Here is a 919625-nt window from a genome sequence, read left to right on the forward strand (position 1 = left end):
CGGGATGTGGAGGCGCTCAAGGAAGAAGACCGCCAGGCGATGAACGCCAAATTCGAGATGATGGTCGAGGAAGCCGGCGACTTCGACCTGCAGGTGCTGGGGGAAAAGCGCCTCACCGAAATCTTCATGATGGAGCCGAAAAAACTTCGGCGAACCATCCGCTTCGCCCGTCAGGACCACAAGGAAAAAATGGCCTTCGCGGTGCTGCTGGAAAACAACCCGCGCTTCGTCCACTACCACAAGCTCTACGCCGCACGGCGCATCACTCGTACCTGGACCGCCCTGCTCGGTCCTACCAACAGCGGCAAAACCCACCAGGCGATCGAGGCGATGACGGGCGTCGAGCATGCCATCTACCTGTCTCCCCTGCGCCTGATGGCGCTGGAGAATCAGGAACGCATCGAATCGATGGGGGTGCCCTGCTCGCTGGTGACGGGCGAAGAAGAAATCATCCGCGAAGGCGCCACGCATTTCTGCTGCACGGTGGAGGAGTTCGCGCGCTTCCGTCACCAACCCTGGAACGTAGTGGTGATCGACGAAGTGCAGATGATGGCTGACTCGCAACGCGGCTGGGCCTGGGTCGATGCGCTGGTCAGTGCGTACACCCCGAACCTGATCATGACCGGCCCGGAACTGATCCGACCCTCCCTGCAGACGCTATGCGACCTCTGTGAGGACGAGCTGGTGGTCAAGCGCACCAAACGTCTGTCACCGGTCGAGGTGGCGCGCCGCGCAACGAGCCTCAAGCAGCTCGACGAAGGCTCGATGCTGGTGGCGTTCAGCCGCAAAACGGTCCTGGAATTGAAGGCGATGCTGGAGATGACCGGCAAAAGCGTCTCGGTGGTCTACGGCGCGCTGTCGCCGGAAGTGCGCCGCGAGCAGGCCCGGCGCTTTCGCGAAGGCGAGGCGGACATCATGGTGGCCACCGATGCGGTGGGCATGGGCCTCAATCTGCCGGCGCATACCCTGTGCTTCTACACCGATGAGAAATACGACGGCATCCAGAATCGTCAGCTGAGGGTCCAGGAGGTCAAGCAGATCGGTGGGCGTGCCGGCCGTTTCGGTCACCATGACAGCGGCACCATCACCGCGCTGGACGCACAGACGTTGCAGTCGATCAAGCGCCTGTTCCACAGCGAGGATTTGCCGGTGGACCTGTCGCAATTCCAGGTGCGCCCGTCCATCGAGCACCTGCAGGCCATCGCCGAATTGATGGGCGACCCCAGCCTGCTGCGCGCCTGGCTGACGTTCAATCGCAACATCAACTACGGCGACGAATTCATTTCGGTGTTGCCCGACGAGCTGGCCGACTGGATCAAGCTGATCGACGACCCGACCATCGACCTGCCGCTGCGCTGGATCTTCGCCTGCACGCCGATCCGCGGTGGTCTCGACAGCCCAGCGAGCATCTTCGCTCAGCAATGGCTGAAGAAGGTCGCGCAGGACAAGGTGGTGGATCTGCCCCGGCTGATGATCGACGCGGATCTGGCCACGCTCGAAGGCTCGCTGCACATCATCGAGACCTACCTGCATCTGTCGCGCACATTGCCGGCGCATTTCCCGGCGCTGGAGCAGGCCGAGCAGCACCGCCGTCTGCTCAATGATGCAATCACCCGAGAACTGTCACGCCGCAAGAAACCGCGCGGCAGCGACCGGCGCCGCCTGTCCGGCGACACACGCCATTGCCAACAGTGCGGCAAGGCGATGCCGGTGCTGAGCCGGCAATTCCGCTTGTGTCAGAGTTGTTTCCGCAACCAGCGATAAGCGGCTAACGGAGCGGCACGCAGACCGGGCCTTGCCGCCCGGGGCTGACGCACAGGGCGCGTCGCCTCGTGACGGCGGGCTGGCCAGCAGGCACCCTGGCCTTTAGGATGCGGCGGGCTCATGGCAATCGGGCCCGTGTGCCCGTGTCACCCACGTTTATCCGCCTGCCAAGGAGAAGGGCCAATGCCGATCATTTTTCAGCTGCGCCAGCAGATGGCGGCATTGAGCCGACGATTCGGCTGGGTCGGCCTGATGTTCGCGCTGTGCGTCCATGCCGGCGTGTCGTACCTGGGTTTACGGCTGTTTGGTGAAGCGAATCTCACCGACCTGCGGACCTTCATCTACTTCTATTTCACCACCGCGTTGACCGTCGGGTATGGCGATCTGTCCCCGCAGACAGCGGGCGGCCGCCTCTTCGTCTCCACTTGGCTGATGATCGGTGGCATCGCGCTGTTGACCGCAGTCATCGGCAAGACCACCAATTCCGCAATCGAACTCTGGAGGAAAGGCATGAAAGGCAAAGGGACGTTCGCCACCTGCACGGGCCATACCGTCGTGGTGGGCTGGGAAGGCGCGGTCAGCGAACGCGTCATCGAGCTATTGCATGAAGATGAGACGTCCAACGATCACCTGATCGTCATTTGCGATACCACGCTGGAAGAAAACCCAATGCCAGGCAAAGCCGAGTTCATTCGCGGTGAAAGTCTGTCTTCCGCGGCGCTGCTGCAGCGTGCCGGCGTCAAAGGGGCGGAGCGGACATTGGTGCGCACCGGCTCGGACGACATGACCCTGGCCGTGGTGCTGACCATCAACCAGCTCGAGCCGATCGGTCACGTGGTGGCGCATTTCAGCAGCAGCGAAACTGCGCAATTGGCACGCAGCTACGCGCCAAAGCTGGAATGTACCTCCAGCATGGCGATCGAAATGCTGGTGCGGTCCTCCCAGGACCCGGGCTCGTCCGTGATCATCAACGAGCTGCTCAGCGTGGGTCGCGGCGCGACGCAATACCGTCTGCAACTGCCGGACAGTTTCGAAAGCACTGTCGGTGCGCTGTACAAGCAGCTCAAGGACTCACACAACGCAACGCTGATCGGCTACCGCGCCGAAGGTCAAACGCAACCGTCGATCAATCCCGCCAACGACACCCCGGTACGCGGTGGGGAGCTTTTCTACATTGCCGCCGCCCGCCTTGGGGGCCTGGACAGCGCGCGCTGAACATCGCCTCCAACGCGAGGCGCCTGCCGGCGATCTTGAAATCATCAAGCCGGCACCGACGAACCGCGGGAATCAATGCCCTCCCGACCGCTCTCAAGCAGACATGCACCGCGAGCAACCGGAGAGACGATGGGCGATCCACACGACCTGCAGCGATTCGTCGAGGCACAGATACCCGTCTATGAGCGCGCGCTTGAGGAGTTGCGCGCAGGCCACAAGCAGAGCCACTGGATGTGGTTCGTCTTTCCGCAGATCGCAGGGTTGGGCCACAGCGCCATGGCTCAGCGCTATGCGATTTCAGGCGTTGACGAGGCCCGTGCTTACCTCGAACACCCGTTGCTCGGCCCGCGCCTGCAAGCGTGCGCGCAGGCAATGTTGCTTCACCGCGACCGGTCAGCTAGACAGATTTTAGGTTCGCCCGATGACCTCAAGCTGCGGTCGAGCATGACCCTCTTTGCTGCCATAGCACCCGAGCAACCGCTCTTCCAACAGGTGTTGGACACCTTCTTCGAAGGCGAAGCCGACTCACAGACGCTGTCGCGGCTGCAACACTGACCGACTCGCTGACGCGGTGCACCGCGACGCATCCACCCGGCTATAAGCAGGCTGCGGTTTTTTTGCGGTATGAAGCGAACTTGAACCCAAAGCCGCCCTCCTAGCAGGCGCGAGAAACGCCCCTGCGCCTCGTCACGTTCAATCTCGGGCCATAGCGGCCTTTTGCCGCTCACCCTTCGCCACCGTCATGTTCAAATTTTTACTTTGACAGGCGGTTTGTTTGACCTTAAGTTTTCGCTTCCGAACATTTCCGAACCAACGCAGTATTCGGTTTTATAACAACAACAGTCTCACAAGAGGTTCTGCGCATGAGTAACCCGTCCACCCCGACTCTCGGGGGGCAATGCATTGCCGAATTTCTCGGCACCGCCCTTCTGATCTTCTTCGGCACCGGTTGCGTCGCCGCACTCAAGCTGGGTGGTGCTGAGCTAGGTCTCTGGGAAATAAGCGTTATTTGGGGAATAGGCGTCAGCATGGGGGTCTACCTCGCGGCCGGCGTATCCGGTGCTCACCTGAACCCCGCCGTCTCCATTGCGCTCTGGCTGTTCGGCACCTTCGAGCGCAACAAGGTCCCCGCCTACATCCTGGCGCAAACGGCTGGCGCGTTCTGCGCCGCGGCGTTGGTATACGCTCTCTATAGCAGCTTGTTTTTCGATTTCGAACAGGCTCAACAGATGACCCGCGGCAGCGTGGCCAGTCTGGAGCTCGCATCGGTGTTCTCGACCTATCCTCATCCATCCCTTTCCATCGGCCAGGCGTTTCTGGTGGAAGTGGTGATCACCGCTATTCTGCTGGGGATGATCATGGCGCTGACCGATGACGGTAACGGTCTGCCGCGCGGGCCGCTGGCACCCTTGCTAATTGGTCTGCTGATCGCCGTGATCGGCGGTGCGATGGGGCCATTGACCGGCTTTGCGATGAACCCAGCGCGTGATCTCGGACCGAAGCTGATGACATTTTTCGCCGGCTGGGGCGAGGTCGCGTTTACGGGCGGTCGGGACATTCCGTACTTCCTCGTCCCGCTAATAGCGCCAGTGCTGGGCGCCTGCATTGGCGCCGCCGGTTACAAGGCACTGATCTGCAAGCACCTGCCCGGCGTGGGCGGGGGTGCTTGCGACGCACCGGCTCCCCCCGCGACCGCTGACAGCAAGCCCTACAGCAAACACGACGTCACCGCCCACGAAGCCCGCTGATCGCCAATGGATGCTTTCTGCCCTGTATTGCCTCCCTCGCCTACGCTTTCAGCAGCCTGTTAAGGAATTGACACCATGAGCACCCAGAACAACAAGCAATACATCGTCGCCCTCGATCAGGGCACTACCAGTTCCCGCGCGATCGTGCTGGATCGCAACGCCAACGTGGTCACCATTGCCCAGCGCGAATTCGCACAGATCTACCCACAGCCGAGTTGGGTCGAGCATGACCCGATGGAAATCTGGGCCACCCAGAGCGGTGTGTTCGTCGAGGCGCTGGCCCAGGCCGGCATCACCAACGAACAGGTGGCAGCGATCGGCATTACCAACCAGCGCGAAACCACCATCGTCTGGGACAAGAACACCGGCCGGCCGATCTACAACGCCATTGTCTGGCAGAGCCGCCAAAGCACGCCGATCTGCGACCAGCTCAAGCGTGACGGCATGGAAGACCACATCCGCAAAACCACCGGCCTTGTCATCGATCCCTACTTCTCCGGCACCAAAATCAAGTGGATCCTCGATCACGTCGAGGGCAGCCGTGAGCGCGCGCGCCGTGGCGAGCTGCTGTTCGGCACCGTCGATTGCTGGCTGATCTGGAAGATGACCCAGGGCAAGGCCCACGTCACCGATTACACCAACGCCTCACGCACCATGCTTTATGACATTCATAAGCTGGACTGGGACCCGGTCATGCTCGAAGCGCTGGATATTCCGCGCGAGATGCTGCCCGACGTACGCTCGTCTTCCGAAGTCTATGGGCACGCCTACCTGGGTTCGGGCCAGAGCACCGGCATCCCCATCGCAGGCATCGCAGGCGACCAGCAAGCTGCCTTGTTCGGGCAGATGTGCGTCGAGCCGGGCCAGGCCAAGAACACCTACGGCACCGGCTGCTTCCTGCTGATGAACACCGGGACCAAGGCCGTGCAGTCCGAACATGGCTTGCTGACCACCATCGCCTGCGGACCGAAAGGCGAGGTGAACTACGCATTGGAAGGCGCCATCTTCAACGGCGGTTCCACGGTGCAGTGGCTGCGCGACGAGTTGAAGGTGATCAATGACTCGCTGGACTCGGAGTACTTCGCCACCAAAGTGAAGGACAGCAACGGCGTCTATTTGGTCCCGGCGTTCACGGGGCTCGGCGCACCCTACTGGGACCCTCGCGCCCGTGGCGCGCTTTTCGGCCTGACCCGCGGCGTGAAGGTCGATCACATCATCCGGGCGGCGCTGGAATCCATCGCCTACCAAACCCGCGACGTACTCGACGCCATGCAGCAGGATGCCGGTGAGCGACTGCGATCCCTGCGGGTGGATGGCGGTGCCGTGGCCAACAACTTCCTTATGCAGTTCCAGGCCGACCTGCTCGGCACGCAGGTCGAACGCCCCGAAATGAAGGAAACGACTGCACTTGGCGCGGCTTATCTGGCGGGCCTGGCGACGGGTTTCTGGAGCAGCCTGGACGAGTTGCGCAGCAAGGCCACCATCGAGCGCATCTTCGAGCCCGCGTGCGACAGCGAACAGCGCGAAGCGCTCTACAAGGGCTGGAAGAAGGCCGTCGACCGCACCCGCGACTGGGAAGAGGAATAAGCTCAGCGCGCGACAACACCACGCCCCGTGACCGGCCCGAATCCGATTCGGTGCCGGGCACATCGATTCGAAAACGAACAATTCTTTAATCACGGACCAGACTGCGGCATCCTTCCCAGCATATCGATAAGAAGGAAGCCTCCATGAGTCTGGCCCCACGACAGCAGAGCATTCTCGAACTGGTGCGCGAACGCGGCTACGTCAGCATCGAAGAATTGGCGCAACAGTTCGCCGTGACGCCTCAGACCATCCGTCGGGACATCAATCAGTTGGGCGAAGCCGGCCTGCTGCGCCGCTACCATGGCGGCGCCGCCCACGACTCCAGTGTCCAGAACACGGCCTATACCCAGCGCGCGCGGCAAATGCGCGACGAGAAGCGCCGCATCGCCGACGCCATGGCCGCGCACATTCCTGATCAGGCATCGTTGTTCATCAATATCGGCACCACCACCGAAGCCGTCGCCCACGCCTTGCTCAACCATCGCGACCTCAAGGTCATCACCAACAACCTGCACGTGGCAAGCATCCTCAGCCCCAAGGAAGATTTCGACGTACTGATCGCCGGAGGCAACGTGCGCAGCGATGGCGGCGTGGTCGGTCAAGCCACAGCGGATTTCATCAGCCAGTTCAAGGTGGACTTCGCCCTGATTGGCATCAGCGGGATCGATGAGGACGGCACCCTGCTGGATTTCGACTATCAGGAAGTGCGCGTCTCCCAGGCCATCATCCACAATGCGCGAAAGATCTTCCTCGCCGCGGATTCGAGTAAGTTCGGCCGCAGCGCCATGACCCGGCTCGGTTCGCTGGAACAGATCGACATGCTCTTCACCGAAGCCCAGCCGCCCGAAGCCTTCCTCGGCCTGCTGGCACAGCACAACGTGAAGCTGGAAGTCACAGGCTGAACCAGTGACCGTCATGTGCGAGGCATGAGCCGCCTGCGCACTACCAACCTGACCAGATTTCTTTGGTGGCGTGAATACGGGAGCGGCAAAGACTGCCGTGTTTTGGTGGGCTGAAGCCCACCCTACTTCTCCGACTGAACCGCTTCAGTGACCGTCATGCTCTGGGGCACGCGCAGCCTGCGCACTACCAGCCTGACCAGATATCTTTGGTGGCGTGCATACTTGAGCGGCTAAGGCTGCCGTGTTCCGGTGGGCTGAAGCCCACCCTACTTCTCCGGCTGAACCCACTTCAGTGATCGTCATGCTTGGAGTATGCGCAGCCTGCGCACTACCAGCCTGACCAGATTTCTTTGGTGGCGTGCATACGGGAGCGGTCAAGACTGCAGTGTTTTGGTGGGCTGAAGCCCACCCTACTTCTCCGGTTGAACCGCTTCAGGGGCACGCGCAGCTTGCGCAATACTCGCCTGGACCAGATTTCTTTGGTGGCGTGAATACGTGACGGCTAAGACTGCCGTGTTTTGGTGGGCTGAAGCCCACCCTACCTTTAGCGTTACCCTTCCAACGCACACCAATCCGTCGCAGCCGTAGGGTGGGCTTCAGCCCACCAATCAGCCCAATCGGTTCACCGCCAGGATAACTAACGCGATCTCACGCTCTACGTTCGCCCTAAGCCACCGAGCCGCTCACCGGTAAGGTGGGCTTCAGCCCACCACATGCAGACTGCACCCGCTAACCGACTGAACCCCCGCTAATTTCTGCCGAACAGTCATAGATTGGCCGCTCAGCACCAATAAGCAGTTCGGATCGATTCGATTATTTTCTTTTGATATAAAAAACGAATATCAGCTCTAGAGAGAGGTTCTTTTCTACGCTAGGATGTTCGTATTCGAAAATAAATGTTCGTTCTTGAGGAGAATCCTGTGACCGAGACCGTCTCCGAGCTGTATGACATCGCCGTCATAGGCGGTGGCATCAATGGTGTGGGTATTGCTGCGGATGCAGCCGGACGCGGCCTGTCGGTGTTTCTATGCGAGCGCGATGATTTGGCCAGCCACACATCCTCGGCGAGTAGCAAGTTGATCCATGGCGGCCTGCGCTATCTGGAACACTACGAATTCCGCCTCGTGCGCGAGGCACTGGCCGAGCGTGAAGTCTTGTTGGCCAAGGCACCACACATCGTCAAGCCGATGCGCTTCGTGCTGCCGCACCGCCCGCACCTGCGTCCGGCCTGGATGATCCGCGCCGGGCTGTTTCTGTATGACAACCTCGGCAAGCGCGAAAAGCTGCCCGGTTCGCGAGGCCTACGTTTCGGAGAGGACAGTCCGTTAAAGCCAGCGATTACCCGCGGTTTCGAATATTCCGATTGCTGGGTCGATGACGCGCGGCTGGTGGTACTCAATGCCATGGCGGCGCGGGAAAAGGGCGCGCATATCCACACCCGTACGCTATGCCTGAGCGCCAAGCGAGCCGGCGGCATTTGGCACGTCGAGCTGCAACGTCAGGACGGCAGCCGCTTCGCCCTGCGTGCCAAAGCGCTGGTTAACGCCGCCGGCCCCTGGGTCGCGCAGTTCATTGGAGACAACCTGAAGCAGCGCTCCCCGTACGGCATCCGCCTGATCCAGGGCAGCCACATCATCGTGCCCAAGCTGTACGAAGGTGAGCAGGCCTACATCATGCAGAACGAGGACCGGCGCATCGTCTTTGCGATCCCGTACCTGGACCGTTACACGATGATCGGCACGACGGATCGTGAGTATCACGGCGACCCGGCGACCGTCAGCATCACCGAAGAAGAAACCACCTATGTGCTGGGTGTCGCTAACACCCACTTCCGCAAGCAATTAGAGCCGAAGGACATTGTGCATACCTTCGCCGGCGTACGGCCGCTTTGCGATGACGAATCGGACAATCCCTCTGCCGTGACCCGCGACTACACCCTCTCGCTATCCGCCGAAGAGAAACAGGCGCCGTTGCTCTCGGTGTTCGGCGGCAAGCTGACCACCTACCGCAAGCTGGCGGAATCGGCGATGGCGCAGCTCAAGCCGTTCTTTCCGCGCATGGGAGAGAGCTGGACGGCGACTTCCCCGCTACCCGGCGGTGAAGGGATGAGCAGCGCCGAAGCGCTGGTCGATGAGTTGATGAACACCGTAAAAGGTGCCAGCCGACCGTTGGCAAAACGCTGGGCGACGCTCTATGGCACTCGCGTCTGGCGAATGCTCGGCGATGTCCGCTCACTCGAGGCGCTGGGCGATGACCTCGGCCAAGGGCTGTATGCGCAGGAAGTCGGCTACCTGCGTCGGGAAGAATGGGCGACGCATCTGGACGACATTCTCTGGCGTAGAACCAAGCTTGGGCTAGCCTTTAACGAGGCTGACAAAGCTCGCTTGCAAACCTATCTCGCGGAGCAACCGGCTGCCATCAACGCGCACAGCAGCGATGCCGCCTGACCTTGATTGAAATCCGGAGCCGCTGGCCGACCGGCTCCGCGCTAGATCCACCGGCAACTCCTCAACCCGCGACCAGTCCAAACGACAGGTAGCGTTGAAACGGCTCCGCACGGTTCAGCGCCCTGCATCGTCACCCGTGCACCACGCTCGCCTGGGGAACGTCGCCATGAAGCAGCTGTTACCCATCACCGCGATTGGCCTCTCCGTTCTAGCACTCGGCACCTCTCTTTGGCTGGGCTGGACGACCCTTGAGCACAATCGTCTTTCGGTTGCGCCCTATCTGATCGGCACCCCCTACCTGGAGGGGCCGGACGCTCGCAACGGGCTTTATCTGGCCAACATCGGTCCGGGCCCCGCCATCATCAACCACGCCAGCATCAGCCTGGATGGCAAGCGCCACGACCTTTCGCACAACGTGTGGGAAGACGCGCTGCTGGCGGTCGAGTTAGAGCCCATGTGCTTCAGCAAGGCGTGGCTGCCGCCGAAAACGGCCATCAAGAGTGGTCAGGAAATCATGCTGTTGGCGATTGCGAACGACCGCATGGAGCTCTGCCTGCTCGAGAACCTGAAGCTCCTGACTGAGCATCAGGTTCAGATTCACATCGAGTACGAATCGCTATACGGCAAGACACGATGGGCCGCTAACGCCTACGAACTGACCTCAGCGCGGCACGACTATGCACGCGCGCTGCGAAGGCTTAAATCCGGGCAGTGAACGACTATCCGTCTGGAAGGCCCGCCCCGCGGGTACCACTTCTCAGGTTTAACGCTGCTAAGCGCGCCGAGTAATTTGCACGTAGCGAGGCAGCATTGCAGCCGCCAGGCGCGTCGGCCCATTAAGCCGATGACATTCTCACGCTACAGGTGGGATGCGGATGATGACCGACGCCGCGCGATCCTATGCAAGCGCCGTCCGAAGAGGATGAGCGCCCGCGATGCTTGAATCGCTGAACAAATCCGGTAGGCTCGCAACTTTCCTAGAGGAGACACCCCCATGGCCCGAGCCACTGCCCGCCACATCCTGGTTCCCACTGAAGAAAAGTGCAACGAGCTGAAAGCTGCCATCGAAGGCGGCGCCGACTTCGCTCAGGTGGCCAAGGACAACTCCACCTGCCCGTCCAGCCGCCAGGGCGGTGATCTGGGTTCGTTCGGCCCAGGCCAGATGGTCAAGGAATTCGACACCGTCGTGTTCAGCGCTCCGTTAAACGAAGTGCAAGGCCCGGTGAAGACCCAGTTCGGTTATCACCTGCTGGAAGTGACCAGCCGCCAGGACTGATCCCGCCGTCCCCGCACGCCATGTGCGGGGACTCGCCGCTCTTCTGCAACCCATGCGAAGCGGCGCTTTCACACCGCACCTCCCCGCTCCGCTTTCTACTGATCACGCCTCGAGCCGGAAACGTCCAGTCAATGTCTTGAGCCCTTTCATGCTCTGCATGATGGTATTGCCTGATACCGCCGTGTCTTGCGTTGCGTTGGCGGCCTGATCAGCCACCTGGGCGATGCGCGTCAGCGATTGATTCATGTCTTCGGCAACCTGCGACTGCTCCTCCGCCGCGGTGGCGATCTGATTGGTCATTCCGCGAATGGTCTGCACCGCGCCGACGATCTGACCCAGCGCACGCTGAGCTGCCTCGATCTGGGTGAGCGTAACCGTGCTGCTCTGGCGTGAAGCGACCATAGCTTCACCTGCGCGGGTGGCCTGGCTCTGCAACCGCTCGACCAGCACACTGACCTCCTTCGCCGAACTCTGGGTGCGGCTGGCCAGGCTGCGAACCTCGTCGGCAACTACCGCGAAACCGCGCCCCTGCTCGCCCGCACGCGCCGCCTCGATGGCCGCGTTGAGCGCCAGCAGATTGGTCTGTTCGGCGATACCACTGATCACGTTGAGCACTTTGCCGATTTCATGGCTGTCCTGCACCAGCTGCTGCATGACATCGGACAGCCCATCGACATGGCCGCTCAGAACGCGGATGGCGCCAACCGATTCATTCATCACCGCGCTGCCGGTATTGGTTTCCTGCTCCGCGATATCCGCGGCGCTGGCGGCTTCGACAGTGCTGCGCGCCACCTCTTGTGAGGTCGCGAGCATTTCGTTCATGGCCGTCGCGACCTGATCGATCTCGGCCTGCTGCCCTTCGACATTACGCGCGCTATCGCTCGCAAGGTTGGCCATGCGAACGCACTGACCATCAACGTCGTCAGCGGCCAGGCGCATGCCCTTGATCATCTCGCCAACCTGCCCCAGCAGGCGGTTGTACGCCAGTGTGATCATGCCCATTTCATCGTCCGCATGACGCACCTGCAGCGGCGCGGAAAAATCGCCCTGGCTGACCTTTTCCAGGCGGCCGCGCAACTCGTCGATCTGCAGCATCAGCCAGTTCATGCCTGCGATACGGCCAAGAACGACCAGCAGCAGAATGCAGAAAGTCGACGCCATCGCCACCCAGAGCTGCTGGGAAGCGCTGCGGTTTGCCTCGGCAGAGATCAGTGAAACCACTTCGTTGGAGGCCGCGAGAATGTCATTGGCATCCGTCGCGAGAGCCTTCAGGTCCGGGCTCTGACCGGCGGCCAGTGCCTGCACGGCGGGACGGTAGCGCTGCCAGATCTGGTCGACGCGCTGCAGGTGCGGCTGGGCGCTGGCCAGTTCCACCGGGGCGACGCCCTGGCTGCGGTCACCCTTCATCAGCAAGCGATGCGACAGCTCGAACCGCTGGATTGTCTTCTCGGCGTCCGCCGGGCCACCGATGCCCTGCGCAGCCAGCAACGACTCCTTCATCATCTTCTGGCTGAGCATGCGCTGCGCGCCGGCCATGTCAATCTGGCTGGCGTCCTTGCTGGACATGAACAGGACGCCGGCCGTCAGCGCTGCGCAGAGGAAAATCAGGCTGTAGGAAAAGAAGAATTGCAGGTTGATGGTGCGTAGACCCAGCCCGCGTAAAACGGACTGAATGACGTTCGCTAAAGTGCTGGTCATGGGGGTATCCAACTACAGGGAAAGAAAGCGGTGCCATCCTGGACAGCGTCGCACTTGCCCGGTTCTCGGCCGCATCTGGAACAACTTGATACCGCCGATCAGCTTTCTGGAACACGCACGCTAGAGCGCTTTCCATTCAAATAATGGTTCACGGACAGGTGCCAGACACACTGACCTCAATCAACAAAAGCCTCGTAAAGATGACTGATTAGCCTGCCCAAACGCGGGGCAACGGCTATCGTCTGGTAACGACAGCCCGCTCTCATGACACGAACTCAGCTGAGAGGAACGCCTCATGTTTCACGTAACCCGGATTGGTGACAAACGCATCGACGTGGATTTTTCCGGCAAGCTCGACAGCAACGAAATGCGCTTTGCGCTGGATGAGCTGATGAGAAAATCCGAAGGCATCACCCATGGACAGATGCTCTTTCGGGTCGGCGACTTCGACATGCCCACCCTCGGCGCGGTAGGCGTCGAGCTGTCGCGGCTTCCGCAGATGTTTCGTTTCATCCGCCGCTTCGACCGCTGCGCCGTGGTTTCGGCGAAGGAGTGGGTCAGGAAAACCAGCGAGCTCGAAGGCGCGCTGATTCCTGGCCTGACCATCAAGGCGTACGACCAAGATCGGGCAACCGAGGCGCATCAGTGGCTTGAGGGACAGATCTGATCGGGTGTCAACGAGGCTTACCGAAGACCTGCGTCCAATAGCTCACCGCAGCGCTGTCCTTGTTAATGGCGTAGGCCGCGCCCATTTCGGTAAACGTCGCATTCATGATGTTGCTGCAGTGCCCGGGACTGGCCAGCCAGCCGGCGACAACCTGCTCCGCCGAGCCCTGCCCCGCCGCGATGTTCTCGCCGATCCGCTCCCAGCGATAGCCGGCGCGACTGGCACGGTCGCTGACCTGGCTGCCATCCGGCGCCTGATGCGCGAAGTACTTCTGCTTGGCCATGTCGCGGCTGTGGGCCAGCGCCGTATCACCGAGTTCAGCGTTCCAGCTAAGCGCCGGTGCGGGGTCAAACGACTGGCTACCGCAGCGACGCGACTTGGCCCGCGCCTCGTTGACCCGCTGCAGGATGTTCTTGCCAACCTGTTGCCAATCGCCAAGGTCCGGGGCGAGTAACGGTTTGGCGAGCAACACTTGCCAGGTCGTACCGTCACGCGATACGCCGATCTCGGCATAATCCTGACTGCGTAGCGGTGCGCAATAACGCTGTTTGAGCGCCTGCATCGCGCTCTGCGCATCGGCCGGACCCGAAACCGAAATGGCTTGCAGCTTGGCCGGCCGGTACCCGGAATCCTGCAGCGCCTGCTGCAGCTGCGTGCCACTGGTAGCCAGTGGCAACGCCAATGCCTCGTTCGGGGCCAACGGTCCGACAGCCTGAGCCTCGCCGTCTCCACAGCTCTGGGAAGACCCACGGAACTCGTTGACCAGACTCACCAGATCGGACTCCTGAGCCTGTGTCTGGGCGCTGAACAGCGCCACAAGCGTCAGACACGCGGTGGGTATTGCATGCGACCGCTCGAGCACGGGTGTCGAGTGGCCGAGTGAAGCGAAGTTGGGCAGTTTCATGCATCACCTTGTCGGGCTGCGGTTAAGCATCCTGACCACGAGTGGCCGCAAGCGATCCACGGCGATAGCAGCAGCGACTGAGATACGCGCTTCAAACGCGACCGTTGTTGTACGCGCCATAACGCGCATCCGCATGGGATGATGCCTAACCAAGCGGCTTCTATTGACCGATCACCTACATGACCCTCTCCGATTTCCTGCTATTCGCCCTTCCGGCCATCTTTTTGACCGGGCTGTCCAAAGGCGGTTTTGGTGGCGCATTGGGCGGTATTGCCGTGCCGTTGCTGGCCCTGGCCATTTCGCCGAAACAGGCTGCCGCCGTGATGTTGCCGATTCTCTGCCTGGCCGACGTGGTGGGGCTGAAGGCCTACTTCGGCAAGTGGGACATTGCCAACCTGAAGGTGATGCTGCCCGGTGCGCTGATCGGCATTGCGCTCGGCTCACTGACGTTCGGCCTGCTCGATGAACGCATGATCGGCCTGATGATGGGCGCCATCGCCGTGGGGTTCGTGCTGCTCGGGCTGCTGACCAACAACGACAAACCCAGGCCACTGCAGCGCGGCCGAGGCACGCTCCTCTCCTCGATTGCGGGATTTACCAGCTTCGTCGCACACGCCGGCGGGCCGCCGATCATGATGCACCTGCTCCCGCAGCAACTGGACAAGCTGCGCTACGTCGCGACCATCAACCTGTTTTTTCTGATGACCAACGCGATCAAGCTGATTCCCTATGCTGCGCTCGGCCAGTTCGGCCACGAAAACCTGATGCTGAGCCTGACCCTCGCACCCATCGTGCCATTCGGCGTCTGGGCCGGGCTTTGGCTACACAAGCGCATCGATCACACCTGGTTCTATCGGATTGCCCGCATCGGCATGCTGATCGCCGGCCTGCAGCTGATCTGGAAGCATCTCTGACGCCAGCATTGAGCCTCTACCGGCACCCCGAAACTTCGCTGCTCTGAACGATCACCGCCATGCTCAGTCGGAATTGATGTACCCACTGCAACAGGAGTCATCGTTATGCTGAAGTTTCTAGGTAGCACAATCGGCATCATTTTCCTGATCGGACTGCTGGTGGTGATCGGTTTGTTCATGCTGGTGTTCTGATACCGCACCCGCTGAGCGCAGACGGGTCTGAACGAGTCCGCTGTGCCGACCGAATGACAGCGTTACCGACGGGCCGCCGAGATCTAGGCGGCCCGGTCGTATCTGCAACCGAACAGCCACTTCGGAACCGCAGCCTTTCATGCACACGCACCTAACCTTTTCAACGCCCCGTCGCGCCGTCTGGCTGCTTTTAGTCATGCTGGCCTGTCAGGCACTGATGCCTGCCGGGTCCGCCGCCCAGGAAAGCGTCGCCACGGTGCGGCTGGACGGCCGTGCCCTGTTTCGTATCGGGCCTGACGACGCGCTGGAACCCCGGCCGCGTGCACGGCAGATCGAACGGCAGCTGGCGGCGGTCTTGGAAACGCCACAAGGCATTACCCGCGCACGCATTTCACCGAGCGAAACCGAGAATGAAGGCCTGCAGATCAGTGTGGCCGGGCGGCCGCTGCTGGTGGTATCGCCGGCAGACGCCGAAGCCAACGGGCTGACCCTGGACAAACTGGCGCGTGAGTGGGCTGCGATCATCGATCGTGCGTTAGCGACCGCGGTTAAGCGCCGTGATTCGGACCGCGGCCGCTTCGTCACCCCCGTCCAGTCGAGCGTCGAGACCGCATTTGCGCGCTTACTCGAATCAGCGATCAATATCATTCCGCGGGTCCTCGCTGCCCTGCTGGTATTGCTGTTGTTCTGGGGCCTGGCCACGGCGGTGCGCGCGTTGATGAGAAAGCTGGTCAGCCGCCTGGCGAACGACCTGACCGTGGAAAACCTGGTGCGCCAGGTCAGCTATTACGCCGTCTGGCTGCTCGGCATCATGGTCGCTGCAAGCGCTTTCGGGCTGGAGCCAAGTACGCTGGCGACCGGCCTTGGGCTGACCAGCCTGGCGCTGGGTTTCGCACTCAAGGACATCCTCTCCAACTTTGTCAGCGGCTTGCTGATCCTGACGCTGCGCCCATTCCAACTGGGCGACCAGATCATCATCGGCGAAACCGAAGGCAGCGTTGAGCGCATCGAACTGCGCGCAACGCAGATTCGCACCTATGACGGCCGGCGCGTGCTGGTCCCGAATGCCGAAACCTTTACCTCGCGTGTCACCAACAACACGGCGGCACCGGTCCGGCGTGGCAAGGTGGTTTGCATGCTGGGATACGGCATCGACATCGATGCAATCAGTGCAGTGATGCGCGAGGCCGCCCAGCAGACCACCGGTGTGCTGGCGACTCCGGAAGCCTCGGTACACCTCATTGATCTGGGCGAGAGTCAACTGGTGTTCGACGTGCAGTTCTGGTGCGATTCGCGCCGCTCGGATTTCGTCGCCACCGCATCAGAGGTGCGAAAGAGCCTGATAGCGGCACTGCGCGCGGCCAGAGTCACGCTGCCTGACGAGGCGCGCCAGAACGTAGTGCTCCATACCCCAAAAGCCTGAGCCGCACGTATTGCCAGGGAAATGATTGGACGCGGTGGGCTTACGGAACGGGGTCCTGATCGCCGGCAGGGGTTTCAGGTGGGCTAAAGCCCACCCTACGGAACGACGGGACGGGGTTGATGACCGGTAGGGTGGGCTTCAGCCCACCAAGAGGAAGCGGCGGATTCAGTCAACCCTCGCTCCCCGGCTGGACCACCATCATGCGTGTACCGCCGGAAGGCAACGCGGCGGGCGTTCGTTGCGACCTGCTTCTTCACGGCGAACCGAGCCAAGACGACGGATAACACCGGAACCGTGCCAGGCATACGGCTGGTAGGGTGGGCTTCAGCCCACCAAAAGGCGCGGCGGATTCAGTCAACCCTCGCGCCCCGGCTGGACCACAATCATGCGTGTACGACCGGAAGGCAACGCGGCGGGCGGCTCGTTGCCACCTGTTTCTTCACGACGGTCCGAGCCAAGACGACGGATAACACCGGAACCGCGCCAGGCACACGGCGGTCGAGTGTAGGTCAGCGCGCTATCCCGCGGCGAAGACGTGCGAGACGAAAAGGTCCGACTGAATGAGGCAGTTACTGCAAAACGCTGCGTTAACCTGTGCCACGGCGCTGTTGCTGGTGGCGTGCTCCGACGACGAACAAACCGCACCACCCGCCCCCCCGCCGCCGGAGGTGGAAGTGATGACGGTCGACCCGCAACCGGTCGCGAACATCATCGAGCTCCCCGGGCGCGTCCAGGCCGTACGCATCGCCGAAATCCGCGCGCGGGTCAACGGCATCATCCAGAAACGACTCTACGAAGAAGGCACTGAGGTCGAGGTCGGCACGCCACTGTTCCAGATCGACCCGCGTGAAATGCGCGCCAATCTCAAGGCCGCCAAGGCGGCACTGGAGCGCGCTGAAGCCACGGCGCTGAATGCCGCGCAGGACGTCAGGCGTTACAAGGGACTGGTCGCCAAGCAGGCCATCAGCCAGCAGGAATACGACACAGCCCTCGCCACACTGCGCACCGCGAAAGCGGATGTGTCGCAAGCCGAAGCCAACGTGCAATCGGCGGAGCTCAATCTGGAATACACCACCGTCGAGTCGCCCATCGAAGGCCGGGCCGGGCGCGCGCAGGTCACCGAAGGTGCGCTGGTCAGCGCCAGCGAAGGCACGCTGCTGACCACCGTGGAGCAGTTTGATCCGGTCTACGTGAATTTTTCACAGTCCAGTTCCGACCTGCTGGAGGTCCGTGCCCGAATCGCCTCGGGTGAGCTGGAGTTGCCGGACGAAAGTCGCGTCGAGGTGAAATTGATCCTGGAAAACGGCAGCGAGTATCCGCACCCCGGGTACATCGACTTCTACGCCATGAGCATCGACGAAACCACCGGCACCGTGGCGGTACGCGCCGAGTTTCCGAACCCCGACAAGCTGCTTTTGCCCGGTCAGTTCGTCCGCGCACGCGTGAATGCGGGTGTTCGCCCGAACGGCGTGCTGATCCCGCAGCGTGCGGTGGTGGTCAACGACCAGGCGGCGCGAGTACTGCTGGTTGGCGAAGACGACAAGGTTGCCTCACACGAGGTGGAACTCGGCGAACTGCAAGGCAGCGAGTGGGTGATCCGCAGCGGCTTGAAGAAAGGCGACGTGGTGATCGTTGAAGGTGGCGGCAGCGTGCGTAGCGGTGCGGCGGTGCGCACCATACCCTTCGAGCGTGAGGCGCCACCGGAGTCGCCGGAAGCGTCCGCGACGCCCGAGTCAGCCCAATGACACCGTCGTTCTTCATTCGTCGCCCGGTCTTCGCCTGGGTCATTGCACTGGGCATCCTGCTTGGCGGTCTGCTGGCCGTGCGCTCGCTGCCCATCGAGCAATACCCCAGCATCGCGCCGCCCAGCCTGCGCATCAGTGTCACCTACCCCGGCGCCGATGCGTCGGTGCTGGAGACCAATGTCACCCAGGTGATCGAGCAAGAGCTCAACGGTGTTGAAGGGTTTCTCTACATGGACTCGTCGAGCCGTTCCAACGGCAGCGCCTCGATCGAACTGACGTTCGAGTCCGGCACCGATATCGACATTGCGCAGATGGAAGTGCAGAACCGCTTGAGCCGCGTCGAGCAGCGACTGCCAGAAGAAGTACGCCGCCAGGGCATTCAAGTGTTCCAGGCATCGCAGGACTTCCTGCTGATCATTTCGCTGTTCTCTGAGAACGGCACCATGAGCACCCTGGAACTTGGCCATTTCAGCACCACGCGGGTGCTCGATGAGTTACGGCGCGTGCAGGGCGTGGGCGACATCCGCGAGTTCTATACCGCTTATGCCATGCGGATCTGGCTCAACCCTGATCGTCTGGCGAGCTTCGGCCTTTCCGCGGCGGACGTGTTACGAGCGGTACAGGAACAGAACAGCCAGTCGGCAGGCGGCGCGCTGGGTGATCTACCGCTGGCCGACGACATCGAGATCAACGCGCCACTGGAAACGCGGGGCCGCTTCAGTACGCCGGAAGAGTTCGCCTCGATCATCCTGCGCGCGACACCCGATGGCTCGGCCATTCGACTGAAGGACGTCGCGCGAGTCGAGCTGGGTGCTCAGAATTACACCTCGCGCAGCGAGCTCAACGGGCAGCCGGCAGCGGGTCTGGCCGTTCAGCTGACGCCGGGTGCCAACGCGCTGGACACCGCGGCAGCGGTCAAGCAGCGAATGAACGAGCTGGCCGAAGGCTTTCCCGAGGACATCGGCTGGACTGTTCCCTTCGACTCGACCCCGTTCATTTCCTCCTCCATCCAACAGGTCGTCGTCACCCTGCTACAGGCCATGGCCCTGGTGGTGCTGGTGATGCTGCTGTTCCTGCAGAACTGGCGGACCACGGTCATTCCCACCATCGTGATACCGATCACCTTGGCGGGGACATGCCTAGGGCTCTGGATCGCCGGCTTCTCGATCAACCTGTTGAGCCTGTTCGGCATGGTGCTGGCGATCGGGACCCTGGTCGACGACGCCATCGTGGTGGTGGAGAACGTCAAGCGGATCATGGATGAGGAGCAGTTGCCCCCCTACCAGGCCACGGTCAAAGCCATGGAGCAGGTCACCGCGCCGATCATCGGCACGACCCTGGCATTGATCGCAGTGTTTGTGCCCCTGGCGTTCTTTCCCGGCTCCACCGGGGGCATCTACCGGCAATTCGCAATTACGCTGTCGATCGCCGTGGCCACGTCCACCGTGCTGGCCCTGGTACTCACACCCGCGCTCTGTGCTGCGCTGCTCAAACCGAACCAGCAACAGGACGAAAAGCCCGGCCTGAGCCAGCGCATCTTCGGCCCCTTCAATCGCTGGATGGACCGCACCACCGATCGCTATCACCACGCGGTGGGTGGCATGCTTGCTCACCCGCTCTGGTTCCTGCTGGCCTTCGTCGGGCTGCTGGCGCTGACGGCGTTTCTGTATCTGCGCATGCCCAGCGCCTTTCTGCCGGATGAAGATCAGGGCTCGCTGATGACGGTGATTCAGGCACCGCCGGGCGCCACCGTCGAGCGCACCGAGGAGGCCATCGAACAGGTGAAGGCGTTCTACGCCGAGCATCCGTTGGTCGAGGACGCGATCACCGTCTACGGTTTCAGCTTTTTCGGCCAAGGCCAGGCGCACGCCATGTCGTTCGTGCGCCTGATTCCCTGGGATCAGCGGACCGAAGAAGGCAGCTCGGCACAGGCGTTGGTCGGTGAAGCCATGGCCCGCTTTTCGCAGATCAAGGAAGCGCGGGTGTTCGCCTTGAATCCACCCTCCATTCCCGGGCTGGGCGTCGCAGGCGGCTTCACCTTCAAACTGGAGGACCGTGGCGGGATGGGCTACAGCGCCCTGCTCGATGCGCGCAACCAGCTGCTGGGCAAAGCGAGTGAAAGCCCGATCCTGCAGAACGTACGCCCTGAAGGGGCGGATGATGCGCCGCGGTTGCGCGTCAACATCGACCGTATCAAGGCGCGTGCACTGGGGCTTTCGATCGACGAGGTCAACGCGACGCTGGCGATAGCCTTCGGCAGTGCCTACGCCAATGACTTCAACCGCGACGGACGGGTGCTCCAGGTCCTGTTGCAGGCCGATGCGCCCTATCGGATGACGCCTCAGGACGTGTTGGATCTCAAGGTGATCAACGATCAGGGCGAAAGCGTGCCGTTCGGTGCGTTCACCTCGGTGGAGTGGACCGAAGGGCCAACCCAGTTGCAGCGTTACAACGGCTATTCGGCGCTGACCCTCTCCGGCAGCGCCGCGCCCAGCTCGACGACGGGCGAAGCGATGACCGAGATGGAGCGGCTGGCGGCCGAGTTGCCTGGCGGATTCAGTTATGAGTGGACCGGAGCGTCACTGGAGGAGCAGCAAGCCTCCGGGCAGGTCGGCTTGCTGTTGGGCCTGTCGTTGCTGGTGGTACTGATGGTGCTCGCAGCGCTCTATGAAAGCTGGACGGTGCCCATCGCCGTGCTGCTGGTGGTGCCCTTCGGCGCGCTCGGTGCGGTGTTGTTTGCCATGCTGCGCGACCTGCCGGCGGACGTGTATTTCAACGTCGGGCTGGTCACCATCATTGGCCTGTCGGCAAAAAACGCCATCCTCATCGTCGAGTTCGCCATCGAGGAGGAAGGGCATGGAAAGAGCCTGACCGATGCGGTGATGAACGCGGTGCGTCTGCGCTTCCGGCCGATTCTGATGACCTCGCTGACCTTCATTCTCGGCATGCTGCCGCTGGTACTGTCCACCGGCGCCGGCGCGGCTGGCCGGGTGGCTGTTGGCACCGGTGTGATGGGCGGGATGATCGTCGCGACCCTGCTCGGCCTGTTCTACATCCCGCTGTTCTATCTCTCCGTACGCCGCTGGCTGACCAAGCGCCGCCCACCAACCGCAGAGGACAAGGCGCACGCGGCTGAGGAAGAGGAGGCGCCGGACAATGCATAACGGGCCGTGGGGAAATGCAAGCGAGGCAGGAAAAGCCGAGCTAAAAGGGTCGAAACAGCGGTGCTCAGCTGCTGCTCACAAGGACGGCAGGCCGACTATGGTGTCTCGATGGACTGCGTCAGCCGTGCCGCTGCTCGTGGCCAGTCTGCTAGCCGGCTGCCAACTCGCGCCCCCCCACGATCAGCCGCCCTCTCCCAGCGCTGCGCAGTATTCGGCCGAGTATCAACCGAGGCGCGGCACGGTACAGGCCAGCGAAATTGCCTGGCGGACGTTTCTCCAAGATCCTCGCCTGCACGCCTACATGACCGCCGCGCTGCAGCGTAATCGGGACCTGCAGATCGCGGTGGCGCGCATCGAGGAAGCGCGAGGGCAATTCAACGTGCAGGGCGCGGACCGCTACCCCACCCTGGCCGCCACGGCCGACGCCAGCCGCGGCCGCTTCCCAGCCGGCGGTACAGGCGCAACCGGCACTGGTTCCTCTGGCAGCGGCTCGGCACCGGGCGGCACGAGCGGCCTCTCCGCCGGCTCCGGCGGTCGGGTGACAGAACGGTTCTCGGTAGGGCTCGGTATTACCGCGTTCGAGCTCGATTTCTGGGGACGGGTGCGCAACCTCACGGAAGCGGCGCGGGGGCAATACCTGTCGACCGTTGAGGCGCAACGGGCCTTCCGGCTGTCGCTGATCGCCGATGTGGCGTCGACGTATCTGGCGATCCGCGGTGCCGAAGCACGTATCGATCTCGCTGAAGCGACCCTGCAAAGTCGCCTCGATGGGCTGCGTATTGCGCGTGTGCGCTTCGACGCCGGCATCACCTCGGCGCTAGACCTGAACCAGGCGCAATCGCTACTGACGCAAGCCAAAACCGAGTTATCCAGCCTGCGCCTGACACGAGCCGAGCAGATCAACTACCTCACCCTGCTAGTCGGCGGGCCGATGCAACAGGCACTGCCAGGACCGTTACCGCTGAACGAACAGATCAACCCGATGACGCTGGACGCAGGGCTTCCCTCCGAGGTGCTGCTGGTTCGGCCGGACATTGTCGGCGCTGAACAGAACTTGCGTGCGGCACGCGCCAACATCGGTGTCGCACGCGCGGCGTTCTTCCCACAGATGTCGCTGACCGGCAGCTTCGGCTATAGCTCGAATGAGCTGAACGGGTTGATCAGCCGCGACAATCGCACCTGGAGTATCGGGCCTTCGATCAGCCTGCCGCTGTTCGATTTCGGTCGTAATCGGGGCAACCTGACGGTCGCCGAAGCGCGCGAGAACATTGCAGTCGCCGAATACGAGCGTGCCATCGAAACCGCCTTTCGCGAGGTCGCCGATGCGCTTGCCGGGCGCCGTTACCTGGCCGAGCAGGTAGCCGCACAGGACGAAAATGTCGCAACGCTCAGACGCATTGCCGATCTCGCGCGCGAACGCTACGCCGAAGGCGTAGTGAATTACCTGCAGGTGCTCGATGCTGAACGCACGCTATTCGATGCTGAACAGGCGCTCATCGAGGTCAAACGCGCACAGGTGCAAAACCTGGTCGAGCTGTATGTGGCTCTCGGTGGAGGCACAGCGGCCGAGCCGCCTGCTACCGCGGCAAGCCGACGGACAAACGGTTGCGCCGACGCCGCCCATCCGACCTGCGGGACGGAATGACCTGAACGCAGCGAGGGTCAAACCTTAACCATCATCAACCGAGGATCATGCAATGGGCCTGTTCGATACGATCAAAGAGAAGCTAGGCATGGGCGGCGTGAGCAATGAAGCTCACAAACCTGCTGCGCCGGATTCTGGCACCAACCAGCACGCCACCGATACGGTTGTGGATTCCGAGCGCCCCACCACGGCGAACAACGCGACGACCACACCCCCGGGCGTCGGCGGTACTGCAACCGGCATGACCGGCGCAGCCGGCACCGTGAGCACTGCCGGCGCAACCACCAGTGCGGTGGACGTACCGGCGAAGCTCGACGGCATGGCCGCCAATCATCCAGAACAGTTGAACTGGCGCACGTCCATCGTCGATCTGCTCAAACTGCTGGGCCTCGATAGCAGTCTGGAGTCGCGTAAAGAGCTTGCCACCGAGCTGGGTTGCCCGCAGGACAAGATGGCGGATTCGGCTCAGATGAATACCTGGCTGCATCGCACCGTCATGCACAAGCTCGCCGAACACGGCGGCACCGTGCCTCCGGAACTTCGCACCTGAGAGTAAGCCAGGTCTAGTCGTTCGCGGTGCAGCAGTGGGCAGTGATCGCCAGCAAGCTGGCTCCTACAAAAACAGGCAACACGCGCCGTTCCGTAGGAGCGAGCTTGCTCGCGAATTGAGCGTGAATGATTGATCGTCTCCATGCTCCGCCATGGGTACGCTCCCGCGTGCAGGGTCCGTTTAGCCGTCCAGCGAAGGTCCGATCATCTCGGCAAGCTGTGGATACACGCCCGGGCAAGCGACGAGATACGGATTTCCCCGCAACAACCCATCGTTACGGAAGAAGTCGTTCACCTGTCCGCCCGCTTCTTTCACCAGCACCAGGCCGGCCATGCAATCCCAGCTTTTAAGCTCGGTCTCGTAATAGCCAAGCAAACGTCCGGCGGCTACGTAGGCGGTCATCAGCGCGCCGGAGCCATTGCGAAAAAACATCCCGCCTTCAGCCAGCAGCTTCTCCAGGAAGGGAATGAAGTGTTCCTTGCCGCGCGGATGGAAGGTTCCGGTGGCGGTAACGCCCTGCCCCACGTGAGTCGCGCGACTCACGCTCAGCGGCGTGTCGTTGACGAAGGCGCCGTGGCCCAGGCAGCCATGAAACAGCTCATCGTGGTTGGGGTCGGCGATGGCGCCCAGATGCGGCTCGCCATCGATCAGCAGACCGATCGACACACACCAGTTATGCAGGCCGTTAACGAAGCAAGCCGTCCCGTCGATGGGGTCGATCACCCACACACAGCGGGCACCGAGATCGGCTGAGCCACTTTCTTCACCAAGAAAGCCGTCTTCCGGGAAGCGTTCGGCCAATCGGCCACGGATGAAATCTTCGATCTGCTTGTCAGCGATGCTGACCACATCCTGCAGATCATTGCCCTTGTGTTCGACCGTCAAGGCTTCACGCCGGCGGTAGTAATCCATGCCGAGTTGTGCCGCCTCGAGGGCCAGCGCTTTTGCGCAGGCGTAGCGGGCAGCGATATCAAGGGCGTTGGCTGCCGAGTCGTCGGAATTCATGAGTGTCCTTTTTGCAGCACAAATCTAAAGCGGAGCGCGAAGCCGCGCGGGAGTGGCCGATTCTAGTGAATCGCCCCGGGCAGACAAGCGCAACGCGAGGCGGCGGCTCCAGCACGCCGCCGCGCGTTCGGCCTTGCTAGCGTTTGACGCTCGGCTGGGTAGCGTTGCGCGTATTACTACCCTCGGCCTCGCCGCTGCTATATGTCGCACCCGCGAGGTTGTCGCCCGGTGCCGCACGCCCTTCCAATGGTGGCAGTGCCTTGGCCTTCTCGATGTCCACGCCCACCCCGTCTGCGAGTCGCTGACCGTAATCCGGATCGCAGTGCCAGAAATGCCAGATCATCCGCAGGCAGATGTGCTCAGGGCATTCCTTGAGGTCGGCGGTGATATTGGCGATCAGGTCGTCGCGCTCCCAGTCTTCGAAGGTGCGGTAACGCTCTCCGGCCTGGTGATAGTCCGCTGCGGTTTTGGTCGTTTGATATCGCCCGAGATGCCCTTCAACCCATTGGTGGTAGTCCGGCCTCGGCTTGGGAGCTTCGGTCAGGCCGCCCATCGAGCTGGGCTCATAGTTGACGTGCGGGTTTTCCCCACCCGTGTCGACGAAATGCGCCATCGACCCATCGCGCTGGTTGGTCGCAGCCGGCGTTCTGGGTGCGTTGATTGGCAGCTGCAGGTAGTTGGCACCGACGCGGTAACGCTGGGTGTCGGAATAGGACAGCGTCCGCCCTTGCAGCATTTTGTCATCGGAGAAGTCGATGCCGTCTACCAGTACGCCTGTTCCGAAAGCGGCCTGCTCCGTTTCAGCGAAGAAGTTCGACGGGTTGCGATCGAGTACCAGACGCCCCACCGGCAGCAGAGGGAACTGGTCTTCGGGCCAGCGCTTGGTATCGTCCAGCGGATCGAAGTCCAGCTCGTCATGCGGGTCGTCGGACATGATCTGCACACACATTTCCCATTCGGGGAAATCGCCGCGATCGATGGCATCGTAAAGGTCGCGGGTGGCATGACCGACGTCCTTCATCTGGATATCGGCGGCCTGCTGCGCGGTAAGGTTCTTCACCCCAAGCTTGGGCTCGAAGGAGAATTTGCAGAGCACCGCTTCGCCCTTGTCGTTGACCAACTTGTAGGTGTTTACGCTCGAACCCTGCATGTGGCGGTAGTCGGCTGGGATGCCCCAGGGGCTCTTGACCCACGTCACCATGTGCAGCGCTTCGGGATGATGCTGGACAAAATCATAGAAACGCCAGGCTTCCTGACGGTTCGAAATCGGGTCCGGTTTGAAGGCATGGATCATGTCCGGAAACTTGATCGCATCGCGGATGAAGAACACCTTGAGGTTATTGCCCACCAGGTCCCAGTTACCGTCCTCGGTATAGAACTTGATGGCAAACCCACGCGGATCACGCGCGGTTTCAGGCGACTCCTTGCCGCCGATCACGGTCGAAAACCGCAGGAAGACCGGCGTGCGTGTGCCCGTGTTGGTCAGCACCTTGGCACGGGTGTACTTGCTGGCTGGCTCGTCGCCAATCTTGCCGTAGGGCTCGAACCAGCCATGCGCCGCGGTGCCGCGAGCATGGACCACGCGCTCGGGAATCCGCTCCCGGTCAAAGTGGGTGATCTTCTCGATGAATTGATAGTTCTCCAGCGTGGCCGGGCCACGCTCACCCACACTGCGCAGGCTCTGATTATCGGAGACGGGGTGGCCCTGTCGGGTCGTGAGTGTGTTTCGTTCTTCAGTCATGACGGCTCCTGAAAAGTCGAGGCGGGAGTTGTTTAGGCGCCACCAGCCGACCCGGGTTCTACATGCAGAAGACTATCTGACCGATAGACAAACTAACCCGCCGCCAAACGCCTGGAAGGACTCAGGGTTGCTTCTGTTCTTCATGGAGGCGGACATTGAGCTCGTCGACAATAGGTGCCCATTCAGCGTCTTCGATCCATTCGTCGCGCAGTAGCGCGCGTTGCCCTTCGTTCCAGAACGGGGCTTCGGCAAGCTTCATGTGATTGGGTAGCGGGGCGTGATCAGCGATGAAATTGTCGATGCTGGCTGGGTCTGAAGGCAGGCCAAGCTGCTCGAACAGTGTGCTCATGTCTTTGTTGGGAAGTTCCATTCAAACGACTCCTCACCTGATTGTTTCGCACCCGCCGAAATGCGGGCGATGCGTACAGTAGAGGTTGCGGTGAGCCCAACAGTTCAACAAACGGGACGCCCTGGGAAGATGGTCACTGAGGAACGAAGCGGGCCCCGCCGAGGCGCGGCCCGCTAGAAGCTCAGGCGGCTTTGTCGAATAAATGTCTTCCCTGATCCAGGCATTGGTCCACCAACCATTTGCCATGGGCGATGGATGCCCGCTGCGCCTGCTCGAGTTCCGCCATGAAGGCGTGCCCAACCGGAAGCGCCATACGCCGGGTAGTCTGTCCCTGATGATTACTGATTCGGCAACCGCCGGCCCAGGGCGTCGGTGTACCGGGATGTTCCATTACTTCTGCGGTAATGACGTGATCGCGGTATTCGCATTGCATCATGGTCATGGTGACACCTCGCTGCTAATGGCCAAAGCCGCTAAGGAAGCGACACTCGCGGCCGGATGAACCCCCTTTTCGTCAAGGTCCGCCACGAGCCTAGCGCACCATAAAACTATGGCGCGCCCCATGGGGTACCTCAGATGTGTATAGCACAGACGCGCCAATAATCAGGACCGATGGTCGCGTAACGGATAGCCGCGGACGGAACGCCAGATGCTAGGCCGGAGCGCCAGACAACGGAGCGGTGCCTGCGTTTTCAGAGGGCTGCGAGGCGGGATAAACGCCCGCCTGGGGAAGGCGGGCAAGAGGGGTCAGGAGGTGCGAAGTTGTTCGTCAGCTAGAAAATCTTCTTCCAGCAAGGCATCCCGGCCTTCGACTTCCAGCGTCTCGCCTTCGACAGGCGTCGGCGCCGAGGCGCGCTTGCTGCGCAATCTGCCGAACTGATGCTTGAGGGCGTTGTTGAGCTTACCGATGGCGCCATCCACGGCCAGTTCAACCGATGCCGCCTTGTGGGTGACCGACACCGGCTGCTGGCCTTTGGGCCGGGCCTCGATCTGGCAGCGCTTGTCATAAGCGCCGGCCTTTACGCCATTCTCGTCGTTCAGATGCACCACGATGCGGGTGACTTCGTCATCGAATCGATCCAGCTTGTCAGCGACATTGCTGCTGACCCAGTCTACGAGACGGGCGCTTCCTTCGATGTGGTTATCGCTATGTACTTGGATCTGCATATGCTCTTCCCTCTACGCGATCTAGGTAACCACCGTTCAGCCACAAACGGCCTGAGCTAGGAATGCCACTGTTGGCGAGATTAAGCAAGGCCAACGCAACGGTCTGCCCAACGCAGTGCAACCAAGCCTGTGCCGATCCAATCCTTCAGTCAGCCGGCGATCACGTCGCGCCGGTCAGCTTCTTCTTCGGGTAGATGTCGTAGCGGCTGGATTTGCCTTCCAGGCTGTAACCCGGCTTGGCACCCTCGATGGTCGGCGCCTTGCGTGGCCGCTTCACCACAACGCGGTGTGTGGCCAAGGCCAGCGCCTGTTCAAGCAAGGCGCCGGCGTCCAGGTCATCCCCGACGAAGGGACGGAACAGGCGCATCTCCTTCTTCACCAGCGCGCTTTTTTCCCGGTGTGGAAACATTGGATCGAGGTAAATCACTTGGGGTGGCTCGCCTTCCCAGTCGCGCATCAACGCGATGGCATTGCCCGTTCGCAACACCATGCGCTCGACGATCGGCCGTACCTCGGCGTCCTCACGGCCACGCGCCAGACCGTCTTCCAGCAGCGCCGCAATCAGGGGTTGACGCTCGAACAGCACCACCTCGCAGCCGAGCGTCGCCAGCACGAACGCGTCGCGGCCGAGCCCGGCCGTGGCGTCCAGTACGCTGGGGCGGATGCCAGGCTGAATGCCGACCGCCTTGGCAATCATCTGCCCGCTGCCGCCGCCGAACTGACGCCGGTGGGCAGCGCCACCTTCAACGAAATCCACCCGCACCGGCCCCGGCGCCTGCGGCTCAAGTAATTGCAGCTGGAGCCCGGCTTCGCCCAGCTGCAGGGCGAACTGCGCACCCTCTGCCTGGGTCGGCAAGCCCAGCCGCGATGCCCAGACACGTGCCCGCTCAGCAAACTGAGGGCCGAGGGCTTCGACACGAACCAACGGGGGGGAGGCAGTCATAAGTGGCTCGCCGGCAGAAAACGCCGCATTCTGCCAGACACGCGCGCGACACGCCTCAGCGGCACATGCCGAAACCGCCCATATCGACGTGGAAATGGTCGTGATGGGCGGCGTTGTATTCCGGACTCAAGGTAATTTTGAACGCGTCGCACGCCGCGGCTTTCACCTGACGAAGAAAGCGTGCCTTGTCGTCATCACCGGTCCAGTCACGCGCGACGGTGATGCGCGTACCGTCCTGCAATCGGAAACCGGCCAGATCCAGCGCATTCGCCGAGGCATGCTGACTGCGGCGGTTGCTGCGCGCGATGTTGCGGCAGGCAAAGCTGCCGAAGTGATCGACGCGCACCACCGGTTGACCAAACACCTGTTGCGCAGCGGGTTGCAAGCCATGGCGCTCGAACAATGCATACGCTGCCGCAAGCGGACAGGTCGCCAGAAACGCACCGTTGAAGCGAACCGCCGAGCCGCTGACACGCACGGCATTTTCAACCGGACACCCCGGCTGCGGCGTGCTGTCGGGCACAGCCACATAGTTCAGATCAGAGGTGGTTAACGCCTGCTCGCACAACGTGCGGTCCTCCTGCAGACGCCGGAGCTTGAAGGACGTCAGCAGGTTCGGCGCCTCGCGGATATCCAGCGGCGCCCAGGGGTTCCACTTGGGTGGGACGTCGATGTGACCACGCCAAACCGCGAAGACGAACCCGCCTGACGCGAGCAATAGGAAGAGAATGAAACGGCCGAAGGTCATGAAGCGTTCGGCAACGCCCGCGCGGCAAGGTTGCAGCGATCGCTGCTACGGCGTGTGACCTTCAGCGGTCTGTGACCCTCAGCGGTCATTGCCCAGCAGTGATAGCTGCGACTCACTCTGCATGGGCGCGACCGCGATCGGCGGCAAACCAGGCAACCGCTCCGTGAGCCGGTCATGAAAGCGCACGGCCAGATCAGGCGCCAGTCGGTTGTCCGGCGTATGCAGATAGACGTGCGGTCGCTTGCCCGCCTCGATCCAACCCGCCGCCTTCTCGACCCAGGGCGCCAGGAAGCGGTCGTTCGCCTCCAGCTCGGGATGCCCGACGAAGCGCAGCTGGGGAGACTCACTGAATGCGGTCGGCCGCACCGGCAGCCTCGGCTTCTTGCTCTGCGCATGCAGCAACGCCGGATCACGCGACAGGCAGCTGAATAGCGCGCGGGTATCCATACAAATGCGTTCCACGCCTCGCTCGTGGAGCAACCGATTCAGTGCTCGTTCGTCATCACCCCTGGAGAAGAACGCGGTGTGGCGTACTTCCACTGCCAGCGGCCGGTCCAAGGTCTCGATAAGCGGCACCAGCTCCGCGAGACGACTCGGCCCGAAGTTAGCAGGCAACTGCAGCCAGAACGGGCTGATTCGCGACCCCAGAGGCGCGAGCAGCGAACGGAACGCCAGGACGAGGTCCAGCACGTCACGCAGATCCGGCGCCTGGCTGATTTCCCGGGGCAACTTGGCGCAGAAGCGAAACGCCTCGGGCATCAGAGCCGCCCAGCGTGCGACCTTTTGCTCGGACGGCCAGGCATAAAGCGTCGTATTGCCTTCGACGGTGTTGAACACCGAACAGTAATGGGGCAGAAACTCGCTCGCGGGCAGGCCCGGCGGATAGAGCGAACCACGCCACGCTGCATCATTCCAAGAGGGGCAACCGAGAAAATAGGGAAGCGACAAAAGGGGCTTTCGCCTCAGGCGTAGAGGTCCAGACCGAGCACTTCATGGGCATCCAGGTCTGCACTGAAGCTGGCGGTAGTGCCATAGCTCTGCAGCGCTTGTGCGGCACGGCTGTTCAGCGGCCGTTCCATCATTGCCTCGAAGCGCGCCGGCATGAAGTCCCCGGATATGACCGAGCCATAATCGGTTGATTCACTGCGGCTCGGTCGGGAGAGATGTTCGTACGTGGAATCGGTCGAGCTCGACGGCGTGACGATCGACTCGCGTGCCTTCTCGGCTGCCCTTTCACTTTCGCGATAAGGAACCGGCGCGCTTTCCCGCTGGGGAGCACGTTCGATGGGGTAGGCGGAGGGGGCGAGACCGTTGAGGCGCATCATTCACCTGTTCAAGTTCGCCGACTCTAGCGAGCCGCCCGGCAATTGGCAATGCCGCTGGTCACCGAGGCGCTTTCGGCGTGGCGACGTTATCGCGCAGGTAGATCGGCTGTGCCTGATCGGCATCCACCGCCTCCCCTCGTTGGTAGCCATGAACCGCCAGCATCAACAGGTCTTCGGCGTGCGGCAGGAGCGTCGCATCTGTTGCCGCAGGCGTTACCGCAAGCCGCTCAGCGTAGCGCCAGCCTGTGCCGGCAGCGAACCAGGGACCCGCGCTATCACGGGGCAGACTGACCTGTTCCGGTGGGAGGACCGCCTCGATACCAGCCAGCTGCATTTCGCCCGCCTGGGCACGGTAGCAACCCCAGTAAACCTCATCCATGCGCGCGTCAATGGCCACCGCCACCTGATCCACACCGTGTTCGCGGTGCGCGCGCTGAGCAATGGTCGCCAGGGTCGAGACCGGCAGGACCGGACGCTCCAACGCGAACGCCAAGCCCTGCACCACGCCGACCGCGATACGCACGCCAGTGAAGGCGCCCGGGCCGCGGCCGAACGCCAGTGCATCGACCGCTGACAGGGCGATGCCCGCCTCGGCCAGCAGGGACTGGATCATCGGCAGTAGCCTTTGCGCGTGCAGCCGCGGAATCACCTCGTACTGGCTCAGCACTCGGCCGTCGTGCAGCAGCGCGACGGAGCAGGCTTCGGTGGCGGTGTCCAGGGCCAGCAGCGTGGTCATCGGCAATTCCGATCAGTGAAAAAGGGCGGCGATTGTAGCAGCTGTGCGCTTGCTCGATCAGCTAGGCACACGCGACTGGCAGGTGTCTATTCAGAAACAGAAACGGCCCGCAAGCGGGCCGTTCAGTAGGTGCTTTGGTGAATCAGCTGAGCGCAGCCATCACCTTCGCAGTGATCTCTTCCACTGAGCCGACACCTTCGACGCGGCTGCACTTGGGCGTGCCCTCGGCGGCTTCCAGGTTCTGGTAGAAGGCTACCAGCGGCTTGGTCTGGGAATGATAGAGGCTCAGGCGATGACGAACGGTTTCTTCCAGATCGTCCTTGCGGTGCACCAGCTCTTCACCGGTAACGTCATCGACACCGGCGACTTTCGGCGGGTTGTGCTCGGTGTGGTAGATACGACCGGAACCCGGATGAACACGGCGGCCGGACAGGCGACCGACGATTTCCTCGTCATCCACCGCGATTTCAAGTACGTGGTCCAGTTTGACGCCGGCATCACGCAGTGCTTCGGCTTGCGGAATGGTGCGTGGGAATCCATCGAAGAGGAAACCGTTGGCGCAATCAGGTTGCTGCAAACGCTCCTGAATCAGCGCAATGATGATCTCGTCGGAAACCAGACCACCGCTGTCCATAACGTCCTTGACCTGCAGGCCAAGCGGCGAGCCTGCCTTGACCGCTGCGCGCAACATGTCGCCAGTGGAGATTTGCGGGATGGCGAACTTCTCGGTGATGAAGCGTGCCTGTGTGCCTTTTCCAGCACCGGGCGCTCCGAGCAAAATCACGCGCATGGATGTGTCCTCAAAGTTTGCAAAGGGATGCCGCCAGGATCGATGGTCTGCAACCCTACCTCTGGCGAATCAAAAATTCTGGTTTGCCGCCATGCGACAAAAGGTTGAACACGATACACAGCGCACAGAAAGCAGACAAGCGGCCTCCGGAGGCCGATCCGTCCCTTAGCTAACGCAGCGCGCAGAGACGGGAAAACGTCATCCATCACTCTAGACGACGTTTGCCCGGCGCATCATCCGGAGGCCGAAAGCGCTCAGCCAGTGTTGCGCAAGCCGGCCGCAATCCCTGCGACGCTGACCAGCAGGGCCTGCTCCAAAGCGCCTTGCGCCGGGTCCTGTTGCTGCCGCGAGCGGGCCAGAAGCTCGGTCTGCATCAGGTGCAGCGGATCGAGATACGTATTGCGCAAACTGAAGGCCTCCAGCGTTGCCGGACTATGCGCCAGCAGCTCCGACTGCTCGGTCAGCTGAAGGACTGCGGTCACCGCCTGCGACAATCGGTCACGCAAATCGCCACCCAGCGGCTGCAGTTGAGCCGTGACCAAACGCTCGTCATAGCGACGGGCGATGTCGGCATCCGCTTTGGCCAAAACCATCTCCAGCATGTCGATGCGGGTACTGAAGAACGGCCAGCGCTGCCGCATCAGCCGTAATCGATCACCTTCGCCACGCTCAAGCGCGGCTTGCAGCGCGTGCTCCCAGCCCAGCCAGGCGGGGAGCATCAAGCGTGTTTGGGTCCAGGCGAATATCCAGGGAATCGCTCGCAGGCTCTCGATCCCGCCTTCACGTCGCTTCGCCGGGCGACTGCCCAACGGCAGACGACCCAGTTCCTGCTCGGGTGTGGCCTGGCGGAAGTACTCGACGAACTGGGGATGATCACGCACGACGCTGCGATAAGCCGAGACGCCGTCTGCCGCCAGCTGCTCCATCGTCTCCCGCCAGTCAGGCTCAGGCATCGGTGGCGGCAGCAGCGTCGCTTCCAAGACCGCAGCCAGGTACAGGCTGAGGTTCTGCTCGGCAATGTCCGGCAACCCGAACTTGAAGCGAATCATCTCGCCCTGCTCGGTCGTACGGAACCGCCCTGCGACCGACCCAGGGGGCTGGGAGAGGATCGCCGCGTGAGCTGGCCCGCCGCCGCGTCCAACGGTCCCGCCTCGGCCATGAAACAGCAGCAATTCGACCTGGTGCTCGCGGCAAATCTCGACAAGACGCTCCTGAGCACGGTACTGCGCCCACGCGGCAGCGGTGGTTCCCGCATCCTTGGCCGAATCCGAATAGCCGATCATCACTTCCTGCGGGCCATGCAGGCGCTGACGATACCCAGGCAATCCGAGTAGCGTGTCGATCGTGGGCCCCGCGTTGTTCAGATCGTCGAGTGTCTCGAACAGCGGCACAACGCGCATCGGCCGTTGCAATCCGGCCTCCTTCAGCAACAACTGAACCGCGAGCACATCCGACGCGCCTCGGGCCATGGAAATGACGTAGGACCCGAGCGACGAACTCGGCGCCTGCGCCACCACCCGACAGGTGGCCAGGACCTCTGCAGTCTCTGCCGATGGTTGAAAATGCGCGGGCAGTAATGGACGACGATTGTTGAGTTCGCCCTGCAGAAACGCCAGGCGCTGCTGCTCGTCCCACTGTTCGTAGTGACCAACCCCCAGGTAATCGGTGATCTCTGCCAGGGCTGCGACGTGCCGGGCCGAGTCCTGACGAATATCGAGGCGCACCAGAAACAGGCCGAACACGGCCACCCGCCGCATGACGTCAAGCAACGTGCCATCGGCAATCATGCCCATGCCACAGGCATGCAGCGAGTGATAACAAAGCTCCAACGGCTCGCGCAGGTCGCGGTTGTCCTGCAACACCGCCGGCGATGGCGGCTGGTCGTGCTCGATCGCCGCATTAGCCCAGTCGCGCGTGGCCTGCAGGCGCTCCCGCAATCCCTTGAGCAAAGCGCGGTATGGCTCGGCCGACTCGCCGCTCTGGCGAAGCAGCTCGTCGCTCGCGTTCTGCATCGACAGCGCCGCTATCAACCCGTCGATATCGCGCAGGAAAAGATCGGCCGCCACCCAGCGCGCCAGCAGCAACACCTCACGCGTCACCTTCGCCGTCACGTTGGGGTTACCGTCGCGATCGCCGCCCATCCAGGATGCGAAGCGAATCGGCGCTGCATCCAACGGCAAGCGCAAGCCAGTACTCCGGTGGAGCGCTTGATCTGTCTGGCGCAGCACGTTGGGTAGCGCTTGCCAGAGTGAGTTTTCGATGACGGCAAACCCCCACTTCGCCTCCTCCACCGGCGTTGGCCGGCTACGGCGAATCTCCTCGGTGTGCCAGGCCTCGGCGATCAGCCGTTGCAGCTGCAGTTCAATCCGGCCCAGTTCTGCTGCGCCAAGGTCGGTGTGATCGCGCGCGGCCAACTGAGCGGCGATGGCGTCGTATTTCTGGATCAGGGTGCGTCGCGAGACCTCGGTCGGGTGCGCCGTCAGTACCAACTCGATGTCCAGCCGCCCCACTTGCCGCGCCAGAAAGTCCTGACCGAAACCTTCGCCCTTCAGACGTTCGAGCAACCCACCCAATGCGCCTGCTTCGAACGGAGCCGCCTCGCCTGGTCGGCGTCGACGCACCTGGTGATATTGCTCAGCAATGTTGGCGAGGTTCAGAAACTGATTGAAGGCACGGGTCATCGGCAACAGCTCATCATCCCCGAGCCCGTCCAGCGTCTCCTGCAAGAGCCTGGCCCCGTCGGCCGATCCACGGCGCGCGCCCTTTGCGCCCTTGCGAATGCGCTCGATCTTGTCGAAGAAGGCATCGCCGTGTTGCTCGCGGATGGTATCGCCCAGCAATTCGCCGAGCAGGTGAACGTTCTCGCGCAGCCGCGCGTCGATCTTCGCCATATTCGCCTCTCTTCCAGCAGCGGCAGCACCGCGACTTGCAAACGATCTTGAAACGATGCTGAACCGCTACGCTGTATGAACCGTCCAAACAGAGTGCCCAGCGTCTACGGTGAAGACAAGCGATAGCACAACACGCCTGTATGACGCTCACTCGTACGACCCGCCAAACATGTTCGCCAACGCGAGCTAAGGATGGAGCTAGATGAGAATTTCAGAACTGGTCCGAGAATGGGAAAACAGTGCCACCGGCCGCATGAGCACTGAGCAGTACACCATTCCACTGGACATCGAAAGCGCCGCCAGACTAGCCGCACTGGCCGAGATGTACCCCAAGCGCACCACCGAGGAGCTCCTGGGTGAGCTGGTTGGCGCTGCCTTGGAAGGTATCGAGACCAGCCTGCCTTACGAACAGGGCACCAAGGTGATTTCGACGGATGAGCAAGGCGACCCGATCTACGAAGACATCGGTCCCACGCCGCGTTTCCTGGCGCTTTCGCGCAAGCATCTCGAACGCCTGCTCGACGAACAGAACGGGCAGTCCTGAGCCGACGGCAGACGGCACGCCAACGTCTGCGATTCGCATCGTTTGACACCCGCGAGACGGCACCTGGGCCGCCTCGCCGCGCCCTCGATGGCTCTAGGAAGCCATTTTCCTCGTCGCTGCGTTTGTTTTTACTGGAACGAATGCGGCCCGCTGACCTCACAAAAACATGCCCGTTGTGATTGCTGGCCACCCTTTTCGGTAATTGGCACAGCGTGACGGGCTCTGTTTTCGATATCCCAATGGAGACTGGCCATGAAAATGAACACCATCGAAAGCCCCCTGTCGCGATTTCAGTTACCCAAGCTGGCAGCTGTCGCGCTGGGAGGTCTGTTGCTGGTTGGTTGTGCCGGCAATCCACCCAACGAGCAGTTCGCGGTAACCGAGTCGGCCGTACGCAGCGCGATGAGCGCCGGTGCAACCCAATATGCTCCGGTCGACATGCGTGCCGCGCAGGAAAAGTGGAAGCAAGCCGAGCTCGCCATGCAGAAAGAAAATTTTGACGAGGCCCGCAAACTCGCTGAACAGGCGGAGTGGGATGCTCGGGTTGCAGAGCGTAAGGCCCAGGCCGCCAAAGCACAGAAGGCTGTAGAAGACGCTCAGAAGGGGATCCAGGAACTGCGCGAAGAAAGCATGCGTGGTCTGCAGCAATAAGCCGCCCTTCCCTCCCGCTCTCCCTTTAGCAAAGGATGAATCGACATGCATAAGCTAGTAGCCATTCCCACAGCGATCGCCATGAGCATTGGCCTTGCGGCCTGTTCATCGCAGCCCAACCAGACTCTGGAAACGGCGCGCACTGAATTCTCCGCGCTGCAGAGCAACCCGTTGTCCCAGAAGTACGCCGCGCTGGAAACCCAGGACGCGGCCAAGCAGCTGGATAAAGCCAACGAAGCCTACCTGCAGGATGCCGATGAGGAGCGCGTCAATCAGCTCGCTTACCTGGCCAACCGCCGAATCGATCTGGCCGAGCAGACCATCGAGCTGCGTAACGCCGAGCAGCAGATCGAGCAGGCGTCGACCAAGCGCGCGCAAGCCCGCCTGGAATCTCGCGAAGAAATGCTCAAGCGTCAGCAGGACGAGATCCGGAAGCTGCAACAGGACTTGCAGGCCAAGCAGACCGAACGCGGCACGCTGGTGACCTTCGGCGACGTTTTGTTCGATCTGGACAAAGCCGAGCTCAAGCCGGCCGGCATGCGTGACGTGCAGAAGCTGGCGGATTTCCTCAATGAGAATCCAGAACGCAAGGTCATGGTAGAGGGATACACCGACAGCACAGGGTCGGATTCCTACAACCTGCAACTGTCCGAGCGCCGTGCCGAGGCCGTGCGCCGGGCACTGACGCGTGCTGGGGTGGATGCACAACGCATCCAAACCGTGGGCTACGGCGAGGAATACCCGGTTGCGAGCAATAACTCGCCTTCGAGCCGGGCGATGAATCGTCGGGTCGAAGTGACCATTTCCAACAATAACCAGCGTGTGGCGCCACGTTCGTCGATGGAATGACAATGACGCGTTAGGCCCGGCTACGCCGGTGCCGTCGAAAGCCCGCCCTCCTGGCGGGCTTTTTATTGCTCGGTCTCCGGCCTGATTGCACGCCGCGCCGTGTTATCGAGCCTCTGGAACCGCCTTCGCCGGGACTTGCTGGCCCATGCAGCGAATCGCCCGCTTACGGCTGTCCACCAGCACACCGCTCAACCCCTTCTGTTCGGTATCGAACAGAACCAGCACACCGTCAATGCATTCGGCTACCTGCGGCGCTGGCTTGAGCGAGACACGATAGTCTTCACCGGGAACCGTTTTGAGCATCGTGAAATCCGCCAGCAGCAGCGCGTCCTCCGGTTTGGCGATATGCAGGTAGCCGTAATACGACAGCACCGCAACGGTGCCGATGACACTGCCGATGGCCGTGAGGATCAGCGGAATAGGGTTACGTTCGGACATGATTGACGGGGTCACCTGATCAAAGAGGCGGCATTGTCGCAAAATTAAGCCGTGGACGGCCAAGCTGGCCGACCACCTGACGCCTGGTCCTGCTGATGGATGCCCCCATGCCCCCATGCCCCGCACGAAGCTTGCCACCGTTGCGCCAGCAAGGTTCTGGTCTGCTGATTGCCTGCCATCGCCGGTGCGAATAACGCTTCCTCCATGCTCGATTAGCGCTGATGGTTGAGGCAATCCGTGAGCGGCGAATACCGCCGCCCACGCCTGTACTTCATCCGAAGGGATGTCACCAACAGAACGAGCCTGCCCATGGACACTTCTGCCCGCCCAGACGCCGTAAGCCTCGATCAACCCTTTGCGGCTATTCCCGAACTGATTGTGCATTGGGCAAGACACCGGCCCGATCATCCTGCGCTGGTCCAAGGCGAACAGCACCTGACCTTCTCCCAGTTGAATGCCCGCATGGACAGCGTTGCTGCCGCACTGCAACGCGACGGCCTGGAGCCTGGCGATGTGCTTGCAATCTGCGCCATCAATTCCATCGAGTACGCAACGTTATTTCTCGGCGCTTTGCGTGCCGGGTTAGCGGTAGCGCCCCTGGCACCTTCGGCCAGTGCCGAGAGTCTGCTCACCATGCTGACGGACGCTTCACCGCGCCTGCTGTTCATTGATGCCCAGACGGCTCAGCATCTACAACCTGTGCAGACGCAACTGCCTTGCCCGACCTTGCGGCTGGATCAGTCCCCGGACGGGCTGTCTGCGTGGATGAGCGATACGGCGCCCGAACCGGTCGCGATCCAACCCGAGTGGCCGTTCAACATCATCTATTCGTCCGGCACCACCGGCGAGCCCAAAGGCATCGTGCAGTCCCATGCGATGCGCTGGGCACACGTAAGGCGCAGTGCCGCGTACGGCTATGGTGACGACGCCACTACCCTGATCTCCACGCCGCTGTACTCAAACACCACACTGGTGGCCTTTCTGCCGACACTCGCGCTGGGCAGTACCGTGGTGCTGATGAGCAAGTTCGACGCGGGCGAGTATCTGCGGTTGGCGCAGCATCACGGTGCGACCCACACGATGCTGGTCCCGGTGCAATACCAGCGACTCATGGCGCGTGGCGACTTCGATCAGTACGACCTCAGCCGCTTCCGTTACAAGATGTGCACCAGTGCGCCGTTCAGTGCTGCATTGAAGGCAGAGGTGCTGGCGCGCTGGCCTGGCGGATTGATCGATACCTACGGCATGACCGAAGGCGGCGGGACCTGCATCCTCGCTGCACATGAGTACCCGGACAAACTGCACACCGTCGGCAGACCGGCCGAGGGGCATGACATTCGTGTTATCGACGATCAGGGCGTGGAACTGCCTGAGGGTGCCATCGGCGAGATCGTCGGGCATTCACCGGCGATGATGGCGGGCTATCTGAACAAGCCGGATAAAACCGCCGACGCCGAATGGTACGACCCCAGCGGCAAGCGGTTCATCCGCACCGGTGACGTTGGTCGCTTCGATGAGGAAGGCTTCCTGACGCTGCTCGATCGCAAGAAAGACATGATCATCTCCGGCGGCTTCAATCTGTATCCGAGCGATCTCGAGGCGATTCTGCGCGAGCACCCAGCCATCGCGGACGTGGCCGTGGTCGGCGTGCCCTCAACACGCTGGGGCGAAACGCCGGTGGCCTTTGTCGTCCGCGCACCTGACGCAACGGATGAACCCGAAACGCTGCTGAGTTGGTTCAACGGTCCCGTCGGCAAAACGCAGCGCCTTGCGCGCCTGATGCTGATTGACGAACTGCCACGCAGCGCGATTGGCAAGGTACTCAAGCGTGAGCTGAGAGACCGTTACACGGCAGCGCACGGCCCGGCGGATTAACGCCAACAGGCCGTCTGGCTGGGTGATTGTTCCGGTGCACTGCAGGGAACCGGCGCAACGGCGACGCGATCCGAACGCGTCCGCCTGCCTGCGCCTTACTTGATAGCCGCGTTACTCAATAGCCGCGTTGGATGTCGACGATGCCGCTGATGGACTGACCTTTTTCAAGCGCAAGGATCTTGTCGCCAATCTGGGCAATCGTGGCCTCGCGCAGCGTACGAGCCGATACGTGTGGGGTGATGGTGACCTGCGGCATCTGCCAGAACGGGTGGGTGGTTGGCAGCGGCTCTTCGCGGAACACATCGAGTACAGCGCGTGAAACGCGGCCCTCCTCAATCGCGCGGCACAGGTCCTTATCGACGACATGCTCACCGCGACCGACATTGATGACGACGGCATCGGGTCTCAGCTTCGCGAGCAATGAATAGTCGATCAGATCGCGTGTGCTGGCCGTCAGCGGCAGGGTGTTCACCAGCACGCGGGTTTCACCGAGAAAGCGGTCGAGCTCCGCGGTGCCGGCAAAGCCGCGGACGCCCTCGAGGGTATGTTCCGAACGCGCCCAGCCACTCACGGGGTAATCCAGCACAGCCAGTGTGCGCGCGACACGCTGGCCGATATGCCCCAGCCCGAGTACACCCACCGGCCATTCGCTGCGCTCGATCGGCCGGCGCAGTTTCCATTGGCCCGCCGCCTGCTGCTCGCGGTATGCATCCATGTCGCGGCTGATGCCGATCACGTGATACGCAACATACTCGGCCATCTGCACCGACATGCCGGCATCCTCGAGCCGCACCACCGGAATGTCGCGCGGCAGATTCGGCACCTGCACCAGCGCATCGACGCCCGCGCCGAGGTTGAACACCGCTTTGAACCGCGGCTCCTTGTCGAACAGCGCCGCCGGCGGATGCCAGACGATGGCGTAATCCGCGCCGCAGCTCGGTAAGTCCGGATGCCATACCTGGATGTCAGCCTCCGGCAGGTGCTGCTGGATCAGGCTGGTCCAGCGCTCGGGCTTGGGGTCGGCGGCGACGAAAAGGATTTTCATAAGCTCTCAGTATTCTGTTCGGTGAAGAATGCCGGGCCGCGCGGCAAGCGGCACCGTTGCCTGGTACTAGATGGCGTAGACGTGGCCGTTGGCTTCCAACAGGCGCAACAGGGCCGGCCAGGTCAGCTTGGAAGCATTGCCCAGTTCGGCGGACTGCTGACGCGTGGTCTCGATGGCCGCGGCGGATGGCAGATGAGTCGGGCCACAGGATTGCGCGCGCACCTGAATCTCGCAGGCCTTCATCAGGAAATACAGGTAGGTAAAGGCTTCGGCAACCGTGCTACCGGCGGTGAGCACGCCGTGGTTGCGCAGCATCATCATCCGCTTGTCGCCGAGGTCGCGGATCAACCGCTCGCGCTCGCTCAGATCCAGCGCGACGCCTTCGTACTCGTGATAGCAAAGGTGGTCGAGACAGAGCATCGCCGTCTGACTCAGGGGCAACAAGCCATCGCGATGCGCCGAAACCGCCACGCCATCAGCCGCATGAAGATGCATGACCGCACCGGCATCTGCCCTGCCCATGTGCACGGCACTGTGGATGGTGAAGCCGGCCGGATTGACCCGATGCAGGCTACCGCTCTGAACGATCTGCCCCTCCTGATCGACCTTGACCAGGGACGAGGCGGTGATTTCCTGAAACAGTAAACCGTAGGGGTTGATCAGAAAATGATGTTCCGGCCCCGGCACGCGCGCCGACAGATGGGTAAACACCAAATCGTCCCAACCGAAGTGCGCCACCAGCCGATAGGCCGCGGCGAGGTCCTTGCGCACCTGCCATTCGGCTTCGCGATTCGTCGAAGTTGACTCTTGCATAGCTCTGCTCCAGTGGTTTGGTAGGCGCGCCGGGGGGCGCATGGCCCGCAGTGGCCGGTGTGCTCAGGCCTCTTGTGTGTGACCGGCGTGCTTGCGGTTCTCCTCTTCCTGCAGGGCGCGCCACATCAGCTTGCCAGTCGATGAGCGCGGCAGCGAGGTAACGAACTCCACATACACCGGCGCCTTGTAGGCCGCCATTTCCGCCTTGCACCAGTCGATGATGTCCTGCTCGCTGACCTGTCCGGCCTGACCGTCACGCAGCACCACGCAGGCCTTTACCGTCTCGCCGCGCTTGGGGTCGGGGCAGGAAATGACACAGCACTCCTGAATCGCCGGGTGGCGGTACATCAAACTTTCCACCTCCGATGGCCAGACCTTGAAGCCCGAGGCGTTGATCATCCGCTTGACCCGGTCGACGAGGAAGAAATAACCCTCTTCATCGTAGTAGCCCATGTCACCGGTGCGGAAAAACCTCTGGCCGTCGAGTTCGATGAAGGCCCGTTCGGTCTCTTCCGGCCGGTTCCAGTAGCCCTGGAACAGCTGCGGCCCGCGACTGATGATCTCCCCCACTTCGTTGGGCCCCAGCTCCTGCTGGGTAGTCAGGTCGATGACACGGCTGTCGACGTCGAATACCGGAATACCGAGGCACTGCGCCTTAGGTCGCGGCACTGGATTGATATGCGTCGCCGCGATGGTTTCGGACAGCCCATAGCCTTCGATGTAACGCAGGCCGGTGAGCCGATGCAGTTTCTCCTCCACGGCCTTGGGCATCGCGGCGCCGCCGCCACCGACGCTGACCAGGCTGGACAGGTCGTAGCGTTCCAGGTCCGGATCGGAGAGGAAGTCGATGGCCATCGTGGCGATGTTTACCCAACCGGTGACGTTGTGACGCTCGATAAGCTGGGCGGCCACCTTACGGTCCCAGCGGGTCATGATGACCGCGGTGCCGCCGTTGTAGATCGGCCCGCTCATGGCGCCCTGCATGCCGGTGACGTGAAAGTAGGGCAACGTCGCGAGAATCACTGATTCGCTGGTGCTGTTGGTCCAGACCACGCGATGAATAATGGTGGCCATCGCGGAACGATGGGTGTGCATGCAGCCTTTGGGCGCGCCAGTCGTACCGGAGCTGTAAGGGAATACGCAGAGATCATCCGGACCCGCCGTATGCGGACCCGGAACATGACCCGCATCGAAGGTGTCGCGCCAGGCGATACCGCCAGCGAAATCCGGGGTACTCGGCGCAGCCTGCACTTCGGCCGGTAACGCCAGATCGGTGGGCTTCCGAACATATTCCGAATAGGCCGCGACGATCACGTGGCGCAGCTGTGCAGTGCCGACCAGCGGTGCAATGAAACCTGTCAGTTCCTGCCCGCAGAGGCATACCGAAGCGCCGGTGTCGTGCAGGTAATGTTCCAGCTCGGCGCTGTGGTTCATCGGGTTGACCGGTATCACCACGGCGTCCGCACGCAGGATCGCGTAGTAGGCGATGGTGAATTGCGGTGAGTTCTGCATGTACAACAACACCCGATCGCCCTTGGCCACCCCCAGATGTTGAAGGTAGCCCGCGAGCGCCTCTACCTCGCGCAACAGCTCGGTGTAGGTGATCAGGGTGTCGTAATAGACGATGGCCGTCTTGTCCGGGAAGCGCCGTGCGGCGATTTCCAGGTTAACGAACAGGCTGGTCTCCGGCACCGTCAGGTGCTTGGGCAACTCTTCAGGCCAGACCGCATGATGACGAGTGAACATTACAGAACTCCTGAATCGCTATGAGAGGCCAGTTCGGCTATGGCCCGTTCTTCGCCCCACTCGAGCCAGCGTCGGGTGTCGCGCAGCGGCGTAAGGGCGATACGTTTCTCCCGCAACGCCGTGACATCTGCTTCAGGCGCGACGATGTGGGCCGAGGAGTGCTCAAAGCCGAGCCACCAATACAGAAGCCCCCGCCCGTCCTGACCTGCCTGCAACCGCGGCCGCGTAATCGAGCCCAGCGATTGCTGGGTCATCCGCAGATGGCTCACGGCAGTGGCCGAGCACGCCGGGAAGTTCACATTCCAGCAGCAACCGCTGCCCTCGCGACGCGCCCAGAGCGCCCTGATCGTAGGTGCGGCGTAGCGTTCGACGCAGGACCAATCGATGGCCGTGCGATCGAGGAAAGCCTGGCTCAAGCCAATCGCGGGCAGGCCCAGCAGATCGGCACTGAGCACCGCACCGAGCGTTCCCGAATAAGGCACCGAATCGCCGATATTCGCCCCACTGTTGATGCCGGATAGCACCAGGTCAGGCGGCGTTTCCTCCAGCCATTCGGCCATGGCAAACATCACACAGTCTGAGGGCGTACCGGAGACGGCGAAGCGGCGCTCGCCATGGTGATACACCCGCAGCGGTGAATGCACCGAGATGCCCTGACCGGTGCCACTCTGGTCGTGCTCGGGCGCGACCACCCACACTTCTTCCGCCAGTTGTGCGGCGATCCGCTCCAGCAAGGCCAGTCCCGGCGCGGCAATGCCGTCATCATTGGTCAGCAGTACGCGGCGTAGCAAGGGCGCACTCATAACAATGCTCCCTTGTCGCCACCTTGGGCGATGCGCCAGCCGGCTTCGGCCAGCAGGCCCGCACGCTGGCCGACCTGCAAGGCATCGGCGTTGCTGGCGTTGCCCTGCAATGCGCGTGCGTAGACACCCTGAAGAATCGCCGCCAGCCGGAACAGGGAGAATGCGACGAACACATGCCAATCGGCGACCTCGGCACGCCCGCTTTGCTGACAGTAACGGGCCAGCACGTCTTGTTCGGAGGGGATGCCCTGCGCCTGCAAGTCGATGCCGATCAGACCACGCAAACCGTCGACGCCGGCCGGAAGGTGGTACGGCAGGCAGAAGTAGGCCAGGTCCGCCAGCGGATGGCCGACGGTGGACAATTCCCAATCGAGAATTGCCGCCACCCTCGCCTCCGCCGGATCGAAAATCAGATTGCCGAGCCGGTAGTCTCCGTGGGCGATGGCGCACTCGTCGCGCTGCGGCACCTGCTCGGGTAGCCATTGCATCAGATTTTCCATCGCCGGCATGTCGCCGGTGCGGGACGCCTGATACTGGCCGGACCAGCGCTTCACCTGACGGGCGAAATAGCCCTGTGCCTTGCCGAAGTCACCAAGCCCGACGGCGGCGACATCAACCTTGTGCAACTCGGCCAGGGTATCGACCGCGGCCAGATGGATCGCGTGGCGGTCATCAACGGCCAGCCCTTCCAGCGCCGGATGGCTGAAGATCCGCCCCTCAACGTGGTCCATCACATAAAAGGCGGTGCCGATAATCGCTTCGTCCTCGCACAGCAGATGTACGCGTGGCACCGGAACTGCGGTGTGCTCGGACAGAGCCCGGATCACCTTGTACTCACGCTCGACCATGTGCGCCGTGGGCAGCACTTTGCCCTGCGGCTTTTTGCGCAGGACGTAACGCCGTCCAGCACTTTCCAACAAATACGTCGGGTTGGACTGACCGCCCTGAAACTGCCGAACCTTTAGCTCGGAGCCTAATTCTGGCAGCTGCTGCCGAAGGTATTGCGCCAGCGCCGCCTCATCGAAACGATGCGCGGGAAGCACGTCGATCAACTCGGGTTCATTCATCGCCGAGCCCTCAGCATGCGGTTTCGCCGCCATCGGCAACGATGACCTGCCCTGTGATGTAAGCGCTCGCGGGCGCGGCCAGGAACACGGCCAAGCCGGCAATGTCCACCGGCTCGCCAATACGGCGCAGCGGTGTTTTTTCCGCCGCTCGGCGAACCCGCTCCGGATCATCGAGCAGCGCCTTGGCGAAATCAGTACGCACCAGCCCCGGCGCGATGGCGTTGACGCGGATGCCCTTGGGCCCCCATTCCGCCGCCAGGTTGCGGGCCAGTGCCGCTTCGGCCGCCTTGGACACGCCGTAGGTGCCAATCACGGTGTTGCCGCGGAGCCCGGCGATGCTGGAGAGCATGATCACCGCGCCCTCGCCACGCTCGGCCATCTGCGGCAACACCATGTTGGACAGCCAGAAGGTGCCCTTGACGTTGGTGTCCATGATCTTGTCCCAGGCGTCGTCGGTCAGCTCACTGGTTGGGCCATAGACCGGGTTGGTGGCCGCGTTGCAGACCAGCACGTCGATCCGCCCCCAGGTCTGCAGCGTGGTGTCGACCAACCGCTGCAGGTCTTCCTTGCGCCCCACATGACAAGGCACCGCAATCGCCTCGTGGCCCGCGGCTTTGAGCTCGGCAGCGACGGCCTCGCAGGCATCAGCCTTGCGGCTGGAGATAACCACCCGCGCGCCGCACCGAGCCATCTCCTCGGCGATGGAGCGGCCAATACCACGGCTGGAACCGGTGATCAGCGCCACCTTTCCGGACAGATCGAACAAGGGATTGGTCATGAGGACTGCATCCTTCTTTTGGGTTTGTCGGAAGCTCAGCGCTTGCTGGAATAGTTCTTCAGTTCGAGCTTGGCGATGGTGTCCAGATGCACCTCATCAGGACCATCGGCCAGGCGCAGCGTCCGCTGATGTGCCCAGGCTGCTGCGAGGAAGCTGTCCTGCGAAACGCCTTTTGCGCCGTGCACCTGAATCGCGCGATCCAATACTCGCAACGCCATGCTCGGCGCGGCCGCCTTGATCATGGCGATCTCCTGCCGTGCGACCTTGTTGCCAACGGTGTCCATCATCCGCGCCGCTTTCAGCGTCAGCAGGCGGGTCTGCTCGATCTCGATGCGCGAGCGGGCAATGTCCTTGCGGATCGAATCGAAGTCGGCGAGCTGCTTGCCGAACGCCACTCGGTCATAGACGCGCTCGCACATGGCTTGCAAGGCCCGCTCGGCCACGCCGATGGTGCGCATGCAATGGTGGATGCGGCCCGGGCCGAGACGCCCCTGGGCGATCTCGAAACCGCGGCCTTCGCCAAGCAGCATGTTGCTGGCCGGCACGCGAACGTTGTTGTAGTGAATTTCGGCGTGGCCATGGGGCGCGTGGTCGTAACCGAACACGTGGAGCGCACGAACGATCTCAACACCAGGCGTGTCCAGGGGCACGAGAATCATCGACTGCTGCCGATGGCGCTCGGCCGTCGGGTCGGTTTTGCCCATGACGATGGCAATCTTGCAGGTGGTGGTCATCGCACCTGACGACCACCATTTCTGCCCGTTGATCACATACTCATCGCCTTCGCGGCGGATCTCGCAGGCGATGTTGGTCGCATCAGAGGATGCCACTTCGGGTTCGGTCATCGAGAAACAGGAGCGTATTTCGCCATTGAGCAGCGGCTTGAGCCACTGTTCCTGCTGCTCTGGCGTGCCGTAGCGCGCCAGCACTTCCATGTTGCCGGTGTCCGGCGCTGAGCAGTTGAAGACTTCGGCGGCAACATGCGAGCGGCCCATGATTTCGCAGAGGTGGGCGTACTCGAAATTGGTCAACCCGGCGCCGAACGCGCTTTCCGGGAGGAACAGATTCCATAGCCCCTGCGCCCGCGCTTTTTTCTTCAGCTCTTCGAGAATCGGCGGTGGCGCCCAACGATTGTGGGCATTGGCAACCTGCTCATGAAAGACATGCTCGTTGGGGTAGATGTGTTCCTCCATGAACGCCGAGAGCTGTTCATGGAGCTGTAACGCTTTACCGGTCAGTTCATACATCGCCATTTTCCTTCTTATTGTTGTGCTGCGCCGGAAAGATCAGCGGCACCCCTTGCGGATGCTCACTGCCCGAGCGCAGACGGAAAGTCGCTTCGCCGATCGCCAGTAGACGATCGTCCTGGTCGCGCACTTCTCCTGAGCTGTTGAAAATCCGACTGCCGCCGGCACGCCGCTTGCCAATGGCACGGATGACGCCCCCCGAACACTGCCCGGTGAACGTGGTGTTGAGCACCAGCGTGATCGCCTTGCGCACTCGGCCCGGATAGGGGCAGTACGTTCCCGCCTCGGCCAGCACGACATCGAGCAGCGAGGTCAGCACGCCACCGTGAAGCACGCCGGCCATGTTCAGGTGGCACGCCTGGACATCGAGTTCGATCACCGCTTCGTCTTCCGTCCAGGACACTTGACGATAGCCAAGTACCTGATGAAAGCCCGGCAGGTCCTTGCCTCCGCTGATAGGCAGCTCGGCAGTCGGGTCTTGGTGGGCAAGCGGGTCCATCTCCAGCCCTTTCATCGCTCAAGCTTCAAGCGAGGCGTATTGATCGGTGCGCAGATCGGCGCCGGTTGCACCTTGATGTTCCTGACGAGCCGCATGGCGTTGTCCTCATGATTATTTTTGTGGCGAGAGGCTTCCTTTTGAAGCTGGCATGACTGAAACGATGCGTCAATTCGAAATCGAGTTCCATCAGGCAGAATTATGACGACTCACAACCAGAACCGTCTAAAGTCAATATCGCAGCGCCACGACGCTCGCCAAATAAGCGGTTACACATGATTTGAAAGAAACCTAGGAGGCGATAGCCTTCTGCTAGTGGTTGAAAAAGCTGCCCGCTATGTTAGCTTTCGGACAGCTTTGCAAAAATCAGTTTTACTGTGCGAAACAAAGAACGATGTAAGTGCTAGGCAAAATGGCCGTCAGCCAGACAATTACAACAAGAGGACGCGTTATGAAATCCATGCTCAAGAAGCTACTCGTTCCAGCCAGCCTGATCGCGATGGCGGTCGCCGCGAGCGCGCCGCAAATCGCCGCCGCGCAAGACGTCACCAAATGGCGCGTCCAGTCTCACTGGCCGAGCGCCAGCAGTTCCTATGAAGACAGTCTCGGCCGCCTGAAGCGCGAGATCGAGCGACGCACCGAAGGCCGCCTGGAGTTGCAGCTGTTCGAGTCCGGCGCGCTGTTCAAGCCGCAGGAAACTTTCAATGCCGTGAGCCGCGGCATCATCCAGATGGGCACCATCTCCCCGGGCTACGCACAGGACAAGATCACGCTGGCCGGCATCGCCTCCGGCCTGCCCTTCGCCTTTCAGAACGTCTGGGAAGCCGCGTATTTCCATAAGCACATGGGTTTCGAGAAGATGCTGCAGGAAGAAGCTGCCCAGCATGGCGTCTACTGGTCGACCGATAAGGTCTACCCGACCGAGATGGTGGTGAAGAACCCGATCAACAGCTGGGAGGATTTCACCAAGCTGAAGATTCGCTCGTCGGGCGCGCTGCAGAAGTTCCTCGATGAAGCCGGGGCGTCAACGACCTATCTGCCAGGTGGTGAGCTTTATCCGGCGCTCGATACCGGTGTCGTAGACGGCGCGCACTGGGGCGCAGTGCAAGGCGCGGCGAGCATGAGCTTTTATGAAGTGGCGAAGCATCATGTCCGACCCGCTCTGAACATCGCCGGCACTGATGTGATCATCATCAGCCAGAAGGCGCTCGACAAACTGTCGGAGCGCGACCAGGAAATCGTCAAGCAGATCCTCGACGAACAGTTCTGGTACCGCACCAATGAATACCTGTATCAGGAGCAGATCGCATTGCGGAAGGTCATGGCCGAACAGGGCGTTCAGGTCAATACGCTGCCTGACGACGTGCAGAAGCGTCTGAGAGACGTTGCGCAAAAATCCTGGGAAGAAGAAGGCAAGCGCAGCGATAAAGCAGCCGAAGCCCTTCAGAAGCTCAAGTCGTTCCTGAGCGATCTCGGCTACCTGTAAACCCCCTCGCTTGATCAGCACGCCCGGCGCGGTTACCCGCTCGGGCGTTTGATCCGCTCAACTTCGCTTGTAGGGCTCGCCATGCGCCTGATCCATGCCTACATCAATGGCATCACCCGGCTTAATGAATTCATCGGTCGCTGGGTGGCCTATCTGATATTCGTCATCTTCGTGTTGCTGCTACTCGAAGTGTTCATGCGCTACCTGTTTTCGAGCCCAACCTCCTGGACCAACGAACTCGGGCAGATGCTGTTCGGCGCTTACGTGGTGTTGTCCGGCGGCTACGTGATGGCGCACCGCGACCACGTCAACGTGGACCTGCTCTATTCCTCCTTCAGCCCCCGCACACGGGCGTGGGTCGATATCTTCACCTCAAGCATGTTTTTTCTGTTCATGGCGGCATTGCTGTACTTCGGTAGCTCCATGGCCTGGGAATCGGTTCAGGGCATGGAAACGTCGTACTCCGCCTGGAACCCACCGATCTGGCCGATCAAGGCGATGATTCCGCTGGGAACGCTCCTGCTGCTGTTGCAGGGCATCGCCAAACTGCTGCAAGACATCCTCGTCGCGCTGGGCCGTGAGCCGGCTGGCGACGCCAAGCACGCGGAGGATGCGCAATGAGCATCGAAATCACCACGCTGCTGTTCTTCTTGACGCTGGTGTTCTTCCTGGTTCTTGGCCTGCCGCTGGCCTTCGTACTGGGCGGTGTCTCGGTCCTGTTCCTCTATTTCACCTGGGGTGTCGACGCCTTCTATATGGTGGCCTCGCAGATGTGGGGCACCATGGAAAGCTTCACCCTGGTCGCCATTCCGCTGTTCGTGTTCATGGCCATGCTCCTTGAACGAACGGGCGTGGCCCGCGACCTCTATCGCATGATGCACCTCTGGTGCGGCGGCATGCGTGGCGGGCTGGCGATCGGCACGCTGGGGATCTGCGCGGTGTTCGGTGCGATGGTCGGCATCAGCGGTGCGGCCGTGGTCGCAATGGGCACCATCGCGCTACCCGCGATGCTGGAACGGGGCTACGACAAGCGCATGGTGCTGGGTTGCATCAACACGGGCGGCGGCTGGGGCATCCTGATTCCACCGAGCATCATGATGATCCTCTACGCGATGATCAGTGGTCAGTCGGTCGGCAAGATGTTCGCGGCAGGCGTCCTGCCGGGTCTGTTGCTGGTCACACTGACGGTCACTTACGTACTGGTTCGCTCTTTCCTGCAGCCGCACCTGGCGCCAGCGCTGCCGAAGGAGGAGCGCGGCACCTGGCGCGAAAAATTCCTGGCGGTGCGCGCCGTGCTGCTGCCGATCGGCATCGTGGTCATGGTGCTTGGCTCGATCATTGGCGGGCTGACAACGCCGACCGAGGCCGCTGCAATGGGCGTTTTTGGCGCGCTGATTTCTGCCGCGGTGTACCGCAAGCTTGACTGGCCGGTCCTGCAGGAAGCGGCTATCCGCACCTTCAAGCTCACCGGCATGATCGCGTGGATTCTGTTCGCGGCCCACGCGTTCAGCTCGGCCTATCAGGGCATGGGCGCACAGTCGCTGATCGAAGGGCTTATGATGGATCTGCCGGGCGGCCGCTGGGCGATCATCATCTTCATGATGGCCATCGTGTTCGTCATGGGCATGCTGCTCGATCCGGTCGGCATCATGCTGATCACCCTGCCGGTATTCCTGCCCATCGTGGCTTCGCTCGGCTTCGACCCGATCTGGTTCGGCGTGCTGTTCGTGATCAACATGGAAATCGGCTACATGACCCCGCCGTTCGGGTTCAACCTGTTCTATCTCAAAGGCATTGTTCCGCCCGGTATATCCATGAAGGACATTTACTGGTCGGTCATCCCGTTCGTGATCGTCAACATCATCGGCATGGGCATCATCATGCTCTTCCCGGAGATCGCGACATACCTGCCGGATACGCTGTTCTGACGGCAGTCGCTGAAACGAAAAAGCCGGAGCAGATGCTCCGGCTTTTTTTTGCGGTCGCTTAGATGATATTGGCGTAATCAGCTTCGATGCGATCCAGGCTCAAATGGTTGAGGAAGTTGGAAAAACACATCCAGGCCGACAGCGCATTGAGATCCTGGAACTGCTGCGGCAGGTACTTGGGCGGTACGACCATGCCCTCCTCTACCAACTGGCGCAGGGTGCGCATGTCTTCCAGCGTGGTTTTGCCACAGAACAGCAGCGGAATCTGCTCCAGCTTGCCTTTGCGTACCGCGAGCTGGATGTAGTTGTAGATCATGATGAAGCCCTTCAGATAGGACAGGTCCTTGGTGAAAGGCAAACCATCGGGTGTCGAACCGCGGAAAACGCGGCCCGCATTACCGTAGCTGTCTTCGTCGGAGTAGCCCTGCTCACGGAAGAAGCCGAACACATCGAGAAAATCCGCACCCTCTTCTGCCATGTGGATGGCGCGGGTGCGATTGGTGAGCTTGCGCAGGCGCGTCGGGTAAGACGCAAAGGCGATGACCTCCATGAGAATCGCCAAGCCTTCCTGCGTGACGGTCGACGATGGCGGCCCTTTGGCGAGGAAAGTACAGATCGGCTGATTTTGCCCGTTGAGTGTGGTGCCGACGTGCACCAACCCCTCGTGAACCTCCAGCGCCCGCACGTCGCGCTCGTTGAACATCGCATCGCTGCGGATCTTGATGTAATCAGCGCCGGCCGCGGCATCAGCCAGGATGCCATCGGATTCAAAGACGCGGATGACGCCTTCACCCTCGCCGAATACCAGATCCAGGCGGCGCTGCAGCATTTCCACCGCTTGCGGTGCGGTCAGCAGCTTGGCTTCGTCCTTCAGGTCGCCGCGGTCGGCAATATTGTTCAGGTAGTCCGAGAGCATCAGGCCGAGGTCGGCCAGGGTCGGGTCACCGGCATGGAAGGCATCGGAGGCCGCGCCGTAAAGCTCCTGAGAAATCAATCCGAAATCGGCGGTGCCGCGTGCCTCGAGCATGCGGATCACCATGCGGTATTCCTTGCACATGCGCCGCATGATCTGCCCGACCGGGTTGAATTGCCCCAACTGCCGGGTGATATCGCGCTCGATGTTCTGGAATTCTTCTTTCTTTGCACTGGAATCGAAAGCCAGCGGACGGCTTTCGTAGTAGGCCCGATCCACCTTCGGCAGCTCGCGAGCGCCCGTCGCAAAAAAGCTTTGCCGGACGCTGTCGTCCCACTTCACTGCATCGAGCACCCGCACTGGGGTTTGTGCCTCGACGATGCGATCGGACAAGCCGCGCACCGTGAGCTGATATTCGTCCAGGTTGTTACGGGAATTCATCCGTACCTCGTCAGTGATGAGCCGTAGCCTTCAGCTTATACACCAGCGGACCCTTTTGATCCGTGCCCGGTTCGCGAACGGCTCATCAGGCATACAGAACCGTGTCGGCGGGCATCGACCGATCTAGCGCCGGCCATTACGGCGGACAGATGCGCCCGCTTGTAGGCGAATCAGCCCGGCGCAACACGGGCGGACACGGGAGTCTGATCCCGCGCCGTCCATTCAGAAAAAAGCTGACCAAAGCGCCGCTCGCGACAACAACGAGCGGCTCGGCCTGCCTGATCAGACCTCAGGACGCATATGCGGGAACAGGATCACGTCGCGAATCGACGGCGAATTGGTCAGCAGCATCACCAGACGGTCGATACCGATGCCCTCGCCTGCGGTCGGCGGCATGCCGTATTCCAACGCGCGGACGAAGTCGGCGTCGAAGTGCATGGCCTCGTCGTCGCCGGCGTCCTTGTCCCGGACTTGCGCGTGGAAGCGCTCGGCCTGGTCTTCGGCGTCGTTCAGCTCGGAATAGGCGTTGGCGATCTCGCGGCCACCGATGAACAGCTCGAAGCGGTCGGTGACGCTTGGGTCGTCGTTGCTACGACGCGCCAGCGGCGACACTTCGAAGGGATAGCGGGTGATGAAGGTGGGCTGCTCCAGCTTGTGCTCGACCAGTTCCTCGAAAATCATCACCTGCAGTTTGCCCAGCCCTTCGAAGCCGAGCACCTTGGCCCCGGCTTTCTTGGCGATGGCACGGGCGGTGTCGATATCATGCAGGTCGGCGGCGCTGATCTCAGGATTGAACTTGAGGATGGCGTCGAACACCGAGAGCCGTGCGAAGGGCTCGCCGAAGTGGAACAGCTTATCGCCGTACGGCACATCGGTGCTGCCCAGAACCAACTGCGCCAGTTCGCGGAACAACTCCTCGGTCAGGTCCATGTTGTCTTCGTAGTCGGCGTAGGCCTGGTAGAACTCGAGCATGGTGAACTCGGGGTTGTGCCGGGTCGAAACGCCTTCGTTACGGAAGTTGCGGTTGATCTCGAATACGCGCTCGAAACCGCCAACAACCAGACGCTTGAGATAAAGCTCCGGCGCGATGCGCAGGAACATCGGCAGATCCAACGCATTGTGATGCGTCTCGAACGGCTTGGCCGCGGCGCCGCCGGGAATGGTTTGCAACATCGGCGTTTCGACTTCGAGGAAGTCGCGCTCGTTGAGGAACTTGCGGATATGCCCGATCACCTGGGAACGCACACGGAAGGTATGGCGGGTTTCCTCGTTGACGATCAGGTCCACATAACGCTGGCGATACCGTTGCTCAGTGTCGGTCAGGCCGTGGTGCTTGTCCGGCAGCGGGCGCAGCGACTTGGTCAGCAGGCGCACGTCGGTCATCTCGACGTAGAGATCACCCTTGCCCGAGCGGGCCAGGGTGCCCTCGGCGGCGATAATGTCGCCCAGGTCCCAATGCTTGATGCCTTCCAGCGTCTCGGCCGGCAGCGTCTTGCGATTGACATAGACCTGGATGCGCCCGGTCATGTCCTGCAGGACCATGAAAGCTCCGCGGTTGAGCATGATGCGCCCGGCAACCTTTACCGGGATTGCCGCTTCTGCCAGCTCTTCCTTGGTCTTGTCGGCGTATTTCAGCTGCAGGTCGTTGCAGTAGCTGTCGCGACGGAAGTCATTGGGAAAAACGTTGCCTTTGGCGCGCTCGGCGGCCAGTTTTTCCTTGCGCTGAAGGATCAGGCTGTTTTCTTCCTCTTGGATGGCGTGCTGGTTCAGCGGTTGTTCGCTCATGGTTTCAAAATGCCTGGATCGAATGGATGAATCCTGGGGAGGGTGTTGGAAGGCGTTTCGCTTCATTCCATCACGGACCTGCCCCTATTTTGGCGGGCTGAAGCCCACCCTACATCTGGACGCTTGGAACTCGAGTTAGGTGGGCCGGGCGGCGTTCCGCTTCAGCCCACCAACGCTGGCTAAGCGCGGTAGCTTACAGCCCCTGTTTCAAACTGGCTTCGAGGTACTGATCGATGTCGCCATCCAGAACCTTCTGGCAGTCGCTACGTTCCACGCCGGTACGCAAATCCTTGATGCGCGAGTCGTCGAGCACATAGGAGCGAATCTGATGACCCCAGCCGATATCGGACTTGGTGTCTTCCAGCGCCTGGGAGGCCGCGTTGCGCTTCTGCATTTCCTGCTCGTACAACCGGGCCCGCAGCATTTTCATGGCGGTGTCCTTGTTGGCGTGCTGGGAACGTTCGTTCTGGCAGGCCACCACCGTGTTGGTTGGTACGTGGGTGATACGTACCGCCGAGTCAGTGGTGTTTACGTGCTGACCACCGGCACCGGAGGACCGGTAGGTGTCGATGCGCAGATCCGCCGGATTGATGTCGATCTCGACCCTGTCGTCGATCTCGGGCGAGACGAACACTGCCGAGAATGAGGTGTGGCGGCGGGCCCCAGAGTCGAACGGGCTCTTGCGCACCAGGCGGTGCACGCCGATCTCGGTGCGCAACCAGCCAAAAGCATATTCACCCTTGATGTGAACGGTAGCGCCCTTGATACCGGCGACTTCGCCTTCGGACAGTTCGACGATCTCGGCAGTGAAACCGCGCTTGTCGGCCCAGCGCAGGTACATGCGCAGCAGGATGTTGGCCCAGTCCTGCGCCTCGGTGCCGCCGGAACCGGCCTGGATGTCGAGGTAGGCGTTGTTGGGGTCCATCTCGCCGCTGAACATGCGGCGGAATTCCAGCCCTTCGAGGATGCCGCGCAGGCGGTCGAGTTCGGCGGCGACATCGTCCACGGCGCTCTGGTCGTCTTCTTCGACAGCCATGTCGAGCAGGTCGCGGGAATCGGCCAGGCCGCCCTCGAGGTCGTCGATGGTCTCGACGATCTGCGCCAGGGTGGCGCGCTCGCGGCCCAGGTTCTGGGCGTATTCAGGTTTGTTCCAGACGTTGGGGTCTTCGAGTTCGCGGTTTACTTCGACGAGACGATCATGCTTCTGATCGTAGTCAAAGATACCCCCGAATGGACAGGGTGCGCTCGGACAGGTCCTTGATGCTGTTGAGGATCGGGTTGATTTCCATAGGTAGGCAGCTCTCAATCGGACGTTGCGAAAAGCCGGCGATTATAGCGCAGCAGGCCGCTGCTGACAGCCCACGCGGGGCTGCCGAAGCGGCGGAAGTCAAGCGAAGTTGTTCAAGAAGGGAGCGGAGGCGGCGTTAAGGCCGCCTCGAACATGCCCTCGAACATGATCACACGGAGACGCCACGCACCTGACTCTCCAGCTCAAGCTTCAGCTGTGCATCGAGTTTAAGCTGGCGGGCCAATTCATCCAGGTACGCGCGCTCCATGAACTGCTCCTCGTCCACCATCAAAACGCTGGCGAGGTACATTTCCGAAGCCATTTCCGGGGTGGTAGCTGCAGCGGCTACGTCGACCGGATCGAGCGGCTTGTTCAGCTCCTTTTCCAGCCAGCGTTGCAGTTCAGGATCATCGGTGAGCTGGGCCAATTCGGCCTCGATCATCTTGCGCTCCTGATCATCCACGTGGCCGTCCGCCTTGGCCGCAGCGACCAGCGCTTTGAGGATGCTGCGGCTGTGTTCCTCCACCTGTTCGGGTGGCAGGCGGTCCACCGTCTTTGGCTCCGTTTGAGTATTTGGCTGCGTCACTCCGGCCCCGCCCTGCTGCGCCTGTTGTGCCTGCCAGTTGCCGTAGGCCTTGTAGGCCAGCATGCCGAGCGCGGCCAGGCCGCCATAGGTGACGGCTTTCCCGCCAAGACGACGCCCGCTGCGGCTCCCCAACAACATGCCGAGCGCACCGGTCGCTAGCGCGCCTTTTCCTATGCCTCCGCCACCGCCCCCAAGAATGCTACCGAGCGGGCCGCCCGCGCCGGAGAGCATATCTCCGAGCGAACCCCCGCTTTTAGACGGTGTTGAGCGCGTCACGGAACCTTGCTGCTTCTGCAACAGGTCCTGACCCGATTTGAGCAATTGGTCGAGCAAACCGCTGGTTTTCATGGAAAGACCTACCTGAATACTGATGAAAGGAACTTACTCGAGCGAATCGGGCACCTGCCGGATTGGCGTGTTTCGATGAGCAGCGCGAACATACTGGGCTGGCCATGGCACCGTGCTGTCGCGTAGATCTTCGGCCGCATGCAACGGCCAGTAAGGGTCGCGCAACAGCTCGCGTGCCAGCAGGATCAGGTCAGCCTGACCGGTGCGCAGGATATGCTCGGCCTGGACCGCTTCCGTGATCATGCCGACCGTGCCCGTGGCGATGCCTGCTTCGCGCCGAACCTGCTCGGCGAACTGCGTCTGGTAGCCAGGACCGACCGGGATTTCCGCATTGGCCGCCGTACCACCGGAGGAAACGTCGATCAGATCGACGCCAAGATGCTTCAACCGCCGCGCCAGCTCGACGGTTTCCTCGGCGTTCCAGCCGTCCTGAACCCAGTCGGTTGCGGACAACCGGACGAATAACGGCAGCTCCTCCGGCCACACCGCACGCACGGCCTGGGTGACTTCCAACAGCAAACGGATACGGTTGTCGAACGAGCCACCGTAGCCATCCTGGCGCTGGTTGGACAGTGGCGAGAGGAACTGATGCAGCAGGTAGCCGTGCGCCGCATGTACCTCTGCAATCTTGAACCCCGCGGCCAGCGACCGCTCAGCCGCCCGCACGAAAGCCTGGATCACGTCGTTGATGCCGACCTCATCCAGCGCGGTCGGCACCGCGTGCTCCGGATCGAACGCAATGGTCGACGGCCCTACCGGCGTCCAGCCGCCAGCGGCAATGGGCACGCTGCCATGACGTCCGAGCCAGGGCTGCCACGTACTTGCCTTGCGTCCGGCATGCGCGAGTTGAATGCCAGCCACGGAACCCTGGGCTTCGATGAAGCGCGTGATTCGCCGCAACGGTTCGACGTGCTCGTCCGACCAGATGCCCAGGTCCTCAGGGGAAATGCGACCGTTTGCGGTAACAGCGGTGGCCTCGATGATGACCAGCCCCGCCCCGCCGACGGCACGGCTGCCCAGATGGACCAGATGCCAGTCGTTCGCCATTCCGGCCTTGGCCGAGTACTGGCACATAGGCGAAACGGCGATTCGATTGGCCAGCGTCAACTGACGCAGGGTGAGCGGCTGGAAAAGCTGTGTCATGGAAACCTCACTGCAATGGATGCGCGTTGGACACCCTTCAGTACAGACTGTTTCCGAGACTTTGCCTGGTCAGGCGTCACGGCCGCCCCGATTCGGTGACCGTATGTTGCGAACATCCACGTCGGGCACCTCACGAACACCGATAACCGTCCAGCGAGGCCATTCTCGGTCGCTTCATCTGTCGTACCGGAACGTGGCGAGAAGCGTGCCGGCGTAGTGCGCTATGCAGTTCTTCTTAAGGTTCACCTGTGTGTGCCTGCAAGAGCAGCGAACACGCGCACAACCATCTGCAGCCCAGCCCGCTCCAGTATGCGGAACGCTACGCCGCCTCCACACTCACTGGAACGCCATTGAGTGCAGCATTGCCGGACAACGCGTCCAGATAGCTTTCATCGGTCAGATCATTGGCACTCGCACCGGGCTGAGTACTGGCGATGCCCATCTGCACACCCGGGCGGGCATGGCCCCAGCCATGCGGCAGGCTGACCACGCCGAGCATCATCTCGTCACTAACGGCCACTTCAACTTCGATCACGCCGACCCGCGAGCGAACCCGCACGCGCTGACCGTCAAGCAGGCCCAGCCGGCTCAGATCCGCCGGATTCATCAGCAGCTGATGGCGCGGCTTGCCCTTCACCAGACGGTGATAGTTATGCATCCAGGAATTATTGCTGCGCACATGGCGACGTCCGATCAGCACCAGCTGCTCGGCAGGCACGCTAACTGCCTCAGCGAAACGCTGGACGTCGCCGAGGAACAGCAAGGGCGCTGCGTGTACTTGCTGACCCTCGGTTTTCAAGCGCCCAGCCAGATTTGGCTTGAGCGCACCGAGATCAAGCCCGTGCGGATAGTCGCGCACGCTGGATAGGCTCAGGTTCATCTCGCTCTTCGCGCCGTACGGCCCGGCGCGCAGGCCGAGGTCGATCATCTGCTCTGGCGTCATGGTGGGCTTGAGATCCGCGCCGATTCGCGCCGCGAACGCCTTAGCCAAGCCGATGAAAATTTCCCAGTCATGCAGCGCGCCCACCGGCTTGCCGAGCACCGGCTCGTTGAAGCGGGTGACGTTGCGCACCGCGAACAGGTTGAAGGTGGTGTCGTAATGATCATGCTCCAGCGGCGCCGTGGGCGGCAGGATCAGATCGGCATAGCGGGTGGTTTCGTTGATGTAGAAATCTACGCTGAGCATGAACTCCAACCCATCAAGCGCCTGTTCCAGTTTTCGCCCATTGGGCGTGGAAAGCACCGGGTTGCCCGCGACCGTCACCAGCGCGCGGATCTGACCTTCCCCTTCGGTAAGCATCTCCTCAGCCAGCGCTGAAACCGGCAGCTCGCCGCCGTATTCCGGCAGGCCCGACACCCGGCTTTGCCAACGGTTGAAGTGCCCTCCCGAGGTGTTCGCGACCAGATCGACTGCCGGCTCCGTGCAAAGCGCGCCGCCCACCCGATCCAGGTTGCTAGTGACCAGATTGATCGACTGTACCAACCACTGGCATAGCGTTCCGAACGCTTGAGTCGAGACACCCATCCGCCCGTAGCAGACGGCTTTGTCCGCAGCAGCGAAATCCCGCGCCAGTTGTCGAATCTGTTCAGCCGGTACGCCACAGCGCGGCCCCATTACTTCGGCGGTGAAGGGCTTTACGGCCGCCCGAAGTTCATCCATACCCGCCACGGGAAGATGGCTGGCACGTGTCAAACCTTCATCAAAAAGCGTATTCAGCAAACCGAAAAGCAACGCCGCATCTTCACCCGGGCGGACAAACAGATGCTGGTCGGCGATGGCCGCGGTTTCACTCCGACGCGGATCGACCACGACGAACTTGCCGCCGCGCGCTTGTAGCGCTTTCAAGCGCTTTTCCACATCCGGAACGGTCATGATGCTGCCGTTGGACGCCAGCGGGTTGCCACCGAGAATCAGCATGAAATCGGTATGGTCGATGTCTGGAATCGGGATCAGCAGACCATGCCCATACATCATCAGGCTGGTCAGGTGATGCGGCAGCTGATCGACCGAGGTGGCCGAAAAGCGATTGCGTGTTTTCAGCTGACCGAGAAAGTAGTTGCTGTGGGTCATCAGCCCGTAGTTGTGCACGCTGGGGTTGCCTTGGTAAACCGCCACGGCGTTGTGGCCATGTCGTTCACGAATATCGGCCAGCCGCTCCGCGACCAGCGCGAAGGCTTCGTCCCACTCGATCGCCTGCCACTCGCCGCCGACCCGTCGCATGGGGTGGCGCAGGCGGTCCGGGTCGTTCTGGATGTCCTGCAAGGCGACGGCCTTTGGGCAGATGTGGCCGCGGCTGAAGCTGTCCTGAGGGTCGCCCTTGATGGATACGATCTGCTCGTCACGGGTTTCGATGGTCAGGCCACAGATGGCCTCGCACAGATGGCAGGCACGGTGGTGCTGGGTCGTTTCGCTCATCGCAGGCTCCGAAGGATTGTTCTTGTAATCCAATCACTCTAGGCCGGAGCCGGGCGTGCGCCAATCATGCACGTCGTGGCAAATAGGGAGCGATTCAGACAACCGATCTTGCAACTGGCAGTGCCGAGTTCGGATACGCCGCCGCTCCTGTAGGAGCGAGCTTGCTCGCGAAAGGATGTCCAGCTAGCGCCGGCTAGAGCACGCGCCACCTTGGCTGCGACCGACCGTGAACCTGAGGTCAACGCGCCGCGATATGCGCCACCAGCAGCTGCACGCTTTCCCGACCGCGAAACTCGTTCACGTCGAGTTTGTAGGCGAGATCGGCCCAGCGCACCGTGGGATTGGGCCAGAGCTCGCGATCGATATTGAAAGCGATGCCATCAAGGGTCAGCGAGCCGCATTCGCTCTTGAGGACCATTTTCAGGTGCTTCTCGCCGACCAGTCGCTGCTGCACCAGCTGGAACACGCCGTGGAACACCGGCTCGGGAAAATGCTGCCCCCACGGCCCGGCATTGCGCAGCGCCTTGGCCAGTTCGAGGTGGAACTCCTCGATGCTCAACTGACCATCGGTGAGCAGGCGCCCGGTCAGGTCGTCTTCGCACAGCTGACGCCGCACCTCAGCATCGAAGGCCGCCGCGAAGGCGCCAAAGTTAGCTTCCGGCAGCGACAGACCGGCCGCCATCGCATGGCCACCGAACTTGCTGATCAGCCCTGGGTGACGCGCAGCAACGGCATCCAGCGCGTCGCGAATATGAAAGCCCGGCACCGAGCGCGCCGAGCCTTTCAACAACCCGTCCCCGGCGCCCGCGAAGGCAATGGTCGGACGGTGATAGCGCTCCTTCAGGCGCGAGGCGAGGATGCCGATCACGCCCTGGTGCCATTCCGGTTCGAACAGACAGAGGCCGAACGGCATGTCTGCGAGCGGCAGGTCTTTCAGCTGGGCCAGCGCCTCGCGTTGCATGCCCTGTTCGATGCCCTTGCGATCCTGATTCAGCTGGTCGAGCTGCACGGCCATGTCGCGCGCCAGCGCTTCGTCCTCGCAGAGCAGGCATTCGATGCCCAGCGCCATGTCGTCGAGGCGACCCGCTGCGTTCAGCCGTGGGCCAAGGATGAAGCCCAGATCGGTCGAGGTGATACGGCTGTGATCGCGACCAGCAACTTCCAAAATGGCGCGTAACCCCGGCCGCGCCCGCCCGGCACGGATGCGCGCCAAACCCTGGTGCACAAGGATTCGGTTGTTGGCATCAAGCGGCACCACGTCGGCAACGCTGCCCAGCGCGACCAGATCCAGCAGCTCAGCCAGATTCGGCTCCGACCAGCCATTGCGGGTGAACCAGCCCGACTCACGCAATGCCGCGCGCAGGGCCAGCAGTACGTAGAAGATCACCCCGACGCCGGCGATGCATTTGCTCGGAAAGGCGCACTCGGGCTGGTTGGGATTGACGATGGCGTCCGCGTCCGGCAGCAGCGGACCTGGCAGATGGTGATCGGTCACCAGGACCTTGAGCCCTGCGGCCTTGGCCGACGCTACGCCGTCCACGCTGGAAATGCCGTTGTCGACCGTAACCAGCAGATCAGGCTGACGTTCGAGCGCTACGGCGACGATTTCAGGCGTCAGTCCGTAGCCGTACTCGAAGCGGTTGGGCACCAGATAATCCACGTGTGCTGCGCCCAACTGGCGCAGGCCCAACACACCCACCGTACTGGCGGTGGCGCCGTCGGCGTCGAAGTCGCCGACGAATAGAATGCGATGGCGCTTCTCCAGCGCATCGACCAGCAGCGCCACGGCACTATCGATTCCCTTGAGCTGGCTATAGGGAATCAGCCGCGCCAAGCCTTTATCCAGTTCGTTTACCGATTGCACGCCGCGGGCTGCGTAGAGCCGGGTCAGGAGCGGCGGCAGGTCGCCCAGGTCGGGAAGCCGTTCAGGAAGTGGGCGGGGTTCGATACGCATCAGTGGGTTATCCGGCGTGAAGCATGAAGTGGATCAAAGCGATGTCGCAGCACGCGCAGCCTGGTCATAGAGGCCGGACATGGCACGCAGCAAACCGGCGAGACGGTGAATCTCGTCGGGGTCGATATTCAGATTCTCGAAGGAGGCGATCAGGCATTCCTTGCGGATGTCTGCATATTCCTGACACAACTCGCGGCCCTTTTCCGTGGTCCGGTAAAACATTTCTTTGCCCTGCTTTTCGCCCTCGACCAGACCGAGCTTGCCGAGTTTCTTCAAGGCGTAGGTCACGGTGTGAGTGTCTTCGATATTGAGCAGCAGGCAGATATCCGCCTGTCGCTTGGCACGGCCGCGGCTCGCCAGATTGTGCAGCACCATGACGTCCAGCGCGTTCATCTCCACGGCACCAGAGGCTTTCATGCAGCGCTCCATCCAGCGCATCAGCGCGGCGCTGGCAACGATGATGCCGTACTCGAGCTCGGAGAGTTCCTGCGATTGTTCGGCGAGATGCGCCGACGCAACGATGGACGATCGCAACGGGCGAGGGGATTTAGCGTCAACCATCTTGTGGACCATGACATGAGGGGCGAAGCGTGATTTCGCCCGATGAATCGGGTCGGCAAGCATACAGCAATGAGCCTGGAGCGACCGCTGCGAAGCCTGACATTAAATTTTTATTGATAAATCATCGATAATTTATCATCGTAATGTCACTCACCCGCCGGCACGCCGGCCGGGCCAGCAGTTCAGCGAGGAATGGTATGAAACGTCTACTTCTCAACTGCGACATCGGCGAGAGCTTCGGGGCCTGGACCATGGGCCTGGATGCCGAAGTCATGCCCTTCATTGATTGCGCCAACGTAGCGTGCGGTTTCCACGCCTCTGACCCGCAGATCATGCGACGCACCGTCGCGCTGGCGGCGCAGCATGACGTGAAGATCGGCGCCCATCCGGCCTACCCAGATCTGGTCGGCTTTGGTCGACGCTCCATGGCGTGCACCCCGGACGAAGTGGAGAACATGCTGCTCTATCAAATAGGCGCGCTCGATGGCATCTGCCGCGCCGAGGGCACCCAGGTCCGTTACGTCAAACCGCACGGTGCGCTCTACAACGACATGATGCGCAAACCCGAACTGCTCCGAGCAGTGATGCGCGCGGTTATCGCCTATTCCCCGTCGCTTCCCCTGATGCTGATGTCGACACGCGACAACAGCGCTGCGCAAGCGCAGGCGGACGAACTGGGTGTGATGCTGTGGTTCGAAGTGTTCGCTGATCGTGCCTATGACGCGGCCGGCATGCTGGTATCCCGAGCCTTGCCCGGGGCGGTACACCACGATGCCGAAACGGTCGCAGCCCAGGCGCTCTGCCTGGCCAAAGGCGAAGCGCTGACCGCCAGTGACGGCAGCGCTCTGGTACTGCGCGCCGACACGCTTTGCGTTCACGGCGACAACGCCGGTTCGGTCGCCGCCGTGCAGCGCATCCGCCAGGCGCTCGAGAAGCTGCCGGCATGAAGGCGCGTATCGAAGTCGTCGGCATCGACTGCCTGATGCTGCGTCTGTTCGACGAGATCGACGAAGCTCACATGTCCTGGCTACTGGCCGCAGCACGGCGCCTGCGCGAATGTTTCGGCGCCGCCCTGATCGATCTGGTGCCGTCCTACACCACCCTGCTCATTCACTACGACCTAGCACAACTGGACGACGACCAGGCGCGTCGTCGGGTAGCGGATGCGCTGCATGACCTGCAGCCGGATGCGGGAGCTCAGGCACGCGAGCTGTACATCCCGGTCTGGTACGACCCAAGCGTCGGGCCGGAACTCGACGCAATGGCGCAGCGCAGCGGGCTCGGCGTTTCCGGCGTGATCGAGCGCCACAGCGCCCGGACCTATCAGGTTTTTGCGCTGGGCTTCGCGCCGGGGTTCGCCTTCATGGGGCTGGTCGACGAATCCCTCGCCAGCCCGCGCCTGCAAACGCCACGCAAGCAGGTTCCGGCTGGCAGTCTGGGTATCGCTGATCGACAGACCGCTATCTATCCGCTGGTATCGCCCGGGGGCTGGAACCTCATCGGCCGCAGCCCGACGCGGCTGTTTGACCGAGAGCTGGATGGCTACAGCATCTGGCAACCCGGCGACCGCGTGCGATTCCAGCCCATCGAACGGGCCGAGTTCATTCGGCTTGGCGGAGACGACAGTCCTTTTGAGGTGGCGCCATGAGCCTGTTGATCGAGCGCAGCGGCGCCATGGCAAGCCTGCAGGACGGCGGCCGGTTCGGTGTTCGTCATCTCGGCGTAACCCAGGGCGGTGCAGCAGACTGGATTTCTCAGGCATGGGCGAACTGGCTGCTGGGCAATGAACTGCACGCCGCAACCATCGAAATCACACTGGGGAATTTCGCCCTGTTGGCCGAAGCTGACAGCTGCCTCGCCCTGTGCGGCGCGGACCTTGCGGCCACGCTGGATGGGCAACCTATTGAACCGGGACGCAGCTTCAACATTCGCAAGGGTGAACGCCTGACCTTTGCCCAGCCGCGCCGAGGCGTCCGTGCCTATCTCGCCGCTCCGGGTGGCTTTGCTGCACCTTTGACCCTGGACAGTTGCGCGACGGTGCGCCGCGAGGCGCTTGGCGGCCTGCACGGCGATGGCAAGCCGCTGGCCCAGGGTGATCGACTGAAGTGGAGCGGCGCGGCGCCCAGGCCGCGTGAACTGGATGCCGATTCGATCACTCCGTTGTCATCGTCAGAACCGCTGCAGGTGGTGCTTGGCGCACAGATCGGCGACTTCAGCGGGCAAAGCCTGTTCGATGCATTCAATAGCGAATGGACGGTGGACCAGCGCGCCGATCGCATGGGCATCCGCCTGCTCGGTCCAGTGCTGCGCAGTTCACGACAGTCGATGATTTCTGAAGGTGTACCGCTGGGAGCGATTCAAGTGCCGCCCGATGGGCAGCCCATCGTCCTGCTCAACGACCGGCAAACCATCGGCGGTTATCCCCGGCTTGGCGCCCTGACGCCCTTGGCAGTTGCTCGTCTGGCGCAATGCATGCCGGGCACAGTCCTGCGGTTGAAGCCGGTTGCCCTGGAAGCGGCCCAACGTCAGCAAAGCCGGCTGCTCGCCAACTGGCGATAACCCACTCACCCCGGAGCGAAGCCCATGAATACGAGCCCCCATCGCCATCTGCCTCCCTCCGAACTACGCCAGTTGATCCGCAGTGGTGAGCTGAACGGACCAACCGCAGGGCTGGCCAATGGATTTGCCCAGGCGAACCTGATGATCGTTCGCCGGGACCTCGCTTATGACTTCCTACTGTTCTGTCAGCGCAATCCCAAGCCCTGTCCCTTGCTCGATGTCACGGACCCAGGATGCACCGAGCCCTTGCGCGCCGCACCTGGAGCAGACATCCGCACTGATTTTCCGAAATATCGGATCTATCGCCACGGCAAGCTGGAGCAGGAAGTAAGCGATATCACGAGGTTCTGGGAAAACGACATGGTCGGCTTCCTGATCGGCTGCAGCTTCAGCTTCGAGGGCGCATTGCTGGCAAACAACGTTCCGGTGCGGCACATCGAGGACGGCCACAACGTGCCGATGTATCGAACCAACATCCCTTGCCAGAGCGCCGGCTCCCTGAGTGGCCCGATGGTGGTCAGCATGCGACCGATGCCGGCAGACAAGGTCGTGCGCGCGGTGCAGGTCACGTCTCGCTTTCCGGCGGTGCACGGCGCACCGGTGCACATTGGCGACCCGCGTCAAATCGGTATCCAGGACCTCAACAAGCCTGATTTCGGTGAACCATCAATCCTCCGCGAGAACGAGATCCCGGTGTTCTGGGCCTGCGGGGTAACGCCGCAAGCGGTAGCCATGCAAGCGAAACCCGAACTGGTCATTACCCATTCCCCCGGCCACATGTTCATCACCGACATCCGTGACGAACAAATGGGGGTGCTCTGACCCTTCATACCGATCTCGCGGCACCTCATAACAAAAATTACATCGAGAGTCCGGCTCGCACCCGGCTGCATTCCCTACCTGCCCCAACATCAAGAAAAAAGGTATCCCGATGCACTCCACCCCCAGTGCTACTCCAGCGTCACAACGCAACGTCCTGCGCGGCGCCATCTTCATCATGGCGACGTCGTCGATCGGCCCGGCTTTTCTGACCCAGACATCTCTGTTTACCGAGAAGTACCTGGCGAGCTTCGCTTTCGCCATCGTCATATCGCTACTAATCGACATCGGCGCTCAGCTCAATATCTGGCGAGTCATTACCGTGGCAAACCTGCGCGGCCAGGATGTGGCAAACCGGGTGATTGCCGGGATGGGCCATCTGATCTCCGCGTTCATCGTCCTCGGCGGCATCGCCTTCAATATCGGCAATATCGGTGGCGCCGGCCTGGCAATGAACGTGATTTTCGGAGTGCCTCCGGTGATCGGCTCGTTGATCGCCGCCGTGCTGATCATCGGCATCTTCCTGCTGCGCAACGCCAAGGGCGTGATGGACTCGGTGATGCAAGTCCTTGGCCTGGTGATGCTGTGCATGATCGGCTACGCCATGCTGCAATCCAGCCCACCGCTGATGGAAACGGTCAGTCGCAGCTTCAATCCGGACGATCCACTGATTCTGCTGCTCCCGATCGTGACGCTGGTCGGCGGAACGGTAGGCGGCTACATCTCCTTTTCCGGCGGGCATCGGCTGGTCGAAGCGGGGATCACCGGCGTACAGAATGTCGGCGTGGTCACACGCGCAGCGGTGATCGGCATTGCCACTACAGGCGTTGTGCGCATCTGCCTCTTCCTTGCCGCGCTCGGGGTCGTCAGCCAAGGCTTGAGCCTGGACCCAGCCAATCCGGCAGCGTCGGTGTTCTCGCACTCCATGGGCACGATCGGCTACAAAATGTTCGGTATCGTGTTGCTGGCCGCTTCGGTGTCGTCGGTGATCGGTGCTGCCTACACCAGCGTTAGCTTCATGTATTCACTGCATGAAAGCATCCAGCGCCACAATCAGCGGGTGGTCATCGCCTTCATCGCCTGCTCGACGCTGATCTACAGTCTGGTGGGGCAACCGGTAAAGGTGCTGGTCGTGGCCGGAACGCTCAACGCGCTGGTACTGCCGCTTGCGCTGGCCTGCATTCTCTGGGCGGCCAAGAAGCCGAGCATCGTCGGTAATGAGTACCGTCACCCGACCTGGATGCTGGTGTTCGGCCTGTTGGCCATGGTGGCCACAGCGGTGGGCGTGGTGATGTCGTTCAACGCGTTCGTCCAGTTCTGGCAGTCCTGACACAAACAGCGGAGGGCCTTGGCGCCCTCCTCTACAATCGCTGGGCGCTTAGCCGCGCTCGCCGATCAGCCACTCCAGCGGCACTTCGTGCTGACCACGCTCGTCGGTAATGAACAGTGCGCCCTCGCTGACCATTACGCTCCAGTTGATCGAGCGGGGCAAGTCTCGAGCCACGGTCTCCAGCGCTTCCTGCCCAACGCCGACAACATTGATCTTCTTGAGACTGCGCACGCTGTCGAGCACCTTCGTCTGCCAGACGCGAAGGTTGCCGTAGGCCACCAGACTGAAACGCTCGGCACGGCGCGAACACCAGGTGATCCGCTCAGCGTCGGGCTGGCCCACTTCGATCCAGTGCAGCACACGATCGTCCAGACTCTTCTCCCACAACGCCGGCTCATCGACGTCCGACAGACCGCGGCCGAAGGCCAATTGCTCGCCATACCAGAGTATGTAGGCGATCAGCCGCGCGACCATCCGCTCTTCAGTCTCCGATGGATGACGAGCCACGGTGAAGCGCAGATCCTGATAAACATGACGATCGAGATCGGTAAGATTGATTTCAACTTTGTAAGGAGTGGCTTGCAGCGCCATGGCGGGCATCCGGCGAACGAAAGGCGAAGAGTCTACAGAATTATGGCGCCTTGAGCCCGAGAGAGACCAGGTTGGCATTTGGCATGCCCCGTCATTGCGCCCTTCCCCGCCCGGCCCTTATAAAGCGCCGCCTGGCCCCTGTCACGGGCGCTCGGCAACGGAGAGCGTAAGGGACACGCTGGTCGCCGCCAGTGGGCAGCGATCAACAATTATCCGCATAGCGCGCCCAGAGGCTCTCGAATTCTCGCGCGTAATCGGCCAGCAATTGGGGGTGATTGATCACCAGCAGATTTTCTTCATTGCTGGTGGTCGCGCTACGGGTGCAGCTGAAACTGCCGTTGAGTAGCAGGCGCCCGTCAAATAACGCGAAGCACCGCCTAGACCGTGCGGCATGGTCGCTCAGGCCGTTACACGCTGGCGTCGACTACTGCACGCCATAAACACCAAACGAGGCGACGAACGAACTTTGACAATCATTCTCATTCTGTTTAGCATCTCGACATCACAGACCCAACGGGTGTTTCGTATGTACGTGTGTCTCTGCCAGGGCGTCACTGACGGTCAGATCCGTGAAGCGATCTATGAAGGTTGCTGCAGCTATCGTGAGGTACGCGAAGCCACCGGCGTTGGTAGCCAGTGCGGCAAATGCGCATGCGTAGCCAAGCAGGTCGTTCGCGAAACGCTCACGAACGTGCAGAGTGCACAGGCGTCCTTTGCCCCTCCGGTCAGTTTTGTTCCCGCCTGATTAGGGCAGCATTCTGGAAGCCGGGCTGACGCCCGGCTTTTTTATGCCTGAAATCAAAGCGTTGCTAGCAAGGCGCGGAACCGACGTATTCTCATTCAGCTTTACCCTTTTGCATTCAACGACTTAGGTTTGACAGCCCACAGGTTCGTGGCCAGACTGCTTGCATCAAATACACGGTTCGACGCAGGACACCCCGACATGAAAGGCGACAAGCTAGTCATCCAGCACCTCAACAAGATCCTTGGCAATGAACTGGTCGCCATCAATCAGTATTTTCTGCATGCGCGGATGTATGAAGATTGGGGCCTCGGCAAGCTCGGCAAGCATGAATACGATGAATCCATCGACGAGATGAAGCATGCCGACAAGCTGATCAAGCGCATTCTCTTCCTCGAGGGGCTGCCCAACCTGCAGGACCTCGGCAAGTTGCTAATTGGCGAAAACACGCGGGAAATGCTCGATTGCGACCTTAAACTCGAGCAAGGCGGCGTGCAGGATCTAAAAGTTGCGATCGCCTATTGCGAGAGCGTCGGTGATTACGGAACCCGCGAATTGCTAGAGGATATTCTCGAGTCCGAAGAGGAACACATCGACTGGCTTGAAACCCAGCTGAGCCTGATCGACAAGGTCGGCATGGAGAATTACCTGCAGTCACAGATGGACAGCTGATCGATCTGGGTGCAGAAAAACGGGAGCCATTGGCTCCCGTTATCGTTTCTGGATAGCGCCGTTGGCCAGGACTATCGGTTTATTGGCTGATTTCTCGCTTTGCAGAGCACTCGCTTTGCGTCTGAAAGCTAGACAGTCATTCAGACGAGCTAAGCGTGGACAAAGCACGGACCGCTTGAGGTTAAGAATGAATTCGCCAAAAAAACCCGCCATTAGGCGGGTTTGGATCCAACTGATTGAGCTCAGGCACCGGCTTTTTGCACGGCGTCCTTGATCAGCGGCTGCAGTTCACCTTTCTCGAACATCTCAAGAATGATGTCACTGCCGCCAACCAGCTCACCATCAACCCACAGCTGTGGAAAGGTTGGCCAGTTAGCGTATTTGGGAAGGTTGGCGCGGATTTCAGGATTCTGCAAAATGTCGACGTAGGCGAACTTCTCGCCGCAGCCCATCACAGCCTGTGTCGCGCGGGCGGAAAACCCGCACTGCGGCGCATTGGGCGAGCCTTTCATGTACAGCAAGACCGGGTTCTTTTCGATCTGCTCTTTGATGGTTTCGATGATATCCATTGGGCACCTCGGCTAGTCACGGTTGACGCGCATTGTACAGGATCAACCCTATAAAAGCCGAGTCGGCGGCTCGGCTTTTATCCCCTGCCTTCCTTGCATGCGGCCACCATGGGGCCGATTTATAAGCGCCGCGGCCGATTTGCGCCCACGAAGGCTTCTGGATAAGATCTCGCCTTTCCCGTTTCGTCGCTTTTCGTGCGACCCCCTGTCGTAGGCCCCCTTTTTCTCATCGAAAACCTCCGGCCTCGATTGCGGCAATAAAGGTAGTTGATATGAGCGCAAGGCACTTTCTCTCACTGATGGACTGCACGCCCCAGGAGCTACTCGGCCTGGTGCGTCGCGGCATCGAGCTGAAGGATCTGCGCGAGCGCGGCATTCTGTTCGAGCCGCTGAAAAACCGAGTGCTTGGTATGATTTTCGAGAAAGCCTCGACGCGCACTCGGCTATCTTTCGAAGCCGGCATGATTCAGCTCGGCGGCCAGGCCATCTTTCTCTCGCCTCGCGACACCCAGCTTGGGCGCGGCGAGCCAATCAGCGACTCCGCCATCGTTATGTCCAGCATGCTCGATGCGATCATGATTCGGACCTTTGCACACGCGACGCTTACCGAGTTCGCCGCCCATTCGTCAGTACCGGTGATCAACGGGCTGTCCGATGATCTGCACCCATGCCAGCTGATGGCTGACATGCAAACGTTCCACGAACAGCGCGGCAGCATCGCCGGGAAATCGGTAGCCTGGGTCGGTGATGGCAACAACATGTGCAATTCCTACATGGAGGCTGCCATCCAGTTCGATTTCCAGCTCCGTGTTGCCTGCCCTGAAGGGTATGAACCAGAGAGCGATCTCTTGGCGCTTGCCGGGGATCGCGTTCAGATATTCCGAGACCCGCGCGAGGCGGTAAACGGAGCCCACCTCGTCAGCACCGATGTATGGGCCTCGATGGGCCAGGAAGACGAAGTCGCAGCACGTATGGCCACCTTCCGGCCCTATCAGGTCGACCGCGCCCTGCTCGACGTGGCCGCGGAAGACGTGTTGTTCATGCACTGCCTTCCCGCTCACCGGGGCGAGGAGATCAGCGACGATCTGCTCGATGACAAGCGCTCGGTCGCTTGGCAACAAGCCGAGAACCGTCTGCATGTACAAAAAGCTCTGCTTGAGTTTCTTGTCGAGCCGGCCTACCACCACGCATGAGCCACGAACCGCTCCTGCATCTGCGCGATCTCGACTGCGGCTATGGCGGACAGAGTGTCGTGCAGAATCTCAACCTGCACCTCAATCGCGGCGATATCGGGTGTCTGCTGGGGCCATCGGGGTGCGGTAAGACCACGACGCTACGGGCCATTGCCGGCTTTGAGCACGTCAATGCCGGCGAGATCCAACTGGGCGACGCGGTTCTTTCGCGACGAGGTTTCACACTGGCGCCGGAAAAGCGCCGGGTCGGCATGGTGTTTCAGGACTATGCGCTGTTCCCCCATCTGACGGTCGCAGAAAACATCGCCTTCGGCATCCGCAAACATCCGCAATGCCAACGCATCGTACGAGAGATGCTCGAACTGGTGCACCTGTCGCCATTAGGCAAGCGGTATCCGCATGAGCTCTCTGGCGGACAGCAGCAGCGTGTCGCCCTTGCACGCGCGCTCGCTCCAGAGCCGGAGCTACTGTTGCTCGACGAGCCGTTTTCGAACCTCGATGGCGACCTGCGGCGACGCCTGAGCCATGAGGTCCGCGAGATCCTCAAGGCGCGCGGAACAAGCGCGATTCTCGTTACCCATGATCAGGAAGAGGCCTTCGCTGTCAGCGACCAGGTCGGCGTGTTCAAAGATGGTCGTTTAGAGCAGTGGGACACGCCTTACAATCTCTATCACGAGCCGCTCACGCCGTTTGTCGCAAGTTTCATCGGTCAGGGATACTTCATTCGCGGTCAGTTACTTGACCCAGAGACGGTACAGACAGAGCTGGGAGTCATCCGCGGCAACCGCGCCTACACCATGCCGGCCGGCAGCTCGGTGGATGTGCTACTACGTCCCGACGACATCATTTATTCGCCGCAAAGTGCGCTCAAGGCGCTCATCGTCGGCAAGACGTTCCTAGGGGCCTCGACCTTGTATCGCCTTCAGTTGCCGACCGGGAATCAGCTCGAGGGTATTTTCCCCAGCCATGCTGACTACCCTACCGGTGAGCAGGTCGGAATCGGAATCGCCGCTGACCATCTCGTGGTATTCCCTGCACAAGGCAGCGTCGCGGCTCATGTAAAGTTGCCGGAAACGGGCGTGCGGCGCTACAGCAGTAACGTTTGAACGCTGACGCCAGCTAGCCCTCTGCCGACCCCTGCAACACATCGCCGTTACGGTTTTTGAGGCGGCGCATCCGAAAGAAGTCGCTCAGCACCTCGCTGCATGCTTGTGACATCACACCGCCCTCGACCAACACACGGTGGTTGAGAAACTCCTGGGAAAAGAACTGGCCACGACTGATCGCAACGCCGGCTTTGGGCTCCGGAGCGCCAAAAACAACGCGCTGAATGCGCGAATGGACGATCAAGCCCGCGCACATGCTGCAGGGTTCCAGCGTCACGTACAGCGTACTGCCCGGTAGTCGATAATTCTGCACCCGCAGCGCGGCGTCCCTAATCGCCACCATTTCGGCGTGAGCGCTGGGGTCGTGGAGGGAAATCGGGCAATTGAAGCCACGACCGATGATTTCGCCGTTCTGCACGACGATGGCGCCTACTGGCACCTCCCCAAGGCGCGCGCCCTCAGCTGCCAGCACCAGCGCCTCATGCATGAAGTCTTCGTCACGGGAACGATCAATGATCACGGGCTTCTTCATGCCAGAGCCAACTCTACCTGTCCCACTCGCTTTACTCCTGCTCAGCTTGCGTCCCGCACCGTCAGACAACTTCTATGGCGGCCATCAGACCGGTTTCCATGTGATCGATGACATGACAATGAAACATCCAGACACCGGGATTATCCGCTACCAGAGCGATTCTTGCGGTCTCATTCTTGCCTAGCAGGTAGGTATCGGTGAACCAGGGCTCGATCTTCTTCCGATTGGACGAGATCACCTTGAAGGTCATGCCGTGCAAATGGATAGGGTGCTGGTATTGACTGAGGTTGCGCAGTTCGAAGATGTAGTGACCATTCTTCTTCAATGTTGCGATAGGCCGCTCCGCGCAGGTCTTGTCGTTGATATCCCAGGCCTGGCCATTGATCTGCCAAAAGGTGAAGCCTTCACCCTGCCCGGCCTCACTGGATAGCACACCGGCCCATTCGAAGTTGAAGCGCAACGTCTCCGCTTGCTGCAGATCAGGCTCAGCAATTGGATTGGCGGGCAGCGGAGCCGGCCAAGTTCCGTCACTTTCATCAGCGCCAACCGATGCAAGGGTTGCCAGCCGCAACGGTCCGTTGCGCAGCGATAGCGCTTCCCCTGGCGGCGGTACCTTCAACGCCAGGTCCACACGCATACCCGGCCCGAGCCAATATTCTTCGCCCAGCGGACGCGGCGTGATCGGATTGCCATCAAGGGCATAGAGCCGTGCGTTGCCGTCTGGAAGATTGAGTCGATACGTCAGGGTGTTATCGAGGTTGAGGATACGCAGCCGTACAACCTCTCCGGCCGGCAACTCAAGCGTCGGTGCGTGCTCCCCGTTAACGGTCGAGAGAACGCCGGGCGTCCCGCCGCGAGCCGCCTCACGCGGAACGCTGAACGCTGTGAAAGCGCCCTCCTTGTCCACATGCCAACTCTTGAGGCTGAGTGTTCGCTCATGACGGAAACCGCTCGGCTCACGCTCGTCGACGATCAACGGCCCGACCAGACCGCGGCCCAGTTGCTCAGCGCTGGTGGTATGCGGGTGATACCAGAAACTGCCCGCATCGTGCAGCTGGAACATATAGTCGAAGGACTCGCCCGGCAGCACGGGTAGCTGTGACACGTAGGGCACGCCATCCATATTCAATGGCAGACGAATGCCATGCCAGTGGATGGTGGTCGGTTCCGGCAAGTGATTAATAAAGCGCACTCGCAGCCAATCGCCCTGCCGCGCCCGCAGCTCGAGCCCTGGCGCCTGACCGCCATAACCCCAGGCAGGTGTCTTGTGCCCGGCGATCAGCTCGACGTCCACCGGTGCAGCAATCAGTTCGTAGTCATGGCTGACCGCGTTGGCCGGGCGTCCCAGCCAGTAGCGCGCGCCCCCGCCGACGGCACCCAGCACACTCAAACCTGCGAGGCCCGCCAACAGTTTCCTTCGGGTAAACGACATGGTGACTCTCAAAAACCAGCCGCGAGCCAATCAGAGCTTCGCAGCGAAAAAGGAATAAATCGCATTTACGCCATCCTACAGCTTTCTCAAAGCTCGTACAGACGCCAGATTCCAGACCGCGCATAGATCGAAGCGAACCCTCTTCGCCCGCCCCCGTCTACTGAACTGACATTTCACAAATTGACAGGAGGCCCCATGCAGACCACCGCAGCCCATGCCAAGGGCGAAGTCAGCCGAGGCATCACTTGGCTCGCTCGCGGCGGCTACGCCGCACGAGGCGTTGTCTATCTGATCATCGGCGCGTTTGCCTTCATGGCCGGCGTCGGCAGCGGTAAAACCGTTGGAACCAAGGGCGCCATACAGGAATTGTTAGGGCAACCCTTCGGCGAGACCTTGCTGTGGATCATGGTCGTCGGCCTCGTGGCCTACGTGGCATGGCGGGTGACTCAGGCAATTACTGACCCAGAAGGGCACGGTACTGATGCCAAAGGCTTGTTGATCCGAGCAGGACTGATAGGCAGTGCCGTTAGCTACACGCTGCTAGCACTGTTCACCCTTGGCCTGCTTGGCAGCTCGATTGGCAGTTCGGGCGGCGGTGGCGGCGCAGGTGGAGGAGATTTTCTATCCGGTCTGCTCGGCTGGAAATATTCAAACTACCTGATCTACCTCGTCGCATTGGTGCCGCTTGGTGTCGGTATTGCCCACATCATTAAGGGTTGGAAAGCCAAGTTCGAAAAATATTTTTACGCCTCTGAGCACGTTATGAAATGGGTTCGCCCGATTTCTCGTGCCGGTCTGATTGCCCGCGGCGTCGCCTTTCTGGTCGTCGCCGGCATGCTCTTTACAGGCGGTAGCCGCTACGAGCCAACCGACCCGCCAGGGTTGGAAGACGCTTTGAATGCCTTGCTGAATCTGCCCTTCGGCACCTTCTGGCTATCGCTGGTCGGCCTGGGATTGGTGGCGTTCGCGATGTACAGTTTTTCAGAAGCAATTTGGCGCCGTATCGACACGCCAGCGGTCATGCATTAACGATCCGATAAGAAAAAGCCCCGTATAACCGGGGCTTTTCAAGGACAGCCTAACGGATCATTCCCACTCGATCATCAACAAGCCGCCCGAACCCGCTTGGCTTAAGGGACTGGCTGAAATTGACATGGGCCTTACCGCCACTTCTACCGTCAATCGCGCAGAGCTTTACTAAGGCGAGAGATAGATCGATTTGCGGGGCGACGGATCTGGCAACGCCATCATCAATCAGCCTACATATTATCCGCAAGCCGCCCCCGAGACGAACCCGAACATGCCGTCGCTGAATCAGGGCCGAGGTGTTGCCCGTCTTCAATCTCACCTACGCCACAGTAGGTTGCCATCCTGAAACCCTCGGGCTAGAGTGCGCCCGTCGTGGTAAATCCCACGACCGGGTGTGACAACCTGATTCGTTCGAGGCGCGGTAGCGCCATAGCTTAGGTAGCCAGCAATACGATTGCTTGGTTGCTTAACTTCTATGGCGGGCCGTGTGGGGCAGGCTTTTGCCTGGCCGGTTCCCTCGGACGCCGGTTTGTCACCCCCGCACGGTCCGCCACCCATATCCGAGTGACAACGGCGGGTGACGGCTCCTTAATCGTCTGAGGAGCACAAGGAAAATGCGCTACCCCTTTTTTACCCGAGAGCTCCGCCTTGGGCTTCAGGTCTTGCTGTCCACCTCTGACCCGGAGGTGCGCCATGGCTGAGTTCGAATCCTGCGTTGTACCTTTCCCGCTGCAGCGAAGCCCGCTGCATGAATCCGAACGCTCTACCCTACCCTCTGAAGCTGCCGCTGAACTGCGCGGCGTCATGCTCGGCAATCTGCTGGATCAGTTGGCCGAACCCGATGGGTTGCAGCCGGATGATCTGCGCGTGCGGATCGCTGCTTACTCAGCTCTGGATCTGCTCGATGAGATGGTCGTGCTCTATCGTCGCGCCCTATCCGAGGCGCGAGGGGGGGCGAGATGAGCAAAGGTGTAATGACCTGCCTTCCACCTCACGACGGCCACCCAGGTGTGGAAATTACCTGGGCCACCGACTGCAAGGAGGCGTTCAATCAGGGCGCAATGCTGGCCCAGAGCTGGCTGGATAATGCTCGCAGTGGTTGGCTCTGGGCAGTCATGATCGCCGAGCGCGACTTACTAGCATGTGCGATAGAACGAAGAGCCTTTGAAGTGGGCTTCCTCAGCCGCGTCCACCAGCGCATATGCTCACCCAGGTGCTGCGGCCAGTCGGCTAAACCCCTTTCCTTGGAGCGGTAAAGCTGATGTTCGCCAGCCGGCCTTGCCGGCTTGCGCTAACCGTCACATGCCGTCAAATTTTGGCCCCCATAACGCGGGCTCCCTAGAACAGGCAGAGAACGGCCAAAAGCAGCCGCTTTTTCTAGTACTAGTGATGAAGTTTGGCGCCCTTAGGGGGCTACTAAGTCCTAGCTTAGAAAGGGTTAGTACCGAGGCTTCGACCATCCAGGATAGCCGTCGAGTTCTTCTAGCAGGTCATCGCGGTCATCCTGGATACGGCGATTTCCGCTGGATGCTGGGCGCTGCTCGAGTTCCTCGAAAATGAGGATGGACTGAGTCTGTTTAGTGGGGGCGTGGTAGGTGGTTTGCTCATAGCAGGCAAATCGTCGGGCATCATCACTGTTGCTCCAGTCCAGGCCCTCAGCATCCGCTTCGTGAAAGCCACTGGCTCCGGACATGAAAGCCTTTGCAGCTGCGGAGTTCTTGGGCAATGGAATGTCCCTAGATATCCAGACTCGAGCCTCTTTCAGTGCCTTCGAGGTGATGGCGTATTTGACGACTCCTTCCTCGGCCACCACAAACGCTAGGTGGGCTCCAGAGGCTTGAGCAAATCTGGAGGCGACGCATGATCGGGACGCCTGAAACTGTTCAGCCAGTTCCGCTAGATGCTCAAGCGTGAAGTCTTTCTCTTCAGCAAGAGGCTGAATCACTCCCCAGGGCACCAAGCACTCAGCGGCAAAAATGTCGCAAAGCACCTCTTCAGGAGGGCGGCCAGTAAAGTGTTCCAGCTCAGCAGCTGGAACCTTTTCTTCATGGTTGGATTTGAGTTCGAGGACGTGGTGGGCGATCTCATGAAGGATCGTAAATCTCTGACGGAGGGGGCTGTCATCCTGATTGACCCAGATACAGGTCTTTCCACGGCGAACAACGGTGCAGCCGGCTTCACCCTCTGCCATCTCCGTCCGAGCAACTCGAATATCCAGAAATGAAGCGAGGGCTTCCACATCGACAGGCACCGTTGTGATACCCGCATCTTTCAAGAGCTTTCGAGCCCGAGCGACCGCAATGTTTTCGTCCATGAAAATCCTCGCTCTACATCTGTTGAATGAGCTCGATCCGCTTGAGCCAAGCTTCCTCTGTGTTAGGTCGCTCACCTCGGAAGCTCATGGTTGCAACGTCCTCGAAGTCCTCCCAAGGGATGTCTTCACGAGACATCATCAGGCGGTAGAGCGCGTCGTCGAGGGTTACAGGCTTTGCCAGCAGTTTAAACACCTCAGCCTCGCGATGCCCCAACCCCAGAGCCTGGCCCAATCGGGATACGACGTCGTCGGAAGGGGCCTGTTTACTACCCTTTTCTAGTCTCCAGATGTACGCGTGATCTAGATCGCCTGCGCGCTTCTCCAGCTCACGAAAGCTCAGCTCTTGCCGTTCACGCATGGCTGCGATGAACCCCGCCAAATCCATTTTTTTCTCCAACCGCTTGCATTGCCCGCGAAGGCGGGAGTAGTCTGTTGTCCAACCAGACAACAGCTGCGTTTCATGCTCCATGATAAGCGGCTTTTTTTTGAAGTCCACTGTTGTCTGGCCGGACAACGACCTACGGGTCGTTTTTATGGGCGGCTGTGTTGTCCAGACAGACAACGCGGCGTCTAACTCATGCAAGAGGGCTTTACCATGACTCAGTTGAACGATCTCGACGTGGAGGACGTGGCCGCCGCTGTATCGGTTGGCCGCGAAGTTCGCGAGCACGGGCCTTACAAAATCCAGGTGGGTAATGAGAACCTGGACTACCGGCCTTTGGTGATCACTGATCCAGTTCCGACCGGGCAACAGGTACTGGAAGCAGCGGGACTGCGCCCAGTCGGCGAGTACCTGCTCTACCAGATGTATGCCAATGGCCATCTCGAATTGCTCAGCCCGAGCGAGACGACCGATTTGCGCCAGGCAGGGATCGAGAAATTCCTGGCATTCAAGAGCGACCGCTCGTTCCGCTTCTTCATCGATGGTCGCTCGCAGGACTGGGGAGGCCAGCGCATTTCAGGCCGCACTCTGAAGCACCTCGCAGGCGTCGACGCTCATAAATATGAGGTTTTCCTGGTGATCCCCGGCGAGGACGATGAGCTGGTTGAAGACAATGAGCTGTTTGACCTGGCTCGCCCGGGGGTGGAGCACTTCGCTGCAGTCGAGATCAGTATCAAGGTCTTCGTGAACACCCTGCCTGCCTTCGTCCACTCCCGCTACCTCAGCTACTGGGAGGTGGTACGCCTTGCCTATCCCGACGCGGTGCCGTCGCCCAATGCTCAGTTCACGGTGACCTACGCCAAGGGCTTTGAAGGCAACTCGCTTACCAACCTGGTTGAAGGCCAGATCGTCCGTATCAAGAAGGGGATGCACTTCAATGTCACACCAACTGATAAGTCGTAGTCCGCAGCTCCTGCGCTTGCGCAATGAAGGGTACAACCTCGAAGTCATGGGTTCTTACCTGCTGGTTCGCGAGGTTCCCTACGTGAATGCGCAGCGCCAGGTCTGCAAAGGCGTGCTGGTCATGACGCTCAACCTCACTGCTGATGTGGCAGAGAGCCCCGGCGACCACACTGCATATTTCATTGGCGAAATCCCCTGTGACTCACAGGGGAGACCACTCGAGCAGATCATCAACAACAGCAACCAGCAGCAGCTGCTGCCCGAGTTGACGGTGAACCACTACTTCTCTGCCAAGCCTCGCACTGGAAATTACGCGAACTACTACGAGAAGGTGTCGCTGTACGTGGCCATGCTGTCTGGCCCAGCCAATGCTCTCGACAAGGATGTCACCGCAAAAACCTTCTCGCCCATCCGGTCGGACGCGGATGAGTCGGTGTTTGTATATACCGATACAGCCTCTGCGCGAGCAGGTATCGGTATGCCTACCGAGAAGCTCAAACGGCTGAAAATTGCGATTGTGGGATTGGGCGGTACAGGTGCGTACATCGTGGATCAGGTGGCGAAGACGCCTGTGGCTGAGATCCACCTGTATGACGGCGATGCCCTACAGCAGCACAACGCGTTTCGTTTCCCCGGGGCTGTGCCGTTCGCGGTGCTGGAGCGGGGTATTACGAAGGTGGAGTACCTGTATGAGGTCTACAGCGAAATGCACCGCCATATCACACCTCACGCGTGCATGATCACTGCGGACAATGTGGGTGAGCTTCGTGTCTTTGACTATGTGTTCCTGTGCGTCGACAACACCAAGGCACGCAAGCTGGTGGTGAAGGAGCTCAAGGGGACACAGACCACTCTGATCGATGTAGGCATGGGCGTTCATTTGGTTGGCGAGACGCAGCAGATTTGGGGGACGTGCCGGGTGAGCGCACTTACTCCTGAGCACCATGATCATGCTGACCGGACGATGCCGCTAACCGAAAATGACGCTGAGGATATCTACCGCTCGAACATCCAGATCGCTGATCTGAACGGCCATAACGCGATGCTAGCCATTGGGGTTTGGAAGCGACTCTGCGGCTTCTACTCCGATAACAGTCAGGCTAGTCACATCACCTATTCGACCAACCTGAACGAAATGGGTAACAGCGAGGAGAGGCTATGACAATTCGTCGCCTCACCCCGCAGTTTGTAGAGCATTTCCCGGAGAGGCTCGAGCCTGGTGAGATTTACCTCGCAATGGAGTTCGCTACTGCAGTGCATCTGTGTGCGTGTGGTTGCGGAAACAAGGTAATAACGCCGTTCTCTCCGACTGACTGGCAGATGTCCTTTGATGGTGAGTCGGTTTCGCTGAAGCCCTCGATAGGAAATTGGTCGTTCCGCTGCCGATCACACTATTGGCTACGATCAGGCCGGATTGTTTGGGCTGGCGATATGTCCCAAGAGGCAGTCAATGCAGTTCGCAATCGAGACCTTCGAGCGAAGGTACTGCACCAAGCAGCTCGGGCTAAGGGCGAGGACGCAGGTCAGTCGGAGTGGGTAGATCCTCAGGTAGAGCCTAAGGCCGCGACTTGGTTTGATCGGCTCAAAAGCCGGCTTGGGTTGTGATGGGATGAAGCATCGGAAATCTACGTTTGAAAAGAACGGGGAAACTCTTCAGCAGTTGACTGAGGGGCCGACGCCATTCCGCCAAGCGAGCTCTGCTTGGACTGCTGTGCCGATGACTTAAGACTCTGATTTACTGGATGAGAAGGCTTATCGTTACCAAAAGCATCCAGAGCGCGCCAAGCATACTCAAGTGATAATGCGGAGTGATCGAATTTGTATGAGGTCAACCGCCTACCGCGCGCTATTCTCCAAAAAACCAGCACAGTTTTTCATAAAAAATTCCATGAAAATAATGAGTTGCGTGCGAGTTTCATATGTATCTTGCTGACTGCTAGCAATTTGCTATATTTGTTCAAAGAGCCAATCAAGGATGTAAGGCCGCAGCATGCCAACATTGAAGTGCCTCCACACGGGTAAAGACATCCCGTACACCATCTCCGATGGCATTGATCTCCGCACGACGGTCAGCCTTGACGTGGATTGGGGCGAGGAGAAAGCAAGGCTCTTCGGGCAACTGATCGCAGAGAATCCAGGCGCCTTGGACGATCCTGCTAAATGGGATGAGCTGCTTAATACCTATCAGTTAAATGACTATCACTGGGCATGGGCTCAAAAAGCCCGGCAGTGTAACTCTGCTGAATATTTTTGGTTTTATTTAATGGCGGACGGTAAAGTCCAGGCCGCATGTATTATCAAACACCCCAAAGAAAGCCGGGTGGATAATGCGGGAATTTTCTATGTCGATTACCTTGCTGTTGCATATTGGAATCGGAGAAGGAATGGTTATGCTCGGCGCTTCGATGGGGTTGGTACGAAGCTATTGATTCATGCAATAAATTATTCAATTAATGTCTTAGGATATCGCCCTGGATTCTCGCTTCATTCTTTGCCTTCATCGGAAGGTTACTACCGAAGCCTGCAAATGACAGATTATGGGATTGATGCCGCTTACCAGAATCTTCGGTATTTTGAAGCAACAGAGCCAGTAGCTCGGTCAATAGCGCAAGGAGCTGCGTGATGAGCGAGGGTAATTTCTCTCCTTGGGATGACGCCCCCATAATCCCAAGCTCCGAAACGTCACCCCAACCATTGTTTGAGGCATTTAAGCGCTTTAGCGAAGAGCTTTCAGGTAAAGACATCGATTCGCGAAAGCCGGCGAATATGTCGAGGCAAGAGTATTTGGCAATGCTCGCGTTTCAGTCGACTGAGGTGGCCGGCGTTCTATATAGAAAGAACCCCCAGGCACACGAAACAAAAGTCCAAGCTTGGCTTTCGTCCTCTATCACGATGGCAAAGCGGCTTTCACTTACGATGGCTGCGGAATACAAAGGTATCTCTCAGGACGATATCGGTAACATTATACGATTAAGCCTGAAGCCGGAGAACATTGCTAGGCTGCCAGATATTCTAGCTGAACAGCATGGTGTGGCTTTGATAGTTCAGCCCGGTTATACCTCGATGAAAATGGACGGCTGCGCACTAAAGTTGCCAGACTCTCGGCCAATGATTGGGATTACGCTTCGATACAATCGTTACGACAATTTTTGGTTCACCCTTGTGCATGAGCTCGCACATCTTTGCCTCCATGATGATCATCTTGATACTCCAATCGTAGATGACTTAGATGAAGCTGTAACAGATGACATAGAGGCAGAGGCGAACGCATTTGCTAGAGAATGCTTTGTCCCGCGTCGTGAGTGGCGCGTTCTATATGAAAATCGTCACAGCGAATCCCAGCTAGAGAAAACGTGTGCGGATCTTGGGGTTCATCCAGATATTGTCGCAGGCTTAATAAGGTTTGCTGCCAAAGACTACAAGCTCTATCCCCGCCGTCATCGTACAGTGGACGTCAAAAAACTTTTGGGGTTTGCGGATGTATAAATACGCTCCGTTTCTGAAGTTTAAGCAAAATGAGATCCAAGCGGTATTTTCCATATATCCTGACATACAGGGCTTTACTTTGCCGCTTTTTGATATACCTAAAGAAAAAAAACAAGACACTGAACTAGATATACTAAATAGGCTAAGCAAGGGCGAGAAGCAGTTAGCTGCTCATTCAAGAAAGATCCCGAATCTAAAATTCTTCATAGATAACTTTGATATTGATGACAGCGTACTTTTGGGCGGCACCCAGCAGTACCGATATATACTCGGCAAGCTTGAGACTTACAACATTATACCTATTGTTGCTTTTGATCGGGCGCCGGATCACAACGTCGCAGCTATTGAATACTGCAAGCGAAAGTGCAGCAGATTAGGAATCCGACTGCAAACTGAGGATTTTCAAAGCTTCAATTTGCTTAAGCTGAAATTGGCTCAGATTTTGTCTGAGGCGACTGAGGCAGGCGTGACGACCACCTATCTCATTTTCGACTGCAGGATGATTGAAAGTCACGAGGACGTTGACGATCTTAAAGCTTCGATTGAAAAATTCTACAACCAATGCAGCCAGCAATTTTCGATTAATCATTACATAGTTGTTGGATCGGTGATCCCTGCAAACATTACAAAGCTAATGAAAACCAAAACCACAATGATGGTTGAAAGGTTAGAGGATAAGCTTTGGAGGAAGTTGACAGCCATTCCGGCACTTTCAGGAATTAATTACGGTGACTATGGGGTAGTTAGCCCTGAGTTTTCAGAGGCGGATTTACCTGTCGAGTTAATGCCTAAATTTATGGCCCCTAAAGTTTTTTATACAACGAAAGGGGAGTTTTATGCTGAGCGCGGAGGGCAGTTTCAAGGTCATGCCAAGGGGTACGGCCAATATTTCGATATTGCGGACAACATAGTAAGCAAGCCCTATTTTTGTGGAGCCGGGCATTCAGATGGCGACAAGTATATACACACAAGGAGTAATCTGAGTGCGCGACGCCCTAAGAAGGGTGGTTCGCCTGGTAGCTGGATAAAAGCAACCCTCTCAGCTCACATTACGTTTGTCGTAAGGAAGCGTTAGTTCGGTTTAGAATGGCGCTTTGGATCTGCGCCAAGGCGTCGCTCTTATTGACAATGGACCCTAGGTTCTTTGCGAAGTCATTTCGATTGCCGGACTTCTTCTGTATCACTCCCATCCTCTCGGAAACGTCGAGAAGCTCCTGACGCCAAAGCATCATGAGCGCCTTGTTGGTGACGAAGTCAGGATTATTGGATGCTTTGCGTTCATATCTAAATATGACTCGGTCGCCCTTATCCTGCGCAACCAAAACACCCCAGTATTCAGGAAGGTTCCGCAGCGCCCAGCGAACATGTTTAGTGGTAAGCACTAGCGTAAGTTTGGGGAAGGAGTGAGAGAATACTTCCGCTTGCTTTAGTATTCGCTGAATGCTATCAGTTTCACCCTTGATCTCGTAGCAGTGCATTTGCTTATAAAATGCGACGACGTCCGCAACAGCATTTCCATTGTGCACATGAAGTTCTTGCAACACATGGGTCGGTCGAGGAGACCTAGTATTCAGATGCTGCACTAGCGCATTTCGAATCTCAGCATCTTTAAGCATGCAATAAATGCTCCACTGTAAAGCTTGTAAACTTTTATTTTACACATGCAATATAGATAAATCGACAACGAAGATGTGGCCTGCTTCATGCCGCGGGTCTTTCATCGATGCCAACAGGCAGCAATGCGAAATCAATCGCCCTTGGGGCGCCCCCTCCATACCTATGCGTAAGCATTTCTGTCAGCGCCCTTTTGGCCCAGGCCGTGTAAAAGCGTTGGCATCGACCTTGCTGTGATTTGATGGAGTCAAACTCAGCAGGGCTAGCCATGAAGCGTTTCATACAGGGAGAGCATCGAGGCCAAAGCACACTGCCGCGCGCCCCCACCCGAAAGGCTGATGCTCAGGCGCGCGCACCCGGCAATCAGCCTGGAGCAACCGCATTAAGCTGCCAGTTGATTGAGACCGTTACGGTCTTACGGTTTTGCACAAATCCGTCGATACGTATCCACGGATTTACGGATTGGTGGGGAAGCGGATCTGCGCTTTTACGGATTTACGGAAATCCGCCGATGCGGTTTTCCGGTTTTGCAGAAAGCCGTAGAACTGCACCTTCGGAGACTGCAGCCACACAAGCCGCGTACCGCCCATTGGGCGAGACTGCGAGACGCGAGCTCGCACACGAACAGGCCAGGGTCTACCAGTGAGGCCCGCCTGTTCACCCTTGAGCTACGCTTACCGACAGCGGCTAGAAACGCCTCCAGAGCCCCTTAGAACGCTCCAGCCGCTTTACCCCATCTGCGCCCCCCAAGTCATCTGAAGCGTTTCAACGCGCTCCTAGGCCGTTCCCTGCAAACGCGCACAGACCCGGGGGCGACCATCGGCGCTAACACCAGCAAGAGGACGACGCGCCGCAGATCGCAACGCATCCCCTCGGCGAGATTATCTGGAGCCGCCTGCGCCCAGCTTCGGAGCGACGCCCTCTCCTGCCTCGGAAACCGCTGAAACATCCGGCGCACGCCGGCACGTGCTATCAGGCGCATCACCCTCGTGCTATTAGGCGCATGAACTCCGCTGCAGGCCACGGCTGGCGGGGCTTACAGCTTCCCTTAACTTAACTAACTTAAAAACTCTAACTTGTTATTGGGGCAGCGCCTGTGTGTGAACAGGTGCTAATCGGGGCAGTCTGGCCGGGGGATCCGGCCATGATCGTCGCCCTGCTCAACCAGAAAGGCGGGGTGGGCAAGACCACCCTGGCCACCCATATCGCCGGCGAACTGACCCTGCGCGGGCAGAACGTCATCCTGCTCGATGCCGACCCGCAGGGCTCGGCGCCGGACTGGACGCAGCGGCGCAGCCAGCAAGGTTTGCCAAGATTGTTCAGCGCCGTCGGCCTGGCGCGCGAGACGCTGCATCAGGAAGCCCCGGAGCTGGCTCTTCGCTCCGATCACGTGATCATTGACGGGCCATTGCGCATCGCCGCCCTCGCCCGCTCCGCGTTGCTGGCGGCAGATCGCGTGTTGATCCCGGTGCAGCCCAGCCCCTACGACCTATGGGCCAGCGCGGAGATGGTCAACCTGATCCGCGAGGCGCAGGTGTTCAGGCCCACGCTGCGCGCGGCATTTGCCATCAACCGCCGCGTCAGCACCACGGTGATCGGCCGCGAAGCGCGCGGCGCCTTGGCCGACCAACCGCTACCGGCACTGCAGGCCGAAGTGCGCCAACGCATCGTCTTCGCCGAGAGCGTGGCAGCCGGTCGCTTGGCACGCGAACTGGCACCGGATAGCGCTGCTGCACGCGAGGTCAGCAGCCTGGTCGACGAGTTGCTGAGGTGGTCGCCATGAGAAGCAAGCGCATCGGTATCGGTGCACGTCCACTGGCAGATCCCCAGGCCGAAGCCTGGATACGCCAAGGCGCAGTCATCAACAACGGAAGTGTCGAGCGCTACAGCACTCGGCTTACACTAGATGTGACGCAGGCGCTACGCACGCACCTCAAGCTGACGGCCTTCGCCCCCGGCGTGACCATGCGGAAATGCTGCGCGAGTTCCTGATGCAACAGGCCTTGTCATTACGCATAGGTACTTACCAGACATGGCGACCGCTGACACTGCCCGCAGGCAGCATATTCGCCATGGGTTGGGCAACGCTCGCAACGCCGCCACCGCAGCTGGTCTACAACACGTCCGACAACGTGTCTGCAGGCTTGTATCGCACTTCTCCGGCCAATGCACCGGCTCCTAGCAATCTGATGGTGGTTCACCTACCACCGGAGGCAATGCAATGGCTGCGCAACACGGCTACCTGCTGACGAACGCACCGTTGTCGGCGGCGATCGTGCCGCAGCGCATGTGTATGCAAGAGGGCCAGGTGGGCGCGCATCAATGGCGTCATTGTTGCCAGGCTCTTGCGCAGAGATCGACAGGGTCGCGCGTTGCCAGCCTGGCGAACCTACCAACGCCTGGTTGGCGATGAATTGCTCCTGCTCAGCAGCATCAACCCGAAGTCATTCGACAGTCGCCACTTCTTTCCGCTGTCTGTCGGCGGGATGATCGTTCTGGCGCAGCTCTTGTGCTCGGACTCATGTCGATAAGCTGTCCATTATCGCGTCGCTCTAGATGTCGATAGCGTGTGCTCAGCCTGCGCATTCAAGCACCGCGGACCCGCGGATACCTCTGCCCTCGGCTACCGCCCAGCGGCTGCGAGATCCTTAACATCACCCTGCCTGTTTGCCCTGCTCAGGAACACAACTGCACGGAAAAAGCGGAGGGCAAGATAAAAGGGGGCGGCACTCCGTTGGCCCGGAAAGCAGTCTGCACGGGGGTTGGAGACGGCACTCAATGCATGCATAGGCGTGCCGTGCACAACGCAAACGCCCGCCAGTTCTGGCTTTGGCGCGTGCCTAACACTCCTCATTGCGATCAGCTTGGAACTTGAAACCTAAGCCTGAAGCCTTGGGCCGATATAGACCCCTGATAGTCTGGCCCGATCAAAACTGAACACGTGCGTGTGTGGACTTTCACCGCACCTACCAACAAGAGGCACTGGGTGATCTGGCCTTCCTTCTGCTAACAAAATCCGGCCACCACAGAAGGGACAGTCACTTGAAAAGCGCACGAACCTTGTCCAAGGCCTCTTCTCATCATCACGGTACATTTCGAGTTCGGCAGAATCCTCCTTGAATGAAAGCAACGGAGCCGGTGCCTTTACGACTCGGTTGTCTACCAACTCAACCCATGGTTGATGTACACCACGCCATATGCACCAAGCCAGAAAGCCCACTAAAACGCTGATGACGAGCTGCCGTAGCGTAAGCGCCTGATCAATTGCGGAAAGACTCCATAGCGATGCAAAAACCCAAAGCGACAGAAACCCCATACCAAGCAGCACTGTGAGTAGCATCATCACACCCCGCCAACTGCGGTTCTCCAGCACACCCTCGCGGAAAATAAGCCGTAAAAACAGGGCTGGCTTAACCTCACCATTTTCCGTCCTGGTGTAGATGATCTGTCGAAATGCCTGCCCTGTAAGCAAGCCGCCATCACTGTTTTCAATCGGCTGAGTTGTAAGCCAGTAGACTCGCTGGTTACCTGCCCCGCCCTTCGCATCACTGCTTGCGATCACCGGTAAATGCTTCAAGCCCATTTGCTCTGCACGTTTCCGAATCGAGTTCATCCGGGAGTCTAGGAATGTTTCCAGCGCGGTGGTTGGCAGCCAACGCGCAGGGTCACGCCCGGCCGCTTTCACTTTCGGGTCGCATATATCTAGCAAGGTCGCGCGGTCAAACGTCTGAGGGTCCTGGTTGCCCTTTTCCAGAGCATTAATGCTGGCCTCCAGCAAAACTCGGATCACCTTGTAGGCTTTTACATCTGGTGCAGGCGACTGCCGCAGCTCTTCATCCAGACAACGCATTACTTTCAGCACAAACCCTCCCTATGCCCCGAAAATAAAGGGACCTAAGCATCTCCATGAACCCTCCCGAACCCTTTATGTAGGGTTCGGGGGAGGTTTTAACCAGCTCGAATCATGACTCTTGAAGCCGTCTTAACACCAGAGGCTTAACCCATGAGCATGTTCGTTGCACTCGATCCAAACGGCCAACTGATAACCATTGAAAACGCCATGCGTGGGCTTGCGTGCAATTGCTCATGCGCATGCTGCGGTGAGCCGGTGGTCGCTCGCAAAGGCCTGATCCGTGAGCATCATTTCTCCCACCACTCGAACAAGGAAAGCTGCTTCATCCAACGCGAAAGCCTGCTGCACCTGTACGCCAAAGAAGTCATCCGCAACCAGCTCGGTCTGCAGCTGCCACCTATGCCTGGTGTCTGGCCGGACAGCGAAGACAAAAGCAGCTGGTGGGATTTCGAAAGGGTGGCAGAGGAGGTCCCACAGCAAGGATTCCAGCCAGATCTGGTCGCCCACCTGAAAGATGGCAGTCAGCTATTCATCGAGGTAGCGGTCACCTCATTCATTGGCGTCGAAAAACTGGAGCGGATCAGAAGCGCCGGCATCAACACCGTCGAGATTAACCTCAGTGAACTATTGCTCAACAAGCAGCCAATTCCCTCAGAAGAGGTGAAAGCCCATGTATTGGAGCAGACACGCAACAAATCCTGGATCTTTCCCGAACCGCCCCCATTACCTGCGCACCCGGCAATTGACTGGCAAGCCATTGCAGCCAAGCTCCCTTCAGCTGATCCCCAAGCCAAATGTACCGAGCACCGCTATACGATTATGGGGATGTGGTTATCCGCCCGAATACTGCCTACAGGCTCAGTTGCCGTGCGCTCCTGGTCATTCAACCCACAAATCACTGAGCTGCTTAAAACCTGGCGAAATGAGCTGGGAGGCGAGTACAACCTCAAGTACAAGAATTGGATTTTCTATCCTCAGTGTCGAAACGAAGTACTAAAGCGCCTTCAAGAGTTGAACCAGGAGCACTGATTAGGCATGCCACTCAAGCCAGGCCAGCCCGGTTGGAAATTGGACAGTGAGCCGAATAGGCTCGCTAATCGGCTCATAGATGAACACCCCTTATGAATGACCCGCTCTGGATCTGGCAGCAGCCCAACTGGCACAGTTCAGTTGGCAAGCCGAAGCGCTTGCACCGCTGCTGCGCGCCTGCAGCCAGGCTCAGGGACGTTTGTTAGGGATGCTCGGTGCTAAGTGCAGAGCAGCCTGGATGCCATGCTGCAGAACATCGTCACATCTTCAGCCATCGAGGGTGAGCAGTTGAATGTCGGTTCGGTACGCTCATCACTGGCTCGGCGCTTGGGGCTGAGCGAAGAAGGTCGCACCACCTCACGTTCCGAAGGTCTGACGGAACTGCTGCTCGATGCCACCCGCCTGCACCAAAAACTGCTAGACGAACAGCGACTCATCACCTGGCACCACTGGCTATTCCCCAGCGATGACCAACTGCTGGCCAGACCACTGCAAATCGGCGCACTGCGTGGCGAAGAGCCCATGCAGGTGGTTTCCGGTCGAATCGACCGCCCTACCGTACATTTCGAAGCCCCTCCTCGCGCCGGGCTGAAAGCGCAACTGGCGGACTTTCTGGCCTGGTTCGAGAGCAGCCGCAGCGATGCCAGCCTTGATCCCTTTCTGCGCGCCGGCATCGCCCATTTCTGGTTCGTTACCCTACCCACTTCGATGACGGCAACTGCCGCCTCACGCGCGCCATTACCGACCAGGCATTGGCTCAGGGCGAGCAGCAGGCTATTCGCTTCTATGCCATGTCCGCGAGCATCCTTGATGATCACGCTGGTTATTACCGCATCCTTGAAGCTAGCCAGAAAGGTACCCTGGACATCACCGCCTGGCTGCAGTGGTTTCTCAGAACATCGCTTAATAACCTGGAGCAAGCCCTTGCTCGTATCAACCGTATGCTGGTCAAGGCGCGCTTCTGGCAGGCACACCGCAGCCAAACGCTATCGGCGGAGCAGATCAAAGTGCTTAACCGCCTGCTCGATGGCGGCGAGCGCGGTTTCGAGAACGGTATCAGCGCGGCGCAGTACCAAGCCGTGGCCAAGGTATCCAAAGCTACCGCAAACCGTCATCTGAGCGACCTGCTGGGAAAAGGCTGCATCGAGCGACTTCCCGGTGGTGGGCGCAGCACGCGTTACCAGATAGCACGCTGAGCACCCTAGCCGAGCTAGTCAGCCTCTAGTGCGTCATCGCGCCATAGGACAATGGTCGTGATCCCCTTGAGCGATTGAAAGCAATTAGCCATTATCCAGACCAGTGCCAGTCAACTGGATTTCGGCACGCCTGCCCGCCCAGCCATCAAGCAGCTTTGCTCAAGGAAGAAAATGGATTACAGCCCGATAGTCGCCCAGGTCTGGGGCATGCTGACCTGGTTCATCCCGGCAGCCCTGCTGATCGGCCTGCTCAAATCACCTTGGGCCAAGGGGCAGATCGGCGAACTGCTGGTGCGCCTGTTTACCCATTGGCAGTTGGACAAGCAAACCTACCGCCGCCTGCACAACGTCACCCTGAACACGCCGGACGGCACCACGCAGATCGACCACGTATTCCTTTCGCTCTACGGCATCTTCGTACTGGAAACGAAGAACATGAGCGGCTGGATCTTCGGCAGCGAGAAGCAGGCGCAGTGGACGCAGAAGCTCTACAAGCGCAGCTTCAAACTCCAGAATCCGCTGCGGCAGAACTACAAGCACCTCAAAGCTCTGGAAGCCACCCTAGGCGTCAGTCCCGAGCATCTGCACTCGGTCATCACCTTCGTCGGCGGCGGCACGTTCAAAACAGAAGTGCCTGCCAACGTCACCCAGGGCAGTGGCTTTATCTGCTACATCCAGTCATTCCAGCAGCCGGTATTCAGCGAGGCTGAAGTCGACACCATGCTGCACGCCCTGCAAACCGGCCGACGTGCGCCCACCCTCGCCCCCCATCGCGAGCATCTACAGAACCTTAAGCACCGGAGTGATCCGACAGCCAAACAGCGATGCCGTAAATGCGGAAGCGCGCTGCTTATTCGTACCGTTAAGTCGGGCCCGAAAGTAGAACATCAATTCTGGGGCGGCTCGGCTTTTCCAAGATGCTGAACCATGCAAAGCCTCTGAGCGCATGAATCAGCAAGAACGTTTGGCCTGTCACCTATAGCCTCATTACAGCTAAAGCGAATACGGAACATAGTAAATGAAAGCAAGCATTATTGAACTGATATCCGAGCATGAATCACCTATTCTGGAGTTTAAAAGGCAGTGGTATTGGAATGATGACACCCCCTCTTCAGAAATGTCCGACCTTTGGGGCGAACTAATAAAAGATATTATCTCACTATCAAACGGGTACCTAGGACATACCGGAAAAACCCGCCACTTGGTGATCGGCTACTCGGAAGCAGAGAAGAAGCTTTTTGACATTGAACTATCAAAAATCAAGCAACTAAGCAATATCCAGATCTTCAGAAAAGATTTAATTCGACGCCTAGAAAAATACACGACCCCATCGCTAACCGATATAAATATTCATATTACAAGCCACGAAAGATGCTCCTTACTCGTAATTGAGATCCCTGCAAGAGGATATATAACGGAGCTTAAATCTGGATTAAAAACCAAAACCAGACACATCGATGAGGGAGGAGTTTTAATAAGAAAAGGACAAAAAACCGACGAAGTTAGAACCGCCACTCCCGCTGAGTACCAAAGCCTTAAAGAAGAATTTGATACATTCAGACACTCAGATCTTTTTACAAAAATTAGCCTCTCAGAGCCAGAAGCACAACAAACTGAAAGAAGCATTGAAAAAACCGTCCAATTATTTATGGACAAAAACTCCAGCCTTTCTCTCGCAGAAAACTACCCCGTAAGAGTAAAGAACTGGAAAGAAAGTATCATTTACGAAGTATACAAACTCACAGATGGATTTGATGGCGGAAAAGATTTTATTTATATCCATGACAGTTCAAACCAAGGAAAAACCTTTGGAGAGATAAACAGCAAAGGTTATATCTCCAAACCTGAATCCTCAATCATACTGATCGACAAGCCAGCACTGAAGGATGTGGAGAAGAGAAAGGAGAACATATCCAAGTTATTTGGCACAAAATTTGTCTATTTTGTAGACGAGTTCGGGCGAAATTTTTTATACAAAGACTGCTTACTACCATATGAAAAATTTAATCTGCCGATCTATGTCAACGGCCTTTACGATCTAGAGGAAGAGCACGACCTCCCTGCACTCGAAAAACTTAAAGAATGGTATCGAACTGAGAATGAACCTTTATTCATTGTAAGCGGGCATGGCGGAATAGGGAAGACCACACTTGCAAAGCAATTCCTTGATCAAATATATTCAGAAGAGCGTGATCAGGGAATTTTATTTATCGATTCGAAAGAAATCATTAATGAGCTTTCAAGAAACTCAAAGATTAGTGACGTATTTGACTTCTACCGCGCCCAAATGGACGTAGATGGCAACGACTCATCTAGATTCAACAAAGACCTCCTTAAACTATCGATAGACAATGGAAGTCTAACCGTTGTTCTAGACGGCATTGACGAGGTAATTGCAAAGCTAGGAAATAGATTCGACGTACAGGCATTTATAACCTCAATTTTCCAAGAATACTCCTCCGACCTTAGGAAAACCAAATTCCTAATCACATGCAGAGATCATTTTTGGAGCGAAGTAGGAAAAAAAATCCTTCTACCCGAAATCATATTGAAAGCATTTAACAGCACTTTGGCGCATGAGTTTTTCAACCAGAAACTAGCTGGTGACAAGAAACGCATCACAAATGCGATGACCATCGCCGAAAAGCTAGCAATCGAAACCACAACAAAACAAGGCAATGCAGAACTTGTTTACATTCCATTCCTCCTAGATATGATTGGATACTTAATAAACTCTAAAAGCGAAGATTTCACGCTAACAAAACAAATCACCAGCCGATACTTGTCATCAGAAAATCATACTGACTTTCTGATTGCACAGGTATGCGACCGAGAAATCATAAAACTCGGCGGATTAAGTGTAGACCAGCAAATAGAACTGTTTATTCGAATTGCCATTAGCAAAGACAGCGGCATCGACCTTTATGACATCAAGCAAGAGCTTCAAAAAATTGTCGCAGAGCCAGACAATGCATTGATCGAAAAAATCAAAGGCCATACGTTACTAGTGTGCTCGGACAACAAGATACAGTTCAGATATGATGTTTTTGACGTCTACTTTACCGCATTGCATCTCGTATATTTCTTCAAACAGAAGGACATAGCAGCACTTAATGAGCAAACAGCTAAGGTGATCGCAGGTTATTTGAAATATGACAGCAGCTTCATAGAATCAGTATGCGAAAGGATAGAAATAAATGATGACCTTCTGTTGTTTTGCATAGAAATAATAGAGTCTGCAGCAGACTATGAAGATGGTAACACTTTAATTTCCTCAATTGTCTCCCTTTTACTTTGCCTACTCCAAAAGTCCGATAGCAGTCAATCCAACACTGAAACCAGGACAGACCTTATAGAAAAGCTATTCCTGAAAGGCAACGAATTGGTAGGAATGGCACTTATAGACATATTCGGAAGCTCTTCTGCAAAACCAACATTTGACTTTAGAGACCGAACACTACGCGATTGCACTTTCGATAATTACGAGTATTTCTGGGAGTGTCCAATGAATGAGGGCACCAGATTCGAGAGCTCCCAATTTAACGACATCAACCCCAGAGCCGGGGTAACAATAAAAATACATAGCGGTCTTTTCTCGAGCACTTGTGACCTGACGCAAATCCAACATCTACTGACTGAAAAAGAAGAAGAAGAAGCACAAAACAAAGAAACAGTTCTCGCAGAACTATTAAAAGTATTTAGACTGTTCCATCAGCGCGGGAACTTTTATCCAAGAAAGCAAGAAGAAGTAAGAAAGAAACTTTCCGCCGTAAATCTTCTCCCTATTTTGCTAGAGAAAGGGGTATTGAAGAATTACAAAGACCCCCAAAAGCCAACTATGCGACAGTTCAAGGTGAGCGATGAATATAAGAGCGTGATAGATTACTTTGAACAAGGGAGCCCATCTCTGGAACTCTTTCGCTTAGCAGAGGAACTTTCTTGAGACTCGTATGCTTCATAATTTTTTGGCCCACGGTCGCAATGCGAACCTCTGAACTGAGCGGGAGCTTAAACACAGCCTGGGTAAGAAGCAGCCTCTGCACCAGACTACGCCACAGCATGTTGTTCCGATAAATACCGACATCCACCATCTCCCCATGGAACGTAATCATGGAGATAGAGATGGATACGTCTGCTCGTACAACCGATGCTCTCGACACTGCGTCTGACCAGCCCCTCCCCTTACCAGGCTCGGAAGCCTACGAGTCGCTTCCGCAGTTCCCCAAGGGCAGCCCCCTGCCCTTCCGGCGCACAATCCGCAAGTATGAGCTGAGACAGATCGTCCCACTGGCTGAATCAACGATCTACGAAATGGAACGTCGTGGCGAGTTCCCCAAGCGCTTCAACCTAACACCACGTTGCGTGGTCTGGGATCTGGCCGAGGTGGAGGCCTGGATCGAGGAGCGCAAGCGAGCACCTCGGGTCAACATCAACAAGCCGGACGTTTACCTGAGGAAAACCCGCCCTGTCCGGGCGGGCTCCAGTCAAGCATGAAGTCCGCGCCATCCCCAGCCGACAAGGGCTAGCAGTTCATTGGAGGCCGGGCGCGTTAGCCGTCGTTCTTCCTTGGCTAGGTTGAACTGCAAGGCCACCTGAGCCACGTCCAAGATACCGCCAGGCAGCAAATTGCTGCCTTTGGCTTGCAGCCAAGTCAGCACATCCGCCCGGTGCCAGATCGAAGCAATGCCCTCATGCACCGGCGCAGGGAAGCTGCTCGGATAAGCCAACATCAGCTTGCGCATGTTCTGGCGCGACACGCCGACGATCTCTGCCACGTAGGTGGGACCTATCAGATCCGGCGTCACTTGATCAGCCTTGAAGTCTATAGGCAGTTCGTCTGCTGTGCCGGAAGCTCGGTCTGTTCGATAAAGTGCTCGTAGGTAGATCCAGGAGGGGCTATCAGGGAGGCTCTGACGCTCCCGGCAAGCTATGCAAAGCCATACGCTGGACACTTATAAGCGCTATGCTCGCATTCTCGAAAAGGAGCGGAGGTAGATGGTGAGCAAACAACAATCTGACAATGCACTATCCACATTATTGGACGAAAAAATACGTAGCTTTGTAGCGTCATTCATCGAAAGTTCTCGGCGGCTATTCGTAGATGAGCAAGGCACATTAGTACACTCGCTAGAATTTGGCGTGTACCGCGAACGGATTGTCGGTGACTTCCTCAAATTATTCACACCAGAACGCATGGGCTTAGATACTGGATTCGTTGTTAACTCGAATGGCCGCATCAGCACACAATGCGATATCGTCATATATGATAAAACAGTCACTCCATTGATTCGAGACGACCAATTCCAACGTTTCTTTCCTATCGAGTCAGTCTGCGCAGTTGGTGAAATCAAATCACATATGTCGCTGACGGAATTGAAGAAGGCGCTCCGCAAGCTAGCAAAGCTGAAATCGCTTAGAGACTCGCTCTACGAGCCGTCCTACTCTTATACACTTAAGTCAGGTGGGATACACGGCAGTACGTTCGAACCTGAGCGAGACGAGCTGGATCAAATTTTCACATTCCTAATATGCGAGTCGTTTCAATTTAATGTACAGCACCACCTGCAAGATATCGTGAATTGTTACAATGAGGAGCTTCCCAATCATCCGTTTTGCCACCGGCACAATATAATTCTCAGCCTCCGCGATGGGATGCTTGCGTATTTGCACCCCAACGGCTCAATATTTCAATTTCCATCCCACTTGCTGACACTCATCGACGAAAATGGTTCTCGCTCAAGTCAAGCACTGCGTTTAAAGCATCGCTTAATTCTTCCAATTGAAGAGCAATCAATCGAGCATTTAAGACACTTCTGCACACTGTTCCACCAAGGGCTAACAACAGTATCCGTGCTTTACCCAGATATGGGACGTTATATTCAGAGCCGGGAGGATGTGGTGTTTATTGATCTTGAGCAGGAGTATTAATAGATAGATACAGAACTTATCTCCCTCAAGACTTTGGATTATTCCGATCCACCTTGAAACCAGTTCAAAAATTCAATTAGTAGGTCACGCATAGACTGAAGCATTCACACCAAAATAGAACAGCTACCCGGCATGGTTCTTCATGCGCCGTATCAACGATTAACGAAATGGATCGCCGTGGTAAATTCCCCAGGCGCTTCAACCTGACACCGCGTTGCGTGGTCTGGAATCTTGCCGAGGTAGAGGCCTGGATCCAGGAGCGCAAGCGGGCGCCTCGGGTCAATATCAGCAAGCCGGATGTGTACCTACGGAAAACCCGCCCTGCCCGGGCGGGCTCAAACCAAGCATGAAGCCGATGCCATCCTCATCCGACGAGGGCTTGCAGCTCCTGGGAGGCGGGACGCGTTAGCCGCCGTTCTTCCTTGGCTAAATTGACCTGCAGGGCCACCTGGGCCACTTCCAAGACGCCACCAGGCAGCAAATAGCTGCCTTTGGTCTGCAGCCAGGTCAGCACGTCCGCCAGGTGCCAGATCGAAGCACTGCCCTCATGTACCGGAGTAGGGAAGCTGTTCGGATAAGCCAACATCAGCTTGCGCATGTTCTGGCGCGACACACCGACGATCTCCGCCACATCGGTGAGTCCGACTAGGTCCGGTGCCGCCTCGATCAGCCTGGCCGACGGTACGGCACTGCGCACATCAGCCAGTGCGCTACGCACAGCCGCCTCAGCGTTCTCCGCTTCACGGGTGAACTCCAACGCCAAGCGACCTGGCTGACCAATGCCTATCAGGGCATCGTCGCAGCCAGCCTCACCGAGGCGCTCGACCAACGCTTCCGCATCACGGTCATAGTCGGCCAGTTGGTATTTCAGAGTGAAGGTGTATTCCATAGCGCTACTCCTCTGCACCCTCAGCGGTCTGCCGCTGCTTACGGTGCGTGGTGCAGTTGTCGACGACGCGCCGAAGGGCACGCGCATGGTTGCCTGGGTTCTTCGGTGTGCTCCACACGCTGGTGATGCAGAACTCGCCGCAGCGACACTCTTCATCGTTGTAGGGGCAGTAGATTCGCCCCCAAGCGTGGCTACCACCCAGCTCTATGCGCCAGCCCTGTTCTTCGGCATGCCTGAGTGCTTCTTCGACCTCTTTCTTCGAGTGAGAAGGACGGGTCATCAGTGATCTCCAGTATTCGCATGAACGGCAAGGTTGTCAACTGACAACCTTGCACTTTCCTTAAACTGTGGCACTCAACACCGGCACCACGACGCTGTCCGGCAGAAGTCGGGGAATATGAGTGCGGCCATCGATCCAAGCGTCGATCATGTCCGCCCACTCCTGCAGCATGTGCCGGCGCTGCTCCGCGTACTCGGCCTTGTTGTAGACCGAGCGCGAGGAGCGACCATCTTCGTGAGCCAGGCATTTCTCGATCCAGTCGCCGTTGAAGCCCACCTCGTTGAGCAGAGTGGACCCAGTCCTGCGCAGGTCATGGACGGTGAACGGCTCCAACGGCAGGCCTGCCTCCTTCGCACGGGAGGCGATGAGCTGGGTGATGCGGTTCAGGGTGGCGTGCGACATGCAGCGGTAGATGTCATAGCGTGAGGGCAACACATAGCGCGAACCGGCCGCACAGGTGTGCAGCGCCACGAAGATGTCCAAGGCCTGGCGCGACAGGTAGACAACGTGCGGGTTACGCCCCTTCATCCGCTCCTTGGAGATCGTCCAAGTGGCGTTCTCGAAGTCCACCTCGTCCCATGTCGCCTCGATCAGCTCGCTCTTGCGTACCAAGGTCAGCAGCACAAGCCGCAAGGCCAGCTTGATCGTGGGATACGCGGCGATTGTCTCCAGTTGATGAAAGGCCAGCCGAATTTCGGTCGGGCTCAGCGCCCGGTCCTTCGGCGCGAAAATAGCGATGGAAGACGCCTTAACGTCGTCAGCCGGATTCTCGACTCTCTCGCCATGCAGGATCGCGAACGCATATACCTGTTTCACGATGTCGCGAATATGAACCGCAGTTGCCGGCGCCCCTCGAGCCTTTACCTTGGCACACAGTGCTCGCAGATCGTCAGGGGTGATTTCAGTCAGCAGCCGATTTTCGAAGACCGGCAGGATGTCGCGGTCGATGATGCTTTTACGCATCGCACGCGTGCTGTCGGCCATGCGCGCACCGGCCAACCACTTCGTCAGCGTTTCACCGAAGTTCTTGGCAGCGTTCAGGCGCCGCTTAGCACGCTGCTTCTCCAAGGAGGGAGACTTGCCCAGGGCGACCATGCGCTTGGCATCGAGAAGCTTCTCGCGAGCCATGGCCAAGGAGATGCCAGTTGGCCCATAACGCCCGATGGTCAGCGTCTCTCGGCGTCCATTGAGACGGTAGTCGTAGCGAAAGGTGACGGTACCAGTTGGCGATACCGTCACGTACATACCATCGCGGTCGGAAGCCTTGTACAGCTTGGACTTGGGCTTGAGATTGCGCAGTTTGGTATCAGTAAGCATCGAGGTTTTTACTCCTGTTCATGACGGCTTTTACCGTCAAGGGTCAGGAGACCTGTTGATGCCGGGAAAGCCGCACAGGGCAAGCTTTCCCAAGGAGCGATTTACCGTCAAAGACCGGTTTTGACCGGATAGTAAACAGAACGGTCTCAATCCGACCGCTGTTTACTACCGTCCCCGCTACCGCCAATCCGTTCTGCTAATCGGCGATAGGCCTCGATAACCATTGCAACGAATTTTCTTTTAAATCAACACGTTGCAATTGGCTATCGATACATCTCAATGAGCCCAGAAGGACCCGACATCACTCCCACTCGATCGTCGCTGGCGGCTTGCTCGACACATCGTAGGTGACGCGGGAGATGCCTTCGATTTCGTTGATGATGCGGTTGGAGACTTTCTCCAGCAGCTCGTAAGGCAGATGCGCCCAGCGTGCAGTCATGAAGTCGATGGTCTCGACAGCACGCAGCGCGACGACCCACGCGTAGCGGCGGCCATCACCCACGACACCAACCGACTTGACCGGCTGGAACACCACAAAGGCCTGGCTGGTCTTGTGGTACCAATCGAAGTTACGCAGCTCCTGGATGAAGATGTGGTCGGCACGACGCAGCAGGTCGGCGTATTCCTTCTTCACCTCGCCCAGAATGCGCACGCCCAGGCCCGGACCCGGGAAGGGGTGGCGGTAGACCATGTCATACGGCAGGCCCAACTCCAGGCCGATCTTGCGGACTTCATCCTTGAACAGCTCGCGCAGCGGCTCGACCAGCTTGAGGTTCATCTCCTCCGGCAGACCACCAACGTTGTGGTGCGACTTGATCACGTGCGCCTTGCCGCTCTTGGCACCGGCGGACTCGATGACGTCCGGGTAGATGGTGCCTTGGGCGAGGTACTGGATGTTGTCCAGCTTGCTGGCCTGAGCATCGAACACGTCGATGAAGGTGCGACCGATGATCTTGCGTTTCTTCTCTGGATCGGCTTCGCCGGCGAGGTTATCCAGGAACTGCGCTTCGGCATCGGCGCGGATCACCTTGACGCCCATGTTCTCGGCAAACATCGCCATCACCTGATCGCCTTCGTGCAGGCGCAGCAGGCCGTTATCGACGAACACGCAGGTCAGCTGATCGCCGATGGCCTTGTGCAACAGCGCCGCGACCACCGACGAATCGACACCGCCAGACAAGCCCAGCAGAACATTGGCCGAGCCGACCTGAGCGCGAACCTGCTCGACGAGATCGTCGACGATGTTGGACGGCGTCCACAGCGCTTCGCAGCCGCAGATTTCCAGCAGGAAGCGCGACAGGATGCGCCCGCCCTGACGGGTGTGGGTCACTTCCGGGTGGAACTGCACGCCATAGTAGCGACGGTCATCATCACCCATGGCAGCAATCGGGCAGCTAGGGGTGCTGGCCAGGATGTGGAAGCCTTCCGGAAGGGTCGTCACTTTGTCACCGTGGCTCATCCAGACGTCGAGACCGAACACGCCGTCATCGTCCATATGGTCTTCAATGCCCTCGAACAACTTGGACTTGCCGACCAGATCGACCCGCGCGTAACCGAACTCGCGCTCATCCGAACCCTGCACCTTGCCACCGAGCTGCTCGGACATGGTCTGCATGCCGTAGCAGATGCCGAACAGCGGCACGCCCAGATCGAACACTGCTTGCGGCGCGCGCGGGCTGCCCTCGGCATGCACCGATTCCGGTCCGCCGGCGAGGATGATGCCGCGCGGGTTGAATTCGCGGATGTCCTCATCGCTCATGTCGAACGGATGCAGCTCGCAGTAGACGCCAAGTTCGCGAACGCGACGGGCGATCAGCTGGGTGTACTGCGAGCCGAAATCCAGGATCAGGATGCGGTGAGCGTGAATGTCAGGATGAGCCATGGGCATCTCTCGTGGTAGTCACAAATGACACGGGGCTGAGTAAGCAGCCCCGTTTTTCATATATTTGAAATCGATTTGCCGCGTCGCGAGCGACGGGCAGGCAAGGCGGAGAAAAACGAGAAAGCGGAGTTTGCTGAAGCAAATGAGCATTTCGAGTTTTTTCTCCAACGCAGCATGACCTAGCGCAGCAGCGTCAGATCGATTTTTCAACCAACCCGGTAATTGGGCGCCTCTTTGGTGATCTGCACGTCATGCACATGGGATTCAGCCATGCCGGCACCGGTGATGCGCACGAACTGCGGATGGGTGCGCATGTGATCGATCGTCGCGCTGCCGGTATAGCCCATCGAGGCGCGCAAGCCGCCCATCAGCTGATGGATGATTGCCGCGAGCGATCCCTTGTACGGCACGCGCCCTTCGATACCTTCCGGTACCAGTTTCTCGGCACCCGCCGAGGAATCCTGGAAGTAACGATCCGACGAACCCTGCGCCTGGGACATAGCACCCAGCGAGCCCATTCCGCGGTAGGCCTTGTATGAGCGCCCCTGAAACAGCTCGATCTCGCCTGGCGCTTCTTCAGTACCGGCGAACATCGAGCCCATCATCACGGCGTTGGCGCCAGCAACGATGGCCTTGGACAGGTCACCGGAGAAACGGATGCCGCCGTCGGCGATCATCGGTACGCCGGTGCCTTCGAGCGCAGCAGACACGTTGGCGATGGCGGAAATCTGCGGCACACCGACGCCGGCGACGATACGGGTGGTGCAGATCGAGCCGGGGCCAATCCCGACCTTGACTGCGTCAGCGCCGGCCTTGACCAGGTCCAGTGCCGCTTCGGCGGTGGCGATGTTGCCGCCGATGACTTGCACCTGCGGGAAGTTATCCTTCACCCAGCGCACGCGATCGAGCACGCCGCGGGAATGGCCGTGTGCGGTGTCTACGACGATCACGTCGACGCCGGCAGCTGCCAGGGCTTCTACACGTTCGGCGGTGTCGGCGCCGGTACCCACGGCTGCACCGACGCGCAGACGGCCCTGGTCGTCTTTGGATGCCAGCGGATAGGTCTTGGCCTTTTCGATGTCACGGAAGGTGACCAGGCCACGCAGGTGGAAGTTGCTGTCGACCACGAGCATCTTCTCGATGCGATGTTCATGCAGCTTGGCTTTGATTTCCTCGAGCCCCGTACCTTCCTGCACGGTGATCAGCTTTTCCTTGGGCGTCATGATCGCGGCAACCGAATCACCGACGTTCGGCGTAAAGCGCAGGTCGCGCCCGGTGACGATCCCCACCAGCTCTTTGCCCGAGACCACAGGGAAACCAGAGAAACCAAGCTCGCGCGCCTTGCGCAGCAGTTCGCTGATCTTGGTTTCGGGGGTCACGGTCGCCGGATCGTGAACGATGGCCGTTTCATGGCGCTTGACCTTGCGCACTTCGGCGGCCTGCTGCTCGACATTCATGTTCTTGTGGATGATGCCGATGCCGCCTTCCTGCGCCATGGCGATGGCCAGGCGAGCTTCGGTGACGGTGTCCATTGCCGCCGAAACGAGGGGAATGTTCAGCTCGATTTCGCGGGTCAGGCGGGTCTTGAGGCTGACATCCTTAGGCAAGACCTCGGAATAACCCGGGATCAGGAGAACATCATCGAACGTCAAGGCTTCTTGGCTGATACGCAGCATGGCGGGGGCTCCCAGGCGGGAAAAAGGAAGCGCGGCATTATACCCACGCAGCCCCTCTCACTCAATGTGGTTGTGCGGCAGGCCGCGCGCCCGAAACCGCTGGACGCCGACAAAATGACCAGCCAGTCACGCGCGATCTATCACCAGCGCCACCTTGAAACCCAGGCGTGCGGCGAACTCGTCCAAAAACGTCTCGCGAAAGCCTGCCTCACCCCAGCCATTGAAGATGAACCCGAGATTGGAGAATCCGCAGGCCGGAATGAACATGAAGCCGTTGATGTCGTCCTCGAAGTCGCATTCGGGGCATACGAACGTGTCGGTGTGACGGGGCATCCACTCGTCGAGGCTTTCAAACAACGCTTCGCCGATTTCGCGGCGACACTCGGGGCACCCGGCCTCCTCGACGAAATCACGAGTCGGTGTATAGATGCAACGCTTGGTGATCACTTCCAGCCCATTGATCGCCTCGCCGTAGGGCAGCCGGTCAGGATGCTGCACGACGCTGCGGGCGCCTGTCGCAATGGCGTATCCCATGCCTCCGACTCCCCGACCACAGGTGGTCGGCAGCGCCTCGACGATACGCCGTTCGGAAAGCCAACGCAGAATCATCCGCGCCTTGGCTTCGTGGCCGGGGAACGTGGAGATGCGCGGCACGACGATGGCTTGGCTGTGGCTCATGAGGGCTCGAAACGAGAGGCGAACGAAGCCGCGCAGCTTAGCGCCCCGCCCAAGGTGGTCAAGGGTGGCTGACGGAAGCGTCACAGTTTCGGTTCCCGCATGACCGTGCGCGGCTTATCATCGCGGCCATGCTCAATGATCCCTTCCAACGCCTGAACCTCGACCGCGAAGTGCTGACCGTCAGCCAGCTCAACGGTCGCGCGCGGCTGCTGCTCGAAGACGTGTTCGCCCAGGTCTGGGTCGAAGGCGAAATATCCAATTTGGCCAAGCCCGCCTCCGGCCACATCTACTTCACCCTCAAGGACAAGAACGCGCAGGTCCGTTGCGCGCTGTTCCGGCAGAACGCGTTACGCGTGCGCCAGGCGCTGCGCGATGGCCTGGCGGTGAAGGTACGCGGACGGGTGTCGTTGTTCGAGGGTCGCGGCGACTATCAGCTGATTCTCGATAATGTCGAGCCGGCCGGCGACGGCTCGCTGCGCCTGGCTTTCGAAGCACTGAAAGAAAAGCTCGATGCCGAGGGTCTTTTCGATGCCGCCGGCAAGCGCGCCCTGCCCCTTCATCCGAGGCGTATCGGCATTGTCAGCTCGCCAACGGGCGCGGTCATACGTGACATCATTTCTGTGTTTCGGCGACGCGCCCCGCATGTCGCCCTGACGCTCGTACCAACGCCCGTCCAGGGACGCGAAGCGACGGCGCAGATCGTCCGCGCGCTGGAGCTGGCCGACCGCGGCGGCTTCGATGCACTGATCCTGGCTCGCGGCGGCGGTTCGCTGGAAGACCTCTGGTGCTTCAATGAAGAAGCGGTCGCGCGGGCCGTGGCCGCTTGCGAGACGCCGATCGTTTGCGCGGTCGGCCATGAAACCGATGTTTCGATTGCCGACTTCGTCGCCGACGTCCGTGCGCCAACCCCGTCGGCTGCGGCCGAACTCCTGGCACCCAGCAGCGCCGACGTCCGCCAGCGTCTCGAGGGTCTGCGCCAGCGCTTGTTGCTGCGCATGCGCGATCGCCTGCATCGCGATGCCGCACGACTGGACGGCCTGACGCGGCGTCTGCGTCATCCCGGCGAACGCCTTCAACAGCAAGCCCAGCGTATCGACGATCTGGAGGCGCGCCTCCTGCGGGGTATCGACCGTCGACTCTGCGCTGGACAGGAACGCCTCGCACGCCTCGAGACTCGCCTCGCCGGGCAGCACCCAGGCCGAAGTCTGAACCTGTTGCGCCAACGGCTCGAACATCTGTCCAGCCGCCTACCCCGAGCGATGCAGGACACGCTCAAAGGCCATCGCCAACAGCTACAGGGACTGGCGCAGACGTTGAACGTCGTCAGCCCGCTCGCCACGCTGTCACGTGGCTACAGCATTCTGCTCGATGACCGCGGCCAGGCGATCCGCCGAGCCGACCAGACCCAGCCTGGCCAGCGCCTGAAGGCTCGACTAGGAAACGGCGAGCTGGATGTACGTGTCGAAGATAATCACCAGATGCCGGTAACCCTGTCGTTGCTGGACTAATTCACTTTCACTCAGGACTTCCATGCGCTTCGCCCTTACCCTGCTGCTCTGCCTGACACTTCCCGCCCATGCCGAAGGCTTTCTCACCCGCCTGCTGAACAAACCCGTGCCGGGTGGCGTAGCGGTCATAGACCTCGGTAACGATGCCAGCGCGCCTAACGTGCGCTACGACAGCAAGCCCGTGCTGGTGGTGCGCGAGGATGATCAGCGCTGGATCGCCATCGTCGGCATTCCACTGAGCGTCAAAGCCGGCAGCCAATCACTGAATGTTGATGGCCAGGTACACAGCTTTCACGTCGAGCCCCGCACGTATCGCGAGCAGCGCATCACTCTGAAAAACAAGCGGCAGGTCAATCCGAATCCGGACGACCTCAAGCGCATCGAGCGCGAATTGGATGAACAGACCCGCGCCTATCGCCAGTTCAGCCAGCGCCAACCCAGCAACCTGTTGTTCGACAAGCCGGTCAACGGGCCACTGTCGTCACCGTTCGGCTTGCGTCGCTTCTTTAATGGTGAGGAACGCAACCCCCATTCAGGCCTGGATTTCGCCGCTCCGGCGGGTACGCCGATCAAATCGCCTGCCGCCGGAAAGGTGATCCTCACCGGCAACTACTTCTTCAATGGCAAGACGGTGTTCGTCGACCACGGCCAAGGCCTGATCAGCATGTTCTGCCATCTGTCGCAGATAGACGTAAAGCTCGGAGAGGAGTTGTCACGCGGTGCGGTACTCGGCCAGGTCGGGGCGACCGGCCGGGCCACCGGCCCACATCTACATTGGAACGTCAGCCTCAACGATGCGCGCATCGATCCGTCCATCTTCATCGGTGCGTTCAAGCCCTGATCAAACCAAGGACAACGGCATGCTTATCCGCGCACAGGACTCTACCCTCCTCATCATCGACATTCAGGAACGCCTGTTTCCCGCCATCGATGGCAATACGGCGCTGGCCGAGCACAGCGCCTGGCTGATGCAGGTTGCCGAGCGCATCGGTGTCCCGGTGCTGCTGACCGAGCAGTACAGCAAGGGCCTGGGCCCGACAGTTGCTTCCCTGCGCGACGGCGTAGCCGAAGAGGCAATCATTGAGAAGCTGCACTTCTCCGCTGCGCGTGACGGTGAGCTGTTCAAGCGTCCTGGCGGGGAGCGAAAGCAATTCGTGATCTGTGGAACCGAAACACACATTTGCGTGTTGCAGACCGTCCTCGACCTGGTTGCCCGTGGCAATCAGGTCTTCGTTGTCGAGGAAGCCGTCGGCTCGCGCCGCGCCAGCGACAAAGCGCTCGGCCTCGCGCGCATGCAACAGGCCGGCGCCAGCATCGTTTCACGGGAAATGGTTGCGTTCGAGTGGATGGAGCAGGCGGGTACTGACCTTTTCCGCTCGGTCAGCCGCGAGTTCATCCGTTAACCCACCCACGCCGTCAATCTTTCCGAGGAACGAATCCATGCAGGACGAGATGAGTATCTGGCTGGACTGGCTCAGAGCCCACCCTGAGCTGCAGACGCTGGTTGCCAGTGCGGCTCTGGTATTCGCCGCCTGGCTGGCCAACTGGATAGTCAAGCGGATCCTGGTGCGCGGCCTGTACAAGGTGCTGCGCAGCGCACGCGAAACTCAACTGCAGGACTTCGGCATCATCCGGCGGCTGTCCAACATCGTGCCGGCGCTGGTCCTGTCGGTAGGCGTCAACGCCGTACCGGGCCTGCCGGAAGCAGCCGTCACGGTGGTGCGCAATGTCTGCGGTGGCTTCATCGTACTGACCATCGCCCTTGCGCTGGGCGCACTGCTGGACATCATCAACATGATCTACCAGCGTCGATCAGACGCTCACGTCCACCCCATCAAGGGTTATCTGCAAGTTATCAAGATCGTGATCTATGCGATCGCCACCATCCTGATCATAGCCACGCTGATTGACCGCTCCCCCCTGATACTGCTGTCTGGCCTCGGCGCCATGGCCGCGGTCCTGCTGTTGATATTCCAGGACACCATTCTCTCGCTGGTCGCCAGCGTGCAGATCACCTCCAACGACCTGATCCGCGTCGGCGACTGGGTAGAAATGCCGCAGCTAAACGTCGACGGCGATGTCATCGACATCGCGCTGCATACGGTAAAAGTGCAGAACTGGGACAAGACCATCAGCAACATCCCCACCAAACGCTTTATCAGCGATTCGTTCAAGAACTGGCGAGGGATGCAGGAGAGCGGTGGCAGGCGGGTCAAGCGCAGCCTGTTTCTTGATCAGCAGAGCGTTCACTTTCTCAGCGAAGACGAATGCGAGCACCTGCATCGCTTCAACCTGCTTGATGACTACCTCACCGAAAAGCGCCGCGAGATCGACGCCTGGAATGCAAACCTCAAAGAGCGTGGCAAGGAGCCGGTGAATACGCGGCGCATCACCAACATCGGCAGTTTTCGCGCCTACGTCGAACGCTATCTGCGCAGCCATGGTGGCATTCACCAGGCCATGACCCTGATGGTTCGTCAGCTCAGCCCGACCGCGGATGGTCTGCCGCTGGAAATATATTGCTTCACCAATACCGTGGCCTGGACACAATACGAAGCGATCCAGTCGGACATCTTCGATCACCTGCTGGCGATTATTCCCGAGTTTGGCCTCAGGGTATTCCAGCACCCGAGCGGCGCTGACATGCGCGAAGGCTACGGTTCGGTCAGGGAGTTGTTCAGCCAGCCAGCGCTTGAACATCCCCAGCCATCCGAGCGGCGTATCGACAGCGAGCAACGCGAAGGTTAAAACCCTAAGGAAGAAAGCGGCTATGCCGCTCCCTCCCGACTGGCGTGCCTCTTGCGTAAGCGACGATCAGAAACTCAGGTCGACACGCGCCCAATAGGTGCGGCCAGGCTCGTTGATGCGTGTATCCGCGGCATAACCGAAACCGGCGCTTCCCGCCTGATTCAAATGCTCGCTGTAGGCCTTGTCGAGCAGGTTGTCGATACCCGTACTGACCCGATAGTGCTTATTCAAACGGTATGCACCATTGACCGAGAGCACGCCGAAACCGGCACTGTCGCCGAAGTCCTTGCTGGTGACGTTACCCTGCCCTTCAGCCACTCGACTCTGTTTGGCCACCACACGCCAGAGTCCCGCTGCACTCCAATCGCCACGCTCGTATGTCAGCCCCAGACGGCCCTCGAGCGGAGGAATTTGCGGCATCGGACGATCATCCGAGCGGTTCTCACCCCACGCATAGGCCAGGCTTGCGTCGGTTTTCCACGCGGGAGAGAGTCGATAGCTTCCGCCAAGCTCGCCGCCCATGATCCGCGCCTCGACGTTGTCAACGGAGGTGCGCGTCATCATGCCCATCGGCACGTAGTTGAACAGGATGTAGTCACGCACCTGCCCGACATACCCGGACGCCCACATCGACAAGGGCCCCTGCTCGTACTGAATACCGAAATCAAGCTGGGTGGTTTTTTCCGGCCTGACCGTTTCGAACGCCTGAACGCTGCCTACCGGCCCGGTACTCGCAGAAAACAGCTCCCAGTAATCCGGGAAGCGCTGGGCATGACCAAGCCCGAGATAGGCCGTAGCGGGCAGGTCGTTCAGATCGTGCTCGTAGCGCACAAACGCGCTAGGCAAGGTGTCGCTGCGCTCGCTGTTGGCGCTCGGATTGGCCCAGTTGCCGCCCATGGAATTGGAGAGTTGCTGCCGATAGTCCTTGGCCGAAGCACGATCGAGACGCGCACCACCGATCACACGGTCGCCCTCGGCCGCGCTCCAGCTCAGCTCGCCAAATGCACCGTAGTTGTGAAAGCCGGCGTCCTTGCTCCAGCTCGCCCGCTCATGGCTGGTGTAGCCGCCCATTATGCTGAAGGCCGGCGCGCGTTTGCGATGTTCGTTGGTCTGCGCGTCGATTCCGGCAACCAGCTCGTAGGCGTCCCACGCCCAGGTGCCGGCTACTCGGCCGCCAAGTGTTCGTCGATCGACGTTGCTGGCCATGGGGTTGGCCATCATTCCGCTGCCTGACGGCGTCCGCAGACTGAAATTGTCCATTACGTGGTCGGCATAGTTGTAATAGAGCCTGGCTTCGATCTTTTGCAGAACCTCTCCGAGATTTTCACGCTCGAAACGCAGCCCCAAGCTTTCGCGTTCGAACTGGCTGCCGTCCATACCGCGACCTGCGTAGGCCGCTTCGCCGTCACCGACGCCGGCGGTCAACTCAAGCAGCGTATCGGTATCAGGCGTCCAGCCGATGACCAGGTCGCTGCTCCACTTGTCCCACCGCGAGTGCAGGCGGTCGCCATTGCCGTCGCTGTAATTGTCGGAATCCGAGCGGTTCGCCAATAGCCGGAGATAACCCAGGTCGCTGCCGGTCGCCGCATCGATGGCACGATCGAATCGCCCATCCGAACCGACCAGCAGGCTGGCATCGACGCGGCCACCGAACTCGCTGAAACGCTCCGGCTCTCGTTCAAACAGAATGGTGGCCGCCGAGCCGCCCGGTCCCCACAGCACAGTTTGCGGGCCTTTGATCACCGTGAGCTGGTCGTAACTCTGCGGCGTGATGTATGAGCTGGGTGAGTCCATCCGGCTTGGGCATGCGCCAAGCATCACGCCACCATTGGTGAGCATGTTCAGCCGTGATCCGAACATGCCGCGAAATACCGGATCGCTATTGGAACCACCGCCGCGCACGGCGGAAAAGCCAGGAATTGTCTGTAGGTAGTCGCCCGCGTCGCTGGCGGGCACCGGTTGGCGCGGGATCTTCGGGTCAGTCACTACGGTCAGCGGAGACTGTTGCGCCACGCCGGTGATGATCATCGGCGTCAGTTCAAGCGAGTGGTGCTGATGCTGTTCGGCCGCCACGGCACTGCCGGCGACGCTGCCCAGCAAAGCAAGGTGGGCCAAGCGCCAGTAACGGCGCAACGGACGCAGAACGAAAGTAACGGACAGGCAGGCGCGCGCCTCATGAGCAAACGTATTCTTGGACATACTGAGATTTCCACATCTGAAAACAGTGAAGAGGCCGCAGAGGTGCGGCTCGAAGATCAGCTGTGGAAACGTGGCGGCGCGCGAGGATGCCCGCCGCTGCGGCGCGGCTCTGGCGGCAGCGGTTGTTCTGAACGCAGCCGTGCGTATGACGGTGCGTAGTAAGGCATCGTGACGATCACGGCCAGAACCAGCGGCGGACTCAAGGTCAGCAGCTCGCAATAGCCGCACAGGTCGAGCGCTTTCAGCCACGCAGGCTCTGCGTCACTCTGATGCTGGAGATGGTGTTCCGTTTGCGCATGCGCACCATGAAGGTGTTCGGATGCGCTTGTCGCGGCCGACGGCGCCAGCTGAATGGCTGAGTAAAGCGGACCAACATGAACCATCAACATGGCGAAAAAGCCAAGCCAAAGACCCACTAAAAGGTGTGCTTTACGAATCACGCGACCGTTCCTGTTCGCTGGCTGTGCTCAGCCTGCTCAATTAGCGCGGGATCATGGCACGAGAGGCTGGCCGCGTTGAGTGCGACACGGGGCCGCAAGCGGTGAGCAATCGAAGTCACACAAAGCTGTGTAAGTAACGTAAATATTCTTCTGATTTGCCTTTTATTGGAATCAAGCACCAATTTTTTGTCGACCCTTGCAATAGCGGCATGGGAACCACTAGATTCCAACCATCTGATTCGCATCAATCCGTTCCGTGTTCTGCGCTACGCATCGCGCACGGAGCGTCGCTCAAGGAAACACCATGACAATGCTCAAGAATCCATCGACGAAATATCGCGCCTTTCCTATCATCAACATCCCGGATCGCACCTGGCCGTCAAAGACCATTACTCAGGCGCCGATCTGGCTGAGCTCCGATCTGCGGGATGGCAACCAGTCGCTGATCGAACCGATGGACGCAGGCAAGAAGATGCGCTTCTTCGAAACGCTGGTTCAGGTCGGCGTGAAGGAGATCGAAGTGGGTTTCCCGTCGGCCTCACAGACTGACTTCGACTTCGTTCGCGAGCTGATCGAGGGCGGGCACATTCCGGATGACGTCACCATCCAGGTCCTGACACAAGCTCGGGAGGATTTGATCACTCGCACCTTTGAATCGCTCAAGGGCGCAAAAAAGGCCATCGTCCATTACTACAACGCCACGGCGCCGAGCTTCCGCCGCATCGTCTTCAATCAGGACAAGGCCGGCGTGGTACAGATTGCGGTCAACGCCGCGCACGTCGTCAAACGCCTGGCCGATGCGGCGCCCGAAACGCAGTGGCGCTTTGAATATTCACCGGAAGTGTTCAGTTCCACCGAGACCGATTTCGCCGTCGAGGTGTGTAACGCGGTCATTGAGGTGTTTCAGCCGACGCCGACGCAAAAACTGATCCTCAACCTGCCGGCCACGGTCGAAGCCGCCACGCCGAACATCTATGCCGACCAGATCGAATACTTCGGCCGACACATCAACAAGCGTGACAGCGTGTTGATCAGCTTGCACACCCATAACGACCGTGGCACCGGAGTGGCCGCCACCGAGCTTGGCCTGATGGCCGGCGCCGATCGCGTCGAGGGCTGCCTGTTTGGCAATGGCGAGCGCACCGGTAACGTCGATCTGGTGACGGTCGCCTTGAACATGTATAGCCAGGGTGTCGATCCGCAGCTGGACTTTTCGGACATCGATGCGGTGCGCAAGGTGGTGGAAGAGTGCAACCAACTGCCGGTGCATCCGCGCCACCCCTATGTCGGCGATCTGGTCCATACGGCGTTCTCCGGCTCCCATCAGGATGCGATCCGTAAGGGCTTCGCCCAGCAGGACCCGAACGGCCTCTGGGAAGTGCCCTACCTGCCGATTGACCCGGCTGACATTGGTCGCAGCTACGAGGCCGTGATTCGCGTCAACAGCCAGTCCGGTAAAGGCGGCATCACCTATCTGTTGGAGCAGGAATACGGCATCAGCCTGCCACGGCGCATGCAGATCGAGTTCAGTCAGGTCGTGCAGAAAGAGACCGATCGCCTCGGTCTGGAGATGAGCGCGAAGCAGATTTACGGATTGTTGGAAGGTGAGTATCTGCACGCGACCTCCCCCTACATGCTGAAGAGTCACCGGCTGCAGGAAGAGAACGGTACCAGCGCCGTGGATGTGGAGGTTTCCAATGACGGCGAGATCATGCACTGGCGTGGCATTGGCAAAGGCCCCCTGGAGGCGCTTGTCGCCGGGTTGCCGGTCAAGCTGGAGATCATGGACTACCACGAACACGCCATTGGCGCCGGTAGCAATGCGCGAGCGGCCGCCTATATCGAAGTCCGCCTTGACGGTGAGCGTTCGTTGCATGGCATTGGAATCGACGAGAACATCACCACTGCCAGCATCCGCGCGCTGTTCAGTGCGCTGAACCGTGCGCTGCGCGAAGCTGAAGTGAAGGCCGCCTGACCGACCCGGCGAGTCCTGACCTAGGGCTCGCCGATGGCATGAGCGAAACATCACGCGAGAGTCACCGCCGCGGCGGCCCTTGCGAAGCTCATTCCTGCAGGAATGCACCATTCATCTGCAGAATCATGCTGCTGCTCAGCGGCTATCGGTACTAGGATTGACGTTCATTCAACGATCAATCCTGGAGCCGCCATGAGCAACGCCATCGGTTATGCCGCCCTCGACTCGAGCACGCCGCTCGCTCCCTATTCGTTTTCACGCCGAGCCGTGGGGGCGAATGATGTACAGATCGACATTCTCTATTGCGGCGTCTGTCATTCGGACCTGCATACCGCTCGCAACGAATGGAACAATACGCTCTACCCGTCCGTGCCCGGCCACGAGATTGTGGGACGGGTAACGGCTGTGGGCGATAAGGTCAGCGGCTTAAAGGTTGGCGATATTGCCGGCGTGGGTTGTCTGGTCGACAGCTGCCAGAGTTGCCCGTCCTGCGGTGAAGGATTGGAGCAATACTGCGAAAACGGTTTCGTTGGTACCTACAACGGCCCTGCATTCGGCGGCGGCGAGAACACGTATGGCGGGTATTCGGACAAGATTGTGGTGGACGCGAAGTTCGTCCTGCGCATCTCACATACCGAAGACAACCTTGCCGCGGTTGCGCCGCTGCTCTGCGCGGGGATCACCACCTATTCGCCGCTGCGCCAGTGGAAGGTCGGCCCCGGCCAGAAAGTCGGCGTGGTCGGCCTCGGCGGCTTGGGTCACATGGCTGTGAAGATTGCCAACGCCATGGGCGCACACGTGGTGCTGTTCACCACATCGCCGGACAAAAAGGAGGACGCCCTGCGCCTCGGCGCAAAGGAAGTCGTTGTGTCGAAGAACAAGGAGGAAATGGCCGCTCATAGCAACAGCTTCGACTTCATCCTCAATACCGTGGCAGCCCCTCACAACCTCGATGCATTCCTAGCGCTGCTCAAGCGCGACGCGACCATGACGCTGGTCGGCGCGCCCGCCTCGCCCCACCCATCCCCCAGCGTGTTCGGGTTGATTTTCAAGCGCCGCCGGCTCGCCGGCTCGCTGATCGGCGGTATCGCCGAGACCCAGGAAATGCTCGATTTCTGCGCCGAACACAACATCGTTTCGGACATCGAGATGATCGAGATCCAGAACATCAACGAAGCCTATGAGCGCATGCTCAAAAGCGACGTCAAATACCGTTTCGTCATCGATATGGCCTCGCTCAAGTCCGCCTGAGCCCGCACGCCGGCGTGCCTTTACTTACCATACCGGAGGCACGCCGGGCCTTCCCTCTTCTCTGCTAAGCCGCTAAGGTCGCCGGCCTTCTGCTAAGGAGCCGGCATGCGCTACCTGATCTTTGTCACCATCCTCTGGGCATTCTCCTTCAACCTGATCGGTGCCTACCTGGCCGGCCAGGTGGACAGCTATTTCGCAGTACTCACCCGGGTCGTCCTGGCCGGACTGGTCTTCCTCCCCCTTACGCGCTGGCGCGGTGTGGCTCCAGGGTTTATCGGTGGTGTGACGCTAGTTGGCGCATTGCAATTCGGCGTGACCTACCTGTGCTTGTACCTGAGCTTCAATGTCCTGACAGTGGCCGAAGTCCTTCTATTTACCGTACTCACACCGCTGCACGTCACGCTCATAGACGATGCGCTAAACCGTCGCTTCAACCCATGGGCGTTGGTGGCCGCAGCGGTGGCCGTGTTCGGTGCCGGCCTGATTCGCTACGACGGCGTCTCGGGTGACTTTCTGGGCGGCTTCCTGCTGATGCAGGTGGCTAATTTCACCTTCGCTGCGGGACAAGTGGGCTACAAACATTTGGCGCAACGCTATCCGTCGGATGTCCCGCTGTACCGACGGTTCGGCTATTTCTTCCTCGGTGCACTGATTGTCGTGTTGCCGGCATGGCTAGTGTTCGGCAATCCAGAAGGATTGCCCACCACGGCGAGCCAGTGGGGCGTGTTGATATGGATGGGTGTTCTGGCTACCGCGCTTGGCCAGTTCGGCTGGAACAAGGGCGCCACCTTGGTTGATGCCGGGACGCTGGCCGTGATGAATAACATGGCCGTGCCCGTCGGGCTGGTACTTAATCTGCTGTTCTGGGGCACGGAAACCAACCTGCTGCTGCTGGCCACCGGCGGACTGATCATTCTCGCTTCACTATGGATCAATCGTCTGGGCCGACAAACGGCTTGATAAGCCTTTGTTTTCCATATGTTTTCTATCTGATACACCGGTAAGATTGCGGCGCCCCGCATGGATGCATTTCTCAGTCAGTCGTCGAGATATCCATGCGCCGTTTCAGCTTGCTTCTGCTCGTCCTGTTTTTTTCATCAACCGTCCATGCCGATGCGCCGCGCACCTTCCGCGAAGCGAAAAAGATGGCCTGGCATATCTACGCAGAACGGCCGGTAGATTTCTATTGCGGCTGCGCCTTCAAAGGCAATCGGATCGATCTTGCCAGCTGCGGTTATGTTCCGCGCAAACAACCCAAACGTGCGGCACGCGTAGAGTGGGAGCACATCGTTCCCGCCTGGGTGATCGGCCATCAGCGCCAGTGCTGGCAACAGGGCGGGCGCAAGCGCTGCACCGCAAGCGACCCGATATTCAACAAGGCCGAAGCGGATCTGCACAACCTGGTCCCGGTCGTCGGCGAGGTCAACGGCGACCGCAGCAATTACGGCTTTGGCATGCTTTCTGAAAAACCCACGCAATACGGCGCCTGCCCATTCGTGGTGAATTTCAAGCAACGCACCGCCATGCCGCCGGAATACAGCCGGGGCGCTATCGCGCGCACCTACTTCTACATGAGCGAACGCTATGGGTTGCGTCTCTCTAAGCAGGATCGCCGCCTATACGACATCTGGAACCGCCAGTATCCGGTCAATGAATGGGAGCGATGGCGCAACCGCAGCGTTGCCTGCGTGCAGGGCAATGCCAACCGTTTCGTCGGGGCGGTGGACCTGAACCACTGTTCCAAATCAATTGCTCGCACGCCGGCGACTCGAGCTAAACGAAGCTGAGCAACCGATAGCACGAGCAGCCCTGCGCTCAGCTCATCCTGTTACTTCGCCAGGTCTTGCCGGAAACCGCGCTGGCACTGCATCCTGATGCTTCACTGGCGACCAGGTTCATCCGCGATGCAGAACAAGACGCTCTACGCACTTCTGGGCTCAGTGACAACGCTGGCGCTGATCGTTTCCGGCTTTGCCCCGTATGACCGCGCGACCTGGCTCCTGGAAGTCGCGCCGGTACTGATCGCAGCGCCTGTTCTGCTACTGAGCTACCGACACGTTCCGCTCACGCGGCTGCTCTATGTGTTGATCACGGTTCATGCGCTGGTGCTTATCCTGGGCGGCGCTTACACGTACGCCCGCGTCCCGGCCGGTTTCTGGGTCCAGGACTGGCTTGAACTCAGCCGCAATCCATACGACAAGCTTGGCCACTTCATGCAAGGCCTGGTTCCGGCCCTGCTGGCCCGGGAGATTCTGCTACGTCTCGGTTTTCTCGTGCCGGGAAAGATGCTTGGCTTCCTATCGCTGTGCGTCGCCTTGGCATTCAGTGCGTTCTATGAACTGATCGAATGGTGGGTAGCGTTGATTGCCGGCCAGGGCGCGGAAGACTTCCTCGGAACCCAAGGCGACCCCTGGGACACTCAGTCCGACATGCTCATGGCGCTTCTCGGCGCCCTGCTTTCGGTCACCGGGCTGGCCGGATGGCACGACCGGCAGATCGCTGATCAAACCGGCCCCGGCGCGGCAGGATAGCCGTCATGCTCTATCGTCTGGCGGCCGATGCGGTGCTAATTGCGCATCTTGCTTTCATCATCTTCGTGCTCTTGGGCGGGCTGTTGGTAGCGTGGCAACGCCGCTTGCTGTGGCTCCATGTGCCCGCTGTGGCCTGGGGAATTTTCGTTGAACTGACCGGGCGATTGTGTCCACTGACGCACTGGGAAAACTATTTTCGACGCCTGGCAGGTGGCGCCGGCTATGAAGCCAGTTTCGTCGAGCAATACCTGCTGCCGTTGATCTACCCAAGCTGGCTGAGCGTCCCGGTGCAGTATGTGCTGGCCGCCATCGTGGTGCTCGTCAATCTGCTGATCTATGGCTGGCTGATATGGCGCCGGCGCCATAGGCCAGCAGTCTCGGGCTGATAGCGCTTTAACTAAAGCTTCAGTTCGAAGGCGTCGCCGTCGTGATACGCGGGGAATTTGCCACGGAACGCCGCCAGATCCCGAGCGCGCAGTGTGGCGCGAAATACACCTGCAGTATCGCCTGCCTCAAGCAACGGATCACCTAGAAAATCAAGGACCTGCGTGTCGCCACTGTAGGGGTAACCCTTGCCGTCTTCACCGACTCGATTGACCGCCGCAACGTAGCAGAGATTTTCGATGGCCCGCGCCGGCAGCAGACGGTTCCAGGCATTGCGGCGCGCTGCTGGCCAATTGGCGGTGTACAGCAGAAGATCGGTGTCGTGCGCATCGCGACTCCAGACCGGGAAGCGCAGGTCGTAACAGATCAGTGGCCTGACGTGCCAACCCTTAAGCTCGAACAGCGCTTGCTGTTCACCAGCCGTGTAGTGCTTGTGCTCACCCGCCATGCGAAACAGGTGACGCTTGTCGTAGTGAGAAATCTCGCCGTTCGGTCGTGCCCAGAGCAGGCGATTGCGGTGGCTTCCGTCCGCGGCTTCGATAATCACGCTTCCGGTGATCACCGCGTCGAGACGTGCAGCCTGCTCCCGCAGCCAGGCATAGGTCGGGCCCTCCTCCGGTTCAGCCAGCTCAGCGGAGTTCATGGAGAACGCGGTTGTGAACATTTCGGGCAACACGATGAGGTCAGCGCCGCGGGCCTCATCCAGCAGGCCGACAAAGCGCTCGCGGTTCGCGTTGGCGTCCTGCCAGGCGAGGCTGGTCTGGATCAAAGCCAATTCAAGGTCGGGTAAATTGTTTAGATCGCGCATAGTCGTTCCGCTGCCTGGCGCAGCGTCTCCTCTCGTTTCGCGAAGCAGAAGCGGACCAGCCGCGATTCTGCAGGAGGCGTTTGGTAGAAGACCGAAATCGGAATACTGGCCACGCCGTGCTCACGGGTAAGCCATTCGGCCATGGCCACATCGTCGAGATCCGGACGGATCGCGGAGTAGTCTGCCAACTGAAAATAGGTGCCGGCGGCGCGGGTAAAGCTGAAGCGCGATCCGGCCAGCAGGTCGCAGAACAGGTCCCGCTTGGCCTGGTAAAAACCGGGCAGCTCGCTCAGGTGTTCCGGGTGTGCGGCCATGAAGTCTGCAAGGGCCCATTGCAATGGCGTGACACCCGTGAAGCTGACGTACTGATGGACTTTGCGCAGCTCGCTGCTCAGCGCGGCTGGCGCCACCACGTACCCCGTCTTCCAGCCAGTCACGTGGTAAGTCTTGCCGAATGAGCTGACGACGAAGGCTCGCTGATACAGCTCTTCATGGCGCAGCACGCTGGCATGTTCGCGACCGTCGAACACCAAATGCTCGTAGACCTCGTCGCTGAGCAAATAGATATCGTTGTCGCGGATCAGGTCGGCCAGACGATCCAGGTCGGTCAGATCAATCAATACCCCACTCGGGTTGTGGGGCGTGTTCAGAACGATCATGCGTGTGCGTGGGGTAATCGCGTCGGCCAGCTTTTGCCAGTCAATGGTGAAATCCGGCAGGCTAAGCGCCTGGTGAACGCAGACGCCACCGGCAAGCTCTACGGCCGGCTCGTAGCTGTCGTAGCAGGGATCGAAAACGATCACCTCATCACCTGGACGGATGACGGCATGAATCGCACAGAAAATAGCCTGGGTCGCTCCAGGTGTGATGGTGATCTCGCTGTCCGCACTGACCTGACGGCCATAGAGCGAGGCGACCTTGATCGCCACCTGCTCGCGCAGCGCTGGCAAACCGGTCATCGGCGCGTACTGGTTGTGGCCAGCCATAACGTGACGGCTCACCGCGTCACGCAGTGCGTGCGGGCCGTCGAAATCAGGGAATCCCTGGGACAGGTTTAACGCACCGGTCTCAGCAGCAAGCTGCGACATCGTCGTAAAGATGGTAGTGCCGACGCGAGGAAGTTTGCTGGTGATCATGATTCGCTCAGAGCTGAAAGCCAAAATCTGGGAGGCCACATGAGCGCCCCCGAGCGGCGCCCTCTACGCGGCCAGACCTTATCGTTTGTCGCGGCGCTTCTTCTCGGCCTTCTTGTGGTGCGACATGAGACGGCGCTTCTTGTTCACCTGACGGTCGGTAAGCGTGTTCTTCTTGCCCTCGTAGGGGTTCTCTCCGCCCTTGTATTCGATGCGAATGGGCGTGCCCACCAGCTTGAGCACACGCCGATAGGTATTCTCCAGGTAGCGCGTATAGGACTTTGGAATTGCGTCGACCTGATTGCCGTGAATGATGATCAACGGTGGGTTGGCGCCCCCCAAATGCGCGTATCTGAGTTTGATACGTCGGCTGGCGACCATCGGCGGTGCATGCTCGCGCACCGCATCCTCGAGAATCTGAGTCAGACGGCTTGTGGGCCAACGAGTGACGGCTGATGTGAACGAAGCCTGTACTGATTTATAGAGATTGCCGACGCCGGTGCCGTGCTTGGCGGAGATGAAATGGATGTCGGCGAATTCAACGAAGAACAATCGGCGTTCCAGCTCGGTCTTCACGTAATCCCGCTCGCTCGGCTCCATGCCGTCCCACTTGTTCAGCGCAATCACCAGCGCCCGTCCGCTTTCGAGAACGAAGCCGAGCAGATTGAGATCGTGCTCAACTACACCCTCCCGCGCATCCATGACGAAGATCACCACGTTGGCGTCCTGGATCGCCTGCAACGTCTTGACCACGGAGAACTTTTCTACCGCCTCGAAGATCTTGCCCCGGCGCCGGACGCCGGCGGTATCGATCAGCGTGTATTTTTCATCACCACGTTCGAAGGGAATGTAGATGCTGTCGCGGGTAGTGCCTGCCTGGTCATAGACGATGACACGCTCTTCGCCAAGCATGCGGTTGACCAGCGTCGACTTGCCCACGTTGGGGCGGCCGATGATTGCGATCTTGATGCCGTCCTTTTCGCTAGGCCCGGGAATACGCTTGAGCTCTTCGCCCTCGGCGACCGGCTCGCTCTCTTCACCCTCGCCTTCTACGTCTTCGGCATTATCTTTGGGGAATACCCCAAGCGCCTGTTCCAGCATGTGCGTTATGCCGCGACCATGCGCAGCGGCAATCGGCAACGCATCACCGAGACCCAGCGGGCTGAACTCAGCTCGCGCAATGTCCGGGTCGATACTGTCGACCTTGTTCGCCACCAGAAAATGACGCTTGTTCATCTTGCGTAGGTGTTCGGCGATCATCTGGTCGCCCGGCGTCATGCCGGCGCGCGCATCGACCATGAACATTACCGCATCGGCTTCCTGCATGGCCTGCAGCGACTGCTCAGCCATCTTGGCGTCAATGCCTTCCTCATCACCAGTCAGGCCCCCGGTGTCGATCACGATATAGGTGCGACCCTGCCATTTGGCCTCGCCATACTGCCGATCTCGGGTCAGGCCGGCGTATTCCGCGACGATGGCATCACGGCTTTTGGTCAGACGGTTAAACAGGGTGGACTTGCCGACGTTCGGGCGACCCACCAGGGCGATTACGGGAACCATACGGCTCTCCACTGCGATATTTCAGAAAACACAAAGGCCGCTGCGAGGCAGCGGCCGAATTTTAGGCGCTCTGCGCAAGCAGAGCAGCAGACACGTGTGAAACGTTAGTCCGCCTGGCGAATGGTCAAGGCCACAAGCTTGCCATCGTTACCGTAGGCATACAGCCAGTCACCCTCCACAACAGGGCGGGCACGAACGCCGGCGCTATCGATTCGTGTGCGCGCGACAAAACGTCCGTCGACCTGACTGAGAAAATGCAGATAGCCCTCTTTGTCACCGACCGCGACGTAGCTGGAAAATACGGCAGGGGCCGAAAGCTGGCGGCGCATCAACGAGTCATTTGTCCACAACACGGTCGTCGAGCGTTCATCAATGCCCACCACCGTCCCATCAGCCTGGCTCAGGTAGACACTTCCGTATCCCAACGCAACGCCAGTTGCTGTAGACGCATCGCGTTGCCAGAGGATCCGACCGCTCTCCACATCCAGTGCAGCTGCGCGACCCTGGAAAGAGGCGACATAGAGTGTCCCGCCAGAAAGCAAAAGCCCACCGTCTATGTCCACGACACGCTCAAGCTCGGAACGGCCCTGCGGAACTGCAACACGTTGCTCCCAAATCGGCAGTCCCCGACGGGTGTCCAAGGCCACAACCTTTCCACTGGAAAGGCCGGCGATCGCCAGCTCATTTGTCAGCAACGGCGCGCCAGTCCCCCGCAGGGTCAGTACAGCCGGAGAGCTTTCGTAGCTCCAGCGTTGCGCACCGGTGTCGATTTCCAACGCAATGACTCGGTCATCCTGGGTCTGAACCACTACCACATCGCCGTTGACGGCAGGCGCGGCGAGAACCTCGCTGCTAACCTGGCTACGCCACCGCTCTTCACCCGTCGACACGTCCAGAGCCAGCACTTCCCCGCGCAGGGTACCGACCAGAACCAGACCATAGCCAGCGCCAACCGCACCAGAGATCGGGACCTCCAGATCGTTCTTCCAGTTGACCTTGCCGGTCATGCGATCCATAGCCACGACCAGCCCTTCGACGTCGGCGGCGAATATCTCATTGCCGTACACAACCGGGGCGAGCAGGTTGTAAGTCTCGCCCTGGCCGTCACCAATCGAGCGACTCCACTCCTCGCTCAACCGTATCTCGGCGTCAAACTTGACCAGCTCGGCGGGTTCGGGTTCTTTTTTGTCATTGCTGCTGCAACCAGCAGCCAAGACGGCCAAGGTCAGCAGTGCGGCAGTTTTCCAACGCATCAATTCACGCCTCTCCACGAGCCAGGTCGTCCAGTTTCAGCTGCAGGCCACCGATAGCGGCATCCTGTGACAGCGATTCTTTTGCTTTGGAATAGGCGGCGTGGGCCTCGTCATGACGCCCCAGCTTGACCAGCAAATCACCCCGCAACTCTTCACGACTGGCAGCAAACGCCTCGACCGCTTCACCGTCCAACAGCACGAGTCCTTCTTCGGCCTTGTCCTGTGCTGCCAGAACGCGGGCCAGACGCTGGCGAGCCAGCTCCTCGAGTACTTGGTCCGCAGGCTTATCCAGCACGGCCTGCAGCTCCGTCTGAGCCTCATCGAGCCGCCCGGATTCGACTGCCACTTTGGCCACGAAAAGACTGCCGTACTGAGCGTAATGTGAGCCAGCGAACTCTTTCTGCAGCAAGTTGCCCAGACGCGACACTTCGGCGGCATCCACACCGCCTTCCTCTAGCGCGGCGTTCAACAACTGCTGATAAACCGCGGATGCGTTCTGTGCCTGAGTACGCTGGTGCTTCTGCCAAAACTGCCAGCCAAACACCAGCACCAGAGCGAGTGCGCCGCCCAAAAGCAACGGCATGCCGTTGCGCTGCCACCATTCCTTGATCTGCGCCAGCTGTTCTTCATCGGTACCCGAGGTCACACTGTCACTCCTTTACAATCGCTGAATTCAGACCTGTCTGCTTAACCCAGGCAGGCCGCCAGACGCTCGGGTAGAGCATCCCAGGCAATGCTTTGTTGTTCGCTGTCATCGCGCAACGGTTTGCAACCTACCACGCGTCCAGCCAGTTCGTCGTCACCCAGAATCAGTGCGAAGCGAGCACCGCTCTTGTCAGCCTTCTTGAACTGGCTCTTAAAGCTACCGCCACCGGCATTCACCAGAAGGCGCAGACCCGGCAAGGCGTCACGAAGCCGCTCGGCCAACCCCAGCGCCGCCAGTTCCGCCGCTTCGCCGAACGCACAGATGAACGCATGTGCTGGCGGGTTAAGCTCATCAGGAACAAGCTCAAGAGTGTCCAGCAAAAGCACCAGGCGTTCGATGCCCATTGCAAAACCGACACCCGGCGTCGGCTTACCGCCGAATTGGCTGACGAGTCCGTCATAGCGACCGCCAGCGCAGACGGTGCCCTGCGAGCCTAGCTTGTCAGTTACCCACTCAAAGACAGTACGCCCGTAATAGTCCAAACCCCGGACCAACTTCGGGTTGACCTCATAGCCGATGCCTGCCGCTTCAAGTCGAGCCTTCAGACCTTCGAAGTGTGCGCGCGATTCCTCGTCCAGGTAGTCATGCAAGGTCGGCGCATCACCCAGCAATGCCTGCGTTTGCGCATTCTTGCTGTCCAGAATACGCAGCGGGTTGCTGGTGAGACGACGCTGACTGTCTTCGTCGAGCTGCTCGAAATGCTGTTGCAGATAAGCCACCAACGCGTCTCGGTACCGCGCGCGTGCCTCACTGGAACCCAAGCTGTTCAGTTGCAATGTGACTGCATCGGACATGCCGAGCTTCTTCCACAGCCGAGCGGTCAAGACGATCAGTTCGGCGTCCACATCCGGGCCAGGCTGGTTGAAGACTTCCACGCCAACCTGGTGGAATTGGCGATAGCGACCTTTTTGCGGCTTCTCGTAGCGAAACATCGGCCCCGCGTACCAAAGCTTCTGCACCTGCCCGCCGCCCGTCATGCCATGTTCAAGCACAGCACGCACGCAACCCGCAGTGCCTTCGGGTCGTAGCGTCAGCGACTCTTCGTTCCGATCAAGGAACGTGTACATTTCCTTATCGACTACGTCGGTGCCCTCGCCGATGCCACGCGCGAACAGATCGGTGAACTCGAGGATCGGCAGTCGGATCTCGCTATAGCCATAGCTGTCGAGCAGCTGTGCGAACGTTGTTTCAAGGTAGCGCCAGACCGGCGTTTGCGCCGGCAGGATATCGTTCATGCCACGAATGGCTTGCAGGGACTTGCTCAATTGGGTTCCTTATCAGCTGCGCACGATCAGCGCGGCATCGGTCTCAGCCTTCTCGCTGGCCTTGCGACGAATCAACTGTTCCAACTCGTCAACCAGATTGTCGTTGCTCAGCTTCTGCGCAGGCTTGCCGTCGATGTAGATGAGATTGTTCGGCGTGCCGCCCGTAAGGCCAATGTGGGCTTCCTTGGCCTCCCCCGGGCCGTTAACGACGCAGCCAATAACCGCGACGTCCATCGGCACCAATAAATCGTCGAGCCGGCCTTCAAGCTCATTCATGGTCTTGACCACGTCAAAGTTCTGCCGCGAACAGCTCGGGCACGCAATGAAGTTGATACCGCGTGAACGCAGACGCAAGGATTTCAGGATATCGAAGCCGACCTTGATCTCTTCGACCGGGTCGGCTGCAAGCGAGATTCGGATGGTGTCGCCGATACCTTCAGCCAGCAACATCCCTAGGCCAACCGCCGACTTCACCGTTCCCGAGCGCAAACCACCGGCCTCGGTGATACCCAAGTGCAACGGCTGTTCGATCTTGTCAGCCAGTAACCGATACGCTGCCACGGCCATGAACACGTCAGAAGCCTTAACGCTGACTTTGAAATCCGGAAAATTCAGGCGGTCGAGGTGCTCGACATGGCGCAGTGCGGATTCCACCAGCGCCTCGGGCGTCGGTTCACCGTATTTCTTCTGCAGGTCCTTTTCCAGCGAGCCGGCATTGACGCCAATGCGAATCGGGATACCCCTGTCGCGCGCCGCTTCGACCACCGCTCGCACGCGATCCTCGCGTCCAATGTTGCCGGGGTTGATACGCAGGCAATCGACGCCAAGCTCGGCAACACGCAGCGCGATCTGATAATCGAAATGAATATCCGCTACCAGAGGCACACCGACACGCTGCTTGATCTTGCCAAACGCCTCGGCTGCCTCCATCGAGGGAACCGAAACTCGGACGATGTCAGCACCCGCATCTTGTAATCGCTGAATCTGAGCAACGGTCGCGTCAACATCGCAGGTTTCGGTATTGGTCATGCTCTGCACCGCAATTGGCGCATCGCCACCGACCGGTACGTTACCTACCCAGATCTTGCGGGTTTGGCGACGTTTGATGGGGGACTCACTATGCATGATTACTGCCCGAGCTTGAGACGCGCAGTCTCGCCGCGCGTTTTGCCAGAAAGACTAACGGCTTCGCCGTTGAAATTGACCTGAACGCCGGACGCGAAGCCCAAATGCAGATCCAATGGAGTTTTGCCGACCAGGGAGCGACTGCTCCCGGCTTTCGCCAGTCCGCTGTAAAGCACTTCACCGTCCGCAGCGGTTACGCGGGTCCAGCAGTCCGCTGAGTAATTGAGCGTCAGACGACCCTCACCCGGCCCAACAACCTCGGATTCGGCCATCGCTGTCGAAGGTGTCTCTACCTCTGGTGGCGAGGTCGGCGCTTCGCTAGAAACAGGCGCTTCCTCCAGCTCCGCTGTCGGTTCAGTAGGTGTTTCGGCCGCGGCCTGATCGTCTAACGGTAGGCTTTCGTCGACACCGCTCAACGCCTCTTCGTCCATTGAGGAGGGCATGGAATCAGTCGTGTCACTAGCAGGTGCGACGGGCTCTTCGGCGCGGTCCAGCAGGTGAATCTCGGTCGTGCCGTCAGCCGCCTCAACCTCGATGCGCTCCAAGGCGGTCACTGAGGGACCCGACTCATTACGGGACGACCGATCCTGCCACCACAAGAAGGCGCCGACACCTATCACCAGCGTCAAAATAAACGTAAAGAAGCGCACCATGCTACGCGACAACCGCACTGGCTGATCGATGTGGCCAAGGCTGTTTACACTGCTGCCACTCGCATCCGTACCGGTGTGCTGGTCGAACTGCTGAACGAGACGATTCTGGTCCAACCCCAGCAGCTTGGCGTAAGCACGAACATAGCCCCGCGCAAATGTATGGCCAGGCAGCTGACTGAAATCACCCGCCTCGATCTGAGCGAGCGAGCGTTCAGACAGATTGAGCTGCTTGGCTACCGAAGGAAGCGACCAGTTCTTGCTCTCGCGTGCAGTACGGAGCGTGTCGCCGGGATTAGCCAAGGTCGTCGGGGCAGCCGCTTCAGAATGTGGCGCTATCATCGTTGCTCCGAAAGAAACTGTTGATATTCAGGTGTACCTGGATATAGGCGCTTGAGCTGCAAACCCAAACTGGCCGCCTGATCCCGGTCCTGATGAATCCTTGCCAGACGAATGCCCAACAGCAGGCTGCGCGCGTTCTGCTCGGAAAGACTGCTGAATCCGTCGTAGTAACGCTTGGCCGGAACGTACTGCTTATCTTCGTACGCCATCATCGCCAGTTCCAACAAGGCGCGCGGCTGACGGCTATCGAGGCGCAAGGCTCTTGTGAAAAAGGTTTCGGCCTGCTCGCGCTGGCCAAGTTGCAACGCGGTCATTCCCATGTTCTGGAAGACATGCGACCGCCCCGAATAGAGATTGTCTTCAGCTGCTTTCGCGAAGCGCTCCATGGCCTCCGGATAACGCTTTTGCTCGAACAGAAAACTGCCGTAATTATTCAGGATGCGCGCGTCGCTGCGACTGGAAAGCGCTTTGCGGTAGTGCTCGTCAGCCAGCTGATTTTCCATCTCGTTCTGAAAAACCAAAGCCAGCGCCGCGTGTGCGTCTGCGCTGTTCGGGTCAAGCTCTAACGCTTTGCGAAGCGGCGACTTCGCACGGGAAGCCTCGCCTTGCTGCAGATAACCGATGCCGAGCTGGATATAGGCGTCTCTCGCCTCGTCGCGCCCTTCCGAGGTACGCATCGGATTGCCCGATCCTGACGAGATACAGCCCGTCATCAAGCCGGCGAACAGAAACAGCAGCGCAACGCGCAAAATCATCAACAGCATCCCCCTCAGGAACGGTTTGTAGCAGCGGACGCCGTCACTGGCTCAGATTGCAGTTCGCGCACGGCGATGTAGCGCTCACTTCGGCGAGTCCGATCCAGCACCTGCCCGACCAGCTGACCGCAAGCGGCATCGATGTCCTCACCACGGGTGGTGCGCACCGTCACATTGTGCCCGGCTTTATGAAGGATGTCCTGAAAACGACGGATTGCATTGTTGCTCGGCCGCTCATATCCGGAATGCGGGAAGGGGTTGAATGGAATGAGATTGATCTTGCAGGGAATCTTGGCGAGTAGTGTGACCATCTGTTCCGCGTGTTCGGGTTGATCGTTCACGCCTTGCAACAGGGTGTACTCGATCGTCAACACGCGCTTCTCGCCCAGATTGGAAATATAGCGTTGGCACGCAGCCAACAGCACGTCCAGCGGGTACTTCTTATTGATTGGAACCAATTTATCGCGCAACGCATCATTTGGAGCATGCAACGACAGCGCTAACGATACGTCGATGACCTTGGCCAGCTCATCAATCATCGGCACGACCCCGGACGTTGAAAGGGTCACCTTACGCTTGGAGATACCGTAGCCCAGGTCGTCCATCATGATCTGCATGGCAGCCACAACATTATCGAAATTGAGCAAGGGCTCGCCCATACCCATCATCACCACGTTGGTGATGGCGCGATCGACTTTCGCAGGAATGCTGCCGAATGACTTGTTGGCAATCCACACCTGACCGATCACTTCGGCTGCAGTGAGGTTGCTGTTGAAGCCCTGCTTGCCGGTCGAGCAGAAGCTGCAATCCAGCGCGCAGCCTGCCTGTGACGAAACACAGAGCGTACCGCGACCGCCCTGAGGGATATAAACGGTTTCAACGCAGCTACCCGAGGCCACGCGCACTACCCACTTGCGGGTGCCGTCGGTGGAGATGTCCTCGCTGACGATTTCGGGGCCGCGGATCTCAGCAGAGGCCTTGAGCTTTTCGCGCAGGGCCTTGCCAATATTGCTCATGGCATCGAAGTCATCAACACCAAAGTGGTGAATCCATTTCATGACCTGACCGGCACGAAAGCGCTTCTCCCCTATTGAATCGAAGAAGCTTTCCAATTGAGGCTGAGTAAGCCCCAGCAGATTTACTTTACTGGTCATAGCAGTCATCAGGATTCACCTTCGCCAGATCAGCGAATGCGGGCACACACTTCGGTGGCAGAGAAGAAGTAAGCAATTTCGCGAGCTGCGGAGGCTTCGGAATCAGAACCGTGCACCGCGTTTTCATCGATCGAGACGGCAAAATCAGCACGGATTGTGCCCGGAGCAGCCTCCTTGGGGTTGGTAGCGCCCATCAGCTCACGGTTCTTGGCGATGGCGTCTTCACCTTCCAACACCTGAACGATGACCGGACCGGACACCATGAAGGCGACCAGGTCCTTGAAGAAGCCGCGCTCGCTGTGCTCGGCATAGAAACCGCCAGCTTCACGCTCAGACAGCTGAACCATCTTCGAAGCGACAACACGCAGACCAGCCTTCTCGAAACGGGACGTGATCTCGCCGATCACATTCTTGGCGACAGCGTCAGGCTTGATGATGGAAAAAGTGCGTTGCAGGGCCATTTAATAACTCCAGTAATCGATAGGTTAAAGCGAACAAGTAAACCCGCGAATTATACGCGGGTCATGACTTAAAATATAAGAGCAGCAGCGGGCGTGCTTAGTGCGCAGCGAAGGCCGAATACAGCTTCGCTTTCAGATGTACGCGGCTTACCGCGTTACTAGACCTCGTCAATCCAGGCAGATTGTATGGCTTCGAGCACCTTCTCGCCGCCACGCTTCGGATCGTCAGAAAAGTCAGGTAACTCGATGACCCAACGATGTAGCTCGACAAAATTCACGTAGCGCGGATCAACGTCCGGCTTGCTTTCGGCGAGCTCAATCGCGATATCCAGCACATCGGCCCATTTAAGCGCCATGCTTCACCCCGCCTTCAATGGCCTTCAGAGACTTGGTTGATGGTGTATTTGGGAATTTCGACCACAAGATCGACGTCCGCAACCGCTGCCTGGCAGGACAAACGGGAATTAGGCTCAAGCCCCCACGCCTTGTCCAGCATGTCATCCTCAAGCTCATCGGAGGCTTCCAGCGAGGCGAAGCCTTCTCGAATCACCACGTGACAAGTCGTGCAGGCACAGGATTTCTCACAGGCGTGTTCAATGTCGATGCCATTACGGAGCGCGGCATCCAGGACCGTCTCACCGGGCTGCGCCTCAACCACCGCCCCTTCCGGACAGTGGTCAACATGAGGCAGGAAAACAATCTGCGGCATCTGGGTCATTCCTCGATATCGTTAAGCCGCCGCCCAGCCAGTGCGGCCTTGACGGTGGAATCTAGCCTGCGTGCAGCAAAGGCATCGGTAATTTGGCTCAATCGCTTGATTTGCCGTTCAATGGCAACACCATCCTGGCTATCGAGCAAACCTCGTAACGCCTGCATCTGCGACTCGATCGCCGCGCGCTCTTCGGCGCTAAGCAAGCGCTCGCCATCTACAGCCAAGGCACCTTCGACCGCCTCAAGCAATCGCTGCGCATCGACCAGCTGCTCACGCAGAGCCCGAGCGACCTTGTCTTCGCTGGCTTTGCGGAAAGAGTCTTCAAGCATGCGCGCAATCTCGCCATCGGAGAGACCGTAAGATGGCTTGACCTGAATGCTTGATTCGACACCGGATGCCAACTCACGAGCTGATACGCTGAGCAGCCCGTCCGCATCGACCTGGAACGTCACCCGGATCTTCGCCGCGCCCGCCACCATCGGCGGAATACCTCGCAGCTCAAAGCGTGCTAACGAACGGCAGTCAGCGATTAACTCGCGCTCACCTTGCAGTACGTGAATCATCATGGCCGATTGGCCATCTTTATAAGTAGTGAACTCCTGCGCTCGCGCAACCGGGATGGTCGTATTGCGCGGAATAATCTTCTCCATTAAACCGCCCATCGTCTCCAAGCCGAGCGACAGCGGAATGACATCGAGCAGCAGAAGCTCTTCCCCATCACGATTGTTACCCGCGAGCGTTTCAGCCTGGATCGCCGCGCCAATCGCGACTACCTGATCGGGGTCTATATCAGTGAGAGGATCCCGACCGAACATCTCACCAACCCGTTCACGAACCCGCGGTACGCGCGTAGAACCACCCACCATGACCACCGCGTTGACTTCCGCCAGCTCAACCGAGGAATCGCGCAACGCGCGCCGGCATGATCTAAGGCTGCGATCGATCATCGGATCGATCAGCTCGTTGAACAGTGCTCGGGTAAGCACACCCTTCCAACCTGCATAACGCACCTGGGCCGCATCAGCGCCGCTCAGTTGTTCTTTGGCATCACAAGCAACTTTCAGCACTTCTCGCTGAGCACCTGGATCGAGATCCTGAGAAGCGCCGGCCTGAGCCAGGATCCAGCCTGCAATAGCATGATCGAAGTCATCGCCACCTAGCGCCGTATCTCCCCCTGTCGCCAGCACCTCGAATACGCCCTTGCTTAGACGCAGGATCGAAATATCAAAGGTTCCGCCCCCCAGGTCGTAAATAGCCACGACGCCTTCCGCTTCGCGATCCAGCCCGTAGGCGACGGCGGCGGCGGTAGGCTCGTTAAGCAGCCGCAGGACGTTGATATTGGCCAGACGGGCCGCATCCTTGGTGGCTTGGCGTTGTGCATCGTCGAAGTAGGCGGGAACCGTTATGACCGCCCCGACCAGCTCACCGCCCAAGGCCGCCTCTGCACGCTCGCGTAATGCGCGAAGTATCTCGGCAGAGATTTCTACCGGGCTTTTCGCGCCTTGTATGGTCTCGATGAAAGGCATCTGCGATTGCCCTTCACTGAATCGGTACGGGAGCTGTCCGCCTAGCTGCTTCACATCACCGATACCGCGACCCATAAGGCGCTTAACGGACAGAATGGTATTCAACGGGTCGCTCGCGGATGCGCGTTTGGCGGCGCGCCCCACTTCGACGCGATCAGCGTGGTAACGCACCGCGGACGGCAGGATAACCTCGCCATCAGTGTCGGCTATTGGCGCCGTGACACCACTGCGCAATGTAGCGACAAGTGAATTGGTAGTGCCCAGATCTATACCAACTGCCAGACGGCGCTGGTGAGGCTGTGGGCTTTGTCCGGGTTCAGCAATCTGCAGTAAGGCCATGTCTGTCTGATATCGGGCGCAGCGCCTTGCGCTACGCGGGGTTAATCGTCGAGGCGTTCTTCCAACTGGCGCACTTCCTGGGACAGCTTGTCGAGAAACTGCATCCGGCGCACCAGCCGCTCCGCGTCGTCACGCTGTGACTCCTTCCGCCAGATACTGGCGAACGAGTCATTCAGATCCTGCTGCGCAGCCTTGAGACGAACTTTGAAGGAGATAATGCCAGCGATGTCCGCCTCGTCCTGCAGCTGCTCAAGCTCTTCTCTCCACTGCATCTGCTGCATGAGGAACGCGGGATCCTGGACGGTGGCCTCAAGCGGCATTTCACGCCCCTCCAACGTCAGCAAATAACGCGCTCGACGTGACGGACTACGTAAGGTTTGGTAAGCCTCGTTCAAATTTGCAGAGCGCTCAATCGCATAGCGCTGTTCGGTTTCGCCCGCGTCAGCGAACCGGTCAGGATGAACCTTTCGGGCCAGCTCACGATAGCGAGACGAGAGCATGTCCATATCGATATCGAAAGCTGGCTGCAATTCGAACAGGGCGTAGTGACAGGGATTTCCCACAGCGTCCTCAGATGTTGAAGCTTTCGCCGCAGCCGCATTCGCCACGCACGTTGGGATTATTGAACTTGAAACCTTCGTTCAGCCCCTCTCGAACGAAGTCCAGCTCCGTTCCGTCGAGATACACGAGACTCTTGGGATCGATGATGACTTTTACCCCGTGGCTGTCAAACACCGAATCCTCCGCCGCCGCCTCGTCGACGAATTCAAGCACATAGGCCAAGCCGGAACAGCCGGTGGTGCGCACGCCCAAACGGACCCCTAACCCCTTGCCGCGCCCGTCCAAGGAACGGCGAACGTGATCGGCGGCAGCGGTAGTCATGCTAATAGCCATCGATACCTCCTTAGGCCTGCGGCAACCCTTTTTTCTCACGGTAATCGCGAACCGCTGCCTTGATGGCGTCTTCTGCCAACACTGAGCAGTGAATCTTCACTGGCGGCAACGCCAGCTCTTCCGCCAGCTGGGTGTTCTTGATGGTTTCTGCTTCTTCTAACGTTTTGCCCTTCATCCATTCTGTGGCAAGCGAGCTAGAGGCGATGGCCGAACCGCAGCCATATGTCTTGAACTTGGCATCTTCAATAATGCCCTGCTCGTTGACCTTGATCTGCAGACGCATAACATCGCCGCAAGCCGGGGCGCCGACCATGCCGGTGCCGATAGAAGGATCCTCAGCGTCGAATTTGCCGACGTTGCGGGGATTTTCGTAATGGTCAATGACCTTTTCACTATATGCCATGGTGCAATCCTCGTTGAATCAGGCTATGTGGAACTCTACAAGTCAGTGGGCGGCCCACTCGACCTGCGAGATGTCGACGCCATCCTTGAACATGTCCCACAAGGGCGAAAGCTCACGCAATTTTGTAACCGCCTCGCTGACTTTCTGCGCCGCGTAGTCGACTTCTTCTTCCGTCGTGAAACGGCCGAATGTAAAACGGATTGAGCTGTGTGCAAGTTCGTCATTGCGACCCAGCGCGCGAAGCACGTAGGACGGCTCCAACGACGCAGACGTACAAGCCGAACCTGACGACACCGCGAGGTCTTTAAGTGCCATGATCAGCGACTCACCCTCGACGTAGTTAAAGCTCAGGTTCAGGTTGTGAGGGACACGCGAAGTCATGCTGCCGTTGACGTAGAGCTCTTCAAGATGCTCAACCTGCTTGAAGAAGCGGTCGCGTAACTTGGTGATGCGCTCGTTCTCCGCGGCCATTTCTTCCTTGGCAATACGGAACGCTTCACCCATGCCGACCGACTGATGCGCGGCCAACGTGCCGGAACGCATGCCGCGTTCGTGGCCACCGCCATGCATCTGCGCTTCCAGGCGCACACGGGGCTTGCGACGAACGTACAGCGCGCCGACGCCTTTCGGGCCATAGGTTTTGTGCGCGGAAAAAGACATCAGATCGACCTTCATGCTGTCGAGATCAATCTGCACCTTGCCGGTGGACTGCGCCGCATCAACATGGAACAACACACCGCGGGAACGAGTCAGCTCACCGATGGCAGCGATATCGTTAACCGTTCCGATTTCATTGTTCACATGCATGATGGACACCAGCACGGTGTCGTCACGCAACGCCGCTTCGACCATCGCAGGCGTAATTACACCGTCTTCGCCAGGCTCGATATAGGTCACTTCGAAACCTTCTCGTTCGAGCTGCCGGGTCGTATCTAGCACGGCTTTGTGCTCGATTTTGCTGGTCACAATGTGCTTGCCTTTAGAGGCATAGAAATGTGCGACGCCCTTGATCGCAAGGTTGTCAGACTCGGTCGCGCCGGAAGTCCAGACGATTTCACGTGGGTCTGCATTGACGAGTTCGGCAACTTGACGACGGGCATTTTCAACCGCCTCTTCAGCTTTCCAGCCAAAGGCGTGTGAGCGCGACGCCGGATTACCGAAGTTGCCCTCGGCAGTCAGGCACTCAATCATCTTCTCGGCAACGCGAGGATCGACTGGTGTTGTAGCGGAGTAGTCCAGGTAAATCGGCAACTTCATCAGGTATCTCCTATCAGGCTGTCGTCCTGCTCACTCGACGGCGGACGCTTCAATCTTATCCAGTCGCGGAGTCTGGCCATGGCCGCGGCGCATATCCTGACGCAGCGCCACCTCCTGAACCTCACGACGCATCACGAGATCCGCCAGACTGATACCGCTTAAAAACTCGTGGATCTGCTGACTCAAGTCACACCACAAATGGTGGGTCAAACAGGTATCGCCCGAATGACAATCACCCAGCCCTTGGCAGCGTGTGGCATCGACCGACTCGTTGACCGCATCAATGACTTGCGCAACCTGAATACCAGCCATCTCGCGGGACAACTGATAACCGCCACCCGGCCCACGAACACTCGTCACCAAGCTGCCACGGCGCAACTTGGCGAACAGCTGTTCAAGGTAGGAAAGCGAGATGCCTTGTCGCTCAGAAATGTCTGCAAGGGACACCGGCCCATGTTGCGCATGCAGCGCAAGGTCGAGCATCGCAGTGACGGCGTAACGGCCTTTGGTAGTCAATCGCATCGGTTTGCACCAAGCATCATGGTTTGACGCAAGTATGCAATACCCGACTATTTAGATCAACTATAAGCCTGATCAAACTACTCAGGCTTTAGCCGCATGAGCACAAGGAGCACACCGAGTCGGCAGGGGCACTCATCAACGGGCAGCCATGATAGCAGCACCCCCTGCCGGTCGCACTTCAGGTACGAGACTCCTCTCCAGCATCCTTGACCTCGGCAAAATCTTCTTCGCGAAGCTCAGGCATCTGCTTCGCGCAATAATCGCTGCCAAGCGCAGTCAATGCCTGACACATGCCTTCCATGCGCTCTTCGACTGCCTGGACGTGATCGAGCAGCTGGCCGATGGCTCGCGCCACTGGATCAGGCATATCTTCGGTCACACCATAGGCGTCGAAACCGATCTTCTCGGCGATCGCCTTACGCTTGGCTTCCTGTGCGTCATCAGACTTCGCGATCACACGTCCCGGAATACCCACTGCGGTCGCGCCGGCGGGCACCGCGCGCGTCACCACAGCGTTCGACCCTACCTTAGCGCCCGCACCGACCGTAAACGGGCCTAGAATCTTCGCCCCGGCGCCGACGATCACGCCGTCCTCCAGCGTAGGGTGACGCTTGCCCTTGTTCCAGCTGGTACCACCTAGCGTGACACCATGGTAAATCGTCACATCATCACCAATCTGCGCGGTCTCGCCGATGACGATGCCCATTCCGTGGTCGATGAAGAACCGCCGCCCGATCTGAGCCCCAGGATGGATCTCAATACCCGTCAGCCAGCGCGCCAGATTTGAATTCATACGTGCGAGCCACTTGCAGTCGTTTTGCCATAGCCAGTGGGAAACCCGATGAAACCAAACAGCGTGCAGCCCCGGATAACAGGTGATGACCTCAAACGCGTTACGCGCTGCCGGATCGCGATGAAAGACGCTCTGGATATCTTCGCGCATGCGTTCGAACATCAATCAGATCTCCGCTTGTGAGGTTCGCCGCGGACGGCCTTCTGAGTTTCGGTAAGGATGCCGCGCAGGATGTTCATTTCCAGCTTGCTTATGCCGCTGCGGCCGTAAAGCCTGCGCAGACGAGGCATCAAGTGTCGAGGCTTTTGCGGATCTAGAAATCCGATGTCGACCAGCGTCCGCTCCAAATGTCCGTAGTAATGCTCAAGCTCGTCAGCCGTTACAGGCTGGGCGTTGAGCATTGAAGTGGTTTCCAGTTTTTCGATTTTGCTCGGCTGGTTGCGCGCGGCGAGCCAAGCCATGCGCACCTCATAGGCCAGCACTTGTACGGCAGCTGCCAAGTTCAACGAACTGAACTCGGGATCGGACGGGATATGCACATGATATTGGCAGCGCTGAAGCTCTTCATTGGTCAGCCCGGCATATTCACGCCCGAACACCAAAGCCACTTCCTCCCCTCGCTCGACATGCTCCAGGCAAGTCGAACCGGTCTCGCGCGGATCCAGCATCGGCCATGGGATACGCCTATCGCGCGCGCTGGTGCCCAATACGAGGCTGCAGCCGACCAGTGCTTCCTCGAGTGTTGCTACGACATGCGCCGTATCGAGAATGTCCGTTGCACCCGATGCACGAGCCACGGCGTTCGGACTCGGAAAATCCTCAGGGTCAACCAGGACGAGCCGGGACAACCCCATGTTCTTCATGGCCCTGGCTGCACCGCCGATATTGCCAGCGTGACTGGTGTTAACCAGCACTACCCGAATGTTCTGAAGCGACACTGTAGTTCTCGATCAGCAAGGCAAAATGAAAGCTTACAGGAACGGCTTGGACCTTCGCCATTGCTCCCCGGATGCGTACCAACTGCGTAACACCTTTACAAGCTTTCTGATAGAATTGCCGGCTTTCTTTAAACGACCAGGTATTTGATCGATGCAGCCCATGCTGAATATCGCGCTGCGCGCCGCCCGTAGCGCTGGCGAAATGATTGTTCGTTCCACCGAGCGCCTGGACGTGATCTCGGTTAGCGAAAAGGATGCGCGCGATTACGTCTCTGAGATCGATCGCACCGCCGAACAACTTATCGTTACGGCGCTGCGCAAGGCTTATCCAAACCATTCCATTCTAGGCGAGGAAGGCGGCCTTTTAGAGGGTAGCGGCGAAGGCAAGGACTACCTTTGGGTAATCGACCCGCTGGATGGGACCACTAACTTCCTGCGCGGCGTCCCGCATTACGCGGTGAGCGTCGCCTGCAAATACCGTGGCCGCCTCGAGCATGCGGTTGTTCTCGATCCCGTTCGCCAAGAAGAATTCACCGCCAGCCGCGGCCGCGGCGCAGCGCTGAACGGGCGACGCCTGCGGGTTAGCGCACGTAAGAGCCTGGAAGGCGCCCTACTCGGCACCGGCTTCCCGTTCCGCGACGGACAGATGGACAACATGGACAGTTACCTGAACATGTTTCGCAGCCTTGTCGGGCAAACAGCAGGCCTTCGCCGCGCCGGTGCGGCCAGCCTGGACCTGGCCTATGTGGCGGCCGGTCGTTATGACGCCTTTTGGGAGTTCGGCCTTTCGGAATGGGACATGGCCGCTGGCGCGCTACTGATCCAGGAAGCAGGCGGTCTGGTCAGCGACTTCAGTGGCAGCCACGACTTTCTACAAAAGGGGCAGATCGTTGCCGGCAATACGAAATGCTTCAAAGCGGTCCTGACTGCGATCCAACCGCACCTGACACCGTCCTTGAAACGCTAGATGACAGCCATAAAAAAACGCCCCATCGGGCGTTTTTTTATGCTCCGGCTTACTGCTGCGTAAGCACCAGCTCGCCATCGCGAAACGGGATCTCCTTGCCAGGATCACGATCCATTCGCACCTGACCGACCTTGCCATCCAAATCATATTTGACGTCATAGCCTACGATCTTGTCCTGGCTGTCAGTGACCGTATTGCACCGGGTCTCGGTGGCTGTGTAGGTATCGTTCGCCTGCATACGACCCTGCACCTGATTACCCGCATATCCGCCACCGACCGCACCAACCACGGTTGCGATCTTCTTGCCGTTACCGCCGCCGACCTGGTTGCCGAGCAAGCCACCAACAACCGCACCGACTGCCGTACCCGCAATTCGATTAGCGTCCTGGACTGGCTTTTGCCGAGTAACGGTCACCTCTCGGCACACCTCACGAGGAGTATTGATGGTTTCCTTGACCGGCTCCACCGCTAACACCCGCGCGAACTCGGGTCCCCGATCAACCAGCGTGTAGGTGGCGAATGCACCGCCAGCGGTGACGATTGCAGCACCCAGAACACTACCCACCAGCATCGACTTATTCATTGATACTTCCTTCTTCTGACGGGCGGAGCCCGCGGCGGCGCGTTAGGCCGCTCTATTCAGCAGAAGTTCAATGATTAATCAGGGGCGCTCGTCCACCTCCTCAACCACGGGCGGAATGAGGTCATCCCGCGTGAGATTCAGCCATACCAGCAACATTCCCGCGACGTATACCGACGAATAGGTGCCGGCACCCACACCGATCAGCAACGCCAAGGAAAAGCCCCACAGGTTTTCCCCTCCGAAGAACATCAGCGCCCCTACCGCCAAGAGCGTCGATACAGACGTCGCTAGCGTACGCAGCAGCGTTTGTGTGGTGGAAATATTGATGTTCTCCATCAGCTCCGCCTTGCGAAGCATTCTGAAGTTCTCGCGAATCCGATCGAAGATAACGATGGTGTCATTCAGCGAGTAACCAATCACCGCAAGCACCGCGGCCAACACCGTCAAATCGAAGGAGATCTGGAAAAACGAGAACACGCCCAGCACCAGGATCACATCATGGAACAGCGACAACACCGCCCCGAGCCCGAACTTCCACTGGAACCGAAAAGCCACGTAAACCAGGATCCCACCCAGCGCCAACAACATGCCGAGGCCACCCTGATCGCGCAACTCCTCGCCCACTGCCGGACCGACGAATTCGACGCGCTTAACCGTGACTACTCCAGCGTTTTCACCATCGCGAAGCGCGTCGGCAATACGCTCGCCCAGCATCGGGTCGTCGCCTGGCATTCTCACTAGCACGTCTGTGGTTGCGCCAAAACTTTGGACCACGGCATCGCCATATCCAGAGCTGGCGAGCTGGCTCCGTACCTGGTCCAGCGCCACCGGCTGCTCATACGACAGCTCGATGAGTGTGCCGCCAGTGAAGTCCAGGCCAAAATTCAGCCCTTTCACCGCCAGACTCGCGAGCGAGGCAATCGTAAGCAGTACCGTCAGGGCAAACGCCAGATGGCGCACGCCCATGAAATTTATTACACGTTTCATCGCGCTAGCCCCTTAAATCCACAACTTCTTGAGATCGCGGCCACCGTAGATCAGGTTGACCATGGCGCGGGTCACGATGATAGCGGTGAACATGGAGGTCAGGATTCCAAGCGACAACGTCACAGCGAACCCTTTAATCGGCCCGGTACCCATAGCAAACAGGATTCCGCCAACAAGTAGCGTCGTCAGGTTTCCGTCGACAATTGCCGAAAACGCGCGATCAAAACCCTCGTGAATGGCACGCTGGACTGACATACCGTTGGCAATTTCTTCACGGATGCGCGAGAAGATCAACACGTTGGCGTCTACCGCCATGCCCATCGTCAACACGATTCCAGCGATACCTGGCAGCGTCAGCGTCGCGCCCAACATCGACATCAATGCGGTGAGCACAACCATGTTGAACAGCAATGCAACCGTCGCCAGTATCCCGAAGAACTTATAGATCAAGACCATGAACACTGCGACAAAGAGGAAGCCCCACATCGCCGCCTCGATACCGAGCTGGATATTTTCCGCCCCAAGGCTCGGGCCGATGGTGCGTTCTTCGGCGAAGTACATCGGCGCAGCAAGGCCACCCGCACGGAGCAGCAGCGCCAGCTCGGACGACTCGCCTTGTCCGTCCAGCCCGGTAATGCGGAACTGACTACCTAGCGGGGACTGAATCGTCGCTAGGCTGATGATCTTTTTCTCTTCCTGGAAGGTCTCGACGCGCACTTCCTGCTCGACGCCTTCGACCATTTGCTTGACGTAACGAGTCGTCGGACGCTGCTCAATGAAGATGACCGCCATGCTGCGCCCGACGTTGTTACGGGTGGCCCGATTCATCAGGTCACCGCCGTGACCATCGAGACGTATGTTCACCTGCGGCCGGCCATTCTCGTCATAGCTGGCCTGGGCGTCGGTAACCTGGTCACCGGTGATGATCAGGCTGCGCTCGAGCTGTACAGGCGGACGGCCCTCCTCACGAAACTCGAACGTCTCGGTCGTCGCGCGCGGCGCATCGGCTTCGGCCGCCAGACGGAACTCGAGGTTCGCCGTCTTGCCAAGGATACGCTTGGCTTCGGCAGTATCCTGCACGCCTGGCAGTTCGACGACGATTCGATTGGCACCCTGACGTTGGACCAGCGGCTCGGACACCCCCAACTCGTTGACCCGGTTGCGGACCGTGGTCAGGTTCTGCTTGATCGAGTATTCCCGGATCTCGGCCAGCTTGGCCTCGGTAATTATCAGGCGCAGCACTTGCTGGCCGTTTCGCTCGCTGGAGGTCAATTCGAAATCGTTGAAGTTCTTGCGAATCAATGACTGAGCATTGGAAAGCGTGGCTTCGTCGGCGAAGCCGAGCTGTACAGCATTCTCCGCCTGCGGAAGGCTGCGGTAGCGAACACGCTCCTTGCGCAGCAGGCTCTTGATCTCGCCTTCGTAGACGTTGAGGCGCGTCTCGATCGCCTTGTCCATGTCGACTTCTAGAAGAAAGTGCACACCACCTGACAAGTCCAGACCCAGCTTCATCGGACTCGCACCGAGGTCACGCAACCAATCGGGCGTAGTGGGCGCAAGGTTGAGCGCAACCACGTAGGCATCACCCAGCGCTCGACGCACTACATCTTTGGCTGGTAGCTGGTCGTCCTGATCGGTCAGCCGCAACAGACCGCCACGACCCTGCTCGTCGAGGCTCGTCGCCTTGACATCGATACCGGCTTCAACAAGCGCCTTGCTGGCGCGGTCGAGATCGGCATCAGTCACGTTGAGCGAAGTGGCCGCGCCCGTGATCTGAACAGCCGGATCATCCGGATAAAGGTTGGGCGCTGAATAAATGAAGGCAATGCCTAGCACTACGAGTATCAGCAGGTATTTCCAGAGGGGGAATCTATTGAGCATGACGCAGCCCGTCTAATGACGCGGGGCGCCTTGCGCGCCCCGTCGTTTGTATTGAGTAGAAGTCAGCTCAGATGGCTTTCAGCGTGCCTTTAGGCAGCGTTGCAGCAATCGCCACTTTCTGGAACTTCAGCTCCACAGAGTCGGAAACCTCGATGACGACGAAGTCATCGGTGACCTTGGTGACCTTACCTGCGATGCCACCGGAGGTAACCACCTCATCGCCCTTCTGCAGGCCACCGATCAGGTTCTTGTGCTCTTTAGCGCGCTTGGCCTGTGGACGCCAGATCATCAGGTAGAAAATGACCAAAAAACCGACCAGGAACAGCCATTCGAAGCCACTCCCAGCGGGACCAGCGGCAGCCTCTTGAGCGTAGGCGGCGGGAATCAGAAAGCTCATGTAGCACTCCTGTTGCAGAGATCAGTTTAGTTATGGATTCGTCACGCAAGCGGCGGGGTTGGCAAGCCGCGCTTGGCATAGAAGGCGTCGACAAAGGCCGCCAATGTACCCTGTTGAATAGCATCGCGTAAACCAGCCATCAGGCGCTGGTAGTGACGCAAGTTATGGATTGTATTCAACATGCTGCCAAGCATTTCGCCACATTTGTCTAAATGGTGCAGATAGCTTCGGGAGAAGTGTTTGCAGGTGTAACAATCGCAATCGGCATCCAGCGGAGAGTCATCATAGCGGTGCACGGCATTGCGGATCTTGACGACACCAGTGTCGGTAAACAGATGGCCGTTGCGCGCGTTGCGCGTGGGCATGACGCAGTCGAACATATCGACACCCCGGCGCACGCCCTCGACCAGGTCTTCCGGCTTGCCTACCCCCATCAGATAACGCGGCTTATCGGTCGGCATCTGCGGCGGGAGGAAATCAAGCACGCGAAGCATTTCCTCCTTCGGCTCGCCGACCGAGAGGCCGCCGATCGCCAGACCATCGAAGCCGATTTCGCACAATCCTTCCAGCGAGCGCATGCGCAGCGACTCGTGCATGCCACCCTGAACAATGCCAAACAGCGCAGCAGGATTGTCACCATGGGCATCCTTGGAACGGCGCGCCCAGCGCAGCGACAGCTCCATCGAACGCCGCGCGACCTCTTCGTCAGCTGGATACGGTGTGCACTCATCGAAAATCATAACGATGTCCGAGCCCAGATCGCGCTGAACCTGCATCGACTCTTCAGGCCCCATGAACACCTTCGCACCGTCGACTGGCGAAGCGAAATAGACGCCCTCTTCCTTGATCTTGCGCATCGCGCCCAGGCTGAACACCTGAAAGCCGCCAGAGTCGGTCAGGATCGGCCCCTGCCACTGCATGAAATCATGCAGATCGCCATGCGCCTTGATAACTTCGGTGCCCGGCCGCAGCCAGAGATGAAAGGTGTTTCCGAGGATGATCTGCGCACCGATTGCTTCGATATCGCGCGGCAACATCCCTTTCACTGTGCCGTACGTGCCCACCGGCATGAACGCCGGCGTTTCCACCGTGCCGCGAGGAAAGGTCAAACGGCCACGACGGGCCTTGCCTTCGGTAGCGAGCAGCTCGAAGGACATATGGCAGGTACGACTCATTGGGAATCCTCGGGGCCTCGCGGGGCCGGATTGCGTGTGATGAACATCGCATCACCGTAGCTGAAAAAGCGATAGCCCTTGGCGACAGCTTCGGCATAGGCCGCCATTGTCTCGGGGTAACCGGCAAACGCCGAGACAAGCATTAGCAGCGTCGACTCGGGCAGGTGGAAATTGGTGACGAGCGCATCCACAACGTGAAAGGACTTGCCTGGGTAAAGAAAGATGTCGGTGTCACCGCTGAATGCCTTTAGCACGCCATCACGCGCCGCACTTTCCAATGAACGAACGCTGGTCGTGCCGACCGCAACCACTCGGCCACCACGAGCCCGGCACGCCGCGACCGCGTCGACGACGCCCTGGGAAACTTCGAGCCACTCACGATGCATATGGTGTTCTTCGATGCGTTCGACGCGCACCGGCTGGAACGTCCCAGCACCGACGTGCAAGGTGACGAAGGCACTTTCCACACCTTTATCCCGCAGTGATGCCAGCAATTCAGCATCGAAATGCAAACCAGCGGTTGGCGCCGCGACCGCGCCCGCCCGTTGCGCGTAAACCGTCTGGTAGCGTTCGCGATCAGCATCCTCGTCGGGCCGATCTATATAAGGAGGCAGAGGCATATGCCCGACGCGGTCGAGCAGTGGCAGGACGTCCTCGCTGAATTCGAGCTCGAACAGTGCGTCATGGCGCGCCAGCATTAACGCATCGCCGCCCCCATCAATAAGAATACGCGTGCCTGGCTTGGGTGACTTGCTAGCGCGTATGTGAGCCAGCACACGACGACCGTCTAGCACGCGCTCAATGAGCACCTCAAGTTTGCCTCCTGTGTCCTTCTGACCGAACAGGCGCGCCGGAATAACCCGCGTATTGTTGAATACCATGAGATCGCCGGGGCGCAGATAATCGAGCAGCTCGGCGAAACCGCGGTGCTCCAGATGACCAGTCGGGCCATCGAGCACCAATAATCGGCTTGCACGGCGCTCGGCCAGCGGATGTCGCGCAATCAGCGAATCGGGTAGCTGGAAGGAGAAATCGGAGACTTGCATGAAAAATGATCAGCGCGGGGCTTCGGGGGCGCAAAGCTTAGCGGAAACACATCACTCTGACCACGCTAGACGATTGACCGCTTCGCATCGCATCCCTATACTGCGCCGCCACTGTGCCTCGATGGCGGAATCGGTAGACGCAGCGGATTCAAAATCCGCCGTTGGTAACAACGTGAGAGTTCGAGTCTCTCTCGAGGCACCATAATCAGTGACCAAAGACAGCCGATTGTCTTTGGAGATAGGGGAACCGCATGACAATCGCGGCTTCTCTCCTGCGACAGCCGATGCATCAGGCATCGAATAGACCCAGCAGTCTAATCACGCTGTAACGCGACAAGACAGCCGGAGCCCTCTTCCTGAGTGAGGCGGCTGGCAAAGTAAACTTGAAATGATAGATGCGCTGGAAAGCGCGGCTTGCAGTGGGCAAACTCCGTAACTCCGAGGGCTTGGCATCGCCCGGCGAGTTATCGTAGAGTGTGCCCACTGTGTTTGCATGGGTCGCCGTTGAATCGTGACCTGGTGCAGTAGATCTCAAGATCCGCTACATCCCGTTCGACTCTTTACTCCTTGCAACCAGTCTCCGCCTGCTGCTTTGTGCAGAGGCGTTTCTACTATTGAGTTTCAAGGATACAAAGCTATGTCGAATCGTCAGAACGGTACCGTCAAGTGGTTTAACGACGAGAAAGGTTTTGGTTTCATCACTCCCGAGAGCGGTCCGGATCTGTTCGTACACTTCCGCGCAATCGAAGGCAACGGCTTCAAGAGTCTGAAAGAAGGCCAGAAAGTCAGCTTCGTTGCTGTGCAAGGTCAAAAGGGCATGCAGGCTGACCAGGTTCAAATCCAGGAATAAGCCCCGCTCCGCAAAGCCCCTGATGGCAACATCAGGGGCTTTTTTATGCGCGCGATTCCGTAGAATGCGCGACTGCCTTTCCAGCGAGACTTCACATGCGTAACCATCTGCTCACTCCGCAGGGCCAGTTTCCCGCGGCCGGTCTGGTCCGTCGAATCGCGGCCATTTTCTATGACGCGTTTTTGACGATCGCCCTGATGATGGTTGTCACCTTGCTGTATCAGCAGGTGCTCTTGCGTGCCTTTTACGGCAGCGAAGGATTAAGGACGGTAGCGGAATCAGGGGGGCTGGATATCGATCCGATTCTATCGACCCTTCTGCTGTTCTCCGTATTCGCATTCTTTGCCAAGTTTTGGACGCACAACGGCCAGACGCTCGGCATGCAGGTCTGGGGAGTCCGAATTCAGAACGCCGACGGCAGCGCCATTGACCTGTGGCAGGCGCTGCTGCGTTTCCTGATAGCGATCATGTCCTGGCTTGCCCTGGGATTGGGCTACTGGTGGGCGCTATGGGACAAACAGCACCGCACCTGGCACGACATCTATTCTGAGAGCCAGGTCGTTCAGCTACCGAAGAATATTCACAAGAAGTGACGAGACAGGGACCGAAAGGCCCCTCCTCCACAACCCGCTGCGCTAGCCAGCCCGGCGTAGCAGGAATACGCCAGCGAGCGCGCAAAGGCCGGCCGGCACCGCTACCGCAAGCAGTGGCGAGAAGCCGAACACCTGGCTCGCAGGTCCCAGCAGGTCTTGCAGAATACGAAAAACGAAACCCACGATCACACCGGTGAAGATTCGCTGCCCGAGCGTTACCGAGCGCAACGGCCCGAAGATGAAGGAGATCGCCAACAGCACCAGCGCTACCGTCACCACTGGTTGCAGCACCTTGGTCCAGAACGCCAGCCAATAGCGGCCATTGTTCAAACCCTGATCACCGAGATAGTGGATATAGCGCCATAGTCCGGTGACCGACAGAGCGTCCGGCTCCATGATCACGGTGCCGACCAGCTGCGGTGTGAGCTGCACGTCCCAGCGCTCTTCAGCTGTCTTGGTGACTTCCGTATGCTCACCACGGAAATGTGTAGTGGCGACGTCGGTCAACAGCCACTCATCCTCCACGTAGCGCGCCCGACGGGCAAAACTTGCCGACAGCAGCTGCCGCTGATCATCAAAACGGTAACGGGTGACGCCGAGCAGCAGACCACTTGGCTGCACCGCATTGATATGCACGAACTCATCGCCTTGGCGGTGCCAGAGTCCTCGCTTGCTGCTTTGCGCTTCGCCGGCCCCCTGCGCCGACGACCGACTGGCCTGCGCAATGTTCTCGCTCCAGGGTGCGACGTACTCACCGATCAAGACACCGACCAGCATCAGCAGCAGCATCGGTTTCATGACTGCCAGCACGATCCGACCCAGCGACACTCCAGCGGCACGCATGATGGTCAGTTCGCTGCTGCTGGCGAGCGTGCCGAGACCGATTAAACAACCTATGAGTGCAGCCATTGGCAACATCTCATAGACCCGTGACGGCGTTGTAAGCAAAACGTAGACGGCGGCGTTCAGCGAACCATAGCTACCCTTGACATCGCCCAGCTCATCGATGAAAGCGAACAGCAATGCCAAGCCGACGATGATGCCCAGCACGGTCAGAATCGCCAGCAAGACATGGCTGCCGATATAGCGGTCGAGCTTACGCATGGGCAGCCCTCGATACAGCACGGCGCTTGTCCATGGCGAGCCTCATCGGTTCCCAGTAGAGCATCAGCATCCCTATCGCAAAGAAAATGACATGTACCCACCAAAGCCCTAGCGCTGGGGGAATCCGCCCCTTATCCAGGGAGCCGCGGGCCGCGATCAGCAGAGCCAGGTAGGTCATATACAGAAGGATGGCGGGAAGCAGCTTGAGAAAGCGGCCCTGGCGGGGGTTCACTTTCGACAGCGGCACCGCGAGCAGCGTGACGACAAATACGAGCAGGGGCAGCGAAAGCCGCCACTGCAGCTCCGACTGCAGACGAATGTCAGTGCTGCCGAGTAAGTCGCGCGTCGGCATCGCCTCGCGCTCGCTCAACTCGACACTGACGTTCGGCTTGGGCAGCAACACACCATAGGTGTCGTACTGGATCGCGCGATAATTGGCCTGACCGGGATTACCGTCATAGCGAAAGCCGTTTTCCAGGATCAGGTAACGACTGCCATCAGGCTGAACCTCCTGACGACCGCTTTCAGCGACCAGCACAGACAGTCCGCGCTTTTCGCCGGTGGCGCTTGAAAGATTGGTTTCAGAAATAAAAACGCCGGCCAGCTCGGTGCGATCAGCTGTCAGCTCGCGCGTGTAGGTCACTCGAGTTCCGTCGCGCAGGGTCTGAAAGCGCCCAGGCACCAGCGTATCGAATTCGGTCAGCGAATCCTGCTCATTGAGGATGCGATCAACCTCGGCGACGCCTTGCGGTGCCAATCCGAGACTGAGCCAACCCACCAGCCCGGCAACCAGTGCCGCCGGGGCCAGGCTGTACGCCAGTAGCCTGCGCTGGCTCATGCCCGTGGCGGAGAGAACGGTCATTTCGCTGTCGAGGTAGAGACGTCCGTACGCGAGCAAAATGCCGAGGAACAGGCCCAGCGGCAGAATAAGCTGGAGAAACCCGGGTAGCCGGAACCCCATGATCATCAAAAGCACGCCTGGATCGAGGAGCCCCTGCGCGGCCTGCGCCAGGTATTTGATGAAACGGCCACTCATGATGATCACCAGCAAGACAGCGCTCACGGCGCTCAGGGTGACCAAAAGCTCACGGGACAGGTAACGAAAGACAATCAAACCGGACACTCCAGGGTTGTCAGGCTCCGGCGGCTACGCTCAAACTAGCCGCCAAACAGCCGGTCCGCCCGCAACAGGGCGCTGAAGAGGCACGTAGCAGCTGTCAGCGCCCCGGTGGACGAACCACCGGAAAATAAGCCCGGCATTATCCTGCAAACCCGACTCTTTGTCTTGGGGACTAAACGCTATGGAATTCGTTGTCAAAAACACCAAAGCAGCTGTGGCAAAAACGGCCACGCTGGTTCTTCCAGTCGGTGAAGACCAGCAGCTCGGCGCCATCGCCCAGAGCGTGGACCAAGCCAGCGGCGGCGCCATCAGTGCGGTGCTCAAACGTGGCGACCTGCAAGGCAAGCCGGGCCAGACCCTGCTGTTGCATAGCCTGGCCAACCTGAAAGCCGACCGAGTACTGCTGGTCGGCACGGGTAAGGACGGCGAACTGGACGCACGCCAGTGGCGCAAGATCGCGGGCGCAGCGTACGGCGTGCTCAAAGGGCTCGGCGGCAACGACGCGACCTTTGCGGTACAAGACGTCCTCGTCAAGGATCGCGATACCTATGCGAAAACCCGCACGCTGGTCGAAGTCATCGCGGATAGCCAGTACGTATTCGATCAGTTCAAGAGCAAGAAGAACGACAGCTCTGCCCTCGCCAAGATCACTTTGCTAGCGGACAAAGCTGACCAGGCTGCGGTCGAGCAGGCGACACGCCATGCTGCCGCGATCGCCGCTGGCATGAGCGTCGCTCGTGATCTTGGGAATCTGCCGCCGAACATCTGCCATCCGAGCTATATAGCGGACCAAGCCAAGCAGCTCGGCAAGGCCTTCAAAGGGCTGAAAGTCGACGTTCTCGACGAAAAGAAGCTGCGTGAGCTGGGTGCCGGCTCGTTCCTCGCCGTCTCGCAAGGCAGCGATCAGCCGGGCTGCATCGTCGTCATGCAATACAACGGCGGGAAGAAAGGTGAACAGCCCTACGCACTGGTAGGCAAAGGCATCACCTTCGACACCGGCGGCATCAGCCTCAAGCCCGGCCAGGGCATGGACGAGATGAAGTACGACATGTGCGGTGCTGCCAGCGTGCTCGGAACCTTCCGCGCGGCGTTAGAGCTTCAGCTGCCAATCAATCTCGTCGGTCTGCTCGCCTGTGCGGAAAACATGCCCAGCGGCAATGCCACCCGCCCGGGCGATATCGTCACCACCATGAGCGGGCAGACGGTCGAAATTCTCAATACCGACGCCGAAGGCCGGCTGGTCCTTTGCGACACGCTCACCTATGCCGAACGCTTCAAGCCTCGCGCCGTGATCGACGTCGCTACGCTGACCGGCGCCTGCATCGTCGCCCTGGGCAGCAACACGTCTGGCTTGCTGGGTAATAACGACGTATTGATGCAGCAAGTGCTGGGCGCCGGCCAAAAGGCCGATGACCGTGCCTGGCAGCTGCCGCTATTCGACGAATACCAAGAGCAACTGGACAGCCCCTTCGCTGACATCGCCAACATTGGTGGACCGAAGGCCGGCACGATTACCGCCGCCTGCTTCCTCTCGCGCTTTACCAAGGCTTATCCGTGGGCGCATCTGGACGTGGCGGGCACTGCATGGATCAGCGGCGGCAAGGAGAAAGGCGCGACGGGCCGTCCGGTCCCGCTGCTGACCCAGTACCTGCTGGATCGAGCAGAGCAGGCATGAGATTCGTGAGCAGGAACCGGGCATGACACGCATCGAGTTTTACGTGCTGCCCGACAGCGAACCGGCAGGCCGCGCCCGAGCCGCCTGCCAGCTGGCAAGCAAGGGTTGGCAACATGGCATGCCGGTATTCATTCGCTGCCAGAACAACCAGCAATGCAGCGAACTGGACGAGCTCCTATGGAGTTTTCGCGCCGAACGCTTCATCCCGCACGAGCTTCACGAAGACGATCCACATGCGCCCGTTGTGATCGGCATGGAACAGCCGCCCGCGGCAGCACAGGGTTTGCTGATCAATCTGTCAGCGACCCTGTCGCCGCATCTCGATCAGTTCAGCCGGGTGATAGAGATCGTCAATCAGCAACCCGAACTACTGACCGTTTGCCGGGACAATTTTCGTCTCTATCGACAGCGCGGCTATGATCCAAAGAGGGTTGAGCTGTAGCGAGCCCTGAGCGCTGCAGCTCCAAACTCTGCCGCCGCCGTCGCATAGATGGCTATCGGGCTGATGCCCTTTCAGGAGCGCCACCTCTCCGCCTGGACGCGTAATTCTGGAAATCACCGTACATGACGCAAACGCCCCCCTCCAAAGCCACCCATCTTCTCGATGACTTGGAATCCATCCGCGCCCTGCTCGGCGATCAAGACGCTCCGCTGCTGAGCGAGACGCTCGATCCAGACAGCATTCCGCTGCTCTCGGAAGTTGTTGAGCCCGCCTCGGCTGAACCCGAGTTCGAACCGCGGGAGCCGGCCGTGCGCACAGCCTTTCGCACCCTTGCCGAGCGCCATCTCGATCACGAGCTTCGCACTGCTGCGCAATTGATTCTGCAGGATGTGATCGATGACTTTGTGCCGCAGATCGAGGCCGAACTGCGCCGTCGCCTGGAGTCCCGCGCCGAGAAGCTGATCAAATCCCATCGCTCCTGAGCAGCAGCAAGCACACCACCATGCGCCGCTGAGGGCGCCGAGCTGCGATGCGTATCGGCAGCTCCCCCTCGCGGCAGCGGGATAAAAGCGGCACTGCGGTTCTGCCGCCCGTGCACTTTGCCTTTATACTTGCCCGCTTTTCCGATCAGCCGTTCTAAGGGTCCCGCCGCATGGACAAGACCTACCAGCCGCACGCCATCGAAACTTCCTGGTACCAGACCTGGGAATCGAATAACTATTTCGCCCCCCAGGGTTCAGGCGAGTCCTACACCATCATGATCCCGCCGCCGAACGTCACCGGCAGCCTGCACATGGGTCATGGCTTCAATAATGCGATCATGGACGCGCTGATTCGGTTCCGCCGGATGCAGGGGCGCAACACGCTGTGGCAGCCAGGCACCGATCACGCCGGCATCGCCACCCAGATGGTGGTCGAGCGACAGTTGGGTGCCCAGGGTGTCAGCCGTCACGACCTTGGCCGCGAGAAATTTCTGGAGAAGGTCTGGGAGTGGAAGGAAGAGTCCGGCGGCAACATCACCCGTCAGATCCGCCGGCTGGGTTCCTCTGTGGACTGGTCGCGTGAACGCTTCACCATGGATGCGGGCCTATCCAATGCGGTCAAGGAAGCCTTCGTACGTCTGCACGAAGATGGCCTGATCTACCGCGGCAAGCGCCTGGTCAACTGGGACACCAAGCTGCACACCGCGATCTCCGACCTTGAAGTCGAGAATCACGACGAGAAAGGTCACCTCTGGCACCTGCGCTACCCGCTCGCCGATGGCTGCAAAACCGCCGACGGCAAAAGTTACCTGGTCGTTGCTACGACCCGCCCGGAAACCATGCTGGGCGACGCTGCCGTCGCGGTGCATCCTGAGGATGAGCGCTACAAGAACCTCATCGGCCGCCACATCATGCTACCGCTGGTGAACCGCCTGATTCCCATCGTCGCCGACGACTACGTCGACCTTGAGTTCGGCACCGGCTGCGTAAAGATCACGCCCGCCCACGACTTCAACGATTACGAGGTCGGCAAGCGCCACCACCTCCCGCTGATCAACATCTTCGATCGCAACGCTGCTGTGCTGGCCCGCGCGCAGGTGTTCAACATCGACGGCACGCCGAACGACAAAGTCGACGCGAGCCTGCCCGACGGCTACGCGCATATGGATCGTTTCGATGCGCGCAAAGCCATCGTCGCTGAGTTCGAAGCCATGAGCCTGCTCGAGAAAATCGACGACCATGCGTTGAAAGTCCCGCGCGGTGACCGCTCCGGCACCATCATCGAACCCTGGCTGACCGATCAGTGGTATGTCTCGACCAAGCCGCTGGCAGACAAGGCGATCAAGGCCGTCGAGAGCGGTGAGATCCAGTTCGTACCCAAGCAATACGAGAACATGTACTTCAGCTGGATGCGTGATATCCAGGACTGGTGCATCAGCCGTCAGCTGTGGTGGGGTCATCGCATCCCGGCCTGGTACGACGAGGCCGGCAATGTCTATGTCGGCCGCGACGAGATGGAAGCCCGCACTCGCTACAACCTCGGCACCGAGGTCGAATTGCGTCAGGACGAAGACGTTCTGGACACCTGGTTCAGCTCTGGCCTATGGACGTTCTCCACCCTCGGCTGGCCTGAACAGACTGACTTTCTCAAGACCTTCCACCCGACCGACGTACTCGTTACCGGCTTCGACATCATCTTCTTCTGGGTGGCCCGGATGATCATGTTGTCGACCCACCTGACCGGCCAGATCCCGTTCAAGACGGTGTATGTGCACGGGCTTGTTCGCGACGGCCAGGGCCAGAAGATGTCCAAGTCCAAGGGCAACGTGCTCGACCCGCTGGACATCGTCGACGGCATCACCCTGGACGAGCTGCTGCAAAAGCGCACCAGCGGCATGATGCAGCCCAAGCTGGCCGAGAAAATCGCCAAGCAGACCCGCGCCGAATTCCCCGACGGTATCGCCAGCTATGGCACCGACGCGCTGCGCTTCACCTTCTGCTCGCTGGCTTCCACGGGCCGCGACGTGAAGTTCGACATGGGTCGCGTCGAGGGCTACCGCAACTTCTGCAACAAGATCTGGAACGCCGCCAACTTCGTCTTCGAAAACACCGAGGGCAAGGACACAGGAATCAACGACGAACCCGTCGAGCTGTCTTCGGTGGATCGCTGGATCATTTCGGCGCTGCAACGCACCGAGGCCGAAGTGACCCGCCAACTCGAAGCCTTCCGCTTCGATCTGGCTGCTCAGGCGTTGTACGAATTCATCTGGGACGAGTATTGCGCCTGGTATCTGGAGCTGGTCAAGCCGCTGCTGTGGGACGAAACCGCCAGTATCGAACGCCAGCGCGGCACTCGCCGCACGTTGGTGCGCGTACTGGAAACGGCCCTACGGCTTGCACATCCCTTCATGCCGTTCATCACCGAAGAGATCTGGCAACGCGTTGCGCCACTGGCGGGCAAATCCGGCCCGACCCTGATGTTGCAACCCTGGCCGGAATTCAACCCTGAGCGCCTCGATGAGGCGGCCGAAAACGATATCGCATGGGTCAAGGCGTTCATGCTCGGCATCCGCCAGATCCGTGGCGAAATGAACATCTCCATGGCCAAGCGCATCGATGTGGTGCTGGGCAATGCCAGCGAATCCGACCAGCGTCGCCTCGCCGATAACGAGCCGCTGCTGAAGAAGCTGGCCAAGTTGGAGAGCGTTCGGGTCCTTGCCGCTAGCGAAGAAGCACCGCTGTCCGCCACGGCGCTGGTGGGCGATCTGCAGGTACTGGTTCCCATGGCGGGGCTGATCGATAAAGAAGCCGAACTGGCTCGCCTCGACAAGGAGATTGGCAGACTCGACGGCGAAGTGAAACGCGTCGGCGGCAAACTCGCCAATGCCGGCTTCGTCGACAAGGCGCCGGCAGAAGTGATCGATAAGGAACGCGCGAAACTGGCCGAGGCCGAACAGGCCAAAGCCCAACTGCTGGAACAGCGCGCGCGCATCGCGAGCCTGTAACGAACGCGGAGACCAGCACTTAGGTGCTGGCCTTTCTGTTTAAGGCCACCCGTCTTGATTGATGACAAGTAAAAACCGATGCGGCCGATACACTATGTCGCACATCCAATCGAATCCAACCTGACAGGCTAGAACGACGCGAGACCGCTTTCGACATGAAGTAAGTCAGCAGCGAAGCTAGCCCTATCGGGTAGCCGTACGCGCAGCCGTCACGACGTGGTATTTCCTCCCGTATCGCGGTTTTCACACTTAATTCACACGCGCCGCACGTCGTCCTTTTTTAGTCTGTCTGCCACCGAGCCAGCCATCGCCTATCCGAATGGCCCGGTACAGTTTCTAAAAAATGGAGACCCTCCGATGTATGTACTCATGGCTGTTATCTTTGTGCTGGGTTATCTCTGCATAGCCTTCGAGCACCCGCTAAAGATCGACAAGGCCGCTGCGGCCATTCTGACTGCAGTGTTGTGCTGGACGGCATTGGTACTCGGTGCTGACCACATCGTCCCGCTATTGCAGCCAGGCAGCCATGATCCCGGGGATTCATCCGCGGTGGTCGTCGAGTCGCTGCGGCATCATCTCGGCGAGATTTCGGAGATTCTGTTCTTCCTGCTCGGCGCCATGACCATCGTCGAGCTGATCGACTCGCACGAAGGCTTCAAAGTCATCACTGACCGCATCCAGACGCGAAAGCGTGTGCATTTGTTGTGGATCATCGGGTTTCTGACCTTCTTCCTGTCGGCGGCGCTGGACAACCTCACCACCACCATCGTGATGGTCTCGCTGCTGCGCAAGCTCATCCGCGGCCGCCCGGAGCGCTGGTTGTTCGTCGGCGTCGTGGTCATCGCGGCCAACGCAGGCGGGGCCTGGTCGCCCATCGGTGACGTCACGACCACCATGCTCTGGATCGGCAATCAGATCACAGCACCCGGCGTGATCGTCGGACTGTTTCTGCCTAGCCTGGTCTGCCTGCTGGTGCCGCTGTTGATCCTGAGCTTCCGGCTGCGCGGTGAGGTGCCTCGTCCGCGTGCGCGGGCGCACCTGGCTGAGCGGAACCCGCCGGCAACCACCGCGTTCGAGCGCAACATGGTGCTAGGGCTTGGTTTGAGCGCACTGGTGTTCGTGCCGGTATTCAAGACTGTCACGCACCTGCCTCCGTATATGGGCATTCTGTTCGGGCTGGGTGTGCTGTGGGTCGCCACCGAGTTTCTGCATCGCCACAAGGAAGACGAGCACAAGCATCCGCTGTCGGTGGTCGGCGTGCTGCGCAAGGTCGATACCCCGAGCGTGCTGTTCTTCCTCGGCATCCTCCTGGCTGTTGCGGCGCTGGCGACCGCTGGGCATCTGACGCAGGTGGCCACGGCGCTGCGTGAGTCGATGGGCCATATCTATCCAATCAACTACACCATCGGCCTGTTGTCGGCTGTCGTGGACAACGTGCCGCTGGTAGCCGGCTCGATGAAGATGTACCCACTGGTGAGCCCGGCCATGCTGGCGGCAGCTGAACCCGGGGAAACCGCCTGGCTGTCGCAGTTTGTCGTGGACGGTAACTTCTGGGAGATGCTGGCTTACTGCGCCGGTACCGGCGGCAGCACGCTGATCATCGGTTCGGCGGCCGGTGTAGCCGCGATGGGAATGGAGAAGATCAGCTTCACCTGGTACGTCAAGCGCGTGAGTCTGCTGGCTTTCCTCGGCTACACTGCCGGCGCGGTCACCTACATCGGCATGCTCGCACTGCGTTAATTGACAGGTAACGCCCGAACCGTTGGAGCCAGACAGGCTTGACGGTTCGGGTGATCAGGAAGAGCGAATGATCAGCAAGACCAAAAGCAGTTTCTACCGTCGACTCTACGTCGCCTGGCTGATCGATACCGGCACAGCCACCAGTGTCCCCGTGTTGATGACCGCAACAGGCATGCCCAGGCGTACCGCGCAAGATACCCTGGCAGCACTGGCGGAAATCGACATTGATTGCCGCTTCATTCAGGAAGATGGCGAGCGCAACAATTCCGGTCAGTACCGCATTCATGACTGGGGCGCGATCGATCGACAGTGGATAGACCGCCACGTCAGCCAGCTCAAATCCGCCCTCGGTTACCCCTGACCACCCCCTCATGAATCTCGACCTATTGCTGGTTCTTGCACTACTGGCAACCTGCGTTGGGCTGTTCGTTCTTAACCGTCCTCGGATGGACGTTGTCGCCCTGCTCGCCATGGTTGCCCTTCCGCTAACCGGCGTACTGAGCGTGCCGGAAGCCCTCGCCGGCTTCAGCGATCCCAGCGTCGTGTTGATCGCCGCGTTGTTTGTGATCGGCAACGGCCTCGTGCGCACCGGCATAGCCTATCGGCTCGGCGAATGGCTGATGCGCTCCTCGGGCAGCAGCGAAACGCGTCTGATGATGTTGCTGATGCTGGCAGTGGCCGGATTGGGTTCGGTCATGAGCTCGACCGGTGTGGTGGCTATCTTCATTCCGGTGGTGCTCACCATCGCCGCTAAAATGAACGTCTCGCCGAGGCGGCTGATGATGCCGCTGGCGTTTGCCGGCTTGATGAGCGGCATGCTCACGCTGGTGGCCACGCCGCCGAACATGGTGGTGCACAGTGAGTTACGGCGGGCCGGATTCGACGGCTTCGCGTTCTTCAGCTTCGCGCCCATCGGGCTGACTATCCTCGTGTTGGGCATCATTTACATGCTGGTGGCGCGCCGCTGGCTTGGGCGATCCGGGCAGCGGGACGAGGCAACCGAGCCGCGAGACACGCTGGCGGCGCTCGCTCAGCGCTATCGGCTGCCGGAGCGCGAGCGCAGGCTTCGTGTGCTGCCCGCTTCACCGCTGGCCAACCAGGCGCTCGATGAACTGAAGCTACGGACTCAATACGGCATCAACGTCATTGCCATCGAGCGGCAGCAACGGTTCCGGCGCCTGCTGCTGATCGCCACGGGTAACAGCCAACTGCAGGTGGGCGATGTATTGCTGGTCGACCTGGCGAGCCCGGCGATTGGGTTGCTCGGCGCTTATGAAGAGCTGGGCCTCACTCCCCTGCAGCTCAACACCTCCTACTATGCCGACCACGCCCGCGAGCTCGGGCTGGCCGAGGTAGCGCTGCCACCCGACTCCAGCCTTCCTGGAAAAACCATTCAGGCGCTTGGTTTCCGCTCCAGGCATAAGCTGAACGTGGTGGGGCTTCGGCGCCACCGCGAAGCGCTCCAAGGCCTGCTGGTCGATGAGAAACTCAAAACCGGTGACACATTGCTCGTGGCCGGCAGTTGGAAGCACATTCACCGCCTGCAAGGCATCAGCCGCGATTTCCTCGTTTTGAGTTTGCCGGCTGAAGTCGATGACGTGGCGCCCGCTGCGAACCAGGCGCCCTTCGCGCTGCTGGGGCTCGCCGTTATGGTGGCGCTGATGGTCAGCGGACTGGTGCCCAACGTGCTCGCCGCGCTGATCGGTTGCCTGGTCATGGGCTTGTTTCGTTGCATCGACATGGACAGCGCGTACAAGGCCATCCACTGGCAGAGCCTGGTCCTGATCGTCGGCATGCTGCCCTTCGCCCTGGCGCTGGAAAAGACAGGCGGCATTGCACTGGCGGTATCGGTGCTGATCGGTGCGTTCGGAGACGCGGGCCCGCACGCGCTGCTGGCCTGCCTGTTCCTGCTCACCGCCATCATCGGCCTGTTCATCTCCAACACGGCGACGGCCGTATTGATGGCGCCGGTTGCAATCTCCACCGCCGACCAGCTGAGCGCCTCGCCTTACCCCTTCGCCATGATCATTGCCTTGGCCGCTTCGGCCGCCTTCATGACGCCAATCTCCTCTCCCGTGAACACCTTGGTGCTCGGGCCTGGAAACTATCGGTTTGCCGACTTCGTACGCATCGGTGTGCCCTTCACGCTGCTGGTGATGCTGACGTCGGTGCTGCTGGTTCCGCTGCTTTTCCCGCTGTGATGGGCGGCCTCAGCCATCCGTAGCGTGGCTGACTTTCACCGCTGCCGGTAAGCTGGACGGCATCCCAGCTTTCCGGTCGCCCTCCATGTCCCAACGCCCTGCTCTGTTTCCTGTTCTCCTGGCTGGTGCGACGCTGCTGCTCGTCGTCCACGGGCTGGGGCGTTTCGTCTACACGCCGTTGCTGCCGTGGCTGGTGGAAGATGGCGTGCTCACGGTGCAGCAAGGCGCGAGCATCGCCAGCTGGAACTATCTGGGGTATCTGATCGGTGCATTGCTGGCCTTGCGCTGGCATCGGGTCCCTCAGATTCGCCGCAGCTTGCCCGTGGCACTGGCGCTGCATGTCGTGACGACGCTTGCACAAACCCAAGCGGAGTCCGTGGAGGTCCTGTCGGCGCTACGCCTGCTCAACGGCATCAGCAATGGTCTGGTCTTCGTCCAGGCGCCTTCGCTGATTCTCGAGTGGCTCGCGCGTCATCGCCGCACCTCATCCAGCGGGCTGGTCTACCTTGGCGTCTGCGTCGGGCTGATTGTCTCCAGCTTCATGGTGAGCCTCAGTAACGGTGTGCTTGAGGGCCCGGAACGCTGGTGGCCGGCTGCGCTGTTGTCCATCCCCCTCGCCTGGTGGGGATGGCAACAACTGGCCGGTCTGGACATGCCACCCGAGGACGCGCACAAGGACAGTGCCCAGCCGCGAAGCGGCCGTCTGCTGGATCGAGCCAGCACGCCTTTGTTTCTCTCTTATGCCGGCGCGGGAATGGGTTACATCCTGCCGATGACCTTTCTACCAATGGTCGCGCGGTTGCAGGTCGAACCCGGTGACATCCTGGTCGAAAGCAGTTGGCTGGTCGTCGCGGTTGCCACCCTGCCGTCGCCCTGGCTATGGAACCGACTGGGTGCGCTGCTCGGCGACACCCTGGCCTTGCGCTTCAGCTACGTTACGCAGCTCGCGGGCGTCCTGGCCGCACTGCTGCTGCCGGGCGCGTCGGGCATTCTGCTGTGCGCCGTACTGGTCGGCGGCACCTTTCTCGGCACCGTGCTGTTGACCCAGCGATTGGCGCGCACCCTTCACCCTCATCAGGGGCCCCGACTGTCCGCTGCATTGATCGCGCTGTACAGCCTCACGCAATTGGCCGGCCCCTGGCTCACCGGTGTTTGGCTGAACATGGGCGGCTCCCTGCACAGTGCTTTCTGGCTCGGTGCGGGCGCGCTGCTGTGGGGGCTGGTGTGGATGCTGTTGGTTCCACGCCGCGGTTGAGTCCTGTGGGACAATGCCCGCTTTTACCGTACCCAGCCGCCAAACATGACAATCCCGAAATCCCCCAAAGCGCCCTCGCGCGCCGCCAAGCCCGCCGAGGGCAAGGCCACACTCCACCCGCGCAACCGCCATACCGGGCGATACGACTTCCCGGCGCTGATTGCAGGCAGCCCGGAGTTGGTCGATTTCGTGATCATCAACCCCTACGGCAAACAAAGCATTGATTTCGCCAACCCGGACGCCGTGCGCGTGTTCAACCGGGCGCTGCTCAAGCAGTTCTACGGCATCGCTCATTGGGATATACCGCCCGGCTATTTGTGCCCACCCATCCCGGGCCGAGCCGACTACCTGCACGGGCTGGCCGACCTGCTGGCGGACGAAAACAACGGCCAGATACCCCGTGGCGCCAGCATCCACGCGCTGGACATCGGCACCGGCGCCAACTGCATTTACCCCTTGATCGGGACCCGCGAATACGGCTGGCGCTTTACCGGCTCGGACATCGACCCGATCGCCCTGGCTTCGGCACGTACCATTGTCGCGGCGAACAACCTGGGCAAAAGCATCACCCTGCGCCAGCAGGCTCACTTACCGCATATCTTCGAGCATTTACTGCAGCCCGATGACCGCTTCGACATTACGCTTTGCAACCCGCCCTTCCACGCCTCGCAGGCCGAAGCCAGCAGTGGCAGCCAGCGCAAGTGGCGCAACCTCGGCAAGCTCGACCCGAAGCGCACGCTACCGACCCTGAATTTCGGCGGCCAGGCGGCGGAGCTGTGGTGCGACGGGGGCGAGGCGGCTTTCATCGCACGCCTGGCCGACGAAAGTCGCAGCGTGGCACCGCAGGTGTGCTGGTTCAGCACCTTGGTCTCCAAGGCCGGTAATGTGCAGCCGCTGCAAGCGCGACTGAAGAAGCTCGGCGCCCGAATGGTGCGGGTGTCGGACATGTCTCAAGGACAGAAGCGCAGCCGCTTCGTCGCCTGGACCTTTCTCACCGACGACCAGCAGCGTGAATGGCGCGCCACACGCTGGAAGCCGAAACCGGGCTGATTCAGGTCAGCGACCGGCGAAAGTATTTCGGGGCGTCTTCGTAGCCCAGCCGGGCATAGAAGCGATGGGATGCTTCGCGACGGATATCACAGTGAAGCTCGATGCGGTCACAGCCTCGCGCCCGGGCACGCTGTTCGGCAGCCTGCTCCAGCAGCGCCCCGAGCCCTTGACCGCGAGCCGTCGCATCGACACAAAGATAGCTGATTCGGCAGAAATCACCTTCGAGCGCCAGTTGAGCGATGAAATGCAGGGAAATGAAGCCGATCAACTGACCGCCATCCCCTTCTGCCACGAGCAGACAGGCATCGTCATGGTTCAGTTGTTGTTGGATGCGACGGTCGATGAAATCACCGCTATCGGGATAACCGAGTTCGCCTAATAACCGAGCGATTTCTCGACCGTCGTCACGCCGCGCCTCGCGGATGCAGGGCATCACCTCAGACCGCGATATCCCAGAGCTGCTTGTTCTTCAGCGCCAGTGTCTGGATATAGCGCGGCGCGCCGTTGATCTCTTCCAGCTCGGTCATGCCGGCAAGCTCTCCCACGACGCGGTAGCGCTTGCCAACGCGCTTGTCCTGCAGCGGGTAAAGCTGAGCGATCTGTTGGGCGAGTTCGGTAAGGGTGGACATGGTTCGGTGGCTCCAGATAACTGCATGCCGCAGCTTTTTACAGGGCTTCGATGACGATTACGCGACAGCGCGTGCTCGTCTCGCTTGTTGGAGCCATCTGGGTCGAATTGATTCCATTGCCGCCAAAAAAACTACCCGAACGATCGATCAGCAGATACCGACGCCCAGCTGCAGCAAGGCCAGCCCGCCCTGACTCCAGCCCCACCAGGCCGCAGCCAGTACCAGCGCCGCCAACACGGCGCACCCGGTCCAGAGCAATCCGGCACGCATCAGGCGGTGCCCGCCGCCAGGCGCACGCGTTCTACAGGCTGCTCGCGAATCGGCCAATTCAGCGCCGCCGCCATCAGGCTGAGTGCGATGGAAATCTGCCAGACCAGGTCGTAACTGCCCGTCCGGTCATAGACCCAACCGCCCAGCCAGCCACCGAAGAACGAACCGATCTGATGGAACAGAAAGACGATACCGCCAAGCATCGACAGGTTACGCACGCCAAACAGCGTTGCCACCGTACCGTTGGTGAGCGGCACCGTGGACAGCCATAGCAGGCCCATCGCAATGCCGAAGGCATAGGCGGTCCAGAGCGTCAGCGGCGCGAAAAAGAACGCGCTGATCACAACCGCTCGCAGCAGATACAGCGCAGCCAGGAGTTTCGGCTTGGAGTAACACCCGCCGAGCCAGCCGGCGGTATAGGTGCCGACAATATTGAACAGCCCAACCAGTGCCAGCACTGTGGTGCCGGCCATCGCTGGCAGCTGCTGATCGACCAGATACGCCGGCAAGTGGATGCCGATGAACACAACCTGAAAGCCACAGACGAAGAAACCGAGCGCCAGCAGGCGAAACCCTGAATGGCTGACCGCCTCCCGCAGCGCCTCCACCAACGTCTGCTGCGGACCGGTCACCGGAGCCGGCGGGCCGCTGCGCAACATCAGCGCCAGCGGCATGATCAGCGCAACCAGAAGGCCGAGCGCCAGCAGCGCAGACGACCAGCCCAACCAGCCGATCAGGCCGAGCGTGCCGGGCAACATCGCGAACTGACCGAACGAACCCGCGGCACTGGCAATACCCATCGCCATGCTGCGTTTTTCAGCCGGGACGGCCCGCCCGACCGCACCGAGAATCACCGAAAACGAAGTGCCGGACAGGCCCAAGCCAATCAGCAGACCCGCGCTCAGGGACAGCGACACCGGCGAATCGGCGCCAGCCATCAGCAGCAGACCGACCGCGTAAAGCACGCCGCCGATCAGTACCGCCCGGGCGGTGCCGAAGCGGTCCGCCAGCGCGCCCGTGACCGGCTGCGCCAGGCCCCAGATCAGGTTCTGCAGCGCAATCGCGAAGGCAAAGACCTCACGCCCCCAGCCAAACTCCGCGCTCATCGGGGGGAGAAACAAGCCGAAGCCATGCCGTGTACCCAGGGAAACGGCCAGGATCAAAGAGCCACCCAACAGAATCCAGGCACTGTTGCGCCATATCGCATTCATCGCCGACACACTTATGCAAATAACGAGGGGAGATCATCTTACTCGCATGCCCCTACCCGTCCGCATCCATTTTTTTGCCCTGCGGTGTGCAAGGCAGCTCGGGTAAACTGCGGCCTGTTTGCCTCACCCGACGCGAGTAACCCATGCCGATTCGCCACTGCATTGTTCACCTGATCGAGAAAAAGCCGGACGGCACCCCCGCCGTGCTTCACGCCCGCGATTCGGAGCTGGGCGAGTCCCAGGCTATTGAGAACCTCCTGGCCGATCTCAACGAAAGCTACAACGCCAAGCAGGGCAAGGCATGGGGCTATTTTCACGACGAATCGGGCGCCTATCCTTTCAGCGGCTGGCTAAGCCAGTACATGGATGGCAACCAGGATTTCACCGCCTTCAGCCGCCAGGCCGTGGAACATCTGCAGAAGCTGATGGAGGAGTCCAACCTCTCCACCGGCGGCCATGTGTTGTTCGCCCATTATCAACAAGGCATGACTGACTACCTGGCCATCGCGCTGCTGCACCACAGCAACGGCGTGACCGTTACCGATTCGCTGGACGTCGCGCCAGCCAAGCACCTCGACCTCGGCCAGTTGCACCTCGCCACGCGGATCAACCTGTCCGAGTGGAAGAACAACAAGCAGTCAAAACAGTACATATCGTTCATCAAGGGCAAGAACGGCAAAAAGGTTTCGGAGTACTTCCGCGATTTCATTGGTTGTCAGGAAGGCGTCGACGGCCCCGGTGAAACGCGCACGCTGCTCAAGGCTTTCAGCGATTACGTCGAAAACGAGGACCTACCGGAAGAAAAAGCCCGCGAGAAGACCAGCGCGCTGGTGGGTTACGCCAGCAGCCAGGCCAAGATCGGTGAGCCGATGTCGTTGGAGGAGCTCTCTGGCGTCATTGATGAAGAGCGCCCACGCGCGTTCTACGACCACATTCGCAACAAGGATTACGGCCTTTCGCCCGAAATCCCGGCTGACAAGCGCACCCTCAACCAATTCCAGCGCTTCACCGGGCGCGCCGAGGGGCTCTCGATCAGCTTCGAATCGCATCTGCTGGGCTCGAAGATCGAATATGACGAAACCCGCAACATGCTGATCATTCGCCAACTGCCCACCCAGCTGACCGATCAACTCAAGCGCCGCAAGGGCTGACCAATCCGGCGCGACGTGTGTCGTGCGTCGCGCCATCACCCACACGGGCATGAGCGAACGCCCCGTCAGTCGCCCGCTGCGGTGCGTTTGGTTGATCTCATCCCAGCAGCGATCAACCAAACGCAACAACACCTTTTTTAAAGCCGTAACCACACAGCCCTGATGCGCCTCGACCGTTTCCTCGCCAACCTGCCTCATTGCAGCCATCGACAAGCCCGCCTGCTGCTCGCCTCCGGCCGCGCATCGGTCAACGGCCAAATCGTCCGCGAAGGCATTCATGAGGTTCGCATCTTCGATCGCGTTGAGCTCGACGGCGAGCTGCTGCAGGCGGGCAAACCGGCACGCTTCTTTATGCTCAACAAACCGGCCGGCTGCGTCAGCGCCACCGCTGACCCGCGACACCCCACGGTGCTGGATCTGCTGAACGAACCGGATAAGGAAGAACTGCACATCGCCGGGCGGCTGGACTTCAACACCACCGGGCTAATGATCATCACCAACGACGGCCTCTGGTCCCGTCGCCTCACCCAACCGGAAAGCCTGCTGGGCAAAACCTATCTTGTGGAAACGGAAGACCCGATCGACCCCATCTGCGTCGACCGCTTCGCCCAAGGCTTCTACTTTCGCTTCGAGAACCTCACCACCCTGCCCGCCGAACTCGAACTGCTAAGCACTTACCAAGCCCGCCTGACCCTGCATGAAGGCCGCTACCATCAAGTCAAACGCATGTTCGGCCACTTTAACAACAAGGTCACCGCACTGCACCGCGAACGCATGGGTCCGCTGCTGCTCGACCCCACCCTCGTCCCTGGCCAGTACCGCAGCCTGACCCCAGCGGAAATCGCGCAGATCTAAACGCATTTATCAGCCTAAACGCCGCACCCGCTTCTCCTCACCCCACCCTTCTGGTACAAAGGCTGCCTACGCGGGCGTCGTATAATGGCATTACCTGAGCTTCCCAAGCTCATGACGAGGGTTCGATTCCCTTCGCCCGCTCCAGATTTGAAAAAGCCCTGCATTTGCGGGGCTTTTTCGTTTAGGGTATGGCTTATTTAGGATGGGCATGCTGGCGGGCTTGGCGAAAAAATAAATCTTTCTCCTTTTCACAACAAGCGATTACCGCTCCGCTCGCTAGACCGGGCTAAAGCCTGCCGCTTAACCAAACGTTGGGGGACTTAGCGTGCCGCGTTGCCAGTTAGACCATATCACGGTTACGTCACCATCACTTGAAGCAGGTGCGGAGTTTGTATGGCAAACCCTTGGGGCCGAGCCCCAGGTTGGTGGCGAGCATCCTCATATGGGAACGCACAACTTACTTTTACGTCTGGGCGACGCGCTGTTCCTTGAAGTCATTTCGCCCAATCCGGATGCCCCTGCGCCCAAGCGGCCTCGCTGGTTCGGCCTTGATAGCTTGCGCCCCGACGCAGTGCCGTCCCTTTCTACGTGGGTTGCTCGCACTACCGACATTCATGTAACGGCAGGCGCTTGCTCGGAGCCGCTTGGGATAGTCGAGCCCATTAGCCGTGGCGCACTAAACTGGCTAATTACTATTCCCGCCGATGGTTCAGTTCCTCTAAATGGCATTGGCCCTGCACTAATTGAATGGCAGACTGATATTCATCCCGCCGCAAAGCTTCAAGATCTTGGGCTGTCCCTCCTCAAGCTTGAACTCTTTCACTCTGAGCCCGAGCGTGCTGCTCGTATGCTGTCTTCCCTCGACCTTAACTGCCTGCTGTCTGTATCTCCGCTTCCTAGCGGAGCGGCTCCTCATTTGGTCGCCCATATTGACACGCCACACGGGCTTCGGGAGTTGCCTGCCCCCAACCTGGCACTGCAGAGGCCGCTGCGCCAATAAGCGGCGCAGCGGCCCTGAACTAGTCAGTTATAAGCCCATGTAAATTAAGGAAACTTTCAGAGTAGGAAATTTATGAAGTTATATAGATTTGTTACTGGCCCAGACGATGTTTTGTTCTGCATGCGGGTTACCGAGTCGTTGAACAACGGCTGGGAACTGCATGGTGGCCCAACTCTCACATTCGATGGTAAGACGCCGATAGCCGGGCAGGCCCTGATAAAAGAGGTGCCTGGGGAGAGATTTTCCAGGGATACCGATCTCAAGTCATACTGATGGCGGTAGTGGTCAACCGATTCCGGACACTGCTTATAGGGATAAAGCGACAGATTTATTTAGCCCCATCAGCGAGCCAGGCCGGGATATCACGCATCCCGTGCAGCAATCGCCATACGTCAATATGGTCGTCACGCTCGACGTAGAACACAACATACGGATAGCGTTTGAGGCTCCAGCAGCGCAGCTCAGGCAGATCCAGTTCATGAGCGTATCGGCTGGATCCGGACGCCGGGTAACGCCCGATATGTTTATAAGCGCGTTCTAGCGCGTCGATAAAGCCAAGGGCCGCCGCTTCGGCTTGCTCGTTCAGGTAGTAAGTAACCGCTTCGTCTACATCCTGAACTGCTAGGACCCTTGGGATTACGGCCTTTTGCTTCATCTTTTAGCGTTCCGCACGCTGCCACGAAGTGATTCGAAGTAGTCCGCGTCAGCGGCAGAGGTGGGAACAGACGAGGCTCCGGCCAGCAGCATGGCTCGCAGCTGTTGACGGTCCTGATCCTTACGGATCAATTCGCGCACGTATTCACTGCTGGTTCCGTAGCCCCGCTGGTTAACCTGATCGTCGACAAAGCTCTTTAGCGTTTCTGGCAAAGAGATGTTCATGGTGCTCATGGCTACACCTTGGATGACAAAAATTGGCAAAGAGACTTTAACTCTGAGCTTTGGTGCTGTCGACGGGGGAGCTGCTACGGTCTGGTTGCCGGTACTATTGCTGGGGACCACATCGCCCCCGCCCCGCTCCGATGGCTTGATCGTCCGCACGCGGGCTCGCTTTACCCTAGCTCGCCTGGTTCCCCGCTGCCTACCTACACCCAACCTCCCACAACTGATCCAACCGCGTCGTAAAGCTCTGGCTCATCAACTCCCGCCGCATCCCCCAATCCGGCGCCGTAGGGATGCGGCCCGGCCTGAGCGTATTCCGCCCCCACTTCGCATTAACCGCATCCAACACGCCCATGACGCGCTCTGCCGCAGCAGGTTGGGTTTCGGTAAAGAGGTCGTCGGTGTATTCGCCGCGCTGGCAGAGGTCCATCAGCAGTACTTCGGCTTTGCTGAAGGCGAAGCCCTCTCGATAGACAAGCTCTAGCCCAGCGATAGCGGCGCGGGTGATGTAGCGGGTGTCGTCGGTGGGGTATGGCAGTTCGCAGACGATGCCTTTGGCGAACTTGGGTTCGTCGGGGTTGAACATGCCGGTGCGGATGCTGACGCGTACGCGTTTGCACAATGACTGTTGGGCGCGGAGCTTTTCGCTGGCGCGGGCGGCGTAGGTGGCGACGGCTTCGCGGATGGGGGCGAGTTCGCGCAGGCGGTCGCCGAACATGCGTGAGCAGCAGATCTCCTGCTTCAACGGGGTCACGTCTTCCAGTTCGAGGCAGGGCGTGCCGCGCAGTTCGCGGGCAGTTTTTTCGATCACCACGCTGAATTGTTTGCGCAGCGTCCAGGCATCGGCGCTGGCCAGGTCCCAGGCGCTGCGAATGCCCATGCTGTTGAGGTGTTCAGTCATGCGCCGGCCAACACCCCACACATCGCTCACGCTCGTGACGCGCAGCACCTTGTCGCGCCGCTCGGGGTCGCGCAGGTCGACCACGCCGCCGGTTTGCTTCATCCAGCGTTTGGCTGAATGGTTGGCCAGTTTGGCGAGCGTCTTGGTGTTGGCGATGCCGACGCCCACGGGTATCCCGGTGAGGCGCAACACATCGGCACGGATGCGGCGCCCGAGCGATTCCGCATCCGCGACGCCGGTCATATCCGCGAACGCCTCGTCGATGGAATACACCTCGACGGCCGGTGCACGCTGTTCGATGACCGTCATCACCCGTTCGCTCATGTCGCCATACAGGGCGTAGTTGCTGGAAAACACCACAACACCCCAGCGCTCCAGATCACGCCTCACCTTGAAGTACGGCGCGCCCATCTTGATGCCCAGGGCCTTGGCCTCCGCCGAGCGGGCGATCACGCAGCCATCGTTGTTCGAGAGCACGACGATGGGCGTGGTGCGCAGGTCGGGCCGGAAGACGCGCTCGCAGCTGGCGTAGAAGGAATTGCAGTCGATGAGGGCCAGCGCGCGTTCAATATTTGCCATGGGTGCGCACACTGAAGGGCACCACGCCCCAGACGTACAGCTCTTCGCTTTCGAGCAGGTAGCGTGGGGGAAATTTGGGATTGGCCGAGCGCAGGATGATCTGGTCGCCCTGCCGGTCAAAGATTTTCACCAACGGCTCGTTGTTGAGCGCGGCGATGATGACCTCGCCTTTCTCGGCATCGCGCCCACGGTCGATGACGAGGATGTCCCGGTCGAAAATGCCCACATGGATCATGCTGTCGCCGTCGGCACGCGCCAGGTAGGTGTGTGGCGCACGGATGTTCATCAGGTCATCGAGCGAGAGCGTGCCTTCCATGTGATCCTGTGCGGGGCTGGGAAAGCCGGCGGGGACGCAAAAGCTGAAAAACGGCAAGGCAATGGTGGACGGAGCGGCAGGCCCCAGGAAATGCACGGGCATGGTACAGACCTCAAAACTGTATGTGCGTACAGTAGTTTGGTCGCCCCTTTCGGTCAATTGCGCCAGACGCATGGCGGGCCGATTGTGTTATTTGCAGTGGCCTTCCCGGCTGCCCGCCTCGGTGTGGCAACGTTGCGGCGCGGTGACGCCGCCTTGTGATTTACACGTACAGTCAGCTACTTCATTTGGAGCGCATCTTGAAACCAGTAGACCCGACCGTCTTCCTGCAGATAAACGACCTGCTCTGCCGGTTCTTCCTTTCTTTCGATAACCGGGACTGGCCGGCGATGGGCGAGTGTCTGGCGCCTGAGATTGCCGTGGACTATTCATCCTCGGGCCGCGAGCAGCCCACCACGATGGCGGGCCAGGCGTTCGTCGGTCGCCGGCAGAGCGCGGTGGACCGGCTGGCCAAACACCATAGTTTTTCCAATCTGTTGATCACGGGCGGCCTGGGTGAGCGCGCCGTCAGTGCGCGGTGCAATTACCTGATTCTTCGCTTTGACCCGGCCGGCTCGGACGCGGACTTTTTCCACTCGTGTGGCAGCTATGAGTTCGGCTTCGAGAACATCGACAGCGACTGGAAGATTTCGAGCATCAAGCAGAACACGCTGCGCAGCTGGGGCAATGCAAGCCTGCATGGCGGAACGGCAAAAGGAAAAGCCTGACCAGGCTATTCGAGTAGTAAAAAAGCCCTGCCGGTCAGATGCGCAGGGCTTTTTTTTCCGTCGCTAGTGAATCAATTGCTCGGGCAAGCCGGCAGCGCGGACCGATTCTGCGTGCCGTCGTTACGCGTGAACTCGCAGCCATAGGCGGGATTGGCTACGACGCGCGGGTTAAGGACGTTATCGCCGGCCGGCTTGATGCCCTGCTGCTCCCACTGCAGCATCGCCGCCATCGCTTCGACCTGTTCCTGGTAGGTGAAATCGCAGTGGCTAGGCGCGCGAATGGCGCGTTGCACCAGCAATTCCCCGTTGCCATTGGCTTCGGCGTTGCGACGGTAGATCTGCTGATGCTTGAACGGCACGTACAGGTCGCCGAGCGTGTGAATGCTGACCACCGGAACGTTGAACTGGCCGTTCACGACCGGAATCCAGCGCAGGCCGTCCGGGCGGATGCTGTTGGCCGGCGGATGGCCAATCACGCGGATGATCGAGTCGTTGAATTCGCGCTCCTCACGGGACATCGCCTTGTTCGTATCGAACTGGTAGCGCGTGGCGAGGTTGCCCGAAAGCGAATCGGCGAGGATGCCGTCGACCGAGCCATCACGGCCCCCCGTCCCCAACACGACACTTTGCAGGCTGGTACGGAAGCCTTCGGCGAAGATTGGGCGCTCGCCACCGCTGAGCTCACGCACGATGCCTTCCAGTTTCTCGCCCTGTGGCGATGGATCGGTCGGATAGGTTTCCCACAGCGCGCCGATGATTTGCGGCAACTTGGCCTGGAAGTCGGTCGCCGGGAAGCTGGTCGGCCCCTGACCTGCCAGGTGCTGCGCGGCCAGGGTGAAATTCATCAGGTACTCGAACTCGTACACATCGCCGGTCACGCCGCACATTGGCACCGAGCCGCTGTAGCGCACCGGATTGTTCGCGGTGACGTAGGTCTCGGCCTCGACCGCAGCGGCCGCGACATGACCGCCCATGGAGTGCCCGGTGATATAGGTTTTGCTCGGCTCAGCCTTGCCGGTCAGGCTGCTGAAGGCCAACGCCAGGGCATTGGTGTCTTCAATGCCGGCGCGGACATCGTAGTAATTCTTGCTGTAGCTGGAGGCGGCCCAGGCATAGCCCTGTTGCAGCAGCCATGGGCGGATGGGCGGTGGCCCGACGGTAAGCTCCGGGCCTGTGCCCCGAAAGCCGTGCGCATACATCACCAACATGCCGTTCCAGTTCGGCGGCACTTCGATCTGGTACGACGATCCCTCGTAGATACCGGTCCAGCGCTCGCTCGGCAGGCCCGGGAATGGCGCCAACGGTGATTCAACGGGGAAGAAGGTGCGCGAATCCTGCGCGCGCGCTTCGCTGTTCGATACCGGCGGTTTGATCGGCTTGGAGCGTGCCTGAACATCGGCGGCTATTCCGATGGTGCCGACCAGCATTACGCCGGCAACGGCACGCGCACAGGCTGAAGCCAACTTGCTTGGGAGCATGGATGTTTCCTCGGTTGTTTATTGTTTTTGTTTTTTGCAGGGCGAGCTTTGCCGGGCTTGCCAAGCGCAAGCGGAACACGCACTTCGACTAACCGTGGCAGAAAGCTTGGACCTGTCAAATGGCCCAACGGCTCGGGGGATGAGCGGCAGTATGGTCTTGGGAATATGACGACTGGGGTGTCGCTTATGGCGCACCCGTCGCGGCGTCCGTTGGCGACGAAGGGCAGCCTCTGGAATAGGCGCTAGGACGGACGGGGGATTTCCAATAAGCGCGACTGAGTGGCGACGGCCACCCAGTCCGCTGGGGTTACGCCTGTATCAGCAGTTGCCCTTCTTGGCCTGGCCAGGTGGGCAGTGGTTACCGCCGTGGCCGCCACCGTCGCCAACATCAATGCCGATGCCCGGCAAACGCAGGCTGCAGCCGGTCATCAACAGAGCCGCCAGCACGACGGTTACGGCACGAATGGTCACGGATTGCGCTTTCATTGGAATACTCCTGAATTTCCTAGCGGAGGCGCCCAGAACCGGCACCCGACGCGGAGTATCCGTCCCCGGAGCGAGTAACAACAGAAGAATTACAGGTGAAGCGAAGCGCGAGGATCATCGCCGCGGTGGCGATGATCCCGGCGCGGGGCGATCAGCCGGCGTGGTATTCGGCGTCGGCCGCTTCGAAGCGACGCTGAATGGTCGCTGCGGGCTCTTTACCCATCAGGCTGACAACGTAGATGGCGATGCTGGCGAGGATGAAGCCCGGGATGATTTCGTACAGCCCAAGGCCGATGAATTCCTTCCAGACCACCACGGTGATCGCACCGACCAGCATGCCAACGAGCGCGCCGTTGCGGGTCATGCGTTTCCAGACCAGGGAGATCAGGACCACCGGACCAAAGGCAGCCCCGAAGCCCGCCCAGGCGTAGGAGACCAGACCCAGCACCTTGCTGTCCGGATTCGACGCGATGCCGATGGCGATCAATGCGATCAGCAGCACCATGCCGCGGCCGACCCAGACCAGCTCGGTTTGCGAGGCGTTCTTGCGCAGCATGGCCTTGTAGAAGTCCTGCGTCAGGGCACTGGAACTCACCAGCAACTGCGCACTGAGCGTACTCATGACGGCGGCCAGTACGCCGGACAGGATGATGCCGGCTACCCAGGGGTTGAACAGCAGCTTCACCAGTTCCATGAACACGCGCTCGCCGTTCTCGGTCACCGCGCCGGCCTGCCCGGGGTTATCGGCGAAGTAGGCAATACCAAGGAAGCCCACGGCCACCGCGCCAGCGAGGGTCAGGATCATCCAGGCCATGCCGATGCGGCGGGCGTTGGGGATGGTCTTCACCGAGTCAGCCGCCATGAAGCGCACCAGGATGTGCGGCTGTCCGAAATAACCCAGCCCCCAGCCAAGCAGGGAAATGATCGCGATAAAGGACAGCCCTTTGAACATGTCGAAGTTCGACGGATCCTGCGCGGCGATGGTGTCCATCGCGGTGCCCATGTCGCCCAGCGCGAGAATGACGAATACCGGGGTGATCAGCAGCGCGAAAATCATCAGCGTGGCTTGCACGGTGTCGGTCCAGCTCACCGCGAGGAAGCCCCCAATAAACACATAAAGGATGGTCGCCGCAGCGCCAACCCACAGCGCCGTGCCGTAATCCATGCCGAAGGTGGACTCGAACAGGCGGGCACCCGCGACGACACCGGAGGCGCAATAGATCGTGAAGAACACCAGAATGACGAGTGCCGAGAAAATCCGCAGCAGACGGCTGGTGTCCTCGAAACGGTGGGAGAAGTAGTCAGGCAGGGTCAATGCGTTGTGGTTGTGTTCGGTATGCACCCGCAGTCGTCCGGCGACGAACAGCCAGTTCAGCCACGCACCGGCAATCAGGCCGATGGCAATCCAGCTTTCCGACAGCCCGGCAACGAAAATCGCGCCCGGCAAGCCCATCAGCAGCCAGCCACTCATGTCCGACGCGCCCGCAGAAAGCGCCGTGACGAAACTGCCGAGGCTGCGGCCGCCGAGGATGTAGTCGTCGAAGTTCTTGGTGGCGCGATAGGCGATAAAACCGATGAGGATCATCGCCGCGATGTAGATCACGAAGGTGATCAGGGTTGGGTTACTCACGTTCATTGTTATGTATTCCTTGTGCTGCGGAGGCTTTCCTCCGCCTCCACTGACGACACGTTAACGTTGGGATGCGAAGCGTCGGCAACGGATGGCCGAGTAACCGCAAAGCATAGCGTCTACTTGGCGGCTTGGCTTGTGGCCGGACGGGTTTTGTCTTCGGCAGGTGCCCAGGCGCAACCTGATCGCAACCTGATGCTGCCTAGCTGAGCGAGGCTGCCGTACCAACCGAACACCGCGCGCCGCGCGCCGCGCTTCGCCCTTGGCTTTGGCCCCTTCGCCCGCAGGCAACGGATCGGCCTCGGCGGGGTCAGAGCACTATGGAACGCGCACGCCAGTGCCGAGCCACACGACATACCTGGAGGTCCGTCATGTCAGTCACCATCGATATCCCCACCGGCACCTGCTCCGCCACCGTCGCCGGCCAAACCTACCGCAGCGCGATTATGGATGTGCGCATCAGCACCGACCCGGCTGCCCGCATGTCGGTGGCGCACATCGACAGTGCCAGCGTTCATTTGCCCGAAGACCAGGCCGAGCACCTGATCGCTGCGGGCGCCAAGGACGAGCGCGAAAACCTTATCGTTGATGACTGAGCGCCAGTCGCTGGCGAAGTGGCAAGCGAATAAAAAACCCCGCTGCCAAGGCTGGCAGCGGGGTTTTGTTTATCTGAACGAGCGGATCAGCGACCCTGGTACTCGTTCTCGGCGTCTTCGAAACGCTTGATCATGCTCGGCGACGCACCACCGCCAACTTTGCTGAAGATGACGATCGCAAGGCTGGCGAGGATGAAGCCGGGGATGATCTCGTAGAGCCCCAGCCCGACGAATTCCTTCCACACCACGACCGTCACCGCGCCAACGATCATGCCGGCCAGCGCGCCGTTGCGCGTCATGTGCTTCCACAGCAGTGAGATCAGCACCACCGGCCCAAAGGCGGCACCGAAGCCTGCCCAGGCGTAGGACACCAGGCCCAGCACCTTGCTGTCCGGGTTGGAGGCGATGCCCAGCGCGATGAAGGCGATCAGCAGAACCATGGCACGACCCACCCAGACCAACTCGGTTTGCGAGGCGTTCTTGCGCAGCATGGCCTTGTAGAAGTCTTGCGTCAGGGCGCTGGAGCTGACCAGCAGCTGGGCGCTGAGCGTGCTCATGACGGCCGCCAATACGCCGGAGAGGATGATGCCGGCGACCCAGGGGTTGAACAGTATCTTCACCAGCTCCATGAAAACGCGCTCGCCATTCTCGGTCACCGGACCGGCCAGTTCCGGGTTACCGGCGAAATAAGCGATGCCGAAGAAGCCCACGGCCACAGCACCGGCCAGCGTCAGAATCATCCAGGCCATGCCGATGCGACGGGCGTTGGGGATGGTCTTCACCGAGTCAGCCGCCATGAAGCGCACCAGGATGTGCGGCTGGCCGAAGTAACCCAGGCCCCAGGCCAGCAAGGAGACGATGGCGACAAAGGACAAGCCGTTGAACATGTCGAACGCGGCCGGGTTCTGTGTGGCAATCGTATCCATCGCCGCGCCCATGTCGCCCAGCGCGAGGATGACGAACACCGGCGTGATCAGCAGCGCGAAGATCATCAGCGTGGCTTGCACGGTGTCTGTCCAGCTCACCGCGAGGAAGCCGCCGATGAACACATAGAGAATGGTGGCCGCCGCACCGATCCACAGCGCGACGTCGTACGAAATGCCGAAGCTGCTCTCGAACAGACGCGCGCCGGCGACCACGCCGGACGCGCAATAGATGGTGAAGAACACCAGCACGACGAGCGCCGAGAAGATTCGCAGCGTGCGGCTCTCGTCCTCGAAACGGTGGGAGAAGTAGTCCGGCAGGGTCAGCGCGTTCTTGTTGCGCTCGGTATGAACACGCAAGCGGCCGGCCACGAACAGCCAGTTCAGCCAGGCACCGGCGATGAGGCCGATGGCGATCCAGCTCTCGGACAGGCCCGCGACGAAGATCGCCCCCGGCAAGCCCATCAACAGCCAGCCGCTCATGTCCGACGCGCCCGCCGACAAAGCGGTGACGAAACTGCCCAGACTGCGCCCGCCAAGGATGTAGTCATCAAAGTTTTTGGTGGCTCGGTAGGCGAAGAAGCCAATCAACAGCATCGCGCCGATGTAGATCACGAACGTGATCAGGGTGGGTGTACTGATGCTCATTTTGTTCCCTCATTAGTTGTTGTGGATGGGCGAGCGGTTATTCCCGATCCCACCTGGCAGAGGGCGATGGCGGTTCGCGCCATCACCGAGGACGGGCTCACCTGAGCCCATCAGAGGCGGAAGAGCAATCCGCCAACTGTTCTGTTGTTCTATTCAACCGGCAGTCCCTGAACCGGGCCGCCGGCCGTATCCCGCCGGGTCGACGATCAGTCGTCGCCGAGCGACAACAAGGACGCGTTCCCCCCGACAGCAGTGGTGTTGGTAGACGTGGTGCGCTCGTTGACGAAGCGCAGCAGGTAGCTCGGGCCACCCGCTTTCGGGCCGGTGCCAGACAGGCCACAGCCACCGAACGGCTGCACACCGACCACGGCGCCCACCTGGTTGCGGTTGACGTAGAGGTTGCCGACCCGCGCCAGCGCCTCGATGCGCTCGGCGGTTTCCTCGTTGCGGCTGTGGATGCCGAGGGTCAGGCCGTAGCCGGTGGCGTTGATATCGGCGACAACCTTTTCCAGGTCCGCCGCATCGAAACGCACCACGTGCAGCACGGGACCGAACTGTTCTTTCTTCAGCTCGTGGATCCCGCCGATCTCGAACGCCACTGGCGCAACGAAATGGCCATTGAGGCTGCCCGGCAGTTTGGCTTCGGCGATCACCTTGCCTTCGGCCTTGAGCTGCTGAATATGCGCCAACAGGCCGTCACGCGCTTCGGCATCGATCACCGGGCCCAGGTCGTTTTCGCGGAGATGGGTCGGGCCGACTTTCAGCTGGTCCATCGCGCCTTTGATCAGCTCGATTACCCGATCAGCGATGTCTCGCTGCACGTAGAGCACACGCAGGGCGGAACAACGCTGGCCAGCGCTGGTGAAGGCCGAACCGATGGCATCCTTGACCACCTGCTCAGGCAGCGCGGTGGAGTCGACGATCATCGCGTTCTGGCCGCCGGTTTCGGCGATCAGCGTAGCGATGGCGCCCTCTTTCTCGGCCAGCTGGCGGTTGATGATGCGCGCCGTGTCGGTGGAGCCGGTGAAGCACACACCGACCACACGCGGATCGCGGCAGAACACGCCGCCAAGGGTCGCGCCGTCGCCCGGGAGGAAGGCAATCGCTTCCTTTGGCAGACCGGCTTCGAACATCAGTTCCAGCGCGCGCGCAGCGATCAGGCTGGTCTGCTCGGCGGGCTTGGCCAGCACGGTATTGCCGGCGACCAAGGCTGCAGTGATCTGACCGAGGTAGATCGCCAGCGGGAAGTTCCAGGGGCTGATGCAGACGAATACGCCACGGCCTTCGTGGAACAGCTCGTTGCGCTCGCCGGTCGGGCCCTTGAGTTCTTCACGCCCAAGTTTCAGGCGAGCCTGCAGCGCGTAATAACGGCAGAAATCCACGGCTTCACGGACTTCGTCGATGCCGTCCTGCAGAGTTTTGCCGGCTTCCAGCGTGCACATGGCCATCAGCTCGGCGCGGTTGGCTTCCAGCAGGTCACCAAGGCGTTCGAGAATCTGCGCGCGCTGCTCGATGGGCGTCGCGTTCCAGCGCGGCCAAAAAGCTGACAACCCGTCGATGGCCTGTTTGGCCTGCTCGGCAGTGGCGAACTGGGCAGTGCCGACTTCCTGGCTGAGTTGATACGGGCAATGCACCTTGTGCGCTGTGCCAGTGAGCTTCTGCCCGCCGATCACTGGCGCGGCTTGCCACTGGCGATCAAGGAAGGTCTGGTAGGCGCTGGACAGGTCGTTCCACTGAGTCTGGATGTTCATGTTGATGCCTTGCGAGTTGGTCCGATTGCCGTACAGCGCCGGCGGGAGCGGGATGCGATGGTTGCCGAGGGTCTTGAACTGACGCAGCTGGGTGACCGGGTGATCAATTAGGGTCTCGACCGGCACGCGCGGGTCGACCAGCTGATGGACGAAGGATGAATTGGCGCCGTTCTCAAGCAGGCGCCGCACCAGATACGGCAGCAGGTCCTTGTGAGCACCAACCGGCGCGTAGATGCGCACGTTCTTGCGGTACTTCTCGATCACCGTGTCATAGAGCGCGTCGCCCATGCCATGCAGGCGCTGGAACTCGAACTCACGCGGGACTTTCAGCTCGCCCACCATCGAAAGAATGCAGCTCACCGTGTGCGCGTTGTGGCTGGCGAATTGCGGGTAGATCACGCCACGGGTGTGCTCGGACAGCAGATACCGGGCGCAAGCCAGGTAGGAGGTGTCGGTGCCTTCCTTGCGGGTGTAGACCGGATAGCCATCGAGACCCTGAACCTGGCACTGCTTGATCTCGCTGTCCCAGTAGGCGCCTTTAACCAGACGCAGCGGGATGCGGGCGTTCAGCTCTTTACCCAGTAGGGTCAACCAGACCAGCACCGGCAGGCAGCGCTTGGAATAGGCCTGGATCACCAGACCAAACTCGCCCCAGCCAGCAATGGCCGGGTCACGCATCAGTTTCTCGTAGAGTTCCAACGACAGTTCGAGGCGGTCGGCTTCTTCGGCGTCAATGGTGATGCCGACGTCGAGCTTGCGCGCCAGGATGGCCAGCTCGCGGACGCTTTCGAACAATTCGGTGAGCACACGCTCACGTTGGGCCACTTCGTAACGCGGATGCAGCGCGGACAGCTTGATCGACACCGACGGTCGCGGGCCGGGGCCAACCTGCGGCTCGGCACCGACGGTTTCCACCGCCTGACGGTAATCGGCCATGTACTTGCGCGCATCTTCATCGGTCAGCGCCGCTTCGCCGAGCATGTCGAAGGAATAGGTGTAGCCCTTCTCGCGCTCGGGGCGGCCGTTCTTCAGCGCTTCGGAGATGGTCCGGCCAAGCACGAACTGCTTGCCCATCAGCTTCATCGCCTGGTTCATCGCCGCGCGGATGACCGGCTCACCGGAACGCTTGACCAGTCGACCGATGACATTCTTCGGACGGCCGTCGGAATTGTCCGGGTCTACGACCTTGCCAGTCATCACCAGGCCCCAGGCGGCGAAGTTGACCAGCACGTTGTCGCTCTGGCCGAGGTGGCGTTCCCACTCGGCGGCGTTGAGCTTGTCGCGGATCAGGGCGTCGGCCGTTGCCGAATCCGGCACGCGCAGCAGCGCTTCGGCCAGGCACATCAGCATCAGGCCTTCATGGGTATCCAGGCTGTACTGACGCAGCAGCGCATCTAGGGTGTCGACGGCATTGTCGCGGCCACGTACCGCTTCGATCAGGGTACGAGCTTCACGGCGGATGGCTTCGATGCCCGCTTCGCCGGGATCGGCGAGCTGCAGCAGTTCGTTCAGGTAGGCCGCCTCGTCAACGCTGTAGTTGGCGCTGATGACGGGAAAGAATTCGGCGGCTTTCAGGTTGGCGAAATCGCCCTGCAAGACTTGACCGGCTTTGAACATCGCGCCGCTCCTCTCGTGGAGTGTTGTTGTGTGGAACTGGCTCGACGAGCGATCTGAGCGGTGTATTGCACAGCGGTTCGCCGAACGGGTAGGCGAATCTACGGCGGGGGCGTTTTGGGTTGTTGCGCAAAACTACGGATCTTTTACAAAAAGCTACGCGTTTTGATAACCGTCAAACTGCTGTCACAGAAAGCCGTTAGGCGCGACAGGAGGCGACCAGCGAAGGGAGAAACGGACCGAAACCGTGCATTCGACGTCGGTTAATCATCGCCACACCGTAGTCGTTTCGGCGTCAGCCCGAGGTAGCGCCGCGTCGCTGTGGTGAGCGCACTCTGGCTTGAGAAACCACACTCTTCCGCGATTCGGACCAACGGCAGCGGACTCTCCCGCAGCAATCTCGCGGCGCGATCCAGCCGGCTTTTCAGCAGGTATTGGTGAGGGGTCAGGCCAACGCTGTCTTTGAACTGAACATGAAAGTGGCTCGGGCTCAGGCAAACAACTTGTGCGAGCTCAGCCACGGTGATCCGGCGCGCCAGATTGCGTTCGATGTGCGCATCCAGACGCGCCACGTCCAATGGCCCCTTGGGTTGGCCTGTTGCCTCGCCAAAGACCCGCAAATGCAAGGCCCGCAGCAGCACACCGCCCAACGCACGCGCCAGCAGCGGATCGCTGCCGTAACGTGCCAGCTCAGCACCGGCGTAATTGAGGAGGTTGTGGAAGTCGGCATCCAGCGCCGGGTAGCGTGGCGTCTCGAATAGCTGGGCCAGCAGGCGAGGATCATCCGCGCTCAGATCCTGCTCATCAAGATCGATGATGAGCATGCGGTTCTCACCCTTGCCTGCGAACTCGTGCTCGGCATGGCCTGGCACCAGACACGCGCGCATGCGGCAAACCTCACCGCCCGAGCCGTCCACTTCGAACTCGGCGCTGCCCGCGAGCGACAGGACCAACTGATGGTAGTCGTGGGCGTGTTCGTGGGCCTGATCATCAAGGCGAAGCAGACGGGCATTGAGCATGGTGAGTACCTGACGTATTGCCGCACTTTACCGGAGGCATGAGCGCTTTCACAGCCGGGGGCAAGCGCCAAAGGCTGCAATCGGATTGAAATCATTTGGCGGATACCCATCTAAAGAGCACGTACTCGCAACAGGTGCCGCATGAACGACGACATCAATCAGGATTTTGAGCAGAACATTTCTTCTACCGGTCTGGCGCTGCCGGATCAGAACCTGCCCGACAAGCTGTATATCGTCCCGGTGCACAACCGGCCCTTCTTCCCCGCTCAGGTGTTACCGGTCATCGTTAACGAAGACCCGTGGGCAGAAACCCTGGAGCTGGTGGCAAAGACACCGCACCAGCGCCTGGCCCTCTTCTATATGGATACGCCGGCGCCGGATGCGGCCAGTTTCGATCCGGACAGCCTGCCTGACCACGGCACCATGGTTCGCGTGCATCACGCGTCGAAGGAAGGTGGCAAGCTGCAGTTCGTCGCCCAGGGTATGGCCCGGGTCCGAATCAAGGGCTGGCTGCGCCGTAAACCACCTTACCTCGTGGAGGTCGACTACCCGCAGAGCGACGAGGACCCACGTGACGAGGTCAAGGCCTACGGCATGGCGCTGATCAATGCGATCAAGGAGCTGCTGCCGCTCAACCCGCTCTACAGCGAAGAACTGAAGAACTACCTCAACCGATTCAGCCCGAACGCGCCGTCTCCGTTGACCGACTTCGCCGCCGCGCTGACCACGGCGCCAGGTATCGAGCTGCAGGAAGTCCTGGACACTGTGCCCGTCCTCAAGCGCATGGAAAAAGTCCTGCCGCTGCTGCGCAAGGAAGTCGAGGTCGCCAAGCTGCAGAAAGAGCTGACCGGCGAAGTGAATCGCAAGATCGGCGAACGCCAGCGCGAGTTCTTCCTCAAGGAACAGCTGAAGATCATTCAGCAGGAACTGGGCATCACCAAGGATGACCGCAGCGCCGACGCCGATGAATTCCGCTCTCGCCTGGAAGGCAAGGTGGTGCCACCTGCCGCGCTGAAACGTATCGACGACGAACTGACCAAACTGTCGGTGTTGGAGGCGGGTTCGCCTGAATATGCGGTGACGCGCAATTATCTGGACTGGGCGACCTCAATGCCCTGGGGCCTGTACAGCGAGGACAAGCTCGACCTTGAACGGGCGCGGAAAATACTCAACGAGCACCACGCCGGGCTCGATGACATCAAAAGTCGGATCATCGAATTCCTCGCCGTGGGCGCATTTCGCGGCGAAATCGCCGGGTCCATCGTGCTGCTGGTCGGCCCACCAGGCGTAGGCAAGACCAGCATCGGCAAGTCGATTGCCGAATCGCTGGGCCGCCCGTTCTACCGGTTCAGTGTGGGTGGCATGCGCGATGAAGCCGAGATCAAGGGCCACCGGCGTACCTACATCGGCGCCCTGCCCGGCAAGCTGGTGCAGGCACTGAAAGAAGTTGAAGTGATGAACCCGGTGATCATGCTCGATGAGGTGGACAAGCTGGGCAACAGCCACCAGGGCGACCCGGCGTCAGCGTTGCTGGAAACCCTGGACCCGGAACAGAACGTCGGCTTTCTCGATCATTACCTCGATCTGCGTCTGGACCTGTCCAAGGTGCTATTCGTCTGCACGGCCAACAGCCTCTATTCGATTCCCGGACCGCTGCTGGATCGGATGGAGATCATCCGTCTGTCTGGCTATATCACCGAGGAAAAGCTGGCGATTGCCAAACGCCACCTCTGGCCGCGGCAGCTCGAGCGTGCCGCCGTGCCGAAAAAACGCCTGGCGATTAGCGATAGCGCGTTGCGCCATTTGATCGAAGGTTATGCACGCGAGGCTGGCGTGCGGCAACTCGACAAACAGCTCGGCAAGCTGGTGCGCAAGGCCGTGGTCAAGCTGCTCGATGAGCCCGAAAGCAAAATCAAGATTGGTCCGAAGGATATCGAGAGTTATCTGGGCATCCCGTTCTGGCATCCGGAACAACTGCTCACCGGGGTCGGGGTCGTCACCGGCTTGGCCTGGAACAGCATGGGCGGCGCCACGCTACCCATCGAAGCCACGCGCATTCATACGCTCAATCGGGGTTTCAAACTCACCGGCAAGCTCGGTGATGTGATGAAGGAGTCAGCCGAGATCGCGTTCAGCTATGTGAATTCGCACCTGAAGGAATTCAAAGGCGATCCCAAGTTCTTCGACCAGGCCTTCGTGCACATGCACGTACCGGAAGGCGCAACACCCAAGGATGGTCCGAGCGCCGGCATCAGCATGGCCAGTGCCCTGTTGTCTCTGGCGCGCAACCAGGCGCCCAAGAAAGGCGTGGCCATGACCGGCGAACTCACGCTGACGGGCTTGGTACTACCGATCGGCGGTTTGCGTGAGAAGGTCATCGCCGCGCGCCGCTTGAAGCTATACGAGCTGATCATCCCCGAACTGAACCGAGGGGATTTCGAAGAGCTGCCTGATTATCTGAAGGAAGGCCTGACGATGCATTTCGCCAAGCGATTCAGCGACGTGGTGAAGGTGCTGTTCTGATCGTCGGCGACGGGCCGTGCGATGCATGACGGCCCGTCGCGATGCTTTGTCCGCGTGGCGGTTGCGCCGCGATCGCGAATGACTTTACGCCTGCGCCTTCACGTCTTATGGTTTTCAGCGACGCCTGCGTTGTTCTCCTTCTTTTTCTCCTGAGCCCATCACCATGTTGCTTGCCCGTCTCCTTTCATTTGCTCCTCTGCTCGTGCTTGCCGGCTGCGCCACGACTCCGCCCAGCAGCGTCGCGCTGAACGATGATGCGGACTGTCCGGTGAACTTGCAGCGAGGGCAGACGCTGATCGTCACGTTGCCGAGCAATCCCGCCTCGGGCTACCGCTGGCATCTGCGCGACGTGTCGAACGAACAACTGAAAAGCCTCGGGCCGGAGGTATTCAGTTCGCCAAAAACGGACGTGATCGGTGGCGACGGCATGTCCACTTGGCGCTTCGAGGCAGCTGACGCCGGTAGCGGGCGCCTCTACCTGACGTATGAGCGGCCTTGGGAAAGCGAATCTGAGCCGGCCGGTCTGTTCGACTGCCGTATCGAGGTCGAATAACCCCAGGGGCAGTTCGCCGGCTGTCCAGTTGGCAAGGGCGATCGGCCTGGCTTTCCGCTACAATGCCGCCCCTGTTTTTCAGCTGCCCAGACACCGCCGTGAGCCACGAACCCGATCGCCTGTTCGCCCAGCCCCTCGCCCAGCCCCAGGACTTTGTCTTCAACGAAGATGTGGTGCGGGTCTTTCCCGACATGATCAAACGCTCGGTTCCGGGCTATCCCACTATTGTCGAGAACATCGGTGTGCTGGCTGCGCAATTTGCCCAGCCGAACACCTGCCTCTATGACTTGGGATGCTCGCTGGGCGCCGTGACGCAAGCGTTGCGCCGGCACGTCAAGACAGACAATTGCCAGGTAATTGCCGTCGATAACTCTGCCGCCATGGTCGAGCGCTGTCGGGAATATCTGCATGGGCAGGACTCGATGTTTCAAGAGTTGCTCCCGGTCGACGTGATCGAAGCGGATGTGCTCAACCTCGCATTCAAGCCCGCCTCACTGGTCGCGCTCAACTTCACGCTGCAGTTCATCCCCCCCGAGCAGCGGCCAGCCCTGCTCGGCGCCATACGCCAGGCGCTGGTTCCCGGTGGCGCGCTGATCCTCTCCGAGAAGTTGCGGTTCGAGGACGAGCAGGAGCAAGCACTGCTGACCGACCTGCATATCGCCTTCAAACGCGCCAACGGCTATAGCGAGCTGGAAATCGCCCAGAAGCGCAGCGCCATCGAGAACGTGATGAAGCCCGACAGCCTGGAAACCCACCGCCAGCGCCTGATCGACGCCGGTTTTTCCAAGGTGGTGCCCTGGTTTCAATGCCTGAATTTCGCCTCGTTGATCGCCCTGCCATGAATCTCGATCTCACTCCCCTCGCCTGGCGTCTGGCCGGTACTCCGCTGGCAGCGTGGGCAAACGGCCTGCAACAGCAACTCGACAGCAAACTCGCGATTGGCCACGGTGACCTGCCGCGCTGGCGTCGCGCCGTCGATGCGTTGCCGGATATCACGCCGACCGCGGTCGAGCTGAGGGCGGAGTTCCGCCTGGAAGCTGGCTGCGACGAGGCCTGCCGTGCCGTGACGCACGACGCGCTGTTCGGCCTGTCCCCCTGGCGCAAAGGGCCGTTCAATGTATTCGGTGTACACGTCGATACCGAATGGCGCTCGGACTGGAAGTGGGACCGCGTTTCACCGCACCTGGATCTGAATGGCAAACGCATCCTGGATGTTGGCTGCGGCAACGGCTACTACATGTGGCGGATGCTCGGTGCCGGCGCCGACTCTGTGGTCGGCATCGATCCGAACTGGCTGTTCTTCTGCCAGTTCCACGCGATGAAGCGCTACCTGGAAGAGCTGCCTGTCTGGCATCTCCCCATGGCACTGGAAGAACTGCCGCCTAAGCTCGAAGGATTCGACACTGTCTTTTCCATGGGCGTGCTCTACCACCGTCGCTCCCCCGTCGACCATCTGCTCGACCTCAAGGATTGCCTGGTCAAAGGCGGCGAATTGGTCCTGGAAACCCTCGTGGTCGAGGGCAACGAGCACACCGCCCTGGTCCCGGAGGACCGCTACGCGCAGATGCGCAATGTCTGGTTCCTGCCTTCGGTCGCCGCGCTGGAATGCTGGCTGCGCCGCGCCGGATTCGTTGACGTGCGGTGCGTCGACGTCAGCGTCACCAGCATCCAGGAGCAGCGCAGTACGGACTGGATGCGCTATCAATCTCTGCCGGATTTCCTAGACCCGCAGGATCATGGAAAAACGATCGAAGGCCTGCCCGCTCCGATGCGCGCCGTGCTGATCGCACGCAAGCCCTAACGCAGCGCGCGGCCCCTGCGCTGTTCTTCAGCCAGCTGACGCAACGGCGCTTGTGCTTTTTCCAGCACGCGCGGCCGGCTCAAGTCACGCATCCGCAATTGCCGGTCGCTGAGCGTGAGCAGGCGCCGATAGAGGCGGCGCTTGCGCCAGGCCGCGAACCAGTCGAGCGCCAACGTCTGCAGCTCAACTGGCCACATGGCCGGCAGATAGACATCCGGCATCGCTGGGCCTCTTCGCGGATCGTTTGGTTCATCTATGAATCGTCGGTCTGAACACTTCATCACGTCCTCCTAACCTGCAGGGCGCTCAGGCGCACCCGGAGCCTGCCGACCGAACTGGCCGGTGGAACCAGACTGAGTGACCTTGACGATTCAGACAAACGACTAGAATAGAACTATCGGTTAAACAAAATTGAAGGTCAGCCCATGCCCGGAATGCCCGAACAGCTTCCCCAGTCCGCCATGCCGTTGCTGGAAATTGACGTGCTCCGCACCTTCGTCTCGATCGCTGAAACCGGTAGCTTTACCCGCACGGCGGGCCAGATATTCCGGACCACTTCAGCCGTCAGCATGCAGATCAAGCGCCTCGAAACCATGCTCGGCTGTGCGCTGTTTATTAGAGAGGCCCGCCGCATCACCCTAACCAGCGAGGGTGAGCGCCTATTGAGCTATGCCCGCCGGCTGCTGAAACTCAATGAGGAAGCGGTAAGCGCGTTTGTCACGCCACAGCTGAACGGCCAGGTACGTTTCGGTACGCCCGCCGATATCGGCACTCATATCTTGCCGGGGCTGCTGTCCCTTTTTGCACGAACCCATCCGGGCATCGAGGTGAACGTCTCGGTTGGGCGGAGCATCGACATGATTCAGCGCATCGACGCCGGTGAGCTGGACGTGGCGCTCATCAGTGTCGGTAACCTTGGTCAGGACGATTCGCGCGGGGAGGTCATCCACAGCGAGCCGCTGGTCTGGGCCGGACGCGCTGGAGGCGTCGCGGTCGAGCGCGATCCGTTGCCCTTGGCGTTGTCCACGCCTGAATGTGCGTGGCGCCGCCAAGCGCTGGATGCACTAGACAGAGCGGGACGGTCGTATCGAATCGCCTATTCCAGCGAGCAGTGCGCGGGCCAGGAAGCCGCAATGATCGCCGATCTTGCGGTGGCGCCCTACCCGTTGAGCTTGGTCAAGCCGCCGCTCAAACGCTTGGACGAAGGCGTAAGTCTCCCATCGTTGGGCGTGTACAGGATCAACCTCTTATGCGCCCCCGGCTGCAGTGAGCCCGTAGAAGTCCTTGCACGGCATGTCGTCGCAGCGTTTGCCGCCTACCACTGAACAGAACAGGAGACGACATGGCGAAAGGGTTGATTGCCGCAGGGTTATTGCTGCTCCTGCTCGGCGTGGTGCTTCATTACGCGCCGGGCCTGTTGAGCTGGTTCGGCAAATTGCCAGGTGATATCCGCATCGAGTCGGAGCGCAGCAGAACCTTCATCCCCGTCACGTCGATGATCATCCTGAGCGTGGTGCTGACGGTTCTGCTGAATATCTTCTTCCGACGCTAGCGTATTACGGAACCGCCCCGCTTCAGCCGCGCGCCGCCGCGGTGAGGATGAGATGCTTCATCTCCTTGACGGCCTGTTTGAAACCAACAAACAGCGCATGAGCAACAATTGCGTGCCCGATGTTCAGCTCATTGACGCCACGGATCGCCGCGATGGGCTCGGCATTGTGGTAATGCAGACCATGACCGGCATTAACGATCAGGCCATGGCTCAGCCCAGATTCGACGCCATCGCGGATCCGAGCCAGCTCGCAGGCCCGTTCGGCCACGCCGTGCGCATCCGCATAGCGCCCGGTGTGCAATTCAATGGCCGGCGCGCCGACACGCGCAGCGGCTTCAATCTGCCGCGGGTCTGCGTCGATGAACAACGACACCTCTGCACCGCAGGCGGCGAGTCGAATGACCGCCTCACGAATGCGCGATTCCTGACCGGCGACGTCCAGGCCGCCTTCGGTGGTGAGCTCTTGACGAGTCTCCGGGACGAGGCAGACATGCTCAGGGCGCAGCTGCTCGGCAAAAGCCAGCATCGCCTCGGTAACCCCCATTTCAAAATTCATCCGGGTCTGCAGCGCGTCCTTCATCATCAGCACGTCGCGCTCCTGGATGTGGCGGCGATCTTCGCGCAGGTGCACCGTGATCCCGTCCGCCCCCGCTTCTTCGGCATCCAGCGCAGCCTTCACGGGATCGGGATAACGGGTGCCACGTGCCTGGCGCAGGGTGGCGACATGATCGACATTGACGCCTAGCAGGATTCGATTGGCTTCAGTCACGCGGGACCTCCTTGATATTCATGAACAGTTCACGGCTGACCAGAGGCCGGCCACCAAGATGCGGCGCCAGGGCCTGACGCATCAATCTTTTAGCTGCTGCCAAGGCACCGGGCACGTTCCAATCGGCCTCGGCCATGGCGAGGAGTTCCGCACCGTTGAACAAGCCGGGTTGGAATAGACCCACCGGTTCCAACCCGGTATCCGGCAACAGTCGATAGAGGCACGCGCTGTCGATCGGTTTCCCCGAAATGTCCTGATCGAGGGCGAAACCGTAGCCCAACTCGGTCAACAACCGCCATTCGAAGGCTCGCAATATAGGCTCGAGCGGACGCTTCGCCGCCAGCGCAGGCAGCGTCGCGACATAATGTTCGAACATTGCGGGATGCGCGTCTTCGGCGGGCAACAACCGGATTAATAACTCATTGAGGTACATCCCGCTGAACAGCGCATTGCCATCCAGCCAGTAGGCCAAGCCGCCGCTTTCCAGACGGGCCACCGCCTTGAGATCGCTACGCCCGCGAAACTCAACCTCGAGCGGTACGAACGGCCTCGCCAGGGTTCCGGCCTTGCCTCGTGCGCCGCGAAGGACGGCGCGCAGCCTTCCTTCGGGTGTAAAGAAATCCACCAGCGCGCTGCTCTCGCGGTACGGCCGGCTGTGCAGAACAAAGGCGGATTGTGAAGTCATCAGATGGCCAAACCCCACCAAGCCGGCTGTCGCCCATACGTCAATCGCGACCTGTGGCTGCAACTAACCATCGGGTGGAGCTAAAGGAAGCGTCGGTCGTTAGCTATAGCCCAGCGAATGCAGCGCCCGCTCGTCATCGGACCAACCGCTCTTCACCTTGACCCAGAGATTGAGCATGACCTTGGAATCGAACAGCACTTCCATGTCCTTACGGGCTTCTTGGCCAATGCGTTTAATGCGCTCGCCTTTGTCGCCAATGATGATCTTCTTCTGACCATCACGTTCGACCAGAATCAGCGCATGGATATGCAGAACATGCCCTTGCTGCTTGAAGTCTTCGATCTCGACGGTGATCTGATACGGCACTTCAGCGCCCAGCTGGCGCATGATCTTTTCGCGCACCAGCTCGGCTGCAAGAAAACGGCTGCTGCGATCGGTGATCTGATCTTCCGGGAAGAAGTGATCGCCTTCGGGCAGATGGGACGCGACTAGCTTCTCGAACACGTCCAGATTCTGCCCGTGCTGGGCGGAAATCGGCACGATTTCAGCTTTCGGAAGCTGCTGTGCAAGCCATTCGAAATGGGGCAGCAGCTCGCCCTTGTCTTCCACTCGATCAGTCTTGTTGACGGCAATGATCACCGGACCTTCAACATACTGAATGCGTTCCAGCACCAGTTGGTCTTCATCGGACCAACGGGTACGGTCAACCACGAATACAACGACATCGACGTCCTTGAGGGCCGAGGATGCCGTGCGATTCATATAGCGGTTAAGTGCGGTCTCGCCGTTTTTATGCAGGCCGGGCGTATCGACATAGACCGCCTGAACAGCGCCCTCGGTCTTTATCCCCAGCATGTTGTGACGCGTAGTCTGTGGTTTGCGCGAGGTGATCGCGAGTTTCTGCCCGAGCACGTGATTGAGTAACGTCGATTTGCCGACGTTTGGACGACCGACAATCGCAACGTATCCGCAGCGGCTTACTGCGTCGTCCTGCTGGTGTTCATCAGTCATGTCCATTCTCCACGCCCAATGCGATAAGTGCCGAAGCAGCGGCAACCTGTTCGGCGATACGCCGGCTGGCACCTTGCCCTTGCGTTTTCTCGTTCAGCAGCGCGATCTGACACTCCACGAAAAACGTCCGGCAGTGCGGCTCACCTTGAATTGCCACCACTTCGTATTTCGGCAGTTCGCACGCGCGTGACTGCAGGAACTCTTGCAGGCGGGTCTTCGGATCCTTGTTGGTGTCGACCAGCGTCAGCCCGTCCAGTTCGTTGGCGAGCCAGGCGAGTACACGGTCGCGCGCACTCTCCATACCGCTATCGAGATAAATCGCACCTATAAGCGCTTCCAGCGTGTCAGCCAGAATGGATTCACGCCGAAAACCACCGCTCTTCAGTTCGCCCGACCCCAGTCGGAGGTATTCGCCGAGCTCGAAACCACGGGCCAGGACCGCGAGGGTCTCTCCTTTGACGAGACGCGCCCGCAGCCGGGAAAGCTGCCCTTCCTTGGCTTGCGGAAAGTGGTTGAACAGCGCCTCGCCGGCAATGAAGTTGAGGATCGCATCGCCAAGGAACTCAAGCCGTTCATTGTTGCGTCCGGCATAGCTGCGATGCGTCAGGGCCAGGAGCATCAGCTCCTGGTCCTTGAATTGGTAACCGAGCCTACGCTCGAGACGGGCTAACGAAGTGCTCACGGCATCCTTAGGCGATATTCTTTGTCGAAGTTCGCCACCAGATCGAGGTTACGGATCAGGGGCTCGCGTTTTTCGTAATCCAGATGGACCTTGAACTCATTATTCTCGATGACGACTTTCAGCGCCTCCTCAAGATTGAGGTCGCGAATGCCATTTACATCCATCCCTTTGCGGACGTGGCTGTAGAAGTCTCGAACGGTACGGACTTCCATCGACTTGTCACTTTCCACTCCGCTAATGATCTTGTCCATGGACATATAGTCGAAATAATGCGGCAACATCTTGAATGCAGTACTGGCGAAGAATGCCACCAGCGCGAGCACCATGATCCAGCTCAGCATGGACAGCCCTTTTTGCGAACGAGCAAAACTCATGTCGACCTCTATGTCGTACGTTACCCACCGATCGGGGCCGCTCAAATATAACGGGGCGGCCCGGCGGAACCAGGCCCTGATTCACAGACTCAGTGAATCAGACCAACCCGGGAGAAATGTGGAAGATTGCTGAACTTCGGATCCGGCCAGCTCATCCATACCGCGAACGCCTTGCCGACGATATTGCGGTCCGGAACCATGCCGGCAAGCTCCGCTGGAATTGCCGCGTCTTGCCAGTAACGGCTGTCGTTGGAGTTATCGCGGTTGTCGCCCATCATGAAGTAGTGACCTTCCGGGACGCGCCATTCGCGGTCAGGCTCGACTCGATACCGACCCATCTCTTTTCGAATCAGGTGCTCGACCTCACCCAGCTTCTCTCGGTACAGCTTGGCACTACCCAGGCTTCCCGGCTCCTCGCCGATCAGCACCTCGGGTACCGGCTTACCGTTGACGCTGAGCCGCTTGTCGCTGCTGTACCGAACCACATCACCCGGCAAACCAACGACACGCTTGATGTAATTGATGTTCGGATCGCTTGGGTAGCGAAACACCATGACGTCGCCGCGCTTCGGATCGCTGACCTCAATGACTTTAGTGTCTACAACCGGCAGACGAATGCCGTAGGCGAATTTGTTGACCAGAATGAAATCGCCCACTTCCAGTGTCGGGATCATGGAACCAGACGGGATTTGGAACGGCTCAATAAGGAAGGAGCGCAGGACCAGAACAATCGCCAGCACCGGAAAGAACGATTTGCCGTATTCGATCAGAACCGGCTCCTTGTTCAAGGCGTCCAGTGTCGATTGATCAGGCTCGCCCGCGGTACGCCCTTCATAATTGGCGATCGCAGCCCGGCGGCGTGGCGCAAAGAACACCACATCGATAAGCGTCAGAAAACCACACACCGCAACGGCAATAACCAGCAACAGCGGAAAATTGATCGACATCAGCTATCTACCTTCAACACCGCCAGGAACGCTTCTTGCGGAATCTCTACGTTGCCAACCTGCTTCATTCGCTTCTTGCCCGCTTTCTGCTTTTCGAGAAGCTTGCGCTTGCGGCTTACATCACCACCATAGCACTTCGCCAGAACGTTCTTGCGCAACGCCTTGACGGTGCTTCGAGCGACGATTTGGCCGCCGATGGCAGCCTGAATAGCCACGTCGAACATCTGGCGAGGAATGAGCTCCTTCATTTTCTCGACCAACATGCGGCCTTTGTAGTGCGCGTTGTCGCGGTGAACGATCAGCGCCAGCGCATCTACTTTTTCGCCATTGATCAAGATATCCAGACGGGTCAGATTCGCCGATTGGAAGCACTCGAAGCTGTAGTCCAGCGAAGCGTAGCCACGGCTGACAGACTTCAGGCGATCAAAGAAGTCCAAAACCACTTCGCTCATCGGCAGGTCGTAGCGCACCTGGACCTGAGACCCGAGGAACTGGAGGTCCTTCTGCACGCCGCGCTTCTCGATACACAGAGTAATAACGCTACCCAAGTGCTCCTGAGGTACCAAAATATTGGCCCTGACGATGGGCTCTCGCATGTCTTCGATCGAGGACAGATCGGGTAGTTTGGATGGACTGTCGACGTAAAGCGTCTCGCCGTTCTTGAGCGCCAACTCGTAGACCACCGTGGGTGCGGTGGTGATGAGATCCAGGTCATATTCGCGTTCCAAACGCTCCTGAATGATCTCCATGTGCAGCATGCCAAGGAAACCTATGCGGAAACCAAAGCCTAGTGCATCAGAGCTTTCCGGTTCGTACTGCAGCGCGGCATCGTTCAGGGTGAGTTTCTGAAGCGCTTCGCGGAAATCTTCGAAATCGTCCGAGCTGACCGGGAACAATCCGGCATAGACCTGTGGCTTGACGCGTTTGAAGCCGGGCAGCATTTCCACGTCCGGGGTGTTGAACAGTGTCAGGGTGTCACCGACCGGGGCACCGTGAATGTCCTTGATCCCAGCGATAATGAAGCCTACTTCGCCGGCTTTCAGGTCCGCCGTACTGCTGTGTTTAGGGTTGAACACGCCAACACTGTCGACTTGATGGGTCTTGCCGGTCGACTTGACCAGAACCTTGTCGCCTTTCTTGATCCGACCATGGCGAACCCGTACAAGCGAAACCACACCAAGATAATTGTCGAACCAGGAATCAATGATCAGGGCTTGTAGCGGCGCATCGATCTCGCCCGTGGGCGGTGGGATTACCTGCACCAGCCGCTCAAGAACATCGTCGACACCCATGCCGCTTTTAGCGCTGCACGCCACCGCATCGGTGGCATCAATACCAATGATGTGCTCGATTTCGTCTTTGACTTTATCGGGATCGGCCTGCGGCAAATCCATCTTGTTCAGTACCGGCATGACCTCCAGGCCCTGCTCGATAGCCGTATAGCAGTTGGCGACAGACTGCGCCTCGACACCCTGACCTGCGTCGACAACCAACAGCGCACCTTCACAAGCCGCCAGTGAACGGCTGACCTCATAGGTGAAGTCAACATGTCCGGGGGTATCAATAAAATTCAGCTGGTACGTTTTACCGTCCCGGGCTTTGTAATACAGCGTTACGCTGTGCGCCTTGATAGTGATGCCACGCTCACGCTCAAGGTCCATCGAATCCAGCACCTGCGCGTTCATCTCACGTTCGGTCAGGCCGCCGCACATTTGGATGAAACGATCAGCCAAGGTCGACTTGCCATGATCGATGTGCGCGATGATGGAGAAATTGCGGATATGACTCAGGTCGCTCACAGCTAAACACTCGAATAAGCCGCAGGCAGATTGCCCGCTGAAAATAGCCGCAAAGTGTACCTGATAGGTCTATTCAGCGCCACGCTGCGCCCTGGAACCGATTTTTGCACCCCAGTTGCCCGCAACACAGCGCCACCATTGGTGGTTCAAACAAAACAAAAGCGGCCACAGGCCGCTTTGTTTATCTACTGAATGATTTATTCAGCAAGCTTGAATGTTATGAAGCTCGCTCGCCCCTGACGCAACACGCGCATCGAAACCGACCGATTCTTGGGTAACTGCTCTGCAACGCGACCAAATGTCGAGACCGACTCAATCGCTTGATTGTTCAAATGGGTAATTACATCACCCGGCCGAAGACCGATCATTGCTGCCGGACCGCTCAACACTTCGGTAATCACGACGCCGCCGGGCAAGTCGAGACTGCGCTTCTGCTCAGCGGTCAGTTCCGAAACTTTTACGCCGAGCCTATTGCTGCTCTTCTCGGCGCGGCCCGAAGTTGCCGCTATCTCCTCGCCTTCTTCCGGCAAAGCGCCGATCTGGACGGTTAGCTCCTCGCGCTCTCCTTCACGGACGATGCCAAGCTCGGCCTTAGTGTTCGGCTTGATTGCGCCGATCAGGTGGGGCAGATCAGCTGACATATCAATCGTGTTCCCGTTTACGCTGAGAATTACGTCACCGACTCGAAGCCCACCTTTAGCGGCAGGCCCGCCGTCCATCACCTGCGCCACCAGCGCGCCCGCAGGGCGGTCAAGCCCGAAAGATTCGGCTAAGTCCCGGTTGACCTCCTGAATCACTACTCCGAGCCAGCCACGACTGACCTTGCCTTCGGTACGTAACTGATCAGCGACGTCCATAGCGACATCGATTGGAATGGCGAACGAGAGCCCCATGAACCCACCCGAGCGGGTGAATATCTGAGAGTTGATGCCTACCACTTCGCCCTGAAGATTAAACAGCGGCCCGCCGGAGTTACCTGGATTGATGGCAACATCAGTCTGGATGAAGGGAACGTAGCTTTCGTTTGGAAGGTTACGGCCCGTTGCACTGACGATTCCCGCCGTTACGGTATGGTCAAAGCCAAACGGTGAGCCAATCGCTAGTACCCACTCACCAGTTTTTAGAGTACTGGATTCACCAAGCTTGACGGTCGGCAGCCCCGTGGCCTCGACTTTCAGCAAGGCCACGTCGGTGCGGGGATCTGCACCGACCAGCGTGGCTTCAAGCTCACTGCGATCAGGCAGGCGGACAATTATTTCAGCAGCATCGGCAACCACGTGATTGTTGGTCAGTACGTAGCCATCCGCCGATATGATGAAGCCTGAGCCCAGAGACTGCGCTTCACGCTGCTGACCTCCCTCCGGCATGCCTGGAATGCCGTGCTCGAAAAATTCACGAAAGATTGGCGGCAGCCCTTCAAGGTCCGGTATGGGCGGGTGCGCGCCGCGGGCAGAGACTTTTTGCTTGGTGCTGATATTGATAACAGCAGGCGAGGCGCTTTCAACCAAGGGCGTAAAATCAGGCAGTTGTGCGCTGGCCACCGAGACGTGCGCCAAGCAATACAACGAAGCCAGAAAACCGAAGCAGCTATTCCGTGAAATCTTCAAATGCATTCTCCCTCGACGAAAACAAACCGGCCTTGGTTACGTCACCCCTCAGTCGCCAGCATTGCTCGCAGCACAATCGGCTGCAAGCCCGGGTCGCCTGCGGTCTGCTGGCTACGCTTCCTTACGATAAGCCACGCCACCACAAAACCGGCAATTCCCGAAAGCATCACATAAGGCTCTACAGCCGACAATTTGGACGCAACTAATGCAGAGGCGAACAGGACGATAAGCGGAAAAAGATAAACAAGTATCGCGCCGCGCAACAACACGCTCTCGCGGATGCCAACAATGACCGGGTCGCCGACGGCAAGATTGAGGTCGGAAAGAGCGCGAATCAATCCACGCCGCTCACGAACCCCGAGCCGATCCATCAGGCCCTGGCCACAGCCATTCCTTGCAGAACAGCCGGAGCAGGTGCTGACGCGTTGCGTCTCGACCCAAACTGCCCCGGGCTCGACTGCAACCACGCGGCCAGGCTCTTCGATCATCGTGCAGCCTGATCGACCCCGGACCGCATCGACAGTGCGACTCGCTCGGCAGTACCCAGGGGAACCTCGCCTACAACCGTAACCATCACGTCGCCGTCCGGCGTTGAGATACGCTTGGATACAGCCACGGTCGGTCCCATCTGGCTGCGAGCATCTTCAACGACTGCACCGTGCAAGGGCTCTAGGAACACTGAAAACCGCGCCAGGCCATCACCGTACGAGAGCCACGTTACGGTTTCGCTGGAAGCAGGGCTTGGGCGAATGTTGGAATCAAGAAGCTGGAAACCATCTGGAAGCCAATCCGAACGCCACTCGGGCGAACGGGCCTGCTGCTCTGCTTCCAGCGAAACGGGGCTGCACTCTGCCCCAGCAGCGACATCAGCGGCCTCGATGGAGTCTGGTGAGAAATGGGTGAACTGAAAACGCTCCAGCAGCTGTCCGCTCTCGTCGAGCATTAGGGACTTGAGCGGCAGTGCAGTTTCACGGTCAAGATGCAACTCGAAACCGTAACGGTGCTGATCCTGAGGGCGGATAGCCAATGCAACGGTAGGACGTCCGGCTACCCGCGATTCGCCGATTACCTGAAAGTCATACCATTCAGATAAGGCCTTCGGGTCCAGTTCCTTCTGATGCCATGGCTTGGCATCACGCACTTGAGATGCCAAGCCCTCAGCGGCACATTGAACTTTGCCATTCACCAGCACAACCTCTGCCGCCGGCCCATCCAATTGGTACAGTCGCTCGCGCAACTCCTGGCCATCAACCAACTGCCAGACTGCGTGACTCGAAAAGGTGCCATTACGCTCGTAAACGAAAGTGCCTTGGTAACTCTGTTTCTTTTCGGCTGCTGCCAAACGCTGCATCCAGGCATCAGCATCAGCAGCGAAGGCCGGCATAGACAGCCAGCCTCCGAGCACCACACATAGCGGTATAACGCGCATGTTGTTCCTTAACGATCTTCCATGCTGGCAGCACGAGCATAGGGCAGCGCGCTTTCAGAGCCGCTACCAAACGCGGCCTGCTGAGCATGTTGACGAACATATGCCGGCAACCGCTTTTCATGCCACCCATCGGCCGACACTTGAGCACCTGCTGTCTGGGCTTCGGGCGCCGACGACTCACCATTATAACCAGCCAACACAGCTGGCCCCTGAGTGGTCTGTGGCACCGCGATGCTAGGTTGAGCCGCCTGTTGCGCGATTTGAGGACCAGCAACATCACTCTGATTATATAAACGCACGCCTGCCAGCACAGCCACGGTTACCGATGCGGCAACAGCGAGACGGCCCATATTACGCCAGGCAAAACGCTGTGGCTTAACTGCGGCATGTGCCGGCTCATCGGCCAACGCCGCCGATACTGCCGACGCGATATCCAGACGAGGCTCAATCAATTCCTTGTGCATTGCGGCACGTGCGAGCTGATAGCGCGACCAGGTCGATCGCATCTCGGTTTCGCCGTCTGCGGCGAGTACTCGACGTAGTTCCAACTCGTCCGCTTCGTTATCCATCACCGCGGACAGCGATTCATGCAGGGCTTCACGACTCATGGCGGTTCCTCTCTTGGCTGTCGCCGCTGTCTCAGGATTCATGCAACAAGGGTTGCAATGCTTTATCGATGGCTTCCCGCGCCCGGAATATCCGTGAGCGGACTGTACCCACCGGACACTGCATAACATTTGCAATGTCTTCATAACTAAGACCATCAAATTCACGCAGTGTTAGAGCCGTACGTAAATCTTCTGGAAGTTGTTGGATAGTTCTGTGAACTGTGTCCTCTATCTCATCCCTTAGCAGCGAACGCTCCGGCGACTCGATATCTTTGAGCGCGTGATCACCCTCATAGAATTCGGCATCTTCGGAACTGACATCACTGTCAGGTGGCCTTCTCCCTCTAGCCACCAGATGATTCTTTGCCGTGTTAATGGCGATGCGGTACAGCCAGGTATAAAAGGCGCTGTCTCCGCGAAAGTTCGCAAGCGCACGGTAGGCTTTGATAAAAGCTTCCTGCGCCACATCCTGAGCCTCATGGGAATCATGTACGAAGCGCACGATCAACCCAAGGATCTTGTGCTGATACTTCAACACCAAAAGATCAAAAGCTCTCTTGTCCCCCCGCTGCACTCGTTCGACCAGTTGCTGGTCCTGCTCCTGGGTTAGCATAAACACTCCTCCATGACCTGGAAGGGGTGTTGCGCTCGCCTACGAGCTGACCTGCCAGAATAGACCCGGGCTTTACACAAAAGTTCTCCCCCTTCAAGCAAGCGGTCCTGCAACACACCTGACGGCATTGGCGAGCGCCTCAAAACAGATCGTTCCCGTGGCGCTCGCCTTATATCCACAGCAAAACCCAGCCGCCCACCTACCGATGGTCTGCCGGTCTGCATCCACAACTGTCTATAGAGATAGGCCTGCAAGAAAAGTTCCAAAGGTTCAGCCAGATAGAAACGGGCCGCTATTTTGCGGGCAGACGCGCCTATATACTAGGGCGCGCTTCAATGTGAGATCAGAAATGAGCCAACACTATCGATACGATGTGCTCGTCATAGGCAGCGGCGCCGCTGGTTTGACGCTAGCGCTCAAGCTCCCCGCCTCGCTCCGTATCGCCGTGTTGAGCAAAGGCGACCTGGCCAATGGTTCGACCTATTGGGCGCAAGGCGGTGTCGCCGCAGTCCTGGATAACGCAGACACGGTCGAATCTCATGTCGCCGACACGCTCGTAGCCGGTGGCGGGTTGTGCAAGGAAGAAGCCGTACGCTTCACGGTTGAACATAGCCGCGAAGCCATTGATTGGTTAATCGAGCAAGGCGTCCCGTTTACCAGGGAGGAAGCCGACCGCGAGGACGGTAGCTTCGAATACCACCTCACTCGCGAAGGCGGGCACAGCCACCGCCGCATCATCCACGCTGCAGACGCAACGGGCGCGGCGATTTTCAATACATTACTCGCGCGCGCCCAAGACAGAACCAATATCGACTTGCTGCATCAGCGCGTCGCCGTTGACCTGATCACGGAGCGGAAACTAGGGCTGGAAGGCAAGCGCTGCCTCGGCGCTTATGTGTTGGACAGGTCAACAGGCGAAGTCGACACCTTTCAGTCAAAATTCGTCGTACTCGCAACGGGCGGTGCGGCAAAGGTCTATCTCTACACCAGCAATCCGGACGGCGCATGCGGTGATGGCATTGCCATGGCCTGGCGCGCTGGTTGCCGCGTCGGCAATTTGGAATTCAATCAGTTCCACCCAACGTGCCTGTACCACCCCAAGGCAAAAAGCTTTCTTATTACCGAGGCACTACGCGGAGAAGGCGCAGTCCTCAAGCTGCCCAATGGTGATCGCTTCATGTCGCGCTTCGATGCGCGCGCTGAGCTGGCGCCACGCGACATCGTCGCCCGGGCGATCGACCATGAGATGAAGCGGCTAGGGATCGATTGTGTCTATCTTGATATCAGCCATAAACCCATCGACTTCATCAAAGCGCACTTCCCGACAGTTTATGAGCGCTGCCTGACGTTTGGGATCGATATCACTCGCGAGCCGATTCCCGTGGTGCCAGCGGCGCATTACACCTGCGGCGGGGTGCTGGTCGACCAAGCCGGCAGAACTGACTTACCCGGCCTCTATGCCATTGGCGAAACGAGCTTTACCGGCTTGCACGGCGCGAATCGCATGGCCAGCAATTCGTTGCTGGAATGCTTCGTTTATGCGCAGGCTGCGGCGCAAGACATGCTTAGCGAATTACCCACCGTCTCAACGCCGCCTCACCTACCCACATGGGATGCGAGCCAGGTCACCGATTCGGATGAAGACGTCATCATCGCCCACAACTGGGACGAGCTACGGAGATTCATGTGGGACTACGTTGGGATCGTTCGCACCAGCAAGCGCCTCGTTCGCGCTCAACACCGCGTACGTTTGCTACTCAGCGAGATCGACGAGTTCTACAGCAACTACAAAGTCAGCCGCGATTTGATTGAGCTGAGAAATCTGGCGATGGTGGCGGAGCTGATGATCCGATCGGCCATGCAGCGCAAAGAAAGCCGAGGCCTGCATTTCACTCTGGACTACCCGGAACAGTTGCCACAGGCGAAGGATACTATTCTGGTGCCGCCCACCTACGGCGACTGAACTTCAATCGAAGCCGCAACTGCCGATGCTGGTCAGGCGGCATCGCACCGTGCGGAATGCACACGCCCCGCGCGAACCAGTTGCCCGCAGCCTTGAAGCGCAAGATAACGACCAGCGGCAGCGCAATGCTATCGGGGCGCAACTGGACAGGCTGCCAACCCGTACGCCGACTCCAAAGGGACCATCCAGACTGATCATGGCGCAGGCCGAGCCAGGACGAGCCGCGACACAGCAAGATGTGCAACGGTATCGCCCAGACGGCATGCAGCAGACAGAGCAGAATACCGACCAACGTAAGCCAGGGCGGAACCGGCAATATCAGCAATCCCGCGATAGCCAGGAAGCACAGAGCTCCATAAAGCGCCAGCAGTAGGCCCGACTTCCCCCAGCGGCATTCGAAGGTGTGATTATCAAGGCTGGACACGGTCGAGGATCATGCGAACCATGTAGCGCAAATCTTCATCGTCCGGTTCGGCGCGCTCCATGAACCAGCCAAACATATCCTGATCTTCACAGCTCAGCAGTTTGCGGTAACGGCGCTGATCCTCTTCATTTAATTGCGGATAGACCTCTTTGACGAAAGGCACCAGCAGCACGTCCAATTCAAGCATGCCACGGCGGCTTTGCCAGAACAGGCGGTTGAGTTCGGATTGTTCGACCATGCAAGTGCTCCTGAGTTGAAGCCCCGGATTATAGCGACTGACGCAGCGAGCCGGCACGTTCATTAAAAGGCGACATCGAGTGTCAGCTGGCGCACGCTCTGTTTCGTCAGCCTCCTGCTATGATGCCGGTCCGGATTCTTCACGGCGACCCGTCATGACCGACACTGCTTTTTTCTGCGTCTTGTCGCACGAAGGCATCCTGGCCGTACGCGGCCCGGACGCAGCCAAGTTTCTGCAGGGACAACTAACCTGCAACCTTAATTACCTGAATGCCCAGCAATCGAGCCTCGGCGCGCGCTGCACTCCCAAAGGCCGTATGCAATCGAGCTTCCGCATTTTGCCGGAAGGGGATGGCTACCTGCTGGCGATGGACCGTGAGCTGGTCCAGACGCAACTCAGTGATTTATCCAAGTACGCCGCATTTTCAAAATCCAAGCTGAATGACGAGAGTGCCGATTGGGTTCGCTTCGGGATAAGTGGCGGGGACGGCGCCCTGGTAAGTCTGGGTCTGGATCTACCACAGGCAGCCGACCAGGTCGTCACTGGCCACGGACTGATCGCGATTCGCCTTTCAGATGGACGTGTCGAGCTCTGGACACGCGCGGCGGAAGTCGAAACGACTCGACTGCGGTTAGCCGCTCAGCTTCCCGAAGCGTTGATTGATCGCTGGCTGCTGGCACAGATTCGCGCTGGCATTGGCCAGGTCGTCGCCTCCACCCGCGAGCTATTCATTCCACAGATGATAAATCTCCAAGCGCTGGGCGGCGTCAGCTTCAAGAAAGGCTGCTATACCGGCCAGGAAATCGTCGCGCGGATGCAATATCTCGGCAAGTTGAAACGCCGGCTGCACCGCCTTGCTGCGCAAGGCACCGATATCGAAGTGCCCGCCCCGGGACTCGACCTGTACTCGCCGACTCACGGTTCCAGCGTGGGCGAAGTCGTGCTGGCCGCAAGCGCGGAAGGCTCATTAGAGCTCCTCGCCGTGCTCCAGGAAGATGCAGCAGCCGATGGCCGGATATTCCTCGGCTCGCCGGATGGCCCTCCGCTTACTTTGCTCACTCTGCCGTACACGCTAGACGCGGACCGAGAAATCCAGCGCTAGCGCCCACTTTAGCCAAGCCCAACACAGAATCATCGATAAGGAACGACATGAGCACTCTTGCCGATAAGGTCCAGCAGGAACTGATGCAGGCGATCGAAAACGACCAGCTGGTTCTGCCAACGCTCCCGGAAGTGGCACTACGCGTCCGTGAAGCGGCCGAAGATCCGGACGTAAGCATCCCGACGCTGGCGAAGGTGATTGGTAACGACACCGCACTGACCGCTCGCATCATCAAAGTGGTCAATAGCCCACTGCTTCGCACCAATCGGGAAATCAACGACCTTCAGATGGCTATCAGCCGCCTGGGCATCAACTACACGTCCAACCTGGCGACCGGCCTCGCCATGGAGCAAATGTTCCAAGCCACCACCGACGTGGTAGATCGCAAGATGCGCGAGGTCTGGAACAAAAGCACGGAAATCGCCGCCATCAGCCATGTGCTGTGCCGAAATTTTACTCGCCTGCCGGCTGACCAGGCGACGCTCGCAGGGCTGGTTCACCAGATCGGCGTACTGCCGATCCTCACTTACGCAGAAGAGCACAGCGAGCTACTCAGCGATTCCATAAGCCTCAACCACGTTATTGACCGCATTCATCCCGTTCTTGGCGAAAAGATTCTCCGCACGTGGGAATTCCCCGATGCGATCGCATCCGTACCGGGCCAACACCTGAATTTTTCGCGCGTCTCCGAAAAAGTGGATTACGTGGACGTCGTCCAGGTTGCGACACTTCAAAGCTATATCGGCACCTCGCACCCGTATACCCAGCTCGACTGGAACCAAATTCCCGCGTTTGCCAGGCTTGGACTCGACCCGAACACCTTGCTCCAAGAGGACGAAGATCTTTCCGCCGCAATGGACGCTGCGATGAACATGCTGCAGTAAAACCCCACGGGTGCCGTTCGGCACCCGTTCCCTGCTCTATTGCAACTCCCCCCGCCCCGACCGCTCGCCCTAGTCGAGGGAACCGCCACTTCCCGCTCCAGTCACAAAATAGACGGCATCTTGCCGCATCATGCTAGTGCCGCCTGGCCGTGCCTCGGCACCGCACCAGCTTGTTTATCTTGAAGGAGAACAATGATGACGACTAAAGCGTTCCTCTCGGGTACCGCAGCCGTGTTGTTTGGTGTGGCTGCGAATTTCGCGCTGGCCGCAGAAGGCGAAAATTTTGTAGACGAAGCGTCAGCGAAGGGCATGGCGGAAATCGAAACCGCCAAGCTTGCGCTGGACAAAGGCACCGCCGAGGACGTTAAGACCTTCGCTCAAAAGATGATTGACGACCACACCAAGGCGAACCAGAAGCTCGCCGAGCTTGCCGGCCAACATGAAGACTTGGAAATGTCCGACGAAGCGACGCTGATGGACAAGGCCAAAGCCATGATCCTGCAGCTGCGGGACGGTGAGAATTTCGACCAGGCCTATGCGAATAATCAGGTGACGGCGCACGAGCAGACCATTGAGCTGTATCGAGAGTATGCCCAGAACGGTGAGAACGCCGAACTCAAGAAGTTCGCTGAATCGACACTTAAGGAACTCGAGCAACACCTGCAGAAAGCGCAGGAACTTGCCGCAAGCCACGGCGGAAATCAGTAAACACCCCACGACTGGCGCCGCGATCGCGACGCCAGTCATCAAACCTCCGCAGGCAGTTTCCAGTCAATCGGTGCCAGCCCCTGCTGTTTGAGAAACTGGTTGGTCCGGCTGAAGTGCCCATTACCGATAAAGCCCCGATGTGCGGACAAGGGCGAAGGATGGACCGACTTGAGCAACAGATGCTTGGTAGGGTCGATCAGCTTTGCCTTGCTCTGAGCGTGAGCGCCCCAGAGCATGAACACAACGTTCGATCGTCTTTCGCTAACGACCTCGATAATCCTGTCGGTAAGCTGCTGCCAGCCCATCTTGGCGTGCGACCCAGCCATCCCCTGCTCCACTGTCAGCGATGTGTTAAGCATTAGCACACCTTGATCCGCCCAATGCTGCAAATAGCCGTGGCCGGGGATATCCAAGTTAAGGTCGCGCTTGAGCTCCTTGAAAATGTTCTGCAACGACGGCGGCGGCGCGATGCCCGGCTGTACCGAAAAACATAATCCGTGTGCCTGCCCAGCGCCGTGGTATGGATCCTGCCCGAGAATGACCACCCGGACTTGGTCCAGCGGAATGGAATTCAACGCATTGAATATCAGCGGGCCCGGCGGGTAGATGATCTTTCCGGCTGCCTTTTCGCGCCGTAGAAACGCACTCAGCTCCTGCATGTAGGGCTGTTCGAACTCATTTCTCAGAGCCGCTTTCCACGAGCTTTCGAGTTTGATGCGATCACCGTGATTCATGGGGCTGCCCTGAAATGCCGAGGCGCTGAACCCTAAGGAAAGGATGCAGGCGAGTCAATGACGGGGCGGACCACCGCAAGACGGCCAAGTTCTCCTTAAAACGTCGACCCTTTCACAGTTGAGCAACAAACCACCCCTGCCCGACGAATGAGTACGTGACGCATAGTCGCAGGCGGCAGTAAAAATGCTTCTCGCCAACAAAAATTACAACAAGGAATCAGCAATGAAACGGACTGCACTCCTCGCTCTTGGGCTGGGGTTTTGTCTGGCAGTTGAAGCTGCCGATCCGATAACCCTCGGGCTCAACTATCCCCGCACCGGTAGCTACAAGGAAGAAGGCCTCTCGCAAATGCGCGGCGCTCTTCTGGCTATCGAAGAAATCAATGCTAACGGCGGCGTTCTGGGCCGGCCCTTGAAACTGTCTACACGCAATTCGGCATCGCGACCGGAAAAGGCCGTAGCCAATGTCGACAAGCTGGCCGATGAAGGCGCTGCAATGCTGTTCGGCGGCGCCTCAAGTGCGGTAGCCATCGCAGCAGGAAAGCGCGCTAAAGAGCGCGGCCTGCTCTACTTCGGCACCCTCACCTACTCTAACGATACGACGGGCAAAGACGCGCATCGCTACATGTTTCGCGAATGCAACAACGCCTGGATGAGCGCAAAGGTGCTTGGCCAATACCTGAACCTGCACTTTCCCAACAAGCGCTACTTCTACATCACGTCGGATTACACCTGGGGCCACACAAGCGAGAGCTCGCTTCGCCAGGCCACCAGCACGCAAGACAGCAACCAGCACCCGGGCATCCGTACCGCATTTCCTGGCGCACGGCTATCCGATTATCGTGCGGCGTTGACTGAGGTGGCTCAGAGCGAGGCCGAGGTGCTAGTTCTGGTGCTGTTCGGTGAAGACTTGGTGCGGGCGATGCGGATCGCTGATGAACTTGGCCTGAACAAGAAAATGCAGGTCGCCGTCCCGAACCTTACCCAAAACATGGTTGAGACCGCGGGTCCGGACATCATGCGCGGTGTCCTCGGCACCGAACCTTGGACGTGGCGCGTACCCGCCCTGGAAGGCTCCGTCGCCGGTCAGAAATTCGTTGAGAACTATGATGAGCGCTACCAGATTCATCCCTCCAGCTCTGCGGCATCGGCCTACAGCATCGTCTATCAATGGGCAGACGCGGCCACCCGTGCACGCAGCCTGGACAGCGAGCGGATCATCGCAGCACTCGAAGGCCATCGTTACAGCCTGCTGAAGGACGAGCAGCAATGGCGTACGTTCGATCACCAGAACGTGCAGACGGTCTATGCGGTGAAGGTCAAACCACGCGAGGAAGTGCTCAAGGATCGGTTCAAGCAGGACTACTTCGAGATCGTTCACCGCCTGACCGGTGAGCAGGCCGCACCATCACTCGCCGAATGGCAGGCCGAACGTCGCGCGGGCGGCAAGACGCTGGCCTTGCAATAATCAACGAAACAAGCGGCCTGAGCCTCCAGGCCGCTGCAACACTCATCGAGCCTCCCACCTGTCATCAAGCTGTCGTGCTCCTGCCGCGACAGCCGCTCCCGAGCACCCTCGAACAATCCCATCATCGACGGATGCCTCGCGCCTAAACTCTGCGTGTTCGTAAGCGGCGACATCGCAACTGCCATGCAACACACGGGCTATTCGCGCATCTGATGCAAGACGTCGCACACACTTGATGAGGATGGCTATCCCATGAGCACGACCGCAGTAGAACCCTACAAATCCGGCGTTTTCGACCTTACCCACAAACTGACCGTCGAGAAGCATGGGCATACCGCGCTGATAACCGTCAATCACCCACCTGCCAATACATGGGATCGCGAATCTTTGATCGGTCTCGCGCAGGTTGTCGAACATCTGAATCATGACGACGAGGTGTATGCACTGGTCATCACCGGCCAGGGTGAGAAGTTCTTCAGCGCCGGTGCGGATCTCAAGCTTTTCGCAGATGGCGACCGGGTTCGGGCGCGCGAAATGGCAAAGCGTTTCGGTGATGCTTTCGAGGCCTTGCGCGGGTTCCGCGGAGTATCAATCGCCGCGATCAACGGCTTCGCCCTGGGTGGTGGACTTGAGTGCGCGCTGGCATGCGATATCCGCATTTCCGAACGACAAGCCCAGCTCGGCCTGCCGGAAGCCTCAGTCGGTTTGCTGCCATGCGCTGGCGGTACTCAGGCGCTCGCCTGGCTGGTGGGAGAAGGCTGGGCGAAGCGAATGATCCTCTGCGGCGAGCGCGTAACGGCAGACACCGCCCTGCGTATCGGCCTAGTCGAGCAGGTCGTCGAACCAGGGGAGGCGCGAGGCCATGCGCTGTTGCTGGCTTCTCGCGTTGCACGCCAGAGTCCTGTCGCGGTACGCACAATCAAACCACTTATCGACTCGATGTGCCGCCGAGGCCCGGCCAGCCTCGCTGCAGCCGAACGTGAAGCGTTCGTCGATTTGTTCGATGCCGAAGACACGCTGGAAGGCGTCAATGCCTTTCTCGAGAAGCGTGATCCACGCTGGCGAAACCGCTAAACGTAGCCTGAATAAACTAAAGGCGCCCCGAGTATTTGCAGCCCTCGGCGCGCCTTCTCTGCGCCAGCCTAAACAAAGGCTGGCGGTGAACCAACAAAATGGCCGCCAGTGGCCTATCGGTGATGGTAGTGACGGCGGCCGTTGTAGTCTCGGCGCTGGTGCATTCTGTAGTCGCGGCCATCGCGGACCACTGGAGGCCGGCCGAAGCTGTTCGGATGGTCGCGGCGCCAGCGCTGCGGCCGGTCAACCCTTGATTTTCCCCGATTGTCCCAGCGCTGAAACTGGCCGATTTCACCACGACGCTGGTGATTCCAACGCTGGCGATCTGACCCCCTGTGACGATCATAATATTGGGGTGGCAGCTGGCCCTGATAGCGCGGCGGCAGGTTCTGAGGATATTGTCTGTGCTGCGGATAGGGACTGCGCGGATCGTACTGATACGAGCGGCTCTCGACGCGATAGCTGCCGCCATCTGGCTGGTAGAACCATACGCCGCCCCGCGAGTCTGCGCCTGCCTGAGCGGTGAGACCCAAACCCAGCAAAAGTAACGCTACGCGAATTTTCATCGGATACCTCCAACGGCCGCTCTGCCTGTAGCTGCAGCCTGCCTCATAAGACCACGGCGCAGGGCTGACGGGCATTTGATCGGACATATGGCGCATTTCCATATGTGTCAGCAGCCGCCGCGCAGCACACCGGACCGTCGCGGCCTTGTACGGCCGCCGTCGCTTCCCGATAATAGCGGCCTTTTAGCCTCGGCTCATGCAGAGCGCACAGGAACCCGCGATGACCGAACTCGCCCTGATCATGGTTAGCGCCATCCTGGTCAATAACTTCGTGCTGGTGCAGTTTCTCGGTCTGTGCCCGTTCATGGGGGTTTCGAAGAAAATCGAAACCGCAATCGGCCTCTCCCTGGCCACGACCTTCGTTCTTACGCTCGCTGCAATGTGCAGTTATATCGTCCAGCAATACGTGCTGAAGCCGCTGGACCTTGAGTTCCTCCGTACGATCAGCTTCATTCTGGTGATCGCTGTCGTAGTGCAGTTCACGGAAATGGTGGTGAACAAGACCAGTCCGTTGCTGTACCGCGTACTGGGAATCTTCCTCCCGCTAATTACCACCAACTGCATCGTGCTCGGCGTCGCGCTGCTGAACGCCAACAAAACCGAGTTCACCTTCCTCACCGCCACGGCCAACGGCTTCGCCGCCGGCTTGGGTTTTTCCCTGGTATTGGTGCTGTTCGCCGCGATGCGTGAGCGCATCGCCATTGCTGACGTCCCCCGCTCATTCCAGGGCGCGGCCATCGGTATGGTCACGGCCGGTTTGATGTCGCTGGCGTTCATGGGCTTCAGCGGGTTGATCAAGCTATGAGTCTGGTCGTTATAGCCGTACTCGCATTGCTGGCGCTGTGCCTGGTGTGCGGTGCCATTCTCGGGTTTGCCGCCGTGCGCTTTCGCGTAGAGGGTGACCCGATTGCCGACCAGATCAACCAGTTACTGCCGCAAACACAGTGCGGCCAGTGTGGTTATCCGGGGTGCAAGCCCTATGCCGAGGCGATCGCCGGCGGTGACAAGATTAATAAATGCCCCCCTGGCGGTGAGTCGACCATCCAGGCTTTGGCCGATCTGCTCGATGTTGAGCCCGAACCGCTGGATGCCGCAGAAGGTGAAGTGCCTCCCCGCGTCGCTTATATCCGTGAGGCCGAATGCATTGGCTGCACCAAGTGCATTCAGGCCTGCCCGGTAGACGCCATCGTTGGCGCCGCCAAGCAGATGCACACGGTCATCGTCTCCGAATGCACGGGCTGTGACCTATGCGTAGATCCGTGCCCGGTGGACTGCATCGACATGATCGACGTCGGCAGCAACCTGCAGAGCTGGAAGTGGGACAAGCCGTTGATGCCGGGCCAACTGATTGCCAGTGACCGGGAGCAGGCCGCATGACGTCGCTTAACACCTGGGATATCCACGGCGGAATTCATCCGCCGGAGCGCAAAGAGCTCTCCAACCGCACCCCGATTCAGCAGCCGCCGCTACCCGCCCGACTGGTAGTACCGCTCGCCCAGCATCTCGGCGCCCCCGCCGAACCCTGCGTCACGCTTGGTGAGCACGTGCTCAAGGGGCAGAAGATTGCCGAGGCCACGGGCTTCGTCAGCGCACCGATCCATGCCCCCACCTCCGGGACCATTAGCTTCATCGGGCCGCAACCCTACCCTCATGTTTCTGGCATGCTCAATGCGGCCATCGTCATTGTCAGCGATGGGCAAGACGAATGGATCGATCTACAGCCGCAAACGGATTACCGGGCCATGCTGCCAGCGATGCTGCTGGAGCTGATCCGCGACGCAGGAATCAGCGGCCTCGGCGGCGCCGGCTTCCCTACTGCCGTCAAGCTGACATCCCAGCCCGCTCGAAAGGTCCGGGCGCTGATCATCAACGGCACCGAATGCGAGCCCTATATCACCGCCGATGATCTATTGATGCGCGAGAAGGCCGCCGAGCTCGTCGCCGGCATCGAGATACTCGCGCACCTGATCCAGCCGGATCAGGTCCTGATCGGAATCGAAGACAACAAGCCCGAAGCTATCGAAGCCGTAAGAGCCGCGATCGGCGAGCGTGATTTTCTGCTCAAGGCGTTCCCTACAAAATATCCTTCGGGTGGCGAAAAGCAGCTGATCCAGATTCTGACCGGCGAAGAAGTGCCCAGTGGTGGCCTACCGGCGGATATCGGCATGCTCTGTCAGAACGTCGGCACCTGCGTGGCGGTTCATGACGCCGTGCTGCTCGGCAAGCCGCTCATTTCACGCATTACCACCCTGACGGGCGAAGCCCTGACTCGCCCGATGAACGTCGAAGCGTTGATAGGCACGCCGGTGGCGGACCTGCTCGCATTTGCAGGGCTCGACAGTAGCAAGCTCAACCGGCTCATCATGGGCGGGCCGATGATGGGCTTTACCCTGCCGTCGATGGACGTGCCGCTAATCAAGACCACCAACTGTCTGCTCGCCAGCACTCTGGTCGAGTTGCCGCCACCTCCTCCTGCGTTGCCCTGCATTCGCTGCGGCGAATGTGCAGAGGCCTGTCCAGCCAGCCTGTTGCCGCAACAGCTGCATTTCTTCGCGCTGGGCCAGGAGCATGAGCAGCTCAAAGCGTACAACCTGTTCGACTGTATCGAATGCGGCGCCTGTGCCTATGTCTGCCCGTCGAGTATTCCGCTCGTGCAGTACTACCGCGCCGCCAAGGGTGATATCCGCGCGCTGGAGCAAAAGCAGCAAAAGGCTGAACACTCCAAGCAGCGTTTCGAACTCCGCCAAGAACGCCTGCGACGCGCCGAGGAGCAGAAGGAAGCCGATCGCAAGGCCCGTGCCGAGCGCGCCGCTCGCGCAAAAGCAGCACAGGCTGAGACGAGCTCAACGGCCAGTCAGGACGATTCGGTTGCCCGCGTTCAGGCAACTAAAGCCGGACTCTCCGACGAGCAGAAGAAACTCAAGATCGAAGCGAGCATGGCTCAGGTCGCCCTGAAGAAAGCGGAGAAACAGCTCGCCGCTCATGCAACGCCTGAGCTCGAATCTCAGGTGACCGAACTGCGCGAGGCCGCCGCCCAAGCACAGCAAGCACTGGATAAGGCCATCGCGGCTGCCCCCCCTACGCAAGCCCTGTCGCCCCCTGCGAACGATGACGTCGCGAAGAAGGCCAAGATCGAAGCGGCGATGCTTCGCGCGCAGGTGCGCAAGCTGGAGAAGCTTGAGAGCCTCGATGCCGACCAGCAGACCGAGCTGAGCCGTCTTCAAACTCAACTCGCCACGGCCGAGCAGGCATTGGCCAATGCACAGACGCCAGCCGCGGCACCGGCCAAACCGGCGCATGACGAGGCGCTGAAGAAAGCCAAGATCGAGGCAGCCATGCTCCGCGCACAGGTGCGCAAGTTGGAGAAGCTCGACAGCCTTGATGGCGAGCAGCAGGCCGAGTTGGACCGCCTGCAAGAGCAGCTCGACGCGGCCGAACGGACCCTGGCAACTGCGCAGGGCAGCACACCCGCTGCTGCTGCGGTCAAATCCGCGGGTGACGACGCATTGAAGAAAGCCAAGATCGAAGTGGCGATGAAGCGGGCTGAACTCAGGAAAGCCGAGAAGGCCGGCGCCGAGGCAGCCGACCTTAGCAAGCTCCGTGACGGGCTAGCCAGTGCCGAGAAGGCGCTGCACGACGTCGAAGCGACCGCCAGCAAACCTGCTCCAGAATTGATACGTGGCGACAAACAGCCAGTGAACGAACTGACCCGGGCACTCAAGACTGACGTCGCCTTCGCCCGCGCCGACCTGCGCAAGCTTGAGCGCGATGAGACCAGCGCAGCCAATGCGATCGAAGCTGCCCGGGCTCGGCTGAGCGAGGCCGAACGCAAACTACAGGAACACACCGACTCCACACGGATGGACGCGCCTCAGGCGTGACCATCGGCGCGTCATCAACCGCCTACACCAGCATTCCACCGGAGAGCCAATGGCCCTGCCCCGCATCACCTCACCGCATACCACCGGCAACAACCGCACCCAGCGGGTCATGTTGCTGGTGCTGGCGGCTACGCTGCCCGGTGCGATCGTACTGACCTGGCTGTATGGCGTCGGCACACTGATCAATCTGGCATGGGCGAGTGCCGTGGCGCTAGGCTGCGAAGCGCTGATCCTCAAACTACGGCAGCGCCCTGTGCAGTTCTTCCTACGCGATGGCAGCGCACTGGTCACCGCCGTGTTGCTTGCTCTGGCGCTGCCACCCTACTCACCCTGGTGGCTGACGCTAATCGCCACCGGCAGCGCGGTGATTTTTGGTAAGCAGCTTTACGGCGGCCTGGGGCAGAACCCGTTCAACCCGGCGATGATCGGCTACGTCGTAGTGCTGGTGTCCTTCCCCGTGGAAATGACCACCTGGCCGGTGCCGCACAGCGTTGGACTCAGCGCCGGCTTGCAACACATCCTCGGCATCGCCTCGCTGCCCGACGGCTGGACCCAGGCTACGGCGCTCGACCTCCTCAAAGTTAACAAGAGCCTGACCATTGACGAGCTCTGGGCCAACCCGGCCTTTGGACATTTCGGCGGCATCGGCTCGGAAGTGGTCAACCTGGCCTTTCTCGCCGGCGGGCTGTTTTTGCTGCACAAACGACTGTTCAGCTGGCATGCACCTGTCGGTATGCTCGCGGCCCTGGCGCTAATTAGCCTGCTGTTCTGGAATGGATCAGGGTCAGACAGTCATGGATCGCCGTTATTTCACCTGCTCAGCGGCGCAACCATGCTTGGCGCCTTCTTCATCGTGACGGACCCGGTGAGCGGTGCCACCAGCAACCAGGGCCGGCTGATCTTTGGCGCCGGTGTCGGCATCCTCGTCTACGTCATTCGCGCCTGGGGCGGCTATCCGGATGCCGTGGCGTTCGCCGTATTGCTGATGAACCTCTCCGCACCGACCATCGACTACTACACCCGTCCGCGCACCTATGGCCACCGCAAGGCCGAGCGCGGCTTCAAGCTGGGCGAATGACATGATCCTTCCTGAACTCAGCCGCTCGATGTTCAAGAACAGCCTGGTGCTGGGCCTGTTCGCGGTGGTGACTGTAGGTGCCGTGACGATGCTGCAGCAGTTCACTGCCGAGCGTATCCAGGCATCCGAACGCGCCGCGCAACTGCGCGCGCTGAACGAAATCCTGCCCCGCGACAGCTACGACAATCAGTTGCTCGATAACAGCATCGAGATACACGACCCGCTGCTGGGCACGCGCCAGCCACTCGCCGCCTATATCGCCCGCAAGGACGGCAAGCCCAGTGCAGTGATTCTCCAGGCCGTCGCACCAGACGGGTACAGCGGAGCGATACATCTGCTCGTCGGCGTCCAGGCGGATGGAAAAATCGCCGGTGTCCGCGTAGTCAACCATCGCGAAACGCCTGGCCTGGGCGACAAAATCGAACTGGCGAAAAGCCAATGGATACGCAGCTTCGACAACCGTTCGCTGAGTGATCCAGGCGAATCCGGCTGGGCCGTGAAAAAAGATCGCGGTGACTTTGACCAGTTTGCCGGCGCCACCATCACCCCCCGGGCCGTGGTCGGCGCGGTACACCGCGCCCTGCAGTATTTCGACGCGCATAAGGCCGATCTGCTCAGTACTGACGGCGGTCCTGTTGCCCCGGAGCGAGCCTTGGAAAGCGTGACAGAGCCCGCGCAAGTGACGACCCATTCCCGGGCCGGAGCCGCCGCGACCCGTGACGCATTACAGGTCGACAATCCTCAGCCCGCGCAGAAAGGCCCAACACCATGAGCAATCCCAGCTATCGCGAACTGAGCGTCAATGGCTTGTGGAAGAACAACCCGGCACTGGTGCAGCTGCTGGGGCTCTGTCCACTGCTGGGCGTCAGCAACTCGGCAGTCAATGCCATAGGGCTTGGACTGGCGACGGCGCTGGTGCTGATCTGCTCGAACATCGGCGTTTCGTTGGTGCGGGGCGTCGTCAACACCGCCGTGCGCCTACCGGCCTTCGTCATGATCATCGCCGCGCTGACCACCTGCATCGAGCTGCTGATGCAGGCCTATACCTATGAGCTGTACCAAATCCTTGGCATCTTCATCCCGCTGATCACCACTAACTGCGTAATTCTCGGCCGCGCCGATGGTTTTGCTGCCAAACACAACCCGCTAATCGCCGCCTTCGACGGATTGGTCATGGGGTTGGGTTTTGCATTGGTGCTGGTAGTCCTGGGAGGGCTGCGAGAACTGCTCGGAACCGGTGCGCTGTTTGCCAATATGCATCTGCTGTTCGGCCCGGTGGCCGCCGACTGGCAGATCATCCTGTTCAACGATTACACAGGCTTTCTGCTGGCGATTCTCCCTCCCGGGGCATTCATCGTGCTCGGCCTGTTGATCGCATTGAAGAACAGCATCGACCAGCGTCTGGCTGAACGCGCCAAGGCCCGACAGCCGATGGAGCCGGTACAAAGTCGTCGCGTGCGCGTTACCGGCGTGATCGAATGATGGCGAGAGGGTTTGCTCGATGAATGCCGAGAAACGCCGGGAGATCTTTCGTCGCTTTCATGAAGACAATCCTGAGCCGAAAACCGAGCTGGCCTACAGCACGCCTTTCGAGCTGCTGATCGCGGTGATCCTCTCGGCACAGGCGACGGACGTGGGCGTGAATAAGGCCACGGCCAAGCTCTACCCCGTCGCCAACACGCCGGAAGCCATTCACGCGCTTGGTTACGATGGCCTGTGCAGCTACATCAAAACCATCGGGCTTTATCCGAGCAAGGCTAAAAACGTGCTGGAGACGTGCCGTATTCTGGTCGAGAAACACGGCAGCCAGGTCCCCGATAACCGTGAAGATCTCGAGGCGCTGCCTGGGGTCGGACGCAAAACGGCCAACGTGGTGCTCAATACGGCCTTTCGTCAGTTCACCATGGCCGTGGACACTCATATCTTCCGCGTTTCCAACCGTACCAATATCGCGCCAGGCAAGAACGTCTTAGAGGTCGAGCGGCGGCTGGTCAAGTTTGTGCCAAAGGAATATCTGTTGGATGCGCACCACTGGCTGATCCTACATGGACGCTACGTCTGCAAAGCACGTCGGCCGCAATGCGGCAGTTGCCGGATCGAAGATCTTTGCGAGTACAAGCACAAGACGTCGGACGATTGAGCCAGCGCTTGGAAAAGCTATTGCACGATTGAAAAAATCTTTTTTACGGCACTCACATTTGTCGCTATAAGGTGCGCCATTAGCGCGCTTTAGCCGTGGAGTGAGACAAGTGTCCGAGAAAGAAGAGATCCAGATTGAAGATGACTTCGTCGCAGACGACGAAGACGACACCTCCGAGGCTCCGGTGGAGGTAGCGAAGACCAACCTCACCAAGCGCCGGATCATCGACAATCTGCTCGAAGAACGTCGCTTGCAGAAACAGCTCAACGAGTTCGATTTCGACCTCTGAATTGAAAAAGCCCCGAGATCGGGGCTTTTTTTCGTGGCTTCTGCTATCAGTCGCGACGCGACGGCGACAATAGTTCGACCTTGTACCCGTCAGGATCTTCGATGAACGCCAGGATGCTGGTTCCATGCTTCATCGGCCCCGGCTCACGGGTGACCTTGCCGCCACGACTGCGGATATCCTCGCACGCCCTGTAGACGTCCTCGACCTCTAACGCGATATGGCCGTATCCGTCACCCAGGTCGTATTTCTCAACGCCCCAGTTGTGGGTTAATTCCAGCACGCTGTTATGCGCCTCGTCGCCGTAGCCGACAAAGGCCAGAGTAAACTTGCCCTCCGGATAGTCCTTGCGTCGCAGCAGGGTCATGCCCAGCACTTCGGTATAAAAGGCGATGGATCGATCCATATCGCCGACTCGCAGCATGGTGTGCAGCAGTCTCATGGTGTGGTTCTCCTCATGTTCGGCAAGGCAGAAAGCATAACCCCGGCTCGTGGCCGGGGTTATGTCAGAACCGTGCCCCGTTCCGTTTAGAACTGGGTCCGGCCCTTGTTCGCAGCAATGCGCATGCGCAGTGCGTTGAGCTTGATGAAGCCCCCAGCGTCGGCCTGATCGTAAGCGCCAGCGTCGTCCTCGAAGGTTGCGATGTTGGCATCGAAAAGCGAGTCGTCCGATTTACGGCCAGTGACGATGACGTTGCCTTTATAGAGCTTCAGACGAACCACGCCGTTCACATTGACCTGCGAGGCGTCGATCATCTGCTGCAGCATGCTGCGCTCTGGGCTCCACCAGTAACCGTTGTAGATCAGGCTGGCGTACTTGGGCATCAGCTCATCTTTCAGGTGGGCGACTTCACGGTCCAGCGTGATCGACTCAATGGCCCGATGCCCCTTGAGCATGATGGTGCCACCGGGAGTCTCGTAGCAGCCACGGGACTTCATTCCGACATAGCGGTTCTCGACGATATCCAGACGACCGATGCCGTTCTCGCCGCCGACCTTGTTCAGATACGCCAGCACTTGGGCCGGGCTCATATCCTTGCCATCGATCGCAACGATGTCGCCTTTGCGATAGGTCAGTTCGATATAGGTGGGGGCGTCCGGCGCAGCTTCGGGCGACTTGGTCCAGCGCCACATGTCTTCTTCGTGCTCGGTCCAGGTATCTTCCAACACACCGCCCTCATAGGAGATGTGCAGCAAGTTGGCATCCATGGAGTAAGGCGACTTCTTCTTGCCGTGGCGCTCGATCGGGATGGCATGCTTCTCGGCGTAGTCCATCAGCTTCTCACGCGAAAGCAGGTCCCACTCACGCCAGGGCGCGATTACCTTGACGCCCGGCTTCAGTGCGTAGGCACCGAGCTCGAAACGAACCTGATCGTTGCCCTTGCCGGTGGCGCCGTGAGAGATGGCATCGGCGCCGGTCTCGTTGGCGATCTCGATGAGCCGCTTGGCGATCAGCGGACGGGCAATGGAAGTACCCAGCAGGTATTCGCCTTCATACACGGTGTTGGCGCGGAACATCGGGAAGACGAAATCGCGGACGAACTCTTCGCGCAGGTCATCGATGTAGATCTCCTCGACACCCATGGCCTTGGCCTTGGCACGGGCTGGCTCGACTTCCTCGCCCTGACCGAGGTCAGCGGTGAAGGTCACCACTTCACAGTTATAGGTGTCTTGCAGCCACTTGAGGATCACCGAGGTGTCCAGGCCACCGGAATACGCCAGGACTACCTTCTTTACGTCGGCCATTGCCATCCACTCCCGGGATTGAAGGAAAGCGGAGATTCTACTGGTCGCGACGTATGTTTTACAGGGGCGTGAGCGTCGCGCGGCGTCAGGACGACGGAGCGCCCTTCTCCACGGCGGCCGCGGTGGTCAAAGGGCCCCGCTCCAAACGCAGGGCCACTCGTCGGTTCTTGGCGCGATTGGCCTCACTGTTGTTAGACACCAGTGGATAGCGCTCTCCGTGAAAGCGCAACGTGATCTGCTCCTTCGGGACACCGTTGGCAACGAGATACTCCTCGACCGCTAACGCACGCCGACGGGACAGGTCGCGGTTGGTCAACCGATTGCCGCTGTTGTCGGAGTGTCCATCAAGCTGTATCCGATTGACACTCGGGTCAGCCTTGAGGAATTGAAGAATGATGTCGAGCTTGGCTTGAGCCAAAGCATCCAGCACCACATCGCCGGCCGGAAACCCGACCTGCGACTGGCGGATCTGGTCAAAATTCACCGGCAACAGCTTGGCCGTACAGGTACGAAACTCTTCGTAGGCTTTACCGAAACGCGCAGGCAGCAACCGCACTTCCAGCGCGTCGCCCCCGTGCTGCGTACGGTGACGGATCACCGGACTACGCCCCTCAAGCAGACCAGTGAGGAGCCGGCCGGCCTGCAGCTGGGAGCTGTTGAATGGAATATCCTTGCCGCCGGCTACCGTGACCAGCCCCAGATTGATATCGCTGCGCTCTGGCTGCCACGGCGCAGCCGCCGCGAGCAAGGTCGCCGACCCGGCCCCTAGCCAGCGGTCGGGTGACTGCAAGCGAAACGTCGCTTGCTCGCCTGCGCGCCGCACAAACTCCCCGGCACCGAAGCCGGCCACCGGCTGCGTCAGTCGGCATTCGAACTGGTCGCCCTCCACCTGCCACTGTGCCCGCTCCAGACGTGTCTGAAAGGTCAGTGCATTGGCCGGCGATGCCAGCAGGCAGGCGAGAACAAGAAGGCGCAAGCGCACGGAAGGCTCCAGGATGAAGGCATTTCAACGGGTATCGGTGCTGACCGCTAAAACTTGAACTTACCGAGGCTTTCCAGACTGGTCGCATGGTCTCGTTTCGCCTGAGGATCCCGCCCGCGGCGATTTTTTCACGCGTTTCCGGTAGCATTCCCGCACGTTTTACCCGCCTGGAAACCTGCATGTCCGACCGACTGACACTACTGCGCCCCGACGATTGGCACATCCACCTGCGCGATGGCGCAGCGTTGCCTCACACCGTGGCGGACGCCGCACGCCAGTTCGCGCGCGCGATCATCATGCCGAACCTGGTCCCTCCGGTCCGCAACGCGAGCGAAGCGGACGCTTACCGTCAGCGGATTCTCGCTGCTCGCCCCTCTGGAAACGATTTCGAGCCGCTGATGGTGCTGTATCTCACCGACGGCACGCAGCCTGACGAAATACGCGCAGCAAAAGCCAGCGGTTACGTTCATGCGGCCAAGCTGTACCCGGCCGGCGCAACCACGAACTCTGCTTCTGGCGTGACCCGCATCGATAATATCTTTCCGGTGTTGGAGACCATGGCTGAAGTCGGCCTGCCGCTGCTGGTGCACGGCGAGGTGACACGCGCAGAGATCGACATCTTCGACCGCGAAAAGTATTTCATCGACGAGCAGCTGAGCCGGGTCACCGAGCGCTTCCCCAGCCTCAAGGTCGTGTTCGAGCACATCACCACCCGTGATGCCGTCCAGTTCGTCGAAGGTGCCAGCAGTAACGTGGGCGCCACCATTACCGCGCATCACCTGCTCTACAACCGCAACCATATGCTGGTTGGCGGCATTCGCCCGCATTTTTTCTGCTTGCCGATCCTCAAGCGCAACGTCCATCAGGAGTCGCTGCTCGACGCCGCCACCAGCGGCAATCCGAAGTTCTTCCTCGGCACCGACTCGGCCCCTCATGCTCAGCACGCCAAGGAGAACGCCTGCGGTTGTGCCGGTTGCTACACCGCCTATGCGGCGATTGAGCTCTATGCCGAGGCGTTCGAACAGCGCAATGCCCTGGATCGCCTGGAAGCGTTCGCCAGCCACTTCGGCGCCGACTTCTATGGCATGCCTCGCAACACTGACCAGATCACACTCGTACGTGAACCCTGGAGCGTTCCAGCAAACCTTCCATTCGGCGAACATAATGTCGTGCCGTTGCGCGCTGGCGAAACCTTGCAGTGGCGGATGGAGACACACGCATGAGCGATGATCAGTTCGACGACGAACTAGAAGGCAGCGCACCAGGTAAGCCGCGCTCCCCCATGGCCAAGCGCTTTCGAGGCTTTTTACCCGTCGTAGTGGACGTTGAATGTGGCGGGTTCAACTGCGCAACGGACGCATTGCTTGAAATTGCTGCTGTGACCATCGGCATGGATGAGCAGGGCCTGCTCTATCCCCAGGAAACCTTATTCTTTCGGGTTGAGCCCTTCGCCGGCGCCAATATCGAGGCAGCAGCGCTGGAGTTCACGGGCATCAAGCTGGATCATCCCCTACGCATGGCGGTTCCCGAGGCTCAGGCACTCAACGAAATCATTCGCAGCGTGCGCAAAGCGGTGAAGTCAGCTGGTTGCAAGCGAGCGATTCTGGTGGGTCACAACAGCAGCTTCGACTTGGGTTTCCTCAACGCGGCCATTGCCCGCTGCGACATCAAACGCAACCCTTTCCACCCCTTTTCCAGTTTTGACACTGCCACCCTAGCTGGCCTCGCCTACGGCCAGACCGTCCTGGCCAAGGCCTGCCAGGCGGCCGGTATCGACTTCGATGGCCGCGAAGCCCACTCGGCGCGCTACGACACCGAAAAGACTGCCGAACTGTTCTGCGGCATCGTCAATCGCTGGAAGGAAATGGGCGGCTGGGAAGAGTTCGACGACTAAATCAGCAACGCGTTTCGCGCTCTTCAGAAAAAGGCCAGTCGCGCGACTGGCCTTTTTTTGTCTCATCAGTGGCTTACCGCGGTTATCGTGCTCAATCATCCTTCACGACGTAGGGTGGGCTTCAGCCCCAAACCTGCGGGCGACCCAACTGCCTTTGCCAACCATGATGGCTGAAACAAGGCCAGTCAAAAGACTGGCCTTTTAGCATGGACGCTCGCTTACAGCGGCTTGCCACGGTTGCCATGCTGACTGACGAAGTCCTGCACGATCTTCAGCTCATTGCGAAGCACAGTACAGCGCTCCGGGCGTTCGAACAGGTCAGCCAGATGCGCCGGAAGCTCCAGCGCTTTACCGACGCCTGCCTTCTCCACCGCTTCCGGAAATTTGACCGGGTGCGCGGTCGCAAGCGTCACCATCGGCACCGCCAGGCTGCGGCGACATTCACGAGCGGCGTAGACGCCGATCGCGGTATGCGGGTCCAGTAGTTCGCCGGTGGCTTCAAAGACATCGGCGATGGTTTTGCAGGTCTGTGCATCGTCCACGGCAAGCGAATCGAAAAGTTTACGTGCTTCGGTCCAGCGCTCTTCCTCCACCGACAATTTTCCGCTGGCCTTGAAGGCGCTCATCAGCTCGGCCACAGCCGCGCCATTGCGACCGTGAAGATCGAATAGCAGGCGCTCGAAGTTGGACGACACCATGATGTCCATCGACGGTGAGAGCGATGGATGCAGGGTGTCCTTGTCGTAGCGGTTGCCACTCATGAAGCGATGCAGAATGTCGTTGCGGTTAGTCGCTACCACCAGCTGGCTGATCGGCAGCCCCATGTTGCGCGCCAGGTAACCGGCGAAGATATCGCCGAAGTTGCCTGTTGGCACCGAAAACGCCACCGAACGGGCCGGACCGCCAAGCTGCAGGGCCGCATGGAAGTAGTAGACGATCTGGGCCATGATCCGCGCCCAATTGATCGAGTTCACCGCGACCAGGCGAGTACCCTTGAGAAACGCTTGGTCGGCAAAACTATCTTTGACCATCTCCTGGCAGTCATCGAAGTTGCCTTCGATGGCAATGTTATGAATGTTATCGCCAGAGATGGTGGTCATCTGCCGACGCTGTACTTCCGAAACACGGTTGTGCGGATGCAAGATAAAGATGTCGACATTGTCACAGCGCCGGCAGCCCTCGATTGCCGCGGAGCCGGTATCACCAGACGTCGCACCGATAATCACCACGCGCTCGCCACGCTTGGCCAACACGTAGTCAAGCAGGCGCCCGAGCAGTTGAAGAGCAAAGTCCTTGAATGCCAGCGTCGGGCCGTGGAACAGCTCCATCACCCATTCGTTGCCGTTCAATTGACGCAGCGGCGCAATCGCGCTGTGGGCGAAGACGCTGTAGGTCTCTTCCAGTATATGCTTGAAGTCTGCGTCTGGGATGCTGCCGGCTACGAACGGCCGCATGACCTTGAACGCCAGTTCGTGGTACGGCAGACTGGACCAGGACCCAATCTCCTCGACGGTGAACCGCGGCAGGTTTTCCGGCACATAGAGCCCGCCATCGCTGGCAAGGCCGGTGAGCAGAACGTCTTCAAAATTCAGGGCCGGAGCCTGGCCACGGGTACTGATGTAGCGCATTGTTCAAAACCTACGTTGGACGCTGACTGCGGATTACCCAGGCAACCCGCCGCTGCTGATTAGTTCAGTTGCTCGACACGGATCCGCACCACGCTGCCGACCACGTCGGCGAGCTCTTCAAGCGCGGCAATGGCCCCATCGATCCGCTGCTCGACCACGCGATGGGTAACCAGAATGACCGGGACGAGCCCGTCCTGGACTTCCGCTTCTTTCTGCATGATCGATTCGATGTTGATGCCGCGTTCGGACAAAATAGTCGCGACTTGTGCCAGCACGCCCGGATGGTCTTTAGCCTGAATCCGCAAGTAATAGGCGCTTTCACACTCGCCGATCGGGAGGATCGGATGGGCCGACAGTGAGTCGGGCTGGAAGGCCAGGTGCGGGACACGGTTGTTCGGGTCGGTGGTCAATGCTCGCGCGACGTCGACAAGATCGGCCACTACCGCTGATGCAGTAGGCTCCATGCCGGCGCCGGCGCCGTAGTACAGCGTCGAACCGACTGCATCGCCGTTGACCATGACCGCGTTCATCACACCATTTACGTTGGCAATCAATCGGTCCGCGGGAATCAGGGTTGGATGCACTCGCAATTCGATACCGAAGTCAGTACTGCGGGCGATCCCAAGGTGTTTGATGCGGTAACCCAACGCCTCGGCATAATTAACATCCGCGGTGGTCAGGCGAGATATGCCCTCGGTATAGGCCTTATCGAACTGCAGCGGTACCCCGAATGCGATGGACGCGAGGATGGTGAGCTTGTGCGCAGCGTCGATGCCCTCGACGTCGAAGGTCGGATCGGCCTCGGCATAACCGAGCTCTTGAGCCTCCTTAAGCACGTCCTCGAACGTACGCCCCTTCTCACGCATCTCGGTGAGAATGAAGTTGCCCGTGCCATTGATGATGCCGGCCAACCAGTTGATCTGGTTACCCGCCAGGCCTTCGCGGATCGCCTTGATGATAGGAATGCCGCCTGCAACCGAGGCCTCAAACGCCACGATGACGCCTTTCTCGCGGGCCTTGGCAAAGATCTCGTTGCCATGCACGGCGATCAGGGCTTTGTTCGCCGTGACCACGTGCTTGCCGTTTTCGATGGCGGTAAGGACCAATTCGCGGGCCAGCGTATAGCCACCAATCAACTCAACAACGATATCGATTTCAGGATTGTTAGCTACGTCGAAGATATCGGCGGTAATCGGGGTGTTACCGGTGTTGCACTTGGGGTTCGCATGACGAGCCGCGATTTGAGCGACCTCGATTCCACGCCCGGCGCGACGGGCAATCTCCGCAGCATTGCGCTCGAGCACATTAAAGGTACCGCCACCGACGGTTCCCAGCCCACAGATGCCAACTTTCACCGGTTTCAAGTTGCACTCCCCATTGCCAGCGAACGACCCTACACAGCGGCCGAACAAAAGAGCCGCACATTACGAAGCGCACGGGATTTAGTCAAATCGGGCAGCAGCGTAGTCGTACCCCTTATTCCGGTTTGCTCTGCAATCCCAAACGCCTATGCCACTGGGCGAGCGACTCATCCGGATATTCATCGAAACAGCGATCGTCCGAACCTATCTGCGGTTCGACCCAAGACGCCTTAGAGGCCAACATCAGATGGGTTGACTCTGGTGGGCTCGGCAGGTTGCTGTCGATTGCTGAGGCGTGAGGGTGGACAAGGTCTGGCCAATTAGGATCCCACAACCAGAGCGCGGAGCCGCACAGCTTGCAGAAGTGGCGCTGACCGTCACTGATCCGGGTTTCGCCAGTTTGCTCATCGACCATCTTGGCGCGATACACGCTCAGATTCTCGCGCCCATCGATCTGGAGCGTTCGATGATCGCCGCCCAGGTTGATTGCGTAGCCGCCACCTCCTGCCGTCTTACGGCAGATGGAGCAATAGCAGCGCATGAATGGGTATGGCTCGGCTGATTCGAGCGAAAAACGGACCGCCTTGCAATGACAGGAACCTTCGAGCTTCACGTTCGCTTCTCCTTGGCACGCCTTTCAAGCTTTGAACACGAGCGGCCGAACAGTTCAGCGAGTAAGGCGGCAGCAGCGCCATTAGAATTGGCCTGCTGCCCTGGCGGCTACTTGGCTTTCAAAGCAAGCTCGGCAAGCTGTGGCGCCGGCTGGTAACCGGGAATGATCTGACCATCTTCCAGAACGATCGCAGGCGTGCCTTGAACACCGATCAGTTGGCCGAGTTCATATTGTTCAGCGACCGGGTTATCGCAGCTAGCGGCAGCGACTTCTTCACGCGCCTTAGCCTTGTTCATCGCAGCCTGACGATCCTTCGCACACCAGACGCTGGTCAACGTAGTCGCGCCGTGACTACCCATTCCTTGACGAGGAAAGGCCATGTAGCGAACTTCCACGCCCAAGCGGTTCAACTCAGGCACTTCGCTGTGCAGCTTCTGGCAATAGCCACAATCGGTATCGGTAAATACCGTGATATGAGTTTTGGGCTTCTCGGGGGCGAATACCACCATCTCGCTGGCGGGGATCGCCTCGATCGCCTTGGCGACCGACCGGCTTTGAGCCTGTTCGGTCAGGTTGGTGGCCTGGCCATCCTTGAACTGAAACATGTACCCCTGGATGACGAACTGCCCATCGGCGCTCGCGTACAATTGCCGGCCACCCTTGAGCTGGACCTGATACACACCTTCCATAGGGCTTTCGGCAATCGCCTCGATGGGCATGTCGGGCTGGATCGCTTCAAGCGATTCACGGATCGCCTTCTCGGGGTCAGCAGCTAGAGCAAATGTACTGGCGAGACCGAGGGTCGCAACAGCAAAAAAACGAATCACGCGCATGGAGTCTCCGGGGCGACTACGATCGAGGGAAGGCCGGCAGATTATCATAGCCACCGCCGCCCAGCGCGCGCCGCCGTGCCTGCGGACATCGACTTTGTGCTGTCGCGCACCTCTTCGGCACCACTCGTCAGTTACTAACCGCGCGGATGATGCGCCGCATGAAGCTCCTGCAACCGCGCGCGCGCGATGTGGGTATAAATTTGAGTGGTGGACAGATCGCTGTGCCCCAGGAGCATCTGCACCGTTCTCAGGTCCGCGCCATGATTGAGCAGGTGCGTCGCAAATGCATGGCGCAGCGTGTGCGGCGAAATGGAAGCCGCCACCCCTGCCTGACGCGCGTGCAGTTTAATACGATGCCAGAACGTTTGACGCGTCATCAGGTCGCCACGCCGGCTCGGAAAAACAATGTCGCTGGCCTTGCCGGCAAGTAGCGTTTCTCGGGGGTCACGCAGATAGCGCATCAGCCAATGCAAAGCCTCCTCGCCCAGGGGCACCAGGCGCTCCTTGTTGCCTTTGCCGAATGTACGCAGCACCCCCTGGCGCACATTGAGCTGCTCCAAGCTAAGGCTGACCAGCTCGGTCACCCGTAGGCCTGTGGCGTAGAGGACTTCCAACATAGCCCTATCACGCATGCCCAGCGGATCGCCCGTATCCGGAGCCGAAAGGAGCGCCTCGACGTCAGCTTCCGACAATGCCTTGGGTAGCGGTCGGCCGAGTTTCGGAAGATCGACACGAAGCGTCGGGTCAACCGAAATAACGCCCTCCCGCAGCAGGAATCGATAAAAACCCCGAAGCCCCGAAAGCAGCCGAGCGGTCGATCGCGCTTTGTAATTGTTCGAAAGGCGCCACGCGAGATGATCAAGGATCACCTCCCGCCCGGCATCAACTAGTCGAAGGTCTCGCTCGGAAAGCCACCCATTAAACAGAGCGAGGTCGCTGCGGTAGGCGTCGCGTGTATTGTCAGACAATCCCTTCTCAAGCCACAGGGCGTCGAGAAATCGGTCTATCACTGGGTCGTCGAGCACAGCCATATGGAAGTCTTGAGAACAAACAGGGCCAGCCAGTGTTTCACAGCCGCCCTGAGCACACCAGGATCAGCCGTCAACTCGCGAAAGGACCGGGACAGGGCGGTTGTCATCGCCGACAGCAACGAAACTGAACGTACCTTTGATCGCCAGCTCTCGTCCGTCGCGGTACATGCTCTCCACGTAAACTTCGACGTCGACTTTAAGGCTGGTGTTGCCCACATTGACCACGCGGCCAATTAACTCAACGATCGAACCCGCTGGAATAGGATGGTTGAAATCGATTCGATCGGAGGACACGGTTACCAGCGGCAAGCGGCAAAAGCGCGTCGCAGTAATGAACGAAACCTCATCTAGCCATGCCAGTGCGGTGCCGCCGAATAGCGTGTTGTGATGATTCGTTGTCGGCGGGAATACCGCCTTGGTTACGTGAGTGACGGACAGATTGGTCCGGCGCTGGATTTCTATTTCTCTTGGGGTCACTGCATGTCTCTCGGATACGTGCCACCCAGATGCTGCGGGTTTGTTTTTCTTATCACGCCACCACTTGGCAGCCACTCAGGGAATCGACTCGGTAGTGTTGCGAAAACAAAAAAGCAGCCCGAAGGCTGCTTCTTTATCTGAAAAGCTTCCTCAGGAAAGCTTTTCCTTGATGCGGGCGGCCTTGCCGGACAGCGCGCGGAGGTAGTACAGCTTGGCCTTGCGAACATCACCACGGCGCTTGACGCTGAGGCTGTCGACCATCGGGCTGTAGGTCTGGAACGTACGCTCTACGCCCACGCCGTTGGAAATCTTGCGTACGGTGAAAGCGCTGTTCAAACCGCGGTTACGCTTGCCGATCACGACACCTTCAAAGGCCTGCAGACGCTCGCGCTCGCCTTCCTTTACCTTCACCTGTACGACAACGGTGTCACCGGGGGCGAACGGAGGCAGTTCTTTGGTCATCTGCTCGGCTTCGAGCGCCTGGATAATCTTGTTGGTCATGCTGTGCTCCTGAGACAGGCCTTCATGGCGTGCCATCGATACGTTAACTATCGTCCCGCTGGCGGATGTATTCCGACAGCAGCTTCTGTTCTTCTCCAGAAAGCGAGCGGCTATCCAGAAGATCAGCGCGACGTTCCCAGGTCCTTCCGAGGGACTGCTGCAAACGCCACCGCCGGATGTGTTCATGATTACCGCTAAGCAGCACGTCAGGAACACGTTTGTCCGCATACACTTCCGGTCGCGTGTAATGCGGACAGTCAAGCAGGCCGTCCGTAAACGAATCCTGCTCGGCAGAATCAGCATGACCCAGCGCCCCAGGGAGCAATCGGGTCACTGCATCGATCAGCACCATGGCCGGAAGCTCGCCACCGGACAACACGTAATCGCCAATCGACCATTCTTCGTCGACATGCGCCTCGATAAAGCGCTCGTCGATGCCTTCGTAACGCCCAGCGATGAGGATAAGCCCCTCCAACTCCGCCAGCGCGCGAACATCAGCCTGTTTCAGCTGACGCCCCTGTGGCGACAGGTAGATCACCTTCGCCTTCTCGCCGGCGGCATGTCTGGCGTCCGCCAATGCAAGCTCCAGCGGCTTGATCTTCATCACCATGCCGGGGCCGCCACCGAAAGGCCGATCATCCACTGTCTGATGACGATCTTCGGTGTAGTTCCGCGGATTCCAGCACTGCAACTGGAGAAGCCCCTGCTTCACCGCACGACTTGTAATACCGTAGTCACGGATAGCAGCGAACATGTCCGGAAACAGGCTGATCACATCAACGCGAAGGCTGGACATGTTGCTCAGAAGTCCGCGTCCCACTCGACATGCATTTCGCCTGCGTCCAGATCGACCTTCAACACACAAGGGTCGGTATAGGGCAACAAACGCTCACGATCATCCAGGCTGCCGTCAAACGGCTTGACCACCAGAACATCGTTGGCACCCGTTTCAAGCAGATGATCCACCCGCCCGAGCACTTGCCCAAGCTGGTTGATGACCATCAGACCCTGAAGCTGGAACCAGTAATACTCTTCGCCGGTCAGGTCAGGCAGTTCGCTACGAGGGACGCAGATCTCAAAGTCGGCGTATGTTCGCGCCAGCTCACGATCAGTCAGCCCTTTTAGCGTAGCCACCAGAATCTTTCCCTGGAGCCGCCCTTTGACCAGCTCAACCTGCTTGACTTCATCGCCTCGCCTGAGCGTCCAGCGTTGATAGTCCAGCAAGTTGTCGATCGGATCAGTAAAGGAATAGATCTTTACGTCACCACGCACGCCATGCACCGATACAATCTTGCCAATGACGATCAGGTCTTCGGCGGGGGCAGACGTCGCGTTCATGTATTTCAGGCAGCAGCCTTAGAAGCTTCCTTCAGCAGCTGAGCAACACGCTCAGACGGCTGCGCGCCCTGACCCAACCAGTAAGCAGCACGCTCTTGGTTTACAGAGAGCTTCACTTCCGCACCCGAGGCGACCGGATTGAAGAAACCGATACGCTCAACGAAGCGACCATCGCGCGGGTTACGGCTGTTGGTCACGGTCAGGTGGTAGAAAGGGCGCTTCTTGGAGCCGCCACGGGCGAGACGAATAGTTACCATGTGAACATCGTTCCTGTAGTCGGTACAGCAAATCTGAATGCAGGGCCCAAGGCCCGAAAGGCCGCATATTCTAAGGATTATCCGGACTTTTGCAAATGGCTTTTTTAAAAACAACCGCAGAGCTCGAAAGCAGGCCTGCTTAACGTCGATGGAGCCCGGCAACAGGACTCATCGAACGGTTCCAGATCAGAACTTAGGCATCCCGCCACCGCCTGGGAACATGCCGCCCATGCCGCGCATCATCTTAGCCATGCCGCCCTTGCCGCTGACCTTCTTCATCATCTTTTGCATCTGCTTGTGCTGCTTGATCAAACGACCAATATCCTGCACCTGCGTGCCGGAGCCCAAAGCGATGCGGCGTTTCCGCGAACCGCTGATGATGTCTGGGTTACGCCGCTCGACAGGCGTCATCGAATTAATGATGGCTTCCATCTGCTTGAACTGCTTCTCGGCCGAGCCCTGGGCGTTACCCATTTGACTTAGGTTGACTCCGCCGATTGACGGCAACTTATCCATTAAACCGCCGAGCCCTCCCATATTCTTCATCTGCTGAAGCTGATCTCGGAAATCCTCAAGGTCGAAGCCTTTGCCCTTCTTCAGCTTTTTGGTGAGCTTCTCGGCCTTTTCCCGATCCAAGGTCTGCTCGGCCTGCTCGATCAAGCTGAGCACATCACCCATGCCGAGGATGCGTGACGCGATCCTATCCGGATGAAACGGCTCGAGCGCGTCGCTTCTCTCACCCATGCCAAGGAATTTGATGGGCTTGCCGGTGACGTGCCGGACCGACAACGCGGCGCCGCCCCGTGCGTCACCGTCAACCTTGGTCAGCACCACACCCGTCAATGGCAATGCTTCACCGAACGCCTTCGCGGTATTCGCCGCGTCCTGTCCGGTCATGGCGTCGACCACGAACAACGTCTCGGCCGGCTTGATCGCGGCATGTACCGCTTGGATCTCGGCCATCATCTCAGCGTCGATAGCCAGACGCCCAGCCGTATCGACCAGTACCACGTCGATGTATTTGAGCTTTGCCTCGCGGATCGCGGCCTGAGCAATCTCGACCGGCTTTTGGCTGGTATCAGACGGAAAGAAAGTCACGCCCACTTCCGCCGCTAAAGTCTCCAGCTGCTTGATGGCTGCTGGGCGATAGACGTCGGCGGACACCACCAGCACCGACTTCTTCTTGCGCTCTTTAAGAAACCTAGCCAGTTTGCCAACCGTGGTGGTTTTGCCTGCGCCCTGCAGGCCTGCCATCAGCACCACAGCTGGCGGCACAACGCTCAGATCGAGGTCTTCGTTGGCGGCGCCCATCAGCTCTTCAAGCTCTGCGCGCACGATCTTCACGAAGGCCTGGCCAGGTGTGAGGCTCTTGGAGACCTCCGTGCCGACGGCGCGGTCCTTGACCCTGGCGACGAACTCCTTGACTACCGGCAACGCGACGTCGGCCTCAAGCAGCGCCATACGGACCTCGCGCAGAGTGTCCTTGATGTTGTCCTCGGTCAGCTTGGCCTTGCCGGTCACATGGCGAAGCGTTTGAGAGAGGCGGTCGGTTAGGTTTTCAAACATGAGCCATTTCCACGCTGGATGTGGTTAAGGTCGCGATTATAGAAGCTGCGACCCGTCAGCCGGTACCCCACCGTCAGCTTTTCATCGATCTAGCTAATCCGCCCTAACCTCACCTCCGCCTCAATTCGTATAGCTGCTCACAGCCTCTTGCAACCTGCAACTAACGGGGCGTTAGCGCGCTTTTGTGCGACCGGTGTTTGTGCCACACTCAGCGCCTTTCGAGCCTGTTAACAGACCTATGCACCCTCTGCTACCGAGCCTAGCTGCCGCCTGCCTTTATGCAGGCGTCACCGGATACCAAGGCCTGCGCCTGGCGCAGCGCACCGTACCGGACAAACGTCTGCTTCTTACGTTGGGCGCGCTGGCGCTCATTGCACACGGGGTGAGCCTGTTCATCCAGCTGCTCTCACCCAGCGGCTTGCACCTCGATTTTTTCACCGCCTCGAGCCTGATTGCCGCCGCTGTGATCTTGCTGATCTTGCTCGCGCTCTACCGCATGCCGGTGGAAAACCTCCTACTCCTGCTCTTTCCTCTCGGCTGCCTCACGGTGCTGTTTGCCCAGTTTGCACCGTCGGGCACCGCCCCAGCCATCACCGAGCAACCGGGCATCCTGGCCCACATCCTGTTTTCCATACTGGCGTACGGGATGCTCACGATCGCGGTGTTTCAGTCCCTGCTACTGCTGCTGCAGGATCACCATCTCAAGCACAAACATCCATCTGGCCTGATTAAGAATTTTCCTCCGCTGCAGACGATGGAAAGCCTACTGTTCGGTTTCCTGCTCGCCGGCTGGCTTCTGCTTTCTGCATCGCTGGTGACCGGCTGGCTGTTCCTCGACAACCTGTTCGCCCAGCATCTGGTACATAAAACGTTACTGTCGGTCGTTGCCTGGGTGGTGTTTGGCCTGCTGCTCTGGGGGCGTCATCAACTTGGCTGGCGCGGGTACAAGGCCATTCGCTGGACGCTGGCGGGTTTCTGCCTGTTGATGCTGGCCTACTTCGGCAGCAAGCTGGTCCGCGAATTCATCCTGCATATCTAGGACCCCTACGTGGAGAATTTACACCCCGGCTTTTTGGTCGGCATGCTGGTCTTTCTGCTTTTATGTTCGGCATTTTTTTCCAGTTCCGAAACCGGAATGCTCAGCCTCAACCGCTATCGCCTGCGCCATCAAGCCAAGGAAGGTCACCGCGGCGCTAAGCGCGCAAGCGCGTTGCTTGAGCGACCCGACCGATTGCTCGGGACCATTCTGGTTGGCAACAATTTCGTCAACATTCTCGCCTCGGCGATCGCCACGGTTTTAGCCATCAAACTGTGGGGTGAAGCTGGAATCGCCATCGCGACCATCGGCTTGACCATTGTCCTACTGATTTTCGGTGAAATAACGCCCAAGACGCTTGCCGCACTTCGGCCCGAAGCGGTCGCCTACCCGGTCAGCCTCCCGCTGCTGTTGCTGCAGAAGGTGCTGTACCCGCTGGTGGCACTGCTCAGTTGGATCAGCAATGGCCTGCTCAAATTGCTTGGCGTCGATCTGGCAAACAAAGGCAACGATAGTCTCTCCACCGAAGAGCTGCGCAGCGTGGTGCACGAGTCGGGCAGTGACATGCCCATGAAGCGGCAGAGCATGCTGCTTGGCATCCTCGACCTGGAGCGTGTAACCGTCGATGACATCATGATTCCGCGTAACGAGGTTGCCGGTATCGATCTAGAGGACGATCTGGAAACCATCGTCGCGCAGCTGCGCACGACTCCCCATACCCGCCTGCCCGTTTTTCGCAAGGACATCAACCAGATCGAGGGCATCGTGCACATGCGCCAGATTGCCCGTTTGCTCAGCCACGATCAGCTGACCCGGGAGAGCCTGCTAGAAGCATGCAATGAGCCCTATTTCATCCCTGAGAACACGCCGCTCTCCACTCAACTCGTCAATTTTCAGAAGCAAAAACGGCGCATTGGCATTGTGGTCGACGAGTATGGCGATGTGCTGGGGATCGTCACGCTGGAAGACATTCTTGAAGAAATCGTCGGCGAGTTCAGCAATCAGGACGCCTTGCGCAGCCCTGATATACACCCGCAAGACGACGGCACACTGGTGATCGATGGCGCGGCCTATCTGCGCGAGATAAACAGAGCACTGGGCTGGCACCTTCCATGCGACGGACCTAAGACCATCAACGGATTGATTACCGAGGCGCTCGAACACATCCCTGACAGTGGTATCTGTTTGCAGATCAATCAGTACCGACTGGAAATCCTGCAAGCTGCGGATAACCGCGTCAAAAGTGTACGTGCTTGGGTAGTTGAAGGCATCCAGGACAACCCGGGCGACGCGACATAAGCGCATCGCCCCTCCCAAGCTACAGTTTCGTATCGATTGCCGAGGCCGCTCGCAACGCCTTTTTACGCGCAGACTCGATGGAGACGTCTCGTGCCAATGCGACCCCCATCCGTCGCTGGCCCTTGACGCCAGGCTTGCCGAATAGCCGCAGCGCCGTATCTGGCTCAGTCATCGCAGCAGAAAGATTGCCAAAGCTCACTTTCTCCGACTCCCCTTCCACCAGCACCACGGCGGAGGCGGATGGACCGAATTGCCGAATTACAGGAATGGGCAGACCAAGGATGGCCCGCGCGTGCAGCGCAAACTCGGAAAGGTCCTGAGAGATGAGCGTCACGAGCCCCGTGTCGTGCGGCCTAGGCGAGACCTCGCAAAACCAGACCATGTCGCCCTTGACGAACAGCTCAACCCCGAACACACCGCGTCCGCCCAAGGCATCGGTAACAGCCAATGCAATGCGCTCGGCCTCGGTCTTTGCGCCGGCGCTCATCGGCTGCGGTTGCCAGGACTCTTGATAGTCGCCTTTCACCTGACGGTGTCCCACCGGCTGGCAGAAGGTGGTGCCGCCGCTGTGCCGGACGGTAAGCAGCGTGATCTCGTAATCAAAGTCAATAAATCCTTCAACGATTACCCGCCCCTTCCCCGCCCTCCCGCCGGCCTGGGCGTATTCCCAGGCGGGGACGATATCTGCCTCGCCGCGCAGCACCGACTGGCCTTTCCCGGACGAGCTCATAACAGGCTTGATCAGACAAGGAAACCCAAGTGCAATGGCCGCCGAGCGGCATTCTTCCAACGAATCAGCGAAACGGTAGGGAGAGGTCGGGAGCCCCAGTTCTTCAGCGGCCAGGCGGCGGATACCCTCGCGGTTCATCGTCAGCTGCGCGGCCCGTGCCGTGGGGATGACCGTATAACCTTCACCCTCGAGCTCCGCCAAGGTTGACGTAGCGATCGCCTCAATTTCCGGCACTATGAAATGCGGTTTTTCCTGCTCGATAACCGTGCGCAGCGCAGCCCCGTCGAGCATATCGATTACATGGTGACGGTGCGCCACCTGCATCGCCGGGGCGTTGGCGTAACGGTCTACCGCTATCACTTCCACGCCGAGACGCTGAAGCTCGATGACCAACTCTTTGCCCAGCTCGCCGGCGCCGCAGAGCAGCACGCGGGTAGCGCTGGAAGACAGCGGCGTACCAATTCGGGGCATGAGAACCTCTTATCCTGATGGCAGTGAAATGCAGCACCGGCGCCGACGCGTTGCACGTCGGCGCTAGAACAGCAGCCCGCCTGCGCCTGCCCGCGCATGACAACGCTGCAATACCTGGAGCCGCTCGATATTATCCATACGACCCCAGCGCCTGATCTCATCAATGCTGCGCTGACAGCCGGTGCAGAAATCGTTTTCATCCAGCGCGCAGATGCTGACACAGGGAGAGGCAACCGGCTTGTCGTCGCGGGTCAATCCTCCTGCTCCACCAGGTCGCGCGCGTAGCGCTGGGCGTTGTGCACATAATGGGCCGCGCTCGCCTCGAGCATCTTCTTCTGCTGCTCGGTTAATTCGCGAACCACCTTGCCGGGTGAGCCCACGACCAGGGAACCGTCGGGAATTTCTTTTCCTTCGGCGATTAGTGTATTAGCGCCGATGATGCAGTACTTGCCGATCTTGGCTCCGTTAAGTACCACCGCATTGATCCCGACCAGACTGAAATCGCCGACGCTGCAGCCGTGCAGCATAGCGTTATGTCCAACCGTAACCCCGGTGCCCAGCGTGAGTGGATAGCCCATATCGGTATGCATGACGCTGCCATCCTGCACATTGCTGTTTTCACCGATATGGATGAGCTCATTGTCACCACGCAATATCGCTCCGAACCAGACGTTCGCACCGGCATCCAGGCGGATTTTGCCGACCAGCGTGGCGTTCGGTGCCACCCAGGTCTGCGGGTGGGCTTCAACTCGGGAATCACCCAGGCGATATTTCACGGTCATGACCTCTTTTGGCTTAGATCGATGTAGGAAGCGGGAGGACTGCGCATCTCTATCCCGGCGTCGTAAATCAGATTCACGAGTTCGACGATCATGATCGCCGTCAATCCCCATATCTTGAATTCGCCGTACCGGTAAGACGGTACGTACCAGGCACCACCTTGGTAATCGATCCGGTGAGTGACCTCGCGCACATCCTGGCAGAAGAAATCCAAAGGCACCGAAAACACCGACGCAATTTCCGCATCATTGGCGCGGTATTCGACATAGTCCGGCACGATACCGACATAAGGCGTGACATGGATGCCGTGGAGCGACACCAGGCTGCTCAAGGGGCCGACTATTTCCACCATTCCAGGTGCCAGGCCTACTTCTTCTTCGGCCTCGCGCAGTGCGGTGTGGATGAGATCACGATCCTCTGGATCACGACGGCCGCCTGGAAACGCTACTTCGCCACCATGGGTGGATAGACCGCTGGCGCGCAGGGTAAGTACCAGTTCCGGTGAGTCTCCGCGCGTGATTGGCATCAGCACAGCCGCTTCAGGCATCCGGGCTTCCGGCTCCAGGAGATGCGGGGAATAGTCACGCACCCGTTGGAGAATCTTGTCCAGCATGAAACTTCTCTTTCTGTCTTTGACTGGCATCATGGCATGAATCACCAAGGTGCCCAAGACAAGCAAAGCCAAAACCGGCAGCGATGAGACGACTTGAAACCGCGACCAACGAGACCAACCGTTGCTGACACGCCTGACAGGCCAAACTAACTTCTATGCACGCCAGCCCGCGACCGAACGCGGCCGGTCAACCAGATAAACCGAAGGAAGCGCCATGAAATTCTGCAGCCACTGTGGCGGCCCAATCACCGAGCGGGTGCCCGACGGGGATAGTCGGACCCGTTTCGTCTGTGCGTCCTGCAATACGGTTCACTATCAGAATCCACGTATCGTTGCCGGCTGCCTGCCGGTCTGGGAGGACCATATATTGCTTTGCCGACGCGCCATCGAACCACGACGCGGCTATTGGACGCTGCCGGCCGGCTTCATGGAAAACGGTGAAACCGTGCAGCAAGCAGCGGAGCGAGAGACGCTGGAGGAAGCCTGCGCGAGGGTAACGGATCTGCAGCTCTATACGCTGTTCGACCTGCCCCATATCAATCAGGTGTACATGTTCTTTCGTGCAGAACTGGTCGATGAACAGTTCTGCGCCGGGGACGAAAGCCTTGAGGTCAGACTTTTCCGACAGGCCGACATCCCTTGGTCAGAGCTGGCTTTCCCGACTGTTGGTCGTACCCTAGAATACTTTTTCGCCGACCGGGTGCAGCAGACCTTCCCGGTGCGCAACGAAGCCATTGAAGCAATGCGCGTGGCTCGCAGACAGGTCTGATGTCGTAGAGATTCGGGAAAGCACCAATGCGCTGGCTGTTTGCGATTTTCTGTATCACGTTTGCCGCTCTATCCCACGCCACCGCTGCGTCAGCATTCGATGACGGATTGATCGACAAGGTACTGGTGGTGAAATCCGAGCGCCAGCTTCACCTCGTCAGCCGCGGTACCACGATGAAGAGCTATCGGGTATCACTCGGCAAACAACCTGGCCCGAAGGAGCGCGAAGGCGATCAGCGAACCCCTGAAGGCTTCTACTGGATCGACTGGCGTAAAACGTCCGACAAGTACAACCTGGCGATGCATATTTCCTACCCGAACGCCAAGGATCTTGCTCGCGCCAGCCGTCAAGGATCGCGGCCTGGCAGCATGATCATGCTTCATGGCACACCGCTCGACGAGGAGTACCCGGAGTGGTTCTTCCATACCCTCGATTGGACAGAAGGGTGCATTGCGCTGAAAAACGATGACATGCAAGAGATCTGGAACCTGGTGAAGAACGGCACACTAATCGAGATCCGCCCCTGACAAGGTCACCGAGCTTGGCAGCGGGCTGCGCAGCGCGTTAACGTGAACCACTCTTTTGCCCCTCGGCCATACATGAAAAAGACGCCATCAGATGAGCAGCTGCAGCTAGACAATCAGCTGTGTTTCGCTCTGTATTCCGCTTCCCTCCAGATGACCAAAGCCTATAAGCCGTTGCTGAAGGATTTAGGTCTGACCTATCCGCAGTACTTGGCAATGCTGGTGTTGTGGGAGCGCGACGGGATAACGGTTGGGGAAATCAGCGCCCGCCTGCTGACTGAACCCGGTTCGCTGACACCGCTTCTCAAGCGCCTTGAAGCGGAAGGTCTGATCAGACGAACCCGAAGTAGCCACGATGAGCGAGTAGTCGAGTTGCACCTCACAGATGTCGGACGCGCTATGAAAGCACGTGCGCAGAATTTCCCGGCGTGCATGCTCGAATGCACCCAACAATCGCCCGATGCGCTGCTGGCATTGCGCGATCAACTCGTGTCCCTTCGCAGCGCCTTGCTGAAAAGCAGCTAAACATCATCTATAGCCACTAGCTCGCCACAGTAAAAGCCGCGATGCCGTTGATATTTACCTTGTGCACAAGATTTTATCGCGATAGGTTATTCACCCACTCCGCCTGGACAAGGAAATCAATATGCAAACCATCACTGTTCTGTATACCGCTACCGCCACGGCAACCGGAGGCCGCGACGGCCGCGCGACGTCATCGGACGGCTTGCTTGATGTGCAGCTCTCCACCCCACGCGAACTTGGGGGACAAGGTGGCGACGGCACCAATCCAGAGCAGCTTTTCGCTGCGGGCTATTCGGCCTGCTTCATTGGCGCGCTCAAGTTCGTCGCCGGCCAGCTAAAACAATCGCTACCAGCCGACACAGCCGTTACTGGACAGGTAGGCATCGGCCAGATCCCTGGTGGCTTCGGACTGGAGGTGCAATTAAACGTCAGCCTGCCAGGTCTTGAGCAAACGGCTGCCGAGCAATTGACCGAAGCCGCCCACAAGGTGTGCCCCTACTCCAACGCTACACGGGGAAATATCGAAGTACGGCTGAACGTCAGCGTCTGAATCAGACACTGAGACCCTGGGCCACCGTGTGGCTCGGGTCTCCTCGATACATTCATCGATCAGAACTGCAAATCAGACAGTCGCCACACCTCGAACGCGGGCGTCTCGTACGGATGGGTGTTCTTAAGCGCCTTGACGGTGTCATGTATCAGCTCGTCGGCTACGACTAGCTCAACCTTCCATTCAGAGACCGAATGCACCTGCCCTAGTTGCCCGAGGAATGGCTTGGAGCCCTCGAGAGGCCGATATTGGCCGTGGCCAAGGACTTGCCAGCAGCAGTGGTCATAAGCGCCGACCCGCCCCGCTCCCGCTGCGAAAACCGCTTTCTTGACTGCGTCCAGATGGCTTTCCGGAACATAGAAACACAGCTTGTACATCAATATCTCCGCACAGAAAACGGCCGGCGGAGCACTATCCCCGCCGCAGATCATGTCCAGGAGCCAGTCTTCCTGCTCGTCCAGACCCACATGAGACGCTGGTCTCAATGCTTGGTTCAGGGGCAACAGGTCGACCACTTCACAGACAATAAAAAACCCGAAACGCCTACGCGCTTCGGGTTCTTGTGACTCAGCTCAGCTTCAATCCACCCAAACGCGTGCGTTGCGGAACATGCGCATCCAGCCGCCGTCTTCCTGCCAGTCGTCAGGGCGCCACGAGTTGGTCACTGCGCGGAAGACCCGCTCAGGGTGCGGCATCATGATGGTCACGCGACCGTCACGCGTGGTCAGGCCGGTAATACCGCGCGGGGAACCGCCCGGGTTGGCCGGATAACGCTCGGTGACCTTGCCGTGGTTGTCCACGTAACGCAGCGCGACGGTGCCGGAGAGGTCGGCCTCGAGCAGCGCCTCTTCGCTTTCGAACTCCGCGTGACCCTCACCATGCGCGATGGCAATGGGAAGGCGTGAACCGGCCATCCCCTGAAGGAAGATCGATGGCGAGTCCTGAATCTGAACCATGGCCACGCGCGCCTCGAACTGCTCGGACCGGTTGCGCACGAAATGCGGCCAGGATTCGCTGCCAGGCACCAACTCATGGAGGTTGGATAGCATCTGGCAACCATTGCAAACGCCCAGCGCGAAGCTGTCCTTGCGCTCGAGAAAGGCACTGAAGTCATCGCGGGCACGGCTATTGAACAGGATCGACTTGGCCCAGCCTTCGCCCGCCCCCAGCACATCGCCGTAGGAGAAACCGCCACACGCGACCATCCCCTTGAAGCGCTCGAGGCTAATACGTCCCGACAGGATGTCGCTCATATGGACGTCTACCGCGGTGAAGCCCGCCCGGTCGAACGCCGCGGCCATTTCGGTCTGGCCATTGACCCCCTGCTCGCGCAGGATGGCGACTTCTGGCCGTACGCCACGCTTGATATAGGGCGCCGCGATGTTCTCGTTGACATCGAAACCCAGCGTGACGCTCAAGCCTGGATTGTCTTCTTCAAGCAGCGCGTCGAATTCCTGATCGGCACAATCGACATTGTCACGCAGGCGCTGGATTTGATAGCTGGTCTCGGACCACTGACGTTGCAGCAGGCGGCGATCGCCGGCAAAAACATCAACGCCTTCAAACTTGATGGCGACATGACCGTTGTTGACGGGCTGACCGATGACGGACACGCAGTCGGCGAGGCCCGCGGCACTGAACTGCGCCAGAACCACTTCGGTATCACCCTGGCGAACCTGGATTAGCGCACCCAGTTCCTCGTTGAACAAGGCGGCCGGGACCTGCGCGGCACTGTCCACCAGACCATCGAGGTTGAGGTTGAGCCCGCAATGCCCGGCAAAGGCCATTTCGAGGGCCGTGGTCAGCAATCCGCCATCGGACCGGTCGTGATAGGCCAGCAAGAGCCCGTCAGCGTTGAGTCCTTGAATCACCGCAAAGAACGCTTGCAGGTCTTCGGCGTCGTCGACGTCAGGCGCCTGGCGCGCCATCTGGCCGTAGACCTGGGCGAGAATCGACGCCCCCATGCGGTTTTGCCCGCGACCGAGATCAATCAGCACCAGGTCGGTTTCGCCCTTGTCCAGGCGCAGCTGCGGCGTCAGGGTCTGGCGGATGTCCACCACCGGCGCGAAGCCGGACACGATGAGCGACAGGGGGGACGTCACGCTCTTCTCGGCGCCCTCCTCAGCCCAGCGCGTCTTCATCGACATCGAGTCCTTACCGACCGGGATGGTGATGCCCAGTTCAGGACAAAGCTCCATGCCAACCGCCCGGACCGTGTCATACAGGCGCGCGTCCTCACCCGGGTGGCCGGCGGCAGCCATCCAGTTGGCGGACAGTTTGATGTCGGAAATTTTTTCGATACGCGCTGCCGCCAGGTTAGTCAGCGTTTCGCCGATCGCCATGCGTCCCGATGCGGGCGCATCGAGCAAGGCGAGCGGCGTGCGCTCGCCCATCGCCATGGCTTCGCCTGTATTCACGTCATAGCTGGTGGCGGTCACGGCGCAATCTGCCACGGGAACTTGCCACGGGCCGACCATCTGATCGCGAGCGACCATGCCGGTGATACTGCGATCGCCGATGGTAATCAGAAAGCTCTTGCTGGCGACTGCCGGATGATGCAGTACCCGGTTGATGGCCTCGGAAAGGTCCACCTGGTCCGCTGCGAAATCATCACCAAGCTCGGCTTCGCGCGTCGCGCTTCGATGCATACGCGGCGCTTTGCCGAGCAGCACGTTCAACGGCATGTCGACGGGGTTGTTGCCAAAATGATTGTCTGCGACGGTCAGGTGCGGCTCGGCAGTGGCTTCACCGACGACCGCAAAGGGGCAACGCTCACGTTTACAGATCGCCTCGAATCGCTCGAGGTCCGCCGCATCGACCGACAACACGTAACGTTCCTGGGACTCGTTGCACCAGATTTCATGCGGCGCCATGCCGGGTTCGTCATTCGGTACATTGCGCAACTCGAAGCGCCCGCCTCGGCCGCCATCATTGACCAGTTCAGGAAAGGCGTTGGACAGGCCACCGGCACCGACATCGTGAATGAACTTGATCGGGTTCTTGTCACCCAGCTGCCAACAGCGATCGATAACCTCCTGACAACGACGTTCCATTTCCGGGTTGTCACGTTGTACCGAGGCGAAATCCAGATCCGCCGAGCTGCTGCCCGTGGCCATGGAAGAGGCCGCACCGCCACCCAGTCCGATCAGCATGGCCGGGCCGCCCAGCACGATCAGCTTGCCGCCGACCGAAATCTCGGCTTTCTGCACATGGTCTTCGCGGATGTTGCCCATGCCACCAGCGAGCATGATCGGCTTGTGATAGCCGCGGACTTCATCGCCACGCGGAGTGCTGATCGACTGTTCAAAGGTACGGAAGTACCCATTCAAGGCAGGCCGACCGAACTCGTTATTGAACGCCGCGCCACCCAGCGGGCCTTCAATCATGATGTCCAGCGGCGTGACGATGCGTTCGGGCTTGCCGTAAGGCACTTCCCATGGCTGCTCGAAGCCGGGGATATTGAGATTGGAGACCGTGAAACCGGTAAGGCCGGCCTTGGGCTTGGCACCACGCCCCGTCGCGCCTTCATCACGGATTTCCCCACCGGAACCGGTGGCAGCCCCTGGGAACGGCGCGATGGCGGTCGGATGGTTGTGGGTCTCGACCTTCATCAGAATATGCACGGGCTGCTGGTTCGCCGCGTACTCACCTGTCTCAGCATCAGGGTAGAAACGCCCCGCCACATTGCCGACGATCACGGCCGCGTTGTCCTTGTAAGCGGACAACACACCTTCGCCATGCAATTGGAAAGTGTTTTTGATCATGCCGAACAAGGACTTGTCCTGGCTTTCGCCATCGATGTCCCAACTGGCATTGAATATCTTGTGTCGGCAGTGCTCGGAATTGGCCTGAGCGAACATCATCAATTCGATGTCGTGTGGGTTGCGGCCCAGGCCGGTGAAGCTGGTCACCAGATAATCAATTTCGTCTTCGGCGAGAGCCAGTCCCAGTTCCACGTTAGCCTGCTCCAGCGCAGCGCGGCCTCCGCCCAATACATCGATAGCGGTTAGCGGCTTCGGCTGCGCATGGCTGAACAGATCGGCCGCGTCCTCGAAACGGTCGAGCACCAGCTGTGTCATCCGGTCATGCAGAACGCCGGCGATCTGCTGGGCTTCAATGTCCGAAACGTCGCCAGCCACGTAGTAGGCGATGCCGCGCTCGAGTCGCTGGATCTTCTCAAGACCACAGTTGCGAGCGATATCGCTCGCCTTGCTTGACCATGGAGAGATGGTGCCGAATCGAGGGATGACGAGGAACAGCCGACCGGCTGGCTCCTGTACTGGCACGCTCGGTCCGTACTTCAGCAGTCGGGCGAGCACTTGCTCCTCGTCTGCGCCAAGCGTGCCGGATACTTCGGCGAAATGAGCGAACTCGGCGTACAACCCGCTTACAGCGGGGACCTTAGCGGTCAGTTGTGCCAGCAGCTTGTCGTGACGGAAGGCGGAAAGAGCGGGAGCACCGCGCAGGATCAACATCGTCGGAACAGCCTCGGAGGGGGGAGCAGTCGGGCCGCGTATTCTAGCCCATGACTGCGTCCGAGGCTAAGCCTGCTGGAAGCTGCCCAGCGCGCAGGGCTGGCTCACGCTGGTCCCGTCCGCCGTACAGGCCCACAGTGGATGTAAAAAAGCGACATCCACCCTACGCCCTGAAGCACGAGCACGCCCCAGCGTGCTTAATGCAGGATCTGGCTCAGGAACAGCTTGGTACGTTCGTTGTTTGGCTGGGTGAAGAAGGCTTCGGGGTCGGCTTCCTCCACAATTTCGCCTTTGTCCATGAATATCACCCGGTCAGCGACAGTGCGCGCAAAGCCCATCTCGTGCGTGACGCAAAGCATGGTCATTCCGCTTTCGGCGAGGCTGACCATGGTGTCCAGCACTTCCTTGACCATTTCAGGGTCCAGCGCCGAGGTCGGCTCGTCAAACAGCATGATTTTCGGCTTCATGCACAGCGCGCGGGCAATCGCGACACGTTGCTGCTGGCCGCCTGACAGCTGCCCTGGAAATTTGTCGGCCTGCTCCGGAATCCGCACGCGCTCAAGATAATGCATGGCGATCTCTTCGGCCTGGCGCCGCGGCATCTTGCGAACCCACATCGGGGCCAGCGTGCAGTTCTGCAGCACGGTGAGGTGTGGGAACAGATTGAAATGCTGGAAGACCATGCCAACTTCGCTACGAATCGCCTCGATCTGCTTCAGGTCGCTGGTCAGTTCCACATCATTGATAACGATGCGGCCCTGCTGATGTTCTTCAAGACGGTTCAGACAACGAATGGTGGTGGACTTGCCTGAACCAGAAGGCCCACACAAGACGATACGTTCGCCCTGACGGACGCTGAGGTTGATGTCCTTGAGCACATGAAACTGGCCAAACCACTTGTGTACGCCCTGCATCTGGATGACCTGTTCACCGGCCCGCTCAGTTTGCTCAGGTTGTAGAGATGTGTCGCTCATGATGCTTCTCCTAATTTCGGTGACCGGTGTCGAGCTTGCGTTCCAGGTGCATGGAGTAGCGCGACATGCCAAAACAGAAAATCCAATAAACCAGCGCAGCAAATACGTATCCCTCGGTCGACATGCCGAGCCAGGCCGGGTCAGACGTTGCACGCTTGATGCTGTTGAGGAAGTCGAACAGGCCGATGATGATCACCAGACTGGTGTCCTTGAACAGTGCGATAAAGGTATTGACGATGCCTGGAATGACCATCTTCAGCGCCTGCGGCAAGATCACGAGCACCATGCTGCGCCAGTAACCAAGGCCCATCGCGGAGGCCGCCTCGTACTGGCCTTTAGGGATCGCCTGCAACCCACCGCGCACCACTTCGGCGATGTAGGCCGCCTCGAAGAACACCACCATCACCATGGCGCGCATGAGCTTGTCGAGGTTCATCCCCTCGGGCAGAAACAACGGCAGCATCACTGACGACATGAACAGCACAGTGATCAGCGGTACGCCGCGCCAAAACTCGATGAACGTCACGCAGAGCACGCGGATCGCCGGCATGTCCGAGCGCCGGCCGAGCGCCAGCAGAATGCCAAGTGGCAGCGCCCCGGCAATACCCACTGCGGCGATAACGATGGTCAACATCAGCCCGCCCCAGCGGCTGGTCGGTACCGTTTCCAGCCCAAGGAAGCCGCCGTGCAACAGCCAATAGGCAAGCAGCGGATACACCAGGAGATAGGCAATGCCGTAGCGGGCCTTATGACGCATTTGCCGGAGGAAAAGCGGCGCCGCGCCAATGATCGCGAGCCAGGCCGTCGCATCCACCCGCCAGCGTAGTTCTGGCGGATAGAAGCCGTACATGAATTGACTGAAACGCGTCTGGACGAAGACCCAACAGGCGCCCTCACGGGTACAGTCGGCCCGCGTCTCACCGGTCCAGTCGGCCTTGATGATTGCCCATTCGATGAGGGGAGGGACAATCAGCCAGATGAGGTACAGCCCGGCCAGTGTCAGCAGCGTGTTGATCCAGCTGGAAAACAAGTTGGCCCGCATCCAACCCACCACACCAATATTGGTCGAGGGCGCCGGCAGGTCCGGTTTGAAAATATGAGTGGTCATGCGCTCGTCCTTACCGCTCGATCAGCGCAATGCGCTTGTTGTACACGTTCATCAACAGCGAAATGCTGATGCTGATGGCGAGGTACACGCTCATGGTGATGGCCATGGTTTCAATCGCCTGGCCGGTCTGGTTGAGCACCGTTCCGGCGAACAGCGAAACCATGTCCGGATAGCCAATCGCAGCCGCTAGAGAAGAGTTCTTCGCCAGGTTCAGGTACTGGCTGGTCAGTGGCGGAATGATCACGCGTAGCGCCTGCGGGATGATCACCAGACGCAGGACTCGACCTGGGCGAAGGCCCAGCGAGGCGGCCGCTTCAGTCTGTCCGTGGCTGACCGATTGGATACCGGCCCGCACGGTTTCGCCAATGAACGCCGCGGTATAGATCGACAGCGCGAGGACGATCGACACCAGCTCCGGGATCACCACCCAACCACCACGAATGTTGAAACGCTGCAGCTCAGGGACTTCCCAGAGAAACGGCGCCCCGAACAGCAGCGAACATAGGCTTGGTATGGCTAGAAACAGCGCCAGACTGCTCCAGAACACCGGAAATGGCTGTCCGGTGGCATGGCGTCGGGCCCTCGCCCAACGGTTGAGCATCACGATCGCCACCAGCGCGACCAACATCCCGAGCCAGAACGGCCAGAAGCCCTCCCCTGCGCTGGGCGATGGCATCTGCACGCCGCGATTGTTCACGAAGATCACATCCCACAGGCTCAAGCTATCTCGCGGCCCCGGTAACGGTGCGAGCACGGCGAAGTAGACGAAGAAGATCTGCAGCAGGGGGGGGATATTGCGGAACGTCTCGATATAAATGGTGGCGATCTGACGGATCAGCCAGTTCGGCGATAACCGGGCGACCCCGAGAATGAACCCAATGATCGTCGCCAGGATGATTCCGATCACACTGACCAGCAGCGTGTTGAGCAAGCCGACCCAGAACACCCGTCCGTATGAATCACTTTCGGTGTAGTCGATCAGATGTTGGGAAATACCGAAGCCGGCAGCGTTGTCGAGAAAACCGAAGCCGGACGTGATGCCCCGATGAGCAAGATTGGTCTGCGTGTTGTGAAACAAAAACCAGCCGATTCCAACGACTGTTATGACGGCAATAACCTGGAATAACCAGGCACGCGCCTGCGGATCCGTGAGCAGCGAGCCGCGCGCTACTCCCGTTTTGGCGATGGTTCGCATCAAGAAACCTCATACGGCACAGCCGATGCAAATGCACCGGCAGCGCTCATCCTTGAAACAAGGCCAGCGTCCCGCTGGCCCAGCGTGGTCAACGCACCGGTGGCGCGTACTGCAGACCTCCATTGGTCCAAAGCGCGTTGAGGCCGCGCTCGATCTTCAGCTCGCTGCCGGAGCCAATGTTGCGCTCGAAGACTTCGCCATAGTTGCCGACTTGCTTGACGATCTGCACTGCCCAGTCCTTCGGCAGTTTCAGGTCCTTGCCGTATTCACCTTCTGCCCCAAGCAGACGCGCCACATCGGGATTTTTGGTGTTTTTAGCTGTTTCTTCGACGTTCGCCGCGGTGATGCCCAACTCCTCGGCGTTGATCATCGCAAGCAACGACCAGCGAACAATGTCGAACCACTCCTCGTCGCCTTGACGCACGGCTGGGCCGAGCGGTTCTTTGGAGATGACCTCGGGCAGCACGATGTAGTCGTCTGGCTTGGCCAGCTTGATGCGCTGAGCATAGAGCTGTGACTGGTCAGAAGTGAGGACGTCGCAACGCCCCGACTCGAGCGATTTGGCGCTCTCATCCGAGGTGTCATAGGTGATCGGGGTGTACTTGAGGTTGTTGGCGCGGAAATAGTCGGAGAGGTTGAGTTCGGTGGTGGTGCCCGCCTGGATGCAAACCGTTGCCCCATCAAGCTCTTTGGCGCTGGAAACACCGACTTCCTTGTTCACCAGAAACCCTTGACCGTCGTAGTAGGTTACGCCGGTAAAGTTCAGCCCCATCGCCGCGTCGCGGGAGCTGGTCCAGGTTGTGTTGCGTGAAAGCACGTCGACTTCACCGGATTGCAGCGCGGTGAAGCGCTCCTTGGCAGTCAGCGGGCTGTATTTGACCTTGCTGGCGTCGCCGAATACCGCAGCCGCAACAGCGCGGCACACATCCACATCGATTCCCTTGTACTCGCCCTTGGCGTCGGTGTAGGAAAAGCCGGGCAGCCCATCGCTTACGCCGCACTGCACGAAGCCTTTACTCTTCACCGCATCCAGGGTCGCCCCTGCCTGCGCCAAGCCGCTGGTGCCCAAAAGTGTCGCGGCGCCAAGCACGGCCAGTGTGGATTTAACCCTTATCATCGAAACCTCCAGTTTGCTTTTTATTGTGCGGGGTCGGGATCTTCTACAGCATTCGACGCATGCCAGTCGACCGTAGCGGCAGAAGAACCTGACCTGAGTCTAGCCGCCGATTGACTATCGGCAACCGCTCCCGATGCGCTCGCCTACAGAACGCAGACGACACCGGCGCAGCTAATGCCCAACAGAGCAAAGCAAGCGGCATACCAGAACCGAATCAACGCGATTTAGCGCCTTCGTACATTTCAACGCAGGCGTCAGTACAGGTAATCTCGCCGCAAATTGCCGCATTGACCCCCGCGCCCGCCCTAATTTGAGGCGGGCCACAGACGGAGCCAGCCATGAGCGCGCCTTTGATCATCGAACCTGCAACAACTGCCGACTCCTGTGTCATCTGGCTGCACGGCCTTGGTGCCGATCGCTACGATTTCCTGCCAGTGGCCGAAGCCCTCCAGCAGCGCCTCTTGCACACACGTTTTGTATTGCCCCAAGCGCCAACCCGGGCGGTAACGATCAATGGAGGCTGGTCGATGCCAAGTTGGTACGACATCCTTGCGATGAGCCCTGCGCGGGCGATCGACCACGCGCAGCTTGAAGAATCGACACACGCTGTTATCGCCCTGATCGAAGAACAGCGTGACAGCGGCATAGATCCTCGACGAATAGTCTTGGCCGGCTTTTCCCAAGGCGGGGCTGTGGTTTATCACACGGCATTCCTGCGCTGGGCCGGACCGCTCGGTGGGGTCTTGGCCTTGTCCACCTATGCACCCACCTTCACTGACGACCTCAAGCTGACGCCATTGCAAGCGAGCCTGCCGGTGTTGTGCCTGCACGGGGCACAAGACAATGTTGTCCTGCCTTCGATGGGACGTGCCGCCTATGACTGCCTGAAGCAGAACAAGGTCGACGCCGAATGGAAGGAATATCCGATGGCCCATGAAGTGCTGCCAAAGGAAATTCGGGACATCGGCGATTGGCTCGCAGCCCGTCTAGGCTGATGGGCGTGACGCAGGTCGCATGAGGCATCCGAAATGTGACGCCGCACGCCGGCGTAGTGGCTAAATAAGGCTACGCTTGGCCTGGGTAGAACAAGACTCGATGCGCCTGCCGTTGCAGCGCTCGTCGCGGCCATACGAAGCCGACCCAGCCGGTAGTGATGAGGCGCCTGCGATAGTCATGACGAAGAGGCCAACCAGCCGAGAGCTGCGGTCATGAAACTTGCAGAATGGCGAGTGGAGATGCAGCACCTCAAACAGGCACGCCTGCTCGATCATGTCGACGAGCCTTGTTTACGGTTGATGCAAGAGGCATTCGAGCCCTTTCTGATCGACGCCGACGACATTCTGCTGTCGCCTCTGGAAACCAATCACTATCTTTACCTGGTGCTCGACGGCGAGCTCGCCGTTCACCTCGATTCGCTGGACGGCCAGCCGGTACGCACTATTGGTCCCGGGGATTGCGCAGGCGAAATCAGCTTTATGGATAACCTGCCTCCCTCCGCCTATGTCATTGCGCTCAAAGCCACGGTATTGATGCGGCTTCACCGGCGTTCGCTGCCGTTACTCACTCGATCGCCAAGACTGATGCAGAATCTCGCCGAGCTGCTCTGTCAGCGCGTCCGCCTGAGTGACCGACTGATCATCAACAGCGAGCAAAACGCCAACGTGGACACGCTAACTGGCTCGTTCAATCGGCGTTGGCTGGAGCACATCTATAACCGTGAGAGCACCCGCTGCGCGTTCAACGGCCAGCCCCTTTCGGTTTTGATGCTTGATGTCGATCGGTTCAAAGACTACAACGACAAGCATGGTCACCTGGCGGGGGACCATGCGCTTTGCCTGGTTGTCGACACGCTAGGGAAACTGCTCCGGCCAGCGGACAGTCTTGTGCGCTACGGCGGTGAGGAATTCGTAATCCTCCTTCCCGACATGGCGCTAGACGATGCCCGCAATGTTGGTGAGCGTTTGCGCCAGAGCCTCGAAACGATTACCTCGTTCCGCTCGCCCATAGGCGCGCTGCCTGGGGTTACGATCTCGATCGGCGTTGCGCCAATGCAGGCAACAGACGATCTGAAAACCCTCATTCACGCCGCCGATCAGGCGCTGTACCAAGCCAAGGCGCTTGGGCGAAACCGCGTTTGCGGCTGAGCAGGCACAGCGCTGGCCGTCTGCAGCCAGACAGGACGTTGGCGCGTTTGAGCAAGTCTTCGCCGTGTCTGCTTCTTGCATTACACTGGCGGGCGAACCTATAGACAGAGACTGAACCGTGCTCAAAGCACTCAAGAAGATTTTTGGCAAAGGCTCTGCAGCACACACTGCGACCCAGCCGTCCGACAACACCCCGAAGCATGTCGACACCTCTCTTCCTGCGCGACCTGAAACGCCAGCCACCCTGTCAGTCGATGCGCCCTCAGCGGCGGCACCGAAGAAGCCCCGCAAAGAGCGCTCACCTAAACCTGCTGCGCCACCCGCGCCTGAATGGAACTTGGAAGATTTCCAGGTCGAAGCAATAGAAGGCAAAACACGCTTTCATGACTTCAAGCTCTCCCCCGAGCTGATGCATGCCATCCAGGATTTGGGATTTCCCTACTGCACACCGATCCAGGCACAGGTCCTCGGGTTCACGCTCAAAGGCCGTGATGCCATCGGGCGTGCCCAGACCGGCACCGGAAAGACCGCCGCGTTTCTGATTTCAACCATCACTCAATTGCTGCAGACCCCGCCGCCCAGCGACCGCTACATGGGTGAGCCGCGGGCGTTGATCATCGCGCCCACCCGGGAACTGGTGGTGCAGATTGCAAAAGATGCACTAGACCTCACCAAGTACACCGACTTGAACGTGATGAGCTTTGTCGGCGGCATGGATTTCGACAAACAGCTGAAGGCTTTGGAGAGCCGCTATTGCGACATTCTGGTGGCGACTCCTGGGCGTCTGTTGGACTTCAATCAGCGTGGCGAAGTGCATCTGGATATGGTCGAGGTGCTGGTTCTCGACGAAGCTGATCGCATGCTCGATATGGGGTTCATTCCGCAAGTTCGTCAGATCATCCGGCAGACCCCGCCGAAGAGCGAGCGCCAGACGTTGCTGTTTTCGGCCACCTTCACCGAAGACGTGATGAACCTGGCCAAGCAATGGACCACCGACCCAGCCATTGTCGAAATCGAAGCCGTGAACGTGGCTAGCGACTCGGTCGAGCAACACGTTTATGCCGTGGCAGGTAGCGATAAATACAAGCTGCTCTATAACCTGATCACCCAGAACGACTGGACTCGCGTCATGGTCTTTGCCAATCGAAAGGACGAGGTTCGCCGCATCGAGGAACGCCTCACCCGCGACGGTATCAGCGCCGTTCAGATGTCCGGCGACGTGCCCCAACACAAGCGAATCCGCGCGCTTGAAGGCTTCCGTGAAGGCAAGATCCGGGTCATGGTCGCGACTGATGTCGCCGGGCGAGGCATACACGTCGACGGTATCAGTCACGTCATCAACTTTACCCTGCCGGAAGTGCCAGACGACTATGTCCACCGCATCGGCCGTACCGGGCGGGCCGGTGCCACCGGCACCTCGATCAGCTTTGCCGGCGAAGACGATGCCTTTGCCTTGCCGGCCATTGAAACGCTGCTCGGGCGCACGATCAGCTGTGAAATGCCACCGGCCGAACTACTGACTCCAGTGCCGCCCAAACGCTAGCCCATGCGAATGCAAAAAGGCGAAACCGAACATCGGCTTCGCCTTTTTTCTGCCCAGCGCAACCATGCTGAGGCAAGACTGACCTGGATCATCCCGCGAACCGCATAAGCACCTAGAGTAAAAGGAAGCCATTCACAACGGGATCCGCGTTCATGGACCACATCGACACCATGCTGCTCCTCATCATCGTAAGCTTCGTCCTGATGGGGGCGGGCTTCAACTTCCGCGAGCAACGATGGGGTATTGCGTTGCTCGGGCTGGGGATCGTTTCGATGCTTTCGACGTTGCTCTACAAGATGCAGATCACGTTCGGCTAGTCGGTTGGCTCTTGCTGCCAGCGACCAGCCGCTAGCTGATCGCTGCAGCGGCCCTCAACCCACCGGGCGCCGGCGGGGGTGTCTTCCTTCTTCCAGAACGGCGCTCGAGTTTTCAAGTAATCCATTACGAATCGGCAGCCGTCGAATGCGGCCTCACGATGAGCGCTCGCAGCGCCAACGAAAACGATCGGCTCACCCGGCTCGAGCCGTCCGACCCTGTGCAGAATTTCCAGCTTGAGTAGAGGCCAACGAGCCGCGGCCTCCTCTGCTATTTTCTGCAGCGCCTTTTCCGTCATGCCCGGTGCATGTTCCAGCAACATTCCGGCAACGTCGTGACCATCATTGAAATCGCGGACGTAACCGACAAAGCCGGCCACCGCGCCAATGCCCAGATTAGCCGCGTGTAGCGCATTGAGTTCGACGCCCGGATCGAAAGGCGCCTGCTGTACCCGCACGCTCATGCTCAGCCTCCAGTTACGGTGGGGAAGAATGCGACCTCATCGCCATCGGCCAACGGCTCGTCGAGGCTGCACAGCTCCTGGTTGCGTGCGCACATTAGATTCTGCTCACCCAATACCGTCCATTCATTACCGCGCGCCAGTAGCCGCTGCCTGAGATCATCGAGCTGCTTAAAGCTCGGGTCCCAATCCATTTGCTCGGCGTCCAAGCCAAGGGCCTCGCGATAGCGTGCAAAATACTGCACCTGGATCATACGGGGGCCTGCCAATGACCGCTCTTGCCACCATGCTTCTCTAGCAATCGCAGGCCTTCGATGGTCATTCCTTTGTCGACTGCTTTGCACATGTCATAAATCGTCAATGCCGCGATGCTCGCAGCGGTTAGCGCTTCCATTTCCACGCCCGTTTGACCGGCCAGCTTGCAGCGTGCCTCGATCCGCACACAATCGTCTCCTTCCGGCTGCAGCTCGACTTTGACGCTGGTGAGCAGCAACGGATGGCAGAGCGGGATCAGCTCATGAGTCCTCTTCGCGGCTTGGATGCCGGCGATGCGGGCAACAGCGAAGACGTCACCTTTGGGATGGCCGCCCTGCTGGATCATCCGCAGGGTTTCAGGACGCATATGCACCTTGGCCTCCGCCACTGCCTCACGTGCCGTAACGGCCTTGGCAGTGACGTCGACCATATTGGCGCGTCCGTTGGAATCGAGATGAGTGAGCATAAGCAAGCGACTCCGGATTTCGATGCCGCATTGTAAACACAATGTTCAGCACCGCACCCCTGCCTGCCGCCCCATGTATCCCGACAACTACATATGCGCCTCTGCGTATTCCGCCAGGATCGAACGCGGGACACCCTGCAAAGTGATGTGCATGCCGTGTGGGAAATCCTTGAATCGTTCGGTCAGGTAGGTCAGCCCAGAACTGGTGGCGGACAAATAGGGAGTGTCGATCTGGGCCAGGTTGCCCAGACAAACCACCTTCGAACCGCTACCCGCGCGGGTGATGATCGTCTTCATCTGGTGCGGCGTGAGGTTCTGGCACTCATCGATCAAAATCAAACTCTGCTGGAAGCTACGGCCGCGGATGTAGTTGAGGGATTTGAACTGCAAAGGCACCTTTTGCAGGATGTAATCCACGCTGCCGTGGGTATTTTCGTCATCCATGTGCAGCGCCTCGAGGTTATCGGTAATCGCACCGAGCCACGGCTCCATCTTCTCCGCTTCAGTTCCCGGTAGAAAGCCAATGTCCTCATCCAGCCCTTGCACACTGCGTGTCGCAATGATTCGACGGTAGCGCTTGCTCACCACGGTCTGCTCGATGGCAGCGGCCAATGCCAAAATCGTCTTACCAGACCCGGCAGCGCCCGACAGGTTGACCAGATGAATGTCCGGGTCAAGCAAAGCGAAAAGCGCCAACGCCTGATGAATGTCTCGCGGGCGCAATCCCCAGGCCTCCTGATGCAGCAGCGGCTCCTGATGCATATCGAGCAAAAGCAGCTCGTCCGCCTTGATGCCCTTGATCCAGCCGACGAAGCCCTGTTCATCGAGGATGAACTCGTTGATATGTACCGCGGGCAAATTATCGATCAGCTGAACCCGGTGCCAGGTCCGCCCGTGCCCCTGATGCGTATCGACCTTACTGACACGGTCCCAAAAGGACCCGCTCAAGCTGTGGTAACCGCGAGACAGCTGACCGACATCGTCCACCAGCTTGTCGGTGTGGTAATCCTCAGACGCAACGCCACAGGCGCGCGCCTTCAGCCGCATGTTGATATCGTTGGTGACCAGCACCACCGGCACGCCGGCCGTGCGCCGCTGGAGCTCGACAACCTGGTTGATGATCTTGTTGTCGTTGAGGTCATCCGGAAGCGCAGTGGAATCTGCGACCTTGCTCATCAGGATGGACAGACTGCCGCACGGCCCGCTCTTCTCGCGCTGGATCGGGACGCCAAGCTCGACCTCTTCGGGAGTAGCGTCACCTAGCACCTTGTCGATTAGCCGGATCGCCTGACGGCATTCGGCGGCCACAGTGTGCTTGCCAGTCTTGAGCTGGTCCAGCTCCTCCAGCACCGTCATCGGAATGGCGACCTGGTGCTCCTGAAAATTCAGCAACGCGTTGGGGTCGTGTATCAGAACGTTTGTATCGAGAACGTAGAGGGTGGGCTGAGTTGCGCGGGGTCTGCCGTAGTCATCCATACGCGATCACCTTTTCGGAGCCGGGACGACGGAGCGCTCAAAGCGCTCCGTCGAAGAGAAAACCACCGTGCTTGAGGTGAGCGGACTTGGGAGGCAGCGGCTTGGGGCCACCCAGAGGCCGCCACCTGTGAGTGCAGGTTTCGGCGGTCTTGACAGAGGTAATACCGCAAAAACGATGACAGGAAAAAGTCTTTTTCAGTCATGTGACATTTTTTTATCTGAACGACGAATCCGTCTTGGCGAATGCCGACTGGATAGCTAGGCTCAGGAATCAATCTGTGTGTTTTCGCCGCACCGATTGACCTCGGCTGTCACGTGTACCAACTCAGAGAACTTGGTCAGTTCAGCCTTGTAGCGATCGGCGGTATGGTTCCGATGGGTGACAATCGTGACGATACAGCTGAATTGAGCACGACCGACTCGCCACAGATGCAGATCGGTTACTTCGGTGTCGGGTATCGCCTCCAGTTGCCGCCGCACGCGTTGTACGAGCGGGTTGTCCATCTCCCGGTCCAGTAGCGCCTTCCCGGTCTCACCCAACAGGCCTTTGGCCCAGATCAAGATCACCATCGCCCCAACGATCCCCATCAACGGGTCCAGCCAGTTCCAACCAAAATACTTAGCACCCAGCAACGCAATGATCGCAGCGATCGAGGTCAGGCCGTCGGTTAGCACATGAATAAAGGCTGCATGGCGGTTAAGGTCGCGCCCGGGCGCTGCTGAATCCGACTGATCGTGATCGTGATCGTGATCGTGATCGTGATCGTGATCGTGATCGTGATCGTGATCGTGATCGTGATCGTGATCGTGATGAGCGTGGTGGTGGTCATGCTGGTCGCGCAACAGCCAGGCCGACACCATATTCACCAACAATCCGACCATTGCTACCCATAACGCTTCGTTGAAACCGATCTGCGCCGGTGACCAGAAGCGCGACAGCGATTCGACGATCATCATCAGCGCCACGACGACCAGCAGTACCGCACTGGCGAAGCCCGCCAGCACTTCTATTTTCCAGGTTCCGAAGGCGAAGCGCCGGTCATTCGCGTAGCGGCGCGCCAGCGCATACGCAACCGCTGCCATGCCGATGGCCACCATATGAGATGCCATGTGCCAACCATCAGCCAGCAATGCCATGGAGTTTAACAGGTGGCCCGCGACGATCTCGGCAGCCATGGTCAACCCAGTCAGCACTACCACAGCCCAGGTTTGCCGCTCAGCACCCTTCTCGAGCGGGCGGTACTCGTGGGACGGCGCCCAGCGGGAATGATTGCATTCAGTCATAAACACTCCTATCGAGCTGAAAGCGTGCCCCTTGAAGCGGCGGCAAGGTCAACCATGGGTTAATCGTGGCCATAGGTGGAGCTCTAGGCCGCATAACGCCTAGAATCGGCCCACATCAAAGGAGACCGATGCATGCTGATGGTGATTTCGCCGGCCAAGACCCTGGATTACGACACCCCACCGACGACTAAACGCTTCACTCAACCTGAACACCTTGACCACGCTCAGCAGCTTATCGATCAGCTGCGCGATCTGTCACCGCAGCAGATCAGCGAACTGATGCACCTGTCGGACAAGCTCGCGGCCCTGAACGTCGCTCGCTACGGAAGCTGGACGCCAGACTTCACGGCGGACAATGCCAAGCAGGCGCTGCTCGCCTTCAAGGGCGATGTGTATACAGGCCTGAATGCCAGCGATTTTTCCGAGCAAGACTTCGACTACGCACAGAAGCACCTGCGAATGCTGTCCGGACTCTATGGGATTCTTCGGCCGCTCGACCTGATGCAGCCCTACAGACTGGAGATGGGAACCAAGCTTGCCAACGTACGCGGCAAAGACCTTTATGCCTTCTGGGGGGAACGCATCAGCACATGGCTTAACGATGCATTAACGGCCCAAGGTGACGATGTACTGCTGAACCTGGCGTCGAATGAATACTTCGGTGCGGTTAAACGCAACGCTTTGAACGCGCGGGTAATCGACGTCGACTTCAAAGACATGAAAAACGGCCAGTACAAGATCATCAGCTTCTACGCCAAGAAAGCCCGTGGCCTGATGACCCGCTATGTCATCAAAGAGCGCATCGAGCGGCCTGAGCAGCTAAAAAACTTCAATTACGACGGCTATCGCTATAGTCCAGATGACTCATCAACTGATCATTTGGTGTTTCTGCGCGACGCTCAAGCCTGAAGCCACCCAGCCTTCAGCATCCCCTCACGGCGACGTCGGGGGGATCTCCCTTCTGAATTCGTCTGCCCCGTTCCCTCCAGCGACTGCTGCCCGTAAGAAAATTCACACCCCTCACATCTGCAAGCCATTGAGGCGGCCTGCGCTGCGCTAGAGCGGCGTTTAGAGCGCCCCTACAAAAACCGATCAGCGGCAAGCGCGCGGGGAACTATCCGAATGCCTCAGCAATCATAAGCGCGTACCGGCATTTCCAGATGGAAAGGAACGTCGCACATGAACGTGCAGTGGAATTCAGAACAGTTTCTTAAGCGTGTCAGCCAGGGTGCGCCTTCAAGGATGCCGGGCATGGCCAACCAGCGACAGACTGGCCGAATCAGCACAACGTCGGGGCTCGGTCGAGTGTGCAGAACGCGCCAGAACAAAGGCAGCGGGGCGCAGTCGGCAGCCGCTCAAACCCGCTTCTGCCAGCTAGGCAAAGGGCCCGCAAGCAACCCTCTCACTAGAGCGACCGGCGCCGCCGTTTCATCCGTGGCGCCCACTGACTATCAAGCAGCACTCCCCTCTTCAGGCTCGGCGCATGCGGCTCGCACCGAGGGCAGTTTTCTTGCCGGAAAACGGAGATTGACGGCGCGAGGCACCTGAAAGCCCGACCTAGAAAAATGTATGGCGAGTACAGACGTCTGTGCCGCCCAAATGGACAAGAAGAACTTCCCCTTCTCAACGATTCAGGAGAAACAGCATGATCCCGGTCATCCTTTCAGGCGGCAGTGGTTCCCGGCTTTGGCCTCTTTCGCGCAAAGCGTTCCCCAAGCAATTCCTGGCGCTGACAGCTGAGCAGACGCTGTTCCAACAAACCATTGAGCGTCTTGCTTTTGAGGGGATGCAACCACCGCTGCTGGTTTGCAACCAAGAACATCGTTTTATCGTCAAAGAGCAGCTGGCGGCGCGCAAGCTGGAGATCCAAGGGCTCATGCTTGAACCCTTCGGCCGCAATACCGCACCCGCAATTGCTATAGCTGCGATGAAGCTCGTCGAAGATGGCCGCGACGAACTGTTGCTGGTTCTGCCAGCGGATCATGTCATCGAAGACCATAAGGCGTTTCAGCGCTCCCTTGCGCTGGCTACCAACGCAGCGGAAAACGGCGAGATGGTTCTGTTCGGCATTCCCGCGACCAGCCCAGAGACCGGTTACGGCTACATCAAGTGTGACCACACCGAGCGCAATGGCCTGCCAGAAGGTGTCAACCGCGTCACTAACTTTGTCGAGAAGCCTGATGAAGCGCGCGCTCAACAGTACGTTGAGTCGGGCGACTATTACTGGAACAGCGGGATGTTTCTGTTCCGCGCCAGCGTCTTCCTGGAAGAGCTGAAAAAGCACGATCCAGACATTTACGACACATGCTGGGTCGCCCTGGAGCGCAGCGTCAAAAATGGTCAGGAAGTGCTGATCGACCCTGCGACTTTCGCCTGCTGCCCCGACAATTCCATCGACTACGCAGTGATGGAGAAGACTGAACTGGCCTGCGTGGTGCCAATGTCCGCCGGCTGGAGCGATGTCGGCTCGTGGTCTTCTCTCTGGGACGTCCTGGAAAAAGACGAGAACGGCAACGTGACCCGCGGCGATGTGATCGTCGAAGACAGCCGAAACTGTCTCGTGCATGGCAATGGCAAGCTGGTAACAGTGGTTGGCCTGGACAACATCGTCGTGGTCGAGACCAAGGACGCGACCATGATCGCGCACAAGGATAAGGTCCAGGACGTCAAGAAGCTCGTCAACAAGCTCGACGCCATGAAGCGCTCCGAAACGCAGAATCACTGCGCCGTTTATCGCCCCTGGGGCTGGTACGACTCGGTCGATATGGGCGGTCGCTTCCAAGTCAAACGCATCTGCGTCAATCCGGGTGCGCAGCTCTCGTTGCAGATGCACCACCACCGGGCGGAACACTGGATCGTTGTATCGGGCACGGCCCAAGTGACGTGCAACGATAAGACGTTCCTGCTTACCGAGAACCAGTCGACTTACATTCCAGTGACTTCAATCCATCGCTTGGCCAACCCAGGCAAGATTCCGCTGGAAATCATTGAAGTTCAATCAGGGAGCTATCTCGGTGAAGACGACATTGAGCGGTTGGATGACGTTTACGGCCGTGCACCTGATGTCACTAGCCATTCAGCGCGCTGAACTCGCTGAATAAAACCAAAAGCCGCGCCGCCATTCGGCGCGGTTTTTTATTGTCTAAGTTAAAGCCATCAGCCCTCAACGTTTCGACACATTCGCACAACGAACGCACAGCCGTTCTCGCGACGAGAATGCGGTATGAACACGCAACACGCGCCTCCATTAAGCGTGGGCCTGCAGCGAGCATTTCAACCGTCCGCATGAGAAGCAGCGAACCAGCACCAGCTAACGAACGCTTAAATGCTTACTTTCAGACACAGTCGCTCTCCCTATCCGCTTGCAAAAGCACCAGCCAAACCATTAAATAAGCGTCTTCAAACTTCCACAGGGCGCTGCTATCGGCGGCGACATTTGCTGTAAGCTCTTGGCAGATATTAAAAAGAGGCAACGATCAAAGGTGACAAAAGAAGAATTACGCGTGGAACTGGAGCGGCAGGCCAATCGATTCAAAACTGTATACGGGGGCGAAGTCATCACATATGCGGCACAGCCCGATCCTGAACGGAAACCGTGGCGCAAGAAACAGACTATCCACGACCAGGTCTTCCAGAAAGAGCTGGAAAAGATAGAGAAAGAGATAAATAAACAGGCTTCCGAACGCTAATAAGCCAAACCAGGCACCGGCCCCTTCGCCAATGCGGCTAGATGCCGGCCCCGACTAGCCCGTTGCTCCCTATCAACGCTTGCTTCCGAGCAGGGATCCCATTAATCCCCGCGCCAGTTGCCGCCCAAGCTGTGAGGCTGCCTGCCGCAGCGCACTCTTGAAGACACGCCCCGCGAGATCACCGAACGCGTCGCCAGCATCGTTTTTCGTCGCGGCGGTCGGCTCCTGCGAATCGGCCTTGACGGACTGCTGCGCCCGCTGGAGCAGGATTTCGTAAGCCGACTCGCGATCAACCGCTTTATCGTAGCGCGAGCGCAACGGTGACTCGGCGATTAGCGCGCTACGTTCGTTCTGGCCAAGAGGCCCCACTCTCGACTGCGGAGGAGCGATGGCCACGCGCTGCACCATGGCAGGGGTGCCCTTGTCTTCGAGCCCACCGACCAGCGCTTCGCCTATCCCAAGGTCGACCAGCGAATCCATGGCCGAGAATGCGGGGTTGGTTCTGAAACCCTCAGCGACTGCGCGCAAAGCCTTCTGTTCTTTGACGGTAAATGCCCTCAGCCCATGCTGGATACGCAAGCCCAGCTGCGCCAATACCTCATCCGGGAGATCGGCGGGTGACTGGGTAACGAAGTAGACACCCACACCTTTCGACCGAATCAACCGTACAACCTGCACAAGCCGATCCTGCAGGGCTTTCGGGGTATCACTGAATAACAGGTGTGCCTCGTCAAAGAACAACGCCAGCAGTGGGCGATCTGCGTCGCCTCGCTCAGGCAACTGTTCAAATAGCTCGGCCAATAGCCACAACAGAAAGGTCGCATAGACCTTGGGCGCCTGGTGCACGAGTTGACTGGCGTCGAGCAAATGGATTCGACCGCGGCCGTCACGCGCGGGCTGCAGAATGTCTTCCAGCGCAAGCGCGGGCTCACCAAACAGCGCTTCGGCACCTTGCTGCTCCAAGGTTGCCAACCGCCGCAATAAGGCTTGGGACGAGGCGCTGGTCATCAACGCTGCATCGTCTCCCAGCGTCTCGGGGTGTTGCTTGAGGTAACTCAGCAGCGCTTTGAGATCCTTCAAGTCCAAGAGCAGCAGCCCCTCGCGATCGGCGACTTTGAATGCCGCGTAGAGAGCGGCCTGCTGGCTATCGGTCAGTTCAAGCAGACTTCCCAGAAGGAGCGGGCCCATTTCGGTCAGCGTCGTACGGAGCGGGTGGCCGCTCACGCCATACACATCCCATAGGGTCACCGGATACGCCTGCGGCTGATGATCGAGCCAAGGCATGCTGGCGATACGCTCAGCGATCTTTCCTTGAGGTGATCCCGGCGCGCCCAGTCCGCACAGATCGCCCTTGATATCAGCCGCAAAGACGGCGATACCGGCATCGCTGAACTGCTCAGCAAGTCGCTGCAACGTCACCGTCTTGCCAGTCCCCGTCGCGCCCGCGACGAGACCATGACGATTGACCAGTCGAAGCGGATGGGTGTTGGCGTCGCCAGCAGCGTCGGCACCGAGCACGAAGCGATTGCTATCCACCATTTAGACGTCTCCGGACCTGGGAATTGCGGACGAACGAGCCACGTCGGTAGCTGCCTCGTCCATGTTCTGCTCAATCCTCATCCTGGGTTGGCGAGGCAGGGCCGACGCCTTCGGCGGCGGACCGGATCTGGTTCCACAGCGCCTCGGCACCGGGAAAATCAGTGCCGGTGTCCGGAGCCAGGTAGTCCGGATCGTAGCGTTGCGTACACCCACTACCGATGATGGGCGGCGCGTTCGCACTCGCCTTGGCTAGCGGATCGGTCATTGCGTCCTCCCGCGCCGCGGGCTGCGGTCAGTTGAAAACCAAGGTCTTGTTGCTGTGCACCAGAACCCGATCTTGCAAGTGATAGCGCAGACCACGCGAAAGCACCATCTTTTCGACGTCCTTGCCCAGCCGAACCATGTCTTCGATGCTGTCGCGGTGGCTGACACGCACCACGTCCTGCTCGATGATTGGCCCCGCGTCGAGCTCCTCGGTTACGTAGTGGCAAGTTGCGCCAATCAACTTGACGCCTCGCAGCGAGGCCTGATGATAGGGTTTTGCGCCTGCAAATGAGGGCAGAAAACTGTGATGAATGTTGATTACTCGCTGCGCGAATTCTTCACATAGCTCAGCGGGAAGGATCTGCATGTAGCGCGCCAGCACTATGACATCCGCCTGATGCTCCCGCACCAGACGTGACACCTCGGCGAATGCCTCATCCTTACGCCCGGGCTCTACCGGTACATGGAAGTATGGGATGCCATGCCACTCGACCATGCTACGCAGGTCGTTGTGGTTGGAAATCACGCAGGGGATGTCGCAGTCCAGCTCACCGCTATGCCACCTATGGAGCAGATCGGCCAGACAATGCGACTCCCGGCTTGCCATCAGCACGACGCGCTTACGCTGCTCCGAATCGGTGATCCGCCACTCCATTGAAAACTCACGAGCAATTGGCGCAAAGGCCTGACGAAAGCCCGCAATGTCAAAAGGCAGCGAGTCAGCCCTGATTTCGTGGCGCATGAAGAACCAACCGCTCTGATGATCCGAGTGATGATTGGCTTCGGTGATCCAGCCATTGTACGTAGCCAGAAAATTGCTCACTTTGGCGACAATCCCAACACCATCGGGGCAGGCAATAACCAGCCTGAACGTGCGCATTGAAGAACTCCTCGATAAAAGGTCGCGCATTCTAGCGCAGCGAAGAAAACTGCAACCAACATTATCGGTGCCAAACCAGGGTACGTATCGATCGCCCGCATCAGGGCGAGCTAGAGTGATGCTTTCAGCCAAGCACCAACCGCAGCGTTGACACGATTGCAGAAAAACGAAACATTTATTTGCTGGATAATTAGGGCACGGGCCGCGGCCAAACCAGACCCATTTGCCCATCGCAACGCGGCCTAGCCGCCAACATAGTGATGTCGAGCCATACGATAGTTTGCCAACTTGTTTCATCTTTGCCTGATGAACTAACTGAACGACATTAGCCGCCAACGCAAGCCAGAACAGAACTGACGCTAAACTTTGTTCGGCGCTATATTTACTTGTGCAAGAGGCCTGTCTATGATTGCTGACACTTGCGTTCAAACCTATACCAAGGAAGTGATATGTCGCTGATCAATGAATACCGCGCCACTGAAGAAGCTATCAAGGAACTCCAGGAACGCCTGAAGTCGCTTTCTGCAGACGACAAGCTTAAAAAGGAGCTTGAATTCGAAGGCAAACTGCGAGAGCTGATGGGTGAATATCAGAAATCGCTTCGCGATATCATCGCGCTGCTCGATCCAGATGCCCGTAACAGCAAGACTCAGCGTACCGCAAAGACGCCGGCCGCGACCAAGCGCGCCCGTCGCGTGAAACAGTACAAAAACCCGCATAACGGCGAAGTGATTGAAACCAAGGGCGGCAATCATAAGACGCTGAAAGAATGGAAAGCACAGTGGGGTTCGGACGAAGTCGAGAGCTGGGCCACCCTGCTCGGTTAATTATCGAACAGCGCTAAAAAGCCATCTGACGCTGCGTGATGACACGCAGAGTCAGATGGCTTTTTTGTGGCCGCTTAACCTGACGCCAGGCGAATGTAACGCTCACGCAAACCCCGTGCATGGTCAGCCCATTGCTCAAGTAGCTGCGCCTGCTTCATATCGGCTGAGGCGAGTAGTGGCTGCAAATCCCGCTCAAATTGATCCAAGGTGTTCGGCGCACCATATTCAGGCGCAGTTAAACGCTGCCGGCAGAATGCCTCCCATTGCAATTTTTCCCCCGCCGTTAGGCTTTCGGCGAAGTTTCGCGCACGGTAACGAAAGTGCAACTCAGGTAAGCGTGCATCATCAAACGGCAGCGGCCGGGTCGAAGTTTGTGTAGTTGCGAAACTCCTGACCTGCTCGCACAGCCGTCGGTCCCGGTCGCCCAGGAAACCTTCATAAAGTTGCTGTTCTGGATCCGTGGAGCCGGCGAACGCCTGCTCCTGGTAAACATCAGCAAGTTTCATACTCCACTCCGCCTGCCGACTTCGTAGGTCGTGTGCTCTTGCCTCGCAGCAGCGCAGATCCAGTCCCAACCGCTCGGTATCCGCCTCGCGCAAGACACTCAGCGGTGCAACGACAGGGCAGCGATTGAGATGAATCAACTTCAGTGGAACCGCAAGCTTATCGCCAAGATCCTCTCGCCGTGTATACAGCCGATCGCGAAGCTCATCGGCGGAGTCATGCCATAAGGGCGAGCAGTCCGCATTCAAGTCGCAGACGATCAATGCGTTGCGGTTCCGCGGATGCCAGGCCAACGGCATGACGACTGACAAATAATGGCGCGCGGCAGAAAAACGTCCGGAGATATGCACCATCGGCTTCAACAGCTCGACCTGCTCCACCACTGCGTTCTTGCGCCGCAGCTTGTACAGATAGTCATAAAGCCTTGGCTGGCGCTCCCGTATCAACCGAGCCAGGGCAATGGTCGCGCGGACATCCGACAACGCGTCATGCGCTTGCAGATGTTCAAGTCCGTTGGCCACGCTGAGACGTTCGAGCTTGAGCGTCACCCGCCCATCTTCTTGGGGCCAGACGATGCCCTCCGGACGCAACGCATAAGCGGTCCGGACCAGATCGATAAGATCCCAGCGACTATTTCCGCCCTGCCATTCGCGCGCATAAGGGTCGTAGAAGTTTCGGTAAAGGCAGTAGCGCAGCACTTCATCATCGAAACGCAGCGTGTTGTAGCCCGCGCCGCAGGTGCCCGGCTGCGCCAGCTCTTGATAGAGCCGAGCGATGAATTCAGCTTCGCACAGCCCTTTCTCCGCCAGAATCGCTGGGCTGATGCCAGTCACAAGGCAGGCGGCAGGATGCGGCAGGATGTCGTCGCTGAGACGGCAATAGATGTTCAGCGGCTCGGCGATTTCGTCCAGCGCTTCATTGGTGCGGATCCCGGCGACCTGCAGCGGTCGATCACAACGCGGGGAAATACCGGTAGTTTCAAAGTCGTACCAGAAGATACTGGCTGTCACGGGAGCGTCCCTCTCGGTGTTCGAACGCCAGTCTAACGCGCCTGATCGCCGCTGGCCCGGTCACGCACAAGCGACGTGAGCTGGCAATCATCTGAGCAACCTGCGCGATGAGGACGACCAGGACTTACTTGGCGCGGTCCGTCATCTATCTCGGCGCCATCGGGTCTTGGTGGTGAGTGCGCGACAAGTGCTCGACGAGCGGCGCCAGCAACCCGTGGTGGGTTTCCAGGAAGCACTGACCTATTACGGCACAGGAAGGTATTGGATAGGCGAAACAGCGTGCACGCACGCTTGCTCGCCAAGGGGGTGCCGGTTAGCGATGCGCGACCACAGGCTGTTGGCCCTGCCCTGATCAGTCGCTATCTCGCTTGGAAAAAGGCGGTGCCTTGTAGGTTGTGGTCCCGCATCCCTCAGCCTGAACCGAGTCCGGCTACCGACCCGTTTAGATACCGTGACAATGGTCTTGATCGGTCGCCCGGCTGGGAGGGGCATCACTGTGCGGCAGACGAGCCGGCGGGATGCTCAGCATCGGGCGGAAGCTGAAGTAGTGGTGCAACGCATCGATCATGAGCCGGATTTCGCTGGGGGGCGTATCCAGCACGAAGCCGGAGTCGAAGCTGCCAGGCGTGACGTCCTCGCGAGACCAGCGGCACGTCGCGCTGAAATCAACATAACGCAACTGGCCGTGCTGGCCGGGAATCTTCAGGCGCATTTCAAAGCGTGCGTCAGTCATCATGGGATAGGGGCTGATGAGCATCAGCCCCGTCTCAGACAGGTTGCCGATGAAGCCCAACGGTTTGTCGGTGAATCGATTGAATACGTTGAGGTAATACGGCAACTGGTGCCGCTGAATACTGCGTTGATTGAGCATGTTCATCGTTTCTGGGCCTGCCGCCAGTGTGATTGCCACGACCGTCGCCGGCCGCTCAGCTGCAGTTTTGACTGATACGACTGGCCAACTGCCGCTGCGCCGCCCCTATTTCTTCATCACTGTAGTAGACCCGATCACCCTTTGCATCAGCACGAAAGTAGCGTCCGCCGCGGGACAGGCGGGACAACTCCCGGCGCAACTGGCTACATTCCTGCTCTCGCCGCGCATGCGCTTCGCTCGCGGTCTGATCGGCGGCTTGCTGCTCTTGCCGCCGGGCATCGAAGTACCGTTCCGTACGCGCCTCTCGCTCACGGGTCGCATCGTCGCGCTCGACGACTTGCGGCCGCACCTCGATCTGTTCAGCACCAGGACGCGGTCTCGCATCGAAATGCACGTTTCCTTGGGGATCAACCCAACGGTAAATTTCCGCCGTTGCCAATGGCGAGACCAGCATGGCTGCAAAGAGTATTGGCGCGATGCGCATGGGTTCCATCCCGTCAGCCATCACCGGCTGACTTCGCTTCAGGGCTTAGCAGCGTGGGTGACCACGCGCTCCTCCGGCTGATAGTGCCCTAACTGGCTCAGGGTCTCCAACCGGGCACGGCCTCGGAACGCATATTCACTCGCTGGATAACGAGCCAGAATGAAGCGATACGTTTGTGCGGCATCAACAAACAGCCCCTGACGCTCCAGGCACTGCCCCCGCAAGAGCGAGATCTCCGGCTGAACATTGTCGCGTGGTCGGCTGCGGCGTTCTGCTTGAGACAGCTCAAGCATCACACCATCACAGTCGTCGGCCTGGTAATGCTGGTAGGCGGCATCAAGGTGGCGATCGAGTGCATTTCTGCTACTGCAGCCTACGCTGAGGGTGGCCAGAAAAAGAATGACAAGGGTGCGCATGGGTAAGTCCTCCGATTCCAGCTTATCGACCACATCAAAAAAACCTGCAGCCCGTTCGATACAGGAAAGCACCCGCCTTCTTTCACCTCGCAAAGAGTAGTGCAGGCCGACAATGACTACAGCCGCACGGCATAGTAGCCTCCCGACCATTCTGAAAAAGGAGCATTGAATGACCTCGCGCCGTACCAAGATCGTCGCCACCCTGGGCCCGGCTAGCAGCTCGCCGGACGTACTGGAAAAAATGATTCTGGCCGGACTGGATGTAGCGCGCCTGAACTTCTCCCACGGCGCTCCGGACGAGCATCGCGCCCGCGCCCAGTTGGTACGGGACATCGCCGCACGCCACGGCCGCTTCGTCGCGCTGTTGGGCGATTTGCAGGGGCCAAAGATCCGCATCGCCAAGTTCACTAACAAGCGCATCGAGCTGGCCGAAGGAGACAACTTCCGCTTTTCAGTCACTCATCCGCGCGATGCCGGCAACCAAGAGGTCGTAGGCATCGATTACCCGGATTTGGTCAAAGACTGCAGTGTTGGCGATGAGCTTCTGCTAGATGATGGTCGCGTCGTCATGCGCGTCGACAGCACCACCGCTGATGAACTGCACTGCACCGTATTGATTGGCGGGCCGCTTTCTGACAACAAGGGCATCAATCGCCGTGGCGGCGGATTGACCGCACCGGCGTTGACGGCCAAGGACAAGGCGGATATCAAGCTGGCCGCCGATATGAATCTGGACTATCTCGCTGTTTCCTTCCCGCGCGACGCAGCCGACATGGAGCTGGCCCGCCGACTGCGTGACGAAGCGGGCTCCAGCGCCTGGCTAATCGCGAAGATCGAGCGCGCTGAAGCAGTAGCCGATGACGAAGCGCTCGATGGCCTGATCCGCGCCAGTGATGGTGTGATGGTCGCGCGAGGCGACCTGGGTGTGGAGATCGGCGACGCCGAGCTCGTGGGCATCCAGAAGAAGATCATTCTTCACGCTCGCCGCCACAACAAGGTGGTGATCACCGCGACCCAGATGATGGAGTCGATGATCCAGAACCCGATGCCAACCCGCGCCGAAGTGTCCGATGTAGCCAACGCCGTGCTCGACTACACCGACGCGGTCATGCTGTCGGCCGAAAGCGCGGCTGGCGAGTACCCGATTGAAGCAATCAAGGCGATGGCGCGTGTGTGCGTCGGCGCAGAGAAACACCCGACCAGCATCAAATCCGGTCACCGTCTGGGCCAACGTTTCGAGCGCAGCGACGAAAGCACGGCGCTCGCGGCGATGTATACCGCCAACCACTTCCCCGGCGTGAAAGCAATCATCAGCCTGACAGAGAGTGGCTATACCCCGCTGATCATGTCGCGTATTCGTTCATCAGTACCCATTTTCGCCTATTCGCCTCACCGCGAAACGCAGGCGCGGGTCGCGATGTTCCGCGGCGTGCAGACCATTCCGTTTGACCCGGCCTCGCTGCCGGCTGACAAGGTTAGTCAGGCGGCGGTGGATGAGCTGCTCAAGCGCAACATTGTCAATGTCGGGGACTGGGTGATCCTGACCAAGGGCGACACCTATCACGGTACCGGTGGCACCAACACCATGAAGATTCTTCGTGTAGGCGATTCGCTGTCCTGACAGCGCGCCCTCGTAAGGCATGGTCTCGCAGGCCATGCCTTACCCTCGGCGCCCACCGCTCATCGCGTCCGGGCGCAATCCGTCTTAGCCCGACACCACCTGACGCACAACGAAGGCGTCGCAGAAAATTTGCCCCCTGGGTATGCCCGCCAGAAACATGCGCTTCGCGCAGTCTTCGACAAACCCAGCGCCCCCACAGATCAGCGCCAGCTCCTGACGTGTTACTCGCAACGATTGCAAGTGGTTGTGCGCCTGCTGCCGGTCGATAAGCTCCACGCTCAGGTTCTCGTGGCGTTCGGCCAGCCGCTTCAGAGGCGCTTGAAGATAAGACTCCCCTCGGCAGAAATGCAGTAGCCGAATCGGGCCGGCATGCTCTTGCCGCAGCGCCTCACGCAGCACAGCCCAGAGCGGGGCGAGTCCAGAACGCGACGCCAGAAGCAGCAACGGCCGAGCTTGCCAATCCGGCTCGTAGTGCAGAGCGCCTGCGTGCAGCTGACCGAGCCGTAGACAGTCGCCAATAACCAGTTTGCGCGCCGCGGCGCTAAAGGCGCCGGGCGACCTGCAGTCGATGTGAAATTCGAGCCAGGCCTCTTCCCCAAACAGGCTGGCCAGTGAATAAGGTCGGGCAACCCCGCCGACAGTCCACAGCAGGGCATGCTGGCCGGCGCGGTAGCGCAGCGGGCGTTCGGGCATCAGCCGCAATCGCAGTATGTCCTCAGCAAGCCAGTCGAGCCCCTCTACGCGCCCCACCACTCCCTCTCGCTCAGGATCGAATACCGCAACGCGGAGATCTTCGGTCACCCGGCATTGGCAGGCGAGTCTCCAGCCTTGCAGCCGAGTGTCCTTATCGAGCGCATCCGGCTGGGCATCCTCTGGTTCACCTTGCAGGCAGCGCACCATACAGGCGTGACAGCTGCCCGCCCGGCAGCTGTAGGGGACATTCAGGCCAGCAGAATTGAGCGCCTCGAGCAGATTGCTGCCTTCAGTCACGGACCAGGACCGTTCCCCATGGGAGATTTCAGGCATCAGCCGTTACCCAGCTGGCCTCGCAGCGGTTTCGCCCGTTGTGCTTGGCACGATAGAGCGCCTCGTCGGCGCGCTGCAGGGCCTCGTCCAGCTCATCACCTGCTCTGAGCAGCGTCAGCCCAACCGACAGGCTGAGTTGTCCCGCCTGCAGTTGGACATCCAGTGGCTGGGCATTGGCGAATGCCTCCCGCAGGCGCTCGCAACAGGCTTTGAACTGCTCGGCGTCGGTGTTCGGCAGCAGGAGAACGAACTCTTCACCGCCATACCGCGCGAGGATGTCGTCGTCGCGCAGGCACGACCGAGCCACAGTCGCGAAGGATTGCAGCACCCGGTCACCCGTCGCATGTCCATGCAGATCATTGATTCGCTTGAAATGATCGAGGTCAATCAGGGCAAGGCCGGACTGGTGTGCTGGCCGGAGTCGACCCAGCTCCGCCTCGGCTCGCCGGAGGAAATGTCGACGGTTATATAACCCGGTTAGCTCATCTGTCGAGGCCAGGTCCTCAAGCTGCCGCATCATTCCGCGCAGGGTTTCCTGATGCGCCTGCAGCGCGAAGCGGCGCTGACGCATGCGCTGGCGCAATCGGTATACGTATCCAACGAACAGACACATCCAGATCAACGTGACCAGCAACACACCCGTCTGCAACAGCGCAGCCTGAGGATCGTCCAAACGTCCCACCTGAGCGTCGAAGAGCGACATGCCAATGAAGCTGAACAGCGCCAGCACGGCATAACGAACAAAGATCTTTGGCGGAAGAAAGACCGCAAACATCAGCACCAGCACATAGAGCACCAGCATCGAGCCGCGGTTGTCGCCCAGGTAGAACAGAAAGAAGCTAAGCCAGACCAACGCAACCAGTACCTGTGGCTCGGTCAGGCTGGGGTCGCTAAAGCGCAGGTTGTAGCCCCGGTAGAAGACCCAGAAAAAAACCAGCTGGCTGGCCAGAATCATTACCGAGCCGGCTATCGCGGTTCCTAACGGCGCCTGATAGAAGCCTCCAGCCACCGTGATCCAGGTGAGCAACAGGGCAAGACAGTATGTTCCGGCTGCCATGCCGAAACGTTTGGTCACCAACTGCTGAAGCGCCTGCTGTTCGTTCTCGTCACGAGTCATGCGCATGGAATCCATCCCATAGTGGCAAGATGTCGCACTTTACGCTGACCTCCAGAAAAAACCCACAAGTACCCGTAACCGCCCGAACCGCCGTAATTGGTGACGCTTGAGTGGCTCCGCCCGATCGTTTCTTCAACGCTTAAATGTGTACGCCTGCACCCTCGCTGGCTCAACGAGCTGACCCGCCGTCAAGAACGCAGTCACGCCTGTTTCTGCCCGCATCTCCTTCGCCTTTGGTCCGTCTGTCTACCCTGCGCTACCGCGGGTTATACTGCCGCGCCTTTTTAACCTGAGTGCGCCGGTTGCCTTCCTCGGCGCGCCTTGTCTCCGCCCCGCCAAGAGGACGCGCTGCATGACCGTGATCAAGCAAGACGACCTGATACAAAGCGTCGCAGACGCTTTGCAGTTCATTTCGTATTACCACCCCGTCGACTTCATTCAGGCGATGCATGAGGCCTACCTGCGGGAAGAATCGCCTGCAGCGCGCGATTCCATGGCTCAAATTCTGATTAATTCGCGGATGTGCGCGACCGGCCATCGTCCAATCTGCCAGGACACCGGCATCGTCACCGTATTCGTACGGGTGGGCATGGACGTGCGCTGGGACGGCGCCACCATGAGTCTGGACGACATGATCAATGAAGGTGTTCGGCGTGCGTACAACCTGCCGGAAAACGTCCTGCGTGCTTCGATCCTGGCCGACCCGGCTGGTTCCCGGAAGAACACCAAAGACAACACCCCAGCGGTCATCCACTACTCCATCGTCCCTGGCGACAAGGTGGAAGTCGATGTTGCGGCCAAGGGCGGCGGCTCCGAGAACAAGTCGAAGATGGCCATGCTCAACCCGTCCGACTCGATCGTCGACTGGGTGCTGAAGACCGTACCGACCATGGGCGCCGGCTGGTGCCCGCCGGGCATGCTCGGCATCGGCATCGGCGGCACCGCCGAGAAAGCCGCGGTGATGGCCAAGGAAGTCCTGATGGAATCCATCGACATCCATGAGCTGAAGGCCCGTGGCCCGCAGAACCGCATCGAGGAGATGCGCCTGGAGTTGTTCGAGAAGGTCAACCAGCTGGGTATCGGCGCGCAGGGCCTCGGCGGCCTGACCACTGTGCTCGATGTGAAGATCATGGATTACCCGACCCACGCCGCCTCGCTGCCGGTGTGCATGATCCCCAACTGCGCGGCCACCCGTCACGCGCATTTCGTGCTCGACGGCACCGGCCCGGCCGAACTCACCCCGCCGCCGCTGGATGCCTACCCAGAGATCGTCTGGGAAGCCGGCCCAAGCGCGCGGCGCGTCAACCTCGACACCATCACCCCAGAAGACGTACAGAGCTGGAAGCCGGGCGAGACCGTCCTGCTCAACGGCAAGATGCTCACCGGCCGCGACGCCGCGCACAAGCGCATGGTCGACATGCTGAACAAGGGCGAAGAGTTGCCGGTGGACCTCAAGGGCCGTTTCATCTATTACGTCGGCCCGGTCGATCCGGTCGGTGACGAAGTGGTTGGCCCGGCTGGCCCAACCACCGCGACGCGCATGGACAAGTTCACCCGTCAGATCCTTGAGAGCACCGGCCTGCTGGGCATGATCGGCAAGTCCGAGCGCGGCCCGATCGCCATCGACGCAATCAAGGACAACAAAGCCGTCTACCTGATGGCGGTTGGCGGTGCGGCTTATCTGGTCGCCCAAGCGATCAAGAAGTCCAAGGTGCTGGCCTTCGCCGAGCTTGGCATGGAAGCGATCTACGAGTTCGAAGTAAAGGACATGCCGGTCACCGTTGCGGTCGACACCAACGGCGAGTCAGTCCACATCACCGGACCGGCGATCTGGCAGCAAAAGATTGCCGATAGCCTGGCGGTCGAAGTGCAGTAACTGAGCGCCTAACGGCCAAAAGCCCGGCTTGATGCCGGGCTTTTTTTATTGCTTTTAAAACAGCACCACAAGCTGCGAGCCGGGCCTCGCGCCGCTATCGAGGCTGCGATGGCAAGTTCTGGCAGTTCGTCTCCATCGCGACGCTAACGCCGCCTTACCCCACCTTTTTACGGCGCGACTGGATGAATAGCTGCTCTACCTTCGCCCGCGCCCACGGGGTTTTGCGTAGGAACGTCAGGCTCGATTTGATGCTGGGGTCGCTCTTGAAGCAGCGAATATCGACGCGCTCGGCCAGCCCGTCCCAGCCATAACAGGCATGAAGCTCGACCAGAATCGTTTCCAGCGTCATGCCGTGGAGTGGGTCTTTGGCTGAGGTCATGACGGTCTCGAGGCTACGTGATCAGGGACTGAAAGAAGACAGGCCCACCGGAGTGGGCCTTCGAGCGGAGCGCTATATTACAGGCTGATACGCGTGCCGAGCAGCTCCAAAAATGCTGCCAGCCACGCGGGGTGGGCGGGCCAGGCCGGAGCGGTGACCAGGTTGCCCTGGGTATGCGCCTGATCGACCGGGATATCGACAAACTCACCACCCGCCAACTGCACTTCCGGCGCGCATGCCGGGTACGCACTGCAAGCGCGGCCCTTGAGCACGTCCGCCGCAGCGAGCAGCTGGGCGCCATGACACACCGCGGCAATCGGCTTCTTCGCCTCGTCGAAGGCACGTACCAGGTTGCGCACCTCCTCGTTCAGACGCAGGTATTCAGGCGAGCGCCCACCGGGCACTACCAGGGCGTCGTAATCCTCGGCGCGCACGTTAGCGAAATCGAAGTTCAGCGCGAAATTGTGGCCGGGCTTCTCGCTGTACGTCTGATCACCCTCGAAGTCGTGAATGGCTGTGCGCACCGTGTCGCCCGCTTTTTTATCTGGACAGACTGCATGCACGGTATGCCCGACCATTTGCAGCGCCTGGAAAGGCACCATGGTTTCGTAATCTTCGACGTAGTCGCCGACCAGCATCAGGATTTTCTTCGCAGCCATCGAAATACACTCCCAATCAGTGGATGGTCCACGGCCAACTCAGCCTGTGCCGGTCAGCCGCTTCGGTTGAATATATTGATCACCAGCCTGTCGAGCAGTCCCCACATCCGCTGATACATGCGCAGGTATAGCGGCCTAGCGTGCCACTGCTGCATGTCGATCTCGAGACTGCGCGAGAAATCCTTCTCGAAGCTCTCTGCTACGGCGGCGCTGAACGAGGAATCCAAAGCTTCAAGATTGGCCTCCAGATTCCAGCGCAGGTTCCAGTGATCGAAGTTGCACGAGCCGACACTCACCCAGTCATCGACCAGCACCATTTTCAGGTGCAGGAAGTGTGGCTGATATTCGTGAATACGCACGCCCGCCCGCAGCAACCTCGGGTAGTAGCGCTGGCCAGCGTAGCGCACCGATGGGTGATCGGTGTTGCGACTGGTCAATAGCAGTCGCACCTCAACACCACGGCGTGCCGCACGCATCAGCTCGCGACGGACCCGCCCGGTGGGAAGGAAGTAAGGTGTAGCCAGCCATATGCGCCGTTCGGCGCGCTGAAGGTTTCGCAGCAGGCTTTGCAAGATGTCGCGATGCTGTCGCGCCGCTGAGTAGGCCACCCGCCCCATCCCATCGGCGTTCGATGGGTTGGATGGAATCTTCGGCAATCGCTGCGGTAGCGGCAGCTGCCAGATTCGACGTTTCAGGCACAGCGACCATTGGGCGTCGAACAACTGCCGCCAGTCCTGCATCAGCGGCCCGGTGATCTCCACCATCGCCTCATGCCAACACTCGTCCGGCTCGTCAGGTTTCCAGAACTCATCCGTGGCACCGGCACCGCCGACAAAACAGCAGGTGTCATCGATGAGGATCAGCTTGCGATGATCGCGGTGCAGGTTACGAAACTTCAGACGGAGCTTGAGCGGGTTGTACAGGCGCAGCTCGACACCTGCATCGGCCATTCGCTGACGCGCCCTCTGTCCCAACTGCAGGCAACCGAAACCGTCGAACAGGCAGCGGACTCGCACGCCGCGCGCTGCTGCCGCGGCCAGTGCATCGATGAGGCGATCGGCGCACTGCCCGTCCTCGACCAGATAGAGCTCGACGTCGATACGTCGTGCGGCCTCATCGATGCTCTGCAGAATCCTTGGAAAGAATGTGGGACCGTCGAGCAACAACCGAAAACGATTACCGTCTCGCCAAGGAAATACTTCCCCGACAAGCATCACGGGAGCCACCCATTAGCGGCCAGAGCTGCGTTGCGAGCGTCTGTTTTGATACAGCGGGCAGACATTGAATTCCCTGTCTTGAATACTCGGTGGCGCGCTTAGGAGGAGCAACGCCGGATCTAAGGGGTTTGCCAGTGCCGTTGCGGCACGCCTGTTATAGGTCCGTACGGCGGCGCAGAGTTCCCGGATCAACCAGCCGGCGTTGCGCTCAGACCACGCCCTGCCCATCATCCGGTGTCAGACCAAAAGCGGCAGCGGCCCGCGCTTGCCGTGTGGTCCGGGCACCACGCGCCAGCTGGAGCACGCCCCGATCCCGCTGCCACAGGCGCATCCATGCTTCAGGGCCACCGGTCAACGCGTTGTCGAGTGCAGGCGCAAGTGTCTCAAACTGTTGGTTGAGCGAAGCCAGCAGAAGATGCGTGGCGGCGTCCGCCGGCGGTAGCCGCGAGACCTCGGCCGCCCCGCTCAGCACTCCTAACAGCGACAGCTGCAACCGCTGCGGCCAACCGCATTCCAGCCCAACGCCGTAGAGCCAGCTGGTGAGGGCCGCGAGCACATACAGATCTTCCAGCGTGCGAAAGGGTTTGACGTAATCGTCCCAACCATCCCCGGCCAGGCGACGGCAAAGCGCCTGATCAAGACGCAGGCGGCCGTGCGGGATGTCTGGGATCAGTGGTAGTCGAGGGCCATCCTCAACAAAAACGCCGCGTTCGCCGCAGCCAACCACGCAGAGACTCAGCCTGGGACTTTCTCCCTGGGCTTCATCGCGAGCCGGTACCAGTAACCAGGCCGCAGCGGCACCAGCGATGACGAAGTCCTTGTTGCCAGTAATTGTTAGCGCATCCACACGGGTCTGCATGTCAGCAGGACGCAGCGCTCGATTCTCGGTGGCGCACAGCGCACCTAGCCCTTCAGGCGCAGCGGGCCAAAGCCGGCGCAGCGCGGCCTGGTAGCCTGCCAGGAACGCCAAACCGGGCGTTGCGGCCAGACGCCCGCCTAGCATTGCCAGTTCTAGGGGAGTGTCTGCGCGAGACAGCAGCTCGGCAAACCAATCGTCAAGCGCTGAGGGCTCAGGCAGGCGCTGCAGCGGACCAAGCAGGTTATGCCAGGACATGAATTGATCTCCGGGGGTTGCGAAGGATACGGCGATAACGAAGCCAGCGTTCAAGCATCTCAAATCGTGCCAGGCGACACCGTCAACTTGGCTGGCCATGGGCAACGGAACGGCAACGATAACAAGCACGCACGACGAATGCATTGCCGCACCGAGGGGGCCCTACAGAGGGGACGTGGCCGCTAGGTGCTTCGGGCCGTAACAAGTGCTGGGGCAGCATCACCAAGGGCTGATCGGAGCGAAAACGCACACTCGACCGCGGGGGATCTGACCGCCGTCGACGCCTCAGCATAAGCATTTGATAGACGGGCGAAAAATCACGGATGGAGGGTTGACAGCCACAGGCGCGACGAGAATAATGCGCGCCACTTGGCTACGTAGCTCAGTTGGTTAGAGCATAGCATTCATAATGCTGGGGTCCGGGGTTCAAGTCCCTGCGTAGCCACCAAATTCAAAAAGGGTTCAGCGAAAGCTGAGCCCTTTTTTGTGCCCGTCGTTTAGCGAAATACCCCGAGAGTCCACCATGCGAGACAGCTTCGACAACATCCGCGCCGAGCGCGAGCAACCCTATCGCACCGTGACCGTCAGTCAATCCAATCGGTTTTCGGGACTGTGGAAACAGATCGCGATCGGCGTTGTGGTTGGGCATTTTTCATTGGCATTGATAGGCGCGGTAGTGTGGCTCATTGCAACTCAACTGCTGCTGGGTGCCTTACCCATCGCGGCGCCTTGGTCGACGGGATCGAACTAGGCCGCCTAATCGCCCGCTAGCCTGGGTCGTTCGCCGCGTATCGCTCTGCGTCCTTGTCAACCTGGATGGCCGCCACCGAGCGTCGGGGCAGCCGGGATCTGACCAGGCGAACGCCACAACACTTGCTTTGGAAGACGGGGCTTCGTTGAAGGCTCCTAGCGAACCGCCATCCGCGTGGCTGGCCGAGTCGCCATTAACAGTCCGGCGAAAATCAGCCCACCGCCGACCCAGTGGAAAATCTGCAAGCGCTCATCAAGGATCAGCCAACCGAGAAACGCGGTGAACACCGGCATCATGTAGGTCGCCATGGCCGCTTTCGCGGCGCCCACCGTTTTCACGCCGTGGTTCCAGGAGAGATACGCCACCAGCGAAGCGAAGATAGCGGTATAGGCGACGACCATGAGGTTGGTCGGGGTAGGTGAAAAGCCCCCCACCCTGCTCAGCTCCAGCAAATAGAACGGCAGGATCATTGGCGTGCCGATCAACATCAGTACGCCCAGCAGTGTTAGCGGCGGAACCTGCAAATAACGTCCCCAACGCCGCAACAGCAGTGTGTACAGCGCCCAGACCAGGACCGCCCCAAGCATGATCAAATCACCCGCTTGGAACGAGAGGCTGCTGAACACCATCCAACTGCCGCGGCTGATGAGATAGACCAAGCCGCCAGCGGCAATTGCCATGCCGAACCAGGCGCGCCGCGCGGGCCACTCGTTGAGCAACAGCCCGCCGCCAATGAAGGTGAACAGTGGCAGACATGTATTGACCAACGTCAGGTTGATCGCTTCCGTGCTCTGCGCGGCCGAATACAAGAGCGAGTTGTAGCTGCTGACGCCGAGCGCCGCGATGATTGGCAGGCGCCAGCTTGCCGAGCGAAGTGTCGCGCGGTGCGCCCAGATCGATCGCGCCACGAAAGGCAACAGCAAGCAGGTCGCCAGCACCCAGCGCCAGAACGACAACGTCAGCGGCGGAATCGCCTCATGAAATGCCCGCGCCACAAGCGCGTTTCCGCTCCAGCAGAGCACAGCGAGCAACAGGCCAGCGAAGGCCCACCCATGACGACTCGCCATCAGACCGGCCGAAACGGGCGGAGGCGATATTGCGCTGGTAATTGTTCAGGGCTGCTGATCGTGACGTCGAGATTTTTCCAAATGCCGTCCTTGATGCCGTAGATGCAGCCATGCACCGCAAGGGACTGGCCGCGGTGCCAGGCGTTCTGGACAATGCTGGTGTGACTAACGTTGGCAACCTGCTGGATGACATTAAGCTCGCACAGGCGGTCAACCTGCGCCTCCTCGGTCGGAAAGCTGGCCAGATGATCGCGGTGCCTGTAGTAAAGATCACGAATGGTGCGCAACCAGCCGTCGATCAGACCTAGCTGGTCGTCGCGCATGGAGGCACGCACGCCTCCGCAGCCGTAGTGGCCCGTGACCAGGATGTGCTTGACCTTCAGCACGTCGACTGCGTACTGAATGACCGACAGGCAGTTGAGGTCGGTGTGCAGCACGACATTGGCGACATTGCGATGGACGAACAAATCGCCCGGTAGCAAACCAACGATTTCATTGGCCGGCACGCGGGCATCTGAGCAGCCGATCCAGAGATACTCCGGCGCCTGCTGCTTGGCCAGTTTCGCGAAGAACGTCGGGTCTTCCTCGTTTATCGCTTCGGCCCAGCGCGCGTTGTTCTGAAATAGTTGCTCAAGCTCGTTCATGTCTGTCCTGCCCTTGGATTCCGACCCGCACGTTACGAACCGACCTGGACTTTGACAAGTACATAAGCCGCAACGTCACAGCTTCAAACGGTAAACAGCGGGTTCGCTGGCACTTCCGTTCTGGGCCTTGAGGAGAACGCACGCAGGTCACGCAGGAAGTTATCGCGCCAGGCGTCCAGGTCGGCCGCACGTATGGCGCGCATCATGTGTTCGTAGCGATCCTTGCGCTCGGTAAGCGACATACGCATTGCGCGGTCGAGCGCTTCTGCCATCCCGATGCAATCGTATGGGTTGATGATCAGCGCGGAAGTCAGCTCGCGCGCGGCCCCGGCGAAGCGCGACAGCACTAGCACGCCAGGGTCCTCTGGGTCCTGAGACGCGACGAACTCCTTGGCCACGAGGTTCATGCCATCGCGCAACGGGGTGACGAAGCCGATGTCGGACTGGCGGAAAAGCCCCATAAGGGTTTTGCGATCATGGCTTTTGTTGAGGTAATGCAAAGGCGTCCAGTCGAGATCCGACAGCCAACCATTGATGTGCCCCGCCGCGCTTTCCAGCTGCTGGCGAATATGCTGGTAGGTTTTGACATCGGAGCGGGACGTCGGCGCGATCTGAACGAATTCGACTTCGCGGCGGTGCTCCGGAAATCGCTCCAGAAACGCTTCGTAGGCTTTGAAGCGCTCCACCAGCCCTTTGGAATAATCCAGGCGGTCAACACTGATAATCTTTTTGCGCGCCACGTCGGTCGTACGGCGCATGGGCTTGCGACGTGCTTTGTACGATTCGGCCAGGTCTTGAATCTCCTCCGGCACTACACCGATCGGATAAACCCCGGCACGGAAGTTCTGTCCGTAAGCCGTAATGCTGCCGTCGGGCTCAAGAATTCCTCGCACCTCACGGGTCATGTAGTCCTGAAAGGCAAGACGGTCGGTTTCAGTCTGAAATCCGATGAGGTCGTAGAAACACAGCGTCTTGAGCAGCTCGTTGTGCGGAGGAATGACAGTAAGGATTTCTGGCGGGGGAAAGGGAATATGCAGAAAGAAACCGATGCGGTTGCGGATACCCAATTGGCGACAAGCTTCGGCGAAGGGAATCAGGTGATAGTCGTGAATCCAGATGATGTCGTCGGGCTTGAGCAGCGGCTTGAGCTTTTCTGCCAGCATGGCATTGACCCGCCTGTACCCCTCGTATTCCTGCCGGCTGTAGCGAGCCAGATCGATGCGGTAATGAAAAATCGGCCAAAGGGTGGCGTTGGAGAAACCTCGGTAATACTGATCGTAATCCTGTTTAGTCAGCCCCATCGTCACATAAGTGATATTGCCAACCGTCTCGCTATGGGTCTGCGGCGTGCTGCTGACGTCACCGCTCCAGCCAAACCAGATACCGCCGGCCTGGCGTAACGCGTCATAAACGCCAACTGCAAGCCCGCCAGCAGCGACCTTCCCCGCCTTGATCGGCGCTACTCGGTTGGAAACTACTACTAGTCGGCTCATGGGACGCTCTCGCTTCAGTCTAATTTTTTGAATGTTCCGGTTGATCCAACAGCCCGCTAACCAGGCTTTCAAGCCAGGCTCCAACGGCTTCCACCGAGTCAAGCCGCTGCGTGGCTTCGGTCGGGCCGCCACCCACCTTGATGGTTAACCCGCCCAATTCGTTCACGACCTTGAATCCTGCTTCATCGGTCAGGTCATCCCCAACGAATACCGGTACTTGCCCCTTGAATGGCGCCTCCCGCATGAACGTGCGAATCACCTCGCCCTTGCTGGCTCCCCGAGGCTTTAGTTCGAAGACACACTTACCTGGTTGCAGCGCCAGGACGTCGCCATAACGCCGGACAAAGTCTTCAGCAATTGCGCGGGCGGTGCCCTCCAGCTCAGGCGAGAGGCGAAAATGCAGGGCGAAGGCAACGGTTTTGTTTTCCAGTGAGAGGCCTGAATGCCGTGCACAGGCGTGTACGAGCTCGCGCTGAATAGCGTCGAGAACGCCAAGGTCAAGCGACAGGCTTTGCACGTCCCCTTCGGCTGTCCGACGCTCGGCGCCGTGGACACCCGCCGCGGGGAGACACAATGGCGAGAGCAGATCATCGAGCTGACTAAGCGGGCGTCCAGAAATGACCGCAACGGGTATTTGGCTGACGTGCAGGTGCTCAAGTGCGACCAGCGAGCGAGGTGGAATGAAAACGAGCTCAGGGCGAGGCTGTATCTCAGCCAGCGTGCCATCGACGTCGAAGAAAAAAGCGCAGCGCCGGACCTCTAGCCCGGGTCGGTCATTTTGTTTATCCATGGTCGTTCAGACTCCAGATGAACCGCGGTGGTTCGCGCTTTTTTACCGCCCCTCAAGCGTTTAAGCACTCATGCCCAGTCCTGTGCAGCTTGGTCCATAAAGCCGGAACCGGCCAGCGGTCGGCCTGAATCTTCACCCCGACACCGGGTCACAATTGCAAGATTCAGCTTAAGCAGGAGGTTGTCATGAACGATCGCAAACCCTATACACCCACCGAGATCGACGATACAGAAGACCGCATGGGCTCAATGGAACAACTCGATTTCGACCAGCACCGCGACGACCGCAAAGGGCGCATCGGTGATGAGGTGCCCCCTGAGCAGCTCGAGGACGAATTCCCACCGGAGCGAGTAGCTGAAGCAGGCATGACCACCGGCGAGGTACCGGACGGTGATACCACAATGGACGACTTGGCACCGGAAACGCTGATCAAGGAAGACGGTGCTCGCTCACCAAACGAGCGCGGACACGGCGGCCCGGCCGACCAGGATCTGAGTGAGGTTTCCGAACATAGCATCGGCGCTGACATCGACCTGGACGAAGCGGAAGAAGCGCGCTACGACCCACTGGATGGGAAGCCGTGGGATGGCCCCGCAAAAGGCGACCCGGACACCGGGCTCGGCGGCGGTGATGCGGTGCTGCATGAAAACGATGAGCTGATGGACGACAACGAACTTGAGGGAGACGCACCCCTCGATTCTGGGCGAGACAAGGCGCCAGATCGATAAGCCTTCTCTTCCCCCTCGGACAGGTGCAGCGACCTCAACGATGACACGTAGGGATTCGCTGCGCTTTCTGAGCTTGCGTTACAGAATACGTATAAATATCAGATCAACGTGCGCCCAGGGTTAATCCAGCAGGGTGCAGGCCATCACCAGCGCGTCTTCACGTCCGTCGGCCGAAGGGTAATAGGCGCGGCGACGGCCCACCTCATTGAAGCCGAAGCGTTCGTATAGTCGATAGGCCGAGGCGTTGCTGGCTCTCACTTCGAGAAAGCACTCACGTCCGCCCCGCTCCGCTGCCCGTTGCATCAGGTGCTCCAGCAAGCGTAAGCCCAACCCACGCCCCTGGCTTTCGGGCTTGACCGTGATGTTCAGCAGATGCGCCTCGTCGATAATGACATTGATCACGCCATGACCGATCTGTTGCTGGCCCTCAAACATGACCCAGCATTCGTAGGCGCTCAGCGCATCGGTGAAGATTCCGCGGGTCCAAGGGTGGCTGAACGCAGCGTATTCGATCTTAAGGACTGTTTCGATATCTGCCGCCGTCATGGGGCGGAAGCTGACTGCATCACTCATGAAGCGCTACTCATAAACCTGTAACCCAACGCGACATGCTACGGCGTATCGCCTTCCACAGCTTGGCCTTGTGGGTCGGCTGCTCCATTAGTTCTTCGAGTCCTGGCATGGCCAGCGCCAGACCGATACCTTCAATGTTCAACTCACGGTAGCAAGCGTCCATCTCCACTTCTCCGGCAAAGCGCAGTGCCGGCAGACCTACCAGCCAAAGGCAGGCACAACCCATTTCTTCCAGCTCAGCGGCCAATACACCTTGAACATAATCCCGCGCGGCATCCGCGCCCTGTTCGAGGCTGCCACGATGGAGCAGCGGCCAACGAATCGGCTCACCATCGCCGACCTGTTTAGGGTCGTCCGGGAGCCTCGCCGCTCGGAGCATGTCTTTGAGCAGAAGGTAGGCAGGGTCACGGCTCTGAAATGAGTCGCCGGTAGGCAGTTCGACCAGCAGCAAGCAATTGCCCGCTCGCAGCAATTGCAGAGCGAAACGCGGAGGCGGCGTGATGATCCGTTGATCAATCGTAGAAGACCCAGCATCTTGAGTCTGTGCTGCGGACTTCTTAGGTTCCAGCACCGCACTGCGTGGCTTGGCCGCCCGCATCGCATCCGCCGCATAGCTTGGAACTGCTACGGATTGGGGGATGACTGACGGGGGAGTTGGCGGAGCCGGCTGAGCAATTGCCGGTTCACAATCATCCACTGATGCAAGTATTGAGTCGGGCTCGACGTAATGCACCAATTCCGGCCGTGACGGCGCGGCAAAGGGCAGCTCAGCCCTCGGTAGCCACGTGGTGATCTGCATAGCGCCGAGGAAGGCCCGACGCCGGCTTTCAGAAATCAAACGCCAGACACCTGCGGATGGGCCTTGGCACCAATCTTCATGAGATTCAGCGCGTTAAGGTAGGCCTTGGCTGACGCCACCACAATATCGGTGTCAGCGCCGTTACCGTTGACGATGCGCCCCCCCTTCTCAAGGCGTACGGTGACTTCACCCTGCGAATCGGTACCCTTGGTGATAGCGTTGACCGAATAAAGCTGCAAGGTAGCGCCAGAGTTGGCCACCGACTCGATAGCTTTGAACGTCGCATCCACCGGTCCCGAGCCCTGCCCCGACGCAGGCTGCTCTTGGCCGTCCACACTGAGAACAAGCTTTGCATCGGGCACTTGGCCGGTCTTACTCGCGACATCCAGTGCTACCAATTTGAAATGCTCTTGGACATCCTCAGCCAGCGCGTCAGAAACGAGCGATTGAAGGTCTTCGTCGAAGATTTCATGCTTCTTGTCGGCGAGCTCTTTGAAGCGGGCGAAAGCGGCATTCAGTTCACCTTCGGCAAGCAAAACAATACCCAGCTCTTCCAACCTGGAGCGGAACGCGGCGCGCCCGGAATGCTTACCCATAACCATCTTGTTGGCATTCCAACCTACAGACTGGGCGGACATGATTTCGTAGGTTTCGCGGTGTTTGAGCACACCGTCCTGATGAATACCTGACTCATGGGCGAAGGCGTTAGCGCCAACGATGGCTTTATTTGGCTGCACCGGAAACCCAGTGATGCCGGAAACCAATCTCGAGGCGCTGAGGATATGTTCGGTTTCGATGCGTGTATGAACCTTGAGCAGATCCTGACGGGTCTTGATTGCCATGACAACCTCCTCAAGAGCAGCATTTCCGGCACGTTCACCTAGCCCATTGATAGTGCACTCGACCTGCCGTGCACCCGCCACAACTGCCGCCAGCGAATTCGCGACGGCCAAGCCAAGATCGTTGTGGCAGTGCACCGAAAATACCGCCTTGTCCGCGTTAGGAATGCGTTCGAGCAACTGGCGGATCATGTCGGCATACTGGTGCGGGATGGCGTAGCCGACCGTATCCGGAATATTGATTGTACGTGCGCCTGCATCGATGGCTGCCTCGATGATTCGGCACAGAAAATCGATTTCCGAACGGCCAGCATCCTCGCAGGAGAACTCTACATCGGCGCAAAGATTGCGTGCCTTGGTCACTGCGCGTACGGCCTGCTCTATGACCTGATCGGGCTGCATTCGCAGCTTGTACTGCATGTGGATCGGGCTGGTCGCGATAAATGTGTGGATGCGACCGGAGTTAGCTCCGGCAAGCGCTTCTGAGGCGCGCTCGATATCGGCGTCGACAGCGCGGGCGAGACTGCACACAGTGCTGTCCTTGATATTGTCCGCAACGGCTTTTACGGCAGCGAAATCGCCCGGACTGGCAATAGCGAAACCGGCTTCAATCACATCGACCTTGAGCCGCTCAAGCGCTTTTGCGATACGCAGCTTCTCTTCACCGGTCATGGACGCGCCGGGGCTCTGCTCGCCGTCTCGCAGGGTGGTGTCGAAGATGATGACGCGGTCGTTGTTGCTCATGTCGAACTCCTCTCGGCCAGCCGTGCGGACTCAGGCGGCGCTGCTGTGCGGATTGTGGACGTAAACCGGCAAAGCGGGAAGCCCGAGGGACTTCATGCGTCATCTGCAGTCTGCAAAAACTGCAACGCAATGGGCTGACCTAGATTAACTACGCAGTCAGTACCAATTCAGCCCGTGGGCAGTGTCTTTTCTGTCTTGCAAAGACAAACCCCCGATACTCTTACGAGTATCGGGGGTTTGGTGTAGAAGCTTGACGATGACCTACTCTCACATGGGGAGACCCCACACTACCATCGGCGATGCGTCGTTTCACTACTGAGTTCGGGATGGGATCAGGTGGTTCCAACGCTCTATGGTCGTCAAGCAATTCGGTTGGGGAGTCGGTGTTGAGTCGCTTCCCCTAATTGGGTATGTGATGGTGTTTCGGTATTGCTGTCGCTTGCGAGCGATGCGTCTTTTCGGTTTGTTTGTCGACTTCAACCGTCTGACACACAAACATCAAATTGTTTGGGTGTTATATGGTCAAGCCTCACGGGCAATTAGTATTGGTTAGCTCAACGCCTCACAGCGCTTACACACCCAACCTATCAACGTCGTAGTCTTCGACGGCCCTTCAGGGAGCTCAAGGCTCCAGTGAGATCTCATCTTGAGGCAAGTTTCCCGCTTAGATGCTTTCAGCGGTTATCTCTTCCGAACATAGCTACCCGGCAATGCCACTGGCGTGACAACCGGAACACCAGAGGTTCGTCCACTCCGGTCCTCTCGTACTAGGAGCAGCCCCTCTCAAATCTCAAACGTCCACGGCAGATAGGGACCGAACTGTCTCACGACGTTCTAAACCCAGCTCGCGTACCACTTTAAATGGCGAACAGCCATACCCTTGGGACCGGCTTCAGCCCCAGGATGTGATGAGCCGACATCGAGGTGCCAAACACCGCCGTCGATATGAACTCTTGGGCGGTATCAGCCTGTTATCCCCGGAGTACCTTTTATCCGTTGAGCGATGGCCCTTCCATACAGAACCACCGGATCACTAAGACCTACTTTCGTACCTGCTCGACGTGTCTGTCTCGCAGTCAAGCGCGCTTTTGCCTTTATACTCTACGACCGATTTCCGACCGGTCTGAGCGCACCTTCGTACTCCTCCGTTACTCTTTAGGAGGAGACCGCCCCAGTCAAACTACCCACCATACACTGTCCTCGATCCGGATAACGGACCAGAGTTAGAACCTCAAAGTTGCCAGGGTGGTATTTCAAGGTTGGCTCCACGCGAACTGGCGTCCACGCTTCAAAGCCTCCCACCTATCCTACACAAGCAAATTCAAAGTCCAGTGCAAAGCTATAGTAAAGGTTCACGGGGTCTTTCCGTCTAGCCGCGGATACACTGCATCTTCACAGCGATTTCAATTTCACTGAGTCTCGGGTGGAGACAGCGCCGCCATCGTTACGCCATTCGTGCAGGTCGGAACTTACCCGACAAGGAATTTCGCTACCTTAGGACCGTTATAGTTACGGCCGCCGTTTACCGGGGCTTCGATCAAGAGCTTCGCTTGCGCTAACCCCATCAATTAACCTTCCGGCACCGGGCAGGCGTCACACCCTATACGTCCACTTTCGTGTTTGCAGAGTGCTGTGTTTTTAATAAACAGTCGCAGCGGCCTGGTATCTTCGACCGGCATGAGCTTACGGGGTAAACCCTTCACCCTCACCGGCGCACCTTCTCCCGAAGTTACGGTGCCATTTTGCCTAGTTCCTTCACCCGAGTTCTCTCAAGCGCCTTGGTATTCTCTACCCAACCACCTGTGTCGGTTTGGGGTACGGTTCCTAGTTACCTGAAGCTTAGAGGCTTTTCCTGGAAGCATGGCATCAACCACTTCTCCTTCTAAAAGAAGGATCGTCATCAGTTCTCGGCATTAAGATCCCGGATTTACCTAAGATCTCTGCCTACCACCTTAAACTTGGACAACCAACGCCAAGCTGGCCTAGCCTTCTCCGTCCCCCCATCGCAGTAACTAGAAGTACGGGAATATTAACCCGTTTCCCATCGACTACGCTCTTCAGCCTCGCCTTAGGGACCGACTCACCCTGCGTCGATTAACGTTGCGCAGGAACCCTTGGTCTTTCGGCGTGGGAGTTTTTCACTCCCATTGTCGTTACTCATGTCAGCATTCGCACTTCTGATACCTCCAGCAAGCTTCTCAACTCACCTTCACAGGCTTACAGAACGCTCCTCTACCGCTCATCTTACGATGAACCCGTAGCTTCGGTACCTGGTTTGAGCCCCGTTACATCTTCCGCGCAGGCCGACTCGACTAGTGAGCTATTACGCTTTCTTTAAAGGGTGGCTGCTTCTAAGCCAACCTCCTAGCTGTCTGAGCCTTCCCACATCGTTTCCCACTTAACCAGGATTTTGGGACCTTAGCTGACGGTCTGGGTTGTTTCCCTTTTCACGACGGACGTTAGCACCCGCCGTGTGTCTCCCGTGCTGACACTTGCTGGTATTCGGAGTTTGCATCGGTTTGGTAAGTCGGGATGACCCCCTAGCCGAAACAGTGCTCTACCCCCAGCAGTGATACACGAGGCGCTACCTAAATAGCTTTCGAGGAGAACCAGCTATCTCCGAGCTTGATTAGCCTTTCACTCCGATCCACAGGTCATCCGCTAACTTTTCAACGGTAGTCGGTTCGGTCCTCCAGTTAGTGTTACCCAACCTTCAACCTGCCCATGGATAGATCGCCCGGTTTCGGGTCTATTCCCAGCGACTAGACGCCCTATTAAGACTCGCTTTCGCTACGCCTCCCCTATTCGGTTAAGCTCGCCACTGAAAATAAGTCGCTGACCCATTATACAAAAGGTACGCAGTCACCTAACAAAGTAGGCTCCCACTGCTTGTACGCATACGGTTTCAGGATCTATTTCACTCCCCTCTCCGGGGTTCTTTTCGCCTTTCCCTCACGGTACTAGTTCACTATCGGTCAGTCAGTAGTATTTAGCCTTGGAGGATGGTCCCCCCATATTCAGACAAAGTTTCTCGTGCTCCGTCCTACTCGATTTCACTTCTAAGACCTTTTCGCGTACAGGGCTATCACCCACTATGGCCGCACTTTCCAGAGCGTTCCGCTAAAATCAAAGAAGCTTAAGGGCTAGTCCCCGTTCGCTCGCCACTACTAAGGGAATCTCGGTTGATTTCTTTTCCTCAGGGTACTTAGATGTTTCAGTTCCCCTGGTTCGCCTCACACACCTATGTATTCAGTGTGTGATAACCATCTTATGATGGCTGGGTTCCCCCATTCAGACATCTCCGGATCACAGTCTGTTTGCCGACTCCCCGAAGCTTTTCGCAGGCTACCACGTCTTTCATCGCCTCTGACTGCCAAGGCATCCACCGTATGCGCTTCTTCACTTGACCATATAACCCCAAGCAATCTGGTTACTGTCTATAACGTGAAGACGACATTCGCCGAAAATCCGCATTTTGCTCTCTCGAGCATCTCGCAAATTTTACCTTGACTTGAATAATCACCAGTGAAAGTGACCACTCAAATCTACTTCTATCACATACCCAAATTTTTAAAGAACAGTTACTGGCGCAAAGACCAGAAATCAATACACTCCCTAAGGAATACATTCATTTCTGTGCTTTCAAGCGATGGCGAGAATGATGGTGGAGCCAAGCGGGATCGAACCGCTGACCTCCTGCGTGCAAGGCAGGCGCTCTCCCAGCTGAGCTATGGCCCCATCTACAGATCGGCCACATCCCATGACAATTGGTGGGTCTGGGCAGATTCGAACTGCCGACCTCACCCTTATCAGGGGTGCGCTCTAACCAACTGAGCTACAGACCCAATCGTCTCTCTCGGGTCGAAACCCAATCGCTTTTCGCTAGTGAATCAAGCAATTCGTGTGGGAACTTATGAAGAAGCTGAAGTCTTCGATTAAGGAGGTGATCCAGCCGCAGGTTCCCCTACGGCTACCTTGTTACGACTTCACCCCAGTCATGAATCACTCCGTGGTAACCGTCCTCCCGAAGGTTAGACTAGCTACTTCTGGAGCAACCCACTCCCATGGTGTGACGGGCGGTGTGTACAAGGCCCGGGAACGTATTCACCGTGACATTCTGATTCACGATTACTAGCGATTCCGACTTCACGCAGTCGAGTTGCAGACTGCGATCCGGACTACGATCGGTTTTATGGGATTAGCTCCACCTCGCGGCTTGGCAACCCTTTGTACCGACCATTGTAGCACGTGTGTAGCCCAGGCCGTAAGGGCCATGATGACTTGACGTCATCCCCACCTTCCTCCGGTTTGTCACCGGCAGTCTCCTTAGAGTGCCCACCATTACGTGCTGGTAACTAAGGACAAGGGTTGCGCTCGTTACGGGACTTAACCCAACATCTCACGACACGAGCTGACGACAGCCATGCAGCACCTGTGTCAGAGTTCCCGAAGGCACCAATCCATCTCTGGAAAGTTCTCTGCATGTCAAGGCCTGGTAAGGTTCTTCGCGTTGCTTCGAATTAAACCACATGCTCCACCGCTTGTGCGGGCCCCCGTCAATTCATTTGAGTTTTAACCTTGCGGCCGTACTCCCCAGGCGGTCGACTTAATGCGTTAGCTGCGCCACTAAGATCTCAAGGATCCCAACGGCTAGTCGACATCGTTTACGGCGTGGACTACCAGGGTATCTAATCCTGTTTGCTCCCCACGCTTTCGCACCTCAGTGTCAGTATTAGCCCAGGTGGTCGCCTTCGCCACTGGTGTTCCTTCCTATATCTACGCATTTCACCGCTACACAGGAAATTCCACCACCCTCTGCCATACTCTAGCTTGCCAGTTTTGGATGCAGTTCCCAGGTTGAGCCCGGGGCTTTCACATCCAACTTAACAAACCACCTACGCGCGCTTTACGCCCAGTAATTCCGATTAACGCTTGCACCCTTCGTATTACCGCGGCTGCTGGCACGAAGTTAGCCGGTGCTTATTCTGTCGGTAACGTCAAAACACTAACGTATTAGGTTAATGCCCTTCCTCCCAACTTAAAGTGCTTTACAATCCGAAGACCTTCTTCACACACGCGGCATGGCTGGATCAGGCTTTCGCCCATTGTCCAATATTCCCCACTGCTGCCTCCCGTAGGAGTCTGGACCGTGTCTCAGTTCCAGTGTGACTGATCATCCTCTCAGACCAGTTACGGATCGTCGCCTTGGTGAGCCATTACCTCACCAACTAGCTAATCCGACCTAGGCTCATCTGATAGCGCAAGGCCCGAAGGTCCCCTGCTTTCTCCCGTAGGACGTATGCGGTATTAGCGTTCCTTTCGAAACGTTGTCCCCCACTATCAGGCAGATTCCTAGGCATTACTCACCCGTCCGCCGCTGAATCAGAGAGCAAGCTCCCTTCATCCGCTCGACTTGCATGTGTTAGGCCTGCCGCCAGCGTTCAATCTGAGCCATGATCAAACTCTTCAGTTCAATACTGCATGGGTTTTGAGAAACCCCTAAACTTGGCTCAGCAATCGCAATCTCTTCCAAAGGTCACCCTCAAGAAGAGCACTCAATGATTTCTCGTTGAGTACATTGTGATGCTGATAATCTTGCTGACTACCAGTCTTACCTCACAAGCACCCACACGAATTGCTTGATTCAGTTGTTAAAGAGCGTTTCGATCAAGTCTTTCGTCTCAACCGAGGCCGCGCATTCTACAGCAGCCTTGTATCTCGTCAAGCTGTTTTTGAAGAAGTTTTTCTTTCTTCTCAACCGCTTGCGCTTCCGATCAAGCTAGCGCCTCTCGTCAGCGGGAGGCGAATCATACAGCGTCCAAAACCGCTGTCAACCACCTCTTTCAACCGCTTCCGACCAACCTGACCGAAGCTGCCAACAGTGCGAAACCGCCACCCTGTCAGCCCGACGCATTCTACTCGAATTCGCCATCCGTGCAAGCCTTTATTTTTGCTAACTTCTTGATTTACAAGAGGTTTCGCCAAAGGCCTGCGCCGGAGAAGGTGCGCATTATAGGGGGTCAGGATGTCACGTCAATGGTTGATTTCAACTTTTATTCAACCTACTCCCTCGGCCTAGGGTAACCAACCTTTTTTCTACAGGCGGCAGACGCGCCACCAGCAACACCGCAGCAATCGACGCGTACAGGGCCCACCGGCCAGCATCGGCACGCACTACCCATAACATGTGGAGCAGCACGACCAACAGTACGGGATAAATGATCCGATGGAGCTTCTTCCAGCGCTTGCCTAGTTTGCGCATGCTCCAACGAGTTGACGTCGCGGCGAGCACTGACAGCCCCATCAGCGCAATCGCACCCACAGCGATGTAAGGACGATCAATGAGTTCCGCCGTAAAGCCGGTGAAATCGAAACCGAGAAGGAAATAGAGATAAGCCGCAAGGTGAAGCGTTGCGTAACTGAAAGACCACAGGCCTAGCTGACGGCGGAATGCGATCCATCCCGGCCACGATGTGAGCTTTTGCAGAGGCGACATCGCGAGCGACGCCAGCAATAGCACAAGAGCGCCCTGCCCCAAGTTGTCTACCAGCTCCTTGCCGGGATCAGGCCCTAGTGCAGACGTCGCGCCCTGATATGTCCAGTAGATAGGGACACTGGCTATCGCCATAAACAGAAGCAGTCGCCACCTTGGGTACCGCATTAATAGTCCTTGGTCAGATCCATTCCGGCATAGAGGCTTGAAACCTCTTCTGCATAGCCATTGAACGGAAGTGTAGGTCTGACGTTGGGACTAAATAGACTCCCTGGCAATCGCCTCTCCCTTGCTTGAGACCATCGAGGATGCGAGACCTCCGGATTCACATTTGCATAGAAGCCATACTCTTGAGGCGCCATTCTCTGCCACGTAGTAGCCGGCTGCTCCTCAACGAAACTGATACGAACGATAGACTTGATGCTCTTAAAGCCATATTTCCACGGCACAACCAGCCGAAGAGGTGCGCCATTTTGGTTTGGCAGCACACGTCCGTACATCCCAACTGCCATCAAGCTCAGCGGGTGCATCGCTTCGTCAAGTCTTAGCCCTTCGATATAAGGCCAATCGATAAGTGAAAAACCTGTACGCATCCCCGGCATTTCTTCGGGCCTGGCAAGGGTTTCAAATCGCACGTACTTAGCATTGGCGGTGGGCTCAAGGCGGCGGACTAAACCAGCGAGAGGAAAGCCGAGCCACGGAATAACCATCGACCATGCCTCGACACAACGTAAGCGATAGATACGTTCTTCAAGCTGGTCCGGAACGAAAATATCCTCGACGGAGTAGCGTCCCGGATTCGCCACCTCTCCATCGACCATGACGGTCCAAGCCTCGGTTGTCAGGTTGGGAGCGTGAGCGGCTGGGTCACCTTTGTCGGGCCCGAATTCATAGAAATTGTTGTAGTGCGTTGCATCGCGGTAGGGGGTGATGGACTCATCCTTTACCGCGATCGCGTCCCAGCGCGCCTGGGCGAGTTTCTCAGTGAACCACCCAGGCGCTTTTGCCGCCTCGACACCTTGATAGCGTTCATCCCCTGCCCGCGCCACCAATGGGAAACCAACGGATGCTGCAGACAACGCAGCGCTCTGCAAGAGACTCCGGCGACTCAGATACAAGGACTCAGGGGTAACATCCGACTCACGACAGTCACTGCTACGTGGGATCTTGATAAGCATGGTGCGCTCCGCTGCCTGAGGCTAGAACTCCAATAGACAGCCGATGACCAAAGAAATCAACTTTCAACGCGCTTGCGACGACGCATCAGATACTGCACGGGGCCGGAAACAGCATAAGCCAGAAAGATCAGCAGAAGGATCCGTGGCGGGTCACTGAACACCACAGCGAAGATGAGGACTACAATCAAGATTGCCACGAACGGCACTCGCCCCTTCAGATCGAGATCCTTAAAGCTGTAGTACTTTATGTTGCTGACCATAAGCAGACCGGCAACGGCCACCAGCAGGGCAAACAGCATCACTACGGCTATCGGCAGATCCACACCCCGAATGCCCGGTTCGTCCAATGCCCAGACAGCCCACACCGAACCGGCAACAACACCGGCCGCTGCTGGACTGGCCAGACCGATAAACCATCGCTTGTCGACTTTACCAATCTGAGTATTGAATCGTGCGAGACGTAGCGCAGCACACGCGACATAGATGAACGCGACGGTGAGCCCTACGTTGCCCAATCCTGAAAGCGCCCACTCATAGGCAAGCACAGCGGGCGCCAGACCAAAGGCAACCATGTCTGACAGCGAATCGTACTCGGCACCGAAAGCACTCTGGGTGTTGGTCAAGCGCGCTACGCGGCCGTCGAGACTATCCAATACCATCGCTACGAACACCGTCGCAGCTGCAACGTAAAAGTTGCCGTTGATTGCCGTGATAATGCAGAAGAAACCAGCGAACAGGTTGGCGGTGGTGAACAGGTTGGGGAGCAAGTAGATGCCGCGATGACGCACTTTACGTCCCTCGGAATCTTGGATTTCTTCGACATGCTCATCGATCGGCAGCAAGCTCTCCGGCTCGACTGGCTTGTTCGGCTCTTCGGAATGCTCACTCATCAAAATCTACCTTACAGCGGGTATGAATATTTTTGACCGACCCGGTCACAACGGGTTCAGCCTGACGTCAGCATCGGTTTATATCAGATGCCAGCCGACCTAACGAAAGAACGCGGCCTAGGCCGCGTTCTCTTTAAGCAGAACCGTGATCAGTTCTTGCTCTTGTCGACGATCTTGTTCGCAGCGATCCAAGGCATCATCGAACGCAGCTTCTCACCAACGACTTCGATTCCGTGGGCGGCATTATTACGGCGATAGGCTGTCATCGAAGGATAGTTCGCCGCACCCTCTGTGATGAACATCTTCGCGTACTCGCCGTCTTGGATGCGCTTGAGCGCATTGCGCATCGCGGCACGAGACTCGGCGTTGATAACCTCAGGTCCCGTAACGTACTCACCGTACTCGGCGTTATTTGAGATTGAGTAGTTCATGTTGGCGATGCCGCCTTCGAACATGAGGTCAACGATCAGCTTGAGCTCGTGCAGGCACTCGAAATAGGCCATTTCTGGTGCATAACCCGCCTCAACCAACGTTTCGAAACCGGCCTTGACCAACTCCACGCAACCTCCGCAAAGAACAGCCTGCTCACCGAACAGGTCGGTTTCGGTTTCGTCTTTAAACGTGGTTTCGATGATGCCAGTACGGCCGCCGCCAACACCGGAGGCATAGGACAGCGCAACGTTCTTAGCATTACCCGAAGCGTCCTGGTAAATGGCGATCAAGTCAGGAATGCCGCCACCTTTGACGAATTCTGAACGCACGGTATGGCCCGGTGCCTTCGGTGCGATCATGATCACATCGAGGTCGGCACGCGGTACCACCTGGTTGTAATGAATCGAGAAACCGTGGGCAAAAGCCAAGGTCGCACCCTTCTTCAGGTTCGGCTCGATCTCATCACGATATAGACGGCCCTGGAACTCGTCCGGCGTGAGGATCATTACAACATCAGCAGCAGCAACGGCGGCGGAGACGTTATCGACCTTCAGACCGTGCGCTTCTGCCTTCGCGACCGACGGTGAGCCAGCACGCAGGCCGACAGTTACATCAACACCGGAGTCTTTCAGGTTGCAGGCGTGAGCGTGGCCCTGCGAGCCATAACCAATGATCGCGACTTTCTTGCCCTGGATGATGGAGAGGTCGCAATCTTTATCGTAGAAAACTTTCATGGAATTACCCCAGTTACTGGCCGTTCGGGCCATTCATTAAATCGTGTCAGATGCTGAGAACTTTGTCGCCGCGGGAGATACCCGTGACGCCGCTGCGCACCACTTCCAGAATCGATGTGGTACCGACAGCCTGGATGAAGCTGTCCAGCTTGTCGGTCGTACCCGCCAGCTGGATGGTGTAAACGTTGGGCGTAACATCAACGATCTGCCCACGGAATATGTCGGTGGTGCGCTTCACTTCAGCGCGCTGGGCGCCGGTAGCCTTCACTTTGATCAGCATCAGCTCGCGCTCAATGTGAGCGCTTTCAGACAGATCAACCAGCTTGACCACTTCGATCAGCTTGTTCAGGTTCTTGGTGATCTGCTCAATCACCTCCTCGTGCCCAACGGTGGTCAGCGTCAAACGCGACAGTGTTGGATCTTCCGTCGGCGCTACGGTCAGGCTTTCAATGTTGTAGTTGCGCTGCGAGAACAGCCCCACAACACGAGACAAGGCGCCGGGCTCGTTTTCCATCAGCAGAGAAATGATGTGCCTCATAATCAGGTCCGCTCCGTCTTGCTGAGCCACATGTCACGCATGGCGCCATCTTTAATCTGCATCGGGTAGACGTGCTCGCTAGTGTCGACCGCGATATCCATGAATACCAGACGGTCTTTCAAGGCAAAGGCCTCCTCAAGTTTCGGCCTGAGATCTTTCAGCTCGGTGACGCGCATACCGACATGACCATATGCCTCAACCAGCTTCACGAAGTCAGGCAAGGATTCCATGTATGAGTGCGAATATCGGCTGTCGTACATCATGTCCTGCCACTGGCGGACCATGCCTAGCGCACCGTTGTTGAGGTTGATAATTTTCACTGGAAGGTCGTATTGCAGGCAGGTCGACAGCTCCTGAATGTTCATCTGAATACTGCCTTCACCGGTCACGCAGGCGACATCGGATTCAGGAAAGTTGAGCTTTGCGCCCATAGCACCGGGAAAGCCAAAGCCCATCGTGCCGAGACCACCTGAGTTGAGCCAGCGGTTGGGCTTGTCGAACCGATAATACTGAGCTGCGAACATCTGATGCTGACCAACGTCCGAGGCCACATAAGCCTCGCCCCTGGTGACTTCGCACAGCATCTCGATGACCGCCTGCGGTTTGATGATGGTGCCGTCGCCCTTGTCATACGGGAACAGGCCACGATTGCCGCGCCACTCCTCGATTTGCTTCCACCAGCTGGCAACCGTGTCGGCATTCGGCGCCTGGCCGATTTCCTTGACGATGGCGACCATCTCGGTCAGCACGCTGTCCACGGGGCCGACGATCGGAATGTCAGCCTTGATGGTCTTGGAAATGGAAGCCGGATCGATATCGATATGGATGATCTTGGCGTTCGGGCAGAACTTCGTCGCCCCGTTGATCACACGGTCATCGAAGCGGGCACCCACAGCCAGAATCACATCGGAATGATGCATTGCGAGGTTCGCGGTATAGCTGCCGTGCATACCGAGCATGCCGACGAACTGGCGGTCACTGCCCGGGTAGCAGCCGAGGCCCATCAGGGTATTGGTCACCGGCAGGTTGAGCATCTTGGCCAGCTCAGTGAGCTGTGACGAAGCACCACCCATGACTACACCGCCGCCGGCATAGATGATTGGGCGCTTGGCTGCCAGCAACAATTCGGCTGCTTTGCGAATCTGCCCCGAATGACCGCGAACAGCCGGGCTGTACGAGCGCAGCTTGGCCTTCTTCGGGTAGACGTACTCGAACTTCTCGGCGGGGTTGGTCATGTCTTTCGGAATGTCGACGACAACCGGGCCGGGGCGGCCGGACTGAGCCAGATAGAACGCTTTTTTCATCACTTCGGGTATTTCCGAAGGATGCTTGATCATGAAGCTGTGCTTAACGATGGGCCGGGAAATACCGATCATATCGGTTTCCTGGAAGGCATCGGTACCGACCATGTTGCTCGCAACCTGACCGGAGATCACCACCATAGGAATCGAATCCATATAGGCGGTAGCGATGCCAGTGATCGCGTTGGTTGCGCCTGGGCCGGACGTTACGAGTACGACGCCCGCCTTTCCGGTGGCCCGCGCATAACCATCTGCCATGTGCGTAGCCGCTTGTTCATGGCGGACGAGGATGTGCGTAACTTCCTTTTCCTTGAACAGCGCATCATAGATGTGCAGCAAGGCGCCGCCCGGATAACCATAGATGTACTTAACGCCTTCGTCCCGCAAGAAGCGGACGACCATTTCAGCGCCGGATAAAAGTTCCACGTTGATCACCTCTAAAACGCCAGATAGCCGCCCCGCGTCGGACCGGCCAGAAATAGGTTTACTGCCAGACAGCGCATGAGCGACGGTGGTCGCCGACTACGTCAGCTGCTGACTAGCGAGTATTAGGAAAGCCCCAAAGTGTTGCGGGGCGCCCCTCCCAGCGCGAGGTAACGCGTTGCGGATGTTACAAGTCGGCGCGGGTGTGCACCTCATGATTGACTGAAAGGCTCGTTTTAGCGGCCTGTCAGAACAGCAAGCATGGAATTGTTCGGATTAGCCCCGGCCAAGTCAAGCCTGCCGTTTGTCTTCCGGCTGTTTCCAGCTGTGATCCAGCGCAGAATGGAGGCGCTGGCCTTTTGCGTATAGTACCGCCTTGGTTCTGCATCCATAGAAGGGATTAGCATGCGTTTGACGATTCTCGCCGGCGGTTTTCTGCTCGCATTGAGCAGTAGTGTCATGGCCGGCCAAGTTTATAAGTGGGTAGATGCGCAGGGTGTTACCCACTTCGGCGCGCAGCCCCCGCAAGGACAACCCGCCGAAGCCCTTAGTACGGCTACAGCTCCACCCAAGCCCGCCGCCGCGCCAATCACGGTAGAGCCTACCGGTGAGACTGAGCAGCGTCAGATTGATCGCCAGGTGAAGAAAGAGGTGGCCGAACAGGAAGCAGAGCGCCAGCGCTACTGCACTACATTAAGGACCAATCTGGCGCAACTGCAGAACAATCCACGCGTCCGGGTTGAAGAGAATGGGGAAACCCGACGATTGAACGAAGAAGAGCGTCAGGCGCGCATAAGCGAAACGCAAAAGAAGATCAACGACACCTGCAAATGACCCCTTCGATACAGCGCCAGCCTTCAGGACTGGCGCTAATCCGCGCCGCCTCGACTGATCAACGCATCGAATCGTCCCAACGCCTTTAACAGTCCTGCCATCCGCTGAGGCTGGGTCTGATAGACGACCTCAGCCATCGACAAAATCCCTGAAACGGCCGGTAGCGTTTCCTCCCGCTCAAGGATGGCTTTCATTCGAGGAAGAAATATCCACTGCAACCACTGTTCGAACGACAGCGTATCTACGCAGAACGGCTCCTGACTGGCCAGGGCCCTGGCATCCGGAGCTGACGTGTCCCAAAGATCTAGCACGCGCAACTCTCGCTCAATGAGCAACAGCTGATCGGCCAGCTCCGCAACGCGAGCATCCATCACATCGCAACCTTAGCGCGTTCGCGGGCCTGCGCTGCCCCAGCAGCATTACCCTGCCGCTCGCGCGCCTGTGCGATCAGTTCCCACAGACTCGCCTGCAATGCCGGCCGACCACTGGCATAGCTCAATCCACGCCGGGAAAGCTGCTCGGCCTGAATCGCATCGCCTTGAGCCAGCCGCACCTGTGCCAGACGGTAGAGCACCTGAGGCTCACGGGGCGCAATCCGCTGGGCACGCTCAAGGCTGGACGCTGCGCCGTTCAGGTCGCCGCCACCCTGTTGTTGCTGCGCAGTCGTGAGCAAGGCCAGCACCGGCCCGTCAAGGCGCTCGTCAGCTGACAGCGTTCCGCTGCTAGAGGGAATGCCGGTTGGCGTGGATTGTGTCGGCGCCGGGGCTGGCGCGGGCTGGGGTGCGCCCCATTCCTCAGGAGTATCAGGCAATGGATCAAGAGAGCCCGAGAGGGCGCCATCCGGAGCGGCGAATGTCTGTAGCGGCTCAGAACTTTGGGGCGGCACCATGACCATGACGGCAGACTCACCCGACGCGGGGCGCACTGTTGACGCAGGCGGAACACCCGTGCGGGAGGGCTGGCGCGCCGATACCTCCTCGGAAACAGGCGCGCCGGCGTCGACGACGGGTATCGCGCCACGCTCCACGGTCGCGCAGCCCTGCACCAGCACAGCGGCTGCCACGATTGTCATCCATTGCTTGCTCACCATTCGAACCTCTAGGTATTCCATTCAGTGTGACCTTCACGGCAACCAGCCGCGAACCCAGTCCATGACCGACTCGGCCGGCGCCTGGATTCCACAACCGGGCCCGGGAGCGGGCTCGCTGCCGCGAATATAAGGAAGCTGCACGGCATCCGGACAGTTTTCCAACGTCCCCAAGCCTGTCTGAGCATCTACCCAGGCCATCTCGATATTCTCAGGCGGGGAGGCTTGCAGCGGCAATGGATCAGCACGACGCATGAAATCCCCCCAAACCTGCAACGCTCCGGTGGCACCCGTCAATGATGTCTTGCCATTGTCATCACGGCCCAGCCAGACCACCGCTAGCAGATCCTGACTGAACCCGGCGAACCAGCTATCGCGAGAATCGTTGGTCGTACCGGTCTTGCCCGCCAGGGCCACCGACTTCGGCACATAGTTGTAAGCTGAGCGACCAGTGCCTTCGAGCATGGCGCGTTGCATCGCATATTGGGTCAGATAGATCGCACCGGCATCGAAGCGCTGCTCAATCTTGAACGGATAACGACTAAGCGGCTCGCCATCCGCGGCCACAACGCTGCGAATACCGCGCAAGGGCGTGTTGAAGCCGCCGTTGGCAAGCGTTTGGTACATACCTGCGACCTCGATTGGCCGCAGTCCACCCGCCCCCAACAACATCGAAGGATAGGCCGGCCATTGTGGCGAGACCCCTAACCGCTCAAGCGTTCTCAGCACGTGAGGCACGCCCAGATCAAGGCCCAGGCGCGCCGTGGACAGGTTGTAGGAGTTCGCCAGCGCCTGATAGAGATACACCGTACCGTGAGCCGTACGTCCGTAATTCTGCGGCTTCCATACCTGACCATCCGCCCCCTTGACCGAGAACGGTTCGTCTTCCAAATGGCTGGTTAAGGTGTACTGACTAGGCTTCTCCAACGCTGCCAGATAGATGGCGGGCTTGATCAGCGATCCGATAGGACGCGAAGCGTCCAGTGCGCGATTGAAGCCGGCGAAGCCCGGCTGACGGCTGCCAAGCATCGCCTGAAGCTCACCGGTTTCCGGGTTGGTCACCAGCATCGCACCCTCAACACCCTCCGCCGCCTTGCCGAGGCGCTTTAGCGTCTCACTCATGGCTTTCTCGGCCTTACGCTGAAGGATCGGATCGAAGCTCGTGAAGACCCGCAGTCCCTCCTCCGTCAGATCCTCCTCACGGTAGTCCTCACGCAGCTGGCGCTTGACCAGATCGAGAAACGCCGGGTAAGAACTGTCGGCCAGGCTGCCCCGTTGCGTCACCCCAAGCGGCGTTTTCCTCGCGGCTGCGGCCTCTTCGGGCGTGAGGACCCGCTGCTCAGACAAAAGATCGAGAATGAGATTACGCCGCTCCAGCGCACGCTCCGGATGGCGCCGCGGGTTGTAATAAGTGGGGCCTTTAACCATGCCCACCAACAGCGCGACGTGCTGGACCTTCAGCTCGGCAAGAGGGCGGCCAAAGAAATACTGGCTGGCCAACCCAAACCCATGGATTGCCCTGCGCCCGTCCTGCCCGAGAAACACCTCATTGAGGTAGGCCTCGAGGATTTCGTCCTTGTCGTAATGCAATTCCAGCAAGACGGCCATCATTGCTTCGGTGGCCTTGCGGCTGAGGCTGCGCTCGTTGGTCAGGTAGAAGTTCTTCACCAACTGCTGAGTCAAGGTACTGCCGCCCTGTCTCACCTCACCCGCCGTGAGGTTTACCCAAACAGCACGCGCAATGGATTTTGGCGATACACCGAAGTGATCGAAAAACTCTCGATCCTCTACCGCCACCAACGTCTCGATCAGATAAGGCGGCGCCTGGTCGAGTTTGATGAGGATGCGATCCTCGTTGTGGGCCGGATAAAGCCCGCCGATGGTTACGGGCTCGAGGCGAGCCACCGGCAGCTCATCGCCGTTTGCACGATTAAGACCCGCTACAAAATCGCCGGAGAAACGCACCCTAATACGTTGTGACTCTTCCACCCCCTCGTAGAACCGAAATCCCCGGGTGTGCATTTCCACCGCATTAGCCGCTACCGACATGCTGCCAGGACCGCTCACCGCCTGTTCGCGGCGATAGCCCAGCGCATCGAGCTCGGTCAGGAAATCCTCCTTGACCAGCTTCTGCCCGACGAACAGTTCGAGCGGCCGCGCATAGACCGTCGCCGGTATGGTCCAGCGCTTGCCGGAGAACTTTTCCTGCACCACGGCATCGAGGTAAACGGCCACGCCGGCAAGAATCACCAGCGCCACAATAGATAACTTGATCGCCCATCCCAACCAGGGACGGGAGCTACCGGAACGGCGTTTGGAACGGGGGCGTGAAGAGCGTGCTTTAGTCATGGCGGCGCATTATACGCACTTTGATTTGCCCGTATGACGGCCTCTTGGCGGTTTGCAGGTGTGTCGAGGGGAGACATAATGCAGCGCTTTCAGGCTGTGTGACCCGCATCTCGATTGGCTCACACACCCATCCAACAATCTGCAAGGACTGACCGTGAGCCAAGCATTGATCGCCGCGCTGCAAAATCCGGCACTCTACCCCCACTCGGTCGATGGTTTCCGGGTCATCGAAACCCATATCTCCTGGGTCATCCTCACCGGTGCCTATGCCTACAAGATGAAAAAGCCCGTGGACTTCGGCTTTTTGAACTTTACCCACCTGGCGGATCGCAAGCATTTCTGCGAGGAAGAACTGCGCCTGAATCAGCGCATGGCCCCGGACCTGTACCTGCGCGTTGTGCCCATTACCGGAGCCGCCGACGCTCCGGTGATCGACGGAGAAGGCGAGCCGATCGAATACCTGCTGCAGATGCGAGAGTTTCCACAGACTCAGCTGATGGCCGAGGTACAAGCACGCGGCGAACTGACCGATGCTCATATTGACGCCCTGGCTGAACAGATCGCCCAGTTCCACCTCAGCATTCCTCAGGTCCCGGCGGGGCATCCGCTGAACAATGCCGACGCGATCGTTGCGCCGATGCGGCAGAACTTCGAGCAGATCCGTCCGCTGCTGAACGAGAAACCCGACCTGCAACAACTCGACGCGTTATCGGACTGGACCGAAACCAGCATTGCCCGCCTGCGACCGCTTCTGGAGCAACGCAGCCAGCAGGGTTTCATCCGGGAGTGCCATGGCGACCTTCACCTGGGCAACGCCACGATCATTGATAACAAAGTGGTGCTGTTCGATTGCATTGAGTTCAACGAGCCTTTCCGCTTGATCGATATCGCTTCCGACGCCGCGTTCCTGGCGATGGACCTGGAAGACCGTGGATTGAAATGCCAGGCCCGGCGCTTCCTCAATGGTTGGCTAGAGCGCACCGGCGACTATGCCGCGCTTGAGCTCCTCAGTCTCTACAAAGCCTATCGCGCCCTGGTTCGCGCCAAGGTGAGTCTGTTTCGGCTGCACCAGGAACAGGACGCGGTGCAACGCCGCGTGATCCTGCGCCAGTACCGCAGCTATGCCAACCTGGCAGAAGGCTACAGCGCAATTCCATCCCGTTTCCTCGCGATCACTCACGGGGTATCGGCGGTAGGCAAGAGCCACGTTGCGCTACGCTTGGTCGAGGCGCTCGGTGCGATCAGGTTACGCTCGGATCTAGAACGCAAGCGGTTGTACGGGGAACCGACGGAACGCCACGACGTCGTTGTGAATGCAGGCATTTACAGTGCCGAAGCGACCGAGGCCACTTATGAGCGATTGCATTCGCTGGCAGAAGCCGCGCTAAACGCTGGCTACTCGGTAGTGATCGACGCCACCTATCTGAAGCAGAGTCAACGCCAAGCCGCTTGGCAGGTAGCGGAGTCAACCGGCGTGCCGTTCATAATTTTGGCCTGCGAGGCCCCGGACGCGGTTATCGAGCAATGGCTGACCCAGCGGCAAGCTGAAGGCGGCGATCCATCTGACGCGACCATGGCAGTCGTCAAAGCCCAGCAAGCGTCGCGAGAGCCTTTAAGCGAGAGCGAACAGTTGCTTAGCCGATTGATCAATACGCCCGAAGCCGGCAACCTCGACGCCCTGGTCGGCGCGATTCGCCAGCGGCTTCCCGGGCTCTAACATAAGCGCTACACGGCAGAGCTAGGCGCAACGGGCAGAACCCAGCGGCGCTTCTATACTGAGACAGGTCTGCATGCGGAAGTCGACCATGTCTCACTGCGTTCTGCCATTTGCACTGCCGGGCCACCGCCATGGGTGACAGCGTCCGGCTTTTCTCGATTCGCTCCGATGAGTACGCACAGTTCCGCCCCAAGTACCCGGAGAGCCTGTTCGACTGGCTCACCGAGCAGTGCCGAAACACTCAATGTGCGCTCGACATCGCAGCCGGCAATGGTCAGGCAACACGACCGCTATCGACGCGCTTCAGCCGCGTGGTTGCCTGCGACGCCAGTTCAGACCAGCTGACCGGCCACTCGAATTGGCGGGCCGTTCAGCGTTTCGCCGCTCAAGCGGAGCAGCTACCACTACGCGACGGCGTGGCCGACCTGATGGTAGTTGCACAAGCACTTCATTGGTTCTCCACCCCGCGGTTCTTTACCGAAGCGAAGCAAGTCCTCGCTTCGGACGGCTTTTTTTGCGCCTGGTGTTATGGCCTGCTGCGGATCGAGCCCGAGCTGGACGCCGTTATCGCCCAGTTGCACGGCAAAACGTTAAGCGGTTACTGGCCGCAGGGCCGCGCCAGCGTCGACGGAGGTTATCGCGACATACAGGCCCCGTTCGACACCATCGAATCTCCGAGCTTCGCCATCGAAACCCAATGGAACCTTCACCAGCTGCTCGGCTACGTCCGCACGTGGTCTGCCGTGAAACACTGGCAGGAAGTCCACAGCACGGACCCGGTAGCCTTTTGGGAGCCCGAGCTTATGCGGCTCTGGGGTGAGCAAGAACGACTGCGAAACATTCGCTGGCCGCTTCATTTCATCGCCGGTTATCCGGGCCGATAGGAGCCATCATGCACGACGAGCTGCTGACCCTGAGAAATCTCGGCAAGACATCCGCGCAGTGGCTGCACGCCTCCGGCATCCACACTGCCGAGGATCTACGCCGGCTCGGCGCAGTCAGTGCTTACCAGGCGGTCAAGTCACGAGGATTCAGCGCATCGAGGGTGTTGCTTTACGCTATCGAAGGTGCTTTACGAGACATCAATTGGAAGGAGCTGCCAGATGCGCTCAAGAGAGAGCTGAACCAGCACCTAGACCGATGCGCCCCCGGAGACAAGAGCTAGCTCACAACCTCTACGCAGTGCGATTTACACGGCCCCACCCGCGCATTACTGTGGCCGCGCGCACTGCTCCACCCTACTGAGCTCGCTTGTCCAAGGACCGCCGTCATGTATTTACTCGGGGAACAACCGGCCTACGCCGATCAATTGATCAACCGCCTGCAGGGGATCCCCGCGCAACTTCTGGACGGCCTGACGCCTTCCGCACCGCCTATTGAAATCAAAAGCTCCGGTGACCTTGCCGCGGAGCTACCTGAGCAGCATCTCTTCATCATCGAGAGCGGATTGCTGCATGCGTTGGTGGACGAGCGGCCACTTTTCTACATGCAAGAGGGCGACCTGTTAGGACTTCGGCAGGGTAATGATTTGCCGGTCTGTCGCTATCGCAGCGAGGAATCAATCCGTCTGGTCCCCTACCCCCGCAGCGCGGTGTTCCAGCATATCCATGCGGATCAGCATAGACAGGAACTCTTTACCCAATACCTTATCGGCCAAACAGTGCTGCTCTCTGATGCGTTAGCACGGCTAAAGCAACCCGAAATTCACCCGACGACAGGCTTCCAGCATTTCGCCGCCGGGGAAGAACTGATTCGGCAGGGCGACGACGCGGACAACGTATTCATCATTATCGATGGCCACGCCGAAGCAATCGTCGACGGCCAGAAAGTTGGTGATGTTCAGCGCGATGAGATATTCGGTGCGATGGCCGTGTTCACACAGGAAAAACGCAGCGCCAGTGTCGTCGCCACGTCTGCCTGCACCGTCATGCTGATTCCAAAGGACCAGTTTCTCAGCCTGATGCACAGCAATCCAAAAATCGCTCATAGCCTCATCGAGAGCATGGCAAGACGCATCGATTTGTTGAATAAGGAAGTGACCCAGCTGCGGTTGCCGCTGAGCGCGTAGCGCCTGCTATTGCCCAGCACGCTACGGTGAACATTTGTTTGCGATTGACTGTTGACTAGCGAATGAGAATTGTTATTATTAGCACCACTGGTCGCGAGATCAGTCGGTAAGCTGGAAGGCCAGGCAGTCGGACTTTCAGGTTATCTCCTCATCAGGCTAATCACGGTTTTGACCCGGCTCTTGCCGGGTCTTTTTTTGCCTCGCGAATGCGCCTTGCTATCGCAGTCATGCTCATTTGCGGAATGCGGCACAATGATCCTGCTGCGGCTGGGCAGGCGTATACCAGACGAAATCGGCCTGCTCCACGTCTACGACGTCCCCCACTTCCGCGAGCACCAGCACCCGCGTGCGACTAAAATTACTCTCCTTCATGTGTAACGGCACGCCGACGTCGCGCCGTACATGAAAGGCACCGGCCAACAACAACGCAGGGCCAGGCGCTGCGCCCAACCGCTCAGCCATTCGACGGTCACGTTGTTGTTGCACAGCTACCATGGCCGGCAACTGCGCCTCGGGCAACATGTTGCAATGAGAGTCCCGAATCTGTCTCAGCAAAATCTTCTGCACAGGCTCCGCGGCGGCCGCACCGGAAAGCCCCGGATTATGTCGATAGATATCCATGATCTCGGCACGGTCAAGGTTCGCCGATATCAGCGGATAGGGCTGCTCCAGCGCATACTCGACCACTGGCGCGTACAGCGGCCAATCCCAGCCTTTCTGCCACCCCAGGGCAGCAGGCAGATCGGCTGGCCATTGCCCGCGCTTGACCGAGGCCTGCACGTCCGCCACCCGCTCTTGCTGATCCGGATTAAGCATTTCCAAAAGCAAGCTGCCCTGTTCGCGCCGCTGCGCCAAGGCCTGTAAGAGCCAACGCTGCAAGGCGTGATGGTCGGGATTGTCATGGCGCTCACCGACCAACACCCGATCAGCATCAGCCAGCCCGGCTAGCAGCTGTCGCGCCGAAATCTCCTTTCCGCTACTCAGTTCGACAACCTTTCCTAGATCTGGGTGACTCAGACCCTCCGGGCTCTGCCAGTCCGGCAACGGCGGTATTGTTTGACACGCGCCAAGCAGGACCAGGGCAATGGGGAGCAACAATCGCATCGGCAATTCCTCAGCGTGCAATGACCAGCGGGTGGCCCCGCTCGGGGTGCTGCTGTATTAGCACATCCAGGCCGAATACGGCTTTCAGCGGACCGGCACGCAGCACACACTCAGGCGTACCGATCAGCCGGGCGCGCCCATCTGCCAACAGCATCAGGCGGTCACAATAACGTGCCGCAAGGTTCAGATCGTGCAGGATCACCATTACCGCCCCGCCCTGTTCGGCAAACCGCTGGACTACCTTCAAGATACTGTGTTGATGCAAGGGATCCAGCATGGCCGTAGGCTCATCGAGCAGGAGTACCTGGCCGACAGCGCCCGGCCATAGCTGCGCCAGCACGCGGGCCAGATGCACGCGTTGCTGCTCACCCCCCGACAGGCTCAGATAGCTGCGACAGGCGAGGTGTTGCGCATCGGCGGCCAGAAGGGCCGCAGCAACTATTTCCCGGTCGCGCTCGCGACCGGTCGCGTGCGGCAGTCGACCGAGACTGACTACTTCACTGGCCTGGAAAGCGAAGCTCAAACTCGAACTCTGCGGGAGTACCGCGAGGTATCGAGCGCGCTCTGGCCCTTTCCAGTCGCGCAACAACGTGCCTTGTAGCGTTACTTGACCCGCACTCACGGTTAGCTCGCCGCTCAACGCGCCGAGCAGCGTGCTTTTGCCAGCGCCATTGGGGCCAAGCACACCCAGCACTTCACCCGGGACTAGCTGCAGATCGATATCAGCGAGAACCGTCGACGTACCACGCTGCACCGAGACGCCCAGCGCACTAAGCATTTTGTGCACCCTTGCGTAAGAGATAGAGAAAAAACGGTGCGCCCAGCAGAGCGGTAACGATGCCGATCGGCAGCTCCGCGGGACCCAGCATTAGCCGTGCCAGCAGATCGGCGAACAACAACAGGCTGCCTCCCGCCAGCGCGGAGGCTGGCAATAGCAAGCGATGGTCCGGGCCGATCATCAGGCGCATCAGGTGGGGAACAATCAGTCCGATGAATCCGATCATGCCGGCGGCAGCTACTGCCGCCCCGACCCCCAACGCTGAACAGAACACCAGCTCACGCTTGAGCCGCTCGACATCGAAACCCAGATGACGCGCTTCGGATTCGCCCAGCAGCAACGCATTCAGCGCGCGAGCGCGGCGTGGCAACCAGAAGATCACCGCGACCGTAACGACGAGGATCGGCCAAAGTCGCGTGTAGCTCGCACCATTAAGACTGCCCAGGTTCCAGAAGGTCAGGGTGCGCAATGTGCTGTCATCAGCCACGTACGTAAAAAGTCCAATCACTGCGCCACCCAGCGCGGTCATTGCAATGCCGGCCAGCAGCATCGTGGCAACATGCGTGCGCCCTTCCCGGCGCCCGAGGCGATACACCAGCGCGGTCACGCCGAGGCCCCCTGCAAATGCGCTCAACGACAGAAGGTACGGCTCCAGCGATGAAGGGATATCTCCTATCAGCTCACCGCCGACAATGACTATGGCGGCGCCCAGCGCGGCGCCGCTTGAGACGCCGATCAGCCCCGGATCGGCCAGCGGGTTGCGAAACAACCCCTGCATGGCGACGCCGGACAATGCCAGCACAGCACCCACACTCAACCCAAGCAATGCGCGAGGCAAACGGATCTGGCTCAGGATGAGCTCGGACACGCCATCAGCCTCTGCTGAGAGGGGAACGCCGAGCAGGTGGAGCATGGCCTGCAGCGTTTCGCTGAGCGACAGGCTGACCGGCCCAAGGGCGAGTGACAGCCAAAAGGCAATCAGCAGCAATAATACGAGTGAAACAAACAGAAAGCGTGCAGATAGCACAGGACTCATCGGAGTGCCGCCAATCGGAGTTCGCTGCGAAGAATAAAAGCCAGCCGACGGCACGGCCAGCCTTAATCGGCCCCGTCCACCGTAACCGATGTTGCATGGGCGATAATCCGTCATGGTCAAAGGAGACAGCGATGAATCGACTGTGCGCGGCAAGCGACATTGAAGAAGGCAAGAGCAAGGGCCTGGACGTGGAAGGGCAGCGCTTGTTCGCCGTCCGCAAGGACGGTGCGGTGCACGTTTATGAAAATCGCTGTCCGCACCGCGGGATTCCCCTGGAATGGCTGCCGGAACAGTTTCTCGACAGTAGTGGAAGCCTGATCCAGTGCTCGACTCACGGGGCGCTGTTTCTGATCGAGAGCGGTGAATGCGTGGCTGGCCCCTGCGCTGGTCAATTCCTACGAGTGCTGCCAGTTGTCGAGCGCGACGGCATTATCTGGTTGCAAAACGAGTAACAGTGCGACGTTGCGCCCGGGCGATGCTGTTCCACCTTGGGTATCATGACGCGATTGCACATTGTGAGATGACCATGCGCCGTTTGCTGAGTCTGCTAGTTCTGATGTTCGCTCTTCCCGCTGCAGCGGGCCTGTTCGATAGCCGTCCCAGCGCCACCCTGGGCGGTCTGAACAACAGCGCGGATTTTCTTCCGGTACGCGAAGCCTTCCGCTTGAGCCTGATAGATACGACGCCTGAGCAGATCAAGCTGCGCTTCGTGGCAGCGGACGGTTATTACCTCTATCGCCATCGCTTCGCCTTCAAAACTACCGAGACCGGGGTCGTCATAGGGGAAGCGAAACTACCGGCAGGGGAGCAGAAAACTGACGACTATTTTGGTGAAGTCGAAGTTTATTACGGCGTACTCGACGTCGAGTTACCGATACAAAACCCCAACGACCGGCCAATCACACTGCAGGTCACTTACCAAGGCTGTGCTGACAAGGGCCTCTGCTATCCGCCGGAATCGGAGTCGTTCGAAATAGGCGACGCCCCAGCTCCCTTTTCTGCCATACCCGCCGCCTCCAGTAGCGCGACAGGGGGCGACGCCTCGCTGTCATGGCGCTCGGTGGCGCTATTTTTCCTCGCTGGGCTCGGGCTGACGTTTACTCCTTGCGTGCTGCCAATGCTGCCGATCCTGTCGGGCGTGGTATTGCGCGGGCAAATCGGTGGCATGCGCAGCTTTCTGCTGTCGCTCGCCTACGTCCTACCCATGGCGGGCGGGTTTGCAGTGCTGGGCGCGCTGATGGGTGTGTTCGGAGCCGAACTCAACCTTCAGGCGCGCCTGCAATCACCCTGGATCCTCGTACCCTTTGCTCTGTTCTTCGTCGCCTTCGCCCTGGCGATGTTCGGGTTGTTCGAATTACGCCTACCGCAGGCAATGGGCTACCGCCTTGAGCGCATTGCAGGCAACGCCAAGGGCGGCTCGTTTGCGGGTGCGGCATTGCTGGGCACAGTGTCCAGCCTGTTGGTTTCGCCATGCGTCTCCGCGCCTCTGGCGGGTGCCTTGCTTTACATCAGCGCCAGCGGCGACGCGCTGGGTGGGGGCCTGAAACTGTTCGCGCTGGGCCTCGGCATGGGCACCCCACTCGTCCTTTTCGCCATCGGCGGCGGCGCATTGCTACCGAAGAGCGGACCCTGGATGGTCACGGTGCGAAACATCTTTGGCGTACTGCTGCTGGCGGTGGCGGCATGGATGCTCGAACGTGTCTTGCCGGGTCCGTTAGCGCTCGCCTTGTGGGGCTTGCTTGCAGCTGGAACGGCATTGTTTCTCGGTGCGCTCGAGTTCAACAACAAAACACCCAAGCAGAAGCTAGCGCAGCTGGCTGGCCTGGCGCTGTTGGTCTATGCGTTGGCTGCCTGGGTCGGCGCGCTTCAGGGCGGTTCCGACCCGCTGCGTCCGCTGCCCCGCTCGACCTCAGCTAACGATGGGGGCATCGCCAGCGAGACCGAACGCTGGACAACTGTGTCGACGCCATCCGATCTGGATGCCCAACTCGAAACGGCTCGTGCAGCCAAGCAACCCCTGATGTTGGACTGGTACGCGGACTGGTGCATCAGCTGCAAAGTGATCGAACGCGAAGTGTTCGCTGACCCCACTATTGCACCACGCCTGGCTGACTACCGTCTGATTCGCTTTGATATTACCGATAGCAATCCGGAGCAGCGCGCGCTGCTCGATCGGTACAAGTTGTTTGGCCCCCCGGCCATTCTGTTCTTTGATCGCAGCGGCAAAGAACTGGCAGAGGTACGGGTCGTCGGCGAAATAGATGCCAGTCAGTTTGCTGAACGACTCAACCGCGCCGAAGCGTCCCTCTAGCTCGCTTCTCTGCGGCAATCTCCAGCCATAATGTCGGCATTTACGCCGATCGAGACATGACTGGACAGTCAGCCCCCGCTTCGGGCATAGTTTTTCCCCTTCGGCGGTCGCGACCTTGTGGCCGCTGAACGATAGAACAACAAGGAATACTCATGGCGACGTTTCTGGTCCTGCACGGCCCGAATCTGAATTTGCTCGGCACCCGCGAACCGGGTGTCTATGGCGCAGTCTCGCTGGCACAGATCAATCAAAAACTGGAGCAGCGCGCTCGTGATGCCGGCCATCATCTGTTGCACCTTCAATCCAACGCGGAATACGAATTGATCGAGCGGATCCATGCCGCGCGCAGCGAAGGCGTGGATTTCATTCTCATCAATCCCGCCGCTTTCACGCACACCAGCGTCGCGTTACGTGACGCGCTGCTGGCTGTGAGCATCCCATTCATCGAAGTGCACCTGTCGAATGTGCACAAGCGTGAACCTTTCCGCCATCACTCCTACTTTTCGGATGTCGCGGTAGGGGTGATCTGCGGCCTTGGCGCCAGCGGTTATCGCCTGGCATTGGAGGCCGCCCTGGAACAACTCGCTGCTTCCTGACAGGACTGCGCGACGCGCCGACCTCGAAGAAGCTAGCAGCAATGCCCTTTGAACTTACTTGGGAGTCACCGCTTCATGGATATTCGCAAAGTCAAGAAACTGATCGAGCTGCTGGAAGAGTCCGGTATCGACGAGCTGGAAATTCACGAAGGTGAAGAATCCGTTCGCATCAGCCGCCACAGCAAACAAGTCGCGATGCAGCAGCCTTATTATGCGCAGCCGCCGATGCCAGCTCCTGCTCCAGCGGCTGCCGCCGCACCCGCCGCCGATGCAGCGCCTGCTCAACCGAAGCTTAATGGCACGGTTGTACGCTCGCCGATGGTCGGCACCTTCTACCGCGCCTCTTCCCCGGAATCGGCCAGTTTCGTTGAGGTTGGGCAGAGCGTTAAGAAGGGTGACATCCTCTGCATCGTCGAGGCCATGAAGATGATGAACCACATCGAGGCCGAAACCAGCGGCACCATCGAATCCATCCTGGTGGAGAATGGTCAGCCGGTCGAATACGACCAGCCGCTGTTCACCATCGTTTGAACCGCGGAGAACCAGCGATGTTGGAAAAAGTACTAATCGCCAACCGCGGTGAAATCGCCCTGCGGATTTTGCGAGCCTGCAAGGAGCTGGGGATCAAGACTGTCGCGGTGCACTCCACCGCAGACCGTGAATTGATGCACCTGGCCCTGGCCGACGAATCCGTCTGCATCGGCCCGGCCCTTGCCACGCACTCTTACCTGCATATCCCGGCGATAATCGCCGCGGCGGAGGTGACCGGCGCAACGGCCATTCACCCCGGCTACGGTTTTCTCGCCGAGAACGCCGACTTCGCCGAACAAGTCGAGAATTCCGGCTTTGCCTTCGTCGGGCCGAAAGCCGAAACCATTCGCCTGATGGGCGACAAGGTTTCAGCCAAGGAGGCGATGATCAAAGCGGGCGTGCCCGTTGTGCCTGGCTCTGATGGCCCGCTGCCTGAAGACGAGACCGAGGCGCTGCGCATCGCCCGTGAAGTTGGTTATCCGGTGATCATCAAGGCGGCTGGTGGTGGCGGCGGTCGTGGCATGCGCGTGGTTCATCACGAAGAAGACTTGATCAAGTCGGCCAAACTGACCCGCACCGAGGCTGGCGCTGCTTTCGGCAACCCGATGGTCTACCTGGAGAAGTTCCTCGGCAACCCACGCCACGTGGAAGTCCAGGTACTCTCCGACGGCCAGGGCAACGCGATCCATCTGGGGGACCGGGACTGCTCGCTGCAACGCCGTCACCAGAAAGTACTGGAAGAGGCCCCTGCGCCTTTTATCGACCAAAAGGCTCGCGACGAAGTACTCAAGCGCTGCACCGATGCCTGTGTCGAGATCGGCTACCGTGGTGCCGGCACCTTCGAGTTCCTGTACGAAGACGGCCATTTCTACTTTATTGAAATGAACACGCGCGTTCAGGTCGAGCACCCAGTAACCGAAATGGTCACTGGCGTGGATATCGTCAAGGAAATGCTCAGCATCGCCGCCGGCAACAAGCTTTCGATCAAACAGGAAGATGTGGTCATTCGGGGTCATTCGCTGGAATGCCGGATCAACGCGGAAGATCCGTCGAACTTTTTGCCCAGCCCGGGCAAGGTCAAGCACTTCCATGCCCCGGGTGGTAATGGCGTACGGGTCGACTCCCACCTGTACAGCGGGTACTCGGTTCCGCCGAACTACGACTCGCTGATCGGGAAGCTGATCACTTACGGCGCCACTCGCGAAGAGGCCATGGTGCGCATGCGCAATGCGCTTGATGAAATCGTCGTAGACGGCATCAAAACCAATATCCCGCTGCACAGGGACCTGGTCCGTGACGAAGGCTTCTGCAAAGGTGGCGTGAACATCCATTACCTCGAAAAGAAACTGGGTATGGACAAGCACTGATCCAACGCGAAAACAAAAAGGGCTGCCCATGGCAGCCCTTTTCATTTCCGGATCCCGCCGATGATGGAAGCCAGCGCCACCGGGCAGTAAGCTTGGCTCCCTTACTGGTCGTCGACTTTCAAGAGGCATTCATGTCCTGGTTACAACTTCGTCTCGCCATATCTCCTGAACAGGCGCAGTCCCTTGAAGATGCGTTGTTAGGCGTGGGGGCGGTTTCGGTCACGTTCATGGATGCCGAGGACCAGCCGATATTCGAGCCCGATTTGGGAACGACACCCTTGTGGACGAACACCCATCTGCTGGCGCTGTTCGAAGGCGACGTCGACGAAACCAACCTGCTTGCTCACCTACAGCTTTTGGTCCGCGGCGATTTGCCCGCCTATCAGCTGGAGCGCATCGAAGATCAGGACTGGGAGCGCAGTTGGATGGACAATTTCCATCCGATGCGTTTTGGCCGTCGACTGTGGATTGTCCCCAGTTGGCATGCCGCACCCGAGCCGGACGCGGTCAATCTGTTGCTCGACCCCGGGTTGGCATTCGGCACCGGCACCCACCCCACCACCGCGTTGTGCCTGGAATGGCTGGATGCGCAGCCGCTGAGCGGTCTGCAGGTACTGGATTTTGGATGCGGCTCTGGCATTCTCGCTATCGCCGCGTTGCTCTTAGGAGCCAAACAAGCCGTAGGCACCGATATCGACGTCCAAGCCTTGGAAGCCTCTCGCGACAATGCTGGGCGCAACGGCATCGATCCGGCGTGCTTGCCGCTGTATCTACCAGAAGCGTTGCCGGCGGACCAGTTCGATGTGGTAGTGGCCAACATTCTCGCCGGCCCGCTGGTGGCACTGGCGCCGCAGATCATTGAGCGGGTCAAACTGGGCGGTCGCCTGGCCCTGTCCGGAATTCTGGCCGAGCAGGCCGACGACGTGCGGGCAGCCTACTCGCAGCAGTTCGACCTCGACCCCACCGCGGAGAAGGACGGATGGGTACGAATCACCGGTATCCGCAAGCGTTGATCCAGGCGCGAGGCCACGTGCCCGGAATACCGCGCCGGAAGTCGCCACTGCCGCTCATCGGCACGCTTGCGCTAGACTACCGGCATTTGCGCCGGATCAACGCATGACCAGCTTCGTCACCGAGTGCCCACATTGCCAAACCGCCTTTCGCGTCAGCCGCACCCAGCTTGCTGCCGCGCATGGCGTGGTGCGGTGCGGTGCGTGCATGGAGCTGTTCAATGCGGCACGTTACCTACAAGGGGAGGATGATCTCAGTGACGCTGCGCCGCGTCCAACCGCAGCCGTGCCCCCCTCCCCCGCTGCACCGGCGCAGGCCCGGACGGCGCCCTCGGCAATACCTACCGCTAAAGACAGCACCTTGTGGATCCACGACGATCTGGATCTGGATAGTCTCGACTTGGACGAAGAGCTGGCGAAACTTGAACGACAGGAGTTGGAGCTGTCACGCGAGTTTCTGGAGCTGACACCGCCCCCGCGCAACAACCATCACCCACGCCTGGACGACGAATCGACGGACGATGACGAGGTTTGGGCCGAGCAGTTGCTTCGCGCGGAATCGGATACGCCTGTAATACCCGTCCCGCTGCAACAACCCACACCCATCGTCGAGCCATCGCCTGACGCGACAGACCTACAGTTCACCCCTGTCACCGATGAACGCCCAGCCCCACCAAGCCCATTGGCGAGCCCGCGAGGCCCATTCACCGAGCGGCTCGAGTCAACGGATCGCGTAGAGCCCGTGTTCGACCGCCTCATCGAACCCAACGAACCCAACGACGAGCTGCCACGCGCCAGCATGCTGGATGACTCCCTCAATGGCGGAACCTCTTTAGCTGCGGATCACAGGGAGCGCGAGGCCCCCTTGTTCGAGCTTGACGATGAACCGTTGCAGCTCGACTGGGAAGCGCGTCGTCGACCCTGGGGTCGCTGGTTAGGCTGGGGCCTTCTGAATGTAATCGCACTGCTCGCCCTTGCAGGGCAGTATGTCGCGTACAACTTCGACGACCTGGCCCGGCAGGATGAATACCGCCCCTGGCTAGAGCGAATCTGCCCGGCTGTCGGTTGCACGCTGCCCGCCCGGGTCGATATCAGCCAGATCAAAAGCAGTAACCTGGTCGTGCGCAGCCATCCTGACTTCGCTGGAGCATTGGTGGTCGACGCGATCATCTACAACCGCGCCTCATTCGCCCAGCCATTCCCACTGCTGGAGATTCGCTTCGCCGACCTCAACGGACAGACCCTCGCGAGGCGCACGTTCAAGCCTGGCGAGTACCTGTCGGGTGAATTGGCTGGCCAGCGAGAGATGCCGTCACAGATTCCAATCCACATCGCACTCGACATCCTCGATCCAGGCGCCCAGGCCGTTAATTACAGCCTGAGCTTCCGCTCGCCGGAATAACGCCCTACTGCCGACCCAGCGCCCTATGGCTTCGTGACAGGGCGCCGCCCGTCGCTTCAACGTACCAATCTCGATCCGGGTTATAAGCTTCAGGCTGTTCAGATTTTGTTCAAAACAGCCTTTAACCCGTCATCCGGAGCGGGTATTATGCACACCCTTTTTTGCTATCCCGATCGACCTAACAAGCAGGCTCCAAGCAGGGAATCTTCATGTCAGCGGTACGCATCGGCCCTTATCTTCTTTCGAATCGATTGATTCTCGCGCCTATGGCTGGCGTGACAGATCAGCCGTTCCGTCAGTTATGTCGGCGCCTGGGGGCTGGCCTGGTGGTCTCGGAGATGGTGACCAGCGATGTACGCCTTTGGAACAGCCGCAAATCGCGTCTGCGCCTGCTGCATGAAGGAGATCCGGAGCCGCGCGCCGTTCAGATTGCAGGCGGCGACCCTCAGATGCTGGCCGAAGCGGCGGTTCGCAACGTCGAGCTGGGTGCCCAGATCATTGATATCAACATGGGTTGTCCGGCAAAGAAGGTCTGTAATAAGGCGGCCGGTTCGGCGCTGATGAAAGACGAGTTACTGGTCTCGCAAATCCTGGAGGCCGTTGTGGGAGCGGTAGAAGTCCCGGTGACCTTGAAGATTCGCACCGGCTGGGACAGGCAAAACAAAAACGGACTGACGGTGGCAAAGATCGCCGAACAATCCGGAATCGCAGCTCTGGCCGTACATGGCCGTACGCGTGCCGACCTTTATACGGGCGACGCCGAGTACGACACCATCGCGGCAATCAAGCAGGCTGTGTCGATTCCGGTATTTGCCAATGGGGATATCGATACACCGTTGAAGGCGCGCGATGTGCTGAACGCCACCGGTGCCGATGCGCTGCTAATCGGGCGAGCGGCTCAGGGTAGGCCTTGGATTTTTAGAGAGATCAATCACTTTCTGGAGACCGGTGAGCTGTTGCCACCACCAGACTTGAACGAGATCGAAGGCATCCTGCTAGAGCACCTGAAAGCACTTCACGCGTTCTACGGCGACGTGATGGGCGTGCGAATCGCGCGCAAACATGTCAGTTGGTATCTCACAACACTGCCCGGCGCGCGCGAATACCGCGCCCGGTTCAATGGTTTGGAAGACAGGGACGCGCAATGCGCCAGTGTTCGGGCATTTCTGGCCGAACGCCGAAACGGCCCTGATTCAGGGGATGGAAAAGGGGTGGCTGCATGACGCTGTTGAACGAAACACTGGTAACTGGAATAGCCTCCGTGAGCGACAACGTGAACCTCAAGCAACACCTGAACACACCGAGCGAAGCGGGCCAAACCCTGCGTGGCAGTGTGGAAAAGGCATTGCACAACTATTTCGCGCACCTGGAAGGCGCCGACGTCACGGACGTTTACAACCTGGTGCTTTCCGAAGTAGAGGCGCCGCTGCTCGAAACCGTGATGAACTACGTCAAGGGTAACCAGACCAAAGCCTCAGAGCTGCTGGGCCTGAACCGCGGAACCCTGCGCAAGAAACTCAAACAGTACGATCTTCTCTGACACAGCGGCATGCTCCGAGGGAACGGTAGCAAGCCGTTCCGCCTGGGGCCCGTTTGCAGCCTGTAGCTCCTAGGAAATGTCTATGACCGACCAAAGCACCCGCCTCCCCGCCCGCCGTGCGCTCATCAGCGTGTCCGACAAGACCGGCGTCGTTGAATTCGCCCGCGAGCTCGCTGCCATCGGCGTCGAGATCCTGTCCACCGGTGGCACGTTCAAGCTGCTGCGTGAGAATGACATTGCAGCGGTCGAAGTCGCCGACTACACCGGCTTTCCGGAAATGATGGATGGTCGGGTCAAGACGCTGCATCCGAAGATACACGGGGGCATTCTCGGCCGCCGCGATCGGGACGGCGCGGTCATGGCAGAACACGGGATCAACCCGATCGACCTGGTCGCGGTCAATCTATACCCCTTCGCCGCGACGGTGGCCAAGCCTGGCTGCACGCTGCCGGACGCTATCGAGAACATCGATATTGGCGGGCCGACCATGGTCCGCAGCGCCGCCAAGAACCACAAGGATGTCGCCATCGTGGTCAATGCGGACGACTACGCCGACGTCATCGAGAACCTGCGGAACGGCGGCCTGACCTACGCCCAGCGGTTCGACCTCGCGCTCAAGGCCTTCGAGCACACCGCCTCCTATGACGGCATGATCGCCAACTACCTGGGCACGGTCGACCAAAGCGCCGAAACCCTCTCCACCGACGGCCGCAGCCTGCTGCCACGCACCTTCACCACTCAGTTCGTCAAGGCGCAAGACATGCGCTACGGTGAAAACCCACATCAGATCGCGGCGTTCTACGTGGAAACCGCCGATGAAGCGTGCGTCGCCACTGCTCGCCAATTGCAGGGCAAGGAATTGTCCTTCAACAATGTGGCCGATACAGACGCTGCGCTTGAGTGTGTAAAAAGCTTCGTCAAGCCGGCCTGCGTCATCGTCAAGCACGCCAATCCCTGCGGCGTCGCGGTGGTCCCGGAAGATGAAGGCGGGATTCGCCAGGCTTACGAGTTGGCCTACGCCACAGATAGCGAGTCGGCGTTCGGCGGCATCATTGCCTTTAACCGTGAACTCGACGGCGAGACGGCAAAAGCGATCGTCGAGCGTCAGTTCGTCGAAGTGATCATTGCACCCAGCATTTCGGCGGAAGCCCGCGACGTGGTAGCCACCAAGGCCAATGTGCGCTTGCTCGAGTGCGGGCAATGGCCAGCTGATCGCGCACCGGGATGGGATTTCAAGCGTGTCAATGGCGGCCTGCTTGTCCAGAGTCGCGACATCGGCATGATCAATGAAGCCGACCTCAAGGTGGTTACCCAGCGGGCGCCAACGGAGCAGGAGATTCATGACCTGATCTTTGCGTGGAAGGTAGCCAAGTTCGTTAAATCCAACGCCATTGTTTACGCCAAAAATCGTCAAACGGTCGGTGTTGGCGCCGGCCAGATGAGCCGCGTCAATTCCGCCCGTATCGCCGCGATCAAGGCTGAGCACGCGGGATTGCCGGTTCCAGGCGCGGTAATGGCCAGCGATGCGTTCTTCCCCTTCCGCGACGGTATCGACAACGCGGCCAAAGCCGGCATCACTGCGGTGATTCAACCCGGAGGCTCAATGCGCGATGCCGAGGTGATTGCGGCAGCAGACGAAGCGGGCATTGCCATGGTGTTCACCGGCATGCGCCACTTCCGGCACTGACAGCGGCGCACGTCGGCACCCCTCTGCGCTATCGCCCCGCACCACTCCCATGGACGTTGCCCATGGGCAAGCTCGAAGGGCGATGCGGCGGCGTGCTGTATAGACCGGCGCGACAGCGACCTCAACATTTCGCAAGGTGGATGACGCGGTGCTTATCCACCGTTCGGGCGCAAGCCCCGCCTCCTGAAGGAGACAGCAGCAATGAACATATTGATCATCGGCAGCGGCGGCCGTGAGCACGCCCTAGCCTGGAAAGTCGCGCAGGACCCGCGCGTCGACAGAGTTTTCGTGGCCCCTGGTAATGCAGGCACCGCGACCGAAGCCAAATGCGAAAATGTTGACATCGACGTTTCCGCCATCGAGCAACTGGCCGATTTTGCCGAACAGAATGTACAACTAACCATCGTTGGCCCCGAAGCACCTCTGGTCCAAGGCGTCGTTGACCTGTTCCGTGCTCGCGGCCTTGATTGCTTCGGCCCCACGGCCGCGGCAGCACAGCTTGAAGGCTCCAAGGCTTTCACCAAAGACTTCCTTGCCCGTCACAGCATCCCTACGGCCGACTACCAGAACTTCACCGAAGTCGAGCCGGCGCTGGAATATCTCCGTCAGAAAGGCGCGCCGATCGTAATCAAGGCCGACGGTCTGGCAGCCGGCAAGGGCGTGATCGTTGCGCTGACCCAAGCCGAAGCCGAGGATGCGGTACGCGACATGCTCTCTGGCAATGCGTTTGGCGATGCGGGTGCGCGGGTGGTGATCGAAGAGTTTCTGGAAGGAGAAGAAGCCAGCTTCATCGTCATGGTCGACGGCGCGAACGTTTTGCCGATGGCGACCAGCCAGGATCATAAGCGCGTTGGCGATGGTGACACCGGACCGAACACGGGCGGCATGGGCGCCTATTCTCCGGCACCCGTCGTCACCGCCGAGGTTCACCAGCGGGTCATGGACGAAGTGATCTGGCCAACCGTCAAGGGCATGGCGGCTGAGGGCAACGTTTATACAGGGTTCCTCTATGCCGGATTGATGATCGACCGCAGCGGCGCACCGAAAGTGATTGAGTTCAACTGCCGCTTTGGGGACCCCGAAACCCAGCCGATCATGCTGCGTTTGCAATCCAGTTTGGTTCTGTTGGTTGAGGCGGCGCTGGCCAAGGCGCTAGACAAGATCGAAGCGCAATGGGATCCGCGACCGAGCCTCGGCGTGGTACTCGCGGCAGGCGGTTATCCCGGTGACTACGGTAAAGGCGCCGAGATCAGCGGCCTGGACGCAGCCGCCAAACTGGAAGGCAAGGTCTTCCATGCCGGTACTGCCTTACGAGACGGGACAGTGATCACCGCGGGGGGCCGAGTGCTCTGTGCGACGGCGATGGGCGAAACGGTATCCGACGCTCAGCAGAATGCCTATGCATTGGCGGCCCGCATCGAATGGCACGAGCATTTCTACCGCCACGACATCGGTTATCGAGCGATTGCCCGAGAGCAAGGCGAAAGCTGAAGCAGATCACTGTAATGTGTGCAACGGTAGGCCTTATCTTTCCGCTGCGTGCATTACAGGGTTTCACTGCGATGGCTATAATCCGCCGTCACATAGATGAAGGGACTCCAATCGTGCGTCGATTCAGTGTCGCCATTGCTTTTGCCTTCAGTCTTTTGCTGGCTGCTTTCACCGCCTTGCCTTCCTTCGCCGCGACAGCGGAACCCGCCAGCTCGTCCACGACACCAGATGCAACAACGATAACCGAGCCAAACTGGCGCTTGCTGGATGACCAGTCAGGCCTGCTGACGCTCGCTGAAATTCTGGACCAGCGCAGCCTGTTCCAGCGCATCGATAAACGCTCGTACGCCGCCCCAGCGAGCGACCATGCCGTCTGGTTGCAAGTAAGTGTGCCGGCGTACACGCAACCGAACTGGCTGTGGCTGTTTGCACCTCGTGTGCAATACGTCGACTTCTACCTGCTGCGGGACGGACAGGTCGAACGCCATATTGAGACCGGGGAGCTGAGACCGCTCGAGTCCCGCCCTCTGCCTGCCCGCGCGTACCTGTTCTCCCTGCCCAACGATGGCGCACCGCGCGAAGCCTACATCCGCCTGCAATCGTCCCATCCAATCATGGCGTGGTTCTACACGGTCGATGAGGTGGGGCTCGTTGAACAGGCCCGACCGGCCTATCTGTTCGGGGCGCTGTTCGGGGCCTTGGCGCTGCTGATGATCTACAACCTGCTGCGCTTCGCCTATACGCTCAGTTACACCCATGTTTGGCTCGCCCTCATGCACGGCGCGTTACTGGCTTGTGCCGTGGCAAACCTTGGCCTGCTGGCGGTCTGGTCACCGAAACTGATCTACAGCCAGCCACTGGTTGCCGATATGGCTGCGCTGCTGACTTGTCTCTGTTTGCTCGCCTTCGCCTTTGGCTTCTTTCATCACCGAAGAATACGTTGGATATCCTGGTTGCTCGCGCTGCAGGCCGCGGTGGTCAGCGTACTGGCCACCACCATTCTGCTCACCGGCCTGCTCTGGTTCAGCTGGCTGGTTTACGCGATGGTGCTGACCACTGCTGCCAGCGTAACCGCAGTGGCGATACATCATTGGCGTCAACACTACGATCCGGCCCGCCTGCTTGTTACCGGCATGCTGTTGTTCGATGCGGGCTTCGTCTTCGTCCTGCCCATCTTGCTGGGCTTCGATCAGTTCGATCCCGACTGGCTAACCGGCATTGTGTTCAGCGTGGCCACATGCGCCGGCCTTATCCTCAGCTTTGCCCTTCTCGAGCGGCAGCGGCAGATCCAATCGGACAGCCGGAACCAGCATACTGCTGAGGCCGTTACCAGTGCCGAGCTGCGTACCAAGGCAGATTTTCTGGCGAAGATCAGTCACGAGATAAGGACGCCCATGAACGGTGTGCTGGGCATGAGTGAGCTCCTGCTCAGCACCTCCCTGTCGGCAAAGCAGCGCGATTACGTCCAGACGATCCACAGTTCCGGCAACGAGCTGCTCAACCTCATCAATGAGATTCTGGACATTTCCAAGTTGGAATCCGGGCAGATAGAGCTCGACGATGTGCAATTTGATCTCAATGCATTGATCGAGGATTGCCTCAGCATTTTCCGCGCCAAAGCCGAACAGCAGAAGGTCGAGCTAATCAGCTTTGTCCAGCCTCAGATGCCACACGTTGTCGCAGGCGACCCGACCCGCCTGCGCCAGGCGTTACTGAACTTGCTCGAAAACGCCTTCAAGCAGACGGAAGAAGGCGAGGTGCTGTTGATCGCCGCGGTAGACGATCGAGACGGCCAACCGAGGCTGCGAATTACCGTTCAGGACAGCGGGCGACCGCTGGAAGCGCAGGAGCGCGATGCCCTACTCAATTCCGCACTCGATAGCAGAGATTTTCTATCTGCCACCCGACACGGGGGGCGCCTCGGCCTCATCATTGCCAGGCAGCTTGTTCACCTCATGGATGGCGAGTTCGGTATCCAGATCAGCGGCATCGCCGGCAACACCATATGGATAAGCCTGCCCTTGAATGCTGAACTTTCCGAGCACGCTGGGAGTGACCTCGACATCCAGCTGAAAGGCGCGCGGCTATTGATCGTGGATGACAACGATACCTGCCGCAAAGTCCTCAGCCAGCAGTGCAGCACTTGGGGGCTGGAGGTCAGTGCGGTCGCCTCTGGCAAAGAGGCGCTGGCATTGCTGCGCACAAAGGCGCATCTGCACGAATATTTTGATGTCGTCCTGCTGGATCAGGACATGCCTGGCATGACAGGTATGCAGCTGGCCACCCGGATCAAGGAAGACTTCAGCCTTAACCATGACATTTTATTGATCATGCTGACCGGCATGAGCAGCGCACCCAGCAAGATCATTGCGCGTAATGCCGGGATAAAGCGCATCCTGGCCAAGCCTGTCGCAGGCTACACCCTGAAAACCACACTGGCTGATGAACTCGCCCGCCGCACCAGTGCGACCTTTCACTCCGCGGCGACTCATGCCAGCACGCCGTTTGCAGTACCTGACGATTTCCGCATCTTGGTGGCGGAGGACAACAGTATCTCCACCAAAGTCATCCGTGGCATGTTGAACAAACTCAACCTGAAACCGGATACGGCCAGCAACGGCGAAGAGGCCCTCGCCTTGATCAAAGCGCACCCTTACGATCTGGTATTGATGGATTGCGAAATGCCCGTCATGGATGGCTTCGAAGCCACGGCGCGCTTGCGTGACTGGGAGGCTGCCGAGGGTCGCGCCCGGACGCCCGTGGTCGCCCTGACTGCGCACATACTCAGCGAGCACCGTGAACGCGCCCGTGAGGCCGGAATGGATGGCCACATGGCCAAGCCTGTTGAAATGTCACAGCTCCGTGAGCTGATCGAGCATTGGGTCGCTATCAGGGCTGCAGCGGAGCATCGGTAATTCGCTACGGGGCCGGCGGCACGGCTTTCACGTCGCTGATGATAAACAGGCTTTCCGGCTGCGCTGGCATTCGCGACGCATCCATGTGCAAATCCTGCGCTGGCACCGCGTAGCTCATTTCACGGGTCAGCATGCGCAGGGCTGCGACCAATAGCCCGATGGCCAGCGGCTCCCCTGGGCAACGGTGGCCTGTCGCTGCATCGCCACCGCCCTGTGTAATGAAGTTGAAGGCGCCGCCGTCCCAGCTGGCAAACCGTTCCGGGCGAAACCTCTCCGGTTGTGCCCAGAGTCTCGCGTCTCGGTTAGTGCCGTAGAGATCGAGCAATACCCGAGTGCCTTCGGGAAAGCGGTACCCCTTCCATTCAAAATCCTTTCGTACCCGCGCCGCAGTAAAGGGAAAAAACGCATGGAGCCGACGAACTTCTTGGGCAAAATGTTCCAGCGCCGCATCGTCGTGCTGCAGCGTTTGATGCCAATGCGGATGGGCCAGCAACTCCAACGCGGCATAGATGACGAAACGTGACACGGCAACCGTCGGCCGCAGCAGGTTGAGCATTTCTACGGCAGCCACTTCTTCCTTTAGGAGCGCACCGTCAAGCTCCACGTGCCGAGCAACCACTGCCAGCGGCCGGTTCTCTTCTACCGGTAGCACTCCGGTGCGTACCTGACTGATTAGCTCGATCATCCAGCTTTCCGCTTCCTTGCGGGCCTTCCGAGCGTGCCAGTGGCGCGCACCTACGCCACCCGCCCCATCGATCATGGCCGCCAGTTGGTCACGACGCTGTGTCAGCTCCTCATTGGCTAGCGGCACGCCGGCCCACTCACAGACAGAGCGCGTGAGAATTGTCTGTACCTCTGGCATTAGCACGACACGGTCGGAACGTTGCCACGTTTCGATAGCGGACTGCCAGTTTGCCTCGGTCAACCGCACCAACTCCGCCACCGCATCGTCCGTCAGCAACGACAGGAATAACTGCTTACGGTGGCGATGAGCCTCGTCATCCAGCCCTTGGACCCCACCTTGTCCAAACAGCGTTTTCTGCAGCATGCGCGGCGCAGCGTGCTGACGCTGGAAGAGCTTATCGTCATAAAACAGCTTCGCGGTTTCCTCGCCGCTCATGCAAATAGTGTTCTGCATCAACAGACGGACCTGAAAAATATCTGATTCAAGCCGCTGGCATCGGCTTGGGATGAATGAATAGCCTTCTCCGAGCAACGAAAGCGAGCTCTCCACCTGATGATCGCGAGGAATATCCGGCATAAGCACCTCCCAGTAGATTGGCCCTTTCAATGGACTACCTTTAGCGAGTCTGGTGCCGCCATCCACCCGCCCGCTTATGCAAAATGAACAAAACGCCCGGTTCGCTGCCGATAAAAGACCGGCCGATTTATTCCGCGACGTACGCATCACCCATTGTCCGAACCTTGCTTCGAGGCATGAGCCGTCGCCAAGGAGCCAACGCAATGATGAAGAGGAGCGATGTCGCCTGGACCCTTGTCGGCATCACGGCGGTACTGCTATCCGGCTACCTGCTCTATCAAGAGATTCGAAATCTTTCGCTGGCCGAACTCACCGACAGCCTCGAGGCCATCAGCAATCGCAACTGGTTGCTGGCAGGCCTGGCAACACTCGGCGCGTATAGCGCCTTGGCGTGGTATGACCGTATCGCCATCGCACATCTGGGGAAAAGCATCTCGTGGTGGTTCATCACGCTCTGCTCGTTTACCACGTATGCGCTCGCGCACAACGTGGGCGCGTCGGTGTTTTCCGGCGCCGTTGTGCGCTATCGAGCGTACCGCAGCAAAGGGCTTACGCCCCACGAGATCGGCGTTCTGATCGTGTTCTGCTCCCTGACCTTTTTTCTAGGCACGCTTCTGGCGGGCGGAGCCGTGCTGATCCTGCGGCCTGAGTTGCTGAACAGACTCATCGACGCCGAGCCGTGGCTGTCGACCGCTATCGGTAGCTCCTTGCTGTGTCTTGTCGGCCTTTATGTGATTGGCGCCTGGCGGCATTTTGCGCCGATGCATGTCGGCAAATGGCGCATCGCTTATCCGCGACTGCCGATCGTGGGCAGGCAGCTCATCGCCGCGCCGCTGGAGCTCGCCTGTGCGGCGGCAATCATTTATTTTGCCCTGCCGGAAGCACAGAACCCTGGCTACCTGGTCGTACTTGGCGTGTTTCTCGCCTCCTTTTCGCTGGCGCTGCTATCCCACGCGCCGGGGGGCCTCGGCGTACTGGAGGTCACCTTCATTGCCGCCCTTCCGGAGCTGGCCACTGCCGACGTGCTCGCCGCACTGATCGTATTTCGGGCCTTCTATCTGTTGTTGCCATTCGCGCTGGCAATTCTAGTGGTGGCGGTATTTGAAACGGCGCAATGGTCGGAAAAAAGACGTAGAACCGCAGCCGGACAGTAACCTGTTGTGACCGAACACCCTCATTACGCTCTGGCTATACAGGCGCGCTCGGGCGATCATTCGCCTTCTTCCGAGATGAACGAATCAGATGACCGATACCCGTACCAACCAACCACGCTCCAACCAGCCGTCCGAGCATAAGCCACGGCCGTTAATGGACCTGGCCATCAGCATTCTGATCCCGTCGGTAATTCTGATGAAGCTCAGCGGCGATGACCGGCTCGGTGCCGACGGCGCGCTGTTGCTGGCGTTGGCATTTCCGCTCGGGTGGGGATTATTTGAACTGGCAAAATACCGCAAATTCAACTGGATCGCACTGCTAGGGCTGATCAGCGTGCTGCTGACTGGCGGCATAGGACTGCTGCAACTCGATCCGCAGTGGTTGGCAATCAAGGAAGCCGCCATACCCGGGATAATCGGTATTGCTGTTCTAGCCTCCACGCGCACCCGCTTTCCGCTGATCCGCACGCTGTTGTACAACCCAAAAGTGATCAACGTCGAAAAAGTCCACGAGCAGCTGGAACGCAACGGGCAGACGGCCCACTTCGAGACGCGACTGCTGCGTGCGACCTATTTCCTAAGCGGAACGTTTTTCTTCTCATCGTTCATGAACTACGTATTGGCCAAGTGGATCGTCAACAGCCCCGCCGGTAGCGAAGCATTCAACGCCGAGCTGGGCCGCATGACGTTGCTGAGCTACCCCATGATCGCCATTCCGAGCATGGTGATGATGATGGCCATTTTCTATTATCTCTGGCGCACCATACATGGCCTAACCGGCCTTCGCCTCGAGGACATCATGGCGCCTCACGCCCATGCCGACCGCCGCGGCGGTCGTTCCTGACGGTCGATCACTCGCACGTTACATCGACAACACCAGCATCCAGAGCGGCAGGCTGATCGCGGCAAGCAGCGTGGAAAGAAATACCGTCGAGCTGACCGCCCGGGTATCGTCCTGATGGGTCACGAACGCCAGCACGTTAACGCCGCTCGGGCAGGCTGCCAATAGCACCAGTACGCTACGCGCTTCGTGGCTGAGCGTGGGAAGCAAGCCTGCGACGTACCACACCAGCAACGGGAATAAGCCCATTTTTATGAGTGTTAGCCCCAGCGCCGCAGCGCTTGGACGTAACCGATAACGCGAGAGGCTGACGCCCAAGACCATGAGCGCGCAAGGCAAAGCGGCCTGGGCAAGCCAGTCAGCGATCCGCCATATTGGCTGCGGCAGGTTCAAGCCCGACACATTGAGCAGCGCGCCAAGCGTAAGACCCACGATCAGCGGATTGGCCAGATTTTTCAACAGCGCTACACCGCTGACTTTCTGCGCCGAGCCGAGCGCGCTATAAAAGCTCTGCAGCGAGAAAAGAATCAAACTGTGAAATACCAGAATGGCAAAGACATAAACCAGGCTTGCCTGACCGAGCAATGTCGTCACCAGGGGTATTCCAACCAGTACGTTGTTTGAGTAAGCCGCCGTAAGGCCGAGAGGGGAAGCTCGCCCGAGCAAGCGATGGGCAATCAGCCCTACCAGTACGAAAATCGTAAGTACCGGTCCAAAATACGCCAGCAGCAGCATCGGTGACATGCCGTCGCTTAGCTGCGCGCGAGCAATGCCCACAAACAGGACCGCCGGCATGAACAATTTAAACGTGATGGTCGCGAGCCCGGTCGCCGCTTCACCCGCCAGCCATCGTCGCCAGCCCAGCAGATAGCCAAGCATGATTAAGCCGAAAATCGGCAGGATTGCCTGAAACACCGCCACGCGGCTTCTCCAACAATCGGCACGACTTCATGTCGCCCCGCAAAAGGCCGCGAGAATACTCGGAAGTGGTAGAGCAAATCATCCAGTCTGGCTGCCCAACCACATGGAGGCGGCCGCCTGTGGCCGCGGATTAGACCTGCGAATGTTGTGCGGCCGAGACCGTGACGGCAGCCTCAGCGTCGGCCAACGCGTCGAGGACAACGGACAGATCCTCGTGCCAGTCATGGATGCCAATACCGAAGGCGCTCTCGAATTTGCTGCAATCGAGCACTGACCACTGCGGCCGGCGCGCGGGCGTCGGGTACTGTGCAGTGCTAATCGATGACACCTGCGGCTGCCTGAGAAGCATGCCCTTGGCTTCTGCCTGACGGAAAATCTCCACCGCAAAATCAAACCATGTACAGGCCGACCGACCACTGTAATGGTAGAGCCCCCAGGCAAGACTGCCCTCCTTCGCATAACGTTGCGCTAGCTGCAGCAGCACATCGGCGATGCTCCCCGCCTGGGTCGGGCAGCCAAACTGATCCGCAACTACCGATAGGGAATCCCGCTGACGGCCAAGGCGCAGCATTGTCTTGACGAAGTTGTGGCCGTGCGCGCCGTATACCCAGCTGGTCCGTAAAATCAGATGTTCATCTAACGCATCTTGAATGGCCGCTTCCCCTGCCAGCTTGCTTGCACCGTATACGCCTGTAGGGGCAACCGAATCGACTTCGCGATATGGCGCCCGGGCTTCGCCAGAGAACACATAGTCGGTAGAGATGTGCAGCAAAGGGATGCCAGCGTGGCGTGCAGCCTCAGCCAACGTGCCAGCGCCGTCACGGTTGACTGCGTATGCCTGTTGGCTATGCGTCTCAGCATTGTCAACGTGCGTATACGCCGCCGCGTTGATGATCAGTCCAGGCTTAAGCCGGCTGACGAGACCCGCGACCTGGTCAGCGTTGGTGATGTCCAGATGCTCCCGCGTCATGCCAAGCGCCTCGAGACCATACTGTTCGGCACGGTCTACCAATTCATGGCCGACCTGGCCACCGGCTCCGCATACAAGAATTCGCATCTGGTATCGCCTCATTCAAAGCTCACCGTTTACGGCAAGCATGGATATTCAAACCGATTCGATACACGCCCGTTGCGCTAGAACCACCGAGATAGCGAGGCCCGTGCTTTGTTCAGACAGCGTAAACGAATTTTGTTCCGTCCCCGTGAAGCGGAGGTTTTGTAGCGGCTCCGGCCTGCGCGTGTCGCTTTGACAAATCAGTGTCATTAACTCGGCGAGACCGACATTCCATAGAGCCAAAAAACAGCGGGCAATGCTAACACGACTGAAACTCAAAGCCGTCCCTGAGGCCCAAACAGAACACGAGGTGCTTTAGAGCCGCTGAATCAGCCCTACAAGCCCCAAACGTCATTTGGCAAGAGGGGCCAACCATGCCTAGAGGTGAAAAATCCAAGTACACCGCCAAACAACAGCGTAAAGCTGAGCATATCGAAGAGAGTTATGAAGACCGCGGAGAGTCGAAGGATGAGGCCGAAGCGCGGGCTTGGGCCACGGTAAACAAGCAATCCGGTGGCGGTGAACGTAAGGGCGGGTCAGGTCAACAGAAAAGCGACACAGCCAAGCGTGCCGACCGTAAAGACTCCGCGCATCGTGCCGCGAAAGCTCGTTCCGGCGAATCGCCTAATAAAGGTGCCGCTCGCAGTAATCGCTCTGGCAGCACCTCGCTTACGGGTCTAACCCGGGACGAATTAATGCAGAAAGCACGTGAACGTGACATTTCAGGGCGATCAAAGATGCGCAAAGACGACTTGATTAAAGCGCTCAGCTGAAGGAATACCAATGCACGAACCAGACCCACGGGATGACGGAACACCGAGCCCCGTACCGGAACCCGAGCGCAAGGACCCAGGCAAACCCACTCCTATCGAAGAACCGGCTGAACCGGACGGCTCGGAGACCGGCGAGCTTGGCTAAACTTTTCCGCTCCCCATCAATCACACCTTAACCTAATGAAACGCCATCAAGCGCATGGCTACACTGCTGCGATTGGTGTAGCCCGTTTCGTAAACAGGAGACCGTGATGAGCTACGTTCAATTCAGTGACAAACAAACGCTGAGAGACCGTGCCCGACAGCATGTCGAAAACGGTGCAGTAACCGAGAGCTATTCGGCCGATCGTGACACTGTCATCAACCTACTCAACGAGGCACTTGCCACCGAGCTCGTCTGCTACCTGCGCTACAAGCGCCACTACTACATGGCGACAGGGCTGAAATCCAGCGTTGCGGCAGAAGAGTTTCTCGAGCACGCCAATGAAGAACAGGAACATGCCGACCGGTTGGCTGAACGCATCGTACAGCTTGGTGGTGCACCTGATTTCAATCCCGACAACCTCAGCGAGCGTGCGCATGCACAATATGCCGAGGGCAACGGTCTGCGCGACATGGTGTTTGAAAACCTCGTGGCCGAGCGCATCGCCATCGATAGCTACCGAGAAATTGTTCAGTACATTGGTGACAAGGATCCGACCACACGGAGAATCTTTGAAGACATCCTCGCGCAGGAAGAGGAGCACGCTGATGACATGGCGGGCCTTCTTGACGGGATGAACTGACCTAGCATCCGCACGCGAGGCGTAGCCTTCACGTCGCTTTGCTCGCAAAAAAAAAAGCCACCCGAAGGTGGCCTCAAATAAGGAAAGAGAGTACTGCTCAGCCGGCAGCTGCCGGACGCATGTATGAGATCGGTGCGGTCTGGGAATCATTAAACGTCACCGTTTCCCACGCATCCTTCTGTTCCATGAGGGTGCGTAGCAAACGGTTGTTTAATGCATGTCCGGATTTAAAGCCGCGAAATTCGCCGATCAAGCTGGTACCCAGCAAGTACAGATCACCGATAGCATCGAGAATCTTGTGTTTGACGAACTCGTCCTCATAGCGCAGGCCGTCTTCGTTAAGCACATGGTCTTCGTCGACCACGATCGCGTTTTCGACACTCCCACCGAGCGCCAGATTGTGCGAGCGGAGGAACTCGATATCGCGCATGAAACCAAACGTTCGGGCGCGACTGACTTCCTTAACAAAGGAAGTGCTAGAGAAATCCACGCTCGCGGTCTGGGTACGTCCGCGGAATACGGGATGGTCGAAATCGATCTCGAAACTCACCTTGAAGCCTTCGAACGGTAGGAAGGTGGCGCGTTTGTCGCCATCTTCAACCGAAACCTCACGTGTGATGCGGATGAACTTCTTGGGGGCATCCTGCTCCTGCAGGCCGGCCGATTGAATGAGGAACACGAAGGGACCAGCGCTACCATCCATGATCGGTACTTCCGACGCGGAAAGCTCGACATAGGCGTTATCTATACCAAGCCCCGCCATCGCCGAAAGCAAATGCTCAACCGTATCGACCTTGACATCACCGCTGACCAGCGTAGTCGACATGGTTGTTTCACCGACATTCTCGGCCCGTGCAGCGATTTGCACCGGCGGGTTGAGATCGGTGCGACAGAACACGATTCCTGTGTCCACCGGAGCGGGCTTAAGGGTAAGGTAAACCTTCTCCCCCGAATGCAGGCCGACGCCGGTGGCGCGAATGATGTTCTTCAAGGTGCGTTGTCTGATCATGGCTTGGTTTCGCTAGTGCGCTGTTGCGAATGGTTTCCAACAAAGGTGGCGATCATAGCAGAACCCCACTTTGCTGAATACCAATCACCCCAATACTCCTGATGCATTTCTTCAATCAGCCTGTCGACGCAGGAACGCCGGGATGTCGAGATAATCCAGGTCCTCCTGAGGATTCATCTTCGCCGCGGTCGCGGCAGCATGCGCCTGATTGCGCATCACGGTCGGGCGGTCCAGATCACGGTAGTTCACTGCAGCCTGATCCTGACGTGGAGCCTGCACTGCCTGAGACGCGACAGCAGCGGTCTGCAAGGTGTTATCAACAACTTTGACCGGCTTCTCGTTGCGCGGACCGAGCCCGGTCGCGACGACCGTGACGTGCAGCTCGTCGAGCATGTCCGGATCGATTACAGCACCTACCTTGACGGTGGCTTCATCCGAAGCAAATGCTTCGATGATCTCGCCCACAGCCGCGTATTCGCCGAGCGAAAGATCCAGACCGGCGGTGATGTTGACGAGGATTCCGCGAGCGCCCTGCAGGTTGACGTCTTCCAGCAGCGGGTTGCGGATTGCTGCCTCAGTGGCTTCGCGAGCGCGGTTCGGTCCGGTTGCACACCCAGTACCCATCATCGCCATGCCCATTTCGCCCATGACGGTCTTGACGTCAGCGAAGTCAACGTTCATCAGGCCTGGACGCTGCATGATGTCGGAGATACCACGCACGGCGCCGGTGAGCACGTCATCCGCCTTGGCAAATGCGGCCAGCAGGCTGGCGTCCTTCCCGAGGATAGTGAGCAGCTTTTCGTTTGGAATGGTGATCAGCGAGTCAACGCACTCGGACAACTGACGGATCCCTTCGTCAGCGACCTGCATGCGGCGACGACCCTCGAACGGGAACGGGCGGGTCACGACTGCAACCGTGAGAATTCCCATTTCCTTAGCAACCGAGGCGATGACTGGAGCGGCTCCAGTGCCGGTACCACCACCCATGCCGGTGGTGATGAATACCATATCAGCACCCTGGAGCACTTCTGCGATGCGCTCACGATCGTCCATGGCAGCCTGACGGCCGATGTCGGGATTGGTGCCTGCACCAAGGCCCTTGGTGATAGCGGAACCCAACTGCAGAACGGTCCGCGCTTCGATTTTTTTCAGCGCTTGGGCATCGGTGTTGGCGCAGATGAATTCCACGCCTTCAACGTTGTTGCGCACCATGTGATTAACGGCATTGCCGCCGCCTCCGCCTACGCCAATGACCTTGATCACTGCACTTTGCGGGGTATGATCTACGAGTTCGAACATTTCCCTCTCTCCTTCCAGCTTTCTAGTTTTAGGTACAGCCGCACTGCTCAGAAATTGCCCTGGATCCAGCTCTTGAGCCGGTCCACGACAGATGTTTTGGGTTCTTCGGCAAAGCTGCCGAGACCGGACATGGATGCGCCGTCGGTCTGCTTACGCATCCCATACAGCAACAGCCCCACGCCCGTTGAATAGATAGGGTTACGGACCACATCCTTGAGTCCGTTGACACTGTGCGGTACGCCCAGACGTACCGGCATGTGAAAAATCTCCTCAGCCAGTTCGACGGCGCCTTCCATCTTGGATGTACCGCCTGTGAGGACGATGCCCGCCGGAACCAGATCCTCGTAGCCGCTGCGACGCAGCTCGGCCTGAATCAACGTGAAGAGCTCGTCGTAGCGCGGTTCCACGACTTCGGCCAACGCCTGTCGTGAGAGTTCCCGCGGCGGGCGTTCTCCGACGCTCGGTACCTTGATGGTTTCGCCGGGGCCAGCCAGCTTTGCCAATGCGCAGGCATAGCGGATCTTGATTTCTTCGGCGTACTGAGTAGGCGTACGCAGCGCCATGGCGATGTCATTGGTGACCTGGTCGCCGGCGATCGGGATGACGGCGGTGTGCCGTATCGCACCTTCGGTAAAGATGCAGATATCGGTTGTCCCTCCACCGATATCCACCAGGCAAACCCCTAGCTCCTTCTCATCGTCGGTCAGCACCGCGTGGGCCGACGCGAGCTGTTCGAGAATGATGTCATCGACTTCCAGGCCACAACGACGCACACATTTTTCGATGTTCTGTGCAGCGTTGACCGCGCAGGTCACCACGTGGACCTTGGCTTCCAGGCGGACCCCTGACATGCCCAGCGGCTCACGGACGCCTTCCTGGTTATCGATCACATAGTCCTGCGGCAAGGTGTGCAGCACGCGCTGATCCGCAGGAATCGCCACCGCTTGGGCAGCGTCGAGAACACGTTCAAGGTCAGCGCTACTGACCTCTCGATCCCGAATGGCAACGATGCCGTGCGAGTTGAGGCTGCGGATATGGTTGCCAGCCAAGCCGACGAACGCCGAGTGAATGCGGCAACCAGCCATCAGCTGCGCCTCTTCAACGGCGCGCTGAATTGACTGAACGGTGGACTCGATATTGACCACCACCCCTTTCTTTAACCCGCGCGACGGGTGGGTGCCGATCCCTACAATTTCGAGTTCGCCGTCCGCCGTCACTTCGCCTACCAGCGCCACCACTTTGGAGGTACCGATATCCAGACCCACAATCATCTTGCCGCCTTGCACGCTAGACATGTGTTTCATTCCTCAATTCTTCGCAACGACGGATCTCCCGCCGCGGTCGGGCTCGGCTCGTGCCACGCAACGGCGAGGCCATTGGCGTAGCGAAGATCGATCCGCGCAATTCTTTCGCTCTCCTGCGCCAGCTCTTGCTGGTAAATGGCAGTGAAGCGCCGCATTTTTTCGATTATCTGATCTCTTCCCAGTAGCAGCTCGACGCCCTGCTTGGTCGTCGCAAACCAGCTGCCCCGTGCACGCAACTCCAAACGCGCGATTGAAAAACCCAAGGGCCGCAGCATCTGGCTCAGCATCTGGTATTGCTGCATGACCCGCTGCTGGGCCCGCTTCGGACCATATAACTGCGGCAAGTGTTCATACTGAGTGAGGTCATTGGGTGCGAAAGCCTGACCATTGTTGTTCAGCAGCGACTCGTCGCCCCAGCGGGCGATCGGCAACTGCTCGTCGAGACGCACCATGACCTCGTCTGGCCAGATCCGCCGTGCCTCGACGTGCGCTATCCATGGCATCTGTTCGAGATCACGTCGCAGCGCATCGAGATCGACTTTGAAGAAGCTGGCCTCGACGAAAGGCGCCATTCGCGCCTGTACCGCCTGCTGATCGACATAGGTCAGCTCACCCCGAACGCTGACTTGGGAGATCGGCCGGTCGGCATAGGGTGCGAGACGCTCGCCAAGCTCATAAAGTCCCACGGCAAGCGCCACCAGCATCACTGGCCAGAGGACTCGCTTGAGCGAGCTCAGGCTTGGGCGCGGCACGCGCGCAGACAATGGCTCACGCTGGACCAGACGGCTCGCGCCCCGCTGCACCGGCTTGCGCGAAGCGCGGCCGGTTCCGGGTTGAGAGTGACGCAGCGTCGTGATCATGATCAGTTCCCTGCCGCCATGCTGGCATCGAGAATCGCCAGTACCAGCTGCTGGAAATCCAGACCTGCAGCGCGCGCGGCCATCGGCACGAGACTGTGGTCCGTCATCCCCGGCACCGTATTGACTTCCAACAGCCAAAAGGCACCCGCGCTGTCCTGCATGACATCGACACGTGCCCAGCCCTTGATACCGACCGCGTCGCAAGCGCGAGCGGAAAGCTCTTTGAGTGCCTGCTCCGTCTCCGAATCCAGCCCGCAAGGGATGCGGTACTGGGTATCGTTGGCCAGGTACTTGGCGTCGTAATCGTAAAAGGTGTGAGGTGTACCCAAGCCAATCGGTGGCAACACCGCTCCGCGGAGCGTGGCGATGGTGAATTCAGGGCCCTGAATCCACTGCTCAACCAGGACTTGGGAGTCGTATGCGCTAGCAGCACGCCACGCGGCGATCAACTCGGCGATCCCGGCAACCTTCGCCATGCCGATACTCGATCCCTCGTGCGCCGGCTTGACGATCAATGGGAAACCCAGGCTCTCTGCCGCAGCGTGGCAATCCGCCTCGCTCGCCAACACGGCATGTCGTGGGGTGGGTAGACCGAGGCTTTGCCAGACCTGCTTGGTCCGCAACTTATCCATCGCCAGTGCCGAGGCAAGAATGCCGCTGCCGGTGTAGGGAATCCCTGCGCACTCGAGCAGACCCTGCATGCTGCCGTCTTCCCCGCCTCGACCGTGCAGCACGATGAACGCCCGGTCGATGCGCTCATTGCTCAGACGCACTAGCAGATCGTCGCCTACGTCAATGCCGAACGCGTCGACGCCGGCGGCCTGCAAGGCGGCGAGCACCGCAGCGCCGGACTTCAAAGACACTTCTCGCTCAGCGCTCTTGCCGCCGTAGAGCACGGCAACCCGGCCGAACGCCTGGGGTTCACGAGTCGATCGCAGGGCAGTCATTCGCTCTTCCTCGCGGCGCTTGCATCGCCAGCAAACAGGGCACTATTAATAAGTTGAGGGGCCAACCCGCCGATATCTCCCGCACCTTGGCAGAGCAGAATGTCGCCTGGGCGCAGAAGTGGTTTGACCAACGGGGCTAGCTCAATACCGCGCTCGATATAGATAGGGTCAAGCTGACCACGCTGACGAATGCTGTGGCACAGATGACGACTGTCGGCGCCCGGTATGGGCTCTTCGCCAGCCGGATAGACCTCCATCAACAACAAGACATTGGCATCGGTCAGCACCTGAACGAAGTCATCGTAGAGGTCGCGGGTTCGGCTGAAGCGATGCGGCTGGTAGACCATGACCAACCGACGCTCGGGCCAGCCGCCGCGAACGGCCTGAATCACCGCCGCTACTTCGCGTGGATGATGGCCGTAGTCGTCAACCAGCATCACGCTGCCACCTTCAACTGGCAGCTCGCCATACACCTGGAACCGCCGGCCCACGCCGCCAAATTGCGACAGGCCCTGGAGGATAGCCTCGTCGTCGATACCCTCGTCAGTGGCGATGGCGATGGTCGCCAGTGCGTTCAGCACGTTATGGTTGCCCGGCATATTGACCGAGACATCAAGCGCATCAAAGCCATCACGCAGCACGGTGAAATAGGTGCGCATGCCTTCCTGACGGATGTTGATGGCTCGGACGTCCGCATCCTCGGCAAGCCCGTAGGTGGTAATCGGGCGCCCCACCTGAGGGATGATCTCGCGCACGACCGGATCATCCACGCAGAGCACGGCCAGTCCGTAGAACGGCAGGTTATGCAGAAACTCGACGAACGTTCGCTTGAGCTTGCCGAAGTCACCGCCGTAGGTGCTCATGTGATCGGCGTCGATGTTAGTTACCACAGCGACCATCGGCTGTAGGTGCAGAAAGCTCGCGTCACTCTCATCGGCTTCGGCGATCAGATAGCGGCTGGTGCCCAGTTGAGCATTGGTGCCGGCCGCGGTCAGGCGCCCACCGATTACGAACGTCGGATCAAGCCCACCCGCTGCGAAGACCGATGCCAGCAGGCTGGTGGTCGTGGTCTTGCCGTGGGTGCCAGCGACAGCGATACCGTGGCGATAACGCATCAACTCGGCGAGCATCTCAGCGCGCGGTACTACAGGAATTCGCTGCTCAAGGGCAAACGCCACTTCTGGGTTGGCCGCATTGACAGCGCTGGACACGACCAGCACATCGGCGCCAGCCACGTTGCCGGCCTGGTGGCCGATGTAGATATGCGCCCCGAAGTTCTGCAGCCGCTCGGTACTCGCGGACGCTTTCAGATCGGAACCGGAGACGTCGTAGCCGAGATTCAGCAGCACTTCAGCGATGCCGCACATACCGACACCACCAACGCCGACGAAGTGAATCCGACGGATGCGGCGCATGCGCCGGACTTCTGCCTTTACTGCAGCAGGGGATTTAGCCATGAGCCACCTCCAGGCAGATATCGACGACGGTACGGGTGGCATCTGGCCGGGCCAGCCGGCGCGCTGTAGCGCCCATGGCCTTGAGTTTTTCCGGGTGCATCATTACCTCGGTCAGCTGCGCGGCCAGCGCTGCAGCATCGGTGTTTGCTTGGGGGAGAAGAACGGCTGCGCCCTCCTTCGCCAGGTATTCGGCATTTCGGGTCTGGTGATCGTCGATGGCATGAGGCAGCGGTACCAGGAAGGACGGCAGCCCAGCAGCCGCCAACTCGCACACTGTCAGCGCGCCCGCGCGGCAGATGACCAGATCGGCCCAGGCGTAGGCATGAGCCATGTCCTTTATGAATGGCGCCACTTCTGCCTCAACACCGGCGTCGACATAACGCTGTTGCGTGACGTCGGCGTGCTGTTTGCCAGCCTGGTGAAACACCTCGGGACGCAGTTCCGGCGCCAACTGGCTGAGCGCTTCGGGCAACAGTTTGTTCAGGGGTTCTGCGCCCAGACTCCCGCCCAGCACCAGCAACCGAGGGCGGCGGCCAAGTAGCGTTTCCCGGGGTGTCTCGAGGAACAGCTCATGACGCACCGGATTGCCCGTCGTGCGTCGCTTGGCGCTGTCGGCAAAGGTGTTCGGAAATGCCTCACAGACCCGTTGCGCAAACGGAACCAAGCTGCGGTTGGCAGTGCCGGCCACTGCGTTCTGCTCATGGATGATCAGCGGCACGCCGGCCAGCTTTGCGGCGAGACCGCCTGGCCCGGTCACGTATCCGCCGAGTCCGAGCACGCAGACCGGCTGCAGCTCACGCATGATGCGGCGGGCCTGTCCGAGCGAGCGCAACAGCTGGAACGGCGCCTTGAATAGAGCGGCCAGTCCCTTGCCGCGCAACCCGCTGACCTGAATCAGGTGCAGCGGCAAACCAGCGGCGGGAACCACTTCGTTTTCGATGCCACGGGGCGTACCCAGCCAGTGGACGGCGTATCCACGGCTCTTGAATTCATAAGCGCAGGCCAACGCGGGGAATACGTGCCCACCGGTGCCGCCTGCCATGATCAAGACGTTAGCGGCCATGCGCGATCTCCTTGCGCATAGGCGCAGGCGTGTCAGCAAAATCGTCTTCGCTGAAGTCTGCGTCTTCGCTGCCTAGCACGGTGCGGCTTTCCCACTCGATGCGCAGTAACAGCGCCATGCTGGCGCACGTGACCACCAACGAGCTGCCGCCATAACTGAGAAATGGCAACGTCAGGCCCTTAGTCGGCAACAGACCGACGTTAACGCCGACGTTAATCAGGAACTGTCCGAGCCAAAGAAACGCGACGCCCCAGGCGATGTAAGCGGCAAAGAACTGACGTGCACGTTCGGCGGCGAGACCGATGTACAACGCACGAACACCGACGAAGGCAAACAGCACGATAGTCAGTAGCGCGCCCACCATGCCCAGCTCCTCAGCCAGCACCGAAAACACGAAATCGGTATGCGCCTCGGGTAGATAGAATTGCTTCTGCACGCTATTGCCCAAGCCGACGCCGAGCCACTCGCCACGCCCAAACGCAATAAGTGCCTGGGTCAATTGGTACCCGGCGCCATATTGATCCGCCCACGGATCGGTGAAGGTAATCAGCCGTTGCAGCCGGTACTCCTGAGTCTGTACCAGAATGAACACCGCCCCGACGGCCAGCAGCACCAGCAGGCTGAACCGGATCAGGCCGACACCTCCAAGGAACAGCATCGCTACAGCGGCCCCCATCATGACGACCGTTGCGCCGAAGTCGGGTTCGAGCAGCAGCAACATCGCCATCGGCAGCAACACAAGGAACGGTTTGAGGAAGCCCCACAGGCTTTCGCGAACCTCTTGCTGGCGACGCACCAGGTAACCGGCGAGATAGACCACGACGAAGAGCTTGGCCAGCTCGGATGGCTGCACGTTAAAGGCGCCAAAACCAATCCAGCGCATGGAACCATTGACCTCGCGGCCGATACCGGGGATCAGCACGAGAATCAACAACGCGAATGCCCCAAGCAACAGCATCCAGTCCAATCGCTGCCAGGCTGACAGCGGCACCAGCAGCACCGCGGCGGCCGCGACCAGCCCAAGCAGTACATACACGAGGTGCCGGACCATGTGATACAGCGCATTGCCAGCATTCACCGCAGCGACTTCAGAAGAAGCCGAGGTAATCATGACCAGCCCCAATCCCAGCAGCGCCAGGCAACCGGCAAGCATGGGGAAGTCGACGTCCAGACCACGTCGGCCAAATAGCGGCGAGGGCGCACTGCGCAGAAAGGCGAGCATTAGCTGAGCGCCCCTACGGCAGCGGCGAACTGGCGCCCGCGATCTTCGAAGTTGTCGAACATGTCCAGGCTGGCACAGGCGGGTGACAGCAGCACCGCATCACCAGCGCGCGCGAGCTTGGCTGACAATTGCACGGCCTGTTCGAGGGTCTGAACACGGTGAATAGGCGCTGCGCCTTCAAGTGCAGCGGCAAGCCGCTCAGCATCGCGGCCCAGCAGAATCACTTCACGGCACTGGTGCGCAACCGGGCTGTGCAATGCTGAAAAATCCGCTCCTTTCCCGTCACCGCCAGCAATCAGTACCAGCTCGCCGTTGATGTCGCTGCCCAGGCCGTCGATCGCAGCCAACGCGGCGCCGACATTGGTCGCCTTGGAATCATCGTAATAGCTAACCCCCCTACGCTCGCCAACCCATTGGCAGCGGTGGGCGAGGCCGGTGAATGTGCGCAAGGTAGCGAGCATCGGCTCGAACGGCAGGCCTACCGCATGGCCAAGAGCCAAGGCAGCCAGCGCGTTGGACTGGTTATGGGCGCCGCGAATCTTTAGCTGATTAGCCGGCATCAGCGCGTCGAACTGGAAGGCGAGGAATTTCTCGCCATTCTCCTCGAATAGACCGAAGCCTTTGAAGTCGGGCTTACCAAGGCCGAACGACCATGCTGGAACGTCATCCCCAACGAGCGGACGGCTGAGTCGATCGTCCCGGTTGATAACGATCTGCCGTGCGCCACGGAATATGCGATGTTTGGCTTGGTGGTACGCCGGCAAACCATCGTAGCGATCCATGTGGTCTTCGCTGACATTCAAACAGGTCGCGACTTCGGCATTCAGACGATCAGTCGTTTCCAGCTGGAAGCTCGACAACTCAAGCACATAGAGTTCGACATCATCGCTGAGCAGGTCCAGCGCCGGCGTCCCTAGGTTGCCCCCTACGGCCACCTTTCGACCGGCCGCAGCGGCCATCTCACCGACCAGGCTGGTCACCGTACTTTTCGCGTTCGACCCGGTGATCGCCACGATTGGCGCCTTGGCTTCGCGGGCGAACAGTTCGATATCACCGGACAGCTTTACACCGTTGGCGGCCGCCACCTGCAGCGCGGGCGTGCTGAGCGCAACGCCGGGGCTGACCAGCAGTTCGCTGGCTTGGCAGAGAAACTCTGGATCAAGCTCACCGCAGCGAACTTCGACATGGGGATATTGCGCCTGGAGAGTAGCCAGCTCCGGCGGGTTCGCGCGCGTATCGGCGACAGCAAATGGCACACCACGGCTTGCCAGATGGCGAACCAGGGACATGCCGCTCTTGCCGAGACCGACGACGATGCGGAACTGATCGGAAGCGATGAGCACTCTTTATTACCTCAATTTCAGCGTAGCGAGACCAACCAGCACCAGGATCACCGTAATGATCCAGAAGCGCACAATGACCCGCGGCTCGGGCCAACCCTTGAGTTCGAAGTGGTGATGAATCGGCGCCATGCGGAACACCCGCTTACCGGTCAACTTGAACGAGGCCACCTGGATCATCACCGACAAGGTTTCCATTACGAACACGCCGCCCATGATGAACAGCACGACCTCCTGCCGAACGATCACGGCGATCGTTCCCAATGCCGCACCGAGCGCCAGCGCGCCGACATCGCCCATGAACACCTGTGCGGGATAGGTGTTGAACCAGAGAAAGCCGAGCCCTGCGCCGATCAATGCACCGCAGAACACGATCAGCTCACCGGCGCCGGGAATATAGGGAATCAGCAGGTAGTCGGCGAAGTTCACGTTGCCGGACAGGTAACAGAAGATGCCGAGAGCGCCACCGACCATCACCGTTGGCATGATCGCCAAACCGTCGAGCCCATCGGTGAGGTTGACCGCATTACTAGAGCCGACAATGACGAAGTACGTCAGCACCACAAAGCCGATGCCCAGCGGGATCTCGATGTTCTTGAGCAATGGCAGGATGAGCGTGGTTTCGACCGGAGTTTGGGCGGTCATATAAAGGAAGACCGCCGCACCGAGGCCGAACACCGATTGCCAGAAATACTTCCAGCGGCTGGGCAACCCGCGTGAGTTCTTCTCGATCACTTTCCGGTAATCGTCGACCCACCCAACCGCGCCGAAGAGTAGCGTTACGGCCAGCACCACCCATACATAGCGGTTGGCCAAATCCGCCCAGAGCAGCGTACTAATAGCGATAGCGCTGAGAATCAATGCGCCACCCATGGTAGGTGTTCCGGATTTCGACAGATGGGTTTGTGGCCCATCAGTCCGAACGGACTGACCGATCTGACGGAGCTGAAGCGTCCGGATCAGCCAAGGCCCCATCCACAGGGAAAGCACCAGAGCCGTGAGCACGCCAAGAATTCCACGCAGGGATAGGTACTGGAAGACCGCGAAGCCTGTGTGGAACCGTTGCAAATACTCGGCGAGCAGCAGCAGCATCAATGTTTCTCCATGCCGGACGCGGTAAGCGCTGTCACGACGTTATCCATCGCGGCGCTCCGTGATCCCTTGATCAAAATGGTTGTAGCGTTGCCCTGCTCCAGGCGGAGCGCCTCGATCAGGCTTTGCTGATCGGGAAAGTGCCTCCCTCCGACGCCGAAGGCCTCGACCGCATGCTTCATCAGCGGGCCAACAGCGAATAGCGTGTCGATCTTGCCTGCTGCGTAGCTGCCGACCTCCCGATGGCCCTGTTCGGCCCAGCTCCCGAGCTCACCCATGTCGCCAAGCGCCAGCACAGTGCGCCCAGCAAACCCGGCCAGCACATCAATTGCCGCACAGATCGAAGCAGGGTTGGCGTTATAGGTGTCATCAATAAGCCGCACGCCGTTGCTGAGCATCTGCGCGACGCCCCGGCCTTTAACCGGTTGAAGGCTCTCGAGGCCCGCCACGATGTGCTCGCCCGCAACACCCAGCGCATCCGCCGCTGCTGCGGCGGCGAGGGCGTTCGCCACGCTATGTCGGCCCAGCAAATTAAGCTGAACACGCACGGATCCAGACGGCCCGCTGAGAACGAAGTTTGGACAACCACGCATGTCATAGCCGATCGAAGCGGGGTGGAAATCCGCGAGCGGGCTATGTATGGCGAAGCTCACGACACGCTTGCCACCGACCCGCCGCTCCCAGATTGGGTAGGCCGGATCGTCACGATTGAGAACTGCAATGCCATCAGCGCCTAGCCCGTCGAGTATTTCGCCCTTGGCTTCGACAATTTTCTCCGGCCCGCCAAACTCACCGACATGCGCGGTGCCGGCATTGGTAATCACACTGACATCCGGCTGGGTCAGACCAACCGTATAGGCTATTTCTCCAACCCGAGACGCGCCCAGCTCGATCACCGCAGCGTCGTGCTGCGCCGCTAGCTCCAGCAACGTCAGGGGAGCCCCGAGGTCGTTATTGAGGTTGCCCCGAGTGGCCAATACCGCATCGGCGCCATAAGCGGCGCGAAGAATACTGGCGAGCAGCTCCTTGACACTCGTCTTGCCACTGGAACCTGTGATCGATACGACCGGCCCAGTGAACACGGCGCGATTCAACGCACCCAACTGGCCCAAGGCAATGCGGCTGTCGGCTACCACGATCTGCGGCAGTGAAACGTCTGCAATATGTCGTTCGACCAGGGCTGCCACGCAGCCTTGGGCGGCGACGTCCGCCAGGTAGGCGTGGCCATCGAATCGAGGCCCGGTCAAGGCCACGAACAGCTGACCCGGCTCGATGGCTCGACTGTCGGTGCTGACCGAAGTGAAGGCCACGTCGGCGCCGATTACCTTGGCCGATAACGGCTGAACCAATTTGCTAAGGCGCATGGCTTCAAGCATCGGTATTCCCCCATGCAGCCAGGGCAATTGAAGCCTGGTCGAGATCGGAGAACGGCTGACGCTCCCCTTTTATTTCCTGATAGTCCTCGTGGCCCTTGCCCGCCAACAGCACGACGTCGGTGGCATCACTGCCAGCGATACACTCGGCGATGGCCTCAGCGCGGCCTGGGATGAAAACGGCTCGGCCCGGCGCGCCGAAACCGGCCCGGATCTCGTCGAGAATCTGCATCGGGTCTTCATTTCGCGGATTGTCATCGGTTACTACGACCCGATCAGCCAAGCGCTCGGCTACTTGAGCCATTAATGCTCGCTTGCCGCGGTCACGATCGCCGCCGCAGCCGAACAGGCACAGCAACTTGCCTTGCGTGTGGGGGCGCAGTGCCTCAAGTACTTTTTCAAGCGCATCGGGCGTATGGGCGTAGTCCACAACAACCAAGGGCCGATCACCGCCACCCAAACGCTGCATGCGGCCGGCAGGGCCATCTATGTGGGGCAGCACTGCAAGGATCTCATCCAGCGGATAATCCATGCCCAGCAGTGCGCCTATCGCTGCAAGCACATTGCTAACATTGAAGCGGCCAAGCAACGGACTACGCAGCGATCGCTCACCCTGCGGGGTAACCAGCCGGGCATGAATCCCATCGTCGTCCAGTCGCGCTTCGGGGCAGTAAAGGTAAGCCGACGCGTCGGTCAGGCTATACGTGATCAGCCGGCATTCATCATCTTCGACCGCAAGGACACGCCCAAAGGCATCATCCAGGTTGATCACCCGGCAGCGGAGCCCGGGCATCTTGAACAAACGGGCCTTGACCTCGCCGTACGCCTCCATGGAGCCGTGATAATCCAGGTGATCGCGAGATAAATTGGTGAATACGGCCACGTCGAACGCCAACGCGGCAACTCGACCCTGAGCCAGGCCGTGAGAGGAAACTTCCATCGCTACAGCACGCGCACCCTGTTGACGCATGTTCGCCAGGTTTGCCTGCACGCCGATCGCGTCAGGTGTGGTGTGGTGACCGAGCACCAGCTCACCATGGAAACCCGTACCGAGGGTTCCGATGATGCCGCAACGCTCGCCCAGATGATCCAGGGCCTGAGCAATCAGGTAGGTGACGCTGGTTTTGCCATTGGTTCCAGTGGCACCGGCCAGATGCAGGCTGCGGCTTGGCTCGCCGTAGAACCGCCCAGCGATGGCAGACAGTTGCTCCGCCAGGTCACGAACCGGAACTAGCACGGCACTCGCGGCAGTCATTTCGACCGCCCCAGCAGCCTCGTAAGCAACGGCCGCGGCCCCACGAGAGATCGCATCAGCGATATGCACGCGACCGTCCTGCTGATGGCCCGGCACAGCCAGGAACAGATCACCCGGCCGCACCTTGCGGCTGTCGAGCGTCAGCTCACGGATCAAGGTAGCGCTGGCCGCCTGAGGCAGCAGCTGATTTAGGGGCATCGGCATCAGATTCGCCCTCCCTTGGCCTTGGCCGCCTCGGCGGTTTGTACCTCGGCAGGTGGCGGCAGGTTGTCTGGCGCAACGTTCATCAAGCGCAATGCGCGAGCTGCTACTTTGCCGAACACCGGTGCGGACACGAGACCGCCGTAATATCCGCCTTCACTGGGCTCGTCGACGACCACGACAATAGCGATGCGGGGATCAGATACAGGCGCCACGCCTGCGAAGAACGAGCGATACGCATCCTTGGTGTAACCGCCGGTTCCAGACACTTTCTTCGCCGTGCCGCTCTTGCCTGCGACGTGATAGCCCGGCACCTTCGCTCGCGCACCACCGCCACCTTCTTCCTCGACGACCGACTGAAGCATCCGCAACACGGTATTAGAAATGGCCTTGTCTATAACCTGGACGCCTTCCTGCGGTCGATCCAGGCGCAGCAGTGACAGCGGGACGTTAGTGCCTTCATTACCGAGAACGGCGTAGGCATGGGCAAGCTGGGCAGCGGTCACCGACAAGCCGTAGCCGTATGCAAGCGAGGCGGTCTCCGCGTCCCGCCACTTACGATGGTTGGGCAGGTTTCCAACGCGCTCACCAGGAAAACCAAGGCCGGTGGCCTGCCCGAAGCCTGCCTGATGCATGATCGAATGCACCGGCTCCGGGCCAATATCCAGGGCGATCTTGCTGATCCCGACGTTGCTTGACTTCATGAGGATGCCGGTCAGATTGAGCATCCCTCCACGGGACACGTCGCGGATGGTGTAGCGGCCGATACGCATCCAGCCCGGCAGAGTGTTGACTACCGACTCTGGCTGATATTTGCCGGTACCGAGTGCGGCCGCGATACTGAACGGCTTGACCGTCGAGCCAGGCTCGAACACATCAATCAAGGCACGATTGCGCATAGCCGACGGGGTCAGATTGCGGCGATTGTTGGGGTTGTAGGTTGGCTGGTTGGCCATAGCGAGTACTTCGCCGGTCTGCACATCCACCATCACCAGGCTCGCCGCCTTAGCGCCGTATTCCTGCACCACCTTTCGCAACTCGCTGTGTGCCAGATACTGCAAGCGGAGGTCGATGGACAATGCCAAGGCCTTCCCGGCCTTAGCGTTCTTCACGACCTGCACATCCTTGATCAGCCGCCCACGGCGATCTTTGAGCACCTGACGCTTACCGGGCACGCCAGCCAGCCACTCGTCATACGCGAGCTCCAAGCCTTCTCGGCCACGATCATCGATATCGGTGAAACCGACGATATGCGCGGCGACTTCGCCAGCAGGATAGAAGCGACGGAACTCTTCTTGCGAATACACACCGGGAATATTGAGGTCGAGTACCTGCTGGCCTTGCTCCGGGGTCAATCCGCGCACCAGATAAATGAACTCACGCTCGGCCTGTTCTTTGAGACGCTGCTGCAGAACGGCTGCGTCTTGCCCCAGCGCCTCGGCCAAGTCTGGCCAGCGTGCCTGGGCTGCTTGAAGTTCTCGTGGGTTGCCCCAGAGCGTGGTGACGGGCGTGCTGACCGCCAGCGGCTCCCCATGGCGATCGGTGATCAAACCGCGATGTGCCGGAATTGGAATATGCCGAACACTGCGTGCATCGCCCTGATTTTTGAGAAAGCTCTGATCGATGACTTGGAGATCGACGATACGCCATGCAATGGCGCCGACCATCAGCGCCAGCAAAGCCAGCACGATGCGAAAACGCCAGGGATAGAGCGCGCCCTGAAGCCTCATGGCGCCACCAACCGGACATCCGCCGCTTCAGGGATCTGCATTTTCAGCTGATCGGTCGCCAGTGTTTCGATTCGGCTATGGGCAGTCCAGGTGCTTTGCTCCAGGATCAGACGGCCCCACTCGGCTTGCGCCTTATCGCGCACACTCAGTTCGCTGTAGAGTTCATTTAGCAGTTGGCGATTCCAGTGCGCGCTGTAGGCCACCGCGATCGCCGACAACAGCACGGCAATGAACAGCACCAGCATAAGCAGGCTGCCTTTTGGCATGGAGCGGCGCAACGGCATCACCGCAACTTCTCCGCGACGCGCATCACCGCACTGCGCGACCGGGGGTTGCCTTTGACTTCTTCGGCTGACGCATACTGCGGTTTGCCTAAGAGTTTCAGGCGCGGAACGAACCGCTCTGGAATTATCGGCAGGTCACGCGGCAGGGTATCGGCTTCGCCTTTCGCGTGCCGACGCATGAACTGCTTGACGATGCGATCTTCAAGGGAGTGAAAGCTAATCACGACCAGTCGCCCACCGACTTCGAGCGCTTCGAGGGCAGCCTCTAGGCCGGCTTCGAGGTCACCGAGCTCATTGTTTATGAAAATGCGAAGCCCCTGAAAAGCACGAGTCGCCGGGTTCTTACCTTTTTCCCATGCCGGGTTGGCAACCGTCAGCACCTGGGCTAGATCAGCGGTGCGCTCAAAGGGGCGCTCAAGCCGACGCTGAACCACTGCACGCGCCATGCGCTTGGCGAACCGCTCCTCCCCGTACTCCTTGAATACCCGAGCGATATCATCCTCACTCGCCGTGGCGATCCACTCAGCCGCGCTGACGCCGCGGCTCGGATCCATGCGCATATCCAACGGTCCGTCGTTGAGAAAACTAAACCCGCGCTCAGGGTCGTCAAGCTGCGGCGATGAGACGCCAAGATCCAGCAGCACACCACTGAGAGTACCGGTCCAGCCGCGTTCAGCGAGCTCTGAGCCAAGCTCAGCGAAACTTCTCTGCACAACGACAAAGCGGCCATCGTCGGCCGCCAGTGCTTGCCCCGTAGCGATTGCTAGCGGGTCTTTATCGAAACCGAGCAAACAGCCATCAGGCCCAAGCTGCCGTAGCAGCAGCCGGCTATGTCCGCCGCGCCCGAAGGTGCCATCCAGATAGCGACCATCCGGGCGCACAGCGAGCGCCGCAACGGCTTCGTCGAGCAACACGGTCACATGGCTATAGCTACTGGTCTGGTTCAAAGGATTAGATCACGCAGTTCTTCCGGCAACGCGCCGGGTTGCTTAATGGCCGCCAGGTCCGCATCTGCTTGCGCGTTCCAGTCGTCCTCGTTCCACAGGCTGAACTTATTCAGCTGGCCTACCAGCATGGCCCGCTTATCCAGGCCTGCGTATTCACGTAGACGGGGCGGCACTAGCACGCGCCCACTACCGTCCATTTCCAAATCCACCGCATTGCCAATCAGCAAACGCTGCAACCGCCGGCTTTCCTCTCGCAGAGACGGCAACTCACGGAGCTTGGCTTCGATCTGCTCCCATTCAGGAAGCGGGTAGATACCGAGACAGCGATCGACCGCGTCAATGGTGATGATCAGCTGGCCCTCGCAGCGCGAAACGAGCTCGTCACGATACCGGCTGGGCATGGCTAGCCGCCCTTTAGCATCGAGACTGATGGCGTTTGCTCCGCGAAACACGGCTGCGCTTCCTCTAAATTAGCTCTTCGTATCCATAAAAACCCACTTTGTTCCACTTTCTACCACTCGTGCGCACTATAGAAATGCAGCGACCCCACCGTCAAGGCGAGCCTGATGGGAAAAACCCTTATGGGACGGGAATTTAGCTAGCTGAGGAGGGATAAACGGTAAAGCGAGGCACAGAGGCAGGATGCAATATGAAGACAGCCAAATACTTGCATCGCAAAGTTAAAGTACTTTGTGAAGAGCAATAATATTTTGGACTTAAAAGCGGGACGTTGCGAAAAGGTCGGAGAGTCGATCTATAAGCCGGGTTCTGTCGAGGACAGTCATTCCTCTACGGCAGTCATCACTGACTGCCTCTAGCAACCTACCCGGATCCAGCGCGGGCCACGCCAATGGATCCCTATTTGGTCTTGCTCCAAGTGGGGTTTACCTAGCCACGGACTGTTACCAGCCGCGCGGTGCGCTCTTACCGCACCTTTTCACCCTTACCGGCGCCGAAGCGCTTAGGCGGTTATTTTCTGTGGCACTTTCCGTAGGCTCACGCCTCCCAGGCGTTACCTGGCACTTCGCCCTATGGAGCCCGGACTTTCCTCCCTCCCATCCTGTAAACAGGAAAGGACAGCGACTGTCCAATCGACTCTCCGGCCGCTAGGGTACGTTGCCGGCCCCCGACCTGCAAGCTAAGAGCTGCAAGCCCTGCCGAGAAGAAAGGACGCTAGGGGTCGGCATGTTTTTCTTGCAGAGCGAGCTGGTAGAGCAGGTTCTTCTTAACACCCGTGATTTCAGCAGCAAGCGACGCTGCCCGCTTTACCGGCATTTCCGCCAACAGAAGGCGCAGCACACGAAGCGTATTCGCATCGACCGCGTCATCACCCTGCGGCGCTTCCCAACCACTGATGACCAGTACACACTCGCCGCGCTGCTGATTGGCATCGGACGCGACCCAGGCGCGCAGCTGCCCCAGGGGCAATCCTTTCAACGTCTCGAACGCCTTGGTCAGCTCGCGACCCAACACCGCCGGACGATCCGGCCCGAACACTGCTTCCATATCGCTGAGCGAATCGAGAATTCGATGCGGCGCCTCGTAAAAGATCAACGTGCGCGGCTCTTCTCGCAGATGCTCCAGGCGAGAACGCCGCGCAACCTGCTTAGCAGGTAGAAATCCCTCGAAGATGAAACGATCGGACGGCAAGCCCGCAGCGCTAAGCGCCGCAACAAGCGCGCATGCACCAGGAAGTGGAACGACCCGTATACCGACTGCACGGGCCTGCCGGACCAGATGGTAACCGGGGTCCGATATCAATGGCGTGCCGGCGTCAGATATCAACGCAACGTCTTCACCGGCCAGGAGCCGCCTGAGAAAACGCCCACCCTCGTCGCGCTCATTATGTTCATGACACGCCGCCAGAGGTGTGCTGATACCGAAGTGCTGCATCAACCGAGCCGAATGACGAGTATCCTCCGCGGCAATCAGTGCTACCTCGGCCAGTACGCGAAGCGCCCGAGCACTCATGTCCTCGAGATTGCCTATCGGCGTGGCGACTACATAGAGCGTGCCCACCGCGGAATTCACTTCATCTGAAGCAGTCACAGGCGTACCTCGACAAGAAAACGGGCATTGTAGCTCGTTTGAAACTCGCAACATCGCTACCCCCCCAAGTGCTTGGGTACAATCCCCCGACACCTGCCAGCGCCCCTAGGAATGATCACATGATGGCTCGCTTTCGCCCGCTCTTCTTCTTATGTATTGCTGCCGTGCTTTCGGCTTGCGCCAGTTCGCCATCGTCGACTCTCGGCGAGCTGCCACGCACTCCGCAGGCATCAACGCAACAGCTGCTCAAAGAGGCCGATGCCAGTGAGCCAGCGGAGGCCGCCTTACTGCGGTTGTCAGCGGTCGACCAGAGCATGCAGCAGGGCAACCAGACCCAGGCCCGACAGATTCTCGAGCAGATCGATGTCGAGCAGCTGATGCCGGCCCAACAGATGTTCGCGAAAACACTGGAAGCGGAGCTGGCGTTAGCCGACAGCGAACCGCAGCGCGCCCTTCAAGCCCTGCAACACCCCGCGTTCGAGCGTCTTGCGGAACTGCCGGTAAACCAGCAGTTACGGAGCCAATTGGCACGAGCACAGGCACTCGAAGCGAATGACCAGCCCCTCGACGCGGCTCGTGAGCGCACCTTCATCGCGCCGCTACTCAGCGGTGTGGCGGCCGAGCAAAACCACGACGCGATCTGGTCGCTCGTTTCCAGCCTCCCCAATGACCAGCTGCAACCGACCGCCGATGCCGATATAGATCTCGCCGGCTGGCTGTCTCTCGCAGAGACGGTCAAGCAGGCCGGGACCATCGCCCAGCAACAGCGCGCTATCGACGCCTGGACTCAACAAAACCCCAATCACCCAGCCGCGCGACGCCTTCCTGAGTCCCTGGCCAAGCTGCGGGAACTGGCGGATAAACCGTTGTCGCACGTGGCATTGCTATTGCCGATGGATGGCCCTCTGTCCAGCGTAGCGCGGGCCTTGCGTGATGGATTTCTCGCGGCACATTTAGCCGCACAGCAAGATCTGAAAATTGAGCTATTCGATAGCACCCGCATTCCATCACTTGATGAGTTCTATCGCCAGGCAGCGGCATCTGGTGTTGAATTGATCGTTGGCCCATTGGAAAAGGACATAGTCCGCCAGCTGGCCGAACGTGAAGAGCTGCCGATTACTACCCTTGCACTCAATTACAGCGACGCAAACCAGAAAGCACCGCCCCAGCTGTTTCAGTTCGGCCTGGCGGCGGAAGACGAAGCGCGCGAGGTGGCGCGCCGTGCTTGGGCTGACGGTCACCGGCGCGCAGTGGCCCTGACGCCTCGCGGGGATTGGGGCAACCGAGTGTTTGAGGCTTTCCGCCATGAATGGCAAGCACAAGGCGGAACGGTGGTCGCGGCAGAGCCCCTAGCCGAGCCGATCGAACTTGCTAACCAAATCGCAGAGCTGCTTCAGGTTCGCAGTGGCCAGGGCCAAAGTAGCACCAGCAATAGCTCCGAGGCACAACCGTCCCGCCGGCAAGATGTCGACTTTCTCTTCCTCGCAGCCACACCGCAACAGGCGCAGCAAGTCAAACCCACCCTGATATTTCAATACGCGGGTGATCTGCCCGTGTACGCAACATCTCACCTGCATGCCGCCACTGATAACCGCACCCAGTACCTGGATCTCGAAGGCATCCGCTTTACAGAAACACCTTGGCTGCTCGATGCCGAGCTTCCCCTTCGCCAGGAAATAGAACGCAAGTGGCCTCAATCCCGCGGGAGCCTTGGCAGGTTATACGCCATGGGTGCCGACGCGTACCTACTGGCGCCTCGATTGAGTCAGTTACTAGCGCTCCCTGAAACTCAGCTCGACGGACTGTCCGGCACGCTGACCATCACACCGGAACAGCGGATCGAGCGGCGCCTGCCATGGGCTGAGTTTCGCGATGGACAAGTGCAGCCACTTTCGGACACGCCCTATTGAGCAACAGCAAGCAGCTTAGCGGACAACTCGCCGAAGATTTCGCGCAGCGCCATCTGCAACAACAGGGGTTGCGTCTGCTCTGCCGTAACTGGGCATGCCGAAGTGGCGAGCTTGATCTGGTCATGCTCGATGGCGATACAGTAGTATTCGTCGAGGTTCGCTACAGACGCCACGCCGCCTGGGGCGGCGCCCTTGAAAGTGTTGACCTGCGTAAGCAGCAGAAACTGATCAAGGCCGCCCAACTTTTCCTGCAAAAGGAAAGCCGCTGGGCACGCCACCCCTGCCGCTTTGACGTAGTCGCCATAGGCGCGGCCGCCAGCGAAGCGGAAAAGCCTAACTGGATCCAGAACGCGTTCGATAGCTGACGCGTTCCTCGCCGGACGTCTTCAGCTTACCGTCAAGACTTGATCTGCCCTCAAGATTCATACGGCACGGCTAACAGGCCCAGCCCGTCACCTGAAGGTTAACTACCGATGGACATGCAATCCCGTATACGTCAGCTATTTCAAGCCAGCATCGAGACCAAGCAGAACGCCATAGATGTTCTTGCGCCCTGCATCGAGCAGGCCGGACAAGTGATGGTCCACTCGCTGCTCAGCGAAGGTAAAATCCTGACCTGCGGCAACGGCGGCTCGGCTGGCGATGCTCAGCATTTCTCTTCCGAGCTGCTTAACCGTTTCGAGCGCGAACGCCCTAGCCTTCCCGCAATAGCTCTAACAACGGACAGCTCCACCCTCACCTCTATTGCTAATGACTACAGCTACAACGAGGTTTTCTCCAAGCAGATCCGTGCACTTGGACAGCCGGGTGACGTGCTGTTAGCAATATCAACCAGCGGCAATTCTGCGAATGTCATTCAGGCGATACAGGCTGCACATGATCGGGAAATGGTCGTGGTCGCGCTTACTGGGCGTGACGGTGGCGGGATGGCCTCGCTACTGCTTCCTGAAGACGTGGAGATCCGGGTTCCGGCCAAAGTGACCGCGCGCATCCAGGAAGTCCACCTGCTAGCCATCCATTGCCTTTGCGATCTCATCGACAACCAACTGTTCGGGAGCGAAGAATGAATTCGGTTCGACTACACGCCGTTACGCTTTCGCTGTGTCTGGCCGTGACGGGCTGCAGCTCGGTACTCACCGCCACACGCGATGACCCTATCAACGACAACCGTGGAACTCGCACCATCGGCAGCACGATCGATGACTCGCTCATCGAGACCAAAGCAGCCGTCAACATTGCCAAAGCCCACCCCGACTTGGACCAGGGCTCACATATTGTCGTTGCAAGCTACAACGGGGTAGTGCTGCTAGCTGGCCAAACGCCGCGCGAAGAACTCAAACAGCAGGCGGAACAGGCGGCCAGTTCCGTACAACGCGTCAAGCGCGTGCATAATGAGCTGCAGGTACTACAGCCCTCCTCTGCGCTGGCTCGGAGTAATGACTCTTGGCTGACAACGAAAATCAAAGCGCAGATGCTTGCAGATGCGAGCGTGCCGGGCTCGCGCATAAAAGTGATCACAGAGAACGGGATTGTCTATCTACTTGGGCTGGTTACTCGCCAGGAAGGCGATCGCGCAACAAGCGTGGTGCAGGGCGTTTCCGGCGTCCAACGCATCGTCAAACTGTTCGAATACATTGACTGATGCTGACTGCGGCAACCAACGTGGCAGCTCCGAGCAACTGCCACGCGGTTCGGTGTCGCTTACGTAAATTACTTAACGACTTTCAAGCTGGGGCGCCCCGCGGAAGCGGGTCGTGAAGAGCCGCCTGGTGTCGATGAGTCTGCGCCAGGCGCAGCATCATCGGGCGGAGTGGGCTCTACCTCGAACACCATACCCTGACCGTTTTCCCGCGCATAAATCGCCATGATCGCTGCTGACGGAACATGGAGGCTATGCGGGATACCACCGAAGCGCCCTTCGAAACTGACCGCATTGTTGTCCATCTGCAGCTGGCGCACTGCACTCGGCGCTACGTTCAATACAATTTGTCCATCTTTGGCAAAACCATCTGGGACCTGCACGCCCGGGTAGTCGACACTGACCAACAGATGCGGGGTGCATTCGTTATCAACGATCCATTCATACAGCGCCCGAACCAGATAAGGACGGCTTGAAGTCATATGCAGCCTCTCTTAGCGCATGCCGCGCTCAACAGCGGATAGACTGACCTGGAAGGCCTCGCGAGCAAAATTGATTTCCATGTAATCGAGCAGCGGCTTTGCAGCCCGTGGTAGCTCAATGCCCAGTGCGTGCAAACGCCACAAGATTGGCAATAGACAGCAATCCACTAGGCTTATCTCGTCGCTCATGAAAAATGGCTTCTCGGCAAATACAGGCGACACACCCGTCAGGCTCTCACGTAACTCCTTACGCGCCTGCGCGCGCAGCGCTTCAGCGACGCGGTGATCCGTGATCCGGTCCACTAGCGAACACCAATCCCGCTGAACCCGATGCACCAATAGCCGGGTATTGGCTCGGGCCACGGGATATACCGGAAGCAAGGGTGGATGGGGATACCGCTCCTCGAGATACTCGGTAATCACATTCGGTTCATACAGCGCCAGATCACGGTCTACAAGAGTAGGCACGCTGGCGTAGGGATTCACTTCAGTCAGCTTTACCGGGCACCGCGCCGGATCGACGTCGATAATCTCGACATTGACTCCCTTTTCAGCGAGCACATAGCGCACCCGATGCGAGTAGTGGTCGGCGGGATCGGAATAGCAAGCCAACCTGTTGGTCGCGGCCATAGGGTCCCTCCCTCATGAAAGTTTCGAAATGACAGAAAAAAAAGCGCGCCCAAGAGGGCGCGCAGGGTAACGCAAAAAGGCCAGGAATCAGTGGACGTCCTTCCAATACTCCCGCTTGAGCAGATAGGCGAAGACGAAGAAGAACGCCAAGAACAACAGCACATAGGTACCGATACGTTGACTCTCGAGCTTGACCGGGTTGGCCGAGTAAGCTAGGAAGGTCACGAGGTTCTTGATCTTCTCGTCATATTCGGCCTCGGTAAGCTCGCCGGTGCCTGGGACAACCGTCATGGCGTTGCAGTCTTCATCAGTAATCGGCGTGCCCGTCAGCGGATCGAACTGCTTGCGGCCATCCTCGACAACCTGAACTTGCTTGCATGCGACTGACTCGCCCTCAGGCAGCTTGCTCGGCAGCACCTGACGGCCTTGTAGCGGCGCTAGCACGTGCGGCATTCCCACATTGGGGAATACCGTATTGTTGACGCCATACGGGCGAGCCGGATCTTCGTAGAAGCTGCGCATGTAAGAGTAGAGCCAGTCATTGCCGCGCACGCGGGCAACCAGCGTCAAATCCGGCGGGGCCGCGCCGAACCAGGTCTTAGCATCTTCCGGCTTCATGCCAATCTTCATGTGATCACCAATTTTGGCATCACTGAAAACCACGTTCTCAAGCATCACTTCTTCGGGGATACCCAGGTCGGTCGCGACGCGCTCGTAACGCTGATACTGCGCGCTGTGGCAGCCCATACAGTAGTTGGTAAATGTCTTCAGACCATCCTGAAGCGCCACCTTATCCGTCAGATCGATATCAACTTCATCAAGGTGAACGCCACCACCCGCGGCGAAGCCGAATGCAGGCACCAGTGCAAGAATCAATGCAGCGAATTGCTTTTTCATCAGCCAGCCACCCTTTGCGGAACTACTTTGGTCTTCTCGAGCTTGGTGTAGAACGGCATCAGGATGAAGTAACCGAAGTAGATAGCAGTACAGATCCGAGATACCAACGTGCGCTCAGGGGTCGGAGACAGCACGCCAAGCACGCCGAGGATGATGAAGGAGATGCAGAACAGAACCAGCGCAATCTTGCTCATCCAGCCTTTGTAGCGCATGGACTTGACCGGACTGCGATCCAGCCAGGGCAGCACGAACAGAACCGCGATGGCTGCGCCCATTGCAATTACGCCCAGAAGCTTGTCCGGCACCGCGCGCAAAATCGCGTAATACGGGGTGAAGTACCAGACCGGCGCAATGTGCTCTGGAGTCTTAAATGCATTCGCCACTTCGAAGTTAGGCTTCTCGAGGAAATAGCCGCCCATCTCAGGGAAGAAGAACACGATGGCGCAGAAGACAAACAGGAACACCACCACACCAACGATGTCTTTCACGGTGTAGTACGGGTGGAACGGGATGCCATCGAGCGGCACGCCAGCTTCGTCCTTGGTCTTCTTGATATCCACACCCATCGGGTTGTTCGACCCGACTTCGTGCAGCGCCAAAATATGCAGCACGACCAGACCGAGGATCACGATAGGCAGCGCGATCACGTGCAACGCGAAGAAGCGGTTCAGCGTGATACCTGAGATCAGATAGTCACCACGAATCCACTGGGTCAGGTCAGCACCGATCACCGGAATGGCGCCGAACAGCGAGATGATTACCTGAGCACCCCAGTACGACATCTGCCCCCACGGCAGCAAGTAGCCCATGAAGGCTTCCGCCATCAACGCCAGGTAGATCATCATGCCGAAGATCCACACCAACTCACGCGGCTTCTGATAGGAGCCGTACAGAATGCCACGGAACATGTGTAGGTAGACCACGACGAAAAACGCCGACGCACCCGTAGAATGCAGGTAGCGGATGATCCAGCCATATTCAACGTCACGCATGATGTATTCGACGGAGGCGAATGCACCTTCTGCTGACGGCTCAAAACTCATGGTCAGCCAAATACCGGTAATGATCTGATTGACCAGAACCAGCAAGGCCAACGATCCGAAGAAATACAGAACGTTAAAGTTCTTCGGCGCATAGTATTTGCTTAGATGGTCTTCCCACATCTTGGTCGCTGGGAAGCGCGCATCGACCCACTCCATGAACTTGCTCATCATGCGCTCTCCTGATCCACGCCGATAATGACCAAAGAGTCAGTCTCGTATGAGTGAGGGGGAACCGGCAGGTTCAAGGGCGCGGGCTGCCCCTTGTAGACGCGGCCAGCCATGTCATATTTCGAACCGTGGCACGGGCAGAAATAACCGCCGAGCCAATCGGCACCTAGATCAGGCGCTGCGACTTCGGGTCGGAAGGATGGAGCGCAACCGAGATGCGTGCAAAGCCCGACCACGATCAAAACTTCAGGCTTGATTGAACGAACCGCTGGATCGACATAGTCCGGCTGCTCGGAGGCTTCGGATTTTGGGTCCGCGACCGTATCGGTCAGCTTATCCAGATTCGCCAGCGCCTCCTCGGTACGACGCACGATGAACACCGGCTGACCGCGCCACTCGGCGACCATTTGTTGGCCTGGCTCGATCTTGCTGATATTTACCTTAACCGGTGCACCGGCTGCCTTGGCCTTGGCACTCGGGAACCACGATCCCACAAACGGGACCGCGGCACCCACCGCTCCTGCAGCACCTACTACCGAAGTAGCGGCTACCAGGAAGCGACGCCGGCCAGCATTCACGCCGTCATTGCTCATTCAGTCGTCTCCCATCAGTTTCTTATGGCCTACCGAAAGCAGGCGTCTACTACGTAAAATCAGCCGCGAAAAATTCGCCAAATGGTAAAGAAAAGCCCCTCTCATGACAAGGTAATAACTAGACACAACCGAGCGCAAAGCCCCGAAAAGCGGGGCTTTCCTAACGCGACATGCTGTCGCACGGCTATAAGCCGCCCATAAAAAAACGCCCAGCTTCGAATAAAGCTGGGCGTTTTTTGTGAAGCGGATTAGCGCTTCGAGTATTGCGGACGCTTACGCGCCTTACGCAGACCGACTTTCTTACGTTCGACTTCGCGAGCATCGCGAGTGACGAAGCCAGCCTTGCGCAGAGCGGGACGCAGGGTCTCGTCATAATCCATCAGAGCACGAGTGATACCGTGACGGATCGCACCGGCCTGACCACTCACGCCACCACCAAGAACGGTAACGTAGATGTCGAATTTCTCGACAGTTTCGGTAAGTTCTAGCGGCTGACGAACCACCATACGAGCGGTTTCACGCCCGAAGAAGTTATCCAGCTCGCGGTTGTTGATGGAGATCTTGCCAGTACCGGGGCGTAGAAAAACGCGCGCGGTTGCAGTCTTGCGACGGCCAGTGCCGTAGTTTTGAGTCGCCGACATAATGAACTATTCCGTTAAATCTTCAGTTCTTGGGGCTGCTGAGCGGTATGCGGGTGATTGGCACCCTTGTACACCTTCAGCTTACGATACATGTCGCGACCCAGCGGATTCTTAGGCAGCATGCCTTTGACCGCGGTCTCGATCACACGCTCTGGCGCCTTCGCGATCAGCTTCTCGAAGTTGATCGACTTGATGCCACCCGGGAAACCGGAGTGAGAGTAGTACATCTTGTCGGTGGTTTTCGCACCGGTAACACGCACTTGCTCGGCGTTGATAACAACGATGTAATCACCGGTATCGACGTGAGGGGTGTATTCCGCCTTGTGCTTGCCACGCAGGCGGCTAGCGATTTCGGTTGCCAGACGACCCAGGGTCTGGCCGGCAGCGTCGACGACAAACCAGTCGCGCTTGACGGTTTCCGGTTTAGCAGTAAAAGTCTTCATTCGTTATAGCCTCAGGGGCCGCCCTGAAAATAAGACGGCGAATCTTACTGAATGGTGCTCGCCCTGGCAAGGCCAGGACAGCCGGAAACAGACGCTATCGGGGGCTCGGGTCAGCGCGTCCGCTACGGCAGTGTTCGGCAGGCTTGGCATCCCCTACCTTGTTTTTGCGTCAGCGGGCTAGGCATCCCCGGCGACAGGCTGCGGAATTATCCGGATTACTGGCGAAATAGCAAGCTCGTTCGCTTACGAAGCACCAAGCTTACGGCTTAAAACTGTCTCTAGGCATAATCGGCACCTATTCGGCGCATTGCATGGCGTGTCGAAACGAACTAATCAGCCGCCCCGACAATCCGACGTCGATGTCAGGCTATTAAACAAAGGATACCGCATGGAAAAGCGCCAACTCGGCCGTACCGACCTTCAAGTCACCTCGCTATGTCTGGGCAGCATGACTTGGGGTGAGCAGAACGATCAGGATCAGGCATTCGCGCAGCTGGATTGCGCCAGAGCGGCCGGCATCAATTTTCTCGATACCGCTGAAATGTATCCCGTACCGCCACGAGCGGAAACCTACGCATCCACCGAGCGCTACATCGGCAACTACTTCAAGGCCCGCGGGAATCGATCCGAGTGGATTCTTGCCAGCAAGATTGCCGGCCCGGGCAATGGCATCAGCCATATCCGTGATGGCCAGCTCAAAATGAACCGTCAGCACATTGTTGCAGCTCTGGATGCCAGCCTGAAGCGGCTGCAAACAGACTGGATTGACCTGTATCAGCTGCACTGGCCAGAGCGCAGCACCAACTTTTTTGGACAGCTCGGCTATCGCCATCAGGATCAGGATTTCACGCCGATCGAAGAAACACTGGAGGCGCTCAACGAACAGGTGAAGATCGGAAAAATCCGCCATATCGGCCTGTCCAACGAAACGCCCTGGGGCACGATGAAATTCCTGGAGCTTGCTGAATCTCGCGGCTGGCCGCGAGCCGTTTCGATCCAGAACCCGTACAACCTGCTTAATCGCTCGTTCGAGGTAGGCCTGGCTGAGATCGCTATTCGCGAACAATGCGGGCTCCTGGCTTATTCACCGCTGGCATTCGGCATGCTCAGCGGTAAGTACGAACAAGGCGCACGGCCGGCCGGTGCACGGATTACCTTGTTCAGTCGCTTCGCACGTTACTCCAATCCGCAATCGCAAGCAGCGTGCTCCAAGTACGTAGCGCTCGCGCGGCAACATGGACTGGATCCTGCTCAAATGTCGCTGGCCTATGTCACGCAGCAGCCCTTCGTTACCGGCAACATCATCGGCGCTACGTCGCTGGAGCAACTGGAAAGCAACCTTGCTAGCAGCGAGCTGCGGCTATCTGCCGAGGTGCTTGCTGATATAGAAGCGATCCACACGGAGCAACCCAACCCTGCTCCTTGAAGGCTGTTCGAAGTGAATGAACGGCATCGATCACAACGATTCAGGGTTGATCCCGCCGCCATCGCCGAAACCCAGCCCTCTCGTGAGGAGCATTAAGAATGATTGCTGCCGAACTGCTCGCAACGTCAACCCTAGTATTAGGTTGGTTGCTTTATGCGGCAGTTCTGCTCTGGGCATGCATTCGCGCGCCATGGGTAGAGCTTTTTAGCGACACCCGCCGCCAACATTTACTGTTTGGCGCGGTACTGGCGATCTTCCTGCTGTGGCTGGTCCGCCGAGACTTCGAATCAGGGCTATCTTTTCATTTCATCGGACTGACAGCCGTTACGCTACTGCTGGATTGGCCACTGGCGATGTTGGCTGCTTTTGTCGCCCAGATGGCACTGGTCGTCACCGGGCATCAGCAGCTGACAGCCCTCGGGCTGAATGGCGTATTACTCGTACTGATACCTGTAACGGTGACTGAAATCTGCGCCCTAGCAGTCGAACGCACCCAGCCCCGCAACCTCTTCGTGTATATCTTCTTTTCCGGCTTTTTTGCCGCAGGCCTTGCCGCCCTCTTCTGCATCCTGGCCGGACTCGGAGTTCTGCTACTTGATGGCCGCTACCCCATGCCGCCCTGGCTGAATGACTTTGCCGGTTATATCTGGCTAGTAATGTTTCCCGAAGCGTTCATCAACGGGACTGTCGTAAGCGCACTGGTCGTGTTCTATCCGGACTGGATGGAAACCTTCAACCGCACCCGCTATCTCCAAGCGCCCTGGAAAGACGACGGTGACAAGCAAGCCTGACCACCCATCAAACAACCTGAGCTGCGACAGCGCTAACCCACCACTTGGCTCAATGCTTGCGTGGCGGCATGTCGTCGGAAAAAAGATCATCTTCCAGCTCGTTACCCGGAATCGCATGTTCTTCCGAGGCCCAGGCGCCGAGGTCGATCAGCTTGCAGCGCTCGGAGCAGAATGGTCGGTTCGGACTGTTCACGCTCCATACGACCGGCGCCCCACAGGTAGGGCATTCGACAACTGTAGTACTCATTCCTGACCTCCTCGTAGCGTCAGATAAAAATTGTGCAAACGTTCCACCTCGCACATTAACCATGCCAGATCACGATCATTGACAAGCACATCATCAGCGTGACGCAAGCGCTCATCGCGGCTGATCTGCGCACTGAGAATGGCCTGGATCTGCGCTTCGCTGCACCGATCCCGCCGCGCGGCACGCTCCAACTGAAGTGCTTCAGGCACATCGACCACTAGCACGCGATCGACCTGACGATACTGGCCGGACTCCACCAGCAAGGGCGAAACCATAATGGCGTAGGGTGAGGTAGCCCGAGCGAGGTGCTGGGCGATCTCCTGGCGGATCATTGGGTGCAACAGTTCTTCAAGCCATTTGCGCTGTTCGGGATCATGGAAAACCAGCTCACGCAGCACCGACCTGTTCAAGCTGCCATCTGCGGCCAAAACAGTCTCCCCAAAACGATCGGCAATCGCCCCCAACGCAGGCTTGCCAGGCTCGACAACCCAGCGGGCGGCATGATCGGCGTCGACCCAATCCACCCCGAGCCGGCCAAACGCCTCCACCACAGCGCTCTTGCCGCTACCGATACCTCCCGCCAAACCAAGCACCCATGGCTTCATTACGCATCGCCCGATAGGAAACGACGCGCAGTAGTAACGCCTGAAAAGCCGAGATGCAAGAGGAACGGAGAGCCGCTGTAGCTTGTACAGCCACAGGACTTGCTCAGTGCGGGCCGCGATCACCGAAACGGTTCAACGTTGGGTATTGATTCAGAGGGCAGTCTTGGCGTGAAGCTCTTTGGTCATTCAGTAGCAGCGGAAAATTATCCGAGCGGGACCCGACCCATACGGCCTGCGCACAGCAGGGCTAGCCAGATCCCGCTCTGCTAGAGCCAGCGAACATTGGAAGCAAACGAACTTGTGGCCGATATCCCGTCAGAAGCGGGCAAATTGAAGATAGGCCGACGTGATTTGATCACCCCAAAGCAGCGCAATCCAACCAGCAATCGCTAGATAGGGACCGAAGGGAATTGCCGTGCCGCTATCCGCTTTCTTCACGCGTAGCATGATGGAACCCAACACTGCACCGACGACCGATGACAGCAGGATGGTCAGTGGCAAAACCTGCCAACCGCCCCATGCGCCAAGCATGGCAAGCAATTTGAAGTCCCCGTATCCCATGCCCTCCTTACCGGTCACCAGCTTGAACAACCAGTACACCGACCAAAGACTGAGATACCCGGCCACTGCACCCCACACGGCATCAGGCAGCGAAGAGAACAACCCGAAGAAATTGACGATCAACCCCAGCCAAAGCAACGGCAGCACGATGGAGTCAGGCAGCAGCTGATGATCGACATCGATCATGCTCATCGCCAGCAAACCCCAGGTCAGCAGCAGCATCGCGCCTGCCTGCCAGGTGAAGCCAAAGTGCCAGGCGACATAGGCGGACAACAACCCGCACAGCAACTCGACAAAGGGATAACGACTGCTGATCGGTGCACGGCAAGACGAACATTTGCCACGCAAGGCCAGCCAGCTCACCAATGGAATATTTTCCCATGGGCGAATCTCATGATCGCAGTGCGGGCAGTGAGAATGAGGGAGAACCAGATTGAAGGTCGAAGCAGACTCGACCGGCAACTCAAGAAACTCTCGCGCTTGAGCGCGCCAGTCCCGCTGCATCATGATCGGCAAGCGGTGTATCACTACGTTCAGGAAACTGCCAACCAGCAGCCCCAACGCCAGCGCGCATAAAACAAAGGCCAGCGTGTTGCTGGCCAGAAGCTCGAAAATCATCGGTTTATCCGACCACGCTGCCGAGCTGGAAGATGGGCAGGTACATTGCGATGATCAAACCACCCACTAGCACACCCAGCACCGCCATGATTAGCGGCTCCATCAACGTGGTGAGGTTATCGACCATGTTATCCACTTCGTCTTCATAGAAGCTGGCGACCTTGTCGAGCATCTCGTCCAGCGACCCGGACTCTTCGCCAATGGCTGTCATCTGTATCGCCATGGACGGGAATACCCCCGTGGTGCGCATCGAGAAGTTAAGCTGCACGCCCGACGAGACATCGTTGCGGATTTTCGCGACGGCATTGCGGAACACCACGTTACCTGTGGCCCCACCCACTGAGTCCAACGCATCAACCAGTGGTACGCCTGCAGCGAACGTAGTTGACAGGGTCCTTGCGTAACGAGCCACAACAGCTTTGTACATGATGTCGCCAACAATAGGTGCCTTGAGCAGAACTCGATCCAACGTATCGCGAAACTTCTCCGAACGCTTGTAGCTGTGCTTGAACAGAAAAGCACCAGCGAACAACCCGATCAATACTAAATACCACCACTCCTGCAGCCACCGGGACAGCCCGACCACCATCTGAGTGAAGGCTGGCAGCTCCGCACCAAAGCCCTGAAACACGCTTTCGAACTGCGGCACCACCTTAATGAGAAGGATGGCTGAAACGATGATTGCCACTACGATAACGGCAATCGGGTAGGTCATCGCCTTTTTGATTTTCGCCTTGAGCTGCTCAGTCTTCTCCTTGTAGGTTGCTACCCTGTCCAACAGCGTCTCCAGCGCACCAGATTGCTCACCGGATTCCACAAGATTGCAGTACAGATCGTCGAAATACTGGGGCTTCTTGCGCAGAGAACCGGCAAAGCTGTTACCCGCCGCCACCTCCTGCTTCACTTCGTCAACCAGCTTGCGCATATTGGGGTTGTCGAAGCCTTCACCAATGATGTCGAAAGACTGAAGCAGCGGCACGCCCGCCTTCATCATGGTCGCCATCTGACGGGTGAACAGCGCGATGTCCATTGGCTTGATCTTTTTGCCAGCACCGAACAGCGAGACGGCCTTCTTGCGCACCTTGAGCGGATTGATACCCTGCTTGCGGAGTTGCGCTTTGATTAGCGCCGGGCTTTGACCGGACAGCTCACCCTTGATTTTGCTGCCCTTGCGGTCAGTCCCTTCCCAGGTGAACACACTGGTTTTCAACGCTCTTTCCGCCATGGTTAATCCTTGGTTACGCGGTTGACTTCTTCCAGGCTGGTAATGCCATTCATGGCTTTAACAAGTCCGGAAATGCGCAAATCATTGAAACCATCTTTGCGCGCCTGAATGGCGATATCGATGGAGTTACCTTCCTCCATGATAAGCCGCTGCAGGGCAGGCGTGATTTTAACCACTTCATAAATACCGACACGGCCTTTGTAGCCGCCGTTGCAATTATCGCAACCCACCGGCCCATAGAGCTGGAACGTGCCGATCTTGTCTTCCGGTATGCCTTCCTTCAGCAGCGCCTCGCGCGGCACCTCGACTTCCTTCTTACAGCTGGTGCAGAGCTTGCGCGCTAGACGTTGGGCGATGATCAGGTTGACCGATGTTGCGATGTTGAAGGCGGGCACACCCATGTTGCGCAGGCGAGTGAGGGTTTCTGCAGCACTGTTAGTGTGTAGCGTCGACATCACCATATGGCCAGTCTGCGCCGCCTTGACCGCGATCTCGGCGGTTTCCAGGTCGCGAATTTCGCCGACCATAATGATGTCCGGGTCCTGACGCAGGAATGCACGCAATGCCTGAGCGAAGTCCATGCCTTGGCGCGGATTGACGTTGACTTGGTTGATGCCTTCGAGGTTGATCTCCACCGGATCTTCCGCGGTCGAGATATTCACATCAACGGTGTTAAGAATGTTCAAGCCGGTATACAAGGAGACCGTCTTACCCGAGCCAGTCGGGCCCGTGACCAAAATCATCCCTTGCGGCTGCTTTAACGCACTCAGGTACAGCTCTTTTTGGTCTTCTTCATAGCCCAACGCGTCGATCCCCATCTTGGCACTGGAGGAGTCGAGGATACGCATCACAATCTTTTCGCCCCACAGCGTGGGCAGGCTATTGACGCGGAAATCGATGGACTTCGTCTTGGAGACCTTCATCTTGATCCGGCCGTCCTGCGGCTTGCGCCGCTCGGCAATATCCAACGCCGCCATCACTTTGAGGCGCGCCGAAATCCGACTGACCAGCTGCACCGGCGGCCGCGCCACCTCATGCAGCACCCCATCCGTACGGAAACGAACTCGATATGATTTTTCGTAGGGTTCGAAGTGAAGGTCCGATGAGCCGCGCTTGATCGCATCCAACAGCATCTTATTGACGAAGCGCACCACCGGCGCGTCGTCCGCCTCGTTGTGCTCGCCCTCTTCTTTGTCGGCCGCCCCCCCCGACGTAACAACATCCAGCTCATCAAGATCTGAGTCGGTCATGCCATCGAGCGTGGTATTGGCAGATTCGAACAACCTTTCAATCGCATCGCCGAGCTTGTCGTCTTCGACCAGTACCGACTCGACCGAAAGGCCAGTATTGAATTGGATATCACTGATGGCCTGGTGATTGGTTGGATCGGATACCGCCACATACAGCTTATTGCCCCGACGCTGCAGCGGCAGAACACGGTGCTGGCGCACCAGTTTTTCGCTGACCAAATCTTGAGGCTGGGTTTCTTTATCCAGCGTCGTGAGATCGAAGTACGGAACGCCGAACTGCTCACCCGCGACCTCTGCTATCGCCCGGCTCTTGACTACCTTGTTCTGCACCAGCCATGACACCAGCGGCACCTGGTTACGCTGAGCCTGCTGCTGCGCCTGCAGCGCGACCTTTTCATCAAGCTGGCCGACCAGTACTAATTGGCGAGCCAAACCACCGAGGGGAGCGTTTTCGTTCATTGAACTGCCTATAAAGGCTGGAGAAATGTCGCGCCCTTATAACGCAGTTCCAAAGGCCTGCCAAACCCTTGAAAACTAAGTGGCAATTTTTGTCACATGGTGACTTGAAGGGCTAATTTATCCTCCAAACGCTCAACCAACCCGCTACCCACCCGTACACAGCCAAGATTTTGTTGTGGGAGGCGCGCCCTGCGGCGAAAGCTACTGAGCTATCGCATTTATATAGGCGGCGCCCCTCTCCTTTCCTCCACCATCACCACCAACCTAAATCCTCCCAACCCCAACCCAACGGCGCCTACAGCCCGACAGAGGGGCATGTGGGAGGCGCGCCTCGCGGCGAAAGCGGTTCCCGACACACCGAAACCCAACCTCTAATTCCACAGTTACGCACTCCCTAGAAAGTGCACCACCTCACAACTACAGACTCAAGCGCGACGCTCCTGCCTCGCCTGGCACAGAAGCTGCTCCTATCTCGACAGGTCCAACGACCTCACCAACAAAGGAGCTTTTCAATGAAGTCCATCAAGAAGCAAAAAGGTTTCACCCTGATTGAATTGATGATCGTGGTTGCGATCATCGGTATTTTGGCTGCAATCGCTATTCCGCAGTTCAATGATTACCGAGCCAAGGCAAATGATTCTAGCGCCGTAGCGGATGGGCGCAATGCCATTACCGCTGTAATTTCCAACTTGCGCTAAGCAGAAAAATCAGGAGACAAACCATGAAAAAGACTCAATTGCTGGTTACCGGCCTCTGCGCATTTATGATGTCTGGCTTAGCCCACGCAGCATATCCCAACCTTGCGGGGGGAACCAACAACATCACTATGGTGGACTGCGAACTTCTCGCTAACGATATAAAGGTTGTACTTTCCAATAACGTCGTAGGCGGTGTTCAGTGCAACACTGATGACAACTTTGTTGCTCTCAGCGTTTGCCACACATCAGGCCTAACCGCCTCACGCAGTGCTGTTCAGACAGAAGATGCGAACGGCAACACAATTTGCACAGTTGGGCCAGATGAAACATGCGTAGAGACAGTTACGGGCGCCTCATTCCCGACCGCCACTAGCGCACGGGGCACCGTTTCATCCCAATTCCCTGGTGGCGCGTGTACAGCTGAAAGTGCTTTAGCAAATGCTGAGGCCCAGGAATTGCCAGAAGATTAACTCAAATCGACTTGCCTTTACTTGCAAGGGAAGACTCTATGTCTTCCCTTTTATTTATCTCAACAAAACCTGTAAACCTGCATAATTTTCATAATCTAGTCGCTCCTTATTTCTCTACAGCTTCTGAGCAATCTGTTAGCCTCGTATCTCCAGAACGTATTATGATCCCCATCGCACGCTTAACCGCCATGATCGAATGATTTCTCATGCTGTCTTCACTGAACATTACAATCGGCTTCCGCCTCGCCTTTCGCGCTCGCTTTGGCCGACTGTCTATCGGCTCTTTGCTAGCACTGGCCCTTGCGGCATTCCTTTCCGCCCAGTTCAGCGGTCGCCAGCCCGCCACCGTGGCGCTGGATATCGGCCTTTCTATGATCCGCCTACTGCTGCCCTTGGTACTTGTATTGATGACTCAGGAGTTGCTGTCACGCGAGTTCGACCGGCGCTTTTTTCTTAAAACGCTATCCTATCCGCACCCACGGCATAGCCTGTTGCTGGGCCGCTTTGTTGCCGTAGTTCTCCTGACCATCGGGTTGCTGCTAGTGCTAGCCGGAGCACTGGCATTACTGGTCTGGCTGATCGGCCAGGGCTATGCGCAAGGCACCCCCGTTGCGCTGGATCATCACTACTTCGTCACCATCGGCTTAATCGGCCTTGATCTATTGCTGCTGACCTCCGTCGCCACTCTGCTAGCGGTAATCGCCTCCACTCCCAGTTTCGTCTTGATCGGCACCTTTGGCTTTATGCTGGTCGCTCGCTCGTTCGGATCCATCGTTGAATTACTAACCCGCAATACGGGCGCGGTAAGCGATGCCGAAAGCTACCGCTCCGGTGTCGGCCTGCTGGGTTATCTGCTGCCCGACCTGGGCGCGCTGGATGTGCGAATGGTCGCCCTCTACGGCAAGTTGGAGTTGTTGCCCGCCGACTGGCCCTGGCTGGTGTTGTCCAGCCTGACCTATACGGTCGGCCTATTGGCCTTGGCGGTGTGGGCGCTCAACCGCAAGCGCTTCTCCTGATATGCGTAGACGCACTTCGCTATTCCTCACTCTTCTGGCATTCGCCCTGTTCGCTACCATCGCCGCCTGGCGCGCCCAGCAACCAGTGCTGCTTACGCCGCAACTCGTCACCGACCGGGTTGTAATTCCTGCACCATTGCTGGTCGCGCTGCACGGCGGCGATCGCTTCCTCACTGCCAACCTTGAAACCATGCGTCTGTCCGCCACCGGCATGGATGATCGCGGTGTGGATACCGGTTACCTGGTCCGCACCCAGCGCGAGGTCGCCCGCCTCAACGCCTGCCATGAAGACAACTACTATCTCGCCAACGGCCTGCTGACCTGGGGCGGTGCGGTAGACGAAGGCAACGAGGTGCTGCGCGCAGCCGTTGAATGCCGCTTCTGGGACGAATTCCCGCCGTTCTTCTATGGCATCAACCTGTCATTCTTCCAGCGCAACAATGAAGAAGCCGCTCGCGTGCTGGAGATAGGCGCAGCGCGCTCGACACAGAACGGCGCCGCCATGCTGAAGCTAGCAGTGATGCTGCGCGCCGAGCAATTCGCCGATGAGCGCCTGGCGCTCAACTACCTGACCCAGCAGCGCGACAGCAGCGCTGACCCCAAGCTGAAGGACATGCTCGACAAGCGCGTCATTCGCCTGCAGGGCTTGATCGATCTGCGCGCGGCTCAGCGAAAATACCAGGCAGAACACGGTCCTTTGCTGGATCTACAGCTACTGGTCGACCGAGCTATCGTTGCCGAACTGCCAACCGACCCTTTGCGCCTTGGCTATGAGCTGCGTGACGGGCACGTCGAACTAAAGAAATTGAAGATTGCCGGACTGGAGGAACAGCCTTGAGCGCAGCCGTAGAGTTTCAGGGTGTCAGCCATACCTACAGAGCCAAGGGCAAACAGGTTCAGGCTGTGCGGGATGTGAGCTTCAGCTTGGCCGAAGGCGAGGTGTTCGGCTTTGTCGGCCCCAACGGCGCCGGCAAGTCCACGACGATCAAGGTCCTGCTGGACATCATTAACGACTATCAGGGCAAGGTGACGCTGTACGGCATTGATGCCCGACGGGCCGAAGCCCGACAGGGCATGGCCTATGTGCCGGAAGCGCCGGCGCTGTACGACCAGTTCACACCGCTCGAAATCTTGCGCATGGGCCTGTCCATGTACGGCATCAAACGCAGCGATGCGGATGCCTGGTGCTTGCTGTGGCTGGAGCGATTCTCCGTGGATGGCACCGGTAAAAGGCGGATGCGCGAACTCTCCAAAGGCAACGCACAACGGGTCGCATTGGCTCACGCCATGGCGGTCGAGCCACGCCTGCTGATCCTCGACGAGCCGCTATCCGGCCTTGACCCGGTGGGCCGCAAGGATGTGGTCGAAATCCTCAATGAGTACAAGAAACAAGGTGGCGCGATTTTCTTCACTTCTCACGTGCTGCATGACGTGGAGCGCATTGCCGACCGTTTCGGCTTTATCAACAAGGGCCAGCTGGTCACTGTTCGCTCACCACGCGAACTGGCCGCCGAACGCGCTGATTGTTTTATCCTACGTTACCAAGCGGATCAGTCGCTTACACCAGCGTGCATCGCGCTTCGCCCCGGCGAGTTCGAGTGCGAGCTTGCGCAAAGCGAGCTACCGGCAGCCATCGCGCAGCTGGGCAACACTGGCGGCCACCTGCTGACTGTCAAGCCTGCCGTATCGCTAGAAACCGTGTTCTTCCGCATTCTCGCCGAAGCCTCCTAGGCGTAATCGTACAGACCGCCTTTTGACGGGATGCACGTTGTTGCGCCGACCATAGGCCCCATTCGCCGCGAGGCGCGCCTCCTACAGAAGCTTGATCATCCGCTGAGCATTTTGCCAGTGGCTGGCCTTGAGGCTTCTACCGGGCTAGCATCGAGCCTTCTTTGCCAAAGCGCAGCGCAGCCCAAATCTCAGGAGGATTCATGAGCTTTACCGTTTATCTGTCCGGCGAAATTCACACCGACTGGCGCGACGAGATCAAGCGTGGCGCCGCCGCAGCCGGATTGGATGTGCTATTCACCTCAGCCGTAACCGATCACGAAGCCAGCGATGCCGCCGGCGATTGCCTAGGCGCCGAGCCCAACGCCTTCTGGCGCGACCACAAGTCGTCCAAGGTCAATGCAATCCGCACCAAGACGCTGATCCAGCAAGCGGACCTCGTGGTGGTGCGTTTTGGCGACAAGTACAAGCAGTGGAACGCGGCGTTCGATGCCGGCTACTGCGCGGCGCTGGGCAAGCCTTATGTCACGCTGCATGGCGACGACATTGTGCACCCGCTGAAGGAAGTCGATGCAGCCGCCATGGCTTGGGCCACCACCACCGAACAGGTCGTGGAAATTCTGAAATACGTAGTGCAGTAAGGCCCGGAGTGAGTTGCAGGTGCCACGTATCAAATCCGCGGATCATTCTTAACCGATCCGCCTGCCAAACAAAAAGAAACCCCGCTACTTGGGCGGGGTTGATCATCAGCTGAACGCCCTGGCTACCCAAGGCGGAACGTCTTAGTACATCGATCAGATAGCGCCACGCTTGCGCAACAGATCGATCACCTGCTTGGCACTAGCCTCGACCGTCAGCGACTCCGTGTCGATCACCAGATCAGCATTCACCGGCACATCGTAGGGAAACGACTCGCCTGGGATGTTGTCGCCGCCAGCCGCGTACAACCCCTGTGGATCGCGCTGCTGGCAGGCCTGCGGGGACGCCTGAGCATAAACGGTGATAGCCCGATCAGTACCGATTAGCGCTTTGGCCTGTTCGCGTCCTTCAGCATCCGGAGCGACGAACGCGGCGAGGGTCAGCAGGCCCGCCTCGTTGAACTGACGCGCCACGTGGGCGGCACGGCGCCAATTTTCGGTACGACCTGCACGGTCCTGCGGAAGACCTTTGTTCAGGTCGTGGCGCAGGTTCTGGCCGTCCAGTACGTAGACGGCGCGGCCCATGTCGAACAGCTTGCGCTCGACCGCATAGGCCAGGGTGCTCTTGCCGGCACCGGACAATCCAGTAAACAGCACGGTTGCCGGCTGCTGACCGAAACGGCTGGCACGCTCTTCGGTCGAGACGTGAGCAAGAGCACCATGATGTCCAAATGAGCCGTGGGCGACCGGGTCGGCGATGATCATGCCTGCGCCAACGGTGCCGTTGGTGAGGCGGTCAATGATGATGAACGAGCCGGTAGCCGGGTTCGTCGCATAGCCGTCCAATGCAATCGGCGCGTCGAGGCTGACCTTGACCCGCCCGATCTCGTTCAGCTGCAGGCTACTGGCCGGGCCATACTCCAACGTGTTCACGTCCACCCGATGGGTGATGCTGGCAATCGAACCGGGCACGTAGCTGGTGGCGCGCTTGATGTCATATTTCTTGCCCGGCAGCATCGGCTCTTCGGCCATCCACACCAGCATGGCGTCGAAACTGTCAGTGATGCGCGGCTGGTTGTCAGCGTGTACCAGCATGTCGCCACGCGACACATCGATCTCGTCCTCAAGCGTCAGCGTGATGGCTTCGCCCGGGGTCGCCTGCTCCAGCTCGCCGTCAAACGTGACGATGGATTTGACGGTGCTGCGCTTGCCGGACGGCAAGACCACCACCTCGTCACCCTTGCGCACGATGCCGCTGGCCAGTGTGCCAGCGAAACCACGGAAGTTGAGGTTGGGACGATTGACGTACTGCACCGGGAAGCGCAGGTCCTCGAAGTTGCGGTCGCCCGCGATCTCGACGCTTTCGAGAATTTCCATCAGCGACTGCCCTTCATACCAGGGCGCGCGCTCGGAACGGTTGACCACGTTGTCGCCCTTGAGCGCGGACATCGGCACGAAGTGCAGCGACGACGGTTTGAGCTCGATACGCTCGGCAAAGGCCAGGTAATCGGCCTTGATGCGCTCGAACACCGACTGGTCGAAGTCCATCAGGTCCATTTTGTTGATGGCCACGACGATGTGCTTGATGCCCAGCAGCGAGGTGATGAAGCTGTGGCGCTTGGTCTGGGTCTGCACGCCGTAGCGGGCGTCGACCAGGATGATCGCCAGGTCGCAGGTGGAGGCGCCGGTTGCCATGTTGCGCGTGTACTGCTCATGGCCAGGAGTGTCGGCGATGATGAACTTGCGCTTGGCGGTGGAGAAATAGCGGTAGGCGACATCGATGGTGATGCCCTGCTCGCGCTCAGCCTGCAGGCCGTCGACCAGCAGCGCTAGGTCGACATCATCGCCCGTGGTGCCGGATTTCTTCGAATCGCGGGTAATTGCTTCAAGGTGATCTTCATAGATCATCTTCGAGTCGTGCAGCAGGCGCCCAATCAGGGTGCTCTTGCCGTCGTCGACGTTGCCGCAAGTGAGAAAGCGCAGGAGCTCTTTGCGCTCGTGCTGCGCCAGGTACGCGAGGATGTCCTCGCTGATCAAATCAGACTGATGAGACATGGTGCGGAATCCTTAGAAGTAGCCCTGACGTTTCTTTTCTTCCATCGAACCTGCCCCATCGTGGTCGATGACACGGCCCTGACGTTCGGAAGTACGCGTCAGGAGCATTTCCTGGATGATCTCGGGAAGGCTTGACGCCGTAGATTCCACCGCGCCGGTCAACGGGTAGCAGCCTAGGGTACGGAAGCGGACCATGCGCTTCTCGATGCGTGCCTTTTCCTCATCGGTGAGATGCTCGAGGATGCGCTCGTCGTCGATCATGATCAGCGTGCCGTTCTTCTCGATGACCTCGCGCTCGGCAGCGAAGTACAGCGGCACGATCGGGATTTGTTCCAGATAGATGTATTGCCAGATGTCCAGCTCGGTCCAGTTCGACAAGGGGAAGACGCGGATGGACTCGCCCTTCTTCACGTTACCGTTGTAGACATTCCACAGCTCGGGGCGCTGGTTCTTCGGGTCCCAACGGTGCTTGCTGTCGCGGAAAGAGTAGACACGCTCCTTGGCACGGGACTTTTCTTCGTCGCGGCGGGCGCCGCCGAAAGCGGCATCGAAACCATGCTTGTCGAGCGCCTGCTTGAGACCCTCGGTCTTCATGATGTCGGTGTGCTTGGCGCTGCCGTGAGTGAACGGATTGATGTCCTGCGCCACGCCATCCGGGTTGATGTGCGTGATCAGGTCCAGATCCATCTCATTTACCATCTGCTCGCGGAAGCGGTACATCTCCTGGAATTTCCAGCGGGTATCCACGTGCATCACCGGGAACGGCAGACGACCCGGGTAGAAGGCCTTGCGCGCGAGATGCAGCATCACAGCCGAATCCTTGCCGATGGAGTAGAGCATCACCGGGTTGTCGAACTCGGCGGCCACCTCACGGATGATATGGATGCTTTCCGCCTCCAGCTGTTTCAGATGCGTCAGTTTGTCGACCATGGCTACTCACGAATATGCAGGTGGACGGCCGGCACGGCCGGAACGAAGGCGCAACTTTAACACGGCATAAAATTCTAATCAGGCCGCTGCTTAGATCTAAAAGCTCTAGCTTTATACCGCAGCAACCCCGCCATGCCTCCCGCGTAAGCAGGCCCGTCGATGCATTCAAGTCGTGTCAGGCTGGATTGGGGCAGTCGATAAAAAGGTGCTCGACCGCAAACCGCTTCGCCAGATAATCGCCCAGCGCCTGCACACCATAACGCTCCGTCGCATGGTGCCCGGCCGCGAAAAAACTCAACCCATTTTCACGCGCACTGTGCACGGTGGGCTCCGAGACCTCTCCGGTCAGGTAGGCATCGACGCCAGCCATTACGGCTCGATCGATATAACCTTGCGCGCCTCCGGTACACCACGCGATCCGCCTGATCACCGCGGGGCCTTCGATCATCAGGGGCTCGCGCCCGAGCGTTGTCTGAATGCGTCGCATGAAATCGACGGGCGTCAGTGGCGTGTCGAGTGAACCGACGAGGCCCACCGAACGCGGATTGTCTGGCTCCAGCGGGCCCTCCACGACCAGCCCAAGCATCCGCGCCAACTGAACGTTGTTGCCCACTTCGGGATGCACATCCAGAGGCAGATGATAGGCAAGCAGGCTGATGTCGTTGTTAAGCAGCGTTTTCAACCGACGCTGCTTCATGCCGACGATGCGTGGATCTTCGTTTTTCCAGAAATAACCGTGATGGACCAGGACGACATCAGCGTGGGCGTCGACCGCCGCATCGAGTAACGCCTGGCTAGCGGTCACACCGCTCACGATGCGGCGCACCTGCGGCCGCCCTTCAACCTGCAGTCCGTTTGGGCAATAGTCGGAGATCTTGGCTACGCCTAGGTAACGGTCGGCCTCGTCCACCAGCGTAGTCAGCGCAACAGCCATAAAGCACCTCCTTAATGATTGCCCGACAGCAGCGGCCGGGACGAATAGAAATGGGATTAAGCTTGCTCATGCTTTCGCCGCAGTTTTGCTACGGCAAAGCTGCATTTCGTCGCCGGCTTCGTATAATGCCGCCACCTTAAGGGCCGCTAATGCCCTCCGCAACCTGTCCGGATTCCGAACTGCGATGATCAATGCCCTGCGTTTCTTTGGCTGGCCGTTGCTGGTGGGCCTGCTGGTAGCCCTGCTGATCATTCAGCGCTACCCCCACCTAGTTGGCATGAACGCGCAGCCGGAATACAGCCTGCAGCAGGCACCGCTGGTGGGCATACCGCAGCAAGGCCCTTATTCCTATGCCAACGCGGTAAGTAGTGCAGCACCGGCGGTGGCCAATCTCTACACCACCAAGCTGATCGACAGCGCTAGCGAAAAGCCCATGCTCAAGGACGATCCGCTATTCCAACGGTTCTTCGGCGAAAACTTGCCCCGCCAGCGTCGTATGGAGTCCAGCCTGGGTTCGGCGGTAATCATGAGCCCAGAAGGCTACCTGCTGACCAACAATCACGTCACTGCCAACGCTGAGCAGATCGTGGTGGCGTTGCGCGATGGCCGCGAAACGCTTGCGCGAGTCATCGGCAGCGATCCGGAAACGGATCTTGCAGTGCTGAAAATCGATCTGGCTGACCTGCCGGCGATCACCATAGGGCGCTCCGATGGCATCCGCATCGGCGATGTGACACTGGCGATCGGAAATCCGTTCGGGGTGGGCCAGACCGTGACTATGGGCATCATCAGCGCGACCGGCCGCAACCAGCTGGGGCTCAATACTTATGAAGACTTTATCCAGACCGACGCGGCCATCAACCGCGGCAATTCCGGTGGCGCGCTGGTCGACACCGCGGGTCATCTGATCGGCATCAACACGGCGATCATTTCCGAATCCGGTGGTTCGCAAGGCATCGGTTTCGCCATTCCCGTAAAGCTCGCCATGGACGTGATGAAATCTATCGTCGAGCATGGCCAGGTGATTCGCGGCTGGCTCGGGGTGGAAGTGCAATCCCTGACGCCGGAGCTGGCGGAATCCTTCGGTCAGGCGGGTCGACCAGGGATCGTCGTTGCAGGCGTCTATCGAGAGGGGCCCGCCGAGCGCGCAGGCTTGCGACCGGGCGACCTGATTCTTAGCATTGATGGCCATCAGGCGAGCGATGGCCGCACCTCGATGAATCAGGTTGCCCGCGCACGGCCGGGCGATATGATCGATATCGATATACTTCGCAACGGTACGCCGCTGACACTGACCGCTGAGGTGGGGATGCGCCCACTGGTAGAGAAAAGCCCTCAATAGTGCGCACGCAACCTTCCGGTTGCGGCGCGTCGTCTAGACAATCCCTTTAAGCGCACCGATTAATGCCTGATTCTGTTCCGGCGCGCCAATGGTAATTCGCAAGTACTGCTCGATCCGCGGCTGCTTGAAGTGGCGGACAATGATGCCCTGCTCTCTAAGATCGGCAGCCAGCGTCGCAGCGTCGTGCTGTGGATGACGGGTGAACACGAAGTTGGCCGCTGATGGCAGCACCTCGAAGCCCATCGCTTCCATTGCTGCGGTAACCGACTCGCGGCTAGCAATTACCTGCCGACAGGTCTGCTCGAAATAAGCGCGGTCTTCGAACGCAGCTGCCGCGCCGGCAATCGCAATGCGATCCAGCGGGTAGGAGTTGAAGCTGTTCTTGATGCGTTCCAGCGCCTCGATCAGGTCCGGATGCCCGATAGCCAAACCGACTCGGAGCCCCGCCAATGACCGTGACTTCGAAAGCGTCTGGGTGACCAGCAGGTTCGGATAGCGATCCACCAACGCAACGGCCGAAATGCCACCAAAATCGATATAGGCCTCATCCACCAGCACAACGGAATCGGGGTTCGCCTGAAGCAACCGTTCTATAGCGTCGAGCGCCAACGCGCATCCAGTCGGTGCATTGGGGTTGGGAAAGATGATCCCACCGTTGGGTCGAGCATAGTCAGCGACATCGATCTGGAATCGTTCATCCAACCTAACGGTTTCATAGTCGATACCGTACAAGCCGCAGTAAACAGGGTAGAAACTGTAGGTCACGTCGGGAAACAGCAAGGGCTTCCCATGCTGAAACAGGCCATGAAAGGCATGGGCGAGCACCTCATCCGATCCGTTGCCAACGAACACTTGGCTCGGTTGCACCCCATAGAAGTCAGCAACTGAGCACTTGAGGCGTTCGCCATTAGGGTCTGGATACAGCCGCAAGCTGTCGCCTAGCTCGGCCTGCATCGCCGCGATCGCCTTCGGCGATGGGCCATAGGGGTTTTCATTAGTGTTGAGCTTGACCAGGTTGATCAGCTTCGGCTGCTCCCCTGGAACATAGGGGACCAGGTCCTTGACGAAAGGGCTCCAAAATTTGCTCATCTGCCCTTCACTCCTCAAAACATGAATTGTTTGCCATCAGACGGAACACGGCTACGCGTATAACACGGCCCGATTGACCAAAGCGGACAGGCAAAACGCGTGTACTCAGCAGGTGTGTTTTTCGCTAGTGCTTAATTCGATACTCGGCACTGCGTGCGTGAGCGGTCAAGGACTCGCCCCGTGCCAGCACTGAGGCGATCTTGCCCAGCTCAGATGCGCCTTCGGCCGAGCAATTGATGATCGACGAGCGTTTCTGAAAGTCGTAAACACCGAGCGGTGACGAGAATCGAGCGGTTCCTGACGTGGGAAGTACGTGGTTTGGGCCAGCACAATAGTCGCCCAACGCTTCGGCAGTGTAGCGGCCCATGAAAATCGCGCCTGCGTGGCGAATCTGCGGCAACCATTGCTCAGGATCGGCTACGGACAGTTCAAGGTGCTCTGGCGCAATGCGATTCGCCACCTCGATTGCCTGCTGCATGTCAGCGACTTGAATCAGCGCCCCGCGACCCTGCAAGGATGCGCGGGCGATCTCACGGCGCTCCAGCGTCGGCAGCAGGCGGCCAATGCTTTCGGCAACTCGGTCAAGAAATGCCGCGTCCGGACTGACCAAAATCGATTGCGCATCTTCGTCGTGCTCGGCCTGGGAAAACAGGTCCATGGCAATCCAGTCCGGGTCGGTTTGACCGTCGCAGACCACCAGGATCTCAGACGGCCCGGCGATCATGTCGATCCCAACCTTGCCAAACACGTGACGCTTGGCAGTGGCGACATAGATATTGCCCGGCCCGACGATCTTGTCCACTGGCGGCACGCTCTCGGTGCCGTAGGCCAGCGCAGCGACCGCCTGGGCTCCGCCGATGGTGAAGACCCGATCGACCCCGGCAATGCAGGCCGCCGCCAGCACCAGCTCGTTGATCTCACCGCGAGGGGTGGGCACAACCATGACCACCTCGGGTACTCCGGCCACCTTCGCCGGAATGGCGTTCATCAATACTGAAGACGGGTATGAAGCCTTACCACCCGGCACATAGAGTCCAGCACGATCAAGGGGGGTGACCTTCTGGCCCAACACGGTGCCATTGGCTTCGGTGTACGTCCATGAATCCTGTTTTTGCTTTTCATGGTAACTACGGACCCTCGCTGCCGCGGCTTCCAGCGCCTGGCGTTGGGCCGGGCTGATTCGGGTGAGCGCCAGCTCGAGGCGCTCACGGGGCAGGATCAGATCGGTCATGGAGGCGACCTCGAGCCCGTCGAAACGCTGAGTCAACTCAACCAACGCCGCATCCCCGCGCTCACGTACGGCCTTGATGATCTCCATCACACGCTGATTGACGCCATCATCAGAAACGCTCTCCCAGCTCAGCAGATGATCCAGGTGCCGAGCAAACTCAGGATCAGCAGCATTGAGTCGGCGAATGTCGATGGGAGCAGTCATAGCGGGCCTCACGGAAGATACGGACTGGCTGATTCAGGTGCCTTAGGTTAACAAGCCGACGGCGCGGGCACCTGAGAATTTCGGCTATGGCCTGCATAGGCGAATCGGCTGCGCAGGAGCCAGGCGAACGTTAAGCGTGCTGCGCAACGGCGCTCTGCAGCGCATCGATAAGCGCCTGAATGCGCGCATGCTGCATTTTCATTGACGCCTTGTTGACCACCAGTCGCGAACTGATCATGGCGATGAGTTCCTGCGGCTCCAGCCCGTTAGCCCGGAGCGTATTACCGGTATCCACGACGTCGATAATGGTGTCAGCCAGGCCCACCAGCGGCGCGAGCTCCATCGACCCATACAGTTTGATGATATCCACCTGACGACCTTGCTCGGCGTAGTAGCGCTTGGCGACATTGACGAACTTGGTAGCGACCCGCAGACGCCCTTTGGGCGCTGGCGCACCAACTCTGCCAGCCGTCATCAGCTTGCAGTTAGCGATTTTGAGGTCCAGCGGCTCGTACAGCCCTTGGCCACCGTATTCCATCAGCACATCTTTGCCGGCCACCCCGAGATCCGCCGCGCCGTGCTCGACGTAGGTCGGCACATCCGTCGCACGGACGATCAACAAACGCACATCATCCTGCGTAGTCGGGATGATCAGTTTGCGGCTCTTTTCTGGATTTTCGGTCGGGACGATACCGGCCGCGGCAAGCAGCGGAAGCGTGTCGTCGAGAATGCGGCCTTTGGACAGGGCAATGGTGAGCATGGACGGATATTCCTTGGTGCCTGTTGTTGCCAACCTTGGCGTTGGCCTTGGCGTTCGCGGGGCTGATCGCAGCCGCCGGCACTATGCGCTAGCGGCTGCGGCCCTTAGCCATTAGCTAGCCCGGTACGCGGCGAATCTTGGCGCCGAGCAGCTGCAGCTTTTCCTCGATGCACTCGTATCCACGGTCGATGTGATAAATGCGATCAATGAGCGTATCGCCCTCTGCAACCAGCCCGGCGATGACTAGGCTCGCCGATGCGCGCAGGTCAGTCGCCATGACCGGAGCGCCCTTGAGCTTCGGTACGCCGGTAACGATAGCGGTATTCCCCTCGACCAGGATCTGCGAGCCCATGCGGTTCATTTCGTAAACGTGCATGAAGCGGTTTTCGAACACCGTCTCGATAACCGTACCAGTACCTTCGGCCACCGCATTCATGGCAATGAACTGCGCCTGCATGTCGGTCGGGAACGCGGGGTACGGCGCTGTGCGAACATTCACCGCTTTCGGTCGATTACCTTTCATGTCCAGCTCGATCCAGTTACTGCCGGTATCGATAAAAGCGCCCGCTTCCTCGAGCTTATGCAGCACCGCCTCGAGTAAGGTTGCATCGGTGTCCTTGAGCTTTACACGACCGCCGGTTGCTGCGGCTGCGACCAGGTATGTGCCCGTCTCGATGCGATCGGGCATCACGCTGTAGCGGCCGCCACCGAGACGCTTGACGCCATCGATGGTGATGGTGTCGGTGCCCGCACCGGTGATCTGGGCACCCATGGCATTGAGGAAATTGGCGAGGTCGACGACTTCAGGTTCACGCGCGGCGTTTTCCAGCACGCTGCGGCCATTGGCCAGCGCCGCCGCCATCATGATGTTCTCGGTACCGGTCACGCTGACGATATCGAAGAAGAAGTGCGCGCCACGCAAACCACCTGCTGGCGCCTTGGCTTTGATGTAACCGCCTTCGACATCAATCTGGGCGCCCATCGCTTCGAGGCCGCGGATATGCAGGTCAACAGGTCGCGATCCGATGGCGCAACCACCCGGCAGGGCGACCTCTGCCTCACCGAAGCGCGCAACCATCGGGCCGAGGACGAGAATCGAGGCGCGCATGGTCTTGACCAGCTCGTAGGGCGCCACCAACGTCTGGATGCTGCTCGCATCCACTTCTACGCTGAGCTTCTCGTCGATAACCGGCTGTACGCCCATACGGCCGAACAGTTCGATCATGGTGGTGATGTCGTGCAGGTGTGGCAGGTTGCAAACGGTTACCGGCGTATCGGCCAGCAAGGTGGCTGCCAAGATGGGCAGAGCCGAGTTCTTGGCACCGGAGATACGAATTTCGCCATTAAGGCGCGCACCGCCGGTAATAATCAATTTATCCATGGATGTTCCCGTAACCCGCAGGCTCGAAGCGCTGGCGAAGAAGAGCCGTACGCGGCGTCAATGACGGCGCACGGGCTGAAAATGTATGTCGCAACCGGCAATCAGCTACGTGCAAGCCAGTCGGCATGGCTGAAGAACTTCATCGTGACGGCGTGAATACTGCCGTCCGCAATCCAGGGGTTCAGGTGGGCATAGATCTGTTGTTGCCGCTTGACCGGGCTCAGACCAGCCAACTCGTCGCTGATCACGTTCAGCTGAAAGTTGCAGCCTTCGCCCTCGACTTCCACCTGTGCGCCTGAAAGCTTCTCTTCCAGGAAATTCTTAACTTCTACGGCCTGCATGTTCAACCTCGATCGGCGCCGGACGCGCGCGGCCGGCCATCATACAAAAAAGCCCTTGAGCTGCGAACCCCGAAGCCGCTTGGGGTGACGAAGCTCACTACTCGAGGGTCTCCGCCTCGCTATCCGGCCGGCGCGGGTGTCGATTGCCCGCCGTTACCGCGGGAAACTTCGAAGAAGCAAAGCGCACCACGAGGATCGCCACGGCCAGCAGCAGAATCGCGCCTGAAATATAGACGACGCCCATGTCGGGTCGATGATGGTGCGAAACATCGGAAATCAGCAAACGCGTGAGCGCAGTGATCGCCACGTAGATAAGGAAGCGCACGGGCATATGGTTGGTCTTGAAATAGATGCCAACCATTGCGCCAAGCTCAAGGTAGATAAACAGCAGCAGGATGTCGTCAACACTGATGCTGCCTTTGTCGAGCATTCCCAGAAACGCGTCCAGACCTGCCCAGGCCGTAACCGCCCCGATAGCAAACAGGGACAGGTAGTGAAAGGTTTCGACGAACAGGTTACCCAGCGACTCGGCGACGGCGTGTACCTTGCTGCGTGCCGACTCAGCCCAGCGCAGCAGCATCAGATAGCCCCTTCCGAATCGCCTGCCAGAGGAAGGATTTCCAGCAGCCCAGATACCTTAGCGATTTCGCGCATGTCCTCAGGGACACCGATGATTTCCACCTGACGCTCGGACGCCCGTGCGTCGCGGGTAAAAGCGAGCAACAGTGAAAGCCCAACGCTGCTGGACTTTTCCACAGACGAACAATCGATCAGCAAACGTTCGCCTTTGCCCGCACGGATCAAGGCTTGACCGGCCTGGCGCAAAGCCGGGCCGGACTGGTAATCGAGCACACCGAAAAGCTGCAGCTCGCCGCTGTCTCCCCGCTCGACACGCGCGTTACTCATCGTCGCCCGCTGCCTGCTGGCCCGCCTCAGTGTCCTTGGCGCGCGCGACTACCTCTGCCCAGCCATCGATCGTCTTATCCAGGTCGCCGCCATTCTTTTGCATGGCATCTGCGAATTGATCGCGGAATAGCTTGCCAATGTTGATGCCATTGATGATCACGTTACGCACGCGCCATTCGCCACCTTGATTGACCATTGTGTAGGACACGGGGTAGATCTCGCCCTGGCGGCCGGTGACTTCCATACCGACACTGGTACGCTCAGCGTCTTGCTTGCCGCTCGCCGGCAGCACACGTATCTGCTGGTTGTTGTACTCCAGGAGCGCGTTGCCATAGAACTGCATGAGGCTGCGCTTGAAGTTCTCTTGGAAGCGCGTCATCTGTGCAGGGCTTGCGTTGCGCGAATACTTAACCGTCATGATGCTTCGTGAGATTCCTTCCGCATCCACCACTGGACCTAGAATCTCGTTGAGCGATTCGTAGAAGGCGTTCGGGTCCTGACGGTATTGGTCTTTATTCGTTTTGAGATCCGCGAGCAGCTCATCCGTGGTTTTCTGGATCACTTCGTGAGCACTCGGGGCGGCCAAGGCCAGCATCGGCAAGGCGGTCAGCAACACCAGCACGCCACGGCGCAGGGCAGTCATCATATGGATACTCCTCACTCTTTATTGACCGAATTGAGCAAAAATTTGCCGATCAGCTCTTCCAACACAAGGGACGACTGGGTATCGCGAATCGTATCGCCGTCGCCCAGCGTTTCCTCTTCGCCGCCGACACTGATGCCGACATATTTTTCGCCCAGCAAGCCGGCAGTCAGAATCGACGCCGTTGAGTCCATCGGCAGGATATCGATATCCTTCTGGACCTCCAGCGTGACACGTCCGGTATAGCTCTCGCGGTCCAGATCGATCGCAGTCACTTTGCCAATGGTCACGCCGGCCATGGTGACCTTTGATCGGACACTGAGACCGGCAATATTGTCGAAATAGGCGTAAAGCTTATAGGTGTCAGTGCTATCGACATTCAGCCCACTGACCCGCAGCGACAGCAGGAGCAGCGCCAGAACACCGGCCAAGAGGAACAAGCCAACACCGATTTCCAGGGTGCGGATACGCATCAAAAATCTCCAAACATCAAGGCGGTCAAAATAAAGTCGAGGCCGAGTACCGCCAGAGAGGCGTAAACGACGGTCCGGGTCGTGGCACGGCTGATACCTTCTGAAGTTGGTTCGCAGTCGTACCCCTGAAACACCGCGATCCAGGTAACCACCACGCCAAACACCAAGCTTTTGATCACGCCATTGAGTACGTCTGACGTAAAGGTGACGCTGTTCTGCATGTTGGACCAGAACGAGCCTTCATACACCCCTAGCCAGTCTACGGCGACCATCGCGCCGCCCCAGATACCCACCACGTTGAAGATTACGGTCAGCAGCGGCAAGGAAATGAAGCCGGCCCAAAGCCGCGGCGCAATGATGTACTTCAGCGGATCGACGCCAATCATTTCTAGGCTGGACAGTTGTTCGGTGGACTTCATATTGCCGATCTCAGCCGCCAGTGCTGATCCAGCGCGCCCGGCGAACAACAACGCGGTCACCACAGGCCCGAGCTCCCGCAGCAGCGTCAATGCCACCATCTGCCCCACCGCTTGCTCGGAACCGTAGCTGCTCAGAATGCTGTAACCCTGCAGCGCAAGCACCATGCCGATAAAGATGCCGGATACCACAACGATCGCCAGCGACAGCACACCGACCGAATAGAGCTGCCGGATAAGTAGTGAGAACCGATTGCGCAACCCACTGGGCCCAAACAGCGCATGAAACAGGAACAGTGTCGCGCGCCCCTGTGCCGCGATCACGTTTATGCCAGCCTCACCAAACGCTCGGATTCGCTCGACTAAAGAACGTTTACGCATCGGAGCCTCGCAGCAAATCCTCGGCATAGTCCGGTGCCGGAAAATGGAAAGGAACCGGGCCGTCCGCAGCGCCCTTCATGAACTGTTGAATACGCGGACTGGTTGACGCTCGCAGCTCAGCTGGCGTTCCCTGCCCAAGTACCTGCCCATCGCCCACGACGTAGATGTAATCGGCAATGCTGGCAGTTTCGGCCAGGTCATGAGAGACGACGATACTGGTGATACCCAGAGCATCGTTGAGCAATCGGATCAACTGCACCAGCACGCCCATGGCAATCGGGTCCTGGCCGGCAAAGGGCTCGTCATACATGAGAATCTGAGGATCCAGCGCAATCGCACGCGCGAGCGCCACACGACGTTTCATCCCACCGGACAGCTCGTCAGGCATCAGCTCCACCGCCCCGCGCAGCCCCACCGCCTGCAGCTTCATCAGGACGATGTCGCGGATCATCTCTTCAGGCAGTTTGGTATGCACACGCAGTGGAAAGGCCACGTTCTCGAAAACATCGAGGTCAGTGAACAGCGCGCCGCTCTGGAACAGCACGCCCATCTGCTTGCGCATATCGAACAGCTCGCGGCGCGACAGCGTTGGCAGGTTGGTCCCGGCGACCCAGACTTCGCCGCTGGTTGGCTTGAGCTGGGCGGCGATCAGGCGCAACAGCGTGGTCTTACCGCAGCCGGACGGACCCATGATGGCCGTCACCTTGCCTCGCGGTATGACGATATCGACATTGTTGAAAATGCTCCGCTCCCCGCGCATGAAGGTGACACCCTTCAGCTCGACGGCGTTAGCGTTGGCGGCGCTCATCGGATCTCCTTGGATACAGCCTGCGAATCAGACGCCCTCCGGTCTTTCGGAGTTACTTCGCAGAGCCGTTTTGGCGGCGCGAACTATAGCACCGCCCTCGGGACCTCCCAAGCAAACGCCTGTATTGGCGCATGAGCGAGCGGATATTCGTTCAGCTTGAGTTCAGTATCAGCGGCGACGATCCATTCGAAGCTTTTCGGTGAGCAGCGCTGGGTTTGCCGCTATAATCCCGCGTTTTCATTCAGGCGACGATGCGAACATGAGTCAGAGCAACCAGCTGATCGAGACGGCCCAGCGCACAATCCGCATGGAGATAGAAGCGGTCGAGCAACTCAAGAGCCGCATCGATGCGCAGTTCGTCAAGGCCTGTGAGCTCATCCTTCAATGCAAGGGCCGCGTCGTCGTGGTCGGCATGGGCAAGTCCGGGCATATCGGCAACAAGATCGCCGCCACGCTCGCCAGCACCGGCACCACCGCCTTTTTTGTTCATCCGGCCGAAGCCAGCCATGGCGACATGGGCATGATTACCCGTGACGACGTTGTGCTGGCCCTATCCAACTCGGGCACAACCAGCGAAATCGTGACCCTGCTGCCGCTGATCAAACGCTTAGGGATCACCTTGATCAGCATGACCGGCAACCCCGATTCTGTGCTCGCCAAGGCGGCGGAGGTCAACATCGATGCGAGCGTTGCCATCGAAGCCTGCCCGCTGAACCTGGCGCCCACCTCTTCGACTACCGTGAGCCTGGTACTCGGTGATGCGCTGGCGATCGCGCTGCTGGAGTCCCGCGGCTTCACCGCCGAGGATTTCGCCTTTTCTCACCCCGGCGGCGCACTGGGACGACGCCTACTGCTCAAAGTCGAACATGTGATGCACGCCGGAGCGCGCCTTCCGCTTGTCAATCGGGGCACTTCTCTGCGCGAAGCGCTGTTGGAGATGACCCAGAAAGGGCTCGGCATGACCGCGGTTTTAGAGGCGGACGGCACCTTGGCTGGCATCTTCACTGACGGTGACTTGCGCCGCACGCTGGACAAGGGGATCGATGTGCGCCAGGCCAGCATTGATCAGGTCATGACGGTCCATGGCAAGACTGCCAACGCCGACATGCTCGCTGCCGAAGCGTTACGAATAATGGAAGACAATAAGATCAACGCGCTGGTAGTAGTCGATGAGAACGACCGCCCTGTTGGTGCGCTTAACATGCATGATCTGCTGCGCGCGGGAGTGATGTAATGAACGACTTACTTCGTCGCGCCCGCGATGTCCGTCTGGCTATCTTTGACGTCGACGGCGTTCTCACCGATGGCAAGCTGTACTTTCTTGTCGATGGCAGCGAGTTCAAGACCTTCAATACGCTCGATGGTCAAGGGATCAAGATGCTGATCAATTCTGGCGTTCGCACCGCGATCATCAGTGGCCGCAAGACACCCGTTGTCGAGCGACGAGCCCAAAACCTGGGCATCCAGCACCTGTATCAGGGGCGTGAGGACAAGTTGGTGGTGCTCGATGAATTGCTCGCCGAACTCGGGCTCGACTACGCTGAAGTCGCCTATCTGGGTGACGATCTCCCAGACCTGCCAGTGATACGCCGTGTCGGCCTGGGCATGGCTGTCGCCAGCGCAGATACCTTTGTACGCCAGCATGCGCACGGGGTTACTGCCGCTCGCGGTGGTGAGGGTGCGGCACGCGAGTTCTGCGAACTGATCATGCGCGCCCAAGGCAGCCTCGAAGCCGCTCAGGCTGCCTATCTCTAGAGGTCTCAATGCTCAGTAAAATCCGACGCCCCGCCATTCTGCTGCTGATCGCGCTGCTGTTGATCGCGATTGGCTACTGGAACATACGGCCCGAGAGCTTTATGCAGGATGTGCCCGTGGCTCAGGGACAGGCATCGCCCATCGATTTCTACGTCATCAACTCCCGGACCGTTCAATACCAGGCGGATGGCAAGCGCAACTACGAGCTGACTGCAGAGAAGGTCGAGCACATCAAAGCCAGCGACGTCAGCCTGCTGACCCGGCCCGATATACGTTCCTATCGGGGTACTGAGCTGCCTTGGCACGTGACCAGTGAGCGTGGCGAGGTCGGCCCCAAGGGGGACGAAGTCGAGCTGATCGACAACGTCAGGATCGAACGCACCGATGCAAAGGGACGCCCAACGATCGTCACCACCAGCCGGATGACCGTTCTTCCCGAGAAGGATTATGCCGAGACCCGCCAACCCGTTAGAATCGTCGCCGCAAACGGCGTAACCACCGCCACGGGTATGAAAGCGTATCTAGACGAAGGCAGGATGCTCCTGCTATCCAATGTAAGAGGCCAGCATGAGCTGCGTTAAAACTCTCCCCCTTCTGATCGGTTTAAGTATTTTTCTGCTCGGTTCGTATGCCCATGCGCTTCCTGAAGACCGCAATCAACCGATCCGCGTCCAGGCCGATACGGCGGAGCTGGATGACCGCCAGGGTGTTGCGGTGTACCGCGGCGATGTGGTGATCACACAGGGGACGATGAAAATCACTGGCGACACCGTCACCATTACCCAGAACGAGAATGGCGATGTTGAGGTCTTCACCTCCATCGGCAAACCCGCCTACTACGAGCAGAAGCCGGCAGCGGACAAAGAAATCGTCAAGGCGTATGGCCTGACCATCCAGTATTTTGCCGCGAACGAGCGCATCGTCTTGATCGATCAGGCAAAAGTCGTCCAGGAAGGCAATACGTTTGAAGGCGAGAAAATCGTCTATGACACCCAACGACAGATCGTCAACGCAGGCCGCGCTACCAATACCGACGTCACCACTCCCCGCCCCCGGGTCGACATGGTCATCCAGCCGCGCAAGAAAGATCAGCCGGCAACGGAGCAGACTGAGTAATGCCGACCCTCAAAGCCCAGCATCTAGCCAAAAGCTACAAGAGTCGCCAGGTCGTACGTGATGTCAGCCTGTCCATCGATAGCGGACAGATTGTCGGCTTGCTTGGCCCGAACGGAGCGGGCAAGACCACGTGCTTCTACATGATTGTCGGCCTGGTCAAGGCTGATCAGGGTCGGGTACTGATCGACGACCAGGATGTCACGCATTTGCCCATGCACGGTCGCGCTCGGGCTGGAATTGGCTACCTGCCTCAGGAAGCCTCGATTTTCCGCAAGCTATCCGTGAGCGACAACATCATGGCGATCCTTGAAACACGCAAGGATCTTGATCGCAACGGGCGACAGCTGGCGCTGGAAGGCCTGCTGCAGGAATTTCATATTCATCACATTCGCGACAGCCTGGGCATGAGCCTGTCTGGTGGTGAAAGGCGTCGTGTCGAGATTGCCCGCGCGTTGGCTACCGCACCCAAGTTCATTCTCCTGGATGAACCCTTCGCCGGTGTCGACCCGATCTCTGTTGGCGACATCAAGCAGATCATCCACCACCTCAAGGCCAAAGGAATCGGTGTGCTTATCACCGACCACAACGTCCGCGAGACGCTGGACATCTGCGAAACCGCTTACATCGTCAACGATGGTCAACTGATTGCCGAAGGTGATGCAGAGACGATCCTGGCCAATCAACTGGTCAAAGAAGTTTACCTCGGACACGAATTCAGACTCTGATCCTGCTTTTTTCCACCGAGACGGTCGTCTAGGGCTAGGCAAAGGCTTCTCAAGCAGGCATATAATTTGCTTACGTTGGCGCCAGCTGCGCCAGCGAAATCGGAACAGGCGCGGTTGCGCCGGCAAATAAGGTTCGAAGTCCTCTGCCATGAAACCATCGCTAGTCCTGAAGATGGGCCAGCAGCTGACGATGACTCCGCAGCTGCAACAAGCCATACGATTACTCCAGCTCTCCACCCTCGATCTTCAGCAGGAGATTCAGGAAGCGCTGGACTCCAACCCGATGCTCGAACGCGAAGAGGATGGAGACGACTTCGACAACTCCGATCCAATGGCGGAGTCCGTCGAAAAAAAATCAGAGAGCACCTCCACCGAGACGGCCGAACCAGACGCTCACTATGAGGAGCCCATCAATACGGTGGAGAACCTCGAGGAAGGCGACTGGGGGGACCGCATCCCCGAAGAGTTGCCCGTAGATACCGCCTGGGAAGATATCTACCAGACGAGCGCCAGCAGCCTGCCCAGCAGTGACGACGACGAATGGGATTTCACCAGCCGGACCTCAACGGGCGAAAGCTTGCAAAGCCATTTGCTCTGGCAGCTCAACCTCGCCCCCATGAGCGACACCGATCGTCTCATCGCCGCCACCCTGATCGACTGCATCAACCCTCAGGGCTATCTCGACGAAACCCTTGAAGAGGTGCTTGAGTCATTCGATCCAGAACTGGGAATCGAGCTCGATGAGGTGGAGGTTGTACTGCGCCGCATCCAACAGTTTGAACCGGCCGGTATCGGGGCGCGGGATTTGCGAGAGTGCTTGTTACTGCAGCTTCGCCAGCTTCCCGAGCGAACTCCCTGGCTAAGCGAGGCACTCCGGCTGGTGAGTGATCACCTGGAGATTCTCGGCGGTCGCGACTACAGCCTGTTGATGCGCCGCCTAAAGCTCAAAGAAGACGAGCTGCGCCAGATCATCGATCTGATCCAGACATTGAATCCGCGACCCGGCTCGCAAATCGAAGCGGGTGAGCCGGAATACGTTGTACCCGATGTGATCGTTCGCAAGCACAACGGCCGCTGGCTGGTTGAGCTGAATCAGGATGCCATGCCCCGCCTGCGTGTCAATGCGCAGTACGCCGGTTTCGTCAAACGCGCCGATGCCAGCGCTGACAACACCTTCATGCGCAACCAGCTGCAAGAGGCACGCTGGTTTATCAAGAGCCTGCTAAGCCGCAACGAGACGCTGATGAAGGTTGCCACGCAGATCGTCGAACACCAGCGCGGCTTCTTCGAGCATGGGGATGAAGCCATGAAACCGCTGGTGCTACACGATATCGCGGAGGCAGTAGGGATGCATGAGTCGACGATCTCGCGGGTCACAACGCAGAAATTCATGCATACCCCGCGCGGCATCTACGAGCTGAAATATTTCTTCTCAAGCCATGTCAGCACAGCCGAAGGCGGTGAATGCTCGTCCACAGCGATACGGGCAATCATCAAGAAGCTGGTCGCCGCGGAAAACCCTAAAAAGCCATTGAGCGACAGCAAGATCGCTGGTCTACTGGAGGCACAAGGTATCAATGTTGCACGCCGCACCGTCGCCAAATACCGCGAATCACTCGGTATTGCACCATCCAGCGAGCGCAAGCGGTTGATGTAGATGCCCAGGCGACTTGTTCGATTTCTTTCGGTGGCGGGCGTTTTAGCCCGCCGAATCGCAAGTGGCAGAAAAGGAGATGCAGTATGCAAATCAACATCACTGGCCTTCACTTAGAAATCACAGAAGCCATGCGTGACTACGTTGAGGAGAAGTTCGACCGACTGGAGCGACATTTCGACCGCATCATTGCCGTCCAAGTGATCCTTCAGGTCGAAAAGCTCAAGCAGAAAGCCGAAGCCACACTGCATGTAGCCGGACGCGAAGTCATTGCCAACGCCGAACACAGCGATATGTACGCGGCCATAGATTTGCTTGCCGACAAACTTGACCGGCAACTTATCAAGCACAAAGAAAAACAGCTCGACCATAACCAGGGCTTACTTGCTCGCTGACCCATCATGATCCGAATCGAAAACATTCTGACCCCCGGACGTTCCTTGGTGAACGTCCCGGGTGGTAGCAAGAAACGCGTCCTGGAACAGATCGCTAAGGTGCTCGGCCAGGATCTCCCCGATCTGGACTCGCAGACTATCTTCGAGAGTTTCATTGCCCGCGAGAAGCTTGGCTCAACCGGCTTCGGCAATGGCATTGCCATTCCTCATTGCCGTATGCCTGGCTGTGTATCGCCCCTCAGTGCCGTACTGCGGCTCGACACGCCAGTAGACTTTGATGCCATCGACGGCGCTCCCGTCGATCTGCTGTTTGTGTTACTCGTGCCCGAAGCGGCCACCGACGAGCACCTCGAACTGCTTCGTCAGATTGCTAGCATGCTGGACCGCGAAGAGGTGCGTGAACGCCTGCGGCAGGCCACGTCGGGGCAGGATCTGTATCAAGCCATTGTCGATATTCAAAGCGGTCGCTAGCAGAGCGGTGTTTTGCCGCCCACGCTGAGTGAGGAAGAGACACGTGCCCCAAACCTGCCAACGCTCATCTCTCCCAAGCAGCCTCAAGCGAGGCATCTTGGCCTTCGTGCCACCCACTGCATGCGCCTGATCATCGTCAGCGGTCGCTCCGGGTCCGGCAAAAGCACCGCGCTCAACGTACTTGAAGACAATGGCTTCTATTGCATTGACAATTTGCCCGCCGGCCTTCTGCCGGAACTGGCGGAGCGAGCGCTGCTGCACACGGAGTTGCTGCAGCCACAAGTGGCGGTATCCATCGACGCACGCAATTTACCCAGCCAACTGAAACGATTTCCCGAGCTGCTCGAAGATGTGCGCGCCCGATATATCCAGTGCGACGTGCTGTACCTGGATGCTGCAGACGAGACGTTACTCAAGCGCTTCTCGGAGACGCGTCGGCGGCACCCGCTGACCAATCAGAATCGCTCACTGGCAGAGGCGATCCATGACGAGGAGCTGCTGTTAGCGCCCATCATCGATCACGCTGATCTAAAAATTGATACCACGCACCTCAACCTCTATCAGCTACGTGACACGCTGAAGCTGCGCCTGCTGAACAAGCCCGAGCCAGGCACAGCGTTTCTCTTCGAGTCCTTTGGATTCAAGCGCGGCATGCCGGTGGATGCGGATCTGGTCTTTGATGTGCGTTGCCTGCCCAACCCGTACTGGAAAGCCGATCTACGGGATTTTTCTGGCCTGGACCAACCCGTCATCGACTACCTCTCGACGCAGGCAGACGTAGACGAGATGTTCCACGATATCCATGCCTATCTGAGTAAATGGCTTCCGCGGTTCGCTGCAAGCAATCGTGCGTATGTCACGGTTGCCATTGGCTGCACCGGCGGCCACCACCGCTCGGTCTATCTGGCTGAGCGGCTGGGTGAGGCGCTGCGCGACCCCTTGAAGAACGTCCAGGTCCGCCACCGCGACCTGACTTAGGAATTCACATGCCTGCGTGCGAGATCACCATCATCAATAAGCTTGGGCTACATGCCCGAGCGGCAGCGAAGTTCGTCGGCGTCGCCAATCAATACCCTTGCGACGTCCGCGTGGGTCGCTGCGCTGAATCGCTCATCGATGGCAAGAGCATCATGGCTGTGATGATGCTCGCCGCCAGCAAAGGCACCACCTTGCACCTGCATACCCAAGGCGAGCAGGAACAAGAGGCGCTACAAGCGTTGATCGCGCTTATCGAGGATTATTTCGAGGAGGGCGAATAGTGGCCGGCAAGCGAATCATCGCCGTGCCTTCACCTCACTCGGCCGCTTCTACATTTTGATTACGGCCAGCCTGCACCTCGTTACTGCCCCGCCACTTTCATCCGTTCGATAAGCACCGATCCGGTGTGAATGCTGCTACGCGTTTCGACATCGCAGCCCACCGCAACGATCTGACGGAACATGTCCCGCAGGTTGCCCGCGATGGTGACCTCCTGAACCGGGAACTGAATCTCACCGTTCTCTACCCAGAAACCACCAGCGCCACGGGAATAGTCACCGGTGACAAGGTTCAAGCCCTGCCCCATCAGTTCAGTGACCAACAATCCCCGCCCCATGCGACGAACCAGGGCCGCCTGATCTTCATCACCGTGGGTCACGAAGAGATTGTGCACGCCGCCGGCATTCGCGGTACTGGGCATTCCCAACTTGCGTCCGGAATAGGTTCCCAGTACATAGGAGAGCAGCCTGCCATTCTCGACGAACGGCTTGGCATAGGTTGCGAGTCCGTCGCCATCGTATGCGGAGCTTGCCAACCCACGTGGTAGACGCGGGCGCTCATCGAGGCTCAACCACTCGGGAAACAGCGTTTCTCCCAGCGCGCCTTCCAGGAAAGACGACTGGCGATAGAGATTGCCGCCAGAGATTGCAGCGAGGAAATGGCCGAACAGCCCCGTCGCCAGCTCCGACGAAAACAACACGGGCACGTCGCAGGTCGATACGGGCCGGGCGCCCAAGCGGCGAACGGCACGCTCAGCGGCACGCCTGCCAATTGACTCGGCAGAGGCCAGATCACTGGCGACACGGGAAACATCGTAGTGGTAATCCCGCTGCATCTGGCCATCCGCCTCGGCGATCATCACGCTGCTCAGGCTATGCCGGGTGCTGCAATACGCGCCAATGAAGCCATTGCTATTGCCGTAACCGCGGCTTCCTTGGTGAGTGCTCAAGCTGGTGCCGTCGGCGTTGAGAATGCGGCTGTCAGTGGCGAAGGCCGCCGCCTCGCAGCTGAGCGCCAGCTCAATGGCTTCATCCGGCGAAATGCCCCAGGGATGATAGAGATCCAGATCCGGAACATCGGTCGCCATCAAGGCAGGATCGGCGAGCCCGGCGAACTCGTCTTCAGACGCATGCTTGGCAATCGCAAGCGCGGCCGCCACGGTTTCACGAATTGCTTCGTCGCCACTGCCGGTTGTGCTCGCCGAGCCCTTGCGCTGACCGACGTACAACGTAATACCGAAGCCCTGATCACGATTGAACTCAACGGTCTCTACTTCCCGCTGCCGGACCGTCGTCGACAGGCCCTGCTCCATCGAGACGGACACCTCACAGGCGCTAGCACCCTGCCGGCTGGCCTCTTCGATGATCCGCGACACTTTTTCGCGCAGTCCGGGCAACGCGTGCGGGCCAATCCCCTCTACTTCACTCATAAACACTCCAACAACTGATTCCATCAAGTCGCAAGCCCTCGGTGCTCGGCTGAGCTCCGCAGCGAGGCTGCTGTTATCATGGCGGCATTTCCTACTGGACTAGCCCCATGTCTGACATTTCCGATCTCGACGGCTTCGAGGAAAAGAGCAAAACCCAGGTCAAACGTGAGCTGCACGCCCTCCAAGACCTAGGTGAGCGCCTCACGACGCTCAAGCCCGACGTACTAGACCGTCTACCGTTGACTGACGCATTGCGCAAGGCCCTCGCCGATGCGCCGAAACACACTGCTCATATCGCCCGCAAGCGTCACGTGCAATACATCGGCAAGCTGATGCGTGATCAGGACGTCGACGCCATCCTGGCGCTCGTTGATCAACTCGATGCGTCCACACGTCAGTACAACGAACGCTTCCATGCGCTGGAGCGCTGGCGCGACCGGTTGATCGGCGGCAACGACGAAACGCTGGAAGCGTTCGTGACCGAATACCCGGAAACCGACCGCCAGCATCTGCGCGGGCTCATCCGTCATGCCCAGCATGAAGCAGCGCGTAACAAGCCGCCCGCCGCGAGTCGCAAGATATTCAAGTACATCCGCGACCTGGACGAAACCCAGCGCGGCCTGCGCTGACCAGGCGCTGCGAGCCGTGAGCCCAGCGACCGGCAATAGCGCGACGGCTTCCCGCTCCGCCTGACGGCTAGCAACACCCGTCAGGCCCCTGTCCCGCCAACCGTGATGCCGTCTATCTTCAAGGTTGGCTGACCCACGCCAACCGGTACTGACTGACCATCTTTGCCGCATGTGCCGACGCCGCTGTCCAAAGCCAGATCGGTGCCGACCATCGAAACCTTGTTCATGACCTCCGGTCCGTTGCCGATCAATGTCGCGCCTTTTACCGGCGCCGTGATCTTGCCGTCTACGATCAGATAGGCCTCGCTGGTCGAAAAAACGAATTTGCCGCTGGTGATGTCTACCTGGCCGCCGCCGAGGCTCGCGCAGTAAATCCCCTTCTTAACCGAGCGAATGATTTCCTCCGGGTCGCTCTCGCCTGCCAGCATGTAGGTGTTGGTCATACGCGGCATCGGAAGGTGAGCGTAAGACTCACGCCGGCCGTTGCCGGTAGGCGAAACGCCCATCAAGCGCGCATTCAGCTTGTCCTGAATATAGCCTTTGAGGATTCCGTTCTCGATCAGCGTGGTGCATTGGGTCGGCGTGCCTTCGTCATCCACACTCAAAGAGCCACGACGATTCGCCAACGTGCCGTCATCCACAATGGTGCACAGTTTGGAAGCGACCTGCTGGCCAACCCGCCCGCTGTAGGCCGAACTGCCCTTGCGATTGAAGTCGCCTTCCAACCCATGTCCCACGGCTTCGTGCAGCAACACGCCCGACCAGCCCGGCCCGAGGACGACCGGCAAGGTACCAGCCGGCGCCGCAACCGCATCCAGATTGACCAGGGCCTGGCGCAGCGCCTCACGGGCATAACCCATCGCCCGGTCTTCGCTGAGAAAATATTCATATCCCGTACGGCCACCACCGCCCTGCCCGCCGCGCTCACGTCGGCCGTTCTGCTCGACGATGACACTGACGTTGAAGCGAACCAGTGGACGTATGTCAGCCGCCATGCCGCCGTCCAGGCCGGCCACCAGAATGTGTTCCCACACCCCGGCCAAGCTTACGGTGACCTGTTTGATACGCGGATCCAGCGCCCGAGTGGCCACGTCGATACGCTTGAGCAGTTCAACCTTCTCCGCCCGGCCGAGCCCATCAAGCGGGTTGTCACGGCTATACAGAGGGGTAAAGGCGGCTTTCGATAACACCTGAACCCGGCCCTGTTGACCGCCGCGGGCAATCGAACGGGCCGCTTCGGCGGCCTGGCGCAGCGCGTCGGCGGTGATCGCATTGCTGTAGGCAAAGCCGGTCTTTTCGCCAGACAGGGCGCGGACCCCCACGCCTTGCTCCAGGTGGAAACCGCCTTCCTTGACGATGCCATCCTCTAATACCCAGGATTCGGTCACCTGATCCTGAAAATACAGATCTGCCGCGTCGATACCGGGGCCGGCCAACTCGCCGAGCAGGCCCGGCAAGTCGTCTAGGCCCAACCCGCCCGGTGTCAGCAGGCGCTCGGTAACAGGTAACAACAGTTCACTCATATCTACTCCAAAGTGCCCGAGACGATAAGGGGCGCGGTAAATCGGCGGTGGTTCAGCAGCGGCATGTGCCGGCGCGTCGCCGCCTGTTCGGCAGCGTCTCGCCCGGCAACCAGAACCGCTTCGCCAGTGGCATGCTCGCTCAATACGCGCCCCCAGTAATCCACGATAGACGAGTGACCATGGGTCAGCCGCCCTCCAGGGTGTTCACCACCCTGCGCTGCGGCCAGCATATAGCATTGAGTCTCGATGGCCCGCGTGCGTATCAACATCTCCCAATGCGCCTGCCCGGTCACGGTGGTGAACGCCGACGGGGCGCTTATCAGTTCGGCGCCGGCTAATCGCAGTGCGGAATACAGTTCAGCGAAACGCAGGTCGTAACATACCGTCATCCCCAACCGGCCCACTGGCGTATCCACCACGACCAACCGCTCTCCCGCTGCGTAATTGTCAGATTCCCGATAGCGCCCGTGTGCATCACTGACGTCAGCGTCGAACAGATGCAGCTTGTCGTACCGCGCAATCCGATCGCCTTGGTCATCGATCAACAACGAGCAGGCCCGGACCATTGCCTCTGGCTGGTCATCTGGCGGGAGGGGTAGCGTACCGGCCACTATCCATAATTGGAGGTCTCGCGCGGCCCGCTTCAACCACGGCAAGATCGGTCCCCGCCCTTCGGCTTCGGCGTACCCGACCGCCGCCAAGTCGGTTCGTCCCATGGCGGCAAAATTCTCGGGCAGTACCACGAGTTGGGCGCCGGCCCCGGCCGCACCCTCAAGGAGCCGCCGGGCATGCGCAAGATTAGTCTGGATATCGGCCTGGCTGGCCATCTGGATAACGGCTAGGGTCATGGTTGGGCACGCTCCCCCGCGCGAGATGAAGCAACCGGCGTCAATTGGGCTTTTCGAACGGCTTGTCGAATGTGATCTTTGGTGACTGCCACGGGCCCTCGACGCTGTATTGGACGGTCGCAAAGCGAGCCACCCTGTCTCCGAGCAGTTTGTCGACAACGAACAGGGCGCCGCCGATCGCAGGCGCGCCCACTATCAGCGCCGCTAACGGCAAGTTGTTGCTGACCGGGAGCGTCACCAGTAGCTTGGCGTCGATCCGATCATTCACCAGGTCCAAGCGACCGTCCAGCTCAAGGTTGCTGGACGGCCCGGCCACTGTCAGCGGCTGAGAGGTGACATAGACACCGTCGGTTGCCTTCAGCTCGGCCTTGATCCGATCGTAGCTCAGTCCTTTACTGAACAGATCCGAGAAATCCAGCCGCAAACGTCTTCCAATGGAATCGAAATTGAGGAGGCCGAAAACGCGCAGTGCCTGTGCGCCACCGTCCACTTCACGAAGCTGGCCTTTGCGCAACCGGGCGTCAAGGTTGCCGGACAATCGGTTCAGCGAGAAGTACGCGGGGGAGCCCGGCCAACTGCTGTCCACTTCCAGGCGAAAGTCTTCGCTCGTCGTCGAAGGTGCGAACCCCCATGCCAGCAATACGTCTGCGAGGTTCTCGCCTTCGAGCCGACCCTTGTACCAGGTACGTGAGGTGTTCCAGCCACCCTCCCCGCCGAGCTTCAATCCCTTGAGGTTCAGATCGATATCTGAAAACGCAGCCCCCTTAGGGCTCGGCCGAATTTTTAACGATCCGGCTCCCAGTAGCTCGTCCCCCCGCAACACTTCGGCGACGGCAATATCCATTGCCGGCAGCCCCCTCGGATCGACACCAGCCAGCGCATCGCGCGCCGGCGCCTGGGGATCGACCGGAGCGGCCGCTGGCAAGCGCAATCGCGTCAAATCCATCGCGATGGGCTGACCATCGTCGTCCGGCAAACGAACAGCGCCGACCACCCTGTCGCTATCCAAGCCAAGCAACCAGCCCGCCGGAATACGCTGCAGGGCAACGCCAAGATTATCGATACGCGTGCCGAAGCCTTCAAAGGTGCCGACATCGAGCTGAACCTGACGCAGCATCGATGCGCTCGTTTGGTTCGTCGCGCCTTCTCCGTACGTCTTGATCAGCGCCTGCCATTCGCTCAGATCGAACCGGGCTAGATTGCCACGCACATAAAGCCCCTGATCCGTGCGCAGATTTGCCGCGGCGCCGCCCAGCACCAGCTCGCCACCGCCCTCGGCCCAGTCGCCACCGCGCGCGACAAACGTCATTGCCGCAAGCGCGTCGTGCCTGAGCGTGTAACGTTGCCGATCTCCACCCAGTGTTGCTCGTAAGGTAGTGTCGCGCCGTTCCTCGGCCTTCTTGCCAAACGGCGCGGGCAGCTCCAGCACTGTCCCCACAAGCGACGAATCTATCTGCAAACGGTTGTCGTCTCCGCCGAAATACAGGTTCAGCCTGATAGGTAAGTCGCCAGCGATGGGTAATGGCTGGTCTATGTTCCCCCATGCCAAGATCCGCTGCACTGGCACGGTACCCGACGCTTCGATCCGCGTGGCCGGACGGCCTGGTTTTCCGGTCGCAACTGCCTTGGCCTGTAGTGAACTGCCTAGCGCGCGCCCGCGGATCCCCTGGGCGCTGAAACCCTGCTCGCTGTCATAGCGAAACTCACCGTCCAGCGCTTCAAGCTGAAGGTCTGCCTGAGCGATGAACAAGGACGCATCGCGGCTGGTGAACTCGGCGGCAATGTGAGGGCGCTCACCTTGGGCCAGCGGGATGTCCAATCTCAGCGTCCCGTTTAACGGCCCATCTCCATGCCAACCCGCAAACAGCTCATCGGTTCCAATGGGTGCGACCTGCATCAGCGTAAGCGCATCTCGCAGCTGACCATCCACGTGCCCTTCAACCTTCAGCCGCAGAGGCTGAGCGCCCTGGTTACGAGGAATTTCCGCTGTGGCGGCATGCACACGGCTATCCAGCATGCGCGCTTCGGCAAGACGCACTCGCACCCCGCTGTTTTCGATCAAGACTTCGCCGCGCCCATCACGCAGCACCGGCCAGCCAGGTTGAAATGCAAGCTCGGCGTCTTTCACCTTGAAGTACAAGCTCAGGCTGCGCGCGGTTGCATCGGCTTCGGCGGCCAACGCGCCTTGATATTGGAAATAGCCCTGCTCAACCCTACCGCCGCGAATCGCGGTATGCAGCCATTCACTCAACGCCGGACTCAACGCAGGCGAGCGCGTCGGCAGGTACTTCTGCGTGTAACGTGCATCCCCATCAGAAATGCCAACACGCAAGTCCATGTAGTCTTCAGCCGCCGGATCGCGCATGAGTCGGATCAGGAAATCACCCGCGATGCGACCTTCTTCGCCATCAACCTGGAGATAGGGTGCGGCCAGCGTGATGGCTTGCTTATCTACCGTCCAGCGCAGGCTACCGCGAGCACGCTCATACGCCCAAGGCTCGGGAAAAAGCTCGGCCAGATGCAGCGCAAAATTGTGATTATCGAAACGAAGCTCGCCGCCGGCCAGATTGCCTTCGACGGCACCGCTGACGTTGCTCACCGCGGGCACCCACTGATGGGCGGCGATGCTCACCGCATCGAGGTTAGCGGTGTACCTCAAACGTTCGGCGCTCGACGCCGTCGGCTGATAATCGAGCTGCAGATTGCGTAGCGTTCCGCTCGGAGCCAACCCAAGCAGATAGTCGTTTGCTACATCGGGCAGCGGAGCCGATGCATGAACCAGCGCCGCCACCGGCCCGATCGCCAGATGGTCGGCTCGCAGGTGCCACCGATTCTCATCGGTGTGCTGCTGGACCACCACCGCGGTGTCGCGCCAACGTTGCTCATTGAAGGTAAAGGCCAAGCCATTCAGTTGCAGTCGATAGCCATGAATCGTCCGGTCCAAATACGCCTGCACCGCCAGATCGCCGACCTGAACCGGCTCGCGTTTCTCTCGGCCTATCTGTAGAGCCGGCACGTTCAGACGGGCCACCGCGCGAGCCAGGCCGCGCTCGCGCCAGTCGAGCCATACTTCCCCTCCCGCTTCGAGCTCGGCCAGCGTCCAGCTGGCGCTCAGACTTGCCGGCGCCCAGGCCGCCCAATCGCTCTGCGGCAGGCTGAGATAGAGTTTGGCCTCGGTGGCTCGCCAGTCTTGCACGGGCACCCGAGCCTGAGCATTCAAACTCAGTGGCTGCCCGTCCGGCAGCAACAGGCGGCCATCGAGGCGAAGTCGCTCACCGGCGATGCGCAATTCGAGGTTGGCATAAGTCAGCGTGAGTGGCGCTTCGCCATTCGCCTCAAGGGTAATTTGGCTATCCAGGAGCCGCAGCCGTTGAATCTTCTTCAGTTCGGCGAACAGCTTGGTCAGATCGGTGGGCGCTTGCCCGCCGCGGTCCGGCAGCCCTTCGACACCCCAGCTGCCATCCGCACGTTGCTTGACGCTCAGCTGCGCCCCAACGAACTCGACACTTTGCAGCTTCAACTGACGGGACAGGATGCTGGCAGCCACATCCGGGACCAGTGCGAGCCGATCCAACCGCACGGCCGCATCCCCTTCACCCAGGATCACATCGTGAGCAAGCAGCTGGGGTGAAAAGCCCTCCCAACGCCCTTCCAGCTTGCCGAGTGCGACCGGCATCTGTAGCAGATCTCGAGCCTTGTCCTGCACCTCAAGACGGTACTCCGACGCCAACGGCAACAATTGCCGGCCAAGGCTCACGTAGAGCGCCAGGAGTATCAGTCCGATCGCGCCCAGCCAGAGGCTACGGCGTAGAACGCCGAGAACATGTACCAGGAGCTGACTCATACTGATTTGCCCCGCACACCCAGGCCACGATGGCCTAACTCGCGTCTATTCAGAGCAGCACCACGTCGTACTGTTCCTGGGAATACATGGTCTCAACCTGGAATTTGATCGAGCGGCCGATGAAGCTCTCGAGATCGGCGACGTTGCCCGACTCCTCGTCCAGCAGACGGTCGATCACCTTTTGGTTTGCCAGCACGCGATAGCCTTCCGGCTGATAGGCGCGGGCTTCGCGGAGGATCTCGCGGAAGATTTCGTAGCAGACCGTTTCTGGCGTCTTCAGCTTGCCGCGCCCCTGGCAACAAAGGCAGGGTTCGCAGAGCACTTGCTCAAGGCTCTCGCGGGTGCGCTTGCGCGTCATCTGTACCAGGCCTAGTTCGGTAATCCCGATGATGTTGGTCTTCGCGTGGTCGCGCTCAAGTTGCTTCTCCAGGGTGCGCAGAACCTGCCGACGGTGCTCCTCGTCCTCCATGTCAATGAAATCGATGATGATGATGCCGCCGATGTTCCGAAGCCGCAGCTGACGCGCGATGGCCGTGGCTGATTCGAGGTTGGTCTTGAAGATGGTCTCTTCAAGGGTGCGATGACCAACGAAGGCACCGGTATTGACATCGATGGTGGTCATTGCCTCGGCCGGATCAATGATCAGGTAGCCGCCGGACTTGAGCATGACCTTGCGCTCGAGGGCTTTCTGAATCTCGTCCTCGACACTGTAGAGATCAAAAATGGGGCGCTCGCCCGGATAATGCTCCAGCTGCTCGCCGAGCTCGGGCATCAGCTCGCCTACGAACTGGCTGACCTTCTGGAAATTCTCGCGGGAGTCGATGCGAATCTTTTCGATGCGCGGGTTGACCAGATCACGCAGCGTGCGCATGGCAAGCGACAGGTCTTCATAGATGACCGAAGGCGCACCGGCGGTTTTCATCTGGCTGTCGATCTGCTCCCAGAGCCGGCGCAGGTAGCGGATGTCCATCAGGATCTCGTCGCTCCCGGCTCCCTCGGCCGCGGTGCGCAGGATGAAGCCACCGGTTTCCTTGATCCCTTCGGCCTCGATGCACTCGGCGACCACCTGCTTGAGCCGCTCACGCTCGCCTTCATCTTCAATCCGCAACGAGATGCCGACGTGGCTGGTCTTGGGCATGTAGACGAGATAACGCGAGGGTATCGATAACTGAGTGGTCAGCCGAGCGCCCTTGGTGCCGATCGGGTCCTTCGTGACCTGCACGATCAACGCCTGCCCGTCGTGCACCAGCGCGCTGATCGGCTCAACCGCGTTGCCTTCTCGGCTCGAGATTTCCGAGGCATGAATGAAGGCGGCACGCTCCAGGCCAATGTCTACGAAGGCCGCCTGCATGCCCGGAAGCACCCGCACCACCTTGCCTTTATAGATGTTGCCAACGATGCCCCGCCGCTGGGTGCGCTCGACATGCACTTCCTGTAGGACACCGTTTTCCACCACCGCCACCCGCGATTCCATCGGGGTGATGTTCATCAGGATTTCTTCGCTCATTTTTATTCTCGGCCGATGGACGGGTGAACCAGCCGAAGCTGACCAATGGGTTCGATTCTAACGGGATACGCCGTCAATCCACAGGCTCTAGACGGAGCTTTTGGTCCAGTACGCTACCCCATGTGCATCGAGCAGCTGCGCAGTCTCACATAACGGCAAGCCGACTACGCCGGAGTAGCTACCTTCCAAGGCGCTGACAAATACCGCCCCCCAGCCTTGGATGGCGTAGCTACCCGCCTTGTCCTGCGGCTCGCCGCTGGCCCAGTACGCCTCAGCCTCGTCGCGCCTGATGGCGCGGAAGCGCACGCGACTGGTCACCAGACGGACCACGCAACCCGACTGGCTTGCAAGGGCAACGGCCGTCATAACCTCGTGCTCGCGACCTGACAGCGCCTCCAGCGTTGCCAGCGCCTCTGCCCGGTCAGCAGGTTTTCCGAGAATTATCTGATCCAGCACGACCGTGGTGTCTGCACCGAGCACACACGCGGACGCATCGTCGGCGAGCGCCAGACCCGCCAGGGCCTTCTCGCGCGCGAGGCGTTGGACGTAGACCTCAGGCGTCTCATTGGAATCGGGCGTCTCATCGACAGAGACCGACAGAAGAGAGAAGGGAACGCCGATCTGCCTCAGCAGTTCGCGGCGGCGCGGTGACGCGGAAGCGAGAAACAATGCAGGCATGCTGCCTCCTTGCGTGAAGAGCGAGGCAGGTTCGCATATCCACACAAAACCCGGAAGTTGCCGGGCGGACCGATTACCGAGTCAGTAGACGTTGAAGCGCCGCCGCGCCCATTGCAGGGCGACGAAAACCCACGGCCAGAGCAATGCGCTCACAGGCACCGGGACGAGGAAAAGAAGCGTGGGCGGGCGGTTGCCAGTCAAGGTGTTCAGCCATAGCTGCACAAGCTGCCCGAGCCCGAGAATGACCAGCAATACCAAGCTTTGCTGCAGCAACGGGAACATGCGCAGACGCTGCTGCAGGCTCAGCACCAGAAACGTCACCAGGATCAGCGGCAGCCCGTTCTGCCCAAGCAGGGTGCCCGACAGGACATCGAGCATCAGGCCGAAGAAAAACGCTGCGCCCATGCCGCCCCGGTGGGGCAACGCGATCGCCCAGTAGGCGATGAACATGCCGAGCCAGAGCGGACGCGCGAGTCCAAAGCTCTCCGGCATTGGCGCCACGCTGAGCAGCAGAGCGACCAACAGCGACAGCCAGATAACCCAGCCATTGTTCAATCGTCCGCTGATCATTGCGGCGCCCCGGCAGATTCCGGCGTGGTATTCGGGGCAACGGGTGCTTGGGAGGGCGGTTCCGCTGAACCCTCCGTGGACTCAGGTGAAGCCTGCTCGGCGGCCTCGCGATCGGCGGACTCCTGCGCCTGGGCAGCCGCCGTGGCGCGCTCCTCTGGTGATCGCGAATCGCTGAAAACCAACAGTAGATAACGGCTGCGATTGAGCATGGCCGTGGGAATGGCGCGGACGATCAGGAAAGGCTGGCCCGATCCGCGCACCACTTCAGTCACCTGGGCCACCGGATAACCGCTAGGAAAGCGCTGCCCCAACCCCGAACTGACCAGTAGATCGCCCTTTTTGATGTCGGCTGTCTCAGCCACGTGCCGCAGCTCGAGATAATCCGGACTACCGGTGCCCACCGCAATCGCGCGCAGCCCGTTGCGATTGACCTGTACCGGGATACTGTGGGTCACGTCTGTCAGCAGCAACACGCGTGCGGCATAGGGCATCACCTCGACGACCTGCCCCATCAGCCCGCTGGCATCGAGCACCGGTTGACCGAGAAACACGCCATCACGCTCACCCTTGTCAATGAGGATCCGATGCGTGAAGGGATTTGGATCCAGCCCAATCAGCTCGCTGACGATCACCTTGTCGTCTACCAGCGCCGCTGAGTTGAGCAGTTCGCGTAGGCGCACATTCTGCTCGGTCAGCATCGCCAGCTTCTGCAGACGCCGCTGCATGAGCAGCGCCTCCGCTTTGAGCTTTTCGTTCTCGGCCACCAGGCTCGTGCTGCTGGTAATTTGCTCGGTGGCGCGCTGCCAAGTGCGAACCGGGAGGTCGGCCAGCCAGTAAAACGGCGTTAGCACCAGCCCCATCTGGCTGCGCAAGGGTTTGAGCGTCTCGAAACGGGCATCTACCACCATTAGCGCGACACAAAGTACGGCGAGCACCAAGAGGCGCACTCCGAGCAAAGGTCCTTTGGCGAATAGTGGTTTGATTGACAAGTCCTCGCAGCTACAGCTTCAAACTAAACGCGACAAGCCGAGAGCAGACCCTGGCCTGCTATCGGCTTGCGCTTGGAGCTTATCGCTTGAGCTTACTCAGTGGACAGCAAGTCCATGGCGTGACGGTCCATCATTTCCAGGGCTCGACCACCGCCGCGTGCCACGCAGGTCAGCGGCTCTTCCGCCACGATCACTGGCAGGCCAGTCTCTTGAGCCAGCAGCTTGTCGAGGTCGCGCAACAACGCGCCACCGCCGGTAAGCACCAGGCCACGTTCGGCAATATCCGAAGCCAGCTCAGGTGGCGACTGCTCAAGCGCGCTCTTGACCGCCTGCACGATGGTCGCCAGGGATTCCTGCAGCGCTTCGAGTACTTCGTTGGAGTTGAGGGTAAAGCTGCGCGGTACACCTTCGGCCAGGTTACGGCCACGCACATCGACTTCGCGGATGTCGCTGCTCGGGAATGCCGTACCGATTTCCTGCTTGATGCGTTCCGCAGTGGATTCGCCGATCAGGCTGCCATAGTTGCGACGCACATAGGTGACGATGGACTCGTCGAAACGATCCCCGCCCACCCGGACGGATTCGGCGTAAACCACACCATTGAGGGAGATCAGCGCGATCTCCGTGGTACCGCCGCCGATATCAACCACCATCGAGCCGCGGGCCTCGTCGACAGGCAGGCCGGCGCCGATGGCGGCTGCCATGGGTTCTTCGATCAGGAAGACTTCACGCGCGCCGGCACCCAGCGCAGATTCACGGATTGCACGGCGCTCAACCTGCGTAGATTTGCAGGGAACGCAGATCAGTACGCGAGGGCTGGGCTGGAGAAAGCTGTTTTCGTGAACCTTGTTGATGAAGTACTGCAGCATCTTTTCACAGACGCTGAAATCGGCGATCACGCCGTCTTTCATCGGGCGGATGGCGTTGATGTTGCCCGGTGTGCGGCCAAGCATGCGCTTGGCATCGGTACCTACAGCAACAACGCTTTTTTGGTTGCCATGGGTACGGATGGCGACGACCGACGGCTCGTTCAGGACGATGCCGCGATCGCGCACATAAATAAGGGTATTGGCAGTGCCCAGGTCGATCGACAAATCGCTGGAAAACATGCCACGCAGTTTCTTGAACATGGAGAAAGGGCCCTGGGGCAAACGCGTGGGGAAAAAAGTGCCGCAAACTCTAACAATGGTGGGAAGTTAGGGCAAGGCGCGTGTCCGCGCTTATCTGGTCAGACGTGAGCCACTGCGCGAAAAATGGACAGCGCCATCAGTTCATCGCAGGGGCCGCAAGCCGCAGCCGTGCTACCGACAAGCGCCTCAGGCATGTAAGATTGACGGCTTTTCCGGGCTCGAATGCCCGCCGCCGCGGTTCGACACCGTTGCCCTTGTGTTGGCCTTTGCCGACGGAAGGCATACCCGATTCGCTTCCTGTTGGAGATTCCCGATGGCGCTTGAACGCTCCGAGGTGGAAAAGATCGCTCATCTGGCCCGCCTGGGCCTGAATGAAGACGACCTGCCCCGCACCACCGAGACCCTGAACAACATCCTCGGCCTGATCGACCGCATGCAGGCCGTCGACACCAGCGGCATCGAACCCCTGGCGCATCCGCTGGAGACCTACCAGCGGCTGCGCTCCGACGCCGTCACCGAAAGCAATCAGCGCGACGCCTATCAGGCCATCGCCCCGGCCGTGGAAGACGGCCTGTATCTGGTTCCGCGGGTGATCGAGTAATGAAGGACGCCGACATGCATCAGTTGACCCTCGCCGAGATCGCCCGCGCGCTTGGCGACAAGCAGTTCTCCGCCGAGGAGCTGACCCGCTCGCTGCTGGCGCGCATCCAGCAGCTCGACCCACAGCTGAACAGCTTTATTACTGTCACCGAAGAGCAGGCCATCACCCAGGCCAAAGCCGCTGACGTGCGCCGCGCCAACGGCGAGAGCGGCGCTCTGCTGGGTGCACCGATCGGTCACAAGGACCTGTTCTGCACCCAGGGCATCCGCACCAGTTGCGGCTCGAAGATACTCGACAGCTTCCAATCGCCCTACAACGCCACTGTGGTCGAGCGGCTGGCCGCCGCTGGCGCCGTGTCGCTGGGCAAGCTGAACATGGACGAGTTCGCCATGGGCTCGGCTAACGAGTCGAGCTACTACGGCCCGGTAAAGAACCCTTGGGACCTGAGCCGTGTGCCCGGTGGATCGTCCGGTGGTTCCGCCGCGGCGGTTGCGGCGCGGCTGCTGCCCGCGGCCACAGGCAGCGACACGGGCGGTTCGATCCGCCAGCCTGCGGCGCTGACCAACCTCACCGGCCTCAAGCCCACCTACGGCCGCGTATCGCGCTGGGGCATGATCGCTTACGCCTCCAGCCTCGATCAGGGCGGCCCGCTGGCCCGCACAGCTGAAGACTGCGCGTTGATGCTCGGCGCCATGGCCGGCTTCGATACAAAGGACTCGACCAGCGTGGACCAGCCGCTGGACGACTACCTCGCCGCGCTGAGCAAGCCGCTGACCGGTCTGCGCATCGGCCTGCCGAAGGAGTACTTCGGCGAGGGCCTGGATGCCAAGATCGCCGACGCGGTGATGGCGGCAGTCGAGGTGCTGAAGAAGCTTGGCGCCACGGTGAAGGAGATCAGCCTGCCGAACATGCAGCACGCGATCCCCTCCTACTACGTGATCGCTCCGGCCGAGGCCAGCTCCAACCTGTCGCGTTTCGACGGCGTACGCTTCGGCTACCGCTGCGAAAACCCGGTCGACCTGACCGACCTCTACAAGCGCTCCCGCGCTGAGGGCTTCGGTGACGAAGTCCGCCGCCGGATTATGGTAGGTACCTATGCGCTGTCCGCCGGTTACTACGACGCTTACTACCTGAAAGCACAGAAGATCCGCCGACTGATCAAGAATGACTTCGTCAGCGCCTTCGACGACGTCGACGTCATCCTCGGCCCGACCACACCGAACCTGGCGTGGAAGCTTGGCGAAAAGAACAACGACCCGGTCTCGGCTTACCTCGAAGACATCTACACCATCACCGCCAACCTCGCGGGCATCCCCGGCCTCTCCATGCCGGCGGGCTTCATCGACGGTCTGCCGGTAGGCGTGCAGCTGCTGGCGCCCTACTTCCAGGAAGGTCGCCTGCTCAACGTCGCCCATCAGTACCAGCAGGTCACTGAATGGCACAAACAAGCTCCGAGCGGATTCTGAGGACGAACACATGCAATGGGAAACCGTGATCGGGCTGGAAATCCACGCACAGCTCGCGACTCAATCGAAAATCTTTTCGGGCAGCGCCACCACCTTTGGTGCCGAGCCCAACATCCAGGCCAGCCTGGTTGACCTCGGCATGCCCGGCACCCTGCCGGTGCTCAACGCCGAAGCCGTGCGCATGGCCTGCAAGTTCGGCCTGGCGATCGATGCCGAGATCGCCGAGAAGAACGTCTTTGCGCGCAAGAACTACTTCTACCCGGACCTTCCCAAGGGTTATCAGACCAGCCAGATGGACCATCCCATCGTCGGCAAGGGCTATCTGGACATCACCCTGGAAGATGGCACCACGCGCCGCATCGGCATCACCCGCGCCCACCTCGAAGAAGACGCAGGCAAGAGCCTGCACGAAGACTTCCAGGGCATGAGCGGGATCGACCTGAACCGCGCCGGCACGCCACTGCTGGAAATTGTCTCCGAGCCGGATATTCGTTCCGCGAAGGAAGCGGTGGCTTATGTCAAAGCCATTCACGCCCTGGTGCGCTACCTCGGCATCTGCGACGGCAACATGGCCGAAGGCTCGCTGCGCTGCGATTGCAACGTCTCGGTACGCCCGAAGGGACAGGCCGAGTTCGGCACCCGCGCCGAGATCAAGAACGTCAACTCTTTCCGCTTCATCGAGAAGGCAATCAATCACGAAGTGCAGCGGCAAATCGAACTGATCGAGGATGGCGGCAAGGTGGTGCAGGAAACCCGTCTGTACGACCCGAACAAGGACGAGACGCGCTCCATGCGCAGCAAGGAGGAAGCCAACGATTACCGCTACTTCCCCTGCCCCGACCTGCTGCCGGTCGTGATCGAGCAGACTTTCCTCGATGAAATCCGCGCCAGCCTGCCGGAGCTACCCGTCGAGAAGCGTGCACGCTTCGAACGCGAGTTTGGTCTATCCACCTACGATGCCGACGTGCTGGCGGCCAGTCGCGAAATGGCCGATTACTTCGAAGCGGTGCAAAAAGTCTGCGGTGACGCCAAGCTGGCCGCCAACTGGGTGATGGGCGAACTGTCCAGTCTGCTCAACAAGGAAGGTCTTGAGATCGACCAGTCTCCGGTATCGGCCGAACAACTGGGCGGCATGATCCTGCGCATCAAGGACAACACCATCAGCGGCAAAATCGCCAAGATGGTCTTCGAAGCGATGGCCGCCGGCGAAGGCTCGGCTGACGAGATCATCGAGAAGAAAGGCCTCAAGCAGGTCACCGATTCCGGTGCCATCGAAAAGATGCTGGACGAGGTGCTAGCCGCCAACGCCGAGCAGGTCGAGCAGTACCGCGCCAGCGACGAAGCCAAGCGCGGCAAGATGTTCGGCTTCTTCGTAGGCCAGGCCATGAAAGCCTCAAAGGGCAAGGCCAACCCCGCTCAGGTCAACCAGTTGCTCAAGCGCAAGCTGGAAGGCTGATTAGCACGGGCCCGTCTGGGCCCGTTACTTCTACACCGCGTGAATTCTCCACCGCGCCAAACGGATGAGTGAACGGCCGCGCGCTCACGTGCTCAAAACCTGACGAGACCGAACCAGAAACCGCTGCCTGATCCGTTCAGGAAGGATTGCTCATGCAAACCAGAATGCTGACCCTCCCTTTCCTGCTCGCCCTTGGCGCCGGCTGTACCGAATCGCCCGAGGCAGACGCAACCGAAAGTACGCTGACCCAGAAGGGCAAGGCGTCGTATTACGCGCGCAGCTTTCACGGCGAGCAGACGGCAAGCGGCGAAACCTTCAATCAGAACGAGCTGGTCGCTGCCCATAAAACGCTGCCCTTCGATACACGCGTACAGGTCACCAATCTTGAAAACGGCAAGCAGGTAACCGTTCGGATTAATGATCGAGGACCTTACAAGCCGGGTCGAATCATCGACTTATCCAGGGTCGCCGCTAACCGAATAGACCTGCTGGAGGATGGCGTCGCCCCCGTCAAGATCGAGACACTTGACTGAGTATTAGCAGAATCACCTAGAGGAGATTTGATGAGTTTGTTGACGTTTGGCTACCTGATTGGCGGTCTCGTTCTGCTGGTCATAGGCGCCGAAGGCTTGGTCCGTGGCGCCTCAAAGCTAGCCGCGCGCTTCGGCATATCACCGTTGATCATCGGCCTCACCGTCGTTGCATTCGGCACCAGCGCACCGGAAACAGCGGTCAGCATCCAGGCGTCTTTAGACGGCAGCGGCGACATCGCCGTCGGCAACGTCATCGGCAGCAATATTGCGAATATCCTGCTCATCCTCGGTCTTTCAGCACTCATCGCGCCGTTGGTGGTGTCACGTCAATTGGTGCGCCTTGACGTACCGGTGATGATCGGCGCAGGCGTGCTGACATTTGCCCTGGCCTGGAATGGCAGCGTTAGCCGTCTGGATGGCTGCATCCTGTTGGCGTTTCTGTTGCTTTACACCGCGTTTCTAGTGGCAGCGAGCAAACGCGAAAAGACGCTCGCTCGAGTGGACGAGTCGTTGGTGCAACCTGATACCGATACAGCCGAGGGCCCGTTCAGCTGGGTCATGCAGCTGCTACTCGTACTGCTCGGTTTGGCGCTGTTGATTCTCGGCTCCAACCTGCTGATTGAAGGCGCAGTTTCACTTGCCAGGGCATTGGGATTGTCGGAGCTGGTGATCGGGCTGACGGTTGTTGCGGTAGGCACGTCGATGCCGGAGCTGGCGACTTCGCTGCTGGCTGTCTACCGAGGCGAGCGGGACATTGCGGTCGGCAATGTCGTGGGCAGCTGTATATTCAACCTGTTATTGGTCCTCGGCGCGGGCGCGGTCGTCTCGGCCGACGGCCTCTCTATTTCGCCAAACGCGTTGGCGTTCGACCTGCCCGTCATGCTCGCGGTGTCCGCAGCCTGCCTACCGATATTTTTTTCCGGCTACCGCATCAATCGCTGGGAGGGATTGCTGTTCTTTGGCTACTACGCCGCCTATACCCTTTATCTGGTGATGTTTTCGACTGGCTTACCGGCAATCAACCTCTTGCGTCATGCAATGACTTGGTACGTATTGCCCTTGACCGCCATCACGCTTTTGGTGATCTTTCTGCGCGCCTGGAAACACCAGCGCTGAGCCACCCGGCCTCTTCCCTTGGAGCAACTCTTTCGTGTCCCTGATGACCTTCGTCTATTTGATAGCCGGCCTGGTGCTTCTTGTCGCCGGTGCTGAAGTTCTGGTGCGCGGTGCGGCCAAGCTGGCCGCGCAGTTCGGCATTCCGCCGCTGATCATCGGCCTCACCGTCGTAGCCTTCGGTACCAGTGCGCCTGAAACCGCAGTAAGCGTGCAGGCATCGCTGAACGGCAGCGGTGATATTGCCATCGGCAACGTGCTGGGCAGCAACATCGCAAACGTACTGTTAATCCTCGGCATGACCTCGCTGGTTGCGCCGCTAGTCGTCTCGCGCCAGCTGATACGTCTTGATGTACCGATCATGATCGGCGCCAGCCTGATCACCTACGCCTTGGCCTGGGACGGCGCGCTCAGCCGACTCGACGGCGCCCTGCTATTTTCGGCAGTGGTCGGCTATACGTTGTTCTTGATCATCAGCAGCCGTCGCGCTAACGCAGCGGCGATGGCGGACGATGAGTTCTCCAAAGAGTACGGCCCTGATACGCAACCCAAGCGCTATGCCAGTTTGATTAACGCAGGCCTGGTGCTTGTCGGCCTGGTACTGCTTGTCGCGGGTTCCAACTTCCTGGTGGAAGGTGCGGTATCGCTGGCGCGGGCGCTGGGCCTGTCTGAGCTAGTCATTGGACTGACAGTGATCGCCGTCGGCACCTCACTGCCAGAACTGGCAACCTCGATACTGGCGGCCATTCGTGGCGAACGCGACATCGCCGTCGGCAACATCGTTGGCAGCAACATATTCAATCTGCTTTGCGTATTGGGGCTGGCATCGCTCGTATCGCCAGACGCGATCGGCGTGGCGGCCAGTGCACTCGCGTTCGACTTCCCCGTCATGATCGCGGTGGCGTTGGCCTGTCTGCCGATATTCTTCACCGGCTACAGCATCAATCGTTGGGAAGGCCTACTGTTTCTAGCCTATTACATCGCGTACACGGTGTATCTCGTAATGGCCAGCACCGGGCGCCCGTTTGCCGAAACCTTCGGCGACGCGATGATCGGGTATGTCGTACCGCTGACAGCGATAACGCTGGTGGTGATTGCCAGTCGCGCCTGGAAAAAGCAACCTCGATAGCTCAACGAGTGATGACAGCACTGAAAACGCGGACCGGGAGTTCGCGTCTGTCGCTTCAGCCCTCGCGAGCCTGAGGCTGCGGTAGTTCGAAGACCTGTCCGGCCTCCTCATCATCCCCCATCCGATTGAGCGTGCCGTCGACGATGGCACCGTTTTCCATGCTCAGCTGGCGGTAGCGGATATTGCCGCATACCCGCGCGTTGGAATGCAGCTCGAGCAGATGTTCTACAACCAGATCACCAATGATGGTGCCGTCAATCAGCGCATCGTAACTGCTGACGTTGCCTTCGATTCGGCCGTCGGCGCTCAGCGCCAGAAGGCTATGGGTACCCGGCTTGTGGCACACATTGCCGCGTATCGCGCCGCTAACCTTGAGTCCTTCCTCGAACTCCATGTCGCCGACAAGCGAAAGATTCCCGGAAATCAGGCTCGAAAACTGGTCAATGACGACCCGAGGCACTGATTTTTTCTTATTAAACATTCAACTACTCCAAAACGTTTAGCGGGTTTTCTTCTGCTGTCGGAAGAAAGCCAGATCGGTCTGCAATCGTTCGATTTGCGCAGACAACTTGGTGATACGCCCCAGAAGCTGCTCCTGTGTCGCTTCGGCTTCCTGGTTCTTGAGGTCGGCCTGTGCGAGTGCAACCCGAAGCGCCTGATTCTCAGCGATTAACACCGCGCGACGCTGCTCCTGACCGACATCTTCCGCAACACGGAAATACACCAGCGCCCCGATCACACAGAGCAACAGTAAGACAAGCCATAGCCATGGGCGGGAGGTACGAGTGACCAACAGGCGGTGCTCACCACGCACCAGCCGCCGCGTGTCGGGTCTTCTAGTCGTAAGCCTGAACATCGTCGACTCGCTCTAGATCGCCGAGCGCGAGAAAGCGCTGAGGATCGACGAACTGCCCTTTGTGCAGTACCTCGAAGTGAAGGTGCGGGCCCGTAGAGCGCCCGGTGGAACCGACTGAGCCGATCCGCTGCTCAGGCGTCACCACATCACCAGTTCGCACGTCCATCCGCGACAGGTGCGCGTAGCGCGTCACCAGGCGGTTGCCGTGATCGATTTCCACCAACTTGCCATAACCGCCTCGAACGCCGGCAAAGCGGATCCGACCTCCCGCTGCAGCTGTGACTGCAGAACCGGAGCGCAACGAGAAATCCACACCGGAATGGAACGCCGCTTGCTTCCTGAACGGATCGATACGGTTGCCAAAGGATGAACCGAGGCGCGCCTCACCCACCGGCCGCCGCGACGGTATAGCCATCAGAGCTGCGTTGCGCTCGGCTGCCCGTTGCATCATCCCATCCAGCACGGCGCGCATGCAGCTAGCTGACGCCTCGGTGCGTTCCAGGTCCTCCAGCGAGAGGCCGTCTGCCTTCAACAGCGGCTGGCCTGAGCAGCCTTGCGGAGGCAGCAGAATCCCGCCCTGCCCAGTGCTGCCGCTGGCCGAATCCTGAGGAAGCAACACTGGAAGCAAACTTGGGTCGAGCGTGGAAAGTTGCGCAGTCAGAACACGCTGTTCACTCATCATCTGCTGCAGCGCCAGTACATCAGACTCCAGCGTTTTCAGCCGCCCCACCACTTTGCCGACGCGCGCGATGGCGAACCGCTGTTCATAACCAACGTCCGGCTCTTCGAGACGTGCCGACTCGTGCTCAGGAGCAGCGTCCAGATCCCGTCCTAGCCAGACGCCACCGGCAAACGTGCCGAGGTTAAGCAAAAGCAGCAACGCAACACCTAAGCCGAGCTTGCGGCGCAGGTTGACGATGCGATTGACATCGCGGGTCAGCGAACGGCTCGAAGGTGAAAATAGCGACATCATGCAGTTCCCGAACTGAAGGCGGCCCGACTCCTGTGTAACAGGCTGTCGATTGTCCGAGGCAATGTGACCGAAACGGGCGTTTCTTTCTGAGGCGTATTAACAATTACGACTGCGCCAAGCCTTTCTTAAGCTGGAAAGCCGATATTGATCACAACACCGACAGGCGGTGCTTAGATCCACCCCAGCCAGCCGAGCAAGAACAGCCCGACATTGATGCTCAATGCCGCCATTAGCGTCGTGATCACGATAATGATCGCCGCCAACTGGTGGTTGGCGTTCACCGCGCGCGCCATGACAAAGCTCGCTGATGCGGTAGGGCTGGCGAAGTAGAGAAACAGAATGCCAAGCTCGGGACCGCGGAAGCCGGCCAGCCATGCCCCGACGGTCGCGAGCGCAGGGAGCCAGATCATTTTCATCAGGCTCGAGCTCAATGCGAGACGGCTGCTTTCACGCAGAACGGACAGAGAGAGCGTGCCGCCGATACAGATAAGCGCCAACGGCAGGGTCATCTGTGCGAAATACTGGCCGGACGTCATCAGCCATCCCGGCAACGGGATCTGCCAATAGGCGAAGGGGACCGCCACCGTCACTCCAATAACGAGTGGATTACGCAGAATACTGAGGAGGATAGCGCCAGCGCCTGAGCGCCCGTCCGGGCTGTAGATGGCCAGTATCAGAGCGGACAGACTGTTGTAGAGCAGGATCACTACGCCAGCCAGAACGCCGCCGAGGGAAAGGCCATAGTCACCGTAGAGACTGGTCGCCAACGCCAGGCCGACAATGCCGTTATTACCGCGAAAAGCGCCCTGAACGTAAACGCCGCGATCTGCCACTGGGCAGCGCCAGAGCGCCCAACCCCACGCCAGAAAGAACGTCACGACAGTGGCGATGACGTAATAGATCAGCAGGGCTGGCTGTAGCGCCGCGTCAAGGTCAGCCTTGATGATAGAGATGAACAGCAGGGCTGGCATGGTGGCCTTGAACACCAGAGCCGAGGCCGTCTGAATAAAAGCCGCATCGATCCAGCCCAACCGCTTGAGTGCAACGCCCAAGAACAGCATGACGAAGACCGGAGCAGTGATGCCCAGGGTTTGGATCGCGACAGAAAGCATGAACAAACTCGGGGTGCGAAAGGCGGAGTAATGTTAACCGCAGACCAAGGCCTGGGCTGGCAAGGGGCCTTCGCAAGAAAGAGGCGGTTAGCCGTTACTCATGCCGCCTGTTGCTTGGGACCGCTTAACGCCGAACGGGCCGCTTCTGCAATTTGCGTTGCAAGGTCCGCCGGTGCATGCCCAATGCGCGAGCCGTAGCGGAGATATTGCCGTCATGCTCGGCCAGCACACGCTGAATGTGTTCCCATTGAAGGCGATCCACAGACATCGGGTTTTCCGGCACAAGGGTGTCCAGATCGGCGTGCTTGGAGAGCAAGGCGGCCAGGACATCATCCGCGTCGGCAGGTTTGCACAGGTAATTGCAGGCGCCACGCTTGATGGCCTCGACCGCCGTCGCGATGCTGGAATAGCCGGTGAGGATCAGCACCTTCATTTCCGGATCGAGTTCGAGCAGCTTGGGGAGCAGCACGAGGCCCGAGTCGCCTTCCATCTTCAAATCCAGAACGGCGTAGTCCGGCAAATCCTGCTTGGCCATCTCCAGACCTTCTTCGGCCGATCCAGCAATGCTGACATGCAAGCCGCGGCGGCTCATGGCGCGAGCCATGACACGGGTAAAGGTCGGGTCATCGTCCACCAGCAGCAGATGGGGCTGCTCTTCGCCGTCGTGCTGCAACTCTTCGGTCATGTTTGCATTCCTCGCGTATGGGTCACGTCAGGTCAGGCTCGCACCGAGCCATGCGGCAGCCGCAATTCGGTCAGGGTGCCACCATCCTCGTGATTGTAAAGTTTCACCGTACCGCCAGCGCGGGTCACGCTGGCTTGGCTCAAGAACAGGCCGAGGCCGAACCCCTTGCCCTTGGTTGTAATGAAAGGTCGGCCGATTTGTTCCGCGATGGCCAACGGCACACCGGCGCCGTGATCGCGAATCGTCAATTTGATCCACTGTGCATCCCAATCCAGACGGATGTCGAGATCGTCCGGGCTGGCGTCGGTCGCGTTATTCAGCAGATTAAGCAACGACTGGCCAAGATCAGCCGGCGGCATCAGGCGCGGCGGCGAACCCTTGCCCAGGCATTGAAAGCGATAGGTTGCCTCAGGGTGCATCAAGTGCCAACGCTGCAAGACCGACTCGACCCACTCGCGCACTGTCTGCTCGATGACGGCCTGCCGGCGATCCGCTTCAGCTGCCCGAACCAACTGCCGCAGGCTTTCCTTGCATAGCTGAACCTGCGACTGCAGGAGCGCCAAATCCTCGCTGAGCTGTGCGGGCTCTTTGTAATCCTGGCGCAACTCCTTGAGCAATACGCTCATGGTCGCCAGCGGCGTTCCCAGCTCATGCGCCGCACCGGCCGCCTGGGTCGCTACGGCCAGCAACTGCTGGTCGCGCATGCTCTCTTCTCGGCGCTGGGCCTGGAGCTGTTCTTGTCGTCGCAACTGCTCAGCCATTCGGGCAACAAAGAAAGTGATCAGCGCCGCGGCGAGCGCAAAGCTCAGCCACATGCCATAGACCAGTAATGTCGTGCGATCCACTGGCGGCGCAATGACCGGGTCGTACCACACCAGCATCAGCGTATAGCCTGCCAGGGCCAGCCCGGAGAGGACGACGGAATACAGCCACGGCAACGTTGCGGCTGCAATAGTGAGCGGCACCAGGTAGTACGACACGAAGGGATTGGTCGAGCCGCCCGAGTAATACAGCAGGGCGCTGTGGATCAGCAGATCGGCGGCCAGATGCACCGCGTATTCTTGCTCGGTCACAGGCCAAGGCCCACGAAGCCGTATCGCTGTACCGAGGCAGATCAGCGCAGAGACGGCCAGCGTGACGCCCAGATGGAACCATGGCAGCACAAACAGCTGGGCGGCGTAGGCGAGCCCCACAGCACCCGCCTGAGCAGCCAGCACCAGGATGCGAATCAGCGTGAGCAGACGGAGGTTCTGGCGGCTGGCGGACAGCAGATGAACGGATGCGTACATGGGGTCTCCAAACGAGCCGCGAGTATAACCAAGCCGTCAGAAAGACGGCTGATCTGCGGCAACGCGACGCACGGAAACACTGCGATGTAGCCGGCAAAACGCTACAGTTTCCAACGCCGCACCGCTGGTGCCTTCGACTCAGGAGCTTTCATGTTCGTTTCCGCCCCCCGCAGCCTTGCGCTCTTAGCCTGTATCGCCTGCCTTCCCGCTGTCGCCGATGAGCAACATTACAACCAGATTTCGCTACGTGCCGAGGCCAGCAGTGAAGTGGCCCATGACCGCATGCACGTCACGCTCTACAGCGAAGCCCAGCATCAAGATCCAGCGCAGTTGGCCGCGCAAACGACCGAGGCCATGAATAGAGCCTTGCAGCGCGCCCGCCAGGCCAAGGGTGTGGTGGTCAGCCAGGGCAGTCGCAGCAGCTACCCGGTCTATGAGGAAAAGGGCCAGCAGATCACAGCGTGGCGTGAGCGGGCCGAGCTGCGCCTTGAAAGTGGCGACTTTACCGCCCTGTCCAAGCTCACCGGCGACCTGATGCAAGACCTGAAAATGGGCGGCATGCATTTCAGCGTTTCCGATGCCATCCGCAAGCAAAACGAAGATGCTCTGCTGAAGGATGCCGTCACTGCCTTTCGCGCCCGGGCACAACTTGCCACCGAGGCGCTGGGCGGTTCCAACTACCGCATCGTCACCCTCAATCTTGGGAGCGGTGGCGGCTACCAGCCGGAGATGATGCGTAGTGTCTCGATGAAGAGCATGGACGCCATGCCGACTCCGGACATTGAAGCCGGCACCCGGCAGATCAGCATCAATGCCGACGGTGTGATTGAAGTGCAAACGCGCTGAAAATCCGCCTAGATCCGGCCAGCCCTGGCCGGATAACCCGCGCCATGCAACAACAACGAACCCGTTCGCCCAACCGCTAGCGGCGTCATGCAGCCGTTTCGCTCGCCGACCTCACGCAAGACACAACTTGAAACATTCCCGCAAAGGTTGATGGCACTAGGCTTCACGCGACCGCGGGAAGGTGGCGGACGGGTCCAAATCGAAAATCCCACCAAAGAGTAATCGCGAATCACTATCATGCGCACCAACATTTAGACCCGCCTAGGATCTCACGCATGCATGTCCCCTTCGCTCGCACGGCCCTGACCACCTCCCTGCTCAGCTGCAGCTTCTTTACGTTTGCCGATGCGAACCCCATTACGCTGGGCGACACGGTCGTCAGCGCCTCCGGTTTTGAACAGAAGATTACCGAGGCTCCCGCGAGTATTAGCGTGATTGGCCGCGAAGAGCTTCAACGCAAGCGTGTCACCAGTCTTGCGGACGCTCTTCAGGACGTGGAAGGCGTCGACGTCGGCGGAACCGTTGGCAAAACGGGCGGTATGAATATCAGCATTCGCGGCATGCCCAGCGACTACACGCTGATACTCATCGATGGTCGCCGGCAGAACGCGGCAGGCAGCGTAACGCCCAACGGCTTCGGTGAAACCTCTACCAGTTTCATGCCGCCCGTCGCTTCAATCGAGCGCATCGAAGTTATCCGTGGCCCCATGTCGACCCTGTACGGCTCAGATGCTATGGGCGGCGTGATCAACATCATCACGCGTAAAGTCGGCAAGCAATGGCACGGCTCCGCATCGGTGGAGAGCACACTGCAGCAACATGACGAATACGGTGATGGCCGCGGGACGAACCTCTACCTCAGCGGGCCACTGGTCGAGGATCGGCTAGGGCTCACCCTCCGCGGCAACTACATCGAGCGCGACGAATCGAACATCCGTTATTCGGACGTCAACAACAATGAAGTCACGCCATGGATGGGCCGCAACCCGGTCGAATCCGATATCTACAATGCTGGCGGGCGCCTGACCTTCACCCCCAACGCCGATCACGATGTGAGCCTCGATTACGAAGTCGGCAAGCAGCGGTATGACAACAGCGAAGGTCAGCTGGGCACCCTCGGCAATCAGGGCTACTCCGACGAACAACGTTACGAACGCGAGCAGTACTACGTCGCGCATACCGGCCGTTTCGCGTTCGGCACGCTGGAATCAAGCCTGACTCGCAATACCACTGAAACCATTGGCCGCATCATCCCTGTGCCTGCCGGCGAGCCGCTACGTGATCGAACGCTGGAGACGGAGAACACCATCTTCGACACCAAATTCATCACGCACCTTGGCAACCATGCAGTAACCGTTGGCGGCCAGTGGTGGGATGCGGAGATGGTAGATGGTGTTATCGACGACACCTTCGAGCATCGCATGACAGCCCTGTTCATCGAAGACGAATGGCGACTGCGTGACGATCTGGCACTGACTCTGGGCGTTCGCCGCGACGATCACGACCAGTTCGGCAGCCAATTCAGCCCGCGTGCCTATCTGGTCTGGAACACCAACGACAACTGGACGATGAAAGGTGGCGTGAGTCAGGGCTTCAAAGCACCGCGCCTCGAACAGCTGGCCGATGGCATCAATGGATTCGGCCGCCAGGGCACGTTGCCGCTGATCGGTAATCCCGACCTGCAGCCGGAAACCAGCACCAGCAGCGAATTCGGCGTCTATTTCGACAACCTGGAAGGCTTCAGCGCCAACGCAACGCTGTTCCATAACAAGTTTGAAGACAAAATATCCACGACCGAGGTGAACAATTGCCGTGTAACCGCCAGTGCGGGTTGCGTCGATATCGGGCCGGGCTGGGAGAGCGTCGCTGAGACGTTTAACAAGAGCATCAACGTCGACGAAGCAGTGACCCAGGGCGTCGAGCTGGCCAGTCGTATGCAACTGGCACCGCGCTGGTCGCTGAGCGGCAACTACACCTACACCGATAGTGAACAGAAGAGCGGCGTTAACAAAGGGCGGCCACTCAGCGACACCCCTGAACACCTAATCAACGCCTCGCTCAACTGGCAAGCCACGGACCGCCTGACCGCCTGGCTACGCGGGGAATACAGGAGCGAGCGTGCACGCAACACCACCAACAGCATCAACTATGCCGAAGAGGCCTTCGGTGATTACAAGGCTTATAGCCTTTTCCATCTTGGAGGCAGCTATCAGGCAACCGAGGCGCTTTCGTTCAACGCAACGATATACAACCTGTTCGACAAGGACTTCCTCGACTACAAGCCCTATACGAATGTAGTCCGTGGCCAGCCTGAACTGGCCTATGACAACGTCTACAACAACAGTCAGGAACGCCGCCGACTGTGGCTTTCTGCAACCTATAACTTCTGATCGCTCCGTAGCAGCGTGCGGCACCGGCCTCGCCGGTGTCGTGCGAATGCGAATGTATGTCTTCTGTAAATTCTTGGCATCTACCCGCGCCTGGACTTTAGAATCCGGCAATCCGTCCCTCCCCACTCAAGGCACCCCATGCACGTCTGGCTCGGCACCTTGCGCCAATGGCACTGGATCAGTTCTGCGCTGTGTCTGGTTGGCATGCTGCTGTTCGCGGTTACCGGGATCACGCTCAACCACGCGGCGCAAATCGAAGCCCGACCAGACATTGTCGAGCGCCAGGCGCGGCTGCCGGCTTCGCTGCAGGAAAAGCTGCTAGCCACGCAACCGAGCGAAGGCCTGCCCGCCGAGTTGGAGGGCTGGCTCGAAAGCGAGCTGAAACTTGAGCTGGCCGGTCGCGAAGCCGAGTGGAGCGACGGCGAGCTTTACGTCGCCCTGCCCCGCCCCGGTGGCGACGCCTGGCTGAGTCTGGATCTGAACAGCGGCGAGCTGCTGTTCGAGGCCACTGACCGCGGCTGGATCGCGTACCTCAACGACCTGCACAAAGGCCGCAATACGGGCGGCGCGTGGAGCTGGTTCATCGATATTTTCGCCGGGGTCTGCGTGCTGTTCAGCATCACTGGCCTGCTGCTGTTGCAGCGTCACGCCAGTGGTCGTCCAACGACGTGGCCCTTGGTCGGCGCTGGGCTGGTGATCCCCTTGCTGCTCGCGCTGCTGTTCATTCATTAAGGACGTTCAATGCGTAAACCCTTGTTGCTATCCCTTGCCCTGCTCACGTCGCCCTTGATGGCCGCGGAGCTGGTGGTCGACGTGGAAATCCCTCGCTTGCAGGTCGCTGAATACCACCGCCCCTATGTGGCGCTGTGGCTGGAAGAGCCCGACAAGCGCCACGTCGCCAACCTTGCCGTCTGGTACGACCTCAAGCTGAAGGACAACGAAGGCGAGAAGTGGCTCAAGGACATGCGTGAATGGTGGCGTCGCAGCGGCCGTAGCCTGCAAATGCCGGTAGACGGTGTCAGCGGTGCGACGCGCGCGGTCGGCACCCACCAATTGACCCTCGACGACACCAAGACGCCGCTCAAGGATCTGCCCGCAGGCGATTACCGCCTGGTGGTCGAAGCCGCTCGTGAAGTGGGCGGGCGCGAGTTGCTGCGCCTACCGTTCACCTGGCCGCCGCAGAACGCTGAAAAACAACAGGCTCAGGGCGAAAGCGAACTGGGCTCGGTCACCGTCCAACTGAATCCATGATCCAAGGAAGCCCAGAATGAAACCTGTCATCAAATGGACCGCCCTGGCTCTGGCCATCTGTCTGCCGCTGTCCGCCCAAGCGCACCGCGCCTGGATGCTACCCTCCGCGACCGTCCTCTCCGGTGAAGATCCGTGGATTACGGTGGATGCCGCGGTGTCCAACGACCTCTTTTATTTCGAGCATTTCCCGCTGCGCCTGCAGGGCATCGGCGAAGTGGATCAGGCCCCCGCTGGCGGCCCACCGGGCATGCGCCCACGTCCTGCCGCACAGTTGCAGGTGATCGCTCCGGATGGCACCCAGGTCCAGCCCGAGAACGGCAGCATCGGCCGGTATCGCAGCACCTTCGATGTGCACCTGACCCAGAAAGGAACCTACAAGCTGGCAGTCGCCAATAGCGGCCTGTTCGCCAGCTGGAAAGAAAATGGCGAAACGCGCCGGTGGATGGGCAATGCACAGACCTTCGCCACGGACGTTCCGGACAAAGCCGAGGCGCTGAAGGTCACGCAGAACAGCAGCCGCATGGAAGTATTTGCGACGTCGGGGGCTCCAACCAAGACAGTGCTCGAGCCCACCGGCGAGGGTCTTGAGCTGGCTCCGGTCACCCATCCCAACGACCTTTATGCCGGCGAAGCGGCTGAGTTCGTCTTCCTGCTTGACGGCAAGCCCGCCGCAGACGTGGAGATCAGCGTGATTCCCGGCGGCAATCGTTACCGCGACGAACTGGGCGAGATCAAGGCCATCACCGATGAGGACGGCAAGGTCAGCATCACCTGGCCGACGCCTGGGATGTATTGGCTGGAAGCCGAGCTAACCAGTGACAAAGGCGTCAGCAAGCCGGCCAGCCAGCGCCGCGACAGTTACAGCGCCACGCTCGAGGTGCTTGCGCTGTAAGTCTGCAAGCGGAGCCAGGGCGAGCTGACCAGAAATGAATCGGCTGGCCCTGTGGTCCGAGCGCTTCCTTGCCCTGCCGCCAACATCTCTGGAAAGGGTCCCTTATTGCCTTCCCCTTCAGTCCGCTTCGTGTCGTTCAGCCAAGCCGTCGTGGCCGCCTGCCTGCTGCTGGGCGCGGCACTGCTCGGGTGGCAGCCGCCGCGAGAACTGACCGCAGCGCTGGTGACGGTCGCCTATCTCACGCTGTGCCTGGTGAGTTGGCGACACCATCGCCACTCGAAGGCGATACAAAGCCTGACGCCAGACGCGCTGCTGATCGCCTATGCCAGTCAAGGTGGCCAGGCCCGGGAATTGGCCGAACGCAGCGCCGCGCAGCTGCATGAAGCAGGACTGACGTGCAATGTATTGCCCCTGAATCGCCTGGACACCCTGCAAGGCATCCGCCGCGCGCTGTTCGTTGTCAGCACCTATGGTGAGGGCGAAGCGCCGGACAACGCGGCGCGATTCGAGCGGCGTTTGTCGAGCCAGGCCATGGACCTGTCTCACCTGGAATTTGCCGTACTGGCGCTGGGCGACGCCCGGTATTCGCATTTCTGCGGCTTTGGCCAACGCCTTGATGCCCGTTTACGCGAGCGACAGGCGGCACCGCTGTTCGACCTGCTCTGCGCCGACCGCGGCGACCCTGGAATACTCCGCCACTGGCAGCATCAGCTGGGGTACCTCAGTGGCCGTAGCGATTATTCAGATTGGCAATCGGCACCGTACCAACCCTGGCGTCTCGATACCCGAACGCGCCTCAACCCCAGCAGCTCGGGTGCGCCGGTCTTTCATCTCGCGCTTGGCGGACCGGCCACGGCGTTCTGGCAGGCCGGCGACATCGCCGAAATTGGACCGCAGCATCCGCTTCGGGAAATCGAAGCGCTGCTGCTCCAGCTTGGTCACGATCCGCACCAGCCAATCCCCGGGGAACAGACTTTGGCCTTGGCTCTGTCGAAACGCCGACTGAGCTCAGATGAAACAACACTGGCGGACCACGACGTCGACGCCCTGCTGTCTTTACCGCTGCTGCCGCACCGCGAGTATTCCATCGCCTCGGTACCCGCTGACGGCACGCTGGAACTGCTGGTGCGCGAGGCTCGCCACGCCGATGGCCGTCTCGGCCTGGGTTCTGGCTGGTTGTGTCAGCACGCTGTGCTCGGCGACGAGCTAGCGCTGCGCATTCGCAGCAACCCCAACTTCCACGGGCCGGCGCACAGCACGCCGATGATCCTGATCGGCAATGGCACGGGTCTGGCCGGGTTGCGCGCGCACCTACGCGAGCGCGCCGCGGTGCCTGGCTCGCGGAATTGGTTGTTGTTCGGCGAGCGCAACCAGTCCATCGACTACTTCTTTCAGCAGGAAATCGAGCACTGGCTCCGCACCGGCCATCTGCAACGACTGGACCTGGCGTTCTCCCGTGATCAGCTTGAGAAGCGTTATGTGCAGCACGCGCTGCGTGACGCCGCCGACGAGCTGCGGTGCTGGATCGACGCGGGCGCCGCGCTGTACGTATGCGGCAGCCTTGAGGGCATGGGCCGCGACGTGCAGCAGATATTGGTCGGAGTGCTCGGCGAGGCTCAGCTCAATACCTTGAGCGAGCAAGGGCGCTATCGCCGCGACCTGTACTGACTCCGGCGCACGAGGCGGCTACAGCCGAGGCCGGGCCAGGCCAGGCCAGGCCAGGCCAGTTTGCAGCTAACCTGCAGGCAAATCGGCAAAGGAGCCGCCGATCTTGCGCTCAGAGGGTCATGGGCGCGGAATGTACGAAACCGTAAACAAAAACGCCGCGGAGTCCGCGGCGTTCTGCATGGCTGGGGTGCTTAGATGTAGTAAGCCTTCAGCGGCGGGAAGCCGTTGAACTCCACGGCGCTGTAACTGGTAGTGTAGGCGCCGGTGGATAGCCAGTACATGCGGTCGCCGATGGCCAGGTTCAGTGGCAGTCCGTACTTGTAGTTCTCGTACATGATGTCGGCGCTGTCGCAAGTCGGGCCGGCGATGACCACTTCTTCCATCTCGCCTTTCTTCTCGGTCCAGATCGGGAACTTGATGGCTTCACCCATGGTTTCGATGAGACCGGAGAACATGCCGACATCGGTATAGACCCAGCGCTCGACGGCAGTACGCGACTTGCGCGCTACCAGCACCACTTCGCTGACCAGAATGCCCGAGTTGGCAATCAACGAGCGGCCCGGTTCGAGAATGATCTCTGGCAGCTCGTCGCCGAAGTCTTCCTTGAGGAAGCGGATGATTTCCTCGGCATAGGTTTCCAGGCTGTTGGTGCGGGTGATGTAGTTGGCGGGGAAACCGCCCCCCATGTTGATCATCTTCAGCTCGATGCCGTCTTCTTCCTTCAGACGTTCGAAGATCACCTTGACCTTGGCAATCGCGGCGTCCCACACGGAGATGTCGCGCTGCTGCGAACCGACGTGGAAGGAGATGCCGTAGGGCTCCAGCTTCAGCTGACGGGCCAGGATCAACAGGTCCATGGCCATGTCGGTCTGGCAGCCAAACTTGCGCGACAGCGGCCAATCGGCGGTGGTCGAGCCTTCGGTCAGGATGCGGACGTAGACTTTCGAACCCGGCGCGGCCTTGGCAATGTTGCGCAGGTCGGCTTCCGAGTCGGTGGCGAACATGCGCACACCCTTGTCGTAGAAGTAGCGGATGTCCTTGGCTTTTTTGATGGTGTTGCCGTAGCTGATGCGCTCCGGGCCGACACCGCGGGACATGACTTTGTCCAGCTCGTAGATCGACGCGATGTCGAAGCTGGAACCCTTGTTCTTGAGCAGATCAATGATTTCGACGGCCGGGTTCGCCTTGACTGCGTAGTAAACCTTGGCGAATTCAAACCCGGCGCGCAGATCGTCGTACGCCTTATCGATGGTTTGGGTATCAATGACCACGAACGGGGTTTCGTGCTGGTCAGCGAAATCCTTCATCTTCTGGAAGGTGGGACGGGAATAGTAGTCTTCAATCTTGATCGACATGCATGGCTCCAAATCGGGAAACGTAAAGTCGGATTAGGGGTGAGCAAGAACGCCTGATCAGTTTCCCCACTTTGGTTCGCCTACTTCCCAAGGCATGTCGCCGAGCATCACGGCCAGGTCCGCGGCAACTGCCGCAGCGGTCTGGTGAAAATCGTGATCTCTCGTCGTCAGTACTTGAGCCGGATGGATCGTTGCCAGCATGGACGTTCGGGCGCGAACTTTAGAACCACTGCTGATTGAGATCAACGAAAAATCCGCGCTCACTCCTTTTTTTGACCCTTCGGCAAACCTACCGTACTCAAACCGACCGATGTGACGCGGGGATGTTCCTTAAACCAGGCGGAAGGACGCCAGTCGCAGCCCCTATAGCCACTCGATCACCGCCCGCGTCTGCAGCTCGCGTCCGCGTCCAATACGTGACCAGCAACACGACGGATCCGTCCGGCGATTGCCATCGCTCACACGGCAGTGCGCTATAATCGCCGGCTTTTTCCGACACGCTTTCTATACCGGGACCGCCATGACCTCTCAGGCCGCCGAAGTCGCGAAGCGCCGCACCTTCGCCATCATTTCCCACCCCGACGCGGGCAAGACCACCATCACCGAGAAGCTGCTGCTGATGGGCAAGGCCATTGCCGTGGCCGGTACCGTGAAGTCGCGCAAATCCGACCGTCACGCGACCTCCGACTGGATGGAAATGGAAAAGCAGCGCGGCATCTCCATCACCACCTCGGTGATGCAGTTTCCCTACCGCGAGCACATGATCAACCTGCTCGACACCCCCGGCCACGAAGACTTCTCGGAAGACACCTACCGCACCCTCACCGCGGTGGACTCGGCGCTGATGGTTCTCGACGGCGGCAAGGGTGTCGAGCCACGCACCATCGCCCTGATGGACGTCTGCCGCCTGCGCGATACGCCCATCGTCAGCTTCATCAACAAGCTCGACCGCGACATCCGCGACCCCATCGAGCTGCTCGACGAGATCGAGGCGGTCCTGAAGATCAAGGCCGCGCCGATCACATGGCCGATTGGCTGCTACCGTGACTTCAAGGGCGTGTATCACCTCAAGGACGACTACATTATCGTCTACACGCCAGGCCACGGGCACGAGCGCACCGACGTCAAAATCATCGAGAAGCTTGATTCAGACGAAGCGCGCAAGCACATCGGCGACGAGTACGACCGCTTCGTCGAGCAGCTCGAGCTGGTGCAGGGCGCCTGCCACGAGTTCGATCAGGACGAGTTCATGAACGGGCAGCTCACCCCGGTGTTCTTCGGTACCGCGCTAGGCAACTTTGGCGTGGATCATGTGCTCGATGCCGTCGTTGACTGGGCACCACGGCCGCTGCCTCGCGCTGCCAACGAGCGCGTTGTCGAACCGGTCGAGGACAAGTTCACCGGCTTCGTGTTCAAGATCCAGGCGAACATGGACCCCAAGCACCGCGACCGTATCGCCTTCATGCGCATCTGCTCAGGCAGGTACGAAAAAGGCATGAAGCTGCGCCACGCGCGCATCGGCAAGGACATCCGCATCGCCGATGCGCTGACGTTCTTCTCCAGCGAGCGCGAACAGCTGGAGGAAGCCTGGGCCGGCGACATCATCGGCTTGCACAACCACGGCACCATCCAGATTGGCGACACTTTTACCGAAGGCGAGAACCTCGGCTTCACCGGCATCCCTCACTTCGCCCCGGAACTGTTCCGCCGCGTGCGCCTGAAGGACCCGCTGAAATCCAAGCAGCTGCGCCAGGGCCTGCAGGAACTGGCCGAAGAAGGCGCCACCCAGGTGTTCTTCCCCGAACGCAACAACGACATCATCCTCGGCGCGGTCGGCGTGCTGCAGTTCGACGTCGTCGCCAGCCGGCTGAAGGAGGAATACAAGGTCGAGTGCGCATACGAGGCGATCAACGTCTGGTCGGCCCGCTGGATCGAGTGCGACAACGAGAAGAAGCTCAAGGAATTCAGCGACAAGGCCTACGAGAACCTGGCGGTCGATGGTGGCGGACACCTGACCTACTTGGCGCCGACGCGGGTCAACCTGAGCCTGATGGAAGAGCGCTGGCCGGATGTGAAATTCAGGGCGACGCGCGAGCATCACTGACATAGGGGTGCGCCTGCTGCAGGCGTAGTTGATTTTGCGCGGCATGCCACTGCGCTCATCTGAAAGCACTCTCGCAAGGAAGCGAGAGACTGCCTTTTCACAAGGACCGTGAATGCCCACTGAACGTGCCTCCCCCGAACAACGCCAGTTCGCCAGACACCTGCGATACCAACTCACCGATTGCGAGCGTCTGCTGTGGCGCCAGTTGCGCAATCGCGGTTTAGCCGGATTCAAATTTCGTCGGCAACATCCGTGGCCGCCCTACGTTCTGGACTTCTACTGCGCAGCGTTGCAGCTTGTCATCGAGCTCGATGGCGGGCAGCACTACGACGAAGCTGGCCTGACGAAAGACCGTTTGCGCACGACCTATCTGCAGAGTCAGGGGCTGGCGGTTCTTCGCTTCAGTAACCTGGATGTGATGCGGAATCTCGAAGGTGTCCTAACGGAAATCTTGCGCTGGATTGAGGCCCGCTCCCCTCACCCCAACCCTCTCCCCAACGGGGAGAGGAAGCTGGACTGAAGTTATCGAATCATCGGTGATCGGCCAGATACCATAAGGTCATCACGCAGCACATGTACTGGCAAACTCACATCAGGATGTATCGCTTCACGTAGCCCCAAGGACCCGTTCAAGTCTTCGCAGGGGATATATGCAGCAACACCGCAGTTGGCGTCACGGTGCGCAGAGGCATCGCACGAATTGAATCGCTGCGCATCGCCTTATACCGATACCGAAACCCCAACTCGGTCCAGTCCCCTCTCCCCTTCGGGGAGAGGGTTAGGGTGAGGGGCGGGCGCTATGTAGAGCGCCGATTCAACGGCCCATACCAACGATCGCTTCACCTACTCCTCCAACGTCCAGGCCACCACCGAATCCCCAATCTTCGTCCCGAACGACCCATGCCCGCCGGCCATCTGCACCACGTACTGCTTGCCAGTCTGCTCGGACACGTAGGTCATCGGCGTCGCCTGGCCACCCGCAGGGAGGCGTGCTTTCCACAGCTCTTCACCCGTTCGCAGGTCATAGGCGCGCAGGTAGTAGTCCAGCGTACCGCTCATAAAGGCCACTCCACCGGCGGTCACGATCGGCCCGCCCAGCGCTGGCGTACCCACCGGGAACGGGATACCCAAGGGTGCACTGTCGCGGCTGGTGCCGTTCTTGTGCATCCAGACTTTCTTCATGGTGCGCAGATCGACTGCCGTCACGTAGCCCCATGGCGGCGTCTGGCATGGCAGGCCGAGCACGGACATGAACGGTTCCAGTCTCACCATCCAGGGCGCGCCAAGGTTCGGTTGCAACCCGGTTTCGCCGCCACCGGTACGCTCCTCCGGATCGACGTCGTTGCGGTTGACCATGGTCGAGATGAACGCCAGGTAATTGGGCGCACCGAATAACAGCTGGCGGCTCGGATCCACCGCCACCGATGGCCAGTTGAAGGTGCCGACGTTGCCCGGATAGATCAGCGAGCCCTGCTCGGACGGCGGAGTGAAGTCACCGTCGTAGCGCAGTTTGCGAAACTGGATGCGGCACATCATCTGATCCAGTGGCGTGCCGCCCCACATGTCTTTCTCGTACAGCGGCGCGTCGGGCGCGTAGCTGAGCGCCGAAATTGGCTGGGTAGGCGCCGCGTAATCACCTTCCACCGTGCCCTGGGGCACCGGAATTTCCTCGACAGGGACAATCGGCTCACCCGTACGGCGATCCAGTACGAAAAGATCACCCCGCTTGGTCGGCTGGATGATGGCCGGCACCGTGCCCTGCGGCCCGTCAATGTCCACCAGCGTCGGCTGCGAGGGCAGGTCACGGTCCCACAGGTCGTGATGGACAGTCTGGAATTCCCACCGCACCTTACCGGTGTCCAGCTCCAGCGCCACGAGCGTATCCGTGAAGCGCTCCGATTCAGGCGTACGTGGCACGGCCCACTGGTCGGGGGTCTGATTACCCGTCGGGATGTACACCAGCCCAAGCGATTCATCCGCTGTGGCGATGGTCCATGAGTTCGGCGTGCTGCGCACATAGGTCTCACCCGGTGCGAGCGGCTCGGTGGCGTCCGGATTGCCCGGGTCGAAATTCCAGATCAGTCGACCATTGCGAACGTCATAGGCGCGGATCACGCCCCCGGGCGAATCCACCGCGCCGTTATCCGTAATGGACCCACCAACGATGACCAGTTTCTCGGTCACCACGGGCGGCGACGTCGGCAGATAGACGCCCAGCGCGCCTTCGCCCAGGCCCGCCTTGAGATCAACCACGCCGGCGTCGCCGAAGTCTTCACAGGGCTTGCCATCCTGCACATCCAGCGCGATGAGCGTGCCGTCATTGGTCGGCAGAAAGAGGCGCTGCTCGCAGCGCGCCGCCGGCTGATCGGCGCTTGCGACCGGGACGGCGTAGCGGGTTGCGTCATGGAAAGCCAAGCCGCGGCAAGTCATGTGCTGGTAGTACTCGGCATCGCGGTTGATGCTTGGGTCGAAGCGCCAGCGCTCCTCGCCAGTGTCGGCATCCAGCGCAATGGCGATGCTGTGGGGAGTGCAGATGAACAGGCTATCGCCGACCTTCAACGGCGTAACCTGATTGGTGATTTCGCCCGGATCGCCTTCGCCCGGCAAATCACCGGTGTGATATTCCCAGGCCTTTTGCAGGGTCCCGACATTTTCCGGCGTGATGAGGTCAGCCGTGGAATAGCGGTCGCCTCGGCCAGAGCCCCCGTAAGCCGTCCACTCGGTGGCCTGTCGGCCGGCCTGCCCTTCCGGGTTCAGGCCTTGCATCTGCGCATCACTGAACTCACCCGTGATCGAGTGATAGTCCTGCGTTAACGAGTAGCCCGCCATCAGCGCACCGGCCAGCAGGCCGAGCCCGAGCAAACCACTGGCGCCGTCGCGCCAGACCAGCCGGTCGCTCACGTAGCGATTGACGAAAGGCAAAATCAGCCACAGGCCCAGGACGCACCAAAGATCGATGCGTGGCGCCATCTGCCACCAGTCGAACCGCACCTCGTACAGCGTCCACGCCAGCGTCGCCAGCAGCAGCACCGCGTACAACCAGATCGCCGCGCGACGCCGGGCAAACAGCAGACCGCCGACAACAAGCAGTCCGACACCGGCGACCAGGTAGTACCAGGACCCGCCTAATATTGCGAGATAGCCACCACCAATAGCCATCAGCGCGCCCAGCACCAGGACCACCACGGCAGTCAGGGTGACTCTCAAGGGTCGCGGCCCGTAGTCGATGCTCATGCAACAGTCTCCAGCGATTCGTACTCAGAACAGAAAAGCAAAAGCCAGCGAAACCTTCTGTCACAAAGTTCCGGCTGGCTTGTAGTGGATGCGGCGCGAGGGCCTTAGTTCAGTGTTTCCAGTCCGATGGTCAGGCCGTGGCACCAACAGCGAGCGGCTGCGCCTCGGGCCGCTTGATCACGGCGTAGATCACCCCGGTCACCAAGCTGCCGGCGAGAATCGCGACGAGATACAACAGCGCGTGATTGATGGCGTTGGGGATCAGCAGCACGAACAGCCCGCCGTGGGGCGCCAGCAGCTTCGCACCAACCGCCATGGACAGCGCGCCGGTCAGCGCACCACCAGCGATGCTGGCCGGAATCACCCTCAACGGGTCTTTCGCAGCGAACGGAATCGCGCCTTCGGAAATGAAGCAGCAGCCCAGCACCAGCGCGGCCTTGCCGGCTTCGCGCTCGGTCTGCGCGAACTTGCGCCGGGCGATCAGCGTGGCGATGCCCATCCCGATTGGCGGCACCATCCCCGCCGCCATGGTGGCGGCCATCGGCGCGTAACTCTGGGACGCGAGCAGCCCGACGGAGAAGGCATAAGCGGCCTTGTTCACCGGTCCGCCGAGGTCGACGCACATCATGGTGCCGAGCAGCAGCCCTAGCAGGATCGCGTTGGAAGTTCCCATGGTGTCGAGGAATTCCGTCAGCCCGGCGAGCATCTTCGCCACTGGCGTGCCGACCACGTAAATCATCACCAGACCGGTTACCAGGCTCGCCAGCAACGGAATGATCAGGATTGGCTTGAGCGATTCGATACTCGCTGGCAAGGGAATCCAGCGGCTCACTGCCTTGGCCGCATAGCCCGCAACGAAGCCTGCGATTATCCCGCCAATGAAGCCCGCCCCCAACGTGCCAGCCAGCAGCCCACCGATCATCCCCGGCGCCAGTCCTGGGCGATCAGCGATGGAATAGGCGATGTATCCCGCCAGCAGCGGCACCATCAACTGGAAGGCCGTTTCGCCACCGATCTTCATCAGCGCGGCGGCCAGCGTGCCCTCCTCCTTGAACGCCTCGATGCCGAATACGAACGACAGCGCGATCAGCAAACCGCCCGCCACCACCATCGGCAGCATGTAGGACACGCCGGTCAGCAGGTGCTTGTAGACACCGGTCTTTTCGCCCTTCTGTTCGCCGCCGCCGGTATTGGCTGTGGCGCCTCCGGCTAGCACAGCGCCTTCTTCCAGCGCGCGATCCAGCGTCGCGTCGGGTTGTTTGAGGGCCACGCCGGTGCCGCAGCGAAACACGCGTTTGCCGGCAAAGCGGGCGACATCCACTTCGATATCGGCGGCCAGCAGCACCACGTCGGCCGCGGCGATGGCGTCCGCTTCCAGCACGTTGCGCGCACCCACCGAACCGCGGGTTTCCACCTGCAGGTCGTAACCCTTGCGGATCGCGGCCTGCTGCAGGGCTTCAGCCGCCATGAAGGTGTGCGCCACGCCGGTCGGGCAAGCGGTGATGGCGACAAGTTTGGGCTTGCCGCTGGTATGCGCAGCATCCGCTTCGTCGTCCTGCTGCAGCTCGGTGGCGGTGTCCGCTGCACTGCGCAGGAAGGCTTCCGGATCGAGCAGCGCCTCGGATGGCGTTGATTGCGCGACGCGTTTGCCAACGAAGCGCTGCAATGACAACGGTCCGGTTTTCACCACGACCACCAGATCGGCATTGGTGATCTGTGCGGGCGTCAGCGGCGAGCCGATGGCCTTGGGATCGTGGACTTCCACAGCGGTCGACCAGCCCAGACGATGGGCGGCCGCTTCGAGCAGGCGTGACGTGAGCACGCTGGTGACCATTCCGTTGGGGCAGGCCGTAACGATGAGAAGATTCATTCCTTCACCTCTTGTTCGATTTATTGGCTCAGCGGCTGGAGCCGGACCCTGGCCTCCAGGTCCGCAAGTCCATCCGTATCGGTGATGCCAAAGCCGACCTGCCCAACCGCCTGCGCGGCAATGGCGGTGGCGTGTGTAAGGGTGCGTTCGGCCGGCCAGCCTTCCAGCAGACCGTGAAGCATGCCGGCCAGCAGTGAGTCGCCCGCACCAACGGTGCTGACGACCCGAACCCTGGGCGGATTGGCATGCAGTGCCGCGCCTGGCGAGAACCAGCTGACGCCATTGGCGCCCTGCGAAATAACCACGTGCTCGATGCCTTCGGCTTGCAGTCGTCGCGCTTCGGCTGTCAGCGCTGCCGACTCGGTGAGTTCGACGCCACGGGCCTCGGCCAGCTCTTCGTCGTTGGGTTTGATCAACCAGGGCGTGGCGGCCAGCCCGTCACGCAACGCGGCGCCGCTGGTGTCCAGCGCCACCCGCACGCCGAGACTCTTGAGCGTCTGCAAGAGCTGGACGAACCACTGGCTGTCGATGCCACGCGGCAAGCTGCCGGCGACGACCACAAGGTCATGAGCGGGCGCCAGCCGCTGGAGCCGCGTCAGCAGCTCCGTGCAGTTCGCCTCGCTCACCCTCAGCCCCGGGCCGTTTATGTCGGTGACCTGCCCGTCCGCTTCGGCCAGTTTGATGTTGCTGCGGGTATCGCCCGGCACGCGGACGAATTCGTCGGCAAATCCACGCGCGGCGAACAGCAGCTCGAAGGATTGCGGATTGCCCTCGCCGAGAAAGCCGGTGACGGTCAGCCGATGGCCGAGGTCGGCCAGCACCTGCGCGACGTTGAGCCCCTTACCGGCGGCATGCACCTGCAGGCTTTCGCTTCGATTGACCTCGCCCAGGCGCAGCGACGGCAGCTGCACGGTCAGGTCCAGGGCCGGGTTGAGGGTGACCGTCAGCACGCGAGCCATCAGCAGTGCTCCCCGACGAAGGCGCGGACTTCATGGGCGCCGGGCAGCATCAGGGCTTGCTGGGCCAGCCTCTGGCAGGCCGCGAAATCCAGCTCGCGAACGCGCGCCTTCACCAAGGCGATGCTGCGCGCCGAAACGCTCAGTTCGTCCACGCCCAGGCCCACCAGCATCGGCACCGCCAATGCATCAGCGGCCAGCTCGCCACAAACGCCGACCCACTTGCCGTGGGCATGGGCCGCCTCGACCGTCATACCGATCAGCCGCAGCACCGCTGGGTGCAGCCCATCGGCCTGCCCTGAAAGCGTCGGATGCCCGCGGTCGATGGCGAGGGTGTACTGGGTGAGGTCATTGGTGCCGATGCTGAAGAAGTCGACTTCCTGCGCCAGCACCGGCGCGATCAGCGCGGCGGACGGGATCTCGATCATGATGCCGACCTGCAGATCGGCCACCGGCAGCTCAACGCGCAGGCGGTCGACCATGGCCTTGGCGGTGCGCCATTCATCAATGTTGCCGACCATGGGGAACATGATCCGCAGCGGGCGGCCATCGGCCGACGAGAGCAAGGCACGCAGCTGGGTTTCGAGGATGTCCGGGCGTTGCAGGCTCAGGCGAATGCCGCGCACACCGAGAAAGGGGTTTTCCTCGGCGGGCATCGGCCAGTACGGCAGCGGTTTGTCTCCGCCGACATCCAGCGTACGTACCACCAAAGGGCGCCCCTCAAGGGCTTCAAGCACGCGGCGGTACTCGGCTTCCTGAGTCGCCTGATCCGGCGCCTGGGAATGGTTCATGAACACCAGTTCGGTACGCAGCAGGCCAATGCCTTCGGCGCCCATCGCCACCGCTTCCGGGGTTTCGCCGGCAGCGCCGATGTTGGCAGCGATCTCTACCGGATGGCCGTCGCGGGTGATGGCCGGCTCCAGGCGACGCTCATTTGCCAGGCGCTTGCGATCCTCGCGGGTGGCGCGCTCGTTGCGGGCCTGCTCCAGCTGCGCATCGGTCGGCGAAACCAGCAGTTCACCGCGCTCGCCGTCGAGCAGTAACAGTGTGTTTGGGGCCAGCCCAAGCACACCCGGCCCAGCACCGACGATGGCCGGAATGCCCAGCGCGCGGGCGATGATGGCGCTGTGCGAAGTGGCGCCGCCGCCAGCGGTAAGAATCCCCGCGACGCGCTGGGCGTTGAGAGTGGCGACGTCCGAAGGCGCCACTTCGTCCATCACCAGGATGTAGGGCTCGTCTGGAGCCTGATCGGCTTCCACACCAGTCAGGCAGGCCAGCACGCGACGCCCAACGTCACGCAAATCGGCTGCACGTTCGGCCAGCAGCTTGTCGTGCAAGGCCTCCTGCTGCTGCGCCGCAGTTTCGATTTCCTCCATCCAGGCTGCTTCGGCGCTCAGCCCTTTTTGCAGACGCGCCTGGACTTCCTCTCGCAGCGCCGGGTCGCGCAGCATGGCCTGATGGGTGGTGAAGATGTCGCGGATGCTGGCGACCTGACTCGCTTCGATCAGCGTGCCGATCTCGTCGTGCACGCCTTTCAGCGCGGCATCCAGGCGTTGCAACTCGATTGTCGGCGATTCGCCATGCTTGGGGTACTCGATCACTTGCGGCTTGCGCACCAGCACCGGACCGATGGCAATTCCGGGAGACGCCGCAATGCCATTCACCTGATCACCGGCGCACAGGGCGGCCTGCTCGATGGCCGATTCATCAGGTCGCATGGCGATGACCGGTTGCTCCATCTCACCTGCGGCCGGCAAGGGCTCGACGTCCTCGCCCAGCCCGTCTTCCACGGCGCGCACCAGCGCCGGCAACGCATCGTCGGCAATGGCAGGTTCGGCCATGAATTCAAGCACCTGACCGCGATGCGCACCCATTGCCAACAATTTGCTCAGGCTCTTAGCCGACACGCCAACACCTTCATTGCCCGCCAGTCGCACGCGAATTTCGCCATCGAACGCCTGTGCGACCTCGGTCAGCGTCTTGGCCGGACGCGCATGCAGACCGTGCGCATTGGCCAGTGAGACCCTAGCGCTGGGCCAGTCGGCCGGCACTTCGCCGCCCAGGGCTTCGAGCACCACGCGGCTGGAAGTCGCTTGGCTCAACTCCTGCCCACGTCCTTCGATCAGCAGGTTGCACAGTCGCTCGAGCATCGCCCGATGCGCTTCGCCCAGGCTGGCCAGCACGAAAAGACCGTTGAGGGGCTGGCCTTGGTGTTCAAGATTCGACGCGGGCGTAACGAACGCTAATCCAGGGCGCTGCACCGATTGCTCGCTGCTCAGCCACCAGAGACCATCGCCCAGCGGCAGCGCCTGGCTCAGCGGCAAGCTGGCGTTGAAGCCCGGTTCTACGCACTGGGCGCGCTTGAGCAACTTCACACCCTGCCAGGCCAATTCGTCGAAATCATCGGCGGCGACACCCAGGCCGACCAGTTCGCCGTCCAGCGCCAGGGCCTGCGGCGCGCCCTGCAGCAGGTCGATGATGACCTCAGGGCTTTCGGCCTTCTGCAGCGCCTCGCTGAGGTCGCCCTCGCCCAGGGCTCGGGTCAGCAGTTGCAACAGGCGCAAATGTTCATCGGAGCGGGCCGCGATACCGATGGCGAGATACACCAACTGGCCGTTGCCCCAGTCGACCCCGGCCGGAAAGTGCAGTAACCGCACGCCAGTGGTGAACACCTGATCGCGGGTTTCCGGCGTGCCATGAGGGATCGCGATGCCCTGCCCGAGAAAGGTCGAACCCTGCGCTTCGCGCGCGCGCAGGCCGTCGAGATAACCGGGCGCCACCAGCCCATCGGCGACCAGTACCTCGCCAAGCAGGGCGAGGGCCGCGGGCTTGTCCGCCGCGTGCTGACGCATGTGGATGTGCTGGGCATTCAACTCAAGCATGGAGAACTCCTTGCGGGCTCGCGATTGTTTTTATACCGGCGGCGTGCGAACGACAGCGCGCCGGCATGACCCGAATCCTGGGCCGGCGCTTATGACCGGACAGCTGCTGAAACGTTTCACCAACCCTTGGCACATTACGCAAATTTGGGTGACTCTAGAAGCCCGAGTTCAAACCACCCGTCTCGGGGATCCACTTGCCTCTCCGTAGAACGTGTTCCGCCGGCACTGCAAACCGAAACAGACCAAGGATTTCTCGTTGAAACTGACCGACCTCGCCCGCCTCGCCAACGTTTCGGTAACCACCGCCAGCTATGTGCTCAACGGCAAGGCTGCGCAACGGCGAATCAGCCCAGCCACGGTCGAGCGCGTCATGGCCGTCGCCGAACAGCAGGGTTTTCAGCTTGATCAGCAAGCGGCCGGGCTACGCCGCGGGCAGTCGCGAACCCTTGGCTTCATCGTTCCGGACCTGGAAAACCCCAGCTACGCCCGCCTGGCCAAATTGCTGGAACAGCGCGCCCGCTTGCGCGGCTATCAGTTGCTGATCGCAGGTTCCGACGACGAGCCGGACACCGAGCGGCAGGTCCTTCAGGTGCTGCGCTCGCGCCGTTGCGATGCGCTGATCGTTGCGAGCTGCCTGCCGGCTGATGATCAGAGCTATCGCAAGCTTCAAGCGAGCGGCACCCCGGTGATTGCCCTCGACCGGGCGATGGATGCCGAGCACTTCTGTTCAGTGGTCAGCGATGACCGCGAGGCAGCGGCGCAGCTGACCCGCTCGCTGGACATTCCAGCCGACGCGCATATCGCGCTGATCAGCGCGCGGCCGGCCCTTCGCATCAGCCAGCAGCGTGAGGAAGGTTTTAACCGGACTTTAACCGGGCACAGGGGCCAGGTCAGCGTGCTCCAGGCCGAGCAGTTCAGCCGCGCCTGTGGCCGCGAACAGATGCTCACCCTGCTCGACCGCGGACCGTTGCCCGACGCCTTGATCACCACCGCCTATGTGTTGCTCGAAGGCGTCTTCGATGCACTGCGCGAACGGGACCTGCTCTGGCCAGAGCATTTGCGCCTGGCCACCTTTGGTGACGCGCAGCTGCTGGATTTCCTGCCGATCCGGGTCAACGCAATTTCCCAGCAGCACGAGCAGATTGCCAAGTGCGCGCTGGAGCAGGCGATTGGTGCAATAGAGCAAGGCGACTATCGCCCCGGCGTGACTGCCATCGGGCGTGAACTGAAGGTTCGTCAGCGTTGATCGCTTGCCGGCGCTACCGCCCTGACGGGGCTGTTGCGCTCGACTGATGGCATGATTCGCGAGCAAGCTCGCTCCTACAAATAAGCGCGTGTTTACGCTGACAACCAGACGCTCCCGCTGCCCTTGTAGGAGCCAGCTTGCTGGCGAACCGAGGTCGCACTGGATACGGTGCCAGCCACTGGCTACAGTGCCGGACATTCCAACGAGCCCGCCCTTCCCAGATGAACATCGAACAGATCACCCAACGCCTGCATGCGATCCGCGACCAGAATGACTGGCAGCGCTTTCACAGCCCCAAGAATCTCGCCATGGCCGCCAGCGTGGAAATGGCCGAGCTGGTGGAAATCTTCCAGTGGCAGACCGAAGACGAGTCGCGTCAGCTTGCGGCCGACAAGCTGGAGCATGTCGGCCAGGAAGTCGGCGACATCCTCATGTACCTGCTGCTGATGTGCAGCGAGCTGGGCATCGATATGGAACAGGCGCTGCTGGCCAAGCTGGCCGACAACGAACGGCGGTTCGCCCAATGACCGACCGCCATTTCGATGAGCTCGCGACGCGCTTCGCCGAGAAGATCTACGGCGGCGCCAAGGGTGCGATCCGCCTCGCGGTGCTGCAGGCCGATCTCGCCGAAATCCTGCCGCAACGCCCGCTGCGGGTGATGGATATCGGCGCCGGCCTCGGTCATATGAGCCTGTGGCTGGCTCAGCAGGGCCATGAGGTCACGCTCGCCGAACCCGCCGAGCCGATGCTGGAAGGCGCACGCAAACAGTTTGCCGAAGCCGGCCAGAGCGCCACATTTATACAAGCGCCCTGGCAGGAGATCGAAAGTCAGATCGAAGGCCGTTTCGATCTGGTCATCTGCCACGCCGTACTGGAGTGGCTCGCCGAGCCCCAGGCGATCCTGCCGGTACTGCATCGCCTGGTCGCCGACGATGGCTGGCTGTCACTGGCCTTCTACAACCGCGACGCACTGATCTACCGCAACTTGCTCAAAGGCCATTTCAAGAAGCTGCGCACCCAGACCTATGCGGGCGAGCGCCAGAGCCTGACGCCACAACAACCACTCGACCCGCGTGAGCTGGCCGCGCAACTCGCACCGCACTGGCAGGTCGAATCAACTAGTGGCGTGCGCGTATTCCATGACTACATGCCCGCCGATTTCCAGGCCCGTACCGAGCCTGCCGATTTGATCGAGATGGAACTGGCCTACCGCCGCCATCCCAGCTTCGTCGGCCTCGGGCGTTACCTGCACTGGTTGTGTCGGCCCCGCTGAGCGCCGGCCGGGAGGTACCGATGTCGCCCCGTGTCCTATTGCCCCTGTTGTATCTGAGCGTTGTGGGCTGCCAGAGCAGCAACCCCTACACCAGCGAATCCGCACCGATTCCTCCGGCACCCCCGGTCGAGCAGATCCAGTCGCCCACTTACCCCGCCGCGCCTCGCGACTTTTCCGCCTATCAAAGCTGGAGCTGGCGCAGCCCACCGGCCGCAACGGCTTCGCTCGCTTCCGAAGAGCTGCAGGAAATGGTTTCCAGCGCCCTCGATCAACGCGGCCTACGCCCCGCTCCAGCAGGTGCCAAGGGCGATGTTCAGATCAGCGCCAGCGCCCAAATGGAGACCCGCGTGCGCCAGGTCTACGATGACTACGGCAGCCGCGTCGGTGCTGGACGTTACGGCGGTTACGGCCCCGGGTACGGGTCGGGGATCGGCATCGGCGCCAGCGCGCCAATCGTGCGTAGCTACGAGGAGGAAGTGGTGACCGTCAGAATCGAAATGCTCGACAGCGCCTCGGGGCAGTCGGTATGGAGCAATCGGGCCGAAGCTCGCAGCGGCGGTAACCAGGCCGAACGTAAAGACGCCGCCCGCGATGCTGTGAACCGTGCGCTCGCCGACTATCCCCCGCGCTGACTCGCTCCTCTCACGCAGGAAAACGCCATGTTCCGTTCATTGATGATGCTGCCCTTGCTGCTGGTGCTCGCCGCTTGCCAGAGCACCCAAGTGCAACGCGACTTCGACCCGCAGCGGGAATTCTCCGCGTACCGTACCTGGGACTGGAAGGAACCCGCACTGCAATACCGCCCCGATGATCCACGTATCAAGAGCGACCTCACCGAGCAACGCATACGCAGCGCCGTCAGCGAGCAGCTGGATCAGCGCGGCCTGCGCCAGGCTCAGTCCGGCCAGGCACCCGACGTGTTGATTCAAGCCTGGTTCATCGTCGACGAGCGCAGCCAGCAATACACCACCACCTCGATGAGTGCCTGGGGCAGCCCGTGGCATGGTTTCTGGGGCGGACCGACATTCGCCGACACGCGGACCATTCACTATCAGGTCGGCACTCTACAGGTCGATTTCTATGACGCCGATGACGGCAAACTTGTCTGGCGCGGCAGTGCCGAACAGGTATTGCGCGACAATCCCGGCAGCCCGCAGGAGCGTGCAGGCATGTTCCGCGAGACCGTGTCCAAGGTGCTGTCACAATACCCGCCGCACTAAACCGAATGCCTGATTTTGACCGCGCCCGCCGATCAGGCGGGCTTTCTTTTGTCCTGTCTGGAGTAATCACATGCCCGTTGTCGCTTGGTGGCTTCTCGTACTGCCCTTTATCGCCGGCGCCTTTTTGCCGTTACAGGCCGGCATCAATGGGCAGGTGGCCAAGCATTTCGGCAGCGTGATGAGCGCCGCGATGCTGTCGTTCGCGGTGGGTACCTTTGCGCTGTTGTGCATCGTGCTGTTTCAACGAGAACTGCCCGGGCTGCAGGCATTGCGCGGTTTGAACTGGTGGCACTGGTGTGCGGGCCTGCTGGGGATGTTCTTTATCGCCACCGCCGCCTTCGCGGGCCCGCGCATCGGGGCGCTGCTGTTCATGGCCCTGGTACTGGCCGGGCAGCTGGGCATGGCGCTGCTGCTCGATCACTTCGGCTGGGCGGGTTTCAGGCAGTCGTCGATCAGCCTTGGCAAGCTTGGCGGGCTGCTGCTGATTTTCGGAGGGGTGTGGATGATTCGCCGCGGTTGATCACAGCGAATCGAAGAACGGCTATTTGCGTTCGAAGGCGTAAAACAGGTTGGGCTCACTGACCAGATAGAGATCACCCCGAGTATCGAAGGTCATGCCCTCGGCCTGCGGTACGCTTTTCTTCAACCCGGCAAACCCGCTCCACAGCGAGCGGAAGCTGACGAGCCCGCCGTCCCCGTCCAGCTCCAGCATCATTTTTGCCTCGTCACTCAGCAGCACCAGGTGACCGGTGCGCTCGTCGTAATGCACCGATGCCAGATCGCTGGCCATGTCCTTATCTTCGATCCAGGCCTCGCGGTCGATCACGTTCAGGTTGAGCTGCCCGTTGAGGCTGGCCTTGATGCCCTGAATCTCGTAGAGCTTGCGCGGCGAGTGCTCCTTGACCACGAACAGCCGATCACCGGCGCGGTCGTAGCCAACCCCTTCGAAACCGGCATTATCCGCATCACCCAGCCCCAGCGTGACCGACGCATAATCCTCGCGCTGAAGTGCACCGGGTTTATCAGGTACAGGGAAGATCACCAGCGACTGGCTGCGCTCTTCGGTCACCGCCAGCAGGTTGTCACCCAGGTAGGTAATGCCCTCGACATCGCTGAAGCCCTTCAGGGGATAGCGTGCGAGGAAGTTGCCGTCCCGATCCAGCGCAACCAGCTGCTCGGGGTTGTTCACCACGGCCCAAAGATGGTTACGCTGCTCATCGAATGTCAGCCCGGAAAGATTGTTGGACACCGTTGCCACCGGCATCGCATCGACCCGCACCTTGTACTCCGGCAGCCACAGGCTACGCGCCTCCCAACGGTTTTCATGCCACGCCGATTGCAAGGAGTAGAACACCCGCTCATCCAGATGAAGGGTGGCGGCGGTATAGAACAAACCGGCGGCCAGCATGCCCAGCGCCCAGATTCGGGGGCGCGCCCCCGACAGCCACTGCGGCCGTGGATCGGTAACAATCGGCATCGTCTTTTCTCTTTAATTCGCTGACTGACAGACTGCTCGGGAAGGATTGCAATTGCATGACGACGCGCGACGGCATCATTTAGCCCAGTACAGACCCACCGCCGGAACGCGGGTTCAATCCGGCATGGGAACTGCCGGACGGATTGATAGCCCAATGCCCCAGAAACGGCTGCGCTTGTAGCCTAGGACAGCCCGACAGGAGCGCAACATGCAGGTGGAAAGCTTTTTCGAATGGTTGGGCCAAGCGCTCGGTACGGTGATTCGCTACATCGTCGATGCGCTCAGCGGCTTCTTTGGTCTGTTTGCCGATGCCGGCGCCAACTTCCTCGAGGGGTTGTCACGGACCCTCGGCATGGACCGCTCATTGATCAGCCTGATCGCACTGGCGATCGGGCTGATGCTGCTAGTCGGCGCGTTCCGAGCGTTCTTTCGGCGCTCGTTCATCGCAGGCGTGATCTATCTCTTCCTCGGACTCTGGCTGTTGAGCTGGCTGATCCACTGACCCACGCCTTCCACCCCACGCCCCCAGCCATCGCCCATCGCCTGGCTGCGCTCAGAACCTCGACGACGTATCATGCCGGGCTGCTCTGGAGCCCCTCATGTCTCGGCTATTGACCGCCTGGCAGCACGTCCCGACCCATAAACGGGTATGGGCGCTGGCTGCACCGATGATCCTGTCCAACCTGTCCGTGCCGCTGGTGGCGCTGGTTGATAGCGCGGTGATCGGCCATCTACCCCATGCGCATCAGCTGGCGTCGGTGGCCGTGGGCGGCAGCCTGTATACCTTGCTGGTCTGGGTCATGGGTTTTCTGCGCATGGGCACCACCGGTTTCGCCGCTCAGGCTGCCGGGCGCGAAGACGGTGGTGCGCTACGCCAGGTATTGTTGCAGGGGCTGCTGCTGGCGCTGGGATTCGCTCTGCTGTTGAGCGTCACGGCGCAACCACTCAAGGGCTTTGCGTTGCAATTGATGCAACCTTCAGCCGAACTGGACAGCCTCACGCAAGCGTACTTCCACACGCGTCTGTTCGGCCTCCCCGCCGCATTGGCCAGCCTGGCGCTGATCGGCTGGTTCCTCGGCACCCAGAACGCCCGGGCCCCGCTGGCCATTCTGCTGACCACCAATCTGATCAACGTCGCCCTGGACCTGTGGTTCGTCATCGGCCTGGAATGGGGCGTGGCCGGAGCCGCACGCGCCTCGGTGATTGCCGAATGGAGCGGCGTGCTGGTCGGCTTGGCACTGACTCGCGGTGCCTTGCTGCGTTATCCCGGCCGGTTGAACGGCCAGGCCATGCGCCGTTGGGCCAGCTGGAAACCACTGATGTCGGTCAATCGCGATATCTTCCTGCGCTCGCTGGCGCTGCAACTGGTGTTCTTTTTAGTGACCGTACAAGGCACACGCCTCGGCGATGCGACGGTCGCCGCCAATGCGCTGCTGCTCAACGGCCTGATGCTCACCGCCCATGCACTGGACGGCCTGGCCCATGCAGTGGAAGCGCTGAGCGGCCATGCCATTGGCGCGCAGAACCGCACCGAGTTGCGCCGGATCCTCACCGTCGCCGGCGGCTGGTCCTTACTGGCGAGCCTGGCGTTCGGGCTGTTTTTCCTGCTCGGTGGCGAGCTGTTCATCAGCCTGCAGACCGATATCCCGTCGGTTCGCGACACCGCCCTCACCTATTTGCCCTACCTCGCGGCGCTGCCGCTTGTTGCAGTCTGGAGTTATTTGCTCGATGGCCTGTTCATCGGCGCTACCCGCGCGCGGGAAATGCGAAACGCCATGCTGCTTGCCGTGTTGATTTCGCTACCATTGGGCTGGCTGTTGCGCGGGATGGGCAATCATGGATTGTGGTTGGCCTTTCTCGCCTTCATGCTCCTGCGGGGCGTCTGCCTGGGCAGCATCGCCCGGAGACTGCAACGCGAGAAGCGATGGTTCGCATCGAGCCATACGGCACCCAGCCATGAGCAAGATGCTGCTGCAACCTAACCTAAGGATCATGAAAAATGGCCTATGCCGTCGCCGCCTACCTGCACTTCGTGGCGATCTTTTTGCTGTTTTCCCTGCTGGTGCTCGAACATCAACTGTTTCGTCTGCCGCTGAACTTCAAGCGGGCACGTAGCCTGTTCCGGGTCGATCTGGCCTTCGGCATCGCTGCCGGCTTGGTGCTCATCACCGGCGCGGCGCGCGCCATGCGCTACGGCAAAGGCCTGGATTACTACCTGAACAACAGCTTTTTCCACGCCAAGGTCGGGTTGTTCGTAGTTGTCGCGCTGATGTCGATCTACCCCACCGTCACCTTTCTCAAATGGCGCCCGGCGCTAAAGGCGGGCGAGGTCCCCACTATCAGTCCGGCCCATGCACGCGGCGTCAAGCTGGTCATTCGGATAGAGCTGCTCGCACTGCTGATGCTTCCCCTGCTGGCCGCACTGATGGCGCGAGGACTCGGCGTGATTCCGCAGTGACGCGAGATCGCATTTGACTGCAACGCCGGTCGGCCCGGCAGCGCAGGCGACTCGGCCGTGCACCCTGTATGTAGAAGGGAAACGATCACAACCAACGGCAGTCGACTAACAGGACCGCGGCGTACCCGCAAACCGTCCGCCTAGCACCGGAGCCGAGCCTATGACCGATCGCCTGAGCATTACGCCCCTTCCCTTCGACCCCACCTACGAACAGGTTCCTGATGACGAAGCCGAGACCATCTCCGGCCTCATTCAGGCCATGCGCGACATCACCGAGACGACCTTCGCCCACAGCGGCCATGCGATCCGCAGCGTGCACGCCAAGAGTCATGGCTTGCTGCAGGGCGAGATCGAAGTAAGGGACGATTTGCCGCCGGAGTTGGCGCAGGGCGCGTTTGCCAAGGCGGGGCGGATGCCGGTGGTGATGCGGTTTTCGACCAACCCCGGCGACATCCTCGATGACAAGGTGTCGACCCCGCGCGGGCTGGCGATCAAGCTGATTGGCGTCGAAGGTGAGCGGCTGCCCAACAGCGGTGGCCAGGTGACCCAGGACTTCGTCATGGTCAACGCGCCGGCTTTCCTTGCGCCGACACCCAAGGACTTTCTCAAGTCTGTGAAGCTGATTGCCAAGACCACCGACCGTGCGCCCCGGGCCAAACAGGTGCTTTCCGCCGCCCTGCGGGGTGCAGAAGGCCTGCTCGAGAAAGCGGGAGGCGAGAGCCCGACGCTCAAAGGCATGGGCGGCCATCCCATGACCAATCTGCTGGGCGAAACCTATTACAGCGTGGTCCCGATCCTCTACGGGCGCTATTTCGCCAAGCTGGCGCTGGTGCCGGTCTCTCCCGAGCTGAAAGCGCTGACAGACAAGGCCGTCGACCTGAGCGACAAGCCGAACGGACTGCGCGACGCGGTCACCGAGCACTTCTCGAAGCACGGCGGGACGTGGGAGCTGCGCGTTCAGCTGGCAACCGATATCGACAAGATGCCCATCGAAGACGCGAGCGTGGCCTGGCCAGAAGACCTCAGCCCTTACGTCACGGTGGCGCGGATCGACGTCCAACCGCAAACGGCCTGGAGCGAGGCGCGGGCCAAGCGGGTCGACGACGAGATGTCCTTCAGCCCGTGGCATGGGCTCGCAGCGCACCGCCCACTCGGCGGCATCATGCGCTCGCGAAAGCCGGCCTATGAAATGTCGTCGGAATTCCGCGCGCGTCATAACGGCTGCCCGATGCATGAACCGAGCAGCCTCGACCGACTACCTGACTGACTGCCACCAAGCTGTCACCGCAAGCGCCCCGGGTTATGCCGGGGCGCATTCCTCAACGCCAGATGTTGTTGTTGATCTTGGCCTTCAGCTCAGGGTAATCCGCCGCCTTGAACGTCGGCACTTCGCCTGCCTTGATCTGCGCCATGTAGTCCTTAGTGAGCTTCACCACCGTGCCCGAAAGCAGCGTAATGGCGATCAGGTTGATCGTTGCCATCAGCCCCATCGACGCATCCGCTGCGTTGAATACCGTCGTCACCGCCTCGTAAGCGCCCCAGATAACCATTCCGAGCGCGGCCAGGCGCAGCAAGGTAAGCCCGAGCTTGTTGCCCGCGCCGAGGAAAATCAGCGCGTTCTCGGCGTAGGAATAGTTGGCGACGATGGAGGTGAAGGCGAAGAACAGGATCGCGATAGCAATGAAGTACGTCCCGGCCACGCCAATGTGGCTTTCCATCGCCTGCTGTGTGAGCTGCGTGCCGGTTACGCCCGAGCCCGGCTCAAGCACGCCCGAGAGCAGAATCATCACCGCCGTAGCGGTGCAGATCACGATGGTATCGATGAACACGCCCATCGCCTGCACCAGCCCCTGCGACGACGGGTGATGCGGCGCGGGGGTCGCGGTTGCCGCCACGTTGGGCGCCGAGCCCATCCCCGCCTCGTTCGAGAACAACCCACGCTTGATGCCGTTGAGCATCGCCGCGGTCACCGAGCCAGCAACGCCCCCGGCCGCCTCTTCCAGCCCGAAGGCGCTACGGAGGATGGTCATCAGTACGCCTGGCACTTCGGTGATATTGATCGCTAGCACGATCAGCGCCATGAGCACGTAAAGACCGGCCATCAACGGCACCACCAACTCAGCGAACCGAGCAATCGAACGCAGTCCGCCAAAAATCACCATCCCCGCGAGAATAGCGATGGCGATACCCACCCACAGTTTGGGTATACCGAACGCGCCTTCCATCGCATCAGCAATCGAGTTGGCTTGCACGGCGTTGAACACCAGCCCGAACGAAATGATCAGCGCGACGGAGAACACGCCGCCGGCCCACGGTGCCTTCAGGCCCTTCGCGATGTAGAACGCCGGACCGCCCCGGTACTGCCCCTCGCCATCGCGCACCTTGTACAACTGCGCGAGCGAACTCTCCGCGTAGGCCGTCGCCATGCCGACCAATGCCACCACCCACATCCAGAAAATCGCGCCGGCGCCGCCCAGATACAGCGCAACCGCAACACCGGCCAGGTTGCCGGTACCGACCCTCGACGCGAGGCTGGTACACAGCGCCTGAAACGGCGAGATGCCGGACGCGTCGCTCTGCCGCGCCCCTCTGATCGCCCGAACCATTTCGCCAAAATGCAGAAACTGCAGAAAGCCCAGGCGAATAGTGAAGAACACGCCCACCGCCAGCAGGCCGTAGATAAGGACGTAGCCCCAGAAGATGGTGTTGAGGAAGTCGATGATTGCGGTCATGTAGGCGCCTTTTCGTGAGGGACGTAAGGGTACTGCTTACTCTAGCCGCTAAGCTGGCCTGCACCAGCCGTAGCGCGTCTAGCAGACTGTGAACGCAATCTCCGAACCGACTCGGTCACGAGGGTTCAATCGAAACGGCCGCCCTATGGCACCGTGACGGCGACTGGCGTTATGGTCAGCACATCACCCTCCAAGGACGAACCATGGCCGCGAAGCCCAGCAACACCCGTCAGCAGATCCATCTCGCCGTCCTCATCGACGCCGACAATGCCCCCGCCGCCATCGTCGAAGGCTTGTTCGAGGAAATTGCCAAATACGGCGTCGCCAGCGTCAAGCGCATCTACGGCGATTGGACCAAGCCCAACCTGGGCAGCTGGAAGAAAGTGCTGCTCGACTATTCCATCCAGCCGATTCAGCAATTCGCTTACACCTCCGGCAAGAACGCGACCGACAGCTCATTGATCATCGACGCCATGGACTTGCTCTACACCCGGCGTTTCGACGGCTTTTGCCTGGTCTCGAGCGATAGCGATTTCACCCGTCTGGCCGCACGTATTCGCGAAGAAGGCCTCACTGTTTACGGCTTCGGCGAGCAAAAAACGCCGTCGCCCTTCGTCTCCGCCTGCGACAAGTTCATCTACACCGAAATCCTCCGCGCGGACGCACCCAAGACCTCGCAGGAACCGCCCAGCAACGGCGACAAGACGCCCGCCTCCGCGCCGGTAGAGAAAGCCGAGGACGAGACGAAGGCCACCGACAAGCCCGCCGAAGTCAAAGCCCAGAAAGTCCCGGTGGATTTCATCGCCAAGGTACTGAGCGACATAGCGGACGACGAAGACGACTGGGTCCACCTCGGAGAGCTAGGCTCCAACGTCAGCAAACTCCGGCCCGCCTTCGACCCGCGGCTGTACGGTTTCAAGAAACTCAGCGACCTGATCAAATCCCAACCCAAACGCTTCGAGCTTGAAGCCCGCGGCACCACATCGAGCGGCGGCAAGGCGCTTTATGCGCGCAATATCAAAGCGGCCAGATAGCGAGACGGCGCGACGCGAAATGCTGTGCCCATCATTTTGCAATCAATCCATACGACGAGAATCGAACCCACACCCCTCGAACCCTTCTAAGCAGGCATCGACTCTAGGAGGTTCACATGACCAAGCCACTGCTCACCGCCCTCGGCTTCGCACTTTGCGCGCCCGTTGCCTTTGCTCAGACGCCCAAGCCAGAGGTGATCACCCACCTGAACGGCCTGGATATCGAAATCAGCGCCATGGGCGTCCCGACCTCCACCACCGCAGCGGGGGGCGAGTTGGTCGGGATTAGGGCTGTGAAGGTCATGAACAAGACCGGAGAGACCGTGACGTGCGAATTTCACGTACCCGATGAGGCCCGGGCTGATACTTCCGCACCGCCGGTGTTTACCGTGACGCCGAATACACAACGAGTCGAACGCGTACCGGGCGACTATTCGCCTGATGAGCCGTTCGCCGAGCTGACCTGCCGTGGCGCGTCGCAAAGCGTGGGTAGTTCCACTGCCGCGCCCTCAAGCGAACCCGCCGCTGAGCCGGCCGCCGCGCCGACACCAAATACCGCCCCCGCGACAACGCCCGCCGACGAGCCGACACGTACACGCAACGCATCCGATCGCGATCGTTAAGCCGGTTATCCTGCGGGCGCCTGGACTTACCCAGCCGCCCGCGTGCGCTGCGGGCGAAATGCGCTGAGGCGGCCCGAGCAGCTCCCGGCGGTCACCCCGGGAAGCGCATCAACCAATTTTCCCGATGCCGCTGAATCGCTTCACCCCGCGCCCTGCACCTCGGGGCCCGCTTTAGGGCCGCGGTATGGTTGAACGCAATTACTTCGATTAACGGTGATCCGCGGGCACGACAGACCTGACCGCAACGACAGCCCTACATCCGATCCAGCGGGCTTAGCACCGCAAGACCGCCCCGATTGAGCACATGGGTGTAGATCATCGTTGTCTTCACATCCGCATGCCCAAGCAGTTCCTGGACAGTGCGAATGTCCTGCCCGCTTTCCAACAAATGAGTGGCGAAACTGTGCCGCAGGGTATGAGGCGTCGCCAACTTTGCGAGCCCTGACGCCTTAACCGCTCGCTTGAACGCGCGTTGCACGCGTTTCTCGTCCAGATGATGCCGACGCACCGACCCGCTGCGCGGGTCGACTGACAAGCCCGCCGCCGGAAAGACATATTGCCAAGCCCACTCAAACGGTGCGCCGGGATACTTCCGCGCCAAGGCATCCGGCAGATAGACGTCGCCCCTTCCCTCGGCCAGCTCGAACTGATGAATGGCTCGCACCCGCGCGATATGTTGCCTGAGCGGTAATGCCAAGCTTGTCGGCATTACCGTGACGCGATCCTTCTGACCCTTGCCGTCGCGGATGATGATTTCCTTTCGCGAGAAATCCACATCCTTGACCCTAAGCCGTACGCCCTCCATCAAACGAAGACCCCCGCCATACAAAAGTCGCGCGATGAGCCCGACGTCTCCATCAAGCTGTCCGAGGATCTGCTGTACCTCGCTAATGGAGAGCACAACCGGCAACCGAGCCGGTTTCTTGGCACGGACTACCTCGCCCAACCAGGGTAAATCCTGCTTGAGCACCTGTTTATAAAGAAACAATAACGCGGCCAGTGCCTGATTCTGCGTGGAGGCCGACACATCACGGCGAACCGCCAGATCAGAAAGAAACGCTTCGACGTCCGGAGCGCCCATTTCCATTGGGTGGCGATAATTGTGAAACCGTACGTAGCGCTTGATCCATTCGCAATAGACGCGCTCAGTTCTGATCGAGTAGTGTTTCAGCCTGATCTGGTCGCGGACTTGATCGAGTAAACGCGGCTTTCCATCCATGGTGTATAACTCCCTTATACATTCATCCTTCCTCGGAACCGCCCAGACTAGACAAGGAGGTCGAAGATGACAAGGAATGTTATACACCACGCCCGTTCGGCGTCTTATACACCACTTGGTGTCTAATTATAGTTAGGCGTCATTTTCGTTTAAGGCTCGTGCATACATGGAAGTTTGTTTCGCCGCCGCCCGTTACTCTTTCAATACGCATCCGTCGCATTGCCCGCTAGCGCGTCGTTTGCGCGCTTTGGCTCCGAGTCCGGCAACAAGGAGCATGCAGCGGTGTGAATCAGTCAGCACGTATTGGTTTGAACGTTCGAATCCACTCAGCCATTCGCGGTATCAGCCAGCGAGGCCCGCTATGCTCCGCTGCCTAACAAGCGGTTCAAGCCGCTCACTTCGTTCGCTGGGACTGGCTAAAGCCAGCCCCTTAACCAAACGTTAGGTATCAAATGCTAAACCGCTACCCTGACCAAGCCCGCACCCGTAGAGGTTACGCATTAACGGGAGCGTTGTTTTTGATATTTGGCCTATTTATGCTTTTTATCGGTTCAGCAGCAGGAACTCTTGTCGGTGTGGTCATGGCCTGTACATTACTTATTCCAGCATGCCTATTTAGCCACTCTCGCTTCAAAAAATATAATAGTGCCATTTCATGGGTAGCCAACTTTGGTAACCTGTCGTGAAACCTAACTAGTGGTTCAAGTCGTTCGCTTCGCTCACTGGGACGGGCTAAAGCCCGCCCCTTAACCAAACGTTAGGCGAGTGAGTCTTTTTATCGGAGTATGGAGTAGTACCGATATGGCGTATTTTTTTGACATGCTTTTCGGATTAATTTTTGTCTTCGTCGCTTCTCTAGGCTTGATTATCACACCACTGAAGAAATATGTTTCGTTAAAAATTGTCGTAGTAGCAATATTCATGTCACCACTCGTTTTGCTAGTTACGTCTTTATGCGTCTCTCAGGTTGACGCGGTGGGCGTTGAGGGATTCTTGGCAGGTGACTTTCTTTGCTCTAGTCTGCATGGCGCCAGTTCACACGGATGCGGTATAGGCGGTGCTCTTTTTGATGCGTTTCTAGTAGCAGGCCTGTTCAGCCTAGTTAGCTTCGGGTTGTTTCCTATTGCTGCCTTTGTGGTATCCCTTTTACTTCTTTCAATATTGAAGAAACTACTTTGTCACTAGGTACGGTCGCCCGCTCGCTGTTTCCGGCCGCCGCTAGCGCGCCATGAAGTCCGCATGGCCTAACCGTTCGTTCAAGCCGAACCTGCTTCGTTGCAGCACCATCGTGGCAGAAAAAACTTGCCACGCCGTTGCTTCCACTACGCAGTTCGGCTTAACTCAGGCGTTAGGGTAAGAACATGCTCCTTCAGCTAAACGCTAATAAAGACAACCACAGGAAGGTTTTAGCTGAGTTGATAAAACGCTCTGAAATATCAGTACTGTGCTCTGGATGGCTGAAACAGGCGGGGCTTAAACACTTACTCCCCGCCATTGATCTCGCCTTAAAAAATAAAAGCCAAATCACTATTTACTCAAATAAAAAACATACTGATAGCGAAGCAATAGAATCTCTAAAATCAAGAGAGTCAATTCTCCACATAGTAGTAGACGACAGCGCTAAATATCTTCATTCAAAAATATACTACTTCGAGAACGCTGGTGAATATAAAGCAATCATAGGTTCTGCGAACATCACGAACGGCGGATTAACCTCTAACGAAGAGCTTTCAGTAAGCCTGGCAGGAACTATTGGTGACAGTCAGAACAATCAAATAAAAAAATATCTAGCTCGGCTTAAAACCGTGGGCCACCCAAACTAGTGGTTCAAACCGTTCGCTGCGCTCACTGGGACGGGCTAAAGCCCGCCCCTTAACCAAACGTTATGTGGCAGCTCATCTGAGAATGTGAATGACTGATAAATTCGATGAAACTAGAGCAAAGTTTCTGAGCACAGATTATCTGCTATGGCGTAATGTGCTTTCTTGCGTTGTTCTGGTTGTGCTATCTACAGGCGCTGTATCGTCTTGGTGGTACGCCTATTACACGACTCCTGGGGCCGAGTGCCACAGAGGTTTCTTTTACTTTTCGGTTCTGTGGCTTGTTGTTCAATGGGTAGTCATTGGTTATCTATATCGGTATCGGAATGTCCCTGCATTTGCTCGGGGTGCGATAGAAATGCTAATTCTGGTCGCTAATATTTGGTTTGTGCTTTTCATTTTTTCGCTTGAGCCGTGTGTCTCGTGACGCAAGCACATAACCAGTGCAGGCACGGCGACGCCCTTTTCATTGCGCCTTCGGCTCCATTCCAAGGGCGCGCATGCTGCAAGCGTTATGTACCAAAGCCATGAATATCATTGAAGCAATAAAAATGTCTTGGGGCTGGGTCGGTATTGAGCCAGAGGAAATCATTGGTGAAAACGATTTCGGAAATCTGATCATCAAGGACAATCGCGGCAGGTATTGGCGCCTATGCCCTGAAGATGTTTATTGTCAAGTAATCGCCGAAAATAGAAACGAGCTTGATGCGCTCTCGACAAACCAAGATTTCTTAGCTGATTGGTACATGGCTGCGTTGACTGAACAAGCTAAAGAGAGACTTGGCTCATTGCTGCCCGGTCACAAATATCACTTGGTCATACCGAGCGGGCTTGGTGGCGAGTATACATTATCAAATATTCGTACAGTTCCACAGATCGAGCAAATACACTTCTCTGGAGACATCGGAAAGCAAATATCCGATCTCCCTGATGGCGCTAAAGTAAAACTCAAGGTTATCGAGTAAAGGCACATAACAAGTGGTTCAAATCGTTCGCTTCGCTCACTGGGACGGGCTAAAGCCCGCCCCTTAACCATACGTTAGAAGTCACATGGATATCGTAGCCCCAATCATCGCAATTCTTTTTACATGGCGCTTTTTACTCAGCCTAGCCATCTCAGTAGTGCTTGCATTTTTGTTAGCTCAACACTTTGGGCTAGTAGCTAGTTTTTTTACAATCTGTATTGGCGTGGGTTTTGGCGCTATTTGGCAGGGTCGTTGGTTATCTGGCCTAGCTTTGTTCGAGCCTGCCCAAGCTCAGTTAGTATCTAAGCCCATTGCATTTATTGGTTTCGCTTTTATTGGGGCCATATGGGGTGGTCTTGTAGGCCAGCTATTCGGCTCTACGCTAATTGGGGCATTAGTTTTGCTGGCTGGCGTTACACTAACAGGCGCTTGGTTTACCCTAGTTCTTAAACTACACGCACAGCTTTTTAAACTCATATTAGTCGCTATATCTTTGCTCATCGGATTTTTTAGCATTTACGTATACGGCTTACGTCAGGTATAAGGCGCCTTCTAACAAGTCGCTCAAATCGTTCGCTTCGCTCACTGGGACGGGCTAAAGCCCGCCCCTTAACCAAACGTTATGCGTAAACAAGGAAGGAGTCAGCATGGCAAATAGTTGGAACATTCCAAGCTGGCTCGAAAAAGAAGTCCGCGCGAGGGACAAAAAAAGCGTTTATTGCGGCATAGCATTCACAACAGCCAAGATCTCAAAGAAAACTTGCGCGATCTGGGAGCACATTTTAAATGACGCGAAAATCATTACTCTCGAAAACATTACTCTATGCTGCTGCTCATGCAACGCTAGTAAAGGACAAAAACAGCTTTCTGCATGGCTTCTTTCAAAATACTGTGTTGACCGCCAAATCACGCGAGAGTCAGTGGCCCCAATAATCAAGCAGGCATTAGCCAACGGGCTTTAGCAACCGCATAACAATTGGTTCAAACCGTTCGCTTCGCTCACTGGGACGGGCTAAAGCCCGCCCCTTAACCAACCGTTAGATGCTTATACCTATGAATACTTACTCTGCCCATTGGCTAGCTCGAATGATTGAACGCCTGCCTTCCGACGAGCCGGTTTCACTCGGCACTCAAGGCTATGCCCATTACACCACGCAGCGTGATCATTGGTTGGGCTGGCTAGATCCAAACAGAAAAGCAGTGAAGTATGCGAGGAGCAGCGGCCCTGGACGGGATGCGAGATATGCTTACAACCACATAATGGAGCCCAAAATGCTGCTGTGGCTAATCTCTGCTGCTGGTTTCCCTAATAGCGAACTTGAAAGGGCTAGAGAAGAAGCACAAGGAAAGAAAGCGTTCGCGAGCAAGTGTGCTGCTATTAGGCGGGTTGTATCGTGGGAAAAAATGGCAGCTGCGCTAACTGCAGGCCCAAACCACGATAGCTAACAAATGGTTCTTAAATCGTTCGCCTAGCTCACTGGGACGGGCTAACCCCCGCCCCCAAACCAAACGTTAGGCAAAAATCAAATCCAACGCGTAGCTGCTCACCTGTGGTTTAGGAGTGCCGTTTTCTATCTTCTTTGGCGCGCAAGTAGGTGCTTATGTCGTGGGCTTTATCTGGTCAGCAAAAGGCGTTTCTTTATTAGCTTTTCATATCGTTCCCTGCAGTGGTTTTTTCCCAACAAATGGTTCAAAGCGTTCGCTCCGCTTAATCGATACCGGTTCATGCCCGCCCACTAACCAAACGTTTAGACGGTTCTGCAGCTCGCTCCGCCGGGTGTCGATATGGATCGTGTTCGTTCGACTAACTTGATCAAGCGGCAGACAGCCCCTCGCTGAGTCAGCAAGAAGGAGAACACGATGCCAGCGTTAATCGTCCGTAAATCTATCTGTATAAGCGCGCCACCGTCGAAGGTCTGGAACACCCTTACGTCGCCGAGCGCGATAAGGCGCTGGATGCTGGTGACGCCGGTCTTAGAGAGTGATGGCCCGCTACAGTTGGGAAATAGGGTCCGATGGAATGACGAACATGGCCGAACCTATCTCACCGGTACGGTCGTCACGCTTGATCCACTGCAGAAACTCGTGCTCGCGCTGGAAGATATCAGTTGGCCACGAAAGGCAAGGCCGGGCGAGGTGACATACGGGCTGACGCTTTCGGAATCGGACGGCGGGTCTCGTCTGGAGTTTGTGCTCGGTGACCTGGCGATCGATCCGGATGGCCAGCAGTGGTTCGAGGCGTATAGCGCCAGCGAAGAGTTGGCAATCATCAAAGCCATGGCGGAGGACCGACCGTGAGTCGTATCGACACTCGCTGTTTATGCGGAGCCGTTCACCTACGGATCCATCATCAGCCGGTGGCTCAGTTTTACTGCCACTGTGACGATTGCCAGGCCGTGCATGGTGCGTCGTATGTGGGCGTGGCTGTCTTTCCCTCGGACGCCGTCGAGGTCATTCGAGGCGCGCCGATCTCGTGGACGTACAAGACACTGCCCCGACAACGCTGCCGGACATGTGGGACGCTTCTGATCGCGCGCGTGCCAGATTCAGCGCTAACAGGCATCAAGGCAAACCTGTTGCCGCCAGGCACGTTCACGCCGGCGTTTCACATCCATTGTCAGTTCGCGGTGCTTCCGGTTGTGGATGATCTACCGCACTACGCGTCCCTGCCGGGCGTCTTCGGGGGTACTTTATGACGTGGTCGCCTGGTGATGGGAAACGTCGTAAAGCATCCAGTAGGCAATGCGTGAACGTCCGCATGTGAGGCCGAGCGCAACCGGTTAAAACTTCAGGAAAACCTTCTGGGCAGCCATGACAAAAACAACGCCACGGGTATTCCCGATCCTCTGCTTTGTCGTGATCACAATGGCGGTAGCGATCCCCCTGATTGATGTTGGGTATTGCCGCTACGTCTTGGCCGGCGCGGTTGAGTCCGATGACGCGCTACGGTACCGGGACGGCATTGCATTCAGTCGAAGCGACGATACGCCGTTCACCGGTACAGCCTATCGTTCTGTGTGCGGCGGCGACTGCGGATTTGCGGGTTGTTCAGCACTTCACTGGTATGCGGTATTCGAAAATGGAAAGCGGACGACGGGCTTCCTACCGAAGTCGGGAGGGGCGAATGATTATTTCAACCTATCGCTCTTTGGCGAGTACACACCTGTTAGATATGACGACACGTTTTAATTCTTAGCCGTTTCCTCCTCGCGCTTTCGATCTGTGCGCTAGACGGGCGCGGCTAGACAAGGATGTCACCCCATGCTGCTGGCACTACGCACCGATGCAATCATCACAGCCATAGCCATTGCTGCGGCTCTCACCGTCACCTTCATGAAAGGCGATGTGCTTTTTATCGGACAGTGGTATTACGCGTCCGTCTTTCTTGCGATTTTTGTTCTTTCTGCAGCGATAAAAACGAAGCCGTTATTTATTTCGGGTGCCGTGTTTGCTGCAGCCGTCACCTTCGTCGTTTACTTAAGGGCTAATTGGGCGCCGTCAACGGCAGAGGGCCTGCTTGCCCTAGGCCACCTGTTTTCATTGCCTGGCGCAGCTATTGGCTTATTCATAACGGGGATTATCAGCCGACATACAAAAAGCCGTAGGCCGGCTCTCGCGTTCACAACTGGTGTATTAGGTTTCGCCACAGGCTTTTTAGTGAATCAGGTAGCGATATGCGGCTCTGTTATGGCCTGTGGTGTGCTCTTGGGTAGCTAATGAATACCGCGCACTTGGGCGTGCTAAGAACCGCTCCCTTTGCTTAGTTCGTAAAGAAGCCATACCGCTCGCAACTTTCGCTTCCCTAATGCACTTCAGTCCCCCCAACCCAAAGTCGCCAGCCCGCGCCAGCGTTATGGGCAACCATGGCGTCGCCTCGGGTCGTTCGACTCGTCGATCAGAGTGAACTAACCCCTCAGCGGCACGATCCCCTTTTAAGCACAGTCAGTGCGATCCCGGTAGCCAGTGCATTCGCGCCGCGCATCAAGCCAGGGTCGCCAGCGATGAGGACGCCTTCGTGACCGTTATCACCCATAGCACTCAGCAGACGACACACAGCATTTCCCGCCACGTTCCGAACCCGCTGCATGCGACGTTGCTAGCCGGGACAGTCCCGCTGTTTCTCGGCGCGCTGTTGACGGACATTACTTACTTCCGCAGCTACCACATTCAGTGGAGTGACTTTTCGTCCTGGCTGATTGCCGGAGGGTTGGTCTTCTGCGGGCTGGCGATCGTCTTTGCGCTCGTCAACCTGATCCGCGCGCGGCGCAAAACGGGACGGCCGCTGGTGTATTTCCTGGTGCTGGTCGCGACCTGGGTGCTCGGCTTCATCAATGCCCTGCAGCACGCCAAGGATGCCTGGGCGGTGATGCCAACTGGCTTGGTGCTCTCGGTGATCGTAACGGTCTTGGCCTGTGCGGCCACGTGGATTGGCTTGAGCAACCTGCGTAACGGAGGTGAGGCATGAAGCATTCAAGCGCGCTCTCCGTCCTGGCAATGTCCGTATTTCTGGCGGCTTGCGGGGCTGACGATCAGGATTCCGCGCAGCTGTATGGCGCCACCCCAAAGCTGCCCGAACCGGAACGTGGGTTGCTGCCCAGCATGAAAATCGCCGAGCCGTCGCCCTGGGGTGATGCGATACCGACGGTACCGGACAATTTCAGCGTCACGGCCATTGCCACGGACCTGAAGGTTCCGCGTCAGACGCTGGTGTTGCCCAACGGTGACATCCTCGTGGCTGAGGGCAAGGGTGGCAACGCACCCAAACTCAAGCCCAAGGACGTGATCGCCGGGTACATCAAGGCGCAGGGCAATACGTCGGTGAAAGGAGGCGATCGCCTGACCTTGCTGAGGGATGCCGATGGTGACGGCACCTACGAGCTGCAGACGGTGTTCGCCGACGATCTCAACGCCCCTTACGGCTTGGCTTTCCATGACGGCAACCTCTACGTCGCTAATCAGGACTCAGTGGTGCGCTTCGCGTATGAAGAGGGCCAGACTGAGGCCAGCGGGGAGCCGACCAAGGTCACCGACCTGCCATCAGAGATCAATCATCACTGGACCAAGGCGATGACCATCAGCCCGGATGGCCAGTATTTGTATGTGGGCATCGGCTCCAACAGCAACATCACCGAGCGGGGGATGGATGCGGAAGTCGACCGCGCAATGGTTTGGCAAATCGATGCTGAAACGGGTGCCCACAAACCTTACGCAACCGGTTTACGCAACCCGACCGCCCTGGCGATACAGCCGGGTTCAGGCGAGTTGTGGGCGGTGGTGAACGAGCGGGACGAGCTGGGTGAAAACCTGGTTCCGGACTATCTGACGTCCGTGAAGGAAGGCGGCTTCTATGGCTGGCCGTACAGCTACTGGGGCCAGAACGTCGATGACCGGGTGCGGCCACAGGATCCGGACAAGGTCGCCGCAGCGATCACACCGGACTATGCGCTGGGCTCGCACGTTGCCGCCCTTGGGGTGGACTTCTCCATCCCCGAGCTGGGCGAGCAGTTTGCCAACGGCGCATTCGTTGGTGAGCACGGCAGCTGGAACCGTGAGGATCCGTCGGGCTACAAGGTGGTCTTCGTGCCGTTCAGCAATGGCCGCCCTTCAGGCGAACCGGTTGATTTCGTGACGGGCTTTCGTACCGATGAGGGCAAGACTCGCGGCCGACCTGTTGGCGTGACCGTCGACCCGAAAGGTGCGGTGATCGTGGCGGATGACCTTGCCAACGTGGTGTGGCGAGTAACGCGCAACCAGTGACAAGCAGCCGGTAATTGCACTTCTGAGAGGTGCGAGCCGGCGCTCCGCGCGCTACCGATAACGCCCGATCAGCCCCCTGAGGTGCGGTGGGCGGCCGCTAACACTAAGGGCATAGGAATTACGAATGACGCAGCACTCGCCGCCGAACGGGATAGACCTGGCAGGCAGGACGGCGGGTCTGGGTACGCTGTTCGTAGTGCTCGCGGCCTTATGCTGGGGGCTGTCAGTCGGGATCGGTGGCGTTCTCACTGCAGAGGGTTGGAGCCCGGTTGTGGTCTCGCTCTACCGGGGCGTGATCGGGCTGGTTTTCGTCCTTGTGTGGCTCGCGTTGCGCCCGGGCGGAAGCGGGTTGGCGAACAGCTCGATGTGGTTCTGGTCGGTCGTGGCCGGGGTGGGCGTAGCTGGCAACTTCTCTTTCTATTTCCTGAGCATTGCAGAGGGCAGCGTTGCGGTTGCGGCAACCCTGATGTACTCCGCGCCGGTGTTCGTCTATCTCGTTTCCTTCGCGTTCAGGCTTGAAAACCCACCCTGTTCAAGTGGGCAGCGATCGCCATGGTGATGCTTGGCGTCCTGCTGCTTACCGGCATCTATGACATAGAAGCGGGTGACATCACCCCCGTAGCCGCCGGCGCAGGTCTGCTCTCCGGCGTGTCCTACGCAGTGTTTATTTTTGGCTTTAAGTATGCAGCGCCCCACGGCAGCCCTCAGGCAATCCTCGTGATCGCGTTCGCCGTACTCGTTGGCATACTTGGCTGGTTCGCCGATGCGGACCAGGCAGTGGAAGTGTTGACCGCCCCGAGTTGGCCGCTGTTCGTGGTATTGGGGGTATTGGGCGCCGGGCTATCGTTCATTCTGTATATCGTCGGGCTCAACCATACCGCGCCGGCGGTCGCGTCTATTGTGGCCATGATCGAGCCGGTAACCGCTTCGCTCTTCGGCGTTATGGTGCTGAACGAACGCCTGGCTGCGCTACAGATTCTGGGCATGGGCCTGATTTTGGTCACGGTTACTGCTTTGGGTGTCCGTTCAAGAAAACAAAACTAGACGTATTGCGACCGCGCTCATGGGAACACCCTGCCGCCCTATCAGTCATTGACAGAACGCCACCGTGAGCCACAAAGCATGCTTCGATCCATTCATCACGCCGCCATCATTTGTTCGGACTATGCCGTCTCGAAACGCTTCTACACCGAGACGCTCGGTCTGGCTGTGATCACCGAGCATTACCGTGAAGCGCGCCGCTCCTACAAGCTTGACCTTGCATTGCCTGACGGCGGCCAGATCGAGCTTTTTTCGTTTCCTGAGGCACCCACAAGACCGTCCCGGCCGGAGGCGCAAGGCTTGCGGCATCTGGCATTCGCGGTGGATGACGTCGAGGCAAGCAAGGCGTGGCTGGAAACCCAGGGCGTCAAGGTCGAACCCATCCGGGTGGACGAATACACGGGGCGTCGATTCACCTTTTTCCCAGACCCGGACAACCTGCCGCTGGAGTTATACGAAGCGGCACCGGGAGCGCTGCCCTGACGCGTCGCGTAACAAATCCAGGCTCAACTGAGCGCGCCATGCGCAGTAACGTTGAGCTCAAACTTTCGACGAGAGGATGGTCATGAAGCGTGTTCCCCTGCAGGTCGCCGGTACGATTGCCCTTGGTTTCGCCTCGCTCGCTGCCACCGCAGCCGAGGCGATCAAGCAGGACCAATGGCCATTCAGCGCCACGCCGCGCGCCACCTTCGCCGAACCCTGGGCCATGACCTTTCTCCCGGACGGCACCGCCCTCGTCACCGAAAAACGCGGCGCGCTCAAGCATGTCGATGTCAAAACCGGCGAGACGCATGACATCAAGGGCGTCCCTGATGTCGCCTACGGCGGCCAGGGTGGGTTCGGCGACGTGATCATTCATCCCGACTTCGCACAGAACAAACGTATCTACCTCAGCTACGCCGAGAAGGGAGACGGCGGCGACCGAGGCGCAGCCGTGGCTCGCGCAACCCTGGCGCTAGGCCCTGACGGCGGCTCGTTGTCGGATGTGCAGGTGATCTGGCGACAAACGCCCAAGGTTTCGGGTGGCGGGCACTATGGCCACCGCCTGGCATTCGGCCCGGACGGCAAGCTCTGGATTTCTTCCGGAGACCGCCAGAAGTTCACGCCTGCGCAGGACATGAAAAGCACCATGGGCAAGATCCTGCGGCTGAACGACGACGGCAGCGTGCCGGATGACAACCCCTTTGCCGACAAGGGCGGCGTGACGGCGCAGATCTGGTCGCTGGGCCATCGCAACCCGCTTGGCATCGCGTTCGACGCGCAGGGCCGTCTGTGGGAACAGGAAATGGGCCCGGAAGGTGGCGACGAACTCAACCTGATCGAAAAGGGTGGCAACTATGGCTACCCGGAGGTCTCGAACGGCGACCATTACGGCGGTCGACCGATTCCCGATCACGACACACGCCCGGAATTCATCGCACCCAAAATCACCTGGACGCCGGTGATCTCCCCTGCCGGCCTGATGATCTACAGCGGTGATCAGTTTGCCGACTGGAAAGGCAACGCCTTCGTCGGCGGCCTTTCCGCCAGAGGGCTGGTGCGCATTACGCTCAATGGCGAAGAAGCCAGCGAAGCCGCCCGCTACGACATGGGTGCGCGCATCCGCGAAGTCGAACAGGGTCCGGACGGCAGCATCTGGGTGCTTGAGGATGGCGATGACGGCCGCTTGTTGCAATTGCAGCCGAAGTAATTTCAATCGGGACAACTGACTGCGAGCCGTGGTTTTCCGTGGCCCGCAGGTGAGCCAATGCGTTCAGCAATTGCGCTCTTCCGACAATCACGATTGGTCGGCTGCATCCACAACGCACGGTGATATTTACTACGCCCTCTGCCTTGGCCGACCCGTATCAGAATGGAACTCGATGCCTATCTCGCCACCTTAACGGCGCTATTCCTCTATCCATTGCTGGCCCCATGGAAGGCACCGTTCATAACGGCATGGCTCGTACTGTGGTTCGCGTTATGGGCCGTCTTTTTTGCGCGCATGGAATATGACGTAGGCGTGCTATCGAGCGGGATAGTCTCTGGGTCAGCGCTCATCGGGATAGGCATTCTTGTATTTGCTACAGGCAGTCTTTTAAGGCTCACAGGCCGCGGACTTCGCCACCTGTGGAACTCAAAAAAACTGGCGTGATGCAAGAGACAGGGCCATCCAGCGCAGTCAGTCCGAAGGGCGAGCCAGCCTCCCAAAAGTTTGCTCGTCCCGGCACCACCGACCAGCCAGCCTCAGTCGTACTCGGCATGCTGCGGCAAATCATCCGTAATCTGAAACCACGGCGCTTTGCTATCGACATACACATGCCGCTGGGCTTCGACGCCTGGATCGGTGTCGAGTGTTCCGAGTGGGAAACCGTACACCTCGGGGTTGGCGTCGAACTTGGTGTACAGGCTGGAACCGCAATTCGAGCAGAACCCTTTGTACTCACCGGGCGACGACTCATAGAACTTGATCAACTCTTCGCCTACGAGGGTTTTCCAGTCCGCAGAGCGCACCTTGGCGCGCGTCCTGAAAGCAGACGCATGCAGCTTGCGGCACATCGAGCAATGACAGTTCAAAACATCCGTAAGGGGGCCATCTATCTCGTATCGAATTTCACCACAGAGACAGCTGCCTGATTGCTTCATATCCGCTTCCTTAAAATAGACGAATCTGCCGAAGGTGATGGCAACAGGTGCTCCACACACTGTCGCTCACCCTTCCAGCACTGGTGAAAACCGCAGCGCGCGTCATGTCCAGTGCCCTCTGACTGCCTCGTAACACCCTCGTAACAAAGCCAGCCTAGCGTGTTTTGGCTAAATCCAAATCACAAAAGCCGAGGCTCGCATGAGAACACCGACCCGCCTGACCCGCACTGCGCTATCGACCGCGTTGACCTTGGCCCTGCTGCCACTGGCCGCCCAGGCCGGGCCGTCGCGTGTGGAATATTTCGAGCGGGTTGCGACCTTTCCGGTGTACCGCAACCTGGGCGCGGACGAAGACGTTTCCCGCCAGACCGTCGCTGAGATCACCGCCGTCAGCCGCGACGGCCGCACGCTGATCTACACCGACAGCCCGGGCGAGCGCATCGGCTTGGTCGACATTCAGGACCCGAAAAACCCGCAACCAGCCGGATTCGTACAGCTCGAAGGCGAGCCGACCTCGGTTGCCGTACACCATCACTTTGCGCTGGTCGCGGTGAATACTTCGCTTAGTTTTGCCCAGCCCGACGGCGTGCTGGCAGTGTTCGATATTCGCAACCCCGCGCAACCCAAACGCGTCGCCACGCTGCCTATGGGCGGTCAACCGGATTCCATCGCCATCAGCCCCAGGGGCCGCTATGCCGCGGTCGCCATCGAGAACGAGCGGGACGAAGACCTCAACGACGGGTTGATTCCGCAGCTGCCGGCCGGATTTCTGCGTATCGTCGACCTCAAAGGTCAGCCGTCGCGCTGGAGCACGCGCGACGTCGACCTGACCGGCCTGGCCGAGGTCGCTCCAGGCGATCCGGAGCCGGAATACGTCAGCATCAACGACCAGGACGTAGCCGCCGTCACGCTGCAGGAAAACAACCACATCGTGCTGGTCGACCTGCGTCGCGGCCGTGTGTTGCGCCATTTCAGTGCCGGCCAGGTCGATCTGGAAGGTGTGGACGTAGACGAGAACGACCGCATCCAGCCGATCGGTGTGCTTACTGGCAAGCGCCGCGAGCCGGATTCGATCGCGTGGGTCGGCCCGCTGCTGGCGACTGCCAACGAGGGCGACTACGAGGATGCCGAAGGCGCGGAAGGCGGCAGCCGCGGTTTCACGTTGTTCGACTACAACGGCAAGGTTTGGCATGACGCTGACGTGTCGATGGAGCACGCCTTTATCCGTGCCGGCCATTACCCGGAGAACCGTTCGGAGAACAAGGGCATTGAGCCGGAAGGCATCGCGTCGGCCAGCTTTCGTAAGCAGGACTTCCTGTTCGTGGGCAGTGAGCGCGGCAATGCCGTGGCGGTGTATGACGTCGCCCACCCATGGGCGCCAGTGATACATCAGTTGCTACCAACGGGCATGGGGCCGGAGGGCATTCTGCCGATTCCGGCGCGTAAACTGCTGGTGGTCAGTAGCGAGGAAGATTCGGCCGAGGACGGCTATCGCTCGACCCTTTCGATCTATCAATACGGGGCCAAGCGCGCGTCATACCCGGAGATTCGTTCGACCGACAGCGACCTGATCTCCTGGGGCGCGCTGAGCGGTCTGGTCGCGGACCGCAGCCAGTCCGACCGCCTCTATGCGGTGCCGGACAGTTACTACAAGGCGTCGCGGATCTTCAGCGTCGATACCAGCCAGACACCGGCACTGATCGACCGCCAGATCGAGCTGAGCAAGGCTGGCAAGACCGTCGACTACGATCTGGAAGGCATTGCTCAGGCCAGCAATGGCGACTTTTGGTTGGCCTCCGAAGGCAACGGCAAAGCCAAGCCGAATCTACTGATCCGCACCAACGCCTTGGGCGAAGTGCTGGCCGAGTTTGGGTTGCCGGAAAACGTGGCGGCGCAGCGCACCAGCAATGGATTCGAAGGCGTTTCGGTAGTTGGCGAAGGCGCCAGCACGCGCGTCTACGTAGCCTTCCAGCGCGAATGGAAGAACGACCCGGCCGGCAAGGTACGCATCGGCGTGTTCAACCCGAGCAACGGTGAATGGGGCTTCGTGCACTACCCGCTCGACGCGGCAGCCGAGGACGCCTGGGTCGGCTTGTCCGAACTCACCGCCATCGGTAACGGCCAGTTCCTGGTGATCGAACGCGACAACCAGCAGGGGCCGGCAGCGCAAATCAAACGCCTGTATCGCATCGACCTGAGCGGCCTACAACCCGCTGCCGAGGGCCAAAGCTTCCCAGTGGTGAGCAAGACGCTGGAGCGCAATCTGCTGCCTGGTCTGAAGAGCACCGGTGGCTGGGTGCTGGACAAGGTAGAAGGCGCGGCGGTCGACAAACTGGGCCGTCTGTTCGTCGTTACCGATAACGACGGAGTGGACGATGCCAGCGGCGAAACACGCTTCATGCGGCTCGGGACGGTAAAGCGCTGAGGTTGCGGGCGACCGGGGTTTTACCTTCGTAGGGGCGAACTTGTTCGCCCACCGCGGCAGTGGCCGAATCTATTCGCCACTGCCACCACCATTGCCCGTCGGCCCGTTCAGCTCTCGCGAACTCGCTTAATGCGGTGATCCCAACGGCGCTTGGCGAAGCGGCGCATGTTCGGGATGTCGTCCGTTTCGTCCATGATTGGCTGGCCGATGATGGTTTCCATGATGTCTTCCAGCGTCACCAGGCCGCGCCAGCTACCGAACTCGTCATAGACCAGGCACATGTGCTGGCGCTCGCGCAGCAGCTGGGTCATGAGGTTTTCGACGCTGGTCATTTCCGGCGCGACTTTCATCGGTTTCATGATCGTCGAGACCGGCGCTTCGTCGTCGGTGGCGGAGAGCGCGTCATAGCGGAACACGACGCCCAATGGGCTCTCGTTGTCGCCAATCACCGGGTAGCGCGAGAACTGGCTGTCGGCGACCTGGACCTTGAACGCACCGATGCTGGTTTCCGGCGATGTGTAGTCGCACACCGTGCGCGGCGTCATCACGTCACGGACCTTGATCTCGTGCAGGTCGAGAATGTTCCTGATGACGCGCTGCTCGTCCTCGTCGAGGCTCTTGTTCTCGCGGCCAATCACCGTCAGCGCCTTGATCTCCTGACGGATGTCGTGCTCTGGCTCCTTGCCGCCGACCAGCCGCATGATCATGTCGGACAGGTAGATGAAGGGTTTCAGCACCAGGATCATGCCGTTCAATAGAGGCGGCAGGTACGGCGCGAGCGTGCGCCAGTAACGCGCACCGATGGTCTTGGGCAGGATTTCCGAAAGCACCAGGATCAGTACCGTCATCACCGCCGAGGCGATACCGACATAGCCGTTGCCGAACACCACGGTGACCTGCGCACCGACACCGGTCGCGCCAACGGTGTGGGCGACGGTATTCAACGTCAGGATGGCCGCGAGGGGTTGGTCGACCTTGTCTTTCAGTTCTTTCAACCGCTCGTACAGCTTCGGGCGGGAGTCCTTCTGGTGTGCAATGAAGCTCGGCGTTAGCGAGAGCAGTGCGGCTTCGAGGATCGAACAGATGAATGAAACGAGAATAGATAAGACAGCGAACGCTATCAGGAGGGTCATGTAAGGGAGGTTTCGTTGCTAATGGCAGGCCAATTTACAGCAAAGCCGCCAAACGTTAGCCGAATGTCGCGATGGGCTTGCAACATTTCATTTCCCCTCGAACGCTCATGCTGGGCACACCGATTTCGACAGCAGCCGGCAAAGGAGTTCATGTCCCACGATCATGGTCAGCTGAGCTGGCCCGCCTGTTTAGGGGCTTTCGCACTTGTTTCGTGGTACCTGCCTCGGCTAGGGTGCGGCCCTTGATTTTGTCTTTCAGGAGCATTGCGGATTGTTCAGAACAGGGATGTTGACGCTGGCTTTGCTGCTGGCGTTACCAGTGCAGGCGGACGCCCAGCGGGTGTACCTGGTGGCCACGATGCAGCTGGACGGCTCCAGCCTGGCGCAAAGTTTGTTCTTGCACGAACCGGAGATCACCGAGCTGGAAGGCTGCCGGGAAGCGGTGCGCGAGGGCCAGCGCGCACGGGACTGGCAGAAATACCATCACATCTTCCGCAGCGACCGCTTCAAGGGTTTTTCTGGCCATATGCAGTACCGCTGCGCCTTGACCGACCTGTCGTTCAGCCGGTGGGGAGACGGCCCGCGCTACAACCGGTCGTACCTGATCGGCGTGGATGAGCATGCGATGCTCAGCGCACAGCGAACGCCGAGCCAGGCCCAATGCATGGCTCAGCTCCGCGCCCTCCCTTCTGCCAAGCGAACGAACAGCTTTTGCGCCATGAGCAATCAGGACCTCGCACCCTGAGCTGATCAGCTCCGACCGTTGCAGCCCGGCCTTCGGTATTCCAGACCGGGCTGGGGCGGCTAAAACGATATCGAGCTGGGCTCAGGTCGGCTGATAGCTGCCCGGCACGGGCGCGAACGAGACACTGAAGCGATTCCACGCATTGATTGTCGCGATAGCCAGGGTGAGGTTGGCCAGTTGCGGCTCGGAAAAGTACTCACGCGTCTTCTCAAACAACGCCTGCGAAATGCCGTGCGGTAGCAGCGTATTGGCCTCGGCCCAGGCCAGTGCGGCGCGTTCTCGCTCACTGAAGAACGGGGTTTCGCGCCAGGCGCTGAGCGCATAGATGCGCTGCTCTGTTTCACCCAGCGCGCGAGCGTCCTTGGTGTGCATATCGATACAGAACGCGCACTGGTTGATCTGCGAGACGCGGATCTTCACCAACTCCATCAGCGGTTTGTCGACGCCGTCCTCGCGACGGCTCTGCCGCGCCAGGTAGGTTTCCAGCCCGATCATGGCGGTCATCACGTCGGGGGCGGCGGTCTGGTAGTTCATGCGCATGGTGGTCACTCCTCGGTTTGAATGTGCAACCAAGGCTACGCAGCCGCCATGCTGCGCTATTGTAGATTTTCGACATCATCCAAGCGGCCCGTCATGACCGAGATCCTTCATGCCCGCCTGCCCTGTCTGCAGGGTTTTATCGCCCGTCCGCCAAGCCCGGCGCTGGCGGCGTATGTGCAGCGTTTCTGGTGGATGGAAGGCGACGGCTCGCAAGCCTACGACGAACAGCTGCTGCACCCGGACGGCGGCAGCGGCGTCATCTTCAACTTCGCCGACCCGCTGAATTTCGATGGCACTCAGCGCTGGCCGCGGGCCCTGATCGCCGGGCCGCAGTTGGCCAGCACCCGCCTGCAGCTGGCCGGTCGAGTCAGGCTGATGGGGGTGCGATTTCGCCCCGGCATGGGCGCCGCGATGTTCGGCATCGCCCTCGACGAACTGGCTGGGCTTCACGACGCGGACTGGCCCAGGCTCGGACTCGCGCACCTGGCCGATCAGCTGGCCGAGCTGGACCGAAGCGCGCAGCAGGCCGTGGTCGAGCGCGAGCTGCTCCGTCGTCTCAAAGAAACCCAGGCGAGTCGCGCCCCGGTGCAGCAGCTGCTGGCGCAGATCGCCGCCGATGGTGGCCGTGCCCGCTTGGCCGATATGCTGCAGACCGTACCGCTCGGCCAGCGCCAGCTGGAGCGCCTGTTCCGCCATCAGGTGGGAATGACGCCCAAGCAGTTCAGCCGCATCCAGCGCGTGGCGTTGGTGCGCAACCAACTGCGCACCGGCCAGCCGCTGCTGGACACCGCCCTGGCCTGCGGCTACAGCGACCAGGCGCACTTCATCCACGACTTCAAGACCGTGGTCGGCATGACGCCGGGGCAATATCGCTTGCGGGTCATGAACAGCAGCGCCTGAAGCGCAGGCAGCCGCTCGTTGGAATAGCACACTTGCTCTGGAATCGACTGGCCGCGCGTGATCACGTGCCTGGACAGCGCAATCTGGCAAGATCCGAGGGAACCTTGTCATTGCGACAGCGGCGCCTCGGCAGCAGACTGCAGCCATCCACCCCGAGAGCTGCACCATGGACACCACCCGCACCGTCGCCTGCCTGATCTACCCGGATGTGATGAGCCTGGACGTCACCGGTCCGATGCAGGTGTTCGCCTCGGCCAACGTCGAGCGGCAGCGCCAGGGCCTGCCAATGCATTACGAGTTGGTGCTGTTGGGTGCCGCCGCCGGGCCGGTCGCCACCTCGGCGGGGCTGAAGCTGGTGGCGGATGCCAGCTGGGCCGGGCGCGATCCCGCCACGCTGGACACCCTGCTGATCCCCGGTGTTGTCGGCGTGGATAAGCCGAAGCACGACCAACCGCTGCTCGACTGGCTGCGGGCCGCCGAACCCAGAGTGCGCCGCCTGGGCTCGGTCTGTTCCGGCGCCCTGATCCTGGCCGAGGCCGGGCTGTTCGACGGGCGCAAAGCGACCACGCACTGGGCGGACCTCGCTGCGTTGAGCGAGTACCCGGCCATCGAGGTGCAGGGTGATCGCCTGCACACCTACGACCCAACCGATCCACAGGCGGCGCATCTGTTCAGCTCGGCGGGCGTCACTGCCGGTATCGACCTGGCGCTGGCCCTGGTCGAAGCCGATCTCGGCCGCGCGCTGGCGCTGGCAGTCGCCCAGCGGCTGGTGATGTTTCTGCGCAGGCCCGGCGGGCAGACCCAGTTCAGCCCAATGCTGGCCGCGCCGAGCGGCAGCGTGGCACGCCTCGCCGCCCTGCTGGAATGGATTCCCGGGCACCTGGGCGACGACCTGTCCATCGAGGCGCTGGCCGCCCAGGCGCATATGACGCCGCGCACCCTGTGCCGTCTGTTCAGCCAGGAAACCGGAATGGGGCCAGGCCAGTACATCGAGCGAGTGCGCCTGGAAGCCGCGCGCAATCTGCTGCTCGACGCCCAGGCCTCGATCGCGACGGTGGCGCGGCTGACCGGCTTCGGCCATCCGGAAAACCTCAGGCGCAGCTTTCAGAAACACCTTTCGGTCAGCCCGCGGGACTTCTTCCAGCGCTTCGGCTGACGCGCCCGACCTCACTCACCGTTCGCAGCTCGCTCGGCATCTGGCCAGGCAGCGCTGTGTCCGCTCGTCCCCCTCAAGGAGCCGCCCTTATGCACCTTTTGCTCAGCAATCCCCAGGTCCTACGCCTGTTCATCGCCCAAGCGCTGTTCTGGTCCTGCTCGATGACCGGGATCATCTTCACTGCCATCGTCGGGCTGCAGTTGGCACCGGCGGCGGGCCTCGCCACCCTGCCGCTCGCTCTGCTGATGCTCGGCGGCCTCCTCGCCCTGCAACCACTGGCGGGGCTGATGCAGCGCCGCGGCCGTCGCGTCGGCTTTCTCATCGGTGCGTTGGCCGGCGTGTTGGGCGGGCTGATCAGCGCGTTGTCGCTCTGGCTCGACAGCTTCACCCTGCTCTGCCTCGGCGCGCTGCCCATCGGCGCCTATCAGGCCTCGGCGATGTATTACCGCTTCGCCGCGCTGGAAGCGGTCAGCGATGCCTTCAAGGGTCGCGCCACGGCCTGCGTGATCGGCGGCGGTGTACTGGCCGCGCTGATCGCACCCACGCTCGGCCACATGGCGCGTGATCTCGCCGGCGTGCCGTTCGCCGGCACCTATTTGTTGATCGCCAGCCTCGCAGCGCTGGGCGCTTTGGTGCTCGCTGGATTGCCGGCGAGCAGCGGAACGAATGGCGTTCAGGCCGCCCCGCCAGCAGTCAGCTGGCAGGCACTGCTGGCGCGGCCGACCATTCGCGCCGCGGTACTGACCACCGCTGCCGGCAACGGCCTGATGATCCTGGTGATGAACGCCACGCCCCTGGCGATGCATGGCGAAGGGCTGGATCTGCACGCCAGCGGTCAGGTCATCCAGTGGCACATGCTCGGCATGTTCCTCCCGGCGTTCATTGCCGGGTCGTTGGTGGATCGCTTTGGCAGCCGGCTTATCGCCTGCGGCGGCGGAGGACTGCTGATCGCCAGTGCGGTGGTCGCGCTGCTCGGTGTCAGCCACTGGCACTTCCTGCTCAGCAGCTGCCTGCTCGGTGTCGGCTGGAACCTGATGCTGGTCGCCGGCACCACCCAGCTGGGCCAGGGCCACGCCGCGAGCGAACGCGCCCGGGCACAGGGCCTGATGGAGCTGAGCAACGGCAGTGTGGCTGCCGCCATGTCGTTCGCCTCCGGCGCATTGATCGCGCAGGCCGGCTGGTCGGCGGTGAACCTCGGGCTGCTGCCGATCGTGACGCTGGTGGTGCTGGTGCAGATGGGGCAGGTCTGGCGGCAGAAGCAAACGGTATAAAAAACGTCTTGGTAACTAGCGGCTGCCGCTGCGGATCAGCCTGCTGGCGACAGCCTGTTCACACGACCGTGGAACGGGAAAGTCCCGCCCGCTTCCAGCACACGCTCCAATGCGCGAGCCTCCTCGCGGCTTGCCGTCACGCGGAAGCGGATGCAGCAGTGCTCCTCAAGGAACCGCTGCCGCCCCGCTTCCGTGGTGAGTTCGTGGCCGTCGATGCTGCCGGCGAAATAAAGATGCTTCGCCAATATCGACTGTGTGCTCCTGACATCGGCGGGATTGCTCCAGTCGCCGCCCGCCCTGAGGATCAAGCGGCTCTGGCGCGATCGCCGATGCTGAATCAGTCGCTTGCGCAGGTTGACGCCGATTCCCACCTTCAGTGCCTCGCCATCGTCTGTGTAGATTTCGTAGAGTCCCGGCAGCGCAGGAACGTACCGCTCGATTTCCGAAAAGCGGATGGTTGTCATGTCGCTTATCGGGTCGGGATTTGACCGCGTCACAGCGCTGCAGGCCCATCTGGGCGGGCGGCCTCAGAAATCAGATGAATGATATTGGCGGGGCTGGCGATCCAGAACGCCCTGAACCCCTCCGGCAGGGGCTCGATTTCATCCCGCCGAGCGCATTGCTGTTGCTGTAGATAGGTCGAGGCAGCGTCCAGATCGTCGGTGACGACCTCCAGCCAGATTTCTGCCTGGCTGAGGCCTGCCACGCAATCGAGCCAGAGCACCTTGTCGCCAAATGCGAAGCGCGGCGTTTGCTCGTCGTCCGCGTCGCGCGGCGTGAGCTCCTCCAGCGCGAGGGTGTCGCGGTAGAACGCAACAGTGCGCCCATACTCGTGGGCAGGCACCTTCATCGCGATGTTTCGGCCAGGGTGAAATGTCGGATTCATGCTTCGCTCCACTCGTCTGTAAGCGGCTTGGGCTCGGCCCGTGTCTCTTGCCCGAGCCCAAAAAGCCTAGACCGACACCTACCTTTTTGCTGATCCGCTGATACCGAGCGTGCTGCGTAGTGGAGAGTTCATCTTCCCCTGCCTGCCACGCGCCGCTTGAGCAAGCAAAATATACGGCAAATAATTGTTATGTTATAACTCTATAATCATCACTACCCACACCTGCCACCATGACCGAAGCCGAACTTCTCGCACAGCCTGCTGACGCGTACATGAACGACGCTCAGCAAGCATTCTTCCGCCGCCTGCTACTGCGCCAGCGCGCCGAGCTGCAGACCCGCATTGCCGAAGAATTTCAGGCACTGCGCGAACAGGAACCCAGCAGTGATCCCTCCGATATCGGCACCGCCGAGGAACAGCGCCAATGGCAGCTGAGGCTATTGGAACGGGAAAAGAAGCTGATCGACAAAATCGACGATTCGCTGGACAGCCTCGCCCGCGGTGAATACGGCTGGTGCGCTGAAACAGGCGAGCCCATCGGGCTGAAACGGCTGCTGCTGCGCCCCACGACGACCCTCTGCATCGAAGCGAAAGAGCGGCAGGAACAGCGCGAAAAACACCAACGTACTGCTTGAGAGATCACCGTGAATCGGCTTCCCGTTACCGTGCTGTCCGGCTTTCTGGGCGCCGGGAAAAGCACCCTGCTCAACCACATCCTGAAGAATCGCGATGGCCGCCGGGTGGCGGTCATCGTCAACGACATGAGCGAAATCAACATCGACGGCGCTGTGGTCCAGCGCGACGTCAGTTTGAACCGCGCCGAGGAAAAGCTGGTAGAGATGAGCAATGGCTGCATTTGCTGCACGTTGCGCGAGGACCTGCTCGAAGAAGTCGCCAAGCTGGCCCGTGAAGGCCGCTTCGACTATCTGCTGATCGAGTCCACCGGCATCTCCGAACCATTGCCGGTCGCCGAAACCTTCACGTTCCGGGACAGCCATGGCCAAAGCCTCAACGACGTGGCGCGACTGGACACGATGGTCACGGTGGTCGACGGGGTAAATTTCTTGCGCGACTTCCATGATGCCGAAAGCCTGGCCAGCCGCGGTGAGATCCTCGGCGAAGACGATGAACGCTCCATCACCGAGCTATTGATCGAGCAGGTCGAGTTCGCTGACGTCATCCTGATCAGCAAGATTGATTTGATTTCCAGCGCCGAGCGCAACGAACTCACCGCAATTCTGGGCCGGTTGAACACCCACGCTGACATCCTGCCGATGAGCATGGGCAACGTACCGCTAGCGAAAATCCTGGGGACGCAGCGGTTCGATTTCGAGCGTGCCGCGCAGGCGCCGGGCTGGCTCAAGACGTTGCGCGGCGAACATGTGGCAGAAAGCGAGGAATACGGCATCGCATCAACGGCGTACCTAGCGCGTCGACCCTTTCATCCGCAGCGTTTCCACGACTTCCTCAACCGTGATTGGTCCAATGGCCGACTGCTGCGGTCAAAAGGCTACTTCTGGCTTGCAACCCGCCCCCAGGAAGCGGGCAGCTGGTCGCAGGCCGGAGGGTTGATGCGTTACGACTATGCAGGTCGCTGGTGGCGATTCACGCCTGACGCTCAATGGCCGGACGACGAGGAGACGCGGGCATCGATTCGGAGCAAGTGGGACGCCGAATGCGGCGATTGCCGTCAGGAGCTCGTGTTTATCGGGCAGCACATCGACTTCAACCGGCTTTGTGCTGAGCTTGATCAGTGCATGCTGACTGATACCGAGTGGAACCTTGGCGTCGAGCACTGGCAGCACATGCCAGATCCTTTCGGGCCTTGGTATCAGGACCCTGAGTAAGGCGACCTGCACACGCTTCCCTGCCGGCGCCACGAGCGGGCCGCTAGCCTCGGCTAGGCGACCCGCTCACCCACCCGCACGGGTCACGCCGCCATACGTTCGCACGCTTCGGCGCACTGGCGACACGCCTCAGCGCAGGCTTGGCAATGATCCGCCTGATGCTTGCCGCACTCCTCGCCACACTCTCGGCAGGCTTGCGCGCAGATACGGCACATTTCCTTGGCCAAGCCGCTGTCACGAGTCATCAGGGTGGCGGCCAGCGCGCATAGATCGGCGCAGTCGCGGTCCAGCTCGATGCACCGGGCCATCATCTTTACGTCGTCTTCACGCAGGCACGATGCGGCACAGGTTTCACAGACGATGGCGCAATTGGAGCAGGCCTGGATACAGGTCTCGTAGTTGGAATTGAGCATACGATGTCCTCCTTTTCGAGCAATGAGGGAAGAGCGATGGCCATTGCAAGGCCTCCTAGAATTCGTGGTCTTCACCGGGCGCAAAGTTCACGCGGATCGACTGAGTGGTCCAAGGCTCAATGTCCTCCGTCCGTATCTACGCACCGCAGCCCGGCTCGGGCGCCGCTACAATGCGAAGCCCTAACGGCCATCCTGATCAGCCATGACCTTCACCCTCGCTGCTCCGTGCGAGCATCACGAAACGATCCGCAAGAGCCGTTTTCTCGCCAAGGCGGCACCGGTGGCCAGCCCGGAAGAAGCCCAGGCATTCATCCAAGCCGTCAGCGACCTGAGCGCCACGCATAACTGCTGGGCCTGGAAGATCGGCAATCAGTATCGCTTCAGCGACGATGGCGAACCCGGCGGCACGGCCGGCCGACCCATGCTCACCGCAATCGAGGGGCAGGATTGCGATCAGGTCGTTGTGGTGGTGATTCGCTGGTTTGGCGGTATTCAGCTAGGGACGGGGGGCTTGGCGCGCGCGTACGGCGGCTCGGCCGCGAAGTGCCTCCAGTCAGGAACTCGCGTTGCGCTGGTGAGGCGGGATCGCTACGCCTGCCATTGCCGTTTCGCGGAGCTGGCTCTGTTGAAGGCTCGCCTCGGTGACCATGACGCCTTGATCGAAAGCGAAACCTTCGATGCCGAGGGCGCCGAGCTGGTTGTGGCGCTGCCGCCTGAGCAGCATGTTCACCTGCAACAAATCCTCGCCGACATCAGCCGCGGAAGGGCCGAACTGCGTGCACTTGACGCGGGACAAACGTCAGTCAGTTGAACTGCATGCGGCATGGGAAGTCCCTATAACAACGGCACTTGCCGTTGGGTCAGCAGTTGAAACTGCATGCGGTGGCCCACCGAATCTGGGAAGTGCCGAAATGCGCATTCCGTTGCGATAGAGGAGTCAACCATGAAAAGCAATTACAAGTGGCTCATACCAGGAGCCGTATTGCTCGCTTCGCTAGGCCTGGCCGGTTGCGATGTGGAAAAGACTGAAGAAGGTTCACTGCCGGACGTCGAGGTCGAAGGCGGCAACATGCCCGAGTACGACGTGGATGCGCCGGAAGTGGACGTAGGCACCAAAGAGAAGACCGTCACCGTACCGGACGTTGATGTCACCATGCCCGATGACGATGAGCCCGACGTGGGCGAACCGGTTGAGCCACGCGCCCCGGCGCCAGCGCCTGAACCTGCTCAGCAGAACTAACGAGCAGCATCCGATAGGCCTTGGGCCTGATCACGCAAAAAAGCCATGCCGACGCGGTCGAGCATGGCTTTTTTGTGCGTATTTTTTATCCCCGTTAGGTGTGCATGCTGCTGTGGATAAGCCTTGGAATACGTTTGAAAGCCCAGAGCCGGCGCGCCTTTGCCGACAACGATTAGTTTTTAACCAATCCACCGAAAACGTAGCGATGACGAACTTACACGATTGAAACGCCGTCATTTTTTCGCGTGATAAACCACAACAGCCTGTCGGCCTATGGACTGGTCTCCCAAACAAACAGCGTGGCGAGCTCGCTGCGAGTGTCGATAGCAACCCGTCTGCACTTCTACGTTCGCGTTCAGCCCAGAGGTAGCGTCTCGCGCAAGAGCGACAGGCAGCCGCCCCCAATAGCGGAACGATCGATACCGCCGAACGCCTGTCGTAGGGGTCAAACGCTTTAACAGCGCTAGAATGACGTTTTTTCCGGACGGGGTTCTCTCATGTACGACTGGCTCAACGCCTTGCCCAAAGCCGAACTGCACCTGCATCTCGAAGGCTCGCTCGAACCCGAATTGCTGTTCCGCCTGGCTGATCGCAACAAGATCGCCCTCCCTTGGGACAACGTCGACGCGCTGCGCAGCGCCTACAATTTCGGCAACCTGCAGGAGTTTCTCGATCTTTATTACGCCGGCGCCGATGTGCTGCGCACCGAGCAGGACTTTTACGACCTGACCTGGGCGTACCTGCAGAAGTGCGAAGAGCAGAACGTCGTACACACCGAGCCCTTCTACGATCCGCAGACCCACACTGATCGCGGTATCCCGTTCGAAGTCGCGATGCGCGGCATTAGCGGCGCGCTGGCGGAAGGACGCGAGTTGCTTGGCATCAGCAGTGGTCTGATCCTGAGCTTCCTACGTCATCTGCCGGAAGACGAAGCCTTTAAAACGCTGGAGCAGGCCATGCCGTTCCGCGATGCGTTCTTTGCGGTCGGGCTGGACAGTTCAGAGATGGGCCACCCACCGAGCAAGTTCGAGCGCGTCTTTGCCAAGGCCCGCGCCGAAGGCTTCCTCGCCGTGGCCCATGCCGGTGAAGAAGGCCCGCCGGAATACATCTGGGAAGCACTGGACCTGCTCAAGGTCAGCCGGATTGACCATGGGGTGCGTGCATCCGAGGACCCTAGATTGATCGGGCGGCTGATTGACGAGCAAATCCCGCTCACGGTCTGCCCACTGTCCAACACCAAGCTTTGTGTGTTCGACGACATGAGCCAGCACAACATCCTGCAAATGCTGGAACAGGGCGTGAAGGTCACGGTGAACTCGGACGACCCGGCCTACTTCGGCGGTTACGTCACGGAGAACTTCATGGCGCTGCATGAAAGCTTAGGGATGACGGAAGCACAGGCGCGCCGTCTGGCACAGAACAGCCTCGACGCCCGCCTGGCCAAGTGATCGCCAAGGGCCGCCATTGCGCGGCCCGTTAACTCGAGAACGGAGCCCGCTGAATCAGCCGCTGGCATCGCTCGACCAAATGCTCACGCAACAGCCGCACCCGCTCGCCCAGATGTGCCCGATGGGCACAGATCAGGTTCAGCGGGGCCGGCTCACCCAGCAGGTCTGGCAGCAGCACGACCAGTCGCCCCGCCTGCACATCCTGCGCGATGTCCAACCAGGATTTGTACACCACGCCTCGCCCGGCCAACGCCCAGCGCCGCACCACATCGGCATCGTCGCTGATGCGATCTCCACTCACCAGCTGTTCCAGTTCTCGCTGGTTGTCGTGAAAGCACCACCGCTCATGCACCCGCCCCGCCAGCATGAAGCGCAGGCAATTGTGACTGGCGAGCTCGGCAAGCGAGCGCGGCGAACCCTCTGCGGCGAGATAGCCTGGCGACGCACAGAGCACACGCCGATTGGCGGTGGCTACCGGTAGCGCCACCAGGCTTGAGTCTTCCGGCTGGCCGTAGCGCAGCGCGATATCGACCGGTTGCCGAAACACGTCGGCATTTCGATCAGCCAATAACAGTCGAAGACTCAAGAGCGGGTGCTGCAGCTGAAACTCATCCAGCCAGGGCAGGAGCACATTGCGACCGAAGTCAGACGGCGCTGACAACTGCAACGTGCCGCTGATGGTCGCTTTGCCCCCCGCCAGCAGGTGCTGACCGTCGAGCAGGCTTTGCAGGGCCGAGCGCGCATGAGGCAGGTATAGCTCGCCTTCGCCGGTCAGTCTCAGGCTCCGTGTTGAACGCACCAGCAGGCGGCAGCCCAATTGCGCCTCTAGGCGCTTGAGCGCCGCGCTGGCGACAGCCGGCGACAATTCCAGCTGCCGGGCGGCGGCCGACAAACTCCCCAGTTCAGCGGTCAGTACGAATACGTGGAGGTCATCGCTGCGCAACATTTTCAATAATCCGTTGAAAGAGTCTCTGCGGAACACGCGGTTTTTCATTACAGCACGAAAGCCGAACATGGCGGTATGAACGCCCATCCCTACGAGGAGCCACCGTATGAAAGCCATCGGCTACCAACAATCCCTGCCGGTCGAAGACGCAAAGTCGCTGATCGATATCGAGCTGCCTGATCCCACCCCCGGGCCGCGCGACCTGCTGGTCGAGGTCCGCGCCATCTCGGTAAACCCGGTGGATACCAAGATCCGCATGCGCGTACAGCCGGAGGCCGGTCAGCACCAAGTGCTCGGTTGGGACGTGGCCGGCGTGGTCCGAGCGGTGGGCAATGAAGTCACCCTGTTCCAGCCCGGCGATGAAGTGTTCTATGCCGGCGCGTTGGACCGCCCCGGCGCTAACAGCGAGCTGCATCTGGTGGACGAGCGCATTGTTGGCCGCAAGCCGGCCAGCCTCGACTTCGCCGCAGCGGCAGCGCTACCGCTGACGTCGATCACGGCCTGGGAATTGCTTTTCGAGCGGTTGCAGATCAGGGAAGGAAAAAATGACCGTGATCAGCGTCTGCTTATCGTCGGTGCCGCGGGTGGGGTCGGCTCGATCCTCACGCAGCTGGCGCGCCAGCTGACCGGGCTGCAGGTCATCGGCACGGCCTCGCGCAGCGAAACCCAGGATTGGGTGCGAGAGCTGGGCGCTCATGAAGTGATCGATCACAGCCAGCCACTGGCCGCCGAGCTGCAACGAGTGGGCATCGCCGACGTCACCCACGTTGCCAGCCTGACCCACACCGACCTGCACCTGCCGCAAATCGTCGAGGCGTTGCGGCCTCAGGGTCGCCTGGCCCTGATCGATGACCCGGCCAGCCTCGACATCAGCCTGCTCAAGCGCAAGAGCCTGTCGCTGCACTGGGAGTTCATGTACACCCGTTCGCTGTATCAGACGCCGGACATGATCGCCCAGCACCAGTTGCTCAACCGGGTGGCAGAACTGATCGACAGCGGCGTACTGAAGACCACCTTGGGCGAGCATTACGGCACGATCAACGCCGCCAACCTGCGCCGCGCCCATGCCTTCATCGAAAGCGGCAAAGCCAAGGGCAAGATCGTCCTCGAAGGGTTCTGATGCCGTAGCGGCGGGGCTGCCGTCTCAAGATGAGGCGGCTTCCTGTACCCGCTGCGTACTGGCGAGTTGGCCCGTGTACCAGGCCAGACACGCCGCCGTCAGCGCGCATACGGCGATGACCAGTGCCATCGGTACCGCCGTACCGTTGTGCAACCAGCCCACAGCCGCCGATGCAACGGCGGCGACACTGAACTGCAGACTGCCCATAAGCGCCGACGCCAGACCGGCCTGTTTGCCCTGCTTCGCCATGGCGCAAGCGGTCGCGTTCGGCAGGATGCTGCCCAGGCTCGCCAATCCTGCGAATAGCGGTATCAGCAGCGGCCAGAGCACGTCCGGCTTACTCAGCGTGATCAGCAGCAAGGTCAAGCCGCAGGCGAAGTAAAACCAGACGAAGCGCCGCAGCCAGAAGCCTGGCCCGCGTAGCCGCAGCAGCCGCGCATTGATCTGCGAAACGATGATGAAGCCCGCCGCGTTACTGCCGAACAACCAGCCATAGTGTTCAGCCGGTACGTCATACAGCTCGATGAACACGAACGGCGAACCGGCGATATAACTGAACATACCCGCCATCGCCACGCCGCCCGCCAGTGCAAACGCGATGAATTCACGGTCCCGAAACAACGAGACATAGCGCCCAAGGGTGCCGCTCAGCGCATGCTTAGGCGCATCGGCGGGCAAGGTCTCCGGCAACCACAGCGCCACGGCCAGGCCGCAAAGCGCACTGAAGGCGGTCAACGATACGAATATCGCTTGCCAGCCGAAGGCGTTCAGCAGCAGCCCACCGCCCAACGGCGCAAGAATCGGTGCCAGGCCCATCACCAGCATCAACTGCGAAAACACCTTCGCGCCCTGTACCGGATCACAGCTGTCCCGCACCACTGCTCGCGTGACCACCATGCCTGCGCATCCACCCAGGGCTTGAACGAAACGCGCGACGATCAACCCATCCAGCGACGGCGCGAACGCGCACGCCAGCGAGGCGAGAGTGAACAGCGTGACACCGCCTAGCAAGGGCAAGCGCCGCCCGTAACGATCCGCCAACGGCCCGTAAGCCAGCTGACCCAGAGCCAAACCGATGAAGTAGGCAGCAAGCGACAATTGGACGTGTTCAACATCGGTGGCAAACGCACGCGCCATCGAGGGAAACGCCGGCAAATAGAAATCGATGGCCAGCGGGCCAAAGGCGCTAAGCGCGCCCAGGATGAGCAGAATCTTGAAGGGCATTGATAGCTCGCGAAGCGGAGAAAAGTCGACGCATCAGCGCGCAGCGAAACCGCGGGCCGACGTCGAACGTTTACAGGGACGATGAGATGCTGTTACATACACAGACGATTGTAAACATCCAAAGTTGCAGAGGTTGAAGGACGAACTCCGCATCGAACGCCCGATTGGGCCTTTCTCAACGCAGCGACAGGCTGCCGTATCTCATCCATGCGAAGAACCAAAGAAGACGCCGAAAAGACCCGTGTAGCGCTGCTCGCCTCCGCAGAGCGGCTGTTTCTCGACAAGGGCGTTGCGCATACCAGCCTCGACCAGATCGCCCGTGATGCCGGCGTGACGCGCGGTGCCGTGTATTGGCATTTCCAGAACAAGGCGCACCTGTTTCATGAAATGCTCAATCAGGTCCGCCTGCCGCCCGAGCAGATGACCGAGCGGCTCTGTGCCTGCACCAAGCAACAACCCTTGCGAGCACTGCGGGAGCTTTGCCTTGAGGGAATCAGCGCACTGGGCCGGGACGAGCAGAAGCGTCGTGTCATGACCATTCTGCTGCACCGCTGCGAATTCACCGAGGAGTTACGCGAGGCGGAAGAACGGCATCACGCGTTCATCAATCTGTTTATCGAGCTGTGCGAAAAGATGCTGGAAAGTGCTGCAGCCAGCCTTCATCCGGGCGTGACCCCACGGTTGGCCGCCCGCACGCTGCACGCGCTGATCCTGGGGTTATTCAGTGACTGGACACGCGACCCGGAATTGTTCGACCCGGAAAAAGACTGCGCCGCACTGATCGACCCGCTGTTCCGGGGCATGGTGAAAGACTGGGACAACGCCCTCCCCTGACATCGTGATGCGGCAGCGAGCGCTGCCGCTTGGACCATCAGCGAATCTGATAGCCCTCTTCTTCAATCGCTTCGCGAATTGCCGCCTCGTCGAGATGCGTATCAACCTTCACCACACCCGCGTCGAGATCCACCTCAACCTTGGCATCAGCGTCGCGCGACCGGATCGCCTCGGTAACGGCCCGCTCGCAATGGCCGCACGTCATGCCCGTTACGTTGAATGTCTGCATTGCTGCCTCCTGTCGATGGGTTCTACGGCATCATGCTCAACCTTGCCATACTGGCAAGGTCAACCCGTCAGCTGCGACAACCTGATACTCGACTTGACCTTCCCGTAAGGTGAAGGTTGAACATTCGGGCATCAGGCCGACTTCGGAGCGAATCATGACCAGCGCAACCTTTACCTTACCGATCACCGGCATGACCTGCGCCAGCTGTGCGGGACGGGTCGAGCGCGCGCTGCTCAAGGTGCCAGGCGTCGATACCGCCGCGGTGAACCTGGCGGCCGAACAGGTCCGGGTTGAAGCGCGCGATGCGGACCTCGCAGGTCTGGTGCAGGCTGTCGAAAAGGCTGGCTACGGTGTGCCCGTCCAGACGCTCGAACTCGCCATCGAGGGCATGACCTGTGCCAGCTGTGTCGGTCGTGTCGAACGCGCCTTGCTGAAGGTGCCCGGTGTACGCAGCGCATCGGTCAACCTAGCCAACGAGCGCGCTCGAATCGAAGTACTCGGGGCAGTCGATTCGGCCGTGTTGATTGAGGCGATCGAAGCGGCAGGTTACAGCGCGCAGCCCATCGACGAAGGGCGGCCCGTGGCAGACAGTAGCGAAGACCGCCTGCGTCGAGATCGCTGGGCCGTTGTCGCTGCGCTGGTACTGGCAGCGCCGCTGGTGATTCCGATGTTCGGCGACCTGCTCGGTCAGCACTGGATGCTGCCACCCTGGGCGCAGTTCCTGCTCGCCACGCCTGTGCAGTTCATTCTCGGGGCGCGTTTCTACGTTGCCGGCTGGAAAGCGGTGCGTGCCGGCGCCGGGAACATGGATCTGCTGGTCGCGATCGGCACCAGCGCCGGCTACGGCCTGAGCCTTTATCAATGGTGGGCCGCCGAAGCCGGGCAGATGCCGCATCTGTATTTCGAAGCATCCGCCGTGGTGATCGCACTCGTGCTGCTGGGCAAGTATTTGGAAAGCCGTGCGAAACGGCAGACCAGTGCGGCGATCCGTGCGTTGGAAGCGCTCAGGCCGGATCGCGCGGTACGTGTGGTCGATGGCCGCGAAGAGGACGTTGCCATCGCCGCCCTGCGCCTGGACGACTGGGTACTGGTCAAGCCTGGTGAACGCTTCCCGGTCGACGGCGAAGTGGTCGACGGTGAGAGCCAGGCCGATGAAGCCCTTATCAGCGGTGAAAGCCTGCCGGTGAACAAAGCGCCCGGGGACCGCATCACAGGCGGCGCAATCAACGGCGAAGGGCGGTTGCTGGTTCGCACCACCGCACTGGGTGGAGAAACGGTGCTGGCCCGCATCATCCGGCTCGTTGAAGACGCCCAGGCTGCCAAAGCACCCATCCAGAAACTGGTAGATAAGGTTAGCCAGGTGTTCGTCCCGGCGGTACTCGTGATCGCCCTGCTGACCCTGGCCGGTTGGCTGTTGGCTGGCGCTCCGGCCGAGGTCGCACTAATCAATGCGGTTGCCGTGCTGGTCATTGCCTGCCCCTGTGCGCTGGGCCTCGCAACACCCGCGGCGATCATGGCTGGGACCGGCGTCGCCGCACGCTACGGCATTCTGATCAAGGACGCCGAGGCGCTGGAAATCGCCCACGCCGTGACTGCCGTAGCCTTCGACAAGACCGGCACACTCACGTCCGGCGAGCCACGCATCGTCCATCTGCAGGCGGTGAACGGCGACGAAACCACGCTGTTGCAACAGGCTGGGGCGCTGCAACGCGGCAGTGAACATCCATTGGCTCAGGCGGTGCTCGACCGTTGCGCAGAACAAGGCATTGCGGTCGCCGATGTCGAGCGCAGCCAGTCGCTGACAGGCCGGGGCATTTCGGGCGTCCTCGACGGCCGCTCGCTGGCACTGGGCAATCGACGACTGCTGGATGACAGCGGCCTACAACCGGGGGAGCTGGCGAGCAAAGCCGACGCCTGGGAAAGCGAAGGCCGCACGCTGTCCTGGCTGATCGAAACGGCGCCGCAGCCTCGCGTGCTCGGCCTGTTCGCCTTCGGCGACCGTCTCAAGGACGGCGCCGCTGAAGCGATCGCAGCGCTCAACGCTCGGCATATTCGCAGTCACTTGATCACGGGCGACAACCGCGGCAGCGCTCGCGTCGTGGCGGAGGCGCTGCAGATCGACAGCGTGCATGCCGAAGTGCTGCCGGCCGACAAGGCCGCCACGGTCGCCGAACTGAAAAAAGGCGGCGCGGTGGTAGCGATGGTCGGCGACGGCATTAACGATGCGCCAGCGCTGGCCGCCGCCGATGTCGGTATCGCCATGGGTGGCGGCACCGATGTCGCCATGCATGCGGCTGGGATCACGCTGATGCGCGGCGATCCAAAACTGGTCCCGGCTGCGCTGGAGATCAGCCGCCGCACCTACCGCAAGATTCAGCAGAACCTGTTTTGGGCGTTCATCTACAACCTGGTAGGCATCCCGCTGGCCGCGTTCGGCTTTCTCAGCCCAGTGGTCGCCGGCGCAGCGATGGCGCTATCCAGCGTCAGCGTGGTCAGCAACGCACTGCTGCTTAAGCGCTGGAAGCCTGACGAGTAATGGCGCGCAACGATTCAATCGATTCGGTAGCAATCCACCTCAATCACCTCTGGAACGCGGTATGAACATTGGCCAAGCAGCAAAGAAAAGCGGGCTCTCGGCGAAGATGATTCGCTACTACGAGTCCATCGATCTGATCTCCCCCGCCGGGCGCAGCGCCAACGGCTACCGCTACTATGGCGAGGAAGACCTGCACCGCCTCGCCTTCATCAAGCGGTCCCGTGACATGGGCTTCTCGTTGGAAGAAGTGAGCAAACTGCTGACCCTCTGGCAGGACCGCCATCGCGCCAGCGCTGACGTGAAGGCCGTGGCTGGCGCGCACATCGACGCGCTCAATCAGAAAATCGCCGAACTGGTGGGGCTACGCGACACCCTGCAGGATTTGGTCGACACCTGCCACGGGGATGACCGGCCGGATTGTCCGATTCTCAGGAACCTTGAGTCTGGCGGATGTTGCTCTGTCCGTACGCCCGATACGCCCTGAGCACGGCGGCATACAATCAACGTTCGCTCGCCCCAGACGCAACGAGGCCAGGCATTGCGCCTGGCCAGAGCGCCAATCAGCTAGCTTGTGACTGGAGATAGTTCTGCAGGCCGATGCGATCGATCATGCCGAGCTGCTGCTCTAGCCAGTAAGCGTGGTCCTCTTCGGTGTCCATCAGCTGCAGCGCAAGGATGTCCCGTGTCTGGTAGTCCTTGTGCTGCTCGGCCAGGGTGATGCCTTTGGCCAAGGCTTCGCGAACCTTGTATTCGAGTGCCAGATCGGCGCGCAACATTTCGGGGACGGTATGACCCGGGTGCATCGCCTCAGGCGTCATGTCCGGAGTGCCTTCGAGGAAGAGGATGCGTTTGAGCAGCGCGTCGGCGTGCTGGGTTTCCTCTTCCATCTCATGATTGATTCGCTCGTAGAGCTTGGTGAAACCCCAGTCGGCGTACATGCGCGAGTGCAGGAAATACTGATCACGCGCCGCCAGCTCCCCTCGCAGCAGTTCTTTCAGATATTCGATGACCTGTGGCTGACCTTGCATTGCGACTCTCTCCTGCACTGACGTTTGAACGCCGGGCAATGATACGCCCAATCGGCGACAGATAGACCGTGCCCCCGATGCTACAGGCAAAACCCGCTGACCAGTGGGTCACTTCAGCAGCGGCCGAACTCCCGCGCCAGAGCAGGGTTCTACTAGATGGTCGTGGCGTTTCGCATTGTCGCAACGACGTCTTGCTCGTCCCTATCGTTCAGGAGAACGGATGCCGCTTTTATCGTCGAGAGGCCTTTCACGGTATCTCTGTATCACCGCATCGATCTGCAGTTTGCTGGCCCTGTCTGGTTGCGCCGAAGAAGAGCAGCCGGCTCACGTTCCGCCACGCGTCGCGTTCGTTGAACCGCTGCAACGCATGGATAACGGCCCCGAGGCGCTGCGGTTTTCCGGCGTGGTCGAGAGCGTAACCAGCACACAGCTGGCGTTCCAAGTGCCCGGGCGGATCGAACGCATCCTGGTCGACGAGGGCGAACGCGTTGAAAAAGGCCAGCCGGTAGCCAAACTCGACGACACGGACTACGAACTGCAACGGCGAGAAGCCGAAGCCCGGCTGCGCCAGCTGGAGGCGGATCTGGTGCGCAAGCGTGCCCTGTTGGCCGAGGGCATTCTCGCCCCCGCCGCGGTCGAGCCGCTGCAGGCCAATGTGGTGGCGGCGCGGGTCGCCCGTGACAGCGCCCGTCGCGATATCAATCACAGCACGCTGGAGGCGCCTTTTGATGGCGTAGTCGCGCGGCGCCTGGTCGAGCCGGACATGGTGGTTGCCACGGGTACGCCCATTCTCGAACTGCAGAACAATCAGCACATCGAGGTCACGGTAGATCTTCCGGAGACGGCGGCGCTGAGCATTCCGTTGAACAGCAGCTTGCAAGCCGAAGGCGAACTGGTCATCGCTGACCTGACACTGCCGCTGCACTACAAGGAGCACAGCACGCAACCTCGCGAAGGCTCCCGCACCTACAACCTGACACTGCAGGGCGAGCCGCCAGCCGACTACAACCTCTTGCCGGGGATGGCCATGCGCGTTCGTTTGCAGCGCCCGCCTGCTCCGACGGACGACAAGCAGCCCAACTTCCGCCTGCCGCTCAATGCCGTGCAGACAGCACCCAACGGTAGCCATTACCTGTGGCTGGCGGTCGATGGTCAGGCCAAGCGCCGCGATCTGCAGCTCGAGCGGATCGAGGACGACCACGCGGTGGTCAGTGGTGAGCTCGATGACGACATGCTCGTGGTGGTAGCCGGCGGCAGCAAGCTCTCCGAAGACCAACCGATCAAAGCCGAACGGCGGAAATAAGCGGATGGATCTCGCGCGTTACGCCATCTGCAAACCGGTCAACATCTGGGTACTGATCCTGATCTGCCTGGTCGGGGGCGTGCTTGCCTTCTTCGAAATGGGCCGCCTGGAAGACCCCGAATTCACCATCAAGGAAGCCATCGTCACGGTGCAATACCCCGGCGCGACCGCGCTTGAGGTCGAGCAGGAGGTCACCGAGCCGCTGGAAAGCGCCATTCAGGAGCTTTCCGAGGTCAAGGAAATCCGCTCGCGATCGATGATCGGCCTGGCCGAAATACGTGTGGAAATCCAGGATCGCTATTCAGGCGAGCAGCTGGATCAGATCTGGGATCAGCTGCGCAACAAGGTTGGCGATGCCCAGCAGAAGCTGCCGCCAGGCCTCGATCCACCCCTGGTCAACGATGACTTCGGCGACGTCTACGGGATTTTCTTCGCGTTGACCGGCGATGGTCTGACACTCAAGGAGCTGCATGAGGTCGCCAAGGACCTGCGCCGCGGCTTGATCACCGCCGAGGGCGTTGGCCAGGTGGAGATCGCCGGGGTGCGCGAAGAGCGGATTCTCGTCGAGGTCGATCAGGCGCGTCTGGCGGCCTTGCGCCTGTCGCCGCAGGAGCTGGTCGCTGCGCTGGCTGACGCCGATGCCGCGGTGGAATCCGGCGGTGTAAGGGCTGGCGAGTTCTTCGTACATATCCGCCCGACCGGCGCCTTCGATTCGCTGGACGCCCTGCGTGCCTTGCCGGTTGGTCAGGGTCCGCAAAGCGTGGACTTGGGATCGATCGCCACGCTCAAACGCGACTATGCCGAGCGCCCGCGCCAGATCATCAGGCATAACGGTGAGCCGGCATTGACCTTGGGGATCAGCGGGATTTCGGGCAGCAACATCGTCGAGGTGGGCCGCAGCGTCGAGGCGAAGCTGGAGTCCATGCAGCATTTGATGCCGCTGGGTGCCGAGCTGCACCCGCTCTATCAGCAGCACAGCATCGTCAACGAATCGGTCAACAGCTTCGCGCTTAACGTGTTTCTCTCGGTAGCCATCGTCGTGGGCGTGCTGTGCCTGGCGATGGGCGTGCGCGCCGGGGTGATCATCGGCGCGGTGCTGTTCCTCACGGTGCTTGGCACGCTCCTGGTGATGTGGCTGGCCGGAATCGAGTTGGAGCGCATCTCCCTCGGCGCGCTGATCATCGCCATGGGGATGCTGGTGGATAACGCAGTCGTGGTCTGTGACGGCATGCTGATCGAGAAGCAACGCGGCCGAAGCATTCTCGAAGCCTCGCGCAAGACCCTGCAGCAGACCCAATGGTCGCTGCTGGGGGCGACCATCATTGGCATTCTCGCCTTTGCCGGAATTGGCCTGTCGCAGGACACCACGGGCGAATTCCTGTTTTCGCTGTTCTTTGTCATCGCCGCCTCGCTGCTGCTGAGCTGGTTGCTGGCGTTGCTGGTGGTGCCGCTGTTCGGTTACTACCTGCTGGAACGCAAAGGTGACCGGGACAACAATGATGACCGGGGCGATGCGGACGAGGCCTACAGCGGGCCGATATACAACCGCTACCGCCGCATGGCGGGCTCGGTACTCGCCCATCCCTGGCTGACGCTGGGCATTCTGGTAGTCCTCACGGTGCTCAGCGTGCTGGGTTTCAGCCGTGTGCCGCAGAGCTTCTTTCCGCCATCGAGCACGCCGATCTTCTACGTGAACCTGTTCCTGCCGCAGGGCACGCATATCCGCGAGACCAGCCGCACCGCCGAGGATGTCGAGGGTTACCTGAAACAGCTCGACGGTGTCAGTGATGTGTCGACCTTCGTCGGCTCGGGCGCGTCCCGCTTCATGCTCACCTATGCGCCGGAGCAGCCCAATCCTGCGCTGATGCACTTTCTAGTACGCACCGAGGAGCCGGATGTCATCGCCGGGCTGGTGCACGAGGTCAACCAGACCCTGCCGGGCCGTTACCCTTCGGCCGATGTGGCCGCAGCGCAGTTCATGTTCGGCCCGAATGCCGAAGCCAAGCTCGAAGCTCGCATCAGTGGCCCGGATCCTGAAGAGTTACGCAGGCTGTCAGCCGAAGGTCAGAGGATCCTTCACGAGCAGGGCAACGTCTTTAACATCCGCGATGATTGGCGCGCTCCGATTCCCGTGTTGCGCCCGCAACTGGCACTCGACCGCCTGGCCGACGCTGGTCTGACCCGTCAGCAGGTCTCGCAAGCCCTTTCGGTTGCTAGCGAAGGCGAGCAGGTCAGCGTATTCCGGGAGCGGGACGAACTGATCCCGATTCTACTGCGCGCCACACCGGAAGACCGCGTCGAACCGGGCGATCTGATGCAACGGCTGATCTGGAGCCCGGCGAGCAGCCGCTACGTGCCGCTGGCTCAGGTGGCCGATGGCATTGAGGCGACCACCGAGGAATCGATGATTCGTCGTTACGGCCGTGAACGGACCATCGCCGTGCGTGCCGAGCCCCGTGACGGCGAGAACACCAACGTCGCGTTCGGGCGCATTCGCCCGCTGATCGAGGGCATCGAATTGCCGACCGGCTATTCGCTGGAGTGGGGCGGTGATCATGAACAGTCATCGGATGCCCAGCAGGCACTGGCCAGCACGCTGGCGGTGCCATACCTGGCGATGGTGCTGGTCACGGTGCTGCTGTTCGCCAAAGTACGCCAGCCGTTGATGATCTGGCTGGTGGTCCCGATGGCTCTGTGCGGCGTCACCCTCGGGCTGCTGGTTACCGGGCAGCCGTTCGGCTTCATGGCGCTGCTCGGTCTGCTCAGCCTGACCGGCATGCTGATCAAGAACGCCGTGGTGCTGGTGGATGAGATCGACCGGCAGATCGAGGATGAAGTGCCGCGTCTGACCGCCATCGTCGAGGCATCGGCTTCGCGCCTGCGGCCGGTAATGATGGCCGCCGGCACCACAGTGCTGGGCATGGTGCCGCTGCTGTTCGATCCCTTCTTTGCCAACATGGCCGTCACCATCATGGGCGGGCTTGGGTTCGCCACCCTCCTCACCCTGTTGGCCGTCCCGTGCCTGTATCTGTTGTTCATGCGCGTCAAACCGGAGGAAACCTGATGCCTAGCCGATTGCCCCGCACGCCCCTGGCCTGGGCATTGGCGCTGATGCTCGGCGCCTGCTCCAGCGTGCCGGAGCGACCCGCGCCCGACGTGCCGGAATCCTGGTTTCATGCCGTTCGCCAGCAGCCGGCCGATACCGAGGCGCTTGCCAACTGGTGGCAGCAGTTCGACGACCCGATGCTGACTCGCACAGTGCGCCAGGCGCTTGAGAACAATCGAGACATACGCCTGGCCATGCTGCGGGTCGACTCAGCGCGGTCGCAGCTGCGCCAAGCCCGCGCCGGGCTGTTTCCGACGTTCGATCTACCGGGATCAGCCAGCCGCCAGTGGATCGAGAACAATAACGAGCCAGACCCAAACAGCCCCGTCGGCCAGTTCGTTCCCGATGAGGACGTGATCACCTTCGATAACTGGGAACTGGCGCTGCAGGCCAGCTGGGAACTGGACATCTTTGGCGCCACTCGCGCCCGCACCGACAGTGCCCGACAGCAGATCCGCTCGGCTCAGGCGCAGGCCATAGCGGCTCGTCTGGCGGTGGCTTCCAACGCAGCGCAGGGCTATATGCAATTGCGCGCTCTGGAAGGGCAACGTGCATTGCTGGTCGAGGGAGTAGAGCTGGCAGCCGATCTGGAGCGAATCGCCGGCAGACTGTTCGAAGCCGGCGAAGTCACTCGCTTGGACGTGGAGGCCAGCGCGGCAGAACGTGCGTCGCTGGACGCGGATCTCGATGAGCTGGACATCAACCTGGCCGAAGCGCGGTTGGCGCTGGACACACTACTGGCCGAGCCGCCAGGCAGCACCGCGCGCCAGCTCAAGGGGTCGACCAAGGTGCCGCTCGCAGATAAAACCATCCCACCCGGGCAACCGCTGGACTTGCTGCGCAGACGCCCGGACCTGATCGCTGAAGCCGCTCAACTGCAAGCAGCACAACTGCAATCGCTGGCCGCTCGCCGCGACCTCTTCCCGACGCTGGCTGTGCAGGCTGCGGTCGGACGGTCCGGGCTTGCACTGGGCGATGCCTTTTCCACCGCTTCTAACTTCGCCCGCCTCGGCGCAACCTTTGGTCTGCCCTTCCTCGACTATCGGCGACGCGGTGCGGCCATCGATTTGGCTGATGTAGAGGGTGAAAGCGCGTACATAGGCTTTCAGCAAGCGCTGGCCGAAGCGATGGAGGAAGTCGAGCGTTCACTGGTTCGCATGGATGGGCAGCAACGCCGCCTGAATTCGCTGAGCAACACCCTGCGCCATCGCGAATACGCCTATGAGCTGGCGCAGAAGAGCTATCGACTGGGCGAGGCGAATCTCAACGAGGTGCTGGATGCCCAGCGTGGTTCGCTACAGGCGCGCCAGCAGGCGTTGCAGGGACGAGCCGCCCTGGCAACGTCTCAGGTGGCTTTGTTCGTGGCATTGGGTGGTGGCTGGGAGATGAAGCCGGGCTCCATGTCAGATGCAGACAACACGAGCGAAGCGCCGGAGCAGCCGGAGCAGCCGGAGCAGTAATTCTGCGACCGCCCTCCTGAGTGAACGCTGGACGATGTTCGCGAGCAAGCTCGCTCCTACGAAAAGCAGAGCACCGACCAGATCTGTTAACCGCAGTGCCCGGAATGCCTTCGCGCTGTGGAGCCGGCTTGCTGGCGATCAGGACTGGTACAGGCAGCGAGCATCAGGGGAACGCCGGGCGATGATCGCGAGCAAGCTCGCTCCTATGAAAAGCGGACCGCCGACCAGCTCTGTTAACCGCAGCGCCCGGAATACCTTCGCGCTGTGGAGCCAGCTTGCTGGCGATCAGGACTGGTACAGGCAGCGAGCATCAGGGGAACGCGGGGCGATGATTGCGAGCAAGCTCGCTCCTGTGAAAAGCGGACCGCCGACCAGCCTTGCGACCTCAGCGCCCGGAGCGCCCGGAGCGCCTTCGCTTCGTAGGACACAGCTTGCTGGCGATCCCGACTCTTTGGGCAACTAGCATCATGCGGCCACTGAACCATGATCGCTCCAAAGTGGGACGCTCGAATGGCGCCCCTTCGTGCCCAAGATCAAGCAATCAAGCCCCGCCAGCGCTGCTCAGGTACGCATCCAAGGCGGCGTGGGCGGCTCGTCGCTGGGCTCGTCCGTTGCGTTGCGCAAGGCTTCCTTTCGCGCCTGATCGGCCAGGGTGGCCTTGATCTCGCGCATCACCGCGTCCAGATCGGCCTCGTCCTCGTCCTCGGCGAATTCCCCGGTCAGCTCGGACTCCGGTGTCAGCTTGCCCTCTTCGTACAGCGCCCACATTTCCTTGGCATAGCGGGTGAATTTGAGCTCGGGCGCAAACTGCCCGAAGTACGCAGACATGTTGCCAACGTCCCGCTCGAGCATCTCGAAGGCATGGTTGTTCCCCGCCGCATCCACCGCCTGCGGCAAGTCGATGATCACTGGGCCGTGCTCGTCGAGCAGTACGTTGAACTCGGACAGGTCGCCATGCACCAGGCCGGCACAGAGCATCTTGACCACCTCATGGATCATGAACGCATGGAATTCCCGCGCATCGTCAGGGTGGAGGTCGACGTCATTGAGACGCGGCGCAGCATCACCGTCTTCGCCGGAAATCATCTCCATCAACAGCACGCCGTCGAGGAAGTCGTACGGTTTGGGCACGCGCACGCCGGCATCGGCCAACCTGAACAAGGCGGCCACTTCGGCGTTCTGCCAGTTTTCCTCTTTTTCCTTGCGCCCGTGCTTGGAGCCCTTGGCCATGGCGCGAGCATCGCGGCTGCTGCGGACCTTGCGGCCCTCCTGATATTTGACGGCTTGTCGGAAGCTGCGGTTGTTGGCTTCCTTGTAGACCTTGGCGCAGCGCAGCTCATCACCACAGCGCACCACGTAAACCGCTGCTTCTTTACCGCTCATCAGCGGGCGCAGCACTTCGTCGATCAGCCCATCCTCGACCAACGGCTCGAGTCGTTTTGGCGTTTTCATCAGCGGCTTACAGACCCTATTTGGCTATGCAGATCTGCAGGTTACGGCAATCGCGAACTGGCTTCCATGTTCGCCCGCAAGTTTGAAAGCGTACTGTGGATTGGCATCCGAACAAGCCAGGACGGACAATCAGAATCAACCTCACAGGGAGTAGCGCAATGCTCGATTTCGACCGCTGCTGGCAAGCCCTTTGCGACCGGGATGCAGGGTACGACGATCACTTCGTATTCGCTGTCCGATCGACGGGCATTTTCTGTCGCCCCAGTTGCCCGGCTCGGCGGCCGCGGCGTGAGGGCATCAGCTTCTACAGCACCGCTGCGCACGCCGAAGCCGCCGGATATCGGGCCTGCAGGCGCTGCTCGCCTTCAGGTCAAAGCCCGGCCGAGCAGCTCGATGCTCTGGTGGTCGCCGCCTGCCGCTTGCTGGACGAAAGCCCAGAGCCGATGACGCTGGACCAACTGGCCACCCGTATCGGGCTGTCCCCGTCGCATTTGGCTCGTGCCTTTAAAAGTCGCACAGGCCTCACCCCGCGCGCCTGGGCTGCTGCGCGGCGTCGCGAAAGGCTGGAGTCGCGCTTGTCGGATGCCGACTCGGTACTGAGCGCAGCGCTGGATGCCGGTTACGGCAGCACGCGCGGCGCCTACCAAAACATCACGGCGTTAACCCCAGCACAGCGACGCCGCAAGGGGGCCGGTGAATCGCTGCGCTATGCGATCAGCGCTTGCCCGTTGGGGCTACTGCTGATCGCCGCGAGCCAACGCGGAATCTGTGCGCTGCTCTTCGGCGACGATGAGCAAACAGTGCTGAGCGAACTGAAATCACGCTTCGCTGCCGCCCAATTGGTGCGCGACCAAGAGGGGTTGGGTGAATGGCTGGAGCCTATCCTGACCCAGCTGCAGGAACCGTCACGCGCCGCCCGGCTGCCGCTCGACCTGCGCGGCAGTGCGTTTCAAGAGCGCGTCTGGCAGGCGTTGCGGGAGATACCTGCGGGTCAAACCCGGCGTTATGGCGAGCTGGCAGAAAGCCTGGGAAGCCACGCACGGGCTGTCGCGCGAGCCTGTGCGAGCAACCCAGTCGGGCTGCTGGTGCCCTGCCACCGCGTCGTCGGCGCCAATCATTCGCTGACCGGCTACCGCTGGGGTATTGAACGAAAGGCCGCACTGCTCGAATCAGAACGCGAGGAGCCGGGAGCCTGACGGCGATCTCGCGGTCCGATACTGGGTAGCCTCTGAAGCAACCCAAGGACTGTGCGCCCCATGACCGAATTGAAACGCTACCGCATCCACTACCTCATCAACGGCAGTCCGGCTTCGCTGACGCTCAGCTCATTCGAGCAACCGGATATGGAACAAGCCGAACTCGAGATTCTTCTGCATCATGTCCGCGAGCCCCGTGCGGCAACCGATGCACCATGGGAAAGCCCGGTGCGCTCCAGCGAGCACAGCCGCATGGCAGAACTGGGTGTCAGCAATATCCAGATCGAGGAAGACTCGAGCCGCTGACCTTCCCCCAACCGATCAGCCAGGGAGACCAGATGTGCGTCTGATCGACACCCACACGCATCTCGACTTCGACCCCTTCGACCACGACCGGACCGATGTAATCGAACGCTGCCAGGTTGCTGGCGTCGAGCGCATCCTGGTGCTTGGCGTGCATCAGGCGAACTGGGAGCGAGTCTGGCAAATGGCACAGGAGCAGCAGGCCGTATACGCCGCGCTGGGCCTGCACCCGGTGTTCCTGCAGGATCATCGACCAGAGCATGTCGCCCAATTGCGCGATTGGCTGCATCGTTTACGGGGCGAAGATAAGCTTTGCGCCATTGGTGAAATCGGCCTCGATTACTACATCGATGATCCCGATAAAGAACGCCAGCAACAGCTCCTCGAAGCGCAACTCGATCTGGCCCACGCATTCGAATTACCGGTGCTGCTTCACGTTCGTCGCGCCCATGCGCAGATGATCGCCACACTGAAGCGATACGCCCTCAAGCGCACTGGCATCGCTCATGCGTTCAGCGGCAGTTGGGAAGAAGCCCGCGAGTACATCAAGCTCGGCTACAAGCTCGGCCTGGGTGGCGCGGGCACTTGGCCGCAGGCGCATCGCATGCATCGGGTCCTGAAGCAGCTTCCGCTCGAAAGCATCGTGCTGGAAACCGACGCCCCGGACATCACACCCCACAGCCACGCCGGCCAACGCAACAGCCCGGAATTCCTGCCGGACATCTGCCGTGAACTGGCCGAGCTGCGCGGCATCAGCCCCGAGGAGCTGGCCGAAGCCAGCTATCGCAACAGCTGCGAGCTGTTTGGCTGGCACTGAGCCTGTGCTCCGTTAAACGCGAAACGCACCGATCAACTGTTGCAAGCGACCGACCAACTCGGTGAGTTCGCGGCTGGCCTGTTCGGTATGCCCAGCCCCTTCCGCGGTACGTTGACCCGCCTCATTGATGGCGACGATGTTGCGATCAATGTCATGTGCGACGGCCGTCTGTTCTTCCGCGGCGGCAGCAATCTGCTGGTTCTGGTCGACGATGACGCCGACTGCCGCAAGAATATTTTCCAGCGCCTGCTGGACCTGAGCCGACCGACCGACGGTGTCCTCTGCCATTGCATGGCTCGAATGCATGGTCTTGACCGCTGCGCCGACGCCACCCTGCAATCGGCCAATCATCTGTTCGATTTCTTCGGTGGACTGCTGCGTGCGTTTGGCCAGGTTACGCACCTCGTCCGCCACCACAGCGAAGCCGCGGCCTTGCTCACCGGCGCGTGCCGCCTCGATCGCAGCATTGAGCGCCAGCAAGTTGGTTTGTTCGGCCACACCCTTGATCACATCCAGCACCTGGCTGATCGCTTTGCTGTCGCTCGCCAGCTGGTTGATGACGATGACCGACTGCTCGATTTCCGCTGCCAGCCGCTCGATACCTCCAACCTGGGCTGCGACCAGGCCTCGGCCATTGACCGTTTCCTGATTGACACTTTCGGCACTTCCCACGGCGGCCTCGGCGCTGGTCGCGACGCCCTGGGCAGTCGCCGACATTTCGTTCATGGCCGTGGCGACCTGCTCGATCTGTCCGCGTTGTTCGGACACCGTCTGGTTACTGTCGGCGGACACGGTCTGGACCCGCGACGCCTGTCGCTCCACCTCGCCCACCGTCTGACCGACCCGCTCGATCAATTCGCGGATCTTCGCCACGGTGTCGTTGAACACCTGACCCAGCTCACCCAACTCGTCGCGACTCTGTACTTTGAAGCGTGCCGTCATGTCGCCCGCGGCCACACGGTCCATGGTCGCGCCGAGGCTACGCAGCGTGGCGCGCGTCGACATATAGAACGCGCTGTAGAGATACACCACGAGCAAAAAGACCAATGCCAGCGCCGCCAGCAGCAGCGTCATCAGCAAACGCTTCTCCTCGAGGCGCAGTTCGAGTTCATCATCAAGGAAGGCGAGAATCGCGTCGTTCAAGGCATAGGTCTTCGCCATCTCGGCGCTGATCAGGTCATAGAACTCATCCCAGGGCCGATCCAACGCTTCGGCCATGATCACCTGATCCTGAACGATATCGCTGCTGGCCTGCAGAGACTCACGGCTGGCCTGGGTGTAGGCTTCGAGTTCGCGCAGCGCAGCAGCACTGCCACCTAGCACATCCTGTAGCTGAGCGCCGTATTGAGCCTGTTGCTTCTCAAGCTCCAGTAATAGGTCGTCCAGCTTGTTGCTGGCATCGGAATTCAGATAGCCCTGTCCGAATGTGTAGGAGCCGACAGCCCGGCCTTCGCCGAGCGCCGCGGTTATAACGGGCGTGACCGAGGTCAGCAGTTCGGCAAGCACCCGCACGTCGCGTTGACTGTCTTGGCTTAGCCCCGATTGGCTGGCGATCAGCTTGATCATGACCTGAGCCTGGCCGAGCAACGCACGGGCCATCGCCGTTTTGGTCTGCAGCGACTGTTCTGCCTGGGCCGCACGCAGCGCGGTGTCGAGTTCGTCTCGGCGCGCGCTGAATTCCGCTACCTGCTCAGGGTCACTGCTGACAGGCACAAGTCGTTGCATGTGCGCCGACAGCGCCGCCTCGGCATTGGACAGTCGGGTGACGAGCGCCTGCACCTCGCCCGTTTGCCCGATGATTCCTTCGATCTCGACCAGATCCTTCCACTGTTCCATCTCGCGGCGTAGCTGCAACGCGGTGCCCAGCAGTTCGAGGCTCTGCAGCTCGGTGCGCGTACCCACGAATTCCTGATACGAATCGCGCACCAGATAGAAGTTGGTCAGCAGCATGGGAACGAAGAAGAGGACGCTGATGAGGCTGAACTTCATACCGAAGCTGAGACGGTTCATCAGGGCAATCGCGGGATACAACAGACCGTTCAAAGAGACGTCTCCCAGTTTTTTATTGTATTGCCGGCGGCTAACAGGCTGCGGCAGGACTCGTCAGGCGGGGCACGAGAAACTTATACGGGATATCGGTCGCTGCTGAGGTAACTTAAGTTAGTGGCATGGTGATGGCGCAGCAAGCGACAGAAGGCACGCCGATTCCGGCCTATCCACCGTGCTTATCCGATGCCTGGTCATCGTCAGATGTGGGCGCCAGGCAGGTCGACTCACGGTGCGAGAAAGGCTGGAGCGATCCTTTAAAAAAGCAGAACCCAGAAGGCAATCGCCGCGTACCAAAGCATGCGCGTACGCACCAGCAGGGCGGCAAGACTGTCGAGCCGGGCGATGCCCGCCTCGCCTTCGTAGGGCTCACCGAGATCTGCCGCCACCGGGCCCACGTCGGCCAGCAGCCGGTACGCAGGAATATCCCAGTGCAGCAATTCCTGCAGTAAGGCGCGATTGACGGCGACAAAGTTGCCCACCAGTCCGAAGCTGGCAAGCAAGAGCCGCACTGGCACCCAATCGAAGGCATGCCGCAACTGCTCCGCCCGCTCACGCATGTCTTCGCTTCGAGCATGTTCGACGGTCAAAGCGAGCAGCCGGTACGCCAATGCAGCCAAGGGGCCAAGCAACACGTACCAGAAAATCACAGCGAAGAAGCCTTGGTGACTGCGCCAGAGCAGCTGTGCTTCCACGGCGCGCAACAGGCCCGGCGCATCGGCCGCGCTGAGTCCGAGATCACGCTGAGCCACCAGCGCAGCCGCCTCCTCGTCCCCACGACGCCACGCATCCCGGAAAGCGCCGAACTCGCGCTTACCCTGGCCACGCCCCAGACTGTAAAGCAGAACCAGCAGATGCAGCGGCAGACTGAGCCAGCCGTAGGCCAGCGGCTCGAGTGCCATCAGCAGCAAACCGAGCACCACTACCGGGAGCAGCACCGCCAGCAACAAGCCCAGCCATGGCCCGAAGGAAGACCCCGTGCGCGCGTCGATTCCGCGTAACAACCGCAGCCAAGGGCCGTCTTGCTGAACATCACTTCGCCAATCGGTGAGCTTGTCGATGAGCAGAGCCAGCAGCACGACGAGAAAGATCATTGTGGAAATCCTGTTTGGCCGGTGTCAGGCGACAATCGAGGCCGCGCGCAGCCGCTGCCAATCAAAGGCCGGGCCCGGGTCTGTTTTGCGATCTGGTGCGATGTCGCTATGGCCGCAGACACGCTCCGAGGTGATAGCCGGATACGCTTGTTGCAGCAGGCGGCACAGCGAAATAAGGCTGTCGTACTGAGCTTCGCTGAAGGGTATGTCATCCGTCCCCTCCAGCTCGACGCCAAGGGAAAAATCATTGCAACTGCCGCGTTCGCCGAAGCACGAGACACCGGCATGCCAGGCACGGTCCAGGCAGGAAACGAACTGAGTGATCGCACCGTCCCGCTCGATCAGAAAGTGCGCCGACACCTGCAAGGATGCGATTTCCTCAAAAAAAGGATGCTCTGCGGTCGGCAGGCAATTCTGAAAGAACGCCTGCACCTTTCCGGTCCCGAAACAGCCGGGCGGCAGGCTGATGTTGTGGATGACCAGCAGTGAAATCTCGCCATCCGGACGCTGGTTGAAGTTGGGCGAGGGGCAATGTCGAATGCCTCGGCACCAGCCTGTCGCATGATCCAGCTGCATCGGGCAGAACCTGGGTGATCGGCGGGCCTGCAGGCTAGCGCCTTGGGCCGGTCAGCTGCAAGCCACGGCCGTCATTCCAGGTCCATGGACCGCTGAGCACTGGCGCGCTTTTCATCCCGGCGCGAGGCCAGACGGTCAGCCAGACGCGTCGGTTCCGGCAGCCGATAACGGGTGACATAGCGCATCACCAACTGCGGGGCGCTCGCCAGGCTGACCCGATTGCCTGGCGAGATGATCAGCGGCCGAACCTTGTCCTTGCTGCGTAGCACGGTGCCAATGACCTTGCCGCCCTTATCAACCAGATCGACCTGATCGCCGCGCTGCTCACCGAGCACGTCGTGCTGCCCGGTGAGGATCTTCTTTGCCACCCCGATGGTTGGCAGACCCGTGATGACCCCTAGATGCGCGGCGATGCCAAGTCCGCGCGGGTGCGCGATGCCATGCCCGTCAGAGAAGATCAGATCAGGCGTCTGCCCGAGCGAATCGAGTGCCTGCAGCACAGCCGGCAACTCGCGAAACGATAGCAGTCCCGGGATATACGGCATGTTGGTCGGAATTCGTGCGAGCGTCTGCGCCAGCGGCTCAAGCGTCTCCGCATCCAGCAGCACCACAGCGGCTCGGGTGATCGTGCCTCCTTCCTCGAAGCCCACATCAACGCCCGCAATCAGCCGTAACGGACCAAATTCATCTTCCAAGACGACCTGGCTGGCGAGCTGTTTTTGCACCTCTCGAGCAGCAGCGGGACTGCCGTCCCAACCGCTAAAGGCATCAGACCAACGTTGCGGGGTGGTAATCATTGAATCCCTCTCTGTCCCTCTATCAGATGGGCCGCGTAGCAAGCGGTTCCGATGCCTTAGACGGATGGATAACTGGACAACCGGGCAAAAAAATAAGACGCTCCCGCCGTTCCGCGGCAGTTTTACCCTAGCTTCATCCTATAAAAACAAATGGATCGTCTAACACAGCATGCTCACCGCCCAACCATTGAAACGTATCAGCATCCTGGCCACTGACGGGGTGTTTGCGTCCACGCTGCTGCACGCCAAAGACTTCTTTCACATGGCTAGCTTGCGCTATGGCAAGCAGATAGGCCTGGACCTCACACCGGCATTCGAGACCGTGCTGGTCAGTCCCGATGGCCAGCCTGTCACAACGTTCAGCGGCCCTCGCATCGAGGTTGACGGCGCGCTGGGCGAGGCCGACGCGGTGATCCTGCCGGCGTTCTGGGGCGATTTCGACGCGCTATGCCGGCAGTATCCACAGGTCACGCAATGGCTGCAGGCGCGACACGCGACTGGAAGCGCCATCTGTGGCGAAGCCTCAGGTGCCTTCTGGATGGCCGCTGCGGGATTGTTGGACGACCGTGAAGGGACGACGCACTGGCGCTTCGCGCGCGAGTTCGCCGAGCGATTTCCACGGGTAATTTTCACCCAGGAAAAGCACCTTACAGACAGCGACAACCTGTACTGCGCGGGCGGCACGACCTCGGCATGTGATCTCTACATGCACTTGGTCGAGCGCTTCTGTGGCGCGCATATCGCGCAGGGAATGGCGCGCGACATCCTCTTCGAGGTGCGGCGCAACTACAATCCCGGACGCATCGGCTTCGGTGGCCAGAAGCTGCACCTGGACACCCGCGTTTTACAAATTCAGGAGTGGCTCGAGGAACACTTCGCCGAGAAATTCCGTTTCGAAGACGTGGCGCGGGATCATGGCATGAGCATTCGCAATTTCATGCGGCGCTTTCAGACCGCAACGGGCGACAAGCCGTTGCACTACTTGCAGCGATTACGTATCGAAACGGCCAAAACGCTGCTCTCCACTACCCGAAAGAGCATCAAGACCATCAGCTACGAAGTAGGCTACGACGATGCGAGCTTCTTCGCGCGACTGTTCCGCCAGCACACCGAACTGTCGCCGAATCAGTACCGCCAGCAATACCGGCACAAGAGCGCCTGAACTCGATACGAAAACGGCAAGTCGCGCCGGCGCGCAGACTTGCCGTGAGTGTGCACTTCCTGTCGGATCAGGGCTTGTGCGGACGTGCCAGGTATTCGTGTGATTGCATTTCCAGCAAGCGGCTCAAGGTGCGCTGGAACTCGAACTCCAATCGACCGCCTGCATACAGATCCTTCAGCTCCACTTCGGCCGAAAGAATCAGCTTCACGTTGCGGTCGTAGAATTCGTCAACCATGTTGATGAATCGGCGGGCCATGTCGTCCTTGGAAACATCCATGCGTTCGATGTTGGAAACCAGCACGGCGTCGAAAATCTTGCCCAATTCAATGTAGTCGTTCTGGCTGCGCGGGCCATCGCACAGCTCACGGAACTCGAACCAGGCGACGCCACCCGCCGCCTTTCGGGCGACGATCTCGCGGTTCTCGATCATCAGTGCTTCGTTCTCCTGCACCCGGCACTGTTCTGGCAGCAGGCTGCGAAAGCTCTTCTCAAGGCTCTGCTCGGCTTCGGCATCAAGCGGAAAATGATAGAGCTCGGCTTGCTCAAGTGCGCGCAGGCGATAATCGATACCGCTGTCGACGTTGACGATCTCAGTGTGTTTCTTCAGCAGCTCGATCGCCGGCAGGAAACGGGCGCGCTGCAGGCCATCCTTGTACAGACCGTCCGGCACGATGTTGGACGTTGCGACCAGGCTGACCCCGTTCTTGAACAGCTCTTCAAGCAGGGTCGCGAGGATCATTGCGTCGGTGATGTCCGAAACAAAGAACTCGTCGAAGCAGATCACGCGCGACTCGTCAGCGAAGCGTTTGCCAATAATGGTCAGCGGGTTCTTCTCACCCTTGAGCGTGCGCATCTCTTCATGGACGCGCTTCATGAAGCGGTGGAAGTGAGTGCGGGTCTTTTGCTCGATTGGCAAAGCATCGAAGAAGGTGTCGACCAGATAGGTTTTGCCGCGGCCGACCCCGCCCCAGAAATACAGGCCTTTCACCGGCTCCTGCTGCTTTTTGCCGAACAGCTTGCCCAGCAGGCCGGACTTGCTGCGGTCGTCGGCAACCAGATCGTCATACAGCCGCTGCAGATGACGCACGGCGTTTTCCTGGGCGGCATCGTGGAAAAAGTCGGGACGTTTCAGGTCTTCCTGATAGCGCTCAAGAGGGGTCATGGCCGGGTCTGGGTAGTGAAACGGGGCCGACACTTTAGCCGCGCCCTCAGTGGTTGGCAATTTACGCAGGTCGTTCAAGCGTGTGAGCCTCGAGTCATATCAAAGATTCGGCAGCGTCTCGCCGGCTGGCCGCAACCGGCAGAACCCGGGCGACATTACACGGCGAGGGTCGCCACGGCCTGACGGAGACGCAGCATGGCGGCGTCCAGCGCCTCCTCATCGGCATAGCCGGGGCTATCGGCGATGCATTCACCATCCAGCCACAACGTGAATTGATTGTCTTCATCGGCACGGAGTTCCAACGCATCCACGCCGTGCGCAATCAAACGCTGGGTGACAACGCCGATCGCCTTGGGATCAGTAAAGGGACGAGACAGCAACAGCTCTTCCCCGTCCGCGGCAAAGAAGCGGAAACGGAAGCTGCCGTCGCCCTCACGGAAACTGGCAAAACGAGCAAGCTTGCCGCCCTTCTTCTTGACTGGTCCGGCGGTTACCGCCTCGCTGCGAAAATTACGCAGCCCGACCGCTTCTCGCAGCTGGCCGAGGAACGGTGTCGCAACCTTGCGCGCCTTAACAGCGCCAGCCTGAAGGATGTCCTCTAAGTCGCCGGGACGCTGCACCAGCGCATGGTAGCGCTCGCGCGCCTCGCCCAATTCGTCGTCGAGCAACTGGAACAGCCGTTCCTTAGCCTCACCCCAGGCCAAGCCACCGATCAGCTCGGCGCGGAACTCGGCCAGCTGTGCAGGCGCGGCGAAGGCTTGGTAAATGGTGAATAGATGAGAATCGTCGGGATCTTTCGGCTCGCCTGGCAATTTCGAGTCGGTGACGATGCGAGCGATGGTGCTTTTCAGCGCCTTGGCACTGGCGAACAGCGGGATGGTGTTGTCGTAGCTTTTAGACATCTTGCGCCCATCAAGCCCAGGCAGTGTTGCCACGCCCTCCTCGATGACGGCCGCAGGCAAGGTGAACAGCTCTTTGCCATTACCGAACAGGTGATTGAAACGCTGGCCGATATCGCGCGCCATCTCGACGTGCTGAATCTGATCGCGACCAACCGGCACCCGGTGTGCGTTGAACATCAGGATGTCCGCCGCCATCAGCACGGGGTAACTGAACAGCCCCATGGTAATTCCGGCATCGGGGTCCTCACCCAGCTCTACGTTCTTGTCTACAGAAGCCTTGTAGGCGTGGGCACGGTTAAGCAGCCCTTTGCCGGCAACGCAGGTCAACAGCCAGGTCAGCTCGGGAATCTCTGGGATATCGGACTGGCGATAGAAAGTCACCCGGTCGGCATCCAGCCCACAGGCCAGCCACGTGGCGGCGATTTCCAAACGCGATTGCTGGATGCGCAACGGATCGTCGCACTTGATCAATGCGTGATAGTCGGCAAGGAAATAGAAGGAGTCGGCATCTGCCTCCCGACTAGCCACGATCGCCGGACGGATCGCGCCTGCGTAATTGCCCAAATGGGGCGTGCCGGTGGTGGTGATGCCGGTAAGGATTCGGGTTTTCATACGATCATCTCGGTTCAATCGACGCGGACGGCACGCTTCTGGCGGTCGCCGAAGGGTAGCGGGAATGTTACGCCGGGGCAGTACAGCGCTGCAGCGGGCCGTTTGCTAGGCCAGCCGTGGCGCCACCAGCTCTTTCAGGTCTACCAGCTTGCCGTGGAAAAAGTGGCCGCATTCTGCCACTTTCAGCAACTCGTGGGGCCGCCCAAGCGCTGCGGAGAACGCGTGCACCGACGTCGCGTCGATGACCTCGTCATCGTCTGGCTGGATGATGGTCAACTCGCAGCGTTCGGCCAATGGCTGATCCGCCAAGCGCGACACCGCCGGAGCAACCATGAACAATCGGTCCAGCGACTCGCCGCGCGCCTCGATCCGCCCCGCCAGCGCCGCCGCCACGAAGCCGCCGTAGGAGAAACCCATCAACGTCAGCGGGAGTTCTGGGTGCTGCGCCTGAAGCCAGCGCAGCGCCGCCTCAGCATCATCGATTTCGCCGGTCTTCATGTCATGACTGCCAGCGCTGCTGCCGACTCCGCGAAAATTGAAACGAAGGGTAGTGAAGCCCGCATCTCGGGCGGTGCGCTGCAATGTCGACACCACCTTATTCAGCATGGTGCCGCCTTTGACAGGGTTGGGATGACAGATCAGCGCCAGCCCGCGCGCGTCGGCCTGGTCGAAATGCAGGCCTTCCAGCGCACCGGCCGGCCCCTCGATGGTTACAGGTATTTCACGTTTCAACAAAGTAACTCCGTGACCGTGGGACTAGTCGACTCGTCTTGCTTGAACCTGCGTTGCTATCGCCTTAGCGCGTTGCGGTATACAGGGCAGGTACGAGACGTTAACGTATCAGGCCGCAGGAAAACCACCGCATAACACCGGAGTTAAACTGCGTCCCGGCCCGGTGGCTACCCTGCCCGACCGCTGCCGCAGGATTTTTTAGCTGCTGTACAGCACAGCCGTTTTATAGAGAGGAAGTACTCGTGGAACAGACCCTCGCGACTTGGTTGCTCCCGATCGTCGGCGTGATTGCCGGCATCGTTATTGGTTTTCTGATTGCGCGTAATAGCGCCCCAAACAGCACGCAGCGCCAGGTGGATGATTTGCAGGAGCGCCTGGATACCTATCAGAGCGAAGTGGTCACGCATTTCAATACCACCGCCAGCCTGTTGCGAAAACTGACCAACAGCTATCAGGACATGCAGAATCACCTATCAGAAGGCGCCGACAAGCTCGCACTGGACGAGCAAACCCGTCAGCGCCTGCTGGCTGCGCTGCACAGTGAAGAAACTCATGGCCACCGCGAACGACTGACCTCCCCGACGTTTACCGAGCCGCCCAAGGACTACGCGCCCAAAGGGCCGGACGTTCCGGGCACACTGGATGAGAACTTCGGCCTGAAGAGCAGACACTGACTCAAACCAGCGGCACCATCGGTGCCGCTTCCCGCTCCGCTACTGTTTCAAACGCATCGAAAGATCGATCGCCCGCACATGCTTGGTCAGCGCACCAATCGATATAAAGTCCACACCCGTTTCGGCAATCGTACGTAACGTCTCTTCATCGATGCCGCCCGACGCTTCCAGCTTCGCCCGCCCAGCCGCCATACCCACCGCGCTACGCATGTCCGCCAGGCTAAGCTCATCGAGCATCACAATATCGGCGCCGGCACGTAGCGCCTGCTCCAGTTCATCGAGATTTTCGACCTCTATCTCTACCGGTTTGCCCGGCGCGATCCCATGAGCTGCAGCCACGGCTTCGGCGATCCCGCCACACGCCGCGATGTGGTTTTCCTTGATCAGAAATGCATCGTACAAACCGATTCGATGGTTGTGGCAGCCGCCACAGGTGACCGCGTACTTTTGCGCCAGTCGCAAGCCGGGAATGGTTTTGCGAGTATCGAGCAGTTTCACACCGGTACCTTCAACAAGGTCCGCATAATGACGGCATCGGGTCGCGACGCCCGAAAGCGTCTGCAGAAAATTCAGCGCTGCGCGCTCGCCACAGAGCAACGCACGCGCCGGGCCCTCGAGATGAAACAGAACACGGTCGGCCGTCACCTGGTCACCATCGGATACTTGCCAGTGCACGGCCACGCGCGGATCCAACTGGCGAAACACCGCATCCACCCACGCCGTACCGCTTACGACTGCATTCTCACGCGTGATCACCGCCGCATGAGCGAGCCGCTCCGCCGGAATAAGCTGCGCCGTGATGTCGCCAGCTCCAACATCCTCAGCCAGCGCCTTGCGCACATTGGTTTCGATTTCAGCGGAAAGGTCCGCTAGGGTGATATTGGCCACGACGAGCTCCCATTGAATTCGCCGAGAGTATAAAGCGTAGCCTCGCTGCGAATCAGCATGGGCCCGCGCCGTGGAGAGGCCAAGTGCCTTGGACTAGTAAGCGAATAGCTGGCAACAGGCCATTATCTGTTCAGAAAAAAGTATCTGTGAGCTGTGTCATGTACAAAAGAAAACCGCGCTAGGCTGATGAATAAGACGCATATAATGGCTTCATAAATTGGCGCCAGTGAAATGGCGGCCACTTGCCATGATTGCTAAGCCGTTGCCCCCGCCCTTTATCAGCGGCATGCTACGCGTTGTTGAGCGCTTGAATAAGCAGGCGACCGGAGAGTCTCAATGCGAACCGATGCGAAAGTGGTGCATCTCAAGGCCACCCCTGAGCAAAAGCCGACCTCGCCGGCAGGCAGACTGCCGGTCGCGCTCATCAGCGTCCGCGATAAAGCGGCTCAACAGCTGCGCCTATCGCTGCAGACGTTATTCGATAACGCAGACGATTCGCTCTTCGAAATTGCCGATCGCGCCACCAGTAACGCTGAGCAGAACGCTTTCTTCGAAGCCATGCGTGACTTGCGCATGAAGCGCCGCGGCATTGAACGCAGTTTTTTACAGCATGTCTTCGAATCCTTCGCCAAACTCAATCAGTACGAGATTGGCAAGCCGCCGCAGCCGGAAGCATCATTCGAAAGTCTGGCACTGGTGCAAAACGACGAGCTGGAAGAATCCGTTGCGATCGACACGATGGTCGCCAAGGTAATGAGCCGCGCCAGCCAGCCACTGAGCCACCTCACGACTCGCATGAACGTGCTGGTGAGCAGAAAACTGGACGACAAGAACAATCCGCTGGGCCCCCAACAGCTCTGCGAATATTTCCTTGAGGCGTGCCGCAGCCTGGGCGTCGAGATCAAGGTCAAGCTGATCATTCTCAAGCTGTTCGAACGCTACGTCCTGACAGACCTCGATCAGCTCTACGCCGAATCGAACCAGACGCTGGTCGCGGCTGGGATCCTGCCGGAATTGCAGTCGGCATTACCGCGCCGCTCGCCAAGCCGGCCAGGCGCGACGGGGGGCAGCACGCAGCAATCAGGTTCAGGCTTTAGCGAATCGGCCGCGTACACCGACAATGGCGTGCACGAAGCGTTCGGCGCGCTTCAGGCTCTGCTATCGGAGCTACGTGGCAGCGCACTACCCGCCCGTAACCTGCCGAGTGACGCCGTCCCGATTTCCAGTAACGACCTGATGCGCCTGCTCTCGCATTTACAGTCTCGCGCCCCACACCAAGTTGACGAATACGATCTCCAGGGGCAGCTTGAACAACTCCTGCACCGTGTCAGCGCCAAGAGCGGTAAATCGCGCGTTGTCGGCGAGGTAGACGAAGACGTCATAAATCTTGTGTCGATGTTGTTCGAGTTCATCCTTGACGATCGCACGTTGCCGGACTCGCTCAAGGCATTGATTGGTCGACTGCAGATCCCTGTACTGAAAGTCGCGGTGCTGGACAAGACGTTCTTCAGCCGCGGCAGCCATCCTGCGCGCCGCCTGCTCAACGAGATTGCTTCGGCAGCTATGGGCTGGGGCGATCAGGACGAAGCCCAGCGCGACAGTCTTTACCAGAAGATCGAGCAGGTCGTGGCCCGCCTGCTGAACGACTTTGTCGACGACCCCGCTATCTTTTCCGAGCTGCTGGCCGATTTCCTTGCCTTCACAGGCGATGAGCGCCGCCGCAGCGAGCTACTTGAGCAACGCACCCGGGATGCCGAAGAAGGCCGCGCCAAGGCCGAGATGGCCCGTCAGGAAGTCGAGCACGCGTTGAATGAACGCCTGCTTGGCAAGACGCTTCCCGAGGTGGTCGTCCGGCTGCTGCAAGAAGCCTGGAGCAAAGTGCTGCTTTTGACCTGTCTGAAGCACGGCACTCAATCCGAGCAATGGCAGTCCGCCTTGGCCACGATGGACGAGCTGATCTGGAGCGTAGGGCCGCATGAGAGCCCTGAATCACGCTCCCAGCTGCTGGAACTGGTACCGAGTTTGCTGAAAAAACTTCGTGAGGGTTTGGTCAGTGCCGCGTTTGACCCTTTCTCCACGAGTGACTTCTTCACCCAACTGGAGGCGTTGCATGTACAAACATTACAGCAACTCAACCAGCCGATTATTCAATCTGCCCCTAGCAACGATTCGCTCACTCAGCGCGAGACCGTTACTGACCAGACGCTAGAACTTCCTCCGCGCGACGAACACGTCGACAGCCCCGCCACGCCTGCCATGGTTCAGGTCAATGAGGAAATCGTCCTGCTGGCGCCTGGCGAAAGCCGAGAGCAGGAGCCGGAGATCAATCTGGCCGACAGTGATGAAGCGTTGATCCAGGTCGACAACCTGAGGGTCGGCAGTTGGGTCGAATTCCAGGAAGATGAAGATCACAAGCTTCGGTGCAAGCTTGCCGCTGTGATCAAGCCCACCGGCAAGTACATTTTCGTGAACCGTACCGGCATGAAGGTGCTGGAAAAAACCCGAATGGGACTTGCAATTGAGTTCCGCCGAGGCGCTATCCGCCTTCTTAACGACGCACTGCTCTTCGATCGCGCATTGGAATCGGTGATCGGAAATCTACGGAACCTGAAGCACACCAGCCGGTAGCGGCCGGCATCAGCCTGGGCATGCAGCAGTCGCGCTGCCCAGCTCCCAACCATGTACCCTGCATCACTGCCCTACGAACGCCGCCGCAGGGCCCAGCTTGCTTGGCTTTTGCCGCCGCACCGCTAGAATGTCTGCATCCCCTCTCGAGGTGCGTATGCCAAGCCGCCTGAATCCCGAAGACCAGAAACGCGTTGACCAGTATCTCAGCGCACCACAGCATCAAGTCGAGCGCCGGCCCTTTCGGCCCTGGCTGCTCCTTGTGCTGGTTCTGGCTGTCGTCTTCGGTCTAGGCCTACTGAGCCGCCTCCTGAGTCGCCTGGTGTTGTGAGCATCCCGTCTCTTCTCCAGTCGTTCGACCGCATTCCGCAAAGCCTTATGAGTTCATTCCATGACACATCGCATCGTAATCGTCGGCGGCGGCGCTGGCGGGCTGGAGCTTGCTACCCGCCTGGGTAGAACCCTGGGTAAACGCGGCAAGGCCCGCGTCACGCTGATTGACGCCAACCTGACGCATATCTGGAAACCCTTGCTACACGAAGTTGCCGCGGGCTCGCTGAATTCGTCTGCCGACGAGCTCAACTATGTGGCGCAGGCCAAATGGAACCACTTCGAGTTTCAGATGGGCCGTATGAGCGGCCTGGAGCGAGAGCGAAAGTGCGTGCACCTTGCAGCCACGTTTGACGAGCACGGTATCGAGCTGGTGCCGGCACGTACGCTCAGCTATGACACGCTCGTAATCGCAGTGGGCAGCACCACCAACGACTTCGGAACCAAGGGCGCAGCCGAGCATTGCATTTTCCTCGACACGCGAGAGCAGGCTGAACGCTTCCACCGTCGTCTGCTTAGTCACTATATGCGTGCCCATGCCAGCGAAGGTAGCCACGGCACCATCAACATGGCCATCGTGGGGGCTGGCGCCACGGGCGTCGAGCTGGCAGCGGAATTGCACCATGCCGCACGTGAGCTCGCTGCCTACGGACTCGACGGCATCAAACCGGAAAATGTCCGAATTACATTGATAGAGGCCGGGCCACGTGTGCTGCCCGCACTACCGGAGCGCATCGGCCAGCCGGTGCATCAGACCCTGCGCGAACTGGGCGTAACGGTACTCACCGACGCCGCGGTAAGCGAGGTCACCGAAGACGGCCTGCAAACCAAAAACGGCGACTTTGTGCCAGCGACGCTTAAGGTCTGGGCCGCCGGCATCCGAGCCCCCAGTTTCCTGCGTGAGATAAACGGCCTGGAAACCAACCGGATCAATCAGCTTCAGGTTCTGCCAACGCTGCAGACCACCCGAGACGAAAACATATTCGCCTTCGGCGATTGCGCAGCATGTCCACAACCAGACAGTGACCGCAATGTCCCGCCCAGAGCCCAAGCAGCACATCAGCAGGCCTCGCTGCTCGCCAAGTCGCTCGCCAGACGCCTTAAAGGCGAAAGCCTGCTCAGCTACCGTTATCGTGACTATGGCTCGCTGATTTCTCTGTCGAGCTTCTCTGCTGTCGGCAACCTCATGGGCAATCTCACCGGCAACGTCATGCTCGAAGGCTGGCTGGCAAGAATGTTCTATGTCTCACTGTACCGAATGCATCAGATCGCCCTGTATGGCGTCGCGCGCACTGCACTGATGATGGTCGGCGACAAACTGAGCACCAGCACCGTCCCCCGCCTCAAACTGCATTAATCGGATCAATCCGAAACAGCGCCTCCAAAGGAGGCGCAGACATCGCAACGTGTAAACGAATAAGAAAGGCAGCTGCTTCGCTGAAGAAATCGCAGGCAAGAAAAAACCGGAAGGCCCTCTCGGACCTTCCGGCTTCTTACGCCCCTTTCAAGGCGATTTTGGTGGGTCGTGTGGGATTCGAACCTACGACCAATTGGTTAAAAGCCAACTGCTCTACCAACTGAGCTAACGACCCAAAAATGGTCGGGGTAGGGGGATTCGAACTCCCGACATCCTGCTCCCAAAGCAGGCGCGCTACCGGACTGCGCTATACCCCGATTGGAATTTGGCTCCGCGACCAGGACTCGAACCTGGGACCCAATGATTAACAGTCATTTGCTCTACCGACTGAGCTATCGCGGAACTACTTCCATCTCCTCGGCTGGCTTGCTGTGTTGCTTACAAACCCCCTTCAGAGGCGCGCCATTTTACGGTTCTCGGCGCAGCTGTCAACAGAAAAAATACGATTTACTACAATGATTTGCGAGTGGGTTTGATCTAGGCATCAAGCGAGGCCCGAAGCGAGCCGGAGCGGCCGTGCAGCCGCCCCGACTAAGCAGCCTTTAAGACGCAGCGAAGCTGATGTCGTCGCCCTCCACCTTGCCGACAATGGCGGAGCCCGGCTCGAAGGCCCCAGACAGGATGCTTTGAGCAAGTGGGTTTTCGATCCAGCGCTGGATGGCACGCTTCAGCGGACGGGCGCCATAGACCGGGTCATAACCGACGGCCACCAGCTTGTCGATGGCCTCTTCGCTGAGCTCCAGACTCAATTCGCGCTCCGCTAGCCTTTGCTGCAGACGACCCAGCTGAATCTGTGCGATGCCAGCAATCTGCTCGCGTGCCAGCGGATCAAATACAACCACCTCGTCGATACGGTTGATGAATTCCGGCCGGAAGTGGCTGCTCACCGCATCCATGACAGCGGCACGTTGAGCATCGGGGTCACCGACCAGCTCCTGGATTTGACTCGAGCCCAGATTCGACGTCATCACGATCACTGTGTTGCGGAAGTCCACCGTACGCCCATGGCTATCGGTCAGGCGGCCGTCTTCAAGAACCTGCAGGAGAATATTGAAAACATCCGGATGGGCCTTTTCGACTTCGTCCAGCAGGACCACCGAGTAAGGCTTGCGACGCACGGCCTCGGTCAGATAGCCGCCCTCCTCATAGCCGACGTAGCCCGGCGGCGCGCCTATCAGCCGCGCCACGGAATGCTTCTCCATGAATTCGGACATGTCGATGCGGATCATCGCCTCTTCGGTATCAAAGAGGAACTCCGCCAGCGCTTTGCACAGCTCGGTCTTGCCCACACCGGTCGGGCCGAGAAACAGGAACGAACCACTGGGGCGGTTCGGGTCAGCCAGACCGGCACGAGAGCGCCGAACAGCGTTAGCGACCGAAACCACGGCCTCGTGCTGGCCGATCACGCGCTGATGCAGCAGATCCTCCATCTTGAGGAGTTTCTCACGCTCGCCTTCGAGCATTTTCGACACCGGGATGCCCGTCCACTTCGAGACCACCTCAGCGATCTCCTCATCGGTCACCTTATTACGCAGCAACTGGTTCTCAGTTTTTCCATGCTGATCCACCATTTGCAGGCTGCGCTCGAGGTCCGGGATGACGCCGTACTGCAACTCCGCCATCCGTGCCAGGTCGCCCTTGCGTCGAGCCGCTTCAAGATCAGCCTTGGCCTGCTCGATCTTCTGCTGCATTTGAGCGGAACCCTGTACTTCAGCCTTCTCCGACTTCCAGATTTCCTCCAGATCGGCGTATTCGCGCTCTAGCTTGACGATTTCCTCGTCGAGCTTGGCCAAGCGCTTCTTGGTCGCTTCATCGTCCTCATTTTTCAGCGCTTCACGCTCGATCTTCAACTGGATCAGACGCCGATCCAGGCGATCCAGCTCCTCCGGCTTGGAGTCAATCTCCATGCGGATGCGGCTGGCCGCCTCGTCTATCAAATCGATCGCCTTGTCCGGCAGCTGCCGGTCAGTGATATAGCGGTGCGACAGCTTCGCGGCCGCAATGATTGCGCCATCGGTAATCGAAACGCCGTGGTGCACTTCATAGCGCTCTTTCAGGCCGCGCAAGATAGCGATCGTGTCCTCCTCGCTCGGCTCATCGACCTGCACACGCTGGAAGCGCCGCTCCAGCGCTGCGTCCTTTTCAATGTACTGGCGATACTCATCGAGCGTCGTGGCGCCGACGCAATGCAACTCGCCACGCGCGAGCGCCGGCTTGAGCATGTTGCCTGCATCCATGGCGCCTTCAGCCTTGCCGGCGCCGACCATCGTGTGCAACTCGTCGATAAACAGGATCACGCGGCCTTCCTGCTTGCTCAGCTCGTTCAGCACCGCCTTGAGGCGCTCCTCGAACTCCCCGCGAAACTTGGCGCCGGCAATAAGCGAACCCATATCGAGGGCCAGCAAACGCTTGTCTTTGAGACCGTCCGGAACCTCGCCGTTGACGATACGCTGCGCCAGCCCTTCGACGATGGCGGTTTTACCGACGCCCGGCTCACCGATCAGGACGGGATTGTTCTTGGTGCGGCGCTGCAGGACCTGAATGGTTCGACGAATTTCGTCATCGCGGCCAATCACCGGATCGAGTTTTCCGTCCTCAGCACGCTTGGTCATGTCCACCGTGTATTTATCCAGCGCCTGGCGAGATTCCTCGGCATTAGGGTCGTTGACCGCATCGCCGCCGCGCAGATTGCTGATGGCATTCTCCAGCGCCTTTTTGCTGACACCCTGCGCCAGCAGCAGCTTGCCCAGACGGGTATTGCTGTCCAGCGCAGCGAGCAAGACCAGTTCACTGGAGATGTATTGGTCGCCCTTCTGCTGCGCCAGGCGGTCCGCCTGATTGAGCAAACGCGCCAGATCCTGCGACATATTCATGTCGCCCGTCGGGTTCTGGAGCTTGGGCAACTGGTCCAGCTCTCTGGTCAGTGCCTGGCGCAGACCATTGATATCGAAGCCCACCTGCATCAGCAGCGGCCTGATGGAGCCGCCTTGCTGATCGAGCAACGCCTGCATCAGATGCAGTGGCTCGATGGACGGATGATCCAGGCCGACGGCAATGGATTGAGCATCGGAGAGTGCAAGCTGAAGCTTGCTGGTTAAACGATCGATACGCATGAAATCACCTTTTAGGTAAGGCAGGCCGGCGCTCTCAATCGCACCTCGAACAAAAGCCTGCGAGATGGAACTTAGATGAGGCTAATTGTTGAGGATTCAAGTCGAATGGCACTGATCCAGATCATCTGAACGGACCGAATCAAGCCGTTCAGGTATCTCCGCGAAGCGGCACGCACTCCGGCCGCGCAGTGGCGATGACGCGCTAGTGGTCGAGCCAGATCAGGCTAGCGAAGCGCCCAGTACGGGCAGCCCGGCGGTATGAATAGAATCGAGGATCGCTGACGGTGCAGAAACCGCCCCCGAATACAGCCGTGACATTACATGCAGCGAGGCGAATGCGGGCAAGCTGGTAGATGTCGGCCATGTAGCGCCCGGGATTGCCGCTAAGGGTGAAGGCGTCGCACGCCGCGGCATGCTGCGAGACAAACGCATCCCGCACCTCGGCGCCCACTTCAAACCTGCCTGGCCCGATCGCCGGTCCAAGCCAGGCCATCAGCTGGGTAGGCGATTCGCCCAACGCCACCACCGTCGCTTCCAGCATACCGGCCGCCAATCCACGCCAACCTGCATGCGCGGCCGCCACTCGACTCCCTGCCGAATCGCAAAATAGCACCGGCAGACAATCGGCAGTCAGCACTGCGCAGGCGACTCCCTTCCGGGTTGTCCAACAGGCGTCCGCGGTAGGCCGCGCCTGCGGATCAGCCTCTATCACGACATTTGAATGTACCTGGCTCATCCAGGCGGGTTCGCTGCCGAGCGCTCGTTGCAGCCGCTGCCGATTAGCGGCCACGGCTTCGGGTCTATCGTCGACGTGATCGCCCAGATTGAAACTATCGAACGGAGGCTGGCTCACGCCCCCGCTGCGCGTGGTGACAACGGCTTTGACCGAATCAGGTGCCGGCCAGTCAGGCAAAATCCAGTCGTCTGGCCAGTCGCTCAACCTACGAACGCCTCGCGATCCTGCTGCAGGAGGGTCAGCAGCCAAACAAAATCATCCGGTAATGGCGACTCCCATTTCAGCCGTTCGCCGGTCACCGGATGGTCCAGCTCCAGGAAACGTGCATGCAGGGCTTGGCGGGGGAAATCGCGCAGCGTCTGAACCATGGTCGGGTTCGCCGCGGGCGGGATGCGAAAGCGTCCGCTATATAGCGGGTCGCCGACCAGTGGATAACCAATATGCGTCATGTGCACGCGAATCTGATGTGTGCGGCCGGTCTCCAGCTTCACCCGAACGTGGGTGTGCGAGCGGAAGCGTTCAAGTACCCGAAAGTGACTGACGGCGGGCTTGCCCCCTTCAACGACCGCCATGCGCTGGCGCTGCTGACCGTGCCGCCCGATCGGCGCATCAACGGTGCCGCCAGTGATGATCACGCCAATCACAATGGCCTCATAGATGCGACTGACGCTGCGCGCCTGCAGCTGCTCAACCAGCCGTGTCTGCGCCTGCAGCGTTTTCGCTACGACCATCAGGCCCGTCGTATCCTTGTCCAACCGATGCACGATGCCCGCTCGCGGCACATTAATGATGTTCGGAACGTGATGCAGCAAGGCGTTGAGCAGCGTGCCGTCGGCATGCCCAGCGGCTGGATGCACCACGATCCCGGATGGCTTGTTCAGCACCAGGATGTGCTCATCCTCAAAGACGATATCCAGCGGAATGTCCTGTGCAACCCACTCGCCCTGCGCTTGCTGCTCGGCGGCAAGCTCCAGAACCGCGCCGGCATGCACGGTGTCACGGGGCCGCAGTGCAGCACCATCGACCTTCAACCGACCGTCCTTGATCCACGCAGCCAGGCGTGAGCGGGAATGCTCAGAAAACAACTGAGCCGCAACCTGATCAAGGCGCTGCCCACCGAGGTCGAACGGCACCTCGGCGCGAAGATGAATGGCCTGGGTGGAGATCGTGGACATAATTTAGGGACGCTTCATAAAGGAATGGGGTAGTACGGCGCGCTGCGAGACATTGCAGGTTATCGCCAGGAGCACTGTATAGAGGCTCGCGATATCCGGACCCACCGGCCTACAGCAAATTGGGCTGCGACTCAGCCAGCTCACTTCGATGAGCCCGCCTTCGGCAGTGACGCGGGTGAGCCTTTGGTTTCGGCAACACGCTTGTGGTTAAATACGGCGTCTTTGTCCCGGCCAGCCGGGGCGCTCATCATAACAGGACGGCTCAGCGCGAGACAGCCAGCCGTCACAGGGACGCAAGCCGCCATGCAAGTGAAACACCTGCTGCTGATCGCCATTTTCGCCCTCACCGCTGCCTGTTCGTCCAACGAAACCATTAGCGAAAACCTCGGCGAAGCGGAACTGTACCGGCAGGCGCAGGCCGATCTGGACAATAAGAGCTACACCAGCGCCATCAACAAACTGAAGGCGTTGGAGTCCCGCTATCCATTCGGCCGTTTCGCTGAGCAGGCGCAGCTGGAACTGATCTACGCTTACTACCGCAACACCGAGCCAGAAGCCGCTCGTTCCTCTGCCGAGCGATTTATTCGCCTGCACCCTCAACATCCCAGTGTCGACTATGCCTATTACCTGAAGGGCCTGGCGTCGTTCGATCAGGACCGCGGGCTCCTCGCACGCTTTCTGCCGCTAGACATGACCAAGCGTGACCCGGGCGCGGCACGTGACTCATTCAACGAATTCGCGCAGCTGACCACACGCTTCCCGAACAGCCGCTATGCACCGGACGCCAAGGCGCGGATGGTCTATCTGCGCAATCTGCTTGCGGCAAACGAGATTCATGTTGCGGACTACTACCTGCGACGCCAGGCGTATGTGGCCGCCGCCAACCGTGGCCGCTATGTGGTAGAAAACTTCCAAGGCACTCCAGCCGTGGGCGATGGCCTGGCCGTCATGACCGAAGCCTATCAGCGCTTAGGATTGGAAGACCTCGCCGGTACCAGTTTGGAAACGCTCAAACTCAATTACCCTGAGCATCCGAGCTTGGAAGACGGCGAATTCGTGCCGCGCCAACAGGAAGCCGATAACCGTAGCTGGCTCTCCCGCGCCACGCTCGGACTGATCGAAACCGAGAACAGAGCCCCAGACAGCTCGCAATCCAACCGCGACGTCGTGCGTCAGTATGAAAACGCCGCACAGGACCTGCCTGACGAACTGCGCCCAGTGCTGAGGGAAGCCGAGGCAGAAGCAGAAGCAGAGGACGAACAGCAAGACCGCTCCTGGTGGAGCTACCTGACCTTCGGCCTGTTCGACTGATTGCCCTACCGCAGCCTGCCACACCGGCGGGCCCGCATGGCTTAGCCAGGAAGTAGATATGGGTCTGTTTCGTCTGTTGTTCTGGATCATCCTGATCGCCGCCGCATTCTGGCTGTGGCGCCGTCTGACAACCAAACCCACGACCAACACGCCACGAGAGACAACTGTGGCCACGGTTCGCTGCGCTGAATGCGGCGTGCACCTGCCACGTGAGCAGGCGTTGCAGAATCATGATCGGTGGTATTGCAGCCAGGCGCACCTGGAACAGGACAGCAAGTCGGGTGGTAACTGAGCACCTGACGTTCCTAGGCCAGCAGGGCCGACGGATCCTTCGCCTCTATCATCTTTATCGCGTCGCGATTGGCCTCGTGCTGGTCCTGCTCATCAGCAGCGATCTACACAGCGACCTGATGCGCATGATCAACCCAGGCGCGTTTCACTTCGGCGCCTGGCTTTACCTGATTCTCAACATCCTCATCGCCGTGCTGCTGCAGAACCCGAAACGGGAACTGCCTGTTCTGGCGCTCGCCCTGTTAGACGTGACCCAACTCGCGGCGCTGTTCTACTTTGCCGGCGGGACACCCAGCGGCATTGGCAACCTGCTGATTGTCGCGGTCGCCATCGCGAATATCCTGCTGCACGGCCGCGTTGGTTTTTTTATTGCCGCAGTTGCCGCAGCCGGGCTCATCTACCTGACCTTTTATTTAAGCCTCAACGATAGCGCTGCGAGCAGCCAGTATGTTCAGGCTGCCGCACTGGGCACGCTGTGTTTTGCAGCGGCGTTGCTGGTACAAGGGTTGACCCGACGCCTGCAGGTCAGCGAAACCCTCGCTCGGCAGCGCGCCGAGGAAGTCGCGAATCTCGAAGCGCTGAACGCGCAAATCCTGCAACGCATGCGCACCGGGATCCTCGTGCTCGACTCTCAGGAGCGCATACTGCTGGCCAATCAGGGCGCACTCGAATTGCTCGGGCAGCAGGAATTGACGGGCGAACGCCTCGCACCGCGCTGTCCCGATCTGATCAAAGGCTTGCAGCAGTGGCGTGACAATCCGACGCTGCGGCCTCGCAACTTCAAGGCAACCGCCGAAGGCGCCACACTTCAGCCAAGCTTCGCCACTCTGCAACACGGCGTAAAGCAGGACACATTGGTCTTTCTCGAAGACATCTCACACATCGCGCAGAAGGCGCAGCAGCTCAAGCTCGCCTCACTGGGCCGCTTGACTGCGAGCATCGCCCACGAGATCCGCAATCCGCTCGGCGCGATCAGCCATGCCGCTCAGCTGCTGCAGGAGTCGGAGATGCTCGACGCAGCGGATCTACGACTCACGCAGATCATCCAGGATCATTCGCGACGAATGAACCTCGTGATCGAGAATATCCTTCAGCTGTCGCGCCGTCGCCAAGCGGAGCCGCAGCTCCTAGATCTGAAATACTGGGTACATCGGTTCGCCAGCGAATTTCGCGAAACGTTGCCAGCCGACCAACAGGTGCATGTGGAGACCCGTGGCAGTTCACTGCAAACCCGCATGGACCCGAATCAGCTGATCCAGGTCCTGACTAACCTGGTGCAGAATGGACTGCGCTACAGCGGCCACAATCGCAAGCAGTCGCAGGTATGGCTCAAGTTGTTCCGTGACGAAAGCAGTGACCTGCCGGTGCTTGAAGTGCTTGATGACGGACCGGGCGTGCCGGCTGAGCAGGTTCAGAATATCTTCGAGCCATTTTTCACGACGGAAAACAAGGGCACCGGACTGGGGCTCTATATTTCCCGGGAGTTGTGTGAAAGCAATCAGGCTCGTCTGGACTATCGTGAACGAGACGAGGGCGGTAGCTGCTTTCGTATCGTCTTCGCACATCCGCGCAAGCTGAGCTAAGGTCTGCCGAGGCGGCAGCGGGTCACACATCGGCAAGGTCGGGGTACAAAGCAACAGCTGTAGCGTTAACATTGCAGCCCGCACCGCCCACATCACTGAAAGACTCGAGACCATGACCGCCCGCCAAAAAGCGCTGATCATCGATGACGAACCCGATATCCGGGAGCTGCTGGAGATCACGCTCGGGCGGATGAAGCTCGACACACGCAGCGCTCGCAACCTCAAGGAGGCGCGCGAGTGTCTGGCCAGGGAGCATTACGACCTGTGTCTGACCGACATGCGCCTGCCCGACGGGTGTGGATTGGAGCTGGTGCAGTTCATTCAGCAGCAATACCCGCAGCTCCCCGTTGCGATGATTACCGCTTACGGCAGCCTCGACACCGCCATAGGCGCACTCAAGGCAGGCGCGTTCGACTTTCTCACCAAACCGGTCGACCTCGGACGACTGCGGGAGTTGGTCAATACCGCCCTGCGGCTCCGCACGCCAAATCCCAACGTAACGGTGGACGGCCGCTTGCTTGGCGCGTCGCCGCCTATGAACGTGCTTCGCAAGCAGATCGGCAAACTGGCGCGCAGTCAGGCCCCGGTGTATATCAGCGGCGAATCCGGCAGCGGCAAAGAACTTGTGGCGCGGCTGATCCATGAACAAGGCCCGCGCCATGAGCGCCCTTTTGTGCCAGTCAACTGTGGTGCCATCCCATCTGAGCTGATGGAGAGTGAATTCTTCGGGCACAAGAAGGGTAGTTTCACCGGTGCGATGGAGGACAAACCTGGCCTGTTCCAGGCCGCTAACGGCGGCACATTGTTTCTCGATGAAGTGGCGGACCTCCCCCTTCCAATGCAGGTGAAGCTGCTCCGCGCGATCCAGGAAAAGGCGGTGCGCGCAGTCGGCGGCGCCAAAGAGGTCGTGGTCGACGTGCGAATCCTCTGCGCCACGCACAAGGACTTAGCCAGCGAGGTTGCTGCCGGACGCTTCCGCCAGGATCTGTACTACCGCTTGAACGTCATTGAGTTACGCGTGCCGCCACTTCGCGAGCGCCGTGAAGACGTTGCGCAACTGGCCGAGGTGATGCTTCGCCGCCTCGCCCAGGAATGCGGCGACATGCCCGCCCGGCTGCACCCCGACGCATTGGCAAAGCTGCAAAGCTATCGGTTCCCGGGCAACGTGCGAGAACTGGAAAACATGCTAGAGCGCGCGTACACGCTTTGCGAAGGCGAGGAAATCAAGCCCAGCGATCTGCGTTTGTCCGATGCTCCGGGTATGCCCGAGAATGGCGAAGCGAGCCTGGCTCAGATCGACAATCTCGAAGATCACCTAGAGGATGTCGAGCGCAAGCTAATCATGCAGGCGCTTGAGGAAACCCGCTGGAATCGCACGGCCGCCGCCCAGAGACTGGGCTTGTCATTCCGCTCCATGCGTTATCGCCTGAAGAAACTTGGGCTTGATTGAGCCGCAGCTGCGGCCCCGAAGAGCCGCCGGCCGCTTACCCCTGCGACAGCAGATTGCGAAGATCGATGATCGCAGCGTTGGCACGCGAGATGTAATTGGCCATCACCAGCGAATGATTGGCGAGCACCCCATAGCCGCTGCCATTGAGCACCATGGGGCTCCACAGCGGTTGCTGTGCGGCCTCTAGCTCGCGAATGATCTGCCTGACGCTGATGGCGGCATTCTTCTTCGCCAAGACATCGGCAAAATCCACCTCGATGGCACGCAGCAGATGGGACAACGCCCAAGCCTGGCCCCGCGCCTCGTAGAACACGTTGTCGATGTGTAGCCAGGACGTCTCGACGCGCTCTTCCTCTACCACCTGCTGTACACCTTCGCTCGCCACGTCCGGCGCAACCTGAGCGTCCAGCCTCACCCGACCGACACTGGCAGATAGCCGCTGCGACAGAGAACCCAGTCGGGTGCCGACGTCCCCCAGCCAGTTATTGAGGTTATCGGCTCGGGAATAGAACTGCGCCTTGGGTGCGGGGTCGCTCAGGCGCGCCAGATAGCGATCCAGGTAGCGAATAGCGTTTCGATATTCAGATTCGCTCGCCGGCAGGGCCCAGCTGCGATTGTCAAAATTGAACAAGGGTTCGGCCTTAGACAAATCAGCGTCTTCGGTCGACTGGGACTGGGACCTGGCGAAGTCCTTGCGTAGCGCACGGCTGAGGTCTCGTACCTGAACCAGCACCCCGTACTCCCAACTCGGCATGTTATCCAGCCATAGTCCAGGCGGCGCGACGTCATTGGTCAGGTAGCCGCCGGGCTTGTCCAGCAATGTCGTGGCCACCTGCTTAAGCGTCTCGACTGTGGTGTAGCCATTGACGATCTGCTGCTGGGAAGCCTCGGCAGCGTGTCGAACCTGCTGTTGCACCGGGAAACGATCAGGCTCGGAACTCCAGTACCACCCCACCAGCAAGGCGACCAACAGGTAGAGTGCGATCACCGCGGCGAGGGCCAGCAACAGTGGATTGCGAGTCGCCCCTTCCGCTCTGGCTGCGTTTCCCGATGAGCCGAGGCGGCCGAAGCGATTCTTCCAATCCAACATGGGCGTCTGTCCTTCTGTGTCATAAGTTCAAAGATTCGACCGCTGGCCACGAAGAGCGTTGCGGCATGTGAACCACTATAACGCAGCCGATTCACAGCAAGCCTCATAATGAGAACCAGAACGCCTTTGCATTGGCTTGGCAACAGTTGGATAGGTGGTAGCATTGCGCCACCTCAGTGAGCTCTGAAAGCACTGCCGCAGCGGGCCCAGGGAACCGGACATGTCGGACCAGGAAGAACTAAAACAACACTTCGCGCAACGCGTCATTCACCAAGCGCGAGAGATGTTAGAAGTCTGGCAGCAATTGCAACGCAATGAATGGAATGACAGCTACCGGATCGCGCTTGCCGACGCGAACCAGCGTTTGCGCCGGTTCGCCGAGCGTTTCGAACAGGTCGAGCACCGTCAACTTGCGCTAGGCATCGACGAGTGCCTGGGCGACATCAAGGACAACCGCGGTCGGTTGTCGAGCGACACCATTACAACCCTCAGCCAACTGATCTATCGCCTCGCGCGGACCGGGCTGCGTCATGGCGATCCACGTGGGCAGTCCGGCTATGTTCCGCCGCTGAGCAAACCCGTCTACATCGCCCTGGAAGATCATGAGCGTGCGAACCATGTGGTTCGACAGCTGCAATTCTTCAGCATGACCGCACAAGCCTTCGCCACAGACACCGAGTTTCGTGCCGCCATGCATGAGCGACATCCCGCCGCGCTGGTCATGGACGTCGATTTCAACGGCCCTGGCGAAGGCCTTAAGCTTGCCGAACGCGTGCAACAGGGCCTGGAGGAAAAACTGCCGCTCATCTTCTTCAGCCATGAAGAAACCGATACGCCAATGCGCTTGGCAGCAGTGCGTGCTGGAGGTCTGGAGTTTTTCACCGGCACCATCGATGCCTCGAGCCTGCTGGAAAAGATCGAAATCTTTACCCGTACCGCTCATTACGAACCGTTCCGGGTACTCATCATCGATGATTCGCGTGCCCAGGCGACGCACACCGAGCGCGTACTGAACAATGCCGGGATCGTCACCCAGACGCTCAACGAGCCAATTCAGGCCATCGCCTACCTGGCCGAGTTTCAGCCAGACCTGATTATCCTCGACATGTACATGCCTGAATGCATGGGCACCGAGCTGGCCAAAGTGATTCGTCAGCATGAGCGCTACGTGAGCGTGCCGATTATTTACCTCTCCGCAGAAGACGATCTGGACAAGCAGCTCGATGCGATGAACGAAGGCGGCGATGATTTCCTGACAAAGCCGATCAAGCCGAGCCACCTGATTGCGACAGTAAGAACACGCGCCGAGCGAGCACGTCATCTCAAAGCCAGAATCGTCCGTGACAGCCTTACCGGGTTATACAACCACACGCACAGCCTCCAGTTGCTTGAAGACGCGAGCTCGCGAGCCCGTCGCGACGGTCAGCCCCTGTGCTTCGCAATGATAGATATCGATCATTTCAAAAAAGTGAACGACACCTATGGGCACCCAATGGGCGACCGGGTCATCAAGAGCCTTGCGCTGTTCCTCAAGCAGCGCCTGCGCAAGACCGATCATATCGGCCGCTACGGCGGTGAGGAATTTGCCGTCGTGCTGCCTGACACCAACGCGGACGATGCGTTGAAAGTTCTAGACGAGATTCGGCAGCGCTTCGCCGAGATCCGCTATCCAGCACAACCGGCTGACCTCGCCTGCACCTTTAGTTGCGGCATTGCCGAACTGACGTCCGACGCAGACGTCAGGTCGCTGACTCAGCAAGCAGACGAAGCGCTGTACCGCGCCAAGAATGAAGGACGCAATCGAGTCGAACGGTTCACTCTGTCACCAGAATGACATCATATAGCCATACATTCCTGACCACCCCTACGACAGGAGGTCAGGATGCGCTTGAAGACACTTACCACCCTCAATACAGGCCTGCTCGTTGCGATTTGCGTTGCACTCGGCTTCACGCTCTGGTGGTCCGAGCGCGCGCTGCAACGGCCCTATCTGCTAATGGACCGCTACCTTGGCCTTTCGCAGCGCTTTGAGCACCAGGTCGCGGCCAACATCCAAGACTACCTGGCGAGTGGCGACGCCCTTCGCCACAGCGCAGCGATACAAGCACTTGATGATCTGACGACTGAGATTGCGGCGCTGCCTGGCCAGTTCGCTGACACGCTCCGATCAAGCCTTGCTGAGGTCAGCCGATTCGCCGCCACCGACCTCCTGGCAGCCGGCAAGCTCGCCGGCGACCCCCAGGGCTTGCTCCTGCAGGCCGAACGCGAGATGGGCGGAGCACTGACGCTATTACACCGCTATGCGCTCCAGAGCGGTCACGCGTCAGCAAAGCAGTACCTAACCCCTCTGTTCGAGGCCGACCGTCAATTGCTGCGCCTGAGCCACGCACGGAGCAAGATGGTGAGCAGCGGCCAGGATCGACTTGCCGATGAGGTGGAGCACGCCCTACGAGCGCTGGGCAAGCAAGCAGACTCACTGGATGCACTACCCTTGCTCGGTGTCGTGAGTGAGCAGCGCTCCGCACCCAGCACTTTCGCCTCCATGCTGGACCTTGGCGGGCAACAGGAACAGACCCGCAACGACCAGGGCATCGCGCTCAAACGCGAACTCATTGGGCTAATCAAACGCTATCCAGCAGAGCTTAAGCGGACCCGCGAACTCATCCGCCAACGCAGCGGGCTGATGGCCAGCAGCGTGCAGAAGATAGCGGCGTTGCAGCAGGCTCTCGTCGCGCTGGAGCCTGTGATCCGTGCCGAGCATCAGCGGATTCAGCGAGAAGTGCGACTGATCCAGGGTACGATCATTGCGCTCATACTTCTGATTGCATTTGCCATCGACCGCGTCCAGCGGCAGTTGACGCGCGCCTTGAGAGGGCTCGGCCCGGTACTTTCCGCCTGGGCTGCCGGTGAGTTCGGCCAGGCTGCTCAGCTTAATTCGAACACTCCGGAGGTTCTTGAGATCGCGGCCTCGCTAAATAGACTGCGGAGTTACCTGCTGATGCTGGTGCGCACGCTGCGCGAACAGGCACAACAGGTCAACCAGAGCAGCCTCAACCTGGCGCAGATGAGCAGCGAACTGCACCAGGGTGCAAGCCGACAAACCAGCGACACCGCGCAGATCCGAGATTCACTGAGCGAGCTGGAGGCAACCATCCAGGAGGTGGCCGGTGGCGCCACCCAGACCGCTCATGCGAGTCGAGAAGCCGGTCAAGCGGTGAGCCGCGGAAAACAGGTCATCAGCGAGAGCCTTGCAGGCCTGCAAGGCCTGGTCACGGAAGTACAGCAAAACGCGCAAACCATCGAGCGCCTGGCCGACGAGACCAGCGTCATTGGCAACGTGTTAATCGTGATCCGCTCGATCGCAGAGCAAACCAATCTACTGGCACTGAATGCCGCTATCGAGGCGGCGAGAGCTGGCGAAAATGGCCGCGGCTTTGCAGTCGTCGCGGACGAGGTGCGCACACTGGCACAGCGCACCAGCGGCGCCACTGAGGAGATTCAACAACTGACCTCCAACTTGCAAAAGGCGGCTCGTCAATCCGTCGAGGCCATGCGCGCGCAAGTCAATCACGCTGAAACCACTGCCGAGCTCGCCGAAACCGCGAATCTGGCGCTGAACCAGATTGTCAGCACCATCTCCACCATTGAGCACATGGCGGAGCATATTGCATCGGCGACCGCCCAGCAGAGCGACACCGTGAGCGACATCCGCAAACACAGCGAGCGAATCCATCAGCTGGGCGATAGCAACCTGACGCATATCAGCCAAGGGCGCGAGCAAAGCGAACAAATGCTGCGCCTGGCCGAGGAGCTGAACCATGCGACGCGCGCGTTCAGCTGCTAAACAGACGGTTCATCGAGCGACACCTCGGACAGCATCGTCCTCGGCCGCTTCTCAGCGTGGCGCGACGGGACGCTGCGAGGGTTTGCGGCTTTTGCCTGATGGTTTACCGCCACCGGTCGCAGCTTTACGTCGGGCTTCCGCGGCGGCCTTGGCCTGCTCGCGCTTGTCCCAGGCATTGCCATCGTGGCTGCGTGGCGGCAGCCCATTATGCTGCGTAAGAATTTGCCCGCCCTGCCCTGCCTTCTTGCTGCCCACCGGGGTCGAGTTCTTGCGCCTGGCGCTCTGATAGCCCTCAGTAGCCGGTTGGTGTGCCGGGATCAGCTGATGCTTGCCGCTGCCAATTAGATCGGTCCGACCCATGCGCTGAAGGGCCTCGCGCAGCATCGGCCAGCCCTTGGGGTCGTGATAGCGCAAGAATGCCTTGTGCAAGCGGCGCTGCTCCTCGCTCTTGACGATTGCGACCCCTTCGCTCTTGTACGTCACCTTGCGAAGCGGATTCTTGCCGCTGTGGTACATCGCCGTGGCGCTCGCCATCGGGGAGGGATAGAAGGCCTGCACCTGATCGGCACGAAAACCGTTGGCCTTCAACCACAGCGCGAGGTTCATCATGTCCTCGTCTGTGGTGCCAGGATGCGCGGCGATGAAGTAGGGAATCAGGTATTGCTCCTTGCCCGCTTCCTTCGAGAACTTGTCGAACATCCGCTTGAATTTGTCGTAGCTGCCGATCCCCGGCTTCATCATCTTGTCCAGCGGGCCACGCTCGGTGTGCTCTGGCGCTATCTTCAGATAGCCGCCGACATGATGGGTGACCAACTCTTTGACGTACTCAGGCGACTCCACCGCCAGGTCATAACGCAGGCCAGATGCGATAAGAATCTTCTTCACGCCTGGCAACGCTCGCGCCTTTCGATACAGCTCGATCAACGAGCTGTGGTCGGTGTTGAGGTTCTCGCAGATCCCCGGATATACGCATGAAGGTTTGCGGCAATGTGTCTCAATGTCCGGGCTCTTGCAGGCGATGCGGTACATATTGGCCGTCGGCCCGCCGAGGTCAGACACAACACCGGTAAAGCCCGGCAGCTTTTTCATCTCCTCGATCTCATGCAGGATCGACTCATGTGAGCGATTCTGGATGATTCGACCTTCATGCTCGGTGATCGAGCAGAACGTACACCCGCCAAAGCAGCCGCGCATGATGTTGACCGAGAAACGGATCATCTCGTAGGCGGGGATTTTTTCATTGCCATAAGAGGGATGCGGAACGCGGGCATAAGGCGAGGCGAATACGTAATCCATTTCCTCGGTAGTCAGAGGAATCGGTGGTGGGTTCAGCCAGATGTCATGGTCGCCGTGGCGCTGGACCAATGCGCGGGCGTTACCCGGGTTGGTTTCAAGGTGCAGAACGCGGTTGGCGTGAGCATACAACGCCGGATCGTTGCGCACTTTCTCGAACGACGGGAGACGGATTACCGTCCTGTCACGCTCGATCTTGGGGTTCGGCAACAGCTGAACAACTTTCGCCTCGTTCGGATCCTCGATCGGCCCCTTGTCCTGCTCGATGGCGCAGGCTTGCGAGTCCTGAGTATTGACGTAGGGATTGAGGATCTTGTCGACCTTGCCGGGCCGGTCGATACGCGTCGAGTCGATCTCGAACCAATCTGGCGCAGATGTTTTGCGAATGAAGGCAGTGCCCCGCACATCAGTGATCTGCTCGACCGCCTCGCCTCGCGCGAGACGCTGAGCCACTTCGACGATTGCGCGCTCGGCGTTGCCGTACAGCAGAATATCCGCAGTCGCGTCCATGAGAATCGAGCGCCGCACTTTGTCTGACCAATAATCGTAATGGGCAATGCGACGCAGCGACGCTTCGATGCCGCCCAGCACGACCGGGACGTGCTTGTAAGCCTCCTTACACCGCTGGCTATAGACCAAACTGGCGCGATCAGGACGTTTGCCGGCCAGGCCACCAGCGGTATAAGCATCATCTGACCGAATCTTACGATCGGCCGTGTAGCGATTGATCATCGAATCCATATTGCCTGCGGCAATGCCAAAGAACAGATTCGGCTCGCCGAGCTTCATGAAATCGTCTTTGCTCTGCCAGTCTGGCTGACTGATGATTCCGACGCGAAAGCCCTGCGCTTCCAGCAAACGCCCAATGATCGCCATACCGAATGAGGGATGGTCCACATACGCATCGCCGGTGACGATGATGATGTCGCACGAGTCCCAGCCAAGCAGATCCATCTCCTCCCTGCTCATCGGCAGAAACGGTGCCGGACCGAAACACTCGGCCCAGTACTTGGGATAGTCGAACAGGGGCTTGGCGGCATGCATGGCGATAAACCGGGCAACGAAAACGGGCGCGGAATATAGCACAAAAAATGATCAGGAAGGCCGACCGCATTGGTCGGCCTTTACGGGATAGCAGCAGGCGAAGCGGGGCTCAGTCGTTGATATACCGCCGCGGGACGCGGGGCGTAACTTTCGTCAACAACTCGTAGCCGATGGTGCCGCAGGCTTGGGCGAGCTCATCAATAGGTACCTGATCCCCCCACAGCTGCACCTCATCGCCGAGCGCTGCATCTGGCAGATCGGTAACATCGACACCCAGCATGTCCATCGACACCCGCCCGGCCAGCGGAACACGATGACCGCGAATGCTTACACAGGTACCAAGCGGCGCCGTGCGGGGATAGCCGTCAGCGTAGCCACAACTGACCGTGGCAATGCGAGACGGGCGCGGCGCAACCCAGCCAGCTCCGTAACCAACAGAGTCCCCTGCTGGTACGTCTCGTATCGCAATGATCTTAGCGGTCAGGCTCATCACTGGCTTCAAGCCGAGCGCCTCGGCGCTCAACTCGGCAAACGGTGTGGCACCGTACAGCATAATACCGGGGCGCAGCCAATCCATATGGGCAGCTGAAAGCGTTAATACCGCGGCGGAATTGGCGAATGAGCGGTGCGTGAAGTCAAGATCCAGCAGACCGACGAACTGCTCGAGCTGAGCTTCATTTAGTGGATGGCCACGCTCGTCAGCACAAGCGAAATGGCTCATCAGATTAAGCTCGCCGACTTGCGCAGCGGCTTTTAGGCGCGCATGGCATTGGCGCAACGCGTCGGAACAAAAGCCCAACCGATGCATGCCGGAGTCCAGCTTCAACCACACGTTCAAGGGCCGCTCGAGTTTTGTGCGCAGCAGTGCAGCGGCCTGCGCTTCGCCCTGAATGGCAACGTCGAGACCCAGCTCAGCCGCCGCCGCATATTCCGAAGCCTCGAAACAGCCCTCAAGCAACAGCAATCGTGCATTGGCATCGACCGCCCGAACCTGTTCCGCTTCTTCGAGCGATGCTACGGCGAACCCATCAGCCAAATCACGTAAACACTCCACCGCCGCAGGCGCTCCGTGTCCGTAGGCGTTAGCTTTAACCACAGCGAAAGCCTTCCGGCCCGGCGCACATTGTTTGGCAAGCTGATAATTGTGACGAAGCGCGGCCAGATCGACCGAAGCAACCAGGGGACGCATGATAAATCCTTTGGACTGGGAAACAGGCGGTGCTCATTGTCCGGCGCCTGTAACCCAAGCTGCAAGCGACAGGTGCAGACGATACGCGAGCGGCCGTTACGCCGCGGATTTACTCATCGTCGAATTGGTAACTGCCGGGAGCTAGGTTTTCGAAGCGCGAGTATTTGCCAAGAAAGGCTAGCCGCGTAGTACCGATTGGGCCGTTACGCTGCTTACCGATGATGATCTCGGCAACACCCTTGTATTCCGTCTCCGGGTGATACACCTCGTCCCGGTAGACGAACATGATGATGTCGGCGTCCTGCTCGATCGCGCCGGACTCACGAAGGTCGGAGTTGATCGGGCGCTTGTTGGGCCGTTGTTCTAGCGAGCGGTTGAGCTGAGAAAGCGCGATGACCGGGCAATTGAACTCCTTGGCCAAGCCTTTTAACGAACGGGATATCTCGGAAATTTCGTTGGTTCGGTTGTCACCACTGGAGCCCGGGATCTGCATCAGCTGCAGATAGTCGACCATGATCATGCCAATCTCGCCATGCTCACGGGCCAAACGGCGCGTCCGGGCGCGCATTTCTGATGGCGAGATGCCAGCAGTATCGTCGATGAACAGTTTGCGGTCGTTGAGCAGGTTGACCGCCGAGGTCAACCGCGGCCAATCGTCGTCGCTAAGCTTACCGGTCCGCACCTTGGTCTGATCAATCCGACCAAGGGAGGCCAACATACGAATCACGATGGAGTCGGCCGGCATTTCCAACGAGAACACCAAAATCGCCTTGTCGGAGCGCAGGGCGGCATTCTCAACAAGGTTCATCGCAAAGGTGGTCTTACCCATGGAAGGGCGACCGGCGACGATGATCAGGTCAGCTGGCTGCAGGCCGCTGGTGGCCTCGTCCAAATCAGCAAACCCGGTCGACAACCCGGTGATCGCCTCGCCCGCGTTGAACAGCGAGTCGATGCGGTCGATGGCCTTGACCAGAATGTCGTTGATCCCTATCGGACCACCCGTATTGGGGCGCGCTTCGGCAATCTGGAAAATCAGCCGCTCGGCTTCGTCGAGGATTTCGTCACCCGTGCGCCCCTGCGGCGCATAAGCGCTATCGGCAATGTCATTGCTGATGCCGATCAGCTGGCGCAGCGTGGCGCGCTCTCGAATGATCTGCGCATAGGCTTTGATGTTGGCCACTGAAGGGGTGTTCTTCGCCAGCTCGCCAAGGTAGGCGAGACCGCCGACCTGTGACAGGTGGCCTTCCTTGTCCAGCTGCTCGGACAGGGTCACTACGTCGAACGGCGAGTTGCGTTCCGCTAGGGTGTAAACGGCGCGGAAGATCAGGCGGTGATCATGGCGATAGAAATCACCATCTGACACCTGGTCAAGCACACGCTCCCAGGCGTTGTTGTCCAGCATCAGCCCGCCGAGCACGGCCTGTTCGGCCTCGATGGAATGTGGCGGCACCTTAAGCGCTGCGGTTTCCAGATCGTATTGCTGGGGCACACTGATGTCGTTCATGGCACTCGAAATTCTTTAGCGTTCAGAAAAACAAAGGGCACGTTCCACTCGCGTGGAAACGTGCCCGATGGTACCCGTCGGGCACCGGAGGTGCCAGACGATGGCCTGTATCAGCCAGCGATCACGATCAACTTCACGGTCGCTTCAACGTCGGTGTGCAGGTGCACAGCTACGTCGTATTCACCAACCTGACGGATGGTGCCGTTAGGCAGACGGATTTCGCTCTTCGCCACTTCAACGCCGGAAGCGGTGAGCGCGTCGGCGATGTCGTGAGTACCGATGGAACCGAACAGCTTGCCCTCATCGCCCGCAGTAGCGGTGATGGTGACTTCCAGCTCAGCCAGCTGAGCAGCACGAGTTTCGGCGGACGCCTTACGCTCGGCAGCAGCTTTTTCCAAGTCAGCACGGCGAGCTTCGAACTCTGCGATGTTCGCCGGAGTTGCAGCAGTCGCCTTGCGCTGCGGCAGCAAATAGTTGCGACCGTAACCAGACTTGACGTTTACCTTGTCGCCCAGGTTGCCCAGGTTTGCGACTTTTTCCAGCAGGATGACTTCCATTTGAGTCTTACCTCTTTAACTTAACCTTCGCCGTTCGCAGGTCCCGCATCATCATCACGAGATGCCCGACCGCGAAAATCAAACAAACTGTCGACAATGGCCAAAACGGCCAGTAGCGGATAAATCAACTGCATGAACAGCACCAGCGTGACGTAGAGCCCCACGAGCCAGAACCGCGACATCCGATTCCTTGCCACCAGGCCGTGCACCAGGGCAATACCGGCGAACACCAGCGGAACACTGCACAGCGGAGCCAGCATTGCCACCTGCACACCCAGACTCGGCCCCAGCAACATCCCCGCAAGGAGCAGCATGGCCGGCACTGGCGTAAAACGCAGCGCCCGGAACTCAAGGCCGAAGCCACCCGGGTTGTACAGCAAAGCCTGCCAGTACCGCCCCAGCATGAGACTAAGCAGCGTAGTGATCTGCAGTAGCGCAGCCAACAATCCGGTCAGAACCGGTGTCAGCAACGCACCCAACCGCGCCTGCTCCTCCACCGAAAGCTGCTGATAGGCGTCCGACAACATATCGGGCAGCACTTTCTGCAGTTCGGTTGCGAGCGCCGCGATCGGCTCACCGAAAACCATTCCAAGCGCCCAGGCATACAACAACCCGAGCCCTACGCTGCACAACATCACACGCGTCCAGGAGTTCTGGTTGCGCAACAACAGCGCCAACCCGAACGACCCCAGCAGTACCAATAACGTTCGCGGATCGCCGAAATACCACCAGGCCAGCGCGGGCAATACAGCCCAGACCAATACCCCCAGTGCGTCATTCAGCCCACGACGCAGCAACACCAGGCTTCCAGCCGCGGCACATAACCAGAACAACATCGGCAGCGCCGCAGAGCCAGCCACCACCACAATCGCCTGCATGCGGCCGCGCATAATGAAGTCAGCCAGGGCGCGCATGCGATCTATCCTTTACGTCTGTCGAACAGCTCGATCAACGGCCGTGGCTGTCGGTGTAGGGCAGCAGGGCCAGGAAGCGGGCGCGCTTGATAGCGGTAGCCAGCTGGCGCTGATAGCGTGCTTTGGTTCCGGTGATACGGCTAGGAACGATCTTGCCGGTTTCCGAAATATAGGCCTTCAGTGTGTTGAGATCCTTGTAGTCGATCTCTTTCACGTTTTCTGCAGTGAAACGGCAGAACTTACGACGGCGGAAAAAACGTGCCATGAAATAGGCTCCTCAATAGGTCCGTGGATTACTCGTCAGCGTTGTTGTCGCGGCTGTCGCTGTCACTGTCGTTATCGTTGACAGAATCAGATTCAGGGCGATCACGACGCTCACGGCGTTCGCTACGGTTTTCCTCGGCCTTCAGCATCTCGGACTGTTCAGTCTCGGCTTCATCGCGACGAATGACCAGGTTACGGATGACAGCGTCGTTGTAGCGGAAGTTGTCTTCCAGCTCAGCCAGTGCCTTGCCGCTGCACTCGACGTTCAGCATCACGTAGTGAGCCTTGTGGACGTTGTTGATGGCGTAAGCCAGCTGACGACGACCCCAGTCTTCCAGGCGATGGATCTTGCCACCGTCCTCTTCGATCAGCTTGGTGTAACGCTCCACCATGCCGCCAACCTGCTCGCTCTGGTCGGGGTGGACCAGAAAGATGATTTCGTAATGACGCATTGTTGCTCCTTACGGGTTGCAGCCTGCCGCATCACACGGATCAGGCAAGGAGTGAATGAGTAGTTGTCTTGCCTGCCAGAGAGGCGCGCAAACGCCTGCCATCCGGGCAAGGGGCGCAATTCTAGAGAAGCCCGATCAACCGCGCAAGGTGAACTGGCGAATATTTAACCAACGATCAACCACGCCCGAAAACGGAACGCTCAGAATGAATAGCTTCGAGCAGAGACCTGACCTGATGAATGTCATATGGTTTGAGCATCGTTCGCAAATCGTCCAGACCTTCGTCACGGGCACTGATGGCGTAACCAGAGGCGATGACCACGCTCAGCGCGGGGTCATGCATCTTTGCCCTGCGCACCAGCTCGATCCCGCTCATACCGGCAAGTCCTACATCCGTCAGCAGGACATCGAAACGATCTTGCTCGAGCTGTTCCAGCGCCGCCTCCGCCGACTCACAAAGGCTGACATCGTGGCCCAGCTCCTCCATCACTTCGCCCGTAAGCATTCGAAGCGTCGGATCATCCTCAACGAAGAGAATTTTCAGCCCACCAGGGTGCTCCTGCGCCGTCTCGGCCAGCGTGTTTGCAAAAGAGGATTCCTGCTCGTGTTCGGTGATCGCTTCATCGACCACTCGCGGGCTCTCTGACGCACCGCTCGGCAGGTAGACCCGGACGGAGGTTCCCTTACCCTCTTCGCTCTCCAGCACGACGAAGCCGCCGCTCTGCCTGACGAAACCGTACACCATGCTCAAACCGAGACCGGAGGCATTGGCATCCTGACGGGTCGTGAAGAATGGCTCGAATGCACGGGCCAGCACATCCGGATTCATCCCCTCGCCTTCGTCGACAACGCTCAGTTCAACATAAGGCCCCGCAACGGCCTCCGGCTGCTCGACAAGCTGTGCCGCTTCCAAAGTGCGGTTGCGCAGACGGACGCTCAACGTACCGCCTCCCGCCATTGCGTCGCGCGCGTTGACGGCGAGGTTAAGGATTGCCGCTTGCACGTTACCCACGTCAGCGAAAACAGGCCAAAGGTTCGGCTGAACATCCACATCTACCTGCACCGCGCGACCAAGCGCACCATTTAGCAGCTCGCTCATTTGCCCAAGCAACCCGCCCATGTCGAGTATCTGCGGCTGAAGCGACTGGCGACTGGCAAACGCGAGCAACTGGGACGCTAAACGGGCGCCTTTTTCAACACCACCGACCGCCGACTCCAAACGCCGCTGCGCCGTCTCGTCAGCGCTCAGGTTGCGGCGTAATAACTGGAGGTTCCCTCCAATAATCTGCAGCATGTTGTTGAAGTCGTGAGCGATTCCGCCGGTCAGCTTGCCTACCGCCTCGAGCTTCTGAGCCTGCATTAGCGCGGCCTCCGCTACTCGGCGTTCGGATTCGCTGCGCAAAAGATCATGCGTGCGCTCGCGGACCAGCTCCTCGAGGTGCTCGCGGTGCGCTCGCAACTCTTGCTGACTGCGATACTGCTCAGTCACATCGCTGCCCAGCACAAAGATGCCCGACACCCGCTCGTCGCGTCCGAAGATTGGCTGGAACACGAAATCGACGTGGACCTCCTCGAGTCCCGCCTCGGGACGACGCTGAATGAGCGCTCGCATCCCCTTGCCAACATAAGGCTCACCCGTACGGTAAACCTGATCCAGCAGCTCAATGAAGCCCTGACCCGAGAGTTCAGGCAAACCCTCACACAGTCGCTTACCGATTAGGGGGCGATTGCCGGTCAGCTGCTGGTGGGCCTCATTGACCAGCTCATATACGTGTTCCGGGCCGCGCAGAAAACAGACGAATCCCGGCGCTTGCGCAAATAACTGGCGTAGCTGATTTCCTTCATCCTGCACCGCTCGGGCTCGCGAGATTATCGCAGCCTCAATTTGCTGCAAGGGCTGCCCCATGAACTCAACCGAGCGCAGGGAATCCTTTAATGATTGCAGCTCAGTGATATCTACTGTGTGCTGCAGAATGGCGGTCACGTTGCCCCGTTCATCTAGTATCGGGGTGTGCGTCGCGCTCCAATACCGATCCTCATAGGCGGCGCCGTTTTCGGAGCTCACCGCGATTGAGTAGCGAATGATAGGCAACGTATCCACGTTCCTGGTGCGCAGCACCCGGGCGAACGACTCCAGCAACTCCTCGACATGAGTGGTCTCCGGGGCACATGGATCCGCCGTGAATGCGTCGTGTATACGCAGCCCGACGATATCTTCGAGCGCACGCGCCGTAAGCTTCAGGTACGCCTCGTTGGCATCCAGGATCGTTAGGTCTCGATCAAGCAGCAGATAGGCGTTCGGAGAAATCCTGAACAGCGCCTCGAAAGGCGGGCGTTGCGGCATACAACCTCCATGATGCGCACCTCTCGCGGCCTGATCGAACGTGACCATGGGAGCGCAACCAAACAAAACGAATCGACAGAGCCGGCGTAAAATCCGGAACGGACAATTGACAGCGACTGAAACGATCCGTTTCGAGATCAACGGCGCGCCGCAGCAGGACTGCGTCGCGGTGCATCTTTTCTGGCTAGCCGGGCTTTCCGGAGCGGCGCTGACGCAACGCTTCGAACAGACACACGCCAGTCGCTACCGACACGTTGAGGCTGCTCACACTACCGGCCATGGGCAGCCGGACCAGGAAATCACAGTGTTCACGCGTTAGGCGGCGCATACCCTTACCCTCCGCCCCCATGACCAGAACGGTAGGACCGCTGAGATCCTGGTCGTAAATTTCCTGCTCGGCCTCTCCAGCCGTACCGACAATCCATAAACCACGCTGCTGCAGTTTTTCCAATGTACGGGCGAGATTGGTAACTGCCACAAGCGGAATGACCTCCGCAGCGCCGCAGGCCACCTTGCGCACCGTTGCATTCAGCGTGGCAGACTTATCTTTCGGAATGATCACCGCTAGTGCACCAGCTGCGTCGGCCGTACGCAGGCATGCGCCCAAGTTGTGAGGATCCGTGACGCCATCCAACACAAGCAGCAACGGAGCACCCTCTGTTCTATCCAGCAGCTCCTCGAGCATCGCGTCGCCCCAGACCTGACTGGGACTGACATCGGCCACCACACCCTGGTGTACACCTTCAACCCAGGCGTCCATCTCGCGACGCTCGCACTGCCCCACACGCACCCTCGATTGAGCAGCCAGCTCCATAAGCGTCTGCACGCGGGGGTCGTCACGCCCTTCGGCCAGCCAGACCTGCTTGACCCGCTTCGGGTGATGGCGCAGCAAGGCTTCTACGGCGTGCAAGCCGTAGATTTTCTCCAGGTCACTCATGACTTGGCCTTACGCTTGCGCGGCGCGGCCCCGTCCGGCTTGGCCGAAGACTTATCAGCACTTTTAGGCTTCGCTGAGCTGCGCCTGGACTTGCTTTTCGCCGGATTGCCGTCTTTCGCATCGCTGAGCAACGCCTTCTTCATTTCGCGGCTTTTGCGGACCTCCGCGCTTACCGGCTCACGCTCTTTGCCAGGCGCTGTCTTTTTACCGCGCCCTTCCTTGCGTGCACCACGCCCATCCGCCGCGCCTCTCTCAGTGACTCCAGCCTTGCTACCGCCACTGATTAACTCGAAGTCAATCTTGCGTTCGTCAAGATCGACCCGCATAACGCGCACTTCCACGCTGTCGCCAAGGCGGAAACTCCGACCGCTGCGCTCGCCAGAAAGCCGGTGATGCAATGGGTCGAAATGATAGTAATCGCCAGGCATGGCGGTCACGTGCACCAGACCCTCGACATAGATATCAGTCAGCTCGACGAACAGGCCGAAGCCAGTCACGGCGGTAATGACGCCAGGGAAGCTCTCGCCAACCCTATCCTTCATGTACTCACACTTGAGCCAGTTAACCACGTCGCGGGTCGCTTCGTCGGCACGACGCTCGGTCATCGAGCACTGCTCACCGAGCTGCTCCAGCGACGCCTCGTCGTACGGATAGATGCGTGCCTTAGGCATGCTGGTCGCCCCCTCACGGCGCACATGCGAACTATCGCGACGCGAACGGATAACGCTGCGGATCGCCCTATGGATCAGGAGGTCCGGATAGCGCCGGATGGGCGAAGTGAAATGCGCATACGCCTCGTAATTAAGACCGAAATGTCCATGGTTGTCCGGACTGTAGACCGCCTGACTGAGCGACCGCAGCATCACTGTCTGGATGACATGAAAATCGGGGCGCCCCTGAATACGCTCAAGCAGTGCCTGATAGTCTTTGGGGGTCGGCCCTTCCTTGCCTTTGTGCAAGGTCAGCCCTAACTCGCCAAGGAATGCGCGTAGCTTTTCCTGTCGCTCTAGCGGAGGCCCATCGTGAACACGATACAAGCCTGGAATATCATGATCCTGTAGGAAGCGCGCAGTGGCTACGTTGGCGCATAGCATGCATTCTTCGATCAGTTTGTGAGCATCGTTTCGCTCGGTAGGCTTGATGGCTGCAATCTTGCGTTCGGCCCCGAAGACGATGCGCGTTTCCTGGGTCTCAAAGTCAATCGCACCGCGGGTGTGGCGTGCCTTGAGCAACACCTTGTACAACGCATACAGCTGCTTGAGATGTGGCAAGACTTCACCAAACTCGCCTATCAAGCGCTTGCCTTCCGCAGAAGATGGCTGCTCAAGCATGCTACTGACCTTGTTGTAGGTCAGCCGAGCGTGAGAATGGATAACCGCTTCGTAAAATTGATAGTCGGTCATCTTCCCCGATTTGCTCAGGGTGATTTCGCAAACCATCGCCAAACGATCTACGTGCGGGTTCAGCGAGCAAAGACCGTTGGACAGCTCTTCCGGCAGCATGGGCACTACCCGCTCCGGGAAGTACACCGAAGTGCCCCTTAACTCGGCTTCCTGATCCAGTGCGGACCCCACCTTCACATAATGGGAGACGTCCGCGATCGCAACGTAAAGGCGGAAACCACCTGAGAACAGCTTCCAGCCACTTAGCTTCTCGCAAAAGACCGCGTCATCGAAGTCCCGCGCGTCTTCGCCGTCAATGGTGACAAAGGGAAGATGACGAAGATCGACGCGCTTCTGTTTGTCCTTCTCTTCTACTTCGGGCTTGAGCTTGGCTGCCTCGCGCTCAACTGCGTCCGGCCAGACATGAGGGATATCGAAGCTGCGTAGGGCAACGTCGATTTCCATGCCCGGCGCCATGTAATTGCCGATTACTTCGACCACGTCGCCTTGTGGCTGAAAGCGCTGAGTCGGCCAGTGGGTGATTTTTATCTCGACAAACTGCCCCGGCTTGGCGTCCATGGAGCGGCCGGGCGTAACCAGGACCTCCTGCTGAATCTTGGGGTTATCGGCCATCACGAAGCCGATACCGCTTTCCTCCTGGTAACGACCGACGATCGTTTCATGCGCGCGACTGATCACTTCGACAATCGCGCCTTCGCGGCGGCCACGTCGATCAAGGCCAGCAACGCGAGCCAGGCAGCGGTCGCCATCAAATACCAGCCGCATCTGCGCGGGGCTCAAAAACAGGTCATCGCTGCGGTCGTCGGGTATCAGAAATCCAAAGCCGTCGCGATGCCCGCTGACGCGACCGCACACCAGATCCAACTTGTCCACCGGGGCATAGGTGCCGCGCCGGGTATAGATCAGTTGGCCGTCACGCTCCATCGCACGCAAACGGCGGCGCAGAGCTTCAATATCGTCTTCGGAGGATAATCCGAACTCTTCTACCAGCTGCTCGCGTGCCGCCGGCGAGCCACGCTCGCTCAGGTGCTGAATAATCAGCTCACGGCTAGGAATGGGGTTTTCGTACTTTTCCGCTTCACGTGCGGCCTCGGGGTCGAGGGATTGCCAATCGGCCATTAAGAGATGTCACCTTTCATTCATTTATAGAGGCAGAACGCCCTATATCTATTGAAGCGCGAAACGACCGCCGACGGCAGCTTTCGAGCGAATTATTTTTCAGTCGCCGGGCTTTACAAGGCACAGACCCGCCCGTATAGTTCGCGCCCACAATGTCTGGTAGACGTTGTAACACGGAAACGATGAAGTATCATCGTTTGCAGTGCCCAGGTGGCGGAATTGGTAGACGCACTAGGTTCAGGTCCTAGCGGTGGCAACACCGTGGAAGTTCGAGTCTTCTCCTGGGCACCACTTTCTGATGGAGTTTGCAGTTAGGGAACCCCATAGACACAAGGTTTGTCAGCCTTGACCAGCAATCGACGAAAAGCCGGTGAGCAATCATCGCATGTGCCCAGGTGGCGGAATTGGTAGACGCACTAGGTTCAGGTCCTAGCGATGGCAACATCGTGGAAGTTCGAGTCTTCTCCTGGGCACCACTCTTCAGACAAAACCGAGCTCAGGCTCGGTTTTTTCGTTTCGGGTCTTTGGACATCAGCCAGCAGTGCTAGCGCCTCTGAAGATCGAACCACTTATCTTCGACAGCCCGATACAAACTCAACGATAAAGGCCGCCTGAACGCGGCCTTTATGTCGTGACAATCAGGCGTAAGGATGACGCAGTACGATTGTCTCGTTGCGATCCGGACCGGTAGAAATGATATCGACTGGCGCCTCGACAAGCTCTTCGATTCGCTTGATGTACGCTCGAGCATTATCGGGCAGCGCTTCCAGCGATTTCACGCCAACGGTGGACTCGGTCCAGCCAGGCAGTTCTTCGTAGACAGGCTGCAGCCCCTGATAGCTGTCCGCGTCGGTCGGCGCATCCACCAGCACTTCACCGTTGCGATCCTTGTATGCCACGCAGATGCGGATGGTTTCCAGGCCATCAAGTACGTCCAGCTTGGTCAGACAAATGCCCGATACACTGTTGATCTCGATCGCACGACGCAAAATAACCGCATCGAACCAACCGCAACGACGCGCCCGCCCGGTAGTAGAGCCAAACTCATGACCACGCTCGGCAAGGCGTGCGCCGACCTCATCAAACAGCTCCGTCGGAAACGGACCGGAACCGACGCGCGTCGTGTAGGCCTTGGTAATGCCGAGAATATAATCCAGATACAGCGGACCAAAACCCGAACCCGTTGCGGTGCCGCCGGCCGTGGTGCTGGAGCTGGTCACATACGGATAGGTACCGTGGTCGATATCGAGCAGCGAACCCTGCGCGCCCTCAAACATGATGCGAGCGCCCTGCTTACGCAGCTCATGCAGACGAGCTGAAACGTCAGTCATCATCGGCTTGAGGATTTCTGCGTAGCCCAACGCCTCGTCCAGCGTCTTCTGGAAATCAACCGGCTCGACCTTGTAGAAGTTCTGCAAGATGAAGTTGTGATACTCAAGCAGCTCACGCAACTTGACCGTGAAACGCTCCGGATTGAACAAGTCGCCGATGCGCAGACCGCGCCGAGCTACCTTGTCTTCATAAGCCGGCCCGATTCCGCGACCGGTCGTACCAATCTTGCCTTCGGAACGGGACGCCTCGCGAGCCTGATCCAAAGCCACGTGGTAGGGCAGAATCAGCGTACAGGCAGGACTGATACGCAGGCGCTCGCGCACCGGTACGCCCTTTTCTTCCAGCTTGGTGATCTCGCGCATCAACGCATCCGGCGCGACGACCACACCATTACCGATCAGACATTGCACATTCTCGCGGAGAATGCCGGACGGAATCAGGTGCAGCACGGTCTTCTCACCGTCGATGACCAGCGTGTGCCCCGCATTGTGACCACCCTGGAAACGCACCACGGCCGCCGCCTGGTCGGTCAGCAGATCGACGATCTTGCCCTTGCCCTCATCACCCCACTGGGTGCCCAGGACCACGACATTCTTACCCATAAACCTTGTCCTCTTCGCGAAGCATACCGGTTACGACCGGCGAAAAAATCGGGAGTACCGCCTGAGACAGACGGTGCATGCAACCGTTAGCTGGCCAGTGGCGCAACAACCCATGACCCGGCCTGCAACTGCAGATGCCGATCGCAACCAGCATCACGCGCTGCGTTGCCACCCTGCCCTTCCAGCGCCTGCACGACGCGCTCACCCTGGTCGCGCAATCGGCAGATCGCCTGCCACAGTGAAGTGTCAGCGCTCGAAGGCGCCCAGACCCCAACCGAGGGTGCGATAAGCTGGGCATTACCGAGGCTAACCAACGTCTTGAGATCCGTCGAAAATCCAGTCGCAGGGCGCGCGCGACCGAAGTCTGCACCGATGTCGTCGTACCGGCCACCCTGCGCAATAGACTGCCCGACCCCGGGCACGAACACAGCGAACACAACACCGGTGTGATAGTGGTATCCGCGCAGCTCACCAAGATCAAAATACAGCGGCAGCTGCGGATAGCGCGCCGCCAACTGGTCAGCCACCTTGACCAGACCTTCGAGCGACTCGAGTACTGCATCCGGTGCGCCGGCGAGCGCTAAACGCGCATTTTCGAGCATCTCGCGCCCGCCACAAAGTCGTGCAAGCGAACGCAGCATGTCCGCCAACGCAGGCTCCACCCCGTTTGTTAGTGCGGCAATCTCATCCATCGCCTTGCGCTGTAGTGCATCGAAGAGTTGCTGCTCGGCATCACCAGACAGGCCCGCAGCGCGCGCCAATCCACGATAGATGCCAACGTGCCCCAGATCCATGTGTATATCAGGCACGTCGGCAAGACCGAGGGTTTCCAACATCAGGCTGATCACCTCGAGGTCTGCGGATGCACTGCTGTCGCCATACAGCTCGGCGCCCAGCTGGATCGGACTGCGCGACGTCGCGAGTGCATGAGGCTTGGCATGCAGCACGCTACCGGCATAGCACAGCCGGCTAGGGCCGTCCCGCCGCAGTGTATGGGCATCCACACGAGCAACCTGAGGCGTTATATCCGCGCGCAACCCCATCTGCCGGCCCGACAACGGGTCGATGACCTTGAACGTCTTGAGATCAAGATCCTGCCCTGCACCTGTAAGAAGCGACTCTAGAAACTCCACATGAGGAGTGATGACCAACTCGTAACCCCAGCGCTGGAACAGATCCAGCACTCGACGTCGTGCGGTTTCGATACGCGCCGCCTCAGGGGGCAGCACCTCTTCGATGCCATCTGGCAGGAGCCAGCGGTCTACCGTTGCCATTTCGCCAATCACCTCTCGATACGGCAAGCCTAGTCAAGCAGACGAACACCCGGACTTCAGCGTGAGCCGCCCATCGGTCGCTTGCGATTGTGTTCGGACCATGGCGATAGCGCCACGTCTCGCTTAGGGAGATCAGCATGGCTGACCATGAACGGATCAGTCTGCCCACCGCGCGGGGTGCAGACGCAAAAAAGCCGGGTTACCCCCGGCTCGCGGATCATATCAATGTTTCGGCAGTGGGTCACCCGGCGGCGGCGTCGCCCGCCGGATGACCCATTCACTCAACGCACTGTTGCGGACTCCAGATAGCGGAAGAAGTCGCTATTGGGATCTAGCACCAGGACATCCTCCTTGTTCGCAAAGCTTTCGCGGTATGCCTGAAGGCTACGATGGAAGGAATAGAATTCCTGATCCTGTCCATATGCAGAAGCGTAGATTGCGGCCGCCTGTGCGTCACCATCACCGCGTAACTCCTCAGCCTCGCGGAAGGCTTCGGCCAACAGCACCCGACGTTGACGATCGGCATCGGCGCGAATACCTTCGGCCAGCTCCTTACCTTTCGCTCGGTGCTCACGCGCTTCACGCTCACGCTCCGAACTCATACGCTCGAACACGCTGCGATTCACTTCGCGAGGCAGATCGATGCCCTTGACGCGAACATCGACCACTTCGATACCCAGCTCCTGCTGCGCAGCCCGATTCAAGCTATTGGTCACCAGACTCATTAGCTCGTCGCGCTGCCCTGACACCGACTCGTGCAGGGTTCGCTTACCGAACTGATCTCGCAATGCCGCTTCCAGGCGCCGCGCAAGACGTTCGTCGGCAATCTGCTTCATGCCCGAGGTGGCGGTATAAAAGCGCTCGGCGTCGTCCACGCGCCACTTGGCATAGGAGTCGACCATCAACGCTTTCTTTTCCAGTGTCAGGAATCGCGAGGTTGTCGTATCGAGCGTCATCAGACGCGCATCGAATTTGCGCACACTGTTTACGTACGGAATTTTTAGATGAAGCCCGGGCTTCACATCCGGCTCGACGATACGACCGAAGCGCAGCATTACCGCACGCTCGGTCTGCGAGACAATGTAGAAGCTATTCCACAGTACGATCGCAAGCACTACACCCACAATCAGCGCCGTCAGGGATTTGTTGCTCATTAGCGGACCTCCCTTGTACGCACTTCACGCGGATCCAATTCCGGCGGCAGCCTTGTCGTCTGTGTCGAAGCGCCTGATGTCGATGCGGCAGCCGAGCGATCGGATGCAGCGCCACGACTGTTTATCATCTTATCCAGTGGTAGATAGAGCAGATTGTTTTGCCCGCTCTCGCCGGTCACCAAAACCTTGCTGGTATTGCTCATGACTTCCTGCATGGTTTCCATGTACAGGCGTTCACGCGTCACGTCCGGCGCCTTGCGGTACTCGGCAACCAGCTTGGAGAAGCGATCCGCCTCACCTTGAGCGCGCGATATCACCGCGTCGCGGTAGCCGCTGGCCTCCTCAAGCATACGCTGAGCCTGACCACGGGCTTCGGGGATGACGCCGTTGGCGTACGACTCCGCCTGGTTCTTCTCCCGCTGCTCATCTTCACGGGCGCGGATCACGTCATCAAAGGCTTCCTGCACCTCACGCGGCGCCGCTGCGCTTTGAAGGTTGACCTGGGTCACGATGATGCCGGTGCCATAGTTGTCGAGGAACCGCTGCAAGCGCTCCTTGACCTCGCCTGCCATGGCTTCACGGCCTTCGGTCAGCACCTGATCCATGGCTGTCGAACCCACCACGTGGCGCACCGCACTGTCAGTCGCGTGCTGCAACGAGGCTTCCGGATCTTCCACATTAAGCACAAAGGCTTGCAGATCGCTGATCTTGTATTGAACAGTCAACGGCACTTCGATGATGTTTTCATCTTCCGTCAGCATCTGCCCCTGCTTGCTGTAAGAGCGCTCGCGAGTGACGTTGGCCTGAAATTTACGATCGAAGGGTGGGAAGTAGATGTTCAGACCCGGCCCTACGGTTTCGTGATACTTGCCGAAGCGTAAAACCACCGCCTGCTCCTGCTCATCGACGATATAGATCGCATTGAACAGCCAGACCGCAAGCAACACCACCAGACCGATCCAGATCAACCCGAACCCGCCGCGCCGACCCGCCCCGCCTCCTGACGAACCGCCACTGCGCTTTTTGCCGCCGAACATGCCATTAAGGCTGTCCTGCAGTTTGCGGAAGGCCTCATCCAGGTCCGGTGGACCTTTCTGATCGCCGCCGCCACCGCGACGACCGCCGCCACCGCTACCCCAGGGATCCTGGTTGTTCGAGTTGCCACCCGGCTCATTCCAAGCCATAGCGCTCTCCATTCAAATAAAGCTAAAGGCGCGCCAACGGCACGCCCGCCAATGCTACCGAAAGCCCGGAACGAACGGCTTAAAAGCCCCCCGAGCTTTATTGCAAAGTGTGTTGTTCGAAAAACTGCTCTACCTCAAGGCCGGCGCGGCTGATCAGACGATGCAGCTCGGCACGCTGCAAGCGCACCTCCAGCAGGCTACCGCCCTCTTCGTCATGGGTCTCTGACTGCACCGCGCCCAAATCGAACAGCTGCGCTCGCATTCGTCCGAGATCCTGGCGAAGCCGAAGCGTACCCACAAATAGATCGGTACCAAGCAATTCGGCGACGGCCTGCTTCAGCAGGTCGAGACCCAACCCTTGCTGCGCCGACACCCAAACCCGCTGCGGAACCCCGTCAGCATTGCGCTGGATCTGAGGCTCAATGCCCTCTAGCAGGTCTACCTTGTTGTAGACCTCAAGAATCGGCAACTCGTGAGCCCCTATCTCGGTCAGCACCGCCAACACCTGCTCGATCTGCTGGTCCCGCTCGGGCTCGTGCGCATCAATGACATGCAGCAGCAGATCGGCATTGCTCGATTCCTCCAGCGTCGCCCGGAAGGACTCGACCAATTTGTGCGGCAAGTGACGAATGAACCCTACCGTATCGGCGATCACCACAGGCCCTAGGTCATTCAACTCCAGACGACGCAGTGTCGGGTCGAGCGTGGCGAACAGCTGATTGGCGGCATACACGTCGGATTCGGTCAACGCATTAAACAATGTGGACTTGCCCGCGTTGGTGTATCCAACGAGCGACATCAGTGGAATGTCAGCCCGCCGGCGACCGCGCCGGGCCTGCTCGCGCTGACTACGAACCTTTTCCAGGCGTTGTTTGATCTGGCGAATACGTACGCGCAGCAAGCGCCGGTCCGTCTCCAACTGGGTTTCACCAGGGCCGCGTAGACCGATACCACCCTTTTGCCGCTCAAGGTGAGTCCATCCGCGCACAAGACGCGTGCTCATATGATCCAGCTGAGCCAACTCAACCTGCAGCTTGCCTTCATGGGTGCGCGCGCGCTGCGCAAAGATGTCCAGAATCAGACCAGTGCGATCGAGCACGCGACATTCGAGCGCACGCTCTAGGTTGCGCTCCTGGCTAGGAGTCAGTGTGTGATTGAAGATGACCAGCTCGACCTCGCCATCTTTGACGAGGTCATGCAGCTCTTGGACTTTGCCGCTGCCGATCAGAAACTTGGCCGACGGCTGATGCCTGGCGACGTTGACGAAGCCAACGGTTTCAGCGCCAGCTGATCGCGCCAGCTCCTGAAACTCCTGAGGGTCTTCACGCGCCGCTGGATCCTGGCCATCCAGATGAACCAGGATAGCCCGCTCACCACCACCGGGACGTTCGAAGAACAATGAAAGGCCCCTTTAGTCGTTACCCGACTCGGATTGTTCCGCATCTCCGGTTGCAGGCAGGCGGACCGGGCGCCCAGGAACGACGGTCGAAATCGCATGCTTGTAGACCATCTGGCTAACCGTGTTCTTCAAGAGAATAACGAACTGGTCGAATGATTCGATCTGGCCCTGGAGCTTGATGCCGTTGACCAGGTAGATGGAAACCGGAACGCGTTCCTTACGCAAAGTGTTCAGGTAAGGGTCTTGTAGCGAATGCCCTTTTGACATGTGCCGCACTCCTTAAAGGATCTTTTTCATTAATTTTTAGAATCAAACACGGCCTATCAATTTGAGAATAGCCGGTCAAATTACAGTGTCAGCTCAATATGGTGAGCGTCTCCAAGTATTTCAATGCTCGAGGCGGATTGTCGCAGGCTGAGCTATCCAGCCAGTGAACCCCTTCCCATCCCCGCAGCCAGGTCAATTGACGCTTGGCCAGCTGCCGAGTAGCAATGACACCTCGCTGGACCATCTCCTCTCGAGGGTAAGCACCGTCCAGGTAACTCCAGACCTGGCGATAACCAACGGCGCGCATGGAGGGCAATTCGGAGTGCAGGTCGCTGCGCCTACGAAGAGCTTCGACCTCTTCGACAAAGCCCTGTTCAACCATAGCCACAAAGCGCTGTTCGATACGCCGATGCAGGACCTCTCGTTGCGCGGGCGCAACGGACAACTGCGCGACAGTATAAGGCAAGACGCCGCCGTCTGGCGCGCCGGCTCCGGCTTTTTGCAACCTTTGTCGGGCCCGGTGCTCGCTCATGCTGATACCGCTGACACGATAGACCTCCAGCGCCCTGACCAGACGCTGGGGGTCGTTGGGATGAATCCGCGCTGCGGACTCAGGATCGACTACTGTCAACTGACGGTGCAGCGCTGCCGGCCCTTCAGCCTTGAGCTGGGCATCCAACTCGGCACGCACCACGGAATCAGCTGCAGGCATGTCGGCAAGGCCGTCCAGCAACGCCTTGAAGTACAGCATGGTCCCGCCAACCAATAACGGGATGCGCCCGGCCGCCGTAATGTCCGCCATCGCTGCCAAGGCATCACTAACGAATTCAGCCGCAGAGTAATTTTGCGACGCGTCCCGGATGTCAATCAGCCGATGTGGACACTCAAGAAGCAGCTCGGCCGAAGGTTTGGCGGTACCAATGTCCATGTCCCGATACACCAGCGCCGAGTCGACACTGATCAGATCACAGGGCAATGCCTGTGCAAGCTCTACAGCGAGGTCGGTCTTGCCTGCAGCCGTAGGCCCCATGAGGAAGATGGCGGGCGGTAGTCGGGACATTAAATGCTCGAAAATAACGTGACTGTGTGGTGGCTTGGGATCTGCACAAAAGCGGGACGATCCATCGATATAAGCCTACCGCCCTCGCAGGAAGAGCTTGTCCAGATCGCCCATGCCCATCTGCGTCCAGGTCGGACGGCCATGATTGCATTGACCACTGCGCTCGGTCTGTTCCATATCACGCAGCAGGCCATTCATCTCCGGCAAGGTAAGGCGCCGGTTCGCACGTACCGCCCCGTGGCAGGCCATGGTGCCCAGGAGCTCATTGAGATGTGCCTGGATTCGGTCGCTAGTGCCGTATTCCAGCAAATCAGCCAGCACATCCTGTACCAGCCGAGTGGCGACCGCCTGTTTAAGCAAGGACGGAATCTGTCGTATGGCCAGGCTCTCGGGACCGAGCCGCTGCAGCTCGAAACCAAGCATTTGAAACCAGTGCGCATGCTCTTCCGCACAATCCGCCTCGCGCTGGCTGACAGCGATCGACTCAGGGACCAGCAACGGCTGACCGCGCAACCCCTCACTCGCCATCGCGGTTTTCAACCGCTCATACATGATCCGCTCGTGTGCGGCGTGCATATCCACCAGCACCAGCCCTTGGGCATTCTCAGCAAGAATGTAGACCCCTTTGAGCTGCGCCAATGCATAGCCGAGTGGCGGCACATCTTCCTGACTTTCAGGCAACGCAGCAGGACTTACCTCGGCCAACGGTGAAAAGAACTCGCGGTACGCACCCTGTGCTTCTGCAACATTCCCTGTTGGAAGAGTCCGGGACGCCTGATAGCCCGCTCCGGCGCCTAGCCACCCAGGCAGCGCCGACTGAGGCTGCTCGAGCACACTAGCGGCGAGGCTCATCTCGTTCTGCCCAGCAAATTCGCCAGCATCACGACCGGTGACCTGCACAACTGGCGACACGCTGGCCGGTGCGCCCAATTGATCTTCTGGCCGCACATCGCCCAGTGCCCGGTGCAGCGTGCCGTATAGAAAGTCATGCACCATGCGGTTATCGCGGAAGCGCACTTCATGCTTGGTCGGGTGCACGTTGACGTCGACCACCGCCGGATCGACATCCAGAAACAGAACAAAAGTCGGATGACGGCCATTGAACAACACATCGCGATAGGCCTGACGCACGGCATGCGCGACCAGTTTGTCACGCACCATGCGGCCATTCACGTAGAAGTACTGCAGATCCGCCTGACTGCGGGAAAACGTCGGCAGCCCCACCCAACCCCAGAGATGTAGTCCATTACGCTCAATCTCCACCGGCAGGGCCTGCTCCAGGAATGCAGGGCCACACACCGAGGCTACACGGCGCCCACGCGACGCCGGATCATTGGCGGGGTGCAGCGCGAGGACCACCTTGCCATTGTGTCGAAGATGGAAGCCCACATCGAAGCGCGCCAGGGCAAGCCGCTTGATCACCTCCTGAAGATGATCGAATTCGGTTTTCTCGGTACGCAGGAATTTGCGCCGCGCCGGCGTATTGAAAAACAGGTCACGCACTTCGACCGACGTTCCAACCGGATGGGCGGCTGGCTGGACGCGCGCCTCCATGTCTCGCCCTTCGGTCTCGACCTGCCAGGCCTCGGCTGAGTCGGCCGTACGAGAAGTCAGCGTCAGCCGCGACACCGAGCTGATCGATGCCAGCGCCTCGCCGCGAAAGCCCAGACTCATCACCCGTTCAAGATCTTCCAGGTCACGGATCTTGCTCGTGGCGTGACGGGCGAGAGCCAAGGGCAAGTCGTCGGCCGGTATGCCACAGCCGTCGTCGCGTACCCGGAGGAGCTTTACGCCACCCTGCTCCACGTCTACTTCAATGCGCGTAGCGCCAGAATCAAGGCTGTTTTCCAGCAGTTCCTTGATGACAGAAGCGGGCCGTTCGACTACTTCACCGGCAGCAATCTGGTTCGCCAGCCGCGGACTTAGCAGCTGGATGCGTGCCGCCTCGGTCATGGCTGGGACGCCAGTGTGGTCGCTGGAATGTTGAGCGTCTGGCCGACCTTGATCGCGTCGCCCTTGAGACTGTTGGCACTGCGCAACGCCGGCACAGTGATCTGATAGCGCTCCGCCAAGAGGGCTAGGCTTTCACCGGAACGGACCACGTGCTCTCGAGGCGCACTGGCAATTTTGCCCGAGTCACGCAGCCAGGCGACGTACGTGCCAGGCGGAGGATTCTCGTGGAAGAACTGGCGGACGCCGCTATGAATCGAGCGAGCCAGTGACTGCTGATGCGAGGCCGTCTGCAACTTGCGCGCTTCGGACGGGTTGGAGATGAATCCCGTTTCGACCAGGATCGAAGGGATATCTGGGGACTTCAAAACCATGAATCCCGCCTGCTCCACACGCCTCTTGTGCAGCGGGGTGATGCGTCCCATGTTGCTCAACACTTTCTGCCCGACATTAAGGCTGGACGACAGAGAGGCGGTCATCGACAGGTCCAGCAGCACGCCTGCTAGCATTTGATCCTTGTCACCAAGGCTAACGTTGCCGGCGCCACCGATCAGGTCCGACCGGTTCTCGCTATCAGCCAGCCAGCGCGCGGTTTCGGACGTCGCACCGCGGTCGGACAGCGCAAACACCGATGCACCGTACGCAGCCGAGCGAGGCGCCGCGTCGGCATGGATCGACACAAAAAGGTCGGCGCCCTGCTTACGCGCGATCTCTGTGCGTTTGCGCAGGGGGATGAAGTAATCACCGGTGCGCACCAGCTCGGCCCGGAAGCCTTTTTCCGCATTGATCTGGCGCTGCAGCTCTTTAGCGATCTGCAGCACGACACCTTTTTCGTAAACCTTGCCGGGGCCGATAGCCCCCGGGTCCTCTCCCCCGTGACCAGCGTCGATGGCGATGACGATGTCACGCTTGCTGCTCGGCAGCGGCGGCAATTTCAAGGCGGGCAAGGTAGGCGACACGGGCGCCGCTGGCGTACTCGGCGTGACCGTCGCCGGAACAGCGGCGCTGCCGGATGCCTCGGCACCCTCATCGAACAAATCGACCACGAGTCGATGTCCGTACTGCTGATTGGGCGTCAGGGTAAAACTCTTGGGCGTTACCTGCGCAGTCAGATCGATGACCACACGCAGCGTATCGGCGTCGTACTTGGCCGCACGCAAACCCGAGATCGGTGTGTTTTTAAGTGGTAGCTGCTCGAACGGCTTGGGCAGGTTGCCGCCATCCACGTCGATGACGATACGATTGGGTGCCGTCAGGGTGAACACGTTGTGCTGGACCGGGCCGGACAGGTCAAAGACCAGACGAGTGTTATCCGGCGCCCTCCATAAACGAACGCTCTGCACGTCGGAAGCAGCCAGAACCTGCAGGGCCGCGAGCATCAATGCCAAACCACTTACCAGTGCGCGCATGCGCATACCCAACCCCATGATGTTCATTGATTACCGACGGTCAGGATGGAACACCAGCCTTCACCGCGCTCGCCTCGTGGCGTCAGACGCAGGCTACGACCGGCTCCGTGTGGCGTAATGGTAATGTCCAGGTCAGCCTTTGGCAAAATGCCGGCGCCACGTTCCGGCCACTCTACCAGGCACAACGCGTCCCCTTCGAAATAGTCGCGAATGCCAAGGAATTCCAGTTCTTCCGGATCGACCAGACGATACAGATCGAAATGGAAGACCCGTGCCAGAGCGGTTTCATAAGGCTCGACCAAGGTAAAGGTCGGGCTCTTGACCTTGCCCTCATGACCGAGGCCCCGTATCAGCCCGCGCGAAAGCGTGGTTTTGCCGGCGCCGAGGTCGCCGTGCAGATAGATCACACCCCGACCGCCGGTCGCTTGAGCGATGCGGGCGCCAAGCACGAGCATGGCGTCTTCATCAGCTGCTGTTAGCGTCAGTTCCGACATGGCGACTGCTCCTCGAGCACTTGGCGAATGACAGGGATCAGGTCGGCAGCAGCAAGCCCTCGGCCCTGCGAACCAAGACGCTCACCGGCGACGGCATGCAGCCACACCGCAAGGCACGCGGCCTCGAAGGGCGCTAGTCCCTGCGCCAGCAATGCTCCGGCAACACCGGCCAGTACGTCGCCGAGGCCCGCGCTGGCCATCGCCGGATGGCCGCGATCGCAAACGGCCAAGCGGCCGTCAAAGTCGGCGATCAGCGTTCCGGCGCCCTTGAGCAGCACCGCACAGCCATATCGCTTCGCCACGGCGCGCACGGCAGCCGGTCGGTCGGACTGGACCTCAGCGATCGAAATACCCAGCAGTCTCGCTGCTTCGCCAGGATGCGGTGTCAGCAGGCAATCGCTCGGCAGCTCCACCGCGCCTGTCGCTAATAAATTCAACGCGTCGGCATCCCAGACCTGTGGCACATGACAGTGAGGGGCCAACGACAGCAAGCTGCGTCCCCAGGGCGCTTGGCCCAACCCGGGTCCGATCACCAGCACACCGGCACGCTGGGTTAACGCCGTCAAGGCATAGGTAGATTCGACGCCGCTGCACATGATTTCCGGGCGTCGCACCAGCGCGGCCGTAACATGCTCGGGGCGCGTCGCCAGCGTCACCATGCCGGCGCCGCAGCGCAGCGCGGCTTCGGCAGCCAACAATGCCGCACCGCCCGTGCCGAGGTCGCCGCCGATAACCAGTACCTGGCCGAAACTTCCTTTATGCGCAGTCGGGGAACGAGGTGCGAGCTGCGGCAGATTCGCCACGGACAAACGCAGCGCAGAAGGCTCGATTTGCTCAACAGTCGCCGCATCAGCCTGCAAGTCATCGAACACCAGCGCACCAACCCGATCCGGGCCCTGCCCGGTAAACAGGCCGAGCTTGAGCCCGATAAAGGTCACCGTCAGCTCTGCGCGAACGGTTTCACCCAGCAGGCTCCCGGTATCGGCGCATAACCCTGACGGCAGATCGACGGCGAGAATTGGCAGCCTGCTCTCGTTGATCGCGCGGATCACACTGGCGTACGGCTCGCGCACCTCACCGGTCACTCCAGTGCCGAGCAGCGCATCAACAAGCACGCCCTTGAGATCGGACTCAGCGCTCCACGGAAGGATACGGACACCCGCTGCCTGCGCATCGTCACGGGCGAGAGACGCGTCGCCCTGCAATCGTTGCGGATCGCCCACCGCAAGCACGGTGACCCGACGACCGGCGCGCTGGGCCAGTGCAGCAATCAGATAACCATCCCCTGCGTTATTGCCCCGCCCCGCCAGGACGGTGATTTCATCGGCGTCCGGCCAGCGGCGGCGCAATGCGCGCCACGCGGCATGAGCCGCGCGCTGCATCAACTCGAACCCCGACGTCCCGGCTGCGATCAGGCGAGCGTCGAGTTCACGCACCTGAGCGGCCGAGTAAAGCGGGTTGGGGAGTGTATCGGTGGTCTGGGACATGAATCACCCGAGCGAATATCTGGCAGAATTATACGCATGCGCCTGACGAGCCGCCCGAGGCGCATCGAGATTCATTGCCGTTTCCGGCGTCAGGCGGCCGTCGATCTGGTGTCATGGCCGAATCGACAATTTCAGCTCGCAATCACGCCCGTCACGCCCAACGACCCGAACCTATGTCCAGCACCCCTCTCGACCCCGCCGCGCTTGCTCTTTCCATCAAAGAGTGGGGCCGCGAGCTCGGCTTCCAGCAGGTCGGCATCACCGGTGTCGATATCGGCGAGCACGAAGCCCACCTTGAACGCTGGCTGGCCGCGGGCTACCACGGCGAGATGGACTATATGGCCGCCCATGGCAGCAAACGTTCCCACCCAGAGCAGCTCGTCCCCGGCACGCTGCGGGTGATCTCGCTGCGCATGGATTACCTGCCGGGCGACACCCGTATGGCGCAGCAACTGGCACAGCCGGAAACGGCCTACGTGTCGCGCTACGCGCTGGGCCGCGACTATCACAAGCTGATCCGCAAGCGCCTGCAACAGCTGGCGGAGCGCATTCAGCAAGTGATCGGCCCCTTCGGCTTTCGTGCGTTCGTGGACAGTGCGCCGGTGCTGGAAAAAGCCGTGGCGCAGCAGGCCGGCCTCGGCTGGATCGGCAAGAACACTCTGGTGCTTAACCGAAAGGCCGGCAGCTGGTTCTTTCTCGGCGAGCTGTTCGTCGACATCGCCCTCCCGGTCGACGAACCGACCGACCGGGACCATTGCGGCAGTTGCCACGCCTGCCTGGACGTTTGCCCAACGGAGGCATTCGTTGGCGAGCGCGTGCTCGACGCGCGGCGGTGTATTTCGTACCTGACCATCGAATTGAAGGGCCCGATCCCCGTTGAGCTGCGGTCAAAAATCGGCAACCGGGTGTTTGGTTGCGACGATTGTCAGATCGTCTGCCCCTGGAACCGCTTCGCCCGACCGACCGAGCAAACTGACTTCCAGCCACGTCACAGCCTAGACAATGCCGAGCTGGCGACGCTGTTCCGCTGGACCGAAGACGAATTTCGGAGCCGCACCGAGGGTTCGCCTCTGCGCCGAACCGGTTATCAGAACTGGTTGCGCAATCTGGCGGTCGGGCTGGGTAACGCGCCTTCGAGCATTCCTGTCCTCGAAGCACTTCAGTCACGCCGCGACGATCCGTCCGAGCTGGTGCGCGAGCACGTTGCGTGGGCGCTGGCGCAGCATGCGGCCCGCCAACCCGGCTAAATCCCGCTGCGTTTTTAACCTCGCCAAACATATCCATTCGAGTATCGCAAAGGCCCCAATTCGTATTGGGAGGTAATGGCTCGACTGTCTAGGCTTCAACCGGCGCAACACCGTCAGGCATCCGTACGGCGCTGTGACGTGCACTTGCGTGAAAAACAACAACAATGTCAGGTGAAGCCATGCGACCCATACTGCTACTCAACGGAATTGCCCTGTCTCTCATGATCAGCACATTCGCCGCACAGGCTGCTGGCCTCTCCAACCAGCAAAGCAGCTTTGGCAACATGCCGGACGGCACGCCCATCGAAAAATACACCTTGAAAAACAGCCAAGGGGTAGAAGCCGTCGTAATCACCTACGGCGGCGTGCTGCAGTCGCTGTTGATACCGGACAAGAACGGAACGCTGGAGGACGTCGTGCTCGGCTTCGATGACGTCGAGGGCTATATCGAGAACGGTAATGTTTATTTTGGCGCCACCATCGGCCGCTTCGGCAATCGCATTGCCGATGGCCGTTTCGAGCTCGACGGAACCACCTATCAGATCCCCCAGAACGACGGCAGCAACGCCCTGCACGGCGGGCCGGAGGGGTTCGACAAGCGCGTCTGGAAGGCAAAACCCGCTGACGAAGACGGCTGGGTGGGCGTGGAGCTGAGCTATGTGTCGCCTGATGGCGAAATGGGCTTTCCCGGCACCATGACTACCCACGTGACCTACAGCCTCAACGACGACAACGAGCTGCGCATCCAGTACCGCGCCACCACCGACAAACCCACGGTGCTCAATCTGACCAACCACAGCTACTTCAACCTCGCCGGCGCCGGCAGCCCGAGCGTGCTTGATCAGGTCGCGACGCTGCACGCCTCGCGCTACACGCCAGTGACCGAAAAACTGATCCCGACCGGCGAGCTGGCCGAGGTCAAGGGAACGCCGATGGACTTCCTTCAGCCGACCAGTTTCGGCGCGCACATCAAGGATGATCATCAACAGCTGACATTTGCTGAACCCAAGGCTGGCGGTTTCGACTTCAACTGGGTGCTGGACACCAACGGCGACCTGAGCAAGCTGGCCGCGGAGGTGCTCGATCCCGAGTCCGGCCGGCGGTTGCTGATGTACACCACCGAGCCAGGCGTGCAGCTCTACACCGGCAATTTCCTCGACGGCAGCATCAACGGCAAAGGCGGCAAGGCGTATCCGCACTGGAGCGCCTTTACTCTGGAAACGCAGCACTATCCGGATGCGCCTAACCAGCCGGACTTCCCAAGCACCCGCCTCGACCCGGGCAAGACCTATACCCAAACCACAATCTACAAATTTCCCAAGCCCTGACGTACAAGGCCCCACGAGGGGCCTTATGCTTGGCTCCGGTTCGCACAGCAGCAGAGTCGGCAGGCTCCTACCTCGGTGCTCGCAAGCGCTCGGCGGCTGCTTGGCGGGCTGAAGCCCACCCTACAATTTGACTCCCGTGGCGGTAGGGTGGGCCGAGCGGCGCTCCGCTTCAGCCCACCGGGTCCGGAACGTCGCAGGGCAAAAGGGGAACGCCGTCCCAGGCTAATCGCAGCCCTACTCTCAGCGACACTGCCGCCGGCGTGCCGCGAGCCGCGTAGGGTGGGCTTCAGCCCACCGACTCCGGAACGTTGCGGCGCTAAAGAAAAACGCCGTCACCCACCCCAAACACGCCCTACCACTCAGCCACGCTCCCATCGGCGTGACGCCAGATCGGGTTGCGCCAGCGATGGCCGATACGCGCTTGTTCCAGCACGTACTCCTCGTTGATCTCGATGCCCAATCCAGGCCCGTTCGGGATCGCGACGAAGCCGTCCTTGTAGGCGAACACCTCGCGGTTACTCACGTAGTCGAGCAGGTCGTTGCCTTGGTTGTAATGAATGCCCAGGCTCTGTTCCTGAATGAAGGCGTTGTAGCAAACGCCGTCCAGCTGCAGACAGGCCGCTAGCGCTATCGGCCCGAGTGGGCAGTGCAGCGCCAGCGCGACGTCGTAGGCCTCGGCCATGCTCGCGATCTTGCGGGTCTCGGTGATGCCTCCAGCGTGGGACACGTCCGGTTGAATGATGTCGACATAGCCCTCGGCAAGGATGCGTTTGAAATCCCAGCGCGAATACAGCCGCTCGCCCAGGGCGATCGGCGCACAGGACAGCGGCGCCAGCTCCTTGAGCGCTTCGTAGTTCTCGCTGAGCACGGGTTCCTCGATGAACATCGGTCGATACTGCTCGAGTTCCTTGATCAGGATCTTGGCCATGGGCTTATGCACGCGGCCATGAAAGTCCACGCCGATGCCGATGTCGCCACCCACGGCTTCGCGCACGGCTGCCATGTTCGCCAGCACCGCATCGACCTTGGCGTGGCTGTCGACGAACTGCAGCTCTTCGCTGGCATTCATCTTCACCGCGCTGAACCCGCGCGCCACGGCATCCCGCGCTGCATTGGCGGTATCCGCCGGGCGATCACCGCCGATCCAGGAATACACGCGAATGCGCTCGCGCACCCGTCCGCCAAGCAACTCGCTGACCGAAACACCCAGCGCCTTGCCCTTGATGTCCCAAAGCGCCTGATCGATGCCGGCGATGGCACTCATGTGCAGGGGCCCGCCGCGGTAGAAGCCGCCGCGGTACATGACCGTCCAGAGGTCTTCGACGTTACGCGGATCACGACCGACCAGGTAGTCGGCCAGCTCCTCCACCACCGCGGCGACGCTCTGTGCACGGCCTTCGATCACAGGCTCGCCCCAGCCGGTGACGCCTTCATCGGTTTCGATTTTGAGGAACAGCCAGCGTGGCGGCACGACCAGCGTGGTGAGGCGGGTTATTTTCATTGAAATGTCTCTCGAAAAAGGGAGTTCAGCCCAGCGCCGCGTGGCGAGCCTGAATGAACGTGCGTGCCCGATGGCCGATTTCGGCCGGGTTCAAACCCGACGTGTAGAGTGCGGAACCCAATCCGAAGCCGGCAGCCCCAGCCTGGAGGTACGCCGCCATGTTGTCCGGTGTGATGCCGCCCACCGGCAGCAGCGCGGTGCCAGGCGGCAATACCGTTAGCCAGGCCTTCATGGCGCTAAGGCCCACCTGCTCGGCAGGGAATAGCTTGAGCGCGTCAGCGCCAGCCGCCAGAGCGGCAAAGGCCTCGGTGGGCGTGGCAACGCCAGGTGCGAGATACAGACCCAGCGCCTTGGCCGCTCGCAACACGTCGACGTTGCAGTGCGGCATGACGATCACCTGCCCGCCGGCCTCCCGAACCTCACGAACCTGCTGCGTCGACAGCACCGTTCCGGCTCCGACCAAGCAATCCCCAGGCAACGTGCTGCGCAGAATCTCGATGCTGCGCAGGGGCTGGGGTGAGTTGAGCGGCACCTCGATGATCCGCATGCCCGCCGCATAAAGCGCATTGCCTACCGCCTCCGCTTCCTCCGGGCGCAGACCCCGCAGGATCGAGATCAGGCCATTAATAGCCAGGGTGGTTCTGAACATACGTCTCCCCTTTTGTCTCGGGCACCAACCCGGCGCTCACGGCAATTCTCCAAAGCCCGGCAGCGGTCGCCTCGGGTGCATAACGCAGCGATTCGAAACCGAAGCACTCCAGCGCCCACAGGTAACGGGCGCATAAGGTTGAACGGCCGATAAGGACGATCGATTGCGAGAGCGGCAGTTGCAGTCGTGAGGTCATGGCAGCGAGCTCATGACCAATCAGCAGTCCCGACAGGTAATCGCCCTGCGCTTCACCGCTGAGCTCACCCGTCAGTACCAGCGTTCGGCTGCTGAAAATGGTCGACAGCGGTCCCAACTGCCCTTCGCCACTTCTCGCCACCTGCAGGCCGCGCTCGAAGGCCAGGGTGTTGAACCCATCGCCGCTCACCGCCGTGCGCCCGAGGATCGTGTGGCCGAGCAGCGCCTGATAGACCTCACCGGTCATGAAGGTCTGGAACCGGCTGAGTTGGCCGCGCTCAACCATCACCCACTTGCTATGGCTGCCCGGGAGACCAACCAACAGCGGCTCAGCATGATCGGCATCGCCATCGAGCAGGCCGAACACCTGCGTTTCTTCGCCGCGCATCACGTTGGGCAGAGCGCCGCGTTGAATCACGCCGGGCACCAGCCACAGCGGCATGCCATGCGAGCGCTCGAACGGTAGTAAAACCAGCCCGTCGACATCGAGCGGCGCCTCGGCATAGGGCGTTTCACGCCAGCCCTGTGCGCTGCCGATCATGCCGCACGCAATGATCGGTGCCTCAGGGCTCGATCGTTGCCAGTCGCCGCACGCCCGCTCCAGAGCGCGCTCGAAATCGGCTTCGCTGCCGTCGAGCGGCATGACACCTAACGGCAGGCTGCGCTCTTCCAGCGTTTCGCCGGCCGCGCCGAGCCGATAGGCACGCAGGGAACTGGTGCCCCAATCCAGCGCGATCAATTGAGTCTTCACAGGTTCTCCAGCGCGCCGGCGTGCGGCGCGATTAGGGTCAACGCTGCTTCAGCCGATCGATGATCACCGCCAGCAGCAGGATCGTGCCGCGTATGACGTACTGGTAGAAGGTGTCGATGTTTTTCAGGTTCATCGCGTTTTCGATGATTGCCAGGATCAACACGCCCGCGATCACGTGGCGAATCATTCCGATGCCACCGCTGAGCGATACGCCCCCAAGCACGCAGGCCGAGATCACCGTCAGCTCGAATCCCTGACCGATCATTGGCTGCCCGGACGTCATCCGCGACGCCAGTACCACACCGGCCAGCGCACCGATCAGCCCGTGCACGGCGAAAATGATGATCTTGGTGCGATCGACATTGACCCCGGCCAGCAGCGCCGCTTCCTGGTTGCCGCCAATGGCCATGGTGTTGCGGCCGTAGGTGGTGTAGTTGAGCAGCCAGCCAAAAAAGGCGAAGCACACAAGCGTGATCAGGATGGGCACCGGCACGCCGAACAGGCTGCCGTTACCGAACAGGAAGAATTCCTCCTGCATCACCCCCACCGCTTTACCGTTGGAAAAAATGTACGCCAGCCCGCGGACGATCTGCATCGTCGCCAACGTCGCGATCAGCGCATTGATTCGCAGCTTGGCGATCACGATGCCGTTGACCAGCCCGACCACCAGACCCATCGCCAGCGCCGCCGAGACGCCGAGGAACACGCTTTCGGTATCACGCATCACCACCGCCGCCACCACGCCCGCGCAGGCGATGACCGAGCCGACCGACAGATCGAAGTGCCCGGACGCCAGACAGAACAGCATGGTGCAGGCGGCGATGCCGACCGTCGAAATGGCCAGGCCGAGGCCACGCATGTTCAAAGGCGAGAGGAAGTTGTCGATGAAAATGGCCGACAGCGCGAAGATCCCGAGGGCCGCCAGCACCATCACCCAATCATCGAGGAACCGGCGCAGGTTGAGGCCTTGCCGCGGGGCGGACATGGCGTTTTGTTGAGCAGACATAGAGCACCTCATCATTGTTGTTCAGCCGCGCGAACGCGGGAGTGCCAGTTGCAGCAGGTGGGACTCATCAGCCTGCTCGCGCGGAAGCTCGCCGGTGATCGCGCCCTCGCTCATCACCAGGATCCGGTCGGAGATGCCGATGACTTCCATCAGGTCGCTGGACACGACGATCACCGCGATGCCGCTTGCCGCGAGGTCATGGATGATCTGGTAGATCTCGGCCTTGGCGCCGATGTCGATGCCCCGCGTGGGCTCGTCGAGCAGCAGCACCTTCATCGGCATCGAGAGCCAGCGCCCCAGAATCACCTTTTGCTGATTGCCCCCCGACAGGTAGACGATCTGCTGGTCCGGGGACGGCGTCTTGATGTTCAGCGCGCGGATCTGCCGGTCGGCGTTCTCCCGCTCCCAGCGCCCCTGGACCAGGCAACCCAGGCGGGCGTTGCTGCCACGCGCGCCGATGTTGATGTTCTCGGCCACGCTGGCCAACGGCACGATGCCATCTTTCTTGCGGTCCTCGGGGCACAGCAGAATGCCCGCCGTGATGGCATCGCGTGCCGACTTCAGCTTCAGTGGCTGCCCATCAAGCTGGACCGTGCCGGCCTTGTGCGGGGCCAGCCCGGCGAGCAGGCGCAGCAGCTCGGTACGCCCGGCACCGACCAGACCAAAGAAGCCGAGCACTTCACCACGGCTCGCCGCAAAACTCACCGGCTCCAGCAAGCCATGGCCGAGCAGCCCCTCGACGCGCAGGGCCTCACCCTGCTGCTCGCGGGGGCGATAGTTGTAGATGTCCTCGATATCCCGCCCGACCATGCAGGTCACCAGCTGGTCGTGAGTCAGCTCGCTCATGTCGTCGAACGTGCAGACGAAGCGACCATCCTTGAACACCGTGACCGCATCGCAGATACGGAAAATTTCTTCCATCCGGTGCGACACGTACAACACCACCCGCCCGTCGTCGCGGAGCTTGGCGATGATTGCCATCAGCCGTTCGATCTCCCGCGCCGACAGGCTGCTGGTAGGCTCGTCGAAGGCGATCACATGGGCGTTGCGCGACATCGCCTTGGCGATCTCGACCAACTGGCGCTGCCCCAGCGAGAGGCTGCCCAATCTCGCCGCCGGATCAATTTCGTCGGCCAGTCCCTTGAGCAACTCCCGCGCCTGACGTTGCATCGCACGGCGATTGACCAGCCCGAAACGCGACGGCATGTGCCCCAGCATCAGGTTCTCGGCCACGCTCATTTCCGGCACCAGATGCAACTCCTGATGGATCACCGCGACGCCGCTGGCGATGCTCTCGCCCGCCGACCGAAAGGCCATGGTGCGCTCACCGATCTGTAGATCGCCGCTGCTTGGCTGATAGGCGCCGCCGAGTATCTTCAGGAGTGTCGATTTGCCCGCGCCGTTCTCGCCCATCAGCGCGTGCACGGTACCGGGCCGCGCGACGAAGCTGATATCCGACAGCGCCCGCACGCCCGGAAAGTTCTTGCCGATGCCGTTGAAACGCAGGCTGTCGCCCGTCTTGATTTGTTGGAACATGGAGCGTCTCCACCCCCGCCCGGCACACCGGGCGGGTCTGATGCTGAAATCGGCCTGTGCCTGGCCACCCATGACCGGTCGCTGCTACTTCCAGAGGCCGATCTTTTCCAGTTCCTCCTGGAAGTTCTCGCGGGTGATCAGGGTGACTTCGTCCATCGCGGTGTACTTCGGCGGCTCTTTGCCCTCGGTGACCCACTCGTACATCATCCGCGCCGTTTCGTAGCCCTCGATATGCGGGCTGGGCAGCATCGAGCCGAAGAAACCACTGTTGTCCTTCTTCAGTTCGCCGATGGCGTCGGTGCCGTTGATGCCGATACCGATCACGTTCTCGGCGCTGAAGCCGGCACTTTCCGTGGCGCGCACGCCGCCCAGCACGGTGTTGTCGTTCATGCCGCCAATGATCAGGTTCTTCGCGCCACGCGGCAGCTTGACCAATGCCGAGGTGGTGGCGTTCATGCTGCCGGGCACATCGAGGGTCTTCTGCGGGGTGTAGAGGATGTGGTCTTCCGGAAAGCCAGCCTTCTTCAGCGCATCCACCGAGCCATCGGTGCGCTTCTTGCCGGTGTCGAGTTCGTTGTAGGTATTGATGACCGCATAGGTGTCGTTCCAGTCCCAGCCACGCTTCTTGGCTTCTTCAGCCATGGCTGCGCCTTGTTTCTGACCCACCTCGAAGGCCGCCATGCCGAGGTACGGCACGTCCTCCATGAACTCGCCTTTGGCATCGACGAAACGGTCATCGACGGCCATGACCTTGAGGTCGTTGAATTTGGACTTGGCAACGATGGCCGGGCCGAGCGCGACATCCGGCGGGCAGATGACGAAGCCTTTGGCGCCATTGGCCGCGAGGCTGTCGATGGCGGCGAGGGTTTTTTCACCGTCCGGCACGGCGATCTTGAGGAGGGTGAAACCGTGCTCTTTGGCCGCCTTCTCGGCGAACGCCCACTCGGTCTGGAACCAGGGCTCCTCGGGTTGCTTGACCAGAAAACCGATCTTGACCTCTTCCTTGGCCATCGTTGCGGCGGCGAAACTCATCGCACCGACGGTTAACGCGGCACAGCACAGCGAACGGATTCCGATAGAACGGAACATAGCTACCTCCATTGTTTTTATTTAATAGCCCTTTGTTGACTGGCCAGGCTGCTATCACCTGATCCAGCACCACCGAATGCTTTCTGGCGGTTTGCCGCGAGGCCGCAGCCCCTTTGAAGCGAATCCCTGTAGCCGTCAATCGTGGTAAAGCACCGAACGCCCGCCATCGATGGTGATGCAGGACGCGTTAATGAACGGCGCCTCGTCGGTCGCCAGAAACAATGCGGTCATCGCCACCTCGATCGGCTGCCCGATGCGCCGCGGCGGGTGCATGTCGAAAGCACGTTGGCGCTCGGCATGCGGATCGGAAAAGTCGTTCCAATAATCGACGTTGAGCTGTGTCTCGATGTAGCCCGGTGCGATGGCATTGACGCGAATCCCCTTGGGCGCATATTCGATCCCCAGCGCGCGGGTCAGGCCGAGCAGCCCGTGCTTGGCGACCGGATAGGGAAAGCAGCCGGGAATGATGTTGGTCGAGTGCACCGAGGCGATGTTGATGATGTTGCCGACGCCGCGTTGCACCATATGCGGCAGCACTGCCTTGCAGCCGAACCAGACGCCGTCCAGATCAATGGCGAAGCAGCGCCGCCAGTCCTCTTCGGTCATTTCCAGCGGGTCGCGGAACACGTTGACCCCGGCGCAGTTAACCAGCACATCGACCTGGCCGTAGTGCTCCATCGCCAGGGCAATCAGAGCCTCGAGCTCGGCGGGTCGGGTGACGTCGGTTTTCTGTGCACGCACTTCACCGCCCCGCTCGCGCCAGCCAGCAGCCACTCGCTCGGCCTTCTCGCCCTGGATGTCCCCGATGACGACCTTGGCTTGCTGCGCCTGGAAGCAGGCAACGATGGCCTCGCCGATGCCCTGAGCCCCGCCGGTGACGACCACGACCTTGCCTTTCAGGCGTTCGCCGCGTTGGGGTTCGGGTGTCGGTGGCAGTGAAAGCGGTGAAGCCATGTGAACAACTCCTGATCAAAGGGTGGCCGCCAGGCGGCCGGTTAATCGGTCAACCTGCGAAACGGGTGCAGGGCATTCCGGCGATCCCGACATCGGCCATCAACACGGCGCCGTCCAGCTCGGCCGCGGACTTGCCCGGCCTGGCCGAGGTCACATACAAACGGGTCAGGTCCGGCCCGCCGAATACGCAGCTGGTGGGGTGGCTGACGGGCAATTCGATAATGCGATCAAGGCAGCCGTCGGGCTCAAAACGCAGCAGGCAATGCCCGCCCCAACGCGCATTCCAGACATAACCTTCGACATCCATGGCGGACCCGTCCGGTACGCCGCGCGGGTGCGGTCCCGCCCAGGTGCGACGCTCGACGAGACGACCATCGTCCGCGAGGTCATGGATGTACAAAGATTCATCGAGCGTATCGCCGCAGATGACGCGGTCGCCCGCCTCGCTCCACAGCAGCGTGTTGACGATGCCCTGATCGCTGAGCAGCTGCGTCACCGAGCCGTCCGGATCGACCCTGAACAGCCCGCCGGAGCGCCGGGTGACCGGCAGATCGCTGCCGTCTTCGGCGATGTTGTTCTGCATGGTGCCCAGCCAGAGCCGCCCCTGTGCGTCGCAACGCGCTTCGTTGGCGCGGTTGCCGGGCGTAGCGTCCGCGACGCAGAAACGCTCAAGCGCAGGCTCGGCTTCAGCCGAGTTGCAATCGAGGCGGTAAATGCCACTGGCCTGCGTCACCAGCGCGTCGCCGCGTTGCGTGGGAATGAATGCCGAGACCGGCTCGGCCAGCTGCCATTGCCGGTAACCAGCCGGACCCAGCCGGCAGGCCAGTCGACCGACGATGTCGGCCCAATAGAGCGTCTGATCCTGGGCATCCCAGAAAGGCCCCTCGGCCAGCGTGTAACGTTGTTGCGAGATGGGCAGCCATTGCATGGTCGCACTCCGCTTTCATTATTTTTATGGCGCAGTCTGCTCGCCGCGTAACACGACCAGCTCCGGGTAGTTTCGTGAAATCGTCAGGGCCGCCCGCTCGATCAGCGTCATGCAGGCCCATACGCCGCGCGCGACATCGCGGCTGGCGATCGCGTCGGCGATGTCCTTGTGCAACGGCAGCGTCAGACCGAGCTCATCCGGGACGGTCGACGACACCTCAAACGACACCGCCAGCAACGCGCCAAGCGCGGGCACCATGCGCTCGATGAATTGGTTATGGCTGGCGGCAAGCACCGCCTCGTGAAACAGCTTGTCGGCGCGGTTGTATTCGTCCTTGTCGCCGAGGGAGGCGGCCAGCATCTGGTAGGCCGCCTGGATTTCGGCGATCTGCTTCGGTGTGGCGCGCTCGCACGCCCAGCGTACGGCGGTCGGTTCGATGGTCCGGCGCAGATCGAGCAGATCCATCACGAAGCTTTCCGGCAGGCCGTTCTTGGCGAGCCAGCCTACGACCTGGACATCGAACAGGTTCCAGGCGCGCACCGGGGTGACGCGCGTGCCGACCTTCGGCCCGACATCAAGCATGCCCTTGGCCACCAGCGTCTTGATCGCCTCGCGAATCACGGTGCGGCTCACACCCAGCTCTTCGCAAAGACCGGCTTCGACCTTTAACGCCTCACCGGGCTGCACCTTGCCCGACGCGATCCAGGAACCGAGCCAATCGACCGTTGCGCTGTGATAGTTGTTCGACATGCGCGCCTCTTTACGGCTGCCTTTGGGTCTACTGAACCCTATCATCATATGATTGACTGTCAAATTTGCCCGGCAACTTTCCATTCGGACTCCGCCGACCGGTCGTGCAAGGCACATGAACCCGCGTGAGGCGTGCTTCGACAGGAACCGCCCAGAATGGATTTCGCAGCTACTTACCGGCTCGTCGAGGTGGCACGCCAGGCGCACATGACGGCGATCTGGCGCGAGGCATGCAGCCGAGCTAATGCGATTCAGATCATATGAATGATGACAAGCGGACGAGCACAGTCTCCGCGGACGGCTCGCAATCAGGCCCGGCGCCATCGTCTGCCCTCACATTTCTTATTTTTTTGTGATGGGCCAAGGCGGCCCTGCGTGGCGCCACTTTAAGAACCGCTACGGGTCTTGCCTAATGACAGCATCTGATCTGGCGATAACCGTTTCTTATCGGAGAGACGAAAGCGGCTGAACCAGGACGGCATAAAGGCTGGAGCGGGTTAAACCGTTAAAGGCCACCCTGCACGTTCAACCTCAGCCCGAGTGCGGTTGCGAGTGAGAGCGGCAGCAGGAGCGTGTCGAGCAGAACACTGGCCGGAAGGTCGAGCGCCGCATGCTTCGGTGCCTCGGCACCAAATCGATCACGCGGGCAGCAACCGCCGTTGAGGCTGTACCAGTCCAGCCGGGTACCTGAATAAACGATCGGCGCGCCGGGCTTGGCAGCGTCAAGGGTGCGCACGGTGGCACAACCGGAGAGCAGCAGGAGAAGGCCCAGCGTCGAGCCGAATCGCATAGCGGGTCGCTTCATCAGGGCCTCCTTTGGTCTCGTAGAACGCAGGCAGGATCAGGTGCGCTCGCCTGGGCTCAGTCGTCACTGACGATGTGGTGCTCGCCCCAGCGCGGCAGCATGTCCTGCGGGATGTTGAGCAGGTTGAGAATCCGCGCCACGACGAAATCGACCAGATCGTCGATGGTCTGCGGTTGGTGATAGAAACCCGGCGAGGCCGGCAGGATGGTGGCGCCGAGGTTGGACAGCTTGAGCATGTTCTCCAGATGGATACTGGAGTACGGCGCTTCACGCGGCACCAGGATCAGCTGGCGGCGCTCTTTGAGGGCAACGTCGGCGGCGCGCTCGATCAGGTTGTTGCAGGCGCCGGTGGCGATCGCCGACAAGGTGCCGGTCGAACAGGGCACCACCACCATCGCCGTTGGCGCGCCAGAGCCGGATGCCGGCGGCGCCATCCAGTCTTCCTTGCCGAACACGCGGATCTGCCCGACCGCGGCGCCGGTGTATTCGGAGAGAAATGCCTGCATGGCCTGTGGTTTGGCCGGCAGCACCACGTCGGTCTCGGTGGCCATCACCAGTTGCGCCGCCTTGGAAATCAGGAAGTGCACCTCGCGGTCTTCCTGGATCAGGCAGTCGAGCAGGCGCAGGCCGTACTGCGCGCCGGACGCGCCAGTCATGGCCAGGGTGATGCGTTCGGGGCCGCTCATTCGTAGTTCTCTCCGCGCAATTGCGTCGTGCTTCCTTTTGCGGGCTGAAGCCCACCCTACAAAATCGCCGCCCGCATGGAGCCGCAACTTCAATCGAACCTATCGCATCAGCACCGTAGGGTGGGCTTCAGCCCACCAAGCGGCTTTACGCAAGCGCTTCAGCCAGCTTGACGTGCAGCCCACCAAAACCGCCATTGCTCATCACCACCACCTGCGTACCCGGTTTGGCGTCGGCTTTCACCTTGGCGATGATCGCGTCCAGCGAATCACAGACAGTCGTCTCTACCGGCGAGCCGGCGACTGTCGCGGCCAGGTCCCAGCCGAGGTTGGCCGGTGCGTACCAGATCGCCTGATCAGCCAGCGCCACCGACTCGGCCAGTCCTTCACGATGGGCACCGAGCTTCATGGAGTTGGAGCGCGGTTCGACAACCGCAATGATCGGTGTGTCACCAACGCGCTTGCGCAAGCCGTCAAGGGTGGTGGCGATGGCCGTTGGGTGATGAGCGAAGTCGTCGTAGATAGTTAGGCCGTTGACCTCGGCGACCTTTTCCATGCGCCGCTTGACGCTCAGGAATTCGCTCAGCGCCTCGGCGCCCTGCTTCGGCAGCACGCCGACATGACGCGCGGCGGCAAGCGTGGCCAGGGCATTGTTGACGTTGTGCAGGCCGGTCAGCTCCCAATCCACCACGCCCTGAACGGCGCCCTCGAAGATCACCTCGAAACGCGAGCCGTCGGCGCTGAGTAGGTTGGCTTGCCATTGCCCGCCGTCGCCGGTGGTCTGCACGGGCGTCCAGCAGCCCATGCCGATCACGCGTTTGAGCGCCGTTTCAGACTCGGGATGGATCACCAGCCCTTCGCTGGGCACGGTACGCACCAGATGATGGAACTGCCGCTCGATCGCCGCGAGATCCGGGAAGATGTCCGCGTGGTCGAATTCCAGGTTGTTGAGGATCGCCGTGCGCGGGCGGTAATGGACGAACTTGCTGCGCTTGTCGAAGAAGGCGCTGTCGTATTCGTCGGCCTCAACCACGAAGAACGGCGTGCCGCCCAAGCGCGCCGAAATGCCGAAGTTCTGCGGCACGCCACCGATAAGAAAGCCCGGGCTCATCCCTGCATGTTCGAGCACCCAGGCCAGCATGCTGCTGGTGGTGGTCTTGCCATGAGTGCCAGCAGCGGCCAGCACCCAGCGGCCCTGCAGCACGTGATCGGCTAGCCACTGCGGGCCGGACACATAGGGCAGCCCCTTGTTCAGCACGTACTCGACGGCCGGATTGCCGCGGGCTAGCGCGTTGCCGACCACCACCAGATCAGGCGCGGGCTCCAGCTGGCTTGGCTCATAGCCTTGGGTCAGTTCGATGCCCTGGGCTTCGAGCTGGGTGCTCATCGGCGGGTAGACGTTAGCGTCAGAGCCGGTGACGCGATGGCCAAGTTCCTTGGCCAGCACCGCCAGCGAACCCATGAAGGTGCCGCAGATGCCGAGAATATGGATATGCATGAATGACCTCTGAAAAGCGCCGCGTCGGGCAATGGGATCAGGCGGCACAGCCGCGCGTGTCGGCGCCGAAAACTGCGGCGCAGATTAGCACAGCACCCGTCCGCGAGCCCCCGACACCGCACGTCGCCTGCCCTGCCGACGAACGGGCTTTGTTCTACGCTGAACTCAGCAGTCCCACACAATTACAAGTCCCGGAGACTCATCATGCGTTACGCCCATCCCGGCAGCGAAGGCGCTGTCGTTTCCTTCAAGTCCCGTTACGGCAACTTCATCAACGGCGAGTTCGTCGAGCCGGTCAACGGCCAGTACTTCACCAACCTGTCCCCGGTAAACGGCCAGCCCATCGCCGAGTTTCCCCGCTCAGACGCCGCCGACATCGACAAGGCGCTGGACGCCGCCCACGCCGCAGCCGACGCCTGGGGCAAGACTAGCGTGCAAGCGCGTTCGCTGGTCCTGCTGCAGATTGCCGATCGTATCGAGCAGAACCTAGAAATGCTCGCCATCACCGAAACCTGGGACAACGGCAAGGCGGTGCGCGAAACCCTGAACGCCGACATCCCGCTGGCCGCCGATCACTTCCGCTACTTCGCCGGCTGCATTCGCGCCCAGGAAGGCACCGCCGCCGAGATCGACGAGCACACCGCCGCTTACCATTTCCACGAACCGCTGGGCGTGGTCGGGCAGATCATTCCCTGGAACTTCCCCATTCTCATGGCCGCCTGGAAGCTCGCCCCTGCGCTGGCCGCGGGCAACTGCGTCGTGCTCAAGCCCGCCGAGCAAACCCCGTTGGGCATCGCCGTGCTGATGGAGGTGATCGGCGACCTGCTGCCCCCGGGCGTGCTCAATATCGTGCAGGGTTATGGCCGGGAAGCCGGCGAGGCCCTGGCCAGCAGCAAGCGCATCGCCAAGATCGCCTTCACCGGTTCCACCCCGGTGGGCTCGCACATCATGAAGCGCGCCGCCGAGAGCATCATCCCGAGCACCGTCGAGCTGGGCGGCAAGAGCCCGAATATTTACTTCGAAGACATCATGCAGGCCGAGCCGACCTTCATCGAGAAAGCCGCCGAAGGGCTGGTGCTGGGCTTCTTCAACCAGGGTGAGGTGTGCACCTGTCCGTCGCGGGCGCTGGTGCAGGAGTCGATCTACGGGCCGTTTATGGAAGCGGTGATGAAGAAGGTCTCGCAGATCAAGCGCGGCGACCCGCTGGACACCGACACCATGGTCGGCGCCCAGGCCAGCCAGCAGCAGTTCGACAAGATCATGTCCTACCTGGAAATCGCCAAGCAGGAAGGTGCCGAGGTTCTCACCGGCGGCGCGGCGGAGAAGCTGGAAGGCTCGCTCGCCACCGGCTATTACATCCAGCCGACGCTGCTCAGGGGCACGAACAAGATGCGCGTATTCCAGGAGGAAATCTTTGGCCCGGTGATCGGCGTAACCACCTTCAAGGATGAAGCCGAAGCACTGGCCATCGCCAACGACACCGAGTACGGACTGGGTGCCGGCGTCTGGACCCGCGACATCAACCGCGCTTATCGCATGGGCCGGGCGATCAAGGCCGGACGCGTCTGGACCAACTGCTACCACCTCTACCCCGCCCATGCGGCCTTTGGTGGCTACAAGAAGTCCGGTGTCGGTCGCGAAACCCACAAAATGATCCTCGACAGCTATCAGCAGACCAAGAACCTGTTGATCAGCTACGACATCAATCCACTGGGGTTCTTCTAGCCCATAATTTTCTGGCCCATAACTTCTGGCCCATAAAGAGTGCCCGCCCGCGCCGCAAGGCGTCGGGTTGGTGCACGCGTGGCTGCTTTTTTCACTCAAGAGGTCCCCAAATGCCGTAGAAACCGCAAAGGCACAGCGCTTGCTTTAACGATCCTGCCGTACCCGAACCCATCAAAGGATGATTCCCATGGCTCTCGAACACAGCAGTGCGACACCCTCCACCCACGCCATCGATTTCGAGGCAGTTGGCAGTACCTATTTCCAGGAACGCGAACTGAAGAAAGGCGCCGCCGGTTGGGTGCTGCTGGTGGGCCTCGGCGTGGCTTATGTCATTTCCGGCGACTACGCCGGCTGGAACTTCGGCTTGGCACAGGGTGGTTGGGGCGGGCTGTTCATTGCCACCCTGCTGATGGCGACCATGTACCTGTGCATGTGCTTTTCACTCGCCGAACTCTCTTCGATGATTCCCACAGCAGGCGGCGGTTATGGCTTCGCCCGCAGCGCCTTCGGCCCATTGGGTGGTTTTCTCACCGGCACGGCGATCCTCATCGAATATGCCATTGCGCCGGCGGCCATCGCCGTGTTTATCGGCGCTTACTGCGAATCGCTGTTCGGCATCGGCGGCTGGGCCATCTACCTGGCCTTCTACATCATCTTTATCGGTATCCACATATTTGGAGTCGGCGAGGCGTTGAAGCTGATGTTCATCATCACCGCGATTGCCGCGCTGGCCTTGGGTGTCTTCATCGTCGCGATGGTGCCGCACTTCTCGGTGGACAAGCTGCTGGATATCGCGCCGACCACTGCCGCTGGCGCCAGCAACTTCCTGCCTTACGGATACGTAGGCATCTGGGCGGCGATCCCCTATGCGATCTGGTTCTTCCTTGCGGTCGAAGGCGTACCGCTGGCCGCCGAGGAAACCAAGAACCCACAGCGCGACATGCCACGCGGGCTGATCGGCGCCATGTTGGTCCTGCTGGCCTTCGCCGGGCTGATCCTGCTGGTCGGCCCCGGTGGTGCGGGTTCCAGCACACTGGTCGAGTCCGGCAACCCGCTGGTCGAAGCGCTTACCACCGCCTATGGCTCGTCCACCTGGATGAGCGGCTTCGTCAATCTGGTCGGGTTGGCCGGGCTGATCGCCAGCTTCTTCTCGATCATCTACGCCTACTCGCGGCAGATTTTCGCGCTGTCGCGGGCCGGCTACCTGCCGCGCAAACTGTCGCTGACCAACAAAAACAAGGCGCCGGTCATGGCGCTGGTTATTCCGGGCATCATCGGCTTCCTGCTCTCGCTGACCGGCCAGGGCGATTTGCTGATCCTCGTGGCGGTGTTCGGCGCAACCATCTCCTACGTGCTGATGATGGCCTCGCACATCGTGCTGCGCGTGCGCCGTCCCGACCTGCATCGCCCATACAAGACACCCGGCGGCGTGCTGACCTCCGGCGTTGCGCTGGTTCTGGCGTGCATCGCAGTGGTCGCGGGCTTCCTCGTCGACCCGCGCGTGGTGATCGCTGCAGCCGTGATCTACGGCGTCTTCATTGCCTACTTCGCGATCTACAGCCGGCACCACCTGGTGGCCGGCACGCCGGAAGAGGAATTCGCCGCAATCGAGAATGCCGAGGCGACGTTGAAGTAGTTTAGTAGGGTGGGCTTTAGCCCACCGAACCGTGCACATCATGGGCGAACTGAAGCGGACCGGGTTCGCGTATGAGCTTATGTTGGAAATGAGCATGTCGACTGGGCTCGCAAATGAGGCTGCTTTCGACGCAGCAACGCCAACGCAGGTGATGTTCACCTGCCAATGGGAGACGAGCATGACGGGATACTCGCACAGCGTAGGCGGCACCAATTGGCGCTTCGATAGCCTGCGCGAGGTGATGGCCAAGGCCAGTCCGGCACGCTCCGGCGACTTTCTTGCCGAGGTTGCGGCGGGCAGCGATGCCGAGCGGGTCGCCGCGCAGATGTGCCTGGCGCAGATTCCGCTCAAGCGCTTTCTCGAAGACGTATTGATCCCGTACGAAACCGATGAAGTCACACGGCTGATCATCGACAGCCACGACGCCGAAGCCTTCGCCCCGGTCAGCCATCTGACCGTCGGCGATTTTCGCAATTGGCTGCTCGGCGATGCCGCAGACGAAGCTGCGCTCAAAGCATTGGCACCGGGCCTGACCCCTGAAATGGTCGCCGCGGTGTCGAAGATCATGCGCGTGCAGGACCTGATTCTGGTGGCGCAGAAAGTCCGCGTGGTCAGCCGATTCCGCAACACCATCGGCCTGCGCGGGCGCATGTCCACCCGCTTGCAACCCAACCACCCGACCGACGAGGCCGCCGGCATCGCCGCGAGCATCGTCGACGGCCTGCTCTACGGTAACGGCGACGCGGTGATCGGCATCAACCCGGCCACCGACAGCACCAGCGGCATCTGCGAGCTGCTGAAGATGCTCGACGCCATCATCCAGCGTTACGACATACCGACCCAGGGCTGCATCCTCACCCACGTAACCACCTCCATCGAGGCGATCAATCGCGGCGCACCGCTGGACCTGGTGTTTCAGTCCATCGCCGGGAGCGAGGCGGCCAATAGCAGTTTCGGCATCAACCTCGCCGTGCTGCAGGAAGGCTACGAGGCCGGTCTGTCACAGAAGCGCGGCACGGTCGGGGACAATCTGATGTACTTCGAAACCGGCCAGGGCTCAGCCTTGTCGGCCAATGCGCACCATGGCGTCGACCAGCAGACCTGCGAGGCCCGCGCCTACGCCGTTGCACGCAAATTCAAACCGTTGCTGGTGAACACCGTGGTCGGTTTCATCGGCCCCGAATACCTCTACAACGGCAAACAGATCATCCGCGCCGGTCTGGAAGATCACTTCTGCGCCAAGCTGCTCGGCGTGCCCATGGGCTGCGATATCTGCTACACCAACCATGCCGAAGCCGATCAGGACGACATGGATGTACTGCTGACCCTGCTTGGCACCGCCGGCATCAACTTCATCATGGGCATTCCGGGCTCGGACGACGTGATGCTCAACTACCAGACCACCTCCTTCCACGACGCCCTTTATCTGCGTCAGAGCCTGGGGCTCCGGCCGGCACCGGAGTTCGAGGAGTGGCTAGCCAAAATGGACATCCTGCGCCAGGACGGCGGACGGCTGCAGATGGGACGCGAGCTTCCACCGGCTTTCCGCCAGGCGCTGGAGCGGATGGCATGAGCTGCACTGACATCACCTGCCCTGCAGGAGCGAGAGCGACGCCCGGTTTTCGATCGCGAATCGCATGGCCGTTCTGACCCGCTTCGCCAGCAAGCTGGCTCCTACGATATGCAGGCCGTGCGGAAAGTTACGCCCTGTAGGAGCCAGCTTGCTGGCGAATCAGAACCGCACAGAGGCTCCTGAGCTCGAGCCAGTGCCTGCGCAGTACGGCAGATACATCACCGGAGCAAATGAATGACCAGACATCCTCCAACCCCCATCATCCCAAACCCCTGGGCCCATCTACGCCAGCTCACACCGGCGCGCATCGCCCTAGGCCGCGCGGGCACCAGCCTGCCGACCGACGCCCAGCTCGATTTCCAGTTCGCCCATGCGCAGGCACGGGACGCCGTGCACTTGTCACTCGACACCGACGAGCTGGCCCATCAGCTTCAGGAAAAGGGATTCAGCACCCTGCAGCTGCGCTCCGCAGCAGCCGACCGCTACATTTACCTCCAACGCCCTGATCTGGGGCGACGGCTGGACGAGGCCTCTGCCGAGCAGCTCATTGAACACGCTACCGAACAAATCGAAGGCTACGACTTGGCGATCGTGATTGCCGATGGGCTTTCCGCGCTGGCGGTGCAACGTCACGCCCTGCCCTTGCTCCAGCGCATCGAGGAACAGATCGAGAAGGATGGCTGGAGCCTCGCGCCGATTTGTCTGGTGCAGCAGGGCCGCGTCGCGCTGGGCGACGAGGTGGGCGAAAGGCTCAAGGCAAAGATGGTGGTGATGCTCGTTGGCGAACGCCCGGGTTTGAGCTCGCCGGACAGCCTGGGCCTGTACTTCACCTACGCCCCGAAAGTCGGCCGCACCGATGCCGACCGCAACTGCATCTCCAACATCCGCCTGGAAGGCCTGAGCTACAACCTCGCCGCCCACCGCCTGATTCACCTGATGCGCGAGGCCTGCCGTCGCCAGCTTTCGGGGGTCAAGCTCAAGGACGAGGCAGAAATGCTCAGCCTCGACGACGACAAGCCGAAGACCGGCAATTTCCTGCTGGGTTGAGCCACAGCACATTCGAGGCGCTGCACGCCGCGCGACTGCTCAGGCTTCCGGCAACACCAGCACCGCGTCGATTTCGAAGAGCATGCCATCCAGTGCCAGCCGTGGCACTGGAATCAAGGTGCAGGCTGGCTTCATCTGCGCGCCGAACGCCCGCTCCAATTCCTCTCCGAGCACGCCTAGCCGCTGCTCGCTGTGATCGACGATCAACACCGTCAGCTTGGCGATCTGCGATGGCTCACCACCGGCCGCTTCGATGGCGATCAGTAGGTTGGCCATGGCCTGACGAACCTGGTCACGGAAGTCATCCGATAGCCGGCCGTCCTCCGTCTCCCCGCCCTGCCCGGCAATGAACGCCAACCGCGTGCCAGCTGGCACGACTGCGATATGGGAGTAACCATTCGGCGCTGGATCGTACAGACCCGGCGGGTTGATCAGCGTTGGTCTGGGCGAGGTCTTCGGGTCGTTCATGATGCCTCCAAGGTCAGGTTCAGACGCGAGCACCGCCCGCTCGACTCACCATAGCGGAGCGCAAAGCAGGTTACGACTCCGTAGCTTGCCGACGATCCGCGCCCCGCTTAAGGTGGTCGCCTCCAGCTGGAAGTTATCCCATGTGGTCTTTTCGCGACTGGCGCCGCAAGCGCATCCTCGCCCGTCTCGCCATCGGACCCGCCCTCTGGCAACGCGTTCTGGACAGCCTGCCGATCCTCGGCGGTTTGACCCAAGCGGAAACCGAGCGGCTTCGTGAGCGCAGCCTTTTATTTCTGCATGCCAAGCGACTTACCGCCCTGCCCGGCGTCGAGCTGCAACTGACGGATCGTCTACGTCTGGCTGCACAGGCGCAGCTGCCGTTGCTGCATCTGGCCGATCTGGACTGGTATCAGGGCTTCCATGAGATCGTGATCTACCCCGACGATTTTCACAGCCCGCAGAAGCACCGCGACTCGGCTGGCGTGGTGCACGAATGGGACGGCGAGCACAGCGGCGAAGCCTGGCTGCAGGGACCGGTGATCCTGGCCTGGCCGGGCGTACGGGAAAGCGGCAGCTGGGAAGGCTACAACCTGGTGATCCACGAACTCGCGCACAAGCTGGACATGCTCAACGGCGATGCCAATGGGTTACCACCGCTGCATTCGAGCATGCGCCTCGAAGACTGGGCGACGGCGATGCAGAGCGCCTATGACGCGCTCAACGCCACGCTGGACGCGGACCCCGAAGCCCACACCGAGATCGATCCCTACGCCGCGGAAAACCCGGCCGAATTCTTCGCCGTCACCAGTGAATACTTTTTCAGCGCGCCCGATCTTCTGCATCGGAGCTACCCAAAGGTTTACAAGCAGCTCCAGGCGTTCTACCGCCAGGACCCGTTCACACGCCTCCAAGGCTTGCAAAAAAGCCATCCCGACTACGCGGAACCTCACTGATTTCGGGTCGTCGAATGCGCGCATTGCCAGCCTAATCATGTTCGCCTCGGCTGGCATGGCAAAACGCCCGACACTGCGCCTATAATCGCGCCCACTTTTTTCGCCCCAGGCCACCTCGGCCGACCACGGAGCAATGTTCATGAGCTACAGCAAAGTCCCGGCCGGCAAAGACCTGCCAAACGACATCTACGTCGCCATCGAAATCCCGGCCAATCACGCGCCGATCAAATACGAAATCGATCACGACACCGATTGCCTGTTCGTCGACCGCTTCATGGCCACGCCAATGTTCTACCCGGCGAACTACGGCTTCATCCCGCACACTCTGGCCGATGATGGCGACCCGCTCGACGTGCTGGTTGTCACCCCTTATCCGGTAGCCCCGGGCTCCGTCATCCGCGCCCGTCCGGTTGGTGTGCTGCACATGACCGACGAAGCCGGCGGCGACGCCAAGCTGATCGCCGTTCCGCACGACAAGCTGAGCCAGCTGTACGTCGACATCAAGGAATACACCGACCTGCCCCCGCTGCTGCTAGAGCAGATCAAGCACTTCTTCGAGAACTACAAGGATCTGGAGAAAGGCAAGTGGGTCAAGGTTGAAGGCTGGGGCGACGCCGAAGCCGCCCGCGCAGAGATCACCAAGGCTGTGGCGGCTTATCAAAAATAAGCCAATACCGCTAAAGGAAAGCCGGCCACAAGCCGGCTTTTTTATGCCTTCCGAAGACGCAACTGGCGCCGCGCCGATCCGAACCGGGATCACCAGGCGCGGCGCCAGTTGGTCAGGCTTTACCTTTCTTGACGGCCGCACCCGAGCCGAGATCGGCCCCGGTCAGCGGGTCGACCGAGACGTCGGACTGGGTCCGAACCGCCATTTGCTGCACCACTTTCTGCTGAGCTTTGCTCAGGTCAACGGATGCCTTGCCATCCCCGCCGTCTACTGCCGGCTGAGGCGTTTCGACAAACTCCCACTCCGGCCCCTGGTTCCACGGGCCGCGCAGATCGCCGTCGCCCTGCGACAGGTTGTAGTAGACGTTGGTGAACTCCGGAACGCCCGGCAGTTTGCCCTGTGGAAAGTTGGGTTGCATCGCGTGCAGCGCTTTTTCGAACGACTTCTGGTGGGCGATTTCACGCGTCATGAGGAATTTGAGCGCGTCCTTGATGCCGGGGTCATCGGTCACGTTGATCAAGCGCTCGTACACGATCTTGGCCCGAGCCTCTGCCGCGATATTGGAGCGCAGATCGGCAGTCGGTTCGCCGATCGAGTCAACGTATGCCGCTGTCCATGGAACGCCAGCGGAGTTGATCAAGGCCGGACCGCCGCCGTACAACAGCGAAGTGGTGTGCGAATCGTTGCCGCCGCCAGTCAAGGAGCGATACAGATCCGCTTCCTTTTCCACCCCTTCGGCTAATTCGCCTTTGGCACCTTTGTTGAGCATGCCGATGATGGAGCCAATGATTTCAAGGTGGCTCAGCTCTTCAGTGGAGATATCCATGAGCATGTCTTTACGACCTGGGTCATCTTCCGCCAAGCCCTGAACGAAATAGCGCATGGCTGCTGCGAGTTCACCCTGCGGCCCGCCAAACTGTTCAAGCATCAGGTTAGCCAGACCGGGATTCGGGGCTGCTACACGCACGGTATATTGCAGTCGCTTGTTATGAACGAACATAGGTTTACCTCGTAATAGTGGGGTTCCCTATTAGTTGCCTTCCTAGAAAAACGAGCCGCTCGGTGACAGACGAAATGCGCGGCCTTAAGGGTTGAGTACAAATCTGCGTGATCGTCATATAACTTTTGCCTATCGCTCGGATTGAGACGGGTTATGGGACGAAACGCTTGTTCAGCGGTCCTGCCCGCGGGGCGTTACTTTTCCTCGAAAAACCCAATACCCATAGGTGCTGTAGGCAAGCGTGAAGGGAATCAGTACCGCGAAACCAAGCAGGATGAACGATTGGCTCGAGGGCGAAGAAGAAGCCTGGGCGAAGGTCAACGACGGTGGGATAACCATGGGATAGACCGCCACCAGAATCCCTGCAAAGGCGACGATGAACCATCCGAGCACGGCAAACAGCGGAAGAAAGTCATGCCGCGCGGTCAGCGCCTTGTGAAACCCCACCACAAGCAGCGCAAGCAGAACCAGCAGCGAACCGCCAACCGGAAGATGAAACAGACGCTCGCCATAGCTGGCGTTCAGCTGGACGGTCCAGAGCACCGCTACGGCGAGCAAGACCAATGTCAGCGCTGCCAATCCGCGGGCCTGCCGGCGAGCGGTTCGCTGTATATCGCCCTGAGTCCGCCAGATCAGCCAACACGCCCCCATCAGCGCATAGCCGACCACCAGACTGGCGCCACAGAACAGTGAAAAACCACTCAACCAGCCCCAACCGTTGCCGCTGTACTGCTGCCCGTCGTGCGAAATGCCTTGAAGGAGCGCGCCCAGCACGACGCCCTGGCAAAACGCGGCGAGGACCGAGCCGCCCAGTAAAACGAGATCGAACAGCCGCCGGTGCTCACGCGTAGCGGCACCGTCGCGATATTCCAGGGCGACGGCACGAAAGATCAGCCCGAACAGCATGAGAAAGATCGGCACGTAGGTCGCCGTCAGGAAAATGCTGTAGGCCGCTGGAAAGAGCGCGATCAGCCCGCCACCCCCCAGCACCAGCCAGGTCTCGTTGCCATCCCAGATCGGCAAGATGGACATGCCCATGATGTGGCGATCTCCATCCCTGTGATTCGCGGCGAACAGGATGCCGACACCCAGATCCGTACCGTCGAGGATGACGTAGGTGAGGATCGAGAACGCCAGCGCGGCAGCGCCAAGCAGATGCAGCAGTTCGTCGGGTATCACGGTCGACCCTCCTGTGCTCTTGATGCGCCGCTATCGGTCGCCGGTCTGGCTCGCGAGGCCGGGTTCAGGTTCGCGCTCGCCCTGCTTCGGCGGCCTGGCCAGCGCACGCAGCAGATAGAACAGTCCCAGGCCGAACACCAACAGGTAGATCGCGAGAATGGCCAGCGTCGAGCTGGTCACGAATTCGAGCGACACCGGTGAATTGCTGTCCACGGTGCGCAGCAGGTTGTAAACCGTGAACGGCTGCCGTCCCACCTCGGTCACGACCCATCCGCTGAGCATGGCAATGAACCCGGCTGGCGCGAGGCACACGGTGGCCCGCTGCAACCAGCGGGTCTGATACAGCCGCTTGCGCTTGCGCATGACCAGGCTGGCGATACCCAGTGCGGCCATCGCGATGCCGAGCCCAACCATGATGCGAAAGGCAAAAAACACCACCGGTACGGGCGGGATGTCCCTCGCGGGAAATTCCTTCAGGCTCTTGATCGTCCCGGTCCAGCTGTGACGCAGGTACAGCGATCCGACATGGGGAATGGCGACCTCGAAATGATTACGCTGCGCCTGCATATCGGGGACCGCGAACAGCCGCAACGGCTCGCCCTGCCCCGGAGCCGGCCGATCCCATGCACCTTCCATCGCCGCGACCTTCTGCGGCTGGTGTTCGAGCGTGTTGAGACCGTGCAGATCCCCCGCCACGATTTGTAGCGGAGCAACCACTGCCACGACCCAGAGCCCCATGGAAAACATCGAACGCGCGCCCGGATTACCGTTATCGCGCAACAAATGCCAGGCACCGGTTGCGGCCACCACCATCGCGGTGCAGAGAAACGCGGCAAATGTCATGTGGACGAAACGATAGGGGAACGAAGGACTGAAGATGATCGCCAGCCAGTCTTCAGGCATGAAACGTCCATCGCTGGCGATGCTGAAGCCTGCCGGCGTGTGCATCCAGGAGTTGGCTGACAGTATCCAGAAGGCGCTGAACAACGATCCCAGCGCAACCATAACGGTGGCGGCAAAATGCAGACGGGGGCCGACTTTGTTCAGGCCGAACAGCATGATGCCGAGAAAGCCCGCCTCGAGAAAAAACGCTACCAGCACTTCGTAGAACATCAGCGGCCCGATCACCGAGCCGGCTTTCGTCGCGAGCCGGCCCCAGTTGGTGCCGAACTCGAACTCCATCACCAATCCAGACGCCACCCCGACCGCAACCGTCAGGGCGAAGATGCGCAGCCAGAATTTGTAGCTGTCCAGGTAGAGCTGTTGCTTGCGACGCAACCACAGCGCCTCGAGCACCATCAGAAAGTTGGCCAGCCCGATCGAAAACGCCGCGAGGACGATATGAAAGCCGATCGTGATGCCGAACTGCAGCCGCGCCACGAAGACGGCTGGATCGCTGATTTCCACGGGGTCTCCTGTCTGTCCGTGAAACGGGACGCTACGGCACACACGCAGCACCGACCTATCAGCTTGGGACTTTTCAGCAGAGCTGATTGTTCAGCGCCGATTCGCTTTTTGGCGAAACCCTGGAGCGAGACAGCGCTGAACGTATCCGTATGGAGCGAATCTACCCTTCCACTTCCACCTCGCTCTGGTGCCCCTATGCTGCGACTGACCCAACGCTTCGACCGCTCGATTTCTGCCCTCGCGTTACTCGCCTTGTTCTCTGCACCGGCATCCGCTGCGGCCGACTCCAAACCAACGTTTGGCTGGGTCGAAGAAGGGCTGATCTTTCCGGAAAAAATAGCCGTGAAGTTCAAGCTCGACACTGGCGCACTGACCTCCTCGATGCACGCCGAGAACATCGACCGCTTCGAAAAAAACGGCGATGACTGGGTGCGATTCACGCTCGAACTGGAAGACATCGACACCGAGAAGAAGATCGAGAAGCGCCTGGAGCGTGAAGTGGTGCGTGACATCAAGGTGCGTGGTGCGGGCGGCGCTGAGAAGCGGCCAGTGGTGATGATGAAGGTGTGTTTGGGCGACACGATCTACGAAGAGCAGTTCTCACTGAACGATCGGGACAAGATGAACTATCCGGTGCTCGTGGGTCGCCGCACCCTGGAGAACCTCGGGCTGGTGGACTCGTCCAAAACCTTCACTGTCGAGCCGGACTGCTCGGAATAGAGCGACTCAGGACGCCGCGGCTGGGTCATTGCCATGTGATACGGCCGGCGACACAACCTTCGAACCCGCAAGGAGTCCAGACATGACCGACCGCCAACCCATCGCCGTGATTTGCGGCGGCACCGCGGGCGTGGGACGCGCCACGGCGCACGAATTCGCTAAGGCGGGCTATCGCGTGGCGGTCATTGCCCGGGGACAGCAGGGCTTGTCGGATACCCGCCAAGAACTGGAAGCGATAGGTGCCACGGCGCTGGCAATCGCAGCGGACGTCGCGGATGCCGACGCCATCGATCAGGCGGCCGATCGCATCGAGGCCGAACTGGGGTCCATCGACGTCTGGGTCAATGCAGCGATGGCCACAGTGTTCGGGCCAGTGGAGACGATAACCGCCGCTGAATACAAGCGCGTGACCGACGTGACCTATCTGGGTTTCGTCCATGGCACGCTGGCTGCGCTGCGGCATATGCGGCCACGTGATCGCGGCACCATCGTGCAGGTCGGCTCGGCGCTCGCCTATCGGGCCATTCCGCTGCAATCAGCCTATTGCGCGGCGAAGTTTGCGATTCGCGGTTTCACTGATTCGGTGCGTTGCGAGCTGATCCACGCCCAGAGCCGGGTTCGCCTGACGATGGTGCAGTTACCCGCACACAACACACCGCAGTTCGACTGGTCACGCAACAAGATGTCCCGGCGGCCGCAGCCCGTACCGCCGATCCATACGCCGGAGGTGGCCGCAAGGGCCATCCTGCGCGCCGCAACACAAGCGCCAAGAGAGCTGTGGCTGGGAAGCGCATCGCTTAAGGCAATCATCGGCAACATGTTCATGCCAGGTCTGCTTGATCGGATGCTGGCCAAGCAGGCCTGGAGCGGACAGTTGACGGACGACACGGCCAACCCGGACCAGCCAGATAACCTGTTCGAACCGGTGCACGGCTTGCATCGCACCGATGGCCGCTTCGATGACCAGGTGAAGGACAGCGCTATCGCCTTGAGCAGCGAAACCGTTGGCAAACTGGCCGTCGCCGGGCTGGCAGCGGCCACCATCGGCGCGGTGGCGCTGGTCGCATCGCTCGCTTCGGGACGCGACAGGCGCTAACCCGCCGCTCGCAACTCCTGCCGCGCCTGGCGCACAACCGAGTAACCGGCGGTCAATGCCAGCCCGGCCATGATCAACGCCACGATAAAGTCTGGCCAGCCTGAGCCAGTGCCGAAAACGCCGGCCGCCGCGATCATCACGGCGATATTGCCCAACGCGTCGTTGCGACTGCAGAGCCAGACCGAACGCATGTTCGAGTCGCCCTCGCGAAACGCATAAAGCATCAGCGCGACGACGACATTGGCGACCAGCGCCAGCGCGCCGATAACGCCCATGGTCAGCGGCTCTGGAACCACGCCTGCATAAATCGCCCAGCCCGCCCTCGCCAGAACGAATACACCGAACGCGAGCATGGACACGCCCTTCACCAGCGCCGCGCGGGAGCGCCAGATCGCGCCCATGGACAGCACCGTCAGGGTGATCGCGTAGTTGGCCGCATCGCCGGCGAAATCAATCGCGTCGGCCAGCAGCGAGACCGACCCGGACCGCAACCCGCTGACGATTTCGACGATGAACATGACCAGATTGATCGCCAGCGCGACCCATAGCGCTTTGCGAAAGCCTGGGCTGACCACTGGCGTTGAACAGCCCGAATCACAGCATCTCGAGGACATGGCGCGTCTCCTGAACTATATTCCGGCAACATTTCACACCCTGGAGTGGCTCCAGGGTCAAGCCCGTTCTTTCGGTGTCGACCGTCTAAGAGGATTCATCATGCGTATCGGGGAGCTGAGCTCGGCGGCAGGCGTTGATGTAGAGACAATTCGCTATTACGAGAAAGTCGGCCTGATGCCCGCCGCGGAACGAGGTGCCAACGGTTACCGATCCTATTCAGCCCAGCAGCTGGCGCAGCTGGTGTTTATCCGGCATTGCCGTGCACTCGATATCGGATTGGCCGACATTCGCCGGCTGCTCGAATTCTCGAACCATCCGGATGCCAGCTGCGGCGACATCAACCTGCTGATCGACCAGCAGCTCGAGCGCGTCCGCGCCCGGCTCGAAAGCCTTCACGCGCTGGAGCAACAACTGCAGGCGCTGCGCAGCTGCTGCGCCGGCAATCGACCGATGCAGGGCTGCGGCATCCTCAACGAACTCACCAGCACGCGCCTGGACGAGACCGGACAGCTTTCCAACCCCTAGGGCGTGCTCAGATTCGACCGTGCACCGCACTGCGCGGCTGTACGGCGCCCACCTTAGTCATAGATTGCAGCTGCGCTTGGCGAAGCGCGGCGGCGGAGATAATCTGCGTCCTTTTGCCGCGAGCCGCCTCGATGCCTCTGTTCGACATGTTGTTGCTCATCGCTGCCGGTTTCGCTGCCGGCGGCATGAATGCCCTGGCGGGTGGCGGCACCTTTTTCTCGTTCCCGGCGCTGCTGGCCACCGGTCTGCCACCGGTCACGGCCAACGCGACCAATGCGGTGGCGCTCTGGCCCGCCAGCCTTGCGGGCGCCTGGGCCGCGCGCTCAGCGTTAAGGCCACTGGGGCGTTATCTGATTCCATTGCTGCTGGCAGGATTGATTGGCGGGCTGCTCGGCGGATTGCTGCTGCTCGCCAGCGGTGATGACGTGTTCAGTCTGCTGATTCCGTGGCTGCTGCTCGTCGCCACGGCATTGTTCACCGCCAGTCCCTGGCTGAGCCGCTGGCTAGCCGCCCACCGCAAGGACGACAGCGCGATCCCCCCGCATGCGCCGGCCTCACTGGCCGCACATGCCTTGGTGTCAATCTATGGCGGGTATTTCGGGGCGGGAATGGGCATTCTGCAGTTAGCGGCGTTCTCTATCGAAGGACATCAACTGGTTCGCGCCAACGCGCTGAAGAACCTGATCTCCGCAGTCATTTATAGCGTCGCAACCGCCACGTTCCTCATTGCCGGCCGTGTAAGCCTGTACGAGCTGGCGATCCTGCTGATTGGCACCACGCTTGGTGGGTATGCCGGCGGTGCGCTGAGCAAAAAGTTGCCAGCCACCTGGTTGCGCACCTTCGTCATCGTCGTGGGCAGCAGCATGACGATCTACTACTTCCAGGCCATATACTGGCGTTGATCGGCGCCTAGCCCGTGCGGTTTATGGCTTCTACCGCCCAGCTCTGCTAGTGTCGCGCCCGTTTCAGAGCAGCCGCAGACAATAGGTTTCGCCATGGCCCGCAAGAAAGTCGCCCTCGATTTCGAACAATCCCTCGCCGAGTTGCAACAGTTGGTCGAACGCCTGGAAAGCGGCGAGCTGTCGCTGGAAGATTCGCTGACCTGCTTCGAGCAAGGCATCGGTCTGACCCGTGATTGCCAGGCCGCGCTGAGCCAGGCCGAGCAGAAGGTGCAGATACTGCTCGAGCGTGACGGCAAGCTGCAGGAAGCCCCGTTCGAAGCGGATCCCGACGCATGATCAGGGACTATCAGCAACGTTGCCAAACGCGCGTCGACAGCTGCCTCGATTCGCTATTCATCCCGCCCCACCCACAGCTTGAACGCCTGTATCAGGCCATGCGCTACAGCGTCATGAACGGCGGCAAACGCGTGCGGCCACTGTTGGTCTATGCCGCGTGTGAGGCGCTCGGAGGCGAGAGTGACCAGGCCGACGGCGCTGCATGTGCAGTCGAGTTGATTCACGCCTATTCGCTCGTCCATGACGACCTGCCCGCAATGGACGATGACGACTTACGCCGCGGCCAGCCCACCACTCACAAAGCGTTCGACGAAGCGTGCGCCATCTTGGCTGGCGACGGCCTGCAAAGCCTGGCCTTCGAAGCGCTGGCAACCGAGGCGCATAACCCACGAGACCCAGCGCTGCGCCTGGAAATGTTCAGCAGCCTTGCACGCGCGGCGGGTCCGGCGGGCATGGTCGGCGGGCAGGCAATTGACCTGGGATCGGTCGGCTGCAAGCTGGACCGTAGTGCGCTGGAGCTAATGCACCGGCATAAAACCGGGGCGCTGATCGAGGCCAGCGTGCGGCTTGGCGCCCTGGCCAGCGGCCGCGCCGATACCGACACGCTTGCCGCCCTGCAGCGCTATGCGCACGCCATCGGCCTGGCCTTCCAAGTGCAGGATGACATCCTCGACGTGGAGAGCGACACCGTCACGCTGGGCAAGCATCAGGGCGCTGACATCGCTCGCGACAAGCCCACCTATCCGGCACTACTGGGTATGGACGCGGCCAAGGCCTACGCACTCGAGCTACGCGATACGGCACTCGAAGCCGTCGCGCCCTTTGCTACCGCGGCCGAACCGCTGCGCCAGATGGCTTGTTTTATTGTCGAGCGCCGCAACTGAACCCTGAGAAATTGAGCCGTCTAGCAAGGCATTGACGATGACCGTTGATGCCAGGGTCATTCTTCTCGCTGTAACCATCGGGTAAACTGCGCCTCTTTTTCAGCCAAAACGATCCGCCCGATGCCCAAGACGTTCCATGAGATTCCTCGGGTCCGCCCTGCAACGCCCGTTCTAGATCGCGCGGGCACTCCCGAGCAGCTGCGCCGTCTGGGCGAAGCGGAACTTGAAGAACTCGCCAACGAACTGCGGCAGGACCTGCTGTATAGCGTCGGCCGGACCGGCGGGCACTTCGGCGCCGGCCTCGGCGTGATTGAGCTGACCATCGCCTTGCACTATGTCTACGACACGCCGAAGGACCGGCTGGTCTGGGATGTCGGTCATCAGGCCTACCCACACAAGATTCTCACCGGGCGGCGCGAACGCATGGAGAGCCTGCGCCAGAAGGATGGCCTTGCCGCCTTTCCACGTCGCAGCGAGAGCGAGTACGACACCTTCGGCGTCGGCCATTCCAGCACCTCCATCAGCGCGGCGCTGGGCATGGCCATCGCTGCTCGCCTGCAGGGAAAGAAACGCAAGTCGATTGCCGTCATTGGTGACGGTGCACTGACCGCCGGCATGGCCTTCGAAGCCTTGAATCACGCGCCCGAAGTGGGCGCCGACATGCTGATCGTGCTTAACGACAACGACATGTCGATCTCGCGCAACGTCGGCGGCCTGTCCAATTACCTGGCCAAGATTCTCTCCAGCCGCACCTATTCCAGCATGCGTGAAGGCAGCAAGAAGGTCCTTTCACGACTGCCCGGCGCCTGGGAAATCGCCCGCCGCACCGAAGAATACGCCAAAGGCATGCTGGTTCCCGGCACGCTGTTCGAGGAGCTTGGCTGGAATTACATCGGCCCCATCGACGGTCACGATCTGCCCACCCTGATCGCGACACTGCGCAACATGCGCGACCTTCCCGGACCGCAATTCCTGCACGTGGTCACCAAGAAAGGAAAAGGTTTCGCCCCGGCGGAAGTGGATCCAATTACCTGGCACGCCATCAGCAAACTTGAGCCTGCCGGCGGGCCAGTCGCCCCGAAAGCACCCAGCGGTCCGAAATACTCGAATGTGTTCGGCCGATGGTTATGCGACATGGCGGCCGCCGATTCCCGGCTTACCGGCATCACACCGGCGATGAAGGAAGGCTCGGACCTGATCGACTTCAGCGAGCGTTATCCGGACCGTTATTTCGACGTGGCCATTGCCGAACAGCATGCGGTCACCCTGGCGGCCGGCATGGCCTGCGAGGGCGCCAAGCCGGTGGTCGCGATCTACTCGACCTTCCTGCAGCGCGCTTACGATCAGTTGATCCATGACGTCGCGGTGCAGAATCTCGATGTGCTGTTTGCCATCGATCGCGCCGGCCTGGTCGGCGAGGATGGGCCAACCCACGCCGGGAGCTTCGATCTTTCCTACCTGCGCTGCATTCCCGGGATGCTAGTGATGACGCCGAGCGACGAGAACGAGATGCGTCGCATGCTGACCACCGGCTATCACTTCGAAGGCCCTGCCGCGGTGCGATACCCGCGCGGTACCGGCCCGAATGCATCCATTGAACCCGGCCTCGTTCCGCTGGAGATCGGCAAGGGCGTCGTCCGCCGCGAGGGCAGCAACGTCGCGCTGCTGGTGTTCGGCGTCCAGCTGGCCGACGCCCTGCGTGTCGGCGAAGCGCTCGACGCCACGGTTGTCGATATGCGATTCGTTAAACCGTTGGACCAAGCGCTGGTTCGCCAGATGGCTAACAGCCACGAGCTGCTGGTGACGATCGAAGAGAACAGCATCATGGGCGGTGCCGGCAGTGCAGTAAGTGAATACCTTGCTGCCGAGAACCTGCAGAAGCCGATCCTTCATCTGGGCCTGCCTGACTATTACGTCGAGCATGCCAAGCCCAGCGAGATGCTCAACGAATGTGGGCTCGATGCGGCCGGTATCGAAGCGGCAATCCGAACGCGACTGGCTCAGATCTAACGTTCAAACGGGTGGGTACCACGCGGCTATCGAGCAGCATGCTCCCGTTCATCGCTGTGGCGGATGCGCGCGGGCCGTTGCACCTCACCCGCTCCGGGCGCATCTAGCCCGCCATTCTGACCGCAACATTCTTCTGCAACCACGGGCTTTGCTTGTTTTTCTTCCGAGCAGCCCTTAAGGTTCCCGCGATTTCTTATCCGCCCAGGTGTGCACGACCGCAAGGTCCGCATTAAACGGGAAGCCGGTGCGCTCCAACGAGCAAGGCCGGCGCTGCCCCCGCAACGGTAATCGACCGTGATCGCACGATCACCGCCCGCTCAACCGCCACTGTGCTTAGCATGGGAAGGCGAGCGAGGTGCGAGTCGAAAGCCCGGAGACCGGCCTGGCGGATTCGACTGGTGTTGCGGAGGGCAGCACCGTCAAGCGCTGCTGCCCGTCATCCCCGCGCTTGTTCCTGCCCTCCTCAAAAGTCTGCGATCTTTTGAGGAATTCCAAGAATGAAACTGTCCCGACTTGCGCTGGCCGTGGCGCTGCTGCCGAGTGTGCAGGTGTTTGCTACTGAGCTGACACGTGAAGAAGCGTTGAAACTGTCCGATACGGTGGTTTCCGCGAACCGCGAACCGCAACGCCGCAGCCAGACCCCGGCCGCCACTACCGTCTTCAACCGAGACGATATCGAGCGGTTGCAGGTGCGCAGCGTTGCCGAACTGCTGGAGCGTGTGCCGGGCGTAAGCATCGCCCGTACCGGCGGAGCGGGAAGCCTTACCAGCCTGTTCGTGCGCGGAACCGCCAGCACCCAGACCCTGGTTCTGGTCGACGGTCAGCGTATCGCCGCTGCGTCAAGCGGCACCAACAGCCTCGAATTTCTCAGCCGCGATCAGATCGAACGGATCGAAGTCGTACGCGGCCCGCGGTCTGCGCTGTATGGCTCGGATGCCATCGGCGGGGTGGTGCAGATCTTCACTCGCCAAGGCAGCGGTCAGGAGCTTGCACCAGAGGTCCGCTTCGGCGCGGGAAGCAACGGCACCTTCGAGCGCAGCCTGAGCCTCTCCGGGGGTAATGGCCAAACTCGTTTTAACCTTGGCGCTGGGCTGGATGAAACTCAAGGTATCGACGCGACGCGCGATAGCTTCGGCGCCAATGGAGATGACGACGGCTACCGCAATCGCTCGCTCAGCCTGAACCTTGCGCACCGTTTTAATGATCAGCTTGAGGCGGGTGTCAGCGCGCTGGATCAGCGAGGCGAACTTGAGTTCGACGACACGTTCGACGGCTTTCAGCCAACAGTAGATTTTCAGCTGAGCAGCATCGCCGGGTTCGTGGACGCTGAACTCAATGATGTCTGGAACAGCCGCTTCGAGGTCGGACACAGCGAGGATAAGCGAGACACCGGAAACGACAGCCCACTGGCTCCCCCCTATTTGTTCTTCAGCTACTCGACCTATCGTGACTCGGCCAGCTGGGTAAACACGCTTCAGCTCGACCCGACTCATCAGTTATTGCTCGGTGCCGATTGGCATGAGGACCAGCTGCACAGTTCGAGCGACTTTGCCCAGGATTCACGTTGGAACCAGGCAGCCTTCATCCAGCACCGCTATACCGGCAACGCGTTCTCGACGGAGATTGGGCTGCGCCACGACAAGAACGAACAGTACGGCAGTGAGAACACTTGGAACGCGGCGCTTACCGTACCGCTGGATACCCGCAATAACGTGGTCGTTTCCTACAGCGAGGGCTTCCGCGCCCCGACGTTCAACGAACTTTATGACTCGTGGTACGGGAATCCCGACCTCGCGCCCGAAAAATCCAAGAGCTACGAGCTGCAATGGCGCAACCGCTATAGCGAAAGCGGCTCGCTGGAATTGTCGCTGTACCGCACTGACATTGAGGACGCCATCGTCTCGGACGCCTTCTGGATTCCTCAGAATGTCCAGACCGCGCGGATCAATGGCCTGGAGGCCACTCTCCGGCAGGACGCGTTCGGCTGGCAGACCAGCCTCGCTGCCGGCCTCATCGACCCACGCGATCGCGATAGCGGTCATACACTCGCCCGTCGCGCCAAGCGCACGCTGAGCCTGGACCTGGACCGTCAGCTTGGCGCGTTTTCGATAGGCGCCGGCTTGAGAGCCGTCAGCGGTCGCTATGACGACGCGGACAACGACATCGAAATGGGTGGATATGGTCTGGTAGGGCTACGCGGCAGCTGGCATGCCAATCAGGAATTAAAGCTCGACTTGAAGCTGGATAACCTATTCGACAAGGACTATGCCGAAGCGACCTACAGCACCGCCAACGGACGCTACGGCTACAACACCGAAGGCCGCACCGCGCTGTTCGCCGTCACCTGGACTCCCTCGCTGTAATCGCGTCTACCGGCGCGCCCGCTCAGGGCGCTGCCGCCATCACGTCGCAGAGCTTCCCGATCGCATCAAGCATCTGGAAGCTCGGACGCTCCAGTCCCGTGTCGGGCACTTCCCATAATTGATCCTTACGTACGGCAGCCAGCTGCGGCCATTTTTTCCATTCCGCGAGCTGCGCACCGCTGCCGGCGAGGATTACATCGGGGTTACGTGCAAGCACCGACTCGATACTGACCTGAGGTGCCGGCAGGCTTAGGTCGGCGAAAACGTTGCGCCCGCCACAGACCTCGATCGCCTCACTGATGATCTGCCGACCGCCAAGGGTATACAGCGGCCGATTCCAAATCTGATAGAACACGGCCAACGGCTGGTCGCGCTGATAGCGGCGCCGCAACTGATCCAACCCCTGCTTGAATCGTCGCGCCAGTTTCTCACCCTGCTCAGCATGACCGACCCGCTCGCCGATCAGGGCAAACTGCTCGGCCAATTGGTCCAGCGAAGCCGGTTGCGCCACCAGTACCGGGATACCGAACTGCGCAAGTTGATCACGTTGTGCCCGGCTGATGCTGTCAGGCCAAAGCAGTACCAGCGTCGGCCGCAAGGCCAGGAGACCTTCGATTTCCAGCTGACCGATGCGCCCCACGGAAGGTAAGGTCGCCAACGCCTCTGGCCGCTCTCCGCCGTCAATCACACCAACCAGCAGATCGGACGCGTCCAGTTCGACCATGATTTCACTGAGCGAAGGCGCCAGACTGACCACCCGCTCCGTCGCCGAGAGCAGCGGCGACATCAACAGCGCGACGAGCAGCAGAAACCCGCGCGTCATTTCAGCTGGCGCGGAACGCGGTAGAGCATCAGGAGTGTCAGGCTGCCGGTTACCAGCAGCAGTTGCGCAACGGGCTCGAGCCCAAGCGGTGCAGCTATCGCCGCCAGCCAAGCCGGTAACGCGGCGGTTCGCAAAGCTCGCAGCCGGATCGCGCGCAACACCGCCCACGCCGCCGGTTCTGCGTCGCTGCGCAAATCCTTTTCGGTGGCGATCAAGGCATGCTTGTAGGCGGTGAATCGGGGCAGGCTCAGGAACAGCATGCCAAGACCGGTGATAAACAACGGCAGGGCAAGATACTCGCCAAAGCGTCCTGACCATTCGGGGAGTTGGCCGACCGCCAGCACCGGCGCGACCATCAACAGCAGATAGACCCAACCATCGCGAGTCAGTTGGTCACGAGTAGCCGTGCAACTCACGACTGTTCGGCTTCGCCTTGGTGAATTTCGCCTAGCATGTGGCCAAGCTTGCCGGCCTTGGTAGCGAGGTACTTCTTGTTGTGTGGGTTATGCGCGATTTCCAGCGGCATCCGCTGAGCGACACGGATACCGAAACCCTGCAGTGCTTTGACCTTGCGCGGGTTGTTGGTCATCAGCTTGATTTCGGCAATCCCCAAATGCTCCAGCATGGGGAGGCAGATCGCGTAATCGCGCATGTCAGGTGCGAAGCCGAGGCGTTCATTGGCTTCCACCGTGTCAGCGCCAGCATCCTGCAACTCATAGGCGCGGATCTTGTTCAGCAGCCCGATACCGCGCCCTTCCTGCCGCAGATACAGCAGCGCCCCACGTCCCTCTTCCGAGATTGCGCGCAGCGCAGCTTCAAGCTGAAAGCCACAATCGCAGCGCAAACTGAACAGCGCATCGCCAGTCAGGCATTCGGAGTGGAGGCGACCCAGCACGGGCTTGCCGTCGGCCACGTCACCCAAGGTGAGTACGACATGTTCCTTGCCAGTGTCCTGATCGAGAAACCCATGCATGGTGAACACACCGAACGGCGTCGGCAGTTTGGAAGCGGCGACGAACACGACAGACACCGGAGAAACTCCAGAAGGCAGAAAAGCGGATATTGTAACAGCAGTCCTGCGGTGAGCTGTATCGGAACATGCCCGGCCTGTAAGCGTCCCGGATGTTCGTCGCGACGCCGGAGTTGGGCTAGATCTTCGATTCCAACTTCAAGACACCTTGATCTTCACGCCAACTGACCCGACCCAGAAAGCTCATCCCAAGCAAGGCTTCAGAGGGTGAGCTTCCCTCCACAACGACAGCATCGACACCCAGCACATCAATCGCGCCCACCTTGACGCTATTGAGGTTGACCTTCCAGGCCTTGGCCGTGCCACTTGCCGTGCTCACGACGATCTGCCGACCATCGACCCGGTAATCAATCCCCAAACGCCGCGCCTGAATCTCGTTGATTGCCACCGACGTGGCGCCAGTATCGACAAGAAACTGCACGGGCTGCCCGTCGATCGAACCGGCCACCCAGTAATGACCACCCTGACCTTGGGCGATGCTCAACTGCCGACGTTCGGGCTCGGCGAAACCGCTACTGAGCTCGCGACTCAGACCGTAGCGCCGCTCGACGCCATCGACCCGTAGCAGCGCGCCCTTCGCGTCGGCGCTGACCACTTCGACCCCGCCCGGACCCGTCTGGCCAACTCGGACCAGCTTGCGTTGACCGTCCACATTCAATACAGCCGCGCCAGGAAACAAACCCACCACCTGAACCCGTGGCGCAGCCGTTGCGGTGACGCAAAGGAGTGAGAGGGAGGCGGCAAGCAACAGATTAACGGAGCGCATCAGTGCGTCATCCTTGAAAACGAGGCAGATCGGCATTCTTCCACGGGCGCCTTGTTGATACAGCGATCAGCCGCACAGCGTGCGCGTCACCCTAGCCATATCACCGACAGATGCACCAGGCCGCAGGCGGCAAAACCCGCCAGGATGTCGTCCAACATGATGCCAAGCCCTCCATGGACCTGCCGGTCGACCCAGCTGATCGGCCAGGGCTTGAGGATATCCAGCAGGCGAAACACGACGAAACCGAGCAGCAACCAGTACCAGCCTGTGGGAACCAACCAGAAGGTGATCCAGATGCCGGCAAACTCGTCCCAGACGATCCCTTCATGATCATGCACGCCCAGGTCTTGCGCGACCTTGCCGCACAGCCAGATACCGAACAGCATGCTCGCGACGATGAGCACGCCGTATCCCCAGCCCGGCAGCATCTGCCACAGCGGCACGAAGGCCAGCGCTACCAGAGAACCCCAGGTACCCGGCGCTTTCGGCAAGGTGCCGGAGCCGAAACCAAAGGCCAGGTTGTGCCATGGATTACTCCACACCGAATGAGGGATCGGTTCAGCGGCAGGCTGCAGGGAATCGGTCAAACGGTTGTCCTCTTGTTCTAGTCGAGCGGCACGGCTCAGCTGGTGAAGTGGTTGTAGCCTCGATGAGCGATATTCAAAGAGTTGCCATCGGCATCGACCAGCCGAACGCCCTCACCCGCCTCTACATGGCCAATTATGTGAACTGGCCATCCTTCGGATTGCATGGTCGATAACGCATCGGCCGGTAAGGTAAATGCCAGAAGGTAGTCATCCCCTCCCCCCAAGCCGCATTGCAGGGCCTGTTCAGCCCCGGCGAAACGCAGCAGCGAGTCGGACAGAGGCACCCGGGATTGCTCGATTGCCAGCGAAACAGAGGATGCAGTAGCTATGTGGGTGCAATCGGCCAACAAGCCATCGGAGATGTCCAAGGCTGCGGTTGCCTTGCCACGCAGCGCCTGGCCGAGCGCGAGTTGGGGTTGCGGCGTCCAGTAGCGCCCTAGCAGCGTTGCCGCCTCGACGGTGTCCGCGTCCCGCTCGCCAAGCACGATCGGTAAAGCCCCGGCCGCATCGCCCAGCGCTCCACCGACACAGAGCAGATCACCTGGTTGCGCACCGCTGCGCAACAACGCCTCGCCTACAGGCACGCGCCCGAAGACCGTCAGGGTCATGCTCAGCGGGCCGCGCGTAGTGTCGCCGCCGATCAGAGACATGGCGCAGCCCGCCGCCATCGCATCGAGGCCACGGGCAAACTCGGCCAGCCAGCCGGAATCGACGGAAGGAATCGTCAGCGCCAAGGTAAAGCCGATGGGCGTAGCGCCCATACCGGCAAGATCACTGGTCGACACAGCCAATGCACGCTGACCGAGCAGGTAGGGATCGCTTGGCTCGGGGAAATGCACTCCCGCGACCAGCGTGTCGGTGGAGACCACCAACTGCTCGCCAACCGGAACGGTCAGCAAGGCGCAATCATCACCGATGCCCAACACGACATCGCCGCCAACCCTGGCACAAGCGGCGGCGGCGAAGTAGTGGCGGATCAGCTCGAACTCACCCATCAGTTCAAACAGGCTCAGCGCTTGTGAGCGCTGACCTCGGCACTGCGCAGGCTGGGTGCCAGTTTGTCTAGCACGCCGTTGACGAACTTGTGCCCATCAGTGGCACCGAACACCTTGGCCAGCTCGATGCCTTCGTTGATCACAACGCGATAAGGCACATCGATCCGCTGCATCAGCTCGTAGGTAGACAGGCGTAGAATCGCCAGCTCTACCGGGTCGAGCTCGTCCAGCGGGCGATCGAGATGCGGCACGATGGCGCCATCTACTTCAGTTTTGGCACGCGCCACACCGGTCAACAGCTCATGAAAGTAGTTGCCGTCGACGCCGGAGAAATCGTTGTCGACGCGAAACTGCGCCTCGATTTCGTTCAGGCTCTGACCTGCCATGTGCCACTGATACAAGGCCTGCATGGCCAGGCTACGCGCGACACGGCGTGTCGCGATCTTGCCCTTGGCCTTGGGCTGTGGGGCATCCTGGCTGTCGTCGTGATTCAGGCTCACTTGGCCTCCAGCTGCGCCAGCAGACTCACCATTTCCAGGGCGGAAAGAGCGGCTTCGGCGCCCTTGTTGCCGGCCTTGGTGCCGGAACGCTCGATCGCTTGCTCAATAGAATCGACGGTCAGCACGCCAAAGGCGACCGGCACACCGAATTCCATGGAGACCTGCGACAGGCCCTTGGTGCACTCACCCGCAACGTATTCGAAATGCGGTGTGCCGCCACGAATCACCGCCCCGAGGGCGATGATGGCGTCGTATTCGCCTTGCTGCGCTACTTTCTGCGCGACCAGCGGAATTTCGAAGGCGCCCGGCGCGCGGATGATGGTGATGGCATCTTCTGGAATACCGTGACGCACCAGCGCATCGACGGCGCCGCTCACCAGGCTTTCAACAACGAAGCTGTTGAAGCGGCCAACAACCAGGGCGAACTTGCCTTGCGGGGCGATGAAGGTACCTTCGATGGTCTTCAGTGTCATGGAAACAATCTCATATAGCGTTAAAGAGCTTGTGGGCTTTCAGGTAGCCCGGCGGAGCAGCGCGTAGCGAGCGCAGGACAGACAAGGCGCAACGACCAGCGGGAGTAACAGCCAAAGGCTGGCCCGAAGGGTGAGTGCAGCGAATCAAACAGGTGAGGCGGCGAAGCTATTTATTTCAGTAGCACTGCTGTAAATGAGCAAGCCTCGCCTGTTTTCAACGCAGTATGTCCAAGCGCAGTAGCGCCGCGGCCCTTACTCAGCGGGCAGGTATTCTACAACTTCCAGGTCAAAGCCGGATATCGCGTTGAACTTCATCGGCGAACTCATCAGGCGCATCTTGCGCACCCCGAGGTCGCGAAGAATTTGCGAACCGGCACCGACCGTACTGTAGGTGGCCGGGCTCGGCGACTGTTGGCGGTTGAGCTGGGCCAATAACTGCGGCCCCGTCAGCGGGTTGCCCAGCAGAAGGACCACGCCGCTGCCTGCTTTGGCCACTTCGCTCATCGCGGCGCGCAGGCTCCAGCGACCCGGCACTGTGACCATTAACAGGTCGCGCAGCGGCTCCATGTTGTGCACGCGCACCAGCGTGGGCTCTTCCGGGGAAATCTCACCGCGGGTCAGCGCCATGTGTACGGTGTCTTCCACGCCATCGCGGTAGGTGACGAGCTTAAATTGGCCCAGTTCGGTCTCCAGCGGCTGCTCGGATACCCGCTCGACAGTACGCTCGTGAATCATGCGGTAGTGGATCAGGTCGGCAATGGTGCCGATTTTCAGACGGTGCTGCTCTGCAAACACCTCAAGCTCCGGGCGGCGCGCCATGGTGCCGTCGTCGTTCATGATTTCGCAGATGACACCGGACGGCTCGAACCCGCCCATGCGCGCCAGATCGCAGGCCGCCTCGGTGTGCCCGGCGCGCGCTAGGACGCCCCCAGGCTGAGCCATCAGCGGAAAGATATGACCGGGACTGACGATATCTTCGGCCACCGCATTTTTAGCCACCGCAGCTTGCACGGTGCGGGCGCGGTCGGCCGCCGAGATGCCGGTCGTCACACCCACCGCCGCCTCGATGGAAACGGTGAATTTGGTACCGAAACCAGAGCCGTTGCGCGGGGCCATCAGCGGCAGCTGCAGGGTTTCGCAGCGTTCGCGGGTCATCGGCATGCAGATCAGACCGCGGGCGAAACGGGCCATGAAATTGATGTGTTCGGCAGTTACGCATTCGGATGCGACGATGATGTCGCCCTCGTTCTCGCGGTCCTCGTCATCCATGAGGATGACCATCTTGCCGGCGCGGATGTCTTCGATCAGTTCTTCAGCGGTATTCAGAGCCATGTGGCCAATCCTTACTTATTCAGGTAGCCGTGTTCGGCGAGAAAACTTTCGGTCAGGCCCGAGGCGTTCGGTTCGGCGGCCTTGTCGCCCATCAGCAGGCGTTCGAGGTAACGCGCCAGCAGGTCCACTTCCAGATTCACCTGCCGCCCGGGGCGATAGTCGACCATGATGGTTTCGGCCAGGGTGTGCGGGACGATAGTGAGCTCGAATTCGGCGCCATTGACCGAGTTGACCGTCAGGCTGGTGCCATCGACGGTGATCGAGCCCTTGAGCGCGATGTACTTGGCCAGCTCGCGCGGTGCGCGAATCCGGAACTGCACGGCGCGGGCGTTTTCTTCACGCGCCACCACTTCACCGACCCCATCGACGTGACCGCTGACCAGATGCCCGCCGAGCCGGCTGGTCGGCATCAGAGCCTTTTCCAGATTCACGCGGCTACCGGTCTTGAGATCAACGAACGCGGTGCGTGCCAGCGTCTCGCGGCTGACATCGGCCCAGAAGCCGTTGCCGGGCAGCTCGACCGCGGTCAGGCAGACGCCGTTGACCGCGATGCTGTCGCCTAGCTTCACATCGGCCAGGTCCAGCTTGCCGGTCTCGACCAGTACGCGAACGTCGCCGCCCTTTGGCGTCATCGCGCCGATGGTGCCGATGGATTCGATTATTCCTGTGAACATGTGGCCTCCCGAGGAAGGCAATTGAAACGATGCATATGACGAACTCCTGTTTTGGATAAAACAGGGCGCTGCAGATCGATAGGGAGTGGACGCGCGCACGAAAGGCGCCCGTCGAGGCATCCCGCTCTCTCTCATCCGGACTATACCGTCGGCCCCGGAATCACACCGGGTCTGCTGACCTTGTCCAAGACAAGCGCTCGCGGGCTAGACGTGATCGAAAGCTACTGCGCCCGGAGCATGCTGGATTGTAATCCTCCTCGAATGCTCGTTTACCGCAGTCTTGTTTACTGCCGTAAAGATCGCTTTCTCGTCAAATCACGCCTTGCCTGCCCCGCGCTCGCTACGCTTTCAACATTTGTAGCTACGCCATTACCGCCGGTGGGGAATCTCACCCCGCCCTGAGAACGTGGACCGCTAAGGCCCGGCGCAGTTTTTACCACAAATGAGGTATTTCTGCAGCGGGTAAACGGCCGTTTGAATCCTTCGCCGCCGTCCGCATCATTATTTAACCCGCCGCGCAACTACCGCTCCGCTTGTTTGTCCATACGCAGCGCATCGGTGCTTACTTCGCCTTCGGCACCAGCGCCTTGCAAGACGATCAGGATGGAACGTCATTCCCGCCGTATTCGTACCGACACGCCGAGCCAGGATCTGCTCGCTTTTCGCGATCCCAACGCGCAGCACAAAGGACACGACCAGGAAGAACGCTCCGAACCTTTACATGTGCCAAGAGGGATCGGTATGTCAGGGGTTACGGCTAAGGACACCTCGGCGGCCACGCAGGCTGCCGAAATCGACCGGAACGGTTTCACGGTCATTGAAAATTACATCTCGCCTGATGAGCTGGAGCAGGGCCGCGCGTTCATTGAACAACAAGCAGCCAGGCACGAAGGCGAATACTTCGCTATCCACGGCATTGAAGCGCTGAGCGGCAGCATCGCGAGCGCATTGGCGCTCTCCGCTCCGTTCAAGGAATTGCTCGCGGACCTGTATCGGCTTCAGTCGGGGCGGGAAGCTGCCGCAACGGAGCAGGTATTTCCAGTCGTCCGTTGCCTACAAGGCCGAACGGGCCTTAGGCAGTCGCATTTCTATCACTTCGATGCGACTGCAGTGACCGCCCTGCTTCCTCTATACATTCCGACGGAGGGCGAGCATTGCGGCGACCTGATCATCTTTCCCAATGTCCGGCGGGTGCGCTTCAATGCGTTGCGCAACGTGATCGAGAAAGCAGTCCTGCACAACACGGCCAGCCAGAAGCTGGTCGCCTTCGCAGTGCGTCGTGGCTGGCTCAAGCCGATCCGGTTGAAACTGGTGCCCGGCAACCTGTATCTGTTCTCGGGCTACCGAAGCCTGCACGCGAACGATGAATGCGACCCGGACTTGCTGCGCGCAACCATGCTGTTCCACTTCGGGAATCCGCACCACGAGAGTACGGTTGCGCGGCTCCTGCTGGGGACCAACAAGCGCCGCGCCAAGCTTGACCACAATGGATTGAGGCCGGTTAATTGATCGCTGGGATGGACATGATCTCGCCGTCAGCCGGGTGAGGTCATGCCGAGCATTCATCTCTCGGTTCAGTGGTCATGAGCATCACGTATGCTGCGCCTTCTCCCAGAATGAGCTGACGAGGTTTCGCATTGACTGATCAAACGGTGACGTATTTCCTCGAGATGACCGCGCCTTCGCAGCTGCGGGCCAAGCCAGTACCGAAGGATTTGCTAATCAGCGAATGCGAGATTAAGCAGTTTCGCTTCAATCAGTTTCTCTACCGTCTGATCGGTGGCCCTTGGCAATGGACCGAGCGACTCGATCAGTCCGACGAAGCTTGGCAGCAGGAAACTGAAAGCCCCGATCTTCGCACCTGGGTGGCCTACCATCGGGGCGCTATTGCAGGGTATTACGAGCTGCGCCGTAGCGGTGAGGACGCCGAGATACTTTATTTCGGGCTGGAAAGTGGCTTCTTTGGACGAGGATTTGGCGGCGGCCTGCTGAGCCATGCGATCACGAGTGCCTGGGAGTGGCCCGGCACGCGGCGCGTCTGGGTCCACACCTACACCCTTGATCATCCGAGCGCGCTGCAGAACTACCAGGCCCGCGGATTCGTGCTGTATGACCAACAGGTCGGCATCGAATAACGGTTGGACCGTGGGTCAGCTTGCTGGCACCGCGATGACATTCCAGTCTTCGCCAACGGCCCGGATGTCCTTGATTTGCAGTTCCCGCGCTTCGCTCATCCGCTCTAGCGGCAGATCAAGCAGCGGTCGGGCCGACGACCCCAGAAACTTGGCCGCGACGAACAATTGATACTCGTCGATCAAACCCAAAGCGGCAAAGGCGCCAGCCAGGCGCGGTCCCGCCTCGAGCAGGACCTCGTTGGCGCCGCGAGCCGCGAGTTCACGTAGCAAACCCAAAAGATCCACATGCCCTGCGTTGCCCATCAAAGTCAGCAACTCATGCCCGGCTGCCCGGTAAACCTCAGCCTGATCAGAACGGGTGCTAGCCACCAGCGCCGGGCCTGCCTGGAAGAACGGCGCGTCCAGCGGTACGCGCAGTTGTCCATCCACCAGCACCCGCAAAGGCGTGCGCCGCATGGCCAGCGCGGTCATTTCCTCATCGAGCCCTAACTCGGCCTCACGCACGGTCAGCCTGGCGTTATCCATGAGTACCGTATCGGCGCCGGTCAACACCACGCTCGATTGCGCCCGCAGCCGCTGGACCTCGGCACGGGCAGCGGGTCCGGTGATCCATTGGCTTTCGCCGCTGGCCATGGCGGTACGGCCATCCAGACTCATCGCGAGTTTCGCTCGCAGGTAAGGCAGGCCGGATTCCATGCGCTTGATGAAACCGACATTCAGCGCGCGGGCATCCACCTCGAGCACCCCGCTCGCCACATCGATGCCGGCCGCGCGCAAGCGCTCGAGACCTCGGCCGGCCACCTGCGGATTGGGGTCCTGCATGGCCGCGACGACACGACCGATACCGGCCGTTACCAGGGCTTCGGCGCAGGGCGGCGTGCGGCCATGATGGCTGCAGGGCTCAAGGGTGACGTAGGCGGTGGCGCCGCGGGCGCGTTCACCTGCCTGGCGCAGCGCATGCACCTCGGCGTGCGGTTCGCCAGCACGCACATGCCAGCCCTCGCCGATCAGCTCGCCGTCCTTGACGATGACGCAGCCGACCCGGGGGTTGGGGGGCGTGGAATACAGCCCTTTGCGTGCCAACTGCAGCGCCAGGGCCATCCAGGCATGATCGTTGGTGGTCATTCGGTTTTTGCAGGCTCGCGCGACAGGCGTTCGATTTCCTCGCGGAATTCGTTGAGATCCTGGAAGCGGCGATAGACAGAGGCGAAACGGATATAGGCGACCTCATCGAGCTTCTGCAGCTCGACCATCACCAACTCACCGAGCACGCGCGACTTGATCTCGCGCTCGCCGGTGGCGCGCAGCTTGTGCTTGATGTGGGCGATGGCCTCTTCCAGCCGCTCGACACTCACGGGACGCTTTTCCAGTGCGCGTTGCATGCCGGCGCGTAGTTTTTCCTCGTCGAAGGGCTGGCGGCTGCCGTCCTGTTTGATCAGCCGCGGCATGACCAACTCAGCGGTTTCGAAGGTGGTGAAACGCTCGCCGCAGGCGAGGCATTCACGGCGGCGGCGCACCTGATCGCCTTCGGCTACGAGGCGCGAGTCGATGACTTTGGTGTCATGTGCACCACAGAAGGGACAATGCATGGGCGAGTGCTGTCAGACGTCGGGAGAGCCATGGTAGCGCATCCCGTCGGCAAGACAAATCGAGGGGATTGTTGCTATACAGGCGCGCATCAACACCCTGTTCTGGAGCCGTCCGTGAAGTTACGCCCCCTTGTTCTGCCTGCTGTAATGCTGGTGTTGGTTGGCTGTTCTACCCAGCAGGCCCAGCGCCCCACTGCGCCTGTGACATTCGAAGAAGCGCCGCAGGCGGTGACGCTGATGCACGAACTGCACGGCAGCTTGATAGGCGTTCCGGCCGGCAGCGACGTCGAACTGGCGCTGCTGGAGGTCAATCGTCGCGACCAACCCGACCGACTCTTGAGCAACGTGCAATTGAAAGGACGTGGCAACGAGCTGCCATTCATCCTCAAGTTCAATGCCGAAAAGTTTCCGAAGAACCAGCAGGTCGAGCTCCGCGGCCGGGTGACTCGATCCGGGCAACTGATCATGCGTTTGCCCGCGGTACAGGTCACCAGCTCCGCCAACCAATCACTTGGTCCCCTGCGACTGGTGCCGGCGCCTTGATGCCACCGGCGGCGTTGCAGGCGGCGTTGGCTGAGCTGCTCGGCGATGCGCGTTTGATTGCAGCCACCCTTCCCGATACCGATGTGCGTCTGTGGCTGATCGATGCCGAGAACATGGAGCGTGCGTTCAGCCCGGAGGAAACCCGGCGGATCCTTGAAGAGCCGCCCTACTGGTGCTTCTGCTGGGCGAGCGGCCTGGTGCTGGCGCGCTGGCTGGCCGCACATCCGGCATGGGTTCGCGGTAAACGGGTTCTGGATTTCGGCGCCGGTTCAGGCGTAGCCGCTATCGCCGCGGCCAAAGCAGGCGCGCTGGAAGTTGTGGCCTGCGACCTGGATCCGCTGGCGCTGGCCGCCTGCCGCGCGAATGCGGAACTCAACGGTGTACAGCTGAGTTATTCGACTGACTTCTTTGCCGAAGCCGATCGCTACGATCTGATCATCGTCGCTGATGTGCTCTACGATCGCGCCAACCTGCCGTTGCTCGATCATTTCCTCAGCCGCGGCCAGGCTGCACTGGTCGCCGACTCACGGGTCCGCGACTTCCAGCATCCGGCCTACGAACGGCTCGATGTGCTGGACGCCTGCACCTGGCCGGACCTGGCTGAACCCGCCGAATTTCGTCGGGTGAGCCTCTACCACGCCAGCCGGCGCCGCGAGGGTGAATCACGCGCCACCGGCTGAGGTCTATCGTCGAACCTGACGCCTGCGCCAAAGGAGCGAACCATGACCACCGAGCCGTCCCTGCGCCTGTTCTTCGCACTGCCCTGCCCTGGAGCCCTGGCAGAAGCCATCGATCGCTGGCGCGACCAACAGCCGCTTGGTGGTCGGCCGGTGGCCCGGGCCAACCTCCACCTCACGCTGGCCTTTCTCGGGAGCCAGCCGGCATCGCAACTGGAAGGTTTGAAACGCCTCGGCGCTCATGTACGGGCAGATGCGTTCCAGCTTCGGCTGGATCAACTACAGACGATCGGCCATGGATTCGCTTGTCTGATTCCGAGCCAAATCCCGCCGCCGTTAATTCAATTGGTCGAGCAACTGCATGCGGGCCTTTCCTCGCATGGTTTCGCGCTCGATTCGCGCCCATTCCTGCCGCATGTAACGCTGTCCCGCGACGCGCAGGTTCAGTCCAACGCCAAGCCGCCCAGCTTCGACTGGAGGGTGGAGCACGTCGTCCTCTATGCGTCCGAAAACACGCCCAACGGCCAGCGCTATCGCGAGGTGGAGCGCTGGCCGCTCACGGCTCCGGCGAGGTGAAAGCATGATTCACGCCCCTTGCTTCCGCTCCGGCGCGCCCCCACTTAACATGCACGCCTCACTTCACACGCGCCCCTTTCGAGACCTCCGATGAGCCAGACTCCCTACATCTTCGATGTCAGCAGCGCCAACTTCGAGCAGCTGGTGCTGGAAAATTCATTTCACAAGCCGGTGCTGGTGGATTTCTGGGCCGAGTGGTGTGCGCCCTGCAAAGCGCTGATGCCCCTGCTGGCGAAGATCGCCGAGGAGTACCAGGGCGAGTTGCTGCTGGCCAAGGTGAACTGCGATATCGAACAGGACGTCGTGGCTCGCTTTGGCGTTCGCAGTCTGCCTACGGTGGTGCTGTTCAAGGATGGCCAGCCGGTGGACGGGTTCGCCGGTGCACAGCCGGAGTCAGCGGTTCGCGCGATGCTGGAACCGCATGTGCAGGCACCGATTGCGCCAGAAGCGGACCTGCTGGAGAGCGCGCAGGCACTGTTCGCAGAGGGCCGCATCGGCGAAGCGGAGCATCAACTCAAGCAACTGCTCGCCGAAGACAACGAGAACGCAGCAGCATTGATCCTTTATGCGCGTTGCCTGGCTGAACGCGGCGAGCTGGGCGAAGCCGAAACCGTGCTGAACGCGATCAAGGGGGATGAGCACAAGCAAGCGCTGGCCGGCGCCCGCGCGCAGTTGACGTTCTTGCGACAGGCCCACGACCTGCCTGAGGTTGCCGATCTCAAAACCCGACTGGCGCAGAACACCGAGGACGACGAAGCAGCCTATCAGCTCGCTATTCAGCAACTGGCCCGCCAGCAATATGAAGCGGCGCTGGAGGGTCTGTTGAAGCTGTTTGTGCGTAATCGCGGTTACGCCGAAGGCCTGCCGCATAAGACGTTACTGCAGGTGTTCGACTTGCTCGGCAGCGATCACCCGCTGGTCACCAGCTACCGGCGCAGACTGTACCAGGCGCTTTATTGATATTCAGATGGATTGATGGGTATCGCTCCGCTCAACGCCATCCTACGACGTGCAGTGAACTGATCCGTAAGGTGGATGACGCTCTTTTCATCCACCTGTGCCAACGCTCGGTGGATCGGTGAAGCGGGATCCACCCTACGAAGCCACTATGGTCCGCGCACCCGTTGCGCTTGAAGTGGGCTCGCTGCCTTTGTAGGAGCGAGTTTGCTCGCGAACAGTGCCCCGTCATCGTGCCCAGGACGCTCCGCGTCCCCTGCGCTGTGCTACCCGCCCAGCAACCGGCGCAGGTCCATGCAATCGCGGGGCATGGAGCCCGGTCAGATCGGGCCAGATTGCCCCCGGTTCGTAGGCTGGATGTCATTGTTTACATCCACCGCAACTGCTCTCGGTGGATCGATAAAGCGCGATCCACCCTACAGCCCCTCAGTTCAGCAACCGCAACAACTGTCCGCAATCCTGGGCATGCAGGTCAGTCAGTTCCGGCCAGAGATTTTCCGGCAGATTGACCAATACACCGCGCGCGCCAGCCGCCTTGGCGCATTCCAGGTCGAAGCGGTAATCGCCGACCATTACCAATTCGCTCGGTGAAACGTCCCACTTGCGTGCCAGATGCAACAGGCCGCCCGGATCGGGTTTCGGCGGTGCTTCATCGCGGCCGAGAATGTCTTCGCTCGCAAAACAGTCACCCAAGCCCACCGCCTGCAAGGTCACGAGCGCCAGCTCATGCGCGTTGCGAGTCAGCACACCGAGCGTGCAACCCCGTTCGCGCAGTGCGTGCAGCAGCTCACGCGCACCCGGCGCCGGCGTGGCGGCATAAGCAAGCTCGCGTTCGTGCTCCAGCAGCCACGCCCGCTTGCCGGCCGCTTCGTCGGGCGGAAGCGCAGCAAGGTGATGCAGGATGTCGTCGTCCTGGGGGATATCCAGCGCTCGCTTGATCGCAGGAAAGTCGTGCACGGCGAGCGTCAGGGTGCCGTCCATGTCGAACACCCAGTGCCGCGCCTGCGTCAGGCTCACTTCCAATCCTCACGGACGCGGATCAACCCTTCCTGCGCTACCGAAGCGACCAGCTGCCCGGCCCGATTGAAAATGCTCCCGCGGGCGAAACCACGTGCATTGCCTGCCCAGGGACTGTCCATCGAATACAGCAACCATTCGTCCGCACGGACCTCGCGGTGGAACCAGATCGAATGGTCGAGGCTCGCCAATTGGATGAATTTGCTCCAGGAACTCACACCGTGCGGCTGCAACGCCGTACCGATGAAGCTGAAGTCAGAGGCGTAGGCCACCAAGTATTTATGCAGCGCCGGATTATCCGGCAGCGAGCCGTCAGCACGAAACCAAATATGCCGGATCGGCTCGATCGGCTGCGGGTTGATCGGGTCCTGCAGGGTCACGGGGCGAATCTCGATGGGTTTGGGCCGGCGCAGCTTTTCAGCCACACGCGCCGGGACCAGCGGCGTTAATTTGTGCAGCAGCTCCCATTCGCTGAGCAAGTCTTCAGGGCCGACCACTTCAGGCATGGACAGCTGGTGCTCGAAGCCGGTTTCATCCGCCTGGAACGAAGCGCTGCAGGTGAAGATGGTCTGACCCTTCTGGATCGCACTGACGCGGCGAGTGGTGAAACTGCCGCCATCGCGCACGCGGTCCACGTCATAGACCACCGGCTGATGGGAGTCGCCCGGGCGCAGAAAATAGCCGTGCATGGAATGCACGTGACGCTCCGGCGCCACGGTCTGGCTGGCGGCGGACAGCGCCTGGCCAACGACCTGGCCGCCGAATAGCTGCGGAAACCCCAGGTCCTGGCTGTCGCCGCGAAACAGGTTTTCTTCTATTCGCTCCAGCGACAGCAGGTTGACCAGCGTGTCTAGGGTGTCGCTCATGGTGTAGTTCCTTTATGTATGCGAGGCACGGGGCAGGCGCGCATGGTACGGATTCCTCCGTATCGGCTCCACTGGTTGCGCTTATCGACGAAAATCGGCCCAGTTCTCCTCAGTCACCCGATACAACACGTGAGCGCGCAACGGATGCCCCTCCCCGATGTTGGGATGATCGAAGTCATCGGTCGGCTGGTGCTGCATACCCAGCGCTTCCATTAACGACCTCGAACGCTCATTGAGCGCCGCGGTGTACGCCACGATTTCTGGCAACTGCAGACGGTCGAACCCGCACGCCAGCGACGCCTCTGCCGCTTCGCGCGCGAATCCCTGTCCCCAGAACTCATGAGCGAGACGCCAACCAATCTCCACCGCGGGGCAGAAGGGCTGCTGCAGACGGGACCACGAAAGGCCGGCCAGACCGACGAAGCGCTCATCGCTCTTACGCTCAAGTGCCCAAAAGCCAAACCCGAATCGAGAGAAATGGATCCTGCAGCGCGCCATCGCCGCGGCGCAGTCATCGCGGGAGAGCAATCCAGGGAAATAACGCATCACCAGCGGGTCGGCACACATCTCCGCCAGCGGATCGAGGTCCGTATCGCGCCAGGCACGCAAGCGCAGGCGCGGGGTTTCCAATTCAATACGTTCCATCGGTTCGCCTATGCTGTTTCCTTGAAGAATCAATTACCTGCTCTGCATACTGGCCGCTGATCTCACCGGGCGCCACTCGATGTCCCTGCCGCTGGTATTCCATGACGACTACAGCCCGCTCTTGCCGCCGGGGCACCGCTTCCCGATGGAGAAGTTTCGGCTCCTGCGCGATCACCTTGTCGCCTGCGGTTTGACCACCGATCAGGCGTTATTGCGCCCTGAGCTGTGCCCTAGCGACGTGCTGGCGCTCGCGCATGATCGCGACTATGTCGATCGTTAGCGCAGCGGCGACATGAGCCGCGAGGAATTGCGCCGTCTGGGTCTGCCATGGAGCCCGCAACTGGCGCAGCGCACCGTGCGCGCCGTCGGCGGCTCGCTGTTGGCTGCCGACCTCGCATTGCGGCATGGCTTGGCCTGTCACCTGGCCGGCGGCACTCACCATGCGCATTACGATCACGCGTCGGGCTTTTGCATCTTCAACGATCTGGCGGTGATCGCCCTTTCGCTACTCGAGAGCGGCCGCGTCGGCCGCGTGCTGATTTTCGACTGCGACGTGCATCAGGGCGACGGCACCGCGCGCATCCTCGAAGACACCGCCGATGCGGTCACGGTTTCGCTGCACTGCGACAAGAACTTCCCGGCTCGCAAGGCCCGCAGCGACTGGGACATCAGCTTGCCGCCAGGCCTGGGCGATGTCGACTACCTCAAAGCCGTCGATGACACCCTCAACTATCTGTTGCCGCTCTATCAGCCGGACCTAGTGATCTATGACGCCGGGGTCGATGTGCATCGTGATGATGCCCTCGGCCTGCTCAACCTCAGCGATGAGGGGTTGGCGATGCGCGACAGCGCGGTGATCAGTCATTGCCTCGGTCGGGACATCCCGGTGGTGGGGGTGATCGGTGGCGGTTATGACAAGGATCGCGCCCTGCTCGCCCGCCGCCACGCGCGGCTGCATTTCAGTGCCGCCGAGGCGTGGCGTCAATACGGATTGCGCTAGGCGCGCATAACTGACACGAACGCGTAGCGGGCATGACCCGCCTCCAGACCAGCCGCTACAATGCCCGCCCCGCAATTACCGGCTGCAACCATGCCTTTAGCTCAATCCCGTGTCGCCATCATTGGCGGCGGCCCCGCCGGGCTGATGGCTGCCGAAGTGCTTGGCCAGGCCGGTGTGTCCGTCGATGTCTATGACGCCATGCCCACGGTCGGGCGCAAGTTTCTGCTGGCGGGCGTCGGCGGCATGAACATCACACATTCCGAAGCGCTCGAGCCCTTCGTGGCGCGCTATCGCGAGCGCGCGCCGGCACTTCGCCCGCTGCTGGACGCGTTCAATCCACAGGCCCTGCGCGAGTGGATTCACGGCCTGGGAATCGACACCTTTGTCGGCAGCTCCGGGCGGGTATTCCCGACCGATATGAAGGCCGCTCCGCTGTTGCGGGCCTGGTTGCGCCGTTTGCGCGATGCCGGCGTGCGGATTCATACGCGCCACCGCTGGCTGGGTTGGAACGCCGACGGTAGCTTGCGCCTGCTAACGTCTGTGGGTGAGATCAGTGTCAATGCTGACGCCGTGTTGCTGGCACTTGGCGGCGGCAGCTGGGCGCGGCTGGGGTCTGATGGCGCCTGGGTGCCAGTCCTGCAGGCTCGTGGGATTGATATTGCCACGCTGCGCCCGTCCAACTGCGGCTTCGAAGTCGCCGGGTGGAGCGCGTATCTTCAGGAGCGATATGCCGGGGCACCGCTGAAAACGGTCAGCCTCGCGCCGCCTGGCGGCACGTCGCGCAAGGGCGAGTTCGTCATTACAAACACGGGCATTGAGGGCAGCCTGGTGTATGCGCTGTCGGCCGACATTCGCCGGGCCATCGAGCAGAACGGCCAGGCCACGGTCACCCTGGACCTGCTACCCGACCATTCGCCTGAGAAAATCATGAAGGCGCTCAGCAAGCCGCGCGGCTCGCAGTCCATGGCCAAGCACCTCAAGCGCCAGCTGGGCCTCGATGGCGTCAAGGCCGGCCTTCTTCGCGAGCTGACCTGCGTCGAGACGTTTCAGCAACCCGCCGCGCTGGCTGCGGCGATCAAAGCCCTGCCCATCACCCTGCTGCGCCCCCGCCCGCTGGACGAGGCCATCAGCAGTGCCGGCGGGGTGCGGTTTGAATCGCTGGATCAAGGCTTGATGCTGCGCCAGTTGCCCGGCGTGTTCTGCGCGGGCGAAATGCTGGACTGGGAAGCCCCCACGGGCGGTTACTTGCTGACCGCCTGTTTCGCCAGTGGTCGAGCGGCAGCGGCGGGCATGCTCCGCTGGCTGGAGGCTGATCGCGTGAACGACACGGCCGGCAAACCGATCGGTTAGGCGAGCTGCCTGAACAACGCGGCGACGATGATCCCCGCTGCGATCGCCGGCAATGGCTTTTTGGTCAGCAGCATCGTCACGGCCGTCGCCAGAAAGGCCAGCCGAGCGCCATTGTCCCCGTTCACCGCCATCGGCGTTAACAGCGCCACCAGCACCGAGCCGGACATGGCACTGATGAATTGCTCGGTCCGGCGGTTGATGGGCACGAAGGACATGGCGAACACGCCCCCCCAGCGCGTCACCAGGGTAACCACAGCCATCAGCAGGATGATGACCAGCGCGCCCGAACCTGCCGTCTCCAACGTCACGTCTGCTTCTCCATCCACAGTGCGCCCAGCAACCCACCGGCGAGCGCGCCCGCCACGACATGGCTGTTGGCAGGGAGGTACCAGTACGCCAGCATCGATGAGAAGCCAGCGACGACCCAGATGACGATCATTCGCAGGTCCTTTTTACCGCCGATGACCATCGCCAGAAGGAAACAGCCCATCACCATATCCAGCCCCAGGCTGACCGGATCATGGATAGCGCTGCCGAAATAAAGCCCGAGCCAGGTACCCAGCACCCAAAACGTCCAGAGTGCGAGACCGCCGCCAAACAGGATGCCCAACCCTGGCTTGCCAAGACTGAACGCCTGCATGGACATGGCCCAGTTGGCATCCGAGACCACGAACATCACCGCGTAGCGCTTCGCCGGCGGCAAGTGCTGCAGATAGGGATATAGGGTCGCGCCCATCAGCAGGTGCCGCGCATTGACAGCAAACACGGTGACCACCAGCGGAACGACTGGAACATGCGTGCCCCAGAGTTCCAATGAGGCGAATTGCGAGGCGCCGGCGAAGACCAGCGCACTCATCAGCAAGCTGGAGTAGTTATCCAGTCCCGCCTGCGTCGCGGCCAGGCCGAAGGCCAACCCAAACACCACAACGAACACCGAGATCGGCGTCAGCTGTTTGAACCCGGCCCAAATGGTCTGACGGCTGAGTTCATGAAGCGCGACATCAGCATGTGCCAAAGGACACCTCTTTGTTATTCAGGTGGTTACAGCCTTGCCCGAAGCCTAGCGGTACCGAACTAGCCGATACCGCCGGGAGCCGCCGCGCTCCGAGGGCCTTCAGCGCTTCTTTCCCGGCTTGGCGCCGCCCAGGCTCGGCACTTTGCGGATCGGCTTGGCGTTGGGTTTCTCGCTCTCATCGAACCAGTTGCCCAGATGAACACGGCCTTTGCCAGCTGACTCTTTAGGCTTCTTCGGCTTTTTCGGTTTCTTGATGATCTGCCCGCCCGGCTGCGTAGTCGGCACTCGATGATCCGGGACGAAACCCGGCTCGTCGTGGCGCGGCAGAACTTGCTGAATCAACGTCTCGATGGCTGCGAGTTGATCGACCTCGTCGGCAGCCACCAGCGACACCGCTTCCCCAGTCGCACCCGCCCGGCCAGTACGGCCGATACGGTGCACGTAGTCCTCGGCGACGATAGGCAAGTCGAAGTTCACCACCTGAGGCAGGTCATGGATGTCCAGACCGCGCGCAGCCACGTCCGTCGCCACGAGGATCTGCACCTCCCCGGCCTTGAAACGTTCCAGCGCCCGCAACCGCGACGCCTGCGGCTTGTCGCCGTGAATCGCATCGCTGGAAATGCCCTGTGCTTGCAGCTCCTCCACCAGTTGGTCGACGCCCTTGCGCGTCTTGACGAACACCAGCACCTGCCCCCAGCGCTTTTCCGCTAGCAAGTGCAGGAACAGTTCGGACTTGCGCTTCTTGTCCACCGGCACCAGCCACTGCTTGACCGTCTTGGCGGCGGCGTTGCGCGGGCTGACCTCGATGGACAGCGGATCGCGCAATAGCTTCTGCGCCATCTGCCGAATCGCATCGGAGAAGGTCGCGGAGAACAGCAGGGTCTGGCGCTTTTTCGGCAATGCGCTAAACAGCGCGTCCAGCTCTTCGGAAAAGCCGAGGTCGAGCATCCGATCGGCCTCGTCCAGCACCAGCGCCTGCACCTGGCTGAATTTCACCGCGTTCTGCCGATACAGATCCAGCAACCGTCCGGGTGTGGCGACCAGCACGTCGATGCCCTTGCGCAAAGCCATCATCTGCGGGTTGATGCTCACGCCGCCGTAGACCGCATAGGTGCGCAGCGGCAGGTCCTGGCCGTAGGTTCTGAAACTCTCGTGCACTTGCTCGGCCAGCTCACGGGTCGGCACCAGCACCAGCGCGCGGACCGAATTGCTCGCCACTTGCGGCCCTTCGTGCAGCAGCCGCTGCAACAACGGCAAGGCAAAACCCGCGGTTTTACCGGTGCCGGTCTGTGCGGCGGCCATCAGGTCGCGGCCCTTGAGCACAGCCGGAATCGCCTTGGCCTGGACCGGGGTCGGCTGGGTGTATTCAAGCGATTCGAGGGTGCGAAGCAGCTGATCAATCAGGCCCAAAGAGGCGAAGGTCATGACGGTAACCGGAAGGACGAAAACAGGCTGCGCAGTTTACTCGAAAGGAAGCTGGAAGCTGGAAGCTGGAAGCTGGAAGCTGGAAGCGTAGGGTGAATGTCGCTTTCTACATCCACCGTTGGCCCCGCCTCGGCAAACCCAGGAATAACGGGAAACCGCGCTATCGCAACAGCAGTTTGCCTTCGATGGGCACGTAACGCGATGCCGCGCGAATCAGCGAGTTGGCCGTCAAGCCCGGCGCGCCGTATGCCGTTGCCTCGGCGCCACCGGCACGCACGCGGTCCAGCAGCAGATCAAAGTCGCCATCGCCCGACGCCAGCACTACTTCATCGACCTGCCCCACCACGTCGAGCACGTCGATGGTGATCCCGACGTCCCAGTCGCCCTTGGCCGAGCCGTCGCTGCGCTGGATATAGGGCTTGAGCTTCACGATGAAGCCGAGGTTGCGCAGAATCTGCTGGAACTGCTGCTGCTTGGCATCCCCCCGATCGATCGCATAGGCGTAGGCCGCGACAATCTCCCCGCGCTCGCTGACTTCCGCCCACAACGCGGCGTAGTTGAAATGGCAGCCGTGGGCCTGGCGCACCGTGTAGTAAAGGTTCTGCACATCAGCAAACAGGGCGATTTTCTTCAAGCGGCAACCCGAGCGGAGGAATGGCCAGCCAGTATGGACTGCGGTGGGACAGCTGTCGCCGGCCGGTCGCTGGAGCTAGTCAGGCCGTTAAAAACGACCTGAGTTGGCACAACGTCGAAAAACAGACTGGATCGCCAGTCCGGTTGAAATATTCCATTTAGAACACTAAACGCCGCTTTTTTGCTGCTTTGACTCGCTGCGCTTGCCCTTCTGGCCAGCCTTCGGCTGTTACATCCAAGGGTCGTTGCACCTCGTCATGCCTGCCTCACCTACATTGCTCAACGGCCTGCTAAAGTGCGCGCCTGGTTTTTCCCATGAGTTGCCGCCCTGCGATGAATGCTCTGTCCATCCTCCGTGACGCCTGGTTCTTCTACTCGCGCAATCTGCTGTCCATCGCACGGCTCTGCCTACCGCTGATCCTGCTGGAAAGCATTGCCCGCCTGGCGATCGACCATCTGTTCGGCAAGGGTGCCATGCCGGCACAGGAGCTACTGATCGGACTCGTCTTCTACCCGCTGTACATCGCTGCGCTGATCCTGTTCCTCGACGCGCGCAGCCGCGGTCATGCGCCGCCACTGCGCGAGGTGATGATGCGTGCATTGCCGCTGTGGCCGTCAATGGCAGTACTGGCCGGGCTGGGTACCTTGCTGATCATGCTCGGCGCCTCGCTGTTCGTGCTGCCGGGTCTGTGGGTGATGGTCAAGATCGCCTTCGCGGAATATTTGCTGGTGATGCGCGGCTTGAGCCCGCTGGCGGCACTGAAGGAAAGCTTCCTGCAGACCCGTGGGCATTTTCTGCTGATTCTCGGCTGCATCCTCATCGTGCTGGTGCCGCTGTGGCTTCTGGAAGCCTGGGTGGCCGCACAGCTCTGGGCCGGTGAGGCAGCGCCTGGAGCGCTCGCCGTGGTGGCCGACAGTCTGGTCGGGCTGGTGCAGCTGTTGGCGACAGTAGTGCTGTTCCGCTGCTTTATGCTTTGCAGCGAACCGGGCGGCGATCAGAAGCAGCCACGTTGATCGGCAAGGCGGCACACCGCGATTTTACAAACTAGGCTTGGTCTCCACCCTTCAAGGAGGCCAAGCTCATGACTGACCAGAACCCCAGCATCCTGTCCCACGTATCCCTCGGCAGTAATCGCTTCGATGAAGCCGCTACCTTCTACGATCAGACCCTCAGCACGCTCGGGTGCAAGCGCATCATGGCTCATCCGGGTGCGATCGCCTGGGGGCGTGAATATCCTGAGTTCTGGCTGCAAACGCCGATCGACGGCCAACCAGCCAGCATTGGCAACGGCACGCATATTGGGTTCTTCGCGGCGGACAAGGCGTCGGTCGATGCGTTTCATCGTGCTGCGCTGGCCGCGGGCGCCACGGATGAAGGTGCACCAGGACCACGAGAGGAGTACGGCGAGCCCTACTACGGCTGCTTCGTACGCGACCTGGACGGCCACAAAATCGAGGCCGCCTATTGGGATATGGAGCTGGTCCAGCAGCTCTACGGCGACGCGCCGACCGCCTAGCCTGCGCCGGATGTCGTCCGCGCACCGGCCAGCCGCGGCAACAGCAGGTGCTCGAAGGTGCGCGGAAAGCAGCGCGCCACCAGCCGCGCACGCCAGTCGAGATTCGACAGCACCAGCAACCGACGCCGTTTCAAGGCGCCCTGATAGATGGACTCCGCCACATCCTGCGGCGACGCCACGCGGCCCACCGCCAGCGCCGGTTGGGGCGCGGTGGAGCCATCGCCGATCAACACATTCTTGCGCAGATCGGTCGCTGTGTATCCCGGACACACCAGCATCACGTTGACACCGGTATCGGCCAGCTCGCTGCGTAGGGTTTCGAACAATCCATGCAGGGCGTGCTTGCTGGCGTTGTAAGCACCGCGGTCTGGCACCGGCGCGTATTGCGAGAGTGAGCTGAGCACGATGATCTGCCCTTCACGGGCGATCAGGCTTGGCAAGGCCGCCTGGGTGCAATGCAACGCGCCGTAGAAGTTGACCGCCATGATCCGCTCGAATACCGCCAGGCTGGTCTCGGCGACCCGGCTGCGATGGGTGATGCCGGCGTTGTTGATCAGCACATCGATCCCGCCGAATCGCTCCACCACCAGCGCAATGGCCTGCTGCACTGCCGCGGCATCCGACACATCGCAGCACAGCCCTAGCGCATCGGCGTTGTGATGATCTGCCAGGTGCTGCACCAGCCCATCAAGGGCGTTCTGATCGAGGTCGAAGATCACGATCCTGGCGCCGGCCTGGGCCATCCGCTCGGCCAGCGCACGGCCGATCCCGGCGCAGCCGCCAGTGATCAACACCACTTTGCGATCGAACACCTTGCTGGTGAATACCTTGCGATACATAAACTCTCCATCGGGTCATGCGCGTAACCGAACCCGATCGGCACGGCACGCTCTGGGCTCAGCATAGCCAGCCTCGCGCTTCTTCGCAGAGCCCTTGGTGTTGACGCAGTAGGTCGGGAACCCGCGTGCACCAATCTGGACAGCCGGACGCGTGGCGGCCATGCTGACCTCATGCGCGAACCACAAGGGGCAGTGAATTACCTTGAAGCCATTATTCTGGATTCTGTTTGCGGCGGCTCTGGCAGGGCCCGGCGTTGCCGCCTCCGAGACGTCGAGAACCCTGATTGTCGGGTACTACGATTTCCCACCGGCCATTTACAGCGATCCGCAGGGCCAGCCACAGGGGCCGTTGGTCGACCTAACCCGTCGCGTGCTCGCCCGCGCAGGTTTTAAGGCGCAATTCCGTGGTTTGCCGAGTGCCCGGTTGTACGCCGCGCTGCAGAACGGCAGCGTCGATCTCTGGCCCGGCGCGCCGGGCAAACCTGAGCTGCGATCCGACACGCTCGAGGGTCGGGAAACCCTCGCCCACATCAGCCTCAACCTCTATCACCGGCCAGACACCCCCCGCCCGACCATGCCCAGCAGCCTGCGCAAACGTGGCGTCATCATCATTGGTGGCTACAACTACTGGCCACAGGTGAACCAGATGCTGCACGACCCACAACTGCAGATTCGCCTGCACCGAACGGCCACCCATACATCGGCGCTAGAAATGCTGAAACACCGCCGCGCCGACTATCTTCTCGACTATCAGGTACCGGTGAGCCAGGCGTTGAAACGCCTCGGTATGGAGGCGCTCCCCCATGTCGAGCTCCATAAGGTCGCCATCCGCTTCATCGTGTCGCGCCATGCCGACGACAGCCAGACGGTGGTCAATTCACTGGATCGAGCCTATGCCGAGATGTCGGCGGCAGGGGAGGACCTGAGTCTGCCGGAATAGTGTCAGCTGCACCTGGGCGCCTGCGTGGACCCTTCTGGTGAAGCACGTGGATCGATCCGCAGCGCTCAGGTTCCGCGCGGCTTGGCACGTGCGGTAGGCTCCGCCATCAGCGGGTCATCGGGCCAATAATGTTTCGGATATCGCCCTTTCAGGTCTTTTTTCACCTCGGCGTATGTATTTGCCCAGAAGCTCGCCAGGTCCTGCGTCACCTGCACAGGGCGGCGCGCGGGTGACAACAGATGAAGCTTGATCGGCTGACGCCCGCCGGCGACTCGCGGCGTGTCCGCCAACCCGAACAGCTCCTGCAAGCGTACCGCCAGTACCGGCGGTGACTCACTGTAATCGAGCCGCACCCGCGATCCAGACGGTACGGCGATGGCAACCGGAGCCAGCTCATCGAGTCGCTGTGGCAATGGCCACGGCAGCAAAGTCGCAAGCATGGCTTTCAGGTCCAGCTGGGCGAAATGTGCCAGCCGCGACACCTTGCCCAGATAGGGCAATAACCACTCCTCCAGCCGAGCCAGCAGCGCATCATCGCTGACATCCGGCCATTCGCTGTCCGCCCCGGCCGACACTTCGATCTGCCGGAGTAGCCGAATGCGCGCCTGCCACTGGCGCAGCTCCGGCGTCCAGGGCAACAGCTCCAGCCCCTTGCGTCGCACCAGACCGAGCAGCGCGCGGCCTCGCGCCTCGTCATCCAACCCCGGCAAGGGCTCTCGGCTGAGTATCAGCTCACCGATTCGCCGCTGCCGCTCGGCCCGCAACACACCTTCGCGTTCATCCCATTCCAGCTCGTCACGCTGGCGGACCTGCTCGCTCAGCACCTCGTCGAACAGCGCAGGGTCCAACGCCGCGGCGCGGTAGATGCGTTCCTCGCGCTGGCCCTGACGACTGCCCAGCTCGGCGATCACTAGCCATGATTCCTTCATCAATGCATCCGGCTCGCCGAATACCGCGGCGCGACCGTTGGCCAGGCGGTATTCGCCGCCCGCTTCACGCCGTTGACGAGCGATCCGGTCGGGATAGGCAAACGCCAGCAGCGCACCCACCCAGCGATGGTCGGACGCATCGACAGGTGCCACACCCGAAGAACCTCGCAGAAGGCCGCGAAACTGGCGTGCCAACTGGCGAACCCGCTGCGCACCGCCATGTCGCCCGGCGCTGCCTTCGAGCAGCCCCAGACGCGTGGAGATATCAGTTCCGCCGCCGCGCTGGATGTCTCGTTCAACCAGCAGCGCGGCGAGATCAGCCGCCAACGGCGCGAGCCCCAGCGCCTGACCGCGCAACAGCATATGAGCGATCCGCGGATGCGCGGGCAGTTCGGCCATGGCGAGACCATGAGCCGTCAATTGCCAGCCGCCACGAGCGTTTCGACCGAGCGCGCCGAGGCGCTCAAGCAGGTCCTGCGCCTGCCGGCAAGCCGCCGCTGGTGGCACAGCCAGCCAGGCCAGCTCATCCGGTTCGACACCCCAGCGAGCCAGCTGCAGCGCCACGCCGGCCAGATCGGCCTGCAGAATTTCCGCCTCGCCATAGGCGGCCAGCTGCGCATGCTGGTCTTCCGACCACAGCCGGTAGCACGCGCCAGGTTCCAGGCGCCCCGCACGCCCTGCCCGCTGCGTTGCCGAAGCGCGGGAGATGCGTCGGGTTTCCAACCGGGTCATGCCGCTGCCCGGATCGAAGCGCGGCACCCGCGCCAATCCTGCATCAACCACCACCCGTACGCCCTCGATGGTCAGGCTGGTCTCGGCAATATTGGTCGCCAGCACCACCTTGCGTTTGCCGGCGGGAGCGGGTTCGATGGCCGCGCGCTGCGCCATCAAATCCAGTTCACCATGAAGCGGGCAAAGCATCACCTCGCCTCGATCCCCCAGCTGTTCGGCGAGCATGTCGTTCACGCGGCGGATTTCAGCCTGCCCCGGCAGGAACACCAGCACGCTGCCGGGCTCTTCGTCCAATGCTTGCAGAACGGTTTGCGCCACCCGCTGTTCGATACGCTCGCCCGCCTGAAACGGACGGCCCCAGCGCTGAGCGACCGGATACATGCGGCCTTCACTGCGCACCACCGGCGCGTTGTCGAGCAGGCTCGACAGACGGGCGCCCTCCAACGTGGCGGACATCAACAGGAGTTTTAGCGGCTCATCGCGCAGCAGAACGCGCGCATTGAGCGTCAGCGCCAAGGCCAAATCGGCATCCAGACTGCGTTCGTGAAACTCATCGAAGATCACCAACCCAACGCCTTCGAGCGTTGGGTCATCTTGCAGGCGGCGCGCAAGAATGCCTTCGGTCACCACTTCGATGCGGGTGTTCGGCCCGACTTTGCTTTCGAGCCGGATGCGATAGCCAACGGTTTCGCCGACCTTCTCGCCCAGCTCGCTGGCCAATCGCTCGGCGGCCGCGCGGGCAGCGAGGCGGCGTGGTTCGAGCATCACAATCGATTGCCCAGCGAGCCACGGCTCGTTCAGCAGCGCCAGCGGCACGCGAGTGGTCTTGCCGGCGCCAGGCGGCGCTTCGAGCACCGCTTCATCACGGCTTAGCAGGGCCTGGCGCAGCGCTGGCAGGACCTCATCGATGGGCAGACTAATCATGGCGACTCCGCGTTCAGGGCGGCGATTATAGCGAGCCTGGCCCTCCGGGGAGACCGCGGGCCTGATGCAGTCGCAAGCATCGGCGCCCCCCCGAACAGAGCGCGCTGCGAAGCTGTCTGATGTCGAGAAAACATCACGCAGCCCTTGTATAGTTGCGCCACTTTTACCGGAGGTCCTTATGCGTACTCGTTCCCGTGTCATCGGCGGCGTGCTGGCCGTCTCCCTGTTCACTCAACTGTCGGCGTGCGGCACGCTGTTTTACCCTGATCGTCGCGGACAGATCGACGGCAAGATCGACCCTGCCATTGCCGTTGCCAATGCGGTGGGCCTGCTGTTTTATGTAATCCCCGGATTGATCGCCTTCGGTATCGATTTCGCCACCGGCGCGATCTACCTGCCTGACAACGAATACTCAATGGCGCCGGAAAAACTCCAGGAAGCCATCGGTGCCGACGGCCAGATCGACCAGGCCAAGCTCAAAGCCATCATCGAAACGGAAACCGGCCGCAGCCTGCCATTGGATGACCCGCGCCTGATCCGGCACAACGGCAGCGCCGAGCAGCTTGCTGCCTTCGGATTGCGTCCGGCCGCCTGATGCAACACACCCGCGATCGCAGGGGCGTCAGCGCCGAGCACGCTCGGTTGATGCGCCGGGCCACACGACTGGCGCTGGCAGTTGCCTTGACGCTGGCCGCGAGCAAGGCGTTGGCCTGGTGGCTGAGCGGCTCCGTCAGCCTGCTGGCGGGCCTCACCGACTCGCTATTGGACGGCGCCGCGTCGTTGCTCAATCTGCTGGCGGTGCATTACTCGCTGCGCCCGGCCGACGATGATCATCGCTACGGCCACGGCAAGGCCGAGGCGCTGGCGGGGCTCGGCCAGGGCGCCTTTATTTCGGTCAGTGCCATTCTCGTCTGCGTTCAGGGTGTGGACCGCATGCTGCACCCGCAACCGCTGGGCGCGCCAACGCTGGGCATCGCCGTGATGCTGCTGTCGCTGGCACTGACGGTGGCGCTGTTGCTGTATCAACGCCATGTCGTGCGCGAGACCGGTTCCACGGCGATCCGCGCCGATTCGCTGCACTACCGCTCGGATCTGCTGCTCAACAGCAGCATTCTTGTTGCGCTGGTGCTGGCCGGTTACGGCCTGGAGCGCCTGGACGCGGTCTTCGGTATCGCCATTGCGGTGTACATCTTCTGGAGCGCGCTGAGCATTGTGCGAGAGGCCGGCGCCGTTCTGATGGATACGGAGCTTGCGCCTGAAATCAGCGAACACATGCATCAGCTGGCCTGCGACGTGCCCGGCGTGGTGGGTTGCCACGATCTGCGTACCCGTGTCTCGGGCACACGCTGGTTCGTGCAGATGCATCTGGAGTTACCTGGACAGCTGCCGCTGATCGATGCGCATGCCTTGTGCGATCAAGTCGAGGCGGCGATTCATGCCAGGTACCCTCGGGCGGAGGTGCTGGTGCATGCTGATCCGTTGGAGGTGGTGAAGCCGAAGGGTGAAACAGGATCCGAATAGCGGAATCGCCGACCTGAACGATCTGTTCAGAGGCGATTATCGAGTGGCCCGTTCGCTTGGTTTCGCCCTGCTGGGCGAGTCACTTTTTCTTGTGTGGCCAAGAAAAAGTAACCCAAAAGAAGGCCACCCCTGCATCCGGGTTTTGCTTCGCAAAACTTCCCTCCCTTCCGGTGCTGCTCCGGGGGTCGTCGCGAAGGGACATCCATGTCCCATCACTCCTCACTCGGCATCCATGCCTCGCGTCCCCCTGCGCAGCACCTACGCTCGGCCTTCTGAAGGGGAATCGAGTCCGAGTTGTCTGAAAGTTTGTGAACAGCGAAAAAACGATTTGCTAATCCCTGACAAACGAACCACCAGACGCCGCCGAACGCCCCTTTCAGCAGGCCGAATGGAATCCGCGCGGAGGGGAGCGAGCGGCATGGATGCCGCGAGAGGCGTAAAGGGCCAGGGATGGCCCTTGTACGCCGGCCCCCGTAGCGGGGATGGAATGAGGGAAGTCGAGCGCAGCGAGACCCGGATGCAGGGGCAAGACTTTTTGCTTACTTTTTTGGCGTTTGAAAAAAGTGAGGCGCCCAGCAGGGCGAAACCAAGCTATCAAACCGCTCGGAAGCGAGCTCAGCTACGGCCCCCGCTTCAAACACCAAAACGAAAAAGACCACGCCTGGGCGTGGTCTTTTCGATTCGTTGGGCCGATGGTAACGGCTTCTTCTCTCGACACCTCGTGAGCATCGGGGCCCGGACCGTCGACCTTGATAAGGTGTTCGGAGATCACGGCGGGGATCGCGTGCCGTGTCATTTCTGCCGGGGGCTGAAGTTGAATAAAGCTTACGCCTCGGCTGTCGGCAGATGTTTGCGAAGATTGCTCGTTTATCGCCTACTTGCGCAATCAATGCGCGCTGTAACATGATTTACCGCAATCATCCGACGCGAGCCATTATTAATGAGCAAACTAGACCGGTACGACTTACGCATTCTCCATGAACTGCAGCACGACGCGCGGATATCCAATCAGGAGCTAGCGGAACGCATTGGCCTGTCACCCTCGCCCTGTTCCCGCCGCGTCAAACAGCTCGAAGACGACGGCTACATCGCACGCCAGGTCGCCCTGCTGGACCGCAAGAAGCTCGGCCTGACCCTCACCGCCTATGTACTGATCGGCATGGACCGACACACACCAGAGCGCTTCGAGCATTTCGAAGGCGTGATCGGTAAATGCCCGGAAGTGCTCGAGTGCAGTTTGGTCACGGGGATGGACGCCGACTACCAGCTCAAGGTCGTGGTGCCCGACATGGAGCACTACCAGGCCTTTCTGCTTGGCACCCTGACCCGGATTGAAGGGGTTTCCAGCGTGCGCTCCAGCTTTGTGCTGCGGCAGGTATCGTCGAGCACCGAACTGCCGCTGGAGCACTTGCGAAGCTGAGACGTCGCTCACAGTTTCGCCCACACGGTTCGAAGGGTTACTGCCTATAATCCGCGCCCTTCTGTCCCGCCAGGCATGGGGCGTACCCCGCCCTGGCGGCCGGACAGCCACTCCGCCTGCCTGCCACAGGCGCCGCGCCATCAGGCTTCGTGCAAGGGAACATGCCATGAAAGAGACCAACCGCGTGATGCAGAGCTACGGCCGCTGCTGCGCGAGCCCCAGCTTCTTCGATGACTTCTACGCCGCGTTTCTCGCCAGCTCGCCCGCGGTGCGCGAGAAGTTCGCACGCACCGACATGACCGCGCAGAAACACCTGCTGCGCGCCGGCATCCTCAACCTGGTGCTGTTCGCCCGCGGCATGCCGGACACCAAGCTCCGCGCACTGGGCAAAAGCCATTCGCGCGAGCATCTCGACATCCGACCCGAGCTCTATGATCTGTGGATTGCAGCCTTGCTGAAGACGATCGACGACCATGATCCGGAGCTGCAGCAAGAGGACCTCCAGGCCTGGCGCCAGGTGCTCAACAAGGGCATCGACGTCATCAAGTCCCACTACTGACCTAGCAGGCTGAAGGCACCGGATAGAGCCGTTCCGCGACGATTCCTCGAACGCTTTGCTGGTTGTGCCGTCGAACATGGACCGGCAACGGCGCGCCGCGGCAGGCGTATACTTCGCCGCTCGCGCGCCCGGCCCGCCCGTGCGCATTGGTACATAACAGTCAGGAGATAGGCGTGGAGCCAGAAGTTTTTGAGAAGTGGATGATGATTGTTCTGGTCGGTGGCCTGATAGCCTTCATGGCGTTCATCATCTGGGACCTGGCCAAAAAATCGAAGGCCGGCCGGCTCGGCACGACAATCCTCTTCCTGGGCCTGGGTCTGTGCCTGTTTGCTTTTATCGCCAAGCCGATCATTGGCTACATCATCGAAGTCACTCAGGGCATACCGCACTGATCTTGACTCGTGCTGGCGTTACAAGCGCGCCGGCACTTCTCGCCATTCCCCGGGCTGCAGGCCATCCAGCGCCCACGGCCCGATCTGCACCCGCACCAGCCGCAAGGTTGGCAGACCGACCGCCGCGGTCATACGCCGCACTTGGCGATTACGCCCTTCACGAATCACCAGCTCCAGCCAGCAGGTCGGCACGCTCTTACGAAACCGCACTGGCGGGTTGCGTGGCCACAGCTCGGGTTCGTCGAGCTGCCGGGCTTCGGCCGGCAGCGTCAGACCATCGTTGAGCTCGACACCGTCGCGTAAGCGCTGCAGCTGTTCGATAGACACCTCGCCTTCCACCTGAACCCAATAGGTTTTCGCCAGCTTGTGCTTCGGGTCGGCAATCCGCGCTTGCAGCTGCCCGTCGTTAGTCAGCAGCAGCAGGCCTTCGCTGTCCCGATCCAGGCGGCCGGCGGGATACACACCTGGCACCGGCACGAAGTCCTTGAGTGTGGCGCGCCCATCAGCATCGTTGAACTGCGTGAGCACATCGAAGGGTTTGTTCAACAGCAGCAGGCGCGGCTCGGCCGGCGGCGCCTTGGCTACACGACGAGGCGGTGTTCGCGTTGCAGCAGGGCGAGGCGGACGGGGGCGAGAAGAACGAGGCATGGCGGAGCCTTTGATAACAGGCCGGCCATGCTAGGACGGGCATTGACGGCCAGCAAGGGCCAGCGTGGTCGATCGATCAGATTGCTGTTTACCGATCGGATCCCTGCTGCGCCTCGATCGGCACCACAACGGCGCATGGCGTGCGCCATGACCTCGCCAGGCGCACCTTTTTCGGACAACGCCCCGCGTACGCCCCGATAAGGCGCATTTCGGGAATTGACCGCAAAGCACCGGAACAGACGGTTTACAGGTGAATTGGCACGGATGCTGCGATAGCGGTTCATGTCCCCAAGGACCAACCCCACAGTTGCGCATGGACAGCCAAGGAGCCGCCCACAATGAAACGCCGTCCCCTACTGAAGTCCACCCTCGCCGCCAGTGCCCTGATGCTCAGCGGTCTGTTCCCGTTCACCCTGCAGGCCGCCGAGACCATCAAGGTCGGCATCCTGCATTCGCTGTCCGGCACCATGGCCATCTCGGAAACGTCCCTAAAAGACATGGCGCTGATGACCATTGACGAGATCAACGCCAAGGGCGGCGTGCTCGGCAAGCAGCTCGAGCCGGTGGTGGTTGACCCTGCATCCAACTGGCCACTGTTCGCTGAGAAGGGTCGTCAGCTGCTGACCCAGGATAAGGTCGCGGTGACCTTTGGTTGCTGGACCTCGGTTTCGCGCAAATCTGTGCTGCCGGTTTATGAAGAACTCGACGGCCTGTTGTTCTACCCCGTGCAGTACGAAGGTGAAGAGCTGTCGCCCAACGTCTTCTACACCGGCGCAGCGCCAAACCAGCAGGCCATCCCGGCCGTCGAGTATCTGATGAGCGAAGACGGCGGCAGCGCCGAACGCTTTTTCCTGCTCGGCACCGACTACGTCTACCCGCGCACTACCAACAAGATCCTCCGCGCCTTCCTGATCAGCAAGGGCGTACCGGAATCCAGCATCGAAGAGGTCTACACGCCATTCGGCCACAGCGACTACCAAACCATCGTCGCCAACATCAAGAAGTTCTCCGCCGGCGGCAAGACGGCGGTGGTCTCGACCATCAACGGCGACTCCAACGTGCCGTTCTACAAGGAACTGGCCAACCAGGGCCTTGACGCGACCGACGTTCCGGTCGTGGCCTTCTCGGTCGGTGAAGAAGAACTGCGCGGCATCGACACCAAGCCGCTGGTTGGCCACCTGGCCGCCTGGAACTACTTCCAGTCGGTGGAAAACCCGGTCAACGATGCCTTCGTTAGCAAGTGGAAGGCCTACGCCAAGGACAAGGGCCTGCCTGGCGCTGACAAGGCCGTGACCAACGACCCAATGGAAGCCACCTACGTCGGCATCCACATGTGGGCCCAGGCGGTCGAGAAAGCCGGCACCACCGACGTTGGCAAAGTGCGCGACGCACTGGCCGGTCAGACCTTCGAAGCGCCGAGCGGCTACACCCTGACCATGGACGAGAAGAACCACCACCTGCACAAGCCGGTAATGATCGGGGAAGTTCAGGACGACGGTCAGTTCTCGGTGGTCTGGGAAACCGAAAGCCCCGTTCGTGCGCAGCCGTGGAGCCCCTACATTCCCGGTAACGACAAGAAGCCGGACTATGCGGTGAAGTCGAACTGATTGGCGTGACAACAACGCCGTACGGCTTTTGTAGGGTGGGCTTTAGCCCACCAGCTCGTAGGGTGGGCCAGGCGGCGATCCGCCTCAGCCCACCAGTAACGTAATCGGTGGGCTTCAGTCCGTAGGGTGGGCTTCAGCCCACCAGTGGTGTCATCGGTGGGCTGAAGCCCACCCTACGAAACTACGCCGTCTGCGCCACTCTATCCTCCGTCAGCTCCGCCAAGAGAGCACGCGTCTTCCCCTGGGGAATGCCTGAATGAACACTGCCCTGCACCGACTATTGCTGCTGCTCCTGCTGGCCCTGCCCTGGGCGGCGCAGGCCGGAGACGCAGCCGATTACGCCAAGACCAGCCCGGCCAAACAGGCGAAGCTGCTGGAAAGCTGGGCCATTTCGCCCGATCCAGAACGGCTGCCACTGATAGAAGCGCTACGCGCCAGCCGCGTGGTGATCGACAAGAACAAGACGCCCTTCATTGAGGAAGACGGTAATTACCGCGCCCTCGAAGGCGACGCCGAGCCCGTCAGCACGCCGAAGAAGCTGCGACTGAACAACCGCCTGCGTGGCTTGCTGAATAGAGCGTTAGCCAGCCACCAGCTCTTCTCCAACGATCCTGCCCAACGACTCGCGGCGGCCAAGCGACTGCAGCGAAGTGGCCAACCGGAGCAGCTGCCGCTGCTGCAGCAACGCTTGGAAGCCGAAGATGACCCGGCCGTGAGCGAAGCCCTGACTTTGACTCTGGCTAATCTGCAACTGAGTGCTGAAGACCCGGCTGTGCGCCTGGCCGCTGTGCGCCTGCTCGGCGAAACCGGTGCGCCACTGGCGAGGGTGCGGTTGGAAAACCTGCTGACCGATGAAGCCGAGACCGACACCGCCGTGCGCAAGGCGGCTGAAACCAGCCTGGCCCAGGTCAAGCGCAAGCTCTTGATCGGCGAACTGCTCGGCCAAGCCTTCAGCGGCCTGTCGCTGGGTTCGATCCTGCTGCTCGCCGCGCTGGGTCTGGCCATCACCTTCGGGCTGCTCGGCGTGATCAACATGGCCCACGGCGAAATGCTGATGCTCGGCGCCTACACCACCTACATGGTGCAAGTGCTGATGGCGCGGCTCGTGCCGGAAGCCTTGGCGTTCTATCCACTGGTGGCATTGCCCGTTGCGTTCTTCGTTACCGCCGCCATTGGCATGGCGCTGGAGCGCACCGTGATCCGCCACCTCTACGGACGTCCGCTGGAAACTCTGCTGGCAACCTGGGGCATCAGCCTGATCCTGATCCAGCTAGTGCGCGTCTTATTCGGCGCGCAGAACGTCGAGGTCGCCAACCCCGGCTGGCTGTCCGGCGGCCTGCAAGTGCTGCCGAACCTGGTGCTGCCGTACAACCGCATGGTGATCATCGGTTTCGCGCTGTTCGTGGTGCTCTTGACCTGGCTGCTGCTGAACAAGACCCGCCTGGGCCTGAACGTGCGCGCCGTGACCCAGAACCGCAACATGGCTGCCTGCTGCGGCGTGCCCACTGGCCGCATCGACATGATGGCCTTTGGCCTCGGCTCCGGCATTGCGGGGCTAGGGGGCGTGGCGCTGAGCCAGATCGGTAACGTCGGTCCGGATTTGGGCCAAGGCTACATCATCGATTCCTTCCTCGTCGTGGTGCTCGGCGGCGTCGGTCAACTGGCCGGCAGCATCTTCGCCGCCTTCGGCCTTGGCATCGCCAACAAGATTCTCGAACCGCAGATCGGCGCCGTGCTGGGCAAGATCCTGATCCTCGCGCTGATCATCCTCTTCATCCAGAAGCGACCGCAGGGACTCTTCGCGCTGAAAGGGAGGGTGATCGATTGATGCCGCCATCGACCCACCGCCTGCCGCATCGCAGTAGGAGCGAGCTTGCTCGCGAACCGAGCTACGCGCCGTATTGCAGAACGAACCTACGCAGGGTTGCCGCGCAAGATTTCCGCTGCGTTGCGCCACGCCTTTCATGCGTAACGGCTTACGTTCAGATACCAACCCTTTGTTCGCGAGCAAGCTCGCTCCTACAGGAGAGCTGCGCATGAACCAGCCACTCACCATCACGGCCGCGCAGAAAGCCGGCCCAACATTGACAATCGTCGCCCTCGGCGTGGTACTCGCCATTCTGCTGGCCATGCCGCTGCTGCACCTGCTGCCGGCAGACAACGCCTTCCATGTCTCGGCCTACACCCTGACGCTGGTGGGCAAGATCCTCTGCTACGCCATCGTTGCCCTGGCGCTGGATCTGGTCTGGGGTTACGCGGGCCTGCTGTCGCTCGGCCACGGTTTGTTCTTCGCCCTCGGCGGCTACGCCATGGGCATGTACTTGATGCGTGAAAGTGCCGGCGACGGGCTGCCGGCCTTCATGAGCTTTCTCGCCTGGACCGAGCTGCCCTGGTACTGGTACGGCACCTCCAGCTTTCTCTGGGCCATGTGCCTGGTGGTGCTAGCTCCGGGCTTGCTGGCCTTCGTATTCGGCTTCTTCGCCTTCCGTTCGCGGATCAAGGGCGTCTACTTCTCGATCATGACCCAGGCGCTGACCTTCGCCGGCATGCTGTTGTTCTTCCGCAATGAAACCGGCTTCGGTGGCAACAACGGCTTCACCGACTTCAAGACCATTCTCGGCTTTTCGATCTCGGCCCCGGCCACCCGCGCCACGCTGTTCCTGGCTACAGTCGCGCTGCTCGTTGGCAGCCTGTTCTTGGGCTGGAAGCTAGCGCGCAGCAAGTTCGGTCGCGTACTGACCGCGCTGCGCGATGCGGAAAATCGCCTGATGTTCTGCGGCTACGATCCGCGGGGCTACAAGCTATTTATCTGGACCCTGTCGGCGGTGCTCTGCGGCCTGGCCGGGGCGCTCTACGTGCCGCAGGTGGGCATCATCAACCCCAGCGAGATGGCCCCGACCCAATCCATCGAGGCGGCCGTCTGGGTTGCACTGGGCGGTCGCGGCACGCTGGTTGGCCCGCTGCTGGGCGCCGGCATCGTCAACGGCATGAAGAGCTGGTTCACCGTGGCCTTCCCTGAATATTGGCTGTTCGCCCTCGGCGCGCTGTTCATCATCGTTACCCTGTACCTGCCAAAAGGCGTCATCGGATTGCTGCGCCGGAGGGGCGAACAATGAAAACCGCACCCGTACCCGAGCTGATCGACCCGGCGGACAGCGGCAGCGGCCGCGATGCCATCGGCCTCGGCCGAGCGAAGAGCGCCGGCCTCGATGCCCGCCACGGCACCATCCTCAGCCTTGAAGACATCAACGTCAGCTTCGATGGGTTCAAGGCGCTGACCAACCTCAGCCTGTACATCGGCGTGGGTGAGCTGCGCTGCATCATCGGCCCCAACGGCGCCGGCAAAACCACCATGATGGACGTCATCACCGGCAAGACCCGTCCCGACAGCGGCACGGCGTTCTTCGGCGACACCCTCGACCTGACGCGCATGAGCGAAGTCGAAATCGCCCAGTCCGGCATCGGTCGCAAGTTCCAGAAGCCCACGGTGTTCGAAGCGCTTTCTGTATTCGAAAACCTGGAGCTGGCCCAGAAAACCGACAAGTCTGTATGGGCCAGCCTGAGAGCCAAGCTCAACGGCAAGCAGAAGGACCGCATCGACGAAGTGCTGAATACCATTCGCCTGGATACCTCGCGCCGGCGCCCGGCCGGCTTGCTGTCCCACGGCCAGAAGCAGTTTCTCGAGATCGGCATGCTGCTCATGCAGGACCCGCAACTGTTGCTGCTCGACGAGCCAGTGGCCGGCATGACGGACGCCGAAACCGAGTTCACCGCCGAGCTGTTCAAGTCCCTGGCGCGCAAGCACTCGCTGATGGTGGTCGAGCACGACATGGGCTTCGTCGACACCATCGCCGACCACGTCACCGTGCTGCACCAGGGCCAGGTCCTGGCCGAGGGCTCGCTCGAAACAGTGCAGAACGATGAGCGAGTGATCGAGGTGTATCTCGGACGGTGAATTATTCGAAGGGTGGGTGGCGACCTTCTCGTCAGCCATGACATCCCATGGTGGATGGGTGAAGCGTCATCCACCCTACGCCCGCCGAACGTCCACGCCCGCATCAACGCAAACCTAATCGTAGGGTGGATAACGCCAGAGGCTTATCCACCAGAGTAAAGGAGTCGCACATGCTGCAAGTCCAACAACTGCATCAGTACTACGGCGGCAGCCACATCCTCCGCGGCCTGTCGTTCGACGCAAAGATCGGCGAAGTCACCTGCCTGCTCGGGCGTAACGGCGTCGGCAAGACCACACTGCTCAGATGCCTGATGGGCCTGATCCCGGCCAAGGAAGGCGCGGTGAACTGGGAGGGCAAGCCGATCACTGGCTTCAAAACCCACCAGCGCGTGCACGCTGGCATCGCCTATGTACCTCAGGGGCGGGAGATTTTTGGTCGCCTCACTGTGGAAGAGAATCTGCTGATGGGCCTGTCGCGGTTCAGCGCGAAAGAGGCCAAGGAAGTACCCGAGTTCATCTACGAGCTATTCCCGGTGCTAAAGGAAATGAAGCATCGCCGCGGCGGCGATCTGTCCGGCGGCCAACAGCAACAACTGGCCATCGGCCGCGCGCTAGCCAGCAAGCCCCGCCTACTGATCCTCGATGAGCCCACCGAAGGCATCCAGCCCTCGGTGATCAAGGAGATCGGCGTCGTGATCAAGAAACTTGCCGCCCGCGGGGACATGGCGATCCTGCTGGTCGAGCAGTTCTACGACTTCGCTGCCGAACTCGCCGACCAGTACCTGGTGATGAGCCGCGGCGAAATCATCCAGCAGGGCCGCGGCGAGACCATGGAAACCGAAGGGGTGAGGGGGCTGGTGGCGATCTGAGCGAGATCAGCTAATCGACACCTAACGAGTGGCTATCACTGGCTACTCAAACGCGCCCCCACCCAGGCGCTGCAGTGGTTATGGTCAACGATATTCGCTGAGGATGCCGAACAATGGCACCCGCAAGGCACCGCCCGCCCGGGTCGTGCAGCGCATTACGGCCATCGTCCGGTCAATTCAGTTGCATACGAGTCGGTCTGGTTATGGCCCGGGCGGGTGAGCACACCTAGACGCATCGCCTTTTATCTCCAGCGATCCTAACGGATCAGTTTCAGCTCGCGATTGCTGCGCCGTTACGCCTGTCTACCTGGGTCGCCGGCAGAACCGCAGCAAGCGTTTGGACTCTGATCAGCAGAGTTGGGGTACTCGGCTGGCTGCGCGCGGCCCCGCCTCCCGCCAAGTGCGCCCTTTTGGGGCGGACCTAGCCGGCGGTCGGCGAAGCGAAGCAACTGCTCGTTCGGCTTCTACGCTGAACGTCACGCAGGCAACCAGGCCAGACCTCGCGTGCAATCGGCTTTCCGGTGCAAGTACGCCTTGCGGCAACCCCCGTAAACCGAGGAAGACTCCAATGAAAATAATAAAAAACCGGTGTACCCACCGTGCCATTCGGTACGGCCTCGTTTCACTTTCGCTCGCAATCTGCAGTGCCGCTCAGGCGGCGCCGCGGCTAGTGCTCGAAAGCCTGTCTAACCGACCGGACAAACTCAGCGGCGGCGACGCCCTGATCCGTATCGGCCTGCAGAACCCGGCCGCTGCTGAAGGGCTGCGCGTCAGGTTGAACGACACAGACGTCACCGGCGCGTTCCGTCTGAGCGAGAACGGTGGCTCCATGATCGGGTTGGTTGAAGGGCTCGATGACGGCCGCAACCGGCTCATTGCACAGGTCCGAGGCAGCGGCCCCGCCTGGCTGACATTGATTTCCCATCCACTCTCCGGGCCTGTTTTCGCTGGCCCGAAGCAGGCACCGTTCGTCTGCGAAACCAATGAGTTCCAGGTCTATCCGGGCGGCGGAACGCTGGGCGCACCGCTTGACGAGAACTGCACCATTGGACGCCGCGTGGATTACCTCTATCGCACCCAATCTGGACAGTTCCGCCGCTACGACCCACAGGTGCCGCCCGGTGACCTCGCCATGACCACCACCCTTGACGGCGTTACCGTGCCCTACGTGGTGCGGCTGGAGACCGGGGTCATCAACCGCGCCATTTACCAGACCGCCGTGCTGGATGACCCGACGCGGCCCGGCCCGTCAATCGTTCAGCGCGACGGCGCCTGGAACGGCCGGCTGGTCTACAACTTTGGTGGCGGGTGCCGGTCGGGCTGGTACCGCCAGGGCAACAGCACCGGCGGCGTACTCGACCATCGCCAGCTGTCGCGTGGCTTCGCCACGGCCTCGGCATCATTGAACGTGTTCGGCAACAACTGCGACGACATGCTGGCCGCCGAGACCATGATGATGGTCAAAGAGCGCTTCATCGAAACCTATGGCCGGCCGCGCTATACCATCGGCTGGGGCTGCTCGGGTGGCTCGTATCAGCAGCATCAGATCGGTGACAACTACCCTGGCCTGCTCGACGGCATTATCCCCTCCTGCAGTTTCCCGGAAGTTGGCTTCGGCACTGCGTATACCCTCGCCGACTCGCGTCTGCTCTGGCACTACTACCAGAACACCGACCTGACCTGGACCGAAGAACAACTGCGGGCGGCTTCCGGCTTCGGTGTCTTCGCCACCATTCCCAACCTCGACAACGGTGCCGCACGCCTAGACCCCGTGCCCGGTCGTCCCGACCGAGCGTCAGCCGAATTCGACGCTTCGGTCGATCCCTCGTTGCGTTATCACCCAACCGACAACCCTAACGGTGCCCGGGCGACTATCTACGATCACGCGGTCAACAGCTATGGCGTGGATCCGCAGACCGGCTTTGCGCGCCGTCCGCTGGATAACGTCGGCGTCCAGTACGGGTTGGACGCGCTGAATGCTGGTCAGATCAGCACCGAGCAGTTTCTCGACCTGAACGAAAAGATCGGCGGCATGGACATCGACGCCAACTTCACGCCCCAACGCATGACCGCGGACCTGCGGGCCACGCTCGCGGCGTACAAGACCGGACGCATGCTCAATGGCGGCGGCGGGCTGGCCTCGATGCCGATTCTGGATTACGACCAGCTGTACACAGACCTGCAACCCGGCGGTGACATTCATCTGAAATTTCACCATTTCTCCACCCGCGAGCGTCTGCGCCAAGCCAACGGGCATGTCGATAATCACGTGATGTGGAGCGGCGGCAGCAACGCGGCGGACGATGCGGCCTACACGGGGCGCGTCGCTTATATCCAGGACCGTGCACTGGAGGCGATGGATCGCTGGCTGGCGCGCATTACCGCTGACACCAGTAGCGCGCCACGTGCCGTGAAGGTGGTGCGCAACAAGCCCGCCGATCTGCGGGACGGCTGCTGGACGCGCGAAACGCGGCCGAACTTCATTGCCGAGACGCAGCGCTTTGGTGGTCCCGGCACCTCGACCTGCAACGACCTCTACCCGGCGTTCCCCTCGCCACGGATGGTGGCCGGCGGCCCTATCGAGTCGAACATCATCAGATGCCAGTTGAAGGCGGTCGACCCGCGGGACTACTCAGTGGATTTCAGCTCGGCGGAATACGCACGGCTGACCCAGGTCTTTCCGGCAGGGGTCTGTAACTGGGAGGTGCCCGGCGTTGGCCAGACAGACCTGATCGGGACCTGGCTGGAATACACGGGATACGGTCGTTATCGCCGGGACCCAATGCCCCGATACGACTGATCATTGGCCGGTTCTGATAGGTGAAGTCTGGGTTCTCACGCGCAGCGTGGGAACCCAGCGGAACGCTCAGCAATCATGCTCTCGGCGCGGGCCGTCTCGATCATGCTGCCCGGAGCCAGGAACTCCAGTACAGGGTGCGTTTCTGCCCCCAAGCACTTACTCGCCGATGTCCTTACGCACGATCTTGCCGCCTTCTACCACGGCCATGGTGGTCGGGGTTATGAAACCACCATCGTCCGTGATGCCGTCGATCGAGTAGAGGTTGTACTTCGGATCCATTGCGCTGATCGCCTCGGCCATTTTGGCGCGGACCTGCTGGGGTTCGGTGCTACCGGCCAGCTCCATCGCCTTGGCCATGGCATGAAAGGCCAGGTAGTTATAAGCCGCTTCGGAGCCCGGCACCTTGCCGTGAGCCTGTTTGTAGCGCTCGACAAAGGCCTTGGCCGCTTCGCCCTCGTACTCGGACAGCGGCACCACACCGATGGCACCTTCCAGCAGATCGAAACCGCCAGTGACCGCAGCGATTTCATCCAGCTTGGCCTGGTCCATGACGATGAATCCACCCGGGAACCCGAGCTGCCGCGCCTGCTGCATGACCAGCCCAGTCGGCTCCGACGCACCGCCGACGAACATCACGTCCGGATTTGAGGCGATCACGCGGCTGACGCCGGTATAGAAGTCGGTCGACTTGTTGTAGTCCATGGGATTGCTTTCGACGATTTCCCCGCCCTTCTCCTCCCAGGCCTTGGTCATCATGTCGGTCCAGATCTTGGCGTACTCGTGGGTCGCGCCAGCGATGCCGAGCTTCTTGCCGTAATGCTTGAGCGCGTAGTCGGAGAAGGCATCGACGTAGCCGGTGAATTCCGGCGGGATGCGCACGGTCAGCGGATTGCCCTGCTCGGTCACCGACGGAACGCTGGTGTAGGCCATGATCAGGAAATCATCGGCGACGTTGAAGTCCTGCAGGGCGAACACGCCACCGGTATGCGGGACGAAGACTGCAGCGGCCTTCGACTCCTTCACCAGCCGCTTGGCGTTGGTCGCCGCCTGGCTCGGTGAATACTTGTCGTCCAGGCTGATGAGATTGACCTTGTAGGTCTCGTCGCCGATCTTCAAGCCACCGGCCTTGTTGGCGTCCTCGACTGCCATGCGCAGGCCGGACAGGGTGTTCTCACCGTAGAGCGCGGCGCCGCCGCTGAGCGGGCCGGTGAAACCGATATTGAGCGTCTGCTCGGCTAACACCTGTGAAGAAGTAAAGGCGGCGGCGATTGCCAGTCCAAGCGCTTTGAGCGTTTTCATTGTTATCTCCTGGGTCATGACTGTTCAGGCGCCGATATAGGCTTTGCGCACGGCTTCGTTACCCAGCATGGCCTGCTGGTCACCCTCCATCACCAAGCTGCCGCCTTCGATGACATAGGCCCGGTGAGCGATCTTCAACGCGGCAAACGCATTTTGTTCGGCTAGCAGCACGCTGGTGCCGGATTTGTTGATGCGCGAGATCACCTCGAACATCTGGTTGACAACCAACGGCGCCAGCCCCAGCGAAGGTTCGTCGAGCATCAACAGCCGCGGGCGGCTCATCAATGCTCGGCCGATCGCCACCATCTGCTGCTGGCCACCGCTCAGCGAGCCGGCCGGCTGGTTGCGTTTGTCGTGCAGGATGGGAAACAGGTCGAGCACTTCCTTCAGATTGCGCTTGTTGCCCTCGCCGTCGCGGCGATGCAGATAGGCACCGAGGGCGAGATTCTGCGAGACGGACATCTGCGGGAACAGCTTGCGCCCTTCCGGGCAGTGCACAACGCCAGCGGCAACCAGGCCGGAAGGCTTGAGGCCGTCGATGCGCTTGCCCTCCAGCGTAATGCTGCCAGCGGTTGGCTTGAGCAACCCGCTGATGGTGTTGAACAAGGTGGTCTTGCCGGCACCGTTGGCGCCGAGCAGCACCACCAGTTCGCCGGCGCCAACCGTCATGGAAACCTGGGTGAGCGCCTTGAAACTGCCGTAGCAGACATCGACCTGATCAAGCTGCAGCATCGTAGTCACTCCCCAGGTAGGCTTCGATGACGGCCGGGTTCGCCTTGATTTCGGCGGGCGTGCCCTCGGCGATCTTCTCGCCGTAATTGAGCACCATGATCTTGTCCGCCAGCCCCATGATCATGTCCATCTTGTGTTCGATCAGGCACACGGTCAGGCCGTGTTCGGGCATCTTGCGGATCAGCTGCGCCAGCCCTTCGGTTTCTTCCGGATTGACGCCTGCCGCCGGTTCGTCGAGCAGCACCAGCTTCGGCACGGTGGCCAGCGCCAGGGCAAAGGCGACGCGCTTGCGCTCCTCTTGAGAGATATCCAGCACCACACGATTCTCAAGGTGCGCAAGGCCGACGAAATCCAGCGCAGCGCGGGCCTTTTCGCGGCACTCACGTTCCTCTTGCTGCAGGCGTTTGGAGTTGATCAGCACGTCCCACAGGCCGGAACGGGTCCGCAGCCGATGGCCGACGATCAGGTTGTCCAGAACGGTGGCCTGCTCGAAAAGGTGCGTGGTCTGGAACGTACGACCAACTCCGAGCCGGGCCACACGGTCGCAACGCATCCGTGACACGTCATGGCCGTCGATAAGGATGCGCCCGGAGCTGGGTTTGTGTACGCCGGAAATCAGGTTGAAGAAGGTGCTCTTGCCCGCGCCGTTGGGGCCGATGATGGCGTTGATCTTGCGCGTTTCGAACTCGACGCTGACGTCATGGACCGCCGCCAGCCCGCCAAACATACGTGTCAGGTTTTCGACCTTAAGCATTGTTGTTCACCTCGTTGCCTGGGGTGACCTTGGTGGCGGCACGCGGGTCATTCGCCCGGGCTGCTGCGGTGTCATTGCGCAGCTTCCAGCCAAGGAAGGTGCCGATCACGCCACGGGGCATGAAGATCACCAGCACCACGATCAGCGGGCCGAAGATGATCATTCGGTAGTCAGCAAGGACCTGCATCGACTGGGTGATCCAGACGATCCCCACGGTGCCGGCCAGCGGCCCGAACAGGGTGCCGAAGCCACCCACCAGCAGATAGGTGATCATGTCGAAGGTGTGGTTGGGGTTGGCTTCTTCGGGGCCGATGAAGCGAATCATTGAGGCGTAAAGCCCACCGGCGACACCGGCATAGGTGGTCGAGAGGACGAAAGCCAGCAGCTTGTTGCGCATCAGGTCGATGCCCAGTGATTGGGCCAGCGCATCGCCGTTGCGGATCGCCATGAAGGTACGCCCCAGCAGCGAGCGAGCCAGCCGCCCGGCAAACCAGATCGCCAGGACCAGAAACAGCAGCGCGAGATAGTAGAAGGGCACCGTCTGGCTGAAATCCACCAGCCCGAAGCCGTCCGGCGCGGCGATGCCGCGAATGCCAATGGCGCCGTGGGTCAGCTCTTCCCACTTGTCGATCAGCAGGTAAATGATGAAGCCGACACAGAGCGTGAAGATCGCGAAGAAGTGCTCCCTCAGGCGCAGCGAGACGATGCCGACCAACGCACCCACCGCTGCCGAGACCAACGCCGCCGCCACGAACGCCGGCCAGAAATTCCAGCCATGGTCAGCCGTGAGAATCGCAAGCGTGTAGGCACCGATGGCGAAGAAGCCGCCGTGGGCCAGATTCAGCTGGCCACAGTAGCCGGTAATGATGTTCAGGCCGTAAACCGCGATGGCCCAGATGAAGGCGCTAGCCATCACATAGACCTGATATTCGCTCTTGGCGAATAGCGGGAAGGCCAGGGCCAGAGCCAGCAACGCCAACTTGGCGCCACGACCGGTCAGTAAGGACGCGAAACGATGCATCAGTGAGCCCCCTTGGCGAACAGCCCGGTCGGGCGGAAGGACAGGATCACCACCAGCAGCGAGAAGGCGATGATGTCCTTGTAATCCGAGGACAGGTAGAAGCCGCCGAAGCTCTCGGCGAAGCCAAGGATCATGGCGCCGATGATGGCGCCCGGAATGCTGCCCATGCCGCCGAGCACGATGATCACGAAGGCCTTCATGATCACAAGGTGCCCCATCGCCGGGTACACCAGGTTGATCGGTGCGTAGAGCGTCGCGGCGAAGGCGGCGAGCATTCCGGAGATGGCGAAGGTCAGCATCGCCACGCGGTTGGAGTCGATACCGACGAGGATCGCGCCTTCGCGGCTCTGGGCCATGGCGATGATGGTCGAACCCAGCATCGTCTTGCGCAGGAACAGGTGCAGCGCCAGCATCAGCGTGAACGCGCCGACGATGATCAGCAGGCGCTGCTCGGGGATGATCAGACCATCGAAGTTGAGGATGCCGCCATAGGGCGAGGCCATGCGGCGGAAGTCCGAGCCCCAGAGCATCTGCACCACCGCTTCGAGAAACAGCAGGATGCCGATTGCCGCGATCTTGTCGTGGATCGGCGGCGCATTGCGCAGCGGGTGAAAGACCAACCGCTCGGACAGCACTGCCAGTACAGCCACCACGACGCCGGACGCCAGCATGGCGATCCAGTAGTGCAGGCCGAGATCGGTCATGAAGAAGTACGACGCGAACGCGCCGACCATGTACAGCGCGCCGTGGGCAAAATTGGGAATGTGCAGGATGCCGTAAACGAGCGTCAGGCCAAGGGCGACCAACCCATAGATGCTGCCCAGGGTCAGGCCATTGAGCACTTGCTGGAACAATAGATTCAATGCGGCGTCTCCGTGGATCTTGTTGTTATGTGTGCCACCGAGCGATAGCCGACTGCCGCGAGCAAACCGGTGGAACGCGCGACCGCCGCCGGACATATCGGAACTCTTCGCCTGACTGACATTGGCACTCGCTTGCACCCTCGTCAAACGAGCAGCTTGGAAGAGATAAAGGGCCATAAAGCAGCGTGATGCTGGCAACAAGCTATTTCGGTGACCGCCCAGTCGATCTGATAGAGCTCCTGTGGATCAGTAACCAATCAAGCGGAACGCTATGGGCAAACCCTGCTCGGGGCGCACCAAACGGGTGCGCGAGCAGTGTCGATTGCTTGCTTCGCACCGTTCAGGTGCGCAAAGGCCATATCCGAGAACATCGAAGTCATTCTCTATACCCTTCAGTCGCCCGTGAGTCCCGGCCCGCGCACCGCCGTGGCGCGAGAGGCACGACAATTGCTCGCCTCGTTTATCAAATCATTGATTTCAAGGTTCATGACTGCTCTTACTCCGCTATTCACGCCTCACTGGAACGCCGAACTCGAGCTGAGCTATGCCCGCTTCGACGACTCGACGCGCCCGGTGCTGCGGCGGCACAGCGGCCCGCTGCGGGTTCAGAAGCACCTCTACCCGGAAGGGCCGGAGGTCTGCCAACACATCATCGTGCACCCGCCGGGCGGCATTGCCGGCGGTGATCGTCTGGACATCAGCGCCACGGTTGGTCAGCGGGCCTGGGCGCAGCTGACCAGCCCTGGCGCAGCGAAGTGGTATCGAGCTGGCGGACCGGCGTTTCAGAACGTGCACTTGCGCGTCGAGGCCGACGCCACTCTGGAATGGTTGCCACAGGAAAGCATCGTTTACTCCGCTGCGCAGGCCGAGCTGAGCACCTCCATCGAGCTGGAGGGTGACGCCAGGCTGTTCTACTGGGACATCATCGCGCTCGGCCGGCCAGCCAGCGGCGAGCGCTTCGACGCAGGCCACTTCCAGGCGCAGCTGGACATCCGCCGTGACGGCGAACTGCTCTGGCACGAGCGTCAGCGAGTGGCTGGTGGTGACGGCCTGCTGGATTCGCCGATTGGCCTTGATGGTCAGCCGGTGTTTGCCACATTGATCGTAAGCGGTGAAATACAGCCCGAGTTGCTGGAACGATGCCGCGAATGGCCGAGTCAGGTGCGGGGCGATCTGACGCAGCTGCCCGGTCTTCTGATCGGCCGCTGCCTGGCCGGCGAGGCCTTGCATGCACGGGCCTGGCTGATCGACATGTGGCGTCTGCTGCGCCCGGAATTGCTAGGCCGCGAGGCGGTGCCACCGAGGATATGGAGTACATGAACAACGGTGGGTAAGGCTCTATGCCTTTACCCCCTGAACTGGCGCCCCGCAGAGGCGCCAGCCTGAATTAGCTCGGTGGTTTCGACCACCGGCCGGTGGATGTAGAAAGCGACATCCATCCTACGACTGGAGCTGTTATGGATCTGTCACCGAGAGAGAAAGACAAGCTGCTTATCTTCACCGCCGGGCTGGTAGCCGAGCGACGCCTGGCGCGCGGCGTCAAGCTGAACTACCCCGAGGCGATGGCCTTTATCTCCGCGGCGTTGCTCGAAGGCGCCCGCGACGGCAGGACGGTTGCCGAGCTGATGCACTTCGGCACTACCCTGCTGACCCGCGAGCAGGTGATGGAAGGCGTCCCCGAGATGATTCCGGAAATCCAGGTCGAGGCGACATTTCCCGACGGCACCAAGCTGGTCACCGTGCATCAACCAATCCCCTGAAATGCAGGTCCATGTCTATGGCGGCAGCGTCCGCTTCGACCCCGAACCGCTTTTTGAAGGATTCAAACGTGCAGATACGTGACGCCCTGGACGCCGACCTCGAAGGCATCCTGCAGATCTACAACGACGCGGTGCAGAACAGCACGGCGATCTGGAACGACCGCCTCGTCGACCTCGACAACCGCCGCGCCTGGCTGGCCGAGCGCCACGAACAGGGCTATCCCGTCCTCGTCGCAATTGATGACGAGCAAAAGGTAGCCGGCTACGCCTCCTTTGGCCCCTGGCGGCCTCACGACGGCTTTCGTCATACCGTCGAAAATTCAGTGTATGTCAGCCCTGACCACCGCGGCAGCGGCATCGGCCGCAGCCTAATGCAAACCCTTATCGAGCGCGCCCGGCAGCTTGGTAAGCACGTAATGGTCGCGGCAATCGAAAGCGAGAACCGAGCATCGGTCCATATGCACCAACAACTCGGATTCACTCATGCAGCCCAGATGCGCCAGGTGGGCTGCAAGTTCGATCGCTGGCTGGATCTGACTTTGATGCAGCTGGTACTGACACCGGAGAGGAAGCTGCCATGACTGCTCCGCTCGACCAGGTCGTCGATCATCGAAACGATGTGATCAACATCGTCTCGGTGGATGCCGGTGAATTCGCCTCGTACCGCGACGGCCTGGTCGAGTTGCTGCTTGATGCGGTCGGACAGGGCGCTTCGGTCGGTTTCCTTGATGATCTAGAGGCAGGACAGGCGCACGACTACTTTGACGGGGTCGAGCAGGCGCTCCGCACCCGTCAGTCTCTCCTGTGGGTGGCAACCGAGGGCCAAAGCGTCATCGGAAGCGTCCAGCTTGCACTTTGTCTCAAACCCAACGGACTCAATCGCGCCGAGGTCAACAAACTACTGGTCCATCAGGCTGCTCGCCGGCGCGGCATCGGCGCGCGTTTGATGCACGCGCTTGAGCATCAAGCGGTACGCACGCAACGCGGTTTGCTATACCTCGATACAGAAGCGGGCAGTCCCGCTGAAGCCTTTTACCAACGGCTCGAGTATCAACGTGCCGGAGAAATCCCCGACTACGCCGCACGGCCTGACGGCACCTATCACCCCACCGTTCTCTACTACAAACGTCTCTCCATGAGGTCTTCATGATTCCCGGCGAATACCAGATCCAGGACGGCGACATCGAGCTCAACGCCGGCCGCCGCACCCTGACCCTCTGTGTGGCCAACAGCGGCGACCGTCCGATCCAGGTCGGCTCGCACTACCACTTCTTCGAAACCAACGATGCGCTCGCCTTCGACCGCGCCGCAGCTCGTGGCATGCGGCTGAACATTCCCGCCGGCACCGCCGTGCGTTTCGAGCCAGGTCAGAGCCGCGACGTGGAGCTGGTCGATTTGGCCGGGGACCGCCGGGTGTTCGGCTTTGCCGGACGGGTGATGGGCGCACTCTGACGCAGCGTTATTTCGTTGGGTGGATGGCCACCCCCGTGGAAAACGCCGAATGCTTTTCCACCACCCAGATTGCTGGTGGACACGCTTCGCGTTGTCCACCCTACGGACAGGATGAGATTCAATGAAGATATCCCGCCAAGCCTACGCCGACATGTTCGGCCCCACCGTCGGCGACAAGGTGCGCCTGGCCGATACCGAGCTGTGGATCGAGGTCGAAAAGGACTTCACCACCTATGGCGAGGAAGTGAAGTTCGGCGGCGGTAAGGTTATCCGTGACGGCATGGGCCAGGGCCAGCTGTGCGCCGCGGATGTGGTCGACACGCTAATCACCAATGCGCTGATCCTCGACCATTGGGGCATCGTCAAAGCCGATGTCGGCCTCAAGGATGGCCGTATCGCCGCCATCGGCAAGGCCGGCAATCCGGACATCCAGCCCGACGTGACCTTTGCCATCGGCGCCGCAACCGAGGTTATCGCTGGTGAAGGCATGATTCTCACCGCCGGCGGCATCGACTCGCATATCCACTTCATCTGCCCGCAGCAGATCGAGGAGGCCTTGATGAGCGGCGTCACCACCATGATTGGCGGCGGCACCGGGCCGGCTACGGGCACGAACGCCACCACGGTGACGCCCGGCCCCTGGCACATGGCGATGATGCTCAAGGCCGCTGACGCCTTCCCGATGAACATCGGCTTCACCGGCAAGGGCAACGCCTCGCTGCCCGAGCCCCTGATCGAGCAGGTCAAGGCCGGCGCCATCGGCCTCAAGCTGCACGAAGACTGGGGCACCACCCCGGCGGCCATCAACAACTGCCTGAACGTGGCGGATCAGTACGATGTGCAGGTGGCGATCCACACCGACACGCTGAACGAGTCCGGCTTCGTCGAGACGACCCTCGGCGCATTCAAGGGCCGCACCATCCACACCTACCACACCGAGGGTGCCGGCGGCGGCCACGCGCCGGACATCATCAAGGCCTGCAGCCTGCCGAACGTGTTACCCAGCTCGACCAACCCCACGCGACCATTCACCCGCAACACCATCGACGAGCACCTGGACATGCTCATGGTCTGCCACCACCTGGACCCAAGCATTGCCGAGGACGTGGCCTTCGCCGAGAGCCGGATTCGCCGCGAGACGATTGCGGCCGAAGACATCCTGCATGACCTCGGTGCCTTCTCGATGATCAGCTCCGACAGTCAGGCCATGGGCCGCGTCGGCGAAGTGATCACCCGCACCTGGCAGACCGCGGATAAAATGAAGAAGCAGCGCGGCGCCCTGCCCGGCGATGGCGCCGGCAACGACAACTTCCGCGCCAAGCGCTACATCGCCAAGTACACCATCAACCCGGCGATCACCCACGGCGTCAGCCATGAAGTGGGCTCCATCGAAGTGGGCAAGTGGGCCGACCTGGTGCTCTGGCGCCCGGCGTTCTTTGGAGTGAAGCCGACGCTGATCCTCAAGGGAGGCGCAATTGTCGCCAGCCTGATGGGTGACGCCAACGCCTCGATCCCGACGCCACAGCCGGTGCACTACCGGCCAATGTTCGCGAGCTACGGCGGCTCGCTGCATGCATCGAGCTTCACCTTCATCAGCCAGGCCGCCTTCGAGGCCGGCGTGCCGGAGCAGCTAGGGCTGAAAAAGAAGATCGGCGTGGTGAAGGGCTGCCGTTCGGTGCAGAAGAAGGACCTGATCCATAACGACTACACGCCGGATATCCAAGTCGATCCGCAGAACTACCAGGTCCGCGCCGACGGTCAGCTGCTTTGGTGCGAACCCGCCGAAGTGCTGCCGATGGCACAGCGGTATTTCCTGTTCTGATCGCAACGAGCCGAAGGGATGGCGCTCCGCGTGACCCCTAGGATGGGGCCAGCCCCTAGAGCCGGCCGCGCCCGCTACGAACACCCGAACAGACCAGGCTGCGCTAACGGTCACACGCTTAGCAGCTTGCAACTGTGGGCTAATACCCGCCTAGCCTTGCTTCCCGAACAAGCGTCCCGAAATTTCGGATACCGTTTCCCCTTTATTCATGAGAGCTAAGTAAACGGTAATGTTTAGAGCCAGGGTTCCGACTTCGGACCGGGCCGATGCGATGAAGCGAATCCGCAGACTGAATTCGGTGTGCAATGCGGTTGGCCATAGCCCTAGATCTCCGCGAACCACGGGGCACCAGCCGGGTCACCAGCCCGACTGGCGACTGCGGGGGTGACGTAAGCATGAAAGTTTTGGCACAGCACGCTGAAGTAATCCACCTAGCGAGTCCTAGGTGATTGACCGAGACGCCAACTTAACGGGATTGTGCTGCCTGGTTGTAACGAGCGAAAGGCCAGATAAACCACGCCGTTATCTAGCCCGTGGGCAGTGTCTTTTCTGTCTTGCAAAGACAAACCCCCGATACTCTTACGAGTATCGGGGGTTTGGTGTAGAAGCTTGACGATGACCTACTCTCACATGGGGAGACCCCACACTACCATCGGCGATGCGTCGTTTCACTACTGAGTTCGGGATGGGATCAGGTGGTTCCAACGCTCTATGGTCGTCAAGCAATTCGGTTGGGGAGTCGGTGTTGAGTCGCTTCCCCTAATTGGGTATGTGATGGTGTTTCGGTATTGCTGTCGCTTGCGAGCGATGCGTCTTTTCGGTTTGTTTGTCGACTTCAACCGTCTGACACACAAACATCAAATTGTTTGGGTGTTATATGGTCAAGCCTCACGGGCAATTAGTATTGGTTAGCTCAACGCCTCACAGCGCTTACACACCCAACCTATCAACGTCGTAGTCTTCGACGGCCCTTCAGGGAGCTCAAGGCTCCAGTGAGATCTCATCTTGAGGCAAGTTTCCCGCTTAGATGCTTTCAGCGGTTATCTCTTCCGAACATAGCTACCCGGCAATGCCACTGGCGTGACAACCGGAACACCAGAGGTTCGTCCACTCCGGTCCTCTCGTACTAGGAGCAGCCCCTCTCAAATCTCAAACGTCCACGGCAGATAGGGACCGAACTGTCTCACGACGTTCTAAACCCAGCTCGCGTACCACTTTAAATGGCGAACAGCCATACCCTTGGGACCGGCTTCAGCCCCAGGATGTGATGAGCCGACATCGAGGTGCCAAACACCGCCGTCGATATGAACTCTTGGGCGGTATCAGCCTGTTATCCCCGGAGTACCTTTTATCCGTTGAGCGATGGCCCTTCCATACAGAACCACCGGATCACTAAGACCTACTTTCGTACCTGCTCGACGTGTCTGTCTCGCAGTCAAGCGCGCTTTTGCCTTTATACTCTACGACCGATTTCCGACCGGTCTGAGCGCACCTTCGTACTCCTCCGTTACTCTTTAGGAGGAGACCGCCCCAGTCAAACTACCCACCATACACTGTCCTCGATCCGGATAACGGACCAGAGTTAGAACCTCAAAGTTGCCAGGGTGGTATTTCAAGGTTGGCTCCACGCGAACTGGCGTCCACGCTTCAAAGCCTCCCACCTATCCTACACAAGCAAATTCAAAGTCCAGTGCAAAGCTATAGTAAAGGTTCACGGGGTCTTTCCGTCTAGCCGCGGATACACTGCATCTTCACAGCGATTTCAATTTCACTGAGTCTCGGGTGGAGACAGCGCCGCCATCGTTACGCCATTCGTGCAGGTCGGAACTTACCCGACAAGGAATTTCGCTACCTTAGGACCGTTATAGTTACGGCCGCCGTTTACCGGGGCTTCGATCAAGAGCTTCGCTTGCGCTAACCCCATCAATTAACCTTCCGGCACCGGGCAGGCGTCACACCCTATACGTCCACTTTCGTGTTTGCAGAGTGCTGTGTTTTTAATAAACAGTCGCAGCGGCCTGGTATCTTCGACCGGCATGAGCTTACGGGGTAAACCCTTCACCCTCACCGGCGCACCTTCTCCCGAAGTTACGGTGCCATTTTGCCTAGTTCCTTCACCCGAGTTCTCTCAAGCGCCTTGGTATTCTCTACCCAACCACCTGTGTCGGTTTGGGGTACGGTTCCTAGTTACCTGAAGCTTAGAGGCTTTTCCTGGAAGCATGGCATCAACCACTTCTCCTTCTAAAAGAAGGATCGTCATCAGTTCTCGGCATTAAGATCCCGGATTTACCTAAGATCTCTGCCTACCACCTTAAACTTGGACAACCAACGCCAAGCTGGCCTAGCCTTCTCCGTCCCCCCATCGCAGTAACTAGAAGTACGGGAATATTAACCCGTTTCCCATCGACTACGCTCTTCAGCCTCGCCTTAGGGACCGACTCACCCTGCGTCGATTAACGTTGCGCAGGAACCCTTGGTCTTTCGGCGTGGGAGTTTTTCACTCCCATTGTCGTTACTCATGTCAGCATTCGCACTTCTGATACCTCCAGCAAGCTTCTCAACTCACCTTCACAGGCTTACAGAACGCTCCTCTACCGCTCATCTTACGATGAACCCGTAGCTTCGGTACCTGGTTTGAGCCCCGTTACATCTTCCGCGCAGGCCGACTCGACTAGTGAGCTATTACGCTTTCTTTAAAGGGTGGCTGCTTCTAAGCCAACCTCCTAGCTGTCTGAGCCTTCCCACATCGTTTCCCACTTAACCAGGATTTTGGGACCTTAGCTGACGGTCTGGGTTGTTTCCCTTTTCACGACGGACGTTAGCACCCGCCGTGTGTCTCCCGTGCTGACACTTGCTGGTATTCGGAGTTTGCATCGGTTTGGTAAGTCGGGATGACCCCCTAGCCGAAACAGTGCTCTACCCCCAGCAGTGATACACGAGGCGCTACCTAAATAGCTTTCGAGGAGAACCAGCTATCTCCGAGCTTGATTAGCCTTTCACTCCGATCCACAGGTCATCCGCTAACTTTTCAACGGTAGTCGGTTCGGTCCTCCAGTTAGTGTTACCCAACCTTCAACCTGCCCATGGATAGATCGCCCGGTTTCGGGTCTATTCCCAGCGACTAGACGCCCTATTAAGACTCGCTTTCGCTACGCCTCCCCTATTCGGTTAAGCTCGCCACTGAAAATAAGTCGCTGACCCATTATACAAAAGGTACGCAGTCACCTAACAAAGTAGGCTCCCACTGCTTGTACGCATACGGTTTCAGGATCTATTTCACTCCCCTCTCCGGGGTTCTTTTCGCCTTTCCCTCACGGTACTAGTTCACTATCGGTCAGTCAGTAGTATTTAGCCTTGGAGGATGGTCCCCCCATATTCAGACAAAGTTTCTCGTGCTCCGTCCTACTCGATTTCACTTCTAAGACCTTTTCGCGTACAGGGCTATCACCCACTATGGCCGCACTTTCCAGAGCGTTCCGCTAAAATCAAAGAAGCTTAAGGGCTAGTCCCCGTTCGCTCGCCACTACTAAGGGAATCTCGGTTGATTTCTTTTCCTCAGGGTACTTAGATGTTTCAGTTCCCCTGGTTCGCCTCACACACCTATGTATTCAGTGTGTGATAACCATCTTATGATGGCTGGGTTCCCCCATTCAGACATCTCCGGATCACAGTCTGTTTGCCGACTCCCCGAAGCTTTTCGCAGGCTACCACGTCTTTCATCGCCTCTGACTGCCAAGGCATCCACCGTATGCGCTTCTTCACTTGACCATATAACCCCAAGCAATCTGGTTACTGTCTATAACGTGAAGACGACATTCGCCGAAAATCCGCATTTTGCTCTCTCGAGCATCTCGCAAATTTTACCTTGACTTGAATAATCACCAGTGAAAGTGACCACTCAAATCTACTTCTATCACATACCCAAATTTTTAAAGAACAGTTACTGGCGCAAAGACCAGAAATCAATACACTCCCTAAGGAATACATTCATTTCTGTGCTTTCAAGCGATGGCGAGAATGATGGTGGAGCCAAGCGGGATCGAACCGCTGACCTCCTGCGTGCAAGGCAGGCGCTCTCCCAGCTGAGCTATGGCCCCATCTACAGATCGGCCACATCCCATGACAATTGGTGGGTCTGGGCAGATTCGAACTGCCGACCTCACCCTTATCAGGGGTGCGCTCTAACCAACTGAGCTACAGACCCAATCGTCTCTCTCGGGTCGAAACCCAATCGCTTTTCGCTAGTGAATCAAGCAATTCGTGTGGGAACTTATGAAGAAGCTGAAGTCTTCGATTAAGGAGGTGATCCAGCCGCAGGTTCCCCTACGGCTACCTTGTTACGACTTCACCCCAGTCATGAATCACTCCGTGGTAACCGTCCTCCCGAAGGTTAGACTAGCTACTTCTGGAGCAACCCACTCCCATGGTGTGACGGGCGGTGTGTACAAGGCCCGGGAACGTATTCACCGTGACATTCTGATTCACGATTACTAGCGATTCCGACTTCACGCAGTCGAGTTGCAGACTGCGATCCGGACTACGATCGGTTTTATGGGATTAGCTCCACCTCGCGGCTTGGCAACCCTTTGTACCGACCATTGTAGCACGTGTGTAGCCCAGGCCGTAAGGGCCATGATGACTTGACGTCATCCCCACCTTCCTCCGGTTTGTCACCGGCAGTCTCCTTAGAGTGCCCACCATTACGTGCTGGTAACTAAGGACAAGGGTTGCGCTCGTTACGGGACTTAACCCAACATCTCACGACACGAGCTGACGACAGCCATGCAGCACCTGTGTCAGAGTTCCCGAAGGCACCAATCCATCTCTGGAAAGTTCTCTGCATGTCAAGGCCTGGTAAGGTTCTTCGCGTTGCTTCGAATTAAACCACATGCTCCACCGCTTGTGCGGGCCCCCGTCAATTCATTTGAGTTTTAACCTTGCGGCCGTACTCCCCAGGCGGTCGACTTAATGCGTTAGCTGCGCCACTAAGATCTCAAGGATCCCAACGGCTAGTCGACATCGTTTACGGCGTGGACTACCAGGGTATCTAATCCTGTTTGCTCCCCACGCTTTCGCACCTCAGTGTCAGTATTAGCCCAGGTGGTCGCCTTCGCCACTGGTGTTCCTTCCTATATCTACGCATTTCACCGCTACACAGGAAATTCCACCACCCTCTGCCATACTCTAGCTTGCCAGTTTTGGATGCAGTTCCCAGGTTGAGCCCGGGGCTTTCACATCCAACTTAACAAACCACCTACGCGCGCTTTACGCCCAGTAATTCCGATTAACGCTTGCACCCTTCGTATTACCGCGGCTGCTGGCACGAAGTTAGCCGGTGCTTATTCTGTCGGTAACGTCAAAACACTAACGTATTAGGTTAATGCCCTTCCTCCCAACTTAAAGTGCTTTACAATCCGAAGACCTTCTTCACACACGCGGCATGGCTGGATCAGGCTTTCGCCCATTGTCCAATATTCCCCACTGCTGCCTCCCGTAGGAGTCTGGACCGTGTCTCAGTTCCAGTGTGACTGATCATCCTCTCAGACCAGTTACGGATCGTCGCCTTGGTGAGCCATTACCTCACCAACTAGCTAATCCGACCTAGGCTCATCTGATAGCGCAAGGCCCGAAGGTCCCCTGCTTTCTCCCGTAGGACGTATGCGGTATTAGCGTTCCTTTCGAAACGTTGTCCCCCACTATCAGGCAGATTCCTAGGCATTACTCACCCGTCCGCCGCTGAATCAGAGAGCAAGCTCCCTTCATCCGCTCGACTTGCATGTGTTAGGCCTGCCGCCAGCGTTCAATCTGAGCCATGATCAAACTCTTCAGTTCAATACTGCATGGGTTTTGAGAAACCCCTAAACTTGGCTCAGCAATCGCAATCTCTTCCAAAGGTCACCCTCAAGAAGAGCACTCAATGATTTCTCGTTGAGTACATTGTGATGCTGATAATCTTGCTGACTACCAGTCTTACCTCACAAGCACCCACACGAATTGCTTGATTCAGTTGTTAAAGAGCGTTTCGATCAAGTCTTTCGTCTCAACCGAGGCCGCGCATTCTACAGCAGCCTTGTATCTCGTCAAGCTGTTTTTGAAGAAGTTTTTCTTTCTCCTCAACCGCTTGCGCTTCCGATCAAGCTAGCGCCTCTCGTCAGCGGGAGGCGAATCATACAGCGTCCAAAACCGCTGTCAACCACCTCTTTCAACCGCTTCCGACCAACCTGACCGAAGCTGCCAACAGTGCGAAACCGCCACCCTGTCAGCCCGACGCATTCTACTCGAATTCGCCATCCGTGCAAGCCTTTATTTTTGCTAACTTCTTGATTTACAAGAGGTTTCGCCAAAGGACTGCGCCGGAGAAGGTGGGCATTATAGGGCCTCAGAATGTCACGTCAACGGTTTTCTTAGTTTCCGAGATACGTATCTTCTAGCTCGCGTTTTTCTATCTATATAGAGAGACATCTTCTTGGTTGAGCACTGGCGCTCCCGGCATCGAAGGTGGGGCGACCAATAATCCGAACAGAGGTTCATCTTTATCGAGCGCCAATAAGTTAACTACTGCTCATCTCGGCCACACCCCCTGCGTCTTCGGTCGCTCTATCGCCTTAGATGGAAACCACTTCACAGTCGGGTTCACTCTTCCTGCCTAGCATTCGCACCTCAATGACGTGCAGGGTTTTGGCACGTAGCAAGTCGTTGCGCATGAAGCGCACCTGCAAAGCACAACGCTTAGGCAGGCATCAGTCGAGTCAGGGAATGACGTTTTCAAGCAAGCTAGCCGCTCATGTATTGGCGGTAGCGAAAGCTCCCATCACAGCCACCTGCTTCGCAGGCGAAGATGTTCGCTATGCCGCTGCGTATGAGCGGCTGGAGCAGGAGCTCGGCAAGGCGTCGTCATTGCACGCTGCGGGGTCCGTAGACTGGGAAGCCGTGCGCGAAGGCAGCGAAGACCTGCTCAGCACCCAAACTAAAGATTTACGTATTGCGGCTTGGCTGACCTGGAGCCTGTATCAGCGTGATTCGTTTCTCGGATTGCATGCTGGCCTGTCCATGCTCGGCTTCTTCTGTCGCGACCATTGGGACGATATCCACCCACGCAAGGACCGCACTCGTACCGCTGCGATCACCTGGCTGGTCCCTCGCATGGAACAGGTGGTCGCAGACCATGTGCCGATGGGCGAACAGCTCCCACTGTTCGAGCAGATCGCGGTCGAGCTGCGCAGCCTCGAAGGCTGCCTGGCGGCGAAGCTCGGAACACAGGCTCCTCTCCTATTGCCTCTGTGCCGCCGACTCGAGGAAATGGTCAAACGAGCCGGCGCTGCGCATCCGCAGCCAGGAGCTGTCGGTGCAGCGATAGCCCAGGTCAAGCAGGTAGCGGCGCAGGTATTCACGGCCACCACCCCGGTCGAGCACGAGAAAGACGCTCACAAGAGCCTGCGCAGCTTACAGGATCAGGCCCGCCCCCTTTGCGGCTGGTGGCTCAAGCAGAAAGCCACCGACCTCAAGCCGCTACGGCTGGCTCGCACCCTGCTTTGGCTGTCGATCGATAGCCTTCCCGAACGCAACGCCGAGCAGATCACAGCGCTACGCGGCATTCCGGCAGACAAGCTCGCGAGCTATCGCGAGCGCTTCTCCCAGGGGCTGTATGCCGATCTGCTAGCGGATCTGGAGGCGAGCATTGCGCGAGCCCCCTTCTGGCTCGACGGCCAGCGCCTGGCCTGGGAATGCTTGAACGAACTCGACGCTGAACAGGCGATGCGCGAGGTTGAAATCCAGCTCGCTCTGTTCCTGCAACGCATGCCGGGTCTTGATGAGTTGCGCTTCCATGACGGCACCCCTTTCGCCGATGCCGAGACCCGCGCTTGGATCAGCGCCAGGGTGATGCCGCATGTACAACCGGCACAAGCCCCCAGCGAATCGCTCAACAGCCAGAGCGGCGGGACGCCCGCCTGGGAAGAAGCGCTTCAGGAAGTGCTTCCCCAGCTGCGAAAGGACGGTCTCAAGAGCGCAGTGCAGAAGCTCAAGCTTGGGCTGAACCAGGCCCAAGGCGGGCGTGAGCGCTTCTTCTGGCAGCTGACCTTAGCTCGCTTGTGCTTCCAGGCCAAGAAATACGACCTGGCCAAAACCCAACTCGAATCCCTCGATCAGACGCTGCAGGCCACGGGCCTGGGCGACTGGGAACCCGATCTCGCCCTCGAGGTGCTGCGTCTGTTGCATAGCTGCTGTGAGCTGCTGCCGCAGAACCACGCCGTGCGTGAAAGCAAGGATGAGATTTACCGCAGGCTGTGCCACCTCGACCTCGAAGTGGTACTCGATTAGGCCCCCGGGCCGTAAACCAAAGGAGAAAACCCATGGCCAAAGAAGGCTCGGTAGCCCCCAAAGAACGCATCAACGTCACCTTCAAGCCCTCGACCGGCGGTGCTCAGGAAGAGCTGGAGCTGCCACTGAAGTTGATGGTGCTCGGTGATTTCACCCAGCGTGCCGACGATCGCAAGATCGAAGACCGCAAGCCGATCGCCATCGACAAGAACAGCTTCGACGAGGTCCTGGCGAAGCAGGAGCTGAACCTCACCTTCTCGGTGCCGAACCGTCTGCAGGACGAGCCCACCGATGAAGAGCTGGCCGTGCAACTGAACATCAATTCGATGAAGGACTTCAACCCGGCCAACCTGGTTGAGCAGGTTCCGGAACTGAAAAAGCTGATGGAACTGCGCGACGCACTGGTCGCCCTCAAAGGCCCCCTAGGGAATGCCCCAGCCTTCCGCAAGGCGATCGAGAGCGTACTGGCCGACGATGTCTCGCGCGACCGCGTACTCGGTGAGCTAGGCCTCGCCGCCAAAGAACAACTGGACGCCTGATTACTCCGACAAGGAACGCCAACACCATGAGCACTAGCGCAGCAGCCGTCGAAAGCGGCAAGAACCTCGCCGAACTCGGCATCCTCGACCGCATCATCGCCGAAACCAAACTGACCCCGGACGACGAGGCCTACGACATCGCCAAGCGCGGCGTATCGGCCTTCATCGAAGAACTCCTCAAGCCACAGAACGAGCACGAGCCGGTCAAGAAGGCCATGGTCGACCGCATGATCGCGGAAATTGACGCCAAGCTCAGCCGTCAGATGGACGAGATCCTCCATCACCAGCAGTTCCAGGCGCTGGAATCTTCCTGGCGCGGCCTCAAGCTGCTGGTCGATCGCACCAATTTCCGCGAGAACATCAAGCTCGAAGTGCTCAACGCGTCCAAGCAAGACCTGCTCGACGATTTCGAAGACAGCCCGGAAGTTGTCCAATCCGGCCTGTACAAGCACATCTACACCGCCGAGTACGGCCAGTTCGGTGGCCAGCCGGTCGGCGCCCTGATCGCCAACTACTTCTTCGACCCGAGCGCGCCGGACATCAAGACCATGCAGCATGTGGCCTCGGTCGCCAGCATGTCCCACGCCCCCTTCATCGCCGCGGCCGGCCCGAAATTCTTTGGTCTGGAAAGCTTCACCGGTCTGCCGGACCTGAAGGATCTGAAGGATCACTTCGAAGGCCCGCAGTTCGCGAAGTGGCAGAGCTTCCGCGAGCAGGAAGATGCCCGTTACGTCGGCCTGACCGTCCCACGCTTCCTGCTGCGCAACCCCTACGATCCGGAAGACAACCCGGTCAAATCCTTCGTGTACAAGGAAAACGTCGCCAACAGCCACGAGCATTATCTGTGGGGCAACACCGCGTACACCTTTGCCAGCCGCCTGACCGACAGCTTCGCCAAATTCCGTTGGTGCCCGAACATCATCGGCCCGCAGAGCGGTGGCGCCGTCGAAGACCTGCCGCTGCACCACTTCGAGAGCATGGGCGAAATCGAAACCAAGATCCCGACCGAAGTGCTGGTCTCCGACCGTCGTGAATACGAACTGGCCGAAGAAGGCTTCATCGCCCTGACCATGCGCAAGGGTAGCGACAACGCCGCATTCTTCTCGGCCAACTCGGCGCAAAAGCCAAAGTTCTTCGGCAACAGCGAGGAAGGCAAGAACGCTGAGCTGAACTACAAGCTCGGCACCCAGCTGCCTTACCTGTTCATCGTCAACCGCCTGGCGCACTACCTCAAAGTGCTGCAGCGCGAACAGATCGGCGCTTGGAAAGAGCGTACCGACCTGGAGCTGGAACTGAACAAGTGGATTCGCCAGTACGTGGCTGACCAGGAGAACCCGAGCTCCGAAGTCCGTAGCCGTCGTCCGTTGCGCGCCGCGCAAGTCGTCGTCAGCGATGTCGACGGAGAGCCGGGCTGGTACCGCGTCAGCCTGAACGTGCGTCCGCACTTCAAGTACATGGGTGCTGATTTCACCCTGTCGCTGGTTGGCAAGCTGGACAAGGAATAAACATCCATGGCCTACGGCAGCCTTTTCGAACGCCTCGGCGGTGACGCCGACAAGCGCGCCGGCTGGAGTCGCGAAGTCGCGGCAATGGCTTCGGTGGCTGCCCATCTGGCCAAAATGCTCAGCACTCGGGCGGGCAGCGTGCAAACGCTGCCCGACTACGGGTTGCCCGATTTGAACGATATGCGCCTGTCACTGCACGACTCGCTGCAACAGGCGCGTATCGCCATCGAACGCTTCATCGAAGCGTACGAACCCCGCTTGAGCCAGGTCCGGGTGATATCCCTGCCCCGCACGCACGACCCGCTGAGCCTGTCCTTCGCCATCGAAGGTCTGCTGGAAGTTGACGGCTTCAAGCGCCATGTAAGTTTTTCCGCGAGCCTGGACGGCAGCGGACAAGTGAAAGTCCACTAAGGAGAGCCTGATGTCCGGTAAACCCGCAGCCCGACTGGGCGACCCTACCGATTGTCCGAAGAAGGGCCACGGCACCAACCCGATCGCGGCCGGCTCTCCTGACGTGCTATTCGACGGCATGCCCGCCGCACGCATGGGCGACCCCACGTCCTGCGGCAGTGCGCTGGCCAGCGCGGTAGTCCCCGCGGTGCTGATCAACGGCATGCCGGCGACCACAGTGGGCACCGTGGGTAGTCATGGCAATACGGTTGCGGCGGGTTCGGGGACGGTGATAATTGGGGCGAGTGGGGGGCGGGCGGGCTTCTCGCCGATTCAACCACTCTCCTTTACCAATCATTTCGATGAGCAGTTCCGGATTCTTAGCGACGATGGTCGGCCATTGGCCAATGTGCCTTATTTCATCAAGGATCAAGCGGGCAATATTTATAAAGGCTTTTCCGATGAGACCGGGTCAACACCACGAATACGCACCACTCAAAAGGAGCCTTTGGAAATAACTACTGGTGTAGAAGCTCTAGAAAAGTGGGCACAGTCATGAGCCAGTACACATGCACAGCCGAAACCAACGAAACACCAGGCTCAATCACTGATGTGCCTGGTTATCTTATGCCTGCCCGCGCCTTCTTCTTCATCGTGGTGGAAGAAGCCGGTAAGGATGGATTTCTGGTGCGTAAAATCTACGCATCTGACAAAAGCCCCTACATGAAGCAAATGAATCTGGCACCACTTCAGGAGCTCTCCGAACTTACGCCCGAGCGGTACGGAATGCTGCCCAAGGGCCCGAACGCGCCCTACTCAATTGCGGAACATGTCATGGGGAATGGGAAGAATATTTCCCAATACATATCCACTAGTTCCATCTTCCCTCAAGGCTCACCACGCTTCGATGGACGTAGCATCTTCATCGATATCAACAAAGCTCAGCAAGCCGGCCTTAAGCTGGTAACCACCACCGAGATCCTAGTTGAGCTAGAGAACTATAAGAAGAGCAATCCGCATCTATCAAAGCGCATTGATCAGATCGCTGGCTATGTACGCGACATAGATAAGGAAGTGCTAATTCACGGTAAGAAGGTGCCCGCCAGCGCAATTTTCAATCCGAACAGCCTAAAGCTTACCGAATCGGTGATCAGGACAGCGCGCGTGGTCCAGGTCTTAGGCATCGCATTCACCGCCTATGACCTGGCTCAAGCCAGCCGAGAATCGATTGAGATTGGTAGTGCCAACCCCATTTCCGCCGAGTTGGTTCGACAAGCGGGCGGTTGGGGAATGGCATGGGCCGGCTTCAAGGTAGGTGGAATAGCTGGCGCAGCGGTGGGCATTGAAAGCGGTCCGGGAGCTATCGCGACAGGCCTGATCGGCGGCATCATTTTCGGTGCCGCAGGTTATTTCGGCGCGGACTGGGTGGCCGACCATATTTATGAAAACTGATAAAAAGACCCGCGTTACGAGGAGGTGCGAATGAAGCTGATCAGATCCATGCTGGCCAATTTCAGAAAAGAACGATGCCACTCGCTTTTTGCGCCTGCACCCGACAGCCCAGATATCGTCAAGGGAAACGAACGCTTTAATCCGTATCCCGCCAAGACCTTTCTAGGCGAGCAAAACCTATATGCCTACTACTTGATTGTCCTGCTCAAGCACGACGAGTTTTCCGAATTGCAAGAACTCATAACGAGCCGATTTGGCAATCAGGCGCTAAAAAACGGCACAACTCTAAAGAATGAAAATCAGGAAACTCTGGCAATTGCCTACCACGAAGAGTTCGGCGGAATAATTGTCGAATCGACCACCAATTCGGCTCCCTTAATTCGAGCATTCGATTCGCACTTTCGGGCCCCCCCTCCCCCCTGGTTTGCCTTTCCGAAAATGGAGCCCATCGAGATGGAGATGGATAAGCAGGGTAGCCTCGAATACTGGTGGAGCCGCATCTGGTTGCCTTTCTGGTCGACTCGCACGCCATTCGAGAAGGAACAGTACCTTCTGAATAGTGGCGCTACTGCGGAATGGAGCGAGGTGCTCACTTGAGTGTTCAAAAAAGCATTTGCGTACGTTCGGACATGCATTCGGGAACAGGCCACAATTTCTCGGGGGCTATATGCACCCAAATCTTGGTCTTTCCCTTGACTACGACTACGCACCTCGTCCTGCTTTCCCTGTTCGTCCTCGGAGGTTGCACAGCGCAATCGAAAACGGTGTTTATCGCCGACCTGGAAAATCTCTGCAGCTATCCGGTCGATATCACCGCTTATGAATATTCCAACGCCAAAGAGCCGTTTGTATCGAACAAGCGCGTGGCAGTTGGCGAAGTCATCGAAGTGCTGTCCTACATATCCTTCAATGATGAGTTGGAAAATAGCGTTCCTGATACCTATCGCCTCGATATGACCGCGAATGGCAATTCGCTTTCGCTCGACAAACCAGGGTTTCTTGCGCAGCTCGGACGCTCGCATCACGAACGCAGAGGCAACTCCATACACGCCTGGAAAATTCGTGACACCGCCCTGTGTCCATGACCCTACGCCCAAGGAAGAGCGCTTCGAATGTCTTTTAACCATTACTACCAGAGCGAACTCACCGCCCTGCGCCAGCTCGGCAAACGCTTTGCCGAGCGTAGCCCGGCGCTGGCGCCGTTTCTCGGTCAGGCCGGGCGCGACCCGGATGTTGAGCGGCTGCTCGAAGGCTTCGCCTTTCTCACCGGGCGGCTGCGCCAGAAGCTCGATGACGAGCTGCCGGAGCTAACCCATTCCCTGATGCACCTGCTCTGGCCGAACTATATGCGCCCGCTGCCGGCTTTCAGCATGTTGCAATTCGATCCGCTCAAACGGCCCGGCCCTGCGCTAATGGTGCCGCGCAACACGCCGGTCGAATCCAAGCCGATTCAGGGCGTGACCTGCCGCTTTCGCACCGCCTACGCCACCGAGGTTTTACCGCTGGCGCTCGACGGGCTGGACTATTCGGTCAAGGGTGGTGGAGCGCTGCTGAGCCTGCGTCTGCAGATGACGGCCGACGGGCATCTGGGCGAGTTGAACCTCAAGCAGCTGCGCCTGCACCTGGCCGGCGAGCGCTACATCAGCCAGATGCTTTACCTGAGCCTTTTGCGTCATCTCGACGGTGTGCAACTGGTTGCGCTGGATGCTCAGGGCAAACCGTTCACCGATGGTTTCGGTATGGCGTTGCCGGCGTTGCAACTCGATCAGTCGAAGCTGCAGCCGGTGGGCTTTGCCGAAGATCAGGCGCTCATCCCCTATCCGCTCAACACCTTTCGGGGCTATCGCTACCTGCAGGAGTACTTCGCCTTCCAGGAGAAATTCCTGTTCGTCGACCTGCTTGGCCTCGACGCCATCAAGCGACTGCCACCAGAAGTATTGGAGCAGGCCCGTGGCTTCGAGCTGCGCTTCGACATTCATAAGGCCGGCGTGCAGCGGATCCGCCCAACCCTGGATAACGTGCGGCTGTATTGCACGCCGATCGTCAACCTGTTCGAGCACGACGCCATCCCGATCCGTCTCGACGGCAAGCAGGACCAATACCTGCTGATGCCGTCTGAGCTCGACAGCAACCAGTGCGGCGTCTTCTCGGTTGACCGCGTCACCGGTTGGAAACCCGGCGGCATGGGCTACGAGGAATACGTGCCGTTCGAATCCTTCGAGCACGATCCCAGCTTTGACGTACCCGTGGCGCGTCCTCATTACAGCGTGCGCCAGCAACCCTCGATGCTTGGCGACGGGCTTGAGACTTACCTCAGCTTTGGCCTGCGCAACCTCGACCAACACGAGACGTTGTCCATCGAGCTGACCTGCACCAACCAGAACCTGCCGCGCCAGCTGCGTCTGGGCGATATCTGTCTGCCCAGCGAAGATACGCCGGAGTTCCTGACCTTCCGCAACATCAGTGCGGTGACCCCGAGCTACGCGCCACCGCTGCACCGCGACTTCCTCTGGAAGCTGATCAGCAACATGTCGCTCAACTACCTGTCGCTGGCCAATGTCGAGGCGCTCAAGGTCATTCTCGAGACCTATGACTTGCCCCGTTACTACGACCAGCATGCCGAGAAGGTCAGCAAGCGACTGCTCGGCGGACTCAAGCAAATCGGCCATCAACACGTCGACCGGTTGCACCGAGGTCTGCCGGTACGCGGCGTGCGAACGGAACTGGTGATGGACCCCGAGGGCTATCTGGGCGAGGGAGACCTGTTCCTCTTTGCTTCGATACTCAATGAATTCTTTGCGCTATACGCAAGCCTCAACTCGTATCACGAGCTGCGCGTCAAGAGCACACAGGGAGAGGTGTACCAATGGACGCCACGTATGGGGCAGCAGCCCCTGCTCTAAACCGGTTCAGCCGGGGCATCCGCGAGTACAGCCTGTTCCAGGGTGTGCTACTGGTGATGGACCGTCTGAAAGCTGCCCATCCTGACCTGGACGAAGAGGCGCTCTACGAGCACCTCGAGTTCCAGGCCAACCCGAGCCTGGGCTTCCCCGGCAGCGACGTCGACAGCGTGCACTTCTTCGAAGAGCATGGGCAACTGCGCGCACAACTGCGGATCAACCTGGTCAGCCTCTTCGGGGCCGGCTCGCCACTGCCTGCCTTCTATGGTGAGCAGGCCCTCGGCGATAGCGCCGAGGGCAACCCGACACGCGAATTTCTGGACCTGTTCAACAATCGTCTGCAGCGCCTGATTCTGCCGATCTGGCAGAAGTACCGTTACCGCGCGCGCTTCAGCACTGGCGCACGCGACCCGCTGTCCGAACAGCTGTTCGCCCTCATCGGCCTCGGCGGTGAGCAAATCCGTGCCGCCTCGGAGTTGAACTGGAAGCGCCTACTGCCGTACTTGGGGCTGCTCAGCCTGCGCGCGCACTCGGCGGCTTTGATCGAGTCGGTACTGCGCTACTACTTCAAGCACGCCGACCTGCGCATCGAGCAGTGCCTTGAGCGCCAGGTCGAAATTCTCGCCGAGCAGCAGAACCGCCTCGGTCGCGCCAACAGCCAACTTGGCGAGAACCTGGTATTGGGCGAGCGAGTACGCGACCGTGGCGGCAAGTTCCGCATCCACATCCGGCAACTCAGTTGGGACCGCTTTCACGAATTCCTGCCGGTCGGCACCGGCTATCAGCCGCTCTGTGCACTGGTGCGCTTCACCCTGCGCGATCCGCTGGACTATGACATCCGCCTGCAATTGCGCCAGGACGATATTCGTGACCTGCGCATCGGCGCAGACAACACCTGCCGCCTCGGCTGGACCAGCTGGCTCGGCAACGAGCGCGCCGACGGCATGGTCACCCTGGGCAGCCAGACTCATTAAGGAAGATGAAGATGATCAACGTAGACCTTCAACAACTGGTCCAGGCCCTGGATGCACAGACCAAGCATGACCTGGAAACCGCGGCGGAGCGCTGCGTGGTACGTGGCGGCAGTAAGATACTCGTCGAAGACCTGCTGCTCGGCTTGCTGGAGCGCCCCGAAGGCTTACTGAACCGAGCCCTGCAGGATGCAGACGTCGATCCCGGCACACTGGCCCAGGCGCTGCAACCGCGTGGCGAGCACAGCGAGTCACGCAATCCGGTGTTCTCCGCGGAACTGGTGCAGTGGCTGCAGGACGCCCTGCTGGTCGGCAACCTCGAACTCGGCCAGAGCCAGATCGACCAGGCCGCGCTGATCCTGGCGCTGTTGCACAACCCGATGCGCTACGCCGGCAGTCACTACCAACCGTTGCTGGCCAGGCTCAACGCCGAGCGGCTACGCGAGTTCGCGCTGGCCCAACAGCCGGCGCAACAGGCCGCAGGCGCCACCGCTCCTGGCGGCGAATCGAACCTCTCACGCTTCACCCACAACTTCACTCAGCAGGCCCGTGACGGCAAGCTCGACCCTGTCCTGTGTCGCGATGGCGCCATCCGCCAGATGATCGACATCCTCGCCCGCCGGCGCAAAAGCAACCCGATCGTGGTGGGTGAAGCCGGTGTCGGCAAGACCGCCATCGTCGAAGGGCTGGCGCTGCGCATTGCGGCCGCCGAAGTCCCGGACGTACTCAAGGGCGTCGAGCTCATGGCGCTTGACCTGGGCCTGCTGCAGGCCGGCGCTAGCGTTAAAGGGGAATTCGAGCGCCGCCTGCAGGGCGTGATCGATGAAGTCAAAGGCTCGCCCAAGCCAATCATCCTGTTCATCGACGAAGCCCACACGCTGATCGGCGCGGGTGGCCAGGCAGGTAGCGGCGACGCGGCCAACCTGCTCAAGCCAGCCCTGGCCAGGGGTGAGCTGCGCACCATCGCCGCCACCACCTGGAGCGAATACAAAAAATATTTCGAGAAGGACCCGGCCCTCACCCGCCGTTTTCAGCCCGTCCAGCTGCACGAGCCAACCGTCGACGAAGCGGTGACCATCCTTCGCGGCCTTGCGCCGGTCTATGAAAAGAGCCACGGCATCTACCTGCGCGACGATGCGGTAGTAGCCGCCGCAGAACTGTCGGCCCGCTACCTGGCAGGCCGCCAACTGCCCGATAAGGCGGTCGATGTATTGGACACCGCCTGCGCCCGCGTGCGCATCAGCCTTGCAGCTGCACCGGAAGCACTGGAGCGCCTGCGTGGAGAAATTGCAGAAGGTGAACGCCAAGGCGAAGCGGTACGTCGAGACCTCGATGCCGGATTGAATGTAGACCGCGAAGCACTCGACGCCTTGGACGTCCGGCAGAGCGAAGCACGCGCCGAACTCGAACAAGTAGAAACCCGCTGGTCCGTCCAGCGCGAGCTCGCCGAGCGGCTACTGGACTTGCGCAAGGCCTGCGCGTCGGCCCGTCAGGCCGCCGTTGACGAAGCGTCCACGCAAACGACGCAGGAAATAAATGCTCTGGAAGCGGAGCTGCGGGACGTGCAGGTCGAGCTGGCCAGCGCCCAGACCCACGAGCGTTTGGTCAGCTTCGAGGTGTGCCCACGCCTAGTGGCCGAAGTGATCAGTCACTGGACCGGCGTGCCGCTTTCGCAGCTGGCACGCGAGCACAACAGCAAAGTACTGACCTTCGCCAGCGACCTGCGCCAGCGGGTGCGTGGCCAGGAGCAGGCTGTCGAGGCGCTGGACCGCTCGATGCGTGCGACCGCCGCGGGTCTAAACCGCGCCGACGCGCCGGTGGGCGTCTTCCTTCTGGTCGGCCCAAGCGGGGTCGGCAAGACCGAGACTGCCCTTGCGCTGGCCGACCTGCTCTACGGTGGTGAGCGCTTTCTCACCACCATCAACATGTCCGAATTCCAGGAAAAACACAGTGTTTCCCGACTGATCGGCGCGCCCCCGGGCTACGTGGGCTACGGCGAGGGCGGCATGCTCACCGAGGCCGTCCGCCAGAAACCCTATTCGGTGGTGCTACTCGACGAAGTCGAGAAGGCCGACCCGGACGTAATGAACGTGTTCTATCAGATCTTCGACAAGGGTGTGGCCAACGACGGCGAAGGGCGTGAGATCAACTTCCGTAACACCCTGATCCTGATGACCAGCAACCTCGCCAGCGACCGCATCGCTAGCCTCTGCGCCAACGGCAAGCGTCCCGCAGCAGAGGATCTGGAGCAGGCCATTCGCCCGCAACTGACGCAGCATTTCAAACCGGCGCTGCTCGGCCGGATGCGCGTTGTGCCCTATTACCCAATCGAGGGTGAGGTGCTGAATGAACTGGTGGAGCTCAAGCTCACCCGCTTCGGCGAACGCCTCGCACGACGTCAGCTGCAGTTCAGCCACTGCCCGGCCTTGCTGGCGCATCTGGCCGAGCGCTGCACACATAGCGAAAGCGGCGCGCGGCTGATCGACCATCTCATCGACCAGCACCTGCAACCGCTGGTAGTCGACCGGCTGCTCGACGCTATGGCTGGCGGCGAAACCCTGCAGCGCGTGCATGCAACCCTCGATGGCAACGGGGCGGTGGTTTGTGAGTTCGCTTGAGATTCTGCCTGTGAGTTGGGACAACTCACAGAGCTTCGACGCCAGCGCGATGCTGGGCCACTTCGCACAGCTCACCGGCGCGGCAGATGTCGATACTTGGCTGAACAGCCTGGTGGAGATGACCGCCCGGTTCACGGGCTGCCCGCTGACTCAGCTGTATTTGCTGGATGCCACACACACTCGTCTGACGCGGACCTCCCAGTGGTTAGACGGCACGCTGCAGCAGGAGCCAGCCAGCATGCCCAGCGACTATGACGGCGAACAGCTTCTTCAATACTGTCTCAGCCAAAACCGAATGCTCAGCCTTGCGCCGCTCGATACCAGCCTGCACCAGACAGGTTTTCTGCCGAGTTCGGTGGAAGCCTGGCGCAGCCTGTTGTGCCTCCCCTTGCAGGACGCGCAAGGCCACGCAATAGGCGTTCTAGTCGCCGCTAATAGCACGAATCACGAATTTTCCGGGATGGCGGAAAGCCTGTCCGACCTCGGGCGCTTCGTGATGGGCCAGGTGCAGCTGCTGCAACGGCTTCGCGGCGCGGTGAGACCCACTCCAATCGAGACTCCCGTAGCTCGCCCCTGCGCCCGTGACTATGGCCTGATTGGTGACAGTTCACGCATGCGTGCCGTGTACGGGTTGATTGGCAAGGTGCTGCACAATCCGGTCAGCGTGTTGCTCACCGGTGAGACGGGTACCGGCAAGGAACTGGTCGCCCAGGCCATTCATGACTGCGGGGCGCGCCGCAGCCAGGCGTTTATTGTCCAGAATTGCGCAGCACTGCCGGAGCATCTGCTGGAAAGCGAGCTGTTCGGCTATCGCAAAGGCGCTTTTACCGGCGCGGAGCGCGATCACGAAGGTCTGTTCGATGCGGCCAACGGCGGCACGCTGTTTCTCGACGAGATTGGCGACATGCCCTTGACCTTGCAGGCCAAGCTGTTGCGGGTCTTGCAGGAAGGCGAAGTGCGGCCACTGGGCAGCACCCGCACACACAGGGTCGATGTTCGGATCGTTGCCGCAACCCACCAGGACCTGCACAAGCGCGTCGAGGAAGGCCGCTTTCGTGAGGATCTGTACTACCGGCTTTCCATCTTCCCGATCGAACTGCCGCCCCTGCGCGAACGTGACCAAGACATCCTGCGACTGGCGCGGCATTTCGCCGAGAACGCCTGTGGCTTCCTGCAACGCGACACCGTGCGCTGGTCCGACGCCGCGCTGGAACAGCTCGCTGGTTATGGCTTCCCAGGCAACGTGCGCGAGCTGAAGGGTTTGGTCGAACGTGCCGTGCTGCTCTGCGAGTCCGGCGAGTTGCTGCCAATGCATTTCAATCTGCGCAAGCTGGATGATGAACTCGACAGCACGATGAACCTGCGCGAGCGGCTGGATCGGGTCGAGCGCAACCTGTTAGTCGACTGCCTGCGCAAGAACGGCGGCAACCAGAGCCAGGCCGCCCGCGAGCTGGGCTTGCCTCGACGCACCCTGCTTTATCGCATGGAACGGCTGAACATCAGCCCCGCAGAAATCTAAGGACGGACCAGAGACCATGTTCAACCCGGCCAACGACACCCACTTCAGCCTAAGCATCGAGGGCGTCGAGCACGATCTACAGGTGCTCGAATTTAAGGGCCGCGAGGCACTGTCGCAGCCCTTTGCCTTCGAACTCGAACTGGTCAGCGAGCGACCGGATCTGGACCTGGAAAGCCTGATGCATCAGCCGGCCTTCTTGGCGCTCTCGCCCGCCGGCAATGGCATCCATGGCTTGATCTACCGCGTCGCCCAAGGCGACTCCGGCAAACGGCTGACGCACTATCACATCACCCTGCGCCCACAGCTGGCTTATCTGGCCCACCGCACCAACCAGCGTATCTTCCAGCACCTGACAGTTGAGAAGATCATCAGCCAGGTGCTCGAAGAGCATGGCATCCAGGCTAACGCCTTGCGCTTCGGGCTGAGCGCGGTCTACCCCGAGCGCGACTACTGCGTGCAGTACGATGAGAGCGACCTGCACTTCATCCAGCGCCTGTGCGAGGAAGAGGGCATTCACTACCACTTCCAGCACAGCGCCGCCGGCCATGTGCTGGTGTTCGGTGATGACCAGACGGGCTTCCCCAAGCTTGCGCCAGTGGCTTATCAGCAGGACTCTGGCCTCGTCGCCGACCAGCCGGTGGTCAAGCGCTTCGGCCTACGAGTCGAGACCCGCACCAGCCGCGTCACCCGGCGCGATTATGACTTTGAAAACCCCCGCCTGACGATGGAAGGTGCCTTCCAGAGCGAGTTTCAGCCGGAGCTTGAAGACTATGACTACCCCGGCCGCTTCACCGAGCGCACCCGCGGCAAGCACCTGTCCCAACGTGCCCTCGAACGCCACCGCAGAGACTACGAGCTGGCCGAGGGCGAGAGCGACCAGCCGCAACTGGTCACCGGCCATTTTCTCGCGCTGATCGAACACTCGCGCGGTGACTGGAACCAGCTCTGGCTGCTCAACGAGATCCTCCACGAAGGCAAGCAGCCGCAGGTGCTGGAAGAGTCGGCGACAAGCGATAGCCTCGCCCGTGACGGTTTCACCCAGGGCTACCGCAACCACTTCACCGCTACGCCCTGGGACATCCCCTTCCGCCCGGCCCTTAAGCACCCCAAGCCCAAAGTGCTCGGCAGTCAGACCGCAGTGGTCACAGGCCCCGCCGGTGAAGAAATTCACTGCGACGAGTACGGCCGCGTGAAGGCTCAATTCCACTGGGACCGCGAAGGCCAGGCCGACGATAAGACCAGCTGCTGGCTGCGGGTCAGCTCAAGCTGGGCCGGCGACCGCTACGGCGGCATCGCCATCCCCCGCGTTGGGATGGAAGTGCTGGTGACCTTCCTCGAAGGCGACCCAGACCAGCCTCTACTCACTGGCTGCCTGTACCACAAGGAACATGTCGTCCCCTACGACCTGCCGGCCAACAAGACCCGCAGCGTCTTCAAGACGCTCAGCTCGCCCGGCGGTGGCGGCTACAACGAACTGCGCATCGAAGACCGCAAAGGCGCCGAGCAGATCTACATCCACGCCCAGCGCAACTGGGACGAAAACATCGAGCACGATCAGAGGATCCGCGTCGGCCACGAACGCCACGACACCGTCGAGGCCAACAGCTACAGCGACTTCAAGGCCGAAGAACACCGCACCACCCACGCCGACCGCAAAACCGAAATCCGCGCCCACGACCACCTCACCGTGGGCGACACCCAACACGTGAAGATCGGCAGCGGACAATTCGTAGAGGCCGGCAACGAGATTCACTATTATGCCGGCAGCAAAGTCGTCATCGACGCCGGCATGGAGCTCACTGCCTCAGGCGGCGGCAGCTTCCTCAAACTCGACCCCAGTGGCGTGACCTTGAGCGGCGCGACTATCAAGATGAATTCCGGTGGAGCATCGGGCAAGGGTTCAGGGCTGAGCATTCTGGCACCGGTGATGCCTTGGGCAGCGGATCAGGACAAGGCCGGTACAAAGCCGAAACTGGCGTTGGCTAATACCCAGCTGCAGATAGCCCGCAAGGCCAGGCAGATCGGCGCAAGTCGCTGCCCGATCTGCGAAGCGTGCAGGGACGGATTGTGCCAAGTGGAAGCATCTCGATGATAGATACAGTCCAAGATTGGTTCGATGAGCAACAGGCTGAGCAGCGGCAGCTGCTGCTCATTCTCGACAGCTTGGCAAAGCCCAATCCCGTCCAAGGGCTGTTTGCATCTGACCTGATGCAGCAATACGTCAATCTTTATCAGGACTCCGCGGTCACGGAGATGGCGGAAGTCGGGCCCTGGCTGGTGCTGTTAAGCGATTCGAATCCAGAGCAGATACGGTCGCTACTCGACTCACCCGCGCAAAACTGGGGTTGGCTTGCAAGCGCGGAGCAGCTCGACCTGACCCTCTTAAGCCAGCACTGGCGCGAGCGGATGTTGATCGAGGAACAGGGGCAGCGCTCGCTTTACCGCTTTCAGGACAACCGCGTCATTGCTCACCATCTTCGCGAGATAGAGGAAATTCAACGGCCACTTTTGCTCGGTCCTCTAAGCAGCGCGCTGTGCTGGGATGGTCAATGCTGGCAGTGCTTCGATAATCCGCGGCCCGGCCAGAGCCCCGCACCGTTCGAGACGCCATGGCTGGCGATAGCCGAACCGGAAACGGTGCAGCACCATATCAGCCGACACAATCTTGAGCTTTGGCTGTGGCAGAACCATTCAAAGGCCACCGCGGATCTCGCCGAAACTCGTCTGCTAACGGACTGGCTGGATCAGCAACTCGATAAAGCCCGACGCTGGAATTGGCTTGCTGAACAACAGCTGCATTTCTTGCTGCTCCACCAACTGGACCCTGCGCTTGCTGAGCACTCGGCTTGGACGCCCGCCGAGCATGAAACAACAGAAGCCCATTTCGCCCGGGTCAGCACGGTGCTTTCGAGTCCCAATGCATGGAAACCTTTCTGATGAATCCGACTAAGAATTCCTGTACCGGCGCCTTGCAGTGGTGGCCGGCGCTGCTAGCCCTTTCCCTTAATGCTTGCAGTACGGTGGGCCCGCTAGGGGCTGAGTCCTTCACGCTAGAAGGTGAGCTGCCCGCCGACTTCGCCCTCAAAGCACAGGCTCACTACGGCGCGGCGGGAAGCTGCGACGGCCGGAGCCAGACGAAGACATTCAAAGCAGATTTTGACAGTCACCCTCATGAATACCGATTACGTATTCCAGTGAACTACCGCGACGGCACGTGCGACCTGCCGCTGGCCCGGGTCGGGCTGTTCATTAATGCCCGTTACGGCGACAAGGACTGGCAACAAACTTATGACAACGGTGGGTTGACCATAGTCGACCAACTACCCGAGGGTGCTCCAGCATTTCAACCAGACGGGACGCTATCCAAGACAGCGCAATGCTCATGGTTATTTCAGATCAGCAAGCTCGAACTAGAACTATCGAAGCAACTGAGCTGCAAAAGCGCAGGGCTTTATTTATCCCGTGACCAACTGCCGAACAAGACGGTAACCCTGACATTCAAACTAAACGATGAAGACCGTCCATACCTCAGTGGTTACTGGCTGGATACCGATACCGGCTGGAAACCGTGCACAGGCCGCTGGGGAACGAGGTTCGAGGAACTCTGCACGGACCCACCGCAATACCGCACCTTCCAGATGGATGGCCGGCAATGCACGGTCTACCCCAACTGCACAGAGTGATCATGGATGAACGACTCAGTGTCTAACGTAACGATGCGATGCCCTCTCAGCCGCGATTGGATCAGCTTCCGTTTAGTAGATGAGCATGGCGATGGAAAACCCTATGCTGGCCTCTCGTACCAATTGCAGGACAATCAAGGCCAACAGTATTTCGATGTGCTGGACAGTGACGGTTATACGAGAACAGACAACATTCATTGCGGCCCGGTTGTTCTGTCAATTTTGGATAGCTATTCCGGCGGCGATCCCTGGTATGCAGCCATTTCTCGCCGAGAAAGTTTTTGTATAGCCCTTACGGCGTTGCAAGTCGCTGCCGAGCAATCACCGGCAGGGCCTCGGGGTGCTGACGGAAATACCTATCTGGCGGAAGCACGGGCAATAAGAGAGCAGGCTCGCTTCCTTCGAGCAGAAGTCAGTGACTTCGCTGAGGTCTCCTGTCACCTTCCAGAACCCGACAATACCTGGGGGCCCAGATCTAAAGCAGAACTAAAGCGAAACTCAGGTTTGGCACACGATCAGCAAGGCATTGCGCTCAGTCCAAACCAACACCATGTGATCGAAATCAAAGCGCTCCGCGCCTATAGCCCATTACTTTCCCGCGATACTGACTTCTGTGCACTGAACGCTTACCACCTCGCACTGATGAGCACATTCGTTTACGCCCCTTTTCATACCAACAAGAAGCCTTACGTTTCTTCACCTCCTCCCTACGACTCGATAGGGAGCATCGGCCATGTACTGCAGAATCAGTTGGGACGCCGAGTCAAGCCAACGCAGTTCGATGGTGCGGGCCCCTATCATTTACTTTGTGAGGAAGTTGCTTATTCGAAGCGCCTCGAGATTGTGCCCTACGATCCAGATCGCTACGGAAAAGAAGCGCGGGATGAATGGCACAACCCAGAAGACGTGCATTTTCTATACAGCACGGGCGCGAATACCCAAGCTTTCATTACGCATAACGACAAAGTAGTACTGATCTCGGTGCGCGGCACTCAGGAAATGCTGGCAGATGCCAGCCGCGACGCTGATGCTCGCCAGGTGCCATTTGAGGATGGCGAAGGCGAGGCACATCGCGGGTTCTATGGTGGCTACAAAGCAGCGAAACCCTTCGTTGAGCGCTACCTTAATGCCTTCTACACAGGCGAGCAAACGTTGGTGATTTGTGGCCATAGCCTAGGGGGAGCAGTTGCCCTTCTGCTTGCGGAGTGGCTGCGTCGTAAGCCCACCAAACCAAAGGTCATCCTTTATACCTACGGCGCACCCCGCGCCGGCGACGCTGCTTTCGTTAAAGCCGCCCAGCCGCTTACCCACCACCGTATCGTTAACCATAACGATCCAGTTCCCGCCGTTCCGCTGCCCTGGATGGACGTGGAGTGGAAACTGGCTCTCCCCGGTACAGCTCTGCTTTTCAGCTCGCCAGTGACCGGCATCGCATTGTTGCTTGCAGGGCTCGTTAATCTTCAGGGCGACTCCTACGAGCACCACGGCGAGCAGTGGCATTTCATGCCTCGGAAACCCGGGGGCGGAAGCGAGGCAGCAGTTCTGTGGCAACCGGGCTGCGCGCTGATCGACGAGCAAACCTGCGCACGCTACGTTGGGGAAATCGGCTTGGATGGTGATATGCCGAATCGGCTTGCAGTAGCGGGTACTCACCATGCCAGCGATAGCGGCTATGCACGAGCAGCGCTCACTAATCTTCTGCGCTGGAACGCCAGCATCGAAGAGCGCAACGGAAAGCTATTCAGCGAGGCCGAAATACGTGACATCTACGCCCAGCTGCTAAGCACCGCCCAGTTACTGGAAAGCTGGCAAGCGCGCTCATTCAACGAGTTCCGCTGGGAAATCAGGCGCAGGGGTGAGATGCGTTTCTACGGCAAGAGCGATCTGGAACTACGTGCCATCTATGCCGATGCAATCGAACAAGGGGAACGCGTTCGAGCTGAACAGAGTCCGGCGCTAACTCGAACGCAGCAACGTTTGCTAGCGCAGGCGGAGCGCTTGGTGACGTTACGCAGCGTGTTCGGCGAACACGCAGAACGAGTCGATCTTGCGGAGTTGGTCGCGCAATGGCGCGCCATCAATGATAACCAGGTCGCAGAGCGGCTTGCTGCTGTGACCAGAGAAAGCGCCCGAGCCTTCGCCTAGCAGTTTCGTCAGGTCTGACGAGGGCGAAAGCATTTATAGCTGCAGCTCTCGTTTCAGCCCCAACCCCATCCTTTTTCGTGACCTTGTTCACCCACTCCAATAGCCAGCTGAACTTCAATACTCAGCCTGAGTCTCGCTTCGCCCTTCCGGCGGGCGGGACTGTCAGTCCACACGCTTTCAAGGAGGAAATCGCGTGCTAGCCCGCTATTGCGCCCTCGTTTTACTCGCCGCATCCCTCGCCCTTGCCGGCTGCTCCGGCAACTACAAATTTAACGACGATGACTATCGCCCGCTGGGCGATCCGCAGGCGTCTGCCCGCAGCAACTGATCCATCAGGAGAAAGGAACCATGGAATTGGTTTTCGATATGGTCAGTGCGCAGCAGTTCGTACCGGGCCTGATCAGCAGCAAAACCTTCAAGCAAGCCGGCGGCGTCATCGGCCGTGCAGAAGATTGCGACTGGGTCATTCCCGATCGCAAGCGTGTGTTATCCAGCCGCCACGCCGAAGTGAGCTACCGGGACGGGGCATTTTATCTCACTGACACCAGCAGCAACGGCATCCAGCTCAAAGACACCGGCGCCAGCCTGGACAAGGGCCAGCCTCAGCGGATTGAACACGGCAGCGTTTACTGCCTGGGCGACTTCGAAATCCGAGCGCGGCTTATCCAGGACCCTGCTTCCTTCGAGGGCGATATCGGACGTCCGCAGCCGGCCGGTAGCATTATTCCCGACGACGCCTTTCTTGATCTCGATCCGCTGACCGCTCTGGACCAACAGGAGCGCGTCTATGCAGAAGTCGACGACCTGACGGCCGTGCTTGCGCCGGCCCGGGCGCAGGCACAGCAGCGCGACTACGCGCAGATCGACGAGGAGAACCTGCAGATTCCTGAACTGGTAATGCCCACTGCGGCTGCGCAACCCAAAGCCGCCCTTGAACCCGAGCGGCTGCCTCCAAACTTCTGGGCGCGCTTCGGCGAGGCGCTCGGCGTCAGCCTGGACGACCTCGACGAAGAGGCTTGCCAAGCGCTGGCGCTCAAAGCCGCGAGCCTGCTCAAGCAGAGCGTTGGAGGCCTCCAACAGGCGCTGCGCACGCGTGGCGAGCTCAAGAACGAAATGCGCCTGTCGTTGACTACCGTGCAAAGCGCGGGCAACAACCCGCTCAAGCACAGCATCGACAGCGGCGAGGCGCTGACCCTGTTGCTACGCAGCGGCAAGGCCGGTCAACTCCCGTCTGAGCAAGCAGTAGGCCGGGCCTTCCGTGACCTGCAGGCGCACCAAGTGGCGATGCTGGCTGCCAGCCGCGCCGCCGTCAAAGGCATGCTCGACCAACTCTCGCCACATCAGCTGGCCCTGCGCTTCGAGCAGGACAACAAGCCGCTGATCGCTACCGCGGGGAGCCGCTGGCGGGCGTACAAGCGCCTGCATCTGGCCATGCAACGTGACGATGACTGGAGCGAGCGGCTGTTCGCCCGCGATTTCGCGCAGGCTTACGAGGAACAAGTACGCCTGATTGCCACGCTCAACACCGACCTTCAAGGATGACGTCCATGACTCGCTTTTTATCCGCAGCAGTGCTTGCGGCGTTAGCTGCGCTTGGCGGCTGCTCGGCGCTATCGCCCAACTCGGATCTGACCAAGTTGGACTTGTCACTGCAAGGCAGCGACCGGCTCAACCCCGACCTCAACGGCCGACCCTCACCCATCGTGATTCGCCTGATCGAACTCAAGCATCCGGTGGCGTTCGAGAACACCGACTTCTTCTCGCTCTACCAGCGGCCCAAGGAAGCGCTGTCGCCGGACCTGGTGATTCAGGAAGAACTAGAACTACGCCCCGGCGAGCAGCGCGATCTCAAACTCCATGTTCAGGACGGCAGCCGCTATGTCGGTGTGCTGGCGGCCTACCGCGATCTGCCCGAGTCCAACTGGCGTTTCGTCATTCCTCTGCAGCAAAAAGCACAGAACCGCATCGAGCTGAGCCTCGACGAGCGCGGTATCCAGAGCATCGACCCGCTCGCGAAGGGGAATTAATCGATGACCATGAACAAAGTGGTCTGGCAGGAAGGCATGCTGTTGCGTCCGCAGCACTTTCAGCAGAGTGACCGTTATTACGATGCCCAGCTCAAGCTGCGCACCCAGAAGCTGGGCCATTACGCCTGGGGCTTTTTCGAGCTGGATATCGACCGCCAATTCCTCAACATGGGCAAACTGGTGCTTAGCCAGGCCAGCGGCATTCTCCCCGATGGCAGCCTGTTCGAGATCGGTGCAGAACGAGAGCCGCTCGCTCTCGACGTCCCGCCTAACACCGGCAATACCCCCGTATATCTGGCGCTGCCGCTGGTGACAGGCAATCACATCGAGAGCCGTCGCCCAGAGCAGAAGGACGTACTGGCGCGATACACCGTGTTCGACGAAGAGGTCACTGACTCCAACGCCGGCGATAGCAGCAGCTGCCAGGTCAGCACCGGCCGCCCGGACTTTCGGCTGCTGCTGGGAGAGCAACAGAGCGATCAGGCGTACGTGAAACTCAAGCTCTGTGACATCCTCGACACCACGCCGGACGGGGTGATCAGCCTCGACCCCGAATACATCCCGACCTTCATCGACTTCCAAGCCTCCAGCTACCTGCTGTCCTGCCTGAAAGAAGTCATCAGCATGCTCGGTCATCGTGGCGACATCCTGGCCGAGCGTATCCGCGCTACCGGCAAGGTGGGCGGAGCTGAAGTCGGCGACTTCATGATGCTGCAGCTGATCAACCGTTACGAACCCGTGCTACGCCATTACATGGGTATCGACCGGATCCATCCTGAACACATCTACCGTGAGCTGCTGGGGTTGCTGGGCGAACTGGCGACGTTCTCCAGCGAGACCAAACGACCTCGCCTCGATGGTCGCTACCTGCACAACGACCAGGGCCTTTCGTTCCGCAAGCTGATGGATGCGATTCGCCAGGTGCTGTCGATGGTGCTCGAACAGCACGCCATCGAGCTGCTACTGCAGCAGCGTCAATACGGCATTCAGGTCTCGCCGCTGCACGACCACAAGCTGCTCGGCAGCGCCTCGTTCGTGCTCGCAGCCAGCGCCCAGTGCGACTCGGAAGAGCTGCGCACGCGCCTGCCGGCCCACCTCAAGGTCGGCCCGGTCGAGCGCATTCGCCAGCTGGTCAACCTGCACCTGCCGGGTATCAAGGTCAAACCGTTGCCGGTGGCACCGCGGCAGATTCCATTCCATTCCGGCAAGACCTACTTCGCGTTGGAACTCAGTTCTGAGGAACTGGCGCAACTGGAGCGCTCCGGCGGCTTCGCCTTCCATGTGTCCGGCGAATTCTCCGGGCTTGAGCTGAAATTCTGGGCGATCAGGAACTGACCGACATGATCAGAGAAATGGACTACGCACAGGACGACAAGACCGTCATCCTCAATCGCCACGGGGACGCCCCGGCGCAAAGCCCGCTGACCGATTTCAGCGCACCGCCCAAATTCGAGCAACTCGAAGAACGGATGATCTACGCGGCGCGCCTGCGCCCGGCCGAAACCTTCAACATCAGCCTCAACCCTTTGGTCGCAGCGGCCTCCTCGCTTCTTTCGGAAGTGGTGCGGCTCAAGCACAGCTACGAAGGGGAAGACTTGCACACCCTGAATCAGCGCTTATCCAGCGAACTCAAGCTGTTCGAGCACCGCGCCCTGCATGACGGCGCCGAAAGCAGCCAGGTAATGGCCGCCCGCTACGTGCTGTGCACAGCCATCGACGAGGCGGTCGTGACCACTCCGTGGGGCAACGAAAGTGAATGGTCGCAGATGAGCCTGTTGTCCTCCTTCCACAACGAGACCTTCGGCGGTGAGAAGTTCTTCCAGCTGCTCGAGCGCCTCTCGCGCAACCCGGTCAAGCACCTGCCGATGCTGGAGCTGATGTACCTGAGCCTGTCGCTCGGTTTTGAAGGCAAGTACCGGGTGATGCCACGCGGCATGCTCGAGCTCGAAGCAGTGCGCGACAGTCTCTACCGGCAGATCCGCCAGCTGCGTGGCGACGTACCGCGCGAGGTCTCGCCGCATTGGCAGGGCCTTCGCGACACACGTCGACGCCTGGTGCGCATCGTGCCCTGGTGGATGGTTGCGATGTTCACGCTGATTTGCCTGGGAATGCTGTACGCGGGCTTTGCCTGGGTACTGGGCGAGCAGCGTGACACCGTCCTGCAGCCTTACCAAACCGTCGATCCGACCGTTCAGGTCGAGCCTCAGCCGTAACAAGGACGTAATGCCATGAAGGTTTTTTTCGGCAAGCTTGCCGCGTTTTTCCGCAAGACCTGGGTATGGAGCCTATGCGTCCTGCTGGTACTAGCCCTACTGGTCTGGTTCGTCGGTCCGCTGCTCGCAGTGGACGACTACAAGTTCTGGGAGTCCTCGACCAGCCGCCTGCTAACCATTGCCGGGCTGTGCCTGGCCTGGGGTTTGTTCATGGTCTTCGCCAGCTGGCACAACACGCGCCAGAAGCAGGCAGAGGCCAGTGATGAAGAGGTACAGGAGCGGCTGCGTCGCGAGGGACTGGTCAACGAGGAGCAGAGCATCCTGCGTCAGCGCTACCGCGACGCCGTGCGGACCCTCAAGAGCTCGAGTCTGTACCGCGGGCGCAGCGAGAAATGGCGCAATGATTTGCCTTGGTATTTGCTGCTCGGCCCTCAGGGCAGCGGCAAGACTTCACTGCTGGACTTCTCGGGCCTAGATTTCCCGCTCAATCGGGGCGAAAACCAGCGCCTGACCAAGGACGTCTCGGGTACCCGTTACGCTGATTGGTACTTCGCCGACCATGCGGTGCTGATCGATACCGCGGGTCGCTACCTGACCCAGCCTGATTCGGCCGTCGACAGCAAGGCGTGGGACACCCTGCTCGGCCTGCTGCGCCGCCGCCGTGCGCGCCCGCTCAACGGCGTGCTGATCAACATTCCGGTCGAACAGCTGCTGCAATCGAGCGAACTGGAACTCGAAACCCTGGCGCGCCAAAGCCGCCAACGACTGCACGAGATTCATCAGCGCTTGGGCGCTGATGTGCCGGTGTACCTAGTACTGAGCAAAGCAGACAAGGTGCTGGGCTTCGACGAGTTCTTCGATCAGCTCTCGCGCGAAGAGAGTGATCAAGTGCTGGGCGCCAGCTTCCGCAAGGAACAGGACGGCACCGACGTTAATGTTGCCAGGAGCGAGTTCGAAGAACTGCTGCGCCGACTCAACAGTCAGGTCATCCTGCGCATGCATCAGGAGCGCGATACCCAGCGCCGCGGTCGCATCCTCGACTTCCCACACCAGCTTGGCCAGATCGGCGAGCGCCTTTGTCTGTTCGTGGAGCTGGCGTTCACCGGCAACCGCTACCAGCGTGCCAGCCAGCTGCGCGGCTTCTACCTGACCAGCGCGCCGCAACTGCAAGGTGGGCTGGACCCGCTCACCAGTGGCATCGGCCGCAATCTTGGTTTGTCGAGCAGCGCGCTGCCAACCTTCCGCAGCGGTCGGGCACGCTTCATCAATCACCTACTTAGCCGGGTGATTTTCCCCGAGGCGGACCTGGCCGGCCTGGACCAGAAGGAAGTGCGCCGCATCGACTGGGGTCAACGCGCCCTGTATGCCGCAAGCTTCGCCTGCCTGGCGCTGTTTGGTGCGCTCTGGGCCAGCGGATTCTCCGGCAACCACGAGCGCCTGGAACAGCTGCGCAATCTGGCTGACCAGATCGGCCGCGAGCACCAGGGTATCAGTGCTCAGGATGACGCGCTGCGCACGCTCAAGGCGTTGGACACCAGCTATGCCGCCACACAGGTGTTCCCCGACAAAGCCGAGGTCTCCTACCTGCAACGAGGCGGCCTCTACCAGGGCGAGCAGGTCGATCCGACCTTGCATAACGCCTATCGCCGCGAACTGGAAAGCCTGCTGCTGACCCGCGTCGCCCGTCAGCTCGAAGCCCAGATCCGCGCCAATCTTGATGATCGCGAGCGCCTGCTCGGCAGCCTGCGCGCCTACCTCATGCTGAACCTTGAGCCGCGACGTGATAATGCCTTCCTCAAGGAATGGCTGGCAGCAGACTGGTCGCTGCGCTACGCGGGGAACGCGGTAGCGCAGAACGGGCTGTTGACGCATTTCGACCGGCTGCTCAATGAGGGCTTCGCTCCTTACCCGCTCAACGACCAGCTGGTCGCCGAGGCACGCCAAGTTCTGCGCAGCGAATCGTTGGCCAACGTCGTCTACCGCATGCTCCGCGACCAGGCCCGAAGCCTGCCGGATTACCGTTTCAGCCAACGTCTCGGTCCTCAGGGCGCACTGTTCAACGGCAGTGACTATGCCATTCCAGGCTTCTACACCCAGAGCGGCTATCAGAAGTTCTACGTGGCGCAGGGCAGCGATCTCGTGCGCGAGATCCTTCGCGATAACTGGGTGCTCGGCGAGGGCGACAGCCTGAGCCTGAAGGATCTGGGTCGGCTGATGGTCGAAATGGAGCAGCTCTATTTCCGCGACTACGCCAACTTCTGGAGCGAAGCGGTCGCTCAGCTGACGCTGGAACCGATCGAAGGTGCAGGCCAGGGCTCGGTATTACTAAGCGGGTTGTCCGCAGCTAACTCACCGCTGTTGCAGTTGCTGGTCGAAATCCGCGATAACACCCGCTTTGCCGGCGCCGCGGACGCCGCTGGTGATACCGCACAGGCGGCTGACGCGCTCGAAGGCGCCAACGGCAAGTTGGGCAAAGCCGCCAAGCTGGCATCGGCCGCTGCCGAGCAGGCTCAGGCCGCACTGGCCAAGAATCTGCCAGATACCGCGCGCAAAACGTTGGAGCGCCGCTTCGAGCCTTTGCATCGTTTGCTCGACGACAATGCTGGCGCCAGCGCCGAGTTGGTCCCAACACTCCAAGCACTCGATGCACTGCAACTGCAACTGGCGGGCCTGGCCCACGCCAGCGCGCCGGATCAGGCCGCTTTCGAGCTGGCAAAGGCGCGCATGGGCGGGCAGCGAGATGCGATCAACCAGCTTCGCGCCAGCGCAGCGCGCCTGCCGCAACCCATCGGCAACTGGCTCGGTCTGCTCGCTGAAGACAGCTGGAGCCTGGTGCTTAACAACGCTTATCACTACCTGAATCAGCGCTACCAGAGCGAGCTCTACACCTTCTACAAGGGCTCGCTGCGCCAGCGCTACCCATTCAGCGCCCACAGCGAAAGTGACGTCGCGATCGCCGACTTCCGTGAGTTCTTCAAGACGCAGGGCGTGGCGGACGGCTTTTTCGACCGCTACCTCAAGCCATTCGTCAGTGGCAGCGCCGGCCAGTATCAACTGCGCCGCGTCGATGGCCGTGGCTTGCCGCTGTCGCGCGAATTCCTGGCGCAGATGAGCAACGCCCAGACCATCCGCCGCAGCTTTTTCGCGGAGAACCCGAACGAACCGCAGGTGCGCTTCAAGCTCGAGCCCTATTCGTTGGATTCGAGCCTGGGCCGTGCCGACTTCCGCTTCGGTAGCCAGCAGATGGAATACCGCCACGGCCCTATCGTGCAGACCGCGTTCAGCTGGCCGGCTGACGCCGACGAAGGCCGCACCAGCCTGGTGGTCGAAGAGCTGGGCGGGCGGCGCGTCGGCATCGAGAAAAACACCGGCCCCTGGTCGCTGTTCCGTCTGTTGGATCTGATGCAGGTCGACTACCACAGCGGTCGTGACGTACTGATGCTCAAGGCAAACCTCGGTGGTCGCCACGCTAACTACCTGCTGCACAGCCAGCGCTCGCCGAACCCGTTCGACATCGCCTTACTGCGGGATTTCAAGCTACCGGCGACCCTGTGATGACCGGTAATACTACCCTCGCTTATAGCTGGCGCAGCGCGGCGCGGACTGACACAGGCAAGGTCCGCGCCCGGAACGAGGACGCCTTTCTCGACTGCCCCGAGCAAGGCCTCTGGGTGGTCGCCGACGGCATGGGCGGCCACCATAATGGCGCCCTGGCCAGCCGCCTGATCGTCGAACAGCTGGCCGAGCTGCCGGAAGGCAGCCTGGCCGAGCGCCTGGTCAATATGCGTCGTTGCCTGCATGACCTTAACCGCAGGCTCGGTCAGGAGCTGACCGTGACCGCCGACCGTCCCGATCCTGTGATCGGCAGCACTGTGGTCGCCCTGCTGATGGAAGGCGATCGTGCCGCCTGCGTCTGGGCCGGCGACAGCCGCTGCTACCTCTGGCGCGGTAGTCGTCTCTACCAGCTTTCCCGCGATCATTCGCTGCTACAGCAACTGATCGACGAACAGAACCTGAACCCTGCCGAGGCTGCGCGTCATCCTGCCGCGCATGCACTAACACGTGCCATCGGCGCTAGCGAGCAGTTGGTGCTGGATATCCTGGAATTCGATGTCTACCCCGGTGACACCTTGCTGCTGTGCAGCGACGGCATCTACCAGAGCCTATCGCCAGACAGCCTGGGTGCTGCGCTCAACTCATCTTCGACAGGCCTGGCGCTGCAACGGCTGTTCGAAGAAGCCTTGGACGGCCCTTGCCGGGACAACCTCAGCGCGGTGGTGATACGCCGATGAACGAGCCCCTGCGCGCCGAACCGGATTCGGACCTGACCTACTTCGCGTTTGCGGCGGCGGCCAGCGCCCCGGCAACCCAGGGCCCTCGGCCCAACCCCGACGTGCCAGGCGTGCTACCGGACGTGCTGGCTGGCCGCTACCTGATCGAGCGCCTGCTCGGCGTCGGCGGCATGGGCGCGGTCTATCGGGCGCGCGACCTGCTACGCGAGCAGTTCGGTGATCCTGAGCCATATGTCGCGCTCAAGACACTGAGCGATGATTTCGCGCAATACCCGGACGCCCATGCGCTGCTCTACAGCGAGTTCGCGCTGACCGCCCGCTTGAGCCATCGCCATGTCGTGCGCGTGTTCGGGTTCGATGTGGATACTCAGAGCCAGCGGGCCTTCATCACGCTGGAGCTGCTCAAGGGCCCGACGCTCGATCAGCTTCTCAGCGAGCGACCCGAGGGTCTGGTTGCCAAGGCACTCAGTGAAATCGCCGTGCCGTTGCTCAAGGCGCTGGCGTACTCACATAGCCGAGGCGTCATCCACGGCGATCTCAAGCCGAGCAACGTGATACTAGCCGAGGACGGGCTACGCCTCTTCGACTACGGCCTCGGTCAGCCTATCGAGGGGGTTCTCGGAACGCTGCCGCTGCTGTCACGCCACCGTTTCAAGGCGTGGACCACACGCTACGCCGCACCGGAACTGCTGGACGGCGCCGAGCCCACCGCGGCCAGCGATGTCTACGCGCTTGCCTGCCTGCTGTTCGAGCTCGCGAGCGGCCAGCACCCGTTCCGTCGATTGAGTGCCAAGCAGGCAAAGGCAATGTGCCTGGACAAAGAGCTGCGGTGCCCAGCGAGCTTTCCGGCCCACGGCTGGCCAGCGCTACGCTCGGCTCTGGCGTTCGACAGTGACGCCCGCACAACCAGCGTCGCCGACCTGCTGGACATTTTTTGCCATCCCGCACCCAGCCGTCTGCAGCGCTGGTTCGGGCGCACCCATGGATGACCTGAGAACAAGGAAGCGCCATGTTCAACGCGGCCAATGACACCCACTTCAGCCTCATTATCGATGGCATAGAGCATGACCTGCAGGTACTCGCCTTCAGCGGTCGTGAGGCCATCAGCCAGCCCTACCGCTTCGATCTTGAGCTGGTCAGCGAGCGCCCCGACCTGGAACTGCAAAGCTTGCTGCATCAGCGAGCCTTCCTTGCACTCTCGCCGGCGGGCAATGGTATTCATGGGTTGATCTACCGCGTCGCCCAAGGCGAGTCCGGCAAACGTCTGACACGCTACCAACTGGCCATCGTCCCGCAGCTTGCCTACCTGGCGCATCGCACCGATCAACGCATCTTCCAACATCTGACCGTCCCGCAGATCATTGCTCAGGTGCTCGACAGTCACGGCATCCAGGCGGACGCCTATCGTTTTCAGCTCGGTCCGGTGGTCTATCCGGAACGTGTCTATTGCACCCAGTACGACGAGACCGACCTGCACTTCATCCAACGACTGTGCGAAGAAGAAGGTATTCACTATCACTTCGAGCACAGCGAGCGCGGCCACGTGCTGGTGTTTGGCGACGACCAGACGAGCTTTCCCAGCCTTGGCCAGCCCATCGCCTACCTCCAGGACAGCGGCTTGGTCGCCGATGAGCCGGTGGTCAAACGCCTCGCCGTCCGCCTGGAAACCCGCACCAGTCGCGTCAGCCGGCGCGATTACGACTTCGAGCAGCCGCGGCTGGTCATGGGTGCCACCCACAAGGGCCAGCCAGCCAACAGCGAAACCCCGTCAGAGCCGGACCTGGAAGACTACGACTATCCTGGTCGTTTCACCGATCGCGCGCGCGGCAAGCACCTGTCCCAACGCGCCCTGGAGCGTCATCGATCGGACTATCGCCTGGCGGAAGGTAACAGCGACGAGCCCAGGTTGGTCAGCGGCCATTTGCTTGAGATATCCGACCACCCGCGTCGGGAGTGGAACGACCTCTGGCTGCTCACCGAGGTGCACCACGAGGGCAAGCAGCCTCAGGTCTTGGAAGAGTCGGTGACCAACCCGCCAGCACACAAGGAGCACGCTGCTGACGATTTCAGCCAGGGCTACCGCAACCGTTTTACCGCCACCCCGTGGGACGTTCCGTTCCGCCCGCCCCTGCTCCATCCGAAACCGCGCGTGCTGGGCAGCCAAACCGCGGTGGTCACCGGGCCCACTGGCGAAGAAATCCATTGTGATGAATACGGGCGCATCAAGGTCCAGTTTTTCTGGGATCGTGAAGGTCAGGCCGATGACAAGACCAGCTGCTGGCTGCGCGTGAGTTCAAGCTGGGCCGGCGATGGTTACGGCGGCATCGCCATCCCACGGATCGGCATGGAGGTGCTCGTGACCTTCCTCGAGGGCGACCCCGACCAGCCACTGGTGAGCGGTTGCCTCTACCACGCGGAACACCAAGTGCCCTATGACCTGCCTGCGGACATGACCCGTAGCGTGTTCAAGACACTGAGCACTCCGGGCGGTGGTGGCTATAACGAACTGCGCATCGAAGACCGCAAGGGCGCCGAACAGATCTATATCCACGCCCAGCGCGACTGGGACGAGAACATCGAGCACGACCAGAAGGTGCGCGTCGGCCACGAACGCCACGATACCGTCGAGGCCAATAGCTTCACCGAGTTCAAGGGCGAAGAACACCAGACCGTCGTAGGCCACCGCAAAGTGCAAGTCAAACCCGACGACCACCTCACCATCGGCCAGACCCAACACATCAAGCTCGGCACCGCCCAACTGACAAAGGCCGGCCGCGAGATCCACCTCAAGGCGGGCCAGAAGATGGTCATCGAAGCCGGCATCGAACTGACCCTCAACGCCGGTGGCAGCTTCATCAAGCTCGACCCGGGCGGCATCACCGTCAACGGCCCAATGATCAAGATCAACGCCGGAGGGGCGCCGGGTAAGGGCTCCGGAATCAAGATCAAACCGCCAGTGCTGCCGGGCGCGGCGGATAGCGACAGGGCGGGGAATTTGTTGGAGCAGGCGCAGCCAGGTGAGGCAAACAATTTGCCAACCAAACGTAAACGCTCGCTCAATTTCTCGGGCTAAGGAACGGACTGGGCAGGCCGCCAGGCATGCTCACAGGCAAGGAGCAGAGGTACGAACATGGCCGATAACAAACCGATCAATTGGAGCTATCCGTTCCCCAGCAGGGACACGAACAGTAGTCCATTACAGCTTCTTATCAACATGGCATCAGCCAAGGGGGGCCACTACCCGACCGGCGAGAACGGCTTATGGCATGGCGGCGTGCATTTCGATGAAGGCACGGCGACACTGTTCGATCAGACGAGCGTACGCTGCATGGCCGACGGCGAGGTGATCGCCTACCGCATCGACGACCGCTACCCTGTAAGCGAGTTCACCGATGAGATTCCACGGGTCAAGCGCGCCCCCTTTTCAACGGGGTTCGTGCTGGTCAAGCACAGTCTTCAGCCACCGCCGCTCAGGAACGCTGACGGCAGCATCGCCGAAGGTCAAACCCCTCCTGCCCTGACCCTCTATAGTCTGTATATGCACCTACTCGACTGGGCGGGCTATCAAACGCAACCGGACCTGCCGCGCCCCGCTTTCTGGGAGGCCAAGCGCTATACCGTCAATACGCAAAACCAGGGCCTCAGCGTCCGCGCACATCCGAGCAGGGGCGCCGCAAAGCTATCGGAGCTGCCAAAGGGCACCGAGATCACCATCGGCAGAGCGGAAGGCGATTTCAGCAAGCTGGTCAGCCTGATCAGCGGGACGGCACAACCCGCCCTGCCAGCTGACGATGAGGGGCAACTACCCGGCTATGTATCTACCGGCTTTCTCAAACCGCACAGCGAGCCAGCGGACTACGATAAGGTCGTCGTTCTCGACAGCGGGTTGCCGATCAAGGCGGGTGACCTGATTGGCCATCCGGGGCTGTACCAGAACCACGACAGCGCTGCCCAGCATATGGTCCATGTCGAACTCTTCAGCTGCGACGATGTGCCCACATTCATTGCACAGAGCCGCGCCTGGGCCAGCCGCCTGCCAGACGACCAGCAAACCCTGCTCAGGGTCTACAAGCGCGCAAGCAAGTTGATCGCCCATCGGGACGACATCAACACCGAGAACCCGCCCAGGCTCAGCGACCACGGCACTCAGATCGGTGTCGACCTGATGATTCCGCAAGCGCTGCTGGACGGACTACCGGCCTCGAGAAAAATCCAGGTTAAAACCGCTGCCGATAGCGGCACGTTCCACTGGTGGCGGCTGGACGGCCTGTTCGCCGACGCCAACGGCAACCCCATTGACGGCTGGCTCGCCGAACAGGAGCTGATCACTACCCGCCATAGCCCTTGGGAATGGGAAGGCTTCCAATGCGTCGAGGAAACCGGGACGGCTGTCGAGAAGCTTGCTTATAGTCTCGACGCCCGCCGCCTGCTGAGCACCGAAGAACAGCAAAACTACCGCGCCCAGATCAACAAGGCAGACGGAGGTCCCATCCTGACGCTGGCCCGGTTACATGACATCGTCGACACAAACAAGGACGGCACACTGAGCAGCCGGGAAATCCGAGCTGCACTGGCCAAACCTTGGCAGGCGCAGCTGCTCGGACAGTTGATCACCAGATATGAAAGTGAATGGTTCTGGGAAAAGAGTAAATGGGATGAGCTTGATCCTTTACTGGAGGAAGAGCCTGGAACGCCCAATCTGATTTGGAATGCTGAAAAGCAGCGTATTGAGAAACTTAGCTGGTGGAAAGCATTGGAGGACCAGCTCGGAGTTATTGTGAGTGGTAAGGCTTGGCATTTTCAGCCTATCGCCGCTGTGAGCACCTTTTTGCATGCGAGCCGATTGATAGATGTCGAACGGTTTCTCGACGCGTACATTAGCCAGCATGAGCACTTCGAGAAGAACACTCCGGCAATGTCAACATTATCGAAAGGCAATCTACGCACCATCGTAGAAGCCATCAATAGACATTACAAAAGCGACCTTGGAAAAGCTAACCTTTTCGAGCTTTCCTACATGTTCGCGACAGCTAGACATGAGGCCTATCATTTCCCCACTGGCGAGTTTTTTAGCTCAAAACCCGAAGTAGGGAACATTGCCTATTTCAATAAATATGACCCTGTACTAGCCATTACGCAAGAACATCGAGATCGAGCCATCGGGCATGGGAATACACAATCGGGCGATGGTTACAAGTACCGCGGGCGAGGCCTGGTCCACCTTACATGGAAGAACAACTACCGCAAGGCAAAAGAGCACTTCGGCGTAGATTTCGTAAACCAACCCGACAAGGCTGCGGAGCCAGAGTATTCCGTGCCGATTATGATCTGGGGCATGAAGGAAGGAGTTTTCACTGGCAGGAAGCTAAACCATTATATTAATGCTTCTGGCGTGAATTACGATGAAGCTCGGAGAACTATCAACGGAACTGATCAGCAGCAGCTCATTGCCAGCTATGCGAAGAAATTTGAGATCATTCTAAGAGAAACATCATCCGCCAAGGAAACCTTCGCCCCATGAGATACATACATTATTCCTTGCTGTTGATCTCGCTCACATTGAATACCACCATATATGCAGACTCTTATACAACCACAAGAGACAGCGATAATATCCCTGAGATTGTCTATGAAGCAGACATGGGCACCGGCGAGTTAAGGATCAGCAGGGGAAACGAAACTAAAATAGTTCCTAACATAGTTGGTTATACGGGACAAACTTCAAGAACATTAGTCACTTTCAATGGTGGCCCAGCGCTTATTTACGAAAATGCCGGCTCAAATACTCTTTTCGAGGTTTTTTATACCCTAACCTTCAAGGGCGAAGCCCCTCTTATTGACTGCCTATATGGGAATATTCGTAACGGGCGGAATGGCGTATCCATTCGAAAGGGTGTATGCAATCTGCAGGAACCGCTATCGAGCCAGTACCAAGACCTGATTTATACGTATTCGAACCAGTGGATCGAAGCAACCAACTCAGTATCTCTGCAGGCGGTGATGGCCGAGCCCTCTCAAGCGGTCGACGTACCCATCGATAGATTGGGCGGGATTGATTTAGCATTGCGCTACAGTTCGGCTGAGGAGCTGATGTCTGCCTCGCCTACAACCATAGCCAAGGTAGATGACCAGATATATGAAATCACCACCGGCAATGCTTATTTTATTTACGACGCCGACGGCACTACGCCGTTTGCGATGGACGTGGAAAGGGATCCTGCCACACGTACATTTAAGCGCATAACATCTAAAGATCTGTTGCGGGCCATCAAATCTTCTGGAGATGGGTTCCGAATTAGAGAAAACGTGAAATAGACACAGAGACAGTAGATTCGCCCGCCCGTCCGTTATGAACATTGAAGATGTCGACCCGCATTGAATCGAAGAGCGTCCGGCAGAGAGATGCCACGTTACTCAGATACTTCAGCCGCAATAGAAGCACGCAGTCAAGGGTCCATAGTGGTTTAACTTATTCAAAACCTTAAACCAACAAGCACATATAGCTAGTGAAGCACTCCCCATCTAAAGAAGAAATAGGCAGATTTACTATAATCGTCCCCCTGCCATGCTCACTTGCTTAGCGGACACGATCCGGCAAATCATCCATCCACCCTGCCCAGACCGATGCGATAGGATCGTCTGGTTTCCTTGATATTCTCCAAGCATCACTGGACGACTTAGCGGGGTTGCGGTGTTTTTGGTGAGAAGTTGATCGCCTCAGTTCATGCCACTGCTGCTGGCGAACAGAAACGCCCCCACATTTACACCGTTCAGCTTGGAAAAACCGAAACCGACCGGCGCTCTCCGGCCGGTTTCGCTCTGCGTGGTACAGTGCCTGCCCAAACGCCACCAACCCGCACGACGATTCCGCCATGACACGAACGGTGACCGAAGATATTTCGTCCATCAGCCGCATCAGCGCAGTACCCGCCATCTTGCAGATCATTTCCGAAACGACAGGGCTTCGCTTCGCCGCCGTTGCGCGCGTCACGCATGATTCCTGGACGGCCTGCGCGGTGCTGGACAAGATCAATTTCGGCCTCCAGGTCGGGGGCGAACTGGACGTGACAACCACGCTTTGTCACGAAATTCATGCGTCTCACGAGACCATAATCATCGGCAAGGTCAGCGAAGATGACCGGTACTGCAACCATCACACGCCCAAACTATATGGCTTTGAAAGTTATGTATCGGCGCCTGTATTTCGCACCGATGGCAGCTTCTTCGGCACCGTCTGCGCACTAGACCCGTTGCCAGCTACCTTTTCGGTGCCGTCGGTCCTGGCAATGATGGAGTCGTTCGCCAAGCTGCTGGCGGTTCAGCTGGAAGCCGAGGAGCAGCTCGAAGCAACCGAAGCGGCACTGCTTGATGCGCAGCAAACGGCCGAGCTGCGCGAGCAGTTCATTGCCCTGCTCGGCCACGATCTCCGCAACCCGCTGTCCTCGATCATGTCGGGCGCGCAACTGCTATTGCGGCGCTCGAACGAGCCATCCATGACCGGTATCGCCGAGCACATGCTCACAGCAACTCATCGCGCCTCACGGCTGGTGGATGACGTGCTGGATTTCGCCCGAGGCCGGCTCGGCAATGGCATTCCGCTCAACATCCGCGATTGCGACAACCTCGATAAGACCCTGGCGCACATTGTGTCGGAGATGCAAACCAGCCATCCGCAACGCACATTACATTGCCAGCTTGACTCGCTCGGCGCCGTCCGCTGCGATTCGGATCGCGTCGCTCAACTGCTGTCCAACCTGCTCGCCAACGCGCTAACCCACGGGGACCCGTACGGCCCTGTCTCGGTCAGCGCGCAAATTGAAGCCGACACGTTCAGCCTGGCGGTGAACAACCACGGCGAACCAATACCACCGGAACGGCTGGCTCAGTTGTTCCAGCCCTACTGGCGCGAACCCTCGAGCACCCAGTCCGGGCTCGGTCTGGGGCTGTATATCGCCAACGAAATTGCACGTTCGCACGGCGGGCGTATGCAGGCGACGTCCACAGCCGAAGGGGGCACCACGTTTACGTTCAGCATGCCCACCGGAGCGACCCGCGCTTAGGCGGCGTGCTCAGCCTTCATCAGCTCGTAGGCGCCCAGATACGCACCGGCCAGTTGGGATTTTTGCTGTTCGCTGAGCAGTTTGCCGGCCATTTGGAAGAACTTATGCTCTTCCTCCTGAAGATGGTGGTGCACCTTGTCCGAGAGCTTTCGCGCCTGCGCCAGCCAGCTGGGGCTGCTGGGATCGGTTTCTTCCAGGGCTTCGACCATTTCATCCATTTCATGGTGCTCGGCGATCGCATGCCGGGACAGGTCGACCCCGCTGTCGTCACGCATCAATGGGATGTAGAAATGGCGCTCCTCGGCGACGGAATGCACCCAGAGCTCATGCTTCAGCTTGGCAAATAGTGCCTTCCGCTCGGCGGAGTCGCCGCTGGTTTGCACCAGACGTTCAGACAGATCGCGCTGGATATCGTGACTCAGACGCAGGGCTTCGAAGATCAACATGGAGGCATTCCTCTTCCATGGAAAAGCTTAGGGGACGCGGCGTGGGACATGTACACGCTTCACGAGTGCGGCGCGACTCTAGTTTTTTCTACGACGCCATCAGCGCAGCTGGCTGTCCTTGCTGCCACGGCGGTTATACCCGCTGAACTTTGCCTCCTGCTTGTCGAGTTCGGTCTGGCATTTGATGCACAGCCTGACGCCAGGCACGGCCTTGCGGCGCGCGTCCGGAATCTTCGCATCGCACTCTTCGCAATGCGTAAGGCTTTCGCCTCGTCCAAGGCGGCTGCGTGCTCGCTGCACGGCATCCTCGATAGTGCTGTCGATCTGTTCCTGTACTGCGCCTTCGTTTGCCCAGCCGGTCGCCATCTCAACCTCCCGCCTGCCTGAAACAGTTAATGGTTCACTACCATGTTGAACCGCGTCGGCGACAGCCGTTCAACGCGCCGAGTCCAAGCACCATTTAAGGTCGCCAATGTTCTGCTGCCGTCCGTCGATGGCTTGGCGTCAAAACGACGAACGGAGACTGCTTGTGAAGCTCTTCGGCTAACCTTCCGGTCGATCAATCAGGCAAACAAGCGCCCGACTTGCGGTCGGCGCGACAAGACTTGCCCTTTGCGGTCGCCGTGGGCGGCTTGTATGTCAATCCAGCAATGAACCGGTGTATGAACAGGACACTCATCGCGGCGGCGCTGACCGCCTGCTTGAACGGATGCGCCAGCCAACCGGACGTGGTCGAGCGAGAAGTCGGCCAATTCGACCTGCGCCTTGGAACGGCTCCGACTCGCAGCATGGCGCAGGGCCTCGTTAGCCCGACAGCCGGCAGCACGTTTCGTGGCGGCCTGGACCTGACTCACAGCAGCGGCGTGTACGTCGGCCAGTGGGCACCGACCATGGGCATCATCGAAGGCAACCAGCTGGAGCTCGACACCTATGTCGGCTATGCGCAGCAACGTCTCGATGATGAACCAGGTTTCGAGCTGGGCGTGATCCGCTACAGCTTCCCGGAAATGGAAAACTGGGATCGCCACGAGTATTACGCGGGGCTCAATCTGGCTGGCAATCGCATCGGCGGCGCGCTGAGCCGGTCTCCGGGGCGGCTGGACAGCACGCTGCTTCTGGAGCTTGGATCCTTTCGTCCGTTCGATCTCGATGTGCGGTTCAAATACGCCAGCCACTCGATGGACACCCCGATGTTCCACGCCGGCGGCAGCGTGCAGGTCTTCAATGACTGGTCATTGAACCTGTCACGCCCGCTACTCGGCATGCACCTGGACCTGTCCTACACCGACTCAAACCTGAGCGGGCCCGAATGCGGCGTCTATTCCGGCCAGAACGCCCACTGCGAAAGCTATTTCATGTTCAAGGCCGAACGTGCTCTGTTCTAGCGCATCGGTCAGGCTTGGCTGAAGCGCATCCGCGCATACCCTACGGCGAGCAGGAACGCGGTGGCGGCGAATCCGTAGAGCACGCCAAGATTGCCGTCCTGATAGAGCCACGAGCCAAGCACCGGCCCGGTCGCCATACCCATGAAACGGAAGAAGTTGTAACAGCCCACCGCCGTGGCGCGATTGTGCGGGTACAGATCCATCAGCAAGCTGGTCTGCACCGGCAGCGACAGGCCAAGAAACAGGCCGAAGGCACTCGCCGCGATTACCAGCAGGGCCAGAGATGACTGCGCAACCCCGAGGAACAGCAGGACACTCAGCGCGTTCAGCCCGGCGGTCACAACGAGCGTAGGGCGTGGCTTCCAGCGCCCCAACAGACGGCCGCCGACAAAGCTGCCGATCACCACGGCAATCGACAACGGCAGGAACACCAGGCCTTTTTCGCTGGCGCTCAGACCGTAGGTCGTATCGAGCACACGTGGCATGAACACCAGATAGTTGTAGAACGCGTAGTACTGCACGAAGCTCAGCAACATGATCGCCAGGCCCTGGCGGTTGTGCACGACATCCAGATACTCCGCGGGATGGAACGCCTTGGGCGTGAGACCGGCGGGTCGGGTCTCCTCCAACCAGATGACATTGCTCAGCAGGGCCACGCCGCCCACCACAGCGAGCAGCAGAAACACGTAGTGAAAGTCCAGGTGCTCACCGATAAAGCCGCCTACCACCGGCCCCGCAACCGGTCCCAACGCCACCATCATCTGAAACGAGCCCATCGCGCGCCCACGCTCAGCACCTTCGAAACGGTCACCGATTACCGTAACCGCCACCACGGCGGCAGCCGCAATGCCCACCGCCTGCAACGCCCGAAACACCAGGAGCAATTCGATGTTTGTCGACAGAAAGCAACCGATGGATGCGCCGATGTAGCACGCCAGGCCAAGCAGCAGTGTGCGCCGGCGCCCGCTTCGATCCACCAGTGGGCCGTAGACGATCTGCATGAACGCCAACACAAAGGTGAAGATCGAAATACTGAGATTGATCAGCAGCGGCGTGGTCTGCAGCGCCTCACCCAGTTCCGGCAGGATCGGTGCATAGACCGTCTGCGTGAAGGGGCCGAGAAACGCGGCGAAGGCCACCATGAAGGTCAATAGACGTGGGCTCATCGGATCTCCAGGTGGCGAATGGCAGCGATTTTGGCAGGTGCCGCTTACTCCTTGACCTGCATATATTCCTCGGCCCAGACCATGTATTCGTCAGCGGTCGAGTATTTGACGGACAGCTGCGACGCGTTCAGGTCGGAGGCGTCAATCTGGCGCTGCTCGCGAAGGCAATCGTAGGTGGCTTTGATCGCCGCGAAATAGGCGGCATGGCCATTGACCACGATACGGACGCCAAGCTCGGCCAGCCGCGCATTGTCACGCAGCTGCGGATTACCGTAGGTCACCAGCATCAGCGGCACCTTGAGCTTTTCGGCGACCTGCTCAAGCTGCTCGAAGTCCTCGATACCCACCAGGCAGATCGCGTCGGCCCCTGCCGCCTCGTAGGCCTGCACGCGTGCAATCACTTCTTCCAGGCCGATCACGCCAGCATTGGTCCGGGCGATGATGGACAGTTCTGGATCGATGCGTGCCTCCAGCGCCGCACGGATCTTGCCGACCGCCTCGAACATGCCGATGAGGTCGGTGGACTTGCGGCCGAACTTGGCCGGCAGCAGCGTATCTTCAATGGTCAACGCGGCAATACCTGCGCGCTCCAGCTCGATCACGGTGCGCATGACGTTAAGCGCGTTGCCGTAACCGTGGTCCGCGTCGGCAATGATCGGCAGACGCGACACACGGCCAATACGAGTCGCCTGCTCGACGAACTCGCTCAACGTAATCAGTGCGAAGTCAGGCGCAGCCAAGACCTGCAGCGACGCGACCGAACCGCCGAGGATGCCCACTTCGAATTCAAGGTCCGCCGCAATACGCGCAGACATCGGATCGAATACCGAGGCGGTGTGATAGCAGCGATCGGACGCCAGCAGTCGGCGGAAGTCGTTGCGCAGGGTGTGATGAGAGAGTCGTTGCATGTCTGTTCCTGATGAATCGCACGCAAGGATCGAATCGCCCTTGTCTGGTCTAGTGTTGGAAGTCGCCGAGATGTGCTTGCGGCACAGCCGTGTTTTAGAGTGCCGGGCGCGGTTGTCGGCCCTGTACGTATGCCATGACCAATCCACTGGCAATGATGATCGCCATGCCGACGATCGCGCCCGCGTCCGGCGTGTGGCCGAAGGCAACCAGCCCGACCACCCCGGCGAAGATGATCTGCGAATAGGTGAAGGGGGCGAGCGCGGCGGCACTGGCGAAGCGGAAGGCATTGGTCAGCAGCAGGTGACCGCTCATGGCCATGGCACCAAGGCCCGCCATCATCAGCGCGTCGTGAAAAGTCGGGGTCTGCCAGTTGAAGATCACCAGCACGCTCATCACCACACTGCCGACCAGGCTGGTGATGAAATTGCTGGTCACCGGATGGTCCGTAGCGCTGAGACGACGCGTGATCAACTGATACACGGTAAAACTCACCGCCGCACCGAAGGGAAGCAAGATCGCCGGGGTAAACAAGGCACCACCCGGGCGCACGATGATCATCACCCCGACCAACCCAAAGCCAACCGCCAGCCATTGGCTACGGCTGACTCGCTCACCGAGCAGCGCGGAGGCGATGGTCACCAGCAGCGGCGTAAGGAAGATCACCGCGGTCGCCTCGGCCAGCGGGATGTAGCTCAGACCACTGATGAACAGCATGCTGACGCAGACCAGGCTCAGGCCCCGGCAGACCTGCAGCTTCGGTCGCAGGGTGTGGAACACGCGACGGCCCATGCGCGGCGTGAACAGGCCGAGCATGAGAAATGTCTGGGCCATGTAGCGCGCCCAGATGACCAGAAACACCGGGTACAGCTGCGTCAGGTATTTCGAAAGACCATCGTGGGTCGCCAGCGTCAGGCATGAAATCAGAATGAGCACGACGCCAAGCAATGGGTTGTGTGAGTTGTTCAAGGAGAATGACCGCAAAGATAGGTAGCTACCTAAGCAATTATGCCCGCAAAAAACCTCGCCGTCAGTCATCAGATGCACGGCGCCGACCAGTCGTACCGTCTAGCGCGACACGGCACGGCGTAGCGTGACCCGCGGGCGGGTGGCACTGCGGCCTTTTGGTAGACATGCGCCAAGCCTTTCGGAGCCAGACCCTCCGTCGGCGCGCTGACTCTCAGCCCGCCGTTCGCGTATCATCGTCGCCCCTTAAGCGAGACGCTTCAGTCGTCCCGAGTCCGTTCGAGTTGTTCAAATGTTCGAGTTAAGAGCGATGCAGGTGCGTGATATACCTGCCGTGATGTCGATTCAGGAAGAATCCTATGCGGTCGAAGTGCTTGAAGATGAGGCCGTGATTCGTGCCCGTCTCGCCGCTTGCCCGCAGCTGGCCTGGGTGGCCGAAGACGACCAGGGCGTCTGCGGCTACCTCTTCGCCTACCACTCGCGGGTCGGCAATGTGACCCCGCTGGATGGTGACTTCGAGCATCACGCCAAAGCCGACTGCCTGTATCTGCACGACCTGGCCGTGTCCCGCCGAGCCAGTGGCCGCGGCATCGGACCGGCACTGGTGAAGCGCAACCTCGAGCAGGCCCGTACCCAGAAGCTGCGTTACTCGGCGCTGGTTTCCGTGCAGGAATCCGAAGCCTTCTGGTCTCGCCTCGGCTATGCCGCCCACACGGAGCTGGAACCGCCGCAGGTCGATAATCTCGCCAGTTACCAGATCCCCGCCGTGTACATGGTGCGCCCGCTGCATTGATTGCACGCATGTGGTGCCTCGAACAACCGGGCGCACCACAACGGAACACACCAGAGCCCCATTATCAGGCATGAGACGCCTCAAGCCGGCGTGGCGGGCGCAATGTGACGTGTTGGCAAGGGCCTTGCTCTGCTTGGCCTATCGCACAATCGGAACTGCCCACGCCATGCTGGTCATTCATCACCGTACCTCTGCGCAGGCCAACGCCGACGCCGAGCTGGAACTGACCTTTGAAGCGCGCAGCAAATCGCGTCTGCGCTGCTTTTCCACCACAGGGGAAGACGTCGGTCTGTTCCTCGAGCGCGGCCATCCGCCGCTGCATGACGGCGAGTGCCTGCGTGCCGAAGATGGCCGCCTCGTCGTTGTCCGCGCCCGCGCGGAAAAACTCCTCCACGTCACGTGTGCCAGCGCCTTCGAGCTGACGCGCGCCGCTTACCACCTGGGCAACCGCCACGTCGCGCTCCAGGTCGGTGACGGCTGGCTGCGGCTACTCGACGATTACGTGCTCAAGGACATGCTGCTGCAGTTGGGGGCGACCGTCGAACACGTCGAGGCCCCCTTCCAGCCCGAGCACGGCGCCTACGGCGGCGGCCATCACCATTCCCACGCAGGCGAAGCCGAATTCAGCTACGCACCGCGTCTGCACCAGTTCGGCGTGCGCACGTGAATCCGGCGGCGTTCGCCTTGCTGCGACTCGCCAGCCCGCAGCTACCCATCGGCGGCTACAGCTATTCCCAAGGCCTGGAGATGGCGGTTGAACGGGGGCAGGTAAGCGACGAAGCCACGGCCCGCTGCTGGCTGGGCGATCAGCTTGTGCTCAATCTAGCGCGCTTCGAAGCGCCGCTGCTCTTCGCTCACTGCCGCGCAGCCAGCAGTCACGATTGGCCTGAACTGGAACGGCTTGCGGACTGCCATCGTGCGAGTCGAGAGACCCGAGAGCTGAGGCTGGAGAGCCGGCAGATGGGCTATTCGCTCAAGCAGCTGTTGGACAATCTGCCGGAACTCGATGAGGCAGCCCGGGGGCTGTACCAGCGCATTGAAGAGCCCGGCCTTGCCCTTGGCTGGGCGTTGGCCGCGCGTGCGTGGGGTATCGATCCGGAAGATGCGCTTACCGCTTGGCTTTGGGGTTGGCTGGAGAACCAGCTGGCCGTACTGATGAAGACGCTGCCGCTCGGGCAGCAGGCTGCGCAACGTTTGACCTCCCAATTGCTGCCGACCCTGCAGCAGGCCCAGCGCGACGCAACCGTTATTGAGCCAGAGCGCTGCGGGAGCGCGGCCTTTGGCTTGGCGTTGGCCAGCATGGCGCATGAACGGCAATACAGTCGGTTGTTTCGGTCATGAGGGGGCTAACTCCGGCTCCGCCGTTCGCATCAGGAGGAACGCGCACTGCTCGCGAACCCGCTGGCTACATGCTACCCGCTGTATCCACCGAGCCCATGCAAAGGGACCTCGGGCGCGGAGCTGTTGGCTTTTTGCCTGAGTGTCGGAACGCCGCGTGCGACAACACCGACACGCGCACTCTGAGTTCACAACTTCGCACGTTTTCACAGGCGCATGCCTCATCCCTAGGAATCCGGTCACCCCTGCTCCACGGGCACGGGTCATCCCCTTTCGCATCAACCCCGAGGCAGCCACGCTGCCTTTTTGAGGAGAACACCCATGAACACCCAACCCCTGCGCGTCGGGATCGGCGGTCCGGTCGGTTCCGGCAAGACCGCCCTGACCCTCGCCCTGTGCCTGGCGCTGCGTGATCGCTACAACCTCGCCGTGGTGACCAACGACATCTATACCCAGGAAGACGCCCAGTTCCTGGTACGCAACGAGGCCCTGGCGCCGGAGCGAATCATCGGCGTCGAGACCGGTGGCTGCCCGCACACGGCGATCCGCGAGGATGCCTCGATCAACCTCGAAGCCGTCGAGCAGCTCAATCGTCGCTTCCCGGGGCTGGATCTGATCATCGTCGAATCCGGCGGCGACAACCTTTCCGCGACGTTCAGCCCGGAGCTGTCGGACCTGACCCTCTACGTGATCGACGTATCGGCCGGCGACAAGCTGCCCCGCAAGGGCGGACCGGGCATCTGCAAGTCCGATCTGCTGGTGATCAACAAGGTCGACCTGGCGCCCATGGTCGGCGCCTCGTTGGAAGTCATGGATCGCGACACCCGCAAGATGCGCGGCGACAAACCCTTCGTGTTCAGCAATCAGAAGGTTGGCCAGGGCCTCGACGAGATCATCGCCTTCATCGAAAAACAGGGAATGCTCAGCGCTGCCTGATCGCCCATCCGCCCATAGAGGAATCCGAAATGAACCCGCGCAAACCGCTGCTTACCGCCGCCCTGTTGCTGAGCCCTGCCTTGGCCTTCGCCCATCCCGGCCATGATCACGCTGGCCTGATGTCCGGCATCGCTCACCCTATCTTCGGCCTTGACCATCTGCTGGCGATGCTGGCCGTCGGCCTCTGGGCGGCGCAGCAGCAGGGCAGCGCGCGCTGGTTGTTGCCGCTGACCTTCGTCGCCACCATGCTCGTCGGCGGGCTGCTCGGCTTCGCCGGCATTGAAATGCCGCTGATGGAAACCGGCATCGCCGGCTCGGTACTGGCGCTTGGGCTGCTAGTAGCGTTGGCGGTGAGTCCACCGCTGGCCGTTGCGGCTGGATTGACCGCGCTGTTTGCCCTCAGCCATGGCGTGGCCCATGGTCTGGAACTGCCAGCGCTGTCCAGCCCTTGGGGTTATGCCGCTGGCTTCGTCGCTGCCACCGCCGCGCTGCATGGCATCGGTTACGCCATCGCTCGCAACCTGCCGCAACTCGCCATGCCCCTGGTACGCATTGCAGGCGGTGCGTCTGCGTTGGCTGGTGCCTGGTTGCTCATGGCCTGAATCCGACACAAACCGAAACATTCACGGAACCTGAGCGCATCCTGAGACCCAAAAGTTGAGTCACGCCGCCGATTGCGATTGCATTCGGTGGCGCCTCACTCACCAATCTTCAGGGAGCAAGCGCCACGTGTCCGGATCCCCTCACGCCCGCGGCTTCGCCTATTGGGCACTGAAAGTCTTCTCCATCATCGTCGCCCTGTTCGGGCTCGCCCTTGCCGCTGGCGGCGTCTGGCTCATCACCCTTGGCGGTTCCTGGTACTACCTCATTGCCGGAGCCGGCATGCTGATCTCTGGCGTGCTGCTGTTCATGCAGCGCATCAGTGGCGTCTTGCTCTACTGGCTGGTGTTTATCGGCACTCTGATATGGGCGATCTGGGAGGTCGGCCTCGACCCCTGGGCGCTGATGCCACGCGTGGTGGCGCTGGCCGTAATCGCCCTGCTCACGCTGGCGTTCATTCCGGTGCTGCGGCGCCACACTCGCAGGGAGGCGCACCCATGACCTATCTGATTCGACTCGTTGGCCTGCTGAGCCTGGCCTGGCTGCCCCTCGGCCATGCCCAGACGACCGCGGCGGACCCTTCACTCGAGCCCGCCACCACTGTATCGCCGGGAATGGCGGGTGCCGAACCCGAACCGGCCGACTGGACTACCTACGGACGCAACAATGCAGCCACGCGCTACTCGCCGCTGGAGTTGATCAACCGCGACAACGTCGTCGATCTCAAGCCGGTCTGGGGCTATCGCACTGGCAACCTGCCCGAGCAGTCAGTGGTCGACAAGAAGTGGGCACCGGAAACCACGCCGCTCAAGGTCGGTGACAACCTCTACCTGTGCGATGCGCTGAATGTGTTGATATCGCTGGATGCCAGCAGCGGACGTGAGCGCTGGCGCTACGACCCGGAGGTTTCGACCGACCATATTCCCTATTCAGCCACCTGCCGTGGCGTGAGCTACTACGAGGTGCCGGATGCGCCCGATGACGCGGCCTGCAAGCGCCGTATCATCGAGGGCACACTCGACGCCGAGCTGGTCGCGGTGGATGCCGACACCGGGATGCCCTGCTCCGACTTCGGCGATGCCGGGCATGTCGATCTGATGGAAGGCATGGGCGACTCCGTACCCGGCTACATCGCAGTGACATCACCACCAACCATCGTTCGCGGAGTCGCCGTGGTCGGGCATCAGGTGCTCGACGGGCAAAAGGAAGACGCGCCGTCCGGCGTCATCCGCGGCTACGACGCAGCCACCGGTGAGCTGGCCTGGGCCTGGGACATGGGCCGCCCTGGCGAGACCGGGTTACCCGAAGGGGATGATGTCTACACCCGGGGCACCCCCAACGCCTGGACGATCTTCTCCGGCGACGAGAACCTCGGCCTGGTCTACGTGCCGATGGGCAACTCGTCGGTTGATTACTGGAGCGGCAATCGTCGTGAGTTCGAGAAACCCTACTCGACCGCGCTGGTAGCTCTGGACGTTACCGACGGATCAGTGCGCTGGGTGTTTCAGACCGTGCATAACGATGTCTGGGACTATGACCTCGGGTCTCAGGGCAGCCTGATCGACTTTCCGGTCGGCGAGGGGCGCACAGCTCCAGCGGTGGTGCTGCCCACCAAGACGGGGGACATCTATGTCCTCGACCGCCGCACCGGCGAGCCACTGACGCCTGTCGAGGAACGCCCGGTGCCGGCCAGCCCGCTGCCTGATGAAACGCTGTCGCCGACGCAACCGTTCTCGGCAGGCATGCCGTCGATGCCGCGCGAGCCGCTGACCGAGAGCGATGCCTGGGGTGTCACACCGCTGGACCAGCTCTGGTGCCGGATCCAGTTCAAGCGCGCCAATTATGAGGGCATGTACACACCGCCGAGCGTGGACAGACGTTTCCTGCAATGGCCAGGCTATAACGGCGGTAACGACTGGGGCAGCGCCGCGGTTAACACCGACCGCAACATCCTGGTGCTGAACTACAACCACATCGCCATGCATGACCAACTCATCCCGCGCGACAAGGCCGACGAGCGCGGCATGGTCCCGCTCGGCCTACCGGGCGGCAGCACCTCGTCCGGCGGCTCGGTACCCCAGGCGGGGGCGCCCTATGCCGTGTCCATCCAGGCCTGGCGCAACAGCCTGACAGGCGTGCCCTGCTCACGTCCGCCGTTTGGCGGCATCATGGCCATCGACCTCAATACCCGCGAGGTGCTGTGGAACGAACCGCTGGGCACCGCGCGCCGCAACGGGCCGTTCGGCATCTCGTCGCATCTACCGGTAACGGTCGGCACGCCGAACAACGGTGGACCGGTGATCACCGCGGGCGGCCTGATCTTCATCGCTGCGGCGACTGACAACCTCATCCGCGCGATCGACATCGATACCGGCGAAGTGCTGTGGGAGGACGTGCTGCCCGCCGGAGGCCAGGCAACACCGATGACTTACGAGGTCGACGGGCGTCAGTACCTGGTGATCGTCGCGGGCGGCCATCACTTCATGGAGACGCCGCCGGGCGACTATGTAATCGCCTACAGCCTGCCCGGCAAAGGCGACCCCAAACTGCCGGACTTCCTGAAAGACTGAGCGTCTCGGCAAGCCGCCATCCGTTACCGGAACGGCGGCTCGTCGAAGCTGCGCAGCTTGCGCGAGTGCAAGGAGTTCAGCTGCGTGCGCAAGAGGTCGAGCGCAGCGATGCCGATCTTCAAGTGCTGGGTCACGGCGCGCTCGTAAAAGGCGTTGGCCGAGCCCGGCAGCTTGATCTCACTGTGCAGCGGCTTGTCCGAGACGCAGAGTAGCGTCCCGTAGGGCACCCGCAGGCGATAGCCTTGGGCGGCGATGGTGCCGCTTTCCATGTCCACCGCGACGGCACGTGACAGGTTGATCAGCGGCCGCTCCTGGGCCCAACGCAGTTCCCAGTTGCGGTCGTCGTAGGTCAGCACGGTGCCGGTGCGCAGCCGCTTCTTCAACGCCTCGCCCTTGTCACCAGTGATTTGCGCTGCGGCTTCCTGCAGCGCCTGCTGCACTTCCGCCAGCGCCGGCAGCGGGATGTGCGGCGGCAGCACGCGATCGAGAATGCCGTCGCGGCGCATGTAGGCGTGAGCAAGCACGTAGTCACCGATGGACTGCGACTGACGCAGCCCGCCGCAGTGGCCGATCATCAGCCAGCAGTGCGGACGCAATACCGCTAGGTGATCGGTGATGTTCTTGGCGTTCGAAGGGCCGACCCCGATATTGACCAGGGTGACGCCATCGCCATCCTCAGCTTGCAGGTGGTAGGCCGGCATCTGGTAGCGGTGCCAGAGCACCCCGCCGATGATCGCCTGGGCTTCGCCCTCCTCCATGCCGCGCTCGATGATGATGTTGCCCGGCAGCACCATGCGTACGAAGCGGGTGTCGTCGCGCAGCATGTCGAGGCCGTGGCGGATGAACTGATCGACGTAGCGGTGATAGTTGGTCAGCAGAATCCACGGCTGCACGTGCCGCCAATCGCTGCCCGTGTAATGCACCAGCCGGCGCAGGGAAAAGTCCACCCGCGCACCGTCGAAGAGCGCCAGGGGGTAAGGATCGGCATGCTCCCAGTCATACAGGCCGTCGGCGATGTCGTCGGTGGCCGCGGACAGATCGGTACTCGGGAACACGCGCGCCAGCTCGGCTGCGGTCACGCCCGTGCCGGCCAGCTCGTCGCCCTGCTCGATCACATAGGGGTAGGGAATGTTGCGGTCACTGATGCCCACCTCGACCTTTACCGCGAAGTCGTTGATCAACGGCCGCAGCTGATCCAGGAGGTAACTCCGGAAGGCTGCCGGATGGGTGACGGTGACGCTGTACACGCCCGGAGCCTGGACCTTGGCATAGGCGCGGGTGGAGGCCGGCACTTCGCCATGGCAGGCGTAGGTCAGCCGTAGTTCAGGATAGTGAAAGAGTGCCCGCTCGGCGGCGTCAGGCTCTTCGCGCGTCGTAACGTAGCGCTTGAGCGCCTGGTTCAATGCGCGCGTGGCCTGCTGATGCAGCTCGGCAAGGTGGTCCACGGCTGCTTCAGCGTTGGTGGCAATGCGAAAGGTCTCGCCTGCTGGATTCATGGTGGGTTTCCTTGTCTGTTCGTTCACAACATCTTGCCTATGGTTCGATGACAGCGGTAGCGCCGGTTTGGTGCATTAAGGATTAAACGCCGCATCGCCTAGCGACCGCCTCCAACCGCGCCTTCAGCACCGCCAGACTCGGCGCCGCGGTGAGGCTCAGGCGCAACGCGTGGGGCGCGGCATGGCCCACAGCGAAGACGTCAGCGGTTGCCGCTTCGATTCCAGAATCGCGGCACAGGGCCTCGAGATCCAGACCATCGGGCAGCGCCAGCCACCGATGCGGCGACGCGGTAGTCCGTGTCGAGCCAAGCAGTTTCTGCGCCAGCCGCCAGCGGCGCGTTACCTGTTCACGCTGCCAACGCAACCGACGCGCCGCCGTACCGTCTTCCAGCCACTCGCAGCCAATGCGCAGGCACAGCGGCGAAAGCGCCCAACTGGTCGCCTGAGCCTCGGGGTCAATACGCGACAACCAGACTTTTGCCCCGGCGATGAAGCCCAGCCGCAAGCCCGGCGCGACCGTCTTCGACAAGCTGCTGATCAATAACGTGCGCTCAGGCAGGGCCGACGCCAGCGACGGCTCTTCCCCCAGCGCACCGTAGACATCGTCTTCGATGATCAACAGCCCATGCCGACGCGCCACGACGGCAATTTCTTCGCGCCGGCGGGCGTTCATGCTGACCGCGGTGGGGTTCTGCAGGCACGGCGTGAGCACGGTCACACGCGCCGATGTGGCGCGGGCCAGCCGATCCAGATCGTCAGGAAGAATGCCGTGCTCGTCCATGGCCACGCCATGCAACGGCAAGCGAAGTTGACGCCCGGCCGCTTTGATTCCCGGCGAGGTCAACGCTTCAACCAACACCGGCTCGCCCGGCTCGCACAACCCCAGCAGTGCGGCAAACACGCCTTGCTGCGCCCCGGCACAAAGCAATACCTGCTCGGGTGGCAGCTCTAGTCCCCGACCGTACAGCCAGCCACTCACCGCCAGCTGACCACGCTCCAGCATGCGTGCCGAAGGATAGCCTTGCAGGCCGGCCAACTCACCCGACGCACACAGCGCGGCCATGCTTCGCTGCAGATCGTCATCATCCGGGTCGAGTACCGGCAGATTGGTCGACAGATCGACCCGCTCCGGATGCGCGTCAGGCAGCTTCAGCCGGAACAGACTCGCCTCGCGGCTGCTGGCCAACACATAGGTACCGCGTCCTACCTCGCCGCCGACCAGATGTCGGCGCGCGGCTTCGCGATAGGCCTGCATCGCCGTACTCGGGTTGAGGCCCAGTGCCCAGGCCAGCCGACGCTGCGGAGGCAACCGATCACCTGGCATGAGCTCACCGCGCGAAATGGCCGAGGCGATGGCATCGACCAGCGCCAGGTAACGCGGCCGACTATTGGGTTCGAGTTGGGGTAACCACATTGTCTGCCATGCAATATATAGATTTACCCATACAATGCGCGCGCCTAGGATCAAGGTCAAACTCGTCTAGGAGCGTCCGATGTTCGATCTCGATGCATTGCGCCAGGCCGCCGAGCTTATCCACCAGAGCGTACCGCCCACACCGCAACACCAATGGCCATTGCTGGCTCAACGGCTGGGCTGCGACGTCTGGGTGAAGCATGAAAATCACACGCCGGCCGGCGCATTCAAGGTGCGCGGCGGCGTGCTGTATGTAAGCGAACTGCTCAAGCGCGAACCCCAACTGCACGGGCTGATCACCGCAACGCGAGGCAATCACGGGATCAGCCTGGCGATGGCGGCACGCAGGGCCGGCTTGCGCCTGCAGATCCTGGTTCCCGAGGGGAATTCGCTTGAGAAAAACGCGGCCATGCGCGCCTGCGGAGCCGAGGTGATCGAGTATGGTCGCGACTTCGATACCGCGCGCCAGCGAGCCGCCGAATTGGCCGAAACGAACGGCTGGCACTTCGTGCCTTCGTTGCATCCGGATCTGATTCGGGGCGTCGCGACCTATGCGCTGGAGCTGCTGGAAGCCGTGCCCGATCTGCGTCGAGTCTACGTGCCCATCGGCATGGGGTCTGGCATCTGCGGGGTGATACGAACCCGCGATCTACTCGGTCTGGATACCGAAATCATCGGCGTGGTGTCCAGCGCTGCCGATGCCTACGCGCAGAGCGTTGAACAGGGCCGTATTGTCTGCACCGAGACGGCCAATACATTCGCCGATGGCATGGCCTGCCGCATCCCAGCACCCGAGGCACTTGAAATCATCCGCCAAGGCGCAGCGCGCATCGTCCGGGTCGACGATGCCGAGATCCGTCAGGCCATCGTTGCGCTGCATGAAGACACCCACAACCTCGCCGAAGGTGCGGGCGCCGCCGCGCTGGCAGCCGCCATGCAGGAGAAAGACCGCAATCATGGCGAACGCATCGCCGTGATACTCAGCGGCGCGAATATCGACCGGCAAGTGCTGGCACGCATCCTGGCCGAACGCGCTGGCAGCACGGCCGAGCCGAATGATGAGCGCTAGTCGAGGAAAGGCGCGCTGCGCGCCAACAGTGCGCTGATGTCCAGACCACGCGGCAGTGTGCCGAACACCCGACCGCAACCATCCAGGCGACTGGCGATGAAGGCGTCGGATATGGCCTCGTTGCCGGCCTCGAGCAGCAGCTTGGCCTGTAGCGCGACGGCGACGTCTTCGGTGAGTTGGCGGGCGCGGTATTGGATGTCCCCGGTATCAGCGAATGCGGTCTGCAACCGGCCGATGTGCGTGCGAAGGCGTGAATCGCCATGACCGTCACCGAGCTCAGTGAACAGCACTTCGATCACCCCGGGCTCTTTTGACAAGGCGCGCAGCACATCCAGGCACTGCACGTTTCCCGAGCCTTCCCAGATGGAGTTCACCGGCGCCTCGCGGTAGAGCCGCGGCATCAGGGTCTCCTCGACGTAGCCGGCACCGCCCAGGCATTCGCTGGCCTCGGCGATCATTTCCGGTGCACGTTTACAGATCCAGTATTTGCCAACAGCGGTCACCAAGCGGGCGAATTTTTCTTCCTGCTCGTTGAACGGGTTGTCCTGCGCCCGCCCCATGCGCATGGTCAGCGCCAGCGCGGCTTCGCTTTCCAGCGCCAGGTCGGCCAGCACATTCTGCATCAGTGGCTGCTCGGCCAGAACGCGTCCGCCCACCTGGCGATGCGCGCAGTGATGCATGGCCTGGGTCAGCGCCTGGCGCATCAGCGAACTGGAGCCGATCATGCAATCGAAGCGCGTCGAGGAGACCATCTCGATAATGGTCGGCACGCCGCGCCCTTCTTCGCCAATCATCCAGGCCAGCGCGCCGCGATACTCGACCTCGCTGGAGGCATTCGACCAGTTGCCTAGCTTGTTCTTCAGGCGCTGAATATAGAACTGGTTGCGGCTGCCGTCCGGACGGTGACGCGGCAGCAAAAAACAGGACAGCCCCTTATCCGTCTGCGCCAGGGTCAGAAAGGCATCGCACATGGGTGCCGAGCAGAACCACTTGTGCCCGACCAGCTCGTACAGCTGGCCCGGCCCGTTTGCGCCGACAGCATGGGCGCGCGTGGTATTGGCACGCACGTCGGTACCGCCCTGCTTCTCGGTCATCGCCATGCCAATGGTGACGCCGCTCTTTTGCTCCATGGGCAGGTTTCGCGGGTCGTATTCAAGGCTGAGGATTTTCGGTAGCCAAAAATCGCTGACGCCAGGCTGCTGGCGTAAGGCCGGGACGCTGGCGTAGGTCATGGTCAGGGGGCAGCTCGTGCCGGATTCGGCCTGATTGTGCAGGTACATCAGCGCCGCACGAGCAACCTGCGCGCCGGCTCGCGGGTCTGCCCAAGGCAACGACGGTATGCCATGGGCGATCGCGGTGCGCATCAGCTCGTGATAGGCCGGGTGAAACTCCACCACGTCGAGACGATGGCCGTAGCGGTCATGGCTCTTGAACACCGGCTTGTTCTCATTGGCGAGAAAACCCGCCGCCATGAGTGGCCCACCGGCTAGGGCGCCATAGACGTCCAGCCGTGATTCGGCCCAACCACCTTTGTAACGACGCACCCACTCCTGAAGCGGCAGGTCGAGGCGATACAGGTTCGCGCCGTCCAGCGGCGGAACCTGGTTGAGCACCTCATGGGTTTCGGCGTACTGATGCAGACTCATGACTAAACTCCTTGCAGGCGAAAGCACTCGTCGGTCCGTTCAATGCAGTTGCGGTGACCAACAGGGCAGCACTCCCTCGGGCCGACGCAGATCGCCTCACACGACGACCCGTCAGATGAAGTCAAGCACGCCTGTATAGGATGAAAAGTGAGGTTTCGGCCAAAACCCGCACACCGTCTGCGCAGTGGGCGGCCTAGGTTCCCGTACCACCCTGCGCCAGCGTATGCAGGTGGTGGTCAGAACAACTGGAGCGGCACTCGGACCTTAAAGCGGCTGCCTTGGCCCGGCTCGGACTGATAGGAAATAGCTCCACCCTGCAGCTCGATGAGCTGCCGGCACAGCGAAAGCCCAATCCCCAGACCGCCATATTGCCGGGTCATGCTGCCGTCAAGCTGACGGAAATAGTGGAACAGGGTGTCATCTGTAGGCGTGTCGAAACCGACGCCGGTGTCGATGACCTCAACCTCCAGCATGAACGTGCTGCCCGCCTCTTGATGACCGGATACTGTCAGCGACACGCGCCCTTTCGGCGTGAATTTGATGGCATTGTCGAGCAGATAACCGAGGCTTTGCTTCAGCTTGGCGGCATCACCGAGGAGCCTATCGGGAAGCCTATCCGCAACCCCGACATCAAAACCCACTCCGCGCCCTGCCGCGCGATCGCTATAAAGCTGGTGCAGCTCATTGACCATCGCGCGCAGCCCGAACGGCTCGTTGCGAATCTGAAGTTTGCCAGCCTGCAGTTCGGTCAAGGCGAGGATGTCGTTGACCAGGCTCATCATTTCCCGAGCCGAACCCGTGGCGATCCGATGGTATTGCTCCAGCTCACCCCCCAACTCGAGGGTCCGCATCAGGTCGAGGCTCCCGATCACGCCGTGCATTGGGGTGCGTAATTCGTGGGTGACGTTCGCAAGGAACTGATCCTTCAGCCGATTGCTTTCGGCCAGCTCGCGGTTCAAGGCTTCGAGCTTGCGGCCGGTCTCCTCGAGCACCTGAGCGCGCTCCTCCTTCATCATGTTGATCCGATCGGCCAGCGCCAGAGATAGCAAGGCCACCTCAAGCGCGGAGCCGATCTGACCGGCATACATGGTGAAGAACATATGCGGCAGGTAACCCAGCACCATCAGCGTGTTGATCTGCCCACCGATCAGAAACGCTGACCAGGCGATCAGAAAATAGCGCGCCACGCGCATACCGCGATGCCAGGCCACGACGCCTGCGACAAAGATCACCAGGATGAACCAGAGCGCCAGGAAGGTCGCCATGCGCAACGCCAGCGCGTAACTCGAGGTGAGCGACACCAGCATCGTCAGCCCACCCAGCACCATCAGCACCATAAGGGCGCGATCGATCCACGGACTGTGTTCGCGGGTATGCAGGAAACTGCGGGCAAACTGACAGCCGAACAGCCCGGCGGCGCCGATCAGAAAGGGCGTTGAGGCGTTGGCCCACCAGGGCGAGTCCGGCCAGAGATACTGCACACCGAGCCCGTTGACCGAGACCTGATACAAACCGAACGAGGCGATATAGAGGATGTAGTAGAGGTAACTTCGGTCCCGGACGCTGAGGTAGATGAACAGGTTGTAGAACAGCATCACCAACAGCACGCCATAAATGATGGCGAGCACATAGATGTGTCCTGATTGCTCTTCGAGATAGGCCACGGGCTCCCAGAGCGTCAGCGGTACCTGAATCGAGCCCTCACTTTCGAGCCGCAGGTAAACGCGCTGGGGCTGGTTCGGTGTCAGCTTGAGCTCGAACAGGTGATTGCGCTGCCTGATCTGGCGCTCAACGAATGGCAGTGCATCGCCGCTCTGCTGCGCCAATCGGAAGCGACCCTCCCCGTCGGGCAGATAAAGATCAAGGTGATCGAGGGGCGGATAGGCCAGTTCCAGCCACCAGCGTCCGTGATCGGCAGAAGCCTCGGCGCGGTACGTCAGGTCGATGCGAAGCCAGAACGCAGAACGCGAATAACCGGCGTTGAGCACTTCATCCTGGCTCGTTGAGAATCGACCGGCCGCATCGAGGGCGACGACGTCTTCAATCGTCGCGTCGCGGCTGGGGTCCTCCAGCACAGCCATGACCTGGCCTAGCGGAAGACGCTGGGTGTGGTTGTCGAACTCGACGGCACCGCCGATCGCTGGCAGCAGGCACAACAGGAACACGAGGAAATGGCGCATGGAAGAATCCATCGAGCCGCGTCAAGAGAACCCCCGCTCCCCTGAACACACGCAGCCGAATCAAAGTGCTGGCACTTTAGCATGGCCATCGACGCTCGGGACGCGACGCTCGCGACATGCTGCCTGACGGGCGACGACCCAACAACCCAACAACCCACCTGTATGCCCGGCGCGAGCCGCCCCGAGGGATTGGTGATAAGCTCGCACGCCATGTCAATCGGCTGCGCCCAGCCCGGCCGACCCACCACACCATGACCCTGGGGAACCCATCGATGTCCGGCCCTTGCTTACGCCCTGTCGTTCTCTGCCTATCAGGCCACGACCCGAGTGGTGGCGCCGGCCTGCAAGCGGACATCGAAGCATTGATCGCTCAGGGTTGCCACGCCGCACCGGCCGTCACTGCACTGACGGTTCAAGACACCGTCGATGTGAGCGATTTCCGCGTCCTTGATCGCGAATGGGTGTTGGCCCAAGCGCACGCCGTCATCACCGATCTGCCGGTTGCAGCCATCAAGCTGGGCATGCTCGGCTCGGTGGAGATGGTCGAGACAGTGCTGGAAATCATGCAGAAACTGCCGGGCGTGCCGCTCGTCTGTGACCCGGTGCTGCGCGCAGGTGGGGGCGGCGCGCTGGGTAAGGACGAAGTCGGCTATGCCATGCGCGAGCGCCTCTTTCCCGTGTCCACCATCGCCACGCCAAACCTGCCCGAGGCGAGAATCCTCGCCGAACTGCCCGAAGGCAGCGCGGACCAGTGCGCGGAAAAGCTACTGCCCTATATTCAGCACCTTCTGATCACGGGCGGGCATGGCGACGAAACCGAAGTGCACAACCGCCTCTACTCGCGCGACGGTAGCCGACACGATTTCAGCTGCCAACGCCTGCCGGGCAGTTATCACGGCTCCGGCTGTACGCTGGCCAGCGCACTAGCCGGACGCCTGGCATTGGGCGAAGGCCTCGCCAGCGCCGTGAAAAGCGCCCTCGATTACACATGGCGGACCCTTCGTGACGCCGAAGCGCCTGGCCGCGGGCAGTACATTCCTCGTCGCCTGCCGCTGGATCTGGCCTGATAGGAGCGCTGCATATGAGAGCTGCCACCCTGCGCGGGCTCTACGCCATCACCGACAGTAAATTGCTGAGCGACGGACGCTTATTGTCTTACGCCGAAGCGGCGCTGAAGGGCGGCGCGCGGTTGCTGCAATACCGCGACAAGTCCAGCGATGACAGGCGTCGCCTGCGCGAGGCGGAGGCACTGCGCGAGCTGTGTGCCCGGCATGGTGCCCAACTGATCATCAATGATGACGCCGAGCTTGCCGCGCGGCTGGGCGTAGGTCTGCACCTGGGCCAGGATGATGGCTCACTTGCCGTCGCGCGTGCGTTGCTGGGCCGCCAGGCAATCATCGGGGCGACCTGCCATGCGCGCCTGGACCTGGCTGAACAGGCCGTTCGCGAAGGCGCCAGCTACATTGCCTTCGGCCGATTCTTCGACTCACACACCAAGCCCGGCGCGCCGGCGGCCACGCCAGAGATGCTCGAGCAGGCACGTCAACGCTTCTCGCTGCCCATCACCGTAATCGGTGGCGTCACCCTGGATAACGCACCGGATTTGATCGCTCGCGGCGCCAGCCTTATTGCCGTGGTGCATGCATTGTTCGCCGCCGACTCGAGCAGCGAAGTCGAGCGTCGCGCCCGCGCGTTCAGCGAGCTGTTCGCGCACAACTGACAGGCGTCATAGCAAGACTCGCCGAGCCCGCCCAACCTGTTTCTTTTTTATGAGAGGCCCCGTATGTCCCGTTCCGAAACCCTCTTCGCCAGCGCTCAAAACCGCATCCCCGGCGGCGTCAACTCGCCCGTTCGCGCCTTCCGTAGCGTCGGCGGCACGCCGCTGTTCTTCAAACACGCCGAAGGCGCCTACGTCACTGACGAGGACGATAAGCGCTACGTGGACTACGTCGGCTCCTGGGGCCCGATGATTCTCGGCCACGGTCATCCGGACGTACTCGACGCGGTTCGCAACCAGCTACAGCACGGCCTGTCCTACGGCGCGCCGACCGCAATGGAGACGGAAATGGCTGAACTGGTCTGCAGCCTGGTCCCGTCCATGGAAATGATGCGCATGGTCAGCTCGGGCACCGAAGCGACCATGAGCGCCATTCGCTTGGCCCGCGGCTATACCGGTCGCGACAGCATCATCAAGTTCGAGGGCTGCTATCACGGTCACTCCGACAGCCTTTTGGTCAAGGCTGGTTCTGGTGCCCTGACTCAGGGTGTTCCCAGCTCTGCAGGCGTACCGGCGGCGTTCGCTAAGCACACGCTGACTCTGCCCTTCAACGACCTGAGCGCCGTCGAGCAGATGCTCGCCGACGTCGGCGGCGACGTGGCATGCATCATCGTCGAGCCGGTCGCGGGCAACATGAACTGCGTACCGCCCGCCCCCGGCTACCTGCAAGGGCTGCGTGAGCAGTGCGACAAGCATGGCGTTGTGCTGATCTTCGATGAGGTGATGACCGGTTTTCGCGTCGCCCTCGGCGGCGCTCAGGCTCATTACGGCGTCACCCCGGACCTGACCACCTTCGGCAAGATCATCGGCGGCGGCATGCCGGTCGGCTGCTTCGGCGGAAAGCGCGCAATCATGGAGCACATTGCACCGCTGGGCCCGGTCTACCAGGCCGGCACACTGTCCGGTAATCCCTTGGCAATGGCTGCCGGCCTGACCACCTTGAAACTGATCAAGCGCCCGGGGTTCCACGAAGAACTCACCGGTTACACCACCCGTATGCTGCAAGGTTTGAAGGACCGCGCAGCGGCAGCGTCCATCCCGTTTGTCACCACGCAGGTCGGCGGCATGTTTGGTCTGTATTTCAGCGAGGCGAACGATATCGTCACCTTCGATGACGTGATGGCCAGCGACGCCGAGCGCTTCAAGCGTTTCTTCCACCTGATGCTTGAGGGTGGCGTTTATCTCGCGCCCAGCGCATTCGAGGCCGGCTTTACCTCCATTGCCCACGGAGACACCGAACTGCAGCTGACCCTCGACGCAGCCGAGCGCGCCTTCGCCCAGCTGAAATCCGCCTGATGTACGAGCTGTTGCAAGCCACACTGCTGACCGTGACTGGATTGGGCAGTGCGATCTGGATCGGTACGGCGCGGCGCGGCTACGGCGAGCCGGACCAGCCGGCTCTATTCTGCGCCCTGCTCGCTTTCAGCCTCGCGGCCGGCAGCGGTGCCTGTGCTGTGGCAAGGCTGGCGTTCGACCTCGACACGCTGGAGGCGGAGCGTTGGCTTCTACAAGCAACCCTGCTGCTAGGCCTACCGCTGGTCGGCGTAGTGGCGCTGACGCTGAGCCGCCAATGGATCTGGAGTCGCCCGACCTGGGGGCGAATCGTGATAGGGCTCTGCGCCTTTTTCGAACTCGCCCGGCAGCTCGGTTGGAGCGCGCCCTACGCGCTCGCACTTGGGCTGCTCAGCGCACTGCTGGTCGCTTACGCAGGCGTACTGCAGTGGCCCGCTCGCCTTCAGGCCGGTGCAGGCCTGGCCGGAGGCGCGCTGATGCTGGTGCTACCGCCATGGACCGGGCTGTCTATCGGGCCCAACCCGCTCAGCGGTTTTCAGCAGCTGTGGCTCGCGCTGGCCTGCCCGGTCATTGCCTGGTTACTACTCAATCTGCCCGGCAATCTTCGTGAGGAACGCAGCGAGCCCGCATAAAAGCCGGGCCCGCGCCATCAAAGCCTTTGTAAGCAGGCAGCGGCTTATCCATAATGTGAACGTCGGCTCGTTTCTGCCGGACTTCCAGCCACCGCCCTGCTCTTCGAGGCGCTTAGATCCATGACTTGCACCGGCCGCAGCCTCGCCCTTGGCTGCCTGCTGCTTCTCTCGCCCCTGCTGGCCACCGCAGGCGGCAATTCGCTGCTGATTCCGGCAACCTCCCGCTGTGCGCTGAATACCGTTCCCGAAGCGATGCGTGAGGCCTTGCGTGCCTGCGAGCAAGCCGCCAGCGAAGGCGACCTGCAAGCTGCCTATGAACTCGGCGAGCATTATTACGACGGCCGCCGCACACCACGAGACCTAACCAAAGCGCTGCATTGGTTTGAACAGGCATCGCTGCAGGGGCATGCCTTGGCTCAGCATCGGCTCGGCGTGATGTTCTTTCGTGGCGAAGGCGTACCGGCCAACAACGTTCAGGCCTATGTAGTGCTGAAAATGTCGGCTGTCAACGGCGAGGAAGACGCCCTGGACACAGCTGACCGCGTCTCGGCGCAAATGCACCGCGACGAACTGGAAATCGCCACTCAGGTGCTTGGGCAGATTTTTCGTGACTACCTGATGGACCTGCAGACCGCCGAGGGCAACGAGCCGTACCGCCGTTGACGCCGCCAGCGAGCCTTAAAGAAGGTGCGCGATTCGGCAGGCACGCGATCACGTCTCGACAACCTGCAACCGACCTTCCATCGCCCGGCACGCCCTGCTATGCCGGCTCGGCTACCAGTCCATTCACAGTGCTTTTATCGTCCGCATCCCGGCCGTATAATCGCCGGTCATTTTTTGCACAACGCCGGCCCGTAACATGACCCGCAAGCTCTACATCGAAACCCACGGCTGCCAGATGAACGAGTACGACAGCTCGCGCATGGTCGATCTGCTGGGCGAACAGCAACCCCTCGAGATCACCGCCAACCCGGCGGAAGCCGACGTGATCCTGCTCAACACCTGCTCGATCCGTGAGAAGGCACAAGAGAAGGTGTTCTCTCAGCTGGGTCGCTGGCGTGAACTGAAGCTCGACAACCCGCAGCTGGTCATCGGTGTAGGCGGTTGTGTGGCTAGCCAGGAAGGCGCAGCGATTCGCGACCGCGCGCCGTATGTAGACGTGGTATTCGGACCGCAGACGCTGCACCGTCTGCCGGAGATGATCGACGCCGCACGCACAACGAAACAACCGCAGGTAGATATCTCCTTCCCGGAGATCGAGAAGTTCGACCGCCTGCCCGAACCCCGCGTCGATGGGCCGACCGCTTATGTGTCCGTGATGGAAGGGTGCAGCAAATACTGCACCTTCTGCGTCGTGCCCTATACACGCGGTGAGGAAGTCAGTCGACCATTCGACGACGTGCTTGCCGAGGTGATTCATCTGGCCGAAAACGGCGTTCGGGAAGTCACACTGCTCGGCCAGAACGTCAACGGCTACCGCGGCGCCACCCATGACGGGCGTACTGCCGACTTGGCAGAACTGATTCGCGTGGTCGCAGCCGTCGATGGAATCGACCGAATCCGCTACACCACCAGCCATCCGTTGGAATTCTCCGATGCGTTGATCCAGGCCCATGCCGAAGTCCCAGAGCTCGTGAAATACCTGCACTTGCCGGTGCAGTCGGGCTCCGACCGCGTGCTCGCGGGCATGAAGCGCAACCATACTGCGTTGGAATACAAGTCTCGGATTCGCAAGCTGAAGGCAGCGGTACCGGATATTTTGATCAGCTCGGATTTCATCGTCGGTTTCCCTGGCGAAACCGAAAAGGACTTCGAGCAGACCATGAAGCTGATCGAGGACGTGGGCTTCGACTTCTCCTATTCGTTCGTCTATAGCTCGAGGCCCGGCACTCCGGCCGCCGATCTGGTCGACGAAACGCCGGATGAGGTCAAAAAGCAGCGCCTGGCGATTCTCCAGCAGCGCATCAGCCAGCAGGGCTTCGAAAACAGCCGACGGATGGTCGGTACGCAGCAGCGCATACTCGTCACGGACTACTCTAAGAAAGACCCAGGCATGCTCCAGGGGCGCACCGAGCACAACCGGATCGTCAATTTCCGCTGCGACAATCCCCGGTTGATCGGTCAGTTCGTCGACGTCCACATTGACGACGCCCTGCCGCATTCGCTGCGCGGCACGCTGATCGAGCGGATCGCAAGCTGAGCACAGCCGAGTCGCGGCTGATGACCTACTGAAAGTCAGCCGCGTGTTCTACACAACTTGCCAGGGCCGGCGCGCCGCTGCTTTTTTCGTCTTGCGGCGCTATTCTCCTCACACCCTTATGCAGAGCAGGTCAATCAAAAGCCCTTGAACGCCCCTATAGAACCTCATCGTTTTACCCTGGAACCCTTTGAAGCCGACCGCTTTGCCAATCTGTGCGGCCAGTTCGACGAGCATTTGCGCCTGATCGAACAGCGGCTCGAGCTTGAGATTCGCAACCGTGGTAACCAATTCGAACTGATCGGCCCGGCCGAGGTGACAAAGGCTGCCGAACATCTGTTGCGCCGCCTGTACCGTGAGACCAAGAGCATCGAGCTTTCCCCGGACACGGTTCACCTGTTCCTGCAGGAATCGGCGATGGAAGAGCTGAACAACGCGTCTACCACGCCGAACATTTCGCTGCGCACGCGCAAGGGCAATATCCGGCCGCGCGGCGCCAATCAGCAGCGCTACGTTCAGTCGATCCTGGACAACGACATCAACTTCGGCATCGGCCCGGCCGGCACCGGCAAGACCTACCTGGCCGTGGCCTGCGCAGTCGATGCGCTGGAGCGAGAGCAGATTCGCCGTATTTTGCTGGTACGCCCCGCGGTCGAAGCCGGTGAGAAGCTTGGCTTCCTGCCCGGCGACCTGGCACAGAAGATCGACCCTTATCTACGCCCCCTGTACGACGCGCTGTACGAAATGCTGGGCTTCGAGCAGGTCGCCAGGCTGATCGAGAAGCAGGTGATCGAGATCGCACCGCTGGCCTACATGCGCGGACGCACCCTGAACAACAGCTTTATCATTCTCGACGAGAGCCAGAACACCACGCTGGAACAGATGAAGATGTTCCTCACCCGCATTGGCTTTGGCTCCACCGCGGTCATCACCGGCGATATCACCCAGGTCGACCTGCCCCGCGGCACCAAGAGCGGCCTGGCGCATGTGATCGAGGTGCTCAAGGATGTAAACGGCATCAGCTTCACGCACTTCAAGCCCAAGGACGTGGTGCGTCATCCGCTGGTACAGCGCATCGTCGAAGCCTATGAGGCCTTCGAAGAGAAACAACCTCAGGCTGGCAATCGAGGCGAAGCCAGGTGATCGAACTCGATGTGCAATGCGCCAGCAATGGCGCGGTGCCTGACCAAGCGGATCTACGACGCTGGTGCGAACTGGGGCTGCGCCAGCGCACCGGGGATTCCGAGCTGACCATCCGCCTGGTCGACGAACCTGAGGGGCGCGAGTTGAATCGCACCTGGCGGCAAAAAGATTACGCCACCAACGTGCTGTCGTTTCCTGCGGACGTTCCTGATGACCTGCTGGACATCCCGCTACTCGGTGACCTGGTGATCTGCGTGCCGGTAGTCGAGCGCGAGGCGGCCGAGCAAGGCAAGGCGCCGCAGGCACACTGGGCGCACTTAGTCATCCACGGCTGCCTGCACCTGCTCGGCTACGATCACATCGATGACGACGAAGCCGAAGAAATGGAAAGCCTCGAGCGTCAACTGCTGGCTGAGCTGGGTCACGCCGACCCCTATGCCACCGAATAGCCCGAACGGGCAACTGCAAGGACCATTGAGTCAAAACATGAGCGAAGACCGATCGAGCAACGGGCAGAAGTCCTGGTTTGGGAAAATCACCCAGGCTTTTGCCCACGAGCCGAAAACCCGAGAGGAGCTGCTGGAAGTCCTGCGCGGCGCCCATCAGAACAAGCTGCTGGACAACGAAGCCCTGGCAATCGTCGAGGGCGCCATTCAAGTGGCAGACCTGCAGGTGCGGGACATCATGGTGCCGCGCTCGCAAGTAATGAGCATCAGGGCGGACCAGTCTCCGAAGGAGTTCCTGCCCTCAATTATCTCTGCGGCGCACTCGCGCTATCCGGTCGTCGGCGACAGCCTCGACGAGGTGATCGGCGTATTGCTCGCCAAGGACCTGCTGCCGTTGATCTTGCAGGACGAACACCATCCGTTCGACATCAAGGACCTGCTGCGTCCGGCCACCTTCGTCCCCGAGTCCAAGCGGCTCAACGTGCTGCTTCGCGAGTTCCGCGCCAACCACAGCCACATGGCCATCGTCATAGATGAGTACGGCGGAGTGGCTGGCCTGGTAACCATCGAAGACGTGCTTGAGCAGATCGTCGGCGACATCGAAGACGAGCATGACATCGAGGAAGACAGCTATATCCGGCCGCTGCCCAGCGGCGACTTCCTGGTCAAGGCGCTGACACCGATCGACAGCTTCAACGAATTCTTCAATTGCGAGTTTCCCGATGAGGAGTTCGATACCGTGGCAGGGTTGGTCATGAGCACTTTTGGCCACCTCCCCAAACGCAACGAGGTGACCGAGATCGACGGCTTCCGTTTCCGCGTCCTTAACGCTGACAGCCGCCGCGTGCACATGCTGCGCCTGACTCGCACCGAGACCGAAAGCCGCTAGGCGCCCTGCCCGCGCGCCGAAACCTTCGGTAGACTCGCCCGTTTCGTATCCCCCACCGCCGGTCACCGTACCGGCGGCGGTTCTGCAAGGAATCCCCATGCGCTGGATCACCCGCCCCGGCTGGCCGGGCAACCTGCTGGCGCTTGTCGCTGGCGCCCTGACTACCCTATCGCTTGCGCCATTCGACATCTGGCCGCTGGCCCTGCTGTCGATCGGCCTGATTTACCTTGGCCTGCGCGAGCTGCCTGCCAAGCAGGCGGCCGGTCGTGGCTGGTGCTACGGCTTCGGCCTGTTCGCTTCCGGCGTCAGCTGGGTCTACGTCAGCATTCATGACTTTGGCGCCGCACCGCCCCTCCTCGCGGGCGCGTTGACGCTGGGTTTCGTTGCCGGTCTGGCGCTGTTCTTCGCCCTGCTGGGATGGCTCTGGTCTCGCTGGTTTCGGCAGATTTCCTCACCTCTGATCAACGCCCTGGTCTTTACCGCGCTGTGGCTCGCACTGGATGCACTACGCGGCTGGGTGCTGACCGGCTTCCCCTGGCTCTACGCGGGCTACAGCCAGCTTGAAGGCCCGCTGGCCGGCCTGGCGCCGCTCGGCGGAGTCTGGTTACTCACCTTCGTGATCGTGCTGACTGCAGCCTTATCAGTCGAGCTGCCTCGCCTGCTCGCGCACAAGCGCGCGCTGATCGGTTCGTTTGCCCTCTTGGCAGCCTTATGGGTCGGCGCGCTGGGTATCGGTCAGCACGGCTGGACTACCCCCAAGGGCGAGCCAATCACAGTCGCAGCGATGCAGGGCAACGTCGCCCAAAGCATCAAGTGGGACCCGAAGAAGCTGGAGATGCAGTTGCTGCTGTACCGCGACATGACGTTCCGCAGCCGCCCGGTCGATCTGATGGTCTGGCCGGAAACCGCGGTGCCCATCCTGAAGGAGCACGCCGAAGGCTACCTGACGATGATGAGCCGCTTTGCCAACGAACGGCAGTCCGCACTGATCACTGGCGTGCCCGTACGCCAGCCAAACGCGGAGGGTGAACTGCGTTACTACAACGGCCTGACCACCGCTGGCGACGCGCAGGGTACTTATCTCAAACAGAAACTGGTGCCCTTCGGTGAGTACGTTCCCTTGCAGGATGTGCTGCGTGGTCTGATCGCTTTCTTTGATCTACCCATGTCGGATTTTGCCCGAGGCGCGCCGGACCAGGTGTTGCTCCAGGCGAAGGGTTATCAGATTGCGCCGTTTATCTGCTACGAGGTGGTCTACCCAGAGTTTGCAGCCAGCCTCTCGGCGCAGAGCGATATGTTGCTCACCGTCAGTAACGACGCCTGGTTCGGCCATTCCATTGGGCCTTTGCAGCACCTGCAGATGGCGCAAATGCGAGCGCTCGAAGCCGGACGCTGGATGGTTCGCGCGACCAACAACGGGGTAACCGTGCTGATCGATCCGCAGGGCCGTATCGTCGAGCAGATTCCAGCCTTCGAGGAGGCGGTGCTCTACGGCGAGGTCACCCCAATGCAAGGGCTAACGCCGTACCTGCAATGGCGCTCGTGGCCGCTGATCGTACTCTGCGTGCTCCTGCTCGGCTGGGGCCTGATTCGCCGCCGGTCGGCCTGACCCGCCCGATCTGAGCCGAGCGGCCCTTCACCCGTCACTCGGCGTCATCGCCATATAAGAGCGGATACACCAGCATGCCGACCGCTTCGTTGAGCAGCATGCCGTTCTGCCACACCGCTTTCGCCTCCGGCAGCCAGCCGCCGAAAGGCCGCCCGTGGGGCACTCCGAGGAATCCCACGGGAGCCGCGACCACCTCGAGGCCGGCTTGCTCAAAACACCACCGTGACCGCGGCATATGCGACGCCGAGGTCACCAGAACGATCCGTTGAATGCCTGCCGCCTTGAGCATCTCAGCGCTGTACAGCGCGTTCTCCCAGGTGGTCCGGCTACGCTCCTCTAGCCACTGGGTTGGTGTAGCGAAATCACGCTGCAGCGCCTCCGCTGCCAGAAGGGCCTCGCTCGGCGGCTCGCCGTAGTGCAGCCCACCGCTGGTGAGGATCGGCAGGCCAGAGGCCTTCGCCAGCCGCGACGCATAGCGCAACCGTTCGAGAGCAATATGACTGGGTTGATCCGAACCCCAGGCAGGGTCGGCCTGCTCGCGTCCGGCACCGAGCACCACGATGGCCTGCGACCGTTGCTTCAGACCGCTCCATTCCGAGCGATCAAGCGCCACCTCGCTTTCGAGTATTCGCGCCGCCCATTCGACGGTCACCGGGAGGCTCATCAGCCACAGCCCACCAACCCCCAACACGAAGCAGAGTGCGGCCAGCCGTGGCGCGCGCCGCCGCAGCCACCAGCCGGCGAGCAACAGCAGCAACAGGCCACCGGGCGGTAGCAGCAATTGTTTAAAGAAGTAGCGAATCGGCATGTGCAGCTCCGGTAGGTCGGTCGCTGCACTTTACCTTCCAGGGCGTCCGTTTGTCGGCAGGCTGGACGCCGTCAATGCTTTGGGTAGGTATGCAATCGCTGCCTCGCACGGAGCAGCTGCGAGCCGCAGGCCGAACAGGCCACCGGCCCAGCGCCCTCGGGCCAGGTCACACTGGCGCCACAGAGCGCACAGTTCATGGCTCGCTGGACTGACAACGGAGCCTGCCTGCCCCGCTTACCCGGATGGTGGCGCAGCACATTGCGCAAGGCTGGACGCGTCGCCTGACGCACCAGCTGCGCCTGCTCCTCCGCCGCGGCGTGCCAGCCGGACAGCCATTGGGCGTCCTGTTGCAGATAGGCGCGTATCAAGTCGAACTCCGCAGGCGTCAGTCCGCCGACCTCCAGCTCCGTCGTCACGCTAGCGCTATCACTATCGCCCGCCGTCCGCTCTGCCTCCTCCAACGCCACTGTCAGCCGCTGCAGCACGCGTCCGTACAGATTGCCCTCGTCTACTTGGCGCTCTCTACCCATTGGTTCACCTCACATTCGTCCCGCCCCCTGTACAAGCGTAGCTCACACGCGAACGACGACGATGCTGTCGACAAACGGGGCGCATAACGCTGGTAAATCAGGTTTCCCTCGGTCGCGGGGGGTCATGTATGCTACGGCGCTTCCATGCTTTCGCATCCAGCCCGTTGCGCCGCCGTCTTCGCCAGGTCTCCACCGGCGTTTCCGCAGCCAGTCGCCGCTTCGCGAACAGCCAGCCCCCATTCCAACGCCAGTAGCCATGCACGAACAGTATCAGCCCCGCGAAATCGAAGCCGCCGCGCAGTCCCACTGGGACGCGCAGAAATCCTTTGAAGTAAGCGAACAGCCAGGCAAGGACACCTTCTATTGCCTGTCGATGTTCCCCTACCCCAGCGGCAAGCTGCACATGGGCCACGTGCGCAACTACACCATTGGCGACGTCATTGCGCGCTATCAGCGCATGCAGGGCAAGAACGTGCTGCAGCCCATGGGCTGGGACGCGTTCGGCATGCCGGCGGAAAACGCCGCAATGAAAAACAAGGTCGCGCCGGCCAAGTGGACCTACGAAAACATCGACTACATGCGCACCCAGCTACAAAGCCTGGGCCTGGCAGTCGACTGGACGCGCGAGGTCACCACCTGCAAACCTGACTACTACCGTTGGGAACAGTGGCTATTCACCCGCCTATACGAAAAGGGCGTGATCTACCGCAAGAACGGCACCGTGAACTGGGACCCGGTCGATCAAACCGTGCTGGCCAACGAGCAGGTCATCGACGGCCGCGGCTGGCGTTCCGGTGCGCTGATCGAGAAGCGCGAAATCCCGATGTACTACTTCAAGATCACCGCCTACGCGGATGAGCTGCTGGAGAGTCTGGACGAACTGGATGGCTGGCCCGAACAGGTCAAGACCATGCAGCGCAACTGGATCGGCAAGTCGCGCGGGATGGAAATCAGCTTCCCTTACGATGTCGCCAGCATCGGTAGCGAAGGCGTGATGAAGGTGTTCACCACTCGCCCCGATACGCTAATGGGCGCGACCTATGTCGCCGTGGCGGCCGAACATCCCCTGGCCACGCTCGCCGCTCAAAACAATCCCGAGCTGCAGGCCTTCATTGACGAATGCAAGCGTGGCGGCGTGGCCGAAGCCGATATCGCCACCCAGGAAAAGAAAGGTCTTTCTACCCCCTTGCGTGTCGAGCATCCACTGACCGGTGAGCTATTGCCGGTGTGGGTCGCCAACTACGTACTGATGAATTACGGTGAAGGCGCCGTGATGGCGGTGCCCGCCCACGACGAGCGCGATTTTGCTTTTGCCAGCAAATACGAACTGCCAATCAAGCCGGTAGTCCGTACCAGCGCCGGCGACCAGACGCCAGCGCCTTGGAACGACGCCTACGGCGAACACGGCGAGCTGATCAATTCCGGTGAGTTTGACGGGCTGGACTTCGATGGCGCGTTCGACGCCATGGAAGCGGCCTTGCAAAGAAAAGGTCTCGGCCAGGCCCGCACCCAGTTCCGCCTGCGCGACTGGGGCATCAGCCGGCAGCGCTACTGGGGTTGCCCGATTCCGATCATTCACTGCGAAAGCTGCGGCGACGTACCGGTGCCAGAAGACCAGTTGCCGGTGGTCCTACCCGAAGACGTCGTCCCGGACGGTGCGGGCTCGCCACTGGCGCGCATGCCGGAATTCTATGACTGCAGCTGCCCCAAATGTGGCGCCGCAGCCAAGCGTGAAACCGACACCATGGACACCTTTGTCGAGTCGTCCTGGTACTTCGCCCGTTACGCTTCGCCCCATTACGACCAGGGCATGGTTGACCCAGCAGCTGCCAACCACTGGTTGCCGGTGGACCAGTACATCGGCGGTATTGAACACGCCATTCTGCACCTGCTTTACGCACGCTTCTTCCACAAGCTGATGCGCGACGAAGGGTTGGTCAGCTCCAATGAGCCATTCAAGAATCTGCTGACCCAGGGCATGGTTATCGCTGACACCTACTACCGCACCCTGGAGAACGGTGGCAAAGACTGGTTCAACCCGGCCGACGTCGTCGTCGAGCGCGATGCCAAAGCCAAAGTGATCGGCGCCAAGCTCGCCAGTGACGGGTTGCCGGTCGAAATCGGCGGCACCGAGAAGATGTCCAAGTCGAAGAACAACGGCGTCGATCCGCAAGCGATGATTGATACTTACGGCGCCGACACCTGCCGCCTGTTCATGATGTTCGCCTCGCCGCCGGACATGAGCCTCGAATGGTCCGACTCTGGCGTTGAGGGCGCGAGCCGTTTCCTGCGCCGTGTCTGGCGCCTGGCACATGCCCATGTGAGTGCCGGCGCGGTCGGCCAGCTGGATCTGGCCAGCCTTGATGACGAGCAGAAAACCGTACGCCGCGCGATTCACTTGGCCATCAAACAGGCCAGCCAGGATGTCGGCCAGCACCACAAGTTCAACACCGCCATCGCCCAGGTGATGACGCTGATGAACGTGCTGGAGAAGGCCGCCAATACACGGGATATAGACCGCGCCCTTCTTCAGGAAGGGCTGGAAACTGTTGCCCTGCTCCTTGCGCCGATAACGCCGCATATTTGCCACGTGCTCTGGAACCACCTGGGCCGCGACGGCGCGATCATCGATGCACGCTGGCCAACCGTGGACGAGACGGCGCTGGTTCAAGACAGCTTGACCCTAGTGGTGCAGGTCAACGGCAAGCTGCGCGGACAAATCGAAGTGCCTGCCAACGCTTCGCGCGAAGCCGTTGAAGCCAGCGCACGTGCAAACGAGAACGTGGTGCGCTTCACCGAAGGCCTGACGATCCGCAAGGTCATCGTGGTGCCCGGCAAACTGGTCAATATCGTCGCTAACTGATTCGCCTTGGCGCGGCGCGCCAAGGCTGGCAAGGGGATAACAAGATGATCAAACGCAATCTCGTGGTGGCCGGTTTGGCCCTGCTGCTGAGCGCCTGCGGCTTTCAGCTGCGCGGCACGGGCGAAACCAGCTTCGCCCTCGAAGAAATCAACCTTCAGGCGCGCAACAGCTATGGCGAGACCGCCCAGCAACTCGAGGAACTGCTCAAGGACAACGGCGTACGCGTCTATTCAGGCGCCCGCTATACGCTCAATCTGGTGAGCGAGCAGAATCGTCAGCGCACCGCCAGCTACACCACTTCGGCACGCAGTGCTGAATACGAGCTGACCACCGTACTCGACTATCAATTCCGCGGCCCTGAGAACACCGTGCTGCTGGAAGACGGCGTTGAGGTGCAGAAAGTCTACGTACATGACAGCAGCAACCTCATCGGTTCCGACCAGGAAGCCGGCCAGCTGCGCCAGGAAATGCGCCGTGAAGTCCTGCAGCAATTGAGCATGCGAATCCGCGGCATTACCCCTGCACAGCTCGACCAACTGCAACAGACGGCCGAAGCGAGGAAGCGCGCCGAAGCCGAGGCCATCGAAGCGCAGATGCGGGAGCAGAGCCAGCGGCCGCTGCAGTCGCCGATCGAACTGCCGATCCAGTGATGTTGGTAGCCACGTCTGTGGCTGCCGTATAAAGCCCATGAAGCTGCCCCCCGCCCAACTCGCCAAGCACCTGCAAGGCTCACTCGCACCGGTCTATGTGGTGAGCGGGGACGAGCATCTGCTCTGCCAGGAAGCCTGCGACGCGATCCGAGGCGCCTGCCGCCAGCAAGGCTTTAATGAGCGTCAGGTGCTTAGCGTCGAGACCGGTTTCGACTGGGGGCAACTGATCGAGGCCGGTGCCAGTCTCTCGCTGTTCGCCGAGAAGCGCCTGCTGGAGCTTCGCATCCCGAACGGCAAGCCCGGAGACAAGGGTGCCGCTGCGCTAATGGACTACCTTGCGCGGCCCGCCGAAGACACGGTCTTGCTGATCAGCCTGCCCAAGCTCGACGGTAATACGCAAAAGACCAAATGGGCCAAGGCGCTGATCGACGGCAAGCAGGTACAGTTTCTGCAGATCTGGCCGGTGGATGCGCAGCAGTTGCCGCAGTGGATTCGTCAGCGCCTGTCTGGGGCCGGGCTGGCAGCCGATCAGGAAGCCGTGGAGCTGATTGCTGCACGCGTCGAGGGCAATCTGCTTGCCGCCGCCCAGGAAATTGAGAAACTCAAACTGCTGGCCGACGGCGGGCAGGTGACCGCCGCTACCGTACAGGCCGCGGTAGCCGACAGCGCTCGCTATGATGTTTTCGGATTGATTGATGCAGCGCTGCTAGGCCAGCCCGAGCACATTCTGCAAATGCTGGCTGGCCTGCGCGGCGAGGGCGTCGAAGCACCGGTCATTTTGTGGGCAGTAGCGCGTGAGATTCGCCAGCTAGCCAACATCTCGCAACAGTACAGCCAGGGCACACCGCTCGACCGCGCCTTCAGCCAGGCACGCCCACCGGTATGGGACAAGCGCAAGCCCCTCGTCAGCAAGGCGCTGCAGCGCCACGATGCGACGGGATGGCAACGCCTGCTAATGGATGCACAGCACATCGACGAGCAAATTAAAGGACAGGCGGAGGGCGACCCCTGGGCCGGGTTGACGGATCTTTGCCTTCAGCTGAGCGGACGAAGGGTCCAGCTGTAGCTGCAACGCCAGATTTGCGCAGCCCCTGTCGCATCGATATTTCCACGCGCTCTCAACGCACCATTGACGCTCACCATCCGCCTATGGGTCTGGACATTTTTTGTACAGCCTCTAAGATGCCCTCGCCAGATCAGAGACAACCAAGAGGGCAGATGATGAGCAAGCAACGAAAGCGGCCGAACAAGGCCAAGAGCCTGGTGGCGCAACCCCTGTTTCGCAGTCGCCAGGAACAGCCAAAAAAAGGCAAAGGCAGCTACCGCCGTGAAGCCTCCCAGTCCTCCAACTGGGAGGCTTCGGTCCTTCTGGCGGCTTGAAAAGCCAAGCAATCCAAAGCGTGATAATGTCGGCTGCCGATGATTTGCCGAGTGTGGTGCATGCTTTACACCTTTGTTCCCGTCCTGCTGCTGCGTACCCTGATTGCCGGATCAGCCTTGAGCATCGTGGTCGCCTGTGCCGCTGAGCCCATTACGCCCGCAACACCGGCCACTCCCAGCCAGCAAACCACGACCACGATCGAGGCCAAGCCAGACACGCCATCCGAAGCCGAGCCGGTACAGCAGAGTTTTACCGAGTGGCGCGACGCGTTTCGTAGCGAGGCGCTTCAAGCAGGCATACCGGCAACGGTGTTCGACCGCGCCTTTGCGGGGGTCACCCCCGACCCCAGCATCATCACGGCCGACCGTAGCCAGCCGGAGTTCACCCGCCCGGTCTGGCAATACCTCGAAGGCGCCCTGTCGCGACAGCGGGTCGAAGGCGGCAGGCGCCTCCTGAGCCAACACCAAGCGACGCTGGATGACATAGAGGCTCGCTACGGCGTCGACCGCAATACGCTGGTGGCTATTTGGGGATTGGAAAGCAGCTTCGGACAGATCATGGGCGACAAGGGCGTGATTCGCTCGCTCGCAACACTGGCGCATGAAGGCCGGCGTCCGGGCTTTGCCAAAAGCCAATTGCTGGCCGCGCTGGAAATACTCGATCGAGGGGATGTCTCCGCCGATCAGCTGCGGGGGTCGTGGGCTGGCGCCATGGGTCAGACCCAATTCATTCCGACTACTTACAACACCCACGCGGTGGATTTCGATGGTGACGGCCGCCGGGATATCTGGAACAGCTCGGCCGATGCTCTGGCTTCAGCCGCCCACTACTTGCAGGCCTCGGGCTGGAAAGCCGAGCAACCATGGGGATTCGAAACCGCTCTACCGGAAGGGTTCGACTACGCTCTGGCCGATAGCAGTATTCGTAAGCCATTGCGCGAGTGGCGCCGCCTCGGGCTGAACGGCTTGCCATCCAACATGGATGAGGCATCAGCCAGCCTGTTGCTTCCCGCTGGCTATCGCGGCCCCGCCTTTTTGGTCCTGGACAATTTTCGGGCAATTCTTCGCTACAACAACTCCTCATCCTATGCCCTGGCCATCGGTCTTTTGTCCGAGCGCTTCGGTGGCGGGGGCCAGATCCGCGCAAGCTGGCCGCAGGGTGAACAGCCCCTGAGCCGCTCCGAGCGGCTCGAGCTGCAGGAGCGCCTATCGAGCCAAGGCTTCGATCCAGGCGCTGCAGACGGCATTATCGGTGCCAACACCCGCAGCGCGATCCGAGGCTTTCAGCAGCAACTCGGCTGGCCTGCTGACGGGCACCCTACGCAGGAGCTGCTGGGCAGACTTCGGGCGGAGCCTTAAGCCAGCATGGCGAACCATCGGCCATGGACTGCCAATCCCGCCGCGGCCCGTCGTCATTGCTAGACGGACTGCACGGTCAGCGCCTGTGATAAACTCCGCGCCGGCCACAAGCCGCCTCGTCCCGGAGCCTCTAGCGGAGCCCAGAAAGCCGATGTCCGATACCTCCCAGCCTAAAACCGTTGCCAGCGGCGAAAAATTCCGCACTACTCAGGGCATCACCGCGATCAAGGACGGGCAGAAGCGCCGGGCCTCAAGCGAACCCCAGGTGTTCGAGCCCAAGCCCAAGTGGCTGCGGGTTAAAGCACCCAGCGGCAGTCGCTTCGAAGCAGTCAAGCGCAATGTAGGCGAACACCGTCTGAGCACCGTGTGCCAAGAATCGCACTGCCCGAACATGGGCGAATGCTGGTCCAACGGCACTGCCACTATCATGCTGATGGGCTCAGTGTGTACCCGGGCGTGTCGCTTCTGCGCGGTGGATACCGGCAATCCCAACGGCTGGCTTGATCAGGAGGAGCCGCAGAACACCGCCAAATCGGTGGAGCTGATGGCGCTGCGCTATATCGTGCTGACCTCCGTGGACCGCGACGACCTGGACGACGGCGGTGCCGCGCACTACGCCGCCTGTGTACGTGCCATCAAGGAGCGCACCCCGCAGGTGGTGGTGGAGGCCCTGACCCCGGACTTCGACGGCGACCTGCAAGCCATCGAACGTGTGGCGGATTCTGGTCTGGAGGTCTTCGCGCAAAACGTCGAAACGGTCAAGCGCCTGACTCATGAGGTGCGCGACCCGCGCGCGGGCTATGAGAAGACCCTGCGCGTGCTGGAGCACGCCAAGCGTCATCGACCGGACATGCTGACCAAGACCAGCCTGATGCTTGGGTTGGGCGAAAGCGACGAGGAAGTGCTGCAGACCATGGATGACCTGCGCGCTATCGGTGTGGACATCCTCACCCTAGGCCAGTATCTGCAGCCGACCCGCAACCACCTCCCCGTCAAGCGCTGGGTCAGCCCCGAAGAATTCAACCGTTTCCGCGATATAGGTCTTGCGAAAGGCTTCATGGAAGTCGCCGCTGGCCCGCTGGTGCGCTCCAGCTACCGAGCCGACCGAGTGTTCGAGAAGAACAACCTGGGGCTGGCCGCACCGGTGCCGGTGCCGGGCCAGCCAGTCGACGCCAGCCTGATCCCGACACTTACGCTGAACTGATCGCGCCGGACGACGCCTGCCGCCAGGCTTCGTCTGGAGGCAGGCGTTTTTATAACCGCCATGCCTCGCTCGCGCTGGCTAAGTGAGTACCCGGTTCAACGCTCTATTACGGAAGCCAGCGTCTGCTGCTGCGCATAGCCGAGGTGCTTGGCCAACTGTTCACGCAGGCGGGCACTGACCTCAGAAAGCGCTATCGGCCTGGCGACCACGTCAGCCATCTGAGTCATGGCCATGCCGGCGTAGCCGCAGGGGTTGATCCGTTGGAAGGGCTCCAGATCCATATCCACGTTCAACGCCAAACCATGAAACGAGCAACCGTTGCGGATTCGCAGGCCGAGCGATGCGATCTTCGCACCATTGACATAGACGCCAGGCGCGTCGGGTTTGGCGACGGCCTGCACATCGTAGCTGGCAAGCACGTCAATCAGGCTTTGCTCGATGCGGCTCACCAGTTCCCGTACGCCAAATCCGAGCCGCCTTACATCCAGCATCAGATAACACACCAGCTGCCCCGGACCGTGGTAGGTCACTTGACCACCACGGTCGGCCTGTATCACCGGAATGTCTCCTGGGAGCAGCAGGTGTTCGGCTTTGCCGGCCTGTCCCTGCGTGAACACCGGTGGATGCTGCAGCAACCAGATCTCGTCAGCGGTTACGGGCAGCCGCTCGTTGGTGAAGCGCTGCATGGCCTGCCACGCGGTCTGGTACTCCACCAGCCCGAGCTCACGAACGCCGAGCAGAGCGGCACTCACAGCCAACTACTCGATTCAGAGAGATTGCCGATGACAACCATGACGGGCGAGAGCGCCTTCGATAAACAGACCAACTTCACAGCACCATGTGCACGCGTCCGGTCGCGCGCAGGTCAACATGGATCGCCTGCAGCTGTTCGACACTGGCTGCGGTGATGAGCACTTGCACAGAGAGGAAGCGCCCGTTGCGGCTGTCGCGACTGACTAAGGTGGTTTCATCAAAATTCGGCGCATGGCGCCGGATCACTTCGACCACCATTTCGCTGAACCCCTCACCCGCGTCACCGATCACCTTGATCGGATAGCGCTCGCAGGGGAATTCTATTTTGGGTGGCTGTGCGTCGGTTTTGCTTTCGGTCATGGTGACGGACTCGTGATCCGTAAGAGCGCCCGGCGGATAGCCAGGGCGCGCTCAAAAGGCATCAGTTGAAGAGGTTGAAAAAGAACAGCTGAATGCTATCCCAGAAGCGACGGAACAGACCGCCTTCTTCCACGGCGTTCAGCGCAATCAGGTCGGTGCTCTGCAGCACCTGGCCCTCAAGCGTAACGTCGACCTTACCGACCACATCGCCCTGCTGGATCGGCGCAGTCAGTTCCGGGTTGAACGTCAGACCAGCCTGCAGCTTGTCCAGCTGACCACGTGGCAGGGTTAAAGTCAGATCCTTCGCCAGCCCAGCGCTAACCTGGTCCTGCTGGCCTTTCCAGACCCGCGACTGCGCCAGTTCGACGCCCTTCTGGTAGAAGGTTTTGGTCTCGAAGAAGCGGAAGCCGTAGGTCAGCAGTTTCTGCGTCTCGGCGGCGCGCGCCTGCTCGCTGTCAGTACCGAACACGACGCTGATGAGGCGCATGCCGTCGCGTACCGCCGAAGCCACCAGGCAGTAACCAGCTTCTTCGGTATGACCCGTTTTCAAACCATCGACCGTCTTGTCGCGCCACAGCAGCAAATTGCGGTTGGGTTGCTTGATGTTGTTCCAGAAAAATTCTTTCTGCGCATAGATGCCGTAGTGCGCCGGATCTTCGTAGATGATCGCGCGAGCCAACTTGGCCATGTCAGCAGCAGAAGAATAGTGCTCCGGGTGCGGCAAGCCGGTTGAGTTCATGAAATGGGAGTTGGTCATCCCCAACCGCTCAGCGGTGCTATTCATCAGGTCCGCGAAGGCTTCTTCGCTACCGGCGATATGTTCAGCCATCGCTACGCTGGCGTCGTTGCCGGATTGGATGATGATGCCATGCAGCAGATCGTCTACCGAGACCTGCGTATTGACCTGGATGAACATCCGCGAACCGCCCGTACGCCAGGCTTTTTCGCTGACGGTGACCATATCGCTTTCGGAGATCTGGCCTTTCTGGATTTCCAGCGTGGCGATGTAAGCGGTCATCAGTTTGGTCAGGCTAGCGGGAGGCAGGCGCTCGTCACCGGCGGTTTCCACCAGCACTTTACCGCTGGCCGCATCCATCAGGACGTAGGATTTGGCTGCCAACTGCGGCGGAGACGGAATGATCGGCTCGGCCCAAGCGGCTGGCGCTACTGCCAGCACAGTGAGGAGGAACAGGCGGTGCACGAAGGTGGTGATAGTCATTGCTCTCTCAGGAAGTGGTGTTTGGCACAAACAGTTATTGAACAGCGTCGCTTACATGGCATGCCCTAATCGATTCGGACTCGCCTCGGGTTTCCCAGATTGGCCACTCGGACGCTTTGCTCGAGCTGCGTAGCTTCATCCAGCGATTCGATCGGGCCGAGGCGCACCCGGTGCAGGATCTGCTCCTGATGAACCACCGAACTAACAAATACAGGTGCGGCCGTCATGCTACTCAGCTTGTCACGCAGCAGCTGCGCAGCATCCGGATTGGCAAACGCACCGACCTGCAAAAACACCCCGGGTTTGGCAGTAACACCCTGGTCGCTCCCGCTGACCTGAAGCGGCACAGTGGCACCGGCGTGCTGCGCTGGTGGCGGCGTGTATTGCTCGACAGGCTGAGCTATCGCCTTGCTGGCGGGCTTAGTCGTGGCCTTCTGGGGTTGTGCCAGCACCAACGGCGCCTGTTGACCACGCTCGGCCCACCATTGTTCGGGGTCGATCCCTTCGACCTTGACCCGTGCCGTTCCCGTTTCAGCGTAACCCAGCTTCTTCGCGGCAGCGAAGGACAGGTCAATGATCCGATCCGAATAAAAGGGGCCGCGATCATTGACCCGCAGCACCACCGTCTTGCCGTTGTCGATGTTGGTCACACGCACGTAGCTTGGTAGTGGCAGCGTCTTGTGCGCCGCACTCATGCCATACAGATCGTACTTCTCGCCGTTGGCAGTAGGCTGGCCATGGAACTTGGTGCCATACCAGGAAGCCGTACCCGTGGCCCGGTAGTTGCGACCATCACCGATGGGGTAGTACGTCTTGCCCAGCACGGTATAAGGATTCGCCTTGAACGGCCCGTTATGGGGCGTCGGTGTTGCATCGGGAATACGGGAAACGTCAACCTCCCACCAGGGTGCACCATCCTTGTGGGGGCGCGAATAGTCATCGGGGCCACTGATACCAACGCTCGGCGTCGGCGCAGGCGTCGGCTGCCGTGACGTGGGCGACGAGGAGCAACCAACCACCAGCACAGCGGCAGCGACTGCCGCCAGCAAACGAAAGGTCATGGTGTCCCCCGCGCCTGGGCCAGTTGCCCGGCGAGCTGATGCACCGCCATCGCATACATCACGCTACGGTTGTAACGGGTGATGACGTAGAAGTTCGGCAGGCCTACCCAGAATTCGTCACCGTCGGCACCGTCCAGCCGGAACGCTGTCACTGCCGTATCGTCCGCCACTGGCGTCTCGGTCTGCCAGCTCCAGCCCAGCTCGCGCAACTCGGCGGCATTCTTGACCGGTTCGAGGCCCTCGGTCAGCCCTTCAACATGCCGCTCGCCCTTGACGGTAGCCCGGGCAACCACTGGCGCGTCGGCCGTCCAGCCGTGCTGTTTGAAATAATTGGCGGCGCTGCCGATGGCGTCGACCGGGTTCTTCCAGATATCGATATGACCGTCTTCATCGAAGTCCACGGCATAGGCGCGAAAGCTGCTCGGCATGAATTGCGGCAGGCCCATCGCACCCGCGTAGGAGCCCGTCAATACCAACGGATCAACCTGCTCTTCGCGCGCCAGCAACAGAAACTCCTTAAGTTGTTGACGGAAGAACGGCTGGCGCGGCGGATAATCGAAACCTAACGTCGACAACGCATCGATCACCCGATAGCTGCCGGTGTTTCGGCCATAAAACGTCTCAACCCCAATGATCGAGACGATCACTTCAGCCGGCACGCCATATTCCTGCTCGGCGCGCTCAAGCGCAGCCTGGTTCTCGCGCCAGAAATCGACCCCCTGAGCCACACGCGATTCAGTGATGAAGATCGGCCGATATTCCTTCCACGGCTTGACGCGCTCGGCTGGCCGAGAGATCGCATCGAGAATCGCCTGCTTGCGTTCTGCCTGAGCCAGCACGTCAAGCAACTGCTCGCTGGCGAAACCGTAATCCTGAGTCATTTCGCGAACAAACTCGGCGACCTTTTCGCCTTGGTATTCCGCAGCGGCTACTGCCGACGCCCCACCAAATGCACCGAACATCCCCGCTCCGCAGAGCACTCGTACCCACCAGCCACGCCGTAATGGTTTCAAGACATTCACTCTAATCAAACCTGTGCGATCCACTTGCGATGGGTGTGGATCGACATCAAAACCCCGAACCCTGATAGCAGGGTCACCAATGAAGTGCCACCAAAACTGATGAAGGGCAGCGGCACCCCTACGACAGGCAACAGCCCGCTGACCATACCTATATTGATGAAAACATATACGAAGAACGTCATCGTCAGCGCGCCGGCAAGCAGTTTGCCAAACAAGGTCTGCGCCTGAACCGTGATTGTCAGGCCTCTCGCGATCAGCAGCAAATAGACCAACAACAGCAGACAAACGCCGACCAAACCGAACTCTTCAGCCAAGACGGCAATGATAAAGTCCGTATGGCTTTCGGGCAAAAAATCGAGGTGGGACTGCGTGCCCAGTAGCCAGCCCTTGCCGAACACCCCGCCCGAGCCGATCGCCGCCTTCGACTGGATGATGTTCCAGCCAGTGCCCAGCGGATCGCTTTCCGGATCGAGAAACGTCAAAACGCGCTGTTTCTGATAGTTGTGCAGAACGAAATACCACATGGCCACAGCGATGGGCACGAGGGCGGCAAGCGCGGTCAGTATCCAGCGCCAACGCAGGCCGGCGATGAACAATACAAACGCCCCGGAGACCAGCACCAGTAGCGAAGTGCCCAGGTCCGGTTGCTTCAGGATCAGTACGAAGGGGACCACGATCAGCGCGAGGCTGATCACTGTGTGCTTGATACTCGGCGGCAATGTCCGTGCGGACAGATACCAGGCGATGGTCATCGGCATGATGATCTTCATGAACTCGGACGGCTGAAACCGAATGACCCCGGGAATACTGATCCAGCGAGTCGCCCCCATTGCCGTATACCCGACGAACTCCACGGCCACGAGCAGCCCTACAACCGCCAAATAACCCAGCGGAACCCAGCGCGCCATAAACCTGGGCTCAAGCTGCGCAATGACGAGCATGGCACCCAGGCCGATACCGTAGGAGGTCGCCTGCTTAATCAGCAGATCCCAATTCTTGCCCCCTGCCGAATACAGAACGAACAAGCTGCCGGCCGCCAGCAGCAACAACAGCAACAGCAACACACCATCGATATGCATACGCTGCAGAAGCGACGCCCGGCGGCGCATCACATCGGTGGTCGAAAGCGTGCGATCGAACGTGCTGCTCATGGCGACCGCCCCTCGGCCGTCAGCGGCGGCGCATATTCGGCCTTCAGCTCGCCTGCCTCGTTGAGTAACCAGGCATCCATGACCTGTTTAGCCACAGGCGCCGCCACACCGGATCCCGACTCGCCGTTTTCCACCATGACCGCCACTGCGATCTGAGGGTCATGCACCGGAGCAAAGGCGACAAACAAGGCGTGGTCGCGATGCCGTTCCGCAAGCTTACCGCTGTCGTACTTTTCGCCCTGCTTGATCGCCACGACCTGGGCGGTGCCGCTCTTGCCAGCGATGCGATAACTGGCTGTATCGCCGACTCGCTTGGCCGTCCCTCGGGGACTGTGCAGAACCTTTTCCATGCCGCTGATCGCCGTATCCCAGTAACGCGGATTACGCAGCTGGATATCGGGCATCGGCTCCGGGTCGACCGGGGACGCATCGTCGATGCTTTTTGCCAGATGCGGCCGAATCCACTTGCCATGGGTCGCCATCAGCGCCGTCGCCTGAGCCAGCTGCAGCGGTGTGGTCTGCATGTAGCCCTGACCGATCCCGAGGATCACCGTCTCTCCCGGATACCATGGTTGCCGGTAGCGGGCCCGCTTCCAATCGCGAGACGGCATCAGGCCGGCGGTTTCTTCGAACATGTCCAGCGCCACGCGCTGGCCAATGCCGAAGCGGGTCATGTACTCGTGCATTCGGTCGATGCCCATCTTGTGGGCCAGATCGTAAAAATACGTGTCGTTGGACCGGAGTATTGCGGTTTCCAGGTCCACCCACCCATCGCCGCCCCGGTTCCAGTTGCGGTACTTGTGCTTCACATTGGGGAGCTGGAAGAAGCCCGGGTCGAATACCTTGCTGTCTTCGGTGACAACCCCAGTGTCGAGACCGGCCACCGCCATCATCGGCTTGATCGTCGATCCCGGCGGGTACAATCCGCGCAACACGCGGTTGAACAGCGGCTGGTCGATCGAATCCCGCAGCTCGCCGTAGGCCTTGAAGCTGATGCCGGTGACGAACAGATTAGGATCGAAACTGGGCTGACTGACCATTGCCAGCACTTCGCCAGTTGAGGGTTGCAAGGCGACGATGGCGCCTCGGCGCCCCGCCAGCGCAGCTTCCGCGGCTTCCTGCAGATCGAGATCGAGCGTCAGGGTAATGTCCTTGCCCGGAATGGGATCGGTGCGCTTGAGTACCCTCAATACCCGACCGCGGGCGTTGGTTTCGACTTCCTCGTAGCCGACCTGGCCGTGCAAGGCGTCTTCGTAAAAACGCTCGATGCCTGTTTTGCCGATATGGTGCGTACCGCTGTAATTGACCGGATCAAGCTGCTTGACCTCTGCCTCGTTGATGCGCCCGACGTAACCAACCGAGTGCGCAAAATGTTCGCCCTGCGGATAATGGCGGACCAGTTGAGCTGCTACCTCGACGCCCGGCAGGCGGAACTGATCCACCGCGATGCGGGCGATTTGCTCTTCCGACAGCTCATACATGATCGGCACCGGCTCGAATGGCCGCCGCCCCTGCAGCACGCGTTTCTCGAATAGCTCGCGCTCTTCGGCGGAAAGCTCCAACACCTCGACGACAGTATCCAACGTGGTGCGCCAGTCCTCCGCACGCTCGCGGGTGACCGTTAGGCTGAAGCTAGGCCGGTTGTCGGCAATGATCTTGCCGGTCCGATCAAAAATCAGGCCTCGATTAGGCGGAATGGGCTGGACATGGACCCGATTGTTTTCCGACAGCGTGGAATGATGCTGGTATTGCACGACCTGCAAGTAATAAAGCCGCGCAATCAGCACGCCGATCAGCAGCAATACGATAGCTGCGCCCACAAGCACACGCTGACGCACCAGGCGGGCGTCTTTTTCATGGTCCTTGAGGGGAATCGGCTGAGACATCTTGAGCTTTGGCTGTACTACTTGTGGTAAGGGTGACCCGACAGCAACGTCCAGGCGCGATAGATCTGCTCGCCGATAAGAATGCGCACCAGCGGATGTGGCAAGGTCAGCGGCGACAGCGACCAGCGTTGCTCACTGCGCGCACAAACCTCAGGTGCCAACCCCTCCGGCCCGCCAACCATCAGGTTGACGTTGCGCGCATCCAGCCGCCAACGCTCCAACTCGGACGCCAACTGCTCGGTGCTCCAGGGCTTGCCGGTCACTTCCAGGGTCACGATTCGCTCGCCCGGCTGGACCTTCGCCAGCATGGCCTCGCCCTCCTGACGAATCAACCGCGCCACGTCGGCATTCTTGCCGCGCGTGTTAAGCGATATTTCATGCAGGTCCAGCGGCAACTCGGATGGCAGACGCTTGGCGTATTCCTGCCAACCGTCCTCGACCCAACGCGGCATCTTCGAGCCCACCGCAATCAGCTTGATCCGCACGAATCGGTTATTCCTGTTCGCCCGCGTGCTGCGCGCGGCTCTGCTCGGCGCCTTGCCAGAGGCGCTCGAGATCATAGAACTGGCGAGTAGGCACCTGCATCACATGCACCACCACATCGCCCAGGTCGAGCAGAGCCCACTCACCGCCGTCCAGCCCTTCGCTACCCAGAGGGCGCACGCCCTGCTCCTTGACCTTTTCAAGCACGTTCTCGGCCAGAGATTTTACGTGGCGGCTGGAGGTGCCGCTGGCGATCACCATGAAGTCGGTGACGCTGGTTTTGCCGCGGACATCAATGGTGGTGATGTCGGTGCCTTTCAGATCTTCCAGGGCGCTAACGGCCAGCTGGGCCAAAGAATCATTTTGCATAGTGTGAAACAACCTCAGTTCGACGCCCGGTACAGTCCGTGCGCGTTGATATAAGCCAGTACGGCGTCGGGTACGAGAAAACGCACCGACCGGCCGCTGGCCAGAAATTGACGAATTCGTGTTGCCGAAACCCCGAGAGGTGCCTGCCAGACGAAGGCGATCTGCCCCCCGCCGCCCGCAAGCGTCAGCGGGTCACTCACGCTACGTGCAGCCAAGAGATCGCGCAGCGCTTCCGGCGCCTCGCTGTCGGCGTCCGGACGCTGCATGACCAGAATGTGGCAATGATCGAGCAGCTCATCCCAGCGATGCCAGCTGGGAAGCCCGCAGAACGCATCCCACCCGACGATGAGAAAGACCTGATCGTCATCGTCCAGCTCGGCACGCAGAGACTCCAGCGTGTCGAGCGTGTAGGACGGTTTATCGCGTTCCAGCTCCCGTGCGTCGACTGCCAGCAAGGGCAGCTCCTGCACAGCCAGCCGAACCATGCTCAACCGGTCCTGAGCTGAGCTATTAGGCGTCTCACGGTGCGGGGGCCTGTAATTTGGGACCAGACGAACCTCGTCAAGCCCAACTATTTCGGCCACCTCCAGAGCCCCACGCAAGTGCCCGATATGCACAGGATCAAAGGTGCCACCGAGAAGGCCAATGCGCCGGGGAGTGCCAGTCGCCCTCATCAAGTACGCACGTGGCCGTCGCCGAATACCACGTACTTCTCGCTGGTCAGGCCTTCAAGGCCGACCGGGCCGCGTGCGTGCAGCTTATCGGTAGAAATGCCGATCTCTGCCCCTAACCCGTACTCGAAGCCATCAGCAAAGCGAGTCGAGGCATTGATCATTACTGACGCCGAGTCGACTTCAGTAATGAAGCGGCGGGCATCGGTAAAGTTCTCGGTGACGATCGCATCGGTGTGCTGCGATCCGTAGCGGTTGATGTGTTCGATGGCATCAGCAAGGGAATCGACGATACGGATCGATAGAATCGGCGCATTGTACTCCGTCGACCAATCTTCCTCGGCGGCAGCCAGAACATCTGTCCCCAGCAGTTCGCATGTTCGCGGACAGCCGCGCAGCTCGACGCCCTTCTCGCGATAGATGGCGATCAAGGGCGGCAGAACGCGCGGCGCGATGCCCGCATGAACCAGTAGCGTTTCCATGGTGTTGCAAGGGGCATACCGCTGTGTCTTGGCGTTGTCGGCAATGCGAATGGCTTTGTCGAGGTCAGCCGCCTGGTCGATGAACACATGGCAAATGCCATCCAGATGCTTGATCACCGGAACCTTCGCATCACGACTGATGCGTTCGATCAGGCCCTTGCCGCCACGCGGAACGATGACGTCGACGAACTCGGGCATGGTGATCAGCGCGCCGACCGCAGCGCGATCAGTGGTCTCGACGACCTGTACGGCCGCCGATGGCAGGTCGGCCTCGGCCAGCCCAAGCTGGATGCAGCGCGCAATCGCCTGATTCGAGTGGATGGCTTCGGACCCGCCGCGCAGGATGGTGGCATTGCCGGACTTCAAACAAAGGCTGGCCGCATCGATGGTCACGTTCGGGCGCGATTCGTAAATGATGCCGACTACTCCCAGCGGGACACGCATCTTGCCGACCTGAATGCCCGAAGGCAGGTAGCGCATGTCACGGATCTCACCAATGGGATCGGGCAGGCTGGCAACCTGACGCAGGCCCTCGATCATGTCGTCGATACGCGCCGGTGTCAGGGCCAGACGATCGAGCATGGCGTCGTCCAGTCCGTTAGCGCGCCCGGCCGCCAGATCCTTCTGATTGGCATTGACCAGTTCCTCGCGCGCCGCGTCGAGCGCAGCGGCAGCGGCATGCAACGCGCGGTTCTTCTGTGCCGTAGTGGCACGCGCAAGCACGCGCGACGCCTCGCGCGCGGCGCGACCGAGGCGGGTCATGTAATCGAGTACGGACTCGGTCATGGTCTAGCTGGCCTGACTGGAGGGAAAGCGGCTGATTATAGCCACCCACGCGCCTGACGCACAGCCGCGCCCGGCGAATGGCTGTAAAGCGCCAGACCTTGAGCCAACCGTCTCACCCAGCCGAGCGGCTACATGCGCCTACGGGCCGGACTGAAGCCGCCTCCCGCCCTCAGCTGCATTGGCTCTATCATGGCAGGCGTTTTGAAACCGAGACGCGACTGCCGGGTCGAAATCGTCTCAGATTCAAGGATTACCCCATGCCCGAATGGCTTACCGCACTCACCAGCTGGCTCGCCGAGAACCCTCAGTGGCTGGGCCTGAGCCTATTCCTAGTGGCCTGCCTGGAATGTCTGGCCGTGGTCGGGCTACTGATGCCTGGCACGGTCCTGGTATTCGCCATTGCGGTACTTGCCGGCACCGGAGTGCTGAGCCTCGGCGAGACATTGTTGCTGGGGTACGCCGGCGGCTTGCTAGGCGATTTGCTTTCGTATGGGCTGGGGCGCCGCTACCACCAGAACATTCGCAGCCTGCGAGGGCTGCGCAACCATCCAGAGTGGCTGACCCGGGCAGAGCTGTACGTCGAGCGCTACGGCATCGCCAGTCTCCTCGTCGGTCGTTTCATCGGCCCGCTGCGGCCCATGTTGCCACTCACGGCCGGAATGCTGGACATGCCGTTCGGGCGTTTCCTGCTGGTGAGCCTGGTCGCCGCGGCAGGCTGGTCGATGGCCTACCTGCTCCCCGGTTGGACCGCTGGCGCGGCCGTACGGCTACCGCTACCCGATGGGTTCTGGGGCGAAGCGGGTGTTGTGATCGGCGTGCTGCTACTGCTCATCGGCGGCATCGTGCACAGCAGCCTGCATCAGCTGCGCTGGGTCACGCCGTTCGCGGCCGGCCTCAGCGCCGCCATCCTGATCGGCCTGTTCATCGGCTGGCCGTATTTGGTGGAGTTCGACGAAGGCCTGATGACGGTTATCCAGGGAGAGCGAAGCCCGATCTTCGACCGCTTCATGGTCGTCGTCACGCGCGCTGGGGATTTCCATACGCAACTATGGGCGGCCGTTTTGTTGAGCCTGCTGCTGATCGGCATGAAGCAGGTTCGCGCGGCGGTGTTCGCCATTCTCACGCTGCTCGGAACGGCAATGGCGAACGGTGCGCTTAAAGAGACGTTTGGGCGCATCCGTCCGGAGGTTCTTCTAGAACCCCTGGACACCTTCAGCTTCCCAAGCGGCCATAGCTCGGCGGCGTTCGCATTTTTTCTGACCCTCGGCGTACTCGCTGGGCGCGGTCAACCGCCACGCTTGCGGCTGGCCTGGGTCCTGCTCGCCGGGTTGCCAGCCACCGCCATTGCGCTGTCGCGGGTTTACCTGGGGGTGCATTGGCCGACCGACGTAATCGCCGGCGCCGTGCTGGCTGCGACCGTTTGCGCCGCCAGCCTGACCCTTGTGCAATGGCGCGCCCCGATGGATGCACTGTCTCCGAAAGTTTGGTGGCTGATTCTGCCTGCCACGCTGGGCCTGATAAGCGCGTTCGCACTATGGGCATTGCCAGGCGCGATGCAGATGTACCGTTATCAATAATTGGGCGCCCTGGGCGGGCGTGAGCGCTAGCTGACGGCGTCGCCCTGCAGTTGCTCAAGCCAGCGCTGAATGTGCTGAAGTTGCAGCTGCGGATCATCCAGCTGCAGCAGTTCGATCTTCTGCTCCGGCTGAAAGGGCAGCAGATAGGCGAGTTGGTGCGCCAGGGAACGCTGCCCCTGGGCTGTGCCGCCCATTCCAAGCGTTTCAACCAACGGATGTTGCCCCAGCGCCTCAAGCAGAATAACGAGGTCCGCGTGCTGGTCCTCAAGCGGCAGGTCCTCAACTTCGTTGCGCCAGTTGACGTCCGCCAGTGTCAGCTGATTGCGCTGTACCTCGGCCGACACGACATCGAAGCGACGCCCTCCTTCGACCCTAATCCCCAGCAGACCATTCGGCCGCTGTTGCCAGTCGCGAATCAGGGCCTCGCAACCGGTTGACGCATATTCGCTCGCCGCCGGCCCCACCTCGCTGCCCTGGACAATGCGCACCACTCCAAAGCCATGCCCTGCTTTCAGGCAACTGCTGACCATGTCGAGATAACGCACCTCGAAGATCTGAAGATCGAGGGTGCAGCCGGGGAACAACACCGTATCGAGCGGAAACAATGGCAACTTCATGCGGACTCCTTTCATGACAACAGCAATACGGCCAGCGGGAGGAGCACCGCGGTCATGACGCCCATCAGGCTCATCGCCAGCGCCGCGAAGGCACCACATTCATCGCCTTCCTGCAGCGCCTGCGCGGTCCCGACCGCATGCGCGGTGAGCCCCAACGCCATGCCGCGGGCAGCAGGATGCTGAACGCCGAACCGGCGCAACAGTTCCGGACCAATGATCGCGCCGATGATGCCCGTGATCATGACGAACACGGCCGCCAGCGCCACCACGCCGCCAATCTGTTCCGCCATCAGCATGGCGATCGGCGACGTCACCGACTTGGGCGCCAGCGTCATGAGAATCATCTGGTCGGCGCCAAAGGCCCAGGCGAATCCCATCCCCAGCGCCGTTGCACCGGTACCGGCGACCAACAAAGTCAGCATGATGGGCCCGAACAGTTCGCGGATGCGCCGGAGGTTGAGAAACAGCGGAACCGCCAGCGCCACCGTGGTCGGCCCGAGGAGTACGGTAAGCATCTGTGCGCTGTCGCGGTATTCGGCGTAGCTGATGCCACACAGCACAAGCGTACCGACTACGACTACCATCGACACCAGCACTGGCTGCAGGAACACCCAGCGGGTCTTCTCGTACGCGGCATACGCCAGCTGAAACGCCGCAAGGGTAATCGCAACGCCGAATAACGGATGATGGATCACCGCGTCCCAAGCCGCCTGCCATTGCATTGCGGTCATGTGCGGCCCGCCTTGCGCTGCTGACGACGGATCAGCGTCTGCATCAACCAGCCGGTGAACACCAGCGAAACGACCAGCGAAAGCACCAGCACCCCAACGATTGCCCAGAAGTCATCGAGGATCGCTTCGGTGTAAGCCATTACCCCTACCGCGGGCGGCACCAGGAGCAAGGGCAGGTAACGCAGCAGACTACTGGCGGCCACCTGAAGCGACTCGCTGGCGTGCCCTCTCAGCAGAAGCGCCACAAAGAGCAATAACAAGCCGATGATCGGCCCCGGCAACATCGGCACTACCAATACATTGAGTGCGGTGCCAATGAGTTGAAACAGCACCAGCCAGGTCAAGCCGCGTAGCAGCATGGAAGCCTCCAAAGCAAAGGGGCGCAATTATAGGCGTCTCATCACGTTTGCACCTTCGGATGACGACATCCCGGCCTATGGCCCGCCATTCGCGCGAACCATGCTTGGTTGATTCGTCATCAGGTGCGTGCTGATCTAGCGTCCACCGCATACCCAATAGAACAACAAAGGCCGGAGGACACATGCCGCAAGTACCCGTAGCGGAACTCAAGGACTACATTGGCAAGGAGCTTGGCCGCTCCGAATGGTTCACCGTCGACCAGCAGCGCGTCGACCAATTCGCCGATTGCACAGGCGACCATCAATTCATTCACATCGATCCAGACAAGGCATCCCAGACGCCTTTTGGCGGGACCATCGCGCATGGCTTTCTGTCGCTGTCGCTACTGCCGATGCTGATGGACGAACTGATGATTCGCCCCGAAGGCACGAAGATGGGCGTCAACTACGGCCTCGACAGCCTGCGTTTCCTCCAGCCGGTCAGGGTCGGCTCTCGGGTTCGCGTGGCAGCGACGCTGCTCGACGTTAACGAGAAGAACCCGGGGCAATGGCTGCTCAAGTCGCGCGCCGTGATGGAAATTGAAGGGGTGGAAAAACCCGCTTTTATCGCTGAAACTCTCGCACTCTGCTTCGTCTGATCAGCGTGGGGCGCCAGTTGCCGCGCCCCGCCGCGTTTACGGCATACTGCGGTCGTCGCCCTTTCTGGATAGCCGCATGCGCCACCTCGCCCCACTTCTCTTGGCCTGTTTTCTGACTGCTTGCGGAGACGGAGAATCCTTGCTGCCCGCCGATGCGGTGCTGCCAGACGGCGGACGTTACCGCGGCGAGATCGTCGATGGCCTGTTGCAGGGTACGGGACGAATCGACTACCCCAATGGCAGCTACTACCAGGGCATGTTCAAGGATGGACAGTGGCACGGCGATGGCGTCTGGCAGGGTGCGAATGGCGATCGTTATGAAGGTGAATTCCAACGCGGGCTGTTCGATGGTCAAGGGCGTTTCAGCTACGCCACTGGCGGTGTCTACGAAGGTCGCTTTCAGCGTGGCAGCCTCAGCGGGGAAGGCCGCTACACCGAGCAGGGGCTGAGCTACGAAGGCGAATTCAAGAACGATCTCTATCACGGCACCGGCACACTGCAGTACCCGGAAGGCGTGATTTATGAGGGTACCTTCGTGAATGGCCAGCCCGACGGTTTGGGCAGCCGCAGCGATGCGAGTGGTGAATTCAGCGGCACCTTTGCAGACGGCCATCTGAACGGCAAAGGGTTTTATCGCGGCAGCGACGGTGAGCATTACCTGGGGCACTTCCAGGATGATCTCTTCCACGGCCAGGGCCGCTATGAAGATGCGGTCGGCAATGTCTGGAAAGGCAGTTTCAAACAAGGCGAGCTGAGCGGCCAGGGTGAATACGCCGGCATCGATGGAACACACTATAAAGGCGACTTTCGGCGCGGGCAGTACCACGGCGAGGGTCACCTGCAACAGCCGGACGGATCCCGTTTCACCGGAACATTCCGCGCAGGCCGGTTCCATGGTTCGGGGACGTTGATGCTTGCCGACGGCACAGAGCGCAGCGGCACCTGGCGTTCTGGTCGCCTCAGCCATGACGCCACAGGCAAGCGCTTGCCGGACCCGCTGGAGGTCGGCCTGCTGCGTCAGGGACAACTGCTCTCGGAAGCCCTTGATGCGGTACCGACATCCACCCCCGCGACGGAGCTCTACAGCCTGACCGTGGCGGGCGACGGCCAGCAGAGCGTTTTTCTGCGGGAAGTGGAGTACGTCGACGCATTGCTGGCGGAGCGTTTCGCCGCTTATGGTCAGATCAGCCTCGTCAATCACCGCGACCACCTCGCTGATCGACCGCTGGCTACTCGCGAGAACCTTTCCCGGGCCATCCGCACATTGTCCGAGCGCAGTGGTGATGAGGACCTGATCTTTATTTATCTGACCAGTCACGGCTCCGCCGATCATCAGTTGGCGCTCGCTCAGCCTCGGCTGGAACTGGAGGATCTGCCAGCCGACGAGCTTGCAACGCTCATGGAGCCACTCGCCGAACGCAACAAGATCATCGTGATCTCCGCTTGCTATTCCGGCGGGTTTATCGAACCCCTGAAAAGCCCGAATACGCTGGTGATTGCGGCCGCTCGCGCCGACCGCGTGTCCTTCGGCTGCTCGGAAGAAAGCGATTTCACCTATTTTGGCCGTGCCCTTTTCGACGAGGCGTTGCAGCAAACTCGGGATATTGTGGAGGCCTTCACGCTGGCGCAGGCGAGGGTTGCCGAACGTGAACAAGCCGACCACTATCAGGCATCGGAGCCACAGATCTGGGCGCCCGAGCAGGTTGTCGAACACTGGCGAGCGCTGAACGAACAACAGCCATCGTCAACCGACTGATCGTTACAGGAAGCCAAACCATGTATTTGACGCCACAGCGTATTTTGCTTGCCGGCGCCACCGGGCTGACCGGCGAGCATCTGCTCGACCGCCTGCTCAACGAACCCACAGTAGAACGTGTTCTGGCGCCGAGCCGTAAACCCCTAGCCGAGCATCCCCGTCTCGAGAACCCGGTCGGGCCGCTCCAGACGCTGCTACCGCAGCTCTCCGGTGATATCGACACCGCCTTCTGCTGCCTCGGCAGCACGATCAAGGAGGCCGGAAGCCAAGACGCTTTTCGTGCCATTGATCATGATCTGGTCATTGAGTTCGCCAAGCGCGCGCGCGAGCTGGGCGCGCGGCATCTTCTGGTCATCAGCGCGCTGGGCGCCGGTTCGGACAGCTCGATCTTCTACTGCCGGGTTAAGGGCGAAATGGAGGAAGCGCTACGCGCTCAGGACTGGCCACAACTGACCATCGCGCGCCCGTCTCAGCTACTGGGCCCACGCATGGAAGTGCGCCCTGTGGAGCGCCTGACCGCCCCGCTCTCCTACCTGCTACCCGGCAAATACCGTGGCATCCCGGCGTGCACACTCGCCCGCGCGCTGTGGCGACTGGCATTGGAAGACGGCGACGGCACGCGGGTGGTCGAATCCGACGAATTGAGAAAGCTGGGGCGTTAAGCTCAGCCAGGTAGCGCCTGCTTTAGATCACCGAGGGTGGGCACTTTAAAACTTGATGAAGTGCTCACGGTAATGGCGCAGCTCCGCAATCGACTCGCGAATATCGTCCAGCGCCAGATGCGTGCCGCCTTTCTTGAAGCTTGCCAACACATCTGGCGCCCAGCGTGCAGCGAGTTCCTTGAGCGTCGAGACATCCAGGTTGCGGTAATGAAAGTACGCTTCCAGACGAGGCATTCGGCGGTACAGAAAGCGCCGGTCCTGGCAGATACTGTTGCCACAAATGGGTGACTTCCCCTTAGGCACCCACTGCTCGAGGAATGCCAACGTTTGAGCTTCAGCCTCCTCGGTAGATATCTGACTGTCGCGTACTCGCTGGGTCAATCCGGAACCGCCATGCTGACGGGTATTCCACTCGTCCATGCCTGCGAGCGTTTCGTCGTTCTGATGGATGGCGATGACTGGACCCTCGGCCAGAACATTGAGCTGACTGTCGGTGACGATGGTCGCCATCTCGATGATGACATCGCTATCAGGATCCAGACCGGTCATTTCCAGATCGATCCAGATGAGATTCTGCGGGTTCTGCATGGTGAGCTCCTTGGCGGTGGCGCGCAGTTTAGCTGCTCACTGGACCGCCGTCAGGTTGGACATTGGCGCCGGGCCGCCATAACAGCAGGCGCGAGTGGCGCCAATCGTCGATCGCCAGGACTTCCTCTGCCGCGACACCAGGCACTTCGAAGCTGTTGCTGATCAGCAGTGCGCGCGGATGCATCTCCTCGCACGCCTTCAGCCACAAGGCCGACATGGGCGCTGGCGAAAGGAAGCAATAAACCACCTCGTAATTGCCCAATGGCTCACGCCAGAAGCTGCGAAAGCGTACCCGGCAGTTGCGCTGAAGCAGGCAGCGCAACCAGCACAACGCAAACGTCAGCGGCGCGGTCTCGACGCCGACAAACTGTGCCGTCGGATACGCCCGCGCCAACCGCAGCAGAGTGCCACCGAGCCCGCTGCCCAGATCGACGAAGCGAAATCCAGCAGGCAACGTAGCCAGCCGCTCTATCAGACGCTGCTCCGCCGCAGTCCCGGTCAGATACAGCGGCACCCGCTCCGTGAGTGCATTCCAGTTCAGCAACAAGAGAACAATAAAGCCGACCAATAGCAGCCAGGGCGGAAGTGCGTGATCCTGCAGCAGCACCAGGCCCGGTACAAAACCCAGGTTGATCGGCAGCCACCAGCGCGACAACCCGAACAGATGACCGAAAAGTGCGGCGAGCAGCCCCTGCAACCAGGCAGCGCTCAGCAGGCTCACATGCCAGCCGAGCAGCCGTGCCAGAACCAGTAGGAGCAGCCAGCTGACGAGTAGCGACGAGAGTTGGCTGAGCAAGGCCAGAACGGCGGGAAATCGGGCAAGAGGTGAGGTCAGCATGGATGCGCGTCGCGTAGAAACAGGCCTCGAGTCTAACCGGCTGACAGCAGCCCATACAGGCCCATAGCCGCGCTCGGCCGCATGCTAGACTCGCCTACTTTTCCCACCTGGACACCCTACGCAAATGGCCAAACGCCACCTCAACCGCCGGCAAAGCTGGCGCATCGAGAAGATCCAGGATGAGCGCGCTTCGCGCGCTGCACGACGCGAATCACGCGCCATCGAAGAGCTGGAAGGTGGCGATCTCGGCCCTGAACAGACCGGACTGGTGATCGCTCACTTCGGTGTGCAGGTTGAGGTCGAAGCCCAGGAAGGTGAGCATCGCGGCCAGGTCTTTCGCTGCCACTTGCGCGCGAACCTGCCAGCGCTGGTCACTGGCGACCAGGTCGTCTGGCGGCCTGGGAATCAGGGAATCGGGGTCATCGTCGCCCAGCTAGCGCGCCAGACCGAACTCTGCCGGCCCGATACGCGTGGCCAGCTGAAACCCGTTGCGGCCAACGTCAACCTGATCGTCATCGTGTTCGCGCCGCTACCTGAGCCTCATGCCAACCTCATCGACCGTTACTTGATCGCAGCCGAACATGCCGGCATTACACCGTTGCTGCTGCTGAACAAGGCGGATCTGATCAATGCACAGAACGAGGGTGCGCTCAACGCCCTGCTCGCGGTGTACCGCACGCTGGGGTACCCTCTGATGGAAGTCTCCGCGCATGACGGGGCCGGCATGGAGACCCTGAAAGCACGGCTGGACGGGCATGTCAGCGTGTTTGTCGGTCAGTCTGGTGTGGGTAAATCGTCGCTGGTGAACAGCCTGCTACCGGGGGTCGACACCCGGGTCGGCGCGCTGTCGGAAATGACCGGCAAAGGAACCCATACGACCACCACAGCACGACTGTTCCACTTCCCCGGTGGTGGCGAGCTCATCGACTCACCCGGCATTCGTGAATTCGGTCTTGGCCATGTCAGCCGCGCCGACGTGGAAGCTGGCTTCATCGAGTTTCAGGAGCTGTTGGGGCACTGTCGCTTCCGCGACTGCAAGCATGATCGCGAGCCGGGCTGCGCCCTGCTGAAGGGGCTTGAGCAGGGGCAGATCCAGCCGCAGCGGATGGCCAGTTACCGCCACATCATCAGCAGCTTGCCGGAAGCCGACTACTAGCGGTTCTAGCAATTCGCCAGAGCAGCTCCCTTCGTTCAGCCCTGGCGCTGAACTGTCGCAGGAGTCCGGATCAGTTGCCGCCGGGCTCGTCAAAGTTCAACACGCCATCCTCGAAGATGTTCAGGCGCTCTCGCAGCTGCGGCGACTGCAGCGGATCGGGTAGCGCTGGCGTTGAGGCACCGTCCTGAGGTGCTGCCTCAGCAGGCGTTGATGCGCTCGCCGCATCGGACTGGGCCCCTTCGATATCACGCTGGGCCTTTTTCGTCAGGACCAGGATATCGATGCGTCGGTTGACCGGATTCAAGGGTTCGTCCCGGTCGAACAATGCGGACGAGGCATAGCCCACTACACGGGCAATCTGTTCATCGGGATAGCCGCCAGCAACCAGGGTGCGCCGCGCCGCGTTGGCGCGTTCCGACGACAGTTCCCAATTGCCATAATCGCCACGACCGGAGTATGGCTTGGCATCGGTGTGACCGCTGACGCTGATCTTGTTCGGCACCGCGCGAATGGTGTCGGCCATGGCCAGCAGAATGTCTTCGAAATAGGGCTGGAGCCGCGAACTGCCCAACGCGAACATCGGCCGGTTAGCCGCATCCATTATCTGGATGCGCAAGCCGTCCTGGGTGATCTCGAACAGGATCTGATCTTTGAAACGGGTCAGATCCGGGTTCTCATCGACCTTGTTTTGCAGCTCCTGCAATAACAATTCCAGCCGCTCTCGCTCCAGCTGCTCAGCGAAGGTTTCCGCCTGGTCGGCGTCAATCTTCGATTCGCTCTGCTGAACGGCCGGATCGATCTCCTCGTTAAGCGTGCGGTCGGGCGATGGAGTCGGCGTGCCACCCAGATCGATGACGTGCGGGCTCGCGCTCTCGGTAAAACCGATGGGGTCTTGAAAATACCCGGAAATCGCCCGCTTCTGCTCGGGCGTAGCCGAACTCATCAGCCACATCACCAGGAAGAACGCCATCATCGCCACAGCGAAATCCGCAAAGGCAATTTTCCATGCACCGCCATGGTGGCCGGCAGCGACCTTCTTGACCCGCTTGACGATGATGGGTTGGTTATTGTCCATGACTGCGCTTAGCTACCACGCATGGCTTGTTCGAGCTCCGAGAAGCTCGGGCGATGCGCTGACAGCAGCACCTTGCGACCAAATTCCACCGCCAGGGTCGGTGGCATGCCGGAAGCAGAAGCCACCAGGGTCGCCTTGATTCCTTCGTAAAGGTTCAGCTCTTCCTTGGCGTCATGCTCGAGCGCAGCCGCCAGCGGCCCGAAGAAGCCGTATGAAGCCAGAATGCCAAGGAAGGTGCCGACCAATGCTGTGGCGACCTTCTCGCCGATCATTGCGTTGTCCGCGTCGGCAAGAATCGACATCGTGATCACGATACCCAGTACCGCTGCCACGATCCCCATCGCGGGCAGGCCATCAGCGACGCGGGCTACAGCATGCGAGGGATGCTCCAGCTCCTCTTTGATACTGGCCATTTCCATATCGAACAGCCCCTCCAACTCGTGGGGAGCCATGTTGCCTGACGACATGATCCGCAAATAATCACAAATGAACGCGGTCATTCGCTCGTCTTTCAATATCCCTGGGTATTTGCTGAATATCGGGCTGGCGCTGGGTTCTTCCAGGTCCGCCTCGATCGCCATCATGCCCTCGCGTCGGCTCTTGTTGAGGATTTCATACAGCAGCCCCAGTACTTCCAGGTAGTACTTCTGCGTAAACCGCGTGCTGAACATCTGCAACGATTTCTTGAAGACCAACTTGATGGTGCTGCCCGGGTTGGCCTGCAGAAACCCGCCGAGTGCCGCGCCGCCGATGATCATGACTTCGAACGGGTGGATAAGCGCGCCGATCTTGCCGCCGGACAGCACGAAACCGCCGAGCACGCTGCCGATGACTACAAGGATGCCGATAATTTTTGCCATAAGAGGTACGTCTAAAACCTAGTACAGAGCACCTGGAGAAGTCGCGCGACGTCGCACGCTCACTGAGTTACAGGCGGGGCGTATGAAAGAATTGTTCGGGTTATCGGTACTTTTGCGCCAGACTAAAGGCCATCCCGATGAAATGCTAGTTCGGCGGCGCCATGAACACGACACCTCTCCCCCGCACGCTTCCCGCCTGGATTGAGGCGCTGGACGCCGTAGTCCTGCCAGCGTTTGCCGACCCCTATGCACGCGTCCAGCGGGCGCTGCGTGATAGCAGCATGTCGATGCGTCAGATCGCCGATCTGATTCAGGAAAGCCCGGTCCTGGCGCTTAACGTGATTCGCGAAGCCAACCGCGACGCCGCATCGCGCAACAAACCGGCCGAGAGCCTGGAAGTTGCGCTCAGTCGCATCGGCTTGAAGCGTGCCGAAACGCTGTTCTCCAAGGTTCCCGCCGCCCAGCCCCAAGATATTCCGGCCCCGCTGCGGCAGATGGTGCTCATCAGCCGCCATGCCAGTCAGCAGGCCAACGGCTTGTTCGCGTCTCGCCTCGCGCGACTCTGGCAAGAGATCCACTGGAGCAGCCTGCTGTTTCTCTCACCCGTCTGGGCGCTTGTCGCAGCTCACCCTGAACTACTTGAAAGCTGGGAACAGCGGGTACTGGTTAAGCGTGAACCGGCGCGTCCGGTCGAGCAATCGCTGCTTGGCGTGTCACTGCTGGAGCTGTGCGTGGCAACGGCTGAACACTGGGGTTTGCCGGGCTGGGTCTCCCAGGGTTATCGGCTGCTCAGTGAAAACCGGCGCATGCTGATCAAGGCGCTGCACATCGCCCGTGACAACGAACATCCGCTGCATCAGCAACAGATGCTCGATGCCGATCCAGATCTCCGCCGCTGGCTCACACTACCAAGCAACACCATCGTGCTCGCCAATTGTTTGGCGATGTCAGCGCACCACAGCTGGGGCGGCATTCACAGCCTGCGTTGGCAGCGGCTCGCCGGACTCTATCTTCAGATTCCGCTGACCGAACTTCAGCACCTCGTGCATCAGCAAGCCGTGACCAGTGCACGGGAGATCGGGCCAACCGACCTCTGGCACCCCGCTCAAGGGTTGCTGTGGCCGTGGGAGAGTGTCTTTCAGGTCGAGCGGGCCGCGAAGCGCCCCGATACCGACGCGCTGGCGCAATGGCGCACCCATTGCCGTGAGCTGCTCAGCGAACCGAGCCCTTACGATAACGTCGTGCAGCTCACTGCGAGCGCATGCAAAGCCCTGTCATGCGCGGGCATGCAACGCGTCTTGCTGATGCTCGTCGACCGTAAGCAGCAGCGCCTCGTTAGCCAGCAGACCAGCGGACTGCCGCGCGACGCGGCCAGACTGACCATCGACCCGGATCAGAGCCAGGTGTTGCGCCGGCTGCTCGAAAAGCCTGTGCAGCTCAGACTGACACCAAACAATCTGGCGCAGTTCTCAGCGCTCCTACCGGGTGCTTTAAAGTCACTGTTCCCCAGTGAACATTTATTGCTGCGCTCCGTCGGCAGCGAGGGTCGGGTGGTCATGCTGCTGGTGGCCGATCAGAACAACACCGCGCTCAGCGAGACGAGCCTGCAGGTGTTCAGCAAGACAGTGCAATGCATCGAGCGCGCACTGGCGACGTTCAGCAAACGAGGGCGCTGAATGCGCGCCAGTTAGCCGCTGTAGGCTGTCTGATCGCCAGCTATCTGGCTTACTCACTCATCTAACTGTCCGCGCCCCGCTCCGCTTCTTCGGTTGTCCTAGCTCGTACGCTCATTCTTAGACTGTGCCCCAGAGCGCCGTTGCACCTTGTCATACCTGCCTCGCCTACGTTTTCAACAGCCTGCTAGACTTGGCCTCTTCAGACCAACCGAGGCTTGCCGTGTCCGCCTTTTCAACCTTGCCCCTGGTAATCGAACCGGCCGATCTGGCCCTGCGCCTGGACGCTCCTGAACTGATTCTGGTCGATCTGACCAGCGCAGCTCGCTACGCTGAGGGGCATCTGCCCGGTGCACGATTCGTCGACCCCAAGCAGACCCAGCTGAGCCAGCCACCCGCACCGGGCCTTTTACCTGGCAAGCCACAACTGGAAGCACTGTTTAGTGCACTGGGGCATCGCCCAGACGCGGTTTACGTTGTCTATGATGATGAAGGTGGCGGCTGGGCCGGCCGATTCATCTGGCTGCTGGACGTCATCGGCCACCACCGATACCACTACCTTAACGGTGGTTTGCACGCCTGGCTGGCCGAACCACGGCCGCTGTCGCAGGACACGCCTGCCCCCTCTGGCAGGCCGATCACGCTGCAGTACGACGAGTCGCCCAGCGCGACCCGTGAGTACATTGAAAGCCGGCTCGGCGCACCTGACATGGTCATTTGGGACGCGCGCTCACCTGAGGAATACCGCGGTGAGAAAGCCCTCGCCGCGCGTGCCGGCCACATCCCTGGGGCGATCAACTTCGAGTGGACAGCGGCAATGGACGCAACGCGCGGCCTGCGCATTCGCGAAGACATCGCCGAACGACTGGAGATGCTCGGCATCACTGCCGACAAGGAAATCATCACTCATTGCCAGACGCATCATCGCTCCGGCTTCACCTACCTGCTGGCTAAAGCCCTGGGCTATCCGCGCGTCAAGGCATATCCCGGTTCTTGGGGCGAATGGGGCAACCTGCCCGATACGCCAATCCAGCAATGAAAAGGTCATCCATGAAAGATCGCTTGTTCGTAGTCAGTCAGTACCTGCTTCCGCACCACCTGATCTCACGCCTCGCCGGCTGCCTCGCCGAGTGCCGGTTGCCTTGGGTGAAAAACACCTTCATCAAGTGGTTTGTTCGACATTTTCAAGTCGACATGCGCGAAGCACAGATCGAAGACCCAACCGCCTATGAACATTTCAATGCGTTTTTCACTCGCGCACTGAAAGACGGCGCTCGCCCACTGGACCCAACCCCTGGCGCCATTCTCAATCCCTGTGACGGTGCCATCAGTCAGCTCGGCCGGATCGAGCAGGGTCGAATCTTTCAAGCCAAGGGTCACAGCTACAGCGTGATGGAACTGCTAGGCGGTGACCATGAGCGCGCCGCGCCGTTCATGGGCGGCGATTTCGCCACCGTGTACCTGTCGCCCAAGGACTACCATCGCGTACACATGCCACTAACCGGCACCCTGCGCGAGATGATTTACGTACCCGGCCGTATCTTCTCGGTGAACACCGTGACCGCTGAAGGTGTACCGGAGCTGTTCGCCCGTAATGAGCGCGTGGTCTGCCTGTTCGACACCGAGCGCGGACCGATGGCGATGGTGTTGGTCGGCGCGATGATCGTTGCGAGCATCGAGACGGTCTGGGCCGGACTCGTGACGCCACCCAAGCGTACGCTCAAGACTCACCGCTATGACGAAGCCAGTCGCGCCCCGATTCAGCTCGAAAAAGGCGCCGAGATGGGCCGTTTCAAATTGGGATCGACGGTCATTCTGCTGTTCGGGCCGGACCAGGTCAGCTGGGCTGAGCGCCTGACTGCGTTATCACCGGTCTGCATGGGCGACAGCCTGGGCCAGGCCAAGTCCGTGCCGCCCGTTATTACGCCGGCCTCCGATTCGACGGAAACATAGAACCGAACCAATGGTCGGCTGCTGCTGGCCAACGTCTCCGTGTCCGCTATGATGTCAGCCAGCGATTGCATTTTGATATCACAGTGTGACGAACGCCCTCATCGCACCCCCGACCGAGAATCGGTGCGCGAAGACCGCTTGCCACGGAGTTCATTGTTTGGAAACCCAGAGCCAACCCCTGTTGTTGCGCGTACCAACGCCGGATTGCGAGGAGCTATCCTTCTGCGAGCCAAGCGTGCGTGGCGTCCGGCGTTGGCTTTCAGGCCTGCCCAAGGCCAATCTCGGTGAAACCGCACGCCAGCTATACCAGGCCATGCTGGAGCTTAATCAGCTGCGTACGACGGTCCAGAACCGACTGCAACTGCTCGAATTGTTGAGGCCCGAGATCCATTTCGTTTGCCGGGAACTCGAGCGCTATTTCATCAATCAGCCCATCGTCCTCGGCGAGCGCCCGCGCAAAGTGGCCAGCCTGTGCCAGGCCCTGCACAATCACCTCGCCATTGGATACAAACTGATTGCCGTCGAGCTGTCTGCACAGACGGGGCGTGAACGGCTGCAGCTGCTCACCATCTCCCTGCAGCGAGCGATCCGTAGCCTCTGCGCAATGCTCGTTCGCTCGACACAGCTGTACAGTCCAACACCGGACGGCTTGTGGCTTGAGCTTCATCAGCTATACGCCATTGCCAGCGATCAGGGCCTTCACCGCACCGTAGTGCGTGACGATCTGGCCTACCGGGTCAAAGGGTTAAGCGCTGAACAGAGCTATATCGTCGCGCTGATGATCGGCAGCGCCCGCTGCAACCAGATGCGCCAACAGAATGTCGCACAGCTGGCTCAGGTTCTTGAGCCCTGGAGCGCATGGGTTCGCCTGCAATCGGCACAGAACCCGTCGAGCCTTTTCGGTGTATCGCCTCGGGTCGATGGCCCGCCGCGTTACCGGTCGATGTTTACTTTCGAAGAGCGGGCCAACCTGCTCGGCGTCGACCCCCATGGCCTGGTCAAAGCCATCCAGCTTTTCCTCCAATCGCCAACGAGTGGCGCCGAACAGAACGAGCTTGCCGTTCCGGAGGGGCTTAGCCTGGATCTTCTCCAGCACATCAGCGCCGCCTGGGGTGACATCTCCGAGCGGAGTTTCCAGCGCACCCCCACGAAAGGCTCGATGACGATATGCATCGGCATGAGCGCGCTGCATTATTTTTTGGCGGATCGACGCCCCTTCGTCGGGCTGTTGAAACGACCCGACGCCACGCGATCTGCGGTTTTCAAACTGAACAATGGCGCACCGGACGTCTGGTCCGTTGCCTTTGACGCCCAGGCGATCAACGAGGATGGGGTACTGCCAAGCGATTGCATCGAGTTTGTCCGCCCCGTTATCGAGAGCACAACGGATGAGGATGAAACCGAAACCTCCTCAGTTGCTGATCTTTTCCCTACGTTCGAAGTCCAGCGCGTCGACCACAGCCCCGGCGGCTTTTGCCTGTCGTGGCAGGGCGAGGTCCCGGCTCATCTCCAGGCAGGCGAGCTGCTAGGCCTTCAGGACGCTACCAGTCAGGCCTGGAGTGTCGCAGTGGTGCGCTGGATCCGCCAGGTTCGCGGCAGTGGGCCACAGATGGGTGTAGAACTCATCGCTCCTTCCGCACAGCCCTGCGGGCTTCGCCTGCTCCGGAAAACTGAGCAGAGTAGTGAATACCTGCGCGCCCTGCTGTTGCCTGAAATCAGTGTGATCTCTCGTCCGGCGACGCTGATCGTTCCGCGCTTGCCGTTTCAGGAAGGTCAAAAAGTGCAGATCAATCAGAACGGCGACGAACACCGAGCGCAACTCTGTCGCCGCCAAACGGGTACCAGTAGCTACAATCAGTTCGAATACCAGTTGGTAGGGGTTGCGGCCCCACCGCAGGAGACCCCCATCACAGCCAGGGGAACCCAGGCGGCCACACGGGGCGAAGATTTTGACTCGCTCTGGAACACGCTGTAGATTGCGGCTCACTGTACTTTTAGCCTTCACGCCCCGTCTACGGCGCGTTCCAAAGCTGCTGCCATGGCCCCGCACAAGAAAACCATCCGCCTGTTGCTCCTCGAAGATTCGCAGAATGAAGCTGAGCGACTGGTCAGCCTGTTCCGCAACGCGGGCCAGGCGACGCGCGTCCATCGACTTACCTCCAGCGAGGACCTTGCTGATGCGCTTCAGCAAACCTGGGACTTGCTGATCAATGCACCGGCGAGCGTCAACCTTGATCCTAGCGAAGCCATTGGTGCCGTCCGCAAGCAGGCGAAGGACATTCCGGTCATTCAGTTGATCGAGGGCAACGATGTCGATGCCATTACTGAGGCCCTGTCCCTCGGCGCCCAAGGCGCGCTGCCTCAGGGCGAAGACGAATGGCTGATCCTGGTTGCTAACCGGGAGATCGCGAATCTCGAAGAACGTCGTGCGCGCCGCTCCGCCGAGCTGGCGCTGCGTGAGGCCGAAAAACGGTGTCAGCTCCTGCTGGAGAGCTCCGTAGATGCCATCGCCTATGTTCATGATGGCATGCATATCTATGCCAACCGCGCCTATCTGGAGCTGTTTGGCTATGAAGACGTAGACGAACTGGAAGGCATGCCCATGATCGATCTCATCGCGTCCTGCGATCAGGTCGAGTTCAAGAGCTTTCTAAAGAACTATCAAAGCATTCAGGGCAGCGCTGAGCTGGTGTGCGGCGGTATCCGCGCCGATGGCGGCAACTTCAAGGCCCGCATGCACTTTTCACCAGCGAGCTACGACGGTGAACCCTGCATCCAAGTCGTCATTCGTGCTGAGACCGGCAATGCCGAGCTGGAAAAGCTACGTGAAATCAGCAGCCAGGACGTCGTGACGGGTCTGTACAACCGAAACTATTTCCTCGACTCGCTGGACAGCGCTGTGGAGCGCGCCGTCAATGCCGGTCAGGGCGCGAGCCTTGCCTACATCCGGATCGATCGTTTCGCCAGCCTTCAAGCCGATATCGGCTTGGGCGACTCCGACCGTCTGCTGGCCGAGTTGGCCCAGCTGCTTCGCAGTCAGTTCCCCGATAGCGCCGAGCTGGCCCGCTTCGGGGACGACGCCTTCGCGGTGCTCATGCCCAATGCCGCGCCGCAACAACTTCAGCAGCCATTGACTGAATTGCTGCGCAAGGTCGAGGGCCATCTGTTCGAGGTCAGCGGCCGCACCGTTCAAACCAGCCTGAGCATCGGCGTTGCCGCGCTTGACGAAAAAACCGCGAAAGCCCGGGACGTGATCGATCGCGCTCACCGTTGTGCCGAAGAGCTTACCGACGGCAACGGGCTTGGGATTTACAACCCCGCCGACGAGCTGGCGGCTGCCGCCAGCCGCGGCAATGTGCTTGCCATGTTGCAGCAGGCGCTCGAGAAAAACAGCTTCCGCCTATTGTTCCAACCGATCATCAGCCTGCGCGGCGACAGCCACGAGCATTATGAGGTTCTGCTGCGCCTGCTCGATCCGCAGGGAGTGGAAGTGCCGCCGGGAGACTTCCTGGACGCGGCAAAAGAAGCGGGGCTGGCCACAAAGATCGACCGATGGGTGCTGCTCAATTCGATCAAGCTGCTCGCTGAACATCGCAGCAAAGGGCATAGCACACGCCTATTCGTACATCTTTCAAGCGCGAGCTTGCAGGATCCATCCCTGCTTAACTGGCTTGGCGTCGCGCTCAAGGCGTCGCGACTGCCTCCCGACTCACTGGTTTTCCAGATTGATGAGCAGGACGCCGTCGCTTACCTGAAGCAAGCAAAAGCGCTAACGCAGGGGATGGGTGGGCTCGGCTGCCGTATCGCGCTCAGCCAGTTCGGTTGTGTGTTGAACCCTTTCAACACCCTCAAGCACCTCAATGCAGATTTCGTGAAAATAGACGGGTCCTATACCCAGGACCTCAGCCGTCAGGAAAACCAGGAAGCGCTCAAGCAACTACTGGCGGACCTCCATGAGCAGGCCAAGCAGACCATCGTCCCCTTCGTTGACAGCGCCACCGCGCTCGCCACGCTATGGCAAGCCGGTGTTGGCTACATCCAGGGGCAGTATCTACAGGGCCCAAGTCAGTCGATGGATTACAACTTCTCATCTGACGACGACTAAGCGGCTGGGCCGGCGCGGATCCGCGCCGGCCATTGACCGGGGGCATCCGCCATCGGCGCGAGAGTCTACAGTGGTTAGTTCCTACACCTGAGGGAGCAAACCACATGGCCATGATGAAAGCCGCCGTATTCGTCGAGCCCGGCAGGATCGAGCCGCAGGACAAGCCCATCCCTGAGGTCGGCCCCAACGATGCCCTGCTGCGCATCACCACGACCACCATCTGCGGCACGGACGTGCACATCCTCAAGGGTGAATATCCCGTCGCTCAGGGCCTGACCATCGGTCACGAGCCCGTCGGCATCATCGAGAAGCTGGGCAGCAACGTTCAAGGCTACGAGGAAGGCCAGCGCGTGATCGCCGGCGCCATCTGCCCCAGTTTCACTTCCTACGCCTGCCAGGACGGCGTTTCATCCCAGGATGGCGGCACCTGTGGTTGCCATGGCTACAAGCCGATGGGGGGCTGGCGCTTCGGCAATACCATCGATGGAACCCAGGCCGAGTATGTACTGGTGCCTGACGCCCAGGCGAACCTCGCCCCGGTACCCGACGGTCTGACCGACGAACAGGTGCTGATGTGCCCGGACATCATGTCCACCGGCTTTGGTGGCGCGGAAAAAGCCGATATCAAGATTGGCGATATCGTGGCGATCTTCGCCCAGGGACCCATCGGACTTTGCGCCACCGCCGGGGCCAAGCTTCGCGGCGCCAGCTGCATCATCGTGGTCGACGGGGTCGAGGAACGCCTGACGATCGCCCGGCAGATGGGGGCGGACGTGACACTCAACTTCCGCGAAGTGGACGTGGTCGAGGAGATCCTCAAAATCACCGGCGGCCGCGGCGTGGACGCCGCCATCGAGGCGCTGGGCACCCAGCTGACCTTCGAACAGTCCCTGCGCGTACTCAAGCCGGGCGGAACGCTGTCCAGCTTGGGGGTCTATTCCGACGATCTGAAGATTCCGCTCGGTGCATTCCATGCGGGCCTCGGCGACCACAAGATCGTTACCTCGCTGTGTCCCGGCGGCAAGGAGCGCATGCGGCGCTTGCTGAACGTCGTTGCTTCCGGTCGTGTCGACTTCGGCGCCCTGGTCACCCACCAGTACAAGCTGGACGCCATCACCGACGCCTACGAGCTGTTTGCCAACCAGCGCGACGGCGTGTTGAAAGTTGCGATCAAGCCCTGACGGCGCCAACGAGAAAGCCCCGGGGCGGAACAGTGCAGGGGCTTTCTGCCGCTGGAAGCCCTGGTTGGCCTACTCCGTCCCTTCCCGATCCCTGAACCCCAGCAGATAGAGAATGCCATCGATCCCCAGAGTGGAGATGGCTTGCTTAGCCGACTGCTTGACCAGGGGTTTGGCCCGAAATGCCACGCCCAGGCCGGCCAGGCCGAGCATTGGCAGGTCATTGGCGCCATCACCTACGGCAATGGTCTGCTCCAGGCGCAAGCCTTCCTTCTGCGCCAGCTCACGCAGCAGATCGGCCTTGCGCTGCGCATCGACAATGGGTTCCTGAGCGACTCCGGTGAGCTTGCCGTCGACGATTTCCAGCTCATTGGCATAGATGTAGTCGATTCCTAGTCTGGCCTGCAGCTGGCGCGCAAAGTACGTGAAGCCGCCCGAAAGGATCGCGGTCTTGTAGCCCAGCCGCTTCAGCTCGGCAAACAGCAACTCAGCGCCCTCCGTGAGGCGCAGGCTGGCGCCAACTTCAGCCAAGGCGCGCTCCTCCAAACCTTCGAGCAGTGCCAGACGCTCTTTGAAGCTGGCGCGGAAGTCCAGCTCGCCGCGCATCGCCCGCTCAGTGATTTCCGACACTTGCGCGCCAACGCCTGCCACCTTGGCCAGCTCGTCGATGACCTCCGCCTCGATTAGCGTGGAGTCCATGTCGAACACCGCCAGCCTGCGATTGCGACGGAACACCGAGTCGCGCTGGAAGGCAATGTCGACGTTGAGCTCCTGCGCCACACTGAGGAATTCGGCACGCAGAGCAGCGGTATCAGCCGGTTCGCCACGGACCGAGAACTCGACGCAACCCTTACCCAGCTCTTCGGGCACATCCAACGGCTGGCGACCCGAGAGGCGATCAATGTGATCGATGTTGAGACCGTATTTGGCGGTGATCGAGCTGACCCGTTGCAGCTGCTCGGCGGTAACCTTGCGGGTCAGCAACGTGACGATATGGCGCGGCTTGCCCTGCCCCGCCACCCACTGCTGGTAATCGGATTCCGCAACGGGCGTGAACCGCACCTGCTGGTCGTGCTTGTAGCCGGTAAACAGCACATCTTTCAGCACCGAAGACGCCCGTTCGGTATCGGGAATTTCCACGAGGATGCCGAACGACAAGGTGTCATGAATCACGGCTTGCCCGATATCGAGGATGTTCACTCCACCCTGGGCCAGCACGCCGGTGATGGCCGCGGTCAGCCCGGGACGATCTTCCCCGGTAATGTTGATCAGGACGATTTCGCGCAAGGCGCAGCTCCTACGGCAAAGAAGGCGTGCATTCTACAACAGGCGATCCGTCGCCGAGGGCCTCAGCCACGTGACAAAAAACTGACCATACCGGCGATGTTGCGCCGATGCTTCTGCAATTCGTCAGCTTTGACTGCGAGACCTTCAGCACCCAGTGCGCTTTCCGTATACTGCGCGGCACTTCCCTAAGAGTAGAGCCGCGCTCTGTGAACCGGCCCGCATCCGTCAAGTCCGATAACTTCTTCCTGCTGATCTACCGCGCGCTGCGCCAGCGACGTATCCCGCTGGTGCTCCGGGTGGCCAGCCACACGCTGTTGCTTGTTGCCTTGGCACTCATCATTTATGCCTGGGTCATGGGCATGCAGTTCAAGCACGCCATGGAGCAGCAGGCCGATGCCTTGGGGCAGAGCCTCATCACCCAGACGGCCGCCTCGGCGACCGATCTTCTGGTGGCCAATGACATCCTCAGCCTCAACGTATTGCTGAGCAATCTGGTGAAAAACCCGCTGGTTGCTCATGCGGCAGTTTATAGCGTCGATAATCGCGTGCTGGCCGAGTCGGGCTCGCGGCCACAGCGGAACCTGCTGGGCGACGAGGAGGGTCTCTACTCCACTCCAATCAGCTTCCAGGAGGTGATTGCGGGACACTTGCGCATCAGCCTCGACATGCACCAGTTTCAGCAGCCGATGACCATCAGCCTGCAGAGCATGGGTCTGCTCAGCCTTATCCTGCTTGCGCTGGCCCTAACATTAAGCATGCGGCTCGGTCGGCAGCTCTCGCTTCCCCTTATGCAGCTGCGTCTCTGGCTTCGCGACCCTGATGACCCGGCTCCTGGTGCCGGACGACAAGATGAAATAGGTGATCTGGCGCGACAACTCCAAGCGCGTCTCGTACCTGAAGTACCCGAGCCCGAGATCGAACTGGACGACAGCATGCAGGACATGTACTCGGCGCATATCGAGGTGCCAGCCAATGCTCCGGTGGCTGACTATGAACGTGTTGAGACCGGGTTTGATGATCGTCTCGAAGACGATGATGTAGACCTGAATTCAGCCAAAACAGCCGTTGCGGCAGCGTTTGCACCTGACGATGACGACCCGTTCGACACGGACCCGCCCTTTTCAGAAGCCAAACCACAGCAGCCGGCGACAGTGACCCTCGCCCCCGCGCCTTCCGTTACTGCTGGGAAAAGCGGTGTTCTCGCGATTCAGCTCGGCGCGCAGGAGCAGCTTCGGCGCCTGCCACGCGCACAGCTTACCGAGCTGCTGCAGCGTTACCGCGACTGTCTGCAACAGGCTGCAACCCTGTATCAGGCTGAACTGCACACGCTCAATGACGGCAGCAGCCTGATGCTGTTCCACAGCCAGGACGATGAGCAGAACTACCTGACCCACGCTATCTGCTGTGGCGAGCTCATGCGGGCGCTCGGACACGCCCTGCAAATTGAGGTCGCGGATAGCGGCATTACCCTGCAGCTGCAGCTGGGCCTGACCCAAGGCGACGGGCTCTACGACCTCAGCCAAGGCGACCTTCTACTCAGTGAGCAGGCCCAGGCCGCGCTGGCGATGTCCCAGCACAGTCGCAACCTGCTGCTGGTCGAACGCAGCATTGGCGAAGACAACCTTATTCGCCAGCGCGCACGCATTCGTCCGATTGCCAGTCCGGAAGGCGCCTGTTGCGTCGAACGCTTGCTCGAACCCTATCCGTCGCTGCTCGAGCGCCAGCTGGCACGCATGCACGAGCTGCGCAGCCGCAGCATGTGATGCCATTTCTTCGTAGTTGGCTGCTTCGCGGATCTCGCTAAGACGGGGCATCGCGGGACGCGAGCATCCGCCCACGAGACACGATCCACTCGTGGATGGGCGAACAGCTCCTAGAGGTCGGGCCGAAGCAGCCGCGACGTCACTCAGCTCCGCAGGCAGCACCCCGCGTTATTTGCTCAGTGCAGGGCTTCTCGCATGGTCTTGCAACACTTGCGAAACGGTTAGCACACGGTTGAGTGCGCAACCACGGTTCGTACTGCACCGTGGCTGACGCCAGCTGCCGGGCTTAGCAGCTCAGAAGCGGAACACTTCCAGATCGGTTCTGATGGGTTCAACGGCGGGAATGGTCGGAAGCGCTGGCTCTGGTCGGCTCGGCGTCTTCGTGCTGTTGCGTTTGGCGGGCGCCCGGGACGCAACTGCCATGGGTTCGATAGCGGTCGCTATCATCTCGCTCAAGCGCTGTAATAACTCGCTTTGTGCACGGACCTGATCGCCCGTGCTGCCCTGATGCTGCTCTTGCAATCGAACCAGACGGCTGCTCTGATGCTTGCCTAGCTTATCCAGCACGCGCCATTGAGCTTCCAGTACCGCGGGATGCTGCGGGCCAGAATCCAGGCGGGTGATTTCAAGCTCGACCTGCACATCGGGATTAAAACCTTCTCGACCTGGGCTGAGCTCAAGACTCTGAGACTTTAGCCGCCACGCCAGCTGGCGCAGCAATAGCTGATTTACGTTGCCCTGTAGGTCTCCAGCCCAGCGTGCTCGCTGCCCTTCAGGCGCTAAACCTCCGTCTGGCAGGCGCTGCAGCAACGCATCGCGCTGCAGGTAGTCGGCCAACCTCACAGGCCCCAGCAAAATCGACGCACCGTCAGCCCCGGCCGCGGGCATCTCCACTGTACCGTTGTCGAGTTGGTACATCGGCACTGGCTGCGTAACGCAGCCGGTGAGGCCGGCACAGGCTAGTAGTAAAACAATAGTGAGGCGCTGCACGTTCGTCTCTACCTTGGCTCAGGACTTGGCTACGTCAGCCAGCTGGGCCTGTCTGCCCCGCTGCACCCGTCACCAGTCGCAGTACCGATTGTCTTCGACTTCCGACGTGCCATATGAATAAGCAACCCTGTCGGAGAGAGTCGGCGGGATATTGGAAGGCCGCTATCTTCCGTGAAACGGCCGCTGGAAGCCAGCCTTTAGCGTATTACAGCGTCAGCTCACAGCCTCCACCAACAGCGCGTCCACCCGCTGAAAGCCGCGCGGCAGCTTGTTTCCGCGTCGACCACGCTCTCCCTTGTAATGCTCCAGGTCATCAGCCCTGAGTGAAAGGGTCCGCTTACCTGCCTGCAAAATCAGCGTCGCGCCCTGCGGCAACACGGCAAGATCCGTCAGGTACTCTTCACGGCTGGCGACGCGATCACCGGGGATGCCGATGATCTTGTTGCCCTTGCCTTTACCCAGCTGCGGCAGATCACGGATCGGGAACACCAGCAGGCGGCCTTCAGTCGTGACGGCCGCCAGCAAGTCCTGATCACGATTCTTCAACGGTCGCGGCGCGACTACGCGCGCGCCAGCGGGCAACGACAGCAGTGCCTTACCCGCCTTGTTCTTGGCTTGCAGGTCCTCACCCTTGACCACAAAGCCATAACCCGCATCGGAGGCGATCACATACAACGCCTCATCGTCTGGCAGCAATACGCATTCGAAACTGGCCCCCGGCGGTGGAGTCAGCCGCCCGGTCAACGGCTCGCCCTGGCCTCGCGCCGAAGGGAGCGAGTGCGCAGCCAAGGAATAGCTGCGGCCGCTGGAGTCGATGAACACGGCGTACTGATTGGATCGACCGGGGGCAGCCGCCCGGAAACCGTCACCGGCCTTGTAGGACAGGCCAGTCGCGTCGATATCGTGACCCTTGGCGCAACGCGCCCAGCCCTTCTCGGAAATCACCACGGTCACCGGCTCGGACGGCAGCAGCTCGTTTTCCGATAGCGCCCGCGCCTCGGCGCGCGCGACGATAGGCGATCGACGGTCATCGCCGTAAGTTTCGGCGTCGGCTATCAGCTCCTTGCGCACCAGCTTCTTCAGCTTTGCTTCGCTACCCAACAACGCCAGCAACTTCTCACGCTCCTTGGCCAGCTCGTCCTGCTCGCCGCGGATCTTCATCTCTTCCAACCGCGCCAGCTGACGCAAGCGGGTATCTAGGATGTAGTCGGCCTGCAGCTCGGACAACTCAAACCGCGCCATCAAGACCGGCTTGGGCTGATCCTCGGTCCGGATGATGTGAATCACCTCGTCGAGGTTGAGAAACGCGACCAACAAGCCTTCCAACAAATGGAGGCGCCTTTCGACCTTGTCCAGACGGAATTGCAGGCGGCGGCGCACGGTGCCGATGCGATAGGCAAGCCATTCGCTGAGCAATACCCTGAGGTTTTTGACCTGCGGCCGGCCATCGAGACCAATGACGTTGGTGTTGACCCGGTAGCTAGACTCCAACTCGGTGGTGGCGAACAGGTGCTGCATCAGCTCGTCGGCGTCGACCCGATTGGAGCGGGGAATGATGACAATCCGACACGGATTCTCGTGGTCCGATTCGTCCCGCAGATCGGCGACCATCGGCAGTTTTTTCGCCTGCATCTGTGTGGCGATCTGCTCCAACACCTTGGAGCCCGACACCTGATGGGGCAACGAGGTGACAACGATATCGCCATCCTCGACGCGATATACGGCGCGCATGCGCACCGAGCCGCGACCGGTTTCGTAGATTTTCAGCAGGTCAGCGCGCGGGGTGATGATCTCCGCCTCGGTCGGGTAATCAGGCCCCTGAACATGTTCACAGAGCTGCTCGACAGTGGTCTTTGGATCATCCAGCAAGCGCACGCAGGCGGCCGCCACTTCCCGCAGATTATGCGGCGGCACATCAGTCGCCATGCCCACGGCGATACCGGTTGTGCCATTGAGCAACAGGTTAGGCAGACGCGCTGGCAGGGTCGCTGGCTCGTTCAGGGTGCCATCGAAATTAGGAACCCAATCCACGGTGCCCTGCCCCAGCTCGGTGAGCAGCACTTCCGAATAACGCGACAGACGCGCCTCGGTGTAACGCATGGCGGCAAAGGATTTCGGATCGTCCGGCGCGCCCCAGTTGCCCTGGCCATCGACCAGCGTGTACCGATAACTGAACGGCTGAGCCATGAGCACCATGGCCTCATAGCAGGCCGAATCCCCATGGGGATGGAACTTACCCAGCACGTCACCGACCGTACGGGCCGACTTTTTGTGCTTCGAATCTGCGTTCAGCCCCAGCTCGCTCATGGCGTAGATGATGCGTCGCTGCACGGGTTTGAGGCCGTCGCCGATATGCGGCAGTGCGCGATCCATGATCACGTACATTGAATAATTGAGGTACGCCTGCTCGGTGAAGTCAGCGAGGGAGCGACGCTCCACGCCGTCCAGGCTCAGATCTAGAGATTCGCTCATCAGCAGTTTTCTTCAGCAAAGGATGGATGACGACTCCCGGCAGGTTGCTCGCCGAACTTGAGCAAGTTGCCGTGGGCGTCGGTGACGTAGAGTTCCTTCATGCCCCAGGGCCGCAGAACAGGCGCTTCCAAGGCCAGGCCACGCTGGCAAAGCTCGCGGTACAACGCCTGGCAATCACCGGTGCGCACATAGCAGGAAGTGTTTTCAGCAACGTGGCGGTCGTCGCAAAGCCAGAAGTGCAACTCGGCACCCTCGCGCTCCATGATCAAGTAGTCGGCCGCCTCCAGGAGCACTCGGAAGCCGAGAAACGAAGCGTAGAACTCACGACTCTCAGCGAGATTCAACGATGCCAGTACGGGCACCGTCGCCTGTATCAGAGCGCTCATGGGGTTCACCTTTCCGAGTGGTGTTGGCGCAGCACCAAGGTACCGGCGCGCTGGGTGAATTCGAGTTGTTTCAGCGCGCTCATGCCCAGCAGCACTTGTTCTCCGCCAAAGCCCGGCGCAATGAGAGCACGGACATCGTGCAAAAGAATGTCGCCAAGGCCGAGACTGTCCAGCACGGTCCGGTAGCCGGTGGTTTGTCCGTTCGCGGTCTGTAGCATGACTGGCGCGCCGCGAGGAAGCTCAAGCCGGTCAGCCAGCTCGGCAGGAATCGCGACATCGGTTGCACCGGTATCCAGAAGAAAGGTCACGGTTTCGCCATTGATACGCCCGTCAGCGACAAAATGCCCCTGTACGTTGCTTTCCAGTCGCACCTCGACCTGTTCACCCAGGATGACCGAAACGGGATCGCGATTAGGGTTAAAGCGGCTCTGCTCCCAGTCGGCGAAAAATTGGGTAGCCAGCAACAAGCCCGCCCCCCATGCCAGCACCAACATGACGCGGCCGACGCGGCGGCCGGCAGGCTGCGTCACTGCTTCGCACCCCAGCCGCCCTTCGGCGCGCCGAAACGCCATACCACGGGGCGTTGCTCCCCGTCGGCACGGGTGAGCCCATTGTTGTCGATGCCAATCCAGGCGCCCTCAGCATCGACCCAGAGCGCCTCGGCATTACCAAACGGCGAATCATAGCGACGTGGATCGGTTAGCGCCGTGCCGGCGTAGGACCAGCACCGTTCGGTGTGGCCACTGGTCGGATTGCGCCGACAAACCTGGTGCGCCGAAGGCTCGAGCGTGAACAGCTTTTCCTGGTGGAACGCCAAACCCGCGAAGCGCCGCGGCAAGGGTTGATCGCCCAGCGCGGGCGGCGGAAGTTCACGGCCACCTTCGGCCAGCAGCACGCAGCCGCCTGTGCATTGCCAGCTGCTCTGATTGCGATGCATGACCATCAAGCCGCGACGATCGCGCTCGCCCGCAAGCCATAAGCGACCGGCTTCGGGGTCGACGGCGATACCTTCCAGCATCGAATTGAAGTCCAGCAGCATGCCGCTTGCGCGCGCCTGCCGGATCAATCCATCGGGAAGATTCAGCCACTCGGCCTTTCCGGCCGGGCTGACGCGCAGCACGGCGGCGTGCGCCTCACTCGCCAGATAGCGATTACCGAGGTTGTCGCAACTAAGCCCTTCGAAATCCATCTTGCCGCCACGCACCATGCCGCTGATAGCGGTGCGCACGCGCATCCCCCAGGCCAGACCGGTATCAGGCGCGGGCGGGAGCTCAAAGCTTTCGCTCGTGGCCTGCCAAACACCTTCGCCCGACGCCAGCCGATACAGTCGATTGTCATCGCGGTCGGAAACCGCCCACAGTCCGTCACCGCACCAAGCCAGCCCCGACAAATTACCCTGTTCGATCCCCTCGACGGGGTGCTCACTGATCAGCTCCAGCTCCGCAACGCCCTCAGCAGCCCAAACCGGCATCGCCAGGGCAAACACCAGCGCAATCCAACGATTATTCAAATCAATACCTCGGCGAGGTTGCCTTTGGATTCGAGCCAGCTCTTGCGATCACCGGCGCGCTTCTTGGCCAACAGCATATCCATGATCTCGCGCGTACCGTCAAAGTCATCGAGCGTGAGCTGCACCAACCGACGAGTATTCGGATCCATGGTGGTTTCACGCAACTGCGGGGGGTTCATCTCGCCCAACCCCTTGAACCGGGTGACTTGCGGCTTGCCGCGGCGTTTCTCGGCCAACAGGCGATCCAGAATCCCGTCACGCTCGGCTTCGTCCAGCGCGTAGAAAATATCCTTGCCCAGGTCGATGCGGTACAAAGGCGGCATCGCCACGTAGACGTGGCCGGCATCAACGAGCGGGCGGAAGTGCCGCACGAACAACGCGCAAAGCAATGTCGCGATGTGCAATCCGTCCGAGTCGGCGTCCGCCAGAATGCAGATCTTCCCGTAGCGCAGCTGGGAGATATCCGCAGCGCCGGGGTCGACGCCGATGGCCACAGCGATATCGTGAACTTCCTGGCTGGCCAGCACTTCACCCCCGTCGACTTCCCAGGTGTTCAGAATCTTGCCGCGCAACGGCATGATGGCTTGGAATTCCTTGTCGCGTGCCTGCTTGGCTGAGCCTCCGGCGGAATCGCCCTCCACCAGAAACAACTCCGAACGGACCGGATCCTGGCCCGCGCAGTCGGCCAGCTTGCCCGGCAACGCCGGCCCCTGAGTGATGCGCTTGCGCTCGACCTTCTTGCTTGCCTTGAGCCGCCTTCCGGCATTGCTGATCGCCAGCTCGGCGAGCTGCAATCCGAGCTCAGGGTGGGCGTTGAGCCAGAGGCTGAACGCATCCTTGACTACGCCGGAGACGAACGCCGCCGACTCCCTCGACGACAAGCGTTCCTTGGTCTGCCCCGAAAATTGCGGCTCCTGCATTTTTGTCGAAAGCACGAAAGCGATCCGCTCCCAGACGTCTTCTGGCGCCAGCTTGACCCCGCGAGGCAACAAATTGCGAAACTCGCAGAACTCGCGCATCGCATCGAGCAGGCCCTGCCGAAGCCCGTTGACGTGGGTGCCACCTTGCGCGGTCGGAATCAGGTTGACGTAGCTTTCCTGCACACTGTCGCCGCCCTCCGGCAGCCACAGTAACGCCCAGTCCACTGCTTCCTTATTACCGGCCAGGCTTCCACAGAAGGGCTCGTCCGGCAGCCGCGCGAAGTCGCTGACCGCATCGACGAGATACGAGCGCAGGCCGTCCTCATAATGCCATTCAACCTTCTCGCCAGTGCTCTTGTCCTCGAAGCTGACGTTCAGCCCGGGGCACAGCACGGCCTTGGCCTTGAGCACATGTTTGAGTCGACTGATGGAAAACTTCGGCGAATCGAAATACTTGGGGTCAGCCCAGAAGTGAACACTGGTGCCTGTGTTGCGCTTGCCAACCGTGCCAATGATGTCCAGCTCGCTGGCCTTGAAGCCGTCGGCGAATGTCATGCGGTATTCATTGCTCTCGCGCTTGACCGTCACCTCCACACGGGTCGACAACGCGTTGACCACGGAGATGCCCACACCGTGTAAACCACCGGAAAACTGGTAATTCTTGTTCGAGAACTTGCCGCCAGCGTGCAGCTTGGTGAGGATCAGCTCGACGCCCGAAACACCTTCCTCCGGATGTATATCCACTGGCATGCCGCGCCCATCGTCTATCACCTGTAGCGAGTTGTCCTGATGCAGGATCACCTGAACCGAACTGGCATGACCGGCCAAGGCCTCATCAACGCTGTTGTCGATGACTTCCTGCGCAAGATGGTTGGGCCGCGAGGTGTCCGTGTACATACCCGGACGCTTACGCACAGGATCCAGTCCCGAGAGAACTTCAATGGCTTCGGCGGTGTAAGACATATGCGTCTCGTGATGTCCTTATAAATCGGAGAAGTCGAGGTCTGCAAAGAGGGCTGGATCGAAGCCGGCAAAGGCCAGCAACGCGGGAAGCCGCTCGGCGAAACCCTGGAAGCCGTGATCTCCGCCGGCCTGGATGCGTACCGCGCAACCCTTGTAAAAATCGGCCGCGTGACGGTAGTCCAGCGTTTCGTCGCCCGTTTGCAGCCACACCTGATAGCGATCGGCATTCCCTGGCGGCGCAACCTCCAGTTCGGCCAACGCGACGACATGATCCTCGGTCAGCTCCCAAATCTCGCCCGTATAGAGATTGGTCTGCGGCCCGAGATAACCGTCAAAACGGCGATGCGGCGTCACTGCCGGATTGATTAGCAATGCCTTGAGCCTGTGGCGCTCGGCGAGGTGCGTTGCATAGTATCCGCCGAGTGAGCTGCCGACCAGCATGGGGCGCCCCAGCTCGGCAATCGCAGTTTCCAGCTGGACAATGGCCTGGCGTGGATGATGGTGCAACGCCGGTACCCGTAATTGCACACCCATACCGATACGCTCAAGCGCGGCCGTTAACTGACTGGCCTTCTGCGATAAGGGCGAGCTGTTGAGGCCGTGCATGTAAAGGATGGTCGGTTGCGTGCTGGTCATGCTGATTCGCTGAGCTGGCAAAAAGACGGGAAAGGCTACTAGGCAGAACGCGAAGGCTGCAAGCGACAGCTCGGCGGTGGTGCGGGTTATCCCAGCTCAACCCGCGATTTTCTTACGCAGTAGCGATTGCGGGTTATCGCTACTCAGTCCAGCTGAACAGCTGTTGCTCGGGTCAGCGGGCAGCGGATACTCGCATCCGTCCACGACGTGTGGCTCGACGAGACGTCAATAACCTTTGACGCTGTAATCGACTTCGAAATCAATGCCGACCACGCGCGAAACGCCAGTCTCGAGCCGGCCATCGTCATGCAGCCTTAACCAGCGGTAGCCGGGCGCAGCGGTATCCACCTGGAAATCCTCGCTGCCGGGCGTGAATTGCACGCCGGTCGAAGGCGTAGCTAACAGCCGAACGCCACTGCGCCAGCTGTCGAACTCTTGATGTATATGCCCCCAAAGCACGGCTTTGACACAGTTGAAGCGATCCAGAACCTCGAACAGCGCATCGCGGTTGCGCAGCCCGATGCCGTCCATCCAGCGACTGCCAATAGTGACAGGGTGATGGTGCAGACAGATCAGGTGCGGCCGCTCTGGCGCCTGCCGAAGGGTTTGCTCCAACAGTTCCAATTGATCATCGCGAAGCATGCCGAAAACAGACCCGGGCACCAGCGTATCGAGCATCACCACACGCCAGGCGCCAATATCGAGCACAGGCACCATCAGCTCGCTATCACCCGCAGCCTGCTGCATGGCATCCAGCTCGTCATGATTGCCCGGGCACCAACGTGCAGGCGCCCCGATTCGCTCGGAAAGCTTGCGAAATTGCTCATAGGACGCGCGCGTGCCGTCCTGAGATAGATCGCCGGTGGCCAGCATCAGGTCAACGCAGGGCTGCTCGTTCAGTACCAACTCTACAACCCGCTGCAGGCTCTCCGCCGTATCCATACCCAGCAGCTTTCCATCCGCCTCGGCAAATAGATGGCTGTCGGTCAGCTGTACGAGCAGCACCGAGTCTTTTTCAGCAGTGTGGGGCGCAGCAGCCAAGACCCGTCTCCTTTGGCGAAATCGCGCAGGAATTATGGTGGCTGATAGTCGCAGGGGTAAACCACGCGATGCGGGCATGCATCACAGATCAGCTGCAAGCGAACCGCCGTGACAACTGGCTCGGCTTTGAGCACAACTTAAATCGCTATCGCCTAGAGGGGACAGTGGTGTCTTACAACACAGGCTCCAGCTCATGACCACAGGCCAGGCAGTGCCCGAGCCATTCGCCGAGAAACAGGTTGAGCTGATTCTTCTCGTCTGGCTGGTGCATCTGTGCGTTGGGATAGCTATAGATGCCGCGGAATCGTCTGGCGTTTTCGGCGCTGATCACCTCCGCCATTCGAGCATCGTGATAGACGCGTACGTCCATCTGCGGGACTGGCAGCCAGGGCAGACAATCCTGCTGACTGATCTGCAGCGTCGTGGTGTAGGGGCAGGTTTCGATAACCTTGAGGACCAGCACGCCGAGCAGCCGATCGCCCTGACTCATGGCGATGCGGCGTGTATCTGGTTGGTTGCGCATTTCGGGCAGCAAGCGCATCAGCCGCAGATAATTGGCTTCGCAGGCCGATTGCAGCTCCAGCAGGTCGACACGGTACCGCTCGCGGGTTCGCCTCATATCCATGCCTCCCGTATTTCATCGCGGTTCAAGGCCAGCCACTGCAGAGCAATGATAGTCGCCGCATTGTCGATCCTGCCGTCGCGTAAAGCCTTCAACGCATTTTCCAGAGACCACACGGCTGCACGAATATCTTCACCCTCCTCCTCCAGCCCGAACACGCCGCCTGCGCCAACGCTGTTGCAGCGCCCAACGTAAAGGTGAATGCGTTCGGTGCTGCCACCCGGGGACGGGTAGTAAACCGAGACCGGCCAGAGCTCGCCAAGCTCGAGACCCGCTTCTTCGATGGACTCGCGGCGCGCCACTTCCTCGGGTTGCTCATCCTTGTCGATCAGACCAGCGACCGTTTCCACCAACCAAGGGTTGTCACCATGCACCATGGCGCCCACCCGAAACTGCTCGACCAGCACGACCTCGTCACGCTGCGGATCGTATGGCAACACACAGACCGCATCATGGCGAACGAACAGCTCGCGCTCGATCTCCGCACCCATGCCGCCGCGAAACAGACGATGGCGAAGGCGAAACCGGTCAAGGTTGTAAAAGCCACTGAAGCAGCGCTCGCGCTGGATGATCTCGACATCGCCTACGCCGGCTTGGAAAATATCGTTCATGAACTACTCACATATCGGTTTGTTCCCGCGCCCGTCGGCACCGGGTAAGGCTGCAACCGTCACGATGTGAGCGGTTTAACTGAAGCCATCCTAGCGCGCCATTTGATCAGGCGCAGCCCTTTGCAGACCACTCGCATGGCGAAAAATTGCTCAAAGTTCGATGACGAACTTCATACCCTGCCCGCACTCGAAACCGCACCGTCAATATCACTAGAGCCATGAAATCACCTATGCCCATTCGCCAAACCTTAGTTCTGATCTCGCTTAGCCTGCTAATCAGCGCATGCCAGCACTTTGGCGGTGAACCGCCCGTTGAGGTCCGGCAAGTCGTCAGCGAACAGCGGCCCGCGGACTGCCCTGAGACGGATGACCGCTGCCCCCTGGTCAATATCGACACTCAACTGTTCGCGACCGAGCCCGTACTCAACGCACTCATCGATGAGCGACTGCGCAAGATGACGCTTAACAGCCCGGAAGCCACCATTCCAGCAACGCTTGAGGGCTATAAACAAGAGTTTCTGCGTGTTGCCGAGCCAGGCTGGAGCAGCTACCTGCAAGCCAAGCTGCGCGAACAGCACGGCTCGCTGCTGGTAATCGAGCTGTCGAGCTACCTGCATACCGGCGGCGCACACGGCATGCCTGGCCGCGGATTCATCAACTACGACCGCGAACAGGACCGAGAGCTAAAACTGGCCGATGTGTTATTGCCGGGCAAGGAAGGCGCATTCTGGCGAGCCGCTGCGAAAGCTCACCAGCAATGGCTGGCCGTGAACCCACAGGACGCCGAATATCTGCGCCAATGGCCCTTCCAGCAAACAGCCAATGTGGCCCTGCTGCGCAATAAGGTGCTTCTCAAATATGACGTCTACAGCATTGCGCCCTATTCGAGCGGACATCCAGAACTGGAGATCCCCTACAGCGACCTCAGCGGAATATTGAAACCTGCGTACCTGCCATAACGTGTCCGAGCGACATGACCCGAACAGCATGCGCAGCGAAGATTTCGCCGGCATCAACGCGTGCAAAAGACGCATAGAAACAAAGCGGCACACATCGCCGTGCTCCGCCTGCAAGCAGAAGCGACGCATCGTCCAGGTGGATGTAGCCAACCATCCACCTCATTGGCGTAGGGTGGATCACGCTTGATCGATCCACCAAACGGCGGAACGGTGGATGTGAAAAAGCGACATCCACCCTACGACGTAGTGGCCGATCCTAGCCGCTACACCTGCTTGTAGATGACCGAGCCCTCGTCCTTGAAGCGCGAGGATTGCTCGGCGAAGCCGGCCTCGATCGCCTTTTGCTCGTCAGTCAGCCCATTCTGAGCCGCGTATTCGCGCACTTCCTGGGTGATCTTCATCGAGCAGAACTTCGGGCCGCACATGGAGCAGAAGTGCGCGACCTTGGCCGAATCCTTGGGTAGGGTTTCGTCGTGATAGCTACGCGCGGTGTCAGGGTCCAGGCCGAGGTTGAACTGGTCTTCCCAGCGGAATTCGAAGCGCGCCTTGCTCAAGGCATTGTCGCGGATCTGCGCGCCTGGATGGCCCTTGGCAAGGTCCGCCGCATGCGCGGCGATCTTGTAGGTGATGATGCCGGTCTTGACGTCATCCTTGTTTGGCAGGCCGAGGTGCTCCTTGGGCGTGACGTAACAGAGCATCGCGCAACCGAACCAGCCGATCATGGCCGCGCCGATGCCGCTGGTGATGTGGTCGTAGCCTGGCGCGATATCGGTGGTCAGCGGACCTAGGGTGTAGAACGGCGCCTCGTCGCAGCATTCCAGCTGCTTGTCCATGTTCTCCTTGATCAACTGCATGGGCACGTGGCCGGGGCCCTCGATCATGCATTGCACGTCGTGCTTCCAGGCGATCTTGGTCAACTCGCCAAGGGTTTCCAGCTCACCGAACTGCGCGGCATCGTTGGCGTCAGCAATCGAACCCGGACGCAGGCCGTCACCCAGCGAGAAGCTGACGTCGTAGGCCTTCATGATTTCGCAGATTTCCTCGAAATGGGTGTAGAGGAAATTCTCCTGGTGATGCGCCAGGCACCACTTGGCCATGATCGAGCCGCCGCGGCTGACGATACCGGTGACACGCTTAGCGGTCAGCGGTACGTAGCGCAGCAGTACGCCAGCGTGGATGGTGAAGTAGTCCACGCCCTGCTCGGCCTGTTCGATCAGCGTGTCGCGGAACAGCTCCCAGGTCAGGTCTTCGGCAACGCCGTTGACCTTCTCCAGCGCCTGGTAGATGGGCACGGTGCCGATCGGCACGGGCGAGTTGCGGATGATCCACTCGCGGGTTTCGTGGATGTGCTTGCCGGTGGACAGGTCCATTACCGTATCCGAGCCCCAGCGGATGCCCCAGGTCAGCTTGGCCACTTCCTCTTCGATCGAGGAGCCCAGAGCCGAGTTGCCGATGTTGCCGTTGATCTTCACCAAAAAGTTTCGGCCAATGATCATCGGCTCGAGCTCGGTGTGGTTGATGTTGGCAGGAATGATCGCGCGTCCGCGGGCCACTTCGTCACGCACGAACTCGGCAGTGATTTCCTTCGGGATCGAGGCGCCAAAACTCTGCCCGCCGTGTTGCTCGGTGAGCAAGCCGGCCGCGCGCGCTTCCTGCAGCTTCATGTTTTCGCGGATGGCGACGTATTCCATTTCCGGCGTGATGATGCCCTGACGCGCGTAGTGCATCTGGCTGACATTCTTGCCCGGCTTGGCGCGGCGCGGGTTGCGCACGTGGGCGAATCGCATCTTGGTCAGCTCGGCGTCTGCCAGACGCTGCTGGCCGAAATTCGAGGTCAGGCCATCGAGCAGCTCGGTGTCGCCGCGATCATCGATCCAGGCCGAGCGAACGTCGCCGAGCCCTTTGCGCACGTCGATTGTCACGCTCGGATCGGTGTAGGGACCGGAGGTGTCGTAGACGACGACCGGTGCGTTGATCTCGCCACCGAAATCCGTGGGGGTGACATCGAGACTGATCTCACGCATCGGCACGCGGATGTCGGGCCGTGAGCCCTGAACGTAGACTTTCTGGGAACGCGGGAAAGGTTGGATCGACTGCTGGTCGACCTGGGCTGATTCACTCAGATTTTGTTGTTCGGCACGCATCAGGCTGGCTCCTAGAGAATTGTCGGAGCGAACCTGAAAAACACGGCGGGGAAAGGGCATCGGGCGCGCCGGGAATGGCGCTGAGAGAGCTTGCCTGAGGACTGGCGAGCACATCTTGTTCCCTACGCAGGCCTTAACCTGATCAGGTTCAACGGGATCCGGAATTTTCCGATCTCAGCCTTCACTTCAAGGCACCCCGACAAGAACGGGGTCGAGTCTAATCAAGGCGACATGGGATTGCCATGCCGACCTGCGATCAGGGCGACCGTCGGGTCACGATCGGCTTCTTCCGTTCATCCTCATCAAGGTCCTGAACACCCTGTTCACGCGCCTTGACCGGCACGATGACCGCGCATAGCCTTGCCCATCACTTCGCTTCAGGGAAAGACGCACATGCTGCGCAGACTCACGCTGGCACTCGCCGTGACCGCCGCCTCGTCGGGGCTGACCTGGGCCGAGACAGCACCACCACTTTCCGCCCGTACCGACCTGATCAGCGTTTACCAGCAGGCCGTAGAGAACAATGCCGATCTCGCCGCGGCGCGCGCTCAGTTCAAAGCCATCCAAGAGGTCGTGCCGCAGGCACGTGCCGGTCTGCTGCCGAACCTCAGCGGCGGGGCAGAGATGAGCAACACCCGCACTGACGTCGACACCAGCATGGGCGCTCGGTCGCTGGAGCGCAGCGGCACCGTTTACCAGGCGACCCTGAGCCAGCCCATCTTTCGCGCTGATCGCTGGTTCCAGCTGCAGGCAGCCGAAGCCATCAGCGAGCAGGCAGCGCTGGAATATTCGATCGCCGAGCAGGACCTGATCCGCCTGACGGCCCAAGCCTATTTCGCGGTGCTACGCGCGCAGGACAATCTCGCCGCAGCCAAGGCGGAGGAGTCGGCTTTCCAGCGGCAGCTGGACCAGGCCGACGAGCGTTTCGAGGTGGGATTGTCCGATCGGACCGACGTGCTTGAAGCCCAAGCCGGATTCGATACCGCGCGCGCCAACCGCTTGCTTGCCCAACGCCAGGTCGACGATGCGTTTCAGGCGCTGTTCACACTGACCAACCGTGAATACTTGGCGCTAGAGGGGATCGAGCACAGCTTGCCGGTTCTGCCGCCCGTCCCGAACGACGCCAGTGCCTGGGTCAATACCGCCACTCAGCAGAACCTCGATCTCCTCGCCAGCAACCAGGCGGTCAACGCCGCTGAGGAAACTGTGCGTCAGCGACGAGCCGGTCATGCACCAACGCTCGATGCCGTGGTGCGCTACAGCAAGGGTGATAATGACAGCCTCGGCTTTACTAACACCGGAAGCGAAGCTGCGACCGGCATCCCCCGCTATACCGGGAACGTCGAGCAACGCAGCATCGGCCTACAGCTGAATATTCCCCTCTACAGCGGCGGCCTTACGACTTCGCAAGGTCGCGAGGCCTTCTATCAGCTCACCCAGACCGAGCACCAGCGCGAGAGCTTGCGTCGACAGGTCGTTGAGTCCACTCGCAACCTACACCGCGCGGTAAACACCGATGTGGAGCAGGTCCAGGCGCGCCGTCAATCGATCGTTTCCAATCAGAGCGCACTGGAAGCGACTGATATCGGCTATCAGGTCGGCACGCGCAACATTGTCGACGTACTGGATACTCAGCGACGCTTGTTCGCGGCGGTGCGCGACTACAACAATGCGCGCTACGACTACATCATCGACAGCCTGCGCCTGAAGCAGGCGGCCGGTACGCTCAATCCGGGCGACCTGGAAGATCTGCAACGCTATTTGAAAGCAGATTACGACCCGGACACTGATTTCCTGCCGCCTGACCTGTCAGAGAACATGGGTCGCCCGGTGCGGGTGGAATAGCGAAGCGCCCCTCAAGACAGATGTTCGCGAGCCATTGCGGCAACACTCAATTTTTCCGTAGCGGTCGATGCTGGAAGCGTGCCGCCTCTCTCCACGCGCGCCCATACGCAGGAATGTTCCGCACACGCTCAGCTCCCGATCAACTGCCCCAGCCCATTCAGGAGTCGATTCAGCGCGCCCTGGTTATTTTTCAATACGCGGTACCCAGCGTCCCGCGCCTGAGAGGCGTGTGCTGGATCGGACCAGAACGCCTCGATCGCCGCAGCCAACTCAGGGGCATTGTCGACTTCTTTCAGCGCGCCGGCATCCCGCAATTGCGCAGCGATGTCTAGAAAATTAAACAGATGCGGCCCTGTCAATACGGGCTTTCCGAGCGCCGCGGGCTCCAACAGGTTGTGTCCGCCCGTGGGCACAAGACTACCGCCGACAAAGGCCGTGTCCGCCAACGCGAAGAGAAACAGCAGCTCGCCCATGGTGTCGCCCAGCAGCACCTGCGTGCCTGCCAGGGGCGGCTCGCCAAGAGAACGCCGAACCGTTGTAAAGCCCTGCTTCTTGCTGAGTTCGAACACCGAGCCGAAGCGTTCCGGATGTCGAGGCACGAGGATCAGCAAGGCGTCCGGGTGCGTGACCAGCAGTTGCCGGTGCGCGGCCAGTAATATCTCGTCTTCGCCGGTATGAGTACTGGCACCAATCCAGACTGGACGATTGCTGGCACTCCACTCTTGCCGGAGCGCCTCTGCCCGTTTCTGCAGAGCGGGGTCGATGCTGAGATCGAACTTGATCGAGCCAGTTACCTTGACGGCAGCGTCGCGCGCGCCGAGCAGGCGAAAGCGCTCGGCCTCGGCGCCGGTCTGTGCCGCAATCAGACTCAACTCGGCAAGCATCGGCGCGGTCAGCCGAGCGAAGCGCGCATAGCCGCGGGCTGATCGCTCGGAGAGCCGTGCGTTAGCCAGCGCGACCGGGATACCACGTTGCGCGCACTGATGGATGTGGTTGGGCCAAAGCTCGGTTTCCATTACGACCGCCAGCTTTGGCTGCACACGTTGCAGGAAGCGCGACGCTGCCCAAGGGAGGTCGTAAGGCAAATAACAATGCTGCACCGTATCGCCAAACAGCGCCTTGATACGCTCGGAGCCGGTCGGCGTCATGCAGGTGACAGTAATGGGCAAGCCCGGATGACGCGTACGAAGTTCACGGATCATCGGCGCGGCGGCAATGCTCTCGCCAACCGAGACCGCGTGAATCCAGAGACCACCTGGTCGAAAGTCAGGCAACCCATAGGCGAAACGCTCACCGATGCGCTGGGAATAGGCGGGTGCGCGCCGCGCACGCCAAAGGAGCCGAACCACCACGACAGGCAAGGCGAGATGGAACAGCAAGGTATAGAGGGTACGATTCATGGTCGCGGAGCTTAGCAAAGGCGTCGGCGAAACGGCCACCACGGCGCCAAGCGAGGAAAAACGGCGGCACGCCGAACTTGCCTGCGTGGGAGCAGCCGAATTAACCGCAGCGCGAATCGCTCGCTCTGCATGCCACCGGAGGCCACATGACAGGCTATATCTATCTTGCCATCGCAATCACCGCAGAAGTCATCGCGACCACATCGATGAAAGCGCTGGACGGGTTCAGCCGGCCACTGCCACTGCTGCTGGTCGTTGTCGGCTACAGCATTTCCTTTTGGATGCTCAGCCTGGTGGTCAAGACCATTCCGGTGGGGGTCGCTTATGCCATCTGGGCCGGCCTCGGTATCGTGCTGGTAAGCGTCGCGGCGGCGCTGATCTATCAGCAGAAGCTCGATCTGCCGGCCGTACTCGGCATGGCCATGATCGTCGGCGGCGTTGTGGTGATCCAACTGTTCTCCAGCAGCACCGTCCACTGAAGCGTCATATGGGCGGCGAGAGGCTGACCGGCAAGCAGTTATACTGCGCGCTTGATTTCACAACGAGGCCAGTTCATGTCCGATTCCCTGAGCACTGATGTCCTGATCGTAGGGGGTGGCGTCGCCGGCCTGTGGCTGAATGCGCGCCTGCGCCGGCAAGGCTACTCGACACTTCTCGTCGAAAAAGGTGTGCTTGGCGGCGGGCAGAGCGTCAAGTCGCAAGGAATCATTCACGGCGGCACCAAGTACGCACTGTCCGGTGCGTTGACTGGCGCGTCGGAAGCCATCGCCGACATGCCACGACGCTGGCGCGAGGCATTGGCCGGCAACGGAGAATTGGACCTCTCCGGCGTGCGGCTGCTCTCCGACGCGCATTACTTGTGGTCGCCCGGCACCCTGACTGGAAACCTCACCAGCTTCTTCGCCAGCAAGGCAGTACGCTCGCGCGTTGATCAGGTTAAGGGCAGCGATCTTCCGCCGGCGCTACAAGATGCTCGATTCAAGGGCAAAGTCTATCGCCTCAGCGAGCTGGTGCTCGACGTGCCCAGTCTGATCCAGCGCCTGGCTGAGTTGGCCGGTGCCAGCCTGCTGGCGGCCGGCAAGATCGAGCCTCTGCGTGAAAACGAGGAATTAACGGGACTTTCCGTAGATGGCCGAGACATTCGTGCGCAGCGCATCGTCCTGACTGCCGGCGCCGGCAATGCCGAGTTACTGAGCGCGTTAGGGCTCGCACAGCCGGCGATGCAAAAACGTCCGCTGCATATGGTGCTCGTGAAGGCCGCCGCGCTCAAACCGCTGTATGCGCACTGCCTGGGCGGTGGCTCGAAGCCCCGGATAACGGTTACCAGCCATCCGGCGGCTGATGGGCAGTGGATCTGGTATTTGGGGGGGGACCTGGCGGAGGCTGACGGCGTTGCGCGCGACGAAGCGGGACAAGTCGCTGCTGCAAAGAAAGAGCTCGCGGAACTGGTGCCCTGGATCGATCTTTCGTCAGCACAGTGGGCCACCTTGCGCATCGACCGCGCCGAGCCTGCCCAGTCGGCGCTCGCCAGACCGGACAATGCCTTCCTTGCCGAGCAGGGGCGGCTATTGGTCGGCTGGCCGACAAAACTGGCACTGTCTCCAGACTTCGCCGACCGTGTTCAGGCTGCGCTGGCCCGCGACGGCATTCGCCCGCAGCAGCACCCTGCGTTACCAGCGCTGCTCCGTCCGGCGATTACAGGGCCGTTCTGGGAAGGGCTCTGGGCATGAAGGAAACGCTGCACGACCTGCACCGCCCACTCGGCAGCACAGGCCTGAGGGTTTCACCCCTGGGTCTGGGTACCGTCAAGTTGGGCCGGGATCAAGGCGTGAAGTATCCCAACGGCTTCCGCATACCAGACGATGCGCAAGCACGCGATCTGATCAAACTGGCTCGAGATCTAGGGATCAACCTGATCGACACCGCTCCGGCCTACGGCGTCAGCGAGCAACGCTTGGGCCCACTGCTGCGCGGCCAGCGCGATCAGTGGGTCATCGTCAGCAAGGTAGGAGAAGAATTCATCGACGGCCAATCCCTTTTCGATTTCTCTTCGGCGCACACCCGCCGATCTGTGGACCGAAGCCTTACACGCCTGCAGACAGACCGAATCGATCTGGTATTGGTGCACTCGGACGGAAGAGACGTCGACGTGCTGCGCAACAGCGGCGTATACGAGACGCTCGCCGAACTCAAACAAGAGGGCAAGATCCTCGGCTACGGCCTGTCCGGAAAAACCGTCGAAGGCGGTTTGCTTGCACTCGAGCAGGGCGACTGCGCGATGGTGACCTATAACCTCAATGAGCAGGCTGAACGCCCGGTGCTGGACTACGCTGCATCCCACCAAAAAGGGATATTGATCAAGAAGGCGCTGGCCAGCGGTCATGCCTGCCTGAAACCTGGCGTTGACCCCGTGCGCGCCAGCTTCGAACTGGTATTCGCCCACCCAGGGGTTGGCGCAGCCATCATCGGCACCATTAACTCGCAACACTTGTCAGATAACGTGCGAACCGCCGCATCCGTTTTATCCCAACAACAATAAGTGCGGCCCAACGGCCGCCTGCAGCCAGGAAGAGCCGAATGCCGCGCGTGCTTATCCGCAAGAATCCCACCACTTTCAAGACGTTGCCGGTGCTCGCCGAGGCCAGCCCGGAAGGCCTTCGCTATCAGAGCCTCGGTCGTCCTCTTAACTTCAACGAAATGCTCGAGCGCCGTCGGCCAATGGATGTCGATGACCCGGCCCGCTTTCGCCTCGAACTGGCTAACCTGGGTGTTTCGGTGCGTCTAACGCTCTGTTGGCAGGGGCAGGAATACTGGGTGCTGGTGCGCCAGCAGCGGCGGGATCGCGGCGATGTCGTATTGAAGCTGATCTCTGGCTACGTACCGGCGCATGAACTCAGCCTGCCGCTACTGACGGCCATTCAGGAAGTCGCGGAGGAATGCCTGCTGGAAACGCCGGAAGGCTGGCTTGCCGGACGCTTTGGCGATATCTGGCTGCCGGCACCCTATCAAGGCAGCCTGCGCTACCGGGAAGCCGTGCATTTCACTCTGGCTTCGCTGTCCGGATCGGCCCGGCCGGTCCAGTGCGGCCAGATGACCCTCATGGAACGGCCAAGAGCCTATGTGCATCTCCCCACCGCATCATTGCAACTGGTGTACGACATGCGCCTGGAGCTGCCAAAGGAAACACGAGAGCTGAGTCTGTTTCATGTCGACGAGCGCCTCGAAGACGGCAAGCTTGTGGCCCAGCTGGACCGTAGCCGACCCGACCTGTATCTAATTCCACTCCAGCACGGCCGCCCTTCCGCCTCGCTGTTTACCTTACGCAAAGGCCAGCCGGTGCCGGCAAGCACCCGTGGACTGTGGCTATCAGAAAGTTTCGCGCCGCAATACGATTGGATCGTGCGAGACGAACGCATCCGCTGGCGTGACTGGGTCAATACGACCACCGCTGCCGTTAGTCGTTAGTGCAGAAACGGCCCCCTGCCTGCTTCAGCGGCTGCGGATCTTTTCGACTATCGCGGTGGTGGAGCTGTTTTCGACCAGCCCTAACACCTTAACGAGGCCACCGTAGGCCGTGACCAGTTCCGCGCCCACAACCTGATCAACGCCATAGTCCCCGCCCTTGACCAATACATCTGGCTTCACCTGTGCCAACAGGTTTTCAGGCGTGTCCTCCGGAAAACAGACGACCCAATCCACTGCGCCGAGTCCCGCGAGAACAGCCATGCGACGATCGACGGAATTGATCGGTCGACCCGGCCCCTTCAGACGACTCACAGAGCCATCGTCATTAACCGCGACGACCAGACGATCGCCTTGGGCGCGCGCCTGCTCTAGATAGGTCACATGGCCAGCATGCAGGATGTCAAAACAGCCGTTAGTGAACACGATCTTCTCGCCCTCAGCACGGGCATCCTCGATAGCTGTAAGGAGTTGCTCCAGCGTCATCACGCCGCGCTCGGAACCTTCCTCACGCTGCACCGCACGGCGCAGCTCGGGCGCACTGATGCAAGCGGTGCCCAGCTTGCCTACTACAATTCCTGCAGCCAGGTTAGCTAACGCCACCGCCTGCGGTAACCCCTCGCCCGCAGCGATGGCGGCGGCCAACGTAGAAATGACGGTGTCGCCGGCACCCGTGACATCGAACACTTCACGAGCGCGAGCCGGCAAGTGCAATGGTGAATGGTCCGGACGCAGCAGCGTCATGCCATGCTCACCACGAGTAACCAGCAGGGCACCGAGCTCAAGGCTGTGCATCAGCTCGGCCCCCTTGGCCACCAGCTCGGCTTCGTCGGCGCAGTGCCCAACGATCGCTTCAAACTCACCCAGGTTCGGGGTGATTACCGACGCCCCTCGGTAGATCTCAAAATCCTTGCCCTTGGGATCAGCCAGCACCGGGATGCCGCGCTGACGCGCCGCCTGAATCAATGCCTGGTGATTGCGCAGCGCGCCTTTGCCGTAATCGGACAGAATCAGCACCTTGACGCCGTCCAGCAGCGCCTCGACCTGCCTCAACAACGCGGCGGGATCAGTATCGAAGGGCTCCTCGAAATCCATCCGCAACAGCTGCTGATGACGACTCATGACTCGCAGCTTGATGATCGTCGGCTGGTGCTCGATAGATTGGAAATGCGCGCCGACCCCAGCTGCTGCAAGGCTGTCAGTCAGGCTCTGCCGCGCCTCATCGACCCCGGTAACCCCAACCAGCGCCGCCGGCGCGCCAAGCGCGGCGATGTTCAGTGCAACGTTCGCCGCTCCACCCGGTCGATCCTCGACCTGATCAACCCTGACCACCGGCACCGGCGCCTCCGGTGAGATCCGAGACGTACCGCCATGCCAGTAACGATCGAGCATGACGTCACCGACCACGAGAACGGCGGCTTGGTCGAAACGGGGCATGGACAGCTTCATGAGGGCTCCGGTGAGGACGAGAAAACGGCGGCGATCATAACATGCAGGCAGTGGAAGCCTGCCCGCGCTGACGCCGTGCTAGAGATGGCGAACCCAGAACAGTTCGTGGCGACGCACCGCCTTGCGGAAAAATTCGTCATCACCCGTTGTCGGCCAGCGGCGTCCCGCCAGAACCCGCTGAATACTCCGTCGCAGGCGCTTTTTCATTGGCAGGGGCACTTGCAGGTCATGCTGCATGGCCAGCGCCATGGCCTTGTCCAGCTGTGTCTCGGCATTCAACGAAAGACTCCACAGGCGATCAGCCGGCAAAGGCTCGATAGCCGGCGGCAAGGCGACACCACAGCCTGCCGGCCCCATGGGCCAGCGGTCGTTATCGTGCAAGTGATTGGCATAGAGCAGAAGGGCTTCGGGTTTCCACTCCCCCTCTTCTACTGCCTGTCGAAGAGCACGGGTCGCGGCAACGTGGTCAGCATGTGGGTCCAGCTCCGGATGAGGGGTGATCACTACCTCGGGACGAAAATGCGCGAGCAAAGCACGCAGATCGGCCTGCAAGTTGTGCCACGTAGCCTGCCCGTCGCGGTCCCCTGGCAACTGCAACGGATTGTGCGCTCTCACAGTGCGTATGTTGGTATCACCGGACTCACGAGAGCCGAAGACCCTTTCGGGCATCGCCTCCATCGCCGGCAATTGCAAACAGTAATAGCCGAGCTGGACGCAATGCCGCTGCGACACGCCGCCCCACAGAGGCACAGCAAGGCTACCCCAGGTGCGCAATCGCCCCTTGAGCCGCGCTGCCGCAGCACTGTCCAGACCGAGGCGGCGGTAGTTGTCGGCTTCAATCTCACCCTGGGTCAGCGTGACGATAGCCACCTCCGGGGTCTGACTGTAGAGGCCGAAGGCGGCCAGCTCGGCATCATCGGCGTGCGGCGCGATAATCAGCACCCGCCGCTGCGTATAGTCGAGGTTACTCATGGCATACAGCCTGACCTCGGCATCCAGACGGCAGTACCGGCTATCGAAGCGCAGCGAGCCCGCACGCAAAGCCTCCTGCAGCCCAGACAAGTTCAGATATCGCCGCCCACGTACGCCACGTTCAAAATCCTGACGATCCTCGCCGATATACACCCGCGGATCCCTTAAGCGTCCAGCCCAGGTTGCCTCCAGCTGCACCTCAAGAATCAGCGTATCGCCTTCCGGCACGTCACCGGTCAAGTGCAGATTTCCACGCTCGATGCGTCCCGCTTGTTGCAGCGCATCAGGGGGGAACTCATAACGGTAATCTTCTTGCGGCCGATAGAACAAATGATCGGCGAACCACGCCTCATGGGAAATCCAGCCTAAAATCACCAGCAGCGGCACCAGCCACAAGTTGACCGTCACGCCTATTACCAGCAGCGCGATGAGCGCCACCAGCATTGCAATACGTTTGTCACGACGATGCTGTTGCAACAGCTTTTGTTTGCGCGCGTCCATGCCTACACCTGAAAAACCGGAACTCGATTACACCAACGGTCCTTGTACTCACGGTCCGCACGGCCGAAAGAATAACGCAGCGGCTTGCCCAGCGCTCGAGCCTCGGCCCAGGCCGCCTGCGTGTTGGCGAAGCTCAGTACGCTGCCGGGGCTGAAGTCGCGCTGTTCCGGATCGACACCGCCGTTGATGTACTCAATCGACACCCACTTCGGCGCTTCGATCCGGTAAAGCACCTGAACGGCGATGGGCTGCTCATCGAGCAGGACTACCGAGCCGGTCATGAACTCGCGCATTAATGCAAAGACCTCTTGCAGATAGCACTTGCCGGGCACGTCGAAACCCCAGCGGCGCCGAAACAGATCGGCATACATTGCAGCCTGCTCGGTCGGCGAGAAATTCAGCATCGGACGCAGCACACCGCCGGCCTCTTCCAGCAGGCGCTGCTCGCGCCGCTGGTTGTAGCGGAATTTCTTCGAATACGTCTCCGGTTCGCGCACTAGTGCCAAACCCTCCGACTGCTCGCGCAATGTACTGACTGCACCGACATTATGCTCGGACACGTAGCGCATACGCTGGCGTACCGGCACACCAGCCTGCTCGGCAACCGGCAGAATGATCTCCGCGTTGCCCAGGTCGAACACACCGCGCTTGCCGGTTTTTTTCAGCACATCCTTAGAAAGCGCTAGATGCCGCCCCCAACAGGGAACCGCCGCAACCAGCTCGCCTTGCTGCTCCCAGCCCAGATAGCGCACTGGAATACCCGCAAGCCCAGCCAGCCGTTCGATGACATCAGGGTGAGTCGCGACGCTGCCGCCGTAGCGCTGCCAGGCTTCCGCATATCTCGATGCGTCAATAACGCACCAGCCACGCTCGCGCCAGCTTTGCAGAAATTGCAACATTAGGATTTCTGCTCGTCAGGCTCGTCTTCCTTGAACTGAGTCGCATGGAGCCTAGAGTAGGCGCCGTTCGCTGCCAGCAACTCTGCATGGGTACCGCGCTCGACGATACGCCCCTGTTCCATCACCAAAATCAGATCGGCTTTCTCGATGGTGCTCAACCGGTGTGCAATCACAAGTGTGGTACGGCCAGTCATCACATGATCCAGCGCACCCTGAATATGCCGCTCGGACTCGGTATCCAATGCAGAAGTGGCCTCATCCAGAATCAGCACAGGCGCGTTCTTCAGCAGCGCCCGCGCAATGGCCAGACGCTGACGCTGACCACCTGAAAGCAGCACGCCGTTCTCCCCGATTTGGGTCTGGTAACCCTGCGGCATTTGTTCAATGAATTCGTCGGCGTAAGCGTTGCGAGCGGCGCGCTGAATTTCTTCCAGGGGTGCGCCAGCGAGGTCGCCATAAGCGATGTTGTTAGCGACCGTGTCGTTGAACAGTGTCACCTGCTGAGTCACCAAGGCTATGTGCCTCCGAAGGTTGCGCAATTTGTAGGATTCGACATCCGCGCCGTCGAGCAGGATCTGACCGGTCTCGTGGTGATAGAAGCGCGGGATCAGATTCGCCAGCGTGGATTTGCCGCTGCCGGAGCGGCCTACCAGCGCGACCATCTGCCCGGGCTCGACAGTGAAGTTAATATCGTGCAGCACGGGCTTTTTGCTGCCCGGATAGAAGAAACTGAGGTTGCGCACTTCCAGCTGACCGCTGACCGCATCACGCTCCAGAGCGCCGCTGTCAGTCTCCGGCTGTTCATCGAGCTGCTCGAAGATGCTATCGGCGGCGGCTAGCCCTTTCTGGATGTTGGCGCTGACTTCGGACAGCTGGCGGATCGGCTTGGGCAGGAGGCCGGCGGCAGTGATATAAGCCACCAGGTCACCTGCAGTGGCGTCGCCGCGCAGCAGCAGCACCAGGAACATCAGCACGGCCATAGCACTGTAGATAAGCAACTGCAAGGTGGGCGTATATACCGCGCTGGTCTTAACCATGCGCAGCTGCTTCTCGGTGTTGCTTTGGCTGGAGCCCAAGAAGCGCCGCCGCTCGTAGCGCTCTCCGCCGAAGCTGCGCACCACCCGGTAGCCTTGAATGGTTTCCGAAGCGACATGGGTGACATCCCCCATTGCCATTTGGATCTTCTTGCTCTGCTTCCGGAATTTCTTACTGGCGCTACTCACTACCAGTGCGATGACCGGCAGTATCGCCAGCATCACTAGGGTCAGCATCCAGTTCATCCACAAGAGATATGCGAACAAGAAAACCACAGTAAGTCCCTCGCGAATCACTACCTTGATCGCGTCAGTAGCCGCACCTGTGACCATGGTGACATTAAAGGTGATCCGCGAAATGAGATGACCTGAGTTGTGCTGGTCATAGTAGCCATTGGGCAGCGTTAGCAGATTGTTGAACAATTGCACACGCAGGTCATGCACCAAGCCGAGAGAAACGCGAGCTAAATAGTAGTTGCCCAGGAATGAGCCCAAGCCCTGCCAGGCAGCGATCAAAACCATTAACAGTGGTACCGCGTGCAGTAGCGGCAGCTCGGCCAACCAGGGCACGCCAGGGAATAGAGCAGCGCTGGGGTTGCTCAGACCGTCTACGAAGTATTTCAGAATTCCAGCCAGCATCGGTTGGGTCGAGGCGAAGATCACATAGCCGATGATGCTGACCAGGAAATAACCAATGTAGGGTTTCACATAGCCCAACAGGCGGAAATAAATCTTGAGGCTGGAGGCAGGCTCCTGCCTGGAGGTCTCTAACATGACGGATCTCGCCCGTAAAAAGGGCAGCAATCTTAACACTCCCTCGTTGGCATGGCCGCGCCCCGTCGAGATCGGGCATCATATGCCGCTCCGACACACTAAGGCGCCCATACGTGCTGACTTTTACTCCCCTGCCCGCAGCCATGCTGACCGAGATGATAGAAGGCGCACGGATATTAGAGCAGGATAGCTTCGGCCCCAAGGTCTACCGGCTGCGCGACGGTAACATGCTCAAGCTGTTCCGCCGCAAACGCCTGCTTTCCTCGGCACTGCTGCGCCCGCACTCGCGGCGTTTCTGTGCCAACGCTGCCGCACTACAAGAGCTCGGTATTCCCACGTTGCAGCCGCTGCGCCTCTACCGCCTGGAGGACCCTGGCAGAACAGTAGTGCTCTATCAGCCATTGCCCGGAGAAACGCTGTCCCAGCTTCTGCGGGACAATGATATTTCCTGGTCCAATCTGCAGCAGGAGCTAGCGCGCTTCATAAACCGCCTCCATGACAGCGGTGTGTATTTCCGCTCCCTGCACCTCGGTAACATCGTCCGTACCCCGAGCGGCCAGCTCGGCTTGATCGACATCGCAGATCTGCAGTTCCGTCGCCGCCCGCTAGGCGGGCGGCTGATCCGGCGCAACCGCGAGCACTTCGATAAATACCTGCGCAAGGAAGGCCTTCCATTCGACAGCGCATCACTGTGGGCCTACTGCGAGGCCATCCGAACAGGGCGTTGCTGAGGCACCCCGACCTAAGCCCCGTCCGCTCGCCGGTTGACGATCAGCGCCATCGGCAGCAGTACCAGTAACCAAAGTTCGTCGGGGTTGCCGACCAGCTTGCTGCCATCGAAGTTCAAGGCCACCAAAGCCGTAAATAGATAAAGCCCCCAGGGATCGCGCTGCCTCCAGGCATGCTGGAGCACCACGGCCATTAGCATTAAGAAAATCAGCAACGACACCAGGCCGCTATAAAGACCAAGCGCTAGGAAGATATTGTGAGGATGCTGGATTGGTGCACCGCCAAGGATGGTCGCGTCCGTAACATGCTGCATGCCGCAGCCCAGCCACAGACTGCATTCCAACCACTCCGCAGCGAGAATACCCCATAGTTCGAAGCGGCCAGCGTCGGCACGAGCGAACAGACGAGCCACCTCTGGTATCTCACGCATGGCGATCAGGATAAAGCCAGCCATCAGCACAGCTGCGACCCCCATCAACAGCAGGTAGCGCGCACGGCGCAACATTACCCAGCCAGCGACCAGACCGCCAATTGCGAGCATACCGACCAGCCCGGAGCGACTTTGAAGCACATAGGCCATGCAGAAGATTGCTAGCGAGGCAGCAGCAGACAGTTCCAGCCAGCGCCGCTGGGCCAGCCAAGTAGGCAACGCTAGAGCGAAGCAGCTAGCCAGCCACATGCTGGTGTAGATCGGCCCGGTCATCCGCCCTGGCAGCCAAAGCACCCGCTCGCCAGGGGCATAGCGGCCGGTGAGCCAATAGACGATGGCCGAGCCCAGCACATATAGACCCAGTACCCAGAACAATCCACGGGAGAACAGTGGCGTGCGCAGTGGCTGAGGATTGACCAGTTGGCTGACCAGCAACACAAACAAAGCCATATAAAGCACATGCTTGAAATATTGGCCGTCCACCGACAGGGCGCCAATCAGCACATACCAAGCGCATAGGGCAGCCCATAGCCACAAGGCGGGAGACGACCGGACATCGCGCGCCCTACTCACCAGCAGCACGCCTAGCGCTGGCAATGCCAGCAGTACGTAATAGACGTTGTTAACCATCTTGCTAGTGGGCAACAACAGAAAACTAGCGATAAAAACAAGTAAGGCTGGGGTGAAGTAGCCTACCCGCTCATGTATTCCATTCAGGCGCTTTACGACAGTCAAAGCATCACCCCACATAAAAGACCAACAGTGAACGCCAAAATCAGCCGCAACCGCTCATGGCGCTTGCGTCGTGTCTTCTTTACCTGCTCCTCGGGTACGCTGACATGCTCGCCAAACCCTGTATGCAGTACGGCGTCGTTCTCTAAGATCAGTGCATGGCGCTGCTCTCCCGCGTACAGCCGCGAAAGGTCCTTTTCGCCGGCGTGTTGTGCATAGGGGGCGTGCTGCTGATAGTCGACCAAACGGCGCAAACCTGGATTGAAGGAGAAGCCCTGCCAGTCCTCCTTGTGCGAACCGAGCCGATAGCACGGGATATTCTGGACCACCTGGCGCTCGCCCAAATACACATAGGGGCTATGGATCGCCAGATCGTGGGCAAAGCTACGCAGCCAGACCTGTAGCGCCTGCGGATCAGCCTCTAACAGAGACTGCGACTCCTCGATGAAGCCCGGCCGATAGAACGCCCAATCGTCCTCGCAATGGAAGATCCACGGGGTCTTCACGTGCGAGTAGGCCAGATCGATGGAACGCATCTGCCCCAGCCGCGGCACATTAATGAAAAAGGTGGTGTGCTCGCGCCAATGCTCCGGGATGCAGTCTTCAACAATCTGGTTGCCCGAGTCTTCGGTGATGAACACCTCGCGAATCGGCATCGTATTGAAGGCATCGAAGCTAGCCAGCGTCTGCGTTAACAGGTCGAAACGCCCACAACTGGTCACTACCAGAGTAACGTCACTGTCCTTAGAAAAGATCAAGATTCAAACCTCTCGAAAACCTTGGGGGGTGATGCTCCACGTATCCTGTTCGGCCAGCGTGGCATCGCCCATTAGCTCAAGTTCGTTATGGGCTGGCCAGGCATCGCATTTCCAGCCGATGAAATGAAAATAAGGAAACTCCCGCATGCCGTCGCGGTCGTTGCGCAACCGCCCGAGCTGCCAAACCCAGCGCCGCGGGAAGTTGAAACTTCCATCGAGCCAAGCCACCCGGCCATTCGGCGTGCTAAAGGCTTCGGCAAACTCGCTGCGCCGCCGCCAGGGGTTAGAGATGTCGACCAGCCGCCGCAACGGCGTCGGCCAACTCTTGTGACGGATGAACAATCGACTGAAGGCGCCCTCATCGAAGGCGCTGTGTTCGCTAGAAGCCAGTTTCGCCTGCCAGCCCGGTATTTGCATGAAGGCCTCGCGCATCCGCGCATTGTTGCGCAGCAGGCAGAGATGGCCAGAGATACGCCGCTCATGGGTTGAGAGCAGATCGAAACGCTGCAGCCGCTCGGCGCTGAAATAGCCGCGCAGATCGCCATAAACCAAATCGATGTCGCTGAACCCCCAAAAATCGAAGCCGTCAAGCTCGTCGGCATGCACATGCCCTAGTGCCGGCTTCAGGTCGCAGAGCTTGTAGGGGCTCTGTGGCCGGAACTCAATGCCCAGCCGAGTGGATACTTTGGCGCAGTAATCGGCAAAGCTCATGACCCGGAAATGGATATTGTCTGGCGCATTGGGCGGCGTACCGCAGTCGGTGAAGAACAGCCACCGCACATCCGGATTGAAACGGCAGCTCTGCAGGAAGAACGGCATCCAGAACGGCCAGCGTCCGAAATAGGGAATGAGGAATAGGAGTCGCGGCGCGGTCATGCTCAGACTCCCAGACGGTTGCGCAGTCGGCAGAACCAGCCGGGCGCAGGGGCAGATCGCAAGGGCGCCGCCATGGCCTGTACGATCTTGGCGCCAATGTGCGCAAAGCTGAAGCAAGACTCGGCCAGCGCCCTACCGCTGTCGGCGATTCGCATCGCCCAAGCCGGATCGGCGCGCAGCTGCGCCAGCTTGCGGCGCAGTTCGCCAACCGTCCGGTACAGCACAAGGTTCTCCATGTCGACGAAGCCCAGCGCGCGGTTCTCCTCCTCGCCCTGATCGTAGGCAAGCAGCACGCAGCCGCAGGCCATGGCCTCGAAGTTTTTGATCATGTACTCGCCCATGCCAACGTCGGCGCTAACAAAGAAACGGATACGGTTGAGGGCGTTGAGGTAGTCTTCACCGGAATTGGTACGAGTTGCCACCAGGTTCTCCATCTGCGCCAGCTCGTCCAACAGCGCCTTGCGCCCGCTGTAGGCAACACTCTTGGTGCTGCCGATGAAGCCCAGTTCAATATCGCGCTCGCGCCCCAAATCGCGCAGCAATGTCTGGTCGTAGCCTTTGGGGACGAACATCGCATCCACCCCCTCCTCGCGCAAGCGCCGGGTCACAACCTGGCCGGAGCTGATCACCCGCGCCCAGGGCAGCTTGCGATAGTGCGCGCTGAACTTGCCGGTGTACTTGCAGGGAATGTAGTTCTGATACGCGTCATGCTCGAGGAGGACCAGGTTCGGTACGTTGCGAATAAAGTCCACCTGGCGGATCTCCTGCTTGAAGCGCAGGAAGAACAGGATGCGGTCATAGCAGGCTATGTCCACGTGGTCCCGGAAGTAACGCCGCAGATTGGCCTGATCACGGCGCCCAAGCCAGCGGATGTCGCAATCGCAGTGGTGCTGAATGCTTTCGTAGAGACGATCCAGGATCGCCCGCTGTTCGGCCTGAACGAGAAATAGGACCTTCATCATATCCCCCCGTGTACGCGACGCTCAGCAAGCGGGAGCTCGCGACAGCCTCGGCGGCTGACCTCGACTCGCCTAAAGGAGATCCGTCCGCCTTCCTGCAGCGCGGCAATGGCCCTCAGGAAAGATTCTGGATCGTTCATCGGCAAGCCCTGGAGGACTGCGAGCGGCAGCTCCCACCAGGCACTCGCCAGCAACGCGTCGATTAACTGCGGTGGATGACGGTAACGCAGGATGCGCGCCGGCGTCCCAGCGACCACCGCGTACGGTGGTATATCGCGTGTCACCACGGAGCGCGCCGCGACCACCGCACCCGTGCCGACCACGACTCCCTCCATGATCATCGCCTCGCGGCCGATCCAGACGTCATGGCCGACCTCAGCCGGCTTGCCGGGGGCGGCGTAGTCTAAAGATGTCCCGGTGTACTGAAAGGGATGCGAGCTGACCCAGTGCAGCGGGTGACCGGCCCTTTCCTGACCGATCACGACCGCGTTGCCAATCGAGCAGAACCGTCCTATCCGCGCGACATTTAGCAGTTCGGAGGCGCTGCGCACATAACTCGATGCGCCGACCTGCAAGTGCTCGAAGGTGCCAATCACTTTACCGATGGAAGCACCCTCTTCCAGCACCAGCAGCGCTTTGCCGGGTAGGGCGTGTATGTCGACAGCCAATTTGAACCCACGTCTGCGCAACCAACGCCTATAGAGAGTCGCCTTCAGCGTGTTGATCAAAATAATTTCCCTTGAAAATCCGAGTAGGTAATGCGCTGGCTGGCTGCGCCACGGCGGACTAGTCTGCCGCCAGTCGCCAGTTGATCATCATCGGCAACCGCCAAAAAGTGGCCCGCACGCATTGGTCAGAAAAACGCAGCAGCGCCTCGGCAATTCGCGGAGCGTCCTTTGGCGCCGTCGCACTCTGTCTCAGAGTGCGCGCCAAGGCATGTTCGTCGGCCCGCGTGAATAGCCACCCAACGCCATCGACCACCTCCCTACCTCCTCCACAGTCCGAGCAGATCACCGGCACTCCAGCGGCCATTGCTTCTAGCAGCACCATGCCGAACGGTTCGTGATCGGAGGTAAGAGCGAAGACGTCAAATGCCTTGAAGTAGCGACGGCCATACGGCACCTGGCCGAGAAAGCGCACCCGTTCGCTCACCTCAAGCTCCGCTGCCAATGCCTTCAACGGGGCCTCCAAAGAGCCGCTCCCCATGATCGCCAGGAGGCTTTGACCCGGCAGCTGGGGCAGCGCTAACGCAAAGCCGCGAATAAGCGTTGCTTGGTCCTTGTCCGGATGCAGACGGCCAACATTGCCGACCACCCATGCATCCTGAGGCAGCCCGAGGAATACCCGAGCCTCTTCACGTGACAGGTGTTCAGCCCGCACCGCAGCTATATCTATACGGTTGTACAGCGTCTCGATGCGCTCAGCCGGCCAGCCAGAGAGGCAGGCGCGGAGATCGTCTCTCACGGCATTGGATACGCCCAGCAGCGTCAGCCGCTTTCGATAGAAGTTGGCAAACAGCTGACGCGGACGACGCTGATAATCGCCCAAGGCATGGTGGATACCGATCACAGGCAGCCTGGTACCCAGCAATGCTACGTAGATCGGCTTGAAGCGATGGGCTATGCAGAACGCGAAGTCGCGTGTGGCGTCGACCTTTCGTATATCTTGAATTGCCTGCAGCTTCAGACCGCGCACGTCGCGGCTGCTATAACCGAGGAACACCACTTCATCCGAAGCAGATCCTTGCACAACCTCATCACTCGGTGAGCCTGTGAGATATACCGTGCAGACCTTGTATGGCGTGCCAGCGAAAAGCGCGGCGTATTGCCGAGCACAGTCGAGAAAGGGCCCGTCATAGCTGTGGCAAAACTGCAGCACCCAATTCTTAGACGCTGTCATACCATTCCTTACCGTCCTTGACCACGAGGATGTCCTCCATGATCAGGTACTGCAAGTCCGAGCCATAGAACATGTTCAGCGCATCGGTTGGAGAGCAAATCATCGGTTCACCGCGGCGGTTAAGCGAGGTGTTCAGCGAAACGCCGTTGCCGGTGAGTTTTTCTAGCTCAAGCATCAGATCGTACCAGCGCGGATTGTGCCGGCGCTCCAGCACCTGGGCGCGGGACGTTCCGTCCTCGTGAACCACTTCGCCGACCCGCTCCTTCCAGCCCTCGTTGACCTCGAAGGTGAAGGTCATGAATGGGCTGGGGTGATCGACCTTGAGCATTTGTGACGCAACGGTATCGAGCATGGACGGGCAGAAGGGTCTCCAGCGCTCGCGGAACTTGATCTGCTCGTTGATTCGATCGGCCACGCCTGGCACGCTCGGACAGCCGATGATCGAACGGCCGCCAAGGGCGCGCGGGCCGAACTCCATGCGCCCTTGAAACCAGGCCACGGGGTTTCCGTCCGCCATGATCCTGGCAATGCGCTCAGGGGTGTTGGTGATCTGCTTGAACACCGGCTGGTTGGGGTGCCGGGCACAGGCCGCGATGACATCTTCGTTGGAATAAGACGGGCCGAGATAGACGTGCTCCATCTTTTCCACCGGTACACCGCGCTGGTGGGAGACGTAGGCAGCCGCACCAACCGCGGTCCCGGCGTCGCCGGAGGCAGGCTGGACGAACAGCTCTTTGACGTCGTCGCGGGCGATGATCTTCTGGTTGAGCTTGACGTTGAGCGCGCAACCTCCGGCGAAGGCGATCTTGCCGGCCTCGCGAATGATGTCGCCCAGGTAATAGTCCATCATCTGCAGCGCGAGCTTTTCGAACAGCGCCTGCATGGCAGCCGCGTAATGGATGTAGGGATCGTCGGCGATATCGCCTTCACGCTTGGGCCCCAGCCACTCGATCAGCTTGGGCGAGAAGTAATAGCCCTTGCCCTTCTCCTTGTAACGACGGAAGCCGATGACGTTGGCGTAATCCGTGTTGATGGTTAGTTCGCCATTCTCGAACGTGGCCAGGCGAGAGAAGTCATACTTGGCGGCATCGCCGTAGGGCGCCATGCCCATCACCTTGAACTCGCCGTCGAGCATCTCGAAACCGAGGTACTCGGTGATCGCACCGTACAGACCGCCCAAAGAATCCGGATCGTAGAATTCCTTGATCTTGTGGATCTTGCCGTTCTCACCCCAGCCGAAGAAGGTGGTGGCGTATTCGCCCTTGCCATCGATGCCGAGGATGGCGGTCTTCTCGGTGAATCCCGAGCAATGGTAGGCGCTGGAGGCGTGAGCCAGATGGTGCTCGACAGGCTGCAACTTGACCTTCTTCAGGTCGAAGCCCAGCTGCTGCAGGCACCACTCGATGCGCTTCTTGTAGCGGTAGTAGCGGCGGTTGCCCATGAGAATGGCATCCAGCGCGCGGTCCGGTGCGTACCAGTAACGCTTGGCGTAGTGCCAGCGGGCCTTCTCGAAGATGCTAATCGGCGCGAACGGAATGGCCACCACATCGACATCGGACGGCTTGATGCCGGCCTGCTCAAGGCAAAACTTGGCTGATTCGTACGGCATGCGGTTCTTGGCATGCTTGTCACGCACGAAGCGTTCTTCTTCGACAGCAGCGATCAGCTTGCCGTCAATGTACAGAGCGGCGGAAGGATCATGACTGAGGGCGCCGGAAAGGCCGAGAATCGTCAATGCCACGGATATTGCCTCTTAATCTTCGATGCGGATGCCGGGCACCGCAGGTAAACGTTGGTCAAGCAGTTGATGCAGCGCGCTGTCGGCCGGCCAGTTGCGCAGAAAACGTGCACGATCCTTGGCATAGGCCCGGGCGAAGCTGGTATCGCTAACATGTTGCTGAACAGCATCGAGATCAATGAGTGTCCAGCGGCCCCGCTCCCAGAATATGTTGTGCCCTTTCAGGTCCCCATGACTGATGCGTTCGCGAATCAGCGTCGTGAACAATCGGTCCAGCGAGAACAGCTCTTCCTCGGGCGGACAACTATCCACGTACGGCTGAAAGTGCGCGATTATATCTTCACCCGGAAGCAATTCGGTAATCAGCCACGCGGGGCCACGCATCCACATCCAGCGCCGTTCGATGACTGCCAAAAGCCGGGGGGTGGCAACCCCTAGAAAGTCGAGGCGATTGCCTTCGATCCAGCTGTGCCAGGCGCGGCTAGGGCGCCAGAAACGCTTGACCCAATGCAGCGGGTTCTTGATGTTGTATCGTTTGATTAACAGGGGCCGCCGTTCCAGCTCGATTCGCGCTACGGTGGCAGTACCGCCGGTCTTGAACAGCTTGCCCTTGGCGATGAACGCATCTGGATCGGCAAGCACCGCCTGCAGGGCTGCCTCCTCATCGCGCCTCACCACCTGCGCACCGAACGCACCGATACGCGCACTGAAGAGACTGCAATCGCGCGCCACCTTTTTCAGGTAATCATTCAGACGCCAGGCGCGAGTCTTACGGATATCCTTGAGCAACGCCTCCAGCGGCAGCGCATGCTCGCTGTTGGCGAGTAGATAGTGCACCAGCAGCTCTTCGATGAACGGCTCAAGCTCTGCCGGCAACTGGGCGAAGAAAACACCAAGGTTTTCCAGCACGCGCTCCCGAGATAGCGGCCTTCCGGGCACTTCCGCTTTCACGCCACCGCCGTCAACCACATAGAGCTGGTCACGTGCGCGCAGCAGATTGTCGAGGTGCAGATCGGCCTGCCAAATACCGCGCGCGTGCATATTTGCGATCAGCGCAAGCGCAGCCGCGAGTACCTGCTCCTGAGCCGATGACAGCGGAGCATCTTGCTCAGTGTCCCGCCAAAGGCTCCAGAGACTCTGAGCACCCTCGAGATAGCCGAACGTCAGCCACCCCCCCTCTCGCTCAACCCAACCCTCATCTAGCAGAGTAGACGTCGGCAGGCTCTGCCCAGCCAAGAGCGCGGCACCTTCACGCTCGCGTTGATAATGTCGACCTGCCTTATCTCCGACCAGCACCTTGACCAATACCTGGCGCCCCTCCCATTCAGCGCGGGCGACATAGCGCTGCCCGGGCAAGACGCGCAACCACGAGTCGATCAGCATTTCGCCCGAGGGGAGTTCCAGAACCAGCGGCAATGAAGGCTCACGGCCAGCTTTTGCCAGCTCTCCGAGCTTCAATCTGGTCATTCTCGCCCCTCGAAAAACTTTAAGACCGCGCGGATCCTGGCCTTGTCTCGGTTATCCAAGTTCTGATGACCGCTGTACTGCAGGTAGAAACGCAAGCGCTGCGTCCGCGTGAGCTGGTATTTGGCAACTTTGTCCAGACAGGCCAGGTCCTTGACGATCCGCCGCTGCAGGAACGGTCCACGCCAGAACGCGCCGGTCGGACAGTCGATCAGGTAAAGGCGGCGCTGTGGATCGACCAGTAGATTCCGCCACTTTAGATCGTTATGCGCAAAGCCACGGTCGTGCATCGCCCGCGTCGAGCGCGCCAATTGCAGACTGACATCCTGGACCCAACGACGATCACGCAGGCGCGCATCGGTGGTGTTGGCCAGCAACGCAAGATCTTCGGTCTGCTCAAGCTCGCGGGTGATCAATGCTCCACGCAAAAAAGCACCACCGCGGCGCTCCAGGCCGTACGCCACAATTGGAGCGGTCGGAATGCTCCAGCGCCGGAAGAGCATGAGATTCTGCCATTCGGCCTTGACCCGAGGCCGGCCGACAAATCGACGCAACCCTTTGCCTGCCCCAGAGTAACGTTTCACGTAATAGCGAACACCGTTACGCTCGATGCGGATGACCTCCGACAGCAGATCCCGGGTCAGCCTCTCGCCTTCCAGCTCGAATACGCTCTCTAGCCTGCCGAAGTCATCGCTCAGATCGGCATAGGCCGGGTCGAGTGTCCAGCCTGCCATCACAGCGCATCTCCGTAGCGCAACTTGCGGTCTTGAAGCTTTTCCGCCTTCCGCTGCAGCCAAGTCAACAACGAAGCCTCGTCACACAGGACATTCCGTAGCGGCCGCTGGAAATAGACCTGGAGAAAACGCAGCTTGTCACGGCGCGTCAGGCCGATGCCCAACGCCGAGAAATACAACCCGGCCAGATCCTTGTTGCGCCAGCGGCGTGGCGTCTGGGCGCGGGTGTGGGCGCGGTGAAGGTCAATGAGCGACAGGCGAAAATCATGCGCCGTCACCGGCTTGTCGGTATGCAGCAGAAAATGGCAGATGTAGAAGTCGCGGTGATTGACTCCGGCACGGTGCATGTTCCCAGCCATGCGAGCGACTTCCGCAATCAGCGCGCGCTTGAGCACAGGCTCCGGCGGTTGTTCACGCCAGTTTGCGGCGAAGTCCTCGAGGCTGACCGTCGGTGCCAGTTCTTCGGTGATGATGAACGAATGCTGAGTGGCGGGATTGCTGCCGCGCTCACCATAGGCAACGGCAGTCATGGTCGGTACGCCGACCTCGTGTAACCGTTGGATGGCCCGCCACTCTTGCCCGGCGCCGAGGACTGGCAGCTTGGCGGTGCTGAGGTTCTTGACGATCTCGCCCCAACCGACGCCGCGATGAATCTTGACGAAGTAGCCGCGACCGTCGACTTCGGTGCGCAAGGTGCGACGCCCCTCAAGCTCCCGATAAACCTGCCCCTGCAGCTGCTCGACGGCCTCGATCGGATCGCGGCCGGCCCAGAGGGTTTTGAAGGGTTCTGTGACGATCAGTTTCATGGGCGCTCCGCGAGGATCACATCCGCTGCCCGCTCGGGCATGCTGTACAGATCGGCGCGTCCGGCAAAAGCGAGAGCGTTCTGCGACCACAGTGCGCGTTGCTCATTGCCCGCAAGCATCTCGGCCAGAAGCCGATCGAGATGGCCTTGCTCGAAAGGACTCGGCACCACGCGACCGCAATCGGCATCGGCGATGTAATGTGCATAGCCGCAGACATCCGTGACGAGCACCGGCAGCCCGGCGACCAGCGCTTCGAGCAGCACGGTACCGGTGTTCTCGTTGTAGGCAGGATGGATCAGCAGGTCGGCGCCCAGCAGGAACCGCGGAACGTCACTGCGGCCTTCAAGGAAGACAACTTGATCGGAAATGCCTAGATTCCTGGCTTGTAGCTGAAAGGACTTGGGGTCGTCCTGCCCAATGACGAACAAGCGAGTCCGTCGTTTCAGCTCTCGAGGCAGCGCAGCGACGGCTTTGAGGCTGCGGTCGAGCCCCTTGGTCTTGAAACCGGAACCGATCTGCACCAGCAGAAGATCGTCGCCCTCAAGCCCGAACTCCCGTCGGAACTCGGCCCGAATGTCGAGGGCATTGGACGGCGCATTTCGGTCCTGGGCAATGCCCGGCGGCAGCAGGTGAAAACGATCAGCCGGCGTTGCGTAGTGCTTGATGAACAGCGGCTGCTGCACCTCGGAAATCATCAGGATCTGCGTCTTCGCCTGCGGGGCGAACACCGCGCGTTCGTACTCGGCGAAATGCTTGTAACGGGCCCAACGACGGTAGATTGGGTTACGCAGGGTCTGGGCCTTGTCCTCGAAACAAGGGTCGGCGGCGTAATACACATCCAGCCCTGGCATCTTGTTGAAGCCAATCACCCGATCCACTGGACGCTTTGCTAGGTCCGCCTCGACCCAAGCGGTGAAGCGCTCGTTGCGGGTGTGGTTGAACAGCGCCTTGACCGGCGCGATCAACACCTCGAAACCTTCGGGCACCTCGCCTTCCCAGATCATCGCGTACACACGGATCTGGTGGCCGCGGCGCTGGCATTCCAAGGCGATGCGCATGAAGTCGCGCTGCAGCCCACCGAACGGGAAGTATTTATAAAGGATGAAGGCCAGCTGCATCAGGTTGTCTCCGACGACCGCAACAGGGCCTTGAGTTCGCTGGCGACCCGCTCGGCTGGCAAGTCGTCAAAACAGGGTTTGTGGCGGTCGCCTTTGCCGGCGTTCGGCCCCGAGGCACAGAGGTGAACCTGGGAGCGACCATAAGCGCCCACTCGGCCAGGCAAGGTCGGGCCATAAAGCGAGATGCTCGGAACGTCCAACGCAGCGGCAAGGTGACCGAGCCCGGTGTCGACAGCAACACAGGCACGCGCTCCGGCAACGACCTTGGCGATCCCACCGAGATTTAACTTGGGTAACACCGAAACACTCGAGAGATTTTCAGCGATTCGCTCGGCTCGGGCCTTCTCGTCTGCGTTGCCCCACGGCAACCGAATCGACCAGCCAAACTCACTCATGCGCTCGGCCAATTCGCGCCAATTGCCTTCCGGCCAATGCTTGCTCGGCCAAGTAGTCCCATGCAGAAATAGAAGGTAGGGTTGGTCGCCCGACGTGGCCAGTTGATTTCGATCCAGCCCGTAATCGGCCATCGTTTCGGGCACCGTGTAACCGAGCACCTGCGCGAACAGTTGCCGCACACGCTCGAGGGCATGCTGATCGCGCGCGATAGCGTAACGCCGGTCATAGAAACGAGATGCCAGCGGCTCTCGCGCTGACTCGCGGTCCAGCCCTGCGACAGGGGCGCTAACGTATCGGGTCAGCCAGGCACTTTTCAGCAGCCCTTGCGCGTCGATAACCAGGTCATAGCGAGTTTCGCGCAGGCGCGCTTTGAAGCGGCGCCACTCGCCCGAGCGAAGGGTCTGCAAAAGGCGCCTGCGCCAGCGGCGGATCGCTACCGGGATCACCTGCACCACGGCAGGATGCCATGCCGGGATTTCCGCAAAGCCCTCCTCCACCACCCAATCGAACTGAATGCCGGGTATCGCGCGCTGGGCATCGGTCAGCGCCGGAAGCGTGTGAATTACATCACCCAGAGACGACGTCTTGATGAGCAACACCCTCACTCAGCGCACCTCGACCGACTGGGGCAATAGGCGATCCAGTGCGTCGATAACCGAGCGTGGTTCGAGTTCACGCATGCAGTTGTTGTGGCCAAACCGGCAGGTTCGCTCGAAACAAGGGCTGCAATCGAGCCCCAGCCGCACGACTTCGACCTGCTCGGATAAAGGCGGAGTGAATGCCGGCGACGTGGAGCCGTACACCGACACGAGCGGCCGGCCTAGCGCCGCGGCCACGTGCATCAGACCGGAGTCATTGGAAACCACCGCCTCGGCACACGACAGCAAGTCGATGGCCTCGGCCAGGCTGGTCTCACCGGCGAGATTGAGCGCTTCTTCGCGTAGACCAGGAATTAACCGCTGAAGGATCGTCTCGCCCACAGCATGATCATTCTTCGAACCAAACAGCCATACTTGCCATCCTTCCCGTATTTTCGCTTCGGCCACCTGGGCGAAGTGCTCGGCCGGCCAACGCTTGGACTCGCCGAATTCGGCGCCCGGACACAGCGCTAAAACGGGCCGATCCACGCTCAACGCAAACCGCGCCAGCGCCGCATCACGACTCTCGGCATCAATGCGCAGGGATGGTTTCGGGTAGGGCTTGGGCAGCTCAGCGCCTGGCTCGAAGGCCAGGGCCATGAAGCGTTCGATCATCAGCGGATAACGCTGCTTGTCGAGCTTGCGCATGTCGTTAAGCAGGCCGAAGCGCATCTCTCCACGCCAACCGGTGCGCTTCGGGATGCCAGCGAAGAAAGGCACTAGTGCTGACTTCAGCGAGTTGGGCAACAGGATCGCCTGCTGATATTGCCCGCGCAGGCTCTGGGCGATGCTGCGCCGCGTCGCCATGTCGAGCACGCCGTGCCCGACCGGAAAACTCAGCGCTTGCCGGACCTCGGGCATGCGCTCGAGGATCGGGCGACTCCATTCGGGCGCGAGTACATCGATCTGGCAGTCTGGATGGCGTTGTTTCAGGCACACGAACAACGTCTGCGCCATCACCATGTCGCCGACCCAGCTAGGACCCACAATCAGAATATTCATAAAGGCAGCTTCAAGCTTCGGGCCTCAGGCTGCAAGCGCGAGCCGCTCAAGCGGCTCGTGCCTGCAGCGAGCCCGACGCTTACTTGACCAGTGTCCGCCATTCAGCGTGCGCATCGGTCTTGCCGGAGACCAGATCGAAGTAGGCTTTCTGCACACGCTCGGTTACGGGGCCACGACGACCAATACCGATATTGCGCCCATCCACCTCACGGATCGGCGTGACTTCAGCGGCAGTGCCGGTGAAGAACGCCTCGTCAGCGATGTAGACCTCGTCGCGAGTGATGCGCTTCTCTACCACCTTGATACCCAACTCGTCGGCGAGGGTAAGGACGGTGCCGCGGGTGATGCCGTTGAGGCAGGCCGTGACTTCGGGCGTGTAGATGACGCCGTCTTTGATGATGAAGATATTCTCGCCCGAGCCTTCGGCCACATAGCCTTCCGGGTCGAGCATCAGCGCCTCATCGGCTCCACCGGAGATGGCTTCCTGCAACGCCAGCATGGAGTTGATGTAGGCACCGTTGGATTTGGCGCGGGTCATGCTGATGTTGACGTGGTGACGCGTAAAGGAGCTGGTGCGCACCTTGATACCTTTTTCCAGCGCCTCATCGCCCATGTAGGCGCCCCAATGCCAGGCGGCTACGATCACGTGCACCTTCAGGCCGCTGGCGCGCAGCCCCATGCCTTCTGATCCGTAGAACACCATTGGGCGGATGTAGGCGCTCTCGAGATTGTTCTCACGCACAGCAGCGCGGGTCGCCTCGTTAATCTCTTCCTTCGAGTACGGCATTTTCATATTCATGATATGGGCCGAATCGAACAGGCGATCAGTGTGCGCCTGGAGGCGGAAAATCGCTGTGCCTGCCGGAGTGTTGTAGGCGCGCACACCCTCGAAAACGCCCATACCGTAATGCAGGGTGTGAGTCAGCACATGGGTGGTCGCATCGCGCCACTGCACCATCTCACCGTCATACCAGATCACGCCATCACGATCGGCCATCGACATTTATTGCCACCTCGGAATTCGATTAATGCTGTTGCAGACGAGATCAGCTGAGCTCCAGCTCGCGCCAGATGCGCATCACTGCACGACGCTCGTCATGAAATTGGTCCCCACTCACCACGCCTGGCAGTTTCTGCAGTGATTGCCGGTGGGCTGCGGCACGGTACGCCTTGTAGGCATCTTGCAGCAGCCGAACCTCATCGCCGGTCATCAACCCGGCCTGCTCCAACCCATCGAGAATGCGGATGTTATCGGTATAGCGCAGCAGTTGCGGATGCTGGTGCGACCACGCCAAAGCCGCGTATTGCACCATAAATTCGATATCCACGATACCACCGGCGTCGTGCTTGAGATCGAACTCGCCCTCTGCCTCGAAGGCCTTATCGGCGAGCCCTGCCTGGGTTGAGCGGGTGCCGAGGTTATCGCGCATCTTCAGGCGCATCTCGCTCACCTCTCGACGCAACTGCTCGAGCGCGCGCGGCTGCCCGAGCACAGCGGCACGCACCCTTTCGAAATCAGTGGATAGCTGCGGACAGCCAACCAGCACCCGCGCGCGTACCAGCGCCTGATGTTCCCAGGTCCAAGCCTCCTGGGTCTGGTAGCGTTCGAAGGCGTTCAGCGAACTGACCAGCAGCCCGGATGCGCCCGACGGCCGCAGCCGCATGTCCACCTCGTAGAGCTGACCGGAGGTGGTTTGGGTAGTCAGTAAATGAATGATGCGCTGCCCTAAACGGGTGTAGAACTGCGCGCCGTCGATTGGCTTGGGGCCATCCGTTTCAGCGTTGGGGTCCCCATCATGGATAAACACAAGATCCAGATCGGAGCCGTGACCGAGCTCGATGCCACCCACCTTGCCGTAGCCGAGAATGATGAACGCCGGATCGCAAAACTCACTGTTCGTGCGCCTGGGCTGGCCGTGGCGCGCGACCGTGTGGCGCCAGGCCAACGCCAGCACCTGGTCGAGAATCGCTTCCGCCAACCAGGTGAGATAGTCGCTGACCTTCATCAGTGGCAGTGTGCCAGCGATCTCGGATGCCGCGACGCGCAGGCGATGCGCCAGCTTGAAATGCCGCAGCGCCTCCATTTGCTGCTCAAGATCGTCTTCAGGAATACGCGTGAGACGCTCGTGCAGTTCTGCCGCGAGCTCCGGGGCCTGTGGCGGACTAAACAACCGACCAGCGTTTAGCAACTCATCAAGCAACAACGGGTAACGAGCGATTTGCTCGGCGATCCATGGGCTGCCTGCACAGAGTTCGAGCAGCCGTTGCAAGGCACCTGGATTTTCCGTCAACAACACCAGGTAGGCCGACCGTCGCGCAACTGCCTCGACGAGCGGCAGGACGCGCTCCAGCACCAGATCCGGGTCATTCTGCTCAACGGCCTGGGCCAACAATCGGGGAATGAATGCATCCAGTCGCTCGCGACCAAGGCGCTGCATGGTGCGCACCTGATTGGCGCTGCGCAGCGCAGCGAGGCGCTGGCAGGCGGCCTGGCCATCGCGAAAACCCGCCTCGTTCAGCTGGCGACAGGCGAACTCTTCATCCCAATCCTGCTCCCACAGCGGCAGCCACTCGCCACCGACCAGAGACTCGCCTTCGACACTTTCGTCTTCGTCCGGATCAGCAATCACCTGACGGAAATGCCAATCGACTCGACCTCGCCAGTGCAGGAGCTGCTGATGAAAAGCTTCCCAATCATTGAAACCCATGATGAAAGCGACACGGTCGCAGTCGACCTGGCTGTCCGGCAGCATCTGGGTTTGGCGATCGTCAATCGCCTGTAGCGCATGCTCGGTGTAACGCAGAAACTCATAACCCTCACGCAGCTCGTCGGCGGCGGCAGCGGGTAGGTAACCCTGCCCCGCCAGGGTCGACAAAACCTTTAGCAGTGGCCGCTGCTGCAAACTCAGGTCGCGGCCGCCGTGAATCAGCTGGAACGCCTGGGCGATGAACTCAACTTCCCGAATACCGCCAGAGCCCAGCTTGATATTGGCCGCCATACCCTTGCGTCGCACTTCTTGCTGGATCAATTGCTTCATGCTGCGCAGCGCATCGATGGCGGAGAAGTCCAGGTATCGCCGATACACGAATGGCCGCAGCATATCGAGTAGCTCTTTACCCGCCGTTTGGTCCCCCGCGACCACGCGCGCCTTGATCATGGCGTAGCGTTCCCAATCACGTCCCTGGTCTTGGTAGTACTGCTCCAGCGCATTGAAGCTCAGCACTAACGAGCCGGACGAGCCGTAGGGGCGCAAGCGCATATCCACACGAAACACGAAGCCATCCAGGGTCGGTGCGTCGAGCGCTTTGATCAGCCGCTGACCGAGACGGACGAAGAACTCTTGGTTGTCCAGCGAGCGCTTCGCGCCGACCGTATCACCGCCCTCGGGATAGCCGAAAATCAAATCGATATCAGACGAGAGATTGAGCTCGCGCGCACCCAGCTTGCCCATACCGAGGATGACCATTTGCTGCGCCTTGCCACTGCGCCGACCGGTCGGAACGCCGAACTGCTCGCAATGGCGCGCATACAGCCACTGGTAGGACAGATCAATGGACGCATCTGCCAGGTCGGACAAATCGCCGCAGGTTTCGGCTAGGTCCGCCTGACGGGTCAGGTCGCGCCAGATAATCCGCACTTGCTGCCGATTGCGAAAGCGCCTCAACGCGCTCGCCAGGCGGTCTTCATCGGTACAGTCAGCGAGCGCTTCGGCCAGCGCAGCGCGCATTTCGCCGGTCTTCAATGACCGTTCCAGCAGCCCGGAATCCGCCAGGCTCAGCAGCAGTTCTGGTTCTCGGCTAACCTGTTCGGTGACAAAGTCGCTGGCCGCACAAACCCGGTTGAACGCCTCACGTCGATCCGCAGGCCATACGCCAAACGGCGTGTTTGCCTGCGCCGATGAGTCGCGCGCCGCACTCAGGAACGTCTCCTCGGCACGGTTGACCAAAGATTGGAGCGACGTTGGCAATGCAACCAGTAATGGCAGACTCATATGGATCCTTAGCGCAAGAAATGGCTACGGGGACAGCGGCAGCGGCGGGCTAGAGCCCTTGTTGCAAGAGTCAGCCGATCAGGCCGATTCGCCGCCAATGTAGTTTTACTACTAACGAATACGAAAGAGGGGCTGAATCGGGCGAAGTTTTGTAGTAAAACTACAGAGCCCGGCTCTACCCCCGGCAATCATCCAAGAACATAAACGCACCGGCTCACAAAGCCGGCCGCGAAGCAGGCAACCGATTCTGGAAGCCTTTCCGCCCTGGAGCAAGCCATGCAAGATCTCGATCCCGTCGAAACCCAGGAATGGCTGGACGCCCTCGAGTCAGTACTCGATCGCGAAGGTGAAGACCGCGCCCACTACCTGATGACCCGGATGGGTGAACTGGCCACCCGTAGTGGCACACCCCTGCCCTACGGCATCACCACGCCCTACCGCAACACCATCCCGGTCACCCGCGAAGCGAAGATGCCCGGCGACCTGTTCATGGAGCGACGTATCCGCTCCCTGGTCCGCTGGAACGCACTGGCGATGGTGATGCGCGCGAACCTGAAGGACCCGGACCTGGGTGGGCACATTTCCACCTTCGCCTCCAGCGCGACCCTGTATGACATCGGCTTCAACTACTTCTTCCAGGCTCCGACCGAGGAGCACGGCGGCGACCTGATCTACTATCAGGGTCACGCCTCGCCCGGCATCTACTCGCGCGCCTTTCTCGAAGGCCGCCTGAGCGAAGATCAGATGCTCAACTTCCGCCAGGAAGTCGATGGCCACGGGTTGTCGAGCTATCCGCACCCGCACCTGATGAACGACTTCTGGCAATTCCCGACCGTATCCATGGGTCTGGGCCCGATCACGGCTATCTACCAGGCGCGCTTCATGAAGTACCTGGAGAGCCGCGGCTTCATTCCGAAAGGCAAGCAGCGCGTCTGGTGCTTCATCGGCGACGGCGAGTGCGACGAGCCGGAAACCCTCGGCGCCATCTCCCTGGCTGGCCGCGAGAACCTGGACAACCTGGTGTTCGTCATCAACTGCAACCTGCAGCGCCTCGACGGCCCGGTTCGCGGCAATGGCAAGATCATTCAGGAGCTGGAAGGCGTGTTCAAAGGCGCCAACTGGAACGTCACCAAGGTCGTCTGGGGTCGCCTGTGGGATCCGCTGTTCGCCGCTGACGAAGACGGCCGCATGCAGCGCCGCATGGATCAGGCCATCGACGGCGAATACCAGAACTACAAGGCCAAAGACGGCGCTTACGTGCGCAAGCATTTCTTCGGGGCCGATCAGGAGTTGCTCAAGCGCGTCGAGAACATGTCCGACGAGGAAGTCTGGAAGCTCAACCGTGGCGGCCACGACCCCTACAAGGTCTATGCGGCCTATCACCAGGCGGTCAACCACAAAGGCCAGCCGACCGTCATTCTCGCCAAGACCATCAAAGGTTATGGCACCGGTGCCGGTGAAGCGAAAAACATCGCCCACAACACCAAGAAAGTCGATATCGAGAGCCTGAAGAAATTCCGCGACCGTTTCGACATTCCGATCAACGATTCGCAACTCGAAGAGCTGCCGTTCTATCGTCCTGCCGAAGACAGCGCAGAAATGAGATATCTGCGCAAGTGCCGTGAGAAACTTGGCGGCTCGCTGCCGCAGCGTCGGGCCAAGAGCTTCAGCATTCCAACGCCGCCGCTGGAGACGCTTAAAGCTGTCCTCGACGGTTCTGGAGACCGTGAAATCTCCACCACCATGGCGTTCGGCCGGATCTTGTCGCAGCTGATCAAAGACAAGGACCTGGGCAAGCGCATCGTGCCGATCCTCGCCGACGAAGCGCGTACCTTCGGCATGGAAGGCATGTTCCGCCAGCTGGGTATCTACTCGCCGGTAGGGCAGCTGTACGAGCCGGTCGACCGCGACCAGGTGATGTACTACCGCGAGGTGCAGGACGGGCAAATCCTGCAGGAAGGTCTCAACGAAGCGGGCGCCTTCTCCTCCTTCATGGCCGCCGGTACCGCCTACAGCAACTACAACCAGCCGATGCTGCCGGTCTACATCTTCTATTCGATGTTCGGCTTCCAGCGTATCGGCGACCTGGCCTGGGCGGCGGGTGATGCACAGACCCGCGGCTTCCTGCTGGGCGGCACCTCCGGGCGCACCACGTTGAACGGCGAAGGCCTGCAGCACGAGGACGGGCACAGCCACATCCTCGCCAGCACCATCCCCAACTGCCGCAGCTATGACCCCACCTACGGCTATGAGCTGGCAGTGATCATGCATCACGGCATGCACGAGATGATGGAGCTGCAGAAGAGCGTCTACTACTACATCACCGTGATGAACGAGAACTACCAGCAGCCAGCCATGCCAGAAGGTGTCGAAGAAGGCATCATCAAAGGCATGTACCTGCTCGAAGAAGCCAAGGGCGACTTCAAGCACCGCGTACAGCTGTTGGGTTCGGGTTCCATCCTGCGCGAAGTCCGCGCCGCGGTGGACATCCTCGCCAAGATGGGCGTCGGCGCCGACGTCTGGAGCGTGACCAGCTTCAACGAGCTGCGCCGCGATGGCCTGGCCGTGGACCACTGGAACCGCTTGCACCCAACCGATGTACCCCGCAAGAGCTATGTCGAGCAGTGTCTGGAAGGTCGCGAAGGTCCAGTCATCGCTTCCACCGACTACATGAAGCTGTTCGCCGATCAGATTCGCCAGTGGGTGCCATCCCGCGAATATCAGGTGCTGGGCACCGACGGCTTCGGCCGCAGCGACTCGCGCGCCAAGCTTCGCGACTTCTTCGAAGTCGACCGTCGCTGGGTCGCTGTCGCCGCCCTGCAGGCACTCGCCGATCGCGGCGCCATCGAACGCACCGTGGTGGCCAACGCCATCACCGAGTTCGGTATCGACCCCGAGAAGCGCAATCCTCTGGATTGCTGATGCGTGCGCACAGGAGAACCTATCGTGAGTGAAACCATACGCGTACCCGACATCGGCAGCGGTGAGGGTGAAGTAATCGAGTTGTTCGTCAAGGTCGGTGACCGTATCGAAGCCGACCAGAGCATCCTGACGCTCGAGTCCGACAAGGCCAGCATGGAGATTCCGGCGCCCAAGGCGGGCGTCGTGAAAGCCTTGAAGGTCAAGCTGGGCGACCGCCTGAAGGAAGGCGATGACCTGCTGGAACTGGAAAGCGAGGAAGGCCAGGCAAGCGAGGCCGAAGCCCAAGCCGAAGCCGAGCCAGCGGGCGCCGCTACCGGCGGCCCGGCGGACGAAACCGAAGCGCCTACGCCTCCGGGCGATGAGAATCCTTCGGCTTCTGCCGAAGAAGGCGAGTCGCAAGAAATCAAGGTTCCGGACATCGGCTCTTCAGGCAAAGCCAGCGTGATCGAAATTTCGGTCAAGCCCGGCGACACCATCGCCGCCGAGCAGGCGTTGATCACGCTTGAGTCCGACAAGGCCAGCATGGAGATTCCGTCTCCAGCTGCAGGTGTGGTTGAGAGCATTTCGGTGAAAATAGGCGACGAAGTCGGCACTGGCGATCTGATCCTTATGCTCAAGGGAGCAGCGCAAAGCAAGCCGACAGCGAGTACGCCAACCGCAGACCAGGCAGCGAGCGCTCCCAAGGAAAAGCTCACCGAGCACGCGGCTGAAGAGCCTAATGAAGCGGCGGGCGAATCCGTGGAAGAAGTGCGGATACCTGACATCGGCTCCAGTGGCAGCGCAAACGTCATTGAAGTCATGGTCAAGGCCGGAGACAGCGTCGAAGCGGATCAGTCACTGATTACGCTGGAGTCGGACAAGGCGAGCATGGAAATCCCCGCGCCGAAGGCCGGCGTGGTGGAATCCCTGTCGATCAAGGTCGGTGACGAGGCAAAGACCGGCGACTTGATCCTTACCCTGAAAGTCGCAGGCGCAGCACCCGCGAAAAAGACCGAGGCGAAACCCCAGCCGCAGGAAGAGGCGGTATCGCAGCAACAGGCGGTTGCGCCAAACAAGCAAGGCGTACCAGAAGCCAAGGCGGCCGCGACGCCGGCCCCAACGGTCAGCGGCCCGAGCAAGGCAGGCACCAAGGTGCACGCCGGTCCGGCCGTGCGCATGACCGCACGGGAATTCGGTGTAGAACTGGCAGATGTCACGGGCACTGGGCCCAAAGGCCGGATTCTCAAGGAAGACGTCCAGGCTTACGTCAAGACCATGATGTCCAAAGCCAAGCAGGCGCCGGCAGAAGGCGCTGCGGGTGGCGCAGGCATTCCTTCGATCCCGACTATCGACTTCAGCCGCTTTGGTGAGATCGAAGAAGTACCGATGACCCGCCTGATGCAGGTCGGCGCCGCGAACCTGCACCGCAGCTGGCTAAACGTCCCCCACGTGACCCAATTCGAGTCAGCCGATATCACCGAGCTGGAGGCCTTCCGTGTTGCGCAGAAGGCCATCGCTGAGAAGGCTGGCGTCAAGCTCACCGTGCTGCCGCTGTTGCTCAAGGCCTGCGCACACTTGCTCAGAGAACTGCCAGACTTCAACAGCTCGCTGGCACCCAGCGGCAAGGCCTTGATTCGCAAGAAGTACGTGCATGTTGGCTTTGCGGTGGATACACCGGACGGCTTGATGGTTCCGGTCATCAAGAACGTGGACCAGAAGAGCTTGCTGCAACTGGCGGGCGAAGCGGCGGAGTTGGCCGAGAAAGCCCGCACCAAGAAGCTGTCTCCAGATGCCATGCAGGGTGCCTGCTTCACCATTTCCAGCCTTGGCCACATTGGCGGCACCGGCTTCACGCCGATCGTGAATGCACCGGAAGTGGCGATCCTGGGCGTTTCGAAGGCCGCCATGCAGCCCGTGTGGGATGGCAAGGCTTTCCAGCCTCGCCTGATGCTGCCGTTGTCGCTGTCCTATGACCATCGCGTCATCAACGGCGCTGCGGCAGCGCGTTTTACCAAGCGCCTGTCCGAGCTGCTCGCAGATATCCGCACGATGTTGCTTTGAGCGATTAGCAAAGAAAAAACCCGCCATCTGGCGGGTTTTTTAATGGGTCATCAGTGAACGGCACTACCGAAGCGAGCTCATTTATCCTTTTTGCAGGTTCCGGATCAGAAAAGACAACGCTTTTGCCAGCTCCTCAGCACCTTTCGGATCTCGCAGAATGGTCAACCACGGGTCACCGCCTGCAGGACTCGCAATCTCACAGACGATACCTTGAGGCGGGCATTGGTATTGAAGATACGGATCCATGCCGAACACCGAAAAACTGCGGTTGCGTACCGCGATATTCCCTGAGGCATCGCGACGCTCTTCGCGAATCCTTAATTCTCCCGGTGCACCCACGCTCAGGCGATAGTTCATGTCTTGCGGATTGGGCTGCCCGACTTGGAACGCGGCCTTTAAGGCATGTGTCCCCAGCAAGGCATTACTGTGAGTAAGCAGGGCTTTTCGTTCATTCGAGGTAAGATAGAGCGCCTTGAGTTCGGCCAGGTAATTGGCCGATTCAGCGGAGTCCAACGTATTTGACTCAACCGCTTGCAGCGGTACGCTGACACCCAGGAACAATGAGATTAACAGTAACGTTGAAAGCTGGCTTGTCAGTCCCTTTCGCATGATGCACCCTTGCGTTATCTAATATTATTTAGCCATCTTTTTTGCAGCTAGCGAAGCGATTCTCGCAGCATACTGGAAGCAAACCGCTCGATGAAAATACATACCGATGCCGCCAGTCGTCTGGCGACCGAGGTTGTGACGCAGTTGCCAGTGCCTTCCAGGCTCGGAATGCTGCGCTTCGAGCGTTTGAACGAGTCCAGTTGGGCCCTGCTCTATCTTGATCCTGCGTGTGAGCGTCATCTGGGACAACCGGCTCACGAGTTGTGTTCGCTGATCGAGTCGCCCTACGCCAGCCTGATGGAGCCCGCGTTGCGCCTACAAGCGCACGACCTCGTCCAGGCCCAACTGGCCACCCAAGGCCATTATTCCATCCGCTATTGCCTGCATACGGCGAATGGCCTGCTGGATCTGCTCGAGATTGGTGAAGTCTGTCATCAGTATGGTCGAGAATTGCTGCGTGGCTACCTGATAGTACAGCCGCATTCGACGGAAGCTGCGTCAAGCCCACAACTGACTGATTCGGCGCTCGGTCAGCTTCCGAATTCCGGAACGCAAACAACGGATGTGCACCTCGAGCACCTCATCCGCTCGCGTGCGCAACAGAACCTCATTGTGCGCTTGGCACGGCACCGATACAGCTCATCCAATCCACAATTGGAAGCTGCGCAGCTGATCACTCAGGCCGCTAGCGAAGCCTACGGCATTGCGCGAGCCGCTATCTGGCACATCAACAATAACCAGCTCGAAACAGTCGCGGCTTATCGTCGTGATATCGACAGCCACGAATACCCGCCGCCGCTAGACCTGTCCAAGTGCCCCCGCTACGTGGAAGCCCTTCACAGCGGTCGTGCGATTGTCGTGGCAAACGTCCTTCTGGACCCGCGCACTCAGGAACTGGCCGGCGGCTTTTTCGACACACGGGGTATCACGTCGACACTGGACGCGACCATTCGCGTCGGCGGCGATGTCATTGGCGTGCTCTGCCTGGAGCATTCAGGCAGCACGCGCGTCTGGCATCCAGACGAGGTGGCGTTTGCCGGTGAACTGGCCGATCAGTACGCACAAGTACTCGCCAACCAACAGAGATTGAGCGCCACCCATACACTGCACCTTTTTCAGCGGGCAGTAGAACAGAGCGCAAGCGCGTTCATCCTGGTCGACAGGAACGGTGTCGTGGATTACGTCAACCCGAGCTTTACGGCCATCACTCAATACTCCGCCGAGGAGGTTCGAGGGCGTCGCCTTACCGAGCTGAGCACGTTGGAAAACCTCAGCGAACTGCTTTTCGACACCTCCTCCAGTCTGGCCAACAGCAACAGCTGGCAGGGCGAGTTTCGTAGCCGTCGCAAAAATCTCGAACCCTATTGGGGCCAACTGTCGATCTCCAAGGTCTACGGCGAGAATGGCGAACTGACGCATTACATCGGCATTTACGAAGACATCACACATAGCAAGCTGGCGCAGCAGCACATCGAACGCCTGGCCTATACCGACAACCTCACCAGCCTCGGAAACAGACCGTTTTTTATCCGTAGCATCGAAGAGCGTTTCGCCAATAGCAATGAGCCGCAGCTGTGCCTGCTGTTGGTAGACATCGACAACTTCAAGCGCATCAACGACAGTTTGGGGCACCAGACCGGCGACAAATTGCTGGCTAGCCTGGCCCGACGTCTGCGCAACAGCCTGAACCGCGACAGCGTGCTAGCGCGCTTTGCCAGCAACGAGTTTGCCCTGCTACTCGACGACATGGGCCTGGAGGAAGGACAGCATCTGGCACACCAGGTGCTGCGCATTCTGGACAAGCCGCTATTCGTCGATAAGCAGCTGATCAGCGTCAGCGCTTCGCTCGGCCTTGCGTGTTCGCCACTGCACGGCACCGACCCGGAAACGCTGATGAAACACGCCGGCCAAGCCCTGCACAGAGCCAAGGCAAACGGGAAGAATCAGGTTCAGGTGTTCACCGAAGCCCTGCATGCTGAAGCGAACTACAAGCTGTTCGTGGAAAACAACCTGCGCCGCGCACTGGTGCAGAACGAGCTGGAAGTGTTCTACCAACCCAAGCTCTGCCTGCGTACCGGGCGGCTACAGGGGTTGGAGGCGTTGCTGCGCTGGAATCATCCCGAGAAAGGCATGATCCGTCCTGATCAGTTCATAAGCGTGGCTGAAGAAACCGGACTGATCATTCCCATCGGCAAATGGGTGGCTCAAGAGGCCTGCCGGATGGGTTTGCAGCTCGCTGCCCTGGGTGTCGGCGCGCCCAAGATGGCGATCAACCTATCGCCAAAACAGTTTTCCGACCCCGATCTAGTCGGCTCGATCGCGGCCATACTTGCTGAAGAGCGACTGCCGTCAGGCTGCCTGGAGCTGGAACTGACAGAAAGCCTGCTCCTCGAAGCGACCGAGGAAACGCGACAGCAGTTGATAGGCCTGAAAGCGCTTGGTGTCACGTTAGCGATGGACGACTTCGGGACTGGCTATTCGTCGCTGAGCTATTTGAAGAAGTTTCCCATCGACGTGATCAAGATCGACCGAAGCTTCATCAAGGATATCCCCGGCAACCAGGACGACATTGAAATTACCTCCGCGGTGATCGCCATGGCCCGAAACCTTAACCTGAAGGTAGTTGCCGAAGGCATCGAGACAACCGAGCAGCTGGCCTTTCTACGCCACCAACGCTGCGATATCGGTCAGGGCTACCTGTTCGACAAGCCAATTCCAGGCGCACAGCTCGCCTGCTCGCTGCGCCGCTACCCGAACTGGCTCTGAGCCTTCGGTCAGCTATCGTCACGGAGAAAGCGCTTTGGTTTTGTTCGCTTGGTAGCCTAGGCTTCGACCAGCCCATACGTTTACCAAGGATCGAGGACTCAAATGACTCTGCGCTCGCAAATTCTTGTTCATAAACAGGCACTCCCGGACGCAGGACAAGCTCTGCCCGGACGAGCAACACCCGTCCCTGTACCACCTACTCATTTCGTCAATGGAAACGCGCTTCAACCCCCATTCCCGGGTCATCTACAGCAGGCCGTATTTGCCATGGGGTGCTTCTGGGGAGCCGAGCGGCGATTCTGGGAGCAACCGGGCGTTTGGACTACCGCCGCCGGCTATGCGGGGGGACACACGCCAAACCCGACTTATGAAGAAGTGTGTTCCGGTCTTACTGGACATACCGAAGCGGTGTTGGTGGTGTTCGATCCGCAGCAGATTTCTTATGACGACCTGCTCAGGTTGTTCTGGGAGGCACACAACCCAACCCAAGGCATGCGTCAGGGCAATGATATTGGCACCCAATATCGCTCGGCGATTTACTGCTTCGATGCAGCCCAGCTGACAGCCGCCCAAGCGAGCGAGGCACGCTTTCAAGCGGAGCTAGAGAAGCACGGGCTCGGCAACATCACCACGGAGATTGCCGAAGCCCCGTCGTTCTATTACGCCGAGGCCTATCATCAGCAGTATCTGGCGAAGAACCCAGGCGGTTACTGTGGGCTCGGGGGCACCGGCGTGTGCATGCCTGCTGAGGGCCAGCTAGAGCATTAATGCCTGGCATCCGGATGCACGCGGATCCAGGCTTGAGCCAGGCCGTGCTTGTGTTGATCAGACAAAGAAAACCCCGCCGAAGCGGGGCCTTTGCAGACTGAATCCTGACATCCGTGACTTGCGCCGTCCTGGCGTCGTTCCGCTACGCTTCCATGTTTTTTCTACGCGCTTCCCTACGCGGCGTCCTTCACGCAAAAGACTACCGCCCGGTCAGATAAACCTGTAGTAGCAATTTGCACCACACTTTGTAAGCAATGACTTACAAGAAAGCCAGTCCCTGGTTCAGCTTGTAAGTCATGGCCTACAAATGATGCAGATCTATGACTGAAGTAGTGGCGCTTTGTTCCCAAAACTGGCCAATTAATTTCATTATGCCTGTACGGATTAACCCGCTCAGAATTGCGCAGCGTCGAGCAGGTACAGCGAGTCGCTGCCCGCACGGACCGATGCGCTGAGCGAATGGATGCGAGGCAGCAAGCGCGCGAAGTAGAAACGCGCCGTGCCGAGCTTGCTCGCATAGAAGTCGTCCTGCTCTTGCTTGCCCAGCGCTGCAGCGGCCATCCGCGCCCACATGTAGGCGTAGGCGGTGTAGCCGAACACCTGCAGATACTCCACCGAGGCCGCGCCGATTTCGTTAGGGTTATCCTTCGCGCTATCGAGCACGAACGCAGTCAGCGCGTCCAGGTTCTCCAGTGCAGCCTTGAGCGGCGCTACGAACTCCGCAAGCTCCGGGCCTGCTTCAGCGCAGTAGTGGCGTATCTCATCAGCAAATGCCTGATATAGCTCGCCACCGCTGCCAACAACCTTGCGCCCTAAAAGATCAAGCGCCTGGATGCCGTTGGTGCCCTCGTAGATCTGGGTGATACGGCAGTCGCGTACCAGCTGTTCCTGACCCCACTCGCGAATAAAGCCGTGCCCGCCGAAGATCTGCTGGCCATGAACGGTGGTTTCCAGCCCCATGTCGGTCAGGAAGGCTTTGGCTACCGGAGTTAACAAGGCCACCTGGGCTTCGGCACGCTGCCGAGCTTCAGCAGCATCACTGAACTTGGCGATATCCAGCTGCAGCGCCACGTAGCTGGAAAATGCGCGCCCTCCTTCGTTCAACGCTTTCATGGTGAGCAGCATGCGGCGCACGTCCGGGTGCACGATAATCGGGTCAGCGGCCTTATCCTGAGCGACCGGCCCGGTCGGCGCGCGGCTCTGGATGCGGTCACGCGCATACTCGATGGCACTCTGGTAGGAACGCTCTCCGGTAGAGAGGCCCTGGATACCAACGCCCAGACGCTCGTAGTTCATCATGGTGAACATCGCCGCCAAGCCTTTGTTCGGCTCGCCGACCATCCAGCCGATGGCGCCGTCGAAGTTCATGACGCAGGTCGCCGACGCCTGGATGCCCATCTTGTGCTCGATGGAGCCGCAGCTCAGGCTGTTGCGCTCACCCAGGCTGCCATCGTCGTTGACCATCACCTTGGGTACGAGGAACAAGGAGATACCACGCGAGCCGGCTGGCGCATCGGGAAGCTTGGCCAATACCAAGTGAATGATGTTCTCGGTCAGGTCGTGTTCGCCGCCAGTGATGAAAATCTTGGTACCACTGACCTTGTACGTACCGTCGGCCTGCGGCTCGGCCTTGGTGCGAATGATGCCGAGGTCGGTGCCAGCATGTGGCTCGGTCAGGCACATCGAACCGGACCAGACGCCTGCGTACATGTTCGGCAGGTATTTCTGTTTCAGCTCTTCACTGGCGTGGGCGTAGATCGACAGACAAGCGCCGGAGGTCAGCATCGGGTACAGACCGAACGCCAGGCTGGCCGAGTTCATCATCTCTTCGACCTGGGCCGAAATCGCCTTGGGCATGCCCATGCCACCGTAGGCTGGGTCACCGCCTACACCGACCCAGCCGCCTTCGGCATACAAGCGATAGGCTTGCGGATAACCTGCGGGCGTCGAGACCGCGCCATCTTTCCAGTGACAACCTTCTTCATCACCACTGCGGTTGAGCGGCGCGATGGTATTCGCCGTGATCTTGCCTGCTTCCTCGAGAATGGCCTCAGCGGTTTCAGCATCGACAACTTCCGCCAGCGCTGGCAGCGTCTGCCAGAGCGCCGGGGCGTCGAAGACTTCATTCAGAACGAAACGCATGTCGCGCAGCGGTGCTTTGTAGTCAGCCATGGAAAAGACCTCGCAGAAAACGTGTCACCCGGCCGATTGGCCGCAGCAGTTTCGCGAGTCTAACTGAAGACGATTCAGCGCCCGAAGCGTCTTAAAATGACCAAATGGTTTCCATCTCGACGCAGGAGTTCACTTCGTTTGCGAATGGGCCCTCATGAGCCGTGACGACGGTCCAAAACAAAGAAGCCCGCGCTTGGCGGGCTTGCTGTACACAAATGGATCAGAAGACAAACTGGTCCGCTGCAAGCCTCATCAGACTGGCGCTGCCCGCCTCGATCGCTGCCTTATGGGCCGCGGTACGAGGCAGCAGCCGAGTGAAGTAAAACTCAGCAGTGGTTAATTTAGCTTGGTAAAAAGCCGTATCTCCAGTAGCAGCCTCCAGCTTGCTCTGCGCAACCACAGCCATACGCAGCCAGAAATAACCCAGAATCAAATAGCCGCAGTACATGAGGTAGTCGACCGATGCGGCCCCGACCTCATCAGCGTTCTTCATCGCCGCGATGCCGATCCGTTGGGTGATTTCGCCGAGGTCGCGGTTGATGCCCGCCAGCTGCTCCACATAGGCATGTAGCTGAGGATGTTGAGTGTTGGCCTCGCAGAACCTGTGCACCATCTTGGTAAAGCCGAGCATCAGCTTGCCCTGGCTGCCCAACACCTTACGACCGAGCAGGTCGAGTGCCTGAATCCCGTTGGTGCCTTCGTAAATCGGTGCAATGCGGCAGTCACGCACCAACTGCTCCATGCCCCACTCACGGATATAACCGTGACCGCCGAACACCTGCATGCCTAGGTTGGTGACCTCCAGCCCCGTGTCCGTCATAAAGGCTTTACAGACCGGCGTGAGGAACGCGAGCAGGGCTTCGGCCTCCTGGCGCTTGGCTTCATTCGGGCTGTGGATCTGATCGAGCAGTTGGGCCGTGAAATAGGCCAGCGCTCGGTTGCCCTCGTTGAACGCTTTCATCGTCAGGAGCATGCGTCGCACGTCCGGATGAACGATGATCGGATCGGCCGGCTTGTCGGGGAATTTCACACCAGTCAGCGAGCGCATCTGCAGCCGCTCGTTAGCGTACTGGATCGCGCCCTGAAAGCTCGCCTCGCCGTTGCACAGCCCCTGCATGCCGGTACCCAGACGGGCATGATTCATCATCGTGAACATGCAGTTCAGGCCTTTGTTCGGCTCGCCTATAAGGAAGCCAGTGGCGCCATCGAAATTGATCACGCAGGTGGCTGACGCCTTGATGCCCATCTTGTGCTCGATGGAGCCGCAGGCGACGCCATTGCGCTCGCCCACGCTTCCGGCGGCGTCCGGCATGCCCGCTTTCGGTAAGAATTTGGGCACGATGAACAGCGAGATACCCTTGGTTCCGGCGGGCGCATCGGGCAGCTTGGCCAGTACCAGGTGCACGATGTTCTCGCTCATGTCGTGCTCGCCGGCGGAGATGAAGATCTTGGTGCCGCTGATCAAGTAGCTACCATCGGTCTGGGGTACAGCGCGGGTCTTGATGATGCCCAGGTCTGTTCCGCAGTGCGGCTCGGTCAGGCACATGGTGCCGGTCCAACGACCTTCGGTCATCCGGGTCAGGTAGGTCTGCTTCTGTTCCTCAGTGCCGTGTGCGCCAATCGCGGCCATTGCTCCGTGGGTGAGGCCTGGATACATGCCGAAAGAGGTATTGGCCGAGCCAACCATCTCCCCGACTACTAGTCCCAACGAGTGCGGCAACCCTTGGCCGCCATACGCCGGATCCGAAGCCAAGCCCATCCAGCCACCCTCGGCATACTGCGCGAAGGCCTCTTTGAACCCTTTAGGCGTGGTCACGACACCGTTGTCGAAGTGACAGCCCTCCTCGTCACCGCTGCGGTTCAGCGGCGCAAGGACCTGCTCACAGAACTTGGCACCCTCCTCGATAATGGCATTGACCATGTCCGGCGTGGCGTCTTCGGCGCCATTAGCTGCGTAACTGCCGTGGAAGTCAAAGACGTCATCGATCAGAAAGCGCATGTCGCGCAACGGGGCCTTGTAGGCGGGCATATCAATCTCCAGACGGCGCTGTTCGTTGTGTCAGCGGCACGCTACCGGGAGATCTGGCCCGCAACAACGAGAGTGCAAGCGATGAATGCGCCGTCATAACCGCTCACGTGCCGGTCGCCGCCTGCCTCGCAGTGCGGACAGCACCGCGGCGGTTGTCTCCATGCACCCGTACACAGTTACGGCCCGCTCCTTTGGCTGCGTACAGCGCTTGGTCGGCGGATTTTATGACGTCGTCGGGGCTTCGCTGTGTCTCCAGGCGCTCGGCAACACCGATGCTGACGGTTACCGAAACAGAGCCCGCGGCGCCGCTGCCTCGACGCTGCCGGCCATGATCCGCGTCCTTGGGACGGCTGGCCTTGTCGCGTAGCTGCAGCGGCTGGCCTTCAACCGCTTGCCGTACCGCCTCCAAGTGCGGCAAACACTGATGCAGATCGCGACCAGGAAAAACCAGCGCGAACTCCTCGCCGCCGTAACGATAGGCTCGCCCACCACCACCGACTTTACGCAGCCGGCTCGCCACGAGGCGCAAAACCTGATCACCCACGTCGTGGCCATGGGTATCGTTAAATGCCTTGAAGCGGTCCACGTCTGCCATCGCGATCACGTAGTTCCGTCCCAATCGCTGCAGGCGCTCGTTAAGCGCCCGACGCCCCGGAAGCCCGGTCAGCTCGTCACGGAACGCCATTTGGTAGGCCTCCTGCGCGACGGCGACAAACAACGTCAGCATTGTCAGGCTGCTCATAACATTAAGCGCGCCGGTCTTACTGAACACCTGCGGCAGCATAGTCAGCAGGCCTATCAAAACGATCAACTGCGCTGCGTGGACGGGCCGAGGTCGCCGCAGGTACTGCACCAGCAACGCGACCAGCACCACAAGAAACACCGGATAGGCCAATTGGATCAACTGCAGCTCGATAGACCACGAAGGCCAACGGACCCTCGTCAGCCAGTCGATCAAGGCATGAGGAAACCGCCGGGCCAACGCCACTGCGACAGCCACAACGGCAAACAGCACAGCAATCCGCGCCAGCCCATCCTGCAAGAAGTGGGCGCGCTCCAGCCAAAGTCCATACACGCCATAAAGCGCCGGCAGCAGCAGGCTGCAGAGATGGAACGTCAATGCCGCCTCAGGCAACAAGGCGTCGCTGATGCGGTAGTGGTCCGCCTGGGTATCGAGCAGGAAATAAGCAAGATAGATCAGCAGCAGCAGGCTGGCCTCGCGCATTCGCCCATAGGCGATGCAGAACGCGCCGCCAAGCAGCAGCAGAACGGTGGGCAGGACGTTGAACAGCGAGGTGAAGAACTCATTGAGACTTGACTGCTGCGCAGCCACCAGCCCGCCCAGCAACAAACCCAACGGCGCGTAAAAATGACTGAGAAAGCGGGCGGCGCTCAGATGAGGCACGATGGCTCCGGCGAAGTCGCGAGAGAAAGCATTGTGCCAGCACTCGATCACACTAGCACCCGTTAAGCAGGCAGAGCCGGCGCGGTTATCTCGGTAGAGAGTCCAACGGCAATCCGAGCAGAGAAAAAGCATCCAAAAACGGTGTAGCGCTTTGAGATAAGCGGCGCGTCAAGATGCAAAGGTTGCTCGTGACTGTAGAGCGTCCCTACCCGAGCGAAGCGCACCAAATCGTTCACGCAGAAAGACGAAACCCGCCATCAAGGCGGGTTTCGTCAACAGCCGGAAACCACCGAATACAGCGGTTTCACTTGGCGGTACGGCGTTAGTACGCGAGCTCGAAGTGCGCTTCGTCCATGTCCATCAGGTTGTCAGCACCGGACAGCATGGCTTCGACGTGAGTGCGCGTACGCGGCAGGATGCGCTGGAAATAGAAACGCGCGGTCTGCACCTTGGCGGTGTAGAAGCCGTCGGTGTCTTCGCCGGCTGCGATCTTCTCGGATGCCAGACGCGCCATGTCGGCCCAGAAGTACGCCAGGCAGGCGTAACCGCAGTACATCAGGTAATCCACCGAGGCGGCCCCAACTTCTTCGCGGTTCTTCATGGCAGCCATGCCGACCTTCATGGTCAGGTCGCCCCACTCCTTGTTCAGCTTGGCCAGCGGCTCGACGAACTGCTTGACCGACTCGTTGCCTTCGTTGGCCTGGCAGAACTTATGTACCACCTTGGTGAAGCCTTTCAGCGCCTCGCCCTGGGTCATCAGCACCTTGCGACCCAGCAGGTCGAGCGCCTGGATGCCAGTGGTGCCTTCGTACAGGCAGGAGATGCGGCTGTCGCGCACGTTCTGCTCCATGCCCCACTCGGCGATGAAGCCGTGGCCGCCATAGATCTGCACGCCGTGGTTGGCCGCTTCGAAGCCGACTTCGGTCATGAAGGCCTTGGCGATCGGAGTCAGGAACGCGAGCATCGCGTCGGCCGCCTTGCGCTGTTCTTCGTCCTGGCTGCGCTGAGTGATGTCGACCTGCTTGGCCGCGAAGTAGAGCATCGCGCGGTTGCCTTCGGCGAAGGCCTTCATAGTCAGCAGCATGCGGCGCACGTCCGGATGCACGATGATCGGATCAGCGGCTTTTTCCGGTGCTTTCGGGCCAGTCAGTGAGCGCATCTGCAGACGCTCGCGAGCGTACTTGATGCCACCCTGGAAGCCGATTTCGGCATGGGCCAGACCTTGCAGAGCCGTGCCCAGACGCGCGGTATTCATGAAGGTGAACATGCAGTTCAGGCCCTTGTTCGGCGGACCGATCAGGAAGCCGGTGGCGCCGTCGAAGTTCATCACGCAGGTAGCGTTGCCGTGGATACCCATCTTGTGTTCCAGGGAGCCACAGGACACGCCGTTGCGCTCGCCCACACCGCCTTCGGCGTTAGGCAGAAACTTGGGCACGATGAACAGGGAGATGCCCTTGGTGCCAGCCGGCGCATCGGGCAGCCGAGCCAGAACGATATGGACGATGTTATCGGCCATGTCGTGTTCACCAGCGGAGATAAAGATCTTGGTGCCGGATACCTTGTAGCTGCCGTCGGCCTGAGGCTCGGCCTTGGTGCGCAGCATGCCCAGGTCAGTGCCGCAATGCGGCTCGGTCAGACACATGGTACCGGTCCACTCGCCGGAGACCAATTTGGTCAGATAGGTCTGCTGCTGCTCGGGCGTGCCGTGCTCGTGCAGGGTGTTCATCGCACCGTGGGACAGGCCGGGGTACATGCCCCAGGACCAGTTGGCTTCGCCAATCATCTCGCTGACAGCCATGCCAAGCGACTCTGGCAAGCCTTGACCACCATGCTCGACGTCATGAGCCAGGCTCGGCCAGCCGCCTTCGACAAACTGTTGGTAGGCTTCCTTGAAACCCGTCGGCGTCTTCACGCCACTTTCGCTCCAAGTACAGCCTTCGATATCACCCACGCGGTTGAGGGGAGCGATCACCTGCTCACAGAACTTAGCGCCTTCATCGAGAATGGCGTTGACCATGTCCGGGGTGGCGTCTTCGCAACCCGGAAGGCTCTGATAGTGCGCTTCGTAGCCGAGCAATTCGTCACGTACAAAGCGGATATCGCGCAAGGGGGCCTTGTAGTCAGGCATATCGTAAACCTCAACGGTGGGTTCTTGATTCAGGTGACTGACGGGTCAGCCACGCTTGATTTGGAATGGACCATCCGGCATAGCCCCGGCAGGTCAAACAGGCGTTTGAAACATACGTTTAGGCCTAGACGATGTCAAGCAGCGGGCAGGACCCCGTTTGTCGGCATCTTCGCGGATATCAATGGCGGTATGACTACCCGAGGCGGGCAAAGCCGCCGGCCAGAACGGCCGGGGTCGGAGGTCAGGCTTTGGTGTTGATCAGGGTGCCAAGTACTTCGTCAGCGGTTTCTAGCAGGCGGACGCCCGTCCTGGCCTGGTGCTCGCCGACTTTCATCTGAACCAGCTCTTCGGTCAGCTCGACGCTGTCGGCCATCACTTGCGAGGTTTCGACTGGCAGAGTGCGTTCGGCTATGGCCATGCCTGCTTGCTCTACGCGCTGCTGACCGGCCTGGTACGCACCGAGGCCTGCCGAGAGAAGGCTGCTGTTGATCTGCATGGTTCGACTCCTTGGATCACTTGGCCATCATTGAAGCAGAGCCGTTCCGCTGACGCCAGTTGCATGTCGCAATAAACGTCAGCGTTTTATTACGAATACGGCGCGGGCCTTCATTGGTGCAGCGCCACTGAACGGAATGTCTGCGATCCAGACGCAGCCGCTGCTCGATTGCGCCGACCCGACGGACAACGTGATCCATCACCGTCGTTGGATATCCTGCGCATCGTCCCCGAACAGCAGTGTCTTCAAGACTCGAATGAGGAAGCCTTGAGCGCGCGCAAATCGAGAAAGTGCGCCACCTCCGCCGGGCTTGCCGTTTCCAGACGCGGCACCTGACCGAGGCACGGCGCCGCCAGACGCTCAGTCAAGGTTTCAAGGTTTTCCTGCAGCCGCGACGTCGCCGGATCGACGATATTGGCGACCCATCCAGCCAGCTGCAGCCCGTCACGCTCGATGGCTTCGGCGCTGAGCAGCGCATGATTGATACAGCCGAGGCGAACCCCGACCACCAGGATCACCGGCAGACCAAGTTGTATGGCGAGATCCGACAGCGCTTCGCGACCGGCCAGCGGCACGCGCCAGCCACCGGCACCTTCTACCACCGAGAAATCCGCCTTCAGCGCCAGCATGTCGCGCACCGGCTGAAGCAACTGGGCGACAGTCAATTCGACCCCGGCTTCACGCGCAGCCAGGTGTGGTGCGATGGCCGGCTCGAAGGCGAACGGGTTGACCTGCTGGTAGCGCATCGACAGCGAGCACTCGTCTAGCAGGGCCAGTGCATCGTCGTTGCGCAGGCCTTCGGCCGTGAGCTCACAACCGGAAGCGACAGGCTTCGCCGCCGCCGTACTCAGCCCTGCCAACCGCGCAGCATGCAGCAACGCCGACGCAATGGTGGTCTTGCCGACCTCGGTATCCGTGCCGGTAACGAAAAAGGCAGTCGTCATGTCAATCCTTGTGGAGTACGCCGTACACGACCTGATAAGTGGCTGGCAGTCCCGCCGGGGTGCGGAACTGTTCATACGCATCCACCAGCGCACGGATACGCGCCCTGCCGGTCAGCCCACCCGGGCGGCCCGGGTTGAGGTTGTGCGCACCCAGGGCTTTAAGGTCGTAGGTCAGTTGGCGCAGCTCGGCGTAATGCAGCACCTGTGGCCGGACCTCCAATCGCCCCAGGCGCAGGCCACTGATGGCGCAAAGCTGCCGGTAAACATCAATAGAGCGAAAACGATTCACGTGGGCGAAGCCATCCACGCGCTCCCAGCTGGTGCGCAGCTCTTGCAACGTGCCATTGCACAGACTGCTGAACGCAAACACCCCACCGGGGCGCAGTACCCGTTCAGCCTCTCTCAGCACGGCGGCAAAATCGTCGCACCACTGCAGCGCAAGGCTGGAAAAGATCAGCTCGAACGACGCATCGCGTACCGGTAAACATTCGGCGTCGCCCGCCACAAATGCTGACGCGCCTCCCTGAGGCCGAGCGTGGCGCAACATGCCTTCGGCAATATCCAGCGCGGCGCCTGTTCCAGCGGGAAAGCGGGTCGCCAGGACTCTTGAGAAATAGCCAGTACCGCAACCCAAGTCCAACCATCGCTCAGGCAGCAGATCGCCGGGCAGGCATTCCAACAAGGTGTTGCCCACGGCTCGCTGCAACTCGGCTACGGCGTCGTAACTGGTGGCCGCACGGGAAAACGAGGCGGCGACCTGACGCTTGTCGGGCAGATCGCTGACCACCCTTGGCCCCGCAGCCATGACCAGGTTGTTCATATCACCATGCCCTTGATAAATGCCCATATCATTGACGCAACATCATCGGGACGTTCGAGTGGCAGCGCGTGGCTGGCACCTGTCAGCAGCTCGGCTTCGATGCCCGGCATCCAGCGCCGCAGCGCATCGCTGGCAGCAGCCGGGACCAATGCATCGTTACCGGCAAACAGGTGCAGCTGAGGGCCGAAATAGCCATGCAATGCCCCGCGCCCGTCCAGTTCGGCCAATAGCTGCAAGCCTGCGTCCAGAACCGCAGGCGAGGATGTCGACTGACTGACTTCCAACTGGCGCGCCAAAGTTCGCGGATCATAGCCACCGCGGCTGCAGAGCAAACGGAACCGTTTGAGGGTTTCCTCCGGGTCCAGCCGGAACGCCTCATGAAAGGCATCGAATATGTCGGTGGCCATCGCTTCGGGCCACTGAGGACGCGCACGGAAGCAGGGATTGGCGGCGATGGTGATCAGCCCACCGCACGTATCAACGCGTCGTGCTGCTAGCTGGGTGGCCAACATGCCACCCAGAGACCATCCGCCGAGCCAGCTGTCTTGAGGCAGGCGACGGTCCAGCTCTTCGAGCCAGGCGCCGGCGTCTGCTAGCTCAGGCAAGGGCTCGATGACCACCTCGAGATCCGGCGCGAGCTCCGACAGCGCCTCGCACAATGGTTGCAACGCAGCCGGGCCAAACGCCCATCCGGGCAGCAAAATCAGCTGATTAGGCATCCGCTTCTGGCTCCTCGGCCAATCGATTCCAGCATTCGGCCAGGATATCCAGCAGTCGTTCCACTTGCGCCTCGCTATGCGACGCGCTGAAGGTGACGCGCAGTCGCGCACTGCCAGCCGGTACTGTCGGCGGACGGATGGCGCCAACCAGAATTCCGCGCGCGCGAAGGGCAGCAGACAGCTTTAAGGCCCGCTCGCTGCTGCCCACCAGAATCGGCTGGATCGGCGTCGGGCTGTTCATAAGCGTGAGGCCAATCTCGGCGGCGCCCTGCCGAAAGCGAGCGATCAGCCGATTCAGATGTTCGCGACGCCAGCCCTCACTGCGCAGCAGCTCCAGACTTTTCAGCGTGGCGCAGGCGACCGCCGGTGGCTGGCTGGTGGTGTAAATGTAAGGCCGGGCGAACTGGATCAGCGTTTCGATCAATTCCTCGCTGCCCGCGACAAAGGCGCCAGCAGTACCGAACGCCTTGCCCAACGTGCCGACCAACACCTGTACGTCATCGACACCCAGACCAAAATGCTCAACGATGCCAGCGCCGGTCCGCCCCAACGGACCAAAGCCGTGAGCGTCGTCGACCATCACCCAGGCGTTCCTGGCTTTAGCAGTGGCGCAGAGCACCGGCAGGTGGGCGAGATCGCCATCCATACTGAATACCCCGTCAGTGACGACCAGGGTATTACCGGTCGCCTTTTCCAGCCGCTTGGCGAGGCTTTGCGCATCGTTGTGCAGATAACGGGAGAACCGCGCGCCGCTGAGCAGCCCCGCGTCCAGCAGTGAGGCGTGATTGATTCGGTCTTCCAGTACCGTATCGCCCTGCCGTACCAGCGCGGTGACAGCCGCGAGATTGGCCATGTAGCCGGTGGAAAACAGCAAAGCCCGCGGCCGCCCAGTAAAGTCAGCCAAGGCTTCTTCGAGCTGGTGATGCGGCGTACTGTGCCCCATCACCAGATGCGAAGCGCCGCCGCCGACGCCCCAGCGTTCGGCGCCCAGCTGCATGGCGCGGATTACTTCGGGGTGGCTGGCGAGCCCGAGATAATCATTCGAGCAGAACGCCAGCAACGCCTCGCCATCGACCATGACCTCAGGCCGCTGCGGAGTCTCCAGCAACGGGCGTTGACGATAGAGGTGCGCAGCGCGGCGCTCGGCGAGACGGGTCTTCAGGTCGAAAGACATAGCGGGTGGGCTTTCTGTAGGAGCCAGCATGCTGGCGAACCTGTAGCAACGACCTGGCTTCGTGAGCAGGTCGCTGCTACAGAGGGGTGCAACTCGTTAACTAATCAGGCCGAGGCGGCGTTATAGAACAGCTTGCTGTCCCGCTGCTCGACCAGTGCCTGCTCAATGGCGGCCTGGTGCACTTCGTCGTCGTGCTCCTCGCGCGCTTCGGGCTGGATGCCCAGGCGTTTGAACAGCAGCATATCCTTGTCAGCCTGCGGGTTCCCGGTGGTCAGCAGTTTCTCGCCGTAGAAGATCGAGTTGGCGCCGGCGAGGAAGGCCAACGCCTGCATCTGCTCGTTCATCTGCTCGCGCCCGGCGGATAGCCGCACGTGGGATTTCGGCATCATGATCCTCGCCACGGCGAGCATGCGGATGAAATCGAAGGGATCGACGTCCTGCTCGTCGGCCAGCGGCGTGCCTTTGACCTTGACCAGCATGTTAATCGGCACCGATTCCGGGTGCTCGGGCAGATTGGCCAGTTGGATCAGCAGCCCGGCGCGGTCGTCCAGCGATTCGCCCATCCCGAGGATGCCGCCGGAGCAGATCTTCATGCCGGACTCACGCACGTAGCTCAGCGTCTCGAGACGATCGGCGTAGGTGCGGGTGGTGATGATGTTGCCGTAGAACTCCGGCGAGGTGTCGAGGTTGTGGTTGTAGTAATCGAGGCCTGCAGCCGCCAGGGCCTTGGTCTGTTCCTGATCCAGCTTGCCAAGCGTCATGCAGGTTTCCAGGCCCAGCGCTTTCACGCCCTCGACCATTTTCAACACATAGGGCATGTCCTTGGCAGAGGGATGTTTCCAGGCCGCGCCCATGCAGAAGCGCGTCGAGCCGATAGCTTTGGCTTCGGCCGCGGCTGCCAGCACTTTTTGCACTTCCATCAACTTTTCTTTATCGAGACCGGTGTTGTAATGGCCCGACTGCGGGCAGTACTTGCAGTCTTCGGGGCAGGCGCCGGTCTTGATCGAGAGCAGCGTCGAAACCTGTACACGGTTGGCATCGAAGTGCTGGCGGTGGACGGCCTGAGCCTGAAAGATGAGGTCATTGAAGGGTTGCTCGAAGAGCGCCTTGACTTCGGCGAGACGCCAGTCGTGACGGGTAACGGAAGCGGCAGTGGCGCTCATGGGCATTCCTTGTAATTAATAGTGGCGCGGCGGCCAGACACGGATGCGAAATGTTAGCCAATGCCGACTTTCTGTCAACCAGGAAAGGAATCATGGTTTACGACTGGTTAAAAATTGAACATTACTGTGCGCTTTGTGATGAGCGCTGCGAAACTGAGCAGTCGTTGTGTGGGCCCTGCGAGGCCGAACTGCCTTGGCTCCGCGGACAATGTTCGATCTGCGCTCTGCCGCTTCCCACGACCGGCCTGGCATGCGGTCAGTGCCTGAAACGCCCACCGGCGTTCGAGCACGTCGCCGTGCCCTGGTGTTTCGCCTTTCCGGTGGACACCTTGATTACCCGCTTCAAGCATCGGTCGCACTGGCCGTTCGGTCGGTTGTTGGCCGAGCATCTAGCGCGCCATATCCGACATCAATTCGACGAGGGCCTGCAGCGCCCCGATATGCTGGTACCCGTACCGCTGGCTAACAAGCGACTGCGTCAACGTGGCTTCAACCAGGCGCATATGCTCGCCAACTGGTTAAGCCCGCCACTGAACATCCAGGTCCGGGCCGAGCTGTTGCAGCGCATACAAGACACCCAATCACAACAGGAGCTGGATGCCGCCGACCGCCACCGCAACCTTCGCCACGCCTTCGCAGTGACCGATGAATCGCAGGTTCACGGCCGTCACGTGGCACTCATAGACGATGTATTGACCACCGGCGCCACCGCTGAGGCACTGGCGCGGCTGCTGAAACGCGCGGGCGCCGTGCGGGTCGATATCTATTGCCTGGCGCGTACGCCAAAGCCGGGCGGCTAGGCGGCAGAGCCGCGGTTGTGTAAACCCGCCAGTGCAATACACTGGCCGACCCATTTACGGAGCCGACCATGAGCCACCCCTTCGACACACTCACGCCTGATCTTGTGCTCGATGCGGTGGAAAGCGCCGGCTTCATTAGCGATGCTCGCGTATTGGCGTTGAACAGCTACGAAAACCGGGTCTACCAGGTCGGCATCGAGGACGAGACGCCGATCGTGGCGAAGTTCTATCGGCCCGGTCGCTGGAGCAACGAAGCGATCCTCGAGGAGCATCAGTTCACTCAGGAGCTGGCTGATCGCGAGATCCCGGTCGTTGCGCCATTCGAACGTGACGGCCAGACGCTGTTCGAACACAGCGGTTTCCGCTTCGCGCTCTTCCCCCGACGTGGCGGCCGCGCACCGGAGCCAGGCAATCTCGACCAGCTCTATCGGCTCGGTCAGCTGTTGGGCCGCATGCACGCGGTGAGCGCCAGCCGGCCGTTCGAGCATCGCGAAACACTCAATGCGCAGCACTTTGGCCATGAATCGCTGGCGACTTTGCTGGACGGCAATTTCATCCCCAAGAGCCTGTTACCGGCGTACGAATCAGTCGCGCGCGATCTGTTGAAACGCGTGGACGATGTGTTCGCCAGCACGGACTTCCAGCCGATCCGCCTGCATGGCGACTGCCATCCCGGCAACATTCTGGCTCGTGACGATGCGTTCCACCTGGTCGATCTGGACGATTGCCGGATGGGGCCGTCCGTGCAGGACATCTGGATGATGCTCGCTGGCGAACGCCACGAGCGGCTCGGACAGCTGTCCGAGCTGGTGGATGGATACAACGAGTTTCACGACTTTGTCCCACGCGAACTGCCGCTCATCGAAGCCCTGCGCGCCCTGCGCCTGATGCATTACAGCGCCTGGCTGGCGCGCCGCTGGGACGACCCGGCTTTCCCCATGAGCTTCCCGTGGTTTGGCACTGAACGCTATTGGGGCGATCAGGTACTGATCCTGCGCGAACAGATGTCGGCGCTACAGGAAGAACCGCTGAAGCTTTTTTAGCTGGGGGGTAGGACGCGAGCGAGGTGGATAAGTTGGAGAGTCTTGCGGAGCTCGCGTCGGCCCTGCTCGGTGGGCTGAAGCTTCGTAGGGTGGATCACGCTCCACCGATCCACCAAGCGGCGTCACCGTGGATGTAAGAGCGACATCCACTCTACGACCTGCGCATCCAGCTAACCGCGTGCGCGCTTCTGGTGGGCTTAAGCCCACACTACGGGTCTGAGCGGGCGGCTTACGTAGGGTGGGTCGCGCTTCCCCGATCCCCCCAAGCGGCGTCACGGTGGATGTAAGAGCGACATCCACTCTACGACCTGCGCATCCAGCTAACCGCGTGCGCGCTTCTGGTGGGCTGAAGCCCACACTACGGGTCTGAGCGGGCGGCTTACGTAGGGTGGATCACGCTCCACCGATCCACCGAGCGGCATCACGGTGGATGTAAGAGCGACATCCACCCTACAACTGGCGCATCCAGCTAAGCGCGTGCGTGCTTCTGGTGGGCTGAAGCCCACCCTACGGGTCTGAGCGGGCGGCTTACGTAGGGTGGGTCGCGCTTCACCGACCCACCGGGCGGTGGTCTCGGTGGACGTGCGAACCGACATTCCCCTACGCGGCTGCTACGGAGGACTGAAGTGCACCCTGCGAATCGTAGGGTGGGCTTCAGCCCACCACGTGCACACAGCATCTCTTCGCGGTCAGGCCTCCTCGATCAGCCAGTCCAGCCGCCAGCCCCCGTCGCTTTGACCCAACAGCTTGGCCAACCAGGGCAGCAGCTCGCGCAGTTCTTGCTCAAGCCCCCACGGCGGATTGCTGATGGCGAGACCGGAGCCGTTCAGCCGCAGCGCATCATCGGTAGGGTGAACGAACAGCTCGGCTCGCAGCAGCTTTGGCGCACCGCTGCGCGACAGGTCCTGGTAGAAGCGTTTGAGCTGCCGCTCATCCTTGATCGGATACCAGATCACGCCGATGGTCTGGCGCATACGCCCCAGCGCCTCACTCAGCGCCTGGACACACCGGCTCAGCTCGTCAGCCTTTTCGAACGGCGGGTCGACCAGCAGCACCACGCGTTTTTCATGAGTAGGCATCAAGGCACGCGGCACGTGCCAGCCCTCGCCCAGGTGCACCGCGACACGGCGGTCACCGGACATGTTGTCTTTAAGCAGGCGGCCGTCTTCAGGGTGCTTCTCATTGAGCTGCAAGCGATCCTGCGGGCGAGTCAGCTGCCGCGCCAGCTCCGGAGAGCCGGGGTAATAACGCAGTGCACCGTCGGGGTTGAGTGCGCGGATCACGTTCAGGTAGTTCTCGGCCATTGCCGGGATGTCGTCGGCCGGCCACAGGCGCGCAATGCCTTGCAACCATTCGCCGGTACGGCTGGCCTGATCGCCCGCCAGGTCATACAGACCCACGCCCGCGTGACTGTCGAGGTACGCAAACGGCGCCTCTTTGCGCGCAAGCATGGCGAACAGCCGGGACAAGACGAGGTGTTTGAAAACGTCGGCGTGATTGCCGGCGTGAAAAGCGTGGCGGTAGTTCATCGGGCACTCCTGAGGAGCGCACAGTCTAACCGTGCTGAGTCGCGATTCGCAGGGGCTGGACGAAACGCATGGGCGGCCAAGGATGCATAACTTCGCTAAACGGCTGCTACAGTGACCGACCCGCCCCCAGCCACTCAGGACGCTCTGATGGACATTCGAGACCTCTTCCCAATCACCCTACCCGTTATCCAGGCGCCGATGGCCGGCTCGCAAAATCATCAACTGGCCGCGGCGGTTTCCGAGGCCGGCGGGCTGGGCTCGATCCCGGCCGGCATGCTCAACGCCGAGACGCTCGACGCCGAGTTGACGGCCATGGCCGCGCTGACAGGCAAGCCCTACAACCTCAACTTCTTCTGCCACCAGACCCCGGCTGAAAACACCGTACGTACTGAAGCCTGGCTGGCGCTGCTAGCCCCGTATCTCCAAGAGCGGGGAATCGACGCCGCGAGCATCCCCACCGGCGCAACCCGCAAGCCTTTCGATACGGCGATGGCCGAGGTGCTGGAGCGGCACCGCCCGGCGATCGTCAGCTTTCATTTTGGCTTGCCCGAGCCACAGCTGCTGCAACGCGTCAAAGCGACGGGAGCCAAGACCATGTCCAGTGCCACGACCCTTGAAGAAGGACGTTGGCTGCAGGCGCAGGGTGTCGATGCAGTGATCGCGCAAGGCCTCGAAGCGGGCGGCCACCGGGGCATGTTTCTCAGCGCTGACATCGACACTCAGATTGGCACTTTCGCCTTGCTGCCCCAGCTGGTTGCCACGCTGGACATTCCGGTGATTGCTGCCGGTGGCATCGCCGACGCAGCGGGCGTCGCCGCTGCAAAAGCCCTCGGCGCGGCCGGCGTGCAGGTTGGCACTGCTTACCTGCTATGTGATGAGAGCCGCGCCAGCCCGTTGCACCGCCAAGCGCTGCAGAGTCCGGCCGCAGCGCATACGGTGCTGACGACGCTGTTCTCCGGCCGGCCGGCGCGGGGCATCGTCAATCGCCTCATTCGTGAACTGGGTGCGAGGCCCGCCGACGTGCCATCTTTCCCGCTTGCGGGCAACGCCATTGCGAGCTTGCGTGCGGTAACCGAGCCTCAAGGCATCGATCATTTCTCACCGCTCTGGGCTGGACAGAACGCCAGCGGTTGCCAACCCATTCCTGCGGCTCGACTGACGAAAGCACTGGGGGCCGGCTGGAACGGTTGAGCGACAAAGCGGGCAGCGCCAGGCGTCGGAGCTGGGTCCATTGTCGCGGCGTAGCGCGTAAACTGGCCCGACCCGCCATACGAACGGATTGGATATGACCGTGCTCACCAATACCTTAGTTTTTCTCGCCACCCTGGCCGGCATGGAGCTGTTCGCCTGGTGGGCGCACAAGCATGTAATGCACGGCTGGGGCTGGGGCTGGCACAAGTCCCACCATGAGCCACGCACGGGCTGGTTCGAGAAAAATGATCTGTATGCGATTGTCTTTGCCGGGGTGGCGATTCTGCTGATCGCGCTGGGTACGGCCGGTTACGGCCCGCTGGAGTGGATCGGCGCTGGCATGACGGCGTATGGCGCCCTGTATTTCATCGCCCATGACGGGCTGGTTCATCATCGCTGGCCGCTGCGCTACGTGCCGCGCAACGGTTACCTCAAGCGCCTCTACCAGGCGCACCGCCTGCACCATGCGGTCGAAGGCAAGGAGCGTTGCGTGTCATTCGGTTTCCTCTATGCCCCGCCCCTGCCGGTGCTCAAGCAGCAATTGCGCGAGCTACACGACGGGCCGCTGCGCAAAAACCCGGGCACATCTAACCCGGACGCTGCCAAAGCGAATCAGGACGCGGCCTGATCTGCATCCACCGAGACGCGAGCGCCAACACCCCGCCACCCAGCAGAAACTGTAGTTTTTGCCCCTTGCTGGTCGAGACGCGCGTATCCCAAGCGCTCGCGCCGCGCGCTTTCACTTCGACGCCAATCTGCCGGTAGACGCCATGGGCAGTGGCAATGGACCAAGCTGAGCGCAGCGGCAAGTCACGCAGCCCCTGAGAGGCCGACTGGTAATACGGCTCGGCCAGATTCACCAAACGCGTCGCCAGGGTCGCCAATGCAGCACGATGCTGTGGCAGCGCGACCTCGCGTTCTGGAATACCCACCTCGGCCAGCCAGTCAGCCGGCAGGTAGATGCGCCCGATCTGGGCATCCTCGACGATATCGCGCGCGATATTGGTCAGTTGAAACGCCAGCCCCAGATCACAGGCGCGATCCAGCGTCGGTTCCGCTTCCGCGCCCATCACTCGCGCCATCATCAGGCCCACCACGCCGGCGACGCGATAGCAGTAGAGCAGCGTGTCGTCGAGGGTCTGGTAGCGGTAGTCCTGCACATCCATGCGAAAACCGGCGAGATGCTCCAGCGGGTATCGCTTGGGGATCTGATGACGCTGAACCACCTGCTGAAACGCAGCGAAGGCCGGATCGCTCATCGGCTCGCCGGCATAGGCGCGCTCAGTGAGATCAACCAGCTCGGCCAGTCGCGCCTCGCCGGTGGAGCGATCACCCTCGACCTGACCATGACCCAGGGTCTGCCCGTCGATGACGTCGTCGCAGTGACGGCACCAGGCATAGAGCATCACCGCGCTCTGGCGGGTGCGCTCGTCGAACAGCTTCGCCGCCGCCGCGAAACTCTTGGAGCCGACGTTGATTGCCTGAGTCGAGTGATCAATTACCCGGTCGTTCATCCGGTCTGCTCCTTCAACATGAAGTCCTCCAGCATCAATCCGGCTGTGGCCTTGGCCGAACCGACGACACCTGGCACGCCTGCGCCAGGATGGGTGCCGGCGCCGACGATATAGAGGTTGGGAATAACGTCATCACGGTTGTGCGGGCGGAACCAGGCGCTCTGGGTAAGAATCGGCTCCAGCGAAAACGCCGACCCCAGATGCGCATTGAGCTCGTCGCGGAAATCGTGCGGCGTGAAGATCCGATGGGTGACCAGATCGCCGCGCAGCCCCGGGATGTAGTGCCGCTCGAGGTACTCGAAAATGCGGTCGCGGTATTTCGGCCCCTCCACCGCCCAGTCGATATCCGCCGTGCCCAGATGCGGCACCGGCGCCAGCACGTAGTGGCTGGCACAACCTTCCGGCGCCAGCGAGGGATCGGTGACGCAGGGCGCGTGCAGATAAAGAGAGAAATCGTCAGCCAGGGTTTCGCGCTTGAAGATCTCGTCGATCAGTTCGCGGTAGCGCGGACCGAAGCACACCGTGTGGTGTTGCAGATGCTCATGACGGCGCTTGAGGCCGAAGTGAATGACGAACAAGGACATGGAGAAGCGCATGCCGGAGAGCCGTTTAGCTTCATCGCGGCCGCGCGCCTCATGCCCGAGCAACTGCTTGTAGGTGTTGACGACATCGGCGTTGGAGGCGACCGCATCGGTATCGAAGCGACGACCATCACCCGTGATCACGGCCTTCGCTCGGCCATCCGCCAGCTCGATCCGCGCCACCTCGGCATTGAGCTCCAGCTTGCCGCCGAGATCCTGGAACAGCCTGACCATTCCCTGCACCAGCGCACCGGTGCCGCCGCGCGGAAACCAGACACCGCCCTGGCGCTCCAACGCGTGGATCAGCGCATAGATCGATGAGGTATCGAACGGGTTGCCGCCGACAAGCAGCGAATGGAAGGACAACGCCTGGCGCAGCCGGTCGTTCTCCACAAACTTGGCCACCATGCTGTACACGTTGCGCCAGGCTTGCAGCTTGGCCAGCTGCGGGGCGACGCCGATCATGCTGCGAAATGATAGGAAGGGCACCGTGCCGAGCTGGACGTAGCCCTCTTCGTAGACCGCGCGGGAGTAGGCGAGAAATCGCTGATAACCGGCGACATCCGCTGGGTTCAGGGCATGGATCTGCCGGTCCAGCTCGACCTGATCGTTGACGTAATCGAAGCTGTAACCGTCTTCCCAGCACAGCCGATAGAAGGGGCTGACCGGCAACAATTCAACGTAGTCGGCCATGCGCTTGCCGGCGCCGCTGAAGAGTTCTTCAAGCGCCGGCGGATCGGTGATGACCGTCGGGCCGGCATCAAAGGTAAAGCCCTGGTCGTGATAGACATAGGCGCGCCCCCCCGGCTTGTCGCGCTTTTCCAACAGCGTGGTCTGCACACCGCTGCGCTGCAGGCGAATCGCCAGCGCCAACCCGCCGAAACCGGCGCCAATCACCACGGCCCGCTTGGGCGTCCCGCCTGTTGCCTCGTTCATCGTTTGTCCTTGTGGTGCAGGTTGCCGGCGGCGAGCGCACGCAGCGCTTCGCCGACCGGCACGGGAGGTTTGCCCGAGACGATGCGTAAGCGGTCCCAGGTCGTCAGGTCTGCCGCGTAAAAGCGCTGGATCAGCGGTTCGCGCAGGCGGTAGAAGCGCTGCATCACGGCCCAGCGGCGATCGGCCGGGCCAGCCATGAACAGCATGCGATTGAGCAAACGAAAGAAACCGCGCTGGCGCCATTGCGCCAGGGAATACTCGCGGATCGCTTCAAATAGGCTGGTCACGTCCCAACGATCCCGCGCGATCAGATGATCGGCCAGGCGCACCGCGTCAGGCAGCGAGTAGCCGGTGGTGGGATGAAACAAGGCGGCGGACAGACCCGTCTGCGGTACGCCGCGTGCTTCATCCCAGAATGCTGGCAGGTCACCGGAGAGCACGATGGGCAGCACGCCTTGCTCTTCACGCAGCACCTCGACGATGACCCAGCCACGGCCGCTGGCGTAGCTGACGATGTTGTCACGCAGCGTATCGAGGGCCACGGCATCGCCATCAGCGTAATAGGTGTCTTCGATCAGCAGCGTGTCGGCGCTGAGCGGCAGCACGTAGACGAAACGATAGCCGTCGTGTTGAGCGACGCTGGCGTCCATGATGATCGGCTGGGTCAGGCCATGGGGACGCTGCAGCCGCACTTCCTGGCCGAGGAATTTCTGAAAGCCCAGCGCCAGCTGCTCGGTCTGCCGCACTCCGCGCCCATCGATCACCGCGCCGGCCTGCAGGACTTCACCCGAGGCCAACCGCACGCGTTGGGGCTCCACATTTACAACGGCCGCACGTACACGCACGCCATCGCCCAGTTCAGCCATCAGGTACTGATGAAACCGTTCTGAAAAAATACTCGCGTAGCCGCTATCCAGCCGCCGATCGAGGCCCGGGAAGATCACGTCGTACCCTGGCCAGCGCATCCCCACCAAAGGCTCCAGCCAGCGATGCTGGGTCGGCGTCAGGTCGTGCTGGTGAAAGGACCAGGTATGGTTGCCGCCCAGGGTGTCGCCTTGCTCGATGATCAGCAAACGCAGGTCGGGACGCTGATGCCGCAGCCGCAGGGCCAGCAGTCCGTTGGCCAGACCGCCGCCGACGAAGATCAGGTCGGCATCAGCCATGCTTCACCCCTTGCGTAACGGGCGAACCAACCCCGAGTGCCTGCTCGATCAACTGCGCCGCACGTGGCGCGCCGCCTGCAGTGCGGACTTCTTCGCCCAGACCTCGCGCACGCCGTGCGAAGTCCGGTTCCCCCAACAATCGCCGCAATGCCTGCACGATGCGTCCACGGCTGGCCAAACGCGGGTCGAGCTTAAGCCCAACGCCCGCATGCACCACACGGGCTGCCACACCGGGCTGATCGAACGCGATTGGCAGTGCCAGGCTCGGCACGCCGGCCTCCAGCGCATCGAGCACGGTGTTCAGCCCGGCATGGGTGATCATCGCATCGGCGCGGGCCAGCACCGCGCGTTGCGGGGCAAAATCGGTCACCCAGTTCGCACCGGCGTTGAGAAGTCTGCTTTCCTGACGCGGACCGAGGCGCCCACAGTGCGCAATCAGTAGTTGCAGGTCGAGCTCCCGACAGGCCTCTGCGATCCGCTTGAACAGGCCAAAACGATCGCCTTGCAAGGTGCCCAGCGAGGCAAATACGAACGGGCGGCTGTCCGTGATCGGCACATCGAATGACGTGTCGGCTGACGCTGTGCGTAATGGACCTACCACCTTGAAATGCGCAGGCAGCGCGGAACGCGGGAAGTCCAGGCCGTGGATGGTCTGGCTTAACTGCAACAGCGGCGACAGGCATTCATCGAGGCGCTGCCGAGGCGGCAGACCGAACGCTGCAGCGTAACGGGCGATCACGTCAGCGTGCGCTCGCATCATTCGGTCGTAGACGCGGCTGCTGTGCAGATTCAGCTGCTCGCCCCACGGCGTGACCAGATAGCGCCAGGGCATGACGGGCAGCGGTATCCACGGTTCTCGATTGACGGGCAAGGCGCAGGCGACTGACACAAAGGGCACGCCTAGATAATCCGCCACCAGACCACCGGCAGGCTCCATCTGGTCGGCAATAACCACCTCGGCCCCAATCGCGCGGACCACGCCAGGCGCTTCCCGGCAAAACATTTCGGTCGACGCCGCCATGTCCGCAATGACCCGCCGTATACCCCAAGGACCGCCGGGCCGTGCCGCGCGATTGATCACCGCCGCGAGTGAGCCTGTCGGATTCGAGGCTGCGCCGACCTGTGCGAAGCCCAGCTGTGGGAGCTGGACCGCCGCGGCGACATCGGCCTGCTGCACAAGCGTGACCTGATGCCCACGGGCCAACAGCTCAGCGGCGATGGCCTCCATCGCGCGCAGATGGCTGTGAAACGGCAATGCGATTACCGCAAAGTGGGTCATCGAACGGTACCTGGGCGGAGTCGGGCAACCTGTGAGTTGATATCAGACACTGGACGGATCGAAAGGCGGCAACAGAGGCGCTTTTGCCAGTGCTGCCAAATTCGCCGAGCCGGTGCAGAAGCAGGCAATGCGTAGCTGTTCGATTTGGGTTTGGAAGTGCTCCACCACGGCTTGTGTTCCGATCAGTGCGGCATTCAAGACCCCGGCCGCCTGACCAACCAGATCGGCGCCGAGGCGAATTGCCTTGGCCACGTCGATGCCGTCGCGTACCCCGCCGGAAGCGATTAAATGGGCGTCCGGACAGGCGCGTCTTACCGACGCGATCGCCTGTGCGCTGGGAATGCCCCATCCGGTAAATGCCTGAGCGATGGCCCGCTGCTGCGGGTCCAGCGTGCGCTCCGCTTCGACCGCTGCCCAGCTGGTACCGCCCGCGCCGGCGACATCGATGACCGACACCCCGGCCTCAAGCAGCCGCCGTGCCACGCTTGGAGAAATGCCCGCCCCGACCTCCTTCGCCACCAGCGGCACGGGCAGACGCAAGGCCAACGCTTCGATCGCTCGAAGCACGCCACGCCAGTCGCCGTCGCCGCCCACCTGCACGGCTTCCTGCAACGGGTTGAGGTGAATGATCAGCGCATCGGCCTCAATCATGTCCACCGCGCGCTGCGCCTCTTCCAACCCATAGCCGACGACCAGCTGCGCGGCACCGAAATTGGCCAGCAATGGAACGGATGGCGCCAGTTGTCTCAGTTGTCGCGTCAGCCCCTGATCTGCGCCGGTTTCAAGCGCGATTCGTTGCGAGCCCACTGCCAGAGCGATACCCAGCACCTCGGCCGCCTCGGCCAAGTGCCGGTTGATCTGGGTCGCACGAGCCGCACCGCCGGTCATTGAACTGATCAGCAAGGGAGCCGACAGCGCCCTTCCAAACAACGTCGCTCGAATATCAACGTCGTCCAGACGCAACTCCGGCACCGCACAGTGCTCGAACGTCAGGCAAGCATAGCCAGGATCTACCGAAGTGACGGCGCGACGGGGGTCGAGAACGATATCCAGATGATCATTCTTTCGCTCCTCAATCAGTTCTCTGCTCATACGGCGCCTCGTTCGATGACCTTAGGTTGACGGATGTGGCCATTAAAAGTGCCAAGACTTATACACGCTGTACAGGTATTGTGGCGATATCTACCAAAAACCGATACAGGAGGTCATCATGGCCATCGCTGTGCCGAACACGCAACACGACTTCGAACAGAGCATCCGTACGCTGCGTGCTCAGGTCGACGAAAGGCTTGACCATTGGTTGACGACGGCGCCTGCAGAGGACGTGATCGGCACCGCGATGCGCGACGGAACCCTCGCACCAGGCAAGCGCATCCGGCCACTACTCCTGCTGTTTACGCTCAGAGATCTGCAAGGCGGGTCTGTTTCCGACACGGGGCTTGATCTTGCCTGTGCCCTGGAAATGGTGCACGCCGCGTCACTGTTCCTGGATGACTTACCGTGCATGGATAACGCCGAGCTGCGTCGCGGGCGGCCGACCATTCATCGACAATTCGGCGAAGACGTCGCCGTACTTGGTTCGGTCGCGTTGCTCAGCCAAGCGTTCAGCATAGCCGCCTCTTCGCCGGATGTTCCTGCGCCTGTGCGAAGTCAGCTGGTGCGTATCCTTGCGCAGGCCACGGGTGCGCAGGGATTGGTCCGCGGCCAGTTTCATGATCTGCGCGAAGGGCAGCGCGCGCGCCCGCTGGATGCGATCGCGCGCACCAACCGCCTGAAGACCTGCCCACTGTTTACCGCCGCCGTGGAGTTCGCCGCCCTGATAACCGGCGCCAGTGTCAACTGCACGCGCCACCTCAACGGCTTCGCCACCGAACTGGGCCTCGCCTTTCAACTGCTGGACGATCTGGCTGACGGCCTCAGCCCACAGCAGATCGGCAAGGACACAGGCAAGGACGCCGGCAAGAGCACCGTCGTCTCGCTGCTCGGCCCCGAGGCGGCACGTCAGCACGTGGAAGAGCACCTCGCCCGTGCCGAACAGCACTTGATCAATGCCGGCGTTGGTGATGGCTGCCTCGCGCAGCTCCTCGAGCGCTTCTGCGGCACGCCTCGATGAAGTGGGCGCGGCCAAGGCTCAGAGCCGACCGCTGTGTCGTTCTATCACTCGAATGTATGGTGCTAGGCAGCCGTCTCGACGCCTCCTTAGACTCGGTCGCATAAAAATGGAGGAATTTTGATGTCCGAGACTCTGCTCTGCCCACGCAACCTGACCTTCGAACTCTATGAGGTGCTTGATGCGGATGCGCTGACCCAGCGCGAGCGTTTCGCCGACCACAGCCGCGAAACCTTCAACGCCGCGGTAGACACCGCTCGCAGCATCGCCGAAAACCTCTTCGCGCCGCACAATCGCAAGGCCGACGAAAACGAGCCGATCTACAAGGACGGCGAAGCCATCCTGATTCCCGAGGTGAAGCCAGCGGTCGATGCCTTCATCGAAGCGGGCTTTCATAACGCGTCGCGCAGCTTCGATGACGGCGGCATGCAACTGCCGAACCTGCTGGCCCGCGCTTGCTTTGCGCATTTCCAGGCGGCCAACATTGGCACCTCCTCTTACGCCATGCTGACCATGGGCGCCTCGCACCTGATCGAGACCTTTGGTAGCGAAGAGCAGAAGCAGCGTTTCTTGCAGCCCATGCTGGACGGCCGCTTTTTCGGCACCATGGCGCTGACCGAACCCCACGCCGGCTCGTCGCTGTCCGACCTGCGCACCCGGGCTGTACCGGCCGGTGATGGCAGCTACCGGTTGAAAGGCAACAAGATCTTCATTTCCGGCGGCGACCATTCGCTGTCGGAAAACATCGTGCACATGGTTCTGGCCAAGCTGCCAGACGCCCCGCCGGGCGTGAAAGGTATCAGCCTGTTCATCGTGCCCAAGTTCCTGGTTAACGATGACGGTTCACTGGGCGAACGCAACGACGTGATCCTGGCCGGGCTGTTCCACAAGATGGGCTGGCGCGGCACGACCTCGACCGCGCTGAACTTCGGTGATAACGCGGGGGGCGACAACGGCGGCTGCGTAGGCTATCTCGTCGGCGAGCCGCACAAGGGCCTGTCGTACATGTTCCAGATGATGAACGAGGCGCGTATCGGCGTCGGCATGGGCGCGATCATGCTTGGCTATGCGGGCTATCTGTACTCACTGAACTACGCGCGCGAACGCCCGCAAGGTCGCTTGCCAGATGGCAAAGACCCGGCCTCGACACCGGTGCCCATCATTCAGCACACCGACGTCAAGCGCATGCTGCTGACGCAAAAGGCCTACGTGGAAGGCGCGTTCGACCTGGGGCTGTATGCGGCGCGCCTGGTAGATGAGCAACATACCGCACCGGACGAGGAGGACCGCAAACAGGCCCTCGAACTGCTGGACCTGCTCACGCCCATCGTCAAATCCTGGCCGTCCGAGTTCTGCCTCAAGGCCAACGACCTGGCGATCCAGATTCTCGGCGGTCATGGCTACACCCGTGAATACCCGGTCGAGCAGTATTACCGGGACAACCGGCTGAACCCGATCCATGAAGGCACCCACGGCATTCAGTCGCTTGATCTGCTCGCACGCAAACTCACGCAGAACGGTGGCGCCGGGCTGCGTCAGTTGCTCGGCCTGATCCAGGGCACCTGCAAGCGCGCGGGCGAGTTCAGTTCCCTGGATGCGCTACGCCAACCGCTGGAGCAGCTGGTGGGCAATCTGACGGAAGTCACCCAAGCCCTATTCGGCGACCTCATGGCTGGAAAGATCAACCAGGCGCTAGCCAACTCGGCGTTGTATTTGAAGGTATTCGGTCATGCCGTGATCGGCTGGCGGTGGTTGGAACAGGCGATTCACGCCGAAACGGGGCTGGCAAAAGGCAACGCGGCGGACATCGACTTCTACCGCGGCAAGCTGCAGGCCGCACGCTACTTCCTGACCTGGGAAGTACCGAGCTGCCACCACGAACTCGCGATACTTGCCAACCGTGACGACACCTGCCTTGCCATGCAGGAGAATTGGTTCTAGCGCCACGCAGGGCAGCGCGCGCGGCCGGCATTGGCACCGGCCGCGCGGCGCGCCTCCTCCTTGCAGCATCTCCCGCCATAGTGCGCCGCGCTGGCATCCGCCTGCCGCCCGCAGCATGTCGTCAGTGCCGCCAGCTTTTTTTTGACAGCTCGCCAAATCAGCAGGTTAGAATCGCTGGCATGCACCCTGCATGACATCAGCGGCACTGACCTCGGAGAGCGCGTTTGGATATCGGCAACATCAACCAACTGTTCTTTATCGGCGCCTTGTTGGTTGCGGCCAGTATCCTGATGAGTTCCCTATCGACCCGTCTCGGCGTGCCGATTCTGGTGATCTTCCTCGCGGTGGGCATGCTCGCGGGGGTCGACGGTATTGGCGGCATCGTCTTCAACGATTATTCGCTGGCCTTCCTGATCAGCAACCTCGCCCTTGCCATCATTCTGCTCGACGGTGGTATGCGCACGCGTGCTGCGACCTTTCGCGTGGCGCTTTGGCCGGCCTTTTCACTGGCGACGGCTGGCGTGGTGGTCACCTCCGGCCTGACCGGCCTGGCAGCCGCCTGGTTGTTCGATCTGCCGCTGATGCAAGGTCTGCTTATCGGCGCCATCGTCGGCTCGACGGATGCCGCAGTGGTGTTCAACTTGCTCAATGGCCGTGGGCTCAACGAGCGTGTCGGTTCGACACTGGAAATCGAATCAGGCAGCAACGACCCGATGGCGATGTTCCTCACTGTCGCGCTGATCGACATGCTGGCCTCGGGTCAAACGGGCTTCGGCTGGAGCTTTTTCCTCAACCTGCTGCAGCAGTTCGGTATCGGCACGCTGCTCGGTCTGGCGGGCGGCTGGCTGTTGCTGCAGCTGATCAACCGCCTCTCGGTGGCGGACGGCCTTTATCCGCTACTGGCCGTCAGCGGGGGCATCCTCATCTACGCCTTGTCCGGTGCCATCGGCGGCAGTGGAATCCTCGCGGTTTACGTCTGCGGACTGTTGCTGGGTAACCGCCCGATCCGCAACCGCCATGGCATCCTGCACATGTTCGACGGCCTGGCCTGGCTCAGCCAGATCGGCATGTTCCTGGTTCTCGGACTGCTGCTTACGCCCAGTGATCTGCTGCCGATCGCGCTGCCGGCTTTGGCGCTATCGTTGTGGATGATTCTTTTTGCCCGTCCGCTGGCGGTGTTCATCGGCCTGGCGCCGTTTCGCAGCTTCCATCTGCGCGAGCGGTTGTTCATCTCCTGGATCGGCCTGCGCGGTGCCGTACCCGTGATCCTTGCCGTCTTCCCGCTCATGGCAGGCCTGGAAAATGCCCAACTGTTTTTCAACGTGGCCTTCTTCATCGTGCTGGTGTCGTTGCTGTTGCAGGGCACCACGCTGACCTGGGCGGCCAAGAAGGCGAAGGTCGAAGTGCCACCATCACCCTCACCTATTTCCCGCACCGGCTTACAAATCCACACTACCAGCCAGTGGGAGCTGTTCATCTATCGCTTGACCGCCAAGAAGTGGTGCGTGGGCGCCGCACTGCGCGAACTGAAAATGCCGACCGGCACCCGTATCGCTGCCCTGTTCCGTGGCAAGGCACTGCTGCACCCCTCCGGCAGTACGCGCCTGCAAGTCGACGACATTCTCTGTGTAATCGGTCACGAAGAGGACCTGCCAGCACTCGGCAAGCTGTTCAGCGAGGCCCCACAGCGCGGCCGCGACATGCGCTTCTTCGGGGACTTCATCCTGGAAAGCGAGGCCGAGATGAGCGCGCTGGCAGCGCTCTACGGCCTGAAACTAGGTGATGTCGACGGCAATCAGCAGATCGGCCAGTTCATTACCGAACGTGTCGGCGGCAAACCGGTAATCGGCGACCAGATCGAGTGGAGCGGCCTGACCTGGACCATCGCGACGATGGAGCAAGGCGAGGTCCGCAAGGTCGGCCTGAAGTTTCCTGAGGAGAGCAAACCCGGTCCGTCACTGCATTTTTGACCCACTGCACACGCCGCGACGGCGCTGCCTGAACGTTCCGATCTGCGGGCTCGCCTCGATCACCTACAGCCCTTAGACTCCGCACTCGTTTTGCATTCCGATCGTACTAATGGCCCTCTTGCGCACCCTGATACTGGCGACCTTGCTCGCCGTCGCTCCATCCTTCGTTCTGGCGCAGTCTGCGCCTTCGGTGCCTGGTCTGAACGGCAGTCAGGCTGCCGAAACAGAGACGCCGAAGGAGTCTCAGCCCACTCTAGACGAACGCACCCAACGCTTCGTGGAGCAGATGGAGACGGCGCAGCAACGTCTGGCGGCGCTCAAGACTGAGCTTGCAGGCGCGAGCAAAGAAATTACCGAAGCTCAGCGGGCGCTCAGCAAGCTCAAGGCGCGTGACGACACCGACGAGCTGACCGCGAAGCTGGCCAAGCTCAAAGTGCCGCAGCTTGAGCAACGTCTGGCCGAGCGCGTCGAGGAGTTGTCCGCGTGGCAAACGGCCCTCACTGCCGCCAACAGCATGATCATCAGCGCGCAGACACGGCCGGAACGTGCGCAGGCGGATATCAGTAAGTTTCAGTCACGCATCGACGAGATCAACAGCCTGCTGAAAGCCGGGCGCGAAGGCGGCAAGCCGATGAGCGACGAGCGCCGCGCGTTGCTCGGCGCCGAAAAAACCGCGCTCAACGCGCAGATCGAACTGCGCCGCAGCGAGCTGGCCGGCAACAGCCTTCTGCAAGACCTTGGCGGCGCCCGGCGGGATCTGCTATCCGAGCGAATCGCACGCGCCGAGCAGGAGACCATGGCGCTGCAAACGGCGATCAACAACAAGCGTCGTCAAGAGTCCGAGCAAACCGTCGCGGAGTTTTCGCTCAAAGCCGAGAAAGCCGAGAAAGCCGGATCGGACAAACTGCTGCCCGCCGAAAGCGCCGAGAACCGCAAGCTCTCAGGGTATTTGCTACGGGCTACGGAGCGCCTCAACGACCTGACCCAGCAGAATTTGCAGACACGTCAGCAGCTCGACACGCTGAACCAGGCCGATCAGGCGCTCGATGAGCAGATCGCGGTACTTGAAGGCAGTCTGCTGCTGTCGAAGGTGCTTTATCAGCAAAAGCAGGCGCTCCCGCAGCTGTCGCTGGACAAGGACCTGGCGGACGAGATCGCCGATATTCGCCTGTACCAGTTCGAGCTCAATCAACGCCGCGAGCTCAGCGGCAATATCGAAAACTATGTGGACGAGCAGCTTGCCAGCCAACCGCCAGGCGAGGTCACGCCGGAGTTGCGCAGCGCGCTGTTGGAGCTGGTGCGCACCCGCAGCGAGCTGCTCGACCGGCTCAACCATGAGCTCAACGCGCTGCTCAGCGAATCGATCACGCTTCAGCTGAACCAGCGCCAGCTACAAACCAAAGCAGCTGCTTTGCGTGAGACGCTGGATGAGCAGATGTTCTGGATTCCCAGTAACAGACCGCTGGATCTGGACTGGTTCAAGAACGTGCCAACGCTGCTCGACCGTCAGCTGCGAGCCATGCCGTGGGGCTCCGTGTTCGAAGCGCTCGGCGCCGGACTGCTGGAGCGCCCGTTGTTCTTCGTGCCATTGCTGATGGTGATCGGGTTGCTGCTCTGGCGGCGCAAGGCGATCAACGCCAAGCTCGACTCACTCAGCAGCGACATCGGCCATTTCCGTAACGACAGCCAGCTGCATACGCCGCTAGCACTGTTGCTCAACCTGCTGCTGGCGTTGCCCGGCGCGTTGTTTCTGGCACTGTGCGGCTACCTCCTGCAAATGGATGGGCGCGGCCAGAACATCAGCCTCGGCGCCGCGTTCTACCAAATGGCCCAGGCCTGGCTGGTGTTCTACAGCGCGTACCGAATGCTGTCGCCCAACCGGGTTGCCGAAACGCATTTCGGCTGGTTCAGGCCGCAAGTGTCCTTTTTGCGTAACGAGATCAGGCGGCTGGGAATAGTGGTCATGGCGCTGGTTGCCGTGGTCGCCATTGCTGAACAACAGCCAAGTAGTCTCGTCGATGACGTGATCGGTATCGTCGTGGTGCTGGTCTGCTTTGCGCTGATGAGCTGGCGTCTGATGCGCCTGTTGCTCAAGGGGCCGTCGAGCCAGAACGCGCCACCGGTGCGCCGGATGATCGGTCTGCTGTTCAGCTTGCTGCCGCTGGCGCTGATCGTGGTGGTGGGACTGGGCTACTACTACACCGCGCTGAAGCTAACCGGCCGACTGATCGATACGTTGTATCTACTCCTGGCCTGGGTGGTCATCGAAGCCGCCCTTATCCGCGGTCTGACCGTTGCGGCGCGGCGCCTGGCCTACAAGCGAGCCATCGCCAAGCGAGAAGCCGGCACGGACGACGGCACAACCGCGACCGATGGGGCGACCGAACCAGGGCTTGGAATCGAGCAGGTCAATGAACAGTCCCTGCGGCTGACCCGGCTCGCCATGTTCGGCCTGTTCTTCGTCGTGCTGTATTGGGTCTGGGCTGACCTCATCAGCGTGGTGTCGTACCTCGATAACGTCACGCTGTACGAGTTCACCAGCGGCAGCGGCGAAACCGCCAGCACTTCCGCCATTACCCTGAACAACCTGATCGGCGCCCTGGCGACTGTTGTCATCACGTTTGCGCTGGCGCGCAACCTGCCGGGGCTGCTCGAAGTGCTCGTGTTGTCCCGGATGCGCCTGGCACAGGGCAGCGCGTATGCGACCGGTACCTTGCTGTCCTACACGCTGGTCGGCATCGGCATTGTGACGACACTTTCGACGCTTGGCGTGAGCTGGGACAAGCTGCAGTGGTTGGTCGCTGCGCTATCGGTGGGTTTGGGCTTCGGCTTGCAGGAAATCTTCGCCAACTTCGTCTCGGGCCTGATCATCCTGTTCGAGAAACCGGTACGCATCGGCGATGTGGTCACCATTGGCAACCTGTCCGGAACCGTCAGCCGCATTCGTATCCGCGCAACGACCATTACCGACTTCGACAATAAGGAAATCATCGTCCCGAACAAGACCTTCGTGACCGACCAACTCGTCAACTGGTCGCTCAACGACACCATCACCCGGGTCACGATTCGCATCGGGGTTCAGTTCGGTTCCGAGCTTGAGGAGGTGCGTAACCTCCTGTTCCAGGCGGCCCGTGAAAACCCCCGCGTACTCAAGGACCCCGAACCACAGGTCTTCTTCCTCAACTTTGGCGAAAGCCGGCTGGAGCATGAGCTCCGCCTGCATGTGCGAGACCTGGGTGACCGTAACCCGGTCATCGACGAGATTAATCGGCGAATCGATCAGGAGTTCCGCGCTCGAGGGATTGTGATCGCATTCCGTCAGCTGGACGTGCACCTGAAGAACGCTCCGCCTGCGCTGGAAGCCCAGCGGGCCGACCGGGACGATCCTGCAGGATTCTCTGCCAGCGGTCAGTCCTGAGGAACGTCACTCTCGACACGGCCTCCAAAACATGTGCGCCCGACAATCGGTCGGGCGCGGCACAGTCACGCGCCGGAGCCTTCGTGAAGACCCTGACCGAGCTGAAATTCGACAATCGCTTCGCCCGCCTCGGCGACGTGTTCTCCACCGAAGTGATGCCTCAACCGCTGGAAGCGCCACGATTGGTGGTTGCTAGCGAGGCCGCCATGTCACTTCTCGATCTCGACCCCGCGGTCGCCGAGGAGCCGCTTTTCGCTGAGCTGTTTTCGGGCCATAAACTATGGAGCACGGCCGAGCCACGGGCCATGGTCTATTCCGGCCATCAGTTCGGCAGCTACAACCCGCGCCTCGGCGACGGACGCGGCCTTCTCCTCGGCGAAGTGATCAATGACGCCGGCGAGCAGTGGGACCTTCACCTCAAGGGTGCGGGCAAGACGCCCTATTCGAGAATGGGAGACGGTCGGGCCGTGCTGCGCTCGTCGATTCGCGAATTCCTGGCGAGCGAACACCTGCACGCGTTGGGCATTCCCAGCTCGCGCGCCCTTTGCGTGACCGGCTCGAGTACGCCGGTCTACCGCGAACGCCCTGAGCATGGCGCGATGCTGCTGCGCCTGGCCAAGAGTCATGTGCGCTTCGGCCACTTCGAATACTTCTATTACACCAAGCAGCACGATGAGCTGAAACAACTGCTCGATCACGTCGTCGAGTGCCATTTTGCCGAGTGCTTCGAGCATCCCGAGCCCTATCACTCATTCTTCCGCGAAGTGTTGGAGCGCACCGCCGAACTGGTCGCCCACTGGCAGGCGTATGGCTTCTGCCATGGCGTGATGAACACTGACAACATGTCGATCCTGGGCATCACGTTCGACTTCGGTCCTTACGCTTTCCTGGACGATTTCGATGCCCGCTTCATCTGCAACCATTCCGACGATGCCGGACGTTACTCGTATGAAAATCAAGTGCCTATCGCGCACTGGAACCTCGCCGCGCTGGCGCAGGCACTGACACCCTTCGTCGCGGTAGAGCAGCTACGCGAGGCGATGAATCTGTTCTTGCCGATCTACGAGGCCGCCTGGCTCGACCTGATGCGTCGACGCTTGGGATTTCGGACCGCCGAGGACGATGACAAAGCGCTGGTGCAAGGCCTGCTGCAGTTGATGCAGGACAGCGCGATTGACTATACGAACTTCTTTCGTGAGCTCGGTAGCAATGCGCCCGAGCAGGCTCTGGCCCGTCTGCGCAACGACTTTATCGACATCAAGGCCTTCGACGCCTGGGCTGCGACTTACCGCCAGCGCACCGAACGCGAAGGTGACACCCAAGCCGAGCGGCAGGCGCGCATGCATGCCGTCAATCCCAAGTTCATTCTGCGCAATTACCTCGCCCAGCAGGTCATCGAGGCCGCAGAGGCTGGAGACTACGGTCCAGTGCGCGAATTCCATACCGTGCTCAGCCGCCCTTTCGATGAGCAGCCCGGCATGGAGCGCTACGCTGAACGGCCACCGGAATGGGGCAAGCACCTGGAGATCAGCTGTTCGTCTTGAGCCATGGCGCTGCGCAAGATGCTGCGCAGCATCAAGCGCGGGACAGCGGCCGTCTCCGCCGCATCGCGCGCCACCACTGCGCTCGCGTGAACATGCGCCAAACCTTGCGCAATGGCTGGCAGGATGTTGCCCAACGGTCTGTGCGCCGACACGCAGAGTGTCTCTAGCTTCGCATCGCGAATATAGATAACTCCTTGATAAACATCGGTTTTATGTAAAATGGCACGCGCCTTGTAATGACTTGCCAGCCATTCCGGCATTTAGCACAAGCAAGGAGAGCATCATGCCAACACCCGCGTATCTATCCCTCGAAGGCACCAAGCAAGGCCTGATCACCGCAGGCACTTTCACCGAGGACTCGGTCGGCAATATTTTCCAGGAAGGACACGAAGACCAGATTCTGGTGCAGGCTTTCCAACACCAAGTCATCATCCCGCGCGATCCGCAGTCGGGTCAGCCCACCGGCCAGCGCGTGCACAAGCCGCTGATGATCACCAAGGTCTTCGACAAGTCGTCGCCGCTGATCTTCAACTCCCTGACCTCCGGTGAGCGTCTGAACAAGTGCCGCCTGGAGTGGTACCGCACGTCCTCCACCGGCACCCAGGAACATTACTTCACCATCGAACTGGAAGATGCGGTCATCGTCGACGTGCAGTCGCGCATGCCCAACTGCCAGGACCCGAACATGTCCCACTTCACTCACCTGGAAGACGTGTACTTTACCTACCGCAAAATCGTCTGGACCCACGAAGTTTCCGGCACTTCGGGCTCCGATGACTGGCGCACCCCGATCGCCAGCTAAGGCGGTCTCCCTGTGAAGGGCTTCAGTCGGGCGCACCTCGGCTGAAGCGTTTTTGCGAAGCAGTTGCAGATTTTTGAACCGCAGCGATGCGATGCGCGACCCAGCGCAAAGCCGCGCCGCGGGAGCGTGGTACATCAAGGCCCCCGCATGCGCCCTGGCGCAATCCCATGGACGGATCCAGGAGGAACAAGGATGTTCGCCCCCGCCAACCAGACCCATTTTTCCCTGCACATCGAAGGCGTCAAACATGACCTTCAGGTGCTTGAATTCCATGGCCACGAGGCCATCAGCAAGCCCTACCGCTTCGAACTGGAGCTGGTGAGCGAACGCCCAGATCTGGACCTTGAAAGCCTGCTGCACCAATCCGCTTTTCTGGCATTCACTGCAAGCGGGGGCGGCATTCACGGCCAGGTTTATCGCGCCGCCCAAGGTGAATCCGGCAAGCGGCTGACCCGCTATCGGCTGGTCCTAGTCCCCAAGCTCGCCTATCTGGCGCACCGGACCAATCAGCGCATTTTCCAGAATCTCTCAGTCCCACAAATCATCGCCCGGGTACTCGAAGAGCACGGCATCCTTGCCGGCGACGGCCACCGTTTCGACCTGGGTCCAGTGATCTATCCCGAGCGCGATTACTGCGTTCAGTACGACGAAACCGACCTGCACTTCATCCAGCGCCTCTGCGAGGAAGAAGGCATTCACTACCACTTCCAGCACAGCCCAACCGGGCACATGCTGGTGTTCGGCGACGACCAGACGGTGTTCCCCACCCTTGCTCCGGTCGCCTATCAGCAGGACAGCGGGCTGGTTGCCGATGAGCCGGTTATCAAGCGCTTCGGCGTGCGCGTCGAGACGCGCACCAGCCGCGTCACCCGCCGCGATTATGACTTTGAAAAACCTCGGCTAACGATGGAAGCGGCTGCCCAAAGCCCAGAAAAGCCAGACCTTGAGGACTATGACTATCCTGGCCGTTTCGTCGACCGCGAGCGTGGCAAGCACTTATCCCGTCGCGCCCTGGAACGCCACCGCCACGACTTCGAACAGGCCGAAGGCGACAGCGACCAGCCGCTGCTGGTCAGCGGCCACTTCCTTCCACTGACCGCGCACCCACGTGGCGGCTGGAATCAGCTATGGCTGCTCAGCGAAGTTTCCCATGAAGGCAAGCAACCGCAGGTGCTGGAGGAGTCGGTTAGCGACGCGTCCGATTTACAGGATGTTCGTCACGACGAGGACGCCTTTACCCAAGGCTACCGCAACCGCTTTACCGCAACCCCATGGGCGACGCCTTTTCGTCCACCGAGCAGTCATCTCAAATCCCGCATTCTTGGCAGCCAAAGCGCCGTGGTCACCGGCCCTGCCGGCGAAGAGATCCACTGTGATGAGTACGGCCGGGTAAAGGTCCAGTTTTTCTGGGATCGCGAAGGCAAGGCAGACGAGCACACCAGCTGCTGGCTGCGCGTATCCAGCAGCTGGGCCGGCGACCGTTACGGTGGCATCGCCATTCCCCGCGTCGGCATGGAAGTGCTGGTCACCTTCCTGGAAGGAGACCCCGACCAGCCACTGATCACCGGCTGCCTGTACCACAAGGAAAACGCGGTCCCCTACGGCCTGCCCGCGAACAAGACCCGCAGCGTGTTCAAAACCCTGAGCAGTCCGGGCGGTGGTGGTTACAACGAACTGCGCATCGAAGACCGCAAGGGCGCCGAGCAGATCTACGTCCACGCCCAGCGCGACTGGGACGAAAATATTGAACACGACCAGACGATCCGCGTCGGCCACGAACGCCACGACACCGTCGAGGCCAACAGCTACAGCGAGTTCCGCGCCGAAGAACACCGCACCACCCACGGCGACCGCCGCAGCGAAGTCAAAGCAGACGACCACCTGACCGTTGGCAACAACCAGCAGGTGAAAATCGGCACTGGCCAGTTTGTCGAAGCCGGAAACGAAATCCACCTCTCCAGCGGCCTGGGAGTCGTCCTCGAAGCGGGCAGCGAACTGACCTTCAAGGCAGCTGGTAGCTTCGTCAAGCTGGATGCAAGCGGGATCACCATGGTCGGTCCTTTGATTAGGATGAACTCCGGTGGAAGTCCGGGGAAAGGATCGGGCGCGGCGCCGATATTGCCGGGGCAGGTCAAGCCGGCGGATGCGGATGTGCCGGGCGTGCCGCTCGAAGCCTTGGCTAAACAAAGCTTGGTTTTTCGTCATGCAAGCAAAGGGGTGTGCGAAGTCTGCGAGGCGGCCAAAAGCGCGGAGGTGGCGACATGAGCAACAGTGGCGCGATTCTGATCGATGGGGCAGCCATCGAAAATGTTCTGGCTTGGCTGTATCAGAACTACCCCGACCACCAGCCGCGCCCACTCTTGCTCGACACACCTTACGAAGCGCTGATGGGCATCGGCCCGATTCTGCTGGATGCGCCCCCATGCAGTGCGCTCCAGCGCGATTGGGCTGCTGGCCTGGCCGGCCTGCAACATGGCCTATGGCTGGAAACGACCCAGCCTGTCGACCAACTGTTCGCCAGCCTGCAGCGGCGCTTGCGCATCCATTCCCCGGATGGCCGTGAGTTCTGGTTGCGTATCGCCGATGCGCGTCCGCTTCGCCTTGCCTGGAAAAACGGCGCAGCCTGGCCGACGGGCTTCTGGCATGGCGTTTCATGCCTTTGGCTGCGCGATCAGCAGGGCCCGATGAAAGCATGGATCAATGACACGCCAGAACTTGACAGCGCCCCCCATGAGAACGGCCTGAATGCTCAGGTGATTCTGGATTGGCCGCTGCTAGAAGCACTGACTCAAGACATGGATAGCTCCAAGGAGGCGGTCGTATGAACCAGGCTGTAGCTGCACCGGCCAGCTTCACCCCCGCCAGTTGTCCGCTACTCGCTGCGGTACTGCCGCTGCGCTATGCAATAGGGCCGATAGCCCCGCAGAGCCAGCCATCCAGTATCGATGCACAAGGCCTCGGCCTGCCGGCCATCACCGGTCACTTCCCGGAGCTTGGGCCGGATCATCCAGTGCTTGGCGAATGCGCTATCGGCTATGTACCACGCGTACTGCGTGATGGCTGGTTATATGTATGGCAAAGCGATCTCAAACAAATGAGCGAGTACCAAGTCGAAGGCAGCAATCTGCAGCAAACACCTCGTGGCGGGCCTGTGCTGGATAAGCGTGGTGCTGTTTATTTGATGCTGCCCGCCGGAACCCCCGTGATGATGGTGTGGTCACCGGTCCGTTGGAGTGACAGCCAGTTCGCTGCTGCTAAAGCTAAAGCGGATGTGCGCCAACGCATCATGCGTGAAATTATTCCCGGTGCAGCGCCCCTGAGTGGTCAGGTGACGGCTGTGCATCGACAGATCGGCGATCTTGCCCCGTCGAATTACAGCTGGAGCTGTGCCCCCAGCCCACAATTCTGGAGGCTCGACGACCCACGGTTGCACCGGATGCAGCGCTGCGAGCAGCAGCACTATGGCATTGTCGACGATCCCTGGGGTGTGCTGCTGGACCTTGCAGGGCTCTTGAGGGCGCGCAACAAGGCGTATGACAAGCTCTGTCATTACCGTCGTGATGAATGGGCTATCGCGACCACCCTGGAATCACTCAGCGAAGGTGACGAGCAACTGCGCAAGGAACTGCCGACCAGTACCGATTACCCAAGATTGCAACGAGTGCTGAAGGAGCAGAAAGCCGAGGCCGATGCCATTGACGCCGACCGCCGCCGACTCGCCTCGCTCTGGGCTGAGTGGTTCACCACTCTGGGGCAGAACAGCCCCAGTAGCCTGGAGTCGGCCTGTGGGCATTTCGATATTACCCAGCCCGATGCACGCGATGCCGTGGAGGCCAGCTTTGCGGCCGCCTGTTTGGGGCCATCTGCCACAGGTATCGGTGTAAAAGTTATCGAACAAGCGCTGAATCCTGAGTCCAGCCCTACTGGCAAGCCCTGGTTGGTGTGGGCGGTACTTGGCGTGGCCCAGCGCATCGGCGGCGGCGAACTCAAGCAACTGTTGCACGTACCGGAAAACGTTGAACCGATAACGTCGGAGGTCAAGAACCTCGCACGTGCCATTACGTTGGTCGCAGCCCTTAACCACGGGGCTGACAATCTACAGCGTTTGTCGTTAGCGAAAGCCGGCGAAGCCCTCAGCGCTGCCATGTCGCCTGTGCTCGGCGGCCACTTGCGCACCTTGACAGAGCACGTCAACCAAGCAGCGATGACTTTGATGATCGCCATGCTGACGCGCAGCCAGCAACGGCTGGAGGTGATGGATTTGAGCCAGCACCAAAGCATGCTATGGCTCACCGAGCAGATGAATCAGGCCCATAACAAGGGCCAGCGGCGGCGCTGGCAAAAAGAGCTGCAGCGGCTCGAAGCGAAAGAGACCCGCGTTGCCCGCCAAAGGGCAGGCAGGCCGGGCATGGCACCGATACCCGCGCCAGTTGCCAAGCAAGTACAGGCAGGTATTCCCCACTTGCGTGTGGTGCCAAAGCCACAACCTGCGCCACCACATCCGGGCCCAGGCTATGGCAGCGAAGTACCGCACTCACCTGCGAAAGCACCACCGTCTTCGACGCCAAACTTGCCGCCACTGCCACGCCAGGCCGCACAGCTTGAAATGCCGAAGAATATTGGTGAGCTTATGGATGAAGCGCCGTTAAAGACGCTGATTGCGTTGGTGGCGACGTGGAATTTGTATAAGAGCACAAGCGCTCTCGAAGAGAATCGGACCGGTAAGAGCGCTGTTTCATTTGCAAGTGCTGCACTGGCGAGTGCAACAGCAGTCACGGCCGTTATCCAGAAAATGGCTGAAGTTGACTGGAAAACGCATACCAACTCCGCTGGCAAGTTCAATCCGACAGCTCAAAAGCTGTTAGCAAACGCACTCGGCAGAAGTGCTACCACCATGGTTCTGCAAGCGGTAACGGCAGGGATCGATGCCGCATATTTCGGCTGGGAAGCATTGGACTCCTACAAGGCCGGCGATCTCGACAGCGCGACGATTCAGGTGGGTTTGAGTGGTGCCAACTTGGCGTATATGCGCGTCTCCCTGCAGATGTTCCGCGCCCTGCGTATTGCCCGTGCAGCGGTGATCGCGGGTGATGCCTTCGCCATCGGTCGCGGCACTGCCGCCATTCCGGCACCGCTGCTGGCGCAAACCCTGGGCCTGGTTATCACCATCCTCGGTGGTTTGATTGCTCTGTGGTACACCAAGGACACTCCGCTGGAAAGCTGGGTGAAGCAAACCCGCTTTGGCATTCGCCCCGCTGACTGGTCCGGCAGTTATGAAAAAAGCATGATCGAGTTTTATCAAATGGTGATGCCAGTAAAGATGGAGCTTAAACGCTGGACGGACAGGGACCCACGCACCTTTGAACCTGTCCGGGAAATCCGCCTGTTCTTGATACTTCCAGGGCAAAAAGCCTACAGCCAGGGCATGCTGAGCTTTAGCGGCAGCGAGGAATGGGAGCGTGAAAGCGGCTTGCTCAGTTTCGGCCCTACCAACGGCATGTGCATTCCACTGGTTTGGGGTGAAGACGATCAAATACCCTTCGATCTTGATGTGGGTTCGCGTATCACCGCCGAACCTGGTGGTGGAGTACGTCTGCGCAAGGCCTACCATGAAAGCGATACCCTGAGCCTGAAACGCATCAGCGGCACGCTGATCTACCAGCCCATCGAAGGCTTGTTTTTGCCGCCAATCAATATCGACCTGAGCTGACCCCTATGAGTTTGCAAACCCTACGTACGCTGCTTGCCGATAAGCTGGGCGGCAACAGCAAAAGCACAACTCTCAGCGCGGATCGACCCACCGGTCAGCAGCCCATGACCTTGGGCGATATAGAGGAACACACTGAAAATTACCTGGCCCTGGAAAATGGCGAAGGTAAATACCGCGGAATGTTGACGGGGGCTTTGGCGGGAGTCGTAGGCGTAGGTTTTTTATTATTTACGGGTTTTTTCTACTTTGACGGCGACATGGAGTGGGCGATTAAGTCTGGCCTAATTTCTCTAATGTCATTTTTGCTCCCCTTTCTATGGGAGGTGCTTCGCCCCCTACCTCTGCCGATCCTGTTTAACCGCCGCACCCGCGAACTCTACTTCGAACAAAGCGGCGAGCTATACCACAGCCCTTGGGATGGCATCGCGGCTGCGGCCTATGAGTTCCATATGGTCGGCCCATACACAGGGGGCATGCGCAATGCCGCGCTTGAAGTATTGGTGCATCGTTTTAATCACCCCGAAGAACAGATGTTGCTAAGCCTTGGTCTGCCTATGGGCAAAAGCCTCGACCTGCAGGAAAGCTTCTGGGAGTACCTGCGTTCTTATATGAACAACGGCCCCTGGTTCGATGAGCAGGGTAATAACAGTGCGTCGGATGCCTTTGCCAAAAGTCAGCTGGAGATACGCTACCGTGCTGGCCAAGGTCTTCCCTTTGCATGGCAGCGCCTTCAGGAAAAACGCCAGGCCGTAGGCGGCAAGAACTATCTCGACTACTCCAGCGCCATGATGGTGTTTGGTGCTGCACTTATGCACCCCATGGGTGTTATTCAGGAATTCACCTACAACATCGCCAAACGCCGTGCCCGCAATCGCTGGCCGGACGTAGTGATGGAGCGCCTGCGTGAGGATGGGCCAACCACGCGCCTGATTGATCTGGAGCAGGAGCGAAATGTCTGAAGTCCTGATGTGGGCTCACGCATCAGCGGCACGCTGATCTACCAGCCAATCGAAGGCCTGTTCTTGCCGCCTATCGATATAGACCTGAGCTGACCTCAATGAGCCTGAACACCCTGCGTACTTTGCTTGCCGATAAGCTGGGCGGCAACAGCCCCAGCACTATTCTCAGCGCGGATCGACCCACCGGTCAGCAGCCCATGACCTTGGGCGATATAGAGGAACACACTGAAAATTACCTGGCCCTGGAAAATGGCGAAGGTAAATACCGGGGGATGTTGACGGGGGCTTTGGCTGGGGTCTGTGGGGTTTTATTTGTATTCCTCGCCATTGTGTTTTGGTTAGATGGGCGCTCACAGTCTGCTATAGAGAACTTGTTGTTAGGCTTAGCGCTATTTTTAATACCTTTCCTATGGGAAGTGCTGCGCCCCCTACCGCTACCCATCCTGTTTAACCGCCGAACCCGCGAACTCTATTTTGAGCAAGACGGCGAGCTATACCACAGCCCTTGGGATGGCATTGCCGCAGCAGCCTATGAATTCCATATGGCCGGCCCATACACAGGGGGCATGCGCAATGCCGCGCTTGAAGTACTGGTGCATCGCTTTAGTCGCCCCGAAGAACAGATGTTGCTGAGCCTTGGTCTTCCTATTGGCAAAAGCCTGGATCTGCAAGAAAGTTTCTGGGAGTACCTGCGTTCTTATATGAACAACGGCCCCTGGTTCGATGAGCAGGGTAATAACAGTGCGTCGGATGCCTTTGCCAAAAGTCAGCTGGAGGTGCGCTACCGCGCCGGCCAGGGCCTTCCGTTTGAATGGCAGCGCCTTCAGGAAAAACGCCAGGCCGCGGGCGGCAAGAATTACCTCGACTACTCTACCGCCATGATGGTGTTTATCGCTGCAATTATGCACCCCATGGGTGTTATTCAGGAGTTCACCTACAACATCGCCAAACGCCGTGCCCGCAATCGCTGGCCGGACGTGGTGATGGAGCGCCTGCGTGAGGATGGGCCGACCACGCGGCTGATTGATCTGGAGCAGGAGTGAAATGTCTGAAGTCCTGATGTGGGCTCACGCATCAGCGGCACGCTGATCTACCAGCCTATCGAAGGCCTTTTTTTGCCGCCTATCGAGATCGACCTGAGCTGACCTCTATGAGTTTGCAAACACTACGTACTCTGCTTGGCAAGCCCCTGCCAGACACCCCGGAGCTGGAAGCCTTCCGCCACCTAGACCCCACCACCGTCAAACACGACCGACAAATCGATCGCGCACCTCGCTACTGGCGCGATATGGATGATGAAACCTTCAAGGCCAAGGTGCGCGAAATGACCGAACGCATCCCCCAGATCGACACCTTCAGCCGCCCCAATCTGATGGCGCGGCATGTGAGTTATGGAGGTTGAACGACAGCCGAAAATAAATCTGCCCCTTTCCGCTCGCTATCTCTTACACCGGATATCACATGAATTGTTCACTCAACTGGGCCTCCTTCAGGCATCCCGCCACATGCGCGATGATTTTAGTCAGCCTCGCTCAACTGGGCTGCGACGCACAGACATTCAATGAGAGTCCCGTCGTCGAAAACGCAGAAGTACAGGTTCCGCAACCAACCGAAGTGCACCTCCCGGTATCCTTCGCTTCCGGCGATACTAGCCGATACCGCGTTCTGGCCACGGCTAAACGTGGCGTGAGATTCTTTCCGCGATTATCAAGTATAGAGCCGAAAGAAAGCACTACCGAGTTTGGATTGGTATTCAAAGTTACGTCAGTGGAAGCCGATGGTGTGATCTTGACAGCCCATGTGGACTACGTGGCCACTCGGGCAAATGTCGGGACAATGCTTTTTTCGATCGACACGCGTCTAAATCTTACTCAGAAGAACGATATGTCCGCTGGGGACTATGAGATCAAGCACCCTGGCCTTAGGGATCCGGACCATCCGCTAAACGCCCGCTGGCGGGTATTCAAGGCAATCACTGAAGAGCCATTCCAGATTTACCTTGACCGTGATGGTGGCTTCATGGAGCTGCAAGGTTATGCTCCTACTACAGGGGACGCTGATAGCCTAAACCTGCTGGCACCCGGTAGGCTAGCTATGATGCTATGCCTGATGCTGCCGCCTCATCAGCCGGAGTACGTCACTGTCGGCGACCGATGGACCGGGCAATGCAATGGACAGTCAACATCCTTCGAAATCGCCCGTGTCAGCAGTAATCGCGCCATTTACGCCGATGCATTGAGCTATCAGCGAGACGGCACGCTTTACACAAGTGAAGTCCGCGGGAATATGTACGACATGCTGGCTAGCGGCGAGATCCACCTAGGCCAATCCCACCGCAAGGAACAGTACGCCCCAGGCCTCGGCAATTTAGTAACGACGAGTACCGTGGACATCACAGCACAGGTAGCACGACGGACGCGCTGACATATATCTCCCAACTAAGTCCATTGCTTCGTGATCACCTCGATTATTTGCCGCACCGAACTTCGTCAGCCTAGTTTCTGCTGGATTGCGCCGCTAGCGGACACCTCTAGGCCAACATCGGAGTCACGTTGCTGGGGGATTGAACAACAGCCGAAAATAAATCTGTTCCCTTTCCGCTAAATATCTATCGCAACTAAACAGTAACTAGCCTCTTCGCTAATAAGGAATGGTCATTGCAGCAACGGGTCCGACTTTACGCCAATAACTGCCACTTAACCGATGACAAGTTTGATCGATATGAACCGCTGGTGCGGCAGCCCAATACTCACCAGGGAAAAATTTTTCTAGCATGTCTTGCAACCTCACTCGGGCTGTTCTTGTTTGGTGTGATAACCGAGCGTGACTGGCTCGCGGGCACCATGGCACTGGCGACGCCAATTATCCCATTTGTTGTCCTTTACTTGCGTGGACGCGGAGTTCCCGCGGACAAGATCGAGGCGTATGCAGTACAGCGGGGGCTACTGCTGATATTCGAATGCGGCCAGTTTTCGGAGCTCTCTGCCGAGATTCTGATTCCGTTTACCGAGATTACCTCGATCGTCCTGGAATCAAAAGTGGTGTATGAGGGACGCTTGGGGCCCCACCGATGGCGACAATACCGGATCAGTACCTCCCGCTCCGGAGAAACGCCGCACTTATTGATCAATACCTTTAGGCCAATGCATCTGGTCCTGCAAGATCTACAGAGGCTGTCCGCGCTATCTGGAGCGCACCAAATCGACATGCAGCTTATAGGTCAACCGGAAGAACTCGCGGCGCTGAGAACTCATTAGATTGGCCGCCAGCTCAGAAACGGTGCGATAACGCGTGCGCCTCGATGGGCACTGTCCGTTTAATAAGTTTTTAGCACGCGCAGGGTTTGTCCCTCGACGCCCGCGACCTCACCAGCTTCCGAATCGCCAAATGGGTCAAGCCTGCCGATTTCGCAATGCGCCAAGACTCACCCGACTGGAAAGAGCAATCGCTGAGTGCAATGCGAGGCTGGCGCTGCTGGCACCCGCCTAAATGGCCTATCCTTACTCAGGCACCTCCACACACACATGAATCGCATCATGCCGCCAGTACTCCACATCGCAGTCGATGATCCGATCATGCTGGTCGCGATTTAGGCGGGTGATGCGCAGGGCTGGGCTGCCGGGGGCGGTGCGTAGGGTGAGGGCGGCTTCGGGGTGAAGCGCGGTGGGGACCATGTCGAAACGGACGCGGCCGTAGTGGATGCCGTATTCGCTGGCGTATAGCTCGGTCAATGAGCGGGTCAGGTCGTAATCGAGCATGCCAGGGAAATAGGCAGGGTTCAGATAGTGCTCGACGTAGAGCACTAGGCGGCCGTCGATGCGGCGGGCGCGGCGGATTTGGATGACGCTCGATAACGCCGCAAGCTCCAACCGCGCGCAAATATCCGCACTGGCGGGCTGCAGTCTTGCCGACAGCACTTCGGTTTCCGGGCAGCGACCCTGGTCGCCCACCATCTCGTGAAAGTGGCTGCGCACCAGCGGGTTGTAGAGTACGCGAGGCGGCGACACGAACCAGCCGCGGCGATCCTCGCGGTAGATCATGCCGAGGGACTCCAGCTGCCCCAGCGCTTCGCGCAGCGTGATGCGTGTGGTGGCGAACACGTCGCTCAGCTTGCGTTCGGACGGCAATTGGCCGCCCGGTTGGAGCAAGCCATGGGCAATCTGCTCCTGAAGGGCACGGCAGATCGCAGTTGCCGTCCGCGGCACTTCATCGCGCATTATCTTTTCTCATCTGGACTAGGCCAAGGCTCAAAACGGAGCATAAGGAGCCGCCCTTTGCCGTGTTGGTGCCGGATCACGCTAGAGAACAACGATGACTGCTGCATGACAATGCGGTCATTGCATCACCTAGCCGGTCGCCGCGTAGCGATGTCCATAGGCAGGAGAAAGCGGCAAAAGCCCTGCCACGCAAGGCTTTGCAGTGAGCTAGGCTTGCTAAGGCACTCCTGTCGCAGTGTCGCCTATCCGGGCGATGGCGGAGGCAACGACATCAAATTGTCACCTGCGCCCCCTAGTTTGGCTTGCATCGTGCTGATCTAGACCAATCGACCTGCGAAAGGAGCTTCGAATGAAACGACTGCTGCTGACTTCACTGCTGGGATCAACGATCGCCCTGGCGACCTTGGCGAACGCTGCACAAACGGACCTGAAAAGCCTCGAAGAGGCGGCTCGCGCGGAAGGCGAGGTCAACAGTGTCGGCATGCCGGACAGCTGGGCGAACTGGAAGGACACCTGGCAGGACTTGGAGAAGAAGTACGGTCTCAAACACATGGATACCGACATGAGCTCGGCGCAGGAAATCGCCAAGTTCGCCGCCGAAAAAGACAACGCCACGGCTGACATTGGTGATGTCGGCGCCGCGTTCGGGCCGATCGCGGTGCAGCAGGGGGTCACCCAGCCGTACAAGCCGAGCACCTGGGAGCAGATCCCCGAGTGGGCCAAGGACAAGGATGGGCACTGGATGCTGGCGTATACCGGCTCCATCGCTTTCATCGTCAACACGCAGTTGGTCAAGGAAGCGCCGTCTTCATGGGCTGAGCTGAAGGAAGGCAAGTACAAGGTCGCTATCGGCGACGTCAGCGCTGCGGCTCAGGCCGTCAACGGCGTACTGGCCGCAGCCATCGCCAACGGCGGCAACGAGAAGAACATCCAGCCAGGCCTGGACTATTTTGCCGAAATCGCCAAGCAGGGCCGCCTGTCGCTGTCGAACCCGACGATCCAGACGCTGGAGCGCGGCGAAGTGGAAGTGGGTGTGGTTTGGGACTTCAACGGCCTCTCCTATCGCGACCAAATCGACCCGAGCCGCTTCGAGGTGCTGATCCCCTCGGATGGTTCGGTAATTTCCGGCTACACGACCATCATCAACAAGTGGGCCAAGCACCCCAACGCCGCCAAGCTCGCCCGCGAGTACATCCTTTCCGATGCCGGGCAGATCAACCTGGCCAAGGGTAACGCCCGGCCGATCCGCGCCGAGCACCTGACCCTGCCCGCCGAGGTTCAGGCCAAGCTGCTACCCAACGAGCAGTACGCGAAGGTCAAACCCATCGAAGATGCCGACGCCTGGGAAGCGACTTCGAAGGCTCTGCCGCAACAGTGGCAAGAAAACGTCATCATCGAGATGGAGTGACCGTCCGCCAACCGGCTCAGGATTGTAGGGTGGGCTTTAGCCCACCAAAAACGCGGGCTGTGGGCTGAGCCCACCCTACGAACTGGAGACACACCTGTAGGAGCAACGACACGGCGTCTCCTACCAAGGCAAGCAGGTTAGCAAGCATGGGCAAAGCCATCCTCGTTGTGCTCGACGGCCTCAACTACCAGGTCGCCGAGCACGCGCTCGGGCATCTGCAGGCTTATTGCGTGGCCGGGCGGGGAGCGCTGTACCGTTTGCGATGTGAGTTACCTGCGCTGTCCCGGCCGCTGTACGAATGCATCCTGACCGGGGTGAAACCGATCGACAGTGGCGTTGTGCATAACGACGTCGTGCGGCTATCCACCGAGCGCAGCATTTTTCACTACGCCCGCGACGCGGGTTTGAGCACAGCGGCCGCGGCCTATCACTGGGTCAGCGAGCTGTACAACCGCGCGCCCTTCCAGGCGGCACGCGACCGTCACAGTGACACGCCCGAACTGCCCATCCAGCACGGCCACTTCTACTACGAGGACCACTATCCGGACTCGCACCTGTTCGCCGATGCCGAAAGCCTGCGTTTGCGACACAACCCGGACTTTCTGCTGGTTCACCCGATGAACATCGACGACGCCGGTCACAAGCACGGCCTGGATTCGTCCCAGTACCGCAACGCCGCACGCCGCGCCGATATCCTGCTTGCTGATCATCTGCAGCGCTGGCTCGATGACGGCTATCAGGTAGTGGTGACGGCCGATCACGGCATGAACAATGACCGCTCGCACAACGGCCTGCTGCCCGAGGAGCGCGAGGTGCCACTGTTCGTGTTGGGCTCGGCATTCAGCCTTGACCCCACCGCGCGCCCGAAACAGACCGAACTGTGCGGCACGCTATGCGAACTGCTCGGCGTGCCACATGACAAGCCGCTGTGCCTGGAGCTCTTGAAATGACCGCGCAGCTTGAAGACAACCTCAAGACCGCGGCCGTCCGAGACAGCGCTAGCGTTACCGCTGCAAGCCCCCGAGCGCCGCGCGGCAAATGGCTGGCACTGCTCTGCCTGCTGCCGTTCGCCGTGTTCTTTTTCGCCTTTCAGATTGCCCCGTTGCTGTGGGTCACGCTCAACAGCCTGAGCACCCCTGATGGCTGGGGCCTAGCCAATTTTCAGAAAGTCTTCGGCTCGAAGTTCTATCTACAGGCCATCAAGCACAGCTTGCAGATCGCTTTCTGGTCGAGCCTGTTCGGCATCGTCATCGCAATCCTCGGCAGCTACTCGCTGCGCCAGGTCGATTCGAAGCTGCGCGATTTCGTCATGGCCTTTTCCAACATGACCAGCAATTTCGCCGGCGTTCCGCTGGCCTTTGCTTTCGTCATCCTGCTCGGCTTCAACGGCGCCCTGACGATTCTGCTCAAGCAGGCCGGCATCATCGAGGACTTCAACCTCTACTCCAAGACCGGTTTGATCGTGCTGTACACCTACTTCCAGATCCCGCTGGGCGTGCTGCTGCTCTACCCCGCCTTTGACGCATTGCGCGAGGACTGGCGTGAATCAGCCTCCCTGCTCGGCGCCGGGACTTGGAGCTACTGGCGTTATATCGGCCTGCCGGTACTGACGCCGGCACTGCTGGGCACCTTCGTCATCCTGCTGGCCAACGCGCTGGGGGCCTATGCCACGGTTTACTACCTCACCACGGGCAACTTCAACGTATTGCCGATCCGCATCGCGGCGATGATTTCGGGCGACATTTCCCTCGATCCGAACATGGCGAGCGCACTGGCGATGGTCTTAGTCGGGCTCATGGGCGTGATCACCGTAGCGCACCAGCTGCTGCTCAGGAGGAGCTACCATGCGAGCCGCTGAAGCCAAACGCGGCGCGCTGTACCACCGCACGGTGGTCTGGCTGCTGTTTCTCATCCTGCTGCTACCACTGGCTGCGACCTTTCTCTACTCGATCTCCAGCAGCTGGTCGGCAACCATTCTGCCGGATGGACTGACGATCGACTGGTATCTGCAGCTTTGGACTGAAGAGCGCTTTCTGCGGGCGTTCGCCCAGTCGCTGCTGGTCTGCCTGGGTGCGCTGGCCCTCGCGGTAGTGCTGATTCTCCCGCTGCTGTTCGTGGTGCATTATCACTTTCCCAAACTCGACGGGCTGATGAACATCCTGATTCTGCTGCCGTTTGCGGTGCCGCCGGTGGTGTCGTCAGTTGGCCTGCTGCAGCTGTATGGCTCGGGTCCGCTGGCGATGGTCGGCACGCCCTGGATCCTGATTGGCGCCTACTTCACCATCGCGCTGCCCTTCATGTACCGAGCGATCAGCAACAACCTGCAGGCAATCAACCTGCGCGACCTGATGGATGCGGCCCACCTGCTCGGCGCCAGCACTTGGAAGGCGGCATTTCTGGTGGTGCTGCCGAACCTGCGCAAGGGGCTGATGGTGTCGCTGTTCCTGTCGTTTTCATTTCTGTTCGGCGAATTCGTATTCGCCAATCTGCTGGTCGGCACACGCTACGAAACCTTGCAGGTCTATCTGAACAACATGAAAAACAGCAGCGGCCATTTCAACAGTGCGCTGGTGATTTCCTACTTTTTCTTCGTACTGGTATTCACCTGGGCGGCGACCCGGTTGAATCGTGAGCGCACGGCGTGACCGCGTGTGCAGTTTCGTAGGGTGGGCTTTAGCCCACCAGAGAGTCCCGTCGAACAAACGGTGGGCTAAAGCCCACCCTACGTGATAGCGGCGTGGCGGCTGAAACGTAGCACCGCATTGCGCCCCTTCTACGGCGGACTATGACCACCGCTGCGGCTATTCGAGACAGGAACACTTCATGAGCTACCTCAGCATTCGCAAGCTGCACAAAGCCTTTGGCGACACCCAGGTCTTCAGCGATATCGACTGCGAGATTGCCAAAGGCGAGCTGATCACACTGCTCGGCCCCTCCGGCTGCGGCAAGTCCACGTTGCTGCGCTGTATTGCTGGGCTGACCGACGTCGACGGGGGACAGATCCTGCTGGACGGCGAAAACCTCGTGCCAGTCTCGCCGCAGAAACGCCAGATCGGCATGGTGTTTCAGAGCTATGCGCTGTTTCCCAACATGACGGTGGAACAGAACGTCTCCTTCGGCTTGCGCATGCAAAAGATCGACAAAGACGAAAGCGCTCAACGGGTGACCGAGGTGCTGGCGATGGTCGAGCTCGGCGAGTTTGCCGGGCGCTACCCGAGCCAGTTGTCAGGCGGCCAATGCCAGCGGGTGGCCCTGGCGCGCTCGCTGGTTACGCGCCCTCGCCTGCTGTTGCTCGATGAACCGCTCTCGGCGCTGGATGCGCGCATTCGCAAGCATCTGCGTGAACAGATCCGCGCGATCCAGCAGGAGCTGGGGCTGACCACCCTCTTCGTCACCCACGATCAGGAGGAAGCACTGACGCTGTCCGATCGCATCCTGCTGATGAACGCCGGACGTATCGTCCAGAGTGCTGATGCCGAAACCCTGTATACCGCGCCCGTGAGTGCGTTTGCCGCCGGCTTCATTGGCAACTACAACCTGCTCAGCGCCGACGTGGCCACGCGTCTGCTGCAGCGGCCGATCGATGGGCAGGTGGCGATCCGCCCGGAAGCCATTGCATTAGCAGCGGCCGGGGGCAGCGACGGGATCGCCGCGGTCATCAAAAGCCATAGCCTGCTCGGCAACGTGATCCGTTACCGCGTCGACGCACGCGATGTCGAACTGCTGGTCGACGTACTCAATCGCTCTGCCGCCGATCTCTATCCCCACGGTCGCCAGGTAAGCCTTACCATCGACGCTTCGGCAATTCACGAGGTGGCTTGATGGCATTGGCAATTTTTGACCTGGACGAAACCCTGATAGACGGCGATTGTGCCAGCCTGTGGGCGCAGGAGATGGCCAAGATCGGCTGGGTGGACGGGGAGTCCTTTCTGCGCAAGGACGCCGAGTTGATGGCCGAGTACGCCTTTGGCCGGCTGGCGATGGAAGATTACATGGCCTTCAGCCTGGCGCCATTGGTGGGCCGCACCGCTGACGAGGTCGAGCATGTGGTCGAGCCTTTCGTCGAGGACGTGATCGAGCCGCTGATCTTCAGCGATGCCATGCGCCACGTCGCTGAACACCGCAAAGCCGGTGACCGCATCCTCATCATTTCCGCGTCCGCAGAGTTTCTGGTCAAGGCGATCGCCGCACGGCTCGGGATCGACGATGTGCTGGCGATCCGGCTGGAAGAGCAGCACGGGTTCTACAGCGGCAACACAGAGGGCGTACTTACCTACCGCGAAGGCAAGGCGACACGGTTGCGCGAATGGGCAGAGGCTGAGGAAGAATCGTTAGAAGGAGCCTACTTCTATTCCGATTCGATCAATGACCTGCCGCTGCTTGAGCAGGTCGCGCATCCGTATGTGGTGAACCCTGATCCGTTGCTGCGAGAGCGAGCCGACGCGAAGAACTGGCCGCAACTAACGTGGCGCTAAGGTAGACCGTCGGGGCACTGTTCAATCGTTGGCGTTCAACGGCAGCAGGACGCGGAACAACGCGCCCTTGCCCTCCTCGCTCTCTACCTGAATCCGTCCCTTGTGTGCCTTGACGATCTGCTCGGCAATGAACAAACCGAGCCCAAGCCCGGCGCTGGTCTCGCTGCCTTCGGCGCGCTCGAACTGGCAGAAAATGCGCTCGAGACTCTTTTGGCTGATGCCTATGCCCTGGTCCCGAACTTCGATAGATGCATCGGATGCCGTGGCGCTGACGCTTACCTGGACCGGTTTGCCTGCGCCATAGCGCATCGCATTGGTCAGCAGGTTCGCCAGCACCTGCTCGATCCGGAACTCATCCCATACCCCAACGATTGGTTCTGGGCGCTGGAACAGCAGCGTGCAGCCGCTGGCCTCCATTTGCGGAGCGAAATTTTCCACGACGCTGGCGACCAGCTTGCCCAGATCGACATCGCTCGGGCGGATCGACAGCTTGCCGGTGCGAATCCGTGATACATCGAGCATGTCATCGATGAGCCGAATCAGGCTCTGGATCTGTCGCTCGTCCTTGTCGACCATCTGGCACAGCTTCTCCTGACTGAACGCCGCCAGGTTGTTCCGCCCAAGCTGCAGCCTGCGCAGCTGGACCTCGAGAATCAGGGTGTTGAGCGGCGTCTTCAGCTCATGGGAAACGATCGACATAAAGTCGTCGCGCGTGCGTACGGCGTCTTCCAACTCGGCCTTGGTACTGCGCAACTGGTTAAGCAGGACTTCCTGCTCCCGACGGCTGCGTTCCAGCTCTTCAAGGTGGCGCGCCATGCGCTTGCGGTTGCGGTAGAGGTCGACAAATACGCTGACCTTGCTGCGCACCGCGTGCGTATCCAGCGGCTTGTGCATGAAGTCCACCGCCCCGGTCTCATAACCTTTAAAGGCGTAATTGAGCTCGCGGCCGGCGGCGCTGACGAAAACGATGGGGATCTGCTTGGTCCGCTCAGTGCTGCGCATCAGCTCGGCCAGCTGGAAGCCGTCCATGCCCGGCATCTGCACATCAAGGATCGCAAGCGCGAACTCATGCCGGAGCAGCAGCTCAAGGGCCTGTTCGGCAGACTCGGCCTGGTGCACCCGGATGCCCGGCGCCTTCAGCAGGGCATCGAGCGCCAGCAGGTTCTCCGGCAGATCATCGACGATCAGCAGGTTCGCTTCATCCGTTCGGTCAGACATGAGTCACTCCAGTTCGCGCAACAGTCGATGAATATCGCGCAAAGGCAATATGTAATCCGGCGCAAAGCGCTGGAGTGCTGAAAGGGGCATCGTCGGGACCTCGGCTTCCGCGGGGTCCTGAACGATGGTGATACCGCCAGCGTGCTTGATCGCTTCCAGACCGGCCGCGCCGTCTTCGTTGGCCCCGGTCAACAGGACACCGGCGACACGCTCGCCCCAGGCATCGGCAGCCGACTCGAACAGCACATCGATTGACGGTCGCGAAAAATGAATCGCATCGTCCTGGCTGAGCGACAGGGTGAGGTCCGCCTCCACCAGCAGGTGATACCCGGGCGCCGCGAAATACAATGTCCCAGCACACACCGCCTCCTTGTCATCCGCCTCTTTGACCCGCAGCGCCGTCTTGCGCTGAAAGATTTCCGCCAGCTGAGTCGGCCCGCTTGCCGGTATGTGCTGAACCATCAGCAGCGCCTGACGCATGTCACCCGGCAGCCCCTCGACCAGCGCGCTCAGCGCAGCAAGTCCACCAGCAGAGGCGCCTATCACCACCGCATCGATGGGCTGCAGTGGCGGGGTCAAGGCATCGCAGATAGCCTGTCTCATAGCTTGCGGAAAATCCTTTCCTGCTTGTCGAACGCTTCGTAGCGTCCAGCGTAGCCGGAGAATTCGACGGTTTCCTTGCTGCCCAGCCCAAGGAAACCGCGATGGCAAAGGGACTCATGGAATAGGCCAAAGGCCCGATTCTGCAGTGGCTTGTTGAAATAGATCAGAACATTACGACAGGAGACCAGCTGGGTTTCCGCAAATACGCTGTCGGTCGCCAGGCTATGATCGGCAAACGTTACGTTATTTTTCAACGACTTATCCATGATGGCCGAATCATAGGCGGCCGTATAGTAATCGCTCAGGCTGTGTCTGCCACCGGCACGCTGATAATTGCTCGTGTACTGCTGCATATCGCTGATATCGAAAATGCCTTGGCGGGCGCGCTCCAGCGACCGTGGGTTGATGTCGGTCGCATAGAGGATGGTGCGGTCCAGCAGCCCTTCCTCCTTGAGCAAAATCGCCATCGAGTAAACCTCTTCGCCCGTGCTGCAACCGGCAATCCAGACCTTCAGTGACGGGTAGGTCCGCAGCACCGGTACAACCTGCTCGCGCAACGCCAGGTAGTAGCCAGGATCTCGAAACATCTCGCTCACCGGGATGGTGAGAAATTGCAACAGCTCCATGAACGCATTGGGATCGTAAAGAATCTTGCGCTGCAGCTCCGAGATGTTGTCGCAGTGCATCTGCTTCAACGCCAACAGAACGCGACGCTTGAGTGATGCACTGGAGTAATCGCGAAAATCGTAGCTGTAACGCAGGTAGATCGCTTCGATCAGCAGCTTCAGTTCAATGGCCTGGTTGCGGTCCGGCATGTCACAGCAGCTCCACTTTCGGCAGCCAGACACGGATGAGCGAGAACAGGCGATCCAGATCGATAGGCTTGGCCAGGTAATCGTTGGCACCGGCGCGCAGGCAACGGTCCTGGTCGTCCTTCATGGCCTTGGCCGTCACCGCAATGATCGGCAGCTTGGCGAAGCGTGGGTCCTTGCGGATTTCCTGCATGGCGGTGAAGCCATCCATTTCCGGCATCATGATGTCCATCAGCACCAAGTCGATATCGCTGACAGCCTGCAACTGAGCGATGGCCTCGTGGCCGTTACGCGCAATCTCGATCAATGCGCCCTTCTGCTCCAGCGCGCTGGTCAGTGCGAACACGTTACGCACGTCATCATCGACCACCAGAATCTTGCGGCCTTCGAAGGCCTTTTCGCGGCTGCGCACGCTTTTGAGCATCTTCTGCCGCTCCGGCGGCATGTCGGATTCGACCTTGTGCAGGAACAGCGTGACCTCGTCCAACAGCCGCTCAGGTGAGCGTGCGCCCTTGATGATGATCGAACGTGAATATTTCATCAGCGCCCCTTCCTCATCGCGGGTCAGGTTGCGTCCGGTGTAGACAATGACCGGCGGGAACGAGCAGATATCTTCGCGCGCCATGCGCTCAAGCAGCTCATGACCGTCCATGTCCGGCAGCTTGAGGTCGATGATCATGCAGTCGAAGACAGTCGAACGCAGCAGCTCGAGCGCCTGCTCACCAAACTCCACCGCGGTGATTTCGATGTCCACATCCTCGATCAGGCGCGACACGCTCTCACGCTGGCGGGCGTCATCTTCGACCAGCAGGATGCGTTTGACCTTCTGCGCCAGCTTGGCTTCGAAGCGTCCGAATACTTCTTTGAGGTCTTCGCGCGTGGTCGGCTTGGTCGCGTAGCCGATGGCGCCCATTTGAAGGGCCGCCTCTTTGCGGTCTTCCACCGAGACGATGTGCACGGGAATGTGCCGCGTGATCGGGTTTTCCTTGAGTCGCTCAAGCACCGTCAAGCCGGAGTGATCCGGCAACCGCATGTCCAGCAGGATCGCATCGGGACGGTACTGCACCGCCGTGTCGAAACCCTGGTCGGCATTCTGTGCGATCAGGCAGCTGTACTTCAGCTCGTGGGCGAGATCACGGAGGATGCCGGCAAATTGCGGCTCATCCTCGATCACCAGAACGGAGCGCTCGAATGGGAAGCCGTCGCGGTCATCGGCCAGAGCCGGTACGTTCTGCTCCGCGGCACGCAGCGGGACTGGCGGGTTTGGTCTGTCCGGTACGGATGGCACGGTTACCACCGCCGCGGGCAGGTCCAGCGTTTCCCGGACCGACGGGTGTTCTGGTTCCTGCACAGCGACGGGGGCGTTGTAACTCTCCGGGATGATCAGCGTGAACACGCTGCCAGCACCGGGTTCGCTGCTGACTTCGATGGTGCCGCCTAGCAGCTGCGCCAGTTCGAGCGAAATGGACAGCCCCAGCCCGGTGCCACCGTAGCGACGGTTGGTCGTGCCGTCGGCCTGGCGGAACGCTTCGAAAATCACCTCATGCTGGTCCGCCGGGATTCCAATTCCCGAATCGCGGACGGCGAACGCGAGCTGGCCACTGTGGTGACGCTTCACAAGCAGCCCAACCGAACCTTTTTCAGTGAACTTGAACGCGTTCGACAGCAGGTTCTTGAGGATCTGTTCCAATCGCTGACGGTCGGTGTACAGGCTTTCCGGCAGCCCATCGCCCAGCTCAACGTCGAATTGAAGGGACTTGTCCAACGCCTGCGCGAGGAAGAGGCTTTTCAGCCCGTCGACCAGGCGGGCCAACTTGACCAGCTCGGGGTGCACGTCGAGCTTGCCGGCCTCTACCTTGGAGATGTCGAGAATATCGTTGATCAGGTGGAGCAGATCGTTCCCCGCCGAGTAGATGGAACGAGCGAATTGCACCTGATCATCGCCCAGATTGCCCTCTGGGTTGTCGGCCAGCAATTTCGCGAGAATCAGTGAGCTGTTCAGCGGCGTGCGCAGCTCATGGGACATATTGGCAAGAAATTCGGACTTGTAGCGGCTCGCGCGTTGCAGCTCGTCAGCACGCTCTTCAAGCATCAGCTGCACTTCGTGCAGACGATGATTCTTCAGGTCCATCTCGTCGCGCTGACGCGCAAGCTCAAGGGCCTGTTCGGCGAGCTGCTCGTTGGTCTGCTCCAGTTCCGCCTGCTGTTCTTCCATGTGCGCCTGGGATTCACGCAGGGCGCTGGATTGCTCCTCAAGCTCCTCGTTGGCAGCGCGCAGCTCTTCCTGCTGTACCTGCAGTTCCTCGTTGAGCTGCTGGGTTTCGGCCAGGACGCGCTGCAAACGCTGACGGTAACGTGCGGCCTCGATGGCCGATCCGATGTTGTCGCTGACGCGCCGCAGCAGCTCCATGTCGTCCTCGCGCAGCGGCCGCAAGAAGCCGACTTCCAGCACCGCATTGAGCAGGCCACTGTCTTCGACCGGCGCGATTAGCACGGATTGAACATCGGTGCTGCCCAAGGCCGAGCTGACCTTCAGGTAGCCGGGCGGCAGACTGTCCAGCTCAATTGCACGGCGTTCCAGGGCCGCCTGCCCCACCAGCCCTTCGCCGATCTCCAGCGTGCGGGAACCATTCAGACGGTCCTTGTCCCAGCCGAACTCCGCGACCCGCTGCAATTTGCTGTCCTGAGTCACGTAAAGCGCCCCGACCGCTACGTTGAGGTAACGCGACAGGAAACTGAGGACATTCTGGCCCAGGGTCGGCAGCGCCTGTTCGCCGATCATGGACTCGGTGAGCTGGGTCTGACCGGTGCGATACCACGCCTGTTTTTCCAGCGCGGCGGCATGGGCCCGCTGTTGGTTCAGTGAATCGGCGTAGCTGTCCGACAGGCTAAGCAGGTCACGACGACCGAAATAGACCAGCAACCCACTGAAAATCAGGCTGAACAGCAGAAAACCGCCGATCAGCGCCGTGGTGATCATTTCCGCCGTGTCGGTTCTTTCCGCTCGGATCTGCCTTTCATGCGCGATGAAGTCGTTGAGCAGCAGCCGTTGCTCTTCCTTCAATTCCAGCCCACGTTGGCTGCGTACGTACTCGACCACTGGCTCGTTCTGCGCGCGACGTGCAATCGCTTCCTCGGCGAATCCGACCCATTGGTTGTGCAGCTCGCCAATACGCTCGACTCGACGTGACTGGACCGGGTCTTCACTTGCGTACTGCCTGATCTGCTCGAACTGGGCTTGATAGACCGGCAATTCCCTACGGTACGGCACCAGGAACACCTCATCCCCGGCGATGAGATAGCCACGCATCGAGGCTTCCAGCTCACCCATTTCCTTCAGCATTTCATGGGCGTAGGACACCCCCAACACCGAGCGCTCAACCCAGTGACCGACGTTCAGGAGGTAATAGACGATGACGCTGAAGAAGAACGCACTGAGGAAACCGAAACCGAGGGGAACCGCCACGTTGCGGTTGAGGATGCGCCTGAAGTGATTCTGATCGATGAAAGAGTCGCCCATCTGGTTCCTTCCCGGGGCTGCTTGATCGCAGCGCCCACGGCAGCGCGGGCAGCTCCGTCGCCAAGGCGAACGCGCCGATCCCGTCAAGTTCTAGGTTGGTTCGCGTGAGATGAACTCACGCACGCAAGTTGACCCGGGACTTTACACCGCCTCGCTTGCAAGCACAAAAAAGCCCGGCCGAGTGGCCGGGCTTTTTATTGCACGCTGACCACACTCAGCGGCGGGCGATGATCCAGACGGCATGAATGATGCCCGGAATATAGCCGAGCAGCGTCAACAGGATGTTCAACCAGAAGGCGCCAGCAAAGCCGACTTGCAGGAACACCCCCAGCGGAGGCAGTAGTATCGCGATGATTATTCGGATCAAGTCCATATCGGGTCCCCTAAGGTCTGGTTCTGGCTGAATGCTTACTGTGAATCGACCTGATCACGCCCTGGGGGTTCCTTGTGGACCCCTTGCTACAAGCGAAGCGGCAAGGTGAACGGAACGGCAACCGCCGCCGATAGGCGGTGGCTGTCGGAACCGATAGCGACTGTGTGAGCCGCCGGGGTGTGCCAAACGGCACCATAAGAGAGGAGACGCGGCCGACTGCAGGTTGAGCCAGTTTTACGGCGTCGATGCGCGTGGCCTTGTGGGCCCCTGCGCACCGCTGGGCGGATCCTTCGCCAGCCAACGGACTATTGCAGAAGCAGCGCTGCGCCTCTATTCGCAGAAGGTCGAAGCCCCCGCTCCGCCGCGGGCACCACAGCCCAACGCGCCGCTCAAGAGGTGTCGGTTGGCCGTGAACCGGACCGGTCGCCTCGCTTGCGACGAATATTGACCCACGACAGCACCGCCAGCGCCAGCATCAACCCGACCATGTTGAAGTTGCCCACCAGCAGATAACCCAGCGCCGCCAGCGAGCACGCCACCAGCCCCACCCAGCGTACATATCCCATCATGGTGCGTACCGCGCCGCCGATCCGGTCGTCTCCGGGCGGCATCAATGCGCCCTCGCTTGCATGCGTTCGAGCTCCTTGGCGTCGTGGCTGCAAAACAGCATCACTTCATCCTTGCGTTCCAGCGACAGCGCCCAGAGCCGATGCTGATTGGCCAATCGCGCCGTACGATCAACTTCCATCATGCGCTGATAGAAGCGCAGCCCTGGTGTGCAGTGACGCTCGCTCTGACCTACTTCTTCCCGATAGAAATACGCATCACCAGCGTGCAGCAGCCAGCCGTCATCGCCCTGCAAGGCTACGCCTGCGTGCCCGTGCGTATGACCGGTCAACGGGATCAGCGCGATTTCCGGCGGTAAACCACGCAGCTCCTTGACCGCCTGGAAACCAAACCAGGTATCGCCGCCCGGCTCGTAGAATTGCCAGTTGCGCACCGCATCCCATTGACGGTGTCGGTAGCGCTGATGACCAACAAAGCTGTGAGTCGAGCGTGCTGCATCAATCTCCCGTTGCAGCACGTGGACCTGCGCCTCGGGGAAATCCTCCAGCCCGCCGGCATGATCGAAATCCAGGTGCGTCAGCACGATGTGGCGTACATCGGCCGGATCGAATCCCAGCTGGCGGACTTGGAACAGCGCCGTGAAGCGATCTTCAAACTTGATGTTATTCAGGGCGATAAAAAAGGGACTGAGCCGCCTGCGCGGCTCCCGCACGTCGCAACTGCCAAAGCCGGTGTCGACCAGCACCAACCCGTGCTGATCCGTCTCGATCAATAGGCAGTGGCACACCAGGCTGGCCGTCAGCCCCTGACTGAAGCCATCGAACAGCCGACCGCCTACCGGGCACATGCAGCCACAGTTGAGATGATGAATACGCATGAACACTCCTCATGGCTGGACGAGGGACGCCGGGCGATGAACGCCTTATCAACGTGTGAGGCCGGACAGCGCGGCAGAGTTCAGCCGAAAACTCATGGCCGAACGACGTTCCGACGACCCGGGCGAGACTCTCGCCCCACCTGAACTATCCTCTGTGCTACTGCCGCGATTCGCCGTCGCGCCATTCGCCACCTGGGAGGATCACGCCGATGCGCCGCCGCCCCTTTGAACGACTGGCTTGGCTACTGATCGTCTTGCTTGTGTCATGGCTGGGGCTCGTCGGACCGGTGCAAGGCGCGGCACCGGTTACGGTCCTGCGACTCGACGGCGTGATCGGGCCGGCCAGTGCCGACTATCTGATTCGCGGCATACAACGCGCGGCGCAAACCGAGGCGCAGCTGCTCGTGCTGCAGCTCGATACGCCTGGCGGACTGGATAGCTCAATGCGCACGATCATCAAAGAAATGCTCGCCAGCCCCGTTCCCATCGCGACCCATGTCACCCCCAGCGGTGCGCGCGCCGCCAGTGCCGGTACGTACATGCTCTACGCCAGCCATGTCGCGGCAATGAGCCCAGGCACCAACCTCGGCGCCGCCACGCCCGTTCAGATTGGCGGCACACCCGGCAAGCCACCCGCGCAGCCGCCAGACGCGGAACGGCCAGACGATGAACCCAGCGGCGACGCCATGAGCCGTAAGCAAGTCAATGACGCTGCTGCCTACATTCGGGGCCTGGCGCAGCTGCGCGGACGCAACGCCGAATGGGCGGAGCAGGCCGTTCGCGAGGCAGTCAGCCTGCCCGCCAGCGAGGCGCTGCAGATCAAGGTAATCGACTACATCGCAGCCGATCTGGACGATCTTCTGGCCCAGCTCGATGGCAAGACGCTCAGAACGCGCGAGGGAGAACGCGTCATGCAGACCACCGACGCCATGCTTGATCGCTATGACCCGGATTGGCGGGTGCGTCTGCTGGCGGTGATCACCAACCCCAGTGTTGCGCTGATCCTGATGATGATCGGCATTTATGGCCTGATCTTCGAGTTTTCCAACCCAGGCACCGGTGGGGGCGGCGTGGTCGGCGGAATCTGCCTGGTGCTCGCGCTGTACTCACTGCAGCTGCTGCCGGTGAACTACGCCGGCGTAGCGCTGATTTTGCTGGGGCTGGGTTTCATGGTTGCCGAGGCCTTCATCCCCAGTTTCGGCATTCTCGGCCTGGGGGGTGTGGCCGCCTTCGTCACCGGCTCAGTGATCCTGTTGGACACCGACGTGCCCGGCTACGGTATTCCTCTGGCCTTGATCGGCACGCTGGCGGTGGTCAGCGCGTTGCTCGTATTCGCCATTGTCAGCATGGCGATCAAGGCGCGCCGACAACGCGTTGTCAGTGGCGACGCTGAGCTGGTCGGCAGCTTGGCGCCGGTGACTCGCATCGAGGCGAACGACCCGGCTTGCGGCTGGGTCCAGTTGCAGGGTGAACAATGGCAAGTGGTCAGCTCGACGCCCCTGCACGCGGGCCAACACGTTCGTGTCGTGGGCCGGCGCGGGCTGCAACTGGACGTCACGGCGGCCGATGGCCCGCCACTCGAGAGGAGGTGAATCATGGGCTTTGAAATGAGTTTCATCGCAGTGCTGGTCCTGCTGATCGCGCTGCTGGCATCGACCTTTCGTATCCTGCGTGAATACGAGCGTGGCGTGGTTTTTCAGTTGGGGCGCTTCTGGAAGGTCAAGGGTCCCGGCCTGATCATGGTCATCCCGGGCATCCAGCAAATGGTGCGGGTTGACCTGCGCACGCTGGTGCTGGACGTGCCCACTCAGGACGTGATCTCCCGCGACAACGTGTCGGTGAAGGTCAACGCGGTGGTGTATTACCGCGTCTTGGATGCCGAAAAGGCAATCATCCAGGTCGAGGACTATCACTCGGCAACCAGCCAGCTGGCCCAGACGACACTGCGTGCGGTACTCGGCAAGCACGATCTGGACGACATGCTGGCTGAGCGCGAACAGCTCAACAACGACATCCAGCAGGTTCTGGACGCCCAAACCGATGCCTGGGGCATCAAGGTGGCGAACGTCGAAATCAAGCATGTCGACCTCGATGAATCGATGATCCGCGCCATCGCCCGTCAGGCCGAAGCGGAACGGGAGCGGCGCGCCAAGGTCATTCATGCTGAGGGCGAATTGCAGGCGTCAGAGAAACTGATGCAGGCCGCCGAGATGCTCGGTCGCCAATCCGGTGCAATGCAGCTGCGTTACATGCAGACGCTGAGCAACATCGCCGGCGACAAGAACTCGACCATCGTCTTCCCGCTGCCCATGGAGCTGCTGCAAGGCCTGGGCAACCTCACCAAGAAACCCGAGTAGACATCGTATGCCCCTGCGCCCAGCCGTACCCATTGCTCGCCTGTTGTCGGTCTGTCTGCTGGCGCTGTTAGTCGCTGGCTGCGCCGCCTTTTCCCAGCGCGACCCGCTCAATGTGCAGGTCGCGGGCATTCAGCCTTTACCCGGTGAAGGGTTGGAGCTGCGCATGACGGTCAAACTGCGGGTACAGAACCCCAACGACGTCGCGCTCGACTACAACGGCGTGGCGCTCGACCTGGAGGTCAATGGTCGGCGTCTGGCCAGTGGCGTCAGCGATGCCCGTGGCAGCGTGCCGCGCTTCGGCGAAACCGTGCTGAGCGTACCCATGACTATTTCCGCCTTCTCCGCCGCGCGCCAAGCGTTGGGCCTCGCCGAGCACATCGGCATGGACGAGGTGCCCTACGTGCTTCGCGGCAAGCTGGCGGGCGGGCTATTTGGCACGCAGCGTTTCGTCGAGAAGGGGACGCTGGACCTGGAAGGCACACTGCCGAGCCCTTACCGACGGCGGTGATGGCGGCTTTTCGCAGGCCGCAGACGCTCCATTTCGAGCGGATAGTTGGCAACCGGTTTCTCTGAACGCCTGATCGCGAGCAAGCTCGCTCCTACAAAAGCACTACGATCACCCGCCCCGTAGGAGCGAGCTTGCTCGCGAATGGCAGGCTTGCCGGCCCGCTTCAGCCACGGAGGCTGTCCGTCTGGGCCCATTCCGGCCGGCATTGCCCCGCCCGGCAACGATGCGCTTCGTGGTTCGGGTCTTCCTGCATCAGCTTGCGCGTCACGCCATTGGTCCAGCCGAATCCATCCTGGAGCGGGTATTCACCGCCGGTCGCATGCTCGACACAGGGGCGCAGCACGTATTTCTCCATCAGCTTGCTGTCCCGCTCGAACAGCAGCGAGACGATGCTCAGCCAGCGCTCCTCGATCTGCAGCGCCAGCGCATCGTGACCATAGTGCTGAAGCCCGCGGATCCCCATCCACTGCAGCGGCGCCCAGCCATTGGGGCGATCCCATTGTTCGCCGCTGCCAGAGATCTCGGTGGTGGACAGCCCACCCGGTGCAAGCAGGCGCTCCCGTACGATATTGGCGACGCGTCCCGCCTGATCCGCGCTGGCGAGCTTCACGAACAGCGGCGTCACCGTTGCTGCAGTGAGGTTGTCACGCGGTGCACGCTTCACCCAGTCATAGTCGAAATACGCACCCTGCTGATCATTCCAGAGGTACCGGTCGATCGCCGCCAGACGCGCATTGGCCCGTTCGTTGAACGCCGACGCGCACCCCTGCTGGCCTTTGATTTCGCTGAGCCGGGCGATCTGCCGCTCAAGCTTGTACAGGAAGCTATTCAGGTCCACCGGAATGATCTGCGTGGTGCGAATGCTCGATAACCGCGAGGGATCACCCAGCCAGCGCGAGCTGAAGTCCCAGCCGGACTCAGCACCGGCTCGCAGGTCGCGGTAGACCTCGTGTGCGGGCCGGCTCGATGAGCCCGCCGTCTCGATATCTTCGAGGTAGGACTCTTCGCGGGGCGTGTCCCGCTCATCCCAGTAGCGATTGAGCACGCTGCCGTCATCGAGGCAGACGCAGCGCCGATGCGCCTCGCCGGGGCGCAGCTGATCGTCACCATCGGTCCAGAACGCATGTTCCTTGCGCAGTTGTGGCAGGTAGTCGCTGGCACGATGTACGCCCGATTCTTCGAACAGGTCGGTCATCAACGCGAACACCGGCGGCTGCGAGCGGCTCAGGTAGTAGGTGCGGTTGCCATTGGGCACGTGGCCGTAGGTGTCGATCAGGTAAGCGAAGTTGTCTGCCATCGATCGCAGCAGCTCGCAGTGGCCGCTCTCGTCCAAGCCGAGCATGGTGAAGTACGAGTCCCAATAATAGAGCTCGGTGAACCGCCCACCGGGAACCACGTACTCGTGGGGCAGCGGTAGTAGTGAAGAGAACTCGGGATGCTTGCGCGGCTGACGCGTGAGCACGGGCCAAAGCCGGTCGATATGCTCACTGAGGGTATCGTTCGGGTTGGCGACGAACTCGGTCGGTTTCATCTCGTAGCGTTCAAAATACTCCGCAACGAAGGCTTTCAAGTCGAAACCGGGCTCGCCGCTACTGGCTCGATAGGCTTCGAGAATCCGCTCCGGATGCTGGCGAGGCGCGCAGTCAACAAAGGTTTTGCTGTCCTCGAAAACCCGCTGCGTCTGCACGGCCACGAAGAGTTCCTGATAACGGTCTGCCGGGGTCAGCGTGTCGGCGGAGGAAATCGCGTGGGTGTCGTAATCGAAAGGGCTCAAGTCGGTGTCGGTCATTGCTCGCTGTAATTCCATATCAGTCCACCGTCAACGATCAGTGTAGTACCGGTGATGTAGTCGGCCTCATCCGAGGCCAGAAAGGCCACAGCGCCGGCGACGTCACGCGGCTTACCCAAGCGACCGGCCGGGATATTGCCCAGCAGGCTGGCAAGTTTTTCCGGCTGGTTCATCAGCGACTGATTGATCGGCGTCTCGATCGCGCCGGGTGCCACGTTGTTGACCGTAATGCCCAACGGTGCCAGCTCAATGGCCAGATTGCGCATGAGCATCTTCAGGCCGCCCTTGCTGGCGCAATAGCCGGTGAAGTTGGGAAACGGCAGCTCTTCGTGAACCGAACTGTTGTTGATGATTCGTCCGCCACGTCCGCTGTCCCGCAAGTGCCGCGCCAATGCCTGGGCAATGAAGAACGGACCGCGCAGGTTGACGTTGAGTACCAAGTCGTAATCCGCTTCGCCGGCGTCCAGGAAGGCGCTGTGCCGCTGTACGCCAGCGTTGTTGACCAGAATATCGAGCCGACCCATCTTATCGATGGCTTCCTCGACCAGACGCTGGCATTCGGCAACCTGGCCGACATCCGCGGCGATGAAACAGGCCCGGCGACCAAGCGCCCGAACCTGTTCGAGCGTCTTGCGCGCTTCCTCGTCATCATGGCGCCCATTGATGACCAGATCGGCCCCCTCCTCGGCCAAACGCACTGCAATACCGCGGCCAATGCCCTGGGAGCTGCCCGTTACCAGGGCAACCTTGTTCTGCAGTTTCATCGAACACCTCGTGTGGCTGTCGGGTCGCCGCAGCGACGCGTGAGTCGTCTTTCTGAGACGGGGTGACGTCGGCTGCGTTCAACCGCGTGTTTTTGCCAGGCATTTCCAGCACCAGAGAACAGCCACAGCGGCAGACAAACGCCTGCGCGCAGGCGCAAAATGGCCGGCTCTCCGCTGCTGCGTTTCGGGACATCCATGGCCACTGCCGATCTGCGTAAAGGGTACTTGCTGGGTCTGATTACCTTCTCTATCTGGGGCCTGTTTCCGCTCTACTTCAAATCAATCGAGCAGTACGCGGCGCTGGAGATCGTGACCCAGCGGGCAATCTGGTCGGCGCTGTTCGGCACGCTGGTGCTGAGCCTGTGGCGGCATCCGGGCTGGTGGCAGGAATTGCTCGCGCACCCTCGCCGAATCGGCGTGCTGATGATTTCCAGCGTGCTGATCGCCAGCAACTGGCTGATTTACGTCTGGGCGGTCAACCACAACCACATGCTCGAAGCGAGCCTGGGCTACTACATCAACCCGCTGGTCAACGTCTTGTTGGGGCTGATCGTGCTGCGGGAACGGCTGCGGCCGTTGCAATGGCTTGCCGTGGCGATGGCCGCCGTCGGGGTGTTGCTGCAACTGATCACCCTCGGCGATTTCCCCTGGGTGTCGATCATCCTGGCGCTGAGCTTTGGCAGCTACGGCCTGCTGCGCAAGCAGGCGCCGGTCGCCGCGCTGCCTGGCCTGGTAGTGGAGACCTGGCTGCTACTACCCATTGCGCTGGGCTGGCTGTATTTCTTCGGCACGGGCCCGAGCACAGAGTGGTCATTCTGGACCGAACCACAGGCCCTCTGGCTGGTGGCCGCGGGGCCGGTGACGCTGTTGCCGCTGCTGTGCTTCAACGCTGCGGCGCGGCATCTCCCCTATTCGACGCTGGGCTTTTTGCAATACATCACGCCGACGCTGCTGCTGATCCTCGCGGTGTGGGTGTTCAACGAGCCCTTCCCCGCCGATCGTCAGCTGGCGTTCATCTGCATCTGGGCCGGGCTTGCCGTGTACAGCTACGATGCCTGGCGAGTGATGCGAAAAGGCGCCGTTGGTTAGCGCTATTCGGCCGGTTGGAGTTTCAGCTCCACCATCAGGTCATCGGCGAGGGTTTCCAGGTGGCCTTGCAACTCATCCAGCGCCAGCTCGGTCGGCACAGCCAGCAACGCGTCGGCATGAAACAGCAGTTCGTTGGTCATCGGAGCGGGCGCCACATCGGTGGCCAGGTTTTCCAGGTTCACCCCGTGACGCGCCAGCAACTGAGTGATATCGCGCACTATTCCGGCGCGGTCGTTGCCCACCAGCTGCAGCTGAATCATCTGCCAGCGGCGCTCCGGTTCGGGACCGCTGGGCGCAACCAGCACACGGATCCCCTGTTGCTCCAGCTGCTGCAGCGCCTCGATAAGCCCGGTATGTGCCTGGGCGGGCACCTCGACACGCAGAATGCCTGCGAACTGCCCAGCCATACGCGACATGCGGCTCTCCAGCCAGTTGCCGCCGTGTTCGGCAATGCACTTGGCCACTCGCTCAACCAGCCCGGGCTGATCCTCTGCAATGACGGTTAGGACGAGATGATCCATCTATGACTCCTCGACGTGGGGTGAACGGTGACCGATACGGATCGTAGTGAAGGCTATGGACCACGCGTGCGTCGCCCGGCTCCATAGGTATAGAACAAACTCCCGCCTTCGCCGGGACGAGGCCTGCCCGAAAGCCCAAAATTCAGGCGCTTACCTCGCTGCGCCGCGCCTGCCGGAACGCCCCATACGGTGGACTGATTTTCCAAACGGCTTCATGTAGTATCCGTCGACCCGGACTACAAGAAGACCTGTCCGACGGATTTGAAGAAGAACCAAGTGAGGCGAGTAATGACTGAGCGCGTTCAAGTGGGTGGCCTGCAGGTCGCCAAAGTCCTGTACGACTTCGTGAACAACGAAGCGATTCCTGGCACCGGCGTTGACGCCGATGCCTTCTGGGCCGGCGCTTCCAGCGTCATTCACGACCTGGCGCCGAAGAACCGTGCGCTGCTGGCCAAGCGTGACGACCTGCAAGCCCAGATTGATGCCTGGCACCAGGCACGCGCCGGTCAGGCACACGATGCAGCAGCCTACAAAAGCTTCCTGCAGGAAATCGGTTACCTGTTGCCAGAAGCCGAAGATTTCCAAGCCACCACCCAGAACGTCGACGAAGAAATCGCCCGTATGGCCGGCCCGCAGCTGGTGGTGCCGATCATGAACGCGCGCTTCGCCCTGAACGCCGCCAACGCGCGCTGGGGCTCGCTGTACGACGCGCTCTATGGCACCGACGCGATCTCCGAAGAAGATGGCGCCACCAAGGGCCCCGGCTACAACGAAGTCCGCGGCAACAAGGTCATCGCCTATGCACGCGCCTTCCTCGACGAAGCCGCGCCGCTGCAGACAGGCTCCCATGCCGACGCCACCGGCTACCGCATCGACGCGGGCAAGCTGGTCGTCTCACTAAAAGACGGCAGCACCACCGGCCTGCAGAACCCCGACCAGTTCCTGGGCTTCCAGGGCGACACCAGCGCGCCGATCGCTGTACTGCTCAAGCACAACGGCATCCATTTCGAGATCCAGATCGACCCGGCCAGCCCCATCGGCCAGACCGATGCGGCGGGCGTGAAAGACATCCTGATGGAATCGGCACTGACCACCATCATGGATTGCGAAGACTCCATCGCGGCCGTCGACGCTGACGACAAGACCATCGTTTACCGCAACTGGCTTGGCCTGATGAAGGGCGACCTGGTCGAAGAACTCGAGAAAGGCGGCAAGCGCATCACCCGCGCGATGAACCCGGACCGCGTCTACACCCAGGCCGACGGCAACGGCGAGTTGACCCTGCACGGCCGCTCGCTGCTGTTCATTCGTAACGTCGGTCACCTGATGACCAACGACGCCATCCTCGACAAGGAAGGCAATGAAGTGCCGGAAGGCATCATGGACGGCCTGTTCACCAGCCTCGCCGCCATGCACAACCTCAACGGCAACACCAGCCGCAAGAACACTCGCACCGGCTCGGTCTACATCGTCAAGCCGAAGATGCACGGCCCGGAAGAAGTGGCCTTCGCCACCGAACTCTTCGGTCGCGTCGAAGACGTGCTCAAGCTGCCGCGCAACACCCTGAAAGTCGGCATCATGGACGAAGAGCGCCGCACCTCGATCAACCTCAAGGCCTGTATCAAGGAAGCGCGCGAGCGCGTGGTGTTCATCAACACCGGCTTCCTCGACCGCACCGGCGACGAGATCCACACCTCCATGGAAGCCGGCCCCGTAGTGCGCAAGGCCGCGATGAAGGCCGAAAAGTGGATCAGCTCCTACGAGGACAACAACGTCGACGTCGGCTTGGCCTGCGGCCTGCAGGGCAAGGCGCAGATCGGCAAAGGCATGTGGGCCATGCCCGATCTGATGGCCGGAATGCTGGAGCAGAAGATCGGACACCCAATGGCCGGCGCCAACACCGCCTGGGTTCCGTCACCGACCGCCGCCACCTTGCACGCCATGCACTACCACAAGGTCGACGTGTTCGCCCGTCAGGCCGAACTGGCCAAGCGCACCAAGGCCTCGGTGGACGACATCCTGACCATCCCGCTGGCCAAGGACACCAACTGGAGCGACGAGGAAAAGCGCAACGAGCTGGACAACAACTCGCAAGGCATCCTCGGCTACATGGTCCGCTGGGTCGAGCAGGGCGTCGGTTGCTCCAAAGTGCCGGACATCAACGATGTCGCGCTGATGGAAGACCGCGCCACGCTGCGTATCTCCAGCCAGCACGTGGCCAACTGGATGCGTCACGGCGTAGTGACTCAGGAACAGGTCGTCGAAAGCCTCAAGCGCATGGCGCCGGTGGTTGACCGTCAGAACGAAGGTGACCCGCTGTACCGCCCGATGGCGCCGGAGCTCGACAACAGCGTGGCCTTCCAGGCCGCCCTGGAGCTGGTCCTCGAAGGCACCAAGCAGCCCAACGGCTACACCGAGCCGGTCCTGCACCGTCGTCGCCGCGAGTTCAAGGCCAAGAACGACCTGTAACGCTCAGCCTGGCTGCAAACGAACCGCCCTACGGGGCGGTTTTTTTATCGTCCGAATCCGCTCAACGGCGCTCAAGTTCGGCATGCGACAACCGATACCGTGACCGTGATAACAAATCGAGTCACACTGTTTTCCGATAGATGGCATGTCGCCACCATGTGTCATCCCGTAGTATTCGCCGCCCGCCGTGGAGTCGCTGCATGTTCAAGAATCTCTCGTTGACCGCCAAGCTTTCGTTGGTGCCCGCCGTCGCACTGCTCGGGCTGATCCTCTATGTCGGCTATACCTCGCTGCAGCTGTCGGCGACCGATTCTCGGCTGCAAATGCTTGAAAGCCAGAGCTACCCGACACTGGAAAAGGCCGATGCGGTGATCTTTCAGTTTTCACGCATTCCAGGGCTGCTGAACAACGCTGTTGCGGCGGGCGAAGCGGGCATTCTCGGCGAAGCGCGCGACGTGCTGAGCGAGATAGATGCGCAACAGCAGGCGCTGGCGACGCTTCTCAGTGGCCAACCTCAACGCCGACAGGCGCTCGATAGCTGGCGCAATGCGGTGAAGGGCTACGCCGACAATGCCCTCGGCGCGTCTGCAAAGCTGATCGATGGCAGCGCTTCGTTTGATGACCTGCGACCGAGCCTGGATCGCATGGCCAGTGATCTGGCTCAGGCGCAGAAACTGGCCAGCGACTTCCGTGCCGGTGCCTACGCCGACTTCCAGCAAACCCTCGCGGAAACCCGCGAAGCCAACGAAACCACCACGCGCCTGGGCATCATCCTCAGCCTGGTGCTCGTCGTCGTGGTAGGCCTCGGTGCCTGGCTGGTGATTCGCAGCGTCATGATCAACGTGCGTGGCGTGATCGCATCGCTGCAATCGATCGCCCGTGGGGATGGCGACCTCACCCAACGCGTGAATGTGAAATCGAACGACGAAATCGGCGCCATGATCGAGCTGTTCAACGGTTTCCTCGACAAGTTGCAACGCACCATTCGCCAGATCATCGAAGCGGCGAGCCCGCTCGGCCAGGTATCGAAAGAACTCTACAACCTGACCCAGGGCTCGGAAGAAAACGCCAAGTCGCAGCAGCACCACACCGACTCGATTACCCGCGACATCCTCACCATGACCGGCAGCATTCAGGAAGTGGCCCAGCGCTCGCAGCAGGCCTCCGAAGAAGCCAACTCCGCGGCTCGCCAGGCCACTACCGCGCGGGAGCATGTGAGCAGCTTGTCGAAAGGCATCACTGACTTGGGCAACAGCGTGATGAGCGCCGTGCAGGCCATGGAGCAACTGGAAGAGGAAACCCAGGAAGTCGGCTCGGTACTGACCGTGATCCGCAGCATTGCAGAACAGACGAATCTGCTGGCGCTCAACGCAGCCATCGAAGCCGCCCGTGCCGGCGAGCAGGGCCGCGGGTTTGCCGTGGTCGCCGATGAGGTACGCAACTTGGCGCAGAAGACGGCGGCCTCCACCGCCGAAATCCAGCAGATCATCCAGCGCCTGCAAACCAGCGCCAACACTGTGCTCAATGTCATGAACAGCAACGGGGAGAAGTCCCGCTCGAGCATCGAACGCTCGGTCGAAGCCACCCAGTTGCTCGAAACCATCGCGCGCACCGTCAACCAAATCGACGAACTCAACGCCGGCATCGCCCAGTTCACTCAGGAGCAGATCGGCCTGTCGAGTTCCATCCAACAAGAAACCCAAGTGTTGCAGCAGGACGCACAAGCAACCGCAAACGGCGCCGAAGCCACTGCTCGTCTCGGCGAGCAACTGGTCAGTACCGGCGACCACCTGCGGGCGGCCACCGCCCAGTTCCGCGTTTAATCAGTGTTAGGAGCATCACCCATGACCGCAGTACGTATCATAAGCCTGGCAGCTGCCTGCCTGGCAGCAACACCCGCATTCGCTCTCGAGCAAGGCGAGCACCGCTTCAACGGTTTCGGCACCGTAGGCTTCACCCACCTGGGTGGCGAAGACGACGGCCGCGGCTATGGCGTCCAGAGCCAGACCAACGATTCCTGGCGCGGCGATCAGCTGTCCAAGTTCGGCGCGCAGCTGAGCTATGGCATTACCGATACCGTCGGCGTGACCGTTCAGGCCACCGCCAAGGCGCAGCAGGATGAGTGGAAGGCCAACCTCGAGTGGGCGTACCTGTCCTGGCAGACCAATGACCAGTTGATGCTCCGCGCCGGCCGCCTGCGCAGCCCGGTCTATATGTATTCCGAAAGCCTCGACGTCGGCTACAGCTACCCCTGGCTACGTCTGCCCGACGAGGTGTATAGCCAGGTCCAGGTGACCAGTTACGAGGGCGTCGACGCGGTCTACACCGTTCCGCTGTCCTATGGTTCAGTGACGCTCCAAGTAGCAGGTGGTCAGTCAAAGAACCGTGATTACTACGCCTACGACGAGCGGTTCGATATCGACTACGACAAGCTGTTCGGTGCCAGCGTGAGTTTGGCCACGAACGATTTCGGCACGCTGCGTATCGGTTATGTCGAAGCGGACATCAAGACCGATGTCAGCGGCACGGTGGACGTCGGCGGCGGCATGATGATGCCCCTCAGCCTGCTGAGCCTCGATAAAGAGAAGGGCAAGTTCACCTCGATCGGCTACCAGTACGACAACGGCACCTGGGTCAGTAGCAACGAGTGGACCTCGCGCATGATCGAGAACGACGACATGGAGTCGATCGATTCCTTCTACCTGATGGGTGGTCGTCGCTTCGGTGACTTCCTGCCGCACGTGACCTATGCGCAGCTGGATGACAACGGTGGTCGCCAGTCCTCTTGGACCCTGGGCCTGAACTACCAGGCCGCCCCGACCGTCGTGGTCAAGGGTGAGTACAAGCGCGTCGACACCAAGAACGGCTATGACGGCGTGTTCACCCGCAGTGCGCAGGAGGTTTTCAACAACGCTGTGTACGACCTCAGCGCTGGCACCCTTGGCGCCCCGGCCCGCAACTACGACGGCGACATCGTTTCCGTCGGCGTCGATTTCGTATTCTGAGGAGCGTCAAGATGAAAACATCCCTTCGCATCCTCGGCAGCGCAGCCCTGCTCGGCATGATTTCCATGGCTCAGGCCGAAGTCGCCGTAATCGTCAATCCAGGCGCGGCCAAGGCACCCTCGCAGTCGGACGTCGCCAACATTTTCCTGGGCAAGGACAAGTCCATGAAAGGCGTTGACCTCAAGGACTGGACACCGGCCAAGGAGAGCTTCTACTCCGCGGTCACCAGCAAGAACGAGTCGCAGCTGAAGTCGTACTGGTCCGGCCTGGTGTTTACCGGTAAAGGCCAGCCGATGGCCAGCGTGGCCGATGACGCCGCGATGGTCGCCAAGGTAGCGGCGGAAGCCGACGCCATTGGCTATGTCGACAGCGCCGCGGTCAACGATTCGGTCAAGGTGCTATTCACCCTTCCGTAATCGATGAAGCGAACAGAAACCGCCCCTCGGGGCGGTTTTTTATTGCCTGCAAATCCATCGGCGGCGCTTTGTCGTGAGCTGACCCGTGTCAGCCGGTCGTAGCGCACAGGCGACTAGACTTACGTCCAATGTGCCCTTGGGGCGCCTCCGCCCACCATTGGGCGCTAAAAAATGGAACCGAACCATGAGCAAAGCCGATGCTTACGCCGAGGCAGGCAAGACCGCCGTGCTGCAGAACATCCATGGAACCATGGAGTTTCTACGCAAGTACCCGCCGTTCAACCAGATGGAACCGGGGCATCTCGCTTATCTGGTTGAAAATTGCCAGTTACGGTTTTACAGCGAAGGCGACTGCATCATTTCGCCGGATGATGGCGTCGTCGAGCACTTCTACATCGTCAAACAGGGCCGGGTCCACGGGCAGCGGCCGCATACCAGCAAGCGCGGAACAGACACCACGTTCGAAGTGATTGTCGGCGAGTGCTTTCCCATGGCCGCGCTGATGGGCGAGCGCGCGACTCGCACCGGCCACTTTGCCGCCGAAGACACGTTCTGTTTTCTGCTGAATAAACCGGCGTTCGTCAAGCTCGTCTCCAAGTCCGCGTCATTCCGCGACTTTGCCATGCGCGGTGTCAGCAGCCTGCTTGATCTGGTCAATCAGCAGGCGCAAATGCGCGCGGTTGAAAGCCTGGGCGAGCAATATTCGCTGGAGACCCGCATCGGCGAGCTGGCGCTGCACCACCCTGTGTCCTGTCTGCCCTCACTACCGCTGGCCGAAGCGGTGGGGCTGATGCATGAGAACAACGTCGGCAGCATCGTGATTACCGACCTTGAGCTGCATCCGCAGGGCATCTTCACGCTACGCGATCTCCGCCGGGTCATTGGCACCGGCACGACCGACCTAGCGGTGCCGATTGCGCAGTTCATGACGCAGGACCCGTTCTACCTGCCGCCGGATGCAACGGCCTTCGACGCGGCGATCGCGATGACCGAGCGGCATATCGCGCACGTCTGTGTCGTCGAAAAAGGCCTGCTGAGGGGCGTGATCTCGGAGCGGGATCTGTTTTCGTTGCAGCGCGTCGATCTGGTCCATCTGGCCCAGGCCATTTCCCACGCTGACAGCATTGAAACGCTGGTAATCATCCGCAGTCGAATCCAGCAGTTGGTCGACAACATGCTGGCGCATGGCGCTTCGTCAACGCAGATCACCCACATCATTACGCTGCTCAACGACCATACGGTCTGTCGCGTGATCGAGCTGGCCATCGAAACGCTTGGCGACCCCGGCATCGCGTTCACTTGGCTGTGTTTCGGCAGTGAAGGGCGCAGAGAACAGACGCTGCATACGGATCAGGACAACGGCATGCTGTTCGAAGCCGCCGACGCAGCAGAGGCCGCCCACATTCGTGGAACGCTGTTGCCGCTTGCCGAGCTTATCAATCGCAACCTGGACACCTGCGGCTTCACGCTGTGCAAGGGCAACATCATGGCCAGCAATCCGCAGTTGTGCCTGTCTCGGCAGGAATGGCGCCGGCGTTTCTGTTCGTTCGTTCGCGAGTCGACCCCGGAGAACCTGCTCAGCAGCAGCATCTATTTCGATTTGCGCGCGGTCTGGGGGCCCCAAGAAGGGTGCGAGCAATTGCGCAGCAACATGCTGGAGGAGATCGGTGAGAGCCGGCTGTTCCAACGCATGATGGCCGAAAACGCCCTGCGTCATCGCCCACCGGTGGGCCGCTTCCGCGATTTCGTGGTGGCCCGCAAGGGCGAAGGCAAAGCGACGCTGGACCTCAAGGTGCAGGGACTCACGCCCTTCGTGGACGGTGCGCGGGTGCTCGCACTGGGCCATGGCATTACCACCTGCAATACCCTCGACCGGCTGCGCCAGCTGGTCGAACGAGACGTGATCGATGAAAAGGATGGCGCGGCCTATGAAGAGGCCTACCATTTCATCCAACAGACGCGCATGCAGCAGCACCAGCAGCAGGCACGCGAGGGCCGGCCCTATAGCAATCGGCTTGACCCGGACACCCTGAATCACCTGGACCGGCGTATCCTGCGTGAATCCTTTCGCCAGGCCCAACGTCTGCAAAGCAGCCTGGCGGTTCGCTATCAGTTATGAATATGCCTTGGTTCAAACATCGCGGCCCGATTCTCGAGCTGGAACAACTTCTACGACGTGATCGGCTTGGGTTACCCGCCGAGCTGGGCCTTTGTCCACTAAATGAGCAGCGGATGGTGGTGCTGGACCTCGAAACCAGCGGCCTGGACATGCGTAGGGACATCGTCCTGTCTATTGGCGCCGTGGTCATCGAGCATGGCGGCATCAACCTCGGGAATCAGTTCGAGTCGACACTGCTCCGGCCGGCGCAGAAAGTGAGCGAGAGTGTGCTCATCCATGGTATTGCGCCGAGCGAACTGGAAACGGGCGAGAACCCCGCCGACGCACTGCTGGACTTCATGGAGTTCGTGGGCGACAGCCCGATCCTCGCGTTCCATGCCAGTTTCGACCAGCGCATGCTGACCCGCGCCCTGAAGCAATCGCTTGGCTACAAGCTGAAGCATCCTTTTATCGATGTGGCGGAGCTCGCGCCGATGCTCTGCCCCGACAACCGTCCCCGGCAGAACGGCCTGGATGACTGGTGTACCCACTTTGGCCTGCATGTCTTGCAGCGCCATCACGCCAGCGCCGATGCACTGGCCACCGCAGAGCTTGCGCTGATCCTCTTGAGCAAGGCGCGGCGTCAGGGTCTGGATAGCCTGACCGCGCTGAATCAGCGCTTGGCCAACTGGCGTCAGCGGCAGCAAGCGCAGTTCATGTAGCGGATCCATCCGAAGCCCATCAGCTATAGGACGGAAATGCCGTCTACGCCCGCCACTGTGCTGATGGCGACACGTTACGGCCACGTTGAAACGTAAGGGACCAGCTAAGCGTCGTCGGCCCGCCCGGACGTGGCGCACTGAACCGCCTGCGCAATTGCCCGCCCTCTAAACGATGTCAGTTACTACCGAATCCGTTGACCAGACCTGGCGCTGGCTACTTCTTTTCACCGATACAAACAGCCCGATAAAGCGGTGCGTCGGTATCCAGTTTTGTCATGGTTTCGAATTTAGCCTGACCTGCCTCGTTCAGTCTGAACATGGTCCGCTCGTTGCACAGCAGTTGATGAGGACCGCTCGTCACGGTAGACATCAGGTGCTGCTTCTTGAAACGGTATAGAACGAAACGGGCAACGCGCCCCTGACTTGTCTCTCCAATCTGCGCATTCGCGCCGTCCAGCACCGTGTAGCCCAGCGGCATCGGGAACAGCATGGTCCATGGGCGCCACAACATTTCGCCCTCTTCGCTCGCCACCACCACGGACCCTTCCGGGAGCCGCGCTTGCTTGGTTTCGAACCAGGTGTATTCGTAATTGATGGTGTAAGCGAGCATACCCAGTCCGGCAAATGCCGGAACGATCCACTTCGGCAGCCTCTTGCGGGACAAATTGCGCAGCAACAGCGCGATACCCGCGCCTGCCACCGCGGCAACGATTGCAGCGATTAGATGCCAGATCATGTACTGCTTCCTTAAAAAAATCGGGCTTCCAAATGGAAGCCCGACTTGTGCCTCAACCGCGGATCAGATGCAACATCCGACCTCTGGCTGCATTAGTGATCAAGCGCAGCGCCAGCACCCTTCGGGGTACGAACGCTTTCAACCAGATCCTGAATCGCTTGTGGCGGTGCCTCGGTGGCCATTGACACAGCGTAGGCTACTGCGAAGTTGATGATCGCGCCTACTGCACCGAAGGACAGCGGGGAGATACCCAGCATCCAGTTGTCAGGGGTGTTGGCGAAGGACGCCGTGCCCGGAATGAAGAACCAGCCGAGGTACAGGAAGATGTAGAGCAGTGTGGAGCACAGACCCACAATCATGCCTGCAACCGCGCCTTTGCTGTTCACGCGCTTGGAGAAGATACCCATCATCAGCGCCGGGAACAGGGAAGCTGCGGCAATACCGAACGCCAGTGCCACCACCTGTGCCGCAAAGCCAGGAGGATTGAGCCCCAGCCAGGTTGCCAGGACGATCGCAAAGGCCATCGAGATCCGCGCAGCCAGCATTTCCCCTTTCTCACTGATCTTCGGATTGATGATGTTCTTGATCAGGTCATGACTGATGGCTGATGAGATCGCCAGCAACAGGCCAGCAGCCGTCGAGAGCGCAGCTGCAATACCACCCGCAGCGATCAGACCGATGACCCAACCCGGCAGGTTGGCGATTTCAGGGTTTGCCAGAACGATGATGTCGTTGTTAACGGTCAGCTCACTGCCACTCCAGCCACGCTCAGCAGCCGTCGGAGCGAAGTCAGCGTTAGCATCGTTGTAGAGCTGGATACGGCTGTCGCCGTTCTTGTCTGCCCACGAAATCAGGCCAGTTTCTTCCCACGTTTTCATCCAGTCAGGACGCTCGTCGAAGCGAATCGCTTCAGCCTGCGGACCTTCAGGATAAATGGTGTCCAGCAAGTTCAGACGAGCCATGGCACCAACGGCCGGAGCAGTCAGATACAGCAGCGCGATGAACACCAGCGTCCAGCCAGCAGACCAACGAGCGTCGGCCACCTTCGGTACGGTGAAGAAGCGAATGATTACGTGTGGTAGACCAGCAGTACCGATCATCAGCGACAGTGTGAACAGAACCATGTTCAGCTTGTTGTCGACGTCAGCGGTGTAGTCCTGGAAGCCCAGATCATTCACGACAGCGTCAAGTTTCTCCAGCAGCGGCATACCGGACTCGACGTGAGTACCGAACAGGCCGAACGCAGGAATCGGGTTGCCCGTCAGCTGCATGGCGATGAACACGGCCGGGATGGTGTAAGCGATGATCAGTACGACGTACTGAGCAACCTGCGTGTAGGTGATGCCCTTCATGCCGCCGAATACGGCGTAGCAGAACACAACCGCAGCAGCGATCCAGATACCCATGTCGTTGCTTACTTCCAGGAAGCGCGAGAACGCCACACCGGCACCGGACATTTGTCCGATTACGTAAGTTACGCAGATGAGAATCAAGCAGATAACAGCAACAAGGCGCGCGCCACGGCTGTAGAAGCGGTCGCCGATGAAGTCCGGCACGGTGAACTTGCCAAACTTGCGCAGGTACGGCGCGAGCAGCATGGCCAGCAGCACGTAGCCGCCGGTCCAACCCATCAGATAGGTTGAAGTGGCGTAACCGCCGGAAGCGATGATACCGGCCATGGAAATGAAGGATGCCGCAGACATCCAGTCCGCCGCAGTCGCCATCCCGTTAGTGACCGGATGAACGCCACCACCGGCGACATAGAACTCTTTAGTCGATCCAGCACGGGCCCAATATGCGATACCGAAGTACAACGCAAAGGAAGCCCCCACGAACAACATGTTGATCCAAAATTGACTCATGCTGGCTTACTCCTCAACACCAAATTTCTGGTCCAGTTTGTTCATCCGCCACGCGTAGAAGAAGATGATCACTAGAAACGTCAGAATGGAACCTTGTTGAGCGAACCAGAACCCCAAGTCCGATCCCCCAACTGGGATACCGGAAAGCAGTGGACGCAGGACTATGGCGAAACCATATGAGACTAGAGCCCAGACTATCAAGCTCCATGTTATGAGGCGAACATTCGCCTTCCAGTACGCATCAGCATTTCTTTTGTCGTCGTCGGCCATGACGTTCTCCGTCTTATTTTTATTACGGGTAAAGGGAACCACATCGTGAATTTAGCAAGGATGGTTCACGGAAAGATAGCCCCGACTTTAGTCTGACTGCGATTAACTGCACCTCTGAATGAGCCTAGCCAGGGCATCGCCGGCCTGAAGGGAGCCGCCCGTTTGTTACTGCTGCAGCCCACTACTGAAGGCCGTCTGCCGCAGCGTTGCAGGAGCGGCTGTTTGACTATGAAGCATCGCGGAAAGCCAACCGGCGGCCGCCACAGACGCGCGATCCAAGTCGACTCTTTTTGACTCCCCGGTCACAAAGCCGATCGCTTAGTTTGAATATAGAACAAGAGCCTTAATAAACCGTTAATTAATCTTTAATTAACCTGTAAGCTCAAAACAATATCTTTGATTAACTTAACGAAGTACTGATAAAGACAGCAACTAGCTCGCGAAATTATTTCACAACCATAAACAAGTAAGCATTCGCTTAGAGTTGTTTAAGCGGTTACCCGCTGAGCAACGGCCGACTACCTGCCGAGTTCATGCTGCACACCACAATGATCATTGACGTGCAGCCTGAACCGAGGCGCGGGAAAGCGTTCGCCGGCACGTGGCGGGCGGAAGCCCGCGCTACGAAGGCGGGGGGCTCAGTGAGGAGATGCGATTCGGCTGCGACGGGTTGCTACCTAGGCCGGCGCTGAGCGACGTGCGTAGTGCGCACCCTCAACACCGCCCTGTTCGGCGGAGCATTCCTAGCAGGTCGGGCGACCGGCCGTGTATTTCTGAGCGGGATCGATGGCGGCCTCAAGGTCACGGATAGCCGTCGCGCCAATCAGCAGCGGATAACGGAAGTGACTGCGGTCCGTAAGGTTCACTTCCGCGTCTTGCAACTGATTGCCGATGCACAATTGCATTTCAACGACCGGCCGCTCGGCAACATCGGGGCCTCGTTCGAGGTCGGTGTCGTCATCCGGGTCCGCCTCTTCTGCGCGAGTCTTGATCTCGGCAATCCGCGCCAAAGGGCGCTCATACAGCGTGTCACCGGCGCCTTCGACGGCCAGCCGGAAGCGCACCCAGTCTTCGCCATCGCGCTCGAAGCGCTCGATATCCGTTGCCGACAGCGAGGCGGTCATTGCGCCGGTATCCATCTTGGCTTTCAGGGTTTTACCGAGGTCTTCGATTTTGATCTGTTCATACCGGCCGAAAAGCATGGGCTCTGCGGCGATAACGGGAAGAGATAACGCGCTTAGCAGCAGTAAAACACGGGACAAAACAGCCTCCTTTGAGGTTCCGATGATTTCTTTCGGACCAATCAGCACCCGCATCCGTTCCGCCCGTTGTGGTCCGTTCCGCCGGGCGCCACGCGACGGCTCCATAGCCCTGTTAGACTGCGCATCACTTTTTCTGCAGATGATCACCGTGCCCAGTTCAGCCTTCGCCACCCTCCCCCTCAGCCCCGCCATACTGGCTAACCTCGACGCACTTGGCTACACCGAGATGACGCCCATTCAGGCTCAGAGTTTGCCCGTGATGCTCAAAGGCATGGACCTCATCGCGCAGGCCAAGACCGGCAGCGGAAAAACCGCGGCCTTTGGCATCGCGCTGCTGGAACCGCTCAACCCTCGTTATTTCGGCTGCCAGTCGCTCGTCCTCTGCCCAACGCGTGAGCTGGCTGATCAGGTTGCAAAGGAGCTGCGGCGCCTCGCGCGCTCGGCCGATAACATCAAGATTCTCACGCTCTGTGGCGGTGTTTCGATCGGACCACAAATCGGCTCGCTGGAGCATGGCGCGCACGTCATCGTGGGAACGCCGGGACGCATTCAGGAGCACCTGAAGAAGGGCACGCTCAAGCTCGACGGCCTCAACACGCTGGTGCTCGATGAAGCCGACCGCATGCTCGACATGGGCTTCTATGACGCCATTGCCGAGATCATCGGACAGACCCCGAGCAAGCGGCAGACACTCCTGTTCTCGGCGACCTACCCCGCCGGTATCAAGCAGCTCTCCGCCACCTTCATGCGCGACCCGCAGCAAGTGAAGGCCGAAGCGTTACATGACGATTCCCAGATCGAACAACGCTTCTACGAAATCGACCCGGACGACCGGATGGACGCCGTGGTGCGCATCCTCGCCAGCTTCCGCCCTGAAACCTGCGTTGCCTTCTGTTTTACCAAGCAGCAGTGTCAGGAGTTGGTCGACCAGCTCAGCGCCAAAGGCATCTCTGCCATGGCACTCAACGGTGACCTGGAACAACGCGACCGCGATCAGGTGCTGGCGATGTTCGCCAACCGCAGCCTGTCAGTGCTGGTCGCTACCGACGTCGCCGCGCGGGGGCTGGATATCGACGCGCTGGACATGGTGATCAATGTCGAGCTGGCGCGCGATTCGGAGATTCATATTCATCGGGTCGGGCGCACCGGACGTGCCGGCAAAAAAGGGATCGCGATCAGCTTGGTTGCACCCGCTGAGGGCCATCGCGCCCGAGCCATCGAAGAGCGTCAAAAGGCGCCACTCAATTGGCAACCGATAGGCGATCTGAAAGCGCAGCCCGGCGAGCCCTTGCAGCCGCCGATGGTCACGCTATGCATCGGCGCCGGGCGCAAGGACAAGCTGCGCCCAGGTGACATTCTCGGCGCTCTTACTGGTGATGCGGGGATACCGGGCACTCAGGTTGGCAAAATCGCGATCTTTGATTTTCAGGCCTTTGTGGCGGTGGAACGTGGCGTCGCCAAGCAGGCGCTCGGCCGGCTAAACGCGGGGAAAATCAAGGGACGTTCGTTGAAAGTAAGGCAGCTTTAGGCGGGACGCTGGACGCTGGACGCTGGACGCTGGACAGACCGTAGGGTGGATCACGCTTCACCGATCCACCGAACCAAAGCAAGGTGGATGTAAAAAGCGACATCCACCCTACGACAGGCCGGACGCTTTCAGGTCCCGCCTCCGCCGCTCCCGTTACAGCGACCCGCGCGCCCAGGGACCCCAGATGGCGAAAGTAATACCAGGGGTCTGGATATTCACGAATAGAAAATGTCCGCTCGGATCGAAGCAGGCGCCACAGAACTCCCGATTGCGGTAATCGCCACCTGATACGTTCTTGCCGGCCGCCGCGGCCTGGACGTCGTCGAACACCACGTTGTTCTTGGCGAAAATGTACGCCTCACCCGCCGTGGTCAGCCCCAACAGGCGCTCGCCGAAGCCGTAATCATCCTGCGCGCCGCCGCCATCTTCGCAGAGCAGCAGGCCGCCGCGTGGGCTGACGGTGATGTTATCGGGGTTGTTCGCGACCTCGGCGTCTGTCGAGGCAAAGATGCAGGTCAGCCGATCGCTCGCCAGATCATGCATCCAGACGGCACCGCGTCCGTAGCCAGCGCGGCCCTGGTTGTCGGTGCCAGCGCTGGTATCGACGATGTAGAGCTTGCCTTCGCTGTACCAGATGCCTTCGCCACGGCTCATGCTCAGGCTACCCGCCTGCCGTGCTTGAGCGAAAGGACCGCTCCCTTCAGGCTGCGGCTCGAGGTCGGGGTTAGGCACTTCCACCCATTCCAGTTGATAACTGTCGCCCTGCTTCGGTGCGTGCAGGTCGACCAACGCGCGGTTGCGCACCCGTGCGGCCTGCAAAATACCGCCAGCGATGAGCGAGCCTGGTTGCTGGCTGGCATCGGTGGGGATGTACCGGTAATAGCCAGAGCGGTTCCGGGCGTCTTCCGTCAGGTAGACATAGCTGTTGCGCGGGTCAACCGCGACCGCCTCATGGGCGAAGCGCCCCATCTGCACGATCGGTTGACCGGTGGTCAGCGCAGGGTCGGCGGTCACTTCGAACACATAACCGTGGGCACGGCCGCCTACGCTGGTGTAGTCGGCGGTCGTTTCTTCACAGGACAACCAGGTGCCCCACGGCGTTACGCCGCCGGCGCAGTTGGTGCGTGTACCGCCCAGGCTGGGCACGGTGCGTACCGGCTGATCGATACCTCGCGAGACATACAGATTGGTGGTGCCCCCGGCGGGGCGCTGGCCGTTGGACAGGGTCACGCCATCATAGACACCGTTGGCTTCAATCAGCGGACCGGTGCTGGCTTCATGGTTACGCACCAGTACGGTCTCGGGGCCGTTGGAACCACGCCGCACGTCAATCACGCCCATACCATCATGGGACGTGGGAACGGGCTGGCCGTTTTCCATCAGGTCGCCGGTCCATGAAAACGTCTTGTATTGGAAGCCGTCCGGCAGTTGCAGCAGTTCAAGGCCAGTGCTCAGGTCCTTTGTCGGACGCAGCGGGCCGTAACTGCTGCGAACCAGGCCAGCACCCCGACCACGTGCGTTACGCGCGGCGAAGGCTTCAAGCGTGCCGAGAAAGGGGGTGGTGGCGACCACCGCGGCAATAGCGCTGCCCTTGAGCAGGTTGCGGCGGCTGGCGTCGTGTTCACGGTTCATGCGTTGTCCTCTTTTATGGGAATGGGGAGGGGCGCATGAATGAAGCCAGGCAAATGCGGCAGAACAATGACCAAGTCATGGCGTTCCGGTTATGCGGGACGGACGGTATAACCTTTGCAGCGCCAGCGGTGACCTCCGACCGACTCGGGCGTCCAATCCTTTTCCCTACGACAAGCAGGCGACCGTCCATGCGCTCACCCTCGCTCAGCCACTCTCTTCGCCGTCTCTGGGCGCTGGAGAAGTTCGGCTACAGCCTTCGTGTATTGATCGCGCTGGCCGGAAGCATGGGGTTGAGTTGGTACCTGCAGCAGCCTTCGGTGGTAATTCCGCTGTTTCTCGGGGTGATCGCCAGCGCCCTCGCGGAAACCGACGACAGTTGGCTCGGCCGCATCTCGGCATTGCTGGTCACGTTGTTGTGTTTCAGCATCGCCGCCGCGTCCGTACAACTGCTGTTCCCCTACCCCCTGTTATTCGTCGCCGGCATGGCCGCGTCGGCGTTCGCTCTGGTCATGCTGGGCGCCTTGGGCGAGCGTTACGCAACGGTCGCTCAGGCCACGCTGATTCTGTCCATCTACAGCATGATCGCCGCTGATCAGCGCGGCGGCGCGGCGCTTCATCCCTGGAGCGACCCGCTGCTCCTGCTCGCCGGGGCCAGCTGGTATGGGCTGCTGTCCATCGCCTGGAGTGCGCTGTTCTCGAATCAGCCGGTGCAGCAGAGCCTGGCCAGGCTCTATCGTGAGCTGGGTCAGTATTTCAAGCTCAAGGCGTCGCTGTTCGAGCCGGTGCGCCAACTGGATGTTGAAGAGCGTCGGTTGCAACTCGCTCAGCAGAACGGTCGGGTGGTCAGCGCGCTGAACGCCACCAAAGAAACACTGCTGCATCGCCTCGGCAACGGCAGACCCGGATCGAAAATCAGCCATTACCTCAAGCTCTACTTTCTCGCCCAGGATCTGCACGAGCGCGTCAGCTCCTCGCACTACCCGTATCAGGCGCTGGCCGGCGCCTTTTTCCACAGCGATGTGCTGTTCCGCTGCGGTCGGTTGCTGCGGCTACAGGGCGTAGCCTGCGCCGAGCTGGCGAATGCCATTCAGCTGCGCCAGCCGTTTCGCTATAGCGAGGCCAATGCGCAGGCGCTGGCTGACCTGGAGTCGTCGTTGGAACACTTGCGTATGCAAAGCAACCCCGCCTGGCGGGGACTGTTGCGCTCGTTGCGCGCCTTGTCGGGCAACCTGGGGACCATGCAGACCCAGCTCGCCAGCGCCAGCAATCCTGACGCACTGGAAGGTGAACAGGACAGCAGCTTGCTTGACCGGGAGCCACAATCATTACGCGACGCCATCGCGCGGATCCGGCTGCAATTGACGCCCACCTCGCTGCTGTTTCGCCACGCCCTGCGCATGAGCGTGGCGTTGGTGTGCGGTTACGCTGTTTTGCATGCGATTCACCCGGATCAGGGCTATTGGGTGCTACTCACCACCGTATTCGTCTGCCAGCCAAACTACGGAGCCACGCGAATCAAACTGGTGCAGCGCGTGACGGGCACCATGCTGGGCCTGGTGGCGGGGTGGGCGCTGTTCGATCTGTTTCCCAGCCAGCAGGTTCAAGCGCTGTTCGCGGTCATCGCCGGCGTGGTGTTCTTTGCCACACGAAGCAGCCGCTACACGCTTGCGACGGCCGCGATCACCTTGCTGGTGTTGTTCTGCTTCAACCAGGTAGGTGACGGCTACGGACTGATCTGGCCGCGCCTGGTCGATACGCTACTGGGCAGCCTGATCGCGGCGGCTGCGGTGTTCCTGATCCTCCCGGACTGGCAGGGCCGACGGCTCAATCAAGTGGTCGCCAACACACTGAGCCGGAGCGCCGATTACCTCAGACAGATCATGCGTCAATACGAGAGCGGCAAGCACGACGATCTGGCCTATCGGTTGGCACGGCGCAACGCGCATAACGCCGACGCAGCGCTATCGACGACCTTGTCGAACATGCTTCTGGAACCGGGTCATTTCCGCAAGGATGCCGAAACCGGCTTTCGCTTTCTGATTCTCTCGCACACCTTGCTCAACTACCTCTCCGGCCTCGGCGCCCATCGCGAGAGCCTGCCAGATGATGCCCGCGACGAATTGCTGGACAGCGCCGCACAGGCGTTGGCCAACAGCCTCGACGAGATGGCGGCAGCGCTGCAGAACAACCAGCCGGTGGCGGTTTACAGCGAAACAGAAGAAGCCTTGGCGCAGCAGCTCGAACAGGCCACCGATGAGATGGACGACGCGCACCGCCTGCTGCAGACGCAGCTCGGCTTGATCTGCCGGCAACTGGCGCCCCTTCGCAGCATGGCCGCGCATCTGGTCAAGAAGCAGCCGCTTCAGGGCTGAGGCCGCGCCTTGGGGACCTGCAACCCCTGGCGGCGAAAGATTGCCGCGTAAGTGCCGTCTTCCACCATCAGGGCGATCTCCCGCTCGAACGCTTCGATGATCTCCGCTTGCTGTGGATGGTTATTGCGTACCACCAGCGACAGGTGACGTTCGCTGAATTCACCCGGAACGAAACTCAAGCCCTCACTTACGTCCTTGAGGGTGCGGTTGAAATGAAACCGAGCCGTCCGCTCATCCTCGAGGGTCAAATCGACCCGGTCCGCCAACAACATTCTGGCCGCCTGGATAAAATTCGTCGCGAATCCCTTGTTCAACTGGTCATCGTTCGCCAGCTCGTCGCTGTACGCGTACCCACGGCTCAGGGCGATGCGGTACGGGCGAAGACTTTCCGGTCCGTCGTAGTGGATGTCATCGCCGCGACGCTTGATCCAGCGCACACGGTTACTCATAAAAGGCCGACTGTATCGTGCGTAGTCCTCGTGCCTGACCGTGTGCCAGTCGTTGATAAGGTCGTACTTGCCGCGCTGCAGCCCGAGCACTGCCCGCTCCCACGGCACCTCAACGTACTGGACCTCATACCCTGCCCGGCCCAGAGCCGTACGGATGAGGTCTACGGACAACCCATCCTGGGGCAAGCGACGGTCGGTATAGGGCGGCCAACAATCAGCCGCCATGGTGAGCACCTCTGCAGAAACCGAAGCGCTTGCGATCAGTAACGCCGAGCCTAGAAGCCGTTTGATTCCTTTCACACTGCCCTCTCGTCGTTCATGGCGAAGCGCTACCACCCCAAGCAAAGCACAAAACCGAGCGATTGACGTCTTCGTCTCGTCGGCCCGGCAACGCTCGAGCTGCAGCCCCCCAGCCGCAGGAGTACCATCTCGCGATTTCCTGGCGAGGTGATGGGTGGTGCAGACGGACGTGGTTGTAATCGGCGCAGGTGCCGCCGGGCTGATGTGTGCGTTCACGGCGGCTGCGCGCGGTAGAAAAGTCATGTTGCTGGATCATGCCAACAAGGCGGGCAAGAAGATCCTGATGTCCGGTGGCGGACGCTGCAACTTCACCAACTTGTACACCGAGCCGTCGAACTTCCTTTCTGGCAATCCGCACTTCTGCAAATCGGCCCTGGCGCGTTATACGCAATGGGATTTCATCGAGATGGTCAGCCGTCACGGCGTGCCGTACCACGAGAAGAAACTGGGTCAGCTGTTCTGCGATAACAAGGCCAGCGACATCCTCGGCATGCTCCTCGAGGAATGCGAGCAGACCGGTGCTGACCTCCGACTGAACACCAGCGTGCAGAGCATAGAACGAACCGAACACGGCTACCGGCTGCAGAGCAGCGCCGGCGAAATCGCTTGTCAGTCGCTGGTCATCGCCACCGGTGGCCTGTCGATTCCGACCCTCGGTGCCAGCGGCTTTGGCTATCAGGTTGCCCGGCAGTTCGGGCATAGCGTGCTGCCGACCCGTGCCGGCCTGGTGCCGTTCACCATCACCGAACCACAGCTCAAGGCCATGTGCGAGTCGCTCTCCGGCACCTCGGTTGAAGATTGTCTGGTCAGCTGCAATGGCGTCAGCTTTCGCGAAAACATTCTGTTTACCCATCGTGGATTATCCGGACCGGCCATCCTCCAAGTGTCTTCATACTGGCAACCGGGCGATACCATCGAGATCAACCTCCTGCCACAGTTGAACCTGATCGAGTGGCTGCAAGCGCAGCGCAACGAGCGCCCTAACTCTGAGCTCAAAACCCTCATTGGCGAGCTGTTCACGCGCAAGATGGCGGGATTGTTGACCGAGCACTGGTTCGTGTCCAAACCGCTCAAGCAACACAGCACGGCAGAACTTGAAGAGGTTGCGCAGAAGCTCGGCAGCTGGCAGCTCGTTCCGGCTGGGACAGAGGGCTATCGCACCGCCGAAGTGACACTGGGTGGTGTGGACACCCGAGAGGTTTCATCCAAAACGATGGAGTCTCTGAAAGCGCCCGGGCTGTACTTCATCGGCGAAGTGCTGGACGTGACCGGACATTTGGGCGGATTCAACTTTCAGTGGGCCTGGGCGTCCGGTTACGCGGCAGCGCAATACGTCTGACGTTAACGGTAAGAACGCCCTGGTATAGGACCCGATCACTCGTTGGACAGGTTCGACGGCGGTGACACCTCGCGGGGGCCAGCCGGATCGGTGGCAGTGTTCTGGTATTCCTGCTGGTTTTCGCTGACGTTGTCCATCGCGGAAGGTTCGTCATCCGGGGAACAGGCTGCCAGCGCCAACACGAGCGGTAGCGCTGCGGCGATGGCAATGCATTTCGATGTCATATAAATCTCCTCAGGGGGATGGGTCGACGGATCGCACGCACCCCCACATGATTGATCACCCTTACTGGGCAGCGCCCGTACCGGTGCCGGTGGTATTGGGGGCGGTTCCAGCACCTGACTCAGTGCCCAGGCCACTGCCGTTATCTGCCGGCGCGGTGCTCATATCGCCCGACGGGCCAGTGGTCATGCCGGTTCCGGGAGGCGTATCGGGACCCGCGCCGACACCAGTCCCCGTTGTGCCTGGCCCTGTACCCACCCCAGTGCCAGTGCCAGTGCCAGTGCCAGTATTGGACGGCGGTGTGCTGGTCGGTTGCGGTGGTGCCGGCTGCTCTGTGGTGGGCTGTGGCGGCATTTCTTCACGCTCCGGTTCGTCCGGGCCACAGCCGACCAACAACAGACCTAAAATCGGCGCAGATAGATAAGCAAGACGCATGGCAATCTCCAGAAGGGTTAAGGACCGACGACAGCGCCGGCGCACATGGGAAGTGAATCCTATGAAAACTGACCCTGCGAAATGGCGAGAGTGCCCAGCCAAGGCCCGTGAGGCCCTGCGGTCCGCCCAACGGTGCCGGGCTGGTTAGAAGTAGCGCGGATGGGTTGCGTCCCCGACACCGCGCAGGGTGCGAGCCGGCAGGCAAAAATCGTGCGACAGGGTTGAAGCACGCCGATGCGTGTCGAAATCGAGTGACCCGTGCATACCGGGGCAGGCGCCCCGGTATGCAACAGGATCAGGCCGCCTGGTTGGCGACGAAGTCTTTCTTCAGGCGGTTTCTGAGCTCGGACATTTGTTCGCCCATCGCTTCCAGCTTGGCCTTATCGAACAGCTCACGCGCTGTGGGAAACATTTCAGATTCTTCTTCTTCGATATGGTGCTCAAGCAACTCCTTGCACACCTTGGCACGGCCGGAAAACTCGACGCTAGCCGGATCGGTCGCTTTCAGATCGGGCAGCACCAGCGAGTCCACGGCGCGATGCTCTTCTTTGGCTTCGTAAAACATCTTCAGCTCTTCCTTTCCGCCGGCTTCCTTGAAGGCGGGATAAAGGATCTGCTCTTCAAGCTGGGTATGGATGGTCACTTCCATCTCCAGTTTTTGCAGCAACTCGGTACGGGTCTTGACGGCACGTTCGGTGCTTTCGGTCAGACGCGTCAGGATGTCCTTCACTTTCTCGTGGTCTTCGATCAACAGGTCAATAGCATTCATACGAGATCCTCATCACTTATCAGGCTTTGCGAAACATCCAGGCTCTTCGGCCCGATTGCTCGCCTACGCAGGATTGCGCGGCATTACCTAGGCGGCCGACCTGCGGCAGTGCAGGTCGGCCACTGGGCTCAGGCGTACTCGTACGTCGGCAGTCCGGTACGGCTCTGGCTCTGCAAGCGCGCAATGGCAGGTGACATCCCCGCTTCGAGCGCCAAGTCGCGACGGATCGAACTGATGACCCATTCCAGTTGAATGGCCGTTTGAGTTTGTCCTTTGGAAAGGGCGCGTCTGATAATGTCTCGATCATCATTTCGCAGCGTCAATAGAAGCCCGCCATCCGGACGAGGCGTGGTGACTACTTCGAACTCGGGAAACGCGGCAGATAAGGTTTTTTCAGCGGCGATCATTATTTTGGACTCCGGTTATGTTTCCAGCGTCCATAACAAGAGCAGCGTTCGTGCCAACCGTAGCTGTTCCTAAAAGCCACGTAATTCAGTGACTTGCGTCACATAATAGCGTTTTGTATGCATGCAAAACGCATGAAGCGCTTGTTTGCGGCATGCATTCTGCTGTACCGGCTGAACAACTCGCTGCCGCCGCTGTCCTTGCGCTCACCCGTTGCGCCAGACGCTGGCGAGCCATGGCTGCTGCTCTCTGGGCAGACCCGCTGGCCGGTAATAATGCTCAAGCTCGATAAAACCCGCCGACTTCAGCAGTTCCTGCCAAGTCGGCCAGTCGTACCAGGTGCCGTAACGTGCTCCGCTCCAGCCTTCCTGGTTATTGCCGCGCGGATTGGAGCTGAACAGCACACCGCCGCTACGAAGCGCCGCGTGCAGTTTTCGCAAGACTTGACTGATTTCCCGGCTGGGGAGATGAAAGAGCACGGCATTGGCGAAGATGCCGTCAAACGCTTCGACAGGTAGATCCAGATTCAGAAAATCCTGGTGCAACACCTCGCAACCGGTTTCCTCGCGGGCCATGCGAACGAAGGGCTCGGCGCCGTCCAGCCCTACGGCGACATGACCTCGCGAGGTGAACGCTTTGAGGTCCCTGCCCGGGCCACAGCCCAGGTCGAGGATCCGAAACGGCGGCCGGGCCTCAATATGTCGCAACAAGGCATCAATATTCTGGCTGACGTCGTGATCGCGGGTTCCATCGCGAAACGCCTCGGCATTCGCGCGGTAGTCATCCAGGGTAAGGTCGGTGATGGCATGGGTGTCGTCTTTGATGGTCATGGCGAGCTCCGCAAGTGAATGAGATCGAGCCTAACGACGCCAAGGAGGATTGCCAAACGCGGGCGCTGCAGACCGCACGCAACGCCCTTACGAATCAACCCAGGCGCCTGAACTTGCAGAGCGCTGCACCGCTCAAAACTAGCTGATCTGACGCCTGCTATTGTGCGTACCCTTATTCACAGAATCCGTTGAGTAACGCTCCAATGAGCCAAGCATCATCCAAGGTTGTCCTGCTTGTGGAAGACGAACCTCATATTCTCTGCCTGCTGTCGGACTATCTCGCCAGCGAAGGCTATACCGTCCTCGAGGCTTCAGACTCGGCTCAGGCGTTCGAGATTCTGGCGACCAAGCCGCAACTCGATTTGCTTGTCACCGATTATCGATTGCCCGGCGGCGTTTCCGGTGCGCTGATCGCTGAGCCAGCACTGAAGTTGCGGCCGGAACTGAAGGTCATTTTCATCAGCGGCTATCCGATCGAGATCCAGGAGTCAGGAAGCCCGATTGCTCGCTCCGCCCCGATCATCGCCAAGCCTTTCTCGTTGGATAACCTGCACCGCCAGATCCGCGAAGTGCTGGCATAACGGCCCTACGCCCTTCTTGTGTCATAACAGACCTGTACCAAACGAAAAAGCCCGCACTGGGCGGGCTTTTCGTTCACGCATTTGACTTAGTTGATCTTGGGGTCCAACTCGCCGCGCGCGTAACGCTCGAACATCCCTTCCAGAGAGATCGGCTTGATCTTCGAGGCATTGCCGGCCGTACCGAAGGCTTCATAACGCGCGATGCAGATGTCGCGCATCGCAGTGACGGTCTTCGCCAGGTACTTGCGCGGGTCGAATTCGGCTGGGTTCTTGGCCATGAACTCGCGAATCGCACCGGTGGACGCCAGACGCAGGTCGGTGTCGATGTTGACCTTGCGTACGCCGTACTTGATGCCTTCGACGATTTCCTCGACGGGCACGCCGTAGGTTTCCTTGATGTCACCACCGTACTCATTGATGATTTTCAACCACTCCTGCGGAACGGAGGAGGAGCCGTGCATGACCAGATGGGTATCGGGAATACGCTTGTGGATTTCCTTGATGCGCTGGATCGACAAGGTGTCACCGGTTGGCGGCTTGGTGAACTTGTAGGCGCCGTGGCTGGTGCCGATGGCGATCGCCAGGGCGTCGACCTTGGTCTTGGCAACGAAGTCAGCGGCTTCTTCCGGGTCGGTCAGCAGCTGGCTGTGATCCAGGGTGCCTTCTGCTCCGACGCCATCTTCTTCACCGGCCATACCGGTTTCCAGCGAGCCCAAGCAGCCCAGCTCACCCTCTACCGACACGCCACAAGCGTGGGCGAAGGCGACGGTTTGCTGGGTGACGCGGACGTTGTATTCGTAATCGGACGGCGTCTTGCCGTCTTCACGCAGCGAGCCATCCATCATGACCGAACTGAAGCCCAGCTGGATCGAGCGCTGGCAGATGTCCGGGCTGGTGCCGTGGTCCTGGTGCATGACCACCGGGATGTGCGGGAATTCTTCGACGGCCGCGAGGATCAGGTGGCGCAGGAACGGCGCACCGGCGTATTTACGAGCTCCGGCCGAAGCCTGGACGATCACCGGGGAGTCGGTCTTGTCGGCCGCTTCCATGATGGCTCGCATCTGCTCGAGGTTGTTCACGTTGAAAGCCGGCACGCCGTAGCCGAATTCGGCGGCGTGGTCGAGCATCTGGCGCATGCTGATGAGTGCCATGTTTTCCTTTCTCCCGGTTAGGGTCGTTTAATCATGTAAAGCCTGCCGCAGGGGCCGGCGCTGTTCAAGCACCACGCGGCATGGCGCGGCATTGTAGTGGTGGCCAGGGTAAAAGCCATCAACTGTGGCGAAAACGCCTAAATCTCGCAGGCGCGCACGCTTCAAATGGTGATCAAAGAAGCGCTGCAACCATGCGCTAGCAACTTGTCATCGGCGAGCCGAAAGACCAGCGCCTCGTTGCCTTTGTTGTGGAAGGCCACAACGCCATCGCTATAGAAAGCACCACGCGTGGCTGGTTCCTTGCGCAGCGTATACACCTGCTCGCTGTTACCGACTTTCAGGTTCACCGTCTGGTGACTGTCATCGGCGTAACGCCAGGCGATGTTCTGCTGACTCTGGCATTTCCAGCGCACGAAGGGCGCGTCAGGGCCGGATTGCCAGTGACCGCAGCCACCAAGCAGCAGTGCGGCTAATGGAATAAACAGGCCTTTCATCGCTTCTCCTTGCTTGGGTGCGCTTCAACTCAGGGGCAATCCTGAACGTCCGCGGCGGTACCCGCCGTGGGATCGCCGGTGCTTTGCATCTGTACGCGCTGGTCATTCTGTGCGGTGGGGCTTTCAACCGGTGGCGGATCGAACACTTCGCAGGCCGAATCTGGCACACCCCCGGCGCAACCGGCCAGGCCAAGACAGCAAACCGCTGTAGCCGCATATCGCATGATGTGTCTCCATTCCTTGTCTGGACAGAACAGAGACAGCACCAAGCCCCAGGGGTTGCCTTCGCCGTTGCGCTTGTTGAGCCGAACGCATGGAAAGCGTTCGGCCTCTGTGCTTATTTGGCGGCCCGTTGTTCCAGAACCTCGACGGCAGGCAGCACTTTGCCCTCGACGAACTCAAGGAAGGCGCCGCCGCCCGTGGAGATGTAGGAGATCTTCTCGCCTACGCCGTACTTATCGATGGCAGCAAGGGTGTCGCCGCCACCGGCGATGGAGAACGCCGGGCTTTCAGCGATGGCCTGGGCCAGCACCTTGGTGCCATTGCCGAACTGATCGAACTCGAACACGCCCACCGGGCCGTTCCAGAGGATGGTCTTCGACGACTTCAGCAGCTCGGCAAAGTTGGCTGCGGTCTGCGGACCGATGTCCAGAATCATGTCGTCTTCGGCGACGTCGGCGACCGCCTTGACCGTGGCTTCGGCGTCTTCGGCGAAGGCCTTGGCCACCACCACATCGACCGGCAGCGGCACGCTGACCTTGGCCGCGATAGCCTTGGCGGTATCCACCAGGTCCGCTTCATACAGCGACTTGCCCACCGGGAAACCGGCCGCAGCGAGGAAGGTGTTAGCGATACCACCGCCAACGATCAGTTGATTGCAGACCTGGCTCAGGCTGTTGAGCACGTCCAGCTTGGTCGACACCTTGGAACCGGCGACGATGGCAGCCATTGGCTGAGCCGGGCTTTTCAGCGCCTTGCCCAGCGCATCCAACTCTTCGGCGAGCAGCGGGCCGGCACAGGCGACCTTGGCGAATTTAGCCACGCCATGGGTAGAACCCTGGGCACGATGGGCGGTACCGAAGGCATCCATGACGAAGACGTCGCACAGCGCCGCGTACTTCTGCGCCAGCTCGTCAGTGTTCTTCTTTTCACCGGTGTTGAAGCGAACGTTTTCCAGCAGCACCAGCTCGCCGGGCTGTACCTGCACGCCGTCGAGATAGTCCTTGATCAGCGGGACGTCGCGGTTCAGCGCCTTGCTCAGGTAATCGGCGACGGGCTTGAGACTGTCTTCTTCGCTGTAGACGCCCTCTTCCGGACGGCCCAGGTGCGAGCAAACCAGCACGGCAGCGCCTTTCTCCAGCGCCAGCTTGATGGTCGGCAGCGAGGCCAGAATGCGTGCATCGCTTTTCACCGCGCCGTCCTTCACCGGCACGTTGAGATCCTCGCGGATCAGCACGCGCTTACCCTGGAGGTCGAGGTCGGTCATCTTCAAAACGGTCATGTGATCTTCCTTAAGTTCAAGAACGGCGATGTTGTGAGCGGCGGCCGCTAAGCGCGGTGGGCCACGCGCAGGTAGTGATCGGCCACGTCGAGCATGCGGTTGGCGAAACCCCATTCATTGTCAAACCAGGCCAGCAGGTTCACCAGTCGAGGACCTGACGCGCGCGTCAGGCTGCCATCGACGATCGCCGAATGCGGGTCGTGGTTGAAATCACAACTGGCATGGGGCAACTCGGTGTACGCAAGCAGGCCTTGCAACGGGCCGGATTGCGCGGCTTCGCGCAGGATCCGATTGATCGTCTGGGCATCGGTATCACGGGACGTCTGCAAGGTGATATCCAGGCAGGACACGTTCACCGTCGGCACCCGCACCGCTTTGGCCTGAATCCGCCCCGAGAGTTCCGGCAGCAGTCGCTCAATGCCTTTGGCAAGCCCGGTGGACACCGGAATGACTGACTGAAACGCCGAGCGCGTGCGGCGCAGATCATCATGGTGGTAGGCGTCGATGACCGGCTGATCGTTCATTGCCGAGTGAATGGTAGTGATCGAAACGTAGTCGAGGCCGATCGCATCATTGAGCAGCTTGAGCAGCGGCACGCCGCAGTTGGTGGTGCAGGACGCGTTGGAGACCAACCGCTCAGCGCCGCTCAAACGCTCGTGATTGATGCCCATGACCACCGTGGCGTCGACGTCCGCCGCACCGCTCATAGGCTGCGAGAACAGCACGCGCGGCGCACCGGCATCGATGAATCGCTGGGCTTCGCTGCGGGTGTTGTAGGCACCGGAGCACTCCAGCACCAGATCCACACCCAGCGCTCGCCAATCGACCGCTTCCGGCGTCGGGTGGCGCAGCACCTTCACGCAATGACCGTTGATGTGCAGGCAATCGCCCTCCACTTTCACCTCACCGGGGAAGCGGCCATGCGTGGAGTCGAAGCGTGTGAGGTATTCGAGGCTCGCCATATCGGCGAGGTCATTGAGAGCGACAATTTCGAAATCGAACGCAGCATCGCGCTCGTAGAAGGCACGCAGCACGCACCGGCCGATACGGCCGTAGCCGTTGAGCGCGATGCGGTAGGGACGATTGGACATATAGCTTCCGCTGTCTCGTAGGCGCGAGGGAGGCGCCTGGTTCTTGCTCGCGAGCGCGTCATGGGACGCTTCGCGAGCAAGCCCGCTCCTACTGATTGAGGACCAACCGCGGCAGCTGGAATCAGTCTTCCAGCAGCTCTTCGGCGACCGCGAGGACGTTCTCGACGGTAAAGCCGAACTCCTCGAACAGCTGACCAGCCGGGGCCGACTCGCCGTAGGTGGTCATGCCGATGATGCGACCGTCGAGCCCGACGTACTTGTACCAGTAGTCCGCGTGCGCTGCTTCGATGGCGATGCGCGCGCCGACTTCGACCGGCAGCACGTGCTGTTTCCAGGAAGCATCCTGAGCGTCGAAGACGCTGGTGCACGGCATCGACACGACTCGAACGTTGCGCCCCTGCTCGGTGAGCTTGTCGTACGCCTGAACGGCCAGACCGACTTCCGAACCGGTCGAGATCAGGATCAACTCAGGCTCGCCGACACAGTTCTTCAGAATGTAACCACCCTTGGAAATGGATGCTTCGGTTTCGTTGTCGCGGATGTGATACGGCAGGTTCTGACGCGAGAAGATCAGCGCGCTTGGGCCGTCTTTGCGCTCGACCGCGTGCTTCCAGGCGACAGCGGACTCGACTGTGTCAGCCGGGCGCCAGGTGTCCAGGTTCGGTGTGGTGCGCAGGCTGGTCAGCTGCTCGATCGGCTGGTGAGTCGGGCCGTCTTCGCCAAGGCCGATGGAGTCATGCGTGAAGACGTAGAGCACACGCTGCTTCATCAGCGCCGACATGCGCACCGCGTTGCGGGCGTACTCCATGAACATCAGGAAGGTTGCGCCGTAGGGGATCAGGCCGCCATGAAGGGCGACGCCGTTCATGATGGCGCTCATGCCGAACTCGCGCACGCCGTAATACATGTAATTGCCCGAAGCATCTTCGGCCACCACTGGCTTGCAGCCTTTCCACAAGGTCAGGTTGGAACCGGCGAGGTCGGCCGAACCACCGAGCAACTCAGGCAGCAGCGGCCCGAAGGCATTCAGGCAGTTCTGGCTGGCCTTGCGGCTGGCGATGGTTTCGCCCTTGGTAGCGACTTCACGGATGAACTCGGAGGCCTTCTCGGCAAAGTCGGCCGGCAACTCGCCCGCCATACGCCGCTTGAATTCAGCGGCCAGGGCCGGAAATTCGGTTTCGTAGGCAGCGAAGCGCTTGTTCCATTCGTTTTCGGCGTCAGCACCCTTCTGCTTGGCGTCCCACTCCGCGTAGATCTCGGCCGGAATTTCGAACGGGCCGTGGTTCCAGCCCAGCGCTTCGCGGGTCAGGGCGATTTCGGCATCACCCAGCGCGGCGCCGTGGGACTCTTCCTTGCCCTGCTTGTTCGGCGAACCAAAGCCGATGACGGTCTTGCAGCAGATCAGTGTCGGACGGTCGCTCTTGCGGGCGGTCTCCAAAGCGATCTGGATTTCCTCGGCGTCGTGACCGTTGACGTTGCGAATCACCTGCCAGCCATAGGCTTCGAAGCGGCGCGGGGTGTCATCGGTAAACCAGCCATGCACTTCGCCATCGATGGAGATGCCGTTGTCGTCATAGAAGCCGATGAGCTTGTTCAGGCCCAGCGTGCCGGCCAGCGAGCAGACTTCATGGGAAATGCCTTCCATCAGGCAGCCGTCGCCCATGAACACATAGGTGTGGTGGTCGACAATCTTGTGCCCGTCGCGGTTGAACTGCGCGGCCATGACCTTTTCCGCCAGGGCAAAACCAACGGCATTGGCCAGGCCTTGGCCCAGCGGGCCGGTGGTGGTCTCGACACCTGCGGTGTAGCCGAACTCGGGATGGCCCGGCGTCTTGCTGTGCAGCTGACGGAAGTTTTTCAGGTCGTCGATGGACAGGTCGTAGCCGGTCAGGTGCAGCAACGAGTAGATCAGCATCGAGCCGTGGCCATTGGACAGCACGAAACGATCACGGTCCGCCCACAGAGGGTTGGTCGGGCTGTGCTTCAGATGGTCGCGCCAGAGAACCTCGGCGATGTCCGCCATGCCCATGGGGGCACCCGGGTGGCCGCTGTTGGCTTTCTGCACAGCATCCATGCTGAGGGCGCGGATGGCATTGGCTCGCTCACGACGGCTGGGCATCGCTGAATCTCCTGCGGGGGTGTACTTGGAAAAAGGCGGCCATTTTCCCCTACCGAGGGTGGCGGGGCAATGACTGAAATAAGTCGCTCCACCAATCAGTCGAGCAGGCTGACACCGCGACTGCCGATGTCCGGCAGATGCTCAAGCAGGTAATTCTTCATATGAGTCAGGGTTATCGGCGTCTCGCCGGCGGCGGGCCAGACCAGGTAGTAGCTGTCACCGGAACGTACCGCTGTGTCGAATGGCAGCATCAGCGAGCCCTTGTGCAGTTCGGCAGCGACCAGCGCCAGGTCACCGATCGAAACGCCATGCCCCTGCGCTGCAGCGGAAATGCCCAGTTCCAACGTGTCGAATAACTTGCCCTGTTGCCAGGCGACAGCATCGATCAGCCCGACTCGTTGAAGCCACCGCCGCCAATCGCGGCAGTCACGTGATGGATGAATGAGTTCGGCCGAGGCCAGCTGGGCAGCGGTCCAACCGTTATTTCCATGCACTTCTGGCGAGCACACCGGAACCAGCCACTCGTCAAACAGCTTGACCCGGTTCCAGTCTGCCGGAAAGCCACCGTGGCCCAACAGGATCGCGCAATCGAACGGCTCGTTATGGAAATCCACCGCATCCAGGTCCATCCAGGCACTGGTGAGCTGCACCCGATTCTGCGGGTGTGTGAGCTGAAAATCTTCCAGCGCGCCCAGCAGCCATCGCATGGTCAAGGTGGACGGCGCTTTCAGCCGGAGCGCGTCCTGCTGGCGATTGACCGCAATACAGGCGTTTTCGAGGGTGCGGAAACCGACCTTGAGCTCCTGTGCCAATAGCCGTCCGGTGTCGGTGAGCGCGAGACGCGAGCCGCGCCGCTCGAACAATTGGCAGCCGAGGTTTTCCTCCAGCGTTTTCACGTGCCGGCTGACTGCGCTCTGAGTGATGCACAGGCTTTCGGCCGCCTGGGTAAAAGAACCGAATCGCGCCGCCACCTCGAAGGCGCGCAATGCGTACAGGGGTGGCATCCTGAGCGTCATGCCGCCCCGCTCCGGCATGAGTAAAACTCATCGCAGACGGCCTTTTTTTCCATTTTGCAACCCTCCGAACCCCACCAATACTGCGCCAGCAAGCGGGCCAGCATGCAGTGGCTTCGACTCATAAGAAGAGGCACGCGCCTCGTATACATGTGCAGGGAAGGATGACATGTCCAATCGCGACTTTGACCTACTTTTGTCTGCCAGCACCCGAAACGGCGGCCTGAGCCAGGAGCAGATAGCGCGGATTCTCGAGTTCAAGCTGTTCGGCAATCCGAGCGGCTACCTGCTGCTGGACGGCGCGGAAATCGGTGAGATCCCCTCGACCCCAGCCTCCCGCTCCGAGCTCTGCAAGCCGGACGACACCAGCGAACGGCTACTGCTGCAGGCCACCGCACTGCTCGGCGAGCCGATCGGCTATGTACAAGAATCCGGCGGTGCCATCGTCAACAACTTCTTCCCCCAGCAGATGCAATCGCGTGCCGCCACCTCGGACAGCTTCGACACCGAGCTCGACCTGCATACCGAGAACGCTTTTCACGCGATTCAGCCGGACTACCTGCTGCTGCTTTGTCTGCGCCAAGACCCCGCAGCCGAGGCGATCACCTACATTGCCTCAGTCGACCGCATCCTTGAGCGATTGAGCTATGAACAACAGGCGTTCTTGCTCAACGAGCCGTACAACTTCTTCTCAGACTACGGGGCCAGCGAGAAGAACCAGCGCATCGACATCAACAAGCATCAGACCGTTCTGTACGGCGACCCCGATGCCCCTTTCTTCCGTTTCGACCCGCAGTTCATGGTCGCCTATAGCGAGCGTGCCCAACGCGCGTTGGATACCTTGCGCGGCGTTGCCTGGGAGGTGGTCGAGCCGGTGCGGCTCAGCCCCGGCGATCTGCTGATCATCGACAACCGTCGCACCGCCCATGCACGCAGCCCCTTCACGGCCCATTTCGATGGCAATGACCGCTGGATGCAACGCACCTTCGCCACCTGCAACCTGCGTTTCTATACCGAGCGACTGGGCAAAGCATCACGCATATTCGAATTGGTGACCGAACTATGAACGCCACCTACCTAGCCTTTGCCGCGGCGGTCGCGCTTCTGATTGCCTCACCGGGCCCGGTCGTCGCGCTGGTGATTGCCGATGCGCGGCGCAGCTGGCCCGCGTGGACCATTCTCGGCGGGGTGATTTCTGCGCAAGTGCTGATGATCGCCGCGCTGGTAATGATCTATCTGGCGCTGGATCTGGAGCCGGTCATTCTCGAATGGGGCCAGGTGATCGGTGGGCTCTACCTGATCTGGCTTGGCGCAGACGGTCTCTGCGGCGGGAATGACGAAGCGCCGGAGCAGGACCGCCCACACGCTCATTATTTCTGGCGTGCCATGGCGGTCGGCCTCTCGAACCCGAAGGACATCCTGTTCTTTCTCGCGTTCTTGCCGGGCTTCATCCTGCCCACCCAGCCATTTGCGCCGCAGGCGGTGGCATTGATCGCCATCTGGGCCTTGGTCGATATATCGATTCTGGTCACCTACAGCCTGGTCTCGAGACGCCTGTCCAATCTCGATCGGTTACAGCGCGTACTCGATCTACTCCCGAGCTTCTTCCTGCTGGCCCTCGGGCTGGTGTCGTGCGGCATGGGCATCACCAGCTTGGTGAACTGACCCGCTTGTCCAATATCAAAACTTTTTGATATTGCCATTGCTGGACGAAAAACGACCGACTAGACTGCGCGGCCTATGAGCCTGCGTATTCCCCAGATCTCCTTGGATGACAGCGATCAGCTCGCCGCCCTGTGCAAGGCCGGCGGCGATTCGCTGCGCCTGAACGTTCTACGCGCGCTGGCCAGCGATTCGTTCGGGGTGCTCGAACTGGCGCAGATCTTCGCCACGGGGCAATCCGGTATCAGCCATCACCTCAAGGTGCTGACTCAAGCCGGCCTGCTGGCGACCCGCCGGGAAGGCAACGCGATCTTCTACCGCCGCGCCCTGCCCCAACCCGACAGCCTCGGCGGCAAGCTGCATGCCGCGCTGCTGGACGAAGTGGACCAGCTGAGCCTGCCACTCGACGTGCAGGCGCGAATCGGGGCGGTGCATGCCCAGCGCAGCGCAGCCAGCGAAGACTTTTTTGCACGGATGGCCGGCAGCTTTCAGGCACGGCAGGACATGATCGCCGGCTTCCCACAGTACCGCGACAGCGTTGTCGCGCTGCTCGATGCACTGAATCTTCCGGCTCGCTCCACAGCACTGGAAGTCGGTCCTGGGGATGGCAGCTTTCTGCCCGAGCTGGCGCACCGATTCGCTCGAGTAGTCGCGGTAGACAACAGCCCGGCAATGCTCGAACTGGCTCGGTCGCGTTGCGAGCGGGACGCGCTGGGCAATGTCGAGCTGAAACTTGCCGACGCATTGCAGGACGAATGTCCGTCCGCCGACTGCGTTGTGCTGAACATGGTTTTGCATCATCTGGCCGCGCCGGGTGAAGCACTCAAGCAACTGGCACGGCTGGTGAACGTGGGCGGAAGCCTGCTGATCACCGAGCTTTGCAGCCATAACCAGAGTTGGGCCAGGGAGGCCTGCGGCGATCTGTGGTTGGGCTTTGAACAGGACGATCTGGCCCGTTGGGCCGATGCCGCGGGGCTCACGCCCGGCGAGAGCCTCTACATTGGCTTGAAGAACGGTTTTCAGATCCAGGCCCGGTACTTTTCCCGGCCCGCCCCTGACAGCCGACTCACCCACCGGTAATTTAGGAACCGATAGATGAGCGAATACTCGATTTTCACCTCCGAGTCCGTGTCCGAAGGGCACCCGGACAAGATCGCCGACCAGATCTCCGATGCGGTGCTGGACGCCATCATCGCCGAGGACAAGCACGCCCGTGTGGCCTGTGAAACCCTGGTCAAGACTGGCGTCGCAATCGTCGCCGGCGAAGTCACTACCAGCGCCTGGGTCGACCTCGAGCAACTGGTGCGCGACGTCATCATCGATATCGGCTACAACAGCTCGGAAGTCGGCTTCGATGGCGCGACCTGCGGCATCATCAACATCATCGGCAAGCAGTCCGTGGACATCGCTCAGGGCGTTGACCGCACCAAGCCGGAAGACCAGGGCGCCGGCGACCAGGGCCTGATGTTCGGCTACGCCAGCAACGAAACCGACGTGCTGATGCCTGCACCGATCCGCTTCTCCCACGCCCTCGTCGAGCGCCAGGCCGAAGCGCGCAAGAACGGCCTGCTGCCGTGGCTGCGCCCGGATGCCAAGAGCCAGGTCACCTGCCGCTATGAAGGCGGCAAGGTCGTCGGTATCGACGCCATCGTGCTCTCGACCCAGCACAACCCCGAGGTCAAGCATTCCGACCTGCAGGAAGCGGTGATGGAGCTGATCGTCAAGCACGTGATCCCGGCCGAACTGCTGCACAAGGACACCCAGTTCCACATCAACCCGACCGGCCAGTTCATCATCGGCGGCCCGGTGGGCGACTGCGGCCTGACCGGGCGCAAGATCATCGTCGACACCTACGGCGGTATGGCCCGTCATGGCGGCGGCGCCTTCTCCGGCAAGGACCCGTCCAAGGTCGACCGTTCAGCTGCCTACGCGGGCCGTTATGTGGCGAAGAACATCGTTGCTGCCGGTCTGGCCGAACGCTGCGAAATCCAGGTCTCCTACGCCATCGGCGTGGCCCAGCCGACCTCGATCTCGATCAACACTTTCGGCACCGGCAAGCTCAGCGACGAGAAGATCGTTGCCCTGGTGCGCGAGCATTTCGATCTGCGTCCCTACGCGATCACCACCATGCTCGACCTCCTGCACCCGATGTACAAAGCCACAGCGGCCTATGGTCACTTCGGCCGTACGCCAGTTGAAATGACGGTCGGTAACGACACCTTCACCTCCTTCACCTGGGAAAAGACCGACAAGGCCGACGCCCTGCGCGCTGCTGCTGGGCTCTGACCCGGCCCCAATCCGTAGGGTGGGCTTTAGCCCACTCCCGCGGAGCTGTTGCCAAATCGGTGAGCTGAAGCGGAACGCCGCCCGGCCCACCCTACTGGACGGCCAAGCGCATGAAAAAGCCCCGCCAGCGAAAGCCGGACGGGGCTTTTTTACAGGTGCGACGGTGCTCTGCCGCCCCGACAAGGCCGACGCCCCGCAGCACCGCTCGGCCTCGCCCCGCCCCAACCCGTAGGGTGGGCTTCAGCCCACCACCACGGACCTGCCAGCGACGCCGTGGGCTGACCCACCCTACGAGACGGGCAGCGCAGCGAGAAGCCCCGCCCGGCTCAATTCTTCAACCGATACCCCGTCTTGAAGATCCACCAGATCAAGCCCAGACACAGCGCCAAGAAGCCCAGCGTCATCGCCAGGCTGATCCCGACGTTGACGTCGGACACCCCGTAGAAGCTCCAGCGGAATCCGCTGATCAGATACACCACCGGATTGAACAGCGTGACCTTCTGCCAGACTGGCGGGAGCATTTCGATGGAGTAGAAGCTGCCACCCAGAAAGGCCAGCGGCATGACGATCAGTGACGGCACGATTTGCAGCTTTTCCCAACCGTCTGCCCAGATGCCGATGATGAAACCGAAGAGGCAGAAGGTGATCGCAGTGAGCACCAGGAACAGCGCCATCACCCACGGATGCGCGATCTCGTAATCGACGAACAACCGAGCGGTCAGCAGGATCACCAGGCCGAGAATGATCGACTTGGTTGCTGCAGCGCCGACATAGCCGATGACAATCTCAAGATACGACACCGGTGCCGAGAGCACCTCGTAGATTGTCCCTGAATAGCGCGGCATGTAGATGCCGAACGACGCATTGGAAATGCTCTCGGTAAGCAGCGCCATCATGATCAGGCCGGGGATGATGAACGCGCCGTAAGGGATGCCGTGCATTGCCTCCATCCGCGAGCCGATGGCCGAGCCAAAGACAACGAAATACAACGAAGTGGATATGACTGGCGTGGCGATGCTCTGCAGCAGCGTGCGCCAGGTGCGCGCCAGCTCAAACAGGTAGATGGCGCGAATTGCGTGGAAATTCATGTGCGGCTGCCTTTTACCAAGCTGACGAAGATTTCTTCCAGCGAACTCTGACTCGACTGCAGATCCTTGAAATCGATTTTGTGTACCGCCAGGCGCCTGAGCAGTTCGGCAATGCCGGTGTCCTCGTGCTGGGCATCGAAGGTGAATACCAACTGATTGCCGGAATCGACCAGCTCGAGCGGATAATCAGCCAGATCCGCCGGAATTTCTGCCAGCGGCCGTTGCAGATGCAAGGTCAGCTGCTTCTTGCCGAGCTTCTGCATCAATGCCTTCTTATCCTCGACCAGAATGATCTCGCCCTTGCTGATCACCCCGATACGGTCGGCCATTTCCTCGGCCTCTTCGATGTAGTGGGTGGTCAGAATGATGGTCACGCCGCGCTCGCGCAGGCCGCGCACCATTTCCCACATATCGCGACGTAACTCGACGTCGACCCCTGCGGTGGGCTCATCGAGAAACAGGATGCTCGGTTCGTGAGACAGCGCCTTGGCGATCATCACCCGCCGCTTCATGCCACCGGACAGCTCGATGATGCGAGCGCTCTTCTTGTCCCACAGCGAAAGATCACGCAGCAGCTTTTCCAGATAGGCATCGTTCGGCGCCTTGCCGAACAGCCCGCGTGAGAAACGCACCGTTGCCCAGACGCTTTCAAAGCCTTCGTTGAACAGCTCCTGCGGCACCAGGCCGATCTTCGAGCGGGCTTCGCGGTAGTCGTTGACGATATCGTACCCGTCCACCAGCACCCGCCCACCGCCCGGATTGACGATGCCGCAGATGATGCTGATCAGCGTGGTCTTGCCGGCGCCATTGGGCCCAAGCAGCGCAAAGATTTCGCCCTTGTGGATTTCTAGATCGATCTGCTTGAGCGCTGGATGCCCCGAGGCGTAAGTCTTGGTGAGGTGCTCGATGGTGATTACGGGCTGCACTGATGAATCACTCCGCAAAACATTTGGCTGCCGATTGTACGGCGCAGTTGATTAGCTCACTAATCAATGTCATTGATAACGATCATGCCCACTGCTGCATCGCAAGCGCATGCTCACATGCCTTCGCCACAGCAAGAGGGGCATGCCATGCAACGGATCAGACTGGCCTTCGTCACGCTGTTCATAGCCGTGACCCTTCTCTGGCTTAGCGCGGCAGGCGCCATCGCCGTTGAATACTCACGTTTCTGGCCGCTACGTGCTTACATGGTTCACTTCAGCGGCATCCTCTCGATCACTGCAATGAGCGTAGCGATCTACCTCGCCATCCGCCCCCTGTGGCTGGAACGCCTGTTTGACGGTCTGGACAAAAGCTATCGACTGCACAAGTGGCTGGGCATTGCCGCGCTGGTGGCTTCGGTCGTGCATTGGGGCTGGGCGCAGATCCCCAAATGGTTGGTTGGGTTTGGCTGGCTCGAACGCCCTGCACGTCGCGGGGCCGGTCAGGCACAGGAGGGGCTGTTCGGCTGGTTACACGAGCAACGCGGTTTTGCCGAGGATATTGGAGAGTGGGCATTTTATCTGGCGGCGCTGTTGATCATCCTCGCGCTGATCAAGCGATTCCCCTACCGCTGGTTTTTCAAGACGCATCGCTGGCTGGCCTTGGTTTACCTGGTCCTGGTGATCCACAGCCTGTTGCTGATGCCGATTGCTTATTGGACATCGTTGCTCGGCGTAACGGTGGCCGTGCTGCTTCTCGCCGGCACCTTCGCTGCGTTTGTCTCGCTCCAGCATCAGGTGGGCCGCAGGCGCCAAGTTGTCGGACACATCGAGGCGCTCACCTACCACGCTGACAACCGGGTGCTGCGCGTGGAAATCGCATTGGACGGCCCCTGGCCCGGGCATGCGACGGGTCAGTACGCCTTCGTCACCTTTGATGAAAAGGAAGGACCGCACCCATTCAGCCTGTCCAGTGCCTGGCAGAACGACGGGAAGCTAAGCTTCTCGATCAAGGGGCTGGGCGATTACACCCGCACATTGCCGAGCACCTTACACAGGGGCGATGCGGTCATTGTGGAAGGCCCTTACGGCTGCTTCGATTTCCAAGGGCACACGCCAGGTCAGATCTGGGTCGCGGGCGGCATCGGCATTGCTCCTTTTCTCGCTCGACTACAGGCGTTAGCGGATCGCAACACGGCCAAGCCTGTCGACCTGTTCTATTGCACCAGCGCGCCGGACGCGGACTTCATCGACCGCGTACGCGAGCAGGCCACGCGCGCACGAGTTCGTTTGCACGTGCTAGTCGCTGGTGAGCAAGGCCGACTGACACCCGAGCGGCTTCGGCAAGACGTTGCCGACTGGCATGAACGCGACATCTGGTTCTGCGGCCCAGTCGACTTTGGCGATGAGCTCCGGCGCGATCTGACGCGCCACGGCTTGCGGCCCAGCTATTTCCATCAGGAACTGTTCAACATGCGCTAGCGCACGGAGCGAATCGACACGTGGGGGCAGAATGGCCACGAACCCACTGAGCAAGGATGCTCACATGCAACGCCTGATTGCGTTATGGCTGTGCTTCGCCCCCTCTCTTTGCCTGGCCGAATGCCCTGAGTGGCCGGCCGGGCGTGCATTAGCCGAAACCCGCCTCCTGCAGCACCAGCTAGCCGAGTGGGACGACGCCTACCACCGCCGCGGTGTGTCCCTGGTCGACGACGAAATATACGATCAGGCGCGCCAGCGTGTGCAGCTGTGGCAGGACTGCTTTGAACCAACCTCTTCACGTGCGGACCCGCTGATAACCGTTGCGGGCGAGTCAACACATCCCATCGCCCAGACCGGCTTGTCGAAGCTGGCTGACAAGGCCGCCGTCGCCGCCTGGATTGCCCCTCGCAGCGACCTCTGGATCCAGCCGAAGGTCGATGGCGTCGCGGTGACGTTGCAGTACCGGAGCGGCAAACTGGTTCGGGCAGTCAGTCGCGGCAATGGCAGCCGCGGCGTGGATTGGACCGACCAGGTCCGGAAGATCCCGGATGTTCCGTCACAACTACCAGCCTCCATCGACATCATCCTGCAGGGTGAACTGTATTGGCGATTATCCGAGCATGTTCAAGCCGCCGCAGGGAGTGCAGGCGCGCGTAGCGATGTAGCCGGTGCGATGGCGCGGCAAACGCTCGGCGCTGATACCGCTGCGCAGATAGGGCTGTTCGTCTGGGACTGGCCCAACGGCCCGACAGAGATGCAGGCGCGCCTGGACGGATTGGTCGCGATGGGTTTTCAACAGAGCGCCGCACTGACATTGCCCATCAGCACCTTCGAACAGGCCGCACATTGGCGTCAGTACTGGTTCAGTCACCCGCTGCCGTTTGCTAGCGACGGTGTCGTGTTGCGCCAAGGGAAGCGGCCAGACGCCCTTCGCTGGCAAGCCGAGCCGCCACACTGGGCGGTTGCGTGGAAATACCCGCTGCGCACCGCCGTTGCACCCGTGCGTGAAGTCGAATTCAACATCGGCCGTAGCGGCAAGATCACCCCGGTTCTGCAGCTCGAGCCGGTAACGCTCGACGACCGACGCATCAGCCGCGTGAGCCTCGGCTCAATGGCGCGCTGGCGTCAGGCCGACGTTCAGCCCGACGATCATGTCGCGATCGCCCTCGCGGGCCTGACCATTCCCCGGTTTGAGGGTGTGGCCTGGCGAACGAAAGCGCGCCACGAAATCGAAGCCCCAGCGACTGAAAAGTACCATGCGCTCAGTTGCTGGCAGGCGAGCCCCGGTTGTGATCAGCAATTCGTTGCACGCCTCGCCTGGCTCAGCGGAAAGAAGGCGCTGGATCTGCCTCAGCTCGGCCCAGCGACCTGGCAACAGCTGGTTGAGCATGGTGCGGTCACCGGGCTGCTCGACTGGCTGGCGCTCGATCAGGCAGAGATTCAGCGAATTCCAGGGTTTGGTGAAACGAGCGCCACCCGGCTGATCGACAGCTTCGAGCTGGCACGCACACGACCATTCACCGCCTGGCTTCATGCGCTCGGGCTCCCGCCTAGCGGCGATGCAACGCTGGCAAGCGACTGGAATACCCTTGCCAGTAGAACCTTGGACGAGTGGCAAGCCGAACCCGGAATCGGCAAAACACGGGCGTTGCAGCTGCGGGCTTTTTTTACATCACCCGAGGTTCTGCAACTGCGCACGCAATTGCATGACGCTAGGGTCGACGGCTTTTAGCGGCACTTCAGCCCCTGCCCCAAGTCATAGGGGTTCAAGAATAAAAAAGGAACAACCATGAGCGCCCAGCGATATTTGCTCCTTCCGCTGATGCTCAGCCTGCTGGAGGCTCAGTCGGCCTTCGCCGCCAATGACTCGGACGCGGCCTGCGCCGAAGCCCGGAAACAGATAGGTGAGCAGATTAAGGAGGCGCGATTGAAAGGCGATGTCGGTAAGCGCGCCGCCGTGGAAACCCGCCTGCACGCCCTTGATGAGCGCTGTAACGGCGTCGTTCCGCTACAACCCAACCACGACGAGGTCGAGCGGGCATCGCGCGTGGCGACGGTACGCGAGGCACAGCTGAGGGAAGCTTTGGGCACGGGGGACCCGGAGGTGATCGAACTGAGCAAGCGGCGCCTCGATCACGCGCGAAAGCAGCTGGAAGCAGCCAAACGCTGAATAGCGCGACCGGTGTTCAATAGGCGCGAAACTCCTGGTGGCAGGCCTCACACGCATCTTCCACCCGCTGAAAAGCGGGCGCGACACTGTCGGCCGACACAGGTGATTGCGCGGTTGCGGCGACCAGCGCCGCGGTGTTCGCCTCCAGCTCGCGCGCCATCTGATTGAAACGTTCCTGCTGCTGCCACACATCCTCGCGGGCATCGCTCTGTTCTTCCTTGACCTCCGGGTAGTACTGCCACGGCTGCCGTGACAGCTCGTCCAGCTTTGCCGCGCCATCAGTGAACCCCTGCGGATCGAAGGCCAGACGGCCGCGCAACATGCCGCCAAGATCTTCTTTGGTGTCCAGCATCTGCTGGTAAATAGCCTTGCGCTTCCCAAGCGGTGAATTGGGATCGATGCGGTCACAGCCGGCCAACACACAGACGGCAATCAGCGACAGACTCAACGACAACAGCTTCATGGTTCGACCACTCGGGAATACAACGGGCGGCGATTATCGCCGCCCGCGGCCGATTCACCAAACGCCCACAACGCTACTGGGACCATTCACCGCCCGCACTTTCACAATCAATCTTGGCTTGAGCACGGTCAGTCGTCTTGTAGTTATAGGTCACGATTTGGGCCGTCTCCGGCACGGTGGTGGGGACTGGCGTGTCAGTCGCCTGGCTACCGGTCGCGCGTTCATTGGCGAGGGTTTCCGGCGTCAGTGCGGCGGTACACACACCGAAATGCCCGGCTGGGCAGCTGTCACGGATTTCACGACGAGAGTTTTTGATCGCCTCGTTGTCCTGGCACACCCAGTCGATGGCGTTGTCGTCCAGGCCCTGATACTCGAAGCATTTTTCTGTCACCACAGGCGGAGGAACTGCACCGGACGTTTCGGCGGTGACATAACAGGAATTGGCCGCTGCCGGCAGACTGAAAGCCGCAGCGAGGGCGAGTAGAACGGAACGGAACAAGAGATTCATGTTGGCGGCTCCTGGGGTCATACGCCCGGCGAGATTCACCGAACCTCTTTGTTCGACCGCTGCGCCGCAAGCTGAGTTCGACCAAGCGTTATAAGAGCCTCCGCGCCTTTCAGGCACCAATCAAGGCGTGTCCGGGTCCACTTTCGTAGACATGAACCGTCGACGTGGGGACGCCATGCTTGAACTCTCAGCCATCTTCATTAGCCTCACCGCGCTGCTCGCCTACCTCAATTACCGTTTCATAGGGCTCCCGCCCACGATTGGCGTCATGGCGACCGCTCTGGCGTTCTCCCTCCTGCTGCACGGCCTGGCGATGCTGGGGCTGCCGGCATTCGAAGCGCAGATCGAAGCCCTGGTGGGACGGATCGATTTCAACCACCTGCTGATGGACGGCATGTTGTCGTTTCTGCTGTTCGCCGGTGCGCTGCATATCAACCTGGCAGATCTGCGTGCGCGGCGCTGGTCGATCGGCCTGCTGGCGACTGTCGGCGTCCTGTTCTCGACCGCCGTAATTGGGTTCGGCAGCTGGTGGATCCTCGGTCTGTTCGGGTTGCAACCCGCGTTGATCTACTGCCTGTTGTTTGGCGCGCTGATCTCGCCGACCGACCCTATCGCCGTGCTCGGCATCATGCGTTCGGCCGGGGCGCCCAAGGCGCTGGAAACCACCATCGTCGGCGAGTCGCTGTTCAATGATGGGGTCGCGGTGGTGGTCTTCACCGTGCTCCTGGGTGTGCTGGCGCGGGGTGAGCCGCCGGGGGCGGGCGAGGCCGTCTGGTTGTTCCTCGAGGAAGCCGGCGGCGGCATCCTGCTCGGTGCGCTGCTAGGCGCACTGACCTTCGCCCTGCTCAAGAGCATCGATCAATACCAAGTCGAGGTACTGCTGACCCTCGCGCTGGTCCTTGGCGGCTACACGCTGGCGACGCATCTGCACGTTTCAGGTCCGATTGCGATGGTGGTCGCCGGTCTGATCATCGGAAATCAGGGTCGCCGACATGCCATGTCGGATAACACACGGGAGAACCTGGATAACTTCTGGGAACTGCTCGACGAGATTCTCAACGCCGTACTGTTCGTGCTGATTGGCATGGAACTGGTGTTGCTGCCCTTCAGCGCGCAGTACCTGCTGATCGCGCTGTGCATCACCCTGTTGATTCTGGGCACACGCCTGGTGGCCGTCGGGCCGCCCGCGCTGCTGCTGCGCAAGATGGGCCGGGCCCTGCCCAACGGCACAGTGCGGATTCTTACCTGGGGCGGGCTGCGCGGCGGTGTCTCGGTGGCGCTCGTGCTGGCGCTGCCAGCCAGCGAAGAACGCAATTTGCTGCTCAATATCACCTATTTGGTTGTGTTGTTTTCGATTCTTGTCCAGGGCCTGAGCATCGGTAGGCTGGTCCGCCATATCTGCACGCGCGACCGTTCGGACAGCCGTTGACAGCGGACGCTGCGCCGGGCTTGGGATTGCTCGCGGTCACGGCTATAATCGCCGGGTTTTACACCGCCGACACCGTTCGGCCGTGCCCGCCACCTGTCCGAGGGGCGCTGCAGCAGGCTTACCATTCAGGGGTCTGTCAGGCTCGGACAGGGCGTTAACCATACGCATCAACGGCGCCCATTCGCACAAAACGAATGGAGAACTCTTTAATGAGCGCTGTCATGACGCCTGCCGGTTTCAACGATTTCAAGGTCGCCGATATATCCCTGGCTGCCTGGGGTCGCCGCGAGATCATCATCGCCGAATCCGAAATGCCCGCCCTGATGGGATTGCGCCACAAGTACGCTGACGAGCAGCCGCTCAAAGGCGCGAAGATCCTTGGCTGCATCCACATGACCATCCAGACCGCCGTACTGATCGAGACGCTGACCGCCCTCGGCGCCGAGGTACGCTGGTCCAGCTGCAACATCTTCTCGACCCAGGATCAGGCCGCCGCCGCAATCGCCGCCGCCGGTATCCCGGTGTTTGCCTGGAAAGGCGAGACTGAAGAAGAGTACGAGTGGTGCATCGAGCAGACCATCCTCAAGGACGGCCAGCCGTGGGACGCCAACATGATCCTGGACGACGGCGGCGACCTGACGCAAATCCTGCATGACAAATACCCGCAGGTGCTCGAGCGCGTACATGGCGTCACCGAGGAAACCACCACCGGTGTGCATCGCCTGCAGGACATGCTGAAGAAAGGCACCCTGAAGATTCCGGCGATCAACGTCAACGACTCGGTCACCAAGAGCAAGAACGACAACAAGTACGGCTGCCGTCACAGCCTCAACGACGCCATCAAGCGCGCCACCGACCACCTGCTCTCCGGCAAGCAGGCACTGGTGATCGGCTACGGCGACGTAGGCAAGGGCTCGGCACAGTCGCTGCGTCAGGAAGGGATGATCGTCAAGGTGTCGGAAGTCGACCCGATCTGCGCGATGCAGGCCTGCATGGACGGCTTCGAGCTGGTCTCTCCGTACAAGGACGGCCTCAACGACGGCACCGACGCCTGCATCGACACCGCGCTGCTGGGCAAGATCGACCTGATCGTCACCACCACCGGCAACGCCAATGTCTGCGACGCGGGCATGCTCAAGGCGCTGAAAAAGCGCGCGCTGGTCTGCAACATTGGCCACTTCGACAACGAGATCGACACCGCTTTCATGCGCAAGAACTGGGCGTGGGAAGAGGTCAAGCCGCAGGTGCACAAGATCCACCGCACCGGCCCGGGCAGCTTCGATGCGCATAATGACGACTACCTGATCCTGCTGGCCGAAGGCCGTCTGGTGAACCTGGGCAACGCCACCGGTCACCCGAGCCGGATCATGGACGGCTCGTTCGCCAACCAGGTACTGGCGCAGATTCATCTGTTCAACGAGAAATTCGCCGACCTGCCGGTTATCGAAAAGACCAAGAACGTCACCGTCATGGTGCTGCCAAAGAAGCTCGACGAAGAAGTCGCGGCCGAAATGGTCAAGGGTTTCGGCGGCGTCATCACTCGCCTGACCCAAGGCCAGGCCGACTACATCGGCGTGGAAGTCGAAGGTCCGTTCAAGCCGGATAGCTACCGCTACTAATCGAGGCTTGGCCACATTAGCGCTTCGGACGGCCAGATTGTCCGACGCGCGGTGTCGCTGACTGCCTAAAGGAATTGTCATGTCACAAACACGTAGCCACAGCTTCAGCTTCGAATTCTTCCCAACAAAGACCGATGCCGGACATGAAAAGCTCATTGCCACCGCGGGTCGGTTGGCGGAATACAAGCCGGACTTCTTTTCGTGCACCTATGGTGCCGGCGGCTCAACCCGCGATCGCACCCTGAACACCGTGTTGCAACTCGACGGTGAAGTGAAGGTACCGACCGCACCGCACCTGTCTTGCGTAGGCGACAGCAAGCAGGAACTGCGCGAGCTGCTCCACCTCTACAAGGACGCCGGCATCAAGCGCATCGTCGCGTTGCGTGGCGATCTGCCGTCGGGTATGGGCATGGCCAGCGGCGAATTGCGCTACGCCAATGAGCTGGTGGAGTTCATTCGCAGCGAAACCGGTGACCACTTTCACATCGAGATCGCGGCCTATCCGGAAATGCACCCCCAGGCCCGTAATTTCGAGGATGATCTGGCGAACTTCGTGCGCAAGGCCAAGGCCGGTGCGGACAGCGCCATTACCCAGTATTTCTTCAATGCCGACTGCTATTTCTATTTCGTGGAGCGCGTACGCAAGCTAGGCGTAGACACACCCATCGTGCCGGGCATCATGCCGATCACCAACTACAGCAAGCTGGCGCGCTTTTCCGATGCCTGCGGCGCCGAGATCCCACGCTGGGTGCGCAAGCAGCTGGAGTCCTATGGCGATGACATGGAGAGCATCCAGGCCTTTGGCACACAGGTCATCACTGAGATGAGCGAGAAACTGCTCGCCGGCGGCGCACCCGGATTGCACTTCTATACGCTCAATCAGGCGGAACCCAGCCTGGCCATCTGGGAGAACTTGAAGCTGACTCGCTGAACCAACTGCTCAGCTCCCTGAAACAGGGAGCTGGCTAATGAACCTGCGAACTGCCACACTGTCCTACCAATGCGGTGTTAACAGGCTCTGTTATACTCCGCGCTTCCGCCAGGCTTACGCCCGGATGTCGTTATCGTCGAGATGCGGCAGGACCGGACGGGATCGCACGCCAGTCGCGATTCGAGCCAGGCATGACCATCCCAGGGCTTCGCCCTAAACAAGACAGGATTACTCATGTCCTTTGCTTCCCTCGGTCTCTCCGAGGCTTTGGCCGGTGCCGTCGAGGCCGCCGGTTACACCCAGCCTACACCGGTGCAACAGCGGGCCATTCCCGCCGTGTTGCAAGGACGCGACCTGATGGTCGCTGCACAGACGGGAACCGGCAAGACCGGTGGCTTTGCCCTCCCCGTACTCGAAATTCTTTTCCCGGGCGGCCATCCCGATCGCGAGCATCGTCACGGTCCACGCCAGCCGCGCGTATTGGTACTGACGCCGACCCGCGAACTTGCCGCCCAGGTTCATGACAGCTTCAAGGTCTACGCCCGTGATCTGCCGTTGAAAAGCGCGGTGATCTTCGGGGGCGTCGGCATGAACCCACAGGTTCAGGCTGTGGCCAAAGGCGTTGACGTCCTGGTTGCCTGCCCCGGCCGCCTGCTCGACCTGGCGAATCAGAAGGCCATCGACCTTTCCCACGTGGAAATTCTGGTGCTCGATGAAGCCGACCGCATGCTGGATATGGGCTTCATTCATGACGTGAAGAAGGTCCTGGCCAAGCTGCCGACCAAGCGCCAGAACCTGCTGTTCTCGGCCACATTCTCCAAGGACATCACCGACCTCGCCAGCAAGCTGCTCCACGAGCCGGAGAAGATCCAGGTAACACCGCCAAACACCACCGTCGAGCGCATCGAGCAGCGGGTGTTCCGACTGCAGGCCTCGCACAAGCGCGCCCTGCTGGCCCACCTGATTACACAAGGCGCCTGGGAACAGGTCCTGGTGTTCACCCGCACCAAACACGGTGCCAACCGCCTTGCCGAGTATCTCGACAAGCACGGTCTGCCGGCAGTCGCGATTCACGGCAACAAGAGCCAGAACGCCCGCACCAAGGCGCTGGCTGACTTCAAGGCCAACCAGGTGCGCATCCTGGTCGCCACCGATATCGCCGCGCGCGGCCTGGATATCGATCAACTGCCTCACGTGGTCAACTTCGAGCTGCCGAATGTCGAAGAAGATTATGTCCACCGTATCGGTCGTACCGGCCGCGCGGGGCGCAGCGGTGAGGCCATCTCGCTAGTCGCGCCCGACGAGGAAAAACTGCTGAAGGGCATCGAGCGGATGACCAAGCAGAAGATTCCGGACGGTGATCTGATGGGCTTCGACGCCAGCACCATCGAAGCCGAGAAGCCTGAGGTTCGCGAGCCGCGCCAGCCACGTCCTGCTCGCAACAGTGAACGCAAACCTCGGGGCGAGCGCACCGCCAAAACCACCGAAACTGCAGCCAGCGAGCCGAAAGCGGGTGATCGCAACCGCCACGGGCGCAACAAGCCGCGCAGTGCGCGTCCAGCGCAGGGCTCAGCAGAGCAGACCGCTGCAGCGCCGGTGAGCCGTCCGCCTCGCCTACCGAATGATCGCGCTCCGGACGTATTTCTTGATGACGAAGTCGATAACTTCGGCAACAGCGTCGACTACGTCAGCCCCTACCAGAACAAGCAGGGACGTGGCCGTCGCCCCGCCGCCCCGGCTCAACCCGGTGGTAGCCAACCACGTGCCGCGGCAGCTCCACGCAGCGGCACTGCCGGAGCAGGCGCTCAGGGCAAAGGCAAGCGCCAGGGCCAATCGGCCCGTGGTGGTCAACCACGCCGCAAGAACGAAGGGCGTCGGATCGACGGTGATAGCGGTGGTCCCCGCCGGGACGTTGCGGAGAAGCCGAAGGAAAAGCAGCCGGTCATCATCCACAAGGAGTCGAAGCTGGACCGACTGCCCAGCATTGAGCAGTTGGAACAGCTTCCGACCAAGCCTCGTGGTGAGAAGCCGGCATTGCTGACCCGCAACCGCTGAAATGCAAAAATAAAAACGCCGCCTTCAGAGGCGGCGTTTTTGTTAGAGCGTTTAGCTCGGCAAGAACATCATTGAACGACGGCAAGCGCCGTAAAACATCCTCAACCCTGCCCTGGTATAGCCTCGCCCTGGGCATCCCAACCGCCGCCCAATGCCTTGAACAGCTCGACCTCGCTGACCATCTGCGCCAGACGGTCGCTGATGAATTGCTGCTGAACTTCGAATAGCTGCCGCTGTGCATCGAGGAGGGTCAGGTAGCTGTCTATCCCGGTGCGGTAACGGCGTTCGGCAAGGCGGTAATAGTCCTCACTGGTCTCCAGCAGATCGCGCTGAGCCTGCACCTGGCGAACGTAGGTGGCCTGAGCGGCCAGTCCGTCCGCCACTTCACGGAAGGCTGTCTGGATTGCCTGCTCGTACTGCGCCACCTGGATGTTGCGGCTGATCTCGGCATAGTCGAGGTTGGCACGCAGCTGCCCGGCGTTGAAGATCGGCACACTGATGCTCGGGGCGAAGTTCCAGTAGCTGGAGCCGCCATCGAACAGCCCGGACAGCTCACTGCTCGCACTACCCACCGCACCGGTGAGGCTGATGCGCGGAAAGAACGCCGCCCTCGCCGCGCCGATATTGGCGTTGGCAGCACGCAGCTGGTATTCAGCTTGAATGATATCCGGACGTTTATAGAGCAGGTCCGACGGCAACCCCACCGGAACCGCCGCGAGCAGCTCGCGCTCCAACCGACCATCAGCCGGCAAATCCAACGGAATATTGCGACCAAGCAGCAGCGTCAGGGCGTTGCGATCCTGGGCCACCTGGCGGGTATAACGCTCGATCCCGACTCGTGCTGTATCGACTGCGCTGCGCGCCTGGCTCAATTCGAGTGCTGAGGCTACGCCAACATCGAAGCTGCGCTGAGTGAGCGAGAGGCTCTCCTCATAAGTTTTCAGCGTGTCACGGCTCACCTGTAGCAGAGCCTGATCGGCCTGCAAGGTCAGCCAGGCGTTGGCAACGCTGGCAATCAGGCTGACCTGCGTGCTCCGCTGCGCCGCCTCCGTGGCGAAGTACTCCTGCAATGCCTGCTCGCGCAGACTACCCAGGCGCCCGAACAGATCAAGCTCCCAGGACACCCCGAACGTCGCACTGTATTGGCTGCTGATGGCGCTTTCGCCGGTCTGGTTCAGATCACCCGGCGTTCGAGTACGACTGCCGGCTGCATCGCCACTTACCAGCGGCAGCACATCGGCTCGTTGTACGCGGTAAAGGGCGCGATAGGCATCGACGTTCAGTGCCGCAATACGGAGGTCGCGGTTGTTCTCCAGCGCCACGGTGATCAACTGACGCAGCGCCGGATCCTTGAAAAAGGTCTGCCAGTCCACCTCCATCTGCGCCCCTTTCGCCGCACTGGCAGAACCGATGTAAGCCTCACCCTCTGGCCAGCTGGCAGCCGTAGGTGCGCCAGGCCGCTGGTAATCCGGCATTAACGAGCAGCCGCTCAATGCTGCCATCAGTGCCAGGCTCAGTAGTGACTTGTTCATTGCGCCTCCCCGTTTTGCTCGTCATCGCCGGCTTTTTTTCGCTTACCCAGCGACGACACCAGGACATAGAACAGCGGCACCCAAAAAATGGCCAACACCATGGCGCTGAGCATGCCGCCGATCACGCCGGTACCGATTGCATGCTTACTGCCTGCGCCCGCCCCGCTGGAGATTGCCAGCGGAAGCACGCCGAGCATGAACGCCAGGGACGTCATCACGATAGGACGTAAACGAATACGGCAGGCTTCAATCGCGGCAGCGGTCAGTGTCATGCCTTGCTCATGCAGGGTCTTGGCGAACTCGACGATCAGGATCGCGTTACGCGCCGACAAGCCTACAGTGGTAAGCAGCCCGACCTGGAAGAAGACGTCGTTCGACAATCCGCGACCCATGGTGAAGGCCAGCGCACCGACAATGCCCAACGGCACAACCAGCATGACAGAGAGCGGAACCGACCAGCTTTCGTACAGTGCCGCGAGGGCAAGGAATACCACCAGCAGCGACAACGCATAGAGCGCCGGTGCCTGCGACCCGGACAAACGTTCCTCATAAGACTGGCCCGTCCATGAGTAACCGATGCCCGCCGGCAATTGTTCGGCGATCCGCTCAACCGCTGCCATGGCCTCGCCGGAGCTGTAACCTGGTGCAGCCGCGCCCAGAATTTCCATCGCCGGCACGCCATTGAAACGCGTCAGCTTTGGCGGGCCATACGTCCACTCACCCGTGGCAAAGGCGGTGAACGGCACCATCTCGCCCTCAGCGTTACGCACGTACCATTTCCCAAGGTCCTCCGGATTCATCCGCGAGGTCGGCTCGCCCTGCATGTAGACGCGTTTGACCCGACCCCGATCGATGAAATCATTGACGTAGCTCGAGCCCCAGGCAATGGAGAGTGAATCGTTGATCGCCGCAAGGGAGACCTGATGCGCACGCGCCTTTTCATCGTCAATGATCAGCCGATACTGCGGCTCGTCACGCATCCCGTTGAAGCGAACACCGGTGAGCGTCGGGTCCTCGGAGGCGAGCTGCATGAACTGGTCGCGAGCCTTGGTCAGCGCTTCATGACCAAGGCCAGCCTGATCCTGCAGATACACGTCGAAGCCGGTGGCATTGCCCAACTCCATGACCGCAGGCGGCGCAAAGGCGAACACCATGGCGTCACGAAGGCTGAAGAAGTAGCCCTGCGCACGCTCCGCCAGGTCGAATACGCCCTGCCCAGGCTCAGTCCGCTCTTCCCAGGGTTTGAGCATGATGAAGGCCATGCCTGAGCTCTGGCCACGACCGGCGAAGTTGAAGCCGGTAATGGTGAATACCGAACGGACCGTCTCACCTTCCTCAGTGAGCAGATAATCGCGCATCTGCTCGACGACCTCCTGAGTCCGATTTGCGGTCGAACCGGCCGGTGTCTGAACCTGGGCGAACAACACACCCTGGTCTTCCTCTGGAAGGAACGCAGTAGGAATGCGGGTAAACATCCAGATCATGATGCCAACGATGACCAGATACATAAGCAGGTAGGGCAGTTTGCGCCGCAGCACAGCGACCACGCCACGCTCGTAGCGCAGCGTGCCGCGCTCGAAGGTGCGGTTGAACCAGCCGAAGAAACCGCGCTTGCCCTCGTGATCGCCGCTGTGCGGCTTGAGAATGGTCGCGCACAGCGCCGGCGTGAAGATCAGCGCGACCAGCACCGAGAGCACCATGGCCGAGACGATGGTGATCGAGAATTGCCGGTAGATAACCCCAGTGGAGCCACCAAAGAACGCCATCGGCAACAGTACGGCGGAAAGCACCACGCCGATGCCCACCAGCGCGCTCTGTATCTGGCCCATCGACTTGCGAGTGGCCTCCCGTGCGGAAAGCCCCTCCTCGCGCATCACCCGTTCGACGTTCTCCACCACTACGATCGCATCGTCCACGAGCAAGCCAATGGCCAGAATCATGGCGAACATGGTGAGCGTATTAATGCTGTAGCCGAATGTCAGCAGGACCGCAAAGGTGCCGAGGATCACCACGGGCACAGCCAGCGTCGGGATCAGCGTCGCCCGCAGGTTCTGCAGGAACAGGAACATCACCAGAAACACGAGCACGAAAGCTTCAATCAGCGTATGCACAACGCCTTCAATGGAGGCCGAGATCACCGGTGTGGTGTCGTAGGGGTAAACCACCTCGACGCCCGGCGGGAAGAAGGGCTCCAGCTCGGAAATGGTTGCGCGCACCGCATTTGCGGTATCGAGTGCGTTGCCGCCTGCGGCAAGACGTATCCCCAAGCCCGCTGCTGGGCGGCCGTTATATTCGGCGCGGATCGCATAGCTTTCGGCACCGAGCTCAACTTTTGCGACATCGCGCAGGCGTACCTGTGATCCGTCAGCATTGACCTTCAGCAAAATCTTTTCGAACTGTTCCGGCGTCTCCAGGCGTGTCTTGCCAATGATCGTGGCGTTGAGCTGCTGCGTTTCTACAGCCGGCAAGCCGCCAAGCTGGCCGGATGAAACCTGAACGTTCTGCTCCTGTACCGCGGACCGGACGTCCACTGCCGTCAGCTGGTACTGTTGCAGTTTGGCCGGGTCGAGCCAGATGCGCATGGCGTACTGGGCGCCGAACACCTGGAAGTCACCGACACCCGGCGTACGCGAGATCGGGTCCTGCACGTTGGCGACGATGTAGTTAGCCAGGTCGAAGTTGGTCTGCTGTCCATCCTTCGACACCAGCGCCACGACCATCAGGAAGTTGCGCGCCGATTTCGACACACGTATGCCCTGTTGCTGAACTGCCTGGGGCAGCAACGGCGTGGCGAGCTGCAGCTTGTTCTGGACCTGCACCTGGGCGATGTCAGGGTTGGTGCCCTGCTCGAACGTCACGTTGATGCTCATGCTGCCATCGGAGTTGCTTTCCGAGGAGATGTAGCGCAGCCCATCGAGGCCATTGAGCTGCTGCTCGATGACTTGAACGACGGTGTCCTGGACGGTCCGCGCCGAAGCGCCCGGATAGTTGACCGATATCGATACGTTCGGCGGTGCGATGCTCGGATATTGGTTGACTGGCAGATTAAGGACCGCCAGCGCACCGGCGAGCATCAGCACCAGAGCAATTACCCAGGCGAAGATTGGCCGATCGATGAAGAACTTGGACATGTCTGGTTATCCCTCTTGGCCAGCAGCGGCTGTGCCAGCCTGAGCATCGCTCTGCCCGGCCGGCTGGACATTACCGGCTGGCTGCGGGTTGACCTCAACACCAGGGCGAATGAACTGCAGGCCTTCGGTGATCACGCGATCACCTGGCTGCAGGCCTTCGCTGACCAGCCAGCGATTGCGCACTGCGCGCTCGGTCTTGATCTTGCGCAGCTCGACCTTGTTGTCGGCGCCCACCACCATCGCCGTCGGCTCGCCACGAGCGTTGCGGGTAACGCCTTGCTGAGGCACCAGCAAAGCCTGCTCTCGTACACCCGCGAGCAGCCGCGCATGGACAAACATTCCGGGCAGCAGGTTTTTTTCAGGGTTTGGGAACTTGGCGCGGATGGTGACCGAGCCCGTGCCTTCGTCTACGGCCACCTCGGCAACTTCCAGCGTGCCGTCATGCGGATACTCGGAACCGTCTGATAGGATCAACCGAGCCTTCGCCGCGCTGTCACTGGCCTGCTGCAGCCGGCCGCTTTCCAGATCACGCCGCAGGGCAATCAGATCCTGCACCGGCTGGGTCACATCGACATAAATCGGATCAAGTTGCTGGATAGTCGCCAGTTCCTGCGTCTGGCCATTACTGACCAGCGCACCCTCTGTCACAGCAGAGCGGCCGATGCGTCCGGAGATGGGCGCCAGTACCTTGGTATAACGCAGATCAATTTTCGCCCGCTCGAGCTCGGCCTGTGCCTGCAACGACGCGGCCCGAGCCTCATCATGGGCCTGCTGGCTCACCGCCTGCTCCTCGACCAGCAACGCATAGCGATCCGACAGCGACCTGGCCGAGGCCTGCTTCGCCTGAGCGCTTTTCAAGGTAGCCTCGTAGACCGCCGGATCAATCTGATAGAGCTGCTGTCCCTTTTTCACTTCGCTGCCTTCGTTAAACAGGCGCTTCTGAATAATCCCGTTTACCTGCGGACGGACTTCGGCGACGCGGAAGGCTGTGGTTCGGCCTGGCAGTTCCGTCGTCAACGCGAACGGCTCGGCTTTGAGCGTCACGATACCCACTTGCGGCGTTTGCTCAGCTGCGGCAGGTGCCGCCGCTTGTTCGTCCTGGCAACCACTGAGCAGAAACGCAGCGACAAAGAAGGGGATCAGAGCAGCACTCGCTGACTTGATTGGCATCGAAAACGACCTCGTTGAACAGATAGCCCCAGAGCAGAACAGCTTGGGCAGACTCGAATGGCAGAATGCGTGGAATATACTTACATTCAAGACTGTCTGTAAACAGACGATCACGTCTCCAATGCGCTATTGCAGTGATTACGGATAGCTATCAGCACGGGCAATAGACTGCCGCTTTGTTGCTGAGCGCTGAAAGCAGAACGCCGGCATGCGCCGGCGTTGGATACCGATTGGCAGTTACTGGCGAATGCCTTCCACGGAAATGATTAGGTCGACGGTCTGCGACGCCGGGCCGAGATCCATTTTGATATCAAAATCTTTCAGATTGAGCGTGGTCATTCCTTCGAACCCTGCACGATATCCGCCCCACGGATCTTTGCCTTCACCTAGAAACTTGGCGGCGATCACGACCGGCTTGGTTACGCCGTTAAGGGTCAGGTTGCCAGTGATATCAGCTTCGCCTTCGCCCGTAGATTCAACCGACGTGGATTCGAAGGTGGCGGTGGGGTGTTCCGAGACGTTAAGGAAATCGTCGCTACGCAGGTGCTTGTCGCGTTCAGCATGGTTGGAGTCAACGCTAGCGGTTTGCAGCGTGACATTAACCTTGCTCGCTTCCGGCTGGTCTGCATCGAAGCTGAAGCTGCCGTCGAACTCTTTGAAGGTGCCCCACAGCCAGCTATAGCCGAGGTGGCTGATCTTGAAGTTAACGAAAGCATGTTGGCCTTTGGTGTCGATCGCGTAATCGGCAGCAAATACTTGTCCGGCCATCAGGGACGATCCTATGGCCAGTGCAGCGAGGGTTTTCTTCAGCATTGTGTTCTCCTTTGAGTGGACGTCAGGTGTCGGCACGGCCGAGCATTCGTTTGAGCGTGGAGTCACGATCAATGAAATGGTGTTTCAGCGCAGCCAAGGCGTGCAGGCCAGAAAAAATCACCAAGGCCCAGGCGAGGTATTCATGAACCAGACCGGCTATGTCCTCCTGGTCCGGAATGCCAGTGATCAGCGCAGGCACCTCGAACCAATCGAAGACACTGATCGCACGGCCATCTGCAGTCGATATCAGATAGCCTGAAATCATCACCGCGAACAAACCGAGGTAAAGCAGACCATGGCCCGCCTTGGTCGCCAGCCGTGTCACCCGGCCATGGCTCGGCAGGGGCGCCGGGCCGTGACTGAGGAAGCGCCAGACGAGCCGTACAGCCATCACCGCGAACAAGATCAGGCCGATACTCTTGTGTATGTCCGGAGCGGTGCGGTACCAGCTGCTGTAATAGGTCAGCCCCACCATCCAGTAACCCAGCGCGAACAACCCAATCACTGCAACCGTCACCACCCAATGCAAGAGGATGCTGATCAGGCCGTACTGGCTTGTTGAGTTTCGCAACTGCATGGAATCACCCGTGAATTGTGTTGCGGCAAGCCTAACGACAAACAGATCGAAATGAATCGCATTTTTTCGTTTCAAAATATCGGATCGCTCGATAGGACGGCGTCGATCAAGTTTGACGAACGCTTTCTGCTAGGCTGCGCCGACGCCCGAATCAAGGAGCCATGATGAGCCTGAATGACAGCTGGATGCAGCGTGACCTTTCCGTCCTCTGGCATCCCTGCACCCAGATGAAAGACCACGAGCAGCTTCCGCTGATTCCAATACGACGCGGCGACGGCGTCTGGCTCGAAGATTTCGATGGCAAGCGCTATCTCGATGCAGTGAGCTCATGGTGGGTCAATGTGTTCGGGCATGCCAACCCGCGCATTAATCAGCGAATCAAAGACCAACTCGATCAGCTTGAGCATGTCATGCTCGCTGGCTTCAGCCACCAGCCGGTGGTGGAGCTGTCGGAGCGGCTGGTGCGCATCACGCCTCCCGGGCTCGACCGGGTGTTCTACACCGACAACGGCTCAACCGGTATCGAAGTGGCGTTGAAAATGAGCTTCCACTACTGGCGCAACATCGGGCAGCTAAACAAGCAGCGTTTCGTCACCTTAACCAACAGCTACCACGGCGAAACCGTGGCCGCGATGTCGGTGGGAGATGTTGCCCTGTTTACCGACACCTACAAGCCGCTGCTGCTGGATACGTTCAAGGTCCCGAGTCCTGACTGCTACGCACGCCCTGAAGGGATGGGCTGGGAAGAACATTCCCGCAACATGTTTGCCCATATGGAGCAGACGTTGGCCGAGCATCATGGGGAGATCGCAGCGGTGATCGTCGAGCCGCTGATCCAGGGCGCGGGCGGTATGCGTATGTACCATCCGATCTACCTCAGCCTGCTGCGCGATGCCTGCGATCGCTACGACGTGCACCTGATACACGATGAGATTGCGGTCGGCTTCGGTCGCACAGGCACCATGTTCGCCTGCGAGCAGGCAGGCGTCACGCCCGATTTTCTTTGCCTATCAAAAGCGCTCACAGGTGGCTATCTGCCCATGGCTGCCGTACTGACGACTGACAAGCTCTATCAGGCGTTCTACGACGACTACTCGACCCTGCGCGCATTTCTTCACTCGCATACCTACACCGGCAACCCGCTGGCGTGTGCGGCTGCGCTGGCGACCCTCGACATCTTCGAGCAAGACGGCATCATCGAAGCGAACAAAGCACTGGCCGCAAGAATGGAAACCGCCACGGCTCACCTGCGCGATCACCCGAACGTCGCGGAGGTCCGACAAACCGGCATGGCTGTGGCGATTGAAATGGTGCAGGACAAAGCCAGCAAAACACCTTATCCCTGGCAGGAGCGCCGCGGGTTGAAAGTTTACCAACACGCTTTGCACCGTGGCGCCCTGCTCCGGCCGCTGGGGAGCGTGGTGTATTTTCTGCCGCCGTATACCATCACCGAGGAGCAGATCGATTTTCTCGCTGATGTCGCCACTGAAGGCATCGATATAGCAACGCGCGCCGCCGTCAGCGTGGCGGTGGCACAGGGTGCGCCTTCCGAGTTTCGCGACCCCGGCTAACGCCTTACCCGCAGCACAGGCTTCAGGTGCCACGACTCACGCTATAGACTGCCGCCTCACCCATTCGACGTAGCCTCCTGATGCGCATACCCCGATTCTTCATTGATAGCTCTCTCACACTGGGCGCCCACGTCCTACCTGAGGCCTCTGCACACTACATCAGTCGGGTGTTGAGGTTGGGGGCGGGCGCATCGGTGCAGCTGTTCGACGGCAGCGGTCGTGAATATCGCGGCGAGCTGGTGGAGGTGGGCAAGAAGCAAGTGACGGTCGAACTGAATGAGGCGCTTCCAGGGTTGCCCGAGCCGGGCTTGAGGATTCATCTCGGCCAGGGGCTGTCGCGCGGTGAGCGGATGGACTGGGCGATTCAGAAAGCGACAGAGTTAGGGGCCGTGGAGATCACGCCAATCATCACCGAGCGGTGTGAGGTGCGCCTGAAGGACGAAAGGGCTGACAAGCGATTGGCGCACTGGCGCCAGATCGCCGTAAGTGCCTGCGAGCAGTGTGGCCGCTCGGTGATACCGACCATCCACCCACCGAGCCCGCTGCAGGAGTGGCTGGCAGTCGAGGCGGAACTCAAGTTGGTTCTGCATCCAGTGGCCGAACCGCTGTCAGCCCATCAGCGTCCTGCGACGCTGGCATTTTTGATCGGTCCGGAGGGCGGGTTGAACGATGCGGAGGTTGAACAGGCCCGTGGCGCTGGTTTCCAGCCGGCACGTCTTGGGCCTCGGGTGCTTCGCACCGAAACCGCTCCTGTTGTAGCCCTAAGCATTGCGCAGCAACTCTGGGGCGATTTCCAGTTAGACGGCTAACGGTATCGATTCGGCGGGTATTACGTGGCGCCGGTCTGTTAAATCAGCCCAGCGTCCGCTAGTTTTTGCTCCAGAGCGACCAAATCCGGGATTCGAGCCTGCACGTCACCGAGGTTGACCGCGTCCAGCTCCAGCGGAGCCAGCATTACGTCCGACCGCGCAAGGCCCGCATCAACTTTGACCGAGCGGGGGATACCCTGAACCAGCAGGGCAATGAACTTCACATGATCGCGCCCACCCAGTGCATTCAGCACTGCAACCCGTGCCAGCGACCCCGTTTCTGCTTGCCCATCAGATGCCGCTTCGAAGGACAATAGCGGCAACGTCAGGTCTCGCCAGGCGACCTGCCCAAGAAACCAAGGTGGTGTATTACCCTGCGCGGATTGCGGGGCACGGTAAGGGATCAACTCGGCCACAGCGACGTTGGGCAACAGAAGCGTTCGGTCGGCCAGCGGGACCAGCAGACCGGTCACGCTGGCAGCAGAGTCTTGGGTAATAACGGATTGGCTCATAAGGTATCCCGTTGCAAAGCCGCAACGGGCTGGCTGGCCTGTTGCACAAAATGATTGACCAGGGCCTGGGCAAGTTCACGCGGATCGCCACTGAGCGAGCTGTAGCCGCCCTCTCGAAGACTGTCCGGCATACTCGAGCAGACGCACGACTCAGCTCGCTGCGTCCAGACTCTGCCGCCCTGACGCAATACATAGGCGGCAGCGGCACTGCCGTCGCTGCCCATCCCGCTGAATGCGATAACACCGCAACGGCCACCGTACTGCTGCGCTAAATTAAGCATCATCTGATCGATAGAGGGGCTGTACGGTTCGGGCCAACTCCGCCCGGTCAGCAGCATGGCCCCGTCTTTATCAAAACCCATTTCCTGGCTGATCGGCACCACCACAACCTCACCGCAGCGAATCCGGTCGTTCTCACGGCTCCGCACCACGTTCCATTCGCTGTGTCGCCCTACGACCTGTGACAGGGCCGATTCGAAATTGGCCTCGATGTGTTGTGCGTAGACGAATCCAACCGGCAACCCGCTCGGTAGCGCATCGAGAAAGCCCTTAACGGCCTCGGGCCCGCCCAGGGATGCGGCCAATAGCCAGACCTCGGGTGCTGGCTGACCCACTATGGAGGCGGCACCTGCAAGCGTGCGGGGAAGTTCAAGGCGTGAAAGACGCTCGGTGTCCTCGCGCAACCCCTCGAGACGAGGCCCCACAGCCCGAGACGGGTCTCCGACAAGCCGCTTGAGCTTGCCAAACAATCGCCGCTCCCAACGCGGGTAGTGCTCTGATTGGCGCTCCGGCGCATGCCCCTCGCCGAACAGCACCGGACAGCTGTCCCGTTCGAGCAGCGCGTTGACGAGTGGCGAATCTTCCGTCTGGGCAAGATCGACAAGCCACAGGTCAGCCTTGACCGTTATCAGATCGTCTTCCTGGAGGCGCGCAGGATCGCTGTTGAGCACGACGTTGTATCCATTGGAGCTCAACGCCTGCTGCAACACATGCCGCTGCAGCGAGGTGTCAGCAATGACACCGATGCGGGCCGCAACGACGTCACTCATGACGCTTGACCAGTTTCTGGATCGTCTCGAGCAGCAATGACTCCTGATATGGCTTCCCTAGGTATTCATTGACACCGATGCCCATGGCGCGGTCCCGATGCTTTTCACCGGTTCGCGACGTGATCATGATGATCGGAAGATCCTTCAGATGCTCATCGTGTCGCACGAGGGTTGCGACTTCGAAGCCGTCCATCCGCGGCATTTCAATGTCCAGAAGCATGATGTCCGGCTTGCGTTCCTGCAGCTGCGTGATTGCGTCAACGCCATCCTTCGCCGTCAGTACGTTCATGCCGTTTCGCTCCAGCAGGCGACTGGTTACCTTGCGCACGGTCACCGAATCGTCCACCACCATGACCAGGGTCGGACGGTCAACTTCGATCTCGGCGGAGTCATCGTAGTCAAGGAGGCCCAGTGGCTGCTGTTGTGTGAGCAGATGAGCATGCAGGACGCGGATGGTTGCGAGCAGGTCGAGAATCACTACTACGCGGCCATCACCCAGAATGGTCGCGCCAGAGATGCCCGGGACGGTCGCGAACTGCGGCCCAAGGCTCTTCACCACGATTTCGCGGGAACCGGCCAGGCTATCAACCTGCACCGCCACACTGTGCTCGTTCGAACGCACCAGGATTACTGGCAAAGGCAGACTTTGCCCTACTAGCTTGGGCCGCTGACCGTTGTTCAACAGCTCGCCGAGGTAGCGGAGCTCGTAGGTTTGTCCCGCATACTCGAAGCGCGAGGCACCCGGCTGGTAGTAAGCCTCCAGCTCATATGGCGAGACCCGCACGATGCCTTCGATCGTATTCAGAGGGATCGCGTAAAGGTCTTCACCGGAGTAGACCATCAGGGCCCGGTTGACCGAGACCGTGAACGGCAACCGGATCAGAAAGCGCGTGCCGCTTCCGAGGGTCGACTCGATGCTCATAGAGCCGCCGAGCTGCTTCACCTCCGAATGCACCACATCCATACCGACGCCGCGACCGGAAATCTGCGTCACCTGCTCGGCGGTGGAAAAGCCCGCTTCGAGTATGAACTGCAGAACCTCATGGTCTGTCAGGTCACTTCCCGGCAGCATCAGACCGCGCTCAATCGCCTTGCGCCGAACAGCTTCAAGATTGATGCCCGCGCCGTCGTCGGCCAAGGCAAGAACGATGTCGCCGCCCTCGCGACTCAGATCCAGACGGATGTTGCCCTGCTCGGGCTTACCAGCCGCGACGCGCTTGGCTGGGGATTCGACACCGTGATCCACCGCGTTGCGGAGCATGTGCTCCAGTGGCGCGACGATGCGTTCAAGAACACTGCGGTCCATCTCGCCCGTCGCGTTGCCAACATGAAACTCGACCTGCTTACCCAGCTCGCTAGCCACTTGGCGCACGATGCGACGCAAGCGCGGCACCAGCCGATCGAAGGGCACCATGCGAGTACGCATGAGACCTTCCTGAAGTTCAGTGTTGACCCGCGCCTGCTGCAGCAACAATGTCTCGGCGTCGCGGTTACGCGCCGCCAGGGTTTCCTTAAGATCGAGCAGGTCGGACGCTGACTCGAATAGCGCCCGCGAGAGCTGCTGGAGCTGGGAGTGCCGGTCCATTTCCAGGGGATCGAAATCGTCGTAACCCGCACGTTCCGCCTCGGCCTGGTAACGGCTGAGGATCTGCGCTTGGGTCTCGGTATCCAGCCGCCGCAGCTGGTCACGAACCCGCTCAATCGTGGCCTCCATTTCACCCAATGTGAAGCCGACGTCGCTGACCTGCTGTTCGACCCGACCGCGAAAGATAGAGGTCTCGCCCGCCAGGTTCACCAGGCCTTCCAGGAGATCCGCCGGGACCTTCACTAACTCCTGCGGAGCTCGACGAGAAGCGGCATCCAGCGCCGCTTGCTCTGCACGACGGATGAACGGGAGGACCTTGGCCGGCGCGCTGGCGACCTGCGCCCTCGCGCTGGCAGCCACAATAGGTTTATCGAGCGTGATCACAGACGAATCGGCACGGGCCTCCCGAACACTTTCCTGCGGTTGCTCGGCCGAAGGTGCCGCCGGCTCGCTCGCCAAGCGCGCGCGCATCGATTCGACTTCCTTGAGCAAGGCGTCATAGCCACCCTGCACGTCTAAAAACAGACTGTCCGTCCAAGATCCGCCCTGCCCCTGCACATCACCAAGGCGCTGTTCAAGATCGTGCGCCATATCTCCAAGTTGGGCTTGCCCCGCCAGGCGTGCGCCGCCCTTAAGCGTGTGCAATACGCGCATCATGTCGACCAGAGGAGCTGCGCTGTCACGTGTGGCCTCCCATCGCGCCAGCGCGGCGTCCATCTCTTCCAGCAGTTCCTCGGCCTCTTCGACAAAGATGTCGAGAATCTCGGCTTCGGCTGAGTCTTGAGCGGACGTCAGGGCGACGCTTCCGGGCATGCTCAGCTGCTCTTCCGGGCTCGCTCGAAATTGCCGGATCGTGTCAATCAGGTCCTGACCATCGGGCAGCGATTGATAGGCGCGGACCGCATCGAGCATCGCCGCAAGCCGGTCGTGACACGTCTGTAGCAACCTGAACAACACTGGGCTTGCGCGGTATTTACCCGCGCACAACCCCTCGTACAGGTACTCCAATTCATGCGCAAGATCGCCGATCTCGCGAATGTCTGCCATCAGGGCGCCACCCTTGAGGGTATGCAGGTCTCTCTGCAGCGCTTCGATCTCTAGGCTATTGCCAACATCATCCATCCAACGCTGCAAGGACGCACCGGCGCGTTCGATGATGTCGAAACCTTCCTCGAGGAATATCTCGACCAGCTCG

General features: G+C 60.2%; 844 protein-coding genes, 12 tRNA genes, 6 rRNA genes, 1 other RNA gene, 8 pseudogenes and 3 riboswitches (2 of these 874 cut by a window edge). Of the genes and pseudogenes, 410 read left to right on the top strand and 461 right to left on the bottom strand.

The genetic code is table 11. From position 1 onward, the window contains the following. From K4O48_RS13950 to K4O48_RS13990, 9 genes are all read left to right on the top strand, one after another. On the top strand, positions 1-1764 hold the 3' portion of the coding sequence (locus K4O48_RS13950; RefSeq protein ID WP_222909005.1) for a DEAD/DEAH box helicase. Its footprint begins 672 nt before the window's first position; the window shows 1764 of its 2436 coding nt (coding positions 673-2436); the start codon falls outside the window, past its left edge; the stop codon is at positions 1762-1764. 183 nt (positions 1765-1947) lie between these two features. Next, positions 1948-2979, top strand: a complete 1032-nt coding sequence (locus tag K4O48_RS13955; protein ID WP_222909006.1) for an ion channel — start codon at positions 1948-1950, stop codon at positions 2977-2979. Positions 2980-3108: 129 nt separating this feature from the next. Beyond that, positions 3109-3534: a DUF1810 domain-containing protein gene (locus tag K4O48_RS13960; protein WP_222909007.1), complete on the top strand. Its 426-nt coding sequence runs from the start codon at positions 3109-3111 to the stop codon at positions 3532-3534. 308 nt (positions 3535-3842) lie between these two features. After that, entirely contained in the window at positions 3843-4727 is an 885-nt protein-coding gene (locus tag K4O48_RS13965; RefSeq protein ID WP_222909008.1) for an MIP/aquaporin family protein, read from the top strand. A gap of 75 nt (positions 4728-4802) precedes the next feature. Further along, the gene (glpK, locus tag K4O48_RS13970; protein ID WP_222909009.1) at positions 4803-6314 is read left to right on the top strand and encodes a glycerol kinase GlpK; all 1512 of its coding nucleotides are present in this window, start codon (positions 4803-4805) and stop codon (positions 6312-6314) included. Positions 6315-6457: 143 nt separating this feature from the next. After that, on the top strand, positions 6458-7216 hold the full coding sequence (locus tag K4O48_RS13975) for a DeoR/GlpR family transcriptional regulator (RefSeq protein WP_222909010.1): 759 nt from the start codon (positions 6458-6460) through the stop codon (positions 7214-7216). 896 nt (positions 7217-8112) lie between these two features. Next, a complete protein-coding gene (gene glpD, locus K4O48_RS13980) occupies positions 8113-9663 on the top strand; it encodes a glycerol-3-phosphate dehydrogenase (RefSeq protein WP_222909011.1) in 1551 nt (516 codons plus the stop codon). 166 nt (positions 9664-9829) lie between these two features. Continuing rightward, positions 9830-10378 carry a hypothetical protein gene (locus tag K4O48_RS13985; protein WP_222909012.1) on the top strand — a complete coding sequence of 183 codons (549 nt, stop codon included), beginning with the start codon at positions 9830-9832 and terminating at the stop codon, positions 10376-10378. A 279-nt stretch (positions 10379-10657) separates the two neighbouring features. Further along, entirely contained in the window at positions 10658-10939 is a 282-nt protein-coding gene (locus K4O48_RS13990) for a peptidylprolyl isomerase (RefSeq protein ID WP_003282311.1), read from the top strand. A gap of 102 nt (positions 10940-11041) precedes the next feature. On the opposite strand, the gene K4O48_RS13995 is transcribed toward K4O48_RS13990, so the two are convergent. Then, positions 11042-12637 carry a methyl-accepting chemotaxis protein gene (locus tag K4O48_RS13995; RefSeq protein WP_222909013.1) on the bottom strand — a complete coding sequence of 532 codons (1596 nt, stop codon included), beginning with the start codon at positions 12635-12637 and terminating at the stop codon, positions 11042-11044. Positions 12638-12932: 295 nt separating this feature from the next. Between K4O48_RS13995 and K4O48_RS14000 the strand changes: the two genes are divergently transcribed. Continuing rightward, positions 12933-13304, top strand: coding sequence for an STAS/SEC14 domain-containing protein (locus K4O48_RS14000; protein WP_222909014.1), 372 nt, complete (start codon positions 12933-12935; stop codon positions 13302-13304). A 7-nt stretch (positions 13305-13311) separates the two neighbouring features. Here the strand turns inward: K4O48_RS14000 and K4O48_RS14005 are convergent, their stop codons facing one another. Beyond that, the gene (locus K4O48_RS14005) at positions 13312-14208 is read right to left on the bottom strand and encodes a CAP domain-containing protein (protein ID WP_222909015.1); all 897 of its coding nucleotides are present in this window, start codon (positions 14206-14208) and stop codon (positions 13312-13314) included. 179 nt (positions 14209-14387) lie between these two features. Here K4O48_RS14005 and K4O48_RS14010 point away from each other — a divergent pair, with 179 nt between their 5' ends. From K4O48_RS14010 to K4O48_RS14035, 6 genes are all read left to right on the top strand, one after another. Next, positions 14388-15122 carry a sulfite exporter TauE/SafE family protein gene (locus tag K4O48_RS14010; protein ID WP_222909016.1) on the top strand — a complete coding sequence of 245 codons (735 nt, stop codon included), beginning with the start codon at positions 14388-14390 and terminating at the stop codon, positions 15120-15122. Positions 15123-15453: 331 nt separating this feature from the next. Beyond that, positions 15454-16737, top strand: a complete 1284-nt coding sequence (locus K4O48_RS14015) for a mechanosensitive ion channel family protein (RefSeq protein WP_222909017.1) — start codon at positions 15454-15456, stop codon at positions 16735-16737. A gap of 560 nt (positions 16738-17297) precedes the next feature. Next, positions 17298-18482, top strand: coding sequence for an efflux RND transporter periplasmic adaptor subunit (locus tag K4O48_RS14020; protein WP_222909018.1), 1185 nt, complete (start codon positions 17298-17300; stop codon positions 18480-18482). Further along, on the top strand, positions 18479-21646 hold the full coding sequence (locus tag K4O48_RS14025; RefSeq protein WP_222909019.1) for a multidrug efflux RND transporter permease subunit: 3168 nt from the start codon (positions 18479-18481) through the stop codon (positions 21644-21646). Before K4O48_RS14020 ends, K4O48_RS14025 begins: the two co-directional genes overlap by 4 nt. A 124-nt stretch (positions 21647-21770) precedes the next feature. Beyond that, positions 21771-23291: an efflux transporter outer membrane subunit gene (locus K4O48_RS14030; RefSeq protein ID WP_260523634.1), complete on the top strand. Its 1521-nt coding sequence runs from the start codon at positions 21771-21773 to the stop codon at positions 23289-23291. Between the two features lie 52 nt (positions 23292-23343). Beyond that, positions 23344-23841 (top strand): DUF3597 domain-containing protein, encoded by a 498-nt coding sequence (locus tag K4O48_RS14035; protein ID WP_222909021.1) that lies wholly within the window; start codon positions 23344-23346, stop codon positions 23839-23841. 180 nt (positions 23842-24021) lie between these two features. Here the strand turns inward: K4O48_RS14035 and K4O48_RS14040 are convergent, their stop codons facing one another. The 12 genes from K4O48_RS14040 to ppc form a co-directional block, all read right to left on the bottom strand. Beyond that, complete coding sequence (locus tag K4O48_RS14040; protein ID WP_222909022.1) at positions 24022-24846, bottom strand: inositol monophosphatase; 825 nt, start codon at positions 24844-24846, stop codon at positions 24022-24024. Between the two features lie 136 nt (positions 24847-24982). Then, entirely contained in the window at positions 24983-26587 is a 1605-nt protein-coding gene (locus tag K4O48_RS14045) for a catalase (RefSeq protein WP_222909023.1), read from the bottom strand. A 121-nt stretch (positions 26588-26708) separates the two neighbouring features. Further along, complete coding sequence (locus tag K4O48_RS14050; protein WP_222909024.1) at positions 26709-26957, bottom strand: DUF2789 domain-containing protein; 249 nt, start codon at positions 26955-26957, stop codon at positions 26709-26711. A 160-nt stretch (positions 26958-27117) separates the two neighbouring features. Next, entirely contained in the window at positions 27118-27378 is a 261-nt protein-coding gene (locus K4O48_RS20525) for a hypothetical protein (RefSeq protein WP_248493046.1), read from the bottom strand. Positions 27379-27683: 305 nt separating this feature from the next. Next, the gene (locus tag K4O48_RS14060; RefSeq protein ID WP_222909026.1) at positions 27684-28103 is read right to left on the bottom strand and encodes an HPF/RaiA family ribosome-associated protein; all 420 of its coding nucleotides are present in this window, start codon (positions 28101-28103) and stop codon (positions 27684-27686) included. A gap of 160 nt (positions 28104-28263) precedes the next feature. Beyond that, entirely contained in the window at positions 28264-29046 is a 783-nt protein-coding gene (locus K4O48_RS14065) for a class I SAM-dependent methyltransferase (RefSeq protein ID WP_222909027.1), read from the bottom strand. 55 nt (positions 29047-29101) lie between these two features. Then, positions 29102-29794 (bottom strand): extensin family protein, encoded by a 693-nt coding sequence (locus K4O48_RS14070; RefSeq protein WP_222909028.1) that lies wholly within the window; start codon positions 29792-29794, stop codon positions 29102-29104. 78 nt (positions 29795-29872) lie between these two features. Further along, on the bottom strand, positions 29873-30742 hold the full coding sequence (locus K4O48_RS14075) for a DUF72 domain-containing protein (RefSeq protein WP_260523635.1): 870 nt from the start codon (positions 30740-30742) through the stop codon (positions 29873-29875). 14 nt (positions 30743-30756) lie between these two features. Then, the gene (locus tag K4O48_RS14080) at positions 30757-31119 is read right to left on the bottom strand and encodes a hypothetical protein (protein WP_248493050.1); all 363 of its coding nucleotides are present in this window, start codon (positions 31117-31119) and stop codon (positions 30757-30759) included. A 58-nt stretch (positions 31120-31177) separates the two neighbouring features. Continuing rightward, positions 31178-31855 carry a tRNA (adenosine(37)-N6)-threonylcarbamoyltransferase complex dimerization subunit type 1 TsaB gene (gene tsaB / locus K4O48_RS14085; RefSeq protein ID WP_222909029.1) on the bottom strand — a complete coding sequence of 226 codons (678 nt, stop codon included), beginning with the start codon at positions 31853-31855 and terminating at the stop codon, positions 31178-31180. 142 nt (positions 31856-31997) lie between these two features. Further along, a complete protein-coding gene (adk, locus tag K4O48_RS14090; RefSeq protein ID WP_222909030.1) occupies positions 31998-32645 on the bottom strand; it encodes an adenylate kinase in 648 nt (215 codons plus the stop codon). Between the two features lie 254 nt (positions 32646-32899). Continuing rightward, on the bottom strand, positions 32900-35536 hold the full coding sequence (ppc, locus tag K4O48_RS14095) for a phosphoenolpyruvate carboxylase (protein WP_222909031.1): 2637 nt from the start codon (positions 35534-35536) through the stop codon (positions 32900-32902). Positions 35537-35738: 202 nt separating this feature from the next. On the opposite strand from ppc, the gene K4O48_RS14100 reads away from it, so the two are divergent. From K4O48_RS14100 to K4O48_RS14110, 3 genes are all read left to right on the top strand, one after another. Further along, the gene (locus K4O48_RS14100; protein WP_222909032.1) at positions 35739-36080 is read left to right on the top strand and encodes a pilin assembly protein; all 342 of its coding nucleotides are present in this window, start codon (positions 35739-35741) and stop codon (positions 36078-36080) included. 252 nt (positions 36081-36332) lie between these two features. Next, entirely contained in the window at positions 36333-36731 is a 399-nt protein-coding gene (locus K4O48_RS14105) for a DUF4398 domain-containing protein (RefSeq protein ID WP_222909033.1), read from the top strand. A gap of 45 nt (positions 36732-36776) precedes the next feature. Next, positions 36777-37580, top strand: a complete 804-nt coding sequence (locus tag K4O48_RS14110) for an OmpA family protein (RefSeq protein ID WP_222909034.1) — start codon at positions 36777-36779, stop codon at positions 37578-37580. A gap of 102 nt (positions 37581-37682) precedes the next feature. Here K4O48_RS14110 and K4O48_RS14115 read toward each other — a convergent pair whose 3' ends face one another. Continuing rightward, the gene (locus tag K4O48_RS14115; protein WP_222909035.1) at positions 37683-38018 is read right to left on the bottom strand and encodes a hypothetical protein; all 336 of its coding nucleotides are present in this window, start codon (positions 38016-38018) and stop codon (positions 37683-37685) included. Positions 38019-38327: 309 nt separating this feature from the next. Here K4O48_RS14115 and K4O48_RS14120 point away from each other — a divergent pair, with 309 nt between their 5' ends. Further along, on the top strand, positions 38328-39893 hold the full coding sequence (locus K4O48_RS14120; protein ID WP_222909036.1) for a class I adenylate-forming enzyme family protein: 1566 nt from the start codon (positions 38328-38330) through the stop codon (positions 39891-39893). Between the two features lie 115 nt (positions 39894-40008). Here the strand turns inward: K4O48_RS14120 and K4O48_RS14125 are convergent, their stop codons facing one another. The 8 genes from K4O48_RS14125 to K4O48_RS14160 form a co-directional block, all read right to left on the bottom strand. Further along, positions 40009-40938: a 2-hydroxyacid dehydrogenase gene (locus tag K4O48_RS14125; RefSeq protein WP_222909037.1), complete on the bottom strand. Its 930-nt coding sequence runs from the start codon at positions 40936-40938 to the stop codon at positions 40009-40011. A gap of 66 nt (positions 40939-41004) precedes the next feature. Then, positions 41005-41751 (bottom strand): class II aldolase/adducin family protein, encoded by a 747-nt coding sequence (locus K4O48_RS14130; protein WP_222909038.1) that lies wholly within the window; start codon positions 41749-41751, stop codon positions 41005-41007. A 63-nt stretch (positions 41752-41814) separates the two neighbouring features. Beyond that, entirely contained in the window at positions 41815-43497 is a 1683-nt protein-coding gene (locus K4O48_RS14135; RefSeq protein ID WP_222909039.1) for a long-chain fatty acid--CoA ligase, read from the bottom strand. Beyond that, the gene (gene surE, locus K4O48_RS14140; RefSeq protein WP_222909040.1) at positions 43497-44300 is read right to left on the bottom strand and encodes a 5'/3'-nucleotidase SurE; all 804 of its coding nucleotides are present in this window, start codon (positions 44298-44300) and stop codon (positions 43497-43499) included. Before surE ends, K4O48_RS14135 begins: the two co-directional genes overlap by 1 nt. Next, complete coding sequence (locus K4O48_RS14145; protein ID WP_222909041.1) at positions 44297-45367, bottom strand: phosphotransferase; 1071 nt, start codon at positions 45365-45367, stop codon at positions 44297-44299. Before K4O48_RS14145 ends, surE begins: the two co-directional genes overlap by 4 nt. A 10-nt stretch (positions 45368-45377) precedes the next feature. Further along, positions 45378-46145: an SDR family NAD(P)-dependent oxidoreductase gene (locus K4O48_RS14150; protein WP_222909042.1), complete on the bottom strand. Its 768-nt coding sequence runs from the start codon at positions 46143-46145 to the stop codon at positions 45378-45380. Between the two features lie 35 nt (positions 46146-46180). Beyond that, positions 46181-47392, bottom strand: coding sequence for an acyl-CoA dehydrogenase family protein (locus K4O48_RS14155; protein WP_222909043.1), 1212 nt, complete (start codon positions 47390-47392; stop codon positions 46181-46183). Beyond that, positions 47385-47891 carry a PaaI family thioesterase gene (locus K4O48_RS14160; protein WP_260523741.1) on the bottom strand — a complete coding sequence of 169 codons (507 nt, stop codon included), beginning with the start codon at positions 47889-47891 and terminating at the stop codon, positions 47385-47387. Before K4O48_RS14160 ends, K4O48_RS14155 begins: the two co-directional genes overlap by 8 nt. A gap of 448 nt (positions 47892-48339) precedes the next feature. On the opposite strand from K4O48_RS14160, the gene dctP reads away from it, so the two are divergent. From dctP to K4O48_RS14175, 3 genes are all read left to right on the top strand, one after another. Next, positions 48340-49374 (top strand): TRAP transporter substrate-binding protein DctP, encoded by a 1035-nt coding sequence (gene dctP, locus K4O48_RS14165; RefSeq protein ID WP_222909045.1) that lies wholly within the window; start codon positions 48340-48342, stop codon positions 49372-49374. Between the two features lie 81 nt (positions 49375-49455). After that, positions 49456-49995 carry a TRAP transporter small permease subunit gene (locus K4O48_RS14170; protein ID WP_222909046.1) on the top strand — a complete coding sequence of 180 codons (540 nt, stop codon included), beginning with the start codon at positions 49456-49458 and terminating at the stop codon, positions 49993-49995. Beyond that, a complete protein-coding gene (locus K4O48_RS14175) occupies positions 49992-51302 on the top strand; it encodes a TRAP transporter large permease subunit (RefSeq protein WP_073302206.1) in 1311 nt (436 codons plus the stop codon). The genes K4O48_RS14170 and K4O48_RS14175 overlap by 4 nt, the downstream gene beginning before the upstream one ends. Before the next feature lie 58 nt (positions 51303-51360). Here K4O48_RS14175 and K4O48_RS14180 read toward each other — a convergent pair whose 3' ends face one another. The 8 genes from K4O48_RS14180 to K4O48_RS14215 all read right to left on the bottom strand — a co-directional run bounded on the left by K4O48_RS14180 (position 51361) and on the right by K4O48_RS14215 (position 62737). Beyond that, entirely contained in the window at positions 51361-52656 is a 1296-nt protein-coding gene (locus K4O48_RS14180; protein ID WP_222909047.1) for a flavohemoglobin expression-modulating QEGLA motif protein, read from the bottom strand. A gap of 282 nt (positions 52657-52938) precedes the next feature. Beyond that, positions 52939-54441, bottom strand: a complete 1503-nt coding sequence (gene lysS / locus K4O48_RS14185; protein WP_222909048.1) for a lysine--tRNA ligase — start codon at positions 54439-54441, stop codon at positions 52939-52941. A 193-nt stretch (positions 54442-54634) separates the two neighbouring features. Next, positions 54635-55730 (bottom strand): peptide chain release factor 2 gene (prfB, locus tag K4O48_RS14190; protein ID WP_155737899.1). Its coding sequence is split into 2 segments (ribosomal slippage): positions 54635-55657 and positions 55659-55730, totalling 1095 coding nucleotides; the frame shifts between segments, so codons are not numbered across the junction. 168 nt (positions 55731-55898) lie between these two features. Further along, complete coding sequence (locus K4O48_RS14195; RefSeq protein WP_222909049.1) at positions 55899-56663, bottom strand: tellurite resistance TerB family protein; 765 nt, start codon at positions 56661-56663, stop codon at positions 55899-55901. 33 nt (positions 56664-56696) lie between these two features. Next, the gene (locus tag K4O48_RS14200) at positions 56697-57806 is read right to left on the bottom strand and encodes an NADH:flavin oxidoreductase/NADH oxidase (protein ID WP_222909050.1); all 1110 of its coding nucleotides are present in this window, start codon (positions 57804-57806) and stop codon (positions 56697-56699) included. 319 nt (positions 57807-58125) lie between these two features. Then, a complete protein-coding gene (locus tag K4O48_RS14205) occupies positions 58126-60222 on the bottom strand; it encodes a molybdopterin-dependent oxidoreductase (protein ID WP_222909051.1) in 2097 nt (698 codons plus the stop codon). A 238-nt stretch (positions 60223-60460) separates the two neighbouring features. Then, positions 60461-62176: a single-stranded-DNA-specific exonuclease RecJ gene (recJ, locus tag K4O48_RS14210; RefSeq protein ID WP_222909052.1), complete on the bottom strand. Its 1716-nt coding sequence runs from the start codon at positions 62174-62176 to the stop codon at positions 60461-60463. A gap of 33 nt (positions 62177-62209) precedes the next feature. Beyond that, positions 62210-62737 carry a winged helix DNA-binding protein gene (locus K4O48_RS14215; protein ID WP_222909053.1) on the bottom strand — a complete coding sequence of 176 codons (528 nt, stop codon included), beginning with the start codon at positions 62735-62737 and terminating at the stop codon, positions 62210-62212. A 197-nt stretch (positions 62738-62934) separates the two neighbouring features. On the opposite strand from K4O48_RS14215, the gene K4O48_RS14220 reads away from it, so the two are divergent. From K4O48_RS14220 to K4O48_RS14240, 5 genes are all read left to right on the top strand, one after another. Continuing rightward, positions 62935-63684, top strand: coding sequence for a 5-oxoprolinase subunit PxpA (locus K4O48_RS14220; protein ID WP_222909054.1), 750 nt, complete (start codon positions 62935-62937; stop codon positions 63682-63684). Then, a complete protein-coding gene (gene pxpB, locus K4O48_RS14225; RefSeq protein WP_222909055.1) occupies positions 63681-64385 on the top strand; it encodes a 5-oxoprolinase subunit PxpB in 705 nt (234 codons plus the stop codon). The genes K4O48_RS14220 and pxpB overlap by 4 nt, the downstream gene beginning before the upstream one ends. Next, complete coding sequence (locus tag K4O48_RS14230) at positions 64382-65296, top strand: biotin-dependent carboxyltransferase family protein (protein ID WP_222909056.1); 915 nt, start codon at positions 64382-64384, stop codon at positions 65294-65296. The genes pxpB and K4O48_RS14230 overlap by 4 nt, the downstream gene beginning before the upstream one ends. 24 nt (positions 65297-65320) lie before the next feature. After that, on the top strand, positions 65321-66118 hold the full coding sequence (locus tag K4O48_RS14235) for a putative hydro-lyase (RefSeq protein ID WP_222909057.1): 798 nt from the start codon (positions 65321-65323) through the stop codon (positions 66116-66118). A 109-nt stretch (positions 66119-66227) separates the two neighbouring features. Then, complete coding sequence (locus K4O48_RS14240; protein ID WP_222909058.1) at positions 66228-67445, top strand: NRAMP family divalent metal transporter; 1218 nt, start codon at positions 66228-66230, stop codon at positions 67443-67445. 48 nt (positions 67446-67493) lie between these two features. On the opposite strand, the gene K4O48_RS14245 is transcribed toward K4O48_RS14240, so the two are convergent. Both K4O48_RS14245 and K4O48_RS14250 read right to left on the bottom strand, forming a co-directional pair. After that, on the bottom strand, positions 67494-68036 hold the full coding sequence (locus tag K4O48_RS14245; protein ID WP_222909059.1) for a YaeQ family protein: 543 nt from the start codon (positions 68034-68036) through the stop codon (positions 67494-67496). Between the two features lie 202 nt (positions 68037-68238). Then, a pseudogene (locus K4O48_RS14250) lies at positions 68239-68406 on the bottom strand (phospholipase D-like domain-containing protein); the annotation flags it as partial. Between the two features lie 156 nt (positions 68407-68562). Here K4O48_RS14250 and K4O48_RS14255 point away from each other — a divergent pair. Further along, a complete protein-coding gene (locus K4O48_RS14255; protein ID WP_222909060.1) occupies positions 68563-68781 on the top strand; it encodes a bacterioferritin-associated ferredoxin in 219 nt (72 codons plus the stop codon). A gap of 198 nt (positions 68782-68979) precedes the next feature. Continuing rightward, entirely contained in the window at positions 68980-69450 is a 471-nt protein-coding gene (gene bfr / locus K4O48_RS14260; protein WP_222909061.1) for a bacterioferritin, read from the top strand. Between the two features lie 242 nt (positions 69451-69692). On the opposite strand, the gene grxD is transcribed toward bfr (K4O48_RS14260), so the two are convergent. After that, a complete protein-coding gene (grxD, locus tag K4O48_RS14265) occupies positions 69693-70019 on the bottom strand; it encodes a Grx4 family monothiol glutaredoxin (RefSeq protein ID WP_222909062.1) in 327 nt (108 codons plus the stop codon). A gap of 272 nt (positions 70020-70291) precedes the next feature. Here grxD and argF point away from each other — a divergent pair, with 272 nt between their 5' ends. After that, complete coding sequence (gene argF, locus K4O48_RS14270) at positions 70292-71212, top strand: ornithine carbamoyltransferase (protein ID WP_222909063.1); 921 nt, start codon at positions 70292-70294, stop codon at positions 71210-71212. Continuing rightward, positions 71209-72318, top strand: a complete 1110-nt coding sequence (locus tag K4O48_RS14275) for an ABC transporter ATP-binding protein (RefSeq protein WP_222909064.1) — start codon at positions 71209-71211, stop codon at positions 72316-72318. The genes argF and K4O48_RS14275 overlap by 4 nt, the downstream gene beginning before the upstream one ends. A gap of 13 nt (positions 72319-72331) precedes the next feature. Here the strand turns inward: K4O48_RS14275 and tadA are convergent, their stop codons facing one another. Further along, a complete protein-coding gene (tadA, locus tag K4O48_RS14280; RefSeq protein WP_222909065.1) occupies positions 72332-72850 on the bottom strand; it encodes a tRNA adenosine(34) deaminase TadA in 519 nt (172 codons plus the stop codon). 61 nt (positions 72851-72911) lie between these two features. After that, positions 72912-74282 carry a multicopper oxidase family protein gene (locus K4O48_RS14285; RefSeq protein ID WP_222909066.1) on the bottom strand — a complete coding sequence of 457 codons (1371 nt, stop codon included), beginning with the start codon at positions 74280-74282 and terminating at the stop codon, positions 72912-72914. A 195-nt stretch (positions 74283-74477) separates the two neighbouring features. On the opposite strand from K4O48_RS14285, the gene K4O48_RS14290 reads away from it, so the two are divergent. The 3 genes from K4O48_RS14290 to K4O48_RS14300 all read left to right on the top strand — a co-directional run bounded on the left by K4O48_RS14290 (position 74478) and on the right by K4O48_RS14300 (position 76567). Then, the gene (locus tag K4O48_RS14290) at positions 74478-75311 is read left to right on the top strand and encodes a DUF1206 domain-containing protein (protein ID WP_222909067.1); all 834 of its coding nucleotides are present in this window, start codon (positions 74478-74480) and stop codon (positions 75309-75311) included. Positions 75312-76004: 693 nt separating this feature from the next. Further along, positions 76005-76274 (top strand): hypothetical protein, encoded by a 270-nt coding sequence (locus tag K4O48_RS14295; RefSeq protein ID WP_222909068.1) that lies wholly within the window; start codon positions 76005-76007, stop codon positions 76272-76274. Then, a complete protein-coding gene (locus K4O48_RS14300) occupies positions 76271-76567 on the top strand; it encodes a LasR-specific antiactivator QslA (RefSeq protein WP_222909069.1) in 297 nt (98 codons plus the stop codon). Before K4O48_RS14295 ends, K4O48_RS14300 begins: the two co-directional genes overlap by 4 nt. Positions 76568-76749: 182 nt before the next feature. Here K4O48_RS14300 and K4O48_RS14305 read toward each other — a convergent pair whose 3' ends face one another. After that, entirely contained in the window at positions 76750-77625 is an 876-nt protein-coding gene (locus K4O48_RS14305) for an ImmA/IrrE family metallo-endopeptidase (RefSeq protein ID WP_070885536.1), read from the bottom strand. 13 nt (positions 77626-77638) lie between these two features. Then, positions 77639-78139, bottom strand: coding sequence for a helix-turn-helix domain-containing protein (locus tag K4O48_RS14310; protein WP_260523636.1), 501 nt, complete (start codon positions 78137-78139; stop codon positions 77639-77641). An 81-nt stretch (positions 78140-78220) separates the two neighbouring features. Between K4O48_RS14310 and K4O48_RS14315 the strand changes: the two genes are divergently transcribed. The 6 genes from K4O48_RS14315 (at position 78221) to K4O48_RS14340 (ending at position 83531) form a co-directional block, all read left to right on the top strand. After that, entirely contained in the window at positions 78221-78970 is a 750-nt protein-coding gene (locus tag K4O48_RS14315; RefSeq protein WP_222909070.1) for a multiubiquitin domain-containing protein, read from the top strand. 16 nt (positions 78971-78986) lie between these two features. Then, a complete protein-coding gene (locus K4O48_RS14320; protein WP_260523637.1) occupies positions 78987-80132 on the top strand; it encodes a ThiF family adenylyltransferase in 1146 nt (381 codons plus the stop codon). A 74-nt stretch (positions 80133-80206) separates the two neighbouring features. Beyond that, entirely contained in the window at positions 80207-80575 is a 369-nt protein-coding gene (locus K4O48_RS14325) for a DUF6527 family protein (RefSeq protein WP_236101311.1), read from the top strand. 385 nt (positions 80576-80960) lie between these two features. After that, complete coding sequence (locus K4O48_RS14330) at positions 80961-81593, top strand: hypothetical protein (RefSeq protein WP_222909072.1); 633 nt, start codon at positions 80961-80963, stop codon at positions 81591-81593. Beyond that, positions 81593-82456, top strand: coding sequence for an ImmA/IrrE family metallo-endopeptidase (locus K4O48_RS14335; protein ID WP_083329777.1), 864 nt, complete (start codon positions 81593-81595; stop codon positions 82454-82456). The genes K4O48_RS14330 and K4O48_RS14335 overlap by 1 nt, the downstream gene beginning before the upstream one ends. Then, positions 82449-83531, top strand: a complete 1083-nt coding sequence (locus K4O48_RS14340) for a beta family protein (protein ID WP_222909073.1) — start codon at positions 82449-82451, stop codon at positions 83529-83531. Before K4O48_RS14335 ends, K4O48_RS14340 begins: the two co-directional genes overlap by 8 nt. On the opposite strand, the gene K4O48_RS14345 is transcribed toward K4O48_RS14340, so the two are convergent. Next, on the bottom strand, positions 83506-84072 hold the full coding sequence (locus K4O48_RS14345) for a sce7726 family protein (protein ID WP_070885539.1): 567 nt from the start codon (positions 84070-84072) through the stop codon (positions 83506-83508). The two genes, K4O48_RS14340 and K4O48_RS14345, sit on opposite strands and share 26 nt — an antisense overlap. Positions 84073-85214: 1142 nt before the next feature. Here K4O48_RS14345 and parA point away from each other — a divergent pair. After that, the gene (gene parA, locus K4O48_RS14350) at positions 85215-85853 is read left to right on the top strand and encodes a ParA family partition ATPase (RefSeq protein ID WP_222909074.1); all 639 of its coding nucleotides are present in this window, start codon (positions 85215-85217) and stop codon (positions 85851-85853) included. Further along, positions 85850-86070 (top strand): annotated as a pseudogene (locus K4O48_RS14355) (hypothetical protein); the annotation flags it as partial. The gene parA and the pseudogene K4O48_RS14355, both read left to right, overlap by 4 nt. A gap of 878 nt (positions 86071-86948) precedes the next feature. On the opposite strand, the gene K4O48_RS14360 reads toward K4O48_RS14355, so the two are convergent. Continuing rightward, the gene (locus tag K4O48_RS14360) at positions 86949-87932 is read right to left on the bottom strand and encodes a hypothetical protein (RefSeq protein ID WP_150606161.1); all 984 of its coding nucleotides are present in this window, start codon (positions 87930-87932) and stop codon (positions 86949-86951) included. Between the two features lie 141 nt (positions 87933-88073). Between K4O48_RS14360 and K4O48_RS14365 the strand changes: the two genes are divergently transcribed. The 5 genes and pseudogenes from K4O48_RS14365 (at position 88074) to K4O48_RS14385 (ending at position 94642) form a co-directional block, all read left to right on the top strand. Then, positions 88074-88952: a competence protein CoiA family protein gene (locus tag K4O48_RS14365; RefSeq protein ID WP_222909076.1), complete on the top strand. Its 879-nt coding sequence runs from the start codon at positions 88074-88076 to the stop codon at positions 88950-88952. A 92-nt stretch (positions 88953-89044) separates the two neighbouring features. Next, positions 89045-90148, top strand: a pseudogene (locus K4O48_RS14370) (Fic family protein). A 171-nt stretch (positions 90149-90319) separates the two neighbouring features. Then, complete coding sequence (locus tag K4O48_RS14375; protein WP_222909077.1) at positions 90320-91072, top strand: nuclease-related domain-containing protein; 753 nt, start codon at positions 90320-90322, stop codon at positions 91070-91072. A 94-nt stretch (positions 91073-91166) separates the two neighbouring features. Continuing rightward, on the top strand, positions 91167-94091 hold the full coding sequence (locus K4O48_RS14380) for an NACHT domain-containing protein (RefSeq protein ID WP_222909078.1): 2925 nt from the start codon (positions 91167-91169) through the stop codon (positions 94089-94091). Positions 94092-94270: 179 nt separating this feature from the next. Beyond that, positions 94271-94642, top strand: coding sequence for a helix-turn-helix transcriptional regulator (locus K4O48_RS14385; protein WP_260523638.1), 372 nt, complete (start codon positions 94271-94273; stop codon positions 94640-94642). Here the strand turns inward: K4O48_RS14385 and K4O48_RS14390 are convergent. Then, positions 94633-94956, bottom strand: a pseudogene (locus K4O48_RS14390) (helix-turn-helix transcriptional regulator); the annotation flags it as partial. The gene K4O48_RS14385 and the pseudogene K4O48_RS14390 overlap by 10 nt on opposite strands. A gap of 187 nt (positions 94957-95143) precedes the next feature. Here K4O48_RS14390 and K4O48_RS14395 point away from each other — a divergent pair. Further along, entirely contained in the window at positions 95144-96076 is a 933-nt protein-coding gene (locus tag K4O48_RS14395; RefSeq protein ID WP_222909080.1) for a DUF6602 domain-containing protein, read from the top strand. Between the two features lie 167 nt (positions 96077-96243). Then, positions 96244-96426 carry an AlpA family transcriptional regulator gene (locus K4O48_RS14400; RefSeq protein ID WP_260523639.1) on the top strand — a complete coding sequence of 61 codons (183 nt, stop codon included), beginning with the start codon at positions 96244-96246 and terminating at the stop codon, positions 96424-96426. Between the two features lie 14 nt (positions 96427-96440). Here the strand turns inward: K4O48_RS14400 and K4O48_RS14405 are convergent, their stop codons facing one another. From K4O48_RS14405 to K4O48_RS14430, 6 genes are all read right to left on the bottom strand, one after another. After that, the gene (locus tag K4O48_RS14405) at positions 96441-96965 is read right to left on the bottom strand and encodes a helix-turn-helix transcriptional regulator (protein WP_222909081.1); all 525 of its coding nucleotides are present in this window, start codon (positions 96963-96965) and stop codon (positions 96441-96443) included. 4 nt (positions 96966-96969) lie between these two features. After that, the gene (locus K4O48_RS14410) at positions 96970-97245 is read right to left on the bottom strand and encodes a hypothetical protein (RefSeq protein WP_012019489.1); all 276 of its coding nucleotides are present in this window, start codon (positions 97243-97245) and stop codon (positions 96970-96972) included. A 60-nt stretch (positions 97246-97305) separates the two neighbouring features. Further along, positions 97306-98562, bottom strand: coding sequence for a tyrosine-type recombinase/integrase (locus K4O48_RS14415; protein WP_222909082.1), 1257 nt, complete (start codon positions 98560-98562; stop codon positions 97306-97308). 301 nt (positions 98563-98863) lie between these two features. Further along, positions 98864-100444, bottom strand: coding sequence for a glutamine-hydrolyzing GMP synthase (gene guaA / locus K4O48_RS14420; RefSeq protein WP_222909083.1), 1581 nt, complete (start codon positions 100442-100444; stop codon positions 98864-98866). Positions 100445-100650: 206 nt separating this feature from the next. Further along, the gene (gene guaB, locus K4O48_RS14425) at positions 100651-102120 is read right to left on the bottom strand and encodes an IMP dehydrogenase (RefSeq protein WP_222909084.1); all 1470 of its coding nucleotides are present in this window, start codon (positions 102118-102120) and stop codon (positions 100651-100653) included. Between the two features lie 126 nt (positions 102121-102246). Then, entirely contained in the window at positions 102247-102798 is a 552-nt protein-coding gene (locus tag K4O48_RS14430) for a sugar ABC transporter ATPase (protein WP_222909085.1), read from the bottom strand. Positions 102799-102926: 128 nt separating this feature from the next. On the opposite strand from K4O48_RS14430, the gene xseA reads away from it, so the two are divergent. Genes xseA through K4O48_RS14450 form a run of 4 tightly spaced genes read left to right on the top strand, consistent with a single transcriptional unit; the run spans position 102927 to position 107054 of the window. Next, entirely contained in the window at positions 102927-104306 is a 1380-nt protein-coding gene (xseA, locus tag K4O48_RS14435; protein ID WP_222909086.1) for an exodeoxyribonuclease VII large subunit, read from the top strand. Positions 104307-104328: 22 nt separating this feature from the next. Further along, positions 104329-105147: a M23 family metallopeptidase gene (locus K4O48_RS14440; protein ID WP_222909087.1), complete on the top strand. Its 819-nt coding sequence runs from the start codon at positions 104329-104331 to the stop codon at positions 105145-105147. A 19-nt stretch (positions 105148-105166) separates the two neighbouring features. Further along, positions 105167-105709 carry a hydrolase gene (locus tag K4O48_RS14445; protein ID WP_222909088.1) on the top strand — a complete coding sequence of 181 codons (543 nt, stop codon included), beginning with the start codon at positions 105167-105169 and terminating at the stop codon, positions 105707-105709. A gap of 37 nt (positions 105710-105746) precedes the next feature. After that, positions 105747-107054, top strand: a complete 1308-nt coding sequence (locus K4O48_RS14450; protein ID WP_222909089.1) for a mechanosensitive ion channel family protein — start codon at positions 105747-105749, stop codon at positions 107052-107054. Positions 107055-107120: 66 nt separating this feature from the next. Here the strand turns inward: K4O48_RS14450 and K4O48_RS14455 are convergent, their stop codons facing one another. Further along, the gene (locus K4O48_RS14455; RefSeq protein WP_222909090.1) at positions 107121-109253 is read right to left on the bottom strand and encodes a TonB-dependent copper receptor; all 2133 of its coding nucleotides are present in this window, start codon (positions 109251-109253) and stop codon (positions 107121-107123) included. Positions 109254-109309: 56 nt separating this feature from the next. Beyond that, positions 109310-109669: a DUF2946 domain-containing protein gene (locus K4O48_RS14460; RefSeq protein WP_222912109.1), complete on the bottom strand. Its 360-nt coding sequence runs from the start codon at positions 109667-109669 to the stop codon at positions 109310-109312. Positions 109670-109997: 328 nt separating this feature from the next. Between K4O48_RS14460 and leuA the strand changes: the two genes are divergently transcribed. From leuA to K4O48_RS14490, 6 genes are all read left to right on the top strand, one after another. Next, complete coding sequence (leuA, locus tag K4O48_RS14465; protein ID WP_222909091.1) at positions 109998-111668, top strand: 2-isopropylmalate synthase; 1671 nt, start codon at positions 109998-110000, stop codon at positions 111666-111668. A gap of 192 nt (positions 111669-111860) precedes the next feature. After that, entirely contained in the window at positions 111861-112919 is a 1059-nt protein-coding gene (locus K4O48_RS14470; RefSeq protein WP_222909092.1) for an NAD(P)-dependent alcohol dehydrogenase, read from the top strand. A 105-nt stretch (positions 112920-113024) separates the two neighbouring features. Further along, a complete protein-coding gene (locus K4O48_RS14475; RefSeq protein WP_222909093.1) occupies positions 113025-113879 on the top strand; it encodes a carboxylate/amino acid/amine transporter in 855 nt (284 codons plus the stop codon). Between the two features lie 95 nt (positions 113880-113974). Beyond that, positions 113975-114706, top strand: coding sequence for an endonuclease (locus K4O48_RS14480; protein WP_222909094.1), 732 nt, complete (start codon positions 113975-113977; stop codon positions 114704-114706). Between the two features lie 117 nt (positions 114707-114823). Next, positions 114824-115450: a DUF2238 domain-containing protein gene (locus K4O48_RS14485; protein ID WP_222909095.1), complete on the top strand. Its 627-nt coding sequence runs from the start codon at positions 114824-114826 to the stop codon at positions 115448-115450. Between the two features lie 5 nt (positions 115451-115455). Beyond that, the gene (locus K4O48_RS14490; protein WP_222909096.1) at positions 115456-115836 is read left to right on the top strand and encodes a DUF2784 domain-containing protein; all 381 of its coding nucleotides are present in this window, start codon (positions 115456-115458) and stop codon (positions 115834-115836) included. Between the two features lie 11 nt (positions 115837-115847). Here K4O48_RS14490 and K4O48_RS14495 read toward each other — a convergent pair whose 3' ends face one another. The 21 genes from K4O48_RS14495 to trmJ all read right to left on the bottom strand — a co-directional run bounded on the left by K4O48_RS14495 (position 115848) and on the right by trmJ (position 134430). Next, positions 115848-116642: an amidohydrolase gene (locus tag K4O48_RS14495; protein WP_222909097.1), complete on the bottom strand. Its 795-nt coding sequence runs from the start codon at positions 116640-116642 to the stop codon at positions 115848-115850. Further along, on the bottom strand, positions 116630-117778 hold the full coding sequence (locus K4O48_RS14500; RefSeq protein ID WP_222909098.1) for a pyridoxal phosphate-dependent aminotransferase: 1149 nt from the start codon (positions 117776-117778) through the stop codon (positions 116630-116632). The genes K4O48_RS14495 and K4O48_RS14500 overlap by 13 nt, the downstream gene beginning before the upstream one ends. A 78-nt stretch (positions 117779-117856) precedes the next feature. Continuing rightward, complete coding sequence (gene der, locus K4O48_RS14505) at positions 117857-119335, bottom strand: ribosome biogenesis GTPase Der (RefSeq protein WP_222909099.1); 1479 nt, start codon at positions 119333-119335, stop codon at positions 117857-117859. A 104-nt stretch (positions 119336-119439) separates the two neighbouring features. Then, a complete protein-coding gene (gene bamB / locus K4O48_RS14510; protein WP_222909100.1) occupies positions 119440-120588 on the bottom strand; it encodes an outer membrane protein assembly factor BamB in 1149 nt (382 codons plus the stop codon). A 4-nt stretch (positions 120589-120592) separates the two neighbouring features. Then, entirely contained in the window at positions 120593-121234 is a 642-nt protein-coding gene (locus K4O48_RS14515) for a tetratricopeptide repeat protein (RefSeq protein WP_222909101.1), read from the bottom strand. A 41-nt stretch (positions 121235-121275) separates the two neighbouring features. Continuing rightward, a complete protein-coding gene (gene hisS, locus K4O48_RS14520; protein WP_222909102.1) occupies positions 121276-122559 on the bottom strand; it encodes a histidine--tRNA ligase in 1284 nt (427 codons plus the stop codon). Between the two features lie 12 nt (positions 122560-122571). Then, positions 122572-123684, bottom strand: a complete 1113-nt coding sequence (gene ispG / locus K4O48_RS14525; RefSeq protein WP_222909103.1) for a flavodoxin-dependent (E)-4-hydroxy-3-methylbut-2-enyl-diphosphate synthase — start codon at positions 123682-123684, stop codon at positions 122572-122574. 2 nt (positions 123685-123686) lie between these two features. Beyond that, positions 123687-124676, bottom strand: a complete 990-nt coding sequence (locus K4O48_RS14530) for a helix-turn-helix domain-containing protein (RefSeq protein ID WP_222909104.1) — start codon at positions 124674-124676, stop codon at positions 123687-123689. Next, the gene (pilW, locus tag K4O48_RS14535; protein WP_222909105.1) at positions 124673-125431 is read right to left on the bottom strand and encodes a type IV pilus biogenesis/stability protein PilW; all 759 of its coding nucleotides are present in this window, start codon (positions 125429-125431) and stop codon (positions 124673-124675) included. Before pilW ends, K4O48_RS14530 begins: the two co-directional genes overlap by 4 nt. A gap of 14 nt (positions 125432-125445) precedes the next feature. Further along, entirely contained in the window at positions 125446-126594 is a 1149-nt protein-coding gene (gene rlmN / locus K4O48_RS14540) for a 23S rRNA (adenine(2503)-C(2))-methyltransferase RlmN (protein WP_222909106.1), read from the bottom strand. 20 nt (positions 126595-126614) lie between these two features. Then, a complete protein-coding gene (gene ndk / locus K4O48_RS14545) occupies positions 126615-127046 on the bottom strand; it encodes a nucleoside-diphosphate kinase (protein WP_021209485.1) in 432 nt (143 codons plus the stop codon). A 158-nt stretch (positions 127047-127204) separates the two neighbouring features. Beyond that, a complete protein-coding gene (gene iscX / locus K4O48_RS14550; RefSeq protein WP_222909107.1) occupies positions 127205-127402 on the bottom strand; it encodes a Fe-S cluster assembly protein IscX in 198 nt (65 codons plus the stop codon). Between the two features lie 14 nt (positions 127403-127416). Next, positions 127417-127755, bottom strand: a complete 339-nt coding sequence (gene fdx, locus K4O48_RS14555; RefSeq protein ID WP_168425381.1) for an ISC system 2Fe-2S type ferredoxin — start codon at positions 127753-127755, stop codon at positions 127417-127419. A 5-nt stretch (positions 127756-127760) separates the two neighbouring features. Next, positions 127761-129623, bottom strand: coding sequence for a Fe-S protein assembly chaperone HscA (hscA, locus tag K4O48_RS14560; RefSeq protein WP_222909108.1), 1863 nt, complete (start codon positions 129621-129623; stop codon positions 127761-127763). A gap of 41 nt (positions 129624-129664) precedes the next feature. After that, positions 129665-130186 (bottom strand): co-chaperone HscB, encoded by a 522-nt coding sequence (gene hscB / locus K4O48_RS14565; RefSeq protein ID WP_222909109.1) that lies wholly within the window; start codon positions 130184-130186, stop codon positions 129665-129667. Positions 130187-130193: 7 nt separating this feature from the next. Next, positions 130194-130517 (bottom strand): iron-sulfur cluster assembly protein IscA, encoded by a 324-nt coding sequence (gene iscA, locus K4O48_RS14570; protein WP_222909110.1) that lies wholly within the window; start codon positions 130515-130517, stop codon positions 130194-130196. A gap of 10 nt (positions 130518-130527) precedes the next feature. Next, entirely contained in the window at positions 130528-130920 is a 393-nt protein-coding gene (iscU, locus tag K4O48_RS14575) for a Fe-S cluster assembly scaffold IscU (protein ID WP_222909111.1), read from the bottom strand. 42 nt (positions 130921-130962) lie between these two features. Beyond that, positions 130963-132177 (bottom strand): IscS subfamily cysteine desulfurase, encoded by a 1215-nt coding sequence (locus K4O48_RS14580; RefSeq protein WP_222909112.1) that lies wholly within the window; start codon positions 132175-132177, stop codon positions 130963-130965. Positions 132178-132207: 30 nt separating this feature from the next. Further along, positions 132208-132699, bottom strand: coding sequence for a Fe-S cluster assembly transcriptional regulator IscR (gene iscR, locus K4O48_RS14585; RefSeq protein ID WP_222909113.1), 492 nt, complete (start codon positions 132697-132699; stop codon positions 132208-132210). 178 nt (positions 132700-132877) lie between these two features. After that, the gene (cysE, locus tag K4O48_RS14590; RefSeq protein ID WP_222909114.1) at positions 132878-133654 is read right to left on the bottom strand and encodes a serine O-acetyltransferase; all 777 of its coding nucleotides are present in this window, start codon (positions 133652-133654) and stop codon (positions 132878-132880) included. Beyond that, positions 133654-134430, bottom strand: a complete 777-nt coding sequence (trmJ, locus tag K4O48_RS14595) for a tRNA (cytosine(32)/uridine(32)-2'-O)-methyltransferase TrmJ (protein ID WP_222909115.1) — start codon at positions 134428-134430, stop codon at positions 133654-133656. Before trmJ ends, cysE begins: the two co-directional genes overlap by 1 nt. Positions 134431-134581: 151 nt before the next feature. Between trmJ and suhB the strand changes: the two genes are divergently transcribed. After that, positions 134582-135397 (top strand): inositol-phosphate phosphatase, encoded by an 816-nt coding sequence (suhB, locus tag K4O48_RS14600; RefSeq protein WP_222909116.1) that lies wholly within the window; start codon positions 134582-134584, stop codon positions 135395-135397. A 49-nt stretch (positions 135398-135446) separates the two neighbouring features. On the opposite strand, the gene K4O48_RS14605 is transcribed toward suhB, so the two are convergent. The 6 genes from K4O48_RS14605 to queA all read right to left on the bottom strand — a co-directional run bounded on the left by K4O48_RS14605 (position 135447) and on the right by queA (position 141466). Then, positions 135447-135980, bottom strand: coding sequence for a glycine zipper 2TM domain-containing protein (locus K4O48_RS14605; protein WP_222909117.1), 534 nt, complete (start codon positions 135978-135980; stop codon positions 135447-135449). Positions 135981-136058: 78 nt separating this feature from the next. Further along, positions 136059-136967 carry a protein translocase subunit SecF gene (gene secF / locus K4O48_RS14610; RefSeq protein ID WP_222909118.1) on the bottom strand — a complete coding sequence of 303 codons (909 nt, stop codon included), beginning with the start codon at positions 136965-136967 and terminating at the stop codon, positions 136059-136061. 12 nt (positions 136968-136979) lie between these two features. Then, positions 136980-138848: a protein translocase subunit SecD gene (gene secD / locus K4O48_RS14615; protein ID WP_222909119.1), complete on the bottom strand. Its 1869-nt coding sequence runs from the start codon at positions 138846-138848 to the stop codon at positions 136980-136982. Positions 138849-138915: 67 nt separating this feature from the next. Then, a complete protein-coding gene (gene yajC, locus K4O48_RS14620; protein ID WP_222909120.1) occupies positions 138916-139245 on the bottom strand; it encodes a preprotein translocase subunit YajC in 330 nt (109 codons plus the stop codon). A 41-nt stretch (positions 139246-139286) separates the two neighbouring features. Further along, positions 139287-140402, bottom strand: a complete 1116-nt coding sequence (tgt, locus tag K4O48_RS14625) for a tRNA guanosine(34) transglycosylase Tgt (protein ID WP_222912110.1) — start codon at positions 140400-140402, stop codon at positions 139287-139289. Positions 140403-140416: 14 nt separating this feature from the next. Continuing rightward, positions 140417-141466: a tRNA preQ1(34) S-adenosylmethionine ribosyltransferase-isomerase QueA gene (gene queA / locus K4O48_RS14630; RefSeq protein WP_222909121.1), complete on the bottom strand. Its 1050-nt coding sequence runs from the start codon at positions 141464-141466 to the stop codon at positions 140417-140419. A gap of 115 nt (positions 141467-141581) precedes the next feature. On the opposite strand from queA, the gene K4O48_RS14635 reads away from it, so the two are divergent. The 3 genes from K4O48_RS14635 to K4O48_RS14645 all read left to right on the top strand — a co-directional run bounded on the left by K4O48_RS14635 (position 141582) and on the right by K4O48_RS14645 (position 142909). After that, positions 141582-141668, top strand: a tRNA-Leu gene (locus K4O48_RS14635). Positions 141669-142103: 435 nt separating this feature from the next. Continuing rightward, a complete protein-coding gene (locus K4O48_RS14640) occupies positions 142104-142316 on the top strand; it encodes a cold-shock protein (RefSeq protein ID WP_003284681.1) in 213 nt (70 codons plus the stop codon). A gap of 95 nt (positions 142317-142411) precedes the next feature. Then, the gene (locus tag K4O48_RS14645; protein ID WP_222909122.1) at positions 142412-142909 is read left to right on the top strand and encodes an RDD family protein; all 498 of its coding nucleotides are present in this window, start codon (positions 142412-142414) and stop codon (positions 142907-142909) included. 42 nt (positions 142910-142951) lie between these two features. On the opposite strand, the gene lptG is transcribed toward K4O48_RS14645, so the two are convergent. Both lptG and lptF read right to left on the bottom strand, forming a co-directional pair. Further along, positions 142952-144013: an LPS export ABC transporter permease LptG gene (gene lptG, locus K4O48_RS14650; RefSeq protein ID WP_222909123.1), complete on the bottom strand. Its 1062-nt coding sequence runs from the start codon at positions 144011-144013 to the stop codon at positions 142952-142954. Then, a complete protein-coding gene (lptF, locus tag K4O48_RS14655) occupies positions 144006-145127 on the bottom strand; it encodes an LPS export ABC transporter permease LptF (RefSeq protein ID WP_222909124.1) in 1122 nt (373 codons plus the stop codon). The genes lptG and lptF overlap by 8 nt, the downstream gene beginning before the upstream one ends. 187 nt (positions 145128-145314) lie before the next feature. Here lptF and K4O48_RS14660 point away from each other — a divergent pair, with 187 nt between their 5' ends. The 9 genes from K4O48_RS14660 (at position 145315) to rlmF (ending at position 156983) form a co-directional block, all read left to right on the top strand. After that, positions 145315-146808 carry a leucyl aminopeptidase gene (locus tag K4O48_RS14660; RefSeq protein WP_222909125.1) on the top strand — a complete coding sequence of 498 codons (1494 nt, stop codon included), beginning with the start codon at positions 145315-145317 and terminating at the stop codon, positions 146806-146808. Between the two features lie 22 nt (positions 146809-146830). Next, positions 146831-147250: a DNA polymerase III subunit chi gene (locus K4O48_RS14665; protein ID WP_222909126.1), complete on the top strand. Its 420-nt coding sequence runs from the start codon at positions 146831-146833 to the stop codon at positions 147248-147250. Between the two features lie 122 nt (positions 147251-147372). Further along, a complete protein-coding gene (locus tag K4O48_RS14670; protein WP_222909127.1) occupies positions 147373-147732 on the top strand; it encodes a DNA polymerase III subunit chi in 360 nt (119 codons plus the stop codon). 170 nt (positions 147733-147902) lie between these two features. Then, complete coding sequence (locus tag K4O48_RS14675) at positions 147903-150737, top strand: valine--tRNA ligase (protein ID WP_222909128.1); 2835 nt, start codon at positions 147903-147905, stop codon at positions 150735-150737. Positions 150738-151094: 357 nt separating this feature from the next. Further along, complete coding sequence (nhaD, locus tag K4O48_RS14680) at positions 151095-152477, top strand: sodium:proton antiporter NhaD (RefSeq protein WP_222909129.1); 1383 nt, start codon at positions 151095-151097, stop codon at positions 152475-152477. 67 nt (positions 152478-152544) lie between these two features. Further along, complete coding sequence (locus K4O48_RS14685; RefSeq protein ID WP_222909130.1) at positions 152545-152838, top strand: helix-turn-helix domain-containing protein; 294 nt, start codon at positions 152545-152547, stop codon at positions 152836-152838. Between the two features lie 10 nt (positions 152839-152848). Further along, positions 152849-154678, top strand: coding sequence for an SLC13 family permease (locus tag K4O48_RS14690; protein ID WP_222909131.1), 1830 nt, complete (start codon positions 152849-152851; stop codon positions 154676-154678). Between the two features lie 85 nt (positions 154679-154763). Further along, complete coding sequence (locus tag K4O48_RS14695; protein ID WP_222909132.1) at positions 154764-155933, top strand: YbfB/YjiJ family MFS transporter; 1170 nt, start codon at positions 154764-154766, stop codon at positions 155931-155933. A 45-nt stretch (positions 155934-155978) separates the two neighbouring features. Then, positions 155979-156983 carry a 23S rRNA (adenine(1618)-N(6))-methyltransferase RlmF gene (rlmF, locus tag K4O48_RS14700; protein ID WP_222909133.1) on the top strand — a complete coding sequence of 335 codons (1005 nt, stop codon included), beginning with the start codon at positions 155979-155981 and terminating at the stop codon, positions 156981-156983. Between the two features lies 1 nt (position 156984). Here rlmF and K4O48_RS14705 read toward each other — a convergent pair whose 3' ends face one another. The 4 genes from K4O48_RS14705 to K4O48_RS14715 all read right to left on the bottom strand — a co-directional run bounded on the left by K4O48_RS14705 (position 156985) and on the right by K4O48_RS14715 (position 159084). After that, positions 156985-157416 (bottom strand): GNAT family N-acetyltransferase, encoded by a 432-nt coding sequence (locus K4O48_RS14705; RefSeq protein WP_222909134.1) that lies wholly within the window; start codon positions 157414-157416, stop codon positions 156985-156987. A 4-nt stretch (positions 157417-157420) separates the two neighbouring features. Continuing rightward, entirely contained in the window at positions 157421-157612 is a 192-nt protein-coding gene (locus K4O48_RS14710) for a hypothetical protein (protein ID WP_222909135.1), read from the bottom strand. Positions 157613-157759: 147 nt separating this feature from the next. After that, positions 157760-157882, bottom strand: coding sequence for a hypothetical protein (locus tag K4O48_RS20530; protein ID WP_260523640.1), 123 nt, complete (start codon positions 157880-157882; stop codon positions 157760-157762). Further along, positions 157882-159084 carry an MFS transporter gene (locus K4O48_RS14715; RefSeq protein WP_222912111.1) on the bottom strand — a complete coding sequence of 401 codons (1203 nt, stop codon included), beginning with the start codon at positions 159082-159084 and terminating at the stop codon, positions 157882-157884. Before K4O48_RS14715 ends, K4O48_RS20530 begins: the two co-directional genes overlap by 1 nt. A 152-nt stretch (positions 159085-159236) precedes the next feature. Here K4O48_RS14715 and yejK point away from each other — a divergent pair, with 152 nt between their 5' ends. The 5 genes from yejK (at position 159237) to K4O48_RS14740 (ending at position 162372) form a co-directional block, all read left to right on the top strand. Continuing rightward, positions 159237-160244, top strand: a complete 1008-nt coding sequence (yejK, locus tag K4O48_RS14720) for a nucleoid-associated protein YejK (RefSeq protein WP_222909136.1) — start codon at positions 159237-159239, stop codon at positions 160242-160244. Positions 160245-160406: 162 nt separating this feature from the next. Continuing rightward, positions 160407-161099: a pseudouridine synthase gene (locus K4O48_RS14725; protein WP_222909137.1), complete on the top strand. Its 693-nt coding sequence runs from the start codon at positions 160407-160409 to the stop codon at positions 161097-161099. A gap of 70 nt (positions 161100-161169) precedes the next feature. Beyond that, a tRNA-Gly gene (locus tag K4O48_RS14730) sits at positions 161170-161243 on the top strand. 181 nt (positions 161244-161424) lie between these two features. Then, on the top strand, positions 161425-162099 hold the full coding sequence (locus tag K4O48_RS20765) for a VOC family protein (protein WP_222909138.1): 675 nt from the start codon (positions 161425-161427) through the stop codon (positions 162097-162099). Between the two features lie 120 nt (positions 162100-162219). Next, positions 162220-162372 (top strand): DUF1737 domain-containing protein, encoded by a 153-nt coding sequence (locus tag K4O48_RS14740; protein ID WP_260523744.1) that lies wholly within the window; start codon positions 162220-162222, stop codon positions 162370-162372. 55 nt (positions 162373-162427) lie between these two features. Here K4O48_RS14740 and K4O48_RS14745 read toward each other — a convergent pair whose 3' ends face one another. The 4 genes from K4O48_RS14745 to K4O48_RS14760 all read right to left on the bottom strand — a co-directional run bounded on the left by K4O48_RS14745 (position 162428) and on the right by K4O48_RS14760 (position 164876). Further along, positions 162428-162754, bottom strand: coding sequence for a type II toxin-antitoxin system RelE/ParE family toxin (locus K4O48_RS14745; RefSeq protein WP_222909140.1), 327 nt, complete (start codon positions 162752-162754; stop codon positions 162428-162430). Continuing rightward, the gene (locus K4O48_RS14750) at positions 162751-162987 is read right to left on the bottom strand and encodes a type II toxin-antitoxin system ParD family antitoxin (RefSeq protein ID WP_222909141.1); all 237 of its coding nucleotides are present in this window, start codon (positions 162985-162987) and stop codon (positions 162751-162753) included. Before K4O48_RS14750 ends, K4O48_RS14745 begins: the two co-directional genes overlap by 4 nt. A 190-nt stretch (positions 162988-163177) precedes the next feature. After that, positions 163178-164458 carry a Y-family DNA polymerase gene (locus K4O48_RS14755; RefSeq protein WP_222909142.1) on the bottom strand — a complete coding sequence of 427 codons (1281 nt, stop codon included), beginning with the start codon at positions 164456-164458 and terminating at the stop codon, positions 163178-163180. Continuing rightward, positions 164445-164876 (bottom strand): LexA family transcriptional regulator, encoded by a 432-nt coding sequence (locus K4O48_RS14760; RefSeq protein ID WP_222909143.1) that lies wholly within the window; start codon positions 164874-164876, stop codon positions 164445-164447. Before K4O48_RS14760 ends, K4O48_RS14755 begins: the two co-directional genes overlap by 14 nt. Before the next feature lie 197 nt (positions 164877-165073). On the opposite strand from K4O48_RS14760, the gene K4O48_RS14765 reads away from it, so the two are divergent. Beyond that, entirely contained in the window at positions 165074-165541 is a 468-nt protein-coding gene (locus tag K4O48_RS14765) for a nuclear transport factor 2 family protein (RefSeq protein WP_222909144.1), read from the top strand. Between the two features lie 71 nt (positions 165542-165612). On the opposite strand, the gene K4O48_RS14770 is transcribed toward K4O48_RS14765, so the two are convergent. From K4O48_RS14770 to putP (K4O48_RS14780), 3 genes are all read right to left on the bottom strand, one after another. Beyond that, on the bottom strand, positions 165613-167019 hold the full coding sequence (locus K4O48_RS14770; RefSeq protein WP_222909145.1) for an alpha/beta hydrolase: 1407 nt from the start codon (positions 167017-167019) through the stop codon (positions 165613-165615). Between the two features lie 318 nt (positions 167020-167337). Beyond that, on the bottom strand, positions 167338-167505 hold the full coding sequence (locus K4O48_RS14775) for a hypothetical protein (RefSeq protein WP_222909146.1): 168 nt from the start codon (positions 167503-167505) through the stop codon (positions 167338-167340). Positions 167506-167656: 151 nt separating this feature from the next. Next, complete coding sequence (gene putP / locus K4O48_RS14780; RefSeq protein WP_222909147.1) at positions 167657-169141, bottom strand: sodium/proline symporter PutP; 1485 nt, start codon at positions 169139-169141, stop codon at positions 167657-167659. A gap of 365 nt (positions 169142-169506) precedes the next feature. Here putP (K4O48_RS14780) and K4O48_RS14785 point away from each other — a divergent pair, with 365 nt between their 5' ends. Further along, the gene (locus K4O48_RS14785) at positions 169507-169731 is read left to right on the top strand and encodes a DUF3203 family protein (protein WP_222909148.1); all 225 of its coding nucleotides are present in this window, start codon (positions 169507-169509) and stop codon (positions 169729-169731) included. A gap of 86 nt (positions 169732-169817) precedes the next feature. Here K4O48_RS14785 and putP (K4O48_RS14790) read toward each other — a convergent pair whose 3' ends face one another. The 3 genes from putP (K4O48_RS14790) to K4O48_RS14800 all read right to left on the bottom strand — a co-directional run bounded on the left by putP (K4O48_RS14790) (position 169818) and on the right by K4O48_RS14800 (position 175686). Next, positions 169818-171302 (bottom strand): sodium/proline symporter PutP, encoded by a 1485-nt coding sequence (gene putP / locus K4O48_RS14790; RefSeq protein ID WP_222909149.1) that lies wholly within the window; start codon positions 171300-171302, stop codon positions 169818-169820. A 206-nt stretch (positions 171303-171508) separates the two neighbouring features. After that, entirely contained in the window at positions 171509-174670 is a 3162-nt protein-coding gene (gene putA, locus K4O48_RS14795; RefSeq protein ID WP_222909150.1) for a bifunctional proline dehydrogenase/L-glutamate gamma-semialdehyde dehydrogenase PutA, read from the bottom strand. A gap of 260 nt (positions 174671-174930) precedes the next feature. Beyond that, positions 174931-175686 carry a helix-turn-helix transcriptional regulator gene (locus K4O48_RS14800; RefSeq protein WP_222909151.1) on the bottom strand — a complete coding sequence of 252 codons (756 nt, stop codon included), beginning with the start codon at positions 175684-175686 and terminating at the stop codon, positions 174931-174933. Between the two features lie 141 nt (positions 175687-175827). Here K4O48_RS14800 and lon point away from each other — a divergent pair, with 141 nt between their 5' ends. The 4 genes from lon to cmoB all read left to right on the top strand — a co-directional run bounded on the left by lon (position 175828) and on the right by cmoB (position 180563). After that, the gene (gene lon, locus K4O48_RS14805; protein WP_222909152.1) at positions 175828-178209 is read left to right on the top strand and encodes an endopeptidase La; all 2382 of its coding nucleotides are present in this window, start codon (positions 175828-175830) and stop codon (positions 178207-178209) included. Between the two features lie 163 nt (positions 178210-178372). Continuing rightward, on the top strand, positions 178373-178762 hold the full coding sequence (locus tag K4O48_RS14810) for a protease inhibitor I42 family protein (protein WP_222909153.1): 390 nt from the start codon (positions 178373-178375) through the stop codon (positions 178760-178762). A gap of 62 nt (positions 178763-178824) precedes the next feature. Continuing rightward, entirely contained in the window at positions 178825-179604 is a 780-nt protein-coding gene (gene cmoA / locus K4O48_RS14815) for a carboxy-S-adenosyl-L-methionine synthase CmoA (RefSeq protein ID WP_222909154.1), read from the top strand. Then, a complete protein-coding gene (gene cmoB / locus K4O48_RS14820) occupies positions 179601-180563 on the top strand; it encodes a tRNA 5-methoxyuridine(34)/uridine 5-oxyacetic acid(34) synthase CmoB (protein ID WP_222909155.1) in 963 nt (320 codons plus the stop codon). The genes cmoA and cmoB overlap by 4 nt, the downstream gene beginning before the upstream one ends. Here cmoB and K4O48_RS14825 read toward each other — a convergent pair. Then, positions 180560-180784 (bottom strand): hypothetical protein, encoded by a 225-nt coding sequence (locus K4O48_RS14825; RefSeq protein ID WP_312846485.1) that lies wholly within the window; start codon positions 180782-180784, stop codon positions 180560-180562. The two genes, cmoB and K4O48_RS14825, sit on opposite strands and share 4 nt — an antisense overlap. Positions 180785-180997: 213 nt before the next feature. Between K4O48_RS14825 and K4O48_RS14830 the strand changes: the two genes are divergently transcribed. Together K4O48_RS14830 and K4O48_RS14835 are read left to right on the top strand one after the other, a co-directional pair. Then, the gene (locus K4O48_RS14830) at positions 180998-181888 is read left to right on the top strand and encodes a LysR substrate-binding domain-containing protein (protein WP_222912112.1); all 891 of its coding nucleotides are present in this window, start codon (positions 180998-181000) and stop codon (positions 181886-181888) included. 17 nt (positions 181889-181905) lie between these two features. Further along, complete coding sequence (locus K4O48_RS14835) at positions 181906-182115, top strand: DUF2905 domain-containing protein (RefSeq protein WP_222909157.1); 210 nt, start codon at positions 181906-181908, stop codon at positions 182113-182115. A 22-nt stretch (positions 182116-182137) separates the two neighbouring features. Here the strand turns inward: K4O48_RS14835 and pdxJ are convergent, their stop codons facing one another. The 12 genes from pdxJ to rpoE all read right to left on the bottom strand — a co-directional run bounded on the left by pdxJ (position 182138) and on the right by rpoE (position 192639). Then, positions 182138-182884: a pyridoxine 5'-phosphate synthase gene (gene pdxJ, locus K4O48_RS14840; RefSeq protein WP_222909158.1), complete on the bottom strand. Its 747-nt coding sequence runs from the start codon at positions 182882-182884 to the stop codon at positions 182138-182140. Then, complete coding sequence (gene recO, locus K4O48_RS14845) at positions 182877-183569, bottom strand: DNA repair protein RecO (RefSeq protein WP_222909159.1); 693 nt, start codon at positions 183567-183569, stop codon at positions 182877-182879. Before recO ends, pdxJ begins: the two co-directional genes overlap by 8 nt. 99 nt (positions 183570-183668) lie before the next feature. Further along, positions 183669-184580 (bottom strand): GTPase Era, encoded by a 912-nt coding sequence (era, locus tag K4O48_RS14850; RefSeq protein WP_222909160.1) that lies wholly within the window; start codon positions 184578-184580, stop codon positions 183669-183671. Further along, positions 184573-185262 carry a ribonuclease III gene (rnc, locus tag K4O48_RS14855; RefSeq protein ID WP_222909161.1) on the bottom strand — a complete coding sequence of 230 codons (690 nt, stop codon included), beginning with the start codon at positions 185260-185262 and terminating at the stop codon, positions 184573-184575. Before rnc ends, era begins: the two co-directional genes overlap by 8 nt. Beyond that, positions 185259-185636, bottom strand: coding sequence for a DUF4845 domain-containing protein (locus tag K4O48_RS14860; protein WP_222909162.1), 378 nt, complete (start codon positions 185634-185636; stop codon positions 185259-185261). The genes rnc and K4O48_RS14860 overlap by 4 nt, the downstream gene beginning before the upstream one ends. Before the next feature lie 89 nt (positions 185637-185725). Beyond that, positions 185726-186583, bottom strand: coding sequence for a signal peptidase I (gene lepB, locus K4O48_RS14865; RefSeq protein ID WP_222909163.1), 858 nt, complete (start codon positions 186581-186583; stop codon positions 185726-185728). Next, positions 186583-188382: a translation elongation factor 4 gene (gene lepA / locus K4O48_RS14870; protein ID WP_222909164.1), complete on the bottom strand. Its 1800-nt coding sequence runs from the start codon at positions 188380-188382 to the stop codon at positions 186583-186585. The genes lepB and lepA overlap by 1 nt, the downstream gene beginning before the upstream one ends. A gap of 197 nt (positions 188383-188579) precedes the next feature. Then, positions 188580-189983, bottom strand: coding sequence for a DegQ family serine endoprotease (locus tag K4O48_RS14875; RefSeq protein ID WP_312846506.1), 1404 nt, complete (start codon positions 189981-189983; stop codon positions 188580-188582). Between the two features lie 47 nt (positions 189984-190030). Next, a complete protein-coding gene (locus K4O48_RS14880; protein ID WP_222909166.1) occupies positions 190031-190477 on the bottom strand; it encodes a SoxR reducing system RseC family protein in 447 nt (148 codons plus the stop codon). Next, complete coding sequence (locus tag K4O48_RS14885) at positions 190474-191418, bottom strand: MucB/RseB C-terminal domain-containing protein (RefSeq protein ID WP_222909167.1); 945 nt, start codon at positions 191416-191418, stop codon at positions 190474-190476. The genes K4O48_RS14880 and K4O48_RS14885 overlap by 4 nt, the downstream gene beginning before the upstream one ends. A gap of 8 nt (positions 191419-191426) precedes the next feature. Next, positions 191427-192026 carry a sigma-E factor negative regulatory protein gene (locus K4O48_RS14890; protein WP_222909168.1) on the bottom strand — a complete coding sequence of 200 codons (600 nt, stop codon included), beginning with the start codon at positions 192024-192026 and terminating at the stop codon, positions 191427-191429. Positions 192027-192057: 31 nt separating this feature from the next. Beyond that, the gene (gene rpoE, locus K4O48_RS14895) at positions 192058-192639 is read right to left on the bottom strand and encodes an RNA polymerase sigma factor RpoE (protein WP_222909169.1); all 582 of its coding nucleotides are present in this window, start codon (positions 192637-192639) and stop codon (positions 192058-192060) included. A gap of 349 nt (positions 192640-192988) precedes the next feature. Between rpoE and nadB the strand changes: the two genes are divergently transcribed. Beyond that, on the top strand, positions 192989-194602 hold the full coding sequence (gene nadB, locus K4O48_RS14900; protein ID WP_222909170.1) for an L-aspartate oxidase: 1614 nt from the start codon (positions 192989-192991) through the stop codon (positions 194600-194602). Here the strand turns inward: nadB and K4O48_RS14905 are convergent. Then, entirely contained in the window at positions 194571-195026 is a 456-nt protein-coding gene (locus tag K4O48_RS14905) for a protein YgfX (protein ID WP_222909171.1), read from the bottom strand. The two genes, nadB and K4O48_RS14905, sit on opposite strands and share 32 nt — an antisense overlap. Continuing rightward, the gene (locus K4O48_RS14910; protein WP_222909172.1) at positions 195013-195264 is read right to left on the bottom strand and encodes a succinate dehydrogenase assembly factor 2; all 252 of its coding nucleotides are present in this window, start codon (positions 195262-195264) and stop codon (positions 195013-195015) included. The genes K4O48_RS14905 and K4O48_RS14910 overlap by 14 nt, the downstream gene beginning before the upstream one ends. A gap of 154 nt (positions 195265-195418) precedes the next feature. On the opposite strand from K4O48_RS14910, the gene K4O48_RS14915 reads away from it, so the two are divergent. The 3 genes from K4O48_RS14915 (at position 195419) to K4O48_RS14925 (ending at position 197958) form a co-directional block, all read left to right on the top strand. Further along, positions 195419-196366 (top strand): YgfZ/GcvT domain-containing protein, encoded by a 948-nt coding sequence (locus K4O48_RS14915; protein WP_222909173.1) that lies wholly within the window; start codon positions 195419-195421, stop codon positions 196364-196366. A 47-nt stretch (positions 196367-196413) separates the two neighbouring features. Beyond that, positions 196414-197250 carry an HDOD domain-containing protein gene (locus tag K4O48_RS14920; protein WP_222909174.1) on the top strand — a complete coding sequence of 279 codons (837 nt, stop codon included), beginning with the start codon at positions 196414-196416 and terminating at the stop codon, positions 197248-197250. A gap of 192 nt (positions 197251-197442) precedes the next feature. Further along, positions 197443-197958, top strand: coding sequence for a DUF4142 domain-containing protein (locus K4O48_RS14925; RefSeq protein WP_222909175.1), 516 nt, complete (start codon positions 197443-197445; stop codon positions 197956-197958). Positions 197959-197996: 38 nt separating this feature from the next. Here the strand turns inward: K4O48_RS14925 and ung are convergent, their stop codons facing one another. Next, a complete protein-coding gene (gene ung / locus K4O48_RS14930; RefSeq protein WP_222909176.1) occupies positions 197997-198692 on the bottom strand; it encodes a uracil-DNA glycosylase in 696 nt (231 codons plus the stop codon). Positions 198693-198915: 223 nt separating this feature from the next. Here ung and K4O48_RS14935 point away from each other — a divergent pair, with 223 nt between their 5' ends. Together K4O48_RS14935 and K4O48_RS14940 are read left to right on the top strand one after the other, a co-directional pair. Next, complete coding sequence (locus K4O48_RS14935) at positions 198916-200160, top strand: ABC transporter substrate-binding protein (protein ID WP_222909177.1); 1245 nt, start codon at positions 198916-198918, stop codon at positions 200158-200160. Positions 200161-200412: 252 nt separating this feature from the next. Next, complete coding sequence (locus tag K4O48_RS14940) at positions 200413-201234, top strand: enoyl-CoA hydratase (protein WP_222909178.1); 822 nt, start codon at positions 200413-200415, stop codon at positions 201232-201234. 113 nt (positions 201235-201347) lie between these two features. Here K4O48_RS14940 and K4O48_RS14945 read toward each other — a convergent pair whose 3' ends face one another. Further along, a complete protein-coding gene (locus tag K4O48_RS14945) occupies positions 201348-201800 on the bottom strand; it encodes a hypothetical protein (protein WP_222909179.1) in 453 nt (150 codons plus the stop codon). A gap of 220 nt (positions 201801-202020) precedes the next feature. Between K4O48_RS14945 and rsxA the strand changes: the two genes are divergently transcribed. The 8 genes from rsxA (at position 202021) to K4O48_RS14985 (ending at position 209188) form a co-directional block, all read left to right on the top strand. Further along, the gene (gene rsxA / locus K4O48_RS14950) at positions 202021-202605 is read left to right on the top strand and encodes an electron transport complex subunit RsxA (protein ID WP_222909180.1); all 585 of its coding nucleotides are present in this window, start codon (positions 202021-202023) and stop codon (positions 202603-202605) included. Beyond that, positions 202602-203177: an electron transport complex subunit RsxB gene (gene rsxB / locus K4O48_RS14955; protein WP_222909181.1), complete on the top strand. Its 576-nt coding sequence runs from the start codon at positions 202602-202604 to the stop codon at positions 203175-203177. The genes rsxA and rsxB overlap by 4 nt, the downstream gene beginning before the upstream one ends. After that, entirely contained in the window at positions 203174-205681 is a 2508-nt protein-coding gene (gene rsxC, locus K4O48_RS14960) for an electron transport complex subunit RsxC (protein WP_222909182.1), read from the top strand. The genes rsxB and rsxC overlap by 4 nt, the downstream gene beginning before the upstream one ends. 49 nt (positions 205682-205730) lie before the next feature. Next, complete coding sequence (locus K4O48_RS14965) at positions 205731-206759, top strand: RnfABCDGE type electron transport complex subunit D (RefSeq protein ID WP_222909183.1); 1029 nt, start codon at positions 205731-205733, stop codon at positions 206757-206759. Position 206760: 1 nt separating this feature from the next. Continuing rightward, the gene (rsxG, locus tag K4O48_RS14970; protein ID WP_222909184.1) at positions 206761-207531 is read left to right on the top strand and encodes an electron transport complex subunit RsxG; all 771 of its coding nucleotides are present in this window, start codon (positions 206761-206763) and stop codon (positions 207529-207531) included. After that, positions 207528-208241 (top strand): electron transport complex subunit E, encoded by a 714-nt coding sequence (locus tag K4O48_RS14975; RefSeq protein ID WP_222909185.1) that lies wholly within the window; start codon positions 207528-207530, stop codon positions 208239-208241. The genes rsxG and K4O48_RS14975 overlap by 4 nt, the downstream gene beginning before the upstream one ends. A 19-nt stretch (positions 208242-208260) precedes the next feature. Continuing rightward, positions 208261-208899 carry an endonuclease III gene (gene nth, locus K4O48_RS14980; protein WP_222909186.1) on the top strand — a complete coding sequence of 213 codons (639 nt, stop codon included), beginning with the start codon at positions 208261-208263 and terminating at the stop codon, positions 208897-208899. A gap of 109 nt (positions 208900-209008) precedes the next feature. Continuing rightward, complete coding sequence (locus K4O48_RS14985; protein ID WP_222909187.1) at positions 209009-209188, top strand: PA3496 family putative envelope integrity protein; 180 nt, start codon at positions 209009-209011, stop codon at positions 209186-209188. A gap of 46 nt (positions 209189-209234) precedes the next feature. On the opposite strand, the gene gloA is transcribed toward K4O48_RS14985, so the two are convergent. From gloA to K4O48_RS15000, 3 genes are all read right to left on the bottom strand, one after another. Further along, on the bottom strand, positions 209235-209627 hold the full coding sequence (gene gloA / locus K4O48_RS14990; protein ID WP_222909188.1) for a lactoylglutathione lyase: 393 nt from the start codon (positions 209625-209627) through the stop codon (positions 209235-209237). A gap of 86 nt (positions 209628-209713) precedes the next feature. Next, the gene (locus tag K4O48_RS14995) at positions 209714-210931 is read right to left on the bottom strand and encodes an argininosuccinate synthase (RefSeq protein WP_222909189.1); all 1218 of its coding nucleotides are present in this window, start codon (positions 210929-210931) and stop codon (positions 209714-209716) included. An 85-nt stretch (positions 210932-211016) separates the two neighbouring features. Continuing rightward, the gene (locus K4O48_RS15000) at positions 211017-211913 is read right to left on the bottom strand and encodes a flagellar protein MotY (RefSeq protein ID WP_222909190.1); all 897 of its coding nucleotides are present in this window, start codon (positions 211911-211913) and stop codon (positions 211017-211019) included. Between the two features lie 179 nt (positions 211914-212092). On the opposite strand from K4O48_RS15000, the gene pyrC reads away from it, so the two are divergent. Further along, positions 212093-213136, top strand: a complete 1044-nt coding sequence (gene pyrC, locus K4O48_RS15005; protein WP_222909191.1) for a dihydroorotase — start codon at positions 212093-212095, stop codon at positions 213134-213136. Beyond that, complete coding sequence (gene rnt / locus K4O48_RS15010) at positions 213133-213807, top strand: ribonuclease T (protein ID WP_222909192.1); 675 nt, start codon at positions 213133-213135, stop codon at positions 213805-213807. The genes pyrC and rnt overlap by 4 nt, the downstream gene beginning before the upstream one ends. A 218-nt stretch (positions 213808-214025) precedes the next feature. On the opposite strand, the gene thrC is transcribed toward rnt, so the two are convergent. From thrC to ffh, 11 genes are all read right to left on the bottom strand, one after another. After that, positions 214026-215435, bottom strand: coding sequence for a threonine synthase (gene thrC / locus K4O48_RS15015; RefSeq protein ID WP_222909193.1), 1410 nt, complete (start codon positions 215433-215435; stop codon positions 214026-214028). A 59-nt stretch (positions 215436-215494) separates the two neighbouring features. After that, the gene (locus K4O48_RS15020; RefSeq protein WP_222909194.1) at positions 215495-216799 is read right to left on the bottom strand and encodes a homoserine dehydrogenase; all 1305 of its coding nucleotides are present in this window, start codon (positions 216797-216799) and stop codon (positions 215495-215497) included. 112 nt (positions 216800-216911) lie between these two features. Continuing rightward, positions 216912-217409, bottom strand: coding sequence for a GFA family protein (locus K4O48_RS15025; protein WP_222909195.1), 498 nt, complete (start codon positions 217407-217409; stop codon positions 216912-216914). Between the two features lie 107 nt (positions 217410-217516). Further along, positions 217517-218242 (bottom strand): thioredoxin fold domain-containing protein, encoded by a 726-nt coding sequence (locus K4O48_RS15030; RefSeq protein ID WP_222909196.1) that lies wholly within the window; start codon positions 218240-218242, stop codon positions 217517-217519. A gap of 134 nt (positions 218243-218376) precedes the next feature. After that, positions 218377-219273: a site-specific tyrosine recombinase XerD gene (gene xerD, locus K4O48_RS15035; RefSeq protein ID WP_222909197.1), complete on the bottom strand. Its 897-nt coding sequence runs from the start codon at positions 219271-219273 to the stop codon at positions 218377-218379. 63 nt (positions 219274-219336) lie between these two features. After that, entirely contained in the window at positions 219337-219750 is a 414-nt protein-coding gene (locus K4O48_RS15040; RefSeq protein ID WP_222912113.1) for an acyl-CoA thioesterase, read from the bottom strand. A gap of 150 nt (positions 219751-219900) precedes the next feature. Next, a complete protein-coding gene (gene rplS / locus K4O48_RS15045) occupies positions 219901-220251 on the bottom strand; it encodes a 50S ribosomal protein L19 (RefSeq protein WP_222909198.1) in 351 nt (116 codons plus the stop codon). A gap of 43 nt (positions 220252-220294) precedes the next feature. Then, positions 220295-221047: a tRNA (guanosine(37)-N1)-methyltransferase TrmD gene (gene trmD, locus K4O48_RS15050; protein WP_222909199.1), complete on the bottom strand. Its 753-nt coding sequence runs from the start codon at positions 221045-221047 to the stop codon at positions 220295-220297. A gap of 5 nt (positions 221048-221052) precedes the next feature. Continuing rightward, positions 221053-221589, bottom strand: coding sequence for a ribosome maturation factor RimM (rimM, locus tag K4O48_RS15055; RefSeq protein ID WP_222909200.1), 537 nt, complete (start codon positions 221587-221589; stop codon positions 221053-221055). Positions 221590-221594: 5 nt separating this feature from the next. After that, complete coding sequence (gene rpsP / locus K4O48_RS15060) at positions 221595-221846, bottom strand: 30S ribosomal protein S16 (RefSeq protein ID WP_168423577.1); 252 nt, start codon at positions 221844-221846, stop codon at positions 221595-221597. Between the two features lie 186 nt (positions 221847-222032). After that, entirely contained in the window at positions 222033-223412 is a 1380-nt protein-coding gene (gene ffh / locus K4O48_RS15065; RefSeq protein ID WP_222909201.1) for a signal recognition particle protein, read from the bottom strand. Positions 223413-223650: 238 nt separating this feature from the next. Here ffh and K4O48_RS15070 point away from each other — a divergent pair, with 238 nt between their 5' ends. Both K4O48_RS15070 and K4O48_RS15075 read left to right on the top strand, forming a co-directional pair. Next, entirely contained in the window at positions 223651-224451 is an 801-nt protein-coding gene (locus K4O48_RS15070) for an inner membrane protein YpjD (RefSeq protein WP_222909202.1), read from the top strand. Between the two features lie 9 nt (positions 224452-224460). Continuing rightward, positions 224461-225747 (top strand): HlyC/CorC family transporter, encoded by a 1287-nt coding sequence (locus K4O48_RS15075; RefSeq protein WP_222909203.1) that lies wholly within the window; start codon positions 224461-224463, stop codon positions 225745-225747. 19 nt (positions 225748-225766) lie between these two features. Here the strand turns inward: K4O48_RS15075 and purT are convergent, their stop codons facing one another. The 4 genes from purT to K4O48_RS15095 all read right to left on the bottom strand — a co-directional run bounded on the left by purT (position 225767) and on the right by K4O48_RS15095 (position 228341). After that, positions 225767-226948, bottom strand: a complete 1182-nt coding sequence (gene purT, locus K4O48_RS15080) for a formate-dependent phosphoribosylglycinamide formyltransferase (protein WP_222909204.1) — start codon at positions 226946-226948, stop codon at positions 225767-225769. Positions 226949-227011: 63 nt separating this feature from the next. Continuing rightward, a complete protein-coding gene (locus K4O48_RS15085) occupies positions 227012-227203 on the bottom strand; it encodes a DUF1289 domain-containing protein (RefSeq protein WP_222909205.1) in 192 nt (63 codons plus the stop codon). After that, the gene (locus tag K4O48_RS15090; protein ID WP_222909206.1) at positions 227200-227724 is read right to left on the bottom strand and encodes a gamma carbonic anhydrase family protein; all 525 of its coding nucleotides are present in this window, start codon (positions 227722-227724) and stop codon (positions 227200-227202) included. The genes K4O48_RS15085 and K4O48_RS15090 overlap by 4 nt, the downstream gene beginning before the upstream one ends. Positions 227725-227726: 2 nt before the next feature. Continuing rightward, on the bottom strand, positions 227727-228341 hold the full coding sequence (locus tag K4O48_RS15095; RefSeq protein WP_222909207.1) for a CoA pyrophosphatase: 615 nt from the start codon (positions 228339-228341) through the stop codon (positions 227727-227729). 214 nt (positions 228342-228555) lie between these two features. Here K4O48_RS15095 and K4O48_RS15100 point away from each other — a divergent pair, with 214 nt between their 5' ends. The 4 genes from K4O48_RS15100 (at position 228556) to K4O48_RS15115 (ending at position 230709) form a co-directional block, all read left to right on the top strand. Then, positions 228556-229110, top strand: a complete 555-nt coding sequence (locus K4O48_RS15100; RefSeq protein WP_222909208.1) for an NUDIX hydrolase — start codon at positions 228556-228558, stop codon at positions 229108-229110. 26 nt (positions 229111-229136) lie between these two features. Continuing rightward, positions 229137-229637, top strand: a complete 501-nt coding sequence (locus K4O48_RS15105; protein ID WP_222909209.1) for a murein L,D-transpeptidase family protein — start codon at positions 229137-229139, stop codon at positions 229635-229637. Between the two features lie 72 nt (positions 229638-229709). Beyond that, positions 229710-230159 carry a MarR family winged helix-turn-helix transcriptional regulator gene (locus K4O48_RS15110; protein ID WP_222909210.1) on the top strand — a complete coding sequence of 150 codons (450 nt, stop codon included), beginning with the start codon at positions 229710-229712 and terminating at the stop codon, positions 230157-230159. Positions 230160-230280: 121 nt separating this feature from the next. Next, positions 230281-230709, top strand: a complete 429-nt coding sequence (locus tag K4O48_RS15115; protein ID WP_222909211.1) for an organic hydroperoxide resistance protein — start codon at positions 230281-230283, stop codon at positions 230707-230709. Positions 230710-230768: 59 nt separating this feature from the next. Here K4O48_RS15115 and K4O48_RS15120 read toward each other — a convergent pair whose 3' ends face one another. From K4O48_RS15120 to K4O48_RS15145, 6 genes are all read right to left on the bottom strand, one after another. After that, positions 230769-231086, bottom strand: a complete 318-nt coding sequence (locus tag K4O48_RS15120) for a YqfO family protein (protein ID WP_222909212.1) — start codon at positions 231084-231086, stop codon at positions 230769-230771. A 201-nt stretch (positions 231087-231287) separates the two neighbouring features. After that, a complete protein-coding gene (gene purL, locus K4O48_RS15125; RefSeq protein ID WP_222909213.1) occupies positions 231288-235184 on the bottom strand; it encodes a phosphoribosylformylglycinamidine synthase in 3897 nt (1298 codons plus the stop codon). A gap of 197 nt (positions 235185-235381) precedes the next feature. After that, positions 235382-236158: an amino acid ABC transporter ATP-binding protein gene (locus tag K4O48_RS15130; RefSeq protein WP_222909214.1), complete on the bottom strand. Its 777-nt coding sequence runs from the start codon at positions 236156-236158 to the stop codon at positions 235382-235384. Between the two features lie 10 nt (positions 236159-236168). Then, positions 236169-237266: an amino acid ABC transporter permease gene (locus K4O48_RS15135; protein WP_222909215.1), complete on the bottom strand. Its 1098-nt coding sequence runs from the start codon at positions 237264-237266 to the stop codon at positions 236169-236171. A 10-nt stretch (positions 237267-237276) separates the two neighbouring features. Further along, on the bottom strand, positions 237277-238461 hold the full coding sequence (locus K4O48_RS15140; protein ID WP_222909216.1) for an amino acid ABC transporter permease: 1185 nt from the start codon (positions 238459-238461) through the stop codon (positions 237277-237279). Positions 238462-238549: 88 nt separating this feature from the next. Then, positions 238550-239578 carry an amino acid ABC transporter substrate-binding protein gene (locus tag K4O48_RS15145; RefSeq protein WP_222909217.1) on the bottom strand — a complete coding sequence of 343 codons (1029 nt, stop codon included), beginning with the start codon at positions 239576-239578 and terminating at the stop codon, positions 238550-238552. Between the two features lie 338 nt (positions 239579-239916). Between K4O48_RS15145 and K4O48_RS15150 the strand changes: the two genes are divergently transcribed. The 4 genes from K4O48_RS15150 to K4O48_RS15165 all read left to right on the top strand — a co-directional run bounded on the left by K4O48_RS15150 (position 239917) and on the right by K4O48_RS15165 (position 243582). Continuing rightward, entirely contained in the window at positions 239917-240573 is a 657-nt protein-coding gene (locus tag K4O48_RS15150; protein WP_222909218.1) for an alpha/beta hydrolase, read from the top strand. 213 nt (positions 240574-240786) lie between these two features. Further along, the gene (locus tag K4O48_RS15155; RefSeq protein ID WP_222909219.1) at positions 240787-241722 is read left to right on the top strand and encodes a GGDEF domain-containing protein; all 936 of its coding nucleotides are present in this window, start codon (positions 240787-240789) and stop codon (positions 241720-241722) included. A 118-nt stretch (positions 241723-241840) separates the two neighbouring features. Beyond that, positions 241841-243265, top strand: coding sequence for an ATP-dependent RNA helicase RhlB (rhlB, locus tag K4O48_RS15160; RefSeq protein ID WP_222909220.1), 1425 nt, complete (start codon positions 241841-241843; stop codon positions 243263-243265). A gap of 152 nt (positions 243266-243417) precedes the next feature. After that, positions 243418-243582 carry a hypothetical protein gene (locus tag K4O48_RS15165; protein WP_222909221.1) on the top strand — a complete coding sequence of 55 codons (165 nt, stop codon included), beginning with the start codon at positions 243418-243420 and terminating at the stop codon, positions 243580-243582. Here the strand turns inward: K4O48_RS15165 and K4O48_RS15170 are convergent. The 5 genes from K4O48_RS15170 to dmeF all read right to left on the bottom strand — a co-directional run bounded on the left by K4O48_RS15170 (position 243579) and on the right by dmeF (position 247521). Next, positions 243579-244043 carry a molybdenum cofactor biosynthesis protein MoaE gene (locus tag K4O48_RS15170; RefSeq protein ID WP_222909222.1) on the bottom strand — a complete coding sequence of 155 codons (465 nt, stop codon included), beginning with the start codon at positions 244041-244043 and terminating at the stop codon, positions 243579-243581. The two genes, K4O48_RS15165 and K4O48_RS15170, sit on opposite strands and share 4 nt — an antisense overlap. A gap of 2 nt (positions 244044-244045) precedes the next feature. Beyond that, the gene (locus tag K4O48_RS15175) at positions 244046-244294 is read right to left on the bottom strand and encodes a MoaD/ThiS family protein (RefSeq protein ID WP_222912114.1); all 249 of its coding nucleotides are present in this window, start codon (positions 244292-244294) and stop codon (positions 244046-244048) included. Continuing rightward, positions 244291-244761, bottom strand: a complete 471-nt coding sequence (gene moaC / locus K4O48_RS15180; RefSeq protein WP_222909223.1) for a cyclic pyranopterin monophosphate synthase MoaC — start codon at positions 244759-244761, stop codon at positions 244291-244293. The genes K4O48_RS15175 and moaC overlap by 4 nt, the downstream gene beginning before the upstream one ends. 87 nt (positions 244762-244848) lie before the next feature. Further along, on the bottom strand, positions 244849-246237 hold the full coding sequence (locus K4O48_RS15185) for a PhoH family protein (protein ID WP_222909224.1): 1389 nt from the start codon (positions 246235-246237) through the stop codon (positions 244849-244851). A 264-nt stretch (positions 246238-246501) separates the two neighbouring features. After that, positions 246502-247521, bottom strand: a complete 1020-nt coding sequence (gene dmeF / locus K4O48_RS15190; protein WP_222909225.1) for a CDF family Co(II)/Ni(II) efflux transporter DmeF — start codon at positions 247519-247521, stop codon at positions 246502-246504. A gap of 132 nt (positions 247522-247653) precedes the next feature. Between dmeF and yaaA the strand changes: the two genes are divergently transcribed. The 3 genes from yaaA to K4O48_RS15205 all read left to right on the top strand — a co-directional run bounded on the left by yaaA (position 247654) and on the right by K4O48_RS15205 (position 251210). Next, the gene (gene yaaA / locus K4O48_RS15195) at positions 247654-248430 is read left to right on the top strand and encodes a peroxide stress protein YaaA (protein ID WP_222909226.1); all 777 of its coding nucleotides are present in this window, start codon (positions 247654-247656) and stop codon (positions 248428-248430) included. 736 nt (positions 248431-249166) lie between these two features. Beyond that, positions 249167-250609, top strand: a complete 1443-nt coding sequence (locus tag K4O48_RS15200) for a mannose-1-phosphate guanylyltransferase/mannose-6-phosphate isomerase (protein WP_222909227.1) — start codon at positions 249167-249169, stop codon at positions 250607-250609. A 394-nt stretch (positions 250610-251003) separates the two neighbouring features. Next, complete coding sequence (locus tag K4O48_RS15205) at positions 251004-251210, top strand: hypothetical protein (protein ID WP_222909228.1); 207 nt, start codon at positions 251004-251006, stop codon at positions 251208-251210. A 72-nt stretch (positions 251211-251282) separates the two neighbouring features. Here K4O48_RS15205 and K4O48_RS15210 read toward each other — a convergent pair whose 3' ends face one another. The 3 genes from K4O48_RS15210 to purU all read right to left on the bottom strand — a co-directional run bounded on the left by K4O48_RS15210 (position 251283) and on the right by purU (position 253893). Then, entirely contained in the window at positions 251283-252749 is a 1467-nt protein-coding gene (locus tag K4O48_RS15210; RefSeq protein ID WP_222909229.1) for a helicase HerA-like domain-containing protein, read from the bottom strand. A gap of 70 nt (positions 252750-252819) precedes the next feature. Continuing rightward, positions 252820-253014: a hypothetical protein gene (locus K4O48_RS15215; protein ID WP_222909230.1), complete on the bottom strand. Its 195-nt coding sequence runs from the start codon at positions 253012-253014 to the stop codon at positions 252820-252822. Positions 253015-253041: 27 nt separating this feature from the next. Further along, positions 253042-253893 carry a formyltetrahydrofolate deformylase gene (purU, locus tag K4O48_RS15220; RefSeq protein ID WP_222909231.1) on the bottom strand — a complete coding sequence of 284 codons (852 nt, stop codon included), beginning with the start codon at positions 253891-253893 and terminating at the stop codon, positions 253042-253044. A 449-nt stretch (positions 253894-254342) separates the two neighbouring features. Here purU and mvaT point away from each other — a divergent pair, with 449 nt between their 5' ends. Continuing rightward, entirely contained in the window at positions 254343-254720 is a 378-nt protein-coding gene (mvaT, locus tag K4O48_RS15225; RefSeq protein WP_045160939.1) for a histone-like nucleoid-structuring protein MvaT, read from the top strand. A gap of 74 nt (positions 254721-254794) precedes the next feature. Here the strand turns inward: mvaT and sbcB are convergent, their stop codons facing one another. The 4 genes from sbcB to K4O48_RS15245 all read right to left on the bottom strand — a co-directional run bounded on the left by sbcB (position 254795) and on the right by K4O48_RS15245 (position 258005). Beyond that, positions 254795-256234, bottom strand: coding sequence for an exodeoxyribonuclease I (gene sbcB, locus K4O48_RS15230; RefSeq protein ID WP_222909232.1), 1440 nt, complete (start codon positions 256232-256234; stop codon positions 254795-254797). 442 nt (positions 256235-256676) lie between these two features. Continuing rightward, the gene (locus K4O48_RS15235; protein ID WP_222912115.1) at positions 256677-257111 is read right to left on the bottom strand and encodes a PilZ domain-containing protein; all 435 of its coding nucleotides are present in this window, start codon (positions 257109-257111) and stop codon (positions 256677-256679) included. Positions 257112-257160: 49 nt separating this feature from the next. Continuing rightward, positions 257161-257589, bottom strand: coding sequence for a DUF4124 domain-containing protein (locus K4O48_RS15240; protein WP_222909233.1), 429 nt, complete (start codon positions 257587-257589; stop codon positions 257161-257163). Positions 257590-257627: 38 nt separating this feature from the next. After that, a complete protein-coding gene (locus tag K4O48_RS15245; RefSeq protein ID WP_222909234.1) occupies positions 257628-258005 on the bottom strand; it encodes a tol-pal system YbgF family protein in 378 nt (125 codons plus the stop codon). A 169-nt stretch (positions 258006-258174) separates the two neighbouring features. On the opposite strand from K4O48_RS15245, the gene pyk reads away from it, so the two are divergent. Then, a complete protein-coding gene (pyk, locus tag K4O48_RS15250; RefSeq protein ID WP_222909235.1) occupies positions 258175-259626 on the top strand; it encodes a pyruvate kinase in 1452 nt (483 codons plus the stop codon). A gap of 84 nt (positions 259627-259710) precedes the next feature. Here the strand turns inward: pyk and K4O48_RS15255 are convergent, their stop codons facing one another. Next, positions 259711-260652 carry an iron-sulfur-binding ferredoxin reductase gene (locus K4O48_RS15255; protein WP_222909236.1) on the bottom strand — a complete coding sequence of 314 codons (942 nt, stop codon included), beginning with the start codon at positions 260650-260652 and terminating at the stop codon, positions 259711-259713. Beyond that, positions 260645-261775, bottom strand: a complete 1131-nt coding sequence (locus tag K4O48_RS15260; protein ID WP_222909237.1) for a GGDEF domain-containing protein — start codon at positions 261773-261775, stop codon at positions 260645-260647. Before K4O48_RS15260 ends, K4O48_RS15255 begins: the two co-directional genes overlap by 8 nt. A gap of 346 nt (positions 261776-262121) precedes the next feature. Between K4O48_RS15260 and K4O48_RS15265 the strand changes: the two genes are divergently transcribed. Next, the gene (locus K4O48_RS15265) at positions 262122-263645 is read left to right on the top strand and encodes a fumarate hydratase (RefSeq protein ID WP_222909238.1); all 1524 of its coding nucleotides are present in this window, start codon (positions 262122-262124) and stop codon (positions 263643-263645) included. A gap of 154 nt (positions 263646-263799) precedes the next feature. Here the strand turns inward: K4O48_RS15265 and K4O48_RS15270 are convergent, their stop codons facing one another. The 4 genes from K4O48_RS15270 to K4O48_RS15285 all read right to left on the bottom strand — a co-directional run bounded on the left by K4O48_RS15270 (position 263800) and on the right by K4O48_RS15285 (position 267014). Continuing rightward, positions 263800-264024: a VF530 family DNA-binding protein gene (locus K4O48_RS15270; protein ID WP_222909239.1), complete on the bottom strand. Its 225-nt coding sequence runs from the start codon at positions 264022-264024 to the stop codon at positions 263800-263802. Positions 264025-264101: 77 nt separating this feature from the next. Continuing rightward, complete coding sequence (locus K4O48_RS15275; RefSeq protein WP_222909240.1) at positions 264102-264683, bottom strand: DJ-1/PfpI family protein; 582 nt, start codon at positions 264681-264683, stop codon at positions 264102-264104. Between the two features lie 53 nt (positions 264684-264736). Then, positions 264737-265897 carry a phospholipase D-like domain-containing protein gene (locus K4O48_RS15280; protein ID WP_222912116.1) on the bottom strand — a complete coding sequence of 387 codons (1161 nt, stop codon included), beginning with the start codon at positions 265895-265897 and terminating at the stop codon, positions 264737-264739. Between the two features lie 211 nt (positions 265898-266108). Beyond that, complete coding sequence (locus K4O48_RS15285) at positions 266109-267014, bottom strand: acyl-CoA dehydrogenase (RefSeq protein WP_222909241.1); 906 nt, start codon at positions 267012-267014, stop codon at positions 266109-266111. Between the two features lie 371 nt (positions 267015-267385). Here K4O48_RS15285 and K4O48_RS15290 point away from each other — a divergent pair. Then, positions 267386-267462 (top strand) — tRNA-Met (locus tag K4O48_RS15290). A gap of 75 nt (positions 267463-267537) precedes the next feature. Continuing rightward, positions 267538-267765, top strand: a complete 228-nt coding sequence (locus K4O48_RS15295; protein WP_222909242.1) for a hypothetical protein — start codon at positions 267538-267540, stop codon at positions 267763-267765. 155 nt (positions 267766-267920) lie between these two features. Here K4O48_RS15295 and K4O48_RS15300 read toward each other — a convergent pair whose 3' ends face one another. The 4 genes from K4O48_RS15300 to otsB all read right to left on the bottom strand — a co-directional run bounded on the left by K4O48_RS15300 (position 267921) and on the right by otsB (position 271759). Next, positions 267921-268832: a DMT family transporter gene (locus tag K4O48_RS15300; protein WP_222909243.1), complete on the bottom strand. Its 912-nt coding sequence runs from the start codon at positions 268830-268832 to the stop codon at positions 267921-267923. Continuing rightward, the gene (gene can / locus K4O48_RS15305) at positions 268832-269476 is read right to left on the bottom strand and encodes a carbonate dehydratase (RefSeq protein WP_222909244.1); all 645 of its coding nucleotides are present in this window, start codon (positions 269474-269476) and stop codon (positions 268832-268834) included. The genes K4O48_RS15300 and can overlap by 1 nt, the downstream gene beginning before the upstream one ends. An 83-nt stretch (positions 269477-269559) precedes the next feature. Further along, positions 269560-270969 carry an alpha,alpha-trehalose-phosphate synthase (UDP-forming) gene (otsA, locus tag K4O48_RS15310; protein ID WP_222909245.1) on the bottom strand — a complete coding sequence of 470 codons (1410 nt, stop codon included), beginning with the start codon at positions 270967-270969 and terminating at the stop codon, positions 269560-269562. Between the two features lie 19 nt (positions 270970-270988). Continuing rightward, a complete protein-coding gene (otsB, locus tag K4O48_RS15315) occupies positions 270989-271759 on the bottom strand; it encodes a trehalose-phosphatase (protein WP_222909246.1) in 771 nt (256 codons plus the stop codon). Between the two features lie 185 nt (positions 271760-271944). Between otsB and K4O48_RS15320 the strand changes: the two genes are divergently transcribed. Further along, the gene (locus K4O48_RS15320) at positions 271945-272487 is read left to right on the top strand and encodes a hypothetical protein (RefSeq protein ID WP_222909247.1); all 543 of its coding nucleotides are present in this window, start codon (positions 271945-271947) and stop codon (positions 272485-272487) included. A gap of 120 nt (positions 272488-272607) precedes the next feature. On the opposite strand, the gene rimI is transcribed toward K4O48_RS15320, so the two are convergent. From rimI to K4O48_RS15390, 14 genes are all read right to left on the bottom strand, one after another. Then, positions 272608-273060 carry a ribosomal protein S18-alanine N-acetyltransferase gene (gene rimI, locus K4O48_RS15325; protein WP_222909248.1) on the bottom strand — a complete coding sequence of 151 codons (453 nt, stop codon included), beginning with the start codon at positions 273058-273060 and terminating at the stop codon, positions 272608-272610. A 10-nt stretch (positions 273061-273070) separates the two neighbouring features. Beyond that, entirely contained in the window at positions 273071-273898 is an 828-nt protein-coding gene (locus K4O48_RS15330) for an energy transducer TonB (protein ID WP_222909249.1), read from the bottom strand. Next, complete coding sequence (locus K4O48_RS15335; protein ID WP_222909250.1) at positions 273895-275442, bottom strand: 2-isopropylmalate synthase; 1548 nt, start codon at positions 275440-275442, stop codon at positions 273895-273897. The genes K4O48_RS15330 and K4O48_RS15335 overlap by 4 nt, the downstream gene beginning before the upstream one ends. Before the next feature lie 248 nt (positions 275443-275690). After that, positions 275691-275806: ribosomal RNA gene (gene rrf, locus K4O48_RS15340) — 5S ribosomal RNA — on the bottom strand. A gap of 154 nt (positions 275807-275960) precedes the next feature. Then, positions 275961-278851: ribosomal RNA gene (locus K4O48_RS15345) — 23S ribosomal RNA — on the bottom strand. Positions 278852-279104: 253 nt separating this feature from the next. Then, a tRNA-Ala gene (locus K4O48_RS15350) sits at positions 279105-279180 on the bottom strand. A 30-nt stretch (positions 279181-279210) separates the two neighbouring features. Further along, positions 279211-279287: transfer RNA gene (locus K4O48_RS15355), tRNA-Ile, on the bottom strand. Positions 279288-279378: 91 nt separating this feature from the next. Further along, positions 279379-280915 (bottom strand): 16S ribosomal RNA (locus K4O48_RS15360). Together the 16S, 23S and 5S rRNA genes with 2 tRNA genes alongside form the textbook arrangement of a ribosomal RNA operon. A gap of 573 nt (positions 280916-281488) precedes the next feature. Next, entirely contained in the window at positions 281489-282103 is a 615-nt protein-coding gene (gene msrQ / locus K4O48_RS15365; protein WP_222909251.1) for a protein-methionine-sulfoxide reductase heme-binding subunit MsrQ, read from the bottom strand. After that, complete coding sequence (gene msrP / locus K4O48_RS15370; RefSeq protein WP_222909252.1) at positions 282103-283113, bottom strand: protein-methionine-sulfoxide reductase catalytic subunit MsrP; 1011 nt, start codon at positions 283111-283113, stop codon at positions 282103-282105. Before msrP ends, msrQ begins: the two co-directional genes overlap by 1 nt. Before the next feature lie 56 nt (positions 283114-283169). Beyond that, positions 283170-284003 carry a CDP-diacylglycerol--serine O-phosphatidyltransferase gene (gene pssA, locus K4O48_RS15375; RefSeq protein ID WP_222909253.1) on the bottom strand — a complete coding sequence of 278 codons (834 nt, stop codon included), beginning with the start codon at positions 284001-284003 and terminating at the stop codon, positions 283170-283172. A gap of 149 nt (positions 284004-284152) precedes the next feature. Next, positions 284153-285169 (bottom strand): ketol-acid reductoisomerase, encoded by a 1017-nt coding sequence (gene ilvC / locus K4O48_RS15380; RefSeq protein ID WP_222909254.1) that lies wholly within the window; start codon positions 285167-285169, stop codon positions 284153-284155. A gap of 46 nt (positions 285170-285215) precedes the next feature. Next, complete coding sequence (ilvN, locus tag K4O48_RS15385) at positions 285216-285707, bottom strand: acetolactate synthase small subunit (protein WP_222909255.1); 492 nt, start codon at positions 285705-285707, stop codon at positions 285216-285218. A gap of 2 nt (positions 285708-285709) precedes the next feature. Continuing rightward, positions 285710-287434, bottom strand: a complete 1725-nt coding sequence (locus tag K4O48_RS15390) for an acetolactate synthase 3 large subunit (protein ID WP_222909256.1) — start codon at positions 287432-287434, stop codon at positions 285710-285712. A gap of 402 nt (positions 287435-287836) precedes the next feature. On the opposite strand from K4O48_RS15390, the gene K4O48_RS15395 reads away from it, so the two are divergent. Beyond that, positions 287837-288265: a DUF4124 domain-containing protein gene (locus K4O48_RS15395; RefSeq protein WP_222909257.1), complete on the top strand. Its 429-nt coding sequence runs from the start codon at positions 287837-287839 to the stop codon at positions 288263-288265. 35 nt (positions 288266-288300) lie between these two features. On the opposite strand, the gene K4O48_RS15400 is transcribed toward K4O48_RS15395, so the two are convergent. The 3 genes from K4O48_RS15400 to mrcB are packed head-to-tail and all read right to left on the bottom strand — an operon-like array spanning position 288301 to position 291701. Continuing rightward, the gene (locus tag K4O48_RS15400; protein ID WP_222909258.1) at positions 288301-288636 is read right to left on the bottom strand and encodes a YqcC family protein; all 336 of its coding nucleotides are present in this window, start codon (positions 288634-288636) and stop codon (positions 288301-288303) included. Beyond that, complete coding sequence (locus K4O48_RS15405) at positions 288636-289337, bottom strand: M48 family metallopeptidase (RefSeq protein WP_222912117.1); 702 nt, start codon at positions 289335-289337, stop codon at positions 288636-288638. Before K4O48_RS15405 ends, K4O48_RS15400 begins: the two co-directional genes overlap by 1 nt. Before the next feature lie 51 nt (positions 289338-289388). Then, complete coding sequence (gene mrcB, locus K4O48_RS15410) at positions 289389-291701, bottom strand: penicillin-binding protein 1B (protein ID WP_222909259.1); 2313 nt, start codon at positions 291699-291701, stop codon at positions 289389-289391. 154 nt (positions 291702-291855) lie between these two features. Here mrcB and K4O48_RS15415 point away from each other — a divergent pair, with 154 nt between their 5' ends. From K4O48_RS15415 to K4O48_RS15430, 4 genes are all read left to right on the top strand, one after another. After that, on the top strand, positions 291856-293418 hold the full coding sequence (locus K4O48_RS15415) for an AAA family ATPase (RefSeq protein ID WP_222909260.1): 1563 nt from the start codon (positions 291856-291858) through the stop codon (positions 293416-293418). 131 nt (positions 293419-293549) lie between these two features. Continuing rightward, entirely contained in the window at positions 293550-294302 is a 753-nt protein-coding gene (locus K4O48_RS15420) for a class I SAM-dependent methyltransferase (RefSeq protein WP_222909261.1), read from the top strand. Between the two features lie 8 nt (positions 294303-294310). After that, entirely contained in the window at positions 294311-294583 is a 273-nt protein-coding gene (locus K4O48_RS15425; RefSeq protein WP_222909262.1) for a TfoX/Sxy family protein, read from the top strand. Between the two features lie 105 nt (positions 294584-294688). Continuing rightward, positions 294689-295486, top strand: coding sequence for a Crp/Fnr family transcriptional regulator (locus K4O48_RS15430; protein ID WP_222909263.1), 798 nt, complete (start codon positions 294689-294691; stop codon positions 295484-295486). 231 nt (positions 295487-295717) lie between these two features. Here K4O48_RS15430 and K4O48_RS15435 read toward each other — a convergent pair whose 3' ends face one another. From K4O48_RS15435 to K4O48_RS15445, 3 genes and pseudogenes are all read right to left on the bottom strand, one after another. Beyond that, positions 295718-296590: a ChaN family lipoprotein gene (locus tag K4O48_RS15435; protein WP_222909264.1), complete on the bottom strand. Its 873-nt coding sequence runs from the start codon at positions 296588-296590 to the stop codon at positions 295718-295720. Positions 296591-296600: 10 nt separating this feature from the next. Continuing rightward, positions 296601-297320, bottom strand: a pseudogene (locus K4O48_RS15440) (heme ABC transporter ATP-binding protein); the annotation flags it as partial. Between the two features lie 40 nt (positions 297321-297360). Next, a complete protein-coding gene (locus K4O48_RS15445; RefSeq protein WP_222912118.1) occupies positions 297361-298350 on the bottom strand; it encodes a FecCD family ABC transporter permease in 990 nt (329 codons plus the stop codon). Positions 298351-298535: 185 nt separating this feature from the next. On the opposite strand from K4O48_RS15445, the gene K4O48_RS15450 reads away from it, so the two are divergent. The 12 genes from K4O48_RS15450 to K4O48_RS15505 all read left to right on the top strand — a co-directional run bounded on the left by K4O48_RS15450 (position 298536) and on the right by K4O48_RS15505 (position 313254). Next, entirely contained in the window at positions 298536-298856 is a 321-nt protein-coding gene (locus K4O48_RS15450) for a Rieske (2Fe-2S) protein (protein WP_222909266.1), read from the top strand. Between the two features lie 74 nt (positions 298857-298930). After that, positions 298931-300715: a protein-disulfide reductase DsbD gene (locus K4O48_RS15455; RefSeq protein ID WP_222909267.1), complete on the top strand. Its 1785-nt coding sequence runs from the start codon at positions 298931-298933 to the stop codon at positions 300713-300715. A 152-nt stretch (positions 300716-300867) separates the two neighbouring features. Beyond that, positions 300868-301311, top strand: a complete 444-nt coding sequence (gene aroQ, locus K4O48_RS15460; protein WP_222909268.1) for a type II 3-dehydroquinate dehydratase — start codon at positions 300868-300870, stop codon at positions 301309-301311. Positions 301312-301386: 75 nt separating this feature from the next. Beyond that, complete coding sequence (accB, locus tag K4O48_RS15465) at positions 301387-301842, top strand: acetyl-CoA carboxylase biotin carboxyl carrier protein (RefSeq protein WP_222909269.1); 456 nt, start codon at positions 301387-301389, stop codon at positions 301840-301842. A gap of 17 nt (positions 301843-301859) precedes the next feature. Next, entirely contained in the window at positions 301860-303209 is a 1350-nt protein-coding gene (gene accC, locus K4O48_RS15470) for an acetyl-CoA carboxylase biotin carboxylase subunit (protein WP_222909270.1), read from the top strand. A gap of 131 nt (positions 303210-303340) precedes the next feature. Beyond that, positions 303341-304222, top strand: coding sequence for a 50S ribosomal protein L11 methyltransferase (gene prmA, locus K4O48_RS15475; RefSeq protein ID WP_222909271.1), 882 nt, complete (start codon positions 303341-303343; stop codon positions 304220-304222). A 103-nt stretch (positions 304223-304325) separates the two neighbouring features. Further along, positions 304326-305621 carry a DUF3426 domain-containing protein gene (locus K4O48_RS15480; RefSeq protein WP_222909272.1) on the top strand — a complete coding sequence of 432 codons (1296 nt, stop codon included), beginning with the start codon at positions 304326-304328 and terminating at the stop codon, positions 305619-305621. Positions 305622-305830: 209 nt separating this feature from the next. Next, positions 305831-306844 carry a tRNA dihydrouridine synthase DusB gene (dusB, locus tag K4O48_RS15485; RefSeq protein WP_222909273.1) on the top strand — a complete coding sequence of 338 codons (1014 nt, stop codon included), beginning with the start codon at positions 305831-305833 and terminating at the stop codon, positions 306842-306844. After that, positions 306841-307161, top strand: coding sequence for a DNA-binding transcriptional regulator Fis (fis, locus tag K4O48_RS15490; protein WP_222909274.1), 321 nt, complete (start codon positions 306841-306843; stop codon positions 307159-307161). The genes dusB and fis overlap by 4 nt, the downstream gene beginning before the upstream one ends. A gap of 82 nt (positions 307162-307243) precedes the next feature. Further along, positions 307244-308848, top strand: coding sequence for a bifunctional phosphoribosylaminoimidazolecarboxamide formyltransferase/IMP cyclohydrolase (purH, locus tag K4O48_RS15495; RefSeq protein WP_222909275.1), 1605 nt, complete (start codon positions 307244-307246; stop codon positions 308846-308848). Positions 308849-309049: 201 nt separating this feature from the next. Beyond that, complete coding sequence (gene purD, locus K4O48_RS15500) at positions 309050-310339, top strand: phosphoribosylamine--glycine ligase (RefSeq protein WP_222909276.1); 1290 nt, start codon at positions 309050-309052, stop codon at positions 310337-310339. A 71-nt stretch (positions 310340-310410) separates the two neighbouring features. Next, positions 310411-313254, top strand: coding sequence for a response regulator (locus K4O48_RS15505; RefSeq protein WP_409518902.1), 2844 nt, complete (start codon positions 310411-310413; stop codon positions 313252-313254). A 4-nt stretch (positions 313255-313258) separates the two neighbouring features. Here the strand turns inward: K4O48_RS15505 and K4O48_RS15510 are convergent, their stop codons facing one another. Further along, on the bottom strand, positions 313259-314515 hold the full coding sequence (locus K4O48_RS15510; RefSeq protein WP_222909277.1) for a cytochrome P450: 1257 nt from the start codon (positions 314513-314515) through the stop codon (positions 313259-313261). A 203-nt stretch (positions 314516-314718) separates the two neighbouring features. Between K4O48_RS15510 and K4O48_RS15515 the strand changes: the two genes are divergently transcribed. Next, on the top strand, positions 314719-315669 hold the full coding sequence (locus tag K4O48_RS15515; RefSeq protein ID WP_222909278.1) for a YbhN family protein: 951 nt from the start codon (positions 314719-314721) through the stop codon (positions 315667-315669). Between the two features lie 88 nt (positions 315670-315757). Then, entirely contained in the window at positions 315758-316513 is a 756-nt protein-coding gene (locus K4O48_RS15520) for a VC0807 family protein (RefSeq protein WP_222909279.1), read from the top strand. Between the two features lie 18 nt (positions 316514-316531). Here the strand turns inward: K4O48_RS15520 and K4O48_RS15525 are convergent, their stop codons facing one another. Both K4O48_RS15525 and rfbD read right to left on the bottom strand, forming a co-directional pair. After that, a complete protein-coding gene (locus K4O48_RS15525) occupies positions 316532-317431 on the bottom strand; it encodes an AEC family transporter (protein ID WP_222909280.1) in 900 nt (299 codons plus the stop codon). A gap of 130 nt (positions 317432-317561) precedes the next feature. After that, a complete protein-coding gene (rfbD, locus tag K4O48_RS15530; protein WP_222909281.1) occupies positions 317562-318488 on the bottom strand; it encodes a dTDP-4-dehydrorhamnose reductase in 927 nt (308 codons plus the stop codon). Between the two features lie 371 nt (positions 318489-318859). Between rfbD and K4O48_RS15535 the strand changes: the two genes are divergently transcribed. From K4O48_RS15535 to K4O48_RS15540, 3 genes are all read left to right on the top strand, one after another. Continuing rightward, positions 318860-319258, top strand: a complete 399-nt coding sequence (locus tag K4O48_RS15535; RefSeq protein WP_222909282.1) for a Rho termination factor N-terminal domain-containing protein — start codon at positions 318860-318862, stop codon at positions 319256-319258. Between the two features lie 10 nt (positions 319259-319268). After that, positions 319269-319403: a hypothetical protein gene (locus K4O48_RS20535; protein WP_260523641.1), complete on the top strand. Its 135-nt coding sequence runs from the start codon at positions 319269-319271 to the stop codon at positions 319401-319403. Positions 319404-319509: 106 nt separating this feature from the next. Next, positions 319510-320043 (top strand): bacterioferritin, encoded by a 534-nt coding sequence (locus K4O48_RS15540; protein WP_222909283.1) that lies wholly within the window; start codon positions 319510-319512, stop codon positions 320041-320043. Positions 320044-320140: 97 nt separating this feature from the next. On the opposite strand, the gene lpxC is transcribed toward K4O48_RS15540, so the two are convergent. From lpxC to rsmI, 18 genes are all read right to left on the bottom strand, one after another. Further along, a complete protein-coding gene (lpxC, locus tag K4O48_RS15545) occupies positions 320141-321052 on the bottom strand; it encodes a UDP-3-O-acyl-N-acetylglucosamine deacetylase (protein WP_222909284.1) in 912 nt (303 codons plus the stop codon). A gap of 111 nt (positions 321053-321163) precedes the next feature. Next, a complete protein-coding gene (gene ftsZ / locus K4O48_RS15550; RefSeq protein WP_222909285.1) occupies positions 321164-322351 on the bottom strand; it encodes a cell division protein FtsZ in 1188 nt (395 codons plus the stop codon). A 47-nt stretch (positions 322352-322398) separates the two neighbouring features. Next, on the bottom strand, positions 322399-323646 hold the full coding sequence (ftsA, locus tag K4O48_RS15555; protein ID WP_222909286.1) for a cell division protein FtsA: 1248 nt from the start codon (positions 323644-323646) through the stop codon (positions 322399-322401). A 5-nt stretch (positions 323647-323651) separates the two neighbouring features. Beyond that, complete coding sequence (locus tag K4O48_RS15560) at positions 323652-324515, bottom strand: cell division protein FtsQ/DivIB (RefSeq protein WP_222909287.1); 864 nt, start codon at positions 324513-324515, stop codon at positions 323652-323654. 2 nt (positions 324516-324517) lie between these two features. Next, positions 324518-325462, bottom strand: a complete 945-nt coding sequence (locus tag K4O48_RS15565; RefSeq protein ID WP_222909288.1) for a D-alanine--D-alanine ligase — start codon at positions 325460-325462, stop codon at positions 324518-324520. Next, on the bottom strand, positions 325459-326919 hold the full coding sequence (murC, locus tag K4O48_RS15570) for a UDP-N-acetylmuramate--L-alanine ligase (RefSeq protein WP_222909289.1): 1461 nt from the start codon (positions 326917-326919) through the stop codon (positions 325459-325461). The genes K4O48_RS15565 and murC overlap by 4 nt, the downstream gene beginning before the upstream one ends. Then, on the bottom strand, positions 326912-327982 hold the full coding sequence (gene murG / locus K4O48_RS15575) for an undecaprenyldiphospho-muramoylpentapeptide beta-N-acetylglucosaminyltransferase (RefSeq protein WP_222909290.1): 1071 nt from the start codon (positions 327980-327982) through the stop codon (positions 326912-326914). Before murG ends, murC begins: the two co-directional genes overlap by 8 nt. Then, the gene (gene ftsW, locus K4O48_RS15580; RefSeq protein ID WP_222909291.1) at positions 327972-329204 is read right to left on the bottom strand and encodes a putative lipid II flippase FtsW; all 1233 of its coding nucleotides are present in this window, start codon (positions 329202-329204) and stop codon (positions 327972-327974) included. The genes murG and ftsW overlap by 11 nt, the downstream gene beginning before the upstream one ends. Next, positions 329204-330493, bottom strand: a complete 1290-nt coding sequence (gene murD / locus K4O48_RS15585; RefSeq protein WP_260523746.1) for a UDP-N-acetylmuramoyl-L-alanine--D-glutamate ligase — start codon at positions 330491-330493, stop codon at positions 329204-329206. The genes ftsW and murD overlap by 1 nt, the downstream gene beginning before the upstream one ends. Positions 330494-330553: 60 nt before the next feature. After that, positions 330554-331636 carry a phospho-N-acetylmuramoyl-pentapeptide-transferase gene (gene mraY, locus K4O48_RS15590; protein ID WP_222909293.1) on the bottom strand — a complete coding sequence of 361 codons (1083 nt, stop codon included), beginning with the start codon at positions 331634-331636 and terminating at the stop codon, positions 330554-330556. After that, the gene (gene murF, locus K4O48_RS15595; RefSeq protein ID WP_222909294.1) at positions 331636-333012 is read right to left on the bottom strand and encodes a UDP-N-acetylmuramoyl-tripeptide--D-alanyl-D-alanine ligase; all 1377 of its coding nucleotides are present in this window, start codon (positions 333010-333012) and stop codon (positions 331636-331638) included. The genes mraY and murF overlap by 1 nt, the downstream gene beginning before the upstream one ends. Then, complete coding sequence (locus tag K4O48_RS15600; RefSeq protein WP_222909295.1) at positions 333005-334468, bottom strand: UDP-N-acetylmuramoyl-L-alanyl-D-glutamate--2,6-diaminopimelate ligase; 1464 nt, start codon at positions 334466-334468, stop codon at positions 333005-333007. Before K4O48_RS15600 ends, murF begins: the two co-directional genes overlap by 8 nt. Next, the gene (locus K4O48_RS15605) at positions 334468-336195 is read right to left on the bottom strand and encodes a penicillin-binding protein 2 (protein WP_222909296.1); all 1728 of its coding nucleotides are present in this window, start codon (positions 336193-336195) and stop codon (positions 334468-334470) included. Before K4O48_RS15605 ends, K4O48_RS15600 begins: the two co-directional genes overlap by 1 nt. Further along, on the bottom strand, positions 336192-336479 hold the full coding sequence (gene ftsL, locus K4O48_RS15610; RefSeq protein WP_222909297.1) for a cell division protein FtsL: 288 nt from the start codon (positions 336477-336479) through the stop codon (positions 336192-336194). The genes K4O48_RS15605 and ftsL overlap by 4 nt, the downstream gene beginning before the upstream one ends. Next, the gene (gene rsmH / locus K4O48_RS15615) at positions 336479-337426 is read right to left on the bottom strand and encodes a 16S rRNA (cytosine(1402)-N(4))-methyltransferase RsmH (protein WP_222909298.1); all 948 of its coding nucleotides are present in this window, start codon (positions 337424-337426) and stop codon (positions 336479-336481) included. Before rsmH ends, ftsL begins: the two co-directional genes overlap by 1 nt. Further along, complete coding sequence (gene mraZ / locus K4O48_RS15620; protein ID WP_168425229.1) at positions 337423-337878, bottom strand: division/cell wall cluster transcriptional repressor MraZ; 456 nt, start codon at positions 337876-337878, stop codon at positions 337423-337425. Before mraZ ends, rsmH begins: the two co-directional genes overlap by 4 nt. Positions 337879-338167: 289 nt before the next feature. After that, positions 338168-338525, bottom strand: an RNA gene (rnpB, locus tag K4O48_RS15625) — RNase P RNA component class A. Positions 338526-338599: 74 nt separating this feature from the next. Continuing rightward, positions 338600-339475 carry a 16S rRNA (cytidine(1402)-2'-O)-methyltransferase gene (gene rsmI / locus K4O48_RS15630; RefSeq protein WP_260523642.1) on the bottom strand — a complete coding sequence of 292 codons (876 nt, stop codon included), beginning with the start codon at positions 339473-339475 and terminating at the stop codon, positions 338600-338602. Between the two features lie 119 nt (positions 339476-339594). Between rsmI and K4O48_RS15635 the strand changes: the two genes are divergently transcribed. The 4 genes from K4O48_RS15635 (at position 339595) to K4O48_RS15650 (ending at position 343027) form a co-directional block, all read left to right on the top strand. Beyond that, complete coding sequence (locus K4O48_RS15635) at positions 339595-341385, top strand: penicillin-binding protein activator (RefSeq protein ID WP_222909300.1); 1791 nt, start codon at positions 339595-339597, stop codon at positions 341383-341385. Beyond that, complete coding sequence (locus K4O48_RS15640; protein ID WP_222909301.1) at positions 341382-341750, top strand: YraN family protein; 369 nt, start codon at positions 341382-341384, stop codon at positions 341748-341750. Before K4O48_RS15635 ends, K4O48_RS15640 begins: the two co-directional genes overlap by 4 nt. A 108-nt stretch (positions 341751-341858) precedes the next feature. Further along, positions 341859-342452: a phosphoheptose isomerase gene (locus tag K4O48_RS15645; protein WP_222909302.1), complete on the top strand. Its 594-nt coding sequence runs from the start codon at positions 341859-341861 to the stop codon at positions 342450-342452. Further along, the gene (locus K4O48_RS15650; RefSeq protein ID WP_222909303.1) at positions 342449-343027 is read left to right on the top strand and encodes a BON domain-containing protein; all 579 of its coding nucleotides are present in this window, start codon (positions 342449-342451) and stop codon (positions 343025-343027) included. Before K4O48_RS15645 ends, K4O48_RS15650 begins: the two co-directional genes overlap by 4 nt. Positions 343028-343095: 68 nt before the next feature. On the opposite strand, the gene K4O48_RS15655 is transcribed toward K4O48_RS15650, so the two are convergent. The 7 genes from K4O48_RS15655 to rplM all read right to left on the bottom strand — a co-directional run bounded on the left by K4O48_RS15655 (position 343096) and on the right by rplM (position 347921). Continuing rightward, positions 343096-343506 carry a ClpXP protease specificity-enhancing factor gene (locus K4O48_RS15655; RefSeq protein WP_222909304.1) on the bottom strand — a complete coding sequence of 137 codons (411 nt, stop codon included), beginning with the start codon at positions 343504-343506 and terminating at the stop codon, positions 343096-343098. A gap of 12 nt (positions 343507-343518) precedes the next feature. After that, positions 343519-344136 carry a glutathione S-transferase N-terminal domain-containing protein gene (locus tag K4O48_RS15660; RefSeq protein ID WP_222909305.1) on the bottom strand — a complete coding sequence of 206 codons (618 nt, stop codon included), beginning with the start codon at positions 344134-344136 and terminating at the stop codon, positions 343519-343521. 87 nt (positions 344137-344223) lie between these two features. Then, positions 344224-345033 carry a cytochrome c1 gene (locus tag K4O48_RS15665; protein ID WP_222909306.1) on the bottom strand — a complete coding sequence of 270 codons (810 nt, stop codon included), beginning with the start codon at positions 345031-345033 and terminating at the stop codon, positions 344224-344226. After that, positions 345033-346244: a cytochrome b gene (locus tag K4O48_RS15670; protein WP_222912120.1), complete on the bottom strand. Its 1212-nt coding sequence runs from the start codon at positions 346242-346244 to the stop codon at positions 345033-345035. Before K4O48_RS15670 ends, K4O48_RS15665 begins: the two co-directional genes overlap by 1 nt. Then, complete coding sequence (gene petA / locus K4O48_RS15675) at positions 346244-346837, bottom strand: ubiquinol-cytochrome c reductase iron-sulfur subunit (protein WP_222909307.1); 594 nt, start codon at positions 346835-346837, stop codon at positions 346244-346246. The genes K4O48_RS15670 and petA overlap by 1 nt, the downstream gene beginning before the upstream one ends. Before the next feature lie 248 nt (positions 346838-347085). Then, positions 347086-347478, bottom strand: coding sequence for a 30S ribosomal protein S9 (rpsI, locus tag K4O48_RS15680; RefSeq protein WP_131649936.1), 393 nt, complete (start codon positions 347476-347478; stop codon positions 347086-347088). Between the two features lie 14 nt (positions 347479-347492). Beyond that, complete coding sequence (gene rplM / locus K4O48_RS15685) at positions 347493-347921, bottom strand: 50S ribosomal protein L13 (protein ID WP_019342644.1); 429 nt, start codon at positions 347919-347921, stop codon at positions 347493-347495. 388 nt (positions 347922-348309) lie between these two features. Between rplM and K4O48_RS15690 the strand changes: the two genes are divergently transcribed. Together K4O48_RS15690 and K4O48_RS15695 are read left to right on the top strand one after the other, a co-directional pair. Further along, positions 348310-349347 carry an NADP(H)-dependent aldo-keto reductase gene (locus K4O48_RS15690; RefSeq protein ID WP_222909308.1) on the top strand — a complete coding sequence of 346 codons (1038 nt, stop codon included), beginning with the start codon at positions 348310-348312 and terminating at the stop codon, positions 349345-349347. Between the two features lie 98 nt (positions 349348-349445). Continuing rightward, the gene (locus K4O48_RS15695; protein ID WP_222909309.1) at positions 349446-350138 is read left to right on the top strand and encodes an energy-coupling factor ABC transporter permease; all 693 of its coding nucleotides are present in this window, start codon (positions 349446-349448) and stop codon (positions 350136-350138) included. A 49-nt stretch (positions 350139-350187) separates the two neighbouring features. On the opposite strand, the gene yacG is transcribed toward K4O48_RS15695, so the two are convergent. From yacG to pilB, 5 genes are all read right to left on the bottom strand, one after another. Then, positions 350188-350385, bottom strand: coding sequence for a DNA gyrase inhibitor YacG (yacG, locus tag K4O48_RS15700; protein WP_222909310.1), 198 nt, complete (start codon positions 350383-350385; stop codon positions 350188-350190). Further along, the gene (gene coaE, locus K4O48_RS15705; protein ID WP_222909311.1) at positions 350382-350990 is read right to left on the bottom strand and encodes a dephospho-CoA kinase; all 609 of its coding nucleotides are present in this window, start codon (positions 350988-350990) and stop codon (positions 350382-350384) included. The genes yacG and coaE overlap by 4 nt, the downstream gene beginning before the upstream one ends. Positions 350991-351305: 315 nt before the next feature. Further along, positions 351306-352169: a prepilin peptidase gene (locus K4O48_RS15710; protein WP_222909312.1), complete on the bottom strand. Its 864-nt coding sequence runs from the start codon at positions 352167-352169 to the stop codon at positions 351306-351308. A gap of 4 nt (positions 352170-352173) precedes the next feature. Further along, positions 352174-353394, bottom strand: coding sequence for a type II secretion system F family protein (locus tag K4O48_RS15715; RefSeq protein ID WP_222909313.1), 1221 nt, complete (start codon positions 353392-353394; stop codon positions 352174-352176). A gap of 2 nt (positions 353395-353396) precedes the next feature. Next, positions 353397-355103: a type IV-A pilus assembly ATPase PilB gene (gene pilB, locus K4O48_RS15720; protein ID WP_222909314.1), complete on the bottom strand. Its 1707-nt coding sequence runs from the start codon at positions 355101-355103 to the stop codon at positions 353397-353399. 512 nt (positions 355104-355615) lie between these two features. On the opposite strand from pilB, the gene K4O48_RS20600 reads away from it, so the two are divergent. The 6 genes from K4O48_RS20600 to K4O48_RS15750 all read left to right on the top strand — a co-directional run bounded on the left by K4O48_RS20600 (position 355616) and on the right by K4O48_RS15750 (position 359656). Continuing rightward, positions 355616-355801, top strand: coding sequence for a prepilin-type N-terminal cleavage/methylation domain-containing protein (locus K4O48_RS20600; RefSeq protein ID WP_222909315.1), 186 nt, complete (start codon positions 355616-355618; stop codon positions 355799-355801). 23 nt (positions 355802-355824) lie between these two features. Further along, on the top strand, positions 355825-356271 hold the full coding sequence (locus K4O48_RS15730; RefSeq protein ID WP_222909316.1) for a hypothetical protein: 447 nt from the start codon (positions 355825-355827) through the stop codon (positions 356269-356271). 206 nt (positions 356272-356477) lie between these two features. After that, on the top strand, positions 356478-357287 hold the full coding sequence (locus K4O48_RS15735) for an ABC transporter permease subunit (RefSeq protein WP_260523643.1): 810 nt from the start codon (positions 356478-356480) through the stop codon (positions 357285-357287). A 1-nt stretch (position 357288) separates the two neighbouring features. Continuing rightward, positions 357289-358125, top strand: coding sequence for a hypothetical protein (locus K4O48_RS15740; RefSeq protein ID WP_222909317.1), 837 nt, complete (start codon positions 357289-357291; stop codon positions 358123-358125). After that, positions 358122-359018: an ABC transporter ATP-binding protein gene (locus K4O48_RS15745; protein ID WP_222909318.1), complete on the top strand. Its 897-nt coding sequence runs from the start codon at positions 358122-358124 to the stop codon at positions 359016-359018. Before K4O48_RS15740 ends, K4O48_RS15745 begins: the two co-directional genes overlap by 4 nt. Before the next feature lie 200 nt (positions 359019-359218). After that, positions 359219-359656 carry a YtoQ family protein gene (locus K4O48_RS15750; protein ID WP_222909319.1) on the top strand — a complete coding sequence of 146 codons (438 nt, stop codon included), beginning with the start codon at positions 359219-359221 and terminating at the stop codon, positions 359654-359656. Positions 359657-359809: 153 nt separating this feature from the next. Here K4O48_RS15750 and cysN read toward each other — a convergent pair whose 3' ends face one another. The 3 genes from cysN to K4O48_RS15765 form a co-directional block, all read right to left on the bottom strand. Then, positions 359810-361708: a sulfate adenylyltransferase subunit CysN gene (gene cysN, locus K4O48_RS15755; protein WP_222909320.1), complete on the bottom strand. Its 1899-nt coding sequence runs from the start codon at positions 361706-361708 to the stop codon at positions 359810-359812. Between the two features lie 12 nt (positions 361709-361720). Next, positions 361721-362638, bottom strand: a complete 918-nt coding sequence (cysD, locus tag K4O48_RS15760; protein WP_200636524.1) for a sulfate adenylyltransferase subunit CysD — start codon at positions 362636-362638, stop codon at positions 361721-361723. A 175-nt stretch (positions 362639-362813) separates the two neighbouring features. Further along, positions 362814-363572, bottom strand: a complete 759-nt coding sequence (locus tag K4O48_RS15765) for a Nif3-like dinuclear metal center hexameric protein (RefSeq protein WP_222909321.1) — start codon at positions 363570-363572, stop codon at positions 362814-362816. A 184-nt stretch (positions 363573-363756) separates the two neighbouring features. Here K4O48_RS15765 and algW point away from each other — a divergent pair, with 184 nt between their 5' ends. Continuing rightward, the gene (gene algW, locus K4O48_RS15770) at positions 363757-364914 is read left to right on the top strand and encodes a Do family serine endopeptidase AlgW (RefSeq protein ID WP_222909322.1); all 1158 of its coding nucleotides are present in this window, start codon (positions 363757-363759) and stop codon (positions 364912-364914) included. 33 nt (positions 364915-364947) lie between these two features. On the opposite strand, the gene hisC is transcribed toward algW, so the two are convergent. The 11 genes from hisC to K4O48_RS15825 all read right to left on the bottom strand — a co-directional run bounded on the left by hisC (position 364948) and on the right by K4O48_RS15825 (position 373547). Beyond that, a complete protein-coding gene (hisC, locus tag K4O48_RS15775) occupies positions 364948-366003 on the bottom strand; it encodes a histidinol-phosphate transaminase (RefSeq protein WP_222909323.1) in 1056 nt (351 codons plus the stop codon). Between the two features lie 124 nt (positions 366004-366127). Beyond that, positions 366128-367438: a histidinol dehydrogenase gene (gene hisD, locus K4O48_RS15780; protein ID WP_222909324.1), complete on the bottom strand. Its 1311-nt coding sequence runs from the start codon at positions 367436-367438 to the stop codon at positions 366128-366130. Positions 367439-367568: 130 nt separating this feature from the next. Beyond that, the gene (gene hisG / locus K4O48_RS15785; protein ID WP_222909325.1) at positions 367569-368198 is read right to left on the bottom strand and encodes an ATP phosphoribosyltransferase; all 630 of its coding nucleotides are present in this window, start codon (positions 368196-368198) and stop codon (positions 367569-367571) included. A gap of 115 nt (positions 368199-368313) precedes the next feature. Beyond that, positions 368314-369579 carry a UDP-N-acetylglucosamine 1-carboxyvinyltransferase gene (gene murA, locus K4O48_RS15790; protein ID WP_222909326.1) on the bottom strand — a complete coding sequence of 422 codons (1266 nt, stop codon included), beginning with the start codon at positions 369577-369579 and terminating at the stop codon, positions 368314-368316. 101 nt (positions 369580-369680) lie between these two features. Beyond that, entirely contained in the window at positions 369681-369920 is a 240-nt protein-coding gene (locus tag K4O48_RS15795) for a BolA family protein (protein ID WP_222909327.1), read from the bottom strand. 97 nt (positions 369921-370017) lie between these two features. Further along, positions 370018-370500, bottom strand: a complete 483-nt coding sequence (locus K4O48_RS15800; RefSeq protein WP_222909328.1) for a phosphate-starvation-inducible protein PsiE — start codon at positions 370498-370500, stop codon at positions 370018-370020. Then, positions 370500-370826: a lipid asymmetry maintenance protein MlaB gene (locus K4O48_RS15805; RefSeq protein WP_222909329.1), complete on the bottom strand. Its 327-nt coding sequence runs from the start codon at positions 370824-370826 to the stop codon at positions 370500-370502. The genes K4O48_RS15800 and K4O48_RS15805 overlap by 1 nt, the downstream gene beginning before the upstream one ends. Then, positions 370819-371472, bottom strand: coding sequence for a phospholipid-binding protein MlaC (locus K4O48_RS15810; protein WP_222909330.1), 654 nt, complete (start codon positions 371470-371472; stop codon positions 370819-370821). Before K4O48_RS15810 ends, K4O48_RS15805 begins: the two co-directional genes overlap by 8 nt. A gap of 11 nt (positions 371473-371483) precedes the next feature. After that, positions 371484-371942 carry an outer membrane lipid asymmetry maintenance protein MlaD gene (gene mlaD / locus K4O48_RS15815; RefSeq protein ID WP_222909331.1) on the bottom strand — a complete coding sequence of 153 codons (459 nt, stop codon included), beginning with the start codon at positions 371940-371942 and terminating at the stop codon, positions 371484-371486. Then, positions 371942-372739 (bottom strand): lipid asymmetry maintenance ABC transporter permease subunit MlaE, encoded by a 798-nt coding sequence (mlaE, locus tag K4O48_RS15820; protein WP_222909332.1) that lies wholly within the window; start codon positions 372737-372739, stop codon positions 371942-371944. Before mlaE ends, mlaD begins: the two co-directional genes overlap by 1 nt. After that, on the bottom strand, positions 372732-373547 hold the full coding sequence (locus tag K4O48_RS15825) for an ABC transporter ATP-binding protein (RefSeq protein WP_222909333.1): 816 nt from the start codon (positions 373545-373547) through the stop codon (positions 372732-372734). Before K4O48_RS15825 ends, mlaE begins: the two co-directional genes overlap by 8 nt. A 259-nt stretch (positions 373548-373806) precedes the next feature. On the opposite strand from K4O48_RS15825, the gene K4O48_RS15830 reads away from it, so the two are divergent. The 10 genes from K4O48_RS15830 (at position 373807) to K4O48_RS15875 (ending at position 380922) form a co-directional block, all read left to right on the top strand. Then, positions 373807-374781: a KpsF/GutQ family sugar-phosphate isomerase gene (locus tag K4O48_RS15830; RefSeq protein WP_222909334.1), complete on the top strand. Its 975-nt coding sequence runs from the start codon at positions 373807-373809 to the stop codon at positions 374779-374781. Continuing rightward, entirely contained in the window at positions 374781-375302 is a 522-nt protein-coding gene (locus K4O48_RS15835; protein ID WP_222909335.1) for an HAD family hydrolase, read from the top strand. The genes K4O48_RS15830 and K4O48_RS15835 overlap by 1 nt, the downstream gene beginning before the upstream one ends. A gap of 8 nt (positions 375303-375310) precedes the next feature. Then, complete coding sequence (gene lptC / locus K4O48_RS15840; protein WP_222909336.1) at positions 375311-375883, top strand: LPS export ABC transporter periplasmic protein LptC; 573 nt, start codon at positions 375311-375313, stop codon at positions 375881-375883. Further along, a complete protein-coding gene (lptA, locus tag K4O48_RS15845) occupies positions 375870-376418 on the top strand; it encodes a lipopolysaccharide transport periplasmic protein LptA (RefSeq protein ID WP_222909337.1) in 549 nt (182 codons plus the stop codon). The genes lptC and lptA overlap by 14 nt, the downstream gene beginning before the upstream one ends. Then, positions 376418-377143: an LPS export ABC transporter ATP-binding protein gene (gene lptB / locus K4O48_RS15850; RefSeq protein ID WP_222909338.1), complete on the top strand. Its 726-nt coding sequence runs from the start codon at positions 376418-376420 to the stop codon at positions 377141-377143. The genes lptA and lptB overlap by 1 nt, the downstream gene beginning before the upstream one ends. A 148-nt stretch (positions 377144-377291) precedes the next feature. Next, complete coding sequence (locus K4O48_RS15855) at positions 377292-378800, top strand: RNA polymerase factor sigma-54 (protein WP_222909339.1); 1509 nt, start codon at positions 377292-377294, stop codon at positions 378798-378800. 83 nt (positions 378801-378883) lie between these two features. After that, positions 378884-379192, top strand: a complete 309-nt coding sequence (gene hpf, locus K4O48_RS15860; RefSeq protein WP_222909340.1) for a ribosome hibernation-promoting factor, HPF/YfiA family — start codon at positions 378884-378886, stop codon at positions 379190-379192. Between the two features lie 6 nt (positions 379193-379198). Then, the gene (gene ptsN, locus K4O48_RS15865) at positions 379199-379663 is read left to right on the top strand and encodes a PTS IIA-like nitrogen regulatory protein PtsN (protein WP_222909341.1); all 465 of its coding nucleotides are present in this window, start codon (positions 379199-379201) and stop codon (positions 379661-379663) included. Between the two features lie 120 nt (positions 379664-379783). Continuing rightward, positions 379784-380641 (top strand): RNase adapter RapZ, encoded by an 858-nt coding sequence (gene rapZ, locus K4O48_RS15870; RefSeq protein ID WP_222909342.1) that lies wholly within the window; start codon positions 379784-379786, stop codon positions 380639-380641. Positions 380642-380649: 8 nt separating this feature from the next. Next, positions 380650-380922 (top strand): HPr family phosphocarrier protein, encoded by a 273-nt coding sequence (locus K4O48_RS15875; RefSeq protein WP_222909343.1) that lies wholly within the window; start codon positions 380650-380652, stop codon positions 380920-380922. An 80-nt stretch (positions 380923-381002) separates the two neighbouring features. On the opposite strand, the gene pmbA is transcribed toward K4O48_RS15875, so the two are convergent. Next, positions 381003-382349 carry a metalloprotease PmbA gene (pmbA, locus tag K4O48_RS15880; RefSeq protein WP_222909344.1) on the bottom strand — a complete coding sequence of 449 codons (1347 nt, stop codon included), beginning with the start codon at positions 382347-382349 and terminating at the stop codon, positions 381003-381005. 107 nt (positions 382350-382456) lie between these two features. On the opposite strand from pmbA, the gene yjgA reads away from it, so the two are divergent. Beyond that, the gene (gene yjgA / locus K4O48_RS15885) at positions 382457-382978 is read left to right on the top strand and encodes a ribosome biogenesis factor YjgA (protein ID WP_260523644.1); all 522 of its coding nucleotides are present in this window, start codon (positions 382457-382459) and stop codon (positions 382976-382978) included. 80 nt (positions 382979-383058) lie between these two features. Here yjgA and tldD read toward each other — a convergent pair whose 3' ends face one another. The 8 genes from tldD to mreB all read right to left on the bottom strand — a co-directional run bounded on the left by tldD (position 383059) and on the right by mreB (position 394067). Then, positions 383059-384501, bottom strand: a complete 1443-nt coding sequence (gene tldD / locus K4O48_RS15890) for a metalloprotease TldD (protein WP_222909345.1) — start codon at positions 384499-384501, stop codon at positions 383059-383061. Positions 384502-384503: 2 nt separating this feature from the next. Then, positions 384504-385349: a carbon-nitrogen hydrolase family protein gene (locus K4O48_RS15895; RefSeq protein WP_222909346.1), complete on the bottom strand. Its 846-nt coding sequence runs from the start codon at positions 385347-385349 to the stop codon at positions 384504-384506. Between the two features lie 40 nt (positions 385350-385389). Then, entirely contained in the window at positions 385390-389193 is a 3804-nt protein-coding gene (locus tag K4O48_RS15900; protein ID WP_222909347.1) for a YhdP family protein, read from the bottom strand. Positions 389194-389242: 49 nt separating this feature from the next. Continuing rightward, a complete protein-coding gene (rng, locus tag K4O48_RS15905) occupies positions 389243-390700 on the bottom strand; it encodes a ribonuclease G (RefSeq protein ID WP_222909348.1) in 1458 nt (485 codons plus the stop codon). A gap of 87 nt (positions 390701-390787) precedes the next feature. Continuing rightward, the gene (locus K4O48_RS15910) at positions 390788-391378 is read right to left on the bottom strand and encodes a Maf family protein (protein ID WP_222909349.1); all 591 of its coding nucleotides are present in this window, start codon (positions 391376-391378) and stop codon (positions 390788-390790) included. Between the two features lie 81 nt (positions 391379-391459). Further along, the gene (gene mreD, locus K4O48_RS15915; RefSeq protein ID WP_222909350.1) at positions 391460-391948 is read right to left on the bottom strand and encodes a rod shape-determining protein MreD; all 489 of its coding nucleotides are present in this window, start codon (positions 391946-391948) and stop codon (positions 391460-391462) included. Next, a complete protein-coding gene (gene mreC, locus K4O48_RS15920) occupies positions 391945-392904 on the bottom strand; it encodes a rod shape-determining protein MreC (protein ID WP_222912123.1) in 960 nt (319 codons plus the stop codon). The genes mreD and mreC overlap by 4 nt, the downstream gene beginning before the upstream one ends. A gap of 125 nt (positions 392905-393029) precedes the next feature. Continuing rightward, on the bottom strand, positions 393030-394067 hold the full coding sequence (gene mreB, locus K4O48_RS15925; protein ID WP_045424672.1) for a rod shape-determining protein MreB: 1038 nt from the start codon (positions 394065-394067) through the stop codon (positions 393030-393032). Between the two features lie 313 nt (positions 394068-394380). Here mreB and gatC point away from each other — a divergent pair, with 313 nt between their 5' ends. From gatC to K4O48_RS15955, 6 genes are all read left to right on the top strand, one after another. After that, positions 394381-394668, top strand: a complete 288-nt coding sequence (gene gatC, locus K4O48_RS15930) for an Asp-tRNA(Asn)/Glu-tRNA(Gln) amidotransferase subunit GatC (protein WP_222909351.1) — start codon at positions 394381-394383, stop codon at positions 394666-394668. Between the two features lie 14 nt (positions 394669-394682). After that, positions 394683-396134: an Asp-tRNA(Asn)/Glu-tRNA(Gln) amidotransferase subunit GatA gene (gene gatA / locus K4O48_RS15935; RefSeq protein ID WP_222909352.1), complete on the top strand. Its 1452-nt coding sequence runs from the start codon at positions 394683-394685 to the stop codon at positions 396132-396134. 10 nt (positions 396135-396144) lie between these two features. Next, positions 396145-397590 carry an Asp-tRNA(Asn)/Glu-tRNA(Gln) amidotransferase subunit GatB gene (gene gatB / locus K4O48_RS15940; RefSeq protein WP_222909353.1) on the top strand — a complete coding sequence of 482 codons (1446 nt, stop codon included), beginning with the start codon at positions 396145-396147 and terminating at the stop codon, positions 397588-397590. A gap of 152 nt (positions 397591-397742) precedes the next feature. After that, positions 397743-398123, top strand: coding sequence for a septal ring lytic transglycosylase RlpA family protein (locus K4O48_RS15945; RefSeq protein ID WP_222909354.1), 381 nt, complete (start codon positions 397743-397745; stop codon positions 398121-398123). Between the two features lie 30 nt (positions 398124-398153). After that, complete coding sequence (locus K4O48_RS15950) at positions 398154-399239, top strand: calcium/sodium antiporter (protein ID WP_222909355.1); 1086 nt, start codon at positions 398154-398156, stop codon at positions 399237-399239. A 34-nt stretch (positions 399240-399273) separates the two neighbouring features. Next, the gene (locus K4O48_RS15955; RefSeq protein WP_222909356.1) at positions 399274-400365 is read left to right on the top strand and encodes a calcium/sodium antiporter; all 1092 of its coding nucleotides are present in this window, start codon (positions 399274-399276) and stop codon (positions 400363-400365) included. Between the two features lie 55 nt (positions 400366-400420). On the opposite strand, the gene K4O48_RS15960 is transcribed toward K4O48_RS15955, so the two are convergent. The 6 genes from K4O48_RS15960 to K4O48_RS15985 form a co-directional block, all read right to left on the bottom strand. After that, a complete protein-coding gene (locus K4O48_RS15960) occupies positions 400421-400846 on the bottom strand; it encodes a polymer-forming cytoskeletal protein (RefSeq protein WP_222909357.1) in 426 nt (141 codons plus the stop codon). A gap of 18 nt (positions 400847-400864) precedes the next feature. Beyond that, positions 400865-401221 (bottom strand): hypothetical protein, encoded by a 357-nt coding sequence (locus tag K4O48_RS15965; RefSeq protein ID WP_222909358.1) that lies wholly within the window; start codon positions 401219-401221, stop codon positions 400865-400867. Further along, on the bottom strand, positions 401202-402191 hold the full coding sequence (locus tag K4O48_RS15970; RefSeq protein WP_222912124.1) for a M23 family metallopeptidase: 990 nt from the start codon (positions 402189-402191) through the stop codon (positions 401202-401204). The genes K4O48_RS15965 and K4O48_RS15970 overlap by 20 nt, the downstream gene beginning before the upstream one ends. 173 nt (positions 402192-402364) lie before the next feature. Continuing rightward, entirely contained in the window at positions 402365-403306 is a 942-nt protein-coding gene (locus K4O48_RS15975) for an AEC family transporter (RefSeq protein WP_222909359.1), read from the bottom strand. A gap of 124 nt (positions 403307-403430) precedes the next feature. After that, positions 403431-403991 carry a response regulator transcription factor gene (locus tag K4O48_RS15980; protein WP_222909360.1) on the bottom strand — a complete coding sequence of 187 codons (561 nt, stop codon included), beginning with the start codon at positions 403989-403991 and terminating at the stop codon, positions 403431-403433. A 32-nt stretch (positions 403992-404023) separates the two neighbouring features. Beyond that, entirely contained in the window at positions 404024-405280 is a 1257-nt protein-coding gene (locus K4O48_RS15985; RefSeq protein WP_222909361.1) for an ATP-binding protein, read from the bottom strand. 150 nt (positions 405281-405430) lie between these two features. On the opposite strand from K4O48_RS15985, the gene K4O48_RS15990 reads away from it, so the two are divergent. The 6 genes from K4O48_RS15990 (at position 405431) to K4O48_RS16015 (ending at position 412327) form a co-directional block, all read left to right on the top strand. After that, complete coding sequence (locus K4O48_RS15990; RefSeq protein ID WP_222909362.1) at positions 405431-406126, top strand: SIMPL domain-containing protein; 696 nt, start codon at positions 405431-405433, stop codon at positions 406124-406126. 275 nt (positions 406127-406401) lie between these two features. Then, a complete protein-coding gene (locus K4O48_RS15995; protein ID WP_222909363.1) occupies positions 406402-408516 on the top strand; it encodes a TonB-dependent receptor domain-containing protein in 2115 nt (704 codons plus the stop codon). A 138-nt stretch (positions 408517-408654) separates the two neighbouring features. Further along, entirely contained in the window at positions 408655-409248 is a 594-nt protein-coding gene (locus tag K4O48_RS16000; RefSeq protein ID WP_222909364.1) for a PepSY-associated TM helix domain-containing protein, read from the top strand. 9 nt (positions 409249-409257) lie between these two features. Beyond that, the gene (locus K4O48_RS16005; RefSeq protein WP_222909365.1) at positions 409258-409767 is read left to right on the top strand and encodes a DUF2271 domain-containing protein; all 510 of its coding nucleotides are present in this window, start codon (positions 409258-409260) and stop codon (positions 409765-409767) included. Positions 409768-409783: 16 nt separating this feature from the next. Further along, positions 409784-410659, top strand: a complete 876-nt coding sequence (locus K4O48_RS16010; protein ID WP_222909366.1) for a DUF4198 domain-containing protein — start codon at positions 409784-409786, stop codon at positions 410657-410659. Between the two features lie 105 nt (positions 410660-410764). Further along, positions 410765-412327 carry a sulfite reductase subunit alpha gene (locus tag K4O48_RS16015; RefSeq protein WP_222909367.1) on the top strand — a complete coding sequence of 521 codons (1563 nt, stop codon included), beginning with the start codon at positions 410765-410767 and terminating at the stop codon, positions 412325-412327. A gap of 191 nt (positions 412328-412518) precedes the next feature. On the opposite strand, the gene K4O48_RS16020 is transcribed toward K4O48_RS16015, so the two are convergent. Beyond that, positions 412519-413682 carry a type III PLP-dependent enzyme gene (locus K4O48_RS16020; RefSeq protein WP_222909368.1) on the bottom strand — a complete coding sequence of 388 codons (1164 nt, stop codon included), beginning with the start codon at positions 413680-413682 and terminating at the stop codon, positions 412519-412521. A 520-nt stretch (positions 413683-414202) separates the two neighbouring features. On the opposite strand from K4O48_RS16020, the gene K4O48_RS16025 reads away from it, so the two are divergent. Together K4O48_RS16025 and K4O48_RS16030 are read left to right on the top strand one after the other, a co-directional pair. Then, a complete protein-coding gene (locus K4O48_RS16025) occupies positions 414203-415786 on the top strand; it encodes a peptide chain release factor 3 (RefSeq protein WP_222909369.1) in 1584 nt (527 codons plus the stop codon). Between the two features lie 112 nt (positions 415787-415898). Beyond that, complete coding sequence (locus tag K4O48_RS16030) at positions 415899-416306, top strand: endonuclease domain-containing protein (RefSeq protein WP_222909370.1); 408 nt, start codon at positions 415899-415901, stop codon at positions 416304-416306. 323 nt (positions 416307-416629) lie between these two features. Here the strand turns inward: K4O48_RS16030 and K4O48_RS16035 are convergent, their stop codons facing one another. The 4 genes from K4O48_RS16035 to ptsP form a co-directional block, all read right to left on the bottom strand. Next, a complete protein-coding gene (locus tag K4O48_RS16035) occupies positions 416630-419020 on the bottom strand; it encodes a membrane-bound PQQ-dependent dehydrogenase, glucose/quinate/shikimate family (RefSeq protein WP_222909371.1) in 2391 nt (796 codons plus the stop codon). Positions 419021-419150: 130 nt separating this feature from the next. Next, positions 419151-420890, bottom strand: a complete 1740-nt coding sequence (locus K4O48_RS16040; RefSeq protein WP_222909372.1) for a PTS fructose-like transporter subunit IIB — start codon at positions 420888-420890, stop codon at positions 419151-419153. 20 nt (positions 420891-420910) lie between these two features. Beyond that, positions 420911-421849 carry a 1-phosphofructokinase gene (gene pfkB / locus K4O48_RS16045; protein WP_222909373.1) on the bottom strand — a complete coding sequence of 313 codons (939 nt, stop codon included), beginning with the start codon at positions 421847-421849 and terminating at the stop codon, positions 420911-420913. After that, positions 421849-424728, bottom strand: coding sequence for a phosphoenolpyruvate--protein phosphotransferase (gene ptsP, locus K4O48_RS16050; protein WP_222909374.1), 2880 nt, complete (start codon positions 424726-424728; stop codon positions 421849-421851). The genes pfkB and ptsP overlap by 1 nt, the downstream gene beginning before the upstream one ends. Positions 424729-424984: 256 nt before the next feature. On the opposite strand from ptsP, the gene cra reads away from it, so the two are divergent. From cra to K4O48_RS16080, 6 genes are all read left to right on the top strand, one after another. Beyond that, positions 424985-425974, top strand: coding sequence for a catabolite repressor/activator (gene cra, locus K4O48_RS16055; protein WP_222909375.1), 990 nt, complete (start codon positions 424985-424987; stop codon positions 425972-425974). Positions 425975-426195: 221 nt separating this feature from the next. After that, positions 426196-426501, top strand: coding sequence for a nucleotide pyrophosphohydrolase (locus tag K4O48_RS16060; protein WP_222909376.1), 306 nt, complete (start codon positions 426196-426198; stop codon positions 426499-426501). Next, a complete protein-coding gene (locus K4O48_RS16065) occupies positions 426498-427247 on the top strand; it encodes a methyltransferase domain-containing protein (protein ID WP_222909377.1) in 750 nt (249 codons plus the stop codon). Before K4O48_RS16060 ends, K4O48_RS16065 begins: the two co-directional genes overlap by 4 nt. 20 nt (positions 427248-427267) lie before the next feature. Beyond that, positions 427268-427879 carry a DUF4136 domain-containing protein gene (locus tag K4O48_RS16070; protein WP_222909378.1) on the top strand — a complete coding sequence of 204 codons (612 nt, stop codon included), beginning with the start codon at positions 427268-427270 and terminating at the stop codon, positions 427877-427879. 27 nt (positions 427880-427906) lie between these two features. Beyond that, the gene (locus K4O48_RS16075; protein ID WP_222909379.1) at positions 427907-428467 is read left to right on the top strand and encodes a DUF4136 domain-containing protein; all 561 of its coding nucleotides are present in this window, start codon (positions 427907-427909) and stop codon (positions 428465-428467) included. Positions 428468-428537: 70 nt separating this feature from the next. Next, the gene (locus tag K4O48_RS16080; protein ID WP_222909380.1) at positions 428538-428987 is read left to right on the top strand and encodes a DMT family transporter; all 450 of its coding nucleotides are present in this window, start codon (positions 428538-428540) and stop codon (positions 428985-428987) included. Between the two features lie 21 nt (positions 428988-429008). On the opposite strand, the gene K4O48_RS16085 is transcribed toward K4O48_RS16080, so the two are convergent. Continuing rightward, positions 429009-429944: an SdiA-regulated domain-containing protein gene (locus K4O48_RS16085; protein WP_222909381.1), complete on the bottom strand. Its 936-nt coding sequence runs from the start codon at positions 429942-429944 to the stop codon at positions 429009-429011. Positions 429945-430152: 208 nt separating this feature from the next. Between K4O48_RS16085 and K4O48_RS16090 the strand changes: the two genes are divergently transcribed. The 4 genes from K4O48_RS16090 (at position 430153) to K4O48_RS16105 (ending at position 433669) form a co-directional block, all read left to right on the top strand. Beyond that, on the top strand, positions 430153-430446 hold the full coding sequence (locus tag K4O48_RS16090) for a hypothetical protein (protein WP_019340195.1): 294 nt from the start codon (positions 430153-430155) through the stop codon (positions 430444-430446). A 97-nt stretch (positions 430447-430543) separates the two neighbouring features. Then, on the top strand, positions 430544-431926 hold the full coding sequence (locus K4O48_RS16095; RefSeq protein WP_222909382.1) for an MATE family efflux transporter: 1383 nt from the start codon (positions 430544-430546) through the stop codon (positions 431924-431926). Positions 431927-431943: 17 nt separating this feature from the next. Further along, positions 431944-432402, top strand: a complete 459-nt coding sequence (locus tag K4O48_RS16100) for a DUF2214 family protein (protein ID WP_222909383.1) — start codon at positions 431944-431946, stop codon at positions 432400-432402. 160 nt (positions 432403-432562) lie between these two features. After that, positions 432563-433669, top strand: coding sequence for a catalase family protein (locus tag K4O48_RS16105; protein WP_222909384.1), 1107 nt, complete (start codon positions 432563-432565; stop codon positions 433667-433669). Positions 433670-433721: 52 nt separating this feature from the next. Here K4O48_RS16105 and K4O48_RS16110 read toward each other — a convergent pair whose 3' ends face one another. Then, positions 433722-435134, bottom strand: a complete 1413-nt coding sequence (locus K4O48_RS16110) for a sodium:alanine symporter family protein (RefSeq protein ID WP_222909385.1) — start codon at positions 435132-435134, stop codon at positions 433722-433724. Between the two features lie 203 nt (positions 435135-435337). Between K4O48_RS16110 and K4O48_RS16115 the strand changes: the two genes are divergently transcribed. Together K4O48_RS16115 and K4O48_RS16120 are read left to right on the top strand one after the other, a co-directional pair. Next, entirely contained in the window at positions 435338-436168 is an 831-nt protein-coding gene (locus tag K4O48_RS16115) for an NYN domain-containing protein (protein ID WP_222909386.1), read from the top strand. Positions 436169-436284: 116 nt separating this feature from the next. After that, positions 436285-436653, top strand: a pseudogene (locus K4O48_RS16120) (hypothetical protein); the annotation flags it as partial. Positions 436654-437044: 391 nt separating this feature from the next. On the opposite strand, the gene K4O48_RS16125 reads toward K4O48_RS16120, so the two are convergent. Next, positions 437045-438010, bottom strand: coding sequence for an integron integrase (locus K4O48_RS16125; RefSeq protein ID WP_222909388.1), 966 nt, complete (start codon positions 438008-438010; stop codon positions 437045-437047). 801 nt (positions 438011-438811) lie between these two features. Here K4O48_RS16125 and K4O48_RS16130 point away from each other — a divergent pair. The 13 genes from K4O48_RS16130 (at position 438812) to K4O48_RS16190 (ending at position 449283) form a co-directional block, all read left to right on the top strand. Further along, positions 438812-439195, top strand: coding sequence for a hypothetical protein (locus K4O48_RS16130; RefSeq protein WP_222909389.1), 384 nt, complete (start codon positions 438812-438814; stop codon positions 439193-439195). Positions 439196-439371: 176 nt separating this feature from the next. Beyond that, entirely contained in the window at positions 439372-439833 is a 462-nt protein-coding gene (locus K4O48_RS16135) for a restriction endonuclease PLD domain-containing protein (RefSeq protein ID WP_222909390.1), read from the top strand. Positions 439834-440357: 524 nt separating this feature from the next. After that, positions 440358-440795 carry a T6SS immunity protein Tdi1 domain-containing protein gene (locus tag K4O48_RS16140; protein ID WP_222909391.1) on the top strand — a complete coding sequence of 146 codons (438 nt, stop codon included), beginning with the start codon at positions 440358-440360 and terminating at the stop codon, positions 440793-440795. Between the two features lie 85 nt (positions 440796-440880). Continuing rightward, the gene (locus tag K4O48_RS16145) at positions 440881-441339 is read left to right on the top strand and encodes a hypothetical protein (RefSeq protein WP_222909392.1); all 459 of its coding nucleotides are present in this window, start codon (positions 440881-440883) and stop codon (positions 441337-441339) included. Positions 441340-442655: 1316 nt separating this feature from the next. Beyond that, positions 442656-443093, top strand: coding sequence for an SRPBCC domain-containing protein (locus K4O48_RS16150; RefSeq protein WP_222909393.1), 438 nt, complete (start codon positions 442656-442658; stop codon positions 443091-443093). A gap of 59 nt (positions 443094-443152) precedes the next feature. Continuing rightward, on the top strand, positions 443153-443491 hold the full coding sequence (locus K4O48_RS20770; RefSeq protein WP_409518950.1) for a GFA family protein: 339 nt from the start codon (positions 443153-443155) through the stop codon (positions 443489-443491). 565 nt (positions 443492-444056) lie between these two features. Beyond that, positions 444057-444512, top strand: coding sequence for a hypothetical protein (locus K4O48_RS16160; protein WP_222909395.1), 456 nt, complete (start codon positions 444057-444059; stop codon positions 444510-444512). Between the two features lie 298 nt (positions 444513-444810). Further along, on the top strand, positions 444811-445260 hold the full coding sequence (locus tag K4O48_RS16165; RefSeq protein WP_222909396.1) for a DUF2231 domain-containing protein: 450 nt from the start codon (positions 444811-444813) through the stop codon (positions 445258-445260). Continuing rightward, complete coding sequence (locus K4O48_RS16170) at positions 445257-446552, top strand: PQQ-dependent sugar dehydrogenase (RefSeq protein ID WP_222909397.1); 1296 nt, start codon at positions 445257-445259, stop codon at positions 446550-446552. The genes K4O48_RS16165 and K4O48_RS16170 overlap by 4 nt, the downstream gene beginning before the upstream one ends. A 124-nt stretch (positions 446553-446676) precedes the next feature. After that, complete coding sequence (locus tag K4O48_RS16175; protein ID WP_222909398.1) at positions 446677-447111, top strand: DMT family transporter; 435 nt, start codon at positions 446677-446679, stop codon at positions 447109-447111. After that, positions 447105-447596 carry an EamA family transporter gene (locus tag K4O48_RS16180; protein WP_222909399.1) on the top strand — a complete coding sequence of 164 codons (492 nt, stop codon included), beginning with the start codon at positions 447105-447107 and terminating at the stop codon, positions 447594-447596. The genes K4O48_RS16175 and K4O48_RS16180 overlap by 7 nt, the downstream gene beginning before the upstream one ends. Before the next feature lie 78 nt (positions 447597-447674). Continuing rightward, a complete protein-coding gene (locus K4O48_RS16185; protein WP_222909400.1) occupies positions 447675-448076 on the top strand; it encodes a VOC family protein in 402 nt (133 codons plus the stop codon). Positions 448077-448158: 82 nt separating this feature from the next. Further along, entirely contained in the window at positions 448159-449283 is a 1125-nt protein-coding gene (locus K4O48_RS16190; RefSeq protein ID WP_222909401.1) for a PQQ-dependent sugar dehydrogenase, read from the top strand. A 536-nt stretch (positions 449284-449819) separates the two neighbouring features. On the opposite strand, the gene K4O48_RS16195 is transcribed toward K4O48_RS16190, so the two are convergent. After that, the gene (locus K4O48_RS16195) at positions 449820-450218 is read right to left on the bottom strand and encodes a GFA family protein (protein WP_222909402.1); all 399 of its coding nucleotides are present in this window, start codon (positions 450216-450218) and stop codon (positions 449820-449822) included. Positions 450219-450417: 199 nt separating this feature from the next. Between K4O48_RS16195 and K4O48_RS16200 the strand changes: the two genes are divergently transcribed. Beyond that, positions 450418-452643, top strand: a complete 2226-nt coding sequence (locus tag K4O48_RS16200) for an esterase-like activity of phytase family protein (RefSeq protein WP_222909403.1) — start codon at positions 450418-450420, stop codon at positions 452641-452643. Positions 452644-452750: 107 nt separating this feature from the next. On the opposite strand, the gene K4O48_RS16205 is transcribed toward K4O48_RS16200, so the two are convergent. Continuing rightward, positions 452751-453776, bottom strand: coding sequence for a CNNM domain-containing protein (locus K4O48_RS16205; protein ID WP_222909404.1), 1026 nt, complete (start codon positions 453774-453776; stop codon positions 452751-452753). A gap of 286 nt (positions 453777-454062) precedes the next feature. Here K4O48_RS16205 and K4O48_RS16210 point away from each other — a divergent pair, with 286 nt between their 5' ends. Next, positions 454063-454521, top strand: coding sequence for a hypothetical protein (locus tag K4O48_RS16210; protein WP_222912125.1), 459 nt, complete (start codon positions 454063-454065; stop codon positions 454519-454521). An 81-nt stretch (positions 454522-454602) separates the two neighbouring features. Here K4O48_RS16210 and K4O48_RS16215 read toward each other — a convergent pair whose 3' ends face one another. Next, on the bottom strand, positions 454603-455061 hold the full coding sequence (locus K4O48_RS16215; RefSeq protein ID WP_222909405.1) for a carboxymuconolactone decarboxylase family protein: 459 nt from the start codon (positions 455059-455061) through the stop codon (positions 454603-454605). 93 nt (positions 455062-455154) lie between these two features. On the opposite strand from K4O48_RS16215, the gene K4O48_RS16220 reads away from it, so the two are divergent. The 3 genes from K4O48_RS16220 to K4O48_RS16230 all read left to right on the top strand — a co-directional run bounded on the left by K4O48_RS16220 (position 455155) and on the right by K4O48_RS16230 (position 458388). Then, complete coding sequence (locus K4O48_RS16220) at positions 455155-455961, top strand: helix-turn-helix transcriptional regulator (RefSeq protein WP_222909406.1); 807 nt, start codon at positions 455155-455157, stop codon at positions 455959-455961. 166 nt (positions 455962-456127) lie between these two features. Continuing rightward, complete coding sequence (locus tag K4O48_RS16225) at positions 456128-457117, top strand: GlxA family transcriptional regulator (RefSeq protein ID WP_222909407.1); 990 nt, start codon at positions 456128-456130, stop codon at positions 457115-457117. 89 nt (positions 457118-457206) lie between these two features. Next, a complete protein-coding gene (locus K4O48_RS16230; RefSeq protein ID WP_222909408.1) occupies positions 457207-458388 on the top strand; it encodes an MFS transporter in 1182 nt (393 codons plus the stop codon). 35 nt (positions 458389-458423) lie between these two features. Here K4O48_RS16230 and K4O48_RS16235 read toward each other — a convergent pair whose 3' ends face one another. After that, positions 458424-458852 carry a hypothetical protein gene (locus K4O48_RS16235; RefSeq protein ID WP_222909409.1) on the bottom strand — a complete coding sequence of 143 codons (429 nt, stop codon included), beginning with the start codon at positions 458850-458852 and terminating at the stop codon, positions 458424-458426. 29 nt (positions 458853-458881) lie between these two features. Beyond that, complete coding sequence (locus K4O48_RS16240; protein ID WP_222909410.1) at positions 458882-459274, bottom strand: VOC family protein; 393 nt, start codon at positions 459272-459274, stop codon at positions 458882-458884. A 230-nt stretch (positions 459275-459504) separates the two neighbouring features. On the opposite strand from K4O48_RS16240, the gene dksA reads away from it, so the two are divergent. Both dksA and zigA read left to right on the top strand, forming a co-directional pair. Then, entirely contained in the window at positions 459505-459909 is a 405-nt protein-coding gene (gene dksA, locus K4O48_RS16245; protein WP_222909411.1) for an RNA polymerase-binding protein DksA, read from the top strand. Between the two features lie 9 nt (positions 459910-459918). Then, positions 459919-461121 (top strand): zinc metallochaperone GTPase ZigA, encoded by a 1203-nt coding sequence (gene zigA, locus K4O48_RS16250; RefSeq protein ID WP_222909412.1) that lies wholly within the window; start codon positions 459919-459921, stop codon positions 461119-461121. An 83-nt stretch (positions 461122-461204) separates the two neighbouring features. Here zigA and K4O48_RS16255 read toward each other — a convergent pair whose 3' ends face one another. After that, a complete protein-coding gene (locus tag K4O48_RS16255; protein ID WP_222909413.1) occupies positions 461205-461534 on the bottom strand; it encodes a four-helix bundle copper-binding protein in 330 nt (109 codons plus the stop codon). A 202-nt stretch (positions 461535-461736) separates the two neighbouring features. Here K4O48_RS16255 and K4O48_RS16260 point away from each other — a divergent pair, with 202 nt between their 5' ends. From K4O48_RS16260 to K4O48_RS16270, 3 genes are all read left to right on the top strand, one after another. After that, positions 461737-462345 (top strand): YigZ family protein, encoded by a 609-nt coding sequence (locus K4O48_RS16260; protein WP_222909414.1) that lies wholly within the window; start codon positions 461737-461739, stop codon positions 462343-462345. 132 nt (positions 462346-462477) lie between these two features. Then, positions 462478-462774: a hypothetical protein gene (locus K4O48_RS16265; protein ID WP_222909415.1), complete on the top strand. Its 297-nt coding sequence runs from the start codon at positions 462478-462480 to the stop codon at positions 462772-462774. A 497-nt stretch (positions 462775-463271) separates the two neighbouring features. Further along, positions 463272-464222 (top strand): adenosine deaminase, encoded by a 951-nt coding sequence (locus tag K4O48_RS16270; protein ID WP_222909416.1) that lies wholly within the window; start codon positions 463272-463274, stop codon positions 464220-464222. A gap of 28 nt (positions 464223-464250) precedes the next feature. Here K4O48_RS16270 and K4O48_RS16275 read toward each other — a convergent pair whose 3' ends face one another. Beyond that, on the bottom strand, positions 464251-465168 hold the full coding sequence (locus tag K4O48_RS16275; protein WP_222909417.1) for a LysR family transcriptional regulator: 918 nt from the start codon (positions 465166-465168) through the stop codon (positions 464251-464253). 106 nt (positions 465169-465274) lie between these two features. Here K4O48_RS16275 and K4O48_RS16280 point away from each other — a divergent pair, with 106 nt between their 5' ends. Next, positions 465275-466288 carry a zinc-binding alcohol dehydrogenase family protein gene (locus K4O48_RS16280; RefSeq protein ID WP_222909418.1) on the top strand — a complete coding sequence of 338 codons (1014 nt, stop codon included), beginning with the start codon at positions 465275-465277 and terminating at the stop codon, positions 466286-466288. Between the two features lie 24 nt (positions 466289-466312). Here K4O48_RS16280 and K4O48_RS16285 read toward each other — a convergent pair whose 3' ends face one another. Then, complete coding sequence (locus K4O48_RS16285; RefSeq protein ID WP_222909419.1) at positions 466313-467512, bottom strand: Bcr/CflA family multidrug efflux MFS transporter; 1200 nt, start codon at positions 467510-467512, stop codon at positions 466313-466315. A gap of 207 nt (positions 467513-467719) precedes the next feature. On the opposite strand from K4O48_RS16285, the gene K4O48_RS16290 reads away from it, so the two are divergent. Continuing rightward, positions 467720-468346, top strand: coding sequence for a TetR family transcriptional regulator (locus K4O48_RS16290; protein ID WP_222909420.1), 627 nt, complete (start codon positions 467720-467722; stop codon positions 468344-468346). Between the two features lie 37 nt (positions 468347-468383). On the opposite strand, the gene K4O48_RS16295 is transcribed toward K4O48_RS16290, so the two are convergent. Beyond that, on the bottom strand, positions 468384-468575 hold the full coding sequence (locus K4O48_RS16295) for a heavy-metal-associated domain-containing protein (RefSeq protein ID WP_222909421.1): 192 nt from the start codon (positions 468573-468575) through the stop codon (positions 468384-468386). A gap of 154 nt (positions 468576-468729) precedes the next feature. Here K4O48_RS16295 and K4O48_RS16300 point away from each other — a divergent pair, with 154 nt between their 5' ends. Beyond that, positions 468730-471111 carry a heavy metal translocating P-type ATPase gene (locus tag K4O48_RS16300; protein WP_222909422.1) on the top strand — a complete coding sequence of 794 codons (2382 nt, stop codon included), beginning with the start codon at positions 468730-468732 and terminating at the stop codon, positions 471109-471111. A gap of 61 nt (positions 471112-471172) precedes the next feature. After that, positions 471173-471595: a Cu(I)-responsive transcriptional regulator gene (cueR, locus tag K4O48_RS16305; RefSeq protein WP_222909423.1), complete on the top strand. Its 423-nt coding sequence runs from the start codon at positions 471173-471175 to the stop codon at positions 471593-471595. A gap of 76 nt (positions 471596-471671) precedes the next feature. On the opposite strand, the gene bfr (K4O48_RS16310) is transcribed toward cueR, so the two are convergent. After that, positions 471672-472139 carry a bacterioferritin gene (bfr, locus tag K4O48_RS16310; RefSeq protein ID WP_222909424.1) on the bottom strand — a complete coding sequence of 156 codons (468 nt, stop codon included), beginning with the start codon at positions 472137-472139 and terminating at the stop codon, positions 471672-471674. A gap of 220 nt (positions 472140-472359) precedes the next feature. Here bfr (K4O48_RS16310) and K4O48_RS16315 point away from each other — a divergent pair, with 220 nt between their 5' ends. Genes K4O48_RS16315 through K4O48_RS16325 form a run of 3 tightly spaced genes read left to right on the top strand, consistent with a single transcriptional unit; the run spans position 472360 to position 478008 of the window. After that, positions 472360-473442 (top strand): efflux RND transporter periplasmic adaptor subunit, encoded by a 1083-nt coding sequence (locus K4O48_RS16315; RefSeq protein ID WP_222909425.1) that lies wholly within the window; start codon positions 472360-472362, stop codon positions 473440-473442. 4 nt (positions 473443-473446) lie between these two features. Continuing rightward, positions 473447-476506 (top strand): efflux RND transporter permease subunit, encoded by a 3060-nt coding sequence (locus K4O48_RS16320; RefSeq protein ID WP_222909426.1) that lies wholly within the window; start codon positions 473447-473449, stop codon positions 476504-476506. Continuing rightward, positions 476506-478008 carry an efflux transporter outer membrane subunit gene (locus K4O48_RS16325; protein ID WP_222909427.1) on the top strand — a complete coding sequence of 501 codons (1503 nt, stop codon included), beginning with the start codon at positions 476506-476508 and terminating at the stop codon, positions 478006-478008. The genes K4O48_RS16320 and K4O48_RS16325 overlap by 1 nt, the downstream gene beginning before the upstream one ends. Before the next feature lie 561 nt (positions 478009-478569). Here K4O48_RS16325 and K4O48_RS16330 read toward each other — a convergent pair. Further along, positions 478570-479460, bottom strand: coding sequence for a PA4780 family RIO1-like protein kinase (locus K4O48_RS16330; protein ID WP_222909428.1), 891 nt, complete (start codon positions 479458-479460; stop codon positions 478570-478572). 158 nt (positions 479461-479618) lie between these two features. On the opposite strand from K4O48_RS16330, the gene ada reads away from it, so the two are divergent. Genes ada through K4O48_RS16345 form a run of 3 tightly spaced genes read left to right on the top strand, consistent with a single transcriptional unit; the run spans position 479619 to position 481776 of the window. Continuing rightward, a complete protein-coding gene (gene ada / locus K4O48_RS16335) occupies positions 479619-480656 on the top strand; it encodes a bifunctional DNA-binding transcriptional regulator/O6-methylguanine-DNA methyltransferase Ada (protein WP_222909429.1) in 1038 nt (345 codons plus the stop codon). A 60-nt stretch (positions 480657-480716) separates the two neighbouring features. Continuing rightward, positions 480717-480962, top strand: a complete 246-nt coding sequence (locus K4O48_RS16340; protein WP_222909430.1) for a hypothetical protein — start codon at positions 480717-480719, stop codon at positions 480960-480962. A 34-nt stretch (positions 480963-480996) separates the two neighbouring features. Then, positions 480997-481776 carry a TatD family hydrolase gene (locus K4O48_RS16345; RefSeq protein WP_222909431.1) on the top strand — a complete coding sequence of 260 codons (780 nt, stop codon included), beginning with the start codon at positions 480997-480999 and terminating at the stop codon, positions 481774-481776. A 12-nt stretch (positions 481777-481788) separates the two neighbouring features. Here K4O48_RS16345 and K4O48_RS20775 read toward each other — a convergent pair whose 3' ends face one another. The 5 genes and pseudogenes from K4O48_RS20775 to nfi form a co-directional block, all read right to left on the bottom strand. Then, positions 481789-482718: a methyl-accepting chemotaxis protein gene (locus tag K4O48_RS20775; RefSeq protein ID WP_409518952.1), complete on the bottom strand. Its 930-nt coding sequence runs from the start codon at positions 482716-482718 to the stop codon at positions 481789-481791. Continuing rightward, a pseudogene (locus tag K4O48_RS20780) lies at positions 482692-483786 on the bottom strand (methyl-accepting chemotaxis protein); the annotation flags it as partial. The gene K4O48_RS20775 and the pseudogene K4O48_RS20780, both read right to left, overlap by 27 nt. A 293-nt stretch (positions 483787-484079) precedes the next feature. Continuing rightward, positions 484080-484916 carry a regulatory signaling modulator protein AmpE gene (ampE, locus tag K4O48_RS16355; protein WP_222909433.1) on the bottom strand — a complete coding sequence of 279 codons (837 nt, stop codon included), beginning with the start codon at positions 484914-484916 and terminating at the stop codon, positions 484080-484082. A gap of 24 nt (positions 484917-484940) precedes the next feature. After that, positions 484941-485492 carry a 1,6-anhydro-N-acetylmuramyl-L-alanine amidase AmpD gene (ampD, locus tag K4O48_RS16360; RefSeq protein ID WP_222909434.1) on the bottom strand — a complete coding sequence of 184 codons (552 nt, stop codon included), beginning with the start codon at positions 485490-485492 and terminating at the stop codon, positions 484941-484943. A 71-nt stretch (positions 485493-485563) separates the two neighbouring features. Continuing rightward, positions 485564-486289, bottom strand: a complete 726-nt coding sequence (gene nfi, locus K4O48_RS16365) for a deoxyribonuclease V (RefSeq protein WP_222909435.1) — start codon at positions 486287-486289, stop codon at positions 485564-485566. Positions 486290-486458: 169 nt separating this feature from the next. On the opposite strand from nfi, the gene K4O48_RS16370 reads away from it, so the two are divergent. Continuing rightward, the gene (locus K4O48_RS16370; RefSeq protein ID WP_222909436.1) at positions 486459-487451 is read left to right on the top strand and encodes a GlxA family transcriptional regulator; all 993 of its coding nucleotides are present in this window, start codon (positions 486459-486461) and stop codon (positions 487449-487451) included. A 67-nt stretch (positions 487452-487518) separates the two neighbouring features. Here K4O48_RS16370 and zapE read toward each other — a convergent pair whose 3' ends face one another. The 3 genes from zapE to K4O48_RS16385 all read right to left on the bottom strand — a co-directional run bounded on the left by zapE (position 487519) and on the right by K4O48_RS16385 (position 490862). After that, positions 487519-488613, bottom strand: a complete 1095-nt coding sequence (gene zapE / locus K4O48_RS16375) for a cell division protein ZapE (RefSeq protein ID WP_222909437.1) — start codon at positions 488611-488613, stop codon at positions 487519-487521. A 155-nt stretch (positions 488614-488768) separates the two neighbouring features. Further along, positions 488769-490127 carry a tryptophan--tRNA ligase gene (locus tag K4O48_RS16380; protein ID WP_222909438.1) on the bottom strand — a complete coding sequence of 453 codons (1359 nt, stop codon included), beginning with the start codon at positions 490125-490127 and terminating at the stop codon, positions 488769-488771. Positions 490128-490232: 105 nt separating this feature from the next. Continuing rightward, the gene (locus tag K4O48_RS16385) at positions 490233-490862 is read right to left on the bottom strand and encodes an alpha/beta hydrolase (RefSeq protein WP_222909439.1); all 630 of its coding nucleotides are present in this window, start codon (positions 490860-490862) and stop codon (positions 490233-490235) included. Positions 490863-491101: 239 nt separating this feature from the next. Here K4O48_RS16385 and K4O48_RS16390 point away from each other — a divergent pair, with 239 nt between their 5' ends. Next, a complete protein-coding gene (locus tag K4O48_RS16390; RefSeq protein ID WP_222909440.1) occupies positions 491102-491533 on the top strand; it encodes a YhcB family protein in 432 nt (143 codons plus the stop codon). A 39-nt stretch (positions 491534-491572) separates the two neighbouring features. Here the strand turns inward: K4O48_RS16390 and nadC are convergent, their stop codons facing one another. After that, entirely contained in the window at positions 491573-492421 is an 849-nt protein-coding gene (gene nadC, locus K4O48_RS16395) for a carboxylating nicotinate-nucleotide diphosphorylase (RefSeq protein ID WP_222909441.1), read from the bottom strand. Between the two features lie 336 nt (positions 492422-492757). On the opposite strand from nadC, the gene K4O48_RS16400 reads away from it, so the two are divergent. From K4O48_RS16400 to K4O48_RS16410, 3 genes are all read left to right on the top strand, one after another. After that, positions 492758-495049, top strand: a complete 2292-nt coding sequence (locus K4O48_RS16400) for a DUF1631 domain-containing protein (protein ID WP_222909442.1) — start codon at positions 492758-492760, stop codon at positions 495047-495049. A 154-nt stretch (positions 495050-495203) separates the two neighbouring features. Further along, positions 495204-495377, top strand: a complete 174-nt coding sequence (locus tag K4O48_RS16405) for a DUF3094 family protein (RefSeq protein WP_222909443.1) — start codon at positions 495204-495206, stop codon at positions 495375-495377. A gap of 60 nt (positions 495378-495437) precedes the next feature. Next, the gene (locus K4O48_RS16410) at positions 495438-496733 is read left to right on the top strand and encodes an NAD(P)/FAD-dependent oxidoreductase (protein ID WP_222909444.1); all 1296 of its coding nucleotides are present in this window, start codon (positions 495438-495440) and stop codon (positions 496731-496733) included. 159 nt (positions 496734-496892) lie between these two features. Here K4O48_RS16410 and K4O48_RS16415 read toward each other — a convergent pair. From K4O48_RS16415 to rluD, 6 genes are all read right to left on the bottom strand, one after another. Next, positions 496893-496968 (bottom strand) — tRNA-Lys (locus tag K4O48_RS16415). A gap of 5 nt (positions 496969-496973) precedes the next feature. Further along, positions 496974-497050: transfer RNA gene (locus tag K4O48_RS16420), tRNA-Pro, on the bottom strand. A gap of 9 nt (positions 497051-497059) precedes the next feature. Beyond that, a tRNA-Asn gene (locus tag K4O48_RS16425) sits at positions 497060-497135 on the bottom strand. Between the two features lie 200 nt (positions 497136-497335). After that, on the bottom strand, positions 497336-499906 hold the full coding sequence (gene clpB / locus K4O48_RS16430; protein ID WP_222909445.1) for an ATP-dependent chaperone ClpB: 2571 nt from the start codon (positions 499904-499906) through the stop codon (positions 497336-497338). Between the two features lie 202 nt (positions 499907-500108). After that, positions 500109-500846 carry a peptidoglycan editing factor PgeF gene (gene pgeF, locus K4O48_RS16435; protein ID WP_222909446.1) on the bottom strand — a complete coding sequence of 246 codons (738 nt, stop codon included), beginning with the start codon at positions 500844-500846 and terminating at the stop codon, positions 500109-500111. After that, on the bottom strand, positions 500843-501817 hold the full coding sequence (gene rluD / locus K4O48_RS16440) for a 23S rRNA pseudouridine(1911/1915/1917) synthase RluD (protein ID WP_222909447.1): 975 nt from the start codon (positions 501815-501817) through the stop codon (positions 500843-500845). Before rluD ends, pgeF begins: the two co-directional genes overlap by 4 nt. A 303-nt stretch (positions 501818-502120) precedes the next feature. Between rluD and K4O48_RS16445 the strand changes: the two genes are divergently transcribed. The 4 genes from K4O48_RS16445 to K4O48_RS16460 all read left to right on the top strand — a co-directional run bounded on the left by K4O48_RS16445 (position 502121) and on the right by K4O48_RS16460 (position 506452). Beyond that, positions 502121-503128, top strand: coding sequence for an outer membrane protein assembly factor BamD (locus K4O48_RS16445; protein WP_222909448.1), 1008 nt, complete (start codon positions 502121-502123; stop codon positions 503126-503128). Between the two features lie 58 nt (positions 503129-503186). Continuing rightward, a complete protein-coding gene (locus K4O48_RS16450) occupies positions 503187-503420 on the top strand; it encodes a PP0621 family protein (protein ID WP_222909449.1) in 234 nt (77 codons plus the stop codon). After that, entirely contained in the window at positions 503410-505002 is a 1593-nt protein-coding gene (locus K4O48_RS16455) for a sensor histidine kinase (protein WP_260523645.1), read from the top strand. Before K4O48_RS16450 ends, K4O48_RS16455 begins: the two co-directional genes overlap by 11 nt. Before the next feature lie 112 nt (positions 505003-505114). Then, positions 505115-506452: a sigma-54-dependent transcriptional regulator gene (locus K4O48_RS16460; protein WP_222909451.1), complete on the top strand. Its 1338-nt coding sequence runs from the start codon at positions 505115-505117 to the stop codon at positions 506450-506452. A 34-nt stretch (positions 506453-506486) separates the two neighbouring features. Here K4O48_RS16460 and K4O48_RS16465 read toward each other — a convergent pair whose 3' ends face one another. Next, on the bottom strand, positions 506487-507542 hold the full coding sequence (locus tag K4O48_RS16465; RefSeq protein ID WP_222909452.1) for a DUF2333 family protein: 1056 nt from the start codon (positions 507540-507542) through the stop codon (positions 506487-506489). Positions 507543-507762: 220 nt separating this feature from the next. On the opposite strand from K4O48_RS16465, the gene K4O48_RS16470 reads away from it, so the two are divergent. Beyond that, entirely contained in the window at positions 507763-509376 is a 1614-nt protein-coding gene (locus K4O48_RS16470) for a PleD family two-component system response regulator (protein WP_222909453.1), read from the top strand. A 1230-nt stretch (positions 509377-510606) separates the two neighbouring features. Next, positions 510607-511386, top strand: coding sequence for a methyl-accepting chemotaxis protein (locus tag K4O48_RS20785; protein WP_409518953.1), 780 nt, complete (start codon positions 510607-510609; stop codon positions 511384-511386). Between the two features lie 51 nt (positions 511387-511437). Here K4O48_RS20785 and K4O48_RS16480 read toward each other — a convergent pair whose 3' ends face one another. From K4O48_RS16480 to rnr, 10 genes are all read right to left on the bottom strand, one after another. After that, positions 511438-513723: a YgiQ family radical SAM protein gene (locus K4O48_RS16480; RefSeq protein ID WP_222909455.1), complete on the bottom strand. Its 2286-nt coding sequence runs from the start codon at positions 513721-513723 to the stop codon at positions 511438-511440. A 109-nt stretch (positions 513724-513832) separates the two neighbouring features. Continuing rightward, on the bottom strand, positions 513833-514912 hold the full coding sequence (gene alr / locus K4O48_RS16485) for an alanine racemase (protein WP_222909456.1): 1080 nt from the start codon (positions 514910-514912) through the stop codon (positions 513833-513835). A 109-nt stretch (positions 514913-515021) separates the two neighbouring features. Beyond that, positions 515022-516416: a replicative DNA helicase gene (gene dnaB / locus K4O48_RS16490; protein ID WP_222909457.1), complete on the bottom strand. Its 1395-nt coding sequence runs from the start codon at positions 516414-516416 to the stop codon at positions 515022-515024. Positions 516417-516526: 110 nt separating this feature from the next. After that, positions 516527-516973: a 50S ribosomal protein L9 gene (rplI, locus tag K4O48_RS16495; RefSeq protein ID WP_222909458.1), complete on the bottom strand. Its 447-nt coding sequence runs from the start codon at positions 516971-516973 to the stop codon at positions 516527-516529. Positions 516974-516993: 20 nt separating this feature from the next. Next, the gene (locus tag K4O48_RS16500) at positions 516994-517887 is read right to left on the bottom strand and encodes a hypothetical protein (protein ID WP_222909459.1); all 894 of its coding nucleotides are present in this window, start codon (positions 517885-517887) and stop codon (positions 516994-516996) included. 34 nt (positions 517888-517921) lie between these two features. Beyond that, on the bottom strand, positions 517922-518152 hold the full coding sequence (rpsR, locus tag K4O48_RS16505) for a 30S ribosomal protein S18 (RefSeq protein WP_019340128.1): 231 nt from the start codon (positions 518150-518152) through the stop codon (positions 517922-517924). A gap of 28 nt (positions 518153-518180) precedes the next feature. After that, the gene (gene rpsF / locus K4O48_RS16510; RefSeq protein ID WP_025243079.1) at positions 518181-518603 is read right to left on the bottom strand and encodes a 30S ribosomal protein S6; all 423 of its coding nucleotides are present in this window, start codon (positions 518601-518603) and stop codon (positions 518181-518183) included. 175 nt (positions 518604-518778) lie between these two features. Further along, positions 518779-520947, bottom strand: coding sequence for a PAS domain-containing protein (locus K4O48_RS16515; RefSeq protein WP_222909460.1), 2169 nt, complete (start codon positions 520945-520947; stop codon positions 518779-518781). 184 nt (positions 520948-521131) lie between these two features. Next, positions 521132-521884, bottom strand: a complete 753-nt coding sequence (rlmB, locus tag K4O48_RS16520) for a 23S rRNA (guanosine(2251)-2'-O)-methyltransferase RlmB (protein WP_222909461.1) — start codon at positions 521882-521884, stop codon at positions 521132-521134. Then, positions 521881-524406 carry a ribonuclease R gene (gene rnr, locus K4O48_RS16525; protein WP_222909462.1) on the bottom strand — a complete coding sequence of 842 codons (2526 nt, stop codon included), beginning with the start codon at positions 524404-524406 and terminating at the stop codon, positions 521881-521883. Before rnr ends, rlmB begins: the two co-directional genes overlap by 4 nt. Positions 524407-524610: 204 nt before the next feature. Between rnr and K4O48_RS16530 the strand changes: the two genes are divergently transcribed. Both K4O48_RS16530 and K4O48_RS16535 read left to right on the top strand, forming a co-directional pair. After that, positions 524611-524697, top strand: a tRNA-Leu gene (locus K4O48_RS16530). A 98-nt stretch (positions 524698-524795) separates the two neighbouring features. Continuing rightward, positions 524796-524882, top strand: a tRNA-Leu gene (locus tag K4O48_RS16535). Between the two features lie 162 nt (positions 524883-525044). On the opposite strand, the gene K4O48_RS16540 is transcribed toward K4O48_RS16535, so the two are convergent. The 11 genes from K4O48_RS16540 to K4O48_RS16590 all read right to left on the bottom strand — a co-directional run bounded on the left by K4O48_RS16540 (position 525045) and on the right by K4O48_RS16590 (position 538018). Further along, entirely contained in the window at positions 525045-526340 is a 1296-nt protein-coding gene (locus K4O48_RS16540; RefSeq protein ID WP_222909463.1) for an adenylosuccinate synthase, read from the bottom strand. Positions 526341-526426: 86 nt separating this feature from the next. After that, a complete protein-coding gene (locus K4O48_RS16545) occupies positions 526427-527614 on the bottom strand; it encodes an ATP phosphoribosyltransferase regulatory subunit (protein WP_222909464.1) in 1188 nt (395 codons plus the stop codon). A 281-nt stretch (positions 527615-527895) separates the two neighbouring features. After that, positions 527896-528768, bottom strand: coding sequence for a protease modulator HflC (hflC, locus tag K4O48_RS16550; RefSeq protein ID WP_222909465.1), 873 nt, complete (start codon positions 528766-528768; stop codon positions 527896-527898). Further along, a complete protein-coding gene (hflK, locus tag K4O48_RS16555; RefSeq protein ID WP_222909466.1) occupies positions 528768-529952 on the bottom strand; it encodes an FtsH protease activity modulator HflK in 1185 nt (394 codons plus the stop codon). Before hflK ends, hflC begins: the two co-directional genes overlap by 1 nt. Before the next feature lie 97 nt (positions 529953-530049). Further along, complete coding sequence (gene hflX / locus K4O48_RS16560) at positions 530050-531351, bottom strand: ribosome rescue GTPase HflX (RefSeq protein WP_222909467.1); 1302 nt, start codon at positions 531349-531351, stop codon at positions 530050-530052. A 12-nt stretch (positions 531352-531363) separates the two neighbouring features. After that, entirely contained in the window at positions 531364-531618 is a 255-nt protein-coding gene (gene hfq, locus K4O48_RS16565; protein ID WP_168425119.1) for an RNA chaperone Hfq, read from the bottom strand. An 88-nt stretch (positions 531619-531706) separates the two neighbouring features. Further along, entirely contained in the window at positions 531707-532678 is a 972-nt protein-coding gene (miaA, locus tag K4O48_RS16570; RefSeq protein ID WP_222909468.1) for a tRNA (adenosine(37)-N6)-dimethylallyltransferase MiaA, read from the bottom strand. Between the two features lie 75 nt (positions 532679-532753). Continuing rightward, positions 532754-534631, bottom strand: a complete 1878-nt coding sequence (mutL, locus tag K4O48_RS16575) for a DNA mismatch repair endonuclease MutL (protein ID WP_222909469.1) — start codon at positions 534629-534631, stop codon at positions 532754-532756. Then, the gene (locus tag K4O48_RS16580) at positions 534628-536043 is read right to left on the bottom strand and encodes an N-acetylmuramoyl-L-alanine amidase (protein WP_312846489.1); all 1416 of its coding nucleotides are present in this window, start codon (positions 536041-536043) and stop codon (positions 534628-534630) included. Before K4O48_RS16580 ends, mutL begins: the two co-directional genes overlap by 4 nt. Positions 536044-536060: 17 nt before the next feature. Then, positions 536061-536531, bottom strand: coding sequence for a tRNA (adenosine(37)-N6)-threonylcarbamoyltransferase complex ATPase subunit type 1 TsaE (gene tsaE, locus K4O48_RS16585; RefSeq protein ID WP_222909470.1), 471 nt, complete (start codon positions 536529-536531; stop codon positions 536061-536063). Continuing rightward, positions 536519-538018: an NAD(P)H-hydrate dehydratase gene (locus K4O48_RS16590; RefSeq protein ID WP_222909471.1), complete on the bottom strand. Its 1500-nt coding sequence runs from the start codon at positions 538016-538018 to the stop codon at positions 536519-536521. Before K4O48_RS16590 ends, tsaE begins: the two co-directional genes overlap by 13 nt. Positions 538019-538191: 173 nt before the next feature. On the opposite strand from K4O48_RS16590, the gene queG reads away from it, so the two are divergent. Together queG and K4O48_RS16600 are read left to right on the top strand one after the other, a co-directional pair. Beyond that, positions 538192-539265, top strand: a complete 1074-nt coding sequence (gene queG, locus K4O48_RS16595; RefSeq protein ID WP_222909472.1) for a tRNA epoxyqueuosine(34) reductase QueG — start codon at positions 538192-538194, stop codon at positions 539263-539265. 179 nt (positions 539266-539444) lie between these two features. Next, complete coding sequence (locus K4O48_RS16600; RefSeq protein ID WP_222909473.1) at positions 539445-540593, top strand: aldose epimerase family protein; 1149 nt, start codon at positions 539445-539447, stop codon at positions 540591-540593. A gap of 352 nt (positions 540594-540945) precedes the next feature. Here K4O48_RS16600 and dgoD read toward each other — a convergent pair whose 3' ends face one another. From dgoD to mpl, 12 genes are all read right to left on the bottom strand, one after another. Further along, positions 540946-542094 (bottom strand): galactonate dehydratase, encoded by a 1149-nt coding sequence (gene dgoD, locus K4O48_RS16605; protein ID WP_222909474.1) that lies wholly within the window; start codon positions 542092-542094, stop codon positions 540946-540948. A gap of 25 nt (positions 542095-542119) precedes the next feature. Further along, positions 542120-542743: a 2-dehydro-3-deoxy-6-phosphogalactonate aldolase gene (locus tag K4O48_RS16610; protein WP_222909475.1), complete on the bottom strand. Its 624-nt coding sequence runs from the start codon at positions 542741-542743 to the stop codon at positions 542120-542122. Then, positions 542718-543689 carry a 2-dehydro-3-deoxygalactonokinase gene (locus tag K4O48_RS16615; RefSeq protein ID WP_222909476.1) on the bottom strand — a complete coding sequence of 324 codons (972 nt, stop codon included), beginning with the start codon at positions 543687-543689 and terminating at the stop codon, positions 542718-542720. The genes K4O48_RS16610 and K4O48_RS16615 overlap by 26 nt, the downstream gene beginning before the upstream one ends. A gap of 37 nt (positions 543690-543726) precedes the next feature. Then, positions 543727-544695 (bottom strand): L-arabinose ABC transporter permease AraH, encoded by a 969-nt coding sequence (gene araH, locus K4O48_RS16620; protein WP_222909477.1) that lies wholly within the window; start codon positions 544693-544695, stop codon positions 543727-543729. Between the two features lie 21 nt (positions 544696-544716). Next, complete coding sequence (gene araG, locus K4O48_RS16625) at positions 544717-546231, bottom strand: L-arabinose ABC transporter ATP-binding protein AraG (protein ID WP_222909478.1); 1515 nt, start codon at positions 546229-546231, stop codon at positions 544717-544719. Positions 546232-546315: 84 nt separating this feature from the next. Then, complete coding sequence (locus K4O48_RS16630) at positions 546316-547320, bottom strand: substrate-binding domain-containing protein (RefSeq protein WP_222909479.1); 1005 nt, start codon at positions 547318-547320, stop codon at positions 546316-546318. A 135-nt stretch (positions 547321-547455) separates the two neighbouring features. Beyond that, entirely contained in the window at positions 547456-548274 is an 819-nt protein-coding gene (locus K4O48_RS16635) for an SDR family oxidoreductase (protein ID WP_222909480.1), read from the bottom strand. Positions 548275-548323: 49 nt separating this feature from the next. Next, complete coding sequence (locus K4O48_RS16640) at positions 548324-549202, bottom strand: SMP-30/gluconolactonase/LRE family protein (protein WP_222909481.1); 879 nt, start codon at positions 549200-549202, stop codon at positions 548324-548326. A gap of 24 nt (positions 549203-549226) precedes the next feature. Then, positions 549227-549952 carry a FadR/GntR family transcriptional regulator gene (locus tag K4O48_RS16645; RefSeq protein ID WP_222909482.1) on the bottom strand — a complete coding sequence of 242 codons (726 nt, stop codon included), beginning with the start codon at positions 549950-549952 and terminating at the stop codon, positions 549227-549229. A 505-nt stretch (positions 549953-550457) separates the two neighbouring features. Next, positions 550458-550742: a YceK/YidQ family lipoprotein gene (locus tag K4O48_RS16650; RefSeq protein WP_222912127.1), complete on the bottom strand. Its 285-nt coding sequence runs from the start codon at positions 550740-550742 to the stop codon at positions 550458-550460. 71 nt (positions 550743-550813) lie between these two features. Then, entirely contained in the window at positions 550814-551443 is a 630-nt protein-coding gene (gene ubiX, locus K4O48_RS16655; RefSeq protein WP_222909483.1) for a flavin prenyltransferase UbiX, read from the bottom strand. Positions 551444-551588: 145 nt separating this feature from the next. Beyond that, positions 551589-552938, bottom strand: a complete 1350-nt coding sequence (gene mpl / locus K4O48_RS16660) for a UDP-N-acetylmuramate:L-alanyl-gamma-D-glutamyl-meso-diaminopimelate ligase (RefSeq protein ID WP_222909484.1) — start codon at positions 552936-552938, stop codon at positions 551589-551591. A 204-nt stretch (positions 552939-553142) separates the two neighbouring features. Between mpl and K4O48_RS16665 the strand changes: the two genes are divergently transcribed. The 4 genes from K4O48_RS16665 (at position 553143) to eutC (ending at position 558919) form a co-directional block, all read left to right on the top strand. After that, positions 553143-554663, top strand: a complete 1521-nt coding sequence (locus K4O48_RS16665; protein WP_222909485.1) for an aldehyde dehydrogenase family protein — start codon at positions 553143-553145, stop codon at positions 554661-554663. Positions 554664-554850: 187 nt separating this feature from the next. Beyond that, positions 554851-556299 (top strand): ethanolamine permease, encoded by a 1449-nt coding sequence (gene eat / locus K4O48_RS16670; RefSeq protein ID WP_222909486.1) that lies wholly within the window; start codon positions 554851-554853, stop codon positions 556297-556299. A 178-nt stretch (positions 556300-556477) separates the two neighbouring features. After that, positions 556478-557872: an ethanolamine ammonia-lyase subunit EutB gene (locus tag K4O48_RS16675; protein WP_222912128.1), complete on the top strand. Its 1395-nt coding sequence runs from the start codon at positions 556478-556480 to the stop codon at positions 557870-557872. A gap of 234 nt (positions 557873-558106) precedes the next feature. Further along, the gene (gene eutC, locus K4O48_RS16680) at positions 558107-558919 is read left to right on the top strand and encodes an ethanolamine ammonia-lyase subunit EutC (protein WP_222909487.1); all 813 of its coding nucleotides are present in this window, start codon (positions 558107-558109) and stop codon (positions 558917-558919) included. Between the two features lie 39 nt (positions 558920-558958). On the opposite strand, the gene K4O48_RS16685 is transcribed toward eutC, so the two are convergent. Continuing rightward, on the bottom strand, positions 558959-559387 hold the full coding sequence (locus K4O48_RS16685; RefSeq protein ID WP_222909488.1) for a RidA family protein: 429 nt from the start codon (positions 559385-559387) through the stop codon (positions 558959-558961). Positions 559388-559527: 140 nt separating this feature from the next. On the opposite strand from K4O48_RS16685, the gene K4O48_RS16690 reads away from it, so the two are divergent. After that, positions 559528-560340: a zinc-dependent peptidase gene (locus tag K4O48_RS16690; RefSeq protein WP_222909489.1), complete on the top strand. Its 813-nt coding sequence runs from the start codon at positions 559528-559530 to the stop codon at positions 560338-560340. 139 nt (positions 560341-560479) lie between these two features. After that, positions 560480-561007 (top strand): inorganic diphosphatase, encoded by a 528-nt coding sequence (gene ppa, locus K4O48_RS16695; RefSeq protein WP_222909490.1) that lies wholly within the window; start codon positions 560480-560482, stop codon positions 561005-561007. A 112-nt stretch (positions 561008-561119) separates the two neighbouring features. Here ppa and K4O48_RS16700 read toward each other — a convergent pair whose 3' ends face one another. From K4O48_RS16700 to K4O48_RS16710, 3 genes are all read right to left on the bottom strand, one after another. Then, complete coding sequence (locus K4O48_RS16700; RefSeq protein WP_222909491.1) at positions 561120-562007, bottom strand: manganese catalase family protein; 888 nt, start codon at positions 562005-562007, stop codon at positions 561120-561122. Between the two features lie 171 nt (positions 562008-562178). Beyond that, entirely contained in the window at positions 562179-563186 is a 1008-nt protein-coding gene (gene cydB / locus K4O48_RS16705; RefSeq protein ID WP_260523647.1) for a cytochrome d ubiquinol oxidase subunit II, read from the bottom strand. Positions 563187-563216: 30 nt separating this feature from the next. Continuing rightward, positions 563217-564593 carry a cytochrome ubiquinol oxidase subunit I gene (locus K4O48_RS16710; RefSeq protein ID WP_222909492.1) on the bottom strand — a complete coding sequence of 459 codons (1377 nt, stop codon included), beginning with the start codon at positions 564591-564593 and terminating at the stop codon, positions 563217-563219. 195 nt (positions 564594-564788) lie between these two features. On the opposite strand from K4O48_RS16710, the gene K4O48_RS16715 reads away from it, so the two are divergent. Continuing rightward, entirely contained in the window at positions 564789-565313 is a 525-nt protein-coding gene (locus K4O48_RS16715; protein ID WP_222909493.1) for an ATP-dependent zinc protease, read from the top strand. Positions 565314-565395: 82 nt separating this feature from the next. Further along, positions 565396-566409, top strand: a complete 1014-nt coding sequence (locus K4O48_RS16720; protein ID WP_222909494.1) for an SDR family oxidoreductase — start codon at positions 565396-565398, stop codon at positions 566407-566409. Here the strand turns inward: K4O48_RS16720 and K4O48_RS16725 are convergent. Continuing rightward, positions 566406-567023 (bottom strand): cation transporter, encoded by a 618-nt coding sequence (locus K4O48_RS16725; RefSeq protein ID WP_222909495.1) that lies wholly within the window; start codon positions 567021-567023, stop codon positions 566406-566408. The two genes, K4O48_RS16720 and K4O48_RS16725, sit on opposite strands and share 4 nt — an antisense overlap. A gap of 100 nt (positions 567024-567123) precedes the next feature. On the opposite strand from K4O48_RS16725, the gene K4O48_RS16730 reads away from it, so the two are divergent. The 6 genes from K4O48_RS16730 to K4O48_RS16755 all read left to right on the top strand — a co-directional run bounded on the left by K4O48_RS16730 (position 567124) and on the right by K4O48_RS16755 (position 574044). Beyond that, positions 567124-567549, top strand: coding sequence for a Cd(II)/Pb(II)-responsive transcriptional regulator (locus K4O48_RS16730; protein WP_222909496.1), 426 nt, complete (start codon positions 567124-567126; stop codon positions 567547-567549). Between the two features lie 131 nt (positions 567550-567680). Then, positions 567681-568451: a sulfite exporter TauE/SafE family protein gene (locus K4O48_RS16735; protein WP_222909497.1), complete on the top strand. Its 771-nt coding sequence runs from the start codon at positions 567681-567683 to the stop codon at positions 568449-568451. 93 nt (positions 568452-568544) lie between these two features. Then, on the top strand, positions 568545-568787 hold the full coding sequence (locus tag K4O48_RS16740; RefSeq protein ID WP_222909498.1) for an exodeoxyribonuclease VII small subunit: 243 nt from the start codon (positions 568545-568547) through the stop codon (positions 568785-568787). Beyond that, positions 568784-569671, top strand: coding sequence for a polyprenyl synthetase family protein (locus K4O48_RS16745; protein ID WP_222909499.1), 888 nt, complete (start codon positions 568784-568786; stop codon positions 569669-569671). The genes K4O48_RS16740 and K4O48_RS16745 overlap by 4 nt, the downstream gene beginning before the upstream one ends. Positions 569672-569791: 120 nt before the next feature. Next, positions 569792-571681 carry a 1-deoxy-D-xylulose-5-phosphate synthase gene (gene dxs, locus K4O48_RS16750; RefSeq protein ID WP_222909500.1) on the top strand — a complete coding sequence of 630 codons (1890 nt, stop codon included), beginning with the start codon at positions 569792-569794 and terminating at the stop codon, positions 571679-571681. Positions 571682-571867: 186 nt separating this feature from the next. Then, positions 571868-572082, top strand: a riboswitch (cobalamin riboswitch). A 96-nt stretch (positions 572083-572178) separates the two neighbouring features. Then, positions 572179-574044, top strand: coding sequence for a TonB-dependent receptor domain-containing protein (locus K4O48_RS16755; protein WP_222909501.1), 1866 nt, complete (start codon positions 572179-572181; stop codon positions 574042-574044). Positions 574045-574066: 22 nt separating this feature from the next. Here K4O48_RS16755 and K4O48_RS16760 read toward each other — a convergent pair whose 3' ends face one another. From K4O48_RS16760 to K4O48_RS16805, 10 genes are all read right to left on the bottom strand, one after another. After that, positions 574067-574867: a cobalamin-binding protein gene (locus tag K4O48_RS16760; RefSeq protein WP_222909502.1), complete on the bottom strand. Its 801-nt coding sequence runs from the start codon at positions 574865-574867 to the stop codon at positions 574067-574069. Beyond that, positions 574864-575283 (bottom strand): hypothetical protein, encoded by a 420-nt coding sequence (locus K4O48_RS16765; protein ID WP_222909503.1) that lies wholly within the window; start codon positions 575281-575283, stop codon positions 574864-574866. The genes K4O48_RS16760 and K4O48_RS16765 overlap by 4 nt, the downstream gene beginning before the upstream one ends. Next, on the bottom strand, positions 575280-575897 hold the full coding sequence (gene ribA, locus K4O48_RS16770) for a GTP cyclohydrolase II (RefSeq protein ID WP_222909504.1): 618 nt from the start codon (positions 575895-575897) through the stop codon (positions 575280-575282). The genes K4O48_RS16765 and ribA overlap by 4 nt, the downstream gene beginning before the upstream one ends. Before the next feature lie 118 nt (positions 575898-576015). Further along, entirely contained in the window at positions 576016-576663 is a 648-nt protein-coding gene (locus K4O48_RS16775) for a TIGR02281 family clan AA aspartic protease (protein WP_222909505.1), read from the bottom strand. Between the two features lie 86 nt (positions 576664-576749). Beyond that, a complete protein-coding gene (locus tag K4O48_RS16780; RefSeq protein ID WP_222909506.1) occupies positions 576750-577250 on the bottom strand; it encodes a phosphatidylglycerophosphatase A in 501 nt (166 codons plus the stop codon). 35 nt (positions 577251-577285) lie between these two features. Further along, on the bottom strand, positions 577286-578245 hold the full coding sequence (gene thiL / locus K4O48_RS16785; protein WP_409518903.1) for a thiamine-phosphate kinase: 960 nt from the start codon (positions 578243-578245) through the stop codon (positions 577286-577288). Positions 578246-578259: 14 nt separating this feature from the next. Beyond that, complete coding sequence (gene nusB, locus K4O48_RS16790; RefSeq protein WP_409518954.1) at positions 578260-578739, bottom strand: transcription antitermination factor NusB; 480 nt, start codon at positions 578737-578739, stop codon at positions 578260-578262. Positions 578740-578741: 2 nt separating this feature from the next. Further along, a complete protein-coding gene (gene ribE / locus K4O48_RS16795) occupies positions 578742-579218 on the bottom strand; it encodes a 6,7-dimethyl-8-ribityllumazine synthase (RefSeq protein WP_122163748.1) in 477 nt (158 codons plus the stop codon). Between the two features lie 252 nt (positions 579219-579470). Beyond that, positions 579471-580550, bottom strand: coding sequence for a bifunctional 3,4-dihydroxy-2-butanone-4-phosphate synthase/GTP cyclohydrolase II (gene ribBA / locus K4O48_RS16800; protein WP_222909508.1), 1080 nt, complete (start codon positions 580548-580550; stop codon positions 579471-579473). An 11-nt stretch (positions 580551-580561) separates the two neighbouring features. Then, positions 580562-581224 carry a riboflavin synthase gene (locus K4O48_RS16805; RefSeq protein ID WP_073298922.1) on the bottom strand — a complete coding sequence of 221 codons (663 nt, stop codon included), beginning with the start codon at positions 581222-581224 and terminating at the stop codon, positions 580562-580564. 474 nt (positions 581225-581698) lie between these two features. On the opposite strand from K4O48_RS16805, the gene K4O48_RS16810 reads away from it, so the two are divergent. Both K4O48_RS16810 and K4O48_RS16815 read left to right on the top strand, forming a co-directional pair. Further along, positions 581699-582733 carry a hypothetical protein gene (locus K4O48_RS16810; RefSeq protein ID WP_260523648.1) on the top strand — a complete coding sequence of 345 codons (1035 nt, stop codon included), beginning with the start codon at positions 581699-581701 and terminating at the stop codon, positions 582731-582733. Positions 582734-582861: 128 nt separating this feature from the next. Then, the gene (locus K4O48_RS16815) at positions 582862-583359 is read left to right on the top strand and encodes a GNAT family N-acetyltransferase (RefSeq protein WP_409518904.1); all 498 of its coding nucleotides are present in this window, start codon (positions 582862-582864) and stop codon (positions 583357-583359) included. Positions 583360-583374: 15 nt separating this feature from the next. Here K4O48_RS16815 and ribD read toward each other — a convergent pair whose 3' ends face one another. Together ribD and nrdR are read right to left on the bottom strand one after the other, a co-directional pair. Then, positions 583375-584484: a bifunctional diaminohydroxyphosphoribosylaminopyrimidine deaminase/5-amino-6-(5-phosphoribosylamino)uracil reductase RibD gene (gene ribD / locus K4O48_RS16820; protein WP_222909509.1), complete on the bottom strand. Its 1110-nt coding sequence runs from the start codon at positions 584482-584484 to the stop codon at positions 583375-583377. Continuing rightward, positions 584481-584948, bottom strand: coding sequence for a transcriptional regulator NrdR (gene nrdR / locus K4O48_RS16825; RefSeq protein ID WP_021206698.1), 468 nt, complete (start codon positions 584946-584948; stop codon positions 584481-584483). The genes ribD and nrdR overlap by 4 nt, the downstream gene beginning before the upstream one ends. A 114-nt stretch (positions 584949-585062) precedes the next feature. Between nrdR and K4O48_RS16830 the strand changes: the two genes are divergently transcribed. The 4 genes from K4O48_RS16830 to trxA all read left to right on the top strand — a co-directional run bounded on the left by K4O48_RS16830 (position 585063) and on the right by trxA (position 587704). Further along, positions 585063-585491 (top strand): YbaY family lipoprotein, encoded by a 429-nt coding sequence (locus tag K4O48_RS16830; RefSeq protein WP_222909510.1) that lies wholly within the window; start codon positions 585063-585065, stop codon positions 585489-585491. Continuing rightward, positions 585488-586171 (top strand): class I SAM-dependent methyltransferase, encoded by a 684-nt coding sequence (locus tag K4O48_RS16835; protein ID WP_222909511.1) that lies wholly within the window; start codon positions 585488-585490, stop codon positions 586169-586171. The genes K4O48_RS16830 and K4O48_RS16835 overlap by 4 nt, the downstream gene beginning before the upstream one ends. Before the next feature lie 42 nt (positions 586172-586213). Continuing rightward, positions 586214-586744, top strand: a complete 531-nt coding sequence (thpR, locus tag K4O48_RS16840; protein WP_222909512.1) for an RNA 2',3'-cyclic phosphodiesterase — start codon at positions 586214-586216, stop codon at positions 586742-586744. A 90-nt stretch (positions 586745-586834) separates the two neighbouring features. Further along, on the top strand, positions 586835-587704 hold the full coding sequence (gene trxA, locus K4O48_RS16845) for a thioredoxin (protein ID WP_222909513.1): 870 nt from the start codon (positions 586835-586837) through the stop codon (positions 587702-587704). A gap of 423 nt (positions 587705-588127) precedes the next feature. On the opposite strand, the gene K4O48_RS16850 is transcribed toward trxA, so the two are convergent. The 3 genes from K4O48_RS16850 to K4O48_RS16860 all read right to left on the bottom strand — a co-directional run bounded on the left by K4O48_RS16850 (position 588128) and on the right by K4O48_RS16860 (position 590229). Beyond that, a complete protein-coding gene (locus tag K4O48_RS16850) occupies positions 588128-588682 on the bottom strand; it encodes an HAD family hydrolase (protein WP_409518955.1) in 555 nt (184 codons plus the stop codon). Between the two features lie 32 nt (positions 588683-588714). After that, entirely contained in the window at positions 588715-589584 is an 870-nt protein-coding gene (gene tesB / locus K4O48_RS16855; RefSeq protein WP_222909515.1) for an acyl-CoA thioesterase II, read from the bottom strand. Between the two features lie 81 nt (positions 589585-589665). Then, a complete protein-coding gene (locus tag K4O48_RS16860; RefSeq protein ID WP_222909516.1) occupies positions 589666-590229 on the bottom strand; it encodes a GNAT family N-acetyltransferase in 564 nt (187 codons plus the stop codon). A 79-nt stretch (positions 590230-590308) separates the two neighbouring features. Here K4O48_RS16860 and K4O48_RS16865 point away from each other — a divergent pair. Both K4O48_RS16865 and K4O48_RS16870 read left to right on the top strand, forming a co-directional pair. After that, positions 590309-591229, top strand: a pseudogene (locus K4O48_RS16865) (histone deacetylase). Between the two features lie 60 nt (positions 591230-591289). Further along, complete coding sequence (locus K4O48_RS16870) at positions 591290-592579, top strand: TIGR03862 family flavoprotein (protein ID WP_409518905.1); 1290 nt, start codon at positions 591290-591292, stop codon at positions 592577-592579. Here K4O48_RS16870 and K4O48_RS16875 read toward each other — a convergent pair. The 4 genes from K4O48_RS16875 to K4O48_RS16890 all read right to left on the bottom strand — a co-directional run bounded on the left by K4O48_RS16875 (position 592576) and on the right by K4O48_RS16890 (position 595653). Further along, positions 592576-592887, bottom strand: a complete 312-nt coding sequence (locus K4O48_RS16875; protein WP_222909518.1) for an AzlD family protein — start codon at positions 592885-592887, stop codon at positions 592576-592578. The two genes, K4O48_RS16870 and K4O48_RS16875, sit on opposite strands and share 4 nt — an antisense overlap. Next, a complete protein-coding gene (locus K4O48_RS16880; RefSeq protein ID WP_222909519.1) occupies positions 592884-593594 on the bottom strand; it encodes an AzlC family ABC transporter permease in 711 nt (236 codons plus the stop codon). The genes K4O48_RS16875 and K4O48_RS16880 overlap by 4 nt, the downstream gene beginning before the upstream one ends. Positions 593595-593693: 99 nt before the next feature. After that, a complete protein-coding gene (locus K4O48_RS16885; RefSeq protein WP_222909520.1) occupies positions 593694-595019 on the bottom strand; it encodes a DEAD/DEAH box helicase in 1326 nt (441 codons plus the stop codon). A 160-nt stretch (positions 595020-595179) separates the two neighbouring features. Further along, a complete protein-coding gene (locus K4O48_RS16890) occupies positions 595180-595653 on the bottom strand; it encodes an NYN domain-containing protein (protein WP_222909521.1) in 474 nt (157 codons plus the stop codon). A 332-nt stretch (positions 595654-595985) separates the two neighbouring features. Here K4O48_RS16890 and K4O48_RS16895 point away from each other — a divergent pair, with 332 nt between their 5' ends. Both K4O48_RS16895 and K4O48_RS16900 read left to right on the top strand, forming a co-directional pair. Further along, positions 595986-596666 carry a hypothetical protein gene (locus tag K4O48_RS16895; protein ID WP_222912133.1) on the top strand — a complete coding sequence of 227 codons (681 nt, stop codon included), beginning with the start codon at positions 595986-595988 and terminating at the stop codon, positions 596664-596666. Positions 596667-596734: 68 nt separating this feature from the next. Next, on the top strand, positions 596735-597169 hold the full coding sequence (locus K4O48_RS16900) for a VOC family protein (RefSeq protein WP_222909522.1): 435 nt from the start codon (positions 596735-596737) through the stop codon (positions 597167-597169). On the opposite strand, the gene K4O48_RS16905 is transcribed toward K4O48_RS16900, so the two are convergent. Further along, positions 597166-598008: an SDR family oxidoreductase gene (locus K4O48_RS16905; RefSeq protein ID WP_222909523.1), complete on the bottom strand. Its 843-nt coding sequence runs from the start codon at positions 598006-598008 to the stop codon at positions 597166-597168. The genes K4O48_RS16900 and K4O48_RS16905 overlap by 4 nt on opposite strands. A 202-nt stretch (positions 598009-598210) precedes the next feature. On the opposite strand from K4O48_RS16905, the gene K4O48_RS16910 reads away from it, so the two are divergent. Further along, positions 598211-598948, top strand: a complete 738-nt coding sequence (locus K4O48_RS16910; RefSeq protein WP_260523649.1) for a substrate-binding periplasmic protein — start codon at positions 598211-598213, stop codon at positions 598946-598948. Between the two features lie 65 nt (positions 598949-599013). On the opposite strand, the gene hrpB is transcribed toward K4O48_RS16910, so the two are convergent. Then, on the bottom strand, positions 599014-601533 hold the full coding sequence (gene hrpB, locus K4O48_RS16915; RefSeq protein WP_222909524.1) for an ATP-dependent helicase HrpB: 2520 nt from the start codon (positions 601531-601533) through the stop codon (positions 599014-599016). 178 nt (positions 601534-601711) lie between these two features. Here hrpB and K4O48_RS16920 point away from each other — a divergent pair, with 178 nt between their 5' ends. The 5 genes from K4O48_RS16920 (at position 601712) to K4O48_RS16940 (ending at position 605425) form a co-directional block, all read left to right on the top strand. Then, the gene (locus K4O48_RS16920; protein WP_222909525.1) at positions 601712-602128 is read left to right on the top strand and encodes a polyribonucleotide nucleotidyltransferase; all 417 of its coding nucleotides are present in this window, start codon (positions 601712-601714) and stop codon (positions 602126-602128) included. Further along, a complete protein-coding gene (locus tag K4O48_RS16925) occupies positions 602128-603054 on the top strand; it encodes a cation diffusion facilitator family transporter (RefSeq protein WP_222909526.1) in 927 nt (308 codons plus the stop codon). The genes K4O48_RS16920 and K4O48_RS16925 overlap by 1 nt, the downstream gene beginning before the upstream one ends. Before the next feature lie 940 nt (positions 603055-603994). Further along, a complete protein-coding gene (locus tag K4O48_RS16930; protein ID WP_222909527.1) occupies positions 603995-604474 on the top strand; it encodes an Lrp/AsnC family transcriptional regulator in 480 nt (159 codons plus the stop codon). A 166-nt stretch (positions 604475-604640) separates the two neighbouring features. Then, positions 604641-605033: a globin gene (locus tag K4O48_RS16935; RefSeq protein ID WP_222909528.1), complete on the top strand. Its 393-nt coding sequence runs from the start codon at positions 604641-604643 to the stop codon at positions 605031-605033. A gap of 173 nt (positions 605034-605206) precedes the next feature. After that, positions 605207-605425, top strand: a complete 219-nt coding sequence (locus K4O48_RS16940) for a DUF2788 domain-containing protein (RefSeq protein ID WP_131649723.1) — start codon at positions 605207-605209, stop codon at positions 605423-605425. A gap of 18 nt (positions 605426-605443) precedes the next feature. On the opposite strand, the gene K4O48_RS16945 is transcribed toward K4O48_RS16940, so the two are convergent. Further along, on the bottom strand, positions 605444-606073 hold the full coding sequence (locus tag K4O48_RS16945; protein ID WP_260523650.1) for a pseudouridine synthase: 630 nt from the start codon (positions 606071-606073) through the stop codon (positions 605444-605446). Between the two features lie 338 nt (positions 606074-606411). On the opposite strand from K4O48_RS16945, the gene urtA reads away from it, so the two are divergent. The 6 genes from urtA to K4O48_RS16975 all read left to right on the top strand — a co-directional run bounded on the left by urtA (position 606412) and on the right by K4O48_RS16975 (position 615304). Then, positions 606412-607680 (top strand): urea ABC transporter substrate-binding protein, encoded by a 1269-nt coding sequence (gene urtA, locus K4O48_RS16950; protein WP_222909529.1) that lies wholly within the window; start codon positions 606412-606414, stop codon positions 607678-607680. A gap of 256 nt (positions 607681-607936) precedes the next feature. Then, positions 607937-609508 (top strand): urea ABC transporter permease subunit UrtB, encoded by a 1572-nt coding sequence (gene urtB, locus K4O48_RS16955; RefSeq protein ID WP_222909530.1) that lies wholly within the window; start codon positions 607937-607939, stop codon positions 609506-609508. Positions 609509-609716: 208 nt separating this feature from the next. Further along, positions 609717-610796 (top strand): urea ABC transporter permease subunit UrtC, encoded by a 1080-nt coding sequence (gene urtC, locus K4O48_RS16960; protein WP_222909531.1) that lies wholly within the window; start codon positions 609717-609719, stop codon positions 610794-610796. Continuing rightward, entirely contained in the window at positions 610793-611635 is an 843-nt protein-coding gene (gene urtD / locus K4O48_RS16965) for an urea ABC transporter ATP-binding protein UrtD (protein WP_222909532.1), read from the top strand. The genes urtC and urtD overlap by 4 nt, the downstream gene beginning before the upstream one ends. A gap of 170 nt (positions 611636-611805) precedes the next feature. Beyond that, positions 611806-612504 carry an urea ABC transporter ATP-binding subunit UrtE gene (gene urtE / locus K4O48_RS16970; protein ID WP_222909533.1) on the top strand — a complete coding sequence of 233 codons (699 nt, stop codon included), beginning with the start codon at positions 611806-611808 and terminating at the stop codon, positions 612502-612504. Positions 612505-613072: 568 nt separating this feature from the next. Further along, positions 613073-615304, top strand: coding sequence for a DUF6351 family protein (locus K4O48_RS16975; protein ID WP_222909534.1), 2232 nt, complete (start codon positions 613073-613075; stop codon positions 615302-615304). A gap of 156 nt (positions 615305-615460) precedes the next feature. Here the strand turns inward: K4O48_RS16975 and K4O48_RS16980 are convergent, their stop codons facing one another. From K4O48_RS16980 to K4O48_RS17000, 5 genes are read right to left on the bottom strand one after another with little or no spacing between them, the layout of a single operon-like run. Continuing rightward, positions 615461-616603 (bottom strand): ABC transporter substrate-binding protein, encoded by a 1143-nt coding sequence (locus tag K4O48_RS16980; RefSeq protein ID WP_222909535.1) that lies wholly within the window; start codon positions 616601-616603, stop codon positions 615461-615463. 24 nt (positions 616604-616627) lie between these two features. Then, positions 616628-617335 carry an ABC transporter ATP-binding protein gene (locus tag K4O48_RS16985; protein WP_222909536.1) on the bottom strand — a complete coding sequence of 236 codons (708 nt, stop codon included), beginning with the start codon at positions 617333-617335 and terminating at the stop codon, positions 616628-616630. Next, positions 617322-618089 carry an ABC transporter ATP-binding protein gene (locus K4O48_RS16990; protein WP_222909537.1) on the bottom strand — a complete coding sequence of 256 codons (768 nt, stop codon included), beginning with the start codon at positions 618087-618089 and terminating at the stop codon, positions 617322-617324. The genes K4O48_RS16985 and K4O48_RS16990 overlap by 14 nt, the downstream gene beginning before the upstream one ends. Next, positions 618082-619110: a branched-chain amino acid ABC transporter permease gene (locus tag K4O48_RS16995; RefSeq protein ID WP_222909538.1), complete on the bottom strand. Its 1029-nt coding sequence runs from the start codon at positions 619108-619110 to the stop codon at positions 618082-618084. The genes K4O48_RS16990 and K4O48_RS16995 overlap by 8 nt, the downstream gene beginning before the upstream one ends. Further along, complete coding sequence (locus K4O48_RS17000) at positions 619110-619973, bottom strand: branched-chain amino acid ABC transporter permease (protein WP_222909539.1); 864 nt, start codon at positions 619971-619973, stop codon at positions 619110-619112. The genes K4O48_RS16995 and K4O48_RS17000 overlap by 1 nt, the downstream gene beginning before the upstream one ends. A gap of 486 nt (positions 619974-620459) precedes the next feature. On the opposite strand from K4O48_RS17000, the gene K4O48_RS17005 reads away from it, so the two are divergent. The 6 genes from K4O48_RS17005 (at position 620460) to ureC (ending at position 625007) form a co-directional block, all read left to right on the top strand. Next, a complete protein-coding gene (locus tag K4O48_RS17005) occupies positions 620460-621293 on the top strand; it encodes an urease accessory protein UreD (RefSeq protein WP_222909540.1) in 834 nt (277 codons plus the stop codon). 137 nt (positions 621294-621430) lie between these two features. Further along, positions 621431-621733 carry an urease subunit gamma gene (ureA, locus tag K4O48_RS17010; protein WP_222909541.1) on the top strand — a complete coding sequence of 101 codons (303 nt, stop codon included), beginning with the start codon at positions 621431-621433 and terminating at the stop codon, positions 621731-621733. A 68-nt stretch (positions 621734-621801) separates the two neighbouring features. After that, complete coding sequence (locus K4O48_RS17015; RefSeq protein WP_312846490.1) at positions 621802-622314, top strand: N-acetyltransferase family protein; 513 nt, start codon at positions 621802-621804, stop codon at positions 622312-622314. Continuing rightward, positions 622311-622883: a GNAT family N-acetyltransferase gene (locus K4O48_RS17020; RefSeq protein ID WP_222909543.1), complete on the top strand. Its 573-nt coding sequence runs from the start codon at positions 622311-622313 to the stop codon at positions 622881-622883. The genes K4O48_RS17015 and K4O48_RS17020 overlap by 4 nt, the downstream gene beginning before the upstream one ends. Next, positions 622880-623185 carry an urease subunit beta gene (locus tag K4O48_RS17025; protein ID WP_127840170.1) on the top strand — a complete coding sequence of 102 codons (306 nt, stop codon included), beginning with the start codon at positions 622880-622882 and terminating at the stop codon, positions 623183-623185. Before K4O48_RS17020 ends, K4O48_RS17025 begins: the two co-directional genes overlap by 4 nt. A 121-nt stretch (positions 623186-623306) precedes the next feature. Beyond that, entirely contained in the window at positions 623307-625007 is a 1701-nt protein-coding gene (ureC, locus tag K4O48_RS17030; RefSeq protein WP_222909544.1) for an urease subunit alpha, read from the top strand. A 607-nt stretch (positions 625008-625614) separates the two neighbouring features. Here the strand turns inward: ureC and rrf (K4O48_RS17035) are convergent. The 5 genes from rrf (K4O48_RS17035) to K4O48_RS17055 form a co-directional block, all read right to left on the bottom strand. Further along, a 5S ribosomal RNA gene (gene rrf, locus K4O48_RS17035) occupies positions 625615-625730 on the bottom strand. A 154-nt stretch (positions 625731-625884) separates the two neighbouring features. Continuing rightward, positions 625885-628775, bottom strand: a 23S ribosomal RNA gene (locus tag K4O48_RS17040). Positions 628776-629028: 253 nt separating this feature from the next. Further along, positions 629029-629104: transfer RNA gene (locus K4O48_RS17045), tRNA-Ala, on the bottom strand. A gap of 30 nt (positions 629105-629134) precedes the next feature. After that, positions 629135-629211, bottom strand: a tRNA-Ile gene (locus K4O48_RS17050). A gap of 91 nt (positions 629212-629302) precedes the next feature. After that, positions 629303-630839 (bottom strand): 16S ribosomal RNA (locus tag K4O48_RS17055). 924 nt (positions 630840-631763) lie between these two features. Between K4O48_RS17055 and tssA the strand changes: the two genes are divergently transcribed. The 28 genes from tssA to K4O48_RS17195 all read left to right on the top strand — a co-directional run bounded on the left by tssA (position 631764) and on the right by K4O48_RS17195 (position 667640). After that, on the top strand, positions 631764-633326 hold the full coding sequence (gene tssA / locus K4O48_RS17060; RefSeq protein ID WP_222909545.1) for a type VI secretion system protein TssA: 1563 nt from the start codon (positions 631764-631766) through the stop codon (positions 633324-633326). A gap of 32 nt (positions 633327-633358) precedes the next feature. After that, positions 633359-633865 (top strand): type VI secretion system contractile sheath small subunit, encoded by a 507-nt coding sequence (gene tssB / locus K4O48_RS17065; protein ID WP_025240329.1) that lies wholly within the window; start codon positions 633359-633361, stop codon positions 633863-633865. A 26-nt stretch (positions 633866-633891) separates the two neighbouring features. Continuing rightward, on the top strand, positions 633892-635370 hold the full coding sequence (gene tssC, locus K4O48_RS17070; RefSeq protein WP_222909546.1) for a type VI secretion system contractile sheath large subunit: 1479 nt from the start codon (positions 633892-633894) through the stop codon (positions 635368-635370). A 6-nt stretch (positions 635371-635376) separates the two neighbouring features. Next, positions 635377-635781, top strand: a complete 405-nt coding sequence (gene tssE, locus K4O48_RS17075) for a type VI secretion system baseplate subunit TssE (RefSeq protein ID WP_222909547.1) — start codon at positions 635377-635379, stop codon at positions 635779-635781. A gap of 10 nt (positions 635782-635791) precedes the next feature. Continuing rightward, positions 635792-636319, top strand: coding sequence for a PAAR domain-containing protein (locus tag K4O48_RS17080; RefSeq protein WP_222909548.1), 528 nt, complete (start codon positions 635792-635794; stop codon positions 636317-636319). After that, positions 636316-637212, top strand: coding sequence for a glycine zipper family protein (locus K4O48_RS17085; RefSeq protein ID WP_222909549.1), 897 nt, complete (start codon positions 636316-636318; stop codon positions 637210-637212). The genes K4O48_RS17080 and K4O48_RS17085 overlap by 4 nt, the downstream gene beginning before the upstream one ends. Before the next feature lie 30 nt (positions 637213-637242). Beyond that, a complete protein-coding gene (locus K4O48_RS17090; protein WP_222909550.1) occupies positions 637243-637809 on the top strand; it encodes a hypothetical protein in 567 nt (188 codons plus the stop codon). Positions 637810-637976: 167 nt separating this feature from the next. Next, positions 637977-638297: a hypothetical protein gene (locus tag K4O48_RS17095; protein ID WP_260523651.1), complete on the top strand. Its 321-nt coding sequence runs from the start codon at positions 637977-637979 to the stop codon at positions 638295-638297. A gap of 27 nt (positions 638298-638324) precedes the next feature. Then, the gene (gene tssF / locus K4O48_RS17100) at positions 638325-640115 is read left to right on the top strand and encodes a type VI secretion system baseplate subunit TssF (protein ID WP_222909551.1); all 1791 of its coding nucleotides are present in this window, start codon (positions 638325-638327) and stop codon (positions 640113-640115) included. Next, a complete protein-coding gene (gene tssG, locus K4O48_RS17105) occupies positions 640079-641086 on the top strand; it encodes a type VI secretion system baseplate subunit TssG (protein ID WP_222909552.1) in 1008 nt (335 codons plus the stop codon). Before tssF ends, tssG begins: the two co-directional genes overlap by 37 nt. A 5-nt stretch (positions 641087-641091) precedes the next feature. After that, positions 641092-643701 (top strand): type VI secretion system ATPase TssH, encoded by a 2610-nt coding sequence (gene tssH / locus K4O48_RS17110; protein WP_222909553.1) that lies wholly within the window; start codon positions 641092-641094, stop codon positions 643699-643701. 49 nt (positions 643702-643750) lie between these two features. Then, positions 643751-645220, top strand: a complete 1470-nt coding sequence (locus tag K4O48_RS17115; protein WP_260523747.1) for a sigma-54-dependent Fis family transcriptional regulator — start codon at positions 643751-643753, stop codon at positions 645218-645220. A gap of 16 nt (positions 645221-645236) precedes the next feature. Continuing rightward, positions 645237-647312, top strand: coding sequence for a type VI secretion system tip protein VgrG (locus K4O48_RS17120; RefSeq protein ID WP_222909554.1), 2076 nt, complete (start codon positions 645237-645239; stop codon positions 647310-647312). Next, a complete protein-coding gene (locus K4O48_RS17125) occupies positions 647309-648157 on the top strand; it encodes a DUF4123 domain-containing protein (RefSeq protein ID WP_222909555.1) in 849 nt (282 codons plus the stop codon). The genes K4O48_RS17120 and K4O48_RS17125 overlap by 4 nt, the downstream gene beginning before the upstream one ends. Next, positions 648142-648903: a hypothetical protein gene (locus K4O48_RS17130; protein WP_260523652.1), complete on the top strand. Its 762-nt coding sequence runs from the start codon at positions 648142-648144 to the stop codon at positions 648901-648903. The genes K4O48_RS17125 and K4O48_RS17130 overlap by 16 nt, the downstream gene beginning before the upstream one ends. Positions 648904-648909: 6 nt before the next feature. After that, positions 648910-651048 (top strand): lipase family protein, encoded by a 2139-nt coding sequence (locus K4O48_RS17135; protein WP_260523653.1) that lies wholly within the window; start codon positions 648910-648912, stop codon positions 651046-651048. A gap of 193 nt (positions 651049-651241) precedes the next feature. Further along, complete coding sequence (locus tag K4O48_RS17140) at positions 651242-651376, top strand: type VI secretion protein (RefSeq protein WP_222909556.1); 135 nt, start codon at positions 651242-651244, stop codon at positions 651374-651376. Positions 651377-651396: 20 nt separating this feature from the next. After that, positions 651397-652590, top strand: a complete 1194-nt coding sequence (gene tagH / locus K4O48_RS17145) for a type VI secretion system-associated FHA domain protein TagH (RefSeq protein WP_222909557.1) — start codon at positions 651397-651399, stop codon at positions 652588-652590. Between the two features lie 5 nt (positions 652591-652595). Further along, entirely contained in the window at positions 652596-653075 is a 480-nt protein-coding gene (gene tssJ, locus K4O48_RS17150) for a type VI secretion system lipoprotein TssJ (RefSeq protein ID WP_222909558.1), read from the top strand. Between the two features lie 3 nt (positions 653076-653078). After that, positions 653079-654410, top strand: a complete 1332-nt coding sequence (gene tssK, locus K4O48_RS17155; RefSeq protein ID WP_222909559.1) for a type VI secretion system baseplate subunit TssK — start codon at positions 653079-653081, stop codon at positions 654408-654410. A 5-nt stretch (positions 654411-654415) separates the two neighbouring features. After that, positions 654416-655288, top strand: a complete 873-nt coding sequence (icmH, locus tag K4O48_RS17160; RefSeq protein WP_222909560.1) for a type IVB secretion system protein IcmH/DotU — start codon at positions 654416-654418, stop codon at positions 655286-655288. A 15-nt stretch (positions 655289-655303) separates the two neighbouring features. Beyond that, the gene (gene tssM, locus K4O48_RS17165; protein WP_222909561.1) at positions 655304-658843 is read left to right on the top strand and encodes a type VI secretion system membrane subunit TssM; all 3540 of its coding nucleotides are present in this window, start codon (positions 655304-655306) and stop codon (positions 658841-658843) included. Beyond that, positions 658843-659580: a PP2C family serine/threonine-protein phosphatase gene (locus tag K4O48_RS17170; RefSeq protein WP_222909562.1), complete on the top strand. Its 738-nt coding sequence runs from the start codon at positions 658843-658845 to the stop codon at positions 659578-659580. Before tssM ends, K4O48_RS17170 begins: the two co-directional genes overlap by 1 nt. Further along, on the top strand, positions 659577-660569 hold the full coding sequence (locus tag K4O48_RS17175; RefSeq protein WP_222909563.1) for a serine/threonine-protein kinase: 993 nt from the start codon (positions 659577-659579) through the stop codon (positions 660567-660569). Before K4O48_RS17170 ends, K4O48_RS17175 begins: the two co-directional genes overlap by 4 nt. Positions 660570-660589: 20 nt before the next feature. Further along, complete coding sequence (gene tssI, locus K4O48_RS17180) at positions 660590-662653, top strand: type VI secretion system tip protein VgrG (RefSeq protein WP_222909564.1); 2064 nt, start codon at positions 660590-660592, stop codon at positions 662651-662653. Between the two features lie 57 nt (positions 662654-662710). Next, complete coding sequence (locus K4O48_RS17185) at positions 662711-665101, top strand: hypothetical protein (RefSeq protein WP_222909565.1); 2391 nt, start codon at positions 662711-662713, stop codon at positions 665099-665101. Then, entirely contained in the window at positions 665098-665895 is a 798-nt protein-coding gene (locus K4O48_RS17190) for a hypothetical protein (protein WP_222909566.1), read from the top strand. The genes K4O48_RS17185 and K4O48_RS17190 overlap by 4 nt, the downstream gene beginning before the upstream one ends. A gap of 557 nt (positions 665896-666452) precedes the next feature. Continuing rightward, positions 666453-667640: a sensor histidine kinase gene (locus K4O48_RS17195; protein WP_222909567.1), complete on the top strand. Its 1188-nt coding sequence runs from the start codon at positions 666453-666455 to the stop codon at positions 667638-667640. Here the strand turns inward: K4O48_RS17195 and K4O48_RS17200 are convergent. Further along, a complete protein-coding gene (locus K4O48_RS17200; RefSeq protein ID WP_222909568.1) occupies positions 667637-668086 on the bottom strand; it encodes a hemerythrin domain-containing protein in 450 nt (149 codons plus the stop codon). The genes K4O48_RS17195 and K4O48_RS17200 overlap by 4 nt on opposite strands. 99 nt (positions 668087-668185) lie before the next feature. Further along, on the bottom strand, positions 668186-668452 hold the full coding sequence (locus K4O48_RS17205; RefSeq protein ID WP_222909569.1) for a DksA/TraR family C4-type zinc finger protein: 267 nt from the start codon (positions 668450-668452) through the stop codon (positions 668186-668188). 296 nt (positions 668453-668748) lie between these two features. Here K4O48_RS17205 and K4O48_RS17210 point away from each other — a divergent pair, with 296 nt between their 5' ends. After that, complete coding sequence (locus K4O48_RS17210) at positions 668749-669471, top strand: TorF family putative porin (RefSeq protein WP_222909570.1); 723 nt, start codon at positions 668749-668751, stop codon at positions 669469-669471. A gap of 8 nt (positions 669472-669479) precedes the next feature. Here K4O48_RS17210 and K4O48_RS17215 read toward each other — a convergent pair whose 3' ends face one another. The 3 genes from K4O48_RS17215 to K4O48_RS17225 form a co-directional block, all read right to left on the bottom strand. After that, on the bottom strand, positions 669480-670637 hold the full coding sequence (locus tag K4O48_RS17215) for an MFS transporter (protein ID WP_222909571.1): 1158 nt from the start codon (positions 670635-670637) through the stop codon (positions 669480-669482). Positions 670638-670681: 44 nt separating this feature from the next. Then, the gene (locus K4O48_RS17220; RefSeq protein WP_222909572.1) at positions 670682-671545 is read right to left on the bottom strand and encodes an oxaloacetate decarboxylase; all 864 of its coding nucleotides are present in this window, start codon (positions 671543-671545) and stop codon (positions 670682-670684) included. Positions 671546-671639: 94 nt separating this feature from the next. Next, positions 671640-672512 carry a DMT family transporter gene (locus tag K4O48_RS17225; protein ID WP_222909573.1) on the bottom strand — a complete coding sequence of 291 codons (873 nt, stop codon included), beginning with the start codon at positions 672510-672512 and terminating at the stop codon, positions 671640-671642. Between the two features lie 307 nt (positions 672513-672819). Here K4O48_RS17225 and K4O48_RS17230 point away from each other — a divergent pair, with 307 nt between their 5' ends. From K4O48_RS17230 to K4O48_RS17260, 7 genes are all read left to right on the top strand, one after another. Continuing rightward, positions 672820-673302, top strand: coding sequence for a GNAT family N-acetyltransferase (locus K4O48_RS17230; protein WP_222912140.1), 483 nt, complete (start codon positions 672820-672822; stop codon positions 673300-673302). Positions 673303-673468: 166 nt separating this feature from the next. Next, complete coding sequence (ureE, locus tag K4O48_RS17235) at positions 673469-673969, top strand: urease accessory protein UreE (protein WP_222909574.1); 501 nt, start codon at positions 673469-673471, stop codon at positions 673967-673969. Then, entirely contained in the window at positions 673966-674643 is a 678-nt protein-coding gene (locus K4O48_RS17240) for an urease accessory protein UreF (protein WP_222909575.1), read from the top strand. Before ureE ends, K4O48_RS17240 begins: the two co-directional genes overlap by 4 nt. A gap of 318 nt (positions 674644-674961) precedes the next feature. Further along, the gene (gene ureG / locus K4O48_RS17245) at positions 674962-675576 is read left to right on the top strand and encodes an urease accessory protein UreG (RefSeq protein WP_222909576.1); all 615 of its coding nucleotides are present in this window, start codon (positions 674962-674964) and stop codon (positions 675574-675576) included. A gap of 29 nt (positions 675577-675605) precedes the next feature. After that, a complete protein-coding gene (locus tag K4O48_RS17250; protein WP_222909577.1) occupies positions 675606-676178 on the top strand; it encodes a HupE/UreJ family protein in 573 nt (190 codons plus the stop codon). Positions 676179-676305: 127 nt separating this feature from the next. Next, positions 676306-676677, top strand: a complete 372-nt coding sequence (locus tag K4O48_RS17255) for a glucose dehydrogenase (RefSeq protein WP_222909578.1) — start codon at positions 676306-676308, stop codon at positions 676675-676677. Next, positions 676674-678746, top strand: coding sequence for a pyrroloquinoline quinone-dependent dehydrogenase (locus K4O48_RS17260; RefSeq protein ID WP_222909579.1), 2073 nt, complete (start codon positions 676674-676676; stop codon positions 678744-678746). Before K4O48_RS17255 ends, K4O48_RS17260 begins: the two co-directional genes overlap by 4 nt. A gap of 23 nt (positions 678747-678769) precedes the next feature. On the opposite strand, the gene amn is transcribed toward K4O48_RS17260, so the two are convergent. Further along, positions 678770-680242: an AMP nucleosidase gene (gene amn / locus K4O48_RS17265; protein WP_222909580.1), complete on the bottom strand. Its 1473-nt coding sequence runs from the start codon at positions 680240-680242 to the stop codon at positions 678770-678772. An 82-nt stretch (positions 680243-680324) separates the two neighbouring features. Continuing rightward, positions 680325-681656 (bottom strand): PLP-dependent aminotransferase family protein, encoded by a 1332-nt coding sequence (locus tag K4O48_RS17270; RefSeq protein ID WP_222909581.1) that lies wholly within the window; start codon positions 681654-681656, stop codon positions 680325-680327. A gap of 79 nt (positions 681657-681735) precedes the next feature. Here K4O48_RS17270 and K4O48_RS17275 point away from each other — a divergent pair, with 79 nt between their 5' ends. Beyond that, positions 681736-682725, top strand: coding sequence for a threonine dehydratase (locus K4O48_RS17275; RefSeq protein ID WP_222909582.1), 990 nt, complete (start codon positions 681736-681738; stop codon positions 682723-682725). Here the strand turns inward: K4O48_RS17275 and K4O48_RS17280 are convergent. Continuing rightward, positions 682722-684371, bottom strand: a complete 1650-nt coding sequence (locus tag K4O48_RS17280) for an acyl-CoA dehydrogenase family protein (protein WP_222909583.1) — start codon at positions 684369-684371, stop codon at positions 682722-682724. The genes K4O48_RS17275 and K4O48_RS17280 overlap by 4 nt on opposite strands. A 236-nt stretch (positions 684372-684607) precedes the next feature. Further along, the gene (locus K4O48_RS17285; RefSeq protein ID WP_260523654.1) at positions 684608-686551 is read right to left on the bottom strand and encodes a hybrid sensor histidine kinase/response regulator; all 1944 of its coding nucleotides are present in this window, start codon (positions 686549-686551) and stop codon (positions 684608-684610) included. Positions 686552-686823: 272 nt separating this feature from the next. On the opposite strand from K4O48_RS17285, the gene K4O48_RS17290 reads away from it, so the two are divergent. The 10 genes from K4O48_RS17290 to lnt all read left to right on the top strand — a co-directional run bounded on the left by K4O48_RS17290 (position 686824) and on the right by lnt (position 696537). After that, the gene (locus tag K4O48_RS17290) at positions 686824-687618 is read left to right on the top strand and encodes a hydroxymethylpyrimidine/phosphomethylpyrimidine kinase (protein ID WP_222909585.1); all 795 of its coding nucleotides are present in this window, start codon (positions 686824-686826) and stop codon (positions 687616-687618) included. Between the two features lie 14 nt (positions 687619-687632). Further along, the gene (gene thiE, locus K4O48_RS17295; protein WP_222909586.1) at positions 687633-688271 is read left to right on the top strand and encodes a thiamine phosphate synthase; all 639 of its coding nucleotides are present in this window, start codon (positions 687633-687635) and stop codon (positions 688269-688271) included. Positions 688272-688334: 63 nt separating this feature from the next. Then, entirely contained in the window at positions 688335-689624 is a 1290-nt protein-coding gene (hemL, locus tag K4O48_RS17300; protein ID WP_222909587.1) for a glutamate-1-semialdehyde 2,1-aminomutase, read from the top strand. Next, positions 689624-690253: a hypothetical protein gene (locus K4O48_RS17305; RefSeq protein ID WP_222909588.1), complete on the top strand. Its 630-nt coding sequence runs from the start codon at positions 689624-689626 to the stop codon at positions 690251-690253. The genes hemL and K4O48_RS17305 overlap by 1 nt, the downstream gene beginning before the upstream one ends. Positions 690254-690373: 120 nt before the next feature. Continuing rightward, on the top strand, positions 690374-690916 hold the full coding sequence (locus K4O48_RS17310) for a tetratricopeptide repeat protein (protein WP_222909589.1): 543 nt from the start codon (positions 690374-690376) through the stop codon (positions 690914-690916). A gap of 196 nt (positions 690917-691112) precedes the next feature. After that, positions 691113-692453, top strand: coding sequence for a tRNA (N6-isopentenyl adenosine(37)-C2)-methylthiotransferase MiaB (gene miaB / locus K4O48_RS17315; protein ID WP_222909590.1), 1341 nt, complete (start codon positions 691113-691115; stop codon positions 692451-692453). Positions 692454-692597: 144 nt separating this feature from the next. Then, positions 692598-693593, top strand: coding sequence for a PhoH family protein (locus K4O48_RS17320; RefSeq protein WP_222909591.1), 996 nt, complete (start codon positions 692598-692600; stop codon positions 693591-693593). After that, the gene (gene ybeY, locus K4O48_RS17325) at positions 693590-694042 is read left to right on the top strand and encodes an rRNA maturation RNase YbeY (protein ID WP_222909592.1); all 453 of its coding nucleotides are present in this window, start codon (positions 693590-693592) and stop codon (positions 694040-694042) included. Before K4O48_RS17320 ends, ybeY begins: the two co-directional genes overlap by 4 nt. A 37-nt stretch (positions 694043-694079) precedes the next feature. Next, the gene (locus K4O48_RS17330) at positions 694080-694928 is read left to right on the top strand and encodes an HlyC/CorC family transporter (RefSeq protein WP_222909593.1); all 849 of its coding nucleotides are present in this window, start codon (positions 694080-694082) and stop codon (positions 694926-694928) included. 97 nt (positions 694929-695025) lie between these two features. Next, entirely contained in the window at positions 695026-696537 is a 1512-nt protein-coding gene (gene lnt / locus K4O48_RS17335; RefSeq protein ID WP_222909594.1) for an apolipoprotein N-acyltransferase, read from the top strand. 34 nt (positions 696538-696571) lie between these two features. Here lnt and K4O48_RS17340 read toward each other — a convergent pair whose 3' ends face one another. Next, positions 696572-697345: a YdcF family protein gene (locus tag K4O48_RS17340; RefSeq protein ID WP_222909595.1), complete on the bottom strand. Its 774-nt coding sequence runs from the start codon at positions 697343-697345 to the stop codon at positions 696572-696574. A gap of 71 nt (positions 697346-697416) precedes the next feature. Further along, a complete protein-coding gene (locus K4O48_RS17345) occupies positions 697417-697875 on the bottom strand; it encodes a hypothetical protein (protein WP_222909596.1) in 459 nt (152 codons plus the stop codon). 256 nt (positions 697876-698131) lie between these two features. Between K4O48_RS17345 and leuS the strand changes: the two genes are divergently transcribed. The 6 genes from leuS to lipA all read left to right on the top strand — a co-directional run bounded on the left by leuS (position 698132) and on the right by lipA (position 705331). Beyond that, complete coding sequence (gene leuS, locus K4O48_RS17350; protein WP_222909597.1) at positions 698132-700738, top strand: leucine--tRNA ligase; 2607 nt, start codon at positions 698132-698134, stop codon at positions 700736-700738. Positions 700739-700782: 44 nt separating this feature from the next. Continuing rightward, positions 700783-701388: an LPS assembly lipoprotein LptE gene (lptE, locus tag K4O48_RS17355; protein ID WP_222909598.1), complete on the top strand. Its 606-nt coding sequence runs from the start codon at positions 700783-700785 to the stop codon at positions 701386-701388. Between the two features lie 37 nt (positions 701389-701425). Further along, on the top strand, positions 701426-702454 hold the full coding sequence (holA, locus tag K4O48_RS17360; protein WP_222909599.1) for a DNA polymerase III subunit delta: 1029 nt from the start codon (positions 701426-701428) through the stop codon (positions 702452-702454). 155 nt (positions 702455-702609) lie between these two features. Next, on the top strand, positions 702610-702768 hold the full coding sequence (arfA, locus tag K4O48_RS17365; RefSeq protein WP_222909600.1) for an alternative ribosome rescue factor ArfA: 159 nt from the start codon (positions 702610-702612) through the stop codon (positions 702766-702768). Positions 702769-702828: 60 nt separating this feature from the next. Then, complete coding sequence (locus K4O48_RS17370; protein WP_222909601.1) at positions 702829-704127, top strand: lytic murein transglycosylase; 1299 nt, start codon at positions 702829-702831, stop codon at positions 704125-704127. 151 nt (positions 704128-704278) lie between these two features. Then, a complete protein-coding gene (gene lipA / locus K4O48_RS17375) occupies positions 704279-705331 on the top strand; it encodes a lipoyl synthase (protein WP_222909602.1) in 1053 nt (350 codons plus the stop codon). Positions 705332-705426: 95 nt separating this feature from the next. Here the strand turns inward: lipA and lipB are convergent, their stop codons facing one another. From lipB to K4O48_RS17430, 11 genes are all read right to left on the bottom strand, one after another. Next, complete coding sequence (gene lipB, locus K4O48_RS17380; protein ID WP_222909603.1) at positions 705427-706083, bottom strand: lipoyl(octanoyl) transferase LipB; 657 nt, start codon at positions 706081-706083, stop codon at positions 705427-705429. A gap of 76 nt (positions 706084-706159) precedes the next feature. After that, a complete protein-coding gene (locus tag K4O48_RS17385) occupies positions 706160-706444 on the bottom strand; it encodes a DUF493 domain-containing protein (protein WP_222909604.1) in 285 nt (94 codons plus the stop codon). A gap of 61 nt (positions 706445-706505) precedes the next feature. Beyond that, positions 706506-707663 (bottom strand): D-alanyl-D-alanine carboxypeptidase family protein, encoded by a 1158-nt coding sequence (locus K4O48_RS17390; RefSeq protein WP_222909605.1) that lies wholly within the window; start codon positions 707661-707663, stop codon positions 706506-706508. 65 nt (positions 707664-707728) lie between these two features. Continuing rightward, on the bottom strand, positions 707729-708724 hold the full coding sequence (locus K4O48_RS17395) for a septal ring lytic transglycosylase RlpA family protein (RefSeq protein WP_222909606.1): 996 nt from the start codon (positions 708722-708724) through the stop codon (positions 707729-707731). Beyond that, positions 708721-709686 carry a lytic murein transglycosylase B gene (gene mltB / locus K4O48_RS17400; RefSeq protein WP_222909607.1) on the bottom strand — a complete coding sequence of 322 codons (966 nt, stop codon included), beginning with the start codon at positions 709684-709686 and terminating at the stop codon, positions 708721-708723. The genes K4O48_RS17395 and mltB overlap by 4 nt, the downstream gene beginning before the upstream one ends. A gap of 65 nt (positions 709687-709751) precedes the next feature. Then, the gene (gene rodA / locus K4O48_RS17405; RefSeq protein WP_222912141.1) at positions 709752-710855 is read right to left on the bottom strand and encodes a rod shape-determining protein RodA; all 1104 of its coding nucleotides are present in this window, start codon (positions 710853-710855) and stop codon (positions 709752-709754) included. 38 nt (positions 710856-710893) lie between these two features. Next, a complete protein-coding gene (gene mrdA / locus K4O48_RS17410; RefSeq protein ID WP_222909608.1) occupies positions 710894-712783 on the bottom strand; it encodes a penicillin-binding protein 2 in 1890 nt (629 codons plus the stop codon). A 17-nt stretch (positions 712784-712800) separates the two neighbouring features. Then, the gene (rlmH, locus tag K4O48_RS17415) at positions 712801-713268 is read right to left on the bottom strand and encodes a 23S rRNA (pseudouridine(1915)-N(3))-methyltransferase RlmH (RefSeq protein WP_222909609.1); all 468 of its coding nucleotides are present in this window, start codon (positions 713266-713268) and stop codon (positions 712801-712803) included. Between the two features lie 7 nt (positions 713269-713275). Beyond that, complete coding sequence (gene rsfS / locus K4O48_RS17420) at positions 713276-713635, bottom strand: ribosome silencing factor (protein WP_045424039.1); 360 nt, start codon at positions 713633-713635, stop codon at positions 713276-713278. Between the two features lie 14 nt (positions 713636-713649). Beyond that, a complete protein-coding gene (gene nadD, locus K4O48_RS17425; protein WP_222909610.1) occupies positions 713650-714309 on the bottom strand; it encodes a nicotinate-nucleotide adenylyltransferase in 660 nt (219 codons plus the stop codon). Beyond that, positions 714309-715574 (bottom strand): glutamate-5-semialdehyde dehydrogenase, encoded by a 1266-nt coding sequence (locus K4O48_RS17430; protein WP_222909611.1) that lies wholly within the window; start codon positions 715572-715574, stop codon positions 714309-714311. The genes nadD and K4O48_RS17430 overlap by 1 nt, the downstream gene beginning before the upstream one ends. A gap of 257 nt (positions 715575-715831) precedes the next feature. Between K4O48_RS17430 and K4O48_RS17435 the strand changes: the two genes are divergently transcribed. Then, positions 715832-717151, top strand: coding sequence for a bifunctional DedA family/phosphatase PAP2 family protein (locus K4O48_RS17435; protein WP_222909612.1), 1320 nt, complete (start codon positions 715832-715834; stop codon positions 717149-717151). A gap of 26 nt (positions 717152-717177) precedes the next feature. On the opposite strand, the gene K4O48_RS17440 is transcribed toward K4O48_RS17435, so the two are convergent. Genes K4O48_RS17440 through K4O48_RS17450 form a run of 3 tightly spaced genes read right to left on the bottom strand, consistent with a single transcriptional unit; the run spans position 717178 to position 718858 of the window. Further along, positions 717178-717768: an LON peptidase substrate-binding domain-containing protein gene (locus tag K4O48_RS17440; RefSeq protein WP_222909613.1), complete on the bottom strand. Its 591-nt coding sequence runs from the start codon at positions 717766-717768 to the stop codon at positions 717178-717180. Between the two features lie 11 nt (positions 717769-717779). Continuing rightward, positions 717780-718490, bottom strand: a complete 711-nt coding sequence (locus tag K4O48_RS17445) for an LrgB family protein (protein WP_222912142.1) — start codon at positions 718488-718490, stop codon at positions 717780-717782. 5 nt (positions 718491-718495) lie between these two features. Then, complete coding sequence (locus tag K4O48_RS17450) at positions 718496-718858, bottom strand: CidA/LrgA family protein (RefSeq protein WP_222909614.1); 363 nt, start codon at positions 718856-718858, stop codon at positions 718496-718498. Positions 718859-719040: 182 nt separating this feature from the next. Here K4O48_RS17450 and K4O48_RS17455 point away from each other — a divergent pair, with 182 nt between their 5' ends. From K4O48_RS17455 to K4O48_RS17465, 3 genes are all read left to right on the top strand, one after another. Then, positions 719041-719496 carry a MaoC family dehydratase gene (locus K4O48_RS17455; RefSeq protein WP_222909615.1) on the top strand — a complete coding sequence of 152 codons (456 nt, stop codon included), beginning with the start codon at positions 719041-719043 and terminating at the stop codon, positions 719494-719496. Between the two features lie 76 nt (positions 719497-719572). Further along, positions 719573-721252, top strand: a complete 1680-nt coding sequence (locus tag K4O48_RS17460) for a C13 family peptidase (RefSeq protein ID WP_222909616.1) — start codon at positions 719573-719575, stop codon at positions 721250-721252. A 20-nt stretch (positions 721253-721272) separates the two neighbouring features. Further along, positions 721273-721914: an oxidoreductase gene (locus tag K4O48_RS17465; protein WP_222909617.1), complete on the top strand. Its 642-nt coding sequence runs from the start codon at positions 721273-721275 to the stop codon at positions 721912-721914. A 45-nt stretch (positions 721915-721959) separates the two neighbouring features. On the opposite strand, the gene orn is transcribed toward K4O48_RS17465, so the two are convergent. Continuing rightward, positions 721960-722502 (bottom strand): oligoribonuclease, encoded by a 543-nt coding sequence (gene orn, locus K4O48_RS17470; protein WP_222909618.1) that lies wholly within the window; start codon positions 722500-722502, stop codon positions 721960-721962. 28 nt (positions 722503-722530) lie between these two features. After that, positions 722531-723340: a class I SAM-dependent methyltransferase gene (locus tag K4O48_RS17475; RefSeq protein ID WP_222909619.1), complete on the bottom strand. Its 810-nt coding sequence runs from the start codon at positions 723338-723340 to the stop codon at positions 722531-722533. Between the two features lie 124 nt (positions 723341-723464). Here K4O48_RS17475 and rsgA point away from each other — a divergent pair, with 124 nt between their 5' ends. Next, positions 723465-724496 (top strand): small ribosomal subunit biogenesis GTPase RsgA, encoded by a 1032-nt coding sequence (gene rsgA, locus K4O48_RS17480; protein ID WP_222909620.1) that lies wholly within the window; start codon positions 723465-723467, stop codon positions 724494-724496. Positions 724497-724566: 70 nt separating this feature from the next. Here the strand turns inward: rsgA and motB are convergent, their stop codons facing one another. Together motB and motA are read right to left on the bottom strand one after the other, a co-directional pair. Further along, on the bottom strand, positions 724567-725571 hold the full coding sequence (motB, locus tag K4O48_RS17485; protein ID WP_222909621.1) for a flagellar motor protein MotB: 1005 nt from the start codon (positions 725569-725571) through the stop codon (positions 724567-724569). An 8-nt stretch (positions 725572-725579) separates the two neighbouring features. Continuing rightward, entirely contained in the window at positions 725580-726431 is an 852-nt protein-coding gene (gene motA, locus K4O48_RS17490; protein ID WP_222909622.1) for a flagellar motor stator protein MotA, read from the bottom strand. A 161-nt stretch (positions 726432-726592) separates the two neighbouring features. On the opposite strand from motA, the gene K4O48_RS17495 reads away from it, so the two are divergent. The 6 genes from K4O48_RS17495 (at position 726593) to K4O48_RS17520 (ending at position 735343) form a co-directional block, all read left to right on the top strand. Further along, complete coding sequence (locus K4O48_RS17495; RefSeq protein ID WP_222909623.1) at positions 726593-728107, top strand: HDOD domain-containing protein; 1515 nt, start codon at positions 726593-726595, stop codon at positions 728105-728107. 220 nt (positions 728108-728327) lie between these two features. Next, positions 728328-729143 (top strand): rhodanese-like domain-containing protein, encoded by an 816-nt coding sequence (locus tag K4O48_RS17500; protein WP_222909624.1) that lies wholly within the window; start codon positions 728328-728330, stop codon positions 729141-729143. A gap of 11 nt (positions 729144-729154) precedes the next feature. Beyond that, positions 729155-730057 carry an archaetidylserine decarboxylase gene (gene asd, locus K4O48_RS17505; RefSeq protein WP_222909625.1) on the top strand — a complete coding sequence of 301 codons (903 nt, stop codon included), beginning with the start codon at positions 729155-729157 and terminating at the stop codon, positions 730055-730057. A gap of 157 nt (positions 730058-730214) precedes the next feature. Further along, positions 730215-732032 (top strand): molecular chaperone, encoded by a 1818-nt coding sequence (locus tag K4O48_RS17510; RefSeq protein WP_222909626.1) that lies wholly within the window; start codon positions 730215-730217, stop codon positions 732030-732032. A 63-nt stretch (positions 732033-732095) separates the two neighbouring features. Next, entirely contained in the window at positions 732096-734162 is a 2067-nt protein-coding gene (locus tag K4O48_RS17515) for an EAL domain-containing protein (protein WP_222909627.1), read from the top strand. 104 nt (positions 734163-734266) lie between these two features. Beyond that, the gene (locus K4O48_RS17520) at positions 734267-735343 is read left to right on the top strand and encodes an NAD(P)-dependent alcohol dehydrogenase (protein ID WP_222909628.1); all 1077 of its coding nucleotides are present in this window, start codon (positions 734267-734269) and stop codon (positions 735341-735343) included. A gap of 69 nt (positions 735344-735412) precedes the next feature. Here the strand turns inward: K4O48_RS17520 and serB are convergent, their stop codons facing one another. Continuing rightward, positions 735413-736627 carry a phosphoserine phosphatase SerB gene (gene serB, locus K4O48_RS17525; protein WP_222909629.1) on the bottom strand — a complete coding sequence of 405 codons (1215 nt, stop codon included), beginning with the start codon at positions 736625-736627 and terminating at the stop codon, positions 735413-735415. Positions 736628-736833: 206 nt separating this feature from the next. Here serB and K4O48_RS17530 point away from each other — a divergent pair, with 206 nt between their 5' ends. Next, entirely contained in the window at positions 736834-738390 is a 1557-nt protein-coding gene (locus K4O48_RS17530; protein WP_222909630.1) for an AhpA/YtjB family protein, read from the top strand. Positions 738391-738684: 294 nt separating this feature from the next. On the opposite strand, the gene K4O48_RS17535 is transcribed toward K4O48_RS17530, so the two are convergent. From K4O48_RS17535 to K4O48_RS17580, 10 genes are all read right to left on the bottom strand, one after another. Continuing rightward, the gene (locus K4O48_RS17535) at positions 738685-739380 is read right to left on the bottom strand and encodes a membrane integrity-associated transporter subunit PqiC (RefSeq protein ID WP_260523655.1); all 696 of its coding nucleotides are present in this window, start codon (positions 739378-739380) and stop codon (positions 738685-738687) included. A gap of 213 nt (positions 739381-739593) precedes the next feature. Continuing rightward, the gene (parC, locus tag K4O48_RS17540; RefSeq protein ID WP_222909631.1) at positions 739594-741852 is read right to left on the bottom strand and encodes a DNA topoisomerase IV subunit A; all 2259 of its coding nucleotides are present in this window, start codon (positions 741850-741852) and stop codon (positions 739594-739596) included. Then, positions 741852-742238 (bottom strand): bleomycin resistance protein, encoded by a 387-nt coding sequence (locus K4O48_RS17545; RefSeq protein WP_222909632.1) that lies wholly within the window; start codon positions 742236-742238, stop codon positions 741852-741854. The genes parC and K4O48_RS17545 overlap by 1 nt, the downstream gene beginning before the upstream one ends. Positions 742239-742243: 5 nt before the next feature. After that, positions 742244-742768, bottom strand: coding sequence for a TIGR02281 family clan AA aspartic protease (locus K4O48_RS17550; RefSeq protein ID WP_222909633.1), 525 nt, complete (start codon positions 742766-742768; stop codon positions 742244-742246). Further along, positions 742765-743748 (bottom strand): esterase-like activity of phytase family protein, encoded by a 984-nt coding sequence (locus K4O48_RS17555; protein WP_222909634.1) that lies wholly within the window; start codon positions 743746-743748, stop codon positions 742765-742767. The genes K4O48_RS17550 and K4O48_RS17555 overlap by 4 nt, the downstream gene beginning before the upstream one ends. Further along, positions 743745-745631 carry a DNA topoisomerase IV subunit B gene (parE, locus tag K4O48_RS17560; protein WP_222909635.1) on the bottom strand — a complete coding sequence of 629 codons (1887 nt, stop codon included), beginning with the start codon at positions 745629-745631 and terminating at the stop codon, positions 743745-743747. The genes K4O48_RS17555 and parE overlap by 4 nt, the downstream gene beginning before the upstream one ends. Before the next feature lie 18 nt (positions 745632-745649). After that, complete coding sequence (locus K4O48_RS17565; RefSeq protein ID WP_222909636.1) at positions 745650-746267, bottom strand: YqiA/YcfP family alpha/beta fold hydrolase; 618 nt, start codon at positions 746265-746267, stop codon at positions 745650-745652. A 225-nt stretch (positions 746268-746492) separates the two neighbouring features. After that, the gene (gene cpdA / locus K4O48_RS17570) at positions 746493-747308 is read right to left on the bottom strand and encodes a 3',5'-cyclic-AMP phosphodiesterase (protein WP_222909637.1); all 816 of its coding nucleotides are present in this window, start codon (positions 747306-747308) and stop codon (positions 746493-746495) included. A gap of 172 nt (positions 747309-747480) precedes the next feature. Beyond that, the gene (locus K4O48_RS17575; protein WP_222909638.1) at positions 747481-747927 is read right to left on the bottom strand and encodes a DUF1249 domain-containing protein; all 447 of its coding nucleotides are present in this window, start codon (positions 747925-747927) and stop codon (positions 747481-747483) included. After that, a complete protein-coding gene (locus K4O48_RS17580; protein WP_222909639.1) occupies positions 747924-748541 on the bottom strand; it encodes an NUDIX domain-containing protein in 618 nt (205 codons plus the stop codon). Before K4O48_RS17580 ends, K4O48_RS17575 begins: the two co-directional genes overlap by 4 nt. A gap of 230 nt (positions 748542-748771) precedes the next feature. Here K4O48_RS17580 and K4O48_RS17585 point away from each other — a divergent pair, with 230 nt between their 5' ends. Further along, positions 748772-749500, top strand: coding sequence for an RsiV family protein (locus K4O48_RS17585; RefSeq protein ID WP_222909640.1), 729 nt, complete (start codon positions 748772-748774; stop codon positions 749498-749500). Between the two features lie 263 nt (positions 749501-749763). Here the strand turns inward: K4O48_RS17585 and thiC are convergent, their stop codons facing one another. After that, positions 749764-751644 (bottom strand): phosphomethylpyrimidine synthase ThiC, encoded by a 1881-nt coding sequence (thiC, locus tag K4O48_RS17590; RefSeq protein WP_409518906.1) that lies wholly within the window; start codon positions 751642-751644, stop codon positions 749764-749766. Positions 751645-751746: 102 nt separating this feature from the next. Then, positions 751747-751853, bottom strand: a riboswitch (TPP riboswitch). 184 nt (positions 751854-752037) lie between these two features. Here thiC and K4O48_RS17595 point away from each other — a divergent pair. Then, complete coding sequence (locus tag K4O48_RS17595) at positions 752038-753489, top strand: TolC family outer membrane protein (protein ID WP_222909641.1); 1452 nt, start codon at positions 752038-752040, stop codon at positions 753487-753489. A gap of 128 nt (positions 753490-753617) precedes the next feature. Here the strand turns inward: K4O48_RS17595 and waaA are convergent, their stop codons facing one another. After that, a complete protein-coding gene (gene waaA, locus K4O48_RS17600) occupies positions 753618-754889 on the bottom strand; it encodes a lipid IV(A) 3-deoxy-D-manno-octulosonic acid transferase (RefSeq protein ID WP_222909642.1) in 1272 nt (423 codons plus the stop codon). A 146-nt stretch (positions 754890-755035) separates the two neighbouring features. Between waaA and K4O48_RS17605 the strand changes: the two genes are divergently transcribed. The 4 genes from K4O48_RS17605 to K4O48_RS17620 all read left to right on the top strand — a co-directional run bounded on the left by K4O48_RS17605 (position 755036) and on the right by K4O48_RS17620 (position 758354). After that, complete coding sequence (locus K4O48_RS17605) at positions 755036-755368, top strand: DMT family transporter (RefSeq protein WP_222909643.1); 333 nt, start codon at positions 755036-755038, stop codon at positions 755366-755368. A 75-nt stretch (positions 755369-755443) separates the two neighbouring features. Then, a complete protein-coding gene (locus tag K4O48_RS17610) occupies positions 755444-756619 on the top strand; it encodes an NAD(P)/FAD-dependent oxidoreductase (protein ID WP_222909644.1) in 1176 nt (391 codons plus the stop codon). Beyond that, a complete protein-coding gene (locus K4O48_RS17615) occupies positions 756616-757428 on the top strand; it encodes an aldo/keto reductase (protein WP_222909645.1) in 813 nt (270 codons plus the stop codon). Before K4O48_RS17610 ends, K4O48_RS17615 begins: the two co-directional genes overlap by 4 nt. Positions 757429-757466: 38 nt before the next feature. Continuing rightward, positions 757467-758354, top strand: coding sequence for a metal ABC transporter ATPase (locus K4O48_RS17620; RefSeq protein ID WP_222909646.1), 888 nt, complete (start codon positions 757467-757469; stop codon positions 758352-758354). A 24-nt stretch (positions 758355-758378) separates the two neighbouring features. Here K4O48_RS17620 and hldE read toward each other — a convergent pair whose 3' ends face one another. The 4 genes from hldE to msbA all read right to left on the bottom strand — a co-directional run bounded on the left by hldE (position 758379) and on the right by msbA (position 763980). Next, on the bottom strand, positions 758379-759800 hold the full coding sequence (gene hldE / locus K4O48_RS17625) for a bifunctional D-glycero-beta-D-manno-heptose-7-phosphate kinase/D-glycero-beta-D-manno-heptose 1-phosphate adenylyltransferase HldE (protein ID WP_222909647.1): 1422 nt from the start codon (positions 759798-759800) through the stop codon (positions 758379-758381). Positions 759801-759878: 78 nt separating this feature from the next. Next, complete coding sequence (locus K4O48_RS17630; protein ID WP_222909648.1) at positions 759879-761273, bottom strand: PIG-L deacetylase family protein; 1395 nt, start codon at positions 761271-761273, stop codon at positions 759879-759881. Positions 761274-761275: 2 nt separating this feature from the next. Beyond that, positions 761276-762172: a GNAT family N-acetyltransferase gene (locus tag K4O48_RS17635; RefSeq protein WP_222909649.1), complete on the bottom strand. Its 897-nt coding sequence runs from the start codon at positions 762170-762172 to the stop codon at positions 761276-761278. Beyond that, positions 762172-763980 (bottom strand): lipid A export permease/ATP-binding protein MsbA, encoded by a 1809-nt coding sequence (gene msbA, locus K4O48_RS17640; protein ID WP_222909650.1) that lies wholly within the window; start codon positions 763978-763980, stop codon positions 762172-762174. Before msbA ends, K4O48_RS17635 begins: the two co-directional genes overlap by 1 nt. A 155-nt stretch (positions 763981-764135) precedes the next feature. Between msbA and K4O48_RS17645 the strand changes: the two genes are divergently transcribed. Further along, positions 764136-764711 (top strand): toluene tolerance protein, encoded by a 576-nt coding sequence (locus K4O48_RS17645; RefSeq protein WP_222912145.1) that lies wholly within the window; start codon positions 764136-764138, stop codon positions 764709-764711. A gap of 11 nt (positions 764712-764722) precedes the next feature. Here the strand turns inward: K4O48_RS17645 and K4O48_RS17650 are convergent, their stop codons facing one another. From K4O48_RS17650 to glnE, 15 genes are all read right to left on the bottom strand, one after another. Then, the gene (locus K4O48_RS17650; RefSeq protein WP_222909651.1) at positions 764723-765874 is read right to left on the bottom strand and encodes an O-antigen ligase; all 1152 of its coding nucleotides are present in this window, start codon (positions 765872-765874) and stop codon (positions 764723-764725) included. Next, positions 765871-766629 carry a glycosyltransferase family 2 protein gene (locus tag K4O48_RS17655; protein WP_409518907.1) on the bottom strand — a complete coding sequence of 253 codons (759 nt, stop codon included), beginning with the start codon at positions 766627-766629 and terminating at the stop codon, positions 765871-765873. Before K4O48_RS17655 ends, K4O48_RS17650 begins: the two co-directional genes overlap by 4 nt. A gap of 3 nt (positions 766630-766632) precedes the next feature. Beyond that, positions 766633-767505 (bottom strand): DUF6625 family protein, encoded by an 873-nt coding sequence (locus tag K4O48_RS17660; RefSeq protein ID WP_222909652.1) that lies wholly within the window; start codon positions 767503-767505, stop codon positions 766633-766635. 2 nt (positions 767506-767507) lie between these two features. Beyond that, positions 767508-768464 (bottom strand): glycosyltransferase, encoded by a 957-nt coding sequence (locus K4O48_RS17665; RefSeq protein ID WP_222912147.1) that lies wholly within the window; start codon positions 768462-768464, stop codon positions 767508-767510. Further along, positions 768464-769189, bottom strand: coding sequence for a CatB-related O-acetyltransferase (locus K4O48_RS17670; RefSeq protein WP_222912148.1), 726 nt, complete (start codon positions 769187-769189; stop codon positions 768464-768466). The genes K4O48_RS17665 and K4O48_RS17670 overlap by 1 nt, the downstream gene beginning before the upstream one ends. Before the next feature lie 61 nt (positions 769190-769250). Further along, positions 769251-770363, bottom strand: coding sequence for a glycosyltransferase (locus K4O48_RS17675; RefSeq protein WP_222909653.1), 1113 nt, complete (start codon positions 770361-770363; stop codon positions 769251-769253). Further along, a complete protein-coding gene (locus K4O48_RS17680) occupies positions 770350-772104 on the bottom strand; it encodes a carbamoyltransferase (RefSeq protein ID WP_222909654.1) in 1755 nt (584 codons plus the stop codon). The genes K4O48_RS17675 and K4O48_RS17680 overlap by 14 nt, the downstream gene beginning before the upstream one ends. 12 nt (positions 772105-772116) lie before the next feature. Continuing rightward, positions 772117-773568: a lipopolysaccharide kinase InaA family protein gene (locus K4O48_RS17685; protein WP_409518908.1), complete on the bottom strand. Its 1452-nt coding sequence runs from the start codon at positions 773566-773568 to the stop codon at positions 772117-772119. Next, entirely contained in the window at positions 773565-774299 is a 735-nt protein-coding gene (locus K4O48_RS17690; RefSeq protein WP_222909655.1) for a lipopolysaccharide kinase InaA family protein, read from the bottom strand. The genes K4O48_RS17685 and K4O48_RS17690 overlap by 4 nt, the downstream gene beginning before the upstream one ends. Next, entirely contained in the window at positions 774299-775105 is an 807-nt protein-coding gene (rfaP, locus tag K4O48_RS17695; protein WP_222909656.1) for a lipopolysaccharide core heptose(I) kinase RfaP, read from the bottom strand. The genes K4O48_RS17690 and rfaP overlap by 1 nt, the downstream gene beginning before the upstream one ends. Then, on the bottom strand, positions 775102-776223 hold the full coding sequence (locus K4O48_RS17700; protein ID WP_222909657.1) for a glycosyltransferase family 4 protein: 1122 nt from the start codon (positions 776221-776223) through the stop codon (positions 775102-775104). The genes rfaP and K4O48_RS17700 overlap by 4 nt, the downstream gene beginning before the upstream one ends. Continuing rightward, positions 776223-777224, bottom strand: coding sequence for a lipopolysaccharide heptosyltransferase I (gene waaC, locus K4O48_RS17705; RefSeq protein ID WP_222909658.1), 1002 nt, complete (start codon positions 777222-777224; stop codon positions 776223-776225). The genes K4O48_RS17700 and waaC overlap by 1 nt, the downstream gene beginning before the upstream one ends. Then, the gene (waaF, locus tag K4O48_RS17710; protein WP_222909659.1) at positions 777225-778259 is read right to left on the bottom strand and encodes a lipopolysaccharide heptosyltransferase II; all 1035 of its coding nucleotides are present in this window, start codon (positions 778257-778259) and stop codon (positions 777225-777227) included. Between the two features lie 79 nt (positions 778260-778338). After that, complete coding sequence (ilvE, locus tag K4O48_RS17715; RefSeq protein ID WP_222909660.1) at positions 778339-779262, bottom strand: branched-chain-amino-acid transaminase; 924 nt, start codon at positions 779260-779262, stop codon at positions 778339-778341. A 43-nt stretch (positions 779263-779305) separates the two neighbouring features. After that, positions 779306-782251 (bottom strand): bifunctional [glutamate--ammonia ligase]-adenylyl-L-tyrosine phosphorylase/[glutamate--ammonia-ligase] adenylyltransferase, encoded by a 2946-nt coding sequence (glnE, locus tag K4O48_RS17720; protein ID WP_222909661.1) that lies wholly within the window; start codon positions 782249-782251, stop codon positions 779306-779308. A gap of 276 nt (positions 782252-782527) precedes the next feature. On the opposite strand from glnE, the gene aceE reads away from it, so the two are divergent. Beyond that, entirely contained in the window at positions 782528-785173 is a 2646-nt protein-coding gene (aceE, locus tag K4O48_RS17725) for a pyruvate dehydrogenase (acetyl-transferring), homodimeric type (protein ID WP_222909662.1), read from the top strand. Positions 785174-785197: 24 nt separating this feature from the next. Next, positions 785198-787213 carry a dihydrolipoyllysine-residue acetyltransferase gene (gene aceF, locus K4O48_RS17730; protein WP_222909663.1) on the top strand — a complete coding sequence of 672 codons (2016 nt, stop codon included), beginning with the start codon at positions 785198-785200 and terminating at the stop codon, positions 787211-787213. Positions 787214-787294: 81 nt separating this feature from the next. Here the strand turns inward: aceF and K4O48_RS17735 are convergent, their stop codons facing one another. After that, positions 787295-787822: a hypothetical protein gene (locus tag K4O48_RS17735; RefSeq protein ID WP_222909664.1), complete on the bottom strand. Its 528-nt coding sequence runs from the start codon at positions 787820-787822 to the stop codon at positions 787295-787297. A gap of 90 nt (positions 787823-787912) precedes the next feature. On the opposite strand from K4O48_RS17735, the gene K4O48_RS17740 reads away from it, so the two are divergent. Together K4O48_RS17740 and msrA are read left to right on the top strand one after the other, a co-directional pair. Beyond that, positions 787913-790588 carry an EAL domain-containing protein gene (locus K4O48_RS17740; RefSeq protein ID WP_222909665.1) on the top strand — a complete coding sequence of 892 codons (2676 nt, stop codon included), beginning with the start codon at positions 787913-787915 and terminating at the stop codon, positions 790586-790588. Between the two features lie 102 nt (positions 790589-790690). Beyond that, positions 790691-791356, top strand: a complete 666-nt coding sequence (msrA, locus tag K4O48_RS17745; RefSeq protein ID WP_222909666.1) for a peptide-methionine (S)-S-oxide reductase MsrA — start codon at positions 790691-790693, stop codon at positions 791354-791356. Between the two features lie 393 nt (positions 791357-791749). Here the strand turns inward: msrA and K4O48_RS17750 are convergent, their stop codons facing one another. From K4O48_RS17750 to bioB, 10 genes are all read right to left on the bottom strand, one after another. Then, the gene (locus K4O48_RS17750) at positions 791750-793528 is read right to left on the bottom strand and encodes an acyl-CoA dehydrogenase C-terminal domain-containing protein (protein ID WP_222909667.1); all 1779 of its coding nucleotides are present in this window, start codon (positions 793526-793528) and stop codon (positions 791750-791752) included. Between the two features lie 220 nt (positions 793529-793748). Further along, complete coding sequence (locus K4O48_RS17755) at positions 793749-795557, bottom strand: acyl-CoA dehydrogenase C-terminal domain-containing protein (protein WP_222909668.1); 1809 nt, start codon at positions 795555-795557, stop codon at positions 793749-793751. A gap of 103 nt (positions 795558-795660) precedes the next feature. Further along, positions 795661-796962 (bottom strand): GGDEF domain-containing protein, encoded by a 1302-nt coding sequence (locus K4O48_RS17760; protein ID WP_260523657.1) that lies wholly within the window; start codon positions 796960-796962, stop codon positions 795661-795663. Between the two features lie 322 nt (positions 796963-797284). Then, the gene (locus tag K4O48_RS17765; RefSeq protein WP_222909670.1) at positions 797285-799090 is read right to left on the bottom strand and encodes a phenylacyl-CoA dehydrogenase; all 1806 of its coding nucleotides are present in this window, start codon (positions 799088-799090) and stop codon (positions 797285-797287) included. 241 nt (positions 799091-799331) lie between these two features. After that, a complete protein-coding gene (locus tag K4O48_RS17770) occupies positions 799332-799586 on the bottom strand; it encodes a hypothetical protein (protein WP_222909671.1) in 255 nt (84 codons plus the stop codon). 245 nt (positions 799587-799831) lie between these two features. Next, positions 799832-800530: a dethiobiotin synthase gene (bioD, locus tag K4O48_RS17775; protein ID WP_222909672.1), complete on the bottom strand. Its 699-nt coding sequence runs from the start codon at positions 800528-800530 to the stop codon at positions 799832-799834. 1 nt (position 800531) lies between these two features. Then, positions 800532-801350 carry a malonyl-ACP O-methyltransferase BioC gene (gene bioC, locus K4O48_RS17780; RefSeq protein ID WP_222909673.1) on the bottom strand — a complete coding sequence of 273 codons (819 nt, stop codon included), beginning with the start codon at positions 801348-801350 and terminating at the stop codon, positions 800532-800534. Further along, the gene (locus K4O48_RS17785) at positions 801347-802069 is read right to left on the bottom strand and encodes an alpha/beta fold hydrolase (protein WP_222909674.1); all 723 of its coding nucleotides are present in this window, start codon (positions 802067-802069) and stop codon (positions 801347-801349) included. Before K4O48_RS17785 ends, bioC begins: the two co-directional genes overlap by 4 nt. Then, the gene (gene bioF / locus K4O48_RS17790; protein ID WP_222909675.1) at positions 802062-803243 is read right to left on the bottom strand and encodes an 8-amino-7-oxononanoate synthase; all 1182 of its coding nucleotides are present in this window, start codon (positions 803241-803243) and stop codon (positions 802062-802064) included. Before bioF ends, K4O48_RS17785 begins: the two co-directional genes overlap by 8 nt. Before the next feature lie 104 nt (positions 803244-803347). Beyond that, complete coding sequence (gene bioB, locus K4O48_RS17795) at positions 803348-804406, bottom strand: biotin synthase BioB (RefSeq protein WP_222909676.1); 1059 nt, start codon at positions 804404-804406, stop codon at positions 803348-803350. A gap of 92 nt (positions 804407-804498) precedes the next feature. On the opposite strand from bioB, the gene K4O48_RS17800 reads away from it, so the two are divergent. Beyond that, on the top strand, positions 804499-805206 hold the full coding sequence (locus K4O48_RS17800; RefSeq protein WP_222909677.1) for a ComF family protein: 708 nt from the start codon (positions 804499-804501) through the stop codon (positions 805204-805206). Between the two features lie 68 nt (positions 805207-805274). After that, positions 805275-806249 carry a serine/threonine protein kinase gene (locus K4O48_RS17805; protein ID WP_222909678.1) on the top strand — a complete coding sequence of 325 codons (975 nt, stop codon included), beginning with the start codon at positions 805275-805277 and terminating at the stop codon, positions 806247-806249. A 689-nt stretch (positions 806250-806938) separates the two neighbouring features. Here the strand turns inward: K4O48_RS17805 and K4O48_RS17810 are convergent. Beyond that, the gene (locus K4O48_RS17810; RefSeq protein WP_222909679.1) at positions 806939-807778 is read right to left on the bottom strand and encodes a 23S rRNA (adenine(2030)-N(6))-methyltransferase RlmJ; all 840 of its coding nucleotides are present in this window, start codon (positions 807776-807778) and stop codon (positions 806939-806941) included. Between the two features lie 147 nt (positions 807779-807925). Between K4O48_RS17810 and K4O48_RS17815 the strand changes: the two genes are divergently transcribed. Next, complete coding sequence (locus K4O48_RS17815) at positions 807926-808969, top strand: NAD(P)H-dependent flavin oxidoreductase (protein WP_222909680.1); 1044 nt, start codon at positions 807926-807928, stop codon at positions 808967-808969. A gap of 94 nt (positions 808970-809063) precedes the next feature. Next, positions 809064-809597: a sterol desaturase family protein gene (locus K4O48_RS17820; RefSeq protein ID WP_222909681.1), complete on the top strand. Its 534-nt coding sequence runs from the start codon at positions 809064-809066 to the stop codon at positions 809595-809597. On the opposite strand, the gene crtB is transcribed toward K4O48_RS17820, so the two are convergent. From crtB to fni, 5 genes are read right to left on the bottom strand one after another with little or no spacing between them, the layout of a single operon-like run. Further along, on the bottom strand, positions 809557-810483 hold the full coding sequence (gene crtB, locus K4O48_RS17825; RefSeq protein ID WP_222909682.1) for a 15-cis-phytoene synthase CrtB: 927 nt from the start codon (positions 810481-810483) through the stop codon (positions 809557-809559). The genes K4O48_RS17820 and crtB overlap by 41 nt on opposite strands. Beyond that, complete coding sequence (locus K4O48_RS17830; protein WP_222909683.1) at positions 810480-812000, bottom strand: phytoene desaturase; 1521 nt, start codon at positions 811998-812000, stop codon at positions 810480-810482. The genes crtB and K4O48_RS17830 overlap by 4 nt, the downstream gene beginning before the upstream one ends. After that, complete coding sequence (gene crtY, locus K4O48_RS17835) at positions 811997-813163, bottom strand: lycopene beta-cyclase CrtY (RefSeq protein WP_222909684.1); 1167 nt, start codon at positions 813161-813163, stop codon at positions 811997-811999. Before crtY ends, K4O48_RS17830 begins: the two co-directional genes overlap by 4 nt. Continuing rightward, positions 813156-814442 (bottom strand): glycosyltransferase, encoded by a 1287-nt coding sequence (locus K4O48_RS17840; protein ID WP_222909685.1) that lies wholly within the window; start codon positions 814440-814442, stop codon positions 813156-813158. The genes crtY and K4O48_RS17840 overlap by 8 nt, the downstream gene beginning before the upstream one ends. Positions 814443-814484: 42 nt before the next feature. Further along, a complete protein-coding gene (fni, locus tag K4O48_RS17845; protein WP_222909686.1) occupies positions 814485-815534 on the bottom strand; it encodes a type 2 isopentenyl-diphosphate Delta-isomerase in 1050 nt (349 codons plus the stop codon). Positions 815535-815652: 118 nt separating this feature from the next. Between fni and K4O48_RS17850 the strand changes: the two genes are divergently transcribed. From K4O48_RS17850 to K4O48_RS17915, 14 genes are all read left to right on the top strand, one after another. Next, positions 815653-816555: a polyprenyl synthetase family protein gene (locus tag K4O48_RS17850; protein ID WP_222909687.1), complete on the top strand. Its 903-nt coding sequence runs from the start codon at positions 815653-815655 to the stop codon at positions 816553-816555. Between the two features lie 120 nt (positions 816556-816675). Then, the gene (locus K4O48_RS17855) at positions 816676-818493 is read left to right on the top strand and encodes an acyl-CoA dehydrogenase (protein WP_222909688.1); all 1818 of its coding nucleotides are present in this window, start codon (positions 816676-816678) and stop codon (positions 818491-818493) included. A 224-nt stretch (positions 818494-818717) separates the two neighbouring features. Beyond that, positions 818718-820463, top strand: coding sequence for a potassium/proton antiporter (locus tag K4O48_RS17860; protein ID WP_222909689.1), 1746 nt, complete (start codon positions 818718-818720; stop codon positions 820461-820463). 109 nt (positions 820464-820572) lie between these two features. Continuing rightward, complete coding sequence (gene mscK, locus K4O48_RS17865; protein WP_222909690.1) at positions 820573-823881, top strand: mechanosensitive channel MscK; 3309 nt, start codon at positions 820573-820575, stop codon at positions 823879-823881. 83 nt (positions 823882-823964) lie between these two features. Next, complete coding sequence (gene selO, locus K4O48_RS17870) at positions 823965-825425, top strand: protein adenylyltransferase SelO (RefSeq protein ID WP_222909691.1); 1461 nt, start codon at positions 823965-823967, stop codon at positions 825423-825425. Between the two features lie 283 nt (positions 825426-825708). After that, complete coding sequence (locus tag K4O48_RS17875; RefSeq protein WP_222909692.1) at positions 825709-826227, top strand: Hcp family type VI secretion system effector; 519 nt, start codon at positions 825709-825711, stop codon at positions 826225-826227. 192 nt (positions 826228-826419) lie between these two features. Next, positions 826420-828492 (top strand): type VI secretion system tip protein VgrG, encoded by a 2073-nt coding sequence (locus K4O48_RS17880; protein ID WP_222909693.1) that lies wholly within the window; start codon positions 826420-826422, stop codon positions 828490-828492. After that, positions 828489-829052: a DUF4123 domain-containing protein gene (locus K4O48_RS17885; protein WP_222909694.1), complete on the top strand. Its 564-nt coding sequence runs from the start codon at positions 828489-828491 to the stop codon at positions 829050-829052. The genes K4O48_RS17880 and K4O48_RS17885 overlap by 4 nt, the downstream gene beginning before the upstream one ends. Next, on the top strand, positions 829049-831937 hold the full coding sequence (locus K4O48_RS17890; protein ID WP_222909695.1) for a toxin VasX: 2889 nt from the start codon (positions 829049-829051) through the stop codon (positions 831935-831937). Before K4O48_RS17885 ends, K4O48_RS17890 begins: the two co-directional genes overlap by 4 nt. Positions 831938-831942: 5 nt before the next feature. Continuing rightward, a complete protein-coding gene (locus K4O48_RS20545) occupies positions 831943-832896 on the top strand; it encodes a hypothetical protein (protein WP_260523658.1) in 954 nt (317 codons plus the stop codon). A 98-nt stretch (positions 832897-832994) separates the two neighbouring features. Beyond that, on the top strand, positions 832995-833939 hold the full coding sequence (locus tag K4O48_RS20550; protein WP_260523659.1) for a hypothetical protein: 945 nt from the start codon (positions 832995-832997) through the stop codon (positions 833937-833939). Between the two features lie 107 nt (positions 833940-834046). Next, entirely contained in the window at positions 834047-834298 is a 252-nt protein-coding gene (locus K4O48_RS17905) for a hypothetical protein (RefSeq protein ID WP_222909696.1), read from the top strand. 59 nt (positions 834299-834357) lie between these two features. Beyond that, complete coding sequence (locus tag K4O48_RS17910; RefSeq protein ID WP_222909697.1) at positions 834358-835320, top strand: hypothetical protein; 963 nt, start codon at positions 834358-834360, stop codon at positions 835318-835320. 233 nt (positions 835321-835553) lie between these two features. Next, entirely contained in the window at positions 835554-836153 is a 600-nt protein-coding gene (locus tag K4O48_RS17915; protein WP_222909698.1) for a hypothetical protein, read from the top strand. Between the two features lie 243 nt (positions 836154-836396). On the opposite strand, the gene K4O48_RS17920 is transcribed toward K4O48_RS17915, so the two are convergent. After that, positions 836397-837113: a UTRA domain-containing protein gene (locus tag K4O48_RS17920; RefSeq protein ID WP_222909699.1), complete on the bottom strand. Its 717-nt coding sequence runs from the start codon at positions 837111-837113 to the stop codon at positions 836397-836399. A 349-nt stretch (positions 837114-837462) separates the two neighbouring features. Here K4O48_RS17920 and K4O48_RS17925 point away from each other — a divergent pair, with 349 nt between their 5' ends. The 6 genes from K4O48_RS17925 to K4O48_RS17950 all read left to right on the top strand — a co-directional run bounded on the left by K4O48_RS17925 (position 837463) and on the right by K4O48_RS17950 (position 842996). Then, positions 837463-838521, top strand: a complete 1059-nt coding sequence (locus K4O48_RS17925) for an ABC transporter substrate-binding protein (protein WP_222909700.1) — start codon at positions 837463-837465, stop codon at positions 838519-838521. Between the two features lie 146 nt (positions 838522-838667). Beyond that, entirely contained in the window at positions 838668-839471 is an 804-nt protein-coding gene (locus tag K4O48_RS17930) for an alkaline phosphatase family protein (RefSeq protein ID WP_222909701.1), read from the top strand. After that, positions 839468-840379 carry an ABC transporter permease subunit gene (locus tag K4O48_RS17935; RefSeq protein ID WP_260523660.1) on the top strand — a complete coding sequence of 304 codons (912 nt, stop codon included), beginning with the start codon at positions 839468-839470 and terminating at the stop codon, positions 840377-840379. Before K4O48_RS17930 ends, K4O48_RS17935 begins: the two co-directional genes overlap by 4 nt. Further along, complete coding sequence (locus tag K4O48_RS17940; RefSeq protein WP_222909702.1) at positions 840366-841166, top strand: ABC transporter permease; 801 nt, start codon at positions 840366-840368, stop codon at positions 841164-841166. Before K4O48_RS17935 ends, K4O48_RS17940 begins: the two co-directional genes overlap by 14 nt. 178 nt (positions 841167-841344) lie before the next feature. After that, positions 841345-842343, top strand: coding sequence for an ABC transporter ATP-binding protein (locus K4O48_RS17945; protein WP_222909703.1), 999 nt, complete (start codon positions 841345-841347; stop codon positions 842341-842343). After that, positions 842343-842996 carry an HAD family phosphatase gene (locus K4O48_RS17950; RefSeq protein WP_222909704.1) on the top strand — a complete coding sequence of 218 codons (654 nt, stop codon included), beginning with the start codon at positions 842343-842345 and terminating at the stop codon, positions 842994-842996. Before K4O48_RS17945 ends, K4O48_RS17950 begins: the two co-directional genes overlap by 1 nt. A 21-nt stretch (positions 842997-843017) precedes the next feature. Here K4O48_RS17950 and K4O48_RS17955 read toward each other — a convergent pair whose 3' ends face one another. From K4O48_RS17955 to K4O48_RS17985, 7 genes are all read right to left on the bottom strand, one after another. After that, positions 843018-844214 (bottom strand): hybrid sensor histidine kinase/response regulator, encoded by a 1197-nt coding sequence (locus K4O48_RS17955; protein WP_222909705.1) that lies wholly within the window; start codon positions 844212-844214, stop codon positions 843018-843020. A 3-nt stretch (positions 844215-844217) separates the two neighbouring features. Then, entirely contained in the window at positions 844218-844817 is a 600-nt protein-coding gene (locus K4O48_RS17960) for a chemotaxis protein CheB (protein ID WP_222909706.1), read from the bottom strand. After that, positions 844814-845632 carry a CheR family methyltransferase gene (locus K4O48_RS17965; RefSeq protein WP_222909707.1) on the bottom strand — a complete coding sequence of 273 codons (819 nt, stop codon included), beginning with the start codon at positions 845630-845632 and terminating at the stop codon, positions 844814-844816. The genes K4O48_RS17960 and K4O48_RS17965 overlap by 4 nt, the downstream gene beginning before the upstream one ends. A 1-nt stretch (position 845633) precedes the next feature. Next, positions 845634-849149 (bottom strand): response regulator, encoded by a 3516-nt coding sequence (locus K4O48_RS17970; protein WP_222909708.1) that lies wholly within the window; start codon positions 849147-849149, stop codon positions 845634-845636. Positions 849150-849363: 214 nt separating this feature from the next. Then, a complete protein-coding gene (locus K4O48_RS17975; protein ID WP_003282625.1) occupies positions 849364-849522 on the bottom strand; it encodes a YqaE/Pmp3 family membrane protein in 159 nt (52 codons plus the stop codon). Positions 849523-849911: 389 nt separating this feature from the next. Continuing rightward, complete coding sequence (locus K4O48_RS17980; protein ID WP_222909709.1) at positions 849912-850133, bottom strand: hypothetical protein; 222 nt, start codon at positions 850131-850133, stop codon at positions 849912-849914. Beyond that, complete coding sequence (locus K4O48_RS17985) at positions 850133-850966, bottom strand: MBL fold metallo-hydrolase (RefSeq protein ID WP_222909710.1); 834 nt, start codon at positions 850964-850966, stop codon at positions 850133-850135. Before K4O48_RS17985 ends, K4O48_RS17980 begins: the two co-directional genes overlap by 1 nt. A gap of 209 nt (positions 850967-851175) precedes the next feature. On the opposite strand from K4O48_RS17985, the gene K4O48_RS17990 reads away from it, so the two are divergent. From K4O48_RS17990 to K4O48_RS18000, 3 genes are read left to right on the top strand one after another with little or no spacing between them, the layout of a single operon-like run. Beyond that, positions 851176-852558 carry a nodulation protein NfeD gene (locus tag K4O48_RS17990; RefSeq protein ID WP_222909711.1) on the top strand — a complete coding sequence of 461 codons (1383 nt, stop codon included), beginning with the start codon at positions 851176-851178 and terminating at the stop codon, positions 852556-852558. 3 nt (positions 852559-852561) lie between these two features. After that, positions 852562-853323: a slipin family protein gene (locus tag K4O48_RS17995; RefSeq protein ID WP_222909712.1), complete on the top strand. Its 762-nt coding sequence runs from the start codon at positions 852562-852564 to the stop codon at positions 853321-853323. A gap of 7 nt (positions 853324-853330) precedes the next feature. After that, entirely contained in the window at positions 853331-853831 is a 501-nt protein-coding gene (locus K4O48_RS18000) for an LEA type 2 family protein (RefSeq protein ID WP_222909713.1), read from the top strand. A 163-nt stretch (positions 853832-853994) separates the two neighbouring features. Here the strand turns inward: K4O48_RS18000 and treF are convergent, their stop codons facing one another. Further along, positions 853995-855620, bottom strand: a complete 1626-nt coding sequence (gene treF, locus K4O48_RS18005; RefSeq protein WP_222909714.1) for an alpha,alpha-trehalase TreF — start codon at positions 855618-855620, stop codon at positions 853995-853997. Beyond that, entirely contained in the window at positions 855617-856384 is a 768-nt protein-coding gene (locus K4O48_RS18010) for an SDR family NAD(P)-dependent oxidoreductase (RefSeq protein ID WP_222909715.1), read from the bottom strand. The genes treF and K4O48_RS18010 overlap by 4 nt, the downstream gene beginning before the upstream one ends. Positions 856385-856579: 195 nt before the next feature. Between K4O48_RS18010 and rarD the strand changes: the two genes are divergently transcribed. Then, positions 856580-857473 carry an EamA family transporter RarD gene (rarD, locus tag K4O48_RS18015; RefSeq protein WP_222909716.1) on the top strand — a complete coding sequence of 298 codons (894 nt, stop codon included), beginning with the start codon at positions 856580-856582 and terminating at the stop codon, positions 857471-857473. Between the two features lie 2 nt (positions 857474-857475). Here rarD and K4O48_RS18020 read toward each other — a convergent pair whose 3' ends face one another. Then, a complete protein-coding gene (locus tag K4O48_RS18020; RefSeq protein ID WP_222909717.1) occupies positions 857476-857994 on the bottom strand; it encodes a glycine cleavage system protein R in 519 nt (172 codons plus the stop codon). Between the two features lie 288 nt (positions 857995-858282). Here K4O48_RS18020 and K4O48_RS18025 point away from each other — a divergent pair, with 288 nt between their 5' ends. The 6 genes from K4O48_RS18025 (at position 858283) to K4O48_RS18050 (ending at position 866704) form a co-directional block, all read left to right on the top strand. Further along, entirely contained in the window at positions 858283-860463 is a 2181-nt protein-coding gene (locus K4O48_RS18025) for a malate synthase G (protein WP_222909718.1), read from the top strand. A 200-nt stretch (positions 860464-860663) separates the two neighbouring features. After that, positions 860664-862286, top strand: coding sequence for a methyl-accepting chemotaxis protein (locus tag K4O48_RS18030; RefSeq protein WP_222909719.1), 1623 nt, complete (start codon positions 860664-860666; stop codon positions 862284-862286). Positions 862287-862307: 21 nt separating this feature from the next. Continuing rightward, the gene (locus K4O48_RS18035) at positions 862308-863468 is read left to right on the top strand and encodes a porin (protein WP_222909720.1); all 1161 of its coding nucleotides are present in this window, start codon (positions 862308-862310) and stop codon (positions 863466-863468) included. 11 nt (positions 863469-863479) lie between these two features. After that, positions 863480-863884, top strand: a complete 405-nt coding sequence (locus tag K4O48_RS18040; RefSeq protein ID WP_222909721.1) for a phosphate ABC transporter substrate-binding protein — start codon at positions 863480-863482, stop codon at positions 863882-863884. 184 nt (positions 863885-864068) lie between these two features. Continuing rightward, on the top strand, positions 864069-866003 hold the full coding sequence (locus tag K4O48_RS18045; protein WP_222909722.1) for a putative nucleotidyltransferase substrate binding domain-containing protein: 1935 nt from the start codon (positions 864069-864071) through the stop codon (positions 866001-866003). Continuing rightward, complete coding sequence (locus tag K4O48_RS18050) at positions 866000-866704, top strand: PolC-type DNA polymerase III (protein WP_222909723.1); 705 nt, start codon at positions 866000-866002, stop codon at positions 866702-866704. Before K4O48_RS18045 ends, K4O48_RS18050 begins: the two co-directional genes overlap by 4 nt. A 214-nt stretch (positions 866705-866918) precedes the next feature. On the opposite strand, the gene K4O48_RS18055 is transcribed toward K4O48_RS18050, so the two are convergent. From K4O48_RS18055 to K4O48_RS18070, 4 genes are all read right to left on the bottom strand, one after another. Further along, positions 866919-867440, bottom strand: coding sequence for a hypothetical protein (locus tag K4O48_RS18055; protein WP_222909724.1), 522 nt, complete (start codon positions 867438-867440; stop codon positions 866919-866921). Between the two features lie 92 nt (positions 867441-867532). Then, positions 867533-869302, bottom strand: coding sequence for a sodium:solute symporter family protein (locus tag K4O48_RS18060; protein WP_222909725.1), 1770 nt, complete (start codon positions 869300-869302; stop codon positions 867533-867535). A gap of 6 nt (positions 869303-869308) precedes the next feature. Beyond that, a complete protein-coding gene (locus K4O48_RS18065; protein ID WP_222909726.1) occupies positions 869309-869572 on the bottom strand; it encodes a DUF4212 domain-containing protein in 264 nt (87 codons plus the stop codon). A 743-nt stretch (positions 869573-870315) separates the two neighbouring features. Beyond that, positions 870316-870834 carry an ATP-dependent zinc protease gene (locus K4O48_RS18070; RefSeq protein ID WP_222912153.1) on the bottom strand — a complete coding sequence of 173 codons (519 nt, stop codon included), beginning with the start codon at positions 870832-870834 and terminating at the stop codon, positions 870316-870318. A gap of 148 nt (positions 870835-870982) precedes the next feature. Between K4O48_RS18070 and dbpA the strand changes: the two genes are divergently transcribed. Beyond that, positions 870983-872362 (top strand): ATP-dependent RNA helicase DbpA, encoded by a 1380-nt coding sequence (gene dbpA, locus K4O48_RS18075; RefSeq protein ID WP_222909727.1) that lies wholly within the window; start codon positions 870983-870985, stop codon positions 872360-872362. Positions 872363-872515: 153 nt separating this feature from the next. Here the strand turns inward: dbpA and K4O48_RS18080 are convergent, their stop codons facing one another. Further along, positions 872516-873994 (bottom strand): PhoX family protein, encoded by a 1479-nt coding sequence (locus tag K4O48_RS18080; RefSeq protein ID WP_222909728.1) that lies wholly within the window; start codon positions 873992-873994, stop codon positions 872516-872518. Between the two features lie 188 nt (positions 873995-874182). Between K4O48_RS18080 and yccS the strand changes: the two genes are divergently transcribed. Further along, positions 874183-876366: a YccS family putative transporter gene (gene yccS, locus K4O48_RS18085; RefSeq protein ID WP_222909729.1), complete on the top strand. Its 2184-nt coding sequence runs from the start codon at positions 874183-874185 to the stop codon at positions 876364-876366. Here the strand turns inward: yccS and K4O48_RS18090 are convergent. Then, positions 876357-877115 carry an ABC transporter substrate-binding protein gene (locus tag K4O48_RS18090; protein WP_260523661.1) on the bottom strand — a complete coding sequence of 253 codons (759 nt, stop codon included), beginning with the start codon at positions 877113-877115 and terminating at the stop codon, positions 876357-876359. The two genes, yccS and K4O48_RS18090, sit on opposite strands and share 10 nt — an antisense overlap. Before the next feature lie 154 nt (positions 877116-877269). Between K4O48_RS18090 and K4O48_RS18095 the strand changes: the two genes are divergently transcribed. Then, on the top strand, positions 877270-878454 hold the full coding sequence (locus K4O48_RS18095; RefSeq protein WP_222909730.1) for an NAD(P)/FAD-dependent oxidoreductase: 1185 nt from the start codon (positions 877270-877272) through the stop codon (positions 878452-878454). Between the two features lie 35 nt (positions 878455-878489). On the opposite strand, the gene K4O48_RS18100 is transcribed toward K4O48_RS18095, so the two are convergent. The 5 genes from K4O48_RS18100 to K4O48_RS18120 form a co-directional block, all read right to left on the bottom strand. Then, on the bottom strand, positions 878490-878678 hold the full coding sequence (locus tag K4O48_RS18100; RefSeq protein ID WP_222909731.1) for a hypothetical protein: 189 nt from the start codon (positions 878676-878678) through the stop codon (positions 878490-878492). A 61-nt stretch (positions 878679-878739) separates the two neighbouring features. Further along, positions 878740-879111 carry a hypothetical protein gene (locus K4O48_RS18105; protein WP_222909732.1) on the bottom strand — a complete coding sequence of 124 codons (372 nt, stop codon included), beginning with the start codon at positions 879109-879111 and terminating at the stop codon, positions 878740-878742. 295 nt (positions 879112-879406) lie between these two features. Next, the gene (locus K4O48_RS18110; RefSeq protein ID WP_222909733.1) at positions 879407-879880 is read right to left on the bottom strand and encodes a hemerythrin domain-containing protein; all 474 of its coding nucleotides are present in this window, start codon (positions 879878-879880) and stop codon (positions 879407-879409) included. A gap of 128 nt (positions 879881-880008) precedes the next feature. After that, positions 880009-880287, bottom strand: coding sequence for a DUF3509 domain-containing protein (locus K4O48_RS18115; RefSeq protein ID WP_222909734.1), 279 nt, complete (start codon positions 880285-880287; stop codon positions 880009-880011). A gap of 204 nt (positions 880288-880491) precedes the next feature. Continuing rightward, a complete protein-coding gene (locus K4O48_RS18120) occupies positions 880492-881115 on the bottom strand; it encodes a class I SAM-dependent methyltransferase (protein WP_222909735.1) in 624 nt (207 codons plus the stop codon). A gap of 203 nt (positions 881116-881318) precedes the next feature. On the opposite strand from K4O48_RS18120, the gene K4O48_RS18125 reads away from it, so the two are divergent. Beyond that, positions 881319-881696 (top strand): response regulator, encoded by a 378-nt coding sequence (locus K4O48_RS18125; RefSeq protein ID WP_222909736.1) that lies wholly within the window; start codon positions 881319-881321, stop codon positions 881694-881696. A gap of 86 nt (positions 881697-881782) precedes the next feature. Here K4O48_RS18125 and fba read toward each other — a convergent pair whose 3' ends face one another. The 7 genes from fba to K4O48_RS18160 all read right to left on the bottom strand — a co-directional run bounded on the left by fba (position 881783) and on the right by K4O48_RS18160 (position 889068). Then, complete coding sequence (gene fba / locus K4O48_RS18130) at positions 881783-882847, bottom strand: class II fructose-bisphosphate aldolase (RefSeq protein WP_222909737.1); 1065 nt, start codon at positions 882845-882847, stop codon at positions 881783-881785. 161 nt (positions 882848-883008) lie between these two features. Beyond that, positions 883009-883341, bottom strand: coding sequence for an MliC family protein (locus K4O48_RS18135; RefSeq protein WP_222909738.1), 333 nt, complete (start codon positions 883339-883341; stop codon positions 883009-883011). A 29-nt stretch (positions 883342-883370) separates the two neighbouring features. After that, the gene (locus K4O48_RS18140) at positions 883371-883565 is read right to left on the bottom strand and encodes a hypothetical protein (RefSeq protein ID WP_222909739.1); all 195 of its coding nucleotides are present in this window, start codon (positions 883563-883565) and stop codon (positions 883371-883373) included. Positions 883566-883678: 113 nt separating this feature from the next. Beyond that, positions 883679-884842 (bottom strand): phosphoglycerate kinase, encoded by a 1164-nt coding sequence (locus tag K4O48_RS18145; RefSeq protein WP_222909740.1) that lies wholly within the window; start codon positions 884840-884842, stop codon positions 883679-883681. A gap of 47 nt (positions 884843-884889) precedes the next feature. Then, positions 884890-885933: an erythrose-4-phosphate dehydrogenase gene (gene epd / locus K4O48_RS18150; protein WP_222909741.1), complete on the bottom strand. Its 1044-nt coding sequence runs from the start codon at positions 885931-885933 to the stop codon at positions 884890-884892. Positions 885934-886054: 121 nt separating this feature from the next. Further along, positions 886055-888052: a transketolase gene (gene tkt, locus K4O48_RS18155; RefSeq protein WP_222909742.1), complete on the bottom strand. Its 1998-nt coding sequence runs from the start codon at positions 888050-888052 to the stop codon at positions 886055-886057. Between the two features lie 95 nt (positions 888053-888147). Beyond that, the gene (locus tag K4O48_RS18160) at positions 888148-889068 is read right to left on the bottom strand and encodes a LysR substrate-binding domain-containing protein (RefSeq protein ID WP_222909743.1); all 921 of its coding nucleotides are present in this window, start codon (positions 889066-889068) and stop codon (positions 888148-888150) included. Between the two features lie 166 nt (positions 889069-889234). On the opposite strand from K4O48_RS18160, the gene K4O48_RS18165 reads away from it, so the two are divergent. The 4 genes from K4O48_RS18165 (at position 889235) to metK (ending at position 893013) form a co-directional block, all read left to right on the top strand. Then, entirely contained in the window at positions 889235-890131 is an 897-nt protein-coding gene (locus K4O48_RS18165) for a TauD/TfdA family dioxygenase (protein ID WP_222909744.1), read from the top strand. Further along, positions 890128-890730: a LysE family translocator gene (locus K4O48_RS18170; protein WP_222909745.1), complete on the top strand. Its 603-nt coding sequence runs from the start codon at positions 890128-890130 to the stop codon at positions 890728-890730. Before K4O48_RS18165 ends, K4O48_RS18170 begins: the two co-directional genes overlap by 4 nt. A 75-nt stretch (positions 890731-890805) precedes the next feature. After that, positions 890806-891807, top strand: coding sequence for an ArsR/SmtB family transcription factor (locus tag K4O48_RS18175; RefSeq protein ID WP_222909746.1), 1002 nt, complete (start codon positions 890806-890808; stop codon positions 891805-891807). Positions 891808-891822: 15 nt separating this feature from the next. Continuing rightward, positions 891823-893013, top strand: a complete 1191-nt coding sequence (gene metK, locus K4O48_RS18180) for a methionine adenosyltransferase (protein ID WP_222909747.1) — start codon at positions 891823-891825, stop codon at positions 893011-893013. A gap of 326 nt (positions 893014-893339) precedes the next feature. Here the strand turns inward: metK and K4O48_RS18185 are convergent, their stop codons facing one another. Both K4O48_RS18185 and K4O48_RS18190 read right to left on the bottom strand, forming a co-directional pair. After that, positions 893340-894101: an ABC transporter permease gene (locus K4O48_RS18185; protein ID WP_222909748.1), complete on the bottom strand. Its 762-nt coding sequence runs from the start codon at positions 894099-894101 to the stop codon at positions 893340-893342. Beyond that, positions 894098-895027: an ABC transporter ATP-binding protein gene (locus K4O48_RS18190; RefSeq protein ID WP_222909749.1), complete on the bottom strand. Its 930-nt coding sequence runs from the start codon at positions 895025-895027 to the stop codon at positions 894098-894100. The genes K4O48_RS18185 and K4O48_RS18190 overlap by 4 nt, the downstream gene beginning before the upstream one ends. A gap of 147 nt (positions 895028-895174) precedes the next feature. On the opposite strand from K4O48_RS18190, the gene K4O48_RS18195 reads away from it, so the two are divergent. From K4O48_RS18195 to K4O48_RS18205, 3 genes are all read left to right on the top strand, one after another. Continuing rightward, positions 895175-896506 (top strand): ferric reductase-like transmembrane domain-containing protein, encoded by a 1332-nt coding sequence (locus K4O48_RS18195; RefSeq protein WP_222909750.1) that lies wholly within the window; start codon positions 895175-895177, stop codon positions 896504-896506. Between the two features lie 64 nt (positions 896507-896570). Beyond that, positions 896571-898238 (top strand): NAD-dependent DNA ligase LigB, encoded by a 1668-nt coding sequence (gene ligB, locus K4O48_RS18200; protein ID WP_222909751.1) that lies wholly within the window; start codon positions 896571-896573, stop codon positions 898236-898238. 57 nt (positions 898239-898295) lie between these two features. After that, positions 898296-898676: a DUF1090 family protein gene (locus K4O48_RS18205; RefSeq protein ID WP_222909752.1), complete on the top strand. Its 381-nt coding sequence runs from the start codon at positions 898296-898298 to the stop codon at positions 898674-898676. Positions 898677-898692: 16 nt separating this feature from the next. On the opposite strand, the gene K4O48_RS18210 is transcribed toward K4O48_RS18205, so the two are convergent. Next, positions 898693-899139, bottom strand: coding sequence for a c-type cytochrome (locus K4O48_RS18210; RefSeq protein WP_222909753.1), 447 nt, complete (start codon positions 899137-899139; stop codon positions 898693-898695). A 73-nt stretch (positions 899140-899212) separates the two neighbouring features. Then, entirely contained in the window at positions 899213-899647 is a 435-nt protein-coding gene (locus K4O48_RS18215; protein ID WP_222909754.1) for a hypothetical protein, read from the bottom strand. Positions 899648-899822: 175 nt separating this feature from the next. Here K4O48_RS18215 and K4O48_RS18220 point away from each other — a divergent pair, with 175 nt between their 5' ends. The 4 genes from K4O48_RS18220 (at position 899823) to K4O48_RS18235 (ending at position 905681) form a co-directional block, all read left to right on the top strand. Then, the gene (locus tag K4O48_RS18220; RefSeq protein WP_222909755.1) at positions 899823-901076 is read left to right on the top strand and encodes a cation:proton antiporter; all 1254 of its coding nucleotides are present in this window, start codon (positions 899823-899825) and stop codon (positions 901074-901076) included. Positions 901077-901169: 93 nt separating this feature from the next. Beyond that, a riboswitch (S-adenosyl-L-homocysteine riboswitch) is annotated at positions 901170-901262 on the top strand. A 23-nt stretch (positions 901263-901285) separates the two neighbouring features. Then, a complete protein-coding gene (ahcY, locus tag K4O48_RS18225) occupies positions 901286-902695 on the top strand; it encodes an adenosylhomocysteinase (protein WP_222909756.1) in 1410 nt (469 codons plus the stop codon). Between the two features lie 79 nt (positions 902696-902774). After that, the gene (metF, locus tag K4O48_RS18230; protein ID WP_222909757.1) at positions 902775-903626 is read left to right on the top strand and encodes a methylenetetrahydrofolate reductase [NAD(P)H]; all 852 of its coding nucleotides are present in this window, start codon (positions 902775-902777) and stop codon (positions 903624-903626) included. A gap of 234 nt (positions 903627-903860) precedes the next feature. Continuing rightward, on the top strand, positions 903861-905681 hold the full coding sequence (locus tag K4O48_RS18235; protein ID WP_222909758.1) for a DEAD/DEAH box helicase: 1821 nt from the start codon (positions 903861-903863) through the stop codon (positions 905679-905681). 101 nt (positions 905682-905782) lie between these two features. On the opposite strand, the gene adeC is transcribed toward K4O48_RS18235, so the two are convergent. The 5 genes from adeC to K4O48_RS18260 all read right to left on the bottom strand — a co-directional run bounded on the left by adeC (position 905783) and on the right by K4O48_RS18260 (position 912904). Next, positions 905783-907213, bottom strand: a complete 1431-nt coding sequence (gene adeC / locus K4O48_RS18240) for an AdeC/AdeK/OprM family multidrug efflux complex outer membrane factor (protein WP_222909759.1) — start codon at positions 907211-907213, stop codon at positions 905783-905785. Then, positions 907210-910344 (bottom strand): efflux RND transporter permease subunit, encoded by a 3135-nt coding sequence (locus tag K4O48_RS18245; RefSeq protein ID WP_222909760.1) that lies wholly within the window; start codon positions 910342-910344, stop codon positions 907210-907212. The genes adeC and K4O48_RS18245 overlap by 4 nt, the downstream gene beginning before the upstream one ends. 6 nt (positions 910345-910350) lie before the next feature. Then, a complete protein-coding gene (locus K4O48_RS18250; protein ID WP_222909761.1) occupies positions 910351-911514 on the bottom strand; it encodes an efflux RND transporter periplasmic adaptor subunit in 1164 nt (387 codons plus the stop codon). A gap of 237 nt (positions 911515-911751) precedes the next feature. After that, positions 911752-912327, bottom strand: coding sequence for a YceI family protein (locus tag K4O48_RS18255; RefSeq protein WP_222909762.1), 576 nt, complete (start codon positions 912325-912327; stop codon positions 911752-911754). Between the two features lie 22 nt (positions 912328-912349). Beyond that, the gene (locus K4O48_RS18260; protein WP_222909763.1) at positions 912350-912904 is read right to left on the bottom strand and encodes a cytochrome b; all 555 of its coding nucleotides are present in this window, start codon (positions 912902-912904) and stop codon (positions 912350-912352) included. A gap of 164 nt (positions 912905-913068) precedes the next feature. Between K4O48_RS18260 and K4O48_RS18265 the strand changes: the two genes are divergently transcribed. Then, positions 913069-914475 carry an adenosylmethionine--8-amino-7-oxononanoate transaminase gene (locus K4O48_RS18265; RefSeq protein ID WP_222909764.1) on the top strand — a complete coding sequence of 469 codons (1407 nt, stop codon included), beginning with the start codon at positions 913069-913071 and terminating at the stop codon, positions 914473-914475. A gap of 80 nt (positions 914476-914555) precedes the next feature. After that, the gene (locus tag K4O48_RS18270; RefSeq protein ID WP_222909765.1) at positions 914556-915284 is read left to right on the top strand and encodes a 16S rRNA (uracil(1498)-N(3))-methyltransferase; all 729 of its coding nucleotides are present in this window, start codon (positions 914556-914558) and stop codon (positions 915282-915284) included. A 38-nt stretch (positions 915285-915322) separates the two neighbouring features. Here K4O48_RS18270 and K4O48_RS18275 read toward each other — a convergent pair whose 3' ends face one another. The 3 genes in view from K4O48_RS18275 to K4O48_RS18285 are tightly spaced (each overlapping or abutting the next) and all read right to left on the bottom strand, a layout consistent with a single transcriptional unit that may run on beyond the window. Beyond that, positions 915323-915796 (bottom strand): chemotaxis protein CheW, encoded by a 474-nt coding sequence (locus tag K4O48_RS18275; protein WP_222909766.1) that lies wholly within the window; start codon positions 915794-915796, stop codon positions 915323-915325. Further along, positions 915793-916845 carry a chemotaxis protein CheB gene (locus tag K4O48_RS18280; protein ID WP_222909767.1) on the bottom strand — a complete coding sequence of 351 codons (1053 nt, stop codon included), beginning with the start codon at positions 916843-916845 and terminating at the stop codon, positions 915793-915795. Before K4O48_RS18280 ends, K4O48_RS18275 begins: the two co-directional genes overlap by 4 nt. Beyond that, positions 916838-919625, bottom strand: partial view of an Hpt domain-containing protein gene (locus tag K4O48_RS18285; RefSeq protein ID WP_222912155.1) — the 3' end only. It continues 4442 nt past the right edge of the window; the window shows 2788 of its 7230 coding nt (coding positions 4443-7230); its start codon lies off the right edge, out of view — the gene reads right to left on this strand; it ends in the stop codon at positions 916838-916840. The genes K4O48_RS18280 and K4O48_RS18285 overlap by 8 nt, the downstream gene beginning before the upstream one ends.

Source organism: Pseudomonas sp. DNDY-54, assembly GCF_019880365.1.
Taxonomy (GTDB): domain Bacteria; phylum Pseudomonadota; class Gammaproteobacteria; order Pseudomonadales; family Pseudomonadaceae; genus Stutzerimonas; species Stutzerimonas stutzeri_P.

Excerpts from the sequence above, each read along its gene's own strand:
- K4O48_RS13955 (WP_222909006.1), top strand. The coding sequence starts at position 1,948 with ATGCCGATCATTTTTCAGCTGCGCCAGCAGATGGCGGCATTGAGCCGA.
- K4O48_RS13960 (WP_222909007.1), top strand. The coding sequence starts at position 3,109 with ATGGGCGATCCACACGACCTGCAGCGATTCGTCGAGGCACAGATACCC.
- K4O48_RS13965 (WP_222909008.1), top strand. The coding sequence starts at position 3,843 with ATGAGTAACCCGTCCACCCCGACTCTCGGGGGGCAATGCATTGCCGAA.
- glpK (WP_222909009.1), top strand. The coding sequence starts at position 4,803 with ATGAGCACCCAGAACAACAAGCAATACATCGTCGCCCTCGATCAGGGC.
- K4O48_RS13975 (WP_222909010.1), top strand. The coding sequence starts at position 6,458 with ATGAGTCTGGCCCCACGACAGCAGAGCATTCTCGAACTGGTGCGCGAA.
- glpD (WP_222909011.1), top strand. The coding sequence starts at position 8,113 with ATGTTCGTTCTTGAGGAGAATCCTGTGACCGAGACCGTCTCCGAGCTG.
- K4O48_RS13985 (WP_222909012.1), top strand. The coding sequence starts at position 9,830 with ATGAAGCAGCTGTTACCCATCACCGCGATTGGCCTCTCCGTTCTAGCA.
- K4O48_RS13990 (WP_003282311.1), top strand. The coding sequence starts at position 10,658 with ATGGCCCGAGCCACTGCCCGCCACATCCTGGTTCCCACTGAAGAAAAG.
- K4O48_RS13995 (WP_222909013.1), bottom strand. The coding sequence starts at position 12,637 with ATGACCAGCACTTTAGCGAACGTCATTCAGTCCGTTTTACGCGGGCTG.
- K4O48_RS14000 (WP_222909014.1), top strand. The coding sequence starts at position 12,933 with ATGTTTCACGTAACCCGGATTGGTGACAAACGCATCGACGTGGATTTT.
- K4O48_RS14005 (WP_222909015.1), bottom strand. The coding sequence starts at position 14,208 with ATGAAACTGCCCAACTTCGCTTCACTCGGCCACTCGACACCCGTGCTC.
- K4O48_RS14010 (WP_222909016.1), top strand. The coding sequence starts at position 14,388 with ATGACCCTCTCCGATTTCCTGCTATTCGCCCTTCCGGCCATCTTTTTG.
- K4O48_RS14015 (WP_222909017.1), top strand. The coding sequence starts at position 15,454 with ATGCACACGCACCTAACCTTTTCAACGCCCCGTCGCGCCGTCTGGCTG.
- K4O48_RS14020 (WP_222909018.1), top strand. The coding sequence starts at position 17,298 with ATGAGGCAGTTACTGCAAAACGCTGCGTTAACCTGTGCCACGGCGCTG.
- K4O48_RS14025 (WP_222909019.1), top strand. The coding sequence starts at position 18,479 with ATGACACCGTCGTTCTTCATTCGTCGCCCGGTCTTCGCCTGGGTCATT.
- K4O48_RS14035 (WP_222909021.1), top strand. The coding sequence starts at position 23,344 with ATGGGCCTGTTCGATACGATCAAAGAGAAGCTAGGCATGGGCGGCGTG.
- K4O48_RS14040 (WP_222909022.1), bottom strand. The coding sequence starts at position 24,846 with ATGAATTCCGACGACTCGGCAGCCAACGCCCTTGATATCGCTGCCCGC.
- K4O48_RS14045 (WP_222909023.1), bottom strand. The coding sequence starts at position 26,587 with ATGACTGAAGAACGAAACACACTCACGACCCGACAGGGCCACCCCGTC.
- K4O48_RS14050 (WP_222909024.1), bottom strand. The coding sequence starts at position 26,957 with ATGGAACTTCCCAACAAAGACATGAGCACACTGTTCGAGCAGCTTGGC.
- K4O48_RS20525 (WP_248493046.1), bottom strand. The coding sequence starts at position 27,378 with ATGACCATGATGCAATGCGAATACCGCGATCACGTCATTACCGCAGAA.
- K4O48_RS14060 (WP_222909026.1), bottom strand. The coding sequence starts at position 28,103 with ATGCAGATCCAAGTACATAGCGATAACCACATCGAAGGAAGCGCCCGT.
- K4O48_RS14065 (WP_222909027.1), bottom strand. The coding sequence starts at position 29,046 with ATGACTGCCTCCCCCCCGTTGGTTCGTGTCGAAGCCCTCGGCCCTCAG.
- K4O48_RS14070 (WP_222909028.1), bottom strand. The coding sequence starts at position 29,794 with ATGACCTTCGGCCGTTTCATTCTCTTCCTATTGCTCGCGTCAGGCGGG.
- K4O48_RS14080 (WP_248493050.1), bottom strand. The coding sequence starts at position 31,119 with ATGATGCGCCTCAACGGTCTCGCCCCCTCCGCCTACCCCATCGAACGT.
- tsaB (WP_222909029.1), bottom strand. The coding sequence starts at position 31,855 with ATGACCACGCTGCTGGCCCTGGACACCGCCACCGAAGCCTGCTCCGTC.
- adk (WP_222909030.1), bottom strand. The coding sequence starts at position 32,645 with ATGCGCGTGATTTTGCTCGGAGCGCCCGGTGCTGGAAAAGGCACACAG.
- ppc (WP_222909031.1), bottom strand. The coding sequence starts at position 35,536 with ATGGCGAAGATCGACGCGCGGCTGCGCGAGAACGTTCACCTGCTCGGC.
- K4O48_RS14100 (WP_222909032.1), top strand. The coding sequence starts at position 35,739 with ATGAGAATTTCAGAACTGGTCCGAGAATGGGAAAACAGTGCCACCGGC.
- K4O48_RS14105 (WP_222909033.1), top strand. The coding sequence starts at position 36,333 with ATGAAAATGAACACCATCGAAAGCCCCCTGTCGCGATTTCAGTTACCC.
- K4O48_RS14110 (WP_222909034.1), top strand. The coding sequence starts at position 36,777 with ATGCATAAGCTAGTAGCCATTCCCACAGCGATCGCCATGAGCATTGGC.
- K4O48_RS14115 (WP_222909035.1), bottom strand. The coding sequence starts at position 38,018 with ATGTCCGAACGTAACCCTATTCCGCTGATCCTCACGGCCATCGGCAGT.
- K4O48_RS14120 (WP_222909036.1), top strand. The coding sequence starts at position 38,328 with ATGGACACTTCTGCCCGCCCAGACGCCGTAAGCCTCGATCAACCCTTT.
- K4O48_RS14125 (WP_222909037.1), bottom strand. The coding sequence starts at position 40,938 with ATGAAAATCCTTTTCGTCGCCGCCGACCCCAAGCCCGAGCGCTGGACC.
- K4O48_RS14130 (WP_222909038.1), bottom strand. The coding sequence starts at position 41,751 with ATGCAAGAGTCAACTTCGACGAATCGCGAAGCCGAATGGCAGGTGCGC.
- K4O48_RS14135 (WP_222909039.1), bottom strand. The coding sequence starts at position 43,497 with ATGTTCACTCGTCATCATGCGGTCTGGCCTGAAGAGTTGCCCAAGCAC.
- surE (WP_222909040.1), bottom strand. The coding sequence starts at position 44,300 with ATGAGTGCGCCCTTGCTACGCCGCGTACTGCTGACCAATGATGACGGC.
- K4O48_RS14145 (WP_222909041.1), bottom strand. The coding sequence starts at position 45,367 with ATGAATGAACCCGAGTTGATCGACGTGCTTCCCGCGCATCGTTTCGAT.
- K4O48_RS14150 (WP_222909042.1), bottom strand. The coding sequence starts at position 46,145 with ATGACCAATCCCTTGTTCGATCTGTCCGGAAAGGTGGCGCTGATCACC.
- K4O48_RS14155 (WP_222909043.1), bottom strand. The coding sequence starts at position 47,392 with ATGTATGAACTGACCGGTAAAGCGTTACAGCTCCATGAACAGCTCTCG.
- K4O48_RS14160 (WP_260523741.1), bottom strand. The coding sequence starts at position 47,891 with ATGGACCCGCTTGCCCACCAAGACCCGACTGCCGAGCTGCCTATCAGC.
- dctP (WP_222909045.1), top strand. The coding sequence starts at position 48,340 with ATGAAATCCATGCTCAAGAAGCTACTCGTTCCAGCCAGCCTGATCGCG.
- K4O48_RS14170 (WP_222909046.1), top strand. The coding sequence starts at position 49,456 with ATGCGCCTGATCCATGCCTACATCAATGGCATCACCCGGCTTAATGAA.
- K4O48_RS14175 (WP_073302206.1), top strand. The coding sequence starts at position 49,992 with ATGAGCATCGAAATCACCACGCTGCTGTTCTTCTTGACGCTGGTGTTC.
- K4O48_RS14180 (WP_222909047.1), bottom strand. The coding sequence starts at position 52,656 with ATGAATTCCCGTAACAACCTGGACGAATATCAGCTCACGGTGCGCGGC.
- lysS (WP_222909048.1), bottom strand. The coding sequence starts at position 54,441 with ATGAGCGAACAACCGCTGAACCAGCACGCCATCCAAGAGGAAGAAAAC.
- K4O48_RS14195 (WP_222909049.1), bottom strand. The coding sequence starts at position 56,663 with ATGAAAACCAGCGGTTTGCTCGACCAATTGCTCAAATCGGGTCAGGAC.
- K4O48_RS14200 (WP_222909050.1), bottom strand. The coding sequence starts at position 57,806 with ATGACACAGCTTTTCCAGCCGCTCACCCTGCGTCAGTTGACGCTGGCC.
- K4O48_RS14205 (WP_222909051.1), bottom strand. The coding sequence starts at position 60,222 with ATGAGCGAAACGACCCAGCACCACCGTGCCTGCCATCTGTGCGAGGCC.
- recJ (WP_222909052.1), bottom strand. The coding sequence starts at position 62,176 with ATGCGTATCGAACCCCGCCCACTTCCTGAACGGCTTCCCGACCTGGGC.
- K4O48_RS14215 (WP_222909053.1), bottom strand. The coding sequence starts at position 62,737 with ATGGTTGACGCTAAATCCCCTCGCCCGTTGCGATCGTCCATCGTTGCG.
- K4O48_RS14220 (WP_222909054.1), top strand. The coding sequence starts at position 62,935 with ATGAAACGTCTACTTCTCAACTGCGACATCGGCGAGAGCTTCGGGGCC.
- pxpB (WP_222909055.1), top strand. The coding sequence starts at position 63,681 with ATGAAGGCGCGTATCGAAGTCGTCGGCATCGACTGCCTGATGCTGCGT.
- K4O48_RS14230 (WP_222909056.1), top strand. The coding sequence starts at position 64,382 with ATGAGCCTGTTGATCGAGCGCAGCGGCGCCATGGCAAGCCTGCAGGAC.
- K4O48_RS14235 (WP_222909057.1), top strand. The coding sequence starts at position 65,321 with ATGAATACGAGCCCCCATCGCCATCTGCCTCCCTCCGAACTACGCCAG.
- K4O48_RS14240 (WP_222909058.1), top strand. The coding sequence starts at position 66,228 with ATGCACTCCACCCCCAGTGCTACTCCAGCGTCACAACGCAACGTCCTG.
- K4O48_RS14245 (WP_222909059.1), bottom strand. The coding sequence starts at position 68,036 with ATGGCGCTGCAAGCCACTCCTTACAAAGTTGAAATCAATCTTACCGAT.
- K4O48_RS14255 (WP_222909060.1), top strand. The coding sequence starts at position 68,563 with ATGTACGTGTGTCTCTGCCAGGGCGTCACTGACGGTCAGATCCGTGAA.
- bfr (WP_222909061.1), top strand. The coding sequence starts at position 68,980 with ATGAAAGGCGACAAGCTAGTCATCCAGCACCTCAACAAGATCCTTGGC.
- grxD (WP_222909062.1), bottom strand. The coding sequence starts at position 70,019 with ATGGATATCATCGAAACCATCAAAGAGCAGATCGAAAAGAACCCGGTC.
- argF (WP_222909063.1), top strand. The coding sequence starts at position 70,292 with ATGAGCGCAAGGCACTTTCTCTCACTGATGGACTGCACGCCCCAGGAG.
- K4O48_RS14275 (WP_222909064.1), top strand. The coding sequence starts at position 71,209 with ATGAGCCACGAACCGCTCCTGCATCTGCGCGATCTCGACTGCGGCTAT.
- tadA (WP_222909065.1), bottom strand. The coding sequence starts at position 72,850 with ATGAAGAAGCCCGTGATCATTGATCGTTCCCGTGACGAAGACTTCATG.
- K4O48_RS14285 (WP_222909066.1), bottom strand. The coding sequence starts at position 74,282 with ATGTCGTTTACCCGAAGGAAACTGTTGGCGGGCCTCGCAGGTTTGAGT.
- K4O48_RS14290 (WP_222909067.1), top strand. The coding sequence starts at position 74,478 with ATGCAGACCACCGCAGCCCATGCCAAGGGCGAAGTCAGCCGAGGCATC.
- K4O48_RS14295 (WP_222909068.1), top strand. The coding sequence starts at position 76,005 with ATGGCTGAGTTCGAATCCTGCGTTGTACCTTTCCCGCTGCAGCGAAGC.
- K4O48_RS14300 (WP_222909069.1), top strand. The coding sequence starts at position 76,271 with ATGAGCAAAGGTGTAATGACCTGCCTTCCACCTCACGACGGCCACCCA.
- K4O48_RS14305 (WP_070885536.1), bottom strand. The coding sequence starts at position 77,625 with ATGGACGAAAACATTGCGGTCGCTCGGGCTCGAAAGCTCTTGAAAGAT.
- K4O48_RS14315 (WP_222909070.1), top strand. The coding sequence starts at position 78,221 with ATGACTCAGTTGAACGATCTCGACGTGGAGGACGTGGCCGCCGCTGTA.
- K4O48_RS14325 (WP_236101311.1), top strand. The coding sequence starts at position 80,207 with ATGGAGTTCGCTACTGCAGTGCATCTGTGTGCGTGTGGTTGCGGAAAC.
- K4O48_RS14330 (WP_222909072.1), top strand. The coding sequence starts at position 80,961 with ATGCCAACATTGAAGTGCCTCCACACGGGTAAAGACATCCCGTACACC.
- K4O48_RS14335 (WP_083329777.1), top strand. The coding sequence starts at position 81,593 with ATGAGCGAGGGTAATTTCTCTCCTTGGGATGACGCCCCCATAATCCCA.
- K4O48_RS14340 (WP_222909073.1), top strand. The coding sequence starts at position 82,449 with ATGTATAAATACGCTCCGTTTCTGAAGTTTAAGCAAAATGAGATCCAA.
- K4O48_RS14345 (WP_070885539.1), bottom strand. The coding sequence starts at position 84,072 with ATGCTTAAAGATGCTGAGATTCGAAATGCGCTAGTGCAGCATCTGAAT.
- parA (WP_222909074.1), top strand. The coding sequence starts at position 85,215 with ATGATCGTCGCCCTGCTCAACCAGAAAGGCGGGGTGGGCAAGACCACC.
- K4O48_RS14365 (WP_222909076.1), top strand. The coding sequence starts at position 88,074 with ATGAGCATGTTCGTTGCACTCGATCCAAACGGCCAACTGATAACCATT.
- K4O48_RS14375 (WP_222909077.1), top strand. The coding sequence starts at position 90,320 with ATGGATTACAGCCCGATAGTCGCCCAGGTCTGGGGCATGCTGACCTGG.
- K4O48_RS14380 (WP_222909078.1), top strand. The coding sequence starts at position 91,167 with ATGAAAGCAAGCATTATTGAACTGATATCCGAGCATGAATCACCTATT.
- K4O48_RS14385 (WP_260523638.1), top strand. The coding sequence starts at position 94,271 with ATGGATACGTCTGCTCGTACAACCGATGCTCTCGACACTGCGTCTGAC.
- K4O48_RS14395 (WP_222909080.1), top strand. The coding sequence starts at position 95,144 with ATGGTGAGCAAACAACAATCTGACAATGCACTATCCACATTATTGGAC.
- K4O48_RS14400 (WP_260523639.1), top strand. The coding sequence starts at position 96,244 with ATGGATCGCCGTGGTAAATTCCCCAGGCGCTTCAACCTGACACCGCGT.
- K4O48_RS14405 (WP_222909081.1), bottom strand. The coding sequence starts at position 96,965 with ATGGAATACACCTTCACTCTGAAATACCAACTGGCCGACTATGACCGT.
- K4O48_RS14410 (WP_012019489.1), bottom strand. The coding sequence starts at position 97,245 with ATGACCCGTCCTTCTCACTCGAAGAAAGAGGTCGAAGAAGCACTCAGG.
- K4O48_RS14415 (WP_222909082.1), bottom strand. The coding sequence starts at position 98,562 with ATGCTTACTGATACCAAACTGCGCAATCTCAAGCCCAAGTCCAAGCTG.
- guaA (WP_222909083.1), bottom strand. The coding sequence starts at position 100,444 with ATGGCTCATCCTGACATTCACGCTCACCGCATCCTGATCCTGGATTTC.
- guaB (WP_222909084.1), bottom strand. The coding sequence starts at position 102,120 with ATGCTGCGTATCAGCCAAGAAGCCTTGACGTTCGATGATGTTCTCCTG.
- K4O48_RS14430 (WP_222909085.1), bottom strand. The coding sequence starts at position 102,798 with ATGAGCCACAGCCAAGCCATCGTCGTGCCGCGCATCTCCACGTTCCCC.
- xseA (WP_222909086.1), top strand. The coding sequence starts at position 102,927 with ATGCTCAATGATCCCTTCCAACGCCTGAACCTCGACCGCGAAGTGCTG.
- K4O48_RS14440 (WP_222909087.1), top strand. The coding sequence starts at position 104,329 with ATGCGCTTCGCCCTTACCCTGCTGCTCTGCCTGACACTTCCCGCCCAT.
- K4O48_RS14445 (WP_222909088.1), top strand. The coding sequence starts at position 105,167 with ATGCTTATCCGCGCACAGGACTCTACCCTCCTCATCATCGACATTCAG.
- K4O48_RS14450 (WP_222909089.1), top strand. The coding sequence starts at position 105,747 with ATGCAGGACGAGATGAGTATCTGGCTGGACTGGCTCAGAGCCCACCCT.
- K4O48_RS14455 (WP_222909090.1), bottom strand. The coding sequence starts at position 109,253 with ATGTCCAAGAATACGTTTGCTCATGAGGCGCGCGCCTGCCTGTCCGTT.
- leuA (WP_222909091.1), top strand. The coding sequence starts at position 109,998 with ATGACAATGCTCAAGAATCCATCGACGAAATATCGCGCCTTTCCTATC.
- K4O48_RS14470 (WP_222909092.1), top strand. The coding sequence starts at position 111,861 with ATGAGCAACGCCATCGGTTATGCCGCCCTCGACTCGAGCACGCCGCTC.
- K4O48_RS14475 (WP_222909093.1), top strand. The coding sequence starts at position 113,025 with ATGCGCTACCTGATCTTTGTCACCATCCTCTGGGCATTCTCCTTCAAC.
- K4O48_RS14480 (WP_222909094.1), top strand. The coding sequence starts at position 113,975 with ATGCGCCGTTTCAGCTTGCTTCTGCTCGTCCTGTTTTTTTCATCAACC.
- K4O48_RS14485 (WP_222909095.1), top strand. The coding sequence starts at position 114,824 with ATGCAGAACAAGACGCTCTACGCACTTCTGGGCTCAGTGACAACGCTG.
- K4O48_RS14490 (WP_222909096.1), top strand. The coding sequence starts at position 115,456 with ATGCTCTATCGTCTGGCGGCCGATGCGGTGCTAATTGCGCATCTTGCT.
- K4O48_RS14495 (WP_222909097.1), bottom strand. The coding sequence starts at position 116,642 with ATGCGCGATCTAAACAATTTACCCGACCTTGAATTGGCTTTGATCCAG.
- K4O48_RS14500 (WP_222909098.1), bottom strand. The coding sequence starts at position 117,778 with ATGATCACCAGCAAACTTCCTCGCGTCGGCACTACCATCTTTACGACG.
- der (WP_222909099.1), bottom strand. The coding sequence starts at position 119,335 with ATGGTTCCCGTAATCGCCCTGGTGGGTCGCCCGAACGTCGGCAAGTCC.
- bamB (WP_222909100.1), bottom strand. The coding sequence starts at position 120,588 with ATGCGTTGGAAAACTGCCGCACTGCTGACCTTGGCCGTCTTGGCTGCT.
- ispG (WP_222909103.1), bottom strand. The coding sequence starts at position 123,684 with ATGCATAGTGAGTCCCCCATCAAACGTCGCCAAACCCGCAAGATCTGG.
- K4O48_RS14530 (WP_222909104.1), bottom strand. The coding sequence starts at position 124,676 with ATGATAGCGCCACATTCTGAAGCGGCTGCCCCGACGACCTTGGCTAAT.
- pilW (WP_222909105.1), bottom strand. The coding sequence starts at position 125,431 with ATGATTTTGCGCGTTGCGCTGCTGTTTCTGTTCGCCGGCTTGATGACG.
- rlmN (WP_222909106.1), bottom strand. The coding sequence starts at position 126,594 with ATGACTGCTATGACCAGTAAAGTAAATCTGCTGGGGCTTACTCAGCCT.
- ndk (WP_021209485.1), bottom strand. The coding sequence starts at position 127,046 with ATGGCCCTGCAACGCACTTTTTCCATCATCAAGCCTGACGCTGTCGCC.
- iscX (WP_222909107.1), bottom strand. The coding sequence starts at position 127,402 with ATGGCGCTTAAATGGGCCGATGTGCTGGATATCGCGATTGAGCTCGCC.
- fdx (WP_168425381.1), bottom strand. The coding sequence starts at position 127,755 with ATGCCGCAGATTGTTTTCCTGCCTCATGTTGACCACTGTCCGGAAGGG.
- hscA (WP_222909108.1), bottom strand. The coding sequence starts at position 129,623 with ATGGCCTTACTGCAGATTGCTGAACCCGGACAAAGCCCACAGCCTCAC.
- iscA (WP_222909110.1), bottom strand. The coding sequence starts at position 130,517 with ATGGCTATTAGCATGACTACCGCTGCCGCCGATCACGTTCGCCGTTCC.
- iscU (WP_222909111.1), bottom strand. The coding sequence starts at position 130,920 with ATGGCATATAGTGAAAAGGTCATTGACCATTACGAAAATCCCCGCAAC.
- K4O48_RS14580 (WP_222909112.1), bottom strand. The coding sequence starts at position 132,177 with ATGAAGTTGCCGATTTACCTGGACTACTCCGCTACAACACCAGTCGAT.
- iscR (WP_222909113.1), bottom strand. The coding sequence starts at position 132,699 with ATGCGATTGACTACCAAAGGCCGTTACGCCGTCACTGCGATGCTCGAC.
- cysE (WP_222909114.1), bottom strand. The coding sequence starts at position 133,654 with ATGTTCGAACGCATGCGCGAAGATATCCAGAGCGTCTTTCATCGCGAT.
- suhB (WP_222909116.1), top strand. The coding sequence starts at position 134,582 with ATGCAGCCCATGCTGAATATCGCGCTGCGCGCCGCCCGTAGCGCTGGC.
- K4O48_RS14605 (WP_222909117.1), bottom strand. The coding sequence starts at position 135,980 with ATGAATAAGTCGATGCTGGTGGGTAGTGTTCTGGGTGCTGCAATCGTC.
- secF (WP_222909118.1), bottom strand. The coding sequence starts at position 136,967 with ATGAAACGTGTAATAAATTTCATGGGCGTGCGCCATCTGGCGTTTGCC.
- secD (WP_222909119.1), bottom strand. The coding sequence starts at position 138,848 with ATGCTCAATAGATTCCCCCTCTGGAAATACCTGCTGATACTCGTAGTG.
- yajC (WP_222909120.1), bottom strand. The coding sequence starts at position 139,245 with ATGAGCTTTCTGATTCCCGCCGCCTACGCTCAAGAGGCTGCCGCTGGT.
- tgt (WP_222912110.1), bottom strand. The coding sequence starts at position 140,402 with ATGTCCTTCGAGCTGCTCGCTACCGAAGGCAAGGCCCGTCGTGGCCGT.
- queA (WP_222909121.1), bottom strand. The coding sequence starts at position 141,466 with ATGCAAGTCTCCGATTTCTCCTTCCAGCTACCCGATTCGCTGATTGCG.
- K4O48_RS14640 (WP_003284681.1), top strand. The coding sequence starts at position 142,104 with ATGTCGAATCGTCAGAACGGTACCGTCAAGTGGTTTAACGACGAGAAA.
- K4O48_RS14645 (WP_222909122.1), top strand. The coding sequence starts at position 142,412 with ATGCGTAACCATCTGCTCACTCCGCAGGGCCAGTTTCCCGCGGCCGGT.
- lptG (WP_222909123.1), bottom strand. The coding sequence starts at position 144,013 with ATGCGTAAGCTCGACCGCTATATCGGCAGCCATGTCTTGCTGGCGATT.
- K4O48_RS14660 (WP_222909125.1), top strand. The coding sequence starts at position 145,315 with ATGGAATTCGTTGTCAAAAACACCAAAGCAGCTGTGGCAAAAACGGCC.
- K4O48_RS14665 (WP_222909126.1), top strand. The coding sequence starts at position 146,831 with ATGACACGCATCGAGTTTTACGTGCTGCCCGACAGCGAACCGGCAGGC.
- K4O48_RS14670 (WP_222909127.1), top strand. The coding sequence starts at position 147,373 with ATGACGCAAACGCCCCCCTCCAAAGCCACCCATCTTCTCGATGACTTG.
- K4O48_RS14675 (WP_222909128.1), top strand. The coding sequence starts at position 147,903 with ATGGACAAGACCTACCAGCCGCACGCCATCGAAACTTCCTGGTACCAG.
- nhaD (WP_222909129.1), top strand. The coding sequence starts at position 151,095 with ATGTATGTACTCATGGCTGTTATCTTTGTGCTGGGTTATCTCTGCATA.
- K4O48_RS14685 (WP_222909130.1), top strand. The coding sequence starts at position 152,545 with ATGATCAGCAAGACCAAAAGCAGTTTCTACCGTCGACTCTACGTCGCC.
- K4O48_RS14690 (WP_222909131.1), top strand. The coding sequence starts at position 152,849 with ATGAATCTCGACCTATTGCTGGTTCTTGCACTACTGGCAACCTGCGTT.
- K4O48_RS14695 (WP_222909132.1), top strand. The coding sequence starts at position 154,764 with ATGTCCCAACGCCCTGCTCTGTTTCCTGTTCTCCTGGCTGGTGCGACG.
- rlmF (WP_222909133.1), top strand. The coding sequence starts at position 155,979 with ATGACAATCCCGAAATCCCCCAAAGCGCCCTCGCGCGCCGCCAAGCCC.
- K4O48_RS14705 (WP_222909134.1), bottom strand. The coding sequence starts at position 157,416 with ATGCCCTGCATCCGCGAGGCGCGGCGTGACGACGGTCGAGAAATCGCT.
- K4O48_RS14710 (WP_222909135.1), bottom strand. The coding sequence starts at position 157,612 with ATGTCCACCCTTACCGAACTCGCCCAACAGATCGCTCAGCTTTACCCG.
- K4O48_RS20530 (WP_260523640.1), bottom strand. The coding sequence starts at position 157,882 with ATGCGTGCCGGATTGCTCTGGACCGGGTGCGCCGTGTTGGCGGCGCTG.
- yejK (WP_222909136.1), top strand. The coding sequence starts at position 159,237 with ATGCCGATTCGCCACTGCATTGTTCACCTGATCGAGAAAAAGCCGGAC.
- K4O48_RS14725 (WP_222909137.1), top strand. The coding sequence starts at position 160,407 with ATGCGCCTCGACCGTTTCCTCGCCAACCTGCCTCATTGCAGCCATCGA.
- K4O48_RS14740 (WP_260523744.1), top strand. The coding sequence starts at position 162,220 with ATGCGGGTTACCGAGTCGTTGAACAACGGCTGGGAACTGCATGGTGGC.
- K4O48_RS14745 (WP_222909140.1), bottom strand. The coding sequence starts at position 162,754 with ATGAAGCAAAAGGCCGTAATCCCAAGGGTCCTAGCAGTTCAGGATGTA.
- K4O48_RS14750 (WP_222909141.1), bottom strand. The coding sequence starts at position 162,987 with ATGAGCACCATGAACATCTCTTTGCCAGAAACGCTAAAGAGCTTTGTC.
- K4O48_RS14755 (WP_222909142.1), bottom strand. The coding sequence starts at position 164,458 with ATGGCAAATATTGAACGCGCGCTGGCCCTCATCGACTGCAATTCCTTC.
- K4O48_RS14760 (WP_222909143.1), bottom strand. The coding sequence starts at position 164,876 with ATGCCCGTGCATTTCCTGGGGCCTGCCGCTCCGTCCACCATTGCCTTG.
- K4O48_RS14770 (WP_222909145.1), bottom strand. The coding sequence starts at position 167,019 with ATGCTCCCAAGCAAGTTGGCTTCAGCCTGTGCGCGTGCCGTTGCCGGC.
- K4O48_RS14775 (WP_222909146.1), bottom strand. The coding sequence starts at position 167,505 with ATGAAAGCGCAATCCGTGACCATTCGTGCCGTAACCGTCGTGCTGGCG.
- putP (WP_222909147.1), bottom strand. The coding sequence starts at position 169,141 with ATGAACGTGAGTAACCCAACCCTGATCACCTTCGTGATCTACATCGCG.
- K4O48_RS14785 (WP_222909148.1), top strand. The coding sequence starts at position 169,507 with ATGTCAGTCACCATCGATATCCCCACCGGCACCTGCTCCGCCACCGTC.
- putP (WP_222909149.1), bottom strand. The coding sequence starts at position 171,302 with ATGAGCATCAGTACACCCACCCTGATCACGTTCGTGATCTACATCGGC.
- putA (WP_222909150.1), bottom strand. The coding sequence starts at position 174,670 with ATGTTCAAAGCCGGTCAAGTCTTGCAGGGCGATTTCGCCAACCTGAAA.
- K4O48_RS14800 (WP_222909151.1), bottom strand. The coding sequence starts at position 175,686 with ATGCTCAATGCCCGTCTGCTTCGCCTTGATGATCAGGCCCACGAACAC.
- lon (WP_222909152.1), top strand. The coding sequence starts at position 175,828 with ATGAACGACGACATCAATCAGGATTTTGAGCAGAACATTTCTTCTACC.
- K4O48_RS14810 (WP_222909153.1), top strand. The coding sequence starts at position 178,373 with ATGTTGCTTGCCCGTCTCCTTTCATTTGCTCCTCTGCTCGTGCTTGCC.
- cmoA (WP_222909154.1), top strand. The coding sequence starts at position 178,825 with ATGCCGCCCCTGTTTTTCAGCTGCCCAGACACCGCCGTGAGCCACGAA.
- cmoB (WP_222909155.1), top strand. The coding sequence starts at position 179,601 with ATGAATCTCGATCTCACTCCCCTCGCCTGGCGTCTGGCCGGTACTCCG.
- K4O48_RS14825 (WP_312846485.1), bottom strand. The coding sequence starts at position 180,784 with ATGCCGGATGTCTATCTGCCGGCCATGTGGCCAGTTGAGCTGCAGACG.
- K4O48_RS14830 (WP_222912112.1), top strand. The coding sequence starts at position 180,998 with ATGCCCGAACAGCTTCCCCAGTCCGCCATGCCGTTGCTGGAAATTGAC.
- K4O48_RS14835 (WP_222909157.1), top strand. The coding sequence starts at position 181,906 with ATGGCGAAAGGGTTGATTGCCGCAGGGTTATTGCTGCTCCTGCTCGGC.
- recO (WP_222909159.1), bottom strand. The coding sequence starts at position 183,569 with ATGACTTCACAATCCGCCTTTGTTCTGCACAGCCGGCCGTACCGCGAG.
- era (WP_222909160.1), bottom strand. The coding sequence starts at position 184,580 with ATGACTGATGAACACCAGCAGGACGACGCAGTAAGCCGCTGCGGATAC.
- K4O48_RS14860 (WP_222909162.1), bottom strand. The coding sequence starts at position 185,636 with ATGAGTTTTGCTCGTTCGCAAAAAGGGCTGTCCATGCTGAGCTGGATC.
- lepB (WP_222909163.1), bottom strand. The coding sequence starts at position 186,583 with ATGTCGATCAATTTTCCGCTGTTGCTGGTTATTGCCGTTGCGGTGTGT.
- K4O48_RS14880 (WP_222909166.1), bottom strand. The coding sequence starts at position 190,477 with ATGATCGAAGAGCCTGGCCGCGTGGTTGCAGTCGAGCCCGGGGCAGTT.
- K4O48_RS14885 (WP_222909167.1), bottom strand. The coding sequence starts at position 191,418 with ATGCGCGTTATACCGCTATGTGTGGTGCTCGGAGGCTGGCTGTCTATG.
- K4O48_RS14890 (WP_222909168.1), bottom strand. The coding sequence starts at position 192,026 with ATGAGTCGTGAAGCCCTGCATGAATCGCTGTCCGCGGTGATGGATAAC.
- rpoE (WP_222909169.1), bottom strand. The coding sequence starts at position 192,639 with ATGCTAACCCAGGAGCAGGACCAGCAACTGGTCGAACGAGTGCAGCGG.
- nadB (WP_222909170.1), top strand. The coding sequence starts at position 192,989 with ATGAGCCAACACTATCGATACGATGTGCTCGTCATAGGCAGCGGCGCC.
- K4O48_RS14910 (WP_222909172.1), bottom strand. The coding sequence starts at position 195,264 with ATGGTCGAACAATCCGAACTCAACCGCCTGTTCTGGCAAAGCCGCCGT.
- K4O48_RS14915 (WP_222909173.1), top strand. The coding sequence starts at position 195,419 with ATGACCGACACTGCTTTTTTCTGCGTCTTGTCGCACGAAGGCATCCTG.
- K4O48_RS14920 (WP_222909174.1), top strand. The coding sequence starts at position 196,414 with ATGAGCACTCTTGCCGATAAGGTCCAGCAGGAACTGATGCAGGCGATC.
- K4O48_RS14925 (WP_222909175.1), top strand. The coding sequence starts at position 197,443 with ATGATGACGACTAAAGCGTTCCTCTCGGGTACCGCAGCCGTGTTGTTT.
- ung (WP_222909176.1), bottom strand. The coding sequence starts at position 198,692 with ATGAATCACGGTGATCGCATCAAACTCGAAAGCTCGTGGAAAGCGGCT.
- K4O48_RS14935 (WP_222909177.1), top strand. The coding sequence starts at position 198,916 with ATGAAACGGACTGCACTCCTCGCTCTTGGGCTGGGGTTTTGTCTGGCA.
- K4O48_RS14940 (WP_222909178.1), top strand. The coding sequence starts at position 200,413 with ATGAGCACGACCGCAGTAGAACCCTACAAATCCGGCGTTTTCGACCTT.
- K4O48_RS14945 (WP_222909179.1), bottom strand. The coding sequence starts at position 201,800 with ATGAAAATTCGCGTAGCGTTACTTTTGCTGGGTTTGGGTCTCACCGCT.
- rsxA (WP_222909180.1), top strand. The coding sequence starts at position 202,021 with ATGACCGAACTCGCCCTGATCATGGTTAGCGCCATCCTGGTCAATAAC.
- rsxB (WP_222909181.1), top strand. The coding sequence starts at position 202,602 with ATGAGTCTGGTCGTTATAGCCGTACTCGCATTGCTGGCGCTGTGCCTG.
- rsxC (WP_222909182.1), top strand. The coding sequence starts at position 203,174 with ATGACGTCGCTTAACACCTGGGATATCCACGGCGGAATTCATCCGCCG.
- K4O48_RS14965 (WP_222909183.1), top strand. The coding sequence starts at position 205,731 with ATGGCCCTGCCCCGCATCACCTCACCGCATACCACCGGCAACAACCGC.
- rsxG (WP_222909184.1), top strand. The coding sequence starts at position 206,761 with ATGATCCTTCCTGAACTCAGCCGCTCGATGTTCAAGAACAGCCTGGTG.
- K4O48_RS14975 (WP_222909185.1), top strand. The coding sequence starts at position 207,528 with ATGAGCAATCCCAGCTATCGCGAACTGAGCGTCAATGGCTTGTGGAAG.
- nth (WP_222909186.1), top strand. The coding sequence starts at position 208,261 with ATGAATGCCGAGAAACGCCGGGAGATCTTTCGTCGCTTTCATGAAGAC.
- gloA (WP_222909188.1), bottom strand. The coding sequence starts at position 209,627 with ATGAGACTGCTGCACACCATGCTGCGAGTCGGCGATATGGATCGATCC.
- K4O48_RS14995 (WP_222909189.1), bottom strand. The coding sequence starts at position 210,931 with ATGGCCGACGTAAAGAAGGTAGTCCTGGCGTATTCCGGTGGCCTGGAC.
- pyrC (WP_222909191.1), top strand. The coding sequence starts at position 212,093 with ATGTCCGACCGACTGACACTACTGCGCCCCGACGATTGGCACATCCAC.
- rnt (WP_222909192.1), top strand. The coding sequence starts at position 213,133 with ATGAGCGATGATCAGTTCGACGACGAACTAGAAGGCAGCGCACCAGGT.
- thrC (WP_222909193.1), bottom strand. The coding sequence starts at position 215,435 with ATGCGCTACATCAGTACCCGTGGCCAGGCTCCGGCCCTGAATTTTGAA.
- K4O48_RS15030 (WP_222909196.1), bottom strand. The coding sequence starts at position 218,242 with ATGCGCGTGATTCGTTTTTTTGCTGTTGCGACCCTCGGTCTCGCCAGT.
- xerD (WP_222909197.1), bottom strand. The coding sequence starts at position 219,273 with ATGGCTGTGCTCGACGACCCAGTGATAGACCGATTTCTCGACGCCCTG.
- rplS (WP_222909198.1), bottom strand. The coding sequence starts at position 220,251 with ATGACCAACAAGATTATCCAGGCGCTCGAAGCCGAGCAGATGACCAAA.
- trmD (WP_222909199.1), bottom strand. The coding sequence starts at position 221,047 with ATGTCCAGCCTTCGCGTTGATGTGATCAGCCTGTTTCCGGACATGTTC.
- rimM (WP_222909200.1), bottom strand. The coding sequence starts at position 221,589 with ATGAACGCGACGTCTGCCCCCGCCGAAGACCTGATCGTCATTGGCAAG.
- rpsP (WP_168423577.1), bottom strand. The coding sequence starts at position 221,846 with ATGGTAACTATTCGTCTCGCCCGTGGCGGCTCCAAGAAGCGCCCTTTC.
- ffh (WP_222909201.1), bottom strand. The coding sequence starts at position 223,412 with ATGTTTGAAAACCTAACCGACCGCCTCTCTCAAACGCTTCGCCATGTG.
- K4O48_RS15070 (WP_222909202.1), top strand. The coding sequence starts at position 223,651 with ATGCACCCTCTGCTACCGAGCCTAGCTGCCGCCTGCCTTTATGCAGGC.
- purT (WP_222909204.1), bottom strand. The coding sequence starts at position 226,948 with ATGCCCCGAATTGGTACGCCGCTGTCTTCCAGCGCTACCCGCGTGCTG.
- K4O48_RS15095 (WP_222909207.1), bottom strand. The coding sequence starts at position 228,341 with ATGCTGGACAAGATTCTCCAACGGGTGCGTGACTATTCCCCGCATCTC.
- K4O48_RS15100 (WP_222909208.1), top strand. The coding sequence starts at position 228,556 with ATGAAATTCTGCAGCCACTGTGGCGGCCCAATCACCGAGCGGGTGCCC.
- K4O48_RS15105 (WP_222909209.1), top strand. The coding sequence starts at position 229,137 with ATGCGCTGGCTGTTTGCGATTTTCTGTATCACGTTTGCCGCTCTATCC.
- K4O48_RS15110 (WP_222909210.1), top strand. The coding sequence starts at position 229,710 with ATGAAAAAGACGCCATCAGATGAGCAGCTGCAGCTAGACAATCAGCTG.
- K4O48_RS15115 (WP_222909211.1), top strand. The coding sequence starts at position 230,281 with ATGCAAACCATCACTGTTCTGTATACCGCTACCGCCACGGCAACCGGA.
- K4O48_RS15120 (WP_222909212.1), bottom strand. The coding sequence starts at position 231,086 with ATGTACAAGCTGTGTTTCTATGTTCCGGAAAGCCATCTGGACGCAGTC.
- purL (WP_222909213.1), bottom strand. The coding sequence starts at position 235,184 with ATGTTGATCCTGCGCGGTGCTCCCGCTCTTTCCGCCTTCCGTCACGAC.
- K4O48_RS15130 (WP_222909214.1), bottom strand. The coding sequence starts at position 236,158 with ATGAGCGACACATCTCTACAACCTGAGCAAACTGAGCGGGCCGGTGAA.
- K4O48_RS15135 (WP_222909215.1), bottom strand. The coding sequence starts at position 237,266 with ATGACCACTCATATTTTCAAACCGGACCTGCCGGCGCCCTCGACCAAT.
- K4O48_RS15140 (WP_222909216.1), bottom strand. The coding sequence starts at position 238,461 with ATGCGAACCATCGCCAAAACGGGAGTAGCGCGCGGCTCGCTGCTCACG.
- K4O48_RS15145 (WP_222909217.1), bottom strand. The coding sequence starts at position 239,578 with ATGATAAGGGTTAAATCCACACTGGCCGTGCTTGGCGCCGCGACACTT.
- K4O48_RS15150 (WP_222909218.1), top strand. The coding sequence starts at position 239,917 with ATGAGCGCGCCTTTGATCATCGAACCTGCAACAACTGCCGACTCCTGT.
- K4O48_RS15155 (WP_222909219.1), top strand. The coding sequence starts at position 240,787 with ATGAAACTTGCAGAATGGCGAGTGGAGATGCAGCACCTCAAACAGGCA.
- K4O48_RS15165 (WP_222909221.1), top strand. The coding sequence starts at position 243,418 with ATGGACCACATCGACACCATGCTGCTCCTCATCATCGTAAGCTTCGTC.
- K4O48_RS15170 (WP_222909222.1), bottom strand. The coding sequence starts at position 244,043 with ATGAGCGTGCGGGTACAGCAGGCGCCTTTCGATCCGGGCGTCGAACTC.
- K4O48_RS15175 (WP_222912114.1), bottom strand. The coding sequence starts at position 244,294 with ATGATCCAGGTGCAGTATTTTGCACGCTATCGCGAGGCCCTTGGCTTG.
- moaC (WP_222909223.1), bottom strand. The coding sequence starts at position 244,761 with ATGCTCACTCATCTCGATTCCAACGGACGCGCCAATATGGTCGACGTC.
- K4O48_RS15185 (WP_222909224.1), bottom strand. The coding sequence starts at position 246,237 with ATGGATGACTACGGCAGACCCCGCGCAACTCAGCCCACCCTCTACGTT.
- dmeF (WP_222909225.1), bottom strand. The coding sequence starts at position 247,521 with ATGACTGAATGCAATCATTCCCGCTGGGCGCCGTCCCACGAGTACCGC.
- yaaA (WP_222909226.1), top strand. The coding sequence starts at position 247,654 with ATGCTGATGGTGATTTCGCCGGCCAAGACCCTGGATTACGACACCCCA.
- K4O48_RS15200 (WP_222909227.1), top strand. The coding sequence starts at position 249,167 with ATGATCCCGGTCATCCTTTCAGGCGGCAGTGGTTCCCGGCTTTGGCCT.
- K4O48_RS15210 (WP_222909229.1), bottom strand. The coding sequence starts at position 252,749 with ATGGTGGATAGCAATCGCTTCGTGCTCGGTGCCGACGCTGCTGGCGAC.
- K4O48_RS15215 (WP_222909230.1), bottom strand. The coding sequence starts at position 253,014 with ATGACCGATCCGCTAGCCAAGGCGAGTGCGAACGCGCCGCCCATCATC.
- purU (WP_222909231.1), bottom strand. The coding sequence starts at position 253,893 with ATGCGCACGTTCAGGCTGGTTATTGCCTGCCCCGATGGTGTTGGGATT.
- mvaT (WP_045160939.1), top strand. The coding sequence starts at position 254,343 with ATGTCGCTGATCAATGAATACCGCGCCACTGAAGAAGCTATCAAGGAA.
- K4O48_RS15235 (WP_222912115.1), bottom strand. The coding sequence starts at position 257,111 with ATGAACATGCTCAATCAACGCAGTATTCAGCGGCACCAGTTGCCGTAT.
- K4O48_RS15240 (WP_222909233.1), bottom strand. The coding sequence starts at position 257,589 with ATGCGCATCGCGCCAATACTCTTTGCAGCCATGCTGGTCTCGCCATTG.
- K4O48_RS15245 (WP_222909234.1), bottom strand. The coding sequence starts at position 258,005 with ATGCGCACCCTTGTCATTCTTTTTCTGGCCACCCTCAGCGTAGGCTGC.
- pyk (WP_222909235.1), top strand. The coding sequence starts at position 258,175 with ATGACCTCGCGCCGTACCAAGATCGTCGCCACCCTGGGCCCGGCTAGC.
- K4O48_RS15255 (WP_222909236.1), bottom strand. The coding sequence starts at position 260,652 with ATGCCTGAAATCTCCCATGGGGAACGGTCCTGGTCCGTGACTGAAGGC.
- K4O48_RS15260 (WP_222909237.1), bottom strand. The coding sequence starts at position 261,775 with ATGCGCATGACTCGTGACGAGAACGAACAGCAGGCGCTTCAGCAGTTG.
- K4O48_RS15265 (WP_222909238.1), top strand. The coding sequence starts at position 262,122 with ATGACCGTGATCAAGCAAGACGACCTGATACAAAGCGTCGCAGACGCT.
- K4O48_RS15270 (WP_222909239.1), bottom strand. The coding sequence starts at position 264,024 with ATGACCTCAGCCAAAGACCCACTCCACGGCATGACGCTGGAAACGATT.
- K4O48_RS15275 (WP_222909240.1), bottom strand. The coding sequence starts at position 264,683 with ATGGCTGCGAAGAAAATCCTGATGCTGGTCGGCGACTACGTCGAAGAT.
- K4O48_RS15280 (WP_222912116.1), bottom strand. The coding sequence starts at position 265,897 with ATGCTTGTCGGGGAAGTATTTCCTTGGCGAGACGGTAATCGTTTTCGG.
- K4O48_RS15285 (WP_222909241.1), bottom strand. The coding sequence starts at position 267,014 with ATGTCCTGGCATAACCTGCTTGGTCCGCTGCAGCGCCTGCCTGAGCCC.
- K4O48_RS15295 (WP_222909242.1), top strand. The coding sequence starts at position 267,538 with ATGCGAGACAGCTTCGACAACATCCGCGCCGAGCGCGAGCAACCCTAT.
- K4O48_RS15300 (WP_222909243.1), bottom strand. The coding sequence starts at position 268,832 with ATGGCGAGTCGTCATGGGTGGGCCTTCGCTGGCCTGTTGCTCGCTGTG.
- can (WP_222909244.1), bottom strand. The coding sequence starts at position 269,476 with ATGAACGAGCTTGAGCAACTATTTCAGAACAACGCGCGCTGGGCCGAA.
- otsA (WP_222909245.1), bottom strand. The coding sequence starts at position 270,969 with ATGAGCCGACTAGTAGTAGTTTCCAACCGAGTAGCGCCGATCAAGGCG.
- otsB (WP_222909246.1), bottom strand. The coding sequence starts at position 271,759 with ATGGATAAACAAAATGACCGACCCGGGCTAGAGGTCCGGCGCTGCGCT.
- K4O48_RS15320 (WP_222909247.1), top strand. The coding sequence starts at position 271,945 with ATGAACGATCGCAAACCCTATACACCCACCGAGATCGACGATACAGAA.
- rimI (WP_222909248.1), bottom strand. The coding sequence starts at position 273,060 with ATGAGTGATGCAGTCAGCTTCCGCCCCATGACGGCGGCAGATATCGAA.
- K4O48_RS15335 (WP_222909250.1), bottom strand. The coding sequence starts at position 275,442 with ATGAGCAACAACGACCGCGTCATCATCTTCGACACCACCCTGCGAGAC.
- msrQ (WP_222909251.1), bottom strand. The coding sequence starts at position 282,103 with ATGCGGTACCCAAGGTGGCGACTGCTTCTGTTTATGGCGATAGCCAGT.
- msrP (WP_222909252.1), bottom strand. The coding sequence starts at position 283,113 with ATGCTTATCAAGATCCCACGTAGCAGTGACTGTCGTGAGTCGGATGTT.
- pssA (WP_222909253.1), bottom strand. The coding sequence starts at position 284,003 with ATGAGTGAGCATTCCGAAGAGCCGAACAAGCCAGTCGAGCCGGAGAGC.
- ilvC (WP_222909254.1), bottom strand. The coding sequence starts at position 285,169 with ATGAAAGTTTTCTACGATAAAGATTGCGACCTCTCCATCATCCAGGGC.
- ilvN (WP_222909255.1), bottom strand. The coding sequence starts at position 285,707 with ATGAGGCACATCATTTCTCTGCTGATGGAAAACGAGCCCGGCGCCTTG.
- K4O48_RS15395 (WP_222909257.1), top strand. The coding sequence starts at position 287,837 with ATGCGTTTGACGATTCTCGCCGGCGGTTTTCTGCTCGCATTGAGCAGT.
- K4O48_RS15400 (WP_222909258.1), bottom strand. The coding sequence starts at position 288,636 with ATGGATGCTCGCGTTGCGGAGCTGGCCGATCAGCTGTTGCTCATTGAG.
- K4O48_RS15405 (WP_222912117.1), bottom strand. The coding sequence starts at position 289,337 with ATGACAATCGTGGCAGCCGCTGTGCTGGTGCAGGGCTGCGCGACCGTG.
- mrcB (WP_222909259.1), bottom strand. The coding sequence starts at position 291,701 with ATGACTAAAGCACGCTCTTCACGCCCCCGTTCCAAACGCCGTTCCGGT.
- K4O48_RS15420 (WP_222909261.1), top strand. The coding sequence starts at position 293,550 with ATGGGTGACAGCGTCCGGCTTTTCTCGATTCGCTCCGATGAGTACGCA.
- K4O48_RS15425 (WP_222909262.1), top strand. The coding sequence starts at position 294,311 with ATGCACGACGAGCTGCTGACCCTGAGAAATCTCGGCAAGACATCCGCG.
- K4O48_RS15430 (WP_222909263.1), top strand. The coding sequence starts at position 294,689 with ATGTATTTACTCGGGGAACAACCGGCCTACGCCGATCAATTGATCAAC.
- K4O48_RS15435 (WP_222909264.1), bottom strand. The coding sequence starts at position 296,590 with ATGCGATTGTTGCTCCCCATTGCCCTGGTCCTGCTTGGCGCGTGTCAA.
- K4O48_RS15450 (WP_222909266.1), top strand. The coding sequence starts at position 298,536 with ATGAATCGACTGTGCGCGGCAAGCGACATTGAAGAAGGCAAGAGCAAG.
- K4O48_RS15455 (WP_222909267.1), top strand. The coding sequence starts at position 298,931 with ATGCGCCGTTTGCTGAGTCTGCTAGTTCTGATGTTCGCTCTTCCCGCT.
- aroQ (WP_222909268.1), top strand. The coding sequence starts at position 300,868 with ATGGCGACGTTTCTGGTCCTGCACGGCCCGAATCTGAATTTGCTCGGC.
- accB (WP_222909269.1), top strand. The coding sequence starts at position 301,387 with ATGGATATTCGCAAAGTCAAGAAACTGATCGAGCTGCTGGAAGAGTCC.
- accC (WP_222909270.1), top strand. The coding sequence starts at position 301,860 with ATGTTGGAAAAAGTACTAATCGCCAACCGCGGTGAAATCGCCCTGCGG.
- prmA (WP_222909271.1), top strand. The coding sequence starts at position 303,341 with ATGTCCTGGTTACAACTTCGTCTCGCCATATCTCCTGAACAGGCGCAG.
- K4O48_RS15480 (WP_222909272.1), top strand. The coding sequence starts at position 304,326 with ATGACCAGCTTCGTCACCGAGTGCCCACATTGCCAAACCGCCTTTCGC.
- dusB (WP_222909273.1), top strand. The coding sequence starts at position 305,831 with ATGTCAGCGGTACGCATCGGCCCTTATCTTCTTTCGAATCGATTGATT.
- fis (WP_222909274.1), top strand. The coding sequence starts at position 306,841 with ATGACGCTGTTGAACGAAACACTGGTAACTGGAATAGCCTCCGTGAGC.
- purH (WP_222909275.1), top strand. The coding sequence starts at position 307,244 with ATGACCGACCAAAGCACCCGCCTCCCCGCCCGCCGTGCGCTCATCAGC.
- purD (WP_222909276.1), top strand. The coding sequence starts at position 309,050 with ATGAACATATTGATCATCGGCAGCGGCGGCCGTGAGCACGCCCTAGCC.
- K4O48_RS15505 (WP_409518902.1), top strand. The coding sequence starts at position 310,411 with ATGGCTATAATCCGCCGTCACATAGATGAAGGGACTCCAATCGTGCGT.
- K4O48_RS15510 (WP_222909277.1), bottom strand. The coding sequence starts at position 314,515 with ATGCCGGATATTCCTCGCGATCATCAGGTGGAGAGCTCGCTTTCGTTG.
- K4O48_RS15515 (WP_222909278.1), top strand. The coding sequence starts at position 314,719 with ATGATGAAGAGGAGCGATGTCGCCTGGACCCTTGTCGGCATCACGGCG.
- K4O48_RS15520 (WP_222909279.1), top strand. The coding sequence starts at position 315,758 with ATGACCGATACCCGTACCAACCAACCACGCTCCAACCAGCCGTCCGAG.
- rfbD (WP_222909281.1), bottom strand. The coding sequence starts at position 318,488 with ATGCGAATTCTTGTATGCGGAGCCGGTGGCCAGGTCGGCCATGAATTG.
- K4O48_RS15535 (WP_222909282.1), top strand. The coding sequence starts at position 318,860 with ATGCCTAGAGGTGAAAAATCCAAGTACACCGCCAAACAACAGCGTAAA.
- K4O48_RS20535 (WP_260523641.1), top strand. The coding sequence starts at position 319,269 with ATGCACGAACCAGACCCACGGGATGACGGAACACCGAGCCCCGTACCG.
- K4O48_RS15540 (WP_222909283.1), top strand. The coding sequence starts at position 319,510 with ATGAGCTACGTTCAATTCAGTGACAAACAAACGCTGAGAGACCGTGCC.
- lpxC (WP_222909284.1), bottom strand. The coding sequence starts at position 321,052 with ATGATCAGACAACGCACCTTGAAGAACATCATTCGCGCCACCGGCGTC.
- ftsZ (WP_222909285.1), bottom strand. The coding sequence starts at position 322,351 with ATGTTCGAACTCGTAGATCATACCCCGCAAAGTGCAGTGATCAAGGTC.
- ftsA (WP_222909286.1), bottom strand. The coding sequence starts at position 323,646 with ATGTCTAGCGTGCAAGGCGGCAAGATGATTGTGGGTCTGGATATCGGT.
- K4O48_RS15560 (WP_222909287.1), bottom strand. The coding sequence starts at position 324,515 with ATGATCACGACGCTGCGTCACTCTCAACCCGGAACCGGCCGCGCTTCG.
- K4O48_RS15565 (WP_222909288.1), bottom strand. The coding sequence starts at position 325,462 with ATGACTGCCCTGCGATCGACTCGTGAACCCCAGGCGTTCGGCCGGGTT.
- murC (WP_222909289.1), bottom strand. The coding sequence starts at position 326,919 with ATGGCTAAATCCCCTGCTGCAGTAAAGGCAGAAGTCCGGCGCATGCGC.
- murG (WP_222909290.1), bottom strand. The coding sequence starts at position 327,982 with ATGGCCGCTAACGTCTTGATCATGGCAGGCGGCACCGGTGGGCACGTA.
- ftsW (WP_222909291.1), bottom strand. The coding sequence starts at position 329,204 with ATGCTCGCCTTTCTGCGCAGTGCGCCCTCGCCGCTATTTGGCCGACGT.
- murD (WP_260523746.1), bottom strand. The coding sequence starts at position 330,493 with ATGTCCCTGGTTCGCCATCTGGCAAGCCGTGGTGTGCCATTTGCTGTC.
- mraY (WP_222909293.1), bottom strand. The coding sequence starts at position 331,636 with ATGCTGCTGCTGCTCGCCGAGTATTTGCAACGGTTCCACACAGGCTTC.
- murF (WP_222909294.1), bottom strand. The coding sequence starts at position 333,012 with ATGCTTGAAGCCATGCGCCTTAGCAAATTGGTTCAGCCGTTATCGGCC.
- K4O48_RS15600 (WP_222909295.1), bottom strand. The coding sequence starts at position 334,468 with ATGCCGATGCCCCTAAATCAGCTGCTGCCTCAGGCGGCCAGCGCTACC.
- K4O48_RS15605 (WP_222909296.1), bottom strand. The coding sequence starts at position 336,195 with ATGAGGCTTCAGGGCGCGCTCTATCCCTGGCGTTTTCGCATCGTGCTG.
- ftsL (WP_222909297.1), bottom strand. The coding sequence starts at position 336,479 with ATGCCGTTGCGCCGCTCCATGCCAAAAGGCAGCCTGCTTATGCTGGTG.
- K4O48_RS15635 (WP_222909300.1), top strand. The coding sequence starts at position 339,595 with ATGATGGCTCGCTTTCGCCCGCTCTTCTTCTTATGTATTGCTGCCGTG.
- K4O48_RS15645 (WP_222909302.1), top strand. The coding sequence starts at position 341,859 with ATGGACATGCAATCCCGTATACGTCAGCTATTTCAAGCCAGCATCGAG.
- K4O48_RS15650 (WP_222909303.1), top strand. The coding sequence starts at position 342,449 with ATGAATTCGGTTCGACTACACGCCGTTACGCTTTCGCTGTGTCTGGCC.
- K4O48_RS15655 (WP_222909304.1), bottom strand. The coding sequence starts at position 343,506 with ATGACTTCAAGCCGTCCTTATCTGGTTCGGGCGCTGTATGAATGGATC.
- K4O48_RS15660 (WP_222909305.1), bottom strand. The coding sequence starts at position 344,136 with ATGGCCGCGACCAACAGGTTGGCTTGCTATTCCGATCCCGCCGACCAC.
- K4O48_RS15665 (WP_222909306.1), bottom strand. The coding sequence starts at position 345,033 with ATGAAAAAGCAATTCGCTGCATTGATTCTTGCACTGGTGCCTGCATTC.
- K4O48_RS15670 (WP_222912120.1), bottom strand. The coding sequence starts at position 346,244 with ATGAGCAAGTTCATGGAGTGGGTCGATGCGCGCTTCCCAGCGACCAAG.
- petA (WP_222909307.1), bottom strand. The coding sequence starts at position 346,837 with ATGAGCAATGACGGCGTGAATGCTGGCCGGCGTCGCTTCCTGGTAGCC.
- rpsI (WP_131649936.1), bottom strand. The coding sequence starts at position 347,478 with ATGTCGGCGACTCAAAACTACGGCACTGGCCGTCGCAAGACTGCAACC.
- rplM (WP_019342644.1), bottom strand. The coding sequence starts at position 347,921 with ATGAAGACTTTTACTGCTAAACCGGAAACCGTCAAGCGCGACTGGTTT.
- K4O48_RS15690 (WP_222909308.1), top strand. The coding sequence starts at position 348,310 with ATGGAAAAGCGCCAACTCGGCCGTACCGACCTTCAAGTCACCTCGCTA.
- K4O48_RS15695 (WP_222909309.1), top strand. The coding sequence starts at position 349,446 with ATGATTGCTGCCGAACTGCTCGCAACGTCAACCCTAGTATTAGGTTGG.
- yacG (WP_222909310.1), bottom strand. The coding sequence starts at position 350,385 with ATGAGTACTACAGTTGTCGAATGCCCTACCTGTGGGGCGCCGGTCGTA.
- coaE (WP_222909311.1), bottom strand. The coding sequence starts at position 350,990 with ATGAAGCCATGGGTGCTTGGTTTGGCGGGAGGTATCGGTAGCGGCAAG.
- K4O48_RS15710 (WP_222909312.1), bottom strand. The coding sequence starts at position 352,169 with ATGATTTTCGAGCTTCTGGCCAGCAACACGCTGGCCTTTGTTTTATGC.
- K4O48_RS15715 (WP_222909313.1), bottom strand. The coding sequence starts at position 353,394 with ATGGCGGAAAGAGCGTTGAAAACCAGTGTGTTCACCTGGGAAGGGACT.
- pilB (WP_222909314.1), bottom strand. The coding sequence starts at position 355,103 with ATGAACGAAAACGCTCCCCTCGGTGGTTTGGCTCGCCAATTAGTACTG.
- K4O48_RS20600 (WP_222909315.1), top strand. The coding sequence starts at position 355,616 with ATGAAGTCCATCAAGAAGCAAAAAGGTTTCACCCTGATTGAATTGATG.
- K4O48_RS15730 (WP_222909316.1), top strand. The coding sequence starts at position 355,825 with ATGAAAAAGACTCAATTGCTGGTTACCGGCCTCTGCGCATTTATGATG.
- K4O48_RS15735 (WP_260523643.1), top strand. The coding sequence starts at position 356,478 with ATGCTGTCTTCACTGAACATTACAATCGGCTTCCGCCTCGCCTTTCGC.
- K4O48_RS15740 (WP_222909317.1), top strand. The coding sequence starts at position 357,289 with ATGCGTAGACGCACTTCGCTATTCCTCACTCTTCTGGCATTCGCCCTG.
- K4O48_RS15750 (WP_222909319.1), top strand. The coding sequence starts at position 359,219 with ATGAGCTTTACCGTTTATCTGTCCGGCGAAATTCACACCGACTGGCGC.
- cysN (WP_222909320.1), bottom strand. The coding sequence starts at position 361,708 with ATGTCTCATCAGTCTGATTTGATCAGCGAGGACATCCTCGCGTACCTG.
- cysD (WP_200636524.1), bottom strand. The coding sequence starts at position 362,638 with ATGGTCGACAAACTGACGCATCTGAAACAGCTGGAGGCGGAAAGCATC.
- K4O48_RS15765 (WP_222909321.1), bottom strand. The coding sequence starts at position 363,572 with ATGGCTGTTGCGCTGACTACGCTGGTGGACGAGGCCGACCGTTACCTA.
- algW (WP_222909322.1), top strand. The coding sequence starts at position 363,757 with ATGATCAATGCCCTGCGTTTCTTTGGCTGGCCGTTGCTGGTGGGCCTG.
- hisC (WP_222909323.1), bottom strand. The coding sequence starts at position 366,003 with ATGAGCAAATTTTGGAGCCCTTTCGTCAAGGACCTGGTCCCCTATGTT.
- hisD (WP_222909324.1), bottom strand. The coding sequence starts at position 367,438 with ATGACTGCTCCCATCGACATTCGCCGACTCAATGCTGCTGATCCTGAG.
- hisG (WP_222909325.1), bottom strand. The coding sequence starts at position 368,198 with ATGCTCACCATTGCCCTGTCCAAAGGCCGCATTCTCGACGACACGCTT.
- murA (WP_222909326.1), bottom strand. The coding sequence starts at position 369,579 with ATGGATAAATTGATTATTACCGGCGGTGCGCGCCTTAATGGCGAAATT.
- K4O48_RS15795 (WP_222909327.1), bottom strand. The coding sequence starts at position 369,920 with ATGCAGGCCGTAGAAGTTAAGAATTTCCTGGAAGAGAAGCTTTCAGGC.
- K4O48_RS15800 (WP_222909328.1), bottom strand. The coding sequence starts at position 370,500 with ATGCTGCTGCGCTGGGCTGAGTCGGCACGCAGCAAGGTACACGCCGTC.
- K4O48_RS15805 (WP_222909329.1), bottom strand. The coding sequence starts at position 370,826 with ATGAGTAACGCGCGTGTCGAGCGGGGAGACAGCGGCGAGCTGCAGCTT.
- K4O48_RS15810 (WP_222909330.1), bottom strand. The coding sequence starts at position 371,472 with ATGATGACTGCCCTGCGCCGTGGCGTGCTGGTGTTGCTGACCGCCTTG.
- mlaD (WP_222909331.1), bottom strand. The coding sequence starts at position 371,942 with ATGCGTATCCGCACCCTGGAAATCGGTGTTGGCTTGTTCCTCTTGGCC.
- mlaE (WP_222909332.1), bottom strand. The coding sequence starts at position 372,739 with ATGCGTAAACGTTCTTTAGTCGAGCGAATCCGAGCGTTTGGTGAGGCT.
- K4O48_RS15825 (WP_222909333.1), bottom strand. The coding sequence starts at position 373,547 with ATGAGCGCCGCCAACGCTAACGCCGTCGAGCTGAAGGGTGTCACCTTC.
- K4O48_RS15830 (WP_222909334.1), top strand. The coding sequence starts at position 373,807 with ATGAGTCAGAGCAACCAGCTGATCGAGACGGCCCAGCGCACAATCCGC.
- K4O48_RS15835 (WP_222909335.1), top strand. The coding sequence starts at position 374,781 with ATGAACGACTTACTTCGTCGCGCCCGCGATGTCCGTCTGGCTATCTTT.
- lptC (WP_222909336.1), top strand. The coding sequence starts at position 375,311 with ATGCTCAGTAAAATCCGACGCCCCGCCATTCTGCTGCTGATCGCGCTG.
- lptA (WP_222909337.1), top strand. The coding sequence starts at position 375,870 with ATGAGCTGCGTTAAAACTCTCCCCCTTCTGATCGGTTTAAGTATTTTT.
- lptB (WP_222909338.1), top strand. The coding sequence starts at position 376,418 with ATGCCGACCCTCAAAGCCCAGCATCTAGCCAAAAGCTACAAGAGTCGC.
- K4O48_RS15855 (WP_222909339.1), top strand. The coding sequence starts at position 377,292 with ATGAAACCATCGCTAGTCCTGAAGATGGGCCAGCAGCTGACGATGACT.
- hpf (WP_222909340.1), top strand. The coding sequence starts at position 378,884 with ATGCAAATCAACATCACTGGCCTTCACTTAGAAATCACAGAAGCCATG.
- ptsN (WP_222909341.1), top strand. The coding sequence starts at position 379,199 with ATGATCCGAATCGAAAACATTCTGACCCCCGGACGTTCCTTGGTGAAC.
- rapZ (WP_222909342.1), top strand. The coding sequence starts at position 379,784 with ATGCGCCTGATCATCGTCAGCGGTCGCTCCGGGTCCGGCAAAAGCACC.
- K4O48_RS15875 (WP_222909343.1), top strand. The coding sequence starts at position 380,650 with ATGCCTGCGTGCGAGATCACCATCATCAATAAGCTTGGGCTACATGCC.
- pmbA (WP_222909344.1), bottom strand. The coding sequence starts at position 382,349 with ATGAGTGAAGTAGAGGGGATTGGCCCGCACGCGTTGCCCGGACTGCGC.
- yjgA (WP_260523644.1), top strand. The coding sequence starts at position 382,457 with ATGTCTGACATTTCCGATCTCGACGGCTTCGAGGAAAAGAGCAAAACC.
- tldD (WP_222909345.1), bottom strand. The coding sequence starts at position 384,501 with ATGAGTGAACTGTTGTTACCTGTTACCGAGCGCCTGCTGACACCGGGC.
- K4O48_RS15895 (WP_222909346.1), bottom strand. The coding sequence starts at position 385,349 with ATGACCCTAGCCGTTATCCAGATGGCCAGCCAGGCCGATATCCAGACT.
- K4O48_RS15900 (WP_222909347.1), bottom strand. The coding sequence starts at position 389,193 with ATGAGTCAGCTCCTGGTACATGTTCTCGGCGTTCTACGCCGTAGCCTC.
- rng (WP_222909348.1), bottom strand. The coding sequence starts at position 390,700 with ATGAGCGAAGAAATCCTGATGAACATCACCCCGATGGAATCGCGGGTG.
- K4O48_RS15910 (WP_222909349.1), bottom strand. The coding sequence starts at position 391,378 with ATGCCTGCATTGTTTCTCGCTTCCGCGTCACCGCGCCGCCGCGAACTG.
- mreD (WP_222909350.1), bottom strand. The coding sequence starts at position 391,948 with ATGATCAGCGGACGATTGAACAATGGCTGGGTTATCTGGCTGTCGCTG.
- mreB (WP_045424672.1), bottom strand. The coding sequence starts at position 394,067 with ATGTTCAAGAAACTGCGTGGCATGTTTTCCAGCGATTTGTCGATCGAC.
- gatC (WP_222909351.1), top strand. The coding sequence starts at position 394,381 with ATGGCGCTTGAACGCTCCGAGGTGGAAAAGATCGCTCATCTGGCCCGC.
- gatA (WP_222909352.1), top strand. The coding sequence starts at position 394,683 with ATGCATCAGTTGACCCTCGCCGAGATCGCCCGCGCGCTTGGCGACAAG.
- gatB (WP_222909353.1), top strand. The coding sequence starts at position 396,145 with ATGCAATGGGAAACCGTGATCGGGCTGGAAATCCACGCACAGCTCGCG.
- K4O48_RS15945 (WP_222909354.1), top strand. The coding sequence starts at position 397,743 with ATGCAAACCAGAATGCTGACCCTCCCTTTCCTGCTCGCCCTTGGCGCC.
- K4O48_RS15950 (WP_222909355.1), top strand. The coding sequence starts at position 398,154 with ATGAGTTTGTTGACGTTTGGCTACCTGATTGGCGGTCTCGTTCTGCTG.
- K4O48_RS15960 (WP_222909357.1), bottom strand. The coding sequence starts at position 400,846 with ATGTTTAATAAGAAAAAATCAGTGCCTCGGGTCGTCATTGACCAGTTT.
- K4O48_RS15965 (WP_222909358.1), bottom strand. The coding sequence starts at position 401,221 with ATGTTCAGGCTTACGACTAGAAGACCCGACACGCGGCGGCTGGTGCGT.
- K4O48_RS15970 (WP_222912124.1), bottom strand. The coding sequence starts at position 402,191 with ATGTCGCTATTTTCACCTTCGAGCCGTTCGCTGACCCGCGATGTCAAT.
- K4O48_RS15975 (WP_222909359.1), bottom strand. The coding sequence starts at position 403,306 with ATGCTTTCTGTCGCGATCCAAACCCTGGGCATCACTGCTCCGGTCTTC.
- K4O48_RS15980 (WP_222909360.1), bottom strand. The coding sequence starts at position 403,991 with ATGACCGAAGAGTTGCAGCACGACGGCGAAGAGCAGCCCCATCTGCTG.
- K4O48_RS15985 (WP_222909361.1), bottom strand. The coding sequence starts at position 405,280 with ATGTACGCATCCGTTCATCTGCTGTCCGCCAGCCGCCAGAACCTCCGT.
- K4O48_RS15990 (WP_222909362.1), top strand. The coding sequence starts at position 405,431 with ATGTTCGTTTCCGCCCCCCGCAGCCTTGCGCTCTTAGCCTGTATCGCC.
- K4O48_RS15995 (WP_222909363.1), top strand. The coding sequence starts at position 406,402 with ATGCATGTCCCCTTCGCTCGCACGGCCCTGACCACCTCCCTGCTCAGC.
- K4O48_RS16000 (WP_222909364.1), top strand. The coding sequence starts at position 408,655 with ATGCACGTCTGGCTCGGCACCTTGCGCCAATGGCACTGGATCAGTTCT.
- K4O48_RS16005 (WP_222909365.1), top strand. The coding sequence starts at position 409,258 with ATGCGTAAACCCTTGTTGCTATCCCTTGCCCTGCTCACGTCGCCCTTG.
- K4O48_RS16010 (WP_222909366.1), top strand. The coding sequence starts at position 409,784 with ATGAAACCTGTCATCAAATGGACCGCCCTGGCTCTGGCCATCTGTCTG.
- K4O48_RS16020 (WP_222909368.1), bottom strand. The coding sequence starts at position 413,682 with ATGTCGATCAAGATTGAAGACTACTATTCCCGTCCCACCTTCCAGAAG.
- K4O48_RS16025 (WP_222909369.1), top strand. The coding sequence starts at position 414,203 with ATGACCTCTCAGGCCGCCGAAGTCGCGAAGCGCCGCACCTTCGCCATC.
- K4O48_RS16030 (WP_222909370.1), top strand. The coding sequence starts at position 415,899 with ATGCCCACTGAACGTGCCTCCCCCGAACAACGCCAGTTCGCCAGACAC.
- K4O48_RS16035 (WP_222909371.1), bottom strand. The coding sequence starts at position 419,020 with ATGAGCATCGACTACGGGCCGCGACCCTTGAGAGTCACCCTGACTGCC.
- K4O48_RS16040 (WP_222909372.1), bottom strand. The coding sequence starts at position 420,890 with ATGAATCTTCTCATCGTTACGGCCTGCCCCAACGGAATGGTCACCAGC.
- pfkB (WP_222909373.1), bottom strand. The coding sequence starts at position 421,849 with ATGGCTCGCGTGCTGACGGTCACCCTCAACCCGGCCCTGGACCTGACC.
- ptsP (WP_222909374.1), bottom strand. The coding sequence starts at position 424,728 with ATGCTTGAGTTGAATGCCCAGCACATCCACATGCGTCAGCACGCGGCG.
- K4O48_RS16060 (WP_222909376.1), top strand. The coding sequence starts at position 426,196 with ATGAACATCGAACAGATCACCCAACGCCTGCATGCGATCCGCGACCAG.
- K4O48_RS16065 (WP_222909377.1), top strand. The coding sequence starts at position 426,498 with ATGACCGACCGCCATTTCGATGAGCTCGCGACGCGCTTCGCCGAGAAG.
- K4O48_RS16070 (WP_222909378.1), top strand. The coding sequence starts at position 427,268 with ATGTCGCCCCGTGTCCTATTGCCCCTGTTGTATCTGAGCGTTGTGGGC.
- K4O48_RS16075 (WP_222909379.1), top strand. The coding sequence starts at position 427,907 with ATGTTCCGTTCATTGATGATGCTGCCCTTGCTGCTGGTGCTCGCCGCT.
- K4O48_RS16080 (WP_222909380.1), top strand. The coding sequence starts at position 428,538 with ATGCCCGTTGTCGCTTGGTGGCTTCTCGTACTGCCCTTTATCGCCGGC.
- K4O48_RS16085 (WP_222909381.1), bottom strand. The coding sequence starts at position 429,944 with ATGCCGATTGTTACCGATCCACGGCCGCAGTGGCTGTCGGGGGCGCGC.
- K4O48_RS16090 (WP_019340195.1), top strand. The coding sequence starts at position 430,153 with ATGCAGGTGGAAAGCTTTTTCGAATGGTTGGGCCAAGCGCTCGGTACG.
- K4O48_RS16095 (WP_222909382.1), top strand. The coding sequence starts at position 430,544 with ATGTCTCGGCTATTGACCGCCTGGCAGCACGTCCCGACCCATAAACGG.
- K4O48_RS16100 (WP_222909383.1), top strand. The coding sequence starts at position 431,944 with ATGGCCTATGCCGTCGCCGCCTACCTGCACTTCGTGGCGATCTTTTTG.
- K4O48_RS16105 (WP_222909384.1), top strand. The coding sequence starts at position 432,563 with ATGACCGATCGCCTGAGCATTACGCCCCTTCCCTTCGACCCCACCTAC.
- K4O48_RS16110 (WP_222909385.1), bottom strand. The coding sequence starts at position 435,134 with ATGACCGCAATCATCGACTTCCTCAACACCATCTTCTGGGGCTACGTC.
- K4O48_RS16115 (WP_222909386.1), top strand. The coding sequence starts at position 435,338 with ATGGCCGCGAAGCCCAGCAACACCCGTCAGCAGATCCATCTCGCCGTC.
- K4O48_RS16125 (WP_222909388.1), bottom strand. The coding sequence starts at position 438,010 with ATGGATGGAAAGCCGCGTTTACTCGATCAAGTCCGCGACCAGATCAGG.
- K4O48_RS16130 (WP_222909389.1), top strand. The coding sequence starts at position 438,812 with ATGGCGTATTTTTTTGACATGCTTTTCGGATTAATTTTTGTCTTCGTC.
- K4O48_RS16135 (WP_222909390.1), top strand. The coding sequence starts at position 439,372 with ATGCTCCTTCAGCTAAACGCTAATAAAGACAACCACAGGAAGGTTTTA.
- K4O48_RS16140 (WP_222909391.1), top strand. The coding sequence starts at position 440,358 with ATGAATATCATTGAAGCAATAAAAATGTCTTGGGGCTGGGTCGGTATT.
- K4O48_RS16145 (WP_222909392.1), top strand. The coding sequence starts at position 440,881 with ATGGATATCGTAGCCCCAATCATCGCAATTCTTTTTACATGGCGCTTT.
- K4O48_RS16150 (WP_222909393.1), top strand. The coding sequence starts at position 442,656 with ATGCCAGCGTTAATCGTCCGTAAATCTATCTGTATAAGCGCGCCACCG.
- K4O48_RS16160 (WP_222909395.1), top strand. The coding sequence starts at position 444,057 with ATGCTGCTGGCACTACGCACCGATGCAATCATCACAGCCATAGCCATT.
- K4O48_RS16170 (WP_222909397.1), top strand. The coding sequence starts at position 445,257 with ATGAAGCATTCAAGCGCGCTCTCCGTCCTGGCAATGTCCGTATTTCTG.
- K4O48_RS16175 (WP_222909398.1), top strand. The coding sequence starts at position 446,677 with ATGACGCAGCACTCGCCGCCGAACGGGATAGACCTGGCAGGCAGGACG.
- K4O48_RS16180 (WP_222909399.1), top strand. The coding sequence starts at position 447,105 with ATGGTGATGCTTGGCGTCCTGCTGCTTACCGGCATCTATGACATAGAA.
- K4O48_RS16185 (WP_222909400.1), top strand. The coding sequence starts at position 447,675 with ATGCTTCGATCCATTCATCACGCCGCCATCATTTGTTCGGACTATGCC.
- K4O48_RS16190 (WP_222909401.1), top strand. The coding sequence starts at position 448,159 with ATGAAGCGTGTTCCCCTGCAGGTCGCCGGTACGATTGCCCTTGGTTTC.
- K4O48_RS16195 (WP_222909402.1), bottom strand. The coding sequence starts at position 450,218 with ATGAAGCAATCAGGCAGCTGTCTCTGTGGTGAAATTCGATACGAGATA.
- K4O48_RS16200 (WP_222909403.1), top strand. The coding sequence starts at position 450,418 with ATGAGAACACCGACCCGCCTGACCCGCACTGCGCTATCGACCGCGTTG.
- K4O48_RS16205 (WP_222909404.1), bottom strand. The coding sequence starts at position 453,776 with ATGACCCTCCTGATAGCGTTCGCTGTCTTATCTATTCTCGTTTCATTC.
- K4O48_RS16210 (WP_222912125.1), top strand. The coding sequence starts at position 454,063 with ATGTTGACGCTGGCTTTGCTGCTGGCGTTACCAGTGCAGGCGGACGCC.
- K4O48_RS16215 (WP_222909405.1), bottom strand. The coding sequence starts at position 455,061 with ATGCGCATGAACTACCAGACCGCCGCCCCCGACGTGATGACCGCCATG.
- K4O48_RS16220 (WP_222909406.1), top strand. The coding sequence starts at position 455,155 with ATGACCGAGATCCTTCATGCCCGCCTGCCCTGTCTGCAGGGTTTTATC.
- K4O48_RS16225 (WP_222909407.1), top strand. The coding sequence starts at position 456,128 with ATGGACACCACCCGCACCGTCGCCTGCCTGATCTACCCGGATGTGATG.
- K4O48_RS16230 (WP_222909408.1), top strand. The coding sequence starts at position 457,207 with ATGCACCTTTTGCTCAGCAATCCCCAGGTCCTACGCCTGTTCATCGCC.
- K4O48_RS16235 (WP_222909409.1), bottom strand. The coding sequence starts at position 458,852 with ATGACAACCATCCGCTTTTCGGAAATCGAGCGGTACGTTCCTGCGCTG.
- K4O48_RS16240 (WP_222909410.1), bottom strand. The coding sequence starts at position 459,274 with ATGAATCCGACATTTCACCCTGGCCGAAACATCGCGATGAAGGTGCCT.
- dksA (WP_222909411.1), top strand. The coding sequence starts at position 459,505 with ATGACCGAAGCCGAACTTCTCGCACAGCCTGCTGACGCGTACATGAAC.
- K4O48_RS16255 (WP_222909413.1), bottom strand. The coding sequence starts at position 461,534 with ATGCTCAATTCCAACTACGAGACCTGTATCCAGGCCTGCTCCAATTGC.
- K4O48_RS16260 (WP_222909414.1), top strand. The coding sequence starts at position 461,737 with ATGACCTTCACCCTCGCTGCTCCGTGCGAGCATCACGAAACGATCCGC.
- K4O48_RS16265 (WP_222909415.1), top strand. The coding sequence starts at position 462,478 with ATGAAAAGCAATTACAAGTGGCTCATACCAGGAGCCGTATTGCTCGCT.
- K4O48_RS16270 (WP_222909416.1), top strand. The coding sequence starts at position 463,272 with ATGTACGACTGGCTCAACGCCTTGCCCAAAGCCGAACTGCACCTGCAT.
- K4O48_RS16275 (WP_222909417.1), bottom strand. The coding sequence starts at position 465,168 with ATGTTGCGCAGCGATGACCTCCACGTATTCGTACTGACCGCTGAACTG.
- K4O48_RS16280 (WP_222909418.1), top strand. The coding sequence starts at position 465,275 with ATGAAAGCCATCGGCTACCAACAATCCCTGCCGGTCGAAGACGCAAAG.
- K4O48_RS16285 (WP_222909419.1), bottom strand. The coding sequence starts at position 467,512 with ATGCCCTTCAAGATTCTGCTCATCCTGGGCGCGCTTAGCGCCTTTGGC.
- K4O48_RS16290 (WP_222909420.1), top strand. The coding sequence starts at position 467,720 with ATGCGAAGAACCAAAGAAGACGCCGAAAAGACCCGTGTAGCGCTGCTC.
- K4O48_RS16295 (WP_222909421.1), bottom strand. The coding sequence starts at position 468,575 with ATGCAGACATTCAACGTAACGGGCATGACGTGCGGCCATTGCGAGCGG.
- K4O48_RS16300 (WP_222909422.1), top strand. The coding sequence starts at position 468,730 with ATGACCAGCGCAACCTTTACCTTACCGATCACCGGCATGACCTGCGCC.
- cueR (WP_222909423.1), top strand. The coding sequence starts at position 471,173 with ATGAACATTGGCCAAGCAGCAAAGAAAAGCGGGCTCTCGGCGAAGATG.
- bfr (WP_222909424.1), bottom strand. The coding sequence starts at position 472,139 with ATGCAAGGTCAGCCACAGGTCATCGAATATCTGAAAGAACTGCTGCGA.
- K4O48_RS16315 (WP_222909425.1), top strand. The coding sequence starts at position 472,360 with ATGCCGCTTTTATCGTCGAGAGGCCTTTCACGGTATCTCTGTATCACC.
- K4O48_RS16320 (WP_222909426.1), top strand. The coding sequence starts at position 473,447 with ATGGATCTCGCGCGTTACGCCATCTGCAAACCGGTCAACATCTGGGTA.
- K4O48_RS16325 (WP_222909427.1), top strand. The coding sequence starts at position 476,506 with ATGCCTAGCCGATTGCCCCGCACGCCCCTGGCCTGGGCATTGGCGCTG.
- K4O48_RS16330 (WP_222909428.1), bottom strand. The coding sequence starts at position 479,460 with ATGAAAACGCCAAAACGACTCGAGCCGTTGGTCGAGGATGGGCTGATC.
- ada (WP_222909429.1), top strand. The coding sequence starts at position 479,619 with ATGCTCGATTTCGACCGCTGCTGGCAAGCCCTTTGCGACCGGGATGCA.
- K4O48_RS16340 (WP_222909430.1), top strand. The coding sequence starts at position 480,717 with ATGACCGAATTGAAACGCTACCGCATCCACTACCTCATCAACGGCAGT.
- K4O48_RS20775 (WP_409518952.1), bottom strand. The coding sequence starts at position 482,718 with ATGACGGCACGCTTCAAAGTACAGAGTCGCGACGAGTTGGGTGAGCTG.
- ampE (WP_222909433.1), bottom strand. The coding sequence starts at position 484,916 with ATGATCTTTCTCGTCGTGCTGCTGGCTCTGCTCATCGACAAGCTCACC.
- ampD (WP_222909434.1), bottom strand. The coding sequence starts at position 485,492 with ATGCAGCTGGATCATGCGACAGGCTGGTGCCGAGGCATTCGACATTGC.
- nfi (WP_222909435.1), bottom strand. The coding sequence starts at position 486,289 with ATGATTACCACCCCGCAACGTTGGTCTGATGCCTTTAGCGGTTGGGAC.
- K4O48_RS16370 (WP_222909436.1), top strand. The coding sequence starts at position 486,459 with ATGCTCACCGCCCAACCATTGAAACGTATCAGCATCCTGGCCACTGAC.
- zapE (WP_222909437.1), bottom strand. The coding sequence starts at position 488,613 with ATGACCCCTCTTGAGCGCTATCAGGAAGACCTGAAACGTCCCGACTTT.
- K4O48_RS16380 (WP_222909438.1), bottom strand. The coding sequence starts at position 490,127 with ATGAAAACCCGAATCCTTACCGGCATCACCACCACCGGCACGCCCCAT.
- K4O48_RS16400 (WP_222909442.1), top strand. The coding sequence starts at position 492,758 with ATGCGAACCGATGCGAAAGTGGTGCATCTCAAGGCCACCCCTGAGCAA.
- K4O48_RS16405 (WP_222909443.1), top strand. The coding sequence starts at position 495,204 with ATGCCAAGCCGCCTGAATCCCGAAGACCAGAAACGCGTTGACCAGTAT.
- K4O48_RS16410 (WP_222909444.1), top strand. The coding sequence starts at position 495,438 with ATGACACATCGCATCGTAATCGTCGGCGGCGGCGCTGGCGGGCTGGAG.
- clpB (WP_222909445.1), bottom strand. The coding sequence starts at position 499,906 with ATGCGTATCGATCGTTTAACCAGCAAGCTTCAGCTTGCACTCTCCGAT.
- rluD (WP_222909447.1), bottom strand. The coding sequence starts at position 501,817 with ATGTCCACGATCTCCACCCAGGCCATTCATCTTCGCGCCGAGGTGCCG.
- K4O48_RS16445 (WP_222909448.1), top strand. The coding sequence starts at position 502,121 with ATGCAAGTGAAACACCTGCTGCTGATCGCCATTTTCGCCCTCACCGCT.
- K4O48_RS16450 (WP_222909449.1), top strand. The coding sequence starts at position 503,187 with ATGGGTCTGTTTCGTCTGTTGTTCTGGATCATCCTGATCGCCGCCGCA.
- K4O48_RS16460 (WP_222909451.1), top strand. The coding sequence starts at position 505,115 with ATGACCGCCCGCCAAAAAGCGCTGATCATCGATGACGAACCCGATATC.
- K4O48_RS16465 (WP_222909452.1), bottom strand. The coding sequence starts at position 507,542 with ATGTTGGATTGGAAGAATCGCTTCGGCCGCCTCGGCTCATCGGGAAAC.
- K4O48_RS16470 (WP_222909453.1), top strand. The coding sequence starts at position 507,763 with ATGTCGGACCAGGAAGAACTAAAACAACACTTCGCGCAACGCGTCATT.
- K4O48_RS20785 (WP_409518953.1), top strand. The coding sequence starts at position 510,607 with ATGAGCAGCGAACTGCACCAGGGTGCAAGCCGACAAACCAGCGACACC.
- K4O48_RS16480 (WP_222909455.1), bottom strand. The coding sequence starts at position 513,723 with ATGCATGCCGCCAAGCCCCTGTTCGACTATCCCAAGTACTGGGCCGAG.
- alr (WP_222909456.1), bottom strand. The coding sequence starts at position 514,912 with ATGCGTCCCCTGGTTGCTTCGGTCGATCTGGCCGCGCTTCGTCACAAT.
- dnaB (WP_222909457.1), bottom strand. The coding sequence starts at position 516,416 with ATGAACGACATCAGTGTGCCCCAGCAATACGATCTGGAAACCGCAGCG.
- rplI (WP_222909458.1), bottom strand. The coding sequence starts at position 516,973 with ATGGAAGTCATCCTGCTGGAAAAAGTCGCAAACCTGGGCAACCTGGGC.
- K4O48_RS16500 (WP_222909459.1), bottom strand. The coding sequence starts at position 517,887 with ATGCGCGCCCTGGCTGACTTCATTATGCGCGGCCGCATGCAGGCGATT.
- rpsR (WP_019340128.1), bottom strand. The coding sequence starts at position 518,152 with ATGGCACGTTTTTTCCGCCGTCGTAAGTTCTGCCGTTTCACTGCAGAA.
- rpsF (WP_025243079.1), bottom strand. The coding sequence starts at position 518,603 with ATGCGTCATTACGAAATCATCTTTCTGGTCCACCCCGACCAGAGCGAG.
- K4O48_RS16515 (WP_222909460.1), bottom strand. The coding sequence starts at position 520,947 with ATGCCGCAACGCCCGCCTTTCGAGGCGCTGTTCAGGATTTCTCCGAAC.
- rlmB (WP_222909461.1), bottom strand. The coding sequence starts at position 521,884 with ATGAGTGACCTGGAGAAAATCTACGGCTTGCACGCCGTAGAAGCCTTG.
- rnr (WP_222909462.1), bottom strand. The coding sequence starts at position 524,406 with ATGGCCGATTGGCAATCCCTCGACCCCGAGGCCGCACGTGAAGCGGAA.
- K4O48_RS16540 (WP_222909463.1), bottom strand. The coding sequence starts at position 526,340 with ATGGGTAAGAATGTCGTGGTCCTGGGCACCCAGTGGGGTGATGAGGGC.
- K4O48_RS16545 (WP_222909464.1), bottom strand. The coding sequence starts at position 527,614 with ATGGCAACGGTAGACCGCTGGCTCCTGCCAGATGGCATCGAAGAGGTG.
- hflC (WP_222909465.1), bottom strand. The coding sequence starts at position 528,768 with ATGAGCAACAAATCCCTGACGGCGCTGATTGTGGGTGTAGTGCTTGCG.
- hflK (WP_222909466.1), bottom strand. The coding sequence starts at position 529,952 with ATGGCTTGGAATGAGCCGGGTGGCAACTCGAACAACCAGGATCCCTGG.
- hfq (WP_168425119.1), bottom strand. The coding sequence starts at position 531,618 with ATGTCAAAAGGGCATTCGCTACAAGACCCTTACCTGAACACTTTGCGT.
- miaA (WP_222909468.1), bottom strand. The coding sequence starts at position 532,678 with ATGTCCCGACTACCGCCCGCCATCTTCCTCATGGGGCCTACGGCTGCA.
- mutL (WP_222909469.1), bottom strand. The coding sequence starts at position 534,631 with ATGACCGAGGCGGCACGCATCCAGCTGCTAAGTCCGCGGCTGGCGAAC.
- K4O48_RS16580 (WP_312846489.1), bottom strand. The coding sequence starts at position 536,043 with ATGCGCATGCGCGCACTGGTAAGTGGTTTGGCATTGATGCTCGCGGCC.
- tsaE (WP_222909470.1), bottom strand. The coding sequence starts at position 536,531 with ATGTCGGAACTGACGCTAACAGCAGCTGATGAAGACGCCATGCTCGTG.
- K4O48_RS16590 (WP_222909471.1), bottom strand. The coding sequence starts at position 538,018 with ATGTCCCAGACCACCGATACACTCCCCAACCCGCTTTACTCGGCCGCT.
- queG (WP_222909472.1), top strand. The coding sequence starts at position 538,192 with ATGTCCAGCACCCCTCTCGACCCCGCCGCGCTTGCTCTTTCCATCAAA.
- K4O48_RS16600 (WP_222909473.1), top strand. The coding sequence starts at position 539,445 with ATGCGACCCATACTGCTACTCAACGGAATTGCCCTGTCTCTCATGATC.
- dgoD (WP_222909474.1), bottom strand. The coding sequence starts at position 542,094 with ATGAAAATAACCCGCCTCACCACGCTGGTCGTGCCGCCACGCTGGCTG.
- K4O48_RS16610 (WP_222909475.1), bottom strand. The coding sequence starts at position 542,743 with ATGTTCAGAACCACCCTGGCTATTAATGGCCTGATCTCGATCCTGCGG.
- araH (WP_222909477.1), bottom strand. The coding sequence starts at position 544,695 with ATGTCTGCTCAACAAAACGCCATGTCCGCCCCGCGGCAAGGCCTCAAC.
- araG (WP_222909478.1), bottom strand. The coding sequence starts at position 546,231 with ATGTTCCAACAAATCAAGACGGGCGACAGCCTGCGTTTCAACGGCATC.
- K4O48_RS16630 (WP_222909479.1), bottom strand. The coding sequence starts at position 547,320 with ATGTTCCGTTCTATCGGAATCCGTTCGCTGTGCTGTGCCGCGTTAACC.
- K4O48_RS16635 (WP_222909480.1), bottom strand. The coding sequence starts at position 548,274 with ATGGCTTCACCGCTTTCACTGCCACCGACACCCGAACCCCAACGCGGC.
- K4O48_RS16640 (WP_222909481.1), bottom strand. The coding sequence starts at position 549,202 with ATGCAATGGCTGCCCATCTCGCAACAACGTTACACGCTGGCCGAGGGG.
- K4O48_RS16645 (WP_222909482.1), bottom strand. The coding sequence starts at position 549,952 with ATGTCGAACAACTATCACAGCGCAACGGTCGATTGGCTCGGTTCCTGG.
- K4O48_RS16650 (WP_222912127.1), bottom strand. The coding sequence starts at position 550,742 with ATGCGATTCGGCTCGACGCTGGGCCTTCTCCTGCTGCTCTCCGGTTGT.
- ubiX (WP_222909483.1), bottom strand. The coding sequence starts at position 551,443 with ATGAGCGGCCCCGAACGCATCACCCTGGCCATGACTGGCGCGTCCGGC.
- mpl (WP_222909484.1), bottom strand. The coding sequence starts at position 552,938 with ATGCATATCCATATTCTCGGCATCTGCGGCACCTTCATGGGTTCGCTG.
- K4O48_RS16665 (WP_222909485.1), top strand. The coding sequence starts at position 553,143 with ATGCGTTACGCCCATCCCGGCAGCGAAGGCGCTGTCGTTTCCTTCAAG.
- eat (WP_222909486.1), top strand. The coding sequence starts at position 554,851 with ATGGCTCTCGAACACAGCAGTGCGACACCCTCCACCCACGCCATCGAT.
- K4O48_RS16675 (WP_222912128.1), top strand. The coding sequence starts at position 556,478 with ATGACGGGATACTCGCACAGCGTAGGCGGCACCAATTGGCGCTTCGAT.
- eutC (WP_222909487.1), top strand. The coding sequence starts at position 558,107 with ATGACCAGACATCCTCCAACCCCCATCATCCCAAACCCCTGGGCCCAT.
- K4O48_RS16685 (WP_222909488.1), bottom strand. The coding sequence starts at position 559,387 with ATGAACGACCCGAAGACCTCGCCCAGACCAACGCTGATCAACCCGCCG.
- K4O48_RS16690 (WP_222909489.1), top strand. The coding sequence starts at position 559,528 with ATGTGGTCTTTTCGCGACTGGCGCCGCAAGCGCATCCTCGCCCGTCTC.
- ppa (WP_222909490.1), top strand. The coding sequence starts at position 560,480 with ATGAGCTACAGCAAAGTCCCGGCCGGCAAAGACCTGCCAAACGACATC.
- K4O48_RS16700 (WP_222909491.1), bottom strand. The coding sequence starts at position 562,007 with ATGTTCGTTCATAACAAGCGACTGCAATATACCGTGCGTGTAGCAGCC.
- K4O48_RS16715 (WP_222909493.1), top strand. The coding sequence starts at position 564,789 with ATGCTGCGACTGACCCAACGCTTCGACCGCTCGATTTCTGCCCTCGCG.
- K4O48_RS16720 (WP_222909494.1), top strand. The coding sequence starts at position 565,396 with ATGACCGACCGCCAACCCATCGCCGTGATTTGCGGCGGCACCGCGGGC.
- K4O48_RS16725 (WP_222909495.1), bottom strand. The coding sequence starts at position 567,023 with ATGTCCTCGAGATGCTGTGATTCGGGCTGTTCAACGCCAGTGGTCAGC.
- K4O48_RS16730 (WP_222909496.1), top strand. The coding sequence starts at position 567,124 with ATGCGTATCGGGGAGCTGAGCTCGGCGGCAGGCGTTGATGTAGAGACA.
- K4O48_RS16735 (WP_222909497.1), top strand. The coding sequence starts at position 567,681 with ATGCCTCTGTTCGACATGTTGTTGCTCATCGCTGCCGGTTTCGCTGCC.
- K4O48_RS16740 (WP_222909498.1), top strand. The coding sequence starts at position 568,545 with ATGGCCCGCAAGAAAGTCGCCCTCGATTTCGAACAATCCCTCGCCGAG.
- K4O48_RS16745 (WP_222909499.1), top strand. The coding sequence starts at position 568,784 with ATGATCAGGGACTATCAGCAACGTTGCCAAACGCGCGTCGACAGCTGC.
- dxs (WP_222909500.1), top strand. The coding sequence starts at position 569,792 with ATGCCCAAGACGTTCCATGAGATTCCTCGGGTCCGCCCTGCAACGCCC.
- K4O48_RS16755 (WP_222909501.1), top strand. The coding sequence starts at position 572,179 with ATGAAACTGTCCCGACTTGCGCTGGCCGTGGCGCTGCTGCCGAGTGTG.
- K4O48_RS16760 (WP_222909502.1), bottom strand. The coding sequence starts at position 574,867 with ATGACGCGCGGGTTTCTGCTGCTCGTCGCGCTGTTGATGTCGCCGCTG.
- K4O48_RS16775 (WP_222909505.1), bottom strand. The coding sequence starts at position 576,663 with ATGCGCTCCGTTAATCTGTTGCTTGCCGCCTCCCTCTCACTCCTTTGC.
- thiL (WP_409518903.1), bottom strand. The coding sequence starts at position 578,245 with ATGGGTGAGTTCGAGCTGATCCGCCACTACTTCGCCGCCGCCGCTTGT.
- ribE (WP_122163748.1), bottom strand. The coding sequence starts at position 579,218 with ATGACACTGAAGACCATCGAAGGTACCTTCATCGCCCCGCAAGGCAAG.
- ribBA (WP_222909508.1), bottom strand. The coding sequence starts at position 580,550 with ATGGCTCTGAATACCGCTGAAGAACTGATCGAAGACATCCGCGCCGGC.
- K4O48_RS16805 (WP_073298922.1), bottom strand. The coding sequence starts at position 581,224 with ATGTTCACAGGAATAATCGAATCCATCGGCACCATCGGCGCGATGACG.
- ribD (WP_222909509.1), bottom strand. The coding sequence starts at position 584,484 with ATGACCACCAACGATCATGCCTGGATGGCCCTGGCGCTGCAGTTGGCA.
- nrdR (WP_021206698.1), bottom strand. The coding sequence starts at position 584,948 with ATGCATTGTCCCTTCTGTGGTGCACATGACACCAAAGTCATCGACTCG.
- thpR (WP_222909512.1), top strand. The coding sequence starts at position 586,214 with ATGACCACCGAGCCGTCCCTGCGCCTGTTCTTCGCACTGCCCTGCCCT.
- trxA (WP_222909513.1), top strand. The coding sequence starts at position 586,835 with ATGAGCCAGACTCCCTACATCTTCGATGTCAGCAGCGCCAACTTCGAG.
- K4O48_RS16850 (WP_409518955.1), bottom strand. The coding sequence starts at position 588,682 with ATGGACGGCACCCTGACGCTCGCCGTGCACGACTTTCCTGCGATCAAG.
- tesB (WP_222909515.1), bottom strand. The coding sequence starts at position 589,584 with ATGAGCGACACCCTAGACACGCTGGTCAACCTGCTGTCGCTGGAGCGA.
- K4O48_RS16860 (WP_222909516.1), bottom strand. The coding sequence starts at position 590,229 with ATGGAACGTATTGAATTGGAAACCCCGCGCCTGCGCTTGCGTGCCTGG.
- K4O48_RS16870 (WP_409518905.1), top strand. The coding sequence starts at position 591,290 with ATGCCCGCCCCGCAATTACCGGCTGCAACCATGCCTTTAGCTCAATCC.
- K4O48_RS16885 (WP_222909520.1), bottom strand. The coding sequence starts at position 595,019 with ATGACCTTCGCCTCTTTGGGCCTGATTGATCAGCTGCTTCGCACCCTC.
- K4O48_RS16895 (WP_222912133.1), top strand. The coding sequence starts at position 595,986 with ATGAATGCTCTGTCCATCCTCCGTGACGCCTGGTTCTTCTACTCGCGC.
- K4O48_RS16900 (WP_222909522.1), top strand. The coding sequence starts at position 596,735 with ATGACTGACCAGAACCCCAGCATCCTGTCCCACGTATCCCTCGGCAGT.
- K4O48_RS16905 (WP_222909523.1), bottom strand. The coding sequence starts at position 598,008 with ATGTATCGCAAGGTATTCACCAGCAAGGTGTTCGATCGCAAAGTGGTG.
- hrpB (WP_222909524.1), bottom strand. The coding sequence starts at position 601,533 with ATGATTAGTCTGCCCATCGATGAGGTCCTGCCAGCGCTGCGCCAGGCC.
- K4O48_RS16920 (WP_222909525.1), top strand. The coding sequence starts at position 601,712 with ATGCGTACTCGTTCCCGTGTCATCGGCGGCGTGCTGGCCGTCTCCCTG.
- K4O48_RS16925 (WP_222909526.1), top strand. The coding sequence starts at position 602,128 with ATGCAACACACCCGCGATCGCAGGGGCGTCAGCGCCGAGCACGCTCGG.
- K4O48_RS16930 (WP_222909527.1), top strand. The coding sequence starts at position 603,995 with ATGAGCAAACTAGACCGGTACGACTTACGCATTCTCCATGAACTGCAG.
- K4O48_RS16935 (WP_222909528.1), top strand. The coding sequence starts at position 604,641 with ATGAAAGAGACCAACCGCGTGATGCAGAGCTACGGCCGCTGCTGCGCG.
- K4O48_RS16945 (WP_260523650.1), bottom strand. The coding sequence starts at position 606,073 with ATGCCTCGTTCTTCTCGCCCCCGTCCGCCTCGCCCTGCTGCAACGCGA.
- urtA (WP_222909529.1), top strand. The coding sequence starts at position 606,412 with ATGAAACGCCGTCCCCTACTGAAGTCCACCCTCGCCGCCAGTGCCCTG.
- urtB (WP_222909530.1), top strand. The coding sequence starts at position 607,937 with ATGAACACTGCCCTGCACCGACTATTGCTGCTGCTCCTGCTGGCCCTG.
- urtC (WP_222909531.1), top strand. The coding sequence starts at position 609,717 with ATGAACCAGCCACTCACCATCACGGCCGCGCAGAAAGCCGGCCCAACA.
- urtD (WP_222909532.1), top strand. The coding sequence starts at position 610,793 with ATGAAAACCGCACCCGTACCCGAGCTGATCGACCCGGCGGACAGCGGC.
- urtE (WP_222909533.1), top strand. The coding sequence starts at position 611,806 with ATGCTGCAAGTCCAACAACTGCATCAGTACTACGGCGGCAGCCACATC.
- K4O48_RS16975 (WP_222909534.1), top strand. The coding sequence starts at position 613,073 with ATGAAAATAATAAAAAACCGGTGTACCCACCGTGCCATTCGGTACGGC.
- K4O48_RS16980 (WP_222909535.1), bottom strand. The coding sequence starts at position 616,603 with ATGAAAACGCTCAAAGCGCTTGGACTGGCAATCGCCGCCGCCTTTACT.
- K4O48_RS16985 (WP_222909536.1), bottom strand. The coding sequence starts at position 617,335 with ATGCTGCAGCTTGATCAGGTCGATGTCTGCTACGGCAGTTTCAAGGCG.
- K4O48_RS16990 (WP_222909537.1), bottom strand. The coding sequence starts at position 618,089 with ATGCTTAAGGTCGAAAACCTGACACGTATGTTTGGCGGGCTGGCGGCG.
- K4O48_RS16995 (WP_222909538.1), bottom strand. The coding sequence starts at position 619,110 with ATGCATCGTTTCGCGTCCTTACTGACCGGTCGTGGCGCCAAGTTGGCG.
- K4O48_RS17005 (WP_222909540.1), top strand. The coding sequence starts at position 620,460 with ATGACTGCTCTTACTCCGCTATTCACGCCTCACTGGAACGCCGAACTC.
- ureA (WP_222909541.1), top strand. The coding sequence starts at position 621,431 with ATGGATCTGTCACCGAGAGAGAAAGACAAGCTGCTTATCTTCACCGCC.
- K4O48_RS17020 (WP_222909543.1), top strand. The coding sequence starts at position 622,311 with ATGACTGCTCCGCTCGACCAGGTCGTCGATCATCGAAACGATGTGATC.
- K4O48_RS17025 (WP_127840170.1), top strand. The coding sequence starts at position 622,880 with ATGATTCCCGGCGAATACCAGATCCAGGACGGCGACATCGAGCTCAAC.
- ureC (WP_222909544.1), top strand. The coding sequence starts at position 623,307 with ATGAAGATATCCCGCCAAGCCTACGCCGACATGTTCGGCCCCACCGTC.
- tssA (WP_222909545.1), top strand. The coding sequence starts at position 631,764 with ATGACGTTTTCAAGCAAGCTAGCCGCTCATGTATTGGCGGTAGCGAAA.
- tssB (WP_025240329.1), top strand. The coding sequence starts at position 633,359 with ATGGCCAAAGAAGGCTCGGTAGCCCCCAAAGAACGCATCAACGTCACC.
- tssC (WP_222909546.1), top strand. The coding sequence starts at position 633,892 with ATGAGCACTAGCGCAGCAGCCGTCGAAAGCGGCAAGAACCTCGCCGAA.
- tssE (WP_222909547.1), top strand. The coding sequence starts at position 635,377 with ATGGCCTACGGCAGCCTTTTCGAACGCCTCGGCGGTGACGCCGACAAG.
- K4O48_RS17080 (WP_222909548.1), top strand. The coding sequence starts at position 635,792 with ATGTCCGGTAAACCCGCAGCCCGACTGGGCGACCCTACCGATTGTCCG.
- K4O48_RS17085 (WP_222909549.1), top strand. The coding sequence starts at position 636,316 with ATGAGCCAGTACACATGCACAGCCGAAACCAACGAAACACCAGGCTCA.
- K4O48_RS17090 (WP_222909550.1), top strand. The coding sequence starts at position 637,243 with ATGAAGCTGATCAGATCCATGCTGGCCAATTTCAGAAAAGAACGATGC.
- tssF (WP_222909551.1), top strand. The coding sequence starts at position 638,325 with ATGTCTTTTAACCATTACTACCAGAGCGAACTCACCGCCCTGCGCCAG.
- tssG (WP_222909552.1), top strand. The coding sequence starts at position 640,079 with ATGGACGCCACGTATGGGGCAGCAGCCCCTGCTCTAAACCGGTTCAGC.
- tssH (WP_222909553.1), top strand. The coding sequence starts at position 641,092 with ATGAAGATGATCAACGTAGACCTTCAACAACTGGTCCAGGCCCTGGAT.
- K4O48_RS17115 (WP_260523747.1), top strand. The coding sequence starts at position 643,751 with ATGCTGGGCCACTTCGCACAGCTCACCGGCGCGGCAGATGTCGATACT.
- K4O48_RS17120 (WP_222909554.1), top strand. The coding sequence starts at position 645,237 with ATGTTCAACCCGGCCAACGACACCCACTTCAGCCTAAGCATCGAGGGC.
- K4O48_RS17125 (WP_222909555.1), top strand. The coding sequence starts at position 647,309 with ATGATAGATACAGTCCAAGATTGGTTCGATGAGCAACAGGCTGAGCAG.
- K4O48_RS17130 (WP_260523652.1), top strand. The coding sequence starts at position 648,142 with ATGGAAACCTTTCTGATGAATCCGACTAAGAATTCCTGTACCGGCGCC.
- K4O48_RS17135 (WP_260523653.1), top strand. The coding sequence starts at position 648,910 with ATGAACGACTCAGTGTCTAACGTAACGATGCGATGCCCTCTCAGCCGC.
- tagH (WP_222909557.1), top strand. The coding sequence starts at position 651,397 with ATGGAATTGGTTTTCGATATGGTCAGTGCGCAGCAGTTCGTACCGGGC.
- tssJ (WP_222909558.1), top strand. The coding sequence starts at position 652,596 with ATGACTCGCTTTTTATCCGCAGCAGTGCTTGCGGCGTTAGCTGCGCTT.
- tssK (WP_222909559.1), top strand. The coding sequence starts at position 653,079 with ATGACCATGAACAAAGTGGTCTGGCAGGAAGGCATGCTGTTGCGTCCG.
- icmH (WP_222909560.1), top strand. The coding sequence starts at position 654,416 with ATGATCAGAGAAATGGACTACGCACAGGACGACAAGACCGTCATCCTC.
- tssM (WP_222909561.1), top strand. The coding sequence starts at position 655,304 with ATGAAGGTTTTTTTCGGCAAGCTTGCCGCGTTTTTCCGCAAGACCTGG.
- K4O48_RS17170 (WP_222909562.1), top strand. The coding sequence starts at position 658,843 with ATGACCGGTAATACTACCCTCGCTTATAGCTGGCGCAGCGCGGCGCGG.
- K4O48_RS17175 (WP_222909563.1), top strand. The coding sequence starts at position 659,577 with ATGAACGAGCCCCTGCGCGCCGAACCGGATTCGGACCTGACCTACTTC.
- tssI (WP_222909564.1), top strand. The coding sequence starts at position 660,590 with ATGTTCAACGCGGCCAATGACACCCACTTCAGCCTCATTATCGATGGC.
- K4O48_RS17185 (WP_222909565.1), top strand. The coding sequence starts at position 662,711 with ATGGCCGATAACAAACCGATCAATTGGAGCTATCCGTTCCCCAGCAGG.
- K4O48_RS17190 (WP_222909566.1), top strand. The coding sequence starts at position 665,098 with ATGAGATACATACATTATTCCTTGCTGTTGATCTCGCTCACATTGAAT.
- K4O48_RS17195 (WP_222909567.1), top strand. The coding sequence starts at position 666,453 with ATGACACGAACGGTGACCGAAGATATTTCGTCCATCAGCCGCATCAGC.
- K4O48_RS17200 (WP_222909568.1), bottom strand. The coding sequence starts at position 668,086 with ATGTTGATCTTCGAAGCCCTGCGTCTGAGTCACGATATCCAGCGCGAT.
- K4O48_RS17205 (WP_222909569.1), bottom strand. The coding sequence starts at position 668,452 with ATGGCGACCGGCTGGGCAAACGAAGGCGCAGTACAGGAACAGATCGAC.
- K4O48_RS17210 (WP_222909570.1), top strand. The coding sequence starts at position 668,749 with ATGAACAGGACACTCATCGCGGCGGCGCTGACCGCCTGCTTGAACGGA.
- K4O48_RS17215 (WP_222909571.1), bottom strand. The coding sequence starts at position 670,637 with ATGAGCCCACGTCTATTGACCTTCATGGTGGCCTTCGCCGCGTTTCTC.
- K4O48_RS17220 (WP_222909572.1), bottom strand. The coding sequence starts at position 671,545 with ATGCAACGACTCTCTCATCACACCCTGCGCAACGACTTCCGCCGACTG.
- K4O48_RS17230 (WP_222912140.1), top strand. The coding sequence starts at position 672,820 with ATGCAGGTGCGTGATATACCTGCCGTGATGTCGATTCAGGAAGAATCC.
- ureE (WP_222909574.1), top strand. The coding sequence starts at position 673,469 with ATGCTGGTCATTCATCACCGTACCTCTGCGCAGGCCAACGCCGACGCC.
- ureG (WP_222909576.1), top strand. The coding sequence starts at position 674,962 with ATGAACACCCAACCCCTGCGCGTCGGGATCGGCGGTCCGGTCGGTTCC.
- K4O48_RS17250 (WP_222909577.1), top strand. The coding sequence starts at position 675,606 with ATGAACCCGCGCAAACCGCTGCTTACCGCCGCCCTGTTGCTGAGCCCT.
- K4O48_RS17260 (WP_222909579.1), top strand. The coding sequence starts at position 676,674 with ATGACCTATCTGATTCGACTCGTTGGCCTGCTGAGCCTGGCCTGGCTG.
- amn (WP_222909580.1), bottom strand. The coding sequence starts at position 680,242 with ATGAATCCAGCAGGCGAGACCTTTCGCATTGCCACCAACGCTGAAGCA.
- K4O48_RS17270 (WP_222909581.1), bottom strand. The coding sequence starts at position 681,656 with ATGTGGTTACCCCAACTCGAACCCAATAGTCGGCCGCGTTACCTGGCG.
- K4O48_RS17275 (WP_222909582.1), top strand. The coding sequence starts at position 681,736 with ATGTTCGATCTCGATGCATTGCGCCAGGCCGCCGAGCTTATCCACCAG.
- K4O48_RS17280 (WP_222909583.1), bottom strand. The coding sequence starts at position 684,371 with ATGAGTCTGCATCAGTACGCCGAAACCCATGAGGTGCTCAACCAGGTT.
- K4O48_RS17285 (WP_260523654.1), bottom strand. The coding sequence starts at position 686,551 with ATGCGCCATTTCCTCGTGTTCCTGTTGTGCCTGCTGCCAGCGATCGGC.
- K4O48_RS17290 (WP_222909585.1), top strand. The coding sequence starts at position 686,824 with ATGTCCGGCCCTTGCTTACGCCCTGTCGTTCTCTGCCTATCAGGCCAC.
- thiE (WP_222909586.1), top strand. The coding sequence starts at position 687,633 with ATGAGAGCTGCCACCCTGCGCGGGCTCTACGCCATCACCGACAGTAAA.
- hemL (WP_222909587.1), top strand. The coding sequence starts at position 688,335 with ATGTCCCGTTCCGAAACCCTCTTCGCCAGCGCTCAAAACCGCATCCCC.
- K4O48_RS17305 (WP_222909588.1), top strand. The coding sequence starts at position 689,624 with ATGTACGAGCTGTTGCAAGCCACACTGCTGACCGTGACTGGATTGGGC.
- K4O48_RS17310 (WP_222909589.1), top strand. The coding sequence starts at position 690,374 with ATGACTTGCACCGGCCGCAGCCTCGCCCTTGGCTGCCTGCTGCTTCTC.
- miaB (WP_222909590.1), top strand. The coding sequence starts at position 691,113 with ATGACCCGCAAGCTCTACATCGAAACCCACGGCTGCCAGATGAACGAG.
- K4O48_RS17330 (WP_222909593.1), top strand. The coding sequence starts at position 694,080 with ATGAGCGAAGACCGATCGAGCAACGGGCAGAAGTCCTGGTTTGGGAAA.
- lnt (WP_222909594.1), top strand. The coding sequence starts at position 695,026 with ATGCGCTGGATCACCCGCCCCGGCTGGCCGGGCAACCTGCTGGCGCTT.
- K4O48_RS17340 (WP_222909595.1), bottom strand. The coding sequence starts at position 697,345 with ATGCCGATTCGCTACTTCTTTAAACAATTGCTGCTACCGCCCGGTGGC.
- K4O48_RS17345 (WP_222909596.1), bottom strand. The coding sequence starts at position 697,875 with ATGGGTAGAGAGCGCCAAGTAGACGAGGGCAATCTGTACGGACGCGTG.
- leuS (WP_222909597.1), top strand. The coding sequence starts at position 698,132 with ATGCACGAACAGTATCAGCCCCGCGAAATCGAAGCCGCCGCGCAGTCC.
- lptE (WP_222909598.1), top strand. The coding sequence starts at position 700,783 with ATGATCAAACGCAATCTCGTGGTGGCCGGTTTGGCCCTGCTGCTGAGC.
- holA (WP_222909599.1), top strand. The coding sequence starts at position 701,426 with ATGAAGCTGCCCCCCGCCCAACTCGCCAAGCACCTGCAAGGCTCACTC.
- arfA (WP_222909600.1), top strand. The coding sequence starts at position 702,610 with ATGAGCAAGCAACGAAAGCGGCCGAACAAGGCCAAGAGCCTGGTGGCG.
- K4O48_RS17370 (WP_222909601.1), top strand. The coding sequence starts at position 702,829 with ATGCTTTACACCTTTGTTCCCGTCCTGCTGCTGCGTACCCTGATTGCC.
- lipA (WP_222909602.1), top strand. The coding sequence starts at position 704,279 with ATGTCCGATACCTCCCAGCCTAAAACCGTTGCCAGCGGCGAAAAATTC.
- K4O48_RS17385 (WP_222909604.1), bottom strand. The coding sequence starts at position 706,444 with ATGACCGAAAGCAAAACCGACGCACAGCCACCCAAAATAGAATTCCCC.
- K4O48_RS17390 (WP_222909605.1), bottom strand. The coding sequence starts at position 707,663 with ATGACTATCACCACCTTCGTGCACCGCCTGTTCCTCCTCACTGTGCTG.
- K4O48_RS17395 (WP_222909606.1), bottom strand. The coding sequence starts at position 708,724 with ATGACCTTTCGTTTGCTGGCGGCAGTCGCTGCCGCTGTGCTGGTGGTT.
- mltB (WP_222909607.1), bottom strand. The coding sequence starts at position 709,686 with ATGTTCGGTGCATTTGGTGGGGCGTCGGCAGTAGCCGCTGCGGAATAC.
- rodA (WP_222912141.1), bottom strand. The coding sequence starts at position 710,855 with ATGCGCCGCCGGGCGTCGCTTCTGCAGCGTATGCATATCGATGGTGTG.
- mrdA (WP_222909608.1), bottom strand. The coding sequence starts at position 712,783 with ATGTCTCAGCCGATTCCCCTCAAGGACCATGAAAAAGACGCCCGCCTG.
- rsfS (WP_045424039.1), bottom strand. The coding sequence starts at position 713,635 with ATGCAAAATGATTCTTTGGCCCAGCTGGCCGTTAGCGCCCTGGAAGAT.
- nadD (WP_222909610.1), bottom strand. The coding sequence starts at position 714,309 with ATGAGGGCGACTGGCACTCCCCGGCGCATTGGCCTTCTCGGTGGCACC.
- K4O48_RS17430 (WP_222909611.1), bottom strand. The coding sequence starts at position 715,574 with ATGACCGAGTCCGTACTCGATTACATGACCCGCCTCGGTCGCGCCGCG.
- K4O48_RS17435 (WP_222909612.1), top strand. The coding sequence starts at position 715,832 with ATGCCCGAATGGCTTACCGCACTCACCAGCTGGCTCGCCGAGAACCCT.
- K4O48_RS17440 (WP_222909613.1), bottom strand. The coding sequence starts at position 717,768 with ATGAAGTTGCCATTGTTTCCGCTCGATACGGTGTTGTTCCCCGGCTGC.
- K4O48_RS17445 (WP_222912142.1), bottom strand. The coding sequence starts at position 718,490 with ATGCAATGGCAGGCGGCTTGGGACGCGGTGATCCATCATCCGTTATTC.
- K4O48_RS17450 (WP_222909614.1), bottom strand. The coding sequence starts at position 718,858 with ATGCTGCTACGCGGCTTGACCTGGCTGGTGCTGTTTCAACTCATTGGC.
- K4O48_RS17455 (WP_222909615.1), top strand. The coding sequence starts at position 719,041 with ATGCCGCAAGTACCCGTAGCGGAACTCAAGGACTACATTGGCAAGGAG.
- K4O48_RS17460 (WP_222909616.1), top strand. The coding sequence starts at position 719,573 with ATGCGCCACCTCGCCCCACTTCTCTTGGCCTGTTTTCTGACTGCTTGC.
- K4O48_RS17465 (WP_222909617.1), top strand. The coding sequence starts at position 721,273 with ATGTATTTGACGCCACAGCGTATTTTGCTTGCCGGCGCCACCGGGCTG.
- orn (WP_222909618.1), bottom strand. The coding sequence starts at position 722,502 with ATGCAGAACCCGCAGAATCTCATCTGGATCGATCTGGAAATGACCGGT.
- K4O48_RS17475 (WP_222909619.1), bottom strand. The coding sequence starts at position 723,340 with ATGCTGACCTCACCTCTTGCCCGATTTCCCGCCGTTCTGGCCTTGCTC.
- rsgA (WP_222909620.1), top strand. The coding sequence starts at position 723,465 with ATGGCCAAACGCCACCTCAACCGCCGGCAAAGCTGGCGCATCGAGAAG.
- motB (WP_222909621.1), bottom strand. The coding sequence starts at position 725,571 with ATGGACAATAACCAACCCATCATCGTCAAGCGGGTCAAGAAGGTCGCT.
- motA (WP_222909622.1), bottom strand. The coding sequence starts at position 726,431 with ATGGCAAAAATTATCGGCATCCTTGTAGTCATCGGCAGCGTGCTCGGC.
- K4O48_RS17495 (WP_222909623.1), top strand. The coding sequence starts at position 726,593 with ATGAACACGACACCTCTCCCCCGCACGCTTCCCGCCTGGATTGAGGCG.
- asd (WP_222909625.1), top strand. The coding sequence starts at position 729,155 with ATGAAAGATCGCTTGTTCGTAGTCAGTCAGTACCTGCTTCCGCACCAC.
- K4O48_RS17515 (WP_222909627.1), top strand. The coding sequence starts at position 732,096 with ATGGCCCCGCACAAGAAAACCATCCGCCTGTTGCTCCTCGAAGATTCG.
- K4O48_RS17520 (WP_222909628.1), top strand. The coding sequence starts at position 734,267 with ATGGCCATGATGAAAGCCGCCGTATTCGTCGAGCCCGGCAGGATCGAG.
- parC (WP_222909631.1), bottom strand. The coding sequence starts at position 741,852 with ATGAGCGAATCTCTAGATCTGAGCCTGGACGGCGTGGAGCGTCGCTCC.
- K4O48_RS17545 (WP_222909632.1), bottom strand. The coding sequence starts at position 742,238 with ATGAGCGCTCTGATACAGGCGACGGTGCCCGTACTGGCATCGTTGAAT.
- parE (WP_222909635.1), bottom strand. The coding sequence starts at position 745,631 with ATGTCTTACACCGCCGAAGCCATTGAAGTTCTCTCGGGACTGGATCCT.
- K4O48_RS17565 (WP_222909636.1), bottom strand. The coding sequence starts at position 746,267 with ATGACCAGCACGCAACCGACCATCCTTTACATGCACGGCCTCAACAGC.
- K4O48_RS17575 (WP_222909638.1), bottom strand. The coding sequence starts at position 747,927 with ATGAGGCGAACCCGCGAGCGGTACCGTGTCGACCTGCTGGAGCTGCAA.
- K4O48_RS17580 (WP_222909639.1), bottom strand. The coding sequence starts at position 748,541 with ATGAACGATATTTTCCAAGCCGGCGTAGGCGATGTCGAGATCATCCAG.
- K4O48_RS17585 (WP_222909640.1), top strand. The coding sequence starts at position 748,772 with ATGCCCATTCGCCAAACCTTAGTTCTGATCTCGCTTAGCCTGCTAATC.
- thiC (WP_409518906.1), bottom strand. The coding sequence starts at position 751,644 with ATGCGTGCCGAACAACAAAATCTGAGTGAATCAGCCCAGGTCGACCAG.
- K4O48_RS17595 (WP_222909641.1), top strand. The coding sequence starts at position 752,038 with ATGCTGCGCAGACTCACGCTGGCACTCGCCGTGACCGCCGCCTCGTCG.
- waaA (WP_222909642.1), bottom strand. The coding sequence starts at position 754,889 with ATGAATCGTACCCTCTATACCTTGCTGTTCCATCTCGCCTTGCCTGTC.
- K4O48_RS17605 (WP_222909643.1), top strand. The coding sequence starts at position 755,036 with ATGACAGGCTATATCTATCTTGCCATCGCAATCACCGCAGAAGTCATC.
- K4O48_RS17610 (WP_222909644.1), top strand. The coding sequence starts at position 755,444 with ATGTCCGATTCCCTGAGCACTGATGTCCTGATCGTAGGGGGTGGCGTC.
- K4O48_RS17615 (WP_222909645.1), top strand. The coding sequence starts at position 756,616 with ATGAAGGAAACGCTGCACGACCTGCACCGCCCACTCGGCAGCACAGGC.
- K4O48_RS17620 (WP_222909646.1), top strand. The coding sequence starts at position 757,467 with ATGCCGCGCGTGCTTATCCGCAAGAATCCCACCACTTTCAAGACGTTG.
- hldE (WP_222909647.1), bottom strand. The coding sequence starts at position 759,800 with ATGAAGCTGTCCATGCCCCGTTTCGACCAAGCCGCCGTTCTCGTGGTC.
- K4O48_RS17630 (WP_222909648.1), bottom strand. The coding sequence starts at position 761,273 with ATGGACGCGCGCAAACAAAAGCTGTTGCAACAGCATCGTCGTGACAAA.
- K4O48_RS17635 (WP_222909649.1), bottom strand. The coding sequence starts at position 762,172 with ATGTTGCAATTTCTGCAAAGCTGGCGCGAGCGTGGCTGGTGCGTTATT.
- msbA (WP_222909650.1), bottom strand. The coding sequence starts at position 763,980 with ATGTTAGAGACCTCCAGGCAGGAGCCTGCCTCCAGCCTCAAGATTTAT.
- K4O48_RS17645 (WP_222912145.1), top strand. The coding sequence starts at position 764,136 with ATGATAGAAGGCGCACGGATATTAGAGCAGGATAGCTTCGGCCCCAAG.
- K4O48_RS17660 (WP_222909652.1), bottom strand. The coding sequence starts at position 767,505 with ATGACCGCGCCGCGACTCCTATTCCTCATTCCCTATTTCGGACGCTGG.
- K4O48_RS17665 (WP_222912147.1), bottom strand. The coding sequence starts at position 768,464 with ATGAAGGTCCTATTTCTCGTTCAGGCCGAACAGCGGGCGATCCTGGAT.
- K4O48_RS17675 (WP_222909653.1), bottom strand. The coding sequence starts at position 770,363 with ATGACAGCGTCTAAGAATTGGGTGCTGCAGTTTTGCCACAGCTATGAC.
- K4O48_RS17685 (WP_409518908.1), bottom strand. The coding sequence starts at position 773,568 with ATGACCAGATTGAAGCTCGGAGAGCTGGCAAAAGCTGGCCGTGAGCCT.
- K4O48_RS17690 (WP_222909655.1), bottom strand. The coding sequence starts at position 774,299 with ATGGCAGGCTGGACACTCGACCCGGCCTATGCCGATCTGAGCGATGAC.
- rfaP (WP_222909656.1), bottom strand. The coding sequence starts at position 775,105 with ATGAAACTGATCGTCACAGAACCCTTCAAAACCCTCTGGGCCGGCCGC.
- K4O48_RS17700 (WP_222909657.1), bottom strand. The coding sequence starts at position 776,223 with ATGCAGCTGGCCTTCATCCTTTATAAATACTTCCCGTTCGGTGGGCTG.
- waaF (WP_222909659.1), bottom strand. The coding sequence starts at position 778,259 with ATGAATATTCTGATTGTGGGTCCTAGCTGGGTCGGCGACATGGTGATG.
- ilvE (WP_222909660.1), bottom strand. The coding sequence starts at position 779,262 with ATGTCGATGGCCGATCGTGATGGCGTGATCTGGTATGACGGTGAGATG.
- glnE (WP_222909661.1), bottom strand. The coding sequence starts at position 782,251 with ATGAGTCTGCCATTACTGGTTGCATTGCCAACGTCGCTCCAATCTTTG.
- aceE (WP_222909662.1), top strand. The coding sequence starts at position 782,528 with ATGCAAGATCTCGATCCCGTCGAAACCCAGGAATGGCTGGACGCCCTC.
- K4O48_RS17735 (WP_222909664.1), bottom strand. The coding sequence starts at position 787,822 with ATGCGAAAGGGACTGACAAGCCAGCTTTCAACGTTACTGTTAATCTCA.
- K4O48_RS17740 (WP_222909665.1), top strand. The coding sequence starts at position 787,913 with ATGAAAATACATACCGATGCCGCCAGTCGTCTGGCGACCGAGGTTGTG.
- msrA (WP_222909666.1), top strand. The coding sequence starts at position 790,691 with ATGACTCTGCGCTCGCAAATTCTTGTTCATAAACAGGCACTCCCGGAC.
- K4O48_RS17750 (WP_222909667.1), bottom strand. The coding sequence starts at position 793,528 with ATGGCTGACTACAAAGCACCGCTGCGCGACATGCGTTTCGTTCTGAAT.
- K4O48_RS17755 (WP_222909668.1), bottom strand. The coding sequence starts at position 795,557 with ATGCCCGCCTACAAGGCCCCGTTGCGCGACATGCGCTTTCTGATCGAT.
- K4O48_RS17765 (WP_222909670.1), bottom strand. The coding sequence starts at position 799,090 with ATGCCTGACTACAAGGCCCCCTTGCGCGATATCCGCTTTGTACGTGAC.
- K4O48_RS17770 (WP_222909671.1), bottom strand. The coding sequence starts at position 799,586 with ATGCAGATCAACAGCAGCCTTCTCTCGGCAGGCCTCGGTGCGTACCAG.
- bioD (WP_222909672.1), bottom strand. The coding sequence starts at position 800,530 with ATGACGACTGCCTTTTTCGTTACCGGCACGGATACCGAGGTCGGCAAG.
- bioC (WP_222909673.1), bottom strand. The coding sequence starts at position 801,350 with ATGAACAACCTGGTCATGGCTGCGGGGCCAAGGGTGGTCAGCGATCTG.
- K4O48_RS17785 (WP_222909674.1), bottom strand. The coding sequence starts at position 802,069 with ATGCCTAATCAGCTGATTTTGCTGCCCGGATGGGCGTTTGGCCCGGCT.
- bioF (WP_222909675.1), bottom strand. The coding sequence starts at position 803,243 with ATGTCTTTCGACCTGAAGACCCGTCTCGCCGAGCGCCGCGCTGCGCAC.
- bioB (WP_222909676.1), bottom strand. The coding sequence starts at position 804,406 with ATGAGCGCCACTGCCGCTTCCGTTACCCGTCACGACTGGCGTCTCGCC.
- K4O48_RS17800 (WP_222909677.1), top strand. The coding sequence starts at position 804,499 with ATGGTTTACGACTGGTTAAAAATTGAACATTACTGTGCGCTTTGTGAT.
- K4O48_RS17805 (WP_222909678.1), top strand. The coding sequence starts at position 805,275 with ATGAGCCACCCCTTCGACACACTCACGCCTGATCTTGTGCTCGATGCG.
- K4O48_RS17810 (WP_222909679.1), bottom strand. The coding sequence starts at position 807,778 with ATGAACTACCGCCACGCTTTTCACGCCGGCAATCACGCCGACGTTTTC.
- K4O48_RS17815 (WP_222909680.1), top strand. The coding sequence starts at position 807,926 with ATGGACATTCGAGACCTCTTCCCAATCACCCTACCCGTTATCCAGGCG.
- K4O48_RS17820 (WP_222909681.1), top strand. The coding sequence starts at position 809,064 with ATGACCGTGCTCACCAATACCTTAGTTTTTCTCGCCACCCTGGCCGGC.
- crtB (WP_222909682.1), bottom strand. The coding sequence starts at position 810,483 with ATGAACGACCGGGTAATTGATCACTCGACTCAGGCAATCAACGTCGGC.
- K4O48_RS17830 (WP_222909683.1), bottom strand. The coding sequence starts at position 812,000 with ATGAACGAGGCAACAGGCGGGACGCCCAAGCGGGCCGTGGTGATTGGC.
- crtY (WP_222909684.1), bottom strand. The coding sequence starts at position 813,163 with ATGGCTGATGCCGACCTGATCTTCGTCGGCGGCGGTCTGGCCAACGGA.
- K4O48_RS17840 (WP_222909685.1), bottom strand. The coding sequence starts at position 814,442 with ATGACCCACTTTGCGGTAATCGCATTGCCGTTTCACAGCCATCTGCGC.
- fni (WP_222909686.1), bottom strand. The coding sequence starts at position 815,534 with ATGAGCAGAGAACTGATTGAGGAGCGAAAGAATGATCATCTGGATATC.
- K4O48_RS17850 (WP_222909687.1), top strand. The coding sequence starts at position 815,653 with ATGGCCATCGCTGTGCCGAACACGCAACACGACTTCGAACAGAGCATC.
- K4O48_RS17855 (WP_222909688.1), top strand. The coding sequence starts at position 816,676 with ATGTCCGAGACTCTGCTCTGCCCACGCAACCTGACCTTCGAACTCTAT.
- mscK (WP_222909690.1), top strand. The coding sequence starts at position 820,573 with ATGGCCCTCTTGCGCACCCTGATACTGGCGACCTTGCTCGCCGTCGCT.
- K4O48_RS17875 (WP_222909692.1), top strand. The coding sequence starts at position 825,709 with ATGCCAACACCCGCGTATCTATCCCTCGAAGGCACCAAGCAAGGCCTG.
- K4O48_RS17880 (WP_222909693.1), top strand. The coding sequence starts at position 826,420 with ATGTTCGCCCCCGCCAACCAGACCCATTTTTCCCTGCACATCGAAGGC.
- K4O48_RS17885 (WP_222909694.1), top strand. The coding sequence starts at position 828,489 with ATGAGCAACAGTGGCGCGATTCTGATCGATGGGGCAGCCATCGAAAAT.
- K4O48_RS17890 (WP_222909695.1), top strand. The coding sequence starts at position 829,049 with ATGAACCAGGCTGTAGCTGCACCGGCCAGCTTCACCCCCGCCAGTTGT.
- K4O48_RS20545 (WP_260523658.1), top strand. The coding sequence starts at position 831,943 with ATGAGTTTGCAAACCCTACGTACGCTGCTTGCCGATAAGCTGGGCGGC.
- K4O48_RS20550 (WP_260523659.1), top strand. The coding sequence starts at position 832,995 with ATGAGCCTGAACACCCTGCGTACTTTGCTTGCCGATAAGCTGGGCGGC.
- K4O48_RS17905 (WP_222909696.1), top strand. The coding sequence starts at position 834,047 with ATGAGTTTGCAAACACTACGTACTCTGCTTGGCAAGCCCCTGCCAGAC.
- K4O48_RS17910 (WP_222909697.1), top strand. The coding sequence starts at position 834,358 with ATGAATTGTTCACTCAACTGGGCCTCCTTCAGGCATCCCGCCACATGC.
- K4O48_RS17920 (WP_222909699.1), bottom strand. The coding sequence starts at position 837,113 with ATGCGCGATGAAGTGCCGCGGACGGCAACTGCGATCTGCCGTGCCCTT.
- K4O48_RS17925 (WP_222909700.1), top strand. The coding sequence starts at position 837,463 with ATGAAACGACTGCTGCTGACTTCACTGCTGGGATCAACGATCGCCCTG.
- K4O48_RS17930 (WP_222909701.1), top strand. The coding sequence starts at position 838,668 with ATGGGCAAAGCCATCCTCGTTGTGCTCGACGGCCTCAACTACCAGGTC.
- K4O48_RS17935 (WP_260523660.1), top strand. The coding sequence starts at position 839,468 with ATGACCGCGCAGCTTGAAGACAACCTCAAGACCGCGGCCGTCCGAGAC.
- K4O48_RS17940 (WP_222909702.1), top strand. The coding sequence starts at position 840,366 with ATGCGAGCCGCTGAAGCCAAACGCGGCGCGCTGTACCACCGCACGGTG.
- K4O48_RS17945 (WP_222909703.1), top strand. The coding sequence starts at position 841,345 with ATGAGCTACCTCAGCATTCGCAAGCTGCACAAAGCCTTTGGCGACACC.
- K4O48_RS17950 (WP_222909704.1), top strand. The coding sequence starts at position 842,343 with ATGGCATTGGCAATTTTTGACCTGGACGAAACCCTGATAGACGGCGAT.
- K4O48_RS17955 (WP_222909705.1), bottom strand. The coding sequence starts at position 844,214 with ATGTCTGACCGAACGGATGAAGCGAACCTGCTGATCGTCGATGATCTG.
- K4O48_RS17960 (WP_222909706.1), bottom strand. The coding sequence starts at position 844,817 with ATGAGACAGGCTATCTGCGATGCCTTGACCCCGCCACTGCAGCCCATC.
- K4O48_RS17965 (WP_222909707.1), bottom strand. The coding sequence starts at position 845,632 with ATGCCGGACCGCAACCAGGCCATTGAACTGAAGCTGCTGATCGAAGCG.
- K4O48_RS17970 (WP_222909708.1), bottom strand. The coding sequence starts at position 849,149 with ATGGGCGACTCTTTCATCGATCAGAATCACTTCAGGCGCATCCTCAAC.
- K4O48_RS17975 (WP_003282625.1), bottom strand. The coding sequence starts at position 849,522 with ATGGACTTGATCCGAATAATCATCGCGATACTACTGCCTCCGCTGGGG.
- K4O48_RS17980 (WP_222909709.1), bottom strand. The coding sequence starts at position 850,133 with ATGCCGCCCGGAGACGACCGGATCGGCGGCGCGGTACGCACCATGATG.
- K4O48_RS17985 (WP_222909710.1), bottom strand. The coding sequence starts at position 850,966 with ATGCGTATTCATCATCTCAACTGTGGCTGCATGTGCCCGGTAGGCGGT.
- K4O48_RS17990 (WP_222909711.1), top strand. The coding sequence starts at position 851,176 with ATGCGCCGCCGCCCCTTTGAACGACTGGCTTGGCTACTGATCGTCTTG.
- K4O48_RS17995 (WP_222909712.1), top strand. The coding sequence starts at position 852,562 with ATGGGCTTTGAAATGAGTTTCATCGCAGTGCTGGTCCTGCTGATCGCG.
- K4O48_RS18000 (WP_222909713.1), top strand. The coding sequence starts at position 853,331 with ATGCCCCTGCGCCCAGCCGTACCCATTGCTCGCCTGTTGTCGGTCTGT.
- treF (WP_222909714.1), bottom strand. The coding sequence starts at position 855,620 with ATGACCGACACCGACTTGAGCCCTTTCGATTACGACACCCACGCGATT.
- K4O48_RS18010 (WP_222909715.1), bottom strand. The coding sequence starts at position 856,384 with ATGAAACTGCAGAACAAGGTTGCCCTGGTAACGGGCAGCTCCCAGGGC.
- rarD (WP_222909716.1), top strand. The coding sequence starts at position 856,580 with ATGGCCACTGCCGATCTGCGTAAAGGGTACTTGCTGGGTCTGATTACC.
- K4O48_RS18020 (WP_222909717.1), bottom strand. The coding sequence starts at position 857,994 with ATGGATCATCTCGTCCTAACCGTCATTGCAGAGGATCAGCCCGGGCTG.
- K4O48_RS18025 (WP_222909718.1), top strand. The coding sequence starts at position 858,283 with ATGACTGAGCGCGTTCAAGTGGGTGGCCTGCAGGTCGCCAAAGTCCTG.
- K4O48_RS18030 (WP_222909719.1), top strand. The coding sequence starts at position 860,664 with ATGTTCAAGAATCTCTCGTTGACCGCCAAGCTTTCGTTGGTGCCCGCC.
- K4O48_RS18035 (WP_222909720.1), top strand. The coding sequence starts at position 862,308 with ATGACCGCAGTACGTATCATAAGCCTGGCAGCTGCCTGCCTGGCAGCA.
- K4O48_RS18040 (WP_222909721.1), top strand. The coding sequence starts at position 863,480 with ATGAAAACATCCCTTCGCATCCTCGGCAGCGCAGCCCTGCTCGGCATG.
- K4O48_RS18045 (WP_222909722.1), top strand. The coding sequence starts at position 864,069 with ATGAGCAAAGCCGATGCTTACGCCGAGGCAGGCAAGACCGCCGTGCTG.
- K4O48_RS18050 (WP_222909723.1), top strand. The coding sequence starts at position 866,000 with ATGAATATGCCTTGGTTCAAACATCGCGGCCCGATTCTCGAGCTGGAA.
- K4O48_RS18055 (WP_222909724.1), bottom strand. The coding sequence starts at position 867,440 with ATGATCTGGCATCTAATCGCTGCAATCGTTGCCGCGGTGGCAGGCGCG.
- K4O48_RS18060 (WP_222909725.1), bottom strand. The coding sequence starts at position 869,302 with ATGAGTCAATTTTGGATCAACATGTTGTTCGTGGGGGCTTCCTTTGCG.
- K4O48_RS18065 (WP_222909726.1), bottom strand. The coding sequence starts at position 869,572 with ATGGCCGACGACGACAAAAGAAATGCTGATGCGTACTGGAAGGCGAAT.
- K4O48_RS18080 (WP_222909728.1), bottom strand. The coding sequence starts at position 873,994 with ATGAACCGTGAACACGACGCCAGCCGCCGCAACCTGCTCAAGGGCAGC.
- yccS (WP_222909729.1), top strand. The coding sequence starts at position 874,183 with ATGCGCTCACCCTCGCTCAGCCACTCTCTTCGCCGTCTCTGGGCGCTG.
- K4O48_RS18100 (WP_222909731.1), bottom strand. The coding sequence starts at position 878,678 with ATGACATCGAAATGCATTGCCATCGCCGCAGCGCTACCGCTCGTGTTG.
- K4O48_RS18105 (WP_222909732.1), bottom strand. The coding sequence starts at position 879,111 with ATGCGTCTTGCTTATCTATCTGCGCCGATTTTAGGTCTGTTGTTGGTC.
- K4O48_RS18110 (WP_222909733.1), bottom strand. The coding sequence starts at position 879,880 with ATGAATGCTATTGACCTGTTGATCGAAGACCACGAGAAAGTGAAGGAC.
- K4O48_RS18115 (WP_222909734.1), bottom strand. The coding sequence starts at position 880,287 with ATGATCGCCGCTGAAAAAACCTTATCTGCCGCGTTTCCCGAGTTCGAA.
- K4O48_RS18120 (WP_222909735.1), bottom strand. The coding sequence starts at position 881,115 with ATGACCATCAAAGACGACACCCATGCCATCACCGACCTTACCCTGGAT.
- K4O48_RS18125 (WP_222909736.1), top strand. The coding sequence starts at position 881,319 with ATGAGCCAAGCATCATCCAAGGTTGTCCTGCTTGTGGAAGACGAACCT.
- fba (WP_222909737.1), bottom strand. The coding sequence starts at position 882,847 with ATGGCACTCATCAGCATGCGCCAGATGCTCGACCACGCCGCCGAATTC.
- K4O48_RS18135 (WP_222909738.1), bottom strand. The coding sequence starts at position 883,341 with ATGAAAGGCCTGTTTATTCCATTAGCCGCACTGCTGCTTGGTGGCTGC.
- K4O48_RS18140 (WP_222909739.1), bottom strand. The coding sequence starts at position 883,565 with ATGCGATATGCGGCTACAGCGGTTTGCTGTCTTGGCCTGGCCGGTTGC.
- K4O48_RS18145 (WP_222909740.1), bottom strand. The coding sequence starts at position 884,842 with ATGACCGTTTTGAAGATGACCGACCTCGACCTCCAGGGTAAGCGCGTG.
- epd (WP_222909741.1), bottom strand. The coding sequence starts at position 885,933 with ATGTCCAATCGTCCCTACCGCATCGCGCTCAACGGCTACGGCCGTATC.
- tkt (WP_222909742.1), bottom strand. The coding sequence starts at position 888,052 with ATGCCCAGCCGTCGTGAGCGAGCCAATGCCATCCGCGCCCTCAGCATG.
- K4O48_RS18160 (WP_222909743.1), bottom strand. The coding sequence starts at position 889,068 with ATGACGCTCAGGATGCCACCCCTGTACGCATTGCGCGCCTTCGAGGTG.
- K4O48_RS18165 (WP_222909744.1), top strand. The coding sequence starts at position 889,235 with ATGTCCAATCGCGACTTTGACCTACTTTTGTCTGCCAGCACCCGAAAC.
- K4O48_RS18170 (WP_222909745.1), top strand. The coding sequence starts at position 890,128 with ATGAACGCCACCTACCTAGCCTTTGCCGCGGCGGTCGCGCTTCTGATT.
- K4O48_RS18175 (WP_222909746.1), top strand. The coding sequence starts at position 890,806 with ATGAGCCTGCGTATTCCCCAGATCTCCTTGGATGACAGCGATCAGCTC.
- metK (WP_222909747.1), top strand. The coding sequence starts at position 891,823 with ATGAGCGAATACTCGATTTTCACCTCCGAGTCCGTGTCCGAAGGGCAC.
- K4O48_RS18185 (WP_222909748.1), bottom strand. The coding sequence starts at position 894,101 with ATGAATTTCCACGCAATTCGCGCCATCTACCTGTTTGAGCTGGCGCGC.
- K4O48_RS18195 (WP_222909750.1), top strand. The coding sequence starts at position 895,175 with ATGCAACGGATCAGACTGGCCTTCGTCACGCTGTTCATAGCCGTGACC.
- ligB (WP_222909751.1), top strand. The coding sequence starts at position 896,571 with ATGCAACGCCTGATTGCGTTATGGCTGTGCTTCGCCCCCTCTCTTTGC.
- K4O48_RS18205 (WP_222909752.1), top strand. The coding sequence starts at position 898,296 with ATGAGCGCCCAGCGATATTTGCTCCTTCCGCTGATGCTCAGCCTGCTG.
- K4O48_RS18210 (WP_222909753.1), bottom strand. The coding sequence starts at position 899,139 with ATGAAGCTGTTGTCGTTGAGTCTGTCGCTGATTGCCGTCTGTGTGTTG.
- K4O48_RS18215 (WP_222909754.1), bottom strand. The coding sequence starts at position 899,647 with ATGAATCTCTTGTTCCGTTCCGTTCTACTCGCCCTCGCTGCGGCTTTC.
- K4O48_RS18220 (WP_222909755.1), top strand. The coding sequence starts at position 899,823 with ATGCTTGAACTCTCAGCCATCTTCATTAGCCTCACCGCGCTGCTCGCC.
- ahcY (WP_222909756.1), top strand. The coding sequence starts at position 901,286 with ATGAGCGCTGTCATGACGCCTGCCGGTTTCAACGATTTCAAGGTCGCC.
- metF (WP_222909757.1), top strand. The coding sequence starts at position 902,775 with ATGTCACAAACACGTAGCCACAGCTTCAGCTTCGAATTCTTCCCAACA.
- K4O48_RS18235 (WP_222909758.1), top strand. The coding sequence starts at position 903,861 with ATGTCCTTTGCTTCCCTCGGTCTCTCCGAGGCTTTGGCCGGTGCCGTC.
- adeC (WP_222909759.1), bottom strand. The coding sequence starts at position 907,213 with ATGAACAAGTCACTACTGAGCCTGGCACTGATGGCAGCATTGAGCGGC.
- K4O48_RS18245 (WP_222909760.1), bottom strand. The coding sequence starts at position 910,344 with ATGTCCAAGTTCTTCATCGATCGGCCAATCTTCGCCTGGGTAATTGCT.
- K4O48_RS18250 (WP_222909761.1), bottom strand. The coding sequence starts at position 911,514 with ATGCCAATCAAGTCAGCGAGTGCTGCTCTGATCCCCTTCTTTGTCGCT.
- K4O48_RS18255 (WP_222909762.1), bottom strand. The coding sequence starts at position 912,327 with ATGCTGAAGAAAACCCTCGCTGCACTGGCCATAGGATCGTCCCTGATG.
- K4O48_RS18260 (WP_222909763.1), bottom strand. The coding sequence starts at position 912,904 with ATGCAGTTGCGAAACTCAACAAGCCAGTACGGCCTGATCAGCATCCTC.
- K4O48_RS18265 (WP_222909764.1), top strand. The coding sequence starts at position 913,069 with ATGAGCCTGAATGACAGCTGGATGCAGCGTGACCTTTCCGTCCTCTGG.
- K4O48_RS18270 (WP_222909765.1), top strand. The coding sequence starts at position 914,556 with ATGCGCATACCCCGATTCTTCATTGATAGCTCTCTCACACTGGGCGCC.
- K4O48_RS18275 (WP_222909766.1), bottom strand. The coding sequence starts at position 915,796 with ATGAGCCAATCCGTTATTACCCAAGACTCTGCTGCCAGCGTGACCGGT.
- K4O48_RS18280 (WP_222909767.1), bottom strand. The coding sequence starts at position 916,845 with ATGAGTGACGTCGTTGCGGCCCGCATCGGTGTCATTGCTGACACCTCG.